A 748,275-nucleotide genomic window follows, 5' to 3' on the forward strand; every position below is an offset into this window, starting at 1 on the left:
CAAGCTCACTTGATGCTACTTTCATTCGATAATTGACCAAATCATCCTGCTTCGTCTCTGCACGCTGATCCTCAATCGCAATCAGCTTTCCTTTTTGGATAATGGCGAAACGATCACACATCAATTCCATTTCTGACATGAGATGACTTGAAACAATGACAGCAAGCCCTTCTTCCTTTGCCAGCCTTCTCAAGTAATCTCGTATCATACGAATTCCCTCTGGATCTAGTCCATTGGTCGGCTCATCTAAGATTAGCAGTTTCGGTTTATGTATCAATGCCTGAGCAATCCCCAAACGCTGCTTCATTCCTAATGAAAACGTACGGACACGCTTATGTTTCACATGCTGCAAACTAACTAGTTCTAGTAGTTCATCAATTCGACCTTCATCCACTTTTCCATTCATTCTGGCAAAATGAACAAGGTTTTGTCTTGCCGTTAAATGATTATACATTTCTGGATTTTCAATAATTGCACCGACATCTTGGATGGCATGCTGATATGAGGTTTGAATACTATGACCATTAATCAGAATGTCACCGGATGTAATGGGAGAAAGACCGACCATCATGCGAATGGTTGTCGTTTTTCCTGCGCCATTCGGCCCTAAGAAGCCAAAGACTTCGCCCGCTTGGACAGAGAAACTCAAGTCTTGAACAATCTTTTTCCCGCGAATATGCCTAGATACATTTTGCAGTTCTAAAACGTTCGTCACGTTACCTCTCCTTCTTTGTCTAAGTATCATCTATCATCTATTTCCTGATAAACACCATGATCCGTCAAAAATAGAAGAACACTTCCATATGGTACAGCAATGCCCAAAAGTTGTGAAGGGGATTAGGCAAAATTTAGAGAATCATCTGCCTTTTTTAAGGTAGAGTTAAGAAAAGCGTGAATTTTTATAAGGAAAGAGGCTTGATTTTTTAAAAAAAGAATGATTTTCAATAGGTACATATGTATGAAATGATGTTTAAGATTATACCTTTCACCTATAAATATCGAAATAAAAAAGAGGCTGATGATCGACAGCCTCTTTTCATATATTATACTTTCTTCACAAACTCCGATTTTAACTTCATTGCGCCAAAGCTAGGAATTTTACAATCAATGTTATGATCGCCTTCGACTAAACGAATCCCTTTGACCTTCGTCCCTATTTTTAAAACCGAAGAAGAACCTTTGACTTTTAAATCTTTAATCACAGTGACCGTGTCACCATCACTTAATAGATTTCCATTCGCATCTTTGACAACAAGCTGTTCCTCTGCCGCTTGTTCTTGTTCTAGCGACCATTCATGCGCACATTCTGGACAAATAAGCATGCTGCCATCCTCGTATGTATAGGTTGAACTGCACGATGGACAATTCGGTAGATTAGACATTTGTGTTTCCTCCAACTTTCTTTTTCATTTAGAACCATTTTACCACATTTCTATAGAAAGAAATGTGATAGAAAAGGAAACATTTTTCATCATTTACTTATCTCTTCCAAATGTCATGACGGCCGCAATATTCCGCGCTGTTCTCTCTACATGCACACTAGCATCATGCATGGCTTCAGCCAGAGTCGTGACGCCAGGGACAATACTAAAAAGTGCATCAATGCCATGATCATGTACGACTGCACTGTCTTTTGAGAGGGACCCAGCGATGCCAATGACAGGGAGTCCATATTGTTTCGCAGCTTTGGCTACACCGATTGGCGTTTTGCCGTAAATGGTCTGCTGATCAATCCGACCTTCCCCTGTAATGACTAGGTCAGCGTCCTTTAGTACGTCAGCAAAATGTACGGCTTTCAGTACAATATCGATTCCCTTTTGCAGATCAGCCTGTAAAAAGCCTAATAAACTCGCGCCCATTCCTCCTGCCGCTCCTGCACCTGCCGCCTCACCAAAGGAGACATGAAGATGCTGCTTAGCCACTTGTGCAAAATGAGATAAATTCTTGTCCAACAGTTGAACCATTTCTGTATCTGCTCCCTTTTGAGGACCGAACACAGCAGACGCTCCTCTTTCACCCGTTAAAGGATTATCCACATCACACGCCACTTCCAGACGGACTGATCGCAATCTTGGATCCAGTCGAGATAGATCAATAGAAGCTAATTGATTCAGTGATCCACCGCCCGGCGTGAGGTCTTGGCCTGCTTCATCGAGAAAAGAAGCACCTAAACCTTGCATCATGCCAACGCCACCATCATTTGTTGCGCTTCCGCCAAGCCCAATGATTAAATGCTTCGCTCCTTTATCCAGCGCTGCAAGCATTAATTCTCCTGTCCCTCTAGACGTCGTGAATAAGGGGTTCCGTTTTTCTGGCGGGACAAGATGTAATCCTGATGCTGCTGCCATCTCTATGACAGCTGTCTGACCATCTCCCAACATACCAAAAAAGGCATCCACAGGTTTGCCAAGCGGGCCCGTGACCACTTGCTGGACAATGGTTCCGCCTGTCGCATCCACTAACGATTGAACTGTGCCTTCTCCTCCATCTGCCATTGGGATTTTCATATATTCTGCATGTGGCAAAATAGAGCGAAATCCTCGTTCAATGGCACATGCTGTCTCATAAGCAGATAAACTTTCTTTAAATGAATCTGGTGCGATCACAATTTTCATCCAAAAACCCCTCGTTTCTCATTAAGTCCTCAGCCGAACAGCTGGAAAATACCAAAGATAATGGTCGATACAACGGTTAATGTCAAACCAATTAACGATTCAAAGGGCATTAATTTCAACCGTTCTTTTATATCCATTTGAACACTTCCCGCCGTTGCATGGAAAAAGCTTCCGTGCGGCATATGGTCTAGCACAGTTGCGCCAGCGTGAATCATAGCTGCGCCTGAAAGGGCAGATACACCAAGACCAATAAGAGTTCCGCTAAATACACCACTTGCAACTGCCGTCCCTGCAGTTGTCGAAGCTGTGGCTGCCGACATAAAAATTCCAGACATTGGTGCAAGCAAGTAAGGAGGTAATCCCGAAGCGTCAAGCGCTTGAATAAATACCTCTTTCATGGAAGAATTCGATACAATTCCAGCTAATGTGCCTGTACCTAGTAACATGATCGCTACACCTGACATTTTATGCAGCCCTGACATCGCATAATCATTGAGAAACTTCCCTTTTTTCATGAAAAGAGCGCCAACAATTCCTCCTATTGGTAAGGCAATCATTGGATCAATATTTATTTGAAACAACGGTCTTAAGGCTAACAAGAGAATGGTCACAAGCGGGCCTATAAGTGCTTGTAGAAAACCAGGTACTTGAACCTCGCCTTGGTCAGCTCCCTCTTCCAAAACAGGTGTCCCTTTATTCGCAAGCTTTTTGGCTAATACATACGTGACGGCTATCCCGAAAATAGCCGGTATGACACCTGCCGCCATCAGGGAAGTAAGCGGTACACCAAAGGCATCAGAGGCTGCAATGGCATTCGGATTCGGTGACATGATATTCCCCGCCTTCCCTCCTCCAATCATCGCAAGTAAAATCCCCGTTTTAGAAAGTTTTGCACGCTTGGCAATGGCAAGTGCGATTGGTGCTACTGTAATGACTGCTACATCTACAAAAACACCCACCGTTGTTAAAATCATTGTTGCAAGTGCGAGTGCTAAAAGTGCCCTCGCCTCTCCAAGTTTTTTCACGATGGCCTCCGCAATAGATAACGCTGCACCCGACTCAATTAAAACCCCTGCCAGTACACCTGCCGCCATGATTCGAAGAACAGCTGGAATCATGTCCTTTGCGCCTTCCATCATGACGTTCACGGTCTGCACAACATCTACACCGCCAACCAAACCGCCAATAAATGCGCCTGCCAACATGCCATAAGCAGGTGATACTTTTTTTAGAATAAGAACAATAGCGATCACAAGCGCAGTCAATGCGCCCAATGTACTTACTGTCACATCTCCACCCATTCTCCATCCCTCCTGATTGTCTTTTATTAATTGTAAGCGTTTACTCATTGGGATCGAGTTGTGAATCTAAATGAACTTCTTTTATTTATTACTTCATCCAGTTGTGCAAATGCACAATTAAGACAGTTGATGGTCCAATTGTGCTATGTACAGCTCCATCAACTGTTTCACATGACGAGGGTCTTTTCCGGTCAATGCCTGGATTTTATCTAAACGATATCGCAGTGTATTACGGTGAATAAATAGACGATCAACAATTCTTTGTAAATCCCCGCCCTCTTCAATGTAAACCTTTAACGTTTGAACGAGCTCCATTTCTTGTATCAGCGGATGATAAAAATCACTCCACCGTTTGCCCTCTTTGGCGGCTCTCGCTTTTATAAACAAGCTTTCAAGCTGATAAGATTCAAAGACATATATGCTTTCCTCTGGATGGAGCACCTTTCCTAACCGCAGGGCCTCTCTCGCATGCTGAAAGGACAACGGTAATTGACTCATGTCCTCAGCGACAGTTCCTACACCCACTAGCACTTGTCCATCAACTGCACCTGCCATTGTTTGTTGCAGCTGTTCGATCACATGCTTGAATTGATGGTCACATATCGGCTGTCTTAACAGGATCAATTCATGACGGAAGGTCATGCCTAGTAAATCATCCGCATTCTTATCGTATTGAATGGCATGCATCATTTTGTGTACAGTGTCCTCAGACGATGGAATCGGCTGAAAAACAATAGCCATTCGCCGCTTGTCTAAAACCATTCCAAGCCAGTCAGCACGGTGTTTCAGCTGATGATCACCCATGTCAGACTCGGAGATGAGCTGATTCACAATTTCACTCTCTATTCGCTGCCGCCACTGGAAGCGTTCAAGCAGAAAAGATTGCTCTAATACGAGCTCAGCTGCCATTTTCACCAGCTCGGCATGATGACGAATGTCCTCTGGCTCACCCGTAATCCCAATGACACCAACAACTTGTTCCCGAAAGCAAATAGGCAGATTGATTCCAGGTCTCACGCCTTTTAAGCGGCGGGACGTCTCCTGATCAATCTCCACACTATCTCCGCTTGACAGCACTAGACGTGCTCCATCATGTTCTTGTCCAATCCTTTTTCGTTCACCAGACCCAATAATGACACCATCTGCATTCATGACATTGATGTTTTGATGTAAAATATGCATCGTACGTTCAACCATCTCTTGAGCCAATTCACTGGTTAAAAATTGCATTCAGCATCTCTCCTGAAGGGGTTTTCATTCAATGTATCATAGTGTCATTGCACAATAAATGCAAAGCTTAAAAAAACAGCCGTTGACAAGGATACGCCAAAAAGTGTTTAATCAAATCAAGGGACCGACCGACAGTCTAGTCAAAAGAAAGGATGGCTTTATGAGAACCGTTAAACATCCTGAGGAACGCAAAAATGACATCTTAAATGCAGCAGAGAAGCTTTTTTCAACCAAAGGCTATCAGCAAACCACAATTATTGACATCCTCAAAGCCGTTGGCATTGCAAAAGGCACATTCTATTATTACTTTACTTCCAAAGAAGAAGTGATGGATGCAATCATTGACCGGATCATAAAAGCAGATATCATCGAGGCAAAGCGTATTGCCGCTGATCCAGATATCTCAGTGGTCGATAAATTATTTCGCATCATCATGGCACAATCTCCTAAACAGGGCAGCCATAAAGAAGGCATGATCGAACAATTTCATCAGCCTGCTAATGCAGAGATGCATCAAAAAAGCTTGATCAAAGCCATTACAGAGCTATCACCCGTTTTAGCAGAAGTCATTCAGCAAGGTGTAGAAGAAGGGATATTTCAAACGGATTACCCACAAGAAACTGTCGAATTTCTCCTCGCTTCTGCACAGGTTATCTTTGATGAGGGACTTTTCCAATGGACCACAGCGGAAAGTATACAACGAGCTCTAGCATTTATCGCAATCCTTGAAGCCTCATTACATGCAGAAAAAGGAAGTTTCTCCTTCCTTCTCCAACGTTTAACTGGAGAACCGGAAGACAATAATCAGTGATTGGTCACTTCAATACCAATCCTGCATACATTATAGACTGACGGTCGGTCTAAAAGGAGAGTGATTTTCATGTCGTTATCAGCCAAAAATGGCTCCACCCATTTTATCTATCTCGTTCTCGGGCAAATTATTTCCGTTTTCGGGTCTTCCTTGATTCGTTTTGTTCTATCTTTACACGTCTTGGATATGACACATCGCGTTGATTTATATGCCCTGCTTTTTGCTTTATCCAATATCCCGCTCCTCCTTTCGCCATTAGCAGGAGCAATTGCTGACCGGTTTAACAGAAGAAATTTGATGATTTTATTTGATGTTCTTACTGGCATTATGATTCTGGCTTTTTATTTCTGGTTATTTTCAGGTCATGATTCGCTTTATATGATTGGAGCCGTCATGATTCTCCTTGGTGTCATGAGTACATTTTATGCTCCTGCTGTGATGTCGAGTATTCCTCAGCTAGTGAAAGAAGAAAAATTAGAACAAGCAAATGGCATCGTGAATGGCGTGCAGGCCCTTTCAGGTGTTGTCGCTCCTATCATTGGCGGCGTTTTATACGGACTCATTGGGAGCCAGATCATCATAGGTGCTAGTAGCATTGTATTTTTTCTATCAGCATGTATGCTTTTACGGTTAAATATCTCTTTCTCACCTAGCCCACTCGCAGAACCGATGACCAAAGTACTCTTGAAAGATATGAAACAAGGATTTTCCTATATCGGAAGCCAGCCATTTTTAAAAAGAGCCATGCTGCTTGCAGCGCTGCTAAATTTCATCCTCACACCATTTTTTATCGTTGGAGGTCCCATTATTTTAAGAGTCACAATGAAAAGCAGTGACATCATGTATGGAATAGGAATGGGCATCATTGAGTTTGCCGTCATCGCAGGCGCGCTACTAGTTGGGCTTGTAGCGAAACATTGGCGCATTCCTACTTTGTATCGCTGGCTGCTCGTCATCGCAGTCATTTTGCTGCCTGTTGCTTTTTCAACATCCAAGATGGCTCTTCAATTTGGTACATTTCCAGCTTATTTTCTCTTTTTAGCAGGGTGTCTCCCAATTGCCATGCTGCTCACCATGATTTCGATCGTTGTCATCTCACATGTGCAAAAGAAAACACCCAATGCTCAATTAGGAAAAGTCATGGCCAATCTGACAATGGTCTCTCAATGTGCTGCACCGCTCGGTCAAATGATGTACGGGTTCTTGTTCAACACTTTTTCCGCCAGCATGTATGTGACCGTGTTAATCGTCAGTGCCTTGATGTTTGCACTTGCCTTCCTTACAAAAAATATGCTTCGACATGAAGGAGAATCAGCCTCATGAGATTGACGTTTATCAAGAAAGACCTAACCCGCCACCGTCTCATTTCAATCGGCTTAACCCTTTGCATCATGATGACATCATTTTTAGCAACAAGCGCTGCGCAAATGACAGTCCAGTTGAATGGTTCCATTTCTGATTTACTCCAATCAGCCAAAGCACCAGACTTTGTCCAAATGCACGATGGGAGCTTAGATGAAAAAGCGGTCGATATATTTTCAAGTAAACAGTCGATGGTAAAGGCACATCAAATTGTTCCAATGATTCCGATCGAACACGTCAGCATCAAGTTCGGGCAGGAGCCTGCTCAAGCGGGTGTGATGGATCATTTATTTGTAAAACAAAATCGCTATTTTGATTTTCTTTTAAACGAACGAAATGAAAAGCTCACTGTAAATAAAGGAGAAGTAGCAGTCCCTATTTATTTTCAACAAAAATACCATTTAAAGATTGGCGAAAGATTACTCATTACAAAAGGCTCTCATCAATTCTCTTTCCAAATCAAAACGTTCTTACGAGATGCCCAAATGAATCCAAGTCTTGTCAGTTCAAAGAGATTTCTTCTGCATGATGCGGACTGGGCGACACTGAATCAAGTGTTTCAAAAGAAGGAGTACTTAATTGAATTCTTATTGCATGATGCTAGTCAAGCAGATGCTTTTCAAACACTCTATCAATCATCTGAGCTTCCACAACAGGGGCCTGCTGTCACATTATCCCTGCTTCGCATGCTGAATGCTCTAACAGATGGTATGGTGATCGCCATTCTCCTTCTTGTCTGCTTTCTGCTCATTAGCATTTCTCTCCTCTCTCTTCGTCTCGCTATGACGGCCGCTATAGAAGAGGATGAACGTGAAATTGGAATCTTAAAAGTGCTAGGAATTCCTTTATCAAAAATCAAAAAATTATACGTTGGGAAGTATGCTGTGCTTGCCTGTATAGGGTGTATAGCAGGATATTTGATGACACTCATGTTTGGTGATTTGTTTACAACCAATATTCAGCAATATATGGGGAATCGCCTCTCTTTTAATCATCAGGTGATCCCGCTTTTGGTATCAATTTTGACGGCAATGATCGTCATCTCATTCAGCTATACTGTCCTAAGGAGATTTGGTCAAATATCAGCCGCTCAAGCCATTCAAGGCGGCATAAGCTCACCAAGCCGTAAAAAACAAATTCCTATGCACCTCCAGAAAAACAGATTCCTCCCAGTCAATTTTTGGTTTGGTTTGAAAGATCTGTTCTCGCGAATAAAGATGTATTCAACAATTACCTGTATTATTGCGCTTTGTACATTTTTAATGTTAATGCCGATTCAGTTATGGTACACATTACAATCACCCGATTTCGTCACATATCTTGGCTCAGGAAAAAGTGACCTTCGAATTGATATTCGGCAGGGAAACCATTTAGAGAAAAGTACAAATAAAATAGAGTCTATGATTAGCGTAGACCAAGACATTCAAACATCTGCCGTCTATGAAACAACTTCTCTACAAGCCAAAACAATGGAGAATACACTAGAAACGCTCTATTTAGAAACAGGTGATCTATCAGCATTCCCTCTCACCTATTTACAAGGAAGGGAACCGTTTAAGGAGGAAGAGATTGCTTTATCGGTGTTAAGTGCTGACTCACTTCAGAAAAAGATAGGCGAAAAAGTCACTCTCGCCACAAATGGACAGCAAGTTCAAAAAATGGTTACCGGCATTTATCAAGATGTCACCAACGGAGGGAAAACAGCTAAAGCATTATCTCAGCCTTTTCCTCAATCATCCCTTTGGAAAACCATTCAAATACAATTAAAACAAGGAATAGACATGGCAGGAAAAAAAGCAGCACTTGAAACAAATATGTCTCCTGCAAAAGTGACAGATACGAAAGAATATGTGCATCAAACAATAGGAAGCACCGCATCTCTAGTAAAAGTGATTGCATTATTTTCAACCATCGCAGCTTTTGGAACAGCCAGCCTCATGTTAATGATGTTTCTGCACATGTTAAGGGCGAAAGATTCAAATCGTACTCACTTGTTAAGGACGATTGGTTTTTCTCAAAAAGATTTAACCTATCAATACTTAACAAGTTTTATCGTCGTTCTCTCTATTGGTGCCTTCATTGGAGCAATCGCTGTTCATACTATTGGTCCGGCGTTGATAAGTGCAGGCGGCGCATCATTAGGAGCATCCAGCCTTCAGTGGTTAGCCCCGAAATGGGTTTGGATCGTGTATCCTCTCCTGCTGTTTATGGTGAATGTAACTGTCATCTCGTGGTTATTGAAGTCCTTTTTTTCTAGTAAAATCAGCCGTCATACACTTTCATAAGGAGATGTTTCACATGGAACAATTAATTGAAGCGAAACAATTGTCTTTACAAATTGATTCATTTAAAGGACAAAAACAGACCATTCTTAGAAATATTCACTTAACCATTAAACGTGGAGAATTTGTCACCATTATGGGACCTTCAGGGTGCGGAAAAACCTCTTTGCTTTATCAACTTAGCGGTATAGAGACATCCTCCAGAGGAGAAATCAAATATAAAGGTCAACTGCTATCAGAAATGACAGACAAACAGTTAACAGCTTTGCGCTTATCAGAGATGGGATTCGTCTTTCAACACAGCCACTTACTAAAAAACCTCAATCTATTTGATAACATCATTGCTGCAGCTTACTTAGCGAAGAAAATGCCGAGAAAAGAAGTCAATGAACGAGCAAAATATCTAATGGAGAAACTTGATATTGATCATTTAGCTGATAGATATTTATCAGAAGTATCAGGAGGACAGCTCCAAAGAGCCTCTATCTGTCGAGCTCTTATGAATGAACCAAACATTCTTTTTGCCGATGAGCCCACAGGTGCTCTTAATTCAAGCACCACAAAGGAAGTCATGGATATTTTTTCACAAATCAATTCTGAAGGAACAACTTTGCTTCTCGTCACCCATGATCCAAAAGTGGCCCTTTGCTCTGAAAGAATTTTATTTATGAATGACGGTGAAATTTCAGCTCATTTAAATTTAGGAAAATACGATCGCTTCACCGCTGAGAAACGAGAGGCCTTGTTAAACAAGTGGTTACAAAACTTAGGGTTTTAATTGGTGTAAAACAGGCAGCTTTCTGCCTGTTTTATTTTTTCTTACACTCAAAGGAGTAATCCATAGTCAAACTATTTGTTTCTAGTATGATTTTGCCGTCTTCTTGTTGACAAGATTCTGTCAGCAACTCAATTTCTTTGCTATAAAAGTATCTCTTTGAGATATAAAGAGTGACTAAAACAAGTAAAAGCGTAGTAATCACAATTGTCATTTGCCAGTTTAACATTTGAAATCTTTTTTTCATTTCAACATCCTTTCTGAAAGGTCAACACTTGTCTCGGATTTTCACCTTTCTCAGTAACTACCAGTTTCTTTCCCAAAATCATCTAGCAACATCATAACTGAATTTCCCTTCTAGATCGACCTTTCATTGTTCTTCTCTCATAGCTAAAATAGCTTTATTTCATATATTCAGATGGTATTTTCGACCATAAACTTAAAACTAATAGTATCTATCACGTTTTTAAACTTCCAAAAAAAGATTTTACTCATTTGAATAAACAATCAATGATCATTACAATAACGTACATCTCATGACATAAGGTCCTTTTTATTACCTCCTGTCAATCACCTCTCTGAAACGATTATATTTTACCAAAAATTGTGATATCGTTTTTTATTGAAACAGGCGAAAGGATGTTAAAGAGGTGAAATTTCCATGACGATCATTTCAGCTGAACAGGTGGGGAACCGTTTAAATGATTGGCGAATTGCCATTCGTAAGCATGATGTACACAATGCAAAGACAATCTACACAGAATTAAAGGAATTACTTCAAGAGATGGAAGAGAATCAGGAGGTCTTGACCTACTATTCATTGCTAGAAGGCAAGTTTAAGCTCATGTTATATGAACGAAGGGGTAAAAAACTGAATGAACCGACAGTGCTAGAATACCCTTCTAAAACAAACGACTTAATTGAATACTATTTTTACCTATATAAAGCCCTTTACGCTTCATATAACAGAGACTATGCATCAGCCATCGGACTGTTTAAAATTGCTGAGAAAAAACTGCAAAACATTCCTGATGAAATAGAAGTAGCAGAATTCCATACGAAGGTCGCAAACCTATATATGATGCTTCGCCAAAGCCTGATTTCACTTCATTATATTCAGAATGCCATCGATATTTTCAAAGGTCATGATGGCTATGAAAGAAGACTGGCAGCAGCTTTTGTGATCGCAGCCACCAACTTCATGGATATTGGCGATTTCAAAAGAGCTGAGAATTACTACACAAAAGCATTACACATCTCAAATCAATTAAACGATCATTTTCTAGCATCACAGCTTTATCACAATATCAGTATTCTATATGCCGAAGCTGGAGAATCAAAAAAATGTATTGATGCCCTAGAAAAGGCTCTTAGTGATGATGACTACCTTTCATCTTGTTATTTCGAACACTCCATGTTTATGTTACTAAAAGAGCTGCTCTCCATTGATGAAAAGTCGCAAGCTCTCTATTATTTTGAATTAGTCAAACAAAAACAAGAAATAGACAGAAACCCCATCTATACAGCAAAAATGAATTTTCTCTATCACCTATATTTCACTGAAGACATATCCAAAAAAGCTCAAACCTGTTTCGATGACATCAGTATTCTGAAAGAATTAAAGGATGTTGAAGGTGCCCGTGAATTAAGTGCACTAGCTGCCAAACACTTTGAAGAGCTGGGTTCAATTCACCAAGCATATCTCTTTTTGAAGGATGCCTATCAATTGGAACACACTACACTTAATTGGAGGAATTATGATGAAAAAAGTGAGTTTACTCATTTTCGCTTTAGCCATCGTTGTTTTCGGACAAACGGTGTCTTACAATTCGTTAAATGATACAAATCTTAACCCAACAGAACGACCTATCGGAACATAAACCGTACAATACAAATAACCACTTGCCTCATTACAAGGCAAGTGGTCCACATTTATTTTAGTTCTTGATAAGAAATGAGGCGGTGAATATGTACCGCCAGATACGTAAGTTCGTCATTTGGAATAACAATACTGTGCACCTGTTTAATATAATCTTTGATTTTGAAAGCCACATCCATCGCTTGAGGATACAAGTGTGCAATTTGTTCAAACAACTCATTTTCTTGATCTGATAATAATTTATTTGCGTAAAATCTTTCAACAAAGAATTTCACATGTGTAATAAATCGGCTGTAATGAATATTCTCTTGATCCATTTTCATATTCAACGTATAGCGGACGAGATTCACAATACTTCCGATCATCTTGGCATACTTCATGCCATCTTTGGAATCGGACTCTTCACCTAACGCATTAATTAAATGGAAGGCGATATTGGCCGCTTCTTCCTTTGGTAATTGTATGCCCAATGTATTGTTGACTAACTCAAGCGCATAATTACCTACTTCAAATTCTTCGGTATAGTAGTTTTTGATTTCCCAGTATACTCGATTTGTAATATTAATATTCTTCTTGTGCCGTTCTACTGCAAAATTCAAGTGGTCCATCAAGGTAAAATAGACACCAGAATTCAGACTTGAGTTTAAGCGTTTTTCAGCATATTGAACAATATGCTGAGTTAAATCGATAAACTCTTGTGGCATTGAATCTAATAGTTGGAGAAATTCCTTCGCTCTCATGTTATCGACAGACATAAACACTTGATCTGCCTTCTTTTCTTCAATCATTTGACCTGGTTTTTGTCCATAACCAATCCCACGGCCGAATAGAACCATCTCCTGTTGGTTCTGATCTTCAGCCAGAACCACACTCGAGTTTAAAACTTTTTTGATTTTAAACATCGTCATCACCTGTTTTCATGATTGTGGTTTTTCAATCAAGCGATTCACCATTTGTTTCAATGACCTTTTTGTACCAATAAAATGAGTCTTTACGAGAACGTTTTAATGTACCGTTTCCATCGTCATCTTGATCTACATGAATGAACCCGTATCGTTTTGACATCTGTGATGTACCTGCACTAATAATATCAATTGAGCCCCAGCTCGTATATCCGAAGAGGTCAACGCCTTCTTCCACCGCTTCTCTCATTTGGCGGAAATGCTCTTTGAAATAGTTAATACGATAATCATCGTGAATTGATCCATCACTTTCAACAACATCTTTTGCACCCATGCCGTTTTCTACAATGATCAGTGGTTTTTGATAACGATCATATAATTCTATTAAAGAAATTTTCAGACCAACCGGATCAATTTGCCATCCCCAATCAGTAGATGGAAGGTAAGGATTTTTGACCCCACGGATGGTATTTCCATCCGTTTTTTCTAATCCTTCATCAGCTGATTCAGTTAAAGACATATAGTAGCTGAACGAGATAAAATCTACTGTATTTTCTTTTAATATAGAAAGATCATCTGATTCCATTTGGATATGAATGTTTTTTCTCTCAAGCATGCGCTTAATAAGCGGCGGGTATTCACCAAATACCTGAACATCTGCATAGAAATAGTTTTCTAAGTTTTGTTTCAATGCCCGCTCCACATCATTCGGATGACAAGTGTGCGGATACGTTGTTAATTTTGTCAGCATACACCCTACTTGACTGCCTGGTATGATGCGATGACAATCTGCTGTTACGAGTGCAGAGGCAATGAATTGATGATGGAGTGCTTGATAAACCGTCTCTTCCTCTTTCCCTTCTGGGCAGCGATCAGGAATAATTCCTGCTGTAATAAAAGAGTGGCGGTGAATACTATCTATTTCATTAAAGGTAAGCCAATATTTCACATCATGTTTATAGCGTTCAAAACATACATTGGCAAACTTAACAAAGAGATCAACGACTTTTCTTTCAACCCAGCCATTATATTTCACGCTCAGTGCTAACGGCATTTCATAATGTGACAGCGTCACAATCGGTTCTATGTTGTGTTTTTTCATTTCTGCAAATAAACGATCGTAAAATTGGAGTCCTTTTTCATTTGGTTCGTTCTCTTCTCCAGTTGGGAAGATACGGCTCCATGCAATAGAAATGCGAAGAGTTTTAAAACCCATTTCAGCAAATAGAGCCAAATCCTCTTTATAGTGATGATAGAAATCAACACCTCTGCGTTTTGGATACTTTTTATCATCTGGGTCTTTCATCGCTCGATCTATATTTTCAGAAGTAACAGCTAGATGCCCTTCATAATCTTCTACACTCAAATTAGACCGGTACATCGCAATATCAGCAACAGATGGGCCCTTTCCATCTACATTCCAAGCGCCTTCTGCTTGGTTGGCGGCAATGGCGCCGCCCCATAAAAATCCTTTTGGAAAACCTTTTATTGTCGTCATATGTTTAGCCTCCTAATTGGGTGATAACCATCAATGTATCTTGGCGATTGACCTCTTGTAATGGCTGTACCTTAATATCATATTGATCTGTATTCGTGATGACAGCAAGCGTAACTGGATCGTATCCTGCTTCCATGATTTTTTCTACATCAAATTCAATGAGTAAATCCCCTGCTTGTACACGATCTCCTGCCTGCACTTTTGGATAAAAATACTGTCCTTCCAACTGTACAGTATCAATGCCAATGTGGAATAATACTTCCACCCCTTTGTCCGTTTTCATACCAAGTGCATGGTTTGTTTCGAACAGCAAGGTGACCTCACCATCTACTGGTGCATATAACGCTCCTTCTGAAGGAACAATGGCAATCCCGTCTCCCATGACCTTTGAAGAGAATATATCATCTTTTACTTCAGATAGTGAGATCATTTGACCAATCACAGGGCTTTTGAATGTTTCCCCTGCTCCAATTTGTTCAGCAAATGCTTCTTGATCATTTGTCTTTTCTTCTACTTTTTTATCCTTACCTAATACAAAAGCAGCGATAAAAGCAACAACGAAGGAAATGACAGCTCCAATGACAGCAAACATTAGATTTCGTGGAAGCTCATCTGATATAAACATCGACATACTGGCTAATCCAGGGCCAACAAGTACAAATGCTTGTATACCAACTAATCCAATGAATATCCCACCAACAAATGAACCAATCATGACACTTCCAAGTACGCGTTTATTTTGAAGTGTCACACCATACAAAGCAGGCTCTGTGATGCCAAAAAATGCTGAAATTCCTGCCGAAATGGCTGTTGATCTGAGTACCTTGTCTTTCGTGCGTAGTGCCACTGCGAAACATGCTCCACTTTCCGCAATATTATGCGCAAGTGATGCTGGTAAATAAAGTGCTTCTTTCCCGAGGTTCCCCATCGTTGTCACTGCATAAGGGACCATTGCTTTGTGCATGCCTGATGCAACCATAAACGGGAGTACCGCTGCTAAAATTGCGACAGCTACCCAACCTACTGTATTAAACATCGCAAGAATAACGGATGAAAACCCTTGTCCTGCTGTAAAACCAAGTGGTCCTAATAACAGTAACGTAACGGGTACAGTAATGACTAATGACATCATTGGGACAAAGAAAATCCGAATTGGTTTTGGTGAAAATCGTGTGAAGAATTTTTCCATTTGAGCGTAAAGCAATACAGAAAGGATTGCTGGAAACACTTGATACGCATAAGCTATATTTTTTACGTCGAATGACATTAATTGCGCACCTTCAGTAAGCATGGCTGTCATGTTCGGAAGAAGGAGTGCACCGACTGCTGATAATGCGACCAGTGGGTTTACCTTTAGTTTATTTGCCGTTGTGACAGCGACTAGTAATGGCAGGAAGTATAGTGGTGCGTCACCCACCATGTTCAATATTTGATAGGTTTGGCCTTTTGCATCCACCCAGCCTAATAAAGAGAAAAGGAGAAGAAATGATTTTAAAATCCCTCCGCCTGCGATAGCCGGAACAAGCGGCTGGAAGACACCCACAATGAAATCTAATAGAACTGTGCCTGCTTTTCTTTTTTCTTTTGGCTGATTGGATGGCACGCCTTGCCCAGACGAGCTGCCGCCCATTAAATTTGTTACCTTTTGATACACTTCAATCACGTCATTCCCAATGACTACTTGGCATTGTCCTGACATTCTAACTGCTATGACACCTGGTGTTTTTTCTAATGCCTGTACATCTGCTTTTTTCTGATCAATTAGTGTGAAGCGAAGTCTTGTTGAGCAGTGCTCAAGGTGCGCAATGTTTTCTTTACCACCTACATGCTGTAAAACGTCTTTGGCGACTTGTGTGTAATCCATTTTTTCTCCTCCTTTTCTCATACATGAGACCTATATTTTGGCAATAAAAAAAGGATCTAAAACGACAAATTAAAGAAATTCATCGTTTTTAGATCCTGCCTGCATGACCAGTCACATGTCTAATTTATTTATATTGGATTTGTTTTTAGTATATATTGATTATATGAAAGCGTCAACATTTATTTTTCTGAAATTTATTAAGGTCTATATACCCAAAATACTTTTCTTTATTTACTTAAAGCAACTCTTTTGTTCCTTCTATCATCAATCAACAAAATGTTTCTCCATAAAAAACCAGATAAGTTGATTCACTCATCTGGTTTAAGATGCCTATTTTCTCTTTTCTTCTGCTTTCTTTTTAAATGCTTTCGCTTGTTTTTCATATTCCTTTTTCGTGACAGCTTTTAACTCTACTGAATCGCCTGTCATGATATATGGTCTAGGGAGTTTTTTAAATTCCTGATACGTGAAAGCTTTTATCTCTATAGTACCGTTAGTCTTTTTAATTGGCAGTTTGATTGATTTTGCATCTCGATCAGTCGAACCTATAATGACACCTCGTTCAATTATAGGATCGTAGCTCATGTCTAAATAGTCTCCACCATCAGTTTCGCCCCCGACCTCTAATTTCATTTCTTTATATGGCTTACAACCATCTTCAGAAACAGTTGTTATTAGAAAAGAGCCGAGCCATCCATTCTCAATATGCATGCTTTCAACTTGTAAAAATAGTTGTTTGTCCTCTGCCGTATATAGAAAACCATATACCTTCGCCACTTTATCCCTGAAGTGTCTCATATTGTCATAAAATCTAGTTTCTGAAGTATCAACTAGATGTTGATGTCGAACTTGAAGTTTTTTGTGATACGAATCTAGCTTTTTTCGATTGATTGCTTTATATATTCTGCTTTTCTTATCACCTTGTTTTTTCACAGATAGGTCTTTACCGGACATTTGAACTTCGTATATGATTGTTTCTTTGCCTTGTTTGACTCGAAATTCATAACCGTTTTCCTTTGAACTCCCGGACACTACATATTGTTTTTTATATATTTTGGGATCCCACCATATTTCTTCTATATACTTTTCATTCAAATGCCCCGTTACTTTGCCTTTATTCTCAGATATCTCAAACCAGCTCATTTTATCCTTCGTTTTATACGCAAATGCATAGGCATGATTCAATGAATTCTTTTGTGCGATTGCTTGATATGCTGTCCAGCCGCCTCCACCTAAGACGAGTACTGCCAGGATAGACACGACCCACATTTTCAATTTACTCATAGGTACCTCCACTAATATATGATTTAAAATATCTTCATGATCCCTATTTATTCAACTAAATTCTGATCGCCCTGAAATGCCATTCACAACAATCATCTGTTCCAACACGATCTACTTTTGCCATTCTTTCGCCTTCTTTTTGAATGCTTCCGTTTGTTCTTGATATTCCTCTTTCGTGACCGCTTTAAATTCTATAATCCCGCCTGCCATTTTAAAAGGAAATTTAATGTATGTTGCGTCTCGGTCAGTTTCCCCTAAAATAAAACCCTTTTCAATTGCAGGATAAGTACTCAAATCAAACATTATCCCATCTGAAACTCCACCTGCTGTATGTTTCGTTTCTTTATAAGGTTCACCACCATCTCCTGGAACCTTTCTCATTAGAAAAGAACCTGCCCATTCAGACTGCATATACATTCGTTTTACTTTTAAAAATAGTTGGTATGAACCATCCTCTGCTGTATACAGATAACCATAAGCGCCTGTTACTTTCTTAATGAAGTTTCGTACATAATCATGAAATCTATTTTCCGTGTCATCCATCAGTTTCTCATATCGAGTATGAATGTCCTGTTGAACAGCACGTAGGTTTTTTTGATCAATTGCTTTGTATGTGATGCTGTGCTTTTCACCTTGTTTTTTCACAGAAAGATCTTTTTCGGCAAGGTGAACTTCATATGTGACCGTTTCTTTCCCTTGCTTCACATAAAATTCGTAACCGTTTTCAATTGATTTTCCGGTTAATTGATATTTGTTGATAAATAGATTGGGATCATAATGCCTTTGCGGATTTTCCTCTAAAATGGTTTCGTTCAGCTGGCCTGTTACTTTTCCGTTTCTCTCCGTTACCTTGAACCAGTTCACACGATCATGAGTCTTATATGCAAAGGCGTAGGGATGATTCAAACCACTCTTTTGTGCGATTGCTTGATAGGCTATCCAGCCGCCTCCACCAATCAGTAGTACCGCCAGAATAGTCATGATCCAGATTTTCGATTTACTCATATGTCCCCTCCAAACTATGATCGTTCACTCTATATGAAGGATTCATCTCATTGATTAACAAATCAGTGATCTCTTCACCTCCTTTCTAGCATTTATTTTTTTCTCATACCTCTTGTATCTGCAGTTATACATCGTTTATTATATATCTAAATGATATATCTTTTAGATAGGTGTGTTAATCAATGAAAAAATACAATGATACGACGTATGCGATTTTGGGGATTTTAACGACAGATTGTAAGTCTGGGTATGAAGTGAAGCAATTAATTGATAGGAGCTTGCATCACTTTTGGAAAATTAGTTATGGACAAATTTATCCAGCTTTAAAGTTAATAGTCGAGGAAGGGCTTGCGAAGGTTTCACCCACTTCTACAACTGGCCGCTCAGACAAGCGGGAATATCATCTAACTGAAAAAGGGCTGGACACGTTGAGTCAATGGCTGGCGCAGCCGCTCGATCAAGTACCATCAGAACGAAATGAGGTGTTATTAAAGTTATTTTTTGGTCAATATCTTTCGTTTGAGAAAAAATTGGTGCTTTTACAGGATTATGAGAGGCAGCTCCGTATCCGTTATGAGACATATGTTGCGATTGAACAAAACATTCAAGAGCTGTATCCAGATGAAGCTGATGCGAAGTATTGGCTGTATACGTTAGATTACGGAAAGAAAGTGGCGCAGGCTGGAATTGATTGGTGCGTGGAGACCTGTGAATCGATGAAGGAAGAAGGGTGAACAAATGAAAAAAAATATACGTGCTGGCAGGTATACAACAGACAATTCTGAGCCGATTGTTGTGTTCATTATCGGAATGAGAATCAATAAACGCTGGGCTGTTCATCAATGGCTGCCAGTATTTAAGGCGATGCCGGGGATGATCAAAGAACTTTATACACATCAAGATGAACTTGGTTTTCTCGGGACAGAAAATTACTTCGGTTTACGCACTACCACCATGATCCAATATTGGAAATCAACAGAGGACCTCCTTGCCTATGCCAAGATGGAGAAGCATTTGACTGCTTGGAAAGAATTTAACCAAAGAGCACGACATAATGACGCGGTCGGAATTTATCATGAAACGTATCAAATTCAAGCCGGCTCATATGAATCTATCTACGTGAACATGCCTTCATATGGATTGAGCCAAGCGAAAGCGCCCATCCTAATTGGAAAAGGGAAAGGAAAAGAAACCGCAAAAGAACGCCTTTCTACAACAAATTCCTAGAGCTGATTCTCTAGGAATTTCTTTTTGCAACCATCACAAAATGTTTTAATATGCGGGCAGTTAATCCCCAAATGGTGTAACGATTGTAATCATAAAACCACTCCTCAATCGAACGACTCCCCCAGCTGTATTTTTCACCATTCATGATTTTTTCATAAGGAAAGTCCTCTCCTGGTGTTGGCTGCACCGATACATGGTGTAAGTACGGTTCGTATTGGCTGAGCCATGATAGAGGCACAGTAAAGGTCTCCTCTACTTCTTCTTGATTAAAGGAATGTTTGACCTGCTGTTCATCAATAATCCCAACAAATGGATATACCACAAAGGATGGTGAGGCAATATAAGGGCTGAGCTGCCCTAAAACCTTGATGGATTCGGGCGGAATTCCTAGTTCTTCATATGTTTCCCGCAGTGCAGCTTCTTGTGCGGTTTCCCCGCCGTCGAGTTTGCCTCCTGGGAAGCTAATATCGCCAGGCTGTTTTCTCATCGTCAGTGATCGCACTTCAAATAAAACATGCCATTCCCCGTCTACTTGCACCAAAGGGACAAGGACTGCCGCTTTGAACGCTGTCTCTTCTCCGATAAATAGCGGCTGTGATTGATGTAAGTCACTTTTTAATTGATCAATGAACATGGGCATCACCTATTTTCTGTTTCTCTTTTCTTTAGCGTATCATTGATTCTCTTTTGAATAAAGGCGATCTTTCTGACAATTATTTTTATCATTTTGACAACTATACTTGTCAAAATGAATATAATACTTTACAATCAAGATAACATTTTGATCAGAGTTGAGGTGACAGAATGAAAAATCGGCTAAAAGAGTTGCGGGCACGTGATGGTTTAAACCAGACGGAGCTTGCGAAACGGGCAAAGGTTTCCCGCCAGACGATTAGCTTAATGGAACGAGATGAATTAATGCCGTCTCTCTTACTTGCTATGAGGCTTTCACGTATTTTTCAAGAACCCATTGAACATATTTTTCTATTCGAGGAGGATGAACTCACATGAAAACTGTATACAAAATGCTCTTAGGTGCTCTCCTTGGTTTTCTCGGTGCTTACTGTTTGCTGGCAGCCGAATTTGAGCTGACACTTCTGCAAGCTGCATTTGAAGCAACTCTTGTCATCACTGGCTTGACAGTTCTATTCATCATTTATTGTTTTTCAGGCATTTCGCGCATGAAGAAAAGAGTCTCTCTTTCAGTATCTGGTGATGAGGAGGATGAACTCGAGGCAAAACAGTATCGAACCTTTACTGATGTAACGTTAGCTAATACGGTGAGTACCATTTTATCGATTATTGCAATTGGAATTTCCATCGTAACCGAGCAGCCACTCTGGCTGATTCTCGCAAATGCTGCCTTATTTTTGATCACCGTCATTCTTTCTTATGGATCGATCTCTGTCCTAAAGCTCGTCTATCCTAATCGTCACCTACCTAGTCCAACCGATAAAGATTATGGCAAAAAACTGCTCGCCATTTCTGATGAAGGCGAAAAGCATGTGATGCTCGATGGGCTTTTTCACACTTTCCAAATGATGAATATTTTATTGACCGGTGCCATGTTTATTTTGATTGTCTATTCTCTTGGCGCCAATCACTCTCAGCTCTTCTCCATCATCGTCGTTGGACTTGTTCTGATCATTCTTAATGCATACTATATGTTGAAGATTCGAAATCGTTAAATAAGCAAAAGCACAGACCTTTAAAAAGGCTGTGCTTTTTTCGTTCATTATGCTGAACGGCGTTTCTTTCGTGCATAAATCAAAAATAGAAACCCAAACCATACGGGTGTCAATAACAGGGCTGGACGTGTTGCATCAGCGAAAAGCATGATGACAAGAATGGCAGCAAAGAGCACAAGAACCGCTATATTCACAAAAGGTGTAAATGGCGCTTTAAAGGTAGACGCCTTATGCAGTTCAGGACGTGTCTTCTTATATTTCAGATGGCATATTAAAATAATACTCCATACCCAAATGAAACAAATGGCACTGATCGTTGTCACAATACCAAAGGCTTGTTCAGGAATCAGCTTGCTTAAAAGAGCCCCTACTGACACCACAATTGTCGAAACAAACAGGGCATTACTTGGAACAGCATGCTTATTTAGTCGGCCAAAAGATGCCGGTCCTTGTTTTTGATGACTGAGATTATACAAAATTCGGCTCGTTGAGAACATACCGCTATTACAAGCAGACGCCGCAGATGTCAGGACGACAAAGTTGATGAGTCCCGCCGCTACTGGTATCCCAATGAGCCCAAAGGTTTTCACAAAAGGACTTTCTGATGCACTGAGTTCTGTCCATGGGTTGATGCATAGTAATACAAAAATCGCACCTACATAGAAAAAGAGAATTCTTAATGGAATTTTATTAATCGCAGACGGGATATTTTTTTGCGGATTCGCTGTTTCTGCTGCTGACACACCGACAAGTTCCACGCCCACATACGCAAAAATCACCATCTGGAATGACAATAAGAAGCCTGTCACACCATTTGGAAATAATCCTCCGTGTGACCACAGATTCGTTACCGTCACGGGCCCTGCATCTGTTTGAAAACCAATGATTAACAGGACAATTCCAACGCCAATCAACAGTAATATCGTAATCACTTTAATAAGTGCAAACCAAAATTCCATTTCTCCAAAAAGCTTCACCGTTAATAAATTAAATCCTAGCAAAATCAATAAACAAATAATAGCAGGAATCCACTGCGGAATATCAAACCAGTACTGCACATACACCCCGACCGCAATAACATCCGCCATCGCTGTCATAATCCAACAAAACCAATACGTCCATCCTGTCACAAAGGAAGCCCATGGTCCAAGATAATCCTCTGCTATATCCGTTAAAGACTGATAGCCCGTCTTAGATAAGAGCAATTCTCCAAGTGCCCTCATGACAAAAAAGATGGCCATTCCGACAATTAAGTACGCAAAAATGATCGATGGTCCTGCCAATTGAATAGCCTTTCCAGACCCTAAAAACAGCCCAGTTCCAATCGTTCCGCCAATGGCAATTAATTGAACATGACGGTTTGATAAATCTCGCTTTAACTCTTGTTGTGCCAATTTCAACACCCTCCTACGACACGATCCTATACTGAAATAATGAACTCTCAAAAAGTCCATAAAAAAAGAGATTGGATGCGCTCCAATCTCACGGTCATAAAAGAATAGCAAAATAGAGAAAAGCAATACACAGTATGATCCATGCATCACAAATACAATATTTCGTACTCTTCTGTCCTTTTGCCTGAGATTGTGAACCCTTCGGCGCCGCACATACATGCGGTCTCTCCAGAAGCTGCTCCTGCCATAGTGTGACCCACAGCAATCATAGCCTTCGATATTTACTTTAAATGTTGCTATTTCTGAATAATTTTATATTTTACGCCTCTAAAAGAAAGCTGTCAATGGTAATCTTTTAAGATGTTGTTTCCTCCTTATCTGAAGCCGATATGACATCACTTCATCAACACCCCTTGATTAAGGTATAATGAAACAAAGAATGTTCGGCTAGTTTGGTGGAGACATCCATCTTGATGATGAACCATAGTTAGGCAATCCAATGAAGTTGGTGAAGACAAATGAAAAAAATGAACAAACAGCGTGTGACATTACAAGAAGTCGCTCGGCATGCCGGTGTATCGACTTCAACGGCCTCACTCGTTGTTCGCAACAACCCTAGGATCTCTGAAGCCACCCGGAAAAAAGTGCTGCAATCTATGGAGGATTTGGGATACGTGTACGATCGCGTCGCTGCCAACATGCGGTCGAAAAGTTCAAATATTGTGGGTGTGATCGTCACGGATATTTCAAACACCTTTATTTCTGAATTTTTAATCGGTGTGCAAACCACACTTGAGTCACTTGGCTATACCGTTTTACTTGGGACAACCTTTGATAGTGTGGATAAGCAGGAGCGGCTCATTTCCACAATGGTAGAGCACCGAGTGGGTGGAATCATCTTAAATCTAGCATCGAAGAGCTCGACACGAACGGTGAAACAATTAAACAACATTCGCACACCAAAAGTATTGGCAAATCGTGAATTAGCAGATGTCCATTGTGATTATGTCGGCGTTGATTATGAACAAGGCACTTGGATGGCGGTCCGTCATCTTCTTCAAAAAGGGCATCGCCGCATCGCCTTCTTAGGTGGAATCAAATCCTCCTCAACTTGGATTGAACGGATGAAAGGGTTCAAAAGAGCCCATGATGATGAAGACATAACGATGGATGAATCTCTTATTATCGATATGGTGCCTACCCGTGAAGGCGGGAAAGAAGCCCTTGCCCAAGTGATTGACCTTCCCGAACCACCTACTGCTATTTTTTGCTTCAGTGATTTAGTGGCGTTTGGGGTGATTCAAGAATTGGCAGCGCGTGACATCAAGCCTGGTGAAGACATTGATGTAGTTGGGTTCGATAACATCCCTGAAGCGGAGATGTATCACCCGCCGCTCACCACAGTCTCATCTTTCCCACGATCAATTGGAGTCAAAGCAGCCAACCTTTTGTATCATAAAATGAACGAGCAGGATGAAGAACTGCAGCGATTGATATTAAAGCCTCAACTTCATATTCGAGAAACCTCGACATGATCATGAAAAGGAGAATTGCAAAGCGATTCTCCTTTCAGATTGTTGACAAAGGGCTAAAATGAACTTTATTTTAGCCCTTTGTCTTCTTTTCAGCGTGATAGAAAACCTTTGCAGTCTAGGAAGGACGAGCACCGGAGCAGAGCGAATTTGACATTCGTGAGCACCGGAGCGCAGGACTGACAAAGAATGCGAGGGTTTGTCTACACGCTGAAAGGAGAATTGCAAAGCGATTCTCCTTTTTTTATTGAGCAAGTCAACTATTTCTTTATTACATTTTTCTTTTTTTAAATCGCAAAGTCATAAACTTGACACATTTTATACACAGGAGTATATTTATCTCGTTGCTTCTTTTAGTATATCGTTATACCTTTTGTGAACATATCGTTATTTATGATATCAACTACAGTTAAAGATGGATCTTTTGATTCTGATCAAATCGAGGAAGTCCATCAACTTATGATAACTGTTATTATTTTTAATTATTTAGTAGAACGATGTACTCATTTGAAGAACAGATGAATATTCATTATTTTTTCATCAATCACACAAGGGGTGTTGTGATGGACTTAATATTATTTACGTTTAAGGAAATAACAAAGGGTAACAAGAATTTGGCCCGAACAGGGTTTCAAATATAGGAGTGGGAACATGAAAAATCCATACATTAAATCATCACTTGGCATGTATTTAAACTACTTCATGCTAGGCATGATCAATATTATTGTGGCATCAAACATGGAAAGCTTATCTGAACGCTACCATGTAGATATTCCAAAAATCAGCTTGCTTGTATCAGCAATCGGGATCGGTAAATTAATTGCTCTCTTTTTCTCTGGCCGGCTGGCAGACAGCTGGGGGCGAAAACCTGTCATTATTACAGGTAACTTTCTCTACTTATTATTCTTAATTGGGATTCCAACGACGACCAATTATACATTGGCTTTCATTTTTGCCATTTCCGCAGGGATTGCAAACTCATTGCTTGATTCAGGGACATATCCTGCTCTGACAGAGTCATTTCCTAAAAAAGCAAGTTCAGCTTCTGTATTAGTGAAGGCGTCTGTATCAATTGGTGCGACTGTTCTTCCATTTATCTTGGCATTCCTTATTGCACATGACATCTTCTGGGGCTGGGCATTCTTTGGTCTAGGACTTCTTTATTTACTTGTAGGCATTTACTTGATCTTTATGCCGTTCCCAGATCATAAACAAACGACTTCTCAAGACGATCTTCCCGTTCAAGAGCAAATGAAGGAAGAACCGAAAATGTTTGGTGAAGGTTTAGCTGTTGTACTTATGGGATTCACGTCTACTGCATTATTTGTCGTATGGCAAACTTGGCTTCCACAGCTCGGGTTGAAATTGATTGGGCTTGGCTCAGGACAAGCGACACAGCTTCTTTCTTATTTTAGTATTGGTGCACTCGTATCTGTTCTATTGCTTTCAATCGTATTAGATAAATTAATTTCACCAATTATGGTCGCTATTATTTACCCAATCGGGGCATTCCTTGCCATGCTTTCACTATTTCAAATTGAAACGTACGGCATTGTCATTGTTAGTACCTTTTTCTTAGGATTATTTACAGCCGGCATTTTCCAGTTGGCGATGAGTATTATGATGAAATTATTCCCTACAAACAAAGCAACGGCTTCATCATATGTCAACATTGCGGCAAGTTCAGCGTTTATCCTTGTTCCGCTGATTACAAGCGGACTCGTTAGCACGTACGATATTAAAATGACTTTATTCTTCGATATGATCATTGCGGTCATCAGCGTATTGTTAGCAGTCTTTGTTTTACGACGCATGAAAAAATTGTTTAGATAATTAAAGGAGATGTCAATCATGACAAACATACACGAACGTAATATTGATGGAAAAACAAAATTAGTCGGTCTTCTTGCAACACCAATCGGGCACAGCCTGTCTCCACGGATGCACAACCTTGGCTATACACTAACAGGAATCAACTATGCTTACCTTGCTTTTGAGGTAGGAAATGATGAACTAGAAGCAGCAGTAAACGGGATGAAAGCAATGGGTGCAGCTGGATTTAACGTATCCATGCCGAACAAAATGAAAGTACTTGATTACTTAGATGAACTAGATGATTCTGCAAGACATACTCGAGCAAGCAACACAGTTGTAAACAAAGATGGCAAGCTGGTTGGCTACAACACAGATGGTCTTGGTTACGTAAGAAACTTAATTGAACATGGCGTTGAATTAGCTGGACAAAAGGTTACACTCGTTGGATCTGGCGGCGCTGCAACTCCGATTGCCATTCAGCTTGCACAATCAGGTATTCGTGAAATTAGTATTTTTGCTCGTAATGATCAATACTTTGTTCAAGCAGAGGAAAATGTAAATTACATCAACAACGAAATGAAATCATTCGGTGTCAAAGCGAATATCTTCCCACTTGAAGACAAAGACGCTTTCCGTCGTGAAGTAGCTGAAAGTGCGATCTTAGCAAACGGGACAAGCCTTGGCATGAAACCATTAGATGAGCTTAGCATTATTGACGATACCCTTGATGTATTACGCAAAGACTTAATCGTGACAGATGTCGTCTACAACCCGCAAAAAACAAAACTTCTTGCTCAAGCACAAGAAGCTGGTGCCAAAACGATTAACGGTCTTGGCATGATGCTATGGCAAGGTGCCCTTGCGTACAAACTGTTTACTGGCGAGGATATGCCTGTTGAACAAGTGAAACAAATTCTATTTGAAAATGACCGTTTCTAAACGAAACACAGAAAAAAGACGACCTCCGCTTTGGAAGTCGTCTTTTTTATTCGTGTATCATCACACGGCGATATCGATAAAGGATATACACCGCGCCAAGGATCGCCACAACAGCCACACCCGCATCAAATATAAAGATTTGCAAAATCGTCGAGTGGGTTTCGATCAAACCAGTGACGACCGGAATCACAATGGCGGACACTCCGCCTGCTGTTGAGATAATTCCTGTCATCGTCCCTTTGTTTTTCCAGAAGAACTCAGCCATTACGGTTAACGTCAGCTGAAAGACACCCGCTGTTGAAAAGCCCAATACAAATGCATTGACGGTCCCGATGACTGGAGACTTCACGACCAATAGCACACAGATAGAGGCTAATGTAATAATCGGATAGAGTAGCAGCACGGTGACCGGACGAACAATACGGCGCAAAAGAAATGCGAGCAATAAGACAGACAGCAAACCGCCCATGCTATAGTAACTAAGCAGCTTCACAGCACTGCCAGAAGCCATCCCCAAAATTTCCTCACCGTACGTAGGCAGCCAAATTTGCGGCAAGGCGTACAGACCATTTGATGTAAAACTGATCACAATCAGTGCGACCCCTTCTCTCCAAAACGTAGGCTCTGATGAGAAGCGTGGAAGTCCATCATGCTCCGTCACCTGAACTTGCTCCACCTTGCGATGATTCGGAAATGGCAATGTCCACAGCATGATCACATTCACTAAATAAATAAAAGCAGGTAAATAAAACGCAAATCCATAAAACAGATCATGCTCTGCTAAAAAGAAAATAGCGAGCGGCAGAATGGTCGCCCCAATCGAAATAAACGCCTTCACCATCACATTTGCAGATCCCGAGTTTTGAGGAAAAGCTTCCATTAAAGCCGGATACGTCCCTGCATCCATCGCCGAATTCGCCACCCCTGCCAAAATCGCAAACGCAAACGCGATTTGATAATTCGGAGACAATGGGATTCCAATGAGGAACACCGCCATCAGCACCCCCGAAACCAAAATGACCGGCTTTCGTCCAAAACGATCTGACAGTACGCCCGATAGACCATACGTGAGCACCCTGCCAATACCGAGTGCAGATATCATATAACTTATCCCCGCACTATTTGTATCTAATTGTTTGATCAAAAATGGCATATTTGAAGCCAAAATAATATTGACCATACCTAATAAAAAATAATTGATATAAAGACTAGAAGCCGTTCTCAAATACGGATTCCTCATGCTGACACACCCCTCAACACATTGCAATGAAGTGACAAATAATGGTTACGCTTACAAGATTCATGCGTGAGGAGAAACAGCTTTGCAACCTTCACGTACTTGAAACATCTCATCATTTCATACAGCTTACATGCCCTTCATTTATCAAGCATCTCTTCAAATTTTCACTAGCTCTTATTTTATATGAATGTGAAAGGTAATGATAGTGAATTGCTTAAATTTGAGGGAAATGGTGATAGAGAAAAATCCTTGTCATTTTTTGAAATGAAGCTTGATCTAAACTCACATTCCCCAAATACTAAACTCATAAAAATATTCTGTACGCTCTATGCATAATCCAAAATGAAAATCCTCTGCTATTAAAATGAAATCTCCGTATCCACTTAAAAACTTGGTTTGCTCAAGAAGTTGATTTAAATGATGAAACACTTCATCCACATTCACTAAAAGCGCTTCAATTTCATGATCTCGGAAAAAAAGCAATCTCCCTTGTTTAGGAGTCTCTTTTATCCTCCCGACCATTTCATTTAACATTTGTGTAGACTTTTCAATATGCTCTAGATAGTTGTCTCCATGTATTTGACTTTTATGTTCTCTCGATTGCAGGAAAGTAAATACCTTCTGACAAAAAAATTGATTCTCTTCGACCTCCAAAAAAGGGGGTTCTGGAAGTGTCATATAGCTTAATTCGTTTATTAAGTGCTTTCTTCTGCTTTTTCTTTTTAAGGTTTCGATTTTTGTTTTTCCTTTATTATTCATAGGAGCACCTCCACAAGGCGTATAAACATTGCTCTCTAGACATCTCCCCCTTGAAAATTCCACCAGGCTACATGGTGGAATGAACTGATTTCTAGATAACTATGCTTTTTTTCAAAATTTCCGGATATAAATCTAGGAAATCAATATAAATGGGGACTTTGTATAATTAAATGTACGTAATAATGAATCTTATGTTGTTTAAAATCCCGAATAAATACATTCCTACTTACTCTTTTTACAATGTGCCATTTTTCATCAGTGTAAATTAAATAATCTTGATCAGTATAAAACCAATCAAGATCTTATTTCATCATTAAATTTCAGCAATAACGGACTAATTTGAATGTATTTTTGAAATGAAACCTCGAAGAACTGTCTTTGCTGGTAGGTTCGCAGTAGTAGTCAACTTTTGATTTATACGTTCTGTAATCTGAGGATGTTTCAGTACTATTTTTTTACCCTCTTCAATAGGATAACTTCTTAATGTATCAATACAAATCTCAAATAATTCCGCATCATTAGTATTCAGCAAATCCAATAAAATATGAAACTCATATTCATTGCACTCATTATCGAGACAGTACGCAATTTTTCGCTGCCACTCTATTAGTTTATTGAGTACCTGTTTTGATAGTTCTTCCCAATCGTTTAGGCTAAAATACGAGAGTATCTCACTTACTAGTATATATCCTTCATCGTACCAAGAATCTACCGTTGTATCAGCGGATAAAAGTTTATCCAGTTCTATATACATTTTTAATGCTCCAATGATGGTTCCACATATTTTTCTTTTTAAGCATTGTTTGGTTTTTATTCATTATAAGACCACCACCTTCAAGCATGTACTGCTCTTAGAAACGGCAAAACAGAGAAGCACTAGCTTTATTAACCTCGTAGAAATACATACAGTTTTATTTCCACCAGTTAGATGTAATTTCTTTTAAATGAAATTCTATAAAATCTATCACTTTGCTATAGTCATCAGAGCTAAACTCCTGAATAGGATTGTCCCAATCTGTATTTTTAACTATTAGAACAAGATAGTTGCCATCTGAAGATAAATCGGGATACCAACCTACGTCCAATGTTATTGATGATTTCTCATGATAAAGCTGTAACAAACTTTCAGTGAACATAAACCATCTTTCATCTTCTGTTTCTAACTTTCTAGGGTCAATTTCCCAAAAATGATTATAACGGACATTCCAACCTTCAGTTATCCTCAAGGGATGAATGTTTACTTCCGGAATATCAAGTTTCACATGCTTTCTCATCTTTATCCGACCTCTTTGTTAATTTTATAGTTATTTTATTCCTAATTTGTTTAAATACTTATTTAATCTATCACCAGCTATTGGATGACCGTGATACACATTACCACTCGTTAGTTCTCCTCTAATCCAACTAGTAGATTTTCCATTATCATAACCAACAACTTTACCAGTATCATAAATGAAGTAAAAATTATTATTGCCATTATCAATAATATGCCCTCTTTGAAGAGCTTCTTTTTCTATCACTTTATTATTTATTTCAGGTAGGTATTGAGCATTTCGTTTTCCGGTTTCACTAAAACGTTTCGCTTCTTCGGCAGTTCTAGCCTTTAAATGCTTATTATCATGATGAGAATATACTGCACTATTTATCTTTATTCTAAAATCTTTTCTACCATAATAACTTTTATGAGCAATTTCATCATGCCTTTTTGAAATATTAGGTATACCTGAACTCTTTACACCCATCTTCCCATGAAACCCTTTTGCCCCAAACGGCAAAAGCATCCCAAGCGCTGCATTCATACTCGCTTCCTGTTGTTCTTTCGAGATCTTATTTCCAAACATATCTCGGCCCGTAATCGCTTCGCTGAAGCCGTTTGTTGCGGTGAGTCCATATAAGCCTTTTTGTGATGTTTTCAACGCATCGAAAGATTTCTGTGATGTCTTGTAAATGTCGACTGCTCTGACTGCAGCGGACGTGGCTTGAGTCGTTTTATAAACGGCTTTTCCGCCTTTGAAAATACGGCCCGCCCATCCGACGATCGGGATGTAGCCTGCTGCTGCCATGCCGCCTGCGGCGACTCGCTGTCCTGCGGTGAGTTCTTCACCTGTGATCGGATCGACACCTGTTGCGGCACGTTTTGCATCGTTCACGCCTGTCAGCTCATTAACGATATTCCCACCGTAATCAAGGGCTTTTTCATACCAAGGACGGTTGGCGAGTGCTTCCTGTTCCTTTGCGATCTCGCGGGCTTCTTCTTGATCTTTTTTGATTTTTAGATATTCAGAAGTTTGCTTCTCAATAGTGCTCAATGCGTTCGTTTTGCTTGTCTCTATCATACGATGATCCACTCAGGAAAAAAAATCACCATTTTATCGGTTTTTTCTCGGTATGAAGGCCAATAAACACAAAAACCTTGAAAGGCATATAGCCAGTCAAGGTATGATAACAATAACATTAAACAACTACTTCACCTACTGATTTATCTGAGAGAATATCATAATTGTTTTATATTTCTTTCTAATACAATAAGGCTATTTTAAAGTAACTCCACTCCAACTTGTTTATAAAATTTAACTTTTAACCTCTCTTCTTCGTCCACGTTCATTACCATAGCTTTTTCATCTTTTTTTATACTTGTTACATTATTAAAATCACCTGTAAATACTATAGAATCATTAAATGTAATACTTAGACTACTCGTTTGCTTATATACATCTAAAGTTAAAATCACCTTGAAATTTTGGTCATCTTTGTAAGTATAAATTAATTCTCCATCATCTATATTGCCTGTTATACTCACCGGCTCACTTTGAAAAAGTTCTAATAGATCATATTCATCATACTTAATAAACATTCGTATTCATCCTTTTATTAATTATTTCGGTATAACTGTGATAACATCGCCTGCTTCATTTATAATAACTTTAACATCCAGTGTTTCATGAACAAACGTTCCACTTCTATTACCAGGTATCTTTTTCGTATTCATTATAGCGTCTTCAATAACTGAAGGTGGAATATTTCTTGGATCAACATATTTTTTGATGAAATCACTAAATTCTTTTGTTTGTGGTTTAAACCCTAATTCTTCAGCTTTTTTAATTGCTCTACTTGTTAAAGTAGCTTTTACTTCAGGACTATCAGGTGCCATTCTTTCCAAAGCATGCTGAGAATAACTTCTTCCATTTATTTCTCCTCCGCCTTTTGACATATTCCAACCAATTTCACCCGTACCCTTAATCCCCATCTTCCCATGAAACCCTTTCGCCCCAAATGGCAAAAGCATCCCCAAAGCCGCATTCATACTCGCTTCCTGTTGTTCTTTGGAGATCTTATTTCCAAACATGTCTCGACCCGTAATCGCTTCGCTGAAGCCGTTGGTCGCAGTAAGACCGTATAAGCCTTTTTGCGATGTTTTTAAAGCATCAAAGGACTTTTGTGACGTCTTATAGATGTCGACTGCTCTGACTGCGGCGGACGTGGCTTGAGTCGTTTTATAAACGGCTTTACCGCCTTTGAAAATACGTCCTGCCCATCCGACGATCGGGATGTAGCCTGCTGCTGCCATGCCGCCTGCGGCGACTCGCTGTCCTGCGGTGAGTTCTTCACCTGTGATCGGATCGACACCTGTTGCGGCACGTTTTGCATCGTTCACGCCTGTCAGCTCATTAACGATATTCCCACCGTAATCAAGGGCTTTTTCATACCACGGACGATTGGCGAGCGCTTCCTGTTCCTTTGCGATCTCGCGAGCTTCTTCTTGATCTTTTTTGATTTTTAGATATTCAGAAGTTTGCTTCTCAATATCGCTTTTTGCCTTGTAGATTTCGCTATTTTGATACGCTTTCTTGTCAAAATTCATAGGCGAAATGGATTTTCCGTCATTTGTCGCATTCATCATTTCTGCGTACAATGCCATTGTAGCCTGCTGCTCCGTCTCTGACAAAGCATATTCATCTTTTAGATTTTGATCAAGCTCTATTAAAGCTTTTACTGTCTTTTTTCGTTCATCTTCCGCATCTTCGATCTTTTCATCAAAGGTTTGGCTATCAAATACCTTCAGTGAAATGAGGTCATCAATATCTTGAAAAATCGTTTTGAGTGCCTTTTTTTGATCTTTTACAATGCTTTTAGCATTTTTTATACCCATATGGACAGCATTCTCTAAAAAGTGTTCTTCTACGAAGGTATCGCCGCCAAAGCTCGTATCATCAAGTGTCCCAGAAACACCTTCATGAAAGGCTTTTTGTTTATCAATGAAGCTAATAAACATGTCCACATTTCCGGCGAGTTCTTTATAGAAGCTTTTAATGTTATCGGCACCTTTTCCAGTGAAGTCGTCACCGAGGTTGGCAACACCTTGTAATGCCTTTTTTAAATCTATCATTTGTTCGCGGAGTTCCTGATAGTGTTTTGCCCTTGTATCCATGGCACTGGTTAGTGCTTTTGCATCAAGTATCTTGCCCAGAAGAAGCCACTCCCTCCATTATTGATCATAAAGTCTATTTTACCGTGACCTCCAAAACGGAAAAATAGGCTAAATGACATAAAAAATGGAATGGACTCTCTATTCAATTTACCCTCTCATTTGGATAAACGAGTTTATCCATTGTAGAGATATAGAAAAAGCCAGACAGTTCATTATACTCTGTCTAGCCACATGTTCACGTTACTTATAGTCATTGATTGGTCCTTTATCCATCAAAACATCAATTTCATTTGAATACTTCATTTTTAATTTAGGTCTGCGCTCGGAATTCGGTTTGCTGTAAAGCTCTAATGGACGGATGATCACACCATGATTCGTGTTTTGAAGAATACCTGGGACACAAGAATAAATTCGATCATTGTCATTTGCATGTTTCGCGTGAATAGTGACAGACGTTCCTTGATGATTATCGATACTCATAGACACTCTATATCTATAGAAAGAACCTGTTCCATTTGATTGAGCAGAGTAAACAACGGGTACCACCGCAAGGATATCATCATTTAACCTTAGTTTAATGACTTCCGTTTTCATTGATTCACGATCTCTACCGACATCTCCCATATGCTCAACAGCTCCGTTACCGTAACTTTTGAGAGCGGGAACACCTTTTGCGCCAAACATGGCCACATCTATTTGTTTTCCTGACTTCGTATAGACCAATGCGTAGATATCATAATCGGTTCCAGACTCCCAAGATACTGTAGCCGTAATCTCTGGTGTTTTTTCAATGATGATCGGTTTATGACCTTTGTCTAGACTAATTTTACCTTGAACCTTCTCTAAGCTAATAGGTGCAGAGACTTTCTCTTTAGCGGCTGTGTTCATTGGAGCAGGCTCATTAATTTGTTTTTCAGAAACCATTGGAGGAGGTGTAGAAACATCCTGTTCATCAGGTTCAACCTCCACCCCATAAAGCTTGCATAGCCCTTCCAATCCAGAATCGAAGCCACGCCAGATGGATCGTGCTTTCGTTTCACTATTTCTTATGTATAGCTCTACTACGACAATACCCTTTTCATTTGTAAAGCTTACTGGTGTTAAGTATAGCACCTCATCACCTGTTCGAATTTCTGCTTGCAGATTCTTCACATGAGAAAAGCCGATTCCTCGATCCTCTGTTAGTGTAATAGCCATCTTTGTGATTCCGACGGGCACTTTGCTCATATCAAAATTCAATTGATGTCTTTTCAACTGATCTGATATCTCTGCTGGTAAAAGTGTCGCGACACCCGTAGCACTCTCCGGCTGATTGTAAAAAATAATGCCATTATCTCCTTGAACTAGATCTGAATCTGTTAAGAGAAACGCCGTTAAAGAAATATCAATTGCAGATGACACTTCATAACTGATGAATAATTGCCCCTTTGGAGAGTTTAGTACGGTATTGGCACCCATTTGCAGAGTTTGATTCATTTCAACAACTCCTATTCTTTATCTACCATTTATCGCTTTTATAGATCAATTATACCGAATTATGTGATAGAACCTATTAAAACCTTTACCTCTTTTCAACCTCTACAATGATATGAGACAATGCCAACTAAAACCGCACTACTCTAGAAGGGAGAACCATTGTGTATAAATTAATTATTCCTGCTGTTATGGTGGTATTCAGTCTGTGGATTCTTCTTCAATTATCAATGAACATCAATATCTTTCAGAATCCAATGAACTATTTTACCGTCATTACCCTCTTTTTTCTTTGTATTCAGGAGTTATTGAAACATAGACAATAAAAAGATCACTCAGGTACATACACTTTTTTCAGAGGTAATAAGGATCTTGTCTCAGCTGGCATATGTTCATACCAATGTACAATAAGATTTACGAGTTCTTCTAAGTCCACTAGATGAACCTCATTATGCTTCGCAACAGCTTTTGCATGAGAAGTAAACCCACCAGTAGAAACAAATAAACTGTTAGCATTCATTGGATTAGCACCTAATAATTGCTGCACCTCTGGCGAACTGGCTGAATTTTTCCGATGCTTTACTTGTACTTTAATAATAGGCTTTTCAAATCCAAATGCATCTTTATAAGCTAATACATCCACACCGCCATCTGGCCCTTTTGGACTCACGCGAACATTGTATGACATTGCTTGCAGTAAGCCTCCGACTAAGTCTTGCATTTGCCACGGGTCCAATTTATCTACTTTATCTTCAATCATGACAGTAGCTTTGCTGACTAAATCTTCGATAATTTCATCTTCTTCGGTTTCATCTTCAGGTGCTGATATAGATGTAGGGTTTTTGAGTAAATGTTCAATCTCTTTCCCCCAATCATCTACACGAAAAACAGTTGATATAGAACCGAGGCTGTTCTTAGCTGATTGACTGAGAGAATCTCGTTTAACTGCTATTGGTTCCCAATTTACCTGAATATGATTTGGATACATTTTATCTCCAACTGCTTCATCAAAAAAATGCGGAGCAATCACCGTACCTACTCGATATTCACGGCTTTCTTTTATGTACGTAATGATTCGATCTCCCTTTTTGATTTCTCTACTAAACCTCCATACCTGACTGACCCAGCTTCTTCTCGTAAAAGGTTTGTTCTCAGCGAATATGACATCAGCTCGAGCATTCATCTCTTGCTTTGTTTGATATTGTTTTGGATTACCTAATTTAGGCCACCCTATCGATGCAATGCCTTTCTCTTCCCAAATTGTAATTAATTCGTTTTGGTCACCCGCACGAACCATCCACCATTTCGTCATTTACTACCTCTCCCATTCCATCTATCTTCTCTTATTTTCATCATCAAATATTCTATCTAAATTATAAGACTTATTTCTTGTTAACAAAAGGATATGCGCACCATTTTTGTCGAAAGAAACACAAAAACCCGAACAAGCGTATACCACACTCATCCGGGTCTGCATTTTCCTTTGTTACACTTCTTCACCATTCGTTGCAATGACGTTTTGGTACCAAGTAAATGAATCTTTTTTGAGTCTCTTCATTGAACCATTACCTTCGTTATCGCGGTCAACATAGATCATGCCGTAGCGTTTTTTCATTTCACCGGTTGTGAATGACACGATATCAATGATGCCCCAAGGTGTGTAGCCGATGAGATCCACACCGTCATATTCAATCGCTTTTTTCAGTGCTTGAATATGAGAAGCGAGATATTGAATTCGCTCTGGGTCATGAATAGAGCCGTCTTCTTCCACTTGATCAATGGCACCAAAGCCATTTTCCACAATGAATAGCGGGATTTGATAGCGATCGTAAAAACGATTCAATGTATATCTTAAGCCTGTCGGATCAATGGACCAGCCCCAGTCGCTTGATTTGATATACGGATTTTCTACACCATGTGGCAGTGCTCCATTGACAATGTCTCCGTTGTGATCAGATACTGCATCGCTTTTGACCGTTGTTGACATGTAGTAGCTAAAGCCAAGGTAATCTACTTTTCCTTTTCTTAAACTTTCTTCATCGCCTTCTTCAAATGGAATGTGATAGCCTTCGCGCTCAAATTCTTTTAACGCGTAGCTTGGATAGTAGCCACGTACTTGGACATCTGGGAAGAAATAGCGCTGTCTCATATATTCTTCTGCCAGCATGACATCTTCTGGGTTTGAGGAATATGGATAAATTGGCACGTGGGACACCATCGCTCCAATTTGAAAGGACGGATTGATCTCTTTTCCTTTTGCCACTGCCCATGCACTTGCAAGCAATTCATGATGGCCCGCTTGATACATGACTTCTTTGGCATTTTCGCCTTCTTTGACAGATACCCCTGAATTTGTCCAAAGGAACAACGGGTTGTTGACGTCCATTTTGTTATTGATTTCATTAAATGTCATCCAGTACGTAACCTTGTCCTTGTAACGATTGAAGCATACTTCCGCAAATTTCGCGAAATATTCAGCGACTGTTCTGCTTCGGAATCCGCCGTATTCTCTTGCCAAATGAAGGGGCATTTCAAAGTGAGACAGTGTAATGACAGGCTCGATTCCATGTTTAATCAGCTCATCAAACACATCATCATAAAACTGTAAGCCTGCTTCATTCGGCTCTTCTTCATCCCCTTTAGGGAAAATTCGGCTCCAGCCGATCGATGTTCGCAAGCATTTTAATCCCATTTCAGCAAACATGGCGATATCTTCTTTGTAACGATGGTAGAAATCAATGGCTTCATGGTTTGGATAAAAAGTTCCTTCTTCTATCGTTTCCGTGATCTGTCTTGGAACACCATGAGCACCTGCTGTCATGACATCTACAACACTCGGCCCTTTGCCAGCTGCATTCCATCCACCTTCGAATTGATGAGCGGCTAATGCCCCGCCCCATAAGAAATCTTTTGGTAAAGTCATTATCTATTCCTCCTATTTCACAATTGTCATCATGACGTCAGTTGGCTGACATGTCGAACGTTTCTCTACAATCACATCTTCGTATGCTTGGGTATTGGTAAGGATAACAGGTGTGATTGTTTGTAATCCTTTGCTTTCAATTGCTTCCTGATCAAATGTCATCAACAAGTCACCCTTTTTCACCTTGTCGCCTTCTTTGATATTGAGTGTAAATGCCGATCCATCTAGAGAGACCGTATCAATTCCTACATGAACAAGTAACTCCACACCAAATTCAGAACGCAGACCAATCGCATGTTTTGTTGGTGCAAGCATGACGACACTGCCATCAAACGGTGCAAACAGTTTGTTATCGGTCGGATGAATGGCAAAGCCTTTCCCCATCGCTCCAGAGCTAAATACGGCATCTGGCACTTCAGATAACGAAAGCACCTTTCCTGTAAGTGGAGCCGTAATCATTTCTTCATTGTTCATAGAAGCTTGTGTCGTTTCTCCGTCTTGATCTTTAACAGATGTTTCACCAGCTGGCTGGTCTACCGTATCTTCCCCATAACCGAACAATTGAATAAGCACAACTGGTAAAATCAGCGCAATGGCCACACCAATCAAAATACCAATAATAGACGTTGGATAATCTGCACTGATTCCGTTCACAATGGTCAGCGGGCCAGGCAGCCCTGCATATGCAAAGTAATAAGGCGTAAAGAAGCTGGCCACTACGGCACCGACCGCTCCAGAAATACACCCGAAAATAAACGGCTTTTTAAAACGTAAGGTGACACCGTAAATCGCAGGCTCCGTAATACCGAAGAGTCCTGTGATTCCAGCTGAAACCCCTACTTTCCGTGTTTCCCGATTTCTTGCTTTTAAAATAACTCCCAACACCGCACCGACTTGAGCGATAACAGCGATGGTTTGATATGCCTGAAAGGAGTCACGTCCATATTGTTCAAAGTTCGCAAGTACCATTGGCGTGATGCCCCAGTGAACACCGAAAATCACGAGTACTTGCCAGAAACCGCCGATAATAGCCCCTGCCAGAGCTGGTACATTTTCAGCTAAGAAATTGTATCCGTTTGCAATCCCATTTGCACCTGCTGTCGAAAGAGGACCGATTAATAGAATGGTTAACGGAACCATGACGACCATACATAGAAATGGAACAAATAGCGGTTTGACAACCTCATGAATTCGTTTGTTTAAGAATTTTTCTACATAAGAAAGAATCCATACTAAGAAAAGCGGTGGCAAGACAGATGATGTATAAACCGTTTCAGATAACGCAATCCCTAAAAAGGTCACACCTTCCCCTGATGCTACACGTCCAGCAATCTCTGTCCAAGAAGGACTGACAAGCGCTGCTGTACAAGCAACCGCGATATACATATTCGTTTTAAAATGCTTGGCTGCAGTGATCGCAATAAAAATGGGCAAGAACGTAAACGGTGCCCAAGAAATAAAGCTAAACACTTCATAAGTGCCTGTTTTCGAGAAGCTTGGAAATATCAAATTTATTAAGATAAGTGCACCTTGCAAAATACCAGCCGCGGCTAAAATATACACAAATGGCGCAAACACAGCGGACATGGTCGCAATGACCCGATTCAGTATCGTTCCTTTGTTTTCATTCGGCTGATCATCATCCGACGTTTGGAGCTGAACAAGGTTGGAAAAATGCTCATATACCTCACCTACATGCTGACCGATCACAACCTGAAACTGACCACCGTTTTCCACCACTGTAATGACGCCAGGCATGGCGTTGACTGCTTCTTTTGCCTTTGGATTAGAACGCTTCAGCACCAAACGCAGCCTCGTGGCGCATCTTGCGGCACTCACCACATTTTCTTCTCCGCCAACTGCTTCTAAGATGTCTTCTGCAAGCTTTTGATAATCCCTCACTTTTGACATATAAAACCCCCCTTTATCACTACTAGTATATGCATATTATAATTATACCGGTACAATTTATCAATACATATATAATTCGAGTTTGCATATCAAAGAGAAATCGGGATGTGCTATAATACAAAGACAATAAATCGTGAAAACAAAGAGGAATGGCTATGTTAAAGTATCAACAAATTGCGAGCGATATTGAAAAATATATTGTCACACATGAGCTGCAGCAAGGAGACAAACTTCCTGTGCTTGAGACGCTCATGAATCAATTTGCTGTGAGCAAAAGTACAATTATCAAATCATTAGATTTACTCGAAAGAAAAGGGATTGTCTATCAGGTGAGGGGCAGCGGCATCTTTGTGAGAAGGCATAGACGCAAAGGCTATATCAGCCTTTTATCCAACCAAGGGTTCAAAAAAGATTTAGAGGAATTTCAACTGACATCAGAAGTTCTCACGTTAGATACCATCAAACCGCCAGAAGAAGCTGCGCTTAATTTAAACATTGAACTAGATGAGGATGTTTTCTACCTTAAACGCATTCGTTACATCAATGGACAAACTTTATGTTTAGAAGAGTCCTATTACCGGAAAACCATTATTCCTTACCTCAACACAGAAATTGCAGCCGATTCTGTATTTAAATTCATTAGTGAAGGCCTTGGTCTTAAAGTGGGCTTTTCTGACATGTACCTGCAAGTTGGCAAACTAAACGAAACTGAAGCGAAGCACCTCGGACTTAAGCAAAATGATCCTGCTCTTCGCGTCGAAACCGTCTTTCATCTCACAAACGGACAGCCCTTCGACTTCTCGAAAATCACATATAACTACATGCAATCCCAATTTTTTATTCAGGCGAATAATTATTATGGGTGATGAAAGGAAAAAGCTCCTGATACATTCAGGAGGCTTTTTTACTGTTCTCTTTTAACCTTTAAATATTTCTTCCCTCTCTCTTGAGTAGTTAGCCCGTCAATGAGAGTATCACCATAAAAAGTGACTAAATAATCCCCTTTACCTATAAGAACAACTGGAAAAGCATGATGTTCTTGCAGACTCTTTTCAACATCATCTGGATGAAGCCCGACTTCCATTTCATGTCCAATGAATGAATACTCGAACGTAAGAGTAGGATAAAGTTCTACAAGACACTGTACGATCTCCTGTTGAATACGAACGACATCATGTGAAACAACCTCTGTCCAATTTAAACACAGAACGAACCCAACAAAACCAGCTTCTTTTTGTATGTTCATGGTTGTATGTTTTAGACATGTTCCCTCCAATTCAAATTCTGTATAAAAACCTTCCAAGTAATTGTTTTTGATTTTAATCTCTTTTACATCATGTTCGATCCATGCTTCGCCATTAGCATCTTGACTAAACTTTACTTTCGTTATTGAAATGCCTTTCTTTGTTAAATAGACAATCAGTTGGTGGAAAGTGGTTGTTAAATGAATGTCATCATAGAATACCAATCCAATATTGATATATCCTCCTAAAGCGATGCTGACCCCCTCGCTTTCTTTTTGTTTTGTTCAAGCATACTACAAAAATCAGATTCTCTTTGAACATGCCTTTTGAACTATCATTATTTTTTCAGCCTTACCGTCTAGTTATTTGATATTACATGAACAATTCCAATACATCACATCAAAAAGATTCATTTTACGAATACATCCTACACACTTATGATGAACATAACAACATGGTTAGGGGGATTCGTCAGATGAAAGATATTAGGGTGTATCATGTCGATGCGTTTACAACTGAGAAGTTTGGAGGTAATGCCGCTGGGGTGGTGTTGGATGGGGAATGGTTAACGGAGGATGAGATGCAGAATATCGCCAAGGAGCTGAACTTACCCGAGTCCGTTTTCTTGCTGCCGGCACATGATGAGGAAGCTGATTATCGAGTGAAATATTTCACTCCAACAGAAGAGGTCAATTTCTGCGGGCATGCGACGGTTGGGTTGACTTGGCTTTTAGCGACGGAGCTAGGGATGGCTAAAGAAAAATCAGGGGTTGTGTTAGAAACAAAGATCGGCCATGTTCCCGTTATATGGCACGAGGAAAATGGCAAAGTTGTGGATGTGGAGATGACACAGGTCACGCCAAAGACGCGAGATTTTATCATCGATGTAGAAGAGCTTAGTGACATGCTCGGTATAAGCAGTGACAGGATTGATCCATCCTATCCTATAAAATTAGCAAACACCGGAAACTGGCATCTCCTGGTTCCGCTGAAACATCAGGATGACATTGATCAAGCGGCACCAAACTTAGCAGCTTTAGGGAAAATGAATAAAGCGCAGGGTATCACAACGACTCATCTTTATACGTTTCAATCCACAAAAGACTGTGATCTTTATACAAGGGATTTTGCACCTGGCATTGGTATACCCGAAGATCCTGTAACGGGAGCAGCAAACGGAGCATTAGCCGGATATCTGTATTTGGAAGGGATCATTCCTCAGCAAGAAACCACTCATCTGCGCATTGCTCAAGGTGATGCCATCGGCAGACCAGGATTGCTTCGTATCACGGTCATTCCGAATGAAGCAAAGCCGGTGATTAAAGTAGCAGGTGCAGCAGTTATTACCATTCGTGGGGTGATCACGCTATAAATTGATCAGCTTGAATAGAGACTCTCGTTCAAGCTGAATCTATTTAAAATGATCTTTGACCACTTCAATCCATCTTTTAGTAGAGGGAGAGGCTGTGTTAAAAGATTTAAACGCCATATTGATTTCGCGATAAACACTGGTCTCAAGTGGAATTACGTTCGCATGAGGCACCTGAGGCGGCAAAATCAACTTCGGAATGATCGTGAGCCCAATGCCTTCCTGAACCATAGAGATGAGCGTATTGTTGTCCCCAATCTCAAATAAAACATGGGGTTTTACGCCTCTTTCTTTTAATATTTTCTTAATGAGTTGATCACAGCCCGCTTTTGGCATGATAAACGGTTCATCTTGAAACGAAGCGACTTCCATCACCTTCTTTGTATGGAAACGATGACTCTCTTGCATGAGCACCACCAATTCATCTTGAAACAGTGGAACAGTTTCCAAATCTCTAGATGGCTGTGTTAAAAACCCAAGATCAACTGTGCCAGACGCGATCCACTCTTCAATCTCTTCATAGCCGCCTTCGTATAACTCCAATTGGATATTGGGATAACTTTTCGTAAAACGATGAATCAGCTGCGGAAGCATTTTTGAAGAAAAACTAGAAAACGTGCCGATCTTAATACTCCCCACTTCCATCCCTTGAATCAACGCCGCCTCCTGCTCAAGCAATGACGCATGATGAATGATTTGGCGAATATGGGGCATCACCCGCTCACCTGCATCTGTCAGCGACAGCCCGTTTCGATTCCGATGAAGCAGCACAATCCCAAGTTCTGACTCAAGCTTCGCCATATTATGACTCACCCCAGACTGCGTCAGCCCAAGCTTCTCTCCAGCTTTTGTAAAGCTGCCGCATTCGACGACTGTTTGAAATACTTTGTATGGGAATGTCATTCGTTTGCTCACCTCACTTTAGATCTTGGCAAAACCTACTGTTAGACATGTCTGTGATTTTTCGATTTAATTGTTGTTCGACCAATTGAAAACATGCCTGCTGAATCCATAAACGTTTAAATGTATAGAGTTGTTCTTTTTCATCGCCATGCATCTCTTCATCTTTTTCTAACTGAAAATCTGTCAATTCGATTTTGTCATGAACATGCATGTGAATAAAAACATGCGCATTGTGAAAATCATGCATATGCTCTACTAAAGCTGAGATATTGGTGATAAAGTCATCAAATATATCTTCTTCTAGCGTTTTCTTGAGATCTAGATGGCTGTGCACATCCATTGATATGTAATTATCTCTTTCATCCAGTTCTTCTTGAGTGGCCAGAGGGTTATCATGAATCGTTGCTTTTCTATTTAAATCTGTAATCGAGAAATAGACGATGATGTCTTTATTATCGAGAAATTCATACTCCCATATCTCTGCATCTCTTAATCTTAAAATGCGGGTGAGATTGTCCAACTTTAAACCCTCCAATTAATTATTCATCGTCGTCGACGAAGACCTAGACGCCGCTTCATCCGCTTTCACACAATCAATCGCAACAACCAATGCAATCATCACAGGCTCCATCTCTTGTTTCAAAATATCCACCTTGTAGCTATCCCCCCAAGTAAACCATTCCTTCTTTACCTGACCAATCACTTCGCCGCTTTGCAGCACTTGGAAATTCATATCCCACCAGTTCCCTTGTACTTCGATTCCAGCAGCATCAATTGAATATTTGGCTTTGAAGAACGTAAATTCTTTTTTGATCGTCAATACCTCTTGCCCACCGACTTCTACTAAAAACTTTGGTAAAAAGCTAAACATTTTCTTCGTAATTACAGCGATGATGTCTCGTTCTGTATTCAAAATGGTGAACGTCTTTGGCACCTTCATAAAGCTGCCTTCGACCACATATACATCATTCTCCTGTTGATCTTTTACGGTAAACCTACCGCTCAGACTAAATACTTTCTGTTTCATATAAAGTTGTTTCATATGTACCTCCGATTCAGTTCAAAAATTTATCCGAATCTTACCTTACCCCTGATTATACCAAAAAATAGAATGTGCAAAAAACCACCTGATAGTAGGTGGTTTTCGATTACTGATCCATTTTCAGAGATTCTTTTTCATATGTTTGAAAAGCATCTTCCATTCCCATGATGACCTCTTTCATTTTGACATAACCACTTGTGTAAGGAATAGAATCTCTAATCTCTTCCCACATAAAATGATAGAACTTCAGGTCATCCGTTTCACACATCACAAAATCTGTGTAATCCTTACCTGGAAGAGCTTCAGCATCAAAAAAGCGCACCGTCACATGTTCCTCATATTTCTGCATCAATTCTTGCAGCGAAGCCGCATGGGTTCTGCGCTCCTCTCGTGGTAAAGCAAGCCAAGATGGATAGAACTCTAATAAAACAACCATCATATATTTCATCATCATGCCCCTCGATTCTTCTATGATGTGATGATTGTACGCCAGATCTAGAGAATGTGCATTAACATAGGTTAATGTTCAGCAGGATGCAGCAGCCTGCTCAGCGAAACCGGAGAAATACCGATATATGAGGCAATATGATATTGAGCGATACGTTGATGTAACCCGGGATATTTCAATAAAAACGCCTGATATCGCTCAATGGCTGGCAAATATAGCAGTTCCCTCTCACGCTCTTCCTTTCTCGTATACAGCCTTTCAACACTCACCCGAACAAACCGCTCCCACATATGACTTCTGTCCATCAACATTTGAAGCAGATCATACGGAATTTCAATCACGATAGAATCCTCCATCGCTTCAATCGAATAAGGAGAAGGCTGCCCGTTGATCATACTTGCATAAGAAGTAGCAAAATCATCTTCCAACGTAAAAGCCACGTTGTACTCCCTGCCATCCGGTAACAAATAGAAAAGACGGAAGAGTCCCGTTATGCAGAAATAAGCATGCTTCACTGGATCGCCAGCCTTGATCATGCATGTACCTGCTTTTAATTGTTTAATCGTTGTTCCATCTTTGAAGGCTTGCCAATGATTTTGTTCAATTGGATATTTCAATATTTTGGTTTTGAAGGTGTCGTATAGGTCAGTTATGTTGTCCATCTGTAAGTAACCTTTCTATTAATAGAAGAATTGATAAAAAATGGTGTCAGAAAACACTCAGGTTATAATGGAAATATAAGCGATGATGAGAGGAGAAACAATGAAAAAGATCACTTTTTTTGACTGGACCATCCATTTACAAGCAGACTTAACAGCGATTACAGATCATTATGAAAAGAAAATGGTCATTTTAGAGCCATCTATTGAACTAAATAGCATCATCTGGTTGGATGACAACAACGAGCTACAAATCAAACCTACTTGGGATTGTGTCATTTCAATTGATCCAACCAATAAATCACTGACAATCCGGCAAACAAAAGAAGTATTCGGAGATGTGTACGAATGAAAATAGGAGGAACTATGAAGAAAACCGCTTTTTATGATTGGACGATTCACTATCCTGAACATTTAACAGCAGTCAAAGATGATACAGAAAAGAAAATGGTCTTTCTAGAACAGACTGTTGAATTTAAAGGAATTATTCGTATTGATGAGAATGATGAACTGCAAATAAAGCCCACTTGGGATTGTGTCATTATTATGAATGCAAAACAGATGTCTGTCACAGTTCGTGATGCAGAAGACTTTGTAGGTTTACCATAAACGTTAAAAAGAAAAGTCTCATTTGACACACGCAAACGAGACTTTTCTCAAATACTATTCCTTTGGAAAAACCGTCGTAAAGGTCGTTCCTTCTTTTTCATTGCTTTCTACTTCAATAGAAGCATTGTGATACGACAGGACTTCTTGCACAATGGATAATCCAAGACCCATTCCCTCTTTATTTCGTGCCTGATCTACCCGGTAAAAACGTTCAAATATTTTTTCTAATGTGTGCGGTTCTATGCCAATCCCCGTATCTCTAATCGTCACGACCGCTTCCGATTCATTTTCATTACAATGAATACTGATTTCCCCAAACTCTTTGTTGTACTTAATGGCATTGCCAATTAAATTCTCCCATACATTGATCAGCAAGGTCCGATCCGCATATACCGAAACAGGCTGTAGATCCAACTTAATTTCTAAACCTTTTTCTTCTATTCGCCATAGCATCGAATGGACCACTTGATGAAGCTGCTCATCTACTCTGACGATTTGTTTATTCGTTGGATATGTCCCTTGATCAATAGAGGTTAAAATGAGAAGTTGTTTCGTTAAGTTAGATAATCGCTTTGCTTCTGTTTGAATAATGTGGTTGTATTTTTTCCCTTCGCTTGATGAAATCTCTCCATTTAGTAATTCAGAATACCCTCGTATATTTAATAGTGGTGACTGAAAATCGTGCGAGACGTTATTCACAAATTTCTTCCTTGCTTGATCGGTATTCTCTAATTTCTGCTGCATCATCCGAAAACGATCAGCGAGCTGACCAATTTCATCTTTTCGATTGATCATTAATGGATACTGAAAATTATGGTTTGCCATCTCTTGCGTCGCACTCGTCAATTCTGAAAGAGATTGGGTGACCTTTCGAGACATGAATAAAATGCCAATGATACTGCTCACAAAAACGGCGAAGATAAATCCAAAAATAATCAAATGGAACTCTGTAAAGAAACTGATATTATTCGGGCGTAAAAATAAGCCCCATTCTTCCCCGTCAATTTCTATTTTCGTACCCACTGTATTTTGTATATCATTTGCGAAATGACTCATGATTAAGTATGAATTTTTAAAGGATTTGATCCCGTTGTACGCTTTACCGCCTTCAAATAAGGCGTGCATTTGGTCATTCCATTTTTCCGTTTTAAATGGTTCGCCAAACATCTTCATCTCCCCGTCTTCTTTAACCAAAGCGATTTGGTAGCCTAGATCGCTCATGGTTTGCAAAAAATCAGAAGATGCCCGCAAGGTAATTTCATGTTCTTTGATTTGTTTAGATAACTGCTCGGCAATGACTAAATATCGATCATTCATTTGCTCTTTGACAACATGATTGTAAATCAAGTTAGAACAAATAAATCCAATGAAGATGCTAATCAAAACAATCAAACACGTATATAGCATAAAACGTTGTTGTAATTTCATTCTTTTACCTCAAGTTGATAGCCGAAACCACGTATTGTGACAATCTCAATCGTCGCTTCCGCTCTTTTTAAACGTTCTCGTATGCGGTTAATATGCGTGTTTAATGTGAATTCGGGTTGATCTAACGTATCCCCCCAAATGTCATCAATTAAATCCCAGCGGCTTACATTGCGGTTTGCCCGATGTAGCAGATAATACAGAATTTCTAATTCACGCATGGGCCAGATATATTGCTGATTGGCAATCGTTAATTCCCAACGGTTCGTATCAATTTGAACATTTCCCGCAGTCGTTATAGCTTCTATGGATTTACGATATCGTCGTAAAATCGCATTTACACGGAATAGCAGTTCTTTCGTTTCAAATGGTTTGACGATATAATCATCAATCCCCTGTTCAAATCCTTGCTGCTTATCTTCTATCTGCCCTTTCGCTGTCAGCATAATGACCGGCAGTTCATATTGTTTCGTCACAATGTTCGCCAGCTGAAAGCCATCCATCCCAGGCATCATCACATCAATAATCATGAGATCAAATGACTGTTGTTGCAAAAAAGCAAGCGCTGCCTCAGCATTGCTTGCTTTTGTCACTTGGTATCCTGCCTGCTCTAAATGGATGGACACTAATTGCAAAATGGCTTCATCATCATCCACAACCAATACATGCAATTATCCTTCCTCCTTTATTTTCTTAGCTTTGTCTTTTTCAAAGAATAATATGAGTGACGGCAGCAACATTCCTCGCACGAAGAATGTATCGATGATAATCCCAATAGCGACAATAAAACCAAAGATAAATAAATCGGTAATCGGCATGGTCATTAATGCGGCAAACGTTGCAGCAAGAATGATCCCCGCTGAAGAAATCACCCCGCCTGTGTTTCGTATCGCTACTTCTAATGCAGCTTTGACGTGTAACGTTTGACGTTCTTCTAAGAAACGGCTCACAAGGATGATGTTATAATCAATTCCCAATGCCACGAGAAAGATAAAGGCATACACAGGGGCACGAGTTGAAATCGCATCATATCCAAATAACACATCGACTAAGAAAATACCTAAGCCTAATGCAGACACAAATGAGATTAAAATCGTCGCCATCATATAAATCGACATTTTCATGGAACGAGTCAAAACGAGTAACAAGATCAGAATGAGTAATGTTTCCAGTAATACGATCTTTTTAATATCGGATTGATTCACTTGTTGCTCATCCACTAATTTAGCTGTTGTGCCAGCAAAAGATAACTGAACCTTTTGACCATCTGATAAACGATAGGTCGCTTGATCTGTACGGAAATCTCCTAAAAATTCAATGGCCTCTATACTGTATGGATTCACTTTTAATGATATCGTCATTTTGCCGTGCTCTCCATCTTTGGTTACCCCCGAAGGGCGAGCCGATCCTATCTCTTCATTTTCTGAGAATTGGGCGGAGATTTCTTGTAAATGTTCCTGAGTTAGCTTTTGACCAGTCACAAGTACTGTTGTCTGGGCTAGATCACCTTTATTAAATTTTTCCTCGACGATTTCAAATGCGACACGAGAAGGCAAATCCTTCGGGAAATTTTTTACCGAGTTAAATTCATAATGTAAATTGAAAATATTCGCACCTGTCACAAGTAAAAACAGTAAGACCGCACCACCAATTAATCCTGGTTTTCGAACCACGAATTTGGCAAGAGGTCCCCAAATGCCATGTTTTGCTTCTTTTGCTTCACCATATGTCGGCACTTTCGGCCAAAATGCTTTGCGGCCAAATAATGCAAACAAGGCTGGAATCAGTGTGACAGAAGCGGTCATAATGACCACCATCGCAGCGCCAAAGATTGGCGCAAAGTTTTGATAATCACGGAAATCCGCCACAAACAATATGATCATAGCCGCAAATACTGTACCGCCTGCAAATAATACCGGTTTGGCTGTTGAACGCATCGCCACTTTCATCGCTCCAAATTGATTTTCATGATGTTGTAACTCCTCACGATAACGCGAGAAAACAAACAATGAATAATCAATCACAGCAGCAAATAATAAAATACTCATAATCGAAGTGGTCGAGTTATTGATATCAAGTCCACCGACGCCAAGTAAAGCCACAACTTGATTCACCACTTGATAGACAATGACCGTTGCGAACAATGGAATGATCGCTAATAACGGAGAACGGTAAATGACAATCAATAAAACCAAAATGATTGCAACAGTAGCTAATAGCAGCTTCAAGTCGGCAGATTGAAACAGCTTCACCGTATCCCCCGCTATACCTGCTGGGCCCGTAATATAAAAATCAGCATCTAGCCCTTTCGCTATGTTTGTACCGACATCCGTTGTCTCATCATTAATCTTTGCATAATCAGCATTGCCTAATCCCGCTTTCAAATTCATTGGCACAATCATGGTCGTTTCATCGTCTGATAAAAAAGCGGATAACGCTTGAGGAGGCAATGCGGACACATCGACAATATCTTCAATCCCCTCAATCTTTGCCTCTTTGATTCCTTGAATGATCGTTTTTACATCTTGAATAGCCAGCTTTCCATTAGAGTTATGGAACACATATAATCCCGGAGTCCCTTTATCATTTGGGAAATACTGATCTAACTTCTTTTGTGTCACGATGGACTGAGCATCACTAGGTAAAGATTGAAAATTACTCACTGTATGATCGCCCAATTTAGGACCAGCACTCAACCCGATCATGAGAACAAGCCAAATGATAACAGTCAGCCAAGCCCCTTTTTTTGTCGACATTTTATCAATAAATGATCTGAATACTTTCATAATCGTTCTCCTCCTTTTCTCACCGGTACGAGTATATCGCTCGTATATAAACTTGATATAAACTCGGGAAAAGGACGAGCCATGAATATAAAAAAAGCAGAGGTTTATCCCTCTGCTAATCCTTCATAACCATTTACAAAATAAGCGATCGTCTCTAACTCATCTTCTTTTAGTTCTCTGTTCACATGTGTTTGATATTCACTCTTGATTCTCTCCTGATCTCCACCATAAAGACCAGTGTATTTCGCAATCGTTCGAAGCTTGTCTGTTTCCTGACGAAACTCCTCTTTTGTCCACGGCCTTTGGTGCGAAGGAATATACGTCTCCGCATCAAAAGCATCTAACTCATCTAAAAGACGCAAAATTTCTTTTACCGTAAAATGTACTTTTTCTGCATACATTTTCGGATAAATGCAATCACCAAGAAACAGGATTTTTTCCTCTTTCACATACACGATCACTGAATCAGCGGCATGATCGCCTCCAACATGCTGCACAACACAAGTGACCCCGCCAAGATCAATCTCCATCCGACGGTCAAACGTCACATCCGGTAAAACCACCTGAATCTCTCGATGATTCTTATATTCTTCTTTTATCGCCTTCGCGCAAAACTCAATCTCCGTTCCTTCCCTCACCCGCTCATCAATCGCCTCATCTGACCAAGAAAACGGAAGAAGCTTCTCCATTTCCTTTCTGGTTTTTGCAGAAGCAATTGAAACCGCATGAGGCAGCGCCGGCAAACCAAAAATATGATCCCAATGCCAATGCGTGAGGACAACCATATCCGGCGTGGCGTTCTCTTGTTTTAAGGTCTTTTGGATAAAATAGTTCGCATGATCTTCTGAGTTTCCGGCATCGATCATTAATGTTTTGTTATTGCCTACGACCATGCCTAGGATGGGGCGGTCGGTGAGTGATACTGGTGTGATGTACCAAAAACTCTGACCTATTTTTTTAATTGAGTGCATAGGTGCTTCCTACTTTCTGTCATCATATTTTAAATTGAATCACGTTTTTTCCCAACGTTCTGCTGTTTATGATTAAGTATATCGAATTTCATTACTCGAAGTAGCACGCGAAGCCAATATTGTTACAATGATCGCGATTGCAACGCCTAAAGCCCCTGCCCAAGTAACGGAAGATAGAGAAACTTTCTCTACAAAGATACCTCCAATAGCTGCACCTGCAGCCATCGCCAATTGCATCATTGACTGATTGAGACCTAATAGTATACCTGATGACTCTGGCTCCATTTTAGCTAGGTGATATTGTTGAGTCGGGCCAGAAGACCATGCAGCAAATGACCATAATATTAAAATGAGCAATACTCCAACATAAGAATGCGTAACTAGTGAGAGCAATATGAGCATGATGACATGTAATGTCATTCCACTAATCAGAGTAAAATTCACACCCCATCGATCGGTACTAAATCCACCAAACTTTGACCCAACTAGACTAGCAATCCCGAATATGAGAAGAACTCCACTCAGCAATTTGCTGCTTACACCTGATATATTTAAAAGGTAAGGGGATAGGTAGGTATAGGCGATTGAATAACCACCAAGCCAGAAAAAGGTGATGGCTAATCCCAACACTACTTTTGGTTTTTTAAAAAGAGCAAGTTGTTGAATTAAAGGTACAGGTTTATCCCCTTGGATTTTTGGAATCGTAAGAGAAATAATAGCCATAGCTAATAATCCGAGTAAGGCTATTCCTCCAAATACAGCTTTCCAACCAAAGAAATCACTAGTCATTCTGCCCAGTGGGACTCCAATGATCAATGATGCTGTGAATCCCATTACTACTGTAGCAATAGCGGTACCTTGCTTACCTTTTGGTGCGATTTTTTCAGCAATTGTTAATGCAGTAACTACGACCATCCCCGCTCCAAGAGCCATAATAATTCTTGACACAATAAATAATTGATACCCAGGGAGGACGAATGCAAGAATATTACCTAGAATAAAAACGCTAAGTGAAAATAACATTAACTTGCGTTTATTCATTCCCGATGTTAAAGCCATTAATACTGGGGTGAAGATGGCATACACAAGAGAAAAAATCGTAATTAACTGGCCAGCTGCAGCTATCGTAATCCCTAATGATTCAGAAATATTATCCAAAATACCAGAGATGATATACTCTGATGTACCAACTAAAAAACTTACAATAGCTAAAATGTAAATCTTTACAGTGTTTGACAATTTAGATCACTCCTTATATATAATAAATTTACATATCTAGAATTGTTAATATGTATGGACAAAAAAACATATTACGATAAGTCGATTTGTATTTAATAAATGAAACTGAATTCTGATGTATGAATTCAGTTCATTTATTAAATATTTTTTTCTAGAATCTTAGCAATTTTTTTTATGGCATTTTCATCTCTTTTATAATACGTGTATTTACCTATACGCTCTGTCGTAATTAATCCAGCTCGTAGTAAAATTGAAAGGTATTGAGATGCTGTTGATTGCGTCATTTTCAATTTATCTGTTATTTGACTAACACATACCCCTGTAGTATTCATATCAATCCCTTCATGGGGTGTAAAATGACGATCAGGTTCCTTTAACCATTGTAAAATTTGCAATCTGGATTCATTGGATAAGGCTTTAAAAACTTCTATCGGCTCCATACAAACCATTATATCGATAAATAACGATATGTCAACATGTGTTGTTTGAGATCCCTTAATAGTTTCTATTTTACTAGGTCATTCCCGCCGCTTTAGGCTTAATCGCGTTTTTTTGCGGGGCGTATATCTTCTATTCTGGTGCAATGGAGTTGTTTGATGGAAAAGGATTAGAGTACTTTTTTGCTGCTTGTACAGCTAAATTTAGCCTTCTCCCCTCACTAACTTATGATAAGGCTCACCGTGATGTATCTAAATGTGGTTTCTTGATATTAAACATAGCCAAATACATCTCCAACATTATTGAAAAGCCTTTTACTAAAAAGAAAAACACCATCAGGTTGATGGTGTAAACTTAAGTTTCAGTTTTTACATACCTAAATTAATAATTAGGTTATCTACCTGCAATGTCTGCAGCTTCTTCAATCCAATCAGAAAAATTTTCGTTACCCTTGTCCAAATCCCAATAGTAAGTATTAAATACAGTTGAAGCTTTCTTTTGTTTCCCATCAACAGTTATATAATAATTATCTAGAGGATTATCTCCTTTAGTATCCTTTTCTCCATCTTGATTTTTTAAACGGTGAATGTAAATTCCTAACAAACCATTACCCTTTTCAATACTCTTTTCAATTTCATAATTTACCCATTTTCTATTTGATGTCTCTTTTCCAATAAGTACTACAGTAACAGAAGTACCTTTTAACTGTTCGTCTATCCAGCCACTAATTGCTTTATCACCTTTTCTTTTTACTTCTTCCCATTCTGCTGCATCCAAATAGCCCTTAATTGCTTGGGTTATGTTAGAGTTTCTAACCTGCCCAGCTCTCCAAGCATCTCTTTCGTAATGAAAACTAAAAAACACCTTTCTCGCCATTATACCCGCCTCCTGATTCTTTCAATTATTGCATTTACCTCGTCAATAACATTTTTTGGATTGGTCTCTTTCTCCAATACATCTAACGAATCCTGTAAGTACCAATAGCTTTCTAGGTCGCTTTTTACTTCTTTATAAATCTCTTCTGTTACATAACCTGTTGAACTGATAGGTATAATGTATTTTCCAGTATCTCTTGCAATGTAGAATTCTTCTAACATTCCATTTGCATGAACTACTTCATCATCCCCTAACTTATTACCAAATAAGAAAATCATCACACCCGCATCGTCTATCATTTCTTTTCTATACTCCGTCCAAAGCTCTTTTAGAGACTTTTCTCCCGAAGCTGATTGAGGAAATGGACGTAATGTTAGATATTCATTAATTTTCTTTCCCTTATTCTCAAATATTTCTTCAAGTGCACCATTTATTACATAACTGCCTACTCCCAAGCCGAACCCCGATATAATATGGTGGTTATTAGCAACAAGAGACTTAGAAAGATTATGTAAGAAGCCTTTAGCTTCCTCGACAGAGTAATTCCCATAATTTTCAGCACTACCAGAAATAAATACTTTATTTACTTTAAACTTTTTTTCAATATTGATTAATATATTTGTAATATCTGTGTACTCTTCAATAAGAACTGAATTAATACCATATCTTTTAAGGTCTCTGATTTTCAAATCTTGCTTAACCCTGTCGTAATTAAATTCTTCCTCATTAATGGAACCATCGGGATTTTTGTATCGACTATCCGACCTATTAATTCTTCTAAAGAAGCAGTAATGATTTTTAGGACTGTTTCCTAGTAAGTCTACACGAATTTTACTTAAAATTTGTTCTAGATTTGGGTCTTCAAAGCTAAAACCTATAAATATAAAAGTTTTAGATATAAGTTCACCTTTAAGTTGTGTGGTAAATAAAGTTCTTTCACTGTCATATTTTTCATAATCATCTCTCGTTATAACAGCATCATCTGGAAATTCCTTATCTCCATGCATTTTATAAACAACAACATCCCGGTTAGGCTTATAATTTTTCATCTGACTTTGGCTAATTTTTTTATCTACTGTTTTTCCTTTATCACCCAAAGTATCTTCAATAATCGAATCATAGTTTGTAGTCCAATAAGTATCAATAGGTAGTCGAGATAAAATATCCATATTTATATTTCTTTCTGCCGTTCTTTGAAACTCTTCTACAATCGCCTCATTGATAGTTTGTCTACCATTTGCATTAAAATGATATTGAGCTACTGAAACTAAATCAAATTCTTTATTAATATCCAAGTCTAATTCAGAAGCAACATCACTAAGCAATCCTCGCCAATCAACAAAACCTGATCCTCTCGAAAGTCCTGCTCCGGCAAAAATAGCTAAATTATTATTACGAAGTTCTTTTAGTACTGCTTTTTCAAACATTGCTATAGATATACTCATAATAAACTATCTCCTAATTCACTATTAATAAGGAAGCTAAAGAATATAAAACTCAGCTTTACAGTAACAAATTTCAATAAAATAATTTTATCGCTTAAATTGAATTGTCCGATATTTTCTTTATAATCAAATTAACAATTTCACTTGTAGTTGTGTTTCTAAAATCAATATATCCCGTTGTAGGTAAAAGACCTGGAACCTCTGTATCATCAAGCCTTAAAGGTAAAATATACTCTTGATTTTCCTTTAAGGCTTTTGCCTGAGCTGCTTGTCGTTCGAAGTTTGGCCAGTGCTCTTTTGCATAACTTTTTGAAACTATCATTAAACAATATTTTGCCCTTTCTCCGTAAATCTCACTTAAATAAGCATACAAATCTTTTCCCCATAAATTAGATTTTTCGAAATTATCATAGAATACCCTCTTACCTAAATTAGTTAACAATTCTGCTATATCCTCAGCTATTTTCCTATCCTCCCCTGCAAATGATAAAGCAATATCATATTTCCTTTTATTGCAATTTGATAATTCCCATCTAATATCATCAAATTTCACCCACAAATTTTCTCTGCTTTCTAAAATTATATGTGATAATGTATTAAATGGTGTATGGAACTTAATATCCTTAATTGTTCCATTAGTTACTACGGGAAACTCCTCTTCATGAAGAGCTAGTACTGATAAAATAATTTCAGCCTCGCTTATTTCGGCACGATTATTGTTATTAGCATTTTTTATACATTTGTCTATTATTAGGTATCGGTAATTACTATTTTCCTTTACAGAGTAATTATCAACAAAATAAGGATCACGCACTTTAAAATTACTATCATTATCTAATGATCTCTTAATATCTTTAATTGCTAATATAGAGTTACCACCATACTTATCAATTATTTTTGCAAAATCGGCGTACATTGTGATTAATGGTAATAACAAATCTGAAGGAAAAAAAGCTATATTTCTTTTATAGCACATTTCTTCGGCATTCATTAAAATATTTAGGGCATTTTCATTTATAGAGAAACCCCTTTTTTTCACAAAATAAATTAAATCTGCTTCTAATTCTGCTTTAACTTTTTCCAAATAACATTCCCTCTTTTTAATTATTTAAGTACTACTAATTATAGTTAATAATATGGAAATTGAATTCCTACTCAAAACCCCACTCACTTATGATAAGGCTCCCCCCGAACAATCCGAAACGCCCGATAAATCTGCTCCACCAAAACCAACCTCATCAACTGATGCGGGAACGTCATCTTCGAAAACGACAGCTTCTCATTCGCACGCTGCATCACAGCATCACTTAGTCCGAGGGACCCCCCTATGACAAAACACACTTTACTTTTTCCGTATGTTGCCAGCTTATCTATTGTATCGGCTAATTCTTCGGAAGTTTTCATTTTTCCTTCGATGGCGAGGGCGATGACGTGGGCGTCTGGGTTGATTTTGCTTAGGATGCGTTCGCCTTCTTTGTCTTTGATGATTTTCATGTCTTGCTCGCTGAGATTCTCGGGTGCTTTTTCGTCTGCGAGCTCAATGATCTCGATTTTTGCGTATGCCTGTAACCGTTTTGTGTATTCGGCTATGCCTTGCTTTAAATATTTCTCTTTTAATTTTCCTACTGTGATAATTGATATATTCACAGGTCATCCCCACCTTAAGAACAAGTTATTCATATAAGTTATCAACAATTGTGGATAAAATTTGTGTATTTTGTGTCCGATCATTCGTTCCCCACTATATATATTGCAGGTTCATCGCACAATTCACAGGTTGTGGATAAGCTGTGTGTATGTTCGATTTTTCTGAATTCTGGCGGCGTTTCGTGATCATCTATGTACATGTCTAATACGGTTTCTATGTGTTCTGCACAAGCATAAAGTGATTTGTTCATAAGTTTCTAATTCCTCCAATATGTTGTCTCGTTATTCACAAGTGTTTCGCTCATTGTTCAATATAACCGATTTATTCACATGTTAATAGTCTTTTACCATTTTCCACACCTTTTATCCACAAACCAAATAAAAAAGCCTCCACTCCTGTGAAGGCTTCCTTCTATCAAAACGGATTGTAAAATCTCGTTCCTCTAACAAATGTAATCACTAGCGACACAATCAGTACCGCTCCAACAAACAATAACGCCGCATAATCTGCTTTTTGAAAGTCTTTCGCCGTAAACCATGTGCGCTTTTTATGCTTTCCAAACCCGCGCAGTTCCATCGCATTGCTGATCGTTTCAATACGCTCTAGGCTGGAGAAAATCAGCGGCATCACTATAGACAGCGCATTTTTAATCCGTTTCCCCAGTTTTTCATTCTTCGATAAATCAATGCCTCTTGCTTGCTGAGAAATGGCAATCGTTCGAAAATCACGTTGAATATCTGGAATATAGCGCAAAGCAATCGCTACAGCATACGAAATCCGGTAGCTGACCCCGATTCTGCTGAGCGATGAGGCGAATTCACTTGGATTTGTTGTGACAATAAACAATAGTGCCGCTGGCATCACGGTCACGTATTTCAGTGTAATGTTCAATTGATAGAAAAGCTGTTCAAGTGTGACGTTGTACCAGCCTGCAATATGAAATAGCTCGTGCTTTGCTCCGTAGATGGCGACACCTTGCTGGGGAGCAAAGATGTAAATGGCGATGTTATTGATCACAAGAAAAATCGCCAAGACAATCACTACGAAAGAGATATCACGAAATCGCACATTCGACAGTTGAAAGAACACGATACTGGCTACCAACATAAACACTAAAACGCCTGTATCATACGTGAGCATCGCTGCGGATGACCAGAGGATAAAGCAAATGAGTTTGGTTGCCCCTGTCAGCCGGTGAATTGGCGACGGGCGATCGATATAAGACAGCATGTCTACAGCCATGTCATTCGTTCCTTTCTGTCAACCTCAATGAAGCGATCCACGAGTTCATTTGGATTTGGCCAGTCTGCTTTTAGCGCCAGTTCATACAGCGACGTTTCCTTTAAGCTCGCCTTTTGGACTAGCAACTGATCTGTCAGTACTTTAGCTGGTGTATCGTCTGCGATTTTTTCTCCATCTGAAATGACAATGGTTCTTGTTGTGTATTCGAGCATGAGATGCATATCATGGGTGATCATCAAAATCGTGACGCCCTGCTGATTTAATTGCTCTAAAAATGTCATCATCTCTGTGTAATGTCTAAAATCCTGTCCGGCGGTTGGCTCGTCTAGGATGATGATTTCTGGCTCTAACACAAGAATGGATGCAATGGTAACGCGCTTTTTTTGTCCAAAACTGAGTGCTGAGATCGGCCAATTTCGAAATGGATACAGCCCGCATACTTTTAAAACCCGCTCTACACGATCCTTGATGTCGTCTTCCTTTACGCCTCTTAAAACGAGACCGAGGGCGACTTCATCAAAAATCATTTGTTTCGAAATCATTTGATTTGGGTTTTGCATGACGACACCGATTCGTTCGGAGCGCTGTTTGATGGTGTCTCCTGTGATGTCATCGCCATTTAAAAGGATTGTCCCTTTTGTTGGCTTTTCAAATGCACAAAGCACCTTGGATAGTGTCGTCTTGCCTGCGCCATTGGCACCGGCAATGCTGATCATTTCTCCTTTTTTGACGGTAAAAGAGATGTTGCTCAGTGTGTTGGGTCTTGTCGGATAATCAAAGCTCAGCTCACGCACTTCTAGTAAATCCGGCGCTTCATTCTGCTCGACTGATGGCTCAGATGCTTCCATCCATTGCTCGATTTTCTCTTTTGCCTCGTCGTTTAAGGTGAGATGCTGTAAATTAGCGATCTGATCTCCTGCTGCAATCGGAATACCTGCATATTTCATCGCTCTCACATATAAAGGCTCACGTAAATACGCCGCTTCTAATACATTTGAGGCGAGCAATTCATCTGGTGTCATATCCGCTGCAATCGTGCCGTCATTGACAACGATGATGCGGTCGACATGACGGAAGAGGACGTCTTCCAATCGATGTTCCACCATCACGACCGTTTTTTTTGTTTCTTTTTGCAGACGGTCAATAAGGTCGATCACTTCTTTGCCTGTTGCGGGATCAAGGCTTGCCAGTGGCTCATCAAACAGCAAAATGTCGACATCGTTGACAAGTACGCCTGCGATGGCGACACGTTGTTTTTGACCGCCTGACAGCTCATGCACGGATGATGCCAGTTTGCCGTCTACCTCTGTTAATTTTGCCGCTTTCTCGACACGTATTTTCATTTCTTCGCGTGTGACTTGATCATTTTCTAGTGTGAACGCAATATCTTCTCCAACGGTCAGCCCGATAAATTGTCCATCAGGATCTTGCAGCACCGTTCCGACGAGCTGTGAAAGAGAGAAAATGTTCTCTTTCTCTGCATTTTTCCCGCCGATGTGAAGACTTCCTTCCATAGAACCTTTATAAGACGCAGGAACTAGCCCATTAATACAATGGGCTAGTGTGCTTTTTCCCGATCCAGACGGGCCTGCGATGAGGACTTTTTCTCCTTCATAGATGGTCAGGTTGATATCTTTCAATGTTGGTTCTGCCTGACTGCGATACTTGAATCCGAAATGTTCGAATTGAATCATCGGTTTCTTCATTTATGTGTTCCACCTTGCTTCATGATGTTTCTTTCGATAGACTGCCGCTTTTGCTTCTTGTTTTCGCATAAGCCGCAATGATGATGGTGCCTAGTACACCGACTGTGATGATGTTTGAGATTCCTGCTACGATGCCTTGAACAAACACTTTATTTGCAGGTTCTGCATAGATCACAATGTCGAGTACCGGCGCAATGACAAACCAGCCTAATGCTTGTGCGCCGGCTTGGACGGCGTTGAAGAGCGTGATTTTTTTCCAGCCAAAGTCGCCCTCTTCTACTTTTAAACGGTTCGAAATGAGGCCGATCAATAAACCAACAACACCCGAAACGATAATCCAGCTCCACCAAGGTCCAAATGTGGTGGCATCTTTAATGAGATGACCAATAAATCCAATCAATGAGCCTGCAATAGGACCAAATAGCACGGCCATTAATGCAAGGAACGCGTACGATGTTTCAATTTGTGTATTCGGAATCCCAGTTGGAATGGAGACGAAGCGTCCTAAAATGACAAAGACGGCTGCGCCAATCCCGATGGCAACGACAGTTTTCGTTGAAAGTTGTTTACCTGCCATGATGTTTCCTCCTCTTATTCGTATATAATGCGCGGAGCTTTGCGAATCGAAAGGCGCCAGCCTGTGCCTGTACCGATGTTATAAGCCTTTGCAAATGACCCTTGATTGATCGCCACGCCTAAATGATCGAGTGAATTGACATATACGAGTGGTTCGCCTACCTTTAAATCGGCAAAAGATCGTCCATAGGTCATGATATTTTTATACACATTTTTTGGCCCGTTGGCAATGGTAACTTCTATTGCATCCCCATAATTGATTGAAAGCTGTTCAAATAACGTATGATGAATGTTTGTCCATAGGTTTCCGAACCGCACATCTAAAATATCAATCGTCCCTGTGATCACTTCTTCTTCCGCATAAGCTTGTACGACTGGAAGGTGAATAATGTCCTCTATATTCGCCTTTGGCCCGACCTCTTCAAAAGAAATCACACCTGAAGCAATTCTCGCGCCTGTATAGGCGTAAATGTCTCTACCATGGAAAGTATGTGATTTTCCTGACTTCGGCAGACGGTTGATGGTTTCATCTAAATACCGAGCCTCCACGATACCAATATCCTGTGCGACATGCGTAAGTGTCCCATTATCAGGTGTGATGATGTAGTGTGAGCTTGTTGTTTTGACGACGAGGCTCTTTCGCTCTGATCCAACGCCTGGATCAACAACGGAGACAAATACCGTTTCTTCCGGCCAATATGTGACCGTCTGAAGCAAGCGATAAGACGCTTCCCAAATGTCGTATTGGGGAATGTTGTGAGTTAAATCAAAAATGCGGATGCCGCTGCTCACTGTATTGGCTACGCCGTACATTGCGCTGACCGCTCCATCATCAATACCGAAATCTGATTGTAAAACCAATGCATGTTCACTCATGTTAATCTCCCTTTCATTTGAAAAAATGGTAGTGGTGTTTCACGTGAAACATTTGAACATTTGTATGAAAAAAAGTGGACAATAAAAAATACCCCATCCTTATCTATGAATCATAAGGACGAGGTATTTGTCTCGTGGTACCACCTTTATTTACTGTTTGCTCGCGCTAAACAGCCTCTACAAGTACAAAGCTCCAATTTGGCTCATATACTGTGGTTTTGATAACGAGTACCAACTCTCGTCGTCACCTACTAATATCATGGATATGTTCAGCACGAGGCTCAGAGACCATTTTTCGAATCATTATTTTTGCTTCTTTTCAGCTACCGAAGCTCTCTGTGGAAAAATTGATGATTGTACTTTCTCTCGTCATTGCCTGTTTAACTATCTTGAATTAAAGCTATCATACATGATGTTTTTTGATAAATCAAGATATTTTTCTGAACATTTTTAAAAATGAGTTAACTGTTCTGGAAGAGTCTTCTTTTTTATAAAATTTAAGCAAATGTTAAAGAGCGAGATATGGTGTCTTTCTTTTCTAGGGGTATAATAAAGATGAAGGGAGGTACAGTGTGTGTGGACCATCTGTATGAATGAATTTAAGCAGCTCTTCAAAAGCACAAAATCCATCTTAACTATTGTTATTATTTTCATTTTATCTACTTTTGTTTCAAGTCTTCCATTTATAGCTGCTTATCAAGGGAAGTGGGAACAGGCAAAGGACCCTTATTCCATTGGGAATGAACTAGTGATTTCGTTATTTGGTTTCTTCCTTATTTTTTTATTATCTCATGATATTTTGAGCCGCGAAATTCATTTGAAAACCATTCGTTTTCTCGTCAGCAAAACGACCCGTTTAAACATTGTCATCGGGAAATATCTTGGGCTGATGCTGTTTTGGCTCAGTTGCATTATGACCACATATATTTTAAATATGGTGATTTCACATCGTTTTCTGTTCTCTGATGCCTTAAAAATATTAACGTTTATCAGTGTCGGCATCTCCTGTGCTTTGTTTTTGTCCATGCTCTTTCCAACACCACAGAAATCGATGTTTGTTGGCATGTTGTTTTCCTTTCTATTTCCAATCATGAGCATGATGTCTGTTCTTTCTTCAGAACGGTTGATTCACTGGTTCCAATACGTGACGCCTTATTATTATGCGCGCTGGAGTGAACCGCTGACCTATGTGCTGATGAATGCTGCATTGACTGTTGTCTTACTCGTTGGAACGGCACTACTGTTTCAGAGGAGGGATGTCTAAGTGCTTCACACAAAAGGGCTGACAAAAAAATATCGGACAAAAGTCGCAATAGATCATATTGATCTTGATATCCATCAAGGGGATATCTTCGGCCTCATTGGACCGAAGGGTGCTGGTAAGACGACCTTTTTTAATATCATTACAGGGATCTCCCGCCCCACCTCTGGCACATTTATCATGATGAACATGACGTCGTTAAAAAAAGTACGTCATCATATCGGTGTTCTGCCTGAATATACGGATTTATATGAAGGGCTGACTGCTATTGAGCATATTGCCTATTTATCGAAAATTACGGGTACTCGCCAAAAAACGAGCTATTATGAAGAATTACTCGAATTTGTTGGCTTACATCGTTATCATCAAGAGAAAGTCGGTGCCTTTACACCTGGGATGAAGAAGCGGCTCGGAATGGCTCAAGCCATCGCTCATCAGCCTGACTTTATTTTACTTGATGAGCCTTTTGCGGATATTGATGCAGATTCTATCTTACATATCCAGCGGGTGATTGAATCGTTAAAATTTGAAGGAAAAACTGTCTTTTTAACAGCAGACGAGCCAAGGTTCACCCAGCCTATTTGTACCAAAACAGCTTTCATATCTGAAGGAAAAATCGTGTCCTCAAGTACTCATCCTCAAGAGAAAACCATCACGTCCTCAACCATTCGTGCCACCTTCAAGCATGCATGGATTGATGATGAGGTGAAGCCTGTTCTCACGCAGTACTTACAAAGTGTGGGATCAGACCTTGTGATCAGAGATGACGAGACCTCATTGTTGATTCGTTCAGAAGCTCAAGTCCCAGCCATCATCCGTGCGTTTGTGAAATGCAAAGTCGACCTATACCGAGTCACGACGCAAGATGCCATGATGTCCACATAAAAAAGTACCGTACGCTCGCCGCACGGTACTTCTCTTTTTTTATAAAGGCTTGCTCATGTAAATTCCAGTCTCAGCAAACCCCGTTTTCTCATAAAGTGAGCGGGCGATTTGATTATGGGCAAAAACATGTAGCGATAGTTTTTTCACACCTAATGACTTTGCCTGCTCTTCTAATGCCGACATGGCCTGTTTTGCCAAGCCTTTTCCCCGATACGCTTCAAACAAAATAAAATTATAAATAAAGCCTTCATGCTGAGGATGATCTCGGTCATAGCAAAGCCATACCCACCCAATGGATTCGTCTCCATGCATGAATGTCCACAGCTCATGATCCTCTGTCTGAAGACCTTCAGGTAGCAGCCGCTCAAATTGTTCCTCTGCGTTCTTTTGCGCTTCTTCCTGACCCCACGTCCCTGCGAGTATCTTTTCTTCTGCGTACCTCTTAATAGATGCCTCTATCAAGACGTCATAATCCGTTTGTGACATCGGCTGTAATGTGACCAAACGTATCTCCCCCTTTCCTTTATCATATGCCGGGCATGTAAAAAAAGCCAGTCCCCTATAGGAACTGGCTAGCCTCCGAACCGATCGGTTTGGGAGAGTTTGATCTCGACTGATTTTTTCTTTCCGCTTCGGTAAAATTGCACCTTTACCTTGTCGCCGACTTTCTTTTGATAAAGATATTTACGCAGATCGACGATATTTTGTACTTCCTTGCCGTCAAACGACGTCACGACATCCAGCTCTTTTAGCCCCGCTTTTCCTGCTGGAGATAAAGGCTCGACACTCATCACGACGACTCCGGTTGTGACCTTTGATGGTAGTTTTAACGTTTCCTGCCAATGATAGCTCGCAATATCTGCTAGTGATTTCATCCCAACACCAAGGTACGGACGCTTCACCTCTCCATAGCGCTCTAAATCCTCTATGACAGGGATCACCAGATTCGCAGGAATAGACAGCCCAATCCCTTCCACCTCTGACTCAGCAATCTTCATTGAATTGATGCCGATCACTTTGCCGTCCATATTAATCAAGGCTCCGCCGCTGTTCCCAGGATTAATGGCGGCATCCGTTTGCAAAACTTCCGCATTCCAATCCGTCTGTCCATCACCATTAGAATCAACAGGGATCGCACGCTCTGTTCCAGAAATCACACCTTGTGTGACGGAGCCAGCAAATTCAAGGCCTAATGGATTTCCGATGGCGATGACCGGCTCACCTGGTTTGACATGGTCTGAATTGCCGAAGGCGGCGGTTTTCTTGATCTTATCACTTTTGACCGTGAGTACCGCTAAATCCATCAGCTGATCACTGCCGACAAGATTTGCCCCGATCCTTGTCCCGTCCTGAAGGCTCACTTCAAGCTGGTTTGCGCCTTTGATGACATGATGGTTGGTCACGATATAAAAGATGTCTCCCTTTTTTTTATAAATCACACCTGACCCGCTGCCTGCTTCACCGCCTTCTTCCCAAAAACTCGACTTTTGAATGTTAATGACGCCGACAACTGTATCCGACATACTCGATACCACTTTTGTGACCGCATCATTCACGTTCACATTGACGGTCTTTAAAGGGCCATCTGATGCCTGCTGGTCTCCAGCTGACTGCCAGCCAAAGGGGCTGCCGCTCTGTCCAGACACATAGGGGAAAAAGAATCCCATTAAAAAAGCTCCTACCAATACACCGATCAGACCAGATAGGAAATATCCTTTTCTGCTTCGTCTCGGCTTCCACTCTACATCGCGATAATCCACTATGTTTCCTTCCTTTCAGTGAATAGATGATGTATATAGTGTTGGTAAGAAGCTCTTATCTTAATCATACGATTGTAAAAATCATACGGCGCAAAGTGGGGTTGCTTTTTTCGGGTCCGTATCATATAAATCAAAGCCATCCCCTACAACAAAGCCCTTCATTTCAAGCGTCTGCTGGACCGCCATACGGGCTAAGTCCTTCATGTTGTTGTCTTGACTCAAGTGGGCCAAATAAATGCGTGAGGTGGCGTCTCCAATCACGTCTGTCATAGCAAGAGCTGCATCTTCATTGGATACGTGTCCGACATCGCTCAAAATTCTGCGTTTGATACTCCATGGGTAGCGCCCCATTTGCAGCATGCCGACATCATGGTTGCTCTCAAATACGAACGTATTGGCTGATTTAATAATCCCTTTCATCCGGTCACTCACATAGCCTGTATCCGTCATAAGGGCAAGTTTACGCCCGCCATAATGGAATACGTAAAACATGGGCTCTGCCGCATCATGTGATACGCCAAATGATTCAACATCGAGACCGCCAAATGATTGAACCGTCTCCATATCAAAGTGGAATTTCTGCTCCGTATCCACTTTCCCAATATGTGACTCCATCGCCTTCCATGTTTTCGCATTTGCATAGACAGGAAGCTTGTACTTTCTTGCCATCACACCGAGTCCTTTAATATGATCTGAGTGCTCGTGTGTGACAAAAATTCCGTCCAAGTCTTCCGGCTTGCGATCTATTTGACCAAGCAGCTCTACCATCTGTTTGCCGCTTAAGCCCGCATCTACTAAAAAAGCATGCTCGTCTGTTTCTAAATAAAAAGCGTTCCCCGTACTTCCGCTCGCTAGTACACTGAACTGCAAGCTCATGTTCTCTCACTCCAATGAAGATTTGTCTTCTTTCTCTATATGATCAAGTGTTGAACCATCAATGGCATTGATCAAATATTCTTCCTCTGTCTTTTTCTTTGAACCAGTTGCCACGCCTTCAATCTCTACTCGCCATACAGGAACCATGACTTGAGTGCTTGCACCTGGGTATTGCGTGTAGTAGCCAAGCTCCACTTTTTTCACTGTCGTGTTTTGGCTCAGCATATTTTGTGTATATAAGTCCTTCACCGTTTCAAGCGCCGGGACAAGGGTTTCTTTTCTCACTTCATTAATCGATGTCACCATCGACTGCCGATACGAGACGACCTCGTTTTGATCGTTCACATCCAATGTGATCTTCCCGATAGTTTCGGTGTCATCAAGACCTTCTTGGAAGATGTATTTTCCTTTATACGTTTGGAAAAAGACAATTTCACCTGTTTCTTCATCGATGCTCCAGAGCTTATAATTCTTGCCATCCAGCAAACGCTGGCTCACAAGATTGGTCGCTGCTGTTTTCATATCTTTTTTCGGCAATGCAACTGGTTTATTGAAGGTCATTTCAAGCAGGGTGACAGGATCATCTTTCTCGGTTTTCGGGAATGTGCTTTTCGTCTTTTGATCAGCTAATCCGTCGACATCCTTTTTCGTATATTGCTTTTTCTCAGCTGTAATGCGATATCCAATCTTCGCTTCATCTGATAGATTGCCATATTTGATTCCGTCTGCCTTCATTTCTTCCAGCGTATCTGTTTTTTCGATAATCGCAAAATGATCGGTCGATCGCTTTTCAAAGTATTGAAAACCTAGAAAGATATCGAGAACGAGAAAGGCTAGGATAAAGATCGTTTTGGTCTTATTCCACTCCATGATTCTCGCTCCCCTCTGTCAGCAAATCATTCGATAAAATGACGGTTTTTCCGTTATATTTCATACACCATACCGGCTCTAGCCAGACAAACATCGCTTGATCCTGATCTGATGCCGTGGATGTCGCTTGATAGGCAGGGAAAATCTGTTCAATTTTCTCTAAATCATCATACTTCGTCTGCTTGATGATCAAGTTTTTCAGCTCTGTCCCATTCATCAGTTTGACCTGTTCACTCTGACTCGCTTTGTTGCCGAGAATGTAGTTTGGACGCTTATAACTCAAGATGTCATCATTCGCCCATTGTACTTCAAGTGATGTCATACCAAATGGATGTTTTGTGCTGTTGACGATCGGCAGTCCATCCATAAACATATTAAAGGACAGCTGCTGGTTGCTGTTAATGCCGAAGTATTGATAATTATCGGTAAAACTTCCGGTATCATTGAAATACTTCACGCTTCGCTTGATCAAATCTCCCGTTTGGAATACGGTACTAGAATTGATATTACGATGCTGATATTGGATGCGGTGGTCTTTTTGATTTGCTTCAAGACGACTCGTTCCATCTGTATACACCGTCCGGTTTAAATTAGATTCCTCCCCAACTAGACTTGGGTCTGTAAACAAAGCGTCCTTGAATTTGCTTGTCTTAATCGTTTCGATAAAGAACATTTTCGCTTCAAGCTGCTTTTGCTTCTGCGGCAGAAGGAAATCTCGTTTTGAATTCGTAGAGAAAGTATATAGATCATAGCGCGGCATCTCGTTTTGAGCGGCTGCAATACTATCCATCAGATTACGATAGTTGGCTGATTCAATCGTCAGCTCAAGCACCGTTTCCTTGCTGTATGAAACCAAATAGACTTTCTTATTGGCCTTATCCGGCTGAGCGAACGGCACAATCATCCGGTCAAATGAGTTGTATTCAATGGATTTATTCGGCCATTTAAACAGCGCTTGGAAAATATCAATCGGAATCGGATCATTGAACACAAGATCCAATGTTTTGCCTTGCCCCTCGCGTCCATAGAAGAAATTCTTAAATTTCTGCTCGGAATATTGGTCCGACACATCGGCAATCTCTTTGACATCCCACAGGCTCACATCATTCCAAAAGTTTTGGAAGAGTTCCTTTTGATCCACTTTGAAATGCTCTCCATTGGAATGGATGAACATCTCACGCGGTTTCACGACATCAATGAGACTCCGAGGCTCGTCGCTTGAAATCTTCTTCGTTTCCACGACCTGTGTACCGGCATCCGCCTGATCCTGCATGACGGGCTGGAACATCCAAATATTCCACGTAAACACAAGACTGATCGCAATTAGGAATGTCAATATAATGGTTTTAAAGGTCTCACGCTTCATCCCAATCATCCTCTTGTTCTTCATTGTACGGAAGGGTAAAGGTTACCGTTGTTCCTTTTCCTTCAATGCTGTCAGCCCAAATATCTCCGCCATGAGCCTGAACCATTTCTTTTGCAATCGCAAGACCTAGGCCGGTTCCTCCAAGTTTTCTTGTTCTTGCCTTATCCACTCGATAAAAACGTTCAAAGATTTTATCCATATCCTTCTTCGGAATACCGATTCCTTCATCTTTGACACTGAATAACACAAGACCTTGCTCCTCATCCAAATCGACAGTGAACGTAATGTGTCCACCCTCTGGCGAGTATTTCATAGCATTGGAAATGATATTATCGAGCACCTGTGTGATTTTGTCTTGATCAATTTCCACATATATTTCACGCTGCGGCAGGTTCCGGATGAAATCGACATGCTGCTCCTTCGTCATTTCAAAACGATCAATGACGAGCGAGATAAACCTGATAAAATTCGTCCACTCACGATTGAATTGATAATCCTTGCTGTCGAACTTAGACAGCTGGAGCAGGTCATTCACAAGTCTAATCATGCGCTCTGTTTCATTTTGCGTGACACTGAGGAACCTTGGCGCAAGCTCTTTATCACCAATCGCACCTTCAGCGAGAGCCTCAAGATAGCTTCGCATCGTCGTAAGCGGTGTGCGCAGCTCATGGGATACGTTCGCCACGAATTCACGACGTTCCGCATCAATTTTTTCCTGCTCGGTTACGTCATAAATGACCGCGATCAAGCCATCAATCTTCCCATGCTCTTTCTGAATCACTGAGAAATTGACACGCAAAACAGACAGTTGATCTTCACGTTCAATTTCTAGCAGCATGGAGTCTTGATTTTCGACTAAATCTTCAAATGTATGAGTTTCTTCTAAGCCAAGCAAGGATGTAATCGGCATCTCTAGAGCTGTTTCACGTGAAACATTCAAAAGCTCTAGTGCCGGGCTGTTTAATAGAATAATGGCCCCGTTTTGATTCGTGGCAATGACGCCATCGGTCATATAGGCGATAACAGAAGAAAGCTTTTTCCTCTCACCCTCTGTCATCAGCTGCGCTTCCTCCAGCTCTCTCGTCAGATGGTTGAATGTCGTTGCTAGTTGACCAATCTCATCATGTCCATACTTTCGGACCTTTCTGGAAAAGTTCCCTTTGGCGAGCTCGATCGCTTGCTTTCTCATATCCGAAATTGGGTGTGTAATGGTTCTGAATATGAATATACCAAGTAGAGCGGTCGTCCCAAGTGCGATGAGTGTACCCGTCGCCAAAATGGTGTTGATCGTTCGCATTTGGTTAAAAACACTTTCCATGGATGAGACCACATAAATGACACCAACAGTTTCTTGGTTCTCATTTTTCACGGCTGTTGCTGATATGCGGACTCGTTTATTCGATTCTGGGTCATAGAATTTTTTTTCGTAGTCTTTGCCAACCGCGAAAATACGGCTAATGATTTGATCTGTGATTTTCTTCCCGGCAATCTCTTGACTGCCGTTATTCACAGAGGCAATGACCTCTCTGCTTTCGTCAATATAGCTGACTTCAGAAATTTCATTAGACTCATCTTTGTTGTTAAAATCGTTTAATATCTTTTGAGCATCCTCTTTTAATTCTGCCTTGCTTTTCGATGAATCTTGTTCTAGGTAATACGATAACGAGTAGATTCGCTGATTCAAGGAATTATCATATGAATTAATTAAGGACTGCTCTAGCTGCTTCACAAAGTACACGCCAATGATCTGCATGGCGACAATGATCAGCAGCACATAAATCAAGGTCAATTTAAAGTGAATCGAGCGAAAAAAACCTACTTTACTCATAAGAATCTTAGTCCTGCTCTGGGTTTCTTAAATAGTAGCCGACGCCTCGTCTTGTTACGATCCAGCTCGGGTGGCTAGGGTTGTCTTCAATTTTTTCACGAAGACGGCGGACTGTCACGTCTACTGTACGGACATCTCCGAAGTAATCGTAGCCCCAAACCGTTTGCAGTAAGTGCTCACGTGTCATGACTTGTCCAATATGTTTCGCTAAGTAATGAAGCAATTCGAACTCACGATGCGTTAACTCAATCGTTTCGTCACGCTTAGACACGACATACGCATCTGGGTAGATCACAAGTGAACCAATCTCGATATCATTTGATTCAGATTCTTCCTCTGATTGCGGAGCAGCCGTCTGTCTTCTTAAATTTGCTTTTACACGTGCAAGCAGCTCGCGTGTACTGAATGGCTTTGTGACATAATCGTCTGCGCCAAGCTCAAGACCAATGACTTTATCGATTTCAGAGTCTTTTGCTGTCAGCATGATAATCGGCATGTCATATTTCTTTCTCACTTCACGGCATACTTCAACGCCATCTTTGTTCGGCAGCATAATGTCGAGCAAAATAATGTCTGGCTTAATTTCTTCTACCATTTCAAGGGCTTCATTTCCGTCATACGCACAATGAACCTCGTAGCCCTCTTTTCTTAAGTTAAATTCCAATATATCCGCAATCGGCTTTTCATCATCTACGACAAGAATCTTTTTTTCCATTGTGATTTCCTCCTGCATTTTTAGCATCTATGTCATTCCATTTTGCATGTCTCATTACGCCTTCTTCATTTACGAAAAAAAAGGCTCACTGTCTATTATAACGTTTTACGAGGCAAAGATAAAAATAATAACGGCTTTCTTAGCTAGTAAACGTTGGATAGAAGAACTTCACCCAAAAAATTTGATGACTTTTTCCTTTTTTATTGAAACTTTTCCAGTCACCAAACGTCTATATACATGTAACGTCTTCTTCTTATGGAGCCGGGCCCTACCTAGGTCCGGCTTCTCCCTTTTTATGCCTTCTTTTCATAATAAAAACGCACCTGCGATTGCAGATGCGTTTGGAAGTGGCTCGGGACGGAATCGAACCGCCGACACACGGATTTTCAGTCCGTTGCTCTACCAACTGAGCTACCGAGCCATCATCAAAAGATGAATATGTATAAATGGCGGTCCGGACGGGACTCGAACCCGCGACCTCCTGCGTGACAGGCAGGCATTCTAACCAACTGAACTACCGGACCTCAGTAACTTGCCCGAAAAAGCAATCGTGGTGCTCCTTCAAGCAAGTGAGGAAAAATTAGCTTAACGCTAAAGTAAATCAATGACCCGTACGGGATTCGAACCCGTGTTACCGCCGTGAAAGGGCGGTGTCTTAACCGCTTGACCAACGGGCCAAAACATGGTGAGCCATGAAGGACTCGAACCTTCGACCCTCTGATTAAAAGTCAGATGCTCTACCAACTGAGCTAATGGCTCTCGGTTTGTGAAAAGTAATTCTGAAGAAGTTGTACTGCGTCAAACCAATCGCTTTAAAAAAGCTGGAACATCGCATCCTAACAAGTTTCAGAGACCTTTGCAACAACGAGATTTATAATATCATAGAGTAATTACATATGGCAATACGTTTTTCGACATTTTTTTAAAAAAAGTGTCGGATTTGATATCTTCTGTTAAACCGCCTCATCCTGCAAGCGCCTTCATTCAATCAATGGCTACTGCCCAATCCAGCACACAGAAACGTTTGATTCCGACCAATATTGGTTATACAAGAAACAAACAACATGGTGATTGAAAAAGGAGGAAGCATAGGATGAGTTCATTTAAATTAGGAGATAAAATGCCCGATTTTTCACTGCCAACAGTGCAGGGCGATCACATTGAGTTTTACAAACATTTAGAGGAGCATCAAAGCTGGCACCTCATCGTTTTCTTTAGAGGATCATGGTGCCCAGTATGTGTCGAGGAATTAAAAGAGCTGGAAAAACAGCAATCCTATTTTCAAGACAAGGATATTCACTTAATGACGATCTCAACGGATAACCCTGAAGACTTGAAAGAATTTGCAGACAAAGAGGGACTTTCTTTCCCCATCATGTCTGACCAAAACCTCACATCATTGAAAGCCTATGAAGTCTTCTATCACGGGGAAGATGCCCCATACGAAGATCATGGGGTGCACGGAGAACCTGCCTATTTCTTATTAAATGAAAAAGGCCAAGTCCTCTATCAGCAAAGACAAACAAGTCCATTTGGCAGACCGCATGCCAACGAACTGCGCAAAATCATTCAATACATTCGTAAAAATTTAAAAGGCCAATATAAAAGCCTAAAATAAAAAAGAAGCTCTCATCGGAGAGCTTCTTTTTTATGAATGTTTTTTGTTGTATAGCCAATCTGCGGTGAAAAACACAAGAAGACCTGTCATTAAAATCACAAAAGTCACAGGTGTACTCTCACCTTGAAAAAAAGCGTAAGACGCATGTCCTCCTAATGCTAGAAGATAAAAAACAAACGCCGATCCTGCTGCTTTTTGTGCATTGGCTTGTTCTCTTTTCGTCGTTTTTTTGAAAAACATTGTATCTATTCCCCTTTAAGATGCTTTCTTCATTGTCACACGGCGAAGTGCCTGTGATCGGATATACTCCATTGGTCCAATTCGCCAGACGTGTAAGCAAAGGGCTGAAATGGCGATTTGCAGCAGAGAGATCAACAACCATGACAAGACGATAAGGGGGGCGTTGATTTGACCGCCAAGACCCAATCCCCAGCTGTAAAAAAGAAGCGAGCAGATGACATTTTGCAGGATATAGCAGCTAAGCGCCATTTTCCCTACATATTCAAACCAAGTCCACATGAACCATGACTCCGTGCGTGCTAGAAGCTTCGCCACGACAGCAATATAGAAAATAGAGAGGAATGGCGAAAACACATAGCGCACCACGAATTCCACTATGTCATTTGGTACAAAGACGAGCGCATTCAGCGGCAGTCCAATCCACAAACCCATTCGGAACAATGTTTTCCGCAGAGTTTGCCCACGCTCATTTGCATAAAATACACCGGCTCTCATCATCCGCACACCTAATAAAAACAAAAAGGTATTCATTGGGATAATAAAGATTGCTTCTTCTCGGTACATCAAAAAGTGCTGTAATCGGTCTTGAACTTGAGATATCCATGTCTCCGGCAGTTGTTCTTCGTACGCTGGTTCACTGCTCTCGTCATAGGATTCATTTTCCAATTCAGAGAAAGAAAATACAACGAGAAAAGCCGTCACCAACAAATGAATGACACCCGAGACAATCATGCCTTTTTTGATGCGCCGACTCCCTCCACGGACAATAAACGCCACAAGCAAACCCGTGACGGCGTAACTCATGAGCACATCATATTCCATCACTAGCGCAAAATGGACAAAGCCTTCAATAAATAAAAATAAAAGAATCCATAAATATGTACCCGGCCAAGTCGTATTTTTTCTTTTCGCCTGCTGGTATTTCAGCTCTAGCCCTACGCCAAACATGATTGTGAGCAGCGATAGCATTTTGCCATAAACGAACATAGAGACAAGACTTTCAAGAAAACTACCATTTTCATATTCATCCGCAATCTGATCTGTCGCAAAGGTATCCCCTGCGTATGCAAAAAACCAGACGTTTGTACCCAATGTACCTAATATCGCAAAACCTCGTAAAATATCTAATAATCGTATTCTTTCTTTCACTAGAACGCTCCTTCCTTTTTATACAGTTATCACATTTTGGTAATGACAGGAAGAGCGTTCCGTAGAAATTAAGGAATATTTAAACAAAAAAAGACACCAGTAAAATGTGTGATTTTACTGGTGTCTGATCAGTCTATAATGATGGACGGTACACGCTGCGGACAACGTTCGTTTGGGAACGGTCTGGTCCGACTGAGAAAATAGAAAGTGGAATACCTGTTAATTGTGAAATGCGCTCTAAGTAATGACGGGCATTTGCAGGCAGTTCACTTAAATTCTTCACACCTGTAATATCCTCTGTCCAACCTGGCATTTCTTCGTAGACAGGTTCACATTTCGCTAATTCATTTAGACTTGCTGGGAATTCTTCAGTGATTTCTCCGTTCAATTTATAAGCGACACAGATTTTCAATTTCTCAATCCCTGTCAGTACATCAATGGAGTTAAGAGATAAATCTGTAATTCCACTCACACGGCGTGCATGACGGACAACAACACTGTCAAACCAACCAACACGGCGCGGGCGGCCAGTTGTCGTACCGTATTCACGGCCAACTTCACGGATTTGATCGCCAATTTCATCATGGAGTTCTGTCGGGAATGGGCCATCACCTACACGAGTTGTGTAAGCTTTTGATACGCCGACCACATGTTGAATTTTCGTAGGACCTACACCAGAACCAATCGTCACGCCTCCAGCCACTGGGTTAGATGACGTCACGAACGGATATGTCCCTTGATCGATATCAAGCATAACGCCTTGTGCCCCTTCAAAAAGAACACGGCGGCCTTCATCTAGAGCATCGTTCAATACAACAGATGTGTCCACGACATATTTTTTCACTTGCTGACCATATTCATAATACTCATCTAAAATATCTTCAATTTTGAAGCCTTCTGTGTCGTACATTTTCTCTAAAAGACGATTTTTCTCTTCTAGATTACGTGCAAGCTTCTCTTCAAATACTTCACGATCTAATAAATCTGCGATACGGATTCCGACGCGGGCAGCTTTGTCCATATAAGCTGGTCCGATTCCTTTTTTCGTCGTACCGATCTTGTTAGCCCCTTTCCGCTCTTCTTCTACCTCGTCCAATTTTAAGTGATAAGGCAGAATGACATGGGCTCTATTGCTGATTCTGAGGTTATCTGTACTCACATTCCGTTCGTGAAGATACGCAAGCTCAGTGACCAACGCTTTAGGATCAACCACCATTCCATTACCGATGACACAAGTTTTCTCTTTGTAAAAAATACCGGACGGAATGAGGTGTAGCTTGTAAGTCACTCCATCAAATTTGATTGTGTGACCTGCATTGTTTCCCCCTTGATAACGGGCAATCACCTCTGCATTTTCTGAAAGGAAATCGGTAATTTTCCCTTTCCCTTCGTCACCCCACTGCGTACCTACTACGACTACTGAAGACATATCGTGCACCTCCGTTAACCTTTCAAAACGTTATCTCTTTCAAACACATTTATTTTATCAATGCACAATGAAAAAGTCAACGTGAAATCCGAACATTAATATCTCGAAATCAAATTTTGTTCGTTTTACATGTGAGGAAAAGCGCTTTAATTGCTCATTCTACGCTTAAACAAGAAGATTTCGATCAAAATTACTGTTTTTCTCATTTCCGTTTGTTCAGTGATTTTCAATCAATTGAATCATCGAACTTGCCATAAAGTCGGGTGAGTATGGTCTGCCTTTTCTCAGCCACCACTCAGCTGTTCCAACATAAGCAGAAATGACAAATTGCTTCTGCATCTCGAGAGGAACGTGTTGTGGATCAGGTGGTGAACCTGTGACTTCTTCTAGCCCCAAAGTAAAGCTTTCTTCAAAAAAAGCACTGGCCGTCTGATGAATATTAAGCTCTCTTCCCCTTTTCAAGAGAATCTGATACTCCTCTTCATGTTCCTGCAAATGCTGATAAAAGCGGTAAATATACACATATGCTGCATGATCGCTCTTCCACTCATTTTCATGTACAGGAGCAAAAATAGCGGTTTTCATGACATCAAACATCTCATCCATGACCTGCTGAGCTAAGTCAAACTTATCCTCATAATGCTGATAGAAGGTGGTGCGATGGATTCCTGCCTTGTTCGTCAAATCTTGTACAGAAATCTTCCCCCATTCCTTCTCCTTTAATAACTGAAATAACGCTTTTCTTAATTGTTGCTTTGATTCAGTTGCGCGCTTATCCCCTCTGTAGCAGTCCGCCACAAGCCGCTCTCCCCTTCCCATTTTCTTCAACAGATTTCGCCTTTCTGTTGGTTGAATCCTTTCTCCTGATGAATTACCTTTAAATCTAACACAGTGAAAAAAAGGAATCATCTGACAACCCATAAGGAGTGATGATCATGGAAACAACAACACCTAGTGCCGTTCAGAAAGCGTTATTAAGAGGGAAAAATAAGCAGGACCCGTATCACCCATTTGATTGGTACGCCAAAATGCGTCAAGAATCTCCTGTTCATTTTGATGAACACAGCCAAACATGGAGTGTCTTCACCTATGAAGAAGCAAAGCGCGTCACCATCGATAAAGATACCTTTTCTAGTCAACCTCCTCAAGACCACCGGAAACATTCACTGATGAAAACAATGGTCATGATGGACCCGCCAAAACATACACGAATCCGTTCCATTGTGAGCAAAGCCTTTACACCCCGGGTGATGAAATTGTGGGAACCACGCATTCAAGAGTTAATGGATGATCTCATTGCACAAATAGAAGGTAAGGAAGAGATTGATCTTGTTCAAGACATCTCCTATCCGCTTCCTGTCATAGTCATTGCAGAGCTTTTAGGTGTGCCAACAGAACATAAACAATCCTTTAAAGAATGGTCCGATATTCTCGTCAGCATGCCTAAAAGTGAACATGAAAAAGATGTCGTTGAATGGCAAAAAACACGGGATCAAAGCGAAGCGGACATGATGGCGTTTTTTGCTGACATCATTGAAGAGAAGCGGCAGAACCTTAGTGAGGATTTGATTTCGCTTTTAATCCAAGCGGAGGAAGATGGAGATAAGCTGTCCGCAGACGAATTAATTCCTTTCTGCAATCTTCTCCTGTTAGCAGGCAACGAAACGACCACCAACCTGATCTCCAATATGATCTTTAGTTTGTTAGAAAATCCGGGGTCGTATGAAGCGCTCGCTCAATCACCTGACCTCATTCCTCGTGCTGTGGAGGAGGCTGTCCGTTTCCGTGCCCCTGCGCCTACCATTGTCCGGTATGTCACAGAAGACACCGAACTTGGAGGAAAAGTCTTGAAAAAGGGAGACAGTGTGATTGTCTTTCTTGCTTCTGCGAACCGGGATGAGCGTCAATTTCCAAACGCACATGAGTACGATATACACCGGCACCCTAATCCCCATATTGGCTTTGGCCACGGCATTCATTTCTGCCTAGGCGCACCACTTGCTCGCCTGGAAGCATGCACTGCCATCAAAGCCATACAGTCACGATATGAATCACTAGAGCTTCTCTCTTACGTCCCAATGACAAGCAGCGGTATGTATGGACTAAAAGCACTGAAGCTCCGTGTCACACCTCGTTCCTAACAAAAAAGGCTCCCACGAGATGGGAGTCTTTCTTAATCAGGTGTAATTCCTTCTGTATTCATGAGCACCACTCGATATCCATCTGGATCTTCAATCGTCACGCCTCCTCGATCCCAGTACGGGTTCGTAGAGGTGACATGCCGTCCACCAAATGCGATCAGTCTCTTTTTCATCTGCTGAAATTCTTCTTCATCCGGAATATAGAATACAAGCAGCTGCTCTGGGTGGGGAACAGGCAAGCTTTCGTCTTCTTCATGTTTGGTGATTTCCAGATGAACATGCTGGTGAGGAAGCCCAAGCATGACACCATCATACCCTTCATGCTGATCAAATGAGCCTATTCGTTTCAGCCCTAAACCTTCTTCATAAAAAGAAACAACCTCTTTCATGTTGACGGTCGGACGTGCGATGCGTAATTGAGCGGCTTCGAATTGTTGAAACTTCATCAGTCATCACTCCTTTTCTCTCCCTTTAGTATACGCTCTCTTTTTCTACCACTCCTCCTTATTTCGACTGTTTTTCAGTCATTCTTTCGATGTAGATGGATCAAAAAAAGCCCAGCTTCTTGAGCTGGGCTTTAAGCACCGGGCGGAACACCCGCATCGTCAAATCTTCTCTCTAAGTTGACGAATTTGTTATATTCTTTCACGAAAGCCAGTGATACCGTTCCAACTGGACCGTTACGCTGTTTCGCAATAATAATTTCAATAATGTTCTTATTCTCTGATTCTTTGTCATAGTAATCATCACGATAAAGGAACGCCACAATATCGGCATCCTGCTCAATACTTCCTGATTCACGAATATCAGACATCATCGGACGTTTGTCCTGACGCTGCTCTACCCCACGAGAAAGCTGTGATAAGGCAATGACCGGCACTTCAAGTTCTCTTGCTAGTGACTTTAAAGCCCTAGAAATTTCAGATACCTCTTGCTGACGGTTATCGCTTGATCGTCCACTCCCTTGGATGAGCTGTAAGTAGTCAATCAGGATCATACCAAGCCCGTTTTCTTGCTTCAAACGGCGGCATTTCGAGCGAATCTCACTGACTCTAATACCAGGTGTATCATCAATGAAAATCCCACTGTTTGATAGCGAACCCATCGCCATTGTCAGCTTACCCCAGTCCTCTTCTGTGAGATTACCGGTTCTTAGGTTTTGTGCATTGATATTTCCCTCGGCACAAAGCATACGCATGACCAGCTGCTCAGCGCCCATCTCTAAACTAAAGATGGCGACACTTTCATCTGTCTTGGTCGCAACGTTTTGGGCAATATTTAACGCGAAGGCTGTTTTCCCTACGGACGGACGAGCCGCTACAATAATCAAGTCATTTCGCTGGAAGCCAGCTGTCATCCGGTCAAGCTCTGAGAAACCCGTTGGAATCCCAGTGATATCACCTTTTCGATTATGAAGCTGTTCAATATTATCATATGTCTGAACAAGAACGTCTTTAATGTTTTGGAAAGCTCCTGAGTTTTTACGCTGAGCCACTTCCATAATGGTTTTTTCAGCATCACTCAATAGATCTTCTACTTCATCCTCACGCGTATATCCATCCTGTGCAATGGTTGTCGCTGTACGGATCAGACGTCTTAAAATGGATTTTTCTTCTACAATTTTTGCATAATATTCAATGTTTGCGGCAGTTGGGACAGAGTTCGCAATATCGGTTAAATACGAAATCCCGCCTACCTCTTCTAGTAAGTCTGTATTGGCAAGTTCTGATGTCACCGTGACAAGGTCAACCGGTTCCCCTCTATCACCAAGTACAAGCATCGCATTGTAAATCTTTTGATGCGACATTCTATAGAAATCCTCTGGAATTAATACTTCAGAAGCGAGCGTTAGCGCAGATGGTTCTAAAAAAACAGCACCTAATACGGCCTGCTCGGCTTCTATATTTTGCGGCGGCAGCCGGTCATCGAGAAGTTCCGTCATGCCAAGCACCGTCCTTTCATAAAAAAATACGCTACTCATCATTTTAACATTTTCATCAATAAAAAAGTGAAAAACATCAACTATAGTCAAAATTACCATGTCGATGTTTTGTTGAACAGCGAAACAACACACTTCAAATAGAAAAGACTCTGTAACATAAATTGTTATAGAGTCCTTTGTATCGCTAATGGAATTTGTAGCTGTTGTTCACACATGTGATCGATACTCCAACATGGCATGAACACGCACATGATCAAACCTTGCAAATATCAGGTGCGTTTTTAATCTATCGTTTTCTTAACTCCATAATTCACCTGTTGCCCAATGTCTTGTAAGGAGCCATTTTGATAACTAATAGATAACACCAAATCGGGAATAGAATCAAATCCGTTTTTGGCTAAGTCAAAGAGCTGTGCACCATAATGTGATGCAGCAATGCGGGCATTTTCTGCTGTGTATGGGTTTTTCAGAAGTTCTTCTTTGTAGATATCAAAAATGTTCGCTCCGGTATCCGTTACAAATTGACCGTTTACAATGCTTAAATCTTTTAAATTGTAGCCTGTCACCGTTTTGATTTGATTGACAAGGTGGAACTTTGCAAGTGAATCCGGCGTGAATTGAGTCGAATCATCATTTCTACTTTTCATAATATGAAAAAATAGTTCTCTTGTATTGTTACTTGTATTCAGTATATCTTCTATTTGTTTGGCTAGGGTTTCGTCTGTTGATCCACTCACCACTAATTTGAAATGATTTGGATCAATGGTAAAAGTTAAATTGGCGTTTTTAGGAATGTTCAAACCATTGGTAGAAAACAAAGCTTGCAGTTGTTCGTTCACCTTTTGGCGATTTAATAGTTTCTTTTCTACACTTTCCTGGGTAGGATCGTACCGTTTTTCATTACGGAAAATAGCATCATTGAAGTCATATTGTCCACCTTTATTATTCCTTGCCCAACTCATTTCCATCGTATAAGCAGCTTCTCTCTCCACTTTAGTTAGATCACTTCTGAAATAAGAAGAGTATGGATTTCGATACTTATCATATATATGGCTCTGGGGATCTTTGAATCGTTTATTTTGTTCATTTATTTTTTCGTATTTTTCATCTAATATTTTCATTCGTCTATCAGATTCGGTCATCACTTCGTTTGTACTTTTAATAGCTGATTGGCTATTGAAGTCGGTAAAGTTCTGATTGTTTAGAACAGTTGCTGCGTTTGATGTATTGATCTTCACTTTGATACTCCATAATTCACCTTTTGTCCAATGTCATATAATGACCCGTTTTCATACCCAATAGATAATACCAAATCGGGAATAGAATCAAATCCATTTTTGGCTAAGTCAAAGAGCTGTGCACCATAATGTGATGCAGCAATGCGGGCATTTTCTGCTGTGTATGGATTTTTCAGAAGTTCTTCTTTGTAGATATCGAAAATATTCGCTCCGGTATCCGTTACAAATTGACCGTTTACAATGCTTAAATCTTTTAAATTGTAGCCTGTCACCGTTTTGATTTGATTGACAAGGTGGAACTTTGCAAGTGAATCCGGCGTGAATTGAGTCGAATCATCATTTCTACTTTTCATAATATGGAAAAATAGTTCTCTTGTATTGTTACTTGTATTCAGTATGTCTTCTATTTGTTTGACCAGCGACTCGTCAGTTGTTCCACTCACCACTAATTTAAAATGATTTGGGTCAATGGTAAAAGTTAAATTGGCGTTTTTAGGAATATTCAAACCATTGGTAGAAAACAAAGCTTGCAGTTGTTCGTTCACCTTCTGACGATTTAATAGTTTCTTTTCTACACTTTCTTGGGTAGGATCGTACCGATTTTCATTACGGAAGGCGGCATCATTAAAATTATAATACCCTCCTCTCCCATGGTTAGCCCAACCAATTTCCATAGAGTAAGCAGCATCTCTTTCTGGTTTGGTTAGGTCACTTCTGAAATAAGGAGAGTATGGATTTCGATACTTATCAAATATATGACCATGAGGATCTTTGAATCGTTTGTTTTGTTCATTTATTTTTTCGTATTTTTCATCTAATATTTTCATCCGTCTATCAGATTCGGTCATCACTTCATTTGTACTTTTAATAGCTGATTGACCTTTAGAATCTATTTGGTTCAGATTGTTCGAAGAACTGGCTGTATATGACGTATTAATATTCATTTTGATTCTCCTTTTTTAAGAAAATAGTGATTATTAAATATATCGGCAATTCAGTTAAAATTTGTTAGTTTAATGTCGATATAGTAATTATTACAAGGAGGGTTAATATATGACAAATACTATCTTTAAACGTTTATTATTACCAGCATTATTATTGGCGCTTGTTACTAGTTTTTTTGCACCTAAGTCAGCGGAAGCAGCAATTACCGGGAATAACAGTCCTAACACTGCAAGTTCAATGGGATATTGGAAAAATAGTCGTTCAGACACGACAATCTTACCTGAAGGTGAAAATGAAGCGTATTATCAGTTTACGATCAATAAAGGTGAAAGAGTTTATGTCAGAAGTTCGTATAATAAGCAATATACTGGGATGAAAATCGAGGTTTATAACTCAAAATATTCTGATGCGAAAACAGAAGTAATTAATCCTGACTCAGTAACACCCTTTATTTTTGCAAATACTGGTGACGTGACTTCAACTTCAGAAACTTATTTTGTGAAAGTAACCCGTGGTACATATACCGGAGACATGTATTTTTCTGTTTCCATTCAAGATCGTATCAAATCTGGAAATGGGACATTCAATTTTACGGGGACGGCTACAAACTTGGGGAATTCTTCTTTAAATTTTTTAGGGGTTGATTCTTCTGTCATTACAATGGATTTAACGAACAATTCTTCTATTCCTAAAAGTGCAATTGTCAAATCGATTACGACAACTAGCACTCAAACACCTAACCAAGGGAATGTCACACACAAACTAATGGCTAGTGATAGTAACATTTGGTATCAATCACTTTTCTCCTCTGCAACAAGTGGTTCTTATCGTATATCTCTGGATGATCAATTAAGAGTCGCTCAAAAATGGAGCTTTAAGTACAACGCAAAAGCTACCGCGAGATCTACTATGAGCAATGTCAAAGCCGATATCCGTTACGAATATGATGTCACAGATGGATTTTAAGTGAATGATGTTAACAGATATGTACACCAATTGATCAAAAAGTAAGGGCACATCCCTTACTTTTTTTATTGCCTCATTTTTGATGTTATATGTTATTTCGCCACTTTTAAAACAGCCCCTCCTCTTTCAACACGCTCTCTAGCAGAACCCCGACTGACCATTTCATTTTGTTATGAATGAAAATGTTAAAAAGAAGAGTAGTGTATTTTTGTATGAAAGGACGGTGCTTGGTATGGCGGAACTTCTCGATGACCGGCTGCCGACGCAAAATATAGAAGCAGAGCAGGCCGCATCAATGAATTGGGCGAAATTAACATTTACATAACTTTATGAACATTTGACTTTATAATTAATAACTATTATTATTTGGTTTGCTCACATGATAATTGAGAATCATTTTCATTTGAAGTTTTCAAGTAATACTCTCATCCAACCAATATTCACAAGTCTGCTTTTATCACCATATGAGGATCATTTTGAGGAAGGGAATTTTTATATATGTTGAAACACCCTGAAGGAATGGGTACTGAGAATTCACTTTTCGGAGAAAGCCGCCCCTTTTTTATACCTGGGACGGAGCAACTGGATATCACAGCACACCCATACAGACTTTTTATATTTAAACCGAATGCTACTCCTCCAGCGGCTGGTTTTCCAGTCATGTACGTACTTGATGGAAATTCGCTTTTTGGCACAATGGTCGAAGCCATTCGTTTACAGTCAAGAAGACCTGAAAAAACAGGAATCATACCTGCAATCATTGTTGGAATTGGCTATCAAACAGAAGAATCCTATCATCCGCTTAGGCATTATGATCTCACTCTTACCGCCCCTGATGCTTCCATTGGGAGGAAAAGAAAGGACTTCTCCAACCATACATATGGCGGCGCTTCTACTTTCTTTTCTTTTTTAGAAATGACGGTAAAGCCCTATATCGAACAACGCTTTCCGATCAACCAAAGTCGTCAAACACTGTTTGGGCATTCTCTTGGCGGTCTTTTTGTATTACACACACTATTTGAGCACCCTGATGCTTATCAGACATATATTGCAGGGAGCCCTTCTATCCACTGGAACAAAAAATTATTTCTAGAAAAAGAACACCAATTCACCAACTATATACGTCAGGTGCCTATGGATGTCAGGCTGCTTGTAGGTGTAGGTGAGTTAGAAAAACATCATCCATGTCAAATGAATGATCATGCCAATTCACTAGCAAATCGTATGTTGCCTTTATCGTCATACGGCTTGCATACTGCCTATCACGAGTTCCCTGAAGAAGGACATACGTCCGTTTTGCCGGTGCTGATGAATTATGCTTTTCGTTTTGCACTCTATCATGATGATCCTTTAACAACCACAGACATGAAAAAAAGCTAGTGAACACACGAAATATAGTGATCTATCTCAAAAGATTGCCCTTATCACAGGCGCAGGACGGACAACGAATGCAAGTATTTCTCTATACCCTACGCACCCTGATCTCCATCAGGGTGCTTTTTTGACAGAATAAACACACCATTTTCCAGCTCTTTCTGATACAATTCAATTGAGAATATTTATCAATTAATAAGAGATCAGGTGGTTTTATGGGAAACAATCATCAATTATGTACAAAGGTAAATGCTGAACAATGCATTTATCGATTAACATATACTGAAAAAATAAATAATGCAGATCTTCCACATACGGAGCAGCAGTTGTCAGATACTTTCTGCCTCCTCTTCAACATAAGCGGCAGCGGTTTACTTACATTGAATGATCAAAGATGGCGATTGAAAAATCTGACACTCTATACGATGATGCCTGGGGAAACATTTATGTTGAAAACAGAGCCACATCAAAAACACGAGCTCTATCTGTTTCGCTTTCAGATGTACACGCCACAAGGTCAAAGCATAGAAGAAGTATCAACTGAACAAGCCCGATCTTTACTGAATGTATGGCAATTTATCGATATTAGCTCGATTGAACACATTCATTCTTTACTGTCCGACATGACAGCAGAATGGCAAAAACCTGAATCCATTAGCTTTTTTAGAAGCCAAACCCTTTTTCAACAGCTCATCCTGCAGCTTTTCACACTGCATAAAGAAGACATTTGTGACACAACACACGCCCTTTTCAAAACAAAACAATATATCGATCAACATTCCGAAGAACCTCTCAGCCTTACAAGTCTATCTCATATGGCTGGTATCAGCGCCAATCATTACAGCGAGCTATTTAAAAAGCATTTTGATGTGAGTGTCACTGATTATATCACCAAGAAAAGACTGGCTAGAGCCAAACAGTTCATGGTGAAAGGTCATGCAAAGCTCAAAGACATTGCACAGGACATCGGCTATCAAGACCCCTATTACTTTAGCCGTATCTTTAAGAAAAAAACGGGTATCACTCCTTCTGCTTATATGAAAAGCCGTCAACGGAAAATGGCTGCCTATGGCCATTCCATACTCGGTCAGCTCACACCCATTCATATCATCCCATATGCTGCCCCTCTTCACCCTAAATGGACAGCACATGATTTTGAGCATTATGCAGAAGAAATTCCGATTCATCTGAGTGCACATCGTATCAACGAGCACGCTGAAGCCAATTTACAGCAATTGAAGGAAGCACAACCTGAGCTGATCATTGCAAATGATCATGTGACAGAGGAAGAAAAACAAGCGTTGAAAACCCTCTGTCCTGTTCACTTTGTTCCATTCACACAATTGGATTGGCGCGCTCAATTCAGACAAACAGCTCTGTTCTTAAACGAAACGAGGGAAGCAGAAGAATGGCTGCTTCATTACGAAGAACTCGTCATTCAAGCGAAAAAGGCATGCCTTATTGATCATCCACCAAGAACCGTCCTGCCTCTTCGTATCTTTCAAGATCAGCTCTACTTATCTGTCAATCGCACCTTGTCAGAAGTAATTTTTCATGACATTGGCCTTCTGCCAGCTTTTCAGAATGATGGCCAGCTCATCGAAAAAAAAATCAGCATTCACTCTATACAGCAGCTAGACCCAGATGCCATCTTCCTCTTGTTGCATAAAGAACCAAAAACCATTGCTTTTTATCAAAAATTAAAGCAACAGGAGGCTTGGCAAAATCTCAAGGCTGTGACGCAACAAGCCGTCTATCCACTCGCTTCTGACCCTTGGCGTGAATACACAGCAGCCAGTCATCAACGAGTCATTCAGGACCTTTTATCTTTTTTTCCGTAAAAAGTCCATCACTAGACAGATGATTGTCTATGGATAAAAGGACGAATGACTACTACAATCTTTAATTGAGAACAATTATCAGTTAAAGGAGAAAACAAATGAAAAAATGGTTCGCATTGCTTATCCTTTGTATCATGACGATCATCGCAGCAGCCTGTGGTGCTGCAGAAAATAAACCGGCTTCAAACACAACCAAAAGCAAGTCAGCTGAAGCAGCAGAAACAAATATCAAATACTTAGATCAAACGTACAAACTGAAAACACCAGTGAAACGAATCGTTATTGCTGGAAGCCTAGAATCGATGGAAGATGCAAAACTACTTGGTATCGACCCTATTGGTGCTTCTACTGTAGGCGGCACTTTCCCTGAATTATTTAAAGACATTACAGCAAAAACAGAAGGCATTGGGGAAAAAACTGAACCAAACCTAGAAAAAATCTTAAAACTAAAACCAGACGTGATACTCGGATCAACCAAGTTCCCGCCTGCAACAATTAAAAAACTAGATAAAGTCCAAACGACGATCCCAGTATCACATGTCTCTTCCGACTGGGAAAGCAACCTTTTATTACTCGGTGAACTGACTGGAAAAAGTGAAGAAGCGAAAAGCATCATCTCTGATTATCAGAAAGATCTCAAACAAGCGAAAGAAACCCTGAAAGACAAAAGCAACAACAAAACAGCTGTCATTTTACGCATTAGACAGGGCGACCTATACGTGTACCCTGAAGACGTATACTTCAACTCTACCTTATATGGGGACTTAGGGTTTACAGCACCAAGTGATATCAAAAAAGCCAAAGCACAAGCAATGATTTCATTGGAACGCCTAGGTGAACTCAATCCTGATTATATCTTTGTTCAGTTCTCCCAAGAGGAAAACTCATCGAATCCAAATGCATTGAAGGACTTAGAGGGAAATAAAATTTGGAACAGCCTAAAAGCTGTGAAAAATGGGCACATCAATGAAAATGTCGTTGATCCTATGCTTCAGGGAGGAACAGCACTAAGCAAAACTACCTTCCTTGATCAGGCTGTCAAATGGCTAGATCAAACCAACTAAAAAGATGCGCATCTTGACAAAGGGCTAAACATTTTAGCCCTTTGTTCTTCTTTTCAGCGGAGCTTGAAAACTTGAAGGAGAGAATACACATGAACGGAACGTTTCTATATGACGAATTGAACGGGCGGCAGCTTGATATTTACCTTCCACCGGACACCTCTATTGATGTTCCAGCTGTCTTTGTACAAGATGGCTCTTCTTTATTTAGAACCCACCTGCTAGAGATCGAAAGCATGATTGAAGCCAAAACCATCTCGCCAATCATCATCGTCGGTATACACCCCTTCAATCGACTTGACGAATATACACCATGGAAGGCATCAGCACTGCATTCTGGATTCCCTGACTTTAAAGGTGAGGCACAGACATATGTGTCATTTTTAGCAAATGACTTGCTTCCATATATCAAAAGAGAATACCCAGTTAAACAGACCGGTCATGAACATAGCCACGTAGGTGCTTCATTAGGTGGGCTATTTGTTATTTATACCCTATTGATGCACCCTACCCTTTTTCAACGTATCGCATCTATCTCTGGGTCATTTTGGTATCGAGATTTTCTACCATTTGCTAAACAACAAAGCATTCAGTCTGTGGACCACCTTGTTTATTTGTCTGTAGGCAGTGAAGAAGGGAAAGGCAAAACATCTGCCCAACAGCACATGCCTTTATTCAACAAACAACTCCATGATCTTTTATTACAGAAAGGGATGCAGGAACGAAAGCTTCACTTTCACATTGAACAAGGAGAGGGCCACCATCTGAAACAATTTCAAAAAAATTTCTTATCGGCCATCAAGTGGTTTTATAAAAGAAAACCCAAATTTTTTATCAGCAAGTCACAAAGTCGATATGGTATATTGGAACGTATAGATTGAAAGAGGAGGGATTTGCGCATGAGACCTTTACAAATCTCAGCCGATACCGCACAAAAGCTTGCTGCATCACTCAATGTACCGTTAGAGCAAATCATGCATATGCCGCAGCACATCTTATTAGCTAAATTAGCGGAGCTTGAACAGAAGAAAGATCGTTCTTAAAGAAATAAAGGAGTTTACATTCATGGAACAACAACTAGAAAAATCAACATTTCATCCTCGCAGTACAGGGCAAACCATTTTGCTGATTGCTGGGATTTTACTCATTGCCTTTAACCTGAGGCCAGCCATTACGTCTGTTGGTCCTGTGATCGGTGCCATTCGTTCTGATTTACAGCTTTCAAATGGACTGGCTGGTTTCCTCACGACATTACCACTGCTCTCATTCGCATTGCTATCTCCCATTGCACCTAAAATCGGAAAACGTCTTGGGAATGAACGAACACTTTGGCTTGGGCTTGCTGTCCTGCTCTTTGGGATTGTCATTCGTTCATTGGGCAGCATCACCTTTTTAATGATGGGAACAGCGCTAGTCGGCGTCGGGATTGCGATTTGTAATGTGCTTTTACCTGGACTTGTGAAACATAAATTCCCTGCACATGCTGGATTAATGACAAGCGTGTATACGACATCGATGTCCGTTTTTGCTGCACTTGCATCTGGTGTCAGTGTTCCGCTCAGTCATGCGATGCCTGGCGGCTGGAATACATCATTCCTTGTCTGGGCCGGACTTGCCCTTCTTGCGATGATGGTGTGGGCGCCGCAGCTTCTTCATCAGAACACAGCGGCTGTCAAAAGCATTTCACTCAAAGAGCAGCCAATATGGCGTTCACGTGTCGCATGGCAGGTGACCTTTTTTATGGGCTTGCAATCATTCCTTTTCTACAGCAGTATCGCATGGTTTCCTGATATTTTGACATCACATGGCATGAACCTAGCGACAGCGGGATGGATGCTCTCTATTATGCAGTTCACTGGTCTGCCATCCACCTTCTTAACGCCCGTTTTTGCAGAAAAATTAAAAACGCAAAGACCGCTTGTCGTCGGCCTTGTCCTTGTGTATTTACTCGGCATGATGGGTCTCCTTCTCGGAGGGTCGACGCCTATTCTTGTCATCTCTGTGCTATTCATCGGCGTCGGACAAGGGGCCAGTATCAGTCTTGCCCTCACATTTATCGGATTACGAACAACCAATATGGAACAAGCAGCTGCCCTTTCTGGAATGGCGCAGTCACTCGGTTATCTATTAGCCGCTGTTGGTCCATTCATGATCGGTATCCTTTTTGATGCGACACATACATGGACGCCAGCCATTATCATCTTTATCATCGTCCTATTTTTCATGTTTATATCCGGTATGCGTGCTGGACGAAGCGTCTATATTTCAGATCCATCATAAACAAAGGGCTAAAATAAAGTTCATTTTACCCCTTTGTCTTCTTTTTAGCGTGATAGAAAACCTTTGCATTCTAGGAAGGACGAGTATCGGCGCGGAGCGAATTTGACATTCGTGAGCACCGAAACGCAGGACTGACACCGAATGCGATGGTTTGTCTACACGCTAAGAACCCGTCTCACGAGGAGACGGGTTCTTTTCTGTTTATGCTTGTTCTGTGACGTGCACTTTTAATGTTGCTTGTACTTCTGGGTGAAGCTTCACCGGTACATTTGTGTATCCTAACGCACGGATGGCATCATTCAACTCGATTTTACGCTTATCGAGTTTGATTTGATGTTCTTTTTGCAATTTATCAGCGATCTGTTTGCTTGTAATCGAACCAAATAGACGACCGCCTTCACCTGATTTAGCAGTGAGTTCCACTGTCAGCGCCTCAAGTGTTTCTTTTAATTGTTTCGCTTGCTCAAGCTCTTGGATGGCATTCTTTTTCTCTTTGTTTTTCTGCCCTTCCAATGCACTTAGGTTCGTTGGAGTTGCTTCAACAGCTAACCCTTGTTTGATGAGAAAGTTGTGAGCGTATCCGTCAGCTACATTTTTGACTTCGCCTTTTTTCCCTTTGCCTTTTACGTCTTTTAGAAAGATGACTTTCATCTTTGAACCCCTCCTTCGAAATATTCGTCTATGGCAGCTTTTAACTTCTCTACCGCTTCTTCAATGGTTATACCATAAATCTGGGTCGCAGCGTTAGTTAAATGACCGCCGCCATCTAATGCTTCCATAATAATTTGAACGTTGATATCCCCTAACGATCTTGCACTAATACAGACCGTATCGTCATCTCGCCTTGCGACAGCAAATGATGCTTCAACCTCACTCATCGACAAGAGAGAATCAGCCGTTTGTGCGATCGTAATTTGATCATAATACTCAGACCTGTCAGACGGCAAGGAAGCAATCGCTACCTGATTTTGATACAGCTCTGTATGCTGAATGAGCTTTGCCCGTTTGATGTAATGATCGACTGTCTCTTTCAAAAACTTTTGCACAAGGACAGGATCTGCCCCTTTTGCACGAAGATAGGATGCTGCATCGAACGTTCTTGACCCCGTTCTGAGGGAGAAACTCTTCGTATCCACGATGATCCCAGCAAGAAGTGCTGTGGCCTCAATCATGTTAATCCGCAATTTCTTCGGCTGATACTCTAACAGCTCTGTCACAAGTTCTGCTGTAGATGAAGCATACGGCTCCATATAGACAAGTAAAGGATCACGGATAAATTCCTCACCACGTCTATGGTGGTCAATGACAACGACGTTTTCGATCTTATTTAGCAGTCGTTCTTCCATCACAAGGGACGGTTTATGTGTATCTACGACCACAAGCAATGTGTCATCCTTTGCAAGCTCCATCGCTTCCTCAGGCGTGATAAAACGGGACCAAAGTTCTTCATAATTTTTAATTTCACTAATTAAGCGTTGAACGCTGTCCCCAATCTGGTTGGCATCAATGACGATGTAACCTTCTTTTCCATTCGCCTGAGCAACCTTTAAAATCCCGATCGAGGCACCGATAGAGTCCATGTCGGGGAACTTATGCCCCATGATCATGACATTACCGCTTTCAGATACAATTTCTTTTAAAGCATGTGAAATGACCCGTGCGCGTACTCGTGTCCGTTTTTCCATTGGATTGGTTTTTCCGCCGTAGAATTTCACTTTCCCATTCGGCTGTTTAATCGCTACCTGATCCCCGCCTCGTCCGAGGGCAAGGTCAAGACTTGACTGCGCAAGTGCGCCAAGTTCTTTTAAAGAAGGAACAGACGCACCGATTCCAATACTAAGGGTAAGCGTGGCGCTATGTGCCCCTGTTTTCTCACGAACCTCGTCTAAAATGGAAAACTTCGACGCTTCAAGCTCTGCTAAGATGCTCTCGTTTAATACCGCCATAAATCGTTCAGATGAAATTCTTTTTAGGAAAATGCCGTATTCTTGTGCCCAATTGTTTAACAGCGATGTGACTTCACTATTTATCGCGCTACGTACCTGATCATCAAGACCCTGCGTCACATCATCATAATTGTCTAAAAAGATATAAGATAACACCGTTCGTTCATTTTCATACTGTCTTTCAATCTGCACTTGTTCCGTGACATCAAAGAAATATAAAAGGCGCTCTGACCGTTTAATAATGACTTTGAATTTCCGGTCATTCAGCGTCACATTTTCTGTCTCAACCTCTTGTTTAATAAGAGGCACAATGGATTCAAATGTATCATACAAGGATCTGCCGACAAGTGTGCTTTCATGGAAGCACGAAGCGAGAAATGGATTGGTCCATTCGATATAATACTGGTCATTAAACAGCATAATACCAATTGGCATCTCCATTAATGCTTCTTCTCCAACCTTTTTGACTCGATAGGATAATGTTGAAATATATGAATCAATCTCTTTTTGTACCTGCGTATCTGCCCACTTTAAAAAGTAGAGCACACCCGCAAGGACTAAAAGACCAACCGCTCCTATGATCCAATTAAAATAAAGGTTGAGGAGGACTGTGATCACCGCAAGAACAATTAACGCGAAGATCGGATACTTGATGACAGGTTTTCGATAGAAGCTTGGCACTGATATCAACTCCTCAACATTCAGAGTGAATTATTTGTTTTTACTTTTTCTCTTAAATCAAAGCCTATGTCAGCAATCCCTATAATACGCACAATCACACCGATTGGCGGAAAGAGAATCGTCAATACGACGGCAAAAATGGGTACCACTTTTGAGATGTTTTTTTCGTGGCAATAATAGAAGATAAAAGAAAAGCCCTGAATAAGCACCAGTATAAATAAAATTTGAAAAGCACTCGTTTGCACGAGCGATAAAAAGCTGCCTTTCTCCGGCTGAATCAGCATCAAAAGCAGTGTGAGTAAATAATACCATACCATGCTTTTTGGCAGTCGCATATCCTTAAATTTCTTAAGAGCTGGCATGTCTGGAACAAACCGTTTGATCAACGGCCGAACAAACCAATGATTGACGAAAGACATCAGCGTGACAAAAATCAAAAGCGCTACAGGTAAAGAATTTAATGCCGTATCCTGCATCTCTCTAAACTGCTTGAGTTGTTTTGCTATGTCCTGGTCAGAAGCGCCAGATTGTTTTAAGGTACTCTCTACCATCGGCATGATTTGGTCAATTGATTCCTTTGCGACACCCAGTATATCTACTTGAAACAGCTGGACACTGACAACAAAGTAAATGAGAAAACTGAATAAGTAGATCAGCGCACCCGTAATGATAGCCTGACCTGGCTGCCTCCTGCTGTAGAAAACACCCATACCTACTCCAACAGCAATCAGCATTGGCGCACTTAACAGCCCATTAATAGACCCAATTAAAAAGCTGATCACTATGCCAATAGCGCCAGCCGCAATTCCTTTTTTCAAGCCATGCCTGATTGTATAGAGAATGATCGGAATCGGAGCAGCCATGAAGAAAATAATGGATAAAAGTGGCACATACAAATAAAACAGCGTCATTACCGCAAAAATACTGATCATGATAGCGCCTTCTACTAACGCTTTTGTTTGTTTCACACCTTCACCTCAATCCAATCATTTTTCTATATCTTGCTCAATGTGTACTTCTATGTATACGTACGATGTACGCTCCGCCATATCTTGACCCAACCTTTATTTTACCATAGCCGTAAATCGCAAGTAAAATGCAGGCTATTCCAAGAGCGTTTCACGTGGAACAACTTAGATCGTCTTGTACATGCAACTTTTCAGACAGCATGTTACAATTTTTTAGATTATTCTTAGCTATAAACCCTGAATTCAAGGTCAAAAGCTGTTAGAATAGAAACATCATCAATAAAAGTAAGAAGGAGAATTCACATGGGAAAAACACTCGTATTCGGACACAAAAACCCTGACACAGACACGATTTGCTCTGCTATCGCTTACGCTGATCTGAAAAACAAAATTGGCGTTCAAGCAGAAGCTGTCAGACTTGGAGAAATCAATGGAGAAACACAATACGCATTAGATTTCTTTAAACAAGAAGCACCTCGTTTCATTGAAACGGCTGCAAACGAAACAAAACAAGTCATTCTTGTCGATCATAACGAATTCCAACAAAGTGTAAGCGATATTGATCAAGTACAAGTGACAGAGGTCATTGACCATCACCGTATTGCCAACTTTGAAACAAGTGAACCTCTTTACTATCGTGCTGAGCCAGTTGGCTGCACAGCAACGATCTTAAACAAAATGTACAAAGAGCACCAAGTCACAATTGAAAAAGAAATCGCTGGTTTGCTTTTGTCTGCGATCATTTCTGATTCCTTGCTATTCAAATCCCCAACATGCACACAGCAGGATGTTGATGCTGCGCATGAACTGGCAAAAATCGCAGGAGTAGACCCTGAAGTATATGGTTTAGATATGCTGAAAGCAGGAGCTGACCTAAGCCAAAAAACAGTTCAAGAATTAATCACACTGGATGCAAAAGAATTTGCACTAGGTAACAGCAAAGTCGAAATTGCACAAGTTAATACAGTTGATATCGCTGAAGTAACAGCAAGACAAGCTGACATCGAAGCAAAAATCAATGAAGTTATCGCAGCGAAAGGTCTTGATCTATTTGTTTTAGTGATCACAGACATTCTAGAAAATGACTCTCTTGCGCTTGCACTTGGTGCTGAAGCAGCAAAAGTAGAAAAAGCATTTAATGTCACACTTGAAAACAACACTGCTTTACTCAAAGGTGTCGTATCAAGAAAGAAACAAGTCGTGCCTGCACTAACAGACGCACTTTCTTCATAAACTCAAAAAGACTGCTGACATCTTCAGCAGTCTTTTTTCTTCTTTTAGTGAATGTACATATCGCTGACAAGAATATCCTTTAGCACGCTTGTTGGAATCGTGAATTCAACTACACCCATGTAACCAGGCGCCACATCATATTCGTTGAAGGAAATCACCAGTTTGCCTTTTGAATTGATATAGAAACTTTGATCTAGCTGAATCTTCTTAAACGGATCAACCGTATCTTGCTTCGTCATCCAGTAAATCTTATTTGAATCCTCTTTCATCTGTTTCTTCATTTGTTCTTTAATATTTTCACTAATCACATCAATATAACGGTCATCTTTAAACAGACTTGGTAATGTAATGAGTACATGGTTTTTCTTATCCACCGTATCATATGTCATTTCCTCTGCCGCAGAAGCCTGAGTCGTCACCTTGTATCGACCTAGTGAAAGAATTTGATCATTATTTGTTCTTACTTCATATCCGCTCTCTACACTCAAATGACCATTTTTATAACCCTTTGTTTCCTTTTCAAAATCTTGATACAGCTTTTTGTTTTCAGCTAAATATTTTTGATTCAGGTTGTCTTGTAATTTTCCGTCCCCAAGCCCTGAAACGTGTGGTGTTTTGAGATCAATATTTGTTCCCTGATCGCTCTTTTTAAATTCTGTGAACGTCACGACTTTCACAAGCTCTCCAATGATGGGTACTTCTGAAATCGCTCTTGCTGCCTGCGGACTGACATTTACAGTGGTGACAAATAAAGCAGCCGCAGCAACAAGTCCGATCGTCCATTTCTGAAAATGAGGTTTCTTGTTTTTTCGTTTTAATGTCCGTTCAACCATAGCATCGTATTCCGGGGGAATAGGGATTTCTAAATATTCCTCTTTTAACTGTTCCAAATGCTTATCCATTTATATTTCCTCCTGCGATAATTCTACTTTTAAAAGCCGCAACGCCTTATATAATCTTGTTTTAATGGTGTTTTCATTTTCTCCAAGAATATGAGCAATGTCCTCTAGCTTTAAATCCTCAAAGAATCTTAATATAATGATGACCCGATACATCTCCGGCAAATCTTCTATCGCCCGTCTGACATCTTGATCCTCATAGACATCCGATTCACCCTGTGATAAAAATTCCAGCGTGTCATCGTCTGTCACTTGCACACGCTTCTTCTTTCGTAAAAAGTCGAGGGCAGCGTTTACGACGATTTTATAAAACCAGCTATGCATCTTGGTCGCATCCTCTAATCGGTGAACAGATTTGAGTGCTTTATGAATCGCCTCTTGAACGACATCCATCGCATCTTCTGGGTTTTTGACATAGCTATAGGACAATCGATAAAAACTGTGTTTATGTTCGATTACGTAATCCGCAAATTGATCATCAATCTTTCGTTTCTTCATTTTACAAAGAGCTCCTTTATCTTAAATGCGCATCTGTTATTTCTTACATTGGATAGACGCGCACCTGTTAAAAATAGTTTGCGCTCCATTATTTTTTTAACATGTCATCCCATTTACGTTTCTATACAAAAAGAGCGAACCTGACGGGTTCACTCTTTTAAAGCCGTTATTTTTTGATAAACAAATGGTTTGAGTGGTGATAGCGGATGAATGATGGACACTCCTGTTTCCTGCTCCACCTGCTTTGCAGCGTGAACCATCGAGAGCTGCATCACACAAATATCTCCATGCTGCTGCTTCACAGATTGCCTTAACTGTTCCATAATTCGCTCATGGTAGGCTTGTATCTCACCGTTCAAGCAAAGATGAAAGACATCCTCTAGCACAACCACTTCTGCCTTCAACTGCTTTCCCCGCTCTTTTACATATGAAGACAGTCGCTTCATCGTTCCTTCTACTGTATCTGGATTTGAAAACACTAGCTGAAGCGGACCCTCTCGCTCACAAATCTGCTCAAATAACGGCTCGTCTATCGGAACAATTGGTTGTTTGAACAGGTGCTGCTCCCCTAGTGCCGCAATGTATTGTGTACACGTTAATAGAATAAGATCAGCTTCTCCTTCTTGCATGAGTCTATTGATCGCATAGTTTTGCTGCTGCTCAAGATCAAATGCGGGATCTTGTTTGGCTCGTTCCATAAAGGATGTATCGACGATGTGATGCAGATCAAATCCTGTGTCATAGAAAGCGTCGTCAATGTAAGAAATATTAGATGGATGTGCGTGAAGGCAGTGTAATCGAATCATTAAGTCCGCTCCTCATAAAAGTTTTCACTCATTATATCAATCCTTGTATGAAATAGGGAGCAACATGACCATATTGTTAGGGAGATATTGAAGGAGGGATTCTACCTTGAAAGAAGATCAACAGCCTACATCATCTTCAGAGTCAGAAGAAACCTTGACGAATCGCCAAGGTCACCCGGTAACAGATAATCAAAACATGAGAACCGTTGGGAATAGAGGGCCGACTACGCTTGAAAACTACGATTTCCTAGAGAAAATCAGTCATTTTGATCGTGAACGCATCCCTGAACGTGTCGTTCACGCACGAGGTGCCGGCGCACACGGATACTTTGAAGCCTACGGTACATTCGGTGACGAACCCATTTCCACTTATACAAGAGCCAAATTATTTCAGGAGAAAGGAAAAAAGACCCCTGTCTTCGTTCGATTCTCTTCTGTTATTCACGGCGGACATTCACCAGAAACTTTACGCGATCCGCGGGGATTTGCGATCAAATTTTATACAGAAGACGGCAACTGGGATCTCGTTGGGAACAACCTCAAAATTTTCTTTATTCGAGATGCTTTGAAATTCCCTGATTTGGTTCATGCCTTTAAGCCTGACCCTGTGACCAATCGTCAGGATGGTGAGCGCATTTTTGATTTCGTTTCACAATCACCTGAAGCAACACATATGGTGACATTTCTCTTCTCACCATGGGGTATTCCTGCCACATACCGGCACATGCAAGGCTCTGGCGTCCATGCCTATAAATGGGTGAATCATGAAGGAAAAGCAGTACTGGTCAAATATCACTTTGAACCAAAGCAAGGAATTCGCAACCTGACACAAGAACAAGCCCAAGCCATTCAAGGGGAAAACTTTAATCATGCCACACAGGATTTATATGAAGCCATTGAACAAGGGGATCATCCTGAATGGGAAGTATATGCTCAAATCATGGAAGATGACGCCCACCCCCATCTAGACTTTGATCCACTCGATCCGACAAAGCTCTGGTACAAGGATGACTATCCATGGAAACCAATCGGACGAATGGTGCTAAACAAAAATCCAGAAAATTATTTTGCAGAAGTGGAACAAGTTGCCTTTGGGACGGGGGTTCTTGTAGACGGATTAGATTTCTCAGATGATAAATTGCTGCAAGGACGTACCTTCTCTTACTCTGATACGCAGCGATATCGAGTCGGGCCAAATTATTTACAGCTTCCGATCAATGCACCGAAAAAGCATGTTGCCACCAATCAGCGAGATGGGCAAATGGAATATCATGTGGATCAAGGAAAAGGACAAAACCCCCATGTGAATTATGAACCGTCCATTCTCGGGGGATTAAAAGAAGCACAGCAAGATGGAAAGGATCATACGCCTTTTGTAGAGGGTGAAGTCAAACGAGAAGCCATTGACCGCCCGAACAATTTCGGACAAGCCGGAGAAACCTATCGTCGCTTCAATGATTGGGAACGTGAGGAACTGATTAAAAACTTAGTCAACACCTTAGCTACCTGCCAAAAAGACATCCAAGACCAAATGATCGAAAACTTCACAAAAGCTGATCCTGATTACGGAAAACGTGTGGCCGATGGCTTAAAAGCCTTCAAACAAGAGGAGCCAAGCGGACCCATTGGATCAACAGGCGCGGCACAGGCTGTCAACGATGCGATCAACAACAGCACACCTTCAGATCCTTATTAATGAAAAAAGAATGCAGCGGAGTGGCTGCATTCTTTTTGTATACATCTATTAAGCGTTTTGACCTTTTTTGATCCATTCTGCTACATTGACTGTACGTTTCGCCTGATGTTTTGCGGCTGCTTCTGCATCCTCTTGGATCTTTCCATTTTGGTCAACAGTCACACTCACACCATAAGGGTTACCCCCTGCGCCGTATAGGGAATCATCCGTGTAGCCAGGAGCGGCAATAATGGCTCCCCAGTGGAACATCGTTGTATACAGGCTCAGAACCGTCTGCTCCTGTCCGCCATTTGGGTTTTGTGCAGATGTCATCGCACTCACTGCTTTGTTTGCTAGTTTCCCTTGGAACCATAAACCGCCTGTTGTGTCTAAGAATTGTTTCATTTGAGCCGGTAAGTTACCGAAACGTGTCGGCATGCTGAAAATAATGGCATCTGCCCACTCTAAGTCACTTAACTGAACCTCAGGGACATCTTTTGTTTCATCTAAATGTGCTTTCCATGCTGGATTTGATGCAACAACTGCTTCTGGTGCCAATTCAGGAACCTTTAAAATTTTGACTTCAGCACCAGCTTCTTTCGCTCCAGCCTCCGCCCATTTCGCCATCTGATAGTTTGTACCTGTTGAACTATAATAAATAATCGCTAGTTTTACGTTTTCCACTTGTTCCATCTCCTTTTGTTTGGTTTGCCCAAAAAGCTTCTGTAAAAATCCCACCTGTATTCCCCACCTTATTTAAATTGACGACGATACCACAATGCCGCAGCATCGACTTCTTCTCTCGTTAGCTGATGTCCACGATTTTCCCAATGAAGCGTTACGGATGCTCCCGCCTCCTGAAGCAGTTGCTCCAGTTCCTGAGATTCCTCAGGACGGCACATTGGATCATTTTCACCAGCTGCTATAAAGACTTGTTTCCCCGCTAATGAAGGTAATGAAACCCCTCGTCTTGGGACCATTGGATGATGCAGGATCGCTCCTTTCAGCGCATCTCCGTAATGGAATAACAGACTTCCAGCAATATTCGCCCCGTTTGAATAGCCGATGGCTACCACATTGTGACGATCAAATCCATACTTATCTGCTGCTTCCCCGATAAATGTATATAATTCCTCTGTACGCTCAATTAAATCTTGCTCATCAAAAACACCCTCTGCCAAACGCCTGAAAAAACGCGGCATGCCGTTTTCTGATACATTTCCTCTCACACTAAGAACAGATGCTTCAGGGTCTACCACTTCTGCAAGCGGCAATAAGTCTTGCTCTGTCCCGCCAGTTCCATGCAGCATGAGAAGGACAGGTTTTTGTTCATTCTTTCCTTTTTGAAAAAGATGCTTCATCATGAATCTCCTTTCCCTTTGATTTCTCTTACCTCAATCGGCAGCACGATTTGTTCAATTTGACTACGCTGCGCCTCATATTGCGGCGGCAGTTTCAACGCTTCACCCATCGTTTCCACAGATTCATCGTGTGCAAACCCTGGAGGATCGGTCGCAATCTCAAATAATATGCCGCCAAGCTCTCTAAAATAAATGGCATTGAAATAATTTCGATCTTGCACAGGCGTCACTTGATATCCGCTTTGCGCAACATGTCTTTGCCAATCTAATTGATCCTGATCATCTGTTGCTCTCCACGCAATATGATGTACAACACCCACGCCCATACGTCCTCGTGCAACAGGTGTCTTGTTCACATCAATGACATTGCCGATTTCTCCAAACGAACGGAATCTCACATAATCTCCTTCCGTGCCGACTTTTTCAAGTCCCATCGTTTGCTCTAGCAACTGCATCGTTTGCTCAGGCTGTGAAGTTAATAAAACAGCTCCGCCAAACCCTTTAATCGCTACTTCTGGTGTCACTCCATTAAATGTCCAGTCATTCTGTTTTCCTTCTTCACGTTCTACAAGTTCTATCAATAAACCGTGCGGATCTTCAAATGAGAGAAAGGCCTCACCAAAGCGTTCAATCATTTCATAAGAAACGTCAAACTGCTCAAGGCGTTCCTTCCAAAAAGAGAAAGCACCGGTCGGTACGACATATGTTGTCACACCTACTTGACCTGCTCCAATTTGTCCCTTTTGTGCACCTGGCCAAGGAAAAAACGTAATTATGGTACCTGGAGAACCTCCTTCATTTCCAAAATATAAATGATATGTGCCTGGATCATCAAAATTGACGGTCTTTTTCACGAGACGCAGACCTAAAACACCTGCATAAAAATCAACGTTCTCCTGAGGATGACCAACAATTGCTGTGATATGGTGAATTCCTTCTGTTTTCTTCACTTCTAATGACCTCCTCTTCATGACGTAACATGTCCCTACTCATTATGTCTTGACTGACGCTTTTATATTATCTCGAATTCGAGATATATGACCAAAAAATATATTTATCTCGAATTAAGGATATTCTTTTTTGAAATAGATGTCAATGATTTTTGTTTTTTTCTTTTCAAAAGCAGGCCGCTTTGTTATAGCAGACCTGCTTTCCCTTGATTATTGAAGCAATTTTTTCTTTTTTAAATAGGCTTCGGCTACTTGAAATGCATCTTTCCCCTTCACATTGACTTCGTAATTCATTTCTCTCATCTCATCATCTGTGATTTGACCAGCGAGCTTGTTGAGAGAGGCCTCAATCTCAGGATACTCTTTTAATGTCTCCTGTCTTAGCAAGGGCGCTCCTTGATAGGGCGGGAAAACATGCTTGTCATCATCAAGCACCTTCAACTTGTATTGTCTCAATTCACTGTCTGTCGAATACGCATCGACCAACTGAATATTCCCTTTTTGAATGGCTCGATATCGAAGTTTCGGTTCCATCGTGACCACATCGTCGAAAGAAAACTGATAAGCTTTTTGAATGCCTAAATATCCATCCTGACGATCAGAAAACTCTAAAGTAAAGCCAGCACGTATACGATTCTTGATTTGACCCAGATCTGAAATCTTTGATAAATCATATTGATCCGCTAGTGATTGAGGCACGGCTAAAGCATATGTATTGTTATAAGCCATCGGCTGAAGAAGCTGAAGCTGAAAGGATGACGCCAAACCTTGGCGCGCTTGCTCATACACTTTTTCCTTATCCGTGCTTTTCGCTGTTTCTTTCAGAAATTCAGAAATCGCTGTCCCTGTAAATTCAGGATAGATGTCAATATCACCAGACCGCAGTGCTTGAAAAACAAAGGACGTCTTACCAAGACCAGGCTTAAGATTGACTTGGATATCTGTATCCTGCTCAATTAAAAGCTTATACATAGAGATCAAAATTTCAGGCTCTGACCCCAGCTTCCCTCCAATGGTGATCTCTTTCTTTTCTTGTTGAAACAGCAATGGGGCAGCGACAACTGCTCCTGCTATTACAGCAAAGACCGTCACAGAGATCACGGTTTTTTTAAAGGAGATTTTCTCAAGTGTCCGCAAAACCACATCAAATAATAGCGCAAGTAATGCAGCTGGAATAGCACCAATGATGATCAACGACATATCATTCCGATCAATTCCAAGCAGAATCAGACTCCCTAATCCGCCTGCCCCAATAAGAGCTGCAAGAGTGGCTGTCCCTACAATAAGAACCATCCCTGTTCGGATACCTGCCATGATCACAGGCATAGCAAGAGGGAGTTCTACTTTTAATAAGCGTTTGCGGTGATTCATCCCCATAGCGAGCGCCGCTTCTCGGAGCGACGGATCGACCTCACGAATGCCTGTATATGTGTTTCTTAAAATAGGAAGAAGAGCATAGACGACAAGAGCGATAATTGCGGGCACTTGACCAATCCCAACGAGAGGAATCAGCAGTCCAAGCAGCGCCAAAGACGGAATTGTCTGCAAGACAGCCGTCACCCCAATGATCCACTCTGCTATCTTAGGGACTCTCGTTAAATAAATCCCTAAAGGAATGGCAATCAAAATCGCTAGAAATAACGCAATGAAGGAAATTTGAATATGCTCAAGTAAGGCGTGTCCGAGCTGATCTTTTCGAGCCCATAGCACACTGGTCCATTCATTCATGTGTCTCGCCCCTCTCAGCAGAAGTACCGGCTAAATACTGAATCACCGCTTGACGAGTGATGAGTCCGATCCGTTCCCCATCCTTCTCAACAACAAGTTCTTCATGCTCTGCCAGCCGAGATAGAACCTCTTCCAGCGTCGCATGGATGGAGACCGCCTCATCGCCTAACAGATCATCTTGAGGCATGCGCTGAGAAATAGTTGTCAGCTCAAATGCTTGATGGTCTACATGACGGGCAGCTCCTGAAACAAACTCCCGCACAAATGGATTCACTGGATGCTGAATCAATTCCTCTGGGCGTCCAACCTGCACCACTTTTCCTTCATTCATCACACATATCCGATCTCCAAGCTTCATGGCTTCCTGCATATCATGTGTCACAAAAACGATGGTCTTTTGAATACGGCGCTGTAACTCAAGCAGATCATCTTGTAATTTCTCTCTCGTCAGTGGATCTAACGCACTAAAAGGTTCATCCATCAGGACAATCTCAGGATCAGCAGCAAGTGCCCGTGCTACGCCGACTCGCTGCTGCTGTCCTCCTGAAAGCTCTGCTGGCTTTCGATGTCGATAGGTAGTAGGCTCAAGCCCCACCATGAACATCAACTCATCAACACGCTGATTCGTCTCAGTCCGCTTCCATTGTTTCAGCTCTGGCACTATAGCAATATTCTCTTCTATGGTCATATGAGGGAACAGCGCTATTTGCTGAAGCACATAACCAATATCCCAGCGCAGCTCATAAATATCATAATCGCTGATGGTTCGACCCTTTATGTAAATCTCACCTTCTGTAGAAGAGATGAGACGATTGATCATTTTCAAAGTCGTCGTTTTCCCGCTTCCACTAGGTCCAATCAATACAAAAAATTCACCTTTCTGAATCTCCAAATCAACAGATTGAACGGCATAGCGGTCATCAGAAAACTGCATCGATACATTCTTAAATTCAATCATCTTCCCACGCCCTGACTGCAAGTATATTTTAAAATACCAATATGACAGATTAACCTAGTATTTGTATAGAACAAACTGTCACGTTGACTCTCTTTTTACATACTTCCCCTAGTTAGACTGCCAGAAACGGCTTTCTCATAAAAGTGAGACAAATAAAAAAAGCGAAGAGCTCAAGGCCCTTCGCTTTTAAGTCAACGACTTACTCACCAGTAACGTATGGAAGTAATGCCATTTGACGTGATTTTTTAATCGCTAATGTCAATTTACGTTGATACTTAGCGCTAGTTCCTGTTACACGACGAGGTAAAATTTTACCACGCTCAGAAACAAACTTTCTAAGAAGATCAACATCTTTGTAATCGATGTGCGTGATTCCGTTAGAAGTAAAGAAACATACTTTACGACGTTTCGCACGACCGCCTCTGCGTCCACCTGCCATTTGTTTTCACACCTTTCCTTTGGTCATTTTTTTCAGATCAATTAGAATGGCAAATCATCATCGGAGATGTCAATCGGTTTACCATCATTCGCAAATGGGTCATCATTGAAGCTATTTCCCTGATTACGATTTTGGTTATTTTGATTGCCATATGGATTTTGACTTGGTTCATTTCCAAATGGATTCTGATCATTTTGGCTACCGCCATAATACTGGCCTCCGCTATTGCCACCGCCGCTGTATCCACCTGAACCAGCACCGCCGCTTTTAGGCTCAAGAAATTGAACACTTTCAGCTTGAACTTCTGTCACGAAGACACGCTGTCCTTGCTGGTTTTCATAGTTTCTTGTCTGCAAGCGACCGTCTACACCGGCAAGACTTCCTTTTTTCAAGAAATTAGCCACGTTCTCGGCTTGTCTTCTCCAAGTAACACAGTTAATGAAATCGGCTTCACGCTCTCCAGATTGATTCGTAAACGTACGATTCACAGCTAGAGTAAACGTGGCTACAGCCGCACCATTAGGCGTGTAGCGAAGCTCAGGGTCTTTTGTTAGTCTTCCGACCAATACAACACGGTTTAGCATATTGAAAGACCACCTTTAAATATATATTTCAATGATTTATTCTTCTTCTTTAACAACAATGTGGCGAATGATATCGTCACTGATCTTAGCTAAGCGGTCAAATTCTTGAACTGCTGCAGCGTCAGATTGAACGTTTACGATTTGGTAGAAGCCTTCACGGAAATCGTTGATTTCGTATGCAAGACGACGTTTACCCCAATCCTTTGTTCCAGTGATCTCCGCACCGTTAGAAGTTAACACGTTATTAAAACGGTCGATAACTGCTTTTTTAGCCTCATCGTCAACTGTTGGGCGGATGATGTACATAACTTCGTACTTTCTCATCTGATTGCACCTCCTTTTGGTCTAAGCGGCCCTATACGGGCAAGGAGCAATAAATTATATTACTCACAATTGTATATTATAACAAATTACTTTGCCTATGACAAGAACCTATACGTTAAAACGGAAATGAATGACGTCTCCATCTTTCACTATATATTCTTTACCTTCTAAACGAACTTTTCCTGCTTCTTTTGCAGCAGACATACTTCCGCCAGCTAGTAAATCTTCATAAGCAACCGTTTCAGCACGAATAAATCCACGCTCGAAGTCCGTATGAATGATTCCAGCACATTCCGGCGCCTTCATTCCTTTTTTAAATGTCCAAGCACGTACTTCTTGCTCACCTGCTGTGAAATACGTAGCTAAACCTAGAAGTGAATAAGACGCTTTAATCAACTGATCTAGACCTGATTCTTTAATGCCAAGCTCTTCAAGGAACATTTGCTTCTCTTCTCCTTCAAGCTCTGCAATTTCAGACTCAATCTTCGCACAAACGACGATGACTTCAGCGTTTTCGCCAGATGCAAACTCACGAATTTGCTGTACATATTCGTTTCCGTCCTGATCTGCTACTTCGTCCTCACTCACATTTGCTACATACAGAATAGGTTTTGACGTGAGTAAATGAAGTTGCTTCACAAGCTTCTGCTGCTCATCTGTAAATTCAACCGATCTTGCAGATTTTCCAGCTTCAAATGCGTCCTTCAGCTTTTCCAAAATATCAAATTCAGCTACCGCTTCCTTATCTTTTTGTTTCGCAAGCTTACTCACACGAGTTAAACGCTTTTCAACCGTTTCTAGATCAGCCAAAATCAATTCTAAATTAATCGTTTCAATATCTGACACTGGGTCAACCTTACCTGACACATGTGTAATGTTATCATCAGCAAATGCTCTCACCACGTGACAGATTGCATCTACTTGACGAATGTGAGAAAGGAATTTATTCCCTAAACCTTCTCCTTTAGATGCACCTTTCACAATACCAGCAATATCAGTGAATTCGAAAGCAGTCGGAACTGTCTTTTTTGGCTGCACTAATTCTGTCAGTTTTTGCAAACGCTCGTCTGGAACTTCTACAATTCCGACGTTTGGATCAATGGTACAGAACGGATAGTTAGCAGACTCCGCTCCAGCCTGTGTAATTGCATTAAATAGCGTTGACTTCCCGACGTTAGGTAAGCCAACAATACCAGCTGTTAAAGCCATTCTTTCATCTCCTCTATATGAAACGTGCTCGTTATACTGCGTAATATGAACCTAGAGCAATTATAAGTAGGTTTACATGAAAAGACAAGCTAACCATCATGCATTTTCAATAGAAGAAACATTACCAAAAAGACTAAATCGGAGCTTTAAAATGAGAAATTGCAGCTGTTTCTCTGAACAAAAGACAAATTTCATCAAAAAAGCATGAGGCCTACTTAAGCAGTTGGCTCCTCATGCTTGACGAGAATTTTCTTCATTTTTCGTTCAAAATCTCTTCTTGGGATCATCACGCTGTGCCCGCACCCTTCGCATTTAATACGAATATCCATGCCCAAACGAATAACTTTCCACCGATTGGCACCACATGGATGGGGTTTTTTCATTTCAACGACGTCATGTAACCCAAATGCTTTGTCTGCCATCAGCATTCACCTCTCTTGCTCACTTCATTAAATCTATTGTACAAAAAAATGCCGATGGAGAGCAATGCACAAAATAAAGAGCCGCTGTCATGTATCAATCCCGTTCTTTTTTATAGAAAAAACCCTTCTTTTAGATCATTTTATTTGTGACCAATAGTTACTTAAACTCCGCTTTTTTTCAATATTGTCACAAACACTGTAGGTCAAAAGGTTTTTATTGGTAGAACGCTGTGGTTTTTCCATATTTTTTGATTTATGATATCTGCATAAATGTTATGTGAGGGAGCAGGTACGATGGTCAATCGAAAGGATAGATTAACCGACAAAGATTATAAAATCATATCCGATCACGCTGGAAACGCAGAGAATTACCAGCAGAACCATACGATAGAAGTAGGTCAGCATACGCTCACTGTCAACGATTTTCTAAAAATAGATCATCAATTATATGGTTTAACGATGCAGCAGGAACAGTCAGATGAGTTCATTGTCGCGTTTCACTGTCCTCTGCCAAAACAAATGACGGTGACATCGACACAAGATGTTCAAACGGCTACCCAATCATTGTTAAAAACGGATTATGCCTACCCCATTGAAAGAAAATCCTTAGCCGGGAAACAAGATCATGTCTTTTTTAAAGGGAAGGAATACATCGAGGACGTCTGTCAGAAGCACCCGAATGCAACCATCTATCTCACTGGACAAGCGCTTGCCGGTGCTGTTTGTGCTTACATTGCGACAGAACAGCCAGCTGTCAAAAAAGCCATCACATTCGATAGCCCAAATATATGGAGCAGCCTGGCACCTTCCATTCAGCAAAAAGCAGTAGAAGGAAAATATACCCATGTTCTCACGGAATATATTCAACCCAATCATTATGTAGGTTTACTCAATCGCCATGATCATGGAGTTGGACAAGTCAAGTACACCGTACCACCCCGGGAGCAGGGATCGGTCCAAGAATCCATAAAATATAAACCAAGAGAAATTGACACCTTTTTAAGATCAGCTTTTGCATCAATGAATATAGAGTGGAACGAATCATTTGATACAAATGCATTTTTAGCTCTCGTTTCAGGAGAATTCAAAGTAAATGGGTATTCATTCCATTCGAATGGAACCGCTCGTATTTTAGATGAACAGCTTGATCACAATACAAGTTTTACAGCGATGCTTTTACAAGAAATCCATTCAGGCCGTGCATATGCACAAAGCGGGCTTGAAATTATCATAAAATCCCATTTACTAAAAAATTCATCATATGATCTACAAAGTATTATTGAACATGAAGTACACACTGTATTTGAGAAAATAGATGGAATTGATGATAGTGTAAAAGATGCCGTCCATCATGTAAAACAAGAACTGAAAGGACTTGTCGGCTTCGGTCACTATGATTTATTAACCCATAGCGATGTAGAAGCACTGTTAGAGGAAGTAAGGATGGAGCAGCCGCAATCAACCTTTTATTCTCATGAAAAACAACTGAATGCCTTGTACACCTTGAGAGACTACGAACAAGAACTTTCCACCCTTTCAAGACATATGTACACAATGGGTGATGACTATGCCAAGGCAGATAGACGCCTTGCGATGCAAATGGGTATTCGTTAAGAAAGGAGTCGCCATATGATCAATCAAAATAAACCTCCTAGTGACGCCCAGCGTTTCTTGCAAAATGTGAGTGCCCGCCGCTCCATGTCTGTATTCGAAAGTCAATCTGCACCACAAACACAATCTCAATCACCTGAAGAAATTGCCGCTATTCAGGCCATGCGCAGAGAAGGACAACGAAAAGATTTAAAGCGATTGCTGAAAATGCGGCTTCACGACGAATTGGCAAATACCCGCATGCACTTGGAGTACCAATTATCCAAAACAGAAGACATGATGAACCAGACAACCATTGTCAAACAGCATGTATCCCAGCATTTAAAGGGACAAGCCATCTCAGAAATAGAGGAACGCATGCAGCGTCTCCAGCACATGCCTGTATATGACGATATCAAGGAAGCGATTGATTCCATTCGGATAAAATAAGCACTTCTCTTTGAAAGAGAGGTGTTTATTTTATTTTATCAGTATAATTTTTAGAACGGAAAAATATCTTTTTACTTAAAATCGGATACAGCATTAAACAGACAAGCAAATAAAGATTGAGCAAGCTGTAAATCGGATACAAGAAAGCAATTAAATCAGCAAATCCAAGAGAGGTTAAAGGTGCCATCAAAAGAAGCATGATGAATACAATGAACCAGCGGGGCATTCGTACAAAAGAGAGCATGCGGCTGGATAAACCAAATAATCCCGCAGCAGTTGTTGTATAAATCGCTAAACAAAGAACAATGGTCATAAACACAAACAATGATGTTGGTGCCCCCTCTAATACTGTAAACAAAGGAATCCCTTCTGCTGAAAGACTCCCAGAAATATCAACTAGTATTTCGTTATACACATAAGAAATGACACCAAAAATCAAACCGCTTAATATACTTGCAACCTTGGCCTCTCCAAGCCCCTTCATTTCTTTCCCCACTGAAGATAGCACCGCCACAACAGATAATATATTCAAAGAAGCAAAGACGATACTGGCAGGCCAATTGTATTGCTGGCCAAAATCAATTCTCCACATATGATCATGATTCATATAATAAAAAACAAACGCATAGATGAGCCCCGCCACCAAAATTGGTATAATGAAGGCATTCACAGATAAGAGCCCTTTCACATCCCAGAAAAAAATCATAAATGAGAATAAACAAAATGCACCGATTCCAACCCAAAATGGCACATGATACATCTCAAGTGTCACCCCGCCACCGGCAATCATGACTGTTGTTGTCGTGAATAGATAAAGAACAATTAAAATATCATACACCTTGGCCAGCCAAGGACCTACAAGACGCTCTAACACCGGCACAAAATGATCAGCACGCACCTCATAACTGATTTTTAACACCACATAGGTCGACAGCATAAACATGAGCGTAAACAGTAGAATGGCTAGTCCGCTATCAAGGCCAAAAAACTGCCAAATTTCTTGACCAGAGGCATATCCCGCTCCTATCAAGCTTCCTAAAATTAAAAGCGTCCACCTTGAACCAGCCTTCCACACAATCATCACCTCATAGGTATAGAATTAAGCTTGTTTCCGTATACTGTTACTAACTACTATGACAAGGAAGTGAGACCTATGAATAGCAAGAACGGTCTTTTTTTAAGAAATAGGGTGAAAGAATACGTGTCCCATACGGATACAAATGCCATTCAGCAGCTTAAAAGTATTTTATTCTCGCATCTTCAGAAAGCAGGAAAAAGACCCGTTGCCATCGTCTGCATAGGAACAGACCGCTCAACCGGTGACTCTCTAGGTCCACTTGTAGGAACAAAGCTTTCAAGTCTTGATTTAAAAAAGCTGCATGTATACGGCACTCTCTCTGACCCAGTGCATGCGGTCAATTTAAAGGAAAAGCTCGCTGAAATTGAACAAGCTCATAAACACCCATTTATCGTAGCCGTTGATGCCTGTTTAGGGAGAGTGAAAAGTGTAGGATCGTTTCAAATTGGAGAAGGACCGTTAAAGCCCGGTGCAGGTGTGCAAAAAGAGCTGCCAGAAGTAGGCAATATTCATATTAATGGAATCGTCAACGTGAGCGGTTTTATGGAATACTTCGTTCTCCAAAACACACGTCTTCATCTTGTAATGTCTATGGCCAATACACTGTCTGAAAGTCTATCCCACATTGATCAAATGGATTGGACGAGAGAAAAAAGCCGTTCTCTCTTCACCCCTATTCAAAATATCACGGGAAGAATATAAAAAAGACCACCTCATATCAAGATGGTCATTCCGATGATTCTCTCGTAGAAAGCAATTCAAGGATTCTTTCTAAATCTTCATTTGAGAGAAATTCAATCTCAATTTTCCCTTTTTTCTTCTGTTTCTTGATCGTCACTGAAGTACCAAAGTAATTTTGTAAGAAAGATTCTCTTTCTTTCAACACGCGATCCTTTGGTGCTTCTTTTTTCTTTGTTTCACGTGGAACATTTTCATTTAATTGCTGAACAAGTTTCTCAACCTGACGGACATTTAATCCTTCGTCCACGACCTTCTTTACCAATGGCGCCAGCTTCTTTTTGTTTTTCAAACTAAGCAGCGTGCGTCCATGTCCCATGGATAATGTTCCATCCGCAATCAGCTTCTGTACTTCATCCGGTAATGTTAATAAACGAAGGTGGTTCGCAATATGCGGTCTGCTTTTGCCTAATCGCTTAGCTAATTCCTCCTGAGTCACACTTAAGTGATCTAGTAAGGAGGCATAGGCTTCCGCTTCCTCTAATGGAGATAAATCCTCGCGCTGTAAGTTTTCTAAAAGAGCGATCTCCCTCATCAGTGTTTCTGAAAATTCCCTGACGATCGCAGGAATCGTTGTCAAACCAGCTTGTTGTGCTGCACGGAAACGGCGTTCTCCTGCAACAATGTCATATCCTTTAATCGATTTACGAACAATAATCGGCTGTAAAACACCATGCTGCTGAATTGATTCTTTGAGATCAGACAATGCATCATCATCAAACGTTTTCCTTGGCTGATAAGGGTTCGGGCGCAAATCCTTCAACTTAATTTCTTCGACAGTTTCTTCATTGGAATCCACATTGTTAAATAGTGCATTAATACCCTTTCCAAGACCTTTAGCCATTCGCATCCACTTCCTTTGCTAAGTCTAAATAGACATCTGCACCTCTTGAACGTGGATCATACAAGATAATAGGTTTCCCATGACTAGGCGCTTCACTTAGTCTCACATTTCTCGGAATCACGGTCTGATAGACTTTATCTCTAAAGTATTTTTTTACTTCTTCGATGACTTGGATTCCAAGATTTGTTCTTGCATCAAGCATTGTCAGTAAGACACCTTCAATGGCAAGGTCGGTATTTAGATGTTTCTGCACAAGACGAACCGTATTCAACAATTGACTCAATCCTTCAAGCGCATAATATTCACACTGAACCGGTATTAAAACAGAATCGGATGCAGTTAACGCATTAATCGTCAGTAACCCAAGTGATGGCGGGCAGTCAATAATCATATAATCATAATTTTGCTTCACAGATTCAAGTGCTCTTTTCAGCCTCACTTCACGTGAGATCGTAGGCACAAGCTCAATTTCCGCCCCTGCAAGCTGTATCGTCGCAGGAATGACATCAAGATTTTCGACCTCTGTCGTCTTAATCACATCAAGTACATCTGCATCGTCTACTAAAATATCGTACACGCACTTCTCTACATCGGCCTTCTCAATCCCAATACCACTCGTGGCATTTCCCTGCGGATCAATATCAACTAACAACACTCGTTTTCCTATGTATGCTAAACACGCACCCAAATTAACAGAAGTTGTCGTCTTCCCAACGCCGCCCTTCTGGTTGGTAATCGCTATGATTTTCCCCACGATGTCACCCACTTTCAACTTAACAAGTTTCTCATTCATTCATACTTCCTATTCTATCAAAAAAAGTATGAAACGTTTGCTTTTTTTGTTTCTCCATTATAAATTCGTGAATGAATCTGTGTTTCCGTACATGGATAGATGCATAAAAACGCGCTTCGAAGATATATTAATATATCTTTTTGAAGAAAATAACGAGACAAAAAAACCCCACTTTTCATGAAAAGTGAGGGAGATACAATCAAAAGTTTAACCCGCCAATTTTACGGCCTTCGCTCACAATGACTTTAGGTGTCACTGTTTTATAGTTCTTCTTTTTCAAAAACCCATAGGGTGCTTTAATGGTAAATGTGGCATGTCCAACAGCGTCCCCGGTTTTCGCGTAAGCCTGCCATACAATCTTTGAACAATAAGTAGGGTCCAAGGATTGAATAGACATAGTGATCGAATATCGAGCCTTCGGATGGTCTTTCACGTAATCATGCGCCCAATCCCCTGCTAAATCTGCCTTTTCCTGATGATTAATCCGAATCACCTTTGTATTGGCACTATAGCGAAACCAACTTTGAATGGAATCAATATTTGGATGCTGCCGGAACCCAGGAATGGATGCATAGCTTTTCTCATTAATGACGATGCCTGCATGACCAATTAAACCATTCAAAGCACCAGTGCTCGTCACCAATATATCCCCTTTTTGAGGCATAATATCGGTTCCAGGATACGGTTTACCAAAAAGATGGCGAATGGTATTCGGCCTTTCATCTGTTACCATTTCATCCTGTTTGTTTTGCCGTAAGCCATAGTTCTCCAAATCATCATCAGCTGTGATCACATCGATCGCATCGTCCTGAGACGCTTGCTCTTGATTTAATTGTTGAACCGTTACATCTGTCGAAACCACACCTTGTTTCTTCAGAGCACTGAGTTCTTCTTTTGTAATCGTTTCTTCCGCTGAATGAGTATCATGATTCGTTGACGTGCTCACAGCAAACACAGTCGTTTCATTTGAAAAAAGAGAAAAAGAGATTAGTAAATAACAGATAATAGCAAAAATAGTCTTTTTCATTTTCATTGGTTATATGTCACCTCCCTTCTACTATGAAAATCATATTTTACCAATTAATTAATAATAAGTAAATATCATGAATTTAAGGGATGGAAAGACAAAAAAAGCTGACGAGTAATGCTCATCAGCTTTTTTCTATTTAGGAATGCGAATGGTTAATTGGATATATTCCTCAAATTCTTCTTCCTCGGTATTTATTTTAAGTCCGCTATCTTCTACCATATGGAGAGACTGACGAATGGTATTCATCGCAATTCGCGTATCTCGGCTAAACGCCTTACGTTTCGGCTTCGGTTTGCGATCTGTTTTTTGTTCAAGCATCTTCACTACACGCTCTTCAGTCTGTTTCACATTTAGCTGCTTTTCAATGATTTCCTGCAACAGCGTGATTTGTAATTCTGGAAGCTTTAGAGGTACAAGTGAACGGGCATGCCTCTCAGAGATTTTTTTCTCCAAAATGGCTTGCTGTACCTCTTCAGGCAACTTTAAAAGTCTTAGTTTGTTTGCAACAGTCGATTGTCCCTTACCTAAACGCTGAGCAAGAGCTTCTTGCGTTAAATCATGAAGCTCTAAAAGACGTGCATAAGCATGAGCCTCTTCAATTGCAGACAGCTCTTCTCTTTGCAAATTTTCAATCAATGCCACAGATGCCGTTTCCGTATCAGTAAAATCTTTTATAATAGCGGGGATCTTCTCCCATTGAAGAGTTTGTACCGCTCTCCAACGTCTTTCGCCGGCGATCAGTTCATATTTTCCTTCTTCTTCTGTTGGTCTAACAACAATCGGTTGAATAATGCCATGGGTATGAATGGTTGTGGCCAGCTCTTGTATCTTTTCTTCTGAAAAAATGGTGCGTGGCTGAAAACGGTTAGGCATAATTGTGTCGACCGGGAGCTCCTGTATCTCTTCCTTTAATGTATCATGCTCAGCAATCTCTGCCTCTATTTCGGTATCACGCTCAGGTTGTTCTTTGTCACCAAGCCCGAAGAAGCGTGAGAGTGAATGCTTCATGAACCTACACCACCTTTAAAAACTACCTTTTTATAATTCTATTTTCTCATGTTTTTTCCTTCTGTAAAATCATAAATATTGAAGAAAAACCGACCTTTTACATGATCAACCTTCTATTGGTGATTTATTAGGTGTTCCTGGTTTTCTAGGATATTTTTTTGGTGTTTGTTTTTTCTTTTCAATGACAATGATGTTCCGTTCGCTTTCTTCTAAAGGAAGAACAAAGGAATGCTTTTCAACAACCTCTCCTCCGAGGACAGTGACAGCTTTTTTTCCTGCTTGCATCTCTTCATCTGCAGCAGATGCTTTTAATGCAACAAACAATCCTTCCTTTTTCACAAGAGGCAGGCATAGTTCGCTCAAGACAGATAAGCGCGCAACAGCTCTAGCGGTGACAAGGTCATAGCTTTCACGTTGATCTTTACGTTGTCCAAAGGTCTCCGCACGATCATGATAAAAAGTAGTATCTTGTAAGTTTAACCCTTTTGCTAACTCATTGAGAAACGTAATGCGTTTCTGGAGAGAATCAACAATGGTCACATGTAGATGAGGGAAACAAATTTTAAGAGGAATGCTTGGAAAACCAGCACCAGCTCCAATATCACAAATTGTTGTCACTTTGTGAAAATTAATAAAAAATGCTGCTGATATCGAGTCATAAAAATGCTTTAAATATACTTCTTCCTTTTCTGTAATGGACGTTAAATTCATCTTCTCGTTCCATTCTACAAGCATATGGAAGTAAGTTTCAAATTGTTCAAGCTGCACTGGAGAAAGAGTGATCCCTTTCTCCTCTAGTGCTGCTGTAAATTGTTCAATGTTCATGCCGACATCCTTTCTACTCTGCTATCTTCGCAATACGTCCCTGCTCCAAATACACTAAAAGGATAGAAATATCAGCAGGGTTAACGCCTGAAATACGAGAAGCCTGTGCAACAGAAAGCGGTCGGACTTCTTTTAGCTTTTGCTTCGCTTCAGTTGCAATCCCTTTGATGGCATCATAATCGATTCGATCCGGAATCTTTTTGTTTTCCATCTTTTTCAGCTTTTCAACTTGTTGGAGCGACTTTTCAATATAACCTTCATATTTAATTTGAATCTCTACCTGTTCACACACATCAGCAGGAAGCGGTGTGTCAGCAGGAGCTAGTTTCACAACAGATTCATAGTTCATCTCTGGACGCTTCATCAGATCACTAGCGCGAATACCGTCCTTCAATTCACTTCCACCAAGAGAACGGATATATTCCTGTGTCTCTGCTGTAGGTTTAATAATGACAGAATATAAACGTTTTTTCTCTGCTTCAATGGCCTCTTTTTTCTGTGTGAATGCTTGGAATCTCTCTTCAGAAATTAAACCAATGTTATATCCAAGTTCCGTTAATCTTAAATCAGCATTGTCATGACGCAGAAGTAAGCGGTACTCTGCACGAGAAGTTAAAAGACGGTAAGGTTCATTTGTACCCTTCGTGACAAGATCATCAATGAGAACACCGATATATGCATCAGATCGGCTTAAAATGACTTCTTCTTTACCCAATGCTTTTCTTCCTGCATTGATACCTGCCATAATTCCTTGACCTGCAGCTTCCTCATAACCAGAGGTACCATTGATTTGGCCAGCTGTATATAATCCAGAAATTTTCTTCGTCTCAAGTGTCGGCCACAATTGTGTAGGCACAATCGCATCATACTCAATGGCATAACCCGCTCGCATCATTTGTACATTTTCAAGCCCTGGAATGGTTGACAGCATTCGCTGCTGTACATCCTCTGGCAGACTTGTAGATAAACCTTGAACATACACTTCTTGCGTATTACGGCCTTCTGGCTCTAAGAAAATTTGATGTCTCGGTTTATCATTAAAACGAACCACCTTATCCTCAATGGACGGGCAGTATCTAGGACCTGTTCCTTTAATCATACCTGAATACATAGGAGAACGGTGAAGATTCTCATCAATAATTTGATGAGTTTCTAAACTCGTGTATGTTAACCAGCATGGTAATTGATCTGTAATATATTCCACAGTTTCATAAGAAAACGCACGTGGCACATCGTCACCTGGTTGAATTTCCGTCTTACTATAATCAATCGAGTGGCTGTTTACTCGAGGTGGTGTCCCAGTTTTAAAGCGAACCAAATCGAATCCTAATTCTGCTAGATGATCCGACAATTTAATGGAAGGCTGCTGATTATTAGGACCGCTTGAATAAGAAAGATCCCCTAAAATAATGCGGCCTTTTAAGAAAGTACCAGTCGTTAGAACAACAGACTTCGCGCGATAATTTGCACCTGTTTGAGTCACAACACCTTTACATTCATCATCTTCTACAATTAAATGGTCTACCATCCCTTGCAACATTGTTAGGTTTGGTTCATTTTCCATTGTTTTTTTCATTTCGTGCTGATATTGAAACTTATCTGCTTGCGCTCTTAACGCACGGACAGCAGGTCCTTTCCCAGTATTCAGCATACGCATTTGAATATGCGTCTTATCTATATTTCGTGCCATTTCTCCGCCTAGCGCATCAATTTCTCTGACGACAATCCCTTTAGCGGGACCTCCTACGGACGGATTACATGGCATAAAAGCAACCATATCGAGATTGATGGTCAATACAAGTGTTTTGGCGCCCTGTCTTGCAGAAGCAAGAGCAGCCTCAACACCAGCATGACCGGCACCGACGACGATTACATCATATTGGCCAGCTTCATAACCCATTTCTTTTGTTCCTCCCTTTACTTTCCTAAACAGAATTGAGAGAATAACTGATCGATTAAGCTTTCATGAACAGCATCCCCAATAATTTCACCTAGCTGCTCCCAGCAGCGTGTTAAATCTATTTGAACAATGTCGATCGGTACATCCATTTCAATTCCTTCTAGAGCATCCTCAATCGATTGTTTTGCTTCTTGAAGGAGCGCAATATGCCTAGTATTGCTTACATACGTTAAATCTCCACTTTCAATTGAGCCAGTGAAGAATAAAGATTGAATGGCCATTTCAAGCTCATCAATCCCTTTTTCTTGTAATAAAGATGTTGTCACGACTGGACGATCTTTCGCTAACTCTTTTACTTTTTCTACATCAAGTTTAGGCTCAAGATCAGTCTTATTGACAATCACAATAATATCCATACCCGAGACAGCTTCAAATAGCTTAATATCTTCCTCAGATAACTCTTCACTATAATTGAGCACAAGTAAAATCAGGTCAGCTTCTTTTAAGACCTGTCTTGATCGTTCGACCCCAATACGCTCAACAATGTCTTCAGTCTCACGTATACCCGCAGTATCTACTAAACGGAGCGGTACTCCTCTTACATTCACATATTCCTCGATGACATCTCTGGTTGTTCCAGGAATATCGGTCACAATCGCCTTTGTTTCCTGAACAAGACTATTTAATAAGGAAGACTTCCCAACATTTGGCCTTCCAATAATAACAGTAGATAAACCCTCACGTAGGATTTTCCCCTGCTGTGAAGTCGTTAGAAGCGATTCAATTTCCTTTTTCACAGATGTCGCCTTTTCAACTAAGACTCGATGTGTCATTTCTTCCACATCGTCATACTCTGGATAATCAATATTCACTTCTACATGGGCAAGTGTCTCCAATATCTCACCACGAAGACGTTTAATCAAACCGGAGAGACGTCCCTCCATTTGAGTCATTGCGACATTCATCGCACGGTCAGTCTTTGCACGAATCAAGTCCATTACGGCTTCTGCTTGTGACAAGTCGATTCTTCCATTTAGGAAAGCACGTTTTGTAAACTCACCTGGCTCCGCTAATCTCGCTCCTTCTTTTAAAGCAAGCTGCAAGACTTTATTGACCGTGACAATTCCGCCATGGCAGTTGATCTCAATAACGTCTTCTCTCGTAAATGTTTTTGGCGCTCTTAATACAGACACCATGACCTCTTCTATCACTTGCTCGGTACTTGAATCTACAATATGACCATAATGAATGGTATGAGAATCCACTGATACAAGTTTTTTCTCCTTAGGCCCCTTATACATGCGATCAGCAATCTGAACTGCATCAGGCCCGCTTAAACGTATAATGGCAATTGCCCCTTCACCCATTGGTGTAGAAATTGCTGCAATTGTATCCACCGCTCATTCACCTCTTTCTCTATTCAATAGACAGTCTTATATCAATTAAATGGACGTTGTCCATCTCTATATCAAAAACGCTTAATCCAAAATTTAAAGATACCATAAATGCATGCGAAGCGAAAGTAGCCCACATTTAATTATCCACAGTTTTGCACCCTGTCTATTTTAACACTTAACTTATCCACATGTGAATAACGACGTTCTAAACTTGTCTTCACATCTTACACCTAAATCCAATAAATTAAAACGCCCTTCTCCCTTTGCAACTAAGGGAAAATGACGTTTTCGATCTAAATAACACACTAACTTTTTAGAAATAAAGGAGGAATCTACTATTAAAAGGTAATTTTTCAATAAAAAAAGACTAAAATCCAGCTTTGCTGAATCTTAGCCTTTCTGCTATTTTTTATACATCACCACAACATGACGCTTGCTGCCTGTATCTTCGGATGCCGTGGCAAGTTCTTTAGAAAATGCTGCAATCGTATCATGAACGACTTTTCGTTCATTCGAAGGCATCGGTTCTAAATGAACCTTTCTCTTCGTTTTTAAAACACGGTTTGCCGTTTTGATTGCATATTGTTCAAGTGCTTCTTGTCGTTTCTTCCTATAATCTCCAATATCAATTGTAATATGATGATACTGATCAGAATAACGATTAAACACTAACTGCACCAAGGTTTCTAAAGAGTACAGTGTTTGTCCTCTTTTTCCAATCATTAATGAAGTTTTGTCTCCATTAATGTGAAAAGAAATCTTTTTCGTTTCTTTTTTCGAAACAATATTTGCTTTAGGATCAATTGATTTAACAATTTTATCTAAATACTGTGTTGCTAATTTGAGCGCATCTCGCTTTTCTACTAACTTGACAACAGCTTGTCTTTTACCAAATAATCCTAAAAACCCTTTGTTTCCTTCATCTACTATTGTGATATCTACTTCTTCTTGTAGTAGTTGAATTTGTTTCAGTCCGGAATCTACTGCTTCTTCGACTGTGCGACCGACAGCAGTTATTTCCTTCATTTTTTGTTCCCGCCAGCTTTTTCTTTTGTATCAACTTTTACTTGAGGTGTTTTAATGACCAAAGTTTGAATGATCATGAAAATGTTACCTACAACCCAGTACAGTGAAAGTGCCGCTGGGAAACTGATTGCAAATACAATGATCATAATTGGCATCACCCAAAGCATAATCGCCATTTGAGGGTTGTCCGAAGGATTTCCAGCCATCATTAGCTTCTGCTGGATAAAAGTAGCTACACCTGCAATAATCGGTAGCAGGAATAATGGATCTGGACTGCCTAAGTCAAACCATAAGAAAGTATGCTTCTTGATTTCAGCTGTTCTCATGATCGCATGATAAAAACCAATTAAGATTGGCATTTGAATTAAGATTGGGAAACACCCTGCTAATGGATTTACACCATTCTTTTGGAAAAGAGCCATTGTTTCCTGTTGAAGCTGCTGCTGTGTTTTCTGGTCTTTTGAGCTATATTTTTCACGAAGCTTCTTTAGTTCTGGCTGAAGTGCTTGCATTGCTTTTGTACTTCTTAACTGTTTAATCATTAATGGTAAAATGAGCAAACGAATCAAAAGAGTTACAATAATAATCGCTACACCATAGTTTTCACCAGTTAAGTTTGCCATATAAGTGATTAATTGAGATAGCGGGTATACAATGTAAGAATTCCAGAATCCCTTACTATCTGATGTGATTGGTTCATTGATTTGTGTACATCCTGCCAATAGAACCAACACGCCAATCAAGCTAAATATTAGTAATAATCGCCTTTTCAACAAGATTCCTCCCATTACTTCAAACTTTATTTAAGTTGGAATTGATTACGAAAGTGACTCACCTAATCAGTATGGTAACATTTTTTCATTACAAAGTGGTGGTTTCATTTTAATTCACTAGATGAAGGAAGCGCTTTTAAAAATTGATTCAACGAAAGTTTCTATTACGAAGACTTTTTCGGTTGTTGTTGATAAACAGCGGATTTTCTAAATAAATGCTGGAGAGACTTCTTTGTTTCTTCAAAGGTCAATTCGCTTGCTGGTTTTCGTGCGATAACAATGTAGTCTTTTTCTTGCTTTAGCTTATGACCTTCCTCTAAGAACACCTGACGGATTAGTCGTTTAATCCGGTTTCTTATCACTGCATTACCTATCTTCTTACTGACAGACAATCCTAAACGCAGTTCTTCTTGATTTGGTTGGTCCAGCTGATAAATGACGAATTGGCGATTAGCCATTGATTGACCTTTTTTGAACACTGTTTGAAACTCTTCATTTTTTTTTAGCCTGTTTCGCTTCTTCATGTTTTCTTCCACTCCGATAAAAACTGACAGTTCATTTACGATTTTATGTAAAAAAGACCACTGACATTATTCAGTGGCCTAAGCTGATAATTTTTTTCTACCTTTGCTGCGGCGTCGCTTTAAAACTAGACGTCCGTTTTTAGAACTCATACGGCTGCGGAAGCCATGAACTTTACTACGCTTACGGTTATTTGGTTGAAACGTTCTTTTCATTTATGACACCTCCCTGAGGAATAGCTGTTTAAGACAGTCTAACTCATTATATTTGTGTAACCCATCGATTGTCAATATCAATGATAAAACTCTTATTATCAACCTTATAAGCATAACACAAGTTATCAAGTGAAGAAACCTTCTTTTTTAGTTTCCAGCATTTTATTCTTTTTTTCCTTCAAAAAAACCTTCAAAACAAGGTTGTGGATATTTTTCCGGCATATTTTGACTATCCACATCCATTATCGACATTTTTTTCACACAAATAACCTATGTGGATAATTATTTTTCAACAGGATGTAAAGTGTGTGGATAAGTTTGTGACACCCATTGCACCATCTTGTTTATTTTGATATTATATTTGTGTTTTAACTCTTAATTACTTATCTGGCCTATTTATCTTATCCACAATTTGTGGATAACCTGTGGAAAGTTATTACACAGCTTGTTGAATTGTTTATCCACAACCTGTGTAATTTGTCGAAAAGACGTTTTTCTACTATATTAATTGTTTTCAACAAAGTATGTGCACGAATGGTGATGACCATTTGCTCTTTTTCGTGTTCTATAACAGTTTGATACTGGTCATTTTAAAAAGAAAAGGAGGGGGGAGAAGCCTTATGGAAAATATTTTGGATCTGTGGAATAAAGCACTTCAAAAAATAGAGACAAAATTGAGCAAACCTAGTTTTGAAACATGGATGAAGTCCACTAAAGCCCATTCTCTTCAAGGAGATACGCTGACTATTACTGCACCTAATGAATTTGCAAGAGACTGGCTCGAGTCAAGATACCTTCACTTAATTGCAGATACCATCTATGAACTGACAGGCGAAGAGCTCAGCATCAAATTTATTATTCCTCAAAATCAGGACGAAGAGGAAGCCATGCCAAAATCTCCAATCAAAAAAATGTCGAAAGAAGAACCCGTTGAAATTCCACAAAATATGCTGAATCCAAAATATACATTTGATACTTTTGTTATTGGTTCAGGCAACCGTTTTGCTCATGCCGCTTCACTTGCAGTCGCAGAAGCACCAGCAAAAGCATATAACCCGCTTTTTATTTATGGGGGCGTTGGTTTAGGAAAGACTCACTTAATGCATGCGATCGGTCATTACGTCATCGACCATAATCCATCAGCCAAAGTGGTCTATCTATCATCTGAAAAATTTACAAATGAATTTATCAACTCAATCCGAGACAACAAAGCAGTCGATTTCCGTAATCGCTATCGGAATGTAGATGTGCTTTTGATAGATGATATTCAATTTTTAGCAGGAAAAGAACAAACACAAGAAGAGTTTTTCCATACATTCAACACACTTCACGAAGAAAGTAAGCAAATCGTCATTTCTAGTGACCGTCCGCCAAAGGAAATTCCGACACTTGAAGACAGATTACGCTCTCGATTCGAATGGGGCTTAATTACAGACATTACCCCGCCAGATCTAGAAACGCGTATTGCGATCTTACGTAAAAAAGCAAAAGCAGAAGGTTTAGACATTCCGAATGAAGTCATGCTTTATATTGCCAATCAAATCGACAGCAACATTCGGGAACTGGAAGGTGCTTTGATTCGTGTTGTTGCTTACTCTTCTTTAATCAATAAAGACATCAATGCTGATCTAGCAGCTGAAGCCCTAAAGGACATCATTCCTTCATCGAAACCTAAGGTGATTACAATTAAAGATATTCAAAGAATTGTAGGGCAGCAATTTAATATTCGATTAGAAGATTTCAAAGCGAAGAAACGTACGAAATCAGTTGCTTATCCAAGACAAATTGCGATGTATCTCTCTAGAGAAATGACAGATTCCTCTCTACCTAAAATCGGAGAAGAATTTGGTGGACGAGATCATACGACCGTCATTCATGCTCATGAGAAAATTTCAAAATTAATCGTTGAAGATGAACAGCTTCAGCAGCATGTCAAAGAGATCAAAGAACAACTAAAATAATCAAGCTGATAAGATAAGTACGGGAAAATGTGAATAACTAGAGCATAGTCATACACAGTCTGTCCACATGTGGATAGGCTGTCTTTCCTTTCTTTCTACTGACTTATCCACATATTCACAAGCCCTACTAGTACTTCTACGATTTTTATTAAATAAATATATATACATGTCATTAAGAAAAATTAGGAGGACCACTATGAAATTCACGATTCAAAAAGATCGTCTTGTTGAAAGTGTCCAAGATGTATTAAAGGCCGTATCCTCTAGAACAACGATTCCTATTTTGACAGGGATTAAAATTGTTGCATCTGACGAAGGGGTTTCTCTCACAGGGAGCGATTCTGATATCTCAATCGAATCTTTTATTCCTCAAAGAGATGGAGATTTAGAAGTCATTACAATTGATCGACCAGGAAGTATTGTGCTGCAAGCCCGCTTCTTTAGCGAAATCGTTAAGAAACTGCCTATGTCTACTGTCGAAATTGAGGTAGAACAAAATCATCTGACCATCATCCGCTCTGGTTCAGCAGAATTTAATTTAAACGGCTTAGATGCTGAAGAATATCCGCATCTGCCACAAATTGAAGAGCATCATGCTTTTCAAATTCCAACAGATTTGCTTAAAAACCTTATCCGTCAAACGGTTTTCGCAGTGTCCACCTCAGAAACACGACCTATCTTGACAGGTGTAAACTGGAAGGTTGAAAAAGGTGAATTAATATGCACAGCAACGGATAGTCATCGTCTTGCTTTAAGAAAAGCGAAGTTGGATATTAACGAGGAAAGCTCGTACAATGTGGTCATTCCTGGAAAGAGTTTAACAGAGCTAAGTAAAATTCTTGATGATGGACAAGATCTTGTGAGCATCGTCATTACGGAGACACAGGTTCTCTTTAAAGCACAGAACGTGCTGTTCTTCTCAAGATTGCTGGATGGTAATTACCCAGATACAGCTCGCCTCATTCCGCAAGAAAGTAAAACGGATGTAGTGGTGAATACGAAAGAATTCCTTCAAGCGATTGATCGCGCGTCACTTTTAGCAAGAGAAGGGCGTAACAACGTTGTGAAGCTTTCTGCTGATCCTGCGCAAAGCCTTGAAATTTCTTCTAATTCGCCTGAAATCGGTAAAGTAGTTGAAACGGTGCAAGCAGATGACATTAAAGGGGAGGATCTCAAAATCTCTTTCAGTCCAAAATATATGCTTGATGCTTTAAAAGTATTAGAGGGAACAGAGATTCATGTCAGTTTCACTGGCGCAATGAGACCATTCCTATTACGAACGCCAAATGATGATTCCATTTTGCAATTGATTCTTCCAGTTAGAACGTATTAATTTGGTCTAAAATGGCTGCTGTGTGAGCGCACAGCAGCTTTTTTCCTCGTTTCCTCAGCTTTCTTTCATCCCAGTTCGCTTTCCCCCTTTCCTTCTTGTCTTGTTTTTTAGTACAATTAGATATTAGTGATATTGAAAGAGGTCGATACAATGCCTAATCTGATAACGATTGAAACAGAAATGATTACATTAGGGCAGTTTTTGAAATTAGCCGAAGTCATTCAATCTGGTGGAATGGCGAAGTGGTTTTTAAGTGAACATGAGGTGTTCATCAATCAAGAGCCAGATAATAGACGGGGACGCAAATTATACCCAGGTGATGTTGTCGAGATAGAAGGTCACGGCACATTTCAAGTTGTGAATTAGAAACGGGTGACAATACATGTACATTCAAAGTCTGGCGTTAACTTCATACCGAAACTATGAACACACCGAGCTTCAATTCGACAATAAGGTGAATGTGATGATTGGTGAGAACGCCCAAGGTAAAACGAACCTGATGGAAGCGATCTATGTATTGTCGATGGCAAAGTCTCATCGTACGTCAAATGATAAAGAACTTATCCGATGGGACGAAGACTATGCTAAAATAGAAGGTAGAGTCATCAAAAAAAATGGTCCACTCCCCATGCAGCTCGTGATCTCAAAAAAAGGAAAAAAGGGCAAGGTCAATCACATTGAACAACAGAAACTCAGTCATTATGTTGGTGCCTTGAACACCATCATGTTTGCACCAGAGGATCTCAGCCTTGTGAAAGGTAGCCCGCAAATCCGCAGAAGATTCCTCGACATGGAGATTGGACAAGTGTCTGCTGTCTACTTGCATGATTTATCGCTCTATCAAAAAATCCTCACTCAGCGAAATCATTACTTGAAACAATTGCAAACAAGAAAGCAAATGGATCAAGCGATGCTGGAGATTTTAACAGAGCAGTTGATTGATGCGGCAGCGAAGGTTGTCAAAAGACGACTGACTTTTACGAAACAGCTCGAAAAATGGGCGCAGCCGCTGCATTTTGGGATTTCAAGAGAGCTGGAAACGCTCACGCTCCAATACCAGACGGCCATAGAGGTATCAGAAGCGTCAGACTTGTCGAAAATAAAAAATAGCTATGAAGAATCGTTTCAGAAACTAAGAGACAGAGAAATAGACCGAGGGGTGACGCTATGGGGGCCTCACAGAGATGATCTTCTTTTCTTTGTGAATGGTCGGGATGTTCAGACATATGGCTCTCAAGGGCAGCAAAGAACAACAGCTCTTTCACTAAAGCTGGCAGAAATTGATCTGATTCATGAAGAAATCGGTGAATACCCAATTCTTCTACTCGATGATGTTTTATCTGAACTTGATGATTACAGACAGTCTCATTTGCTCCATACCATTCAGGGACGTGTACAGACCTTTGTCACCACTACGAGTGTTGAAGGCATCGACCACGCCACCCTGAAAGAAGCGGAAATTTTCAGAGTAGCCAGTGGAAAAGTAATTGACTGATAAATGAGGTGTGAGTCTTGTATATTCATTTAGGTGATGATTGTGTTGTTTCTACACGAGAGATTGTCGCAATTGTTGATTACAAAATGAGGTCATCTTCTGTTGTAGAGGAATTTCTTCAAAAACAAGAAGAACAAATCATTTCGTTGTCACAAGGGACACCCAAATCCATCGTCGTCACAACTGAATCCGTGTATTACTCTCCTCTTTCCTCAAGCACGCTCAAAAAACGTGCTTCATTTGTGATTGAAATTGAAGTCTAAAAGCTCAATTCATATAAATATATCGTTTAAGAAAAGTGTAGGTGAATGTACGTGGCAATGGAACAGCAACATAATAGTTATGATGAAAATCAGATACAGGTGCTCGAAGGACTAGAAGCGGTTAGAAAACGTCCAGGAATGTACATTGGGTCAACCAGTGCAAAAGGACTTCACCATCTTGTATGGGAAATTGTCGACAACAGTATTGATGAGGCTTTAGCTGGTTATTGTACAGACATTACAGTGCAAATTGAAAAAGATAATAGCATCACAGTGAAAGATAACGGCCGCGGAATTCCTGTTGGGATTCACGAAAAAATGGGACGTCCTGCTGTAGAAGTCATTATGACGGTTCTTCACGCTGGTGGTAAATTTGACGGCAGCGGTTATAAAGTATCTGGCGGTCTGCATGGTGTAGGGGCATCTGTTGTTAATGCGTTATCTACGACCTTAGACGTGACCGTATATCGTGATGGGAAAATTCATTATCAACAATTCAAACGCGGTGTTCCAGTTGGAGATTTAGAGGTCATTGGTGAAACAGATGTAACAGGGACAACCACTCATTTTGTGCCAGATCCAGAAATTTTCACTGAAACCATTGAATTTGATTACGACACACTCGCTAACCGTGTACGTGAGTTAGCTTTCTTAACAAAAGGCGTCAACATCATCATTGAAGACTTACGTGAAGGCAAAGAGCGAAGAAACGAATACTGCTATGAAGGCGGTATTAAGAGCTATGTAGAACATTTGAATCGCTCGAAGGAAGTCGTTCATGAAGAACCAGTTTACATCGAGGGTGAAAAAGACGGAATCACCGTTGAAGTTGCACTGCAATACAACGATTCCTATACAAGCAATATTTATTCTTTCGCCAACAACATCAACACATATGAAGGCGGATCACACGAAGCTGGCTTTAAAACCGGTCTGACGCGTGTCATCAATGATTATGCTCGTAAAAATGGCGTATTCAAAGATGGAGACTCGAATTTGAGCGGTGAAGATGTACGAGAAGGCTTAACAGCCATTATCTCTATCAAACATCCAGACCCTCAATTCGAAGGACAAACGAAGACAAAGCTCGGTAACTCAGAAGCAAGAACCATTACCGACTCCCTCTTCTCCGAAGCACTTGAGAAATTCCTCTTAGAGAACCCTGATGCTGCAAAGAAAATTGTGGAGAAAGGTGTGATGGCAGCTCGTGCAAGAATGGCTGCCAAAAAGGCACGTGAGCTGACAAGACGTAAAAGTGCACTGGAAGTCTCTAGCTTGCCTGGGAAACTGGCAGACTGTTCTTCCAAAGATCCTTCCATCTCTGAGCTTTATATCGTAGAGGGAGATTCTGCGGGCGGATCTGCTAAGCAAGGTCGTGATCGACATTTCCAAGCGATCTTACCGTTAAGAGGGAAGATCCTAAACGTTGAAAAAGCACGACTAGATAAAATTTTATCTAACAACGAGGTTCGTTCAATGATTACAGCGCTAGGGACTGGAATCGGAGAAGACTTCACTTTAGAGAAAGCACGTTATCACAAAATTGTGATTATGACTGATGCTGATGTTGATGGAGCGCATATTCGGACGCTACTCCTAACATTCTTCTATCGCTACATGCGTGAAATCATTGAAAACGGTTATGTGTATATTGCACAGCCGCCTTTATATAAAGTGCAGCAAGGAAAACGTGTTGAATACGTGTATAACGATAAACAGCTAGATGAACTGTTAAAAACACTGCCTCAAACACCGAAACCTGGACTTCAGCGTTATAAAGGTCTTGGAGAGATGAATGCTACTCAGCTTTGGGAAACAACAATGGATCCTGATGCGAGAACACTTCTTCAAGTGACACTTGAGGATGCAATCGATGCTGATGAGACTTTTGAAATGCTAATGGGCGATAAAGTAGAGCCGAGACGTAACTTTATCGAAGAAAATGCACAATACGTAAAAAATCTTGATATTTAGATAGGTATCCCCCTTGAGAGCAACCTTATTTCTTGTTTGGAATAAGGTTGTTTTTCAAGAAACAGGGGCGTGAAACGAATGTCCTGGTTTTCTGCGTTTCGTTGATTTTCTAGTAAATAAATGTGTATAAAGGCAAGATTATTGATATAATGGAGAATAGTCTTGTGAAGATAAATACATATTTTACTCCCACATAATTTATTTCATGTGATACGTAAAGGGAGGTTCTTATAGTGAGTGAACAACATACACCAAATGTACGCGAAGTGAATATTAGCCATGAAATGCGTACGTCCTTTTTAGATTATGCAATGAGTGTTATTGTTTCGCGTGCATTACCAGATGTGCGAGACGGATTGAAGCCCGTGCATCGAAGAATTTTGTATGCGATGAATGACCTAGGTATGACAAGTGATAAACCATTTAAGAAATCTGCTCGTATCGTTGGGGAAGTTATCGGTAAGTACCACCCTCACGGTGATAGCGCTGTATATGAAGCGATGGTTCGGATGGCGCAAGATTTCAACTATCGTAATATGCTAGTTGAAGGACACGGGAACTTTGGTTCAGTCGATGGAGACGGCGCAGCAGCCATGCGTTATACCGAGGCACGTCTTTCTAAAATTTCGATGGAGATCCTGCGTGATATCACAAAGGACACCATTGATTATCAAGATAACTACGATGGCAGTGAAAGAGAGCCAGTCGTTATGCCTGCTAGGTTCCCGAACTTATTAGTGAACGGGGCAACTGGAATCGCTGTAGGGATGGCAACGAATATCCCGCCTCACCAACTAGGTGAAGTGATTGATGGGGTATTGGCAATTAGTCAAAATCCTGAAATGACGACACAGGAACTAATGGACATCATTCCAGGTCCAGACTTCCCAACTGCGGGACAAATCATTGGCCGAAGTGGTATTCGTAAAGCGTATGAAACAGGACGAGGCTCTATTACATTACGTGCAAAGTCAAATATCGAAGAAACATCTAGTGGTAAGCAGCGCATTGTCATCAACGAGATTCCTTATCAGGTTAACAAAGCTCGTTTGATCGAAAAAATCGCTGATCTTGTCCGTGATAAAAAGATTGATGGCATTACAGATCTTCGTGATGAATCTGACCGTAATGGAATGAGAATTGTCATTGAACTACGAAGAGACGCAAACGTCCATGTTCTATTAAACAATCTTTATAAACAAACGACACTTCAAACGTCCTTCGGTATTAACTTGCTTGCACTTGTTGATGGACAGCCGAAAGTGTTATCTCTCAAACAATGTCTTGAATATTACCTTGAGCATCAGAAAGTGATCATTCGTCGAAGAACGGCGTATGAATTGCGTAAAGCGGAAGCAAGAGCTCATATTTTAGAAGGCTTAAGAATTGCGCTTGATCACTTAGATGAGGTCATTGCCTTAATTAGAGGCTCTCAAACTGCTGAAATTGCAAGAAATGGTTTGATGGAAAACTATAGCTTGTCTGAAAAACAAGCACAGGCCATTCTCGATATGCGACTCCAGCGTTTGACTGGTTTAGAAAGAGAGAAAATAGAAGATGAATACAAAGGGCTTGTTGAATTGATTGCTGAATTGAAAGCCATTCTAGCAGACAATGAGAAAGTTCTAGAAATCATTAGAGAAGAATTAACAGAAATCAAAGAACGCTTCAATGATACGCGCCGCACAGAAATTGTGACAGCGGGTATAGAAACAATCGAAGACGAAGATTTGATTCCTGTTGAAAATATTGTGATCACACTGACTCATAATGGTTATATTAAGCGCCTGCCTGCATCAACATACCGCAGTCAAAAAAGAGGCGGTAAAGGTGTACAAGGAATGGGAACCAACGAAGATGATTTCGTTGAACAGCTGATCTCAACATCTACGCACGATACGATTCTCTTCTTCTCTAATAAAGGGAAGGTTTATCGAGCGAAGGGCTATGAGATCCCTGAATTCGGACGAACAGCGAAAGGGATTCCGATTATTAACCTTCTTGAAGTAGAAAAGGGAGAGTGGATAAACGCCATTATTCCAGTCAGCGAATTTGATGAAGATTCGTATCTCTTCTTTACAACAAGACACGGTGTATCGAAACGAACGTCATTGTCTCAATTTGCAAACATCCGAAACAATGGTTTGATTGCACTCAGCCTGCGTGATGAAGATGAATTGATGGCTGTTCGTTTAACCAATGGTGAAAAACAAATCATCATCGGAACGAAAAAAGGAATGCTCATTCGTTTCGACGAGACAGATGTTCGTGAAATGGGACGTACAGCAGCTGGAGTTAAAGGGATCACACTTTCTGAGGATGACATCGTCGTTGGAATGGAAATCCTTGAGCCAGATGCAAACGTATTGATCGTAACTGAAAAAGGTTATGGTAAATTAACGCCTGAAAAAGAATATCGTGTCCAAAGCCGTGGTGGTAAAGGTCTGAAAACATGCAAGATCACTGACAACAACGGTCCGCTTGTTGCAGTGAAGGCGACTAACGCTGAAGCTGAAGAAGACTTGATGATTATTACAGGTAGTGGTGTCATCATCCGTATGGCTGTTTCAGATATCTCCACAACAGGCCGAGTCACTCAAGGTGTCCGCCTGATCCGTCTAGGTGATGATGAACATGTCGCTACAGTGGCATTAGTAGAACAATCACCAGAAGACGATGAAGAGAATAGTGAAGAAAACGTAGAAAATGTAGAGTCAGATCAAGAGCAATCTGAGTAAAGATAAAGCCGGTTTTTCACCGGCTTTATTTTTTTTTGAAAAAACATGATTTTTTTTGAAGTTTATAATGCTTTTTTCATAGATATGTGTTAATCTTTCAAAGGAGCAAAAAGAGGCTCTATTTTTTATCTCTTTCATAACAAAAACTTCTTAAAAAAATAAAATGTTTTTCAAGAAAAATGTTGACTGTTGATAGAGATATATGATATATTTAAGTGGTCGCTTTGAGAGAGTGACAAACAAGTTCTTTGAAAACTAAACAAGACAAAACGTACCTGTTAATTCGAGTTTTTATAAAAAAATCCTATGATACATCATAGGTAGTCAGTCAAACGCTGATGAAAAACAAAACTTCGGTTTTGTACTTTTTCGGAGAGTTTGATCCTGGCTCAGGACGAACGCTGGCGGCGTGCCTAATACATGCAAGTCGAGCGGACAGAAGGGAGCTTGCTCCCGGATGTTAGCGGCGGACGGGTGAGTAACACGTGGGTAACCTGCCTGTAAGACTGGGATAACTCCGGGAAACCGGAGCTAATACCGGATAGTTCCTTGAACCGCATGGTTCAAGGATGAAAGACGGTTTCGGCTGTCACTTACAGATGGACCCGCGGCGCATTAGCTAGTTGGTGAGGTAACGGCTCACCAAGGCGACGATGCGTAGCCGACCTGAGAGGGTGATCGGCCACACTGGGACTGAGACACGGCCCAGACTCCTACGGGAGGCAGCAGTAGGGAATCTTCCGCAATGGACGAAAGTCTGACGGAGCAACGCCGCGTGAGTGATGAAGGTTTTCGGATCGTAAAGCTCTGTTGTTAGGGAAGAACAAGTGCAAGAGTAACTGCTTGCACCTTGACGGTACCTAACCAGAAAGCCACGGCTAACTACGTGCCAGCAGCCGCGGTAATACGTAGGTGGCAAGCGTTGTCCGGAATTATTGGGCGTAAAGGGCTCGCAGGCGGTTTCTTAAGTCTGATGTGAAAGCCCCCGGCTCAACCGGGGAGGGTCATTGGAAACTGGGAAACTTGAGTGCAGAAGAGGAGAGTGGAATTCCACGTGTAGCGGTGAAATGCGTAGAGATGTGGAGGAACACCAGTGGCGAAGGCGACTCTCTGGTCTGTAACTGACGCTGAGGAGCGAAAGCGTGGGGAGCGAACAGGATTAGATACCCTGGTAGTCCACGCCGTAAACGATGAGTGCTAAGTGTTAGGGGGTTTCCGCCCCTTAGTGCTGCAGCTAACGCATTAAGCACTCCGCCTGGGGAGTACGGTCGCAAGACTGAAACTCAAAGGAATTGACGGGGGCCCGCACAAGCGGTGGAGCATGTGGTTTAATTCGAAGCAACGCGAAGAACCTTACCAGGTCTTGACATCCTCTGACAACCCTAGAGATAGGGCTTTCCCTTCGGGGACAGAGTGACAGGTGGTGCATGGTTGTCGTCAGCTCGTGTCGTGAGATGTTGGGTTAAGTCCCGCAACGAGCGCAACCCTTGATCTTAGTTGCCAGCATTTAGTTGGGCACTCTAAGGTGACTGCCGGTGACAAACCGGAGGAAGGTGGGGATGACGTCAAATCATCATGCCCCTTATGACCTGGGCTACACACGTGCTACAATGGACAGAACAAAGGGCTGCGAGACCGCAAGGTTTAGCCAATCCCACAAATCTGTTCTCAGTTCGGATCGCAGTCTGCAACTCGACTGCGTGAAGCTGGAATCGCTAGTAATCGCGGATCAGCATGCCGCGGTGAATACGTTCCCGGGCCTTGTACACACCGCCCGTCACACCACGAGAGTTTGCAACACCCGAAGTCGGTGAGGTAACCTTTATGGAGCCAGCCGCCGAAGGTGGGGCAGATGATTGGGGTGAAGTCGTAACAAGGTAGCCGTATCGGAAGGTGCGGCTGGATCACCTCCTTTCTAAGGATATTTGGAGCAGCGTACGTTTTTCGTCTTGTTTAGTTTTGAAGGAACTTGCAAAAGATCCTACAACATCATATCTTCGATATGAAAGATGGGCCTGTAGCTCAGCTGGTTAGAGCGCACGCCTGATAAGCGTGAGGTCGGTGGTTCGAGTCCACTCAGGCCCACCATCTTCTATTAAATCGGGGCCTTAGCTCAGCTGGGAGAGCGCCTGCCTTGCACGCAGGAGGTCAGCGGTTCGATCCCGCTAGGCTCCACCAACGTGTTCTTTGAAAACTAGATAACAATAAGTAATACATTCACATTGAATGCAATGCAAAGTTCATCACACATAGTGATTCTTTCTAAAGTAAGAAATGGTTAAGTTAGAAAGGGCGCACGGTGGATGCCTTGGCACTAGGAGCCGATGAAGGACGGGACGAACACCGATATGCTTCGGGGAGCTGTAAGCAAGCTTTGATCCGGAGATTTCCGAATGGGGAAACCCACTGCTCGTAATGGAGTAGTATCCATACTTGAATACATAGAGTATGAGAAGGCATACCCGGGGAACTGAAACATCTAAGTACCCGGAGGAAGAGAAAGCAAATGCGATTCCCTGAGTAGCGGCGAGCGAAACGGGAACAGCCCAAACCAAGAGGCTTGCCTCTTGGGGTTGTAGGACACTCTATACGGAGTTACAAAGGAACGATATAAGCGAAGAGGTCTGGAAAGGCCCGCCAAAGAAGGTAACAGCCCTGTAACTGAAATGTTGTTCTCTCCAGAGTGGATCCTGAGTACGGCGGAACACGTGAAATTCCGTCGGAATCCGGGAGGACCATCTCCCAAGGCTAAATACTCCCTAGTGACCGATAGTGAACCAGTACCGTGAGGGAAAGGTGAAAAGCACCCCGGAAGGGGAGTGAAATAGATCCTGAAACCGTGTGCCTACAAGTAGTCAGAGCCCGTTAACGGGTGATGGCGTGCCTTTTGTAGAATGAACCGGCGAGTTACGATCCCGTGCAAGGTTAAGCAGAAGATGCGGAGCCGCAGCGAAAGCGAGTCTGAATAGGGCGCATGAGTACGTGGTCGTAGACCCGAAACCAGGTGATCTACCCATGTCCAGGGTGAAGTTCAGGTAACACTGAATGGAGGCCCGAACCCACGCACGTTGAAAAGTGCGGGGATGAGGTGTGGGTAGGGGTGAAATGCCAATCGAACCTGGAGATAGCTGGTTCTCTCCGAAATAGCTTTAGGGCTAGCCTCAAGGTAAGAGTCTCGGAGGTAGAGCACTGATTGGACTAGGGGCCCCTACCGGGTTACCGAATTCAGTCAAACTCCGAATGCCGATGACTTATCCTTGGGAGTCAGACTGCGAGTGATAAGATCCGTAGTCGAAAGGGAAACAGCCCAGACCGCCAGCTAAGGTCCCAAAGTATACGTTAAGTGGAAAAGGATGTGGAGTTGCTTAGACAACCAGGATGTTGGCTTAGAAGCAGCCACCATTTAAAGAGTGCGTAATAGCTCACTGGTCGAGTGACTCTGCGCCGAAAATGTACCGGGGCTAAACGTATCACCGAAGCTGCGGACTGTTCTTACGAACAGTGGTAGGAGAGCGTTCTAAGTGCAGTGAAGTCAGACCGGAAGGACTGGTGGAGCGCTTAGAAGTGAGAATGCCGGTATGAGTAGCGAAAGACGGGTGAGAATCCCGTCCACCGAATGCCTAAGGTTTCCTGAGGAAGGCTCGTCCGCTCAGGGTTAGTCGGGACCTAAGCCGAGGCCGAAAGGCGTAGGCGATGGACAACAGGTTGATATTCCTGTACCACCTCCTCACCATTTGAGCAATGGGGGGACGCAGGAGGATAGGGTAAGCGCGGTATTGGATATCCGCGTCCAAGCAGTTAGGCTGGGAAATAGGCAAATCCGTTTCCCGTGAAGGCTGAGCTGTGATGGCGAGCGAAATTTAGTAGCGAAGTTCCTGATTCCACACTGCCAAGAAAAGCCTCTAGCGAGGTGAGAGGTGCCCGTACCGCAAACCGACACAGGTAGGCGAGGAGAGAATCCTAAGGTGATCGAGAGAACTCTCGTTAAGGAACTCGGCAAAATGACCCCGTAACTTCGGGAGAAGGGGTGCTTCTTAGGGTGTTAAAGCCCCGAGAAGCCGCAGTGAATAGGCCCAGGCGACTGTTTAGCAAAAACACAGGTCTCTGCGAAGCCGTAAGGCGAAGTATAGGGGCTGACGCCTGCCCGGTGCTGGAAGGTTAAGAGGAGCGCTTAGCGTAAGCGAAGGTGCGAATTGAAGCCCCAGTAAACGGCGGCCGTAACTATAACGGTCCTAAGGTAGCGAAATTCCTTGTCGGGTAAGTTCCGACCCGCACGAAAGGCGCAACGATCTGGGCACTGTCTCAACGAGAGACTCGGTGAAATTATAGTACCTGTGAAGATGCAGGTTACCCGCGACAGGACGGAAAGACCCCGTGGAGCTTTACTGCAGCCTGATATTGAATGTTGGTACAGCTTGTACAGGATAGGTAGGAGCCTTGGAAACCGGAGCGCTAGCTTCGGTGGAGGCATCGGTGGGATACTACCCTGGCTGTATTGACCTTCTAACCCGCTGCCCTTATCGGGCAGGGAGACAGTGTCAGGTGGGCAGTTTGACTGGGGCGGTCGCCTCCTAAAATGTAACGGAGGCGCCCAAAGGTTCCCTCAGAATGGTTGGAAATCATTCGCAGAGTGTAAAGGCACAAGGGAGCTTGACTGCGAGACCTACAAGTCGAGCAGGGACGAAAGTCGGGCTTAGTGATCCGGTGGTTCCGCATGGAAGGGCCATCGCTCAACGGATAAAAGCTACCCCGGGGATAACAGGCTTATCTCCCCCAAGAGTCCACATCGACGGGGAGGTTTGGCACCTCGATGTCGGCTCATCGCATCCTGGGGCTGTAGTCGGTCCCAAGGGTTGGGCTGTTCGCCCATTAAAGCGGTACGCGAGCTGGGTTCAGAACGTCGTGAGACAGTTCGGTCCCTATCCGTCGCGGGCGCAGGAAATTTGAGAGGAGCTGTCCTTAGTACGAGAGGACCGGGATGGACGCACCGCTGGTGTACCAGTTGTTCTGCCAAGGGCATCGCTGGGTAGCTATGTGCGGACGGGATAAGTGCTGAAAGCATCTAAGCATGAAGCCCCCCTCAAGATGAGATTTCCCATTCCGCAAGGAAGTAAGATCCCTGAAAGATGATCAGGTTGATAGGTCTGAGGTGGAAGCGTGGTGACACGTGGAGCTGACAGATACTAATAGATCGAGGACTTAACCTATATTCTAATGTGAAAAATGAACATTGTTATCTAGTTTTGAGAGAACATTCTCTCCATCAGGTTTGGTGGCGATAGCGAAGAGGTCACACCCGTTCCCATACCGAACACGGAAGTTAAGCTCTTCAGCGCCGATGGTAGTTGGGGGTTTCCCCCTGTGAGAGTAGGACGCCGCCAAGCTTGTCAAAGGATCAGTTCCAATCGGAACTGGTCTTTTTTGTGTTTTCTTCTAGCAGCATCATAATATAAGCCGGAAACTTGTCCTCTGCAATCTCCATATAACGTTCAATCATGACATAATCATCACTAATGTATTGAGATAAAAGCTCGTACCACCATTCTGTTTCGTAGCGGGCAATCATACTGAGGTTATACATTAACAAGTAATGGCTGATGATCTCAGGAATTCCTAAAAAGGCATCTCGCGTTGATGGAATGAACCATTGATTCATTTCTAAATCATAATGAAGATGAGTAGCAAGAGCAGGGTTTTCTTCTGAAAATACATCAAATGTTAGTTTTTTAGCTTCTCGTTGCTTAAGCTTCCAAGTTGTATGGAACTCAAAATATTCAATAAAACGTTCGGCAGACATGTTATAGAGCAAGGGAATATGATCTTGAATCAACATGCCATTTGTTTGCTCTACTTTCACTAAAGTAGAGGGTTGTTTTTGAAACTCCAGAATATGACCCATCTCAGGTATTTTTGAAAGGAGATTGATCATCGTAAATCGTTCATCTTCAAGACCATTTAAATGAAATAAGTGCTTTAATACATGCATACATAATCCGTTTCGCTGAATCTTGACTTCATCCTCACTAAAACGATAATGTTGCTTCTTTCTTTTTCTTGAGGTGACGCCATGAGCTAAGACAGAGGTTTGAGAAGGATAGTCTGGATCCACTGTCAGCAAACATGCCTTTAACAGCTGTGCCATTCCATAAAACAATAAAATCGGTTTTAATTCAAGCGGAGCTGATGCGGCTTGGTCATAAAATGTATGACCGTGCTTTAAAAAGTAAATAAATCGTTCACAGTTTTTATAGGCTTGCTGGTTTGCCTCCTGAATGTTCCGTTTTTCGTACTGTTGAAATAGAAACTTTTGGGAAGTTTCAAGTGAGTAAAAACGTTTTAAATCCTTCCATCCTGAACTTTTCATCTTCTTCCTCAACTCTCTTTATATTTTCTAAAAATTGCAACTGTTTGTTGCTTCCTTGACATGCTGTTTCCTAGTTGATAATCTACATATAATATTTTGCCGAAAAGAGGGGGATTTACTAATGTGGGAAAGTAAATTTTCAAAAGAAGGTTTGACGTTTGACGACGTGTTGCTTGTTCCAGCAAAGTCTGAGGTGCTTCCGCGTGATGTCAATTTATCAGTTGAGTTAACAAGCACTTTAAAGTTGAACATTCCAATTATTAGTGCAGGAATGGATACTGTGACGGAATCACAAATGGCGATTGCAATGGCACGTCAAGGTGGTCTTGGAATCATCCATAAGAATATGTCTATTGAGCAGCAAGCAGAACAAGTGGACAAAGTAAAACGTTCAGAGCGTGGCGTTATTACAAATCCATTTTTCTTAACACCGGATCATCAAGTATTCGATGCAGAACATTTAATGGGTAAGTATCGTATTTCTGGTGTACCGATTGTTAATAACGAACAAGATCAAAAGCTTGTTGGGATTATTACGAACCGTGACCTTCGTTTTATTTCGGATTATTCAATGAAGATTAGCGACGTGATGACAAAAGAGGAACTTGTGACAGCTTCTGTTGGAACAACATTAGAAGAAGCTGAAAAAATCCTTCAGCAATATAAAATTGAAAAATTACCTCTTTTAGATGACGAAGGAACATTAAAAGGTCTCATCACCATCAAAGATATTGAAAAAGTGATTGAATTCCCTAACTCCTCTAAAGATGCACATGGACGTTTAATTGTTGGTGCCGCTGTAGGTGTCACTGGCGATACAATGACTCGTGTGAAAAAATTAGTAGAAGCCAATGTTGATGTGATCGTCATTGATACAGCACACGGTCATTCTCAAGGTGTTCTAGACACTGTTTCGAAAATCCGTGAAACGTATCCTTCTCTTAACATCATTGCTGGTAACGTTGCAACAGCTGAAGCAACAAAAGCATTGTTTGAAGCTGGAGCAGATATTGTAAAAGTGGGTATTGGACCAGGATCGATTTGTACAACACGTGTTGTTGCAGGGGTCGGTGTACCACAAATCACAGCGATTTATGACTGTGCAACAGAAGCAAGAAAGCATGGTAAATCTATTATTGCAGATGGTGGAATTAAATATTCAGGTGATATCGTGAAAGCATTAGCTTCTGGTGGACATGCTGTTATGCTGGGAAGCCTTCTTGCTGGTACATCTGAAAGCCCAGGAGAAACAGAAATTTTCCAAGGCAGACGTTTCAAAGTATATCGTGGTATGGGTTCTGTTGCTGCAATGGAAAAAGGAAGTAAAGATCGTTACTTCCAAGAAGATAATAAAAAATTCGTTCCAGAAGGTATCGAAGGACGTACACCGTATAAAGGACCAGTTGTTGACACTGTTTACCAACTCGTTGGCGGTATTCGCTCTGGTATGGGCTACTGTGGAACACAGGACTTACGTACTCTTAGAGAAGAAGCACAATTCATTCGCATGACAGGTGCAGGTCTTCGTGAGAGCCATCCACATGATGTACAAATTACAAAAGAATCACCAAACTACACAATTTCTTGATAAATTGTGACAATCAAATTACATTTGACAGGGTCTATGACTCTGTCTATTTTTTTTGTCTTTATTGTGATAAAATTTATACTGTTGTGTCGAAATAAGCCCTTGTGGATTAAATATATATGAAAAACGTCGAAAAAAGATGAATACGGAGGTATGACGATTGAACAGCAAGATGTTGAAACAGCTTATGGTCTCTATCCTTGCATTGGCATTGATTGTTACTGCATTTACCCCAATGTCCAAAGCAAAAGCGGCTGAAGATCCATTCAATGTGAATGCGAAAGCAGCCATCCTTATTGAAGCTTCTACAGGTAAAATTCTTTATAGTAAAAACGCAGAACAAAGACTGCCTATTGCAAGTATGGCAAAGATGATGACAGAGTATCTATTACTAGAGGCGATTGCTGAAGGCAAAGTGAAATGGGATCAAACATATACGCCAGATGATTACGTGTACGAAATTTCTCAGGACCGTAGTTTATCCAATGTTCCATTGAGAAAAGATGGTTCGTATACTGTCAAAGAACTTTATCAAGCAACGGCTATTTATTCAGCAAATGCAGCAGCAATTGGTCTATCAGAGGTAATCGCTGGATCAGAATCAAAGTTTGTTGAAAAAATGAATGCAAAAGCAAAAGAACTTGGCTTAACCAATTACAAATTCGTGAATGCAACTGGATTAGAAAATAAAGACTTACATGGCAAACAGCCAAAAGGTACGGGACCTGATGAAGAAAGCGAAGTTTCCGCAAAGGATATGGCTTTGCTTGCACAGCATCTCATCAAAGATCATCCAGAAATTCTTGAAACAGCAAGCATCGCGAAAACAAAGTTCAGAGAAGGCACAGATGACGAAATGGACATGCCAAACTGGAACTTTATGCTTAAAGGACTTGTGAAAGAATATGAAGGCGTAGACGGTCTGAAAACGGGCTCTACTGATTCAGCTGGTTCTAGCTTCACAGGTACAGCAAAACGTGGTGACATGCGTGTGATCGCAGTTGTCCTGAATGCTAAAGGAAATCTTCATACAGCTCGTTTTGATGTGGCGAAAAAATTGTTCGATTATGCCTTTAAAAACTTCACGATGAAAGAAATGTACAAAAAAGGCCAACAAATCAAGGGACATCAAAACATCGAAGTCGATAAAGGGAAAGATAAAGAAGTACCCGTCGTGACGAAAGAAGCTTTCTCTGTACCGGTTAAAAATGGTGATGAGAAGAGCTATAAAGCGAAAGTAAATATTGATAAAAAGAACCTAGAAGCTCCTATTAAAAAAGGAACAAAGGTTGGCATGCTGACGACTTCTTATTCTGGTGATGAGAAGGACTACGGCTATTTGAGTAAAGACCAATCAGGTGTTGAGCTTGTGACGAAAACAGGTGATGAAAAAGCAAACTGGTTCATCCTTGCAATGCGTGGTGTAGGTGGATTCTTCGCTGGCATTTGGGGCGGAATCGTCGACACAGTAAAAGGTTGGTTCTAATAAAAAAACTGCTCTCTATATGTGAGAGCAGTTTTTTTATCGTTAAAAGAAAAGAGATTGTTTGTGGTTTTGAGGTGTAGACAAGGCCTGCTGAAAAATACCACATAACTTTTCCATCCCTTCTGTCAGTGCCTTTTCATTCACATAAGAAAAACTGAGACGTATATAATTCTGCTTCGGCTCCCCAGGATAGCAGACAGAGCCAGGCAGGAAGGTGATTTGCTGCTTCCGTGCCTCATGTAATAGGGCACGTGTATCGACCCAGGAAGGAAAGCTAAGCCACAAATTGAGCCCGCCCTGTGGTATTTGCCACGTGACGTCCTTTGGCGCATGCTTTGTCAACACTTCCATCATCAAATCGCGTCTCACCTTCAAGGCAGTTCTTAATTTTTTCGTATGATCGATCATTTTCTTGGAAGTGAGAAACGGTAAGATCGCCTTTTGGGTGAGAAGCGGGCTCCCTAAATCATTATTGGCTTTTGCAGCTAATAAACGGTTAAATATAGAGCCTGACGCTGTAATAATTCCAATTCTGCATCCTGGAGCCAGTGTCTTGCTTAATCCTCGTAAATAAATGACGTGTCCATCGTGATCTAGGCTTTTAATGGGGGCCGGCGGTTTCTTTTCAAAATAAAGCTCACGATAAGGATCATCTTCTACAATGAGACAATCAATGCTTTGTGCCAGTAAAAGCAGCTGCTTTCTTCGTTTCATCGACATACTAGCACCTGTAGGACTGTGAAAAGTAGGAATGGTATAGATGAGCTTTGGTTTATATTTATCACAAATGCTTTGAAGCTGTTTCATGTTCATTCCTTCATGATCGACAGGAACCGTAATAATTCGTGCCCCTCTCCCCATAAAGACATCAATTGCGCCTGGATAGGTGGGCGCCTCCATGACAACTACATCATCCGGCCCGATAAATGTACGTGCTACTAAATCAAGCCCTTGCTGAGAACCGCTAGTGACAAGGATATTTTCAGGAGTAGATGGGACATCTAATTTTTCTAGAAATGATTGAATGACCTGACGAAGCTGAAGGTCACCTTGTATTTCTCCGTATTTTGACATGATTTGAGGATGCCGGGCTAGGACATGCTGCATTTCTTTTTCTAAATACCGGTTAGGTAAAAGACCAGGATCAATCATAGAGGAAGAAAGATTAATGGCTTCTTCGACATAGTGATACTGAGCAAATTGAGACCTTGGTAAATAATCAGGGATCGATAACTGCCAATCGAAAGAAGTAGATGACTGAACCGGGATGTCAGTTTGCTCATGCTGCTCATTCACAAACGTACCTTTTCCTTGTACAGTCGTTAAAAATCCGTCGTCCTTAAGCCGTGTATAGGCTTTTGCTGCTGTGACAAGACTTACATTCAGCTGTTTCGCTAGATCACGTACAGTCGGCAGCTTATCGCCTTGCTGAAGCAGACCTGATTGAATGTGATCAACGATGGAAAAGTAAATCTGATTCGAAAGAGATGTATCTGAATGTCGATGGATATCAATATGCATGAAAATCCTCCAATGGGTGTGGAATTGTTATAGATGGTTTCGAATTGTTATAGATGCATTATAACATGTTAATAACACTTAAAAGAGGGAATGATGCCTTTTTAACTATGAAACCTTGATATATAAGGGTTTCTTCTTTTTTATGAGCTGATTGAATTGTTATACTATTCTCTTTATTGTTATACTCTAACGCTTGTATGATAAAGGTGTTGAATCAATCGAATAGACAAATGGGAGGAAACAATTGTGAGCAATAAGGGAACTGAACGAGTAAAACGTGGAATGGCAGAAATGCAAAAAGGTGGCGTCATTATGGATGTCGTCAATGCTGAGCAGGCAAAAATCGCAGAAGAAGCAGGCGCAGTGGCAGTAATGGCACTAGAACGAGTACCAGCTGATATCCGTGCAGCAGGCGGTGTTGCCCGTATGGCAGATCCAAGAATCGTAGAAGAAGTACAAAATGCAGTAACGATTCCAGTCATGGCAAAAGCACGTATCGGCCACATCGTGGAAGCTCGTGTTCTTGAAGCACTTGGTGTTGATTATATTGATGAGAGTGAAGTGCTGACGCCCGCAGATGAGGAATTCCATTTAAATAAAAATGAATACACGGTTCCTTTCGTATGTGGCTGCCGTGATCTAGGTGAGGCGACTCGTCGTATTGCAGAAGGTGCATCTATGTTGCGTACAAAAGGTGAGCCTGGTACAGGAAATATTGTAGAAGCTGTTCGTCATATGAGAAAGGTCAATGCTCAAATTCGTAAAGTGGCGGCAATGAGTGAAGATGAATTGATGACAGAAGCCAAGAATCTGGGCGCACCTTATGAATTATTGGTTCAAATTAAAAAAGAAGGCAAATTGCCAGTTGTAAACTTTGCAGCTGGAGGTGTTGCGACACCAGCAGATGCAGCATTAATGATGCAGCTTGGAGCAGATGGTGTGTTTGTCGGCTCTGGTATCTTCAAATCAGACAATCCAGCTAAGTTTGCAAAAGCGATTGTAGAAGCAACGACTCATTTCACAGATTACCGTCTAATTGCAGAGCTTTCTAAAGAGCTTGGAACAGCGATGAAAGGAATTGAAATTTCAAATCTATTGCCAGAAGAGCGTATGCAAGAGCGTGGCTGGTAATTAAGGGAGCGCAAACAAAAATGCTAACAATTGGTGTACTAGGGCTTCAAGGAGCGGTGAGAGAGCATATTCAATCGATTGAAGCGTGTGGCGCAGCGGGAAAGATCATCAAGCGGGTAGAGGAGTTAGAAATTGTTGACGGTCTCATTATCCCTGGTGGTGAAAGTACGACAATGAGAAGACTCATGGATACGTACCAATTCATTGAACCGATTAAAGCGTTCGCTGCTCAAGGTAAACCGATATTTGGGACTTGTGCCGGTTTGATTATGCTGGCAAAGCATATAGAAGATCGAGAAGATGCTCATCTTGGACTGTTAAATGTATCTGTTGCACGTAATTCGTTTGGCAGACAGGTAGACAGCTTTGAAGCAGATGTAGAAGTGAAAGGACTGGATGCGCCGTTTACAGGAGTGTTCATCCGTGCGCCTCATATCATCAGCGCAGATGAGAGCGTAGAGGTCATGGCTGAGTATGACGGCAGGATTGTGATGGCGAAAGAAAACAATATCTTAGGTTGTTCTTTTCATCCAGAGCTGACAGATGACCACCGGTTAACACAGCTGTTTGTTGAGATGGTGGAGTCCTATAAAACGAAGCTTGCTGTATAAAACGGTTGAAAAGAGATAAAACTTATAGTACATTAAAATCACAATCAAAGATCGAAAAAGCGTTGACGGGAAATAGTAAGAAGCCCCTCTTTCTCAGAGAGCCGATGGTTGGTGAGAATCGGTGAAAGATGCATTCTGAATCCATCCTTGAGCGAAATGCTGAAACACGAAGTAAGCATTTACGGTGATGCCGTTACAGAGGAAAGAGGAAAGCATGCTTTTGGCGTGTTTTCAATCAGGGTGGCAACGCGAGAGCTCTCGTCCCTTTCATGGGATGAGGGCTCTTTTTATTTTTCGATAAAAAAGGAGTGTTACACATGCTGGATATTAAACAACTGCGCACGGATTTTGATCAAATCAAAGAAAAATTAGCCCATCGAGGTGAAGATTTAGCGGATTTTGATAAGTTTGGTGAACTAGATCAAAAAAGAAGAGAATTAATCGGCAAAACAGAAGTATTAAAGAGCCGAAGAAATGAAGTATCACAGCAAGTGGCTGTTCTAAAAAGAGAAAAGAAAGACGCCGATCACATTATTCAAGAAATGCGTGAGGTAGGCGATGAGATTAAGAAGTTGGATGATGAATTAAGAACAGTAGAGGAAAGCCTGCAAACCATCCTGTTCTCAATTCCAAACATCCCTCATGATTCTGTACCAGTCGGTGAAACAGAAGATGACAACATTGAAGTGAGAAAATGGGGCGAACAGCCAGCCTTCTCATTTGAGCCAAAGCCGCATTGGGATGTAGCAGATGAGCTGAAGATTTTAGATTTTGAACGTGCAGGAAAAGTGACAGGAAGCCGTTTCGTTTTTTATAAAGGGCTAGGCGCACGGTTAGAGCGGGCACTTTATAACTTTATGCTGGATTTACACGTAGATGAATTTGGTTTTACTGAAGTACTACCACCTTATATGGTCAACAGAGCAAGCATGACAGGAACTGGACAGCTTCCAAAGTTTGAAGAGGATGCTTTTAAAATTCGAGAAGAAGATTATTTCCTCATTCCAACGGCTGAAGTGCCAATTACGAACATGCACCGTGACGAAATTCTTGAAGGAGAGCAGCTGCCAATCAATTATGCAGCATTTAGTGCTTGCTTTAGATCAGAAGCTGGTTCTGCCGGCAGAGATACGCGCGGACTCATCCGTCAGCACCAATTTAATAAAGTAGAGCTTGTGAAATTTGTCAGACCAGAAGATTCTTATGAAGAATTAGAGAAACTAACAAACCAAGCAGAAAAAGTTCTTCAATTATTGAACCTGCCATACCGTGTCATGAGCATGTGTACAGGAGATTTAGGCTTTACGGCTGCGAAGAAATACGATATCGAAGTATGGATTCCAAGCCAAAATACGTATCGTGAAATTTCTTCTTGCAGTAACTTTGAAGCGTTCCAAGCGAGACGAGCAAACATTCGTTTCCGCCTTGAGCCTAAAGCAAAGCCAGAACACGTCCACACATTAAATGGATCTGGTTTAGCAGTAGGAAGAACTGTTGCAGCCATTTTAGAAAACTATCAACAAGAGGATGGAACAGTGATCATTCCTGAGGTGTTACGTCCTTATATGGGAAATAAAGAAGTGATAAAATAAGATGCCGTCATGGCATCTTATTCTTTTTACCTAAACTTCTACAGTTTTTCTAAAATAAGCCGATAAAAGAACTAAAAGCATCTAGGAAAGAAGGAATAACCTTGAATAGGCTTGACTATTATGTTGAAATGGCTCAATTACTCAGAAAAGTTCTAGATGAAAGTGTCCTTTTCGGCATCACTGACACAGAGAAGGTACTTTGCTATTATCCATCGACCACAGTAGATTTTGGCATTAAAGTAGGGGACGCTTTAAACCCAGAGGACCAAAACGTGGCGACGACATTAAGAGGACAAGAATATGATGGGCATTTGCCAGAGTCTTTATATGGTTATGAAATTGCTGTAAAAGGTTATCCGATTTTTGATGAAGATAGAAATGTGATTGGTTCTTTTTTAGTGGCTTTTTCACATCATCGTGAGAAGAAATTAAGCGGCTATATGGAACATATCAATAAAGTAGCGAAAGAGTTACAAGGTGGAATTGAGCAAATTGCTGCTCATTCACAAGAACTGGCGGCTACAAGCTTAGAAATTAGTGAGCAGGCCGGAAGAGCAGAAGAGAAATCCGCAAACATTGAAGAAGTCGTCAAAACCATTGGCGGTATTGCGAGACAAACAAACCTGTTAGGACTCAATGCTGCAATTGAAGCGGCAAGAGCAGGTGAAAATGGAAAAGGCTTTGCTGTTGTTGCAGACGAGGTACGTAAGTTATCAGATGGATCAAAGGAAGCAGCTGAAACCATTAATGCATTTTTAAAAGAAATCCAAGACAGCATTGGCACTCTATCAGAAAATATCTCGCAAATCAGCAGTTCAACAAACGAACAAGCTAAACAAGTGACAGACTTTACAAAGATTATCGAATCATTAAATGATTTTAAAGAAGAGATGAATCTTTTTATTGAAGACATTAGACAGGATACGAAATAAATGAAGAGCAGCCGATAATCGGCTGCTTCAGCGTGTAGACAAACCCTCGCATTCTTTGTCAGTCCTGCGTGCTGGTGCTCACGAATGCTAAATTCGCTCCGCGCCAGTACTCGTCCTTCCTAGACTGCAAAGGTTTTCTATCACGCTGAAAAGAAGACAAAAGGCTAAACATCATACCAAAATCAAATGTTGAAATTTTTTTCGAAAAGATGTTGACTTAAAATAAGATGATATGATATATTAATTCTTGTCGATACGGAGGAATACCCAAGTCCGGCTGAAGGGATCGGTCTTGAAAACCGACAGGGGTGTCAAAGCCCGCGGGGGTTCGAATCCCTCTTCCTCCGCCATATTGATTTTACCTTAGTTGAATTGAAACGCATAAAAATTGGAAATTGTCAAACCGCTGCATTCGAGAAATGCAGCGGTTTTTTTTATTTTGTGTTAGAGCGATTTTTTTGAATAACAGAAGCAATTTCATGAAGAATTGGATCAAGTGAGCTTTCATCATGAAGTAAGTCGTAATCTTCAATATTAATTTTAATCACAGGGCACAGATCAAATTGTTCAATCCATTCCGTATATCGAGTGTACATTTCTTCCCAATATGCTCGATCGGTTTGAGTTTCCATCTCTCTCCCGCGCTCTTCAATACGATGTAATATATGATCTAAATCCCCATGTAAGTAAATGAGGACATCTGGGTGAGGGAAGTAAGGTGTCATCACCATCGCCTCAAATAGACTCGTATACGTTTCATAGTCTACCTCTGACATGGTACCTTTGTCTGCGTGCATTTTAGCAAAAATACCAGTGTCCTCATAAATTGACCGATCTTGTACATAACCTCCACCAGACTCGAAGATTCGTTTCTGTTCCTTAAAACGTTCAGCTAGAAAATAGACCTGTAAATGAAAGCTCCATCTTTGGAAATCCGAATAAAAAGGCTCTAAGTATGGATTATCATCTACTTTTTCGAGAGAAGTTTGAAACCCTAGCTTGTCCGCTATTGTTTTCGTCATGGTCGATTTTCCGACACCAACTGTCCCTGCAATTGTAATGACAGCATCCTTTGGTATTTCAATATTTTTCATAGTACTTGCTCCTTTATGTTCTGTACAATTTGCTGGTAATCTTGCTGTGAGGAAACGAAGTCTGTATGATCGCCTTCAATTGTAATGATAGGAAGCCCTGGGTCAGTTTGTTTTAAATGCTCGATGGCCAACTCATAATCTTCAATCAGGGTTTTTAAATAAGCTGGATCAATGTCTTCTTCAAAAGATCGGCCTCTCATCTTTATTCTATCAAGTAAGGTGGGAAGGCTGGCTTTTATATAGATCATGGCATTTGGTTTAGGAAGATCATCTGTCAGCAAGTGATAAATCTTTCTGTATTTATCCATGTGCTTTTTGGATAAGGTTCTTTCTGCAAATATCATATTTTTATAGACATGATAATCAGTGACAATCGGCTGCTGTTTTTTGACATAGTTCTCTTCAATAGATTCTAACTGTTTAAACCGATTACATAGAAAGAACATCTCAAGCTGAAAGCTCCATTGTTCCATATCTTCATAAAATTTATCTAAGAATGGATTTTCTTCTACAATTTCTTTTACTAAAGGAAATTGAAATTCCTTTGAAAGCATTGTAGCCAAGGTTGTTTTTCCGGCTCCAATTGGGCCTTCCACTGCAATAAAAGGGGCAGGATACATAGGCGTTCTCCTCTATCTATAAAGTTGTCAAACCAATGTATATTGTACCATACCCCTTCTGAGAGATAGAGCCAATGAATTACGATGTTGTTCTTTTTTCAATATTAAATTGATCTGATAACAACAACCAGTTTTGTGGGAAGGATAGACCTAATTTCCAGTAAGCAATTCCATTTAGGTTTAACTCTTTAATGAGATTAAATTTGGCTTGAATGGATCTTGCATCTTCAAACCAAACCTCGTGTTCTTTGTTGTTAGCATCTGTATAACGGAAATAAGGTGCTTGTGCTGTTTCGTCATATAAAATGGATACATTATTCTCTCTAGCAATGGCAATCGCTTGTTGAGGGCTGACGGCTTTGGCGATAGGGCCTCCTTGAACATAAGGAAGCGTCCAATCATAACCATATAAATTCTGCCCCATCACAATTTTATTGGCAGGTATGACAGTCAGTGCGTATTCAATGACTTGGCGGACAGGGCCGATCGGAGAGACGGCTTGTGCAGGCCCGCCGCTGTAGCCCCACTCATAAGTCATCAGTACAACATGATCAACAATCTTACCAATTGCTTCATAGTCATGCGCCTCATACCACTTTCCTTTCTGTTTACTGCTTGTTTTAGGAGCGAGTGCCACAGAAATAGTCCAACCCTGTTGATGAAAACGAGTTGTTGCCTCTCTTAAAAATTGAAGGTAAGCTTCTTTATCAACTGGGCGTAAATATTCAAAGTCAAAATGGATTTCTTTTAATTGATACTTTTGAGCAACGCGGACGATTTCATTTAATAATGTCGTTTTGACAGATTGATTTGTTAAAAGGATTCGCCCGAGTTCATCACTAAATTTATCATTCTCTAGATTTGTGACTACCATGGTTAAAACCGTTCTGCTTTGAGCGGCAATTTGAGGTAATTGATCTAACGGTGGCTCGCGAAGTGTGCCGTCTCTTTGTGCTTGAAAACTAAAGGCACCGAGATGTGTTAAGTATGGAGATGCTTCTCTGGCTGCTTGCTTTAAATTTTCGCTGACTTGGTTTCCGCGAGGTTCTATATAAGCATTAGAATTAATATTTCTTTTCGGTCTTTGTGGAATATAAAGCAAAAAACGAATAGGCAATATGGCTTCAGGCCGAATCCGATTCACACGTGCCAATTCTTCTACCGAAATTTGAAATCTTCTTCCAATTTGATAAAGTGTATCATTTTGTTTGACCTCATAAAATTGACCTCTAATAGGGATGACAATTGTTTGTCCAACGACTAGTTGATTTGGTGTTTCGATGTCGTTGGTCCGAATGATTTCATTTGCCGTTGTTTTAAAACGCATGGCAATTTCATTTAATGTATCTCCTCTTTTGACAACATAAATTTGAATGGTCAACGCCCCCTTTGTTATTGCTAACAATTTATGAGGGTGATGGATAAATCATGTTTGATTTTCATCCGTGATCTCTTTAGTTGTTGTGATTTTGGCAAGAAGAACGTTCTCCATCATGGTTAAAGCGTACTCGTTGTCCCTATCATCATTTGAAGCAATACAATCTTTAGGTACAGTAAGGTTGTACTCTCGCATGTAAGCGTCATTTGCAGTGAACAGGACACAGATGTTTCCGGCAATTCCAGTTAAAATAAGATCTTGCACACCTAATTCATTTAGGAGTGTCTCTAGTGCTGTTCCGTAAAAGGCAGAGTGCTTAGGTTTAATTAAGAAGTAATCATCTTTAGATGGTGCCATTTGTTCTAAAATAGGGGTACTTCTTTCGTTTTTGCATGTTTCCATAACAGCTTTGATATCAGCCTTCCAGAGTCCATAGTGGTCGTTGATATAGATAATTGGCCAATTTTTCTTGAAAGCGTGTCGTTTAAGGGCTAAAATTTTATTGGTCATTTGCTCTGTTTTTTCAGCAAGCACATGTCCCATTTCGAAATCAAAATTATTGATCATGTCAATAATAAGTAGTGCCTTTTGTTGTTTTGGCAAATCAAGACCCCCTTTAAAAGATTGTGATAATATGTTAACCTCAATATCCTTTAAAAAAACATGAAAAGAGAGCCGTACTATGACGAAAGATGAACAGTTTATGCAAGAAGCTATTTCTGAAGCTTTGAAAGCAAAACAAATAGGAGAAGTTCCAATCGGTGCCGTCATCGTTGTTGATGATCAAATTGTAAGCCATGCTCACAATTTAAGGGAAAGTGAACAGCGATCAATTGCTCATGCGGAATTACTTGCTATTGATGAAGCGTGTAAAATGACTGGTAGCTGGCGTTTAGAAGATGCTGTACTTTATGTTACACTCGAACCGTGCCCAATGTGTGCAGGCGCTATTGTACTTTCAAGAGTGAAAAAGGTCGTTTTTGGTGCCTATGATCCTAAAGGTGGATGTGCTGGTACTTTAATGAATTTATTGGACGATGAGCGGTTCAATCATCAGTCTGAAGTCATTGGCGGTGTGCTTGAAAATGAGTGTGGTGAGCTGTTAAGTCAGTTCTTTCGAGACCTCCGTCAGCGTAAGAAGCAGTCGAAAAGTAAATGAATGGATGTCGTTTGCAATTTTATCACTTAGAAGGTATACTTATGTCTGCGTCACCAACAATTTAATATTCATTTTGCCGTGCTAAGCGGGGAGGTAGCGGTGCCCTGTACTCGCAATCCGCTCTAGCGAGGCCGAATCCCTTCTCAAGGTTCGTTTACTTCAAGGTCTGCCTTAAATAAGTGGTGTTGACGTCTGGGTCCTGCGCAATGGGAATTCATGAACCATGTCAGGTCCGGAAGGAAGCAGCATTAAGTGAAACCTCTCATGTGCCGCAGGGTTGCCTGGGCCGAGCTAACTGTTTAAGTAACGCTTGGGGTAGCGAATCGACAGAAGGTGCACGGTAAATCAATATTAAATGTAACTCATCTAGTTTATCTAGGTGAGTTTTTTGTTGCTATTGAAAGAATATATCAGTTGTTTTGTTTATACAAATAGCAAAAAAGCCATTTTCGGGGTGAGGTATTTTTGAAGTAATTTATAAGCGGAACAAATGTTCTTGTTGATCTGGCAGACATTTTCAGAAAGCAGGAAAACACATTTTTTAATCAAGAAAAGTAAAAAGTCTTTAAAGGAAATGCTCTTTTTCGTTTGTTAGAAAATAAAGGTGTACTTTTGAATTGATCGTTGCATCATGTATAATGAACATGATGATAAATGGAGGAGGGCGTATTTGTGAGTTATCAAGCTTTATACCGAGTGTTCAGACCTCAAGTTTTTGAGGATGTTGTTGGACAAGAACACATCACAAAAACGTTGCAAAATGCCCTTTTGCAGAAAAAGTTTTCTCATGCTTACTTATTTTCAGGTCCTAGAGGAACAGGTAAAACAAGTGCTGCCAAGATTTTTGCGAAAGCAGTGAACTGTGAAAAGTCACCTGTTAGTGAGCCGTGTAATGAGTGTGATGCCTGTAGAGGGATTACGACCGGTTCGATTTCAGACGTGATTGAAATAGATGCTGCCTCAAATAACGGGGTAGATGAAATTCGGGATATACGTGATAAAGTGAAATTTGCTCCTTCAGCGGTTACATATAAGGTTTATATTATAGATGAGGTACATATGCTCTCTATCGGGGCATTTAATGCACTTCTTAAAACGCTAGAGGAACCACCTGCTCATTGTATCTTTATTTTGGCTACCACAGAGCCTCATAAGATTCCTCTTACCATCATATCAAGATGTCAGAGATTTGATTTTAAACGGATCACGACAAAAGATATTGTTGGACGAATGGAGAAAATTGTAGATGCAGAAAGCCTAAATATACAAGAGGGTTCACTCGAGATTATTGCTAGTGCGGCAGATGGAGGCATGCGTGACGCACTTAGTCTCCTTGACCAAGCGATCTCATTTAGTGGTGAACAGCTAACAATTGATGATGCACTGCTCATTACAGGTGCTGTATCTCAGCATTTCATTAGTCAGCTTGCTGAAGCCATTTTTGAGCAAAATATTGCGATAGCGCTGGATACGTTAAATGAATTGCTTCAACAGGGGAAAGATGCTGCGAAATTAATAGAGGATATGATCTTCTACTTTAGAGATATGCTTCTATTCAAAACAGCACCGGATCTTGAAGGTGTCCTTGAAAAAGTCAAAGTCGACGATAAGTTTGTGGCTCTTTCAGAACGTGTGGCACCTCAGTTTCTTTATGAAACGATTGAAGTGCTGAATAAAAGCCATCAGGAAATGAAATGGACAAACCATCCTAGAATTTTCTTTGAAGTAGCTGTGGTTAAGCTCTGTCAGTCAACGGCTGGTGCTGTATCATCTCCGGCTGATTCCGACCTAACAGCGTTAACGAATAAAATAGACAGGCTGGAACAGGAGCTATCTAGGCTAAAAGCTGAGGGTGTTCCAATGACTCAGTCTCAGAGTCCTCAAGCAAAAACGGAAGCACCTCGACCTCAAACGAGTAATAAAAATGGCTATCGTGCACCTGTCGGTCGAATTCATGAGATTTTAAAAGAAGCGAAGCGACCGGAACTAGAAAAAATAAAAGGCAAATGGGGAGAGCTTCTTGCCCAATTAAAACAGCAAAATAAGGTATCTCACGCTGCGCTATTAACAGATAGTGAACCAGTTGCGGCGGCAACTCATGCCTTTGTTTTAAAATTCAAATTTGAAATACATTGTAAGATGGTGGCCGAAGATAAAAGTGGTGTTCGAACCAATCTTGAGCAACTGCTAGAATCTATGCTAGGAAAAAGAGTGGAATTAGTTGGCGTTCCTGACGCTCAATGGGGTAAAATAAGAGAAGAATTTTTGAGAGATCATCAGCCTGAAGAACAAGCAGATGGTCAGGCAGCTTCTGCTGAAGAAGATCCATTAATTGCAGAAGCAAAGAAGTTAGTAGGAACCGATTTAATTGAAATTAAAGATTAACAATTTGAAAGAGAGTGGTGTTCATATGCGCGGTGGAATGGGAAATATGCAAAAAATGATGAAACAAATGCAAAAAATGCAGAAGGAAATGGCTAAGGCTCAAGAAGAGCTTGCAGAAAAAGTCCTTGAAGGTACGGCAGGTGGCGGCATGGTCACTGTAAAAGTAAATGGACAAAAAGAAGTCGTTGATGTGGCGATTAATGAAGAAGTTGTTGATCCTGAAGACATCGATATGCTTCAAGACCTTGTACTTGCAGCAACAAATGATGCATTGAAAAAAGTTGATGAACTAACGAATGAAACAATGGGTCAATTCACAAAAGGAATGAACATGCCAGGTTTATTCTAGGAGGAATAACTGAAGATGCAATATCCTGAACCAATATCAAAGCTGATTGATAGCTTTATGAAATTGCCAGGAATCGGACCTAAAACTGCGGTCCGTCTGGCTTTTTTTGTTCTTAGTATGCAAGAAGATGTCGTGCTGGATTTTGCGAAGGCACTTGTTAATGCAAAGCGTAATTTAACTTATTGTTCTGTTTGCGGACATATCACCGATCAGGATCCTTGTTACATTTGTGAAGATACAAGAAGAGATCAATCTGTGATCTGTGTCGTGCAGGATCCAAAAGATGTGATCGCAATGGAAAAAATGAAAGAATACAACGGCTTATATCATGTGCTTCATGGTGCTATTTCACCAATGGACGGAATTGGACCAGAGGATATTAAAATTCCTGATCTATTAAAAAGGTTGCAAGACGATCAAGTCACAGAGGTCATTCTTGCAACCAATCCAAACATTGAGGGAGAAGCAACGGCCATGTATATCTCTAGATTGTTGAAACCATCAGGAATTAAACTCTCTCGCATTGCTCACGGACTCCCAGTAGGTGGAGACTTAGAGTATGCGGATGAAGTCACACTTTCTAAGGCTCTAGAAGGCAGACGTGAGATGTAGGAAGGAGAAGTACGGTACATGGGTTTTCTTCGCAGAAAATCAATTCGAAAAGAATTCGATGAGATATTAATTCAACAGCTTTTTAAGCAAAAGGAAGAATGGAACAGACAAAAAAAGCTTGTCGCAAACAGCGTTGAGCCTTCACCGGACATTCTATTCGAATTAAAGCTTGCTCAAGCGAAGTACTTTTTCTATCTGAGAGAAGCGAAAAAGAGAAATTTACGTTTAAACAACTGGAGATAGCAGGTCTATTTTCCATAATGCTCTCATATGCTTGTACTATTCATATGAAGAGGAGATGAGAGGATTATGGAACCTGTTATTGTGATTGGTTCAATTTTGTTAGCTGTTTTATTGTTGTTTATGTCAGGTGTTCAAGCGAATCCATTCAAATGGTTAGGGCTTATTGGAGTTAAGTTTGTCGCAGGTGCTCTTTTTTTATTTTGTCTCAATTTATTCGGTGAGAGTTTAGGGCTTCATGTTTCCATTAACCCTGTAACGAGTGGAATTAGTGGTTTGTTGGGCATTCCAGGTGTAGCAGCTTTAGTCGTAATTGAAAAGTTTATTATTTAATGCAAAATATTGTTGACTTTGATTATATATGGTGGTAAATTAATATACGTCGCTGATGACGAAGAAACGAAAAAACATAATAACAAAAAAGTTGTTGACACTAACAACTTGGACGTGATAAGATGTTCTAGTCGCTTCTGAAGCGGTAAACAAGTTCTTTGAAAACTAAACAAGACAAAACGTACCTGTTAATTCGAGTTTTTATAAAAAAATCCTATGATACATCATAGGTAGTCAGTCAAACGCTGACGAAAAACAAAACTTCGGTTTTGTACTTTTTCGGAGAGTTTGATCCTGGCTCAGGACGAACGCTGGCGGCGTGCCTAATACATGCAAGTCGAGCGGACAGAAGGGAGCTTGCTCCCGGATGTTAGCGGCGGACGGGTGAGTAACACGTGGGTAACCTGCCTGTAAGACTGGGATAACTCCGGGAAACCGGAGCTAATACCGGATAGTTCCTTGAACCGCATGGTTCAAGGATGAAAGACGGTTTCGGCTGTCACTTACAGATGGACCCGCGGCGCATTAGCTAGTTGGTGAGGTAACGGCTCACCAAGGCGACGATGCGTAGCCGACCTGAGAGGGTGATCGGCCACACTGGGACTGAGACACGGCCCAGACTCCTACGGGAGGCAGCAGTAGGGAATCTTCCGCAATGGACGAAAGTCTGACGGAGCAACGCCGCGTGAGTGATGAAGGTTTTCGGATCGTAAAGCTCTGTTGTTAGGGAAGAACAAGTGCAAGAGTAACTGCTTGCACCTTGACGGTACCTAACCAGAAAGCCACGGCTAACTACGTGCCAGCAGCCGCGGTAATACGTAGGTGGCAAGCGTTGTCCGGAATTATTGGGCGTAAAGGGCTCGCAGGCGGTTTCTTAAGTCTGATGTGAAAGCCCCCGGCTCAACCGGGGAGGGTCATTGGAAACTGGGAAACTTGAGTGCAGAAGAGGAGAGTGGAATTCCACGTGTAGCGGTGAAATGCGTAGAGATGTGGAGGAACACCAGTGGCGAAGGCGACTCTCTGGTCTGTAACTGACGCTGAGGAGCGAAAGCGTGGGGAGCGAACAGGATTAGATACCCTGGTAGTCCACGCCGTAAACGATGAGTGCTAAGTGTTAGGGGGTTTCCGCCCCTTAGTGCTGCAGCTAACGCATTAAGCACTCCGCCTGGGGAGTACGGTCGCAAGACTGAAACTCAAAGGAATTGACGGGGGCCCGCACAAGCGGTGGAGCATGTGGTTTAATTCGAAGCAACGCGAAGAACCTTACCAGGTCTTGACATCCTCTGACAACCCTAGAGATAGGGCTTTCCCTTCGGGGACAGAGTGACAGGTGGTGCATGGTTGTCGTCAGCTCGTGTCGTGAGATGTTGGGTTAAGTCCCGCAACGAGCGCAACCCTTGATCTTAGTTGCCAGCATTCAGTTGGGCACTCTAAGGTGACTGCCGGTGACAAACCGGAGGAAGGTGGGGATGACGTCAAATCATCATGCCCCTTATGACCTGGGCTACACACGTGCTACAATGGACAGAACAAAGGGCTGCGAGACCGCAAGGTTTAGCCAATCCCACAAATCTGTTCTCAGTTCGGATCGCAGTCTGCAACTCGACTGCGTGAAGCTGGAATCGCTAGTAATCGCGGATCAGCATGCCGCGGTGAATACGTTCCCGGGCCTTGTACACACCGCCCGTCACACCACGAGAGTTTGCAACACCCGAAGTCGGTGAGGTAACCTTTATGGAGCCAGCCGCCGAAGGTGGGGCAGATGATTGGGGTGAAGTCGTAACAAGGTAGCCGTATCGGAAGGTGCGGCTGGATCACCTCCTTTCTAAGGATATATGGAGCAGCGTACGTTTTTCGTCTTGTTTAGTTTTGAAGGAACTTGCAAAAGATCCTACAACATCATATCTTCGATATGAAAGATGGGCCTGTAGCTCAGCTGGTTAGAGCGCACGCCTGATAAGCGTGAGGTCGGTGGTTCGAGTCCACTCAGGCCCACCATCTTCTATTAAATCGGGGCCTTAGCTCAGCTGGGAGAGCGCCTGCCTTGCACGCAGGAGGTCAGCGGTTCGATCCCGCTAGGCTCCACCAACGTGTTCTTTGAAAACTAGATAACAATAAGTAATACATTCACATTGAATGCAATGCAAAGTTCATCACACATAGTGATTCTTTCTAAAGTAAGAAATGGTTAAGTTAGAAAGGGCGCACGGTGGATGCCTTGGCACTAGGAGCCGATGAAGGACGGGACAAACACCGATATGCTTCGGGGAGCTGTAAGCAAGCTTTGATCCGGAGATTTCCGAATGGGGAAACCCACTGCTCGTAATGGAGTAGTATCCATACTTGAATACATAGAGTATGAGAAGGCATACCCGGGGAACTGAAACATCTAAGTACCCGGAGGAAGAGAAAGCAAATGCGATTCCCTGAGTAGCGGCGAGCGAAACGGGAACAGCCCAAACCAAGAGGCTTGCCTCTTGGGGTTGTAGGACACTCTATACGGAGTTACAAAGGAACGATATAAGCGAAGAGGTCTGGAAAGGCCCGCCAAAGAAGGTAACAGCCCTGTAACTGAAATGTTGTTCTCTCCAGAGTGGATCCTGAGTACGGCGGAACACGTGAAATTCCGTCGGAATCCGGGAGGACCATCTCCCAAGGCTAAATACTCCCTAGTGACCGATAGTGAACCAGTACCGTGAGGGAAAGGTGAAAAGCACCCCGGAAGGGGAGTGAAATAGATCCTGAAACCGTGTGCCTACAAGTAGTCAGAGCCCGTTAACGGGTGATGGCGTGCCTTTTGTAGAATGAACCGGCGAGTTACGATCCCGTGCAAGGTTAAGCAGAAGATGCGGAGCCGCAGCGAAAGCGAGTCTGAATAGGGCGCATGAGTACGTGGTCGTAGACCCGAAACCAGGTGATCTACCCATGTCCAGGGTGAAGTTCAGGTAACACTGAATGGAGGCCCGAACCCACGCACGTTGAAAAGTGCGGGGATGAGGTGTGGGTAGGGGTGAAATGCCAATCGAACCTGGAGATAGCTGGTTCTCTCCGAAATAGCTTTAGGGCTAGCCTCAAGGTAAGAGTCTCGGAGGTAGAGCACTGATTGGACTAGGGGCCCCTACCGGGTTACCGAATTCAGTCAAACTCCGAATGCCGATGACTTATCCTTGGGAGTCAGACTGCGAGTGATAAGATCCGTAGTCGAAAGGGAAACAGCCCAGACCGCCAGCTAAGGTCCCAAAGTATACGTTAAGTGGAAAAGGATGTGGAGTTGCTTAGACAACCAGGATGTTGGCTTAGAAGCAGCCACCATTTAAAGAGTGCGTAATAGCTCACTGGTCGAGTGACTCTGCGCCGAAAATGTACCGGGGCTAAACGTATCACCGAAGCTGCGGACTGTTCTTACGAACAGTGGTAGGAGAGCGTTCTAAGTGCAGTGAAGTCAGACCGGAAGGACTGGTGGAGCGCTTAGAAGTGAGAATGCCGGTATGAGTAGCGAAAGACGGGTGAGAATCCCGTCCACCGAATGCCTAAGGTTTCCTGAGGAAGGCTCGTCCGCTCAGGGTTAGTCGGGACCTAAGCCGAGGCCGAAAGGCGTAGGCGATGGACAACAGGTTGATATTCCTGTACCACCTCCTCACCATTTGAGCAATGGGGGGACGCAGGAGGATAGGGTAAGCGCGGTATTGGATATCCGCGTCCAAGCAGTTAGGCTGGGAAATAGGCAAATCCGTTTCCCGTGAAGGCTGAGCTGTGATGGCGAGCGAAATTTAGTAGCGAAGTTCCTGATTCCACACTGCCAAGAAAAGCCTCTAGCGAGGTGAGAGGTGCCCGTACCGCAAACCGACACAGGTAGGCGAGGAGAGAATCCTAAGGTGATCGAGAGAACTCTCGTTAAGGAACTCGGCAAAATGACCCCGTAACTTCGGGAGAAGGGGTGCTTCTTAGGGTGTTAAAGCCCCGAGAAGCCGCAGTGAATAGGCCCAGGCGACTGTTTAGCAAAAACACAGGTCTCTGCGAAGCCGTAAGGCGAAGTATAGGGGCTGACGCCTGCCCGGTGCTGGAAGGTTAAGAGGAGCGCTTAGCGTAAGCGAAGGTGCGAATTGAAGCCCCAGTAAACGGCGGCCGTAACTATAACGGTCCTAAGGTAGCGAAATTCCTTGTCGGGTAAGTTCCGACCCGCACGAAAGGCGCAACGATCTGGGCACTGTCTCAACGAGAGACTCGGTGAAATTATAGTACCTGTGAAGATGCAGGTTACCCGCGACAGGACGGAAAGACCCCGTGGAGCTTTACTGCAGCCTGATATTGAATGTTGGTACAGCTTGTACAGGATAGGTAGGAGCCTTGGAAACCGGAGCGCTAGCTTCGGTGGAGGCATCGGTGGGATACTACCCTGGCTGTATTGACCTTCTAACCCGCTGCCCTTATCGGGCAGGGAGACAGTGTCAGGTGGGCAGTTTGACTGGGGCGGTCGCCTCCTAAAATGTAACGGAGGCGCCCAAAGGTTCCCTCAGAATGGTTGGAAATCATTCGCAGAGTGTAAAGGCACAAGGGAGCTTGACTGCGAGACCTACAAGTCGAGCAGGGACGAAAGTCGGGCTTAGTGATCCGGTGGTTCCGCATGGAAGGGCCATCGCTCAACGGATAAAAGCTACCCCGGGGATAACAGGCTTATCTCCCCCAAGAGTCCACATCGACGGGGAGGTTTGGCACCTCGATGTCGGCTCATCGCATCCTGGGGCTGTAGTCGGTCCCAAGGGTTGGGCTGTTCGCCCATTAAAGCGGTACGCGAGCTGGGTTCAGAACGTCGTGAGACAGTTCGGTCCCTATCCGTCGCGGGCGCAGGAAATTTGAGAGGAGCTGTCCTTAGTACGAGAGGACCGGGATGGACGCACCGCTGGTGTACCAGTTGTTCTGCCAAGGGCATCGCTGGGTAGCTATGTGCGGACGGGATAAGTGCTGAAAGCATCTAAGCATGAAGCCCCCCTCAAGATGAGATTTCCCATTCCGCAAGGAAGTAAGATCCCTGAAAGATGATCAGGTTGATAGGTCTGAGGTGGAAGCGTGGTGACACGTGGAGCTGACAGATACTAATAGATCGAGGACTTAACCTATATTCTAATGTGAAAAATGAACGTTGTTATCTAGTTTTGAGAGAACATTCTCTCCATCAGGTTTGGTGGCGATAGCGAAGAGGTCACACCCGTTCCCATACCGAACACGGAAGTTAAGCTCTTCAGCGCCGATGGTAGTTGGGGGTTTCCCCCTGTGAGAGTAGGACGCCGCCAAGCTTTTCAAAGGATCAGTTCCAATCGGAACTGGTCTTTTTTGTGTTTTAAAAAAGGAACAAACACTCGATCTGGCATGGATACATATACTAAACTATCATCTAAAACATTCTTAATTTTGTATACAATTGAAAGCGCTAGGGCATACTGAAGCTATAAGTGGAGGTGTCACAATGAGCAAAAAAGAGCGAGAAGCGATTTGTTTGATTTGTGAAGAGAAAAAAACAAAGGGAATTTATTTATATCATCAGTTTTTATGCCGAGATTGTGAACGGAAGTTAATTTCTACATCAACCTCGGATCCTAGTTATGCTGATTATGTAAGAAAGCTTAAAAATCTTCATACGCCGCCTTTGTATTCATAGACCATTAGATGGTCTTTTTTTATGGGCAATCGGGGATTGGGCCTGTTTTTTGGAACTTAGTTTGGACATCAACCGTAATAAATAATAAGATAAACAGAGAGCCTGATTATTCATAGGAGTCGATGAACATGAAATCAATTTTTTACACATTTGTATGGGCCGTTCTCTCTACTCTTTTTTCGCTGGTGATTTTAACTGTCAGTATTGGTGTTTTCCATCATCATGTTGGATTGTCGATACTGTATGCGATGATTGGGTGGGGTGTGATGTTTGCAGGAAGCCGATGGGCTGCCTTCCAGTTGTTTTTGAAGAAACACGGACTGTCTCGCAGTGATTATGTATATATTAAACAGCATTTAAAAGAAGCCGGGCAAAAGCTGGTTCGTTTGAAGAAAGCTTTATTTGCTGTGAAGAACGTACAGACGATCAAGCATAATTATGAAATTCTTCGGCTTGCACGACGCATCTATACGATAACAAAAAAGGAACCGAACCGGTTTTATGATGCACAGCGGTTTTATTTTGAGAGTTTGGATTCTGTTGTTGAATTAACTGAGAAATATGCACTGCTGTATAATCAGCCGAATCGTAGCCATGAGCTTGAAATGACATTAAGCCAAACTCGAGTCACGCTGACTGAACTGCAAAAGCAATTAACGAATGATTTACAGCAAGTTTTAGGAAGAGATATAGAAGCACTTCATATTGAACTTGAAGTGGCTGATAAAATGATTAAAAAATAGATATGAAAGGAGTCAAACTCGATGCAACCAGAAGATCCAGTCATACCACCAGCCCCATCTACTACAGATCTTCCGTTTCGGGTGTTTGATACCTTATCTGATGAGGAAAAGCAGGAGGCGCTACAGCGAGCTGAGAAGATCCCTGACCATCCACAAAAACTGCTTTTCTATGGCACACGTGTGCAGGAACGATTGTTAGAACAATCAAAACAAATGATGCAATATGTGGAGAAAAAAGATATTGACCAAATCGGAGACGTTCTAGAAGCTTTTTTACAGCAACTGCATTTAGTGGAGCCAGAGGATTTATTGCCAAAGAAGCGAGGCTTTTTTTTAAGGTTGTTTCAGCGAGAAAAGCGTTCAACTCAGGAGATCATATCTCGTTTTAAACAAGCAGAAGCACAGATAGAAAGATTGTCAGCAAGGCTTCGTTACGCAAGAGGCGTGCTAATTTCGGACCATAAGTTATTGGAGCGTTTATTTGAAGAAAATCAATCATACTTTCAAGAGATGACGTTACAGGTTGCAGCAGTTGAAGCAAAATTGACGCTGTTAGAGCAACATGCCCTAACAGAATCACAGTCACATGATCGGACATTAGAGGAACAATTGATGAATCGGGAAGTCGATGAAGAAGAATATATGGAGAGATTAAAAGAACGGAAGTATGATTTGTTGTTGAGCCGTCAAATCGCACTGCAATGTAATGCCCAAATTCGAATGATTCAGCATACAAACCATACATTAGCCAATCATATTCAATCAACTGTTTCCGCATCAATTCCTTTATGGATCAACCAAATGTCGATTGCGTTCAATCATATTCAGCAGCGAGCCAATTCAGCGCTTGAGCAGCGTATCCAGCAAACATATGAACAGGTATCGAAGCAGCAAGGACAGCTGCTTGAAGATGCATCCTTAACGCCTATAGATACGTTGAAAAAGGTTCAGCGCCAATTGGCCGAAACATTGCAGGAAACGTTGCAGGTAAAAGAACATGGGAGCCAAGAACGAGCTCAATTAAAAAGTAGCATGCATGAGGCAGAGCAAAAGCTGGTGAATCATAAACCAATAAAGGAATGAGAATCCATCTTTCAGTTCACTTGTTTGAACGTTATAATAGATATAAGATATCGTTTAAGTGAAAAGGGTCGATTTGTTTGAAAACACCTTTATATACAGCATTATCACAACATGCGGAAAAGAAGCCCTATTCTTTTCACGTTCCGGGACATCACAATGGAGATGTCTTTTTTGATGAGGCACGGTCCTATTATGAATCCATTCTTCAGCTGGATGTGACAGAACTTGAAGGTCTAGATGATCTTCACCATCCGACTGGGGTGATTCAAGAGGCAGAGGATTTATTGGCAAAGCTATATGGAGCTAAACAAAGTTTTTTCCTTGTGAATGGCACAACCGTTGGCAATTTGGCAATGGTGATGTCTGCGTGTCAGGCTGGGGAGGGCATTTTCGTTCAGCGAAATTGTCATAAGTCTGTGTTCCATGCGATTGAGCTTGCGGGAGCGACGCCTATTATGCTAGAAACCGAGAGTGATCCGCACTTGCACGTCCCAACCCATGTGACGGAGGAAACAGTCAAACAAGCTATGGAGACACATCCTAACTGTCGGGCAATCGTTTTGACATATCCGAACTACTACGGACATGCAGCTGATTTATCAGGGCTCATTCAAATGTGTCATGAAGCTGGCATCATTGTATTAGTTGATGAGGCGCATGGTGCTCATTTTGTATTAGGCGGTGCCTTTCCTCCATCTGCCCTTTCCTATGGAGCAGACGTGGTGGTACAATCAGCACATAAAACCCTTCCGGCAATGACGATGGGGTCTTATCTCCATCTTCAAGGAGACCGAATGGATGTGAAGCGGATAAAGACGTTATTAACGATGCTTCAAAGCAGTTCACCTTCTTATCCAATTATGGCTTCGTTAGATTTGGCGAGAGCTTATGTGGAGGAGTTGAAGGGAAAAGGGTTAATGGATGAAATCATGAGAGACTTGGCAAAGCTGAAAGCACAGTTCAATATGATTTCCAATCTCGAAGTGGTTGAGTCTGACTCTTTACCTATGGATCCATTAAAATGTGTCATTCGTTCAACAAAAGGGCTGACAGGCTATGAACTCAAAAAGGTGCTTGAGTCGGTGGAGGTTCACCCAGAACTTGCGGATGAACATCAAGTGTTACTCGTTTTTGGTCTAAGACAGACAAAGGACATTCCTTTTACAGCTATAGAGCAGGCTCTTCAGCAAAGTGATTCATTGCTTGTAAAAAAAGAGCCTCAAACGGGATCGCTCTTCTTAGAGGACGATCAGCAAAAGCGAGATGTAGAAGCTGTTCCATTCGAAAAAGCAGCTGGCCGGATTAGTGCAGAATCGGTCATTCCCTATCCGCCTGGCATTCCTTTGATGATTAAAGGACAACCGATTGAATCAGATCAAATTGCGACGTTAAGCCGTTTGCTTGGGCATCAAGTTCATGTGCAAGCAAGTCAGGTGATTCACCAGAGAAAATTATATGTTTATATAGAAGAGGAGACACTATGAGCGGTATGTTTATTACGTTTGAAGGGCCTGAGGGTGCTGGAAAAACGACAGTGATTCGAAAAGTGTACGAAGAAATGGAACGTCAAGGCTATGCAGTGATGGCGACACGTGAGCCCGGAGGCATTGACATTGCAGAGCAAATTCGTGAAGTGATTTTAAATGAAAAAAATACAAAAATGGACGCAAAAACAGAGGCACTGCTTTATGCAGCAGCTAGAAGGCAGCATTTGGCTGAAAAAGTAGAACCGGCATTGAAGCGGGGGGAAACTGTTTTATGTGATCGTTTTGTCGACAGCTCCCTTGCTTATCAGGGCTATGCGAGAGGGCTTGGGATTGAAGAAGTCAAATCCATTAATGATTTTGCCATTGATGGCACGATGCCGCAAATGACCATTTACTTTTCTATTACACCAGAGGAAGGTCTAAAGCGAATTGATGCCAATCAAGGAAGAGAAAAAAATCGATTAGACATGGAAACACTGAATTTTCATCAAATGGTCAGAGAAGGATATGAGCTTCTGATTGCGCAATCACCAGAACGATTCCGTGTAGTAGATGCGTCTCAGCCTGTACAGGATGTCTTTAATGAAGTGTTTCAACTGATTCAGGACACATTAAAGAAAAATCAAATATGACCTCATTCCCAATCGTTGTTATAATATAGAGGAAGACATCGGCATGTCACCTGTGCCTAAAATGAAGGAGGCCAATCAAATGAAATTAATTGTTGCCGTTGTACAGGATCAAGATAGCAGCAAGTTATTGAAAATATTGACCGAACATCAATTCGGCGTGACAAAATTAGCTTCGACTGGTGGATTTCTAAAGTCTGGGAATACGACTTTTATCATTGGTTGCGATGATGTCCGAGTGGATAAAGCGTTACAGCTAATCAAGGAAAATTGCCGTAAACGTGATCAAATGATCGCGCCTGTATCACCAATGGGTGGAAATGCAGATTCATATGTACCATACCCTGTTGAGGTTGAAGTTGGTGGAGCTACCGTCTTTATTCTGCCAGTTGAACAATTTCATCAATTTTAAGGATGGGTTGCTGTGAAAATTAATCAAGATATGCGGCTGCTTTTAGAAAAGCGTGAACTTCAAGCGATGAAAGGAAGCCAAACTTCAGCATCGTTTAAATCATCGATGGAGACACAAAGTGGTAAAATGCGTTTAGAGCAGCTGACAGCCATGCTGAGCGATATCGAAGTCTTCGGCAAGAAACTGACAAAGTCACGAAACCTTAAAGATTTGGCTAGGTTTAAAGGACTTGTGAAACGCTTTGTAAAAGAAACAGTCGATAATGGATTAAATATAGAGACATCAAGGAGCTTTGACATTTATGGCAACACACGAACACTCGCTTTAGTCAAAGCATTAGATGAAAAGCTGATTGAGTTAACAGAGGATATGATGAATCAGGAGAAACCCTCGATTGATTTGCTTGAACGTATTGGAGAAATAAAAGGTTTATTGATTAACCTTTACACATAGAGAGTGATAACATGGCAATTAGCTGGGATGACATGAATGATCTACAGCCGCGCGTCATGCGGCTGATTTTTAATAGTATTGATAAAGACCGACTGGCTCATGCTTACTTATTTGAAGGAAAAAAAGGGACAGGAAAGCTAGATGCTGCGATGCTTTTAGCGAAGAGCTTTTTTTGTTTGGAAGCAGGAGTGAAACCATGCGAGTCCTGTCAAAACTGCAAAAGAATTCAGTCTGGCAACCATCCAGATTTACATCTAGTGCAGCCTGACGGTCAATCAATTAAGAAGGCGCAAGTGCAGGCTTTGCAGGAGGAATTTACAAAAGCAGGCGTAGAATCGCATCGGAAAATGTATATCATTCTCCATGCGGACAAAATGACGGTCAATGCTGCGAACAGTTTATTAAAGTTCCTAGAGGAGCCCAACCGGGAAACGATGGCAGTTTTAATCACTGAACAATCGCATAAAATGCTGGATACGATTATTTCAAGATGTCAGATGCTTAGCTTTCAGCCGCTGCAGCCGCAATCTTTGGAGCAACAGCTTTTACAAGAAGGCGTGTCTCAGGATCTCGCAAGGCTTTTGTCGAATTTAACCAATAATTTAGCAGAAGCACTCGAATTAAGTCGAAATGATCAGTTTGCAGAGTCTAGAGCGAAAGTGATAAAATTGTATGAAGTCTTACACCAGCGAAAAGAACATGCATTTTTTTATATACAAGATCAATGGATGCCTTTTTTCAAAGAGAAAGACCTTCAAGAAACTGGTCTTGATATGCTTTTATTTATATATCGTGATGTATTGTCGATTCAAATAGGAAATGAAGATAAAGTCATTTATCAAGACTTATTCCAGACAATGAAGCAGCACGCGCTGCATTCCACACAGCAGATGGTGACGAATCAGATCCTTGCTGTATTAGAAGCGAAAAAGAGACTTCAATCCAACGTGAATGCCCAAGGGCTAATGGAGCAATTGGTGTTGATGTTGCAGGAGGGATAAGCTTGTACAACGTAATTGGTGTTCGCTTTAAAAAAGCGGGCAAAATCTATTATTTCGATCCTAATGGATTTCATATAGAAAATGATAGTTGTGTCATTGTAGAAACGGTTAGAGGTGTTGAGTACGGGCAAGTGGTCATCGCCAATAAAAAAGTAGATGAACACGATGTGGTTCTCCCTTTACGTAAGGTGATTCGCGTCGCAGATGAACGTGACCGGCTCATCGTTGAGGAGAACAAAGAAGCAGCGATGGCAGCCTTTGACACATGTCTTCAGAAAGTAAGTGAACACGGCCTAGAAATGAAGCTGGTCGATGTCGAATTTACATTCGACCGCAACAAGGTCATCTTCTATTTTACAGCGGACGGCAGAGTAGATTTCCGTGAGCTGGTCAAGGATCTTGCATCTATCTTCAAGACGAGAATTGAACTTCGTCAAATCGGTGTAAGAGACGAGGCAAAAATGCTAGGCGGCATTGGTCCGTGTGGCCGTATGCTTTGCTGTTCAACTTTCTTAGGAGATTTTGAACCTGTGTCCATTAAAATGGCAAAAGATCAAAACCTCTCGTTAAACCCTACCAAAATTTCAGGGCTTTGCGGCCGTTTAATGTGCTGCTTGAAATATGAGAATGATGAGTACGAAACAGCAAAAGAACAATTACCGGACATCGGTGAAACGATTCAGACGTCTAATGGCTCTGCAAAGGTAGTAGGGCTTAATATTTTAGAACGAATTTTGCAAGTTGAATTAACCGGGCAAGAAAAAGTGATAGAATATACTTGGGAAGAATTATTACAAGAAGGCGTTGTATCTGCACAAACAACTGAGTAACGAGGTGTGCCACCTTGGATAAAAAGGAACTATTTGATACGGTGATTAATTTAGAAGAACAAATCGGTTCTCTTTATCGCCAGCTAGGTGATTTGAAAAATCATATCGGTGAAGTGATTGAAGAAAATCATCAGCTGCAGATGGAGAATCAGCACTTGCGTGAACGTCTGGATCAATCCGATCGAGATAAATCGTCTGAGGCAGAGCATGATTCTGCCCAGAAGCCAAGTCATTCTGATATAGGAGAAGGTCATGATAACCTCGCTCGTTTATATCAGGAGGGCTTCCATATTTGTAATGTACATTATGGGAGCATTCGGAAAGAGGGAGACTGTTTGTTCTGTCTGTCATTTTTAAATAAAAAATGAGAAAAGGCTTCCGCTGAATCGGGAGCCTTTTTCACAGGAAAAGAAAGGATACATCATGGTTTCGTTAAGAGAAGATGAACGTTTAGACTACTTGCTTGCAGAAGATATGAAAATTATTCAAAGTAAAACGGTGTTCGCCTTTTCATTAGATGCAGTGTTATTAGCAAAATTTGCGTATGTGCCGATTCAAAAAGGGGAGATTATTGATCTTTGTACGGGAAATGGCATTGTTCCATTGCTGCTTTCGACGAGATCTAAAGCCTCTATTACAGGGGTTGAAATTCAAGAACGCCTGTTTGATATGGCAAAGAGAAGTGTGGCGCATAATCAACTGGAGCAGCAGATTGAGTTGATCCATGGTGATTTAAATGATATGCCTAAACGGTACGGAAACCACAAAGTAGACGTGATTACTTGTAATCCGCCATATTTTAAGACTCCTTCTAAGGATGAAATCAATGAAAATGAGTATTTGGCGATCGCACGTCATGAGATTCATTGTACATTAGAAGATGTCATTCGTGTTTCTTCCACTTTGCTAAAGCAAGGAGGCAAACTGGCAATGGTGCACCGCCCTGGACGGCTGCTTGAGATTGTTGAAATGATGAAGAAATACCGAATTGAGCCAAAACGAATTCAATTTGTATATCCGAAACAAGGAAAAGAAGCGAATACCATTTTAGTGGAAGGCATGAAAGATGGAAAGCCGGATTTGAAAATTCTCCCGCCACTTTTTGTTTATGGAGAAGACCAAGAGTATACAAAAGAAATCAGGACGATACTGTATGGAGAAGCATAGTCATTATTTCTATGTATTGAAATGTGCAGATGGCAGTTTGTACGCTGGGTATACAAATGATTTACAAAAAAGGCTGACTGCCCATAATAGTGGGAAGGGTGCAAAGTATACGAGAGCTAGACGACCGGTGGAACTCTATTACCACGAATGCTTTTTAACCAAAAGAGAAGCCATGCAACAGGAATATCGTTTCAAAACATGGACACGTCGAAAAAAGGACATGTATATAGAAGAAAAGCGAATCAAAAAGGAGGCGGCACATGAAAAAGACACAGAAAAGCTTTGATGGTCAATCAGAAATGGGTATTCTTTATCTCGTACCAACCCCGATTGGAAACTTAGAAGATATGACATTTCGAGCGATACAAACGTTAAAAGATGTAGACTATATTGCCGCAGAAGATACGAGACAAACGAAAAAGCTTTGTCATGTCTATGAAATTGATACCCCATTAACGAGTTATCATGAACATAACAAAGATAGCAGTGGTCACAAGTTAATCGAATGGTTAAAAGAAGGAAAGAGCATTGCACTCGTGAGCGATGCTGGTTTACCGACGATCTCTGATCCAGGAGCCGAAGTGGTTCGCGACTTTACGAACATCGGAGGCTATGTCATTCCGTTACCTGGTGCAAATGCAGCACTTACGGCGCTCATTGCGTCAGGGATTGCACCACAGCCATTTTTCTTTTACGGTTTTCTTGATCGTCAAAAAAAGGAAAAGAAAAAACAGTTGGAAGCATTGAAGAAACGCCAAGAAACAATTATTTTCTATGAAGCGCCCCATCGGTTAAAGGAAACGCTGACTGTGATGAAAGAAGTGTGGGGGAACCGGAATATTGCCATTACGAGAGAACTGACAAAGAAATTTGAAGAGTTCATTCGTGGAGATTTAGAATATGCGCTGACTTGGGTGACAGAACAACAAATCCGTGGTGAGTTCTGTCTCGTCGTACAAGGAAATGATCAGGATGAAGAAGAACTGAATGAAGAAGCTTGGTGGAATTCTTTATCTGAAAAAGAGCATGTGATCCATTACATAGAGGAAGGGTTAACGTCAAAAGAGGCCATTAAACGTACTGCGGTCGAACGTGGTGTGCCAAAACGGACGATCTATGATGCGTATCATATTGAACAATAAAGAAAGGTTCTTGCAAACGGTGCAAGAACCTTTTTATATAAAACTTATTTTTGTGATTGAAGTTGGTTTTGGATTTCGTTAATGATTTGCTCTGCACCTTCACGGCTAAGAACTAATTTACCATTAGCAAGTTTAAGGTTATCGTCTGATACTTCACCTGTTACTTGGCAAGTCATGTTTGGTTTATATTTTTTTAGGATAATTTTTTCATCATCAACATAAATTTCCAAAGCGTCTTTTTCTGCGATTCCTAACGTACGGCGAAGCTCGATTGGAATCACCACGCGTCCTAATTCGTCAACTTTACGTACAATACCTGTAGATTTCATCTTCATTCTCCTCCCAAAAAGTTCTTATTCTTAATATAATATTATCTTCGTCATTATTCGACAAATTCCTTACATTCCTAGCATAACAAGGTTTCCATAAATCGTCAATCATTTTGTTTACTATTGTTTGTAAAATATGACTCTTAAAGTCAAAGGACCTTGAAACTACCGGTGTATAAGGATTTTTCAGAATTTATCTATAAAAATATGAAAAATGACGATAACAGATTAACAAGACTTTTGCCCTAATTTAGCCAATTGTAAATCTGGAAATAGATTTCATACGACAATATTCGACAAAATGTCGAGCGTTTTGTCGTTTTTTTCGAAAAACTCATCTTTTTCATTCATTTCATTCTGTTCTATGTATATATGCTTGATCTTAAAGGCTAAGATGGTATCATAGAGAAAGCACAAGTGCAAAACATAATGAAATGATCTGACACATTTTAATGAAGTATGATGACCGCTCTCGTCCATTGGGCGGGAGTTTTTGACATTTACACACAAGCAGGAGGTTCCGACATGCCGGAAAAGAAAAAAACGTTTTATCTGACTACACCAATTTACTATCCGAGCGGAAAATTACATATTGGACATGCTTATACGACAGTGGCAGGGGATGCCATGGCTCGATATAAACGTCTGCAAGGCTATGATGTGATGTATTTAACGGGTACTGATGAGCACGGACAAAAAATTCAGCAAAAAGCTGAAGAACAAAATATTACACCGATTGAGTATTTAGATCCGGTCGTTGCTGACATTAAATCATTATGGAAGAAACTCGACATTTCCAACGATGATTTCATTCGTACAACGGAAAAAAGACATACGAAAATCATTGAACAAGTCTTCCAAAAGCTGCTTGATCAAGGAGATATTTATTTAGATCAATATGAGGGCTGGTACAGTATTCCTGATGAAACATTCTATACGGAAACACAGCTTGTTGATGTTGAGCGAAATGAGAAAGGGGAAGTCATTGGAGGGAAAAGCCCAGACAGTGGACACCCTGTTGAATTGATTAAAGAGGAATCATATTTCTTCCGTATGAGTAAGTATGCTGATCGCTTACTAGACTATTACGAAAAGAACCCGTCGTTCATTCAGCCTGAATCAAGAAAGAATGAAATGATTAATAACTTCATTAAACCGGGATTAGAGGATTTAGCTGTATCAAGAACAACCTTTGATTGGGGCATTAAAGTACCTAATAATCCGAAGCACGTCATCTATGTATGGATTGATGCGTTATTCAACTACTTAACAGCGATTGGCTACGGAACCGATCAAGATGAAAAATATAAAAAATATTGGCCTGCCAACGTACATCTAGTTGGGAAAGAAATTGTACGATTCCATACAATTTACTGGCCAATTATGCTGATGGCACTTGATCTGCCGTTGCCAAAACAAATTTTTGCACATGGCTGGCTGCTCATGAAAGATGGCAAAATGTCTAAATCAAAAGGGAACGTAGTAGATCCTGTTACGTTAATTGATCGCTATGGTCTTGATGCTCTTCGTTATTACCTGCTACGCGAAGTACCATTTGGTGCAGACGGTGTGTTTACACCAGAAGGATTCGTGGAACGTGTAAACTATGACCTTGCTAATGATTTAGGAAACTTGCTTAATCGTACAGTGGCGATGGTGCAAAAATACTTCGACGGTACATTAAGCAGCTATAAGGGACCAGTCAATGAGTTTGATGAGGAACTAAAAGCTGTAGCTGAACAAACGGTGAAAGCCTATGAAGAAGCGATGGAAAACCTCGAATTCTCAGTGGCTCTTTCAAATGTTTGGACATTAATCAGCAGAACAAATAAATATATTGATCAAACAGCTCCATGGGTGTTAGCAAAGGATGAAACAAAACGAAAAGAACTGCATTCGGTGATGTACCATTTAGCAGAATCACTCCGAATCACAGCTGTGTTGTTAACGCCATTCTTAACAAAAACACCTGAGAAAATCTTCTTCCAGCTTGGAATTGAAGAAGAGAAACTCAAAAGCTGGGAAAGCATTCTTTCTTTCGGTGCGATTCAAAAAGCGACGGTACAAAAAGGTGAGCCATTGTTCCCTCGTTTAGAGGTTGAAGAAGAAGTGGCATACATTAAAGAGAAGATGCAGGGAAGTGCGCCTAAGGTAGAAGAAGAGACAGTTGAAATAGAAGAAACTGAATTACCTGAGCTGGGTGCCGAAATCGCCTTCGATGATTTTTCGAAAGTTGACCTTCGTGTAGCACAAGTATTGGAAGCAGCACCAGTGAAAAAAGCTGACCGTCTCTTAAAGCTTCAGCTTGATTTTGGATTTGAAAAGAGACAAATTGTCTCAGGGATTGCCAAGCATTATCAACCAGAAGAATTGGTAGGGAAGAAGCTCGTCTGCGTAGCGAATCTCACACCAGTTAAACTAAGAGGGGAAATTTCCCAGGGAATGATTTTAACTGGAGAAACTGGTGGTAAATTGCAGGTTCTTGAAGTAGATCAATCTCTAGCAAATGGAACGAAAATTTTATAATTTAACAAAGGTGTTCCACGTGTAACATTTCGTCGAACACCTTTTGTTTTTCAGAAGAATTGTCGAAAGGAGCAATCAACCATGTTATTTGATACACATGCCCACTTAAATGCTGAACAATATAATGAAGACTTAGAGCAGGTGATTGAAAGAGCCAAAAGTGAAAAAGTAGAGAAGATTGTAGTGGTCGGGTTTGATCGTCCAACCATTACGAGAGCGATGGAGCTAATTGAAGCATATGATTTTATGTATGCAGCCATCGGCTGGCATCCTGTTGATGCCATTGATATGACAGATGAAGATTTGGCTTGGATCAAAGAATTATCTCAGCATGAAAAGGTTGTTGCCATTGGAGAAATGGGTCTAGATTACTATTGGGACAAGTCGCCAAAAGATGTGCAAAAAGAAGTCTTTAGACGTCAAATTGCTCTTGCAAAAGAAGTGAATCTGCCAATCATCATTCATAACCGTGACGCTACGGAAGATGTAGTGACGATCTTAAAAGAAGAAGGAGCGGCAGAAGTCGGAGGAATTATGCACTGCTTTACTGGCAGCCTCGAAATTGCAAAAGCGTGTATGGAAATGAACTTTTATATCTCATTCGGTGGACCTGTGACATTTAAAAATGCGAAAAAACCGAAAGAAGTTGTAAAGGATATTCCAAGTGATCGTCTTCTGATTGAGACAGACTGCCCGTATTTAACTCCAGCGCCATTTAGAGGGAAACGAAATGAGCCGAGCTATGTGAAATATATCGCAGAACAAATTGCTGAATTGCGAGAAATAAGCTTTGAAGAGCTAGCTGCATTGACAACAGAAAATGCGAAAAAAGTTTTCCGTATAAACTGACAGTATATGATGTCAATCCTTGTTTAAGCTTGTCCAATTGTGAAACATAACGAAAAAGTTCTACACGTTTGCGCCTCTTCATAGGATAAGTTGTCGATAAGTCTTTCTTCCCTTCCTTCCAAAAATCTCCCATAATAGGTTTACAATCGAGCATTTTTGTACAGTGGGTGGAAGGGTTGACAGGTTTTGAGATACTCTATATAATCTCTCCGAGGAGAAGGAGGCGTTTTTCATCGTACAAAAAATGAAAAATCTGTTTTCTGTCAAGCTAGGAAAAGGCAAGGTTTTATTTCTAGTCGCTTGCTTGCTTTTAGCTGGAACTGGGACGGCTTACGGTGCGCATGAGCTCACCAAGCAGTCTATTACCATTTCAATCAATGGCAAAGAGAAGACAATTCGTACACATGAAGAGACAGTAGCACAGCTGCTTTCAGACCTTGGAATAAGGACCAGGGCGGAGGATCATATCTCTCCAAGTCTAAATACAAAGATTCAAGACAACATGAACATTGTGTATGATGCGGCTATACCGGTTCATCTCACCCTAGATGGGAAAGAGAAAACGATATGGACAACAGATCAGACGGTTGGAGCATTATTGAAGAATGAGAAGATAGATATTGGGAAGCACGATCAAGTAACTCCAGGAAAGAATGACAAGATTAAAAAGAATATGGATCTTGTGGTTCAGCAGGCATTCCAGGTCAGCTTAAACGATGGAGGGAAGGATAAGAAAGTGTGGACCACTTCGACTACGGTCGCTGACTTTTTAAAGCAACAAGAGCTGAAGCTCAAGAAGCACGATAAGATCAAACCTGCGTTACATAGTCACCTTTCTAAAAAAAGCGCAGATGTGAAGATCACTCGGGTGGAAAAAGTCACCGATGTAGTGGAAGAGAAAATTGCTTTTGATACCAAACATAAAAAGGATCGATCTCTTGAAAAAGGAAAAGAGAAGGTGCTTGAAAAAGGTGAAGAAGGTAAATTAAAGAAGCACTATGCCATTGTGAAAGAAAACGGCAAAGTGGTGTCTAAAGAATTAATTAAAGAGGTTACTGCAAAAGACAGCAAGGATCGTTTAGTGGCAGTTGGTACACAAGTGTCCAAGAAGGAACCTAAAGCGTCACCTGCGGTTTCAAGAAGTAATGAATCTTCAGGAAAAGAGTTCTATGTGACGTCTACAGCCTATACAGCGAGCTGTGCTGGATGTACAGGTAGAACGTCTACAGGCTTTAATTTAAAAGCAAATCCGGGTGCAAAGGTCATAGCAGTAGATCCGAGTGTCATTCCGCTGGGCTCTAAAGTGTATGTGGAAGGCTATGGGTATGCCGTTGCATCAGACACTGGATCTGCTATAAAAGGGAATAAAATTGATGTGTTCGTCCCAAGTAAGTCAGCAGCTTATCAATGGGGAAATAAACGAGTGAAAATTAGAGTGCTCAAATAAACACATCAAATCATTTATATGAACAGAGGGCTTTGCGCACCCTCTGTTTTTTTGGTTATAATAGAAGCACTGTTTTCTAATTAATTAGACGCAAAAACAGCATGGAAGGTTTCATTTTTTGACAAAAAAATGTAGATTGTTTTTGCAAGCGGAGGAATACATGAAAATCAAAGAAATCATTGTGGTGGAGGGTCGTGACGACACTGCTAGAGTAAAGATGGCCGTTGATGCAGATACGATTGAAACGAATGGATCTGCCATTGGCGATACAGTCATTCAACAAGTGCGTCTTGCTCAGGAGACGAGGGGGGTTATCATTTTAACTGATCCTGACTTCCCTGGGGAAAAGATCCGTAAAACCATCGCAGAGGCTGTCCCTGGCTGTAAGCACGCCTTTTTACCAAAACACCTTGCGAAAGCGAAGCGGGACAAAGGAATTGGTGTCGAGCATGCTTCCTTGGATAGTATTCGAGAATGCCTTGCACATGTCCATGAGGAAATGGAAGAATCAGAAAGCGAGATTACGTTAGACGATTTATTTGACGCAGGCCTTATCGGAGGCGAAGCATCAAAACGCCGCCGCGAACGACTAGGTGTGCTTTTAAATATAGGATATACAAATGCGAAGCAGCTGCAAAAGCGTCTTCACATGTTCCAAATAACGAAAGAGGATTTTATTGCGGCCTTAAAGACCGTCATGCAGGAGGAAGCCGATGAATAAAGATATTGCGACGCCCATCAGAACGAAGGAAATACTGAAGAAGTACGGTTTCTCTTTTAAAAAGAGCTTAGGGCAAAACTTTTTAATTGATACGAATATTTTAGATCGCATTGTTGATCATGCAGAGATTACGGATGAGACAGGTGTGATTGAAATTGGCCCTGGTATCGGTGCGTTGACTGAACAGCTCGCCAAACGGGCAAAGAAAGTCACGGCTTTTGAAATCGACCAGCGCCTATTGCCGATTTTAAACGATACGCTTTCTCCATATGATAATGTCACCATTATTCATCAAGACGTATTGAAGGCAGATGTAAGAAAGGTGATTGAAGAACAGTTTGCTGGCTGTAAAGAAGTAATGGTCGTAGCAAACCTTCCTTATTATGTGACGACACCAATTATTATGAAATTGCTTGAAGAAAACCTTCCATTGAAAGGAATCGTTGTCATGCTGCAAAAAGAAGTAGCAGATCGCATGGCTGCTGTTCCTTCATCAAAAGAATACAACTCTTTGTCGATTGCAGTGCAATTTTATACAGAAGCGAAGACGGTCATGGTTGTGCCGAAAACGGTTTTCGTCCCACAACCAAATGTGGATTCAGCGGTAATCAAACTAACTGTTCGTGAAACGCCTGCGGTCTCAGTAGACAATGATACGTTTTTCTTTCAACTGATTCGTGCGAGTTTTGGCCAACGCCGGAAGACATTGATGAATAATTTGATGAACAATCTGCCAGATGGCAAGAAACATAAAGTGATCATTGAAGAAGCCCTTGTAACAGCTGAGGTTGATGGGAAACGCCGTGGTGAATCATTATCAATCGATGAATTTGCCCGTTTGTCCAATGTTTTACACAAAGCCCTTTCATAAGGGCTTTTTTCTTTTGGTTTTCACCACTTCACCTGTTCAGGCATAGGCTAGAAAGAACAACATACCTGAAAGAAGAACAAGTGTAGCGTAAGACGATACCAACAGGATAAGAGCCTGATTGTGGAGTGAAAAGCATGCAATTTCAAATAGGAGATATGGTGACGAGGGCATCCTATCAGATGGATATTATGTTTCGTATCATTCGAATTGATGAGACAGACCAGCACGAAGCCACCGCCATTTTGCATGGGAATGAAGTGAGGCTGATTGCCGATGCGAAGATGTCAGATTTGGTCTTGATTCAAAAAGAGGAGCAACTGACAAGAGAGAAAGACGATGAACGGAAAATTAACGAATCGCTCGACTTACTCAGGCAAGATTATCAGCTGCTTCGTGAAAAACAAGAGTATTATACGTCTGGACAATATCAGCATCAGGAGCAGTATTTTCATATGCCCGGAAAGGTTCTGCATTTAGATGGAGATGCTTCATACTTAAAGAAATGCTTAGATGTATATGAAAGAATCGGTGTACCTGTGTATGGTGTGCATTGCCACGAGAAGAAAATGCCAAGCATGATTGATTCATTAATTGATCAATATCGGCCTGATATTTTGGTCATCACAGGACATGATGCGTATTCTAAACAAAAGGGCGGTGTACACGATATCGGTGCATATCGTCATTCTCGTCATTTCGTTGAAACGGTTCAAAAGGCAAGAAGGAAGGTTCCGCATTTAGATCAGCTCGTGATCTTTGCAGGTGCCTGCCAATCTCATTTTGAATCATTAATTCAAGCAGGTGCTAATTTTGCAAGCTCACCCTCACGTGTCAACATTCATGCACTTGACCCCGTCTATATTGTTGCCAAGATCAGCTTCACTCCATTTGTAGATCGAATCAACGTGTGGGATGTGCTCCGAAATACGCTGACGAGAGAAAAAGGTCTCGGAGGGATTGAAACAAGGGGTGTTTTAAGGGTAGGTATGCCATATAAAAGAGACCATGAATCGACATAACCCGACTGATTTCAGTCTGGTTTTTTTTATGCTCAAAAAGAAATTTCATATGAATACATAATTCACCGGAATTTGAGAAAAATAGGGAGGAGAAAAGGTAGAAGTTTGTCAAAATTATTTTGTTGACAATGGCTCGTGTTGGTTGATATAATTTAATTTTTATTTGACAAAAATGGGCCGTTGTTGTATAATTATCTCAGTGAGGTGGATGCAATGGCGAAGACTTTGTCCGACATCAAAAGATCGCTTGATGGTAACTTAGGTAAACGTTTGACGTTAAAGGCTAACGGAGGCCGCCGAAAAACAATTGAGCGTTCGGGCATTTTAGCTGAAACGTACCCTTCTGTTTTTGTGATTCAATTAGATCAAGATGAGAATTCGTTTGAAAGAGTTTCTTACAGTTATGCAGATATACTGACTGAGACGGTCGAATTAACATTCGATGATACCGCTAGCTCAGTCGCCTATTAATGGGCAGTGAACTTTTTGTTTACTGCTTTTTGTTTTGCCTTTTTTTCTGTATGGGAGGCTGTCCATTATTTGAAAGGGGTAAAAGGCGAGAAACGATGCAAAATAAGAAAGCCACAAAGGAGTGGCGATGATTCGAATTCTCGACCAAAGGGGCTGTTTCGTTTGGGTAGACGCCGAGGCATTATGTCAGATGAGTTCAAATACGAGCTGGCGAAGGATCTTGGATTTTATGATACCGTCAAAAATGGAGGCTGGGGAGAGATTCGTGCGCGTGACGCAGGAAATATGGTCAAACGTGCCATTGAATTAGCTCAACAGCACATGGCTCAAGAAGAGAATCAACGATAAAGAAATGATCAGGGATACCTCGCGTGTCTCTGGTCTTTTTTGCTTGAAAAAGTGAGTGTGCTGGGGGCAAAAGCCAATATTCATCAGATCCATCAAATGTGATACAATATTGATACTTATGTTTAGATGGAGAAGTAGGTGAAATGTTTGCGTATTTTAGAAAAAGCACCGGCAAAAATTAATCTCTCACTTGATGTTCATGGAAAAAGACCGGATGGATATCACGAAGTGGAGATGGTGATGACAACAATAGATCTTGCAGATCGACTAGAGCTGACGGAGCTGGACAAAGACGAAATCCGTATATCATCTCATAATCGTTTTGTGCCAGATGATCAACGGAATTTGGCTTATCAGGCAGCTAAATTATTAAAAACAAGATTCGGTATTCAAAAAGGCGTATCGATTGTCATCACAAAAGCAATTCCCGTCGCAGCAGGTTTAGCTGGAGGCAGCAGTGATGCCGCAGCAGCGCTTCGCGGCTTAAACCGTTTGTGGAAGTTAAATCTCACGTTAGATGAACTAGCTGAGCTTGGAGCGGAGATCGGCTCAGATGTCTCTTTTTGTGTACACGGAGGGACAGCGCTAGCGACAGGACGTGGAGAGAAACTAAAGCATATTGCGACACCGCCGCATTGCTGGGTGATTTTAGCGAAGCCGGTGATAGGGGTATCTACAGCTGAGGTCTACAGACAATATGACGCAAGCAAAGTAGAACACCCAAATGTACAGCGTATGATTGAAGCAATTGAAGCGAAAGATTATAAAGAGATGTGCGGCTCACTCGGTAACGTGTTGGAATCTGTGACATTAAAGATGTATCCGGAAGTCGATATGATTAAGAGACAGATGAAGCGTTTCGGAGCAGATGCTGTATTAATGAGCGGCAGCGGGCCAACTGTATTTGGCTTGATTCAATATGAATCGAAGGTACAAAGAATATATAACGGACTGAGAGGATTTTGCGATCAGGTTTACGCTGTCCGCATGATCGGCGAACAAAATACCCTTGATTAAATCCGTATATTAAGTTATATTATTCATAAATTATTCGGGTTCTGGGGGTAAGTTCATGAAGTTTCGTCGAAGCGGCAGATTGGTGGACTTAACAAATTATTTGTTAACCCACCCGCACGTACTAGTACCTTTAACTTTTTTTGCAGAGCGATATCAATCTGCAAAGTCCTCTATTAGTGAAGACTTAACGATTATCAAACAGACCTTCGAACAGCAGGGAATAGGGACTTTACTTACTGTACCTGGCGCTGCTGGCGGAGTGAAATATATTCCAAAGATTCATTTAAAAGAAGCAGACGAAGTCGTAAACGATATCGGAGAGGCATTATCAACTCCTGAACGTGTGCTTCCTGGCGGCTATTTATATTTAACTGATGTTTTAGGCAATCCATCGATTCTTGCGAAAATCGGTAAGCTTTTTGCGACCATTTTTTCGGATCGACCGATTGATGTTGTCATGACTGTTGCGACGAAAGGTATTCCGATTGCCTATTCTGTTGCAGGGTATTTAAATGTGCCTGTTGTGATCGTTAGAAAAGATAATAAGGTAACTGAAGGATCAACTGTGAGTATTAATTATGCATCAGGTTCTTCTAACCGAATTCAAACCATGTCACTTGCAAAGCGGAGCTTAGATAAAGGATCCAATGTGTTGATTATTGATGACTTTATGAAAGCAGGCGGAACCATTAATGGCATGATGAATCTTCTAGAGGAATTTAATGCAAATGTTGCAGGGATCGGTGTTTTATTAGAAGATGAAGGCGTAGATGAACGTCTTGTCGATGAATATGTATCACTTTTAAAGCTTTCAACCATTGATATGAAGCAGAAAATCATTGAGATTAATGAAGGTAATTTCCACGAGTTTTTTCATTCGAAAGCTTAAGCTTTGATCAAACATGTATTTGAATGGGAGAGATTGATATGACAAAAGTTGTTCAAACCAAAAACGCGCCAGCAGCCATTGGACCTTACTCTCAAGGGATTATCGTCAATAACATGTTTTACAGCTCAGGGCAGATTCCATTAACGCCAGCTGGAGATTTTGTGAATGGAGATATTAAAGAACAAACACATCAAGTGTTTCATAATCTTAAAGCCGTTCTTGAAGCAGCGGGTGCTTCCTTTGAAACAGTCGTGAAAGCAACGGTTTTCATTAAAGATATGGAACAATTCGCTGAAGTGAATGAAGTGTACGGTGAATACTTCCATACACATAAGCCAGCTCGTTCGTGTGTAGAAGTAGCCAGACTTCCAAAAGATGCACTTGTAGAAATTGAAGTTGTGGCATTAGTGAAATAAACAGGCCATCTCTTTGGAGGCCGTTTGGTTTCATTATATGTATGAAAAGGCATCGTCATGATGTCTTTTTTCACGTAACGGATGTAAGCGCCGTCATCAAAATGACAAAAAATGTATAAATATCCCGATATTTCAAAAAAAGTTTAAAAAAAGAGCAGGAGAATCACCACAATCGTTGAATACCTAATTAATGCTTTTATATTGGGAAAAGGTGGTGAACTACTGTGGAAGTTACTGACGTAAGATTACGCCGCGTGAATACCGATGGTCGCATGAGGGCGATTGCATCCATCACGCTGGACCACGAATTTGTTGTTCATGATATTCGTGTGATTGATGGAAACAATGGCTTGTTTGTTGCAATGCCTAGCAAACGTACGCCTGATGGAGAGTTTCGCGACATTGCACATCCAATTAATTCAAGCACTCGGGGTAAAATCCAAGATGCTGTTTTAAATGAGTATCATCGCTTAGGCGAAGAGGAAGAGACAATTGAATATGAAGAAGCTGGAGCTTCTTAAAGATATGTGAACCTAAAAAGACAGCTTTAAGAGAAAATGAATGTTTTCTTTTAAATGCTGTCTTTTTTGCGTTTTTTCTCTTGTTCCTTATGTCTCCCGTTCATTAGAAAATTAATGTACTTCCTCTTGTATCCTTGAAATCAGTCCTTATTTAGGATATATTTTTCTATGGATAATAGGGATATTGGAGGCCAATCAATGGATAAGCGGTTCGCAGTGATTTTAGCAGCGGGAAAAGGAACAAGAATGAAGTCAAAGTTATACAAAGTACTTCATCCAGTTTGCGGAAAGCCAATGGTCGAGCATGTGGCAGATCAAGCGTTAAAGCTATCTTTAGCCAAGCTTGTGACGATTGTCGGTCATGGAGCAGAGGACGTCAAGAAGCAGCTTGGGGACAGAAGTGAATATGCACTTCAAGAAGAACAGCTGGGAACAGCACATGCCGTCAAACAAGCTAAATCGTTCCTCGCGCAGGAAAAGGGAACAACCATTGTCATTTGTGGAGATACACCATTATTGACAGCGGAAACAATGGAAGCCATGTTAAGCGAGCATCAAAAACAACAAGCGAAAGTGACGATTTTGACAGCACACGCGGATGATCCAACAGGTTATGGACGTATTCTTCGTGATGAAACAGGTGCTGTAGTAAAAATCGTCGAGCATAAAGATGCAAGTGATGCTGAACGTCAAGTGAATGAAATTAATACTGGAACCTATTGCTTTTCAAATGAAGATCTCTTCCGTGTGATTGAGCAAGTGTCAAATGAAAATGCACAAGGTGAATACTATTTGCCGGATGTCATTGAAATTCTAAAGAATGAAGGACAGACGGTTGCAGCGTATCAAACACCGCATTTTGAAGAAACACTTGGAGTCAATGATCGTATCGCTCTATCACAAGCAGAGCAATTCATGAAGCGACGTATTAATCATCAGCATATGAAGAATGGTGTAACCTTGATTGATCCTGAGAACACGTATATCTCGCCAGATTCAGTCATTGGTGAAGATACAATGATTTATCCTGGGACGGTCATCAAAGGGAATGTAAAGATTGGTGCAGATGCCACAATCGGTCCGAACACTGAAATTGTTGATAGCGTAATTGGAGATCGGACAGTCATTAAGCAGTCTGTTGTCTGCGATAGTGAAGTTGGGGTAGATGTGACAATTGGACCGTTTGCTCATATTCGCCCGTTGTCGAAAATTGGCGATGAAGTGAAGATCGGAAATTTTGTCGAAATCAAGAAAACAGTTTTCGGTGACCGAAGCAAAGCGTCTCATCTTAGCTATATTGGGGATGCAGAGGTCGGAGCGGATGTAAACCTTGGTTGTGGATCCATTACAGTTAATTATGATGGGAAGAACAAATTCTTAACGAAGATTGAAGATGGCGCATTTATTGGCTGCAATTCAAATCTCGTTGCACCAGTCACTGTCGGAAAAGGGGCATATGTTGCAGCCGGTTCAACGGTTACAGAAGATGTACCGCAGGATGCATTGTCTATTGCTAGAGCAAGACAAGTCAATAAAGAAGATTATGTGAAAAATATTCATAAAAAATAATCCAAATACCCGGAGGTTTACCATGTCTAATCGTTATGCTGATGCGAATTTAAAGATATTCTCTTTGAATTCAAACCCTGAACTTGCCAAAGAAATTGCCGATCGAATCGGAGTTGATGTAGGAAAGAGCTCTGTTAAACGTTTTAGTGACGGTGAAGTCCAAATCAATATTGAAGAAAGTATCCGCGGCTGTGATTGTTATGTTATTCAATCTACTAGTGCGCCAGTCAATGAGCACATTATGGAGCTACTCATTATGGTAGATGCACTAAAACGCGCTTCTGCGAAAACGGTCAATATTGTCATCCCTTATTACGGATATGCACGTCAAGATCGTAAGGCGAAACCTCGTGAGCCAATCACGGCGAAGCTTTTTGCGAACTTACTTGAAACAGCAGGTGCTACACGTGTCATTGCACTTGATCTTCATGCGCCGCAAATCCAAGGTTTCTTTGATATTCCAATCGATAACTTAATGGCTGTGCCAATCTTAACAAACTATTTCGAACAGAAAAACTTGAATGATATCGTTGTTGTGTCTCCTGACCACGGTGGTGTTACGCGTGCGCGCAAAATGGCGGACCGCCTGAAAGCACCAATCGCCATTATCGACAAACGTCGTCCGAAGCCGAACGTGGCTGAAGTGATGAACATCATTGGGAACATTGAAGGCAAAACGGCGATTCTCATCGATGATATCATTGATACAGCTGGTACGATTACACTTGCTGCAAATGCACTTGTGGAAAATGGAGCGGCTGAAGTCTATGCTTGTTGTACTCACCCAGTATTGTCTGGACCAGCAGTAGAACGTATTACAAACTCTAAAATTAAAGAATTAGTTGTGACAAACAGTATTCACTTAACAGATGACAAGAAAGTTGGAAAATTCATTCCGCTTTCAGTTGGGCCTTTGCTTGCAGAAGCCATCATCCGTGTACATGAAGAAGAATCTGTGAGCTACCTTTTCAGCTAATTTTCTGATTGAAAAAGGCCCTAGGCATCAGCTTGGGGTCTTTTTGCTGTGATAAATGAAAGCCAAACATGTTTAAAATGATTCAGTTATGGGTATTTATGAAAGTAGTGACAAAAAAGAAATAGGATGGTGCTGAATATGGCAACTTTAAAAGCAAATAAAAGAACTGATTTCAAACGTTCCACACTGCAAAAAATCCGTCATTCAGGACACGTTCCTGGTGTCATATACGGAAAAAATACAGACAACATGGCTGTTTCATTAGACAGCATTGATTTATTAAAGACATTACGTGATGAAGGAAAAAACACAATCATCACATTAGACGTTGGCGGTGAAACAAAATATGTGATGGTGACAGAACTGCAAACAGATCCGTTGAAAAATGAGCTTGTCCACGCTGATTTCCAAGTGGTCGACTTACAGCGAGAAATTGACGCAGATGTACCTGTACAACTCATTGGCGAATCCAAAGGGGTAAAGGATGGCGGTGTGCTTCAGCAGCCACTATTTGAGCTATCCATTACAGCGAAACCAAAGGATATCCCGCAAAATATTGAAGCTGATATTACAAACTTAGAGGTAAATGACGTACTAACAGTTGGTGATCTGTCTGTTCAGTCTACGTATCAAATTAATAATGATCCAGAAGAAGTTGTTGCTTCGATCTTACCGCCTCAGCAATCAGAGGTTCCAGAGCCAGATAGTGAAGAGGAAACGCAAGAGCCTGAGGCCATTAAAGAAAAAGATGACAGCGAAGAATAACTGGTCAATTAGAGACGTAACCCTCCCGCGGTTACGTCTTTTGTGCTAGAATGAAAAGAATTCATACGTTTTGCATGAGGCAATCACATTGGCTCATTTTTTAGGCGTGTGCATGTGCGACAAAGGAGGTTATTGGTTTCATGATTGCGTTCGTTGGATTGGGTAATCCAGGAAAAGAATATGAAAAAACAAGACATAACGTCGGGTTTATGACAATAGATGAACTATCAAAAAAATGGGATATCCCATTAAATCAATCAAAATTCCATGGACAATATGGAACTGGGTTTGTTTCGGGGCAAAAGGTTCTACTTGTGAAGCCTCTTACATATATGAACTTATCGGGGGAATGTGTGCGTCCGCTGATGGATTACTATGATATACCCCTTGAACATTTGAAGGTCATCTATGATGATCTTGATTTGCCAACGGGACGGATTCGTTTGCGTACAAAAGGAAGTGCAGGCGGACATAACGGAATCAAATCGTTGATTCAGCATTTAGGTTCACCAGAGTTTGACAGATTCCGTATCGGCATTGGCCGTCCACAAAACGGCATGAAGGTCGTCGATTACGTACTAGGACGCTTCTCAGAGGAAGAACAGCCTGATATCTCATCTGCTATTCAAGCATCTGTTGAAGCTTGTGAAGCGGCTTTAACAAAGCCATTTTTAGAAGTGATGAATGATTTTAACAAGAAGGTATAAGAATGATAAGCAAAGCACATACTGATCATAAAATCTCAGCATGGGAGGATCACGTATGGCTTTGCACTATTACTGCCGGCACTGTGGTGTAAAGGTTGGCAGTCTAGATGAATCCGCTGTCCAAAGTGAAGCACTTGGATTTCATCACTTAACAAATGAGGAAAGAAACGATATGATTTCTTATAGGGAAAATGGTGATTTACATGTACAAACCATTTGTGAGGATTGCCAAGAGGCGCTCGAAAGAAATCCTGATTACCATCAGTATCATACCTTTATTCAATAAAAAGCTTTGGTGTAGATAATAGACCAAAGCGTTTTTCTGTTTTAAACAAGCAGGGAGGAGGAGCCAAATGAAAAATATACAATCATTTATCAAACAAAGTGATGATTTTCAGTCCATTTTTAATGGGCTAAAGGAAGGTTTAAAAGAACAACTGCTCGCCGGACTATCAGGCTCCGTCAGATCTTTATTTACAGCCGCCATATCAGACGAATTAAAGCGGCCGATGTTTATTGTGACACATAACTTATATCAAGCGCAGAAGGTCACAGATGATCTAGCAAGTGTGATGCCAGATCGTTCGGTCCTTCTTTATCCTGTCAATGAACTCATTGCATCTGAAATTGCTGTGGCAAGCCCTGAGCTTAGAGCGCAGCGTCTTGATGTATTGAATCGTCTCGCGAATGGAGAAAATCCGATTGTCGTGACCCCAGCAGCTGCAGTGCGTAGAATGCTTCCTCCTGTTGAGCTCTGGAAGGAGAGTCAGATCCATTTAAAGGTTGGTGAAGAAATTGATTTGGAGGCGTTTTCAAAACAACTCGTGCAAATCGGTTATGACCGGACGTCCATGGTCGCTGCGCCCGGAGACTTTAGTGTGCGCGGAGGAATCATTGACATTTATGCGTTAACGGAAGACCACCCGATCCGTATAGAGCTGTTTGATACAGAAGTGGATTCTATTCGGTCCTTCCACTCTGACACGCAGCGTTCATTGGAAACACTTCAAGAAATCAAGATTGGCCCGGCGAAAGAGCTGATTGTAAGAGGGCCTGAACGAGTGAGAGCGATTGAACAGCTTGACGAAGGTCTTGCCAGTAGCTTAAAGAAATTCAACTCGGATAAACAAAAAGAACTGCTCCATCAGAATATTTCTGCTGATCGTGAGAAGCTGCTAGAAGGTATTGTGACACAAGAAATGACGAAGTATCTGTCCTATTTCTATGAAAAGCCTGCTAGTTTGCTAGATTATACATCGCAGGATACGATTATCATTCTAGATGAAATCAGCAGAATTCAGGAGATGGAAGAACAGCTTGAACAGGAAGAAGCAGATTGGACAATTAGTCTGCTGGAAGAAGGGAATATTCTGCATGATCTAGCCCTTTCCTTCCCATTTCAAGAGCTGTTCAATCAGCAATCGAGATCGATTCTGTACTATTCCTTATTTTTGAGACATGTTCAGCAGACCAATCCGCAAAATATCGTCAATGTATCTAGTAAGCAAATGCAGAATTTCCACGGCCAGATGAATGTGCTTGCAAGTGAAATTGAACGCTACAAAAAGCAGAATTATACGGTTGTCTTTTTAGGTGCGGATGAAGAGCGGACAGAGAAGTTGTCATCTGTCTTGCATGATTATGACATTGAAGCAGCTCTTGCTAAACCTGATGCTGAGCTTGTCAGCGGGCAAGTATATATTTTACAAGGTGAGCTTCAAACCGGTTTTGAACTACCTTTATCCAAAATTGCTGTCATTACAGAGGGTGAACTTTTCAAGAAACGTGTGAAGAAGCAGGCACGTAAGCAAAAGCTGACAAACGCAGAGCGAATCAAAAGCTATTCAGAGCTGCAAGTGGGCGATTATGTGGTGCACATTAACCACGGGATCGGTAAGTATTTAGGAATTGAAACGCTTGAAATTGGCGGCATTCATAAAGATTATTTAAATATTCATTATCAAGGAAGCGACAAGCTTTATGTCCCTGTTGAACAAATTGATCAGGTGCAGAAGTATGTAGGGTCAGAAGGAAAAGAACCAAAGCTATACAAATTAGGCGGCAGCGACTGGAAACGCGTGAAGAAAAAAGTAGAATCATCTGTGCAGGACATTGCAGATGATCTGATTAAGCTGTACGCAGAACGTGAAGCAAGCAAAGGGTATGCCTTCTCGCCTGACCATGAGATGCAGCGCCAGTTTGAATCTGCATTCCCTTACCAAGAAACAGATGATCAAATTCGCTCGATTCATGAAATCAAGCAAGACATGGAGCGGGAGCGCCCGATGGATCGTCTGCTTTGTGGAGATGTGGGCTATGGAAAAACAGAGGTGGCGATTCGAGCGGCCTTCAAAGCTATTGCTGACGGGAAGCAGGTGGCACTGCTTGTACCAACAACGATCTTAGCGCAGCAGCATTTTGACACGATTATGGACAGATTCCAAGACTATCCTGTTAAAATCGCTCAGCTTAGCCGCTTCCGTACACGAAAAGAAACAACAGAAACCTTAAAAGGGCTGAAAAACGGAACCATTGATATGGTCATTGGGACGCATCGTCTTCTTTCAAAAGACATTGTGTACAAGGATTTAGGACTGTTAATTATCGATGAAGAGCAGCGCTTTGGTGTGACGCATAAAGAGAAAATTAAGCAAATGAAAGCCAATATTGATGTGCTGACGTTAACGGCAACGCCAATTCCTCGTACGCTTCATATGTCGATGCTTGGCGTACGTGACTTATCTGTTATTGAAACGCCACCTGAGAACCGTTTCCCAGTTCAAACCTATGTTGTCGAGTACAATGGTGCGTTAGTTAGAGAAGCCATTGAGCGAGAACTGGCAAGAGGCGGTCAAGTGTACTTCCTTTATAACCGAGTGGAGGATATTGAACGAAAAGCAGATGAAATCTCGATGCTTGTTCCAGACGCAAAAGTAAGCTACGCACACGGGAAAATGAGTGAGAACGAGCTGGAATCCGTGATGATTAATTTCCTAGAAGGTGAATCGGATGTACTCGTTAGTACAACCATTATCGAAACGGGCGTAGACATACCAAATGTGAACACGCTCATTGTTCATGATGCTGATAAAATGGGGCTTTCGCAGCTGTACCAGTTAAGAGGACGAGTTGGGCGCTCGAATCGTGTGGCCTATGCTTATTTCACTTATCGAAAAGATAAAGTGCTTTCTGAAGTAGCTGAGAAAAGACTTCAAGCCATTAAAGAATTCACTGAGCTTGGATCAGGCTTTAAAATTGCGATGCGTGATTTAACAATTCGAGGAGCAGGGAACTTACTTGGTGCACAGCAGCATGGATTTATTGATTCTGTTGGATTCGACCTTTACTCTCAAATGCTGAAAGAAGCCATTGAAGAAAGAAGAGGCGATACGACTGCTCAAGAAAAATTTGAGCCGGAAATTGATCTCCAAATTGATGCCTACATTCCAGATAGCTATATTTCTGATGGCAAACAAAAGATCGAGATGTATAAACAGTTTAGAGCGATTGGATCAATAGAAGAGCGGAAAGAGCTTCAAGATGAAATGATTGACCGATTCGGAGAATATCCGCAAGAAGTGGCTGATTTGTTCACGATTGCGACGATGAAGGTGTACGCTGTGCAGGAACGTGTCGAGTTGATCAAGATGGAGAAAGGCATTGTTAGACTCACTCTCGATGAAAAAGCAAGCAGCGACATCGATGGTCAAAAATTATTTGAGCTTGGCAGTCAATATGGACGTGATATCGGTCTTGGCATGGAAGGCAGCAAGCTGATTATTTCTGTCCAAACAAAAGGCAAGAAAACGGAGGAGTGGCTTGAAGTCATTCTTCGTATGCTTCGAGGTCTTCAAGATGTGAAAAAAGAAACCATTCCATCTTCATAAAATTTTGTTGGTCTCTCGTGTATATTACGTTTGATGTGACGGATACTAATCTCAGGGTCAAGTGGTGAATGTTGCATAAAGTGGACGCTTTTGTTCCATTCACCCAACACATCATCAAACGAAAGAGAGGCAGCAGTGAATGAAAGCAACTGGAATTGTACGCCGCATCGATGATCTAGGTAGAGTGGTTATACCGAAGGAGATTCGCAGAACATTGCGCATCCGGGAAGGAGATCCGCTTGAGATTTTCGTCGACCGCGATGGAGAAGTGATTTTGAAGAAGTATTCACCGATTAGTGAGCTAGGAGACTTTGCGAAGGAATATGCTGATGCTTTATTCGACAGTTTGGGTCATTCTATCCTCATCTGTGATCGTGATACGTATATTGCTGTATCCGGCAGTTCAAAAAAAGAGTACTTAAACAAATCCATTAGTGATTTACTTGAACGAACAATGGATCAGCGTAATTCTGTATTAGAGGACAGCAAGAAAGAAATTCAGCTTGTGGATGGTATTGATGATGATGTATCAGCTTATACCATTGCACCTATTGTTGCAAACGGAGATCCAATTGGCGCCGTCGTCTTATTTTCTAAAGAGCGTTCAATGGGAGAAGTGGAGCATAAAGCGGCAGAAACGGCAGCTGGCTTCTTAGCCCGTCAAATGGAACATTAGGTCTAATAAATCTATATCATTTTGATAAAACGAAAGAATGCCGATGAAATCATCTGATTTTGTCGGCGTTTTTTATATGGGATGAAACAAAACAATGAATGTATCGTCTACTCCTTAGAAAGAAACGGCTTGCCAGTCACGTATGATATAATGAGTACGTTTAAATGCAGGTATATTTTTTGATTGAACATAAAGGAGTCATCCATGAAAAATGCTGTAAATCAGCCGCATTGGCTTTTCCAAGGTGCGGTGATTTTAACCATCGCAGGCTTGTTATCAAAGGTACTGAGTGCCGTATATCGTGTCCCTTTTCAAAATATCGTAGGAGACACAGGTTTTTATATTTATCAGCAGGTCTATCCCTTTCTTGGCATTGCGATCATGCTCGGCACCACTGGTTTTCCTGTAATGGTGTCCAAGCTTCTGAGCGAGCATGGTGAGGAGAATCGCCGAATCATTACAAAGGTATCCTTGGTGTATATCACTTTGCTGAGCTTGGCCTTATTTCTTTGTTTATACATAGGAGCAGGCACAATTGCGAATCTCATGGCGGACAGTCAATTAATGTTGCTCATCCAGATGAGTTCGTTTGTGTTTTTATTTCTGCCGCTTACCGTGATGCTGAGGGGTGTTTTTCAGAGTGATGGGCTGATGCTCCCCACTGCGGTCTCTCAATTGGCTGAGCAACTCATCAGAGTAAGCGTCCTGCTTGTTTTATCTTTCTATTTTGTGAGACATAGCTATTCGCTTTATGAAACAGGAGCGGGTGCGGTGTTCTCTTCTATAGCTGGAAGTGCGGCTTCACTCATTTTGCTTCTTTTCCTTTGGCTGACCTATCGGAAGCGGTCGGCAGCGAGCAAGACATTAAAACAGGCTACACTGCGGAAAAAAGATGTGCTGAAGAGTTTGGTGCTGTATACATTGACGATTTGTGTGAGTGGATTGCTGATCCTATGGATGCAAATGATCGATGCTTTTCACCTGTATGCGCTGCTGCGCAGTGAGGGACTGAGTGAAGCAGATGCAAAGGCGGCAAAAGGCGTATATGACCGAGGTCAGCCGTTCCTGCAGCTCGGGACGGTGTTTGCAATTAGTATAGGGACGTCTCTTGTTCCATTTTTGTCGTCGGCCTTAAGAAAAGGGCAGCATGAAGCAATTCGTGAAAAAGTACGTACATCGTTTAAGGCAACATCGGTGCTGGGGATTGGTTCAGCTGTCGGTCTTATATGTATTTTATCGTCTGTGAACATCATGCTTTTTCGTAATGACTTAGGGACAGATGCGCTGCAAATATTTTGCATATCCATTGCCTTTACATCAATGGCGATTACGCAAACCGCTTTACTTCAGGGTCTGGGACATACCGTGTACCCGGCTGTTGTGGTCCTGATCAGTGTACTGGTGAAATGGGGTCTGACGCTGGCTCTTGTCCCGTTATTCGGCATTTATGGAGCCGCATGGTCGACTGTTTGTGGGTTTCTCGCCGCCGCTGCGCTCAATGCGGTGTATTTGAAGCATAAAGGGTGGATTTCAATAAGAGAGCTATTCCCAGTGAAAATTCTTTTATCAGCAGCATTCATGGCTGTCGTTTTAATTGGATATCAGGCATTGTTTTCTTGGGTCATTCCCTTTGAGAAACGTCCGTTTTCTGTTTTAGAGAGCCTGACTTCAGTTTTTATTGGTGGTTTCGCCTTTTTATATAGTATTCTTAAGCTAGACGTATTTACGGAAGAGGAATGGAGACTCATTCCATTAGGAGAAAAGATTTTATATTTTAAACAGATGAGAGGGAATCGAAATGGCAGGTAAGATTACAGTCGTTGGTCTTGGGGCAGGCGACATGGATCAGCTGACGCTCGGTGTATATAAGCAGCTGAAGCAGGCGAAAGAAGTATACATGAGAACGCAGGATCATCCACTCACCGCAGAATTGATGCAGGAGGTCCCGTCTCTGACCTTTTTTGATGAGATATATGAAAAGCATGATCAGTTTGATGCAGTGTATGAGGAAATCACAGACATTCTCTTCCAAGAGGCTGAGGGGAAAGATATTGTGTATGCAGTACCAGGTCACCCGTTTGTAGCGGAAAAGACAGTGCAGCTTCTTGTTTCACAACAGAAGGAGCGCGGGGTTGAGGTGTACGTCGCTGGTGGACAAAGCTTTTTGGATGCGACGTTTAATTCCTTACAGATTGACCCAATTGAAGGGCTGCAATTCGTTGACGCAGGGGATATGAGAGCGGATGATCTGAAGTTGACCCAGCATGTGCTGATCTGTCAGGTATATGATCAGATGACAGCCTCGAATGTGAAGCTGACCCTCATGGAAAAGCTACCTGACGATTATGAAGTCTTTATCGTAACGGCAGCTGGAAGCAGTCAGGAACAGATTACAGGTGTTCCTTTATTTGAACTTGATCGAGATGTGTCGATAAATAACTTAACGAGTGTTTATGTGCCTCCAATCCAAGATGAAAAGCTACTCTATCAACAATTTGACACTTTCCGTGAAGTCATTCGTACATTAAGAGGTCCTGGCGGCTGTCCTTGGGATCAAAAACAAACGAATGAGTCGCTCAAACCATATTTAATTGAAGAATGTTATGAGCTGCTGGAAGCCATAGATGAAGACGATCCAGATCATATGGTTGAAGAACTCGGAGATGTACTGCTTCAAGTTTTACTCCATGCTCAAATTGGTGAAGATGATGGTTATTTCTCAATGGATGACGTCATTCAGCATGTGACAGAAAAAATGATTCGACGACATCCGCATGTGTTCGGTGATACGGATGTGTCTGAAGCATCAGATGTCGTCGCCAACTGGGAAAAAATCAAGCAGCAGGAAAAACCGGAGCGTGCAGCATCTATTTTGCAATCCATTCCAACGACTCTTCCAGCTTTAACAAAAGCCTATAAGCTCCAAAAGAAAGCAGCAAAAGTGGGCTTCGACTGGACAGAAGTAGAGGATATTTGGAACAAATACGAAGAGGAAAAGCAGGAATTCCTTGTGGAAGTGGCAGATAAGACGGATGAAGGTGCAACAAAGCAGATGAAGGATGAATTTGGGGATCTTTTGTTTGTTCTCGTCAACATTGGAAGATTTTATCATCTAGAGCCTGAAACCGCCCTCTCTTCTGCAAACACAAAATTCATGCGGCGCTTTCAGCATATTGAACAAAAAGCAAAGGATATAGGGCGTTCACTAGAGGACTTGACCCTAGAAGAAATGGACGATCTGTGGAACGATGCCAAACGCATAGAAAGAGGTGAACACACATGAGACTAGATAAATTCTTAAAAGTGTCTCGTTTAATCAAAAGAAGAACATTGGCAAAAGAAGTAGCCGATCAAGGGAGAATTTCCATTAATGGCACGCAGGCGAAAGCCAGCTCTGACGTGAAAGAAGGGGACGAGCTTCAAATTCGTTTTGGCCAAAAGCTTGTGACTGTTCAAGTCAACGAGTTAAAAGACACAACGAAAAAAGAAGAAGCTGCTGGCATGTATACCGTGCTAAAAGAAGAAAAAACAGCAGAATAGGGCTTGTTCTAAATGTCCCGCCTGTCACATACAATGCAGTAACAATGCAAGTATGAGATATGGGGGATGTATAAATGAATCAATATTATAATCAACCTCAAGGCACGAAGTTGTCATCAGAAGCCGAGCATCATGTCACAATGCGCAACAGAAAGCATTTAGATATTACCGGGGTCAAACAGGTCGAGAGCTTTGATAATGAAGAATTTCTGCTTGAGACTGTCATGGGAGTCCTCGCCATTCGCGGAGAAAATCTGCAAATGAAAAACTTAGATGTAGAAAAGGGCGTTGTGTCCATTAAAGGGCGTGTCTTTGACTTAATCTATGTAGATGAGCAGCACGGGGAGAAAGCTAAAGGATTTTTTAGCAAGCTGTTTAAATGACACTGACGGTCCAGTTTTATACGATGCTTTCGATGGCGGCGATGGGCATCTGGCTGGGCGCATCGCTGGATACGTACAAGCTGTTTGTGAACCGGGAAAAAACAGCAAAATGGCTGCTGGTCATTCACGACCTCCTTTTTTGGGTGGTGCAGGGTCTCTTATTCTTTTATGTCCTGCTGCTGACCAATGAGGGAGAATTCAGGCTTTATATTTTTCTAGCTGTTGCTCTAGGTTTCTCGATGTACCAGGCATTGATGAAACAGCTGTATATGAACATCCTCAAGTTTGTGATGAGGTGTATTTATCAGACTGTTCTCTTCCTGAAAAGGCTGATCATGTCGATGGTTTTCCAGCCCATTCGCTGGATCGTCGGTTTGATCATAAGTGCTCTTCTGTTCTTGTTCCACTCGCTCTTACGCCTTGTTCGTTTTGCGTTTCGACTCGTGTGGAAGGTGCTGTATATTGTTTGTTATCCGCTTATTTGGTTACTCAATGTGACCATTATTCATCGAATTCCCGAAAAATGGCGAACATCAATGAGGTTGTTTTTCTCAAAAGGAGCAGGAATTTTACAAGGGATCAAGAAATTATCTCGTACCATGAAAACGAAATGGAAACAATTCTGGACAAAGTAAGAGAGGAGGCCTTCATCCTTGAACGAGAGAAAAAGAAATATCGCACAAATTCAAAATGATTATCAAAAACAAATGGAACAGCAAGCGCAGCGCCTAAAACGCAAACGCCGGGGACTCCTTAGAAGGCTTACCGTTTTTGGAGTCATTGTGCTCATGTTTGCTGTTTTGGTAACAAGTGCCCTCTGGTCGCAATCGTCTGCATTGAAAGAAAAAGAAGAGAAGAAGGTTGCGCTTGAAAAAGAATTGAAGCAATTACAAACAAAGCAGGAAGATATTTCTGATGAAATCAAAAAGCTGAAAAGCAAAGAATACGTACTCGAACTGGCACGACGGGACTATTATATGTCTAAAAAAGGCGAAAAAATCTTTGATGTGGGCAATAAGAGCGATTAGCCTTGTTGACACTTAAAATTCAGTTTATGTATAATTGAACAAATGAGATTTTTTTATAAGTCTAAGGAGGAGCACTTTTTTTATGTCGATTGAAGTTGGCAGCAAGTTACAAGGGAAAGTTACGGGCATTACAAATTTTGGAGCTTTTGTGGAGTTGCCAGGCGGTTCAACTGGTCTCGTTCATATCAGTGAGGTAGCCGATAACTATGTAAAAGATATTAATGAGCATTTAAAAGTCGGTGAACAAGTTGAAGTGAAAGTGATTAACGTTGAAAAAGACGGTAAAATCGGCTTGTCCATTAAAAAAGCAAAAGATCGTCCTCAACAACAACAATCAAGACCGAGCAGAAATGATTTCCGTCCGAAGGAATCGTTTGAGCAAAAAATGAACAAATTCTTAAAAGATAGCGAAGATCGCTTAACATCTTTAAAACGTAACACGGAATCAAAACGTGGGGGGCGCGGAGCAAGAAGAGGTTAACTTGTTGCTGCTTTCTATATATTTTTCACAACAAAGCATCTGCTGTTTAGCGGGTGCTTTTTTTAATACAAATTCAACGTTTTTTGTGCATTTGCCATTTAATTTAAAACTTTCTATTGACGGACAAGCGAATCCTTTGTATTATAGTTCTTGTGCTTCTTAGCGCATTTTACATTATGGCGGTGTAGCTCAGCTGGCTAGAGCGTACGGTTCATACCCGTGAGGTCGGGGGTTCGATCCCCTCCGCCGCTATCCTTTTAAAAAGAACAATAAGCAAGGCCCGTTGGTCAAGCGGTTAAGACACCGCCCTTTCACGGCGGTAACACGGGTTCGAATCCCGTACGGGTCATCTTCAAAACAGCTTTCTATAGGAAAGCTGTTTTTTTGTGCTTTCGTAAAATTCTGATGAAAGACATCGACTTTCAAGAAAGTATGCCTTTTTGGCAAATAAAGCGTCGAACGTTTTATGGAAACGACAACTTCTTTTGACAAAATTTCTTTTTCACCTTCGCTATAATGACAAGCAACGAATATCAGGTGGGGGATGAAAAGATGGAAAAACTAGAAAGAAGAACTGATTTAACGGGAGCCGGGTTTGAAAGAATCAGTGCAGGGTTAAAAAAGATGAAAAACCTGTTTCTTCATCATACGCATTCTCTTTTTTTCTATAAAGGGTTTATTTATGTTGTTCTGGGCTTTTTATTGGGACGAGCCTTTATCTTATCTGAAATTATGCCGTTTGCATTGCCTTTCTTTGGGTCCATGCTGCTCATTAAAAGGGATAAAGCGATGCTTGCTTGTCTTGCTTTACTCGCTGGAGCGATGACGATATCACCTCAAAATGCATTATTCGTATTTGCGTCATTGATCGTGTTCCTCCTCATGTCAAAGGTCGTTTCATTTATCATCAAAGACCCAGTGAAAACATTACCGGTTGTGATTGTGCTCTCAATGCTGATGACCAGGGGAGCTTTTGTATACCTCGAGCAGGGTGCGGTTCAAAGCTATGACTATGTGATGTCAGGGGTTGAAGCTGGACTTGCCTTCATTTTGACACTGATTTTTCTTCAAAGTTTGCCGATCTTTACAGTCAGGAAAATCAAACACTCCTTAAAGGTTGAAGAAATTATTTGCTTTATGATATTAATCGCTTCAGTTTTAACTGGTCTGGCTGGGATCACATTTCAAGGAATGCAGGCAGAGCATATTTTGTCACGATATGTAGTGCTGAGCTTTGCCTTTATTGGAGGAGCGAGTATTGGTTGTACAGTGGGTGTTGTAACTGGATTAATTCTTGGTCTCGCCAACATCGGCAACCTTTATCAGATGAGTCTGCTTGCCTTCTCGGGCTTATTAGGCGGATTACTAAAAGAGGGGAAAAAAGCAGGAGCCGCCATCGGCTTGATTGTGGGTTCTTTACTAATCTCCCTCTACGGTGAAGGGTCAGCAGGGCTAATGACCACGCTATATGAATCACTCATCGCAGTTGCACTGTTTTTACTCACGCCACAGTCAGTAACGTCCAAGGTGGCAAAATATATTCCTGGTACGGTAGAGCATGTACAGGAACAGCAGCAATATGCTAGAAAAGTACGAGACGTGACAGCAAAAAAGGTAGATCAATTCTCTAATGTATTTCATGCGCTGTCTGAGAGTTTTGCGACATTTTACGAATCCATTCCTGAGGAGAAGAAGCAGGAAGAGGATGTAGATCTTTTTTTAAGTACGATCACAGAACGTTCCTGTCAAACGTGCTATAAGAAAAATAAATGCTGGGTGCAGAACTTTGATACAACCTATGAACTCATGAAACAAGTTATGCATGAATCTGATGAAAAAACGTACGAGCATAACCGGAAGTTGAAAAAGAAATTCAGTCAGCACTGCTCAAAATCAAAGCATGTAGAAGAATTGATTGAAGAGGAGATAGCTTACTATAAAGCAAACCAGACCTTAAAGAAAAAGGTCCAAGACAGCAGGCGCCTTGTGGCTGAACAACTCATGGGTGTCTCACAAGTCATGGAGGATTTTTCCCGGGAAATAAAACGAGAAAGAGAGCAGCATTTTATTCAGGAAGAGCAGATGATAGAAGCACTTCAGAACTTTGGAATTGAAATTCAGCAAGTTGAAATTTATAGCTTAGAACAGGGAAATGTTGATATAGAGATGAGAATTCCCTATTGCCAAGGTCATGGGGAATGCGAAAAAATCATCGCTCCAATGCTCTCGGATATTTTAGAAGAACAAGTTTTAGTCAAAGCAGAGCAGTGTGCGGAGCATCCAACAGGTTATTGTCATGTTGTATTCGGTTCTGCAAAATCGTATCGAGTGTCTACAGGTGTAGCACATGCAGCGAAAGGCGGAGGATTAGTATCTGGAGACAGCTACAGCATGATGGAGCTGGGTGCAGGTAAATATGCCGCAGCTATTAGTGATGGGATGGGAAATGGAGCAAGAGCCCATTTTGAAAGCAATGAAACGATCAAGCTGTTAGAAAAAATTTTGGCGTCTGGTATTGATGAAAAAGTAGCGATTAAAACAATTAATAGCATTTTATCTTTACGGACAACAGATGAAATCTATTCCACATTAGACTTATCCATCATTGATTTACAGGATGCGAGCTGTAAGTTCCTCAAGATTGGCTCCACTCCAAGTTTTATTAAACGTGGTGATCAAGTGATGAAGGTACAGGCCAGCAACTTGCCTATTGGCATTATTGATGAATTTGAAGTAGAAGTGGTGAGTGAACAGATGAAGGCAGGAGATCTCCTTATCATGATGAGCGACGGTATCTTTGAAGGACCAAAGCATATCGAAAATCATGATTTGTGGGTCAAACGAAAAATGAAGAGCTTTAAAACAGAAGATCCGCAAGAGATTGCTGATTTATTAATGGAGGAGGTCATTCGCACAAGAGCAGGTCAAATTGATGACGATATGACGGTTGTCGTCATTAGGCTCGACCACAATACACCAAAATGGGCATCCATTCCGACAGGTACATTCTATCTTCAGAAACAAGAGATTTCTTGAAATATCGTATAATATGAATTTCTTCTGGCGATGATGGGGATATAAGCATTCAGTTACAATCCCAGGAGGAATGAAGATGCGAAAAGGTCACGTAAACCAAATCTTACTGATTACAGATGGCTGCTCAAATCATGGGGAAGACCCACTTGCGATTGCCGCATTGGCAAAGGAGCAAGGGATCACAGTCAATGTCATTGGCATTATGGAAGAGAACAGACACGATCATGAAGCGATGAAAGAAGTAGAGGGGATTGCTCTAGCAGGCGGAGGCATTCATCAGGTTGTCTACGTTCAGCAATTGTCTCAAACCGTACAAATGGTGACAAAAAAGGCGATGACGCAAACGTTACAAGGTGTTGTGAATAAAGAATTGCAGCAAATTCTTGGCAAAGATACTGAAATTGAAGAACTTCCCCCAGATAAGCGTGGAGAAGTGATGGAGGTTGTGGACGAGCTCGGTGAGACGGTTCATCTTCAAGTGCTTGTGCTTGTGGATACGAGTGCAAGTATGAAACCGAAGCTGCCAACGGTCAAAGAAGCACTCATCGATCTCTCTATTAGTCTAAATTCGAGAATTGGTGAAAATCAGTTTGGGATGTGTGTATTTCCCGGGAAAAACTCAGATGCAGAAATTGTGTTGAACTGGACGCCTCGGTTCGATTCGTTATCATCGATTTTCCCGAAGCTGACAACAGGAGGAATTACACCGACTGGACCAGCAATTCGAGAAGCACTCCAGCATTTCAAATCAGTTCGTTCACGAAAAGGGCTGCTTGAAGCGAAGGAAGAACATGATGAATTCGGCTTCTAACATCCCATTAGGTACAATGATAAAAGGAAAGTGGCATCAACAACATTACCGCATTGTAAAAGAGCTGGGAAAAGGGGCGAACGGTGTGGTTTATCTGGCCGAATCGTCAAAGGGGCAAGTGGCCCTTAAAGTGAGTGATGACAGTATGCTCATTGCATCTGAAGTCAATGTATTAAAATCCTTTTCAAAGGCTCCTGTGAAAACCATGGGGCCTTCTTTTTATGATATGGATGATGCTCTTTATCCTGGTATGTCAGAGAAACGGTCGTTTTATGTCATGGAGTATGTCAGAGGACCATTGCTGCTTGAATTTGTGAAACAAAAAGGCGATGAATGGATCGTCGTTCTCATGATTCAACTGTTGTCTAACCTTGCTCACTTACATAAGGAAGGCTGGATATTCGGTGACTTGAAGCCTGATAATCTCATCGTTTCAGGCCCCCCAGCTACGATTCGATGTATTGATGTTGGAGGAACAACGAAGGCAGGAAGGGCGATTAAGGAATACACCGAGTTTTTTGACCGCGGCTACTGGGGCTTCGGTACAAGAAAAGCAGAACCTTCTTATGATCTATTTGCTTTAAGTATGGTCATGGTGAACTGTGCCTATAAAAAAGAATTTAAAAAAGGGGCAGAACCAGAAAAGCAGCTTTATCGGGCGATTGAAGGACATCCTTTATTAAAGCGATATGAGAGGGTGTTAAAAGCGGCTCTCCAAGGCAAATATCAATCAGCGGCAGACATGAAAAGCGCGATGCTGAAAGAAGGACAATTGCTTGCTTCAAGAAAATCACGACAAAAGAAGCCATCACAGCAAACTAGGCAAAAGCCAGCTGTTTCCCAACATCAACAGGCCGTACCTTCACGATCAAGAGTTGCTGCTGCGAAAAGAACATCAGTACGCAAAAAATCAGGCGGGCTTTTTGAAACCATTCTCATCTTATGCAGTGTGCTCGCTCTTTACTGTGCTTATGTGGTTTTATTCCTATTATAGAGCTGTAAAAAAGCAGGCTTCTTCTTTGCTTGGAGCTAATGAAAGTGATAGGATATGTATATCTTTAAATTACCTGCTCTTTGTGAGGAGGAAGTTGTGAATAGAATTGAATCTTTTTTGAAAAAACATGATGTTTTCCTTGAAAATACGACAGTCATTGTCGGGGTTTCTGGCGGACCAGATTCTATGCTCTTGCTGCATGAACTAAACAAACGTCGAAAAGGTTCCTTTCAGCTGATTGCAGCCCATGTAGATCACATGTTCAGAGGAGAAGAATCCTTTGCTGATTTGGCATTTGTTGAAGCGTACTGTAAAGAGCATGAGATCCTTTTTGAATCGGCTCGTATACAGGTCACCCAATATGCAAAAGAAAACCGCTTAAACAAGCAGGCAGCTGCAAGAGAGTGCAGATATGCTTTCTTTCGTCAATTGATGGAACAGTACAACGCTCAATTTATAGCGCTTGCACATCATGGAGACGATCAAGTAGAAACAATGGTGATGAGGCTGACAAGAGGGACTGTTGGAATAGGACTCGCAGGTATGCAAGCAAAGCGCCCTTTTCAAGAAGGGTGGCTGATTCGTCCGCTGATTGGATATTCTAAGGATGATGTACTCACTTCTTGCGAAAAAGAACAAGTTCCTTATGTCATTGATCAAAGCAATCACACCGATGACTACTTGAGAAACCGGATCAGAAGACACGTTCTTCCCGTGTTAAAAGAAGAGGCACCTCATGTGCATGAAAGCTTTCAGTTTGTAAGTGACATGCTGACTGAGGATGAGCAGTACTTGCAGGCATTAACAAAGGATCAAATGCATCAAGTCATTACGAATCAAACGCCTAAGCAAATTGAGATCAAAACGAAGCCTTTGCTTGACCTGCCTTTGCCTTTACAAAGAAGAGGCATTCAACTAATATTAAACTATCTTTATGAAAACACTCAATCAGCGTTTTCAAACCAGCATATTCTAGGGACTTTGGACTGGTTATCTCATACTGATCAACCGTCTGGATCATTAGATTTGCCAAAAGGTTTACAAGCTGTCAAATCTTATGATCACTGTATGTTTACCTTTGAACGATCGCTTGTCATAGATCAGTCATATACTCATCATTTAAAAGGTGAGCTTGGCGAGGAACTTTTTCTCCCGAATGGACAGTCTATCTTGGTATCAAATCATGTTCCGAAGGATGCACGGAACGGAAACCATTTTTTCTTGCTTCAAAAAGATCATGTTCGTCTTCCTTTGATCATTCGCTCACGAAAAAACGGTGATCGAATCAAACTAAAAGGGATGAATGGATCAAAAAAGGTGAAAGATATATTTATTGATAAAAAAGTGCCTCTTGCAGAAAGAGACAGCTGGCCGATCGTCACTGACTCGGATCATCAAATCATCTGGATCCCAGGTCTGAAAAAATCCGTTTTTGAAGAAATTGATATGACAAACAGCGATCTCATTGTATTACAATATAGACAGCACGAAAATTTGTAGGGGGCAAGCAAAAGCATGAAACAAGATATTGAAAAGATTTTGATCTCAGAAGAAGAGATCCAGCTAAAAGTGAAGGAACTGGGTGCAACATTAACCAGCGATTATGATGGTAAATTTCCCCTGGCTATTGGTGTTTTGAAAGGGGCTCTTCCATTCATGGCAGACCTGATCAAACACATTGATACATATTTAGAGCTTGATTTTATGGATGTATCTAGCTACGGAAAGTCTACCGTATCTTCTGGAGAAGTGAAGATCATCAAAGATCTAGATACTTCTGTTGAAGGAAGAGATATTCTAATTATGGAAGATATCATCGACAGTGGGTTAACTTTGAGTTATCTGGTAGAGCTTTTCCGATACCGTAAAGCAAACTCCATTAAAATTGTGACATTGCTTGATAAACCAAGCGGCCGCAAAGCAGACATCAAAGCAGATTATGTTGGGTTTGAAGTACCAGATGCATTTGTTGTTGGCTATGGATTGGATTTTGCCGAACGTTACCGAAACCTCCCGTATATTGGAGTGTTAAAACCATCTGTTTACGAAGGCTAATGAGCACACGTTTACATGAGGTTATTGGTTGTGTTGGAATGATTTTCTATGATACTATTGAACATAGTTGTGCTTACTGTGGGAGGAGGTAAGGAATGAATCGGGTTTTTCGTAATACGATTTTTTATATACTTATTTTATTACTTGTGATAGGGGTTGTCAGTTGGTTAGGATCCCCTAATCAAAAGCCTGAGAACATGTCTTACAGCAAATTTTCGCAAAATTTAAGTGCGGGAAAAGTGGAGAGTATCTCCATCCAGCCTGTAAGAGGGGTTTATGAAATTCGTGGTCAATTAGATGGCGCGAAGAAAGATGAATACTTCATTACCCACGTTCCAGACGGTCAAGGAGTTGACCAAATTTACAGTGCACTGAAGAATACAGATGTAAAAGTAGAACCAGCACCTGAAACAAATGGATGGCTGCAAGTTCTGACAACCATCATTCCATTCATCATCATCTTTATCCTGTTCTTCTTCTTATTGAACCAAGCTCAAGGCGGTGGAAGCCGTGTCATGAACTTTGGTAAGAGTAAGGCGAAGCTTTACACAGAAGAGAAGAAACGTGTGAAATTTAAAGATGTTGCCGGTGCGGATGAAGAAAAACAAGAGCTCGTAGAAGTGGTTGAATTCTTAAAAGATCCACGTAAATTTGCGGAGCTTGGCGCAAGAATCCCTAAAGGGGTTTTACTGGTAGGACCTCCAGGTACAGGTAAAACATTGCTTGCGAGAGCATCTGCAGGAGAAGCAGGCGTTCCTTTCTTCAGCATCAGTGGTTCTGACTTCGTCGAGATGTTCGTCGGTGTCGGTGCATCACGTGTACGTGATTTGTTTGAAAATGCGAAAAAGAATGCACCTTGCTTAATCTTTATTGATGAGATTGATGCAGTGGGTCGTCAGCGTGGAGCAGGTCTTGGCGGTGGTCATGATGAGCGTGAACAAACGCTTAACCAGCTTCTTGTTGAAATGGATGGTTTTAGTGCCAACGAAGGTATTATTATCATTGCTGCAACGAACCGTGCAGATATCCTAGATCCTGCATTGCTACGTCCGGGACGTTTTGACCGTCAAATTACGGTTGACCGCCCAGATGTCATTGGCCGTGAAGAAGTACTGAAGGTTCATGCGAAAAACAAACCGCTTGATGATACAGTCAACTTGAAAGCCATTGCAAGCAGAACACCAGGGTTCTCTGGAGCAGATCTTGAGAACTTACTAAACGAAGCAGCACTTGTTGCTGCCCGTCAAAACAAAAAGAAAATTGATATGCGTGATATCGACGAAGCAACTGACCGTGTCATTGCTGGACCGGCTAAGAAAAGCCGTGTCATTTCGAAGAAAGAACGCAATATCGTGGCGTACCATGAAGCAGGTCATACCGTCATTGGACTTGTCCTTGACGAAGCTGACATGGTGCATAAAGTAACGATCGTTCCTCGTGGTCAGGCAGGCGGATATGCGGTCATGCTTCCAAGAGAAGACCGTTATTTCCAAACGAAGCCAGAGCTTCTTGATAAAATCGTCGGCTTGCTCGGCGGTCGTGTTGCAGAGGAAATTACGTTTGGTGAGGTAAGTACAGGCGCTCACAACGACTTCCAGCGTGCAACAGGCATTGCAAGAAGAATGGTCACAGAGTTCGGTATGTCTGATAAACTTGGTCCTCTACAATTCGGTCAAGCACAAGGAGGTCAAGTATTCCTTGGCCGTGATTTCAACAACGAGCCGAATTATAGTGAAGCGATCGCTTATGAAATTGACCAAGAAGTTCAGCGCTTCATCAAAGAAAGCTACGAACGTGCGAAACAAATTCTCACTGAGAATAAAGATAAGCTAGAAATCATCGCACAAGCTCTTCTAGAAGTGGAAACATTAGATGCTGAACAAATTAAATCTCTTTACGATACTGGAAAGCTTCCAGAGCGTGTATACGCAGATGACGAAGAGAAAAACGATGATGTGAAAGTGAACATCAAGAAAAAAGAAGAAGACGAGGAGATTTAATCTCCTTCTATAAAAAGCTGTCGGGCTCACCGGCAGCTTTTTTTATTTCGATTCATGAATGGATCGGTTTCGAATTGTTTACAAATGGAACTCAATTCGTGTATGGTATGATAGAAAGTCGAAAAATGCTCTTTTTGAGACACTATTCAAAGTGGTGATGAAGTTGTTACTCGTGATAGATGTAGGAAACACAAATACCGTTTTAGGTGTTTATCATAATGGCGATTTGAACTACCATTGGCGGATTGAAACAAGCCGTCATAAAACAGAAGATGAATTTGGTATGGCAATCCGATCCTTATTTGACTATGTAGGGCTGATGTTTGACCAGATAGAAGGGATTATCATTTCTTCTGTTGTCCCGCCAATGATGTTTGCTCTGGAAAGAATGTGCGAAAAGTATTTTCACATTACTCCTCAAATCGTTGGGCCTGGCATGAAGACTGGATTAAACATTATGTGTGACAATCCAAAGGAAGTCGGCGCTGATCGAATTGTGAACGCAGTGGCGGCCATTCACCTGTATGGGGCACCTCTCATTGTGGTAGACTTTGGAACAGCCACAACCTACTGCTATATCAATGAACAAAAACAATACATGGGTGGCGCAATTGCACCGGGTATTACCATCTCAACAGAGGCTTTATATACAAGAGCGGCTAAGCTGCCAAGGATTGAAATTGTTCGTCCAGATCATATCGTAGGGAAAAACACGATCAGTGCGATGCAATCAGGTATCCTGTATGGATATGTTGGTCAAGTCGAGGGAATAGTGAAACGGATGAAGCAGCAAGCCAAACAAACACCGAAAGTCATTGCAACAGGCGGTTTGTCTACATTGATTGGAAATGAATCAGACTGTATTGATATTGTCGATCCGTTCCTCACATTAAAAGGGCTCCAATTAATTTATGAACGCAATCGTGTCGGTGTATTATAGGAGGGTTTAATCAAAATGGATTATTTAGTTAAAGCGTTAGCATATGACGGGAAAGTCCGTGCGTATGCTGCGAACACAACAGATACAATCAACGAAGCGCAGAGGAGACACCATACGTGGCCAACTGCTTCAGCTGCAATCGGCAGAACCATGACAGCGACTGTCATGATGGGAGCCATGCTGAAAGGCGAGAATAAATTAACTGTCAAAATTGAAGGTGGTGGGCCGATCGGAGCCATCATTGCGGATGGAAACGCAAAAGGTCAGGTGCGCGGATATGTCTCAAACCCACAAGTTCACTTTGATTTAAATGAACATGGGAAGCTGGACGTTAGACGTGCTGTTGGAACATCTGGAACGTTAAGTGTTGTCAAAGATATCGGACTGAAAGACCACTTTACAGGGCAAACAGAAATTGTCTCAGGTGAAATTGGAGATGACTTTACTTATTACCTCGTCTCCTCTGAACAAGTGCCATCCTCTGTAGGTGTGGGTGTTCTTGTCAATCCAGATAACTCGATCCTTGCAGCAGGCGGTTTCATCATTCAATTGCTGCCTGGAACAGAAGATGCAGTCATCGAAAGACTCGAAAAGAGATTATCAACCATTGAACCAATCTCTAAACTGATTGAAAAAGGGATGACTCCTGAAGAAATTTTAGAAGAAGTGCTCGGTGAAAAACCTCAAATTTTAGAAACTGTACCTGTCGAATTTTCTTGTAACTGCTCAAAAGAACGGTTTGCCAACGGTATTATCAGCCTAGGGAAAGCCGAAATTGAGGATATGATTGAACAAGACGGACAAGCAGAAGCTCAATGCCATTTTTGTAACGAAACGTATGTATTTACAAAAGAAGAGCTAGAAGAGCTACGTGAAGAAATAACCCGCTAAGCTCTAAGCAGCGGGTTTTCTTTTTAGAATGGAAAGGAGACGAAAGATGAGACTGAAAGCAAGAGTGGTATGGACATTTATCCTCGTTCTGCTCATGATTAATGCCGTTGTCATTGCATATGTATTAACAAAGTCACAAATGTCGCAAGCTTCTTCAAATGGGAAGAGCGGTGAAGAAATTGCTTCTATTGGGAAAGAGAAAGTCACACGTCAAGAATGGTTAAAGAAAATGGAAGACCGCTACGGAAAGGCAACACTTGAACAAATGATCAATCAGAAGGTAGTCAATCAGCTTGCGAAAGAAAACAAGCTGGAGGTATCTTCAAAAGAGATCAATCGTGAGCTGCTGATGCTGAAAGCGGTATCTAATAATTTCTACGAAGACGGTCATACAAGTGAAAAGGAATGGAAAGAGCAGATTCGTTATCAAATTTTATTAGAACAGCTTCTAACGAGAGATGCGGTCGTTTCTGAAAAAGAAGCCAAATCCTTTTATGAAAAAAACAAAGACTTGTATCAATATGATGACTCATACCGAATTCGACACATTGTTGTGAAAACAAAAGACGAGGCACAAAGTGTATTAAAAGATTTAAAGGGCGGATCTAGCTTCGAAGCTGTAGCAGCTGAACGATCCACCGATCGATATACCTCTCCTTACGGCGGAGATCTTGGATTTGTCACAGAAGAACAAGAAAGCATCCCAGCCCTATACATACAAGAAGCCCAAAAGCTTCAGCCAGATGAATGGACGAAAGAGCCGATCGAGATCAAAAACGGTTATGCCATCATACAATTAAAAGAAAAATTAAATGGCCGCTCCTTCTCTTATGAAGAAGTCAAAGATCAGATCAAAAGGCAGATCGCCATGGAAGATCTGGGTGAAAAGGCGAATGTCAAAACCCTGTGGAAAGAAGCAAAAGTCACATGGTTTTACGATGGAGAGCAGGACTAAAAGCATTGACAAAATTTTTCGAAATTGATAATTTAATATTAATACAATAAAATTACTCGGAGATAGAGGTGTTAGTGATGGCTCGTATTGCAAATTCAGTTTTTGAACTAATAGGAAATACACCAGTCGTTAAATTAAACCGTTTAGTAGATGAAGACAGTGCGGATGTCTACTTGAAACTTGAATATATGAACCCAGGCAGCAGTGTAAAAGATCGTATTGCGTTAGCGATGATCGAAGATGCTGAAGCAAAAGGTACATTAAAAGCTGGTGACACACTCATTGAGCCAACAAGTGGAAACACAGGAATCGGTCTTGCGATGGTCGCGGCTGCAAAAGGAATCAATGCGATTTTAGTTATGCCGGATACAATGAGTCAGGAGCGCCGCAACCTTTTACGCGCTTACGGTGCAGAGCTTGTATTAACACCGGGTGCAGAAGGAATGAAAGGTGCCATCAAAAAAGCAGAAGAATTAGCAGAAGAGCACGGATACTTCATGCCTCAGCAGTTCAGCAATGAAGCCAATGCTGAGATTCACCGCCGCACAACAGGGAAAGAGATTCTTGAACAGTTTGACGGCGACCTTGATGCATTTATTGCAGGAGTTGGTACGGGCGGTACGATTACAGGTGCTGGTGAAGTCCTGAAAGAAGCCATTCCATCTATTCAGCTTTATGCGGTAGAACCAACAGATTCTCCTGTACTATCAGGCGGGAAACCAGGTCCGCATAAAATTCAAGGCATCGGAGCAGGGTTTGTTCCATCTATCTTGAACACAGAAGTATATGACGGCATTATCCAAGTGAAAAACGAAGATGCATTTGAACTTGCAAGAAAGGCAGCGAAAGAAGAAGGAATCCTTGGTGGTATATCTTCAGGAGCAGCCATTTATGCAGCGCTTCAAACAGCGAAGAAGCTTGGTAAAGGGAAAAAGGTTCTAGCGATTATTCCAAGTAATGGTGAACGTTACCTTAGTACGCCGCTTTATCAATTTGATTAAACAATACACCCCAGCATTTGCTGGGGTTTTTTCATGAATTCTGAAGATGGAAAGCAAATACTATTTTCTAATTAAAATGGATTGCATTACAATAAGATTAATGAAAATAAAAAAGGATGATTACATGACACAACGTAGGCCGATGGGCATCAAAATTCCTTTTACGAAAGATGCATTCTTGAAACGATACGAACAATTAACGGCTCATGAATCACATCACGTCCTTCTTGAAAGTGCACGTGGCGGAGAATACAGTATTGCCGGCATTCATCCGATCGCTAAAGCGAAAGGGAAGGACGGGATGACCACCATCCATTATCAGAATGAGGTGTTGTTCAAAGAGGGAGATCCTTTTAGGGCGTTTGCTGATTGGTTTCAAACCCTACAAACCGAAACGAACGACGAATACCCTGACTTCCAAGGTGGAGCGATTGGATTTTTGAGCTATGATTACGCAAGATATATCGAGCATTTTAAAATGCTGTCCATCGATGATTTGAAGACGCCTGATTTGTATTTCCTCGTATTCAATGATGTCGCTGTCTTTGATCATAATAAAGACGTCCTCTGGCTGATCACTCATACAGAAGGAGACGAACCTGTCAGTGAAGTTCATCAAAGACTCGAAGAATTAAAGCAAAGCTGGACAAGCACATCAGAAGAATCAGCACATTCACCTGTCAACGTGTCTTCTTCGGAATGTGTACCTGCTGCACCTTTTACTGAAGAAGCTTTCGGGGAAGCTGTAGAATCGATTAAACAATATATCGCCAGCGGTGACGTGTTCCAAGTGAACCTATCGATTAGACAAGATGAACAGCTTCATACCCACCCATATCATTTATACAAAACATTACGTCACGTGAATCCATCTCCATATATGTCATATCTGCACACGCCAGATTTCCAAATTGTCTGTGGATCTCCAGAACTGCTTATTAAGAAAAAAGGCATTCAGCTCGAAACAAGACCGATCGCTGGCACAAGATCAAGAGGCAAGGATGATGCAGAAGATCAAGCGCTGGCAAAAGAACTCATTGAAGATGAAAAAGAACGCGCAGAACATGTGATGCTTGTTGATCTTGAGCGGAATGATCTTGGACGAGTGTCTACTTATGGCTCAGTCAAGGTGAACGAATTTATGGCCATTGAGAAATATTCACACGTGATGCACATTGTATCAAATGTCCAAGGGGAGCTGCGTGATGATTGTGATGCAGTAGATGTCATGAGAGCTGTATTCCCAGGCGGAACGATTACAGGTGCGCCAAAAGTGAGAACAATGGAAATCATAGAAGAACTTGAGCCAACAAGACGTGGGCTTTATACTGGATCTATAGGCTGGTTTGGATTCAATCAAGATATGCATTTTAATATCGTCATTCGTACGGCTTATTGTACAGGGGGCAGAGCCTTCATGCAGTCAGGTGCAGGCATTGTCATCGATTCTGTACCAAAGCACGAATACAAAGAATCGATTAAAAAAGCCTATGCAGTGAAAAAAGCATTACAGTTGAGCAAAGAAGAGACTATTTTGAGTTAGAGGTGAGCAGAGTATGATATTAATGATTGATAATTACGATTCATTTACGTACAACCTGGTCCAGTATTTAGGTGAGCTTGGGGAAGAACTGATTGTAAAACGAAACGATCAAGTCACTATTCAAGAAATCGAAGAGCTCAAGCCAGACTTTCTGATGATTTCTCCAGGACCTTGCAGTCCGGATGAAGCAGGAATTAGTATGGAAGCGATCAAACATTTTGCTGGGAAGATTCCGATCTTTGGTGTCTGTTTAGGTCATCAATCCATTGCACAAGTATTTGGTGGAGATGTCATTCGTGCGGAGCGGTTAATGCATGGGAAAACATCAGAGATTGAACATGACGGCAAAGGTGTCTTCACGGGACTCCAAAATCCGCTCGTCGCAACGAGATATCATTCATTAATTGTTAAAGACGAGACGCTGCCGGAGTGCTTTGTCAGAACAGCGAGCACAAAGGAAGGCGAACTCATGGCCATTCGCCATAAAGAACTTCCGATTGAAAGTGTTCAATTCCATCCAGAATCGATTATGACGTCCTTCGGTAAAGAAATGCTCAGAAATTTCATTGAAACCTATCGTAAAAAGGGGAATGAAGTAAACGCATGATCATTTACCTGAACGGTCAGTATATAGAGGAGAAAGACGCGACTCTTTCTCCTTTTGATCATGGTTTTCTATATGGCATCGGTGTATTCGAAACATTTACCTCTCTAGCAGGACAAGTCTTCTTGTTAGACTGGCATCTTGAAAGGCTCAATCAATCATTGCGTGACCTTTGCATCGAATCCACAATAGAGAAACCATTTGTACTCGACATCATTCATACATTATTCAATCAAAACCAAATAACGGGCGGTCATGCGAGGATCCGCTTCAATGTTTCTGCGGGCAGAGGCAATGGATTTTCTGCAGACCCTTATGAGGAGCCTGTTGTTTTTGTGATGATCTCCCCATTCCGGCCTGAATCAATAGTAGATGAAAAACAGGGAATCATTCTTGATACAAGAAGAAACACACCGGAAGGTCCAAGACGGCTCAAGTCGCATCATTACATGAACAACCTGCTGGCGAAAAGAGAAGTAGGGAACGATCCGTCGATAGAAGGGATCTTTTTAACAAAAGAAGACGATGTGGCAGAAGGAATTACGTCAAATCTATTTTGGCGAAAAAAAGATGTGATCTATACACCTTCACTTGATACCGGCATTTTAAACGGGGTTACCCGTCGATATTGTATCGAAACGCTGCAAGCTTCGGGGATCCCACTAATAGAAGGAAGATATCCACTCTCACACTTGCTCTCAGCTGATGAGGCGTGGATGACCAATTCGGTTCAGGGAATTGTGCCTTTTAAAAATATCGGAGACACCGTCCTGCAAAACCACAACCGAACGATTTCGACCAAGCTGAGAACAGAATATAAAAAAGCACGTCTAGAACATAAAGAGTAGGTGGACACAATGACACAACAATTGATAAAACAGCCTAAAATCATACAAGCCAAGCACCATACCCTTAGTTATGAAGAGAAGACATTGGTCATGGGCATTTTAAATGTCACACCGGACTCTTTTTCAGATGGAGGAAAATTCAATCAAATTGATAAAGCGCTGGCTCATGCAACGCAGCTCATAGAAGATGGGGCGCATATTATTGATATTGGCGGTGAATCGACTCGGCCGGGAGCGGCACTTGTCTCAGAGCAAGAGGAGCTTTCAAGGGTCATTCCTGTCATTGAGAAGATCACAAAAGAATTGGACATACCTATTTCTATTGATACGTATAAAGCCCATGTAGCAGATGAGGCAGTGAAAGCAGGAGCCTCAATCATTAATGATGTATGGGGGGCGAAAGCTGATCCTCAAATGGCGCATGTGGCAGCGAAGCACAACGTGCCAATCATCTTAATGCACAATCGACCAGAGCGGAATTACACCCATCTGATTTCAGATATGATTGCAGATCTGAAAGAAAGTGTTCAAATTGTAAAACAAGCGGGTGTCCGTGATGACATGATTATATTAGACCCTGGTGTAGGATTTGCGAAAAATAAAACTGACAACCTCATGGTCATGAATGAACTTGAACATTTTTGCCACCTAGGGTATCCGCTGCTTCTAGCAACATCCCGCAAACGATTCATCGGTGCAGTTTTAGACCTGCCGCCTGAAGAACGTACTGAAGGAACGGGTGCAACGGTCTGTCTTGGGATTCAAAAGGGCAGCGCGATGGTCCGAGTGCATGATGTAAAAGAAATCGCAAGAATGGCAAAAATGATGGATGCCATGCTGAATAAAGGAGGCGCTTATCATCGATAAAGTATATGTAAACGGAATGGAATTTTACGGCTATCACGGTGTATTTGCAGAAGAGAATAAACTAGGCCAGCGCTTTCGTGTGGACCTAACAGCTTCACTTGATTTAAGTAAGGCAGGACAAACGGATGACCTAAATGAGACCATCAACTATGCTGAGCTCTACAACATCTGCAAAAATATTGTAGAAGGGGATCCAGTGAACCTCGTTGAAACGCTGACAGAAAGAATTGCAAACCAAGTGTTAAAGGACTTTCCGACAGTTCAAGAATGTACAGTAAAAGTAATCAAACCAGATCCGCCAATTCCAGGACACTATCAGTCCGTTGCTATTGAAATGACGAGATCACGCGCATGAACAATACAGCATATATCGCTTTAGGTTCAAACATAGGAAAAAAGGAAACCTACTTAAAAGAAGCTGTCAAAAAACTTCACGAACATCCAGGTGTTCAAGTTGAATCCATTTCATCTATATATGAGACAACACCTGTAGGCTACGAGAATCAGGATGACTTCTTGAACATGGCTGTGAAGATTTCCACCTCGCTTCGTCCTGAAGAACTTCTATCACTGACTCAGAACATTGAGCAGGAGTTGGGCAGAACAAGAGAAGTGAGGTGGGGTCCACGGACAGCTGACCTTGACATTTTACTTTATAATCGTGAAAATATTGAAACAGAACAACTTGTAGTGCCGCATCCTAGAATGTACGAACGTTTATTCGTTCTTGTTCCGATGAGTGAGATTTGCCCAGAAATCGGCGAAGCCCAGATAAACGCCGTAACAGACCAAGAAGGTGTAAGCATATGGAAAAAGACATGTGGGGTAGAAGAATTCGTGCATACCGAAAGCTAAAAGGGTATACTCAGGAAGGGTTCGCCAAAAGACTGGGCATCTCTGTCTCTGTCTTAGGGGAAATTGAGCGAGGCAATCGATTACCAACAAACCAAATGGTTGGTCAAATAGCAGATGCTTTAAATATAACGGTGGAAGAACTTTCACCAATACTTGAAGAGGAAAGGAGGGGACTAGATGTTTAAAATCGGAGATATTGAAATTAAAAACAAAGTAGTGCTCGCACCAATGGCTGGTGTGTGTAACTCTGCTTTCAGACTCACGGTGAAAGAGTTTGGAGCGGGCCTAGTCTGCGCTGAAATGGTCAGTGACAAAGCGATCTTGATTAATAATGCCAGAACGATGGGCATGCTGTACATTGATGAACGTGAAAAACCGTTGAGCCTTCAGATATTTGGGGGAGAAAAGGACACGCTCGTGGAAGCGGCCAAGTTTGTAGACCAGAATACAACGGCGGACATTATTGATATTAATATGGGATGTCCTGTACCAAAGATCACGAAATGTGACGCAGGAGCGAAATGGCTGCTGGATCCAAACAAGATTTACGAAATGGTATCCGCAGTCGTAGATGCTGTAGATAAACCTGTTACGGTGAAAATGAGAATGGGCTGGGACGAAGACCATATCTTCGCTATCGACAATGCCCGTGCTGTTGAACGAGCAGGTGGACAAGCGGTTGCGCTTCACGGACGGACACGTGTGCAGATGTACGAAGGAACAGCGAATTGGGATATTATAAAAGAGGTCAAACAATCTGTTTCCATTCCAGTCATCGGCAATGGAGATGTCAAAACCCCTCAGGATGCAAAACGTATGCTTGATGAAACGGGTGCAGATGCTGTCATGATCGGAAGAGCCGCACTAGGAAACCCGTGGATGATTTACCGGACGGTTCATTATTTAGAAACGGGTGAACTAAAAGAAGAGCCTAATGTGCGTGAGAAAATGTCTGTGTGCAAACTTCACTTAGACAGACTCATAGACCTGAAAGGCGAGCGTGTGGCTGTCAGAGAAATGAGAAAACATGCAGCATGGTACTTAAAAGGTGTCCGAGGCAATGCAGATGTAAGAAACCAAATCAATCAAAGTGAAACGAGAGCGGAGCTTGTAAAAGTTCTAGATGACTTTACGATCGAAGCAGAGGCAAAAGAGCTTCAAAGAATAAAAGTAGGATAAGACTATCTTTCTTTTTGTAGCTCACTGCTAGTGCACGTACTGGCAGTTTTTCTGCTTTTCTCTGCAAAATACATTATTGGAGTGATATAAATGAGTAATGAAGGGCTTAATAACGAAGAATTAAATGATCAATTCCAAGTAAGACGTGACAAAATGAATAAAATGAGAGAAGAGGGTATCGATCCATTCGGTGAACGATATGACCGTTCTCATCAATCTGCACAAATTATTGCTGAATATGACGAGTTTTCAAAAGAAGACTTAGAAGAAAAAGCAGCTCAAGTAACAATTGCTGGCCGTATGATGACAAAGCGTGGAAAAGGGAAAGCTGGCTTTGCACACATTCAAGACTTAGAAGGACAAATTCAAATCTATGTACGTAAAGATAGTGTAGGAGAAGAAGCTTACGAATTATTCAAAAGCTCGGACCTAGGCGATATTATCGGTGTGACGGGAACCGTATTTAAAACGAATGTAGGAGAACTTTCAATTAAAGCGACTAGCTTTGAGGTTCTGACAAAAGCACTTCGCCCGCTCCCTGATAAATATCACGGACTAAAAGATGTTGAACAACGCTATCGTCAGCGTTACCTTGACTTGATTGTCAATCCAGAAAGTAAGCAGACGTTCATCATGCGAAGCAAAATCATTCAATCAATGAGAAGATACTTAGATTCAAAAGGATACCTAGAAGTTGAAACACCAACAATGCATAGCATCCCTGGTGGTGCATCAGCTCGTCCTTTCATTACTCATCACAATGCACTTGATATGCCGCTTTATATGCGTATTGCGATCGAGCTGCATTTAAAACGTCTGATTGTCGGTGGTCTAGAGAAAGTATACGAGATTGGTCGCGTATTCCGTAATGAAGGAGTCTCAACTCGTCATAACCCGGAATTTACTATGATTGAGCTGTATGAAGCATATGCAGACTATAAAGACATCATGAACCTAACGGAAAACTTGATTGCTCATATTGCCCAAGAGGTACTAGGAACAACAACGATTCAATATGGAGAAGATGAAATTGATCTCAAACCTGAATGGAAGAGACTCCATATGGTTGAAGCAGTCAAAGAAGCGACAGGTGTAGACTTCTGGCAAGAGATGTCTGTAGAAGAAGCAAAACAGCATGCTGCTGATCACGGTGTTGAAATCACAAAAAACATGACAGTAGGTCATATTATCAATGAGTTCTTCGAGCAAAAAGTAGAAGAAACACTGGTTCAGCCTACTTTTATTTACGGGCACCCAGTCGAGATTTCTCCATTAGCTAAGAAAAATCCTGAAGACCCGCGCTTCACGGACCGCTTTGAGCTATTCATCGTGCGCCGCGAGCATGCAAATGCATTCACAGAGCTAAACGATCCGATCGATCAAAGAGAACGCTTTGAAGCTCAATTAAAAGAACGTGAAGAAGGAAACGACGAAGCACATCTAATGGATGACGATTTTGTTGAAGCATTAGAATATGGCATGCCGCCAACAGGTGGACTAGGAATCGGTATCGACCGATTAATCATGCTACTAACAAATTCTCCATCAATCAGAGATGTACTGCTTTTCCCGCAAATGAGAAACCGTTAATACATCAACAAAAGCGCCATTTGATCTGTGGTGCTTTTTATTTTTCATAAAATGAAACTTTTTTCAAAAAAACTATTGCAAGAAAAGAATCCAGATGGTATATTATTATTCGTTGCCGCAAAACAGCAACGAGGTTGAAAAAAGAAAATGAAAAAAGTTCTTGACTTCAACCGAAGCGAAATGTTAAGATATTAAAGTCGCTTACGAGCGATAACGAAAATGATCTTTGAAAACTAAACAAGACAAAACGTACCTGTTAATTCGAGTTTTTATAAAAAAATCCTATGATACATCATAGGTAGTCAGTCAAACTGGCGAAAAGCAAAACTTCGGTTTTGTACTTTTTCGGAGAGTTTGATCCTGGCTCAGGACGAACGCTGGCGGCGTGCCTAATACATGCAAGTCGAGCGGACAGAAGGGAGCTTGCTCCCGGATGTTAGCGGCGGACGGGTGAGTAACACGTGGGTAACCTGCCTGTAAGACTGGGATAACTCCGGGAAACCGGAGCTAATACCGGATAGTTCCTTGAACCGCATGGTTCAAGGATGAAAGACGGTTTCGGCTGTCACTTACAGATGGACCCGCGGCGCATTAGCTAGTTGGTGAGGTAACGGCTCACCAAGGCGACGATGCGTAGCCGACCTGAGAGGGTGATCGGCCACACTGGGACTGAGACACGGCCCAGACTCCTACGGGAGGCAGCAGTAGGGAATCTTCCGCAATGGACGAAAGTCTGACGGAGCAACGCCGCGTGAGTGATGAAGGTTTTCGGATCGTAAAGCTCTGTTGTTAGGGAAGAACAAGTGCAAGAGTAACTGCTTGCACCTTGACGGTACCTAACCAGAAAGCCACGGCTAACTACGTGCCAGCAGCCGCGGTAATACGTAGGTGGCAAGCGTTGTCCGGAATTATTGGGCGTAAAGGGCTCGCAGGCGGTTTCTTAAGTCTGATGTGAAAGCCCCCGGCTCAACCGGGGAGGGTCATTGGAAACTGGGAAACTTGAGTGCAGAAGAGGAGAGTGGAATTCCACGTGTAGCGGTGAAATGCGTAGAGATGTGGAGGAACACCAGTGGCGAAGGCGACTCTCTGGTCTGTAACTGACGCTGAGGAGCGAAAGCGTGGGGAGCGAACAGGATTAGATACCCTGGTAGTCCACGCCGTAAACGATGAGTGCTAAGTGTTAGGGGGTTTCCGCCCCTTAGTGCTGCAGCTAACGCATTAAGCACTCCGCCTGGGGAGTACGGTCGCAAGACTGAAACTCAAAGGAATTGACGGGGGCCCGCACAAGCGGTGGAGCATGTGGTTTAATTCGAAGCAACGCGAAGAACCTTACCAGGTCTTGACATCCTCTGACAACCCTAGAGATAGGGCTTTCCCTTCGGGGACAGAGTGACAGGTGGTGCATGGTTGTCGTCAGCTCGTGTCGTGAGATGTTGGGTTAAGTCCCGCAACGAGCGCAACCCTTGATCTTAGTTGCCAGCATTCAGTTGGGCACTCTAAGGTGACTGCCGGTGACAAACCGGAGGAAGGTGGGGATGACGTCAAATCATCATGCCCCTTATGACCTGGGCTACACACGTGCTACAATGGACAGAACAAAGGGCTGCGAGACCGCAAGGTTTAGCCAATCCCACAAATCTGTTCTCAGTTCGGATCGCAGTCTGCAACTCGACTGCGTGAAGCTGGAATCGCTAGTAATCGCGGATCAGCATGCCGCGGTGAATACGTTCCCGGGCCTTGTACACACCGCCCGTCACACCACGAGAGTTTGCAACACCCGAAGTCGGTGAGGTAACCTTTATGGAGCCAGCCGCCGAAGGTGGGGCAGATGATTGGGGTGAAGTCGTAACAAGGTAGCCGTATCGGAAGGTGCGGCTGGATCACCTCCTTTCTAAGGATATATGGAGCAGCGTGCGTTTTCGTCTTGTTTAGTTTTGAAGGATCATTCCTTCAAACATGTCTCTAGCGAGACAGGATTGTTCTTTGAAAACTAGATAACAATAAGTAATACATTCACATTGAATGCAATGCAAAGTTCATCACACATAGTGATTCTTTCTAAAGTAAGAAATGGTTAAGTTAGAAAGGGCGCACGGTGGATGCCTTGGCACTAGGAGCCGATGAAGGACGGGACGAACACCGATATGCTTCGGGGAGCTGTAAGCAAGCTTTGATCCGGAGATTTCCGAATGGGGAAACCCACTGCTCGTAATGGAGTAGTATCCATACTTGAATACATAGAGTATGAGAAGGCATACCCGGGGAACTGAAACATCTAAGTACCCGGAGGAAGAGAAAGCAAATGCGATTCCCTGAGTAGCGGCGAGCGAAACGGGAACAGCCCAAACCAAGAGGCTTGCCTCTTGGGGTTGTAGGACACTCTATACGGAGTTACAAAGGAACGATATAAGCGAAGAGGTCTGGAAAGGCCCGCCAAAGAAGGTAACAGCCCTGTAACTGAAATGTTGTTCTCTCCAGAGTGGATCCTGAGTACGGCGGAACACGTGAAATTCCGTCGGAATCCGGGAGGACCATCTCCCAAGGCTAAATACTCCCTAGTGACCGATAGTGAACCAGTACCGTGAGGGAAAGGTGAAAAGCACCCCGGAAGGGGAGTGAAATAGATCCTGAAACCGTGTGCCTACAAGTAGTCAGAGCCCGTTAACGGGTGATGGCGTGCCTTTTGTAGAATGAACCGGCGAGTTACGATCCCGTGCAAGGTTAAGCAGAAGATGCGGAGCCGCAGCGAAAGCGAGTCTGAATAGGGCGCATGAGTACGTGGTCGTAGACCCGAAACCAGGTGATCTACCCATGTCCAGGGTGAAGTTCAGGTAACACTGAATGGAGGCCCGAACCCACGCACGTTGAAAAGTGCGGGGATGAGGTGTGGGTAGGGGTGAAATGCCAATCGAACCTGGAGATAGCTGGTTCTCTCCGAAATAGCTTTAGGGCTAGCCTCAAGGTAAGAGTCTCGGAGGTAGAGCACTGATTGGACTAGGGGCCCCTACCGGGTTACCGAATTCAGTCAAACTCCGAATGCCGATGACTTATCCTTGGGAGTCAGACTGCGAGTGATAAGATCCGTAGTCGAAAGGGAAACAGCCCAGACCGCCAGCTAAGGTCCCAAAGTATACGTTAAGTGGAAAAGGATGTGGAGTTGCTTAGACAACCAGGATGTTGGCTTAGAAGCAGCCACCATTTAAAGAGTGCGTAATAGCTCACTGGTCGAGTGACTCTGCGCCGAAAATGTACCGGGGCTAAACGTATCACCGAAGCTGCGGACTGTTCTTACGAACAGTGGTAGGAGAGCGTTCTAAGTGCAGTGAAGTCAGACCGGAAGGACTGGTGGAGCGCTTAGAAGTGAGAATGCCGGTATGAGTAGCGAAAGACGGGTGAGAATCCCGTCCACCGAATGCCTAAGGTTTCCTGAGGAAGGCTCGTCCGCTCAGGGTTAGTCGGGACCTAAGCCGAGGCCGAAAGGCGTAGGCGATGGACAACAGGTTGATATTCCTGTACCACCTCCTCACCATTTGAGCAATGGGGGGACGCAGGAGGATAGGGTAAGCGCGGTATTGGATATCCGCGTCCAAGCAGTTAGGCTGGGAAATAGGCAAATCCGTTTCCCGTGAAGGCTGAGCTGTGATGGCGAGCGAAATTTAGTAGCGAAGTTCCTGATTCCACACTGCCAAGAAAAGCCTCTAGCGAGGTGAGAGGTGCCCGTACCGCAAACCGACACAGGTAGGCGAGGAGAGAATCCTAAGGTGATCGAGAGAACTCTCGTTAAGGAACTCGGCAAAATGACCCCGTAACTTCGGGAGAAGGGGTGCTTCTTAGGGTGTTAAAGCCCCGAGAAGCCGCAGTGAATAGGCCCAGGCGACTGTTTAGCAAAAACACAGGTCTCTGCGAAGCCGTAAGGCGAAGTATAGGGGCTGACGCCTGCCCGGTGCTGGAAGGTTAAGAGGAGCGCTTAGCGTAAGCGAAGGTGCGAATTGAAGCCCCAGTAAACGGCGGCCGTAACTATAACGGTCCTAAGGTAGCGAAATTCCTTGTCGGGTAAGTTCCGACCCGCACGAAAGGCGCAACGATCTGGGCACTGTCTCAACGAGAGACTCGGTGAAATTATAGTACCTGTGAAGATGCAGGTTACCCGCGACAGGACGGAAAGACCCCGTGGAGCTTTACTGCAGCCTGATATTGAATGTTGGTACAGCTTGTACAGGATAGGTAGGAGCCTTGGAAACCGGAGCGCTAGCTTCGGTGGAGGCATCGGTGGGATACTACCCTGGCTGTATTGACCTTCTAACCCGCTGCCCTTATCGGGCAGGGAGACAGTGTCAGGTGGGCAGTTTGACTGGGGCGGTCGCCTCCTAAAATGTAACGGAGGCGCCCAAAGGTTCCCTCAGAATGGTTGGAAATCATTCGCAGAGTGTAAAGGCACAAGGGAGCTTGACTGCGAGACCTACAAGTCGAGCAGGGACGAAAGTCGGGCTTAGTGATCCGGTGGTTCCGCATGGAAGGGCCATCGCTCAACGGATAAAAGCTACCCCGGGGATAACAGGCTTATCTCCCCCAAGAGTCCACATCGACGGGGAGGTTTGGCACCTCGATGTCGGCTCATCGCATCCTGGGGCTGTAGTCGGTCCCAAGGGTTGGGCTGTTCGCCCATTAAAGCGGTACGCGAGCTGGGTTCAGAACGTCGTGAGACAGTTCGGTCCCTATCCGTCGCGGGCGCAGGAAATTTGAGAGGAGCTGTCCTTAGTACGAGAGGACCGGGATGGACGCACCGCTGGTGTACCAGTTGTTCTGCCAAGGGCATCGCTGGGTAGCTATGTGCGGACGGGATAAGTGCTGAAAGCATCTAAGCATGAAGCCCCCCTCAAGATGAGATTTCCCATTCCGCAAGGAAGTAAGATCCCTGAAAGATGATCAGGTTGATAGGTCTGAGGTGGAAGCGTGGTGACACGTGGAGCTGACAGATACTAATAGATCGAGGACTTAACCTATATTCTAATGTGAAAAATGAACGTTGTTATCTAGTTTTGAGAGAACATTCTCTCCATCAGGTTTGGTGGCGATAGCGAAGAGGTCACACCCGTTCCCATACCGAACACGGAAGTTAAGCTCTTCAGCGCCGATGGTAGTTGGGGGTTTCCCCCTGTGAGAGTAGGACGCCGCCAAGCTTTTCAAAGGATCAGTTCCAATCGGAACTGGTCTTTTTTGTGTTTTAAAAAATGATAGATCTATTTATATTGAAAATAGTGGTCTTTCATTACATTCTCAATAACTCATTGATTTCATCCCCTTCACTGGAATTCTAGACATTCTATAAAATTCTTATCATCCAGTCTCGTCGCTCACTCATCTTGCTAAGAGTCAACATCAAAAGAGTAAACATGTATAAAAAGGATCTTCTCCTCTGGCAACCATATGTAGCGAACTGCGCTTGCTGCTAGATCATTGAAACCTACATAAGAGAGCAAAGGGCATCTTGGTTTGCTAATGAGAGAGGGGAGGAAGATTCGAGTTAAGCACCAAAATGTTTGATGAGGCAAGGGAACATTGAGACGAATTTTTGGGAAATGACCAGGATCAATTTAATATAAAGCAAATATACAAAATGGTTTCTCGGAAAAATAAAATAATAAAAAAATTCGTTTCTAAATGCACGTTATCTGAGGATATAAGGAATAAAACAAACATTTTTCAGCTTTAAAAGAGCTGTTTTTACATTGAAAAAGCGCTATTAATGCCCTTTTTAACAAAAAAACATAAAAAAATGAAAAAAAGACTTTTAAAATGAAGAGACAAGTGGTAAACTTCTTTAGGTGCCTTAACGAAAAGATGTGAAAAAACAGCTTTAAAATAAATTCAAAAATTATTTTAAAAAAGTCTTTACAAACAATATCTTATCGTTATATAATACTATTTGTCAGATCGAGAGACATTCGAAACGACACAATATGGAGGATTAGCTCAGCTGGGAGAGCATCTGCCTTACAAGCAGAGGGTCGGCGGTTCGAGCCCGTCATCCTCCACCATATTTATTCTTACATAATGTTAGGATAGATAAAGCCGGTGTAGCTCAACTGGTAGAGCAACTGACTTGTAATCAGTAGGTTGGGGGTTCAAGTCCTCTTGCCGGCACCACTTTCATATGGTAAGATAGACAAGTCGCTTTAAAAGCGAGCCATTAGCTCAGTTGGTAGAGCATCTGACTTTTAATCAGAGGGTCGAAGGTTCGAGTCCTTCATGGCTCACCATTTTCATGCGGGTGTGGCGGAATTGGCAGACGCGCTAGACTTAGGATCTAGTGTCTTTATGACGTGGGGGTTCAAGTCCCTTCACCCGCATTGCCAAACAACATAAAGAAATCCTGTAATGCGGAAGTAGTTCAGTGGTAGAACACCACCTTGCCAAGGTGGGGGTCGCGGGTTCGAATCCCGTCTTCCGCTTATACCATCCACGCCGGGGTGGTGGAATTGGCAGACACACAGGACTTAAAATCCTGCGGTAGGTGACTACCGTGCCGGTTCAAGTCCGGCCCTCGGCATTATAAAATAAGCGCCCGTAGCTCAATTGGATAGAGCGTTTGACTACGGATCAAAAGGTTAGGGGTTCGACTCCTCTCGGGCGCGCCATTAAGATCGGGAAGTAGCTCAGCTTGGTAGAGCACTTGGTTTGGGACCAAGGGGTCGCAGGTTCGAATCCTGTCTTCCCGACCATCTTTTATGGGGCCTTAGCTCAGCTGGGAGAGCGCCTGCCTTGCACGCAGGAGGTCAGCGGTTCGATCCCGCTAGGCTCCACCAATATGATCTTTGAAAACTAAACAAGACAAAACGTACCTGTTAATTCGAGTTTTTATAAAAAAATCCTATGATACATCATAGGTAGTCAGTCAAACGCTGACGAAAAACAAAACTTCGGTTTTGTACTTTTTCGGAGAGTTTGATCCTGGCTCAGGACGAACGCTGGCGGCGTGCCTAATACATGCAAGTCGAGCGGACAGAAGGGAGCTTGCTCCCGGATGTTAGCGGCGGACGGGTGAGTAACACGTGGGTAACCTGCCTGTAAGACTGGGATAACTCCGGGAAACCGGAGCTAATACCGGATAGTTCCTTGAACCGCATGGTTCAAGGATGAAAGACGGTTTCGGCTGTCACTTACAGATGGACCCGCGGCGCATTAGCTAGTTGGTGAGGTAACGGCTCACCAAGGCGACGATGCGTAGCCGACCTGAGAGGGTGATCGGCCACACTGGGACTGAGACACGGCCCAGACTCCTACGGGAGGCAGCAGTAGGGAATCTTCCGCAATGGACGAAAGTCTGACGGAGCAACGCCGCGTGAGTGATGAAGGTTTTCGGATCGTAAAGCTCTGTTGTTAGGGAAGAACAAGTGCAAGAGTAACTGCTTGCACCTTGACGGTACCTAACCAGAAAGCCACGGCTAACTACGTGCCAGCAGCCGCGGTAATACGTAGGTGGCAAGCGTTGTCCGGAATTATTGGGCGTAAAGGGCTCGCAGGCGGTTTCTTAAGTCTGATGTGAAAGCCCCCGGCTCAACCGGGGAGGGTCATTGGAAACTGGGAAACTTGAGTGCAGAAGAGGAGAGTGGAATTCCACGTGTAGCGGTGAAATGCGTAGAGATGTGGAGGAACACCAGTGGCGAAGGCGACTCTCTGGTCTGTAACTGACGCTGAGGAGCGAAAGCGTGGGGAGCGAACAGGATTAGATACCCTGGTAGTCCACGCCGTAAACGATGAGTGCTAAGTGTTAGGGGGTTTCCGCCCCTTAGTGCTGCAGCTAACGCATTAAGCACTCCGCCTGGGGAGTACGGTCGCAAGACTGAAACTCAAAGGAATTGACGGGGGCCCGCACAAGCGGTGGAGCATGTGGTTTAATTCGAAGCAACGCGAAGAACCTTACCAGGTCTTGACATCCTCTGACAACCCTAGAGATAGGGCTTTCCCTTCGGGGACAGAGTGACAGGTGGTGCATGGTTGTCGTCAGCTCGTGTCGTGAGATGTTGGGTTAAGTCCCGCAACGAGCGCAACCCTTGATCTTAGTTGCCAGCATTCAGTTGGGCACTCTAAGGTGACTGCCGGTGACAAACCGGAGGAAGGTGGGGATGACGTCAAATCATCATGCCCCTTATGACCTGGGCTACACACGTGCTACAATGGACAGAACAAAGGGCTGCAAGACCGCGAGGTTTAGCCAATCCCACAAATCTGTTCTCAGTTCGGATCGCAGTCTGCAACTCGACTGCGTGAAGCTGGAATCGCTAGTAATCGCGGATCAGCATGCCGCGGTGAATACGTTCCCGGGCCTTGTACACACCGCCCGTCACACCACGAGAGTTTGCAACACCCGAAGTCGGTGAGGTAACCTTTATGGAGCCAGCCGCCGAAGGTGGGGCAGATGATTGGGGTGAAGTCGTAACAAGGTAGCCGTATCGGAAGGTGCGGCTGGATCACCTCCTTTCTAAGGATATATGGAGCAGCGTGCGTTTTCGTCTTGTTTAGTTTTGAAGGATCATTCCTTCAAACATGTCTCTAGCGAGACAGGATTGTTCTTTGAAAACTAGATAACAATAAGTAATACATTCACATTGAATGCAATGCAAAGTTCATCACACATAGTGATTCTTTCTAAAGTAAGAAATGGTTAAGTTAGAAAGGGCGCACGGTGGATGCCTTGGCACTAGGAGCCGATGAAGGACGGGACGAACACCGATATGCTTCGGGGAGCTGTAAGCAAGCTTTGATCCGGAGATTTCCGAATGGGGAAACCCACTGCTCGTAATGGAGTAGTATCCATACTTGAATACATAGAGTATGAGAAGGCATACCCGGGGAACTGAAACATCTAAGTACCCGGAGGAAGAGAAAGCAAATGCGATTCCCTGAGTAGCGGCGAGCGAAACGGGAACAGCCCAAACCAAGAGGCTTGCCTCTTGGGGTTGTAGGACACTCTATACGGAGTTACAAAGGAACGATATAAGCGAAGAGGTCTGGAAAGGCCCGCCAAAGAAGGTAACAGCCCTGTAACTGAAATGTTGTTCTCTCCAGAGTGGATCCTGAGTACGGCGGAACACGTGAAATTCCGTCGGAATCCGGGAGGACCATCTCCCAAGGCTAAATACTCCCTAGTGACCGATAGTGAACCAGTACCGTGAGGGAAAGGTGAAAAGCACCCCGGAAGGGGAGTGAAATAGATCCTGAAACCGTGTGCCTACAAGTAGTCAGAGCCCGTTAACGGGTGATGGCGTGCCTTTTGTAGAATGAACCGGCGAGTTACGATCCCGTGCAAGGTTAAGCAGAAGATGCGGAGCCGCAGCGAAAGCGAGTCTGAATAGGGCGCATGAGTACGTGGTCGTAGACCCGAAACCAGGTGATCTACCCATGTCCAGGGTGAAGTTCAGGTAACACTGAATGGAGGCCCGAACCCACGCACGTTGAAAAGTGCGGGGATGAGGTGTGGGTAGGGGTGAAATGCCAATCGAACCTGGAGATAGCTGGTTCTCTCCGAAATAGCTTTAGGGCTAGCCTCAAGGTAAGAGTCTCGGAGGTAGAGCACTGATTGGACTAGGGGCCCCTACCGGGTTACCGAATTCAGTCAAACTCCGAATGCCGATGACTTATCCTTGGGAGTCAGACTGCGAGTGATAAGATCCGTAGTCGAAAGGGAAACAGCCCAGACCGCCAGCTAAGGTCCCAAAGTATACGTTAAGTGGAAAAGGATGTGGAGTTGCTTAGACAACCAGGATGTTGGCTTAGAAGCAGCCACCATTTAAAGAGTGCGTAATAGCTCACTGGTCGAGTGACTCTGCGCCGAAAATGTACCGGGGCTAAACGTATCACCGAAGCTGCGGACTGTTCTTACGAACAGTGGTAGGAGAGCGTTCTAAGTGCAGTGAAGTCAGACCGGAAGGACTGGTGGAGCGCTTAGAAGTGAGAATGCCGGTATGAGTAGCGAAAGACGGGTGAGAATCCCGTCCACCGAATGCCTAAGGTTTCCTGAGGAAGGCTCGTCCGCTCAGGGTTAGTCGGGACCTAAGCCGAGGCCGAAAGGCGTAGGCGATGGACAACAGGTTGATATTCCTGTACCACCTCCTCACCATTTGAGCAATGGGGGGACGCAGGAGGATAGGGTAAGCGCGGTATTGGATATCCGCGTCCAAGCAGTTAGGCTGGGAAATAGGCAAATCCGTTTCCCGTGAAGGCTGAGCTGTGATGGCGAGCGAAATTTAGTAGCGAAGTTCCTGATTCCACACTGCCAAGAAAAGCCTCTAGCGAGGTGAGAGGTGCCCGTACCGCAAACCGACACAGGTAGGCGAGGAGAGAATCCTAAGGTGATCGAGAGAACTCTCGTTAAGGAACTCGGCAAAATGACCCCGTAACTTCGGGAGAAGGGGTGCTTCTTAGGGTGTTAAAGCCCCGAGAAGCCGCAGTGAATAGGCCCAGGCGACTGTTTAGCAAAAACACAGGTCTCTGCGAAGCCGTAAGGCGAAGTATAGGGGCTGACGCCTGCCCGGTGCTGGAAGGTTAAGAGGAGCGCTTAGCGTAAGCGAAGGTGCGAATTGAAGCCCCAGTAAACGGCGGCCGTAACTATAACGGTCCTAAGGTAGCGAAATTCCTTGTCGGGTAAGTTCCGACCCGCACGAAAGGCGCAACGATCTGGGCACTGTCTCAACGAGAGACTCGGTGAAATTATAGTACCTGTGAAGATGCAGGTTACCCGCGACAGGACGGAAAGACCCCGTGGAGCTTTACTGCAGCCTGATATTGAATGTTGGTACAGCTTGTACAGGATAGGTAGGAGCCTTGGAAACCGGAGCGCTAGCTTCGGTGGAGGCATCGGTGGGATACTACCCTGGCTGTATTGACCTTCTAACCCGCTGCCCTTATCGGGCAGGGAGACAGTGTCAGGTGGGCAGTTTGACTGGGGCGGTCGCCTCCTAAAATGTAACGGAGGCGCCCAAAGGTTCCCTCAGAATGGTTGGAAATCATTCGCAGAGTGTAAAGGCACAAGGGAGCTTGACTGCGAGACCTACAAGTCGAGCAGGGACGAAAGTCGGGCTTAGTGATCCGGTGGTTCCGCATGGAAGGGCCATCGCTCAACGGATAAAAGCTACCCCGGGGATAACAGGCTTATCTCCCCCAAGAGTCCACATCGACGGGGAGGTTTGGCACCTCGATGTCGGCTCATCGCATCCTGGGGCTGTAGTCGGTCCCAAGGGTTGGGCTGTTCGCCCATTAAAGCGGTACGCGAGCTGGGTTCAGAACGTCGTGAGACAGTTCGGTCCCTATCCGTCGCGGGCGCAGGAAATTTGAGAGGAGCTGTCCTTAGTACGAGAGGACCGGGATGGACGCACCGCTGGTGTACCAGTTGTTCTGCCAAGGGCATCGCTGGGTAGCTATGTGCGGACGGGATAAGTGCTGAAAGCATCTAAGCATGAAGCCCCCCTCAAGATGAGATTTCCCATTCCGCAAGGAAGTAAGATCCCTGAAAGATGATCAGGTTGATAGGTCTGAGGTGGAAGCGTGGTGACACGTGGAGCTGACAGATACTAATAGATCGAGGACTTAACCTATATTCTAATGTGAAAAATGAACATTGTTATCTAGTTTTGAGAGAACATTCTCTCCATCAGGTTTGGTGGCGATAGCGAAGAGGTCACACCCGTTCCCATACCGAACACGGAAGTTAAGCTCTTCAGCGCCGATGGTAGTTGGGGGTTTCCCCCTGTGAGAGTAGGACGCCGCCAAGCTTTTCAAAGGATCAGTTCCAATCGGAACTGGTCTTTTTTGTGTTTTTGGGATGTTTGGCACCAGATAAATGTGGAAATAATATTGTTAGTTGAGCGATTATCTTGAAAAATCGATCGAAAAAATTTATAGTAAGATTAAAGTCAAATATAGTCAAAGTCAATGGAGGAGGAGGCGGAGTGGCACAAAATATTTCTGATATCATCGAGCAGTATTTGAAGGAAGTCTTGGATCAGAATGGTCGAGAAATATTAGAAATTAAACGCAATGAAATTGCAGATAAGTTTCAATGCGTACCTTCACAAATTAACTATGTTATCAATACACGCTTTACGAGCGAAAGAGGTTATATCGTCGAAAGTAAGCGTGGCGGCGGTGGCTATATCCGTATCATTAAAGTCAAAATAAATGATGAAGTCGATTTATTGAACAACATTATTTCCCAAATATATCATCGTTTATCACAGGCTGCATCTGATCATATCATCATGCGTCTTGTTGAGAACAACATTTTATCCGAAAGAGAAGCAAAGATGATGATTAGTGTCATGGACCGTTCTGTTTTACACATTGATTTACCTGAACGAGATGAACTGCGGGCTCGGATGATGAAAGCGATGTTAAATGCTTTGAAATTAAAGTAAAGCGGGTGAAAAGATTGATTTGTCAAGAATGCAATGAGAGACCAGCCACTTTTCACTTTACGAAAGTAATAAATGGAGAAAAACAAGAAATGCACATATGTGAACAATGTGCAAAAGAAAACAGTGATTCATATGCTATGAGTGGAAACCAAGGTTTCTCGATTCACAACTTATTATCAGGCTTATTGAATATTGATCCTAGCTTTACCACAAGTGCGAATAAAGGATCATCTATTTTTCAAGAGGCAAGAGAAGTGGATCAATGTCCTAAGTGTGGCTTAACTTTTCAGCAATTCAGGAAAACAGGCCGTTTTGGCTGTGCAGAATGTTATCGAACCTTTGATCAGTATTTAAATCCTGTTTTAAGGAAAGTCCATAGTGGAAATACAGTCCATAATGGAAAAGTCCCTAAACGGATTGCCGGCAGTCTGCATGTTCGCCGGAAACTTGAGTTAATGCAGCAAGAACTGAAGCAGCTGATTGAACAGGAAGAGTTTGAAAAAGCAGCGGAAGTTCGAGATCAAATTCGTGCGTTAGAGCATGAGCAATCTCAGCAGAGGGAGGGAGATTAACGACATGTCGCTCCAGCATTTTATTCAAGACGCATTAAGTCAATGGATGAAACAGAAAGGACCAGAAAGTGACATTGTTCTAAGCAGTCGTATTCGGCTGGCACGCAATCTAGAGCATGTTCGTTTCCCAACTCAGTTTTCTCAAGAGGAGGCTGAAGCTGTTCTTCAGCAATTCGAGCAAAAGTTTGCGAGCCAGGAAGTGAAGGACATTGGAAACTTTGTTCTGATTCGAATGAATGACACGCAGCCTTTGGCTAAAAGGGTACTTGTTGAAAAGCATTTGATTAGCCCCAATTTAGCAGAATCAAGATTTGGCGGCTGTTTGCTTTCAGAAAATGAAGAAATCAGTGTCATGCTGAATGAGGAAGACCATATTCGTATTCAATGCTTGTTCCCAGGATTTCAGCTGGCTAATGCACTAAAAGCAGCTAACCAAATAGATGACTGGATTGAAGAGCAAGTGGATTATGCGTTTTCTGAAAAGCGAGGATACTTAACGAGCTGTCCGACCAATGTAGGTACAGGTATTAGGGCTTCAGTCATGATGCACTTACCAGCATTAGCCCTGACAAGACAAATGAATCGCATTATTCCTGCAATTAATCAATTAGGTCTTGTGGTCAGAGGAATTTATGGTGAGGGTAGCGAAGCAATAGGAAACATCTTTCAAATTTCAAATCAAATGACACTGGGTCAATCAGAAGAAGATATTGTAGATGACTTGAATAGTGTGACGGCGCAGCTCATTGAACAAGAGCGATCTGCACGTAAGGCATTATATCAGACGTCTAAAATTGAACTTGAAGACAGAGTGTACCGTTCCTTGGGGATTTTGGCTAATTGCCGCATGATTGAATCTAAGGAAACGGCTAAGTGTTTGTCAGATGTGCGACTTGGAATTGATTTAGGTATCATTAAGGGGCTTTCAAGTAATATACTGAATGAACTCATGATTTTGACACAGCCTGGCTTCCTTCAGCAATATTCAGGAGGAGCCTTGGAACCAAATGAAAGAGATATAAAACGAGCAGCAATTATTAGAGAAAGGCTGCGCTTAGAAATGCATAGGAATGGACAGGAGGATGAAACGATATGATGTTTGGAAGATTCACTGAAAGAGCTCAAAAGGTATTAGCACTTGCACAAGAAGAAGCCATTCGCCTAGGCCATAAGAACATCGGAACAGAGCATATTTTACTTGGTCTTGTACGTGAAGGTGAGGGCATTGCCGCAAAAGCATTAGAAGCACTGGGCCTTGTTTCAGATAAAATCCAAAAAGAAGTCGAGAGCTTGATTGGAAGAGGGCAAGAGGTGTCTCAAGCTATTCCTCATTACACACCTAGAGCGAAGAAGGTTACGGAGCTTTCTATGGATGAAGCGAGAAAGCTGGGTCATTCCTATGTAGGGACAGAACATATTCTTTTAGGTCTTATTCGTGAGGGAGAGGGTGTAGCTGCCCGTGTCTTAAATAACCTCGGAGTAAGCTTAAATAAAGCACGCCAGCAAGTATTGCAGCTTCTAGGCAGCAATGAAACGGGTGCATCTGCGGCAGGATCTAATAGCAATGCCAATACACCAACTTTAGATAGCTTGGCAAGAGACTTAACGGCTATTGCGAAAGAGGACAGCTTGGACCCTGTGATTGGCCGTAGCAAAGAAATTCAGCGTGTCATTGAGGTCCTAAGTAGAAGAACAAAGAATAACCCTGTCTTGATTGGAGAGCCTGGTGTTGGTAAAACAGCGATCGCAGAAGGCCTCGCACAGCAAATTATTCACAACGAAGTGCCTGAAATTTTGCGTGATAAACGAGTCATGACACTTGATATGGGAACCGTTGTAGCGGGAACGAAATATCGTGGTGAATTCGAGGATCGTTTGAAAAAAGTCATGGACGAAATCCGTCAGGCTGGAAATATCATTCTCTTCATTGATGAGCTTCATACACTGATTGGTGCAGGAGGAGCAGAGGGTGCGATTGATGCCTCTAATATTCTAAAACCATCTTTAGCACGTGGTGAGCTTCAATGTATCGGGGCAACAACGTTAGATGAGTACCGTAAATATATTGAAAAAGATGCTGCGCTTGAACGCCGATTCCAGCCAATTCAAGTGGATCAGCCGTCTGTTGATGAAAGTATTCAAATTTTAAGAGGGCTTAGAGACCGTTATGAAGCACATCACCGTGTATCTATTACAGATGAAGCCATTGAGGCGGCGGTAAAGCTTTCTGATCGTTATATCTCCGATCGTTTCCTTCCAGATAAGGCGATCGACTTAATTGATGAGGCGGGTTCAAAAGTTCGCTTACGTTCTTTCACAACACCGCCTAATCTAAAGGAACTTGAGCAAAAGTTGGATGAAGTACGCAAGGAAAAGGATGCAGCTGTTCAAAGTCAAGAATTTGAAAAAGCCGCTTCTCTTCGTGATACGGAGCAACGTTTGCGTGAAAAGGTAGAAGTGACGAAGAAATCTTGGAAAGAAAAGCAGGGACAAGAGAATTCAGAGGTTTCTGTGGATGATATCGCAATGGTTGTTTCTAGCTGGACGGGAGTACCTGTTTCAAAAATTGCTCAAACAGAAACAGATAAGCTTCTAAACATGGAACAATTGCTCCACTCTCGCGTCATTGGACAGGATGAAGCAGTTGTTGCTGTTGCAAAAGCTGTAAGACGTGCCCGTGCTGGACTAAAAGATCCGAAACGTCCGATTGGCTCCTTTATTTTCTTAGGGCCAACAGGTGTTGGTAAGACTGAGCTTGCAAGAGCACTCGCCGAGTCTATCTTCGGTGATGAAGAAGCGATGATTCGTATTGATATGTCTGAGTACATGGAAAAACACTCGACTTCAAGACTTGTTGGATCACCTCCAGGCTATGTGGGTTATGATGAGGGCGGTCAGCTGACTGAAAAAGTGAGAAGAAAGCCGTATTCTGTCGTGCTTCTAGATGAGATTGAAAAGGCGCACCCTGATGTGTTTAACATCTTACTTCAAGTGTTAGAAGATGGTCGTCTCACTGATTCCAAAGGTCGTACTGTTGACTTTAGAAATACGATTTTGATTATGACTTCAAACGTTGGAGCTAGTGAGCTGAAGCGCAATAAATATGTTGGCTTTAACGTGCAGGATGAAAGTCAAAATTACAAAGATATGAAAGGCAAAGTAATGGGTGAGCTGAAACGTGCGTTTAGACCGGAGTTCATCAACCGTATTGATGAAATCATTGTCTTCCACTCACTCGAAAAGAAACATCTAAAAGAGATTGTGTCTCTCATGTCTGATCAATTGACAAAACGACTAAAAGAGCAGGACCTTTCAATTGAATTGACGGAAGCAGCAAAAGCCAAGATTGCCGACGAAGGCGTAGATCTTGAGTATGGTGCTCGTCCGTTAAGAAGAGCGATTCAAAAGCACGTCGAGGATCGACTTTCTGAGGAATTGCTGAAAGGCAATATTGAAAAGGGCCAACATATCGTATTAGATGTAGAAGATGGAGAAATTGTCGTAAAAGCAACGGCTGCTACGAACTAATATAGTAAGAAAAAAGTGTGAGGCATACCAGTAAGTTGGATGCCTCCCTTTACTTATTTTCTGACCAGTATAAGGAGTTGTATTCTTCAATCTATGGCTAAGTCAAAATCAAAATTTATATGCCAATCGTGCGGTTATGAGTCAGCCAAATGGATGGGGAAATGTCCCGGCTGCGGCACTTGGAACAGTATGACAGAAGAGGTCGTTCGTAAAGAGCCGGCAAATCGTCGAAGTGCGTTTAATCATTCTGTTCAAACCATTCAAAAACCTTCACCTATATCTGCAATTGAAACATCCGAAGAACCCCGAATTAAAACGAATTTAGAAGAATTTAACCGAGTATTAGGAAGTGGAATTGTCAAAGGTTCACTCGTTCTTATTGGCGGTGATCCTGGGATTGGGAAGTCCACACTATTATTACAAGTTTCAGCACAGCTATCAGATCAAAATCAGAATGTGTTATACATATCTGGTGAGGAATCAATCAAACAAACGAAGCTTAGGGCGGACCGTCTCGGTATTGAAAGCGCCTCTTTACATGTTTTGGCTGAAACCGATATGGAGTATATAACGTCTGCTATACAAGAGATGAAACCCGCTTTTGTTGTGGTCGATTCAATTCAAACCGTTTATCAAAGCGATATCACGTCAGCTCCTGGATCTGTTTCTCAGGTGAGGGAATGTACTGCCCAGCTGATGAAAATTGCCAAGACGAATGGTATTCCTATTTTTATTGTTGGTCATGTGACGAAGGAAGGATCGATTGCTGGGCCGCGCCTTTTAGAGCATATGGTGGATACAGTTCTTTATTTTGAAGGGGAGCGCCATCATACGTTTCGTATTTTACGGGCAGTGAAAAACCGTTTTGGTTCAACGAATGAATTAGGGATTTTTGAAATGAGAGAGGAAGGGCTCACAGAGGTATTAAACCCATCAGAAATCTTCTTAGAAGAGCGGTCAGCAGGTGTATCTGGATCGTGTGTTGTTGCCTCAATGGAAGGAACAAGACCTGTTCTAGTGGAGATACAAGCACTTATTTCACCGACGAGCTTTGGTAATCCACGGAGAATGGCTACTGGCCTTGATCATAACCGAGTGTCATTGCTTATGGCCGTTTTAGAAAAACGGGTAGGGCTGCTGCTGCAAAACCAAGATGCCTATTTAAAGGTCGCAGGTGGTGTGAAACTTGACGAACCAGCGATTGATTTGGCTATTGCCGTCAGTATTGCATCAAGCTTTAAAGATGCAGCGCCGCATCAAGCAGATTGCTTTATAGGAGAAGTGGGTCTGACGGGAGAAGTCAGAAGAGTATCAAGAATTGAACAGCGTGTGCAGGAAGCTGCTAAACTAGGATTTAAGAGAATGTTTATTCCTCAGGCGAATATAGATGGATGGAAAAAACCGAGAGGGATTGAATTAGTCGGTGTAGAAAATGTAGCAGAGGCACTTCGTATTTCACTAGGGGGATCATAGAAATGGAAAAAGAGAAAAAAGGAGCGAGAGAAGTCGATCTCTTAGATATTGTCCAGTTTGTGGCACCGGGGACACCCCTGCGGGCAGGGATTGAAAACGTCCTAAGAGCCAATACTGGAGGGCTCATTGTTGTTGGTTATAACGATAAAGTGAAAAGTGTGGTAGATGGAGGATTTCATATTAATTCTGCATTCTCCCCAGCACATTTATATGAATTGGCGAAGATGGATGGGGCGATTATTTTAAGTGACTCTGGTCAAAAAATCTTGTATGCGAATACACAGCTCATGCCGGATGCAACCATTCATTCATCAGAAACAGGCATGAGACACCGAACGGCTGAACGTGTAGCAAAGCAGACAGGCTGCTTAATCATTGCCATTTCTGAACGTCGGAACGTGATTACCTTATACCAAGGGAATCGACGATATACGTTGAAAGATATTGGTTTTATTTTGACGAAGGCCAACCAAGCGATACAAACACTGGAGAAATATAAAACCATTTTAGATCATGCCATTTCTGCGTTAAGCGCCTTAGAATTTGAAGAGCTTGTGACCTTTGGTGATGTATTATCCGTGCTACATCGTTATGAAATGGTACTTAGAATCAAAAATGAGATCAATATGTATATCAAAGAGCTTGGGACAGAAGGACACTTGATCCGTCTGCAAGTCAATGAGCTGATTACAGATATGGAGCAGGAAGCGGCTTTATTTATTAAAGATTACGTGAAAGAAAAGATCAAAGATCCATATGTGCTGCTGAAACAGCTCCAAGATATGTCGAGCTTTGAACTTTTAGATGACTCAATTTTGTACAAGTTACTCGGCTATCCAGCATCTACAAATATTGACGAATATGTGTACACAAGAGGATACAGATTACTTCATAAAATTCCTAGATTGCCTATGCCGATCGTTGAAAACGTGGTCGAAGCATTTGGTGTGCTAGATCGAATTATGGAAGCAGATGTACAAGATTTGGATGAAGTAGAAGGAATTGGAGAAGTAAGAGCGAAAAAGATAAAAAAAGGATTAAAAAGACTGCAAGAAAAACATTATATCGACCGTCAGCTATAAAAAGAGAAATTTTTCTTAAATACGGTTAAAAATGGATGAATATGGGTATATTAATGATGGTTTTGTTTTCTGTTCATGATGATAGGAAACTTAAGCATATATCAATGTCAGATGAAGGTGGATTGACAGATGAAAAATAAAGGAGGTGAAGGTATGTTAAAAAGAATCGTTCAGGCGTTTTTAATCATTTTCGGTGCAGTTGTAGGGATTTTTATCATTCCAGAGTTATTTCTGCTGTTAAATGTGAAGGACATACCTTTCATAACAAATGCTTACTCTTCAGCACTAATAGGAGCCGCTGTGTTCTTTATCATTGGTAAATGGTGCACAGGCTATGTGGTTAATTGGGTGAAATGGATCGAGGATTCTCTATTGAAGGCGCCTCTTCCTGATCTTATATCTGGAAGTTTCGGTTTAGTATTTGGACTTATTCTAGCATATCTTATTGTAAACGTGATCCCGCTAAACAATATCCCATATCATATTTTTGGTACCATTATTCCGATTTTCCTGGCTTTCTTTTTAGGATACCTTGGATTTCAGGTAGGGTTTAAGAAGAAGGATGAAATGATGGGGCTGTTCTCCCGATCTGCAAAGGTCACAAAGAAAAAAGGAGCAGCTGATGATGAACCTGAAATAGAAGATAAAAAGCTGAAAATTTTAGACACAAGTGTTATCATTGATGGAAGAATCGCAGATATTTGTCAAACTGGATTCCTAGAAGGTGTGATGGTCATTCCTCAATTTGTACTCGAGGAATTACAACACATTGCAGACTCTTCTGATGTATTAAAGAGAAATAGAGGCCGAAGAGGTCTTGATATTTTAAATCGTATTCAAAAAGAACTGGATATTAAAGTTGAAATTTACGAAGGCGACTTCGAAGATATTCAAGAGGTTGACAGCAAGCTTGTGAAACTCGCTAAGTTAACTTCAGGTGTTGTTGTGACAAATGATTTTAATTTAAATAAAGTATGCGAACTTCAAAAAGTAGCAGTGTTAAACATCAATGATCTAGCCAATGCAGTCAAACCGGTTGTACTGCCTGGGGAAGAAATGAAAGTACAGGTCATCAAAGACGGGAAAGAGCATAACCAAGGTGTTGCTTACTTAGATGACGGTACGATGATTGTGGTCGAAGAAGGACGCAATTATATTGGAAAAGACATTGATGTGCTCGTCACGAGTGTGCTGCAAACTGCTGCTGGAAGAATGATTTTTGCGAAGCCAAAACTTCTGGAGAAGGCGCTCTAAAGGGAGAACGAACATGTATTATGAAGTAGTTATTCCGGCTGCGGGGCAGGGGAAGCGAATGAAGGCCGGCCGCAATAAACTTTTTATTGAATTGAAAAGAATGCCGGTCATCATCCACACACTGAAGGTGTTTGACGCTCATTCACAATGCAGACGCATGATCTTAGCGATCAATGAAGAAGAGCGTCGTGACTTTGAAAGGCTACTGAAGGTACACGCTTTTCAAACGCCTGTTTCACTTGTCACTGGCGGTGAAGAACGGCAGCAAAGTGTATACGAAGGATTGAAGGCTGTGCAAGATGCGGACATCGTGCTTGTTCATGATGGCGCAAGGCCTTTTATTAAGCATACACAGATTGACTTGCTCGTTAAAGCAGCGATTGAAAAAGGCTCCGCAGTCGTAGCGGTACCAGTGAAAGACACAATCAAACGCGTTCAAGAAGGTAAAGTGGAACAAACCATTGAACGTCAGAGCTTGTGGGCAGTCCAGACCCCACAAGCTTTTCGTCATTCTATTTTAAAAGAAGCGCATGAACATGCGGAGCGGACAGGCTTTCTTGGAACAGATGACGCCAGTCTTGTGGAACAATTACACGGTGAGAGTGTGTATATTGTCCAAGGAGACTATACCAATATTAAACTGACAACACCGGATGATTTATTGGTTGCCAAGGCAATTATGGATGCGGAAAGAGGGTACTAGAACATGTTTAGAATAGGACAAGGTTTTGATGTGCATCAATTAACAGAGGGAAGACCTCTTATTATTGGCGGTGTGACGATCCCTTATGAAAAGGGTCTACTTGGGCATTCAGATGCGGATGTACTGCTTCATACTGTGGCGGATGCCTGCCTAGGTGCGATTGCAGAAGGAGATATCGGCAGACATTTCCCAGACACGGATCCGGAGTTTAAAGATGCAGACTCTTTTAAATTACTTCAGCACGTGTGGGCGCTTGTAAAAGAAAAAGGCTATACACTGGTGAATATCGATTGCACCATCATGGCGCAAAAACCAAAGATGGCACCATACATTCAGCCAATGTGTGAGAAAATCGCAGAAGCTCTTGAAGCAGATGTCACACAGGTGAATGTCAAAGCAACAACGACAGAGAAACTTGGATTTACAGGAAGAGGCGAAGGAATTGCCTCTCAGGCGACAGTGCTTCTTCAGAAAAAGTAAAATCCGTTTTGATGAGAATGGGTTTTGATGATAAAATACGTTTATAAAAAATTGGTGTCAGACAACATGATGCAGATGAAAGGAAGTTAAACTCATGGGAAATGAAGTGCGTGTTCGTTATGCACCGAGTCCAACTGGTCATTTACATATTGGGAATGCTAGAACGGCTCTTTTCAACTATTTGTTCGCACGCAGCCAAGGCGGCAAATTTATTATTCGAATCGAGGATACGGATCAAAAGCGTAATGTAGAAGGTGGAGAAGAAAGCCAGCTTCGTCATTTGCAGTGGCTCGGGATTGATTGGGACGAGAGCATTGATAAAGATGGCGGCTACGGTCCTTACAGACAATCAGAGCGTAATGATATTTACAAAAAATATTATGACGAGCTGCTAGAGAAAGACTTGGCGTATAAGTGCTATTGTACGGCTGAAGAACTAGAAGAAGAGCGTGAAGCACAAATTGCCCGCAGTGAAATGCCTCGATACTCTGGTAAATGCAGTCATTTATCAAAAGAAGAAGAGGACAAGCTGATTGCTGAAGGAAGAGAGCCAAGCATCCGCTTCCGAGTGCCTAAAGGAGAAATCATCAAATTTGACGATATGGTCAAAGGCGAGATTTCATTTGAAACAGACGGCATCGGTGACTTTGTTATTGTGAAGAAAGATGGTACGCCAACGTATAACTTCGCTGTAGCGGTGGATGATCATTTGATGAAAATGACTCACATTCTTCGTGGTGAGGATCACATTTCGAATACACCTAAACAAATTATGGTCTTCAATGCATTTGGCTGGGATGTTCCGCTGTTCGGACATATGACGCTGATTGTAAACGAGAACCGCAAGAAATTAAGCAAGCGTGATGAATCAATTATCCAGTTCATCGAACAGTATAAGAACTTGGGCTATTTACCAGAAGCTTTGTTTAACTTCATTGCACTACTTGGGTGGTCTCCAGTTGGCGAAGAGGAACTATTTACAAAAGAGCAGTTCATCGATATTTTCGATGTCAATCGACTTTCTAAGTCACCAGCTCTATTTGATATGCATAAACTAAAATGGGTCAATAACCAATACGTGAAAGCACTTGATCTTGATCAAGTTGTGGCACTTACACTTCCACATCTTCAAAAGGCAGGCAAGGTAAGCGAGCAGCTGACAGACGAAGAAAACACGTGGGTGCGCAAACTCATTTCTCTATACCACGAGCAATTGAGCTACGGAGCAGAAATTGTTGAGTTAACAGAGTTGTTCTTTAAGGAACAAATTGAGTATAATCAAGAGGCAAAGGAAGTTCTTGCAGAAGAGCAAGTACCAGAAGTGATGGCTTCGTTTGCAGGTCAGCTTGAACGTCTTGAGTCTTTCACACCTGATGAAATCAAGGCTGCCATTAAAGCTGTGCAAAAAGAAACAGGGCATAAAGGTAAGAAACTATTCATGCCAATTCGTGTGGCTGTCACTGGACAAACGCATGGCCCAGAGCTTCCGCAAAGTATTGAACTACTAGGTTTAGAGACGGTATTAAACCGCATTAAACAAATATAAGGAAAATCGTTGCGAGGGAGAAGTACAATGTTTTCGCCTATCACAGAAAGAGTCTTCACCGGCTGAAAGAGACTTATGGGCAGACGTTGGAAATGCACCCTCAAGACCCTTGAGGAACACGTATGTTAGTATGCAAGGGCGGTACCCTCCGTTATGGGATGAAGTTGAGAAGGCTGCGAAATGAGGGCTTTCTAAACAGAGTGGAACCGCGTTTTCAAAACGTCTCTGTCATATGGCAGAGGCGTTTTTTATTTGTCCAAAAAAGAGAGCAAGTCCTAAGAGAGATTGATGGGGAAGAACGGGGGGAGCATGTGTTTTTCAAAATGCTGAAAGAAGATATTGATACTGTGTTTGATCAAGATCCTGCTGCTAGAAGCTATCTTGAAGTAGTGCTAACCTATTCAGGGCTTCATGCGATTTGGGCTCATCGTGTTGCGCATGCATTTTACAAGCGTAAGCTGTATTTTCTTGCGCGGATCATTTCTCAGGTCAGCCGGTTTTTCACAGGGGTTGAGATTCACCCAGCAGCAACCATCGGCCGGCGGTTCTTTATTGATCACGGCATGGGCGTCGTGATTGGGGAAACATGTGAAATTGGCGATAACGTCACTGTTTTCCAAGGCGTGACATTAGGGGGAACAGGGAAAGAAAAGGGAAAGCGGCATCCAACTATTTTGGACGATGCGCTGATTGCGACTGGTGCTAAGGTGCTCGGTTCTATTACCGTAGGAAAAGGGTCCAAGATTGGTGCGGGGTCTGTTGTGTTAAAAGACGTACCAGACCATTCCACTGTTGTAGGTATACCTGGGCGAGTGGTCGTTCAAAATGGAAAGAAAATCAATCGTGATCTCAATCATCAAGATTTGCCAGATCCCGTTTCTGATCGTTTCAAAGAATTGGAGCGAGAAATGGAAAAGCTAAAACGTGAGCTGGCTTCATTGAGCAGAAAGGAAGAACAATCATGACAATCAATATTTATAATACATTGACACGTAAGAAAGAAGAGTTTGTCCCACTTGAACCAGGAAAGGTGAAAATGTATGTATGCGGACCAACCGTGTATAACTACATTCATATCGGGAATGCAAGACCGGCCATTGTATATGACACGGTACGTAAGTATTTAGAATATAGCGGCTATGATGTGAATTTCGTATCCAACTTTACTGATGTGGATGATAAACTCATCAAAGCAGCAAATGAATTAGGCGAAGATGTCCCAACGATTGCTGATCGATTTATCCAAGCATACTTTGAGGACGTCAGTGCATTAGGCTGCAAAAAAGCAGACCTTCACCCGCGAGTGACAGAAAATATGGATGATATCATTGCGTTTATCGCCACATTGATTGAAAAAGGCTACGCCTATGAAGCAGATGGTGACGTGTATTACAGCACACGTTCATTTGAAGGCTACGGAAAACTGTCTCACCAATCGATTGATGAATTAAAGACAGGTGCCCGTATTCGTGTAGGTGAAAAGAAAAGGGATGCACTCGATTTTGCATTATGGAAGGCCGCAAAGGATCAGGAGATTTCTTGGGATAGCCCGTGGGGCGAAGGACGTCCAGGCTGGCACATCGAGTGCTCTGCGATGGTCAAAAAATATTTAGGCGATACGATTGACATTCATGCTGGCGGACAGGATTTAACGTTCCCTCATCACGAGAATGAGATCGCTCAATCTGAGGCTTTGACAGGAAAACCTTTTGCGAAGTATTGGATGCATAACGGGTATATTAATATTGAGAATGAAAAAATGTCAAAATCACTTGGGAACTTTGTGCTCGTACATGACATTATTAAAGAACAAGATCCAGATGTGCTTCGTTTCTTTATGCTGTCGGTTCACTATCGTCATCCAATCAATTACTCCATTGACTTATTGGAAAGTACAAAGAGTGCATTTAACAGACTCAAAACATCTTATTCAAATCTACATCATCGCCTTGAGAGCAGTACCAATTTAACAGAGGATAACACGGAATGGCTGACAAAGATTGAAGAGCAGCGAGCGACATTTATTTCTGAAATGAATGATGACTTCAATACGGCAAATGCCATCTCTGTTTTATTTGAACTAGCGAAACAAGCGAATTACTATATGGAAAATGATCATACTTCCGAGGAAGTGATCAAGGCATTTATTGGCTTGTTCCAAGAAATCACATCCGTCCTCGGCTTCTCACTAGCAGAAAAGCACACGCTTGACGAAGAGGTAGAAGCATTAATTGAGAAGCGGAATGAAGCTAGAAGGAATCGTGACTTCGCATTGTCTGATCAAATTCGTGACCAGTTAAAGAGCATGAATATTGTATTGGAGGACACTCCTCAAGGTACGCGCTGGAAAAGAGGAGAATAGGTCATGTTGAATTTTGAAAAGCTGAAAGACGGAAAACAGTTGAACGGACTTGCGCTTGCTTATATGGGTGATGCCATTTTTGAAGTATACGTGAGGCATCACCTCCTCCAAACGGGGGCGACCAAACCAAATGAGCTTCATAAACGTGCAAGTAAGATCGTTTCAGCTAAATCTCAGGCCGCTATTTTATTTGAGCTTCAGCAGAAGGGCTTTTTCACAGAAGCGGAAGAAGCGGTGCTGAAAAGAGGAAGAAATGCAAAATCAGGCACAGTGCCTAAAAACACAGACGTTCAAACGTATCGTTATAGTACAGCGTTTGAAGCGCTCATGGGTTATTTATTTATTGAGAAGCAGGACGAACGCTTAGAAGAGTTGATTAGTCAGGCGATTGAAATCGGAACGTCAGGGAGGAAGACAAATGAGTCAGCAACATGATTATGTGATTGGGAAAAATGCAGTGATTGAAACACTGAAGTCAGATCGGGAGTTATACAAGCTCTGGATGGCAGAAAACACTGTAAAAGGACAAGCCCAACAGGTCATTGAACTCGCGAAAAAGCAAAATATCACCATTCAGTATGTTCCGAGGAAAAAGCTTGATCAGATGGTAACAGGTCAGCACCAGGGAATCGTTGCACAAGTAGCAGCATATGAATATGCAGAATTGGACGATCTGTATCAAATTGCTGAAAAGCGGAATGAACAACCATTTTTCATCATCTTAGATGAAATTGAAGATCCGCACAATTTAGGGTCGATCATGCGTACGGCCGATGCTGTTGGGGCACATGGAATCGTCATTCCAAAACGACGAGCGGTAGGCTTGACGACAACTGTTGCGAAAGCATCTACTGGAGCCATTGAACATATCCCGGTCGCAAAAGTAACCAATCTTTCCAGAGCTCTTGATGAAATGAAGGAAAGAGGAATCTGGGTGGCAGGGACAGATGCATCTGCGAAGCAGGACTACAGACAATTTGACGGCACGATGCCTCTCGCTCTTGTCATCGGCAGTGAAGGAAAAGGAATTGGCCGATTGATTAAGGAAAAATGTGATTTCTTGATTAAATTGCCAATGGCCGGGAAGGTCACTTCATTAAATGCATCAGTTGCCGCTAGTCTATTGATGTATGAAGTGTATCGAAAACGTTATCCGTTAGGAGAATAGAGATGGACATCCTCTTAGTCGATGGATACAACATGATAGGTGCATGGCCTCGTTTGCAGCACTTAAAAGAAAACAGCTTTGAAGAAGCCAGAGACGTGCTGATTCAACATTTAGCAGAATATCAAGCATATACAGGGTATCGAGTCATTGTCGTATTCGATGCCCATATGGTCAAAGGAATCGAAAAGAAGCGGACAAACCACCGAGTAGAGGTCATCTTTACAAGAGAAAATGAAACGGCTGATGAGCGGATTGAAAAACTGGCACAAGACTTGAATAACATTCGGACGCAAATTCATGTGGCGACCTCTGATTATACAGAACAATGGGCAATTTTTGGACAGGGTGCACTTCGTAAGTCAGCACGAGAGCTCTTAAGAGAGATAGAAGTGATTGAACGAAAGATTGAAACACGTGTCAAAAAGATTACTTCTGATAAACCAGCATCCAAAATTGAATTGTCAGAAGATGTATTGAAAACGTTTGAAAAATGGCGGCGGGGAAACTTGGAATAGCTTGACGATATTTCAACCATTATTGTATAATATTTCTATCTAGGTGCGGTCGGGGGGATCGAAGTGAATCTAAACAACAGCAAGGGTAAGTCCATCAGAGAGCAATTTTGCCAGTTGGAAGATGAACAAGTCATTGAAAGGGTTCATGTCGGAGATAGTGATGCGCTAGATTATTTAATAACGAAATACCGCAATTTTGTACGTGCGAAAGCAAGATCTTATTTCTTGATTGGAGCGGATCGAGAGGACATTGTCCAAGAGGGGATGATCGGACTTTATAAGTCTATCCGCGATTTCAGAGAGGACAAGCTTACTTCATTTAAGGCTTTTGCAGAATTATGTATTACCCGCCAAATTATCACCGCAATTAAAACAGCTACTCGCCAAAAACATATCCCGTTAAATTCCTATGTATCATTAGACAAGCCGATATACGATGAAGAATCGGACAGAACATTATTGGACGTCATTTCCGGTGCTAAAGCGCTTAACCCAGAAGATTTAATCATTAGCAAAGAAGAATTTGATGATATTGAAATGAAAATGGGTGAATTACTAAGCGAGCTGGAAAGAAAGGTACTTGTGCTTTATCTTGATGGTAGGTCCTATCAGGAGATTTCTGAAGATTTAAACCGTCATGTGAAATCAATTGATAACGCACTCCAAAGAGTAAAGAGAAAATTAGAGAAATATTTAGAGCTGCGCGAGATCAGTCTCTAATCAAACCTATATTGACAGCTTTTTCGACACTGTGATAAGGTACTAAGGAAATGATGTCGAGAAAATAGGTGTAAATATGAGGAAAAAGATTACTCTAGCCTGTAAAGACTGCGGAAGCCGCAATTATACGACAATGAAAAGTGTTGCTTCAGCAGCTGAAAGATTAGAAGTTAAGAAATATTGCAAGACTTGTAATTCACATAAAACACATTTAGAAACGAAGTAGGATTTGCGTTCTTTAATCTGTGGAGGTCTTTTACATGCGTATTATCAGTTTCTTAAAAAGTGTCGGGAAAGAAATGAAAAAGGTCAGCTGGCCAAAGAAAAACGAAATGGTCCGCTACACGATCACTGTTATTTTAACAGTCGTATTTTTTGCCATCTTTTTCTCTTTTCTTGATATAGGAATCTCACAATTAATCGAATTAATTCATTAATACTTGAATAATGGTCTGCTGAACGTGCTATAATAGATCATAATATGACTTGCCAAAAAACCCGTTTTACGGGTTTTTTCAATTGCTTGAAAATATTTACCGGTACTCGAGATTCGTCAAATAGACATTACGAAATGTGGGGAGGGAAGGACTAAATAGTCCTGAACGAAAATGGAAAAGAATTGGTATGTTGTGCATACGTACTCTGGCTATGAAAACAAAGTGAAAGCAAACTTGGAAAAGCGTGTTGAATCAATGGGCATGCAGGATAAAATTTTCCGCGTTGTTGTACCAGAAGAAGAAGAAACGGACATTAAAAACGGTAAGAAAAAAGTAGTGAAAAAGAAAGTATTCCCTGGATATGTGCTAGTAGAAATCGTCATGACTGACGATTCTTGGTATGTCGTTCGTAATACACCAGGTGTGACAGGATTCGTTGGATCAGCTGGATCAGGCTCTAAGCCGACAGCGTTATTACCTGGCGAAGCGGAAACCATTCTGAAGAGAATGGGACTTGAAGAGCGCAAGACAGAAATCGACTTTGAACTAAAAGAAACAGTCAAGGTCATCGATGGACCATTTGCTAACTTCACAGGCTCTATCGAAGAGATTGATTATGATAAAAGCAAAGTCAAAGTATTCGTTAATATGTTTGGTAGAGAAACTCCTGTGGAACTTGAGTTCACACAGATCGATAAATTGTAATTTAAAAGAGCTTGAAATGAGTGTATAGAAGTGGTAATATAGCAAAGGTACGTCTTGAGTTCGCTCAAGATCGCTAGCTAGTTATTTCGTCATTCATATAAAGAATGAAGTTGTTGAGTGGGAGGGGGATTCCCCTATTACCACATCACGGACTTTAAGGAGGTGTGTCTCGTGGCTAAAAAAGTAGTTAAAGTTGTTAAATTGCAAATTCCTGCTGGAAAAGCTAACCCAGCTCCACCAGTTGGACCTGCACTAGGTCAAGCCGGTGTTAATATCATGGGATTCTGTAAGGAGTTTAACGCTCGTACAGCTGACCAAGCTGGTCTTATCATTCCTGTTGAAATTTCGGTTTTTGAAGACCGTTCATTTACATTTATTACTAAAACTCCACCTGCTGCAGTTTTACTTAAAAAAGCAGCTGGTATTGAGTCTGGTTCTGGTGAACCTAACCGTAATAAAGTGGCAACTGTTAAGCGTGATAAAGTACGCGAAATCGCGGAAACAAAAATGCCTGACTTAAACGCTGCTAGCGTTGAATCAGCTATGCGCATGGTTGAAGGTACTGCACGCAGTATGGGTATTGTCATCGAAGATTAATTTTTTGTCTTGTTGGGTTGCGAGTTTGGTTTTGACAAGTTCGCAACCCTTATTCGTGGGAGGTTATTCCGCTAAAACCACATAAGGAGGATTTTTATAATGGCTAAAAAAGGTAAAAAGTATGTAGAAGCTGCTAAGCTGATCGATCGTACAAAAGCGTATGATGTTGCTGAAGCTGTTTCTCTTACAAAAAAAGCAAATACAGCGAAATTTGATGCGACTGTAGAAGTTGCTTTTCGTTTGGGCGTAGACCCTCGTAAAAACGATCAACAAATCCGCGGTGCAGTTGTACTTCCTAACGGAACTGGTAAAACTCAACGCGTTCTTGTGTTCGCTAAAGGCGAAAAAGCAAAAGAAGCAGAAGCTGCTGGAGCAGACTACGTTGGAGATTCTGATTACATCACTAAAATCCAACAAGGCTGGTTCGAATTCGATGTAATCGTTGCGACACCTGACATGATGGGTGAAGTTGGTAAGATCGGTCGTGTACTTGGACCAAAAGGTCTTATGCCAAACCCTAAAACAGGAACTGTAACTTTCGAAGTAGAAAAAGCAATCAATGAAATCAAAGCTGGTAAAGTAGAATACCGCGTTGATAAAGCTGGTAACATCCACGCGCCAATCGGAAAGGTTTCTTTCGAGGACGAAAAGCTTGTTGAGAACTTTGCAACAATCTATGACACAATCCTTAAAGCAAAACCTGCAGCGGCTAAAGGTGTATACGTGAAAAACGTTTCTGTTACATCTACTATGGGCCCTGGCGTGAAAGTGGATCCATCTTCTTTCTCTGCAAAATAATTCTTGACTTGTCACAACCGTTTTGATAATATCAAAATGTTGTAAAATAGAATAATCATTTATACCGTAGACAGCAGGGGCCTTATGGCTTAATTAACCCGCCGAGGTGTATATGTCACAGTCTTACGTTAACGTATGCTTGTATATACAGCCTCCATGTCTTAATGGAGGCTTTTTATATGGAGAACCGTTCGTTAGGAACGTGATGGCCTGATCGGTATAAGTGTTACACAAAGAATGTACAGGAGGTGTAACCATGAGCAATGCAATCGATACTAAAAAAGTTGTCGTTGATGAAATTACTTCTAAATTTAAAGACAGTTTGTCTACTGTAATTGTAGATTACCGCGGTCTTTCAGTTTCTGAAGTGACTGAACTTCGTAAACAGCTTCGTGATGCTGGCGTAGAATTCAAAGTTTACAAAAACACTTTGACTCGCCGTGCAGTTGAACAAGTTGAACTAACGGGTTTAAACGATTTCTTAACAGGTCCAAACGCTATCGCATTCAGTAACGAAGATGTTATCGCACCTGCGAAAATCATCAACGAATTTGCGAAAAGCCACGAAGCTTTAGAAATCAAAGCTGGTGTTATCGAAGGAAACGTAGCGACTGTAGAAGAAGTGAAGGCTCTTGCGGAACTTCCGTCTCGCGAAGGCTTACTATCTATGTTGCTTAGCGTTCTTCAAGCTCCAGTTCGTAACCTTGCTCTTGCTACTAAAGCAGTTGCAGATCAAAAAGAAGAACAAGGCGCTTAATGCGTACTTGACGTAAAAAACTTAAAAATGGAGGAATTACAAATGGCTTTAAATATCGAAGAAATCATTGCTTCAGTTAAAGAAGCAACTGTACTTGAGTTAAACGACTTAGTAAAAGCAATCGAAGAAGAATTTGGCGTAACTGCTGCTGCTCCTGTAGCTGTAGCTGCTGGTGGCGGTGCTGCTGCTGAAGAAAAAACTGATTTTGATCTAGTACTTGCTGGTGCTGGAGACCAAAAAATCAAAGTTATCAAAGTGGTTCGTGAAATCACTGGTCTTGGCTTGAAAGAAGCTAAAGAACTTGTTGACAACACTCCAAAACCACTTAAAGAAGGTATTGCTAAAGAAGAAGCTGAAGAACTTAAAGCTAAGCTTGAAGAAGTTGGCGCTTCTGTAGAAGTTAAGTAATCTTCGCCTAATCTTTTGGGAAAGCTCGCTTTTACTGGCGGGCTTTTTCTTTTCTAATCTCCTGAAACGATTGAATCCAGAGGAGGTCCATTCACCATGAGTGACCACTATTATACGGAAAAGCCATCAGTGAAAAGCAATAAACAGACATGGGACTTCACCTTGAGAAACCGTAGCTTTACTTTTACAAGTGACAGTGGAGTGTTTTCTAAGAAAGAAGTCGACTATGGTTCAAGGCTTTTAATTGAAGCTTTTGAAGAACCTGACTTGGATGGCGACGTCTTAGATGTCGGTTGCGGTTATGGACCGATCGGCTTATCGTTAGCAAACGAAATGACAGGCCGCACCATTCATATGATTGATGTGAACGAAAGAGCAGTCGAACTTTCAAAGGAAAACGCTAAGCATAATCGCATTGATAATGTCCGCATCTATCAAAGTGATTTGTTCTCGAATGTTCATTCATCAGCTGCTTTTGCCACTATACTGACCAATCCCCCAATACGGGCAGGGAAGAAAGTAGTACATGCGATCTTTGAAAAAAGTGCTGATCATTTATTGCCGGAAGGTGAGTTGTGGGTGGTCATTCAGAAAAAACAAGGTGGACCATCTGCGATTGAGAAATTAGAGCAACTTTTTGGAGAAGTGACGGTCGTTATGAAAAAAAAGGGCTACTATATTATCAAAGCTAAAAAAGTTTGACGCAGTTTCCTAGCTGTGTTAACATTATAAAATGCCAATGTGTATATTTTGCTTGATAGGCTTAAAAAACAACTATTTTGTATAAATTATGCATACTTGGGAAAACTAATAAAATCGGTATTTGTTTTTGGATGTGGTTTTCTTATTTTAGAAACCCTTTTTTCTTTTGTCTTGTAAAAGTATTTCTTTACTGACATTTGAAAGACAGAAATACTTTTTACACATATAATACGCATGATTTGAGGGGTGAATCAGTTGACAGGTCAACTAGTTCAGTATGGACGACACCGCCAGCGCAGAAGCTACGCACGCATAAGCGAAGTGTTAGAATTACCAAATCTCATTGAAATTCAAACCTCTTCTTATCAGTGGTTTCTTGATGAGGGTCTTAGAGAGATGTTTCAAGATATATCCCCAATTGAGGATTTTACTGGTAACCTTTCTCTTGAATTCATTGATTACAGCCTAGGGGATCCTAAGTATCCTGTAGCAGAATCAAAAGAACGTGATGTAACTTACTCTGCTCCACTAAGAGTAAAAGTTCGTTTAATTAACAAAGAAACTGGAGAAGTAAAAGACCAAGATGTGTTTATGGGTGATTTCCCAATCATGACAGACACAGGTACTTTTATCATTAATGGTGCGGAACGTGTAATCGTTTCTCAGTTAGTACGTTCTCCAAGTGTATATTTCAGTGGTAAAGTAGACAAAAACGGTAAAAAAGGTTTTACTGCGACTGTCATTCCAAACCGTGGCGCATGGTTAGAATACGAAACTGATGCGAAGGATGTAGTCTATGTACGCATCGATCGCACACGTAAGTTGCCGGTTACGGTTCTTTTGCGTGCTCTCGGCTTCAGCTCTGATCAAGAGATACTTGACCTCATTGGCGAGAATGAATACTTACGCAACACGTTGGAAAAAGACAATACAGAGAATGCTGATAAAGCACTTCTCGAAATCTACGAGCGTCTTCGTCCCGGAGAGCCGCCAACTGTTGAAAATGCGAAAAGCTTGCTAGACTCTCGCTTCTTTGATCCGAAGAGATATGACTTAGCAAATGTTGGACGCTACAAGATTAATAAGAAGCTTCATATTAAAAATAGACTATTCAATCAAAAATTGGCTGAAACGCTAGTTGATCCTGAAACAGGTGAAATCCTAGCAGAAAAAGGTCAAATTTTAGATAGAAGAGTGCTTGATAAAGTTCTTCCATACTTAGAAAACGGCATCGGATTTAGAAAGCTTTATCCAAACGGTGGCGTAGTAGAGGATGAAGTAGAACTTCAATCTATCAAGATTTATGCACCAACTGATCAAGAAGGCGAGCAAGTGATCAACGTGATTGGTAATGCATATGTAGAGGAAGCTGTGAAGAACATCACGCCTTCTGACATCATTGCTTCAATCAGTTACTTCTTTAACCTACTTCATGGAGTAGGCGACACAGATGATATCGATCACCTTGGTAACCGTCGTCTGCGTTCTGTAGGTGAACTTCTGCAAAATCAATTCCGTATTGGTTTAAGCAGAATGGAGCGTGTTGTTCGTGAAAGAATGTCGATTCAAGACACGAACACGATCACACCTCAGCAGCTGATCAACATCCGTCCTGTGATCGCTTCTATCAAAGAGTTCTTTGGTAGCTCTCAGCTTTCTCAGTTCATGGATCAAACAAACCCGCTTGCTGAATTGACACACAAACGTCGTCTATCAGCGCTTGGACCGGGTGGTTTGACACGTGAGCGTGCAGGAATGGAAGTTCGTGACGTTCACTATTCTCACTATGGTCGTATGTGTCCGATTGAAACACCAGAGGGTCCAAACATTGGTTTGATCAACTCTCTATCTTCATTTGCGAAAGTGAATCGCTTCGGATTTATCGAAACACCTTACCGTCGGGTTGATCCTGAAACAGGTAAAGTGACGCCGAGAATCGATTACTTAACGGCTGATGAAGAGGATAATTACGTAGTAGCACAAGCGAACGCTATATTAGGTGAAGATGGTTCGTTTATTGATGATAATATCATTGCTCGTTTCAGAGGGGAAAACACCGTTGTTCCTCGAAACCGCGTTGACTACATGGACGTTTCGCCGAAGCAGGTTGTTTCTGCAGCGACAGCATGTATCCCATTCTTAGAAAACGATGACTCTAACCGTGCTCTAATGGGAGCAAACATGCAACGTCAGGCTGTGCCTTTGATGCAGCCGGAATCACCGATTGTTGGTACAGGTATGGAGTATGTATCAGGTAAAGACTCTGGTGCTGCTGTGATCTGCCGTTACCCAGGTGTTGTAGAACGTGTTGAAGCGAAAAATATTTGGGTTCGCCGTTATGAAGACGTTGACGGACAACAAGTCAAAGGAAACCTAGACAAATACAGCTTGCTGAAATTTGTCCGCTCTAACCAAGGGACTTGCTACAACCAGCGCCCAATTGTAAGTGTTGGAGATGAAGTCGTCAAAGGAGAAATCCTTGCAGACGGTCCTTCTATGGAAAAAGGTGAATTGGCTCTAGGACGTAACGTCATGGTCGGCTTCATGACTTGGGACGGTTACAACTATGAGGATGCGATCATTATGAGTGAGCGCCTTGTAAAAGATGACGTCTACACTTCTATTCATATTGAAGAATATGAATCAGAAGCTCGTGATACAAAGCTTGGACCAGAAGAAATTACGCGTGATATTCCAAACGTTGGGGAAGATGCTTTACGCAACCTTGACGAGCGTGGAATCATCCGTATTGGTGCAGAAGTAAAAGACGGAGATCTTCTTGTTGGGAAAGTAACGCCTAAAGGTGTAACAGAACTAACAGCTGAAGAACGTCTATTACATGCAATCTTCGGTGAAAAGGCTCGTGAAGTACGTGATACGTCTCTACGTGTACCACACGGCGGCGGCGGAATCATCCACGATGTCAAAGTCTTTAACCGTGAAGATGGAGATGAATTACCACCAGGTGTTAACCAGTTAGTCCGTGTATACATCGTTCAGAAGCGTAAAATTTCTGAAGGTGACAAAATGGCCGGACGACATGGTAACAAAGGTGTTATCTCTAAGATCCTTCCAGAAGAAGATATGCCGTATCTTCCAGATGGAACACCGATTGATATCATGTTAAACCCTCTAGGGGTACCATCTCGTATGAATATCGGTCAGGTACTTGAGCTTCATATGGGTATGGCTGCACGTTACCTAGGCATCCACATTGCGTCACCAGTATTTGATGGTGCTCGTGAGGAAGATGTTTGGGAAACGCTTGAAGAAGCAGGTATGTCCCGTGATGCGAAAACAGTCCTTTATGACGGTCGAACTGGTGAACCATTCGACAACCGTGTATCTGTTGGAATCATGTATATGATCAAACTGGCTCACATGGTTGACGATAAACTTCACGCACGTTCAACTGGACCATACTCACTTGTTACGCAGCAGCCACTGGGCGGTAAAGCACAGTTTGGTGGACAGCGTTTCGGAGAGATGGAAGTATGGGCACTTGAAGCTTACGGTGCAGCATATACACTTCAAGAAATCTTAACTGTAAAATCGGATGACGTTGTGGGTCGTGTGAAAACATACGAAGCGATCGTCAAAGGGGATAACGTACCTGAACCAGGTGTCCCTGAATCATTCAAAGTATTAATTAAAGAACTTCAAAGTTTAGGTATGGATGTGAAAATCCTATCTGGCGATGAAGAAGAGATAGAAATGAGAGATTTAGAAGACGATGAGGAAACGAAGAAAGCAGACGGATTAGCGTTATCTAATGACGAAGATGCTGCAGACCTCGCACCTGTCGATCTTGAACGTGACGCAGTCACAAAAGAATAGCAGAAACGATTAGAGCAAGTGACTAGGGTATAACCCGAAGATTAAAAGGGAGGTAGGCCCCTTGCTAGATGTGAACAATTTTGAGTATATGAACATCGGTCTCGCATCACCTGATAAAATCCGTTCTTGGTCTTTTGGTGAAGTGAAAAAGCCTGAAACGATTAACTATCGTACACTGAAACCGGAAAAAGATGGTCTCTTTTGTGAACGTATCTTCGGACCGCAAAAAGACTGGGAATGTCATTGTGGAAAGTATAAACGCGTTCGTTATAAGGGTGTTGTATGTGACCGTTGTGGTGTAGAAGTAACACGGGCAAAAGTCCGTCGTGAGAGAATGGGGCATATCGAACTGGCTGCCCCAGTTTCCCACATTTGGTATTTCAAAGGTATCCCAAGCCGTATGGGTCTTGTTCTAGATATGTCACCACGTGCGTTAGAAGAAGTGATTTACTTCGCTTCTTACGTCGTGACTGATCCGGGCAACACACCGCTTGAGAAGAAACAACTTCTTTCTGAGAAAGAATTCCGTGCTTATTTAGATAAATACGGTAACACCTTCCAAGCAGCTATGGGTGCAGAAGCAATTAACAAACTTCTTCAAGATATCGATCTTGTGAAAGAAGTAGATACACTCAAAGAAGAGCTAAAAACAGCTCAAGGACAGCGTCGTACACGTGCGATCAAACGCCTTGAAGTGTTGGAAGCTTTCCGTAACTCAGGAAACAAACCGTCTTGGATGATCCTTGATGTACTTCCGGTTATTCCACCAGAATTACGTCCAATGGTTCAGCTTGATGGCGGACGTTTTGCTACTTCTGACTTGAACGACCTTTATCGTCGTGTCATCAACCGTAACAATCGTCTGAAACGTTTATTAGATCTTGGCGCGCCAAGCATCATCGTTCAGAACGAGAAGCGTATGCTTCAAGAAGCTGTCGATGCCTTGATTGATAATGGACGTAGAGGCCGACCAGTAACAGGACCAGGAAATAGACCATTGAAATCTCTTTCTCACATGCTGAAAGGGAAACAAGGGCGTTTCCGTCAAAACTTGCTTGGTAAACGTGTTGACTATTCTGGACGTTCCGTTATCGTCGTTGGACCACATTTGAAAATGTATCAGTGTGGACTTCCGAAAGAAATGGCTCTTGAACTATTCAAACCATTCGTGATGAAGGAGCTTGTTGAAAAAGGATTAGCTCACAACATTAAGAGCGCGAAACGTAAGATTGAGCGCGTGCAGCCGGAAGTTTGGGATGTTTTAGAATCAGTGATTCGTGAGCATCCAGTCTTACTAAACCGTGCACCAACTCTTCACAGGCTTGGTATTCAAGCGTTTGAACCTACACTTGTGGAAGGACGCGCAATTCGTCTGCATCCACTTGTATGTACTGCCTACAACGCTGACTTTGATGGTGACCAAATGGCGGTTCACGTACCATTATCTGCTGAAGCTCAAGCTGAAGCTCGTATCTTAATGCTTGCTGCTCAAAACATTTTGAACCCGAAAGATGGAAAACCTGTTGTTACGCCATCTCAGGATATGGTGCTAGGTAACTACTACCTTACACTTGAGCGTAAAGGTGCTATCGGAGAAGGTATGGTCTTCAAAGATACGAACGAAGCCCTTCTAGCTTATCAAAATGGGTATGTGCATCTTCATACACGTGTAGCTGTTGCAGCTAACTCGTTGAAGAATGTGACATTCACTGATGAACAGCGTTCTAAATTGTTGATTACAACAGTTGGAAAACTAATCTTTAACGAAATCTTACCGGAATCATTCCCATACATGAATGAACCGACAAAGAGCAATATTGAAGAAAAAACGCCTGACCGCTTCTTCCTTGAAAAAGGTGAAGATGTCAAAGCTGCGATCGAGAAACAAGAAATCAATGCGCCGTTCAAAAAAGGTATTTTAGGTAAAATCATTGCGGAAATCTTTAAGAGATTCCATATCACTGAGACATCTAAAATGCTTGACCGCATGAAAAATCTTGGTTTCAAATACTCTACTAAAGCGGGTATTACGGTTGGGGTGTCTGATATCGTTGTATTAGATGATAAACAGAAGATCCTTGAAGAAGCGCAAGCAAAAGTAGATAACGTCATGAAGCAATTCAGACGTGGTTTGATTACTGAAGAAGAGCGTTACGAGAGAGTCATTTCGATCTGGAGTTCTTCTAAAGATGTCATCCAAGGTAAACTGATGAAGTCCCTTGATGAAGTCAACCCTATCTACATGATGAGTGACTCTGGAGCGCGTGGTAACGCATCTAACTTCACTCAGCTGGCTGGTATGCGTGGTCTGATGGCCAACCCGGCTGGACGTATCATTGAACTTCCGATTAAATCTAGTTTCCGTGAAGGTTTAACCGTATTGGAATACTTTATTTCCACTCACGGAGCGCGTAAAGGTCTTGCCGATACAGCTCTTAAAACAGCTGACTCAGGTTACCTCACGCGTCGTCTCGTTGACGTTGCACAGGATGTTATCATCCGTGAAACAGATTGCGGTACAGACCGTGGAATCTTGGCGAAGTCCATTAAAGAAGGAAATGAAATTATTGAGAAACTTGAAGAACGTCTGATCGGACGTTTTGCAAGAAAACCAATTGTTCATCCTGAAACGGGCGAAGTCATTGTTGGCGAAAACGAACTAATTGATGAAGATAAAGCACTTGAAGTAGTTGAAGCAGGAATCGAGGAAGTATGGATCCGTTCTGCATTTACATGTAACACGCCTCATGGTGTATGTAAACGATGCTACGGCCGTAACCTTGCAACTGGTACTGACGTTGAAGTCGGTGAAGCAGTTGGAATCATCGCTGCACAATCGATCGGTGAGCCAGGAACACAGCTTACAATGCGTACGTTCCACACCGGTGGGGTAGCAGGAGACGATATCACTCAAGGTTTACCTCGTATCCAAGAGTTATTTGAAGCGCGTAATCCGAAAGGGCAGGCAACCATTTCTGAAATTGATGGTGTCGTTGCTGAAATTAACGATGTTCGTGACAAGCAACAGGAAATTGTGGTTCAAGGCGAAGTTGAAACTCGCTCTTACACAGCTCCTTACAATGCACGTCTGAAAGTTGTTGAAGGTGACAAAGTCACTCGTGGTCAAGTACTGACAGAAGGTTCAATCGATCCGAAAGAACTTCTTAAAGTGACTGATATGACAGCTGTTCAAGAATATCTGCTTCATGAAGTACAAAAAGTATACCGTATGCAAGGGGTAGAAATCGGAGATAAGCACGTAGAAGTAATGGTTCGCCAAATGCTTCGTAAAGTGCGTGTCGCTGATGCAGGGGATACAGATGTATTACCAGGCACACTTCTTGACGTACACCAATTCACAGAAGCGAACAAAAAAGTACTATTCGAAGGCAAACGTCCTGCAACAGGCCGTCCAGTTCTTCTTGGTATTACAAAAGCATCGCTTGAAACAGACTCGTTCTTGTCTGCAGCATCCTTCCAAGAAACGACTCGTGTCCTAACAGATGCGGCGATCAAAGGAAAACGTGATGAACTGCTTGGCTTGAAAGAGAATGTCATCATCGGTAAACTTGTTCCTGCTGGAACTGGAATGCCAAACTACCGTAAAGTTAAGCCGGTTTCACAAGTGCAGCCGTCTGACGATATGGTTCCTGTAGAGTAATCTTTCTCTTAAGATTTCTATAAAAATCATCAGAAAATGGTGAAGGATGTCAAGATAATCTGTCAAACGATATTGACATCCTTCTGCCATGATGATAATATAACCAAGGTGCTCAAAATAAAACCTGTTACTTTGGAGGATATTCGATGTCTTATGATAAAGTATCACAGGCTCAATCCATTATTATTGGTACGAAGCAAACAGTAAAAGCTCTGAAACGAGATTCAGTGAAGGAAATTGTCGTAGCGAAAGATGCTGATCCTGCTTTAACCGCTAGTGTAATGAAACTAGCGCAAGAGAAGGGTGTAGACATTTTAGTGGTAGATTCCATGAAAAAGCTCGGCAAGGCCTGCGGAATTGAAGTTGGGGCAGCAGCTGTTGCCATTATGTTATAGCGTACTTGTTTTGTTTTTGCATGCTTAAAATGCAAAAGCATTGTTTTTTGCCTTTTGATGAACCACCTGGGTATGTGGGTTATAAAAAAAGTAATGAAGGGAGGAATAACAACATGCCTACAATTAATCAGCTAATACGCAAAGGACGCGTGAGTAAAGTTGAAAACTCAAAGTCTCCTGCACTTAACAAAGGATACAACAGTTTCAAAAAAGAGCACACTAACGTAACATCTCCACAGAAGCGCGGGGTTTGTACTCGTGTCGGTACAATGACACCGAAAAAACCAAACTCAGCACTACGTAAATATGCTCGTGTACGTTTGTCTAACCTGATTGAGGTAACAGCTTACATTCCTGGTATCGGACATAACCTACAAGAGCACAGTGTAGTACTTATCCGTGGCGGACGTGTAAAAGACTTACCGGGTGTACGTTACCACATCGTTCGTGGTGCGCTTGATACTGCCGGAGTTGACGGTCGTATGCAAGGACGTTCTAAATACGGAACAAAACGCCCTAAACAAAGCAAATAATATAAACAAACATAAGGGTTTTTAGAAGTTGAGTTCAGATCAGTGGAGTCAGGCAGCTGACAATGAAATTGAGATGAAAGACAGATAGAAATCCTTTTAAAAGAGAAGGGAGGCTATTCAGATGCCACGTAAAGGTCCTGTAGCAAAAAGAGACGTTTTGCCAGATCCAATTTACAATTCTAAACTTGTATCTCGTTTGATCAACAAAATGATGATCGACGGTAAAAGAGGAAAGTCACAAACTATTCTCTACAAGTCATTTGATATTATCAAAGAACGTACTGGTAATGAAGCGATGGAGGTTTTCGAACAAGCCTTGAAAAACATCATGCCAGTTCTTGAAGTTAAAGCACGTCGTGTAGGTGGAGCTAACTACCAAGTTCCTGTAGAAGTTCGCCCAGATCGTCGTACGACTTTAGGTCTTCGCTGGTTAGTAAACTACGCTCGTCTTCGTGGAGAAAAAACGATGGAAGAGCGTCTTGCTAACGAAATCCTTGACGCAGCTAACAACACTGGTGCTGCTGTTAAGAAACGTGAAGATACACACAAAATGGCAGAAGCGAACAAAGCATTCGCTCACTACCGCTGGTAGGATTTATACCAAACTAAAAAAACTATTCCCTAATAAGGAAGGAGAAATTACCCAATGGCAAGAGAGTTCTCCTTAGACAAAACTCGTAATATTGGTATCATGGCTCACATCGATGCCGGTAAAACGACAACGACTGAGCGTATCTTGTACTACACTGGTCGTATCCATAAAATTGGTGAAACTCACGAAGGAGCTTCACAAATGGACTGGATGGAGCAGGAGCAAGAACGTGGTATTACAATCACTTCTGCTGCTACTACAGCACAATGGAAAGGTTACCGTGTAAACATCATTGATACACCAGGACACGTAGACTTCACTGTTGAAGTTGAACGTTCTTTGCGTGTACTTGATGGTGCGGTTGCTGTTCTTGATGCACAATCAGGTGTAGAGCCTCAAACTGAAACAGTTTGGCGCCAAGCAACAACTTACGGAGTACCTCGTATCGTATTCGTTAACAAAATGGATAAAACCGGTGCGGACTTCCTTTACTCTGTAAGCACATTAAGAGATCGTCTTCAAGCGAACGCTCATGCAATTCAATTGCCGATCGGCGCTGAAGATCAATTCGAAGGAATCATCGACCTTGTAGAAAACGTAGCATACTTCTACGAAGATGACCTTGGAACTCGCTCTGATGCACAAGAAATCCCTGCTGAGTATAAAGACAAAGCTGAAGAGCTTCGCAGCAGCTTGATTGAAGCTGTCGCTGAGCTTGATGAAGAGCTTATGGAAAAATACCTTGAGGGTGAAGAAATCACAATTCCTGAATTGAAAGCTGCAATCCGTAAAGGAACTTTGAATGTTGAATTCTACCCAGTTCTTGTTGGATCTGCTTTCAAAAACAAAGGTGTTCAGCTTGTACTTGACGCTGTGCTTGACTACCTTCCTGCACCAACTGATGTTGCTGCAATCAAAGGTACATTGCCAGATACAAATGAAGAGGTTGTACGTGAGTCTACTGATGACGCACCATTCGCAGCTCTTGCATTTAAAGTTATGACTGACCCTTATGTTGGGAAACTAACTTTCTTCCGCGTATACTCTGGAACACTTGATTCTGGTTCTTACGTGAAGAACTCTTCTAAGAACAAGCGTGAGCGTGTTGGACGTATCCTTCAAATGCACGCAAACAGCCGTGAAGAAATCTCTACTGTATATGCAGGGGATATCGCAGCAGCTGTTGGTCTTAAAGATACATCTACTGGTGATACTCTTTGTGACGAGAAAAATCTTGTTATCCTTGAGTCTATGGAATTCCCAGAGCCAGTTATCGATGTAGCAATCGAGCCTAAATCTAAGGCTGACCAAGATAAAATGGGTATCGCTTTAGCTAAACTAGCTGAAGAGGATCCAACATTCCGTACACAAACAAACACTGAAACTGGTCAAACGATCATCTCTGGTATGGGTGAGCTTCACCTTGATATCATTGTTGACCGTATGAAGCGTGAGTTCAAGGTTGAAGCTAACGTAGGAGCTCCTCAAGTTGCGTACCGTGAAACATTCCGTTCTAGTGCAAAAGTTGAAGGTAAATTCGTACGTCAGTCTGGTGGACGCGGTCAGTTCGGACACGTTTGGATCGAATTCGAACCAAACGAAGAAGGCGCAGGCTTCGAATTCACAAATGCAATCGTCGGTGGGGTTGTTCCACGTGAATACATTCCAGCAATTCAAGCAGGTCTTGAAGATTCACTAGAAAATGGTGTATTAGCTGGATTCCCATTAATCGACATCAAAGCAAAATTATTCGATGGATCTTACCACGATGTTGACTCTAACGAAATGGCGTTTAAAATTGCTGCATCTATGGCATTGAAAAATGCTGTCAGCAAATGTAACCCAGTTCTACTTGAGCCAATGATGAAAGTAGAAGTCGTTATCCCAGAAGAATACATGGGAGACATCATGGGTGATATCACATCTCGTCGTGGACGTGTAGAAGGTATGGAAGCTCGCGGTAACGCTCAAGTTGTTCGCGCTATGGTTCCACTTTCTGAAATGTTCGGATATGCAACTGCACTCCGTTCTAACACACAAGGACGCGGTACTTTCACTATGCACATGGATCACTACGAAGAAGTGCCTAAGAGCATCAGTGAAGAAATCATCAAAAAAAATAAAGGTGAATAATTGATTTTGCCTTTAAACTAAAGTATAACTACTATTGAAGATCAGAAAGTGAGAGGTAACTCTTCACTTTCTATCACTCATACCAAATACAATGAACCTTTAAGGAGGATTTTTAGAATGGCTAAAGAAAAATTCGACCGTTCCAAATCGCATGCTAACATTGGTACAATTGGACACGTTGACCATGGTAAAACAACTCTAACTGCTGCTATCTCAACAGTTCTTCATAAGAAATCTGGTAAAGGTACAGCTATGGCTTATGACCAAATCGATGGTGCTCCAGAAGAGCGCGAGCGTGGAATCACAATCTCAACTGCACACGTTGAGTATGAAACTGAAACTCGTCACTATGCACACGTAGACTGCCCAGGACACGCTGACTATGTTAAAAACATGATCACTGGTGCTGCTCAAATGGACGGCGCGATCTTAGTAGTATCTGCTGCTGATGGTCCAATGCCACAAACACGTGAGCACATCCTACTTTCTCGTAACGTAGGTGTTCCTTACATCGTAGTATTCCTTAACAAATGTGACATGGTTGACGATGAAGAGTTACTTGAACTTGTTGAAATGGAAGTTCGTGACCTTCTTTCTGACTATGACTTCCCTGGTGACGATGTACCAGTTATCAAAGGTTCTGCTCTTAAAGCTCTTGAAGGTGATGCTGATTACGAAGCAAAAATCTTCGAACTTATGGATGCGGTTGATGAGTACATCCCAACTCCAGAGCGTGACACTGAGAAGCCATTCATGATGCCAGTTGAGGACGTATTCTCAATCACTGGTCGTGGAACAGTTGCTACTGGTCGTGTTGAGCGTGGACAAGTTAAAGTCGGTGACGAAGTTGAAATCATCGGTCTTCAAGAAGAAAACGGTAAAACAACTGTTACAGGTGTTGAAATGTTCCGTAAACTTCTTGACTATGCTGAAGCTGGTGACAACATCGGTGCACTACTTCGTGGTGTATCTCGTGAAGATATCCAACGTGGTCAAGTACTTGCTAAACCAGGTACAATCACTCCACATAGCCGTTTCAAAGCTGAAGTTTATGTACTTTCTAAAGAAGAGGGTGGACGTCATACTCCATTCTTCACTAACTACCGTCCGCAGTTCTACTTCCGTACAACTGACGTAACTGGTATCGTACATCTTCCAGAAGGTACTGAAATGGTAATGCCTGGCGATAACACTGAGATGGAAGTTGAACTTATCTCTACTATCGCTATCGAAGAAGGAACTCGTTTCTCTATCCGTGAGGGTGGACGTACTGTAGGTTCTGGCGTCGTTTCTACTATCATTAAGTAATACCAGTTAAAAGAGACTCCTTGCAAAAGGGTCTCTTTTTTTGCTTTTCCAGTGCATAACGGCTACTATAAGCTATAGAATCTAAATGGAACCGAGAGGATCACTGGAATGGCGAAGACAATGTTGAAAAAGTGGCTGATTGGCGGGCTTGATCAATGGCTTATGATAAAAGAAGATCAAGCGAAAAAAACAAAACCTGTTTTATTATTTTTACACGGTGGCCCAGGGTCAGCCCAAATGAGTTATATCGATTCCTTTCATGAGGAACTTGATCAAGACTTCACTGTTGTTCATTGGGACCAACGCGGTGCAGGACTGTCTTATCAAAAAAACATTCCTGAGTCTTCTATGACCATTGGGCAATTCATAGAGGATACGATTGAGCTTACAGAAAAACTGCTTTCTTATAATGATCAAACGAAAATATACATTGCGGGTTATTCATGGGGATCATTAGTTGCGATACAAGCTGTACATAAACGACCAGATTTGTATCATGCCTATTATGGAATTAGTCAGGTGGTTGATGTATTAAAAGAGGATATTGTATCGTACGAACTTCTTCTAAAAAAATATCAAGGCAAGCATTTCATCAGTAGATGTCTAAGATTGCTGACACCACCCCCTTGGAAACGCACCTCTGCTCATGCTTTGTTCTCTCTATACAAAGAGTTCGCAAAAGTAGGGCTCACGCATAGGTGGAAGCCACTTTTTCAAATGCTGTATGCATTTCTTGTTAGTAAGCATTATCAGCTAAAAGATAAGTGGAAATTCCTTATGGGACAGAAGTATAGCCAGGATATGCTGTGGGACGAGCTAATGAACGAAAGCATTCAATACCGAGTTTCTTCTATATTAATACCCTGCTACTTTATCATCGGGGAACATGACATGATTACACCAGCTGCTGTATCAAAACCATATGTTGATCAACTTACAGCACCAATAAAAGAGTGGTTTACTTTTAAAGAATCTGCGCATTCTCCGCATATTGAAGAGCCAGAAGAATTTATTCGTATCGTCAGGAAGACAGCTACACATCATCTTCAGGGAAAGCTTGATTTATAGGCTGAACCCCTGTATAATATGAAAAGTGTGCAAATCATAAATTTATCCGATTTATTATTGCAACACACAGGCCAATTTGGTACAATAGTGCATGTTGGTCTTTGACTGCGATGAAGTGAGAGGTTGCTGACACACCCGGCCGCTTTGCCATGGCAAGGTGATCAGGTTTTTCTCACGGAGAACTGTCTAACGTAAGTAGGCGAAAAGGAGGGAAAATAATGGCAAAACAAAAAATTCGTATTCGTTTAAAAGCATATGATCATAGAATTCTTGATCAATCTGCTGAGAAGATTGTTGAAACGGCTAAGCGTTCTGGTGCTAGTGTATCTGGTCCAATCCCGCTTCCAACTGAAAAATCAGTTTACACAATCCTTCGTGCGGTGCATAAGTACAAAGATTCTCGTGAGCAATTCGAGATGCGTACTCACAAACGTCTAATCGACATTGTGAATCCAACTCCGCAAACAGTTGATGCACTTATGCGTTTAGATTTACCATCCGGTGTAGATATCGAAATCAAACTTTAATTCAAATAGAAAACACATATTATAGGAGGTGTGACGAATGACCAAAGGAATCTTAGGTAGAAAAATTGGTATGACGCAAGTATTCGCAGAAAACGGTGATCTTATCCCTGTAACTGTTGTTGAGGCTGCTGCTAACGTTGTTCTTCAGAAGAAGACTACTGACACGGATGGCTATGAAGCAATCCAAATCGGTTTTGACGACAAACGTGAGAAGCTTTCTAACAAACCAGAGAAAGGCCACGTTGCTAAAGCGGAAACTGCTCCTAAGCGCTTCGTAAAAGAATTACGCGGTGTGGAGTTAGATGCGTATGAAGTTGGTCAGGAAGTCAAAGTTGATATTTTCGCAAATGGAGATATCGTAGATGTAACAGGAACATCAAAAGGTAAAGGATTCCAAGGGGCTATCAAACGCCACGGACAATCACGCGGACCAATGACTCACGGTTCACGTTACCACCGTCGTCCTGGTTCAATGGGACCTGTTGATCCAAACCGAGTATTCAAAGGTAAACTTCTTCCAGGACGTATGGGCGGAGAGCAAATCACTGTCCAAAATCTTGAGATCGTTAAAGTTGATGCAGAACGCAATCTTCTTTTGATCAAAGGTAACGTACCAGGAGCTAAAAAATCTCTAGTAACTGTAAAGAGTGCAGTTAAAACTAAATAACTCTCTTAGGAAAGGAGGAAACAAGTCATGCCAAAAGTAGCATTATTTAACCAAAACGGTTCTACTAACGGTGAAATCGAATTAAACGCTTCTGTGTTTGGAATTGAGCCAAACGAAAGCGTAGTATTCGATGCTATTCTTATGCAAAGAGCTTCCTTACGTCAAGGAACTCACAAAGTAAAAACTCGTTCTGAAGTACGTGGCGGAGGTCGTAAACCTTGGAGACAGAAGGGTACAGGTCGTGCTCGTCAAGGTTCTATCCGTTCACCACAATGGCGCGGAGGCGGTATCGTATTCGGTCCAACACCACGCAGCTATTCTTATAAATTACCTAAAAAAGTTCGCCGCTTGGCTATCAAGTCAGTATTGTCTTCTAAAGTAATCGACAACAACATCATCGTTCTTGAAGATCTTACTCTTGATGCAGTGAAAACGAAAGAATTCGCAGGCATCCTTAAAGGGTTATCTGTTGAGAAGAAAGCGTTGATCGTCACTGCGGATGCAAACGAAACAGTTGCTTTATCTGCTCGTAACATCCCTGGAGTAACAGTTGTTGAAGCTAACGGTATCAACGTTCTTGACGTTGTCAACCACGACAAACTTCTGATCACTAAAGCAGCGGTTGAAAAAGTAGAGGAGGGACTTGCATAATGAAAGATCCTCGTGATGTTCTAAAGCGCCCTATCATTACTGAACGTTCTGCTGATCTAATGACAGAGAAGAAGTACACGTTCGAAGTTGATGTCAGAGCTAACAAGACAGAAGTGAAAGACGCTGTTGAAGAGATCTTTGGAGTGAAAGTTGAGAAAGTCAACGTTCAAAACTACAAAGGTAAATCAAAACGCGTTGGACGCTACACTGGTATGACTAGCCGTCGCAGAAAAGCGATCGTGAAATTAACTGCTGACAGCAAAGAAATCGAAATTTTTGAAGCGTAAATCTTAAAAAGAAGGAGGGAAATTCAAAATGGCGATTAAAAAGTATAAACCAACCAGTAATGGTCGTCGTGGCATGACTACTTCAGATTTTGCTGAAATCACGACTGACAAACCAGAAAAATCGTTGCTTGCACCGCTTCACAGAAAAGGCGGACGTAACAACCAAGGTAGATTGACTGTTCGTCATCAAGGTGGCGGTCACAAACGTCAATACCGTATCATCGACTTTAAGCGTGATAAAGACGGTATACCTGGACGCGTTGCTACAATCGAGTATGATCCAAACCGTTCAGCGAACATCGCTCTTGTAAACTATGCAGATGGTGAGAAACGTTACATTCTTGCTCCAAAAGGAATCCAAGTTGGTACTGAAGTTACTTCTGGACCAGAAGCTGACATCAAACCAGGTAATGCTCTTCCACTTATCAACATCCCAGTTGGTACAGTTGTGCATAACATTGAATTAAAACCAGGTAAAGGTGGACAATTAGTTCGTTCTGCTGGTACTTCTGCTCAAGTTCTAGGTAAAGAAGGTAAATACGTTCTTGTACGTTTGAACTCTGGTGAAGTACGCATGATCCTTTCTGCTTGCCGTGCGACTATCGGTCAAGTTGGAAACGAACAACACGAACTAATCAACATCGGTAAAGCTGGACGTTCTCGCTGGAAAGGCGTACGCCCAACAGTTCGTGGTTCTGTAATGAACCCTAACGATCACCCACACGGCGGTGGTGAAGGACGCGCTCCAATCGGACGTAAATCACCAATGTCTCCATGGGGTAAACCGACTCTTGGATTCAAGACTCGTAAGAAAACCAACAAGTCTGATAAATTCATTGTACGTCGTCGTAAAAACAAGTAACGGGGTTGTCTACGGTTCATTTAGGACCGTAGTTCAATCACGAAGGGAGGTTCCACAATGGCTCGCAGCTTAAAAAAAGGACCATTTGTTGATGATCATTTGATGGCTAAAGTCGAGAAATTGAATGAAACTGACAAAAAGCAAGTCGTAAAAACTTGGTCTCGTCGTTCTACAATTTTCCCACAATTCATCGGTCACACAATCGCTGTCTATGACGGACGCAAACATGTACCTGTTTTCATTTCTGAAGATATGGTAGGTCACAAATTGGGCGAATTCGCACCAAGCCGTACTTACAAAGGTCATGCTAGTGACGATAAAAAAACAAGACGCTAATGAGAGGAGGCTTTTAAATGCAAGCTAAAGCTGTCGCAAGAACAGTCCGTATTGCTCCTCGTAAAGCACGTCTAGTAATGGACCTGATCCGAGGTAAGCAAGTAGGAGAAGCAGTTTCTATCTTAAACCTTACACCTAAGGCTGCTTCACCAATTATTGAAAAAGTATTAAAATCTGCTATCGCAAATGCTGAGCACAACTACGAGTTGGACGCTAACAGCCTAGTGATTACTCAAGCATTCGTTGACGAAGGTCCAACACTTAAGAGATTCCGTCCACGTGCTATGGGTCGTGCGAGCGCAATTAACAAACGTACTAGTCACATTACAATCGTTGTATCAGAAAAGAAGGAGGGATAATCCGTGGGTCAAAAGGTAAATCCAGTAGGTCTTCGTATTGGCGTCATTCGTGATTGGGAATCTAAATGGTTCGCAGGAAAAGATTACGCTGACTTCTTACATGAAGACTTGAAAATCCGTGAATTCATCAGCAAGCGTTTGTCTGACGCGTCTGTTTCTAAAGTAGAAATCGAACGTGCTGCAAACCGCGTAAATATCACAATCCACACGGCTAAACCAGGTATGGTAATTGGTAAAGGCGGATCTGAAGTTGAAGCACTTCGTAAAGCTCTTAACAGCCTAACTGGCAAACGTGTACACATCAACATTCTTGAAATCAAGAGAGCAGATCTTGATGCTCAGCTAGTTGCTGAAAACATCGCTCGTCAACTTGAAAATCGTATTTCATTCCGTCGTGCACAAAAACAAACAATCCAACGCACAATGCGTGCTGGAGCACAAGGAATCAAAACAATGGTTTCTGGTCGTCTTGGCGGTGCAGATATTGCTCGTTCTGAATATTACAGTGAAGGTACTGTTCCATTGCACACACTTCGTGCTGACATCGACTATGCTACTGCTGAAGCTGATACTACTTATGGTAAGCTTGGCGTAAAAGTATGGATCTATCGTGGAGAAGTCCTTCCAACTAAGAAGAATACTGCGGAAGGAGGAAAATAATATGTTATTGCCAAAACGCGTGAAGTATCGCAGAGAACATCGTGGAAAAATGCGTGGTCGTGCAAAAGGCGGTACTGAAGTACATTTCGGTGAGTTTGGTATCCAAGCTCTTGAAGCTTCTTGGATCACTAACCGTCAAATCGAAGCTGCTCGTATTGCTATGACTCGTTACATGAAACGTGGCGGTAAAGTTTGGATCAAAATTTTCCCTTCTAAGCCATACACAGCTAAACCTCTAGAGGTCCGCATGGGTTCCGGTAAAGGTGCTCCAGAAGGCTGGGTAGCTGTAGTAAAACCGGGTAAAGTTTTATTTGAAATTTCTGGTGTGTCTGAAGAAGTTGCTCGTGAAGCTCTTCGTCTTGCATCTCACAAATTGCCAATTAAAACGAAGTTCGTAAAACGTGAAGAAATTGGTGGTGAATCAAATGAAAGCTAATGAAATTCGTGACCTTACCACTGCTGAAATTGAACAAAAAGTAAAGTCTCTTAAAGAAGAACTTTTCAATCTTCGTTTCCAATTAGCGACTGGGCAGCTTGAAAACACTGCTCGCATTCGTGAAGTGCGTAAATCAATCGCACGCATGAAAACTGTGATTCGTCAAAGAGAAATCGCTGCTAATAAATAATAATTAGAGGGGAGGCCCCGCAAACATGAGCGAACGTAACCAACGTAAAGTGTATCAAGGTCGTGTTGTTTCTGACAAAATGGATAAAACCATCACTGTTGTAGTTGAAACATACAAAAAGCATTCACTTTATGGCAAACGTGTAAGATACTCTAAAAAGTTCAAAGCACATGATGAAAACAACCAAGCAAAAATCGGAGACATCGTAAAGGTCATGGAAACTCGTCCATTATCTGCGACTAAACGCTTTCGTCTAGTTGAAGTTGTCGAAGAAGCTGTTATTATCTAATAAAGTTCGGATTTCTTTTTCCGAAGGGAGGTAACATTAATGATTCAACAGGAGACTCGTTTAAAAGTAGCTGACAACTCTGGCGCACGCGAAGTACTAACTATTAAAGTTCTTGGTGGCTCTGGACGTAAAACGGCTAACATCGGTGATGTCATTGTTTGTACGGTTAAACAAGCAACACCAGGAGGCGTTGTCAAAAAAGGTGAAGTTGTGAAAGCAGTTATCGTTCGTACTAAGAGCGGAGCTCGCAGAAACGATGGATCTTACATCAGTTTTGATGAAAATGCATGTGTCATCATCCGTGACGACAAGAGCCCACGTGGAACTCGTATCTTCGGACCAGTAGCACGTGAACTTCGTGAAAATAACTATATGAAAATTGTTTCTTTAGCACCAGAAGTACTTTAATGAATACAATCCGCGACTCAAGGAGGTGCGATTAAATGCATGTTAAAAAGGGCGATAAAGTAGTGGTTATCTCTGGTAAAGATAAAGGTAAACAAGGTGTCATCCTTGCTGCTTTCCCTAAAAAGGACCGTGTTTTAGTAGAAGGTATTAACCTTGTGAAAAAACACTCTAAACCAACCCAAGCTAACCCTCAAGGCGGAATTTCTGAACAAGAAGCGCCGATCCACGTATCAAACGTAATGCCGCTTGATCCTAAAACGGGTGAAGTGACACGTATTGGATATAAAGTTGAGGACGGAAAGAAAGTCCGTGTAGCGAAAAAATCTGGGCAAGTTCTAGATAAATAGTAAATAAGGAAGGGAGGTCTTTCTCATGAACCGCCTTAAAGAAAAGTATGTAAAAGAAATTACACCTGCATTAGTTTCTAAGTTTGAATACAAATCAGTAATGCAAGTGCCAAAAATCGAAAAAATCGTGATCAACATGGGTGTTGGTGACGCCGTTCAAAACGCTAAAGCAATCGATACTGCTGTTGAAGAATTAACGTTTATCGCTGGTCAAAAACCTGTCGTTACTCGTGCGAAGAAGTCTATTGCTGGATTCCGTCTACGTGAAGGAATGCCAATCGGTGCGAAAGTAACACTTCGCGGAGAGCGCATGTACGATTTCCTTGATAAACTTATTTCTGTATCTTTACCACGTGTACGTGACTTCCGCGGGATTTCTAAGAAATCTTTCGACGGTCGTGGAAACTACACGCTTGGTATTAAAGAACAGTTAATCTTCCCAGAAATTGATTACGATAAAGTAACAAAAGTCCGCGGTATGGATATCGTTATCGTTACGACTGCCAACACGGACGAAGAAGCACGTGAGTTATTAACTCAAGTAGGTATGCCGTTCCAGAAATAATCAATGAAAGGGAGGCGAAATCGTGGCTAAAAAGTCTATGATTGCGAAACAACAACGCAAACAAAAGTTTAAAGTTCAAGAGTATACGCGCTGCGAACGTTGTGGACGTCCACATTCAGTAATTCGCAAGTTTAAACTTTGCCGTATTTGTTTCCGCGAACTTGCATATAAAGGACAAATTCCTGGCGTTAAAAAAGCCAGCTGGTAATCCCCATAAATGGGAAGGAGGTTATTAAATAATGGTTATGACAGATCCGATTGCAGATTTGCTGACTCGTATTCGCAATGCGAACATGGTACGTCATGAGAAGCTAGAAGTACCGGCTTCAAAAATCAAAAGAGAAATTGCTGAAATCTTAAAGCGTGAAGGTTTTATCCGTGACGTTGAGTACGTCGAAGACAGCAAACAAGGAATTATCCGTTTGTTCCTTAAATACGGCCAAAACAACGAACGTGTTATCACTGGTCTTAAAAGAATCAGTAAACCTGGTTTACGCGTATATGCGAAATCAAATGAAGTACCACGTGTACTTAACGGACTTGGAATCGCAATTATTTCTACATCACAAGGTGTTTTATCGGACAAAGAAGCCCGTGCTAAACAAGCTGGTGGAGAAGTACTTGCTTACGTATGGTAAAAAAAGTTTAAGATGAATGGAGGTGCTTGGTATGTCTCGTATAGGTAAAAAGCTAATCGAGATCCCTTCAGGAGTAACTGTGACAAACAACGATAACACAGTGACAGTAAAGGGACCAAAAGGTGAACTAACTCGTGCATTTCACCCTGATATGGAAATTAAAATTGAGGACAACGTCTTAACTGTAAGCCGTCCGTCTGAAAATAAAGAACACCGTGCATTACATGGTACAACACGTAGCTTAATTGCAAACATGGTTGAAGGTGTATCTAAAGGTTTCGAAAGAGGTTTAGAACTAATCGGTGTCGGTTACCGTGCAGCTAAATCTGGAAACAAACTTGTTCTTAACGTTGGATACTCTCACCCAGTTGAAATCGTTCCTGAGGCTGGAGTTGAAGTAGAAGTTCCATCTCAAACGAAAGTAATCGTTAAAGGTATCGATAAAGAGCGTGTAGGAGCTCTAGCTTCTAACATCCGCGCTGTCCGTGCTCCAGAGCCTTACAAAGGTAAAGGAATTCGTTACGAAGGTGAATTCGTTCGCCGTAAAGAAGGAAAAACTGGTAAGTAAGATCGCTTAATGTGAAGAAAGGAGTGACTCGGATGATTACGAAAACTAGCAAAAACGCTACTCGTCTTAAAAGACACGCTCGTGTTCGTGCGAAACTTTCAGGTACTGCTGAAAGACCTCGCCTTAACGTTTTCCGTTCTAACAAGAACATCTACGCTCAAGTAATTGATGATGTTAACGGTGTAACACTTGTAAGTGCTTCTACTCTTGATAAAGAGTTAAAGATCGAGAATAGTTCTGACGCTGCAGCTGCTACTAAAGTTGGCGAACTTGTTGCAAAACGTGCTGTTGAAAAAGGCATCTCTAACGTGGTATTTGACCGCGGAGGATACTTATATCATGGACGTGTAAAAGCTCTAGCTGAAGCTGCTCGTGAGGCTGGACTTAAATTTTAATAAAAGAAGGAGGGACACATCCGAATGAGTCGTATTGACCCAAGCAAATTAGAGTTAGAAGAACGCTTAGTTACGGTTAACCGGGTAGCGAAAGTTGTTAAAGGTGGACGTCGTTTCCGTTTTGCAGCTTTAGTTGTTGTCGGTGACAAAAACGGTCATGTAGGATTCGGTACTGGTAAAGCACAAGAAGTACCAGAAGCGATCCGCAAAGCTGTTGAAGACGCGAAAAAGAATTTAATTGAAGTACCAATGGTTGGAACTACAATTCCACATGAAATCATCGGTCGATTCGGTGCAGGAAACGTTCTATTGAAGCCTGCTTCAGAAGGTACAGGAGTTATCGCTGGAGGCCCAGTGCGTGCGGTACTTGAGCTTGCTGGTCTAGCTGATATCCTTTCTAAATCTCTAGGTTCTAATACACCGATCAACATGATCCGCGCAACACTTCAAGGTTTAAGTGAACTTAAACGTGCTGAAGATGTAGCGAAGCTTCGTGGAAAATCTGTAGAAGACCTGTTAGGATAAGGAGGGAACAATAATGGCAAATAAATTAGAAATTACCCTCAAACGCAGTGTAATCGGTCGCCCAGAAGATCAGCGTGTCACTGTTCGTACTCTTGGTCTAAAGAAAACAAACCAAACAGTCGTACATGAAGACAATGCAGCGATCCGCGGCATGATTAACAAGGTGTCTCATTTAGTTTCTGTTAAAGAACAATAAAACATTTTTAATCGATAAGGAGGTGCCCAAATGAAACTTCATGAATTGAAGCCTTCAGAAGGTTCACGTAAAGTACGCAACCGTGTTGGTCGTGGTATTGGATCAGGTAACGGTAAAACTTCTGGTAAAGGTCATAAAGGTCAAAACGCTCGTTCTGGCGGCGGTGTACGCCCTGGATTCGAAGGTGGTCAAATGCCTTTATTCCAACGCCTTCCAAAACGTGGTTTTACAAACATCAACCGTAAAGATTACGCGGTAATCAACTTAGACAGATTAAACAGTTTTGACGAAGGAACGGAAGTCACTCCTGAACTTCTTCTAGAGACTGGTGCAATAAGCAAGTTAAAAGCAGGAGTAAAAATTCTTGGCAACGGTAAATTAGAAAAAAAATTAACTGTAAAAGCCAATAAATTCTCTGCTTCTGCTAAAGAAGCGATTGAAGCTGCTGGCGGTACAGCCGAGGTGATCTAACTTGTTTAAGACAATCTCCAATTTTATGCGCGTGAAAGATATACGGAATAAGATTATATTTACACTTTTAATGTTAGTCGTCTTTCGTATAGGTGCTTTCATCCCTGTGCCTAATGTGAACGCCGAAGTTCTCCAGGCACAGGATCAAATGAGTGTTTTCGGAATCCTCAACACGTTTGGGGGCGGGGCACTTTTCCAATTCTCCATTCTTGCAATGGGGATTATGCCGTATATCACTGCTTCGATCATCATCCAGCTCTTGCAGATGGATGTTGTACCGAAGTTTACTGAGTGGTCAAAGCAAGGAGAGGTTGGCCGCCGAAAATTAGCACAATTCACAAGGTATTTTACAATTGTTCTAGGATTTATCCAGGCGTTAGGAATGTCATATGGATTTAACAATATGGCAGGAGGCATGCTGATTGAAAACCCAGGTGTTTCAACGTATCTCTTAATTGCGGTCGTACTCACTGCGGGAACAGCATTTTTAATGTGGCTGGGAGAGCAGATTACTGCTCACGGTGTTGGTAACGGTATTTCGATTATTATCTTTGCCGGTATCATCGCAGGTATCCCTCAAACATTAAAGCAAGTGTACGCTCAGCAATTTGTAGGTGGAGATGGACAGCTGTTCATGCAAATCCTGAAAATTGCCCTTATTGTGATTGCTATTCTTGTCATTGTTATCGGTGTTATTTACATTCAAATGGCAGTGAGAAAGATTGCGATTCAATATTCAAAAGGAACTGGCCGTGCACAAATGTCTGCTAGTCAAGCAACGCACCTTCCATTGAAAGTGAATCCAGCAGGGGTGATTCCAGTCATCTTTGCCGTTTCGTTCATTATCACTCCGCAGACGATCGCATCGTTCTTCGGAACAAATAATGTGACAACCTGGATAACTAACAACTTTGACTATACTAAGCCAATCGGTATGACGATTTATGTAGCACTGATTGTTGCTTTCACATATTTTTATGCCTTTGTCCAAGTAAACCCTGAACAAATGGCTGAAAATCTGCAAAAGCAGGGTGGCTATATCCCGGGAGTTCGTCCAGGGAAAATGACTCAAGATAGAATTACGAGCATTTTGTACCGACTCACGTTTGTGGGCGCCATTTTCTTAGCCGTGATTTCAATACTTCCTATCTTTTTCATTCAATTCGCTGGATTACCTTCCGCTGCACAAATTGGCGGCACAAGTCTTCTCATTGTTGTAGGTGTTGCACTTGAAACAATGAAACAGCTTGAAAGCCAATTAGTGAAACGAAACTACCGTGGATTTATGAAATAAAACAGAGGGCTGGGCTCCTGCCCAACCTCTCTAAGTAAGGAAGGGGAAATCCGAAATGAACTTAGTCTTAATGGGGCTTCCGGGTGCTGGTAAAGGCACTCAGGCAGAACGAATTGTTGATGATTATGGGATCCCTCATATCTCAACAGGAGATATGTTCCGTGCTGCTATGAAAGAGGAGACACAACTTGGGCTCGAAGCAAAATCCTTTATCGATAAAGGAGAGCTTGTTCCTGATGAGGTCACAATCGGTATTGTTAGAGAAAGACTTGGCAAGAATGATTGTGAACAAGGTTTTCTTCTGGACGGATTTCCGCGAACAGTCGCTCAGGCTGAAGCTTTAGAAGACATTCTAAAGGACCTTGGCAGAACGATTGATTATGTCATTAATATTAAAGTCGATAAAGATGCTTTGATGGAGCGTCTGACTGGCCGAAGAATTTGCAAAGATTGCGGAGCAACATATCATTTAGTATTCAATCCACCTGCTAAAGAAAATGTTTGTGACAAGTGTGGAGGCGAGCTTTATCAACGTGCAGATGATAATGCAGAAACCGTTTCGACAAGACTTGAAGTGAACTTAAAGCAGACTGAACCTTTACTGAACTTCTATTCAGAAAAAGGATATCTTGCAAACATTGATGGTGCGAAGCACATTAACGATGTTTACGCTGATATCAAGGACCTGCTTGGGGGATTAAATAAATGATTATCTGTAAAACTCCTCGCGAGCTTGAGATTATGAGAGAAGCTGGACGCATTGTCGCACTGACTCATGAAGAGCTGAAGAAACACATAAAACCAGGTATTTCGACAAAAGAATTGGATCAAATTGCCGAACGTTTTATTACAAAGCAGGGTGCAATCCCATCTTTTAAAGGGTATAATGGTTTTCGCGGGAGCATTTGCGTTTCGGTGAATGAAGAACTCGTTCACGGTATTCCTGGTAAACGGGTTTTACGTGATGGAGACATCATTAGTATCGATATCGGCGCAAAGTTAAATGGCTATCATGGTGACTCTGCTTGGACTTATCCAGTTGGGGTAATCAGTGATGAGGACCGCAAACTACTGGAAGTCACAGAGGAATCTCTATATAAGGGCTTACAGGAAGCAAAGCCAGGTGAACGTCTGTCAAACATTTCCCATGCCATACAAACGTATGTTGAAGGTGAGAATTTCTCAGTTGTTAGAGAATATGTTGGACATGGGGTCGGACAGGATCTTCATGAGGACCCTCAAATTCCTCATTATGGTCCGCCGAACAAAGGCCCACGGCTCAAACCTGGAATGGTGTTGGCCATCGAACCGATGGTGAACGCAGGCAGCCGATATGTGAAAACACTGGCTGATAACTGGACGGTTGTAACGGTTGATGGGAAAAAGTGTGCTCACTTTGAGCATACGATTGCGATTACAGATACAGGTTTTGATATACTGACTAAGATTTAGGTCTTCACTGAAGCCTTTCAGGCCCAAATCGGGCAGGTTGTCTGTATAGTCCAAGGAAAGAACAAGATCAGTATACAGTTGTCATCGGCGTGTTCGATGGCTGCCATGTACTAATCGCAGACGGAGAAAAGCGTAAATTCATTCTCCTAAGAAAAAATATCAATCATTTAACCTTTTATGATTGCGTATCTCCGGAAGTTCAGAACAGTATATTCAAAACAGGTCGGGTGATAGATGGACAATTGAGAACATCTCATTTGGACATTTATCAGAGAGCAAGTTACTGATTTGAAGAAGGGAGAACACTTGAATGGCGAAAGACGATGTAATTGAAGTGGAAGGTACTGTAGCAGAAACTTTGCCAAATGCAATGTTCAAAGTTGAACTAGAGAATGGTCATACAGTTTTGGCTCATGTATCAGGAAAAATCCGTATGCACTTCATTCGCATTTTACCTGGAGACAAAGTTACGGTAGAATTATCTCCATATGACTTAACTCGTGGTAGAATTACGTACCGTTACAAATAAAGCAACTCCGGAAGAAGGAGGTTGGAAACACATGAAAGTGAGACCATCTGTTAAACCTATCTGTGAAAAATGTAAAGTGATTCGCAGAAAAGGAAAAGTAATGGTGATCTGTGAAAACCCAAAACATAAACAAAAACAAGGCTAATAACAAGGAGGTGCCCAAATCATGGCTCGTATTGCTGGTGTAGATATTCCACGTGATAAGCGTGTTGTCATTTCTTTAACATATGTTTTTGGAATTGGTCGTACGACGGCTCAACAAGTCCTTAAAGAAGCAGGTGTTTCTGAAGACACTCGCGTTCGCGATCTAACTGAAGACGAACTAGGTAAAATCCGTGATATCATTGACAAACTTAAAGTAGAAGGTGACCTTCGTCGTGAAGTTTCACTTAACATTAAGCGTCTAATTGAAATCGGAAGCTACCGCGGAATCCGTCATCGTAGAGGACTTCCTGTTCGTGGACAAAACACAAAAAACAACGCGCGCACTCGTAAAGGTCCGCGTCGTACTGTAGCTAACAAGAAAAAATAAGTAAAGGAGGTAGTTAAAGAATGGCTGCTGCTCGTAAACAAAATACGCGTAAACGTCGCGTGAAAAAGAATATTGAAGCTGGAATCGCTCATATCCGTTCCACTTTCAACAACACGATTGTAACGATTACTGATGTTCATGGAAACGCAATTTCTTGGTCAAGTGCTGGTGCATTAGGATTCAGAGGTTCTCGTAAATCTACTCCTTTCGCTGCACAAATGGCTGCTGAAACTGCTGCTAAAGGTTCTATCGAACATGGTCTTAAAACACTTGAAGTAACTGTTAAAGGTCCTGGTTCTGGTCGTGAAGCTGCAATTCGTGCGCTTCAAGCTGCAGGTCTTGAAGTTACTGCAATCAGAGACGTAACTCCAGTTCCTCATAACGGATGCCGTCCACCAAAACGTCGCCGCGTGTAATTTGTTTGTATAGATTTTGTGTCCCTGTCAATAATGGGTTATGATACAGTTATTTATGAGACGAATACACGACTCGTTGCCTGAGCACATACGGGACTAAACAATGAGGAATTTCGGATGGAATCTCATATGATTCTATTCGAGGTTTCGACGTTTTGAAGGAGGGTTTTATTAGATGATCGAAATTGAAAAACCAAAAATCGAAACGGTTGAAATCAGCGACGATGCCAAGTATGGCAAGTTTGTCGTAGAGCCACTTGAGCGTGGATATGGTACCACTTTAGGGAACTCCCTTCGTCGTATCCTTTTATCCTCACTTCCTGGTGCAGCTGTAACATCGATCCAGATAGATGGTGTCTTACACGAATTCTCAACGATCGAAGGCGTGGTTGAAGATGTTACAACGATTATCTTAAACATTAAAAAGCTTGCACTCAAAATCTACTCTGAAGAAGAGAAGACGCTTGAAATTGATGTACAAGATGAAGGAACTGTAACAGCTGCTGATATTACACACGACAGCGATATTGAAATCTTAAATCCAGATCTTCACATCGCAACTCTTGGCAAAAATGCGAGCTTCCGTGTTCGTTTGACTGCACAAAGAGGTCGCGGGTATAATCCTGCTGATGCAAACAAAAGAGACGATCAGCCTATCGGCGTGATTCCGATCGACTCAATCTATACACCTGTATCTCGTGTAACTTATCAAGTGGAGAACACCCGTGTTGGGCAAATCACAAACTATGATAAATTAACACTAGATGTATGGACTGATGGAAGCACAGGACCGAAAGAAGCGATCGCTCTAGGTTCTAAGATTTTAACTGAACACCTAAATATTTTCGTTGGGTTAACTGACGAAGCTCAGCATGCAGAAATCATGGTTGAAAAAGAAGAAGACCAAAAAGAAAAAGTGCTTGAAATGACAATTGAAGAGCTTGATCTTTCTGTTCGTTCTTACAACTGTTTGAAGCGTGCGGGTATTAACACTGTTCAAGAGCTTGCTAACAAGACAGAAGAGGATATGATGAAAGTTCGTAACCTTGGACGTAAATCTCTTGAAGAAGTGAAAGCGAAACTAGAAGAACTTGGACTGGGTCTTCGTAAGGACGATTGACTAGTTTCATTGTGAACTAGGATTTTCGTGTGTTTTTTATTCATACAGCATCTCTAATTAAGGAGGGGACATCACATGGCATACAGAAAGCTAGGACGCACTAGTGCACAACGTAAAGCAATGCTTCGTGACCTAACGACTGATTTGATCATCAACGAACGCATCGAAACAACTGAAACACGTGCGAAAGAACTTCGCTCTGTAGTTGAAAAAATGATCACTCTTGGCAAACGCGGAGATCTTCATGCTCGCCGTCAAGCTGCAGCTTACATTCGTAACGAAGTAGCTAACGCTGAAACAAACCAAGATGCACTTCAAAAATTATTCGCTGACGTTGCAACTCGCTACGAAGATCGCCAAGGTGGATACACTCGTATCATGAAGCTTGGACCTCGTCGCGGCGATGGCGCACCAATGGCTGTCATTGAATTAGTTTAATCACATATCGTGTATCTAAGAAAGGGCGGGACAGTTCATAACTGGATCTATGCCCTTTTTTAGATACTACGGCTTTTTAGCAATAGGCAAAGTAGAGGTTGAGCTGAGAGGAGGTCCGGTAGAGATGGAGAAGACATTAATTGACGTAAAAGACATTGTATTTCGTTATCACAAAGATGCGGACAAGCCCGCTTTAGACCAAGTGTCATTGCATGTGAATCAAAATGAATGGCTTGCCATTGTTGGCCACAACGGTTCAGGTAAATCCACACTTGCCCGTGTACTGAATGGGCTCATTTTACCGGATGCAGGAACGGTCAAGGTTGGTGAGATTGAGCTGAAAGAAGAAAGTGTTTGGGATATTCGCAAAAAGGTCGGCATGGTCTTTCAAAACCCAGACAACCAATTCGTTGGCTCAACGGTTCGTGATGATGTGGCTTTTGGTTTAGAAAATAACGGGGTTGAGCGGGAATTGATGATAGAACGTGTAGATTGGGCTGTCAAACAGGTCAATATGCAGGAGTTTCTTGATCAAGAGCCGCACCATCTATCAGGCGGGCAAAAGCAGAGAGTAGCGATCGCTGGTGTACTTGCCGCAAGCCCTGACATCATGATCTTGGATGAAGCAACATCAATGCTTGATCCGATTGGCCGTGAAGAAGTGTTAGAAACCGTCAGACTACTGAAGGAACAAGGAACGGTCACGGTCATTTCCATCACACATGATTTAGACGAGGCTGCGAAGGCAGACCGTGTCATTGTGATGAATGGCGGGAAGAAATTTGCCGAGGGAACACCAGAGGAAGTATTTGAACTAGATGAACAGCTGGTTCAGATTGGACTTGATCTGCCATTTTCCTACCGGTTGAGTAAGCAATTGAAGCAGCAAGGTGTGCCGCTTGCAAATGCCCATTTGACACAAGAAGGATTGGTGAAAGAGCTATGGACATTACGATCAAAGAATTAGAGCATCGTTATCAAATGAAAACGCCGTTTGAGCGTCTCGCTTTGTATGATGTCAATGCTTCCATCAAAGAAGGCAGCTATGTTGCTGTCATCGGTCATACGGGTTCTGGCAAGTCGACATTGCTGCAACATTTAAATGGACTGCTCAAACCAACAAAGGGGAGCATTGCGCTTGGAGATACAGTCTTACAAGCCAATAAAAAGCAGAAGGAACTGAAATCTCTTCGCAAAAAGGTAGGTATCGTGTTTCAGTTTCCTGAACATCAGCTCTTTGAGGAGACGATTCTGAAGGATATCTGTTTTGGTCCGATGAATTTCGGCGTTCCAAAAGAAAAGGCAGAAGCCAAGGCTAAAGAGATGCTGAAGCTTGTAGGCCTTCCTGAATCCTTGTTATCTCGATCACCCTTTGAATTAAGCGGTGGTCAAATGAGACGTGTGGCGATTGCAGGTGTTCTAGCGATGGAGCCAGAAGTGCTTGTGCTTGATGAGCCGACTGCGGGATTAGATCCACGCGGACGTAAAGAAATCATGGACATGTTCTATGAGCTTCATCAAAAAGCCAACCTGACGACGATCCTTGTGACACACAGTATGGAAGATGCCGCTCATTATGCGGATCAAATGATTGTGATGCACAAAGGAACAGTGAAGGCGACAGGTACGCCGAGGGAGCTATTTGCCAATCGTACAGACATGTCTTCTTTCGGACTGGACCTCCCGGAAACGATCAAATTCCAGCAGGCTGTCGAAGAAAAGCTTGGGATGACGTTTCCAAGACCGCTTCTGACCATGGATGAAATGGCAGAAGCCTTAACAGCTTTATATCAGGAGGACACGACATCATGATGGATAGTATGATTATCGGCAAATATGTGCCGGGTACATCTTTTGTCCATCGTCTTGATCCAAGGACAAAGCTGTTATCAATTTTCTTTTTTGTCTTTATTGTCTTTTTTGCGAATAACTACATCACTTACGGGCTTTTAGGTGTCTTCACTATTCTTGTGGTGATGGTGTCTCAGGTGCCGCTGTACTTTATTCTCAAAGGAATGAAACCCATCCTTTGGATTGTTCTGTTTACCTTTATTCTGCATATCTTCATGACAAAGGATGGCGCTTTGCTCTTTCACTTTGGTTTTCTGAATATTTATGAAGAAGGTCTAAAACAGGGGATTTTCATTTCACTCCGTTTTGTCTATCTCATCATGATGACAACACTTCTGACGTTGACCACAACACCTATTGAAGTGACAGACGGTATGGAGAAGCTGCTGCATCCTTTCCGTAAAATCAAGCTACCTGTTCATGAACTTGCTCTTATGATGTCTATCTCTCTTCGATTTATTCCGACTTTACTCGAAGAAACAGACAAAATCATGAAAGCACAAATGGCAAGAGGTGTTGATTTTACAAGCGGACCCGTGAAAGATCGTTTAAAAGCGATTGTTCCATTGCTTGTCCCGCTTTTCGTCAGTGCGTTTAAGCGTGCGGAGGAATTGGCGACCGCTATGGAAGCGAGAGGCTACCGCGGGGGAGAAGGGCGTACGAAATACCGTCAGCTTGTCTGGGGCATGAAAGACACGTTCACGTTGCTTTTATTCATCCTGTTAACAGCACTCCTTGTGCTGCTTAGAAATTAGGTGATGCCTAGATGAAAGTAAAATGTACCGTATCATACGATGGGACACATTTTAAAGGGTATCAAGTGCAACCAGGACAGCGAACCATTCAGACGGAGATTGAATCTGCCCTTGCTAGAATGCATAAACAAGATGAACTAATTCCGATTGTGGCTTCTGGCCGGACAGACAGTGGCGTTCACGCAAAGGGGCAGGTCATCCATTTTGACACCCCGCTTGCCATCCCGATGGAGAGATGGCCGTTTGCCCTCAACAGCTTGCTGCCAGATGACATTCGTGTTCTAAAGGCTGAAGAAGTGGATGAGTCGTTTCATGCCAGATTTGGTGTTGTGTCGAAGGAGTACCGTTATAGGGTCTCAACGGAAACGCACCAAAATGTGTTTACGAGACAGTATGCCTGTCACTATCCTTATCCGCTGGATGTCGACAAAATGAGAGAAGCTGCTGGGCACCTCATTGGCACACACGATTTCACAAGCTTTTGTGCGGCCAATACAGAGGTTCAAGACAAGGTGAGGGAGATTTACGCCCTTGAGTGGAAAAACGTCTCAGACGGGCTTGAAATGCGTGTGAGAGGGAATGGCTTTTTATACAACATGGTGCGAATTATAGCCGGCACGTTACTTGAAATTGGTTCTGGTAAATTTCACCCTGAGGAGATAAAAGCCATGCTTGCCGCCCGAAATCGCGAAGCGGCAGGCAAGACTGCGCCCAGTCACGGACTGTATTTATGGGAAGTTTTCTATGACAACTAAACCAGGTGTAACATGTTCTTGACACAGGAAGCAGAAAGTTATAAGATATCATATGGTATGTATTTCAACCCCACAAATAAGCCCCGGAAGACTTATCTGTGTTTTGAAATAGAACGTAGCATTTGATTCAGGAAAATTCATTGATTTATTTAGGAGGGAAACTCATGCGTACAACACCAATGGCGAACGCAAGCACAATTGAGCGCAAATGGCTAGTGGTTGATGCGGCAGGTAAGACTCTAGGTCGTCTTTCTACTGAAGTAGCATCACTTTTGCGCGGTAAGCACAAACCAACTTATACACCACACGTTGACACAGGTGATCACGTGATCATCATCAATGCTGAGAAAATTGAATTAACAGGTAAGAAATTGACGGACAAAATTTACTACCGTCATACGATGCACCCAGGTGGTTTGAAACAAAGAACTGCTCTTGAGATGCGTACAAACTACCCTGAAAAAATGTTGGAGCTTGCTATCAAAGGTATGCTTCCAAAGGGTCCACTAGGTCGTCAAATGTTCAAAAAATTAAATGTGTACCGTGGTTCTGAGCATCCACATCAAGCACAACAACCTGAAGTTTACGAACTTCGCGGTTAATTATAAGGGAGGTTAACAATTTGGCACAGGTTCAATATTACGGTACAGGTCGTCGTAAAAGTTCTGTAGCGCGCGTTCGCTTAGTTCCAGGTGAAGGCCGTATCGTCGTTAATAATCGTGAAATTACTGAATACATTCCATTCGCTGCTTTAATCGAAGACGTGAAACAGCCTTTGAACATCACAGAAACAGCTAACAGCTACGATGTTCTTGTAAATGTTCACGGTGGTGGATTCTCTGGTCAAGCTGGAGCAATTCGTCACGGTATCTCTCGTGCTCTTCTAGAAGTAGATCCTGAGTACCGTACACCACTTAAACGTGCTGGACTTCTTACTCGTGACTCTCGTATGAAAGAGCGTAAGAAATACGGTCTTAAAGGCGCACGTCGCGCACCTCAGTTCTCAAAACGTTAATCAATTTTATATTGTATGGACGTTTTACAAAGGTTTGTACAGACAAACCCTATATGAAAAGCATCAGCATCCTGCTGGTGCTTTTTTATTTGTGTTTTTTTCTGTTTGGAAACATATAAAATAGGATCATAGTCAGGTTTTTGTTTAAAAAATGATGTTAAAGGGGGATGGCATTTATGAATCTAACAACAGAAAGATGTCTCATTCGACCGTTTAATGAGGATGATTGGCAGGATGTCTATGCATATACATCTGATCTAGCGGTGATGAAGTATATGCCAGAAGGTATTTTTTCTAAAGAAGAGGCGCGGGATTTTGTCAAAAATAATCGTCTTGAGACGGCCAAGAATTTTGCTGTCCTATTAAAAGAAGATCCTACATGCATCGGGCATATCGTGTTTCATCCTTACTTTGGTGAGCACACATATGAAATTGGCTGGGTCTTCAATTCTGCATATCAAAACAAAGGCTTTGCTTCTGAAGCGGCGTATGCTGTCCTACATCATGGTTTTCACACAATGAATTTACATCGAATCATTGCCACTTGTCAGCCTGAAAATGTGCCGTCATGGAGAGTGATGGAGAAAATGGGGATGAGGAGAGAGGGCTATTTTAAAAAATGTATACCACAAGGAAATGAGTGGTGGGATGAGTTTTATTATGCCATCTTACGAGAGGAATGGAAAACTTGATAAGTTTTCATGATATGAAGTAATTCGTCATTCCAAATATCCCTTGGCTTTCTCTATTGATATAATCAGGTCAAATAAGCAGAAGAGGGGCGCGGGCATGAGGATCTTTGATGCACATTTTCATATCATTGATTTTGATTTTCCTATTCAAGAAAACCAAGGATATACACCGCCGAGTTATGTGGAGAATGATTATAGGAGAGAGACCGCTGATTTGGGGATTGTAGGTGGAGCAATAGTATCAGGGTCATTTCAGGGCTTTGATCAAGGCTATTTGTTGAAAGCACTAGATGAAATGGGACCGGCTTTTTGCGGTGTGACTCAATTATCTTTTACAGCAACTGATGATGAGATTGTTCAATTGAATCAACAAGGGGTAAAGGCTTTACGTTTTAATGTGAAGCGGGGCGGTTCGGAGGATATTTCGAAGCTCGATTATTTTGCGAGAAGGGTGTATGAGCTGGCTGGGTGGCATAGTGAGATTTACATAGACGCTAAGTATCTCCCTGACATCTCATCAACGCTTGAACAGCTGCCGGCCGTTTCCATTGATCATCTAGGCTTATCTGAAGAAGGTTTGCCGCATTTGCTCAAGCTGGTTGAAAAAGGGGTTCGAGTGAAAGCAACAGGTTTTGGACGCGTTGATTTAAACGTGGAACATGCGTTGACATCAATTTATCAAACGAATCCTGATGCACTGATGTTTGGTACAGACCTTCCATCTACAAGAGCGAAACGTCCATTTGAATACGGTGATGTTGAATTGGTTCAACATCTTTTTGATGAGGAAGCAGTGGATAAAATTTTATATGAAAACGCTGTTAATTGGTATTTTGGCGAATGAATAAAAGTTTCCGTTCCATTATAGGAGGTGTGTTCATTGAATCTGAATCAATTGACATTTAGAGAAGCCGTCCAAGGAGACCTCGACAACATCGTTTTGATGCTTTCAGATGACAAATTAGGCCAAAAGAGAGAACGCTACACTCGTCCATTATTAGAAAGCTACCTCAATGCCTTTCATTCGATCGAAGCGGATCCCAATAATGAATTAATCGTCGCTTGTGATCGGGAAGAGGTAGTCGGTGTTCTCCAATTAACAATGATTCCATTTCTAACGTATCAAGGTGGATGGAGAGCTTCAATAGAAGGAGTTCGTACAGCCATGACTCATAGAGGAAGAGGAATTGGCACATTGTTGATCAAACGGGCTATTCAACGCGCAAGTGACCGCGGTTGTCATATGATTCAGCTGACAACAGACAAACAGAGGCCAGAAGCACGCCGTTTTTACGAAAAGTTGGGATTTGAAGCTACGCATGATGGGATGAAACTGCATCTTCTTCGTAAATAAACACACCAAGAAGCAAAGGTATTCACAACCCTTTGCTTTTTTGTGCCTTTGTTTCAAATTTTTGTTATATTGGAGACTAGAATCTATAGTGGTTTGGAAAGGAGAAACATTTGAAGAAAACAAAAGAGGATCTTTTGACATTTGTCAGGAAAAACAAAAAGAACGTATCAGTAACAATTATTGAAAATGAAGATGTGGTATTAGAATGGAATGGTAATCAAAAAACACCACTTGCAAGTACGATGAAATTAATGGTTTTGTTTCATTTTGTTAAAGCTGTATCCAGCGATGACATCAAGCTAGATGAAAAAGTGACATTGTCTGATATAGAGCGGTTTTATATTGATAGAACCGATGGCGGTGCTCACACATACTGGCTGGAGGTCAACGATTTTTCTGAGCATGCAACTTTATTAGATGTTGCCAAAGGGATGATGCAATTCAGTTCGAATGCTTGTACTGATTATTTGATTGACCTGCTGGGCTTAGAGAAGATCAATAATCAGATGAAACAAGCAGGTCTTACAGAACATGATGAACTCATGCCGCTGACACCCAAGGTTTTGTGGCCAGCCTATGTATCTGATCATGAGCAGGATGCATTAAAGCAAATAAGCGATGTAACTGATGAACAATACAAATCTCTGATGATTGAGATTTTTCATATCATGAAAAATGACCCGGAGCATAAAAAGGCGTTAGAAGAAAAATTGATGAAAAAGAACTTGTTAAGCTTGCGTATTCAATCTTTACTGACGCAAAAGATGACAAGGTCTACAACGAATCAATATGCACATTTTATGAAACGTCTACAGGATGAGCTGTTAACAACAGAAGAAAAGCGTCTTTTTAGCCAAATTGTGCTGGGAGAAATATTGAAGACGGAAACAGATCAATATATTTGGTATAAAGGTGGATCGACGTTGTTTGTTGTCACTGCTGCTTTATATCGAAAAACGGATACATCAACTATATCGATTTCTCTATTCATCAATGACCTGAAAGCGGAGAATTCTCACTGGATGGGGGAAGTGTTCGATGAATTTATACTTACCGTAGTAGCAGATCAAAACTTTCGACAACGATTGATTCAAGCTTTTACTACATAATTATCAAAAAACAGAGGGTGACGCCCTCTGTTTTTATTATTTCTTGATGGGAAACGCATTGTATACATCTAGACGTTTATCTTTTGACTTCACAACTCCATCAACCAGTTCCTTTTGCCAAAGCGCTGTATCGTCTTTGTACACTTTAAAAGAGTGAGGCAGCTTTTTTTGTAGCTGTTTTCTTTTAAACGTGACGGATGGCTCGTCTTTAGCGTTCATCTTGAGTGTCACTTGCTCCACGTTATCGATAAGAATAAAAAGTGCCAATGCATTATATAAGTAGTTTTTTTCAATGGTATCCTTCTTATCAAACCAAAATGCATCAAATTGTTCTTCTGTATCATTGGTATTTTCTTTCACGCCGTATGTCACTTTTAGCGCTTTTTCATCTACGATTTCATACTCGCGAATCACGTTACCTGGAAGATCTGATAAAATAGCGCCGACTGCTCCATTGTCTCCAATATAAGAATTTTTGTGTTTGGAAAGCTGTTTTAATGATATGTCTTCTATTTCTTTTATGTCGCTCTTTTGCTCGGTTGCTTGACTGTTGCAACCAGACAAGACTACTGTTAGTAGCAATAGGATATACATCCATTTCTTCATGAATTTTGCCCCTTTTCTATTCTTTCTATATATATGTTCATTTTATCACAATTTTCCAATCCGTTAGCTCACTGATTTCCATTTACTGAACTGCATGTTTTGTTCAAACCAACGAACAATACAAAGAAAAAAAGGAGTTCAGTCCATGGCAGAAGTTCTTTCATTTTATCAATTGAAAACAAAACGAGATGTCACGCTTGAAAAGAAGCTGTTGCGTACATTGTCTCTTCAACAGGTAACGGTCGCTTCCGAGAAATTCACGAAGAAGCTGTTCCCATTTGCAGATGATCCAGCTGGGATTATGAGTGATGGCTGTATTGATTTCGCCATTGAGGCTTTTTTAGCAGGTGGGAGATACGGTGAGTCGAGTAAGTATGGTGAATCATTCGATGATATAAAAAAACGGTCAGTTCATGAAGAAGATGAGCTGGTTGAGGAGCTAGCAGGGTGTTTGCAATCGTGGGGGAATATGTTCCGAATGGAGCGTAAGATGTCGTGTCTGTATCCATTTGCGAAGGAATTTTTAAGCATATGGTGGCAGGAAGGCTTTCGGGAATCAGAAAAAAGGCATAAGCTTCGCCTGCACTAAGCATATTTCCAGCCCTTGTCCCATATCTATAAAATAATGGTGTATGGGAGGGACAGGGATGAAAAGAAAGCTGAAATGGACAGGGTTTTTAATCGGGTTTATTGTCCTCTTATTCTTATTCAGATTTCAGTTTCTAAATGATGATTCGTGGAAATCATGGAACTTGCCTTTGAGCGGCAAGATCATCTATTTAGATCCGGGTCACGGTGGTCCAGATGGCGGGGCCGTAGGAGGAGAGCTGCTCGAAAAAGAGATTGCACTGGATGTGTCCATGAAGATAAGAGACTATTTGCAGGAGCAGGGAGCGCTTGTTCTCATGACCCGGGAGGATGACTCTGATTTATCATCAAAGAATACAAAGGGTTATGCCCGAAAGAAAGCGGAGGATTTGAGAAACCGTGTGAAAGTCATCAATGAGTCTGAAGCGGATCTCTATTTAAGCATTCATTTAAATGCGATTCCCTCTAACAAATGGAGCGGAGCGCAGACGTTCTTTTACGGAAAGTATGAAGAGAATGAAAAAGCAGCAAAGTTCATTCAAGATGAATTGCGCAACAACCTTGAAAACACAGATCGCAAGGCGAAGCGAATCAATGGGATTTATTTAATGCAAAATGTCACGAAGCCAGGAGCGCTTGTCGAAATCGGATTTCTATCGAATCCAAAAGAGGCTGGTCAGCTGGCGACTCCTAAATATCAGGATCAAATTGCTGCTTCGATTTATAAAGGCATTCTCAGATATTTAACAGAGCAAAAAGAGCCGCCTGAATAAGGGGCTTTTTCCTGTTTATCGCAGGCAAAGAGGACAGACATTGTAAGGATATGTATGATATACTTGGATTGTAAACGAATTCAATAAAGGGTGAGGTTCTGCTATGATCGGACAAGATGATGTGAGAAAACTAGTTGGGAAGATGGACGAACCTTTCCTTCATATACCGCTTGGTGAGCTGGATGCCATCAAGGAAATCAGCCTAAAGCCTGAAAAAGAGCATGTGAGCTTAAAAGTGGCGATTGCCAAGACAGGCACTGCTGAGCAGATGAAGCTGCAGCAAGAAATCGTACAAGCTTTAAAAGCAGCGGGCGCGAACACTGTAGGACTTCGTTTTGAAGAACTGCCTCAAGAAACGCTTGAAAAGTTTATGCCGTCACAGGATGAGGATGAAAACCTGCTCAACTCTAAAAATCCGCCTGTGTTCTTAGCGATTGCGAGTGGAAAAGGCGGCGTTGGGAAATCAACTGTTTCCGTTAACCTGGCTGTGGCACTGGCTCGTCTAGGGAAAAAAGTGGGACTGATCGATGCTGATATTTACGGCTTTAGTGTACCGGATATGATGGGAATCACCGTCAGACCGACAGTTAAAGGGGAAAAAATTATTCCTGTGGAACGCTTTGGCGTCAAAGTGATTTCAATGGGCTTTTTTGTTGAAGAAAACGCACCGGTCATTTGGAGAGGACCGATGCTTGGTAAAATGCTAAATAACTTCTTCCACGAAGTAGAGTGGGGAGAATTAGATTACTTACTATTAGACCTTCCGCCTGGAACAGGTGATGTGGCACTTGATATTCATACGATGCTTCCGAGCTGTAAAGAAATCATTGTGACGACACCGCATCCAACAGCGGCTTTCGTTGCTGCTAGAGCAGGCGCAATGGCACTGCAAACAGATCACGAGGTGCTAGGGGTCGTTGAGAATATGAGTTACTATGAAAGCAAAAAAACAGGTGAGAAGGAATATGTCTTTGGAAAGGGCGGCGGGGACAAGCTGGCGGAGGAGCTGCGCGTATCAGTCCTTGGTCAAATCCCTTTAAGACAGCCTGATTGGAATGAGAACGATTTTGCACCTTCCGTCTATGATGCGAGTCATCCGACAGGGGAAGTGTATCAACACATTGCCAATAAAGTCATTGAACAATTAACAGTGAAAGCATAATGAAAGCCCGAGTGGACCTTGTGCCACTCGGGTGATGTTTAACTGCCGCTTTCTTGTGAACCGGAATCATTGCTGCTTTCAGAGACTGCTTTTTTTAGCTCATCTTCGAATTTCTTCTTATAGAGAGGGCTGCTCAATGTTTCTGTGATGACTTTCTCTAAGTGCTTTCTGAACTCTTTGCTTTTGACCAGTTCACCGTATTTCTTTTCCATTTCAGGATCCTTGAGAATATCCATCATCATTTGTTGATAGTCAGGGTCCTTCATCAATTGTTTTAACATTTTTTCATGCTGTTGCTGCATGGATTTTGCGAAAGTCTCGGCAAATTTAGAATCCTCAAAGACCTTCTTCCAGAACTCTTTGCCTTTATCAGAAGTCAGTGTTTTCTCTATTGTTTTTTTCACAGTTTGTTCATCCATTACCAAAGCTTCATTCATTGCCTCGTCATTTAATAACTGTTGAATGGCCTTTTTACCGTCATCTGTTTTCAAAATATCGACGACCATTTTTTTCGTTTCGTCATAGTCCATATTAGATGAGGATTGGGTTTTGGGAGCACAAGCTGTTAGAGATAAAAGAAGAAAACAGCTCATTATACGCAAGATGCCTTTTGACATACTGTGGCTCCTTTCGTTACATGTCTTACTTTTAATATGAATGTTTCACGTGAATTTATACATAACAAAAATAGGGGTTGGGTCAATTCAATGAAAAGTCGGGATTTAGTTCGTTTTTTCTTCTCTGTGCTGGCTGTTGGAGCGGTCATTACAAGCGTGGTAGGTTTTGCGCTGGAGTGGGGGAAATATCAGAAGCTGTTTGTATCGTTTGAGATTTTAGAGATTGCGTCTGTGTTATTCTGGTTTATTGGTGTGGGGATGATCTTTAGTGTAATCAGTCAGATGGGGTTTGTTGTCTTTTTGACAGTGCACCGGTTTGCGCTGGAGATTTTCAGGTCGCATTCTTTATGGAATACCATTCAGTTATTCCTTGTGATTTTCGTGCTGTTTGATTTAGCTTATTTGCGGTTTTTGTTTTTCGGGGAGAATGAATCATTTCTTCCATACTTGTGGCTGCCTGTTTTTATCGGTGTGTTTGCATTGATCGTGTCTTATTTTAAACAGCAGCAGTCCTCTAAGAAAACATTTATTTCTGCAATGTTTCTCATGGTCGTCATCACTTCGTTAGAATGGTTTCCGGCGCTTAGAGTCAATGAAGAGGACTGGCTGTATTTAATGCTATTCCCGCTATTAGGTTGTAATGCGTTTCAGTTATTAGCTATGCCGCGGTTTTCAAAAGCAAAAGCTACTTAACCTCAGTTGACTTTGTTTTTGTATTAGAGATAAGTTCGCCAACCGTGACGTTTCTTAAATTTTGATCTTTTAAGTGTTTTAAAATAGCTGGTAAGGCTTGAGCGGTTTGGGTGGCTGAATCTGAGGCGTGAAGGAGAATGATGTCTCCGTTTTTCATTCGATCATTTACATTATGAACAATCTGGTCGACGCCCGGGTTCAGCCAATCTTGAGAATTGATGCTGTAATGGACAACGGTATAGCCATACTGTGTTGCAATTTTCAATACCGTTTCATTAAATTGCCCAGTTGGCGGTCTTAATAATTGAATGTCTTCCAGTCCAAGCTTTTGAAATGTATTTTGTGCACGGACAAGATCACGCTTAATTTCGTTTTCTTCAAGCTGGCTATAATTTTTATATGCATAGCCAAGGCTGCCAATTTGATGGCCATCCTCTTTAATCCTTTTCACAATATCCGGGTGACGCTCAGCCCAAGAAGCAGACAGAAAGAAAGTGGCGTTCTTTATATCGTACTCTCGGAGGACATTTAAAATAGGAACAGCCTTCTCGTCTCCCCAGCCAATATTAAACGTAAGGGATGCATGTTTTGATGAGGTCTCTCCTTTATAAATCGCTCGGGGTCCTTGTTCTGTTTTAAATACCGACAGCGGCGGTGCCTTTTGTACATAAAAAAAGGTTGCAGCTGCAAGGGCTGCTACAAGAATAATGACTACTTGCTTCAGCCGTTTAATAGGCAACACATATAATCGACTCAATTCAAACACTCCTGCCTTGTCCAAGATTGTTACTTGATTGTATGCAGGACAAGGGTTTGGCATGCACGATAAAACTATTTTAAAAAAAGTTCTGAAAAGGCGTTGACCAACAGAATGTTTTCGTGATATATTATTAATCGTCGCTGACACACAGTGACAAACACAAACGCTTCGGGAAATAAACTTGAAAAAAGTTGTTGACATAAGATGAAGCGAGATGTTATATTATTAAAGCCGCTAAGAACGGTGAAGATGATCTTTGAAAACTAAACAAGACAAAACGTACCTGTTAATTCGAGTTTTTATAAAAAAATCCTATGATACATCATAGGTAGTCAGTCAAACTGGCGAAAAGCAAAACTTCGGTTTTGTACTTTTTCGGAGAGTTTGATCCTGGCTCAGGACGAACGCTGGCGGCGTGCCTAATACATGCAAGTCGAGCGGACAGAAGGGAGCTTGCTCCCGGATGTTAGCGGCGGACGGGTGAGTAACACGTGGGTAACCTGCCTGTAAGACTGGGATAACTCCGGGAAACCGGAGCTAATACCGGATAGTTCCTTGAACCGCATGGTTCAAGGATGAAAGACGGTTTCGGCTGTCACTTACAGATGGACCCGCGGCGCATTAGCTAGTTGGTGAGGTAACGGCTCACCAAGGCAACGATGCGTAGCCGACCTGAGAGGGTGATCGGCCACACTGGGACTGAGACACGGCCCAGACTCCTACGGGAGGCAGCAGTAGGGAATCTTCCGCAATGGACGAAAGTCTGACGGAGCAACGCCGCGTGAGTGATGAAGGTTTTCGGATCGTAAAGCTCTGTTGTTAGGGAAGAACAAGTGCAAGAGTAACTGCTTGCACCTTGACGGTACCTAACCAGAAAGCCACGGCTAACTACGTGCCAGCAGCCGCGGTAATACGTAGGTGGCAAGCGTTGTCCGGAATTATTGGGCGTAAAGGGCTCGCAGGCGGTTTCTTAAGTCTGATGTGAAAGCCCCCGGCTCAACCGGGGAGGGTCATTGGAAACTGGGAAACTTGAGTGCAGAAGAGGAGAGTGGAATTCCACGTGTAGCGGTGAAATGCGTAGAGATGTGGAGGAACACCAGTGGCGAAGGCGACTCTCTGGTCTGTAACTGACGCTGAGGAGCGAAAGCGTGGGGAGCGAACAGGATTAGATACCCTGGTAGTCCACGCCGTAAACGATGAGTGCTAAGTGTTAGGGGGTTTCCGCCCCTTAGTGCTGCAGCTAACGCATTAAGCACTCCGCCTGGGGAGTACGGTCGCAAGACTGAAACTCAAAGGAATTGACGGGGGCCCGCACAAGCGGTGGAGCATGTGGTTTAATTCGAAGCAACGCGAAGAACCTTACCAGGTCTTGACATCCTCTGACAACCCTAGAGATAGGGCTTTCCCTTCGGGGACAGAGTGACAGGTGGTGCATGGTTGTCGTCAGCTCGTGTCGTGAGATGTTGGGTTAAGTCCCGCAACGAGCGCAACCCTTGATCTTAGTTGCCAGCATTTAGTTGGGCACTCTAAGGTGACTGCCGGTGACAAACCGGAGGAAGGTGGGGATGACGTCAAATCATCATGCCCCTTATGACCTGGGCTACACACGTGCTACAATGGACAGAACAAAGGGCTGCGAGACCGCAAGGTTTAGCCAATCCCACAAATCTGTTCTCAGTTCGGATCGCAGTCTGCAACTCGACTGCGTGAAGCTGGAATCGCTAGTAATCGCGGATCAGCATGCCGCGGTGAATACGTTCCCGGGCCTTGTACACACCGCCCGTCACACCACGAGAGTTTGCAACACCCGAAGTCGGTGAGGTAACCTTTATGGAGCCAGCCGCCGAAGGTGGGGCAGATGATTGGGGTGAAGTCGTAACAAGGTAGCCGTATCGGAAGGTGCGGCTGGATCACCTCCTTTCTAAGGATATATGGAGCAGCGTACGTTTTTCGTCTTGTTTAGTTTTGAAGGATCATTCCTTCAAACATGTCTCTAGCGAGACAGGATTGTTCTTTGAAAACTAGATAACAATAAGTAATACATTCACATTGAATGCAATGCAAAGTTCATCACACATAGTGATTCTTTCTAAAGTAAGAAATGGTTAAGTTAGAAAGGGCGCACGGTGGATGCCTTGGCACTAGGAGCCGATGAAGGACGGGACGAACACCGATATGCTTCGGGGAGCTGTAAGCAAGCTTTGATCCGGAGATTTCCGAATGGGGAAACCCACTGCTCGTAATGGAGTAGTATCCATACTTGAATACATAGAGTATGAGAAGGCATACCCGGGGAACTGAAACATCTAAGTACCCGGAGGAAGAGAAAGCAAATGCGATTCCCTGAGTAGCGGCGAGCGAAACGGGAACAGCCCAAACCAAGAGGCTTGCCTCTTGGGGTTGTAGGACACTCTATACGGAGTTACAAAGGAACGATATAAGCGAAGAGGTCTGGAAAGGCCCGCCAAAGAAGGTAACAGCCCTGTAACTGAAATGTTGTTCTCTCCAGAGTGGATCCTGAGTACGGCGGAACACGTGAAATTCCGTCGGAATCCGGGAGGACCATCTCCCAAGGCTAAATACTCCCTAGTGACCGATAGTGAACCAGTACCGTGAGGGAAAGGTGAAAAGCACCCCGGAAGGGGAGTGAAATAGATCCTGAAACCGTGTGCCTACAAGTAGTCAGAGCCCGTTAACGGGTGATGGCGTGCCTTTTGTAGAATGAACCGGCGAGTTACGATCCCGTGCAAGGTTAAGCAGAAGATGCGGAGCCGCAGCGAAAGCGAGTCTGAATAGGGCGCATGAGTACGTGGTCGTAGACCCGAAACCAGGTGATCTACCCATGTCCAGGGTGAAGTTCAGGTAACACTGAATGGAGGCCCGAACCCACGCACGTTGAAAAGTGCGGGGATGAGGTGTGGGTAGGGGTGAAATGCCAATCGAACCTGGAGATAGCTGGTTCTCTCCGAAATAGCTTTAGGGCTAGCCTCAAGGTAAGAGTCTCGGAGGTAGAGCACTGATTGGACTAGGGGCCCCTACCGGGTTACCGAATTCAGTCAAACTCCGAATGCCGATGACTTATCCTTGGGAGTCAGACTGCGAGTGATAAGATCCGTAGTCGAAAGGGAAACAGCCCAGACCGCCAGCTAAGGTCCCAAAGTATACGTTAAGTGGAAAAGGATGTGGAGTTGCTTAGACAACCAGGATGTTGGCTTAGAAGCAGCCACCATTTAAAGAGTGCGTAATAGCTCACTGGTCGAGTGACTCTGCGCCGAAAATGTACCGGGGCTAAACGTATCACCGAAGCTGCGGACTGTTCTTACGAACAGTGGTAGGAGAGCGTTCTAAGTGCAGTGAAGTCAGACCGGAAGGACTGGTGGAGCGCTTAGAAGTGAGAATGCCGGTATGAGTAGCGAAAGACGGGTGAGAATCCCGTCCACCGAATGCCTAAGGTTTCCTGAGGAAGGCTCGTCCGCTCAGGGTTAGTCGGGACCTAAGCCGAGGCCGAAAGGCGTAGGCGATGGATAACAGGTTGATATTCCTGTACCACCTCCTCACCATTTGAGCAATGGGGGGACGCAGGAGGATAGGGTAAGCGCGGTATTGGATATCCGCGTCCAAGCAGTTAGGCTGGGAAATAGGCAAATCCGTTTCCCGTGAAGGCTGAGCTGTGATGGCGAGCGAAATTTAGTAGCGAAGTTCCTGATTCCACACTGCCAAGAAAAGCCTCTAGCGAGGTGAGAGGTGCCCGTACCGCAAACCGACACAGGTAGGCGAGGAGAGAATCCTAAGGTGATCGAGAGAACTCTCGTTAAGGAACTCGGCAAAATGACCCCGTAACTTCGGGAGAAGGGGTGCTTCTTAGGGTGTTAAAGCCCCGAGAAGCCGCAGTGAATAGGCCCAGGCGACTGTTTAGCAAAAACACAGGTCTCTGCGAAGCCGTAAGGCGAAGTATAGGGGCTGACGCCTGCCCGGTGCTGGAAGGTTAAGAGGAGCGCTTAGCGTAAGCGAAGGTGCGAATTGAAGCCCCAGTAAACGGCGGCCGTAACTATAACGGTCCTAAGGTAGCGAAATTCCTTGTCGGGTAAGTTCCGACCCGCACGAAAGGCGCAACGATCTGGGCACTGTCTCAACGAGAGACTCGGTGAAATTATAGTACCTGTGAAGATGCAGGTTACCCGCGACAGGACGGAAAGACCCCGTGGAGCTTTACTGCAGCCTGATATTGAATGTTGGTACAGCTTGTACAGGATAGGTAGGAGCCTTGGAAACCGGAGCGCTAGCTTCGGTGGAGGCATCGGTGGGATACTACCCTGGCTGTATTGACCTTCTAACCCGCTGCCCTTATCGGGCAGGGAGACAGTGTCAGGTGGGCAGTTTGACTGGGGCGGTCGCCTCCTAAAATGTAACGGAGGCGCCCAAAGGTTCCCTCAGAATGGTTGGAAATCATTCGCAGAGTGTAAAGGCACAAGGGAGCTTGACTGCGAGACCTACAAGTCGAGCAGGGACGAAAGTCGGGCTTAGTGATCCGGTGGTTCCGCATGGAAGGGCCATCGCTCAACGGATAAAAGCTACCCCGGGGATAACAGGCTTATCTCCCCCAAGAGTCCACATCGACGGGGAGGTTTGGCACCTCGATGTCGGCTCATCGCATCCTGGGGCTGTAGTCGGTCCCAAGGGTTGGGCTGTTCGCCCATTAAAGCGGTACGCGAGCTGGGTTCAGAACGTCGTGAGACAGTTCGGTCCCTATCCGTCGCGGGCGCAGGAAATTTGAGAGGAGCTGTCCTTAGTACGAGAGGACCGGGATGGACGCACCGCTGGTGTACCAGTTGTTCTGCCAAGGGCATCGCTGGGTAGCTATGTGCGGACGGGATAAGTGCTGAAAGCATCTAAGCATGAAGCCCCCCTCAAGATGAGATTTCCCATTCCGCAAGGAAGTAAGATCCCTGAAAGATGATCAGGTTGATAGGTCTGAGGTGGAAGCGTGGTGACACGTGGAGCTGACAGATACTAATAGATCGAGGACTTAACCTATATTCTAATGTGAAGCATGAACGTTGTTATCTAGTTTTGAGAGAACATTCTCTCCATCAGGTTTGGTGGCGATAGCGAAGAGGTCACACCCGTTCCCATACCGAACACGGAAGTTAAGCTCTTCAGCGCCGATGGTAGTTGGGGGTTTCCCCCTGTGAGAGTAGGACGCCGCCAAGCTTTTTGTTTATATCCTTCCAATGGAAGAAGTTACTTTATCCATTCCGCAGTAGCTCAGTGGTAGAGCTATCGGCTGTTAACCGATCGGTCGTAGGTTCGAGTCCTACCTGCGGAGCCATGCTTCCATAGCTCAGTAGGTAGAGCACTTCCATGGTAAGGAAGAGGTCAGCGGTTCGAGCCCGCTTGGAAGCTTTCCTCTATATGATAATGGTAAATGTTAAGGTTTCTCGTTGATGAGAAGGCTTTTTTTGTTTGTTTTAAAATATATATTTAACGTTTATTGATCTTGGTTCGGCTTATTAAACTAGAAAATGAATCGAGCGATTTTGATGGAAGCTTTGCCTTAGCTTTCTACATACTCCTTCTATTTGTTCTTGATTCTTCGGCGTATTTCTTTTATCCTTACTAAAGTGATGACTTCCTCTCTTACAAAAGACTCTGTACGTTCCTCTTTTTCCCCGAAATTGAATGGTTATTGTTTTTTCCTTTCTGTATCTCCGGGTTTTATTCGCCTTCTTTTTCCTTGTACGGTATGTATATAAAAAGGAGTAGATGGTTTGAAAGATTTATTTGTAAAGCAAGAATGGTTTGGATATGTACGTCAGGATGTGCTGGCGGGTATTTTAGTGGCTCTGGCTTTAATTCCTGAAGCGATTGCGTTTTCGATTATTGCGGGCGTTGATCCTAAGGTCGGTTTGTATGCTTCGTTTTGTATTGCGATTGTGATTTCGTTTGTTGGTGGACGGCCAGGTATGATCTCTGCCGCTACTGGTGCTATGGCGCTGGTTATGGTCAATTTGATTGCAGATCATGGATTGCAGTATTTGTTTGCGGCTACGATTTTAACAGGCCTGATTCAAATTGTGTTTGGAATGTGTCGTGTTTCTCGTCTGATGAAATTTATTCCGAGGTCTGTGATGGTTGGTTTTGTCAATGCGTTGGCAATTATGATCTTCATGGCACAGCTGCCGCATTTCGTTGGGGAATCCATGGCTATGTATATCATGACAGGTGGCGCTTTGTTCATCATTTATGTATTACCGATGGTCATCAAAGTTGTTCCCTCTCCACTCATTGCGATTATTGTGATGACGATGATTGCTGTATTTGGGCATGTTGATGTCAGAACGGTTGGAGACATGGGAGAGCTGCCTAGCTCTTTGCCAGTTTTTCTTATCCCAAATGTACCGTTTAACTGGGAAACACTTGCTATCATTTTTCCTTATTCCTTAGCACTTGCGATGGTTGGTTTACTTGAATCTTTATTAACAGCACAGATTGTAGATGATATGACGGAAACGTCTAGTCGTAAAAATAAGGAAGCGAGAGGCCAAGGAATTGCCAATGTGGTGGCAGGATTTTTTGGCGGTATGGCTGGCTGTGCGATGATTGGTCAATCTGTGATTAATACAAAGGCAGGGGGACGAGGCAGGCTTTCTACCTTTGTTGCTGGTGCATTTTTAATGGTATTGATTTTTGTTTTGGGTGATGTAGTCGTTCAAATTCCAATGGCTGCTCTTGTGGCTGTCATGATCATGGTTTCTATTGGTACCTTTGATTGGGGTTCATTCCAGCAGCTAAAAAAGAACCCAAAAACAGATTCTATTGTCATGATTGTCACGGTCGTGACGGTGGTGTTCACTCATGATTTATCCAAGGGTGTATTTGCAGGTGTTCTTCTTAGTGCGGTATTCTTTGTAGCAAAAATATCGAAGCTTCATATTACGTCTACAGAAAGCCAAGCAGGGACTTGGATTTATCGAATAAAAGGCCAAATTTTCTTTGCTTCTGTGACTGATTTCATCCAAGCGTTCGATCAGAAAAAAGATCTCCAAGCTGTTGTCATTGATTTGTCTGAAGCGCGTATATGGGACGAATCAGGTGTGGCCGCGATTGAACGTGTGAAGGAAAAATATCGTATAGCTGGTGTAGAGGTGGACGTAGTTGGAATGGATACGTCTAGTCAAAAGCTTATGAAACAAGTGATTGGATCTTAAAAGACTTTTCTTTTTGTTACAATAAAACAAGGAAGAAAGTGAAGGATGGAGGTGGCCGGCATGCTTGTCCGTTTGAATCAGGTGCTCGGCCGGATGATGCCGCTCATTACGCCTGTCAGCGTGCTACTTGGTGTATTATTGGCGGCGTATTTAAAAGATTTCACCTTTTTGGTGCCTTGGGTGTTTGCTGTGATGACATTTTCAGGGAGCTTGTCATCTACTTTTTCAGCTTTAAAACATACGGTGATGCATCCATTGCCTTTGATTTTATCGTTTATGATTTTGCATGTGCTGATGCCCCTTTATGCATGGTCGGCGGGGCATTTGATATTTGCGGGTGATTCTATGACGATCACCGGTTTGACGCTTGCGATGGTGATTCCGACAGGTGTGTCTAGTTTAATATGGGCGGCAATGTATAAAGGGAATGTGGGGTTAACGTTATCTATCATATTAATTGATACATTGCTTTCGCCATTGATTGTGCCAGTAAGCTTGTCAATCTTCGTTGGTACACAGGTCCATATGGACATGGTGGCGATCATGAAAGGACTATTCGGTATGGTGGTGTTGCCCTCTATTTTAGGGATGCTCGTTCGTCAGTATGCAAAGCCATCGGTGACAAAAGCAATGAGTCAGACCTTGGCTCCTTTTTCAAAATTAGGCTTGTTTGTTGTCGTATCGATTAACAGTTCTGTTGTCGCCCCGTATTTGCGTGAACTGGATGCTGCGTTTTTTAGCAAAGCAGCGACTGTCTTTTTCATTGCGATGAGTGGGTATGCGTTTGCGTGGTTGATTGGAAAGGCGATGAAATGTACTCAAGGAGAAATTGTGGCGATTGTGTATACGGGCGGTATGCGGAACATTAGCGCGGGTGCGGTGCTTGCTATTAGCTTTTTCCCGCCTGCTGTTGCTGTCCCCGTCGTGATTGGCATGCTGTTTCAGCAAGTACTTGCAGCCTTGTTTGGCTTTTTACTTAATCGTTTTGAGCTGAAAGAACCTGCTGTGATTAAGTCTTTATCATGAAAAAGCCTCCATCCTTTAAGGTGGAGGCTTTTTTTACGATTAATAGATGAGATATTTTTTCCGTTTCTTTTCGAATGTTTTCAGGTCATGGTGGTATTGTTTCATGATTTGTTTGATGGAAGTGCCTTTATTGATTTCTTCTTTGATCCAGCTATTCCCGATGAGTTTATCAAAGCTGCCTGTTTGTAGGAATTGAAAGTCATTAGGATACAAGTCGTGTATTGCTTTGATAATGGATAGACCTGTTTTGACTGCTTCGAATGATTTTCGGTCTGTGACATAAAGCTGTACCCCGTGAGACAAAGTCCCGGCATGTTTTGAAAAGGTAGGGGTAAATGAGACAGGTCTAAATTGAACGCCTTTTAGTTTTAACCCATTTAAATGATCTGCTAGCTCATTGCTATTGATATATGGAGCGCCAATGAGTTCGAACGGTTTTGTCGTTCCTCTGCCTTCAGAAACGTTTGTACCTTCGATTAATCCTGTTGCTGGGTAGACAAAGGTACTATCAACGGTCGGCATGTTAGGTGAAGGGAGGACGAACGGTAGCTTCGTGTCATCGAACGTCATGGATCGTTTCCAATGTTTCATTTTGATCACTTTTACATCAGCGTTGATATGAAATTCTTTGTTAAACATGTATGCAAGTTCTCCAGTTGTCATCCCATGTCTTAATGGGATGGGATAGAGACCTACAAAAGAGGCGTGTTCTGGCTCTAATACGGGTCCTTCTACTTTTACCCCACCTATTGGGTTTGGACGATCTAAGACAACAAATGGAATGTTGTTTTCCTTAGCTGCTTCCATTGCATAGGCCATCGTGTAAATATAGGTGTAATAACGAGTACCAACGTCTTGAATATCAAATAGCAGGACATCTACATTTTTGAGCATTTCAGGAGTTGGCTTTCTTGTTTTTCCATAAAGAGAGTAAACAGGCAGGCCCGTTTTTTCGTCGGTATACGATTCGACGCCTTCTCCTGCTTGTGCATCACCACGGACGCCATGTTCAGGCCCATACAAGGCAGTCAGTTTAATATCGGGGTGTTCAAATAGCAGATCGACACTGCTTTTCATGTTTGCATCAATGCCTGTAGGATTCGTAATAAGCCCTACTTTTTTCCCTTTAAGCAAAGAGAGGTTACTTGAGAGTAATGTTTCGATACCTGTTTTGACTGTTGCTTTTTTTCCTTTTGTATCTGTTCGTTCTGAATCTGCGGGGGAGGCGGCGGTCAATGTGCTGATCATGAGAATGCTAGCGAGTATCAAGCTTGCTGTCTTTTTCAAGAGAATCCCTCCTATTTGATCTGTTTGCCTTTTAAATTGAGTCCATAGCCAAATGGATAAAGGGTTTGATTAGGATGAGTGACTGATGGGATAGCGACGGGCAATTTCCCTTTAGGTGAGGCCGCTCCAAAAATCACTTCTAGTCCCGCAGGAATATTTGGTTGATTGAATTGTCCGTTTGAGTACCCTTTAAAACCGTAAACAGCCAGTAAGGCGTCGGCTTCCTCGAAATTTGCAGCATCATATGGGTTTCGGAGACTCATGATGACCAATTTTTTGTTTTGTGCTGCTGCTTCTTTCATGACAGCACGAGGAAAGGCCGTTGCCCATTTTTTCGGATCCTGTACACCGTCATCAATGACGCCATCATTCACAGCTGGGTCATTTTGGACAACGTAAGAGCCGGTAATGACATGGTCAGCATCTTGAATGAGTTTGGCTGTTTCTTTGGAGAAGCTCTTATCTGCAAATGTGTATGATTGGATACGCACAGGTTTGATCTTTTTTTGTTTGATCAGAGATTCAATTGTGACGGACATTGCTTTTGTTTGATCTTCGTATGGTGCCATGAGTACGATTTTGTCATTCTTTTTAGGCTTAAAAGGCAAGGTTTTGTCGTTGTTTTTAAGGAGAGTGATTCCTTCGCGTGCCATTTTTTGTTCTGCTTTTCGGTGCGACTTTTGACCAACGAGCTGTGTGGCTTTTTTGATTTTCTTCTCAAGGCTTACTGATTTATTGGCGGAAATGATGCCGCGTTTGATCTTTAATTGAAGGATTTTTTCGACAGATTGATTGATCTGAGATATCGGGATTTCTTTTGTGAGAACTGCTCTTTTTAAAGCATTGAACACATTCTCTAGGTTTTTTTCTGTCTTTAAGGACGTGACAGGTGCTGGCATGAGGGCAATGTCGACGCCTGCTTTAATAGCCATTACCACAGCTTCTTCCTGTCCAAAGTTATCTGCAATCGCTTTCATATTAAGGGCGTCTGTTACAACCACTCCTTGAAAGCCCATGTCTTCTTTTAATAAGTTTGTGATGACTTTTTTTGATAAGGTTGCTGGAACCATAATGTCCTCGCCATCTTTTTTACTTTTATACGTTGTGTCATCAATGGCTGGGAATTGAACATGAGCGGTCATGACCATATCTGCCCCTGCGTTGATTGCTTGTTGAAATGGATACAGCTCCACCTTTTTAAGACGATCTAGATCATGTTCGACAAGCGGAAGACCGTAGTGACTATCAACAGCTGTATCACCATGTCCCGGGAAATGCTTTAATGTGGAAATGGTCTTTTCCTTTTGAAGTCCTTTCATGGTTTGCAGACCAAGTCGCGTGACTAGTGCAGGATCAGAGCTAAAGGAACGGACACCAATGACGGGGTTATTCGGGTTATTATTTACATCAAGAACAGGAGAGAAATTTGTATTGATACCTAGAGCGTTTAATTCTTTGCCGATGATTTTACCAGTGTCATAAGCATTTTTCTTACTTCTAGAGGCACCAATCGACATATTTCCTGGGAAATGTGTTCCCTTTTGTAGTCTTGTGACGATTCCGCCTTCTTGATCAATGGAAATGAGTAAAGGAATGTTGGATGATGCTTGTTGAAATTCATGTGTGAGTTTGACGGTTTGTTCCGTATCAACGACATTTTCTGCAAATAAGATGACACCGCCTAAATGATATTTCTCTACAAGGTGAGAGACTTCTTTATTCATTTTTGTGAAGCCTGTAGGAGCGGATTCACCTTCTGCTTGCCAATTGCGAAAGTCTGGCATGAGCATTTGGCCAATTTTTTCATCCAAGGACATGTCCTGAACCATTTGTTTGGCAGTTGGGAGAGGGGCAGAGCTCACCTTTTCCGTTGGAATGGAAGAGGTGAGCAGGGCCAAAACGAGTGCAGCGGGGAACAGAGCTTTTAACATCGAATTCCTCCTTTTACTTAAAAGATTCGTAGATTGCGGTCATGATGCTTCCATAAGTACCAGTTGGGAAAAGGTCACCTTCAAATTGATTTGGGTTGACTTCAGGTGAAATGACGGGTGAATGTTTTTTATTTGTCAGCAAGACGACGCCTAGATTGTGTTTTGGATCAATCAATGTCATCGTTCCGGTCCAGCCTGTGTGTCCATACGCTTCTTTACTTGCGTACTTCCCAAACATCCATTCCATGTCAGTATTGCCGTTTTTCCGCCAGCCTAGCCCGTAAGTTGGGTTCGTGTCTGATGATTCCGTAAAGAGATCGATAGAAGCTTGGTCAAAGATGGTTGTTTTCCCATAGCCTCCTTTATTGAGCATCAGCTGAAGCAGTACGGCCATATCTGATGTATTAGAGAAAAGTCCGGCATGTCCGGAGACACCTGCCATTGAGTAATAGGCTTTCTCATCGTGGACTTCACCTAGCAAGGTATACCTGCGAATGTTTTCAAAATCAATGACACCATCTCTTGTATTGCCTAGACGCTCGGTTGCTGCAAAATGCTTTGGCTTGAATCCCTTTTTCAGCGGATTGAACATGGTATGTTTTAGACCAAGCGGTCGATAAATCGTCGACTCTACATATTGATCAAGTGGCATACCGGTTTTTTTCTCAATGATCATGCCTAACAGCATGTAATCAATATCACTATAAATATGCTGAGTGCCTGGCTTGTATTGCAGAGGCACCTTTGGTAGCCATTTCATGGTTGTTTGTCTATCTTGAGAGAAAAAAGAGCCCGCTTGCTCTTTGCTATAAAATAAAACACTGGAAGGCAGTCCGGCAGAATGGGTGAGAAGATCCTTGACTCGAAGCTGATCTTTGCCGGTTACCTTTGCATCTGGTTCATCTTGAAAGTCAGGCAGGATGGTTTGTATTTTTTCATTTACATCTAGTTTTTGTTCATATACTAGCTTTTGCAGGGCATAGTTGGTGGCATACATTTTTGTATTGGATGCCAAATCGAACAGTGTGTTCTTTTTCATTTTCTTATAGAATTTGAGTTCTGTTGTCCCTTTATATTTTTGTCTGTAGCCATAGGCTTTTTGATGGACGATCTGACCATCCTTGATAATGATGAGTGCTGCTCCTGGAAATCCTGCTTTGATATCGTTTTGAATCATGTGATCAACCTTCCTAAGCTGCCTAGAAGAAAAACCTACTTGTTCCGGTCGTTTTGCATTTTTTAAGACGGGATATTCTTCAGGTGCTGTTTTAGACAAAGACGATACAGGATGGGAGCTAGTTGCAAATGTTTGTACTGGTAACCCAAGGAGTATGAACAGACTTGTGATGATGAGAAAATATTTCTTCAAGAGCTAGACCTCCTATTGCTTATTTTCCTCGAATTCAACAGCCATATCATCATGAAATCCAAATAAGTATGTGAAGATAAATCCAGCGACATATGCAATAAAGAGTCCTATTAAGTAAAGTAGCATTTGATGTGTGTGAACGATAAAGGTTAATGGGAGACCTGATACCCCGATTGCTTTAGTGGCGATTTGGAAATAGGCTTGAAATGCTCCGCCGATTCCAGCACCTAGACAAGCAGTGAGGAAGGGTCTTCCGAGCGGGAGTGTGACACCGAAAATGAGCGGTTCTCCAATTCCAAGCATTCCTGAAGGAAGTCCGCCTGCAATGGCTCTTTTCAGCTTTTTCTTTTTTGTTTTCATATAAATGGCAAAGGCAGCACCGACCTGTCCTGCGCCTCCCATAGCGAGGATTGGCAGAAGCGGGTCATCTCCAATTGAATTAATCAGTTCCATATGAATAGGTGTTAGACCTTGGTGAAGTCCAGTGACAACAAGAGGAAGGAAGGTCGCACCAAGAACAAATCCGGCAAAAATACCGCCAATGTTTAATAGATAAGTAAGTCCAGAGGTGATGGCATCAGATATAAATCCGCCGACTGGCATGAAGATAACGTACGTGAAAATGCCTGTAATGAGTAGTGTGATGGTTGGTGTGACGATGATATCGAGTGATTGCGGGACGAAGCGTCTGATCCGGGTTTCAACAAGTGCCATAAAAATAGCTGCAAGAAGAACACCGATGAGTCCGCCTCTACCTGGTAGAATATTAGTGCCAAATAACATAATATCAGCAGCAGCTGGGTTAATGATGAGAATACCTGCTAATGCGCCCAATGCAGGAGAGCCACCAAATTCTTTTGCGGCGTTTGTTCCTACTAATATACCGAGATAAGCAAACAAACCTGAGCCTATAACGGTTAGGATAATCGCAGCTTGAGATTTTTCATCGAGCCAGCCTGCTTGCACGACCGCTTTTGTAATACCCGTAATAAGACCCGATGCAACGAGTGCTGGAATAATGGGAATGAAAATGCTGGCGATCCGCCGTAAGAACAGCTTGAATGGTGTGCGGTTCTTTTGTGAAATGGCTTGTTTGTTTTTCTGTGCTTCGTTGTTTAAGTCATATGAACCTGAGGCATTGAGCAGCTGTTCAAATGCACTTGATACTTGGTTGACAACACCTGTGCCTAAAATGATTTGCAGTGTTTCCGCTTCGACGACGCCAATGACGCCATCGAGTTCTTTGATCGCGGTGGTTTGCACTTTTTCACGATCAATGGGTGTAATTCGGAGACGTGTCATACAATGTGTGTGGGAAGAGATGTTTTCAGAACCACCACAGAGTGAAAGGATTTCTTTCGCCAACTGCTGATATTTTTTTTGATGACTCATGTTGAATCCCCCTTTGTTTTTCGTTTCATGGAGCGGATGGCATGCCTTGTTTTGTCAATATATTGTGCTGTCTGTTCATATTGACGGGAGGCTAAACTGAGGAACAAGACATCGATTAAATAGAGCTGTGCCATTCTAGAGGAAGTGGCAGCACTGCGAAAAGGTGCTTCATTGGAACCGGACGTTGATAGATGGACATCACACAATGCAGAAACGCTTGTATGCCCTGGATGCGTTAAAGCAATGGTTTTCACTTCATTTTCTTTTGCGAGCTGAAGGGCTTGGATGATGTCTAATGTTTCTCCTGAGAAGGATATACCGAACACAATGTCATTCTTTCCAGCATTTGCGATGACCGTAGATGCGATGTGCATGTCAGTGAAGGCTGTGGCTGCATAATTGATTCTGAGAAATTTCTGCTGGGCATCAGCTGCGACGATGCCAGATGCACCCACACCGATAAAATGGATTTGGTTTGCATTCAACAGCAGTTGAACAGCTTTTTCTAAAGCTTCTACATTTAAAATAGAGGCTGTATCTTTGATCGATTGAATGGTGTTTCCTGCTGTCTTTTGAATAATGGATTGAAGTGGTTCATCTTGTTCGATATCCCGGTAGCCTTGTTTATCAGTGTGCATTAAGTCTCCAGCGATCCGCATTTTCAAATCGTGATAGCCATCCAGCCCGAGAGACTTACAGAGGCGGATGACGGCAGAGCTGCTTGCACCGGCAGCCTGACTGATTTCATGCACTGTGCTTTTAATGACTTTGTCAGGATGGGCAAGGATATAGTCTGCAATGATTTTTTCAGATTGGGGAAGCTTTGATTTCATTGTGTGTAGTAGGGTGAGTCCGCCTGCTGACATGAGTTTCCTCCTTTAAGATTGATGACGTAAGATGGCTTTGTCGATGTGACCATCTGCTTTGTTGAGCAGGTCTTTGGCTGTCTTTTTATCTGTTTTGGTTTGGAGCATGACGATGGCTGTTTTAACTTCTAAATCGGCTGCTTCAAGGGCTTTTACGGCTTGTTCGTAGGGAGCATTGGTCACATGCTGAATGATGGTGATGGCGCGTTCTTTTAGTTTATGATTGCTTACTTTTACATCTACCATCAGGTTTTCATATACTTTGCCTTGTCTGATCATGACAGAGGTGGAAAGCATATTTAAAATCATTTTATGAGCGGATGCGGCTTTCATTCGTGTTGACCCAGTGATGGCTTCTGGTCCTACGACGACTTCAATGGCGCAGTCTGCTAGTTCGCTAATCTTTGCTTGTTCATTGCAGCTGAGGGCTACTGTTTTTGCTCCAATGGTTCTAGCATAGTTTAAAGCGCCAATGATATAGGGTGTTCTACCGCTCGCCGCGATGCCGACAACCGTATCTTTTGATGTCAGGTGGATGTGTTCTAAATCTTTTTGACCAGCTTCTTCACTGTCTTCCACATCTTCTGCTGCATGTGAAAAGGCAGAGTCGCCACCGGCCATGATGCCTACGATGACATCAGGTGAAATGCTATAGGTAGGTGGACATTCGACCGCATCCATTACCCCAATTCTGCCGCTAGTTCCAGCGCCTAGATAAATGAGTCTGCCTCCATTCGAGATGGATGCAAAGGCAAAGTCACTTGCTGTCTTTACGTCTGGAAGGACACGGTTGACGGCTTGAGCGACCTTCATATCTTCCTCATTTATCATTTGGAGCATTTCTAGCGGGCTTGCTTGTGAAATTCCCATGGTGTTAGGGTTTCTTGATTCTGTTGTCAAAGAACGCAGTTGAGATGGCTGCATGTGACATACCTCCTTATTTCTTCATTTTCAGTATATTAAGTATGACATGAAATTTCAATATTATATTTAAATACTGAAATTATATTTCAGTCAAAATGTTGTGCTGATGAGGGTTGAATAGTTAGAAAATAAAAAAAATAAAAATCCCCTTTACAAAAGGGGGACAACCTGTATATAATAACTTTTGTCAGCTTCACGGAAACAGTAAACTTGACAAACTGGCCCGTTGGTCAAGCGGTTAAGACACCGCCCTTTCACGGCGGTAACACGGGTTCGAATCCCGTACGGGTCACCATCATGTGGAGGATTAGCTCAGCTGGGAGAGCATCTGCCTTACAAGCAGAGGGTCGGCGGTTCGAGCCCGTCATCCTCCACCATATGCCGGTGTAGCTCAACTGGTAGAGCAACTGACTTGTAATCAGTAGGTTGGGGGTTCAAGTCCTCTTGCCGGCACTGTTTTTCTTTTATCAATTCCATATGTGGAGGGGTAGCGAAGTGGCTAAACGCGGCGGACTGTAAATCCGCTCCCTCCGGGTTCGGCGGTTCGAATCCGCCCCCCTCCACCATTTTTGGGCTATAGCCAAGCGGTAAGGCAACGGACTTTGACTCCGTCATGCGTTGGTTCGAATCCAGCTAGCCCAGTTAAGACACCTTTTTTAAAAAGGTGTCTTTTTTTTATTTTGACGATTGGAATGTATAACTATTCAAAATATTGTTGAGTTGAGTCAGAAGGCACCGAGAAAGTAAAATATAAGCATGAACGGAAAGGGGATGTACATATGGGAGATCAAAAGAAGGTCACGATTGTTGGGGTGCCGATGGATCTCGGTCAAATGAGAAGGGGCGTCGATATGGGGCCGAGTGCCATTCGCTGTGCTGGTGTAAAAGAAAAATTGGAATCGCTTTCATTTGATGTCGAGGATCTAGGGGATATTCCCGTTGAGCAAAGAGATGATGAGAAAGGTCTCTATACAAGTGGAAAACTGAAAAACTTAACGGAGAATGCTGGCGCGAATCAGCTTCTTGCTGAAAAGGTTAGCAGTATTGTGCAGTCAGGTTCGTTTCCGCTGATTTTAGGCGGGGATCATAGCATTGCAATTGGTACACTAGCCGGTGTAGCTAAGCATTATAAAAATTTGGGTGTCATTTGGTATGATGCGCACGGTGATTTAAATACAGAGGAAACCTCTCCTTCTGGGAATATTCATGGGATGCCACTTGCTGTCAGTCTCGGTCTTGGGCATGCTGATCTAACGAATATTGGCGGTTATGCGCCTAAAGTAAAGCCTGAGAATGTGATCTTGATTGGTGCTCGTTCTTTAGATGAAGGAGAGCGGGTATTGATTAGAGAAAAAGGCATTAAAGTGTATACGATGCATGAAATTGATCGATTAGGGATGACGAGAGTAATGGAGGAAGCCATTGCGTATTTAAAAGAAAGAACAGATGGTGTTCATTTGTCGCTTGATTTAGACGGCCTTGATCCAGCGGAGTGCCCTGGCGTGGGAACGCCGGTTGCTGGCGGCATCAGTTATAGAGAGAGTCATCTTGCAATGGAGCTTTTAGAGGAAGCAGGGATTTTGACTTCTGCTGAGTTTGTTGAGGTGAATCCGGTATTAGATGAGAAAAATAAAACAGCAGAAGCGGCAGTTGCATTAATTGGTTCTTTAATGGGTGAAAAGCTATTATAGAGCGGGACTTGTTCCCGTTCTTTTTTTAATTTTGGGGAAATTTAAGGATATGTTAAGGTTTTTACCGGCTGATAAGCGTAACATGCTGTCAAAAATTTGTTACACTATTTTTTAGAGGAGAATGAAACCTTTTGGAACGAGGTTCGTATACATAAAGACCGGTGAAGGCAGAGGTTGAATATACTATGGAAACAATGATTAAAAAGAGAATTAAGCAAGTGAAAAAAGGCGACCAGAACGCATTTGCAGACATCGTAGACCTGTATAAAGACAAAATTTATCAGCTGTGCTACCGTATGCTTGGGAATGCACATGAAGCAGAAGATATTGCGCAGGAGGCGTTTATTCGTGCCTATGTGAATATTGAGAGCTTTGATGTGAATCGTAAGTTTTCCACGTGGCTGTACCGCATTGCAACCAACCTGACCATCGACCGTATTCGTAAAAAAAAGCCGGATTATTATTTAGATGCAGAGGTGGCAGGGACAGAAGGACTGAATATGTATTCTCAAATTGCGGCTGACGGCATTTTGCCAGAGGACGAGGTGGTGTCGCTTGAATTATCGAGCACCATTCAGCAAAAAATTTTAAGATTACCCGATAAATATCGCTCGGTCATCGTATTAAAGTATATTGATGAACTCTCGTTAAAAGAAATTAGTGAGATTCTGAATATACCAGTTGGTACGGTGAAAACGAGAATACACAGGGGTAGAGAGGCTCTCCGGAAACAGTTGAGAGACCTTTGAGTGAGGTGATTTTGATGAGCTGTCAGGAAAAAATCGTCCTGCTTATGCATCAGTATTTAGACGGGGACATTGAGCCCGAAGATGAAAAAGAATTAAAGAGCCATCTGCAATCGTGTGAGGAATGCCGTACTCATTTTCAACAAATTGAGAAATCCATCGCGCTCGTGCAGAGTACATCTCATATAGAAGCACCATCTGATTTCACTGCAAAGGTGATGGCAGGTCTTCCAAAGGAGAAAAAGCGTGTGTCGATTCAAAGATGGATCAAAGCTCATCCGCTAATGGTCGCCGCTGCCCTCTTTGTCATATTGATGGGAGGCAGTCTGTTTACTAGCTGGAATACGGATCATAATTTCAGTGTGTCAAAGCAGCCGAATCTCGTGGTTGAAAATGATACAGTGACGGTACCTAAAGGGGAAACCGTCAAAGGTGACGTCACTGTGAAAAATGGCAAGCTGATTGTACAAGGCAAGGTTGATGGAAACGTAACAGTCGTCAATGGAGAACAGCTGACTGCTTCTGCCGGACAAGTCACTGGTCAAATCAATGAAATTAATGAAGTGTTTGATTGGGTTTGGTACAAAATGAAGTCTACAGCACAAGACGTGATGCGGGTCATTGGACCAGAGGAGCAAAAGTAAATCAAACAGTTTGAGAGCAGTCTCTAAGGGGACTGCTCTTTTTCTATTGATGGACAAACTTGAATGCCAGCCAGATATGGCAACTATTTTCCTTGCTGAAACAAAATGTGGTATAATAGCCACGCTATGTACTTACACATAGGCTCTTTTTTTTTATAAAAAATGAATCGAACGAAGAATAACTGAAAATTCTGGAGGACGAGGAAATGGCTTTAGGGGATATTCCTTTTTTGCAGTACCTCGGTAATGCTGTTGATATTCTCGTTGTTTGGTATGTGATATATAAATTAATGATGGTCATCCGCGGAACAAAAGCGGTTCAGCTTTTAAAGGGAATTGTCGTCATTGTTCTCGTCAGGATGGGGAGTGCGTATCTCGGTCTTAACACACTTCAATGGCTGATGGATCAAGCGATTACGTGGGGGTTCCTTGCGATCATTATTATTTTTCAGCCAGAGCTAAGGAGAGCGCTTGAGCAGCTTGGGCGCGGCCGTTTCTTCTCTAGAAGCGGAACACCTGTAGAGGAACAGCAGCAGAAAACGATCGAGGCAATTACAAAAGCAATTAACTATATGGCAAAACGAAGAATAGGCGCGCTGTTAACGATTGAGCGCGATACTGGGATGAATGATTACATAGAGACCGGAATTCCTTTAAATGCAAAGGTCAGTTCTGAGCTGCTGATTAATATCTTCATTCCGAATACACCGCTTCATGACGGCGCTGTGATTATGAAGCGTGATGAGATTGCAGCTGCAGCGTGTTATTTACCGCTGTCTGAAAGTCCTTTTATCTCTAAGGAGCTCGGTACACGTCACCGCGCGGCAGTTGGTATTAGTGAAGTAACGGACAGTTTAACCGTCATTGTCTCCGAGGAGACAGGCGGCATTAGTGTCGCAAGAAATGGTGATCTCCATCGAGAATTGACAGAAGAAGCGCTTGAAGAAATGCTGATTGCTGAGTTTAGTAAGAACAGCAAAGATGCTTCCTCGACCAAATGGTATTGGAGGGGCAAGAAAAATGGATAAGATTTTGAATAATCGCTGGGCCGTTAAGTTTCTTGCATTGGTCTTCGCTTTATTGCTGTATGGTGCAGTCAATTCAGCGCAAGCGCCCACGCCGAAAAAAATCGGTGAATCCTTTTTCCCAACATCGACAACAGACGAAGCAACCTTAACGGACATTCCTGTTAAAGCGTATTATGATGACGAAAAGTATGTAGTCACTGGTGTGCCGCAGACAGTCAATGTCACGATTAAAGGATCAACTAGTGCTGTGAAAACAGCAAGACAAACGAAAAATTTTGAAATTTACGCAGATATGCAAAACCTGACAACAGGTACACATAAAGTCGAATTGAAGGCAAGAGATGTATCGAAAGGAATCACGTTAACGATTAATCCGTCTGTGACGACTGTGACGATACAAGAAAAAACGACAGCTGAATTCCCTGTTGAAACGGAATTTTATAATCAAAATAAAATCAAAGACGGCTATTCACCAGAGCAGCCTATTGTGAATCCGAAAAATGTCACGGTTACTGGCTCAAAAGACGTGATCGACAAAATTTCTGTCATTAAAGCATTTGTGAACTTAGAGGATGTCGATCAGCAAATTGAGAAAGAAGCGAAGCTCACTGTGTATGATAGCAGTGGGAATGAGCTACCAGTCGAAGTGAGTCCGTCTGTGGTAGATATTACGGTCCCTATTACGAGTCCAAGCAAGAAAGTTCCGTTTAAGATTGAGCGGACGGGCAACTTGCCAGATGGGATCAGTATCTCAAGCATTGAGACAAGCCCAAGTGAGGTGACAGTCTACGGTTCTCAAAAGGTGCTGGATGCACTTGATTTTATTGACGGCGTTAAGCTCGACCTAAGCAAGATTAAAGATGATACAGAGATTGATGCCGACATTCCACTGCCAGATGGTGTGAAAAAGGTATCGCCTGAAACTGTTAAGATCAAAGTGAAGGTTGCAACAGCTGAAGAAAAAAAGATCGATAATGTCCCAATTTCTGTCGTGGGTCTGAGCAAGGATCTCAGCTCTGCATTTGTGAGTCCGTCTTCTGGGCGTCTCACACTAACAGCAAAAGGTTCAAAGAGTGCAATCGATAAACTAAAGGCTTCAGATATTGAAGCCTATATCAATGTCGGGGACTTAAACGAAGGAACACATGAGGTCAAAGTACAAGTGAATGGCCCTCAAAATGTGACGTGGACATTATCTAGATCGAAGGTCAAAGTGAAACTGACTTCTACTGATACAGAAGATCAGCCGGCTTCTACGAATGATCGGAAAGATCAATCATCCGATGATGATCAGGAAGAGAAGAGTCAAAAGGAATCAACACAAGATAAAGCAAAAAAAGAATCAAGTCAAAGACAGCGGGTCAAAGAAGATAACAAAGAGGACGCAGCGTCCTCTTGAATGGTAAAAAAGGAGCGATTGAAACATGGGCAAGTACTTTGGAACTGATGGTGTAAGGGGTGTGGCTAATAGCGAATTAACGCCAGAGCTCGCATTTAAAATTGGGAGATTTGGCGGCTATGTGCTCACGAAGGATAAAGAACGTCCAAAGGTACTCGTTGGACGAGACACGCGTGTATCTGGTCATATGTTAGAAGGAGCACTCGTAGCAGGCTTACTTTCAATTGGGGCTGAAGTCATGCGTTTAGGTGTGATCTCAACACCTGGTGTGTCTTATTTAACGAAGGCAATGGATGCAGAAGCAGGTGTCATGATTTCAGCTTCGCATAACCCAGTTCAAGACAACGGAATTAAATTTTTTGGCGGTGACGGCTTTAAGCTGTCTGATGAACAGGAGAATGAAATCGAGCAGCTGATGGATCAGCCGGTTGATGAATTGCCACGTCCAGTGGGAGCCGCTCTTGGAACCGTGAATGACTACTTTGAAGGCGGTCAGAAATACTTGCAATTCTTGAAACAGACAGCGGACGAGGATTTCACAGGTATTCACGTAGCGCTTGACTGTGCACATGGTGCAACATCTTCTCTTGCAACACATTTATTTGCAGATTTAGATGCAGATGTGTCAACAATGGGAACATCACCAAACGGATTGAATATCAACGATGGCGTAGGTTCTACTCATCCAGAGGCACTTTCTGCTTTTGTGAAAGAAAAAGGAGCGGATATTGGTCTTGCGTTTGATGGCGACGGCGACCGCTTAATTGCAGTCGATGAAAAAGGTGATATTGTAGACGGCGATCAAATTATGTACATATGTGCACGTTATCTAAAGGGTGAAGGCCGATTGAAGGATGACACGGTCGTGTCAACGGTCATGAGTAACCTTGGTTTCTATAAAGCGCTTGAGAAGCAAGGCATTAAGAGCATTCAAACCGCTGTTGGTGACCGCTATGTGGTCGAAGCGATGAAAAAGGATGGCTATAATGTCGGAGGCGAGCAGTCAGGCCACTTGATTTTCCTTGATTATAATACGACAGGTGACGGCATGCTTTCAGCGATCATGCTGGTGAATACACTAAAAGCAACAGGAAAAACATTGTCAGAGCTTGCAGCTGAAATGGAGAAATTCCCGCAACTTCTAGTGAATGTGAAGGTATCTGATAAGTATAAAGTGGAAGAAAATGAAAAAGTAAAAGCTGTGATCCAAGAGGTTGAAAAAGAGATGAACGGTGACGGACGCATCCTTGTTCGTCCATCAGGAACAGAACCGCTTGTACGTGTCATGGCAGAGGCGAAAACAAAAGAGCTGTGTGATGAATACGTGGCTCGCATTACGGCTGTTGTCAAAGAAGAAATGGGTATTGAGTAATTGATTAAAGCAAATCGCAAAGTAGCGGTTTGCTTTTTTTTTCGAATAAACGTCATAAGAGGCTGGTCTAGTACGAATGATATAAGCGAGGGCAATTTGCTGCTTGCTTTCATACATAAGAGAGCACATCGAAGGTAGAACGTGACAAGCCTCATCGCATATAGTGTAGGGAGGTCTCACTTTCTAACATGAAAGGGATCACCCGCTAAATTGTGATTGACGGAGGTCAGACCTTATAGTACAATCATCCTTGTGTTACTGGATTTTTATTCTAGCATGAAAGGCAGGGTAGATGTTCAGCCACTCTTATAATTATAGCGCCCGAACTAAGCGATCGAACGACAGATGCTTAGTTGACGAGGATGGAGGTTATCGAATTTTTCGGCGGATGCCTCCCGGCTGATCAAATATAGAGATCACAGCCGTAAGTGTTTCTTTAAAGCAAAGAGGTGACTCTTTGTACAAAGGGAATACACATGATCTCCCAAAATAAACATGTAGAGAGGGACGAAGAAATGTCCCTTCTATTTTAGTAGGCTTTCTTTGTCCCTTTCACATGATCGGGAGGAAGAATATTTATGTGTGGAATCGTAGGTTATATTGGTCAGAATGATGCGAAGGAAATCTTATTAAAAGGTTTAGAGAAGCTTGAGTACCGTGGGTATGACTCAGCAGGTATCGCTGTGGCAAACGAAGATGGCGTGCATGTGTTCAAAGAAAAAGGACGTATCGCTGAGCTTCGTGAAGTCGTTGATGCAAACGTGGCATCTTCAGCAGGAATTGGACATACACGCTGGGCAACACACGGTGTACCAAGCCATCTAAATGCGCATCCGCATCAAAGTGCTTCTGGCCGTTTTACGCTTGTTCATAACGGTGTCATCGAGAACTATGTACAATTGACACGCGAATATTTACAAGACGTCACACTAAAAAGCGACACAGATACAGAGGTTGTTGTTCAAGTCATCGAACAATTTGTGAACAGAGGTCTTGATACAGAGGAAGCTTTCCGTCAAACGCTTCTTCAACTAAAAGGCTCTTACGCAATTGCCCTTTTCGATAACGAAAACAAAGAAACAATCTATGTGGCGAAAAACAAAAGCCCATTATTGGTTGGTTTCGGCGAAGATTTCAACGTTGTGGCTTCTGACGCAATGGCGATGCTTCAAGTAACAAACGAATATGCGGAATTAATGGATAAAGAAATGGTCATTGTTACTAAAGACGAGGTTATTATTAAAAACCTTGACGGTGATATCATGACACGTCCTTCTTATATCGCTGAGCTAGATGCAAGCGACATTGAGAAAGGCACATATCCTCACTACATGTTAAAAGAAACGGATGAACAGCCGCTTGTTATGCGCAAAATCATCCAAGAATATCAAGACGAAAACGGCAAGTTGTCAGTCGCTGGCGATATCGCAAGCGCAGTAGCAGAAGCAGACCGCATTTATATTGTGGCTTGCGGAACGAGCTACCATGCTGGACTTGTCGGTAAACAATACATTGAAGACTGGGCGAAAGTACCTGTAGAAGTTCATGTAGCAAGTGAATTCTCTTACAACATGCCGCTTCTATCGAAAAAGCCGTTGTTCATCTTCCTTTCTCAATCTGGGGAAACTGCGGACAGCCGTGCTGTACTTGTTCAAGTCAAAGAGCTTGGTCATAAAGCATTAACGATCACAAACGTACCAGGATCTACGCTTTCTCGTGAAGCGGACTTCACATTGCTTCTTCATGCAGGACCAGAAATCGCAGTGGCTTCAACAAAAGCTTACACAGCACAAATCGCTGTTCTTGCGATCCTTGCATCCGTTGCAGCTGAATTAAATGGTCAATCTCTTGACTTTGATCTTGTGAAAGAGCTTGGGATTGTAGCAAACGCAATGGAAGCCCTTGTCGATCAAAAGGATGAAATGGAACAAATCGCTCGTGACTTCTTCACAGTGACACGTAATGCATTCTTTATCGGAAGAGGACTTGATTACTATGTGTGCCTTGAAGGTTCACTCAAACTAAAAGAGATCTCTTACATCCAAGCAGAAGGCTTTGCTGGCGGAGAACTCAAACACGGCACCATTGCTTTAATTGAAGAAGGCACACCGGTCATTGCCCTTGCCACGCAAGAGCACGTGAACCTCAGCATTCGCGGTAACGTCAAAGAAGTCGTTGCACGCGGCGCAAACCCATGTGTCATCTCACTAAAAGGCCTAGAAGACGAAGGCGACCGTTTCGTCCTTCCAGCTGTACACCCAGCACTTGCACCACTTGCATCTGTTGTCCCATTACAGCTAATCGCTTACTACGCAGCCCTTCACCGCGGGTGTGATGTGGATAAACCACGTAACCTTGCAAAGAGTGTGACGGTGGAGTAGGTATTAAATAAAATCGGATTTTTGATACCCCTTTAGATATAATTGTCTAAAGGGGTATTTTTGTGTCAATAGAACTAGCAGTTGAAAGATTTAAGCTGAACTTTGATTGATAGATACTATTTCCATGTTGCTATTATGATAAATATTCTTAGGGGGAAATATTATTTTTATTCGATACGTAAAAAAAGAAAAATGGGGAATTGTTTTTTTCTTCATTGGTTATATTGCATTGTTTATCATTTCTTATTGTTTAATTGGTGGTCCTGTCTCAAGTGGAGGACCAATAGGTGTATTCCTTGGATTTTGTATTGTTCAATTTCTTAAATATAGAGCTTTCAAGAAAGATGAAAGAAATAATAAAGGCATATATCATCGTTTATAAGTTGTATTTTTAACACATTATACTAAGTGCATAATGAGATAGCGTGATAGTATAAATATTTAACGAAGAAAGAGAGCAGACATATGACCAAACCTAAAATCTACACAATGAGCTTCGCAAAAGTCTATCTTCTCTATATCGCAAAAGCAGAGAGAAAAGGACGAATGAAGGCTGAGGTTGATACGATTATTTGTTGGTTGACGGGGTACAGTCCAGCAGAGTTACAGCAACAGTTGGACAAGCAGATAGACGTTGAAGCCTTTTTTGCTGAGGCTCCTGAGCTTCATCCTTCCCGAAGTTTAATCAAAGGAGTCATCTGTGGTGTACGGGTAGAGGACATTGAGGAAGAAACCATGAAAAATATTCGGTATCTAGATAAGCTAATTGATGAGTTAGCCAAGGGAAAGAAAATAGAAAAGATTTTGCGAGATTCGTCATGAACATCACAAGCAAGCCCAGTGAAGGAACCCTCACTGGGCTTTTTTATATTTATAGACCATTCGACCAATAAAAATAAAATCCATTTGAACGAATTCTCTCTTCATGTCGTCAAAAGAAGTAATACCAAAACAAATTGACGTTTGAAAAGGGAGTGGCGTGTATGGATATGAAGATGATTTTACCTCTTATTTTGCTACAAGCGATTTTAATGGTGATTGGTTTGTTTGATTTGTTGAAAAGAGATCCGTCGAGAATCAGGGGAGAGGTGAAGTGGGTTTGGGCTTTGGTGATTGTGTTTGTGGCGAGTGCCGGTCCTATTGCGTATTTCATTTTTGGTCGTAAACAATCTTAAAAAAGGGGAGGGATTCGCTTGAATATGTTGGAGTGTTACGGGCTGACGAAATCGTATGGACGGCATAAAGTGTTAAAAGATGTCTCGTTTTCTGTTGGGGAGGTTGGATGTGTTGGCTTTTTAGGAGCCAATGGAGCGGGAAAGACAACGACGATCCGGATTTTGACGGGGCTTGCTCGTCCTACGTCTGGCATTGTGAAGGTGGCAGGTTTTGATGTCACAAAGGACATGGATCAAATCAGTCAGGTGATTGGGTACTGTCCGCAGCATCCTGCATTTTATCAGGATATGACGGGGCAGGAATGGATGCATTGGGTTGGCGGGTTATTTCATTTAGAGAAAAACATCATTCGTTCCAAAACAGAGGAGCTGTTGAAGCTTTGCCGTGTGTATGAGGCGAAGGATCGTGCCATTGGCAGCTATAGTGGAGGCATGAAGCAGAGGCTTGCTATTGCACAGGCGCTGATCAATAGCCCGAAGGTTCTGATCTTGGATGAACCTGTGTCTGCACTTGATCCCATGGGGAGAAAAGACATCCTGACTTTGATTGAGCGTCTAAAGCATGAGATGCTGATCTTTATGTCGACCCATATTTTAGATGACATTGAACGTGTGGCTGATCATATTATCATGATCAACAGCGGCAAAATTGAAATGTCCTCTTCGATGAAACAGATCAAAGAAGACTATATCCAGCCCGTGATTGAATTTCAATTAGAACAACAGAATACGAAACTAATGGCTTTGTTAAAAGAACGGGATTGGGTGGAGGAATGCATGGAGACAGGAGGCACTTATCAGGTGCGAGTCAAAGATCAACATACGGCATTGAAGGAGCTGCCGGGTCTCATCACTGAAACTGGCGGTGTTCTTCTCCAATATCGATTATCTAAGCTGACGCTTGAAGATATTTTCATGAAGGTTGTGACGGCATGATGATGTTGAAAAAGGAATTTAGGGAGTTATTCACTAGTTATAAAATCTTATTTGTGCCGATCATTTTTACGATTTTAATGATTACACAGCCTATTACGCTCAAAATGCTGCCGGATCTTTTATCGAATTCGGCTAATTTACCTGAAGGGTCTACATTTTATATACCAGAGCCTAGTGCTGGAGAGGCTTTAGCCAGTGCATTGAGTAAATTTGATTCACTCGGCGTGTTTATCCTTATTATGATCGTGATGGGGACGATTGCTGGAGAGCGTGCCTCTGGGGTAACGGCGATGATTATGGTGAAACCGATCAGTCGAATGAGTTATTATGCCTCAAAAATATGTGCCTATGCCTGTTTAACGTTGTTTAGTTTGATAGTGGCGGTGCTTGCTTCCGTTTATTATGTGGACATCCAATTTGGGCATGTGGATTGGGGCGATGTGTTAAAAGGAACGCTTTTGTATTATCCGAACCTACTGCTCATTGTAGTATCGACCATTTGTGCATCGGCGTTCTTTAAGCGTTCAGTGACTGCGGGCGGCGTTTCCCTTTTGATCAACCTCATCCTGTTTACCGTTCCTTCGTTTTATGAGGATACATTAGGGAAGTTTGCACCTAAAGGCGTCACAAGTGCGGCTGAGGAGATGATTCATAGAGGGACTTATTCAGATCAGGCACTTACTAGCTTTCTAGGTGTATCGGTATTGATTGGTTTCTTTTTTCTCATCGGATGGTTTCTTTTTAGAAAACAAGAATTATAGCATGGTGTACCCTTTGGATATGAAAATCTAGAGGGTTTTTTATGTATTTAGTAAGTAAAAAATAAGACATAAATACATATTATCATGATTTAAATGTTGAAATAATATATACTTAGTATATAATTACTCCGTAAAGGGATGGGAGGAGTTTGTAGATGATTCAGATCAAGAATGTGAAGAAGGAATTCTTTCAAGGCCAGGAGCGGACTGAGGTGTTGAGGGGCGTTGATTTGACGGTAGAAGAAGGGGAGTTTGTAGCGGTGATGGGACCGAGTGGTTCTGGAAAAAGTACATTACTTCAGCTGTTAGGCGGGCTTGATCTGCCTACTGATGGAGAGATTTTGATAGATGAGCATCAGTTGAGTGAGATGAATGAGAAAGAGAGAACGATTTTTCGCCGAAAACAGATAGGGTTTGTGTTTCAAAATTATCAGTTGCTACCTACATTAACTGTCGAAGAAAATGTGGCGTTTCCGCTGCATGCAGATGGACGTTTAACAAAGGAGAATCAACAGACGGTTGTAGAGCTGTTAGAGGCTGTTGGCTTGAATGGACTTGGACGGAAACGGGCTAGTTTGCTGAGCGGCGGGCAGCAGCAGCGTGTAGCGATTGCAAGAGCTCTAGTCAATCAGCCGTCAGTGTTGTTAGCAGATGAGCCGACGGGGAACTTGGACCGGCATAGAGCGGAGGATATTTTGGCGTTAATGTGCAAGTTCAATCGAGAAAGCAAGCAGACGATTATCATGGTGACGCATGATATTTTCGCAGCAGGATTTGCGGATCGAATCATCCTTTTTAAAGACGGTGTTATTGATCAAGTGATCTCTAGAAAGGATGATGATTATGCTCAGTATGTGGCGAATTTCATGGCGTAACATGATTCAGCATAAAAAGCGGTTCGCCATTTCTGTCTTAGGCATCATGGTGGGAATTGCTTTTGTCACGTCGATGCTCATTGCCGATCGAACGACAAATGATGTGTTTCATTACTATGAGCAAATGTATGTCGCTGATGCAGATTATTGGGTGTTGAGTGATGATCATACGTATGATGAGGAACAGATCTCATCCATTTTAAAGCATCCTGATGTGACAGGATCATTATTAGCGCTGGATAAACAGACGTTTTTTGATGTAGAAGGTGATCACTCTCTTAACCAACGGGCGGTACGAATTACCGGAGTACAAGATCAAACGAGCTCTTTACTGAAGCTGCCTGTGATTGAAGGGCGTTTGGATAATCAGGGGTTGGTCATACCAGATGTTGTGGCGAAGCTGCTGAATAAAAAAGTGGGAGATACCATTCGTTTTTCTGATTTGGGCGAAGCGAAGGTATCTGCCATTGTGGAATATACACAGCTGCTTTCAAGTCCGAGTGACTGGGAGGGTGCAGAATCATCGAGTTTTCGTGTGATGGCGCCGCTTGATTTATTGAGAGACTGGACGGGACTCGATCATCAGCTTTCTTATATGAGATTTCAGACGAATGATGGCGGAGAGCAGCTCTTTCAATCTTTACAGAAAGAGTTCAAGGATGCCGATGTTTTTGTCCAGCCTGTGGTGGCGGATGACCGGCAAAGTAATGACATTGGCGGGTTGTACACGTTCTTTTACCTCATCGCAGGGCTGTCGATGTTTATGAGCGGTTTTATCGTGTTTAATATGATTTATACGAGTGTGATGGAACGGAAAAAGGAATTTGCGATTATGAAGAGCTTTGGTTATACGCAGGGCTCTGTTTCTAAGCTGATGTTGATTGAGGTTTTGATCTTGGCATGTATTGGAACAGCCATTGGGGTGCCGATTGGCGTTTGGCTTGGAGATGTGTTCATGCAAACACTGCTTGGTGTGTTCGCTTTTGATATGGTGTATTCGTTAGATTGGCAAGTGCCTGTTGTAATAGCTGTGATCGTTGGTATTGTGTTCCCTGTGCTGTTTTCGTTATTTCCGATCTACCATGCAGGAAAAACGTCTGTGCTGCTGACTTTAAAATCCACTACCCAAACTTCTGCACCGAAAAAACGATCGGTCATTAGGGCGGTGATAGGGATAGGCTTGCTTTCATTCATATGGGTGGATCATCAGGCTGCTTATCTTGGCATTTTAGCCAGCATGGTTCTGTTATTCCCATTTTTTCTGCTCTTTTTGAACCGGTTGTTGGCGCCTCTTTTGAAGTTTGTCTTTGGTTACCCGGGCCATCTATCCTCGCAGCATGTCACGCAGCAACTGAATAGAAATGCCAATACGGCGGCGATTCTAGCTGTTGGGATTGCTGTGATCTTGCTTTTAAGTGCGGTCATTGAATCGGCTCCAGATGGCTATGAAAAAGAGATCCGTCAAACGTACGGCGGTGATCTCAGGGTTACCTCTGAAGCGCCATGGACGAAAGCGGATCAAGAAAAGCTGTCATCCTATGAGTCTGTTGAGCGGGTGGAACCGATGATGGAAGCGGCTCCTTTGACATGGGAAACGGCCCATGGAGAGAAAAGACAATTTTCTATCATCGGTGTGGATGAGAAAGGACCTTCTTTTATAGAAGGTGACAATAAAGGCGATTTGTATCAACGATTATCAGAAACGCCTTCTATCGTGTTAGGAGAGCGTGCGTTTGATGAATGGGGTGGGCGTATTGGAGAGAGTGTGTATCTCAATGCACCTTCTGGCCGGCAGCAGTTACAAGTCATTGATGTGGTCAAGACTTCTCATCATTCGGGTTATGTGGCATTTGTCGATCAGACATTTTTACAAGAGGATTTAGGGTGGACGCAGCCCCTTGATATCCTGCTTACGTTAAAAGACAAAGGTGCCGGTGAGTCTTTACGAGATCAGCTATGGGAAGACTTTGGGCAGCGGCTTTCAAAGGTGAAAACAGTAGAGGATGAGATTGAATCAACGACATCGGCTTTAACTGGTATGAACGAGTTAATTTCTATGATGCTCATTTTCATTATTGGGCTCGCGAGCATTGGAACAGCCAATACACTGCTGATGAATACGCTTGAACGTACATCTGAGATTGGCACCATGCGGGCGCTTGGGCTGACAAAGCAGCAGGTGAGAAAAATGATCGTCGGAGAAGGTGTGCTCATTGGGTTATCAGGTGTGATTGGCGGCATTTTATTTGGTGTGATTCTTCTATATATCTCAAGCCAATCTGATTGGCTGGGTGGATTTGTTTCATTCCAATTGCCGCCTGTGCATCTACTGCTGGCAGTGATCGCAGGAATTGCACTCAGTTTAGCGGCTTCGTGGATTTCTAGTGCGACAGCGAGTAAAATAGAGATGATATCATCTCTCAAAGAAGGTTAAATCATATGTCAGTGAAATACGGAATTTTAACATCGCTCTGTCAGCAGCAACATCATGGATATGAATTAAAGCTAGAGCTGGAGTCATTGCTCGGAATAAAAGGAAAAATCAACCCTGGTCAAATCTACACGACGCTTGATCGGTTAATTCGTGATCAATTGGTGACAGCAGTGGGAATAGATGACCAAGATCGAAAGCTGTATGACGTGACGGAAGAAGGCAGACAAGAGCTGGAATCATGGCTGTTGGCACCTGTTCCATATCATGCTGCAAAGGATGATTTTCACTTTAAATGGGGCTGTGCACGGAAAATCAGATTTCATCAAGAAAAAGAAATGCTTCAGCAGCAGAAAGCCGTCATCATGAAAGATGTGATGGAACTCACGAAGCTGAAAACGGAATGTCTTGTGCAAGGTGATGAGAGTCGGTACTTATTGATTTCTGGCACGCTGCTTCATTTAGAGGCGGATTTGAATTGGATTCATCAAATTGAGCATCGGAGCGGGTCATCATTTTAGAGAGGTCTTTCTTTTGAAGAAAGGTCTTTTTTTTGCTTCGTTCGGAGCATATGCAGATAGGATGGGAAGAAAGTTTGGTATGATAGGTGGAAGTTGATTGTATTTTCAGAAAAGGGGTTTGATCAATGAAAACATCACGTAATCCTGAGACCATTCATGCGCCAGTTGCACCGTACATCCATCAAATAGAGACCACAGGGCCGCAGCGGTGGTTAACCTTATCAGGGCAAGTGGGGATGGAAGTCGATGGGACCATCCCAGAGAGCCCGATGGAACAGCTCGAGCTAGCGTTAGAGAATGTAAAACGCAATGTAGAAGCGGCAGATATGAAAGTGGAAGATATAACGAAGCTTGTGTTTTATTTGGTAGGTGAGTTTGATGCTAAGAGCAGAAAACGAATCATGGGTCAGTTTTTAGGAGATCACCTGCCTTGTATGACGATGATTTATGTGGTGGCTTTGGCTTCACCTGCTTTAAAGGTCGAGGTGGATGCTTGGGCTTGTCGGGATATGGATTGATGAAATGATTGTTTATAACAGTTGAATATGCTAAAAATGGTATAAAAGAGTGTTAATAAAGAGGTGGTTTTTTGTTTCAATCAAACCAAGAATTGAAAAAAACGGTGGTCTTTTATGCAGGTGTGGGAGCTGTTTTGCTTATTCTCATGCTGTTGACATGGCTACCGATTTCTGCAGACTGGGAGTTGCCGTTGATTTTGTTTGGATTGGGGATTTTGTTTTATGTGAAGCGTGTGCTTTGGAAGGATGAAAAGAGTCATTAATCATAAGTAGGTTACCTAGAATATAAATTCTAGGTTTTTTTATTAAATTTACCTTAAAACACGGTTTTTCACATGGGGATGAGATCCAATTTTTTAAAAGTGTGGTAGGATAAATATGCTTTATTTTTATATTTTCCGAAGGAGCTGTCGTGTTGAAGGGATCTAGGGTTGAGTTTATTGATAGTTTACGTGGTTTTAGTTTATTAGGTATTTTGATAGTGAATATGCTTAATTTTCAATATGATTATGATTTTGAGAAGATGTTTGATCCGAGCATATGGGGACAGGAGTTTGGGGTATATGTGACGGAAATCTTGTTCCAGGGGTCATTTTATCCGATTTTCTCCTTTTTGTTTGGGTATTCTTTTATCAAACTGATTGAATCTACAAAGGCCAAGGGGCTGAATACGAATGCCATCGTCGTCCGCCGCGGCTTTGGTCTTATTGTGCTTGGGATGCTGCATTTAATCTTTATTTGGAGTGGCGACATTCTTCTCTATTATGGAGCTTGTACGTTTTTCCTAATGATGTTTATACACAGCCGAATCAAAACAGTGTTTATATGGTCGGGTATTTTAGGTGCCATATCTTTAGTGATTTATCCATCTCTAATGAATTTTATTTACGGAAATTCTGAATTATTAACAAATGTATATGGAACTGGTACATATGGCGATATTGTGTTGAGCCGGATTACAATCGAAGATGATATGGTAATCGTCTCCATCATGATGGCAATTGTAACACTTACTCTGACACCAATTTTAAGTCTTCTCTATGCTCCTATCATGATCGGTCCATTTGCACTGCTTGGCATGGCGATCGGGAAAAAAGGTCATTTGACAGAAGAAGATCGAGGCATGGCTTATCGTAAAGGCTGGGTTTGGATGATTATCATCGGGCTCGCTTTAAAATGTGCGACGTTCAGTGATGCTCCTTGGAGCGAAATGGTGTTGACGTTAGGAGCCTATGTCCTGACGATCGGTTATATTCAAGCTTTTATTGTCTTCTACTATTCAAATGCTGCACAAGGGTTGAAACGTTTGCTTGCAGGACTGGGCCGATTGTCTTTATCAAACTATTTGGCTCAATCTATTATTTGTACAACGATTTTCTATTCTTACGGACTTGGGTTATTCGGACAAATGGGCTCAATGTTTGGACTGGTACTTGCTGTTGGACTTTACACAGCTCAGCTGTTCATCAGCTATCTCTATTTGAAAAAGTGGAGAAGAGGGCCTGTGGAATGGCTTATGGGAAAATGGGTATATTGGAGATAAACTGTTTGTTTATATAATAATAAAATCTTCAATATGTTTCAAAAAGTAAAAAAATAAGTTATATGCAAAATATTGTATTTCTAAATATTGTATGTTACTTTTGAATAAGGGAGGGATTCTTTTGAACTATAAGTTAATTTTTTTTGTTGTAATATTGTTTTCGTGTTTGTTTTTTGTTCAAGATTTAAAAGCAGAGGGATTAGAAGAAATACCACAAGTAAATGTTAAACCTGAAGCTAACGAAATTTCATTAAAGTGGGAAGATATTGGAGATAGTTATGATGTGTATTCAAATGATAGGTTAGTATGGAGTGGGAAGGAATCTAAATTTACAGATAAGGATTTAGAAGAAAATACTCCTGTGGAATATAATGTTAATATATACAAAAAAGGTAAAAAGATCGATGTAATTAGGGTAGATACAAAAACATTAGCTAATAAAAAGATGAAGTTGATGCATTCTAATGAAGAAGATAATGTAGTAAACCCCCTGAATAATGAAGACTACATTGATAGCGCGATTATCAATAACTCAATTAATCTAAAATTAAGAGGAAATGTTAAAGATAATTTTAGTGGTAAAATAGAGTTGTATAAAGATGATAAGCTTATATCGAGCGATGCTAGTAATGGTTTTCAAGATTCTGAAATTAAAAGTGGCGAAACATATTCGTATAAATTTGTGGTGTATCACAAATTGAGCGATTCTGAAATTGAAGAAATTAATTCAGAGTTGAGTAAAAGGGGTCAAATAATTAATTTCGCAGATTTTAAATCATATTATTATAGACCTTACGAATATATTAAAGTCATTAAAATTCCAGAAAAAAACAAAATGAGCACATCAGGGTATACACCACCTGTTGATTATTATCCCAATCAAGTGGGTGTTAATTACCGAACATTTATACCAACTAAATATGCACCAGCTGCTTCAATAATTAGTGGTATAACATCTAAAGATAAGTTTGGTGGCGATAATAGATCTTTTAGTTTTTCTAATGGTACACATCGAACAATGGTTGAAACTGCCGTGAGATTTACCAAAAATGGTTCAAATACAACATTCAAAAAGAATGTAAGTTATACAAGACTTTATGATAAAGATGGTAAATTTAAAAAGCAGAAGAAGCCAACAGATAAAAATATTGTTTTTAAACAGGGTAAAAAAGATAAAAGTATGAATTATTACGTTATTGATCATGATGCTACAGTAGGTTTTAATGACTTTGGATTTGTTACACCATCTATTAATTATAGGGCTGGTATTGTTGTTTACAAGAATGGAAGGATTACTGTTAGCGGATCTAGAGACCAAGCTCCAAGCCATGAAATGTATGCTTATATCCCATATACAGACATTAGTATTACTCTTTTTAAAGCATCAAATAAAGGTTTTGAGTATTTATTTCCTGTAGCGCCATCTGCTAGAATGAGTATAAATACCAAAATCTAAAAGGAAACAACCTCACTTGGTTTTAGTGAGGTTGTTTTTTAAATTAGGTAAAATTAAGCTCATAATGAAAGCAGATATAAATGCATTGAGTGAAAAAAAACGGTCATTGAGTTGAAGGTCTAGGAACAAACTGATAAAAATAGATGTTAAAATAGCAACACAAAAGATTTTAAGTTTTGGACTTAAGTTCAAATAACCAAAAATATAAGAAAATATAAAATAGCTAATAACAGCAAGTAATGGTATATATGATAGGAGCAAGATGATATATACGAAGATTTCATTACTATCTCCTATTCCTCCATTTATAAATCTGAATATAAATAGAGCACTTAAAAATATAGAATAAAAAATAATAAAACCATATACAAAACGTTTTGTAATTAACATATAATCCCCTTTTTCCCTTTTTGTACATAATAACTCAAATACTCTTTTTTTGAAACACTTTATTATGCTTTTTATAATAATTATAATTTTGATTGTTAACAATAGTATGATGCAAGAAAATCCGTTGTTAGTTTCTTCGGATTCGAAATGATATGTGTTGTTATTAGATGCTTCTTCTAATTTTGAATGCTAAATAGGGTGAGACTTCAAGGGAGAAGAGGGCCTGTGGAATGGCTTATGGGAAAATGGGTATATTGGAGATAAATTGATTTGTTGAGGAACCGCATGGCTGAAGAGCTGTGCGGTTTTTTAGTTGGATCGCATTCAAAAAAGTTCATAAAAGGAGTTGAATATTTTTTCAGTGTGTATATAATGTATATATAGTGTATATACAATATTTCGTTGCGAATACCAGTACAGAAAAAAGAGGTTTTTATATGCAAATTACGATTTCTAACCATTCTAAGGAGCCTATCTATGAGCAAATTACGACGCAAATCAAATCGTTGATCTTAACGGGTGAGCTTGCAGAAGGTGCGGGACTGCCGTCTATCCGAAAGCTGGCGAAGGATTTACAAATCAGCGTCATCACAACAAAACGTGCATATGAAGAGTTAGAGAAGGCAGGATTTATTTATTCGATTGTCGGTAAGGGATCATTTGTTGCCGAGCAAAACCTAGAGGTCATGAGAGAGAAAAAATTGAAGGTGATTGAGGAACAGCTTGGAGCGGTTGTTACAAACGGCAAGGAATTAGGCTTATCTTTTGATGAATTGCAGCAGTTATTAAAGTTCTTGTATGAGGAGTGAGATGAGTGGAGCACGTGATTGAATTCAAAGGAGTATCAAAACGGTTCAAAGACTTTTCTGTGCAGAATCTTGATTTACAGGTCAAAAAGGGATTTGTTACTGGATTTATTGGAGAAAATGGAGCCGGTAAGTCGACCACGATTAAAATGATCATGAATTTGTTAAAACCAGATTCTGGTGAGGTTAAAATTTTTGGATTAGATTATCGCACGCATGAAAAAGAGATTAAGGAACGAATTGGCTTTGTTTACGATGCTAACGTTTTTTTCCCAGGATTGAATTTAAAAGACATCAAACGAATTGTGGCACCTGCCTATAAACGCTGGGATGACCAGCTTTTTTATCAATATATTGAACAGTTTGGCCTACCGCTGAATAAAGCGATTAAAACATTTTCAAAAGGGATGCAGATGAAGGCGTCACTTGCGATTGCGCTGTCGCATCATGCCGAGCTGATTATTATGGATGAACCAACTGCTGGGCTAGATCCGGTATTTAGAAGAGAGCTGCTCGGCACGTTACAAGAATTGATGATTGATGGAAACCGAACGATTTTTTTCTCAACGCATATGACGACTGATTTAGATCGCATCGCGGATTATATTGCGTTTATACAAAATGGAAGATTGGTCTTTCAACAGTCGATTCATGAGGTGGCGGAGAATTATGCGCTGGTGAAGGGGAGCCTTGATTTGCTGGATCGAGACACAGAAAAGGCGTTTATCCATATTCAGCGTACGGCAGCCGGATTTGAAGCATTAACAGATCGGATTGATGAGGTGAAACTTATTTTTGGGGATGCGGTTGTGATTGAACCGGCGTCGCTTGAGGATATCATGTTTTATTTGAAAGGCGGGGTTGCGCATGTTTCATTTAATTAAGCGTGATGTGATTTTGCAAAAGAAGCAGTTACTTATTTTTATTCCGTTTATCTTATTTTTTATTTTCATGGATGTCCATCCAGTATTAACGTTTCTAGTCGCTAGTGTTTTCATTCCATTTAACACATATGCTTATGATGAGAAGGCAGAAACGAATATTCTATTAAATTCCTTGCCCTATACACGTAAAGAAATTATCGCATCACGTTATCTTGGCGCCATTTTTTATATGAGTATTGCGATCGTGCTGACAAGTGCTGCATTATTTGTGTTTGGGAAGCTGTTTTCGCTGTCAGATATTGCGATTGGCAGCGGGTTGTTTTTATTGTTCGCAGCATGTACGTTTCCATTGTTTTATATCTTAAAGCCTGGCTATATCACAACGGCAGTGATTATTGGCTTTATCGTATTATCTGCTATGGGACCGCCTGTTGTTCTCTATTTAGCAGAGCAATTCAGTGGGATCACTGATTTTATCATGAATTTATCGATCCCTATTGTATATACGGGGTCAACTGTACTGATTATGCTCATCTACTTGCTGTCTTGGGGACTTTCTACTGCGATTTACCAGAGGAAAGTGTTTTAAATCAGATGATCACATCATTTATAGAGAATCATTCATTTTGAGGTAGGCCTTTCAAAATGGATGATTCTTTTTTTGCATCCGGTGAAATTGACATACAGAAGAAAAGAGGTTATTGTTATTTAACATAATGTTAATTATTTTTAACATATTGTTAAATAAATCATCCTTTAAGAAAGGAATCTGAAATGGAAATTAAAAATAGAATGAAAGTATTACGGGCAGAAAAAGACTGGACACAAAAGGATTTGGCAGAGAAGTTAGGTGTGACTCGTCAAACTGTGGCAGCAATTGAAAATGGTAAATATTCTTTGTCTTTAAAATTAGCATTTCAAATTGCGAGGACATTTGAAGTTGATTTATATGACGTTTTTCAAGAGGTTGACAAGGAGGAACAACAGCGATGATGACAACGATCATACTTTATTCTCTGATTATCCTTTCTATCTTAAGTACGGTCTTTCAATTTAAGAAAAGCCGTGAATATAAACAGGATGAACGGGGCCAATTTATTTTAGCGAAAGCTGGAAGTTTTTCAATTGTAGGTGTGGCATTAGCCTATATATTGGTGGCTGTCATTCAAGCTTTTGTTCATGAATTATCATCTCCAACGGAATGGTTTTATATAGCGATTACGTTTATGTATGTATCAAGTGTTTGCGCAAATACCATTGGCATTATCTATTGTGAAAGAAAATACTAATCTTTTATCTGCGGATGCAATCTAGGGTACTTCATCATGAAGGGAAGAAAAAATAATGAAAAAATTACTGAGAATAATGCTGATTGCTCTATGTACCATTCTGACTGTCTTGGTTGTATTTGTAGCCAGTGTTTATGTTGTGAATCTAATTAGTAAGGAAAGAGAACAGGGGAAAATAGAAGCTTATGGGCAAAAGGTCTTGGTGGATGGGAAGCAAATGAATGTGCTCATTCAAGGCGATGGGAAAGAAACGATTGTCCTTCTCCCAGGCTATGGGACTGCTTCACCTGTGCTGGATTTTGAACCGTTAGTCAAGGAGTTATCGCCATATTATAGAGTCGTTGTGATTGAACCGTTTGGTTATGGTTTAAGTGACGACACAGATAAAGTAAGGACAAGTCAAAACATTGTGGATGAGATTCATGAATGTTTGCAGAAACTCAACATTAAAAAATATACGCTGATGGGTCATTCGATTGCTGGCATTTATGGATTAGAATATGTGAATCAATATGAAAAAGAAGTCCAAGCCTTTGTTGGAATTGATACGAGTGTTCCTAAACAGGAAACGGATGAATTGCCAGTCTCCAGCTTACAGCTGCTTCATCAATCCGGCTTTTACAGATTGATAGTGAAAATGAATCCAGATCAACTGGTGATGCCTAAAGTAGATGATCAAACGAAAGCTCAGATTAAAATGCTGACTTTCCGAAATTTTTTGGATGAAAGCCAAGCTAGTGAGGCAGAAAACTTTAGAAACAATTTTAAAAACGCTCAACGTCTACATTTTCCTAAGCGTCTCCCTGTTGTTTTCTACCTAGCGGATCAAACGGAGGAAGAAACACCAAGCTGGAAACCAATGCATGAAGAGCTGCTGAAACATGTAGACCATGGAAAAGTCGGTACTTTCAAGGGCGGCCATTATTTGCATCATACGAAATCAAAAGAAATCGCAGATGATGTGAGGGAGTTTCTATCAAACAACGAGCGCTCACGTTAGCGTTTTTCCTCCTCAGTTGGATAGATGAAACATCGCAATTTTGATCAAAACGAGTGAACTGATTTGTTTTATGATCAAGAAGAGGTGAGGGAGATGATGTATAGTCGGGTGACGCAAGAGGTGATTTCTTATTTGGAGTCGCATTTGATGGATGAGCTGTCGCTGAGACAGGTGCCTGAGAAAGTAGGATATTCACATTTTCATTTGCTGCGTGTGTTTAAACGAGAAACCGGGCTGTCGATGGGGGAATATGTGCGGAAACGAAGATTAGCTACGGCTGCACAGCTTCTTTTGTATACGAATCAGGGGATTTTAGACATCGCTTTTTCGTTACAATTCCAATCGCAGGAAGCCTTTACGCGTGCTTTTAAGCATCTGTATTCCTTACCTCCCGGAATGTACAGGTCCATGATGAGAGACATGCAAATGAAAAAGGAGGAAGATTCGATGACATTACATGAAGCAGTACCTGGCTGGGGTTTGAGTGGTTCACATCCGCATATGTATGAGATGGGTGTTGATACAGCAGAGTTCCATACGGGAAAGCAATCAGGTGTTTTATCATCTAAAGAAGGCGTACAAGAAGGACAGTTTGCGACGATGATGCAGGGGTTTCAAGCAAAAGAGTATGTAGGCAAGCGGTTGAAGCTCTCTGCTTTCTTGAAAACAGAGAATGTATCTTCAGCAGGAATTTGGATGCGGGTAGATGACGGAAAGGGTGATACGGTGCAGTTTGATAATATGCAGAATCGACCTGTGACAGATTCTACGGAATGGAATCAATATGCGATCGTATTAGATGTTCCTACGCGCAGTGAATCCATTCATTTTGGAGTGCTACTCAGCGGTCATGGAACAGTCTGGGCTGACGGTTTTCGATTTGAGGAAGTGGATGAGAAAACACTTACAACGAATATGGAGGAGGCCTCGGCTCTGCCAGATGTGCCGATGAATTTGCATTTTGAGCTTGAGGAGACCGTGTGAGCGGTCTTTTTTTGTTGTATACAAATCTGGATGAACCGTTTATAATGAAAAATATAAATAAACATACCGACGGTCGGTATGTAAAAGGAGGCGTTTGAACTGGCGCGAAATAAGTATCCAGAAAAGACGATGCAGCAAATTTTGGACGTGTCAACAAAGTTGTTTCAGGAAAAGGGATTTGAAAAGACAAGTTTGCAAGATATTATCCATGAATTGAATATGTCTAAAGGGGCTATTTATCATCATTTTAAATCGAAGGAAGAAATATTACGCGGCGTGATGGATCGGCAGTTTCGTTATGCAACCGAGAAGCTTGAGGAGTTAATTGAGCATACGGAAGCAGCTCATGCGAAAGAGAAGCTCCAGCGAATCCTAGAGCAGCTTGTGGCAGACCCGCAGTCTCATTCGATTGATGGGATCTTGGTTGACCAGATGAAAAATCCACAATTTGTGATTGAAGGCATGAAGACAGGTGTCAATCAGGATGCTTTGAGAATCAAACAGTTAATCATTGAAGGGATTGAGGATGGTTCGATGGAAACTGCGTTTCCTGGTGAAGTGGCAGAAGTATTTTTGCTTCTTGTGAATATATGGTTGAATCCCACATTGTTTGTACGCAATCATGAAGAAACTGTCCAGCGTTTGTGTTTTTTAAAGCAGATGATGAAGGGTCTTGGCGTGGATATTGTGAGTGATCTATTTATTCAAAAGGTGACAGCGCACTTTGCTGAAATTGGCGGGTATGATCTGCCCGAAAGATAAAGAATGCCAACTGATAGGAGGATGACGTATGATTCATTTTATGAAGGTTGAGCTAAGAAAAGGCCACATGAAGCAGTATATTCAAGCTAGTTTCATTACGAGTATTGTGCTGCTAGTATTCATCTATTTTATTGCGTTTGCTGCAAAAATTGAACGCGAACCGGGTTTTCAGCAATATACGAATATTTATTTGTTAACGAGTACAGTATGGATGATCTTTTTTTCTATCATCACAGCTATGCTGTATTGGCGTGTAGGCAAGACTGTTTATCAGGAACGCACATCCAATTCAGTGAGATTCCTTTCTCACATGATATGGATGGTGTGCCTTTCAACGTTTGCGATGATGTGCAGTATCATTCCTTCGTTTGTTGTGTTTAGTGTGACTGAATTGTTTTTCCCTATTGTTCACGATACGCTGACGGCAGGTTCTCTGTTTCAATTGATGAAAACATTCTTTATGTTGATTGTTTGCGTTCAAGCGATTGGCATGATGGCGATGAGAATAGGCTTGAGCAAGAAATCTGTTTTGATGACCGTCCTGACTGCAATTGTTTTATGTGCTGTTTTAGGAAATATATCGCTCGCCATTTATGGCAATGATCAATTGAACCTCGTTCTGTCAGGAGCGATGATCTCGGCAATTCTCATTGTGATCTTGGAATTGTGGAGCCGCATCGGCCGGCTGCAAACGAGGTAATTCTTGATGGGAAAAGGAGGGAGACATGTGAAGCATACGGTTCAAATTGAAGAAGCAATAACGGAACTTTCGTTAAACTGGCTGGTGGGAGATGTTCGCCTTTATCACCATGATCATCCTTATTTATTGATGAAGCAGACCACCAATCACGTTTTTCCCCATCGGTATTTACTGCATCATCAAGTGCAGGAAGGCAGGCTAGTCATTCAAGATAAAAGAAAACGAGCGATCAGCTTGGGGCTTCATCTTCATAAGACGGATTTGGAGATTTACCTCCCTCAGGCACAGTTACAGTCCTTGTCTATTCATTGTAAAGGAGCAAATCTACTTTTGGATGGACTGAAGGTGAAGGAGGTTGACTGCCAATTGATTTCTGGAAAGTCCATGTTTACGGGAGAAATCAAGCATCTGCGCTTGCAGACAGTGGGTGGATTTATCTCTAGTCAACAGCTCAACACGCAGACATTGAGCCTGCGTACTACTTCGTCAAAAGTGGAGATGGCAGGTGCTTTTTCGGATATTGATTTGAATTTAATAGGCAGAAGGGTACAAATTCATTCAAAGACCATGCTACATTCACTCAAAGCGATGTCAACTGGATCATTTGTCAAAGTGGCGATTCCGGAAAATGATGGATTTATTTGTTATGTGAAGAAAAGATCAGGTACTTTTCACAATGCCTTTCCTTGTGTTGATGATCAGGAAAGAATGGTTTATAAAAATGGAGGGAAAAGCTTTGAGGTCGATATAAGGGGTGGTTCTTTTCTATTAAGTGATGGTCATTGAAGTGATGTTGATCCTCTGATTCAATATATCAATATAAAATAATTTGAATATCTTCTTATGTCAGAATATTTTGCTAATATTGTTTTCCTCAAAAAAACAATTGTTTTTTAAGGGTAGATTTATTATGATAATATACATCGAAAGATTGAAGATTTTGAATCAGAATGAAAATTCTGATTTTTTATTTTTTATGTTGTTTGTTGATGAGGGGGAATAGAAGTGGCTCAAAAGGAATTAAAGAGAGGGTTAAGTGCTCGTCATATTCAAATGATTGCGCTTGGCGGCACAATTGGTGTTGGCTTATTTATGGGGTCAGCTAAAGCCATTCAATGGACAGGTCCATCGGTTCTTCTAGCGTACGCAGTGTGTGGTATTTTTATCTTTTTTATTATGCGTGCGATGGGAGAAATGTTGTATCTTGAACCGAGTACGGGATCGTTTGCTACATTTGGGCATCAATATATTCATCCGCTTGCGGGGTATATGACAGCTTGGAGTAACTGGTTCCAGTGGGTCATTGTTGGGATGTCTGAGATTATCGCCGTAGGTGCTTATATGAAATATTGGTTCCCTGATTTACCAGCGTGGATTCCGGGATTAATCGCCATGATCATTTTAGGTGCGGCCAACTTGATTTCGGTTAAGTCATTCGGTGAGTTTGAATTCTGGTTTGCGATGATCAAGATTGTGACGATTATTTTAATGATCATTGCAGGTTTAGGCATTATTTTCTTTGGGTTTGGCAATGGTGGAACAGCGATTGGTTTGTCTAACCTTTGGGCGCACGGCGGATTCTTTACAGGTGGATTTAGCGGTTTCTTGTTTGCATTGTCCCTAGTGATTGCTGCCTATCAAGGGGTAGAGCTCATTGGGATTACTGCAGGTGAGGCGCAAAATCCGCAAAAGACGCTGACAAATGCCATCAAAAGCATCATCTGGCGTATTTTGATTTTCTATATCGGTGCGATCTTTGTCATCGTAACGGTGTATCCGTGGGATCAGCTGAATACGCTCGGCAGTCCATTTGTGGCGACGTTTGCGAAAATTGGAATTACGGCAGCAGCAGGTATTATTAACTTTGTTGTCATTACAGCAGCGATGTCCGGCTGTAATAGTGGAATCTTCAGTGCAGGACGTATGCTTTATACATTAGGTGTGAATGGACAGGCACCTGCTTTCTTTACAAAAATTTCGAAGAATGGTGTACCGTATTTTGGGACATTTGCTGTGCTGATTGGTTTAGCGGTTGGGGTGGTCTTAAATTACGTTTCTCCGCCAAACATTTTCGTTTATGTGTATAGTGCGAGTGTCCTTCCTGGAATGGTGCCTTGGTTTGTCATTTTGATTAGTCATATTGGCTTCAGAAAAGCGAAGGGGGCAGCGCTTGATCAGCATCCGTTTAAGCTACCGCTTGCGCCATTTTCTAACTATTTGACAATCGGATTCTTGCTGATGGTACTTGTGTTTATGCTGATTAATCAGGATACACGAATTTCTCTCATTGTGGCAATTGGGTTCTTGATTTTAGTGGCGCTTAGCTTTTTTGTATTTGGAATTGGTAAACGAAAACCGATTGAAACAGCTTCTTCTGATCAAACGGTGGAATAATCAAAAGCCTTGCGGAGTGGACCCGCAAGGCTTTTGTCGTTTACAGAGAAGCTTTGACACGCTGAAAGACATCTGGAAAGTTGGTGAAAAGACCGGTGACGCCGTATTGCAGAAGACGTGTCATGTCTGCTTCGCTGTTTACTGTATATGGGTGAAGGAGGAGTCCGTGGCTTCTGACCTGCTGTACATTTTCAAGTGTCAAAGCTCTAAAATTCGGTCCGACCCCCACTGCATATGATTTGATGAAGTCGAGCTGATCATCTGTAATAGACGTCATTTGTGCTCTATCTAATAGCTGTACTTTTGGAAGCCGAGGGGCGAGTTTCTGCAATTTTAATAGACTTTCTTGACTGAAAGATTGGATGATGACCTGCCCTTTTCTCGTATGTTTTCCAAGAAGATGATGTTTCTTTAAGACGGCCAATAGCTTTTCTTCCATTTGCGGATAGATGTCTGGTTTTTTGGTTTCAATATAATAATTTTCTCGTTTACCGAAGTAGCGTAATACCTCATCTAATGTGAGGACTTGCTGTCCAATAAAGTGGGCATTTTGTTTGTCGGGGTTGGCTTCGTTAAACCATGCACCGGCATCGAGCTGTTTGATTTCGGCGAGTGTGAGGTCTTTGACCCAGCCGGTTCCGTTTGTCGTCCGGTCAACCGTTTCATCGTGCATGACGATGAGGTGTCCATCCTTTGTCATTTGAAGGTCGAGTTCGAGGTAATCTGCATTCATCTTTGTGGCGAGCTTGTAGGAAGCTAGGGTATGCTCTGGGGCATACCCTGATGCTCCGCGGTGTGCAACGGTTAAAATGCGATCTGGAGATAAAAGATGTTCATGTGCCGATATGGTGGTCGGCACCCAACCAAAAGACAGTAAAGCAAAAGAGAGTAACACGAAAGCAAGTAATCTACTTTTCTTCATATTTTATCCTCCTTTTACGGTAACTGCCTCCATCATAAGAAATAGATGTAAAGGGCATGTTGGGCGGAGATGAATCTTTTATGTGATTTTCATTAAGCTTGCTCTACGCGCTTTCCTGTATTCCATGTCATGGCGAGGAACACAATCGCAAGGATACAAGAACCAACTAGTAAAATGAAACCTCCTGTCCAGTCATAGTGATCGACGACGACACCCATCATGGCATTAGCAAAAGCAGAGCCACCAATATATCCAAAGAATCCTGTCAGCCCGGCAGCAGTGCCAGCGGCTTTTTTCGGAGCGAGATCAATGGCTTGCAGTCCAATGAGCATGACGGGTCCGTAAATTAAAAACCCGATGCTGATGAGGGCAATATTATCAACCATTGGATTGCCGGCAGGGTTTAACCAGTACACGAGAACCGCAATTAACACGCCAATCATAAAGAGGACGCCTGCTGGTGCGCGGCGGCTTCTAAAGAAGCGGTCACTAATCCACCCGCACAATAATGTACCAGGGATGCCTGCATATTCATAAAGGAAATAAGACCAGCGTGAATGCTCTGGTGAGAATCCTTTTGCTTCTGTTAAATAGGTAGGTGCCCAGTCTACGACCCCGTAACGGACAAAGTACACAAAGACGTTAGCAATGGCGATATACCAAAGGAATTTATTGTTGAGTACATATTTAAATAAAATCTCTTTTACGGTTAATTCTTTTTCTTGATCTTCATATTGTTGTGCCGGATAGTCATTTCGGTATTCTTCAATTGGCGGAAGACCAGCGGATTGCGGGGTGTCCCGTACGAGAAGAATGATGACGAAGGAGACGATAATGGCGATGATGGCAGGGAAGAAAAAGATACTTTTCCACGTCGCAAACAAAACAATTCCTAATGTAATAAGCGGTGCAAGAATTCCTCCACCGATATTGTGAGCGACGTTCCAAATCGACATTTTTGTTCCACGTTCACTCACCGAAAACCAATGTGCCATCGTTCGTCCGCATGGCGGCCACCCCATTCCTTGAAACCAGCCATTTAAGAACATGAATAAAAACATGATCCATACACTGGATGTCACCCATGGAAATGAGACAAATAGAATATTGATAAGAGCTGATAGAAAGAGTCCAGCGGCTAAAAAGTATCTTGGGTTACACCGGTCTGAGATCATCCCCATAATGAATTTACTAAAGCCATAAGCGATGGAAACGGCCGCCAGTACAAAGCCTAATTCACTTTTTGTGAACCCCTCTTCCTGTAAATAAGGGATGGCAAATGCGAAATTTTTGCGCAGCAAATAGTAGCCCGCATAACCGATAAAGATTCCCAAAAAGACTTGCAGCCGCAGCCGTTTATAGGTTTCGTCTGTTTTGGCATCATCGAGCCTGTCGATATGCGGAGCTGGTTTGAACCATTTGAACATAAACATCCTCCTCTTGTAGATATGACTGAAACAAAAGTACGAGGTCTGTCTTTGATCTTGTACTTTTTCAGAGACAAAAGAATTGATAACGCTTTCTTTTGTACTCCCATCATATCGGATGGAGTAGATGTTTATGATGAGGCTTTTGTCATTATTTTGGAAAAACAGTTCATGAAGTGATGAAAAAAATCCGCACAATGGCGGATTTTTAATAGTGGTTAAATTGATACATCAATTTTTGCAGATTTCTTTAGTTGATCAATTTCTTTTTGTACTTCTTTTTGCTTTTCTTGAGATTCTAACTGCTTCTTGATTTGTGATTTGACGTCTTTGAAATCAGGTGCTTTTTGTTTTTGTTTTTTCATTTGTTCAGCGTATTGGTCATAGTACGCTTTGACGTCTTTTTCAGACACAGAGGCTGATTTAATTTCTTTGTCGACATATTGGCTGTATTTGATGCTGTCGGCAATATCACTTTTCAGCTGATCCATTGTCAGTCCGCTCTTTTTGAGTGCTTCTTCAAATTGAGCATTGTCTTTAAATTGTTTCTTTTCTTCTTTTAGCTGCTTATCGACTTGCTTGTCAGAGGCTTTATAGCCCTTCTTCTCAGCATCTTGCAGGATGAGCTCTTGACCTACTAGCGCATCAATGGTTTGCTTCTTGACAGCTTTTGCGCCTTCTTTAGATGTCGGGTCTTGTCCTGACTGCTGAAGTTGACCTTGAATGGTCGATAGGGCGCTATTGTATTCACTGCCTGTGATTTTATCTTTGTTGACGGTCGCAACGACCTTTTGATCATCAATTTTTTGTGCGTCTAATTTCTTTTGCATCTCTTCCATTTGCTTTTGCTGCTCTTTTTGGTCAGCCTGTGTTGTTTCCTTGCTTTTGGCTGAATCGTTTTGCTTATCCTGTCTCGCATCGTTTGATGAGCAGGCTGCAAGCCCCACTGATAACAGACAAGCAATGAGTGTATATGATACTTTTTTCAATTATTTTCTCTCCCTTCGGTATGAGAACATCTAGTGCGCATTCTAACCGTTTTAGAGGAAAAATAAAACCGTACAGACGAATTGTTAGCGGATTGACATGTTTTTTATCTGTTTGTCCTCATTTTGTCTTCTCATAGTCATCATATGACAGCTCAAATTTGAAATAATTGTTCCATCGCTTCGTCGAGATTGGTGATCGGCTGGCGGCAACTGTAGTTCTCACAAATATAGACTGTCGTGCTGTCGTTGATCGTTTTGTAATCTTTTGCAAAAGGTGCGAGCCTTGCTAATTCTTGCCCTGTTTCGGCAGTTAAAATGAGATCAAATGGCATGAATCGTTTTTGCAATGCTTGTAGAAGCTGTTCTTTTTGCGGGTCGCCCTTTTTCCCAAGAATAATGATTTCTCGTTTTACGGCATATTGGCTTAATAGTCCTTGTAAAAAGGCGGTATGTCCGCTTGGATAGGAAGAGACATCGACGTAAAAGGCGCTGAACATCTTCTCTAGTGTTTCGATCCAGTCTTGACGTCCGATCATTCTGCTTAGTTTCAGAAGGTGTTGGAGTGCAGTACTGTTACCAGACGGCATGGCCCCGTCGTATACTTCTTTTTCACGAACGATAAGCGCTTCTGCATCTGAGCCTGAGAAGAAAAAGCCCCCGATTTGCTCATCCCAAAACAGTTCAAACATATTTTCAGCAACGGCTCTGGCTTTTGTCAGCCAATCTAGGTCAAAGGTCGCTTTGTATAAAGACATATACGCTGTGAGCATGTGCGCATAATCCTCGATAAAGCCTAGATGCTTTACGTCCCCTTCCCTGTAGCGGACCATGAGCCGTTCCTGCTGGACGAGGTGTGTTTCTAGAAAAGACATTGCCTGTTTTGCTATGCGGATAGCCTCTTTTTCATGAAAGACACTCCCTGCTTTGGCAAGTGCGGAGATCATCAGCGCATTCCACGATGTGAGTACCTTGTCATCGATCAGCGGTGCAGGTCGCTGCTGTCTTACAGTGAGTAAGATGTTTCGAGCGGATTGCAGTTTAGAATAAAGGGTTTGGTCGTCGATTGAATATGCTGCCTTGATGTCATCAAATGAGGTGGAAATGGTATGAGGGATGTTCTGTCCTTCAAAATTTCCTTCCTCTGTGATGTGACAGACCGCACAAAATAAAGTGCCGAGGTCATCGCCTAAATGGGTCATGATCTCCTCTTTTGTCCAAACGTAATATTGCCCTTCTTTTCCTTCTGAATCGGCATCGATTGCTGAATAAAAAGAGCCATCACGATTCATCATGTCTCGTTTGATAAATTGAATGAGGTCTTGGACAAGCTTTTCGTACTCAGGGTGTTGAGTGATTTGATAGGCTTCGGTGTAGGCATCTATTAGCAAGGCGTTATCATACAGCATCTTTTCAAAATGCGGCACAAGCCATTTTTCATCGGTTGAATACCGAGTAAATCCAGAACCAATATGATCATAAATACCGCCGTTTGCCATGCCGTTTAACGTTTTTGTGACAGCATATAACGCATTTTCTTGCCCTGTCCATTCAAAATAACGCATGAGAAACGTGAGCATATGCGGCGCAGGAAATTTAGGCGCAGAACCGAAGCCGCCATACAGCGTATCAAAGCTGCTCATGAGCTGATAATAGGCTTTGTGAATCGACTCCTGAGTGAGCGTATTTTCTGTCTGCCCTGCTGCCTTGATCCGTAAATTATTTGTTGCCTTTTCTGCCAATGATTCAATATGATCACGATCGTTGTGATACGCATCCAGCAATTGCGTCAGTGCTTCAATGAAGCCGGGACGGCCGTAAGCACTTCTTTTTGGAAAGTATGTCCCCGCATAAAAAGGCTTTTGATCAGGCGTGACAAACACGTTGAGCGGCCAGCCTCCTTGTCCCGTCATCATCTGACAAACGGACATATACATCGAGTCAATGTCTGGACGCTCCTCACGATCGACCTTGATTGAAATGAAATGCTCGTTTAGGATGTCAGCGACTTGTTGATCTTCAAAGCTTTCGTGTGCCATGACGTGGCACCAGTGACAAGTTCCTTTGGTTAACCATACCCAATCGATACGAAAACAGGTTTGTTTTCGCGTTTCGCTTTTTTGAATGCTTCGTCTGACCATGTGTACCATTTAACTGGATTGTAGGCGTGTTGAAGTAAGTAGGGAGACTTTTCAGCGATTAATCGGTTGGGTATTTTTTTGTTTGGCATGGGATCACCTACCTTTATTAACTATAGATAATATATTATATACATGTAGAATTAATAATATAAAAGGACGTATCTTTTAATTTAGATACGTCCTTTTATATTTTGCGAAAAAAATCAAAATCAGTTGTCTTTAAAATAGAATTTCCATAGTGCTGTTCTTCCAAATACATAATATAGTCAATTGGGTGGTCTTGTTTATCATACCAGCATTGACAATATTCTTTAGCTGTTGGTGATAATCTTAATGACCATTTTTTCTTTAATCGTAATGCCCGTAATACATTTTTTTCAGGGTTAGGATTAGAATCAATAAAGTCAGTATGCAAATTAATGTCTAGTAGTTTTTTGTTTGCTGCATCAATGAATTTAGTAGCATCTAAAGCACCATCACTTAAGTTTAGTGCAATAGCATCAAAATTAAAGAAGGCGCCTTTAGTAATGTTATTGAATTTAGTTTCATAATAATTATTTTCAAATGCCCAATTATTGTGAACACTCCAAATATCAAATTCAACATCATCAATTAGAACATTAAATCCTCCAAAACGATTCACTCTGTAATAATAGTTATCCAATAAGGTAGCAAGGTGATTTGCAGGGGCATCTATCATTAAATCAATGTCGCGAGGTACTTCATTTAAAGCAAAGTCTCTTAAAGCCCCACCTATCAAAAATACGTCGCCAATATGTTTTAAATGTTTAATAAGGTGATCAATCTTTTGATTTTCTTGAATGAGATTATCAAAGCCTATGCCTGCTTTATTTTTAATTTGGGAGGCATTGAGCATTGCCTTTCCTCCTTAGAGTTTAATTCCTGCTAACCGTCTATAATATTCTAAGGCGTAAGTATCTGTCATGCCACATATAAAGTCAGTAACAAGAAGTAATCTTTCATATGTTGAAGGTTCTGTAGAATGTTTTTTGTGAACTAACTCCATTATATCTCTGTAATTGCTTGATATCAATGAATATAGCTTTCCATCTTCTGTTTTAGCTTCATTACAATTACTGGAAAGCACAGCTGTTACAAATTTTTGAAGAAGACCTTGGATAACTGTTCCACCTGCTAATTCTCTCACTTGAATTTCATTATCCTTGAATATGATTTTAGATAAATCTTTAAAAGCCAGTCGGATATTTGCTGCTTCTGATGCTAATAAAATATCTTCATCGAATTTTCCTTCTAGGATCTTGTCGTGTAGTTGAACGAACTTTTTTGTAACAGATTTAATCATGAAACCTTGAGCCTGAATTCTAAATTTTTGAACTGTATTATCTAGCCTATCTGTTCGAACTTTGTTTTCTTCATATACTGAGTGAAAATAATTACAGAGGATTTTATCTTCGTCTGATCCATTTGATAGATGCTTGTCTAATATTTCTTTAATAGTTGTGTAATCTAAAACCCCTTTTTTGCAGCCGTCTTCAATATCTGCTGCGGAATAAGCAATGTCATCAGAAGCCTCTAATAAGAAGGTAAGAGGGTGTCTGAAATCTCCAATACCTGTAAACTTCTTCACTAAATCAAATCTATCTTTTTCACTTTGTAAATATCCAAATTTCTTAAAGCTAGTACCCATATTTTCATTATTTTTATTACCTTCAGTTGAAGAACGTGGATACTTAATAATTGTAGCTAGGGTTGCAGCTGATAGATTGTAACCATAACTATCATGTTTTAAATTATGAAGTTTAGTGAGTAATCTAAACGTTTGTGCATTTCCTTCAAAATTTTCAAAATCTGCAATCTGTTGAACTGTGAGGTTTTTCTTATGTTTATTATTATCATCATAAAACCATCTTTTAAAAAATGTTTGAATTGCTGATTCACCATAATGTCCATAGGGTGGGTTCCCTAAATCGTGTATTAGACCAGCAGTAGCAAGTAAGGAACTTATTTTGCCGCTATGTTTAACATTTAACTTCTCATCTTTTATTAATACCTTTTCAATACTAGAGCCTAGAGAACGCCCGATTGCAGAAACTTCATGGGAGTGTGTTAACCTTGTACGCACAAAATCACTACTATCAAGAGGGAACACTTGTGCTTTGTCTTGTAATCTTCTAATAGAAGAACTAAAAATTAACCTAGAATAGTCATCATCAAAATCATTTCTGCCGTCATTTATTTCTCTTGCAGATACCATTTTTTGTCTAAGTCTAACGCCAGATAATAATTTATCCCAATTCATTTTGAAGCCTTGTCCCATACTAATTACACCCCTATACCATTTGTATTTTTTGTAATTAAATCTATTTTTATATCGGTTATAAATAAAAATAATTTAATAAATAAGGTATGGTAGGACACCAGTGGCAAGTGGCATAGCCGATGCTGACAAGCACCGGTTTATTTTCACGTTTCGCTTTGTCGAAGGCTTCTTGCCCCCACGGGTACCAGTGAACTGGGTTGTGGGCGTGTTGAAGGAGGTACGGGGATTTTTCATTGATGAGTGGGTTGGGTGTTTGGCATGGGTCACCTGCTCTTTCAATTTTTTAAGTATTTTCTTTTCTCCATTTAATATATCAGATTGCTGAGGCTCGTCATATTTTGTCTGTGAGGTATTCCCATCATGAAAAAAACAAGGGCAATAAACCCTTGTTTTATCATTATTTCACCTTTTCACCACTTCAATCGTAATGTTTTAACAAGATGGCTGAATTATGTCCTCCAAAACCAAAAGAATTGGATAGCCCATATTTCAATGGAAGCTGTCTCGCTTCTAATACAACATCTAAATTGCAATCTGGATCTTGTTTCTCTACATTAATAGTTGGCGGAATCATTCCTCGTCTCAAACTTTCCACTAAAGCAATCGCTTCTACTCCGCCAGCAGCACCAAACATGTGCCCAGTCATTGACTTGTTCGCCGTTGTTGGAATTTCGCCTGAAAGATCACCAAATAATTTCTTAATGGCTAGAACTTCTGAACGATCACCTACTTGTGTACTTGTTGCATGAGCACTAATAACATCGATTTCACTTGTTGATATATCTGCACTTCTCAATGCTTTCTTCATGGCTAAGTAGGCACCCCTACCTTCTGGGTGTGAAGCGACCATATGATGTGCATCTGAACTAGCCCCGTATCCCACTACTTCACATAATATCGGCGCATCTCTAAGAATTGCGTTGTCTAATGATTCTAATACTAATATACCTGCGCCTTCACTCATCACAAAGCCATCTCTATCTGTATCGAATGGGCGGCTGGCTCGACTTGGGTCTTGGTTTCTAGTAGACAGTGCATGTGCGTTTCCAAAGCTAGCCAAAGATATCTGATTGACGGCAGCTTCTGCTCCACCGGCAAATATAATATCTGCTTCATCGTTTCGGATCGCATTGAAAGCTTCACCAATAGAGGTGTTCCCAATAGAGCAAGCTGTGACCGGTGACAATGATGGCCCTTGTGCGCCTAATTTGATGCTGATTTGGGCCGCAGCTGCATTTGAAATCATCATGGGGACAAGGCTAGGGCTTACTCTCGATGGACCTCGTTTATCTAATACATTCACCTGATCAACAAGCGATTGTATGCCCCCGATTCCTGAACCAACATATACGCCTAAACGTTCAAGATCTACTTGATCTAACTGTAATTGTGAATGTTCTAATGCTTGTTCGGCGGCTGCTAAGGCAAACTGACTAAAACGATCTAATCGCTTTGCTTCTTTTCTCCCTAATATTTCATCTGCATCGAAATCACGAACGATTCCAGCTATTTTTGTTTTATAATCAGTCGTATCAAAAGAATCAATGTGAGATATTCCCGATTGTCCTTTAACGAGTTGATTCCAAAAGCTATCTATATCATTTCCTAGCGGGGAAATAACTCCCATTCCAGTAATGACAACTCTTTTCATGATCATTCCCTCCTTGTTTTTATTAACTTTAGCCATTGTGTTATCCTATTACAAGTTGTTGTTTATCCTAGTATAATGAATAATATTTTAAAAGGAGACCTTAATGAAACCTGAAACAAGACTTCAAGCATTATCAGAATTTCTAAAAAACCAACGTTCAAAAATTACGCCTCAAATGGTTGGTTTACCTGTAGGAACCCGCAGAAGAACACCAGGACTCAGAAGAGAAGAAGTGGCTCAACTTGCCGGTGTGAGTCTTACTTGGTATACATGGTTAGAGCAAGGCAGAGATATAAAAGTATCTACTTCGGTATTAGATGCGATTTCTAGTGCATTACAATTAAATAACGATGAAAGGAGATATTTGTACGCTTTAGCGTTAGAGGAAGGTGTGAAACAATCCTATATCATTGAGAATGAGAAGGAAATCAGTCCGGCTTTAGTGAAAATTCTGCAGGAACTTCGTTATTGTCCAACGATTATATCTGATAGAAGAAGTCAGATTGTTGGGTGGAATCAAGCAGCAGCTAATGTATTTTTGGACTTTGAACAAATCATCCCGGCAGAAAGAAATATCATCCGCTTACTATTCGCAAGAAAGGAATTTAAAAGTTTAGCCGTGAATTGGGAGCATTTTGTAAGAGGATATATCGCCATATTTAGAACGTATTATGGTCAGTATGTGGCGGATGAATGGTATGAGCAATTTATAGAGGAAATGGAGCAGGCATATCCTGAGTTTCGTAAAATATGGAATGAAAATGAGATCAGCTATGCACCTGAAGTATTAATTGAATTTCGTCATGCTAAGGTAGGGAAAATGTTGTTTAATCTCACTTCATTACAAGTGTATGGGGATACTGATTTAAGATGCAGCGTCTATACTCCAGTTGAGGATACTGAAACTGAGCTTAAGTTAAAACGTTTGATTGAAGGGTAGCTATTGTTTGGAGAGAAGAGTAGATTTGAGGTATCCTTCCTTATAATTTAGATAAATTAAGTATTTATGGTAGAAATTATTTTGTGCTTTTTAAACTTAATCATGACATTTAGCTTCTTCGGGTATGGCTGATTGAGACATGCCGTCTATTCGCTTATCTAGCTCAAATAATATGAAAAAGTTTATGATGATTTGAAGAGAGGTAATTGAGGGGATTTTGGTTCCTTCAACTACCTCCGTGTTACATTTCTATTCGCTTTTCTATTCATAACTTCAATTGATCTTTGCTTAACCAAGGTTACGCTTCTACAATCTCTAATAACACAGCATTTTGATGTAACTTGTCAATTCTCCTCTACCTCTTCACTAGTACATATTGTAAGTTTTCTAATTCAAACATATCAATCAGTTCATCGATCCCTTTAAAATCGATATGTTTTCCAAACCGTTTTTTGCTTAGGTCAATTTCTACATCCAATTGATCGTCCTTTTCTTTCATTTCGAGTCCATCTAGACAAGAATAGATTTCGATGGTTTCTCCTTTTGACAGTTCTTTTTCAATGAATTTAAAAAGTGCACGAAGAGAATGAATGATACCTAATTCATAAACAAAAGGATGCGTGAATTTGTCTCTTACCTCTTCATAGACGGGATCTAGATAATCAATATGAATGCCTTCGAAATCCTCTTCTGTTTCAAATACTTCTATCAAAAGATCTTCCTTTTGATAGGTTTTGTGCTTTTTTTGTTTTTTATCAAACATGCTGATATTGAGTTCAGAGAATGGTTTATAGGTAGGGTTTTGACCAATGGTACCAAGCGGCAGTTCTTTGTTTGATCCAATATAATGCTGTAAAGTCATGGGTTGCCCTCTTTCCTTGAAATATTCCTTATAGCGTTGATTATTTCCTTTTTACCAATTTAGAGGTGAATATGCAATGGCTTGACATATCGGTATTTCTAGATATACAATGTCTGCCATGGAACCTATTGATGTGTTTAAGGCATTATCGAATGAAACAAGGTTGAATATTTTAAAGTGGCTCAAGGAACCTGAGAAGCATTTTCCTAAGCAAGGCGCTCATTTACCGAAGGAGGTTAGTTATAAGGGGGGCGTTTGTGTTGGGGATATTCAAGAAAAGGCGCAAATTTCTCAATCAACGGTCTCTAGCTACTTACATTTGATGCAAAAGGCTGGTCTGCTTGAATCGGTACGGCATGGACAATGGACATACTATAGACGAAATGAAGAATTTATCCAACAGATCGGACAATATATGAAAACAGAGATCTAAAGGATGTGTGATTTCTGTTTTTTTCTATTCTATATATCTGTTTATCTAGATATATAAATATTTGAATCAAAGGAGATTTGATGATGCGTTTAATTTTTTATGTGCTTGCACTATTAGCCGGTGCGGCACTTAGTTTTGAAGGAGCCATCTATGCGGAGCTTGGGAAGTCAATTGGACAGTTAGAAACGAGTTTTTATAACTTTTTTGTCGGTTCAATTATTATGGGTTTATTGTGGCTCTTTTTTGGCAAAGGTGACCTTTCCTATACGTTGAAGGCACCGAAATGGTCACTGCTTGGCGGAGCGATGGGGGTTGTGTATTTAACGTCTATTGTGGTGAGTGTTCCATTTGTTGGTGTGGGGGTAACGATGGTTGCTGTCATTATTGGTCAGCTGCTGATGAGTATGGTAATTGAGCATTTTGGCTGGCTTGGGAGTCAGAGAACGAGAGTAAACAAAGAGAAGGTATTTGCGGTCATTTCGATGATCATTGCCCTTATTTTTATTCATTAGGAGGAACGTCGATATGGCATTATTGTTAATTCTATTTACTTTCATCGGAGGCATTACGTTAAGTGCGCAATCTTCCATAAACGGTACGTTTAGCAGGAGAGCGGGTACGATTGAAACGACCTTTTTGACCTTTTTAACGGGTACGATGTTTTTGACCATTCTGATTTTATTCTTTGGGAGCGGACATCTGTTGAATCTCTTGCATGCACCAAAGTGGCAGTTGAGTGCGGCTTTTCTTGGAACGGCTTATTTAATCCTGACAGTGGTCGCTGTTCCGAAAATCGGTGTCATTGCTGCGAATATTGCGGGGATTGCTGGGCAGCTTGTCATTGGAATGGTCATCGATCATTTTGGCTGGTTCCATAGCCTAATGATTTCACTTGATCTCAAACGCATATTGGCATTATTTTTTATGCTGATCGCTCTTTATTTTATTTACAAAGGAAATAAGCGCTCTCGAGAGGAAGCGAGTGCTTAAAGAGAACGTGCTGCTGCGACATTTGCTCTCAGCAGCTCTTTTATACTAATTCATCATGTTTGACTAAATACCTATCAGGGTATACTATCTGATCATAAGGAAAAGAGAAAGGAGTGTTAAACGTGGAGTATAATCAGCAGATGAAGAATCGTCTTCGCCGGATTGAAGGGCAGATTAAAGGGGTTCTTGCCATGATGGAGCAGGGAAAGGATTGCCGTGAGGTGGTGACGCAGCTATCTGCATCACGCAATGCCATTGATCGGGCGATGGGTGTGATTGTGAGTACAAACCTTGAACAATGTGTCCGTGAAAGTCTTGAACAAGGCAAGGATACAGAGGGGCTTGTCAAAGAAGCGGTTGAACTCTTGGTGAAAAGCCGGTAAGAAATTCCTCAGCCTTTGAAGGTTGACGAATTTTTTTACTTGTTATAATATACCCTTACCGGTATGTGTATATATTTTTTGTTTTCGATATACCCCCATGGGTAATTCATATAAGGAGGATCATGATGGAGGAACAGAAAAAACGAACAACAATTGTTTTATTTAGTGGAGATTATGATAAAGCGATGGCCGCTTATATTATTGCAAATGGCGCAGCAGCTTATGATCACGAGGTGACTATTTTTCATACTTTTTGGGGGCTGAATGCCTTGCGTAAGGAAGAGATGGTGCCACTGAAGAAGGGATTTTTAGAAAAAATGTTTGGTAAAATGATGCCGCGTGGCGCTGATCGAATGGGGCTGTCAAAGATGAATTTTGCAGGAATGGGACCGAAGATGATTAAGCATGTGATCAACAAACACAATGCCATGACCCTGCCGCAGCTCATTGATATGGCGAAGGAACAAGACATCAACCTCGTGGCATGTACGATGACGATGGATCTTTTAGGGCTACAGGAGAACGAGTTACTAGCAGACATTCAATATGCAGGTGTGGCAGCGTATTTAGCAGAGGCAGAAATCGGGAATGTGAACTTATTTATCTAGGGAGGTGTTCATACATGATTCAAACGCTTTTGCTCATCATTGTGATCGCTTTGCTTGTGAGCCGTTTTCTTCCCGTACGGGGTGTGAAACAAATGGACGCAGCTCATCTGAAATCTAAATTGCATAGTCGGCATCAACAGCTGATAGACGTGCGATCACCTTTAGAGTTTCAAACAAATCATATAAAAGGATTTCAAAATATCCCCTTACCACAGTTAAGGAATCGAGCGCATGAGCTTGAGAAAGAAAAAGAAATTTATGTGATCTGCCAAAGCGGGATGAGAAGTATGCAGGCGGCTAAATTATTAAAAAAACAGGGATTTACCCACATTACGAATATCAAGGGTGGCATGAATGCTTGGCGATTATAGGTATAAATAGGCTTTAAAATATACCCCCACCCCTATAAAAAGGAGGAAAAACAATGCAGCAACCAACAGCAATTCTAGATGCAAAAGGATTGGCATGCCCAATGCCCATTGTCAAAACGAAAAAACAAATGAATGAGCTCTTGCCAGGAGATGTGCTTGAAGTGCAAGCAACCGATAAAGGGTCTACAGCGGATTTAGCAGCTTGGTCAAAAAGCGCCGGTCATGAATTTTTAGGAACGAAAGTAGAAGGACAGGTGCTTCATCATTTGATCCGTAAAGGCGGAACGAAACAGGAGGAGGAGCAGTCAATGATTTCGGAAATGTCGTTGAACATGTTTCAACAGAAGGTAAAAGAAGATCAGTCATTGTTTATTTTAGATGTACGAGAGCCGGATGAATATGAAGCGGGCCATATTCCAGGAGCTGTTCACATCCCTCTTGGCGAGGTGGAACAGCGTGCTGAAGAATTGAACCGAGAGACGCTCATTTACCTCATCTGTCATTCAGGCAGAAGAAGTGAATTAGCCGCACAAAAGTTAAAAGAAAAAGGATTTCATCAATTGATCAATGTAGTGCCAGGCATGAACAGCTGGACAGGAGAGATTGAAAAATAGGAGCTGAATGAACCAATGACTGTAAAAGCAATGACAGCAGAACAGTTAACAAAAAAGATCATCAACAAAGAGCCGATCTTTTTGTTGGATGTACGAAACGAATCAGATGTGCAGGACTGGAAAATTGAAGGGAAAGCCGTTGAATATTTAAATGTGCCTTACTTTGAGCTTCTTGATGGCGTAGAGGATATGGTGGAGAACATACCGGATGACCTAGATGTACTGGTCGTTTGTGCGAAAGAAGGCTCCTCTATTATGGTGGCAGAGATGCTGTCAGAGGCAGGCAGAACGGTCCATTATTTGCAAGGCGGCATGAAGGCATGGAGTGAGCATTTAGAGCCAGTGAAGATCGGTGATTTAACTGGCGGTGGAGAGTTGTACCAATTTGTGCGAATGGGCAAGGGGTGCTTGTCCTATATGATCATGTCGAATGGGGAAGCTGCGATTATTGATGCGGCTAGAATGACGGAGGTCTATACGCAATTTGCTATAAAACATCAAGTCACAGTGACGCATGTGTTTGATACGCACCTTCATGCGGACCATATATCTGGCGGGAAAAAGCTGTCTGAACAGACTGGAGCTATCTATTGGCTACCGCCAAAAGACGCCGAAGAGGTGACATTTGATTACAATCACCTTGAAGAAGGACAGCGTGTGACGATTGGAGCGACGGAGATTGATATTCATGCCCTTTATTCACCGGGCCATACGATTGGTTCGACCTCTTTTATCGTAGACGGCCGTTACCTCCTTTCAGGTGATATTTTGTTCATTGATTCGATCGGAAGACCTGATCTAGCCGGTATGGCGGAGGACTGGGTAGGTGATTTGAGAGAAACCCTTTATACACGATATAAGGCGCTTTCGGCAGAATTGATTGTGCTGCCTGCACATTTTATGATCGTGGATGAGCTTAATGAAGACGGGAGCGTTTGGAAGGAGCTAGGCGCTTTGTTTAAAGAAAATCACGGGCTGAACATTGAAGATGAAGACGTATTTAGACAAATGGTCACGCAGGATCTCCCTGCACAGCCAAACGCTTATCAAGACATTCGGTCTACGAATATGGGGAAGCTGCATCCAGACGAGGAAGCGCAGCGAGACATGGAAATTGGTCCAAACCGTTGTGCGATTCGATAATGTTCAATAAAATAAAGAAGCGAGGGATGATCAGATGACATCAGATCACATTTTAGACGTAACCGGGCTTGCATGCCCGATGCCAATTATTCGGACGAAGAAAAAAATGAATGACTTGGCTGAAGGCCAAGTATTAGAAATACATGCAACAGATAAAGGAGCCAAAGCTGATTTGGCCGCATGGGCTAAGTCAAGCGGACATGAATTGATCACACAGACAGATGAAGGGCATGTGCTGAAGTTCTGGGTGAGAAAAGGGTCCTAAAGGGGAGAGGGGTATCTATGAGGGAGCCCCTTTTCCTTTTGCAAAGGAGGAGACCAGCGTGGATTTTGCGTTTTTCATTACTTTATTTATCATCGGATTTATTGGTTCCTTCTTATCAGGAATGGTCGGAATAGGAGGATCAGTGATCAACTATCCCATGCTGCTTTATATCCCGCCTCTTGTCGGAGTGATGGCATTATCGGCACACGAGGTTTCAGGGATTGGTGCCATTCAAGTACTATTTTCGACACTCGGCGGTGTGCTAGCGTATCGGAAAAGCGGATTTTTACATCGACCATTAATTTTATATATGGGGAGCAGTATATTGGCAGGGAGTTTATTAGGCAGCTATTTATCACATTTCCTTCCAGAGAAAGGCATCAATGTAGTCTATGGCCTGCTTGCCATTGTCGCTGTCATTTTAATGCTTGTTCCGAAAAAAGGTCAGCAGGCAGAAGCGGATGGAGAGGTGACCTTTCATAAAGGATTGGCGGCTGGTATTGCCTTTGTGATCGGAAGTGTATCCGGTGTATTAGGTGCAGGCGGTGCCTTTATTTTAGTGCCGGTGATGCTATCGATTCTCAAAATCCCTGTGCGGATGACGATTGCCTCGTCTCTGGCGATTACGTTTCTCTCTGCGATCGGCGCATCGGCTGGGAAAGTGCTGACTGGTCAAGTCATGTTCATGCCTGCTCTTGTCTTAATGGCGGCCAGTCTGATTGCTGCGCCGATTGGGGCGAAAATTGGTCAGAAAATCAATGCCGTTTATTTGCAATGGGCGCTTGCCGTGATGATTACAGCCACAGCAATCAAAATCTGGGTGGATTTATTATAAGAAAAAGACCAACAACTGAGAGCAAGGGCTCTTTTCCATGTGTTGGTCTTTTTTATTTCATATCATCGTGCTCGATATACGTTTCAAGTGCAGGGTGGTACTCTTTTTGATAATGAAGATTGGGGCATGTTTTCACGACTTTGCCTTGCAAGGCATTGGACTTCGAGACATCTAATGCTGTTTTACATTTTGGACAGCGTTCGTTAAATATTGAGAGCCAGCGCTTCATAGATCACCACTCCAGTTAAAGTCTTAAAAACCGATTATATTAATATGAATTATAGGGGATTGTGTGAATGAGGTCAATGGATATTTGGCTCTTTTTAACAAAAAAGAAGCATCGTATAAGATGCTTCAGTGTGTAGACAAATCCTCGCATTATTTGTAAAAAATTTGAAATATGATTAGTAGGCTTTTGCCCAGAACACCATATCAGAAGCAGGTTTCCCGCAGCAGACACATGTGTCAGAAACGGATTCTTGTTCAAACGGGATACAGCGTGATGTCGCCCCTGTTCTCTCTTTGATGTCGTTTTCACAGTCTTCATCGCCGCACCACATGGCTTTGATCAACCTGTTTTCTTCGGCAAGAAGCTGCTCGATGTCTTCGATTGTGTGGGCGTTTGATGTTTTTTCATGTAATCGTTCTTTTGCTTTTTCGTACATCGTCTGCTGAATGTCTTCAAGCGTGGACGTGATGGCTTGTTCAAGTGCATCTAACGTGATGGCTTGCTTTTCACCTGTGTCTCGTCTTGCGAGCATGACTTGGCCTTTTTCCATATCCTTTGGTCCTACTTCTACACGTAATGGGATGCCCTGCATTTCGCATTCGTTGAATTTCCAGCCAGGCTGTTTATCACTTGCATCGATGTCAGCTCGTGCGATGCGGGCGAGTCGATCCTTTAATTCATAGGCATGATCGAGGACACCTTCTTTATGGGAAGCAATTGGCACAACACGTACTTGGGTTGGCGCAATGTTTGGCGGCAGGACTAGTCCTCTGTCATCGCCATGCACCATGATCATAGCGCCAATGATTCTTGTGGTGAAGCCCCATGATGTTTGCTGGACATGCTCTAATTTTCCTTCTCGATTTAAAAATTCAATGCCAAACGCCTTGGCAAATCCGTTGCCGAAGAAGTGAGAAGTGGCGGTTTGCAGGGCTTTTCCGTCATGCATCAAGCTTTCAACCGTATAGGTGAAGCGGGCGCCAGCGAATTTTTCTTTCTCTGTTTTTCTTCCTTTAATGACAGGGATCGCTAGAAGCTCTTCACAAATAGACGCATAGACATGGAGCATTTTTTCTGTTTCTTCAATCGCTTCTTGCTCAGTCTCGTGACAAGTGTGCCCTTCCTGCCAGAGGAATTCAAGGGTTCTAAGAAATGGACGTGTTGTCTTTTCCCAGCGGACGACATTGGCCCATTGGTTATATAGCTTTGGTAAATCACGATAGGAATGAATGATGTTTTTATAATGCTCGGCGAACAGCACCTCGGATGTTGGTCTGACGCAGAGTCTTTCCTGTAATTCCGAATCACCGCCATGTGTCACCCACGCCACTTCAGGAGCAAAGCCTTCGATATGATCTTTTTCCTGCTGGAGAAGACTTTCTGGGATAAAGAGCGGCATATAGACATTCTCGTGACCCGTTTCTTTGATTTGACGATCAAGTTCGTCGCGAATATTCTCCCAAATTTTAAAACCGTATGGCTGAATAATCATACTGCCTCTAACGCTTGAATAATCGACGAGACGCGCCTTTGTGACAACATCTGTATACCACTGGGCAAAGTCGTCTTCCATGCTTGTAATTTTCTCAACAAATTGTTTCTTTGACATCGTCTTTTTCCTCCTTTTCAAAAAACAAAAAAGCTGTGCTTTAAGTTAGGGACCATTCCTGGTGGTACCACCCTAATTTAAAGCACAGCTTTACACTCGATCATGATAACGGTATGAACCGCTGTATGAAACAGAACTAAATCGGCAGGTTCACTTGAAGATGTCAGTAGGAACTTCTCAGCACCGTTCCCTCTCTGGTAAAGATCAATTCAAGCTACTATTCCAGATCTACGTTGATCCTTGTTCGTTGATTTTTCATCAGTTTACCTGTAAATGGGGGAGAAAGCAAGTTGGTCTGCAAGTTCATTTCATGCCTTTCTAAGGTCGTTTATGTTGCTGAGCCATTGGCAGATATTTTCTATTTTTGCAGCTTGCACGTTATGGAAGGCTATGCTAATATATTTGAAGAAAAAAATAGACTTGTATAACCTCAATAATATGGTTTGAGGGTTTCTACCAGGATCCGATAAATCCTGATTACAAAAGCGCGCTTTCCTTTTTTGTAATCAGGGTTTTTTTGTTTGTCTGCACCCTGTATCAAAAGTGAAAGCTATGATATAGAGAAGGGATGTTAGACATGAACTGGAGAGTTTATTTATTAGCTGTTTCTACTTTTGCGGTTGGATTAGTTGAGCTTGTGGTCGGGGGCATTCTGCCAAGTTTAGCAGAGGATCTCAATGTGTCTCTTGCGACAGCTGGGCAGCTGATCACGGTATTTGCGATTGTGTATGCTATTTCAGCACCGGTGCTACTGACCGTCACAGCCAAAATCGAACGAAAGCGTCTTTATTTAATCGCATTATTGGTCTTTACATTAGGCAATGTATTCACATATTTTAGTTCCACCTTTGCCCTTGTCATGATCTCTAGGGTCTTGATTGCCATGAGTACAGCGCTTGTTGTGGTACTATCATTGACGATTACCGCCAAGCTGGTGGAACCAGCGCATCGAGCGAAAGCATTAGGTCTGATTTTTATTGGGATTAGCTCATCACTTGTTCTCGGTGTACCGATCGGTATTTTTATTACAGAGAGCTTTGGCTGGAGAGTGATATTTTTAGGAATCAGTATTCTGTCAGCCATATCTATGGTACTCATTTATTTTCTATTGGAGAAAATGCCTGTTGAAAAAGTCACGCCGCTTAAAGAACAAATTCGTTCTTTAGGGCATCCGAAAATTTTCAGTGCACATTTGATTAGTTTGTTCATGCTTGCTGGTCATTATATGCTGTATTCTTATTTCACGCCATTTTTGATGGAAGTTCTGCATATGACTCCGTTTTGGATTAGTATTTGTTATTTGGTCTTCGGACTTGCGTCGATTGGCGGGAATGGGTTTGGCGGCTGGCTGAGTGACAAACTAGGATCAGGAAAAGCCATTTTGCTTGTGACCATGGCGTTTGCCATTGTGATGTTTATCCTTCCTTATACAGCGGGAGTGTTTATGCTCTTTATGGTGATGGTTGTCCTATGGGGTGCTCTTAGCTGGGCACTGACACCTGCTTTGCAGAGCTATTTGATTCAAACAGACCCTGTGACATCTGATATTCAGCAAAGTTTAAATACATCCGCTTTGCAAATTGGGATTTCCATTGGATCAGCAGTGGGTGGCGTCATGTTTACAATGACCGGTTCATCTGTTGATTTGGCTAAATTCGGTGCTGTTTTTGTGCTGATTGCCTTTAGCTGTGCAGTGATTTCATTAAAGAGACCGCCGCTTTATATGGATCGTCAGCATCATGCTGAATAGAAGAGAATTAGATCGTTTAGCTGCCTCATCATAGGCAGCTTTTTATTTTTTGAAAACCACACCTTCACTTTTACCAGTAATGACTTCTTCTCCATGCTGATTGATATACCGGGAAAAAAGGTGGACACGATGGTATTTTTCAAGGGGTTCTACCTTGGTGACGGCCATCTGACAGGTAATGGTGTCACCTGTATAAACAGGGCGTATGAAGGTACATGTCATCTCTTGACCGATAAAATGAAACTGCCCGCCAAGCTTCGTGGCTAGACTTGCTGTGAGAAAGCCGTGTACCATAAGCCTGCCTTGATCATCTAGCTCGGTATGGTGTTTGCCAAGATCACCTGTCATCTCGCCAAATTTGATCACATCTTCATGCGTATAGGTTTTGCTTGTTTGAAATTGATCGCCTGGTCGAACCATCTGTTCTTCAGCTCCTTTTTTTAAATGTACCAAAGGAGTGAATGAATGTACATTCATTTTTGTGGTGAGATGTTAGAGGCAAAGAAGAGACAGGATGCCTTTCTTTGCCTTTGATACCTCAGAAAAAATGTCATCTTCTATTCAAAAATAACCATTTCTCCAATTGGATGAAATCCGGCACGCTGATAGATATGTTTGCCGTCATTTGAGGCTTGTAACATCACACACTTTTGTTTGTTATCTGTCTGGGTCAGAAGGTAATGAAACATGTCGCTGCCAAGTCCTCTTCCGCGGTGTTCTGCCTTTGTGATGACATCATAAATACCGTAGCTGTCTGCTGTTTCAATCAATAAGCCCGTTGTGACCGGTTTGTTGAGTTCATATCCAACGAACATGCGGGTACTCGGGTGTAATCGTTCAATCGAAAAGCACTGGAAATAGCTGTTTAAAGCGATTGCCTCAGGTGATCCTTCGAAAAGTTCGATAAATAAATGTTGATAATCGAGAAAGGTTTGATCGTCAGTCACTTCCTTGATCGTAAGCGATTGAGAGGTCCTTTGATCGATGTCGTTTGTATGTTCAAGCATCATGATGGTATTGCGTTCCACTTCTTGAAGCCCATATTTCTGCATGATATTCGACCAATCGGGGTGGAGCAGGCTTTGAGTGATCCATGTGCTGAATGATAGCTGCTGTTGCTGCATTTGTTCGATGACAGCTTCCACTTTTTGTTGATCTTGTATGTGCGCTGAAATCGGTAATAATAAATTGAACGTGTCAGTTGATATATGCGTGTTTGATAGAACGAAATCTTCCGTTGATAGGAACGATCCGTTGACAACAGAAGAAAACAAATTTATTTTTTCTTCTAACTGGCGAATGGCCATTTGCTGCTCTGTTTTCATTCTCTCACCTTCTTTTTTTGATTGAGGGGTACCTATCTATCATAAATGATAGCAAAGAAAAGGAAATTGTGTCGTCTCTTGCAATCTAGTAAAAAAGTTCTTTTATTTATCAGGTCTGATGACCCATTCTTTTCCTCATCCCCACATTTCTTTTGACTCCTTTATTGATTATTAGTACCATTTTATTAACCAGTTAAGAGTGGAGGTTCAGATGGAAACAAACGAGCAGATTGTCTTAAAAGCGATTCAAGATTTGATTATGCATAGGGAAAAGAAACGGAACGATCCAACAGATCCACTGATTACCACGACTGATACACTCAAGCAAGATTGGACACTTACACAGCTTCATATTTTATCTATGATTCAAGCAAACCCTAATGAATCCAATAATACATTTCTTTCACAACAACTAAAACTATCAAAACCAGCTATTACAAAGGCTGTGAAAAAGCTCATCGAAAAAGGCATGGTCGACTATTGCCACCGGCAAGGTGACAAGAAATCCGTCTATTATTCACTCACAGAGGAAGGCACACAGCTTGCGGCACTGCATGATGAGCTTCATGAACAGGCAGTCTCCTCCTACTTAGAATTCCTCCATGAATTTAATGAAGACGAACTACAGGTTATCGAGCGCTTCTTAAAGGCTTGGAAGGAAAAGATATAAATAACTGACCGAAAGCTTTCTATAAACTAGATGCTTTCGGTTTTTTATGGTAAAATTAACATATATTGACGTTATTCGTGAGGATGATTGAGGGAGGGAACCGTGTTGGTGGAAGAGATGATGGGAAATTTCAAAAAATATGTATTTATCATGCCGTTCGTTGGATTGTTTGTCAGCTTGCTATTATTTGTTTATTTTTTTGGGATCACAGGAGTTGAAGGGTCCATGTGGGCGGCTGTTTTGTATTGTGCTCTGCCCTTTTTGATCAACGCGATACTCTGTTTGCCTTTATGGATTTATTTTAAAGTCAGCAAAAAACGTTCAATACATAGAAATGAGGAACATACATGATCGTTGTCAGCGCTTGTCTTGCGGGATTAAAGGTCCGTTATAATGGCAGCCATCGATTAGATCAACGTATCGAGGAGCTTGTGCAGGAAGGAAAGGCGGTAACAGTTTGCCCTGAGCTGCTTGGCGGTTTCTCAACACCAAGACCTCCCGCAGAAATTATTGGTGGAGATGGTCATGATGTCTTACGGGGGCAGGCTGCTGTTGTTGATGTTCATGGAACAGATGTGACAGAGATGTATGTAAATGGTGCACAAGCCACGCTTAAGCAGGCTCAGACTCTTGGCGCAACATCCGTCGTGTTAAAAGAGTACAGTCCTTCTTGCGGAAGCCGGATGATCTATCGGGGAGAGTTTAACGGGAAGACAAAGGCTGGGGACGGTGTGACGTCTGCCTTGCTGAAACAGCATGGGATTCAAGTATTCTCTGAGGAGGATGATTGGACCTCACTGTTTGTATAGGGATAAGTAGAAATCTATTTAATATAAAAACAAATATATTCACATAAAAATTTTGTGTTGTTAGTATGGGACAAAATGAAATTAGGTCATAGTAGCCCTTGCATGGTCTATTTTCATGCATGATCTTTCGCACATTCGGGTATAGTGCATGGTAAGCAAAAATGAAGCGGAGGTTTGTTTGATGAGTGGATTAACAGATACAGTCACATTAGCAAACGGAGTGAAAATGCCGAAGCTTGGCTTTGGTGTATGGCAAGTAAAAGATGGGGATGAGGCTGTAAATGCAGTCAAAGACGCACTTGAAGCGGGCTATCGCAGTATAGATACAGCAGCGGCCTATCAAAATGAAGAAGGTGTTGGCAAAGCCATTCAGCAATCAGGCATCTCTCGCGATGATCTGTTCATTACGACAAAAGTGTGGAATAGTGATCAAGGATATGAGTCAACGCTTGAAGCCTTTGAAACGAGTATGAACAAACTAGGTCTGGATGTATTGGATCTTTATTTAATCCATTGGCCGGTTGAAGGCAAATATAAAGAAACGTGGAAGGCGCTAGAAAAGCTTTATAAGGATGGCCGCGTGAAAGCCATTGGCGTGTGTAACTTCCATCAGCACCATCTAGAAGATTTATTAGAAGAGGCAGAAGTGGTGCCAATGGTCAATCAAATTGAACTGCATCCGAAGCTGACGCAAGAGCCTTTACGTGACTACTGCAAGGCAAAAGGCATTCATGTAGAAGCATGGTCGCCATTAGGCAGCGGGAAACTTCTTAACCATCCGGTGCTTCAAGATATTGCAAAAAAACATGAGAAGTCAGTAGCGCAAGTCATTCTTCGCTGGGACTTGCAGCATGGCATTATCACCATTCCGAAATCGGTGACGAAGAGCCGAATCATCGAAAACACAAACGTATTTGATTTCGAGTTGTCCGCCCATGAAATGAGTGTCATTGATCAGCTCAATGAAGATGAGCGCACGGGTCCAGACCCAGATAACTTCGATTTTTAATAAAAAGAAAGCACGGGCGGGATGCCTGTGCTTTTTATTTGCCCCTATGTTCAGACCGTCTTTTGAGGCTGATAGGTCTCAATGATTTGAATGGCGTCGACAATTTGCTCTTTCGTATAGTCTCCAATCAAACAAAAGGTTTCATCTTTACGTGCAGCACGGTTTGCCACTGTATGTGCTGCTTCCTCTAGCTGAGCTGTGATGCCAAGCTCACGCATCGTTCTAGGTAATCCGAGTGATTGATAAAGCTCAAGTAATTCTTCTACTTCCGTCATACGGTTTTCTGCGGCAAGCTGAACGAGAATGCCATAGGCCACTTTTTGTCCATGTAACACATGATGTGTTTCATCAATAAATGTTAATCCATTATGAACGGCATGGGCTCCTGCCATTCTGCCATAACGTCCTCCATAGCCGCCGACTGTTCCGGCTAACGTAATGATCGTATCTGTTACATCTGCAAAGGCTTGAGAAAGCTGACCTGTTTTTAAGCTGCTAACGGCTTCTTCACTATGAGTCAGAAGAATGTCACGAACGTACACAGCCTGCTTTAATGCAGCATGTACCATGAGCGGCAAGGTGCCTTTTGTGTTACGAATAATGGCTTCCGCTTCATACCATTTTGCCAGTGTATCCCCAATTCCGCTTTGGAGGTAGGAAAGAGGAGATGAAAGCAAAAAAGTATGATCAATTAACGTGAGATAGCTGGACCGCTTATGATAGTCGACCCCCATAAAATTTCCCTTGTCATCATAAATGACGCTGAGCGGTGTAGAAGCCGCACATGTCCCAGGAATCGTCGGCACCATGATCACTTCAATTTGGAGAGCGTCGGCAACAGACTTCGCTGTATCTAAAATCGTGCCACCACCGATCCCGATGATCACGTCTGAACTCTTGAGTTCTTCCGCAATTCGTGTGATCGCATTTGGTGAACTGTAACCTTTATGCTGAACAACAGGCCACTCGGATGGAAGCTTTGTGTACTGTGAAAAGGCTTGATATGAGTCATATCCTGTCACTATAGCTGGTGACTGAAAGGGAGTAACAAGTGACTCGATTTCATGATAAATCCCCTTTTGAGAAATAAACTGGTTAGGACCGCTTCTGACGATCTCTTCTGGCTGGATCATGGACTTATGCTCCTTTACAAAATCATATAGTTCTTAAATCATCTCATTTTACAGAAAGTTCTGTCAAATAATCGGACAATATGAGACCATAGACCCTTCCGTTTTATGGAATTGAACTGCTGACATTGCCTTAAGGTATGTATTTCCTGTATGATATAAAATGGTATGTTTTGATTAAATTTAAGAGGTGTTTATATATATGGAAAAACAATATCGTGTATTACTTTACTATCAATATGTCCCCATTGAGGATCCAGAAACGTTTACAGCAGAGCATCTAGCATTCTGTAAGGAACTTGGTTTGTTAGGTCGTATTCTTGTTTCATCTGAAGGCATAAACGGAACCGTTTCTGGTACCATCGAGCAAACGGACAAGTACATGCAAGCATTGAAAGAAGATCCACGCTTTGCGTCCATGCCAATTAAAATTGACGAAGCGGATGGTCATGCGTTTAAGAAAATGCACGTCCGCCACCGTAATGAATTGGTGAATTTAAGTCTTGAAGATGATGTGAATCCGCTAGAATTAACGGGGAAACATCTCAGTCCAGTTGAATTTTATGAGCAAATGCAATCACCTGATACGGTCGTGATTGATGCACGTAATGATTATGAGTTTGATGTCGGTCACTTCAGAGGTGCTGTGCGCCCTGACATTGAGACATTCCGTGAATTACCTGAGTGGATTCGTGACAACAAAGAGATTCTTGAAGGGAAAAAAATTCTGACGTATTGCACAGGCGGCGTACGCTGTGAGAAATTCTCAGGATGGTTAAAGCGTGAAGGCTTTGAAGATGTATCCCAGCTTGACGGTGGAATTGTCACGTACGGAAAAGACCCAGAAGTTCAAGGAAAGCTATGGGACGGTCAATGTTATGTGTTTGATAACCGCCTAACGGTTCCAGTCAATCAAACAGAGCACGTCGTGGTAGGAAAAGATTTCTTCACTGGCGAACCTTGCGAGCGTTATGTGAACTGTGCGAACCCTGCATGTAACCGCAAAATGATTGCAACAGAAGAAAGTGAGCATAAATATATGCGCAGCTGCAGCCATGAATGCCGCACAAGCGAACGTAACCTTTATGTGAAACAGCACAATTTATCTGAGGAAGAAGTTCAAGAAAGACTAGCTGTCATTGAAAAAGAACAAGCAATCTCACAAGGATAAGAGGGTTTCCCTTTTATCCTTTTTTCTTTGGATGATATGTGTTCAGAGGGAAGAGGAAGTCATTTCCTCTTTCTTTTTTGTTTTGTTTTTTTCAAAATAAGGGTAAAGGTAGTTAATCAGTCTAATAGATTGAACAGTTGAAAAAGCGCTTTCTTTTGAAATAAGCATGTTCGACTATTTCAGAAAATGGAGAATTGAGAGATAATATAACAGGCAAAAAAATGAACAAAGATAAAAGTTCAGATCAGAAAGTATTTGCCAATGGAATGAAAGGTGAGCTGCTATAAAAGAAAGGCGCTTGCTCGACACATGCTCTGTATTTTAATCGAAAGGTGTTATGAACATGAATCATTTGCATCGTAGGATGGGAACTTTCGCTTTAATGATGGTAGGTCTTGGCTCAATCATTGGTTCAGGATGGCTCTTTGGTGCGTGGCGGGCTGCTCAAATCGCCGGCCCTGCTGCTATTTTGTCATGGTTGATCGGGATGGTTGTTATTTTATTTATCGCATTGTCTTATAGTGAACTCGGGTCGATGTTTCCAGAGGCAGGCGGAATGGTCAAATATACGCAATATTCACACGGCTCTTTTATTGGATTTATCGCCGCTTGGGCAAACTGGATTGCGATTGTCTCAGTGATTCCTGTTGAGGCAGTGGCTTCCGTTCAATACATGAGCTCATGGCCTTGGGAGTGGGCAAAGTGGACAAGCCATTTGGTCACAAAAGGGGTTTTGACGACTGAGGGGCTCATGGTGGCAAGTGTGCTGCTGGTGATTTATTTTCTGCTCAATTATTGGACAGTTGGGTTGTTTTCAAAGGCGAATACATTCATTACGATTTTTAAAATCGTCATTCCAGGATTAACAATTGGTGCGCTCTTATTCGTAGGTTTTCATAGTGAGAATTTTACTTCTGGAACAAGTATTGCGCCGAACGGCTGGGCGAGTGTGCTCACAGCTGTGGCAACATCGGGGATTGTGTTTGCTTTTAATGGCTTCCAAAGCCCGATTAATATGGCAGGAGAAGCGAAAAATCCAGGGCGTTCGATTCCAATCGCCATTGTTGGATCGATTTTGATTGCAACGGTCATTTATGTGCTGCTGCAAATCGCTTTTATTGGCGCTGTCGATCCATCAATGATTGTGAATGGCTGGGGGCATTTGAATTTCAACTCGCCATTTGCTGACCTTGCCATTGCGCTAGGGATTAACTGGCTTGTCCTTATTTTATATGCAGATGCGTTCGTTTCTCCTTCTGGCACAGGGATTACGTATACGGCGACGACGTCTCGTATGATTTATGGGATGGAAAAAAACAAGTACATGCCGAGTGTACTTGGCCGTCTGCACCCAATTTACGGTGTGCCTCGTCCAGCGATGTTTTTTAACTTAGGCGTATCGTTTATCTTTCTGTTTTTGTTTAGAGGCTGGGGGGTTCTCGCTGAAATTATTTCTGTGGCGACCCTGATTTCCTATTTGACAGGACCTGTGACAGTGATGACGCTGAGAAAGACGGGCACAGATTTATATCGTCCACTGCGAATTAAAGGACTCAGCATCATTGCCCCGCTTGGTTTTGTCTTTGCATCATTGACACTGTACTGGGCGAGATGGCCGCTGACGGGTCAGGTGCTGTTCATTATTCTCATCGGTCTGCCAATCTATTTTTACTATCAAGCAAAAGCGAAGTGGAAGGGCTTTGGCCGTCACTTTAAAGCAGGTGCTTGGATGGTTGTGTATTTGCTTGTGATGATGACGATTTCTTGTCTAGGTAGTGATAAATTTGGCGGGTATAACGTCATTCATTATGGCTGGGATATGGCGCTCATTGCAGTTGTGGCGTTGTTATTTTATATGTGGGCACTCAAAAGTGGATTTGAAACAGAGTTTTTAGAAGATGCGAAAAAAATCAATGATGAACTGCGTGCTTCTCAGAAAGAAGCCGCCTCATCTAAGGAATAACGGAAGGGCTGCCTAAATACTGAGGGCAGCCTTTTATTTGGATGAGTGATGCATGACATGCTGCTTTAGCCAAGTGGTAACGCCGTGTAGAACGGTGGCTGTCACAAGACAGATAAGCGCATATCTCCATAGCTGATCTAAGCCTTGTCCACTAAGCCAAAAAACAATACCTAGAATAAAGAGAGTCAGAATGAACATGAATAAAAAAGATGCTGACCAGAAAAAAGCCTTCATCGAAGGTCACCTCCTCGGGGTATTGTATGCAGGCCGAGGGAGGATCAGACCAGCAAGAAAGAAGGGGAAATATCGTGAAATCTATTTCAAAAGTCAGATAAAAACGCCAAGTGATTTGACAGTTGTGTTAAGATGAGAGCATATTTTGAGTGTAGATGGCTGGTTATAGACGGAGGTGTTTGGAGATGCAGATTCAAAAGGTTCTAAACAATAATGTCATTAGTGTGATAGATGAACAAGGAAAAGAAATCGTCGTCATGGGCAGAGGCATCGCTTTTCAAAGACGTCCCGGAGACCCGGTGGACGAGGCGTTAATTGATAAAGTGTTCCGCCTAGAGGATCATTCCGTACATGAGCGAATGAAAATGCTGCTTCAAGAGGTTCCGTATGATGTCGTCAAGGTGACCGAGGAAATGATCCAATACGCACATACAAAGCTGAACCGAAGATTAAACGAAAGTCTGCATGTATCGCTGGCAGACCATATTCATTACGCCATCGAACGATTAAAGAAAAACCACTTGATTGAGAATTCACTGATTTGGGAGATTAAACGTTTATACAAAGATGAGTTTCTCGTGGCGAAGGAATGCCTTGAGATGATTGAAGATCGTCTTCATATTGAACTGCCTGAAGATGAAGCGGGCTTTATTGCCATGCATATTATTAATGCAGAGCTCAATGAAGACATGAATACAACAGTCAATATCACGAAAGAAGTGAATGCCATACTGACCATTGTGAAATATCATCTGAACATGGAATTTGATGAAGACTCGCTCAACTTTTATCGTTTTCTCACACATTTACGCTTTTTCGTACAGCGTCTCATCAACGAAACGTTACTCGTCAGTGAAGATCAAGATTTATATCAGCTGATTAAAGTAAAATATCCGAAGGCGTACGATTGCGCAAAGAAAATCGCGGAATATGTGTATCAAACGTATCATCGCGACCTGACATCAGAGGAGATGCTCTATCTATCGATTCATTTGAATCGACTCATCAAACGAGAAAAATAAAGATAGAATTTTAAAAGAAAGCGTTGACATCATAAAAAGTGAGTGGTACTATTTGCTCATAAACATAAAAGAATACGGTTTCACAATGATCGTCTTAGAGGATTGTGACTGTTCGGCAGGCAAAACCTAAACGTTCACTGAAAAAGCGCAATAGCAAGTTGCGACTATTTTTGGTGCCCGTTTAGGTTTTTATTTTGCCTAAAAACGTATTTTTTTGAAAAAAAGGGGGTTTTTGTATGAGTCATCGTCAATTAGCAGAAGACATTATCAAACATATCGGGACAGAGAAAAATGTTCATTCATTGGTTCACTGTGCCACAAGACTTCGCTTCACATTAAATGACAGATCAAAAGCAGATAAAGCGGCCATTGAAAAATTAAATGGTGTGGTGACTGTCATGGAAAGCGGCGGCCAATTTCAGGTGGTCATTGGCAACACCGTACCAGAGGTATATCGAGAGATTGGGGAGTTTACGAATCTATTAGAGGATTCCACTTCTTCATCTGCTAGATCAAGTGAAGAAAGTACAAGTCTTTTTGGAAAATTCGTCGACATTGTTTCTGGAATTTTCACACCGCTTCTAGGTGTCATGGCGGGTGCCGGTATTTTAAAAGGACTTCTAGGCATCTGTATCAATGCAAAATGGTTATCTCCTGAAGATACGTCGTATCAAATTTTATTTGCCTCATCAGACAGCTTGTTCTACTTCTTGCCGCTGCTGCTCGCATTCACTTCTGCTAGGAAGTTTAAAGCGAATCCATTTGTCGCTGTGACGATTGCAGGTGCACTGATCTACCCGACTATTCAAGAGCTCACAAAAGGCGGCGGAGATGTGTCGTTTTTCGGCATTCCGGTTGTCTTAATGTCTTATACATCAACGGTTATCCCGATTATTTTGGCAGTGTTTGTGATGGGATATATCGAACGTTTCTTTAACAAAGTCATTCATGAAAGTGTGAAAAACTTTATTACACCACTGATTTTACTGGTCACGGTCGTTCCACTGACACTGATCGTATTTGGACCATTTGGTGTGTATGCAGGGAACGGAATTGCAGCCGTCCTGCTGAAAGTATTCTCCTTTAGCCCTACACTTGCCGGTGCTTTAATTGCGATGGCATGGCAGGTTCTTGTCATCTTCGGTATCCATTGGGGGCTTGTGCCAGTCATTTTAAATAATATTGCGGTTCATGGAAAAGATCATATTAAGCCGGCCACTGCGCCAGCTGTATTTTCACAAGCCGGTGCTTCAATCGGTGTTATGCTGAAAACAAAGAACAAAAAGCTGAAATCATTAGCTGGATCGACAGCGGTTTCTGCTGTATTTGGAATTACAGAACCTGCTGTATACGGCGTCACACTTCGTTTGAAAAAACCATTTATTGCAGCGGTTATCTCTGCCGGTGTCGGTGGTGCCATTATCGGTTATTCACAAAGTATTGCGATCGCGTCAGGTCTTCCGAGTTTACTGACACTTCCGATCTTCTACGGTCAAGGGTTTACAGGATTCTTAATCGGAATTTCCGTTTCATTTGTCCTTTCAATCGTCTTAACCTATTTGATTGGATTCAAAGATCCTGTGGATGAAGAAGATGCTCCTGCAGCTAGTTCTGCACCAGCATCTGAAAATGAACATGGTGTCAAAGCAGCTCATGTGAAAAGTCCTTTATCTGGCGAAGTCATCAAGCTAGAAGAGGTGCAGGATAAAGCCTTCTCATCTGGCGCATTAGGTAAGGGCGCAGCCATTATCCCGTCAGAAGGCAAGCTGTTTGCACCAGTAACTGGGGTCGTGACAACGGTATTCCCAACAGGACATGCATACGGTCTCACCTCTGAAAGCGGAGCAGAAGTACTTATTCATATTGGACTGGATACTGTACAACTTGGGGGCCGTCATTTTACGCCGAAGGTTGAGCAGGGCCAAACGATTACAGAAGGTGAACTGCTTGCGGAGTTTGATATTGAGGCCATTCAAGCAGCAGGTCTTTCTGTCACAACACCTGTGATTATTACCAATTCCGGTGAATTTAGCGATATCATTGAGACAGAAGAAAAACAAGTGACACCAGGACAATCATTTTTACACTTAGTTTAAGAAAAGGGAGGACATAATCATGAGATATTCAACACTAGCACCATTTCCAAAAGACTTTTTCTGGGGCGGATCGACTTCCGCCTATCAAGTAGAAGGTGCGTGGAACGAGGATGGCAAGGGACCTTCAGTCATTGATATGAGAGAAAGCTATCCTGAAGGAACAACTGATTTTAAGGTAGCCAGCGATCACTATCATCGATATAAAGAAGACGTGAAGATGTTTGCAGAAATGGGCTTGAAGGCTTATCGTTTCTCCATTGCATGGACACGTATCATTCCAAATGGAGATGGGGAGATCAATCAAAAGGGAATTGAATTCTACCATTCTCTCATTGATGAATTGCGACGCTATGACATTGAACCAATTGTGACGATGTATCACTTTGATTTACCTCATGCGCTTCAAGTGAAAGGCGGCTGGTCAAATCGTTCAACAGTCGATGCGTTTGAACGTTATGCGGAAGTTTTGTTCCAAGAGTATGGTGAGAAGGTAAAATATTGGCTGACGATTAATGAACAAAACATGATGATCTTACATGGATCAGCTCTAGGTACACTGGATCCAAATTTAGAAAATCCGAAAAAAGAACTATATCAGCAGAACCACCATATGCTTGTGGCACAGGCGAAAGCCATGACGCTTTGTCATCGTTTGCTGCCTGAGGCGAAAATCGGACCAGCGCCAAACATCGCCCTTATTTACCCGGCATCTCCAAAACCTGAGGATATCATTGCTGCGGCTAATTACAATGCGATCCGCAACTGGCTATATCTTGATATGGCGGTATTCGGTCGTTATAACAACCTTGCATGGGCATACATGAAGGAAAAAGACATTCTTCCTGTGATTGAAGAGGGAGATATGGATATTTTGAAAAGTGCAAAACCAGACTTCATTGCCTTTAACTACTACACATCTCAAACGGTTGAAGCGAGTAAAGGAGATGGCAATGATGAATTTGCCCGCGGCGGAGATCAGCATTTAAAATCTGGTGAAGATGGCGTCTACAAAGGCGGGAACAACCCGTTCTTAAGTAAAAATGCATTTGGCTGGGAGATTGACCCTACCGGTTTCCGATCAACGATGCGTGAGATTTACGATCGCTATCAGCTGCCTCTTATTATTACGGAAAACGGGCTAGGCGCTTTTGACAAGTTAGAAGAGGATGGATCGATTCAGGATGATTACCGAATTGATTATTTAGAAAAACATATTGAACAAATCAAATGGGCGATCACTGACGGTGTTGAGGTATTCGGGTACTGCCCATGGTCAGCCATCGACTTAATCAGTACACACCAAGGTTGCTCAAAACGCTACGGTTTTATCTACGTCAACCGTGATGAATTTGACCTAAAAGACCTCAAAAGAATTCGGAAAAAGAGCTCTTATTGGTATGAAACATTGATCGAGCAAAATGGAGAGAACATCGGGAAGTAACAATTTCACACTAAAAAACCCCTAATTTTTAGGGGTTTTTTTCTCTTCATGACTTGTAACTATATCAACTGGATGTATCAAGTTTTCATCATCATTATCCTCATCAGTGTAAGGCATAATAAGTGAATCCAACTCTTCTTTATCATCAACTAAAGCAACGTAAGTTGTATAATCCTCTAAATCTGATGGAAACAATTCAGCTTGACCAACATTACTTTTCAATGCTTGGTCAATAGCACTCTTTAATTCAATTAAACCCTCACGATTACCAATAATATAAGAATCCATATGCCAACTTTTTTGTGCATATATATGGCAAATCTTATCTCTATCTTTCATTATCTCATTACACCCTTCCTGAAGAATTTAATTGATTATGTGCCAACACGCCAACCACATAAAACGTCAAACGTCTCTTTGGCTTTTATGGCGTCTAACAGCTTTTTATCTCTTTCAAGAAGAATGCTTTGTATGTATGTATGCTTGCTGTTTTTTCAACTTGCTGGAGTTTACCGATCACATCTTACTCTCTACTATCATTATACCCCGAATTTAATCTCATTTATAGACTGTTTTCCGCCCGCATCAGGCCGTATACTGTTATACGCAAGTCAAAAACGATAAGGGATGTGGCTGTATGAATGACAAGAAAGATGTTTTAGATCCTGGGCCGTTTTTTCATGGGACGAAAGCAGAATTGAAGATTGGGGACCTGCTTGAACCGTTGCATTTATCCAATTATCAGGATAAACAATCGAACCACATCTATTTTACTGGAACATTAAACGCAGCCAAATGGGGAGCTGAATTAGCCCGGTCTGATTCCAAAGAGAGAATTTATGTTGTAGAACCGACAGGCGAGTTTGAAGATGATCCGAATTTGACGGATCAAAAGTTTCCAGGGAATCCGACCCGTTCTTATCGATCGACATCCCCTTTGAAAATTGTCGCAGAATTAGGCGCTTGGGAAAGACACTCCAATGAAGAAATTAATCATATGCTGACGTCGTTAAAAAAGTTAAGGGAAGAAGGAAAAAATGTCATATACGATTGATTCGTATGTAAGGAATAGATGAATAAAAGGCCGCCCGATTTCACTTGGGCGGCCTTATGTGCTATTGAAACAGGACATGCATCAGCTCATCAAATGTCCTTGCATGTGTCAAGGAGTGAAGGCGGTCAGGACTGTCTAATAAATCGACAGCTTGTTCAAAAAATTGATTCATGCAGGCAGCGTCATCTTTCTGAATGGCTAACAAGAAAATCAGAGATACTTGATCGCCCTGCCAATCAATTGGCTGTTTCAATCGTGCAATTGCCACGCAGGAGGTGCCTTCATTTGTGATGAGCGGGTGAGGCATCGCAATCCCCTTGCCAAGATAAGTTGATGACATTTGCTCCCGCTCCAGCACGGAGGAACGAAAAGAAGATGAAACAAGCTGATGCGCCTCCAGCCGGCTGCAAAGCGTATCTAATACCTCTTCTTTGCTTGAAAGGTTCACATCCAACAAGGTCAATCGTTCTTGGAAAAAAGCCATCAGCTCCTGCGAAGGGGAACCGTGTCCGTTTAACAGGTGAATGACCTCACTCACACGCTGGACATCATGGTGTTCAAAAAAAGCATTCACTTGAATGATTGGTTTCCCTTTTGGTGCGAGAGGTACGGTTGTAATAATCACATCACATGGCAAAGTGGTGCTAAAAGCGTAATCCTGATAAGAATAAAGCTCAACAATCTCAAGCTCATGTTGAAAGGCCGCCTTCAATTTAATTTCAAGCAGCCGTGCCGTTCCTAGTCCAGACCCGCATACAATAATGGCCCTCTTTTTTTGTGAGGTGTCAAGATGACTTCTTTCAAATGAAGCAGCAATATGTAAGGCAACATATGCCGCCTCATCTTCATTTGGCGTCCGCACCAGCTGTAAGGCATTGAGTCCGCTGACAGCCAAATCAAACGGATAAGGATAAGAAGTTTTGATCTCATGCAAAAGCGGATTTTGTAAAGACACGCCGTATTGAATTCGATTTAATAATGGCTTCATATGCAGCATCAAATCTTGACGCAGGATATCGTCATCTACAAAACGATGACCGCTTGTTTTTTCAATGTGCTGGAGAAATTGTGTCACCGCCTGACGCACTTCTTCTGTCGTTTGGTGCTCATCGATTTCTTTCCACGTTTGATTCGCTAAGAGATGCATCACCAAGTAATCTGTTTCATCCTCTGATAAGGTGACATGAAACGTGTCGCTTATTTGATGAGTGATCTTTTGAGCGATTCTTGTTAACACTGGCGGTCTTTGTGTATGAGTGATACTGGCGGGTATCCGCTGTTTGTTTTGCGTTTGTTGAATGGCAATCGCTAAGTGAATCACTAAATTCTTTAGGGCAATATCTTTAATGAGCAGTGATTCTTGATATAGATTTGTCAACACAATGGATCGAATGGTTTCAAGTGAAATGTCAGGGAAATGAAGCTGTTCCCGCTCAGTTATATGAGATAGGGCGGGTTCTTCTTCAAGCAGTAAGTCTGCGTAGCACGTCCTTTTTTGCAATTCGTCTCCGTCTACTTTTAAGCCAAATCCAGGCTTTGAGACAAGGGTCATACCGTAACGGGCTAACAGCTCCCGTCCTTTTTTTAAATCACTGCTGACCGTCATACGGCTGATGAACAATTCTTCTGCTAATTGATCAATTTTTAAGTAGTCTGATTGAAGCAATAATTTTCTCATCATAAATCGTATGCGCTCTTCTGGCATGACGGGTACGAGAGAGCAGGCAGGAAGCTTTTGCTGATGAAGCCAAAGCAGGAAAGCGTCTTGGTCACTTGTTAAGAGTGTATACCCTTTCCCGCGGATGGTCTTGATCATGGCTCCAGCTTGTGTTAACAGCTCGTTTGCTTCTTTGATTAAATTGCGGATGGAGCGGTCAGATAAGCGAAAAGAGGCAGTGAGCTCCTCCAGTTTCACGAACCCTTTCGTTTCAAATAGCCGCTGAATGAGCTGGTAGGTTCGAGTATCTGCCGTCATCATCATTGCGCCGCTCCTTGTTCCTTTAAGGCATCAGCTCCAAGGGCAATGGCTCCCATTAAACCAGATAATCCGTCAAAGGAAGGCTTTGTGACGATTTCATTTAATGGCTTTGGTAATTGTAAGTAACCATGAAGACGTTTGTCTGTTTCTTCAAGGATGAGCGGCAGCAAGGCCGGCTGTTTCATGACACCTCCACCAAATATAATGCGTTCTGGTGAAAGGGTGAGTAATAAATTTGCGGTCATTTGCCCGAGATAATAAGCTTGAAGTGACCAGGCTGGATGCTCCTCTGGCAGCATTTGTGCCAATGTATGATAGCGGCCTTCTATGGCAGGTCCAGATGCTAGTCCCTCTAAACAATCATGGTGGATCGAGCAGCAGCCCCCATAGGTGTCATGAGGGTGGCGCTGAACGGTGATATGTCCCATTTCTGGATGAAGCAGTCCGTGAATGAGGCGGTTTTCAATATAAGCACCGCCGCCGATTCCCGTCCCAACCGTGATGTAGATCAAGGAATTTGGTCTGTCTGTGTCAGTTGAAAAACGAGCTTCACCGAGCGCCGCACAGTTCACATCCGTATCAAGCTTCATAGGGAGACCGAGTGCTTGTTTTAAGGTTGAGAGTAATGGAAATTGGCGCCAAGCTGTTTTGGGTGTTTCGAGAATCGTTCCATAGCTGGGGCTGTGTTCTTTTACATCGACAGGTCCGAATGCGCCTATGCCAATCGCATCGACTGGATGCTCTGTAAAGTATTCGATCACTTGCCGGCATGTTTCTTCTGGGTTCCCTGTTGCAAAGGAAGTCATATGTTCAATCGTTCCGTCTGTTGTTCCGTAGCCGCAGACAAATTTTGTACCGCCTGCTTCGATGCCTCCAATTCGCATGATCAATGCCCTCCATTAAAGAGAGGCGGAATCCAAATGGATCCCGCCCCTACATGTTCATTTTTTCTTTACAATGTAGGTTTGTACCTGACAAGGTGTGAGCGGTTCAATGTGTAATGATCCATGTTGTGCTTTCAGTATATGTCCTTCAGGTGTTTCGCCTAAATTCGCTGTTTCTCCATGTTGTAGAGATGAACTATTGATTGAAGCGGCTGTTTGACGTGTTAAATATGGATTGAAGAGACGAATGACAATGCCTGTTCCATGCTCTTCCTTTTTCAAAGCGCTTAGAACGACCCCGTCTGTCTCAATGTCAAGCAGGCTATAAGTAGATTGTAAGTCTTCTTTTTCATCTCGGAAAGAGAAAATTAAACGACCGTTTAAAAAGTCTGCCCGCTCGTAGCACTGAACCGGGGTGGTGTAACGTTTAGCAAGCTGAGCCAAGTGTCCTTCACTCACCGCTTCTTGGCTATAGTGCATGCCAAAGGAGAATGATAGCGAACGTTGAAGCTGGGCGTCAGGTGTTTCCACGATTTTTTCTCCAGAAGCCCGGCCAGGACGGTAAAGAAGGTTTTCTTTCCCCATTTTTCCGAAACAGCGGAAGAGTGTGTAAGCAATGGTTGTGTAGCCTGCGCCTGTGATTTGGTATTCTCTGACGCAGTCCGTCAAAAGAGAGACACCATATGCTTCATCGCGAAGTGCAACAAAGGATTGCATGGGTTCAATGGTAATCGGTTTTTCTTCCCAATGTTCATTGTTCCACCATTCAAGCTCTTGCGTCAGCTCCGTTGGACGTTCGATGGTGCCAAACTGTTGATCGCTGAGTGATACGTTTGATGCAATACCTGTATCAAAGAGTACCCGTAGACGGTGGTCTAGTGCATGGTTGTCCACATTCACATGAAAACGGATGACCGCTTCATCTTTATTTAAAGCTACCTTCGCTGTGATCGGGAGGGAAGTCGTCCCCTTTTGCTCCGAGCGTTCCTCTAAATCATATGGGACAGTCAATTGAAGCTTGATGGTGAGCTCTTCCTGTAAACTGCTTTTAGATACGGTGATGTCGGCTGATGAGATATCTTTAGACGATACATAAAGATCCTCACGCGGTGGTGAATAGTTATAAGAATCCCCATCATCTCCGTTGTCTTCAAAGATCATTTGCTCAGAGAATGTTCGTCCAGTCTGTTTATCCGTAATTTCTAATGACCCATTGTCATTTGCTGCAATGCGGTAAAACGTATTTTCAATGACACGACCTTCTGTTTTTTCCAAAATGGATTCACTAGATTCATCGAACACCATGCTGACTTGTGTATAACCAACGGAAGGCAAGTCGACTGCTTCAATGAGTAAAATAGCTTTCCATACTTGCTTTGGCATGTACACCTCTTTGCTTGGGTTAAGTGAAATCTGTTGTGCCAAGACATAATCTGTCACATCGGTTTTGCTTTTGACTGTGTAGTGAAGAGTTCGTCCATCAGCGTCTTTTAGTGTAAATGGACGTTCTGTGATAAAGGTTTCGACTTCAATGACTTCAGAGCGCTTTGAAGGCAGTGTATTAAATAAAGTGAACGTGATTTCTTGCTCAGTTTGCAGCCGGATGGCGATGAGACGCATGTGTAAGTCCACAAGATTCTCGGCGATTTCCTTTGCCTGTTTATAGCGGAAGAAGACATCTTGATTCGTCGTATCACTATTACAGCCGCCAATGCTATCATGCGCTGCATTTTCAAACATGAGGTACCAAATATCACGCACCGTGTCATGCGGATAGTCATGTCCGAGTGAATAGCTGATTGTAAGGATCGGCTCCATCACATTGACAAGATAGTTTTCAATTTGATTGTTTAAGATTTTCAAATCTGCTCTTGTTGAAAAAATGGACTTATGAATTCGCATATGCTTGGCATGAATGAGCTCTCCTTCTAATGTCTCAAAAGAAGTTCGCTCTTTTTTCACTGCTGCAATGTAGTCTTCTAAACTGCTGATTTGATAGTGGTGCTCGTCTATTTCATTGGCTTTTTCTAATAAGTCAGGCAGGTTTTTACGAATAGGCGCCTGGTCAAAGCCATTTGGAAAATAGACATTCTTTGTCGTGGCTTTTGCTTGCAGCGCCCCGATTTTTTCAGAAAGAAAGGCTTGCAGGTCTTCATCCTTTTCAGGAATATTTCCTCCGTAGTAGTAGCCAAATGGCAGATTCACTGCAAAAACTTCACTGCCATCAGCCCCGCGCCAATTAAATTCTGTGTGATTCGTCATATGATCAGAAACGCCGCGCCAAAAGGCTGTGTCGACAATACCAAAGCCTTGATAAATTTGAGGCATTTGTGCAGATTGACCGAAGGAATCAGGGACATAACCGACCTTCATGACATGTCCAAACTGCTGACAGCGCTCAATCCCATATTGCAGGTTCCGTACAATCGATTCCCCAGAAATAACGAGCTGATCCGTTTGTGTATACCACGGACCGATGATAAGACGTTTTGCTGTGACGAGCTGTTTGATTCGATTTTCATCCTCTGGGCGCCATTTCAAGTAATCATCTAGCAAGGATGCTTGTGCATCGAGCATGAAGTAATGGAATCGTTCATCTGTTTCGAGGGTGTCCAATATGTCCATTACGCTTTTCATTAAGTAGATACGGGAGCGGGAGGTGGTAAAATACCATTCCCGGTCCCAGTGAGTATGTGGAATCACATGTACATTGACAGTCATTGTGTAACGACACCTTTCTTTGTTCAAATTATCCTTCTAGCACAAGGTCAAAATCATCTTCTTCTTTCTGCTTCTGATCATGTTCTGGCTTTTGGGGTTCTTTTTTCTCAGAGAAGTTCACAAGTAGGTTGGCGCCAATTCCAATAACAAGTGCGCCAGTTAGCGCGCCGATTAAATATGCCCACCAGTTTCCTACTGAGAAGAATCCGTAGAGTCCGCCAATTGGCGGCATGATGTCATGGACACCTAATAAGGCAGCAACCCCGCTTCCAGCAGCACAAGCGACGACATTCAGCGGAATCAATTTCAAAGGATTGACGAGTGTAAAGGGAATGGCTCCTTCTGTAATCCCGATAATCCCCATCACAAGACCGCCTCGTCCGGCTTCTCTAAAGGTAGGAGAGAAGTTGCGTTTTCGAATCAATGTCGCAAGCCCGTATCCAAGCGGCGGAATGACAATCGCGATATTGACGAGAATGGCAGGAAGATAGACACCTGATAGGAAGAGCGCGTTACCAGCCATCCAAGCTGATTTATTCACTGGGCCGCCAAGATCGAAGCCAATCATGGCACCTAGAATGAGAGCAAGTGCGAGTGTACTTGTTCCATCTGCGACCATGCCTTTGATCCATTCAATTAATGCGGTGTTCAAAGCCCCTAATGGACCGCCTAGCAGAACGGACATGAGAAGTCCGGTTAAGCCAACAGTAATGAGCGGTAAGATGAGAAGAGGGACGAGTCCGGCTGCGGAGCCTTGAATTTGAATTTTTCTTTTCACAAAGAGAGCGACATATCCGGCAAAGAAACCTGCAATGACGGCGCCGATAAAACCAGCATTTGTTGAGCTGGCAAGAGCTCCGCCGATAAAGCCGGCCGCAAGACCAGATTTATCCGCAATCGAATAGGCAATAAAGCCAGCGAGCAGTACGTTCATTAAGCCAATGCCTGTCCAGCCAACCTGTTCCATCAAATAGGCACCATGTAAAATGCCGCCTGCATCTTTATAGGCGTTTAAATCTGACACACCAAAACCTAACCCGACTAGTTTGGCTAAACCAACGATAAGTGAAGCTCCGATGATCACCGGAAGAATATAAGAAATACCGGTCATGAGGTGGCCTTCAATGACTTTTAATTTTGCTTTCATTCTGCTTTGCTCCTTTCTATATGGCATTGCTCCTGTTTATTGGGATTCAGATTTTTTCTTTTCAACCAGCGCAACGGCTTTTGTGATGATTTGCTCGGCATTTTTTAAGGCGCGTCCGATTTCGACACGTACAGTAGGAATACCTGAGAAGCGTTCAGCGTCGTTAATGTGCTGATTGGAGGCAATGATGCAAAGGTCTGCCTGCTTGGCTTCCTCTGCTGTAATGCCATTCACCTGTCCCATAATTCCTTGTTGTTCGATTTTAATCTCGTGTCCAAGCTGTTTACCCGCATTCTCTAATGCTTTTGCTGCCATTGGTGTATGAGCTAACCCTGCTGGGCATGAAGTGACACCGACAATTTTCATTGTGTAATCCCCTCTTTCAATTGTTGTTCAATGACTTCGTAATAATAGTCTGCTGTTTGACCAGGTTGAATCTTTTCGATGAAAGCAGGCTCCATTAAACTTGTGGCAATGCCAGACAGTAATTTGAGGTGTGTGACATTGGCCTCTTCTAGTGGAACGAGCAGTGTAAATAAATAGCTTGTTGGCAAATCGTCGAAGCTTCCCCATTCTATGGGTTGTTCAAGTTCTAAAAAGAGAAGTGAAGCCGTTTGAACAGCAGAGCTTTTTGTATGAGGAATCGCAAAACCTTGCTGAAGTCCTGTTGAGACTTCGTCTTCGCGTTTCAACAAATCTGTTAATAACCCTGACTGATCTTTTGTAATGTGAAGGTCTTCAGCTTTCTCGGAAATGTATTGTAAAATCTCATTCTTTGATCGACCGTTTACTTGTGTAAAAACATGATCTTTTTGGAACAAGCTGATCCCTTCTCTCTTGTTTGTTAAGCGCTTACAATTTGATTGTAATGTACTTTTCGACATGGTTAAATAGCATCATTTTCCGTTTGAAATGGCAAAAAGTTTATGAAGCGATCAGACTAGACATCTGAATATCTCAAATCCTAGCTTAAAACGAGTTTAATTATGTCAAAAACAGATTCTACTAAAAGGGATTCTGTGATATTCTTCCAAGGTATTGTAAAAGATAAGGGGGTCTTTTCATGTTTAAAAAGCAGGTCAAATCCTGTGTGGTTGTACTCATGGCTATCATTCTATGTATGGCTGCATTACCTGGGTACGAGGCATCAGCAGTTAGTAAGGGCACAAGTGTCAATGAAGCCATTGGGTTAAAAAATGGTGAAGTCATCTCAGGTACATTACAGAATGAAAAAGAAGAGTCATGGTACCAAATCACGCCATCTGCACAAGATGTGGCAAAACATACACATATGCAAATTGCTGTCAAAAGCAAACAAGTGTTATCTGTATCGGTCTACCCAAGTAAGGATAGAGCGATAAAGGATGACACTTATTCGAGATATCGTGTGGACACAGCAAGTGGAGAGACAGAAATCAACTTCCCGCATGCATGGTCAGGTCCTTACTATGTCAAAGTGCTGTATTTAGGTTCAGAGGAAGACAGCCGTGATGAGGAAGAGGATGCAGCATATACAATCGGGTATAAAGGCGCGAATCTTCCGCCATCTGAACCGATTTTCCCTGAAGAAGAAGAGCCAGGGATCATCATTATTGAGAAAAAGCATGGACGTCAAATTCTTCAATCCATTCGTACGATCGAAGACAAACGATTCAATGAAACAGCCGATGGTCAGAAGCTTACACGTCTGCTACAAAAAACAAAGCCGTTTCTTAAATCTAAACTCATCAACAATCAAAAAAAGCAGCAAACGGTGTACAATCATTTGCTTACATTAAAATCATTGCTGAATGACGTAGAGAAAAATGGTGCATTCAGCGGTCATATCGTCACAGAGAAAGAGCAACAGGCGATCCGTTCCCTTTTTGATATGCTCAAAGAGGCAAGTCCAGCCTATCTAAAAAAGGAATTAGAAACAGTGGGACAAAAAGTAGGAATCGATCAGCTTGAAGGAAAATCGATCGGTTATGTATTAGAGAAACAAAAGCTTGTTCCAGAAGAAAAGGTCAACACAAACAAAATCATCTTTAAATTAAAGGATGGACAAACGCTTCAATCCGCAAAAAAGAAGATGAAAGGCTACGGAATTCAAGAAAACCGTGTGACATCTCAGTCAGTAAATCCTTTATTCAAAGGAATGTATGTTTACGATGTACCGGCAGGGAAAGAATCAGCTGGCAAAACGCTTAAAGCAGGCAAAGCTGTGATCAAAAGCACGGCGAGAAAGCTTTCTAGTATGCCGAATGTTGAATTTGCAGAGCCTGTACAAACGTATCGTGCGCTCAGTAATGACGCGCAGTATGGTTACCAGTGGCCGCTGAAAAACAGTGCGCAGAACAGTGGGAAAAAAGGCGCTGATGTGAAGTTTGAACAAATGAATACATTGATTGGCACAAGCAAAATGAAGCAAACGTTAATTGCTGTTGTGGATACAGGTGTCGACAGCCGTTTGTCCGATTTAAGCGGAACGGTTCGCACAGACTTAGGTGCCAATCTGATCGGCCGAAATAAAGATGCAATTGATGACAATGGCCACGGCACCCATGTGGCAGGTATCATTGCAGCAAAAGCCGATAATCATTACTCCATGGCAGGGCTGAATCAACATACAGGAATCATCCCAGTCAAAGTGCTGGATGCGTATGGAAATGGAGATACAGAGCATATTGCTCTAGGCATTAAACATGCAGTGGACAAAGGTGCAAAGGTCATCAACATGAGCCTTGGTGGCTACTACAGCAAGGTCATTGAATATGCGATGAACTATGCTGCACAAAAAAATGTATTAGTGGTAGTGGCGAGCGGAAACGATGGCATTCCAGAAATGGGTTATCCTGCGACTTCCAAGTACGCCATGGCAGTTGGTGCAAGCAATCGCATGGATATTGCCGCTGAATTCTCAAGCTATGGGAAAGGATTAAGCATGTCTGCACCAGGGTCTGATATTCCAAGCTTAATGCCTGATGGGAATGTTTCATACCTAAGCGGGACATCAATGGCTACACCGTATGTTGCAGCAGCAGCAGGATTACTGTTTTCTAAAAATCCAACCCTGAAACCAAATCAAGTGAGAAATATTTTACAAAATACAGCGGATGATATTTCATTTAAAGCTGTTGATGGAACAGATGACGTTTTCTATGATGAAAATGACGAGCCTGTTGTCGATCCGAAAATTCCGGGTATCGATTGGATGACAGGACATGGCAGACTCAATGCTTTTGCCGCGTTAAGTGCTGTTGAATTAAACGCATCAGTTAACAAAGTAGAAGATCAGCATCAAAAGGTGACAGGAAAGGCGAAAGCCGGCGCTGCCATTTCTGTGTATAGAGGCAAAACCCTGCTTGGAAAAGGCACGGCAAGCAAAAAGGGAACCTTTAGTGTGAAGATCAAGCATCAAAACAAAAATAAAGTGCTTCACATCAAGATGTCAAAAGGAAAGGCTGCGACTTCGCTTAAAACGGTCGTGAAAAAGGGCAAAGCGCCAGCTAAGCCGAAGGTGAATCGAGTAACAGTGAAAAGTAAAACGGTCAAAGGAACTGCGGGTGCAGGCTTGACGATCAAGGTGAAGAACAAGTCAAAGAAAGTCATTCAAACGGTCAAGACCAATAGCAAAGGCGCATTTACGGCTAAAATCACGCCGCAAAAAGCCAAAACCGTCTTGTATGTGACGGCTTCAGATGTGAGAAAAAGAGAAAGTAAAGCAGTGAAAGTTGTTGTGAAAAAATAGTCTTGCAGCTTCCCTTTTGAATAAAAAGGGAAGTTTTTGTTTTTTACTGGAAAAATGACAATAACTGTCGATAGTAATATAGTAGGAAAAAAAAGGAGGATTTATCGTTGAAAAAAATCATGTTTGCTTTCTTTCTATCATTGCTTCTCGTTTTCCCAAGCTTTGCACATGCAGAGGAAACAGGAGCAGTACCAGCATCCGTACAAGTAACAGGCGTCACAGCAGCAGACGGTGGTATGGTCAATTACGGTTCTGGCAGTAAATATCGTGTAGGTTCATATTATCCAGCTACTTTTAAAGGAACATTAAAGGACACAAGTGGTCAACTCATGGCGAATCAGCCAATTCAGCTTTATTTTGAAGCAGCAATCAAATCATATGCTCAAACAGCGACAGGTACAACAGACGAGAATGGACAATTTTCACTAACGATTCAAGTTCCTGCAGGTGCAGGCTACCGTACATACAATAATGCAGGCTGGTCTACACATTACTACGATATCGTTCCAGTGACTTTTACTTCAAACGACATCACGCTATCTTCAAATGTGACAAGTGTGTACCATTTGGCATATACATCACGTTACTAATCTGCTAGAAGAGGCGACTTGGCGCAAGCCCTGTCGTTTTCATAGAAAAAAAGGATGTCAGCTAGTGACATCCTTTTCTTTTTGTTAGTAAACCTGCTGGGCGGCAACCGAAAGAGTCGATAAACAAACACTCATGAGCCGTTTCTCCCAGATTCGATCGAGCATTGAGCTTTACATCTTGAGCTTTGATGGATAAGAACTTTGAATACTTGAGCTTTCAGCTTTGAACGTTCAGCTTTGAGCTTTTATCATGGATCATCCTAAGATGATCATCAAATGAGGAGGGAATGACCTTTCCCTCGGAGGTGTTTAGTCCTATCGATTTTCGGCTCACTAACAAAATCGACTAGTCGATCTGTATTTTTGTCAAGGTATTGCTTTCTGACAAGGAGAAATCCACTTCCATTTGGAAATCTTCAATCTCTTTCGAAAGCTGTTCAATCTTCACTCGGAGACGAAGAGGGTCAATGATCGCCGCCTCATTTTCAGCTAGGAATGACTTGACGATCTCTTGGTTGGCAGCGGCTTGTGTTTTCCCGTCTTTCCCAAATAGTGTTTCTAAATGCTGATCCAGTCTCTTTTTCACATCTTCATTGATTTGTTCTGACCGGTCAACGAGCTCTGTGTAGACCTTTTTTAATTTTCGTAAATAACGAATATCGTAATCTATGGATGTCTTGCGTTCAATGGCTTCTGCTACGGTCATGCTAACACCCGCCACCTCAATCGTTGTCGTAGCATTCGACACAACGATGGCTGATTTAATGGCATTTCGGCGTTTGATTAATGCTTGAATCGATTGGTCATCTGCTTTTGCCTTTTTTTCTACTTCTTCTTGATTTTGAAATCCGTTCTGTATATGTTTCCCGATGATCAAACCACCGAGTACGGCTTCATCAATCGTTCGGTTGATTCTTTTATCTAACATTTTCAGTTCACTTAATGCTCTTGTAATGGTCATTTCCATATTAAAAACAGCTCCCTTGATTCATCCTGAAAATCATAGATTCCTATCATATACCAAAATGTCTTTGTTTTGCTAGTGATATCCTTTTTTGGAACAAACAAAAACCCTGGTGCTATACACCAGGGTTTTCTCGTTTTTTCTGAATCCATGTTGTCACGTAATAGGCAGCGTAGCAAAGTGCGATAAAAGGGATACCGCATATAAGAGCAATACGCTGATTTGGATCAAAAGCAATGCCGATCACAGATGCAAGGCATAGAAGGAAGGCAGCAATCGGAACCACCGGATAGAGCGGGGTTCGGAAAGATAAATCATGAAGCTGTCCGCCATCCTGTAAGAATTTTTTGCGAAACATGAACTGTGAAGCTGCAATTCCCATCCATACAACAACAACGGCGAGTCCAGAGATTGAAACAAGAACCAGATACACCGTTTCAGGTGCGATGACACTCGATAGCAAAGAGAGAATGCCCCCAATCATACTCAAAATGAGTGCATTCAAAGGAATTCCCTTTGACGTCAATTTTGCCAGCTTTTTAGGTAATGTTCGTTCTTCAGAAAGGGACCATAGCATGCGAGATGAGGCGTATAGCCCTGAGTTTGCAGCAGATAAAATCGCTGTCAGAATGACAAAATTCATGAAATCTGCCGCATAAGGGATACCGATGCGGTCAAATACCACAACGAAAGGACTTTTGATCACCCCGGCTTCTTCTACTGGAATTAAGCCGGCTAAGACCACGATCGTTCCGACGAAAAACAGGACAAGACGTAGCACAGTCGTGCGAATCGCCCGGGGAATGGTCTCATCTGGATTGACGCTTTCACCCGCAGCAATCCCAATCAGCTCAGTACCCGAAAAAGCAAAATTAACAGCCAGCATGGTCATTAAAATCGGTAAAAAGCCGTTTGGGAAGAGACCCCCATCTCCAGTGAAGTTAGAGAAGAACGGAGCGGCCTCACCGCCTTTTAGTGGAATCAATCCAAACATCGCGGCTCCGCCAAGGATAATAAAGAGAATAATAGCCATGACTTTAATGCTAGAAAACCAAAATTCCGATTCTGCAAAAAACTTGACTGTAAAAGCATTGAGTAAAAAGATGAGAAGCGCAAAAACACCGCTCCACATCCAAACCGATGTGTCCGGGAACCAGCGCTGCATTAAAAGACCTGCCGCTGTAAATTCTGAACCAAGTGCCACGGTCCATGTCAGCCAATAAAGCCAAGCCACTGTATAGCCAGTGCCGGGCCCAATGTATTTTGTTGCATATGTGTGAAAAGCGCCTGTAACCGGCATTGCGACAGACAGTTCACCTAAACAGAGCATCACGAGGTACACAATTAATGCCCCAACCAGATAAGCCAAAATCGTTCCCGCAGGTCCGGCCTGATTGATCGTATATCCTGAACTTAAAAAGAGTCCTGTGCCAATCACGCCACCTAAAGAAAGCATGAACAGGTGACGGCTTGTCATTTTTCGTTGATATTGTTGTGACTGATCTTTTGCTTGTTCCATGTCTTCCCGCCCTTTTGCTTAGAAGTATGTGTGTTGAGTCATGATGCTACGATGTTGCCTGTTTTAAGATATCGGTAATATCTTCTGGTGTCGTCCGGCAGCAGCCACCGATGATTTGTGCGCCGTCTTTATACCATTGCTGCGCACATTCACCAAATGTATGGTGAGACGTATCTCCGCTCCAAACCTTTTCTTCAGGATCATATAATTCCCCTGAGTTCGGATACACGACAATCGGTTTGCTCGTCCCTTTTTTCATCTCCTGAATAAGAGAAGACATATATTGCGGCGGTGTACAGTTTACGCCAACAGCAGCGATCTGCTCATATGGCTCGAGCGCTTGTACACAGTCTCTCAGCAGATCCCCTTCACTAATGTGCTTGCCATCCTTTGCGCTAAACGTGATCCACGCATACACACCGCTGAATTCATCCTCCAGCAGTTTAGCGATGGCGATTGCTTCAATGAGACAAGGGATGGTTTCACAAGCGAGAATACCTGCACCAGCCTCTACTAAAGCTTGAATTCTTGGTCTGTGAAAATCAATGAGTGCCTGTTCTGTGAGTCCGTAATTTCCCTTATATTCTGAACCATCAGACAAATAAGCGCCGAAAGGCCCCACAGATCCAGCGACAAATGGTTTTGTCCGCTCTTTACGTTGTGTCTCATCCTGCCAAAACTGCTCACATGCTTCTTTTGCTAAAATGACAGATCGTTTCATTAATTCGATGGCTTCTTCTTTTGTATAGCCTTTTTCAGCAAAGCCATCAATTGTCGTTTGGTAGCTGGCTGTTGTTGCACAGTCAGCACCTGCTTGGAAGTAGTCCAAGTGTACTTGCTGAATCAATTCTGGCTGTTCAATGAGGATTTTGGCTGACCATAAACTGTCGTTTAAATCACAGCCCTTTCGTTCAAGCTCCGTTGCAAGTGCACCATCTAAAATCAAAGGTGTGTGAGCCTGTAAACGGCTTTGAATAGGATTCATATAAATCAAACAGCCTCCTTTGTCGATCGGAAATAATGGATATGATATGAGGCAGTAGTTTAAATGACTAAAGTGTTTTTGTCAAGGAGAGGAATAAGCATCATATGACGGAAAAACCCTGAAAACATGCGGGTTTGAGTGCATAAACATGCAGTCGAAATAATAGAAAACCAAGTCATTGACAGCCTCTAAAAAGAGATATATATTATGGAAAGGTTCATTTCAGAAAGCTTCATCAAAAGGCGCCGTCTTTTGATTTTTATTTTGTCCAACGACTGTCTTCTTTCGTGCAGAAAGAGGGTTTTTTATATGCTTAAAAAAGGAGGAAAGAAGAAATTGAAAAAATGTGTAAAAGATATTGCAATGATTCTAGTTGGTTCTTTTTTATTTGCTGCAGCTGTGAACATGTTTGTCATTCCACTTGAGTTTGGTGAAGGCGGCGTAACGGGGCTGTCCATCATTTTCTACTATATGTTTGAGATTGCGCCGTGGCTGACAAACCTTGTGTTGAATGCGATTTTATTACTTGTGGGGTATAAATACTTGGACAAGAAGACCACGATCTACACAGTGGTAGCTGTCGCAAGTAACTCTCTATTTTTACATTTGACCACTACATGGGTGGTGAATGTCCATGAATTGATCATTGGTTCTATTTTCGCTGGGATCATCATTGGGATTGGCATTGGTCTTGTTTTAAGAGCGGGCGGTACAACAGCGGGATCTGCTATCCTCGGGCGAATTGCGAATAAGTATCTAGACTGGAACGTGAGCTACGCCATCTTGTTCTTTGATCTGATCGTTGTTTTTGCTTCTTACTTTATTATTGGTGCGGAAAAATTAATGTTTACCATTGTGATGTTGTATGTGGCGACTAAGGTGATGGACTTCGTCATAGAAGGGCTTAACACGAAAAAAGCAGTGACGATCATTTCTTCATGCAAAGATGATATTGCAGAAGAAATCAATCACACCTTGGATCGAGGCGTGACCATTTTAAACGGTCGCGGTCATTATTCAAAGGAATCGAAGGAAATTCTCTATGCGGTCATTCAAAAACAGGAGCTGATGCGTTTAAAGAAAATCATTAAGAAAATTGATCGAGACGCATTCGTTGTTGTCCATGACGTGCGTGATGTGTTTGGAGAAGGATTTGTGAATATATAAAAGTGAAAGGCCCTGTGGGGGTCTTTTTTTTATGCTTTTACAAAATAAATACCTCTTGTCACATCATACTATGTATTGTATAGTATGAATAGTTAGGAGTTGTAAACATGAATGCACAACTAAAAAAAGGATTACTGGAATTCTGTGTACTGGCGGTATTAAAGAAAGGCGATTCCTATGGTTATCAAATGATTAAAGATATGTCCCATTGTATTGAGATTTCAGAATCGACATTATATCCGATATTAAAGCGGTTAGAGCAAAACAATTATGTGGAGACCTATTCACAGGAACATAACAGTCGATTAAGAAAATACTACCGGATGACAAAGAACGGACGGGAGCATATCGCGCAATTTTTAGCGGAATGGGATCAAGTGATGGCGATTTACGACTTTATTTCTGGAGGACAGAGCAATGAATAAAAAAGAATTTTTAGCCAGCTTGGAGAAGCACCTGCATCGTCTAGGCGAAAAAGAAAGTGATCGGTTCATCGAGTATTACGATGAAATGATCGAGGATTATCAGGAAGATGGCTACAGTGAACAGGAGGCAGTTCATCAAGTCGGTCAGCCTGCCATCATCGCTGAAGGGATTATGAAGGAACAAGGAATCAAAACCGTTCAGGTGCCGACGTTTGGAGAAAAAGCCACAAGGCTCTCCATCCTCATTTTAGGCTTTCCGTTATGGGGCAGTATTCTAGCAACAGTCTTCCTGCTGTTTCTTTCTGTGTATATGGTGATTTGGTGCATTCCACTCGTGACAGGTACAATGACGCTAGTTGGTCTGCTCGGCGGTTTTTGGAGCATCATTGGTTCACCGTTTATTTTTCAAGACGGTTTGCATGTGGTGGTGACGCAGATCGGAGTTGGTATTCTTCTATTAGGTGTCGGATTATTAAGCGGCATAGCCACGGCGTATTTGACTAAGCTATTTGTGCAAGGGACTGTTCAAACCACTAAGGCATTCATGGGAATGTTTAAAAAGAAGGTCGTGAGAGTATGAACGTGAATGATTTAAAAAAGCAATGCATCAAATGGGGGATCATCTTCACCGTTGCCGGAGGAATTGTCATGGCAATTGGTTTTGGACTTTCAGGCTTTGACCTAGATGCATATCAAAACAATGACCAGAACAATATCTTCCGCACGATCAATTGGAGCAAGCCATAAATGAAAGACCCGCTTATGCGGGTCTCAGCGTGTAGACAAACCCTCGCATTCGGTGTCAGTCCTGCGCTTCGGTGCTCACGAATGTCAAATTCGCTCCGCGCCGATGCTCGTCCTTCCTAGGGCTGCAAAGGTTTTCTATCACGCTGAAAAGAAGACAAAGGGCTAAAATAAAGTTCATTTTAGCCCTTTGTCACAATCTGCGACCCGCTTATGCGGGTCTTTTTTTGCTCTGGCAACAAAGAAAAAATAACAGCAAAGTGCGCCAAGGTCACAGAGCATAATAATCAGCCCCATGGGAAAGGCAGTCTGGCTTCCAGCTAAGCCGACAAGGGGTGTCATGCATGCGCCAAGAAGCATTTGTGCCACACCGATGAGGGCAGCGGCACTTCCAGCATGCGCACCGTGATGTTGCATCGCAAGAGAAGGAGCAGACGTGCCGACAATCCCAACGCTTGAGACCACAAAAAAGAGCGGGATGAGGATGCCATAAAGCCCTGCATCAATAGAGATCATCACACACAAGGTGACGCCCCCTAAAGCAGCTGTCAGCAGCCCGATGCGAAGGACTTTCTCCTCACCAATTTTCGCAGCAACGCGGGCAAATACTTGTCCGGCTGTGATGATGCCAAGACTATTCACCGCAAAGGCAGCACTGAAGCCTTGCGGAGAAAGGTTGAAAATCTCCTGCAATACAAACGGTGATCCAGAGATATACGCAAACATGGCGGCGAAGACAAGTCCTTGTGAGAGAGCATATCCGACAAAGAGTCGATCGCTCGCTAGAATTTTCATCGCACCTAGGATTTGTTTGAAGCCCCCAGTCTGTCTGCGTTCCACAGGTAAGCTTTCTTTCAATGAAAACATCGATCTTAGGAGCATGAGCGTCCCGAGGATTCCTAGAAGAACAAACACTCCCTGCCACGTCGTGAACCGTAACATTTGTCCGCCCACGATCGGTGCCGCTGCTGGAGCCACTCCGTTGACTAACATGAGCAAAGCAAAGAATTTCGTCATTTCTGAGCCTTCATAATGATCTCGCACGATGGCTCGTGCAATGACAATGCCTGCTGAACCAGCAAGTCCTTGAATCAGCCTTAAAAGAATGAATGTCCAAATTGATGTGACCACTGTACATAAAAGAGAGGCCGCAATAAAAATGATCAATCCAATCATGAGCGGCTTTCTTCTGCCGACTGTATCACTGATTGGACCTGCAATGAGCTGTCCAAGCGCAAGTCCAATCAAACAAGCCATGAGACTTAACTGAGACAGCGCCGTGCTTGCTTCAAAGTCACGGGCGATATTAGGTAAAGCAGGTAAATACATATCCATTGCCAGCGGTGCAAGGGCTGTTAAAGAGCCAAGAAGCGCGGCAAGGAGGAATCGATTTTTTTTCGATTCTTGGGGATAAGATAAAGAATTCATATGATGCCACTCCTCGTATATGTCCTCAAATCAGCATAATGAATCAAGCTTTCCATTTCAATCAAAATTTTCAAAGAAGTTTTCGTGCAAAATCATTGATCTTTCGAAGGAGACTCTTTACATTGAATGAGTAGAGAAAAGAATCAGATCATCGGCATGCAGTGATTGCATGATACGTATATCCATTCATAGACAAACAGGAGGTGCTGGCATGGAGCAGCAAGAGTTGATCATTCGTCAAGCAGTGAGTGAAGATCATGAGGCGATCACACATGTGCTGATCAAATCATACGCACAGTATGAGCCTCAATTTACAGAGGAAGGCTGGCAAAATTATTCTGCAGCGCTGCGAGCGGCTGTAGATAACCCAAACATGGAGTTGATGCTTGTGGCCGAGCTTGAGGGCAAGGTCGTGGGGACCCTTCAAATGTTCCGATCATCAGAACAGGCATATGACAAGCCGGAGATGGGCATTACTTCAGCGATTGTCCGGTTTTTAGGGGTAGATCCTGATGTGAGAGGAAAAGGTATTGCAGAGTCATTGTTGCGTAAAAGTATAGAACTGACGCAATCGTGGGGCGAGAACGTCCTGTATCTTCATACGTCGGATAAAATGCAGGCCGCCATTCGTTTATATGAAAGAATGGGCTTTGAACGGGCACTTGATAAAGAATTTGTGAATCAAAATGGGACGCATGTGAAGAGCTATCAGTATGTGATCAAAAAAGAACAGCCGGCTGGCTCATAATATACACCGAATAAGAAGAGGAAGAGTATGTCCTGCATGGACGGGACTCTTCCTTTTTCTCATGACACCCATACGTTCAGTGCCATATATGAAAAGCACCAAGAGATTAACCCGAACATGACAAAGAATTTCAACACATGTTCATAAGGGGTTAGCTTTCGATCTCTTTTCGTTTTCACAAGCCGCCAGTAAAGGGCATAGCCACAAAAAACCAAGATGATTTGTCCGAGTTCTGCTACGGTTTCGATGATTGTGATTCCGTTCATTTGTTTTCACCTCACCATATGTCTTCCATAGGCAGCAGTAGTGAACCTTTATTTCTTCAAAAGAAAGCAGTGTATACTAGAATAAGAAGTAGATGCAGAAGGGGTTGTGACCGATTGTTTCCGCTATATGCAAATTCTTGGGATGACGTAATCGAGAGAAAAATCAAATACGATGATCAGGTTGTGGAACATACGTGTCAGCTGTTAGACGCACAGGAGCAGCAAGTCGTGTTGTTTCATAAAATTCAAGAACCATTTACAATGGTTGCTGGTGATGGCACTGTCACGATTCCAAAAGGGAGTTATACGACCGCCTATTATTGGACGGACCGGCCTTACAATGTCTATTTTTGGCGAGATGATCAAGGCAATGAACTTGGCTCTTATGTGAATATCGTCAGACATACATGGTTTGAAGAACAGGCGGTTGTTTTTGAAGATTTATTGATTGATCTACTCGTTCTTCCGAATGGTGATTTCTTTGTTTTGGATGAAGATGAACTGCCGGAGAGTTTAGCTTCCTTTGAACACGGCTCTGTTCAACGAGCACTACATGATGTCATCCATTCGTTAGCGCACATCCTCGATCAAGTGAGGCTGGATGCGAAAGGGAAATATCATCACACCTTGTTTCAGAAGATGTTGAAATAGAAAAAACGATTCCTTGCTGAAAGGAATCGTTTTTTTATCAAACCTTGATCCGGTTTAGTCGTTTTTGTAAATCAGTTTTTGTTTTAGATGCTTTTAGTTGTTTGACCGCACTTTGAGCGGTTGCTTTTGTTTTCTTTGTTCGTTTGGCTTCCGCTTTTTTTACTTTTTGTTTGGCATCTGTCACTTTCTTTTGATAGGCGACTTGTTTTTTGACTTTGTCGAGCCGGTTTTGTAGGCTTGTTTTTTCTTTGCCTTTGGATAGCTTTTTAATGGCCGTTTGGGCACTTTTAATCGAGCCTTGGGTTTTACTTTTTTCAGCTGATTTGACCTTCGCTCGTGCGTCACGAATATCAATGGCTGTTTGGACTTTTTTGACTCGGTCAGTGAGTGCGGTTTTTTGCTTGCTGGCAGTGAGTCTGCCAATTTTCGTTTTGGCTTGATCAACATCTGTCTGTTTTTTAGATGTTTCGGCTGTCTTGACTGCGCTTGTCGCAGCCTTTAAAAAGGTTGACTGCGGCACATATTGCACGCGGCCATAGCCGAATTGTGAATCTTTTCCTTTTGCGCCGAGATCGACTGTATAGCTGCGCAATAAAGTGCGGAGCTGAACATTTGTTTTCTTAGGATGTAGCTGTTTTAAGAGCGCCAGCATCCCTGTGACATGCGGTGCCGCTTGTGATGTACCCGTGGCATACCAATATTCATTTTTCAAATAGGTACTGATGACGTTCTCGCCGGGAGCGGAAAATTCAATTCCTTTCCCCGTATTAGAGATGGAGGCGAGTTTGTCTTTGTCTGTCGTTGCGGAAACAGCAATGACGCTATTGTATGCGGCAGGATAACTAATCCCATTCTTCTTTCCATCATTTCCACTTGCAGCAACGACCAGCAGTCCTTTTTTGTATGCTTCATCAACTGCTGAACGTAAAATCGGAATGTTATCTTCAAAAGCTAGACTTAGGTTGATGATGTCCATCTTATTGCTAATCGCCCAATCAATGCCTCGGAGCAGACTGTATAAGTCGCCCTCTCCTTTTTTATCTAATACTTTTACAGCATACAGCTTCACACCAGAAGCGACGCCGACCGTACCGTAATCATTATTGAGCGCCCCAATTGTACCGGCGACATGTGTTCCATGTCCTTCATCATCTTTGTAAGAAGACGTGTAATCGACGAATGATTTACCGCCGGCTACCTTTAAATCTTCATGTGGGAAAATACCAGTATCGAGAACGGCTACTTTCACATTTTTCCCTGTCACGCCTTCTTTGATTGCTTGCTTTACATTGAGCTTCTGCAAGTTATAAGATTTTTGTACCAAAGCATCCTGACCAGTAGCAGCAGCCGTTTTTTTCACGGTAGAAGCAGCGAGTTTGACCCTGACGTTTTTTGAAACATAAGCGATGTTCGGGTCTTTTTTAAGTGAGGTGACAGCTTGCTCATCTGCTGTCACTGCTACAGCTGGAAGGTGTATGTATTGAGCGTTCACTTTTTCACTTTCTTGAATAGCCGTCTGTTTTCCTTTTTGATTTTTATAGACGATGATGACATCTGTTTCTTTTGGTGGTGCAGCTGCCTGCGAATGGAAGGGCAAAGCAGTTGTCAAAGCAAGAAGAAACGCGATGACCACGACGATTTTCTTTTTCAAGGCAATGGCTCCTTGCATATGAGGTGACCTCCGTCTTTTTTTCTTTATTATATCGGAGAAATAAGATGGATGGTTAGAAGAATCATAGTCTAGAAAGAAAGTTTTTTTCACACGTATCCCGAAATTGAATTTCATAGAATTCTAGTAGACAATAGAGAGATCATAATATGAGAAAGAAGGACATGCCGATGAATATAAAAGAGTATATGACGTATGATGCGACGGGACTGGCATCACTTGTGCAGAAAAAGCAGGTCACGCCTGAAGAGCTTGTACAAGCTGCATTTACTAGATTGGAAGAAGTGAATCCAGTACTAAATGCGGTGATTCAGACAAGGCGAGATCAAGTGTTCAAAGACATGAAGTCACTAGATGCGGATCAGCCGTTTGCTGGTGTTCCGTTTGTGTTGAAAAATATATCGCAGGGGCTGGAGCATGAACCTTTGACGGCGGGTGCTTTGCTGTTAAAGGATGTAAAGGCGCAAACAGATTCCCACTTTGTCCGTCGATTGAAGCAGGCTGGGCTCCTCATGATCGGTCATACAAACACACCTGAATTCGGATTGCGAAATGTGACAGAACCCTCTTTATATGGTCCGACGAGAAACCCTTGGAATGCTGACTATTCTCCGGGCGGTTCAAGCGGCGGGACGGCAGCAGCTGTGGCAAGCGGCATCGTACCTGCGGGTGGAGCGAGTGATGGCGGAGGGTCTATTCGGATTCCGGCATCCTTTACTGGTTTATTTGGACTCAAGCCAACAAGGGGGAGAACACCGGTCGGCCCGGGTGCAGGAAGGCAGTGGCAAGGAGCTTCCATTGACTTTACGCTCACAAAAACAGTTCGAGACAGTGCAGCCCTGCTTGATTTGCTTCAAGTCATTCAGCCAGAGGCTGCGTTCCAAACGCCATTATATGACGGTAGCTATCAGGAGGATTTAGTGAAACGAACCTCTTCGATGCGAATTGCTTACAGTGTAGACTCTCCAGTAGGCACGAAGGTGAGTGAGGAAGCAAAGCAGGCAGTCTTGAACACTGTGAAATGGCTGAGTGAACAAGGGCATCAAATAGAGGAAGCGAAGCCGGACATTGATGGTGTCCATCTGATGCAGCAATATTATGTCATGAACAGCGGTGAAATGTCTGCCTTATTTACCTCTCTGGCTCGTTCATTCGGGCGTCCGGTGAAGCCTGAGGAGACAGATATTGTGGCATGGGTACTGGCGGAAGCAGGAAAAAATGTGACGGCTGCTGCTTATACAGAAAGTCTTGATGCATGGGATATGGCCGCTGCAAAAATGGCCGCATTTCATCAAACCTACGATCTATATGTGACCCCAGCTACTGCCTATTCGGCTCCAAAGGTTGGCGAGCTGATGCATAACGATCAAGAAATTGCTGCATTGTTACGTGTGTCATCCCTTTCAATGCAAGCACAGCAGGATCTGATTTATGAAATGTTCCTCAAGAGTTTGACCTACACACCATTTACACAGCTGGCTAACCTAACCGGCCAGCCATCTATGAGTGTGCCAGTTCATCTCACAGAAGCAGACATGCCTTTAGGCGTACAGATGACAGCACCGAAAGGAAAAGAGGACTGGCTGCTCAGACTGGCGTCAGAAATAGAATCATCCTCATTATGGAAAGGAACGCATCCATTACTGAATCAATAATACAATGGCATCGACGTTGGTCTATGCAGGAAAGGAGTGTCACACGTGAGTACGAAGGACAAAATCATTCAAACGGCCGCACTTCTTTTACGTAAACAGGGGTATCATGCGACAGGGTTGAATCAAATCATTCGAGAGAGCGGCACGCCGAAAGGATCTCTTTATTATTACTTTCCAAATGGAAAAGAAGAGCTAGCCATAGCAGCCGTTGAATATATGAGTCAAAGGGTCATCGATCAAATTGAAGCAAGCTTTGCCTATTCTGATGACCCATATGTCGCCGTCGATCATTTTATGACAAATATTATTCGGGGTTTTATGGAGCAAGAAAGTGAAAGAGGGATACCGATTGTCTTACTGGCGGCAGAGTCAAAACCTGAACATACAAAACTTCATGCTGCATGCAAACAAGAAATGATCCGCTGGCAAGAGCTTGTCAAAAAAAAGCTGATGAATAGCGGATATGATGAAATAAAAGCGGATGAGCGGGCATCTCTCCTTCATTCAATGGTCATCGGCGGATTATCAATGACTACTGCATTAAAGCAAACGACACCTTTAGAGCACGTAAAATGTTACCTTAGACACTTATTTATGCGAGAAGAGTAAAATCTCTCGCATATCGCCTATCTATTATATCAATTGGTCTATATAATAAAGATAGTCAATTAGTCATGAGGAGTGATGGGATGTCGGAGCAACCACAATCGATCAAGCAATCCGAAGATACCTCTTTTTATACCGTGTCCGGTTCGGGGGAGCTGTATGGTTTGGAAAATCAGCTTGTACATGTGCTGGCAGAAGCAAATCAAACAAATCAACTGTTTGAGCTTGTCTTAATCACAGGTGGGAAAGGTGCTTACTTTCCGCTGCATTGTCATGAGACGCTATTTGAAACCATCTTTGTGCTGGAAGGGAAGCTGGAAGTGATACTGGACGGTAAAAAGTATATGGTGACGGCCTGCGATTATATTCATATTCCGCCCAAAACAATTCATGGCTATAGAATGCATAGTCACAAAACAAGGTTTATTTCTTATACACTGGGCGGGCAAATGACAGATGTCTATCAGCAAATCGGAAAGAGGCTGTTGCAGAATGAATGGCCGATGACTGATCACCCATTTGATGCAGACAGCTTTCATCAGGCTGAAAAAGAAAGCGATATCATGTTGATGCATGGCATTAGAGAGCTATCCAATACAACCAAGCCAGCTGTTTTGTTTCATAGTCAGCTCCCGCGCGCAGTGCAGCCATATGTGCTGGAGGCTGGTGAAGGAAAGCAATACATGGTCGAAGGTCAGCTTCATGAGCTGATTGCGACAACGGAAACAACAGGAGACGGATTTAGTTATTTTGTGATTGAAGGGACAAAGGGAAAAGGGTTACGTTCGCATTATCATGAAATGCATACAGAAGCACTTTATTGTGTTGAAGGCAGAATCAATCTTCAGTTAAGCGGAGAAAATATTTGCTTGATGCCAGGGGATTTTGCCTATATTCCTCCGAATACCGTTCACTCGTATGAATTCGTATCACATTCAAATAAAATGTTGGTTTTGCTGCTGCCTGGCTATATTGAGCAAGTGTTTGAACAATTTGAAGAAGCACAAAGTCCAGGTATGTGCCCTTATTTTATACAGGAAGGGGACATGATGGAGGATGGGGAGACCTCTGCTCAGTATGATTTGGTGTTTGTCGAAGATAAATAGCTGTGTAACGCGTTACACAGATTTGAATAAACAGCCTGTCGAATCAATCGGCGGGTTATTTTATTTCCCTTATGGAACAGCATCCCTATTTACATGCATGAACCCTCGCATTCGGTGTCAGTCCTGCGTGCTGGTGCTCATTAATGTCACATTCACTCCGCGCCAGTACGCGTCCTTCCTAGACTGCAAAGGTTTTCTATCACGCTAAAAGCAAACAAAGGGCTAAAATAAAGTTCATTTTAGCCCTTTGTCAAAAATCTGAGGCTTAGGATAATTCCTAAGCCTTTAATGTACGCTCGTCCATCATTTTTTCGATTAATTCAAAAAATGTTTTTTTATCTTCTTCTGATAGGTGATTGAACAGTTGATTGACAAGCAGCTGACGATTGTCGATCATTTGTCTGGCGATTTGTTCACCTGATTCAGAGAGTGTAATCCATACCGTACGGCGGTCATTGTTATTTCTAGAGCGGATAATCAGCCCTTCATCTTCTAAGTGATTGAGAGCGGTTGTTGTTGCGGAGGGAGATAATGAAACTTCCTGCAGAATATTTTTCACAGTACATGATTGATGGCGGTAGATGATGCGTAAAATGAACCCTTTTACATTCGTGACGTTTTTCGGGATATTCTCTTCATCTATTCGTTTCGTCGCCTTTAAATACTTTGTCAGTGCATGGTCTAACAAACTTGCCTCTAGCTCGAAATGTTGCATTCTCCATACCTCTTTTCCTATTGCATTCGCATTTTCCGATCAATTACTAGGTCTATCTTATCATAATAAGCATCATCATTTAAACCAAAATGGAAGACGGCTATAAAATTACCTATATTATCAATTAATAAAAGGAACAATTCCAAAATGAAATGATTTTACTTTCACCTTTTTTTATTTTAGAATGTGAATGAGATAAAATCTGCCAATCCAATTCTCTGGAAATTGGCTATTGGACATCAAACGTTTGGAGATGAAGATATTGAATACTTTACAGGCATTACTAAACGACAGAATGGAACGCTCTTCACAAATTGAAGCGGTAACTGGCGGAGGTGTGTCTTATACATTTGAAGAATATGCAAAACGCATTGATCAGCTGGCGCATTACTTACATCGTAAAGGAATTCGAAAAGGTGACCGGGTGTGCTTTATTTGTCAAAACCATCATCACTTTTCTACGATTATGCTCGCAGCCATTAAAGCAGGTGCTGTCGCCGTACCGCTTAGCTGGCAGCTTACCTCTTTTGAGCTAGAAGGTATCTTGAAAAAAGCAGAGCCAAAAGCTTTATTTTTTGACCGTGAATTCCGTGACATCATTGCGGCAGTGAATGTGTCTTTAGAAGATTGTCTCATGGTGGAATCTGGTGTTAATGCGAAAACAACACAGCTGTTTGAAGACATATTGGCGTCTAATGATGGAAGTGATCTTGCTGAAGAGGTATCAGAAGAGGATTTGGCCATGATTTTATTCACTTCAGGTACAACAGGCAATCCAAAAGGTTGTATGGTCGGACATGGGCGAATCTATCAATTTTTAACAAGACATGGGAACCGAGGATTTGATCTGAGAGGAAAACGGTACTTGGCAAGTCATCCGCTGTATCATATGAGTTCAATTAATCACCTGATTGCAGCTGCAATTGAAGGGTATACGTTAGTCTTCTTACATGATGCAACGCCGAAACGCATTTTAGAAACAATTGAGAAAGAAAGAATTACGTTTATGATGGCTTTCCCATCAGCTTACACGTACATGCTAGAAGAAATGAAGCGCGGTTCTTACGATCTCTCATCTTTTGAAATTGCAATTTCTGGCGGTACGAAGGTACCGGTACGCTTAATTAAAGATTACAAAGAAGTAGGCATTCAGATGATGCATGGCTATGGAAGTACAGAAGCGTGGGTTGTGAGTGCGTGGCATCCAGCGATGGGCGAGGATAAAATGGGCTCTGCTGGTAAAGTGGATCCGGATGTAGAAGTCAAAATCGTGCATCCTGAGACAGAGGAGGCGGTGCCAGCTGGAGAAATTGGCGAGGTCGTCATGAGAAGCCCATTTTATTTCTTAGGCTACTATCATCAACCTGAAGCGACAGAGAAAGTGCTCAAAGATGGCTGGTTCCATATGGGGGATGCAGGCTATCTGGATGAAGACGGTTTTCTTTACATCACAGGGAGATACAAAGATGTGATTCTATACGGTGGGGATAATATTTATCCTGACCAAGTGGAAGAGGTCATTGATCAAATTCCAGGTGTAATTGAATCTGCTGTCATTGGGGTACCAGATGACTTATATGGTGAAGTACCAAGTGCGTATATCGTAAAAGACGAATCTGTCGATTTCTGCGAAGAAGATGTGTTGAATTACTGCAAGGAACGTTTAGCAGATTACAAAGTGCCATCCATTCATTTCACGCAGGATCTGCCAAAAAATAAACTTGGTAAAATCATGAAGAAAGATTTACGTGAATTGGTTGTGAATGCGTAGGACCTATTCTGCTATAATGAAATTTGAATGATTTTTTTGTTTTTCTAACGTTTTGGAGGGAAAGGGTTTGCGACATATACTTCGTAAGAAACACATTCACGATTTGTTAGAACAGAGCAGACAGCAAAAGGTAAAGAAAACACTGGGCGGGCTCGATCTCACGCTCCTTGGCATAGGGGCTGTGATTGGGACGGGGGTCATGGTGTTAACCGGAATTACAGCAGCTAAGGATGCAGGACCGGCTGTTATTTTCTCCTTTGCGATCGCAGCGATTGTGTGCAGTCTAGCAGCACTCTGTTATGCAGAAATGGCTTCCGCGCTGCCTGTGTTCGGCAGTGCGTACATTTATTCATATACCACAATGGGTGAACTCGTAGGTCATCTCATGGGATGGACGTTATTATCTGTTTATATGCTGACTGCTTCAGCTGTAGCGAGTGGCTGGTCGAGTTATTTTAACAGCCTGCTGGAGGGGTTTGGAATCTCAATTCCACATCAATTTTTAGCTGGTCCAGAACAAGGCGGATATATGAATTTGCCAGCAATTATCATTGCTTTACTCATTGCGTGGATCCTATCTAGAGGAACGAAAGAAAGTAAAAAATTCAATAATATCATGGTGTTTGTGAAACTTGGCATTATTGTTCTTTTCATTGTAGTAGGTGGTTTTTATGTAGAGCCAGCCAATTGGCAGCCGTTCATGCCGTTTGGTACGGAAGGGATTATTGCTGGAGCCGCTGCTGTGTTTTTTGCCTTTTTAGGATTCGATGCCATTTCGGCTTCTGCAGAAGAGGTGAAAAATCCACAGCGGAACCTGCCAATTGGCATTATTGGTTCATTGCTCATTTGTACGATCATTTATATTGTCGTTTGTTTGGTCATGACAGGCATGGTGCACTATACGAAGTTGAATGTGACAGAGGCAATGTCTTATGTCCTGCAAAGTGTCCATCAACATAGCGTGGCTGGTATTATTTCTGTCGGTGCTGTGATTGGATTGATGGCTGTGATTTTCGCCAATAATTATGCGGCAACTCGAATTGCTTTTGCGATGGGGCGGGACGGGCTCTTGCCTAAAGTGTTTTCAAAAACAAACAAAAGTGATACACCTGTTGCAAGTATATGGGTGATTGGCGGAATGACAGCTGTTATTTCAGGGTTTATTGATTTGAAGGACCTGTCCAACCTAGCCAATATCGGTGCATTATTAACGTTTGCGATGGTGAGTTTATCCGTACTCATTTTGAGAAAGACACATAAACAGCTGGAAAGGGGATTCCGGGTTCCGTTTGTACCGGTTTTGCCAATTATCTCGATGGGCTGTTGTGTGTTTCTGATGCTCAATTTACCAGGCCGGACATGGCTGTACTTCGGGGTTTGGCTGATGATCGGTGTCGTCATGTACGCAGCGTATTCTAACAAACACAGTGAATTAGCGAAATCTGCTTGAGAAAAAGGTGCAAATCCGTTGACGATTTGTGCCTTTTTTCATACGATTTGGGATAAGCTATATAAGAGATAATGAACGGAACAAGAGGAGGATGAGGGAAATGATCAGCGTTAGTCCTTATATTGTCGTAGAAGATGTCAAAGAATCTCTTCAATATTATCAAGGAATTTTTGGCGGAGATATTCGTATCTTAAATGAACATCAAGACCGTGTATTGCATGCTGAGCTACACCTTGGAGAATCACTGCTCCACTTTTCAGATACATTTGGCCGCACACCAAAACCGGAGAATCTTCGATTGATCATGCAGTTTGACAATGAGGAAGAGTTAAAGGCTGTATACGAGGCGCTTGAAGCTGACGGAGATGTCCTTGTGGAATTACAGGATACGTTTTTTGGCGCACTTCATGGACAAGTACAAGATCGGAAGAATGGTCTGATATGGGTGCTGAATTATATGAAATAAATAAAGACCTTCACCCTTGAGAAGGTTTCAGCATGTAGACAAACCCTCGCATTCGGTGTCAGTCCTGCGTGCTGGTGCTCACGAATGTGAAATTCGCTCCGCGCCAGTACTCGTTCTTCCTAGGGCTGCAAAGGTTTTCTATCACGCTGAAAAGAAGACAAAGGGCTAAAATAAAGTTCATTTTAGCCCTTTGTCAACAATCTGAGACCTTCACCCTTGTGAAGGTTTTTTTGTGAGTGTTTTTATTTTCTGAAAAATGGAAAATATGCTATGTTGGAAGAATGATAAGACATGGGGAAAGGGTGGAAAAGGAATGGATCAAGTTGAGTTTCAATATATTCAAACAAACGGCATAAAGCTCCATACAGCAATGGCTGGTCCTGAAGATGGCCCACTGCTGGTTCTGCTGCATGGATTTCCTGAGTTTTGGTATGGTTGGAAAAATCAAATCCGCCCCCTGGCTGAGGCAGGGTATCGTGTCGTTGTTCCTGATCAAAGGGGATACCATCTGAGTGACAAACCAGAAGGAGTCGAATCATACGTCTTAGACAAATTAAGAGATGATATCGTGGGATTAATTAAGGCACTGAGCCCAAATCAAAAGGCCATTGTCGGCGGACATGATTGGGGCGGAGCTGTTGCTTGGCATCTTGCTTCAACCCGTTCTCAATATGTAGAGAAATTAATCATCGTCAACATGCCGCATCCTCGTGTGATGATGAAGGTCCTTCCGTTTTATCCGCCGCAGTGGAAGAAGAGCTCTTATATCGCGTTCTTTCAGCTTCCAAATGTACCAGAGGCAGCCCTTCAAGAAAATCACTTTCAAAGACTGGATGAAGCAATTGGACTGTCTACAAGACCTCATCTGTTCACGAAGGAAGATGTCTCAAGCTATAAGCTGGCATGGACGCAGCCGGGAGCCATTACGTCCATGTTGAATTGGTATCGAGGTATTAAAAAAGGCGGCTTTGAAAAACCGATTTCCAAACGAATTCTCGTTCCTGTCCGCATGATCTGGGGAATGGAGGACAAGTTTCTAAGCAGAAAGCTCGCAAAAGAAACAATCAAAATTTGCCCAAATGGACAGCTGATTTTTGTCGATGATGCCACTCATTGGATCAATCATGAAAAACCAGATGTCGTGAATAAGCTCATACTCGAATTTTTAACATAAAGAAATAAGCTCTGATCATATGACCAGAGCTTATTTGTTTTATCCGATTTGATTCTTTTTCAAGGAAACAGGTTCGTCGTCCCAGCATTCAATCTCTTCATTGTTTGGAACGGCATTTTTATAGAAAACAGGATCTTTGCCTTCTTTTTTCTGTCTCATGTAATCCTTCAGTGCTGCAAAGGCGACTTTGGACAACATGGTAATGGCAATGAGGTTGACGATGACCATGAGACCCATGAATAAGTCGGCTAGACCCCAAACGAGAGGAACAGTCGCAACAGCTCCGAATAGAACCATGCCAATGACAGCAACACGATAGATGTTGAGCCAAATTTTATTCGCTCCCAAGAACTCAATGTTCGTTTCACCATAGTAATAGTTACCAATTAACGTACTAAAAGCGAATAAGAAAATCATGATCGCCAGGAATCCAGAAGCCCAAGGGCCAATGTGCTGGCTTAATGAAGCCTGAGTTAGCTCAATTCCTTCCAGATTGGTTGTTTTATACGCATCAGAGAACAGAACAAGAAAGGCTGTGCTTGTACAAATAATTAACGTATCTGTTAACACACCAAATGCTTGGATTAATCCTTGTTTGACGGGGTGGCTCGTAACAGCAGTTGCTGCTGCGTTAGGGGCACTACCCATACCGGCTTCGTTTGAGAAGAGACCGCGTTTAATCCCTTGTAACAATGCTCCACCTAATGTACCGCCGGCAAACTGTTCAAATCCGAAAGCGTGCTTCACAATCGTACTGATGACACCTGGTAGTTCAGTGATATTTGTGATAATCACAAAGAAAGCAATCCCGATGTAAGCAACGGCAAGAAAAACGACAATATATTCAGATGCTTTTGCAATCGCTTTGATCCCTTTGAAAATAATGAACGCAAAAATAACAGCCATAACGATTCCGACAGTTAAACGATCTAGGCCAAAAGAGTTTTTAAAAGCGACGGTGATTGTATTTGATTGCACGGCGTTAAAGACAATCCCAAAAGAGATCGTAATCAGGATGGCAAATAAAATCCCCATCCAGCGCTTATTTAACCCTTTTTCCATGTAATAAGCAGGTCCACCGCGGAATCCTGTTTTATCTTTTACTTTATACACCTGAGCTAGTGTACTTTCAACAAAGCTTGAAGCAGAACCGATAATCGCTACGATCCACATCCAGAAGATTGCGCCAGGTCCACCGATCGCAATAGCGATGGCAATCCCTGTGATATTCCCTGTTCCGACACGTGCTGCCATACTGATGGCAAATGCTTGGAACGGTGAGATTCCCTCTTTTTCTTTTCTTCCTTCTTTTAGAACACGCAGCATTTCTTTCAGCATTCTGACTTGCAGGAAGCGTGATCTATATGTGAAGTAGACCCCTACTCCAAGTAACAGAGCAATGATTAGATAAGTCCAAATAAAATCATTTGTAGTTGTTAAATAAGATAGCAAAGCTTTTTCGTTCATAACATCACCTCTTCGAATTCATCACTGTTCTTTTTAAAAAATACTGAGATCCCACTCTTTGGCGAGTTTCTTCAGCATCATGACACCGGTAATACTATTTCCACAATCGTCAATGGCAGGACCATAAATGCCGATACCGCAGCCTGTCTGAAATGGGAATTCTCTTCTTGCGCTTGGCGGAACGCAAGCCATGATTCCTCCAGACACACCACTTTTGGCTGGAACGCCTACGAAAGCAGCAAAATTACCAGACGCATTGTACATGCCGCATGTCAGCATCAATGCCTTTGTTAGTCTTGCGATATCTTTTGGGATGACTTGGACTTGTTTAAAGGGATGGAAGCCATCACTTGAAATAATCAGTCCAATCAAGGCGATGTCCTCTGTTGTGACCTCAATGGAACATTGCTTTAAATACACTTCTAACGTGTCCTCGACATCTGATTCTAAGTAATTGGTTTCTTTTAAATAATAAGCAAGTGCCCGGTTGCGGTGTGCAGTTGCCCATTCTGATTGATAAACCTCTTCATTAACAGAAGGACGCTTACCTATTAAGTTTTCGATTAAATCGAAAATATATGCTAGCTTTTCTGTAGAAGTCTTTCCAGGAAGGATGGAGGATACGGTAATAGCTCCAGCATTAATCATTGGATTAAAGGGCTTCCCTGGTTTATGCATCTCAAGGCGGTAGATGGAATTAAATGCATCACCAGTTGGCTCTACATCTACCCGATCCAAGACGTACGGAACGCCTCTTCCTAAACAGGCAGCTATAAAGCTGATGACTTTTGAGATACTTTGCAGGGTAAAGGGAACGTCCCAATCACCATAACGTACAGATGATCCATCTGGGCCTATCACGCTGATACCAAGTTGAGAGGAATTTACTTTTCCGAGTGCTGGAATGTAGCCAGCGTTCTGCCCGTTTTTGTAATACGGACGTATTTCTTCTGCCCATTGATCAACAGAAGACTGGCATGCGTGTTGTGTATTATTAGAAATTGCTGTTTTCATACGATTCCTCCAATCAAAAATCAAAAAGTACCCTATTGAATTGGCGGATGACAAAAAATGCGATCAAATAGGCACGAAAACATGTTACACATCTTCAAAGAACTTGTCATGCGCTGCTTGTACCACTCCTTTACACCTAAATATATGTTCAAATGAAGGCTTTGGCGGCGAAACAACAAAAAGGGTTTTTAGTGAAAAATCAGAAAACGCTTACATATAGTTTCACTAAAATTGTTCATTCAATTTATCTTGGAAACTACACAATCTGACGAAAATCTACAGAAAAACTTACAAATAAAAATCAGTCTGCATGCAATTGTCTAAACAATTCCCATTATTGTAGACAATATCCAAATCGTAGAATAGCTGAAAGGTCACCATGCCTCCTCGGAGAATAGTCATAAAAAATGATTTTGAAGAGAGAAGAAGCCGTGAAAATAATTTTTTTGCTCATTGTGAAGCAAAGAGTCTCCTTGTATACTGTGGCTATGTAGACAGGGGAAGGGATGTCAGTCATTTGAGTTTAAACCAGCTTGTCAAAAAAGACGCATTTATTTTGATTTTTATGATCGTCATTGTGCCGCTTGCGGGAGAGCTGAAGTTTTATCCTGTGAATGAAACATTTCGCATTAGTTTTGGGGCACCTGCGTTTTTCTTTTGCTTATTACTTTTAAGAAAATCAAGACCATTGCTGCCAGGGTTTTTAACAGGTGCAGCCATTGTTCTATTTCGGGTAGGTTTAGACCTTATTCAGCAAAAAGCTGATTTGGCTCTGTCATTTTATCAGCAGTTTCCGAGCTTCTTTTTTTACTTTACATATGCTTTGCTTTTCTTTGTTGTCCGTACAGGACGTTTCAAGCAACGTTCCATTTTTATTGGGCTGATCGGACTGATGATTGAACTGCTTGCTGATTTTGTTGAGCTGTTTGTACAATTTTTAGTGTTTGATACAACCATGACTTTCTCAAAGCTGAGTGATATGATCCTCATTGCATTTGCTCACAGCTTCGTGGTCATCAGCTTTTTTAATATGATGAGACTGTATGAGGCACAATCAAGAGAGAAACAAATCATGAAGCAAAATGAGCATATGATGATGGTCATTTCAAATCTATATGAGGAAACAGTTCATTTAAAGAAAACGTTAAATCATACAGAGCACATAACGCAAGAATCCTATCGGCTCTATCGTCTGCTGAATGAACATGAGGCAGGAAAGAAAGTGAGTCAGGAGCTGCTCAAGCTTGCAGGGGAAATACATGAAGTCAAAAAGGACAATCAGCGTATTTACGCTGGGCTTTCAAAGCTAATTTCCAAGGAGAATATGCAAGATTATATGAGGGCAGAGGATCTTGTTCAAATCGTGATTCGCATTCAAGAGAAATATGCGCTATCTCTCGGGAAGAACATTTCCTTTACATCTGATATAAAAGGCATTCACTTGCATGAGTATCATGTGTTCATTTTCTTATCGCTGATTAATAATTTAATGGCAAATGCAGTTGAAGCAATCAAGGATGATGGAGCCATCTCACTCGTATTAAAAGGGAGTCATGATAAAATAGAGATTCGGGTTGAGGATGATGGACCGGGTATTCCTGAGAAATTGAGAGAGATTGTATTTGATCCTGGATATACCTCAAAATTTGATGCATATGGAACACCGTCAACTGGGATTGGCTTATCCTATGTGAGAGAGCTGGTTCAAGAGCTGGACGGTCAAATCCAGATTGAGCAGAAAGAAACGAAGGGAACAGCTTTTCAGCTTGTCCTTCCGATAAAAAATTTAATACAGAGAGGGTGAGTGTATGCGATTTTTCATTGCAGATGATGATCGTGCAATACGCTCGATTTTAGGTCAGATCATTGAGGATGAGGATCTAGGAGAGGTCGTGGATGAAGCTGATGACGGCATTGGATTAGAAGCGCATTCATTGAACCTGAAAAAAGTAGACATCCTTCTGATTGATCTTTTAATGCCAGCTAGAGACGGCATTCAAACCATACGTCATATTCACCCTGAATTCAAAGGAAAGGTCATCATGATATCTCAAGTAGAAGCAAAAGAGATGATGGCAGAAGCCTATGAACTTGGAATTGAATATTATATTCATAAACCCGTCAATCGAATTGAGATTGTCAGTGTCATTCGAAAGGTCATGGAGCGGATCAAGCTCGAAAAATCAATTTACGATATTCAAACTTCTCTTCGACATGTGCTGCCTTTAGAGCCGGTGATTTCTCATGAGACAGGTACTGGATCGAAGCGAAGAACGATGAAAGAGGCAGGGGAATTCCTCCTATCTGAATTAGGAATTGTCGGAGAGAGTGGCTCTAAGGATTTACTAGAGATCTTGATCTACTTACATGAAACGCAGACAGCCAATTCTCATGAGGTGAATTTTCCGCCATTAAAGCAGCTATTTATCAAAACGGCGGAACGAAAGCTTGGTCGTGGTGCGTCGGATGTGGAAGTGATGCGGGAAGTGAAAGCAGCAGAGCAGCGAATTAGACGAGCCATCCATCATTCCTTAAATCATTTCGCATCACTAGGGCTCACAGATTTTTCAAACCCTAAATTTGAGCACTATGCGTCGAAGTTTTTTGATTTCACTGATGTCAGCCAAAGAATGAAAGAAATGCAGAAGACTTCTTCATCTGCAGGGTCAACAGGCAGAGTCAATACGAAAAAGTTCGTGCAAATCTTTTATTTTGAAGCAAAGCAGCTATTCGAAGGGATGAGCTGAGGGAAATCTATTGGAATGATTGGAGAAAATAAACAGAGACAGAGTGCTTTTGACTATGAGCCGCCTTGCTCTTTTAGACGTCTTTGTTATTTATCTGATCATTCTGATTTTTCTTTTTTCTTGAAAATAAAACCCTCCTGTGCAATCGTTTGTTAAAATAGTGAGGTTAGACTAGAATGTCGGAGGTTTTATTTTGGGAAAAATTAAACGAAATGCGCTCTGCCCATGCGGAAGCGGAAAAAAATATAAACATTGCTGTGGTCAAAAGTCAGGCGGAGAACAAACGTCTGAGCTTGTGTTTAAGGAAGCTGTACAAGTTCAAAAGGATTTAATGAATTATGCGTTCTCTAAGCATCAGAGAGCGATCAATCAATTCATTAATGAGTTTTCTTTCCTAGCAGATATGGATAAAGAAACGCAACAAATCTCAGTCTTTCATTTGAGTGTATGGGGCATTTTCTTCCGCCCATTAACAGATAAGAAAGAGACCATCTTCCAAGAATTCCTGAAAAAAAAAGCAGAAGATATTACCCGTCCTAAAACAAGACAGGTGGTGGAATCTTGGACAGACATGGAGCCATCTTTGCTTTTATTAAATGAAAAAACGGACGAGTCTCTATACTTTGAGAATATGGTGACAGCTGAGAAGGTTGAAGTTGATGTGAAGCCGGATCAAACTGTGCTGCCAGAGAAAGGTAGTCTTGTTCTAGGTTTCCCTGTTCAGTTTGAAGAAAAGGCAGAGTTTTTCATTCAATATACGATGTTTGCGAAAGAGTTTACTGATACGCTTCTTCTTCAGGTTCGCCAGCTCGTTGAAGCACATGAGGCAAACGGAGGAGCACGCAGCACATTTATGAGAGAAGCCTTCCCTGAAGTGCTGAAGTGTATGTTTGCGAAGCAAGAAGTTGAAGAAACAGAAGCGCCTGCTCAAACAGAAGGAAGTACAGTAGGACTATCAGCAGATCGGATGGACTGGGCTAGTGATGTTCAGCTGGAAACAGCCAAGCTGATTGAAGACGGGATGAAAGAGCACGGTGACCAAAGCCTGACAGATGGCGCTTTAACGGTTTGGAAAGCTTACTGTGATCAGAAAGCACCTGTGATCCGTAAAGCGGCGTCATTTGCTGCGGGAATCGAATATTATATTCATTCACTTGCAAGCGATGCCCCGCTTTCTCAAGCACAAGTTGCTAAAAAGTATGGTATTAGTGCGTCCACTGTATCGAGCCGATTTAAAGACATTGAAAAAGCGGTCAAAGAAGAGCAAGAGACGACTGTATCATAGCATGAAAAAAGACGCGGCACCTTTCAAGGAGCCAGCGTCTTTTTTTCATCATCTTGTTTTAATAAAACCACTCATGTATTGCTCTGTATTATAATCATTGAGGTCAATTTTCCACTGACCATCTCCGTTACGTTTCATTTTCACTTCATACTCAGCAGGGCTTGAGACTGGAGGAAGCTTTTCAAACTCAGATGCGTACATATTCAAGCTTTTCTTATACAATTCTTCTTTCGAACGGATTTTGCCGTTGTAAAACTCATCTCTTTGTTTGTCTAGTTTGTCTTTTAAGTTAGAAGCATCAATACCGGTTACTTGAGCGACAACCTTCGCTTCGTCATCTGAGATGGTTTTCACACTTGTTTCCACTTTCGCTTTATCCTTCATTGTATTTTGCATGCGTTTGTACATGGATAAAATATCGCGGTCACTGACTTCATTTCCGTATATGCCTGCACTTCTCTTGAAGTCTTTCACGAACATTTCGTGATATTTATTAACGACATCTGATTGATTGTCACCTGTTAATTCTGAGAATTGATCATTCTTTTTGTCAAAAACAATGAGATCTGTATAAGCAGATAGCGCTTTTGCTGGGTTATCTAGCTTTTTCGCTGTATCTAGTATCTTTTCGCCATCTAGTTCAATTTCGATCGAATCGCTGTTTTTCTTGATGCTATCTTGGTACACGAACTGATATTTTTTGCCTTTATCTACTAGGAAATAAAGCGCTCCTGATAGTGATTTCCCTTTGTTCAATGACCCAAGATCAAGGCGGTCTTTACTGCCGTAGAATTTTAAATCAGAGACTTTGGCATCGTCCTGATAAAGGGTGAAATCAGAGTTATATAGTGAAAGGGCTTTGTCACCTTTGTTGGTGATCGTCAGGTTGACTTTTAACACCAATTCATTGTCTCGCAAGGTAGTTGTTGAGTCTTCTGGTAACGTATATTCGTAGCTATTCACTTTTACCTCTGCTGTTTTTGTTGATTTTTGGTCATCCTTTGTTGATTTTGCTGAGCTCTGGCAGGCTGCAGAGATGATCATCACGAATGAAATCATGAGGAGTGCACTTATTTTTTTAAGATTCACAGTTGATGCTCCTTTGCTTTTCTTTCGTCATTTTCTTCCCGTTATCTGACTGAGAAAAAAGAAACAGATAGAATGGTATATTCGGGTGTTAAAGGGGAAAATATCCTAATGACGATTTGCACTATTCATTCTATCGAATTTCATTCGTGATGAGGAATAGGTTTTAGTCCCTATCTTTGATAGATTTTTACACAAATACCTATAAAAAACGGAATTTAATAAGTAGAATATACTAGTTAATAAGAATTAATTTATCTATTTATCATGGGTTTTAAATGTTTTGTGTGTAAAAATCTTGAAATGGAGGTAGTTTTCATTTCAAAAGATGTGTTAGAATTCACATCGCAAAACTTTTTTCTTTCAAAGCGTCCACCTCCAGATTGATTTTCAGAGAGCAGAATACTTGAATGTTGAAAATGATTCATGGGAAAATAAGGATGATTAAGCAGATAAGGGAGATGAGCTTTTGAAAAAAGTAACGCTTGGACGAACTGATTTACAGGTGAATCCGATAGGGCTTGGAACAAATGCAGTAGGCGGGCATAATTTATTCCCGAATCTGAGTGAAGATGCAGGGCGGGAGCTGGTAGAAACAGCTCTTGATCATGGTGTCAATTTCTTAGATTCTGCTTTTATTTATGGGCTGGGCCGTTCAGAAGAATTGATTGGTGAGATCATTGCCAAAAGAGGCGGCCGAAAAGAACTGGTTCTTGCGACAAAAGGGGCTCATAAAGAGGTAAACGGGCAAATTGAACTGGATAATAGCCGAGATTTCTTAAGACAGCAGGTCGAAGACAGCCTGAAGAGGCTCCAAACCGATTATATTGATTTGTACTATATGCATTTCCCAGATGGCCGCACGCCGCTGGATGAAGTGGCAGGTACTTTAAAGGAATTGAAGGATGAGGGGAAAATCCGGGCAATTGGGGCATCAAACCTTGATTTTGAACAGCTTCAAACCTTTAATCGAGATGGATACCTAGACGTGCTTCAATCAGAGTATTCTCTGCTGAAACGTCAGGCTGAGCAAGACCTTCTCCCATACTGTGTGGAGCATGGGATTTCCTTTATCCCTTATTTTCCATTGGCGTCAGGCCTGTTGACTGGGAAGTTTACAAAGGATGCGACATTTGATGATATTCGAGCAAAGGACCCGCTTTTCCAAGGCGATGCTTTCCTTCAAAACCTCGAAAAAGTAGACAAGCTGAAGGCCATTGCGCAATCAAAACATGCCGAAACAGCTCATGTAGCGCTGGCGTGGCTATTGGCGCAGGATGGCATTGATGCCATAATTCCGGGTGCAAAACGAGCCGAGCAAGTCTTACAAAACTTGAAAACAAACGATGTTCAATTAACAAAAGAAGAAATCAACGAAATCGATCAGATCTTTTCATAATATAAAAAATAAGGTGCCAAGTAGCACCTTATTTTTTATGCCATTGTGAGAGGAATCTTGATTACGAGCCTCAGGTTTGGAGAACGATACGTAAAATCAAGCGTGCCGTCTGCCTTTTCAACAAGCTGATGAATGATATAAGTACCCATACCTTGATGATCACCGCCTTTTGTCGAGCGGCCAAACGTCTTGAACAGATGATCTAATACGTGTTTTTCCATTCCCTTCGTACTGTTTTCACAATGAATCAAAAAGAGCCCGCTCCGGATGGAAGTCGTGATCGAGATGTTTCCCTCGTTCCCAGCTTGCTTCGCTTCAATGGCGGCATCTAATGCGTTATCAAGCAGGTTGCCAGTAAAACTCACCTGATCCGCTTTAGAAAAAGGAAGAGAAGAAAAGGGTGCTTGAAGATCTAGTGAAAGGGCAATCTCCTCTTTTTCAGCCCGTTGGAAAAAGGAATGAAGGGAGGAAGCCAAATAAGCATTTTCCCCTTTGATCCAAGGGAAATGTTTCACGTATTGCTGAATCAAATCTTTGATCTCATGCTCGTCATTCGATGCGGAAAAGGCATTTAAATGTCTAGCTGTTTCATGGTGTTTACTTCGCAGCTCAAGCAGCAAGTCATTGGTTCTCGACTCAGCATGAATCAGCTCTTGAAGCCGTCCATTTAATCGTTGCTCTGTTTGCATCACCTTGAAGGAAAGGAGATCGACTGTCAAAATGATGAGGACAGTTAGAAGATGGCTTAGTCCATTTCCGTGCGTGAGAAAAAGTGAAATGCCTGAACAGGTAATGAGCACAAAAGCGCCTAATATCACGTAACCACTCATACCTAGCCAAAACCTTTTGTAAATGAAAAAGGTGTAAAGGCACAAGATGCAAAAGGTCAGAAGCCACACCATGCTTGATGACAAAGGCAGAACAGCTTTAGCAGCAGCTTGAACTGCAAGACCGAGCCAGATGAGCGTATATATGCGAAATCCAAGATAGAAAGCGTTCACGTTCGTTCTCCTTAAAAGTAGTATTTCTTAAAGTATTCTAATTGCTGCTTCGTCATCATGGCTTTTTTATCAGTCCCTTCAAAAGACACGATAAATGAATTTTTGGCATACGCCGAAAAGTTCTTAATGTAATGAATATTGATGATAAACGAGCGGTGGGAGCGGATAAAGTCTTTCTCAGCTAAATCACCTTTTAACTCGTTGAGAGTTTGGTATGTTTGAATATCTCCTGTTGTTGTGACAATGGTCGTCGACCTGCCAGTACGTTCAACAAAGATGACATCCTTTTTTTGCAGTACATGGATATCTGATTGCTGTTTGATGAGAAGCCGTCCGTGAATGCTTTTCTCCTGCTTGGTGGACATGTAGCGCTCTAAGGATTTGGCGATTCGATCAGCTTGATAAGGCTTCATAATATAATCATGGACATTCAAATCAAAGGCATGGACAGCATACCCACTGTTTCCCGTCACAAATACAACATCTACATTCAGTGCATGAGAGTGAATAAGGTCTGCTAATTCATAGCCTGACATGCCAGGCATCTCAATGTCTGCAAACAATAGATCAATGTCGCCCTGTTTGACCTTCTCATATGCATCCTCCGCTGACTGCGTCACAAAAACGATGTCAACGGCATCCATTCTGCCGACAATGGCATGCAGCTTTTCTAAATCCACTCGGTAATCATCGACAAGACCTACTTTTATCATAAAAATCACCTATGACTCTTCTTATTATTTGTCTATTTTACCATTTGTTTTTTAAAATGGATCATTTCAAGACAGAAAAAGGACGTTTCGCGACATTTTTATGTCAGACAGGCGGTATTTTTTCTATCATAGACGTAGATAGTCGAAAGGGGCGAACCAAATGATTACTCTACGCGATTGTAGTTGCTGGTTTACAGATAAGAAAAAAGTCGTAAAGGCGATGAAACATATGACGTTCTCCGTGAAGGAAGGAGAAGTCGTCGGCATCTTAGGAGAAAATGGTGCGGGGAAAACCACATTATTACGCGCCGTTGCGACATTATTGGAGCCTACTCATGGAACAGTCAATGTTGCAGGCTTTGATACAGTCAAAGAAGCAACTGAAGTGAAGAAGCGAATTGGGGTCTTATTTGGCGGCGAGACGGGACTTTATGACCGTTTGACGGCTCGTGAAAACCTTGAATACTTTGGGAAATTATATGGCTTAGATCAGCATGAAATCAAAGCGAGAATTGAGGATTTGGCAAAGCGATTCGGGATGAGGCAGTACATGGATCGCAAGGTAAAAGGATTTTCAAGAGGGATGAAGCAAAAGGTGGCGATTGCCAGAACATTGATTCATGACCCTGACATTATTTTGTTTGACGAACCGACAACAGGTTTAGATATCACATCGAGTAATATTTTTAGAGAGTTTATTCATCAGTTGAAACAGCAAAATAAAACGATTCTATTTTCAAGCCACATCATGGAAGAAGTCAGCCTGCTTTGTGATAGTGTCATGATGATTCATCAAGGGGAGCTCGTGTACAAAGGAACGCTTCCAGAATTATATGCACAGGAACAAAGTGAAGACTTGAATTACATCTTTATGTCGAAGCTCGCAAGGGGGAATGCATAATGTGGAAAACCGTCTTTTTAAAAGAAATGACAGATTCGCTCAGAGACAGAAAAACGCTGCTCTTAACAGTGTTGATCCCTCTTTTGACGATGCTCGGACTCGTGTTTTTCTACGAAAGCATGATCGCTGATCCAGGCGATAAAACGTATACAGTCGCAATCAATGAAAAGCTTCCGTCCGATATGAATGACATGATCAAAGAAGTGAAAAACCTGAAACTTGAAACTTTTGATGACCCGCAACAAGCCGTTAAAGACGGTGAGGCAAATGCTTATCTAGAAATGCCAAAAGATGCAGGCGATATGCTTCAGCATCAAACATCGTTTGCCATTAAAGTCCATGGGTATCCAACAGATGATGATTCCGTGATTGCGGTTCAAATGCTGCAATCATTGCTTGAACAATATCAAAACCAAGTCGTAGAAAAGCGTTTGGCACAGGATCAGATCAAATCGTCAGTGATCCATCCGTTTGAGGTACAATCGGTTGATGTGCAAGAAGGAGAGGACGGGGATGGAGAAAACGGGGTGACCACCATGCTGCTGTCGATTCTCCTTCCAATGATTTTAGTGACGTCCGTGATCTCAGGTGCTTTGCCAGCTGCGCTTGATATCGTAGCAGGTGAAAAGGATAGAAAGTCAATTGAAGCTTTATTCCTGACACCGGCCAGCAGACTTCAGCTTTTAATTGGAAAATGGCTAGCTGTTTCTATGTTTGGTATATTAAGTGGCATTGTGGCGATTGGCATGCTGCTGCTCTCTACATTGCTCTTTACAGAAAAACTGAAACAAGCGCTGAACTTCGGAGATCAAGTGTGGAGCATCATCGGCGTTATGTTAGCGGCATTAATTATTTTCTCATTCATGGTATCCATGATCGAACTGCTGCTCAGTGTCGTTTCAAGCTCAGTGAAAGAAGCACAATCGTACATGTCCATGATCATTACACTAGGTGTGATTCCGATGTTTTTCACCATGAGAGCAGGCGCTACGCAGCTAGATACGTATTACTTTGCGATCCCATTCCTTAATATTCATGCACTATGTAAGCAATTGATGTTTGGCATCGTTGACCCAATGTCAATTGCCCTGACGCTCGGCTCCTCGGCGCTGACAGTGATGATCTTGTTTGTCATCGTGAGAAGTTTGTTTATGAAAGAGAAATGGATGCTTGCAAAATAAAGAAACGCCCTCTATGATAGAGGGCGTTTTCAAGTGAATGCCGATCACCGTATGTTTTAGTCTAAGAAACCGAATTGTTCCAAGTTCTCTAAATAAAATTGAAAATACTCGTCATGAATATCAACTGGATATTCTTCTAACTCATTTTCAATAATTGCACCTACAATTAAAGCATTCATATACCTATCAAGCTTTTCGCAGCTAGCTCTTACGGTAAATTCTGAAACATATACTCCATCTTTACTTTCTAAAATGATATCAATTCTTCTACCTTCTTGTTCATCAAGCAATAAGTGATTATAATCCCATTCTTTTACTCTTTTAGGATTTAACGGATGAAGACGATTGTGAAGCACTTGTTCACGATGATCCTTTTTTTCCTCATTCGAAAACAATTGAATCAATATACTCGGATCATCAATGACAAAACATTTATATATCTTATTATATTCAAAGTGATCATCATTTACTAAATCTAAAATCTTTGTTTTTGAAAATTCTCTAGCTTTAAATTTAGACGTTATCATCTCAACGACTTGTTCTTTAGTAAAAGTCAATTGATCTTGTTTATATAAATACTGTTTATATAGCTTTTCGTAATGATACATGATTCACCTCTATTTACTATTTAACAGGACCTCCTTGGAAAGCATGAGCTTTTGGAGTCCTTTTATAGGGATGCCAGTGATAATAATACCCTTTTGGGGGCTTGTTTTTGTATTTATCTACTTCTTTAAATGGTTTACCTTTTGTATTAGCTCCAGCTGCAACACTTCTTGTCTGTCGCTAACCAGATGATAAATTATAACAAAAAACCCCCGGGAACCGGGGGTTTTCTTTAGTTCTTGATGAACTTTTCAACCAATGAGCTTGTTTTGTAGTCGTTCAAATCAAGTTTCCATTGGTCGATATCGTTTTTCTTCATGTTCACTTCTACTGTTTCTTCAGAAGATGATGGTCCTAATTTTTTAAATTCATCTGGATAGATAGAAAGTAGATATTTCTGTGCATCATCATAAGATGCTGTACGGTTTTTGCTGTAGAATTCAGTTGCTTTTTCTTTTAAACGATCGACAAGCGGGCTTGCATCAATTGGTGTAAGTGTCACAGTCACGACAGCTTTATCACCGCTGATTGATTTTGTTTTCGTTGATACTTTTGATTTTTCAGCTAATGTTTCTTTCACAGCTTTTAGAAGCTTATCAAGGTTTTCGTCTTTTGCTGAGCTAGATGAAATACCAGAAGAAGAAATATAGCCTTGTTTGAATGATTTATCAAATTCGTTGACGACAGTTGATTTGTTATCACCTGTTAGTTTTTCGAAATCGTCATTTTTCTTACCAAAAATCATGACATCAATATAAGAAGAAAGGGCTTTTGCAGACGCTTGAAGTGTATCTGCCTTTTTCATCAAGTCTTTTCCTTTAATATCGAATTCTAGTGTTTTGTCATCTTTTTTCGATCCAGAACCAGGCTCTGTGTAAACCAATTGATAGTCTTTTTCTTTATCAACCACAAAGAAAAGACCACCTTTTGATACTTTACCTGCGTTTAGAGAGCTTGAAGATAATACTTCGTTGTAGTCATCAGGAGAGATGGTAGACACCTGAGCGTCATCTTGGTAAAGCGTAAAGTTGCTTTTATCCACATTCAATGGTTCTTTGCTGATGTTTTTTACAGATACATTCACTTTTAGGACATATTGATCATCCTGAACAGATGTATCGTATTGAGGTGGTAAAGTGTACTCAGCACTTTCTACTTTTACTTCAGCTGCATCAAGGGATTTTTTTGTATCGCTTTCTTTCGCAGCAGTTTTGTCTTTTCCACCACTACAAGCAGCAGCGACAACAGTTACACACAAAATCAGAAGAAACAGGGATAATTTCTTTTTAAACATGAGATGTTTTCCTCCTCGGGTTTTATGGTGAATTTCATTGGAAAGCTTTAGTTCATATCGTTCTTTTTGCACAAAAAGAAAAATACTGTATGTTTTTTACTGTAGAATGAAGCGAAAGTACTGTCAATACCTCAGTGCGTTCGAAAGGTTCATCCACTTCAAGTAGTAAAAATGACACTATGTTGAGAGGAGAAATGTGTATTTTATTGTTTGAAATCTCCTGTAAAAACTCAACATTTTATATTTTAAGGTTTTGAGTCGGATTATTGAATAGGTTCAAATGACTGTTTTTGAAGAAGATGTAGCAAATAGAAGGATTTTTATGACTTGTAAATGAGTCGTTAGTAATGAATATTTTTTCCTGTGATGTGTATGATCACTAGGTTTGTGTGTTGTTGACATAGAGACACTTGTCCAGCGAAATGTTGAGGTATTTAGACAGGCTCTCGACACGGAATGTGTCTTTTCCCTTCAAAATGGCAGTCATCTACACAGAAACCCTACATAAAATAAAAGAGAAATGAATGGGAGGTGGATGTATGGCAGTGGTAAGAGCGACAAGCTCTGATATTGATTTAATGGCCAGACTGCTGAGAGCCGAAGCGGAAGGTGAAGGGAAACAAGGGATGCTGCTTGTAGGAAATGTAGGCATCAATCGTTTGCGTGCCAACTGTTCTGACTTTAAAGGGCTGCGTACGATTCCACAAATGATTTATCAGGAGCATGCGTTTGAGGCAGTCACGCATGGTTATTTTTATCAGCGAGCACGAGAAAGTGAAAAGACACTTGCACGGAGGAACATTAATGGTGAACGTTTTTGGCCTGCGAAATTCAGTCTTTGGTATTTCAAACCGCCTGGAAATTGTCCATCCACTTGGTACAATCAGCCGTTTGTGGCAAGGTATAAGTCACATTGCTTTTACCAGCCCACAGCTGAAACATGTGAGAATGTTTATAACACCTTTTAGTTTGATGAACAGCACAATCCTTTGTATTCAAGAGGATTGTGTTTTTCTTTTTTTCAAAATGGGTAACCATTGTGTATCAACAAGATGAAGCACGTGATTGGAGGAAATGAGAATGTATCAAGACTTAAAAGGGAAAACAGCCATTGTGACAGGTTCTTCTAAAGGGATTGGACAAGCCATCGCATTGAGGTTTGGACAAGAACAAATGAACGTGGTTGTGAATTATAAAGGTGATGAAGAGGGTGCTGAAGAAACAGTACAAGCCATCCAGCAGCATGGAGGTAGGGCGGTGAAAGTACACGCAGATGTCTCCAAAGAGGAAGGAATTCAGGCGTTAATGGATGCCGCGCTGGAGAATTTTAACGCACTAGATGTGTTCGTCAATAATTCAGGATTTAATGGTGAAGAAGCAATGCCGCATGAAATGACGTTGGAACAATGGCAAAAGGTCATTGATGTGAATATCACAGGCTCATTTTTAGGAGCAAAGGCAGCGATTGCGTATATGATGGAGCATGATGTGAAAGGGTCAATCTTGAATATATCCAGTGTCCATCAAGAGATCCCGCGTCCGTTCAATGTTCATTACTCTACTTCTAAAGGAGGAATGAATATGATGACGAAGACGCTGGCTCTTGATTATGCCGAAGCGGGTATTCGGGTCAATGCGATTGCACCAGGTACAATGGCAACGGAATCAAATGACGACCTTCAATATGAACAGAAAAAACAAAAGCAACTTGAGAAAATTCCAATGAGAACGTTTGGCGATCCGAAAGAGATTGGGTCCGCCGCTGCATTTCTCGTATCGAAAGAAGCGGCCTATATTACAGGTACTACATTATTTGTTGATGGAGGAATGACGCTTTATCCTTCTCAATTAAATGATGAATAATAGCAAAACATCCGCCCCATTAGCCGGCGGATGTTTTTTCTTTGTAGCGGTGTGCTGACTTTGCTGGTTTGCCGAGCAGCATAGGATACTTGCTCAAGAAAGAGATACATGGCACCATGAGCAGCAATGTACCGATCGTATAAAAGAGCGTCCAAGAAAGCTGCGCTGTATCAGAGATATTGATGCCTAGTCCGTAATAAACAAATGCCTTCATGATATCGATACCGGCAAATTGCAGGACGAGAATCACAATGGAATGACGTCCGAGATACGTCAATATCGTGGACGTTTTCAATTTGAAGCTTAAATAAATGACAGCAGCTGAACCGAGCAGTGCACAAGCATAAAAAATGAATAGATCTCCATAGTCATTGACCCGCATATCAATTCGTGAATTAAAGCTTTGCATATATGCAGTCAGTACAAGCAGACCTGTACATAACAGAAGGGTAGGATCTGTTTTTAATTCCACAAACCATTGTTTTGCTAAAAATCCGATTGAATAAAACACAACAGCCGTTAACGCAACGTTGGCATTCCAAGGGAGACTCTGGTTTAACAATAGCGTGGAAGCATATCCGGCTCCACCGCAAAGGACGGTCAGTAACATCAATACAGCTGGTTTTCCTTTTGTCAGACGATGCATCAAGAAAAACAACATTTCCACTAAAAAGAGCGTCGTTAAAAACCAGATGGCTGGGTTATGCGTCAGTCTTGCTTCATCGGCATTTGATATGAAAATTCCCGTAAATGGAACGAAGGGATCAATATCTGTTTGCCCCTTAAAGGCGAAAAATCGGGTCACCGTGAACCAGAAAACGTACGTAATAATGGAGAAATAGAGATAAGGTAAGAGCAAGCTTTTCGCTTTTTTCTGTATAGATGATATAGCAGGTTGTGAGGATGATCGAAACATCATACCTGATAGTAAAAAGAAGAGTGGCATATGAAATGAGTATATAAATTGCTTGAATGAATCAGGAATGGGTACATGTGCCATAACGACGAGCAGAATGCCGATTCCTTTAGCCGCATCCACCCAGTCGAGTCGCTTATTCATGGCCAGTCATCTCCTTCCTTCTCAGCATTGTAAACCGTTACTTCATATGTACCTCTACTATATAAAAGGTACACCTACAATGCGTTTACAGTTCGCTAACGATTAGAAGACACATTTGCGATCAGATGACAGAAGGAGGCTTTTTGACATCTCGATGTTACATTTCCCATCAGCGTGTAGACAAACCCTCGCATTCTTTGTCAGTCCTGCGTGCTGGTGCTCACGAATGTGAAATTCGCTCCGCTCCAGTACTCGTCCTTCCTAGACTGCAAAGGTTTTCTATCACGCTGAAAAGAAGACAAAGGGCTAAAATAAAGTTCATTTTAGCCCTTTGTCAACAATTTGAGAAGCCAATGAAAGATTGGCTTCAAAATAGTTCTGCGATTCGTTCAAAGGAACGCTGTTTTTCCATTGGATCAAATGAATTGTTTAATATCATGATCTCGCCTGTTTGATAGCGGTCCATTAAGATTTGCAGCTGTTCTTTCACTGTTTGCTTTGAGCCAACAATCATTCGCTGGCGGTTTTGTAACACTTTTTTCTTTTCTTGCTCAGTGTAATGATAGTTCTCTGCTTCTTCTATAGAAGGAACGCGACTGTCCAGCCCTTTTTCAACCCGAAGTAGCCATAAGTCTGTACTGGTGGCAATGCGGCTTGCTTCCTCGTCTGTGTCTGCGCAGATCACAAAGACAGCAAACATAGACTGAGGCTGACGTGAGAAAACGGATGGAGAAAAGTGTGACCGATACGCTTCAAAAGCTTGCCGGCCTCGTGCAGGATGAATAAAATGTCCGAAAATATAGTTGATTCCAAGTGATGCCGCCTGGATGGCACTGTTTTCCCCGAGTCCAAGCAGCCAGACTGGCGGATAAGAATCAATGAGCGGAGCCGCTTTCACTCCTGCATGCCGATGACCAGAAGGCAGGCTGTCAGATAAGTAAAAAAGAAGGTCCTCCAGCTGGCGGTCAAATTGAGACAGTTCTTTCTTCACGCCGTCTGTCAAAGCGAGTCTCGTCCGTTCAATTCCGCCTGGGGATTTACCAACCCCGATCTCAATCCGCCCAGGGTAAAGGGCTTCAAGCTGGCGGGTGACTTCTGCTACTTTAAAAGGGCTGTACTGCGGGAGTAAAATCCCTCCAGAGCCTGTGCGCAATGTCGATGTGTGTGAAGCAATATGTGCCATTAATATTTCAGGCGCTGTACTCGCGAGTCCTCTCGTGCTGTGGTGTTCAGCAAACCAATATCGCTCATACCCCAGTGTTTCCGCAAGCTTGGCCAGCTCTGTCGTATGAACCAATGTTTCTTGTGCGGACTGGCCTTTAGGGATGGCGACTTGATCTAATATATGAAGTGATGGCATCATCAACACCCTTTCATCAATACGTTGAATTCTATTCATAAGTATAAAGAAAGTCATGAACGGAAGGAAATGAAAGGGTTTATCACAGCTATGTACATGAATTTTCTATATCAACATATGAAGTGGATGCGCGCTCTGTTTTTAAGCGAGAGGCTGTGTAACGGGAACATTCGACAATGTTTCACATGAAACACTTCTTTTACGACATGAATCATTTTTGTCATGGATCTTTCTTAAAAAAAATATCATCATATTGAAACCTCTTTTATACATAGATCGTATATACTAGTAAATAGAAAAAAGAGTAAGAGGCTCCAATGTCATTTCATGAATTTTGTCGAATTTTCATGTATGATGATTTTAATAGGGTCCATCGCTTAATAAATAGATTTTTATTATGCTGGAGGAGTGATTGATTTGGCGATTACATTAGAAAAAGGTCAACGTATTGATTTAACAAAAGGAAAAGCAGGACTAACCAATATTCTAGTTGGACTTGGCTGGGACCCTGTGTCACAAGGCGGCGGTTTTCTTGGAAAGCTGTTTGGCGGCGGCGGAGGCGCTGATATTGATTGTGACGCTTCAGTGCTGATGCTGAAAAATGATAAGTTTGTTGAAAATAAAGATCTGATTTACTTTGGTAACTTGAAAAGCAAATGCGGCAGTGTTGAACATACAGGTGACAACCTGACAGGTGAAGGAGACGGAGATGATGAACAAGTCCTCGTCAACTTAAGCAAGGTACCAGGCAATGTGAATAAATTGGTGTTCGTTGTGAACATTTATGATGCACTTAGAAGAAACCAACACTTTGGTATGATTCAAAATGCTTACATCCGAATTGTTGACCGTTCAAACAATCAAGAATTAGTGAAATATAATTTGAAAGATGAATATGCAGGTAAAACATCATTAATCGTTGGAGAGCTTTATCGCCACGAGAATGAGTGGAAGTTTGTAGCTGTAGGAAATGGTACAAACGATGCGAAGCTTGCCGATATTACGAGAAACTACATTTAATTAGAAGGGAGAGGTTCCTAGTGGGAATTTCTTTAGCGAAAGGTCAAAAAATTGATTTAACAAAAACGAATCCAGGTTTAACAAAAGTAGTCGTAGGTCTTGGCTGGGATGTAAACAAGTATGATGGCGGACATGACTTTGATCTAGACGCAAGCGTATTCCTTTTAGATGCAGCAGGGAAAGCAAACTCTCCATCTGACTTTGTCTTCTACAATCAAACAACTGGCGGTGGCGGAAGTATCGTACATACAGGCGATAACCGTACAGGTGAAGGAGACGGAGATGACGAGCAGGTCAATGTTGATCTTTCAACTGTACCAGCAAGTATTGAGAAAATCTCCTTCGTCATTACAATCCATGATGCAGAAGCACGCAGCCAAAACTTTGGACAGGTGTCTAACGCTTACGTCCGTATTTTAAATGCGGCATCAAATGAAGAGCTCATTCGCTATGATTTGGCGGAAGACTTTTCAATTGAAACAGCGATTATTGTAGGTGAATTATACCGTCATGGCGGAGAGTGGAAATTCTCAGCTGTTGGATCAGGCTATCAAGGCGGACTTGCCCGCATTGCAACAGACTTCGGCTTAGATATCGGGTAACGCCCGTTTTCATATTTTCAGAAGATAGGAGAGATACGAATATGGCGATTCAGCTTTCAAAAGGACAACGTGTCGATTTAACGAAAACCAATCCAGGGCTGACAAAAGTGATGATCGGACTTGGCTGGGATACGAATAAATATTCAGGCGGAGCCGAATTTGATTTGGACGCTTCGGCTTTCTTAGTAGATGCAAACAATCGTTGTCAACAAGATACAGACTTTGTGTTCTATAATAATCTGCAGCATCCAAGCGGTAGTGTTACTCATACCGGTGATAACCGTACGGGTGAAGGAGATGGAGATGACGAGCAAATTCTCGTTGATTTCTCGAAAATTCCTGCTAACATTGATCGTATCGGAATTACAGTGACGATTCATGATGCAGAGGCACGTAGCCAGAATTTTGGACAAGTCTCTAATGCATTTGTTCGTGTTGTAAATGAAGAGGGCGGGGAAGAATTGATTCGTTTTGATTTAGGGGAGGACTTCTCAATTGAAACAGCTGTCGTCGTATGCGAACTATACAGACACGGCAGCGATTGGAAGTTTAACGCAATCGGAAGCGGATTCTCTGGCGGACTTGCAGCTCTTTGTCAAAATTATGGGTTAGAAGTGTAAAGAGAAGAAACAACTTCATTCAAGAGGCGCTGCCAATGACTCATATGAGGGTATTTTCCAAAGTGAGAAAGAAACAGCGATCAAGAATAACAGCAGGCGAAAGCCTGCTGATGCTTCTACACTTATAGGAGGAAAACCAGTTGGACATTTTGAAACATATGTTGGACACGTATGCCTCGTTTTTTGATTGGCATATGTGGGCAGAGGTATTAACAAACCCTGTCTCTTGGGGGCTTATTGGGACCCTTGTCGTGCTTGAAGGTTTGTTGTCAGCAGATAACGCACTTGTATTAGCTGTTATGGTGAAACATTTACCTGAAAAGCAGCGTAAAAAGGCATTAACCTACGGATTAATTGGCGCTTATTTCTTCCGTTTTCTATTCATTGGCGTAGGGATGTTGCTTATTAAGTTTTGGTGGATTAAGGTTCTAGGCGCTGCATACTTAGCTTGGCTGGTCATTAAGCACTTCTGGTTAGGTGACGGAGATGACGAAGCGAAGGAATTGAAAAAAGAAGGCTGGATGATTCGTGTATTTGGCGTTTTCTGGGCAACTGTTATTTCTGTAGAAATTATGGACCTTGCCTTCTCAGTAGATAGTATTCTTGCTGCATTCGCTGTATCTGAGGAAGTATGGATTCTTCTTTTAGGTGGAATGCTTGGAATTCTCATGATGCGTACAGTGGCACAATTATTCCTTGTACTCATCGACCGTATACCTGAGCTTGAGAATACGGCATTTATTCTCATTGGAATTATTGCCATCAAAATGGGCTTAAGTGCTGCTCATATTGAAATCCCGCATCTCGCATTCTTTGCGATTATTATCCTAGCGTTTATCGGAACGTTTATTGTTCATAAAATCAATAAGAAGAAGCATCAAGGTGTAACAAACGAAGCTGCGGCTTCAAAAGAAGAATAGGACGATCAAAAAGGAATGGAGTTGACTAGCGGCTCCATCCTTTTTTGAATCATCAAGTCATTACAACAGGAGGTGGCACTGCATGCGATATTTTCGTTTTTTATCAGAGACGAGACAGCACGATATTTTTTTTAAGCGGCCGGCGGCAGTTCATTCATTGACGCCAAGGCATGTACTTGCGCATGCATTAGGTGCTACTTTGTATATGCCTGCGACTAGACAGGATGTAGCAGACATGCTGCTTTCGCAGAAATATGAAGCGCTTTGCTCTGTTGTGTTTTGCTTGGAGGATGCCATTGGTGATCAGGAAGTGGACATGGCTGAACAGAATATAGTGGCACAATTGACCTGCCTTTCTGAGACAATTCATCACTCTCCAGAAATAGCTGAGCATTTGCCGCTTTTATTTATTCGAGTTCGTTCGCCCAAACAACTGCTCAAAATGGCAGATTTGCTCGGTCCCTCTCTTCATTTACTGACTGGTTTTGTGTTTCCAAAGTGCTCCGTTCACAATGCAAAGGAATATGTGGACAGTTTGAAACAGGCTTCAGCACAAACTCAGAAAACACTATACGGAATGCCCATTTTAGAAACACCAGATTTATTAGAAAAAGAAACGAGATATCAGGTGTTGTCTGAATTAAAGCAGATCATGCTGAATGATGAGGAATATATTTTGAATATTCGCATTGGAGCAACGGATCTGTGTGGATTATACGGCATTCGCCGTGATCGCGAGACCACCATTTATGAGATCAGAGTCATTTCTGAGTTAATCACAGATATCATCAATTATTTTGGTCGTTCATTTGTGATATCAGGTGCTGTATGGGAGCATTTTGGACCGGCACGAAAAGAACAAAATCCATTCATCCGTGCAATTTCTAAGAGCGGTGAATCTTCCTCATCTGAACTCGATCATATGCAAGGTCTGCTCAAAGAGACAAAGCTGGATGTGGTAAACGGTATTCATGGCAAGACAGTCATCCATCCAACACATCTCAAGCCAGTTCAAAGCATGTACGTTGTCACAAAGGAAGAGTACATGGATGCATTAAGTATTTTAGAGCATGCAGATGGTACAGTCGGCGTGATGAAGAGTGCCTTCTCCAATAAAATGAACGAAACGAAGCCGCACTATCGCTGGGCGGAAAACATTTTAATGAAGTCAGACATTTACGGGGTGTTTCATGAAAATAGAAGCTATATCGACATACTCACAGAAGCAGAAGCCACATACGCTGAACATCTTGGAACATATGGAGGTGGAGCTTAACCTCAAAGAGGGTACGCTTCAGCTTGAAAAAGAACATCTTTTTGACATGGCGGCACGGGTGAACAAAAAGAGAGCCTTTTTATTTGTTAGCAAGGTGCTCGGGAAACATATGCCTGTTCACCCGTTGAAACCACTCCTCGTCTCAGGTCTTTTGGCAATGGCTTATGCAAAAGAACAAACAGGCAAGACGCCCCCGCATCAAGACGATGTAGTAGAAGCACTAAAAACGAATGATCATGTTAAGTTAACTGAAGCCTATGCTGCGCTCAAAAAAGAGAAGCTTTCGGCGGTAAACGAGCCGATTGTGATTGGCTTTGCTGAAACGGCAACTGCGCTTGGTCATGGTGTGTATGACGTCATAGAAGGAGCATCTTACATTCATACGACACGTGAACAGCTGTTGGATCTTGATCCTTCACTCGTATTTGAAGAGGAACATTCTCATGCGACAGATCAGCTTTGCTACGCAGACGACGCCTTACTTCGGACGGATCGCCCGATTGTGCTAGTAGATGATGAGGTCACGACAGGCCGGACAAATATGAATATCATTCGGGATCTGCACGCAAAGCACCCTAGATCCTCTTATACGATTCTATCCATTTTAGATTGGAGAACAGAGGAGCACGAGGAAGCGATGCTTCAGCTTCAAGAGGAGCTAGGGGTAAATATCACATCATTATCTTTATTAAAAGGGCAGATGATGTTTCGGGGGACAACGCTGGATGAGCCTGCTTATTCGTATGAAATTGCTGCGCAAGAGAAAAGACCTGAACTCTCTTTTCATTCTCTTCAATCCTTCTTTAAGCAAGTGCCATATTCACTTTCCCATGCAGTCAATCCGGCGGGGCATTCGCCGTATATCCATGAAACAGGTCGTTTCGGTTTAAGCGCAGTGGACACGGACGCCATTGATCAAGCAACTGCTGAGGCTGGGCTGAAGCTTCAGCGAGAACGAAAAGGAAAACAGACACTCTGCTTAGGAACAGGAGAATTGATGTATGTGCCGATGAGACTTGCAGCTCATATGGGCGAAGGTGTCCTTTTTCATTCGACGACAAGAAGTCCGATTCATCCGGTTGAAAAGGAAGGGTACGCCGTTCAAAACGGATTCGCATTTTTGAGTCCAGAGGATGCCCGCATTCAGCACTACGTGTACAATATCCCTAAAGATCAGTACGATGATGTCTTTTTGTTTTTTGAGAAAAAGGTGTCTCAAGAAGCTTTGATGCCGCTGATCCACTTATTTGCTGAGCGGCATGTGAAGCATGTGCATATTGTGACTTTATCAGATGAGGTGAAGGTGAATGGCTAACGTGTATACAAAGATGGGAAGCTATCCAGAGCAGGACGTAACCTTCTTACTCAAGGATTTATCGTCGATTGAGATGGAGAAAAGTACAGAAGAGCGGGAGCGCTCTATTCAAAGCGGTGCCCATTACTCAGAAATGCTGCCAATTGAATATAAGCCGACGGCATCTTATATGGACTTATTCTATCAATCTCTTGAAGAAAGTAAGCAAAAGGTAGCGGAAGCCGTAGCGATTGTCGCAGAACAAATTGTGAAAAAACGAGGCTTTCAAACCGTTCTGTGCAGCTTGGCACGGGCTGGGACACCAATCGGGGTGCTCATTAAACGGTATATCAGAAAGACGTATGGTCTCGATTTGCCGCATTATAGCATCTCTATTATTCGTGACCGTGGAATAGATGAAAATGCGCTGCATTATATCCTCAAAGAACATCCAGGTTTTGAGATTGCCTTTATTGACGGTTGGACTGGAAAGGGTGCTATTTCCAAAGAGCTTCAACAAGCGGTGCTTGATTTTGAACAGAAATATGGAATTCGTCTTTCGAGTGAGCTAGCTGTGCTTGCTGATCCTGGTTATTGTACGAGTGTTTACGGAACGAGAGAGGATTTCCTCATTCCAAGTGCCTGCTTGAATTCAACGGTATCTGGCCTAGTTAGTCGAACGGTGCTAAACAACCGCTGGATCCATGCCGATGATTTCCATGGGGCCAAGTATTATGAAGAGCTCATTGATGAGGATGTCTCTAATCTGTACGTTAATACAATTGAAGAAGCATTTTCTGAACTTAATGCAAATGTACAAGAGAAAGCAGAGACCCTGCTCGCACAAGGAACGCCTCCTGACTGGCGGGGGATGACCTCCATTGAAGCAATTGGTCAGGAGTTCCAAATTGACAATACGCATTTGATTAAGCCGGGCGTCGGTGAGACGACCCGTGTGCTGCTAAGAAGAGTTCCTTGGAAAATACTCATTCAGCCAGGATCTCGGGAAAAGCTCAAGCACATTTTACTACTCGCAGAGGACAGAGGCGTGCCCGTGATTGAATATGCCAACATGTCCTACACATGCTGTGGGCTCATCCGCCCGTTGGAGCAATCGTCATGAAGAACATGGCATTTGCCAGTGACTTAGACCGGACACTGATATACTCACATCGAATGCTGGAGCAGTATGCATACAAGGGAGCATACGAATTAATTGAGGTGCTAGACGACCGGCCGCTTTCTTATATGTCTATTGAAACGAAAGTCTCCTTGCAGGCAATTCATCAAGCAGGCTGGTTTATCCCAGTGACGACAAGAACGACAGCACAATTTGAACGAATCACTCTCTTTCAGCAAGAGATCAAACCAGAGTATGCCGTCACGACAAACGGTGGCTGTATCCTTCATCATGGTAAGCCGCTTGAGGAGTGGCAGGCGATTGTAGATGAGAGACTGCAAGAGTGTATGCCGGTGAGAGATATGCTGCGGGCAATCTCTGAACTTCCGGTTGCCGCTTGGGTGAAACGTACTCGAACAGCTGAGGGAAGATTTCTTTATTTGATTATGAAAGACGAGTTTCTTTCTCATATTCCGCTTGCTGAATTAAGGCTGTGGGGTGAGGAGAGAGGCTGGCAGGTTTCTCTTCAAGGCCGGAAGCTATATTTTATTCCAAAGCCGCTCAATAAGTGGGCTGCTGTTGCTTTTCTAAAAGAAAGGCTACACCTTGAATATGTATATGGTGCGGGCGACTCCTTGTTAGATGCTGATCTCATACGTCAAGCAGATAAAGGCTTCGCTCCGAGTCATGGGGAAGTCTTAGATGTTGATCTATCGCTTGAACCGACGACAGCCTCTGGCATGGCGGCGGCAGACGAAATCGCCGCTTCTGTCGCAAAGAAGATGAACACAGCAAAAAAGCCTTCGATTCGATAGCAGAAGTAGAAGGCTGAATGATATGATAGTAGTAGCTTTCTAGAAAATATAGGAGAAAGGAAGGAGCGGCGTGAGTTATAAAGAAATCAACGTAACCCAGACACGGGCGAAACAGGAAGCCTGGAAAAACCTGCTGAAAAAGCCGCTCCCTGAACGAGACGGCTACGTCAAGGACGAGCACACCTTATCCTTGCCGCGTCTCGCCGCCCGTGTCCTTGGAACTCCGCATGATGCAACCGATTATTTTATTTATTTACATGAATTATACGAAACTGACGGCATGCATATTTTAAGTGAAACCCTCAACCGGCATATTGAGCCGGAGCACTTTCAAGCGCTCCAGCGGATTCATATGATCAATCAGGAAGAAAAGGGATTGTCCGTGAATCGATTTGTGGCTTTCTTAGACGGTGAACAGCTCATTGTCCGTCATCCAAACCCAGTGATGAACCGGCATATTCGCCTTTCGTTAATCCAGGTGTTTGAACATTTCAAGCAGCTGCATGAAGGGGGATTCCAGCATCCTGATTTCCGCCGTGTGCTGCTAGATGTGGTGAAGTTTTCAAATAATCATCTAGGACCATGGCTGAAGGAAGGCAATATGGAAGAAAAAATGCCAGCTGTCATTTGGTATGGAGAGGCGAATAAAAGTCAGCTTTATTTTCTTTACTATGTCATGCTGATTGGCTGTGATGTGGTGCTGTTTCATCCAGAAGGCAAGGATCAATTTCGTGAATTAGATCCAGAAGAAAAGCTGACTTTTATTGATCAGTATCCAGGGACGTCAAAGCTTGAACCGTTCCCTACTGAAAAGCCTGAGAGGAAATCAACGGTGGCGTACCGTTCGACAAGAGAGCTTGAAGAGGTACTTCACACAGAAGATTCCATGCTGTATAAGCCATGGCAATTCAGAGATCATACTCCTCATTCCATTACGCTAAAGACAACGTATGATGAGCTGTTTTTAATTGCAAAGGAACGGTCGTTTATCCGCCCGAATTTCAAAGCAGACCGTGACACCATACAGATTCCGAATCTTTTTGCGAAGATGATGGGGGTGACGAGAGACAAGCGAGAATATTGGGACCGTATCCACACGCTAATGGAGGGGAAAGAAACGAAAACGATCCGTCATTTCCCTTTCACACAAGAAGTGTCTTCGAATTATCAATTTCATTATCAGCATGCACTTTCTAAAGCAGGAGAGGTTGACCCTGATTTGTTAATGAAAAGCAATGTGTGGCAGTTCTCGCATTTGTATGAGGGCACGCAGCGTGCGATCGCAGAGGCCATTTCTCGCATATGTCAGCATCCGAAGCTGTTAAAAGAAGGCCATGAGACCGAATTAGATGTGCGTATTTATTTATTCAAGCAGCTTTTGCATATGAACCAAGATGTAATTGAACTCATTCAAACCTTTGATTATGCCCAAACTGTGCCGAAAGTGATTTTATACCATACGGAATATAATGGTGAGCTGACTCGTTCTGATGCGGCTGCCCTGATTTTCCTAAATGAAATGGGTGTGGATCTCTTCGTGTATCATCCCGCCGGCTATCAGTGTATAGAGCGGTATATAGACGATCAATTATTTGATACACATTGGCTTGATGAAATGGTCATGAACCAAGAGTTTAAAGAGCCGTCCATTGTGAGAAAGTTATTTCAATCCATTAAAAACCGATAAGGAGATCAAAGCTTATGACAAATACAAACGGAAATGACATCATTTCAATTGATAAAGAGGAAATCACGATTGAAAAGGCAGACGATATTCGCGTTCAGCTGCGCAATGAACCAGAAGTCCAAAACATTGCGAGACAGATTGATGCCAAAAATCAGCTTGAACTGCTTGAATACGGGAAACAGCCGGCTGTCGAAATCTCTAAGTTTTCTGACCGTATTCTCTCTATGATGCGTTCAACAAGTGTCACAGACTCAGGAACGATGCTTACACAGCTTGGAAAAATTATGGATCGTTTTGATAAAAATGATTTTGACGAGCCAAAGGGCGGTTTGTTATCAAAAATCTTTAAACGCGGTGGCAGCATGATCGAGAAGATTTTCAGCAAATATCAAACGCTCGGTGCAGAAATTGAAAAAATCAATGTGGAAATTAGTAAATACAAAGATGAAATGACCAAATCGACGGTTACGCTTGAAGAAATGTATGAGCATAACATTCAATACTATATGGAGCTTGAAAAGTATGTCGTCGCAGGGCAAATGAAGATCGAAGAATTAAAACAATTGGTTCCTTCTTATGAAGAAAAAGCGGCGGGGGGAAACCAGCTGGCACAAATGGAGTTGGATACGCTTCGTAATGGGATTCAAGCGCTTGAAGAGCGTGTATATGATCTTGATATGGCACGGATGGTGGCACTTCAAACGGCACCGCAAATCCGTTTGCTACAGCGTGGTAATACGAAATTAATCGGGAAAATTAACTCTGCCTTCATCATTACGATTCCAATTTTCAAAAATGGAATTATTCAAGCGGTGACAGTGAAGAGACAAAAGCTTGTGGCTGATTCCATGAGTGAACTGGACAGAAGAACGAATGAAATGCTGAAACGAAATGCTGAAAATATCTCAAGTCAAAGTGTTGAGATTGCTAAATTATCAGGTCGTCCAAGCATCGACATTGAAACGATCGAATCATCCTTTAATACGATTGTACAAGGGATGAAAGAGACGAAGCAGATTGAAGAAGAAAACAAACGATTACGTGAGGACGGAACAAAACGTATGCTTGAGCTTCAAGATAATATTAAGAAAGCTGCCCTAGAGTCCTAAAAAAACAGGCTGTCTGTAACGAAAGTTGCAGGCAGTTTTTTCATGAATTTGATTAAAATTTGAGAAAAAAGGTTTTTATGTGACCTTTTTCGGGTAAATCCTGTTCAGGGGCATGGTTCACCCATGAAAGAAAAAGTCCGCTATCACAAGGATTCGACTTATTTTTTAGCACAATAAGGAATTTCCAGTAAAATATTGTCTGGTGAGAGAAAATACCCCGTAAAATATGTAGTTTATGAAGCATTCTATAGGATTTACGAGTAATACGGCGTATAAACTGTAATCACCAGACCTCTATATGGAATTCATACATATTGTACGGAAATAAGCGAATTCTAAAGATTGTTCGCATCATAACGCTTATGTTACGGTTATAAAGATGCTAATTTGGAGGGAAAAAATGAATTCTGAAGAGAGAAAGATCAAAATCAAGATAAATAATGTATCTAAAATTTTCGGTAAAAATGCTAAAAAAGCATCTCAAATGCTTGAAAAAGGGAAGACAAAAAGAGAAATCCTAAAAGAGACCGGCGCAACAGTTGGTGTCAATCGAGCAAATTTTGATGTTTATGACGGCGAGATATTTGTCATCATGGGGCTATCAGGGAGCGGAAAGTCCACACTTGTGCGGCTGCTAAATAGGTTAATCGAACCAACCTCCGGCGAAATTTATATTGATGGGGATATGATAACAAATATGTCAAAGGATCAATTGCGTGAAGTTAGACGGAAAAAGATCAGCATGGTCTTCCAAAACTTCGCATTGTTCCCGCATCGTACCATTCTGGAGAATACAGAATACGGGCTTGAATTGCAAGGTGTAGAAAAAGAACAGCGCCGCTCTAAAGCGCTTGAATCTTTAAAGCTTGTTGGACTTGAAGGTTTTGAAGAGCAGTACCCAAATCAATTAAGTGGCGGTATGCAGCAGCGTGTTGGATTGGCACGTGCACTAGCTAATGACCCTGATATTTTGTTAATGGATGAAGCATTCAGCGCACTAGATCCATTAATTCGTAAAGACATGCAGGATGAATTGCTTGAGCTTCATACGTCTGTAGGAAAAACAATTATTTTCATCACGCATGATTTAGATGAAGCGCTTCGTATTGGCGACCGCATTGTCCTCATGAAAGACGGGAATATCGTTCAAATCGGAACACCAGAAGAAATTCTGATGAACCCATCGAACGAGTATGTTGAACGTTTCGTTGAAGATGTAGACCTTTCTAAAGTATTAACCGCTGGTCACATTATGAAACGTGCAGAAACAGTTCAGCTTGATAAAGGGGCACGTGTTGCGCTCACGCTCATGAAGAACCTTGGTATTTCGTCTATCTATGCAGTAGATAAGAAAAAGCATTTATTAGGTGTTATTTCTGCACAAGCAGCGAAAAAAGCGGCAGAAACGGGTGCGTCGCTAGAAACTGTTCTTGATAAAGAATTTACGACAGTATTGGAATCAACGTATTTAACAGAGATCTTTGACGCGGTGTCTGATGCGAACATTCCAATTGCCGTTGTAGATGAGAAAAACAGAATGAAGGGTATTGTGGTCAGAGGTGCATTGATTGGTGCATTATCAGGTAATGATGAATATATCAACATGTCTTCTAACGAGCTAGAGGAAATTAAAGCACAAGAGCCTTCTGCACAGGAGGTAGAATAAGATGTTTAGTATGAGTGATTTACCTAGAATTCCGTTCGCGGATTATATCGATCAATTTGTTGACTGGTTAACATTAACCTTTGGTGGTTTCTTTGATGGCATTACAAATGGATTAGCTGGAACAGTAAATGGTATTGTAGCTGCACTTGGCGTCATTCCATCCATTATTTTAACGCTTATCTTTGCCGGCATTGCTTGGTGGATCAGTACAAGAGGAGTTGCTCTTTTCACACTTATTGGATTCTTACTGATCGACTATTTAGGCTACTGGCAGCCAATGCTGCAAACACTTGCGCTCGTTCTGACAGCTGTGGTCATTTCTATCGTGATCGGGGTTCCGATCGGTATTTGGGCATCACAGAAGGAAACGGTGCGTAAAATTGTCACACCTATTTTAGACTTAATGCAGACAATGCCTGCATTCGTATACCTTTTACCAGCGATCTTCTTCTTTAATATTGGAGTTGTTCCTGGGGTTGTGGCATCGGTTATTTTCTCTATGCCGCCAACGATTCGTATGACCATTCTTGGGATTAAACAAGTACCATCTGATTTAATTGAAGCAACAGAAGCTTTTGGTTCAACGACATTCCAGCGTTTGTTCAAAGTTCAGCTTCCACTTGCTACAAAAACCATCTTAGCTGGGATTAACCAAAGTATCATGCTTGCTCTATCCATGGTCGTCATTGCGGCAATGGTTGGTGCACCAGGACTTGGTTCGGAAGTATATAGTGCAGTAACGCAGCTGAAAACAGGGATTGGTTTTGAAGCTGGTATTGCCATTGTTATCGTAGCGATCACACTAGATCGTATTACACAAAACATTAAAACGAAAAAAACCAGGGGGAATGCTTAATGTGGAAAAAGTCTCTCTACATTGGGATGACCGCCCTGCTTGTCTTTTTACTAGCCGCTTGTGGTGCACAATCAGATTCAAATGCAAGTGCAGCACAGCAGGTCAATAAAACGATTATCGGGATTGATCCGGGTTCAGGTATTATGGCCTTAACCGATCAAGCGAAAAAGGATTACGGTTTAGAGGATTGGACGGTTGTATCTGCCTCAAGTGCAGCGATGACAGCGACATTGAAGAAATCGTATGACCGTAAAAAACCGATTATCATCACTGGCTGGAATCCTCACTGGATGTTTTCCCGCTACGATTTGAAATATTTAGATGATCCGAAAAAATCATATGGTGACGAAGAAGAAATTCACACCATTTCTCGTAAAGGATTTGCGAAGGATCAGCCGGAAGCAGCCAAAATGCTCAGTCAGTTTAAATGGTCTCAAGATGACATGGGTGAAGTGATGCTTGATATTCAGGATGGCGTCAAACCAAAGGATGCTGCTGTTAAATATGTGAAAAAGCATAAAGATCAAGTAGCGAAATGGACAAAAGGCGTGAAAAAGTCAAACGGTGACAAAATCAATCTTGCCTACGTTGCGTGGGATAGTGAGATTGCAAGTACCAATGTGGCCGCAGAGGTATTGCGTGAACTTGGCTTTAAAGTGACCTTGACTCAGGTTGAAGCGGGCCCAATGTGGACAGCAATTGCAACCGGAAGTGCTGATGCATCATTATCTGCATGGCTTCCAAATACGCATAAAACGTATGCAGCGAAGTTTAAAGGAAAATATGATGACCTCGGTACAAGTATGAAGGGTCTTCGCATGGGTCTCGTTGTTCCGACTTATATGAAAAACGTCAACTCGATCGAAGATTTGAAAAAATAGCCAATTGTATAACAGTTCCCTTATAATAGAAGGGAGCATATGGAAAAAGCAGTCTGCTCAAAAAGCGACTGCTTTTTCTTATATATAAGGATGGTGGATGAGTTGTCGATGGTGGAAAAACCAATGATGATTTTCCTGCACGGTGGAGGCGTAAGCAGCTGGATGTGGCAGGAGCATATGGAAATATTCAAGGAAACGTATGAATGCTATACCCCTGATTTTATTGGTCACGGGACAAGAGCAAATGAAACGTCGTTTTCCATGCGAGAAAGTGCTTTTGAAATCATTTCATGGATAAAGGAGCATGCACATGGTCGTACAGTCATTCTAATTGGCTTCTCTCTAGGTGCACAGGTAGCCGTTGATGTGTTATCGAGAGAGCCAGACATCGCAGACATCGCCATCATCAATAGCGCCCTTGTGTTGCCATTACCATGGCTCTATTTGATGGTAAGGCCCATTTTACCTCTTACATATCCGTTATTAAAGAAAGATTGGTTCATCCAGCTGCAAGCAGAAAAGATGGGACTTCCAAACGATGTACTGGATCATTATGCAGCGGATTCCAAACAATTGCAGAAGAAGACGTTGCTTACGATGTTTCAAGAAAATCTTCATTACAAGCTCCCTGAGACGTTTCAACAAGCGAAGGCACGGATTCTTGTGACAGTGGGAGAAAAGGAAAAGGGCATTATGACTAGGTCAGCAGAAAAAATCACGAATGCACACCCGAATGCAGCCGGGTTCATCGTTCCTGACATTGGACATACGTTTACTTTTGAAAAGAAAGAACTTTTTGTCGACATGATCAAAAGCTTTATAGAAGAGCGTGCGTTACCAGCGGAATTAAAGGAAATAAGGAAGCTAGGCCATTTAGAAAGTGAAGATGAGCATAAAAGGGGCAGGCATGTATAAGACACTGTATGATATAGGTATAAAACGCTTACAGATGAATGGGTGTATGGATGGAAGCTCGTAAGTGAGCCATGAAGGAGGAAGCATGAGTAAAAACTATATCATATTTGGTGCGAGTCAAGGATTAGGGGATGCCTTTGTAAAAGGTCTTCCTTCAAGTGGAGATACAGTATGGATTGTGTCACGAAGTGAACCAAGCAGTTTGAACATAGACGATGGGGTGCGTAGAATTTGGCTGAAGATCGATTTATCAAGCCAAACCCATATCCCTTTTATGCTCGAAGCATTGAAGAATCAGACAATTGATGTACTTATTTATAACGTAGGTTTATGGGAGAAACGCGGCTTTGAAGATGATTATTCTTTCGATCTTGATCAACCGGAGGATATCGCTCATTTAATCAATGTGAACGTTACCTCAACGATTACCTACATCCAAGCTCTGCTTCCGCACGTAAGGACATCTGAGAATGGAAAGATCATCGTCATTGGTTCTACTGCGGGACTTGACCATACGAATTTGTCTCAGGTTTCTTTTGTTGCTTCTAAATTTGGGCTTCGTGGTATTGTGAACGCACTAAGAGAGCACGTAAGGAAAGATAAAATATCCGTTACCTGTATCAATCCAGGGGAGCTGGCAGCAGAAGTTCCGTACGAAGATGGCGCTGAAAAAGCCATTGCTCTGTATGATGAAACGAGAATACCTGTACAAGATATTGTCGAGCTGGCGAGATGTGTTATTCATCTATCCAGGGTGTCCTGTGTGAAAGAAATCAATGTCCCGGCGATGACAGATGTGAATGCGTAAAATAAAGGAGACCACCCGCTTCAGGAAAGACGGGTGGTTTTTTTATTTTACGATGAATGCTGCTGAAGTGTTTCGTATACAGCTTCCGTCAAAATCTCAATGCCGGTAAAAATCGCAGAGCGATCGAATGTCATATAAGGGTGATGAAGCCCAGGTTTTAAATCACAGCCTAAACCGAGCATCGTCGATTTAATATGAGGAACCTTTGCTGCATAAAAATGAAAGTCCTCTCCGCCTGTCGTCACGATCGGTGGATCGAGCTGTTCTTTGCCTAGCACTTGCTCTATGGCATGTGACATGATCTCCACAGCTTCTTCATTTAATGTCGCAGCTGGAAGACGATGATCAGTTGAAAGTGTGATAGAGGCGCCAAAAGCATCTGCTACAGAATGGCATGCTCTTTCAATTTCCTTTTCTAATTCATCCATCACTTCATTTGTCTGTGCCCGAACGTCGAGTGTAAAAGAGGCCTTGCCAGGTATGATATTGGAGCTGCCGCCTCCTGCATTTAAATTGGTCATTTTCACAGAATGGGCGACTCGTGGATCGACATGGATATGTGCCAGTCTCTGCACAAGCGTAGATGCAACTTCAATGACGTTGACCCCAAGATGCGGGCGTGCACCGTGAGCTTCCTCCCCTAGAATGGTCCCGACGTAATGATTACTTGATCCGTGCAAAATGGCAGGAGCGCATCGTCCGTTTAAGGTTTCTTGAATTGGGCGCACATGCACCCCGTATAAATAATCGACATCTGCTAACACACCTTTTTCGATCATCTTTAAAGCGCCGCCGCCTCTTTCTTCGGCAGGCTGAAAAATGAATCGGATCGTGCCACTTGGGAGTTCTTTTTCTTTCAATGCCATGAATGTCCCAAGTGCCATCGTCATGTGTGCATCGTGTCCGCATGAATGGTTGGCTTGGAAAACGCCATCTACTTCCTGCCAGAGGGCGTCAATATCGGCTCTCACAGCAACCACTGGTGCGCCTTCCCCAATTTCACCGATTACCCCTGTACAGTCTTCAAATGTTCTCGTTTTACAGCCTGCTTTCTTTAATAGATCTTCAATATAAGCCGTCGTATTTGTCTCTTCCCAACTGATTTCTGGATGGGCGTGCAGATGTTCAAAGATGTCTGTCACGGTTTGTTTCATCTCGTTTGTCAAAGTTGTCATGAGAAGCCTCCTTGCTGACAGATAATCTGCCAAAACATTCTTTTAGTGAAATAATATTGATCTTAAATATCATCAGTGTTTATAATATAACACATCATTTGATTATTCAGAAAATTAAGTGAAATTCCGATCGGGACAAAGGGGTTTTGACAGATGAAAACAGCGACAGTATCAGCACCTGAGAAACAAAAAAGAAAACTTCAGATGCCGGATGCGTATGTACTCTTATTTATGATTGCTTTAATTTGTACGATCGCAACGTATTTTGTACCAGCCGGTGAATTTGATCGGAAAACGTCAGGAGAGATCACAACAGCTGTTCCTGGCAGTTATCACCGTATTGATCAATCACCAGTTAGTCCGGTTGGTTTTTTTACAGCGATTCAAGAAGGGATGGTTGGTTCATCCTCTATTATTTTTCTGATTCTTTTTACTGGCGGAACCATTGCAATTTTGGAAAAGACAGGTGCCATTAACGGGATGATTCACAATGTCATCAGCCGGTTCCAAACGAAACAGCTATTGTTTATTTGTATTGTTGGCGGATTGTTTTCTGTACTTGGGACGACCGGAATTGTGGTGAACTCGGTCATTGGCTTTATTCCTATTGGAATCATTGTGGCACGTTCTTTAAAGTGGGATGCAGTGGCGGGAGCGGCGGTTATTTACATCGGCTGTTATGCAGGTTTTAACGCAACCATTTTGTCTCCATCTCCATTAGGCTTATCACAAACGATTGCAGAACTGCCGATTTTTTCTGGTATTGGTCTGCGTGTCATCATTTATCTTTGTTTTCTTCTATCTAGTATTGTGTACATCTATTTATATACAAAACGCTTGAAAAATAAAGAAAAGGGAAGCCTGCTTGGTGACGAGTGGTTTCCAGCTAAAGGGCTAGGAGGAGCTGATGCGGAATCTGTGGACAAGCCTGAATTCACCGGCAGACATAAGCTGATTTTAGCGGTGTGTGGTTTGTCGCTTGGGGGTTTTTTGTATGGTGCGCTTCAGCTTGGCTGGACCGATAAGGAAATGGCTGGTGTGTTTATTTTCATGGCCATTGCTGCTGGACTGCTTGGGGGATTAGCTGCCAATGATATTGCAAAAACGTTTATTGTCGGCTGTCAAAGCCTTGTATACGGCGCACTCATTGTTGGCATGGCACGCTGCATTTCAGTCATTTTGGAAAACGGCAAGCTGCTTGATACTGTGGTGAATGGGCTTGCGAGTATGCTGACAGGGTTTAGTCCAATCGCTGGTGCGATCGGCATGTATATCGCCAGTGCGCTCCTTCACTTTTTGATTTCATCAGGATCAGGAGAAGCGGTTGTCTTTATACCGATTCTTGCGCCGCTTGCTGATTTAATGGGTATCACGAGACAAGTAGCGGTAGAAGCAGTGATGCTCGGTGAAGGGGTGGTCAACTGCGTGAATCCGACTTCAGGTGTGTTGATGGCTGTCTTGGCTGCAAGTGGGATTCCATACGTGAAATGGCTGCGTTTTATGGTGCCGCTTGCGCTCATTTGGTTCGTCATCGGCCTTGTCTTTATTTGTATCGGTGTCATGATCAATTGGGGACCTTATTAAACAAGAGAGAAGCCACCAAAGAGTGTTTGGTGGCTTTTTTCTTATGAGAACATGTATGGGGACAGCGGTTTAAAACCACAATATGAGTGTTCACAAAATGGCAACATTATTTTTTTGAGCAATCCCCTTGCAAAAGTTTGTGAAGTGTTGCACAATAAGAATGTGAAATACTTCACATAAGAAAAACAACCTAGTTTTACTCAGGAGGATGAGATAAATGACAAACGAAAAAGTAAACAAAGTAGCACTTATTGGAGCAGGTTTTGTCGGCAGCAGTTATGCCTTTACATTAATAAATCAAGCAATCACAGATGAATTGGTAGTCATCGATTTGAATCAAGATAAAGCAATGGGTGACGTCATGGATTTAAACCACGGGAAAGCATTCGCCCCGCATCCTGTGAATACTTGGTATGGAGATTATGAGGATTGTCAGGATGCTGATATTGTATGTATCTGCGCTGGTGCAAACCAAAAGCCAGGTGAAACGAGACTTGATCTTGTTGAGAAAAATTTAAATATATTTAAAGGCATTGTACACAATGTGATGAAAAGCGGATTCGATGGTATTTTCTTAGTTGCTACGAACCCAGTTGATATTTTGACTTATGCGACTTGGAAATTCAGCGGACTACCAAAAGAACGAGTGATTGGCAGTGGAACAACGCTTGATACGGCAAGATTCAGATACATGCTTAGTGAGTACTTTGAAGCAGCGGCGCACAATGTGCATGCGTACATCATTGGAGAGCATGGGGATACAGAGCTTGCTGTTTGGAGCCATGCGAATATCGGAAGTGTACCGATCACAGAATTAATGAAGAGAAATGACCAATACAAACAAGAAGATTTAGACGACATCATGGAAAATGTCCGTCATGCCGCTTACCAAATCATTGAGAAAAAAGGAGCGACTTATTACGGCGTAGCGATGAGTTTAGCCCGTATTACTAGAGCCATTTTACACAATGAAAACAGCATTTTGACTGTCAGCACTTATTTAGATGGGGAATACGGAGCAGAAGATGTCTACATTGGTGTACCTGCCCTCGTGAACCGAAATGGTGCAACAGAAGTGATGGAGCTCGCACTGAACGACACAGAAAAAGAAAAATTCGCACATAGTGTGAATGTGTTAAAAGAAATTTTAGCTCCTCATTTTTAATCAATCAAAGGCAACCTATCTGAGCAGAAAAGGATGAATCACTATGTGGCAGCAAATATATGATCCGTTTGGTAATGAGTTCGTCAGTGCATTGGTGGCCATGCTTCCAATCTTGTTTTTCCTACTAGCATTAACTGTATTTAAGTTAAAAGGGGTATTAGCCGCTTGTTTTACCTTGATCGTCAGTTTTGTAACAGCTGTTTTCTTCTTTCATATGCCAATTGAAAAAGCATTATCTGCTGTGGTGCTCGGTGTATCTAATGGGCTGTGGCCGATTGGATATATCGTCATCATGGCCGTATGGCTCTATAAAATTGCTGTGAAGTCTGGAAAGTTTGATGTCATTCGTTCTAGTATTGCAGGAATTTCTCAAGATCAACGGTTACAGCTCTTATTAATTGGTTTTAGTTTTAACGCATTTTTAGAGGGAGCCGCTGGATTCGGTGTACCGATTGCGATTAGTGCCGCTCTTTTAACAGAGCTTGGGTTTAAACCACTAAAAGCCGCCATGCTCTGCTTAATTGCAAATGCTGCGTCTGGCGCTTTTGGTGCAGTAGGTATCCCGGTTATTACTGGAGCACAAATGGGGAATATGACGCCGCTTGAGCTGTCTCAAACCCTTGTGTACACCATTCCGTTTATTTCTTTCTGTATCCCATTTCTGCTGATTCTCATTGTAGACGGCTTTAAAGGGATCAAAGAAACGCTTCCAGCCTTGCTTGTTGTGAGTGGAAGCTATGCGATTCTGCAGGCTGTTACAATGGTCACCATGGGTCCTGAGCTTGCCAATATTATTTCAGCTTTAGCGAGTATGGGAATTTTGGCTTTATTTCTTCGAAAATGGCAGCCGAAATATATTTATCGTGAAGAAGGGGCACCAGCCATTGAGAAGAAACAAACGTATAGTGGTGTTGAGGTGCTGAAAGCATGGTCTCCGTTTTATATTTTAACTGCCGTCATTACTGTATGGAGCCTACCAGCTTTTAAAGCATTATTTGCTGAAGGAGGACCGCTTAACTGGACAACCATTTTAGTGAAAATGCCGTTTCTGCATCAGCAAATTGTGAAATTACCACCTATTGCTCAAACAGAAACACCGATTGATGCGATCTTTAAAATTGATGTTATTAGTGCAACAGGTACCGCCATTCTAATTGCAGTGATGCTGACAGGATTGTTCAGCAGACATATTACATTAAAAGAAGGGGCTGCCTGCTTAAATGCAGCGGTCAAAGAGCTTTGGGTTCCTGTTCTTACGATTTGTTTTGTCATGGGCTTTGCCAACTTGGCGAACTTTGCAGGTCTAAGTTCTGCTATCGGACTAGCGCTTGCTAAAACAGGCGATTTATTCCCGCTTGTCAGCCCAGTGCTTGGCTGGATCGGCGTGTTTATTACGGGATCTGTTGTGAGTAACAATGCCTTATTCGGCAACCTTCAAGCGGTCACCGCTTCTCAAATCGGCTCTCAGGCAGGTTTGTTAATCGGGGCAAATACGACCGGTGGTGTGATGGCGAAATTAATTTCTCCACAATCTATCGCTATTGCAACAGCAGCTGTTGGAGAAACAGGTAAAGAATCTGAGCTCTTCCAAAAAACAGTGAAGTACAGCTTCATTTTGCTCGGCATCGTATGTATATGGACATTCATTCTTGCTCAATTTGTATAGGTTGATCGATTGATTGAAAAATGGAAGACTGAGAGATTTCTCAGTCTTCAGATTGTTAACAAAGGGCTAAAATGTACTTTGTTTTAGCCCTTTGTCTTCTTTTCAGCGTGAAAGAAAACCTTTGCAATCTAGGAAGGACGAGCACTGGAGCGGAGCGAATTCGGTATTCGTGAGCACCAGACTGACAAAGAATGCGAGGGTTTGTCTACACGCTGAGACTGAGAGATTTCTCAGTCTTTTTTTTTATGTGGATTCTCGTGTGACAAGCCGAGTAGGCAGTTGAATATGTTCACGTTGTAATGGTTTTTGATCTTGCAGCAGCTGAATCATTTGTTTGACAGACTGCTGGCCAAGCTCGACGATGGGGATGTCGATGGTCGTGATCGTTGGTGCTGTCACCTCGCAAATGTCTTGATTGTCATAACCGATCACCGCTACATCCTTAGGAATGTCATATCCATATGAAATGGCTTGTTTAATGAGGCCTGCTGCAACTTGATCATTGCCGGTGAAAATCGCATCCGGCGCATCCGGCATCCGGTGGATTAAGTCCATCAAACGAAAGCCGTCTTCAATGGTAAAAGCCTCGCCAAACAGCCAATCTTCTTTAAGCGGCAAACCGTGATCAGAAAGCGCATCAAGATAGCCTTGCTTTCTTTGTTTTTGTGCTTCACTGCTTTCTGTATCAAAGCAAAATCCAATGGATGTACGCCCTGATTGAATCAAGTAGTCAACCGCTTTATAGGCAGCTTCCCGCTCATCATATCCGATAATCGGAATGTCTGCTGTTTGATGATACTCATTTGCCATGACGATCGGGCCGTTTGATAAAAATGGCTCGATTGTTTCCCACTTATTTTCTAACGCCCCCAATATGACACCATCTACTTCTTTTCTTTTTAATAATTGAAGCCCTTCAAGTTCTACTGATTCTTGATAAAACGTCTGGAGCACGATGGCTTTATACCCTTGATCCAGTGCTTCCTTTGAAATGCCTTTAATCAATTGTGCAAAAAAAGGATGGTCCACAGCTGGAACAGACACAGCAATGGTTTTTGTCTGATGTGACCGAAGGGTGCGGGCTGCTGAGCTTGGTGTATACTCCATTTCCTTCATCACCTGTAAAATGTGCTGGCGCTTTTCTTCGGATACATATGGATGGTTGTTCAGCACCCGAGAAACAGTGGTCGTTGAAACCCCGCAGCGTTTGGCAATTTCATAAATTGTACACATATTAACAAATCCTTTACACAAAGTTATTGTTCTGAAATCGATAACATCATTTACAATGTGAAACAAGTTAAATATTAACAAATGGAATTGATTAATTGGAGGGAATGGAATGCAAATATTGACGAAGATATCAGGTAAAAGCAAGGATTATCTACCGTTGCTGGATATGATCAATCAAGGTGTTCAAGTAAAGGCTGATTCAGTTGAAAAGAATCTAGCGAATGATAAGCTTGCTGCGTTCCTTGAGCAAGATATTGCGCGTACAGGTTTGGAAAAAATTCTCTTCCATTATAAACAAAATAAGGAAAAAAAGATACCGTTCCTGCCGGTCGATAAACTGATTTCAGAGGATGAGATCGATGATATTATGCAGGTGCTGAAAGAAGTATTAAGTTCAGGCCGTTTTACATCAGGCCCTTATATTCCAAAGTTTGAAAAGACGCTCGCAGCATACTTAGGGAAAAAATATGTCATTGCCACATCAAGTGGAACAGATGCCTTGATGATCAGTTTAATATCAGCAGGCGTCCATCCTGGAGATGAGGTCATCCTACCTGCTAACAGCTTTGCTGCAACAGAAAATGCAGTGCTTGCGATTGGTGCGGTTCCAGTCTATGCCGATATTGATCCAGACACCTACTGCCTAGCGGCGAATGAAATAGAAAAGCATATCACAGATAAGACAGTATGTATTCTCCCGGTTCATTTGTATGGAAAGCAAGCGGATATGAAGGCCATTTCGACGATTGCGAAACGGCATGGTCTATTGATCATTGAGGATGGCTGTCAGGCGATTGGCAGCAGCGGGCTTGGGGCATTTGGGGATGGACTTGTTCTCAGCTTTAATCCTTACAAAAACCTTGGAGTTTGCGGGAAGGCAGGAGCCATTGCGACAAATGATGAAGCCCTAGCAGAAAAATGCATGGAAATCAGCTATCACGGTTTTGAACCAGGAAAGAAAAACGTGAAGCGCAGTGACTATGGCTTTAATTCCAAGATTGATAACTTACAGGCCGCAATCGGGCTAGAACGAATGAAATATTTAGGTTTACAAAACTTTAAACGCTTTTACTTGGCAAAGAGATACATAGATCAGCTGCAAACGCTGGAAGATGAAGGCTATATAAAGCTTCCGAAGCTGACAGACGATCATGTATGGCATCTATTCCCGATCAGAGTGGTGAAGGGAAGCCGAGATGAGCTGGCAGAGAAATTACTGGAAATGGGCATAGAAACAGATGTCTATTACCCGATTTTATCGCATCAGCATCAAACGAATCTTGTTTCTCAAAAGTATAAACAAACGGCACTTCCACATACGGAAAAAACCGTACAGCAATTACTCCATTTGCCGCTTTACCCAGGTATGCCGCTGCAAGATCAGGAGAAAGTCATCGAGGGGGTCCATCATGTTATCAAATCTTCCATTCAATAAAAAGCTTGTGCATCAACCGCAACATCCGCAGTGGATCGTCTTCTGTGATTTCGATGAGACCTATTATTCTCACGGAATGACCGAGGAGCAGAGAGAGGATGTAAAACGGCTGGAAGCTTTTGTGGCAGAAAAGAGCGAAGCCGGACAGCTCATGCTGGGCTGGGTGACGGGAAGCAGCCTCGATTCTGTTACGAGCAAAATGGAGAAAGGTGGTTTCTATCAATTCCCGCATTTTATTGCGTCGAATTTAGGAACTGAAATCGTGTATACATCAGATGGGAAATTTGGACAGCCGGATGCAGAATGGATGAAACGGCTTGATGCACAGGGCTTTTCAGACGAAAAAATCGAAGATATTCTGCAAAGCGTACGTGAAAAGGGGATCACTCTTAGGCCGCAAACGCAGCTGGGCAGCTCTGGGTATAAAAAGAATTTCTATTATCAGGAGCAGGATGAACGGACAGACCTTCATCATCTATCATTCATCCAAACACTTGCGAAGGAGCGGGGAGTGGCGGTGAACATCAACAAATGCAACCCGCTTGCGGGAGACCCGGCGGATTGCTATGACGTTGATTTTTTACCAGTGGGAACAGGGAAGGATGAAATCGTTCGGTTTATGCTGAATCAATATAACCTGTCAAAAGATAAGGGCTTTGCTTTTGGTGATAGTGGGAATGACCTGCGGATGCTTCAATCCGTCACGCACGGCTTTCTTGTCCAAAATGCAACAGCCGAAGCCAAACGGCACCATCATCAAATTTGTCATCATGGGTATGCAAAAGGAATCTATGAAACATTGAAAACAGTGATGTATAAACATGAGGAGGCACATTCATGAAGAAAATTGGAATTGTTGGAGCAGGGAATATTGCAAAAGCACATGCTAGAGCATTATCAACGATCAAAGGTGCAGAATTATCTGGGGTCTATGACTTGCACGAATCCGTTGCACAAGGATTTATTAAACAGTACGGCGGACGGGTGTATTCCAGTATCGAAACACTAGCGGATGCATCAGATGGATTGATCATTGCTTCCCCTAACTTCTGTCACAAGGACCATGCCCTTCAGGCGCTTAGAACAGGACAGCCGATTTTATGCGAAAAACCGATGGCTGTATCGTTAAAAGAAGCGAAGGAAATGGTGGAGACAGCCAAACAGTTCCAGGTTCAAGCCAGTATGGGCTTTAACTATCGCTATTTATCTTTTGTGAATATTTTGAAGAACTTGATTGCCAATGGTGAATTAGGACGCGTTTTGACAGTACGGACACATTTTAAGAAAAATAGTGCCCTTAGAAGAAAGACATTTTCGTGGAGAGACAGCGGCGAAAGTCTGCGTACAAGTGGTGCATTAGGAGATTTAGGGATTCATTTGATTGATATGCTGTGGTACTTATTTGGCAGTGAAATGAAAAAAGAATCCCTTAATACGAAGATGCTGACACATGTAAAGGAAAAGGAAGAGAAAAAGGTACAGGTTGATGACCATACCGAAATTTTTGGGCAAATGGAGAATCAAGTGTTCTTTCATTTGGTGACGTCCAAAAGTACGCAGCCCGAGGAATGTGGATTTAGTGTAGAAGTAGTGGGACATGACAAGGTTTTTAAATACCATACAAACATGAAAAACGAATATGAGATCAGTGATGGCTTGTGTGTAGAGCGTCATCAAATGCCGCAAACATTGCTGACAGATCCACCAAATGAATTTTATGGATGGTCTGATACATTCCGTGATCAGCTGATGCATTGGGTAAATACAAACTCATATCCATCTCATATGAAGGTAGCTGATTTTGAAGATGGTTATCGCGCGCAGGCTGCGCTGAATACATGCTTCGAGAGGGAAGAGGCTGTCGTCTCTGCCCGTGCATATTAATGGAGAGGTGGAGCGGAGGATATCATGACTCCGCTCCTTTTTAGAGGAAGTGAAAAGATGAAAAAGGTGTTTTATTTTGGCTGTATCTTTTATTTTTTTATTGGGACCATCCATGTGTTTTTTGGCAGTTTAACGCCTTATTTGCTGTCTAGTTATGATAAGGGTCCTGGGGAATTATCTTCTTTAATCTTCTTTCAGTTTATTGGTTTTTTGACAGGCGTTCTTTTGTCGCCCATTCTTGTGAGGAAAAAAGGCTATGGCACTGTTCTGACGATGGGATTGCTGCTGATGATCGGAGCGCTTCTTCTTGGCCTTTTGGTACCAGGTTGGACGATTCTTGTGGTGGCAGGTTTTTTCCTTGGGAGCGGTGCAGGCAGTCTTGAGACGACGGCCGGGGCGTATGTCATTTCAATGGCAAACAGTGCAAAGCGAATCAGCATCATGGAGGTCTTTTTTGGATTAGGTGCATTATTATTTCCTCTATTGATTCTGTTGACTGTGACAGAGGAAACGTGGCATTATGTGTTTTTATTTCAAGTCGGTGCACTGACTTTTTTCCTTATGCTGTGGCTTACTTTTATGAATAAACTCCCTCAAGGACAGATGGCAGCTCCTTCTCAAGACATGAAGAAACCATCTTTGCTGTTTGATCGAGGGAATCGAATGATTGTCGTGCTTATGATCTGTTTTGCGTTTTTCTACGCAGGAATTGAAACGAACTTTGCGAATTTTTTACCGTCGATCATGCTGGAAAAAGGGGGAGATAACTGGGGTCTTTTTGCGGTCTCTACTTTTTGGACAGCGATCGTCATTGGCAGAACTGTCATTGCGAGAAAAGCCGATCAGCTGCATCCGCTGCGTTTTTTAAAACTAAGTGCAGCACTTATGATTGTGCTGCTCGCCGTATTTGCTCTAGCCACCCACATCGCTGCGCAGCTGATTCTTATCTTTTTCATCGGTCTGTGCGCAGCTGGCATGTTCCCCATTGCCTTGACGGCATCTGCATTAATGATTGAAAATGCCATCGACGAGGCAACGAGTTATTTTATTGCCGCCGCTAGTTTAGGTGGAGCCTGTTTGTCCTTTTTGATTGGGTTTAGCCTTGAGTGGGCAGGTGCGGCAAGCGCCGTCTTTGTTTTCGCCTTTTTAGCTGTTCTCCTTTTTGCGGCTGCCATTCAAATGAATCGATCTCGGAAAAAAGAAACCATACCCACACAGCCGCCGGCGATGAAAGCCGATCGATAAGCAGCTGATCTGGTGGCTCCTCCTTTTGTATAGCTTATCTTCAGAAAAGGTGACGAAGGACTTGTACTAAAACAACGAAAGCGTGAATAACATGTACAAGTCAGCATCAAAAGGAGGACGTCTATGTGGCGGTGTTTTTTGGTTATATCTTTTTAGGGTTGTCACTTTCAGCGCCTGTTGGGCCAGTCAATGCAGCCCAAATCGACAGAGGGATTAAAAGTGGATTTTGGCACGCTTGGATTTTTGGTGTGGGGGCTATGGCTGCGGATATTGTCTATATGATCCTCATCTATTTTGGTGTCGCCCAGCTTTTGACTGCACCTCTTGTGAAAACCTTTTTGTGGCTGTTCGGCTTTTTCGTTCTGACCTATACCGGTATTGAAAGCCTTCGTAAAATCAATTTGCATGAAAGCCCAAAGAAGGACGGAGGAAACACGTCGATCGGGCATTCGTTCATGACGGGATTTTTCATTTCCCTTTCCAATCCGCTTAGTATATTATTTTGGCTTGGGATCTATGGCAGTATTTTAGCCAATACGATTGAAAAGTACGGGGCATCTCAAATGCTGATGTACAGCATTGCTATTTTCATCGGCATGCTCTTATGGGATTTCTGTATGGCGCTGCTCGCCAGTACGTTTAGACGATATTTAAATGAACGGATTTTGCACGGCTTATCCGTTCTAGCAGGTCTCTCTTTACTCGGCTTCGGTGCTTACTTTGGATATCAAGGGATCATGGCGCTCATTGGATAGAATGGTTGATAAGAAAAAGGGCTAAAATCTAAATCATTTTAGCCCTTTTTCATATTTGACAATATAGTTTTTGCCATGCGTATGTTCCTGCCAGCATTCAACTATGTGTGTATGCTGATGTTGTCTGTGATCACAGCGACATTCGTTTATACCATGTTGTTTGCCCCACCTGAATCCAGATTCAGTTATGTGGAGGTCACCAGTCTTTTTATTTTGATCGCTTATGTCCTATTTGCTGCACCTATCCAAATGGTTTTACACCGTCATCCTGAGAAGTTTCGACGCCGTGATTTATTGGTTTATTTTATCGGGGCGTGGGTGGTTTGTACGGCGCTTGCTTTATGGATTGATTATGGTGTTGTCGTCTTTATTAGCTACAAGATTTATCTATTTAGCTTTTGTGCGGCCTTCATTTATTGGTTGCTTGATTCCGTTTTTTTAAAGAAGAAACAATCATAATGGCTTTTCCCGTTTTTTCTCTTGAACATGAACGTGTATGACCTTCGAGAATCCGCTTGATACAAAAGCAAGAGCCGTCATCAGAAGGACCCAGTATAGATTGCTAAGGTCAAATCCAGTATAAACGAAGATGAAAATCATCGAGATCACGGACGTTAATATGAGGACAGGCCATATCCGTTTAAATAGCAGATAACCAACAAATCCCCAAAGGAAAGCCATCACTGGTAGTGTAAATAAGATCAGATACATCGGATGGAGAAAAAGAAGACGCATGTCATTCACCCATTTCTTTTATGATGGCCGACTCTATTAGATAGAGGCGGCTAAATGATGATATGCAGAAGCATACTCATACATGATTAGATAAATGGAAGTGAATTCCTGCTTCATCCGTCAAATCAACCACCTTGTGAATGTCCAGTGAAAGTCGTTGAAGGACAGTCACCACAGCTTTTTCCTCCTCATAGGCTATGGAGAAGACGCTAAAACGAGGTGGAAGAAAATGGCCCAGCTGTATGCAAAAAGTTGCCTTGATCAAAATCTACGATCACTAGAGGAATGGAAGCAGGATGCCTTCACACAGTTTGGAGAGATGGTAGGGGATGAGGCAGATACATTTCCGTGTGTACCAGGCAGACAAGGATTTTTTCTCGATCATTTGCGTTATGGATTTGTCGGTGATCCGCGGGGAGAAGAGGCCGTGAATGAATTAGCAGAGCTTTTAAGGGAATACCAAAGCTGCTCTAGGGAAACCGGTCAATATGCTTCGTTCATTTGCTTTTTTGAAACACCACAGGATATGAAGGAGTATTCGCTCGAAGAGTATGAGGAGCAGTTTTGGTCGGTTGTTCAGCAATTACATCAAAAAGATGAAATGAAATGGCCAGAGGAAATTCCATCAGATCCTGAAAATCATGAATGGGAATTTTGTTTTCATGGGGAGCCTTATTTTATTTTATGCGCGACACCAGCGCATAAGCTAAGAAAAAGCCGTCATTTTCCTTATGTGATGTGGGCCTTTCAACCAAGGTGGGTGTTTGAAAAAATGAACGGTTCCACCACATTTGGTCAAAAAATGAGTAAACTCGTTCGGAAGAGGCTGAAGGCGTATGATCAAGTAGATGTACACCCAGCATTAAAATGGTATGGGGATCAGAAAAATTTAGAATGGAAACAATACTTTCTTTCAGATGATGAGGCGGAGAAACCAGCCTCCGCCAAATGTCCATTTACTGCTTTAAAAAACATGATGAAATTATGATGCGGCCTGATCCTGTTTCCACTTTTTTCTCATAAAGAGTACCATGATGCCAATTACAGCAATGATTCCAAGGCTTATAAAAAAGCCGGGTCGTCCGCTTGCCTCTGTCAGAGTGCCTGAAACAGCTGCACCAATTAAGATCAGGGCAAGAACCATTTCGCACGTTTGGCGAGTGGATGGCTTTGACAGCTTTTTGCTCGAAAGCAGAATAAACACCCATGTGTACAAAAGGGTTAAGCCGGCTGCTGTTGTGAGATGCTCGTAAATGTGTTTGGACAAAAAGAGTGCCAGCAAAATGGAGACAATCAACCCTGCAGCAGTTAAAAGAATTGAAGACCATCTGACATGAGATGGTTCTTTTTGTTTAAAACAAGCAGGTGCATCCTGATGCTCCGACATCGTGCCGAGCAGTGTTGTGACCGCATAGAGGGAGGCAACCAATGTGGAAAACCCGGCAATAATGAAAATGCCATTAAAGATATGAAGAAAAATGGATAAATGAAATGGCTCCAGTGATGTAATAAATGGACTGCTATTCTCGTTAAAGGCTGTCACTGGCACCAGCAAAAGCGCAAGTCCGATGGAGACGATATAAATGACAGCAAGAATGATCAGCATCACACGTCCAGATTTTGCGGCGTCCTTCGGGTCTTTTAAATGAACCGCCATCAGCCCCATGACTTCAATCCCCCCGAAAGCATAAAACGCATAAATCAGTCCATTCCATAGACCGAGTGGGCCGAGCGGCATCCATTCATGGTCTTTATTTGGCAGGTGGAGGGTGGGCCTATGCTCTGTGAGAATGCCGCATAAAACAAGAACGGCAAGGACGACAAACAATAGGATCGCCCCGGTCTTCAGCACGGCAAGGACATTTTCCGTCTTTTGAAAAGAAGAAAGCCCAATGATAATCACAAGCAGGGCAAGAGCGGAATAAATCGCTGAAAATACCCAAAGTGGAATGGATGGAAACCAGTGACGAGTAAAAAGAGAAATCGCCGTCAGCTGACTCCCTGTGATGAGCATTTCTGAAAACCAATACACCCAGCCATTACTAAATCCCGCCCAGCGCCCATAGGCTTTTCGGGCATAGGAACAAAATGATCCTTTATCTGGGTTTTCGGCTGTCATCGCAGCCAGGTGTTTAAAGACGAGATATGTGCCGACTGCCGCAAGCAAAAATGAAATGCAGACGGAGTAACCGGACTTTGTAATGGCGATGCTGGAACCAAGGAAGAAACCAGTGCCGATTGTACAGCCGACTCCGATAAGAGAAAGCTGCCACCAAGATAAAGATTGTTCTTCTTTCAATGCATGTGCAACACCTTTCTGATTCAATAGCATTAGCTTGTGACCCCCTCTTTTTTTTATACATGATCAAGAGGACGTTTTGGGCATACTGTCAACATGGAAAGGAGTGCATGTGATGAACGGAGAATACGTGATTTTACCAAAGGATGGGCTTGGTTTTCGGTTAGGAAAAGGACAATGTATGCGAGTGGTTGATGTCGAAGGGCAGCAAGTAGCAGATGTGATGGCCTATCATGAAAAGGATTTTTATGAAAAATTTGATCAAGGCGCTACAATGGACAGCCTGTTCTCTTCCAAGGTGAAAAAGGGAGATCAGCTTTATTCTAATTTATATAAACCAATGTTTACGGTCATTGAAGATACAGTCGAATGTCATGATTTATATATGCCTGCGTGCCGGCAAGAAATGTATCAACTCTTATATGGGCGTACGCACCTAGAGGTCATGCATACATGCTACGATAATCTCAGGACGGCCTTTGAGCCATTCGGGATTCCAAAAGAGGATATGTATTATCCTTTTAATGTCTTTATGAATACAGTCATTGATGACAAAGGAAAGTTGTCTGTCGAGCTGCCAAAATCGCTCTCCGGTGATTACATCCGCCTGCGTGCAGAAATGGACCTCATTGTCGCGGTGTCTGCATGTCCTGCCGACATTGGAAAATGCAATGGCTCAAGCTGTACATCCATCCGAGTGGAGATCGATTGAAAAGGAAAGACCAGTCAAAGCGGCTTGGTCTATTTCGTTTGTGAATGTTTGATCATTTATGAAAAAGGGGAACGTCTAAAAAATATCCTTTATCAAAACATGATATAATAAAGTGGCTAAAATCGTAGGTAAATCAATTGAAATGGAAGTAAAACCTGTTCTCTTCATGTAGAGGATGCTTAGGAGGAAAAGTGTATGAGTTTGCAGAAAAAAATCAGCCAAGAGTTGCATGTGCAGCCCTCAATTGACCCAAAGCAGGAGATCGAAAAACGGGTTGGATTTCTAAAGGCTTACTTGAAAAAGACCGGTGCAAAAGGATTCGTTCTCGGTATTAGTGGCGGACAGGATTCAACGCTTGCCGGCCGTCTCGCTCAGCTCGCTGTAAGTGAGCTTCGTCAAGAAGGAAAAGAGGATGCTGTCTTTATTGCAGTCCGTCTTCCGCATGGCACGCAGCAAGATGAAGACGATGCGCAGCTGGCTCTATCATTTATTCAGCCGGACAAGTCTTGGAAATATGACATCGCGCCTGCCGTGACGGCATTCAGTGAACAATATCAAAAGGAAACAGGCGGTGCGCTGTCTGATTTTAATAAAGGGAACGTCAAAGCACGCATGAGAATGATCGCACAGTATGCCGTCGGTGGACAGGAAGGCTTACTTGTCATTGGAACGGATCATGCAGCCGAAGCTGTGACGGGCTTTTTCACGAAGTATGGGGATGGCGGTGCAGATGTCCTTCCGCTCACAGGTTTAACGAAACGCCAAGGACGGTTGCTGCTTGAGACCCTTCAGGCGCCGGAGCGATTATACTTAAAGAAACCGACAGCCGATCTGCTGGATGACAAGCCTCAGCAAACGGATGAAACAGAACTTGGTATTACGTACAATGAAATTGATGATTACTTAGAAGGAAAACCAGTTTCAGATCAAGCAGCAGAAGCGATTGAAAAACGCTATGTTCAATCAGAACATAAACGTCAAGTACCAGCTTCTATGTTTGATGACTGGTGGAAATAAAATAAGTGACTTCTCCAGAAGATGGAGGGGTCTTTTTATGTCAAATTTCAGCTGAATTTGACAGAATGAATCGAAAATGGTTCATTAATTAGTAGAACGATCTACACAAGTCTGTTTGACTAAATAAAGGATATTTTGAAGAATAAGTGGTGAAATAATTAGTTCGATTCACTTAATTTCTCATCAAAAGACAGTATTTTCAGAAAAAATGATTGACGATAAAAACGAATGCGCTTACAATGAAAACACATTCCAAAAAGTGAAATTGAATTCCACTAGACGGAATTAAAGGAGTCGTTCATCTCCAAATAAGAGGCTAAAGGAATGATTCACACAATGAAAAATCGAAGTGCACTGGAAATATACAAAGAAGGAGGCGCTTGGTGGGAGACTGAGATTAGTCATATTCAAAAAAATTCAATTGAACTTCGGGGCTATCCAATTGAAGAGCTTATTGGTCAATTATCGTATCCACAAATGCTTTATTTACTGCTTGTTGGTGAATTACTAGATGATTCGAAGGCAGCTCTTTTTGAAAGTGTTCTGGTCGCAGGTGCGGATCATGGGCCAAGAGCACCGTCTATTGCAGCGGCAAGAATGGCGGTTACGTGCGGCATTTCGTTTAATTCTTCTGTTGCAACAGGGGTGAATCTATTAGGTGATATTCATGGCGGAGCCGGAGAAAAGGCGATGCGTATGTTATACGAAGCCAAAGCAGCCTACGATGAACACGAGGATATCAAGTCTGCTGCAAAGCAAGTATGTCAGACGTGGTTAGCCCGCAAGGAAAAAATTCCGGGAATCGGACATCAGCTGCATGATGATGATCCGAGAGTGAGGCGTCTGTATGAGCTGAGTCAAACATATGTGCAGCAAGGTGATATCAGCGGAACGTACTTACGGTTAGCTGAGGCGATTAGGCATGAACTTGAACAATTAAAAGGGAAAAAAATCACGATGAACATAGATGGTGTATCTGCTGCGATCCAATGTGAATTAAGCATTCCAGCTGAAGCGGCAAAAGGCATCTTTTCCTTATCGAGAGGAATGGGCATCGTGGCGCATGCATATGAAGAGCTGACAAAAGGTGCCCTAGTGAAAGGTCCTTGTCCGAATGAAGAAAGACTTGTTCGTTATGCGGGAGTCGGGACGCGTCACTTGAAGGAGGGTGAGAGAATTTGAGTGAATTGAAAGCGTTGTCATATATAAACGGCGAATGGCTGGATGCAAACCATGTCAAAGAAGACATTATCAATCCATACTCTGGGGAAATGATCGGTACATCCTATCTTGCCTCCTCAGAAGATATAGAACAGGCGCTTTCTATTGCGCAGCAAGCTAAAAAACAAATAGCGGCAATATCAGCATTAGAACGCTCAACGCTTCTAACAAAGGCAGCCGTCTTATTGGAAGAACAAAAAGAGCATTTTGCAAAACTCATTTCTTTAGAATTAGGCAAACCGCTTAAAAATACAAGAGATGAAGTCTCACGATCAATCGAAACGCTGGCGCAGTCAGCCGAAGAAGCCAATCGACTAATCGGTGAGACTATTCCTGGCAATGTATCTTCCCGTGGACAGAGAGCAATGGCGATGACATTTAAAGTGCCGGTTGGGGTTGTGCTGGCGATTACGCCTTTTAATGCGCCTCTCAACTTAATTTGTCACAAAATCGGTCCAGCTTTTGCGGCAGGGAATGCCATTATTTTAAAACCAGCACCGCAAACATCAGCTGTTGCCACAGCGTTTGTTAAGCTCCTGCTTGAAGCAGGGTTTCCTGAAAAGAGCCTGCAGCTTGTGATTGGAGGAGTAGACGCCGGCAGACAGTTAGTCACTGATGAAAGAACCAATCTTGTTTCTTTTACTGGCGGTGCGGTGGGCGGAGAACATATTTCAAACTCGGCTGGATTAAAAAAGGTACTGCTGGAACTCGGAGGAAACGGAGCGACGATTGTTCATCATGATGCAGATATCGAGCAAGCCGCATCTCTTTGCGCCAAAACGGGCTTTAGCAACTCTGGTCAAAGTTGTATTTCTGTTCAAAGAATTTATGTTCACAAGCAAATTTTGTCGATGTTTACTGAGACACTTAAACAAAAAGTAGAACAGCTCGTCGTTGGAGATCCGCTGTCTAGTGAAAGTGATATCGGCTGTATGGTTGATGTACAGGCAGCAAAACGTGTGGAGGCATGGATACAAGAGGCAGAGAAAATGGGTGCCGAGCTTCTATCTGGAGGACAACGAAATGGCGCAAGCATCACACCGGCTATTTTGCTAAACCCGCCAAAACAAGCCAAGGTCGTCTGTGAAGAAGTGTTCGGTCCAGTTGTCAGCATTCTCCCATATGAGGAGCTGGATGAGGCAATCAAAGAAGCAAACGATAGTCGATATGGTTTGCAGGCAGGTGTCTTTACGAATCAGCTAGATGTTGCGTTACACGCAGCAAAAGAGCTTGAAACTGGCGGCGTAGTCATCAATGGGACATCGAATTTCAGACTAGATCACTGGCCATATGGCGGGATTAAACGAAGCGGTATTGGAAGGGAAGGCCCGCGTTTCGCCATCGAGGAGATGACCGAAACCAAAATGGTTGTGCTGCCAAATGGGCTATAAAGGGGGCAGATGGATGTGAATGTCTTTCAGCAAAAGATGAAAAGTGCGCAGACAGGCGGTCAGCCAATGATTTGTATGCCGCTCATTGGACAAACAAAGGAAGAATTGTTTCTTGAAGTTGAGGTGTTAGCTGAGAAGAAGCCTGATGTGATAGAGTGGCGAGCGGATTTTTTCAATCACCTCAATAACAAGGAACAAGTCATCGACACCCTAAAAGGGATGATCGAAAAGGCAGATAACATCCCATTTTTATTCACCATTCGTTCTGAAAAAGAGGGCGGCGAACGCATCTCACTCTCAGAGGATGAAAAAGTTTCCCTGCTTGTCGAGCTTTGTACCACTCAGCTTGTGGCTGCCGTTGATTTTGAATTAATGCATGATGTCTCGCATATCCAGCAAGTCAGTCAGGCGGCTAAGAGAAACGGGGTCATCTTGATTGTGTCGTACCACGATTTCCAGCGTACTCCGGAGGCGGATCGGCTCGTGGAACTATTCACCAATGCAGAATCGGTCGGTGCCGACATCGCAAAGATCGCCGTCATGCCGCATTCCTATGAGGATGCATTGACACTACTTTCTGCGACAGGCAAGGCGAAAAAGCATCTGTCCATCCCCGTTATTTCGATGGCGATGGGGGAATATGGCGCCTTCACAAGAATGGTAGGTGGACTCTTTGGGTCTGTCATGACCTTTGCTGTAGGGAAAGAAAGCTCGGCACCTGGACAAGTTGCGATACAGGATTTGAATGCCGTTCTATCGATTGTGTTTTCAAAGAATCAGTGAGTAGCAGATTCATAGCTGCACCGTGAGAGGAGAGAAACATGAAGAAGAATATATCTACACAGGTCATTCAGTATTTAGAAAATCGAGGAGTTGAGCATATCTTCGGTCTGTGCGGTCATACGAATATTGCTTTTTTATCAGCCCTAGAAAAAAGCCGTATTCAATTTGTGAATGTTAGACATGAACAGATAGCGGCGCATGCAGCAGACGGTTATGCACGAGCGAAAAAACAGACGGCTGTTGTGCTCAGTCATTTAGGTCCTGGACTCACCAATGCGGCAACAGGCGTAGCGAATGCCGCACTCGATTCCATTCCAATGGTTGTCATTGCAGGAGATGTTCCAAGTCATTACTACGGAAAGCACCCACACCAAGAAATCAATCTTCATTCCGATGCTTCTCAATACGAAATTTATCGCCCGTTTGTGAAAAGAGCATGGCGAGTCGACATTCCAGAATTATTTCCAGAAATATTATCAAAAGCGTTTCAGTTAGCTGAAAGTGGCCGCCCTGGGCCAGTCCTGATTTCAGTTCCGATGGATGTGTTCTCAAAAGACTTAGATGTGTCGTTATTTGAACAAATCGCTCATCATACACACACCGTTGAAAAACCATCTATTGATGATCAAACAGCGAATCGGATAATAGATCGATTGCTGCAGGCAGACAAACCGCTCTTATATGTAGGGGGAGGCATTTTACTAGCCGATGCAGCAGAAGAGTTAAAGGCATTTTCTGACCATTTGAGTATCCCTGTTGCCCATTCTTTGATGGGGAAAGGGGCGATGCCGGATGATCATCCAATGACCCTTGGCATGACAGGGTTTTGGGGGACGAAATTTATCAATGATCAGTGTAAAGCAGCGGACTATATATTGGCTTTAGGCACCCGTTTTGCTGAAGCAGATGCGAGTTCGTGGGAATCGGAGTATACGTTCAATTTCCAATCAACCAAGCTCATTCATATTGACATTGATCCGAATGAAATTGGCCGGAACTATCCTGTTGAAATTGGAGCGGTAGCAGATCTCAAGCAGGCGTTGACTGTACTTAATCGTGTGGCGAAAGAAAGGCTGCCAGAAGGTCTGGATCGCCCTGAATTGAAAAAGGACATTGCGGCATATCGTGAGGAATTTCAGAAGAGCAATTTGACGAATATTCAAGACGAGTCTTTCCCAATGAAACCACAACGTATTTTGCAGGAAGTGCGCGAAGTATTGCCGCCAGATGCCTTCATTACAACCGATGTTGGCTGGAATAAAAATGGGGTCGGACAGCAATTTCCTGTATACACGCCAGGCACTATTTTAACCCCAGGTGGTTTTGCGACGATGGGATTTGGCGCTCCTGCTGCACTTGGAGCAAAGATTGCCCAGCCTGACCGTGTCGTTGTATCACTTGTTGGGGACGGCGGCTTCGGTCAAAATCCATCTGTTCTCGCAACAGCCATGGAAGAAAACATTCCTGTTGTGTGGATTGTGATGAACAACAGTGCGTTTGGGACGATCGCCGGCTTGCAAATGGCACACTATGAAACGACTTACGGCACTGTGTTTAGAAAAGATGGAGAAAGCTATTCGCCTGATTTTGCAGCCATTGCAAGAGGTTATGGGATGAAGGGGATCAAAATTACGGCGGCTTCTGAATTCAAAGAAGCTTTGGCTGAAGCAATCGCTTCTCAGGAGCCATGTGTCATTGATGTAGCGATGAAAAATGATCCAGTGCCTACTGATGGACATTGGAACATTAATGATATTTATTCACCAAATACAAAACGTTCACATGTCAGTGTGAACTAAACATGACTAGGGAGGAATCAACAATGAAAATTAAAGTATTAAATCCATTTCAAGACGGTCATCCATTATGGTTAGGTTTAGATCATCCAGAAGAGAAAATGATTCGGAAAGTGTTTCAAACGATCACACCAGATACCGTTGGATCAGAGCATATGATGGCAGGTCTCACTATTTTTGAGCCGGGCGAAGCAAGCTCGGTACACAATCACCCGGGTTCAGAAGAATTTGATTATGTGATTAAAGGGTCTGGCGAAGTCATTTGCGATGGAGAAAGACAATCATTTAAGCAAAATGACTTTATGTTTATTCCTGATGGTGTCCCGCATCAGCATGTGAACACAGGGGACGAACCTTTATGGCTGATTTGGCTCTATACACCGCAAGGGCAGCTTCCGAAGGACTAAAAAACCTTGCACGAGAGAAAGAAGAAAAGGGGCTAAAATAGAAAGCATTTTAGCCCTTTATCAATTGAACGAAAGGGAGTCAAGCAATGAATAAGAATACACCGCTTGAAGGAATCAAAATATTAGATGTTTCTACAATGATTGCTGCACCATACGGCGCGGTGCTTCTAGGGGATTTCGGTGCAGAGGTCATTAAAGTCGAGATTCCTGGAAAAGGGGATACACTGCGGCATGTTGGCCCTTTTGCAGATGGTGAACCTTTGAGATGGTCAGGGCTTTCAAGGAATAAGAAATCTCTTACACTCGATCTACACAAAGAAGAAGCAAAAGACATTTTTAAAAAGCTTGCAGCGCAGGTTGATGTGATCATTGAAAATTTTCGTCCGGGAACACTTGAAAAATGGGACGTTGGGTACGATGTATTAAAAGAAATCAACCCTCGTTTAATTATGATTCGAGTTTCGGGTTATGGACAAACCGGTCCATTTAAGGACAAAGCGGGGTTTGGGACACCTGCGACGGCGTTTAGCGGCTTTACATATATTCAAGGGTTTCCAGATCGGCATCCAGTCAGCCCTTCCTTTTCCCTTACGGATTATATCGCCGGAATCTATGTGGCGTTTGCCACTGTGACAGCGATGTATTACCGTGACACACATCCAAAAGGAACAGGGCAAATGGTGGATTTGGCTCTCTATGAATCTGTGTTCCGCATGTTAGAATTTTTGGTTGCTGAATATGACAAGCTAGGGAAGGTGCGTGAGCGTTCACCAGGGTTAAGCGGTCATTCAAGCCCTGCCGGCACCTATGAGACAAAGGATGGGCATTATTTGGTTCTTGTGACGAGTACAGATTCGACCTTTAATCGATTGGCAGAGGCGATGAATCGCTTAGATTTACTAGAGAACGAGAAATTCTCTGTGAATGCAGCCAGGCTGAAGCATAACGATGAAATGGATGCGATCGTCTCGCAGTGGATTGCGTCCAAAACAAGAGATGACGTCTTAGACATTCTAGATACACATGGTGTGCCTGTGAGTCCGATTCTAAGCATTCGGGATATCTTTGAGCATCCGCAATTTAAAGCACGAGAAAATATTGTCGAGGTGCATCACCCGCGACTTGGAAAAGTGAAGGTGCCTGGGATCATTCCGAAGTTTGAAAAAACCCCCGGCCGTATCCGCCATATTGCGCCTGATTTAGGTGAACATAATTATGAAATTTTAACGAAAATGCTTGGCTTCACAGAAGAAGAGTGTAAACAGTTAGAAGAAAAAGGGGTCATTTAAGACACTCAACCGATCCGCACGCTGCGGAAACAAAGGAGGATGGTTATGAAAGTGCATTCAGAACTGAAGGGGAACGACTTGCGGCCTGCTTATGCGAAACCAACAAAAGCTCGTTTCGGCATCTTGATTCTGTTGTTTTTTATTACCGCTATTAACTATATTGATCGAGCCAGTGTATCCATTGTTGCACCTGCGATTCAGTCTTCATTGCAATTAAACCCTGCCTTATTAGGCCTCATCTTTTCAGCATTTAGCTGGACCTATACAGCCATGCAGATCCCTGGCGGCTTTATTCTTGATAAGTTTGGATCAAAGGTAACGTATGGAATATCACTTGTGACTTGGTCTATTTTCACCGGTTTACAGGCGTTTGCGAACAGCTTTGCCTTCTTATTTGGCTGCCGTTTGTTTATCGGAATTACAGAATCTCCCGCATTTCCTGCGAATAACCGCATTGTGACCACATGGTTTCCAAGGCGGGAACGGGCATTTGCAACAGGGGTTTATACCGCTGGAGAGTATGTGGGGCTTGCATTTGCGACACCTCTTCTTTTTTGGATCATGACAACTTTCGATTGGAGAACCGTCTTTATCACTGCAGGTGCGCTCGGTATTATATTTGCTTTCTTTTGGTACAAGTATTATCACGAACCGAAAGAGCATCCGAAGATCAATGAAGATGAATTAGAATTGATCCGTCAAGGCGAAGGGCTGACAGTGGCATCACAGGAGAAACTGAAATGGGCAGACTTTGCCGCACTTTTGAAATATCGTAAATTGATTGGACTCTATATTGGTCAATTTTCTGTTGCGTCTACCCTCTTTTTCTTTTTAACATGGTTTCCGACCTATTTAGCAGAGGCGAAAAATATGGCCTTTCTCAAAGTGGGTTTTGCGGCATCCCTGCCATACATCGCTGCATTCTTTGGGGTGCTGTTTGGAGGATATGTGTCTGACTGGCTGCTTAAAAAGGGTGTATCGGTCAATGTAGCGAGAAAGCTGCCGGTTGTGGTCGGCTTGCTTCTAACAAGTACTATTGTTTTAGCGAATTTTACAACGAATATCCCGCTTGTGCTGACCATTTTATCCATCGCATCCTTTGCACAAGGACTGTCTAATATCTCCTGGACCATGCTGTCTGAGGTGGCACCAAGAGAAATGGTCGGGCTGGCTGGCGGCGTATTCAACTTTTTTGCTAACTTATCCGGCATCATCACCCCGCTGATCATCGGATTCATTGTATCGGCGACAGGCTCTTACAACGGCGGTATTTTATTCGTCAGCCTAGTGGCATTAGGGGGAGCGTTGTCGTATATCTTTATTGTAGGTAAGATTGAACGGATTCAATTAAAATAATAGAGAGTAAGAAAAAGAGAACTCATTGGGTTCTCTTTCAGCGTGTAGACAAACCCTCGCATTCGGTGTCAGTTCTGTGTGCCGGTGCTCACGAATGTCAAATTCGCTCCGCGCCAGTACTCGTCCTTTCTAGGGCTGCAAAGGTTTTCTATCACGCTGAAAAAAAGACAAAGGGCTAAAATCAAGTTCATTTTAGCCCTTTGTCAACAATCTTGAAAGAGAACTCATTGGGTTCTCTTTTTCTATGAATAAAAGATGACGGTGATGATCGTTGCACATGCGATACCCATGCTGATATAAAAACCAGCAAACCAGATATTCCATCGAGTGATTCGGTAAGGGTTAACCTTCATCAAATCGGCTAATAGGGAGACAGATACATTATATGGGCTAAACATGACCGTTGAGGTTCCAGCGATAATGAGCATGATGGCGATGGGAAGGGCAGGCAATTCATGAATGACAGGTGCCATCAAGCTCACTAAGAGGGCAAGCGAAACGAGCGGGTGAAAACCGCAAAGAGCGGTGATGAGAAAATACAGCCCGATGACCCCATAAACCCAAAAGGCATGATCTGATATACTGACGATAAATGCTTGAATCGGCTGCAAGCTGTTTGTGACAAGCAGCATATCGACAAAGAAGCCCGCGCTTAAAAATAGACACATATAATTGGAGAGCTGGCGGGTCCGTTCTTTCCAATGGGGAATAGAGACGGCTACATATTGTTTTCGTTTTTTGATGATAGACGAGAATAATAGAGCGAAAGGAATAATCGTCAGCACAACAGCGAACAGATAACCTTTCCCAATCCAGGCGTCAACAAGCGAAACGACTGTCATAAAACTGAGCAGCATGAAAGCAAGCTGAAGGGTTTTTCTCTTGATGCGATGAGGGTTGGAGTGAGCTTCCGCCGGCTGGCTGATATGCGGCAATCGTTTGCTTTGACGAGAAAACAGCAACCAATCCGTCAACAGCACAAGCACCATTAAACAAAACGTAACGGGTGCAATCTGATAATATTTCAATTTGGTTGCATCAATGGTGACACTCACCAGTACTTCGACAGGACTCCAGCTAAGACATAGCGCATATGACCTTAAAAGATTGCGCGTATAAAGGTGCTGTTTGACTTGTTCCTGAAGGGCGTTCAGCGACGGTTTCAAGGATGTATATAATAAGGGAATCGTTGCGATATTTAAAAACATGCCAAGAACATGAGTGACAAATGAACTCTTGCGATAAAGCTGATTTGTACTCGTTGTATGTAAGGTAAGCAGTTTATTTAATTGAGTATCGAAATGCCCAACATGTATGAGAGAATGAATAAATGGCAACATGAAAAATAAAGAAAGCAAGCCTAGCATGGAATGAAAATGAAGAAAAAGCGTATGCAAAGGCTGTTCTGACCAGAAAAATAACACCAATCCAATCAAGAGAAACATAGCACCCGTTTTCAAATAAAGCCCATTGGCCTTCTTAAAGGAAATGGTGAGCGAAGCAGCCGCCAGCAGACCAACCAAATAGGAGAGAATGGGAGCAGGGAATAGTTGATGAACGATGTATAAGCTAATAAGAAGTGTGAAAAGTAGCAGGTAGATCATGATATCTCCTCCATCAAAACATCTATCGGTTTTATTCCGTACAGTGGAATTTGTTTTCTTTTAATGGAACATTTAAAATGGATTATAGCAAAATTGGTCAATCATGTCGATAAGAAATCAAAGGGGAAAAGGAGAAAGTGAACATGGCTGATAAGAAGTCAAAAGAAGAATCAGGATTGCGTACCGTTCAGCGCGCTTTGGATATTCTTTCTTGCTTTAGCGAAGAACGTCAAGAGCTGACGCTAACGGACATTTCAAAAGAGATGAACTTAGCAATGTCTACCACAACGAGACTGCTCAAGGCACTTGAAATGAATCATTTTGTGGAAAAGAACCAAGAGACAATGAAGTACCGGCTCGGTCAAAGACTTTATCTTCTCGGTTATATTGCTGGGAAGTCCATCAAATTGAGGGAACTGGCAAAACCGCTCATGTACACACTTCGTGATGAAACAAAGGAAACCGTCAACCTGTATGTGCTGGATCACAAAAGCAGGGTATGTATTGAACAAGCCGAAGGGCTGCAATCGATTCGGCATCTTGTGAAAATCGGTGAGAAGCTGCCGTTATACGCTGGTGCTGGTGGAAAGGTGCTGCTTGCTTTCCAAAGCGAAGAGTTTCAACAGCAAGTTTTCGCGTCTGAGGCTGATCACATGACGATGGAGGAATGGCGAAAAGAATGTCGTCATATTCTTGAAACGCACACCGCTTGCAGTATTGATGAACGGGAAGTCGGATCGGCGGCAGTGGCGGCACCGATCTTTAACATTCATGGGGAGGTGCAGGCATGTTTATCCATATCTGGACCGACCCAACGATTTACTGAAGATGTCATCCCTCAGCTGCAGCAAAAAGTGAAAGAACATGCCGAGAAGCTCTCCGAACAGCTCGGTTACGTCGTCAAACACAATTTTTAAGAATGCCTATCTTTTCTCAGTCCATTTATCATATAATAGAAACATTATGTAGCATTCCTTGTCGTAAGGAGGACGTGTCACGAACATGAAAAACAATAGAGAGATTCCTGTGAGACAGCGAAATATTGTCCTCATTGGCTTTATGGGCGTTGGGAAAACAACCATTGGGCAGCTGGTTGCCAAAAAGTTATATAGAGATTTTATTGATGTTGATCAGGAGATTGAGAAAAAGTACAACATGACGATTCCAGAAATGTTTCAGCAAAAAGGAGAAGCGTTCTTCAGGCAGGCTGAAAAGGACTATATCGTCGATTTATGTGAACATACTCAGCTAAAGATCGTGTCTCTTGGAGGCGGTGCGTTTAAACAGGAAGAAATCAAACGATCTTGCTTAAAGCATTGTACGGTTCTTTTCCTTGACCTATCTTGGGAGAATTGGAAGCAGCGGCTGGATATTTTAATTGAAAACCGTCCTGTTCTTCATAACCGCACGCTTGACGAGATGAAAGAGCTGTTTGAAGAGCGCCGGGAAATTTATTCCCTCCATAACTCAAGAGTGGAAACAGATCATCTAGAAGCTGAAGAAGTCGCCAATTATATTGTCGACACACTCAAGCTTGGCTGGGATCTATATTCGAAATAAAAAAGTCTATCCTAAGGGGTAGACTTTTTCTATTAGATCTAGAGTAGTCAAAGAAATGACAGTATAAGTTGGATGATGGATGAAAAAAAGAAGAAAAGATGTTTTTTTCTTCGTCACTATATCAAAATGTATGCATCCTTTATGTGGTGTGTCTAGCCGTTTGAAAAAAGTGGTGATTAGACTACAACTAGGTCAAGATGATGAGGTTATTTGATTGATGTGGGAAACGACATATATCTCTCATTTTCTTTTTTTGAAAAAATAAAATAGTATCTAAATTCCAATAATAGTTTTTTGAATTATTATAATTTTTAAAAATCTGGTTGACACCTTCGGTTATATCATTCTATGATTATTAACGTAAACGCTTACCGTAAACGTTTACTATAACGGATGGGGAGGAATTTGTTGATGAAAAATAAAGAAAAATGGAGCGGTGTATTCCCGGCAGTCTTAATTCCTTTTAAAGATGACTATTCAATTGATGAACCTGCTTTTCGTAAGCTTGTTCGCTGGGTGGCGGAGCACGAAGGGATTAATGGGATCGTTGTCAATGGACATACTGGCGAGATTATGACTTTGTTGCCACATGAACGAGCTGAAGCTGTGCGTATTGCAGCCGACGAATTAAAGGGAGAAATTCCTGTCATTTCTGGGGTTTCAGCTGAAGGGACAATTGAAGCGATCCAGCATGCAAAAGCAGTGGAGGAAGCTGGAGGAGAAGGTATTCTTCTTATGCCACCACATTCATGGCTGAGATTCGGTATGCAGCCTGAGTCACCTGTCCAATTCTTTAAAGATGTTGCAGAAGCAATTGACATTTCAATCATCGTTCATCAATATCCAACATGGACAAAAACCTCTTATACAACCAGTCAATTATTAGAAATGTCGGAGATTCCAAACGTTGTCTCATTTAAAATCGGTCAAAGAGACATGGCGCAATATGAAGTCGATGTGCGCGCACTGAAAAAGCATGCACCAGATGTATCGTTGCTCACATGTCACGATGAATATTTATTGCCAACATTAGTTCAAGGGATTGATGGGGCGCTTGTAGGTTTCGGCTGCTTTGTACCAGATTTGATTGCTGAGCTTGTGAAATGTGTGGAAGAACAAGACCTTGTAGCGGCTAATAAAGTTTACGATAGAATCTTTGAATTAAAGCATGCTGTGTATAAAATGGATGAACCTTCCTCTACCTCTCATCTGCGAATGAAGGAAGCGATGTTCCAGCGAGGTTTGATCAGCAGTTCGCTTGCGAGGAAACCAGTATTACCTTTAACTCAAAAGGAAAAAGAAGAGATTCGTCAGGGTCTTCAAAGTGTTGGTTTACTTAAGGAAAACGTTAGTAAATAACAGACCATTGATTTCATGATGAAGGTGAGTCAGGTTATAATAGAGTATAAAACAACAGACTCCCGGAGGTATGAAATGTGTCAGTAAGTATTAAAGATGTCGCATTGAAAGCTGGAGTATCTATCGCCTCTGTTTCCCGAGTATTAAGTGGCAAACCAGGAGTAGGTGCTCAAACGGCTGAAAGAATCAAACAAGTGATTGATGAATTAGGCTATCGTCCTAATTTAGGGGCTAGAGGGCTCGTTAAAAGAAAGACTGGCAATATTGCTGTCGTGGTTCCTCGTGGTTCATATATTTTGAATAATCCATTTTTTTCGACGATTTTAGATGGGATAGCGAAGGAATTAGATGAGACTGAATTCAATATGTTGATGTCATTTACATCTGTACAGCAGCAGCGATTACTTGAAACGCAGGCTGTAGATGGTGCCATTTTATTTTCTCCAAGAAATGAAGAATTGAGCATGGATTGGTTAAAAAGTTTAGCTATTCCCATTATCGTTGTCGGAAGTTACTTAGAGGATTCTCCATTTCCATGTGTCAGGCCAGATGATGAGGAAGGTGTGTGTCAATCTGTCACGGCCTTATTTGATAAAGGTCATCGAACCATTGGACTGGTCAATGGTCCAATGAGTTCGATGCATAGTGTGAGGTATTACAAGGGGTATGAGCGTACACTGAAAAGTTTAGGATTAACAATGAACAAAGAGCTTGTGTTTGAGTTAGATGAATTTGATGGGGGAAAAGTAGTAGAAGTGGTTTCTCAATTTCTCCAAGGAAACCAGCACATGACTGGAGTTGTTTGCTCTTCAGATTTTTTGGCGATAGGGGTCATGAAAGCGGCAGATATCGCAAATGTGTCAATACCTCATGATTTGTCTGTCGTTGGTGCTGATGATGTGCCCATTGCAAGTTTTCTAACCCCTTCTTTATCTTCTGTTCATGTTGATTTAGTTGGAATGGGAAGAAAAGCGGTTTCTTTACTAACGCAGTTAGTAGAAGGAGAACAGTTAGAGAAAATGGAACATATCTTCCCGATGTACTATGTAGATCGTGGCACCACGGGAACGCCAAAAAAGAAATGATAGATGCTGAAAACTCAAATGATCGCCTTAGAATGTCTCTTCATTTAAAATGTAAGCGATTTCTTTTGTGCTCATCAGCATGTACTTTTGCATCATTTCCTCTATTAAGGAGGAGATATCATGACGTTAGAACTCAGCGGAAATTCAAATTCTCATGATGAGCAAGTTGTTGATAGAGCTTCACAACTATTGACTAGGATGGAAAGTGTACCTTTTTCGAGATGGCATTTAAAACCTCGTATCATTATGGGATCTGCTACCTTTTTTGATGCTTTTGATGCACTATCTTTAGCGTTTGTTCTCCCAGTTCTCATCGGCATGTGGAACTTATCACCTGCTCAAATTGGACTTCTTATTGGGTCTGGTTATATCGGACAAGCGATTGGTGCTATTTTCTTTGGATGGTTAGCAGAAAGACGTGGCCGTGTATTTAGTGCAAAGTGGACTGTATTTCTCATGTCTATTATGAGTATCGCATGTGTATTTTCAGGTAACTTTATGGCCCTTTTTATTTTTCGTTTTATACAGGGGATTGGAGTAGGAGGAGAAGTGCCAGTAGCGGCCTCATATATCAATGAGTTGTCCCGGGCCCAAGGCAGAGGGAGATTTTTTATGCTTTATGAGATGATTTTTCCATTAGGATTAATGATCTCAGCTCAAATTGGTGCATTTGTTGTCCCTAGCTTTGGATGGAAATGGATGTTCTTGATTGGTGGAATTGGCGGTTTAATCGTCTTTGTCTTCTTTTTCATGTTGCGTGAATCTCCAAGATGGCTTATTTCAAAAGGCAGGTTAGATGAAGCCGAAAGAATCATTGAAGAGATTGAAGCTAGTACGGACAAACGAATGCCTGTTGCAAAGCAAGTGTCCAGCAGCACTGAAAAAGGCGACTGGAAAGAGCTCTTTTCTACTTTTTATCGTCAAAGAACATTGATCGTATGGGGACTATGGTTTTCTGCCTACTTTGTATCGAATGGATTAAATAACTGGTTACCGAGTCTTTATAATACGGTTTACAATTTGCCAGTTGGAGATTCATTAAGGGCAGCCTCTCTCACAAATATTTTACAGACCATAGGGGTATTCGCTTGTGCATTTTTAATCGATAAAGTAGGACGGAAGCGCTGGGCAACCATTGCATTTATCGTAACAGGTGCTTTATTAACGGCTTTATGGATCAGCGGAGCAAATTCTCCAGAAAGCGTTATTTATTTAGGGTCCGCTGCCTACGGAATGATGGGGACAATTACAGTTCTTCTCTATTTATATACACCTGAAATCTATCCAACCCGTATGAGGGTAATTGGTACGGCATTTGCTACAGCGTGGCTTAGGCTGGCCTCAGCGATCGCTCCTATTATGATAGGTTTTATTTTAGAGGTGAGCGGTGTTTCAACTATTTTTATTCTTTTTGCAAGTGTGACTGTAGTGGGAGCAATTCTTGCTTTTAAAATGATCGAAACGAGAGAGAAAGTATTAGAGGATATTGCACCGTAAGTGATGCATGCAGTGAAGAACTTATTCTAAAGAGGGTAGGTTCTTTTTTTATTCAGAGGATTTACGTACACTTTTGAAAAAGCCTAACCTACCTCAGTTCAATTATCTTATAATAGAAACATCATGCAGCACTCCTTGTCACGAACATGAAAAGTAATATCTATCAGATAGTGGAAATGTAGAATCAAAATATAAAAGTCTACCGGCTAGGGTAGACTTTTTCGATCAGTTTAATGTTTGATCCCTTGAAGCAGTGCGGCTTTTAGGCAAAAGGATATTGGCTGACGATGTTCGTCGAATTGCAGTTGAAACAGCTGTTTCGTTTCATCGTCTGCAGCATGAAGGTGGGCAACGATTTCCTTTTGAACATTTTCTGGTGTATGTCCTCGTATGATCCAGTCCTGATAATCAATATGCAGATCCCAGTAACGGATATCTTCTTTCGTCAGATGGTTGTCAGCGAAAAGCTCTTTCCATTCTGATAACGAGCTTTCTCGCACATGGGAGGGATCTCTCAGTCTATTTAAATGATTAATAAAGTCATCCTGTGCTTGGTTTTCAGGTGCATAATGATCGACAAGTAGAAATTTGCCGCCTTTCTTTAAGACTCGGCTGATTTCAGACATGGCTGCCGGGAGATGTGGGAAGTGATGAGCAGCAAATCGGCATGTGACCAGATCAAATGATGCATCAGAAAAGGGCAATGCGTCTGCGGATGCCTGCTCAAACGTAATGTGGTTCAGCTGTCGCTCTTCCGCAAGTGCTGTAGCAACCTCGATCATTTTGGGTGTGACATCAATCCCGATTCCTTTAGAGATGACGTCTGAAAAGGAAAAAACGGTATGACCTGCCGCGCAGCCGATATCAAGTAGATGCTCATCGCCCTTTGCCTTCGCCGCCGTTTTCATCCATTCAAGTTCTTTTCCCGCTGCAAAGATGGGTGAATCTCGGTAGTTCTCCGCATTTTGTGAGAATTGTTTCTCGGCTTTTGAATATGGATTCATTCCTTTACCCCCTTTTTGTTGTTTCTTTATCGTAGGGTTCTTCCCGTGATTTGTCTAAGACATAAAAGATATGATATGAATAGTTAAAACCTATGAGGTGAGAGAAGTGGATATACGAATGATGGAATATGTCATGGAAGTGTACCGGCAGCAAAGCTTTACAAAAGCAGCGGAAAAACTTCACATTGCACAGCCCTCGTTAAGTCAGCAAATTAAAAAACTTGAGGAGGAATTAGATACTCCTCTGTTTATTCGGAAGTATGGACAAGTCACTCCTACACCTCAAGGAAACCGATTGATCAAAAGAGCAGAAACCATTTTGAAGGAACGAGATGATTTGTTGCGTGAGATGGGGGAAGCTGCTTATGAGGTAGGGAAAGAACTGATGATCGGTGCGCCAGCTGTCACAGGGGGATATGTCCTGCCAAGTTTATTAAAAACCTATTGTCAAACGTATCCGCACGTTCACGTTCATTTGATAGAAGAATCGCCTCGTGAGCTAGAAAGACGTTTACTCGCTGGGAAACTGGATCTGGCGATTCTTTCTCTGCCTGTCGAGCATGAATCATTGAAAACAAAACAAATGCTGACAGAGCCGCTTCTCCTCGCCATTCCGCAAACGGCTCAACCGTGGTTGACGGATGAACTCAATGAAATCATCAATCAAGCGGATCAAGAAGGGTCTGTCCCGTTTCATCTTTTGAAAGATGCCCCATTTATTATGCTGAAAGAGGGATATGGCTTTCGGCAAGTGGTCACGGAACTGTGCCGTCATCATGGCTTTCGGCCGAGGGTTGCATTTGAAACAAGTCATATTCAAACAGCTCAGGCATTGGTTGAAAATGAGCTAGGTGTGACGGTGGTGCCGAAAATGGTGGCACAAGAGGAAAGGAAAGCAGTCACTTATTTACACATTGATTCATGCCCAACCCGCACACTTGTGTTTGCATATGTGGAAGAAAGATATTTAACGAAAGCCGCGCAAGCCTTCATGGACCTTCAACAGAATCAAGGAAAAGCTTAAACAAACGTTTAATTAAACGCAAAAAGCAGGGGAGCCCCCTGCTTTCTAATATAAATCCAGCCGCTGATCTGTCATGACGGGGATTTGTTGTCTCACTTCATCTACGAGCTGAAGATCAATGTTTGCATAATAAATGTCTTCTTCATCATTTGTCTCAAGTAGAATGCGTCCGAGCGGGTCAATCACCATGGAGTGACCAGGGAATTCAGTGTCTCTGCTTGTGCCCGTCCGGTTCACCGCAATCACAAATGACTGATTCTCAATGGCTCTTGCGATGAGCAGACTGCGCCAATGGTCCACTCTTGCTGACGGCCATTGAGCGGTATTAACAAGCACCTTCGCCCCTTTGTTCACGAGCGTCCTAGAAAGCTGAGGGAAGCGGAGATCATAGCAGATCATCGCACCAATCTTGACATCTTCACCATAGTCAAATAAACCAAGCTGATCACCAGCGGTTAAATAGTTATGCTCATCCATTAAGCGGAATAAATGAATTTTATCATAATCTAACAAAAGCTCACCTTGGCGGTTAAAGACATACATTGTATTGGTGATGTTTTCATCTTCTGTCCTCTTATTTAAAACACTGCCTGCGATGAGATACACTTGGTGCTTGCGGGCAAAGGAAGAGAAGAGTTGTTTTGTTCGCTCGCCATCTGCATCGGCAAGCTCATCCGCTTGCTCTAACGCATAGCCGGTATTCCACATTTCAGGTAGAATAATCAAATCAGGCTGTTGGCGGATGGCTTCTTCTAAACATGCTTCTGCTTTCTGAAAGTTTACATCAGGTTCTCCTATTTGTACGTCCATTTGAATCAGGGCGATGTTCATGTCGGTCTTCCTCCTTTATTCGTTTCATGCAATGAATGGTTCGTTGATATTGCCTGAATCATCTAGTCTTCAAGCCAGTTTCTTTATCATAAAGCTTTCCGCTATCTTTGCCAATAGAAATGTCAGAAGGTTTTGTTAAATGACTTTCTCAATCAAGAAATGAGTGGTATGATACTCATAACTAATAAAACAAAGGGGAATAGTATGATATGCAATTGTTCGATTTATCACTAGAAGAGCTAAAGAAATATAAACCAAAGAAAACAGCACGTCCTGATTTCTCAGACTTTTGGAAGAAATCGCTCGAAGAACTGCACCAAGTGGAGGCAGAGCCAACACTTGAATCTTATGAGTATCCAGTGAAAGGCGTCAAGGTGTACCGCCTGACGTATCAAAGCTTTGGACATTCTAAAATTGAAGGCTTTTATGCTGTGCCTGATCAAACTGGTCCGCATCCAGCGCTCGTTCGTTTTCATGGCTATAATGCCAGCTATGACGGCGGCATTCACGACATCGTCAACTGGGCGCTGCATGGCTATGCGACGTTTGGAATGCTTGTCCGTGGTCAAGGTGGCAGTGAAGACACATCAGTGACGCCAGGCGGGCATGCATTAGGGTGGATGACAAAAGGCATTTTATCGAAGGATACGTACTATTATCGAGGCGTTTATCTAGATGCTGTTCGTGCACTCGAAGTCATTCAGTCTTTCCCCGAAGTAGATGAACACCGTATCGGCGTGATCGGTGGAAGTCAGGGGGGTGCGTTAGCGATTGCGGCAGCAGCCCTTTCAGACATTCCAAAAGTCGTTGTGGCAGACTATCCTTACTTATCAAATTTTGAGCGTGCGGTTGATGTTGCCTTGGAGCAGCCTTATTTAGAAATCAATTCATACTTTCGCAGAAACAGTGATCCTGAAGCTGAAGAAAAGGGATTTGAGACATTAAGTTACTTTGATTTAATCAATTTAGCCGGCTGGGTGAAACAGCCAACATTGATGGCGATCGGTCTGATTGATCAAGTGACACCGCCATCCACCGTGTTTGCGGCATACAATCATTTAGAAACAGATAAAGAGCTGAAAGTGTACCGATATTTTGGGCACGAGTTTATTCCTGCTTTTCAAACAGAGAAGCTGTCCTTTTTACAAAAGCATTTGCTTCTATCAACATAAGAGCATGACAAAGAGCTAAAATGACATTCATTTTAGCTCTTTGTCTTTTTCAGCTATTGGAGCGATCAGCTTAATAACTGGTGTTCTGTCTTGTTTTTTCATCAGGTACTAATGCTGTAACGATCAGGGCAAGGGCTGTGATGATGTGAAGGATGAATCCGAGAATCGGAATCCATGCAAGGCAGGATGTGACAATTCCAATGATACTTCCGATCATTGGTCCCTGGTCTCGCTTCGATAAGACGAGTGTGATAATATGCAGAATAAGCATGACCATGAGCGGTGAATAGCCATTGCTGATAACGAATAGACCTCCGATCACAGGGATAGCAAGGCAAGCTTCAAAAATCCCAGTGATCCATTTCATAATGCGAGATATAGACATCAGATCCAACTCCTTTTTCATATATGTCTTATTCGTATTTTCCCAAAAGGTGAAGAAGTCATGCAGAATTCTATAGAAAGAGTTGATGGACACTTGAGAGAAAGAATTAAGGAAGAGCTGAAAATCATCGAAGAAACGTATGACATCAAGATTTGTCTCGCCGTTGAATCGGGCAGCAGGGCATGGGGATTTCCTTCAACTGACAGTGATTATGATGTTCGCTTTTTATACGTTCCCCGGAAGGAATGGTACTGGGCGATGGAAGAACATCGAGATGTCATTGAACGGCCGATTGATGACATGCTTGATATCAGCGGCTGGGAGCTTAGAAAGGCGCTGCGTTTATTCAATAAATCGAATCCATCCATTATGGAATGGCTGTCTTCTGACATCATCTATGCTGAATCCTTCTCTCTAGCCAAGCAGCTAAGAGAATTAAAGGATCGAGCGTTTTACCCTGCGGCTTTGATGTATCATTACCTCAATATGGCGAAGCGGAATGAGAGCCGGCATTTACGAGGAGAGCAGGTGCGAATCAAGAAGTATTTCTATGTGCTTCGTCCGCTGCTTGCCTGTCAGTGGATTGAACGTTACCGAACAGTTCCACCAATGGACTTTCATGAATTACTCAAGGAGCTAGTGGAGGAAGGCCCGCTGTTAACAGAAATTCACGAACTGCTCAAACGTAAAATGGACGGAGAAGAAATGGATGTAGAGAACCGTCTCGCTCATGTCCATCCATTTATTGATCAAGAACTGGTGCGTTTTGATGAATTGGTGAAAAGCTACAATCAGCCGAAAGACAATCTGATGCAAGAATTAAATGAGCTTTTGCAGTCTACCCTTGATGAGGTGTGGGCGTAAGCGTGAAAGAGCCAGCCGGTTAGCGGCAGGCTCTTTTTTATCTCCTATTGTGATAAAACCACAAAAAAAGTCAGAATTTTTGTCATCTTCAAATATTGTAGCAGACAGCTCATGAGCCTTACAATAAAGACATAGCTTACAAAGAGTGGGAGGTGCCCTTTATGGAGTCGGTCACAAGAAATTTCTTCTTGTTTTTGTCAAAGAGCAGTCTCTTGAACCATATTGCTCGTAATTGGGGAAGTGCTGTTGCATCAAAGAAAATCATCGGTGGGAAGGATTTTGAGAGCGCTATCCCTGTCATCAAACGATTAAACGATCAAGGTATGGCCGTAACGGTTGATCACCTCGGTGAGTTTGTCACAAAGGCAGAGATTGCAAATGAGCGGACGAATGAGTGTATTCAAACCATTCAGCGAATTGCAGAGGCGGGACTCAATTCCCACGTGTCACTTAAAATGACATCGCTTGGCTTAGATATTGACGATGACCTTGTGTATCGCAATATGAAAAGCATTTTAGATACGGCAGAGAAACACCGTATTATGGTGACAATTGATATGGAGGATGAACAGCGCTGTCAAAAAACGCTGGACATTTTTAAAGAAATGAAATCTCAATATGAGTATGTCAGTACGGTTTTGCAGGCGTATTTGTACAGAACAGAACAAGATCTTGATGACCTAAATGAGTTGCAGCCATTTTTAAGACTTGTAAAGGGTGCCTATAAGGAATCCGCCGAAGTGGCGTATCCAAACAAAAAAGACGTCGATCAGAATTACAAGAAGCTGATCGAAAAGCAGTTACTCTCAGGGAATTATACAGCCATTGCGACACATGACGATCAAATGATCGAATTTACGAAACATATTGTGAAAAAACACAATATACAGACAGATCAGTTCGAATTTCAAATGCTGTATGGCATGAGATCAGAAACGCAGCAAGCACTCGTGAAGGAAGGCTATCAAATGAGGGTCTACACCCCGTATGGACGAGAGTGGTATGGCTACTACATGAGACGTCTTGCAGAACGACCGGCAAACATTGCATTTGCTTTAAAAGGGATGACGAGAAAATAATTTGAAACGGGAGCGTGACAAAGATGACAACACCTTACAAGCATGAACCATTCACGGATTTTAGCCAGGAAGAAAATCGCCAAGCGTTTGAACAAGCATTAGCCAAAGTAACAGAATCACTTGGGCAAACCTATCCGCTTGTGATTAATGGAGAAAGAATCGAAACAACAGACAAGATTGTCTCGATCAATCCAGCGAAGAAGGAAGAAGTCGTGGGTACCGTATCAAAAGCTGGGAAAGAAGAGGCAGAGCAAGCGATTCAAGCTGCGGCAAAAGCGTTTGAAACATGGCGCTACACGTCTCCAGAAGAAAGAGCCGGCGTCTTATTCCGCGCTGCGGCAAGCATTCGCCGTAAAAAGCATGAGTATTCAGCCCTTCTCGTAAAAGAAGCAGGGAAGCCTTGGAATGAAGCGGATGCAGATACAGCAGAAGCCATTGACTTCCTAGAGTATTATGCCCGTCAAATGCTAGAGCTTGCGAAAGGCAAACCGGTGAACAGCCGCGAAGGGGAACGCAATCAATATGTGTACACACCAACTGGCGTGACGCTTGTCATTCCACCATGGAACTTCTTGTTTGCGATCATGGCAGGAACAACCGTTGCACCAATCGTCACAGGGAATACAGTTGTTTTAAAACCAGCAAGTGCGACGCCTGTCATTGCTGCCCGCTTTGTAGAAGAACTGGAGCAAGCAGGTCTTCCGAAAGGTGTTGTCAACTTCGTGCCAGGTAGCGGAGCAGAAGTAGGAGATTACTTAGTAGATCATCCGAAAACAAGCCTTATTACATTCACTGGATCAAGAGAAGTGGGCACACGTATTTTTGAACGTGCGGCAAAAGTACAGCCAGGACAACAGCATTTAAAGCGTGTCATTGCTGAAATGGGCGGTAAAGATACAGTCGTTGTAGATGAGGATGCAGATGTTGAATTAGCGGCTAACGCCATTTTCACATCAGCCTTCGGATTCTCAGGTCAAAAATGTTCAGCTGGATCTCGTGCTGTCGTCCACGAGAAGCTGTATGACCAAGTCGTTGAGCGAGTGAAAGAAATCACAGAAACGAAAACAACAGCGAATCCGTTATCAGCTGATGTGTACATGGGACCTGTCATTGATCAAGCTTCCTTTGACAAGATCACGGAATATATCGAAATTGGCAAGCAAGAAGGCCGTCTAGTCACTGGCGGAACAAGTGATGATTCAGAAGGGTACTTCATTCATCCAACCGTGTTTGCAGATCTAGAGCCAACATCTCGTTTAATGCAAGAAGAAATCTTTGGACCTGTCCTAGCTTTCTCAAAAGTCTCAAGCTTTGATGAGGCGCTTGAAGTAGCCAACAACACAGAATACGGGTTAACCGGTGCGGTCATTACAAATAATCGTGATCACATCAACCGTGCGAAGCAGGAGTTCCATGTCGGGAACCTTTACTTTAACCGTAACTGTACGGGAGCGATTGTGGGTTACCACCCATTTGGCGGCTTTAAAATGTCAGGAACTGATTCAAAAGCAGGCGGTCCAGATTATCTTGCTCTGCACATGCAGGCCAAAACGATCAGCGAAATGTTTTAATATGGAAAAGCATGAACTCGTGAAGGCGAGTTCATGCTTTTTTTACCTGTCTACGACTTGTTTCTATACAAATCTGACTGGAAAGAAGTATGATAAATGTATCACTTATTCAGGGAGCAATCGGGATGGAAGAGATATTAGAAAAGCTTCATACATTTTTTGATGTCGATAAATTAATTGCATTTATTAGTGGTTATTTAAAAAAACCAGTCATTTTAGAAAGTACTGAATGTCAGCTGCTTGCTTATAATTCTTACAGCATCCAGCAGTTCGACCCAGTCAATCAGCAAACCATTTTCTCAAAGGAATGTCCGGGAGCTGTGGTGGATTGGTTAAAAAAAACAGGGGTCATTGAGCAGCTATATACAGATTCAAATCCTTTTTATGTGAATGGTCATGAGGAGCTCGGGTTTAATCGTCGGGTGGCTGTGAGCGCCAAGCACAAACAAGAGGTTGTCGGCTTTATTTGGGTGCAGGACATTGAAGATTCTCTCTCTCAAGAGGAGCTACAATTTTTACACGAGGCATCGTTTCAGGTTGGAAAAGTTATTTATAAAAATAAGAAACAGTTGGAGAAAAAGGAAGGCAAGATTGAAGAGTTCTTCAAAAAGGTCATGGATGATCATTTTTATACAGAAGAAGAGCTGAAATGGGAAGCTGAGAATTTAAGCATTCCACTGCCAGCTGTCTTTACTGTGATGGTTGTTCATGCCGCCGATAACAAAAGTGAGACGGCAGAAGATGTGAAGGATGTGATTAGAACCTATTTACAGCTAGAAGACAAGGTCAATCATGTCTACTCTGTGCAAGCAGACATCGTCGTGATATTAGGCAGTTTGTCAGATCGCCACTCACCAAAAGCGACCGCTGCGGATGTCGTCGCCCATCTTCAATCGAAAACGCATACACACCCATCTCCTTTATATATTGGGATGGGAAGAGAATATCGAGATGTCATGAAAATGAGCACAAGTCGATTTGAAGCGATAGAAGTCGTGAAAGCAGTGAAGATTGTCGGCGGACAGGAATTAATTCCATACGATTACGAGCATTTGGGGGTCTTCCGGTTCTTAGACCCGATTTACAGTCACCAAAAAAAGAAAAACGACTTCAATCCAGATTTGTTGCGCCTAAAGGAAAAAGACCGTGACAGCCAAACATCATTTTTAAAAACCTTAGAGGTCTACTTATTGAATAATTGCAAGCTAAAGCCAGCTGCAGAGCAGTTGTTTATTCATCAAAATACACTAAACTATCGAATGAAACAAATTTTTGAAATGACGTCTATTGATTTAAGTCATTTTAGCCAGCGTTGTGAGTTATTTATTGAATTGATGCTGATGAAAAAAGATCAATAGGTATGGACTCCGCAGGTGCAAAGGCTGACCTGCGGATTTTTATGCGAGATGATAAAATGGCATACAATTGCCTTATTTCGTTGTATGATAGATAAAGATTTTATAAGGAAAGTGAAAGGAGGGCCACCTTTGGGATCAGTCACCTTGGCCATTTTGATTTTCATCATGACCCTCGTCCTTGTCATTTGGCAGCCAGGACGTTTAACCATTGGATGGTCAGCGTGCGGGGGAGCGATTCTTGCGCTTGCTTTTGGGGTCGTTCATTTGGGCGATGTATGGGAAGTTACCCAAATTGTCTGGAACGCCACCTTTGCATTTATTGGAATTATCATCATTTCATTGATTTTAGATGAGATTGGTTTTTTTGAATGGGCGGCACTTCATATGGCAAAAGCCGCAAGAGGGAACGGGGTCCGCATGTTTATTTATTTAACATTGCTCGGCGCTGTGGTAGCAGCTTTTTTTGCCAATGATGGAGCGGCACTTATCTTAACCCCGATCGTTTTATCTGTGGTCAGAGCGCTGAAGCTGGATGAGCGTATGATCCTGCCATTTGTCATGGCAAGCGGCTTTATTGCAGATACGACGTCTTTGCCATTTGTCATTAGTAACTTGGTCAATATCGTATCAGCCGATTATTTTCATATTGGCTTTCTTGAATATACAGCAAACATGTTCGTTCCAAACCTTGTATCGCTTGGCGCTAGTATGCTTGTGCTGTATGTGTTTTATCGGAAACTCATCCCGAAAACGTACGATGTTTCGCAGGCGAAGGAACCAGCTTCGGCCATTCGTGATCTGCGCATGTTCCGGTTATCTTGGTATGTGTTAGGATGCTTGCTTGTTGGATATTTTGCTGGGGAATTGGCAGGCATTCCGGTGTCAATCATTGTAGGAGGCATTGCCATTGCTTTCTTATGGCTGGCGAAACGGAGTCCACAAGTGGCGACAAAACGAGTCGTCAAAGAAGCACCGTGGTCGATTGTGTTTTTCTCTATCGGCATGTATGTCGTGGTGTATGGGCTGAAAAATGTCGGCCTGACAGAAATTTTAGCGGCATGGATTGAACAGGGGGCGTCACACGGTTTACTTGCGGGAACGATGTTTATGGGGGTTCTGGCAGCAGTACTATCTTCTGTCATGAACAATCTCCCAACCGTTTTAATTGATGCGATTGCCATCGGTCACACAGATACAGCAGGTGTGATGAGAGATGGGCTGATTTATGCCAACGTCATCGGTTCAAACCTTGGTCCGAAAATGACCCCAATCGGTTCATTGGCGACACTGCTGTGGCTTCATGTCTTGAAGAAAAAAGGTGTGCATATTTCTTGGGGAGCATACATGAAAGCTGGAATCATTCTAACCATACCGACTCTGATCATCACGTTATTGGGGTTGTATGTGTGGTTATGGCTGATACATTAAAAAGCAGATCCAATGGATTTGCTCAGCGTGAAGACAAACCCTCGCATTCGGCGTCAGTCCTGCGCGCTGGTGCTCACGAATGTCAAATTCGCTCTGCTCCAGTGCTCGTCCTTCCTAGACTGCAAAGGTTTTCTTTTACGCTGAAAAGGAAACAAAGGGCTAAAATCAAGTTCATTTTAGCCCTTTGTTAACAATCTGAGCAGATCCAATGGATCTGTTTTTTGTTGTTATAGATATTTTGCATAGCGTTTTTCCAAAAAGTCTTGGAGCAATGAGACCACACTGCATATGCCCCAGTAAATCAAGGCAACCAATATATACATGGTCATATAATCGAATTCTCTTCCGCCCACAATTTTTGCTTGTTGGAAGAGTTCGGGTACAGTAATCATTGCCGCTAGTGAGGAAGCTTTGATTAAATCAAGCATGACGTTGGTCAGGGGCGGCAGTGCAATGCGCACGGATTGAGGCAAAATGACTCCGCGCATCGTTTGCCAATAACTGAGACCAAGTGATTTGGCGGCTTCCACTTGACCACTTGGAACAGAGGAGAGAGCCGCCCGGTTAATTTCGGCAATGTATGCAGCACTATTGAAGCTGAATCCAATAATAGCAGCAGTGACAGCTGTAAATTCAATGCCGATGTAAGGGAATCCGAAATAAAGGATAAACAAAATGACCAGAATGGGAACCCCACGCATGAATGAAATATACAGCCGTGCAGGCAACCGAAGGAACCACGTATTTGCCATTCTAGCAAGGGCAATAAAAAAGCCTAGAATCGTACCAAAAAACATGCTCACAAAAGAAATGAGCAGCGTCAGCCAGATGCCTTTCATCACAAATGGAAATGACGCTTTTGCCAGTGCAGGATTAAAGATATATTCTAAATGAATATCTCCCACGTCTGCGGCTCCTTATTTAGAAATGTCGACATCTTCGACATCAACATCAATTTTCTTTGAGACGTCAGCATGATTAAAGAATTTCTCCGAAATCTTTTTCATGGTTCCGTCTTTTTTCATCTCTTTTAATACACGATTTAATTCTTTTTGAAGCTCTGTATTGTCTTTTTTCATCACAAACCCTTGTTCATTCGGCATGTATTTTAAGTCTGGATGGATCGTAATATTTAGCTTAGGGAATGCAGCAAGCGCTAGTGTTTGCAAGTAGTAGTCATTTAAAATGACATCTGTACGGCCGTTTGCAACATCCTTTAAATATTGCTCGTTTGTGGCATTATCATAGATGACTTCTTTTGCACCATACTTACGGGCAACATCCATATAAATAGTCGTTGCAGCACCGGCTGCTTTCTTTCCTTTTAAATCCTTTAGCGTTTTAATACCTGACAGATCATCTTTTCTGACGATAGCGGTTCCATATGAGTATTTATAAGGTGTTGAAAAGGCGAACTTATCTTTCCTGTCATCTGTGATGTCGATATCGTTTGCAGCGGCATCCACCTGACCTGAATTAATGGCACTGAGCATACCATCATAACCCATTTCTTTAAATTCTACTTTTACGTCAAGGCGCTTAAATGCTTCTTTGACGACTTCCACTTCATAGCCAGTCAATTGATCCTTGCCGTTAGATGTATCATGGTAAGACGTAGGATACAAGGTGCCTGAAGTAGCGACCACGATTTTCCCTTTCTTTTGAATCTGATCCCACTTTGATTCTCCAGACTGAGATGAGCCTGATTGATTGCAAGCAGACATGACAAGCATGAGAGCAGACACAACAAGCAGCACCCATATAGGTTTTCTATGATAAAAACGACTCATTTAAGAATCCTCCTCTATTTTTTATACAAAACAAAACATAGCACGCTTTTTCAGTTAGGACAACGTTTTCAGATGAAAAGCGAAAAAGTAAGAATATTATGTGCAATTTGATGGTGTGAATAATGTATAAAAAAGGAAAGAATGCGCAAATTAAAATCGAATAAAGGAGGGAACGACAGAGATGAAAAAAACAAGTGGTTTGATCATACTAACGATGGTGATATTATTTGGTTTTCAAGTGAATACGGCTCATGGAGAAACACCCCAAATGGAAAAGCGCCCCGTCACGCATCAAGTAAAATTAACGACAGAGCAACAAAAACAAATTGAAGTACTTGAACAGCAAATTTTGTCTAAACGAAAAGAAGTGATCGAAAAATACGTTCAGTATGGTGTGTTAACGAAGGAACAAGGCACGCACATCACAAAACGAATGGATGAACATTACAATCACTTAAAAAATAACGGGTTTGTTCCATTACTAAAAAAACCACAGCACCATCGACCATAAGTTTAAGAAAACCGGCAGCAAGGGGCCGGTTTTTATTGTTTATGTGTTAAAAAGTCAGCGTCTCACCATCTTGAGGGACAAAAATGGCCTGATCTGCATGATTCTCTTGAATGTAAGATGTTAATGCTGCTCTTGTTAATAAACAATGATTCACGGCTTCAAGGTGACAGGCGATGATTTGAGCTTGTGGTTGAGAATGGTGAATGTCTACAATCTCTTCCTTTGTCATCGTAATGGGGTCTCCCTCTAAAAATTGGGCAGCCCCACTATTGACCACAATAATATCTGGCTGGCATGTATTCACAACCTCTTTCGGCTCATCACACCAAATGGTATCTCCTGCAATATAAAGAGTAGGCTCATCAGGATGAGAGAAAACAAAACCGCTCACTTGTCCCATCCGTTTAGCGGTTTCTCCTGTCCCGTGCTGCCCGCCAGTTCGTTTGATATGAACACCGCAAACATCCATTTCATCTTCAATGCATGTGACATGCTGAAATCCAGCTTCTTTTACTTCCATGCGATCTTTCTCTGATTGAGTATAGATCGGCAAAGTTTGAGCTAATCTCTTTTTTGCCTCGTCGTCAAAGTGATCTACATGTAAATGAGTGAGCAGGACAGCATCCGGCTGTAATATCTTGTCCAAATCAATGTTTGCAGGCAGCTCAACAATTGGATTGTTTACATGTTGATTGGCAGTATGCGGGAACGGTGGATAGGTTCCTTTTGCTGCTAAAAAGGGATCGATTAAAAATGTTGACGGACCATATTGAAGGTATAAAGTAGCATTACGAATGAGTGTTATTTTCATTAGAAGGCCTCCTTTTTTTCTCATTAAGTTTACAGTATATTAAAAGAGCCTCATGTGACAGAGGATCATGAAAGTCTTTCAGCGGAACGACTTGATTTTTGAAAGAGGTGAGCTAATGCTAGACAAAACAGATATGGATATATTAAAAGAACTCTCAAAGAATAGCCGATTGACGATGAAAGCACTTGGTGAAAAAGTCCATTTAACCGGTCAAGCTGCTAAAAATAGAGTTTTAAAGCTTGAGGAAGAGGGGATTATTGAAGCCTATACCATTTCAATTAACTGGCGGACACAGCAGAACATCCAAACATTTTTGCAGCTCTTTACCCGAAGTTATGATCATGAACCGCTTTTATCGTTTCTCCATCAAAAGGAAGAAATCAAAAACCTGTTTAAAATAAGTGGAGAGGGCTGTTATATGGCTGAAGGACATTTCTCCAGTCATGATGAGCTTGATCAATTTTTAACGGAGCTAACAAAGCATGCAAATTATAAATTGTCTATCGCTGTGAAACGTCTCACTCATCAAGAATAGATGAGGCGCAGGAGGAAATAACCGATGAAAAGATTAATTGAACATCAGGCTGAACCAATCACAAAGGAAAGAATCAAAGCGGATTTGGTTCAACTTGGTGTACGGAAGGGCATGATCTTATGTGTCCACTCATCCTTGTCATCTATTGGCTGGGTGAATGGAGGAGCTATAGCCGTTATACAAGCTATGATGGATATTTTAACAGATGAAGGAACACTGATTATGCCGGCACAAACATTAGAGCTGTCTGATCCTGCTGATTGGATCAATCCGCCTGTTCCTTATTCTTGGTGGAAACCGATCAAAGACACGATGCCTGCATTTGATCCAGCTTACACAGCTCCAACAGCAATGGGAAAGGTAGCGGAGACCTTTTGGAAATACCCAGGCGTAGAAAGAAGCAATCATCCTCATTTCTCATTCACCGCCTGGGGGAAAAGGAAACATGAAGTGTTGAACCACCATGCGCTTCCTTATGGTTTAGGAGAAAATTCACCTCTTGGACGTATGTACGATCTTGATGCAAAAGTGCTGCTAATTGGCACGTCATTCGAAAGTGTGACAGCTTTTCACTTAGCTGAATATCGAATCCCACAGCAAGACCTCATGACACGAGGGGCCCCCATTTTAGAGAATGGTTGGAGGGTGTGGAAAGAGTATCAAGATATCATCACAAGAGAAGAACTATTTGAACAGATTGGTCGTGACTTTTTACAATCAGAATGTAGTTATAACCACAGTCAAATCGGGCTAGCCAATTCGTATTTATTGCCGATGAGAGAATCAGTCGATTTTGCAGAAAAATGGCTTGAGCAGTACGACCAGGCGTGATCTAAGCAGTCTGAAAATCAAAATAATAGAGATCTTGATCAGGGTGCTCAGATATATAGCAGGTGAGCTGATAGTCTCCTTTTGGAATGGAGAAAGACAGTACCTGTGCCATGACGCTTGTTAGATAAACATGATCACTTGAATGAGTAAATGGCACTGTGATGACTCTATCAACGGATGATGGAGGCTCATGGCTGTTTAATGTCACGATAATAGAAGCCTTTCCGTTATTGATGCCTTCAAAAGAAATACCTCGATCCCCAGTTGCGAATCCTTGAAGAATATCGTCATCTGTCCAATCAATCACAGGTGGCGTCGTGCTTCCAGTGTATACGGTGATTTGGTGATAGGAGATAGATAGGGGATACATTTGATTTAAATCATTCATATAGATTAACTCCTTTATTCATAAAATTTGTCCAGCTGGCGATCATGTTGAAAAGTGAATGTTTGAAAGTATGATAATTGAAGAGAATGTTAGGCAGCAAGACGATTGTCGCCGTCTTGCGCTACTGTTTGAGGGATCTAGATGTGAAATTGCGAAACCATTTCTTTTAGGTCTCCTGCTAAATGGGCAAGAGCCTCTGATGAAGCTGTTACTTCTTCCATTGCTGCAAATTGTTCTTCTGTTAAACCTGCTACTTGTTGTGAATGTTCACTCGTCAGTTTAACGCCTTCTGTGATAGAGGCAAAGGTCTGCTTCGCATCATTTGTATAAGCTGCGATTTTTTGGGATGCATCTGATAAATGTTGAATGCCATCTGCCATTTCCTTCATTGACTGCTGAATGTCAATAAATGAATCCTCTGTATGAGAAATAAGAACAGCCCCTTGAGCCGCTTCCTCTCGTACTCGTTTAATGGCACTCGTCGAATGATTCATCTCTTTTTGTATTTCGGAAATGAGATGTGAAATCATGTTGGATGATGTTTGCGATTCTTCTGCGAGTTTCCTCACTTCGTCTGCCACAACGGCAAAACCTTTTCCATGTTCACCTGCGCGTGCTGCCTCAATGGCCGCATTAAGAGCAAGTAGATTAGTTTGGTTAGCGATATCTGTAATCACTTTGGAAATTTGATCAATCTCGGCTGAACGTGTTTCTAGCGCTTGAATTGCTGTACCGTTCTCTTCAATTGATTTTGCAATAGATGTCATTTGTGAATTGACTTCACCGATATTTTGTACACCTTTTTGGGCCATTTCTTGTGCGGATTGGCTTCTTGTTGCCATTTGTCCCGCATTTTCAGTGATGTTTACTAGCTCGTTAGATACTTGTCTCATCGTGTGCTCACTAGCTGTCATTTGGGCTGATTGCTGTTCAGACGATTGAGCGACTTCTTGAATGGTATGGGTAATTTTTTCTGATGCTGCACTCGTTTCTTCTGCGCTAGCTGACAGCTCCTCAGAAGAGGTGGCTACTAATTCAGATGTTTTGATCACATTTAAAATGGTTTGATTTAATTTCTCACGCATCTTATTAAAGTGACCTGCCAGCTCAGAAAGTTCATCGCCTGTGTGATCTGTCACGTTGATGGTTAAATTTCCTTCGCCTGCACTCTTAATAGCAGATGCCATATGTTTGAGACGTGTCTGAATCCGCTTTGTGAAAATAGAAATAATGATAACAGAAACAATTAAACTTAACAGTAGAACCGTGACAAATTGAATAAAGAAAGACTGAAGCATTTGTGAAATCATGCTTTGATTTGCACCGGTATAGAAAATACCAATCGTTTCCCCTGTATCATTTTTGATGGGCATATAAGCCGTTTGGTAGTCTTTCCCGGCAACATTGGCTGTTCCGTAATAATTCTCGTCTTTATCCAAAACAGCGGCCTTTACTTCAGGTGAGACTTCGGTTCCTACAGCTCGTTTCCCGTTTAACATGACATTTGTGGCAACACGGGTATTTCCTTGGAAAATCGTGATTGTATCACCAGTATATTCGGCTAATTGATCAACCAATGTGTCATGGTTATTGATTTGAGTATTTCCTTTGTAAAGCTTGCCATCTTTTATCTGCCACGAGCCAGCAACCTTTTCAGTTAGGTAAGCGTATCCTAGCTTTAGATCGCCTTTTGCTTTTTCGGTGGCCATTTGCTTAATGTTCTCTGTCATTTCGCGGTTCACTACATAACCAACCACTGCTGAAAATACGATGAGGACACTTAAAAAGATCAGCATTATTTTGGCGCCAAGCCTCAGTTTTCCTTTTTTCTTCATGCTTTTTACTCCTTTAGGTATAAGGTAGGGTATCCCTCCTTAAAGATTATCGGCATGAAAAAAATGTTTGATATACGTGAATGCACTTACACAGAAATTTTTGTTATGAAAAAAGGAAAGATAGTGCTACTCGATAATAAATTGGATTCTTGTGCCATCAGGATCATCTGATAATTGATGACTTACCCAAGAGCCTGCCCCCCTATTATCCGAAGGACGTACATATTTGACAGAAGCCCCTGCTCCACCTTCTTTACACATCGCCATTGGCCATTCATCACGATCATAACCACGCTTTGTTGGAATGCCATGAAGTGATTTGTCTCTTTGCTCATCACTATTTTTTCGATCAATGGTGCAAATGGAAGAATGACCTTCGTCAATAGCTTCTTCTATGTGCTTCGCGGTTTCTGGATATCGATCTGATGGAAAGTGAATGGTTTTGTCATAAGAAGAGTTTGTCGTCTCTTGTTTATGTTGCCCTAGTTGGACATAGCCTGTCGCTATACCAATGACAATCAATAAAAGCAAGAGAATGGTTTTAAGAAGTTTCATAGATGCTAGCTCTCTTTCTCTTTAGCGTATTTTGTAAACAGAAGTATAGCAGAATTACTTACCAATTTCTCCTCGTTTTGAAAAAACGTCTTTTAAAGTTCGAAAAACGTTTTTTACCTGTTTATGCTCTTTTCCTCGTTGTACAAACTCATAAAAATTTAATTTTGCTGCTCAAAAAACATATATGCTGATGCAAAATGGCTTTATGATTGGTTTTTAGGCTAATTTCAAGATTTTAACACACAGAAATTTCAAAAAAATAAAATTGACTAGACCGATATGCTTTAATAATATGGAGTCAAATATCAAAAAATGTCGTAATTTATCAAAATATGATTCCAATTACATTGCAGGAGGGAAGTACAAATGGCGGATGTCTCTTATCGGCTCGGAATAGACATAGGTGGAACATTTACTGATTTATCGCTGATGAATGAAGCGACAGGGGAGCTGACTGAACTCAAGACACCTACAGTGACAGATGACCCAGCTCAAGGAATTATCAATGGGCTGAAACTTCTAAAAGAAAGAGGTGTCGATTTATCCAAAATACAATATCTCGTACACGGGATGACAATCGGTCTTAATACATTATTGCAGAGAAAGGGAGCAGATTTAGCCCTTTTTGTAACGGAAGGTTTTCAAGACATTTTGTCATTACAGCGTTTACGTCTACCCATTCCTTATGACTTCAATTCTCAATTGCCAGAACCATTGATACCACGAAAACATGTATATCCAATCTCTGAAAGGCTCATACACGATGGTTCGATCAAAAAACCTCTCCAACTGCAGCAATTAGATGATGCTGTCCAGCAGGTCATGTCTAAAAAACTAGCAGGCATTGTCATTTCTTTTTTACATAGTTATCAGAATCCAGTTCATGAATTACAAGCTAAAGCCTATATTCATCACCATTACCCACAATTAGAAGTCCTGACGTCTTCTGAATTATGGCCACAAATGAGGGAATATGAGCGGACAGTGATGTCTGTTGTCAATTTGTACATTCAACCAAAGGTCAAACAATATTTACAAACATTGAAAAGCCGCTTGAAAGAAGAAGGTGTACCAATTTCTCCATACATTACCCAATCAAATGGTGGTTTAATGGATGCAGAAAGTGCAGCTACTTCACCCGTTAAAACACTTTTTTCTGGCCCGGCAGCTGGTGTAATTGGTGCAGCAAGAATTGCAACTTCTGCAAATGAACCCAATTTAATTACGTTTGATGTTGGTGGCACAAGTGCAGATATCTCGATCATTCAAAATGGGCAGCCTACAATGGCTCAATCGAATCAGCTTTCAGGATTTCCGATCATTCTTCCATCTGTTGCAATGTATTCGATAGGGGCTGGCGGAGGTTCTGTTGCATGGCTTGATCAAGGCGGGCTTCTTAAAGCAGGACCGGAATCAGTTGGCTCGCAGCCTGGACCTGCTTCGTATGGAAGGGGAAAAAAAGCTGCTTTAACCGATGCATTTCTCATATGCGGTTACCTCAATCAAGAACGGTTTGCCGGAGGACATTTACAATTGCAGCGGTCTGCAGCGGAAATAGCCTTTCAGCCAATTGCTGATCAGCTTCATAAAACGGTCGAACAGGCGGCTGACCAGTTGATTCAAGTGGCTGTTGCCAATATGTACACAGAACTAAGCAATGTCATGGAGCAGCAAGGGTTTGATCCTAGAGATTTTAGTTTGTTGGCATTTGGCGGGGCAGGACCTGTTGTCGCGAATTTCCTTGCGAGAGAAATTCATGCGAAAAATGTGGTCGTCCCTCCAAGTCCAGGAACATTATGTGCGCTAGGTGCACTTACAGCCGATTTTATCCATGATGCTGTGTTGTCTAAGAAAATCTGCTTACAAGACTATACGATGGACGAATTAAAACAAGATTATGAAATGCTTTCACGCAAAGCAACGGATTGGTTCAGCCAGCAAAACATTCAACATATCAAACAAACGTCCATTTTGTTATTAGCAGATGCCCGCTATCAAGGGCAGGCATTTGAGATTGAATTGCCATTATCGGTGGATTGGCTAAAGCAGGAACAAGACGTCTATCACCTGATTGAAGCTTTCCACAACCTGCATGAGCGTCAATATGGCCATAGAGATGATCAGGCGAACATTGAATTTACTCATTTGCGAGTTCGGGTTATAGGTGAAACACCTCCACTGCCTTTCTCTCCTGTTGATGAAAGCAGCGGACAGCCTTTAATACCACAATCATACAGACGAATCTTTATAGAAGAAAAAGAGTACGAAGCATCTGTTTACAATCGGAGTAATTTGTCATTAGGTGCTGTTGTGAAAGGACCTGCCATCATTGAGCAAGATGATACGACAACATTGATTTTGCCAAAATGGGCAGGCAGCATAGACCATTCAGGAAACTTGGTGATTTCAAGGGAGGCGGCTTTACATGGGAACTGATCCAGCAAAGCTTGAGATGATGAGGAGTTATTTTAATGCGATTGCATCAGGCATGGGACATGTCATTGAGCGGACATCCTTTACAACATTCGTAAAAGAATCGGCGGATTTTGCCACAGCATTAGCCGCGCCTTCTGGAGATTTCTTTGTTTACCCAAAAACAGTCGGTGTCACGATCTTTTTAGGGCTGAGTCTCAAAAAAGCGATTGAAGAAAGCGGACCGATGCAGCCGGGTGACATTATCATCACAAATGATCCTTATACGACAGACGGTTTAGCGACTCATTTGCCAGATGTTCATATCATCAAACCTATTTTTATAGAAGATGAAATTGTCAGTTATGCCTGGTCTTTTGTTCATGTAAGTGATGTGGGAGGTCTTGTCCCTTCAAGCATTTCTCCAACTGCAACAGATGTTCATCAGGAAGGATTAAGAATTCCGCCAGTGAAAATCTATGAAGGTGGAAAAGAGAATCAGGTTGTTCGTACCTTTTTAAGAGCTAATAGCCGAGCGAGTCATTTAAATGATGGCGATATTAATGCGATGATTGCCGCTGTTAATACAGCAGAAATCAGACTAAAAGAAATGATCGAGAAATTTGGAAAAAACGAAGTGAAGCAAGGAATGATTGATCTGCTGAAGCAAGCAGAGGATCGCGCAGGAAAAGTCATTGAAGCCATCCCTGATGGAACGAGTGAATTCGCTGATTACTTGGATGATGATATGATTTCGGACGTGCCGATCCGATTAAAGATAAAGCTGACGGTCAAAGGGAAACAGCTGACACTGGACTTCTCTGAGTGTGACCCGCAAGTTAAGACAGCTTTTAATCTTGTCACCAATGGTCAAAAGCACTCCTTCTTATATCAAGGATTGATCAATTACATTATTAGTAAAGATCCTTTTATTCCGATTAATGGTGGGATTACGTATCCGATAGACGTGATTTCACCTAAAGGAACGCTTGTCCATCCAGAATATCCGGCTTCTGTCGGTATTCGGCATTCCATTACAATGAGACTGTATAATGTCGTGCTAGGTGCTATTGGTAAGCTGTTGCCTGAAGCAGTGCCGGCGGCAGGTGCAGGTCAATCCGCTATCGTCGTTCTCTCTGTTCCTGATGATCAAACAGGAGGCAGAAAAATGTCTGTGGTCGAACCGTTAGGCGGAGGCGGCGGTGCTCAAAAAGGGACTGATGGAGTCGATGGAATTGATCATTCGTCAGGCTTTTTAAAAAATACACCTATCGAGAGCTTGGAACAGCATATTGATATTCATGTACACCGATATGAACTGCTGCCGAACACAGGTGGAGCAGGGGAACATAGAGGGGGACATGCGATTGGCTTGGAATTTGAAATAATCAAGCCAGAATCGATGGTGACGGCACGAGGAATGGAACGAATGAAGTTTCAACCTTGGGGGTTAATGGGCGGACGTGCAGGAGCAATTGGTGAGGTGAAATTGACCAAACCAAATGGGGAGACAAAAAACCAGCCGAAAATTGATGTCATGCGTCTTGAAAAAGGCGATATTGTTCAATTGGTTTCACCAAGTGGGGGAGGATGGGGGAATCCATTTTCTAGAACGAAAGAAAAAGTCCTTCATGAAGTGGAAGCAGGGCTATTAAGTGAAGAAAGAGCACTTCAGCAATATGGCGTCAAAGTCTATCGAGATCATAACGAATGGAAAATTGATGACGAACAGACGAGCAGGCTTCGTGAAAAGATGAATAATGCTGATGCTGTCGCTTGGGATTTTGGAAAACAAAGAGCAGCTTATGAGAAAGTGTGGACGGACGAAGCCAGCAGTGAGCTTGCTGTGCAGCTTCGTTCATACCCAGCAAATGAGCGTACGCACTATAAACATGCGGTTCATTCTCATTTTAGTCATAGACAGGAACCGTTAACAAAGATGGATATTATTCAAGCACTTCATCAGTTGAATCAACAAAAAGGGGGAAACGAATTATGAAAAGAAGATTAATGACCATATTTGCAGGTGTCCTATCCATCATGTTACTGCTGTCTGCATGCGGAGGAAATGGGCAGGATCAAAGTAAACAGCAGCAGACTGTGATCGTTGGTGTCTACGGAGGGGATTGGGAAAAGAATATTAAGCCAATCCTCGAAAAGTTTGAAAAGGATACAGGCATTAAAGTACAAACGGTCTCTGGGGCAGATTCTGAATGGTTTACAAAATTAAAAGCATCTAATGGTAAAAATCCACCGTATGATTTGCTTATTTTACAGCCTGATACGATTCAAAGAGGTATTGCGGCAAACGTTCTTGCGCCTATTGATGAAGATCAAGCACCGAATGTGAAAAAGCTATATCGTTCTGTTCAAAAGAAACTCACTGTTGATGGAAAACAATATGCAGCAGGCTTTAGTATGGGACAGCTTGGAATTGCTTATAGAAAAGATCTTGTCAAACAGGAGCCAAACAGCTGGACAGATTTATGGAGCGATCAGCTGAAAGGGAAAGTGGCGATTTCTTCCCCAACTTATTCAGCGGGCTTACAATTTTTCTCTGCACTTGTCCATGCTCAAGGAGGGACAGAATCAAATCCTAAGGATATTGATAAAGCATTTAAAAGCCTCGCACAATTAAAAGGGCGTGTAGCTGCTTTTCCTGATAACCCAGGGTCTATTCAAACGCTGTTAGAACGTGGTGACGTGACGGCAGTTCCATATTGGGATGGCCGAGCATTTGCACTTGAAGAAGAAGGGATGGATATTGGATTCTCATATCCGAAAGAAGGCGCTGTGGCAGCAGTTGCGAGCTGGGCGCTAACAAAGGGAAGTCAGCATGAGGAAGCGGCTTATAAGCTATTAAACTACCTTAGCGGGAAAGAAGCTCAAGAAGCCTTCTCAGAAAAATCTTACTATGGCATGTCGAATTCTGATGTGAAATACGGAGACAAAATTAAGGGAAAAGTGAAGGTTGGCGAAAATTATTATAGCAAGCTGACTTGGGTAGATTACGAAACAGCGACTTCAGAGCTCGGTCAATGGACAAATCGATGGAATGAAGTACTAGGCGGAGGAAAATAGGTGATCGCATGAGTGGAATCAATTTAGAACATATCAGCCAGCATTTTGGCGAGCAGATTGCTCTTGATGATGTCAGTCTTACGGTAAAAGAGGGAGAGTTTTTCTCCCTTCTTGGCCCTAGTGGCTGCGGAAAATCAACTTTACTCAATATCATTGGTGGTTTTTTAGAACCGACAAAAGGAGTCGTCTATATTGGTGATCAGGATGTGACGACTTTACCTCCTTATCAAAGAAAAACGGGGATGGTCTTTCAAAGCTATGCACTTTTCCCACATCTCACCGTATTTGATAATGTTGCATATGGGTTGAAGGTTCAAAAGAAAAAGAAGGCGGAAATCAAGCAAAAGGTGATGGAGAGTTTGTCTCTTGTTCAATTAGAGTCATTTGCCAAACGTATGCCGCACCAATTAAGTGGAGGTCAGCAGCAACGGGTCGCCATTGCACGGGCACTTGCCATCCAGCCTGCCGTTCTTCTTCTGGATGAACCACTCAGTAACTTAGATGCAAAACTAAGAAAAAATATGCAGACGGAGCTGCGAAATATTCAACGGAATGTCGGGATTACGACTATTCTTGTGACGCATGATCAGGAGGAAGCCTTAAGTCTTTCCGACCGAATTGGGATATTAGGTGAGGGGAAAATTCAGCAGATTGGGACACCTTTAGAAGTATATCGTCAGCCAAATAATCGTTTTGTTGCTGAATTTATCGGACAGGTCAATCTATTTGAAGCGGAATATGATGAAGTTACTTCCACATACACTGTTCCACATTTCATTCAATCAAACGGGAAGCAAATTCAGCTAAAAGTTGCCGCATTTAAAGAGAAGAGCGAGAAGCATTTACTCATGCTGCGTCCTGAGAGAATCAAGTTATCTTCTGTCGGGGAGGAAGTTCAGCCAAATCATGTCACAGGCGTGTTGGCAGATGTCAGTTATATTGGGCACTCTTTACGTTTGGTCGTTGGGCTTAATCAAGGTGAAATCATTGTCCATGCATCAGACGCAGCATTTCCCGAGCTGCCTCAAGTTGGAGAAACTGTGCATATTCATTGGCAGCCTGAAGATATTGTGTTCTTAGATTCGAAGGTGCATGCGTGATGCGAATCAAAAAAAAGAATCAGCGCTTTCATTGGTTTATGCTGCTGCCAGCTTGTTTGTTTCTAGTTGTATTCCTTCTTGCTCCGCTTGTGATGATGTTTGTCCTCAGTTTTCGTGATGTGGATTCGATGATGAATACGTTACAATCCTATAGTTTGTCTCAATATTTACATGTATTTACGACAGATGCATATGTGAAAGCAATTGGAAGTACTGTGTGGGTGGCCTTACAGACAACGGTGATTTGTTTATTGATGGCATATCCAGCAGCTTATGTGCTAGTGAAAGCACCTCACCCAAGATTGCGGGCTTTTTTCTATATCTTACTTGTATCGCCGCTTTTGACGAGTGTCGTCATTCGGACATTTGCATGGATCGTTCTTCTTTCGCAAAATGGCTTGATCAATGGCATGCTGATCGATTTACATCTGATTGAGAAACCGTTATCGATGCTGTGGAATATGAATGCGGTCATTATTGCTTATGTTCAAGTGATGCTGCCTTTTGCAGTGCTGCCTATTGCAACGAGCTTAACTGATATGGACCGTCACTTAAGACCGGCTTCTATGAGTCTTGGTGCTGGTCGTATTCGGACATTTTTTCATGTGACCTTGCCGCTTACGATTCCAGGCATGATCACCGGAGCAATTATTGTCTTCTCACTTGCAGCAGGAAGCTATATTACTCCTTTGCTAGTCGGCGGACGGATGCAACCGCTCTTGCCACTGTCCATTTATCAGCAGGTCATGCAGGTGTATAATTTGCCTCTTGCCGCTGCGATGTCCTTTACTTTATTGATTTGTGTGCTAGCGGTCGTCAGTCTATTAAGCTATTTATTGAAGCGTTGGGAGGCGAGGATGCATGCGTAAAAAATCAATAGGTGACCGTTTGCTTTCGGTTCTGATATGGACCGCAGGCTCACTCGTTTATCTCTTTTTAACCGTACCTGTTCTTGTCATTGTTCTTTCTGCTTTTAGTCCGAATGCTTTTCCTGAATTCCCGCCGACTTCGTTTTCTGTTCGCTGGTTTCATGAGGTCGTGTCGAATCCAGAATGGATGGAATCTTTGCGTATCAGCGTGATTCTGTTATTGATTGTGACGCCGCTTACTGTTCTTTTAGGAACGATGGCTTCTTATGCTTTAGCAAGGCTTTCCTTTAAGGGAAAGGAAGCTGTTCAAGCCTTTATTTTGTCACCTCTTATGATTCCTCAGGTGGTGTTAGGGATTGCGATGCTGTATTTGTTTACGGCTATGGGGTTTACAGGGTCTTTGTGGGCATTAGTCATTGGGCATGTCATCATTGGTTTTCCTTATGTGGTACGAACCGTGGGTGTCAGTGTTTCAAATCTTGATCCACGTCTTGAGCTAGCTTCCATGAATCTTGGTGCAGGGCCCATACGTACTTTCTTTCGTGTGACACTGCCCTTGATCAAGCCTGGCATTATCGCAGGTGGAGTGTTTTCTGCTGTGACATCATTTGGTGAAATCTCGATTAGTTTGTTCGTTTCTTCACCTCAAACCATTACGATTCCCGTGAGGACGTTTAATTACATTGAGCAAACTTTTGATCCGAGTGTCAATGCGATATCTGTCATATTTATTATCATTTCTATCATTGCGTTGCTCATTATTGAGAAAACGATTGGTCTGTCTAAGGTGATGTAAATATAATGAAGAAACAAGGAGCTGTCATTTGAAATGACAGCTCTTTTTGTATTGTTTTTTATGGTAAAAATATTCAAAGTTTTATGGAATATAGTTCTTAAGGTTTAAGAAAATGCGAGGCGTGATAGGAGACCTCTCTCCTACATTTTCGGTCATATTTGAAAAATTTAAGGAAAAACATGAAATTTTTGCGGTAATTGGTCATTTATTTTCGGTGGAACGCAACTATTATTAGTTATTTTCGGTAAATATCGTAAATTATGATGTGATCCCTTCGGCATAACGCATGAATCTTTACACCCATTTTTCGGTGAAAAAAACAATAATTTCATATAAAGTGGACGTAAATAGAAAATATCTAAAAGAAAAGAAGAAAAAGGCAAATCTATGGAAACATAGAGACGCAAAGCCATGTCCTAAGGTAAAAGTTTCCTTTTTTGCTATGGTCGGCAGGTTACCGAATCAAAATGGGAGTCCCTCCGTTTTATTCGGGGTGGGCTCCTTTTCTGTTATTCCGTCTATTTTAATGAAATAGACTTGGTTCTTTTGATATAGAGGGTGCAGGGTATCACATTTGGTGGAGAAAACATAGAAGAGCGGAGGATAAGAATGAGTACAGTTTATTACCCCTTAACACATGCGCAAAAGCGAGTATTCTACACGGAAAGATTTTATCCAGGCACAAGTATTTCTAATTTGGGTGGGTTTGCCAAGTTAAGATCGGTATCAGGTCTAAATCCTTCTTTGATCGTTGATGTGCTTCAAGCGTACATTCGTGAAACTGATTCTCTTCGTTTAAGGCTGGTGTATCAACATGAGCAGGAGGAGCCCGTTCAATATATCAAGCCATATGAAAAACAGCCGATTCGTTTGGTGAAAGGCTGGAGTGAAAAGGAAGTCAGGGCGTGGGCGAACGAGGAGATTCGTGAGCCGATGGAACTGATTGATCGTTCCTTAATTGAATTTACGGTCTTTCAAATCAGTGATCAAGAGTGCTGGCTGTTCTGTAAAGCACATCATATTGTGGCTGATGGTATTTCAATTATCTTGATGGGAAACCGAATCATTGATCTATACCATGACATGCTGCAGGGGACAGACATCTCTCCAATTGAAGACATTTCCTTCGTTGATCACATCATGAGTGAGCAAACGTATGAATCTTCTAAACGTTTTCAGAAAGACCAAGCTTTTTGGAACGAGCAATTTGCCAATATTCCAGATTTCGCTTCTTTAACACCGCATAAAGGTTACGAGATGAGCTTACATGCGGAGAGATTTTCAGGGGATATTCCTGATTCTTTAAAGGAGAAGCTTCGAGTCTTTTGTGAAGAAGAGAAAGTCAGTATGCTATCTATGTTTATGTCCGCTGTCTATATTTACTTGCACCGATTTAGCGGCATGGAGGATGTGGTCCTTGGCACTTTTATGGGCAATCGGACAAATGCAAAGGAAAAAAAGATGATTGGGATGTTTGTGTCGACCATTCCGATGCGCGCATCTGTGCAAGGATCCCTCACATTTCTTGATTTCGTGAAGCAAGTCATGGCGGATCAGATGAAGATCTTGCGTCATCAAAAATATCCTTACAATGTGCTCATGAATGATTTAAGGGAAAGAGATGGATTTACAGGACGCCTGTTTGATATTTCTTTAGAGTATCAGGTCATGCAGTGGCAGAAAAAAGAGAATCTTTCGTTCATTACGGAGCCGATTTTTAGTGGAAGCGGAATGAATGATATATCGATTCATGTGAAAGACCGCTGGGATACAGATACATTGACCATTGATTTGGATTACCGTACAGACCTATTTAGTGAAGACGATATGAGTAAGCTGTTTGATCGATTGATCATTTTGCTGGAGGCGGCGGTCTCTCAGCCAGATCAGCTGATTGGGGCTCTCTCTTTACTGCCAGCAGATGAACAAAAGCAACTGCTTCAATTATCTAAGGGAGAAGCATTTGATTTACCAGGAGCGAAACCAGTTCACCACTTATTTGATGAGGCAGCTAAAACGTATTCAGAACGGGCAGCTGTGGTTGCGGAAAATGGAACGTTCACTTATGGAGAGCTGTATCAAAAAGCGGACAAACTGGCACGATTTTTACAGATGAAAGGTGTCTCGCGTGATGTACCAGTTGCCGTTTTAATGGAACGGACGGCAGATGCGATGGTTGCCATTTTTGGGATATTAAAAGCTGGCGGTGCATATGTACCGATCGATCCGGCATTACCTGAGGAACGCATTCAATTTATTGTAGAAGATTCTGGTGCTTCTCTCGTTTTAACAGAAGAATCGTTTGTTCAGCGATATTCATCCATTGCGGAAAAAATGATTGTCCAGCAGCATATGGAATTAGAAGATCGTCCGCTGCCTGAGCTGATCGATCAGACGACATCACAGGATTTGGCTTATCTCATTTATACATCGGGTACGACTGGAAAGCCGAAGGGAGTGATGATCGAGCATCTTCAGCTGCATCATTTGGTTCATGCCCTGCATCACGAAGTGTATGAGGGGGCAAATCAGCTTCAAGTGGCACTTCTTGCACCATTCCATTTCGATGCATCTGTTAAACAAATCTTTGCTGCTCTTTTATTTGGACATACGCTTCATATTGTGCCAAGAGAAACGACACGAAACGGTGTACAGCTAGCGGCTTATTACAAAGAACATCAAATTAAGGCAACAGATGGAACGCCAGCACATGTGCAGCTTTTACTTGCAGCTGATTTGGATGGGCTTGCACTGACTCATATGCTGATTGGGGGAGAAGCACTCCCTGCGAAAGCAGCGCAGGCGCTGATTGAAGCTGTGCGTGTCAGCCAGCCGGATTTTGCCTTGTGGAATGTGTATGGTCCGACAGAAACGTGTGTGGATGCGGCGGTTCACCGTCTAGATCTCAGTGAGCTGCAGAAGTCACCAGAACAGCGCTATGTGTCAATTGGAAAGCCACTGGGCCATCACCGGATTTATATTTTAAATGAACATGAACAACTACAGGTGCAGGGAGCTGTGGGAGAACTATGCATTGCGGGAATAGGAGTTGGACGGGGCTATGTGAATCAGCCTGAATTGACGGAGAAGGCATTCAGACCAGATCCATTTTTTCCTGAAGACCGGATGTATCGCACAGGTGATGTAGTGAGATGGCTTCCAGACGGCACAATTGATTACCTTGGAAGAATAGATGACCAAGTAAAAATAAGAGGTTACCGCATCGAAACAGGTGAAATTGAGGCGGTCATGGAGCAGGTAGACGGAGTCGATCAGGCTGTTGTCCTTGTCGTGGATGAACCGGACGGTGGAAAGGCTTTAAGTGCTTACTATCAAGCACGACAAGAATTTCTTTCCGTGGACACCCTGCAAGCCGCTATCAAACATCAGCTGCCAGCTTATATGATGCCGCTTTATTTCAAGCAGCTTGAGGCATTTCCACTGACAGTGAGTGGGAAAGTCGACCGGCGTGCGCTTGCTGCATTAAAGGGAGACAAGGCTGTCAGTGCTGTTTATGTAGCGCCTAGAAACGATGTAGAAACGAAGCTTGTTCGTTTGTGGGAAGACGTTCTTCATCAAGAGAACATAGGTGTGTACGACTCATTCTTTGACCTAGGCGGGCATTCACTCAAAGCGATGAAAGTTCTTACACTCGTTCAGCGGGCTTTTCAAGTGGAGGTCCCTTTATCTGTTTTATTTGAACAGCAAACGATTTCAGCACTTGCTGTTTATATTGAACAAGCGGAAAAGTCTTCACAAGTGGTCATACCGAAAGCACCGACTGCCGCCGATTATCCACTGTCACCAGCGCAGCAGCGTGTTTATATGGTGACTCAGCTGGAGCAGAGCATCGCCTATCATATGCCTGCCGTTGTGAAATTAAGAGGAACGCTGCAACGAGAGAAGTTGGAGGGAGCTTTTGAAAAACTGATCGCACGTCATGATATGCTGCGAACTTCTTTTCATACAGTCAAAGGAGTCCCTCGTCAGCGGGTAGCTTCATCCGTCCCATTTCAAATAGAACAGGTGACAGGCAGCACGATGGAAGAGAACATGCGTCAATTTGTCAGACCTTTTCATCTTGAGCAGGCTCCGCTTTTGCGTGTTGGGCTACAGTCTTTACATGATCAGGAGCATCTTCTCTATTTCGATATGCATCATCTGATTTCAGATGGTCTTTCAATTGATTTGATGCTGCGTGAGCTGTCTGACGCATATGAGGGATTAGTGAAAGCGCCATTGAAGCTTCAATATCAAGATTATGCTGTTTGGCAAGAACAACAGGCAGAGCAAGGCGGTCAAATAGATGAAGCATTCTGGCTGAAAGAATTTTCAGGAGATATCCCTGCTTTGCAGCTGCTAACTGATTATCAGCGTCCGGCTGTCCAGTCTTTCACTGGAGACCGCGTTCTCAGAAACATAGATGAGACGTTAACAGGCCGTTTGCAGGAGCTTGCAGCGAATCATCATACGACGCTGTATACCGTGTTGCTTTCTGCTTACTATACATTGCTTGCGAAATACACAGGTCAAAAGGAGTTTGTTGTGGGGACACCGACAGCAGGCCGGGTGCATGCAGATTTGAATGACATGATCGGCATGTTTGTCCAAACACTTGCTTTACGTTCAGAGGTAGATCCGAACGGTTCAATGACGCAGTTGATTGAGCAAGTAAAGGAAAAGACGATGAGGGCGTTTGAGCATCAGCAATATCCATTCGAGCTGCTGCTTGAAAAGCTAAATGTGCAAAGAGATTTTAGCCGCCATCCATTATTTGATACGGTCTTTACTCTAACGCCAGATCATTCAACAGCCCAGCATATTGGAGGGATGAAAGTCGAAGTCGAGGAAACCAATTTCCATATTGCAAAGTTTGATCTCACACTTCAAGCGACGGAGTCAAGTCATGGTCTTTCCTTTGTTCTCGATTACAGTACGGCGTTATTTAAACGAAGTACAGCCGAGCAGATGCTCAAGCATTATGTTTATCTTCTGGAGCAGATGGTTGAAGTGCCGGAGCAAGCGATTCAATCATACCGCTTACTGTCTGAACAAGAGGCAGCGGCTCAATTGAAGATGTGGAACCCGTTACCTACGCCTTATCCTGTGGAAGAAACCATTGTGACGCAATTTGAATCGCAAGTAGAGCAGCACGGTCATCAGCCTGCTTTGCAATATAAGGATGAGGTTCTTTCTTATCAAGAGCTGAATCGCAGAGTGAACCAGCTGGCTCATTATTTACACGAACATGGTTTTGAAAAAGGGATGAAAGCGGCTTTATTCTTTGAACGTTCTAATGAGATGGTGCTGTCCGTTTTAGCTGTGCTAAAGGCTGGCGGTGTCTATGTGCCAATTGATCCTGACTTCCCTGATGAACGTATCAAGCACTTTTTGACAGATAGTGGTGCACAGTTTGTCCTGACCCATCATGTGCTGCGTCATCGTTCTGTGCTTACTGCATTTGAAGGGAAAATCATAGAAATAGAAGATCAAGCCGTTGATCAGCAGTCAGAGAGCAATCCAGTTGTATGTGTTTCGCCTTTGGACTTGGTGAATTTGACCTACACATCTGGTACGACAGGCAAACCTAAAGGGAACATGGTGACGCACCGGAACATTTTGAGAACAGTGAAGCAGTCGAATTATCTCACCATTCATCATGAAGACACGGTGATGAGCCTTTCAAACTATGTATTTGATGCATTTATGTTTGATGTGTTTGGTGCTTTATTAAACGGAGCGAAACTCATTGTTTTGCCAAAGGATCACATTTTAAATATGAATGAGCTTTCTGGCGCGATTGAGAAGGAAAAAGTCAGTATTTTAATGATCACGACCGCTCTATTTCACTTATTGATTGATATGAAAAAAGGCAGCCTGAAAAACGTCAGAAAAGTGCTGTTTGGCGGGGAACGTGCTTCTGTGCCGCATGTTGTGGCAGCCCTTGAAACGGTTGGAGAAGACAAACTTATTCATATGTATGGACCTTCTGAAAGCACAATTTTCACAACGTATTATCCGGTGAATCACATTGAAGAACAAGCACTGTCGATTCCGATCGGAAAGCCGGTGAGTCAAACGGCTGTTTATATTGTCGATGAGTTTGGACATGTGCAGCCGCCGGGAGTAGCTGGAGAGCTTTGTGTCGCAGGTGACGGACTGGTCAAGGGGTATTATCAACAGCCAGAACTAACGAGCGAAAAGTTTGTTGAAAATCCTTTCCGACCTGGTGAAGTCATGTACAAAACGGGCGATCTCGCACGATGGCTGTCAAATGGAGATATTGAATTTATTGGTCGAATCGATCATCAAGTCAAGATTCGAGGTCAGCGTATCGAGCTTGGCGAAATTGAACACCAGCTATTGCAGCATCCGCAAGTGAAGGAAGCCGTTGTCATTGCGATATCAAATGATACATTGTGTGCATATTTCACAGCAGAAGGTGCTGTTCCGCTGTCGGATTTACGTGAGCAAGCAGGACGAGAACTCCCTGTTTATATGATGCCAGCTTTCTTCATGCAATTAGACGAATTGCCACTAACGGGGAATGGCAAGGTAGACAGACGGGCATTACCGGTACCTGATGTAAGTGAGCAGGCTTCAAATGAATACGTCCCTCCTCAATCAGATACAGAGCGTATATTGGCACACATTTGGGAGGAAGTTCTTGAAGTGCCGAAAATCGGCAGACGTGATCATTTCTTTGAATGCGGAGGTCATTCACTGCGTGGCATGAAAATGCTGAACAGGCTCTATGAAGAGATGCATGTGGAATGTACGTTGAAAACATTATTTGAATCACCCACTTTAGAGGCGTTTGCCCATGCGGTGGATCAAACAGATCGAACTGAAATCAGACGAGTGGAAAAAGCGGAAGAAGCGGCTGTTTATCCTGTGACATCTGCTCAGAAAAGATTATTTGTTCTGCAAAAAATGACAGATGCCGAGCAGAGCTATCATATGCCAGCTGCTTTAAAGCTTGAAGGTGTATTTGATGAAAAACGATTTAAAAAAGCCATTGACCAGCTTGTTCATCGCCATGAAGCATTCCGTACGAGTTTTGACTTCGTTCAGGGTGAACCTGTTCAACGAATTGAAACGAATGTTTCTGTGAACATTGAAAACATCGAAGGGGAAGGCCGAGACATTCAGCAATTAATGAATGATTTTATTCGTCCATTTGATGTAGAAAAAGCGCCGCTGCTTAGAGTGGGGCTTGTGTCTGAATCGGAGAGTGTTCATTATCTGTTGATTGATATGCACCACATCATTTCAGATGGTGCGTCTGTCGGTATTTTAATTGATGAGCTATCGATCTTGTATCGAGGAGACGAACTTGATGAATTGCCTATTCAATATAAGGACTATGCGGTCTGGTCAAACAGTGAAGAATCCCTTGCGAAAAAAGAGGCTGAAGCGGTGTTTTGGTTGGAACAATTACAAGGAGAACTGCCTGTTTTGGCACTGCCTGAGGATCTTCCGAGACCAAAGGTTCAGACGTTTGAAGGGGGCCGCGTCGAATTCTCTATAGACGGTGCGCTTAAATCGCAATTGGATGAGCTGGTTAGATCACTCAACAGTACAACGTATACAGTGCTACTTGCTTGCTACAGTACGCTTTTAAGCAAGCTTTCGAGACAAGAAGACATCATGATCGGTTCTCCAGTGGTGGGCAGAACCCATCCTGATATTCAATCAGTCATCGGCATGTTTGTGAATACGCTGGCACTCAGAACAAAACCAGAAGGACACCAGACATTTTCTCAATTTGCGTCAACAGTTCATGAGCTTGTGTTAGCGGCAAATGAACATCAACTTTACCCATTTGAAGAATTGGTGGACCAAGTACAAACGGTTCGCGACACAAGCCGCCATCCAATCTTTGATGTGGTGTTCTCGATGGAAAATGCAGATATCCGTGACTTGTCGATGGATGGACTTCACATTGTTCCACAATCATTCAATGAGAATATAGCCAAATTTGACTTAACCTTAACTGGAAACGAATCTGACGATCAAATTGAGCTTGTGTTTGATTATAATTCTTCTATCTTTGAACGGTCGTCGATTGAGAAGTGGAAGGAGTATTTCCTTTACTTGATCGAACAAATGGTGTCAGCACCAGATCAATTATTAGATCAGATGCAATTATTATCACCAGCGCAGCAGCAAAAACTGCTTGATGAATGGTCAGGACCTATCCTAAATGTCCCGACAGATCAAACGGTTCATGCATTGATTGAGACGAAGTCGCAGGAAGTATCTCATCAAAAAGCCGCTACCTTCTGCGGCACAAGCTGGACGTATGAAGAGCTGAACAACCGGGCGAATACAGTCGCCGCAAGACTTATTTCAAACGGCACAAAACCGGGAGACCGCATCGGCATTCTCACGCGTCCATCGCTCGAGATGACAGCCGCTGTTCTCGGTGTGCTCAAGGCAGGTGCGGCATTCGTGCCGATTGATGCCGATTATCCAGCGCAGCGCATTGCCTACATGCTGGAAGACTGCGGGGCAGAGGTCCTTCTGATTCAGAAAGAGCTCACTGCACCACCTTCTTTCACAGGTCATACCCTCTTCATAGAAGAGGCGGTAGAAGGAGAAGCGCACGAGATTCAGGTTCCTATCAAGCCAACGGATCTCGCTTATATGATTTACACATCTGGAACGACTGGACAGCCGAAGGGTGTCATGGTCGAGCACCAGTCCCTTGTCAATCTCGCCTACTGGCACAATGATGCCTTCCAGGTGACGAAACAAGACCGAACCGCCAAATATGCCGGCTTTGGCTTTGATGCCTCCATTTGGGAGATGTTCCCGACGTGGATCGCCGGCGCAGAGCTCCATATCATCGACGAAGCGATTCGCCTCGATATGATCAAGCTCAATACGTATTTCAATGACGAAGGCATTACCATTGCGTTCCTGCCAACACAGCTATGTGAGCAGTTTATGTCGATGGACAATCATTCTCTCCGTTACTTACTGACAGGCGGGGACAAGCTGAAACAGGTGAAGCCCGTTCCATACAAACTCGTCAATAACTACGGCCCAACAGAAAATACGGTCGTGGCGACAAGCGGGATCATTGATCCAGATCAAGGCACGCTTCCTATCGGAACAGCGATTGCCAATACTCGTTTTTACATTATGGGTTCGTTATATGACCTCTCGCCGCAAGGCGTACCGGGTGAGCTCGTGATTGCGGGGAAAGGACTGGCAAGAGGCTACTGGAATCTCCCAGAGGAAACGGACAAACGGTTTGTCCCAGATCCATTTTATCCAGGAGAGCGCATGTACCGTACAGGTGACTTGGTGAAATGGACAGAGGATGGCGAACTGATCTACCTCGGCAGAAAAGACCATCAAGTGAGCATCCGCGGATTCCGTATTGAGCTATCAGAAATTGAAGCGCAGCTCCTTGCGCTAAATGAAGTGAAAGAAGCCGTCGTGACAACGGTCAAAGACGCAAGTGATCAAGACGCTCTTGTCGCTTACGTCATTACAGATGCAGAAACGGCTGCGCTGAAAGAAAGCTTAAAGCGCATCTTGCCTGAATATATGGTGCCATCATGGATCATCAAGCTAGACCAACTGCCAATGACGGCAAATGGCAAAGTGGATCTCAAAGCACTGCCAGCACCTGATGTGGAAGCGAATCAAACAGCATACGAAGCCCCAAGAGATGAAGTGGAAGCACTGCTTTGCGGCATTTGGGAAGATGTACTTGGCGTCAGCCAAGTTGGTATTCACGACCACTTCTTCTTCCTTGGCGGAGATTCGATTAAAGGCATCCAGATGGCAAGCAGACTCACGCAAGAAGGCTGGAAGCTCGATATGAAACTGCTTTTCCAATACCCAACGATTGCGGAGCTTCGCCCATATATCGAAGAAGCGGACCTTCTCACAGCTGATCAGTCAGCTGTGGAAGGAGAGGTCATTTTAACACCGATTCAGCGCTGGTTCTTTGAACGGAACTTCAGCAGCCAGCATCATTGGAATCAGTCCGTTATGCTCCATGCGGCAAATGGTTTGGATGAAGCGCTTGTCAAGCAAGTGCTCGAGCAGATGATGACCCATCATGATGCTTTGCGATTGGTTTATCCGATAGAAGAAGGACGCATCATCCAGCGTCATCGTGGAGTAGACGAAAACGATGTAGCGGTGGACGTGATAGAAGTACAAGGAGAACGATCACAGCAAATCGAGCACGTAGAAAAGCTGGCAAATGAAGTGCAGGCGAGTATTTCTTTAACAGAGGGACCATTAGTCAAACCTGCGATTTTCCGTACGGATCATGGAGATCACTTATTGCTCGTTGTACATCATCTTGTCATTGATGGTGTGTCATGGCGTATTTTCCTTGAAGACTTCATGGCTCTTTATGAGCAGGCGAAGCGTGGGGAAGAGCTGACCCTTCCTGAAAAAACACATTCATTCCAAGCATATGCCCAGAAGTTGACGGAATATGCAGTGTCAGATGAGCTGCTGGCAGAAAGGGACTATTGGAAAAAGGTACTTGGGCATTTAACTGCACCTCTGCAAAAGGATCATGTTACAGAGGATCAAAGAATGCTGCATACAAAAACCATTCGCTTTACGCTGTCTGAGGAAGAAACACGCAGTCTACTGACAGAAGTACATGAGGCGTACCATACGGAAATCAATGACATTTTGCTAACCGCTTTAGGATTGACCCTGAAAGAGTGGACAGGAGAAGACAGACACTTTATTCACCTTGAAGGACATGGAAGGGAAGACATCCTTCCGGCGGTCAATGTGTCGCGGACCATCGGCTGGTTTACGAGCATGTATCCTGTGCTACTTGATTTGTCGCATGCGGAGGATCTTTCGTATCAAATCAAGCTTTTGAAAGAAGAGCTCAGACACATTCCGAACAAGGGAATCGGCTATGGCGTTTTAAAATACTTAACGCCTGACAAAATGAAGGACGGTCTCGCATTTGATGTCACGCCAGATATCAGCTTTAACTATCTTGGTCAGTTTGATGAACAGATTGGCGGGGGTGAACTAAGTCGATCCACTTGGCAGGCAGGTCAATCATTAAGTCCAGAATCAGAGAAACCTCATGCATTAGATATTGTTGGTTTCGTAGAACAGGGCTTGTTCCATATGACGATTTCATATCACCAGCTTGAATTCGAAGAGCAAACGATGGAGCAGTTCAAGGACCTTTTAGAAAAGAACGTGAAGGCACTCATCTCACATTGTGTATCACAAGATGAAGCGCAAATTACACCTAGTGATGTAGGAGACGATGACCTGACCATGGATGAACTTGAAAAGCTAATGGATATATTTTAAGCAAACGAAGAGGTGGACTATGAGCAAACAGAAGATTCAAAAGGTATATCCTTTAACACCAATGCAAGAAGGCATGTTATATCATGCCATGCTAGACCCTAATTCGTCCTCTTATTTCACACAGCTGGAGCTTGGAATAAGAGGGGAGTTTGATCTCGATCTTTTTGAAAAAAGTCTCAATGAGCTCATCGGCACATATGACATTCTCCGTACAGCCTTTGTCTATCAGCAATTACAGAAGCCTCGTCAGGTTGTACTGGCAGAGCGCAATCTAGATGTGTATAGAAAGAATCTATCTCACCTGAATCATCAGGAACAGCAAAAGGTACTAGATCAATATAAAAAGCAAGTGAGAAAGCAAGGCTTCCATTTAACGAATGATTTGTTATTGAAGGTCGCTGTTTTTCAACTGAATGAAACAAACTGGCATCTCATTTGGAGCAACCATCACATCATCATGGATGGTTGGTCCATGGGAGTTTTGATGAAAAAATTGTTTCATTACTACGAATCTTATCGGAACGGCAAAACGCCGGATCGCTCACAAGGAAAACCTTATGCAGATTATATCCAGTGGCTTGGCAAGCAAAATCAACAAGCAGCGGAAGGCTATTGGAAGGATCGCTTAGACGGTGCGGTTCAGCATCAAGGGCTTTTGCAGCAAAAAGAAGCGAACGGACAATATGACCATCAGGAATGGACGTTCACATGGGATGCTGAAATGGTCAGAAGCATTCAAGAGATCGCAAGAAATTGCCAAGTGACAGCACCAAATCTATTCCAGGCTGTTTGGTCGGTTCTTTTAGGCACTTACCATGCGGCACATGATGTCACTTTCGGAACAGTCGTATCTGGAAGGCCGCCAAGTGTGGCTGGGATAGAACAGATGGCAGGGCTTTTTATCAATACAATACCGGTCAGGGTAGAAATGAATCAGGAAGACACCTTCAAACAGCTGTTTCAAAAAGTTCAGCAGCATGCGCTGGAAGCGGAAAACTATGATTTTATGCCGCTTTATGACATTCAGCAACAGACAGCTGCAGGAGGGCAACTCTTCGATCACTTGGTCGGGTTTGAGAACTATCCTTTAGATCAAGAGCTATCTGGTGACACCATGTCGGAACGTCTAGGGTTTTCCATTGATGTAAAAGACGGATTTGAACAAACGAATTTCGATCTAAATGTCCTCGTATATCCAGGTGAAACATGGACATTGAAAATCAAATACAATGCGGTGGCTTTTGAAGAAGAGGTCATTGAAAAAATATCGAAACACCTGACCAACCTCATGAAGCAGATCATCGAAAATCCGGAAGTTCGCCTTCATGACGTGACGTGTATCACCGAAGAAGAAAAACAGCAGATTGAAGCATGGAACAAGACAGAACGAGATTATCCAAAGCATCTGTCTATTCCTGAGCTTCTGAAAGAACGCATTCAAACGCAGCCAGACCAGCTGGCGTTAGTCGAAGGAGAGCGGGCATTCACCTATGAAGAACTCGGCCAAGAAATCCATCGTGTTGCGGGACATTTGATTGATAGCGGAGTGAAACAAGAAGATGCCGTCGCAGTGTATATGAATCGATCTGCTGAAGCAGTGATCGCCATTTTAGCGGTTCTTCAAGCAGGGGCTGCTTATGTACCAATTGATCCAGCCCAGCCAGAGGAGAGAATCCGCTTTATGCTTGAAGACAGCGGTGCATCCGTGTTGCTCTATGCGGACAGCCAGCCGCCAGTTCATGAAAGCATCCAAGCCGTTCATGTGTCAGACATATCGAATCAGTCAATCGTACCATTCGAAGTCGAGACCTCTCCTTCGCAATTGGCATATATCATGTACACGTCGGGGTCAACCGGCCAGCCAAAAGGTGTTCAAATTGAGCATCAGCATATTGTCAGATTGGCATGTTCTCAGGAGACATTGGGCTTGAACAAGTCGGATCGTATGGCACATACAGGAGCAGTCAGCTTTGATGCCATTACTTTTGAAATTTTCACCACACTGCTGAACGGTGCAACACTTTATCCTGTTGACCGTGACACGTTATTGGACATCAACCGGTTTGAACGCTTTATCCAAACGAATCAAATATCGGCGCTCTTTTTAACGACAGGTTTGTTTAATCAACTCGCTCAGCAGCGACCGCATATGTTTAAGGGACTGTCCAAATTGATCACAGGCGGTGATGTGATCAATGTGAAAAGTGCAGAGCTTGTGAAGAAAAATCATCCATCACTTGTTTTACTGAATGCGTACGGCCCCACAGAAAACACCACCATCTCGACCATTTATGAGGTGAGAGGGGATGAAACGGGCACGATTCCAATTGGTCAGCCGATCAATCATTCGTCCGCTTACATTTTAGATGACAATCAAAGACTTCAGCCAATTGGCGCGCCAGGAGAGCTGTATGTTGGCGGAGACGGTGTCTCAAGAGGATATCTCCATCGTCCAGAATTAACAAAGCAAGTATTTATCGCTGATCCTTTCAAGGGAGAAGGGCGTTTGTATCGAACAGGAGATTTGGCTAGGTACGGTTCAAATGGTCAAATCGAATTCCTCGGACGGACAGATGATCAAGTGAAAATCCGTGGTTTCCGTATTGAGCTCGGTGAAATTGAAACGATTCTTCAACAAGAGACGGGGATCGATGATGCGGTTGTGCTCATCCATGCGTCTCCTTCAGATGAAAAAGAAATGACCGCTTACTATACGGGAACGATCACGGAAGAAGAAGTGCGGGCTCTATTTAATCAAGCACTGCCAGCATATATGGTACCTCATCACGTCATGAAGCTAGATGCTTTTCCGCTTACCGCAAACGGAAAGGTCGATCGAAAAGCTTTACCAACGCCTGACGAAGCTGATCGTGAAGAAATCAGGATCATTCCACCTGAAACCGAGACGGAAAAGGCGCTTGCTCAAATTTGGGAGGAACTGCTTGGGAAAGCGGTGGGAATAGATGAGCATTTCTTCATGACTGGCGGACATTCACTCAAAGCAATGATGATGTCAGCCAAAATCCAAGAAGTGTTCCAAAAGGAAGTTCCGATTCAAGTGATATTCGAAAAGCCAACGGTTCGATCGCTTGCGTCATACATTGACCAGGACGGTCAAGAAGAACAAGGACATCCGATCTTACCCGCAGCGAAGGCGGAGGACTATCCAGTGTCACCAGCTCAGCGGCGCTTATACATTTTACAAACACTTGAACCTAAGAGTACAAACTATCATATTCCGATCGTCTTAACGCTTGAAGGTACGCTCGATCATCAGCGGCTCACCTCAGCATTTGATGAATTGATTCAAACGCATGAAATTTTAAGAACGAGTTTTCATATGAAAGGCGAGCACATCGTCCAAAGGGTACATGAACGAGTGGCATTTGACCTCCCTGTCCATGATGTAAAGGAAGAAGAGGCTGAGGCATTTCTTGCTGAACGTCAGGCGCCGTTTGATTTGACAGCCGCTCCCCTCCTGCGGGCACAGCTGCTCAAAGTGAGTGACGACCGTCATCTTTTAGTTCTGGAAGCACATCACCTGATTACAGATGGCAGTTCCATGAAGACGTTCATTCAGGATTTGGCGAAAGCCTATGATGGAGAGGCACTTGCAGAAAGAGCCATTCATTATAAAGATTACGCTGTCTGGCAGTTAAGTGAAGAAGAAACAGAGAAACAGCGTGCGCATGAAGCGTATTGGCTGAAGCAATACGAAGGAGATGTACCGGTTTTAGATTTGCCGACAGACTACCCACGTCCAGTGGAACGTGATTTTTCTGGAGAACGGGTGATGTTTGGCTGTGATCAAGCGACAACTCAGCGTATTCATGAGCTACTCAAGAAAACAGATACGACGCTGTACATGTTCTTGTTATCTGCATTTCAAGTGCTGCTCGCATCCTACAGCGGACAGGAAGATATCATTGTCGGATCTCCTGTTGCGGGGCGAACACATCCAGATATTCAGGACATGCCAGGGATGTTCATCAATACCATTGCGATGCGCGGAAAACCGGAACAAACAAAGTCATTTTTACAGCTACTTGAAGAAATAAAAGAAACGAGTGTAGATGCTTTTGCACATCAAAGCTATCCGCTCGAAGAGTTAATCGCGCGTCTGCCGCTTGATCGTGATACAACCCGAAGCCCGCTCTTTAGTGTTTCGTTTAATATGCAGAACATGGATGTTCCTGCACTAAAGCTCGGCGATCTGAACATTTCGCCTTATGCAATGCAGCACCGATCCGTCAAATTTGATCTGTCTCTAGAAGCATTTGAACGTGAGGGAGAAATAAAACTAAGCCTAGACTATGCAACGGCATTATTTAAAGAGGAAACCATCCGCCGGTTCGGAACACATCTTCTTGCGATTATTCGTGAGGCGGTCCAGCATCCGAATGAACGAATTGGCTTGTTCAACCTCTTGGATCAGCATGAGCAAATGGAGCGGCTGGAGAAAAGGGATGGAGAACAAACAGGTCAACATGAGCCGTACCATGTGCAATTTTCACGTCAAGCCATGGAAACGCCTGATGCCATTGCGGTGATGGATGGTGAAAGGAAGCTCACCTACTGCGAACTGGATCGCATGTCCAATGCTCTTTGCAGTGAGCTGAAGATGCAAGGCGTAGAGAAAGAAAGCACAGTCGCGCTTATTCTTGATCGCTCTGTCTATGTCATTGTCTCGATGCTAGGTGTAATGAAAGCAGGCGGTGCATTTGTCCCAATTGATCCAGCTTTTCCTGCGGAACGTATTCGTTACACATTAAAAGATTCAGGGGCAAAAGTCATCGTGGCAAATGAGTCTCTTGGCGATTCGTATCAGCATCTCAAGTCGATTCAGGTCGTACATGTGGAGAAAGCCGTCCAACGAAACGATTCTCTAGACCTGCCGGACGTATCGGTTGATCAACTGGCTTATGTGATTTACACATCTGGAACAACAGGGAAGCCAAAGGGTGTACAGCTCACGCATCGTAATCTATCACACTACGTCAATTGGTTGACACATGAAGTGACTTTACAAGAATGCGATCGAACAGCACTCCTGTCTTCTTATGCATACGACCTTGGTTACACAAGCATTTTCCCGGTTCTAAGAGCAGGCGGGACACTCTATATTCCTCGTGAAGACGTGTATACAGACCCTGTACGTCTCATGCGTTTTATTGATGAACAAGAGCTGACTTATATCAAAATGACACCATCCTTATTTCATATGATGGCAGATTCAAAGGGTTATACATTTGACGCTTTACGGCTTGTGGTATTGGGAGGAGAATCGATTGTCTCTGAAGATGTTGAGACATTTATGAAGCAGCATCCATGCGTCGCAGTGATGAACCATTACGGTCCGACAGAAACAACGATTGGTACAGTGAGCAAGCTAATGACACCGCATGAGCTGGACGCTTTAAAGGAGCGTTCTATCATCGGAAAGCCTATTGCTCATACAAGAGCGCTCGTATGCAATCGCGAGCAGCGCCTTGTCCCTTATGGCGCACCGGGTGAGCTCTACATTTCAGGTGATGGTGTTTCAAAAGGTTATTTGAATCAGCCTGAATTAACAGCAGAGCGTTTTCTTGAAAATCCTTATTTCCCTCAAGAGCGGATGTATCGGACTGGAGATTTGGTCAGACAGCATGCAAATGGGGAGATTGAATTCCTTGGAAGAGTAGACGATCAAGTGAAAATTCGCGGTTATCGAATTGAGAAACAAGAAATTGAGCATGCCGCACGTGCCCTTTCAACCATTCAAAAAGTGTATGTCAAAGTGATCAACACATCTCGTTTACCGGAGCTGGCGTTATATTATACAGCACCTGATCACATTGGAACGCTGACATTTAGAGAAAAGCTTTCAGAGACACTGCCGGATTACATGATTCCTACTTATTTTGTCAAAGTGGATCATATGCCGCTGACGCAAAACGGAAAAGTAGATGCAAAATCTCTGCCGCTTCCTCATGAGGCACATATGAACCGCACGGCACACGCAGCACCAGAAACGGCGCTTGAGCAGACGCTTTGTGATATTTGGTCAGATGTTCTTGGAATGGAGGAAGTTGGCATTGATGACCATTTCTTTGAATTAGGCGGGCATTCTCTGAAAGGCATGGTGCTCATTTCGAACATGCAAGCCAAACTGAATCAGCATGTACCACTCAAGGTTCTTTTTGAAAAGCCAACGATACGGGCGATAGCTGCCTATTTGGAAGAAGCTGATTCTTCGCTCGTCACATCCATTCAGCCAGCGGAAAAGCAAGATTTCTATCCAGTCTCTTCCGCACAAAAGCGAATGTACGTATTACAGCAGTTGCATCCAGAATCCGTCACCTACCATATGCCAGCCGTTTTCATGATGGAAGGAAACCTTGATCTGAAGCAGCTAGAAGGAGCGATTCAAGCTTTAATTGATAGACATGAGTCATTGCGGACAGCCTTTGTTGAAATTGACGGCAGTCCCGTCCAAAAAATCTATCGCCGTGTGCCGTTTACGTTACAGATGGTTGAAGTAGAAAGCGATCAGGTACAATCCGTCGTAGACAACTTCATGACACCATTCTCATTACATCAAGCACCTCTAATGAGGGCAAAAGTGGCAAAGTTGTCTGATGATAAATATGTGTTCATGATGGATATGCACCATATCATCGCAGATGGGGTGACACGCAGTCTGCTCATTCAAGAATTAGCGGAGTTGTATGAGCATAAGACGTTACCGCCAGTTCAGTTGCACTACAAGGATTATGCGGTATGGCAGCAAGAAGAAGAGCAGCAAGCAGCACTTGAAAAACAGCGGCAGTATTGGCTGGAGCAATATGCACAGCCGCCAGAAGACTTAGCACTTCCGCTTGATTTTCCTCGGCCTAGTGTGCAGTCATTTGCAGGAGACCGGGTGGATAGATGGCTGTCTGCTGAAAAGGCGCAGCATATCAAAGCGCTCATGGCTGAAAAAAATGTGAGTTTGAACATGGTGATGCAAACGGCCTTTGCCATTCTCCTTCATAAATTGACTGGGCAGCATGACATCGTCATAGGGGCTGTAACGGCTGGACGTACACATGCGTCAATCGAACGGATTCCGGGCATGTTTGTGAATACACTGGCCCTTCGACATGACGTTCAGTTAGAAGAAACTGCAGAGCATCTGCTAGAAAAAATAAGAGATCACAATCTATCAGCTTATGAACATCAAGGATTCCCATTCGAGGATTTGGTCGCGCAGTTAGACCTTCCGAAAGACACGAGCCGCAACCCGTTGTTTAGTGTCATGATGACAACGGATGAGCGTGATCTGACGTTACCGGAATTGAATGGACTTACGCTTTCGCACAAACAGCAAGAAGCCGTTCAGGCAAAATTTGATTTAACGCTCGGTGTCTTTGAGGAACAAGATCAAGTGGGCTTGCGCTTTGAATATGCAGCGGCACTATTTAAAAAGAGTACCATTCAGCGATGGAGTCAATATGTTGAGCGAATCATAGACGAAATGCTTGCGAAATTGAATCAGTCGATCTCGACCATCTCCATCTTAACAAAAGAAGAAGAGCGACATCTGCTTGATGAATGGTCCGGACCTGTCCTAGATGTCCCGACAGATCAAACGGTTCATACATTGATTGAGGCGAAGTCACAAGAAGTACCTCATCAAAAAGCCGCAACTTTCTGCGGCACAAGCTGGACGTATGAAGAACTGAACAACCGGGCGAATACAGTCGCCGCAAGACTCATTTCCACCGGCACAAAACCGGGAGACCGCATCGGCATTCTCACGCGTCCATCGCTCGAGATGACAGCCGCTGTTCTCGGTGTGCTCAAGGCAGGTGCGGCATTCGTGCCAATTGATGCCGATTATCCAGCGCAGCGCATTGCCTACATGTTGGAAGATTGCGGGGCAGAGGTCCTTCTGATTCAGAAAGAGCTCACTGCACCACCTTCTTTCACAGGTCATACCCTCTCAATAGAAGAGGCAGTAGAAGGAAAAGCGCACGAGATTCAGGTTCCTATCAAACCAACGGATCTCGCCTATATGATTTACACATCTGGAACGACTGGACAGCCGAAGGGTGTCATGGTCGAGCACCAGTCCCTTGTCAATCTCGCCTACTGGCACAATGATGCCTTCCAGGTGACGAAACAAGACCGAACCGCCAAATATGCCGGCTTTGGCTTTGATGCCTCCATTTGGGAGATGTTCCCGACGTGGATCGCCGGCGCAGAGCTCCATATCATCGACGAAGCGATTCGCCTCGATATGATCAAGCTCAATTCGTATTTTAATCACGAAGGCATCACCATTGCGTTCCTGCCAACACAGCTATGTGAGCAGTTTATGTCGATGGACAATCATTCTCTCCGTTACTTACTGACAGGCGGGGACAAGCTGAAACAGGTGAAGCCCGTTCCATACAAACTCGTCAATAACTACGGCCCAACAGAAAATACGGTCGTGGCGACAAGTGGGATCATTGATCCAGATCAAGGCACGCTTCCTATCGGAACAGCGATTGCCAATACTCGTTTTTACATTATGGGTTCGTTATATGACCTCTCGCCGCAAGGCGTACCGGGTGAGCTCGTGATTGCGGGGAAAGGACTGGCAAGAGGTTACTGGAATCTCCCAGAGGAAACGGACAAACAGTTTGTCCCAGATCCGTTTTATCCAGGAGAGCGCATGTACCGTACAGGTGATTTGGTGAAATGGACAGAGGATGGCGAGCTGATCTACCTCGGGAGAAAAGACCATCAAGTGAACATCCGCGGATTCCGGATTGAGCTGTCAGAAATTGAAGCGCAGCTCCTTGCGCTGGATTCAGTCCAAGAAGCCGTCGTGACAACGGTCAAAGACGCAAGTGATCAAGACGCTCTTGTCGCTTACGCCATCACAGATGAAGAAACGGGCACTTTGAAAGAAAGATTAAAGCGCACCTTGCCTGAATATATGGTGCCATCATGGATCATTAAGCTAGACCAACTGCCGATGACGGCAAATGGCAAAGTGGATCTCAAAGCATTGCCAGCACCTGATATGGAAGCGAATCAAACAGCATACGAAGCGCCAAGAGATGAAGTGGAAGCACTGCTTTGCGGCATTTGGGAAGATGTGCTTGGCGTCAGCCAAGTCGGTATTCACGACCATTTCTTCTTCCTTGGCGGAGATTCGATTAAAGGCATTCAAATGGCAAGCAGACTTACGCAAGAAGGCTGGAAGCTCGATATGAAACTGCTTTTCCAATACCCAACGATTGCGGAGCTTCGCCCATATATCGAAGAAGCGGATCTTCTCACAGCCGATCAGTCAGCTGTCGAAGGAGAGGTCATTTTAACACCGATTCAGCGCTGGTTCTTTGAACGTAACTTTGATCACCAGCACCACTGGAATCTCTCAATGATGCTTCATGCACCAAAAGGGTTTGACTTGGCTGTCACAGAACAAGTTCTGCAAAGGCTGCTCTCACATCATGATGCACTGCGCATGGTGTTCAGACAGGAGCATGATGACATGCTGCAATACAATCAGCGGGAGCTGACAGAACCATTTTCAATTATTTCTTGTGATGTTTCAAAAGCGCAAGATGTGAAACAGGCGATTTCCACATACGCCAATGAGTATCAGCGTCAACTGAATCTTGAAAAAGGTCCGTTGATGAAAGTGATTTGTTTCCATACAGAAAACGGTGATCACTTACTCATGATCACACATCATCTAGTGATTGACGGCGTTTCATGCCGGATTTTACTAGAAGACTTTATGTCTCTTTATTATCAGGCAGAAAAAGGAGAAGCGATGGTTCTGCCGCCAAAAACGCACTCTTTCAAAGAATGGGCAGAAGCGGTTGAACGATACGCGCAGTCACAGCTGCTAAAAAACCAAAAGGAGTATTGGGCAGCGATTGAAAATAGACCGTTTACGACTTTACCTGTTGACCATGAAGTAAAAGAAAGAAAAGTCGCGAATACGAAAGCGGTCAAAATGCAGCTGACAGAAGCAGAAACCGAGCATCTGTTAACGAATATCCATCTTCCGTACACAACAGAAATGAATGATATTCTTCTATGTGCGCTCGGACTGGCCGTTCAGGAATGGACAGGTCAATCTCATGTACATGTACAGCTTGAAGGTCATGGAAGAGAGGACATTTTATCAGGATTAGATATATCCCGCACAGTTGGCTGGTTTACGAGCATGTATCCAGTCGTTCTCGAAGCGAAACCGAATCAGACCATTGCAGACGCTATCAAAGGAACGAAAGAGATGCTGCGGCGTGTACCGAATAAAGGGATTGGTTACGGTATTTTAAGATACATGACACCATCCGAACCGTCAGTCAAACACGTGCAGCCTGAAATCAGCTTGAACTATCTCGGGCAGATTGATCAGGAAGTGACGACAGAACTCTTTGGGCCCTCAACCTATGATATGGGCCGTCAAGCAAGCCCTGAATCCGAAGCTGTTTATAAGCTGAACCTCAGCGGTCTTGTTCAGCACAATCAATTCATTTTGTCGTGCTCATATTGTGCAAGTGAATATGAAGAACAAACGATACAGCAGTTCATCGCATTGTTGAAGGAGAAAATCAGATCCATCATCACCCATTGCTTAGCGCATCAAGAGCGAGAATTTACGCCAAGTGACTTCTCGGCTGCAGACCTTGAAATGGATGAAATGGACGATATCTTTGACATGCTCGAGGAGAAATTGACCTAACACCACTAGATCAGTCATGAAAAAGGGAAAGGAGGAATGAAATAGATGAGTCAATTTAAAAGGGATCAAGTTCAAGATATGTACTATCTGTCACCGATGCAAGAAGGAATGCTGTTTCATACCCTCCATCATCAAGAAAAAGGCTTTTATGTAGAACAAATGGATATGAACGTGAAGGGCACACTTCGGCATGATTTGCTTGAGAAAAGCATGACTATCATCGTGGAACGGTACGATATTTTTCGTACCGTGTTCCTCCACGAAAAAGTGAAGCGTCCTGTCCAAGTTGTGTTAAAGAATCGACCTTTCCAGCTTGATGTTGTGGACATACAGGACCTTTCTGAAAGTGAACAGTTTGAACGTATTGATCGTTTTAAACAAAAGGATCAGCTGAGAGGATTTGATCTCTCAAAGGATCTGCTCATGCGGGCCTCTGTTTTTCAAACGGGTCCTTCAAGCTATCGCTGGATATGGAGCTATCACCATATCCTTCTAGATGGCTGGTGTTTTGGTCTAGTTGTGCAGGAATTGTTTGCGATTTATCATGCACTTTTGCATGACATCCCTTACAGGCTGGAGCCAGTCAAGCCATATAAAGAATATATTCATTGGCTGGAAAAACAAGATAAACAAGCCTCACTTGAATATTGGACGCAATCTTTGGCTGGCTTTGAGGGGCAATCGACTTTTAAAGAACAGCGAAAGCAAACAAATGAGCATGAATTAGGCGAAATCGAATGGGCCATGAGTAAAGAAGAAACAGCTGCTTTATCAGAGTTAGCCTTGCAGCAGAATGCCACGTTAAGCAGTGCGCTTCAATCGGCTTGGTCCATTTTACTAAGCAGGTATCAGCGGTCAAACGATGTGTTGTTTGGAACGGTTGTGTCAGGACGTCCGGCAGATTTAGCTGGTGTGGACCGGATGGTGGGGTTGTTCATCAATGTCATTCCAAGACGAATCCAGCTGACAGACCAAATGACGTTCCGTTCTCTATTATCAGAGACGCAGCAGCAGTCTTTATCGGCTGAACCGCACCAATATATCCCGATTTATGATATTCAGGCTAAGGCAGGTCAGCAGCAGCTCATTGATCATATTGTGGTGTTTGAGAATGTCCCTGCTGCAAAGAAAGACGAGCAGGAGTCACTGCTTGGCTTTACAGTAGAAGACATGAATGTCTATGAGAAATCGAACTATGATCTCAATTTACTGGCGTCGCCCGGGGAACAATTGCAGCTGAAGCTGGCCTTTAATCAGCGTGCATTTGATCCTGCATTTGTCCGTAAATTAAAGGATCAGCTGACCCTTTTGATCAAAGGGACCATCAAACATCCAGATCAGTCAGTTCATACACTGACACTTGTGACAAAGCAGGAAAAACAGCGAATGTTAGAGGAATGGAATGCACCTGAGCTGGAGCATGATCAGCTTTATTTGACAAAGTGGTTTGAGCATAATGTCCGAAAACAGCCGAATGCAGTGGCATTATCAGCAGGTGATCACACGATGACATATGCGGAGCTGAACGAACAAGCCAATCGACTGGCAAGGCATTTGCAAAAAAATGGGGTGGGTCATCAAACGGTGACCGCCATTTTAGCAGAGCGGACACCTGAACTCATTGTCAGCTTACTCGCTGTCTTAAAAGCAGGTGCCACCTATGTGCCGATTGATCCAGATTATCCAGAAAGCCGTATCCAATATATGCTGAAAGATAGCGGAGCGACGCATCTTCTGACTCATTCATCCTTTATCAGTCAGACGAGGTCACTCGCATTTGATGGCACGTATCTTTTTGCAGATGATCAAGAAATTTTACTGATGAGCTCAGAGAATCTGCCACTTGAAGCTGGTTTAGATGATACGGCATACATCATGTATACATCTGGAACAACCGGACAGCCAAAAGGCATCATGACGACCCATTCCAATATTGCCCGGGTGGTCAAAAATACGAATTACTTAACCATTTTAGAAACAGATACATTGTTGTCGTTATCAAATAGCGTATTTGATGGCTTTACATTTGATGTATATGGTGCGCTTTTAAACGGAGCAAAGCTTGTCCTGCCGCAAAAAGAAACCATTTTAGATATGGGGAAGCTCACTGAGCTGATAAAAGGAGAGCATATTTCTGTCATGTTTGTTCCAACGGCTTTATTCCATCTTCTCGTTGATGAAGGAACAGACTGGATGCGCGGTGTGCGTAAGGTGCTGTTTGGGGGAGAGAGGGCATCAGTTCAGCATGTGAGAAAAGCCTTTGATGTGATGGGAAAAGGCAGATTGTTGAATGTATACGGACCAACCGAATCAACGGTTTTTGCCACGTATTATCCAATAGATGAAGCAATCCCTTTAGAGGCACATTCTATTCCAATTGGGAAGCCGCTCAACCAGACGGGCGCTTATATATTGAGTGAGCACAGGCAGCTTCAGCCGATTGGAATGGTTGGAGAGCTTTGTCTGAGCGGCAAAGGACTGGCAAAAGGGTATTTGAATCGTCCTGATCTGACAAAACAAGTCTTTATCGCCCATCCATTCGCTGCGGGTGAGCGCCTGTATCGCACGGGGGATTTAGCTTACTTTCGAGAAGACGGTCTGATTGAGTATGCAGGCAGAGTTGATGATCAGGTAAAAATTCGAGGACACCGAATTGAACTGACAGAAATTGAAGCCAACCTTCTCATGCACCCAGGTGTAAAACAAGCTGTACTCCTAGCGGATCATGATGAAACCAATCATACAAGGCTGCTTGCCTATATCACGTGTGATGATGCATGGAAAGGCAAACTCGATGACATCAAATCAAGGCTGAAAGAGCGTCTTCCAGCTTATATGCTGCCTCATGAGCTGATTGAACTGGAGAACCTCCCACTTACGCCAAACGGGAAGGTTGATAAACGCCAGCTACCAAAACCAGAGGCACCGCAAGGAAACCGTCGTGTGAAACTGCCCGCAAATGAAGTGGAACAAAAGCTGCTGGTGATGTGGCGGGAAGTACTTGAACGAGAGGATATTAGCACAGATGACCATTTTTTTGAGCTTGGCGGACATTCTTTAAAAGCGATGTCTCTTTTGTCCAAAGTATCAAAAGAGTTTGAGGTTCAGGTGCCGATCCATTTGTTGTTTGAGACCCCGACGATTGAAGCGCTTAGTCATTATATTCAGCATCAGGACGGGGAAACCGCTGGCTATCTTGTATTCAATGAATCTCAAACATCAACAGTCTTTGCTCTTCCGCCATTACCAGGCTACGGCTTTATCTATCAGGAAGCAGCAAAAACGCTTGATGATGTTCGGCTAGTCGCTTTTGATTTTATTGAAACGAATAACCGAATGGCGCAGTACGTTCAGCATATTCAGCACCTTCAGCCAAAAGGGCCGCTGACGTTGATGGGGTACTCAGGCGGATGTTACCTCGCCTTTGAGCTTGTTCAAGCGCTTGAACAAGTAGGACGGACAGTCGAGAAGGTCATCATGATCGATTCCTATAAGAAAATTGGAGAAAGTGATTTAGAAGGACGATCCATTGATGATGATATTGAAGCGATTGTTCATCAAACGAAACAAAGCGAACTTGCTCAAGGGGAGATCGTTCAAGAAGCGCTTGCCCAAAAGACGCGCGCCTACTATGAAACGTTTGTTAAGGGGGTGAATCAAGGCAAAATACAGGCAGATATTACGTTCATCCAATCTGAAGAACAAATAGCGATCCCGGACTGGATGGAAGAGTGGACACAGGCAACGGCCGGATCTTTTACTCAATACCAAGGCTATGGCCGGCATGCTGATATGTTCAAGCATAAAGAATGTGCAGCTCAAAATGCACAGCTGATCAAACATATTGTCAATCAAACAAATAGAGAACGAGTCTTGTAAACTTTAGATTAGGCAGGATGCAGCCTTGCAGTCCTGCCTAACAAAAAAGGAAAGGAACTCATATGAAACCATCAACCATTAACCAAACGAGTATACATGAATCAATGGATGCGATTTTACAAGATGTAAAAACAACCATTTTACAAACCAACGAAATCGAACGCTTCGCTGTTTTTTCACGTGAAAAAACCATTCGACCGCGGCCGTATCACCTCTCTCATTTATTTCTCGACAAGCACATTGAGCAGGAGGCCGCAGCGGAAACGATACAGACGAAAACGGCTGTACCTGCTTTGGCCGACATGCCGCCCGCTCTTTCCTATGGAGGGGATCTCGACGTCACACAAGGCGCACAGACCTTACAGGACGTCTTAACAGAGGCTGCAAAAACGACAAATGGGCTTACGTATATCGTGAATAGCAAGAACGAACTCACACAATCTTATGCGCAGTTACAAGGAGACGCCGAGAGGGTTCTGACTGGGTTAAGGGCACTGGGGCTTAAGGCAGGCGATCCTGTTTTCTTTCAATTCTCATCGAATCATGCCATGGTCACTGCCTTTTGGGCATGTGTATTAGGCGGATTTGTTCCAACGCTTGTGTCGGCTGCTCCAACCTATCGGGAGATGAATGCTGCAGTGAAGAAGCTTCATCATGCTTGGAAGCTGCTCGAGCATCCGCTCATCCTAACAGATGACTCACTGATCGAGGAGGTGCAAGGGTTAGCCTTCCTGTGGCATACAGACCAATTACGTGTCGCAGCAGTTGAGCCGATGCTGACATTAGAAAGAGATACAGCCGCTCACCCTGCCGCGCCGGATGATTCCGTCTTCTTTATCTTAACGTCTGGAAGTACAGGGATGCCAAAGTGTGTAGAGCATTCCCATAGAAGTGTGCTGGCGAACGTCAAAGGAACAGTGGCAGCGAATCAATTTACACAAGAGGATGTCTCGTTAGACTGGATGCCTTTAGATCATATTGGTGGCATCGTGATGTTCCACCTTGTCAATGTGTACACAGGCTGCGAGCAGATTCGGGCAAGAACAGATGACTTTATCGCTCAGCCGCTGCGGTGGCTTGACTGGATGGACCGCTACCGTGCAACGAAGACATGGGCACCTAACTTTGCATTTGCGATGATCAATGATTATGAGAAAGAGATTTCATCAGGGTCTTGGGATCTGTCGGCGATGACCTGCATGATCAATGGGGCAGAGGCGGTCGTTCCAAAAACCATCCACCGATTTCTACACCTGCTTGCTCCGCACGGCTTAAAGGGAGATGTGATCAGACCGGCTTTCGGCATGTCTGAAATCTCATCAGCGGTTGTGTTTTCCTTTGCGATTGAGCGTGGAGATGAAAACAGCGGGGTTCTGACCTTTGAGGAAACGTCGCTGACAGAGCAGCTAAGACCAGCAGAAGCACGTGAGACGGGAACCGTCAGCTTTACTGAGTTGGGCAAACCGATTCCAGGTATCACGATACGCATCGTCAATCATCAGCATGAGCTTCTTCCAGAAGATCATATTGGCCGTGTGCAAATAAAAGGTCCAACCACCATGAAGGGTTATTACCGGAATGACGAAGCGAATCAAGAAGTATTTCAAGCGGATGGCTGGTTTCACACGGGTGATTTAGGTTTCCTGCACGAAGGAAGGCTGACACTAACCGGTAGAGAAAAAGACATGATTATCATCAACGGGAAAAACTATCACAACTATGAAATTGAAGCCATAGCAGAAGAAGTACCGGGAGTAGAAACGAGCTTTGTGGCTGCTTGTTCTGTCCGAATGGAGGCTTCTGCATCCGATGAACTGATTCTCTTTTTTACACCGAAGCTGTATGAGCCAGCTTATATTATGAGGGCAAGTCAACACATTAAATCCCATATTGCAACAAAAATGGGCTTGTCTGCATCTCGCATCATTCCTGTCCAGAAGCATGCATTTCCCAAAACAAGCTCTGGAAAAATAGAAAGGGCACAGCTCAAGACAAGATGGCAAGAAGGCGAATTTGATGAAATGATCATGGAAATGGACATGAGACTTGAAAATGAACATACCTTGCCTGATTGGAGTTATCAAAAGAAGTGGATACCTGCTCCACTTGATGTAGCTGACAAGCAGATCATAGGGGACGTTGTGATCTTTGCAGATCCATTAGGACTGGCAGATCAATTGAAATCTTTTGCAAACAGTGAACAAACATACATTACGGTTGAACCGGGTCAAGCGTTCAAACAACTCACACACACTCACTTCATCATCCACCCGAATCGGCCGTCTGACTACGAACAACTCTTTGAGACGCTCCGTTCGTATGGCGTTTCGGTGAAACACATCATTCACCTTTGGAACTATACAAACCAAGAAGACAAGCTTTATGTGGACAAGGCAAAACAAGCGCAGAAAACGGGCAGCATGAGTGCATTATTTTTAACAAAAGCCATTTCCGTCTATGAGGAGCAGGTGGCCATCACTTTTGTCTCAGCCCATGCGATGAATGTGCCGGAGGATCAAATCCACGATGTAGAAAAAGCAACGACAGTAGGACTGATGACAGCAATTCAGCATGAATGGCCGTTTATCAAGGTGCAATGTCTTGATTTTTCTCTAGCAGAATCGGTATCTAGTCATTCCCATACAATGGCGATGATGGCAGAACTCACACATGACCAAGACCGTCATGTTGCTGCTTATCGTCAAGGTGTTCGTTATATTCCCTTTTTAGCACCTCTTCATTTGGAAAAGGAACAGAAAAGGAAAGAGCCACCATTTGAATCATCTGGGCTTTATGTCATAACAGGCGGGCTAGGCGGAATTGGACGTTTAGTCAGTGAACACCTACTGACATCTTATCAAGCACATCTCGTGTTGCTTGGAAGGAAAGAGAGAGAGGCACTTTCTAGTGACCAGCAAGAGACATTGTCTTTGCTAGAAAAGCAGGCAAAATTGCATGGCGGCAAGGTTCTTTATGAGAAAGCAGACATCACGGCTGAAAAAGAGGTGGAAGCGATCATCTCTAGACATGAGGTCGCTGGAAATCGAAGGCTGGATGGGATCATTCATTTCGCAGGTATCATTCAAGAAGAACTGCTTGCTGATATGACTTCTGTGTCTCTGAATGACATGTACGAAGCGAAGGTATATGGAACGATTGCGCTTCATGAAGCTGCCTCCAAACGCAGGAATGTTTTATTTCTTTCCAGCTCGTCAGCCCGAACGCTAAAGGGCGGTATGACTGTCGGCGCCTATTGCGCTGCCAATGAGTTCGTTGAACAATTTGCTCATTATCAGAAGCTGACATCTACAGTGAAGCCATATTGCTTTAGTTTCAGCATGTGGGACGAGATTGGCATGAGTGAAGGCTCCATGATAAAAGGCATTTTAAAAGAAAGAGGTTATCTCCCAATTTCAAAGCAGGCAGGCTTCCAAACGATGCTCGCATGTCTGATGACAGATGCTCCGCTCATTTATACGGGATTGGATCGATCGAAGAAAGAGATTCACGAGATGGTCCATGCGGATGCGGAGATGCAAACAGAGCAGACCTTTTACGTCTTTTTCAAAACTGATCAAACAAAGGCGGTGGAAGAGCGGCTCTATCAATCGATTCATACATGTTTACAGTCCCGTCTATCTGGTGAATATGCCGTGCATTTGTTTCCTGAGGAATATTGGAAAGAAACAGAAGATGGAACGCCAGACGAGGCATATTTTCATGAATTAATAGAGGAAAGCGGAATGGATTCAGACAACAGAGCACCTCACACAGAAACGGAGAAACTGCTCGCACACATTTGGTCAGAGTTGCTCGATGTCTCGGATGTCAGCTGCGGCGATCATTTCTTTCTACTAGGAGGTCATTCGCTGAAGGCGACGCAAATGCTGTCTGCGGTTAGACAAAAAACAGGGTTTGACGTACCGCTTGCTGTGTTGTTTGAACATACGAGACTCGGAGAATTAGCAGACTGGATCGATTCAAATGCCAAAGCAGATGAAGTGATTCCGATGAGAAAAATGGAGAAGGGGCAGGAAATTCCGATGTCTTATGCCCAGCAAAGACAGTGGTTCCTCTATCAATTAGAGCCGGATCTGCCATTTTACAATAATACGATTTCTTTTCGGATGAACGGGCCTTTAGATATCAAGGTGCTTCAGGAAAGTCTGCATCATATGGTGGAAAGACATGAATCGCTCAGAACGTCCTTTACGATGAGCGGGGATGAACCGATACAGGTCATTCATGAACAGATGGCCCTTCCAGAGCTTGAGGTGATGGACCTTTCAGGCATAGCGTCACAGGAAGAGAAAGAACAAAAAGCGGCTGAATGGGCGAAAGAAGAGGCATCCACACCTTTTCAATTAGAACACGAAGCGCTCTTTCGAGTAAAGCTGATTCGACTTTCACCCGCAGAGCATATCTTGCTTATGTCCATTCACCACATCGTGTCAGATGGCTGGTCGATCGGCATTGTTGCAAGAGAATTATCCGAGTGGTATACAGCGGCGATCGAAGGGCGGGAGCCTCACTTGCCGGCACTGCCAATTCAATATGCGGATTACGCACTGTGGCAGAAGGAGTATTTGACAGGAGAACCACTAGGTAAGCAGCTTGCCTATTGGAAGGAGCAATTTGCGGCACCTGTTGAAGATTTGGTATTGCCGTATGATCATCCGCGGCCGGCCGTTCAATCCTACAAAGGGAAGACGAAAACATATCAGCTGTCGAAGTCACTGTCTAAAAAGATTGAGGCGCTATCCAAGAAAACAGACAGCACACTGTATATGACCTTGCTGTCGGCTTTCTCTACTCTATTACATCGATTGTCTTCACAGGACGAGTTTGTCATTGGCTCGGTCATTGCTGGGAGAAATCGAACGGAAATGGAGCATTTAATCGGATTTTTCGTGAATACATTGGCGCTTCGGATCGACCATAGCGGGAATCCAGCCTTTACGGAATTATTAGAGCGAGTGAAGGAGACAACCGTCGGTGCTTATGCACATCAGGATGTGCCGTTTGAGATGGTGGTCGATGAATTGAATATTGTGCGTGATGCCAGTAAGCAGCCGCTGTTTCAGGTCATGTTTGTTCTGCAAAACCTACCGCTTGAAGCTTCTCCAATGGGAGAGGCGACGTCGGTTTTAGCCATTGAAGATAATGATACAGCGAAATTTGATCTCTCCCTGTTTGTGTTTGAAGGAGCTGAAGGTCTTCAGTTAAAACTTGAGTATCATGCGGATTTGTTTTCTGATGACACGATGGAGCGATTCCTCGCATACTACGAGCACCTGCTTGAAGGAATTTGTGAAAATCCAGCGCAGCCGATCAGACAAGTGAATTTCCTGCCAGAGAAAGAAAAGCATCAATTGCTCTATGAATGGAGCGGAAAGACTGATCAACCAAAAGGTCCGCTACTCATGACGGAACGATTTGAAGCGCAAGTGAAAAAGACACCTCATGCAGTGGCGCTTGAGTTTCAAGGAGATGAGTGGACGTACCAGGAGTTACACGAGAAAGTCAATCGTCTAGCAGGCTATTTGCAGCAGCGAGGCGTGACGCCGCATGAACCAGTTGGACTGCTCATCGACAGATCGCCTGAAATGATTCTTGGGGTGCTGGCCATTGTGGAAGCAGGCGGGGCTTATGTGCCAATTGATCCTGAATATCCAGATGCCCGCATTGATTATATGCTGAGAGATACAGGGATTCAGCTTTTACTGACAAAAAATGAATGGCTGAAAAAAGTATCCATCAATCAAACGGAACTCATTTGTCTTGATCAAGGGTATGAAGAATTTTTACCAGAAGCAGAAGTCATGCCCGCTGTACTAAGACCTGATGGACTTGCTTATATCAATTACACATCGGGGTCAACTGGACAGCCAAAAGGAGTACTGATCCCGCATCAAGCGGTCGTCCGGCTTGTGTGTGAAACAGACTATGTCACCCTTGATGAACAAACGCGCATTTTACAAATCGCCAGCTTCTCTTTTGATGCTTTTACGTATGAAATATGGGGAGCCCTTTTAAACGGGGGAAGGCTCATACTGACGGATCGAAATACCATTTTATCAATGGATACATTAGCGGAAGCACTAAAAACTTATCAGATTACAACAGGGTTCCTGACTGTGCCGCTGTTCAACCGTTTAACAGAAGAACATCCAGAAGCTTTATCTGGACTTCATGCATTATTGGTCGGCGGAGATGCCTTATCAGCTGCTCATATCCGAAAAGCACTACCGTATTTGCCTGAAGGGCTTTTAAATGGTTATGGACCAACAGAGAATACAACATTCTCCTGTGTGCATCACATTCGAGCACTGGAAGAAGATCAGGCGACGGTCCCGATTGGACAGCCTATTGCTTATTCACAAGCTTATGTATTAGATGACCAAATGCAGCCAGTTCCGCAAGGCGTCATCGGCGAAATTTATGTTGGCGGCACAGGGCTAGCACTTGGTTACCTTGGAGATGAAGAAAAAACAGCATCATCATTTATCCCGCATCCTTTCCAAGAAGGAGCGCGTTTATATAAAACAGGCGATATGGGCCGCTGGCTGTCAAATGGCATCATTGACTGTCTTGGAAGAATCGATCATCAAGTGAAAATTCGTGGACACCGCGTGGAATGTGGAGAAATTGAAGCGGCTATGCTGACATTTGATGACATCACAGAATGTGCCGTTATCCCGCATCAGCATGAGAGTGGTCATAAGCGATTGATCGGTTATTTTGTCCAAAAAGGCGGCATGACCACGCAAGACATTCGCCAAAACTTAAAAGACATCCTGCCAGATTATATGGTGCCAAGCCTATTAATAGAGCTGGATGAATTACCGCTCACGCCAAATGGAAAGGTAGACCAAAAGCGTCTTCCCCCGCCAGAGTGGAGACAAGAAGAAGTAGAAACAGCCATTGATAAAGCAGCTACTGAGGAAGAACGTGTGTTAGAAAAAGTGTGGTCTCAGCTGCTTGGCGCTCCTTCTATTGGCGTCCATGATAACTACTTTGAGCTTGGCGGAGATTCCATTATTGTCATACAAATGGTGGCACGCTTAGCACAGGAAGGCTACGTCATCCAGCCGAGAGATGTATTTGAAAAACAGACCATCTCACAACTCGCACAAGCGATGAGAAAGGCAGAGTTCTCTACGGTCTATGATCAATCACCTGTGACAGGAGAGGTTCGTCTTCTCCCGATTCAATCATGGTTCTTTGAGCAATCGATGACCAATCAAGATTATTGGAATCTATCGGCGCATATTGAAATGAAGCGATCTGTTCCACATGAACAGTTAACACAGGTTCTTTCAAAACTGGTCGATCATCACGATATGCTGAGAGCTATATATACAAAAGAGGCAGATGGCACATGGATTCAAACCATTCGTGAGCCTGGTGTCACACCTTGTGTCACATTCTTTGATGTGACAGATGTGTCTCAAGAGGAAGCACGGGAACAAATCCGCTTGGAGACAAGTGCCTGTCAAGGAACATTGTCATTAGAGCGCGGAGAAGTGATCAAAGCGATTCTTTTCCATACAGGTGAAGACACGTCTGAGCTCTTTATTGCTGCACACCATCTCGTCATGGATGGCATATCATGGCGCATGATACAAGAAGATGTACTAAATGGATTGAAACAGCTTGCTACGGGGCAGGACATCATATTTGCGAAAAAAACCGCCTCCTATAAGCAGTGGGCAGATGCCTTATATGAATATGCACAAACAGATCAATTACAAGCGCAGGCCTCTTTTTGGCAAAAAATCAAGGATCAAGAGGAAGAAGGTTCTCCTTTCCAACTGCCTGCGCTTTCTAATATAGAAGAACATGCAGAGATCCTGTCGGTTCAGCTCACAAAGGAACAAACAGATAGGTTACTTAGACAGGCCTCACAAGCATACCGAACAGAGATTAACGATTTACTGTTATCAGGACTCACGCAAGCCATTGGAAAGCCAATGCTCATCACGTTAGAAGGGCATGGACGCGAGGATTTATTTGAACAGATGGATTTGTCACGGACAGTCGGCTGGTTTACAAGCTCTTATCCTATTTTTATTCCTTTTATTCAAACCGATGTTGCAAGACAAATCAAAGACGTCAAAGAAACCTTACGTGCTGTGCCGCAAAAGGGAATCGGCTACGGTTTGCTTCAATATATGACAGAATCTCGTTTACTCAAAACGGTAACGCCGCAGATGAGCTTTAATTACCTTGGTCAGTTAGATCAGGCAGATGGCGAAGCCAAGCTTTATATAGCAGACGAACGAAATGGACATGTTCACGATCCGAAAGCAGAAAGACAGCATTTGATCGATGTGTATGGATATGTGACAGATGGTCAGTTGCAGATGAATTTTATGATCAATCGAGAACTGCTGCAAGATCAAGAGGTGCGGTTGTTACCTGAACGTTTTAAAGAAAAAATGGAGATCATCTTGACGCATTGTGTTGAAACGAGCGGCGGCTTTACACCATCTGATTTTCCGATGGTTCAGCTCACGCAAAAGCAAATAGATGAACTTCCAGACAATGTAGTCGATGTGTATCCGCTGTCTCCAATGCAGCAAGGAATGCTGTTTCATGCACTGCTAGATCAAGACTCACAAGCTTATTTTGGTCAGGTGCATATGACACTCGAAGGCTTAACAAACGGCGATGCCTATGAACAAGCTTGGAATCTTCTTGTAGAACGTCATTCCATTTTGAGAACAAAATTCGCTTGGGAAGGGCTGAAGGAGCCTGTTCAGTTCATTCAATCAGAAGGAAGCATCCATCTCACTCAGCACGATGTGCGCCACCTGAGTGACGAGGAGCAAGAAGAGACAATCGAACACTTTTTAGTATCTGATCGTTCAAAGGATTTCAATTTAGACCATATAGATGACCCGCTGATTCGGATTGCTTTATTCCGTTGTGATGAGGAAAGATGCACGTTTGTCTTTAGTTTTCATCACATTTTAATCGATGGCTGGAGTTTGTTCAGTTTTATTCAGGAATCCTTTGCGCTGTATCGCTCTCTTGTGGACGAACGAGAGATCAGTCTTTCTACAGTCCGTCCATATAAAGATTTTATCGAATGGCTGCAAAAGCAGGATCAAGAGAAGGCGCAAGAGTTCTGGCAGCGTTATATGTCAGGCGTAGAGGAAGCGACACCGCTTCCAGGAGACGGCGAAGAACATGCTTTAGACCAAGAAGCAAGCATGGCGCAGTCCAGCATCAAATTGACGCCAGAGATGCAGCAGAAGCTGGAGAAGATGACAGGCAAGCAGAAGGTCACGTTGAGCACACTGATTCAATCAGCGTGGGGACTGCTCTTGCACCTTCATTCAGGCGCAGAGGATGTCATATTTGGGGTGACCGTATCTGGCCGGCCAGCCGACTTACCAGAAGTGGAAAGCATGACAGGGCTCTTTATTAACACATTGCCGCTTCGTCTTTCGATCCATTCGGACTGGACGATTGCGCGATTGCTCGCCTATGCACAGGAAACCGTTTTTCAGATGAGAGAATACGAGTATACCGTACTGCCTGATATTCAGCAGATGACGGAAATTCCAAATGGAGAGGCATTGTTTCACAGCATTGTCGTGTTTGAAAACTATCCGATTGAATCCATTGAGCCGTATGGCGTACGCATTTTAGACATCGCCAGTCATGAAGAAACAAATTATGACTTAACCCTTGTCGCAGTGCCGGGAGATACGCTGGAGCTTCGGATCACATACAACTTACATCAATATACAGAAAAGCAAATACAAACGCTGATGCAACAGCTGATTCACACACTTGAAGCCATGACAGAACAAGTGGATACGCCGCTATCTTCCTTCACCATTGTGACAAATGAGGAAAAAGAGCGGATGATCAGTGATTGGGCGAAAAACGCACATGTCAGCGTGCTATACCCAGACCAAGAAGAAGTCTATGCAGGCGTACATGATTCTACCTATGAAACGGAAATATATATCCTGAATGAAGAACATCAGCTCATGCCGGTTGGATTTCCTGGAGATATTTTTATCGGCGCAAAAGAGATCAAAGCACTTTTTGGAGAGCTAGCCGATTGGATGGAGGCGCATAAAATTCCGCATCCATTCAAACATCAAACAGGCGAATACCTTTATCCGACAGGGGATGTCGGCGTTTGGACGGAAGAAAGCAAGATTCAGATTTTGGATTGGATGTAGGAGGAGAAAAAGAATGCTAGTTAGTAGACGAAAAGGAAATGCAGCAAATCATATTGTCAGGATCAATGGAAAACGAATCGATCTCAAAGCATTAGAGAAAGTCTTCATGCTTCACTTTCCACTAAAGGAATGTGCGCTCATCCCGAAGAAAAATCAAGAAGGAGGCCTATCGCTTGTGCTTTTTGCACAGGCGAAGGACCCTTCGCTGACAAGAGAGGATTTGATGAAAGGCCCGCTTCATCCTGATGAAGTGCCAGCCACACTCGTCCTAGTCCCTTCCTTGCCGCGAAAAGAAAGTGGAGCGGTCGATACCGAGGCGCTGCTTGCCATTGATGTACTAGATGAAGAGGAACGAAGAAAGATAGAAGAGCGCACGAAAGCCATAGATGGAGTAGAGGAAGCAGCCGTTTTGATAGAGAGTCAGACAGAAAAACAAACACCCTATCATTTAGATGACCTCTTCCCAGATAGACAGCGTACAAATGGAAACGAATCGTTTTCAAAAGATGAAGTCAGCCAAACCATACAATCCTCCGTACAAGAAAAACCACCAGCTCTTGTTTATGGAGGTGATGTGATTAGAAAGCCTGGTACACCAGTCACATTGACAGAGGTACTGATCCGAGCCGCCTTTATGTCACCAAATCGCGGAGTCACGTATCTCAAAGAAGGCGGTCATGAGGTGATCCAGACTTACCCGGAATTGCTCACAGGAGCGGAACGTGTCCTATCTGGATTAAGGGCAGCCGGACTTTCAAACGGCGATCAAGTGCTGCTTCAATTGAAAGATCATCAAGATTTTATCACAGTATTCTGGGGCTGTATTCTCGGTGGAATGATTCCAACCCCAGTCTCTGTACCGCCTGTGTATGATGAAATGAATCAAGGCGTGAACAAGCTCAAGGGCGTGTTTCAGCTGCAAAATGAGCCATTCATTATTACAAACGAAGCGAGTGCTGAGGACATTGCAGGGCTGCGTGAAACATTTGAATCAAAAGCGATTCCGATTTTAACAATCGAAACATTACTTGCCTGTGATCCAGATGAACAGCATTATGAGCCAGAGCCGGATGAGCCTGTGCTTCAGTTGCTGTCCTCAGGAAGTACGGGTGTGCCAAAGTGTATCCGGCACAACCATCAAAGCATTTTATCTAGAATCATTTCCTTTGAGCAGGCAAATGGTTTCACGCATGAGGATGTATCAATGAACTGGATGCCGCTTGATCATGTAGGGGGCATTGTCATGTTTCATGTACATGATGTGTACCTCGGCTGCCAGCAAATTAGTCCATCCATTGATCAATTTATCGAACGGCCGATGGTGTGGCTGGATTGGGTAGAAAGATACGGTGTCACAAGGACGTGGGCGCCAAACTTTGCCTTTGCGATGATGAATGAATATAAAGACGACATTCGCAAAGGGAGCTGGGATCTCTCCACCTTGACCTATATCATGAACGCCGCCGAAGCAGTTGTTCCTAAAGTGACGCAGCGTTTCATGCACATCATGGGTGAGTACGGATTAAGCCGCCATGCGATGGTGCCGGCTTATGGCATGTCAGAAACATCATCAGCCATTGTCCAGTCAAAAGAATTCATGCGTCATGATGATCAGGGTGGACAACTGACCATTGATCAGACCTCATTAACAAGTGAGATTCAATATGTGACGCACGATCATCCGCACAAGATGACCTTTACAGAAGTTGGTGCACCAATCCCTTCTGTATGGATTCGGATTGTAGATGAGCATCACCATGTGCTGCCAGAAGATCAAGTCGGCCGCTTGCAGGTGAAGAGTCCAACGATTATGATGGGCTACTATCAAAATGAGGAAGCCAATGAAGAAGTATTTGCGGAAAACGGCTGGTTTCATACAGGAGATTTAGGATTTATTCATGAAGGGCGCCTAGTCCTCACAGGGCGGGAAAAGGACATCATCGTCATCAACGGCGCGAACTATTTGAATTACGAAATTGAAGCCGTTGTGGAAGAAGTTGAGGGGGTTGAAGTCACCTTTGCCGCAGCGTACGGCATTTACAATCCCGAATCAAGTAATGACACACTCGCCGTCTTTTTTGTCACGGAGAAGGATTCGATAGAGGATCAAATCACAATGATTCAGCAGATTAGAGAGAGCATCATTCGCAAAATGGGAATCGAACCTGATCACATCATTCCGGTGGAAAAAGACCAATTTCCGAAAACAGAAAGCGGAAAAATCCAACGTGCCCAACTAGGTGCGGCACTGAAAGATGGGGTGTTTCATGACATTGAACGTGCACTTGATCTTGCTTCGGAAAATGAACAAACCCTCCCAGATTGGTTCTTTAAACGTATTTGGGTAAAAGAGAATATCGGTCCATCTCAGCCGGTATCTACTGATCATGTACTCGTATTTGAGGATGAAAAAGGGCTTTATCAATCGCTTTATGCTCAATTTGAACAAATGAACCTGCCTTATGTTTCTGTGAAAAAGGGTCATGAATTTTTACGCCTGTCAAAAGGGATGTATCAGATGAACCCTCGAATCAAGGGGGATTACGTCAGGCTTGTGGCGGCGCTTGAAGCCGATGAATTAAAGATTGACCGTATGCTCCACTTGTGGAATGTGTCAGACAAGGAGATGATTGCGAGCCCTGCGCAGTTCAAAGAACTGAATGCAAGCACCAGCCAATCCATTTTGTATTTGTATCAAGCATTGAGACAAGAAAATAAAGAGCCGATGCGTCTCGTTGTTGTCACAAAAGGTGGTCAATTTGTAAAACCGCAAGATGAGCTTCATGTGGAGAAAACGTCTCTTGCCGGATTATTAAAAACCATCCCGCAAGAATGGGAAGGGGCAGAAGTGTCTCACCTTGATATTGAAGCGGAGAATGTGGAACAGGATGCCAAGCATATTGGGGACGAACTAGGTGCGATTCATTTGAAAGCAGAAGTGTCTTACCGGCATGGCCAGCGTCTCGTACCAAAGCTGGAAAAAGTGAATATGATGACGGCACCTCAGACAGAAGGGTTTTTAGAATATGAAGGCTTGTACTTGCTGACTGGCGGGCTTGGCGGTATTGGATTTGAACTGTCTAAGCAAATGCTCCAATTTGGCTTGAAGCTCGTGTTAATTGGACGGACATCCCTTGATGAAGACAGAGAAAAAGAGGCGTCATTCTCACAACTTAAAGATCTAGGAGACATCCTTTATGTACAAGCCGATGTGACGAATTTATGTGACGTCGAGCAGGCGATTTATGAAGCAGAAAAGCATTTCGGACAGTCGATCCGAGGAGCGCTTCATTTAGCCGGTGCTGGCAATGTATCTGAGCACTTTCAGCATGTGGATACCTACACACTGGCTCATACAACAGAAGAAGATTTCGTCAAAGAACTTTCAGGGAAGGCAGACGGTGCTTGGGTGCTGCAGGAAGCTTTCAAGCATGACCCGTCAGTGCCACTCGTCTTTTTTGGATCAGTGAATGGCTTTTTTGGCGGCACCACATTTGGCGCATATTCTGCGGCGAACAGCTTTTTAGATGGACTCGCACATGCCCTCACCTATCATGAGGGAAGAAGAGCGATTTCGTTGAATTTCAGCATGTGGGATAATCTTGGTTTGTCTAAGGGACATACTGGGGCCGCGCTAACCGTTCGCAAGGGCTTTCAATTGATTGGAAAAAAACAAGGACTCCATTCATTATGTCTAGGTGTTCGGCTGAATGAAGCGCATCTATTTATTGGCCTAGATGGGGCGAATCAAGAAATCGCTGAACATCTTCAACCAGCACCAATACCACATTTTGAAAAGAAACTGTACTATACGGTGCAATCAGGCAAAGAAGTGGATGCTGACAAGATCACAGGCATCATAGAGGGGAAATGGGACATCAGGCAAGTGGAAGATATACCGAAAAAACAAGATGGCTCTATTGATCACGAAGCCCTCAAACAGTTCCATCACAAACACGCACAGCCGTTTGAAAAGCAATTGCCAGAAACGAAGACAGAGCAGGTGCTTGCGGCCATATGGGAGGATATTTTAGAAGTCGATCGTGTGTACAAAGAGGATCAATTCTTTGACCTTGGTGGACATTCATTAAAGGCCACTCAAACGATTTCACGTATTAATCATGAGTTTTCACTAAAGGCGCCGCTAAAAATATTGTTTGAAAGCAAGAATCTAGCACACTTGGCACAAATGGTCGATGACATCAATGAAGCACCAGCCATTCAGGAAGCCAGCATTCCAAAGATGGAAAAACGAACAAGCTATGAGCTGTCACACGCTCAAAAGCGGATTTGGTTCTTATCTACATTAGAAAAGAGCCATCATTACAATATATTAGGTGCTTGGAAGCTGATGGGCCAATTACACATCCAAACGTTAACAAAGGCGATCGGTCTCTTAACAAAACGTCATGAAGCACTGCGCGCAACATTTCAAACCATTGGCGGCAAGCCGGTTCAAGTCATTCGTGAAGACCTTCCGCCATCAGTAACCGTTGCGAATTTCTCATTATTTAATGAAAAAACAAGAGCGAGAAGATTGGAACAGCTGATTCAGCAAGAGGCGAACCGCATCTATGACTTAGAACGGGGACCGCTTGCACAGTGGACAATTGTTGATATGGGGAAAGAGGAATATTACTTGCTTTGTGCGCAGCATCATATCATTTCCGATGCATGGTCGCTCAGCCTGCTTATTCAAGAATTAGAAGTCGTGTATGGTGCGCTATTATCAGAGGAAACGCCTGAGCTACCTGCACTTGAGGTTGAATGGACCGATTATGTTCATTGGGAGAATGAGCAATTAAAGAACCACCAGAAGGCTCAGAGCTATTGGCTTGAAACGTTACAAGGAGAGTTGCCGGTATTAGAGCTCCCGTTTGACCGTCCTCGTCCGCCGGTTCAAACATTTAATGGGGCTACAGAGCAATTCGTGATAGATGAACCGCTTGTTCGTCGTTTACATGCCTTGTCGAGGCAGCAGGGGACAACACTATTTATGACGATGTTGTCAGCCTATTATGTCCTGCTTCACAAGTTGTCTGGACAAACAGATGTCATTGTTGGATCGCCAATCGCTGGTCGTGATGTCGAACAATCAGAGAAGCTCGTCGGCATGTTTGTCAATACATTGGCGCTGAGACAGGACGTTTCAAAAGCCAATACCTTTGCCGATTTACTGGCAAAGGTGAAAGAAATGACGTTAAAAGCCTTTGAGCATCAGCATTATCCATTCGACAAGCTTGTGGATGACCTTTCAATGGATAGAGACCTAAGTCGTTCACCGATCTTCCAAGTCGCCATGGGGTATGTCACTGATTCGCTGGATATCAACCTAAAAGGACTGACATCGGAACAAGTGATGGTCCATCATACCGTCTCTAAATTTGATCTCACCTTGCATGTATTTGAGCAGGAGGACAAGCTGTCTATCCATGTGGAATATAATACGGATTTATTTGAGCAAGAAACGATCCACCGTATGATGAATTATTATCTCAATTTGTTAGATGGCATGACGGCTCAGCCTGAACGGACATTCGCTGACTTTTGCGTCATGGACAAAACAGAACAGAATGCCATGATCATAGGAAAAAATCAAACCGACACGCCTTATCCAAAGCGTACGCTGCAAGAACTATTTGAAGAACAAGTGCAGCGTGACCCGCACCGGATTGCTGTATCTTATATGGAAGAGCATATGACGTATCAAGATTTAGACGAGAAGGCGACAAAACTGGCTGCCTATTTACAATCAAAGGGCGTTGGACCAGGTTCACTTGTCCCGATGCTGTTTGATCGTTCGTTTGACATGATGGTCTCAGTTCTAGGGATCGTCAAGTCGGGTGCTGCTTATGTACCGATGTCACCTGAGTATCCAGATGCCCGCATTGGTCTGATCGTTCGCGATACACAAAGCGATATCATCTTAACCCAGTCGCATCTGATCAATCGTTTAGACGATCTGAGCGGCACAAAGATTGAAATGGACAAGCCGTTACCAGAAACAGGCGCAGTGTATCAAAGGGAAAAATCGATTGTAGGAGAAGACCAGATTGCCTATGTGAACTACACTTCAGGCTCAACAGGCACACCAAAAGGCGTGATGCTTCCTCATGCAGGAGTGGTCCGCTTAGTGAAAGAAACAAACTATATTGAGCTTGGTTCAGAAGATAAAATGCTTCAGCTGTCTAACTATGCATTTGATGCCTTTACCTTTGAATTATGGGGGATGCTGCTCAATGGCGGTCAGCTGGTTCTGATCCCGAAATATGCTGCGCTGAATATGGACGAATTAACTCGTTTAATCAAAACGCATCAAGTCACAGCCAACTGTTTGCCAACTGCATTATTCAACCGGCTGATTGAACATGATCCAAAAAGTGTAGCTGGATACCGTACATTACTTGTTGGCGGAGAAGCCATGTCTAGTGAGCATGCACGAAAGGCATTGCCGCATATGAAGGGTGTGCTGATCAATGCTTACGGTCCAACAGAAAACACAACATTAGCGACCACTTATCAAGTCACACATGTACCGGAGGATGCTAGATCAGTGCCAATCGGTGTGCCAGTCGCCAACTCAACGGTTGTCATACTAGATGATCATCTCAATCCAGTACCAACAGGCGTCAAAGGAGAAATCTATATCGGCGGAACAGGGTTGGCAAAAGGATATCTGCATGACCCAGAGCGCACGGAGGAGCGGTTTATTGACAATCCATTCCCGGCATTAAAAGGGGACAAACTGTATCGTTCCGGTGACCTAGGGAAATGGCGGTCTGATGGCAGTATTGAATACCTTGGCCGAAAAGACAACTTGGTCAAAATTAGAGGCTACCGAATTGAATGTGGAGAAATTGAGACAGCCCTGCTCAAACATCCACAAGTAAAAGAATGTACCGTCATTGCTAAAACGTACGGCAGCTCAAAACGGCTGGCAGCCTACCTTGTCACAGATGGGGGAGAGCCTGTTCCTGGATGGAAAGCATTTTTACAGGAAAGCCTGCCAGGCTATATGATTCCAAGTTACTTTATCTTACTTGACGCAATTCCTGTCACAACAAATGGGAAGGTCGATCAAAAAGCATTGCCGGAGCCGACAGACGCAGTCTCTTCCTCACATGAAGACGATCAACCGGCAACAGAAACACAGCAGCTGATTGTGACAGCTTTCAGTGAAGTGCTTGGTGTCAAACGAGTAGGAATTCATGATTCATTCTTTGATTTAGGCGGAGATTCCATTATGAGTATTCAAGCCGTTGCCAAATTAAAAGAAAAAGGTGTCCGTGTTGATCCGAAATGGATTTTCATGCACCCAGAGCCAGCGCAGTTAGCGGCATATTTGGACACAGTGCCAGAAACAGGCGAGCCTGTCGAAAGAGCGCCGAAAGACTATGTGATCGAGTTGAAAAAAGGGGATCCGGCTGAACCGAGAATTTTCTTTGCACCGCCTGCTGGTGGAACGGTGATGGGGTATATCGATGTGGCCAAGCTCATGACACATGAAGGAGCTGTTTACGCCTTGCAGTCTCCAGGCTTATATGAGGATGAAGAACCGCAATTCCTTCATTATACAGAGCTTGTCACCATTTTTATTGAAGCCATTGAGACATTCTATCGACCAGGCATTGATTATTTGGCAGGGCATTCTATGGGCGGACATCTTGCTTACGGAATGAATCAGAGACTCTGTCATGCAGGAAAAGCGCCAAAAGGATTGATCATTTTAGATACGGTTCCGGTATTAAGAGATGAGGCAGATCAAGCGCTTCATGCCGATATGAACGAAGAAGAAGTGAAAATGCTCGCCCTCGTCCTAGGTATGGGGAACCTCGTCGGCATCAAACCAGAAGCATTACAAGGGCTCAGCTTCCAAGAAGTGAAGCAGAAAATCCTCAAAGAAGCAGAAAAGGATGAAGTCGTTCATCAATTTATGAATGATCACTATTTAGATAAATACTTGCAAATGCAGACTCATAATACCATCATGTCACAAGCCATTGAATTAGAAAAAGACCCATTCTCTGTGCCGTTTTATATTATACAAAGCAGTGATCACGCCACAGATTTCCAGAAGAAATTTGCCGATTGGGAAGCTTACACGAGAGAAACGTGCTCGTATTATCAAATAAAGGGCGACCATGTGACCATGATGAAAAGACCGCAGGCAGATCAACTTGCGCAGATTCTTGAAACGATCGTAAAGGGGTAAGGACGTATGAACCAATTATTTAAAACCTTTGAAAAAAAATCAGATCTCATTCAGCTTATTTGTTTTCCTTTTGCAGGCGGATATTCCGCCTCTTACCGTCCGCTCTTTGAACAGCTGAAGGACACGGCCGAAGTGACAGCAGCAGAACCTCCGGGTCATGGAACGAACCTCATGCCGCTTGAAACAAGCATTGACCGGCTGGCTGAATTGTATAAAGAAGGACTGACAGGCAAATTAAACCGTCCATTTATTTTGTTCGGACATTCCATGGGCGGACTTGTGGTGTACAGGCTGACTCAGTTGCTAGAAAAGGAAGGCATCGATCCGGCAGCAGTTGTCATTTCTGCCATTCAGCCGCCGCAAACAAAAAGACAAAGATTGACCCATTTATCGAATGAAGCATTTGTTCAGCATATTGCTGAAATGGGCGGGATTCCAAAAGAATTGTTAGAGAACAAGCCAATGATGGATTACTTTACACCATCCTTACGTGCCGACTATCAAGCATTAGAATCCTTCCAGCATACGGACAAAACAATCATTGAATCACCCGTTTATTTATTGAACGGAAAGCAAGATAAAAAATGCATGGAAGACGCAGCCGGCTGGCTAACATGGGCAAACGCCATCGAACGCACTGATTTCGAAGGAGGTCACATGTATATCAACACACACCTCGAGCAGTTCGCAGAACATATGAGGCATGTCATTGAACAGACAACAAAAAGGCAATTCATCAGCCAATAAAAGAAAACAACGGCCCCGTCAAACGAGGGCCGTTGTTTTCTATAGCTGAATACCATTTTAAACGTAGAGAAACTGCTATTTAGGATAACATTTCAAAGAATCTTTTTTCAAGCTGACCTTCATCAAATGTTTCTTCGGAAGGTTTTTTTTCTGAATGAACGATTTGTCCTTCATTTATAAAAAGGATCTCGTCACATAAGTTAGCGGCAAATTGAAGGATGTGCGTAGAAAGAATGATCGTTTTATTTTGAGCCTTAAATTCTCTTAGATGTCTTTTCATAAGAGTCATATTTGCTGGGTCTAGACCGGTAAATGGTTCATCTAATAAGATTATAGCTGGATTGTGTAAGGTGGTTAATATAAAAGAAATCCTCTGCCTCATCCCTCGGGATAGAGAAGAAGAGCGAATATGGGCTTGTTTTTCAAGCCCATATTTCTCTAATAAATGTTGAATCTGTTTTGTATTTAACGGTTGCTCAACTAACATGGATTGATATTTAATCAATTCGAAGCATGTTAAGTTTTCAAAAAGTGTTGGATCATCTTCCATGTAACCGACAGTTGAAAAACCATTTTCTATATCTTTTTGTATGATTAATTCACCTTTATCTGGTGAGATCAATCCCGCGATTATTTCAAGAATGGTTGTTTTTCCAGCGCCATTTTTGCCTAATAATCCAACAATTGAGCCTTGATGAAAATGTAATTCATGAATTGATATTTTGAAGTTTGACTCTGTATATTCCTTGATTAGATCATGAATTGAAAGCATACAATCCCTCACTCGAATAATGTTTTAACTGATTTGCAGTTTTTGTTAATCGTTTTATCCCAAAATAAAAACATGATGACGATGATGATCACTGTACAAACAATCATGATCGTATTTGCCGCAATAAAAGAGGCTAGGTTATATGAGGACATAACGGATAAGCCTAAAATGAAACTGAAGCAAAGGTTTAATGTTAATTTGCTCAGTGTGCTAGGAACTTGATACACATACTCCCATTTAAAATAAGGAAATAGAACAGTAGAACCAACTGTGCATACGCCTATTAAAACGCTACTAACTAACAAAGTAAATATCACATAAAAGGGGTGATCTACATTTATTGTAAAAGTAGAAAAGATAGTATATACAGTACAAAAAAACATATGTAATAAAACGGATAATATCAACTTAGAGTTTATTTTGTTCTTTATAAAGTGAGGTAACCTATGTTTTAAAGGAATAATGGGACCATCAACATCAAAAGAGACATAAGATTGAAGGGCGTTAGAAATAAAAATCATAGGGAACATCACACTAAAAATAAACAAAAAATCATTTTCTATATTCATTGTTTCGATTTGGTTTGTATGAACACCATACAGAATGAGAGTAAATAGACCACCAGATATTGAGAATATAAATAGTAAAACCGACCATTGTATTGGAGGGTTTCTCAAAAGAAGGGTGATTTCAAAAAATAAAATATGATCGAAAGATCTTGATGTTGTGTTTTGATGATGTCTATCCTTCTCATCTGAATGGAAGATAGGCGTATATCTAAGGTTCTTTTTCCAATTGATTAACAAAATAAGACTAGTAAGAAAGATCAAAGCAACAAGCGTAAGCACCAATTGGTTAGAAAAAGGAATAGAAAATAATTCGAATTTAAAAACAAAAAACATCCAAGAAGCAATGATCCCAGTGGTGATGTATTGAATCATGGGTGTGATTGAAAAGAATCTAGGTCTAGTAAGAAGTAATAATAAGTTCAATCTAAGTAAATATCCGAATAATAACGAGCTAATGCCTAAGGCTCCAAGAATAAAAGAATGATACAAAGCATGTGTGTTTAAAATCATGCAGAAAGAACCTAAAAAAAAGCATATAAAACCAATCATGACACCGAAAAATTTACTCATATCTTTCCCAAAAATATATTGATCCATATTCAATTTCAAGATGGCCATTTGTTTTTTATCTGAAGAAAATAAGATTCGCATAAGACTTTTATCAAGGTGAATCGTTGTTAAAAAAATGAAAAATGAGATGTAGATGATTGATACGTTTTTGACAAAAAACGCAAGCAGTCCACCTAGGAAGAGTGGTGCTAGTATGTAGTTCATCGCAAATAACACATATAAATAAGGTCTGTTACGTTGATAGTCTCTTAACTCGTTGAGGATCAATATCTTTGTAAATACTATAAATATATGCACTCATAACACGTCCATTTTAGTTTGTATAATAAGGAAAGGTTCTCTCTCCTTATTATACAAAAAAATACAATACAATAAATGGTTTTGTTGTTAGTTTTGTCTAGTTCTTCTGTGTTGAATTCCCCTTCCTCACCACATTCCCGCCAATCACTCCGCCAATAACGAGCACAGCTCCGATGAGGTGAACCATATCAATCGTTTCATGTAAAATAAGCACGCCAGCGGCAATGGTAATGAAAGCAGAAAGATTGTTAAAGATACTCACCTTTGCTGCTTCAAGGTGGGAAAGAGCATAGTTTGATAAATACGCTGTGAGCAGTGATGAGAGAATGCCTAAAAAGAGCATAGACCATACAAAGGATGGCTGCGTAAACGGACTGAAAAACTGCGGTAGTGTAGCATGTACCGAGTGCCGAATGAGAGCAGCAGCATTAAAGAAGACAAATCCAAAGAATGTCATCACGAAAGTCAGTTCAATGACATGGAATCGCCGTGTCATCACCCTGGCAAATACGCTATAGGCACTGGATGATAAGGCTGAAAGTAAGATCAGCACATAACCAATGAGATGAGAATGTTTCACATCAATTCCCTTCACCACAAAGAGGAGCATCACCCCGGACACAGAAAGAATGGTAAACAGCACCTGAATCGAGGTAGGGCGTTCCTTTAAACACCATGCTGCAAGCACCATTGTCAAAATAGGGATGGTCGCCTGAATAATGCCGGCCTCTGATGAAGAGGTGAACATCAGCCCCCACACTTGAAATGCAAAAAACAACACAGGATAAAGCAAGGAAAATGGCACAATGTAAATAAGATCACGCCATTGAATGGAAAAACGGTACTTTTTTCGTAAAAATGGAAATAACAAAAGAGCGGCTGCGAAAGAAACGGTAAATCGGTGTGCCAATACATCAATCGGATTCGCTGATGCTAAAGCCACTTTGACAAACAAGAATGAAAAACCAATTATACAGGCGTATGCGATCGAGGCAGCATACGCTTTTTGTTTTGACATATCCATCAGAATTCTCCTTACAAGAGCATGCATGCTTCAGTTGAATTGACCGGTTCTGTCTTTTTATCGTAAACGGATCAAGTAAAGTGTACAATAAGAGTTATTGATATCTGTACCGGTACAAGGAGGGTAGTACTGTGAGGAAATATGATCAGCTTGTGTTGAATATAAAAAACAAAATCGAGAGCGGTGAATACAATGCTGGAATGAAAATTCCATCCATTCGTCACTTAGCGGCTCAATATGCTGTGAGCAAAAGCACTGTCATAAAAGCACTAGACACATTAGAGCGTGAACACTTGCTGTACTCTGTAGAAAGAAGTGGCTATTTTGTCGTGAAAACCAATCAGTCAGCCGTTCAGAAGGGCAGCACATGGATTGATTTTGCTTCCTCTGCGCCTGATCCCATTGTGTTTCCATATGTCGATTTTCAGCACTGCATCAATCAAGCGATTGATCTGTATCAAAATGATTTATTTATCTATGGCACCACCAATGGATTACCATCTTTACTGCCAATCATTTCAAAGCGTTTAACGGATTATCAAGTGTTTGCCTCTCCAGAACAGATCGTCATGACTTCTGGTATTCAGCTGGCTTTATCGATTTTAAGCACCATCCCGTTTCCAAATGGAAAACAGACCATATTGGTCGAACAGCCAGGCTATCACCTATTCCTCCAATACTTAGAGAAAAACCAGCTGCCTGTCCGGGGGATTCAGCGTACGGAAAAAGGACTCGATCTTCAGGAATTGGAGCGTATCTTCCGAGAGGAGGATATTCGCTTTTTCTATACGATGCCAAGGTTTCAAAACCCGCTTGGAACGAGTCTGTCGAAACAAGAAAAAATAGCGATTGCAGCCCTTGCCGAAGCATATGATGTCTACATCGTTGAAGACGATTATTTGGCTGATTTAGAATTCGATACAAAAAGAGACCCGATCTATTCATATGATCAGGCGGGGAGGGTCATTTATTTAAAAAGCTTCTCAAAAATCATTTTTCCGGGGCTTAGAACAGGTGCTGTCGTCTTACCAAACGAGCTGATTGGCCCCTTCAGTGAACATAAACGGCTGATTGATATCGACAGCTCGATGCTCTCGCAGGCTGCTTTAGAAATTTATTTGAAAAGCGGGATGTTTAAGCGTCATAGAGAAAGGATGCAGGCGACCTATAGAGCTCGATCCAAACAACTTGTGGCCTGTTTGAAAAATGATCAAGGCGCTTATGAGCTGGGGGAAGAGGAGCCAGCTACCCACACCCACGTTCGTGTCGACCGGTCCATTCCGATGAATCAGCTCATTCAGCAGCTAAAAAAGGCTTCTGTGATGGTTCAGCCGATTGACCGCCATTTCATTTCTACTTATCAAAAGGAGCCTATACTTCAACTGAACATTTGGCATGTAAAAGAAGAGGAAATCGCACGAGGCGTCGATTTGCTCAAGTCATCACTTCAACAAATCACACGTTATTAAGGCGAGACAGCATGTTCTCACAAGTGAGTATCTCGACGTGCTCAGCCGCAGCGGGTTTTCTTGTACAAACCGCCATTTGGTAGGCAGGATCAAGTGAATATGTTTGGACAACGCAAGGGGCTTCGTGATCAGGTAATCTCAAAGTAGCCTGTCCATCCTCTGACAAGCGAGCGGTAAAGGATGAAAGACCATAGGATATTCCCTTCCCTGTCAGCTTGATAAAAGCCTCCTTCATGGACCATAAATGAAAGAAATAGGCTTCCTGCCGTTCTGCTGGCTGTGAGAGTAAATCTTGATATTCGTCAGCTGAAAAAAATCGTTTGGCAATGGCTAAATCAATCGGTTTAATCTCTTCAATATCAATGCCAACAGGCGCATCATCTACTGCGCCCACGACCCAATCACCAGAGTGAGAAAGATTAAAATGAAAAGAAGGAATTTGCCGGACAACAGGCTTTCCATTCCCTTCTGTTTCAAAAATGATCTGTTCCATAGGCAGTGCGTACATCTCATGAATGATGTGACGAATCAGTACCTCACCTAAAAGCGTTCTTCTTGCATCGATCAAAAAACGAAAGCGCTCAGCGGCGGCGCGTTTTTCAAGTGACACAAAAGGCTTCAGCTGTTCTATTTGTTTTCGTGCATTTTTATCATCTAAAGGTTGTAATTGAATAGCGAAAATCTTCATAACGGACCTCAATTTTTTACATTTATTGTACCATTGGATGAACCTCTGCAAAAGAGAAACAGACATCCTGTTCAATGAAAGCACAAAATGACAGGAAGGTGCGGGCGGTTCTCGATATAGTGGAAAAGGAAGGAGAGGGAAAAATGATTCACTTGATCATGGATAGTATCAATTATATGGAAGAGAGGCTGGATCAGCCTTTGCAGATCGAAGAAGTGGCAGAGGCCGCCTGTATGTCTAAATTTCATTATCAGCGGCTATTCCATATGCTGACGGGAATTGCAGTAGCAGAATATATTCGCAAAAGACGATTAACCCTTGCGGCAGAAGAATTCATGACCAAGCAAGTGAAAGTCATTGATGCGGCGGTGAAGTATGGCTATGAAACCCCAGAGTCGTTTGCGAAAGCCTTCAAGCGGCATCACGGATATACACCGGCAGCAGTGAAAACAGGCGAGTTTACAGTGAAAGCCTACCCCCGTCTCTCCTTCGAACTTCAAATAAAAGGAGTCGAACCGATGCATTATCGAATTGTGGAAAAGGATTCATTTTCAATCATGGGCAGAAGACTAAAGACAACAACAAAGAATAGCCAAAACAAACAGGATATTCCCGCCTTTTGGAAGCGTGTCAATCAAGAAGGATGGACGGATTCACTGGCTCATGCAGCTGGAGAACTCGGATATATCGGTGTATGTGCGCATTTTGATGAAACGCTTGAAACATTTGACTATATCATTGGGATTGAGCAAGGTGAGGAAGAACCAGATTCGACCATGACAGTCGAGCAGATTCCGGCCAGTACGTGGGCTGTATTTCAGGCAAAGGGGCCTGTCGAAACCGCTGTGCATTCAACATGGACACGTATTTTCACAGAATGGTTTCCTGCCTCAGGATATGAGCATGCTGGGGGAATGGAGATGGAAACGTACCCTTTAGATGGAGAGATACATTCTCCAGATCATGTGACATTGATTTGGATTCCAATCCGTAAACAATCATAAAAAAGGCAGCGTATCTCGCTGCTTTTTATCCTTGTTTGAGGACGTGAACACCGTTTGGATCGGTCGTATTCATCCCATGAGAATCTATCATCTTCACTTCAAGTAAAGAGAGACGTTCTCCCTTTTTCCAATGAATAGGTTGTGTCAAACCGTCCAGCAACTGATCGACCGCAGGTGTATGAGTCAAATCAGGTACTGCGATCGTCATCTCGGCAATTGCTTCTTCACCAGTTTCAATCACATCTGTCCGCCGCTGCAATTCAAGCCTTAAGCGCATCGGTGTAGAAAGAAACGTTCTTCGCTCCCCGGTCTGGATTGCCCAGTTTCTCTTTTGAGCTTGTACCAGCAACTGATCATATTCATCGTCAGTCACAAGAAAGCCGATGTGATCAAAAAGGACTTTTTTACTATAACCAAATGTGATATTGATCTGTCCCTTTCTCATCTCAATGATTCGGAAAGAGGGCTTCTTCTCTCTAAAATCATCCCATGTCTGCGGAGGAGGAAAAGAACCTTCCTTTGCGAAACGTCCCTTTACTTCAAAGCCTAATGAGGTGTACGCCTTCTCCATCTCCTCAACAAATGGTGTCCAGTAATGATAATGGAAAAGCTGCATCAGAGGATCATCTCCTGTTTTGAGAATATTGCGTCTATTTAGTTTAGCACAAAACAAGCCATTCTTTTAGTAGAATGGCTTGTTCTTATCGGGTAAGGGTCTGAACAGGTTTCTCAGCTGTTTTTGTAATGAGCAGTTGCAAGAGCCGTGTCGATTGTGGCAATGAAAAGCGAAGGACGAGTCCAGTAAAGATGGCCGTCAGAATCGTTCCAATGCCAATCGGGCCGCCGAGCATCCATGCAAATAGGAGCACGGTTAACTCAATACCATTTCGAACCCACTGTACGTTCAGCCCCGTTTTTGCTGAGATGAGCAACATTAATGAATCCCTTGGCCCAGCGCCAAGATTAGCTGAGACATAAATGCCAACGCCATACCCAGACACAATCACGCCCGTAATAAATACATATAAAGCAGGTAAATACCCATGTGGTGCAGGTAATACTGCATTAAAGAAATCAATAAACACGCCGATCAGCACCATATTGAGCAGGGCACCGATCTTTGGAAAAGATTTCGTGAAAACAGATGTCAGTGTCACAATGAGTGCACCAATAATGATCGACCATTGTCCAATGGTTAAACCAAAATGCTGAAACAGTCCATAATGAAAAGCGTCCCACGGACCAATGCCAAGGATCTTTCCTTTCACTGTCAGCGATAGTCCAAAAGCAAGTACAATCAATCCCACAAAATAAAAAAACCAACGTAAAAGATGTTCCCGCTTCAAAAGCTTTCCCTTCTTTCTTAAACACTCGATTTCAATCGTAACATACTCGCACGCCCCTTTAAATGGCTTTGCTTAATGTAATCGCTTACTTTGAAAAGAGGTAAAAAAAGGCTGTTCTCATCATGTGAGAACAGCCTTTTTGATCACACTGGATTCAAAATCCGGTTTAAGAATTGTTTTGTTCGTTCTTCCTTTGGTCGTTTGAAGATTTCTTCAGGAGGACCTTGTTCGACGATGACGCCACCATCAATAAAAATCACTTCGTCCGCCACTTCTTGGGCAAACTTGATTTCATGTGTGACAACCGCCATCGTCCAGCCTTCTTTCGCTAAATCTTTCATGACCTTTAAGACTTCCCCGACAAGCTCAGGATCAAGCGCAGAGGTTGGTTCATCAAAAAGCATAAGCTCTGGCTGAATGGCAAGTGCACGGGCAATGCCGACACGTTGCTTTTGACCGCCTGACAGCTGGAAGGGATACAAATCTTTTTTATCCTCAAGTCCTACCTTTTGCAGAAGCTGAATCGCTTCTTTTCGCACCGCTTCTTTCGGACGGCGCTGGACTTGGACTGGACCTTCCATCACATTCTCAAGAACAGTGCGATGTGGGAACAGATGATAATCTTGAAACACCATGCCTGACTTCCGGCGAAGCTTGAGCAAATCAGCTTGTTTATTTTTTTTAGAAAAATCAATCGAGAAATCATCGAAGGTAAAGGAGCCGGCATTTGGAATTTCAAGTGCATTTAAACAGCGAAGCATCGTTGTTTTCCCTGAACCTGATGGACCAAGAATCGCCACAACCTGCCCTTTGTTGATCGTAAAATCAATCGACTTTAAAATCTCATTTTCACCAAAGGATTTGTTTAAGCCTTTGACTGTTAGCATGTCGTTCCCTCCTTACCTTGCGACATATCGATCAAGTCGTTTTTCAATTTGGTGTTGAACGAGCGATAGAATGAAGCAGAATACCCAATAGATCAGGGCTGCTTCCATATAAATAAATAAAATTTGATCCAAGTTCGCCGCAGCAATTTCCTGTGATTTACGGAACATCTCTGCCACAAGGATTTGGGAGGCAAGCGATGTATCTTTCACCAAACTAATGAATGAATTAGACAGCGGCGGAATCGATACACGCACTGCCTGCGGTAAAATCACGCGGACGAGCGTTTTGCGATGGGTCATCCCAATCGAATACCCCGCTTCCCATTGTCCTTTTGGAACAGATAGGACGGATGCACGGATAATCTCTGACGCATACGCACCTACGTTTAATGAAAAAGCAATAATGGCACTTGGATATGGATCCAGTGTGATATTAAATGTCGGAAAGAAATAGAAAATAATAAACAATTGCACAAAAAGCGGCGTTCCGCGAACGGCCGACACATAGATGGAGAAAATCCATCTGAGGGCTTTGATTTTAGACATTCTAGCAAGAGCTGTCACAAGCGCGATAAAAAGACCAATAATGAAGGCAATGATGGCAAGGGGGATTGTATAATAAATCCCCTGCATCACCATTGGCCAAAAAGATTGCTGAAGAAGATCCCAAGGAATGACGACTCCTAGGGTATTACTTTGTAACATCTTCACCAAACCATTTCTTAGAAATCTTAGCAAGTGTACCGTCTTTTTTCATTTCTTTTAATGCGCCATTCACTTTGTCAACGACTTCGCCGCTGCCTTTTCTGAAGGCAAAATACGTTTCTTGTGGATCTCCTGTTTCAAATGCAACTTTTAGGTTTTTGTTACCGCTTGTTTTCAAGTAATTCAAGACAGCTAATTTATCATTGAACGTCAAATCAGCACGTCCTTGCTGGATCAATTGAATGGATTGTGCAAGACCTTCAACCCCTTCAATTTTAGCGCCAGCATCTGTAGCTAATTTGTTATAGTTACTTGTTAATGATTGTGCTGCTTTTTTGCCTTTCACATCAGAAAGTTTCTTGATGTCATTGTTATCTGACTTTGTCACAACAATGGCTTGAGATGTTGTGTATTTATCAGAGAAATCATATTGATTTTCACGTCCAGTTTTACCAACTTGGTTCGCTACCACATCAAAACGTTTAGAATTCAGACCAGCAAACATGCTGTCCCATTGTGTTTCTTTGAATTCTGGTTTTAAGTCAAGACGTTTTGCGACTTCTGTGATGACCTCGACATCATAGCCAGTTAATTTATCTGTTTTTTTGTCATGGAAGGTGAAAGGAGCATATGTACCTTCTGTACCGATGGTTAATACGCCTTTATCCTGAATGGATTTCCAAAGGTCACCTGATTCCTTAGACCCAGATTGTTTATTTGCGCTGTCATTTGCAGCTGATCCACATGCTGTGATCAATGCAACACAAGCGCCTAAAATAATGGCAAAGAACATTTTTTTCATTTTATTCCCCACTTTTCTTGTTGGTATTTACAACATATGATCTTACAGAGAAGCAACCTAAAAGTAAAGCATTTGAAACTAGCTTGAGCGAATCTCACCAACTTTATGCCTTGAACTGGTTGAACGGATAAACGATAGAACTATACCCAAAACAAAAGGTGGATAAAACCAAATACATTCTCAAACGATGATGAAGAGAGTTCGATTGATGAGAATGTGAGATAGACTACTTAATGGTAAAATATGCTATGATTTTCACATCGAAAGAAGTTTATGTGGGTGTTGATTAGTCGACTTAAATGACTTTCTAAAGTACAAGATCCTCCAGTGAACAAACGGAATAAAAGGGAAGTGTGATCATTTGCATACATCGAAACAAAAACCTGTCATGATTTTAGTACACGAAATATACGGAATAAATGATCATATGAAGAGTATGATCGATCATTTTGACAAAGCTGGTTTTGAGGTTTATTGTCCTCATTTATTAGGACAGGCTAAACACTTCCCTTATGCCAGTGAGAATGAGGCATATGACTACTTTATGAATAAAGTTGGTTTTGATGAATCGGTAAAGATCGTATTGAATGTGACAAAAGAGTTAAAAACGAAAAATGCAGAGAGAGACATATGTCTGATAGGTTTTAGTGTGGGGGCAACAATTGCTTGGCAATGCAGCCAATATGATCAGTTGTTTACCGGAGTCATTGGATTTTATGGTTCAAGGATAAGAGATTTTCTCGATATGAAGCCTGCCTGCAATACGTTGTTATTTTTCTCGGAAGTTGAAGCATCTTTTAACCCACGGGAGGTTGCGAATGTTTTGGAGAAAAAGGAAAAGCTTTGCGTGAAAATAGTAAAGGGGCAGCATGGGTTCGCCAATCCAGATTCTACGACTTTTCACGCTGAATCTAAAAATCGCTGCTTTCAAGATATAGATGGTTTTATCAAAGAGTGTCTACAAAAGGAAAATGACTCATGACTGTTTGAAATGAGACTCGAATAGAGGGAAATGAAACCAGTGTGTCATGTAAGTTTGCATGCTGGTTTTTTCGTGCAATTCTTTTGGATATATGGCATCCTATCAAATGATCAGAATCACCGTATAGTTGTGCGAACATTACTAAAATAAAGACTTTGAAACAGTGACGATAGAAGGAAGCATATTTATTATAAAAGATGTATAATTAGTAGGTTGTTTTGAAAATGGAATAATCACATGGAGACATGTTTTGATAACAGAACATCTTAGAAGAAGGAGGGCATCATTGTGGATGTTGGACAAAATCAGCCCGAACAATTGAAAAGGGCGATGACCTCCCGCCATTTATTTATGATTTCTCTTGGCGGTGTCATTGGGACAGGCTTTTTCCTTGGAACAGGCTATACGATTGGACAAGCAGGGCCAGTTGGAGCTGTTCTTTCCTATATAGTGGGCGGATTGATTATGTATTTAACCATGCTGTGTCTTGGAGAGCTGTCAGTCGCGCTTCCTGTGTCGGGGTCGTTTCATACGTATGCGACGAAATTTGTGAGTCCTGCAGCGGGATTTGCTGTTGGCTGGATTTATTGGCTTGGCTGGGCAGCTACTGTGGCGCTGGAATTTTTATCAGCAGGGCAGCTGATGAGACGCTGGCTTCCACAAGTGGATGTGTGGATTTGGTGTCTCATATTTGGGCTGTGTTTGTTCTTATTAAATGCCAGATCAGCGAAAGCGTTCGGGGAGTCGGAGTTTTTCTTTTCAACCATTAAGATTGTCGCCATCTTACTATTTATTGGCGTAGGCGGAGCGGCGATGTTTGGTTTTATTCAAACGACGAGCGGGGAACCGGCTCCTTACTTTAGTCATTTTGTGAGTGATGGGCTGTTTCCGAATGGCTTGCTCGCAGTAGTCGTCACGATGATCACGGTGAATTTTTCGTTTCAAGGAACGGAGCTGATCGGGATTGCGGCAGGAGAAAGTGAAAATCCAGAGAAAACCGTGCCTCGCTCGATTCATCAGACGGTTTGGCGCACACTTGTCTTTTTTGTTTTATCTATTTTTGTCTTAGCGGGTATGGTGCCTTGGAAAGAAGCGAGTGTGCTGCAAAGCCCATTTGTCACTGTGTTTGAGAGAACGGGCATTCCTTATGCGGCAGATATCATGAACTTTGTCATTATCATTGCTTTATTATCTGTGGCGAACTCTGGCCTATATGCCTCTACGAGAATGCTGTACTCTTTGTCGAAGGAAGGAATGGCAGGCAAGGCGTTTAGACGAGTCAATCAGCGGGGCATCCCGATGAATGCCTTACTGCTCACTTTCCTGTTTACAGGTATTTCGTTATTATCAGGATTCTTTGCAGAGAAAACCGTTTTTGCTTGGATCGTGTCTATTGCAGGCATGAGCGCCCAAACCGGCTGGATTACGATTACATTATCACAACTGCTTTTCCGCAGAAGATATTTGAAAGCAGGCGGAAAGCTGGAAAACCTAAAATTTAAAACCCCTCTTTATCCGGTACTGCCGATCATTGCGATCACGCTGAACTCGATTGTGCTAATCAGTCTTGCCTTTGATGCCGAGCAGCGGATTGGGCTGTATGTCGGCGTACCGCTCATGATCATTGGATATGTTGTCTATCACCGCTATGTGAAAAAACATCAGGTGAAAAGTGAACCGCTCCAGTTGCAAATCCACGGAGATGATGAGATTCGGTTTTAATTCAAAAAAAGAAGCCTTCCCATTTGGGAGGCTTCTTTTTCAATTTAATGCACGCCTTTCATCGCTTTCTTAATCACCGGTGTAAGCAGAAGCATAACGCCACATAAAACGATAGCGAGCATGCCGATGATCCCGAAATAGACGGTTTCTGGCACTTTATCAAACAGCTTGACCACTTGTGCATTGATCGCCTGTGCCATTGCATTGGAAAGGAACCAAAGGCTCATCGTTTGCGCTGAGAAGGCAGCAGGTGCCAGTTTTGTTGTGGCTGAAAGCCCAACTGGTGATAAGCAGAGCTCTCCGATGACGACAAGGAAGAAGCTGAGAACGAGCCATAATGGGCTTACAAGTGTATTTGGTCCAGACATGTAGGCAGGAATGATCATGATGATAAAGGATAATCCTGCGAACAGAAGACCAAGTGAAAATTTAATCGGGGTAGACGGCTGTTTCTTACCGAGTCTGACCCATAACCAAGCAAATACTGGTGACAGGAGCACAATAAAGATTGGGTTCAATGATTGGAACCAAGAAGAGGCTAATGTCATGCCAAGGAAATTCAAGTTTGTTCGCTGATCTGCATATGTGGCTAAGATATTTGAGCCTTGTTCTTGAATGGCCCAGAACATCACCGCAGCTAGGAACAATGGAATATAAGCGAGTACCCTCGACTGCTCCACTGCACTCGTTTTTTGACTAAAATACATCACAATAAAATAAACAATTGGAATCAGCACACCAAGGACACTGACAAACCAAGTGAATAGATTAATCGTGAGCGCTCCTGTTTGAATGCCGATGACAGCAAAAACAGCAAGTACAATCACGATCAATGTACCGAAAATTTTGAAGTTCTTGCGTTCAGTAGCTGATAGTGGATTTGTGACATAAGTGCCGGCAAGTCCAAGATTCGGCTTTTTCGTGATGACAAACGTAATCAGTCCAACAAGCATACCAACGGCAGCGAGTGAGAAACCAAGGTGGAAATTCACTTTTTGACCGAGTGTTCCGACAATTAATGGGGCGATAAAACCACCCATATTGATCCCCATATAGAAAATACTGAATCCCGAATCCCTGCGAGGGTCTGTTTTTGTATACAGGTCGCCGACTATGTTTGATACGTTCGGCTTTAGGAGACCTGTCCCAATAATAATCAGCCCCATACTAATAAAGAGCGCTGTTGCACCGCTAGGTAGTGCCAAAATGACATGACCAAGCATAATGAAAACCCCGCCATAAAAGACCGTACTGGACGAACCAAATACCCGGTCGGCAAGCCATCCGCCAATAATGCCTGACATGTAGACAAGCGCACCATAGACAGACATGATCGAATTAGCGGTTGTCTGGTCGAAGCCAAGACCGCCTTTTGTCACCTCTGTGTACATATAATAAATAAGCAGTGCACGCATGCCATAATAAGAAAAACGCTCCCAAAATTCAGTGAAAAACAGTGTGTAAAGTCCTTTAGGATGTCCAAAAAACCCTTTTTGAGGAATACTTTTAACAACTTTATCGTGGTCAATTGTAGACATGGCATAGATCCTTTCTTAAAAAAAGAGATATGAGAAAAATGATATTCTTGTATAGTTCTTGTGTCAATATAAAACTATTCTAAAACAGGAAAATGTTAGTTCAATAGGCGTAAAGACTCAAAAAAATGAAAAATTCGCTCAAGTGAAAATCATCGGAAAGCTATTCCAGAAGAATTTATATAAAATTTGAAATATCGTACAAGCAAACCTTTTACACATGCATAGGATGACAAGAGGACATGTGTAAAAAGGAGGGGTTTTCATTGGGGGATGTAAATAAATCTGATCTGAAAAAACCCGTTGTCAATGTAATAAACTTTGGCGTGATTGCTGACGGGAAAACGGACTGTACAGCGAAACTGAACGAATGCCTGGAATGGACAAAAGCACAGGGCTACTCCCACGTCTGGCTGCCGAGCGGAACGTATCTAATAGATGCGGTGTACAGGGGGGATCAATTTTTTCCTTTTCGTAATGCCGGCATACGAGTGCCAAGTCATATTTGTATTGAGATGGCATCAGATGCCGTTATCAAAGTGAAACCAAATGATTCGTGGGGATATGCAGCCTTTTATATTGGAGAGGTAGAGCATGTGACCATTCGGGGCGGGCGGATTGAAGGCGACCGTGATGAGCATGTGTACAAGGCACTCCCGCCAGAAAGAAAAACACATGAATGGGGCTTCGGGGTGTGTATTGAAGGTGCTTCCCATGTGAATATCGATCGTGTTCAAATCAACAATTGTACGGGAGACGGCATCATTGTCAGTCCGCACGGTTTATTGACCCATATCGAATCGTACTCGCCTGCTTCGTCTATTCATATTTCTGGCTGCACCATCACTGACTCAAGGCGAAACAATATGTCTATTACAGGCTGTGATGGTGTCATTGTGGAAGACTGTTTGCTTGAAAGGGCAGGGGTAAATGGGGTCGAGCCAAAAATGGGCATTGATATTGAAGGATACGGAGAAAATGCGACCAACTTGGAGGAACCGCTGAATATTCAAATTCGAAACAACATAGTCAGAGGCGGCGCAGCCAGCTCTATCTATAATTTCAATGGCTATGGTGTGATCATTGAAGGCAATCAAACGGACAGCAGTATCTCCTATGGCTTCGCCACTGAAATGATCATTGCGAATAATTTGATTCGTGCAGTGGGTGGGGGCGTGACAAAAGCAGGGATTACGAGCTTAGGCGTGCCGCTTGATCAATCGGAAAACAATGTGATCATTATTGGCAATATGATTGAAGGGTTTGAAAAGGGGATTGATGTGAGGGGAGACAGCGTGCACATCACAGGTAATAAAATCAGTCTTTTTGAAGATGCGGCTGTGTCTGTCTATATGGCCAATCGTATTTTAATAGAAGGAAACCATATTGAGTCAGGGACAAACACACGGCTTAGAAGTACATCGCTGCGTATTTATCAATCAGACAGCATTGTCTTTTCAAACAATACCGTCTACTCTGTCATCGATGCGGCGATGGTCAGAGGAACGAATATTTTGATTCAGCATAATCAATTCAAGGAATTCAGCCGAGGGATATGGGTGCAGGAGGGAGAAGCGGGGATCAACGGCAATCACTTTATTCAAGAAGGACATTCACAGCTCGCATCTTCGTATACAATCAGCGTGACAGGAGATGCAAAGGCTTTCATATGGCAGAATCGTTTTAAGCACTATCAAAACTATGCCGTCTATAGCAATACGACCGCTCCTTTAGAGATTAAAGACAATTCCTTTGAAGAAACGTCCTTATATGTGGTGATGTATATTAAAAATGGCTCACCCCAAATTGGAGATAACCGCTTTTATTTAAATCGTTCGATCGGACAGCCGACAGCCGTTTTTCTTGATGAGGTTGTCTCAGCACGTGTGCTACGGAATAACATCATTAATCTCTCTCCTCAAAAAGCGATTGCCGTCCGCACCGTATCTTCCACTCATTCGGTGATTGCCCATAACGTACTGGAGCGCAGTCAATTGATGACACACTCCACGGACCGGCTCATCGGAAATATTGAAATTGATCCGCCGTAAACGCCTGTAAATCCCTTTTTTTGGAGGTTCAGAAGGCGGTTGACAATCATGTAAAAAGGGCATATAGTAATAATTATTTTTCATTTTTCACAACATTTGCCCTTTTTTTATGGATAAAACCGATTAATTCAATCAGAAAAATGTATCTTGTAAAATAATCACTTGATACAAGGAAGATATAGAAAGGATGAAGAACAAGTGTCACAGCCGAAACGGAAGCTCAAGCTAGGCGTATTCATCGCAGGAACTGGACATCATGTCGCCTCTTGGAGACATCCGAAAGCAGTACCAGACGCAGCCATGAATCTTGATTACTTTAAACAATTAGCGAAAAAGGCCGAGGAAGGGAAGCTGGATTTGCTCTTTTTAGCCGACAGCTTATCAATTAATCATACATCTCATCCAAATGTATTAACGAGATTTGAACCGCTCACCCTGCTTTCTTCGATTGCAGAGTCTACCTCAACAATTGGTTTAGCAGCAACAGCATCAACTACATACAGTGAGCCATTCCATATTGCGAGACAGTTTGCCTCACTCGATCATTTATCAGGCGGACGAGCAGCATGGAATGTGGTCACATCTTCTATTGAAGAAACAGCGAAAAATTTTAGCGGAGAAGAGCATTTAGCGCACCACAAACGATACGAGCGAGCTGAAGAATTCGTCGATGTCGTCAAAGGTCTGTGGGATTCTTGGGAAGAGGACGCACTTATCAGAAACCAAGAAACAGGAGAATTCTTTGAGTCTAGTAAGCTTCATGAGCTGCAGCACAAAGGTGAATTTTTCTCCGTACGGGGTCCGCTTAACGTATCACGCACCCCTCAAGGACAGCCGGTGATCATTCAAGCAGGGTCTTCTGAAGATGGTCAAAAGCTTGCGGCTAAAACGGCTGAGCTCATTTTCACGGCACAAAACGATCTCGACAAAGCGAAGGAATTTTACCAAAGCTTGAAGGGGAAAGTAGAGGCTGCTGGACGAGCGAGAGAAGATGTCAGCATCATGCCGGGCATCTTCCCAATTATTGCCGAGACAGTAGAAGAGGCAAAAGCGAAGTATGAAGAATTACAAGAGCTGATTGTTCCAGAGATCGGCCTTAGCATTTTACAAAACTACTTAGGGGGTATTGATCTTTCGCAGTATCCACTAGACGGACCGCTTCCAGAGATTGATCCAAGCGCGTCAAATGCCGTGAAAAGCCGCTTTGACCTTGTGATGAATATGGCGAGAAAGGACAACCTGACCATTCGCCAGCTCTACCAATCTGTTGCAGGGTCCCGTGGGCACCATATCTTCATTGGAACACCAGAGCAACTAGCAGATGTGATGGAGACATGGCTCGTTGAGGAAGCAGCCGACGGTTTTAACGTGATGCCGCCATTATTGCCAGAAGGACTTGATGCCTTCGTAGATCGCGTCGTTCCGATCCTTCAGGAAAGAGGCCTGTTCAAAACAGAATACACAGGACAAACTTTACGAGAAAATCTCGGATTAAAACAGCCAAAAAATCGCTACACGACATAAAGGTGAGGTGACTAACGTTGGGATATACGTTTCGTCTGGCAACTGAGGATGATATAGAAGCGCTGCTTGAACTGACAACAAGAGCCTATGAGCCGATTCGTGAGCTCGGCATCCAGTTCCAAGCAGCACATGCAGATATCGCCCTCGTTCAGAAAAATGTACAAAAGAACCTTTGCTATGTAATGGAAGAAAATGGAGAGCTTCTCTCCACCTTATCACTCCGTATGCCTTGGGGAGAACAGCCAGGACCATTCGGCGTTCCGCATATATGGTGGTTTGCTTCAGAACCAGCGGCAAAAAAAGGCACAGGCTCAGCCTTGCTTGAGTGGGTTGAAACGGAAGTGCTAAGGGACACACTAAAGGTACCATATGTCTCTCTCGGTACAGCTGATAAGCATCCGTGGCTCATGGACATGTATGAGCGTAAAGGCTATGTCAGAGCAGGTGAAAAGGATTTAGGCAAAGGTCATATCACCATTTATTTTAAAAAACAATTACGATCAGATATTACACAACCATAAGAGGAAAGAAGGGTGTACAAACATGAAAAACAAAAAGTGGCTAGTTGTTTTATTTGCGGCAATGCTTGCGGTGTTAGCGGCATGCGGCGGGGGCAATCAGAGTGAAGGCAAAGATGAGAAAGTGCTTAAAGTGGGCGCTACAGGCCAAAGCTATCCATTTGCTTATAAAGAAAACGGCAAACTAGTAGGATTTGATGTCGAGGTCACAGAAGCCATTGCGAAAAAGCTAGGCTACAAACTAGACTGGCAGCTGAGTGAATTCAGCGGACTCATGGGCCAGTTGACATCTGGTAAGCTGGATACTGTATCAAACCAAGTTGCGATTACAGATGAGCGTAAACAAACGTTCAATTTTACAGATACGTATGCATACGCAGGAACACAAATCATTGTGAAGAAGGACAACAAGGACATTAAAGGACTTGACGACTTAAAAGGAAAAACGGTGGCGGCTGTTCTTGGCTCAAACCATGCCAAAAACCTAGAGAGCAAAGACCCAGACAAGAAAATCAACATCAAAACATATGAAACACAAGACGGTGTCTTAAATGAAGTCGCAAATGGCCGTGTAGATGCTTACGTCAACGGACGCAGTGTCTTGTTAGCTCAAATTGAAAAAACAGGACTTCCACTCAAAATCGTCGGCAACCCAATCGTATATGAAGAAGTCGGCTACCCATTTGCCAAAGATGAAAAGCACGACAAGCTAAGAGAAGAATTTAATAAAGCGATCAAAGAATTAAGAGAAGACGGAACACTGAAGAAATTGTCTGAGAAATATTTCAAAGACGATGTCACAGTTCCAATTAAAAAATAACAACAGCGGCGGTGAAAAGCAGACATGAATCACATTGATTGGCAGTATATGGTGACGGTTTTTCCAACCTTGATTCAATACTTGCCGATAACGATCTTCATGGCGATTGTCTCAATGGTATTTGCCATTATCATTGGTGTGGTATTCGCGCTTATAACGAAAAACCGGATACCTGTCTTATACCAATTTGCCAAGCTGTATATTTCTTTTTTCAGAGCGGTTCCAACTTTGGTTCAGCTCTTTCTCATTTATTTTGGTCTTCCGCAGCTATTCCCTGCGATGACCTCAATGGATGCCTTAACAGCGGTCATTATCGGTTTAAGTATTAAAAACTCAGCGTACTTAGCAGAAATTTTTAGAGCGGCTCTTAATTCAGTGGATGAAGGGCAGCTTGAGGCGTGTTTATCTGTCGGCATGACAAGATGGCAGTCTTACGTCAGAATTATTTTCCCGCAGGCCGTCAGAAATGCCATTCCAGCGACGGGGAATACCTTTATTGGTCTTTTAAAAGAAACATCGCTTGCCTTTACCATTGGGGTGGCAGAAATGTTTGCGCAAGGGAAAATGATTGCATCGGCCAACTATAAGTACTTTGAAACGTATTTAGCGGTTGGCATTGTGTATTGGGTGCTCACCATCATTTATAGTTTCCTGCAAGACCTATTTGAACGAAAAATCAGCAAACCTTACCGGAATTAAGGAGGTGTGGACATGATCAAGCTCACCAATTTGAAAAAATCATTCGGCGACCTTGTCGTCTTAGACGGAATTAATCTTGACGTGCAAAAAGGGCAGGTTGTGGCCATTATCGGACCTTCTGGCTCCGGTAAATCAACATTGCTGCGCTGTCTAAATCTATTAGAAACGCCAGATGAAGGTACGATTGAAATTGGCGATGCGAAGCTGAATGCGTCTAAATATACACGTAAAGAAGCCCATCACCTGCGTCAGCAAACGGCCATGGTGTTTCAAAACTATAATTTATTCAAAAACAAAACAGCCCTGCAAAACATTACAGAGTCACTGCTTGTGACGAAAAAAATGACCAAACAGCAGGCAAATGAAATCGGTATGAAGCTATTGAAACAAGTAGGGCTCGAACAAAAAGCGGACAGCTACCCGGTCACACTATCCGGCGGTCAGCAGCAGCGGATTGGCATTGCCCGTGCGTTAGCGGTCGATCCACATGCGATTCTGCTGGATGAACCAACGTCAGCACTAGATCCAGAGCTTGTTTCAGGTGTGCTTCAAGTGATTAAATCCATTGCCATTCAAGAAACGACGATGATCATCGTGACACATGAAATGGCGTTTGCAAGAGAAGTAGCAGATCATGTGATTTTTATGGCAGATGGTCATATCATTGAGCAGGGAACGCCAACCGAACTATTTGACGAAACGAAGAATGAACGAACAAAACGATTTATTCAAAAAGAAGCAGCGGCTGAAGAAGCATAAGCTGCTTTTTACTCTTTAGAGGGGTGAGTATCAGTGAAATCATTAGGAAATCAAGCTTTAAACAAACGTTTAATTAACATACGCCGAGCGCTTCATGAGCATCCAGAGCTGGCATTTGAAGAATATGAAACGACAAAAAAACTACGAGGCTGGTTAGAAGAGGAAGGGATCACTGTACTCGATTTTCCAGATCTTCAAACAGGGGTCGTTTGTGAAATCAAAGGAGAACAAGAGGGACCAACGATTGCTCTGAGAGCCGATATTGACGCACTTCCGATTGAAGAAGCATCTGGCGAACCATTTTCTTCAAAGATACAAGGGAAAATGCACGCATGCGGCCATGATTTCCATACCGCTTCGATTTTTGGTGCGGCCGTCCTATTAAACGAACGGAAACATGAGCTCAAGGGAACAGTGCGCATTTTGTTCCAGCCGGCTGAGGAAGTGGCGCAAGGAGCGAAACACGTCATAGAGGCAGGCGTCTTAAATGGAGTGGATGCGATATTTGGTATGCACAATAAACCTAACCTGCCAGTTGGCACTATCGGGATAAGAGACAAAGCATTAATGGCGAGCGTCGATCGGTTTGAAATTGACATTCAAGGAACGGGTGGTCATGCTGGAATTCCAAATCACACAATTGATCCGATTGCCATCAGCGGTCAGATCACAAGCGCCCTACAGCAAATTGTCAGCCGCCGCATTAGTTCTTTGCATCATGCGGTTGTCAGCATCACACGTATTCAAGGCGGCACATCATGGAATGTGATACCTGATCGCGTCGAGATGGAAGGGACCGTTCGGACGTTTGAACCTGAAGTGAGAGCGATGATTCCAGGTCTCATGAAACAAATCGTGAGCGGTATCGCAGAAGGGTTTGGCGCAAAGGCAGATGTGAAATGGCATCCGTATTTGCCTTCTGTGATGAATGATGAGCGTTTGACAAAGGTTGTGGAAGAAACGGCGGGAGCGCTTGATCTCGCAGTAGTAGAGGCAGAGCAGTCACCAGGCGGAGAAGACTTTGCCCTTTACCAAGAGCGCATTCCAGGCTTTTTCGTCTGGATGGGGACGAGCGGTACCGAGGAATGGCATCACCCTGCCTTTACGTTAAATGAAGAGGCACTCCCTGTTGCCGCTGCTTTCTTCTCCGAGCTTGCGGTTCGGGCGTTGGAGTCAAGAACATGGAACTAACGAAACAGCTCGCAGAGGCAGTGCTATCTGCTGATCCGCTGCAAGATCAACAGGCCGTTCAAATGGCTCGAAACGGTTTGTTAGACGCTGCGGCAGCAGCGCTTGCTGCAAAAGAGGATGAAGGGATTCAGAAGCTCATGGCGCTGGTGGAACAAGAAGGCGGCGCGGCTCAAATTCCCGTCATTGGACAAGGGAAGAAGGTCAGCCGCCAAGCAGCAGCCATGCTAAATGGCTACCTGATTCACGCCCTTGATTATGATGATGTGCATTCTGATGTGAGAGGACACCCAAGTGCGGTGATCATTCCTGCCTTGCTTTCCCAGCTGACAGACGGTGAGGCATATGGTGATCGATTTTTGAGTGCCTACATCACAGGTGTTGAAGTGATGGCAAGGCTTGGGGTATCCATCGGCAAATCGCATTATGAGCGGGGATGGCACAATACGGGAACTCTCGGAGCCATTGCAGCGGTCTGTGCGATTGGTTATTTGAAACAAGTTTCACAGAAAGAGCTGGCGAAAGCGATCGGCTTTGCAGGTGCGCAATCAGCTGGAATGCGAAAGCAGTTTGGGGCTGATATGAAACCATTACAAGCTGGCCTCGCTGCTAAAACAGCCGTATGGTCCATGGATTTAGCTTGTTCAGGTTTTGGCGGGAGTGAATCGCTTCTGGATGGAGAGCTGGGCTTCTTTTCTCTCTATGGGGATCAGAAATTAGCGGAAAGGCGTTTGCTAGAAGACTATGGCACTGCGTGGCGTATCGTGTCGCCAGGTCTATGGTTTAAAGTGTATCCGTTCTGTTCAGCGGCACATCATGCAGCCGATGCGATCGAGTCATTAGTACAAGAATACAATTCCTTACAGGAGAAGATCGAACAGGTCGACGTCATGTTTCCGCCTGGCGGTGATGCCGCACTCACGGAGCGGGCACCTTTGACGGGAGAAGAGGGACGATTTAGTGTCGAGTATGTCATCGCACTAGCGGTGTTTGGACAACCTTTATCACTGGATGCTTTTACGAAAAAAGCCATTTCACCAGAGCTGCGGACATGGATGAAGCGGGTAAATAGAGTATATGATCAAACGATAAAACCCCATCCAGACGCAGTGCCAAAAGGGCGATTTACGATTGTAAAGCTCAACTTATCTGACGGGTCCACCATCAGCAAACGGGTCGATATCCCTCGGGGAGCACCAGGCTGTGCGTTATCGACAGAAGACATCATACAAAAGTTAAGCAGCGTCACTAGCACATCACAGGCAAAGCAGCTTTTACAGGCGGTTGAAGAGGGGAATGACGCTGCTTACTTGCAACTGCTGGCATGACAAGGAAAAGGGCTCATCAATCAGATGAGCTCAGCGTGTAGACAAACCCTCGCATTCGCCCGCAGTCCTGCGTGCTGGTGCTCACGAATGTCAAATTCGCTCCGCGCCAGTACTCGTCCTTCCTAGACTGCAAAGGTTTTCTATCACGCTGAAAAGAAGACAAAGGGCTAAAATCAAGTTCATTTTAGCCCTTTGTCAACAATTTGGGCTCATCAATAAGATGGGCTTTTTTTCATAACAAAAATCAATGAGGTTCACCTCGACACCCAACTCCATCAAAAAGTATGAATAAAAGATGACCAAAGCATGATAAGTTCATGAAATCGTATCAATCCAATTGAGATTTGAGAAGGAACATGTAAAATAAAGCTACATAAAGAAAAACAAAGGCAACAGCGGAGGCTGATGATGAAAATATTAATGATTGAAGATAACCAGAGTGTTTGTACAATGACGGATATGTTTTTTCAACGAGAAGGATTTCAAGCGGAATTCGTCCATGATGGATTAGAAGGATTGAATCGATTTAAGCAAGAGGAGGATTGGGATCTGCTCATCTTAGATGTCATGCTTCCTTCAATGGATGGTCTGACCATTTGTCAAAAAGTACGGCAGATCAGTGATGTTCCGATTATTATGCTGACAGCAAAGGAAACGGAATCTGATCAGGTGCTGGGCTTCGATCTTGGGGCAGATGATTATGTGACAAAACCCTTTAGTCCGCTCACCTTAATGGCAAGAATCAAAGCAGTGAAACGACGTTTTGCTCAAACAACATCTACTCAAGAAGGAGCGAAAGAGGGTGAACGGCTAGAGACCGAACATTTTCAGTTAGATAAAAAAACGAGAGAAGTGTTTCTAGAGGGGAAACGGATCGAAAATTTAACGCCAAAGGAATACGATCTGCTGTGCTTTTTTATACAGCATCCTCGGCAAGTATTTTCACGAGAACAATTGCTTGAGCAAATTTGGGGATACCAATTTTATGGTGATGAACGAACAGTTGATGTTCATATTAAACGGTTGCGCCAAAAAATCGGAGACGGACCTAAGCCCTTTCTGTATACGGTATGGGGCGTAGGGTATAAGTTCGATGAAGATTAAATATTTTTACCAGTTGCTGATTAGTCACCTTGGGTTATTGCTCATCGCCATCATTATTATCAGCACCCTCATGTCTCATTTTGTAAAAGATATGGCCTATCAAAACAGAGTGGATGAAATGAAATCTTATGGGAATGAAATTTTGCAGAATTTTCAGCAGCTGCCGAAAGCCGAGATGAACTTCCGCCTTCGTCCATTTGAAGACATTCTCTCGACAAGACAAATTCGCTTTTTCGTCTTTGATGAAAAAGGGACTGTGCTGTCTCAGCAGCAAGAGATGCCGCCGCATGAAGCGTTACTCACAAAGGATTTGTGGGCAAAGCTCTCAAAAGGAGAAGAAATCATAGTCAAGCGGAGTGATTCACGCCGGCTTGATCAAGAAGCATCACTTGTGGCACTTCCTGTCATGGAAGACGGAAAGCTGAAGGGCGGGGTGGTGCTCATAGCTCCTATTCAAGGAGCAGAAGAGCTGATTGCTCAAATGAACCGGTATTTATATATCATCGTGTTTGTGGCATTGACGATTACCTTTATTCTCAGTCTGTTTCTGTCGAAGTTCCATGTGAATCGTATCAAAAAACTGAGAGAGGCAACTGAGAAAATTGCGCATGGTGACTACAACATTCATCTTGAAAACAAACACCTTGATGAAATTGGCACACTAGGTGAGGATTTTAATATGATGGCGAATCGTCTTCAACGGTCAAGAGAGGAAATTGACCGGCTCGAAAAGCGTAGGCGACAATTCATTGCGGATGTGTCTCACGAATTGAAAACACCGCTGACGACCATTCGAGGATTGGTCGAATGGCTGAATACTGCGGATGTGCCGGCAGAAGAGAAAGAGAAATGCTATGCGCTCATCACTGATGAGACAAAACGAATGCTGCGTCTCGTCAATGAAAATATGGATTATGAGAAAATCAGGTCGAATCAAATCACCCTTCAAAAATTTCACTATCCACTCATTGATACGTTTGAAGTGATTAAGGAGCAGCTGAGCCGAATGGCTGAAGAGAAAAACAATCAGCTCATGGTAGAGGTTCACCCTGAACAAAAGGTATACGCAGATTATGACCGGCTCATTCAAATTCTCGTCAACATCACAAAGAACGCCATTCAATTTACAGAAGGCGGCCGTATTTTTTTGAGAGGGAAAGAAGAGAATGGGGAAACGATCATTGAAGTAGAAGACACGGGAATCGGCATTGCACCTGAAGAAGTCAAACACATTTGGGAACGTTTTTATAAAGCGGATATTTCGAGAACGAATACACCATATGGAGAATACGGACTTGGATTGTCGATTGTCAAGCAGCTTGTGGACTTGCATGACGGACAGATTGATTTAAAAAGCGAAAAACATAAGGGAACAACATTTATCATTCGATTGCCGCTACCACAAGAAAAGGGCTAAACTCGGTTTAGCCCTTTTTGGTGTATCATCACTTATTCTGTTTTGGAAAACGTTAGGCCGATATGAGCAAGTGCCTGCGGTAAATCCTTACGAATGGTGATGTCTTTAAATGAAATATTCGATTGAATCGCATTTAGCGCAAGGTCTTGCTTTATTCCTGTTAAAACAGCTGAAATGCCTAAAAGTCTTAACGTTTGCGCATAGCTGACCAAGTATTGAATGCTTTGTTCATTGAGTCGTTTTGTCCCTGAAACATCAATGACCAAATGAGAGAGCGACAGCCTGTAGCTTTCCTGTAAAATGGTTTCTAAAATATGCTGCGCACGTGTCTCTTCGATATCACCAAGAAGAGGGAGCACGGCGACACCGTCAACAACAGGTACGATCGGTACAGATAATTGCTGAATCTGCCGGTTAGCCTGGTCGAGTTCTAAGACGTAACTCAACAAAGATGCCATCGTTTCAAACATATGAACATGCTCTTCTGTAAATTGCTGCGGCCTTAGATCAAGTCCACAAATGGTTCCATAGTTCGTACCATCAGTAAAATCGATGGGAACCCCAATAAATGATCCGCCTTGCAGCTGTTTCGTGACGTCTAAGTTTTTTGAACGCTCGTCCAAGCGGATATCAGGGATCAACAGCGTATCGCGATGATCGACCGCCAGCTTGCAAAATGTCTTCTCGTAAGGATTTTCTTCCCCTTCTTCAAGAAGCTGCTCGTCGTGATTTAGCACCTTCACAATCTGATTGGTGTTTTGATCATTTTTAGCAATAAACAGTGTATTCACATGAATGAATTGACTCATCATGTTTAAAATACTTGTAGAAGCATCATGAAAATTGCGAAACTGTTTTAATAGTTGTTGACGAGGCATGGATTAGGACTCCTTGTAGCTCCGATCAATGTCCGGAACAATAGTTGATTTGTCTCTATCATACAAAATCAAACGAGAAATAGATATACTTTAATGCGCAAATCGTGCGAGATCAAAAAGACTGCCGATCCGGAGATCTGACAGTCTGCTGATTAAATGGAGACAGGCACCGTGGACATAGAGAAAAATTCCTCATATAAGGCTTGAACGGCTTCTTTTTCTTGAGCCGCTTTGACGCCAAACATCATGCTCACCTCTGAAGAGCCTTGGTTGATCATTTCAATATTCACTTTGGCTTTTGACAGCGCTTTTGCCGCTCTTGCTGTTGTACCAACATTATGACGCATCGCTTCTCCTACGACCATAATAAGCGAGAGGTTCCGCTCTAGAACGACTTCATCTGCATCAAGTACAAGCTTTAATCGGTCTAAAAGCTCTTGTTCAATCTGCTGCTCCTCCAGCTGATCCTGTCTTAAAATAATGGTAATATCATCAATGCCAGAAGGCACGTGTTCATACGTAAGTCCATATTCCTCTAACGTTTGCAACACCTTACGTCCAAAGCCCACTTCTCGGTTCATCAAATACTTGGAGATATAAATACTGCAAAATCCATTGTCTGATGCGATTCCCACAACAGGGCCATTCGTATGATCCCGTTGATTTACAATTTTCGTGCCTTTGGCCGTTGGATTATTGGTGTTCTTAATCTGAACAGGAATGCCTGCCCGAAAGGCTGGAATAAGTGCCTCATCATGAAATACAGAAAAACCCGCATAGGACAATTCACGCATTTCACGATATGTCAGCTCTGTGATTTCCTTTGGTTCATGAACGATCGTTGGATTGACGGCGTAGACTGCATCCACATCCGTAAAGTTTTCATACACATCTGCCTTCAGTCCATTTGCCAAAATGGAACCGGTAATGTCTGATCCACTGCGGGAAAAAGTGACGATATCACCCGCTAGACTAAAACCGAAAAAGCCAGGGAACACAATGATGCCAGAGCGTTCTCTTAATTTGTACAAATGATCATACGATTCTGGAAGGACTTGCGCTTGACCAGGCTCGTCGCTGACAAATAGACCGGCTTCTTTTGGATTCACATAGTGGGCTTCGACGCCTTGATGCTGAAAGTAGGCTGCAATCAGCTTTGCGTTATTATCTTCACCGCTTGCTTTAATCGCATCAAGATAACGCTCAGGATGAGAAGAATCAGCCTGTAATAACGTGTTTACATCTTGCCGGATGGTGTCAATAATGTCATGACCTAACCCCAGCTCATCCGCAATCGAGGCATATCGCTCGATGACAGCTTCTTGTAAATCGTGTGCTTCACCTAAACGTAAATATTGTTCACCGCAGCTAATTAATAGATCGGTGACCTTCGTATCCGTTGAATGCCGTTTTCCTGGTGCGGAAACAACGACTGCTTTTCGAGCTGGATCTGCTGTGACAATGTCAAATACCTTTTGCAGTTGCTTGCCAGAAGCAAGAGAACTGCCACCAAATTTAACGACCTTCAATGCATACATCTCCTATAGTAAAAATTTTCTCACAAATTGAATAGTTTCTATTATCAACTCTTTTCTTCAAATTATCAAGGTTTTTCTTCTCTATATGAACAAATGTGTTTTCTGAGAGGACGATGTGTGTAAATATATGAAAAAAGAGCCGGCGATATGCCGAGCTCTTTGTCTTTATGAAGAAGAGGACGAAGAAGATAACTCCTGCTTCATCACTTTGTTTTTACGTTTTTCTTTTAAGAAGAATGAAAGGACGAGTCCAATGACCGCAATAGCACCAGACACGATAAATGACGTATTCATGCCATGAACGGCTGACTTCATTGGATCGGATAATGCTGCATTGGCAGCAGAGCTGCTCATAATGGAGACAAGCACAGCCGTCCCGATAGAGCCGCCCATTTGTCTCATCGTATTATTCATTGCTGTCCCGTGCGGAATCAAATGCGGTGGTAACGAGTTAATACCGGCTGTTGTCAGCGGCATCATGATCATTCCAACCCCGATTAAGCGAAGTGTGTAGGCCACTGTAATGAGGGTAATCGATGAATCAAGGCTGAGCATCATAAATGGCAGGGAAGTGACAGCTAATATCGTAAATCCGCCTAGAGCCAGCCCTTTACCGCCTACTTTGTCAAAAATTCGTCCGATAATCGGCGATAGGAATCCCATAAAGAGAGCCCCTGGCAATAAGATCAGCCCTGTATCAAGGGCTGATAACCCTCTGACATTCTGCGTATAGAGCGGCAGAATTGTCTCTGTTCCAATCAGTAAGGCAAAGACGAGCATACCGAGGAAGGTCGTTAAGCTAAAGATCGCAAACTTAAAGACGCCAAACTCAAGCATCGGTCTTTTCAAATTCGACTGACGCAGGATAAAGAAGAACAAGCTCACAGCGCCGACAATGAGTGAAATCAGAACGGTCGCACTCGTCCAACCATACGTTCCGACACTTGAAAATCCGTACAGCAGTCCGCCAAATCCGAAGGAAGACAGGATCACCGATAAGACATCGATACGAGTGTCTCTTTGCTGTGTGACATTTTTCATTAAGAAGAAAGCAAGAATGAGATCAATAATACCGATTGGAAGAACAATATAGAATAAGAACTTCCAGCTAAAGGAATCGACAATCCAGCCGCCAAGTGTTGGTCCAAGCGCCGGTGCGAATGAAATCACTAGTCCGACCATACCCATGGCTTGCCCGCGTTTTTCTTTTGGGAAAATGGTTAAGAAGATCGTTTGCATGAGCGGCATCAAAATCCCTGCGCCAGCTGCCTGCACGATACGTGCTGCAAGTAACACTGGGAAATTCGTGGCGAACGAAGCAAGAATGGTACCTGCTGTAAAAATGCTAAGAGCCGTTAAGACTAAGGAACGGCTTGAAAATTTCTCAATTAAAAAGGCCGTAATTGGGATGAGAATCCCGTTTGTCAGCATAAAGGCTGTGGTCAGCCATTGACCTTTACTGACATCAATATTGAACTCTTCCATGATATGCGGGATCGCTGGAATGAGAAGCGTTTGGTTTAAGATCGCAACGAACGCCCCAACGAGGAAAATCCCAACAATCACAGACCGGTTATACGATGTTGTTGATTGGTTCATATTATCCCTTCTTTATCTATAAAATAATGCTTTTCAGCTGTGACACGTTTTGAGATAAAACGCTGTGTTTGCCTAAATAATCAAGCAATGAGCTAATTAAAAAGGTTCTCGGTTGGTCCTTTGACAGTTCTTGACTCAGCAGTTCAAACGCAGAGAGGAGATCGTCCTTTTCTTCTCCGTTTGATAGTGTGTGAAGCTCTTGTTTCATCTTTGTTAAGTACGAGATGACAAGCTTTTCTTCATCATATTCTTCCTGTGTGGAAAGCAAATAAGAGTCCATCAGCTGATCTGTTAGCACAGGCTCAATGGAGCAAGGCTTTATTGATACACGGTCCATCACACCGATGATCATTTCGGCGGCATTTTCTAATTGGATGTTCTTGTGCTCAATCGCCAACATCAAGATGAATTCTCTCATTAATCCGTTGAGGACAATCACAAGATCCCACACATAAGGCGCAACAGATTCACCATATGTGCTTAAAATGATGTCTCTGTGCCGCTGCATGATAATGGAGCGTGTCTCACGTAAATGCTTAATGACGATGGGCGAATGCTGTGAAAAAGCTTCAAAGGACAGCATATTCAAAAATTTATGATTCTCTTTAAACTCTTCAAGCTCAAGCTTAATCTTTTTTGTGAATTTTTCCTTTTTGGACAGCGTCGTTTCGGAATGAATGATCTGAGAAATCTCTCTCATTTTGCGCTGATTGTATTTAATCAGTTCCAATAGAAGAGCTTCCTTTGAATCAAACAGTTTATAAATTGACGCTTTTGATATTTTACAGGCATCAGCAATTGACTGCATGGAGACACTCATATAGCCTTTTTGAGAAAATAATTTCTTCGATACTCGCAAAATCTCTTCTTGCTTTTCGTTCATCTTCATAAGTCCTTTCCGAATCGGCAAAACCATATGGTCACAATGGAAACCGAGTGGTCACTTTTGCTATGATAACAAAACCAATGACACATGACAAGAAAATGAACTTAAAAAAATACCTGCCCCAATGACAGGTATTTATCCTTCCGCATGTGCAGCATATATGTGGATCTGTCCGTTAAGTTCGGCGATTAAAAGGTCTTCTCGCTCCTTGACAGAGTAAATAGGTGTTCCTTTTTTCAACCGAGAAGCTGTTCCATGTTCAAAATGTGTGGTAGCTGTTTTCTGAATGACACCTACTTGCTGATGTTTTGTTACATTTAATGATTTTGTCCAATCTATGTTTGTTTCATAGATCGTTTCTTCCCATTGAAATAAATCTGCCTGTGGATCGAGAGCTAATAACTCTTCTGCACTAGGTGGTTTTGACTCAAATTGCTGAACAGATTGGCAGGCGCATAAGCTCGTTGCCAATAAGAGCATGAATAAGCAAGTCCATATTGTACGTGTCAAATAAGGTTCTTCCCTTCAAAATAGTGTCTATGAGTCATAGTCGTTTCCAAAGGTTGTCGCGTTACAATGTCATAGGCGAGTAACGAGATTGTATGTTAGAACAAAATACGATACATTTATCGTATGAATAATCCAAATCATCCAACCCAAGAAAACATGAGACTCATTTCTGTGCTGCAAGCATTGGCTGACCCTGTTCGGCTGGAGATTGTCCGCTGCTTAGCAGAAGCGGGTGAGAGAACATGCGGTACGTATCATATGAACATTGCCAAGTCCACGCTTTCGCATCACTTTAAAGTACTAAGAGAGGCAGGCATCGTGAAAGTGAGAATTGACGGGAAGCACCGTTACTACTCTCTCAGAAAGGATGACATTGATTCCGCTTTTCCAGGCCTCTTGTCATCCGTATTAGCTGTAGACAAGGAGCGGTGGTAAGAGAATCTTGCATCAACAAATGACAAATCCCCAAGGCATTGTAACCTTGGGGATTTGTGATGCGTCTCGTGTAAAACGGAATTAGGCCATTGAATGATCCATAGACAGATGGACAATGTCATAAATGTGAATCTGCTGCTCTATATTCTCTGGTAATGAGTCCAGAAAAGAATATTTGACGCATTTCCATTTATCGGGGTTATATACGATGACTTCACCCTTATTGTTGTTAAAATGAGAAAAGAGATGGGCGATATCTAGATTTTCCAGGCAATCAGTAGGATGAATCGTCACATACTCTTCAAGAACGAATGTGCTACGATGAAAATCATCTGTTAAATGAACGGAATACGTGATGCCAATATTGATTTGTTTCCAGCCAAAAGAACGTAAAATATGATCAAATGACCCCTTAAACACAAAATCCGTCATGCCCTCCGATTGTTTCCAAATATACAATGGGCAATAGCCATTGTGTAAACTTCTATGTTTGTCTTTTTCAGTGATCAAATAAGCTTTAAATAATAAATCCTGATATCCATCTGTTTTCCATCCATTGTTCAGTACTCTTTTTCTAATGATATTCATATCATAATCCGCAGGCAGATCCACATGATATTGCATGGCATGCATAGAAACACTCCCTTTCAATAGCCATCATAATCGACTTCAAACCAGTTGAATAATACATATTTGTGTTATTGTTATCACAAAAAGTGATAGGTGATCATGATGAATATAAATGATTTGATTATTTTTATAGAGGTGTATCAAAAAGAATCGATTAATCAAGCGGCTAAAGCTTTAGGGTATGCGCAATCCAATATTTCTCAAAGAATCAAAGCGCTTGAAACGTTATATGATGCAACATTTTTTATCCGGTATCATCATGGAATCAGTTCAACAGGACAGGGGGATTTATTTTATCAATACGCTCAAAAAATCGTAAAAGAAACGAAGGACATTCAACAAAAATTGACTTCAAAGAAAAAGACCGTTTTATGCTCTGAACTTCTATTTAACGTTTTATACGAGCAACGAGTTTTAGAGGATATTCAAGCCACTGATTTTATCATTGCTTCATCAAGTACGATCAACAAAAAGTTAACAGAGGATGTGTATGATCAAATTATTTCTTTTAATCAAATGGAAAAACCGGAATATCAATTAAAAGAGGTAAAGAGCTTGGCATTGAACGTGTATGGAAAATCTAAAGAGATATACGATGATGATATTTCATTGGTCGTGAATCGTGATCAGCTTTGCCCATTAAGACATGAGGCCAGACGTATGCTGGGTGATCGAACCCTATTTGAGTTAGATTCGTTTGAAGGAATGATCAAAATCGTTGAACAGGGAGATGGTATTGCGTTACTGCCAACCAACTTAAAAAGCCTTCAAACACTCGTGAAATTGCTAGAAAAAAATATTCACATCAACTATTACGTTTATGAAAGAATGTGATCGTAACACTCCTCTATGGGTTTAGTCCCGTCAAAGGAGCGCCACGATTCATCTACATGAGCTGTTTCATTTCCCATAAATCGAGTCATACAGGCGTTTCACCGCTGGCTTAATATCCTCTGGCCGCATATGAGAGAAACCTAGGACGAGTGGGACAAAGCCTTCTTTGTGACCAGGCACATGCTCATCAAGGGTAAAACGGTCCATCCCGTACATTTTCAACTTTCGGTCTTTGGCACGTTGTAAAATCTCATGCTGCGTACGATCTGAGCGGAATTCTGCGATAAAATGCAGCCCTGCATTTTCCCCGATAATCCGTACATTGTCACGAAAGACAGTGTCGAGTTCTCCAATGAGCTGTTTTCGTTTTTCCTCATATAGCCCATTCATTCTTTTAATATGCCGCTGATAGGCTCCATCTTTTATAAAATAAAGAAGGGTGTATTGTGTAAAAAGGTTAGCCGTTTGAATAAAAAAGTGCTGTTCTTCCTTATAGCGTCTTAATAAATGTTGCGGTAGCACCATGTAGCTGATCCTCAAGCCGGGCAGCAATGATTTCGAAAAGGTCCCCATATAAATGACTTTGTCATAGCGGTCAAGGCTCTGCAGCGCCGGTATGCTGTCTGTGCCGTACTTAAATTCACTGTCATAATCGTCCTCAATGATATAGCGATCTGGCTGATCAGCTGCCCAGTTTAATAGCTGTATCCGCCTAGAAATCGGCATGATCACCCCTGTTGGGAACTGATGAGAAGGCGTAATGATCAAGACATTTGGCTCTTTCTTCTGAATATCGCTCATCCGCACCCCTTTTTGATCAATGCCAATCGTTTCAATCCGGTGATGATTGTTTTTCAGCATTTGATACAGTCTGCGGTAGCCGGGGTTTTCTAATCCATATATTTGATCAGCTGGAAGGATGCTAGATAACGAATGAATGAGCGACTGTGTACCTGCACTTAAAATGAGCTGTTCAGGGTAGCATTTGACCCCTCGTGCAAGTCCAATCAGCCGGGCAATCGTTTCCCGCAGCTCATAGACGCCTTGTGGGTGCGGCAGCTCACCAAAGGCGTCTTGGTGGAGATGAATCGCTTTTTGCTCACTTTTCAGCCAGCTTTTAAAAGGAAAATTGGCTGTATCAACAGAAATATGTGAAAAGGAATACCAGTCATCTCGCTCAATCGGATTTTCCTTTAAATCTGCTGGAAGGGAAGAGGGTTTCAGTTGACCTGATTCATGAAATGTTTCCAGTGATTCCACAAAAAAGCCTTTCCGTTCAACTGAATATAAATATCCCTCGGCAAGCAGCTGCTGATAGGCGCCATTCACTGAATTGACGCTGACGTTTAAAGTATCTGCTAACTCTCGTTTAGATGGTAATTGATCGTGTGGTTGCAGGTTACGGTTTAAAATTTCCTCTTTAATTTTTGTATAAATTTGATGATAAATAAATCCGTTTTCCCCTGTTTGATCTAGTTGAATTGTCAGCATCTCGTCATTCCATCCTCTCTGGTACCATGAAAAAAATGATATTGGTACTTTCTATCATACCAAAAAATATTCAGAATAATAAAAAAGACATAAAGGGGATTGGATGACAATGAGTCAAACGACAACAAACCGTTTTTCAACAGAGGAATGGCAGGGGAAAAGAGATCAATACGTCGCAAGAGGCGTAAGTAATGGCAACCGTCATCTTGCAGCGAAAGGGAAGGGAGCCGAGCTTTTCGATATCGACGGCAATCGTTTTATCGATTTTGCAGGGGCCATCGGTACATTAAATGTAGGACACTCCCATCCAAAGGTTGTGGAAGCAGTCAAAGCGCAGGCAGACAGCCTGATTCACCCAGGATTTAATGTCATGATGTACGAATCCTATATCGAATTGGCAGAAAAGTTATGCCATCTCACACCAGGCGACCACGACAAAAAAGCCATTTTCTTAAATTCAGGTGCAGAAGCAGTTGAAAACGCAGTGAAAATTGCCCGTAAATATACGAAAAGACAAGCGGTTGTCTCATTTACAAGAGGCTTCCACGGAAGAACGAATATGACGATGAGCATGACAAGCAAGGTCAAGCCTTATAAATTTGGATTCGGACCATTTGCGTCAGAAGTGTATCAAGCGCCGTATCCTTATTACTATCAAAAACCTGAAGGATTAAGCGATGCAGCCTACGACGAATACATCATTGATCAGTTCAATCAATTCTTTGTCGCAACCGTTGCACCAGAAACGGTCGCTTGTGTGGTGATGGAGCCAGTCCAAGGGGAGGGCGGATTCATTGTACCATCGAAGCGTTTTGTCCAGCACGTCGCTTCATTCTGTCAGCAGCATGGAATCGTATTCGTGGCAGATGAGATCCAAACAGGATTCGCAAGAACAGGGAAATACTTTGCGATTGAACACTACGATGTGGTACCAGACTTAATCACTGTGTCAAAATCACTTGCAGCTGGCCTGCCGCTGAGCGGTGTTGTTGGCAGAAAAGAATTACTTGATGCAGCGGACCCAGGGGAGCTAGGAGGAACGTATGCTGGCAGTCCATTAGGCTGTGTGGCAGCTTTGGCTGTACTTGATATTATTGAAACAGAACAACTGAATGAACGATCTGAACACATTGGACAAGTCATTGAGGACAAAGCGAATGAGTGGAGAAGTAAGTACTCATTCATCGGGGAAGTCCGGCGATTAGGGGCAATGGCGGCCATTGAAATTGTGGAAGATCAAAAAACGCGTACACCAGATAAGAAGACAGCCGCAGCGATTGCAGCCTATGCAAACAAGCACGGACTACTCTTATTAACGGCAGGGATCAATGGGAATATTATTCGCTTTTTAACACCACTTGTCATCACAGATGAGCTGCTGCAAGAAGGACTAGGGATTATCGAAGACGCCTTCACAGCACGCTAAACAACAAAGGGGGATGGTTGTATGCAAAAACAACAAATGGCTAAAACCATGTCGCAGTCAGACGTACTGTTTTTATCCATTGGTGCAATGCTTGGCTGGGGCTGGGTTGTACTTTCGGGAGATTGGATTTTAACAGCTGGATTTTTAGGAAGTGTGATTGCCTTTGTCATAGGGGGCGTTCTCGTCATCTTTATTGGACTAACGTATGCAGAGCTTTCCTCTGCGATTCCAGAAACAGGCGGAGGACTCGTCTTTGTCCAGCGGGCATTTGGGATCAAATCAGCGTTTGTCTCCGCATGGGGCGTATTGTTCGGTTATGTGTCGGTGATTACGTTTGAAGCGGTCGCACTTCCGACAGTCATTGACTATGTCATTCCAACACAGCATGTTGGTTTCCTATGGAATATAGGAGGATGGGATGTTTACTTTACATGGGTATTGATTGGATCTGGCGGTGCACTGTTTTTAACAGCTCTGAACTACATTGGCGCAAAGCCTGCTGCCATTTTTCAATCGGTGTTCACAGTGGCCATTATCCTGACAGGTTTTCTTCTATTAGGCGGAGCTACATTTAATGGAGATTTTGCAAACCTTGAGCCGATGTTTCAGGGCGGGGTTGGCGGTCTGATGGCTGTGTTAGTGATGATTCCCTTTTTATTCGTTGGGTTTGATGTCATCCCGCAGGTAGCGGCGGAGATTAACGCACCGAAGAAGATCATCGGGAGAATTTTGATTATCTCCATTGTGAGTGCGGTTGTATTTTATCTACTCATTGTCTTTGGAGTAGCGGCAGGATTGTCAAAAGGTCAGCTTGAGGCTTCATCACTGGCAACAGCAGATGCTATGGTACAGCTTCTTGGTCATCAGGCGTTTGGAACTGTGCTTGTCATTGGTGGTGTAGCAGGCATTGTGACGAGCTGGAATGCTTTTATCATTGGTGCAAGCCGTATCCTCTACGCAATGGCGGAAAGAGGCATGATTTCCAAATGGTTTGCGTATATTCATCCGAAGTATAAAACACCGACAAATGCCATTTTGTTCTTAGGTGCATTGGCCTTTTTTGCACCATTACTTGGCCGTCCTGCCCTCGTGTGGATTGTTAATGCAGGCGGTGTGGGTATCATCGTTGGGTATTTGATTGTGTCCATTGCCTTTATGAAACTTCGCAAGACAGAACCTGAGCTTGAGCGTCCATACCGCATTAAATATTGGCGGACGACCGGCATTTTAGCCATTGGACTTAGTTTCCTTTTTCTTTCATTTTATTTTCCTGGGATGCCGGCCTCCTTATCATGGCCAGCTGAATGGGTTTTGCTTTTAGGTTGGGCACTCATTGGGTATATACTATATGTAATGAATCCAAGAACGAAGGAGAAGGTAGAGCATGACAAACGAACTCAAAGTGTATAATCCTGCAACCGGAGAAGAAATTGCCTCAGTTGCTCAGCATACAAAAGAACAGATTGAAGCTGCGATCACTCGCTCACACAAAGCATTCAAAACATGGGCAAAAACGTCAGCCCATGAACGTGCAAATATCATTCGCAAATGGTTTGATCTCATGATCGAGCATAAAGAAAGACTTGCAAAAATCATCACAGAAGAAAACGGGAAGCCGTATCAAGAAGCATTAGGGGAAATCGTCTATGCCGCTGGATATATTGAGTGGTACGCAGAGGAAGCAAAGCGGATTTACGGCAGAACGATCCCGTCTCATACGACAAACAAACGCCTATTTGTCACAAAACAGCCAGTGGGTCCTGTTGCGGCGATTACACCGTGGAATTTCCCTGCGGCGATGATTACAAGGAAGGCGGCACCAGCGCTTGCAGCGGGCTGTACGTTTATCGTGAAACCTGCTGAAGACACGCCGCTTACGGCCATTGAGCTTGTGAAATTAGGCCATGAAGCCGGAATTCCAGAGGATGCCTTGCAATGGGTGATTGGAGATGGAAAAGAAGTGGGGGAAATCTTCACAGATAGTCCATTGATCCGCAAGATCACATTTACTGGCTCTACACCAGTTGGAAAACATCTCATCAAAAACAGTGCGAGTACAGTGAAACACGTTTCTATGGAACTTGGCGGTCATGCCCCGCTGATCGTAGATAAGGACGCCAACCTTGAATTGGCTGTGAAACAAGCAGTGGCATCTAAATTCCGTAATGCAGGCCAGACGTGTGTTTGTGCCAATCGCTTAATCGTCCATGAAGAAATTCATGAAGCATTTGCGCAAAGCTTCAGCAAAGAAGTGGAAAAGCTGAAAGTAGGAAATGGGTTTGAGGAAGGCACGTCCATCGGACCGATTATCAATAAGCGAGGCTTCGATAAAATTGTCGACCAAATTCAAGATGCCGTGGATAAAGGGGCGAAAGTTCTTGTCGGCGGCGATACACATTTTGACGATGAGAAGTCGTATTATTTTGTTCAGCCGACGGTGCTAACTCATGTCGACCCTTCAATGAACATTATGCATGAAGAGACGTTTGGTCCAGTTGCACCCATTACGACATTTAGCACATTAGATGAAGCCATTGAATTAGCAAATGATACACCTTTTGGACTTGCGGCTTATTTCTTTACAGAGAATTACCGCAATGGTCTCTATATATCTGAGAATCTAGATTACGGGATTATTGGCTGGAATGACGGGGGACCATCCGCTGTGCAGGCACCTTTCGGCGGTATGAAAGAGAGCGGTATTGGTCGTGAAGGCGGCATCGAAGGCATCGAGCCTTATTTAGAAACAAAATATGTGTCAATTGGTTTAGACGAATAACATGTGAAAAAGACTGTCCGAGAAACCTCGGCAGTCTCAGCGTGTAGGCAAACCCTCGCATTCTTTGTCAGTCCTGCGTGCTGGTGCTCACGAATGTCAAATTCGCTCCGCGCCAGTCCTGCGTGCTGGTGCTCACGAATGTCAAATTCGCTCCGCGCCAGTACTCGTCCTTCCTAGGGCTGCAAAGGTTTTCTATCACGCTGAAAAGGAAGACAAAGGGCTAAAATCAAGTTCATTTTAGCCCTTTGTCAACAATCTGTGACTGTCCGAGAAGACTCGGCAGTCTTTTTTATGTTAAACAGCCGGTGGGAAAAGTTGATCCACCGTTTCTTTTGTTTCTTTGAGAATCTCGTGGATGTCGTCTGCAGATGCTTGTTCCATGCTGCTGAACAAGAGCCGTTCGACTGGCTGAACGCCGATCAGATCAAAGGCGGCTGTATCTGTCGTCATGTGATGGCTGGGGGTGATGATCATATTTGAATCAAGAAAGGTCCTCGGTGCATCATGCGTATTAATAATGACCCCTTTTTTGTCTCGAAGCAGATTTTTCACCACTCCGTTTTCATTGATCTCATACGCAAACCCCTCTGAAAAAACGCGCTCCACATAACCCTTTAGCATCGCCGGCAAGCCTGTCCACCATATTGGAAAGATAAACGTGAGGACATCAGCTTGTTGAATCAGCTTCTGCTCTCTTTGAACCGGTACCGGCACATGTCCGTTTCTCATGGCAACCTTTTCTGCTGTTGTCAGCTCTGGCGGAAAGCCAATGCTATACACATCACGAACCGTCACATCATGACCATTGTTCAAAAGAGTGCTTACAACAAGATCTAATAGGGTTTGATTTAAGCTTTGCTGGGGATGAGCAAATATGATTAGATGGTTCATCTCATAGCCTCCTAGGTGGTCATGTGTCTCATTATGGCATGCACGAGTATCCTATTCAATCCTATATTGGAAATGATAGGTTGGGAAAATAAAAAGCGACCGCTTGAAAAAACGATCGCTCATGTAAGGTTTATTTCTTTCTAAATGCAAGTCCAAGTGCAATTAATGCCACAACTAAGGCTGCAATGGACAGACCAAGAAGAAGTGGTGAAGAAGAAGCAGAGGCTGTTTCAGATGCCTTTTCTTCTTTTGGTTTTTCTTGACCATGTGAATCCGTTACGGTATTAGACGCAACAATGTTTGTGATCGAATGAGGCTTATCAGCGTCCTTGTCGCCAGTCCATTCAACTACTGTTCCATCCTTATAATATTGATACGCATCCCATGCCGCTTCGCCGGCTTTTTCAGGGTTTTTTGCGACAAACACGAATTGCTGGAACTGGCCAGCAAGGACACCATCGCCAGTTGCTTCCCAAGTGACTCTTGTGACTTTTCCGTTTTTCTCTTCAGTTGTTGTTTTCCAGCCAGGCACTGGCTCGTATTGCTGGAATTCTACGCCTTTAGGCATCATGATGACAACCTTTGTTGTCGGACTGTCGCTTTCAGAAGGTACTTTTAACGTATAGGTTTCCCAAGCATTCGTTGCAGATGTATCAGGTTTGACTGTCACGTGTGCACTCACAGGAATCGCCAGTAAAAATGAAGCGAGAAGCATTGGTAATAAAGCTTTAACGTATTTTTTCATATGATATGAACTCCTTTTAGTTTCTTCTAATGAATGTCGTATCGATGTTGTCAAAAGAACCAGTTAATGCATGAATCTCAATTTTCCAAGTGCCTTTTTCATTTAGTAAGAGGTTTTCAGCCGAGAAGTGTCCATTCTTTAATCGTTTCAGCTGAAATTCGTTAGGCGTTTCATCACCGAACAAGGAGACTTTGTGGATCTTAGCTGTCACTGATTGAATGTCTGTGATCGTTTGTCCATCCTTCTTCGTAAATGCCACCTCGAACGTGTTTTTACCAGGAGCATTCGGGGTAATGCTCAAAGACACAAGGTCACGATGCTCCACCTGATTGGCTCCAAAGAATGGCTCTGGTGCAGGCGGCGGAGGGCTTGGGATATTGGTGAATACGGCTGTTAATAGTAAAATAGCGATCCCAATAATCCACTCTGCTCGTAAAGATACGTTTCGTTTCTGCTTCTTTTCCCATCTCAGCATCAAATAATGGACGAGCCCAAGTAGACCCATGATGATAAATAAACCAAGTTTGATTAAGAAGGTGCGTCCATAGGCTGATTGGAAAAGGGCATCAAATGATTGCAGAATAAAAATCGCATTCACAAACCCAGAAAACACAATCAGTCCAACTGAGAGCAGTGCCCACGGATGAAAAGCTGTCAGGGTGCTGCGTATGAGCGGCTGATCTTCATTCGGCAGTTTCTTCATCAAAAGAAGGACAATGGCTGTTAAGCCGCCGACCCAAATAGATGCAGAAATGAGATGAATGAAGTCAAGTGACGTTGTCAGTATTTTATTATCTGTTGCGGCTGGATGACCGATTTGTGCTTTTAGCCATAGGAGCACAGTGAAAATGAGCAGTGGAAACAGCCATACCCGGAAGGAAGTGAAGTTTCCTTTTTTCATCGCCACAATCGTCCAGATCGACAGTAGAACAAATGACGCCATTAGCATCATCCACAGACTCCCGCCCGAAGTCGACGCAATGGTTTCTTGTAAAAGTGATGGTTGAAATGCCCCTAAAAAGGACACGTCTGCCGCTGACTTAGTTTGAATCGGCAGCTGGAACAAGAGTGCTCCGCCCATCATGATCAATGAAACAGTTAAGAGTCGCTTCATTCGCCGAGCTAAAACGTCGGTTATGGCCGCTTTAAACCATAGAAGCCCAAATAAAATGGTTCCAAGAAATAAGCTAAATGACGTATACAGAAAGGCTTTGTCAATGGTTGAAGCCATATCGATGGATTCACTTGATTGTCCTTGATCTAATTGATCAAATCCTCCATCCGCTTTTCCGATACTAAACGGAATCATGCCAGACACAGAGTGCCCATCGGCTGATACCGCATTCCACTGAATGGTGTAAATGCCTTTTGGTAAATTCTTTTTTAAAGCTGCTTCCATGATCTTTTGCTCTTTGATGACCGTATCTCCTTGATCTACACGATCCCCTTTTGCATTGAACACCTTAATGGCATGAAATCCACTTTCGATCCCTTCACTAAAGGTGATCGAGACTGCAGGAGGCTGCTGATCCAGCTCTTCATTTGCTACTGGATTTGAGCTCACCACATATGCATGAGCAAATGCTTCTTTTGGCATGAAAAATGAGAACATGAAGATGAGCAGCAGAAGCCACTTCCGATATTTCAACAATGTGAATAACCGCCTTTCTACCTATGAAAATGTCTCATGTATCAGAAAGAAAGCGGCAGTAAACTGTGAGTCACAGAAAAACCGCTCTTTCTATTGTACCGCCCACTCTAAAAGGTAAACGAAACAAATAGCAAGATGGTTCACTTTTTCTGTGTCATGTCTTGTCTGCGCAGACGTTTCTTGAATGTTTGATCAATATAAGCCTATTCGATTTAAGTAGAGGAAACAAGAAGTGACCATTTGAAAGTTGTGAAATTCCAATGAATTTTGCGCCAAAACAACAGTAGATTCAACTTTTACCCCGCTATCATCTATGGTATGCCGAGAAGTGTCACATCATTTTTCAATTTTGTCACACACTAAGTGACAAAGTGACATTTAGTTTCAATTGAAGGGAAAGTGAAAGCGTTTTACGATAGGTATAAGGGCTTCACTGACTCTTGTTCTTATATCTTTTGACCTATAAAGCCCGAAATAAAGGGAGAGAAGAAAGGGGTTTTCACAGATGCAGGAAAAAAGCGGATTCCGCGTGAAAGTACAGCGCTTTGGAAGCTATTTAAGCGGCATGATTATGCCGAATATTGGTGCATTTATTGCATGGGGACTCATTACAGCTTTGTTCATTCCAAGTGGTTATCTTCCGAATGAGCAATTAGCTACACTCGTTGGACCGATGATTAACTACTTACTGCCGCTCTTAATTGGTTACACAGGCGGTAAACTCGTCTATGACCATCGAGGCGGAGTGCTCGGTGCTACAGCTACGATTGGGGTCATTGTTGGCTCAGACATTCCAATGTTTTTAGGTGCCATGATCATGGGGCCGCTGGGCGGTTATCTTATTAAGAAAATCGACCAGCTGTTTAAAGACCGAATCAAATCTGGCTTTGAAATGCTTGTGAATAACTTTACGGCAGGTATCCTCGGTGCCATTCTTGTTGCCATTGCATTCTATGCTATCGGCCCAGTGGTACTAGGTCTGAATAAAGCCCTTGCGGCAGGTGTAGATATCATTGTCAATGCTCATTTACTACCGCTGGCAAGTATCTTCATTGAACCTGCAAAAGTATTATTCTTAAACAACGCGATTAACCAAGGTATTTTAGGTCCGTTAGGGGTCGAGCAAGCAGCGAAGACAGGGCAATCTGTTCTGTTCTTGCTTGAAACAAACCCAGGGCCAGGCTTAGGTGTTCTTCTTGCGTATATGTTCTTTGGAAGAGGAAATGCGAAACAGTCTGCACCAGGTGCCATTGTCATTCAGTTCTTAGGAGGAATCCATGAAATTTACTTCCCGTACATCTTAATGAAACCAAAACTCATTTTGGCTGTCATTGCAGGGGGAGCAAGTGGTGTCCTGACGTTCACATTATTAAATGCAGGATTAAAAGCTGTGCCGTCACCAGGAAGTATTATTGCGCTTATGCTGATGTCTCCAAAAGGCGGTCACCTTGCCGTTTTAGCAGGTGTTGTCGTAGCAGCTATCGTATCGTTCCTTGTCGCATCGGTCATTTTGAAAGCATCTAAAGAAGTTGACGAAGATTTAACAGCAGCAACAGAAAAGATGCAGGACATGAAAGGCAAGAAAAGTGCAGCAGCCGCTGCTCTTACGGCACAAAAAGAAGACGCTCAAGCAAACGAGCAAGCAGCATCTCCAAGTGATGTCAATCCAGATGACGTGAACAAAATCATCTTTGCCTGCGATGCAGGGATGGGTTCAAGTGCAATGGGTGCGTCCATTCTGAAAAACAAAGTGAAAAAGGCAGAGCTTGATATCGATGTGACAAACACTTCTATCAGCAACATCCCAGACGATGCGGATGTGGTCTTTACTCATAAAGATTTAACAGACAGAGCAAAGGCAAAGCTGCCAGGCGCTGTGCATATCTCAGTGGATAATTTCTTAAACAGCCCGAAATATGATGAGCTGATTGAGAAATTGAAAAAATAACATGACGAAACGGGTTGAGTCCAATTTTTCCTAATTGAACTCCCCGTTTTGGTTGTTTTCCTGATTTTTATTCTAAAAAAGGTGTGTGATCATGTATGAAACAAGTACTTTCTAAAGACAATATTTTTCTAAACGAACAAGCAGGTTCTAAAGAAGAAGCCATCAAAAAAGCAGGCGAAGTCCTCGTAGCAAACGGCTATGTCACAAGTGATTATGTCGACAAAATGTTTGAAAGAGAAGAGATTTCTTCTACATTTATGGGGAACGGCATTGCAATCCCTCATGGAACAGAGGATGCGAAAGCGGCTGTCCTTCATTCAGGGATTTCGATTATCCAAATTCCAGATGGTGTTGAATATGGTGAAGGAAATGTGGCGAAAGTCGTCTTTGGGATTGCTGGGAAAAACAACGAGCATCTTGATATTCTGTCTCAAATTGCGATTGTCTGTTCAGAAGAAGAAAATGTAGAACGGATCATTCATGCAAAGGATCAGGATGAACTGATCGCCATCTTTAATGAGGTGAACTAATATGAAGGCACTTCATTTTGGAGCAGGGAATATCGGCAGAGGGTTTATCGGATCTTTGTTAAAGACATCAGGCTTTGAGCTTGTCTTTACCGATGTGAATGAAGCGGTCATCCATGAGCTGAATGAAAGAGGAGAATACACGGTTGAACTCGCAGCACCAGGGCAGAAGCAAGAAATCGTCGGGCCCGTATCAGCGATCAATTCTTCGCAAAATCCAGCAGCATTAACAGAGGCGATTGCCACAGCCAATTTGATTACAACAGCTGTTGGACCAGCCGTATTGAAGATCATTGCCTCATCGATTGCTGAAGGATTAAAACAAAAAAAGCCGGACCATATCATCAACATCGTGGCATGTGAAAATATGATTGGGGGAAGTGCTCATTTAAAAGAAGCGGTGTTCTCTCATTTAACAGCAGATGAGCAAGCAGTGATATCACAAACCGTTGGCTTTCCAAACGCTGCGGTTGACCGCATTGTTCCGATTCAGCACCATGAGGACATTCTCAAAGTGTCGGTTGAACCATTTTTCGAGTGGGTCATTGATGAGACGGGCTTTATTGGAGATGTTCCTCAAATTGACGGAGCGACCTTTGTCCAAGATTTGACGCCGTATATTGAACGGAAGCTTTTCACCGTCAATACAGGACATGCACTAGCGGCTTATGTCGGGTATCAGCAAGGCGTAAAAACCATTAAAGAAGCTGTTGATACACCAGACATTCGTCAAGTGGTCGAAGGTGCCCTTCATGAAACGGGCAGTTATTTAATTGACGCATATGGCTTCCGAAAAGAAGAACATGATGCGTATATTCAAAAAATCATCAAGCGATTTGAAAATGCGTTTATTTCCGATGAAGTGACTCGTGTCGCACGCTCTCCTCTTAGAAAGCTGGGAGCAGATGACCGTTTAATCGGTCCAGCGAAAAAGATCAAGCAGCCAGTGTACTTAATCAAAGGTATCGCTGCCGCTTTGGCTTACGACTTTGCAGAAGACGAAGAAGCGGTTCGCTTGCAGGCATTAAGGAAAGAAAAAGGCATTGAAGGTGTGCTTCAAGAGGTATGTGGACTCAAACCTGAAGACGATCTCTATCAAGACATCCTCAAAGAAACCGAGCGATAATCAAAAAATCCCTTTCTAACGTGAAAGGGATTTTCAGCGTATAGACAAACCCTCGCATTCGGTGTCAGTCCTGTGTGTCGGTGCTCACGAATCTCTCATTCGCTCCGCTCCGATACTCGTCCTTCCTAGACTGCAAAGGTTTTCTATCACGCTGAAAAGAAGACAAAGGGCTAAAATCAATTTTAGCCCTTTGTCAACAATCTGAGATCCCTTTCTCTAACGTGAAAGGGATTTTTTCTATGACTTTTTTAATACTTTCCCCTGCATGACGATATATGTAGTAAGGGGGAATTAGAACATGAAAAAGAAAGCGTTTGCTTCAAGAAGTGTCTTTTTTCAATTGATGTCAGCCATTATCGTTATTACAATTTTAACAGGCGGACTTGTAGGAACAACGGGGTATTTTTTAGCGAAAAATGTCTTAATTGATGCAGGGAAAGCAGATTTAAAACACATCGTAAATGGAGCGATGGCCACTCTTGAACAATTGAACGACCGTGTGGAGAAAAAAGAACTGACGCTTGAACAGGCGCAGGAACAAGCCCGTATTTATTTGAACGGGCCTAAAAATGACGACGGCAAAGGGTATCAATTTCAAAAATCAGATTTTATCTATAAAAATAAAGGCTACCTTGTCGCATATGGAGCCGATTATTCATCACAGGTTCATCCGGTTAACGACATCGGCGTCATCCCAGATAACACGACAAATCGTCAAAAAATGGTCGCTGGCGCCACAGCAAAAGGCGAGGATGCACACTATATCACCTATATGGATAAAGACGATGCCACGGGGGAAGAAAAGCAAAAACTCGCTTATATGAACCAGTTTACACCGTGGAATTGGAGTATAGGAATCGCTGTATTTCAGGATGAATTTTATAAAGAACTAGAGCAGATGAAGCTCTATATTATTCTCATTACAGCAGGTGTCGCTCTTTTAAGTATGGGTGTCTTTTATTTGGCAGCCCGAGGAAAAGTGAGATTGCTTAAGCAAGTCACGGCTGCTTCAAAAGAAATTGCGGCAGGCAATCTTGAACGCACCAGCTTAAAAGAAACCTCGGATGAAATTGGGCAGTTGGCAAAAGGTTTTAATCATATGTCAGGAGAGCTTAGAGCACTTGTGAGCGGTTTGCAGGAAACGAGCAGCCAGCTCGTCGAATCTGCGACAGATCTATCCGCCATCTCTGAAGAAACATCCGCTAGCAGTGAAGAAATTGGCAGAGCGATTGGAGACATCTCAACAGGGACTCTTCATCAGGCATCAGACCTTGAGGTAGCCAATCAACAAATGACTCAGTTCAATCAATCCATTGAAAACGTCAAAGAAAAAAGCGACCAGATCAAACGAATTTCAGACCAGTCGAACCAATCTTCCCAGCAGGGTCAGCAAATTGTCCAGCAATTAAAACAATCAAATGAGCAATCCATTCAGGCATCTCAAGGCATTCGATCAGGGATTGAGCAGTTAAGTACAAAAGTACAAGATATTTCTCAAATCACAGATACCATTGAAAGCATTTCAAACGAAACGAACTTACTGGCACTGAATGCGAGCATTGAAGCAGCTCGTGCAGGAGAGCATGGCAAAGGATTCTCGGTTGTGGCGAGTGAAGTGCGGAATTTAGCTGAACAGACAAAGCAATCAGCTGTTCAAATACAGCAGATGATTCAAGGCATTAAAGAAGAAACGACGGCTACAGCTGGCATGATGTCCAAAACAATGGATCGTTTTGCCGAGCTTGATGAAGCGGTTCATGCAACAGAACAAGAATTCAATTCCATCTCTACATCGATTTCACAAACCATCGTTGAAACGAATGCGATGGCAAAAGAGCTGAATACATTACTGGAACAAAACGACCTCATCACAAAAGCGATGCATGGTGCAGCGCATATTTCTCAAGAAAATGCCGCAGCGATTGAAGAAATCACTGCATCTACAGACGAACAAGTCACCGCCATCTCCAATGTGGCGAAGGCAGCAGAAAGGCTCAATGAGCTAAGCATGCGATTGAATCAAGATATTGCACGTTATCGTTTATAAGGTATGGTCAAACGGACGTCGAAAAGTCGATGTCCGTTTTTTTATTTAGACGACTTTCGTCCTTTTTGCCCGTCGCTTTTGATTTGTTTGGTACGTTCGATAGGCTTTCCAAGCATTGGCACATAAAAGCCCTGTGAGTAAGTAGGATAAGCTGTTAAATAAATAGAAGTCCACACATGAAACGACAGCACAGAGGATACCAAAGATGATTTGATCACGATTCTTTGCTGGTGAAGTAGGTGGATCAGTCAACATAAAGAATGCAAGGAACAAGACGGCATTTAAGTAGGGCGTCATAAAAGCAGATGAAGCATCCGTTAAGCCAATGAATCCCAATATGAGGTGAATGAGTCCGTATGCGGCTAGAAAGGCGAAAACTTGCGGGAACTTTTGTACGCGGCTTGTCACCAAATAACCGCCGACCACCACAAGGAATAGGGTCCACCAAGGTAGAAGAGACATACCGCCCCACCAGCTTTGATTGGAAGAAAATAAAATGACTGAGAGCCATAAACCAAACGCAGCTGGATTCAAAATCGGCTTCTTTTGATAAGTGATGACATGCTTAGATAAAATGGCTACTGCGGCTGTGAAAGTAGATACAGCAAAAGAAGTGGCTGGACTGAGAACAATGCCAATAATCAGCCCTGTGAGCAGAGCTCCATCAGGGAATGTGTGTTTATTGTTTTTCCAAACCACTCTTGAGATAAAAGAGTCAAGAATTAGTGCTGTCCCGATGCTGGTGGCAACTGTAGTGAGACCACTAAGAAATCCAGTGTGCAGACTGCCGGCGGCTAGAAGAACCAAAAGAATGGCAATGACATACCGTTTCGGCGTCCGAATGTAGGTTTTTAGTGAAGGCGATGATTTCAAAAATGTTTGGTCTGTGGTTGGTGCTGGCTGTAATTCCATGATGGAACCTCCTTCATCTCCGGTGTTAGGGTCATATCAGCATCTTGATCCACCATCACGGCAGGTATTTCATGTTCGGCTAAAAAAGAATAACCTCCTTCTCTACCTAATAAAAAAGCAGCTGTAGAGAGACTATCTGCGAGCATACCGAGTGGTGCAATGACGGTACAGCTTAACAAACTTTGTTCAGACTGTTTCGTTTGAGGGAGAATCAAATGGTGCGTATGAGGATCATTACGGCTGATCCGTTCATAGCTTCCAGATGTACAAATCGCACAATTTGTGGTTTGCATGACCATGATATTGGTCTTTTTTTGAAGGGGATGCCGAATCCCAATTGACCACTCTTCTTGTTGTTCGTTAAACCCAGATACCAACACATCCCCGCCAGCATTCATCATAAAGCCCTCCCATGCTTCAAGCTCTTTTGCGGCAAGATCGCACGCAAATCCCTTTGCAATAGAACCGAAATCCAAAATCAACGGTTTGTTCAAATAAATCGTCCGATTCATCTCGTTTAACTGGACGTCACGGTAATGAACAGCTGTATGTGGTACGTCATCTGATGAAAAAGTTTGTCCTGTCGTGTACAACCGATTGAATCCTTTTTGTTCCATGACTTTCCCGATGGTTGGATCATACTTTCCATTTGTTAATTCAGCTAACTCTAACGCATAGGCTGTTAAATCGAAAAGCATTTCACTGACAACTACCTCTTGCTTTGAACGATTGGCTAACTTCATGACTTCAGAATCAGAGCGGAAACGGCTAAAACGATGCTCGATATCGTAAAAAATGGAAAAGGCACGGTTGATGTCTTCTAAAACAGCTCGTCGATCTTCTTCATAGGCAACCACTTGAATATTGATAACAGTTCCCATAGCCAGCATGGATTTTTGATAAGTCATCAGTTTTTGTTGTCCTAACCATTTCATCATAGTGTCTCCTCTCTATGCCTTTGCCTGCTCTAAAGCCTGAGCAACGGCTGTTTCAAAATCCTGAGTACTTAATGTTGCACCGCTCACCGTATCTACATCAGCACTTTGTCTGATAACCACTTCATTAGGTAATGATGAAATGGAGCTTTGCCCGTATCTAGTGTTATCACTCGTAATCTCGACAGAAGTGATATTTCCTTGTTTGATGGTAACAGATACACTGATAGAGCCAATCTCATTTGATCCAGTACCAGAAAAAGTACCATCCTTGAGTTCAGTTTCTGAAGTGGTATCTTCTGTTTGCGTGGCGGTAGTATCTGATGTGAGAGATGTATCGTTTGAAGAAGCGTCTGCTTGTGTATTTGATTGTGCTGTTTGAAAGGCTTGCGCGTGATGGGTAGTTGCATAACCAGTGATGTATAAGCTGCTAATGGCTGCGGTGCAAAGACTAATCATTTTCTTATTTATTTTTGCCATGATGTATCCTACCTCCTATTACGATCTACTATATAGAAGAAATTTGAACAAACCATGAACAAGAAAAGAACGATTTTAGATAATGGGTATGAAGAATCAAAATATTGCACGTTATCATTTATCATTTATTTTTGACTGTGGTTCATTTATCAGGTAGGATGAAATAAATCTAAACCTTGCTCACGCAATCAAAAAGGAGTGTTTCGTCCATGAAAAAGAAAATATTGATGTTCTTACCTTGTGGCTACGGATACTCCACTGCTGTTTTCTTTTAGGATAGACAAAAATTGGTGAAGTCTGTCTACAGGAGGAAAAACACGCAGAAAAATCATAGTGAGTGAGGGATTTACATGGAAAAAATCACGAGAAAAAACCCAGAAAGTATGCCGAAACCCGTTGGCAACTATAGTCATATTACTAGGGTGCCAAAGGGTGCGGGGTTATTTGTGACATCAGGTCAAGTAGGGACAGGAGCGGATGGACAGATCCCATCAAGCTTAAACGACCAAGTCACCAATACGTTTGAAAATATAAAGAGAATCCTTGCATCAGAAGGATTGAATGAAGAACACGTCATCAAAGTCAATATTTGGGCAACAGAAGAAATTGATTGGGATCATCTATATCCACAGTGGGATGCAATCTTCAAAACGGCATATCCATCAATGACCGTTGCCTATGTGACTGCATTAGGGTGGCCAGAGCTGAAAATCGAAATAGAGCTATGGTGTGCGGATATTTAATCAAAAAAAGAACAGTGCAAACTGTTCTTTCAGCGAGTAGCCAAACCCTCGCATTCTTTGTCAGTCCTGCGTGCTGGTGCTCACGAATGTCAAATTCGCTCCGCTCCAGTACTCGTCCTTCCTAGGGCTGCAAAGGTTTTCTATCACGCTGAAAAGAAGACAAAGGGCTAAAATAAAGAATCATTTTAGCCCTTTGTCAACAATCTGAAAGAACAGTGCAAACTGTTCTTTCAGCTTGTAGACAAAGTCTACAAGCTTTTTTGTATAATAAGGGTAATAACACAATTCTGTGGGGGATGAACATGTTATCGAAACGTGAAGAAGAAAGAAGAAAACAATTAGAAGTAGTGGCCTTAGATGAATTAGTGCCTGAAGATCATCTTGTACGAAAAATTGATCAAGCGATCGACTTTGATTTCGTTTATGATCTTGTCAAAGATCATTATAGTTCTGACAACGGTAGACCAAGTGTTGATCCCGTTGTTCTCATTAAGATGGTCTTAATTCAATATCTATTTGGCATTCGCTCTATGCGGCAAACTATTAAAGAAATTGAAACCAACGTGGCTTATCGTTGGTTTATTGGATATGGATTTTCCGAGAAAATCCCGCACTTTTCTACCTTCGGTAAAAACTACGTGAGACGCTTCCATGATACAGATTTATTCGAACAAATTTTTTACCGAATCTTAAGAGAAGCGATGAAAAAAGGACTCGTTGACCCTTCTATTGCCTTCATTGACTCCACTCATGTAAAAGCGAATGCCAATAAGAAAAAACTTGAAAAGAAAATTGTTCGAGTAGAGACGAGAAGTTATCAAAATCAGCTTCATGAGGAGATCAATATTGACCGTGAAGAACATGGAAAAAAGCCTTTACCCCTACAGAATAAAGAAGAGACAAAAGAAATCAAGGTAAGTACGACTGATCCAGAGAGTGGCTACTATGTGAAGGATGAGCGAGAAAAATCATTTGCCTATTCATTTCATACGGCTTGTGATTCTAAAGGATTTATTTTAGGATCACTGGTCACAGGTGGAAATGTTCATGATAGTCGTATGTTGGATTCACTCGTATTAAAGGTGACAGAAAAAGTCGGAAAACCAAATGTAGTCGTAGTAGATGCAGGATATAAAACACCTTACATCGCTAAGTTTTTAATGGATCAAGAGATAAGACCTATCATGCCTTACACTCGCCCAAGAACAAAAGCTGGTTACTTGAAAAAGAATGAATATGTGTATGATGCATATTTTGATTGTTACATTTGCCCCAACGGGCAAATTCTCTCTTATCGTACAACGACTAGAGAAGGCTATAAGCAATATGCATCTGATTCAGAGGTATGTAAATCCTGCTCGTTTTTAAATAACTGTACACAAAGTCAAAATCACACTAAACAAATTCATCGGCATATTTGGCAGGACTATCTAGATGAAGCAGACCATCTGAGGCTGACACAAATGAATAAAGACATCTATGCAAAACGGAAAGAAACAATAGAACGCGTTTTTGCGGATGCAAAAGAAAAGCATGGTATGCGTTGGACGAAACTTCGAGGACTCAAAAAAGTTTCAATGCAGGCGATGCTTACTTTCGCTGCCATGAATCTTAAAAAGCTAGCAAACTGGACATGGAAAGAGCCATGTCCAGCGTAAAATACATAAAGTTTTTATAAAAAATGTGAAAACCCCACTTTTACTTGAAGTAAAGGTGGGGTTTGTCTACGGTCTGAAAGAACAGTGCAAACTGTTCTTTTTTTGATGAGTATTTATGAAACAGCTTTGAATCGCTTTGTAATGAATGCACCGAGAAATGCACAGACTGTGTAGACGATGACCCAAATGAGAAAGGTTTTATTTCCACCAATAGAGGTGAACATCAGAATCACACTCGCTACCAGCACAATCAAGGTGGGAAACCAAATGTTCTTTAAAAACAATGTGCCGAAAATACCAATCAGCACAGAGATCATAGGTAAACCAAATACAACGAATAAGACAAAAACAGCCATGTTAATTACTCCTTTGAATCAAATCAACTATTTACATAAAAACATATAACAGTGCTGCACCCATATGCGGAAGGGCAAAGATGATGAAAAGAAAAGCCGTATCAAGACGAAACATCCGGTGTTCTTTTGTTTCAGAGTGATAGGCCGCTCGTGCCTCTTCCCCGTTGGTCCATGCACCCATAAGAAATCCAGATGCAACGAACGCAATAATAGAGATTCCACCACTGACGAATCCAATCCATTCATGGTGCTGTAATATGAGCGCCGCACTGCAAATCAACAGCATGGAGCAAACACCAACAAAAAAAGCATGTTTCTTTCTCATTACGCTTCACTCCTTCGGACAGCTATTAGGAGACCGCATCACATATTTCAATGAAATGTCCATCAGGATCAGACACATAACTGACCGTTTGTCCCCACGGCTTCTTAGCAGGTTCCTTGATGACAGGTACCCCTTTTTCCTTCAAGGACGCAATGGTTTCATTCACATCATCCACAACAAAGCCAATCTCAAACGTTTGTGATGAGCTGACTGCCTCTGGAACAGGTAGACCAAGTGCCTCTTTCACATCTTGGCGTGAATTAATTGATAGGGTGACTTCTCCTGTATCAAACTCAACATAGGATTCAACCCTCAATTTAATCGGGAAACCGAGGATATGATGGTAGAACTGAATACTTGCCTCAACATCGTTTACATATAGAATGGTATATTTCATTTTCATATGGAAAGCTCCTCTCTTCATATACGTGTCAAAACCGGAAAGGTTTCCCACTCATTTTAACATATAGGTCATAAGAATTATTAAATTCCAAAAAAACCAATATTTTCACCTCGATCGTCTTGAAAAACAAAATGTGGTGACATATGATAAAAATGTAAAATGAGAAAAAATAGGGGGAACTTACATGTTAAAAAAAATCATGGTCGCTGTCTTGTCTTTCGGTCTTTTACTTAGCTTTACACAAGTTGACACTCACACAGCGGATGCAAAAACAGTCAAGTACAAAAACTGCAAAGCACTCAACAAAGTATATAAAGGCGGCGTAGCAAAAAGCAAAAATACGAAAAACAAAGGTGGAAAAACGAAGTACAAGCCTTATGTATCAAAAGCACTTTACTTAAAAAATAAACACCTTGACCGTGATAAAGACGGCATCGCATGTGAACGTTAAGAAGAAGAAAAAGACCTGTCACAAGGTCTTTTTTCTTTGGGATCAAACTCGTCCCTTTGTGCCATCTTCATCTTTATATTAAAATAAAGATAGATTCAAAAAATGATACAAAGTGGGGTACTCAATTTGTCAACACAAGCTGATAAGAAAGACATCCAATTGATTGCCATTGATATGGATGGCACGCTGTTAAATAGTGAGCACGTCATTCCTGAGGAAAATAAACAAGCCATTAAAGAAGCAGAAGCCAAAGGGGTCCATGTGGTGATTAGTACAGGACGTACGCTGATGACATGCCGAGAGCTGGTCGAGCCGCTGAAACTCTCTTCCTATCTTGTCACAGCGAACGGAAGTGAAATTTGGGATTCAAACTTCCAGTTGATTGAACGGGAACTGCTGCATCCCGATCACGTTCAGATGATGTGGGATCTAAAAAACAGATACGAGACCGATTACTGGGCATCTACTGTGGATAAGGTGTGGAGAGGGGAATTCCCTGAACGCATTCATGACCACGAATGGTTGAAATTTGGTTTTGATATTCATGACGATGCTGTTCGTGAGGAAGTCCTCCATACATTGAAAACAAATGGACAGCTAGAAATCACGAATTCCAGTCCAACCAATATCGAAGTCAATGCAGCAGGCATTAACAAAGCGGCAGCTCTTGCAAAAGTCGCAGAACGCATTGGCTGTACAATGGACAACGTCATGTCACTTGGCGACAGTCTGAATGATATGGCGATGATTCAAGAAGCCGGATTAGGCATTGCAATGGGCAATGCACAAGAAGTTGTGAAAGAAGCGGCTGATTGGATTACGGCTCCTAATACAGAACACGGGGTAGCAAAAGCCATCCAGCATTGGGTGCTGTCTAAATAAACGAGTAGAAAAACAGATTGTTGACAAAGGGCTAAAATGAACTTGATTTTAGTCCTTTGTCTTCTTTTGCGTGATAGAAAACCTTTGAAGTCTAGGAAGAACAGCTACTTTTGAGGAGCGAATTTGACATTTGTGAGTACCAGCGCGCAGGATTGACAAAGAAAGCGAGGGTTTGTCTACACGCTGAAAGTGAGAGGACATGACCTCTCACTTTTTTGTTTTCTCCTAGTTCTAATGTTGTTATATGAGCTTGAAATACACTGGTATAAAGGGGTTTTTAGGGTATTTATTTTAAACCTCTCCAAAAACCTCCCCTAGTTTATAAATTGAGTGCATCTTCAAAGGCGTCTGCATGAAAATTAAACCATCCTGAAAAGATGGTTTAACCTCTAACTTTTAAATTTTTCAATAGTAGCTGACACAAAGCTCTTTACAGATGATATCTTCATTTGTTTCTCTTTTTGATGAATTTTTTCATCGAGTATTAATTCGATTGCAAGTTGTACTTTTGGAAATAGATCAAGACATTCTTGTTCTGTTAACTCATGTATACCTTTGCTTAAAATTGCATATAGCTTTCTATTTTCAACAAGTATGCTTGGTAAATAATCTTTAAGTAGCTTAATTTTTTGATCTATTTTTGATCCTTCAAAAACGCTATTGTCCCAGTCAGTATTTTGTTCTAATGCGATTTGTCTGGTTTCTTCAATTAAGTTTTCAAAGATTCTACGAAGATATACAAAAGAACCTGCACCAATTTCTTGAGAATTCAGTCGAATTGCCTTAGAAAAATCTCTATAGTCGTTCTTTAAAATGGATTGATACTTTTTAATCTTGTGTAATTGAAGATCAGCAATAGATGGATAGGCCCAGGTAAACACATTAACAGAAACTTTATACCTTGCCTTCTCAATGGTCTTTACGTTAGTAACAACCCTTGTCGCATGGTTCAAAAACAACTATGTGACAAGTCGAGGGAAAGCCCAAAAAGAAGCGCTGCAACAAAAAGGATTAACAAAATAAAGGGCTGCCCAAGGCAGTTCTTTTTTAATACCTAAAACAATTTTAAGGGAGTAGATGAACAATGGTAAAAATCATTCAAGACTATATTTCAAAGAGTAACCGCAACAGACCAGGCAACTATATGAAGCCTTTATATATTACGGTTCACAATACAGCCAATACAGCCAATACAGCCAAAGGAGCAGACGCAGCGAGTCACGCAGCATTCGTTAAACGATCTAGTACAGCGGTAAGCTGGCACTACACTGTAGACGAAAATGTGATCTATCAGCATTTACCGTTAAACGAAAACGGATGGCACGCAGGGGATGGCAGAGGCACGGGAAATATGAAGTCGATCGGCATTGAAATTTGTGAAAATAGTGATGGTAATTTTGAGAAAGCAGTCGAGAACGCTCAATGGTTAATTCGCCAGTTAATGCAGGATCAAGGGATTCCGTTGGCAAACGTTGTGCCGCATAAGCATTGGAGCGGGAAAGAATGTCCCCGCAAGCTGCTTAATCGTTGGGACAGCTTCAAAGGCGGTATCGCCGTTGCTCACACAAATAAAAAGCCGACTGTTAAACCAACAACAGCAGCACCATCCAAAACAGCAGCTTCAAAGCCCGCTAAAAAGTCATATAGCTTGCCAACAGGTATTTTAAAAGTTACAAAGCCTCTTACAAAGGGATCAGCAGTAAAAGCCGTACAAGAAGCCCTGGCGGCGGTTTACTATTACCCGGACAAAGGGGCGAAAAATAACGGCGTCGATGGATATTACGGACCAAAAACAGCGGATGCAGTCAAACGATTCCAATTGATGCATGGTCTTGCTGCTGATGGGATCTATGGACCGAAGACTAAAGCAGCGCTAGAAAAAGCATTGAAATGAGTAAAACCCCTGTCCTTTTTAGGATGGGGGTTTTTTTGTATGTTGATTAGTAACATCTAATAAGTAAACTTTCTGAAGTATAGTTAAATATCTAAAGTATTTGCACCTATATAAAACATACATATTCCCATATCCCTTTTGATTAATTCGATCTAAGTAATATATTGTATTCAATACCATAATATTCTATAATTAACACTTGAAAAGATCGTTAAAGTGTTGATTATCAAATTACGAGTCTAGTCGTAATTTTTTAATAATACAATTCAAAGGGGAAACAAAATGAAGAGATTTATAACAAGTTTGAAAATCTTTGTTGCTGTCCTATTATTGTTTGCGATCACACCCATTGTAGCAACCGCAGAAGAAACTAACGATCAGTATTTAACGTTTGAAAAAGCAACGGATATTGTAACAAATGAAGACATAGAAAACTACAAGGCTCTAAGTGAAGAAGATATTATTGATCAAAAGACAGCAATTAGTGAGGGTTATGATGAAGGTGATGTTTTATCAAAAGAAGATACCTTATTTTTATTAACTCAAGCAGTTGTTGAACGTCAGGAACAAAACGAAGAAATTTCCACTAAAGGGATTAAATCATCAAAAAGTTTCACTGTTTCTAAAAAGAAATATGGAACAAAAGTGACTGTAAAAGGTACAATGTATCAAAATATTGCATTCCTTGCAGGTACATCATCGTATCGCGGGAATATAATAGCGACTCGAAACAGTGGAAAACTAAAACAAGTCTCCCTTAAAACGTATCATGATTCATTCGGTATTATAGGGTGGGGTGGAGGCTTTCCATCTATCGGTAAAGTATATGGTGGAAAAGTGAGTCATAAAAAGGTTGCTAATGCCAAAAAATATGCAATGGATAAAACACACCGTTACAATTCTATTATTCCAGCATATACAACTATGTGGACAAAAGCATCTGTGGTGACGAAGTCAAACAATGCGTATGATGTAGCTTCTAAAACATGGTCTAAATGGCATTAAATCTTTATGAAAGGAGATAGTAAATATGCCTTGGAATACGATTATTGGGGTTAGTCTATTTGTGGTTATACCTGTAGTCATAATCGCAGCAGTAATTTATTTTATTAAAAGAAAGAACACGAAAACATCTAATAGCTGATGACTTAAAAAAGAGCCGTTTATTTTAATTAGGCTCTTTTTTTATATTAGTTAGTCAAAATTGCTCTGAATAAGACTTTACCCTATCAAACACCCTAACTTTTGCGGTTTCTTTTCGGTGTGGAATTATTCGGAAAATGATAATATATGTCATTATAGGGAATAGCAAGGGAGGGGTAGGGTCTTATGGAGATAGTTCTATCTTCTCATGTCGGTATGAAAATCAATGAATGGTATTATCATATTCAAAGATTTAACGTACCGGACGCCGAAGCATATAAAGAAGAAATAAAATCTTTGCTCGATGATATGGAAGAAAATCAAGATTTATTATTGTATTTCTCACTCATGGAGTTCCGACATAAATTAATGTTGGATTATTTGAACCCATTGGAAAATGGGAAAGAGCGCGCCAACTTTAGAGAGTTAGCAATGAAAATAAAAAAGGATCAAGAGAAATTAACAGGCTTGCTAGATTATTATTTTAACTTTTTCTACGGCATGTACGAATTTGAAAACTATGAATACCTCAACGCTATTACCTTCTACAAACGAGCAGAAAAAAAGCTATCTCTTGTAAGTGATGATATTGAACGTGCCGAGTTTAATTTCAAGATAGCGGAAATCTATTACCACATGAAACAAAACCACATGTCTATGCACCATATAGCCCAAGCAATAGATTGTTACAAAGAAAAAAACACTTATACTGTTAGGCAGATACAGTGTTCTTTTGTTATTGGATTAAATTATATTGATATGGGTTGCCCTGAAAAAGCAATGCCTCATTTTGAATACGCACTAAAAAAAGCTTCTGACAACTCAACAAAAAGATTAAAAGGATCGGCGCTTTATAATATAGGATTAAGTTATTTCCACAATGATGAACTACTAATGGCTATCAAATACTTTAACGAATCAATCCATTCATTTAAAGAACAAGGATACGAACATTTAAATAAAATTCTTGATCCGATGGTTATGTTGACAAAGTCATATTTTAAAACAGATCAAAATGATTTAGGGTTATACGCCTTAAACGAGGGAATAGAATTGGCTGGAAAATTGAAAGATGACATATTTCTAAATACATTCACTCTATTGAGATCATTGTATTTAGAAAACAATGTTAGTCGTTTAAAAGAAGCAATGGCTTATTTGGAGTCAAAATTTCTTTATGCGAATCTTGAAGATTTATCGAAAGATGCGGCGAAGCATTATAATAAGGCAGGAGATAAAGAGCGTGCAAACGAATTTTATGAGAAGATTCTTTATTTCCAACTCCAAATTAAGAGAGGGGATTGTCTTTATGAAATTTAAATCAGTAGCAGCCGTATTAATTATTGTCAGTGTGTTAGGTGCTTTTAGTTATGTTTCATCTAACGATATCCATAATGAAGCCCAACGGGGACATACAACAAGTATCGGTTATTTTGCTTAATTAAAAAAGCCCTTTTCGGGGCTTCTTTTTTATTTGAATCTCCATTCCTGCTTCTCCTTATCCCACGCCAGTTCATTTCTAGACATAAGGTTTCTAACGGTTTTTCTAATGGACTGTTCGTCTTTTCCTGATCATATTATATATGATCCTGTATAGCTTCCTCTCAAGATCATTCATAAAATCACCACCCTGGACGGACTATCTTATTTGAATATCTTTTTCATTAGCTTGCCGGTTGTTTTACCCGCAGCACGTCGCATGATACGTTTTCCGATAGTACCCTTTTGAACGGCATTGACGTCACCCAGGTATTTTGATGTCTTATAAAAGAATGATCTTATATTGTTTATGTTCATTTTACGCTCCTTTTACGTCTGTCCATTATTAAAAAACTCCCCCAATACTCCCCCAAATGAATGCTTTTATCTGCATTTATTCACGAACGTTTGTTCTTTTTTAATGTTCAAAAAGGTTGATAGAATAACCTTTTTGAGAATGAGACCGAAAGTATGCAAGAGACACATTCTACTAGTTCTATTGTTATATTTTCTGACAATTTCATGTGCAGTCTATCCAAAGTTGGTATAATCAATATAAATTCGAATATTCGGACTTTCTATTCCGTAATTCGGAACGACAAGGAGGGGTCCTATGTATCAAGTGGATATTAACTGTGATTTGGGAGAAAGTTTTGGTCAATACACGATCGGTTCAGATGAACAAATTCTTGAATATGTCACCTCAGCCAATATTGCATGCGGTTTTCATGCGGGAGATCCAACTGTGATGAGAAAGACGGTTAAAATGGCACTGGATAAAGGGGTTCAAATTGGTGCACATCCAGGTCTGCAAGATTTAGTCGGTTTTGGCAGACGTCCAATCGCGATCTCAGCAGAGGAAGCCTATGATCTTGTGATCTATCAAATTGGTGCACTATCAGCCTTTCTGAAAGCAGAAGGCGGTACGATGCAGCACGTCAAACCACACGGCGCCCTTTACAACATGGCGGCTAAAAATACTGAATTATCTGAATCAATTGCGAAGGCTGTGTACGATATTGATCCTAACCTTGTGTTATTTGCGCTGTCAGGAAGTGAACTTGCGTCAGCAGGGGAAAGAATCGGTCTTCAAGTGGCACATGAAGTTTTTTCTGATCGCACGTATCAACCAGACGGGACACTGACATCCCGCCGTGAACCTCATGCACTTATTGAAGAGGATGAAAGGGCAGTTCAGCAGGTCATCCGTATGGTAAGAGAGGGGAAAGTGCGGACAGTGCAAGGGGAAGATGTTCAGCTCAAAGCAGATACGGTGTGCATCCACGGGGATGGCAGTCACGCGCTTCAATTTGCAAAAACCATTACAGCGAAGCTAAAGGAAGCCACTATTCAACTCAAGGCATTTCGATAAATCGTCATCAAAGGGGGAAACAGCATGAAAAGAGAGAAAGCCAAACAGATGAAAGCTCCAAAAGGGAACCGTTCTATGCTGATGGGCGCAGCCTTTTTAATGGCAACGTCCGCCATTGGACCGGGATTTTTAACACAAACAACAGTGTTCACACAGCAGCTCGCAGCTAGCTTTGGGTTTGTCATTTTGATTTCCATTTTGCTAGACATTTTTGCGCAAACAAATGTATGGCGTATCATTGCCGTCTCGGAAAAAAGAGGACAGGACATTGCCAATATGGTTCTGCCGGGTCTTGGATATGTGTTAGCCTGTTTGATTGTCATTGGGGGGCTTGCCTTTAATATTGGAAATATCGCCGGTGCGGGTCTCGGTTTTCAGGTCATATTCGGCGTCGATCCCCGCATAGGGGCTGGGGTCAGTGCAGTCATTGCCATTCTCATTTTTGTCATCAAAGAGGCAGGAAAAGCGATGGACCGATTCACACAAATCGCTGGTTTTGTCATGATTGGTCTGATGCTGTATGTGGCTATTTCCACAGCACCGCCAGTTGGAGAAGCTGTCATGAGAACTTTCGTGCCAGAGAAAATTGACATGTTATCGATTGTGACACTTGTCGGCGGGACAGTTGGTGGCTATATCGTTTTTGCTGGTGGTCATCGTCTGCTGGATGCTGGCATTAAGGGGAAGGAAGCATTGCCCCAAGTGACGAAAAGTTCCATTTTCGGTATTTTGATCACATCCGTAATGCGTGTGGCTTTATTTTTAGCCGTTCTAGGAGTTGTCTCAAAAGGATTACAGATTGATCCGTCGAACCCGCCTGCGTCTGTTTTTCAATTAGCATCTGGAAATGTTGGATATAAAATGTTCGGGATTATTATGTGGGCTGCTGCCATTACCTCAGTCATTGGAGCAGCATACACCTCCGTTTCCTTCTTTAAAACCTTCTCACCAAAAATCGAGAAAAATCAACGAGGCATTATCGTTGGATTCATTGCGCTCTCAACCATTTGTTTTATCACGATTGGAAGACCTGTGAACATATTGATTTTGGTTGGGGCCATCAATGCATTGATCTTGCCGCTTGCACTCGGAACATTGCTGATTGCTGCCTATAAAAAAGAAATTGTCGGTGATTATCGCCATCCATTCTTTTTGACAGCAACAGGTGCGTTTGTTGTTGTCATCATGGCAATCATGGGCGGATATACCATCATGAATGAAATTCCAAAACTATGGAGCTGATCACATGAAAGCATATCAAACCTATAAGCCGTCACAAATAAGGGAATTGATTCGTAAGCAGAAGATCACAGGCCCAACGGCTGGCTTTGCTGAGGGATTTGCGCAAGCCAACTTATTGATCGTCAAAAAAGAGCTGGCCTTCGATTTTCTTTTATTTTGTCAGCGGAATCCGGCTTCGTGCCCATTGCTTGATGTGCTCGACCCAGGTGTTCCAGTGCCAAGGCGTTCAGCACCTGATGCGGATATTCGAACGGATTTCCCTAAATACCGTGTTTACAAAAAAGGGGTTCTTCAAGAAGAGGTAACAGATATTTCTTCCTATTGGGAGGATGATATGGTGGGCTTTCTCATCGGATGCAGTTTTACATTTGAGCATGCACTCATGCTGAATGACATTCCTGTCCGCCATATTGAAGACGGTCATAATGTCCCAATGTATCAAACGAACATTCCATGTGAAAGGGCAGGTGTATTCCATGGTCCGATGGTTGTCAGTATGAGGCCGATCCCAGCGCATCAAGTCACAAGAAGTGTTCAGGTGACGTCTAGATTCCCATCGGTACATGGCGGTCCTATCCATATAGGTGATCCAGCTGTGATTGGCATTGAACATGTAGATCAACCAGACTTTGGAGAACCATCTGTGATCAAAGAAGGGGAAGTCCCGGTGTTTTGGGCATGTGGTGTGACGCCGCAAGCCATTGTCATGCACACTAAGCCAGACATTGCGATCACCCATGCACCCGGTCATATGTTTATCACAGATGTAAGAGATCAAAAGCTCGGTGTCCTGTAGAAAGAGAGGTGTCATAAGAGTGGCATTTTCAACGATAAAAGATACGATCACGTTCCACCCGCTAGGAGACGCAGCCATTGTCATTCAAGCCGGGACTGACATAAGTGAAGACATTCATGAGCGTGTGAAGCAGCTGTTTTCATGTATTGAACAGCATCCATTTGACGGATATGTGGAAGCTGTTCAAGCTTTTACAAACGTGACCGTCTTTTATGAGCCCTATAAGGTGTATCAATCTGCTCAGCTTAAGCAACGTGCAATCTCTCCGTATGAATGGGTCAAAGACTATATTGAAAACCTCCTTGAAGACAACTGGCAGGAGGCGAATCAGGCAAAGCGCCGGATCGTCGACATTCCTGTATGTTATGGAGGAGAGCTCGGTCCTGACTTAGAAGAAGTCGCCCGTATCAATGGTTTGACGCCTGAAGAAGTTGTACGTATTCACACATCCGGGACGTATCTTGTCTATATGATAGGGTTTGCTCCTGGGTTCCCGTTTTTAGGCGGACTTTCTGAAAAAATTGCAGCTCCGCGTAGAGAAACACCAAGAATGTCGATTCCAAAAGGGTCTGTGGGTATTGCGGGGAAGCAGACAGGGGTTTATCCGATATCTACACCCGGAGGCTGGCAGCTCATTGGACAAACCCCTTTGTCCTTATTTCGGCCGAATGCTGAGAGACCTAGTCTACTAAAGGCAGGGGACGAGGTTCGATTTGTTCAACTGTCTGAAAAGGAATTTTTCAGCATGAAGGAGGAAGATCGTTGAGTATGCATGTCATCAAGCCAGGAATGTTCACCACCATTCAAGATAAAGGGAGAATAGGCTATCAGAAGTACGGTGTTTTAACGAGCGGCGGCATGGACCCGCTCTCGCTCCGAATCGCCAACATCCTCACCGGGAATCAAGAAAACGAAGCGGTGCTGGAAATCACATTAATGGGACCCGGCCCAGTGTTGACATGTCAGAAGGATCAGCTGATCGCCGTGACCGGTGCTGATGTGGAGATTGAGATTGACGGAGAACAAGCGCCTCTATGGAAACCACTCTTCATTCGAGCAGGAAGCACGATCACCTTTGGCCCTTGTAAGAGGGGATGCCGCTCCTACCTCGCTGTAGCCGGTGGATTTGATGTTGAGCCGGTGATGAAAAGTAAAAGTACGTACGTCAGAGCGAAGATAGGCGGGATAGAAGGGCGTCCGCTAGAAAAAGGAGACGTCCTGCCGATTGGAGAACCGTCACCACTGGCGGTGAGCCTCGTTCACATGTTAAAAAGCAAAGGGGAACGTGCGCCAGACTGGACAGTCAATCATGCTCATTTTTTGCCTCTCGGGAAATCACCAGTCATTCGGGTGCTGGCAGGGAGACATCTGTCTCATTTTCAGGAAGAATCGCAGCAAGCTTTTTTCGAACGGTCTTATCAGGTCACTCCCCAATCTGATCGTATGGGATGCAGATTGAAAGGAGAACCGATACGTTTAAAGCAAAAGCTTGAATTGATTTCAGAAGCGGTTGCTTTTGGCTCTATTCAAATTCCTCCTGACGGCCAGCCGATTATTCTGCTCGCAGATCGCCAGACGACAGGTGGATATCCCCGTATTGGTGAGGTGGCAACAGTCGATTTGCCGCTCATTGCGCAGGCGATGCCTGGAGCGAATCTCACGTTTCAACAAATTGACCGCCAAGAAGCAGAGCAAGCCTTATTCACACAAGAAGCAGAAATGAAGGACCTGACGGCAAGATTAAAACTCGAAGCATTTTCGTTTTAGAAAAGGTGAGAAACATGCAGAACACAAATAAAACCGTTGTGAAATCAATGGAGATATTACGGCTTTTTATCACACACGAACAATTAACGTTAAATGACATGATTGAGCTCTCGAGCATGCCCAAAACATCTGTACACCGAATGGCCAACTCGTTAGCCGATATGGGATTATTAGAAAAGCATCCTTCAGGTGTTTACCGATTAGGATTGATGTTCCTTGAATACGGTCAGCTTGTCGCAGACCGCCTCGATATCCGTAGAATTGCAAGGCCCTTTATGGAAAACTTGCGTGATGAGGTAGGTGAGGCTGTTCAGCTCATTATTCGTGAAGGAGATGAAGCCATTTATGTGGAGAAAATGGAAGGAACGCAGCCTGTCCGGCTCTATACCGCTGTCGGAAGAAGATCCCCATTATATGCGGGAGCTTGTGCGAGAAGTATTCTTTCCTTTTTGCCAGAGGAAGAGAGACTTGCCTATATTGATTCGGTAGAGCTCGGGAAAATCGGGATCGGAACCATTACCGATAAAGATGTCCTGCGAAACATGATCGAAGAATCAAACAGGCGCGGATATACGTTAAGCTATTCAGAGCTTGAAAACTATACTGCGGCTATTGGAGCGCCCATTTTCAATCATCACGGAGAAGTGGCAGCAGGCATTAGTATTGCGGGGTTTGAGGCAGGCTATCAAAAGGAACGGCTTCCTTATTTAATTGAGCAGGTCAAAAAAGCGGCCAGCGGCATTTCAAAAGAATTAGGTTTTGCATCTGAACAAATAAAAAGCCAATGACCGTTAAGATCATTGGCTTTTTGCGTGTTAATAATTAGAAAGTTTTACCTAAAGCTTTTGCACGTTCGATCGCATCTGCTTTAATTTGTTCTGCTTTTGCAGGCTCAGCATTGTGACCTTCAACAATAAGACCTTCGAAAGAAGGAATACCGAAGAAGTTTGCAATTGTTCCAAGGTAACGGTGACCTGCTTCTAGTTCAGCAGCAGGACCTTCAGTGTAGTATCCGCCACGTGCTTGGATGTGTAGCGCTTTTTTGTCTGTTAGTAATCCAACAGGACCTTGCTCAGTGTATTTGAATGTTTTACCAGCTACAGCAACAGAGTCGATGTATGCTTTAAGAACTGGTGGGAATGAGAAGTTCCAAAGTGGTGAAACAAATACGTATTTGTCAGCAGAAACGAATTGATCGCTTAATTCGTTTAGGCGAGCAACTTTCGCTTGCTCTTCAGCTGAAAGTGTATCGAAGCCAGCACCAGATTGAAGCTTGCCCCATCCAGCGAATACATCTGCATCAATGTGAGGAATGTTTTCTTTGTACAAATCGATATGTACAACCTCGTCACTTGGATTTGCTTCCTTATAAGATTCGATAAATGCTTTAGCAGTAGCCATACTGTAAGAAACTGTTTCATCATGCGGATGTGCAGTGATGTATAAAACTTTTGCCATGTTCATTCAATCCTTCCTGTTTCAATGATTTTTTTAGCGTATCCCAAAGATACACTGAATATGTGGCATCTTTAATCATATTGGAATGCTATGAAAAAGATGTAACAAGCACAGTTACATAAAAACTGATATTTTCATTGTAATCACTATATAGTTTGAAGTCAAGGTATAAAGTCTTGAAATCAAGATAAAAAGTTTGTAAATTTTTCTGAAACGCTTCAAAGCTGCGATTTAAGCAAAAAAACCCTACTCCCATTGAACAAAAAATGGATCGATATCGCAAGTAAAGTGTTTGTAAATGCGCTCATCCTGCGTCTTTGAAAAAAAGGTGGATGCCTTTAAGCCATCTGCTACAAGCATTTGTTCTTCTTTTTCGTATATATAAGAGAAGGCAGGAGAGAGTGAGGGATAAGAGTGGGACGATCCTATGTTGCGATTGGAGATTCCTTAACGGTTGGGGTGGGGGCACGTTTATTTGGCGGCGGTTTTACGGAGCGATATGCGGCGAAGCTTGAAAAGAAGCTGCATATACCGGTGAAACTGTCCGTATTTGCGAAATCAGGGTTAACAACGGAAGAGATCTTGCAGCTTTTTCGGCGGTCTGATGTAAGACGGGCGATTGCTCATGCTGACATCATCACCATCACAGGCTGCGGGAATGATCTTGTTCAAGCTGTTCTGCAGTATGAAAAAGGTGAAGATGAAAAGACACTGCTGCAAGCGTCTATGCATTGTCAGGCGAATTTTAGCAAAATGGTTCAAGAAATCGCTCTGATAAAAAGAGGTCAGCATCATCCATACTGCGTATATTTATTGAATTTATATAATCCTTTTCCTGAGATTCCGATCGCAGAGAGATGGCTGAAGCAATACAACCATCACCTTCGCCAGCTTGCTGCGAATCCACATGTAGAAGTGGTGGATATTTACGGTGTATTTGAAGGTCATCAAAGCGCATACTTATCGATTGATCAATTTCATCCGAACCACAAAGGATATGAAGCAATGGCAGAAGCGCTGTTTCAACAATCCGCTAAGCAACTGTGATCCCGCGGGATTGCAGTTTTTTTCATTCTTTTAAATGAAGGGCTGTTTCGATATGATAAAAGAAACAAAGACAAAAGAGGTGTATGCATGCAGGAGATGAGCGCGTATTTTCATGAATTGAAAGGAACAGCTTATGAGATAGGAAAGCAGCAGGCTGTCTGGCTGAAGGAGCACCCTTTGCTTAAAAAACAATACATTCAATCAGAACCGTTATTAAAAGAGGCTGTGAAGGAAACGAAGCAGCTGATTCGACCGTTTCTTCCTCAGTTAGAGGAAGAACTCACGGGATTTTGTGATGAAATGCAAATGGATGAAAGCAATTTGACCTTTTTCTATTCTTCGCATCTTCAGCCAGGTTGTTCCCATTGTGTGATGCAGGGAAATGAGGCTGCCAATCAACAAACGGTGATGCTGCGCAACTATGATTTTTCTCCGCTGTTTGATGATATGCGTCTTGTATCTACACATGTGAAGGGCTCAGCAGTCCATACAGGCTCATCATTAATCTTATTTGGTCGATCGGATGGGATGAATGAACATGGTCTATCGGTGACATTTTCTGCATGCGGTCCGCCTATTGGCAACGAACCAGGCTTAAAGCCGCCGGCTGTTGCTGGCTTGCAAGTATATCATGTTATTCGTGCTGTGCTAGAGTCCTGTAAAACGGTGGAGGATGCCGTCCGTTTGGTACAGGAAATGCCCGTCGCGTCTAATGTTCATCTAATGCTTGCTGACCGGCAGGGAGAGGCGGCTGTGATTGAAATAATTGATGGGCAAAAAAAGGTGAGAAGGCCGGAGCGTGGATTTATTGCGGCTACGAACCATCCGCTCGCTGATCACACGGCAAAAGGGTTGACGAAACATCATTCTGTTGTCAGGTACGACATGTTAATTCAAGCTTTAGAAGAACAGCCGTCAAGCGAGTCTCTTACGGAACTATTTCAGGCAGAATACCCTGCTGGTCTGACTGTGCACAATTATGAAGAGCTGTTTGGGACGATGCGAACCGTCATGTTTCGGCCGGAGGAAGGGACGATGGAGTATTGCTTTGGCTCTCCCGTCTATCATCCTACCTATTCATTAAAGGTCGGGGGCGCACTGCCATTTCATGAACAAACGATTCAATTTCATCAAAAGGATTATGGACCTTCCTTTTGGAGAAACGTGTGAGTCTTTCATTTTGTCACAACCTGTGTGCCAAATTTAGATCAACTTCAGGTTGCATCGATCAGTGAAAGCGTTTTATATTAAAGTGTGACAATAGACCTATTTAAGCAGAAGGAGGCATTTCATGTACATAACGGCACGAGAACAGAAAGTGATCAAATATATGATTCAGCAAAATCGTTATGTCACCATTCGTGAGATCGCCGATTCTGTTCAGGTAAGTACAAGAACCATTCATAGAGAACTTAAATCCATTAAACCTATTTTAAAGAATTACAACCTATCACTTGATAAACAGCCGGGGAAGGGCTTGAAGGCGGTCGGTGAACAGGAAGACAAACAGCGGCTTCTGTCTCATATTTCAAATGAAGATCAAATTGAATATAGTTCTGATGAACGGAAGCTCTTAATCCTGTGTGCCCTACTTGAAGCAAAAGAACCGGTGAAATTATATACACTTGCAGCCGACTTGCAGGTCACAAATGCGACCATCAGTTACGACTTAGATGAACTGACGGACTGGATCGCTCCTTACGGTTTACTGCTTATCCGCAAGCGTGGGTACGGTATTGAATTAAAAGGACCGGAGGAAGCCAAACGAAAAATTGTCGGGAACCTGATCGTTGACCGTCTCGACATTCAATTATTTCTCGAAACGATTGAGATGAATATTAAACATCGAACGAAAGCGACTGAAAAGGTATTTGGGGTAGTCAGTCGAGGACAGTTGCTCAAGGTAGAAAGGCTTCTCTTTCATTTGAAAAACAGACTCTCTCTCTCGTTGTCAGATAGTGCCTATATTGCACTTGTCGTTCACTTAACCTATGCCATTGAACGCATTCAAATCGGTGAAACCATTCGGATGGAAGAGGATGAATTGCTTGAATTAAAGCGGACGAAGGAATTTGAATCTTCACTCAGAATCGCACGAGCATTAGAACGCATGTTTAATGTAGAGATTCCTGAAGCTGAAGTTGGATACATGACCATCCATTTGCGCAGTGCAAATCGAAGCTTTACGGCAGAATACCGCATTGATGAGATTGAGTTAGATATCGCGCTGAGAACGAAGAAACTCATTGACTTTATTTCTCATAAAACAGGCTATCATTTAAATGAAAACGATTCATTGTATGAGGGACTCGTGTCTCATCTTGAACCAGCTATGAACCGATTAAAAGAAAAGATGCGGATTTACAATCCGCTCACACAACAAATAAAAAAAGACTACTTCTTGCTGTTCATGGCGATTGAAGAAGGTGTGGAGCGCTTCTTTCCTGAGATCGAATTTCCAGAGGATGAAATTGCCTTTATCGTGCTTCATTTTGGTTCGGTGCTTGAAATTAAAAAAGAAGAAACCAAGATTCATGCATTGGTCGTTTGCTCAAGCGGTATCGGTTCGTCAAAAATGCTCGCATCACGATTAAAAAAAGAATTGCCTGAGATCGCCAAATTCGATCTATCTTCCTTAATGGAGCTAAAGGAAATCGACGCTGCAAGCTATGACATGATTGTATCAACCGTTCCGATCCCCTATGAGCATATTGATTACATTATGGTCAGCCCGCTCTTAAACGAGGATGACGCGGTGCGGGTCAAGTCTCATATTAAACGAAAAATTCCTTATCTGATTGAGAAAAAAAGAGCGCAGGAATCTGCAAAAGAATCGGTGGAGGAAACGGTTGATATGATAGGAATGGCAGAGCAAATCACGAATTATATGTCAGTGATTCGCAGCATCTTGTCCCATTTTACAATCGAAAAAAAGAAGACGTCGGACCAGCATGAGTCAACAATGAGAGAGCTGATGCGTCAGGTTGAAAGTCAAGGCTATTTAGAACGTGCAGACGAAGTGACAGCCGGTTTACTTGAGCGTGAGCAGCAAGGTGGTTTAGGCATTCCGGGAACTGAGTTTGCTCTTTTCCACTTAAAGCATGATCTCATTAAGAAACCGGTCTTTCATATCTATGATCTTGGTGAGGCATACGAGATCAAAAGCATGGATGGCGGGCAGCAGCTCATGTCCAGAATGCTCCTCATGCTGGCGCCGCTAGAGCTTGGCAAAGAAGGGTCTGAAATGTTTAGCCTGATCAGTTCATCCATCATTGAAAGCGAAGAAAGCATGGCGCTTTATGGACAAGGAACAAAGGAAGAGATTGAACAGAAATTACATCAACTTTTTTATCAATTTGTCAAAGAGGCAAAATGGTAAGAAAAAAGCCGAGAGCTTATTCGCTTCTCGGCTTTTTTGCTGTGACACAGACAGCGAGGGTGGGACGAATCTCCTCATATTCAACAGAAAACTGATCAAATCCAGCAAATTCTAAGTCATTGAGGATGCTTTCGCCCATTTCTTTTGTCCGATTGGCGTCTGCTCCTTTTTCTCTTGGCTGCATCACAATGACGAGTTTTCCGCCAGGTTTCAAGGTGTGATAAAGGTTGAGTGCGCCAGCCTTTGGGTCATCCCAAATCGTATAATTGTTAACAGAGAGTACTTTGTCATACTGATCCGCCGGCAGGCGCGTTCTTTCAATTTTCCCGACATACAGCCGGACCTGCTTCTCTTTGGATCGTTTCTTTATACGCGAATGCGCCTGTTCCTTCATAGTTGAAGAAGCATCTAGTCCATCAATGTGAAGATCGTCATAATGCTTGAGCATATGTTTGATGCTATAGCCGGGGCCATAGCCTATTTCCAATATGTTTTCACCATCTGATAAATCTAAATGCTGGATCGCCCATTGATTCAGTGCCTTATTTTCATTTGCCATAATAAAACCTGCGATGCTTCCGAGCCAGCCTTTTGGTCTGCTAAAGGTTTTAGAAATGGTTGACAGCATGTGAGAACGCTCCTTTTTTATGTTTATGTAACCGATTTTTCCCATCCTGAAACCTGTCAGTTTTCAAAACGCATTGATGAAGCATAGGGATGTTTGAGTGAAAAAATGAAGTGGTAATGAAAGGATACATCAACAAATCAAGGAGGAGCTTACACATGGATTTACGTGAATACTTAACAAATGGCATTCCGCGCCAAACGCAGGATCAGCAGCCAGGCAGTGAAAGAGAAATGAATCCTGCGCCGATCTATGAGGATGAATCGTATAAAGGGTCTGGTAAGCTAAAAGGAAAAGTAGCGCTGATTACAGGGGGAGATAGCGGAATTGGACGTGCCGTTTCTGTCGCGTATGCCAAAGAAGGAGCTCATGTCGCGATCGTATACTTAAATGAACATGAGGATGCAGAGGATACGCAAAAACGTGTAGAACAGGAAGGCGTCAAATGTTTAACGATTGCAGGGGATGTCGGGGACGAAGCCTTTTGTGAGAAAGCGGTAGAAAAGACAGTTGAAGCCTTTGGGAAGCTGGACATCTTAGTCAATAATGCGGCCGAACAGCATCCGAAAGAACGTATTCAAGATATTTCTAGTGAACAGCTTCACCAAACCTTTAGAACCAATTTCTATTCTTATTTTTATTTTACGAAGAAGGCACTCGATTACTTAAAACCGGGAAGTTCCATTATTAATACAACATCTATTAACCCGTATCGAGGCAACAAAGTGCTCATTGATTATACGGCGACTAAAGGGGCCATCAACGGCTTTACTCGTTCTATGGCACAGTCGCTTGTGAAAGATGGAATTCGGGTAAACGGTGTAGCACCCGGTCCAATTTGGACGCCGCTCATTCCATCTACATTTGATGAAGACAGTGTCGAAAGCTTCGGGGCCGAGACGCCAATGGGAAGACCAGGACAGCCTGTGGAGCATGTAGGCTGCTATGTACTGCTTGCTTCGGACGAATCGTCTTATATGACGGGACAGACACTTCACGTCAACGGCGGTTCCTTTATGAATACATGATCAATAAACACGCCGCCCAGCTTTGATTGGGCGGTGTATTTAGTATTTCTTCCGATTCTTCTGTACAGATGAGACAGACCATATGATAATGCCCACAACAACCGCTGCAATAACAAGTGAACTCAAATGGAACATCGTTTCATGATGCATGTTCAACTTCCCCTTTCAATGTGTCCGTTTTTTATAGCATCAGCTAGAAGATGTCTTTTTATGAAAAACACATTTCTTTGTTTAATGAATGGGTTGTCGTGGAAACCTAAGAGTACGGATGACATTTTGAAGGAGTGAAGATACATGTCACAAGAAGAGTTAAAACAAAAGGTAATGAATTTATTAGACGAACAAAAAGTCGGAACATTGGCGACTGTTGAACAAGATAAGCCGCATACCCGCTATATGACTTTTTTTCATGAAGGGCTGACATTATATACACCAACAAGCAAAGAAACACATAAAGCGGATGAGATTGAAAAAAATCCGAATGTTCATATTCTCATTGGTTATTCAGGTGAAGGATTTGGGGACACATATGCAGAAATCGCAGGTGAAGCCACATTAACTGATGATCCAGAATTGATCGACCGCCTTTGGTCTGATGAGATGGAGAAATGGTTTAAAGGAAAAGATGATCCAAACCTAGTGATCCTTAAGATTGACCCAACCTCCATTCGTTATATGAACGAAGGAAACCGGACACCAGCAGAATTATCACTTTAACACTTGCGTAAGTTGGGGGAACGTGTTATAGTTTTATATTAAGTGTTGAAATAGCAAATAAATAAAGAAAGTAAACTTTCTTTTTTCTATGACATAATGAGAAGCAATAGAGCTTCTACTTGATAAGAACGAGACGCTGTCAAAGCGAACAAACTTATTCTTTTCCTTCTGCAACCGCCCCCTATAAAAGCGGAAGAATGGAAAAAAGACGTTTTGATTTACAATTCACACTGGCACGGCTTCGGAGCCGTAAGGACGAATGAGAGGTAGGGCTTTCGTTGTCTTGTTATCCAGAACTTCCATGGCGTTTACTTTCAAACGTAGGTTCACTCGGAACACATATGACACACTGATATGATCGAATCTTAATTCATACACTCCGTGACGGAGATTAAACATTGATTATTTATTTGCATGAAAAGAGTAAGAAACGGGCTGCCATCTATTTGGCAGCCTTTTTACGTTTTAAACAATAAAATAGGAAAAAGGAAGATAAAAGCGGACACCGTCCGCATGATATCTCCTTCAAAAAGATCCGCCGCTAACAATAGAACAACGAACACTCATCGACAGAAAGAGGAAATGCTTCATTATCAATCCCTTCGCCCTTTCTTCTGATACCTCCAAATCCGGCCAATAAAAAAGAACATCACCGTAAACAAAATAGAGAAGATCAACATGTCCAGCAGTGTCACGCCTCTATCTGGATGCACAACCCCATACCAAACCCATTGAAGAACAAAAGAGATAGCAAAATAAAAGATGGATTCTTTCATGAAATTCTCCTTTTTACTTGTTTTTTTGACTGTTTAGCCACACCATCCAGATGAAAAAGGAACAAATGGCGCATGCGAGCAAAGTGACAGGCGGCAAGGTGTACCAGCCAGTCAGCCCCTTTACAAAGCACATATAAAAAAAGAAAATGGTAATAGATACGAGCACCCCTTGCTTGAACCAACGGGGAACACGCAGCCAAGCCGCTAGAATGATCGATGATAGCTTATCCATTGAGATAACATCCTTTTTTTGAATCTGATTGGATTTTATCGTAAACAATCAAATATGTAAAATATGGATTTAGAAAGTTGGAATGGTATTCTGCTAGCATGAAACATTCTCGCTGCACTGACGTATAAGAAAAAGGAACTCCATGAAAGGAAGCGATCAAGTGAAAAGAATACCAGTGATTTTCCTCAGGTATATTGTCTTCTTTATTCCAGCAATCATTCTTAGTGTCTTGGTGTGGAACCATTACCAAGATGATTTGTCAGCAGGGAAAGCGACGCAATATGACGTCAAACAAATATTTACATTCGATGAAGGAAAACGAGTAGTGAGTGCTGTATCAAAAAACCAGCAGCTCCATTTTGCAATGTATGATCCTCAATCAGGAAAAAGAATCAGTGAATGGATAACGGAAAGCGATACGTTTAATGAAATGCTGCCATCTATTCAAGGGAACCATCTCTTACTTGCTTTAAAAAATAAAGACGATCAGCTGTTGATCGAAAAACTGTCTCCAAGCGGAGCAAAGAAAGAACTCGTCAAGCAAAACTTACAGATTCCCTCATTTTTAAAAACGAATACATATCAATGGAATGGACGTCTCGTGTTTACAGGAGAAATGGAAGGCGCTGCTGCGGTCCTCGGTGAGCTAAAGAATGGTCAGTTTCATGTCCACAATCTCAGCGAGCTGAAGCTGCCAGCAAGACCTGTTTCCATCGATGTCGTCATGAATTCTTTTAGAGGGCAGACCCCATTCCCTATGTTTGAATTGACTTTGAAAAATGACCAGAAGGCGTATGTCAGCGGAATCTCAAACGAGAAGCATCAGCTTGAGGTCTATGTCTCCAAAAGTGCAGAACCGTTTAGCCTCATTGAAGATAAAGTCGTGCAGCAACTGAAAAAAACGATCGGATCATCACAAAACGTTGCTGTCGCTGTCGAATCCAACTATCCAAAAAGACCAAGGAAAGTGGATGCAGAGGGAAGGCTTGGGGAAGTCGTCCCAACACCAAAACCGATGTACCAAACCTTTATCTACCAGCTGAATGAAGAAGAAGTTCTTCTTTTAGGCTCTACAGCAAAGGACGAAGCAAAAGGCAAGCTAACTGGTTATATTTATAATCATCGCACGAATAAGGCGACGTCTGCCAGCAAGCTGTCTCAGTCGTTGTCATATGAATCTTTACAAAAAGAAGATCTCTCTTTTCATAAAAATGTGAAGAGCAATTGGCTCTATTATTCACTTGGCAACCAATTAACGGGGGCATTTGAGACGAAAAGCAAACAGCTAAAGGAATTTTCTTTGCAAAAGGTCATCTCAATCGAAAATGCCAGTCCAGCCCACCAAACGTCTGTTGACACCTTTATGCAATATGTTATGAAGGGCGGACCACTCATTCTCAACTGGGCGATATGGCTCTTTATCCCACTGCTGTTATTTGTGCTAGCGATCTTCCTGCCACCGATTTTGAGACTGGTGAGAAAGAACAAGATAAAAGACAGTGTCACATTAGAAGCCAATATTGTATCTGTCAAAGAAACGGGTACCTACATCAACGAACAGCCGCTGGTCAACATGCAACTTCAATTTCAATATGATGGGAAAAATATCGAAAAGGCGGTTAAAACGGTTGTATCCTATACTCAGATACCGCAACCGGGTCAGCGTATCGCCATTCTCTACAATCCGAAAAAGAAAAAAGCGATGCTCTTAAAAGAAGGTGACTTCTCGCAGCCAAGCGAGCCAAAGTTCATCAAAGGCGCTATTTTAAGAAACATAGAATCATATGGAATCGTAGGACGAGGCACCGTCTTATCACTTACATTTGAAGCAGATCAGAAAAGGTATACCATTCCGATGGTTCAAGCAGCTGGTTTTGAATTTAAACTAGGAGAAAAAGCCGATCTCGTTGACATCAGCGGTCAGTTGAAAATGGCAGCCTATGGCCATGAAGTGCGGAATCGATCGGGGAAAGACGTGACATTGACAGGAACGATCCAACGGGTGAAGCAATATCCAGTCACAATTCATGATCAGAAGCCTATTATGCTGGATGTGACGGTTTCTAGCGGAGATCAATCCATTACAAAAACGGTCAGTCAATTCATACCTGACCATATGGAGGTCGCGCCAGGAACTCAAATCACGATGCAGACAAAACAAGAAGAGCTAGATAAAGAAATCAGTCTTATGCAAGAGAAACAAGGAAGTGCAAAAGTGACCCATGTCACATTTTCCGGTGTCATCGGCAACCAGCCGTTAGCGATCATTCAGATTGAGAGAGAAGGCGTGATGTATGAAGTGAAACAGCCAATCGATCCGATCACTAGCGTCTTGCCAGGTGATGAATTATGGGTGGCATATCACGAAATGACACGTCAAGCAGCCATTGTGAAATATGCATCGATTTAAAAAATACGTCAGCGTGTAGAAAAAGGGCTAAAACGAATGTCGTTTTAGCCCTTTTTGATTAAGCTTTTGTATCATACTGGCGAAGCACCTTGTCATAGGCGAAGTTGCCGAAAGGAATGAATGCCGCAAAGAATCCGGCGATGGACCATTTCAAATGCCAGCGAACTTTAAAGGTCACATATGCCAAAATGAGCATATAGATCACAAACAATGCGCCATGAAGAGAGCCCACAATGGTGACCGCCATCGGAATATCCGCAAAATATTTTAGAGGCATGGCAATTAAAAGAAGGGTTAAAAGAGACATACCCTCAATAAAACCCGCCTGTCTCAGACGGCTAATACTTGTATGCATATACAAATCCTCCTGTATAAAAGCTAGTTTCTCATCTTCTAATATAAACGAAAGATCGCCTGAACATGCGATAATCTACGAAAAATTCAAAATATGTTCAACGAATGCTTAAAAAATGGGAAATGACACGCATTACTTTTCGGTTGTTTCAGAGAGTACTTGCTTTAAATGCGCCACATCATGTATGAGGTGGTCTGTCATCGCCTGAACGGCTTCAGCAGCCCGGCGTTCTTTTATTTGAGTGAAAATGGCCGTATGCTCTTTTTGAATCGTCTCGGCCCGAGGCCCGCCGCTAAAATGAAAGATGCGGCAATAATGAATGAGCGCATTCACGTGATTTAATTGTTTAGATAAACGGTGATTGTGACTGGCTTGTATAATTGTTTGATGAAACGCTTCGTGTAACTGAACGATATCCTGAGATGGCAGCTGCTGTTTGATCGCTTCGTCTGCCTTCGTGAGCACCTGTTCAATGTCATCTATTTCTCTATCTGTGGCTTCTTTGCAGGCAAGCTTAACGGCAAGCGTTTCTAAAGCCATTCGGACTTGATAGAGTTCCTCGACATCCCGCTCTGTTAACGTATAGACAGAGTAGCCTGATTTGGGATCAGCGATTAAAAGTTCGTCCTTTTCTAAAAGCCGCATGGCTTCTCTCACTGGTGAGCGGCTTACGCCAAATTGTTTGGCAAGCTGCGTTTCATTGATGCGCTCTCCTGGCTGAAACTGGCCATCAAAAATCATTTGCTTCAGCTGTTCATAAAATTGCATGTGATACGGTGCTGGTCTTTCCATCTCGAATGAATTCATCCCATCATTCCCTCTTTTGTACATCATCTTTTGTCTCATGTTATCCAAGTTCTTCCCTCTAGGCAAGCCTGCATCGAAAAGTCAATATCGTACAATCCAAGAGAAAAAGGGTGTGCTACACTAATGATCAGCTCAGTGAAAAGAGGGGATCGACATGAGAATACTAGAGGAACGAACAGTCCATTTTGATAAGGACTTGCAAATAGAGGCGTATCGCTTTCATGCCATCATCAAAAAGTTCCCAAAACATTTTCATCCATACTATGTGATTGGATTTATTGAAGGCGGTCAAAGACGTATGTTCTGCCAAAATCAAGAATACATCATTGAAAAAGGAGATATCCTTCTTTTCAATCCGTACGATAACCACGCATGTGAACAATTTGATCACATGCCGCTAGATTATCGCAGCTTAAATATTGAACCAGAGGTGCTGGAGAAGGTCTTTCAGCACAAGCCGCATTTTAAAGCCCCTGTGGTTTCACAAAGTGAACTAGCAAAGCAATTATATGATCTTCATCAAATGATCACAGAAGAAGCTCCTGCTTTGAATAAACAGGAAGCCTTTTACTTTTTGATGAAGCAGTTGATCGAAACCTATTCTGATACACCAGAGGAAAAAGTATCAGCAGCCAATGCCAATGAACAAAAAGTCCAAGACGTACAGCAATATATTGAAACACATCTCACGGAAAATATATCGTTAGATGACTTAGGTGAGCTTGTGTCCATGAACAAATATTCATTGCTGCGTGCTTTTACAAAGTTCAGAGGAATTACGCCGTATCGTTATTTACAGACAATCAGGGTGAACTATGCGAAGGAACTTCTCGCCCAAGGAATGAAGCCAATAGATGTAGCTGCTGCCGCTGGATTTTCTGATCAAAGTCATTTGACTCATTTCTTTTCGGAATTTATTGGGCTTACGCCAGGGCAGTATCAGCAAATTTTTGCAAAGCAGGTAACAGCAAAATGAAAAATAAACAGCTTCTTGGTCATCTAGCAGCCATGCTCACCATTTTTTTATGGGGATCTACCTTTATATCAACCAAAATATTATTAACGGCTTTTTCTCCAACAGAGATTTTATTTTTTCGTTTTTTCCTTGGGTACCTTGCCCTGATGATCATTTATCCAGTCACCATGAAGGTGCAACATAGAAAGCATGAAGGGATGTTTGCGCTCGCAGGGTTATGCGGTGTGGTCTTATACTATTTTTTAGAAAATGTTGCACTTACCTATACGTTCGCTTCGAATGCAGGTGTTATCAGCTCCGTTGTCCCATTTTTCTCTTTTCTATTGTCTTATTTTTTATTAAAAGATGAGCCGCTACATAGCCGGTTTTTTATCGGTTTTTTCATTGCGATGACGGGAATTGTGCTGATTAGCTTGAACGGGATGACGACATTCCAATTGAATCCACTCGGCGATGCTTTAGCATTTATGGCTACCATTGTCTGGGCATTTTATTCCATTTTATCGAAAATGATCAATCAATATGGCTACCATATTATTCAGGTGACAAGACGTGTTTTCTTTTACGGGCTTTTATGGATGATTCCACTGATCTGGCATTTTAAGATTCGTTTAGACTGGGAGCGGTTGACGAATCCATCGTTTGCCTTCCACTTGCTGTTTTTAGGCGTCTTTGCATCTGCTATTTGTTTTCTGACATGGAGCTTTTCCGTGAAGACGATCGGTGTGGTGAAATCGAGTATCTACATTTATGGCGTTCCAATCATCACGATGGTCATTTCAATGATCGTTCTCCATGAGAGATTGACCTTCATGTCACTGCTCGGAACAGCTCTGACTTTGGGAGGATTGCTTCTTTCAGATAAAAAAGGAGCAGGTAGAAAAAAACAGTCAGTCCCATTACAGTTGCAGAACAAAAAGGCGCTTTGATCAAAAAGCGTCTTTTTGTTTATTGAAAGAACATGAACTCTTTAGTAAACTCAACTTAATCGGTCGACGGTCGACCATTCATAAGGGGGAGAATACAATGAAACACTTTTCGATTGCGACGATACCTGGTGATGGGGTAGGAAAAGAAGTTGTACCAGAAGCAGTACGTGTTTTGAAAGCGATATCAGAGGTGCATGGCGGTCTGACTTTTTCTTTTCAGGATTTTCCGTGGAGCTGCGAATACTATTTAGAGCATGGCGAAATGATGCCAAAGGATGGATTGGAACAACTGAAAGCCTTTGACAGTATTTTCTTAGGGGCTGTCGGTGATGCCAACTTAGTGCCTGATCATATCTCGCTTTGGGGACTGCTCATTAAAATTAGACGGGAATTTGAACAGGTGATTAACGTAAGACCGGCAAAACAGCTAAAGGGCATCCGTTCTCCGCTTGCTCAGCCAAAAGATTTTGATCTACTAGTTGTAAGAGAAAATGGAGAAGGCGAATATAGTGAAATTGGGGGTCGGATTTATCAAGGGGAGGATCAGCTTGCGATTCAAAATGCCGTCTTCTCTAGAAAAGGGACAGAACGTGCGATGCGTTTTGCTTTTCAATTAGCAGAAAAGAGACGAAAGCATGTAACAAGTGCAACAAAGTCAAACGGCATCGTGCATACCATGCCATTTTGGGATGAAGTGTTTCAAGACGTCAAAAAGGACTACCCTAAGGTGGCGGCAGATTCTCAGCACATTGATGCGCTCTCAGCCTTCTTTGTCACAAGACCAGAGAAATTCGATGTCATCGTAGCCAGCAATTTATTTGGTGACATTTTGACGGATCTTGGTGCCGCCATAATGGGTAGTATTGGCGTCGCACCAGCAGCCAATATCAATGTAAATGGTAAATATCCATCCATGTTTGAGCCAGTACATGGATCAGCACCAGATATCGCTGGAAAAGGGATCGCAAACCCTATCGGACAAATCTGGACCGCTAAACTCATGCTTGATCATTTCGGAGAGGAAGAATTAGGCACACACCTTCTCGATACGATTGAATCTGTCACAGCAGACGGCTTTTTAACGGCAGATATCGGCGGAGCTTATCAAACACAAGAGGTCACAAACGAAATCATTAAACGATTGAAGAAATAATCCGTCATTAGAACCGCATCTCCACGTCTGCTATAATAAAAGGATGGATAGAAGAAAGAGATGTGAAATCTAGTGTCAAAAACAGTTGTATTAGCAGAGAAACCTTCGGTAGGACGTGACCTTGCACGTGTGCTGAAGTGTCATAAAAAAGGAAATGGTTTCTTAGAAGGAGATCAATACATTGTCACGTGGGCGCTTGGCCACTTGGTGACACTGGCTGATCCAGAAGGCTACGGGAAAGAATTTCAATCCTGGCGTCTAGAGGATTTACCAATTATTCCAGAACCACTCAAGCTTGTCGTGATGAAAAAGACAGGGAAACAGTTTCAAGCGGTCAAAGCGCAGCTGGCGAGAAAAGATGTAAAAGACATTGTCATCGCAACAGATGCTGGACGTGAAGGGGAGCTTGTGGCAAGGTGGATTCTTGAAAAAGCCCATGTGAAAAAGCCTCTAAAACGTTTATGGATTTCGTCTGTTACAGACAAAGCCATTCAAGAAGGGTTCAAACGATTAAAAGACGGCAGAGAGTATGATAACCTGTATCGCTCGGCGGTTGCGCGTGCAGAGGCAGACTGGATTGTAGGAATCAACGCAACAAGAGCGCTGACAACGAAGTTCAATGCGCAGTTATCCTGTGGACGTGTGCAAACGCCAACGATTGCTATGATCGCCAAGCGAGAGGAAGACATTCAGCAATTCCAGCCGAAGTCGTTCTTTGGGCTGACGGCACAAGTAGACGGACTGACGCTGACTTGGCAGGATGCAAAGACAAAACAAAACCGTACATTCCAAGAGGATGTAGTGAAGGAGCGCTTGGCAGCCTGTAAAGGAAAACCTGCAGTGATTGATGCACTGAAAAAAACAGCGAAAAAATCCTTTGCTCCAGGATTATATGACCTGACAGAATTGCAGCGTGATGCCCATAAACGCTACGGTTTTTCAGCAAAAGAAACACTGTCTACACTTCAGCGTCTGTATGAACAGCATAAGCTTGTGACGTACCCGCGTACAGATTCACGTTTTATTTCGGCAGATATCGTTCCCACATTAAAAGATCGACTCAAAGGAATGAACGTTAGACCTTACGCGCAGCATGTGAATCGCATTCTACAATCAGGCATTAAAGCACATAAAGGCTTCGTCAACGATGCCAAAGTGTCAGATCACCATGCGATCATTCCAACCGAGGAAGAGCTGTATCCGGGTGCATTAAGTGATAAAGAGCGTAAATTATATGACCTCATTGCCAAACGATTCCTCGCTGTACTGATGACCCCTTTTGAATATGAGGAAACAACAGTGATCGCCAAGATCGGCAGTGAGACATTCACAGCGAAAGGAAAAATTGTGCAATCAGCCGGTTGGAAAGCCGTGTACGATGATTCCTATGAAGACGAGGAATCAGCCGAAGCAGATCAGCACTTGCCGGCATTAACAGAGGGGCAGTCACTTGACGTACGCCAATTAAAAGAGACAAAAGGCGAAACGAAACCTCCTGCTCGTTTTAACGAAGCGACCCTTTTATCTGCCATGGAGAACCCGTCTGCATTTATGCAGAACAAGGAAAAGGACTTAGTGAAAACCCTTGGCGAAACGGGTGGATTGGGGACAGTGGCAACTCGAGCTGATATCATTGAGAAACTGTTTAACAGCTTCTTAATTGAGAAAAAAGGCAAAGACATCTTCATCACATCGAAAGGGAAGCAGCTGCTTTCTTTAGTACCTGAAGATTTAAAGTCACCTGCGTTAACAGCGGAATGGGAACAAAAGCTTTCTAAAATTGCGAAAGGCCAATTGAAAGCTTCTCAATTCATGAGTGAAATGAAGTCATATGCAAAACAAGCCGTATCTGAAATCAAACAAACGAACCAAACCTTTAAGCATGACAACATGACAGGCACACATTGTCCTGACTGCGGAAAACTCATGTTAAAAGTGAACGGGAAAAACGGCACCATGCTTGTTTGTCAGGATAGAGAATGCGGACATCGAAAAAATGTGGCAAAGAAAACAAATGCACGCTGCCCGAACTGTCATAAAAAGCTTGAGCTGCGCGGGGAAGGCGATGGCAAAATATTTGCCTGTGTTTGTGGTCATAGAGAGAAACTGTCTGTTTTCGAAAAACGCAAATCACAATCCAATCAAAAACGAGCCAGTAAGCACGATGTGTCTAAATATATGAAGAAACAAAAGAAAGTGGAAGAACCAATCAATAACGCACTTGCAGAACAATTGAAGAAACTAAAATTAGATCAATAGTTGTGTAAAAACCCATGTGAATTCGCATGGGTTTTTTGTTTGTTCGAGTATTTTGACATGTTGTTTTTCTGTAAATGGGAATATGTAAGCGAAAAGACTCGTAATTTGGTATAAAATATTTATTTTCATTTAAACAGAAACGCTCTATAATAAATCGTTAGATGCTTAGAGAGAACAAGGATTGAAAGGGGACACGAATGGATACACCCATACATCGTACAGCTATCGCTATACTCATTGTCATTCTACTAGGCGGATGTACCTGGAAACAGCAGCAACATTCAGCTCAACCAGAACCTGCAAAGCCAGTATTGTCAGGAGAGTACTTTATGACTCACCACTTAATGACAGATCAAGGCATGATTCGAACCTCGCTTGCGGAACAGCCTACTTACTTATCAGAATCGCTCGGACTTTGGATGGAGTATCTTGTTAGAAAAAAAGATCAAACATCTTTTGATCAACAGGTAGACGTCTTGCGCACTCAATTCTTACTGGAACATGATCTTCTTAGCTGGCAAATCGAATCTCATCAAAAAAGCAAAGTCAATGCTTTAGTTGATGACTTACGTGTAGTAACAGCACTTCAAAAAGCAGATCAATTGTGGCAGAAGTCAGTGTATCAAACCACAGCCAAAAAAATCGCAAAAGCGTTAAAAGACAAAAACATGTTCAAGGGTATGTTGACCGACTATTATGATGCATCGACAAAGCAAACTTCACATACAATCACACTTTCATATCTTGACCCAAAAGCAATCAAAGAACTAGTATCCCTCCACCTATTCACAGAACAAATGATGAACAACCAATTGGCCATTCTACAAAATGCACCGAGACAAAAAGGTTTTTTTCCAAAATCCTATGACATAGCGAAGAAAGTCTACTCATTTGATCAGGAAATCAACTTGATCGATCAGCTTTATACGGCTCTTCATGCCGAACGTGCACAGGTTGATACATCAGTCATCATGAAATGGCTGAAAACCAACTTCCAAAAGGAAGGAAAGCTGTACGGACGATATAAACTGAGCACATTACAGCCAGCAGTGACGTATGAATCGCCTTCAGTCTATGCATTGGTGATCTTATATGCACTCAAACAAGGAGAAGATGATTTTGCAAAAGACGTCTATCACCGAATGAAAGAGCTGCAAATCCAAGATCCTCTCAAGCCTTATTACGGAGGCTATATGAACGAAAAAGATACACACTCATTTGATAATTTATTGCCTCTAATTGCAGAAAGGGAGCTTCTAAATGAAAAGGTTATTCAGTAACACCTATCGCACGTATTATACGCTGCTCCTCACGTTTGCGGGACTCATTTTATTTATGGGCTACTTGAATGGACGTGATGCGGAGAGTGTCATGATCATCACACTCACATTTGTCGTGATAGGATGCGGTATTTTATTTGGTATTTTGCCAGCATTGGTTTTTACTTTGTTGATTTTGTTCTTTATAGGAAGCGGGATGTTCTTTACAGAGCTCGGTCACACAAATTCACTCTTTTCTCATCAAACGTTGCAAGATGTCGTGATATGGGGCGTGGCGCTTCTCTTTTTTGCTATTTCTGCTGGAAACGTGCATGAGCGAATAAAAACGATGCGTCACACCATTGACCAACAAAAGAGGGCCATCAAACAATTTGTAGCGATTGACTCAACCACAGGCTTTGACAATGCAGAGCGGATGAGGCTCGAGTTATCTGAGGAAATGAAACGAGCAGAACGATACAAACAGCCATTCGTCTTTATCCTTCTTCATATGCACTACTCAGCGGAATTCAAAACATTATATGGAGAAAAAGAAATGCAGCATCTTTTCCAGCAACTCAGTATGAAGATTCGCGAAAGTGTGAGAGAAACCGATAAGAAATTTCGATTATCCGAAGAACGAATCGGGCTGCTGCTCACTCACACACCTGCAGAAAACGTCTCGATCGTTCTTGAAAAGCTAAAGGATAAACTGCAAACGCATGTCCTGCTAAATGGTCGTGAAGTGACCTTAACTTTTCATGTCTGTCATTTAACAAGCAGCTCGGACTATCGGACACCAGAGCAATTTTTAGAAGAACTAGAAAACGAGATGATGATGAATGAACTTTAATGTTTTGACGAAATGTTGTTTGTTATTCGTTCTTTTCTCTATGCTTTCGATCAAAGACAGTACATCAGCTGGTGCACTTGAGAAAGAGTCCAGGACCCTCATCGTCTATTCCACACAATCAGGTGAGACAACGCCAACTGTTCATATGCTTGATGTACTTGTGGGGCATTTTTCCACACGAACGACCATTTTATCTGATGAACAAATAACTGAAAAGAACCTCAATAACTTTCAGCAAGTTATCTATATAGGAGAAGAAAAGAGAACGTTGAAAGCACAAACCGTACGTCTCATAAACGAATCAAAACGTTTAATCGCAATAGGATACAATGCGGAACAGCTTCGCCCATTCTCCAAGCTTACTTTTCACAAACAAGATCACATCAGTCAAATCAAAGATACTGATGATCAAGAATACCGTCAGCTAGAGAGAGGAATCACAGCTCAGACGGTTCAAGGGACAGATCTGCAACGTAAATTCTTAATAAAGAAAAATCAAGCTGAGCAGCCATTTGTGATTCAAACAAAAGAAGGTGTGGCATATATCGGAATGCTAAATATGCTTCAGCACGACAAGCTACTTGCAGAGGTGCTTGAAAGTCTTCTCCTGCCGGTTTCTAGTCAGACGAAGACAAAGTACTTACAGCTTGGGAAGATTAACCCCGTCACGGATGAGAAGAAGTTACTTGAACTTGGGCGATACGTAACAGCCCGCCATATCCCTTTTCTGCTGGCGGTGACCCCTATATGGATTGATCCAGCAACAGGGGATGAAGTGACGCTCAGTGACCGGCCTAAACTTGTCCACGTGTTAAAACAATTGCAAAGCAATGGAGCTAGTGTCGTTCTTCATGGGTTTAGCCGTACGTATCGAACGGAGGAGTCGGGTAAAGGCTTTGAATTTTGGGATGTAAAGTACGATCAGCCCGTTACGTCAAATGAACCAGAGAAAGCTGTTCAGCAGCTGAACAAAAGCTTTTTTCCGAATGAAAAAGATTTTAATGCGTATATCAAATCCAATCAACATCAAGAAGCCATCTATACAGAAGAAAAGCTGACGAAAGGCATTGAACTGCTCACGCAGCAGGGGTTATATCCACTTGCATTTGAAGTGCCGAATGACGCCATATCCCTGCAAGGCTATGAAGTGATTTCCCGCCATGTGTCCAGTCTATTTGGACAGGTGCAGCTCTCAGACCGTACATGGAAAACAAGTAGTGCATCACCATTTTTGTCGACACCCGCCATGCTTCATGGCATGACTTTATATCCTGAACAGTCTATAGATACAGCGTCTGGCCAAGAAGGTGCAAACATACTGGCTGAGCAGACAATTCAATCCATGCAGCATATCCAATCCGCCGCCATTGGGCTGTCCTATGATGTGGAAGCGGGGATAGATGGGCTGCAAGAGTTAATTACACAAATGGATGCGATCCCTTCTAGTGAATGGCTAGATTTAAAGAAAACAAAACAGACTGTTGAAACCCCGCATGTCCAGATCAAAACAACAGGAAATGGACATATTCAAATAGAGCAATCCAATATAGCTGAACCAAAAACAAACAAACGAAGCGGGATGGAAAATATGCTTCGAATGCTCACAATGGTGGTGCTGCTCTTTATTGTGGCATTTGCTTTTTACACATTGTATTTAAGGCTGACGATGAAAAAACGGATCTTTAAGGAGAGAAAATCAGGTGGCTGATATCTTATTTTACCTATCATTAATACTGATTTGGATCATGCTCCTATATCATATGTTTCTGATGCAGGGAGGCTTTCAGCACTATTTAACTTACGAAAAAGTGCTGCCTAAATGGACGAAACAAGGGAAAGATCTGCCGACCGTCAGCATTCTCATTCCAGCACATAATGAAGAAGTGGTCATTCGGCAGACGCTAAAAGCCATGGTCCAGTTATCCTATCCCAAACACCTTCTTGAAATCATTGTGATTAATGACAATTCCACTGATCATACAGGGGAGATTGTGCAATCATTTAGTGAGCAATACGATCATGTTCATATGATTGAAACAAAGCCGCCATTTGCAGGGAAGGGGAAATCTACTGCACTGAATGAAGGCTTAAAGGCTTCGACAGGAGACGTTATTTGTGTATACGATGCAGATAATATGCCTGAAAAGAAAGCCGTCTACCATTTGGTTCTTGGATTATTGAATGATCCTAAAGCAGGTGCTGTTGTCGGGAAATTCAGGGTCATTAATGCAGCCAAAAACCTCCTGACAAAATTCATTAACATAGAAACGATCTGCTTCCAGTGGATGGCGCAAGGCGGGAGATGGAAATGGTTTGGCATTGCGACGATACCAGGCACCAACTTTGCGATCCGCCGGCACATTTTAGAAGAGCTTGGCGGCTGGGATGTCCATGCACTAGCTGAAGACACTGAATTAACAATTCGTGTGTATAATCTGGGCTATGTGATTCGGTTCTTTCCTGCTGCGATTACATGGGAACAAGAGCCTGAAACATGGAAAGTCTGGTGGCGGCAACGAACACGCTGGGCTAGAGGCAACCAATATGTTGTGCTCAAATTTTTAAGGCAGTTTATGAAATTAAAACGAAAACGAATGATTTTCGATTTATTTTATTTTTTCTTTACGTATTTCTTATTTTTCTTTGGTGTACTGCTCTCCAATGGCATTTTTATCTTAAACTTATTCGTTGATCTTCACTTATCTGTGGGAGCTGTGGCACTCATCCTATGGGGGTTAGCCTTCTTCCTCTTTTTAACAGAAGTGATGATTACGTTAAGCATAGAGAAAACAGAGCTGACCAAACAAAACATTCTCATTGTCGTTCTCATGTACTTTACCTATTCCCAAGTATGGATTGCGCTTGTTGTGTACTCCTTATGTGTAGAGGCGAAAAGCCGATTATTGAAACAAGAAGTGAAATGGTACAAAACCGAGCGTTACAATCAACAACAAAAGAAAAGCGGGTGACATATTGAAATCGTTAAAATGGTTGATTTATATATTAGGATTATCCTTAGCGATCCAGCCTTTTTTCTTGGCAGGTCAAGCAATGGCGCAATCCAACCGAGTTCAAGTCAAAGATGATTGGGTTCAACCTTCAAAAGAAAGCAAAACAAAAACGCAGCATCTATCAGAAGACGTAGTGACCTTATATGGACAAGAAGACCGCACTGAATTTACCTATCAAGTGGATCAGGAAAAAACAGAGTCAAGCACATTGACGTTAAATATAGAGGCTTCACCATTATTGATTTCACCTTCTTCATTCACTGTTATGATTGATGGAGAGATCGAAAAGACCATCCCTGTATCAGGGAAAAACCAGAAGAAGTCGATTCAAATCAAGTTGAACAAAGCACAATTGAAAAAAGGTACTCACCGCATTCAGGTCACATTTTATGGTGTCTTAAAAGAAGGCGTGTGTATCAACCAAGAGACACCTGCTAATTGGCTAAAAGTGTATCCTGAAAGTGAACTTGTATTCAAAGGAATTCAAAAGAAAGACCTCGCATTAGACAACTTTCCATCACCTTTTATTCAAACGGGTGATCAGAAAGAACAGACAGACATTGTCATTCCTAATTCACCGGATGGAGCTGAATTAGAAGCAGCCATCAAAGTATACCGTACGTTGAAAAACAAAGATCGCCAAAAAGAGATCAAACTTATCCAAGAAAAGGACATCAAGCAAGTGACGCACCCAACGATTGCTGTGGGAGCTAAAGGAAGCTGGGATGGACGGATGAAAACGATTGAACAAGCTGCAGGAATTAAAACGAAAAGCAGTCATCTTACGTTAGCGATGAGAACTTTGACAGCAAAGAAAACAGAACAGCCCATTTTATTTGTGACAGCGGAAAAACCTGTGACAATTGCTGAAAAAATCAACGTTCTGACTCAGTCAGCATTAACGGGTCAACTGACTGGAACGGACTTACTGATTCAAAAGACTGCAGCTCAAACGTCTAAACCATCTCACAAGATTCGTTTGAAAGATTTTGGCGGAGATGATGTCACGGTTGGGACCAACAAGACGGCATCCGACCACTACTATTATCCGAAAGCGCTACTAGCTAACCAAAAATCAGGTGCAAAGCTCAATCTTTCATTCAAAAAATCTGATACAGCAGCAAGCAAAACAGAACGGTTAACTGTTATGATCAATGACGAACCGCACGACGTACCATTAACAAAACTAGGCAACAAAGATGCGAATGGATTCTATCATGTCTCGATTCCAGTAGATGCAAAGATACTTCAAAAAAATGAATATATTGATTTGCAATTTGTCACAAGTGGTTTTAAAAACATGGAATCCTGCAGACATACGGATGAAGAAGGCTGGATATTCATTGACAAAAATAGCTCTCTTCAAATACCAGAAGGAACAATGAGTGAAAAGCCAGATTTAGCCGCATGGCCGCTCCCGTTCACTTCGAAAAATACATTGATCATCATACCAGATCAAATCAAACGTGAAACAATCAATCAAATGACCATGTTGACGGAATCTTTTAGTCAGCCAGAAGTAGCTCAATATCATTTAATGAAAGCTTCTCAAGTCACAAATGAACAATTGAAAAATCACCCTCTCATTTTCATCGGAGGCATTCAAACATTCTCTCTTCTGAAAGAAAACGCAGCCGATCTCGTTGTTCCGGTGAAAAAGGATCAGTATGATGTATCTTCTTTCGGCATGATCAACGAAACAACGGCTCGAATTGTATGGACGCAGCCATCTGTTTGGAATAAAGAACAGACAATGACAGTCTTCTCAGGAATGACTGCAGCTGAAGCTAACGTGTCAAATGAAGTAATGCAATTTCTTCAAACAAATACAGAAAAAGCAACAGTTGCAATAGAGAGTAAAAACAAAGGTGTGTTTTCTAATCATCAATCCGTCAGCAGCACATCGAACAGTCTGAAAACAAGTGAAAAACAAAGCAGCAGCGAGGCTTGGATTTACTTTGCGTGTATCGCTGCACTCATCCTTTTTGTGCTTGTGATGATTGTCTATTTCGTACGAAAAAACCGTAAAAAGACTGAGTTCTAAACGATCAAAAGACCTTGAAAAAATCTCTTTACTTTGGTGTCAAACGGGAGTATGATCTCTTTTATAAAAGACCAATCGCTGAATCATTTCGATGAGCGGGGGAACCAATTGTGGTGGTATAAAACACCACGTGGGGTGAATCCTTTTAAGGTAGGGCAAAATCTCATGCGCCCGAATCCGTCAGCTAACCTCGTAAGCGTTAAAGAGAGCAAAGACCAACCTGTGATCTAAACAATAGGCACAGGGGCATTCTATTGCCTCTGTGTCTTTTTGGCGATCCAAAATTTTGTAACTCAAATCGTTTGACACTAAAGGAGCGGGCAACACATGTACAGTTTGATGAAGCGTATTTTAATTGGTAAACCATTAAAATCACAGGCAGCAGGAGAACAAAAACTATCAAAAATCAAAGCTTTGGCATTATTGTCATCAGACGCATTGTCGTCAGTCGCATACGGTACAGAACAAATCTTGATTGTTCTATCAGTTGTCAGTGCGGCAGCGTTTTGGTACTCACTCCCGATTGCAGGTTGTGTATTAATCCTTTTAATGGCGTTAATTCTATCTTACCGCCAGATTATTTATGCTTATCCAGAAGGCGGCGGGGCGTATGTCGTCTCCAGCAGAAACTTAGGTGAAAAACCAGGGCTGGTTGCTGGTGGATCATTACTCGTCGATTACATTTTAACCGTAGCAGTGAGCATTTCTGCTGGGACCGATGCGATCACATCGGCTTTTCCAGCTCTATATCCATATCATGTCATGATCTCAATCGTATTAGTTCTAGTGATTATGGTGTTAAACCTTCGTGGACTGACAGAGTCGGCATCTATTTTGGCTTATCCTGTGTACCTATTTGTCTTTTCATTGCTCATTTTAATTGGAGTGGGCGGGTTTAAACTATTAACAGGGCAAGTGCCGCCAGCACCTGAACATACAGCATTTGGCACACATGTATCAGGCATCACGTTATTTCTTTTATTAAAGGCATTTTCGTCTGGCTGTTCTGCTTTAACTGGTGTTGAAGCGATTTCTAATACAATTCCATCCTTTAAAAAACCAGCTGCACAAAATGCAGCGAGAACTTTATTGATGATGGGGGGATTACTGGCCGTTCTATTTGTAGGAGTGACATTGCTTGCGTTTGGTTTTGGCATCTCGCCAAAGCCAGAAGAAACGGTTGTGTCACAGATTGCATCAGACACATTTGGACGGACATTTTTCTACTATGTCATTCAGGCTGTCACAGCTTTAATTTTAATATTAGCGGCAAACACAGGTTTTTCAGCTTTTCCATTATTGGCTGTCAACTTAGCAAAAGATAAATATATGCCGCGCATGTTTACAGTGAGAGGAGATCGGCTTGGTTATTCCAATGGTATTATCTTTTTAGGTGTAGCTTCTATGCTGCTCATTTGGCTATTTGATGGGAAAACGGAACACCTCATTCCACTTTATGCTGTCGGTGTGTTTATTCCATTTACCTTGTCTCAGACAGGTATGTGTGTAAAGTGGATTCGTGAAAAACCACAGGGATGGAAAATGAAAATGCCTATCAATATCGTGGGAGCACTTATTTCATTTACGGTTTTCATGATTCTCATTTTGACCAAGTTCCATCTTGTATGGCCAGTATTTGTTTTCATGCCAATTGTTCTATTTATTTTTCATTCTATTAAGAAACATTATCTGTCTGTTGGAGAACAATTACGTTTATTGAATGAAACCGAGCCTGTCGAAATCAAAGGAAATGTGGTCATCGTCCCAATAGCAGGTGTCACACGTGTCGTCGAACAATCTGTGCAATATGCAAAATCCTTATCAGACCAGGTCATAGCGGTTCATGTATCGTTTGATAAAGAGAAAGACAAGAAAATTGAAGCTGATTGGGAAAAGCTGAATAGTGATGTGCGTCTTGTGATTTTACATTCGTCTTATCGAAGTCTCATTCATCCGCTTGATAAATTTCTTGAAACGATTGAAGCGAAAGCAAATGCACATCAATATAGATTGATGGTGCTCGTCCCTCAATTTATTCCGAAAAAAAGATGGCACACCATTTTGCACAATCAATCTGCTTTCTTATTAAGATTCCGTTTATTATGGAAACGGGATATTGTTGTCGCCACTCTTCCATATCACTTTAAAAAGTAGCAAGAGCAAGTTGAAACGTTTGATCAAAAGGGTGCGGTGGTATGGAGTAAGAAAAAAGGAGTTTTCTCACATGCCGCAAAGAACCGCAGGAAAAGAAGTAACAGCGCTACTGGAAGAGTGGGGCGTGAAACATATTTATGGAATGCCCGGCGACAGTATTAACGAATTAATCGAAGAACTAAGGCATGAATCAAGCAAAATTCAATTTATACAAACAAGACATGAAGAAGTGGCAGCACTTTCAGCAGCAGCTGATGCGAAACTAACAGGCAAACTTGGTGTTTGTTTATCAATTGCTGGGCCAGGTGCTGTCCACTTATTAAATGGACTATACGATGCAAAAGCGGATGGTGCACCTGTATTAGCGATAGCAGGGCAGGTTGCCTCAACTGAAGTAGGCAGAGATGCATTTCAAGAAATCAAATTAGAGCGGATGTTTGACGATGTTGCTGTCTTTAATCAGCAAGTACAAACAGCAGAAGCTCTGCCTGACTTATTGAATCAAGCCATCAAAGCTGCTTATACCCATAAAGGGGTGGCGGTTCTCACTGTCTCAGATGATTTATTTTCTCAGAAAATTAAGCGGAGTCCCGTTTATACATCTCCTCTTTACGTAGAGGGAGACGTGCGGCCCAAGAAAGATCAACTGCTAAAGGCTGCTCAACTCATTAACAATGCGAAGAAGCCAGTCATCTTAGCAGGAAAAGGATTAAGAAATGCTAAAGAAGAGCTTCTTTCGTTTGCAGAAAAGGCAGCTGCACCAATCGTCATTACACTTCCTGCAAAAGGTGTTGTTCCAGACAGGCATCCATACTTTTTAGGGAACCTAGGTCAGATCGGGACGAAGCCTGCATATGAAGCGATGGAAGAGTGCGATTTATTAATCATGCTTGGAACCTCCTTCCCATATAGGGATTACTTACCGGAAGACACACCTGCCATTCAATTGGATATCAAACCGGATCAGATAGGTAAAAGATATCCAGTAGAAGTGGGGATTGTAAGTGACAGTAAAAATGGTCTTCATGAACTAACCTCTTATATTGAATATAAAGAGCAGCGCGGTTTCCTTGAAGCTTGTACAGAGCATATGATGAAGTGGCGAGAAGAAATGGATAAGGAAAAATCTATTGCCACATCACCGCTTAAACCGCAGCAAGTCATCGCTAGATTAGAAGAAGCGGTAGATGATGATGCCATTCTTTCAGTTGATGTCGGTAATGTGACGGTATGGATGGCACGTCATTTCGAAATGAAACAGCAGGATTTCATTATTTCCAGCTGGCTTGCCACAATGGGCTGTGGTTTACCTGGCGCAATATCAGCTAAATTAAACGAACCAAACCGCCAAGCCATTGCTGTCTGTGGTGACGGAGGCTTCACAATGGTGATGCAAGATTTTGTGACGGCGGTAAAATATAAACTGCCAATTGTCGTTGTGATCTTAAACAACAACAACCTTGGTATGATTGAATATGAACAACAGGTAAAAGGCAACATCAACTATGGTATAGAGCTGGAAGATATTGATTTTGCAAAATTTGCAGAGGCATGCGGCGGTAAAGGAATCTCGGTGTCATCACATGAAGAACTAGCACCAGCCTTTGATCAAGCACTTCAAGCTGATAAACCTGTGATCATTGATGTTGCGGTGACCAATGAACCACCGTTACCTGGTAAAATCACATACACACAAGCAGCAGGCTTTAGTAAATATTTATTGAAAAAATTCTTTGAAAAAGGTGAGCTGGATATCCCTCCACTCAAGAAAAGCCTCAAACGCTTTTTCTAAACAGCAGGTAGTCGGTCCTCCAATTAGGGGGACTGACTTTTTTGTTGAACAAGGAAAAACATTTCAATTGTCACTTGTTTTCTTTTGTATAAAAATATACAGACTGGATTTTCGTAACTTAAAGCCTATTTTTCCAATTCGGTGAGAAAGGTAAAATAGACTTTATGATCAATAATGGAGGGAGTGGCTTCTTCTGGGCAAGATACTTGATGCAAAAGCACTAACCAGTGCCATGGATACAAGGGCAAAACACTATCAGGAACTCCGCGAACAAATGATAGATTTAAAAAAGGCATTACAAGGTGTTGCCAACCTCGGTGACGACTTCACTGGAAAAGGTGCCGATAACATTAAAAGCTTCTACAAAGAACTCGCTGGAAATGTGGACATGTTTATTAGCTTCATTGATAAACAAAAAGCCTTTCATGAAGGTGTTTCTGGGACACTTGATGATACAAATTTTGGCGGCGACACCTTTGTAGAAGAACACTTTTTAGACAACGCTGTACATATGGGCATCAAAAACGCCAAAAGCATTGTAAAGGATCAAAAAAAGGCACTCAAAACGATTTTTCAAGATATTGATGACCTCATTTCTCTGGAGGTATTTGATAGTAAAACCTTTGACGAAAAGATTGCAGATGCGGAAGATGAACGCAAGAAAACGGTTAAAGATTTAATAGAACTTGATCAAAATCTAAAAGATGAATATGCTTTGTCAGAGACTGAGGAGAAGGCTACAATGGCATTGTACGCAGAAATGATCAATGCCACAAATGACGGAAAATCCATTTCGCCTATGAATTTTGACAAGAAAGCGTATCAAAATAGCGAAATCTACAAGGCAAAAAGCGATATTGAGAAGCAAACGTCTGAATATCTAAAAATCAAAAATGATCAAGAAGAAGCTCGCAAGATCGCAAAGGAACAAGAAGCACTCGCCAACCGTCCGTGGTATGAAAAAGCTCTTGATTACGGAGGAAATATCGTCAATGAACTGACAGGCGTGAACGATGCAAAACGTGCCGCAACAGGTGTCGATCCGATCACAGGTGAAGAACTCACCGCAGGACAGCGAGTCGCCGCAGGCGGCATGGCAGCAGCAGGCTACATCCCGATCGTTGGTTGGGCAGGTCGCATTTTCAAAGGCGGAAAGGCTGTCTATAAAACGACTCAAGCCACGTCCGCCGCAGTCAGAGCAGTCGACATCTATAAGACGTCACAAAAGTCCTTTGATGCTTTAAAAACATCGCAAAAAGGCTTATACGGTCTTACTGCGACCAACGGCTTCAGCGAAGCGATTACGGGTCGTGACATGTTTGGAAATAAAGTCTCGAAAGAACAGCAGGAAGCGAGTATGAATGCGGCTCTGGGGATGCTTTTGCCGTTTGGGGCGAAAGGGTTTCATGGGAAGATGGGGATTAAAAAAACAAGTGGTTTAAGTAAAATACCTGAAAATAGCATTAAACATTCTAATAAAGGAGATTTCACAACAAACCCTAAAACAGGGAATATTTCAAAAATGAAGGGTGGAGGACACGGACAACACAATATAAAATTCTTACAAGAAAATAATATAGAATATAATATAAATAAAGTATATGAGAACGGTGTTAGGATAGGGAATGTGCCTGGTCATAAGGTGAAAGCAAAACGAACAGGTTCTAACCAATCTTGGTTCCCAGAAAACTGGACAGAATCTGATATTGCGGCAGCGGGTGCCAAAATTGTTGAGTCACCTGATTTTTCTAAAGTGGAAAATGGAGTGGCTATCTTTGGTGAATATAAAGGAGTAAGAGTTGGAGTTATTAAAACCAATGGAGAAGTAGGAACTATTTTTCCGGATGCTACAAAACAACCTTAATGTGGAGGATCAACATGGACATTGAAAATAAATTAAATAGAGTATTAGATAAAAGAAAAAAATTAGATTTAAATGATGATTACGGTATACAGAAGAGTTGGGATGAAATAATAGAAATTCTCGGAGAAAACGAAGAGAGAACGTTGGAATATTTAGAACGTTGCAGTAAAGAAGATTTATATTGGATAAGTGAAGTGTTTGAAGACATATCAGAAGTTTTACAAAGTAAGGAATTAATTAAATGTTTGCGTAGGTTGGATAAAAAATATCCTGAATTAGAGATGAAACAAGATATTGATCTAGCAGAAAGCTATATTGAAGATTAAATTTTATGATCTATTTAACTAATAATAATATGTTAATCTAATCCAATCACCACATAAAAGGAGAATCAGCCATGTTATGGATTTTCACACAAAACCAGCAAAGTCTGGTCCACGTCAATGAAGTCACAGTACAGGGTAAAAAAATTGAAGGGATCATGGGAAATGATTCTTGGACAAAAACTCTCGGCAAGTATGACTCAAGCGATCGAGCAGCAGAGATTCTGCAAGACATTGTAAAGTCGGTTGAAGAAAATCAAGGTGCATCTATTACGTACCGAATGCCTCATCAATAAAAAAGAAACCACCTTTCCATCGCGAAAAGGTGGTTTTGTTTATGAAGGTGTTTTGGTAAAGGCTAAAAATAACGGAATGCCTGTGCCGACAAGTGTTGTGGCAAAAAGGAACATACCGCAAATGAATAGAAAATGACTGGCTGAAAAGACGAGTGCCAGAATGAGAAATACGATGCTGAGTCCTGCCATGCTATAGGATGGGACAAAGCGGCGTTTGTATGTGGCTTTCTTTGTTAGGAATGAGAAGAAAATGCCAAATAATAAAGGGACAATCCATAAGTAAAATAAAATAATAAGAGACATACATCATACCTCGATTTTTTCCTTCTATTTTATCAGATGCCAATCACAACGGATACTACAAAGCTTCACTTTGTAAAATAGTTCATGCAATCGACACAATTAAGTGGGCTGATTGATCGAATTCGTTTTTTGTTTCACATACTCAGGCTGTAAAAGTGCGTACACACAGTGATCGGCAAAGTGGTCGCCCAGCCATTCACATTGTCTTAAAATGCCTTCAAGTGAAAAAGATAAACGCTCTGCGATGCGTCTACTTTTTTGATTATCGACAGCGGCCCTGATTTCAATGCGGTGTAGACCGCACTCTTCAAATAAATAGTGAATGACTGCTTTGCATGCTTTTGTCATGATGCCTTTTCCTTGATAGCCTTCCCCGAGCCAATAGCCAATGGAAACCGTCCGATTAATCCAATGAATTTGGTGGGTGCCAATGATACCAACGAGTTCTCCATGTGACCAGATTCCAGCCTGAAAACCATTGTTTTGCAAAGCTTGCTGCATGGCACCTTGAATAAACGCCATGCTATCTTCTTCTGTCTGCGTCGAATCGACCCATAGCATCCATTCACGTAAGTGCTCTCTTGAGCGTTGGATGAGCAGATACAGACTTCTCGCGTCTCTTGGTTCAAGCAGCCGCATGGATAGATCTTGATCCTGATAAAAAAACATGTGATCACATCCTCTCAAGGGAAATTCTACCACAACCCGATATAAAAGACAGCATGATCACTGTCTTTTACATAAACGTATCCACAATTAAAAACAGATTAAGTGCGACAACAAGAGCTGCTATCACCCAAGATATTCCTGTCACCCAGCGAGCATTCGTCAAATCGCCCATAATTCGTTTTTTACTTGTAAACAAAATGAGCGGAATTAAAGCAAACGCAATGCCAAATGATAAGACCACTTGACTCATCACAAGCGCAGATGTCGGATTGACCCCAGATGCAATGATCGCAATAGGAGGAATGATGGTAATCAGCCGGCGGACATAAAGCGGAATGCGGTATTGAATAAAACCCTGCATAATAATATCGCCTGACAGTGTACCGACAGAAGAGCTGGAAAGTCCGGCTACAAGCAAACCTACACCAAATAAGATCGCTGACACAGGACCTGCGAGAGTTCCAAAATGCTGAAATGCTACATCTAAATCCTCAACAAAAAGACCATTTTTAAAAAATAAAGCAGCTGCTACAATCAACATGCTGGCATTGATGGCGCCAGCAACGATCATCGCAATGAGGATGTCTAAAAACTCAAAACGAAAAATCAGCTTTTTCTCTTTTTCCGTTCTGCCGACGACTCTTCTTTGCGTTAAGGCTGAATGGAGATAGATCGCATGCGGCATCACCGTAGCGCCTAAAATACCAGCGGCAAGCAGTACGCTGTCTGTCCCTTCAAACCTTGGAATGAACAGTCCACCGGCGACACTTGCAAGATCAGGTTTGGCGACAAAGGTTTGTACAGCGAAAGCAATCACGACAACAAACAGCATGCCGGTAATTCCTGCTTCTAACGCTCGATAACCTCGTCTTTGGAGTTCTAAAATGGCAAAAGAACCGATCGCTGCAATAATCGATGCTTCAAGCAGCGGGATACGAAAGAGTAAGTATAAACCAAGGGCAGCCCCGATAAATTCGGCTAAATCTGTGGCGATAATGACGAGTTCGCCCTGAATCCATAAACCAATCGAGACTGGTTTTGGAAACTCTTCTCGAGCAATTTCAGGTAAATTTTTCCCTGTTGCGATTCCAAGCTTTGCAGACAAAGACTGGATGAGTAAGGCCATGAGATTGGATATGAGAATGACCCATAACAGAAGGTAGCCATATTTCGAACCAGCCGCAATGTTGGTCGCAAAGTTTCCTGGATCAATATAGGCAATGGCTGCGATAAAAGCAGGCCCGAGAAAAGGAAGGAGCCTTCTAAATCCTTTCACCTTTCCTTCAAGTGCACGCTCCGCTGCCACTGACATGTGGGCTTGTGCCTCGATGTATTTGTTTGTCATATGTCATCACCTAGATTCTACAAAGTTTTGCTTTGGCACAAAAAGTTTCCTCGATGCAATTTTTAATCATCATATGCCCATCTTCATGAAAAGTCAACTATCTGAACTAATAGGTTTGTTTATCATATGTAAGTGAAAAAAATAGATACCTTGTCAATCAACACATAAAAAACACCGCCTCTTATCTTAGGCGGTGCATCCTCTGCTTCCTCTTCTTTTGTATCGTTTTTTAAGAGACCCTTGATCCAACGCTGCGGAAGATCAAGCTTAAAATAATGACAAAAATGGCTGCTCCTAAGATCGCTGGAATGATCGCAAATCCTGCCAGACTAGGACCCCACGTTCCAAGTAATCCATGACCAATCCAAGCACCTGCAAGCCCGGCAATCATTGAACCGATCCAGCCTCCTGGCACACTGCCTCCAGCAAGTGCACTCCCAATGAGACCAATGACAATCGCCACAACTAATGAAATCAGAAATCCTAACATGTTGATCACTCCTCTTTTGTTTGTTTACTAAGCAATAACCGTTTTAAAAGAGATTAAAACCTTTCGGAACCACTTCAATGTTCGATACGTATGATGGACAAGGATTGTGTATAATAACAGACATATACTTGAACGGCATCTAAGGAGGCAAATGGCATGGAGGAAAGAGAGTGGCTAAAAGCACAATTAAAAGAGATTGAAAAGTGGGAGAAAGACCAGCAAAAGGTATGGTTTTGGGAGAAACTCAGCCGGCTTCCATTTCAAATGCTGGACAAGCTGACCCCTGCCTTTATTCAAAAAAAAATCGGTGTGTTATTAGATGAGATGGGGCACTATATTCAATCAGGCGGTGTCTATTTGACGTCAGAGAAAGGCATTATTCATCAATTTCAAAAGAAATGTGCCGATGAATCGATTCAGCGTATTGAAGATATTGAGGCGGCTCCGATCGAGGTCATGGATGCCATTAGTGATCAGATGGGGAAAAACCGAACAAACCTCGCCACTGTGCAAGGTGCGACAACAGGTGTCGGAGGTATGTTTACATTAGCGGCAGATATTCCGGCTGTCCTCGGTCTCTCTTTAAAAACATTACAGGATATCGCCGTCACCTATGGCTATGATCCGAAAAATAAAGAAGAACGAGTCTTTATCATTAAATGTTTACAGTTGAATTCTGCTGACGTTGTTGGGAAAAAATCAATATTAAAAGAGCTGAAGAGCTATCATGCATCAGAAGGGAAGCACGAAAACATGATCTCTCAAATTCAAGGATGGCGTGAGGTCGTATATAACTACCGTGATTCGTTTGGTTGGAAGAAGCTGTTTCAACTTGTTCCAATTGCGGGGATTTTGTTTGGTGCAGCGTCCAACCGCTCACAGTTAAAAGGAATTGCCGAAACAGGCATCATGCAATATCGAAAGCGCAGAATATTATCAAGATTAGAGGAGCTCGCTCAGCAAGAACAGCGTGACTCCGGTGCATAAAAAAATCCCTCTCTAAAGGGATTTTTTTATTTGGTTTCAGTATCTTCTTCAAACGCTTGAATCGGAGAATATTCATAGCGTGCCCGGAGCTCGCGGATTTGTTTGATCAAGGTGGAACCGATGATCCTTTCTGCTTCATCATATAAAGGATCGAGCGCCTTCATCCATTTTTGCCGCTCTGCTGGTGTTAATTCGTGTATGGCAATTGGAGATTCGCGTTTAATATCCTCCAGCTGATCCTTGTTCATTTGTTCGGCATGTTTTTCGTTCCATGCCGTTGTTTCTTCCATCGCTTCGAGTAAAATTCGCTTCGTCTCAGGTGTTTGACGATCAAAAAAAGATTGATCCGTTAAGACGACATACCCTAAATACCCGTGATTACTGATCGTCATATAGTCTTGTATATGATAGAATTTTTTTGAATAAATATTTGAAATTGTATTTTCTTCACCGTCTACTTTTTTTGTTTCTAGCAGCTGAAACGTTGAATTAAACGATTCCTGATAGGGTTTTGCGCCAAGAAGCTTGAATTGCTTTTCAATCATGTCACTTTGCATAATACGGAGAGATTGTTTTTTTAAATCACTAGGCTGCTTGATAGGGCCTTTATTCGAAGTGATTTGCTTAAAGCCATTTGTCCAGTAGGCCATTCCCTTTAGTCCGTCTTTTTGCAGTGTGCCGAACAGTCTCTGTCCAATCGCACCATGTAACCCTTCTTGGACAGCATCGTAGTTAGAAAAGGCAAAGGGCAGATCAAGTGCCAGCCATTCAGGGGACAGCATGCCGAGCTTTGACGTAGACGGAGCAATAAATTGAACTTGATTCTCTTTTAGTGCATTAATTTCTTCGATATCAGAATAAAGACTCCCGTTTGAAAAGATTTGAATGCTGATCCTGCCATCGGATTTTTCGTGAACAAGCTCAGCAAATTTCTTTGCAGCCAGCCCTTTTGGGGTATTATCTGCGACAACATGGCTGAATTTGAACACAAGCTGATCCTTCAGCCCTGTCTGTTCATCGTCGAAGGTCGTCGCTGATTTAGGCATCATATGATAAAAGCCAAAGTATAAAGCGGTTACAAAACCGATGATGAGCAATAGCGTATAGGCGAGTAAATTCTTCATGCGTCAGATCCCCCTTATGTCAAGGATACTTGACAGAGGAAGAATTCGTAAAGATACAGGTGAAAAAATGATGAGAAATCGACTGAAATTACAACAATTATCTATTAGATGGAAGCTCACCATCCTCACATATTTCGTTGTCATTTTTGCCCTTTTAATCGGAGGAATTGTTCTGGTCGGGGGAATTCAGCAAACAGAGGAACGAGAACTTCGAAAAAGGCTCATGAACACGGCAAGAACAGTGGCTGAGATGAATGAGGTAAAGCAGGCATTGGATGGTCAGACAAAGGAGCGTGCGCGTTTGCAGCATGCCATTGAAGAGATTCGGATTATCCAAGATGCTGACTACATTGTTGTCATGGATATGGATCACGTGAGATTGACACATCCAGTGAAAACAAGGATTGGCCAGCGCTCTGAGGGGACAGATGAAGAACCTGCCTTTGCAGAGCATATCTATTTCTCAGAAGCACAGGGAGAGCTTGGCACAGCCATTAGAGCTTTTTATCCAGTAAAGGATGAAAAATTTAACCAAACAGGGGTTGTACTAGTCGGAAGAACATTGCCGAGTATGGCAGATATATTAGGAGAAATGAAGCAGGATATCCTCATGATCCTTCTGCTCACGCTCAGCTTCGGGCTTGTCGGTTCATTTTTGCTCGCCCGTCATATTAAACAACAAATGTTTAAGCTGGAGCCGCATGAGATTGTCAGAATGCTAGAGGAACGCACCGCTACCTTTCATTCCATTAATGAAGGGGTCATTGCCATTGATAACCAGCACATGATCACCATTTTTAATGAAAAAGCAAAGCAAATTTTCAGCGTGACAGGTGATGTAGTGGGCCGAAATATTTGGGATGTGCTGTCAGATACAAGGCTTCCAGAAATCATTGACCGCGCAGAACCCGTCTACAATGAAGAAATTCATATGAGCGGAAAGCGGATCATGAGCAGCCGAATTCCGATTGTGATGAAAAAGAAAATCATCGGAGCGGTTGCGATTTTTCAGGACCGGACAGAGGCGGCCAAATTGGCGGAGGAATTAACCGGGGTGAAGAACTTCGTTGATGGCCTGCGGGTGCAAAATCATGAACATATGAATAAGCTTCATACAATTGCGGGATTAATTCAGCTGGGGAAAGCCGATCAAGCGCTCGATTTAGCGTTTCAAACGACCGAAGAGCAGGAGCATGTGACGGACTTTCTCCACCGTGTGATACAGCATGATGCAGTTGCAGGTTTATTGATGAGCAAGATAAGAAGGGGCAAGGAGCTAGGCATAAAGGTTGAAGTAGATGAAAATAGCAATCTGCGCGATTTCCCAGAGCTGCTGGATCAGCATGATATGACGAAGCTGCTTGGCAACCTGATCGAGAACGCCTTTGCCGCGTATGATACTGTAGAAAGAGACACAAAACTCATTTCTATTAGTATTGATCAAACAGAGGATGTCCTCGCGATCTTAATTGAAGATTATGGATCTGGAATAGAAGAGGACATGATTCCTCATATTTTCGACAAAGGCTTTACTCACGGTAAAGAAGGCGGAACAGGCTACGGGCTGTATATTGTAAAAACGATTATCGACAAAGGAATGGGAAATGTAGAAGTCACATCAAGCATCGGCATTGGTACCACCTTCTCAATCGAATTCCCAATGACAATAGAGGAGAGAGACAGATGACTCAGATTAAGGTGCTATTAATTGAAGATGATCCGATGGTGCAAGAAGTCAATAAAGAGTTCATTAAGAGTGTCCCTGGCTTTCAAGTTGCGGCTGTAGCAGGAAATGGCGAGCAGGGCATCCAGCTGATCAAAGACATTCGCCCAGATCTTGTGGTGCTCGATGTGTATATGCCTAAAAAAGATGGCATCAAAACACTGCAAGACATCAGAAAGCAAAAGATACAGGTGGATGTGATTGTGATTTCGGCAGCAAAGGACAAAGAGACGATCGGCACCATGCTTCAAAATGGTGCCCGAGATTATATCATTAAGCCATTTAAGTTTGAACGGATGAAAGAATCTCTTGAAAGCTATAAAGCGTTTAAATCAAAAATTCGTACCGCAGCAGAATTTTCTCAAGAGATGCTCGATGATATCATACGAAAGCCTGCAGTTAAGCAGGAAGAGACATGGCTTCCTAAGGGGCTGAATGTGCATACGATGAATGAAATTAAAGCCTATATGCGTCTGCAAGAAGGAGCGCAGTCTGCAGAGGAAGTAGCCAATGCACTTGGGATTGCACGTGTCACGGCACGCCGTTATTTAGACTTCCTTGTAAAAGAAGGCGAGCTGAAATTAGATATGCAATATGGCGGGGTCGGACGCCCTGTGAATAAATATATCGTACATTCTGACTAAGAGACCAAAAAGACCAAAATGTACGATATGTCCATAAGCTTCACAGCCTTTGATGAAATCGCTATCATTTATCTACAGATAACAGTTAAGCGTTTACATCAAAGGGTGAGGGAGTTGATTTTTTATGAAGAGGCTATTGAAGAACCTGACATTTCAGGTCGTTGCAGCTGTCATTATCGGGATCATTGTTGGGATGGTTTGGCCAAACGTCGGGAAAGAAATGAAGCCGCTTGGTGACACATTTATTAATGCAGTGAAAATGGTCATTGCACCCATTATTTTCTTAACCATTGTTCTTGGAATTGCCAAGATGGGGGATATGAAAAAGGTTGGAAAAGTTGGGGGAAAAGCTTTTATCTATTTTGAAGTTGTGACGACGCTTGCGCTTGTCATCGGACTGTTTGTGGTCAATATCATGAAGCCAGGAGCGGGTCTTGACTATAGTAAGCTTGAAAAAGGGGATGTCTCGCAATATACCCAAAATGGGGGACAGGGTATCGACTGGATGGAGTTTGTCACACACATTGTGCCATCTAACATGGTAGATGCCTTTGCAAAGGGAGATATTTTACAGGTCTTATTCTTCTCTATTTTATTCGGTGTTGCGCTCGCTGCACTTGGCGAGAAGGGGAAAGGCATCATCGAATGGCTTGATAAGCTGTCGCTTGTCTTCTTTAAAATCATTGGTTACATCATGCGTGCCGCGCCATTAGGGGCATTTGGAGCAATGGCTTATACAATCGGACACTTCGGTTTAGCTTCAATTAAACCACTGGCTAGTCTAATGCTTTCCGTTTATATGACGATGTTCCTGTTTATTTTCGTCGTGCTGAACATCATTTGTAAAATGTATGGCTTCAGCCTGTTCGGTTATCTCCGTTTTATCAAGGATGAAATTTTAATTGTTCTTGGCACAAGTTCTTCAGAATCTGTCCTGCCAAGAATGATGGATAAAATGGAACGCTACGGGTGCTCTAAGTCAGTCGTTGGACTTGTCATTCCGACAGGCTATTCCTTTAACTTAGATGGAACCTCAATCTACTTGTCCATGGCCGTGGTCTTCTTAGCGCAAGTGTTTGGGGTGGACCTATCCATCGGACAGCAAATCACGATTATCCTTGTTCTGATGCTCACATCAAAGGGAGCAGCTGGAGTCACAGGAAGCGGATTTATCGTGCTGGCTTCTACACTTGCTGCACTTCAGGTTATCCCGCTAGAAGGTCTTGCACTGCTATTAGGGGTCGACCGTTTCATGAGTGAAGGAAGAGCGATTACGAACCTGATTGGAAATGGAATTGCTACAATTGTTGTAGCGAAAAGTGAAGGGGAATTTGACGAAGCGAAGAGTAAAACAGCGCTACAGGAAATGCGAAATATCAAGCAGGCTGTTTAGTATAAAAACAACCAAAAACCGAAACCTTATGTTCTACATGGGGTTCGGTTTTTTCTTGTGTAAAAAAAGAAAAAACATAAAAGCTTGATTAATTTAGGACGAATCGTAAGACCTCATTGACCTTTTGTTATATAATTTACAGAAAGATCCGATATAATGAATATGAGATCCAACGAAAAATAGACTTTAGTCCTGGCAGGTGTGTAACGTATGACGGCATTTTTTAAATTGTTCGAAAAACCTGGTGTCAAGAGGTTTTCAGTATTTGTAGTATTAGCCACAGCATTATATCTATTAAGAGGAATGATGAATTTAATTCTCCTGACCTTCATTTTCACCTTTTTAATGAACCGGTTAGAAGAGGTCATAAGAGGCTTTTTAAATCGCTTCCTGAAAATAGGACAGAAATCAGTCATCACCATTTTGTACATCCTTCTAGCTGGTGGATTGACGTTTGGCGGCTTTGTGTTTGTGCCCATCATCGCGAAACAGGTGGAACAGTTATTTCATTTAGGGAAAAAGATTGCAGATCATCCACAAGATTTACCCTTCTTTGACGTCGTCACCAATGTGTTCGGAGATTTCAAAATATCTTCTTTCTTCGAGAAAGGGTTTAATTTCCTCTATACATACTTAACAGATTTCAGCACGTTCAGTATCCAGGTCATTATGTCCTTAATATTAAGCATGTTCTTCCTGTTCGAAAAGGAACGCCTCATTCAATTCATGAATAAGTTCAAAACGAGTAAAATCTCCGTGTTCTATCATGAAATTGCCTTCTTTGGACGTAAGTTTTCCAGAACATTTGGTAAGGTACTTGAAGCACAGTTCATCATTGCAACAGTTAACTGTGTCTTAACGACAATTGCGCTTGGCATTATGGGCTTCCCGCAATTATTTGGATTAGCGGTCATGGTCTTCTTGTTAGGTTTAATTCCGGTAGCGGGTGTGGTCATCTCTCTCGTTCCACTCAGCATCATTGCGTATACACTTGGAGGCGGAATGTACGTCCTATATATTGTGCTGGTGATCGTGATCATCCATGCCATTGAAGCCTACTTCTTAAATCCGAAGCTCATGTCAGCTAAAACAGAGCTCCCTATTTTCTTCACGTTTATTGTCCTGATCTTTTCTGAACACTATATTGGCATTTGGGGCCTGATTATCGGCATCCCAATCTTTGTGTTTATCTTAGATATCTTGGAGGTCACGAATAAGGAAGAAAGTAATTAAAAAGTTCATATGAACCTGTTTACAATTTTCTAAAAATAAGGTATAAATAGTATGAAAATATCATATTACCACACGCTTAATCCTTCTAAAGGAATGGGGGACCCAAGTTTTTGGGGTGAATTTTTCTTATTTAAGAAAAAAGGACATCTCTTCGTCCTAACCCGTCAGCTAACCTCATCAGCGTGAAGAGAGTAGACAGTGGTACACGTATGGACACGCAGGCCCACGAGAAGACTCTCTCGTGGGCCTTTTTGACGAGGAAGGGGAGATTTTATTGAAGCTTGCGACGAAAATTATTATTGCTTTAATTGTAGGTGCAATCACAGGACTACTGCTCAACATTTTTGCTCCAAATGTATTCAAAGTGTTAGACCCTTATCTATTTACACCTCTAGGTCAAATCTTCTTAAACCTGATTAAAATGTTAGTTGTGCCGATTGTCTTCTTTTCGATCACACTTGGTGTAGCAGGCCTTGGCGATCCGAAAAAACTTGGCAGAATCGGCGTGAAAACCATTACTTACTTTCTACTCACTACGACTTTTGCCATCATTATTGGCATTTCATTGGCCTTACTTATTAAGCCAGGCGCATTCGGTAATTTTGATACGAAAGCGGCAGAATATTCCGCTGAGGAAGCCCCATCAATGGCAGACACACTACTCAACATTATTCCAACCAATCCAGTCCAATCTCTAGTTGAAGGAAACATGCTTCAAATTATCGTCTTTTGTGTATTTTTAGGTCTCGGCATTGCCTTGCTCGGTAAAAAAACAGAAGGTTTGCTGAAGCTGTTTGAACAAGGAAATGAATTAATGATGTATCTTGTCGGTGTTGTGATGAAATTCGCACCGTACGGGACATTCGGTTTGATCGCAACGGCGATTGGCAGTCAGGGGCTCGATGCCATGAAAGCGATGGGACTTTACTTCTCAGTCGTCTTAATTGCGCTGATCTTGCATTTCTTCCTGACCTATGGGTCAACCGTTGCCCTATTAGCTAAACGAAATCCAATGGCATTCTTTAAAGGATTTTCTCCAGCAATGGTTGTGGCATTTAGTACATCAAGCAGTAACGCAGTGCTGCCAGTATCAATGGAAACAGCTCAAAAGCGTTTAAAGGTGCCAGAACCTATTTCAAGCTTTGTGCAGCCGCTAGGTGCGACCATTAATATGGATGGTACAGCGATCATGCAAGGGGTTGCGACTATTTTTATCGCACAAGTGTATGGAGTTGAATTAACCCTTGTTCAAATGCTGACAGTTGTCTTAACGGCAGTACTAGCAAGTATTGGCACAGCAGGTGTCCCAGGGGTAGGGCTCATCATGCTAGCCATGGTTTTAAATTCCGTGAATCTTCCTGTTGAGGGCATTGCGCTGATCCTTGGCATAGACCGCTTATTAGACATGGCAAGAACCGTGGTCAATATTACAGGTGACGCAGCATGTGCGGTGATTGTTTCTGAAACCGAAAAGAAACATGAGAAGGAAGCACCAACACCTAATTTATCACTTTAACAACAAGAAGGGCTGACTGGATCAGCCCTTTTTTTCGTGGAACGGCTTGTCTAGCGTGATATACTTTTTACAGGATGAGCGGCCGTAACTGCCGCCATAGGTTTTACATTAGAAGGAGGAACCACTTTGCAGTCTGCTGTTTTACACATAGAGAACGTCGATAAACAAATTGGCCGGCATCAAATTTTGCAACATATTTCGATGGACATTAGGCAAGGGGAAATTGTCGGTTTACTTGGACCAAATGGGTCTGGAAAAACGACCTTGATTCGATTGATCGTTGGCTTGATGAAAAAAAACAACGGCCGGATCATCATAAATGGATATTCTCAAGATGATGATCATCAAAAGGCGATGTCATCTGTTGGGGCGATCATAGAAAATCCGGAATTTTATTCATATTTAACAGGTTTTGAAAACCTTGAGCTGTATGCGTCTATGCATGATGGAGTTTCAGAAGAGCGCATTCTTGAAGTGGTAAAAAGAGTTCGTCTGGAGCACGCCATTCACCAGAAGGTCAAAACGTATTCACTAGGGATGAAACAAAGGCTCGGGATTGCACAAGCCATTTTGCATAAGCCCAATCTGCTCATTTTAGATGAACCAACAAATGGGCTTGATCCCGCAGGAATGAAGGAGTTTCGAGAGCACTTGCAAATGCTTGTACAAGAAGAGGGTGTCTCTGTGTTATTTGCTACACATCTTTTGCATGAAGTAGAAGAGCTTTGTGACCGCATGATCATCATCCAAAAAGGACAAATCAAAGCCAATACAAACCTTCGAGACATGGAAGGAAAAGAGCAGGTGTTGATGAATATTCAGCCAGTAGAAAAGGCAGTTTCATGGCTAGATACGCAAGGATATACATATGAACAAAGGGATCAGCATGTGCTGGTTCAACTGAATAAAGACCGTGTGCCGGAGCTGAATAAACAGCTTGTCTTAGCAGAATTTGATGTACTTGAAATGACGCCTCAAAAACAATCAATTGAAGAGGCCTTTATGAAATGGACGGAAGGTGGGACGGCAGATGCTTCAACTCATCAAGAATGAACATAAAAAAATCACGAGACAAAAGATCACATTCATTGCACTTGGACTGATTGTTGTCTTTCAATTGACGATGGCTCTAGCATTGAAACGAGTCATTTCCGGGCTTGGCGGGCAAGATACAGTCGCGAACTATTTTGCTTATTCCACGAATGTTGTGTTTATTTTACAAGTGTTCGCTGTCGTGATTGGCGCCACATTGATCTCAACAGAGTTTCAAAAAAGAACCATCAAGTTCTTGTTGATCCGGCCAAAGACAAGGCTTCATATTTTCTTGGCAAAATACATCACTCTTGTGCTGATGGTCCTTTACCTGTTTGTTTTTTATTATGTGTTCGCTTTTCTTTTTGGCCTTATTTTCTTTGGTACTGATTTTGATGAAAGCACTGGGCGATTATTTCTGCACACATTTGCTGTGATTGGATCACAGTGGGTGGAAGTGGTCATGATGGCAAGCTTTGCTTTTCTGTGCTCAAGTTTGTTTAGAAACAGTCTGATTGCACTTGTGACTTCATTTTTCGTCTTATACGCGGCGAAATCATTAGTGTCGATCATGTCTCTGTTAGAAAATCAGTGGGGGAAGATTCTACTTTTCGCTAATACGGACTTTACACAATACAGTTTTCAAGGTCCGCCGCTCTTTCAGGGCATGAGCCCTCTGTTTTCACTATTCATTGTAGGGGCGCATTTCGTTTTCTTTGTTGGTGCTGCTTGGCTCCTTTTTTGGAAGCGTGATGTAAATGTGTAAAAATTGTGTCAAATAACAAGAAAAATTCGTGACATCTTTGTGAAAACGAGTCTGTATTTCACGATAACCGGCTGATTTTGTCTTATAATAAGACAGAGTCATGGAGGTGGCACTATCGTGAAAAATTTTATTACGGCTTTACCTATTTTGTTGCTGTTGTCGTTTTCGTTTGTGTCTTTTGCCTTCCAGTTTGATCATCTTGTTTATTTCAGACTAGCGCTAGGGATCTTTTCATTAGCGGGTCTTTTCTTTCTGTATACACTTAAAAGAAACATGAAATGGTTCATGGTCTATTTGTATGCGAGCTGGATCGTTCTTGCTGCCGTTACGACATTTGAAGAACCCGTGTTTTCACAATTCTTCTTCGGTGGTTTAACGATGACAATGGGTTATCTAACATATATGCTCATCTATTTAGGAATGAAACAAGACCGTGTAGCGAAATCACATTAAAACAAAAGCCGATAAAATCGAAGAATAGATTTTATCGGCTTTTTCTTTTCTTCAGGCAAATAAAAAAGCAGCCATCTATTTGACTGCTCTTCTTGTGTTTATGATTCACGTCCAGCAGCGGCAAGCTGCTTCTGGTGCTTTTTGTCGATGGTTGCGTATATACTTTCCATCATCTTAGGGTCTCGCATGATCGCTTCCTTGTTTTCTTCAATCAATTGCTGATACGTTTTGATTTTCTTCTTAGACATGTAACTCAACGCTCCTTTGGTAGAATGGATTCTATAAGATTTCACACAGATGAAATTGATAATCATTTTCAATTAGCAACTCCATTATACAAAGCAGAATGTCATAAGTAAAGATTCAATTCAGAAAATTCACGTAACCGACATATTCCCATCCATATCGACGATGAATTCTTTCCCAGGAAATAATCCGCTGTCAAACCTTGTCATGAAATCAGATCAAACATTCCCTGCCGATGTTGAAACGTTTTAGCCGCACATCTCGTCTTATGAAGAGATTTGATTTAAAAGGATATAAAAAAAGACACCAGCATGAGTTGGCTGATGTCTCCATTCAAATGAGTTATGAAACGTGTTCTTGAAGAAACTCTGTTACTTCTTCAGGTGATTTAGCGTTGGCACTGTGTAAATGACCTGTTTTTTCGCCATTTTTGAAAATTAACAGGCTAGGAATTCCCATGACCTGATACGTTTCCGCTAACTCAGGAAAGTCGTCTTTGTTTATTTCAAACCATTCATTCTGAGCATAAGCCTCTAAGATGTCTGGAATGAACATGTCCATTCTAGTGCAATCAGGGCACCATGTCGCAAAGAATTTAACGATGACCTCTTTGTCTGATTGAATGATTTCGTTGAATTGTTCAGTGCTTGTAATTTTTTTCAATTTGTCACAACTCCTTTTCAATGTCATTTTAATATAAAATAAAGGCGAATGACATACAAATGCTCGGGGGGGCGCTTACAATCTTTACAAATCATTTCAATTCCGTAACAACAAAAATTAATTAGAGCATTTTTGCTTGAAAGTGATAAGATAGTAAAGATGAATTTTAGTGGGGGGAGTATCCATTGAAAATAAGTTTAGGATTGGTTTACGGCGGAAAGTCAGCCGAACATAATGTATCACTGCAAACAGCCCTTGCAGTTACAAAAGCACTTAACACTGAGAAGTTCGATATACATCCAATTTATATTACAGAAGAGGGCGAATGGCTAAGAGGAGAAAAACTCACTGAACCAGTATCAAACGTCAAAATGCTTCAATTTGAACAAAATGCAAAGACGTTTTTACCAACTTCTTTAAATGAAAGCATGTTTCCACAGCCTGCAGCAGCTGATGAAAAGATTGATGTTGTCTTTCCATTGCTACATGGGCCAAATGGTGAAGATGGGACCATGCAAGGGTTACTTGAACTATTGAATATCCCGTATGTTGGTAACGGCGTTCTCGCGTCTGCTGCGGGTATGGATAAAGTCATGATGAAAGATGTGTTTGCTCAAGCTGGACTTGCGCAGGCAAAGCACCTTTCCTTCAATAAAAAGGATTATGAGAAAGCCATATCAGACAGTCTAGAACAGGTAGAAGCAGTTCTCGGGTATCCTTGTTTTGTGAAACCTGCCAACATGGGATCAAGTGTCGGAATTAGTAAATGCCGCAGCAAAGAAGAGCTGCAAACAGCATTTGATTTGGCTTTCCAATATGATCGTCGTGTTGTTGTGGAAGAAGGCGTTGTAGGACGAGAAATTGAAATTGGTGTATTAGGAAATGACGAGCCGAAATGCTCAGTTGTTGGTGAAATTGCACCTAAAACAGATTTTTATGACTACAAAGCAAAATATGAAGATGGCGATACAGATTTGATCATTCCTGCGAGTGTGTCAGAGGAAGAGTACAAGACGATTCATGATATGGCGATTAAGGCATTTAAAGCCATTGATGGATCTGGCCTCGTACGTGCAGATTTCTTCCTAACAGAAGAAGGCGAAGTGCTGATCAATGAAGTGAATACAATGCCAGGGTTCACACCTTTTAGTATGTTCCCGCTGCTTTGGAAACATACTGGTGTAGAGTATCCTGAGCTGATTGAGAAGCTGGTGTCACTTGCAATTGAGCGCCATCAAGAAAAACAAACCATTAAAACCACTTTTTAATGTAAGAAGCAAGCAGACACTATCCTACAGGTAGTGTCTCTTTTCCTTCAAACGTGAAATGAGAAAGAGAGGCGAAAAAACATGATCAAACGTACAGTGAAACAAGTCGCCCAAATGGCTGGTGGCACATTATCGAATGAAGCTTTTGGCGAAGAACAGATACACGGAGTGACAACAGATACACGAAAAGTATCAAAAGGCGCACTATTTATCCCGCTTATCGGGGAACATTTTAACGGCCACACTTTTGCTTCAAAAGCAGTGGAGCTTGGAGCGGCAGCGGTTCTTTGGAATGAAACAGAAGCGAACCCACCATCCGGTGTACCTGTCATTCTTGTAGAGGATACTCTGACAGCACTCCAACAGCTTGCGAAATCATACTTAAAAGAGGAAAACCCTCGAGTTGTCGGTATTACTGGAAGTAATGGCAAAACAACGACGAAAGACATGATCCATTCTGTCCTACAAACGACATACAGAGTCCATAAAACAGATGGCAACTTTAATAATCATATTGGACTTCCACTGACCATCCTTGCAATGCCAGAAAAAACAGAGATTGCTGTATTAGAGATGGGCATGAGTGCAAAAGGAGAAATCGAATTTTTATCTAATCTCGCTGAACCTGATGCAGCTGTCATCACCAATATTGGAGAATCTCATATGCAGGATCTAGGATCAAGAGAAGCCATTGCAGATGCAAAATGTGAGATCACAAAAGGGTTAAAAGAGGATGGGACTTTTTATTATTTAGGAGACGAGCCTTTACTCCGCCAAAGAGCAAATGCCCTTGCACGTAGCGTAAAAACATTTGGGGAATCAGAGGACTGTGATATCAAGGTGATTCACATCCACCAACTCGCTGAAGGCACTGAATTTCAAGTGGAGGGATATGCTCAAGGGTTTCTCATTCCTGTATTAGGGAAACACAATGTAAAGAATGCTCTTGCAGCTATTGCAATCGGCCAGCATTTCGGTCTGAATGAAAGGCAAATTGCCCAAGGGCTAATGCAAACGAAATTGACAGGCATGCGTTTAGAACTGTTTAAAACAGATAAGGGCATCACGGTTATCAACGATGCGTATAATGCGAGTCCTACGTCGATGAAGGCAGCGATTGATCTTGTAGGAGATATGGATGGCTTTGCTAACCGCATACTCGTTCTCGGAGATATGCTGGAGATGGGCAGTGAAGAAGAAACCTATCATTTTGAAGTAGGGGAGTACATCAAGCCTGAGTTTATTGATCATGTTTTAACGTTTGGCCGTCTTGGCGCATTCATTGCTGAAGGAGCAAAGAAAGCATTTGGAGACGACCGTGTATCTTCTTATATGGACAAAGAAGAACTGAAGAAAAAACTAGCGGATGTGGCAGGACCTGACGATGTCGTTCTTGTCAAAGCTTCCCGTGGCATGAGATTGGAAGACGTGATTACTGCACTATAAATCAGATCGGCAAAGAAGGTGACAGGGTGATTGGCTGTCTATGTATACACGGTTTTACTGGTGCCCCGTATGAAGTAGAGCCGCTTGCGGAATATTTAAAGCAGACGACAGATTGGACGGTACAATCTGTCACGCTTCCGGGGCATGGGGAGGAACTTCAGCTCAAAGGCATTCTCTATCAGGAGTGGATTGCCACCGCTGAATTAGAACTCTTATCCCTTTACCGAACATGTGACACCATTTATTTGGTCGGCTTTTCTATGGGCGGGATGATTGCCTCATATTTAGCAGCGAAGTATCCAGTGGCCCGTCTTGTTCTGTTAAGTGCTGCTGCTAAATATGTTAACCCAAAACAAATGATTCAAGACACAAGGCAGATGGTGAAGGAATCCTTGTCTGGTTTGATTGATACGAACCCATTGTATGATCGATATCGTCATAAGCTGAAGAGTACACCGCTATCAGCTGCTGTAGAATTTATGAAATTGGTGAAGCAAACGAAAGGTTCTCTTGAAAAGCTTCATCTACCTGTCTTGATCGTTCAAGGTGAAAGCGATGGGATCGTCCCCGCTTCTAGTGCAGAATTCATTTATCATAAAATCCCGTCCCGTCAGAAAGAAATGTTCTATTTACCGGATTGTAAACATCACGTTTGTCATGAGCCTTGTGCACAGCAATTGTTTGAGAAAGTCGAACAATTTCTAAAAAAACAATTTAATCTATAGAAAAGCTGAAATGTGGCTAAACTAATATAAATTGAATCCCACTTGTTAAAATTTGCATCATTTTTGTCGAATGAGTGACAGGCCTATGTTACAATAGGTAAGAAAAGGTGGTCGATTCGGTTGTTTCAATATGACGGAAAAACCTTTGTCCCGCAGTCTAATTCGAGCAATGGGGAAGTATCGGAAGGAACCATATTTCAATATCGTCAGGACGGGAATATTTTAACGGGCACATATCAAGGCGGCAGTATTCAATCTGGCGTACTTGTAGGAACTGTGAATAAAGACGGAGCACTTCATTTTAGATATCATCATGTAAGTAAGGATGGCAGCATGAGAAGCGGTTCATGTCATTCCACCCCTAAGCAGCTGGATAACGGGAAAATCCAACTGTTTGAAAAGTGGAAATGGATGGACGGAGATCAAAGTGAAGGTGAATCAGTCATTGTCGAGCAGTAGATATATCCATTTCTGTCTTGTTGAAAAACAAATAGTGTAATGGTAAGATATAATGTAGGGTAATTCGGGCTTTGTATATAATGGACCTGTCCTTTCATACAAAGGGCAGTTTTTAATGATCATTCACGAGATTACTGAAACAGCAATTAGAAGGAGTTTGAATAAATTGACTATAACGTTTCAAGATTTTCAATTAAGCGAAAGTCTCATGAAAGCTATTAACCGCATGGGATTTGAAGAAGCAACACCGATTCAAGCAGAAACGATTCCTCTCGGTCTTCAGAATAAAGATGTCATCGGACAAGCACAAACAGGAACAGGAAAAACTGCAGCATTTGGTATTCCTCTTGTAGAAAAAATCGATCCAGCGTCTCCTAACATCCAAGCGATCATCATTGCGCCAACAAGAGAATTAGCGATTCAAGTATCTGAAGAGCTATACAAAATCGGCCAAGACAAGCGTGCACGTGTACTTCCAATTTACGGTGGACAAGATATCGGCCGTCAAATCCGTTCGCTCAAGAAAAATCCTCATATCATTGTAGGAACTCCAGGACGTTTACTTGATCACATTAATCGTCGCACAATGCGTCTTCAAAATGTTGAAACAGTCGTGCTTGATGAAGCAGACGAAATGCTCAACATGGGTTTCATCGAAGACATTGAAGCGATCCTTTCAAATGTACCAAGTGAACACCAAACACTTTTATTCTCTGCGACAATGCCTGCACCAATTAAGCGTATTGCAGAGCGTTTCATGACAAACCCAGAACATGTAAAAGTAAAAGCGAAAGAAATGACTGTATCTAACATCCAGCAGTTCTACTTGGATATTCACGAGCGTAAGAAGTTCGATACATTGACTCGTCTTCTTGACATTCAATCACCAGAGCTTTCAATTGTTTTCGGCCGTACAAAGCGCCGCGTTGACGAATTGACTGAAGCATTAAACCTTAGAGGTTATACAGCTGAAGGAATTCATGGTGACTTGACTCAGGCGAAACGTATGGTTGCGCTTCGTAAATTTAAAGAAGGTTCAATCGATGTGCTTGTCGCAACAGACGTTGCAGCACGTGGACTTGATATCTCAGGTGTTACACATGTGTATAACTTCGACGTACCACAAGATCCAGAAAGCTATGTACACCGTATTGGACGTACAGGCCGTGCTGGACGTACAGGTATGGCGATGACATTCATCACACCACGTGAAAAAGATATGCTTCGTGCGATTGAGCAAACGACTAAGCGTAAAATGGATCGTATGAAAGAACCAACTCTAGACGAGGCAATTGAAGGACAACAACAAGTCACAGTTGACCGTCTACGCACAATCATTAGTGAAAACAACTTGAACTTCTACATGACAGCAGCTGCTGAATTGTTAGAAGATCATGATTCTGTTACAGTGGTTGCGGCTGCCATCAAAATGATGACAAAAGAGCCGGATGCAACGCCTGTTCGTTTGACAGATGAAGCACCAATGATTTCAAAACGCAATCGTAACAACCGCAGCTCTTCTAAACGCAGAGACGGCGGCGGTGGTGGCGGCTATCGCGGAAAAAGCCGTTCATCTTACGGTGATAAAAAGCGTTCTTCAAATGACCGCAATCGTTCTTCTAACGATCGTCGTCAAAAGAAATCTTATAACAACTAATTCAAAAGCGAATCCTTTGCAGGGTTCGCTTTTTTTAACAGTCCTAATGAAACTTTTTAGGCTTTCTTTCGTAATATATTGATAGAAAAGTAAGAGAATGGGGGAAGAATGTGAGAAAACAGCCGCAACGTCAAATCAGCTTAAATGGATTAAAAGTATGGCGTCTTCAAAATGGAATTATCTCATTGATTTTCTTATTCATCATCATTGGGGTATTTGTAGCTAGTTATTATTTTCAATGGCCATATTGGATTGGAGCCATCCTCATCGGTTTGTGGATTTTACAGGTCATCTTCGGAATCTGGCTCATACCGAAAATCCGCCATCACATCTGGCGCTATGAAGTATTTGAGAACGAAATTGAAATACAGCACGGATTGATTCGTGTCACACGTGTCATTGTGCCAATGGTACGTGTTCAGCATGTGGATACATCTCAAGGGCCGCTTTTAAGGCGCTACCGGTTGGCATCTGTTCAAATTTCTACGGCTGCGACAGTGCATGATATTCCGGCACTGGAATTAGAAGAGGCAGATGAGCTTCGCGATTACATATCTCGATTAGCAAGGGTGACGGAAGATGATGTCTGAACCAAAACGTGTACATCCAATCTCGATGTTCATTGATTTTATATCAGATGCCGTATCCATGATCAAAAACTTCATTATCCCTTTTTTCGTGCTTATTTTTGTGAACTCGAATTCAAGTATTCGTTTTTATGCGTTCATTATTCTTGGGGTGCTTCTTTTATGGAAAGCTGTTTCAACCGTTTTAGCATGGAGACGATTCACCTACCGAATGGAAGACGATGAATTTCGAGTAGAATCAGGTGTCATCACCAAAAAGAAAAAGTATATCTCGTTAGAACGAATTCAAACGGTGAATACAAGTGAAGGCATCTTCCAGCGTATTTTCGGTTTGGTTCGGGTGCAAATCGAAACGGCAGGCGGGACGGATGGACCTGAAGTGAGCCTGACGGCCATTACAAAAGCAGAAGCTGAACAATTAAAGCAATCGATTTTCAACCGGAAGAAAAGCTTGCAACAAGAAGAAATGAATGACGAAAATTTAGATCTCCCTGATCCTCTGACAGCGCAACAGCCTGTAGAAAAAGAAATCAGTGTTTCCTACCGAATGGGTATACCTGAGTTGCTTTTGGCTGCGACCACTTCAAGCGGAATCGGCGTCATTATTTCTGGGTGTCTCGCCATTTACACACAAATAGATGAAATTCTGCCTTTGGACGGATTCCTCAAACGGTTTTCTTTTTTAAGTCATGCGAGTGTTGAGATTTATGCGATTCTCATATTTATTGCCGTATTGATTGCTTGGATTCTTAGTGTTGGGGTAACAGCCCTTCAATATGCGAATTTTACCGCAAAACGAAAAGGGAAAGACATCATCATCACAAGAGGACTCATCGAAAGGCATCAAATGACCATTCCGCTTGCGAGAATTCAAGCAGTGAAAATCAAAGAAAATATTCTGCGTGAACCATTTGGTTTTGCGACGGTCATGCTTGTCAGCGCAGGAGGTTCCATTACAGAAAAAGAGACCTCTTCTGTCTTATTTCCACTCATACGGAAGAAAAAAATCAATGAATTGTTAACGCAATTTACAGATCAATATCAGCTGGCACCAGAAAGTGATTTGAAAAAAGTGCCGAAGCGTTCACTGAAACGTTATCTGATATCTTACGGATTTGTTCCATTACTTGTAGGTATAATCCTTTCTGTACGTTTTCCACCATGGGGGTATTTGGCGCTGATTCCATTACCATTTGCCTTGTTCTTTGGGTATTTAGCCTATAAACAATCAGGATATGTGATCAAAGATCAACTAATTCAATTAACGACAAGAGGTATCGGCAAGACCACCGGAATTGTTTTAAGAAAACGAATGCAAAACTATACGATGACCCAATCCTATTTTCAAAAGAAAGGGCGGGTGGCAAGTATTCACACCTTTGTGAAGTCCTCTGCCTTGCTTGATTCCTTTGGTGTGCATCACCTTGAAGAGGAAGATGCTGAACGTGTATGCGATTGGTATTCCTATGAAACGAATCAATCAACTTAAACAAAAAATGTCGATCAGCTCCCGTTAAACGGAGTGATCGACATTTTTTATGAGCTTAATAGCGTCGTTTTTTTGAATGGAAGAATAGAGTGATCGGTGCTAGGATCATGCCGCCTATCAATCCAAATAAGTGGGCCATGATGTTGATGTTCGAGTTGACGAACGTCATAATAACAGAGACGCCGAGAATCGTTAAGATCACCTGAGAATTACCACGGTCCATCATATGCGGTTTAAATAGGACAAGATAAAGATAGACGCCAAATAAACCAAATATCGCACCAGAAGCCCCGACATGTACGTACTCTAAAGGCTCCACCCAATAGGTTCCGAGATTGCCAATGAATCCAGCACCCAGATAAATCACAAGAAATCGAACCTTTCCAAGCAAATACTCAAGTGCTGGAGCGAATAGGAAGAGCGACATGGAATTGAACAGAATATGTGTCAGACTTCCGTGAAGAAAAATAGGCGTTAAAAGCCGCCACCATTCTCCTGCTGCAACACCATAATTAAAACCAACGAGATGGTCCTGCCCAAGCTGGATCATTGGAATAGGGATCGCAAATAAAAGCCATAGGCCGATTTGCAAAGCAAGGATCGCTGTTACGATTGGATACGATCTAATAAATTGTTGAAAGCTCTCCGTTCGAATAAACATAACAAACCCCTTTTGACTAGATAATGGTAAGTTTATAGTAACACGTTTATGAAGCGAACATCCAAATTAGTACGAGTATCATAGGAGGTACCTCATGATTAAAGGAATCGGTATGGATATTGTAGAGATCGGCCGGCTGTCACGAGTTCTTAGCAGGCAGCCCCGTTTACCAGAACGAATTTTGACTTTACGTGAACAGGAAGTCTTTCACACACTAAGTGAAAAGAGACAGCTGGAGTTTCTGGCAGGGCGTTTTGCGGCGAAAGAAGCATTCGCAAAAGCATACGGTACGGGAATTGGTCAGTATATAAGCTTTCACGACATCGAGATACAAAAAGATGCGAACGGAAAACCCCTCATCAAAAGTGAGAAAACAAAAGAAGACTACGTTCATGTATCCATTACACACACAAAAGAATATGCTGCAGCACAAGTTTTAATTGAAAGGTTGTCAAGCTAGTCTGCATATTGTTTGTCCCCCCTTCATATATTGGGTAGTGCGATAAGGAAGGGCGAGTTGCTAACAGGCTTTGATGGTTCGCGGTACGCAGTTAACTCTTGAGGCGTACTGTTAAAGTCAAACAAGCGGTTTCTTCCTTTTAACACAATTAACGAAGGGGTTGAAAAGGGTGAGAAAAAGCTTTGTTTTGCTTGTAACGGGGATCCTTTTTGTATTGATTCTCTCCGCATGCGGTCAAAAATCTCAACAAGATATCGTTGGAGATTTAAACAAAAAGGCAGAGGAAATGACATCATACAAAGCCAAAGCAAAAATGACCATTGAGACAGGAAATGATCCGCAGGAATACCATGTGGAAATTTGGTACAAGAAGCCGGAGCTTTACCGTGTCTATTTAGAAAATCCGAAGAAGGATCAGAGTCAAGTCATTTTAAGAAATGGCAATGGTGTATTTGTGCTGACACCTTCATTAAACAAAAGCTTCCGCTTCCATAGTGATTGGCCGAACAACAGCAGTCAGGTGTATTTATTTGAATCACTTGTGAAAGACATTAAAAATGACAGTGCAGCTCAGTTCAAAGCAAAAGAGTCGAAGTACGTTTTTGAAACAAAAACCAACTATCAGCACAACCAAATGCTGCCGACCCAAGAGATTACCTTTCATAAAAAAACAATGGCGCCTGCTAGTGTGAAAGTACTGGATAGCGATAAAAAGCCAATGGTGAAAGTAGAATTCTCTCACTTTGAATTCAACAAATCCTTTGACAAAGACGCCTTTGATGAGAAGAAAAATATGACACTTTCTCAAATGGATGTTGCCACAAGCGCAGATCCATCTGACAGCTTTGCTGTGAAAACGCCTGTGGATATGCCAGAGGGCGTGAAGAAAATGGAAGAGAAAGAAATGACAACAGATGCTGGAAAGCGGTATGTGATGACGTATGGCGGAAAGAAATCCTTCACGCTCATTCAGGAAAAAGCGCGGGTAGCAGAAGCGTCTACGCCTGTGACGATGAATGGCGAGCCAGTCGATCTTGGCATGACAGTGGGTGTTCTGACAGACAAATCTCTTTCTTGGACATCTGATGGAGTTGACTACTTAATTTCTTCAAGTGATTTATCGAAAGAAGAACTCTTAATGGTCGCCAAAAGTGTAGAAGGACAGTCAGCGAAATAGGCGAGATTCTTAACATAACAACAAATCAGCCCTGTGCAGGGGCTGATTTTCTTTGAGTTGTTTCACATTATTCTGGATTTTTAGTATCATAATGAAGTATTGAATCATTCAATAGGGAAGTGTGATGAATGGACACAAATGCCTTTTATAGAGACACATGGGCAGAAATTGATTTAACAGCAATCAAGCATAATGTTTCACATATGAAAGACCATATTGGTCAAAGCGTCCAACTAATGGCTGTTGTGAAAGCCAATGCATATGGACATGGAGATATAGAAGTGGCAAGAGCTGCCCTCGAAGCAGGAGCAGACCTGTTAGCCGTCGCTTTTTTAGATGAAGCCATTTCTTTAAGAAATAAAGGCATCAAAGCCCCGATTCTTGTGCTCGGCGCAGTACCGTCAGAGTATGTCAAAGTCGCCGTTAGATACAACGTTATCATGACCGCTTACTCGATCGATTGGCTGAGAGAAGTCGTCAAAGTGATGAAAGGGCAGATGGGACAACCCATTCGTTTCCACTTGAAAATCGACAGCGGCATGAATCGGTTAGGTGTGAAAACAATCGAGCAGGTGAGCGAAGTAAAAGAGCTTGTCCACGATCATTCTTTTTTACAGCTGGAAGGCGTATTTACTCACTTTGCCACAGCGGATGAAAAAGATGAAAACTACTTCGGTATGCAGGTTGATACGTTTAAAACATTGCTTCAACCGCTTCATACGGACAAACTGCTCATTCATTGCGCCAACAGTGCAGCAGGTCTAAGGTTTAAAGACACTTTATTCAATATGGTTCGTTTTGGCATCAGTATGTACGGGCTGTCGCCGTCGGAAGAAATCAAAGATGAATTGCCGTTTAAACTGGAAGAAGCATTATCTCTTCATACAAAACTTGCACATGTAAAGCCCATTCAAAAGGATGAGAGCGTGAGCTATGGTGCAACTTATACAGCGAATCAAGATACATGGATTGGTACGATTCCAATCGGGTATGCAGACGGCTGGATTAGGAAGCTTGCCGGAACAGAAGTGCTAGTTGGCGGAAAACGCCGAAAGATTGCTGGACGGGTGTGTATGGATCAATTCATGGTTGATTTGAAAAAGGATATTCCGGCAGGGGAGCCAGTCGTGCTCATCGGCACACAAGGCGAAGACAGGATATCTGTCGATGAAATAGCCAAACGGCTTGAAACCATTAACTACGAAGTCACATGTTCTGTTGGTTACCGCGTCCCAAGAGTCTATATAGAGGACGGCAAAAGGGTTCATGTACGTAATCCGCTGCTTCAAGGCGGGCCAAGCTTTTTATAAACAGCATCCACGGGAACGATGTTCAAACTGACATCGTTCTCTTTTATTCTACAAAGGCATCATAAACATTCTCCCTTTTTTAGAGATTTTGGAAATACCGTATGATTTTCGGAAAAAAGCGTATAATGGGAAAGAGGAACTCCATTATCATCTTGATTTACGGGTGGCGAGCCGCTTCATGTTCTAATAAGAAATCATGAAAAAACAGCTTTGCTTGTGCATTGAATAATGGTATGATTAGTCTTGGAATGGATCGAAACGGTATCCGTAAGTTTTGTGGAGGTGTATGTTTTTTGTCTGAATCCAGCGCAACAAACGAAATGAAGATTCGACTGCCCGAGGCTTTAATGTCTGAGATCGAACGAGTAGCAGAGCAGGATAAGGTAACAAGAAATGAATTGATCTACCGAGCGACAAAAACGTATATTCGTGAACGTAATATTCGACAAAATCGTGAATCGATGAGACGCGGCTACATGGAGATGGCGAAAATTAATCTGAATATCTCTTCAGAGGCACAATACGCAGAATTTGAGGCTGAGAATACAGTTGAGCGATTAGTCAGCGGGGGTTAAACATTTGATTGTTAAACGCGGTGATGTTTACTTTGCTGATTTATCTCCTGTTGTTGGCTCCGAGCAGGGCGGGGTTCGCCCGGTATTGGTGATTCAAAATGACATTGGAAATCGCTTCAGCCCGACTGCTATCGTTGCAGCCATAACAGCCCAAATACAAAAAGCGAAATTACCGACTCACGTCGAAATTAATGCAAAGCGCTACGGCTTTGAACGAGATTCTGTCATTCTTTTGGAACAGATTCGTACGATCGATAAACAAAGATTGACAGATAAAATCACACATCTTGATGATGAGATGATGGAGAAGGTTGATGAAGCCTTACAAGTTAGTTTGGCTCTTATTGATTTTTAATATGGTGATACTTGGTTGCTCTATTGGGAGCAACTTTTTTTGTGTTCAATTTTTTTTAACGTTATAATGAAGAAAGACTAAAGAAGAGCTTTAAATGTAAGTAGGGGGTAAAACATGTCGAATCATATCGTGTTAGCTTTTGCAAGAAAGCACCAAAAGGAATTAGAAAAAGAGTGGACGGACATTTTAAAACGACTCGGAGAAAAAGAAACGGACATGATGCTGAACGACAAAATGTATGAAACCATCTGTTCGGAATATGTTCAACTCATCATTACATCTCTTTCAGAGGGGGATCATGAGGATTTTGAAGAAAAAGTGCAAAATTTTGCTTTAAAAATTGTTCAAATGGGTATATCACTTAAGTTACTGGCAAACGGTCTAACAGAAATCCGTACACATTTATATGAAAAAATGAACGATGACAAAGATACAACACAAGAAAGTCATGACCTCATCTGGCAAATCGATCGATTCATCACACCCATCCATAATGAGATCTTAAACCAGTATTCCATCTCATGGGAAAAAACCGTCAGCCTTCAAAAAATTGCGCTGCAGGAACTATCTGCCCCGCTAATCCCAGTATTTGAGCACATCACCGTCATGCCACTTGTTGGAACAATTGATACAGATCGTGCGAAAAAAATTATGGAGAACCTGCTCAATGGTGTCGTCAAACATCGCTCACAGGTCGTCTTAATTGATATCACGGGTGTACCTGTCGTGGACACAATGGTGGCCCACCATATCATTCAAGCGTCAGAGGCTGTGAGATTAGTAGGAGCGAAGTGTTTACTTGTCGGTATTCGCCCAGAAATAGCCCAAACAATCGTTAACCTTGGAATTGATTTATCTCAGGTTACAACAAAGAATACCCTTCAAAAAGGAATTCAAACTGCTTTGGAAATGACAAATCGAAAAATTGTTTCATTGGAGGGATAACCAATTGAGAAATCACCCGAAGATTCCAATCTTAAAATTATATAATTGTCTTCTGATTTCAATACAGTGGGAGCTTGATGATCAAACAGCTCTTCACTTTCAAGAAGACTTACTGAATAAAATTCATGAAACAGGAGCAAACGGTGTGGTCATTGACTTAACATCCGTCGATATGATTGATTCATTTATCGCAAAGGTATTAGGCGATGTGATCACCATGTCCAAGCTCATGGGGGCAAAAGTTGTATTAACAGGAATACAGCCGGCAGTCGCTGTGACGCTTATTGAACTTGGCATTTCACTGGAAGAAATTCAGACAGCACTAGATCTTGAACAAGGGCTTGAGACACTGAAGCGGGAATTGGGGGAATAGATATGAAAGACCAATCCTGTGTAAAAATATTGACGGAATGGGACATAGTCGCAGCAAGACAATTGGGGCGCAATGTTGCAAAAGAACTTGGTTTTGGAACAGTTGACCAAGCAAGAATTACGACGGCCATTTCAGAATTAGCTCGTAACATCTATTTATACGCTGGTAAAGGTCAGATTTGTATAGAAGAAGTGATGGAGCGCGGAAAGCGTGGACTCAAAGTCATCGCAGCCGATGAGGGTCCTGGCATTATGGATATACGTAAAGTAATGGAAGACGGATTTTCTACATCAGGCGGACTCGGAGCAGGCTTGCCGGGCGTCAGAAGACTGATGGATGAATTTAAATTAGATTCCGCACCAGAACAAGGAACGGAGATACAAGCTGTCAAGTGGCTTCGCTAGGAGGGAAACCATGGATTTTAAGGAGGTAATGGAGCAGCGGTACCATCAGCTGCTCAGTCGTTATATCAGTGATTTAACTGAAACATCGCTTTATCAAGCTCAAAAATTTAGCCGTAAAACCATTGAGCATCAAATACCTCCTGAAGAAATAGTGAGTGTTCACCGAAAAGTGATTCAGGAGCTTTACCCTGATTTGCCGGAAGATGTCTTTCATTCACTAGACTTCTTAATTGAAGTCATGATTGGATACGGACTTGCCTACCAGGAGCATTTAACACTAAGAGGCATCCAGCAAGAAATTAAGTCGGAAATTGAAATTGCTGCAAATGTTCAGCAAACCCTTCTGGAAACGAAAATTCCAGAAGGAGACACATTTGATATCGGAGCCATCAGTGTGCCGGCAAAACAGATGAGTGGGGATTATTACCATTTCGTAACAGATCACGATACAATCAATATCGCGATTGCAGACGTCATTGGGAAAGGCATTCCAGCTGCGCTCTGTATGTCGATGATTAAGTATGCGATGGATTCCTTGCCGGAGTCAGGCAGCGGCCCAACAAAAGTGCTCAAAACCCTTAATCGTGTGGTCGAGCAAAACGTAGACCCAAGCATGTTTATCACCATGTTTTATGGTAGCTATAATAAAGAAACACATGAATTTAAGTACGCATCGGCTGGACATGAGCCGGGCTTTTTCTATTGCAAAAAAGAGAATCAATTTTACGATTTAGATGCAAAAGGTCTTGTCCTTGGAATCGCACCAGAGTTTGATTACAGGGAGTATGAGCAGCATTTGGACGTAGGAGATATGGTGATCTTATTTTCAGATGGGGTCACCGAATCCAAGTCAGAGGACGGCTTCTTAGAGCGCGAAGATATCAAAGCGCTCATAGCAGAGCATCTTTCCTATTCAGCACAGGAAATGGTCGACGCTATCTATGCAAGCTTACTCAAATTACAAGATTTTCAGCTTCACGATGACTTTACTTTACTTGTCCTTAAAAGAAAGGTTTAGAAAGTGAATATGCGGGTATATAAAACTTTAGGAAACAAGAATTTCGAGGTGAATGCATAATGAATATGTCTGTAAAAGAGCATCAAATAGATCATAAGACGAAAATTAGTGTCAGCGGAGAAATCGATGTATACTCTGCTCCTCAGCTAAGAGAAACACTCATGCCTAAAGCAGAGGCGGGAGAGCATTTAGAGATCTGTTTGAAGGATGTTACGTATATGGATAGTACAGGATTAGGTGTATTTGTTGGGTTGTTTAAAGCAGCTCAAAAAGCAGGTGGAACACTAAAGCTTGAGAACTTGTCGGATCGGCTTATCAGATTGTTTGAAATCACTGGACTAAAGGACATCATTGACATTTCTGCAAAGTCAGAGGGTGGGGTACAATGAACGAATCAGTAGATCTAATCGAGATGAAAATACCGGCGAAACCAGAATACGTAGGCATCATTCGTCTGACTCTTTCAGGCGTTGCAAGCCGGATGGGCTATGCCTACGAAGAGATTGAGGACTTGAAAATTGCCGTCAGTGAGGCGTGTACCAATGCAGTTCAGCATGCCTATAAAGGTGCAGATGGCGAAGGTGGAGAGGTAGCGGTTCGCTTTCTTGTCTATGAAGATCGTCTAGAAATCATTGTCGCTGATAAAGGCGGTAGCTTTGACTTTAAGCAAAAGCAGGAAGACCTAGGGCCGTACACATCTGCTCATACGGTGGATCAATTGGCAGAAGGAGGTCTTGGTTTATACTTAATGCAAACATTGATGGATGAAGTCGAGGTGCAAGCAAACTCCGGAGTTACCGTGGCAATGACAAAGTTTTTAAACAGGGAGCGAGTTGACCATGACACAACCATCCAAAACTATGAAACTAACTAAAGATGAAGTGGATCGCCTCATTCAAAGCTATCAATCCAACCAAGACGAGCAGGCGCAGCTGACACTAGTTGAGTGTTATACAAACCTTGTGGATATGCTCGCGAAGAAATACTCCAAAGGAAAAAGCTTTCATGAGGATTTAAGACAAGTTGGAATGATTGGTCTACTCGGCGCAATTAAGCGTTATGATCCACTTGTCGGTAAATCATTTGAGGCATTTGCCATTCCAACCATTATCGGGGAAATCAAACGCTTTTTACGTGATAAAACATGGAGTGTCCATGTACCAAGACGAATTAAAGAGCTTGGACCAAGAATCAAGATGGCAGTTGATCACCTGACAACGGAAACGCAAAAGTCACCTAAAGTACAAGAAATTGCAGAATATCTAGATGTAACAGAAGAAGAAGTTCTTGAAACAATGGAGATGGGCAAAAGCTATCAAGCGCTGTCTGTTGACCAAGGCGTAGAGGCTGATTCTGAAGGAAGCACTGTGACGATTTTAGACGTCGTCGGCTCACAAGAAGAAGGGTACGAACGTGTAAACCAAAAAATGATGCTTGAAAGTGTGCTTCACGTTCTGACAGATAGAGAAAAAGAAATTATCAATCTCACGTATTTGCAAAATAAAAGCCAGAAAGAAACAGGCGATTTACTCGGCATATCTCAAATGCATGTATCAAGGCTGCAGCGGAAGGCAGTTAAAAAGCTACGAGATGCATTGTCAGAAGATGCGTCTATGGAGCTAGGGTAATGAAGCAGATCGAACAGCATGAGCATGTAAACGCCATTATCTATCAATCGAACAAAGAAGGAAAATCATGCTGCGGGGACAGTTTTTTTATTAAAGCAGATGATGAAGAACTAATTTGTGCTGTAGCAGACGGATTAGGCAGCGGCCAGTTCGCCAATGAATCATCTTCTTTAGTCAGCGAAATTGTCGAAGAATATGGACATGAGGATGTAACAACCCTCATCGATAGATGCAATCAGGCCATGAAAAATAAACGCGGGGCCACTGTAGCCATATTAAAGGTGAATTTTTCCCAGCAGCAGTTTACCTATTGTTCGGTTGGCAATATCCGATTTATATTGAATGCACCTTCTGGCGACTATATTTATCCACTTCCGACATCAGGATATCTATCAGGTAAACCTAGAAAATACAAAACATACACCTATTCCTACGAAAAAGGATCGACATTCATTATGTATTCCGACGGACTGAATGTGCCAAACATGCGAATGTGTTTAAAGCATAGCCATTCAGTTGCAGACATCGCCAAACAACTTGAAACATACACACAAGACAAGAAGGACGATCTCACCTATGTACTTGGTCAGCTTACATGAAATAGCTGACCTTTTTTCTGTTTTGCCGGTTTTTTTGATACACTAAAAGAGAAGACACAGTGAGAGGATGCAAAGTATGAAGACATCTGACTTTTTATTGAAACAAATTGCGACAGAATTAAAGCTTTCAACAAAACAAATTGGAAGTGTGATCCAGCTATTAGAGGATGGCAACACCGTCCCGTTTATTGCACGATACCGGAAAGAGCAGACAGGCTCACTAGATGAGGTGCAAATTCAAACCATTTCTGAACGCTATACATATATCCAAAATGTGATGAATCGAAAAGAAGAAGTGATTCGCTTAATCGCTGAACAAGACAAATTAACTGATGAATTAAAACAGAAGATCGAGCAGGCGCATAAGTTGCAAGAGGTCGAAGATTTATACCGTCCATTTAAACAAAAGCGTAAAACAAAGGCAAATGTAGCCAAAGCAAAAGGACTTGAGCCGCTGGCGGAGTATTTACTGAAGCTGCCAAACGATGAGATCGAAAAGAAAGCATCGGCTTTTATCAATGAAGAAAAAGAAATCACAACTGCAGAAGAAGCACTGGAGGGCGCCCAGCACATCATTGCTGAACAGCTTGCGGATGATCCTGATATGCGGAAATGGATTCGCAGTGAGACGTACCAAAAGGGAAGTCTTGTCACATCAGGAAAAGACGTTGAAAACGACGAGAAAAACGTCTATGAAATGTATTACGACTATCAAGAGCCGATTAAAAAAATTGTGCCTCATCGTGTACTCGCGGTCAACCGAGGCGAGAAAGAAGGGATTTTGAAAGCAGCCATCGAACCACCTGCTGAAAATATTCGTTTCTACATCGATAAACAAGTCTTAAAAGGCAAGCAAACGACGGCGAGACCTTACATTGAAGCGGCCATTGATGATGCATATAAACGCCTGATTCAGCCATCAATCGAACGAGAAATACGAAAAGAGCTGACAGAAAAAGCAGAGGAACAAGCCATCCATATTTTCGCTGAAAACTTAAGAAAGCTCCTGCTTCAACCGCCGATGAAAGGGAAACGTGTACTTGGGGTGGACCCTGCGTTTCGTACAGGCTGTAAATTAGCCGTCGTGGATGATACAGGAAAAGTCCATCATATTGGCGTCATTTATCCGCATCCGCCTGTACAGAAAAAAGCGGAAGCCAAACAAAAAGTGAAAGAAATCATTCAATCATCGAACATTGAAGTCATTGCGATCGGAAACGGAACAGCCTCAAGAGAGACCGAACAATTTATCGCAGACTTGATCCAAGAGCTGGACCAGCCAGTTTCATATTTGATCGTGAATGAAGCAGGGGCAAGTGTATACTCTGCATCTGCGCTGGCAAGAGAAGAGTTTCCAGACTTGCAAGTGGAAGAAAGAAGTGCCATTTCCATCGCCAGAAGGTTGCAGGACCCATTAGCAGAGCTTGTCAAAATAGATCCAAAATCTGTCGGTGTGGGACAATACCAGCACGATGTGAGTCAAAAGCAATTAAACAGCTCGTTAACCTTTGTGGTAGAGACGGTTGTTAACCAGGTCGGTGTGAACGTTAATACAGCTTCACAGGCACTGCTGCAATATGTGTCAGGTCTTTCAAAAGCCGTCGCAGGGAACATCGTCAAGCGCCGCGAAGAGATTGGGAGATTCACAAGCAGAAAAGAGCTGAAGGATATCCCGAGGCTTGGTGCAAAGACTTATGAGCAGTGTATCGGCTTCCTGCGCATCACAGATGGACAAGATCCACTTGATCGCACGGGTATTCACCCTGAAAGCTATAAAGAAACAAAACAGTTCTTACGCATGATCAACATGACGCCAGACGATCTTGGAACAGAACAGTTAAAAGAGAAAATTGCAGGGGTGAAGCTGGACGAAGCAGCAGAACAGCTTGAAATTGGTTCAATCACCCTTCAAGATATCATTGATCAGCTCACAAGACCTGAGCGTGATCCGCGCGATGAAGTACCAAAGCCGCTTTTAAAAACAGATGTATTGAAATTAGAAGACTTGAAGCAAGGGATGGAGCTACAAGGAACGGTGAGAAACGTCGTAGACTTCGGCGCATTCGTTGATATTGGCGTCAAGCAGGATGGACTTGTCCACATTTCCAAGCTAAGCAATCGATTTGTGAAACATCCGCTCGACGTGGTATCAGTTGGTGACATTGTGACCGTATGGGTAGACTCCGTTGACCAGGCAAAAGGCCGGGTAGCTCTATCGATGCTAAAACCAGAGTAAACAAAAAACGAGGCGCACCTTAGGATGGGGTGTGCCTTGATGTGACTGAATGCTTTTTTCTATAGAAGTACCAGCATTGATTGAGCAATTTGATTTGATAATGATTTTTCTCATAAAATGCTTTCTGCATCTGATTTTTCAGCCAGTTGGGCATCGCCCATTCCTCCTTTGATCAAAACAGTGGGTGTACCTTCAATGTATGCAAAGGGGAAATTGTCCCGTTCGAGGTTTTTATAGAAAGGAACGATCTTGATTGAACGAAAGAGAGTTACAGCAGTTAACAGAAGACATTTCAGAGCATTTCTTTGGTAAGGCATTTCGCCATCAGGCTGTTTTCAACCCCCGTTTAAAAACGACAGGCGGGAGATATTTACTTACAACACACCATATTGAGCTAAATCGCCGATATCTTGAGGAGCATGGCAGAGACGAATTGATCGGTATCATTAAGCATGAACTATGTCATTATCACCTGCACCTTGAAGGAAAGGGCTATCAGCATCGGGACAGGGATTTTTGTGAACTCTTGCAGCAAGTAGGAGCCCCGCGCTTTTGTACCCCGCTGAAGACCGTTCAAAAGAAAAAAAGAGCGGTGACGCTTCATTATTATGTGTGCACAGGATGCGGAAGACGTTATACGAGGAAGCGCCGGTTTGACACCACGCGATATGTCTGCGGGATTTGTCACGGGAAGTTAAAAAAGGAAGGGGAAAAGGCTTGACTGTTATATTAGTATATGTTAAATTATAAAAGCCGTCGCAAATGGAGCAGGAATGAAACGTTTAAAAATTCTTGACACATTTTTCTGGCATAGATATAATGAAACATGTCTTATTATTCCGCAGTAGCTCAGTGGTAGAGCTATCGGCTGTTAACCGATCGGTCGTAGGTTCGAGTCCTACCTGCGGAGCCATAATGGAGAAGTACTCAAGTGGCTGAAGAGGCGCCCCTGCTAAGGGTGTAGGTCGCGCAAGCGGCGCGAGGGTTCAAATCCCTCCTTCTCCGCCATTATGATATGGCCCGTTGGTCAAGCGGTTAAGACACCGCCCTTTCACGGCGGTAACACGGGTTCGAATCCCGTACGGGTCATGTTTTGTTATTTTGATTCGTTGGGCTATAGCCAAGCGGTAAGGCAACGGACTTTGACTCCGTCATGCGTTGGTTCGAATCCAGCTAGCCCAGCCATTTTTTTATATGTTTTTCTGCATAGCAGATGAGCCATTAGCTCAGTTGGTAGAGCATCTGACTTTTAATCAGAGGGTCGAAGGTTCGAGTCCTTCATGGCTCACCATTGTCACGCGGGTGTGGCGGAATTGGCAGACGCGCTAGACTTAGGATCTAGTGTCTTTATGACGTGGGGGTTCAAGTCCCTTCACCCGCATTGTTTTTTCAAACAGTGCACTTATGAATATATGAGCACATCAAACACGCGGTCGTGGCGGAATGGCAGACGCGCTAGGTTGAGGGCCTAGTGGGTGAATAACCCGTGGAGGTTCAAGTCCTCTCGGCCGCATCTAAGAAACCAAAGGTTGTAGACCTTTGGTTTTTTTGTATTATCTAAATGTAGCTGGCAGGATAGCTCAAGCTTCACCAAAAGCAAAAAATAGAGTATCAAATGAATGAGGGCGTATTAGGTGCATTTTTACATTAATGCTAAGTTCTCCATCTCACAATCAATAATGGATGCTTTACATGATGATGAGAAAGGAAACTTTGGTGTCGTTTTTACATTTGACGAACCGGGTGAAAGGGAAGATGCTTGAAATAGATGAATCTTGAACCAAGTGAAGAAGATCAAAAGATGCTTGGATCAATGTTTCAAAGCCAATGCCTGATTAAAGATATTTACGGGCGTACCTCTAAAATCTTAATTGAATGCCTGTTTGAAGAGTGGATGGGGACTTTCGAGACCAATAAAAGTGAAGTGGCCTATGTTGAAGAGATGTATTTTTAAAATTTCGTTCATAATTGAGCGGCTTTTTTATTTGTATAAAATCAACTTTTGGGAGGATTGGTACAATACATAATTTCTAGGTTGAAGGTCTAGTGAGTGGATGAATAACCTAGAGATGTTAAATTCTTCTCAACCATATTTAAAGAAACCAAAGGTTTATGAATCCTTGGTTTCTTCTTATCGATGGCTTCTTTGCATTTTTGTATCAGAAGCTTAATATAAAGAGCATTGTTTAATTTTACTTTTCATAATATGTGTCATACAATCCTTGATAGTGGTTTTTTAAATTTTGTATTAGATTTTGGTCATAAGAGATAAAGTCGATCACATCTTCGCTAATATAGACAAGATAGTTCTCATTATAAATAACAATATAAGATGAACGCATTCCTTTCACAACACTTTTAATATATTGATACACTTCCTCAAAACGAATGTTTTTAATAGTTGTAAATATGACATTAGCATCTATTTCATCGTGATAAGTAATGGTTTCAGACCAATTTTTGATCTTTATATACTTGCCTATATTTGTTTTTTCTCGATACCTGCGATCATTTTTAATATAACCCGAAATAAAGGTAACATTAATTTCTTGTGGATGATCCAGTGTCTCGGATAATATATCTTTTAGTAAACTAAGTTTCCCATTGTCAAAAAGTTCAACTCCAAATCGAACTCTTAATTGGGGTGAAACTTGAAAAAAAGGAATTTCCATATTTTTTGTAAAATTTATGTGGAATTTTTTGGTTTTATCCATGATATTTAATCTCCTATTCTTCTTAATTCAGCATCATAAGTCCCTGATCTAGTCTTTTTACTTGCTAAATTCTTTACTGTTGAAGCGCCTTAAATGTGCTTTTTCAATAGCAGCTTTTAAACGCGAATCATCTTTAGCAAAACCAAAGCTTAAATTAATTATATCTACACCCTGTTTAATACTCCATTCTATGCCTTCTATAGTATCAGAAGGATCGCCTTTTCCGTGTTCATCCAAAACTTGAACATCATATAAATTGATATTCTCGGTAATTCCTATTTTTGTATTTTTAATTTGAGTATTAGTAAGTATGCTTGCAATCATTGTTCCATGTGGAAAAAATGGCTTAGTTTCTGAAGTGCGATCAATTGCATTGTATGTATTTTTAATATGTTTTTTTATTTGGGGTATGTTTTGTTCAATTCCACTATCCAGTACTGTAATTTTTACTGGTTGGGTTTTTGTTATTTCTATTTTCTTATTAGGTAAAATAATACAAATTGCCCAATTATTATCACGATGTTCTTTTGATAATTTAAATTTCGTGGTCTCATGTTTTTCACAACCTACAATGTATAAAAGACATAAACAGATCAATATATATTTTTTTATCACCAACTATCACTCCAAATTAAAAATACATGATTTTCTATTGTATATATAAATAATGTGATTTTTAATAAAATATGGGTAAAAAAACACTATATAACAAATAATATAATGTTTAAATTCAACTTTGTTAAATATTTATTATTGATATTTATGTTATCGTTCTTTAATATACTTAAATATTTTTAAAACTAATAGGAAGTCTGATTTTTATATAATTGAAATAAACGTTTTGTGTAATGAATTTCGAGTTAACATATTAAAAAATTGCAATAATTTCCGCTTCGTGTTACAATAAGAATAATTATTTTTGTTCGGCGTAAAGGATAGCATGAAGAAAGACTTTTCGTCTTGAGGATACTTTGGGCAAGGATAGTATAATACATTGTGTGGTAACGCACTAGGAGGCAACAAACATGGAACAAGGTACAGTAAAATGGTTTAACGCAGAAAAAGGTTTTGGATTTATCGAACGTGAAGAAGGCGACGATGTATTCGTACATTTCTCAGCTATCCAAGGTGACGGATTCAAATCTTTAGACGAAGGTCAAAAAGTATCATTTGACGTAGAGCAAGGTTCTCGTGGAGCTCAAGCTGCTAACGTTCAAAAAATTGCTTAATCTTCATTCTATCAAAACGGGTTCTCTGTAGAGAGCCTGTTTTTTTGTGCTTTCATTTATTTCTGCAATAAAAAACCCTACTCAACGTACAAGTAGGGAGATGTTACAAGGTAATCGTAAAAAAATTCATGCTTCAAAGGTTTATCAACAGTATAGCATATTGGATTTACAATATGCGGAATTTGCCTAAATAAATTCTTTTTTTCTTTAATAAAATTGAAGGATGGATCGTTCTAGAGAACATGTATTCAAAAATGGTGAGGGATACCGTAAAGAGCGGCATAGTTCTTAACAGAAACTTTTAATTTGTTTTTCTGTAATCCCTTCGATAACTTCTAATTCACTTAACAAAAATTCATGAGCCTCATCTAGCATTTTCTTTTCACTTGCATTTAGTGCTTTCTCTTTCTTCATCCGCATCAGATCACGCACAACTTCAGCACCATCTTGGATGTCACCCGTTTTTATTTTGTTTGTATTAATTGTATGGCGTTCTTTCCATGTCAGTAATTGAGCTGATTCGCCATGCTGGAAAATGTGCATCACATTGTTTAATGCCAGTATATCTGTAACAGGTCTAATACGTGAACTTGACATTTTTCGTGTTGGAATCATCACTTTCATATGACTGATTGACATTTTAATCACATAATACTGTTGTTTTTCATCAGAGAATTCTTTTTCTTCTATGGCTTCAATTATACCTGCTCCGTGCATTGGATAAACAATGTTATCACCAATTTGAAACATATCATCCGCCTCCATATCATGTATCTACTTTAAGGGTACCACACTTAGAGGTAAAATAATCAAATTTTTAATAATAACATGTTTATTTATTTTTTGTCAATAAATTTTGTTCTGAAAAAGAGAGATTTTTTCATGTGAATTTCGGATGGTTTTTGATCATATCCTCAAGAATCCTTGCTACAAGAAAAACAGAATATCCATCATTAAAAAAAGACCAGACATTGAGCTGGTCTTTCCAAATAGAATCCGATCATAATGTCGAAATATCAATCACAAACCGATAACGCACATCACTTTTGAGCACACGTTCATATGCTTCATCGACTTGATTTGCGTTGATCACTTCAATTTGTGGTGCGATCTTGTGGGCAGCTGCGAAATCGAGCATTTCTTGTGTTTCTTGGATGCCGCCAACGAGTGAGCCGGCGATGCTGCGACGTCCCGTAATTAATGAAAACACATGGAAGTTGTCTGGCTTTGGTGGTGCACCGACGTTCACTAATGTTCCGTCAACACGAAGTAAGGACAAATAGGCATCCACGTTGATATTGGCAGAGACGGTATTGAGAATGAGATCATATTGACCGGCTAGTGTCTTAAACGTATCAGGGTCACTTGTAGCAAAATAGTCTTTTGCACCAAATGACAGCGCCTCTTCTTTTTTATTCATAGAGCGGCTTAATACAGTCACTTCTGCGCCAAGTGCGCGTGCAAATTGAATGGCAACATGACCTAGACCGCCCATTCCGACAATCGCCACTTTTTTGCCAGGCCCAGCCTTCCAGTGTTTTAACGGAGAATACGTTGTGATACCGGCACAGAGAAGAGGGCTGGCGACATCAAGGGAGAGCTGGTCAGGAATATTGACAACAAATCGTTCTGTCACAACAATTTTCTGACTGTAGCCGCCGTAAGTTGGTTCTCCATCATAATCCAGGTTATTATAAGTTTGAACGACTCCTTTCTTGCAATATTGTTCATCTCCATTTTGGCAATATTCACATGTACCGCAAGAATCGACAAAACAACCGACGCCTACACGATCACCAATGTTGAATTTCGTGACAGCATCCCCAACAGCTGAAACAACTCCAGTAATCTCATGACCCGGAACCATTGGGAAAATACCGCCGCCCCATTCATCAAAGGCACTGTGGATATCTGAATGACAGATCCCGCTAAACTGAATATCAATTAAAATATCATGTGGACGAAGTGCTCTTCGTTCAATGGTTGTCCGTTCAAAGTTTGCTTTTGCATGGGAAACACTTAAAACATTTGATTGGTGCGTCTGACACATTCTGGATCATCCTTTCAAAAGTAAGATTCGGTCCTTCCTCTATACTGTACGTCTTAAAGTGAACTTTAAGTCAACATAGAACCCTGTGATCGCCTCAATTCAGGCTTTAGCATCAACCTTGAATCAAGATTTGAGCCAAAAGTATCTTGTCTTCTCGATAAAAATGGAGATGATGGGAAAAGGGAGATCGTCAAGTAAGAGAAAGAAGAGAAGGGTGAAAACAATGAAAATAGCACAAGCCGCCAAGCAGCTCGATTTATCTACTGCTACGCTCAGGTATTATGAGAATATAGGTTTAATTAGACCGATCAGGCGTGATGAAAATGGTGTTCGTGATTATACAGAAGAAGATATTCAGTGGATAGAATTTATTAAATGTATGAGAAATGCGGGTCTGTCAATTGATGCTCTTAGAGAATATACGGCTTTATTTATCGAGGGAGAGGATCGTACATTGTCCTCAAGGAAGCGTATTTTGGTCAATGAGAGAGAAAGACTTGTAGACAAACAAAAGGAAATCGAAGAAACGATTAAACGGTTAGATTACAAGATTGAAAGTTATGAAGATATTATCCACAGTTATGAACAAAAACTAGTTCATCAATTAAAAACGAACTCTATTTAAATGAAGAAAAACCTGTGACTTGTCACAGGTTTTGTGATGTGGTTATCTTTTTGTGTAACGCACCCAATTGTAATGAGCGTAAAGTGGAGTAACACCGTTGTAGGAGCCGAGCCATTCATCGACACCTGCACCATTCCATAAGTTCATCATAATCTTTCCAGGTGTTTGAGGGATTTGAGTAGTAGCCGTATGTTTTAATTGACCGTCCACATACCATTTAATCGAGTTAGGCTGCCAGTCGAACGCATATGTGTGATAAGAGTTTGCTGCATCAAAACCAAGGTTGACGATTTTTTCATGATTTCCGACACCATTGGTATAATAGTTAAACTGAACCTTTGTCGTATCTTTTCCTAGAAATTCGATGTCAATTTCATCCCAAGGCGTACCATCAGTCGGTCCCGTATAAGTAAAGAACGAAGACACGATCCCAACATTTTTGGCTGGTTTCATGCTGACTTCATAAAGTCCATAGCCATATGTTTGAACGGAGCGGTTTTCTCCACAGTCAAACTTATTATACGAAGGACTAGTGAGCGATAATCGCATTTCCCCTAACGACGTCATGGAGACATTGTTTGCGCGCCACGTACAGTTAAACATATTTCCGTTCGAGTACCCATCGGCTTTTTGCCATAACCCGGTATTATAGTTGTTGAACGGCTCATAAAACGACCCGCCCGTTTGTGCCGAGGCACTTGCAGCAAATGTGGACAAACTTAAGAATAATCCAGTGACAAGCAGCATCAACATTCGTTTTACACGGTAAGACATGTAGGCATTCCCCTCTCTTTTTTGAAAGCGTTTTCTTTTTGATCATACATGATTCTCTCAAAATGGAAAATCGGTCTAAATAATGATAAACAGTGTGTTTTTTTAATAGAATGAAAAGAAAATTGATAGGTAAAAAATAATGATTGACAAAGCGGACAGTTGTCCGTAAGATAATACCGGTACAATTGTCCTAATGAAAATGAAAGAAATTTGATTTACACATAGAGATATAAGCAAGGTGGATGAAGGTGAAGCATCATGGAAAAGGATATTGGAAAGGAAATTGAAGAGGTCGCTTTCTCTTTGTTTCAAGAGTTTGGTGTAGAGAATGTCAGTATGCATAAAATTGCTAAAACAGCTGGTGTTGGTCAAGGAACCCTTTACCGCCGCTATGCAAATAAAAGTGATTTGTGTCTCTCTATTCTTGGTGAGAGATTTGAACAGCTGATCCCTGCTTTGCATCTTTACTTAAATAAAATCAGTGATCAGCCGGTTCAAGATCGTTTGCAATATGTTCTCGAGGAGATCCATCTCATCGTTGGTCATCACTTAGACTGGATCCGGATGCTGACGATCTCTGGAAATTTAGAGCAGACAAGTAAAGTATATGATTGTCATTACAGTCAATCACTCAAACAAATCATTCGTGATTTGCTCGAGGAAGCGAAAGTAAAAGGAGAAGCGAACATACAAGACATTGAGTTGACGACATTATGTATGTCCTCTCCAATGACGCCTGAACTCATGTTTTATATTCATGAATCCGGCTACTCAATTGAAAAAATTGCACAATTCGCTGCGGAAAGACAGGTTTTGTCTGTCTTTTCCTAGACATTGAAGTGGCTCATTTCTGTCCAGCCTAACTACTTATGGTTTATCAAAATTGAAAAAGAAAAGGAGCCAACTTAATATGAACAAACAGCAAACAGCAGCTTCCGACATTCGAACGCTGCCCATTATTATTTCATTTATCACAGCTGGATTTATTGGACTGTTTAGTGAAACGGCACTCAACATGGCGCTGAGAAGTTTAACATTAGACTTTGGTATTGAAGCAACGACTGCTCAGTGGCTTACAACCGGCTATTTATTAACACTAGGGATTCTTGTTCCAATTTCAGGCCTCATTCTTCAATGGTTTACAACAAGACAGCTTTTCATTACCTCACTGGTCTTTTCGATCATCGGTACATTTATTGCGGCCGTTGCACCTGTCTTCAGTATTTTAATGGTGGCACGTGTGGTGCAGGCAGTAGGAACAGCCTTGCTTCTTCCATTGATGTTTAATACGATTTTGGTTATCATTCCGCCTCATAAAAGAGGTAGATCAATGGGGATTATCGGTCTTGTCATTATGTTTGCCCCAGCAGTTGGTCCAACGGTCTCTGGTCTCATTCTTAAATCGTTAACATGGCATTGGATTTTTTGGATTTCGCTTCCGTTATTAGTTGCTGCACTCGTATTTGGGTATATTTTTATGCAAAATATTACGGAACCCACAAGACCGAAAATCGACATTTTATCGATTGTGCTATCAACCATCGGTTTCGGTGGAATTGTGTATGGCTTTAGCAGTGCCGGTGAAGGCGGCGGCTGGAGCAGTATGCATGTGATTGTGGCGATTGTTGTAGGTGTCATTGGCATTCTTGTGTTCTCCCTAAGACAGTTAAACATGAAAGAACCGATGTTGAATTTAAGCCCATTTAAATATCCAATGTTTGTGATCGGGTTACTTCTGATCTTAGTGTGTATGATGGTGATGCTGTCTGCTATGATGATTTTGCCATTATATCTGCAAACGTCCTTGGCACTGTCTACATTTACAGCAGGTTTAATGCTATTACCAGGTGGAATTATCAATGGACTGCTATCGCCAATCATGGGTGGGCTTTTTGATAAATTTGGGCCGAAATGGCTTGTCATCCCAGGTCTTGTCATCGTTGCAGCGACCATGTTTGGCTTCACGAACTTAAGTATGAATACGTCAATCGGTTATATCGTGACGCTTCATATTACGTTAATGGTTGGGATTGCGATGATCATGATGCCTGCCCAAACAAACGGTTTGAATCAGCTGCCGCCAGAGCTATATCCGCACGGTACAGCGATTATGAATACATTGCAGCAAGTGTCAGGAGCGATTGGGACTGCGGTTGGTATCTCGATCCTTTCATCAGGAACTCGCAGTTTTATGCAAAATGTGGCTGATCCCGCAAATCCAGTCAATCGGCTGCTCGCCTTTACAAATGGCGTCCAGCATGCCTTTATCTTTGCTGTCATCATGACAGTGATTGGCTTGGTAATTGCTTTCTTTATTAAACGAGTGAAAGTCGAACAACAAGTATCATAATATATGAAAAGCACTGAGGACTTAGCGCCGCAGTGCTTTTTTTATTTATTCATAGGGGGAATGTTTGTTTCAAAGGAGCTGAAAATGGGGAGATAGATAAAAAGCAACGACTCTCTGACGACATTGAAGGAAAAGGCGAAATTCGTAACGAATGGATAGAGATAAAAGAATAAGATAGGAGCTGAGATCATGAACTTAGACGAACAAATCAAAATGGCTGAGTCATTACGTCAACCAGCTGAAGATTCATTAGCTGGTCAATCAGAACTAAAGCCAGTCCACCCTCCTGAAGTGAACAAAATGGAATATGATATCCCAACGGGTGCTGGTGAAACAAAGGTGTGGGTATTTAAACCTGTGAAAACATTGAAACAACCCCTACCTGTTTTCGTGAATTTGCATGGGGGCGGTTTTATCCTTGGAAGTGCTGAAATGGATAATCATTGGTGTCCGGTCATAGCAGATCGTGCGGAGTGTATCGTCGTCAATGTGGAGTATCAGCTGGCACCGGAGCACCCTTTCCCGGCCGCTCTTCATGAATGCTACGATGTGATGAAATGGTTATATGAACATCCTGAAGAACTACAAATAGACCCAAATCGATTAGCCATTGGTGGACATAGTGCAGGTGGGAATTTGGCAACAGCGGTTTGTTTGCTTGATATCCAAAAAGGGAACAAACTTCCGATTGTCTATCAAGTGCTTGACTATCCGCCACTTGATTTAGCTACTGATCCAGCACAAAAGCCAGCGTTTGAAGAAGCAATTCCAGTTGAAATGGCGAGACTGTTTAATGCCTTTTACCTGCAAGGTCAAGATCCGCACAATCCGCTTGTTTCTCCGGTCTTTGCAGAGAGAGAAGTGTTAGCACAAATGCCCCCAGCTCTTGTTATCACAGCTGAGAAGGATTCACTAGCTGAAGAAGCTGAGCATTATGCGGACAAGTTAAAAGAAGCAGGGGTAGATGTCACATACAAACAATTTAAAGGAGTCCCTCATGCGTTCACTCATGCCGGAGACTTAGAGATAGCTGAAGAGGCTTGGCATCTGATGAGCGATCAGCTTAAGAAGGCGTTTGAATAAGAAATATTCGGATATCAGTAAAAAGCACAGACTTTTTTTCTGTGCTTTTTTTGTGTTCTTGCTGACGTCTTGAAAAGAAGTGTAGATACAACAATCGCAGTAGTCGATATAATAGTAAGATAGAAGACATCTAAAAAGGAGCTAATAGAATGAAAAAAGAGACACTACAGGCATTTTGTCTTTCTTTACAAGGAGCAACCCACGACTATCAACCTGAGTGGCAGGCAGATCGTTATCATATAGGTGGAAAGATGTTTGCCATGATGGGGGGAGACGTCGATCGCAAGCCAGTCATCACTTTAAAATGTGATCCGCAACGTGCTGAAGAATTAAGAGAAATGCATGAAGGAATTATTCCCGGCTATTACATGAATAAGACGCATTGGAATTCTATTTATCTTGATGCAGATATTCCATCTTCATTTGTCGAAGAGCTAATTGAACATTCCTATCAACTGGTTTTTCACAAATTAACAAAAAAAGCTCAGCAGGCTATCCTCCAACATGATTCAAAAGAAACTAAAAGCTGAACGTTCAGTTGTTCATGTCTCTTTGAATCTCTTCAAAATTGACTAGAGTCACATGCTCTCGCTATACTTTAAACAGCTGGAAGATACGAATAGGGGGATATACAATGGGCTATACAGTCATTACAGGAGCAAGTTCAGGTATTGGATATGAAACGGCTTTGGCCTTTGCAGCAAGAGGAAAAAATCTGATCTTAGCTGCACGCCGGCTTGATAAACTCCAAGAACTGAAAGAAAAGATTCTAGAAACATATCCCGATATTCAAGTGAAAATCCAGTCTGTTGATTTAACAGACAGAGAGCAAGTGTATTCTTTCTATGAGTCATTAGCTGGTGATGAGCTGGATACGTTCATTAATAATGCTGGGTTTGGCCATTTTGGTTCAATAGGAGAGCAGGATGTGAAAAAAATCGGGGACATGCTTCATCTCAATATTGAAGCGTTAACAATTTTATCCACTCTGTTTGTCCGTGATTATGAGCAAAAAGAGGGGACGCAGCTAATCAATATCTCTTCAAGAGCGGGTTATACCGTCGTCGGAAATGCTGTCACTTATTCAGCAACGAAATTTTATGTGAGCGCCTTTACAGAAGGTCTGGCCCTAGAATTGAAAGAAAAAGGAGCCAAATTACAGGCAAAAGTATTAGCGCCTGCTGCGACAGAATCAGAATTTGCAAAGCGTTCATTAGATGTCGATCAATTCGAATATGAAGGCACTATCAAGAAATATCACACATCAAAAGAAATGGCAGCGTGCTTGCTTGAACTTTACGACAGTTCAAAAACAGTTGGTATCGTTGATGGGAAGACATTTGATTTTGAATTGAAGGACCCCATTTTTTCACACGCTGGCACAAGCATGAAATAAAAAGTTCCAATCACTGAGGATAGATTCTCTTAGTGATCAGCAGGTCACCGAGCCGAAAGATGTCTTGGATAATGTGGAGCGCTGTCAACACATACTAGAATAGATAAAAACACCTACACATTAGGTGTTTTTTTTATGCATTCTTTGATGAATGAAAGAATCGCAGGTCCAGTAGATGAGACTGCTGACAATTATGATCGGAAGGGATGTTGAGCTCTCAATTCCATCCATAACAAAAAGCATGACAATCATTGCTATCAGTAAGTAAGCCGCTAAATAAAGAGGATGAAAAGCCTTGGGCTGTAAAGAAAACAACAACTGTAAAGGTACCGCAAAGATGAAATAATAAACAAAAAAGATGGGAGTGTAAAGCAGCATAAACGCAGGCTCGCCCTGAATCGATGGATATAAACATACGAACAAGCTGAGTAAAATGGAACTGAAGAATAGTGTGAGTAGGATTTTGTAAAATGGTTGAACGGAACGCACTGTATGTACTCCTTTTTTGTAAGATTTCCTATATTTTATCATAAATGGGTTGAGAACAATTTCTGAAGTCAATTTAGGTATTATGATATAAATAAATTTTGATAATAGTGTCCTTTTTCCTTTATTTGGTTCTGTGACTTTCACCTCATGCTGATGAATGAATGAATGGTATAAAGTAAACCCTATAGACAGATAATTATTCATCACATTTAAGAAAAGAGATGATCTTATGAACGTAACAAAATGGTTTGGTGCTGCCCTTCTTTCTGTTTCACTATTGGTGACCGCAGCTTGTGCGAACGATAGCACTCAAGAGAATAATCAAAGTAATCAAGAAAGCACTACCAGTGAAACAAAAGAAAAAAACACGGCTGTTGAGACAGGGAATAAATCTTTATCCAATATTAAGGTGCTGGCAACAGGCGGAACGATTGCCGGTAGTTCAGACAGTAATACAGATACGACTGGCTATAAATCTGGTGCACTTGGAATCGATAAAGTCATTGCTTCTGTACCACAGCTGAAGGATATTGCAAATGTCACGGGTGAGCAAGTAGCCAACGTCGGCAGTGAAAATGTGGATAACGCTCTGCTTTTAAAATTAGCGAAACGAGTCAATCAGCTTTTAAATGATGATCAAGTGGATGGCATTGTGGTGACACATGGTACAGATACATTAGAAGAAACGGCCTATTTTTTACATTTGGTTGTAAAAAGTGATAAGCCTGTGGTGGTCGTGGGTTCCATGAGGCCAGCATCTGCCATTAGTGCGGATGGCCCGCTTAACCTGTATCATGCAGTGAAAATTGCTTCGACAAAAGAAGCCAAAGGCAAAGGTGTAATGGTGACATTAAATGACCGAATTGCCTCTGCTCGTTTTATTACGAAGACAAATACCACCACAACCGATTCGTTCAAGTCTCTTGAGCAAGGGTACATTGGAGAAGTGGCGGGTGAAGTTGTCTCTTTCTATAACGAACCGACAAGAAAACATACAGCTGACAGTGAATTCGATATTTCCAAGCTAAAAGAGCTGCCGCAAGTGGATATCTTATACGGCTATCAAAATGATCAAAAGTATGTGTATGATGCTGCGGTTAAAGAAGGAGCGAAGGGCATTGTCGTTGCCGCCGCAGGAAATGGAACGATGTCAACAGAAGCGATCAATGGGGCAACAGATGCTGTGAAAAAAGACGTGGTGATTGTGAGGTCAAGCCGTGCAGGAAATGGCATTGTCACACATGAAAAAATGGATGATGAACATCATTTTGTCTCATCGGATTCATTAAATCCACAAAAAGCACGCATTCTACTCATGCTGGCTCTGACGAAAACAAAAGATCCAGATAAAATTCAATCCTATTACGAGCAGTATTAAAAAGAAAAAGACCCGACGTATCATTGGGTCTTTTTTTATATGTGTACCTGATCTTCAGCCCGTTTTTTTAAAGAGAGTAAAATGTCTCTCCAAACATCATCTATATCAGTCAGAAAATGTCCTGCTTGCTCGATATAGTGCGTTTTGGCGTTTGGAATGTTGGGAGCAATGCTTTCTATCTCTGCAAAAGGGGCCATCTGATCCTCTTTTCCATGCCAGACATCCACAGGGATTTGTATATCTTTCATATCGAATGCCCATGACCGTGAGAGTAAATCTGGTTCATGAATACATTCATCAACCGATTGACGAGTAGCTTCGTATAAATGCCGCATCATCAGCTCCAGTTGCTCATCGGTTTGAAGAAATTGCCGATCCGATGGATGTAAATGTTTGTTCCCTTTTTTCGTTAGTTTCTTGAATTTCTCTGGTTTCTTTTCAATGAGTTTTTTTTGAGCGCGATAACTTGCCTTTAAGAGCCAAGGCATTCTTTTACTGAGGAAAAAGGCAATCTTGTTCTCCTTTAGCATACTTTTAGGCGGTTTACCATCCTGAAATGGGGTGGTACTTGAGACGAGAGCAGCTGAAAGAATGCGGTCTGGCAATTGATAGGCACAACCAGCAGCGAATGCACCGCCTCCAGAGACACCAATCACTGAAAAATGGGAGATGTCAAGATGATCGGCCACTTCCTGTACGTCTTTTGCCCAGTCTAAAATGGTGCGGTTCGGTTGCGGATCAGATAAACCAAAACCAGGTCTGTCTAAAGAAATAAGACGAATGCCAAGCTCTTTTGAGATTGGATCATCATCTAAAAACATCACTCTCGATCCAGGTGTCCCATGAAAAAAGAATACTGGGAATCCTTCAAGATCACCGTATTGAGACAAACCAATATGACGTCCATCTTGCAAATGAATCCTGTCCATTTGATCATCCCTTTCATCGTTTATCTAACTTACATATTCATGCATGAAACGCAGGGTTAAGGCGTTTCTTTCGCAATTTGATAGATTTTTTCGTAAAGCGATAATAATGTTTTTAGATCTTCTTTTGAAAGCTGGGCATAGTATTTTTGAATAAGATGCAGCTGAATTTTTTCAATATCTTTATGATAGTCATGGCCCTTTTGAGCAAAATCAACAATGATTTCTCTACGGTTATGTGGATTAATCTCTCTTTTCACATATCCAAGCTGTTCAAGCTTTGATATGAGCTGGCTAGCGGCACTAGATGAAATGGAGAAATAATCAGCCAGTTCATTGATTGTTCTCGTCTTCGACCGCAGCAATTCAAGTGTCAGTTCTTGTTTGCTTGTTAAATCTGCATACTCATTTTTTAAGAATCGTTGATACTCTTCTACATAGATAGAGCCTAGTGCGTTTGAGTACTCAATAATTTTTTTGCTGTAATGAATGATATCCTCATCCAATGACATCACCTCTTTTCTCCTATATTATATGCGATCTTAATATTTAAGTGAAGTTAAATGTTAAGAAAAATTAAATAAAATAGGGATAGACTTGATGAGAAAATGACCTCTATCTCCACTTTCTCATCAACAATGGACAAAGAATACTTCCTGTTATCCCTAAGCATTCATATAACATAGTTGGTTTGATTTTGAACAGGTAGTAGGCTAAGGTGGCAATGAATAGGTCATAAAAGAAAAATAAGTATACGTCCTTTTTGGTGATGGCATAAATGATCATTTTGTTTGTTTTCATTTAGATTCACTCCTTAGGAAGTCGATGCCTTTTTCATTGTATTATGGGCGATCTCCATTTATAATAAAAAAATAAACCAACTGGTCGGTTTTGATTTATCTATGCAATGAAAAGTAAGGTAGAAGGGATTGTTCATAGATGACAAGTGCACAGAGCGGGGCTGGAAAAAGTGAAAAGACGAAGCAGAAAATTGTCACCGCTTCACGTGATTTATTTGCGAAAAAAGGATATTCGGAAACATCCGTGCGAGATATTCTAGAGGCGGCTGAGATTAGTAAAGGCAACCTCTATCATCATTTTAAAGGAAAAGAGTTTTTGTTCCTTCATATTATGGAAGAGGATCATCGATTCATGATGGAGACATGGCATAAAGAGAAACAAACGCTGCACCGGGCCATTGATAAGCTCGCAGGGTTTGCAGAGCTGCTTAGTCAAATGGGGATTAACTATCCTTTAATGAGAGCAAGTGAAGAATTTTGTGCCAGTGCATTTACATCAGATGAAGTTATGGAGCGGCTGAACAAAATTGATGTGGACTTTGATGATGTGATGCGAGACATCCTGCTTGAAGGAAACGAAGATGGCAGCTGGTCGATTCAGCATGTTGAATCAAAAGTCAAAATATTACTTTCTGTATTCTATGGATTAGACGTGTTATATAAAAATGACACGATGCAGCAGAGAAAGGATTTACAAAAAGAGGCGATCTCATTGTTTATTCACGGAATCAACCATCATGAGTAACAAGTGAGTCAGTAAAGGGGAAACAAACATCATGCAAAAACCGATTCGTGAGCAAAAAGCGGTACTTGTTATTTTATTAAGTAATATATTTATTGCGTTTTTAGGCATCGGCCTGATCATACCTGTCATGCCGCTCTTTATGAATGTCATGCATTTAACGGGCAGTACGATGGGATATCTTGTGGCAGCGTTTGCTGTTGCACAGCTTATCGCATCACCTATTGCGGGAAGATGGGTAGACCGATATGGAAGAAAGATCATGATTGTGTCTGGGCTGTTTCTATTCGCGTTATCAGAACTCGTTTTTGGCCTTGGGACACATGTGTATGTTCTGTATTTTGCAAGGCTTCTAGGCGGTATTAGTGCGGCATTTATCATGCCGGCTGTCACTGCCTATGTCGCTGATATCACAACCGTTCAAGAAAGATCAAAGGCAATGGGGTATGTATCCGCTGCTATTAGTACCGGATTTATCATCGGCCCGGGAATTGGCGGATTTATTGCAGAATATGGCGTTCGCCTGCCGTTTTTCTTTGCAGCAGGGATTGCATTTATTGCTGTGATTTCGTCTATGTTTATGCTGAAGGAACCATTAACAAAAGAAGAGCGAGAGAAACAAATGGATCAAGTGAAAGAATCGACCTTCTTTAAAGACTTGAAAAAATCGATTCATCCAAGCTATCTCATCGCCTTCATCATTGTCTTTGTGCTGGCGTTTGGACTATCTGCATATGAAACGGTCTTTAGCTTGTTTACAAATCACAAGTTTGGATTTGGTCCGAAGGATATTGCGATTATCATTACCGTCAGTTCAATTGTAGCCGTCATCATCCAAGTCCTCGTGTTTGGTAAAATGGTGAATGCGCTTGGGGAGAAACGAGTTATTCAACTATGCTTGATTGTTGGAGCAGTTCTCGCTTTTGTTTCCACAGTCGTGTCAGGCTTTATGGTTGTGCTGATCGTGACGTGTGTGATTTTCCTTGCGTTCGATTTATTGCGCCCTGCACTCACGACCTTCTTATCAAAAATCGCTGGCAATCAGCAAGGATTTGTCGCAGGGATGAACTCTACCTACACAAGCCTCGGTACGATTTTTGGCCCGGCACTTGGCGGCATTTTATTCGATCAAAATATTCATTTCCCATTCCTGTTTGCAGGTGTTGTCTTATTTCTTGGATTGGGCTTAACCCTTATTTGGAAGGGGAAGGCGACAGAAGAGGCATCAGCAGAATAATAGAAAAGAGACCTTTCAAATAAGGTCTCTTTTTTTAAGGCTGCGGCTTCAGGTGATTCAGTGCCTGCGCCAGTTTTTGATTTTGTTGCTTTTTGTAAAATAGAAAGGCGATGATATGGCCTACTAATGTGAGAAAGGCTATACCGATAAAATAAGGCATGATCCATTCGAGCAGTGTAGTCGAATATAAAGCGACGGTTCCTACTTGAAACCCTAAATTGACGACAGTGGAGATGAGAATGTTGATGGGTGCTGGAAAGGTAAAGTAGTTCCATAGTAAAGGATACATGACCCCAAAGACGATGCCTGCCAAAGTACCGATGGCAATGATGTGCCACACGTAATGAAAAGGGATAGAGGATGACCATTGAGTGATGGACAGGATGAGTGTCAGCCATACGATAGAGACAAAAGCTGTTTGCATAAATTGATGTTTTAGTTCCTTGATCATTTGAATCGCTCCTTTATATATTTGGCGTAATGACGACTGACGGTGTAACTGTTTTTCGAGATGGTTTCGACCTCTAAGCGAGCGTACGTACCAGCGACAAAGCTGTCGACTTGCGCTAAATTGAGAATGACTGCATTGTTGATACGATAGAAATGTTCACGCTCTAACGACTTCAGATCCTTCAGCCGTTTGCTCAGAAAATACGTCATTCCTCCGGTTGTGATCACCTTTGACAGATGTCCAAGCGCAGAGATCGCTTCAATTTGTTCTAATGGTAAAAGAGACTGCCGATCATTTTTTGGATCTTTGACCGTTAGAGATGTACTAGTCTCCAGCATTGATGCCATCTTTTGTAAACGTTCTTGATTATGTGGATGGCTGATGACGTCTACTTCCGTCAAATCCTTTTCTTGATTCCAGAAAAAACGAAATTTCATTCATAAACCTCCTCTCACAATGAGCATAGCAATAGATGAAAGCGAATGCGATTGAATGTTGCTTTGATGCAGAAGAATTCTTTTTGTTGCAAAGATTCACCGCGTGTCTGCGGCTTTCCTTTATAATGAAAAGATACTCGTTCGTGAATGGAGGAATGATGTTGTATCTTGTAGATCAACAAAGGACAGGAGCGGTAAAAGAGGAAATTCGGCGGATTGATCCTGCCTATCCAGTGTTCGTAGATGCGATACTCGATGGGGTGATAAAAGGAGATTTATATGTGGATCACCGAGATCACCCGTGTGTCTATTTTGCAGGGACGACAACCGGCATTTATTATGTCGCAGGCAGGACAGAAGCAGCACTTTCATTATGTTCAACGTTCATTGTGGATGTTTATAAAAAGCAGAAAAGAGAGAACAGACGGTTCACTTTGTTTTCAGCAAATCCTGCATCAGATGAGATGATGAAAAATTGCTTCGGTTCCCAACTGAATGAAATGCAAAGACATGCGTATTCTTATGACTTGACCTCTCCTGATCTGATTGTGCCTGATCAAGATGAAATGATTAAACGTACGAATGAACAAGTCATTGCCGCTAGCAAAGTATTCCTATCCAGCTATTATGAAGCATATTGGGGAGGAGTAGATCACTTTTTATCTAATGGCGTCGGAGTTGCCATCTTAAACGGTGAAGACGTGGTCAGTGAATGTATCTCTATTTTTTCAAGTGAAAAACGAGTGGAAATCGATATTTGGACAGATGAAGCCTGCCGTGGAAAAGGGTTGGCTTTGTTAGCAGCTCAGCAAATGATCAGCATCTGTGTTGAAAAAGGGAAGACACCGCATTGGGATTGCGATGTCCATCATGCAACCTCGGCCAAATTGGCAGAGAAGCTAGGTTTTCAGTGGACAAAGACGTATCGCTTATTTTATGCCTCACGCTGAAAAGGTTTTGAGATACCAAGCATCCATGGCAGAATGCTCTGAGCCTTCAATCGGTGCAGGAAGAAGAGAGAAGTCATACTGTTGATAAAGACCAGTAGCAGCTGTTAATTCACTGCGGGTTTCTAAATAACAAGCATCGTAGTATGTAGCAGCATATTGCAGGGCCGTATCCATCAGTTTCTTGCCCGCACCTTTGCCTTGTGCTTTTGGGCTTAAATAAAGCTTTTGTAGCTCACAAATGCCATCTGTGAAAGGGGCAATGCCAACGCCACCAACAACTTCACCATGTTCTTCGGCAATCCAATAGGCTGCATGAGTCAATGATTGATAGTATTCGAAAAGCTGATCAAGGTGTGGGTCTGTGTAGGCTGTACCTTCAATCGCAAGATTCGCTGATTCTAATGACTGGCGGATAATGGCCGCGATAAAAGGATTGTCCTGCTTTTGAATTGGTCTAATATTCATTGTAAAAACCTCCGTTGTCATAGGATAAAAAAGAAAAGGAGTTGATGCGATATGTTCTGGCTACAAACCGCTATTTTTACTGTCATTGTGCTCTGTCTCTCGTGGTGGGCAGGAAAAAGACGCAGGCATCGCCATGCCGGGCTGATTGTTCCGGTATGTATCACTTTGTTTGGATTGCTGTTATTGATCGGCAGTTTCTTCATTGGCAGATGGGAAGGGATGGCGCTCAGCATATCAAGCGTCTCTATCGTTCTCTCTTCTATCATTTGTTTGATCATCGTTACAGGGGTTCATTTGTTTAAAAAAGATGACCCTTCGTAGGCTGGGACATCTTTATGATTTGATTCTATCGTATTCCTCACGAAGGATGCCCATCATGATGACATCCGAATAAGCACCGTTGAAATAGAGCGCTTGACGTCTTTTTCCTTCATATTGAAATCCGGCTTTCTCATAGCTTCGAAAGGCTCGTGGGTTATGGGAAAAAACTTCAAGCTCAAGCCGATTGAGTTCTAACGTCTCAAAGGCAAATGTTTGAACCATCCGAACAGCCTCAGTGCCATATCCTTTGTGAAAATGCTCTGGACCATGTAGCGCAATGCGGAAACTTGCCGTATGGTTTATCTGATCAATATCCACAATCGCCGCATCCCCGATCATTTCTTTCGTGTCTAGCAGACAAATAGCAAAGTCTCGTCTACTGTCATCCTGCAGAAAACGGGTATAGGCTGAACGAATTTCTTCTAGTGTGAACGTTTTGCGTGTGCCAGTCATATAAAGTGTTTCTGCATGCTGGCATCCTCTATGAATACCAGGATAATCTTTTTCTTCAATCGGTCTCAAAAATAATCGCGTCATGATGGATCAGCCTCCTCTATATATCGGGAGATTTCAATTAAGTTCATATCAGGATCACGGATATAAATGGATTCAATCGGACCTAATGCACCAGAACGTCTGACCGGACCTTCTTCAATTGGAACAACCTGCTTTCGAAGATGAAGCAATAAACTGTCTATATCTAAATCGGTGATAAAACACAAGTCAGCAGATCCAGGCTGGGGATGAGCAGCTTTTGGTTCAAATTCATGACCCGCTTCATGAAGGTTGATCTTTTGTAAGCCAAAACGAAGGGCTTTACGGCCTTCTCCAAAAGTTTCTTCCTTCATTCCTAATACGTTTGTATAAAAGCGAATGGTTTCCTCCATATGTTGTACAGTCAACACGATATGATCAAGTCGTCGTATCATCAGTCTCTCCTCCAAGTATGATCATTGTTTGAACTGCTTCTATTATATCATCCCTTGAAGAAGATACCTTATTTGATCACGGTTTTATAACTCCAGCTTTCTAGGGACATGTTTTCTCCGTGCAGTACTCTCTCATCAAACTCCGTCCACCCATTTTTTCGATAGAAATGACGATTGGCCTCGTTGTGTGTAATCAGTGTGAACAGTCCGCCGCCTTGCCGGGCGATAAAGGGGAAAAGACATTGCTTTAGCATACGGCTTCCAAGTTTTTTTCCTTGTTGGTCTTTTGCAACGACAAGAGCTTCTAAATACCAGTAAGGTTTCTTTAAGGAAGAACACGCTTTTTTTGCCTCCTTTAACATACGGAACACATGCTGAATCGCCGATATGCCACCAGTAAAGAGTAGCTTTAACCCACCAGATAACACATAATCCATGAGTCCTGGTTCAGGAAGACGGGGATGTTTTAACAGGGCGGCAGACACAATTTTCTCGTTCTCAACCCCGACCAAACAGATTTGATGCTGAAAATATACCTTTGTATTGATCAAATGCAACTGACGGGCGAAAGCAGAACGATTGGTCACCTTTTCGCATAATAAATCAAAAAATGAATAGTTCTGAAATGAATCATCTAACAACGCTGCCACTTGAGGCAGTTCATCCTCTCTAGCAAGTCTGAATTGAAACATATGATGGTCCTCCTTTTTTTGAACAGATATAGATTATTGAACATGTGTCCATTATAATAAGAGGAAAATAAACCGAACATCGGCAATGAATGATCTCTTGTTCATAAATAGACAGGTATAGCCAGATTGTTCAAAAATGGAGGGTGTTTGATGAAGGACAGACGAACAATCAAAACCAAAAAGGCGATACGGGAAAGCTTTCTTGAGCTTTTAAAGGAAAAAGATGTTCAACAAATTACAGTATCAGAGCTATCTAGAAGAGCGGATTTAGGAAGAGGGACCTTTTATTTGCACTACCAAGATGTATTTGATTTGCATGAACAGCTTGAGAAGGAACTATTTAATCAGCTTGGCGGACTATACGATGAATCGTTTCCAAGCCAGGACCCGCTTGATATGCTGTCCTTTTTAAACAAAACAACTGAGTATTTAAAAGAAAAACAATTCATGATGACGTTATTTGTCAAACCGAATAGCCCAACGACGAATCAATTTAAAGCGTTTTTTAAAGAAAAAATCATGAAAGAGTGGCAACTTGATCAGCGTCAGATTACGGAACGTGAACAGATTGAGGCTTCATTTGTTGTGTCTGGTGTTGTTGGTGTACTGGAGGAATGGATTCATGAAGGGATGACAGTCGAAGCGGGGCAGCTTGCGCACATCTTGTACAAGCTTCTTATGAAGGTAGAACAGGAATCGTAAGAAACGAATTGATCATATATCATTTTTCTATTCATTCTGTTAAAATGGGAATATACGTTCTTATTTGAGGCGGGGAGTGGTGAGATTGAAAAGGAAATTACTATTTTATGGGGCAATGAGCATTGATGGATATTTAGCAAGGGATGATCACCGTTTAGATTGGCTCATAGGCACAGAGGGCGAAGAGGATACGAGATATGAGGAATTTTATGCAACAGTCGATACGCTGATCATGGGACGGAACACATACGAACAGGTTCTCAAACTTTCACCTGATGAGTTTCCTTATGAAGACAAGACGTGTTATATCGTTTCTCGCACTTTACAAGACAGTCATACAGGAACCCACATCGTTCGTGAAGATGTTCTCTCGTTTATCAAAAATTTAAAAAATGAAAAAGGCCAGCATATCTGGATAGTAGGAGGCGGGGAACTGCTTCAAGCATTATTAAAAGAAAAATTAGTCGATGAGCTGTATCTCCAAATCGCACCTGTCATGATTGGAAAAGGAATCCCTCTTTTCCCTCCAACTGAACAGGAATCTAGATTTTCATTACAACAAGTGAATCAATACAAACAAATTGCTGAAATGCATTTTGTGTTAAAAGAAGACCACTAAGTCACAGGGGTCTTTTTTTAATCAAACAAACACGTTGACAAGAAAATATCCTAGTGTTAGGATAAATTTATCCTAGTTTTAGGATTTATTGAAAAAGGAGTAGTTGCCATGGTGCAGCAAGATCAAGAATTAGACTTAAGGCTTTTCCGAGTGTGGATGAAAGCCTATCATGCCCTTTTTGCAAATATCCAAAAAGACATTGAACGTTATGATATCGGATTTGAAAACTTTCAAATTCTTGAATTACTGTATAGTAAGGGACCACATCCCGTTCAAAAAATTAGTGAGATTTTATCCATTCCAAGTGGGAGCATCACCTATGTGGTCAACAAATTAGAAAAACAAGAATTAGTCAAAAGACAATGTGCACCTTCTGATAAACGTGTATTCCATGTATTACTGACAGATAAAGGGAAGCAGCTATTTGACGATATTTTTCCAAAACATACAGATGTCATATCACAAAATCTGTCCTTTATCGAAACAGAGGAAAAAGAGCAGCTCATTGAATGGTTGAAAAAAATTGGTTTAGGTGCAAAACAACTTCACGAAAAGGGGAAACAAGATGACACGCAGTTTTGATACATTGGTACGTGAAAGACGATCAGCATCAAATTTTTTGCCAAATATCTCGATTTCGAGAGAAGAGCTTAATAGTATCTTTGAAGAAGTGAAGCTGGCACCTTCAGCCTTTAATTTACAGCATACGCAATATGTCGTCGTCCAATCAGAAGCGCTTAAAGAGCAAGTAAGAGATGCTGCATTTGGACAATATAAGGTGCATTCCGCTTCAGCAGCGATCATTGTACTCGGCGATCCGAAAGCTTATGAGCAAGCAGGAAACATTTATGAAGGCCTAAAAATGCTCGGCATCTTAAATGCGCAACAATATGAGGAAATGGTCAGAGAGACGATGAGTTTTTATGTGCAGAGAGGATCAGACTTTCAGAAAGTAGAGGCGATTCGCAATGCTTCATTATCTGCCATGCTATTTATGCTTGCCGCCAAAAACAAGGGATGGGATACTTGCCCAATGATCGGCTTTGACCCCGAAGCAATGAAAAAGGTGTTAAACATCGAATCAGATTTGGTTCCTGTATTAATGATCACGCTCGGAAAAGAAAAAGTAGAGAGCAGACAAGCGAGAGGCTATCGCAAGCCGGTCTCTGAATTTGTGACATATTTATAAGATAGGGGGTTCCATTCATGGAACTAGGAATTAGTACATTTGTAGAAACAACACCTGATTTTCAAACAGGAAAAACAGTCAGCCACGCACAGCGCATTCGTGAAGTAGTAGAAGAAATTATTTTAGCAGATCAAGTGGGTCTCGACGTTTTTGGTGTAGGAGAGCATCATCGTGAAGATTTCGCCGCATCAAATCCAGCAGTCGTATTAGCAGCTGCGGCAACTCAAACAAAGAATATTCGTCTGACAAGTGCCGTAACTGTTCTTTCATCGGCAGATCCTGTTCGTGTGTTTCAAGATTTTGCGACATTAGATGGCCTTTCTAACGGTCGTGCAGAGATCATGGCTGGCCGTGGATCATTTATTGAATCGTTCCCGCTTTTTGGCTATGACTTAGATGATTATGAAGAATTATTTGAAGAAAAACTAGATTTACTGTTGAAATTACAGCAGTCAGAGCGTGTGACGTGGAGCGGTAAGCATCGTCCTTCCATTCAGGATGTCGGCGTATACCCAAGACCTGTTCAAGATCCGCTTCCGATCTGGATTGGCAGTGGAGGAAACAGAGAATCTGTCGTACGTGCTGGATTATTAGGATTACCACTTGTCCTTGCCATTATTGGCGGCAGCCCTAGACAGTTCGCACCGCTCGTGCAGCTCTACAAGCAAGCTGCGATTCACGCTGGACATGACCCTGAGAAATTAACGGTGGCATCCCATTCACATGGATTTGTTGCGGAGGAAACAGAATTGGCAGCAGATCAATTCTTCCCTTCTACACAGCATGTCATGAATACATTAGCAAGAGAACGAGGCTGGGGACCTTATACCCGTTCTACATTCGATGCAGCAAGAACATTAGAAGGTGCATTGTATGTAGGAGATCCAGATGCCGTGGCAGAGAAAGTGATACATCTGCGAAAAAATGTAGGCATTACGCGCTTCATGCTGCACGTACCGGTCGGTTCGATGCCGCATGATCAAGTGCTGAAAGCTATTGAGTTATTTGGAAAAGAAGTGGCTCCTAAAGTAAGAGAAGAGGTTGCCCGCTGGGAAGCCGAACAAGCATAACAAAAAAGTCGATCAAGTGAATAGGCTTGATCGACTTTTTCTTATGCTTAAGGATCAATAACACATGGTTTCACTGTAGGGCATGAAGCAGCAGAAGCAAATGGTGTGGCCGTCAAGGTGAAGAGGAAAACAAGTTGAAAACAGATAAGCCATTTTTTCATGAAATCACCTCCGTTATCAATTGTTTCACTAGAACGAGGTGAGGATAAAAGCATAGAAGTATGTAACACCCTCTATCCAGCATAAGACAATCATATCATAATTTTCAAAAAAATGAAAAAATAACTTACGAAAGTTCTAAATTATGGTATGGTTAATATGTTCAACAAAAAAAGGGAGGGATTTTTGTATGAAAAAGGTCATAACTTCTGTTTTGGTTGGAGCAATTGTTTTAACGGGTGCGGGTGTCACCGCTGTCCCGGTAGAAGCGAAGGGGAAAGTAAACAGTGAAGTTACGGTACAAGCAAGTCGAACCGTCTCGGAAACGAGAACATATACGACGTCAAACATCCCATCAAGTATTACATATGCAAAGGATGGATGGGTCGGTATTCTCTATCAATCGTCAATTGAAGAGTTAGGTTTAGGAAAATATAGAGTTACCTTTACTGGAACGGTTGTACGCGATCCAGGATTTAATTAAATAAAATGTAAAGCTGACAGGTGGACAAGCCTGTCAGCTTTTTTTAATGGGGATAATAAAGAATCATTTGCAGCCTGACCATTTGTTCTCCAATTTGTTTATATGTATGAGTTCGGTCTGCTTTAAAACGAATGGAGTCGCCGGCTTTTAAGCGATACTGTTCATCTCCAATGGATATATCAAGCGATCCCTCAAAAACGGTAATCAATTCCTCTGTCCCGCCAATGTGTTCATTTGCATGTAGCGACCCGCCAGGATCAATTTCTACTCGGTACACTTCAAATTTCCCTCGATCATCAAAAGGAAAAGTCGTATATACGCGATATCTCCCGTCATCTTCCGTTAAAATCTGTGCATCCTCATGGCGTACTACTTTGATTTCAGGCTGTGGTGCATGGATGAGCTCACTAAAAGATACCTTTAATCCGTTCGCGATTTTCCACAAAGTCGTGATGGTAGGGGTTGATTCTCCTCTTTCAATTTGTCCAATCATGGTTTTGCTGACACCAGTTAATTCTGCCATCTTTTCGAGGCTTAATTTCTTTTGGTCTCTAAGAAGCCTCACATTTTTAGAAATAATCGATTGTACATCTTCCATGAAAAAAACTCCTTTCTCTATTTACTTTATAAAGACCAAACGTTACAATAAAGCGTAACATACGCAATAAAGTAATTAAAGTCTTAATAACGTACAAGGGAGGCGGCAATTTTGATTCTTTCTATGTTGATCTATGCTTTTGTGAGTAGCTTTACCCCAGGGCCAAACAATATCATGGCCATGGTGTTTACGAATAAATATGGGGTTAAGCAAACATTTCGTTTTTGTTTAGGTGTGGGTATCGGATTTCTCGTTATTTTGTGTTTGAGTTGCTTTTTTAATATCATTCTCTATCAAGTGATGCCGAAAATAGGGTGGGTCATGGCGTTCATTGGAGCTGCATACATGATTTATTTAGCGGTCAAAATCATGAAAAGTAAAGGCGGAGATGACGAAACACTAGACCGCTATAATCATTTTATCCCGGGGATGCTGCTGCAATTTATTAATCCGAAAGCCATCTTGTATGGGTTAACCGTCATTTCCACTTTTGTTCTGCCGTATGGACAGTCCAATATGCAATACATGTTGTTGACGTTGATTCTCGCCATCATTGGTTTTTTAGGCACATTTAGCTGGAGTTTATTTGGCTCTGTATTCAAGCGTTTTTTGACTCTTTATCAGCGGCCGTTCCAGTTCGTCATGGGGCTGCTGCTTATGTATAGTGCGATTTCGATGATCTGGAGTTATGTCATGTAAGCGGTCAGGAGACTGGCCGCTGCCTGCCCATCACAACCGTATCATAATACATGCCGTCCGCCAGCCGTTTATCTTTTTTTAACAAGCCTTCAATCTCAAAGCCATAGTGTTCATATAAACGAATGGCTTTTTGATTGGTTTCCATTACTTGAAGTGACATCTTTTGAATGCCTTGCTGATCTGCCCAGTCGATCGATGCAGCTAAAAGTTCTTTCCCGATGTGATAGCCCCAAGCGGCCTTCTGTACGGCGACGCCAAACGTTACTTTGTGAGCAGAGCGCTTAAGAGAATGCCCTTCGCATCTTGAAAAACCGACAATGTCTCCTTCAATATCTGCAACTAAAAAGAGATGACGGCATTCCTTGGAATCCTCTTGAATCAACGCCTCGAACCCTTTCTCATCAATAAAAGCTTCACCCGGTTCACGATCTAAATATTCGGTTTCACCATCGATTTTCAGTCTGAGAGCTGATAACTGTTTGGCATCTGCTAATGCAGCAGAGCGAATACGATAAGTCACACCACGTACAGTGAACATACTTTCAGAAATGATCATTGAACAAACCACCAACCTTTCATTCCATTATGTCTATCATACCTGAAACGCGCACACAGAACACTCAGATGTTTTGTCATGTGCAAAAAGGCTAAATAAACAGTATCAAACGTGGAGGTGGAACAAAATGAGTGAACAAAATGGACATATGGATAAAGCGAAAGGAAAAACAAATCAAGTCAAAGGTCAAGTGAAAGAAAAACTTGGCGAAGCGACAGATCATGAAAACCTGAAAGCAGAAGGAAAGAAAGATCAAGTAAAAGGAAAGCTTCAAGATAAAAAAGGTGACGTGAAAAATAAGCTGAATCAGTAGTTTGCGTATACTTGCACTCGCCCCATGTATCCATCATCACATTCCTTTCATCAATAAAATGAATAGGTGTGTGAAAAGAATTGATTATAAATTCTCGCTTCCATCATGTAGAATTTAAATAGAAGACATGAACAAGGGAGATGGATGACTTGGAGCAAGTATGGGGGAAAGTTGACGAGTATATCAAAGACAAATTGATGGCCAAAGATGACGTATTGGAGCAAACTCTTATCAAGAATAAGCAAGCCGGGTTACCAGAAATAGATGTGTCGCCGGCCCAAGGAAAACTGCTTTATTTGTTAGCAAAAACCAAGGGTGCAAAGCGCATTTTAGAAATCGGTACACTTGGCGGTTATAGTACCATTTGGCTTGCCCGTGCACTTGAAGAAGATGGAGAACTTTTGACATTAGAGGCTGTCAGTCATCATGCAGAAACAGCACAGCAGAACATAGACAGAGCAGGCCTAGCAGAACGTGTCACCATTTTACAAGGAAAAGCGTTAGATACTTTATCTCAGTTAAAAGAGCAGGATACGCTTCCGTTCGATTTGATTTTCATTGATGCAGACAAACCAAACAACCCGCAATATTTGAAGTGGGCGTTACATTTCTCAAAAAAGGGAACAGTCATTATTGCAGACAATGTGGTCAGAAATGGGGCAGTTCTCCATGCCTCTGATCAAGATGAGCGAGTGAAGGGAACGCGTGAATTTTTCGATTTACTCAAACAAGAGTCGAGAATTGAAGCAACCGCTATTCAAACTGTTGGCGAAAAAGGCTATGACGGCTTTATATACGGTATCGTAAAATGAAAAAAGCTTAACCGCATCCGGTTAAGCTTTTTCTATTAGAAAAGCCATCTAGCTGTGCCCATCAGCATGACGCCTACTAGAACGGTGAGGGACAAGCTTTTTGTCCAAACAGCGATTAACACAGTTGGAACCAAGACAGCAAGGTACATCCAGTGAATGGTGACGCCTGCTGTAGTATGTATGAATAGATGCTCTGCAATCAAAGCGGTAAATATACAAATGGGGATAAATGATAACCATTTGAGCACCACTTCTGGCATCTGTATACTCCTTACAAATAAAAATGGAACGACTCTTGGGATGATGGTCACAATCATACAGCCAAGAATGAGCCATAACATAAAACTGCTAATCATTTATCTGTCACCACCCCAATAGTGGCAACAAGCACAGTTGCCAACAAAACAGCCACGTGTGAAGGAACAAAATGAAGCAGCACAAACATCGCAACAAACATATATAAAACAAGTGATAAGCGATGGGTGAGCTTATTTTTTGGCACCGTCTGTAAAGAAAGAATGAGCAGCGCAGCAAACATCGCGGATAGGGCAAAATCAAGACCAAGCGCCTCTGGATTTGAAATCCAGTGTCCGAATATTCCGCCAAGTGTACACGCAGCAATCCAGCATAAATAAGCTGTAATGTTCAGTCCATGCATCCATCTGTTATTCAATTTTCCTTGCTGTGCTAATTTATTCATCGCTACGCCAAAGGATTCATCAGTAAGCAGAAGACCAAATCCGATGTTCTGCTTTACAGAGTAGCGTGTAAAATGGGGGGCAAGCGTAAGGCTGAGTAACAAATGCCGTAAATTGACAATGAACGTGGTGAAAATAATAGCGGAAAGAGGGCTTCCTGTCACAAGTAATGCACAGATGATAAACTGTGAAGCGCCAGCATAAATAAAGATAGATAACAGCGCGATTTCCCATATACTTAACTGCGAACTAATGCCAACAATTCCAAAGGCAAACCCAATGCTCATATAACCAAGCAAGGTTGGCACACAATCTTTTATTCCCTCAAGAAACGGTTCGTTTCCGGCAGTGGGAATGTGTTTCCTAGCTTCAACATCCAAATACCTCTACTCCTTTTCTGTGTAAACATCAATTGTTTTACTTACTATAAGAAAACGAATTCATCATGTCAATCCTATTGAACTTCTATTATATGAAGAAACATGGCGATAAAAAGGATTGAAGTGAACCAGATTTTGTTATAAAGTAATCAGAAAATAAACACAATTGGGGTGACTGATATGCAATGGAAGCCTTTATTTGAACATGATGTACCAAATCACCTCCGTCCATAACGGAGAGTGATCTCCGTTTGTGGATATCGCAGTGAATATATCCAGTAACGGAGGGGAAAAAATGAATGGAAAATATATAGGAGCCCTCTACTTAGCGTTAGCTGCTAGTATTTGGGGCGGTATGTATGTAGTGGTCAAAGTAACAGTTGCGGTTGTCCCGCCACTTGAGCTCGTCTGGATGAGATATGCAGTAGCTGGAGTCGTTCTTGTGTTCACGATTTGGCGTTTGGGCTACTCTTTTCGGTTAGACAAAAAGGATATCCCGCTGATTGTGTCGATTGGATTGATTGGCAACTTTCTATCGATCGTGACCCAAGAAATTGGCACAATGTATACGTCTGCACAAATGGGTGCCGTCATCACATCGGCCACACCTGCTTTTATGGTGCTTTTCGCTTTCTTTCTATTAAAAGAATCATTCACAGTGAGAAAGTGTGTCTCCATTCTGCTTGCTACAGTAGGTGTACTGACGATGATTGGGCCTGTCGCTGTTCAAACGGATGAGTTTGTTGGCGGTCTTTCGCTGATGATCGCTGCATTAACATGGGCGCTGATGTCTGTTCTTTTGAAACGAGTACCAGGAAAGTATCCTCAAGTAGTGACGACAACATATGCGATCATTGTGGCCTTTATCGTATTAACACCACCTGTCTTGTTTCGTTTGCCTCATCTTGATGTGCAGCAAATGGCAAGACCGGAAATATGGGGCGGCATTCTGTATCTAGGTATCATCTCAACGGCCCTTGCTTTCTTTTTGTGGAATAGAGGGCTTCAACTGATGGACGCTTCAAGCGGTGGTCTGTTTTTCTTCTTTCAACCAATCGTTGGTACGGTCCTTGGATGGCTGCTTCTAGGTGAAGAGATGGGCTTACGTTCGTTTGTTGGGATTTTGTGTATTTTCGCAGGTGTATATACTGTCCTGCGTCAGAGAGAGTAAGATGAGATTCCCCTTGAAGAAGGGGAATTTTCTTTACAATGAATAGATGAGAGATTCATAGAAGGTGGAGGTGAGCAGGATGATCCAGTATCCATTTTTGCAAAAAGGACAAACGATTGGGGTGACAGCACCGTCCTCAGGTGTGCAACCCTCTTTGCATGAGATGTTTCAACTGTCTTGCGATCGGATGAAAAAAAGAGGCTATGAAGTCATATGTGGAGAGACAGTATGGCAGCAGGAAAAAGCGAAATCAGCCCCTGCAATCAAGCGAGCAAATGAGTTACAGCGGATGATGACTTGTCATGAGATTGACCACATCATCCCGCCATGGGGCGGACAGCTGCTTATTGAAGTGTTAGAGCATCTTGATTTCTCAGTGATGCAAAAAAAGTGGATTCTTGGTTACTCAGATACAAGTCTCCTTCTATTAGCTTTGACATTAAACACAGGCATTGCGACAGCGCATGGACCGAACCTTGTGGATCTTCAGGGGGAAGAGCTTGATCAGGTGACGGCTATGTGGGAACAAATACTTTCCACTCCAGAGAAAAAGGACGTTACTCAATTTTCTTCTGATATGTATCAAAAGGAATGGCAGTATGACCATCCAAGTATACATGTCTTTCATTTAACCGAACCAACCGCATGGCGTACTGTTGATCACTTAGAGACGACGATGAAGGGAAGACTGATGGGTGGCTGTATTGATGTGATCCGGCACTTAGCTGGCACGCCTTTTGGAGATGTCAAAGCTTTTCAAGAAACATACCTGAAAGGTGAACCCATTCTATGGTATTTTGAAAACTGTGAATTAAATGCTGCGAGCATGAAGAGGTCTCTTGTTCAATTAAAACTAGCAGGCTGGTTTGATCATTGCTCTGGCATCATGTTTGGCAGGAGTGCAGTGGACACTCCTGTGGAAGGATATGAATATACGGATCTATATGAAGAATTGTATAAGGAATTACACATACCGATTGTTTACGATATTGATTGTGGACACGTACCGCCTCAAATGACCCTCATTAACGGAGCATATGCGGAGGTGCAGTTGCAGCAAGAAGGTAAAGCCGTGCTGAAGCAGACATTTTTGCCATGAAAAAAGAAAAGGGGGACCCCTTTCCTTCATAAAAAACATTACATTCCTTTTGTTTCTTCGCCTGCTTTTGGAACTTCCCATGCAGACTCTCGGAATACTTTTTCCCATTTAGAAACGACAATACAGGCAACCGCATGTCCAGGAACATTCACGCCTGTTCGAGCCATATCCATAATCCGATCAACACCGGCGATAATAGCGACACCTTCTGCTGGCAGACCTACTGCATGAGCTGTTGCCAAAAGAACGACAAGTGAGCCAGACGGGACAGCTGCAATGCCTTTACTTGTTAAAACAAGGACAAGCATCATGAGGAGCTGCTGTGATAAACTCATATCGACACCAAACGCTTGTGCAAGAAACACACAGGAAACCGATAAATATAAACTTGAACCATCGCAATTAAGAGAAAGACCTGACGGGATGACGAAGGAAACAATTCTTTTCGGACAGCCGTATTTCTCCATCCGTGACATGAGCTGTGGAAGAACAGTTTCTGTACTTGTAGTAGAAAAGGCAACCAAAAACAAATCCCAAATCATTTTCAACACTTCGAAGTAGTTAAAACGGAAGATCAGTGCGACAAGAGGGAACAAAACAAATAGAATAATAAACAATCCTAAGAAGACAGTGCCAACAAGTTTCATCATAGGAATGAGTAAAACAATGCCGTATTGTCCGACAGAAGCTGCCATTAATGCTAAAACTCCAATAGGAGCTGTCACCATGACCATTTGTGTGAGCTTAAACATAATTTGTGCTACTGATTCAAAGAAGGTAAGGACAGGAGCGGAAGCTTTCCCAATGCCGCTTGCGGCTACACCGAATAAAATAGCAAAGAAAATCACTGCTAGTAAATCATTCTGAGCCATGACATCGATGATATTGGTTGGAATGATATCTAAAACCATCTGTTTAAAATCGACGACCTTTTGAGTATAACCATCGAGTTCCCCAATATCTTTCTTAGCTAATTGAGAGAAATCGAGTCCGACGCCTGGCTTTAACACGTTGGCCAATAAAAGCCCGATTCCAAGAACGATGGTCGTAATGACCTCAAACCAAATGATTGTCTTTAATCCGAGACTGCCCATTTTCTTCATTCCACCGCTGCCAGCTGCGCCGATGACAATCGTAGAGAAAACAATAGGGACTACAATCATTTTAATCAATCGGATAAAGCCATCCCCAATGGGCCGCAGTGCCATTCCGAAATCAGGGAAGAAGTGGCCGATAAGAGCTCCTATCACCAAAGCGATCATGATTTGAAAAGCGACAAACTTTTTCATCATCTCCTACCTCCTTTAAATGCATGGAAAATATTAAGAATTTTCCAATAAATAAAAATTCTAGGTGACCATGTTTTGTCCTCCTTTGGATTTAGAAAGATTTTATTTAAGAATCATTAGAATTATGAAGAAAGAAATGAAAATAGGGCGATTGAAACTCTATTTATCTAACAAAAGAGCACTTCTTAAAAAACATTAAACTTTTTTAGAAAAATGTATTGACCCTTTTGTATGATCCATGGTATATTTTTATTCGTCGCTGATGACGCATCTGAAACACTGATGCTCAGACAGATACGACAAACTAACTTCAAAAAGATGTTGACTTAATAAAAACGATATGTTAAGATAATTAAGTCGCCTGATTAAGCGCCCGTAGCTCAATTGGATAGAGCGTTTGACTACGGATCAAAAGGTTAGGGGTTCGACTCCTCTCGGGCGCGCCAATAACATTTAACCACGCGGGTGTAGTTTAGTGGTAAAACCTCAGCCTTCCAAGCTGATGTCGTGAGTTCGATTCTCATCACCCGCTCCATTTAAAAAAATGATCTTTGAAAACTAAACAAGACAAAACGTACCTGTTAATTCGAGTTTTTATAAAAAAATCCTATGATACTTCATAGGTAGTCAGTCAAACGCTGACGAAAAACAAAACTTCGGTTTTGTACTTTTTCGGAGAGTTTGATCCTGGCTCAGGACGAACGCTGGCGGCGTGCCTAATACATGCAAGTCGAGCGGACAGAAGGGAGCTTGCTCCCGGATGTTAGCGGCGGACGGGTGAGTAACACGTGGGTAACCTGCCTGTAAGACTGGGATAACTCCGGGAAACCGGAGCTAATACCGGATAGTTCCTTGAACCGCATGGTTCAAGGATGAAAGACGGTTTCGGCTGTCACTTACAGATGGACCCGCGGCGCATTAGCTAGTTGGTGAGGTAACGGCTCACCAAGGCGACGATGCGTAGCCGACCTGAGAGGGTGATCGGCCACACTGGGACTGAGACACGGCCCAGACTCCTACGGGAGGCAGCAGTAGGGAATCTTCCGCAATGGACGAAAGTCTGACGGAGCAACGCCGCGTGAGTGATGAAGGTTTTCGGATCGTAAAGCTCTGTTGTTAGGGAAGAACAAGTGCAAGAGTAACTGCTTGCACCTTGACGGTACCTAACCAGAAAGCCACGGCTAACTACGTGCCAGCAGCCGCGGTAATACGTAGGTGGCAAGCGTTGTCCGGAATTATTGGGCGTAAAGGGCTCGCAGGCGGTTTCTTAAGTCTGATGTGAAAGCCCCCGGCTCAACCGGGGAGGGTCATTGGAAACTGGGAAACTTGAGTGCAGAAGAGGAGAGTGGAATTCCACGTGTAGCGGTGAAATGCGTAGAGATGTGGAGGAACACCAGTGGCGAAGGCGACTCTCTGGTCTGTAACTGACGCTGAGGAGCGAAAGCGTGGGGAGCGAACAGGATTAGATACCCTGGTAGTCCACGCCGTAAACGATGAGTGCTAAGTGTTAGGGGGTTTCCGCCCCTTAGTGCTGCAGCTAACGCATTAAGCACTCCGCCTGGGGAGTACGGTCGCAAGACTGAAACTCAAAGGAATTGACGGGGGCCCGCACAAGCGGTGGAGCATGTGGTTTAATTCGAAGCAACGCGAAGAACCTTACCAGGTCTTGACATCCTCTGACACCCCTAGAGATAGGGCTTTCCCTTCGGGGACAGAGTGACAGGTGGTGCATGGTTGTCGTCAGCTCGTGTCGTGAGATGTTGGGTTAAGTCCCGCAACGAGCGCAACCCTTGATCTTAGTTGCCAGCATTCAGTTGGGCACTCTAAGGTGACTGCCGGTGACAAACCGGAGGAAGGTGGGGATGACGTCAAATCATCATGCCCCTTATGACCTGGGCTACACACGTGCTACAATGGACAGAACAAAGGGCTGCGAGACCGCAAGGTTTAGCCAATCCCACAAATCTGTTCTCAGTTCGGATCGCAGTCTGCAACTCGACTGCGTGAAGCTGGAATCGCTAGTAATCGCGGATCAGCATGCCGCGGTGAATACGTTCCCGGGCCTTGTACACACCGCCCGTCACACCACGAGAGTTTGCAACACCCGAAGTCGGTGAGGTAACCTTTATGGAGCCAGCCGCCGAAGGTGGGGCAGATGATTGGGGTGAAGTCGTAACAAGGTAGCCGTATCGGAAGGTGCGGCTGGATCACCTCCTTTCTAAGGATATATGGAGCAGCGTACGTTTTCGTCTTGTTTAGTTTTGAAGGATCATTCCTTCAAAATATGTCTCTAGCGAGACAGGATTGTTCTTTGAAAACTAGATAACAATAAGTAATACATTCACATTGAATGCAATGCAAAGTTCATCACACATAGTGATTCTTTCTAAAGTAAGAAATGGTTAAGTTAGAAAGGGCGCACGGTGGATGCCTTGGCACTAGGAGCCGATGAAGGACGGGACGAACACCGATATGCTTCGGGGAGCTGTAAGCAAGCTTTGATCCGGAGATTTCCGAATGGGGAAACCCACTGCTCGTAATGGAGTAGTATCCATACTTGAATACATAGAGTATGAGAAGGCATACCCGGGGAACTGAAACATCTAAGTACCCGGAGGAAGAGAAAGCAAATGCGATTCCCTGAGTAGCGGCGAGCGAAACGGGAACAGCCCAAACCAAGAGGCTTGCCTCTTGGGGTTGTAGGACACTCTATACGGAGTTACAAAGGAACGATATAAGCGAAGAGGTCTGGAAAGGCCCGCCAAAGAAGGTAACAGCCCTGTAACTGAAATGTTGTTCTCTCCAGAGTGGATCCTGAGTACGGCGGAACACGTGAAATTCCGTCGGAATCCGGGAGGACCATCTCCCAAGGCTAAATACTCCCTAGTGACCGATAGTGAACCAGTACCGTGAGGGAAAGGTGAAAAGCACCCCGGAAGGGGAGTGAAATAGATCCTGAAACCGTGTGCCTACAAGTAGTCAGAGCCCGTTAACGGGTGATGGCGTGCCTTTTGTAGAATGAACCGGCGAGTTACGATCCCGTGCAAGGTTAAGCAGAAGATGCGGAGCCGCAGCGAAAGCGAGTCTGAATAGGGCGCATGAGTACGTGGTCGTAGACCCGAAACCAGGTGATCTACCCATGTCCAGGGTGAAGTTCAGGTAACACTGAATGGAGGCCCGAACCCACGCACGTTGAAAAGTGCGGGGATGAGGTGTGGGTAGGGGTGAAATGCCAATCGAACCTGGAGATAGCTGGTTCTCTCCGAAATAGCTTTAGGGCTAGCCTCAAGGTAAGAGTCTCGGAGGTAGAGCACTGATTGGACTAGGGGCCCCTACCGGGTTACCGAATTCAGTCAAACTCCGAATGCCGATGACTTATCCTTGGGAGTCAGACTGCGAGTGATAAGATCCGTAGTCGAAAGGGAAACAGCCCAGACCGCCAGCTAAGGTCCCAAAGTATACGTTAAGTGGAAAAGGATGTGGAGTTGCTTAGACAACCAGGATGTTGGCTTAGAAGCAGCCACCATTTAAAGAGTGCGTAATAGCTCACTGGTCGAGTGACTCTGCGCCGAAAATGTACCGGGGCTAAACGTATCACCGAAGCTGCGGACTGTTCTTACGAACAGTGGTAGGAGAGCGTTCTAAGTGCAGTGAAGTCAGACCGGAAGGACTGGTGGAGCGCTTAGAAGTGAGAATGCCGGTATGAGTAGCGAAAGACGGGTGAGAATCCCGTCCACCGAATGCCTAAGGTTTCCTGAGGAAGGCTCGTCCGCTCAGGGTTAGTCGGGACCTAAGCCGAGGCCGAAAGGCGTAGGCGATGGACAACAGGTTGATATTCCTGTACCACCTCCTCACCATTTGAGCAATGGGGGGACGCAGGAGGATAGGGTAAGCGCGGTATTGGATATCCGCGTCCAAGCAGTTAGGCTGGGAAATAGGCAAATCCGTTTCCCGTGAAGGCTGAGCTGTGATGGCGAGCGAAATTTAGTAGCGAAGTTCCTGATTCCACACTGCCAAGAAAAGCCTCTAGCGAGGTGAGAGGTGCCCGTACCGCAAACCGACACAGGTAGGCGAGGAGAGAATCCTAAGGTGATCGAGAGAACTCTCGTTAAGGAACTCGGCAAAATGACCCCGTAACTTCGGGAGAAGGGGTGCTTCTTAGGGTGTTAAAGCCCCGAGAAGCCGCAGTGAATAGGCCCAGGCGACTGTTTAGCAAAAACACAGGTCTCTGCGAAGCCGTAAGGCGAAGTATAGGGGCTGACGCCTGCCCGGTGCTGGAAGGTTAAGAGGAGCGCTTAGCGTAAGCGAAGGTGCGAATTGAAGCCCCAGTAAACGGCGGCCGTAACTATAACGGTCCTAAGGTAGCGAAATTCCTTGTCGGGTAAGTTCCGACCCGCACGAAAGGCGCAACGATCTGGGCACTGTCTCAACGAGAGACTCGGTGAAATTATAGTACCTGTGAAGATGCAGGTTACCCGCGACAGGACGGAAAGACCCCGTGGAGCTTTACTGCAGCCTGATATTGAATGTTGGTACAGCTTGTACAGGATAGGTAGGAGCCTTGGAAACCGGAGCGCTAGCTTCGGTGGAGGCATCGGTGGGATACTACCCTGGCTGTATTGACCTTCTAACCCGCTGCCCTTATCGGGCAGGGAGACAGTGTCAGGTGGGCAGTTTGACTGGGGCGGTCGCCTCCTAAAATGTAACGGAGGCGCCCAAAGGTTCCCTCAGAATGGTTGGAAATCATTCGCAGAGTGTAAAGGCACAAGGGAGCTTGACTGCGAGACCTACAAGTCGAGCAGGGACGAAAGTCGGGCTTAGTGATCCGGTGGTTCCGCATGGAAGGGCCATCGCTCAACGGATAAAAGCTACCCCGGGGATAACAGGCTTATCTCCCCCAAGAGTCCACATCGACGGGGAGGTTTGGCACCTCGATGTCGGCTCATCGCATCCTGGGGCTGTAGTCGGTCCCAAGGGTTGGGCTGTTCGCCCATTAAAGCGGTACGCGAGCTGGGTTCAGAACGTCGTGAGACAGTTCGGTCCCTATCCGTCGCGGGCGCAGGAAATTTGAGAGGAGCTGTCCTTAGTACGAGAGGACCGGGATGGACGCACCGCTGGTGTACCAGTTGTTCTGCCAAGGGCATCGCTGGGTAGCTATGTGCGGACGGGATAAGTGCTGAAAGCATCTAAGCATGAAGCCCCCCTCAAGATGAGATTTCCCATTCCGCAAGGAAGTAAGATCCCTGAAAGATGATCAGGTTGATAGGTCTGAGGTGGAAGCGTGGTGACACGTGGAGCTGACAGATACTAATAGATCGAGGACTTAACCTATATTCTAATGTGAAAAATGAACATTGTTATCTAGTTTTGAGAGAACATTCTCTCCATCAGGTTTGGTGGCGATAGCGAAGAGGTCACACCCGTTCCCATACCGAACACGGAAGTTAAGCTCTTCAGCGCCGATGGTAGTTGGGGGTTTCCCCCTGTGAGAGTAGGACGCCGCCAAGCTTGTTATTTTATATCGTCGCGGGGTGGAGCAGTTCGGTAGCTCGTCGGGCTCATAACCCGAAGGTCGCAGGTTCAAATCCTGCCCCCGCAACCAAATTATTTTACCTATTAAATAGGGAGTACTCATTGAGTACAGCCAAAATGGTCCGGTAGTTCAGTTGGTTAGAATGCCTGCCTGTCACGCAGGAGGTCGCGGGTTCGAGTCCCGTCCGGACCGCCATTTTTATAACTTGTAAACGAAAACGTATAGTTTCGTTTTTTTTTATGTCTTTTTCTTTCAATAAGTATCCTAGATGCAATGAAACTCCTTGTGTTTGGCTACACTAAATGTGATAAGAAAAGATCATGACTTCAACAAACAACGCCTGGTTTTTTTATACCAGGCTTTCTTTATATCATTTTTAGTTGGAACCGAGGCTCATATTCGCTACACTAATACTAACTGTGTCTGACATCATGTTTGCTCAATCAGTTGATTGTATGAAGGGGCTGTCTTTTATGGATGAATTTGATCTTATTCGCCGAATTACACCAAAAGAAACGCATCAGCGTTCTTTGGTCATGGGCATCGGTGATGATGCTAGTGTTTATCAACCTCATTCACATTGTGAAGAGGTCGTTTGTGTTGATACAATGGTAGAGCATGTCCATTTTCGATTTGATTTTTCCACACCCTTTGAGGTTGGATTTAAAGCGCTGGCAGTGAATATCAGTGATATCGCAGCCATGGGAGGAATCCCTAAGTATTATCTTGTATCAATCGCGATCCCGCCTCATGGGGATGAAGCAATTGTCGCATCATTTTACGAGGGAATGAAAGCATTGGCTGACACATATCATATGGATTTAATCGGTGGAGATACAGTAGCCACCCGCAGTGACTTTGTCATCACAGTAACGGTCATTGGTGAGATTCCAAAGGGAACAGCCTGTTACCGTCATAGTGCTCAGACAGGAGACGTTGTCTTTGTCACAGGTGAACTAGGTTCATCAGCTGCTGGGCTATCCCTTTTAATGAATGAAGTAAATGCTGCACATTCGATTGACACTGCTTTTTTTCTAGAGCGACACAAAATGCCGCAGCCGCATATTGCTGCTGGCCTTATTTGTTCAAGCTTCCCCCGGGTGACCTTGAATGATGTGAGTGACGGATTAGCGAGTGAGTTAAACGAAATAGCGGAAGCCAGTCGTGTGACGATTGAAATTGAAGCTGCTCAGCTTCCAAAACATCCACATCTACCGTTGTTACATAAAGAGTGGCTTGAATGGGTCTTGTTCGGTGGAGAGGATTTTGTCTTAACTGGTACGATCCCTGAAACGGATTGGAAGCGATTTGAGACGCAATGTAAAAAAGAACACATTCAGGTCACGCGTATTGGACAAGTCAAAGATGACCGAGCGTCCAGCGTTATTTTAAAAGACCATGATCAACAAACAATTTTAATGAAAAAAGGATATAATCATTTTAAGAAATGAGGTGACTCCACCATGAAGTTAACGTGGACAACAAAAGGTGCGGATGAGACGAAACGAATTGCTGCTGCCTTGGCTACACTTGTGATGCCTGGCGATGTCTTAACATTAGAAGGAGACTTAGGCGCAGGTAAAACGACTTTTTCAAAAGGTTTTGCAGAAGGCTTAGGTATTACCCGTATCGTCAACAGCCCTACTTTTACAATTATTAAAGAATATACGGATGGCAGACTGCCACTTTATCATATGGATGTGTATCGTATGGAAGATGCGGAAGAAGATATTGGACTGGGCGAATATTTTGAGGGGGAAGGTGTGTGTTTGGTTGAATGGGCACATCTCATTGAACCTCAATTGCCTTCATCGTATTTAAAAATTGAAATGCTGAGAACAGAACGTGAAGAAGAACGTCATCTCACGTTTTATGCAAAAGGGGAGCGTTATGAGGCCCTTTGTAAGGAGATGAAAGACATTGACCATACTGGCAATTGATACGTCAAACCATACACTCGGAATAGCTCTTGTCCGTGATGACACTGTGGTTGGGGAAAGTATTACGTACTTAAAGAAGAATCATTCAGTACGTGCAATGCCGACAGTTGAAGCACTGATGAAAGAATGCGGCGTAGCACCGAGCGAATTAAGCAAAATTGTTGTAGCCAAAGGACCCGGTTCTTACACTGGCGTTAGAATCGGTGTGACCATTGCAAAAACACTTGCTTGGACGCTGTCTATCCCGATAGCTGCTGTTTCAAGTTTAGAAACGCTGGCGGCAAATGCTCGATATTTTGATGGAATGATTTCTCCTATATTTGATGCAAGAAGAGGACAAGTTTATACAGGGTTATATACATTTGAAGGTGGAAAGATAAAAGAAGTGAAACCTGATCAAAATATCCTGCTCACTGATTGGCTTCAAGAGCTGAAAAAGGAAGGGAACCCTGTTTTATTTCTTGGACATGATGTGCATCTTCATCAAGAGAATATACTCTCCACACTTGGAGAAACCGCCGTTTTAGCAGACGAGGCATTTCACAACCCAAGACCTTCAGTGCTCGCATTTTTGGGGGCAGACCGCCCTGCTGAAGATGTCCATCAGCTTGTTCCTAATTATATTCGTTTGGCAGAAGCGGAAGTGAAATGGCTTGAAGGACAAAAATAATCTCAACACAGTAGAGATGCGAAGAATGACAGTAGAGGACATCCCAGAGGTATATACGATTGAAGTGCATTCGTTTACAGCGCCTTGGAAGAAAGAGTCGTTTGTCTATGAAATTCTCCATAACCAATACAGCCATTATTTCCTCATTGAAGAAGATGGTCAGCCTGTTGGATATTGCGGCGTTTGGATTGTCATGGATGATGCACAAATTACGAATATTGCGATTCTCCCTGAGCACCGGGGAAAAGGATACGGGGAAGCGCTGCTTCGATATGTCATGGAATTTTGCAAAGAAAAAAAGACAGATCATCTTTCACTAGAAGTGCGGGTATCAAATACGCCAGCACAATCCCTTTATGAAAAGCTAGGTTTTAAACCAGCTTCTATTCGAAAGAATTATTATACGGATAACGGGGAAGATGCATTAGTCATGTGGGTGAAGATAAATGAGTGAAAAAAAAGATCGATTCATATTAGGTATAGAAACAAGCTGTGACGAAACAGCTGCGTCCATTGTGAAAAATGGGAAAGAGATCGTAGCGAATGTTGTCGCCTCACAAATAGAAAGCCATAAACGATTTGGCGGCGTGGTACCAGAAATCGCTTCAAGGCATCATGTGGAACAAATGACGATCGTATTAGAAGAAGTCATGACGCAGGCCAATATGACCTTTCAGGATTTAGACGCCATTGCTGTGACAGAAGGACCGGGCTTAGTTGGTGCACTTTTGATAGGTGTTAATGCAGCCAAAGCACTGAGTTTCGCACATCAAATTCCGCTTGTAGGTGTTCATCATATTGCTGGACACATTTATGCGAACCAGCTCGTTGGTGAACTGGTGTTTCCTTGTTTAGCTCTAGTCGTCTCTGGTGGGCATACTGAGCTTGTTTTGATGAAAGAGCATGGGTCTTTTGAGGTTATTGGTGAAACGTTGGATGATGCGGCTGGAGAAGCGTATGACAAAGTAGCTCGGACAATGGGTCTGCCATATCCAGGGGGACCTCACATTGATCGATTGGCACATGAAGGGGAGCCAACGATTAGGCTTCCTCGAGCATGGCTTGAAGAAGGATCCTATCATTTTAGCTTTAGCGGTTTAAAATCAGCGGTCATCAACACATTACACAATGCGTCTCAAAAGGGTGAAACCATTGCGCCAGAGGATTTGGCTGCAAGTTTCCAAGAAAGCGTGATTGAGGTGCTGGTTGGAAAGACATTAAAAGCGGCTGAATCGTATGGTGTGAAACAAGTCGTTCTAGCTGGCGGGGTTGCTGCCAATAAAGGTCTTAGAGAAGCCCTTACTTCAGCATTTGCGAAGCTACCTGAAGTGAATGTCATGATTCCGCCATTGTCTCTTTGTACAGACAATGCAGCCATGATTGCTGCTGCGGGAACCATTGCATTTGAAAAGGGAATAAGAGGCGACATGGCAATGAACGGTCAACCTGGACTGCCGCTTGTCTCCTATAAATAAGAACTCCTGTGGATATACAGGAGTTTCAGCGTGTAGACAAACCCTCGCATTCGGTGTCAGTCCTGCGTGCTGGTGCTCACGACTATCAAATTCGCTCCGCGCCAGTACTCGTCCTTCCTAGACTGCAAAGGTTTTCTATCACGCTGAAAAGAAGACAAAGGACTAAAATAAAGTTCATTTTAATCCTTTGTCAACAATTTGGAACTCCTGTGGATATACAGGAGTTTTTTCTCTTGAAATGAAAGCGATTTATTCACATGTAAACGTTATATATCCACAATTGTTAGAAAATTCGTTTTAAAATGAAGAGAATGTGTATAAATGTGATCTTTTATGTGGATATGTGATTAAAATACTGTGGATAAAGTGGATAACTTTAAAATATTTAAGAATAATCAAGATGTTATTGTGGGTATCATTGTGGATAAAGATTCTCACCTTAAAAAAAAGAGCACCCGTTAGGGCACTCTTTATGCATCTGATAGATCTTCCCATTCCGCAAAAAGTGATTCCATCTCTTGATTGAGCGCATCATTTTCTGTTTGAATGGCTTGTACTTTCTCGTGATCTTGGAAAATAGCAGGATCACATAGAAGCTCTTCGTTTTCACCGAGCTTGTCTTCGATGACAGCGATACGCTCTTCAATTTCTTCAATTCGGCGCTGCTTTTGTCTTTCTTTCTTTTTGAGTTCTTTCTCTTCTGCATAGGAAAGTTTTGCTGTTTCTACTGGTTTTTCTGCTTGTTTTTTATGCGTCTCCTGAGTTTGGAGTGCTTCAAGCTCTAATTGTTCGTTTTTCTTTTCAAGATAGTAGTCGTAGTCACCGAGGTATTCTTTTGTTTCATCTGGCGAAAGCTCAAGTACTTTTGTTGCCAAGCGATTGATAAAGTAACGGTCATGCGAAACAAACAAGATGGTGCCTGGATAATCAATCAGTGCATTCTCTAAAATTTCCTTACTGTCTAAATCAAGATGGTTCGTCGGCTCATCAAGAATCAGGAAATTGGCTTTTTGGAGCATCAGCTTTGCCAGCGCAAGTCGTGCTTTTTCTCCACCGCTTAATGCATGTACAGGCTTTAAGACGTCATCACCTGAAAAAAGGAAGTTTCCTAAACAAGTCCGAATGTCTTTTTCAGTCATATGGGGATAATCATCCCAAAGTTCATTTAACACTTTCTTGGAGGATGTCAGCTTGGCTTGTTCCTGATCATAGTAGCCAATCGTCACATGAGAACCAAAGCTGATCTCGCCTTTTACTGGTTTTAACGTATCCGTTAAGGTTTTTAAAAGAGTTGATTTCCCGATACCGTTAGGACCGATGAGTGCCACGCTATCTTCACGTTTAATATGAAAAGAGAGTGAGGAGAGGAGCGGCGTTTTTTTATCGTAACTAATATCGAGATCATGCACCTTCAGCACGTCATTTCCGCTTTGCCTCATAATATCGAAATGGAAGTTTGCGGATTTTTCATCTCCTAACGGTTTATCTAAACGATCCATCCGTTCCAGCTGTTTCCGCCTGCTTTGAGCACGCTTTGTGGTGGAGGCTCTTGCTAAGTTGCGATCCACGAAATCTTGAAGCTTCGAAATTTCTTCTTGCTGTTTTTCATACAGCTTCATATCACGCTCTAGCTGCTCAGCTTTTTGGTCAAGATACTTACTATAGTTCCCTGCGAACTTTTTCATCGCTGTTCTTGACACTTCATATACATGGTTCACGACTTTGTCTAAGAAGTATCGGTCATGGGAAACGATGAGGATGGCTCCTGTATAATTTTGCAAATACTGCTCAAGCCATGATAAGGTATCAATATCAAGATGGTTGGTTGGCTCATCCAAAATCAAGAGTTCTGGTTTCATCAATAATAGCTTTCCAAGCGCTAGACGGGTTTTCTGACCGCCGCTTAAGGATTGGACGGTTGTATGATCTTCAAAATGACTAAAGCCGAGTCCGTGTAAAATGGAGCGGACATCCGCTTCATATTGGTAGCCGCCTTGATCTTTAAATGCTTGCTGCAGCCTGTCATAGGTTTTCATTAGAGAATCTAATTCTGTTCCTGTGGAAGAAGCCATTTTCTCTTCTATGGTTCTCATCTCTTGTTCCATTTCTTTTAAATGATCGAAAACGGATAGTAGTTCGTCTTTTAGCGTACGTGTAGACGTCACATCTGTATGCTGTGCGAGATATCCAATGGATAGGTCTTTCGGTTTGATGATCTCACCTTGTTCGTAAGACATTTGACCGGCAATGATTTTTAAAAGCGTGGATTTTCCTGCACCGTTACGACCAACAATGGCAATACGATCCCTCGCTTTGACTTCCAATTTTATATTCGTTAAAACGGTATCAGCGCCAAACGATTTGGACAGCTGATTCACTTGTAGAATCATCATGTAACTTCACCTCTGCTATAATATGTTAAGTGTAGCTTATCAGCAGTAAACCGGCAAATCTTACATACGGCTGCGATGGTCAAATGAAAGACAGATAGGAAAAAATAGTGTATGATTTGAGTGAGGGAGCGTTGAAAGATGAGTCAATTTAGCCACTTTAACGAACAAGGAAGAGCAAAGATGGTCGACATTAGTGACAAATCGTCTACAGTGAGAACTGCAGTTGCTGTTTCAAGCGTTCGTATGATAAAAGAAGTATTTCATCAAATACAAAAGCATGACATTGGAAAAGGGGATGTGCTGTCTGTCGCACAGGTAGCTGGCATCATGGCAGCAAAGCAAACGTCCAGCATCATTCCAATGTGTCATCCGCTTGCATTAAAAGGTGTCGATATCTCCTTTGATTGGGAGGAAGACGGAAATGCGTACATTCTGAACATACAAGTACAGGTGAAAACAAAAGGAAGTACGGGTGTGGAGATGGAAGCGCTCACTTCTGCCTCAGTATGTGCACTGACCGTTTATGACATGTGCAAAGCAATAGACAAAGGGATGATCATCGGCCCGACCTATCTAGTAGAAAAAACAGGCGGGAAAAACGGTGATTTTCACAGAGCATCTGATATTTAAGTTGGAGGATCTTATATGAATATAGACCAGTCAAAAATTCCACAAGCGACAGCCAAACGTTTGCCGCTTTACTACCGTTTTTTAAAAAATCTGCATGCATCAGGAAAACAAAGGGTGTCATCGGCAGAGCTTAGTGATGCAGTCAAAGTGGATTCTGCCACCATTCGCCGAGATTTTTCTTACTTTGGTGCACTTGGGAAGAAAGGGTATGGCTATAATGTCGATTACCTCTTGACCTTCTTTAGAAAGACCCTTGACCAAGATGAAATGACGAATGTCATGCTCATCGGTGTCGGGAATTTAGGGACTGCTTTTTTACACTATAATTTCATTAAAAATAATAATACAAAAATTTCAATGGCTTTTGACGTCAATGAGAGTAAAATAGGAAGTGAGATAGGCGGCGTGCCTGTCTATGATTTGGATAAGCTTGAAGAGCATGTGCAAGAGGTAGGAGATATTCCTGTTGCGATTTTGACAGTGCCTGCCGTAGCAGCTCAATCCATTACAGATCGTTTGATTGCCCTTGGCATCAAAGGAATCCTTAACTTTACGCCGGCTCGATTGAATGTGCCGGAACACATTCGAATTCATCATATAGATTTGGCGGTTGAACTTCAGTCTCTTGTGTATTTCTTAAAGCATTACTCTATTACACAGGAGGATTGACGAAAAGGGGTAAAGGGGGTGGAGCAAATGGGTCCGATTGGTCCTGGAAGTTTGGTTCTGATTGCGATTGTTGCGCTCATTATTTTTGGGCCGAAAAAGCTTCCTCAATTAGGAAGAGCAGCAGGAGATACATTACGTGAATTTAAAAATGCCACAAAAGGTTTAGCTGATGATCAGGAAGAAAATAAGAAAAAAGAAGATCAGTAGAATAGGATGAGCTTCATGAATGTCAAAGATATGCCGCTTATGGAGCACATTGTGGAACTGCGAAAACGTTTAGTGATCATTGCGATGTTTTTTGTCACCTTTATGGTGGCAGGTTTTTTTCTCGCTAAGCCGGTCATTGTGTATTTACAAAATACCGATGAAGCGGCCACACTGACATTGAACGCATTTAAGCTCACAGATCCACTGTACGTGTTTATGCAGTTCGCTTTTGTCATCGCTCTTGTTTTGACGTGTCCCGTGATTTTATATCAGCTTTGGGCGTTTGTGAGTCCTGGCTTATATGAAAAAGAAAGAAAGGTGACACTTGCTTATATTCCGATTGCACTGCTTTTATTTTTGAGCGGTGTGGCTTTCTCTTATTTTATTTTGTTTCCATTTGTCGTCGATTTTATGATACGGATGTCAAATGATTTACATGTGGAGCAAGTGATTGGGATTCATGAGTATTTTACATTTCTGATGCAGTTAACACTTCCATTTGGCTTTTTGTTTCAGATGCCTGTCGTGTTGATGTTTCTCACAAGACTTGGCATCATCACACCGATGTTTTTATCAAAAATCCGGAAGTATGCCTATTTTGTCCTCCTTGTCATTGCCGCACTGATTACACCGCCAGAGATCGTTTCTCACCTCATGGTTACCTTGCCAATGCTCGTTTTGTATGAAGTGAGTATTGTCATTTCAAGAGTGACCTATCGCAAAATGCAGCAAACAGAGACAGAGGAGAAAGAAAATGATGTTGTCTCATAAAAAAGCATCGTGATCCTAATAGGGGTCACGATGCTTTTTCTATTGCGAAAGAAATTGATTGATTGCTTGAAAGAGATGCTCATAATAGGCAGGTTCATGCGGGACAAAATCATGTATACGGACCTCTCTCTTTTCCTCACGTCGCTTGCCGTCTGCATCCACTTCAAAGCCCTCGATGTTCATTTTTTCGCATTCTCTATTTAAAAGCTGCTGTGCATCCATCAACCTTGCTCTATAAAGTCCAGCAACTTCTTCTTTCTGTAGATGGACATCCATGTGCTCTTTTTGATCCATATAAAGATACACATGGCAAAACTCACGATCGGTAAACGAAGGCAGATGGATTTCATCTTTAATGACACCAGCAAAGGTAAGGTTCTCAAACGAGATGGAGAGACCAAGCTCTTCTTCGACTTCTCTGATGCCATCAGGAGGCTGTTCATCTGCGAGAAGGTGGCCTGCTGCTGTGATATCAAATAGAGAAGGGAAATCCTTTTTGGAGGGACTCCTCGGCTGAAAATAGAGAAACACTGTGTCATCTTCCTTTTTTAAAAGCCAGAAATGAAAGGTTTCATGCCAAAGGCCCTCAGCATGGATATCAGATCGAGCGGCTGTACCAATCGTTTCATGCTGATTGTTCATGATGTTCAGTTTTTCGTGTTCCATGAAAACATGACCTCCATAAAAAAACCATTTTCCAAACGGCGGAAAATGGTTTTTGGTTTATTTTTGCTGTTGTTTTTTCATTTTGACAGAAAAAGCAAACATTTTTAACGCGATATTAATATTATAGGCCGCAAACACCATCAGCAAAATGCTGTAAAATGACCACATGTCACCTGGATTTTGAATGGCCATATAGGTGAACGCCACACCTACGGCAAAATAAATAATGCCCCATACGACAGGGTTTCTCATGAGAAAAAGCCTCCAATAATCATTTGCATTGTTTGGGATTGTTCTTCAATCATTTTTCTTACTGGCTCAATCTGCACAAGGATAACGAGCGAATTCATCAGCATATGAGCACCGATTGGCACAATGATTCGTTTTGTTTTCGCATATAAAAAGGCAAATGTAAAGCCCATTGCGGTATAGAGCAAGATATGTGGGAAATCATTGTGTACAGCAGCAAAAACCACTGAACTGACAAGTGCGCCAATGAAAAAATTCGTTTTTTCATAAACGACACCAAAAATGATTTTTCGAAAAATGATTTCTTCTAATATCGGTCCAATCAGAGCGATGACGATTACAAGCCATGGAACTGCATCCATAATGGCTAAAATGTTTTGAGTATTTTCGGATTCTCGGCTAATGCCAAATGCATATTGTTCAATCGCCCCCGCAATGGATTGTGCAAAGAGGGAAAGAAAGAAACCGCCAATGATCCAAGCGATTGCCGCGCCGACTGAAGCCGGTGCTTCATTTCGAAGTGAAGCTTTTGGCACAGTCCGAAGAATGAGCAGAATAATGATTAATCCGATACAGAAGCTAATGATTGTCCATGTTCCTGACAATTTAGAGAGCTCTGCTTGTGTCATCGGTGTCTGAATGTAACCTAACCACTTCATGATGAACACATACGGAAACGCAGAAACCTGCACCAATATATACGTTAAGATGATGTACCAATATTGTTTTTTCAAGTAACGAAAACCCCTTTACTAAAAGAACTAGATTTATTGTAACACAAGTCTTCTTTTTCGTTGAAAAGGAAAGAATTTGAGTTGAAAAAAGATCATGAAAGCGTAAAAATTTTTAAAGGTTTTTACTTGAAATTGCAGAAGACATTCTTTATTATAATAAATGTGTTAGCACTCGTTGATGATGAGTGCTAAAAAAGACTACATATAAAAATTGAGGAGGTTGTTTCTTATGTTAAAGCCATTAGGCGATCGCGTAATCATTGAACTCGTTGAATCTGAGGAAAAAACCGCTAGCGGTATTGTCTTACCGGATTCTGCAAAAGAAAAACCGCAAGAAGGTAAAGTTGTTGCAGCAGGTTCAGGTCGTGTACTTGAAAGTGGTGAGCGCGTTGCGTTAGAAGTAAACACAGGCGACCGCATTATCTTCTCAAAATATGCAGGCACTGAAGTGAAATATGAAGGAAAAGAATATTTAATCCTTCGTGAAAGCGACATTTTAGCTGTTATTGGTTAATCACATAAACAAAGATTGAGATATATTTCTAAAAAGACTGAGGAGGTTTCGTTATTATGGCAAAAGATATTAAGTTCAGTGAAGAAGCACGTCGTGCGATGTTACGTGGTGTAGATGCACTTGCAGATGCTGTAAAAGTAACTTTAGGACCTAAAGGACGTAACGTGGTTCTTGAGAAAAAATTCGGTTCTCCACTTATCACAAATGATGGTGTAACGATTGCAAAAGAAATCGAATTAGAAGATGCATTTGAAAACATGGGTGCAAAACTTGTGGCAGAAGTTGCAAGCAAAACAAACGATGTAGCTGGTGACGGTACTACTACTGCAACGGTTCTAGCTCAAGCGATGATCCGTGAAGGTCTTAAAAACGTAACAGCTGGTGCAAACCCTGTTGGCGTGCGTAAAGGGATCGAAGAAGCAGTGAAAGTAGCACTTGAAGGCTTGCATGAGATTTCTAAACCAATCGAAGGTAAAGAATCAATTGCTCAAGTTGCGTCTATTTCTGCAGCAGATGAAGAAGTCGGCAGCCTCATTGCGGAAGCGATGGAGCGTGTAGGAAACGACGGCGTAATCACAATTGAAGAATCTAAAGGTTTCACAACTGAGCTTGAAGTGGTTGAAGGAATGCAGTTTGACCGTGGATACGCTTCACCATACATGGTAACTGATTCTGATAAGATGGAAGCGGTTCTTGAAAATCCTTACATCTTAATCACTGATAAAAAGATCACAAACATTCAAGAAATCCTTCCTGTACTTGAGCAAGTCGTACAACAAGGAAAACCATTATTGATCATTGCTGAAGATGTAGAAGGCGAAGCACTTGCAACACTTGTTGTGAACAAACTTCGTGGAACATTCAACGCAGTGGCAGTAAAAGCACCTGGATTCGGTGATCGTCGTAAAGCAATGCTTGAAGACATCTCTGTTCTAACTGGCGGAGAACTCATCACTGAAGACCTAGGACTTGACCTGAAATCAACTGAAATTGGTCAGCTTGGCCGTGCGTCTAAAGTGGTTGTTACAAAAGAAAACACAACGATCGTAGAAGGATCAGGAGATTCTGCTCAAATCGCAGCACGTGTGAACCAAATCCGTGCGCAAGTAGAAGAAACAACTTCTGAATTCGATAAAGAAAAATTACAAGAACGTCTTGCAAAACTAGCTGGCGGCGTTGCTGTCATCAAAGTTGGTGCTGCAACTGAAACAGAACTAAAAGAACGTAAACTACGCATCGAGGATGCACTGAACTCAACTCGTGCAGCAGTTGAAGAAGGTATCGTATCTGGTGGTGGTACAGCACTTGTGAATGTATACAACAAAGTCGCTTCCATCGAAGCTGATGGTGACGTTCAAACAGGTGTCAACATCGTGCTACGTTCTCTTGAAGAGCCAATTCGTCAAATCGCTCACAACGCAGGTCTTGAAGGATCAGTCATCGTTGAGCGCTTGAAAAACGAAGAAATTGGCGTAGGCTTCAACGCAGCAACAAACGAATGGGTAAACATGATCGAAAAAGGAATCGTTGACCCAACAAAAGTCACTCGCTCTGCACTTCAAAACGCAGCTTCTGTAGCAGCTATGCTTCTTACAACTGAAGCAGTCGTAGCTGACAAACCAGAAGAAGGCGGCTCAGGCGGCGGAATGCCGGATATGGGCGGTATGGGCGGAATGGGCGGAATGATGTAATATAGGTTTTAAAACCTTGTTATATCAACAGTCTAAAATGATAATATGCTTTCTTGTCCTTGATTTTGTCCTCGCTTAAGCAACCTAAGATAGAAAAGCTAACTATAGGAGTAGGTCTTTCATCAGTTTGTTAAACTGTTGGGAGGCCTTTTCCTCCTTTATCGGAAAAACAAGATGATCATTTCAAGCCCGTCTGTATAAGCTAATTTAAGAAAATGGGCAGTCTTTTTTGTAAGTGGAGCTAAACCCAAATATATATGATAACTTCATGTTTTCCCTCGCTGTCTGAAATCTTCCATCTTCATGGCTTTCTAAAATGGCATTAATATATATGGATTATCTATAATCGAAATAAATCTATATGTGTTTTTGAAATAAAGATAAATATTTTTCCAAATATAAATTTACTCTGCGTTTGCTATTGTAATTATATGTTCTTTATTTCTGCGAAAAAATTTTTATTATTAAGTTGAAATTTTGTTGCTAAATCGTTCCCCTCGATATATGCTGCTTATATCGAATTATTTTTAGGAGAGAGTATATTGAGTAGTGAAGTGAAAAAATTTAAGTTGATTGACCTTTTTGCTGGAGCGGGTGGATTAAGTAATGGATTCTTGCAAACTGGAAATTTTGAGGTTGTTGGTGCTGTAGAAATAAATAAAGATGCAAGAGAAACCTATATTCTAAATCATGGTGGGAATAAAGATATTATCATTACACCTAAAAATTCTAATACTAGTGATATAAGTCGTATTAATTTTAAGCCTTATGCAACGCCGAATACTGCTTATACAAAAGACATGGTTGTTATTGGAGGGCCTCCTTGTCAAGGTTTCTCTAATGCAAATAGACAAAAGAACTACTTGATTTCAGGGAATAACCAACTTGTTAAGGAATTCGCTAGAGTAATTGATGAAGTAAGGCCGGTTGCTTTTTTAATGGAAAATGTAAAATCAATGAATTCTAAGACACATAAATTCTTTGTCACACATTATTTTGAAGATTCTATTTATGCTTATAGCTCACTAAAACATTTAGAGACTATCAATAAAAATGCAAAACCGTTTTGGCATAGAGATGAATTAGTGCTACTGGAAACTAAAGATAATCATAGTAGAAACCTTATTAGACAGGTGCTAAGTTTAAATGTTCAGAATGTCACTCTATTGAAAGATGTACACCTTTCAAGGATAAGAAGTATAATTAGAAAGTTGAAAGAAGAAAAGTCTATTGGTGAAAACAGATTAGAAAATACAGAAATTGTTAAAATAATTACTGATTTAAAGTCGCTTATATCAAGTAATGCCATTCAAAAAAATGATCTCCTCAAACTTGTTATAGATACGATTGAAAATTTAGAGCTGATTTTAAGGAAAGATAAGTATGAAAATAAACTTGTGTTAGATGTCTTATGTTCTTTTTTTGAAATCAACCAGTTAATTCAATATAGAAAAGAGTTAATGGATGAGCACATCTTAACGTTAGGTGAAATCACTATAAAAGGTACTGAAAAGTGCAAAGTTGTCGTAGAAGTTCTTTCGTACAATATAGTAGAGTATCTAGATAAGTTTTTTAGGTATTTAGGTTATGATGTGACATCAGGTGTCCTTAATTCAAGCGATTTCTTTGTACCACAAAAGAGACATCGTTTTATATTTATGGGTTTGAGGAAAGAAAAGAGTGTAAATGGAGAAATATCCTTACCGAAGCCAGGAAACAATATCTCATTTACCGTTGAGGATGCAATAAAAGATTTATATTTTATCCAACCAAATAAAAATGTGTCCGACGATGAACAAGTTTACGATGTAAAAAATGGTAGCACAAATATGCAAAAGTATTATAGAAGTGGACTAATGAAAAAAGTGATATATAACCACGTTAATACGGATAGCAAACCGTTGAGTAAAAAAAGATTCGAAGAAATAAGTGAAAAAGGAGGGGGGAATTTCCATAGTCTTTCGGAAGAGTTAAAGAATATAACCTACACTGATGCATCTAGGACACAGAATACTATTTACTTAAAACTAAATTATAAGCAAGCATCCCCAACAGTGGTAAATGTTAGAAAATCAATGTGGCAACATCCTATTAAAGCAGAAGCAATAAGTATAAGGGAAGCGGCTAGATTACAGTCTTTTAGAGATAACTACAGATTCGTAGGTTCTAAGGATAAGCAATATCAACAAATAGGCAATGCGGTCCCTCCTTTACTAGCTAGAGCTGTGGCTGAGTCGATGTTAATACAAATGGGAATTATACCGAAAAACTTAGTGAAAGATGAATTTAGAAATAAGTAAATTACAAAAATCCTAGAGGTAAGGAATCCTCTAGGATTTTTTTTATAGAAAATTAATTTCTAGAAGCACTCACATTTTCTAAATTTTTCATATGAATTTGAGTGATTAAGCTGTTTTTAATTGTTTAACCTGCTAGAATAAATTATATGGAATTCAAGTGGAAATAGGTGAACTTTATGGGCGAAATAATTACACAACCATTGGCTGCTCCAGTAATCCAAGCTTTACGAAGTATTGGGTACAACTCTCAGACAGCGATAGCTGATTTAATAGATAATAGTGTTGATGCTAAAGCGACTAAAATTAGTCTTTATTTTTCATATAACGAAGGTAATGGCTCTATTAAAATAATTGATAACGGTATCGGTATGGATGAAAAAGAACTACAAACAGCTATGACTGTTGGATCTAAGGACCCGAGAGATAAACGAGAGAGTAAAGAATTAGGTAGATTTGGTATGGGGTTAAAAACTGCATCTTTTTCTTTGGGGAAAAGATTAACCGTTGTTAGTAAAAAGGCCTCTAAGTTCTCTGTCAGATGTTGGGACTTGGACTATGTAAGTAAAGAAAATGAATGGTTACTTTATAAATCAATACCAGAAGATATTGCACTAGATTTCGATGAAATACATGGGGATAACGGTACTATTGTGTTTATTGATAAACTTGATAGATTTTCCGGTTATGGGACTAATAATATTATTAAGTCAGGTAGCTTCTTTAGTAAGGTGAATCGTATTCAGAAGTACTTAGAGATGGTTTTTCACGTCTTATTAGAAGAAAATATTATTTTGGAAATTAATGATAATATGCTTTCATCGTGGGATCCATTCTTGAAAAAAAACCCCAGATGTTATGAGGGAGAGGTTCAATATATTCAATTAAATAGAAAAAAAGTGGTGGTTACCCCTTATGTACTTCCACATCCTGCAACTTTTAATAAAAAAGAGCATAGAGAAGCTGGGGGGATAAAAGGCTGGAGAGATCAACAAGGTTTTTATATTTATAGGGAGAATAGATTGGTATCATATGGCGATTGGTTCGGATTGTTTCCCAGAGATGCAATCTCAGAATTAGTAAGAATAAAAGTAGACTTTACTAATGAAGCCGATGAAGAATGGAAGTTAGACGTTAAGAAATCTACTGTCACTATTCCAGAAGATATCAAGGAAGCATTGGAAGCGATCGCAAAATACTATAGACACATTTCCCATGAAATAATGCTCTATAGAACTAGAGCATCACGATCAGGGGAAAAAGTTAAAGGCTCATTAAACACATGGGAATTACAGTTAGATGACAATATTAGCAATTATATGCTCAACAGAAACCATCCCGTATTGACAAATATTTTGAAAAATTTAGATGATGGAGTAAAAAGGAAAGTAAATCTATACCTTAAATTAATTGAGTTAGGATCACCCAACAATCTATTAAAGACGGAATCGATGGTTAAACAAGATAGGCAAACAATCGATGAGAATCAAAAGAAAACAATTATAGAATATGCGGGAATAATTGTAAATTCTGGTGTAGAAATAAGTCTGGATCAAATCTCAGAGTCCATTTCATTAATGAATGGCTTTGAGAGTATAGAGATTCAGACTATACAAGATATCGTAAAGAAAGAAGTTGTTGCTAGTGTCAAATTTTGATAGAGATAGCTATATGGATATGATTGATAACTTATTCACACTGTACAAAAACCATGGTATGCAAGACCCGATAAATAAAGCAATAAGAGAAACGGAAGAACATTTTACTAACAATATTGGACAGATAGAGGAAGAGGTAAGGGAAAGTTTGGCATTGGAAGCTTACGCAAGATACGCTTCTATTAATGTAGAAAAGCCCGGTGTTTTAAAAGGGAATGGATCATTTAATTGGGAGGGTTACTCTAGGGGATACTCATATTTCTGGCCAAGATATGAAAAGTATCTTTTAAGTGAGAAGAAATGGGATGATGATACGGTCAGTTCTATAGATATTTCTACCAATGAAATACTAAATTGTATAGGTAACCCAAAGGCGAATGAAAACTTTGATAATAGGGGATTGGTGTTGGGGTATGTCCAATCAGGTAAGACTGCTAACTTTACAGGACTAATCAATAAAGCATTTGATGTTGGTTATAAACTAATAATCGTATTAGCTGGAATGCACAACGATTTAAGAACTCAAACTCAACTTCGTCTAGAAAAAGAGGTTGTAGGGACTATAGATCCTATTACAAATGAAAAACAAGGAGTAGCTAAGATAAAAATTGGTGGTACACAAATAGAAACATGGACAACACCACAAGAGGATATCTCAACAGCCAATGCCATTGGAATTAAGAACTTAGATAAGCCTATATTGGCAGTTGTAAAGAAACATAAAGATGTTCTTCCGAACCTTATCGAATTGATTAGGACAAGTATTAATATGTCAGAAATTAATCCACCAACCTTAATTATTGATGATGAGGCAGACCAGGCTAGTGTTGATACAGGTACTAAAACCAAACCAAGTACTATAAATAAGCTTGTTAGAGAACTATTAAGCTTATTCAATAAAAAAGCATATGTAGGTTATACTGCTACATCGTTTGCGAATTTATTAATTGACGCTGATGCGAATCACAATGATGTTGGGATTGACTTATACCCAAAAGACTTTGCAATATCGTTACCCAAACCCAACGACTATTGTGGCCCAGATGAGTTTTTTAACACATCTGGATATATGGAAGATAATAAACCGATGTACATTAGATATCTTAGTGAAATGGATGTTAGTTTACTAGATGATATAAAAAGTAAAGAGGATAGAGACTTATTCAAAGAAGTTCCACCAACTATGGAGGAGGCTATTCTTTCATTCTTATTAAATATTGCTATTAGAAATCTAAGAGGACAAAAGAACGAACATAATTCTATGCTTATACACACTAGTAGGTTCACGGATGTTCAGAACTCAATGTGTAGTGTCATTGACAAGTTTTATAATAAATTGTCTAATGAAGTACTTTACGATTCAGATAGTCAGTTCATAGATAAATTAAGAGTTTTATATGAAGAAGATATTGTTCCAATTCAATCATTTACTGATTTGTCTCATGAAAAATATCAAATTTATTCTTGGATAGAAGTTTATAAAGAAGTTAGAAAGATTATTGGTAAGGTAGAAGTGATGGAAATAAACGGTGAAAGTGAAGACGCACTAGAATATGAAAAGCACAAAGAAAATGGATTAAACGTCATTGTAATTGGCGGTAACAAATTATCTAGGGGATTAACCTTAGATGGTTTATCTATTTCTTATTACTACCGAAACAGTGCTATGTATGACTCATTAATGCAGATGGGAAGGTGGTTTGGTTATCGAAAAGGTTATATGGATCTGTGTCGTATTTATACTAGTAAGGAACTAGCAGAGCATTTCGAACATCTTGCTATAGTAATGAGTGAACTAAGAGAAGAATTCAAAAAATATGATGAGTTAAATGTTACACCAGAAGAGTATGCTGCGAAAATGAAAGATCACAAGAGTATGAGTGTTACTAGCCCAAATAAAATGAAGGCTGCAGAAAAAACTCCAGATTACTCGAACAGTCTACAGCAAACTCGTATTTTTGAAAAGGATAAGGCATTTTATGAAAAGAATATGAATGCAACTCTTAAATTACTCAACAGCATAGGTAATCAATTTAAGATAAAAGATGGATCTACTCGTTACCATATAGCTAAACAAATATCGAGTACTACTATTATTGAATTTTTACTTAATTATCAAACTAGTTCAACTGCTTCAAAGGTAAATAGTAAGAAAATAGCTAACTATATAGCCGATTTAAACAATAAAGGTATGTTGAATATGTTTAATGTAGCTGTGATAGATGTTACTTGTAGCACTTTAAATAGCCATTCAGTAAAAAGGAAGGGAATAAAAAAGAGGAAAGTCAACTTAGGCCCCATATCAATTCAAAGTGCAGTGTTAAGAAGTATAGACAAAGACAAAGGAAAAGCAAATAAGCTGGTAGACTTAGGCGCGATTGTTGCTTCTAATCAAGAGTTTGTTGATATTGAAGGTAGTTCGGATAACAAAGCTAAAAATAAAGAACTACGGAACAAAGAGAACCCTCTACTGATGATATATCCGTTGCATCCAGATGTAGAACCATTTATAAAGTTAAATATAAACTTCAGTGAGAATTTAGTACCAATAGGGATCGCATTATCATTTCCAGATGTAGAACTAGATTCTTCAAAATCAGGTGATAAAACAAAAACTAACTATGGGTACGTTCATAATCGAACAGTTGGAAGGGAAAATTAATATGTTAAATATATCCAATTTATTTAATGCACTAGAGGAACGTGCGTTAGGAGAAGAAAATAAAGATTTGTACCAGCTAGAGCCAATTTATTTTCAAAAACCATACTTGTTGATAGGGTTAGATTTATTAAATAATCAAAAGCGATTATATATAGATATTACCAATGAAAGTTGGAATACAGACCAATTAAAAGCATTCCCTCAGTGGAGAGGAATCCACATTAATCAAGAGTATTTTGCCAAGATTGGACCATTAAAAGAAAAGAATTTCTTAGTAATATCACAAGAAGTAAACAAGAGTGACGATATATTCGAAAATGTTTTGCAGAACATCGTAGATCACATTCTAGTAGAAGAAGACTTACCTTTGTATACATCGCTATATGAAGTACTAGATAGATGGCATAACTTCTTTAAAAAAAATTGGGAAGCCAAACTCTCTGAAGAAGAGGAAGCAGGTTTATTTGGAGAGTTATATTATATTAACAAATGGCTAGAATATTTTCCGTCAGCTCCTCCATTAATTATTAATGATTGGAAAGGACCTTTAAGGTTCAGAATAGACTTTGTAAGAAAGAAAAGTGGTATTGAGATTAAAACCCTATCTCCAAAGTTAAGGGATGAAGTCAAGATTTCCAGTGAAAAACAGTTAGAGCTTAATCCTGTTATCAACGAGTTATTCTTATATGTACTTAAAATTGAGAAGAACGACGCGGTTGGTAGCACTTTGGAAAATATAGCAAAAAATATTGATGAGAAGCTTATAAAAAAAGCCCCCTCACTTGCGGTTAAATTTAGAGAAACACTTTTATTAAAAAATATTAGGGTGGAAGAGTATAATAGTAATTGTTTTTTTATACATGAAGAATTAGCTTACGAGGTAAGAGGAAATTTTCCAAGAATAGAATCGAAACAGCTTCCTAAAGGTATAAGTAGGATTTCCTATTCCTTAGATTTATCTCATTGTGAAGAATTCATAGTGGCTGTGGAAGATGTATTTAAGTTAGATAAAAGGAAGTAGAGAAATGATTGAAAATAAACGAAAACTCGAATTTTTAAAAGAATTTTTAGACACTGTTGAGCAGAAGGCAAATGTTGTGGGATCAAGACAAACACCGTTTTTGCAAGAGGTCCTTCCATATATCAATGTGAATGACGAACCTGCACTTATATATTATGCTAAACGAGACTTAAAGCTACAAATAAACGGATATCTTTACTTTGAAGATACGGATGTCCTTAACCTCTACGTTGTTGATTATGAACCATTATTTACAAATGATTCTATACCGGTAGTTAATATGACCACAATTAAAGAGGTGGCAAACAGAGCGAAAAGGTTCTTTACCAACGTAGACTCTATCTTTAAAACAGCAGATAAATCAATGGAAATTCTTGATCTAATTAAGTTAATTAGAAGTAATCGTAATGAGATAGAGGAAGTAAATATATTTGTAGTCTCCAGTAAGTTTTATTTTACAAATAAACCAATAGATTTATCTATTCCTGGAATTGAGACAGTAAATGTACATGTTTGGGACATGGACAGAGTTTATAAACTCTCTGAAGCAGAGCAAGGTATAAGAGATTTTGAAATTCAATTTGAAGATGAATATAACTCAATCATTCAATTTATGCACATCACTAACCGTACAGGAAATGGCCTAATAGATTGCTACATTGGTGCTATCCCTGCACTTTTACTAGCAAAACTATATGATGACTGGGGACCAAAATTGGTAGAGCGAAATGTGCGTTCATTTCTACAAGCCCGCGGAGGAACAAACAAAGGTATACGAGATACGTTAAAAGACTCAGAGCAACGAGAACTGTTTTTTGCATATAACAACGGTATTTCTAGTGTTGCCAAGTCTGGTGAAATTGTTCAAATAGGAAATTCAAGTCTTTATGAGATTAAATCGTTAACTAGCTGGCAAATTGTTAACGGAGGTCAAACAACAGCTTCTATTCATCAGGCGTATAAGAATGGAATTGATCTTGAAGGAGTAAATGTACAAACTAAATTAACTATTTTAAATACAGGTGAGGTAAATAATGTCCCAAATGTAGACCGCCATGATATAGAAGATCAACTTATTACAAAAATATCTGAATATGCAAACACTCAAAATAAGATAAATAAATCTGATCTATTGGCTAATACAAGGTTTATGTCAGATATTGAAAAACTATCACGCAATACATGGATCCCTTCATTTGATAATAGTAAAGAAGAATCCAAGTGGTACTTCGAACGTGCTAGAGGTCAATACATGGTTGATATTAGCCGGCGTTCAAAAGGAAAAGAACAAACAGCATTTAAGAAGATGTACCCTAAAGAAAACGTTATAACAAAGGTTGAATTAGCGAAATACTTTATGTCTTGGGAGGGATATCCTCATGTCTCAAGTAAAGGTGGAGAGGAAGCTTTCAAGAAGTTTATGGACTTAAACAGTCAGTATTGGAAGCAAAGCCTGAATACAAATGATAATGGCGAAGTTACAAAGCCAATACAAGATATCAGTGACAATTTTTATAAGGAACTGATTGCTAGAAGGTTAATCAATGCCTATGTTGCAAAGATAGTTGATGGGATGAAATTAAAAGGCTACAGAGCAAACGTTATTTACTACACTGCAGCTATGCTTGGTCATTTATACAGGGATAGCATTATGCTAATAGATGTCTGGAACAAGCAAGAGTTATCTGAAGAATGGGAAGGTGTAATTAGGATTATAGCATCAAATGCTTTAAATTATCTAAGGGAGTCAGCAGGAGATCAGAATGTTACACAGTGGGCAAAAAAACAGGATTGTTGGGATGGATTTATTAAGGAGTCGGCTGCTGTGTTAGGGGAACTTGTGTAAGATTGACTGTAAAAATAACACACCTAATAAATAGGAATAAAATGAATCTATCCTGTTTCATGTTTTTAAAAGATTATTGAAAATATTTCTATTTCTTACTAATGAAATATTGTTGCTATATTTTTTTATGTATTATAATCTAAATATTCTTTTAGAGTTTTGTGGTTCTTTTTTACTTTATTTTCATTTATTGATACGAGGCGATGGCTTATTTTTATATCTTGTCACTTTTTCTTTACCTTTGGATAGCAGATGATAAACCAAATTTATGGGCATGTTTGGCAAGCCTTTCGCTTCTTTTTGCCATGAGAGGCGACTGATGTCGCATGATTCATGTGTAAAAGGAAAGATTCCACACCCAAGTACTAGAATCTTAACGATAATTATTCCTTTGATCCATTGTTGTTTACCTCATCCCTTTCAATCTATTAACATCCATATATTAATATTTGTTGAAATAGGGCGCAATGTTTTTTTGCTCCAATTGAAATTTAAAAATAAAATGGGGTTCTTTTTTTTGTTTAAAATTACATAAAAAAATCCACTATTTCCATAAAAAATCAGATAAATTCCTTATAATAAAAGTATCTGAGAACGGGGAGTGAGTCTAGATGGACCAAAACGTGCTGCAAATGGATCAAGACAGATCAGAGAATGAATTCGCGGTTCTTAATATATCTTCTAAAGAGATTGGTGCTCTATCAAAGGGAGCAGCGGAGCAGATTTTACAAACGGGAGATACGGACCGTATTCATCAGCTGATGTACGTTCCGATTGAAAAGAAAGAAGATTTGAATTGGCTGATCCAATGTGTTGGGGAGGCGCTAAAGAATGAAGTTGGTGATGACGTTGCACTAGAAGTAGCTGATTTGCTCTATTTCTTTGTCATTCCGTATTATGGGAAGTATATGTTGAAAGATCGTCATTTGTATGAGGATATCGATCATTTGCTGGTACGATTAGCATCTAGAGCTCACTCGGATATTGACACGCTGATTGATATCATAAGAGAAGATTTAAATGAAAATATACAATAAAAGAAGCTTGTAGAGCGACCGGGACTGACCCCAAAAGATGAGACAAATAAAAAACACCTTCAAGTTTGAAAACGGATCGTTGTGATCCGAAATAAAACATGGAGGTGTTTTTTCTATGGGGACAAGAGTGAGTTATCCGGTTGAAGTCAAACAGAAGGCTGTGCAAATGAGATTAGCAGGCGTACCTATGAAAGAGATCATGCAGGAATTGAATATCAAGAATAAGACGCAGGTTCAGACATGGGTGAGATGGCATAAAGCTGGGGATACACACAGGTTCGAACAACCTGTTGGAAAACAATATTCCTATGGAAAGGGACCCGAGTACTCTTCCGAATTAGAGAGACTGCGGGCAGAAAATCGCTATTTGAGTCAACAGAATGAAGTTTTAAAAAAGTACAACGAATTGGAAAGGAAGTTGATAAGGAAACGTCAATCAAACTGGTAGATGAATTGTGCAAAACGATGACGGTACAGGACATCTGTTTTCATTTAGGCATTTCACGCACTTCGTATTATAGATGGAAAAAGAATCTGACTCAGAATCATTCTAAAAGACAACTAGAGAAACAGGTCGGCACGTTGTGCCGAAAGCACAAATATCGATATGGTTATCGGAAAATCACAGCCATACTAAAAATGGGAATGCGTATTAACCATAAAACTGTTCAACGTATCATGCAGAAAAACCAGTGGCAATGCCGGGTTAAAATGAAAAAGCGTAAGAAGAATGGGCAGCCCTATGCCGTGGCTGGTAATATACTGGATCGGAATTTTCAGTCTGATCGACCTCTTGAAAAACTAGTAACGGACATCACGTATTTGCCTTATGGACAGAAACAATTGTACCTTTCCAGCATATTGGATTCATATAATGGAGAAGTGATTGCTTTTACGATTGGTGATAAGCAGGACACAGACTTTATCTTAAACACACTTAATCAGCTCCCAGCACTGCCTGAGAATTGCGTGTTACATAGCGATCAAGGTTCTGTGTATACATCTTACGAGTATCAGAAAGCTGTTCATATAAAAGGCATTACCATGAGCATGTCCCGTAAAGGGACGCCCGCTGATAATGCCTCCATCGAATCGTTTCATTCCTCACTAAAGTCTGAAACGTTCTATCTTAACAGGATTGATCGCACTACGACCACCATCGTAGAACGCACTGTCAAAGAATACATTTATTATGATAACAACATTCGTATTCAAACGAAACTAAACAACCAATCACCGATAAACTATCGGCAATTGGCTGTATAAAGGTGTTTTGATCCCTGTCTCAAAAACGGGGGTCAGTCCCACCCTATACAAGCTTTTTTATATCAACTTTATTCAGCTGGAACTGTTTTGACAGGCTCTTTTCTAAACACACCCATGCATCCTGCGATGATGATTAATACAGCTGGAAGGATAAAGAACACAAAAATAGAAATAATACCGCCTACAGCAGAAACTAATAATAAAATCCCGCCAAGCTTTGCTTTTTTCTTCACGATAACAGATGCCACAATCGCAAGAATAGAGAAAAGCATCGCTGACCAGCCTAATCCTGTGAATTGACTCGTACCTGATTCATTAAATGCGGCATCTAGTCCTCCAAAAGCAAGTGCAAACATTGCACCGAAAAATCCCAAAATACCTCCAATTAAGCCTAAAACAAATTCTGTCGTTCTTTTCATGATACTTTCCTCCGATATGTAAATAAGAATTATTGGTACTTAAGAACCAACACAATCTTACTCATCGGCATTCTTTTCACAATGTTAATAGTTTTGTTAAAAAAAACAAGAAAATCCATAAAGGATTTTCTTGTCCAATTACTGGGCTCTCTCCCAGGTAATCTTTGTTTCATTTGTTGTTTTTCCCCCTTTTGCCAGTATTTTTCCATTTTCCTGTTTCACGGTAATGTTTAGGTCATAAAAGGAGTAGAGGGCGCCGAGGCTGTCATTTTCCGGTTTATGCAGGTTGTTTTCCTTTTCAGTGGATGCACCAATAGCTAGTGTTTTGGCAAAGTTCAAACCAATGACTTCAGCGTAATCACTATTGGTCTCAGATGAAGCCGTCACGTTTAAGGAAATGACTTTTTTCTTTTGATCAACGGTGATCGCTGTGTCTTTTACGAGCTTAGACTGCTCCATGACCTCTTTCGTTTCATTTTGAATGCGTTCATTAATCGTTGGAAGTGCCGTAGATTCTGTTTTTTCTTCTTTTGTCGTATTTGAGCAAGCTGCTAGGATAGAGAAGGTTGCAACAAGACTCATGAAAACAAGTAGACTTTTTCTCACGTTCTTTCTCCTTTGTTCTTCAAAGTATGTATGCTTATGTTACCACGAATTGATGTTTTGATTAAAAGAGAAGTGTTGATAAGCTGTGAACAATCAAAAGCACCCAAAGTTGGGTGCTCCAGCGTGTAGACAAACCCTCGCATTCGGTGTCAGGCCTGCGCGCCGGTGCTCGCCCTTCCTAGACTGCAAAGGTTTTCTTGCACGCTGAAAAGAAGACAAAGAGCTAAAATAAAATCATTTTAGCTCTTTGTCAGCAATTTTGAAGCACCCAAAGTTGGGTGCTCGTGTTTTATTGTGCTGAAAGGGTTGTACTAAGTGGAACAGAAGAAATGACCGTGAATTTTGGAGCCGGAGCACCAGATTCTAGATTTTTGCGTAAAAGAGATGATTTGACGGTGCCGTCCCATTTTTTATAGACACTTCCAGCTGTATTTGCACGAAGCTGTACATTAGAGAAACTTGCTTGCGAGTAGCTGTTTGTTCCATTATCCTGTACGCCGTGTACCATTTTGACAACATCAAGGTTTTTCAGACGGCTAGGGTTGTAAACAGGCTGCTTATAGCGCAGTTTCCCGTTGACGTATAGTGACACTGTGCCATCACCATTGTTGATGAGCTTTAAGTTGACACGTGCACCATCTTTAATACTTGAATCGTATTCACTGTTCCAATATTGACTGCCGCCTTGGGAGCCGGTGCCCAGGAATACCTTATAGCCAGAAGCTGTTTTTGAAATCCCGCTTTCAACAACGGCAGAACCGAGACCAAGATACCAGTCGGCATAGCCATTTTTAATGGTTGCTGTTTTTGGCAGCACAATATCAGCCGTGATACCTGACCATTTGGCTTCATCCGTTTGTGTCACGATGGCGCCGTGACGAGGACCAGCCGCAGAGGCAGGAATACTTGAAAGCATCAAAACGAAGATCAAACTTACACTCAAAACGATGAACCACTTTTTCATGAAAATTCCTCCTTATATTTGATTCATTTCTATTATATAAAACGAAAGGGAGGGATCTACTGACAATGTTCTGGCTGTTTTTGGTGAAATTTATGAACAAAATCGGTCATTAAGTGGTCAACTTGTATTCGAATTGTAATGTGACTGTAAAATAACTGGGTGCATCTTCATGTATAATAGGGTCAGAAACCAAATACGGAGGATTTTTTAATGAATAAAAAGCTTATCGCGACAATCGTAACAGTAGCTAGTTTATTTTTAGCGTTTAGTTTCTCACATGGAGCAAGTGCAAAAAAAGTAAGCGGCAATATTACATGGTATAATGGTGTCGGTAAAAAAGGCGCAGATGGAAAAAAACTCGGTCATTGGGATGCAGCAACGAAAATGGGATTTGACGTACCGAAAAAAGGTACAAAACTAAGAGTGACAACAAAAGCGAAACCACATAAAGTGATTACAGTATATAAATATGATGTAGGTAGAATGCCAAACGCAGTATTAGACGTAAGTCCGAAAGCATTCAAAGCACTTGGGTATAAAACGAGTAAAGGTGTCGTCAAAGGGCATTACACTTATTAATACATAGGCATGCAAAGAAGCGGGAAAAGTTCATTTTCTGGCTTCTTTTCTTGTGGAGAGGGTCTGAAAATCAATGAAAAAATCAACATGGTGGATCATCACAGTGATTGGAGTCGCAGTTGCGGCCGTCATCTTCTTCATGATGAAGCCGGGGCAAGAGGCAAAACATGCAGGAAAAGTGAAAACAAATCAAGATGCAAAAGACGAATTGCTTGTTTCATTTACGGATCAAAAGTTAAACAATACTTATTACTTGCATGACAAGGCGCTTCATACAGAGAAACTGACAGCATATCCTTCAATTGCTTATGATCAGGCGAAGCAGCTTTTATATTACACGTATACAGATGAAGACACACAAAAAGTAAGTATACGGGAATTGAATGTGAAAACGGATAAAGAAAAAACGCTCTTTACGAGTGACGATTCAATCGACAGTATGAGACTTTCTGGTGACGGAAAACAGTTATATCTAAGGTATAACAAGGATTCAGGTGAGCAATTTTATGTAGCGTCTTTTGATTTGAAAACACAGAAAGTGAAAGTGTTATATCCAAAAAAAAGTGATGATGATACGGTGAGTTCTTTTGCTTATGATCCAGCATCAAATCTGTTGGCCATTCAGCATTATTCGTTAAAAGAGGATTATAAAAAGACGGATGAGGCAAATGAAAAAGGAATGGATCCTGAACCAACGACCATGAAGATTACCCTACAAACAGGTGAGAAGGGAAAGCGAATTGCACGTATTTCTCAAACCATCAATGATATTTCTTTTTCACCAGATCATAAAAAACTCATTTATACAGAAGTGAAGGTTCGAAATGAAAAAGAAGTATCATCTATTAAGGTGATGGATGTAGATACAGGAAAAACGAAGACACTCGTTAAAAACAGCCAAGATGTGCGTATTTTAAGTGCTGCCCAGCCACAATTTTCTGCGGATGGTACATCTGTTTATTTCTTAGGTGTTGCAAAGAACGCAAAGGAATTAAAGGATGACACAGGACGAAAGGCGAAGGTCAGAACCATTTTTGAATATGATATTAAGAAGAAAACAGTAGAAACCGCTTGGGAGAAAGAAGGCGGGATTGTTAACAATTTCACTGTCAATCGGTAAAAGGTGCGCGTTCAGTTATTTCATATAACTGGACGTTTTTTTATTTTGTCATGGAATGTGTCGGTGAAAAATGCGGATTTGTGAAATGAACATCACTTTTTAAGCAAGGAAATGAGCGATATTTTGATATTTTGCTACTGTGACAGAATCAGCGTAAGAGAGTAAAGTAAGTGGAAATAAAAAAACGAGAGGACAGAAGACTTCTCGTTTTCTCTTATTTATTGTTTTCATCTAGTAAGTTTTGAAAAATAAACAAGGCATTAATGGAATGAGGGAATCCTGCAACCTTTGTACAGTGTTTAATGATCTCCATAATCTCTATAACAGAGAGCCCGATATGTAATGCTTGTACAAAATGAGCTTTTAACTCTTCATCACAATCACCTTTTGCAATGAGAGCCGATAATGTGCTGATGGCCTTCTGTTTTTCATCTAATATGAAGTGATTGAATTCTTTTTGTTCACCGAGTTCAATTGTTAGTTGTTCAATGTTTGATCGAATGCTCTCGTTTTCATGAATTGAAAGCTTCTCCCTGTTACCTGCCACTGTTTCTTGCTTTACCTGGCAAGTCTCTTTTTCTTCATTCAAATTGAACTCCTCCGTTTTTTATGACGATTTTCTATTTGTTCGTGCATGGTTTCTTAAGTGCCTTTTGATAGAGGTAATGGGTATATAGTAGTATTATCGGTTTACTTCGTCAACTTTTTAAGTGTGGAATGTTCAAATAAATGCCATTCATGCGATACATTGTTCGTTTTTTCTCATGGAGATTGAAAAGAAAATAGAGGGCTAATATATAGAAGCTGTTAGCCCTTTTTCATATTACGCAATTAACAGAGAGGAGGTTTCATATTTACTAAATGATATCCATCGGCCGCATCATGTCATAATCCTCGTGTTCTAAAATGTGACAATGCCACACATATCGTCCGCTATATGGGACAAACCGAGCGATGATGCGAATGACTTCACCGGCATGCGCCTGAATGGTATCCTTGTAGCCTTGTTCATGCAAAGGAGGCGCTTCATTTGGTCCTGTATACACGATTTCACCTGTTGATTGATAGATGTCTGTATCGAATGGTCTTCTATCAATCACTCTGAATTGAACAAGATGTAAATGAATAGGGTGTGTGCCCCTTGTTGGGTTAACGATGTTCCATACCTCTACACTGCCAAGTCGGGGATTTTCCGTAACAGGATCATTCCAAAACTGGTTATCTAGTAATAAAATCGGGCGCCCATATTTATCTTGTGTGCCAGTAAGGGTCAGCGTTCGCTCGTTATCAGCTCGGCTCGGCCGGAGCGGTGGCAGTGGTTTGAAGATCGGACGTAATGTTTTAGCTGCTCTTCCTTTGAGCGGACGAGTGACTTTAAATTGCATAATGTTCGCATCTGTTTCTGGATTGACATCCTGACCGCAGCCTGCCGTATTTTTTAAAACAATCGTTTGGTTTTCGTAAGCAGAGAAGTCGATGATGACATCAAAACGTTCAGCGGGTGCAATGCTAAAAGATTGATGCTGAACAGGTCTTGGCAAAAAGCCGCCATCAGATCCAATTTGTAAGATTGTGGCGTCATTGTCTAGATGAAGCTCGTAAGTTCTTGTGTTGGATGCGTTTAAGATACGAAAACGATATTTTCGCGGCTCTACTTCTAAATACGGCCATACTTTTCCATTGACTAAAATCGTTTCCCCGCAAAAAAATGGCACAATGGAGGGATCTGGAAGGTCACTATCTTCTGGTGTGTTATTTGGTCTACTCGGATAAAACAGTGCGCCATCCTCCTGGAATGTCCGATCCATGATCATTAAAGGGATATCATATTCATCTTTCGGTAATTCGAGTGATTTTTCAAACGCATCTGAGATCAAATAAAATCCAGCTAATCCGGCGTATACATTTAATCGTGTCAATGCCATGGCATGATCGTGATACCACAATGTGCATGCTTGCTGGTGATTAGGGTATTCGTAAACCTCTCGTTCAAAGAAGGGACCGGTTGCTTCAAAGTCTCGCGAAAACCAAGCCTCTGGATAACCGTCACTGCTTGCAGGTGTCACGCCCCCATGCAGGTGAACGACTGTTTTGACTTCGGGTTCATCATGATGTCCAGCGTGAATGGTATGATCGACAGGCAGGAAGTGTTTCAGCGGCAATTTGTTCATCCATTTCACTTTGACCTTTTCATTTCGATTGGCTTTAATGGTTGGACCCGGCAAACTGCCATTATAGGTCCATAACTTGGTTGGGGGCAGATCTCTATGAACTTTTAGGAACACCTCCTCCATAGCGATTTCATAATACGTTTGTCTTGGGTTTTTTTTGACGGGCTCTGCGACTTCTGGAATTGGCAGCTCGTCAACAAACTTTTCTAGGTTCATGTTGACTAATCCTCACTTAAAATCAATTTGATACATTATAAGTGCGGACATCCAAATAGGTGAATAAAATAAAAAAACCGCTTTTCAGCGGGAGAATTAAGGGTGTTTATTTTCAAGCGCTGCACTTGCAGGCACTTTTTTGTTTGGTTTAAAGATGAAGTAGGCGACTAGTACACTGATGGTAATGATGCTTGTCAGTATGAGCTGAGGTCTCATTGATTCGATAAACAGCATAGAGGCCAAGATGGCGCAGATGACCAAAATGGTAAAGTACGTAAGGTATGGGAACAGCCACATTTTGATTTTGAGTTGTTCTGGATTTTCTTTTTCAATTTTACGACGCATTCTTAATTGTGAAACGGCAATGACCAAGTAGACAAGAAGTGCAATGGCACCAGAGGCATTGACTAGAAATAGAAAGATGGTTTCAGGGTAAAAGTAGTTCATCATGACGGCAATATAGGAAAAGAAGGTACCAGCGACTGTAGCTGCTACAGGGACACCGCGTTTGCTGATTTTCATAAAACGTTTTGGTGCTTCGCCTCTTTCTGCTAATGAATAAAGCATTCTGGACGTTGTGTATAGGCCGGAGTTTAAACAAGAAAGAACGGCTGTTAAAACAATGACGTTCATGACTTGAGCGGCTGATGGGACACCGATGTATTCTAATACTGCAACGAACGGACTTGTTAAAATATTCGCTGAATTCCATGGGAGTAACGTGACAACGACAGCGATCGACCCGACGTAGAAAACAATAATACGCCATACAACTGAACGAGTAGCTGTTGTCACAGATTTGACAGGGTCTGCTGATTCACCTGCGGCAATTGCCACAATCTCGGTTCCCATGAAGGAAAAGATGACAACGACAATCCCGAGGAGCACAGAGCCGAATCCGTTTGGAAGGAAACCGCCATTACCCGTTAAATTAGCAAGACCTGCAGTATGATGACCGCCAAAACCAAAGATAAATGCAAAACCAATGAGTAGGAATAGAATAATGCTGACGACTTTAATCAATGAAAACCAATATTCAAATTCGCCAAAAGATTTAACAGAAAAGATATTTGTCAAAGTTAAGAGGATTGTGAGGATAAGACTTGTGAGCCAAACAGGTGCATCTCCATACCAATATTGAATAATGGCAGCACCGGCAATGGCTTCGATGGCAATGACGATGACCCAGAAGAACCAGTAAAGCCAGCCGATTGTAAATCCAGCCCACGGGCCGATGGCGTCGCTCGCATATTGTGAGAAAGAGCCGCTTGTCGGATAGGCACATGCCATTTCTCCAAGCATTCTCATAATAAAGATGACCAGAAGTCCGGCAAATGAATAGGAAAGAATCGATCCAGGCCCTGCAGAATGAATGACAGCACCACTACCAACAAATAGCCCTGCCCCAATGACCCCGGCAATGGAGATCATTGAAATATGTCTTGTCTTAAGGTTTTTTTGAAGACCGTTTGTCATGTTGGACATTTCTTTACCTCCAAACATTTCTCTTTTATTCGAGAGTTTGTTTTTAGAATATTTTAAATTTTATCATACTGAATTGTCATTCAGCATTGGACAGGTTATCAAACTGACATTTCAAACCTCTTAACATGATGTTAAAAAGTATAAAGGATTTGAGAGATTATGTTCCCTTATTTTCCTCTGCCCATTCTTAAAAATAGCATAAGAAGGAAGAAAGAAAAGTTGTGTTTTAAAATAAAACTATTCTGACAATTGTATAGTAGAGTGATTTTGTTCTTTTTCATTTTTCGGGGTGGTTTTGAAAAACGTTGATGGGAGTAGGTCTTGAGGTCAATTGACCTTATAAAAATAAGTTTGCTTAGGTCAACACATTTCTATGTATCCTATTTTGCTGATTCAAGCGAATCATGTTGCTGTAGACCCACACGGGCTTGGCTTTGTAAGATAAATATAGAAAAGTAATGTGTGAGGAGGCGCTGTTCGGTATGGAGCGCTACAACGAATTAAGACAAGGTGAAACAGGTGCTTGGGTCAGCATTATAGCCTATGTGATCTTATCTGCTGTCAAACTGATCATTGGGTATGTGTTTCATTCAGAAGCCCTTTCCGCAGATGGCTTGAATAATACGACAGATATCATTGCTTCGCTTGCCGTATTAATTGGGCTGCGTATTTCTCAGAAGCCACCTGATGAGGATCATCCATACGGTCATTTTAGAGCTGAAAATATTGCGTCACTTGTAGCTTCCTTTATTATGATGCTTGTCGGGCTTCAGGTTTTGCTGAGTGCAGGCCAATCGCTTTTCTCATCAGAGCATCAAACGCCTGATATGATTGCAGCTTGGACGGCAGCAGGAAGTGCTGTTGTGATGTATGGCGTGTATATGTATAACCGTAAACTGTCTAAACGAATTAATAGCCAGGCGCTATATGCGGCAGCGGCTGATAATAAATCAGATGCTTATGTGAGTATCGGGACGTTTGTCGGAATTATCGCCTCTCAATTTCAGCTGGCGTGGGTTGATACGCTTGCTGCATTTGTGATTGGCTTAATTATCTGTAAAACGGCGTGGGAGATTTTCCGAGATGCGTCTCATTCGTTAACGGACGGTTTTCATATAAAAGATATGTCTAAATATAAAGAGACGATTGAAGCGACACCAGGAGTGGGCGATTTGAAAGACATTAAAGCTCGTTATCTTGGAAGCACCGTCCATGTGGATGTGGTCGTTGAAGTAGAACCGCATTTAAACATCGCAGAAAGCCATGATATTGCAGATGAAATTGAACGCAGAATGAAGCAGGAACATGATATTCTACACTCTCATGTTCATATGGAACCAGCAAGTGAGCCTAAAGAGGAGCAGAAGTCTTTTCCATCGTGAGAAGGCTTCTTTTTTCTACGTGTTGATGTTTCATGCAAATGCGTGTTGTATGGTAAAGTTAGACTATATGAAAATTGACGGAAACGTGATAGGAGGATCAGGATGGCATTTGATGAACCGATGCATTCAGATTTACAAAAAATCGTAGATAACATCAATAAAGTGATGGTGGGGAAAAAAGATATTGCGATATTAAGCCTTGTTGCGATTTTGGCGAAGGGGCATGTGCTATTAGAGGATGTGCCTGGCGTTGGGAAGACCATGATGGTTCGTGCTCTGGCAAAATCCATTGGGTGTGAGTTTAAGCGAATCCAATTTACGCCTGACCTTTTGCCTTCAGATGTAACAGGTGTGTCGATTTATAATAAAAAGACAAACGAGTTTGAATTTAGACAAGGACCGATTATGGGGCAGATTATTTTGGCTGATGAAATCAACCGAACTTCTCCTAAAACACAATCAGCCCTTCTTGAAGCGATGGAAGAAGGTAGTGTCACAGTGGACGGAGAAACGATGCCGCTGGCAGATCCTTTCTTTGTGATGGCAACGCAAAATCCAGTGGAGTATGAGGGGACCTATCCACTTCCAGAAGCGCAAATGGACCGTTTCTTATTTAAGCTGCAGATGGGGTATCCAACCATGTTGGAGGAGCTTGAGGTGCTGAATTTGCAGGAGAAACAATCGCCAATTGACACGCTTCAGGCAGTCATGACAAAAGATCATATCCATGCTTTGCAGCAAGCGGTTCAGACCGTACATGTGGATGCGTCGATTAAAGAATATATTGTCGAAATCGCCCAAGCGACGCGAAATCATTCGTCTGTCTATTTAGGCGTGAGCCCAAGGGGTTCAATTTCATTGATGAAAGCGGCTCAGGCGTATGCGCTGTTGAACAGGCGGGATTATGTGATTCCTGATGATGTACAGTATTTGGCGCCTTACACATTGCCGCATCGCATGATTTTGACATCAGAAGCAACATATGAAGGGAAGAAGGCGGAGACACTGCTACGACAGATGATTGAGCATATTGGCGTACCAGTTCAAAAGTCGATGACTCAATGAAGTCACGTGACCGTTTCGCTTTTTCACTATGGTTACGGGTGTTTATGCTCTTTCTCCTCACGGCAGCAGCCTTTTGCTATGCCATGTTTCAGGGCGGCTTTGTGAGCTGGTTCCTTTTTTATGCATTTTCACCATATGCTTTGTATGCTTTGCTGTTTGCCCTTGTTCCACTTCGTGCAACAGCCAAAAGGACATTACAGCATACCCGGTTAAAGGCAGGGGAAGTGCTGTCTGTGGACCTTGAAATCAAGCGGACGAATCTATTTCCGTACGTGTACGTCATACTTGAGGATGAACCGCCGGATACCTTCCATTTACAGGAACAGATTGAAATGAAGCGAATGATCTTTCCATGGTTTCGGAAAACGTGGCGATTTTCGTATCAATTCAATGACATCATGCGGGGAGAGCATCAATTGACGGCGATTAGAATCAAAACGGGTGATATGTTTGGGTTTGTTGAAAAAGAAGTGATTCTTCCACTAGAGAAAAAATTGCTTGTGTATCCGAAAATGTTGGATATTCCGGTTGAATCTGCTGCATCGGTGAATGAAAATGGAGGCAAAGCGGTGCACTCTTGGTTAAATGAACCGACAAATGTGACGACAGGTGTGCGTGAATACCAGCAAGGAGACCGTTTCGCTTGGGTGGACTGGAAGACAACAGCTAGAAGAGGTCAGCTTATGACGAAGGAGTTTGAACAGAATCAGACAAAGGATTTGGTGGTGTTTGCTGATTTTACAGATGAAGCCGCTTTTGAAACGATTGTGTCTATGGCCGCATCGGTTCTGCAAACGGCTGTGAAAAAAGGGGTGCCGGTAGGCCTTGTCCCGCTTGGGGATCAGCACTTATTTCGAGTGGATCAAGGAGAGTGGCACTTACAGGACATGCTCTACTATTTAACAAAGGTGCAGTATCAGCCTTCTCGTTCACCTGATTATCAATCATTAACAGCGAGTGAGCACCAGCAGACAGGAAAGTATGTGGTGACAGGTCATCTGCAAGAAGAGCTTGCTGCCATTTTACTTGGGAATCGAAACAGAAAGAACATCACCGTTCTTTTAGTGAAGAGAGCCGTTGATCGATTGACGGCAAAAGAAAAACAGCTTGTGGACCGGCTTAAAGCTTCTGGGATACACACGACCCTTTTATTTGAGGACCGGCTGCATGAAAGAACTGTGAGGTGACAAACATTTATATGCATCAGCGGCAAAGCCGTTTTGAGTTGTTCATCTATTATGCTGTCGCATTTCTGCTGCTTTGGGAGTGGCTTCGTCCGCTTCAAGATTTTACAGAGACGAGTCATACGTCTTATTTCATCATTTTTATAGGGCTTACGTGTTTGTTTACGTTCTTTCGATTGAAGTGGTATGTGACGTTTCCTATTTGTGCTGGATTGATCTTGCTCGCATTATATTTGATTTTTTATCAATCAGAGCCAAGTTATCTGCCTGCGCTGTTTGCTGATATTCAAGATAATATTTCTTTGATGAGCATGGGCATGTGGAGTGACATGTATCCGTCTTTCCGCACATTGTTGTTTTATATTTTGCTTTGGCTACTTGTTTATTTACTTCATTATTGGGTTGTGTATCAGCAGCGTATCTTCTTCTTTTTACTGATGACGATTGTATATGTCACGATTCTTGATACATTTACGCCTTATGATGCGACTTTTGCGATCGTTCGAATTATGGTATTTGGCTTTTGTTTGCTTGGCCTGCTCTATTTCGACCGGCTTCGTTCGGCTGAAGGTGTGCGGGTGTCACAGAAAGCGCGTCTCAATTGGTTCTTACCCATGCTGGCGCTTGTTCTTGTATCAGCATCACTCGGTGCTTCTTTGCCAAAATCTGATCCAAAATGGCCTGACCCTGTCCCGTTTTTTAAAGCGGTCACGAATCAAGATGGTTCCACCGGGCAGAATAAGGTGGGATATAGTGCGGATGATTCGTCGCTTGGGGGACCGTTTAGTGAGGACCGTACACCGGTATTTAAATGGAGCGGAAAAGAGCCGTCTTATTTTCGTGTAGAAACAAAAAGTATTTACACGGGGAAAGGCTGGGAGGATGCTTCAAATGATACGAAACCTACTCGGTTAAAAGGGAATGAAGTGCCGAACCGGTGGTTTACCAATCGCGTGAAAACAGAGGAGCATGAAACGAGAGTCGATATGGAATCAAATTATCGATTTAATCATGCTGTTTATCCGATTGGTACGGTTATGCTGACGCCAATGGAAAACATTCCACTGCAAATGATGGGCAAAACGGAGAAAATTGTCCCGTCTACTCAAAACCCGCCCAAAAATTTAGGGAACTATCGAGTCAGCTTCTTATCACCTACATTTATCCTAGAGGACTTACAGCGAATCAAAGTGCCAACCAAGAAGCAAGTGAATCAGCAGGTCGGACGTGAATACTTGCAGCTCCCATCCTCGCTGCCAGAGCGTGTGAAAACATTGGCGAACAGCTTAACGGAAACGAAGGATAATATGTATGATAAAGCAAAAGCGATCGAGGATTATTTAGGATCTGCGAAGTTTTCATATGAAACCCAAAATGTCGCTGTGCCTGGGCGTAACGAAGACTATGTGGATCAGTTCTTATTTGACACAATGATTGGCTATTGTGATAACTTTTCAACCTCGATGATTGTCATGCTTCGCTCGATTGGAATTCCGGCGAGATGGGTGAAAGGGTACACGTCAGGTCAATTATATGAAACACAGATGGATGGAAACAATGTGTATGAAGTGACCAATAACAATGCCCATTCATGGGTAGAGGTGTATTTTCCAAACCGTGGTTGGGTGACTTTTGAACCGACAAAAGGGTTCACGAACCCAGAGACATTTACGAATGAAACCACGGCTAACAACGACCAAGCAGATGATCAAGAGGATGAAGATGAAAAAGATCAGCCCGCATCTGATCAACAAGAAAACGAGCAGACACAGCAGCCGCAGCAACAAGAACCAGAACAGGCGGCAAAACAAGAGGAACAAGCTGCTAAAGCAAAGCCAAGTATGGTTCATGTTGGTTCAATCTTGGGTTACGCAGCAGGTGTGCTTGTCCTTCTTGGCTTCATAGGCTGGATGCTTTACCGGTTCAGAGCAAGGTGGCTGCCAATCTTTATTGTGAGAAAGGTAAAACGTCTGCCAGATGAGGAAGCTTTTTTCTACGCGTATGCTGCTCTATTAAAACAGCTAAGGCGCAGAGGGATCGAGAAAAAGCCAGGCATGACGCTAAGAGAATTTGCTTCTTTGATCGATGACAAGGAAGGGAATCATCACATGTCTGAACTAACGCAGTTCTATGAGCGGGCGCTCTACAGGCGAGAAGATGCGTCGGCGCTTTGGCGGCAGTCGGTGAAGTTATGGGAAAATTTAATAAACAGGAGATAGTCTTGACCACGTACCTTCCTGTTGTTAGAATAGGTGAATATTAAAACCTTCTAAAATACATGAAATTGAAGCGTTCGGATGTGAGTCTGGGCGCTTCAAAAGCGTGATTTACACTGAGAGAGGTTTTCTCCTCTCATTTTTTCTGTGCGTTTATAAAAACTATATTGGACATAGAGGTGACACCATGACAAATTTAGTAAATGAAATGATTTTGGTTCTCGATTTCGGTAGTCAGTACAATCAGCTGATCACTCGCCGTATTCGTGAATTTGGTGTGTACAGTGAGCTTCATCCGCACACTTTAACTGCTGAAGAAATTAAAGAAATGGCCCCTAAAGGAATCATCCTTTCTGGTGGACCAAACAGTGTTTATGATGAAGGATCTTTCCGCTGTGATGAAAAGATTTTTGATCTAGGCATTCCGGTTCTAGGCATTTGCTACGGCATGCAGCTGATGACTCACTATTTAGGTGGGAAAGTAGAAGCGGCTAGCCAGCGTGAATATGGAAAAGCAGACATCCATATTAACGGAACACCAGCTTTATTCAAAGACCTTCCAACTGATCAAGTCGTTTGGATGAGCCATGGTGACCTCGTTGTTGAAGTACCAGATGGCTTTACAGTCGATGCAACAAGTGCACATTGTCCAAACTCAGCGATGAGCTTAGCTGAGAAGAATTTCTATGGCGTTCAGTTCCACCCAGAGGTACGTCACTCTGAGTACGGAAATGATCTATTGAAGAACTTTGTCTTCGGCGTATGTGACTGCGATGGCAAATGGTCAATGGAGAACTTCATTGAAATCGAAATGCAGAAAATCCGTCAAACAGTAGGCGACAAGCAAGTATTGTGCGCACTAAGCGGCGGTGTGGATTCATCTGTTGTAGCGGTATTGATTCACAAAGCCATCGGCGATCAGCTGACATGTATTTTCGTTGACCACGGCCTTCTTCGCAAAGGCGAAGCAGAAGGGGTTATGAAAACATTTAGCGAAGGTTTCAACATGAACGTGATTAAAGTAGATGCGAAAGATCGCTTCTTAAACAAGCTAAAAGGTGTGTCTGATCCTGAGCAAAAACGTAAAATCATCGGTAACGAATTCATCTATGTATTCGATGACGAGGCGGACAAGCTAAAAGGAATCGACTACTTAGCACAAGGAACGCTTTACACTGACATCATTGAGAGTGGAACAGCAACGGCACAAACAATCAAATCTCACCACAACGTTGGCGGTCTTCCAGAAGACATGCAGTTTGAATTGATTGAGCCACTCAATACACTATTCAAGGATGAAGTTCGTGCTCTAGGATCAGAGCTAGGTATTCCAGACGACATCGTATGGAGACAGCCATTCCCAGGTCCAGGACTAGGAATCCGTGTACTAGGTGAAATTTCTGAAGAAAAACTAGAAATCGTCCGTGAATCGGATGCGATTCTACGCGAAGAAATTGCCAACTTCGGCCTTGAGCGCGACATCTGGCAATACTTCACGGTTCTCCCAGACATCCGCAGCGTAGGTGTCATGGGTGACGCAAGAACATACGACTACACAATCGGTATCCGTGCTGTTACGTCTATTGACGGTATGACGAGTGACTGGGCAAGAATCCCTTGGGATGTGCTTGAAAAGATCTCAACTCGTATCGTGAATGAAGTGAAGCATATTAACCGTGTGGTGTATGATATTACGAGTAAGCCGCCTGCTACGATTGAGTGGGAATAAGACATATAAATAAGTTGGTTTGTAAAAGCCTATTTATTGACTTTTTATATACTGATAAAGGTTGAAAACAACCTTAAAATAAATAGTTCCCCACCAAAAAACCCCCCAAGAAATTCTTGGGAGGTTTTTTTATTGTTAAGGAAATAATATTCGTGAATTGTAAATCACACTATGAACTAAACTTAAATTCATTTTTAACTACAAAACGACCTTTAGTCGCTATACCTTTTTCTTCATAAGCTTTAAACAGTTCCTCTATTTCTTGTTCATGGTAAGTATAGTTACTTTTATTAGAGAGATTGGCAATTAAATTCATATCTGCAAATACCTTGGAAAGACGAGTCTGTGCTATTTCTCTAAACTTATCGTTTTTTTCATTATTAATTTTATCTGTTCTAAAAGTAAAAGTTTTTGTTAACACTTTTTTCTCTGCAGAAGCTTCAAAAAATGACCTTATCTCAATTCCTTTTTCTTCATAAGCTTCAAACATTTCATTTACTTCTTCAATGGTGTAATCATAATATCGCTTATTGGCTAAATTCTCTATTAATGACATTGTTGAAAATACTCTTGAAAGACGATTTTCTGCTATTCTTCTAAATTTATCATGTCTACTTTCCACTTCTAGCCCCCCCTATCCTATATATTCTAACATTCACTAAGGTTGTTATACAAATAATTATTGTGTACACGTGTGTATAAGATATATTTAATTTTTTTGAATTGATTTAATAACATTAAAATGTTATAGTATCAACTAACACTATATATGTTTTGTACACATGTGTTTTGTTATTTAATTAATGAAAATGGGGTGAGAGGGTGAATTCGGAGTTTGAAGATGTATTGGAGAAGCTTCTAAAGGGAGAGTATTCAGCAAGAACGATTCGCAAGATCCATGGTCAAGAAAGGAAGATTAGAGGAATAAAAAACATTCCTCATTATGACCTTGAAGAGACTGCAAGAAAAAAGTTAGAGGAGATATTCAACGCAGGTAAAGTCTACGGTAAGTATGCAAGAGAGACCTTATGTGCTTTACAGTACTGTTCAAATCATCATCATTATTTAACAGATTCCTTATTGATAGACGATATTGTTGATCATAAGAGAATTGTTTTTAACAACTATCTCATCGAGTATAGGTAATCAAAAAAGGGGGTAGCTAACTAGTTACTCTCTATTAACTAGGGAAATAAGGAGATTTTAATGAAAAATAAAATTAAAGTGATAAATAAATTCATCTTTGAAGTAGCTATAATTCTTCTACCTTTTGCGATTGTTTATTTGGTTTTGGGGAATTGGCTGTCAGGTGTTACGGATTTTGGTAGAACTTATGTGTTTTCATCTGATGTAGCTAATCTTCGTGAAGTTTATGGGACAGGAGTAAAGTATGGCTGGATAGAGTTTGATACCTTTGGTCAAGGTTTTGAAAATTACAGTTTTGATGTTTCCCATGTATTTTGGGGCGGATTAATATCTGCAATTCTTCTAGTTTTAATTGGCAAGCTAATTCATGTGGGCTTTGTAAAATTATTAGTGAATCGAGTAAATATAAAAAATAGAACTTGAAAGGGCGTTAGTGATCCGTGAAGCTAGAGGCACTAAAGAATATCCTTAGTAGAAGGCAGAGTGAATGGCATCATGTTGTTTTTCCGCGCAGGAAAATGAATTTATTAAAATATCTCCTTGGAGTATTCATATTTGTGCTGACAGCTTTTTGTGGAATGGTGTCTAATGCTATTCCTCCACTAATAATTAATATTCCTGTTGTGTATCGCTCAATCAGTTTTAATGGTTTCGTTAATCTAATCATCATCATTTTTTGGGCGGTATCCATTTATAAAAGTATAAGGTTCTATTTTAAATTTGTTAAGAATCCTAAATCATGGATTGCAAACAATTTAGCTTATATGATTGATACTTTGAAATTATATGACGAAGACCACTTTGAATCTATTAAAAACGATAAAGTTGTTAGGGAAAAGCGTATTGTCAGAGTAATTCGCATTCAATATAGGGAAACAAGTAAGCATGTAGTCGTAAGGATTTTACGTGACGGTGATAGGTTTACCAAAGAAGCCACTAAACTTGGAGAGAATTTAGAAGCTGCTTTAGGCTTGGAGCTAGACTCTACCAATAAGACAGTGGATTATGCTGAATATGTATTTTTAAAGCATAAAGATGAACGTATAGATTTAAATTCTACTGTAACTAACGTAAATGATTCAGATGTAATCAAAATAACTGGCAACATATCTTATGAGCTTCATAAGGTTCCCCATTCTCTCATTGTAGGAGGTACTGGATCGGGCAAGTCATTCTTTATATTAGGTAAGATTGTTAATTATTTGAAGTTAACTCCGCAAGCTGATTTACGAATTATAGACCCTAAAAAAGCCGATTTGAGTCTGTTTAGATTTGTTACTGGATTTGAAAATAAAGTTGCAACAGATGCTAACCAAATATGTCGAATTCTTAGGGAAACTGTCGAATTGATGGATCGAAGATATACGGATTATTTTAATGATATATCAGCTTTCGGAAAAACGTATCGAGACTTCAATTTGCCTGTCGTTATTGTGATATTTGATGAATTTTCAGCTTTTATGCATACAGTGGATAAGAAAATTGCTAAAGAAGCATTAGATTATGTATTTACTCTAGTAATGAAAGGTAGACAAGCAGGAGTAATGATCGAGATCCTTATGCAACGTCCATCGGCAGATGATCTACCTACAAATATAAGGGCACAAATGGGGTTTAAAGCTGGGTTAGGTGCTATGGATTCCATTGGCTATAATATGATATTTGATACGAAAAACGTTGAATATAAGACTGTCACAGAAAAAGGTGGAGGTTACATACAACTAGATGGCAAACACACTTCTCCAGTTTATTTTGAAACGCCGTATATAGACAAAGATTTTGATTTTATAGCAGAAATAGAAAAACTAATGATTCATAGAGCAAATTAAGTGTTTAATGCTATTCTTGTCAAACAGCTACAGCCAACATTGACCGTCAATTTTTGTGAAGGTTTGAGGCGGTGGCAGAGCCAACCGAACGGAGTGGTCGAAAACGTTCAGAAAAAGTGATGGCCAGTTGAGCGATTTTTGCTCAACATGAATCGAAAAAAGGGTCGCACCAGTTGGGTAACACTGGTGAATCTCCCTCAACGAAAATGCTCGAAACCCTTGGTGCTCGTAGGTTAGAGGGCTATGTGAAATCCCGAGAGTTGGGGATTTAAAAAATGATAAAGAGGTGTCTAAAAATGGGAAAACTAATATTAAAATCGTCTAAATTACATTCGTTAAATGACTCGGAAAATGTGGATTTAGCTGATTTCCACTTTGATATTAAACAATTTAAGATTCCTACAGCCATGCTGATTCAGAAAGATGGCTTTACTACTCGAATTGAGAAAGAAAAAAATCTAAATGGAGAGTTAGTTGAAACTGGAAAGTATTCTGTCACATTTAAAGTATATGATCGTCCATTTATCGAACTCGTCTTACAAAATGGCGGTACTGAAATTGGCTCCCCTATTACTGTAATAGTTGAAAAACAGGATAGCCTACCTATTTTAGATGATTATGAAGATGGTGAGTTCATTCCAATTTCCTTTTTGGGACTAAAAGTAAAGCCTAAAAAGGTTCAAAAGAAAGCATTTGTTGGGCAAGGTAAACCAATGATTGATACATGGCAGTATTCAGAGCTTAAAGTTGAAGCTGATAGTTATATCATTGGTGAAGCACATGAGCCTAAATCGAAGTAATCAGTGTCTTATTGATTACTTTCGTTGTTCAATTCCGAATAGTGAATTTTCAATCGTTGCTAATGAAATTTTAGGAATCCCTATCTCTGAATTTTCTTCAGAGATTAAGGGGTCGCCTTATCCAACATACGATAGGTGCATTAGCTTTGCGAATATAAAACTCCACTCTTCAGGAAATCATGGAAGCATTCTTGTAGATATGTCAGGACAAGCTTGTCGACAGTATGAGG

Annotated in this window: 686 protein-coding genes, 38 tRNA genes, 18 rRNA genes, 1 other RNA gene, 8 pseudogenes, 5 riboswitches and 4 other annotated features (1 of these 760 running past the window's edge); of the genes and pseudogenes, 518 read left to right on the forward strand and 233 right to left on the reverse strand. The window is 42.0% G+C overall.

The features are described from left to right. From LCD34_RS09745 to LCD34_RS09765, 5 genes are all read right to left on the reverse strand, one after another. Positions 1 to 715 carry the 5' portion of an ABC transporter ATP-binding protein gene (locus LCD34_RS09745; RefSeq protein WP_008347360.1) on the reverse strand. 215 nt of this gene lie to the left of the window's left edge, so only the first 715 of its 930 coding nucleotides appear in the window; its start codon is at positions 713 to 715; its stop codon lies off the left edge, out of view. A gap of 328 nt (positions 716 to 1,043) precedes the next feature. Next, positions 1,044 to 1,382, reverse strand: coding sequence for a zinc ribbon domain-containing protein YjdM (locus LCD34_RS09750; protein ID WP_017359922.1), 339 nt, complete (start codon positions 1,380 to 1,382; stop codon positions 1,044 to 1,046). 93 nt (positions 1,383 to 1,475) lie between these two features. Next, positions 1,476 to 2,615: a glycerate kinase gene (locus tag LCD34_RS09755; protein ID WP_224558853.1), complete on the reverse strand. Its 1,140-nt coding sequence runs from the start codon at positions 2,613 to 2,615 to the stop codon at positions 1,476 to 1,478. A 29-nt stretch (positions 2,616 to 2,644) separates the two neighbouring features. Further along, entirely contained in the window at positions 2,645 to 3,916 is a 1,272-nt protein-coding gene (locus tag LCD34_RS09760) for a GntP family permease (protein ID WP_224558854.1), read from the reverse strand. Positions 3,917 to 4,033: 117 nt separating this feature from the next. Next, positions 4,034 to 5,146 (reverse strand): CdaR family transcriptional regulator, encoded by a 1,113-nt coding sequence (locus tag LCD34_RS09765; protein WP_007497295.1) that lies wholly within the window; start codon positions 5,144 to 5,146, stop codon positions 4,034 to 4,036. Positions 5,147 to 5,306: 160 nt separating this feature from the next. Between LCD34_RS09765 and LCD34_RS09770 the strand changes: the two genes are divergently transcribed. The 4 genes from LCD34_RS09770 to LCD34_RS09785 all read left to right on the forward strand — a co-directional run bounded on the left by LCD34_RS09770 (position 5,307) and on the right by LCD34_RS09785 (position 10,379). After that, positions 5,307 to 5,957, forward strand: a complete 651-nt coding sequence (locus LCD34_RS09770; RefSeq protein WP_008347371.1) for a TetR/AcrR family transcriptional regulator — start codon at positions 5,307 to 5,309, stop codon at positions 5,955 to 5,957. Positions 5,958 to 6,026: 69 nt separating this feature from the next. Then, the gene (locus tag LCD34_RS09775) at positions 6,027 to 7,280 is read left to right on the forward strand and encodes an MFS transporter (protein ID WP_206115874.1); all 1,254 of its coding nucleotides are present in this window, start codon (positions 6,027 to 6,029) and stop codon (positions 7,278 to 7,280) included. Next, a complete protein-coding gene (locus tag LCD34_RS09780) occupies positions 7,277 to 9,604 on the forward strand; it encodes an FtsX-like permease family protein (RefSeq protein WP_052320575.1) in 2,328 nt (775 codons plus the stop codon). The genes LCD34_RS09775 and LCD34_RS09780 overlap by 4 nt, the downstream gene beginning before the upstream one ends. A gap of 13 nt (positions 9,605 to 9,617) precedes the next feature. Further along, the gene (locus tag LCD34_RS09785) at positions 9,618 to 10,379 is read left to right on the forward strand and encodes an ABC transporter ATP-binding protein (RefSeq protein WP_046527532.1); all 762 of its coding nucleotides are present in this window, start codon (positions 9,618 to 9,620) and stop codon (positions 10,377 to 10,379) included. Positions 10,380 to 10,410: 31 nt separating this feature from the next. Here LCD34_RS09785 and LCD34_RS09790 read toward each other — a convergent pair whose 3' ends face one another. After that, complete coding sequence (locus tag LCD34_RS09790; RefSeq protein ID WP_019743644.1) at positions 10,411 to 10,623, reverse strand: hypothetical protein; 213 nt, start codon at positions 10,621 to 10,623, stop codon at positions 10,411 to 10,413. Positions 10,624 to 11,037: 414 nt separating this feature from the next. Between LCD34_RS09790 and LCD34_RS09795 the strand changes: the two genes are divergently transcribed. Then, entirely contained in the window at positions 11,038 to 12,216 is a 1,179-nt protein-coding gene (locus LCD34_RS09795; protein WP_008347380.1) for a tetratricopeptide repeat protein, read from the forward strand. 92 nt (positions 12,217 to 12,308) lie between these two features. Here the strand turns inward: LCD34_RS09795 and LCD34_RS09800 are convergent, their stop codons facing one another. The 5 genes from LCD34_RS09800 to LCD34_RS09820 all read right to left on the reverse strand — a co-directional run bounded on the left by LCD34_RS09800 (position 12,309) and on the right by LCD34_RS09820 (position 18,808). Next, on the reverse strand, positions 12,309 to 13,157 hold the full coding sequence (locus tag LCD34_RS09800; protein WP_008347382.1) for a PRD domain-containing protein: 849 nt from the start codon (positions 13,155 to 13,157) through the stop codon (positions 12,309 to 12,311). A gap of 31 nt (positions 13,158 to 13,188) precedes the next feature. Then, entirely contained in the window at positions 13,189 to 14,655 is a 1,467-nt protein-coding gene (locus tag LCD34_RS09805) for a glycoside hydrolase family 1 protein (protein WP_008347383.1), read from the reverse strand. 4 nt (positions 14,656 to 14,659) lie between these two features. After that, positions 14,660 to 16,519: a beta-glucoside-specific PTS transporter subunit IIABC gene (locus LCD34_RS09810; protein WP_060832785.1), complete on the reverse strand. Its 1,860-nt coding sequence runs from the start codon at positions 16,517 to 16,519 to the stop codon at positions 14,660 to 14,662. Between the two features lie 330 nt (positions 16,520 to 16,849). Continuing rightward, positions 16,850 to 17,803 carry a hypothetical protein gene (locus LCD34_RS09815; protein WP_035390045.1) on the reverse strand — a complete coding sequence of 318 codons (954 nt, stop codon included), beginning with the start codon at positions 17,801 to 17,803 and terminating at the stop codon, positions 16,850 to 16,852. A gap of 111 nt (positions 17,804 to 17,914) precedes the next feature. Continuing rightward, positions 17,915 to 18,808 carry a hypothetical protein gene (locus LCD34_RS09820; RefSeq protein ID WP_144625451.1) on the reverse strand — a complete coding sequence of 298 codons (894 nt, stop codon included), beginning with the start codon at positions 18,806 to 18,808 and terminating at the stop codon, positions 17,915 to 17,917. A gap of 182 nt (positions 18,809 to 18,990) precedes the next feature. Here LCD34_RS09820 and LCD34_RS09825 point away from each other — a divergent pair, with 182 nt between their 5' ends. Beyond that, complete coding sequence (locus tag LCD34_RS09825; protein ID WP_224558855.1) at positions 18,991 to 19,542, forward strand: PadR family transcriptional regulator; 552 nt, start codon at positions 18,991 to 18,993, stop codon at positions 19,540 to 19,542. Positions 19,543 to 19,546: 4 nt separating this feature from the next. Then, positions 19,547 to 20,035, forward strand: a complete 489-nt coding sequence (locus LCD34_RS09830; protein WP_065461416.1) for a DUF4188 domain-containing protein — start codon at positions 19,547 to 19,549, stop codon at positions 20,033 to 20,035. Between the two features lie 10 nt (positions 20,036 to 20,045). Here the strand turns inward: LCD34_RS09830 and LCD34_RS09835 are convergent, their stop codons facing one another. Next, on the reverse strand, positions 20,046 to 20,669 hold the full coding sequence (locus tag LCD34_RS09835) for an NUDIX hydrolase (protein ID WP_058213417.1): 624 nt from the start codon (positions 20,667 to 20,669) through the stop codon (positions 20,046 to 20,048). Positions 20,670 to 20,839: 170 nt separating this feature from the next. Between LCD34_RS09835 and LCD34_RS09840 the strand changes: the two genes are divergently transcribed. Together LCD34_RS09840 and LCD34_RS09845 are read left to right on the forward strand one after the other, a co-directional pair. Beyond that, the gene (locus LCD34_RS09840) at positions 20,840 to 21,046 is read left to right on the forward strand and encodes a helix-turn-helix transcriptional regulator (RefSeq protein ID WP_008347396.1); all 207 of its coding nucleotides are present in this window, start codon (positions 20,840 to 20,842) and stop codon (positions 21,044 to 21,046) included. Then, positions 21,043 to 21,723, forward strand: a complete 681-nt coding sequence (locus LCD34_RS09845) for a DUF3169 family protein (protein WP_224558856.1) — start codon at positions 21,043 to 21,045, stop codon at positions 21,721 to 21,723. The genes LCD34_RS09840 and LCD34_RS09845 overlap by 4 nt, the downstream gene beginning before the upstream one ends. 47 nt (positions 21,724 to 21,770) lie before the next feature. On the opposite strand, the gene LCD34_RS09850 is transcribed toward LCD34_RS09845, so the two are convergent. Then, positions 21,771 to 23,117 (reverse strand): amino acid permease, encoded by a 1,347-nt coding sequence (locus LCD34_RS09850; RefSeq protein ID WP_017359936.1) that lies wholly within the window; start codon positions 23,115 to 23,117, stop codon positions 21,771 to 21,773. A 162-nt stretch (positions 23,118 to 23,279) separates the two neighbouring features. Continuing rightward, positions 23,280 to 23,359: riboswitch (glycine riboswitch) on the reverse strand. A 276-nt stretch (positions 23,360 to 23,635) separates the two neighbouring features. On the opposite strand from LCD34_RS09850, the gene LCD34_RS09855 reads away from it, so the two are divergent. From LCD34_RS09855 to LCD34_RS09865, 3 genes are all read left to right on the forward strand, one after another. Then, complete coding sequence (locus tag LCD34_RS09855) at positions 23,636 to 24,652, forward strand: LacI family DNA-binding transcriptional regulator (RefSeq protein ID WP_224558857.1); 1,017 nt, start codon at positions 23,636 to 23,638, stop codon at positions 24,650 to 24,652. A gap of 648 nt (positions 24,653 to 25,300) precedes the next feature. Next, a complete protein-coding gene (locus LCD34_RS09860; protein ID WP_224558858.1) occupies positions 25,301 to 26,482 on the forward strand; it encodes an MFS transporter in 1,182 nt (393 codons plus the stop codon). Positions 26,483 to 26,500: 18 nt separating this feature from the next. After that, positions 26,501 to 27,403: a shikimate 5-dehydrogenase gene (locus LCD34_RS09865; protein ID WP_017368407.1), complete on the forward strand. Its 903-nt coding sequence runs from the start codon at positions 26,501 to 26,503 to the stop codon at positions 27,401 to 27,403. A gap of 46 nt (positions 27,404 to 27,449) precedes the next feature. Here the strand turns inward: LCD34_RS09865 and LCD34_RS09870 are convergent, their stop codons facing one another. From LCD34_RS09870 to LCD34_RS09905, 8 genes and pseudogenes are all read right to left on the reverse strand, one after another. Then, positions 27,450 to 28,643: an MFS transporter gene (locus tag LCD34_RS09870; RefSeq protein ID WP_060832790.1), complete on the reverse strand. Its 1,194-nt coding sequence runs from the start codon at positions 28,641 to 28,643 to the stop codon at positions 27,450 to 27,452. A 282-nt stretch (positions 28,644 to 28,925) separates the two neighbouring features. Then, the gene (locus tag LCD34_RS09875; protein ID WP_116306558.1) at positions 28,926 to 29,402 is read right to left on the reverse strand and encodes a hypothetical protein; all 477 of its coding nucleotides are present in this window, start codon (positions 29,400 to 29,402) and stop codon (positions 28,926 to 28,928) included. Positions 29,403 to 29,736: 334 nt separating this feature from the next. Further along, the gene (locus tag LCD34_RS09880) at positions 29,737 to 30,156 is read right to left on the reverse strand and encodes a hypothetical protein (protein ID WP_116306560.1); all 420 of its coding nucleotides are present in this window, start codon (positions 30,154 to 30,156) and stop codon (positions 29,737 to 29,739) included. A 157-nt stretch (positions 30,157 to 30,313) separates the two neighbouring features. Then, complete coding sequence (locus LCD34_RS09885) at positions 30,314 to 30,676, reverse strand: hypothetical protein (RefSeq protein WP_116306562.1); 363 nt, start codon at positions 30,674 to 30,676, stop codon at positions 30,314 to 30,316. A 30-nt stretch (positions 30,677 to 30,706) separates the two neighbouring features. Continuing rightward, positions 30,707 to 31,714: pseudogene (locus LCD34_RS19715) on the reverse strand (pre-toxin TG domain-containing protein); the annotation flags it as partial. 224 nt (positions 31,715 to 31,938) lie between these two features. Next, positions 31,939 to 32,256 carry a hypothetical protein gene (locus LCD34_RS09895; protein WP_017359949.1) on the reverse strand — a complete coding sequence of 106 codons (318 nt, stop codon included), beginning with the start codon at positions 32,254 to 32,256 and terminating at the stop codon, positions 31,939 to 31,941. A gap of 21 nt (positions 32,257 to 32,277) precedes the next feature. After that, positions 32,278 to 33,831: a ribonuclease YeeF family protein gene (locus tag LCD34_RS09900; protein ID WP_411910428.1), complete on the reverse strand. Its 1,554-nt coding sequence runs from the start codon at positions 33,829 to 33,831 to the stop codon at positions 32,278 to 32,280. A gap of 240 nt (positions 33,832 to 34,071) precedes the next feature. Then, on the reverse strand, positions 34,072 to 35,307 hold the full coding sequence (locus LCD34_RS09905) for a TerD family protein (RefSeq protein ID WP_224558859.1): 1,236 nt from the start codon (positions 35,305 to 35,307) through the stop codon (positions 34,072 to 34,074). 161 nt (positions 35,308 to 35,468) lie between these two features. Between LCD34_RS09905 and LCD34_RS09910 the strand changes: the two genes are divergently transcribed. Beyond that, a complete protein-coding gene (locus LCD34_RS09910) occupies positions 35,469 to 35,630 on the forward strand; it encodes a hypothetical protein (protein ID WP_100218327.1) in 162 nt (53 codons plus the stop codon). 5 nt (positions 35,631 to 35,635) lie between these two features. Here LCD34_RS09910 and LCD34_RS09915 read toward each other — a convergent pair whose 3' ends face one another. From LCD34_RS09915 to LCD34_RS09925, 3 genes are all read right to left on the reverse strand, one after another. Next, entirely contained in the window at positions 35,636 to 36,616 is a 981-nt protein-coding gene (locus tag LCD34_RS09915; RefSeq protein ID WP_046527586.1) for a restriction endonuclease, read from the reverse strand. A gap of 174 nt (positions 36,617 to 36,790) precedes the next feature. Beyond that, entirely contained in the window at positions 36,791 to 38,230 is a 1,440-nt protein-coding gene (bglA, locus tag LCD34_RS09920; RefSeq protein WP_113746797.1) for a 6-phospho-beta-glucosidase BglA, read from the reverse strand. Between the two features lie 9 nt (positions 38,231 to 38,239). Further along, complete coding sequence (locus LCD34_RS09925; protein WP_224558860.1) at positions 38,240 to 40,138, reverse strand: beta-glucoside-specific PTS transporter subunit IIABC; 1,899 nt, start codon at positions 40,136 to 40,138, stop codon at positions 38,240 to 38,242. 155 nt (positions 40,139 to 40,293) lie between these two features. Here LCD34_RS09925 and LCD34_RS09930 point away from each other — a divergent pair, with 155 nt between their 5' ends. Further along, the gene (locus LCD34_RS09930; RefSeq protein ID WP_008347432.1) at positions 40,294 to 41,004 is read left to right on the forward strand and encodes a GntR family transcriptional regulator; all 711 of its coding nucleotides are present in this window, start codon (positions 40,294 to 40,296) and stop codon (positions 41,002 to 41,004) included. Positions 41,005 to 41,042: 38 nt separating this feature from the next. Here LCD34_RS09930 and LCD34_RS09935 read toward each other — a convergent pair whose 3' ends face one another. After that, on the reverse strand, positions 41,043 to 41,606 hold the full coding sequence (locus LCD34_RS09935; protein ID WP_224558861.1) for an Imm64 family immunity protein: 564 nt from the start codon (positions 41,604 to 41,606) through the stop codon (positions 41,043 to 41,045). Positions 41,607 to 41,857: 251 nt separating this feature from the next. Here LCD34_RS09935 and LCD34_RS09940 point away from each other — a divergent pair, with 251 nt between their 5' ends. Next, the gene (locus LCD34_RS09940) at positions 41,858 to 42,754 is read left to right on the forward strand and encodes a PhzF family phenazine biosynthesis protein (RefSeq protein WP_017368421.1); all 897 of its coding nucleotides are present in this window, start codon (positions 41,858 to 41,860) and stop codon (positions 42,752 to 42,754) included. 39 nt (positions 42,755 to 42,793) lie between these two features. On the opposite strand, the gene LCD34_RS09945 is transcribed toward LCD34_RS09940, so the two are convergent. The 5 genes from LCD34_RS09945 to LCD34_RS09965 form a co-directional block, all read right to left on the reverse strand. Continuing rightward, positions 42,794 to 43,654, reverse strand: coding sequence for a LysR family transcriptional regulator (locus LCD34_RS09945; protein WP_017368422.1), 861 nt, complete (start codon positions 43,652 to 43,654; stop codon positions 42,794 to 42,796). A gap of 13 nt (positions 43,655 to 43,667) precedes the next feature. Next, positions 43,668 to 44,174 carry a hypothetical protein gene (locus LCD34_RS09950; protein ID WP_017368423.1) on the reverse strand — a complete coding sequence of 169 codons (507 nt, stop codon included), beginning with the start codon at positions 44,172 to 44,174 and terminating at the stop codon, positions 43,668 to 43,670. Positions 44,175 to 44,189: 15 nt separating this feature from the next. Continuing rightward, positions 44,190 to 44,696: an LURP-one-related/scramblase family protein gene (locus LCD34_RS09955; protein ID WP_224558862.1), complete on the reverse strand. Its 507-nt coding sequence runs from the start codon at positions 44,694 to 44,696 to the stop codon at positions 44,190 to 44,192. Positions 44,697 to 44,802: 106 nt separating this feature from the next. Next, positions 44,803 to 45,144, reverse strand: a complete 342-nt coding sequence (locus tag LCD34_RS09960; protein WP_039165381.1) for a darcynin family protein — start codon at positions 45,142 to 45,144, stop codon at positions 44,803 to 44,805. A gap of 71 nt (positions 45,145 to 45,215) precedes the next feature. Continuing rightward, positions 45,216 to 45,806 (reverse strand): Crp/Fnr family transcriptional regulator, encoded by a 591-nt coding sequence (locus tag LCD34_RS09965; RefSeq protein WP_224558863.1) that lies wholly within the window; start codon positions 45,804 to 45,806, stop codon positions 45,216 to 45,218. 100 nt (positions 45,807 to 45,906) lie between these two features. Between LCD34_RS09965 and LCD34_RS09970 the strand changes: the two genes are divergently transcribed. Together LCD34_RS09970 and LCD34_RS09975 are read left to right on the forward strand one after the other, a co-directional pair. Next, the gene (locus LCD34_RS09970) at positions 45,907 to 46,155 is read left to right on the forward strand and encodes a hypothetical protein (protein WP_096882111.1); all 249 of its coding nucleotides are present in this window, start codon (positions 45,907 to 45,909) and stop codon (positions 46,153 to 46,155) included. Between the two features lie 14 nt (positions 46,156 to 46,169). Continuing rightward, positions 46,170 to 46,412, forward strand: coding sequence for a hypothetical protein (locus LCD34_RS09975; protein ID WP_116306579.1), 243 nt, complete (start codon positions 46,170 to 46,172; stop codon positions 46,410 to 46,412). A gap of 54 nt (positions 46,413 to 46,466) precedes the next feature. Here the strand turns inward: LCD34_RS09975 and LCD34_RS09980 are convergent, their stop codons facing one another. The 15 genes from LCD34_RS09980 to LCD34_RS10050 all read right to left on the reverse strand — a co-directional run bounded on the left by LCD34_RS09980 (position 46,467) and on the right by LCD34_RS10050 (position 61,640). Further along, entirely contained in the window at positions 46,467 to 47,840 is a 1,374-nt protein-coding gene (locus LCD34_RS09980) for a sensor histidine kinase (protein WP_224558864.1), read from the reverse strand. Further along, a complete protein-coding gene (locus LCD34_RS09985) occupies positions 47,837 to 48,508 on the reverse strand; it encodes a response regulator transcription factor (protein WP_224558865.1) in 672 nt (223 codons plus the stop codon). The genes LCD34_RS09980 and LCD34_RS09985 overlap by 4 nt, the downstream gene beginning before the upstream one ends. Next, positions 48,509 to 50,626: an MMPL family transporter gene (locus tag LCD34_RS09990; RefSeq protein WP_411910434.1), complete on the reverse strand. Its 2,118-nt coding sequence runs from the start codon at positions 50,624 to 50,626 to the stop codon at positions 48,509 to 48,511. Between the two features lie 101 nt (positions 50,627 to 50,727). Further along, positions 50,728 to 51,594, reverse strand: coding sequence for an MBL fold metallo-hydrolase (locus LCD34_RS09995; protein ID WP_224558867.1), 867 nt, complete (start codon positions 51,592 to 51,594; stop codon positions 50,728 to 50,730). Between the two features lie 72 nt (positions 51,595 to 51,666). Then, entirely contained in the window at positions 51,667 to 52,833 is a 1,167-nt protein-coding gene (locus LCD34_RS10000) for an MFS transporter (protein ID WP_224558868.1), read from the reverse strand. 137 nt (positions 52,834 to 52,970) lie between these two features. Beyond that, positions 52,971 to 53,273, reverse strand: a complete 303-nt coding sequence (locus LCD34_RS10005) for an ArsR/SmtB family transcription factor (protein WP_045034889.1) — start codon at positions 53,271 to 53,273, stop codon at positions 52,971 to 52,973. Between the two features lie 391 nt (positions 53,274 to 53,664). Further along, positions 53,665 to 54,147 carry a TIR domain-containing protein gene (locus LCD34_RS10010; protein WP_144489725.1) on the reverse strand — a complete coding sequence of 161 codons (483 nt, stop codon included), beginning with the start codon at positions 54,145 to 54,147 and terminating at the stop codon, positions 53,665 to 53,667. Beyond that, complete coding sequence (locus tag LCD34_RS10015) at positions 54,147 to 55,592, reverse strand: SIR2 family protein (RefSeq protein ID WP_224558869.1); 1,446 nt, start codon at positions 55,590 to 55,592, stop codon at positions 54,147 to 54,149. The genes LCD34_RS10010 and LCD34_RS10015 overlap by 1 nt, the downstream gene beginning before the upstream one ends. A gap of 94 nt (positions 55,593 to 55,686) precedes the next feature. Next, positions 55,687 to 56,676, reverse strand: coding sequence for a toll/interleukin-1 receptor domain-containing protein (locus LCD34_RS10020; RefSeq protein WP_224558870.1), 990 nt, complete (start codon positions 56,674 to 56,676; stop codon positions 55,687 to 55,689). Positions 56,677 to 56,759: 83 nt separating this feature from the next. Beyond that, on the reverse strand, positions 56,760 to 57,239 hold the full coding sequence (gene rlmH / locus LCD34_RS10025; RefSeq protein WP_017368434.1) for a 23S rRNA (pseudouridine(1915)-N(3))-methyltransferase RlmH: 480 nt from the start codon (positions 57,237 to 57,239) through the stop codon (positions 56,760 to 56,762). 80 nt (positions 57,240 to 57,319) lie between these two features. Beyond that, positions 57,320 to 57,490, reverse strand: coding sequence for a CxxH/CxxC protein (locus LCD34_RS10030; protein ID WP_008360116.1), 171 nt, complete (start codon positions 57,488 to 57,490; stop codon positions 57,320 to 57,322). 164 nt (positions 57,491 to 57,654) lie between these two features. Then, positions 57,655 to 58,482: an energy-coupling factor transporter transmembrane component T family protein gene (locus LCD34_RS10035; protein WP_224558871.1), complete on the reverse strand. Its 828-nt coding sequence runs from the start codon at positions 58,480 to 58,482 to the stop codon at positions 57,655 to 57,657. Further along, positions 58,473 to 60,188: an ABC transporter ATP-binding protein gene (locus LCD34_RS10040; protein WP_224558873.1), complete on the reverse strand. Its 1,716-nt coding sequence runs from the start codon at positions 60,186 to 60,188 to the stop codon at positions 58,473 to 58,475. The genes LCD34_RS10035 and LCD34_RS10040 overlap by 10 nt, the downstream gene beginning before the upstream one ends. 19 nt (positions 60,189 to 60,207) lie before the next feature. Then, positions 60,208 to 60,765 carry an ECF-type riboflavin transporter substrate-binding protein gene (locus LCD34_RS10045; protein ID WP_076821484.1) on the reverse strand — a complete coding sequence of 186 codons (558 nt, stop codon included), beginning with the start codon at positions 60,763 to 60,765 and terminating at the stop codon, positions 60,208 to 60,210. Between the two features lie 14 nt (positions 60,766 to 60,779). Further along, positions 60,780 to 61,640: an S-adenosyl-l-methionine hydroxide adenosyltransferase family protein gene (locus tag LCD34_RS10050; RefSeq protein ID WP_007497378.1), complete on the reverse strand. Its 861-nt coding sequence runs from the start codon at positions 61,638 to 61,640 to the stop codon at positions 60,780 to 60,782. 111 nt (positions 61,641 to 61,751) lie between these two features. Then, positions 61,752 to 62,022: a binding site (T-box leader), on the reverse strand. Between the two features lie 192 nt (positions 62,023 to 62,214). Between LCD34_RS10050 and LCD34_RS10055 the strand changes: the two genes are divergently transcribed. Both LCD34_RS10055 and LCD34_RS10060 read left to right on the forward strand, forming a co-directional pair. Then, positions 62,215 to 62,904, forward strand: a complete 690-nt coding sequence (locus LCD34_RS10055) for an ABC transporter permease (protein ID WP_008347476.1) — start codon at positions 62,215 to 62,217, stop codon at positions 62,902 to 62,904. Further along, positions 62,905 to 63,786: an ABC transporter ATP-binding protein gene (locus LCD34_RS10060; RefSeq protein WP_224558883.1), complete on the forward strand. Its 882-nt coding sequence runs from the start codon at positions 62,905 to 62,907 to the stop codon at positions 63,784 to 63,786. Between the two features lie 39 nt (positions 63,787 to 63,825). Here LCD34_RS10060 and LCD34_RS10065 read toward each other — a convergent pair whose 3' ends face one another. The 11 genes from LCD34_RS10065 to LCD34_RS10115 all read right to left on the reverse strand — a co-directional run bounded on the left by LCD34_RS10065 (position 63,826) and on the right by LCD34_RS10115 (position 71,960). Further along, on the reverse strand, positions 63,826 to 64,290 hold the full coding sequence (locus LCD34_RS10065) for a GNAT family N-acetyltransferase (RefSeq protein WP_008347480.1): 465 nt from the start codon (positions 64,288 to 64,290) through the stop codon (positions 63,826 to 63,828). 68 nt (positions 64,291 to 64,358) lie between these two features. Beyond that, a complete protein-coding gene (locus LCD34_RS10070; protein WP_017359974.1) occupies positions 64,359 to 65,546 on the reverse strand; it encodes a S1C family serine protease in 1,188 nt (395 codons plus the stop codon). A gap of 81 nt (positions 65,547 to 65,627) precedes the next feature. Beyond that, the gene (locus LCD34_RS10075) at positions 65,628 to 66,422 is read right to left on the reverse strand and encodes an MBL fold metallo-hydrolase (RefSeq protein ID WP_007497388.1); all 795 of its coding nucleotides are present in this window, start codon (positions 66,420 to 66,422) and stop codon (positions 65,628 to 65,630) included. A 6-nt stretch (positions 66,423 to 66,428) separates the two neighbouring features. Continuing rightward, on the reverse strand, positions 66,429 to 67,292 hold the full coding sequence (locus LCD34_RS10080; protein ID WP_024718467.1) for a two-component system regulatory protein YycI: 864 nt from the start codon (positions 67,290 to 67,292) through the stop codon (positions 66,429 to 66,431). After that, positions 67,279 to 68,658 carry a two-component system activity regulator YycH gene (yycH, locus tag LCD34_RS10085; RefSeq protein ID WP_224558894.1) on the reverse strand — a complete coding sequence of 460 codons (1,380 nt, stop codon included), beginning with the start codon at positions 68,656 to 68,658 and terminating at the stop codon, positions 67,279 to 67,281. The genes LCD34_RS10080 and yycH overlap by 14 nt, the downstream gene beginning before the upstream one ends. Continuing rightward, positions 68,648 to 70,486, reverse strand: a complete 1,839-nt coding sequence (gene walK / locus LCD34_RS10090; protein WP_007497390.1) for a cell wall metabolism sensor histidine kinase WalK — start codon at positions 70,484 to 70,486, stop codon at positions 68,648 to 68,650. The genes yycH and walK overlap by 11 nt, the downstream gene beginning before the upstream one ends. 7 nt (positions 70,487 to 70,493) lie before the next feature. Continuing rightward, the gene (gene yycF / locus LCD34_RS10095) at positions 70,494 to 71,201 is read right to left on the reverse strand and encodes a response regulator YycF (protein ID WP_017359978.1); all 708 of its coding nucleotides are present in this window, start codon (positions 71,199 to 71,201) and stop codon (positions 70,494 to 70,496) included. A gap of 348 nt (positions 71,202 to 71,549) precedes the next feature. Then, positions 71,550 to 71,622: transfer RNA gene (locus LCD34_RS10100), tRNA-Phe, on the reverse strand. Positions 71,623 to 71,648: 26 nt separating this feature from the next. After that, a tRNA-Asp gene (locus LCD34_RS10105) sits at positions 71,649 to 71,725 on the reverse strand. Positions 71,726 to 71,806: 81 nt separating this feature from the next. Next, positions 71,807 to 71,878, reverse strand: a tRNA-Glu gene (locus LCD34_RS10110). A gap of 6 nt (positions 71,879 to 71,884) precedes the next feature. After that, positions 71,885 to 71,960: transfer RNA gene (locus LCD34_RS10115), tRNA-Lys, on the reverse strand. Positions 71,961 to 72,294: 334 nt separating this feature from the next. Here LCD34_RS10115 and LCD34_RS10120 point away from each other — a divergent pair. Next, positions 72,295 to 72,819 (forward strand): peroxiredoxin family protein, encoded by a 525-nt coding sequence (locus LCD34_RS10120; RefSeq protein WP_017368445.1) that lies wholly within the window; start codon positions 72,295 to 72,297, stop codon positions 72,817 to 72,819. Positions 72,820 to 72,849: 30 nt separating this feature from the next. Here the strand turns inward: LCD34_RS10120 and LCD34_RS10125 are convergent, their stop codons facing one another. From LCD34_RS10125 to LCD34_RS10140, 4 genes are all read right to left on the reverse strand, one after another. After that, a complete protein-coding gene (locus LCD34_RS10125; RefSeq protein WP_024718463.1) occupies positions 72,850 to 73,059 on the reverse strand; it encodes a hypothetical protein in 210 nt (69 codons plus the stop codon). A 15-nt stretch (positions 73,060 to 73,074) separates the two neighbouring features. Next, a complete protein-coding gene (locus LCD34_RS10130) occupies positions 73,075 to 74,208 on the reverse strand; it encodes a DUF418 domain-containing protein (protein WP_213407109.1) in 1,134 nt (377 codons plus the stop codon). A 133-nt stretch (positions 74,209 to 74,341) separates the two neighbouring features. Continuing rightward, positions 74,342 to 75,637: an adenylosuccinate synthase gene (locus tag LCD34_RS10135; protein ID WP_007497400.1), complete on the reverse strand. Its 1,296-nt coding sequence runs from the start codon at positions 75,635 to 75,637 to the stop codon at positions 74,342 to 74,344. Between the two features lie 216 nt (positions 75,638 to 75,853). Continuing rightward, positions 75,854 to 76,456, reverse strand: a complete 603-nt coding sequence (locus tag LCD34_RS10140) for a TetR/AcrR family transcriptional regulator (protein ID WP_283933450.1) — start codon at positions 76,454 to 76,456, stop codon at positions 75,854 to 75,856. 116 nt (positions 76,457 to 76,572) lie between these two features. Between LCD34_RS10140 and LCD34_RS10145 the strand changes: the two genes are divergently transcribed. Further along, the gene (locus LCD34_RS10145; protein WP_224558898.1) at positions 76,573 to 77,778 is read left to right on the forward strand and encodes a cytochrome P450; all 1,206 of its coding nucleotides are present in this window, start codon (positions 76,573 to 76,575) and stop codon (positions 77,776 to 77,778) included. A gap of 32 nt (positions 77,779 to 77,810) precedes the next feature. On the opposite strand, the gene LCD34_RS10150 is transcribed toward LCD34_RS10145, so the two are convergent. The 4 genes from LCD34_RS10150 to LCD34_RS10165 all read right to left on the reverse strand — a co-directional run bounded on the left by LCD34_RS10150 (position 77,811) and on the right by LCD34_RS10165 (position 81,902). Continuing rightward, complete coding sequence (locus tag LCD34_RS10150) at positions 77,811 to 78,224, reverse strand: VOC family protein (RefSeq protein ID WP_017359894.1); 414 nt, start codon at positions 78,222 to 78,224, stop codon at positions 77,811 to 77,813. Between the two features lie 131 nt (positions 78,225 to 78,355). Further along, positions 78,356 to 79,720, reverse strand: coding sequence for a replicative DNA helicase (dnaB, locus tag LCD34_RS10155; RefSeq protein WP_003214779.1), 1,365 nt, complete (start codon positions 79,718 to 79,720; stop codon positions 78,356 to 78,358). Between the two features lie 281 nt (positions 79,721 to 80,001). Next, complete coding sequence (locus LCD34_RS10160) at positions 80,002 to 80,958, reverse strand: DUF4885 family protein (protein WP_224558900.1); 957 nt, start codon at positions 80,956 to 80,958, stop codon at positions 80,002 to 80,004. After that, positions 80,955 to 81,902: a DUF4885 family protein gene (locus tag LCD34_RS10165; RefSeq protein WP_056703845.1), complete on the reverse strand. Its 948-nt coding sequence runs from the start codon at positions 81,900 to 81,902 to the stop codon at positions 80,955 to 80,957. The genes LCD34_RS10160 and LCD34_RS10165 overlap by 4 nt, the downstream gene beginning before the upstream one ends. 109 nt (positions 81,903 to 82,011) lie before the next feature. Between LCD34_RS10165 and LCD34_RS10170 the strand changes: the two genes are divergently transcribed. The 7 genes from LCD34_RS10170 (at position 82,012) to LCD34_RS10200 (ending at position 89,425) form a co-directional block, all read left to right on the forward strand. After that, positions 82,012 to 82,869 carry a hypothetical protein gene (locus LCD34_RS10170; RefSeq protein WP_008347513.1) on the forward strand — a complete coding sequence of 286 codons (858 nt, stop codon included), beginning with the start codon at positions 82,012 to 82,014 and terminating at the stop codon, positions 82,867 to 82,869. Positions 82,870 to 83,367: 498 nt separating this feature from the next. Next, complete coding sequence (locus LCD34_RS10175) at positions 83,368 to 84,249, forward strand: alpha/beta hydrolase (RefSeq protein WP_035390120.1); 882 nt, start codon at positions 83,368 to 83,370, stop codon at positions 84,247 to 84,249. 209 nt (positions 84,250 to 84,458) lie between these two features. Then, positions 84,459 to 86,084 carry an AraC family transcriptional regulator gene (locus LCD34_RS10180; protein ID WP_224558903.1) on the forward strand — a complete coding sequence of 542 codons (1,626 nt, stop codon included), beginning with the start codon at positions 84,459 to 84,461 and terminating at the stop codon, positions 86,082 to 86,084. Between the two features lie 98 nt (positions 86,085 to 86,182). After that, complete coding sequence (locus tag LCD34_RS10185) at positions 86,183 to 87,148, forward strand: iron-hydroxamate ABC transporter substrate-binding protein (RefSeq protein WP_035704087.1); 966 nt, start codon at positions 86,183 to 86,185, stop codon at positions 87,146 to 87,148. Positions 87,149 to 87,237: 89 nt separating this feature from the next. Next, complete coding sequence (locus LCD34_RS10190; protein ID WP_224558906.1) at positions 87,238 to 88,026, forward strand: alpha/beta hydrolase; 789 nt, start codon at positions 87,238 to 87,240, stop codon at positions 88,024 to 88,026. An 18-nt stretch (positions 88,027 to 88,044) separates the two neighbouring features. Beyond that, entirely contained in the window at positions 88,045 to 88,188 is a 144-nt protein-coding gene (locus tag LCD34_RS10195; protein WP_008347524.1) for a YycC family protein, read from the forward strand. Positions 88,189 to 88,210: 22 nt separating this feature from the next. After that, positions 88,211 to 89,425 carry a CynX/NimT family MFS transporter gene (locus LCD34_RS10200; protein ID WP_116306600.1) on the forward strand — a complete coding sequence of 405 codons (1,215 nt, stop codon included), beginning with the start codon at positions 88,211 to 88,213 and terminating at the stop codon, positions 89,423 to 89,425. Between the two features lie 201 nt (positions 89,426 to 89,626). On the opposite strand, the gene rplI is transcribed toward LCD34_RS10200, so the two are convergent. From rplI to LCD34_RS10215, 3 genes are read right to left on the reverse strand one after another with little or no spacing between them, the layout of a single operon-like run. After that, a complete protein-coding gene (rplI, locus tag LCD34_RS10205) occupies positions 89,627 to 90,076 on the reverse strand; it encodes a 50S ribosomal protein L9 (RefSeq protein ID WP_007497423.1) in 450 nt (149 codons plus the stop codon). Further along, positions 90,073 to 92,052: a DHH family phosphoesterase gene (locus tag LCD34_RS10210; protein ID WP_017359884.1), complete on the reverse strand. Its 1,980-nt coding sequence runs from the start codon at positions 92,050 to 92,052 to the stop codon at positions 90,073 to 90,075. Before LCD34_RS10210 ends, rplI begins: the two co-directional genes overlap by 4 nt. A 20-nt stretch (positions 92,053 to 92,072) precedes the next feature. Beyond that, positions 92,073 to 93,020, reverse strand: a complete 948-nt coding sequence (locus LCD34_RS10215; protein ID WP_025208334.1) for a YybS family protein — start codon at positions 93,018 to 93,020, stop codon at positions 92,073 to 92,075. A 303-nt stretch (positions 93,021 to 93,323) separates the two neighbouring features. Between LCD34_RS10215 and LCD34_RS10220 the strand changes: the two genes are divergently transcribed. Beyond that, positions 93,324 to 94,253 (forward strand): manganese-dependent inorganic pyrophosphatase, encoded by a 930-nt coding sequence (locus LCD34_RS10220; RefSeq protein WP_008347534.1) that lies wholly within the window; start codon positions 93,324 to 93,326, stop codon positions 94,251 to 94,253. A gap of 44 nt (positions 94,254 to 94,297) precedes the next feature. Here LCD34_RS10220 and LCD34_RS10225 read toward each other — a convergent pair whose 3' ends face one another. The 3 genes from LCD34_RS10225 to LCD34_RS10235 form a co-directional block, all read right to left on the reverse strand. Continuing rightward, on the reverse strand, positions 94,298 to 95,155 hold the full coding sequence (locus LCD34_RS10225; RefSeq protein WP_224558908.1) for a DUF3298 and DUF4163 domain-containing protein: 858 nt from the start codon (positions 95,153 to 95,155) through the stop codon (positions 94,298 to 94,300). Continuing rightward, on the reverse strand, positions 95,156 to 95,650 hold the full coding sequence (locus LCD34_RS10230) for an RNA polymerase sigma factor (RefSeq protein ID WP_224558909.1): 495 nt from the start codon (positions 95,648 to 95,650) through the stop codon (positions 95,156 to 95,158). It lies immediately after the preceding gene. Between the two features lie 149 nt (positions 95,651 to 95,799). Continuing rightward, a complete protein-coding gene (locus tag LCD34_RS10235) occupies positions 95,800 to 96,456 on the reverse strand; it encodes a hypothetical protein (RefSeq protein ID WP_224558911.1) in 657 nt (218 codons plus the stop codon). A 196-nt stretch (positions 96,457 to 96,652) separates the two neighbouring features. On the opposite strand from LCD34_RS10235, the gene katX reads away from it, so the two are divergent. After that, complete coding sequence (katX, locus tag LCD34_RS10240; protein WP_238548149.1) at positions 96,653 to 98,152, forward strand: catalase KatX; 1,500 nt, start codon at positions 96,653 to 96,655, stop codon at positions 98,150 to 98,152. A 48-nt stretch (positions 98,153 to 98,200) separates the two neighbouring features. Here the strand turns inward: katX and wrbA are convergent, their stop codons facing one another. The 10 genes from wrbA to LCD34_RS10290 all read right to left on the reverse strand — a co-directional run bounded on the left by wrbA (position 98,201) and on the right by LCD34_RS10290 (position 106,106). After that, complete coding sequence (gene wrbA / locus LCD34_RS10245; RefSeq protein ID WP_045034926.1) at positions 98,201 to 98,824, reverse strand: NAD(P)H:quinone oxidoreductase; 624 nt, start codon at positions 98,822 to 98,824, stop codon at positions 98,201 to 98,203. Positions 98,825 to 98,883: 59 nt separating this feature from the next. Next, positions 98,884 to 99,495, reverse strand: a complete 612-nt coding sequence (locus LCD34_RS10250; RefSeq protein ID WP_024718443.1) for an alpha/beta hydrolase — start codon at positions 99,493 to 99,495, stop codon at positions 98,884 to 98,886. Then, the gene (locus LCD34_RS10255) at positions 99,492 to 100,463 is read right to left on the reverse strand and encodes a ring-cleaving dioxygenase (protein ID WP_007497450.1); all 972 of its coding nucleotides are present in this window, start codon (positions 100,461 to 100,463) and stop codon (positions 99,492 to 99,494) included. The genes LCD34_RS10250 and LCD34_RS10255 overlap by 4 nt, the downstream gene beginning before the upstream one ends. 189 nt (positions 100,464 to 100,652) lie before the next feature. After that, positions 100,653 to 102,170, reverse strand: a complete 1,518-nt coding sequence (locus LCD34_RS10260; protein ID WP_008347552.1) for an ABC transporter permease/substrate-binding protein — start codon at positions 102,168 to 102,170, stop codon at positions 100,653 to 100,655. Further along, positions 102,163 to 103,128: an ABC transporter ATP-binding protein gene (locus LCD34_RS10265; protein ID WP_224558915.1), complete on the reverse strand. Its 966-nt coding sequence runs from the start codon at positions 103,126 to 103,128 to the stop codon at positions 102,163 to 102,165. The genes LCD34_RS10260 and LCD34_RS10265 overlap by 8 nt, the downstream gene beginning before the upstream one ends. A gap of 199 nt (positions 103,129 to 103,327) precedes the next feature. Then, on the reverse strand, positions 103,328 to 103,567 hold the full coding sequence (rpsR, locus tag LCD34_RS10270; protein ID WP_008347556.1) for a 30S ribosomal protein S18: 240 nt from the start codon (positions 103,565 to 103,567) through the stop codon (positions 103,328 to 103,330). A gap of 41 nt (positions 103,568 to 103,608) precedes the next feature. Continuing rightward, positions 103,609 to 104,151 carry a single-stranded DNA-binding protein SsbA gene (gene ssbA, locus LCD34_RS10275; protein WP_007497456.1) on the reverse strand — a complete coding sequence of 181 codons (543 nt, stop codon included), beginning with the start codon at positions 104,149 to 104,151 and terminating at the stop codon, positions 103,609 to 103,611. Positions 104,152 to 104,187: 36 nt separating this feature from the next. Beyond that, positions 104,188 to 104,475: a 30S ribosomal protein S6 gene (gene rpsF / locus LCD34_RS10280; RefSeq protein WP_008347557.1), complete on the reverse strand. Its 288-nt coding sequence runs from the start codon at positions 104,473 to 104,475 to the stop codon at positions 104,188 to 104,190. Positions 104,476 to 104,583: 108 nt separating this feature from the next. Then, on the reverse strand, positions 104,584 to 105,684 hold the full coding sequence (gene ychF, locus LCD34_RS10285) for a redox-regulated ATPase YchF (RefSeq protein WP_007497458.1): 1,101 nt from the start codon (positions 105,682 to 105,684) through the stop codon (positions 104,584 to 104,586). 215 nt (positions 105,685 to 105,899) lie between these two features. Continuing rightward, complete coding sequence (locus LCD34_RS10290; protein WP_008347561.1) at positions 105,900 to 106,106, reverse strand: DUF951 domain-containing protein; 207 nt, start codon at positions 106,104 to 106,106, stop codon at positions 105,900 to 105,902. A gap of 294 nt (positions 106,107 to 106,400) precedes the next feature. Between LCD34_RS10290 and LCD34_RS10295 the strand changes: the two genes are divergently transcribed. Both LCD34_RS10295 and LCD34_RS10300 read left to right on the forward strand, forming a co-directional pair. Next, positions 106,401 to 107,720, forward strand: coding sequence for a phage hydrolase (locus tag LCD34_RS10295; RefSeq protein ID WP_035704112.1), 1,320 nt, complete (start codon positions 106,401 to 106,403; stop codon positions 107,718 to 107,720). A 15-nt stretch (positions 107,721 to 107,735) separates the two neighbouring features. Beyond that, positions 107,736 to 108,146 carry a hypothetical protein gene (locus tag LCD34_RS10300; protein ID WP_007497462.1) on the forward strand — a complete coding sequence of 137 codons (411 nt, stop codon included), beginning with the start codon at positions 107,736 to 107,738 and terminating at the stop codon, positions 108,144 to 108,146. A 25-nt stretch (positions 108,147 to 108,171) separates the two neighbouring features. Here LCD34_RS10300 and LCD34_RS10305 read toward each other — a convergent pair whose 3' ends face one another. After that, on the reverse strand, positions 108,172 to 109,227 hold the full coding sequence (locus LCD34_RS10305; RefSeq protein WP_079919768.1) for a hypothetical protein: 1,056 nt from the start codon (positions 109,225 to 109,227) through the stop codon (positions 108,172 to 108,174). A 72-nt stretch (positions 109,228 to 109,299) separates the two neighbouring features. On the opposite strand from LCD34_RS10305, the gene yyaC reads away from it, so the two are divergent. Next, positions 109,300 to 109,926, forward strand: a complete 627-nt coding sequence (yyaC, locus tag LCD34_RS10310; RefSeq protein WP_025208343.1) for a spore protease YyaC — start codon at positions 109,300 to 109,302, stop codon at positions 109,924 to 109,926. 25 nt (positions 109,927 to 109,951) lie between these two features. Here the strand turns inward: yyaC and LCD34_RS10315 are convergent, their stop codons facing one another. The 11 genes from LCD34_RS10315 to rpmH all read right to left on the reverse strand — a co-directional run bounded on the left by LCD34_RS10315 (position 109,952) and on the right by rpmH (position 120,295). Next, on the reverse strand, positions 109,952 to 110,806 hold the full coding sequence (locus LCD34_RS10315; protein WP_035704116.1) for a ParB/RepB/Spo0J family partition protein: 855 nt from the start codon (positions 110,804 to 110,806) through the stop codon (positions 109,952 to 109,954). Then, complete coding sequence (gene soj, locus LCD34_RS10320) at positions 110,799 to 111,560, reverse strand: sporulation initiation inhibitor protein Soj (RefSeq protein ID WP_008360890.1); 762 nt, start codon at positions 111,558 to 111,560, stop codon at positions 110,799 to 110,801. The genes LCD34_RS10315 and soj overlap by 8 nt, the downstream gene beginning before the upstream one ends. A gap of 238 nt (positions 111,561 to 111,798) precedes the next feature. After that, entirely contained in the window at positions 111,799 to 112,632 is an 834-nt protein-coding gene (locus tag LCD34_RS10325) for a YiiX/YebB-like N1pC/P60 family cysteine hydrolase (protein ID WP_017359870.1), read from the reverse strand. 129 nt (positions 112,633 to 112,761) lie between these two features. Then, complete coding sequence (noc, locus tag LCD34_RS10330; RefSeq protein WP_008347579.1) at positions 112,762 to 113,637, reverse strand: nucleoid occlusion protein; 876 nt, start codon at positions 113,635 to 113,637, stop codon at positions 112,762 to 112,764. A gap of 105 nt (positions 113,638 to 113,742) precedes the next feature. Beyond that, positions 113,743 to 114,462: a 16S rRNA (guanine(527)-N(7))-methyltransferase RsmG gene (gene rsmG, locus LCD34_RS10335; RefSeq protein ID WP_008347581.1), complete on the reverse strand. Its 720-nt coding sequence runs from the start codon at positions 114,460 to 114,462 to the stop codon at positions 113,743 to 113,745. A 13-nt stretch (positions 114,463 to 114,475) separates the two neighbouring features. Continuing rightward, on the reverse strand, positions 114,476 to 116,362 hold the full coding sequence (gene mnmG / locus LCD34_RS10340) for a tRNA uridine-5-carboxymethylaminomethyl(34) synthesis enzyme MnmG (protein ID WP_039169033.1): 1,887 nt from the start codon (positions 116,360 to 116,362) through the stop codon (positions 114,476 to 114,478). A 17-nt stretch (positions 116,363 to 116,379) separates the two neighbouring features. Further along, the gene (gene mnmE / locus LCD34_RS10345) at positions 116,380 to 117,759 is read right to left on the reverse strand and encodes a tRNA uridine-5-carboxymethylaminomethyl(34) synthesis GTPase MnmE (RefSeq protein ID WP_017359868.1); all 1,380 of its coding nucleotides are present in this window, start codon (positions 117,757 to 117,759) and stop codon (positions 116,380 to 116,382) included. 402 nt (positions 117,760 to 118,161) lie between these two features. After that, positions 118,162 to 118,785 carry an RNA-binding cell elongation regulator Jag/EloR gene (gene jag, locus LCD34_RS10350; RefSeq protein ID WP_057078773.1) on the reverse strand — a complete coding sequence of 208 codons (624 nt, stop codon included), beginning with the start codon at positions 118,783 to 118,785 and terminating at the stop codon, positions 118,162 to 118,164. Continuing rightward, positions 118,782 to 119,564, reverse strand: a complete 783-nt coding sequence (gene spoIIIJ / locus LCD34_RS10355) for a YidC family membrane integrase SpoIIIJ (RefSeq protein WP_089374159.1) — start codon at positions 119,562 to 119,564, stop codon at positions 118,782 to 118,784. Before spoIIIJ ends, jag begins: the two co-directional genes overlap by 4 nt. Positions 119,565 to 119,722: 158 nt before the next feature. Then, positions 119,723 to 120,082: a ribonuclease P protein component gene (rnpA, locus tag LCD34_RS10360; RefSeq protein WP_008347592.1), complete on the reverse strand. Its 360-nt coding sequence runs from the start codon at positions 120,080 to 120,082 to the stop codon at positions 119,723 to 119,725. 78 nt (positions 120,083 to 120,160) lie between these two features. Then, positions 120,161 to 120,295, reverse strand: a complete 135-nt coding sequence (gene rpmH, locus LCD34_RS10365) for a 50S ribosomal protein L34 (protein WP_008360908.1) — start codon at positions 120,293 to 120,295, stop codon at positions 120,161 to 120,163. Positions 120,296 to 120,915: 620 nt separating this feature from the next. Here rpmH and dnaA point away from each other — a divergent pair. The 12 genes from dnaA (at position 120,916) to rrf (LCD34_RS10425) (ending at position 135,443) form a co-directional block, all read left to right on the forward strand. Beyond that, positions 120,916 to 122,256: a chromosomal replication initiator protein DnaA gene (gene dnaA, locus LCD34_RS10370; protein WP_008347594.1), complete on the forward strand. Its 1,341-nt coding sequence runs from the start codon at positions 120,916 to 120,918 to the stop codon at positions 122,254 to 122,256. Positions 122,257 to 122,452: 196 nt separating this feature from the next. Next, entirely contained in the window at positions 122,453 to 123,589 is a 1,137-nt protein-coding gene (gene dnaN, locus LCD34_RS10375) for a DNA polymerase III subunit beta (protein ID WP_008347596.1), read from the forward strand. A 150-nt stretch (positions 123,590 to 123,739) separates the two neighbouring features. Next, positions 123,740 to 123,955 (forward strand): S4 domain-containing protein YaaA, encoded by a 216-nt coding sequence (gene yaaA, locus LCD34_RS10380; protein WP_008347598.1) that lies wholly within the window; start codon positions 123,740 to 123,742, stop codon positions 123,953 to 123,955. A gap of 16 nt (positions 123,956 to 123,971) precedes the next feature. Next, positions 123,972 to 125,084, forward strand: coding sequence for a DNA replication/repair protein RecF (recF, locus tag LCD34_RS10385; protein WP_224558917.1), 1,113 nt, complete (start codon positions 123,972 to 123,974; stop codon positions 125,082 to 125,084). Positions 125,085 to 125,101: 17 nt separating this feature from the next. Continuing rightward, complete coding sequence (remB, locus tag LCD34_RS10390; RefSeq protein WP_008360920.1) at positions 125,102 to 125,347, forward strand: extracellular matrix regulator RemB; 246 nt, start codon at positions 125,102 to 125,104, stop codon at positions 125,345 to 125,347. Between the two features lie 57 nt (positions 125,348 to 125,404). Then, positions 125,405 to 127,321: a DNA topoisomerase (ATP-hydrolyzing) subunit B gene (gene gyrB / locus LCD34_RS10395; protein WP_026050185.1), complete on the forward strand. Its 1,917-nt coding sequence runs from the start codon at positions 125,405 to 125,407 to the stop codon at positions 127,319 to 127,321. A 233-nt stretch (positions 127,322 to 127,554) separates the two neighbouring features. Then, positions 127,555 to 130,059: a DNA gyrase subunit A gene (gene gyrA / locus LCD34_RS10400; RefSeq protein ID WP_008347605.1), complete on the forward strand. Its 2,505-nt coding sequence runs from the start codon at positions 127,555 to 127,557 to the stop codon at positions 130,057 to 130,059. A gap of 366 nt (positions 130,060 to 130,425) precedes the next feature. Next, positions 130,426 to 131,974, forward strand: a 16S ribosomal RNA gene (locus LCD34_RS10405). A gap of 96 nt (positions 131,975 to 132,070) precedes the next feature. Continuing rightward, positions 132,071 to 132,147 (forward strand) — tRNA-Ile (locus tag LCD34_RS10410). Positions 132,148 to 132,161: 14 nt separating this feature from the next. Then, positions 132,162 to 132,237, forward strand: a tRNA-Ala gene (locus LCD34_RS10415). 98 nt (positions 132,238 to 132,335) lie between these two features. Further along, positions 132,336 to 135,266 (forward strand): 23S ribosomal RNA (locus LCD34_RS10420). Between the two features lie 61 nt (positions 135,267 to 135,327). After that, positions 135,328 to 135,443, forward strand: a 5S ribosomal RNA gene (rrf, locus tag LCD34_RS10425). The 16S, 23S and 5S rRNA genes sit together here with 2 tRNA genes alongside, the layout of an rRNA operon. An 11-nt stretch (positions 135,444 to 135,454) precedes the next feature. Here rrf (LCD34_RS10425) and LCD34_RS10430 read toward each other — a convergent pair. Then, positions 135,455 to 136,423, reverse strand: a complete 969-nt coding sequence (locus tag LCD34_RS10430; protein ID WP_224558919.1) for a YaaC family protein — start codon at positions 136,421 to 136,423, stop codon at positions 135,455 to 135,457. 121 nt (positions 136,424 to 136,544) lie between these two features. Here LCD34_RS10430 and guaB point away from each other — a divergent pair, with 121 nt between their 5' ends. Then, a complete protein-coding gene (guaB, locus tag LCD34_RS10435; RefSeq protein WP_008342039.1) occupies positions 136,545 to 138,011 on the forward strand; it encodes an IMP dehydrogenase in 1,467 nt (488 codons plus the stop codon). A gap of 160 nt (positions 138,012 to 138,171) precedes the next feature. Then, complete coding sequence (locus LCD34_RS10440) at positions 138,172 to 139,497, forward strand: D-alanyl-D-alanine carboxypeptidase family protein (RefSeq protein ID WP_224558921.1); 1,326 nt, start codon at positions 138,172 to 138,174, stop codon at positions 139,495 to 139,497. Positions 139,498 to 139,539: 42 nt separating this feature from the next. On the opposite strand, the gene LCD34_RS10445 is transcribed toward LCD34_RS10440, so the two are convergent. Beyond that, positions 139,540 to 141,018, reverse strand: coding sequence for a PLP-dependent aminotransferase family protein (locus LCD34_RS10445; protein ID WP_007496070.1), 1,479 nt, complete (start codon positions 141,016 to 141,018; stop codon positions 139,540 to 139,542). Between the two features lie 246 nt (positions 141,019 to 141,264). Here LCD34_RS10445 and pdxS point away from each other — a divergent pair, with 246 nt between their 5' ends. From pdxS to LCD34_RS10470, 5 genes and pseudogenes are all read left to right on the forward strand, one after another. Further along, a complete protein-coding gene (pdxS, locus tag LCD34_RS10450) occupies positions 141,265 to 142,149 on the forward strand; it encodes a pyridoxal 5'-phosphate synthase lyase subunit PdxS (protein WP_025206589.1) in 885 nt (294 codons plus the stop codon). A gap of 20 nt (positions 142,150 to 142,169) precedes the next feature. After that, positions 142,170 to 142,760 carry a pyridoxal 5'-phosphate synthase glutaminase subunit PdxT gene (gene pdxT / locus LCD34_RS10455; RefSeq protein WP_008342030.1) on the forward strand — a complete coding sequence of 197 codons (591 nt, stop codon included), beginning with the start codon at positions 142,170 to 142,172 and terminating at the stop codon, positions 142,758 to 142,760. A gap of 53 nt (positions 142,761 to 142,813) precedes the next feature. Continuing rightward, positions 142,814 to 143,029 (forward strand) — a binding site (T-box leader). Positions 143,030 to 143,077: 48 nt separating this feature from the next. After that, positions 143,078 to 144,352, forward strand: coding sequence for a serine--tRNA ligase (gene serS / locus LCD34_RS10460; RefSeq protein ID WP_224558929.1), 1,275 nt, complete (start codon positions 143,078 to 143,080; stop codon positions 144,350 to 144,352). A 596-nt stretch (positions 144,353 to 144,948) separates the two neighbouring features. After that, a pseudogene (locus LCD34_RS19720) lies at positions 144,949 to 145,284 on the forward strand (methyl-accepting chemotaxis protein); the annotation flags it as partial. 257 nt (positions 145,285 to 145,541) lie between these two features. Next, a tRNA-Ser gene (locus LCD34_RS10470) sits at positions 145,542 to 145,634 on the forward strand. A gap of 84 nt (positions 145,635 to 145,718) precedes the next feature. Here LCD34_RS10470 and LCD34_RS10475 read toward each other — a convergent pair. The 4 genes from LCD34_RS10475 to LCD34_RS10490 form a co-directional block, all read right to left on the reverse strand. Further along, the gene (locus LCD34_RS10475) at positions 145,719 to 146,378 is read right to left on the reverse strand and encodes a deoxynucleoside kinase (protein ID WP_024719578.1); all 660 of its coding nucleotides are present in this window, start codon (positions 146,376 to 146,378) and stop codon (positions 145,719 to 145,721) included. After that, entirely contained in the window at positions 146,375 to 146,998 is a 624-nt protein-coding gene (locus LCD34_RS10480) for a deoxynucleoside kinase (protein WP_017366700.1), read from the reverse strand. Before LCD34_RS10480 ends, LCD34_RS10475 begins: the two co-directional genes overlap by 4 nt. A gap of 79 nt (positions 146,999 to 147,077) precedes the next feature. Further along, positions 147,078 to 148,325, reverse strand: a complete 1,248-nt coding sequence (locus LCD34_RS10485) for a glycoside hydrolase family 18 protein (RefSeq protein ID WP_234823389.1) — start codon at positions 148,323 to 148,325, stop codon at positions 147,078 to 147,080. A gap of 99 nt (positions 148,326 to 148,424) precedes the next feature. Further along, a complete protein-coding gene (locus LCD34_RS10490) occupies positions 148,425 to 148,979 on the reverse strand; it encodes an isochorismatase family cysteine hydrolase (RefSeq protein WP_113747071.1) in 555 nt (184 codons plus the stop codon). Positions 148,980 to 149,058: 79 nt separating this feature from the next. Here LCD34_RS10490 and tadA point away from each other — a divergent pair, with 79 nt between their 5' ends. From tadA to rsmI, 25 genes are all read left to right on the forward strand, one after another. Beyond that, positions 149,059 to 149,535, forward strand: coding sequence for a tRNA adenosine(34) deaminase TadA (gene tadA / locus LCD34_RS10495; protein WP_224558931.1), 477 nt, complete (start codon positions 149,059 to 149,061; stop codon positions 149,533 to 149,535). A gap of 76 nt (positions 149,536 to 149,611) precedes the next feature. Beyond that, positions 149,612 to 149,876, forward strand: an RNA gene (ffs, locus tag LCD34_RS10500) — signal recognition particle sRNA large type. Between the two features lie 331 nt (positions 149,877 to 150,207). After that, a complete protein-coding gene (gene dnaX, locus LCD34_RS10505) occupies positions 150,208 to 151,920 on the forward strand; it encodes a DNA polymerase III subunit gamma/tau (RefSeq protein WP_017359011.1) in 1,713 nt (570 codons plus the stop codon). A gap of 25 nt (positions 151,921 to 151,945) precedes the next feature. Then, positions 151,946 to 152,269, forward strand: coding sequence for a YbaB/EbfC family nucleoid-associated protein (locus LCD34_RS10510; RefSeq protein WP_224559436.1), 324 nt, complete (start codon positions 151,946 to 151,948; stop codon positions 152,267 to 152,269). Between the two features lie 15 nt (positions 152,270 to 152,284). Next, positions 152,285 to 152,881, forward strand: coding sequence for a recombination protein RecR (gene recR / locus LCD34_RS10515; RefSeq protein WP_003218094.1), 597 nt, complete (start codon positions 152,285 to 152,287; stop codon positions 152,879 to 152,881). 18 nt (positions 152,882 to 152,899) lie between these two features. After that, positions 152,900 to 153,124, forward strand: coding sequence for a YaaL family protein (locus LCD34_RS10520; RefSeq protein WP_008342008.1), 225 nt, complete (start codon positions 152,900 to 152,902; stop codon positions 153,122 to 153,124). Between the two features lie 66 nt (positions 153,125 to 153,190). Further along, positions 153,191 to 153,454, forward strand: a complete 264-nt coding sequence (locus LCD34_RS10525; protein ID WP_008342006.1) for a pro-sigmaK processing inhibitor BofA family protein — start codon at positions 153,191 to 153,193, stop codon at positions 153,452 to 153,454. Between the two features lie 276 nt (positions 153,455 to 153,730). Next, positions 153,731 to 155,279: ribosomal RNA gene (locus LCD34_RS10530) — 16S ribosomal RNA — on the forward strand. A gap of 96 nt (positions 155,280 to 155,375) precedes the next feature. Continuing rightward, positions 155,376 to 155,452: transfer RNA gene (locus LCD34_RS10535), tRNA-Ile, on the forward strand. Positions 155,453 to 155,466: 14 nt separating this feature from the next. Further along, a tRNA-Ala gene (locus LCD34_RS10540) sits at positions 155,467 to 155,542 on the forward strand. A 98-nt stretch (positions 155,543 to 155,640) separates the two neighbouring features. Continuing rightward, a 23S ribosomal RNA gene (locus LCD34_RS10545) occupies positions 155,641 to 158,571 on the forward strand. Positions 158,572 to 158,632: 61 nt separating this feature from the next. Then, positions 158,633 to 158,748: ribosomal RNA gene (rrf, locus tag LCD34_RS10550) — 5S ribosomal RNA — on the forward strand. Positions 158,749 to 158,918: 170 nt separating this feature from the next. Further along, entirely contained in the window at positions 158,919 to 159,110 is a 192-nt protein-coding gene (locus LCD34_RS10555; protein ID WP_017359334.1) for a sigma factor G inhibitor Gin, read from the forward strand. A 128-nt stretch (positions 159,111 to 159,238) separates the two neighbouring features. Continuing rightward, positions 159,239 to 159,853, forward strand: coding sequence for a 5-bromo-4-chloroindolyl phosphate hydrolysis family protein (locus LCD34_RS10560; RefSeq protein ID WP_017359333.1), 615 nt, complete (start codon positions 159,239 to 159,241; stop codon positions 159,851 to 159,853). A 21-nt stretch (positions 159,854 to 159,874) separates the two neighbouring features. Continuing rightward, positions 159,875 to 160,936, forward strand: coding sequence for a toxic anion resistance protein (locus LCD34_RS10565; RefSeq protein ID WP_224558933.1), 1,062 nt, complete (start codon positions 159,875 to 159,877; stop codon positions 160,934 to 160,936). Positions 160,937 to 161,013: 77 nt separating this feature from the next. Continuing rightward, positions 161,014 to 162,420: an aminotransferase class I/II-fold pyridoxal phosphate-dependent enzyme gene (locus tag LCD34_RS10570; RefSeq protein WP_224558935.1), complete on the forward strand. Its 1,407-nt coding sequence runs from the start codon at positions 161,014 to 161,016 to the stop codon at positions 162,418 to 162,420. Beyond that, complete coding sequence (gene tmk, locus LCD34_RS10575; RefSeq protein WP_007496237.1) at positions 162,417 to 163,055, forward strand: dTMP kinase; 639 nt, start codon at positions 162,417 to 162,419, stop codon at positions 163,053 to 163,055. The genes LCD34_RS10570 and tmk overlap by 4 nt, the downstream gene beginning before the upstream one ends. Before the next feature lie 79 nt (positions 163,056 to 163,134). Further along, entirely contained in the window at positions 163,135 to 163,464 is a 330-nt protein-coding gene (locus LCD34_RS10580; RefSeq protein ID WP_012008640.1) for a cyclic-di-AMP receptor, read from the forward strand. A gap of 12 nt (positions 163,465 to 163,476) precedes the next feature. Next, the gene (locus tag LCD34_RS10585) at positions 163,477 to 163,917 is read left to right on the forward strand and encodes a YaaR family protein (protein ID WP_224558937.1); all 441 of its coding nucleotides are present in this window, start codon (positions 163,477 to 163,479) and stop codon (positions 163,915 to 163,917) included. An 11-nt stretch (positions 163,918 to 163,928) separates the two neighbouring features. Next, the gene (gene holB, locus LCD34_RS10590; protein WP_024719351.1) at positions 163,929 to 164,918 is read left to right on the forward strand and encodes a DNA polymerase III subunit delta'; all 990 of its coding nucleotides are present in this window, start codon (positions 163,929 to 163,931) and stop codon (positions 164,916 to 164,918) included. Positions 164,919 to 164,920: 2 nt separating this feature from the next. Beyond that, entirely contained in the window at positions 164,921 to 165,748 is an 828-nt protein-coding gene (locus LCD34_RS10595) for a stage 0 sporulation family protein (RefSeq protein WP_007496230.1), read from the forward strand. A gap of 14 nt (positions 165,749 to 165,762) precedes the next feature. Next, a complete protein-coding gene (gene yabA / locus LCD34_RS10600; protein WP_007496228.1) occupies positions 165,763 to 166,116 on the forward strand; it encodes a DNA replication initiation control protein YabA in 354 nt (117 codons plus the stop codon). Positions 166,117 to 166,171: 55 nt separating this feature from the next. Continuing rightward, the gene (locus LCD34_RS10605) at positions 166,172 to 166,915 is read left to right on the forward strand and encodes a tRNA1(Val) (adenine(37)-N6)-methyltransferase (RefSeq protein ID WP_017359328.1); all 744 of its coding nucleotides are present in this window, start codon (positions 166,172 to 166,174) and stop codon (positions 166,913 to 166,915) included. Continuing rightward, positions 166,902 to 167,201, forward strand: coding sequence for a GIY-YIG nuclease family protein (locus LCD34_RS10610; RefSeq protein ID WP_019744059.1), 300 nt, complete (start codon positions 166,902 to 166,904; stop codon positions 167,199 to 167,201). Before LCD34_RS10605 ends, LCD34_RS10610 begins: the two co-directional genes overlap by 14 nt. Then, complete coding sequence (gene rsmI / locus LCD34_RS10615; protein WP_046527642.1) at positions 167,176 to 168,057, forward strand: 16S rRNA (cytidine(1402)-2'-O)-methyltransferase; 882 nt, start codon at positions 167,176 to 167,178, stop codon at positions 168,055 to 168,057. Before LCD34_RS10610 ends, rsmI begins: the two co-directional genes overlap by 26 nt. A gap of 44 nt (positions 168,058 to 168,101) precedes the next feature. On the opposite strand, the gene LCD34_RS10620 is transcribed toward rsmI, so the two are convergent. Then, a complete protein-coding gene (locus LCD34_RS10620) occupies positions 168,102 to 168,392 on the reverse strand; it encodes an AbrB/MazE/SpoVT family DNA-binding domain-containing protein (protein WP_087975202.1) in 291 nt (96 codons plus the stop codon). Between the two features lie 519 nt (positions 168,393 to 168,911). Between LCD34_RS10620 and metG the strand changes: the two genes are divergently transcribed. The 134 genes and pseudogenes from metG to LCD34_RS11295 all read left to right on the forward strand — a co-directional run bounded on the left by metG (position 168,912) and on the right by LCD34_RS11295 (position 282,098). Then, a complete protein-coding gene (gene metG, locus LCD34_RS10625; protein WP_008341884.1) occupies positions 168,912 to 170,912 on the forward strand; it encodes a methionine--tRNA ligase in 2,001 nt (666 codons plus the stop codon). Between the two features lie 81 nt (positions 170,913 to 170,993). After that, positions 170,994 to 171,761 (forward strand): TatD family hydrolase, encoded by a 768-nt coding sequence (locus LCD34_RS10630; RefSeq protein ID WP_017359325.1) that lies wholly within the window; start codon positions 170,994 to 170,996, stop codon positions 171,759 to 171,761. 244 nt (positions 171,762 to 172,005) lie between these two features. Beyond that, positions 172,006 to 173,208, forward strand: a complete 1,203-nt coding sequence (locus tag LCD34_RS10635; RefSeq protein WP_017359324.1) for a G5 and 3D domain-containing protein — start codon at positions 172,006 to 172,008, stop codon at positions 173,206 to 173,208. Positions 173,209 to 173,368: 160 nt separating this feature from the next. Continuing rightward, on the forward strand, positions 173,369 to 173,929 hold the full coding sequence (rnmV, locus tag LCD34_RS10640; protein WP_008341876.1) for a ribonuclease M5: 561 nt from the start codon (positions 173,369 to 173,371) through the stop codon (positions 173,927 to 173,929). Further along, positions 173,922 to 174,800: a 16S rRNA (adenine(1518)-N(6)/adenine(1519)-N(6))-dimethyltransferase RsmA gene (gene rsmA / locus LCD34_RS10645; RefSeq protein ID WP_224558949.1), complete on the forward strand. Its 879-nt coding sequence runs from the start codon at positions 173,922 to 173,924 to the stop codon at positions 174,798 to 174,800. Before rnmV ends, rsmA begins: the two co-directional genes overlap by 8 nt. A gap of 134 nt (positions 174,801 to 174,934) precedes the next feature. Then, positions 174,935 to 175,819, forward strand: coding sequence for a sporulation peptidase YabG (gene yabG, locus LCD34_RS10650; protein ID WP_007496216.1), 885 nt, complete (start codon positions 174,935 to 174,937; stop codon positions 175,817 to 175,819). A 213-nt stretch (positions 175,820 to 176,032) separates the two neighbouring features. Further along, positions 176,033 to 176,290 carry a biofilm formation stimulator Veg gene (gene veg, locus LCD34_RS10655; RefSeq protein ID WP_003217979.1) on the forward strand — a complete coding sequence of 86 codons (258 nt, stop codon included), beginning with the start codon at positions 176,033 to 176,035 and terminating at the stop codon, positions 176,288 to 176,290. Between the two features lie 162 nt (positions 176,291 to 176,452). Continuing rightward, entirely contained in the window at positions 176,453 to 176,638 is a 186-nt protein-coding gene (locus LCD34_RS10660) for a small, acid-soluble spore protein, alpha/beta type (RefSeq protein WP_017366434.1), read from the forward strand. A 147-nt stretch (positions 176,639 to 176,785) separates the two neighbouring features. Further along, complete coding sequence (ispE, locus tag LCD34_RS10665; protein WP_144684915.1) at positions 176,786 to 177,655, forward strand: 4-(cytidine 5'-diphospho)-2-C-methyl-D-erythritol kinase; 870 nt, start codon at positions 176,786 to 176,788, stop codon at positions 177,653 to 177,655. 55 nt (positions 177,656 to 177,710) lie between these two features. Continuing rightward, complete coding sequence (gene purR, locus LCD34_RS10670) at positions 177,711 to 178,544, forward strand: pur operon repressor (RefSeq protein WP_007496210.1); 834 nt, start codon at positions 177,711 to 177,713, stop codon at positions 178,542 to 178,544. 38 nt (positions 178,545 to 178,582) lie between these two features. Continuing rightward, positions 178,583 to 178,960: a 2-iminobutanoate/2-iminopropanoate deaminase gene (ridA, locus tag LCD34_RS10675; RefSeq protein ID WP_008341860.1), complete on the forward strand. Its 378-nt coding sequence runs from the start codon at positions 178,583 to 178,585 to the stop codon at positions 178,958 to 178,960. Between the two features lie 224 nt (positions 178,961 to 179,184). Then, a complete protein-coding gene (spoVG, locus tag LCD34_RS10680; RefSeq protein ID WP_008357439.1) occupies positions 179,185 to 179,481 on the forward strand; it encodes a septation regulator SpoVG in 297 nt (98 codons plus the stop codon). A gap of 198 nt (positions 179,482 to 179,679) precedes the next feature. Continuing rightward, positions 179,680 to 181,050, forward strand: coding sequence for a bifunctional UDP-N-acetylglucosamine diphosphorylase/glucosamine-1-phosphate N-acetyltransferase GlmU (glmU, locus tag LCD34_RS10685; protein WP_224558951.1), 1,371 nt, complete (start codon positions 179,680 to 179,682; stop codon positions 181,048 to 181,050). 22 nt (positions 181,051 to 181,072) lie between these two features. Then, positions 181,073 to 182,026, forward strand: a complete 954-nt coding sequence (locus LCD34_RS10690; protein ID WP_003217907.1) for a ribose-phosphate diphosphokinase — start codon at positions 181,073 to 181,075, stop codon at positions 182,024 to 182,026. Between the two features lie 138 nt (positions 182,027 to 182,164). After that, on the forward strand, positions 182,165 to 182,791 hold the full coding sequence (locus LCD34_RS10695) for a 50S ribosomal protein L25/general stress protein Ctc (RefSeq protein WP_224558953.1): 627 nt from the start codon (positions 182,165 to 182,167) through the stop codon (positions 182,789 to 182,791). A gap of 140 nt (positions 182,792 to 182,931) precedes the next feature. Then, on the forward strand, positions 182,932 to 183,498 hold the full coding sequence (gene pth / locus LCD34_RS10700) for an aminoacyl-tRNA hydrolase (RefSeq protein ID WP_007496201.1): 567 nt from the start codon (positions 182,932 to 182,934) through the stop codon (positions 183,496 to 183,498). A 55-nt stretch (positions 183,499 to 183,553) separates the two neighbouring features. Next, a complete protein-coding gene (locus LCD34_RS10705; RefSeq protein ID WP_003217967.1) occupies positions 183,554 to 183,784 on the forward strand; it encodes an anti-sigma-F factor Fin family protein in 231 nt (76 codons plus the stop codon). Between the two features lie 67 nt (positions 183,785 to 183,851). Further along, positions 183,852 to 187,385 (forward strand): transcription-repair coupling factor, encoded by a 3,534-nt coding sequence (gene mfd, locus LCD34_RS10710; RefSeq protein ID WP_008341846.1) that lies wholly within the window; start codon positions 183,852 to 183,854, stop codon positions 187,383 to 187,385. A 139-nt stretch (positions 187,386 to 187,524) separates the two neighbouring features. Then, the gene (gene spoVT, locus LCD34_RS10715) at positions 187,525 to 188,061 is read left to right on the forward strand and encodes a stage V sporulation protein T (protein ID WP_007496196.1); all 537 of its coding nucleotides are present in this window, start codon (positions 187,525 to 187,527) and stop codon (positions 188,059 to 188,061) included. Positions 188,062 to 188,265: 204 nt separating this feature from the next. Beyond that, a complete protein-coding gene (locus LCD34_RS10720) occupies positions 188,266 to 189,870 on the forward strand; it encodes a polysaccharide biosynthesis protein (protein WP_224558955.1) in 1,605 nt (534 codons plus the stop codon). After that, on the forward strand, positions 189,860 to 191,344 hold the full coding sequence (gene mazG / locus LCD34_RS10725) for a nucleoside triphosphate pyrophosphohydrolase (RefSeq protein ID WP_224558967.1): 1,485 nt from the start codon (positions 189,860 to 189,862) through the stop codon (positions 191,342 to 191,344). Before LCD34_RS10720 ends, mazG begins: the two co-directional genes overlap by 11 nt. Continuing rightward, the gene (locus LCD34_RS10730) at positions 191,341 to 191,601 is read left to right on the forward strand and encodes an RNA-binding S4 domain-containing protein (protein ID WP_008341839.1); all 261 of its coding nucleotides are present in this window, start codon (positions 191,341 to 191,343) and stop codon (positions 191,599 to 191,601) included. Before mazG ends, LCD34_RS10730 begins: the two co-directional genes overlap by 4 nt. Before the next feature lie 74 nt (positions 191,602 to 191,675). Beyond that, positions 191,676 to 191,984 carry a sporulation protein YabP gene (gene yabP / locus LCD34_RS10735; protein ID WP_007496190.1) on the forward strand — a complete coding sequence of 103 codons (309 nt, stop codon included), beginning with the start codon at positions 191,676 to 191,678 and terminating at the stop codon, positions 191,982 to 191,984. After that, on the forward strand, positions 191,981 to 192,619 hold the full coding sequence (gene yabQ / locus LCD34_RS10740; protein ID WP_007496188.1) for a spore cortex biosynthesis protein YabQ: 639 nt from the start codon (positions 191,981 to 191,983) through the stop codon (positions 192,617 to 192,619). Before yabP ends, yabQ begins: the two co-directional genes overlap by 4 nt. A gap of 18 nt (positions 192,620 to 192,637) precedes the next feature. Continuing rightward, positions 192,638 to 193,012 (forward strand): FtsB family cell division protein, encoded by a 375-nt coding sequence (locus LCD34_RS10745; RefSeq protein ID WP_007496186.1) that lies wholly within the window; start codon positions 192,638 to 192,640, stop codon positions 193,010 to 193,012. Positions 193,013 to 193,094: 82 nt separating this feature from the next. Then, positions 193,095 to 193,493: a S1 domain-containing RNA-binding protein gene (locus LCD34_RS10750; RefSeq protein WP_003217901.1), complete on the forward strand. Its 399-nt coding sequence runs from the start codon at positions 193,095 to 193,097 to the stop codon at positions 193,491 to 193,493. Positions 193,494 to 193,671: 178 nt separating this feature from the next. Next, positions 193,672 to 193,745 (forward strand) — tRNA-Met (locus LCD34_RS10755). A 25-nt stretch (positions 193,746 to 193,770) separates the two neighbouring features. Next, positions 193,771 to 193,842 (forward strand) — tRNA-Glu (locus tag LCD34_RS10760). Positions 193,843 to 194,045: 203 nt separating this feature from the next. Continuing rightward, a complete protein-coding gene (gene spoIIE / locus LCD34_RS10765) occupies positions 194,046 to 196,529 on the forward strand; it encodes a stage II sporulation protein E (RefSeq protein ID WP_224558970.1) in 2,484 nt (827 codons plus the stop codon). A gap of 76 nt (positions 196,530 to 196,605) precedes the next feature. Continuing rightward, the gene (locus tag LCD34_RS10770; RefSeq protein WP_008341829.1) at positions 196,606 to 197,340 is read left to right on the forward strand and encodes a vWA domain-containing protein; all 735 of its coding nucleotides are present in this window, start codon (positions 196,606 to 196,608) and stop codon (positions 197,338 to 197,340) included. After that, positions 197,324 to 198,334, forward strand: coding sequence for a protein kinase domain-containing protein (locus LCD34_RS10775; RefSeq protein ID WP_224558972.1), 1,011 nt, complete (start codon positions 197,324 to 197,326; stop codon positions 198,332 to 198,334). Before LCD34_RS10770 ends, LCD34_RS10775 begins: the two co-directional genes overlap by 17 nt. 96 nt (positions 198,335 to 198,430) lie before the next feature. Next, positions 198,431 to 199,853 (forward strand): annotated as a pseudogene (gene tilS / locus LCD34_RS10780) (tRNA lysidine(34) synthetase TilS). Continuing rightward, entirely contained in the window at positions 199,850 to 200,389 is a 540-nt protein-coding gene (gene hpt, locus LCD34_RS10785; RefSeq protein ID WP_007496175.1) for a hypoxanthine phosphoribosyltransferase, read from the forward strand. Before tilS ends, hpt begins: the two are co-directional and overlap by 4 nt. A 95-nt stretch (positions 200,390 to 200,484) precedes the next feature. Next, the gene (gene ftsH, locus LCD34_RS10790; protein WP_007496173.1) at positions 200,485 to 202,389 is read left to right on the forward strand and encodes an ATP-dependent zinc metalloprotease FtsH; all 1,905 of its coding nucleotides are present in this window, start codon (positions 200,485 to 200,487) and stop codon (positions 202,387 to 202,389) included. A gap of 163 nt (positions 202,390 to 202,552) precedes the next feature. Continuing rightward, positions 202,553 to 203,329 (forward strand): type III pantothenate kinase, encoded by a 777-nt coding sequence (locus tag LCD34_RS10795; protein WP_008341820.1) that lies wholly within the window; start codon positions 202,553 to 202,555, stop codon positions 203,327 to 203,329. A gap of 15 nt (positions 203,330 to 203,344) precedes the next feature. Then, positions 203,345 to 204,220 carry an Hsp33 family molecular chaperone HslO gene (gene hslO, locus LCD34_RS10800; protein WP_007496169.1) on the forward strand — a complete coding sequence of 292 codons (876 nt, stop codon included), beginning with the start codon at positions 203,345 to 203,347 and terminating at the stop codon, positions 204,218 to 204,220. 52 nt (positions 204,221 to 204,272) lie between these two features. Continuing rightward, a complete protein-coding gene (locus tag LCD34_RS10805; RefSeq protein WP_025206605.1) occupies positions 204,273 to 205,175 on the forward strand; it encodes a peptidyl-prolyl cis-trans isomerase in 903 nt (300 codons plus the stop codon). 77 nt (positions 205,176 to 205,252) lie between these two features. Then, on the forward strand, positions 205,253 to 206,176 hold the full coding sequence (gene cysK, locus LCD34_RS10810; RefSeq protein ID WP_008341814.1) for a cysteine synthase A: 924 nt from the start codon (positions 205,253 to 205,255) through the stop codon (positions 206,174 to 206,176). A gap of 124 nt (positions 206,177 to 206,300) precedes the next feature. Continuing rightward, positions 206,301 to 207,719, forward strand: coding sequence for an anthranilate synthase component I family protein (locus LCD34_RS10815; protein WP_224558974.1), 1,419 nt, complete (start codon positions 206,301 to 206,303; stop codon positions 207,717 to 207,719). Positions 207,720 to 207,732: 13 nt separating this feature from the next. After that, complete coding sequence (gene pabA / locus LCD34_RS10820; protein ID WP_008341810.1) at positions 207,733 to 208,326, forward strand: aminodeoxychorismate/anthranilate synthase component II; 594 nt, start codon at positions 207,733 to 207,735, stop codon at positions 208,324 to 208,326. Next, positions 208,323 to 209,171: an aminodeoxychorismate lyase gene (gene pabC / locus LCD34_RS10825; RefSeq protein ID WP_224558993.1), complete on the forward strand. Its 849-nt coding sequence runs from the start codon at positions 208,323 to 208,325 to the stop codon at positions 209,169 to 209,171. Before pabA ends, pabC begins: the two co-directional genes overlap by 4 nt. 9 nt (positions 209,172 to 209,180) lie before the next feature. After that, on the forward strand, positions 209,181 to 210,038 hold the full coding sequence (folP, locus tag LCD34_RS10830) for a dihydropteroate synthase (protein ID WP_024719371.1): 858 nt from the start codon (positions 209,181 to 209,183) through the stop codon (positions 210,036 to 210,038). Then, positions 210,031 to 210,393, forward strand: a complete 363-nt coding sequence (folB, locus tag LCD34_RS10835) for a dihydroneopterin aldolase (protein ID WP_024719372.1) — start codon at positions 210,031 to 210,033, stop codon at positions 210,391 to 210,393. Before folP ends, folB begins: the two co-directional genes overlap by 8 nt. Further along, positions 210,390 to 210,893, forward strand: coding sequence for a 2-amino-4-hydroxy-6-hydroxymethyldihydropteridine diphosphokinase (folK, locus tag LCD34_RS10840; RefSeq protein WP_007496156.1), 504 nt, complete (start codon positions 210,390 to 210,392; stop codon positions 210,891 to 210,893). Before folB ends, folK begins: the two co-directional genes overlap by 4 nt. After that, on the forward strand, positions 210,845 to 211,078 hold the full coding sequence (locus tag LCD34_RS10845) for a helix-turn-helix domain-containing protein (protein WP_017366448.1): 234 nt from the start codon (positions 210,845 to 210,847) through the stop codon (positions 211,076 to 211,078). Before folK ends, LCD34_RS10845 begins: the two co-directional genes overlap by 49 nt. Continuing rightward, positions 211,071 to 212,072: a tRNA dihydrouridine synthase DusB gene (dusB, locus tag LCD34_RS10850; RefSeq protein ID WP_224558995.1), complete on the forward strand. Its 1,002-nt coding sequence runs from the start codon at positions 211,071 to 211,073 to the stop codon at positions 212,070 to 212,072. Before LCD34_RS10845 ends, dusB begins: the two co-directional genes overlap by 8 nt. A 90-nt stretch (positions 212,073 to 212,162) precedes the next feature. Then, the gene (lysS, locus tag LCD34_RS10855) at positions 212,163 to 213,662 is read left to right on the forward strand and encodes a lysine--tRNA ligase (protein WP_025206611.1); all 1,500 of its coding nucleotides are present in this window, start codon (positions 212,163 to 212,165) and stop codon (positions 213,660 to 213,662) included. A 342-nt stretch (positions 213,663 to 214,004) separates the two neighbouring features. Further along, positions 214,005 to 215,553: ribosomal RNA gene (locus LCD34_RS10860) — 16S ribosomal RNA — on the forward strand. 181 nt (positions 215,554 to 215,734) lie between these two features. Then, positions 215,735 to 218,665, forward strand: a 23S ribosomal RNA gene (locus tag LCD34_RS10865). Between the two features lie 61 nt (positions 218,666 to 218,726). Then, a 5S ribosomal RNA gene (gene rrf / locus LCD34_RS10870) occupies positions 218,727 to 218,842 on the forward strand. 782 nt (positions 218,843 to 219,624) lie between these two features. Beyond that, positions 219,625 to 219,700, forward strand: a tRNA-Val gene (locus LCD34_RS10875). Positions 219,701 to 219,733: 33 nt separating this feature from the next. Then, positions 219,734 to 219,809, forward strand: a tRNA-Thr gene (locus tag LCD34_RS10880). Between the two features lie 37 nt (positions 219,810 to 219,846). Beyond that, positions 219,847 to 219,922, forward strand: a tRNA-Lys gene (locus tag LCD34_RS10885). Between the two features lie 7 nt (positions 219,923 to 219,929). After that, positions 219,930 to 220,012 (forward strand) — tRNA-Leu (locus LCD34_RS10890). A gap of 30 nt (positions 220,013 to 220,042) precedes the next feature. Continuing rightward, a tRNA-Gly gene (locus LCD34_RS10895) sits at positions 220,043 to 220,114 on the forward strand. Positions 220,115 to 220,126: 12 nt separating this feature from the next. Further along, a tRNA-Leu gene (locus tag LCD34_RS10900) sits at positions 220,127 to 220,212 on the forward strand. An 11-nt stretch (positions 220,213 to 220,223) separates the two neighbouring features. Beyond that, positions 220,224 to 220,300: transfer RNA gene (locus tag LCD34_RS10905), tRNA-Arg, on the forward strand. Between the two features lie 7 nt (positions 220,301 to 220,307). Continuing rightward, positions 220,308 to 220,384 (forward strand) — tRNA-Pro (locus LCD34_RS10910). An 8-nt stretch (positions 220,385 to 220,392) separates the two neighbouring features. After that, positions 220,393 to 220,468 (forward strand) — tRNA-Ala (locus LCD34_RS10915). A gap of 127 nt (positions 220,469 to 220,595) precedes the next feature. Beyond that, positions 220,596 to 222,144 (forward strand): 16S ribosomal RNA (locus LCD34_RS10920). 181 nt (positions 222,145 to 222,325) lie between these two features. Further along, positions 222,326 to 225,256, forward strand: a 23S ribosomal RNA gene (locus LCD34_RS10925). A 61-nt stretch (positions 225,257 to 225,317) separates the two neighbouring features. Continuing rightward, positions 225,318 to 225,433 (forward strand): 5S ribosomal RNA (gene rrf / locus LCD34_RS10930). Positions 225,434 to 225,610: 177 nt separating this feature from the next. Next, complete coding sequence (locus LCD34_RS10935) at positions 225,611 to 226,075, forward strand: CtsR family transcriptional regulator (protein WP_035391577.1); 465 nt, start codon at positions 225,611 to 225,613, stop codon at positions 226,073 to 226,075. Positions 226,076 to 226,089: 14 nt separating this feature from the next. Further along, positions 226,090 to 226,647, forward strand: a complete 558-nt coding sequence (locus LCD34_RS10940; RefSeq protein WP_007496258.1) for a UvrB/UvrC motif-containing protein — start codon at positions 226,090 to 226,092, stop codon at positions 226,645 to 226,647. 4 nt (positions 226,648 to 226,651) lie between these two features. Next, positions 226,652 to 227,743, forward strand: coding sequence for a protein arginine kinase (locus LCD34_RS10945; protein ID WP_008345444.1), 1,092 nt, complete (start codon positions 226,652 to 226,654; stop codon positions 227,741 to 227,743). Then, positions 227,740 to 230,175, forward strand: a complete 2,436-nt coding sequence (clpC, locus tag LCD34_RS10950) for an ATP-dependent protease ATP-binding subunit ClpC (RefSeq protein ID WP_007496263.1) — start codon at positions 227,740 to 227,742, stop codon at positions 230,173 to 230,175. Before LCD34_RS10945 ends, clpC begins: the two co-directional genes overlap by 4 nt. A 93-nt stretch (positions 230,176 to 230,268) precedes the next feature. Further along, a complete protein-coding gene (gene radA, locus LCD34_RS10955) occupies positions 230,269 to 231,648 on the forward strand; it encodes a DNA repair protein RadA (protein ID WP_017359160.1) in 1,380 nt (459 codons plus the stop codon). Between the two features lie 2 nt (positions 231,649 to 231,650). Beyond that, the gene (gene disA, locus LCD34_RS10960) at positions 231,651 to 232,730 is read left to right on the forward strand and encodes a DNA integrity scanning diadenylate cyclase DisA (RefSeq protein ID WP_007496267.1); all 1,080 of its coding nucleotides are present in this window, start codon (positions 231,651 to 231,653) and stop codon (positions 232,728 to 232,730) included. Positions 232,731 to 232,883: 153 nt separating this feature from the next. Continuing rightward, positions 232,884 to 233,984 (forward strand): PIN/TRAM domain-containing protein, encoded by a 1,101-nt coding sequence (locus LCD34_RS10965; protein WP_113747794.1) that lies wholly within the window; start codon positions 232,884 to 232,886, stop codon positions 233,982 to 233,984. A gap of 13 nt (positions 233,985 to 233,997) precedes the next feature. After that, positions 233,998 to 234,687: a 2-C-methyl-D-erythritol 4-phosphate cytidylyltransferase gene (gene ispD / locus LCD34_RS10970; protein ID WP_008345432.1), complete on the forward strand. Its 690-nt coding sequence runs from the start codon at positions 233,998 to 234,000 to the stop codon at positions 234,685 to 234,687. Between the two features lie 3 nt (positions 234,688 to 234,690). After that, positions 234,691 to 235,167, forward strand: a complete 477-nt coding sequence (gene ispF / locus LCD34_RS10975) for a 2-C-methyl-D-erythritol 2,4-cyclodiphosphate synthase (protein WP_007496273.1) — start codon at positions 234,691 to 234,693, stop codon at positions 235,165 to 235,167. Positions 235,168 to 235,261: 94 nt separating this feature from the next. Continuing rightward, a complete protein-coding gene (gene gltX / locus LCD34_RS10980) occupies positions 235,262 to 236,713 on the forward strand; it encodes a glutamate--tRNA ligase (RefSeq protein ID WP_224558997.1) in 1,452 nt (483 codons plus the stop codon). Beyond that, positions 236,714 to 236,943 (forward strand) — a binding site (T-box leader). Positions 236,944 to 237,024: 81 nt separating this feature from the next. Continuing rightward, positions 237,025 to 237,678: a serine O-acetyltransferase gene (cysE, locus tag LCD34_RS10985; RefSeq protein WP_017366453.1), complete on the forward strand. Its 654-nt coding sequence runs from the start codon at positions 237,025 to 237,027 to the stop codon at positions 237,676 to 237,678. Further along, on the forward strand, positions 237,675 to 239,075 hold the full coding sequence (gene cysS / locus LCD34_RS10990; protein WP_007496278.1) for a cysteine--tRNA ligase: 1,401 nt from the start codon (positions 237,675 to 237,677) through the stop codon (positions 239,073 to 239,075). The genes cysE and cysS overlap by 4 nt, the downstream gene beginning before the upstream one ends. 3 nt (positions 239,076 to 239,078) lie before the next feature. After that, a complete protein-coding gene (locus LCD34_RS10995; protein ID WP_008345428.1) occupies positions 239,079 to 239,510 on the forward strand; it encodes a Mini-ribonuclease 3 in 432 nt (143 codons plus the stop codon). Continuing rightward, positions 239,494 to 240,243 (forward strand): 23S rRNA (guanosine(2251)-2'-O)-methyltransferase RlmB, encoded by a 750-nt coding sequence (rlmB, locus tag LCD34_RS11000; RefSeq protein ID WP_017359163.1) that lies wholly within the window; start codon positions 239,494 to 239,496, stop codon positions 240,241 to 240,243. Before LCD34_RS10995 ends, rlmB begins: the two co-directional genes overlap by 17 nt. Before the next feature lie 2 nt (positions 240,244 to 240,245). After that, positions 240,246 to 240,758, forward strand: coding sequence for a ribosome-dependent mRNA decay endonuclease Rae1/YacP (gene rae1 / locus LCD34_RS11005; RefSeq protein WP_007496285.1), 513 nt, complete (start codon positions 240,246 to 240,248; stop codon positions 240,756 to 240,758). Positions 240,759 to 240,821: 63 nt separating this feature from the next. After that, complete coding sequence (gene sigH / locus LCD34_RS11010) at positions 240,822 to 241,478, forward strand: RNA polymerase sporulation sigma factor SigH (RefSeq protein WP_008345424.1); 657 nt, start codon at positions 240,822 to 240,824, stop codon at positions 241,476 to 241,478. Between the two features lie 76 nt (positions 241,479 to 241,554). After that, entirely contained in the window at positions 241,555 to 241,704 is a 150-nt protein-coding gene (rpmG, locus tag LCD34_RS11015) for a 50S ribosomal protein L33 (RefSeq protein WP_008356502.1), read from the forward strand. A gap of 34 nt (positions 241,705 to 241,738) precedes the next feature. Then, positions 241,739 to 241,915, forward strand: a complete 177-nt coding sequence (gene secE, locus LCD34_RS11020) for a preprotein translocase subunit SecE (RefSeq protein WP_008345422.1) — start codon at positions 241,739 to 241,741, stop codon at positions 241,913 to 241,915. A 171-nt stretch (positions 241,916 to 242,086) separates the two neighbouring features. After that, positions 242,087 to 242,620, forward strand: a complete 534-nt coding sequence (gene nusG / locus LCD34_RS11025) for a transcription termination/antitermination protein NusG (RefSeq protein WP_003217197.1) — start codon at positions 242,087 to 242,089, stop codon at positions 242,618 to 242,620. 171 nt (positions 242,621 to 242,791) lie between these two features. Further along, a complete protein-coding gene (rplK, locus tag LCD34_RS11030) occupies positions 242,792 to 243,217 on the forward strand; it encodes a 50S ribosomal protein L11 (RefSeq protein WP_003216956.1) in 426 nt (141 codons plus the stop codon). A 99-nt stretch (positions 243,218 to 243,316) separates the two neighbouring features. Continuing rightward, positions 243,317 to 244,015 (forward strand): 50S ribosomal protein L1, encoded by a 699-nt coding sequence (gene rplA, locus LCD34_RS11035; protein ID WP_017359164.1) that lies wholly within the window; start codon positions 243,317 to 243,319, stop codon positions 244,013 to 244,015. 46 nt (positions 244,016 to 244,061) lie between these two features. Next, positions 244,062 to 244,202, forward strand: a sequence feature (ribosomal protein L10 leader region). Positions 244,203 to 244,271: 69 nt separating this feature from the next. Further along, positions 244,272 to 244,772 (forward strand): 50S ribosomal protein L10, encoded by a 501-nt coding sequence (gene rplJ / locus LCD34_RS11040; protein ID WP_007496293.1) that lies wholly within the window; start codon positions 244,272 to 244,274, stop codon positions 244,770 to 244,772. 42 nt (positions 244,773 to 244,814) lie between these two features. Further along, entirely contained in the window at positions 244,815 to 245,180 is a 366-nt protein-coding gene (rplL, locus tag LCD34_RS11045) for a 50S ribosomal protein L7/L12 (protein WP_008345418.1), read from the forward strand. 96 nt (positions 245,181 to 245,276) lie between these two features. Continuing rightward, on the forward strand, positions 245,277 to 245,882 hold the full coding sequence (locus LCD34_RS11050; RefSeq protein ID WP_171464892.1) for a class I SAM-dependent methyltransferase: 606 nt from the start codon (positions 245,277 to 245,279) through the stop codon (positions 245,880 to 245,882). A gap of 255 nt (positions 245,883 to 246,137) precedes the next feature. Beyond that, positions 246,138 to 249,719, forward strand: a complete 3,582-nt coding sequence (gene rpoB / locus LCD34_RS11055) for a DNA-directed RNA polymerase subunit beta (RefSeq protein WP_007496297.1) — start codon at positions 246,138 to 246,140, stop codon at positions 249,717 to 249,719. Between the two features lie 61 nt (positions 249,720 to 249,780). Next, positions 249,781 to 253,380 carry a DNA-directed RNA polymerase subunit beta' gene (gene rpoC, locus LCD34_RS11060; protein WP_007496298.1) on the forward strand — a complete coding sequence of 1,200 codons (3,600 nt, stop codon included), beginning with the start codon at positions 249,781 to 249,783 and terminating at the stop codon, positions 253,378 to 253,380. Between the two features lie 146 nt (positions 253,381 to 253,526). Continuing rightward, positions 253,527 to 253,775 carry a 50S ribosomal protein L7ae-like protein gene (locus tag LCD34_RS11065; RefSeq protein ID WP_008345416.1) on the forward strand — a complete coding sequence of 83 codons (249 nt, stop codon included), beginning with the start codon at positions 253,527 to 253,529 and terminating at the stop codon, positions 253,773 to 253,775. A 113-nt stretch (positions 253,776 to 253,888) separates the two neighbouring features. Next, positions 253,889 to 254,308: a 30S ribosomal protein S12 gene (gene rpsL, locus LCD34_RS11070; protein ID WP_003216962.1), complete on the forward strand. Its 420-nt coding sequence runs from the start codon at positions 253,889 to 253,891 to the stop codon at positions 254,306 to 254,308. A 121-nt stretch (positions 254,309 to 254,429) separates the two neighbouring features. Beyond that, positions 254,430 to 254,900 carry a 30S ribosomal protein S7 gene (gene rpsG, locus LCD34_RS11075; RefSeq protein ID WP_003216884.1) on the forward strand — a complete coding sequence of 157 codons (471 nt, stop codon included), beginning with the start codon at positions 254,430 to 254,432 and terminating at the stop codon, positions 254,898 to 254,900. A gap of 54 nt (positions 254,901 to 254,954) precedes the next feature. After that, the gene (gene fusA / locus LCD34_RS11080; RefSeq protein ID WP_007496301.1) at positions 254,955 to 257,033 is read left to right on the forward strand and encodes an elongation factor G; all 2,079 of its coding nucleotides are present in this window, start codon (positions 254,955 to 254,957) and stop codon (positions 257,031 to 257,033) included. Positions 257,034 to 257,150: 117 nt separating this feature from the next. After that, positions 257,151 to 258,341: an elongation factor Tu gene (gene tuf, locus LCD34_RS11085; RefSeq protein WP_007496302.1), complete on the forward strand. Its 1,191-nt coding sequence runs from the start codon at positions 257,151 to 257,153 to the stop codon at positions 258,339 to 258,341. Between the two features lie 108 nt (positions 258,342 to 258,449). Then, the gene (locus LCD34_RS11090; protein WP_224558999.1) at positions 258,450 to 259,409 is read left to right on the forward strand and encodes an alpha/beta fold hydrolase; all 960 of its coding nucleotides are present in this window, start codon (positions 258,450 to 258,452) and stop codon (positions 259,407 to 259,409) included. Between the two features lie 218 nt (positions 259,410 to 259,627). Next, positions 259,628 to 259,936, forward strand: a complete 309-nt coding sequence (gene rpsJ / locus LCD34_RS11095) for a 30S ribosomal protein S10 (RefSeq protein ID WP_003156464.1) — start codon at positions 259,628 to 259,630, stop codon at positions 259,934 to 259,936. 37 nt (positions 259,937 to 259,973) lie between these two features. Further along, the gene (gene rplC / locus LCD34_RS11100; protein WP_007496311.1) at positions 259,974 to 260,603 is read left to right on the forward strand and encodes a 50S ribosomal protein L3; all 630 of its coding nucleotides are present in this window, start codon (positions 259,974 to 259,976) and stop codon (positions 260,601 to 260,603) included. A 27-nt stretch (positions 260,604 to 260,630) separates the two neighbouring features. Then, complete coding sequence (gene rplD / locus LCD34_RS11105) at positions 260,631 to 261,254, forward strand: 50S ribosomal protein L4 (protein WP_007496312.1); 624 nt, start codon at positions 260,631 to 260,633, stop codon at positions 261,252 to 261,254. Further along, positions 261,254 to 261,541, forward strand: a complete 288-nt coding sequence (gene rplW, locus LCD34_RS11110) for a 50S ribosomal protein L23 (protein WP_003217016.1) — start codon at positions 261,254 to 261,256, stop codon at positions 261,539 to 261,541. The genes rplD and rplW overlap by 1 nt, the downstream gene beginning before the upstream one ends. A gap of 28 nt (positions 261,542 to 261,569) precedes the next feature. Further along, positions 261,570 to 262,403, forward strand: a complete 834-nt coding sequence (gene rplB, locus LCD34_RS11115; RefSeq protein ID WP_007496314.1) for a 50S ribosomal protein L2 — start codon at positions 261,570 to 261,572, stop codon at positions 262,401 to 262,403. 57 nt (positions 262,404 to 262,460) lie between these two features. Then, the gene (gene rpsS, locus LCD34_RS11120; RefSeq protein WP_003216920.1) at positions 262,461 to 262,739 is read left to right on the forward strand and encodes a 30S ribosomal protein S19; all 279 of its coding nucleotides are present in this window, start codon (positions 262,461 to 262,463) and stop codon (positions 262,737 to 262,739) included. Positions 262,740 to 262,756: 17 nt separating this feature from the next. Beyond that, on the forward strand, positions 262,757 to 263,098 hold the full coding sequence (gene rplV, locus LCD34_RS11125) for a 50S ribosomal protein L22 (RefSeq protein WP_007496316.1): 342 nt from the start codon (positions 262,757 to 262,759) through the stop codon (positions 263,096 to 263,098). Positions 263,099 to 263,101: 3 nt separating this feature from the next. Continuing rightward, positions 263,102 to 263,758: a 30S ribosomal protein S3 gene (gene rpsC / locus LCD34_RS11130; RefSeq protein WP_003217241.1), complete on the forward strand. Its 657-nt coding sequence runs from the start codon at positions 263,102 to 263,104 to the stop codon at positions 263,756 to 263,758. A gap of 1 nt (position 263,759) precedes the next feature. Continuing rightward, positions 263,760 to 264,194, forward strand: coding sequence for a 50S ribosomal protein L16 (gene rplP, locus LCD34_RS11135; protein WP_003225801.1), 435 nt, complete (start codon positions 263,760 to 263,762; stop codon positions 264,192 to 264,194). Then, positions 264,184 to 264,384 carry a 50S ribosomal protein L29 gene (gene rpmC, locus LCD34_RS11140; protein ID WP_003217155.1) on the forward strand — a complete coding sequence of 67 codons (201 nt, stop codon included), beginning with the start codon at positions 264,184 to 264,186 and terminating at the stop codon, positions 264,382 to 264,384. The genes rplP and rpmC overlap by 11 nt, the downstream gene beginning before the upstream one ends. A gap of 25 nt (positions 264,385 to 264,409) precedes the next feature. Then, positions 264,410 to 264,673, forward strand: coding sequence for a 30S ribosomal protein S17 (gene rpsQ, locus LCD34_RS11145; RefSeq protein ID WP_003216906.1), 264 nt, complete (start codon positions 264,410 to 264,412; stop codon positions 264,671 to 264,673). Between the two features lie 39 nt (positions 264,674 to 264,712). Further along, on the forward strand, positions 264,713 to 265,081 hold the full coding sequence (gene rplN / locus LCD34_RS11150) for a 50S ribosomal protein L14 (protein ID WP_003216882.1): 369 nt from the start codon (positions 264,713 to 264,715) through the stop codon (positions 265,079 to 265,081). 35 nt (positions 265,082 to 265,116) lie between these two features. Then, positions 265,117 to 265,428, forward strand: coding sequence for a 50S ribosomal protein L24 (rplX, locus tag LCD34_RS11155; RefSeq protein WP_007496325.1), 312 nt, complete (start codon positions 265,117 to 265,119; stop codon positions 265,426 to 265,428). Between the two features lie 25 nt (positions 265,429 to 265,453). Continuing rightward, positions 265,454 to 265,993, forward strand: coding sequence for a 50S ribosomal protein L5 (gene rplE / locus LCD34_RS11160; RefSeq protein WP_003217159.1), 540 nt, complete (start codon positions 265,454 to 265,456; stop codon positions 265,991 to 265,993). A 22-nt stretch (positions 265,994 to 266,015) separates the two neighbouring features. After that, positions 266,016 to 266,201 carry a 30S ribosomal protein S14 gene (gene rpsN / locus LCD34_RS11165; protein ID WP_008356542.1) on the forward strand — a complete coding sequence of 62 codons (186 nt, stop codon included), beginning with the start codon at positions 266,016 to 266,018 and terminating at the stop codon, positions 266,199 to 266,201. Positions 266,202 to 266,232: 31 nt separating this feature from the next. Continuing rightward, a complete protein-coding gene (gene rpsH / locus LCD34_RS11170) occupies positions 266,233 to 266,631 on the forward strand; it encodes a 30S ribosomal protein S8 (protein WP_007496327.1) in 399 nt (132 codons plus the stop codon). Positions 266,632 to 266,662: 31 nt separating this feature from the next. After that, positions 266,663 to 267,199 (forward strand): 50S ribosomal protein L6, encoded by a 537-nt coding sequence (gene rplF / locus LCD34_RS11175; RefSeq protein WP_008345395.1) that lies wholly within the window; start codon positions 266,663 to 266,665, stop codon positions 267,197 to 267,199. A gap of 32 nt (positions 267,200 to 267,231) precedes the next feature. Then, positions 267,232 to 267,594: a 50S ribosomal protein L18 gene (gene rplR, locus LCD34_RS11180; RefSeq protein ID WP_003216951.1), complete on the forward strand. Its 363-nt coding sequence runs from the start codon at positions 267,232 to 267,234 to the stop codon at positions 267,592 to 267,594. A 24-nt stretch (positions 267,595 to 267,618) separates the two neighbouring features. After that, on the forward strand, positions 267,619 to 268,119 hold the full coding sequence (gene rpsE, locus LCD34_RS11185) for a 30S ribosomal protein S5 (RefSeq protein ID WP_007496332.1): 501 nt from the start codon (positions 267,619 to 267,621) through the stop codon (positions 268,117 to 268,119). 13 nt (positions 268,120 to 268,132) lie between these two features. Next, the gene (gene rpmD, locus LCD34_RS11190) at positions 268,133 to 268,315 is read left to right on the forward strand and encodes a 50S ribosomal protein L30 (RefSeq protein ID WP_003217067.1); all 183 of its coding nucleotides are present in this window, start codon (positions 268,133 to 268,135) and stop codon (positions 268,313 to 268,315) included. Between the two features lie 30 nt (positions 268,316 to 268,345). Then, the gene (gene rplO / locus LCD34_RS11195; protein WP_003216888.1) at positions 268,346 to 268,786 is read left to right on the forward strand and encodes a 50S ribosomal protein L15; all 441 of its coding nucleotides are present in this window, start codon (positions 268,346 to 268,348) and stop codon (positions 268,784 to 268,786) included. 1 nt (position 268,787) lies between these two features. Next, positions 268,788 to 270,080 (forward strand): preprotein translocase subunit SecY, encoded by a 1,293-nt coding sequence (gene secY, locus LCD34_RS11200; RefSeq protein WP_007496334.1) that lies wholly within the window; start codon positions 268,788 to 268,790, stop codon positions 270,078 to 270,080. A 55-nt stretch (positions 270,081 to 270,135) separates the two neighbouring features. Next, positions 270,136 to 270,789 carry an adenylate kinase gene (locus LCD34_RS11205; protein ID WP_007496336.1) on the forward strand — a complete coding sequence of 218 codons (654 nt, stop codon included), beginning with the start codon at positions 270,136 to 270,138 and terminating at the stop codon, positions 270,787 to 270,789. After that, positions 270,786 to 271,532: a type I methionyl aminopeptidase gene (map, locus tag LCD34_RS11210; RefSeq protein WP_007496338.1), complete on the forward strand. Its 747-nt coding sequence runs from the start codon at positions 270,786 to 270,788 to the stop codon at positions 271,530 to 271,532. The genes LCD34_RS11205 and map overlap by 4 nt, the downstream gene beginning before the upstream one ends. Positions 271,533 to 271,842: 310 nt before the next feature. Continuing rightward, positions 271,843 to 272,061, forward strand: coding sequence for a translation initiation factor IF-1 (gene infA / locus LCD34_RS11220; RefSeq protein ID WP_003217190.1), 219 nt, complete (start codon positions 271,843 to 271,845; stop codon positions 272,059 to 272,061). 31 nt (positions 272,062 to 272,092) lie between these two features. Continuing rightward, positions 272,093 to 272,206 (forward strand): 50S ribosomal protein L36, encoded by a 114-nt coding sequence (gene rpmJ / locus LCD34_RS11225; RefSeq protein WP_003156543.1) that lies wholly within the window; start codon positions 272,093 to 272,095, stop codon positions 272,204 to 272,206. Between the two features lie 21 nt (positions 272,207 to 272,227). After that, complete coding sequence (rpsM, locus tag LCD34_RS11230) at positions 272,228 to 272,593, forward strand: 30S ribosomal protein S13 (RefSeq protein WP_003217023.1); 366 nt, start codon at positions 272,228 to 272,230, stop codon at positions 272,591 to 272,593. Positions 272,594 to 272,613: 20 nt separating this feature from the next. Next, on the forward strand, positions 272,614 to 273,009 hold the full coding sequence (gene rpsK, locus LCD34_RS11235; RefSeq protein WP_003217231.1) for a 30S ribosomal protein S11: 396 nt from the start codon (positions 272,614 to 272,616) through the stop codon (positions 273,007 to 273,009). Positions 273,010 to 273,184: 175 nt separating this feature from the next. Further along, the gene (locus LCD34_RS11240; protein WP_003217009.1) at positions 273,185 to 274,129 is read left to right on the forward strand and encodes a DNA-directed RNA polymerase subunit alpha; all 945 of its coding nucleotides are present in this window, start codon (positions 273,185 to 273,187) and stop codon (positions 274,127 to 274,129) included. 75 nt (positions 274,130 to 274,204) lie between these two features. Beyond that, positions 274,205 to 274,567 carry a 50S ribosomal protein L17 gene (gene rplQ, locus LCD34_RS11245; protein WP_003216944.1) on the forward strand — a complete coding sequence of 121 codons (363 nt, stop codon included), beginning with the start codon at positions 274,205 to 274,207 and terminating at the stop codon, positions 274,565 to 274,567. A 124-nt stretch (positions 274,568 to 274,691) separates the two neighbouring features. Continuing rightward, positions 274,692 to 275,534 carry an energy-coupling factor ABC transporter ATP-binding protein gene (locus LCD34_RS11250; RefSeq protein WP_008345218.1) on the forward strand — a complete coding sequence of 281 codons (843 nt, stop codon included), beginning with the start codon at positions 274,692 to 274,694 and terminating at the stop codon, positions 275,532 to 275,534. Further along, complete coding sequence (locus LCD34_RS11255) at positions 275,510 to 276,379, forward strand: energy-coupling factor ABC transporter ATP-binding protein (RefSeq protein ID WP_007496346.1); 870 nt, start codon at positions 275,510 to 275,512, stop codon at positions 276,377 to 276,379. Before LCD34_RS11250 ends, LCD34_RS11255 begins: the two co-directional genes overlap by 25 nt. After that, the gene (locus tag LCD34_RS11260) at positions 276,376 to 277,173 is read left to right on the forward strand and encodes an energy-coupling factor transporter transmembrane component T family protein (RefSeq protein WP_008345215.1); all 798 of its coding nucleotides are present in this window, start codon (positions 276,376 to 276,378) and stop codon (positions 277,171 to 277,173) included. Before LCD34_RS11255 ends, LCD34_RS11260 begins: the two co-directional genes overlap by 4 nt. An 11-nt stretch (positions 277,174 to 277,184) precedes the next feature. Beyond that, on the forward strand, positions 277,185 to 277,928 hold the full coding sequence (truA, locus tag LCD34_RS11265) for a tRNA pseudouridine(38-40) synthase TruA (protein ID WP_035389137.1): 744 nt from the start codon (positions 277,185 to 277,187) through the stop codon (positions 277,926 to 277,928). A gap of 164 nt (positions 277,929 to 278,092) precedes the next feature. Beyond that, positions 278,093 to 278,530 carry a 50S ribosomal protein L13 gene (rplM, locus tag LCD34_RS11270; RefSeq protein ID WP_003217042.1) on the forward strand — a complete coding sequence of 146 codons (438 nt, stop codon included), beginning with the start codon at positions 278,093 to 278,095 and terminating at the stop codon, positions 278,528 to 278,530. Between the two features lie 20 nt (positions 278,531 to 278,550). After that, positions 278,551 to 278,943, forward strand: coding sequence for a 30S ribosomal protein S9 (rpsI, locus tag LCD34_RS11275; protein WP_007496354.1), 393 nt, complete (start codon positions 278,551 to 278,553; stop codon positions 278,941 to 278,943). A gap of 176 nt (positions 278,944 to 279,119) precedes the next feature. Next, the gene (locus tag LCD34_RS11280) at positions 279,120 to 279,635 is read left to right on the forward strand and encodes a GNAT family N-acetyltransferase (protein WP_224559002.1); all 516 of its coding nucleotides are present in this window, start codon (positions 279,120 to 279,122) and stop codon (positions 279,633 to 279,635) included. A 97-nt stretch (positions 279,636 to 279,732) separates the two neighbouring features. Further along, complete coding sequence (locus LCD34_RS11285; RefSeq protein WP_224559004.1) at positions 279,733 to 280,479, forward strand: amidohydrolase family protein; 747 nt, start codon at positions 279,733 to 279,735, stop codon at positions 280,477 to 280,479. Positions 280,480 to 280,515: 36 nt separating this feature from the next. Continuing rightward, the gene (locus LCD34_RS11290) at positions 280,516 to 280,989 is read left to right on the forward strand and encodes a GNAT family N-acetyltransferase (protein ID WP_083495532.1); all 474 of its coding nucleotides are present in this window, start codon (positions 280,516 to 280,518) and stop codon (positions 280,987 to 280,989) included. 110 nt (positions 280,990 to 281,099) lie between these two features. Then, on the forward strand, positions 281,100 to 282,098 hold the full coding sequence (locus LCD34_RS11295) for a serine hydrolase (RefSeq protein ID WP_224559005.1): 999 nt from the start codon (positions 281,100 to 281,102) through the stop codon (positions 282,096 to 282,098). A gap of 36 nt (positions 282,099 to 282,134) precedes the next feature. On the opposite strand, the gene LCD34_RS11300 is transcribed toward LCD34_RS11295, so the two are convergent. Continuing rightward, a complete protein-coding gene (locus LCD34_RS11300) occupies positions 282,135 to 282,704 on the reverse strand; it encodes a DUF4825 domain-containing protein (RefSeq protein ID WP_224559007.1) in 570 nt (189 codons plus the stop codon). Positions 282,705 to 282,849: 145 nt separating this feature from the next. Between LCD34_RS11300 and LCD34_RS11305 the strand changes: the two genes are divergently transcribed. From LCD34_RS11305 to LCD34_RS11315, 3 genes are all read left to right on the forward strand, one after another. Then, complete coding sequence (locus tag LCD34_RS11305; RefSeq protein WP_041091518.1) at positions 282,850 to 283,293, forward strand: YbaK family protein; 444 nt, start codon at positions 282,850 to 282,852, stop codon at positions 283,291 to 283,293. Between the two features lie 58 nt (positions 283,294 to 283,351). After that, the gene (cwlD, locus tag LCD34_RS11310) at positions 283,352 to 284,065 is read left to right on the forward strand and encodes an N-acetylmuramoyl-L-alanine amidase CwlD (protein ID WP_017359175.1); all 714 of its coding nucleotides are present in this window, start codon (positions 283,352 to 283,354) and stop codon (positions 284,063 to 284,065) included. Between the two features lie 103 nt (positions 284,066 to 284,168). Further along, the gene (locus LCD34_RS11315; protein WP_224559009.1) at positions 284,169 to 285,227 is read left to right on the forward strand and encodes an Mrp/NBP35 family ATP-binding protein; all 1,059 of its coding nucleotides are present in this window, start codon (positions 284,169 to 284,171) and stop codon (positions 285,225 to 285,227) included. A 38-nt stretch (positions 285,228 to 285,265) separates the two neighbouring features. Here LCD34_RS11315 and gerD read toward each other — a convergent pair whose 3' ends face one another. After that, the gene (gene gerD, locus LCD34_RS11320; RefSeq protein ID WP_224559011.1) at positions 285,266 to 285,844 is read right to left on the reverse strand and encodes a spore germination lipoprotein GerD; all 579 of its coding nucleotides are present in this window, start codon (positions 285,842 to 285,844) and stop codon (positions 285,266 to 285,268) included. 90 nt (positions 285,845 to 285,934) lie between these two features. Between gerD and LCD34_RS11325 the strand changes: the two genes are divergently transcribed. Then, positions 285,935 to 286,537 carry a KinB-signaling pathway activation protein gene (locus LCD34_RS11325; RefSeq protein WP_008345196.1) on the forward strand — a complete coding sequence of 201 codons (603 nt, stop codon included), beginning with the start codon at positions 285,935 to 285,937 and terminating at the stop codon, positions 286,535 to 286,537. Here LCD34_RS11325 and pdaB read toward each other — a convergent pair. Next, a complete protein-coding gene (gene pdaB, locus LCD34_RS11330) occupies positions 286,530 to 287,294 on the reverse strand; it encodes a polysaccharide deacetylase family sporulation protein PdaB (protein WP_224559013.1) in 765 nt (254 codons plus the stop codon). The two genes, LCD34_RS11325 and pdaB, sit on opposite strands and share 8 nt — an antisense overlap. 375 nt (positions 287,295 to 287,669) lie before the next feature. Between pdaB and LCD34_RS11335 the strand changes: the two genes are divergently transcribed. The 7 genes from LCD34_RS11335 to LCD34_RS11365 all read left to right on the forward strand — a co-directional run bounded on the left by LCD34_RS11335 (position 287,670) and on the right by LCD34_RS11365 (position 295,531). Beyond that, a 16S ribosomal RNA gene (locus tag LCD34_RS11335) occupies positions 287,670 to 289,218 on the forward strand. A gap of 182 nt (positions 289,219 to 289,400) precedes the next feature. Further along, a 23S ribosomal RNA gene (locus LCD34_RS11340) occupies positions 289,401 to 292,331 on the forward strand. Positions 292,332 to 292,392: 61 nt separating this feature from the next. Next, a 5S ribosomal RNA gene (gene rrf, locus LCD34_RS11345) occupies positions 292,393 to 292,508 on the forward strand. Positions 292,509 to 292,551: 43 nt separating this feature from the next. Further along, positions 292,552 to 292,626 (forward strand) — tRNA-Asn (locus tag LCD34_RS11350). 1 nt (position 292,627) lies between these two features. Beyond that, positions 292,628 to 292,700, forward strand: a tRNA-Thr gene (locus LCD34_RS11355). A gap of 365 nt (positions 292,701 to 293,065) precedes the next feature. After that, positions 293,066 to 294,505 (forward strand): SulP family inorganic anion transporter, encoded by a 1,440-nt coding sequence (locus tag LCD34_RS11360; protein WP_224559014.1) that lies wholly within the window; start codon positions 293,066 to 293,068, stop codon positions 294,503 to 294,505. A gap of 60 nt (positions 294,506 to 294,565) precedes the next feature. Next, a complete protein-coding gene (locus LCD34_RS11365) occupies positions 294,566 to 295,531 on the forward strand; it encodes a bile acid:sodium symporter family protein (RefSeq protein WP_224559016.1) in 966 nt (321 codons plus the stop codon). 39 nt (positions 295,532 to 295,570) lie between these two features. On the opposite strand, the gene LCD34_RS11370 is transcribed toward LCD34_RS11365, so the two are convergent. Genes LCD34_RS11370 through murQ form a run of 6 tightly spaced genes read right to left on the reverse strand, consistent with a single transcriptional unit; the run spans position 295,571 to position 303,300 of the window. Then, complete coding sequence (locus LCD34_RS11370; protein ID WP_411910435.1) at positions 295,571 to 296,779, reverse strand: exo-beta-N-acetylmuramidase NamZ domain-containing protein; 1,209 nt, start codon at positions 296,777 to 296,779, stop codon at positions 295,571 to 295,573. Positions 296,780 to 296,829: 50 nt separating this feature from the next. Further along, complete coding sequence (locus LCD34_RS11375) at positions 296,830 to 298,749, reverse strand: glycoside hydrolase family 3 protein (protein WP_224559018.1); 1,920 nt, start codon at positions 298,747 to 298,749, stop codon at positions 296,830 to 296,832. A gap of 13 nt (positions 298,750 to 298,762) precedes the next feature. Continuing rightward, positions 298,763 to 300,118, reverse strand: a complete 1,356-nt coding sequence (gene pbp4b / locus LCD34_RS11380; protein WP_224559021.1) for a penicillin binding protein PBP4B — start codon at positions 300,116 to 300,118, stop codon at positions 298,763 to 298,765. Between the two features lie 12 nt (positions 300,119 to 300,130). Continuing rightward, entirely contained in the window at positions 300,131 to 301,510 is a 1,380-nt protein-coding gene (locus LCD34_RS11385; RefSeq protein ID WP_008344031.1) for a PTS transporter subunit EIIC, read from the reverse strand. Beyond that, on the reverse strand, positions 301,507 to 302,376 hold the full coding sequence (locus LCD34_RS11390) for a MurR/RpiR family transcriptional regulator (protein ID WP_007498558.1): 870 nt from the start codon (positions 302,374 to 302,376) through the stop codon (positions 301,507 to 301,509). The genes LCD34_RS11385 and LCD34_RS11390 overlap by 4 nt, the downstream gene beginning before the upstream one ends. Before the next feature lie 12 nt (positions 302,377 to 302,388). Beyond that, positions 302,389 to 303,300 (reverse strand): N-acetylmuramic acid 6-phosphate etherase, encoded by a 912-nt coding sequence (gene murQ / locus LCD34_RS11395; protein ID WP_224559023.1) that lies wholly within the window; start codon positions 303,298 to 303,300, stop codon positions 302,389 to 302,391. A gap of 220 nt (positions 303,301 to 303,520) precedes the next feature. Here murQ and LCD34_RS11400 point away from each other — a divergent pair. The 34 genes from LCD34_RS11400 (at position 303,521) to LCD34_RS11565 (ending at position 331,986) form a co-directional block, all read left to right on the forward strand. Further along, positions 303,521 to 303,595 (forward strand) — tRNA-Glu (locus LCD34_RS11400). A gap of 6 nt (positions 303,596 to 303,601) precedes the next feature. Beyond that, positions 303,602 to 303,677, forward strand: a tRNA-Val gene (locus LCD34_RS11405). A 3-nt stretch (positions 303,678 to 303,680) separates the two neighbouring features. Next, a tRNA-Thr gene (locus LCD34_RS11410) sits at positions 303,681 to 303,753 on the forward strand. A 28-nt stretch (positions 303,754 to 303,781) separates the two neighbouring features. Beyond that, positions 303,782 to 303,866 (forward strand) — tRNA-Tyr (locus LCD34_RS11415). A gap of 4 nt (positions 303,867 to 303,870) precedes the next feature. Continuing rightward, positions 303,871 to 303,942 (forward strand) — tRNA-Gln (locus LCD34_RS11420). Positions 303,943 to 304,079: 137 nt separating this feature from the next. Then, a complete protein-coding gene (rocF, locus tag LCD34_RS11425) occupies positions 304,080 to 304,991 on the forward strand; it encodes an arginase (protein WP_224559025.1) in 912 nt (303 codons plus the stop codon). Between the two features lie 185 nt (positions 304,992 to 305,176). Then, a complete protein-coding gene (sigW, locus tag LCD34_RS11430; protein WP_007498553.1) occupies positions 305,177 to 305,740 on the forward strand; it encodes an RNA polymerase sigma factor SigW in 564 nt (187 codons plus the stop codon). Positions 305,741 to 305,754: 14 nt separating this feature from the next. Further along, complete coding sequence (rsiW, locus tag LCD34_RS11435) at positions 305,755 to 306,381, forward strand: anti-sigma-W factor RsiW (RefSeq protein WP_224559027.1); 627 nt, start codon at positions 305,755 to 305,757, stop codon at positions 306,379 to 306,381. 206 nt (positions 306,382 to 306,587) lie between these two features. Then, positions 306,588 to 307,409 (forward strand): diadenylate cyclase CdaA, encoded by an 822-nt coding sequence (cdaA, locus tag LCD34_RS11440; RefSeq protein WP_008344027.1) that lies wholly within the window; start codon positions 306,588 to 306,590, stop codon positions 307,407 to 307,409. Continuing rightward, positions 307,402 to 308,808 (forward strand): YbbR-like domain-containing protein, encoded by a 1,407-nt coding sequence (locus LCD34_RS11445; protein ID WP_025206631.1) that lies wholly within the window; start codon positions 307,402 to 307,404, stop codon positions 308,806 to 308,808. Before cdaA ends, LCD34_RS11445 begins: the two co-directional genes overlap by 8 nt. Before the next feature lie 25 nt (positions 308,809 to 308,833). Continuing rightward, entirely contained in the window at positions 308,834 to 310,180 is a 1,347-nt protein-coding gene (gene glmM, locus LCD34_RS11450) for a phosphoglucosamine mutase (RefSeq protein ID WP_039170226.1), read from the forward strand. A gap of 578 nt (positions 310,181 to 310,758) precedes the next feature. Continuing rightward, positions 310,759 to 312,561, forward strand: a complete 1,803-nt coding sequence (gene glmS / locus LCD34_RS11455; RefSeq protein WP_007498541.1) for a glutamine--fructose-6-phosphate transaminase (isomerizing) — start codon at positions 310,759 to 310,761, stop codon at positions 312,559 to 312,561. Positions 312,562 to 313,026: 465 nt separating this feature from the next. Beyond that, complete coding sequence (locus tag LCD34_RS11460; protein WP_224559030.1) at positions 313,027 to 313,383, forward strand: DUF2200 domain-containing protein; 357 nt, start codon at positions 313,027 to 313,029, stop codon at positions 313,381 to 313,383. A 161-nt stretch (positions 313,384 to 313,544) separates the two neighbouring features. Next, entirely contained in the window at positions 313,545 to 313,736 is a 192-nt protein-coding gene (locus LCD34_RS11465) for a PLD nuclease N-terminal domain-containing protein (protein WP_003217265.1), read from the forward strand. Positions 313,737 to 313,754: 18 nt separating this feature from the next. Beyond that, on the forward strand, positions 313,755 to 314,672 hold the full coding sequence (locus LCD34_RS11470; RefSeq protein ID WP_318010721.1) for an ABC transporter ATP-binding protein: 918 nt from the start codon (positions 313,755 to 313,757) through the stop codon (positions 314,670 to 314,672). Further along, on the forward strand, positions 314,669 to 315,433 hold the full coding sequence (locus tag LCD34_RS11475; RefSeq protein WP_025206636.1) for an ABC transporter permease: 765 nt from the start codon (positions 314,669 to 314,671) through the stop codon (positions 315,431 to 315,433). Before LCD34_RS11470 ends, LCD34_RS11475 begins: the two co-directional genes overlap by 4 nt. A 155-nt stretch (positions 315,434 to 315,588) precedes the next feature. After that, on the forward strand, positions 315,589 to 316,308 hold the full coding sequence (locus tag LCD34_RS11480) for an ABC transporter ATP-binding protein (protein WP_048001369.1): 720 nt from the start codon (positions 315,589 to 315,591) through the stop codon (positions 316,306 to 316,308). Then, positions 316,277 to 318,742 (forward strand): FtsX-like permease family protein, encoded by a 2,466-nt coding sequence (locus LCD34_RS11485; RefSeq protein WP_224559032.1) that lies wholly within the window; start codon positions 316,277 to 316,279, stop codon positions 318,740 to 318,742. Before LCD34_RS11480 ends, LCD34_RS11485 begins: the two co-directional genes overlap by 32 nt. A 5-nt stretch (positions 318,743 to 318,747) precedes the next feature. Next, the gene (locus LCD34_RS11490) at positions 318,748 to 319,260 is read left to right on the forward strand and encodes a PadR family transcriptional regulator (protein ID WP_007498534.1); all 513 of its coding nucleotides are present in this window, start codon (positions 318,748 to 318,750) and stop codon (positions 319,258 to 319,260) included. 125 nt (positions 319,261 to 319,385) lie between these two features. Beyond that, positions 319,386 to 319,778 (forward strand): RidA family protein, encoded by a 393-nt coding sequence (locus tag LCD34_RS11495; protein WP_224559034.1) that lies wholly within the window; start codon positions 319,386 to 319,388, stop codon positions 319,776 to 319,778. 71 nt (positions 319,779 to 319,849) lie between these two features. Then, complete coding sequence (locus LCD34_RS11500; RefSeq protein ID WP_135226936.1) at positions 319,850 to 320,041, forward strand: hypothetical protein; 192 nt, start codon at positions 319,850 to 319,852, stop codon at positions 320,039 to 320,041. A 152-nt stretch (positions 320,042 to 320,193) separates the two neighbouring features. Further along, the gene (locus LCD34_RS11505) at positions 320,194 to 321,321 is read left to right on the forward strand and encodes a DUF418 domain-containing protein (protein WP_146271277.1); all 1,128 of its coding nucleotides are present in this window, start codon (positions 320,194 to 320,196) and stop codon (positions 321,319 to 321,321) included. 121 nt (positions 321,322 to 321,442) lie between these two features. Beyond that, entirely contained in the window at positions 321,443 to 322,777 is a 1,335-nt protein-coding gene (locus LCD34_RS11510) for a DUF3238 domain-containing protein (RefSeq protein ID WP_224559056.1), read from the forward strand. Positions 322,778 to 323,604: 827 nt separating this feature from the next. Further along, complete coding sequence (locus LCD34_RS11515) at positions 323,605 to 323,976, forward strand: GntR family transcriptional regulator (protein ID WP_008343911.1); 372 nt, start codon at positions 323,605 to 323,607, stop codon at positions 323,974 to 323,976. A 5-nt stretch (positions 323,977 to 323,981) separates the two neighbouring features. Then, the gene (locus LCD34_RS11520) at positions 323,982 to 324,857 is read left to right on the forward strand and encodes an ABC transporter ATP-binding protein (protein WP_025206645.1); all 876 of its coding nucleotides are present in this window, start codon (positions 323,982 to 323,984) and stop codon (positions 324,855 to 324,857) included. Beyond that, positions 324,841 to 325,446: an ABC-2 transporter permease gene (locus LCD34_RS11525; protein WP_008343909.1), complete on the forward strand. Its 606-nt coding sequence runs from the start codon at positions 324,841 to 324,843 to the stop codon at positions 325,444 to 325,446. The genes LCD34_RS11520 and LCD34_RS11525 overlap by 17 nt, the downstream gene beginning before the upstream one ends. Positions 325,447 to 325,631: 185 nt before the next feature. After that, positions 325,632 to 325,850: a helix-turn-helix transcriptional regulator gene (locus LCD34_RS11530; protein ID WP_017358703.1), complete on the forward strand. Its 219-nt coding sequence runs from the start codon at positions 325,632 to 325,634 to the stop codon at positions 325,848 to 325,850. Continuing rightward, positions 325,847 to 326,146: a hypothetical protein gene (locus LCD34_RS11535; protein WP_017366494.1), complete on the forward strand. Its 300-nt coding sequence runs from the start codon at positions 325,847 to 325,849 to the stop codon at positions 326,144 to 326,146. Before LCD34_RS11530 ends, LCD34_RS11535 begins: the two co-directional genes overlap by 4 nt. A gap of 55 nt (positions 326,147 to 326,201) precedes the next feature. Continuing rightward, positions 326,202 to 327,146: an alpha/beta fold hydrolase gene (locus tag LCD34_RS11540; protein ID WP_224559057.1), complete on the forward strand. Its 945-nt coding sequence runs from the start codon at positions 326,202 to 326,204 to the stop codon at positions 327,144 to 327,146. Positions 327,147 to 327,239: 93 nt separating this feature from the next. Further along, positions 327,240 to 328,130 (forward strand): helix-turn-helix domain-containing protein, encoded by an 891-nt coding sequence (locus LCD34_RS11545; RefSeq protein ID WP_224559059.1) that lies wholly within the window; start codon positions 327,240 to 327,242, stop codon positions 328,128 to 328,130. 129 nt (positions 328,131 to 328,259) lie between these two features. After that, positions 328,260 to 328,892: a TetR/AcrR family transcriptional regulator gene (locus LCD34_RS11550; protein ID WP_224559061.1), complete on the forward strand. Its 633-nt coding sequence runs from the start codon at positions 328,260 to 328,262 to the stop codon at positions 328,890 to 328,892. A gap of 28 nt (positions 328,893 to 328,920) precedes the next feature. Next, positions 328,921 to 329,592, forward strand: coding sequence for a bacitracin ABC transporter permease (locus LCD34_RS11555; RefSeq protein ID WP_224559072.1), 672 nt, complete (start codon positions 328,921 to 328,923; stop codon positions 329,590 to 329,592). Positions 329,593 to 329,619: 27 nt separating this feature from the next. After that, a complete protein-coding gene (locus LCD34_RS11560; protein ID WP_224559074.1) occupies positions 329,620 to 330,378 on the forward strand; it encodes a DUF4097 family beta strand repeat-containing protein in 759 nt (252 codons plus the stop codon). Positions 330,379 to 330,597: 219 nt separating this feature from the next. Next, positions 330,598 to 331,986 (forward strand): amino acid permease, encoded by a 1,389-nt coding sequence (locus LCD34_RS11565; RefSeq protein ID WP_039169359.1) that lies wholly within the window; start codon positions 330,598 to 330,600, stop codon positions 331,984 to 331,986. A 40-nt stretch (positions 331,987 to 332,026) separates the two neighbouring features. Here the strand turns inward: LCD34_RS11565 and LCD34_RS11570 are convergent, their stop codons facing one another. The 9 genes and pseudogenes from LCD34_RS11570 to fabF form a co-directional block, all read right to left on the reverse strand. Next, positions 332,027 to 332,908, reverse strand: coding sequence for a glycerophosphodiester phosphodiesterase (locus LCD34_RS11570; RefSeq protein ID WP_017358710.1), 882 nt, complete (start codon positions 332,906 to 332,908; stop codon positions 332,027 to 332,029). 92 nt (positions 332,909 to 333,000) lie between these two features. Then, positions 333,001 to 334,335: a glycerol-3-phosphate transporter gene (glpT, locus tag LCD34_RS11575; protein WP_008343899.1), complete on the reverse strand. Its 1,335-nt coding sequence runs from the start codon at positions 334,333 to 334,335 to the stop codon at positions 333,001 to 333,003. A gap of 218 nt (positions 334,336 to 334,553) precedes the next feature. After that, positions 334,554 to 335,324, reverse strand: coding sequence for a SurA N-terminal domain-containing protein (locus LCD34_RS11580; RefSeq protein WP_224559076.1), 771 nt, complete (start codon positions 335,322 to 335,324; stop codon positions 334,554 to 334,556). Positions 335,325 to 335,476: 152 nt separating this feature from the next. Further along, entirely contained in the window at positions 335,477 to 337,360 is a 1,884-nt protein-coding gene (locus LCD34_RS19575) for a thioredoxin domain-containing protein (RefSeq protein WP_263490706.1), read from the reverse strand. 9 nt (positions 337,361 to 337,369) lie between these two features. Then, a pseudogene (locus tag LCD34_RS19580) lies at positions 337,370 to 337,551 on the reverse strand (DUF255 domain-containing protein); the annotation flags it as partial. 95 nt (positions 337,552 to 337,646) lie between these two features. Continuing rightward, complete coding sequence (locus LCD34_RS11595) at positions 337,647 to 338,339, reverse strand: hypothetical protein (protein ID WP_008359346.1); 693 nt, start codon at positions 338,337 to 338,339, stop codon at positions 337,647 to 337,649. 12 nt (positions 338,340 to 338,351) lie between these two features. After that, positions 338,352 to 339,761: a dGTP triphosphohydrolase gene (dgt, locus tag LCD34_RS11600; protein ID WP_224559085.1), complete on the reverse strand. Its 1,410-nt coding sequence runs from the start codon at positions 339,759 to 339,761 to the stop codon at positions 338,352 to 338,354. 97 nt (positions 339,762 to 339,858) lie between these two features. Continuing rightward, a pseudogene (locus tag LCD34_RS11605) lies at positions 339,859 to 340,044 on the reverse strand (DUF255 domain-containing protein); the annotation flags it as partial. Between the two features lie 138 nt (positions 340,045 to 340,182). Continuing rightward, complete coding sequence (fabF, locus tag LCD34_RS11610) at positions 340,183 to 341,415, reverse strand: beta-ketoacyl-ACP synthase II (RefSeq protein ID WP_224559087.1); 1,233 nt, start codon at positions 341,413 to 341,415, stop codon at positions 340,183 to 340,185. A gap of 103 nt (positions 341,416 to 341,518) precedes the next feature. Between fabF and LCD34_RS11615 the strand changes: the two genes are divergently transcribed. Next, the gene (locus LCD34_RS11615) at positions 341,519 to 342,355 is read left to right on the forward strand and encodes a helix-turn-helix transcriptional regulator (protein ID WP_008343891.1); all 837 of its coding nucleotides are present in this window, start codon (positions 341,519 to 341,521) and stop codon (positions 342,353 to 342,355) included. A 355-nt stretch (positions 342,356 to 342,710) separates the two neighbouring features. Here the strand turns inward: LCD34_RS11615 and LCD34_RS11620 are convergent, their stop codons facing one another. After that, positions 342,711 to 343,217 (reverse strand): hypothetical protein, encoded by a 507-nt coding sequence (locus LCD34_RS11620; protein ID WP_017366508.1) that lies wholly within the window; start codon positions 343,215 to 343,217, stop codon positions 342,711 to 342,713. A 118-nt stretch (positions 343,218 to 343,335) separates the two neighbouring features. Between LCD34_RS11620 and LCD34_RS11625 the strand changes: the two genes are divergently transcribed. The 10 genes from LCD34_RS11625 (at position 343,336) to LCD34_RS11670 (ending at position 348,859) form a co-directional block, all read left to right on the forward strand. Continuing rightward, entirely contained in the window at positions 343,336 to 343,650 is a 315-nt protein-coding gene (locus LCD34_RS11625; protein WP_008343888.1) for an ArsR/SmtB family transcription factor, read from the forward strand. Between the two features lie 83 nt (positions 343,651 to 343,733). Next, on the forward strand, positions 343,734 to 344,162 hold the full coding sequence (locus tag LCD34_RS11630) for a DMT family transporter (protein WP_224559089.1): 429 nt from the start codon (positions 343,734 to 343,736) through the stop codon (positions 344,160 to 344,162). A 13-nt stretch (positions 344,163 to 344,175) separates the two neighbouring features. Continuing rightward, positions 344,176 to 344,640: a DMT family transporter gene (locus LCD34_RS11635; protein ID WP_035390624.1), complete on the forward strand. Its 465-nt coding sequence runs from the start codon at positions 344,176 to 344,178 to the stop codon at positions 344,638 to 344,640. 122 nt (positions 344,641 to 344,762) lie between these two features. Continuing rightward, positions 344,763 to 345,023, forward strand: a complete 261-nt coding sequence (locus tag LCD34_RS11640; RefSeq protein WP_003217059.1) for a metal-sensitive transcriptional regulator — start codon at positions 344,763 to 344,765, stop codon at positions 345,021 to 345,023. A 125-nt stretch (positions 345,024 to 345,148) separates the two neighbouring features. Beyond that, positions 345,149 to 345,631, forward strand: a complete 483-nt coding sequence (locus LCD34_RS11645) for a DsrE/DsrF/DrsH-like family protein (protein ID WP_148780777.1) — start codon at positions 345,149 to 345,151, stop codon at positions 345,629 to 345,631. A 14-nt stretch (positions 345,632 to 345,645) separates the two neighbouring features. Next, positions 345,646 to 346,002: a rhodanese-like domain-containing protein gene (locus tag LCD34_RS11650; RefSeq protein WP_191219116.1), complete on the forward strand. Its 357-nt coding sequence runs from the start codon at positions 345,646 to 345,648 to the stop codon at positions 346,000 to 346,002. Between the two features lie 53 nt (positions 346,003 to 346,055). Continuing rightward, entirely contained in the window at positions 346,056 to 346,616 is a 561-nt protein-coding gene (locus LCD34_RS11655) for a sulfurtransferase TusA family protein (protein ID WP_060832024.1), read from the forward strand. Positions 346,617 to 346,631: 15 nt separating this feature from the next. Further along, the gene (locus LCD34_RS11660; protein ID WP_212357341.1) at positions 346,632 to 347,759 is read left to right on the forward strand and encodes an MBL fold metallo-hydrolase; all 1,128 of its coding nucleotides are present in this window, start codon (positions 346,632 to 346,634) and stop codon (positions 347,757 to 347,759) included. Positions 347,760 to 347,793: 34 nt separating this feature from the next. Next, on the forward strand, positions 347,794 to 348,024 hold the full coding sequence (locus LCD34_RS11665) for a sulfurtransferase TusA family protein (protein WP_008343881.1): 231 nt from the start codon (positions 347,794 to 347,796) through the stop codon (positions 348,022 to 348,024). A gap of 58 nt (positions 348,025 to 348,082) precedes the next feature. Further along, positions 348,083 to 348,859, forward strand: coding sequence for a sulfite exporter TauE/SafE family protein (locus LCD34_RS11670; RefSeq protein ID WP_058214104.1), 777 nt, complete (start codon positions 348,083 to 348,085; stop codon positions 348,857 to 348,859). A gap of 52 nt (positions 348,860 to 348,911) precedes the next feature. Here LCD34_RS11670 and LCD34_RS11675 read toward each other — a convergent pair whose 3' ends face one another. After that, on the reverse strand, positions 348,912 to 349,088 hold the full coding sequence (locus LCD34_RS11675) for a hypothetical protein (protein WP_017358723.1): 177 nt from the start codon (positions 349,086 to 349,088) through the stop codon (positions 348,912 to 348,914). Positions 349,089 to 349,263: 175 nt separating this feature from the next. Continuing rightward, the gene (gene proS, locus LCD34_RS11680) at positions 349,264 to 350,697 is read right to left on the reverse strand and encodes a proline--tRNA ligase (protein WP_099496269.1); all 1,434 of its coding nucleotides are present in this window, start codon (positions 350,695 to 350,697) and stop codon (positions 349,264 to 349,266) included. Between the two features lie 400 nt (positions 350,698 to 351,097). Beyond that, positions 351,098 to 351,197, forward strand: a riboswitch (purine riboswitch). 77 nt (positions 351,198 to 351,274) lie between these two features. Here proS and LCD34_RS11685 point away from each other — a divergent pair. Next, complete coding sequence (locus tag LCD34_RS11685; protein ID WP_224559091.1) at positions 351,275 to 352,447, forward strand: MFS transporter; 1,173 nt, start codon at positions 351,275 to 351,277, stop codon at positions 352,445 to 352,447. Positions 352,448 to 352,489: 42 nt separating this feature from the next. Here LCD34_RS11685 and LCD34_RS11690 read toward each other — a convergent pair whose 3' ends face one another. Both LCD34_RS11690 and LCD34_RS11695 read right to left on the reverse strand, forming a co-directional pair. Continuing rightward, positions 352,490 to 352,867: a hotdog domain-containing protein gene (locus LCD34_RS11690; protein ID WP_017358728.1), complete on the reverse strand. Its 378-nt coding sequence runs from the start codon at positions 352,865 to 352,867 to the stop codon at positions 352,490 to 352,492. Between the two features lie 137 nt (positions 352,868 to 353,004). Continuing rightward, on the reverse strand, positions 353,005 to 353,772 hold the full coding sequence (locus LCD34_RS11695) for a GNAT family N-acetyltransferase (RefSeq protein ID WP_224559102.1): 768 nt from the start codon (positions 353,770 to 353,772) through the stop codon (positions 353,005 to 353,007). A 211-nt stretch (positions 353,773 to 353,983) separates the two neighbouring features. Between LCD34_RS11695 and LCD34_RS11700 the strand changes: the two genes are divergently transcribed. From LCD34_RS11700 to LCD34_RS11710, 3 genes are all read left to right on the forward strand, one after another. Next, positions 353,984 to 354,442, forward strand: a complete 459-nt coding sequence (locus LCD34_RS11700) for a MarR family transcriptional regulator (RefSeq protein ID WP_024719151.1) — start codon at positions 353,984 to 353,986, stop codon at positions 354,440 to 354,442. 347 nt (positions 354,443 to 354,789) lie between these two features. Continuing rightward, a complete protein-coding gene (locus LCD34_RS11705) occupies positions 354,790 to 355,251 on the forward strand; it encodes a DUF523 domain-containing protein (RefSeq protein WP_144684460.1) in 462 nt (153 codons plus the stop codon). 181 nt (positions 355,252 to 355,432) lie between these two features. Next, complete coding sequence (locus tag LCD34_RS11710; RefSeq protein ID WP_008343867.1) at positions 355,433 to 356,260, forward strand: aldo/keto reductase; 828 nt, start codon at positions 355,433 to 355,435, stop codon at positions 356,258 to 356,260. Between the two features lie 50 nt (positions 356,261 to 356,310). Here LCD34_RS11710 and LCD34_RS11715 read toward each other — a convergent pair whose 3' ends face one another. Beyond that, positions 356,311 to 357,393 carry an iron-containing alcohol dehydrogenase family protein gene (locus LCD34_RS11715; RefSeq protein WP_224559105.1) on the reverse strand — a complete coding sequence of 361 codons (1,083 nt, stop codon included), beginning with the start codon at positions 357,391 to 357,393 and terminating at the stop codon, positions 356,311 to 356,313. Positions 357,394 to 357,592: 199 nt separating this feature from the next. On the opposite strand from LCD34_RS11715, the gene LCD34_RS11720 reads away from it, so the two are divergent. Beyond that, positions 357,593 to 358,561, forward strand: a complete 969-nt coding sequence (locus LCD34_RS11720) for a rhodanese-related sulfurtransferase (protein ID WP_007498459.1) — start codon at positions 357,593 to 357,595, stop codon at positions 358,559 to 358,561. 343 nt (positions 358,562 to 358,904) lie between these two features. After that, the gene (locus tag LCD34_RS11725; RefSeq protein WP_008343861.1) at positions 358,905 to 360,524 is read left to right on the forward strand and encodes an APC family permease; all 1,620 of its coding nucleotides are present in this window, start codon (positions 358,905 to 358,907) and stop codon (positions 360,522 to 360,524) included. A gap of 33 nt (positions 360,525 to 360,557) precedes the next feature. Here LCD34_RS11725 and LCD34_RS11730 read toward each other — a convergent pair whose 3' ends face one another. Continuing rightward, positions 360,558 to 360,758, reverse strand: a complete 201-nt coding sequence (locus LCD34_RS11730) for a hypothetical protein (protein WP_024719046.1) — start codon at positions 360,756 to 360,758, stop codon at positions 360,558 to 360,560. 185 nt (positions 360,759 to 360,943) lie between these two features. On the opposite strand from LCD34_RS11730, the gene licT reads away from it, so the two are divergent. The 3 genes from licT to LCD34_RS11745 all read left to right on the forward strand — a co-directional run bounded on the left by licT (position 360,944) and on the right by LCD34_RS11745 (position 365,317). After that, the gene (licT, locus tag LCD34_RS11735; RefSeq protein WP_017358738.1) at positions 360,944 to 361,780 is read left to right on the forward strand and encodes a BglG family transcription antiterminator LicT; all 837 of its coding nucleotides are present in this window, start codon (positions 360,944 to 360,946) and stop codon (positions 361,778 to 361,780) included. A 236-nt stretch (positions 361,781 to 362,016) separates the two neighbouring features. After that, the gene (locus tag LCD34_RS11740; protein ID WP_224559107.1) at positions 362,017 to 363,876 is read left to right on the forward strand and encodes a beta-glucoside-specific PTS transporter subunit IIABC; all 1,860 of its coding nucleotides are present in this window, start codon (positions 362,017 to 362,019) and stop codon (positions 363,874 to 363,876) included. Positions 363,877 to 363,895: 19 nt separating this feature from the next. After that, positions 363,896 to 365,317 carry a glycoside hydrolase family 1 protein gene (locus LCD34_RS11745; protein WP_224559109.1) on the forward strand — a complete coding sequence of 474 codons (1,422 nt, stop codon included), beginning with the start codon at positions 363,896 to 363,898 and terminating at the stop codon, positions 365,315 to 365,317. A gap of 21 nt (positions 365,318 to 365,338) precedes the next feature. Here LCD34_RS11745 and LCD34_RS11750 read toward each other — a convergent pair whose 3' ends face one another. Continuing rightward, positions 365,339 to 365,656 (reverse strand): hypothetical protein, encoded by a 318-nt coding sequence (locus LCD34_RS11750; RefSeq protein WP_035390595.1) that lies wholly within the window; start codon positions 365,654 to 365,656, stop codon positions 365,339 to 365,341. A gap of 298 nt (positions 365,657 to 365,954) precedes the next feature. Between LCD34_RS11750 and arr the strand changes: the two genes are divergently transcribed. Beyond that, the gene (arr, locus tag LCD34_RS11755) at positions 365,955 to 366,371 is read left to right on the forward strand and encodes an NAD(+)--rifampin ADP-ribosyltransferase (RefSeq protein WP_017358742.1); all 417 of its coding nucleotides are present in this window, start codon (positions 365,955 to 365,957) and stop codon (positions 366,369 to 366,371) included. A 61-nt stretch (positions 366,372 to 366,432) separates the two neighbouring features. Here arr and LCD34_RS11760 read toward each other — a convergent pair whose 3' ends face one another. The 6 genes from LCD34_RS11760 to LCD34_RS11785 are packed head-to-tail and all read right to left on the reverse strand — an operon-like array spanning position 366,433 to position 373,922. After that, positions 366,433 to 368,352: a BglG family transcription antiterminator gene (locus LCD34_RS11760; RefSeq protein ID WP_224559111.1), complete on the reverse strand. Its 1,920-nt coding sequence runs from the start codon at positions 368,350 to 368,352 to the stop codon at positions 366,433 to 366,435. Then, positions 368,349 to 369,233, reverse strand: a complete 885-nt coding sequence (locus tag LCD34_RS11765; protein WP_048003124.1) for an ROK family protein — start codon at positions 369,231 to 369,233, stop codon at positions 368,349 to 368,351. Before LCD34_RS11765 ends, LCD34_RS11760 begins: the two co-directional genes overlap by 4 nt. 57 nt (positions 369,234 to 369,290) lie before the next feature. Continuing rightward, a complete protein-coding gene (gene mngB, locus LCD34_RS11770; RefSeq protein WP_224559113.1) occupies positions 369,291 to 371,954 on the reverse strand; it encodes a mannosylglycerate hydrolase in 2,664 nt (887 codons plus the stop codon). A gap of 28 nt (positions 371,955 to 371,982) precedes the next feature. Further along, positions 371,983 to 373,101: a PTS fructose transporter subunit IIC gene (locus LCD34_RS11775; RefSeq protein ID WP_017358746.1), complete on the reverse strand. Its 1,119-nt coding sequence runs from the start codon at positions 373,099 to 373,101 to the stop codon at positions 371,983 to 371,985. Between the two features lie 36 nt (positions 373,102 to 373,137). Continuing rightward, positions 373,138 to 373,467, reverse strand: a complete 330-nt coding sequence (locus LCD34_RS11780) for a PTS fructose transporter subunit IIB (protein WP_007498438.1) — start codon at positions 373,465 to 373,467, stop codon at positions 373,138 to 373,140. Then, on the reverse strand, positions 373,464 to 373,922 hold the full coding sequence (locus LCD34_RS11785; RefSeq protein ID WP_046526614.1) for a PTS sugar transporter subunit IIA: 459 nt from the start codon (positions 373,920 to 373,922) through the stop codon (positions 373,464 to 373,466). Before LCD34_RS11785 ends, LCD34_RS11780 begins: the two co-directional genes overlap by 4 nt. A gap of 242 nt (positions 373,923 to 374,164) precedes the next feature. Between LCD34_RS11785 and LCD34_RS11790 the strand changes: the two genes are divergently transcribed. Beyond that, on the forward strand, positions 374,165 to 376,831 hold the full coding sequence (locus LCD34_RS11790; protein WP_224559118.1) for a S8 family peptidase: 2,667 nt from the start codon (positions 374,165 to 374,167) through the stop codon (positions 376,829 to 376,831). Between the two features lie 107 nt (positions 376,832 to 376,938). After that, positions 376,939 to 377,421, forward strand: coding sequence for a hypothetical protein (locus LCD34_RS11795; RefSeq protein WP_007498435.1), 483 nt, complete (start codon positions 376,939 to 376,941; stop codon positions 377,419 to 377,421). A 346-nt stretch (positions 377,422 to 377,767) separates the two neighbouring features. On the opposite strand, the gene LCD34_RS11800 is transcribed toward LCD34_RS11795, so the two are convergent. From LCD34_RS11800 to mmuM, 3 genes are all read right to left on the reverse strand, one after another. Further along, positions 377,768 to 378,388: a hypothetical protein gene (locus tag LCD34_RS11800; protein WP_041091191.1), complete on the reverse strand. Its 621-nt coding sequence runs from the start codon at positions 378,386 to 378,388 to the stop codon at positions 377,768 to 377,770. A 112-nt stretch (positions 378,389 to 378,500) separates the two neighbouring features. Further along, positions 378,501 to 379,904, reverse strand: coding sequence for an S-methylmethionine permease (mmuP, locus tag LCD34_RS11805; RefSeq protein ID WP_008342173.1), 1,404 nt, complete (start codon positions 379,902 to 379,904; stop codon positions 378,501 to 378,503). Between the two features lie 46 nt (positions 379,905 to 379,950). Beyond that, a complete protein-coding gene (gene mmuM / locus LCD34_RS11810; RefSeq protein ID WP_224559121.1) occupies positions 379,951 to 380,889 on the reverse strand; it encodes a homocysteine S-methyltransferase in 939 nt (312 codons plus the stop codon). A 336-nt stretch (positions 380,890 to 381,225) separates the two neighbouring features. Between mmuM and LCD34_RS11815 the strand changes: the two genes are divergently transcribed. The 4 genes from LCD34_RS11815 to LCD34_RS11830 all read left to right on the forward strand — a co-directional run bounded on the left by LCD34_RS11815 (position 381,226) and on the right by LCD34_RS11830 (position 383,228). Further along, positions 381,226 to 382,056, forward strand: coding sequence for a YitT family protein (locus LCD34_RS11815; protein WP_025206673.1), 831 nt, complete (start codon positions 381,226 to 381,228; stop codon positions 382,054 to 382,056). 107 nt (positions 382,057 to 382,163) lie between these two features. Continuing rightward, on the forward strand, positions 382,164 to 382,481 hold the full coding sequence (locus LCD34_RS11820) for a PadR family transcriptional regulator (RefSeq protein ID WP_025206674.1): 318 nt from the start codon (positions 382,164 to 382,166) through the stop codon (positions 382,479 to 382,481). After that, on the forward strand, positions 382,474 to 383,061 hold the full coding sequence (locus tag LCD34_RS11825; protein ID WP_017366536.1) for a DUF1700 domain-containing protein: 588 nt from the start codon (positions 382,474 to 382,476) through the stop codon (positions 383,059 to 383,061). Before LCD34_RS11820 ends, LCD34_RS11825 begins: the two co-directional genes overlap by 8 nt. Next, positions 383,058 to 383,228 (forward strand): hypothetical protein, encoded by a 171-nt coding sequence (locus LCD34_RS11830; RefSeq protein WP_165378688.1) that lies wholly within the window; start codon positions 383,058 to 383,060, stop codon positions 383,226 to 383,228. The genes LCD34_RS11825 and LCD34_RS11830 overlap by 4 nt, the downstream gene beginning before the upstream one ends. Before the next feature lie 174 nt (positions 383,229 to 383,402). Here the strand turns inward: LCD34_RS11830 and LCD34_RS11835 are convergent, their stop codons facing one another. Beyond that, positions 383,403 to 384,653: a multidrug effflux MFS transporter gene (locus tag LCD34_RS11835; RefSeq protein WP_224559123.1), complete on the reverse strand. Its 1,251-nt coding sequence runs from the start codon at positions 384,651 to 384,653 to the stop codon at positions 383,403 to 383,405. A gap of 211 nt (positions 384,654 to 384,864) precedes the next feature. Here LCD34_RS11835 and LCD34_RS11840 point away from each other — a divergent pair, with 211 nt between their 5' ends. Then, complete coding sequence (locus tag LCD34_RS11840) at positions 384,865 to 385,401, forward strand: GNAT family N-acetyltransferase (protein WP_008342165.1); 537 nt, start codon at positions 384,865 to 384,867, stop codon at positions 385,399 to 385,401. Positions 385,402 to 385,460: 59 nt separating this feature from the next. Here the strand turns inward: LCD34_RS11840 and LCD34_RS11845 are convergent, their stop codons facing one another. Beyond that, the gene (locus LCD34_RS11845; RefSeq protein ID WP_008342164.1) at positions 385,461 to 385,667 is read right to left on the reverse strand and encodes a hypothetical protein; all 207 of its coding nucleotides are present in this window, start codon (positions 385,665 to 385,667) and stop codon (positions 385,461 to 385,463) included. Between the two features lie 114 nt (positions 385,668 to 385,781). Here LCD34_RS11845 and LCD34_RS11850 point away from each other — a divergent pair, with 114 nt between their 5' ends. Beyond that, complete coding sequence (locus LCD34_RS11850) at positions 385,782 to 386,318, forward strand: DUF402 domain-containing protein (protein WP_008342163.1); 537 nt, start codon at positions 385,782 to 385,784, stop codon at positions 386,316 to 386,318. Positions 386,319 to 386,355: 37 nt separating this feature from the next. Here LCD34_RS11850 and LCD34_RS11855 read toward each other — a convergent pair whose 3' ends face one another. After that, a complete protein-coding gene (locus LCD34_RS11855; RefSeq protein ID WP_224559125.1) occupies positions 386,356 to 387,969 on the reverse strand; it encodes a S8 family peptidase in 1,614 nt (537 codons plus the stop codon). 188 nt (positions 387,970 to 388,157) lie between these two features. On the opposite strand from LCD34_RS11855, the gene LCD34_RS11860 reads away from it, so the two are divergent. From LCD34_RS11860 to LCD34_RS11870, 3 genes are all read left to right on the forward strand, one after another. Continuing rightward, positions 388,158 to 389,642, forward strand: a complete 1,485-nt coding sequence (locus tag LCD34_RS11860) for an amidase (RefSeq protein WP_148780762.1) — start codon at positions 388,158 to 388,160, stop codon at positions 389,640 to 389,642. 45 nt (positions 389,643 to 389,687) lie between these two features. Continuing rightward, on the forward strand, positions 389,688 to 390,251 hold the full coding sequence (locus tag LCD34_RS11865) for a TetR/AcrR family transcriptional regulator (RefSeq protein ID WP_148780761.1): 564 nt from the start codon (positions 389,688 to 389,690) through the stop codon (positions 390,249 to 390,251). 80 nt (positions 390,252 to 390,331) lie between these two features. Further along, the gene (locus LCD34_RS11870; RefSeq protein WP_148780760.1) at positions 390,332 to 391,354 is read left to right on the forward strand and encodes a quercetin 2,3-dioxygenase; all 1,023 of its coding nucleotides are present in this window, start codon (positions 390,332 to 390,334) and stop codon (positions 391,352 to 391,354) included. Between the two features lie 277 nt (positions 391,355 to 391,631). Here LCD34_RS11870 and LCD34_RS11875 read toward each other — a convergent pair whose 3' ends face one another. Beyond that, positions 391,632 to 392,069 carry a MarR family winged helix-turn-helix transcriptional regulator gene (locus LCD34_RS11875; protein ID WP_007498406.1) on the reverse strand — a complete coding sequence of 146 codons (438 nt, stop codon included), beginning with the start codon at positions 392,067 to 392,069 and terminating at the stop codon, positions 391,632 to 391,634. A 262-nt stretch (positions 392,070 to 392,331) separates the two neighbouring features. Between LCD34_RS11875 and LCD34_RS11880 the strand changes: the two genes are divergently transcribed. From LCD34_RS11880 to LCD34_RS11895, 4 genes are all read left to right on the forward strand, one after another. Then, entirely contained in the window at positions 392,332 to 393,840 is a 1,509-nt protein-coding gene (locus tag LCD34_RS11880) for a class I adenylate-forming enzyme family protein (RefSeq protein ID WP_224559127.1), read from the forward strand. Between the two features lie 67 nt (positions 393,841 to 393,907). After that, positions 393,908 to 395,290, forward strand: a complete 1,383-nt coding sequence (locus LCD34_RS11885; protein WP_017358611.1) for an amino acid permease — start codon at positions 393,908 to 393,910, stop codon at positions 395,288 to 395,290. 100 nt (positions 395,291 to 395,390) lie between these two features. Then, a complete protein-coding gene (locus LCD34_RS11890) occupies positions 395,391 to 395,756 on the forward strand; it encodes a VOC family protein (RefSeq protein WP_008342155.1) in 366 nt (121 codons plus the stop codon). A 313-nt stretch (positions 395,757 to 396,069) separates the two neighbouring features. Next, entirely contained in the window at positions 396,070 to 396,930 is an 861-nt protein-coding gene (locus LCD34_RS11895; protein WP_148780759.1) for an alpha/beta fold hydrolase, read from the forward strand. A 39-nt stretch (positions 396,931 to 396,969) separates the two neighbouring features. Here LCD34_RS11895 and LCD34_RS11900 read toward each other — a convergent pair whose 3' ends face one another. Both LCD34_RS11900 and LCD34_RS11905 read right to left on the reverse strand, forming a co-directional pair. Further along, entirely contained in the window at positions 396,970 to 398,397 is a 1,428-nt protein-coding gene (locus tag LCD34_RS11900; protein ID WP_017358609.1) for an alanine/glycine:cation symporter family protein, read from the reverse strand. A 33-nt stretch (positions 398,398 to 398,430) separates the two neighbouring features. After that, complete coding sequence (locus tag LCD34_RS11905; protein WP_051632373.1) at positions 398,431 to 399,411, reverse strand: glutaminase; 981 nt, start codon at positions 399,409 to 399,411, stop codon at positions 398,431 to 398,433. Between the two features lie 517 nt (positions 399,412 to 399,928). Between LCD34_RS11905 and LCD34_RS11910 the strand changes: the two genes are divergently transcribed. The 3 genes from LCD34_RS11910 to LCD34_RS11920 all read left to right on the forward strand — a co-directional run bounded on the left by LCD34_RS11910 (position 399,929) and on the right by LCD34_RS11920 (position 403,443). Further along, positions 399,929 to 401,215, forward strand: a complete 1,287-nt coding sequence (locus tag LCD34_RS11910) for a sensor histidine kinase (protein WP_148780758.1) — start codon at positions 399,929 to 399,931, stop codon at positions 401,213 to 401,215. 4 nt (positions 401,216 to 401,219) lie between these two features. Beyond that, on the forward strand, positions 401,220 to 402,158 hold the full coding sequence (locus tag LCD34_RS11915; protein ID WP_148780757.1) for a response regulator: 939 nt from the start codon (positions 401,220 to 401,222) through the stop codon (positions 402,156 to 402,158). 193 nt (positions 402,159 to 402,351) lie between these two features. Continuing rightward, entirely contained in the window at positions 402,352 to 403,443 is a 1,092-nt protein-coding gene (locus tag LCD34_RS11920; protein ID WP_148780756.1) for an SEC-C metal-binding domain-containing protein, read from the forward strand. 48 nt (positions 403,444 to 403,491) lie between these two features. Here LCD34_RS11920 and LCD34_RS11925 read toward each other — a convergent pair whose 3' ends face one another. Then, entirely contained in the window at positions 403,492 to 404,532 is a 1,041-nt protein-coding gene (locus tag LCD34_RS11925; RefSeq protein WP_039963227.1) for a DUF4352 domain-containing protein, read from the reverse strand. Between the two features lie 466 nt (positions 404,533 to 404,998). On the opposite strand from LCD34_RS11925, the gene LCD34_RS11930 reads away from it, so the two are divergent. Further along, a complete protein-coding gene (locus tag LCD34_RS11930) occupies positions 404,999 to 405,928 on the forward strand; it encodes an aldo/keto reductase (protein WP_008342143.1) in 930 nt (309 codons plus the stop codon). 35 nt (positions 405,929 to 405,963) lie between these two features. On the opposite strand, the gene LCD34_RS11935 is transcribed toward LCD34_RS11930, so the two are convergent. Together LCD34_RS11935 and LCD34_RS11940 are read right to left on the reverse strand one after the other, a co-directional pair. Further along, the gene (locus LCD34_RS11935) at positions 405,964 to 406,929 is read right to left on the reverse strand and encodes a sensor histidine kinase (protein ID WP_224559129.1); all 966 of its coding nucleotides are present in this window, start codon (positions 406,927 to 406,929) and stop codon (positions 405,964 to 405,966) included. An 11-nt stretch (positions 406,930 to 406,940) separates the two neighbouring features. Next, positions 406,941 to 407,642, reverse strand: a complete 702-nt coding sequence (locus tag LCD34_RS11940; RefSeq protein ID WP_007498366.1) for a LytR/AlgR family response regulator transcription factor — start codon at positions 407,640 to 407,642, stop codon at positions 406,941 to 406,943. 160 nt (positions 407,643 to 407,802) lie between these two features. Here LCD34_RS11940 and LCD34_RS11945 point away from each other — a divergent pair, with 160 nt between their 5' ends. Together LCD34_RS11945 and LCD34_RS11950 are read left to right on the forward strand one after the other, a co-directional pair. After that, positions 407,803 to 408,543: an ATP-binding cassette domain-containing protein gene (locus LCD34_RS11945; protein ID WP_224559141.1), complete on the forward strand. Its 741-nt coding sequence runs from the start codon at positions 407,803 to 407,805 to the stop codon at positions 408,541 to 408,543. Beyond that, the gene (locus LCD34_RS11950; protein WP_046526598.1) at positions 408,543 to 409,724 is read left to right on the forward strand and encodes an ABC transporter permease; all 1,182 of its coding nucleotides are present in this window, start codon (positions 408,543 to 408,545) and stop codon (positions 409,722 to 409,724) included. Before LCD34_RS11945 ends, LCD34_RS11950 begins: the two co-directional genes overlap by 1 nt. A 56-nt stretch (positions 409,725 to 409,780) precedes the next feature. On the opposite strand, the gene LCD34_RS11955 is transcribed toward LCD34_RS11950, so the two are convergent. Together LCD34_RS11955 and LCD34_RS11960 are read right to left on the reverse strand one after the other, a co-directional pair. Further along, a complete protein-coding gene (locus LCD34_RS11955) occupies positions 409,781 to 410,332 on the reverse strand; it encodes a hypothetical protein (protein ID WP_224559143.1) in 552 nt (183 codons plus the stop codon). Between the two features lie 230 nt (positions 410,333 to 410,562). Then, the gene (locus LCD34_RS11960; protein ID WP_007498351.1) at positions 410,563 to 411,624 is read right to left on the reverse strand and encodes a DUF4352 domain-containing protein; all 1,062 of its coding nucleotides are present in this window, start codon (positions 411,622 to 411,624) and stop codon (positions 410,563 to 410,565) included. Between the two features lie 539 nt (positions 411,625 to 412,163). On the opposite strand from LCD34_RS11960, the gene LCD34_RS11965 reads away from it, so the two are divergent. Further along, entirely contained in the window at positions 412,164 to 412,592 is a 429-nt protein-coding gene (locus LCD34_RS11965) for a cell wall hydrolase (protein WP_008342138.1), read from the forward strand. A 112-nt stretch (positions 412,593 to 412,704) separates the two neighbouring features. Further along, complete coding sequence (locus tag LCD34_RS11970) at positions 412,705 to 413,487, forward strand: glucose 1-dehydrogenase (protein ID WP_224559144.1); 783 nt, start codon at positions 412,705 to 412,707, stop codon at positions 413,485 to 413,487. A gap of 19 nt (positions 413,488 to 413,506) precedes the next feature. On the opposite strand, the gene LCD34_RS11975 is transcribed toward LCD34_RS11970, so the two are convergent. Continuing rightward, on the reverse strand, positions 413,507 to 414,547 hold the full coding sequence (locus LCD34_RS11975) for an acyltransferase family protein (protein WP_224559145.1): 1,041 nt from the start codon (positions 414,545 to 414,547) through the stop codon (positions 413,507 to 413,509). A gap of 367 nt (positions 414,548 to 414,914) precedes the next feature. Continuing rightward, complete coding sequence (locus LCD34_RS11980; protein ID WP_019743835.1) at positions 414,915 to 415,907, reverse strand: LLM class flavin-dependent oxidoreductase; 993 nt, start codon at positions 415,905 to 415,907, stop codon at positions 414,915 to 414,917. A 417-nt stretch (positions 415,908 to 416,324) separates the two neighbouring features. Between LCD34_RS11980 and LCD34_RS11985 the strand changes: the two genes are divergently transcribed. The 15 genes from LCD34_RS11985 (at position 416,325) to LCD34_RS12055 (ending at position 431,496) form a co-directional block, all read left to right on the forward strand. Further along, the gene (locus tag LCD34_RS11985) at positions 416,325 to 416,927 is read left to right on the forward strand and encodes a TerD family protein (protein ID WP_008342134.1); all 603 of its coding nucleotides are present in this window, start codon (positions 416,325 to 416,327) and stop codon (positions 416,925 to 416,927) included. 20 nt (positions 416,928 to 416,947) lie between these two features. Continuing rightward, positions 416,948 to 417,529: a TerD family protein gene (locus tag LCD34_RS11990; protein ID WP_008342133.1), complete on the forward strand. Its 582-nt coding sequence runs from the start codon at positions 416,948 to 416,950 to the stop codon at positions 417,527 to 417,529. Between the two features lie 41 nt (positions 417,530 to 417,570). After that, a complete protein-coding gene (locus LCD34_RS11995) occupies positions 417,571 to 418,149 on the forward strand; it encodes a TerD family protein (protein WP_007498343.1) in 579 nt (192 codons plus the stop codon). A 140-nt stretch (positions 418,150 to 418,289) separates the two neighbouring features. Beyond that, entirely contained in the window at positions 418,290 to 419,069 is a 780-nt protein-coding gene (locus LCD34_RS12000; protein WP_007498342.1) for a TerC family protein, read from the forward strand. An 82-nt stretch (positions 419,070 to 419,151) separates the two neighbouring features. Then, positions 419,152 to 420,345, forward strand: coding sequence for an HpcH/HpaI aldolase/citrate lyase family protein (locus tag LCD34_RS12005; protein WP_224559147.1), 1,194 nt, complete (start codon positions 419,152 to 419,154; stop codon positions 420,343 to 420,345). Beyond that, positions 420,329 to 421,660 (forward strand): phosphoribosyltransferase family protein, encoded by a 1,332-nt coding sequence (locus tag LCD34_RS12010; protein WP_224559460.1) that lies wholly within the window; start codon positions 420,329 to 420,331, stop codon positions 421,658 to 421,660. The genes LCD34_RS12005 and LCD34_RS12010 overlap by 17 nt, the downstream gene beginning before the upstream one ends. Then, positions 421,653 to 422,762 (forward strand): cysteine protease StiP family protein, encoded by a 1,110-nt coding sequence (locus LCD34_RS12015; RefSeq protein ID WP_224559149.1) that lies wholly within the window; start codon positions 421,653 to 421,655, stop codon positions 422,760 to 422,762. Before LCD34_RS12010 ends, LCD34_RS12015 begins: the two co-directional genes overlap by 8 nt. Further along, on the forward strand, positions 422,759 to 423,574 hold the full coding sequence (locus LCD34_RS12020; protein WP_224559151.1) for an HAD family hydrolase: 816 nt from the start codon (positions 422,759 to 422,761) through the stop codon (positions 423,572 to 423,574). The genes LCD34_RS12015 and LCD34_RS12020 overlap by 4 nt, the downstream gene beginning before the upstream one ends. Positions 423,575 to 423,644: 70 nt before the next feature. Continuing rightward, positions 423,645 to 425,261 carry a YceG family protein gene (locus LCD34_RS12025; RefSeq protein WP_096880960.1) on the forward strand — a complete coding sequence of 539 codons (1,617 nt, stop codon included), beginning with the start codon at positions 423,645 to 423,647 and terminating at the stop codon, positions 425,259 to 425,261. A gap of 14 nt (positions 425,262 to 425,275) precedes the next feature. Continuing rightward, positions 425,276 to 426,370: a toxic anion resistance protein gene (locus LCD34_RS12030; RefSeq protein WP_025206695.1), complete on the forward strand. Its 1,095-nt coding sequence runs from the start codon at positions 425,276 to 425,278 to the stop codon at positions 426,368 to 426,370. Between the two features lie 400 nt (positions 426,371 to 426,770). Continuing rightward, positions 426,771 to 428,036, forward strand: coding sequence for a glycine/proline betaine ABC transporter ATP-binding protein OpuAA (opuAA, locus tag LCD34_RS12035; RefSeq protein WP_008342124.1), 1,266 nt, complete (start codon positions 426,771 to 426,773; stop codon positions 428,034 to 428,036). Positions 428,037 to 428,046: 10 nt separating this feature from the next. Further along, complete coding sequence (gene opuAB, locus LCD34_RS12040; RefSeq protein WP_024718999.1) at positions 428,047 to 428,892, forward strand: glycine/proline betaine ABC transporter permease subunit OpuAB; 846 nt, start codon at positions 428,047 to 428,049, stop codon at positions 428,890 to 428,892. Then, positions 428,892 to 429,773, forward strand: a complete 882-nt coding sequence (locus tag LCD34_RS12045; protein ID WP_008342122.1) for a glycine betaine ABC transporter substrate-binding protein — start codon at positions 428,892 to 428,894, stop codon at positions 429,771 to 429,773. Before opuAB ends, LCD34_RS12045 begins: the two co-directional genes overlap by 1 nt. A 108-nt stretch (positions 429,774 to 429,881) precedes the next feature. Beyond that, on the forward strand, positions 429,882 to 430,688 hold the full coding sequence (locus LCD34_RS12050) for an alpha/beta fold hydrolase (protein ID WP_224559153.1): 807 nt from the start codon (positions 429,882 to 429,884) through the stop codon (positions 430,686 to 430,688). Positions 430,689 to 430,773: 85 nt separating this feature from the next. Beyond that, entirely contained in the window at positions 430,774 to 431,496 is a 723-nt protein-coding gene (locus tag LCD34_RS12055; protein ID WP_039166374.1) for an SDR family NAD(P)-dependent oxidoreductase, read from the forward strand. 47 nt (positions 431,497 to 431,543) lie between these two features. Here LCD34_RS12055 and LCD34_RS12060 read toward each other — a convergent pair whose 3' ends face one another. Further along, on the reverse strand, positions 431,544 to 432,671 hold the full coding sequence (locus LCD34_RS12060) for a M20 peptidase aminoacylase family protein (RefSeq protein WP_008342120.1): 1,128 nt from the start codon (positions 432,669 to 432,671) through the stop codon (positions 431,544 to 431,546). 153 nt (positions 432,672 to 432,824) lie between these two features. Between LCD34_RS12060 and LCD34_RS12065 the strand changes: the two genes are divergently transcribed. From LCD34_RS12065 to LCD34_RS12075, 3 genes are all read left to right on the forward strand, one after another. Then, entirely contained in the window at positions 432,825 to 434,255 is a 1,431-nt protein-coding gene (locus LCD34_RS12065) for a YfcC family protein (RefSeq protein WP_007498311.1), read from the forward strand. A 217-nt stretch (positions 434,256 to 434,472) separates the two neighbouring features. Continuing rightward, complete coding sequence (locus LCD34_RS12070; RefSeq protein ID WP_224559163.1) at positions 434,473 to 435,420, forward strand: L-lactate dehydrogenase; 948 nt, start codon at positions 434,473 to 434,475, stop codon at positions 435,418 to 435,420. A gap of 43 nt (positions 435,421 to 435,463) precedes the next feature. Continuing rightward, positions 435,464 to 437,086: an L-lactate permease gene (locus tag LCD34_RS12075; protein ID WP_224559165.1), complete on the forward strand. Its 1,623-nt coding sequence runs from the start codon at positions 435,464 to 435,466 to the stop codon at positions 437,084 to 437,086. Between the two features lie 243 nt (positions 437,087 to 437,329). On the opposite strand, the gene LCD34_RS12080 is transcribed toward LCD34_RS12075, so the two are convergent. Continuing rightward, on the reverse strand, positions 437,330 to 438,319 hold the full coding sequence (locus tag LCD34_RS12080) for a LacI family DNA-binding transcriptional regulator (RefSeq protein WP_050826907.1): 990 nt from the start codon (positions 438,317 to 438,319) through the stop codon (positions 437,330 to 437,332). A gap of 109 nt (positions 438,320 to 438,428) precedes the next feature. Here LCD34_RS12080 and LCD34_RS12085 point away from each other — a divergent pair, with 109 nt between their 5' ends. The 7 genes from LCD34_RS12085 (at position 438,429) to LCD34_RS12120 (ending at position 445,361) form a co-directional block, all read left to right on the forward strand. Next, complete coding sequence (locus tag LCD34_RS12085) at positions 438,429 to 439,754, forward strand: DegT/DnrJ/EryC1/StrS family aminotransferase (RefSeq protein WP_224559167.1); 1,326 nt, start codon at positions 438,429 to 438,431, stop codon at positions 439,752 to 439,754. Continuing rightward, a complete protein-coding gene (locus LCD34_RS12090; protein ID WP_017366565.1) occupies positions 439,729 to 440,595 on the forward strand; it encodes an HAD-IIB family hydrolase in 867 nt (288 codons plus the stop codon). Before LCD34_RS12085 ends, LCD34_RS12090 begins: the two co-directional genes overlap by 26 nt. Continuing rightward, a complete protein-coding gene (locus tag LCD34_RS12095; RefSeq protein WP_224559169.1) occupies positions 440,592 to 441,638 on the forward strand; it encodes a Gfo/Idh/MocA family protein in 1,047 nt (348 codons plus the stop codon). Before LCD34_RS12090 ends, LCD34_RS12095 begins: the two co-directional genes overlap by 4 nt. A gap of 57 nt (positions 441,639 to 441,695) precedes the next feature. Further along, the gene (locus tag LCD34_RS12100) at positions 441,696 to 442,883 is read left to right on the forward strand and encodes an MFS transporter (RefSeq protein ID WP_108611512.1); all 1,188 of its coding nucleotides are present in this window, start codon (positions 441,696 to 441,698) and stop codon (positions 442,881 to 442,883) included. Between the two features lie 125 nt (positions 442,884 to 443,008). Further along, positions 443,009 to 443,638: a LysE family translocator gene (locus LCD34_RS12105; RefSeq protein WP_008342111.1), complete on the forward strand. Its 630-nt coding sequence runs from the start codon at positions 443,009 to 443,011 to the stop codon at positions 443,636 to 443,638. A gap of 75 nt (positions 443,639 to 443,713) precedes the next feature. Continuing rightward, positions 443,714 to 444,097, forward strand: a complete 384-nt coding sequence (locus tag LCD34_RS12110; protein WP_318010722.1) for a UPF0715 family protein — start codon at positions 443,714 to 443,716, stop codon at positions 444,095 to 444,097. Between the two features lie 505 nt (positions 444,098 to 444,602). Further along, positions 444,603 to 445,361, forward strand: coding sequence for a YqcI/YcgG family protein (locus LCD34_RS12120; protein WP_024718983.1), 759 nt, complete (start codon positions 444,603 to 444,605; stop codon positions 445,359 to 445,361). On the opposite strand, the gene LCD34_RS12125 is transcribed toward LCD34_RS12120, so the two are convergent. Continuing rightward, positions 445,356 to 446,705: an amino acid permease gene (locus tag LCD34_RS12125; protein ID WP_007498290.1), complete on the reverse strand. Its 1,350-nt coding sequence runs from the start codon at positions 446,703 to 446,705 to the stop codon at positions 445,356 to 445,358. The genes LCD34_RS12120 and LCD34_RS12125 overlap by 6 nt on opposite strands. 82 nt (positions 446,706 to 446,787) lie before the next feature. On the opposite strand from LCD34_RS12125, the gene LCD34_RS12130 reads away from it, so the two are divergent. The 9 genes from LCD34_RS12130 to LCD34_RS12170 all read left to right on the forward strand — a co-directional run bounded on the left by LCD34_RS12130 (position 446,788) and on the right by LCD34_RS12170 (position 456,644). Beyond that, complete coding sequence (locus LCD34_RS12130) at positions 446,788 to 447,384, forward strand: DUF1989 domain-containing protein (RefSeq protein ID WP_008342104.1); 597 nt, start codon at positions 446,788 to 446,790, stop codon at positions 447,382 to 447,384. Positions 447,385 to 447,579: 195 nt separating this feature from the next. Further along, the gene (nadE, locus tag LCD34_RS12135) at positions 447,580 to 448,401 is read left to right on the forward strand and encodes an ammonia-dependent NAD(+) synthetase (protein WP_007498287.1); all 822 of its coding nucleotides are present in this window, start codon (positions 447,580 to 447,582) and stop codon (positions 448,399 to 448,401) included. Between the two features lie 324 nt (positions 448,402 to 448,725). Continuing rightward, complete coding sequence (locus LCD34_RS12140) at positions 448,726 to 449,583, forward strand: citryl-CoA lyase (RefSeq protein ID WP_017358571.1); 858 nt, start codon at positions 448,726 to 448,728, stop codon at positions 449,581 to 449,583. Beyond that, positions 449,580 to 451,013 carry an aldehyde dehydrogenase family protein gene (locus LCD34_RS12145; protein WP_224559175.1) on the forward strand — a complete coding sequence of 478 codons (1,434 nt, stop codon included), beginning with the start codon at positions 449,580 to 449,582 and terminating at the stop codon, positions 451,011 to 451,013. The genes LCD34_RS12140 and LCD34_RS12145 overlap by 4 nt, the downstream gene beginning before the upstream one ends. A gap of 9 nt (positions 451,014 to 451,022) precedes the next feature. Next, positions 451,023 to 451,796, forward strand: coding sequence for a type I 3-dehydroquinate dehydratase (gene aroD, locus LCD34_RS12150; RefSeq protein WP_224559184.1), 774 nt, complete (start codon positions 451,023 to 451,025; stop codon positions 451,794 to 451,796). 38 nt (positions 451,797 to 451,834) lie between these two features. After that, on the forward strand, positions 451,835 to 453,595 hold the full coding sequence (locus LCD34_RS12155; protein ID WP_060780740.1) for a thiamine pyrophosphate-binding protein: 1,761 nt from the start codon (positions 451,835 to 451,837) through the stop codon (positions 453,593 to 453,595). 23 nt (positions 453,596 to 453,618) lie between these two features. Continuing rightward, positions 453,619 to 453,999 carry a cupin domain-containing protein gene (locus LCD34_RS12160; protein ID WP_017366575.1) on the forward strand — a complete coding sequence of 127 codons (381 nt, stop codon included), beginning with the start codon at positions 453,619 to 453,621 and terminating at the stop codon, positions 453,997 to 453,999. A gap of 86 nt (positions 454,000 to 454,085) precedes the next feature. Beyond that, the gene (locus LCD34_RS12165) at positions 454,086 to 455,288 is read left to right on the forward strand and encodes a CaiB/BaiF CoA transferase family protein (RefSeq protein ID WP_146271393.1); all 1,203 of its coding nucleotides are present in this window, start codon (positions 454,086 to 454,088) and stop codon (positions 455,286 to 455,288) included. Between the two features lie 45 nt (positions 455,289 to 455,333). After that, positions 455,334 to 456,644 carry an MFS transporter gene (locus LCD34_RS12170; RefSeq protein WP_025206713.1) on the forward strand — a complete coding sequence of 437 codons (1,311 nt, stop codon included), beginning with the start codon at positions 455,334 to 455,336 and terminating at the stop codon, positions 456,642 to 456,644. A gap of 242 nt (positions 456,645 to 456,886) precedes the next feature. On the opposite strand, the gene LCD34_RS12175 is transcribed toward LCD34_RS12170, so the two are convergent. Then, positions 456,887 to 458,248, reverse strand: a complete 1,362-nt coding sequence (locus LCD34_RS12175) for a hypothetical protein (protein WP_046527181.1) — start codon at positions 458,246 to 458,248, stop codon at positions 456,887 to 456,889. Between the two features lie 143 nt (positions 458,249 to 458,391). Here LCD34_RS12175 and LCD34_RS12180 point away from each other — a divergent pair, with 143 nt between their 5' ends. From LCD34_RS12180 to LCD34_RS12200, 5 genes are all read left to right on the forward strand, one after another. Then, the gene (locus LCD34_RS12180; protein WP_008342083.1) at positions 458,392 to 459,165 is read left to right on the forward strand and encodes an IclR family transcriptional regulator; all 774 of its coding nucleotides are present in this window, start codon (positions 458,392 to 458,394) and stop codon (positions 459,163 to 459,165) included. Positions 459,166 to 459,250: 85 nt separating this feature from the next. Then, the gene (locus LCD34_RS12185) at positions 459,251 to 459,808 is read left to right on the forward strand and encodes a shikimate kinase (protein ID WP_007498270.1); all 558 of its coding nucleotides are present in this window, start codon (positions 459,251 to 459,253) and stop codon (positions 459,806 to 459,808) included. 411 nt (positions 459,809 to 460,219) lie between these two features. Beyond that, positions 460,220 to 461,167, forward strand: coding sequence for a dihydrodipicolinate synthase family protein (locus tag LCD34_RS12190; RefSeq protein ID WP_039166333.1), 948 nt, complete (start codon positions 460,220 to 460,222; stop codon positions 461,165 to 461,167). 77 nt (positions 461,168 to 461,244) lie between these two features. Continuing rightward, positions 461,245 to 462,252 carry a LacI family DNA-binding transcriptional regulator gene (locus LCD34_RS12195; protein WP_017358562.1) on the forward strand — a complete coding sequence of 336 codons (1,008 nt, stop codon included), beginning with the start codon at positions 461,245 to 461,247 and terminating at the stop codon, positions 462,250 to 462,252. 120 nt (positions 462,253 to 462,372) lie between these two features. Beyond that, positions 462,373 to 463,749: an MFS transporter gene (locus LCD34_RS12200; RefSeq protein WP_224559186.1), complete on the forward strand. Its 1,377-nt coding sequence runs from the start codon at positions 462,373 to 462,375 to the stop codon at positions 463,747 to 463,749. A gap of 230 nt (positions 463,750 to 463,979) precedes the next feature. On the opposite strand, the gene LCD34_RS12205 is transcribed toward LCD34_RS12200, so the two are convergent. Next, positions 463,980 to 464,753 (reverse strand): class I SAM-dependent methyltransferase, encoded by a 774-nt coding sequence (locus tag LCD34_RS12205; protein ID WP_224559188.1) that lies wholly within the window; start codon positions 464,751 to 464,753, stop codon positions 463,980 to 463,982. Positions 464,754 to 464,871: 118 nt separating this feature from the next. On the opposite strand from LCD34_RS12205, the gene LCD34_RS12210 reads away from it, so the two are divergent. Further along, positions 464,872 to 465,777: a LysR family transcriptional regulator gene (locus tag LCD34_RS12210; protein WP_046527179.1), complete on the forward strand. Its 906-nt coding sequence runs from the start codon at positions 464,872 to 464,874 to the stop codon at positions 465,775 to 465,777. Positions 465,778 to 465,822: 45 nt separating this feature from the next. Here LCD34_RS12210 and LCD34_RS12215 read toward each other — a convergent pair whose 3' ends face one another. Further along, positions 465,823 to 466,608 carry a carbon-nitrogen family hydrolase gene (locus LCD34_RS12215; protein ID WP_046527178.1) on the reverse strand — a complete coding sequence of 262 codons (786 nt, stop codon included), beginning with the start codon at positions 466,606 to 466,608 and terminating at the stop codon, positions 465,823 to 465,825. A gap of 209 nt (positions 466,609 to 466,817) precedes the next feature. On the opposite strand from LCD34_RS12215, the gene LCD34_RS12220 reads away from it, so the two are divergent. Continuing rightward, complete coding sequence (locus LCD34_RS12220; RefSeq protein ID WP_046527177.1) at positions 466,818 to 467,780, forward strand: acetylxylan esterase; 963 nt, start codon at positions 466,818 to 466,820, stop codon at positions 467,778 to 467,780. Between the two features lie 70 nt (positions 467,781 to 467,850). Here LCD34_RS12220 and LCD34_RS12225 read toward each other — a convergent pair whose 3' ends face one another. Beyond that, entirely contained in the window at positions 467,851 to 468,165 is a 315-nt protein-coding gene (locus LCD34_RS12225) for a hypothetical protein (RefSeq protein ID WP_008342068.1), read from the reverse strand. 60 nt (positions 468,166 to 468,225) lie between these two features. On the opposite strand from LCD34_RS12225, the gene LCD34_RS12230 reads away from it, so the two are divergent. The 5 genes from LCD34_RS12230 (at position 468,226) to LCD34_RS12250 (ending at position 474,465) form a co-directional block, all read left to right on the forward strand. Next, on the forward strand, positions 468,226 to 469,029 hold the full coding sequence (locus LCD34_RS12230) for a nucleotidyltransferase domain-containing protein (protein WP_046527176.1): 804 nt from the start codon (positions 468,226 to 468,228) through the stop codon (positions 469,027 to 469,029). Positions 469,030 to 469,190: 161 nt separating this feature from the next. Beyond that, positions 469,191 to 470,108: a proline dehydrogenase family protein gene (locus LCD34_RS12235; protein ID WP_007498256.1), complete on the forward strand. Its 918-nt coding sequence runs from the start codon at positions 469,191 to 469,193 to the stop codon at positions 470,106 to 470,108. 23 nt (positions 470,109 to 470,131) lie between these two features. Beyond that, a complete protein-coding gene (pruA, locus tag LCD34_RS12240) occupies positions 470,132 to 471,679 on the forward strand; it encodes an L-glutamate gamma-semialdehyde dehydrogenase (RefSeq protein WP_007498254.1) in 1,548 nt (515 codons plus the stop codon). Positions 471,680 to 471,804: 125 nt separating this feature from the next. Then, entirely contained in the window at positions 471,805 to 473,037 is a 1,233-nt protein-coding gene (locus LCD34_RS12245; RefSeq protein ID WP_046527174.1) for a PucR family transcriptional regulator, read from the forward strand. Between the two features lie 129 nt (positions 473,038 to 473,166). Then, positions 473,167 to 474,465 (forward strand): arsenic transporter, encoded by a 1,299-nt coding sequence (locus LCD34_RS12250; RefSeq protein ID WP_039963203.1) that lies wholly within the window; start codon positions 473,167 to 473,169, stop codon positions 474,463 to 474,465. Positions 474,466 to 474,692: 227 nt separating this feature from the next. On the opposite strand, the gene LCD34_RS12255 is transcribed toward LCD34_RS12250, so the two are convergent. Then, on the reverse strand, positions 474,693 to 475,370 hold the full coding sequence (locus LCD34_RS12255; protein ID WP_008347854.1) for an amino acid ABC transporter permease: 678 nt from the start codon (positions 475,368 to 475,370) through the stop codon (positions 474,693 to 474,695). Positions 475,371 to 475,382: 12 nt separating this feature from the next. Continuing rightward, positions 475,383 to 476,198 (reverse strand): transporter substrate-binding domain-containing protein, encoded by an 816-nt coding sequence (locus LCD34_RS12260; RefSeq protein ID WP_370529221.1) that lies wholly within the window; start codon positions 476,196 to 476,198, stop codon positions 475,383 to 475,385. Between the two features lie 238 nt (positions 476,199 to 476,436). Here LCD34_RS12260 and LCD34_RS12265 point away from each other — a divergent pair, with 238 nt between their 5' ends. Then, a complete protein-coding gene (locus tag LCD34_RS12265; protein WP_007498247.1) occupies positions 476,437 to 476,766 on the forward strand; it encodes a YckD family protein in 330 nt (109 codons plus the stop codon). Between the two features lie 46 nt (positions 476,767 to 476,812). On the opposite strand, the gene LCD34_RS12270 is transcribed toward LCD34_RS12265, so the two are convergent. Then, complete coding sequence (locus LCD34_RS12270) at positions 476,813 to 477,577, reverse strand: MBL fold metallo-hydrolase (RefSeq protein ID WP_046342598.1); 765 nt, start codon at positions 477,575 to 477,577, stop codon at positions 476,813 to 476,815. Between the two features lie 115 nt (positions 477,578 to 477,692). On the opposite strand from LCD34_RS12270, the gene LCD34_RS12275 reads away from it, so the two are divergent. Together LCD34_RS12275 and LCD34_RS12280 are read left to right on the forward strand one after the other, a co-directional pair. Beyond that, positions 477,693 to 478,112, forward strand: coding sequence for an Lrp/AsnC family transcriptional regulator (locus LCD34_RS12275; RefSeq protein ID WP_008347846.1), 420 nt, complete (start codon positions 477,693 to 477,695; stop codon positions 478,110 to 478,112). 24 nt (positions 478,113 to 478,136) lie between these two features. Continuing rightward, complete coding sequence (locus tag LCD34_RS12280) at positions 478,137 to 478,943, forward strand: aminoglycoside N(3)-acetyltransferase (RefSeq protein WP_171464962.1); 807 nt, start codon at positions 478,137 to 478,139, stop codon at positions 478,941 to 478,943. Between the two features lies 1 nt (position 478,944). Here LCD34_RS12280 and comJ read toward each other — a convergent pair whose 3' ends face one another. The 3 genes from comJ to LCD34_RS12295 all read right to left on the reverse strand — a co-directional run bounded on the left by comJ (position 478,945) and on the right by LCD34_RS12295 (position 481,721). Beyond that, positions 478,945 to 479,331 (reverse strand): competence protein ComJ, encoded by a 387-nt coding sequence (comJ, locus tag LCD34_RS12285; protein WP_050826928.1) that lies wholly within the window; start codon positions 479,329 to 479,331, stop codon positions 478,945 to 478,947. 137 nt (positions 479,332 to 479,468) lie between these two features. Next, positions 479,469 to 481,166: a methyl-accepting chemotaxis protein gene (locus LCD34_RS12290; protein ID WP_048002413.1), complete on the reverse strand. Its 1,698-nt coding sequence runs from the start codon at positions 481,164 to 481,166 to the stop codon at positions 479,469 to 479,471. Between the two features lie 126 nt (positions 481,167 to 481,292). After that, positions 481,293 to 481,721 carry a NucA/NucB deoxyribonuclease domain-containing protein gene (locus LCD34_RS12295; RefSeq protein WP_007498233.1) on the reverse strand — a complete coding sequence of 143 codons (429 nt, stop codon included), beginning with the start codon at positions 481,719 to 481,721 and terminating at the stop codon, positions 481,293 to 481,295. 366 nt (positions 481,722 to 482,087) lie between these two features. Between LCD34_RS12295 and LCD34_RS12300 the strand changes: the two genes are divergently transcribed. The 12 genes from LCD34_RS12300 (at position 482,088) to LCD34_RS12355 (ending at position 535,061) form a co-directional block, all read left to right on the forward strand. After that, positions 482,088 to 484,157, forward strand: a complete 2,070-nt coding sequence (locus tag LCD34_RS12300) for a hydantoinase/oxoprolinase family protein (protein WP_050826929.1) — start codon at positions 482,088 to 482,090, stop codon at positions 484,155 to 484,157. Beyond that, complete coding sequence (locus LCD34_RS12305) at positions 484,147 to 486,132, forward strand: hydantoinase B/oxoprolinase family protein (RefSeq protein ID WP_224559190.1); 1,986 nt, start codon at positions 484,147 to 484,149, stop codon at positions 486,130 to 486,132. The genes LCD34_RS12300 and LCD34_RS12305 overlap by 11 nt, the downstream gene beginning before the upstream one ends. Then, on the forward strand, positions 486,129 to 487,214 hold the full coding sequence (locus LCD34_RS12310; protein WP_224559191.1) for a PotD/PotF family extracellular solute-binding protein: 1,086 nt from the start codon (positions 486,129 to 486,131) through the stop codon (positions 487,212 to 487,214). The genes LCD34_RS12305 and LCD34_RS12310 overlap by 4 nt, the downstream gene beginning before the upstream one ends. A gap of 8 nt (positions 487,215 to 487,222) precedes the next feature. Continuing rightward, entirely contained in the window at positions 487,223 to 488,314 is a 1,092-nt protein-coding gene (locus LCD34_RS12315) for an ABC transporter ATP-binding protein (RefSeq protein WP_224559193.1), read from the forward strand. Then, on the forward strand, positions 488,314 to 489,183 hold the full coding sequence (locus LCD34_RS12320; protein WP_008347830.1) for an ABC transporter permease: 870 nt from the start codon (positions 488,314 to 488,316) through the stop codon (positions 489,181 to 489,183). The genes LCD34_RS12315 and LCD34_RS12320 overlap by 1 nt, the downstream gene beginning before the upstream one ends. After that, complete coding sequence (locus LCD34_RS12325) at positions 489,176 to 489,979, forward strand: ABC transporter permease (RefSeq protein WP_007498221.1); 804 nt, start codon at positions 489,176 to 489,178, stop codon at positions 489,977 to 489,979. The genes LCD34_RS12320 and LCD34_RS12325 overlap by 8 nt, the downstream gene beginning before the upstream one ends. 368 nt (positions 489,980 to 490,347) lie before the next feature. Continuing rightward, positions 490,348 to 490,441, forward strand: a riboswitch (cyclic di-GMP riboswitch). A 147-nt stretch (positions 490,442 to 490,588) separates the two neighbouring features. Beyond that, entirely contained in the window at positions 490,589 to 501,304 is a 10,716-nt protein-coding gene (locus LCD34_RS12330; protein ID WP_224559195.1) for a non-ribosomal peptide synthetase, read from the forward strand. Positions 501,305 to 501,323: 19 nt separating this feature from the next. Then, positions 501,324 to 512,018 carry a non-ribosomal peptide synthetase gene (locus LCD34_RS12335; RefSeq protein ID WP_224559197.1) on the forward strand — a complete coding sequence of 3,565 codons (10,695 nt, stop codon included), beginning with the start codon at positions 501,324 to 501,326 and terminating at the stop codon, positions 512,016 to 512,018. Between the two features lie 45 nt (positions 512,019 to 512,063). After that, positions 512,064 to 515,897: a non-ribosomal peptide synthetase gene (locus tag LCD34_RS12340; RefSeq protein WP_224559199.1), complete on the forward strand. Its 3,834-nt coding sequence runs from the start codon at positions 512,064 to 512,066 to the stop codon at positions 515,895 to 515,897. Positions 515,898 to 515,959: 62 nt separating this feature from the next. Next, a complete protein-coding gene (locus LCD34_RS12345) occupies positions 515,960 to 526,102 on the forward strand; it encodes a non-ribosomal peptide synthetase (protein WP_224559200.1) in 10,143 nt (3,380 codons plus the stop codon). 13 nt (positions 526,103 to 526,115) lie between these two features. After that, positions 526,116 to 534,314, forward strand: a complete 8,199-nt coding sequence (locus tag LCD34_RS12350) for a non-ribosomal peptide synthetase (RefSeq protein WP_224559201.1) — start codon at positions 526,116 to 526,118, stop codon at positions 534,312 to 534,314. Between the two features lie 6 nt (positions 534,315 to 534,320). Continuing rightward, positions 534,321 to 535,061, forward strand: a complete 741-nt coding sequence (locus LCD34_RS12355; RefSeq protein WP_017358540.1) for a thioesterase II family protein — start codon at positions 534,321 to 534,323, stop codon at positions 535,059 to 535,061. Positions 535,062 to 535,140: 79 nt separating this feature from the next. Here LCD34_RS12355 and LCD34_RS12360 read toward each other — a convergent pair whose 3' ends face one another. From LCD34_RS12360 to LCD34_RS12370, 3 genes are all read right to left on the reverse strand, one after another. Next, positions 535,141 to 535,833, reverse strand: a complete 693-nt coding sequence (locus tag LCD34_RS12360) for an ABC transporter ATP-binding protein (RefSeq protein WP_017358539.1) — start codon at positions 535,831 to 535,833, stop codon at positions 535,141 to 535,143. An 8-nt stretch (positions 535,834 to 535,841) separates the two neighbouring features. Next, on the reverse strand, positions 535,842 to 537,176 hold the full coding sequence (locus LCD34_RS12365; RefSeq protein WP_224559202.1) for a hypothetical protein: 1,335 nt from the start codon (positions 537,174 to 537,176) through the stop codon (positions 535,842 to 535,844). A 193-nt stretch (positions 537,177 to 537,369) separates the two neighbouring features. Then, a complete protein-coding gene (locus LCD34_RS12370; RefSeq protein WP_017358537.1) occupies positions 537,370 to 538,296 on the reverse strand; it encodes a DMT family transporter in 927 nt (308 codons plus the stop codon). Between the two features lie 131 nt (positions 538,297 to 538,427). Here LCD34_RS12370 and LCD34_RS12375 point away from each other — a divergent pair, with 131 nt between their 5' ends. Next, entirely contained in the window at positions 538,428 to 539,765 is a 1,338-nt protein-coding gene (locus LCD34_RS12375) for a PLP-dependent aminotransferase family protein (RefSeq protein WP_065459827.1), read from the forward strand. Here the strand turns inward: LCD34_RS12375 and LCD34_RS12380 are convergent. Next, a complete protein-coding gene (locus LCD34_RS12380; RefSeq protein WP_024720180.1) occupies positions 539,752 to 540,453 on the reverse strand; it encodes a 4'-phosphopantetheinyl transferase family protein in 702 nt (233 codons plus the stop codon). The two genes, LCD34_RS12375 and LCD34_RS12380, sit on opposite strands and share 14 nt — an antisense overlap. Before the next feature lie 143 nt (positions 540,454 to 540,596). Here LCD34_RS12380 and LCD34_RS12385 point away from each other — a divergent pair, with 143 nt between their 5' ends. Next, complete coding sequence (locus LCD34_RS12385; RefSeq protein ID WP_060780759.1) at positions 540,597 to 541,457, forward strand: effector binding domain-containing protein; 861 nt, start codon at positions 540,597 to 540,599, stop codon at positions 541,455 to 541,457. Positions 541,458 to 541,482: 25 nt separating this feature from the next. On the opposite strand, the gene LCD34_RS12390 is transcribed toward LCD34_RS12385, so the two are convergent. The 5 genes from LCD34_RS12390 to tcyA all read right to left on the reverse strand — a co-directional run bounded on the left by LCD34_RS12390 (position 541,483) and on the right by tcyA (position 545,197). Further along, positions 541,483 to 542,073: a hypothetical protein gene (locus LCD34_RS12390; RefSeq protein ID WP_065459832.1), complete on the reverse strand. Its 591-nt coding sequence runs from the start codon at positions 542,071 to 542,073 to the stop codon at positions 541,483 to 541,485. 85 nt (positions 542,074 to 542,158) lie between these two features. Next, entirely contained in the window at positions 542,159 to 542,803 is a 645-nt protein-coding gene (locus LCD34_RS12395) for a YczE/YyaS/YitT family protein (RefSeq protein ID WP_007498187.1), read from the reverse strand. Positions 542,804 to 542,946: 143 nt separating this feature from the next. Next, entirely contained in the window at positions 542,947 to 543,690 is a 744-nt protein-coding gene (locus tag LCD34_RS12400) for an amino acid ABC transporter ATP-binding protein (RefSeq protein ID WP_007498183.1), read from the reverse strand. A 12-nt stretch (positions 543,691 to 543,702) separates the two neighbouring features. Continuing rightward, positions 543,703 to 544,395 (reverse strand): amino acid ABC transporter permease, encoded by a 693-nt coding sequence (locus LCD34_RS12405; RefSeq protein WP_017366604.1) that lies wholly within the window; start codon positions 544,393 to 544,395, stop codon positions 543,703 to 543,705. After that, complete coding sequence (gene tcyA / locus LCD34_RS12410; RefSeq protein WP_007498178.1) at positions 544,382 to 545,197, reverse strand: cystine ABC transporter substrate-binding lipoprotein TcyA; 816 nt, start codon at positions 545,195 to 545,197, stop codon at positions 544,382 to 544,384. The genes LCD34_RS12405 and tcyA overlap by 14 nt, the downstream gene beginning before the upstream one ends. A gap of 361 nt (positions 545,198 to 545,558) precedes the next feature. Here tcyA and LCD34_RS12415 point away from each other — a divergent pair, with 361 nt between their 5' ends. Together LCD34_RS12415 and LCD34_RS12420 are read left to right on the forward strand one after the other, a co-directional pair. Next, on the forward strand, positions 545,559 to 546,179 hold the full coding sequence (locus LCD34_RS12415) for a dienelactone hydrolase family protein (RefSeq protein WP_224559203.1): 621 nt from the start codon (positions 545,559 to 545,561) through the stop codon (positions 546,177 to 546,179). A gap of 288 nt (positions 546,180 to 546,467) precedes the next feature. Next, entirely contained in the window at positions 546,468 to 547,901 is a 1,434-nt protein-coding gene (locus tag LCD34_RS12420) for an amino acid permease (RefSeq protein WP_008347282.1), read from the forward strand. Positions 547,902 to 547,945: 44 nt separating this feature from the next. On the opposite strand, the gene LCD34_RS12425 is transcribed toward LCD34_RS12420, so the two are convergent. Beyond that, entirely contained in the window at positions 547,946 to 549,439 is a 1,494-nt protein-coding gene (locus LCD34_RS12425) for a peptide MFS transporter (RefSeq protein ID WP_224559204.1), read from the reverse strand. 263 nt (positions 549,440 to 549,702) lie between these two features. On the opposite strand from LCD34_RS12425, the gene LCD34_RS12430 reads away from it, so the two are divergent. From LCD34_RS12430 to LCD34_RS12475, 10 genes are all read left to right on the forward strand, one after another. Continuing rightward, positions 549,703 to 551,487: a right-handed parallel beta-helix repeat-containing protein gene (locus tag LCD34_RS12430; protein WP_224559205.1), complete on the forward strand. Its 1,785-nt coding sequence runs from the start codon at positions 549,703 to 549,705 to the stop codon at positions 551,485 to 551,487. Positions 551,488 to 551,685: 198 nt separating this feature from the next. After that, complete coding sequence (locus tag LCD34_RS12435; protein WP_035703872.1) at positions 551,686 to 553,011, forward strand: LLM class flavin-dependent oxidoreductase; 1,326 nt, start codon at positions 551,686 to 551,688, stop codon at positions 553,009 to 553,011. A gap of 17 nt (positions 553,012 to 553,028) precedes the next feature. Then, positions 553,029 to 553,532, forward strand: a complete 504-nt coding sequence (locus tag LCD34_RS12440) for a GNAT family N-acetyltransferase (RefSeq protein ID WP_007498165.1) — start codon at positions 553,029 to 553,031, stop codon at positions 553,530 to 553,532. A gap of 22 nt (positions 553,533 to 553,554) precedes the next feature. Then, positions 553,555 to 554,349, forward strand: coding sequence for an amino acid ABC transporter substrate-binding protein (locus tag LCD34_RS12445; RefSeq protein WP_008347268.1), 795 nt, complete (start codon positions 553,555 to 553,557; stop codon positions 554,347 to 554,349). Positions 554,350 to 554,373: 24 nt separating this feature from the next. After that, positions 554,374 to 555,048, forward strand: a complete 675-nt coding sequence (locus tag LCD34_RS12450; RefSeq protein ID WP_007498163.1) for an amino acid ABC transporter permease — start codon at positions 554,374 to 554,376, stop codon at positions 555,046 to 555,048. Between the two features lie 12 nt (positions 555,049 to 555,060). Continuing rightward, positions 555,061 to 555,807: an amino acid ABC transporter ATP-binding protein gene (locus LCD34_RS12455; RefSeq protein WP_007498162.1), complete on the forward strand. Its 747-nt coding sequence runs from the start codon at positions 555,061 to 555,063 to the stop codon at positions 555,805 to 555,807. A 33-nt stretch (positions 555,808 to 555,840) separates the two neighbouring features. Continuing rightward, complete coding sequence (locus LCD34_RS12460) at positions 555,841 to 556,998, forward strand: amidohydrolase (protein WP_224559206.1); 1,158 nt, start codon at positions 555,841 to 555,843, stop codon at positions 556,996 to 556,998. Beyond that, a complete protein-coding gene (locus tag LCD34_RS12465) occupies positions 556,989 to 558,323 on the forward strand; it encodes an MmgE/PrpD family protein (RefSeq protein WP_073414887.1) in 1,335 nt (444 codons plus the stop codon). The genes LCD34_RS12460 and LCD34_RS12465 overlap by 10 nt, the downstream gene beginning before the upstream one ends. A gap of 408 nt (positions 558,324 to 558,731) precedes the next feature. Next, the gene (locus tag LCD34_RS12470) at positions 558,732 to 559,427 is read left to right on the forward strand and encodes a response regulator transcription factor (protein ID WP_017358523.1); all 696 of its coding nucleotides are present in this window, start codon (positions 558,732 to 558,734) and stop codon (positions 559,425 to 559,427) included. After that, the gene (locus LCD34_RS12475) at positions 559,417 to 560,844 is read left to right on the forward strand and encodes a sensor histidine kinase (protein WP_060832083.1); all 1,428 of its coding nucleotides are present in this window, start codon (positions 559,417 to 559,419) and stop codon (positions 560,842 to 560,844) included. The genes LCD34_RS12470 and LCD34_RS12475 overlap by 11 nt, the downstream gene beginning before the upstream one ends. A gap of 32 nt (positions 560,845 to 560,876) precedes the next feature. On the opposite strand, the gene LCD34_RS12480 is transcribed toward LCD34_RS12475, so the two are convergent. The 5 genes from LCD34_RS12480 to LCD34_RS12500 form a co-directional block, all read right to left on the reverse strand. Continuing rightward, positions 560,877 to 561,722, reverse strand: a complete 846-nt coding sequence (locus LCD34_RS12480; protein ID WP_007498153.1) for a GAF domain-containing protein — start codon at positions 561,720 to 561,722, stop codon at positions 560,877 to 560,879. Positions 561,723 to 561,874: 152 nt separating this feature from the next. Further along, complete coding sequence (locus LCD34_RS12485; protein WP_224559207.1) at positions 561,875 to 563,251, reverse strand: aspartate kinase; 1,377 nt, start codon at positions 563,249 to 563,251, stop codon at positions 561,875 to 561,877. Positions 563,252 to 563,425: 174 nt separating this feature from the next. After that, positions 563,426 to 564,859 (reverse strand): MDR family MFS transporter, encoded by a 1,434-nt coding sequence (locus LCD34_RS12490; protein ID WP_007498149.1) that lies wholly within the window; start codon positions 564,857 to 564,859, stop codon positions 563,426 to 563,428. Positions 564,860 to 564,875: 16 nt separating this feature from the next. Then, positions 564,876 to 565,742, reverse strand: a complete 867-nt coding sequence (locus LCD34_RS12495) for a TetR/AcrR family transcriptional regulator (protein ID WP_224559208.1) — start codon at positions 565,740 to 565,742, stop codon at positions 564,876 to 564,878. Positions 565,743 to 565,880: 138 nt separating this feature from the next. Next, positions 565,881 to 566,255, reverse strand: a complete 375-nt coding sequence (locus tag LCD34_RS12500; protein WP_110487642.1) for a hypothetical protein — start codon at positions 566,253 to 566,255, stop codon at positions 565,881 to 565,883. Between the two features lie 123 nt (positions 566,256 to 566,378). On the opposite strand from LCD34_RS12500, the gene LCD34_RS12505 reads away from it, so the two are divergent. Next, positions 566,379 to 566,690: an ArsR/SmtB family transcription factor gene (locus LCD34_RS12505; protein ID WP_035390457.1), complete on the forward strand. Its 312-nt coding sequence runs from the start codon at positions 566,379 to 566,381 to the stop codon at positions 566,688 to 566,690. 81 nt (positions 566,691 to 566,771) lie between these two features. On the opposite strand, the gene LCD34_RS12510 is transcribed toward LCD34_RS12505, so the two are convergent. Next, positions 566,772 to 567,323 (reverse strand): DUF4865 family protein, encoded by a 552-nt coding sequence (locus LCD34_RS12510; protein ID WP_212339312.1) that lies wholly within the window; start codon positions 567,321 to 567,323, stop codon positions 566,772 to 566,774. A 99-nt stretch (positions 567,324 to 567,422) separates the two neighbouring features. Between LCD34_RS12510 and LCD34_RS12515 the strand changes: the two genes are divergently transcribed. Then, positions 567,423 to 568,154 carry a LysR family transcriptional regulator gene (locus LCD34_RS12515; protein WP_035390455.1) on the forward strand — a complete coding sequence of 244 codons (732 nt, stop codon included), beginning with the start codon at positions 567,423 to 567,425 and terminating at the stop codon, positions 568,152 to 568,154. 66 nt (positions 568,155 to 568,220) lie between these two features. Here LCD34_RS12515 and LCD34_RS12520 read toward each other — a convergent pair whose 3' ends face one another. After that, a complete protein-coding gene (locus LCD34_RS12520) occupies positions 568,221 to 569,645 on the reverse strand; it encodes a PLP-dependent aminotransferase family protein (protein WP_007498139.1) in 1,425 nt (474 codons plus the stop codon). Positions 569,646 to 569,754: 109 nt separating this feature from the next. Between LCD34_RS12520 and gabT the strand changes: the two genes are divergently transcribed. Genes gabT through LCD34_RS12535 form a run of 3 tightly spaced genes read left to right on the forward strand, consistent with a single transcriptional unit; the run spans position 569,755 to position 573,850 of the window. Next, on the forward strand, positions 569,755 to 571,071 hold the full coding sequence (gene gabT, locus LCD34_RS12525; RefSeq protein ID WP_024720201.1) for a 4-aminobutyrate--2-oxoglutarate transaminase: 1,317 nt from the start codon (positions 569,755 to 569,757) through the stop codon (positions 571,069 to 571,071). A gap of 21 nt (positions 571,072 to 571,092) precedes the next feature. Then, on the forward strand, positions 571,093 to 572,481 hold the full coding sequence (locus LCD34_RS12530) for an APC family permease (RefSeq protein WP_224559209.1): 1,389 nt from the start codon (positions 571,093 to 571,095) through the stop codon (positions 572,479 to 572,481). Further along, positions 572,456 to 573,850: an NAD-dependent succinate-semialdehyde dehydrogenase gene (locus LCD34_RS12535; RefSeq protein ID WP_098680836.1), complete on the forward strand. Its 1,395-nt coding sequence runs from the start codon at positions 572,456 to 572,458 to the stop codon at positions 573,848 to 573,850. The genes LCD34_RS12530 and LCD34_RS12535 overlap by 26 nt, the downstream gene beginning before the upstream one ends. 294 nt (positions 573,851 to 574,144) lie before the next feature. On the opposite strand, the gene LCD34_RS12540 is transcribed toward LCD34_RS12535, so the two are convergent. The 3 genes from LCD34_RS12540 to LCD34_RS12550 all read right to left on the reverse strand — a co-directional run bounded on the left by LCD34_RS12540 (position 574,145) and on the right by LCD34_RS12550 (position 577,137). Beyond that, positions 574,145 to 574,741, reverse strand: a complete 597-nt coding sequence (locus tag LCD34_RS12540) for an NAD(P)H-dependent oxidoreductase (protein ID WP_007498130.1) — start codon at positions 574,739 to 574,741, stop codon at positions 574,145 to 574,147. 130 nt (positions 574,742 to 574,871) lie between these two features. Next, positions 574,872 to 575,486 carry a YcnI family protein gene (locus tag LCD34_RS12545; RefSeq protein ID WP_025206753.1) on the reverse strand — a complete coding sequence of 205 codons (615 nt, stop codon included), beginning with the start codon at positions 575,484 to 575,486 and terminating at the stop codon, positions 574,872 to 574,874. A gap of 16 nt (positions 575,487 to 575,502) precedes the next feature. Next, positions 575,503 to 577,137, reverse strand: a complete 1,635-nt coding sequence (locus LCD34_RS12550) for a copper resistance protein CopC (RefSeq protein WP_025206754.1) — start codon at positions 577,135 to 577,137, stop codon at positions 575,503 to 575,505. 505 nt (positions 577,138 to 577,642) lie between these two features. Here LCD34_RS12550 and LCD34_RS12555 point away from each other — a divergent pair. The 4 genes from LCD34_RS12555 to LCD34_RS12570 all read left to right on the forward strand — a co-directional run bounded on the left by LCD34_RS12555 (position 577,643) and on the right by LCD34_RS12570 (position 582,785). Further along, positions 577,643 to 579,085 (forward strand): PTS mannitol transporter subunit IICB, encoded by a 1,443-nt coding sequence (locus LCD34_RS12555; RefSeq protein ID WP_007498124.1) that lies wholly within the window; start codon positions 577,643 to 577,645, stop codon positions 579,083 to 579,085. Positions 579,086 to 579,180: 95 nt separating this feature from the next. Continuing rightward, positions 579,181 to 579,615, forward strand: a complete 435-nt coding sequence (locus tag LCD34_RS12560; protein WP_019743148.1) for a PTS sugar transporter subunit IIA — start codon at positions 579,181 to 579,183, stop codon at positions 579,613 to 579,615. A gap of 1 nt (position 579,616) precedes the next feature. After that, on the forward strand, positions 579,617 to 580,738 hold the full coding sequence (locus tag LCD34_RS12565; protein WP_224559210.1) for a mannitol-1-phosphate 5-dehydrogenase: 1,122 nt from the start codon (positions 579,617 to 579,619) through the stop codon (positions 580,736 to 580,738). A 298-nt stretch (positions 580,739 to 581,036) separates the two neighbouring features. Further along, positions 581,037 to 582,785 carry a methyl-accepting chemotaxis protein gene (locus tag LCD34_RS12570; protein WP_116307430.1) on the forward strand — a complete coding sequence of 583 codons (1,749 nt, stop codon included), beginning with the start codon at positions 581,037 to 581,039 and terminating at the stop codon, positions 582,783 to 582,785. A 45-nt stretch (positions 582,786 to 582,830) separates the two neighbouring features. Here LCD34_RS12570 and LCD34_RS12575 read toward each other — a convergent pair whose 3' ends face one another. Genes LCD34_RS12575 through LCD34_RS12585 form a run of 3 tightly spaced genes read right to left on the reverse strand, consistent with a single transcriptional unit; the run spans position 582,831 to position 585,112 of the window. After that, on the reverse strand, positions 582,831 to 583,697 hold the full coding sequence (locus LCD34_RS12575) for an RnfABCDGE type electron transport complex subunit D (RefSeq protein WP_116307432.1): 867 nt from the start codon (positions 583,695 to 583,697) through the stop codon (positions 582,831 to 582,833). After that, positions 583,655 to 584,632 (reverse strand): FAD:protein FMN transferase, encoded by a 978-nt coding sequence (locus tag LCD34_RS12580; protein WP_051626194.1) that lies wholly within the window; start codon positions 584,630 to 584,632, stop codon positions 583,655 to 583,657. The genes LCD34_RS12575 and LCD34_RS12580 overlap by 43 nt, the downstream gene beginning before the upstream one ends. Positions 584,633 to 584,647: 15 nt before the next feature. Then, positions 584,648 to 585,112: an FMN-binding protein gene (locus LCD34_RS12585; protein WP_035703841.1), complete on the reverse strand. Its 465-nt coding sequence runs from the start codon at positions 585,110 to 585,112 to the stop codon at positions 584,648 to 584,650. Between the two features lie 350 nt (positions 585,113 to 585,462). Here LCD34_RS12585 and LCD34_RS12590 point away from each other — a divergent pair, with 350 nt between their 5' ends. After that, positions 585,463 to 585,855 carry a RidA family protein gene (locus LCD34_RS12590; RefSeq protein ID WP_007498112.1) on the forward strand — a complete coding sequence of 131 codons (393 nt, stop codon included), beginning with the start codon at positions 585,463 to 585,465 and terminating at the stop codon, positions 585,853 to 585,855. A gap of 302 nt (positions 585,856 to 586,157) precedes the next feature. Further along, on the forward strand, positions 586,158 to 587,513 hold the full coding sequence (locus tag LCD34_RS12595) for an IS1182 family transposase (protein WP_224559220.1): 1,356 nt from the start codon (positions 586,158 to 586,160) through the stop codon (positions 587,511 to 587,513). 113 nt (positions 587,514 to 587,626) lie between these two features. Here LCD34_RS12595 and LCD34_RS12600 read toward each other — a convergent pair whose 3' ends face one another. Genes LCD34_RS12600 through LCD34_RS12610 form a run of 3 tightly spaced genes read right to left on the reverse strand, consistent with a single transcriptional unit; the run spans position 587,627 to position 588,597 of the window. Beyond that, entirely contained in the window at positions 587,627 to 587,869 is a 243-nt protein-coding gene (locus LCD34_RS12600) for a DUF2651 family protein (RefSeq protein WP_046342672.1), read from the reverse strand. 31 nt (positions 587,870 to 587,900) lie between these two features. Continuing rightward, positions 587,901 to 588,194, reverse strand: a complete 294-nt coding sequence (locus LCD34_RS12605) for a DUF5316 family protein (RefSeq protein WP_046342674.1) — start codon at positions 588,192 to 588,194, stop codon at positions 587,901 to 587,903. Between the two features lie 25 nt (positions 588,195 to 588,219). Continuing rightward, entirely contained in the window at positions 588,220 to 588,597 is a 378-nt protein-coding gene (locus LCD34_RS12610) for a VOC family protein (protein WP_008347199.1), read from the reverse strand. Positions 588,598 to 588,781: 184 nt separating this feature from the next. Between LCD34_RS12610 and LCD34_RS12615 the strand changes: the two genes are divergently transcribed. Continuing rightward, the gene (locus LCD34_RS12615; RefSeq protein ID WP_017366629.1) at positions 588,782 to 589,048 is read left to right on the forward strand and encodes an excalibur calcium-binding domain-containing protein; all 267 of its coding nucleotides are present in this window, start codon (positions 588,782 to 588,784) and stop codon (positions 589,046 to 589,048) included. Between the two features lie 102 nt (positions 589,049 to 589,150). After that, positions 589,151 to 589,930: a Cof-type HAD-IIB family hydrolase gene (locus tag LCD34_RS12620; protein WP_409222519.1), complete on the forward strand. Its 780-nt coding sequence runs from the start codon at positions 589,151 to 589,153 to the stop codon at positions 589,928 to 589,930. Between the two features lie 389 nt (positions 589,931 to 590,319). Here the strand turns inward: LCD34_RS12620 and LCD34_RS12625 are convergent, their stop codons facing one another. Beyond that, positions 590,320 to 590,811 (reverse strand): hypothetical protein, encoded by a 492-nt coding sequence (locus LCD34_RS12625; RefSeq protein WP_171464987.1) that lies wholly within the window; start codon positions 590,809 to 590,811, stop codon positions 590,320 to 590,322. On the opposite strand from LCD34_RS12625, the pseudogene LCD34_RS12630 reads away from it, so the two are divergent. From LCD34_RS12630 to LCD34_RS12675, 11 genes and pseudogenes are all read left to right on the forward strand, one after another. Next, a pseudogene (locus LCD34_RS12630) lies at positions 590,801 to 590,953 on the forward strand (phage holin); the annotation flags it as partial. The gene LCD34_RS12625 and the pseudogene LCD34_RS12630 sit on opposite strands and share 11 nt — an antisense overlap. Positions 590,954 to 591,014: 61 nt before the next feature. Beyond that, complete coding sequence (locus tag LCD34_RS12635; RefSeq protein ID WP_224559222.1) at positions 591,015 to 591,824, forward strand: N-acetylmuramoyl-L-alanine amidase; 810 nt, start codon at positions 591,015 to 591,017, stop codon at positions 591,822 to 591,824. Between the two features lie 282 nt (positions 591,825 to 592,106). Continuing rightward, positions 592,107 to 592,829, forward strand: a complete 723-nt coding sequence (locus tag LCD34_RS12640; protein WP_035703828.1) for a hypothetical protein — start codon at positions 592,107 to 592,109, stop codon at positions 592,827 to 592,829. Positions 592,830 to 593,153: 324 nt separating this feature from the next. Beyond that, positions 593,154 to 594,287 (forward strand): RapH N-terminal domain-containing protein, encoded by a 1,134-nt coding sequence (locus LCD34_RS12645; protein ID WP_041508275.1) that lies wholly within the window; start codon positions 593,154 to 593,156, stop codon positions 594,285 to 594,287. Beyond that, on the forward strand, positions 594,277 to 594,408 hold the full coding sequence (locus LCD34_RS19585; protein WP_255816864.1) for a hypothetical protein: 132 nt from the start codon (positions 594,277 to 594,279) through the stop codon (positions 594,406 to 594,408). Before LCD34_RS12645 ends, LCD34_RS19585 begins: the two co-directional genes overlap by 11 nt. A 651-nt stretch (positions 594,409 to 595,059) precedes the next feature. Further along, positions 595,060 to 595,818 (forward strand): LamB/YcsF family protein, encoded by a 759-nt coding sequence (locus LCD34_RS12650; protein ID WP_008347192.1) that lies wholly within the window; start codon positions 595,060 to 595,062, stop codon positions 595,816 to 595,818. A gap of 24 nt (positions 595,819 to 595,842) precedes the next feature. After that, positions 595,843 to 597,060, forward strand: coding sequence for an NRAMP family divalent metal transporter (locus LCD34_RS12655; RefSeq protein ID WP_007498097.1), 1,218 nt, complete (start codon positions 595,843 to 595,845; stop codon positions 597,058 to 597,060). A 4-nt stretch (positions 597,061 to 597,064) separates the two neighbouring features. Further along, positions 597,065 to 597,856 (forward strand): putative hydro-lyase, encoded by a 792-nt coding sequence (locus LCD34_RS12660; RefSeq protein ID WP_035703824.1) that lies wholly within the window; start codon positions 597,065 to 597,067, stop codon positions 597,854 to 597,856. Positions 597,857 to 597,875: 19 nt separating this feature from the next. Then, entirely contained in the window at positions 597,876 to 598,622 is a 747-nt protein-coding gene (pxpB, locus tag LCD34_RS12665; protein WP_035703822.1) for a 5-oxoprolinase subunit PxpB, read from the forward strand. Continuing rightward, positions 598,619 to 599,623, forward strand: coding sequence for a biotin-dependent carboxyltransferase family protein (locus tag LCD34_RS12670; protein ID WP_171464991.1), 1,005 nt, complete (start codon positions 598,619 to 598,621; stop codon positions 599,621 to 599,623). The genes pxpB and LCD34_RS12670 overlap by 4 nt, the downstream gene beginning before the upstream one ends. 14 nt (positions 599,624 to 599,637) lie before the next feature. Continuing rightward, positions 599,638 to 600,411, forward strand: a complete 774-nt coding sequence (locus tag LCD34_RS12675) for an IclR family transcriptional regulator (protein WP_007498093.1) — start codon at positions 599,638 to 599,640, stop codon at positions 600,409 to 600,411. Positions 600,412 to 600,445: 34 nt separating this feature from the next. Here LCD34_RS12675 and LCD34_RS12680 read toward each other — a convergent pair whose 3' ends face one another. Next, complete coding sequence (locus tag LCD34_RS12680) at positions 600,446 to 601,081, reverse strand: FMN-dependent NADH-azoreductase (protein WP_024720223.1); 636 nt, start codon at positions 601,079 to 601,081, stop codon at positions 600,446 to 600,448. Between the two features lie 414 nt (positions 601,082 to 601,495). Here LCD34_RS12680 and LCD34_RS12685 point away from each other — a divergent pair, with 414 nt between their 5' ends. The 3 genes from LCD34_RS12685 (at position 601,496) to LCD34_RS12695 (ending at position 605,507) form a co-directional block, all read left to right on the forward strand. Continuing rightward, entirely contained in the window at positions 601,496 to 602,128 is a 633-nt protein-coding gene (locus LCD34_RS12685) for a GDSL-type esterase/lipase family protein (RefSeq protein WP_017366635.1), read from the forward strand. Between the two features lie 87 nt (positions 602,129 to 602,215). After that, entirely contained in the window at positions 602,216 to 603,298 is a 1,083-nt protein-coding gene (locus tag LCD34_RS12690) for a C45 family autoproteolytic acyltransferase/hydolase (RefSeq protein WP_224559224.1), read from the forward strand. 121 nt (positions 603,299 to 603,419) lie between these two features. Then, complete coding sequence (locus tag LCD34_RS12695) at positions 603,420 to 605,507, forward strand: BglG family transcription antiterminator (protein WP_224559226.1); 2,088 nt, start codon at positions 603,420 to 603,422, stop codon at positions 605,505 to 605,507. Positions 605,508 to 605,523: 16 nt separating this feature from the next. On the opposite strand, the gene LCD34_RS12700 is transcribed toward LCD34_RS12695, so the two are convergent. Beyond that, the gene (locus LCD34_RS12700; protein WP_079919168.1) at positions 605,524 to 606,135 is read right to left on the reverse strand and encodes a class I SAM-dependent methyltransferase; all 612 of its coding nucleotides are present in this window, start codon (positions 606,133 to 606,135) and stop codon (positions 605,524 to 605,526) included. A 155-nt stretch (positions 606,136 to 606,290) separates the two neighbouring features. On the opposite strand from LCD34_RS12700, the gene LCD34_RS12705 reads away from it, so the two are divergent. Both LCD34_RS12705 and LCD34_RS12710 read left to right on the forward strand, forming a co-directional pair. Beyond that, a complete protein-coding gene (locus LCD34_RS12705) occupies positions 606,291 to 607,160 on the forward strand; it encodes an SDR family oxidoreductase (RefSeq protein ID WP_035390424.1) in 870 nt (289 codons plus the stop codon). Positions 607,161 to 607,454: 294 nt separating this feature from the next. Next, positions 607,455 to 607,877, forward strand: coding sequence for a pyridoxamine 5'-phosphate oxidase family protein (locus LCD34_RS12710; RefSeq protein ID WP_110487651.1), 423 nt, complete (start codon positions 607,455 to 607,457; stop codon positions 607,875 to 607,877). Between the two features lie 593 nt (positions 607,878 to 608,470). Here the strand turns inward: LCD34_RS12710 and LCD34_RS12715 are convergent. Together LCD34_RS12715 and LCD34_RS12720 are read right to left on the reverse strand one after the other, a co-directional pair. Continuing rightward, positions 608,471 to 608,653, reverse strand: coding sequence for a hypothetical protein (locus tag LCD34_RS12715; RefSeq protein WP_224559228.1), 183 nt, complete (start codon positions 608,651 to 608,653; stop codon positions 608,471 to 608,473). Positions 608,654 to 608,666: 13 nt separating this feature from the next. Continuing rightward, positions 608,667 to 608,885, reverse strand: a complete 219-nt coding sequence (locus LCD34_RS12720) for a hypothetical protein (RefSeq protein WP_048002380.1) — start codon at positions 608,883 to 608,885, stop codon at positions 608,667 to 608,669. A gap of 160 nt (positions 608,886 to 609,045) precedes the next feature. On the opposite strand from LCD34_RS12720, the gene LCD34_RS12725 reads away from it, so the two are divergent. Beyond that, positions 609,046 to 611,295, forward strand: coding sequence for a hypothetical protein (locus LCD34_RS12725; RefSeq protein WP_224559229.1), 2,250 nt, complete (start codon positions 609,046 to 609,048; stop codon positions 611,293 to 611,295). A gap of 58 nt (positions 611,296 to 611,353) precedes the next feature. On the opposite strand, the gene LCD34_RS12730 is transcribed toward LCD34_RS12725, so the two are convergent. Together LCD34_RS12730 and LCD34_RS12735 are read right to left on the reverse strand one after the other, a co-directional pair. Continuing rightward, a complete protein-coding gene (locus LCD34_RS12730; protein ID WP_008347156.1) occupies positions 611,354 to 611,650 on the reverse strand; it encodes a DUF3817 domain-containing protein in 297 nt (98 codons plus the stop codon). Between the two features lie 132 nt (positions 611,651 to 611,782). After that, a complete protein-coding gene (locus LCD34_RS12735; protein WP_025206775.1) occupies positions 611,783 to 612,457 on the reverse strand; it encodes a GntR family transcriptional regulator in 675 nt (224 codons plus the stop codon). A gap of 154 nt (positions 612,458 to 612,611) precedes the next feature. On the opposite strand from LCD34_RS12735, the gene LCD34_RS12740 reads away from it, so the two are divergent. The 14 genes from LCD34_RS12740 (at position 612,612) to LCD34_RS12805 (ending at position 631,370) form a co-directional block, all read left to right on the forward strand. After that, the gene (locus LCD34_RS12740) at positions 612,612 to 613,433 is read left to right on the forward strand and encodes an AraC family ligand binding domain-containing protein (RefSeq protein ID WP_017358421.1); all 822 of its coding nucleotides are present in this window, start codon (positions 612,612 to 612,614) and stop codon (positions 613,431 to 613,433) included. After that, positions 613,430 to 614,362 (forward strand): DMT family transporter, encoded by a 933-nt coding sequence (locus tag LCD34_RS12745; RefSeq protein WP_008347149.1) that lies wholly within the window; start codon positions 613,430 to 613,432, stop codon positions 614,360 to 614,362. Before LCD34_RS12740 ends, LCD34_RS12745 begins: the two co-directional genes overlap by 4 nt. 97 nt (positions 614,363 to 614,459) lie before the next feature. Next, a complete protein-coding gene (locus LCD34_RS12750; protein ID WP_017366640.1) occupies positions 614,460 to 615,515 on the forward strand; it encodes a tartrate dehydrogenase in 1,056 nt (351 codons plus the stop codon). Positions 615,516 to 615,587: 72 nt separating this feature from the next. Then, on the forward strand, positions 615,588 to 617,774 hold the full coding sequence (gene topB, locus LCD34_RS12755) for a DNA topoisomerase III (protein ID WP_182489480.1): 2,187 nt from the start codon (positions 615,588 to 615,590) through the stop codon (positions 617,772 to 617,774). Positions 617,775 to 617,971: 197 nt separating this feature from the next. Beyond that, positions 617,972 to 619,054 (forward strand): glycosyl hydrolase family 8, encoded by a 1,083-nt coding sequence (locus LCD34_RS12760; protein WP_057078458.1) that lies wholly within the window; start codon positions 617,972 to 617,974, stop codon positions 619,052 to 619,054. Next, complete coding sequence (locus LCD34_RS12765) at positions 619,035 to 619,886, forward strand: GGDEF domain-containing protein (RefSeq protein WP_046527399.1); 852 nt, start codon at positions 619,035 to 619,037, stop codon at positions 619,884 to 619,886. The genes LCD34_RS12760 and LCD34_RS12765 overlap by 20 nt, the downstream gene beginning before the upstream one ends. After that, the gene (locus LCD34_RS12770) at positions 619,876 to 621,594 is read left to right on the forward strand and encodes a DUF2334 domain-containing protein (RefSeq protein WP_224559231.1); all 1,719 of its coding nucleotides are present in this window, start codon (positions 619,876 to 619,878) and stop codon (positions 621,592 to 621,594) included. Before LCD34_RS12765 ends, LCD34_RS12770 begins: the two co-directional genes overlap by 11 nt. Before the next feature lie 37 nt (positions 621,595 to 621,631). Then, positions 621,632 to 622,855, forward strand: coding sequence for a glycosyltransferase family 2 protein (locus tag LCD34_RS12775; protein ID WP_263490783.1), 1,224 nt, complete (start codon positions 621,632 to 621,634; stop codon positions 622,853 to 622,855). 4 nt (positions 622,856 to 622,859) lie between these two features. Then, positions 622,860 to 624,941, forward strand: a complete 2,082-nt coding sequence (locus LCD34_RS12780) for a cellulose biosynthesis cyclic di-GMP-binding regulatory protein BcsB (RefSeq protein ID WP_224559241.1) — start codon at positions 622,860 to 622,862, stop codon at positions 624,939 to 624,941. 66 nt (positions 624,942 to 625,007) lie between these two features. Next, positions 625,008 to 625,155, forward strand: a riboswitch (cyclic di-AMP (ydaO/yuaA leader). A 113-nt stretch (positions 625,156 to 625,268) separates the two neighbouring features. Continuing rightward, complete coding sequence (locus tag LCD34_RS12785; protein WP_224559243.1) at positions 625,269 to 627,095, forward strand: APC family permease; 1,827 nt, start codon at positions 625,269 to 625,271, stop codon at positions 627,093 to 627,095. Positions 627,096 to 627,165: 70 nt separating this feature from the next. After that, on the forward strand, positions 627,166 to 628,887 hold the full coding sequence (locus LCD34_RS12790) for a pyruvate oxidase (protein WP_224559245.1): 1,722 nt from the start codon (positions 627,166 to 627,168) through the stop codon (positions 628,885 to 628,887). A gap of 232 nt (positions 628,888 to 629,119) precedes the next feature. Further along, entirely contained in the window at positions 629,120 to 630,751 is a 1,632-nt protein-coding gene (locus LCD34_RS12795; protein ID WP_411910429.1) for a T7SS effector LXG polymorphic toxin, read from the forward strand. Positions 630,752 to 630,765: 14 nt separating this feature from the next. Then, positions 630,766 to 631,077, forward strand: coding sequence for a hypothetical protein (locus LCD34_RS12800; RefSeq protein ID WP_224559247.1), 312 nt, complete (start codon positions 630,766 to 630,768; stop codon positions 631,075 to 631,077). Between the two features lie 71 nt (positions 631,078 to 631,148). Next, entirely contained in the window at positions 631,149 to 631,370 is a 222-nt protein-coding gene (locus LCD34_RS12805) for a hypothetical protein (RefSeq protein WP_057078442.1), read from the forward strand. A 39-nt stretch (positions 631,371 to 631,409) separates the two neighbouring features. Here the strand turns inward: LCD34_RS12805 and LCD34_RS12810 are convergent, their stop codons facing one another. The 4 genes from LCD34_RS12810 to LCD34_RS12825 all read right to left on the reverse strand — a co-directional run bounded on the left by LCD34_RS12810 (position 631,410) and on the right by LCD34_RS12825 (position 634,177). Then, positions 631,410 to 631,673 (reverse strand): hypothetical protein, encoded by a 264-nt coding sequence (locus LCD34_RS12810; RefSeq protein ID WP_008346966.1) that lies wholly within the window; start codon positions 631,671 to 631,673, stop codon positions 631,410 to 631,412. A 99-nt stretch (positions 631,674 to 631,772) separates the two neighbouring features. Next, entirely contained in the window at positions 631,773 to 632,342 is a 570-nt protein-coding gene (locus LCD34_RS12815; protein WP_017358408.1) for a GNAT family N-acetyltransferase, read from the reverse strand. A 67-nt stretch (positions 632,343 to 632,409) separates the two neighbouring features. Further along, entirely contained in the window at positions 632,410 to 633,687 is a 1,278-nt protein-coding gene (locus tag LCD34_RS12820) for an Nramp family divalent metal transporter (RefSeq protein WP_072368454.1), read from the reverse strand. 229 nt (positions 633,688 to 633,916) lie between these two features. Continuing rightward, on the reverse strand, positions 633,917 to 634,177 hold the full coding sequence (locus LCD34_RS12825; RefSeq protein WP_003214275.1) for a GlsB/YeaQ/YmgE family stress response membrane protein: 261 nt from the start codon (positions 634,175 to 634,177) through the stop codon (positions 633,917 to 633,919). 156 nt (positions 634,178 to 634,333) lie between these two features. On the opposite strand from LCD34_RS12825, the gene LCD34_RS12830 reads away from it, so the two are divergent. After that, on the forward strand, positions 634,334 to 635,164 hold the full coding sequence (locus LCD34_RS12830; RefSeq protein ID WP_007496524.1) for an EcsC family protein: 831 nt from the start codon (positions 634,334 to 634,336) through the stop codon (positions 635,162 to 635,164). Between the two features lie 26 nt (positions 635,165 to 635,190). Here LCD34_RS12830 and LCD34_RS12835 read toward each other — a convergent pair whose 3' ends face one another. After that, the gene (locus LCD34_RS12835; protein WP_224559249.1) at positions 635,191 to 636,288 is read right to left on the reverse strand and encodes a TRAP transporter substrate-binding protein; all 1,098 of its coding nucleotides are present in this window, start codon (positions 636,286 to 636,288) and stop codon (positions 635,191 to 635,193) included. Between the two features lie 67 nt (positions 636,289 to 636,355). Between LCD34_RS12835 and LCD34_RS12840 the strand changes: the two genes are divergently transcribed. The 8 genes from LCD34_RS12840 to LCD34_RS12875 all read left to right on the forward strand — a co-directional run bounded on the left by LCD34_RS12840 (position 636,356) and on the right by LCD34_RS12875 (position 645,048). Beyond that, complete coding sequence (locus LCD34_RS12840; RefSeq protein ID WP_411910430.1) at positions 636,356 to 637,975, forward strand: ATP-binding protein; 1,620 nt, start codon at positions 636,356 to 636,358, stop codon at positions 637,973 to 637,975. Continuing rightward, positions 637,972 to 638,655, forward strand: coding sequence for a response regulator (locus LCD34_RS12845; RefSeq protein WP_035704203.1), 684 nt, complete (start codon positions 637,972 to 637,974; stop codon positions 638,653 to 638,655). The genes LCD34_RS12840 and LCD34_RS12845 overlap by 4 nt, the downstream gene beginning before the upstream one ends. Before the next feature lie 124 nt (positions 638,656 to 638,779). Further along, on the forward strand, positions 638,780 to 640,048 hold the full coding sequence (gene dctP / locus LCD34_RS12850; protein ID WP_008346948.1) for a C4-dicarboxylate transporter DctP: 1,269 nt from the start codon (positions 638,780 to 638,782) through the stop codon (positions 640,046 to 640,048). Positions 640,049 to 640,258: 210 nt separating this feature from the next. Continuing rightward, entirely contained in the window at positions 640,259 to 641,281 is a 1,023-nt protein-coding gene (locus tag LCD34_RS12855; protein ID WP_035704206.1) for an AI-2E family transporter, read from the forward strand. A gap of 63 nt (positions 641,282 to 641,344) precedes the next feature. Further along, a riboswitch (cyclic di-AMP (ydaO/yuaA leader) is annotated at positions 641,345 to 641,478 on the forward strand. A gap of 77 nt (positions 641,479 to 641,555) precedes the next feature. Beyond that, positions 641,556 to 642,797 (forward strand): dicarboxylate/amino acid:cation symporter, encoded by a 1,242-nt coding sequence (locus LCD34_RS12860; RefSeq protein ID WP_025206789.1) that lies wholly within the window; start codon positions 641,556 to 641,558, stop codon positions 642,795 to 642,797. 126 nt (positions 642,798 to 642,923) lie between these two features. Beyond that, positions 642,924 to 643,850: an ABC transporter ATP-binding protein gene (locus LCD34_RS12865; RefSeq protein WP_035390386.1), complete on the forward strand. Its 927-nt coding sequence runs from the start codon at positions 642,924 to 642,926 to the stop codon at positions 643,848 to 643,850. Beyond that, entirely contained in the window at positions 643,828 to 644,595 is a 768-nt protein-coding gene (locus tag LCD34_RS12870) for an ABC transporter permease (protein ID WP_046342723.1), read from the forward strand. The genes LCD34_RS12865 and LCD34_RS12870 overlap by 23 nt, the downstream gene beginning before the upstream one ends. A 117-nt stretch (positions 644,596 to 644,712) precedes the next feature. Beyond that, complete coding sequence (locus tag LCD34_RS12875; protein ID WP_017366657.1) at positions 644,713 to 645,048, forward strand: hypothetical protein; 336 nt, start codon at positions 644,713 to 644,715, stop codon at positions 645,046 to 645,048. Between the two features lie 98 nt (positions 645,049 to 645,146). Here LCD34_RS12875 and fbpB read toward each other — a convergent pair whose 3' ends face one another. Then, positions 645,147 to 645,296, reverse strand: coding sequence for a Fur-regulated basic protein FbpB (gene fbpB / locus LCD34_RS12880; protein WP_017366658.1), 150 nt, complete (start codon positions 645,294 to 645,296; stop codon positions 645,147 to 645,149). Between the two features lie 340 nt (positions 645,297 to 645,636). Further along, complete coding sequence (locus tag LCD34_RS12885) at positions 645,637 to 645,957, reverse strand: thioredoxin family protein (RefSeq protein WP_008346934.1); 321 nt, start codon at positions 645,955 to 645,957, stop codon at positions 645,637 to 645,639. Positions 645,958 to 646,142: 185 nt separating this feature from the next. On the opposite strand from LCD34_RS12885, the gene LCD34_RS12890 reads away from it, so the two are divergent. The 7 genes from LCD34_RS12890 (at position 646,143) to LCD34_RS12920 (ending at position 653,588) form a co-directional block, all read left to right on the forward strand. Next, a complete protein-coding gene (locus LCD34_RS12890; RefSeq protein WP_007496503.1) occupies positions 646,143 to 647,225 on the forward strand; it encodes a D-alanine--D-alanine ligase in 1,083 nt (360 codons plus the stop codon). Between the two features lie 81 nt (positions 647,226 to 647,306). Further along, positions 647,307 to 648,671: a UDP-N-acetylmuramoyl-tripeptide--D-alanyl-D-alanine ligase gene (locus LCD34_RS12895; protein WP_025206792.1), complete on the forward strand. Its 1,365-nt coding sequence runs from the start codon at positions 647,307 to 647,309 to the stop codon at positions 648,669 to 648,671. A 26-nt stretch (positions 648,672 to 648,697) separates the two neighbouring features. Continuing rightward, the gene (locus LCD34_RS12900; protein ID WP_017366660.1) at positions 648,698 to 649,396 is read left to right on the forward strand and encodes an alpha/beta hydrolase; all 699 of its coding nucleotides are present in this window, start codon (positions 648,698 to 648,700) and stop codon (positions 649,394 to 649,396) included. A gap of 120 nt (positions 649,397 to 649,516) precedes the next feature. Further along, entirely contained in the window at positions 649,517 to 649,855 is a 339-nt protein-coding gene (locus tag LCD34_RS12905) for a hypothetical protein (protein ID WP_017366661.1), read from the forward strand. Positions 649,856 to 650,021: 166 nt separating this feature from the next. Then, positions 650,022 to 651,512: a degradosome RNA helicase CshA gene (cshA, locus tag LCD34_RS12910; protein WP_017358400.1), complete on the forward strand. Its 1,491-nt coding sequence runs from the start codon at positions 650,022 to 650,024 to the stop codon at positions 651,510 to 651,512. Positions 651,513 to 651,622: 110 nt separating this feature from the next. Then, positions 651,623 to 652,102, forward strand: a complete 480-nt coding sequence (locus LCD34_RS12915; protein WP_008346922.1) for a PH domain-containing protein — start codon at positions 651,623 to 651,625, stop codon at positions 652,100 to 652,102. Further along, positions 652,092 to 653,588: a PH domain-containing protein gene (locus LCD34_RS12920; RefSeq protein ID WP_136944955.1), complete on the forward strand. Its 1,497-nt coding sequence runs from the start codon at positions 652,092 to 652,094 to the stop codon at positions 653,586 to 653,588. The genes LCD34_RS12915 and LCD34_RS12920 overlap by 11 nt, the downstream gene beginning before the upstream one ends. Before the next feature lie 55 nt (positions 653,589 to 653,643). Here the strand turns inward: LCD34_RS12920 and LCD34_RS12925 are convergent, their stop codons facing one another. Next, positions 653,644 to 654,249 carry a rhomboid family intramembrane serine protease gene (locus LCD34_RS12925; protein ID WP_007496491.1) on the reverse strand — a complete coding sequence of 202 codons (606 nt, stop codon included), beginning with the start codon at positions 654,247 to 654,249 and terminating at the stop codon, positions 653,644 to 653,646. Between the two features lie 94 nt (positions 654,250 to 654,343). Here LCD34_RS12925 and acpS point away from each other — a divergent pair, with 94 nt between their 5' ends. The 14 genes from acpS to LCD34_RS12995 all read left to right on the forward strand — a co-directional run bounded on the left by acpS (position 654,344) and on the right by LCD34_RS12995 (position 665,329). Beyond that, positions 654,344 to 654,709 (forward strand): holo-ACP synthase, encoded by a 366-nt coding sequence (gene acpS, locus LCD34_RS12930; RefSeq protein ID WP_017358398.1) that lies wholly within the window; start codon positions 654,344 to 654,346, stop codon positions 654,707 to 654,709. A 160-nt stretch (positions 654,710 to 654,869) separates the two neighbouring features. Beyond that, the gene (locus tag LCD34_RS12935) at positions 654,870 to 655,886 is read left to right on the forward strand and encodes an outer membrane lipoprotein-sorting protein (RefSeq protein ID WP_007496489.1); all 1,017 of its coding nucleotides are present in this window, start codon (positions 654,870 to 654,872) and stop codon (positions 655,884 to 655,886) included. A gap of 128 nt (positions 655,887 to 656,014) precedes the next feature. After that, the gene (alr, locus tag LCD34_RS12940) at positions 656,015 to 657,196 is read left to right on the forward strand and encodes an alanine racemase (protein WP_224559262.1); all 1,182 of its coding nucleotides are present in this window, start codon (positions 656,015 to 656,017) and stop codon (positions 657,194 to 657,196) included. A 293-nt stretch (positions 657,197 to 657,489) separates the two neighbouring features. Further along, positions 657,490 to 657,771, forward strand: a complete 282-nt coding sequence (locus tag LCD34_RS12945; protein ID WP_003214273.1) for a hypothetical protein — start codon at positions 657,490 to 657,492, stop codon at positions 657,769 to 657,771. A gap of 4 nt (positions 657,772 to 657,775) precedes the next feature. Continuing rightward, positions 657,776 to 658,126 carry a type II toxin-antitoxin system endoribonuclease NdoA gene (gene ndoA, locus LCD34_RS12950; RefSeq protein ID WP_003214169.1) on the forward strand — a complete coding sequence of 117 codons (351 nt, stop codon included), beginning with the start codon at positions 657,776 to 657,778 and terminating at the stop codon, positions 658,124 to 658,126. A gap of 114 nt (positions 658,127 to 658,240) precedes the next feature. Next, positions 658,241 to 659,071 carry an RsbT co-antagonist protein RsbRA gene (locus tag LCD34_RS12955; protein ID WP_007496484.1) on the forward strand — a complete coding sequence of 277 codons (831 nt, stop codon included), beginning with the start codon at positions 658,241 to 658,243 and terminating at the stop codon, positions 659,069 to 659,071. 4 nt (positions 659,072 to 659,075) lie between these two features. Further along, positions 659,076 to 659,444 carry an RsbT antagonist protein RsbS gene (gene rsbS / locus LCD34_RS12960; protein WP_003214235.1) on the forward strand — a complete coding sequence of 123 codons (369 nt, stop codon included), beginning with the start codon at positions 659,076 to 659,078 and terminating at the stop codon, positions 659,442 to 659,444. Positions 659,445 to 659,446: 2 nt separating this feature from the next. Beyond that, entirely contained in the window at positions 659,447 to 659,848 is a 402-nt protein-coding gene (locus LCD34_RS12965) for an anti-sigma regulatory factor (protein WP_003214085.1), read from the forward strand. Between the two features lie 10 nt (positions 659,849 to 659,858). Continuing rightward, positions 659,859 to 660,866 carry a PP2C family protein-serine/threonine phosphatase gene (locus LCD34_RS12970; protein WP_129548106.1) on the forward strand — a complete coding sequence of 336 codons (1,008 nt, stop codon included), beginning with the start codon at positions 659,859 to 659,861 and terminating at the stop codon, positions 660,864 to 660,866. Positions 660,867 to 660,925: 59 nt separating this feature from the next. Continuing rightward, positions 660,926 to 661,255 (forward strand): anti-sigma factor antagonist, encoded by a 330-nt coding sequence (locus LCD34_RS12975; protein ID WP_007496474.1) that lies wholly within the window; start codon positions 660,926 to 660,928, stop codon positions 661,253 to 661,255. Next, positions 661,252 to 661,740: an anti-sigma B factor RsbW gene (gene rsbW / locus LCD34_RS12980; RefSeq protein ID WP_129548107.1), complete on the forward strand. Its 489-nt coding sequence runs from the start codon at positions 661,252 to 661,254 to the stop codon at positions 661,738 to 661,740. The genes LCD34_RS12975 and rsbW overlap by 4 nt, the downstream gene beginning before the upstream one ends. Beyond that, on the forward strand, positions 661,706 to 662,494 hold the full coding sequence (gene sigB, locus LCD34_RS12985; RefSeq protein WP_012009000.1) for an RNA polymerase sigma factor SigB: 789 nt from the start codon (positions 661,706 to 661,708) through the stop codon (positions 662,492 to 662,494). Before rsbW ends, sigB begins: the two co-directional genes overlap by 35 nt. Continuing rightward, complete coding sequence (locus tag LCD34_RS12990; protein ID WP_008346897.1) at positions 662,494 to 663,093, forward strand: PP2C family serine/threonine-protein phosphatase; 600 nt, start codon at positions 662,494 to 662,496, stop codon at positions 663,091 to 663,093. Before sigB ends, LCD34_RS12990 begins: the two co-directional genes overlap by 1 nt. A gap of 76 nt (positions 663,094 to 663,169) precedes the next feature. Continuing rightward, positions 663,170 to 665,329: a Tex family protein gene (locus LCD34_RS12995; RefSeq protein WP_224559265.1), complete on the forward strand. Its 2,160-nt coding sequence runs from the start codon at positions 663,170 to 663,172 to the stop codon at positions 665,327 to 665,329. Positions 665,330 to 665,348: 19 nt separating this feature from the next. Here LCD34_RS12995 and cmpA read toward each other — a convergent pair whose 3' ends face one another. Continuing rightward, positions 665,349 to 665,483 (reverse strand): cortex morphogenetic protein CmpA, encoded by a 135-nt coding sequence (cmpA, locus tag LCD34_RS13000; protein ID WP_008346893.1) that lies wholly within the window; start codon positions 665,481 to 665,483, stop codon positions 665,349 to 665,351. 99 nt (positions 665,484 to 665,582) lie between these two features. Here cmpA and LCD34_RS13005 point away from each other — a divergent pair, with 99 nt between their 5' ends. The 9 genes from LCD34_RS13005 (at position 665,583) to LCD34_RS19655 (ending at position 667,283) form a co-directional block, all read left to right on the forward strand. Continuing rightward, entirely contained in the window at positions 665,583 to 666,050 is a 468-nt protein-coding gene (locus LCD34_RS13005; RefSeq protein WP_224559267.1) for a SprT family protein, read from the forward strand. Between the two features lie 117 nt (positions 666,051 to 666,167). Continuing rightward, positions 666,168 to 666,242, forward strand: a tRNA-Asn gene (locus tag LCD34_RS13010). A 4-nt stretch (positions 666,243 to 666,246) separates the two neighbouring features. Continuing rightward, positions 666,247 to 666,337: transfer RNA gene (locus LCD34_RS13015), tRNA-Ser, on the forward strand. Positions 666,338 to 666,346: 9 nt separating this feature from the next. Continuing rightward, a tRNA-Glu gene (locus tag LCD34_RS13020) sits at positions 666,347 to 666,418 on the forward strand. Positions 666,419 to 666,439: 21 nt separating this feature from the next. Beyond that, positions 666,440 to 666,514, forward strand: a tRNA-Gln gene (locus tag LCD34_RS13025). A 30-nt stretch (positions 666,515 to 666,544) separates the two neighbouring features. Then, positions 666,545 to 666,620, forward strand: a tRNA-Lys gene (locus LCD34_RS13030). Positions 666,621 to 666,627: 7 nt separating this feature from the next. Then, positions 666,628 to 666,710: transfer RNA gene (locus LCD34_RS13035), tRNA-Leu, on the forward strand. A 48-nt stretch (positions 666,711 to 666,758) separates the two neighbouring features. Then, positions 666,759 to 666,842 (forward strand) — tRNA-Leu (locus tag LCD34_RS13040). Positions 666,843 to 667,097: 255 nt separating this feature from the next. Continuing rightward, positions 667,098 to 667,283, forward strand: a complete 186-nt coding sequence (locus LCD34_RS19655; protein ID WP_057078423.1) for an ATP-binding protein — start codon at positions 667,098 to 667,100, stop codon at positions 667,281 to 667,283. A 238-nt stretch (positions 667,284 to 667,521) separates the two neighbouring features. Here LCD34_RS19655 and LCD34_RS13050 read toward each other — a convergent pair whose 3' ends face one another. The 3 genes and pseudogenes from LCD34_RS13050 to LCD34_RS13060 all read right to left on the reverse strand — a co-directional run bounded on the left by LCD34_RS13050 (position 667,522) and on the right by LCD34_RS13060 (position 668,658). Further along, entirely contained in the window at positions 667,522 to 668,043 is a 522-nt protein-coding gene (locus tag LCD34_RS13050; RefSeq protein WP_057078421.1) for a hypothetical protein, read from the reverse strand. 5 nt (positions 668,044 to 668,048) lie between these two features. Next, positions 668,049 to 668,132: pseudogene (locus LCD34_RS13055) on the reverse strand (toxin C-terminal domain-containing protein); the annotation flags it as partial. Next, entirely contained in the window at positions 668,101 to 668,658 is a 558-nt protein-coding gene (locus LCD34_RS13060) for a S8 family serine peptidase (protein WP_224559269.1), read from the reverse strand. The pseudogene LCD34_RS13055 and the gene LCD34_RS13060, both read right to left, overlap by 32 nt. A gap of 410 nt (positions 668,659 to 669,068) precedes the next feature. Here LCD34_RS13060 and cspC point away from each other — a divergent pair, with 410 nt between their 5' ends. Continuing rightward, positions 669,069 to 669,272, forward strand: coding sequence for a cold shock protein CspC (gene cspC / locus LCD34_RS13065; protein WP_008346765.1), 204 nt, complete (start codon positions 669,069 to 669,071; stop codon positions 669,270 to 669,272). Between the two features lie 288 nt (positions 669,273 to 669,560). On the opposite strand, the gene LCD34_RS13070 is transcribed toward cspC, so the two are convergent. Further along, entirely contained in the window at positions 669,561 to 670,022 is a 462-nt protein-coding gene (locus LCD34_RS13070; RefSeq protein WP_113747458.1) for a CarD family transcriptional regulator, read from the reverse strand. A gap of 250 nt (positions 670,023 to 670,272) precedes the next feature. Further along, a complete protein-coding gene (locus tag LCD34_RS13075; protein WP_148780851.1) occupies positions 670,273 to 671,322 on the reverse strand; it encodes an NAD(P)-dependent alcohol dehydrogenase in 1,050 nt (349 codons plus the stop codon). 223 nt (positions 671,323 to 671,545) lie between these two features. Between LCD34_RS13075 and LCD34_RS13080 the strand changes: the two genes are divergently transcribed. Then, the gene (locus LCD34_RS13080; RefSeq protein ID WP_046342750.1) at positions 671,546 to 671,947 is read left to right on the forward strand and encodes a MerR family transcriptional regulator; all 402 of its coding nucleotides are present in this window, start codon (positions 671,546 to 671,548) and stop codon (positions 671,945 to 671,947) included. 42 nt (positions 671,948 to 671,989) lie between these two features. Here LCD34_RS13080 and bglS read toward each other — a convergent pair whose 3' ends face one another. Beyond that, complete coding sequence (gene bglS, locus LCD34_RS13085) at positions 671,990 to 672,721, reverse strand: beta-glucanase (protein ID WP_039169887.1); 732 nt, start codon at positions 672,719 to 672,721, stop codon at positions 671,990 to 671,992. Between the two features lie 258 nt (positions 672,722 to 672,979). Between bglS and LCD34_RS13090 the strand changes: the two genes are divergently transcribed. The 6 genes from LCD34_RS13090 to LCD34_RS13120 all read left to right on the forward strand — a co-directional run bounded on the left by LCD34_RS13090 (position 672,980) and on the right by LCD34_RS13120 (position 679,417). Then, on the forward strand, positions 672,980 to 673,552 hold the full coding sequence (locus LCD34_RS13090; RefSeq protein ID WP_057078413.1) for a TetR/AcrR family transcriptional regulator: 573 nt from the start codon (positions 672,980 to 672,982) through the stop codon (positions 673,550 to 673,552). A gap of 79 nt (positions 673,553 to 673,631) precedes the next feature. Further along, positions 673,632 to 675,071 carry a DHA2 family efflux MFS transporter permease subunit gene (locus LCD34_RS13095; protein WP_025206803.1) on the forward strand — a complete coding sequence of 480 codons (1,440 nt, stop codon included), beginning with the start codon at positions 673,632 to 673,634 and terminating at the stop codon, positions 675,069 to 675,071. A 189-nt stretch (positions 675,072 to 675,260) separates the two neighbouring features. Then, on the forward strand, positions 675,261 to 676,154 hold the full coding sequence (locus tag LCD34_RS13100) for an alpha/beta hydrolase (RefSeq protein ID WP_025206804.1): 894 nt from the start codon (positions 675,261 to 675,263) through the stop codon (positions 676,152 to 676,154). Positions 676,155 to 676,303: 149 nt separating this feature from the next. After that, complete coding sequence (locus tag LCD34_RS13105) at positions 676,304 to 676,684, forward strand: MmcQ/YjbR family DNA-binding protein (RefSeq protein ID WP_025206805.1); 381 nt, start codon at positions 676,304 to 676,306, stop codon at positions 676,682 to 676,684. A gap of 104 nt (positions 676,685 to 676,788) precedes the next feature. Beyond that, positions 676,789 to 677,550: an SDR family NAD(P)-dependent oxidoreductase gene (locus LCD34_RS13110; RefSeq protein WP_017366677.1), complete on the forward strand. Its 762-nt coding sequence runs from the start codon at positions 676,789 to 676,791 to the stop codon at positions 677,548 to 677,550. Between the two features lie 718 nt (positions 677,551 to 678,268). Next, positions 678,269 to 679,417 (forward strand): type II asparaginase, encoded by a 1,149-nt coding sequence (locus LCD34_RS13120; protein WP_025206807.1) that lies wholly within the window; start codon positions 678,269 to 678,271, stop codon positions 679,415 to 679,417. A gap of 35 nt (positions 679,418 to 679,452) precedes the next feature. On the opposite strand, the gene LCD34_RS13125 is transcribed toward LCD34_RS13120, so the two are convergent. From LCD34_RS13125 to LCD34_RS13135, 3 genes are all read right to left on the reverse strand, one after another. After that, entirely contained in the window at positions 679,453 to 680,346 is an 894-nt protein-coding gene (locus tag LCD34_RS13125) for an alpha/beta fold hydrolase (protein ID WP_025206808.1), read from the reverse strand. Between the two features lie 56 nt (positions 680,347 to 680,402). Then, entirely contained in the window at positions 680,403 to 680,855 is a 453-nt protein-coding gene (locus tag LCD34_RS13130; protein WP_007496431.1) for a MarR family winged helix-turn-helix transcriptional regulator, read from the reverse strand. A gap of 103 nt (positions 680,856 to 680,958) precedes the next feature. Beyond that, positions 680,959 to 681,144: a hypothetical protein gene (locus LCD34_RS13135; RefSeq protein WP_081114932.1), complete on the reverse strand. Its 186-nt coding sequence runs from the start codon at positions 681,142 to 681,144 to the stop codon at positions 680,959 to 680,961. A gap of 138 nt (positions 681,145 to 681,282) precedes the next feature. Here LCD34_RS13135 and LCD34_RS13140 point away from each other — a divergent pair, with 138 nt between their 5' ends. Further along, on the forward strand, positions 681,283 to 681,888 hold the full coding sequence (locus tag LCD34_RS13140) for a TetR/AcrR family transcriptional regulator (RefSeq protein WP_113747452.1): 606 nt from the start codon (positions 681,283 to 681,285) through the stop codon (positions 681,886 to 681,888). 31 nt (positions 681,889 to 681,919) lie between these two features. Then, a complete protein-coding gene (locus LCD34_RS13145; RefSeq protein WP_046342763.1) occupies positions 681,920 to 683,122 on the forward strand; it encodes an MFS transporter in 1,203 nt (400 codons plus the stop codon). Between the two features lie 34 nt (positions 683,123 to 683,156). Here LCD34_RS13145 and LCD34_RS13150 read toward each other — a convergent pair whose 3' ends face one another. Together LCD34_RS13150 and LCD34_RS13155 are read right to left on the reverse strand one after the other, a co-directional pair. Next, positions 683,157 to 683,573: a hypothetical protein gene (locus LCD34_RS13150; RefSeq protein ID WP_073415855.1), complete on the reverse strand. Its 417-nt coding sequence runs from the start codon at positions 683,571 to 683,573 to the stop codon at positions 683,157 to 683,159. Further along, positions 683,570 to 684,010 (reverse strand): LytTR family DNA-binding domain-containing protein, encoded by a 441-nt coding sequence (locus LCD34_RS13155; RefSeq protein ID WP_224559271.1) that lies wholly within the window; start codon positions 684,008 to 684,010, stop codon positions 683,570 to 683,572. The genes LCD34_RS13150 and LCD34_RS13155 overlap by 4 nt, the downstream gene beginning before the upstream one ends. A gap of 161 nt (positions 684,011 to 684,171) precedes the next feature. On the opposite strand from LCD34_RS13155, the gene LCD34_RS13160 reads away from it, so the two are divergent. Next, positions 684,172 to 684,960: a GNAT family N-acetyltransferase gene (locus LCD34_RS13160; protein WP_318010723.1), complete on the forward strand. Its 789-nt coding sequence runs from the start codon at positions 684,172 to 684,174 to the stop codon at positions 684,958 to 684,960. Here LCD34_RS13160 and LCD34_RS13165 read toward each other — a convergent pair. Next, positions 684,952 to 685,425: a GNAT family N-acetyltransferase gene (locus LCD34_RS13165; protein ID WP_060832110.1), complete on the reverse strand. Its 474-nt coding sequence runs from the start codon at positions 685,423 to 685,425 to the stop codon at positions 684,952 to 684,954. The two genes, LCD34_RS13160 and LCD34_RS13165, sit on opposite strands and share 9 nt — an antisense overlap. A 51-nt stretch (positions 685,426 to 685,476) precedes the next feature. Here LCD34_RS13165 and LCD34_RS13170 point away from each other — a divergent pair, with 51 nt between their 5' ends. Continuing rightward, positions 685,477 to 685,746 carry a YesK-like family protein gene (locus tag LCD34_RS13170; protein ID WP_035390333.1) on the forward strand — a complete coding sequence of 90 codons (270 nt, stop codon included), beginning with the start codon at positions 685,477 to 685,479 and terminating at the stop codon, positions 685,744 to 685,746. A 12-nt stretch (positions 685,747 to 685,758) separates the two neighbouring features. Here the strand turns inward: LCD34_RS13170 and LCD34_RS13175 are convergent, their stop codons facing one another. The 3 genes from LCD34_RS13175 to LCD34_RS13185 all read right to left on the reverse strand — a co-directional run bounded on the left by LCD34_RS13175 (position 685,759) and on the right by LCD34_RS13185 (position 687,367). Further along, positions 685,759 to 686,283 carry a GNAT family N-acetyltransferase gene (locus LCD34_RS13175; protein WP_224559275.1) on the reverse strand — a complete coding sequence of 175 codons (525 nt, stop codon included), beginning with the start codon at positions 686,281 to 686,283 and terminating at the stop codon, positions 685,759 to 685,761. Beyond that, the gene (locus LCD34_RS13180) at positions 686,280 to 686,675 is read right to left on the reverse strand and encodes a VOC family protein (RefSeq protein WP_008346708.1); all 396 of its coding nucleotides are present in this window, start codon (positions 686,673 to 686,675) and stop codon (positions 686,280 to 686,282) included. Before LCD34_RS13180 ends, LCD34_RS13175 begins: the two co-directional genes overlap by 4 nt. Before the next feature lie 68 nt (positions 686,676 to 686,743). Next, entirely contained in the window at positions 686,744 to 687,367 is a 624-nt protein-coding gene (locus LCD34_RS13185) for a GNAT family N-acetyltransferase (RefSeq protein ID WP_048001231.1), read from the reverse strand. Positions 687,368 to 687,517: 150 nt separating this feature from the next. On the opposite strand from LCD34_RS13185, the gene LCD34_RS13190 reads away from it, so the two are divergent. From LCD34_RS13190 to LCD34_RS13215, 6 genes are all read left to right on the forward strand, one after another. Continuing rightward, positions 687,518 to 688,069: a TetR/AcrR family transcriptional regulator gene (locus LCD34_RS13190; RefSeq protein ID WP_035704289.1), complete on the forward strand. Its 552-nt coding sequence runs from the start codon at positions 687,518 to 687,520 to the stop codon at positions 688,067 to 688,069. Between the two features lie 115 nt (positions 688,070 to 688,184). Further along, entirely contained in the window at positions 688,185 to 688,688 is a 504-nt protein-coding gene (locus tag LCD34_RS13195; protein WP_046344935.1) for a dihydrofolate reductase family protein, read from the forward strand. A 108-nt stretch (positions 688,689 to 688,796) separates the two neighbouring features. After that, positions 688,797 to 689,270, forward strand: a complete 474-nt coding sequence (locus LCD34_RS13200) for a MarR family winged helix-turn-helix transcriptional regulator (protein WP_048002344.1) — start codon at positions 688,797 to 688,799, stop codon at positions 689,268 to 689,270. Further along, the gene (locus LCD34_RS13205; RefSeq protein WP_224559276.1) at positions 689,254 to 689,877 is read left to right on the forward strand and encodes a nitroreductase family protein; all 624 of its coding nucleotides are present in this window, start codon (positions 689,254 to 689,256) and stop codon (positions 689,875 to 689,877) included. The genes LCD34_RS13200 and LCD34_RS13205 overlap by 17 nt, the downstream gene beginning before the upstream one ends. Positions 689,878 to 689,894: 17 nt before the next feature. After that, positions 689,895 to 690,947 carry an LLM class flavin-dependent oxidoreductase gene (locus LCD34_RS13210; protein ID WP_024719164.1) on the forward strand — a complete coding sequence of 351 codons (1,053 nt, stop codon included), beginning with the start codon at positions 689,895 to 689,897 and terminating at the stop codon, positions 690,945 to 690,947. Positions 690,948 to 691,296: 349 nt separating this feature from the next. After that, positions 691,297 to 691,590 carry a hypothetical protein gene (locus LCD34_RS13215; protein WP_008346693.1) on the forward strand — a complete coding sequence of 98 codons (294 nt, stop codon included), beginning with the start codon at positions 691,297 to 691,299 and terminating at the stop codon, positions 691,588 to 691,590. Positions 691,591 to 691,633: 43 nt separating this feature from the next. Here the strand turns inward: LCD34_RS13215 and LCD34_RS13220 are convergent, their stop codons facing one another. After that, entirely contained in the window at positions 691,634 to 692,188 is a 555-nt protein-coding gene (locus tag LCD34_RS13220) for a helix-turn-helix domain-containing protein (RefSeq protein WP_041507617.1), read from the reverse strand. Positions 692,189 to 692,299: 111 nt separating this feature from the next. On the opposite strand from LCD34_RS13220, the gene LCD34_RS13225 reads away from it, so the two are divergent. Further along, positions 692,300 to 692,887 (forward strand): LysE family transporter, encoded by a 588-nt coding sequence (locus tag LCD34_RS13225; RefSeq protein ID WP_138825141.1) that lies wholly within the window; start codon positions 692,300 to 692,302, stop codon positions 692,885 to 692,887. 4 nt (positions 692,888 to 692,891) lie between these two features. On the opposite strand, the gene LCD34_RS13230 is transcribed toward LCD34_RS13225, so the two are convergent. Further along, the gene (locus tag LCD34_RS13230) at positions 692,892 to 693,443 is read right to left on the reverse strand and encodes a GNAT family N-acetyltransferase (RefSeq protein ID WP_017358427.1); all 552 of its coding nucleotides are present in this window, start codon (positions 693,441 to 693,443) and stop codon (positions 692,892 to 692,894) included. A 127-nt stretch (positions 693,444 to 693,570) separates the two neighbouring features. Between LCD34_RS13230 and LCD34_RS13235 the strand changes: the two genes are divergently transcribed. Both LCD34_RS13235 and LCD34_RS13240 read left to right on the forward strand, forming a co-directional pair. Further along, entirely contained in the window at positions 693,571 to 693,756 is a 186-nt protein-coding gene (locus LCD34_RS13235; RefSeq protein ID WP_008346686.1) for a CsbD family protein, read from the forward strand. Between the two features lie 149 nt (positions 693,757 to 693,905). Further along, the gene (locus LCD34_RS13240) at positions 693,906 to 694,568 is read left to right on the forward strand and encodes an O-methyltransferase (protein WP_025206822.1); all 663 of its coding nucleotides are present in this window, start codon (positions 693,906 to 693,908) and stop codon (positions 694,566 to 694,568) included. 35 nt (positions 694,569 to 694,603) lie between these two features. Here LCD34_RS13240 and LCD34_RS13245 read toward each other — a convergent pair whose 3' ends face one another. Both LCD34_RS13245 and LCD34_RS13250 read right to left on the reverse strand, forming a co-directional pair. After that, entirely contained in the window at positions 694,604 to 694,924 is a 321-nt protein-coding gene (locus tag LCD34_RS13245) for an AzlD domain-containing protein (RefSeq protein WP_146271967.1), read from the reverse strand. Beyond that, positions 694,921 to 695,646 carry an AzlC family ABC transporter permease gene (locus LCD34_RS13250; RefSeq protein ID WP_007496390.1) on the reverse strand — a complete coding sequence of 242 codons (726 nt, stop codon included), beginning with the start codon at positions 695,644 to 695,646 and terminating at the stop codon, positions 694,921 to 694,923. Before LCD34_RS13250 ends, LCD34_RS13245 begins: the two co-directional genes overlap by 4 nt. A gap of 295 nt (positions 695,647 to 695,941) precedes the next feature. On the opposite strand from LCD34_RS13250, the gene LCD34_RS13255 reads away from it, so the two are divergent. Continuing rightward, positions 695,942 to 696,817, forward strand: a complete 876-nt coding sequence (locus tag LCD34_RS13255; protein WP_017366695.1) for a DMT family transporter — start codon at positions 695,942 to 695,944, stop codon at positions 696,815 to 696,817. Positions 696,818 to 696,896: 79 nt separating this feature from the next. Continuing rightward, positions 696,897 to 697,916 (forward strand): S66 peptidase family protein, encoded by a 1,020-nt coding sequence (locus tag LCD34_RS13260; protein WP_224559278.1) that lies wholly within the window; start codon positions 696,897 to 696,899, stop codon positions 697,914 to 697,916. 38 nt (positions 697,917 to 697,954) lie between these two features. On the opposite strand, the gene gltP is transcribed toward LCD34_RS13260, so the two are convergent. After that, the gene (gene gltP, locus LCD34_RS13265) at positions 697,955 to 699,205 is read right to left on the reverse strand and encodes a glutamate-aspartate/proton symporter GltP (RefSeq protein ID WP_024719154.1); all 1,251 of its coding nucleotides are present in this window, start codon (positions 699,203 to 699,205) and stop codon (positions 697,955 to 697,957) included. A gap of 369 nt (positions 699,206 to 699,574) precedes the next feature. Here gltP and LCD34_RS13270 point away from each other — a divergent pair. From LCD34_RS13270 to tsaD, 12 genes are all read left to right on the forward strand, one after another. Continuing rightward, positions 699,575 to 699,651 (forward strand) — tRNA-Arg (locus LCD34_RS13270). A 15-nt stretch (positions 699,652 to 699,666) separates the two neighbouring features. Next, positions 699,667 to 699,740: transfer RNA gene (locus tag LCD34_RS13275), tRNA-Gly, on the forward strand. Between the two features lie 134 nt (positions 699,741 to 699,874). Further along, positions 699,875 to 701,423, forward strand: a 16S ribosomal RNA gene (locus tag LCD34_RS13280). 182 nt (positions 701,424 to 701,605) lie between these two features. Next, positions 701,606 to 704,536 (forward strand): 23S ribosomal RNA (locus tag LCD34_RS13285). Positions 704,537 to 704,597: 61 nt separating this feature from the next. Then, positions 704,598 to 704,713, forward strand: a 5S ribosomal RNA gene (gene rrf / locus LCD34_RS13290). Between the two features lie 17 nt (positions 704,714 to 704,730). Continuing rightward, positions 704,731 to 704,807 (forward strand) — tRNA-Met (locus LCD34_RS13295). Between the two features lie 49 nt (positions 704,808 to 704,856). Beyond that, positions 704,857 to 704,933 (forward strand) — tRNA-Asp (locus LCD34_RS13300). 278 nt (positions 704,934 to 705,211) lie between these two features. Continuing rightward, a complete protein-coding gene (gene thiL / locus LCD34_RS13305) occupies positions 705,212 to 706,189 on the forward strand; it encodes a thiamine-phosphate kinase (protein WP_057078390.1) in 978 nt (325 codons plus the stop codon). A gap of 12 nt (positions 706,190 to 706,201) precedes the next feature. After that, positions 706,202 to 706,678, forward strand: coding sequence for a tRNA (adenosine(37)-N6)-threonylcarbamoyltransferase complex ATPase subunit type 1 TsaE (gene tsaE / locus LCD34_RS13310; RefSeq protein WP_007496038.1), 477 nt, complete (start codon positions 706,202 to 706,204; stop codon positions 706,676 to 706,678). Beyond that, complete coding sequence (gene tsaB / locus LCD34_RS13315) at positions 706,659 to 707,348, forward strand: tRNA (adenosine(37)-N6)-threonylcarbamoyltransferase complex dimerization subunit type 1 TsaB (protein ID WP_057078389.1); 690 nt, start codon at positions 706,659 to 706,661, stop codon at positions 707,346 to 707,348. Before tsaE ends, tsaB begins: the two co-directional genes overlap by 20 nt. A gap of 25 nt (positions 707,349 to 707,373) precedes the next feature. Next, positions 707,374 to 707,802 (forward strand): ribosomal protein S18-alanine N-acetyltransferase, encoded by a 429-nt coding sequence (rimI, locus tag LCD34_RS13320; protein ID WP_008344382.1) that lies wholly within the window; start codon positions 707,374 to 707,376, stop codon positions 707,800 to 707,802. Next, a complete protein-coding gene (tsaD, locus tag LCD34_RS13325; RefSeq protein WP_224559280.1) occupies positions 707,795 to 708,823 on the forward strand; it encodes a tRNA (adenosine(37)-N6)-threonylcarbamoyltransferase complex transferase subunit TsaD in 1,029 nt (342 codons plus the stop codon). The genes rimI and tsaD overlap by 8 nt, the downstream gene beginning before the upstream one ends. Positions 708,824 to 709,293: 470 nt before the next feature. Here the strand turns inward: tsaD and LCD34_RS13330 are convergent, their stop codons facing one another. Further along, a complete protein-coding gene (locus LCD34_RS13330; protein WP_224559289.1) occupies positions 709,294 to 711,216 on the reverse strand; it encodes an ABC-F family ATP-binding cassette domain-containing protein in 1,923 nt (640 codons plus the stop codon). Positions 711,217 to 711,354: 138 nt separating this feature from the next. On the opposite strand from LCD34_RS13330, the gene moaC reads away from it, so the two are divergent. From moaC to tatC, 4 genes are read left to right on the forward strand one after another with little or no spacing between them, the layout of a single operon-like run. Further along, a complete protein-coding gene (gene moaC, locus LCD34_RS13335) occupies positions 711,355 to 711,846 on the forward strand; it encodes a cyclic pyranopterin monophosphate synthase MoaC (protein WP_026050052.1) in 492 nt (163 codons plus the stop codon). Between the two features lie 15 nt (positions 711,847 to 711,861). Next, a complete protein-coding gene (locus LCD34_RS13340) occupies positions 711,862 to 712,515 on the forward strand; it encodes a redox-sensing transcriptional repressor Rex (RefSeq protein ID WP_073414387.1) in 654 nt (217 codons plus the stop codon). A gap of 27 nt (positions 712,516 to 712,542) precedes the next feature. Continuing rightward, positions 712,543 to 712,722, forward strand: coding sequence for a twin-arginine translocase TatA/TatE family subunit (locus LCD34_RS13345; protein ID WP_012009077.1), 180 nt, complete (start codon positions 712,543 to 712,545; stop codon positions 712,720 to 712,722). Between the two features lie 6 nt (positions 712,723 to 712,728). Continuing rightward, entirely contained in the window at positions 712,729 to 713,493 is a 765-nt protein-coding gene (gene tatC / locus LCD34_RS13350) for a twin-arginine translocase subunit TatC (protein ID WP_135226948.1), read from the forward strand. A gap of 39 nt (positions 713,494 to 713,532) precedes the next feature. Here tatC and LCD34_RS13355 read toward each other — a convergent pair whose 3' ends face one another. The 3 genes from LCD34_RS13355 to LCD34_RS13365 are packed head-to-tail and all read right to left on the reverse strand — an operon-like array spanning position 713,533 to position 715,142. After that, on the reverse strand, positions 713,533 to 714,159 hold the full coding sequence (locus LCD34_RS13355) for an NUDIX hydrolase (protein WP_224559291.1): 627 nt from the start codon (positions 714,157 to 714,159) through the stop codon (positions 713,533 to 713,535). A 57-nt stretch (positions 714,160 to 714,216) separates the two neighbouring features. Next, positions 714,217 to 714,411, reverse strand: coding sequence for a YdiK family protein (locus LCD34_RS13360; RefSeq protein WP_017366710.1), 195 nt, complete (start codon positions 714,409 to 714,411; stop codon positions 714,217 to 714,219). After that, positions 714,408 to 715,142 carry a CPBP family intramembrane glutamic endopeptidase gene (locus LCD34_RS13365; protein WP_008344365.1) on the reverse strand — a complete coding sequence of 245 codons (735 nt, stop codon included), beginning with the start codon at positions 715,140 to 715,142 and terminating at the stop codon, positions 714,408 to 714,410. The genes LCD34_RS13360 and LCD34_RS13365 overlap by 4 nt, the downstream gene beginning before the upstream one ends. Positions 715,143 to 715,371: 229 nt before the next feature. Between LCD34_RS13365 and groES the strand changes: the two genes are divergently transcribed. The 9 genes from groES to LCD34_RS13410 all read left to right on the forward strand — a co-directional run bounded on the left by groES (position 715,372) and on the right by LCD34_RS13410 (position 729,134). Next, complete coding sequence (groES, locus tag LCD34_RS13370; RefSeq protein ID WP_224559293.1) at positions 715,372 to 715,656, forward strand: co-chaperone GroES; 285 nt, start codon at positions 715,372 to 715,374, stop codon at positions 715,654 to 715,656. A gap of 56 nt (positions 715,657 to 715,712) precedes the next feature. Next, positions 715,713 to 717,347 (forward strand): chaperonin GroEL, encoded by a 1,635-nt coding sequence (groL, locus tag LCD34_RS13375; RefSeq protein WP_007496015.1) that lies wholly within the window; start codon positions 715,713 to 715,715, stop codon positions 717,345 to 717,347. Positions 717,348 to 717,889: 542 nt separating this feature from the next. Continuing rightward, entirely contained in the window at positions 717,890 to 719,647 is a 1,758-nt protein-coding gene (locus tag LCD34_RS13380) for a DNA cytosine methyltransferase (RefSeq protein WP_224559295.1), read from the forward strand. Positions 719,648 to 719,823: 176 nt separating this feature from the next. After that, complete coding sequence (locus LCD34_RS13385) at positions 719,824 to 721,302, forward strand: ATP-binding protein (RefSeq protein WP_224559297.1); 1,479 nt, start codon at positions 719,824 to 719,826, stop codon at positions 721,300 to 721,302. Next, positions 721,289 to 723,964 carry a Z1 domain-containing protein gene (locus tag LCD34_RS13390; RefSeq protein ID WP_224559299.1) on the forward strand — a complete coding sequence of 892 codons (2,676 nt, stop codon included), beginning with the start codon at positions 721,289 to 721,291 and terminating at the stop codon, positions 723,962 to 723,964. Before LCD34_RS13385 ends, LCD34_RS13390 begins: the two co-directional genes overlap by 14 nt. A gap of 1 nt (position 723,965) precedes the next feature. Further along, the gene (locus LCD34_RS13395) at positions 723,966 to 724,985 is read left to right on the forward strand and encodes a PD-(D/E)XK motif protein (protein ID WP_224559301.1); all 1,020 of its coding nucleotides are present in this window, start codon (positions 723,966 to 723,968) and stop codon (positions 724,983 to 724,985) included. A 4-nt stretch (positions 724,986 to 724,989) separates the two neighbouring features. Continuing rightward, positions 724,990 to 726,831: an AIPR family protein gene (locus tag LCD34_RS13400; RefSeq protein WP_224559303.1), complete on the forward strand. Its 1,842-nt coding sequence runs from the start codon at positions 724,990 to 724,992 to the stop codon at positions 726,829 to 726,831. Positions 726,832 to 727,442: 611 nt separating this feature from the next. Continuing rightward, a complete protein-coding gene (locus LCD34_RS13405; protein ID WP_039170032.1) occupies positions 727,443 to 727,868 on the forward strand; it encodes a hypothetical protein in 426 nt (141 codons plus the stop codon). A gap of 115 nt (positions 727,869 to 727,983) precedes the next feature. Next, a protein-coding gene (locus LCD34_RS13410; protein WP_224559305.1) for an IS3 family transposase occupies positions 727,984 to 729,134 on the forward strand; the annotation gives its coding sequence in 2 pieces (ribosomal slippage) (positions 727,984 to 728,257 and positions 728,257 to 729,134; 1,152 coding nt in all). A gap of 68 nt (positions 729,135 to 729,202) precedes the next feature. Here LCD34_RS13410 and LCD34_RS13415 read toward each other — a convergent pair. The 3 genes from LCD34_RS13415 to LCD34_RS13425 form a co-directional block, all read right to left on the reverse strand. Continuing rightward, positions 729,203 to 729,553 (reverse strand): DUF4064 domain-containing protein, encoded by a 351-nt coding sequence (locus tag LCD34_RS13415; protein ID WP_017366717.1) that lies wholly within the window; start codon positions 729,551 to 729,553, stop codon positions 729,203 to 729,205. Between the two features lie 138 nt (positions 729,554 to 729,691). Further along, positions 729,692 to 730,159, reverse strand: coding sequence for a hypothetical protein (locus LCD34_RS13420; protein ID WP_224559307.1), 468 nt, complete (start codon positions 730,157 to 730,159; stop codon positions 729,692 to 729,694). A 289-nt stretch (positions 730,160 to 730,448) separates the two neighbouring features. After that, positions 730,449 to 731,123, reverse strand: coding sequence for a hypothetical protein (locus LCD34_RS13425; RefSeq protein WP_224559308.1), 675 nt, complete (start codon positions 731,121 to 731,123; stop codon positions 730,449 to 730,451). Positions 731,124 to 731,333: 210 nt separating this feature from the next. Here LCD34_RS13425 and LCD34_RS13430 point away from each other — a divergent pair, with 210 nt between their 5' ends. Next, positions 731,334 to 731,702, forward strand: a complete 369-nt coding sequence (locus LCD34_RS13430) for an RlpA-like double-psi beta-barrel domain-containing protein (protein ID WP_003213878.1) — start codon at positions 731,334 to 731,336, stop codon at positions 731,700 to 731,702. Between the two features lie 73 nt (positions 731,703 to 731,775). Further along, positions 731,776 to 732,822, forward strand: a complete 1,047-nt coding sequence (locus LCD34_RS13435) for a TolB family protein (RefSeq protein ID WP_224559309.1) — start codon at positions 731,776 to 731,778, stop codon at positions 732,820 to 732,822. A gap of 214 nt (positions 732,823 to 733,036) precedes the next feature. Here the strand turns inward: LCD34_RS13435 and LCD34_RS13440 are convergent, their stop codons facing one another. From LCD34_RS13440 to gabP, 3 genes are all read right to left on the reverse strand, one after another. Next, on the reverse strand, positions 733,037 to 733,411 hold the full coding sequence (locus LCD34_RS13440) for a carboxymuconolactone decarboxylase family protein (RefSeq protein WP_007496965.1): 375 nt from the start codon (positions 733,409 to 733,411) through the stop codon (positions 733,037 to 733,039). A 268-nt stretch (positions 733,412 to 733,679) separates the two neighbouring features. Further along, positions 733,680 to 735,209 carry a multicopper oxidase family protein gene (locus tag LCD34_RS13445; protein WP_048002245.1) on the reverse strand — a complete coding sequence of 510 codons (1,530 nt, stop codon included), beginning with the start codon at positions 735,207 to 735,209 and terminating at the stop codon, positions 733,680 to 733,682. A gap of 96 nt (positions 735,210 to 735,305) precedes the next feature. Continuing rightward, a complete protein-coding gene (gabP, locus tag LCD34_RS13450) occupies positions 735,306 to 736,694 on the reverse strand; it encodes a GABA permease (protein WP_008344350.1) in 1,389 nt (462 codons plus the stop codon). Between the two features lie 482 nt (positions 736,695 to 737,176). Here gabP and LCD34_RS13455 point away from each other — a divergent pair, with 482 nt between their 5' ends. From LCD34_RS13455 to guaA, 5 genes are all read left to right on the forward strand, one after another. Next, positions 737,177 to 738,076 (forward strand): cation diffusion facilitator family transporter, encoded by a 900-nt coding sequence (locus tag LCD34_RS13455; protein ID WP_008344349.1) that lies wholly within the window; start codon positions 737,177 to 737,179, stop codon positions 738,074 to 738,076. 102 nt (positions 738,077 to 738,178) lie between these two features. Next, the gene (locus tag LCD34_RS13460; protein WP_035391483.1) at positions 738,179 to 739,141 is read left to right on the forward strand and encodes an AAA family ATPase; all 963 of its coding nucleotides are present in this window, start codon (positions 738,179 to 738,181) and stop codon (positions 739,139 to 739,141) included. Then, the gene (locus LCD34_RS13465; protein ID WP_224559310.1) at positions 739,138 to 740,328 is read left to right on the forward strand and encodes a DUF58 domain-containing protein; all 1,191 of its coding nucleotides are present in this window, start codon (positions 739,138 to 739,140) and stop codon (positions 740,326 to 740,328) included. Before LCD34_RS13460 ends, LCD34_RS13465 begins: the two co-directional genes overlap by 4 nt. A gap of 11 nt (positions 740,329 to 740,339) precedes the next feature. After that, positions 740,340 to 742,544, forward strand: a complete 2,205-nt coding sequence (locus LCD34_RS13470; RefSeq protein ID WP_224559311.1) for a DUF3488 and DUF4129 domain-containing transglutaminase family protein — start codon at positions 740,340 to 740,342, stop codon at positions 742,542 to 742,544. A 184-nt stretch (positions 742,545 to 742,728) separates the two neighbouring features. Continuing rightward, positions 742,729 to 744,270, forward strand: a complete 1,542-nt coding sequence (guaA, locus tag LCD34_RS13475) for a glutamine-hydrolyzing GMP synthase (protein WP_046526940.1) — start codon at positions 742,729 to 742,731, stop codon at positions 744,268 to 744,270. A 169-nt stretch (positions 744,271 to 744,439) separates the two neighbouring features. On the opposite strand, the gene LCD34_RS13480 is transcribed toward guaA, so the two are convergent. Beyond that, a complete protein-coding gene (locus LCD34_RS13480) occupies positions 744,440 to 744,892 on the reverse strand; it encodes a hypothetical protein (RefSeq protein WP_116307536.1) in 453 nt (150 codons plus the stop codon). Positions 744,893 to 745,092: 200 nt separating this feature from the next. On the opposite strand from LCD34_RS13480, the gene LCD34_RS13485 reads away from it, so the two are divergent. The 5 genes and pseudogenes from LCD34_RS13485 to LCD34_RS13505 form a co-directional block, all read left to right on the forward strand. Next, positions 745,093 to 745,416: a hypothetical protein gene (locus LCD34_RS13485; RefSeq protein ID WP_116307538.1), complete on the forward strand. Its 324-nt coding sequence runs from the start codon at positions 745,093 to 745,095 to the stop codon at positions 745,414 to 745,416. A gap of 60 nt (positions 745,417 to 745,476) precedes the next feature. Then, positions 745,477 to 745,839 carry a hypothetical protein gene (locus tag LCD34_RS13490; RefSeq protein ID WP_116307540.1) on the forward strand — a complete coding sequence of 121 codons (363 nt, stop codon included), beginning with the start codon at positions 745,477 to 745,479 and terminating at the stop codon, positions 745,837 to 745,839. A gap of 17 nt (positions 745,840 to 745,856) precedes the next feature. Further along, the gene (locus tag LCD34_RS13495; protein ID WP_223255671.1) at positions 745,857 to 747,245 is read left to right on the forward strand and encodes an FtsK/SpoIIIE domain-containing protein; all 1,389 of its coding nucleotides are present in this window, start codon (positions 745,857 to 745,859) and stop codon (positions 747,243 to 747,245) included. Positions 747,246 to 747,541: 296 nt separating this feature from the next. Continuing rightward, complete coding sequence (locus LCD34_RS13500) at positions 747,542 to 748,045, forward strand: peptidase (RefSeq protein ID WP_116307542.1); 504 nt, start codon at positions 747,542 to 747,544, stop codon at positions 748,043 to 748,045. After that, positions 748,026 to 748,275: pseudogene (locus tag LCD34_RS13505) on the forward strand (replication initiation factor domain-containing protein); the annotation flags it as partial. The gene LCD34_RS13500 and the pseudogene LCD34_RS13505, both read left to right, overlap by 20 nt.

Origin of the sequence: Bacillus sp. RAR_M1_44 (assembly GCF_020165935.1) — a bacterium.
In the GTDB taxonomy this organism is placed as follows: domain Bacteria; phylum Bacillota; class Bacilli; order Bacillales; family Bacillaceae; genus Bacillus; species Bacillus altitudinis.

Excerpts from the sequence above, each read along its gene's own strand:
- LCD34_RS12800 (WP_224559247.1), top strand. The coding sequence starts at position 630,766 with ATGGACATTGAAAATAAATTAAATAGAGTATTAGATAAAAGAAAAAAA.
- LCD34_RS12600 (WP_046342672.1), bottom strand. The coding sequence starts at position 587,869 with ATGGCTGTTTTTGTCTTATTCGTTGTATTTGGTTTACCTATGATCTCT.
- LCD34_RS11760 (WP_224559111.1), bottom strand. The coding sequence starts at position 368,352 with ATGATGATGACGGCAGATACTCGAACCTACCAGCTCATTCAGCGGCTA.
- LCD34_RS12210 (WP_046527179.1), top strand. The coding sequence starts at position 464,872 with ATGATGGAATATGTCATGGAAGTGTACCGGCAGCAAAGCTTTACAAAA.
- rpsR (WP_008347556.1), bottom strand. The coding sequence starts at position 103,567 with ATGGCAGGTGGACGCAGAGGCGGTCGTGCGAAACGTCGTAAAGTATGT.
- mngB (WP_224559113.1), bottom strand. The coding sequence starts at position 371,954 with ATGACTGTCAATGTACATGTGATTCCACATACTCACTGGGACCGGGAA.
- LCD34_RS09900 (WP_411910428.1), bottom strand. The coding sequence starts at position 33,831 with ATGGATACAAGGGCAAAACACTATCAGGAACTCCGCGAACAAATGATA.
- rplO (WP_003216888.1), top strand. The coding sequence starts at position 268,346 with ATGAAACTTCATGAATTGAAGCCTTCAGAAGGTTCACGTAAAGTACGC.
- cspC (WP_008346765.1), top strand. The coding sequence starts at position 669,069 with ATGGAACAAGGTACAGTAAAATGGTTTAACGCAGAAAAAGGTTTTGGA.
- rplV (WP_007496316.1), top strand. The coding sequence starts at position 262,757 with ATGCAAGCTAAAGCTGTCGCAAGAACAGTCCGTATTGCTCCTCGTAAA.
- dnaA (WP_008347594.1), top strand. The coding sequence starts at position 120,916 with ATGGAAAATATTTTGGATCTGTGGAATAAAGCACTTCAAAAAATAGAG.
- LCD34_RS13435 (WP_224559309.1), top strand. The coding sequence starts at position 731,776 with ATGAAAAAATCAACATGGTGGATCATCACAGTGATTGGAGTCGCAGTT.
- LCD34_RS12080 (WP_050826907.1), bottom strand. The coding sequence starts at position 438,319 with ATGTGTACAATTTATGAAATTGCCAAACGCTGCGGGGTTTCAACGACC.
- wrbA (WP_045034926.1), bottom strand. The coding sequence starts at position 98,824 with ATGGAACAAGTGGAAAACGTAAAACTAGCGATTATTTATTATAGTTCA.
- LCD34_RS13255 (WP_017366695.1), top strand. The coding sequence starts at position 695,942 with ATGAATGGAAAATATATAGGAGCCCTCTACTTAGCGTTAGCTGCTAGT.
- LCD34_RS12075 (WP_224559165.1), top strand. The coding sequence starts at position 435,464 with ATGTGGCAGCAAATATATGATCCGTTTGGTAATGAGTTCGTCAGTGCA.
- LCD34_RS11800 (WP_041091191.1), bottom strand. The coding sequence starts at position 378,388 with ATGGAAATGACCATTACAAGAGCATTAAGTGAACTGAAAATGTTAGAT.
- LCD34_RS11460 (WP_224559030.1), top strand. The coding sequence starts at position 313,027 with ATGACCAAACCTAAAATCTACACAATGAGCTTCGCAAAAGTCTATCTT.
- LCD34_RS11975 (WP_224559145.1), bottom strand. The coding sequence starts at position 414,547 with ATGAATAAGCGACTCGACTGGGTGGATGCGGCTAAAGGAATCGGCATT.
- mnmG (WP_039169033.1), bottom strand. The coding sequence starts at position 116,362 with ATGGGTTATGAAGCTGGCCAATATGATGTAATCGTCGTCGGTGCCGGT.
- tadA (WP_224558931.1), top strand. The coding sequence starts at position 149,059 with ATGACGAAAGATGAACAGTTTATGCAAGAAGCTATTTCTGAAGCTTTG.
- sigB (WP_012009000.1), top strand. The coding sequence starts at position 661,706 with ATGACACAACCATCCAAAACTATGAAACTAACTAAAGATGAAGTGGAT.
- LCD34_RS11570 (WP_017358710.1), bottom strand. The coding sequence starts at position 332,908 with ATGAAGAAAAGTAGATTACTTGCTTTCGTGTTACTCTCTTTTGCTTTA.
- LCD34_RS11955 (WP_224559143.1), bottom strand. The coding sequence starts at position 410,332 with ATGTATCATTACGAAAAGCTATATAAACAGTATTTATATAAACAAGAT.
- LCD34_RS11675 (WP_017358723.1), bottom strand. The coding sequence starts at position 349,088 with ATGAAGCGCTGGCTCTCAATATTTAACGAACGCTGTCCAAAATGTAAA.
- secE (WP_008345422.1), top strand. The coding sequence starts at position 241,739 with ATGCGTATTATCAGTTTCTTAAAAAGTGTCGGGAAAGAAATGAAAAAG.
- LCD34_RS19655 (WP_057078423.1), top strand. The coding sequence starts at position 667,098 with ATGAATCTTGAACCAAGTGAAGAAGATCAAAAGATGCTTGGATCAATG.
- LCD34_RS11730 (WP_024719046.1), bottom strand. The coding sequence starts at position 360,758 with ATGAAGGCTTTTTTCTGGTCAGCATCTTTTTTATTCATGTTCATTCTG.
- LCD34_RS10255 (WP_007497450.1), bottom strand. The coding sequence starts at position 100,463 with ATGAAGAGGAGGTCATTAGAAGTGAAGAAAACAGAAGGAATTCACCAT.
- rplL (WP_008345418.1), top strand. The coding sequence starts at position 244,815 with ATGGCTTTAAATATCGAAGAAATCATTGCTTCAGTTAAAGAAGCAACT.
- LCD34_RS11495 (WP_224559034.1), top strand. The coding sequence starts at position 319,386 with ATGAAAACATCACGTAATCCTGAGACCATTCATGCGCCAGTTGCACCG.
- LCD34_RS12050 (WP_224559153.1), top strand. The coding sequence starts at position 429,882 with ATGGTGGAAAAACCAATGATGATTTTCCTGCACGGTGGAGGCGTAAGC.
- LCD34_RS12580 (WP_051626194.1), bottom strand. The coding sequence starts at position 584,632 with ATGAAATGGTTAGGACAACAAAAACTGATGACTTATCAAAAATCCATG.
- LCD34_RS13465 (WP_224559310.1), top strand. The coding sequence starts at position 739,138 with ATGAAGTCACGTGACCGTTTCGCTTTTTCACTATGGTTACGGGTGTTT.
- LCD34_RS12465 (WP_073414887.1), top strand. The coding sequence starts at position 556,989 with ATGGAACTAACGAAACAGCTCGCAGAGGCAGTGCTATCTGCTGATCCG.
- LCD34_RS11300 (WP_224559007.1), bottom strand. The coding sequence starts at position 282,704 with ATGAAGAAATGGATGTATATCCTATTGCTACTAACAGTAGTCTTGTCT.
- LCD34_RS12810 (WP_008346966.1), bottom strand. The coding sequence starts at position 631,673 with ATGTCTCTTATTATTTTATTTTACTTATGGATTGTCCCTTTATTATTT.
- LCD34_RS10750 (WP_003217901.1), top strand. The coding sequence starts at position 193,095 with ATGTCGATTGAAGTTGGCAGCAAGTTACAAGGGAAAGTTACGGGCATT.
- LCD34_RS13405 (WP_039170032.1), top strand. The coding sequence starts at position 727,443 with ATGGACCAAAACGTGCTGCAAATGGATCAAGACAGATCAGAGAATGAA.
- LCD34_RS10565 (WP_224558933.1), top strand. The coding sequence starts at position 159,875 with ATGCAACCAGAAGATCCAGTCATACCACCAGCCCCATCTACTACAGAT.
- LCD34_RS11820 (WP_025206674.1), top strand. The coding sequence starts at position 382,164 with ATGAATGCACAACTAAAAAAAGGATTACTGGAATTCTGTGTACTGGCG.
- rpmC (WP_003217155.1), top strand. The coding sequence starts at position 264,184 with ATGAAAGCTAATGAAATTCGTGACCTTACCACTGCTGAAATTGAACAA.
- rpsK (WP_003217231.1), top strand. The coding sequence starts at position 272,614 with ATGGCTGCTGCTCGTAAACAAAATACGCGTAAACGTCGCGTGAAAAAG.
- LCD34_RS12450 (WP_007498163.1), top strand. The coding sequence starts at position 554,374 with ATGAATCACATTGATTGGCAGTATATGGTGACGGTTTTTCCAACCTTG.
- LCD34_RS11790 (WP_224559118.1), top strand. The coding sequence starts at position 374,165 with ATGTTTAAAAAGCAGGTCAAATCCTGTGTGGTTGTACTCATGGCTATC.
- yaaA (WP_008347598.1), top strand. The coding sequence starts at position 123,740 with ATGCCTAATCTGATAACGATTGAAACAGAAATGATTACATTAGGGCAG.
- LCD34_RS13185 (WP_048001231.1), bottom strand. The coding sequence starts at position 687,367 with ATGTTTCAATTCAGACTTGCTAGAGAGGATGAACTGCCTCAAGTGGCA.
- LCD34_RS11325 (WP_008345196.1), top strand. The coding sequence starts at position 285,935 with ATGAAAAGTCGGGATTTAGTTCGTTTTTTCTTCTCTGTGCTGGCTGTT.
- LCD34_RS11720 (WP_007498459.1), top strand. The coding sequence starts at position 357,593 with ATGGAAAAACAATATCGTGTATTACTTTACTATCAATATGTCCCCATT.
- LCD34_RS10705 (WP_003217967.1), top strand. The coding sequence starts at position 183,554 with ATGGCTTTGCACTATTACTGCCGGCACTGTGGTGTAAAGGTTGGCAGT.
- dusB (WP_224558995.1), top strand. The coding sequence starts at position 211,071 with ATGTTTAAAATCGGAGATATTGAAATTAAAAACAAAGTAGTGCTCGCA.
- LCD34_RS10035 (WP_224558871.1), bottom strand. The coding sequence starts at position 58,482 with ATGGCTGTAGACATGCTGTCTTATATCGATCGCCCGTCGCCAATTCAC.
- LCD34_RS11665 (WP_008343881.1), top strand. The coding sequence starts at position 347,794 with ATGACATCAGATCACATTTTAGACGTAACCGGGCTTGCATGCCCGATG.
- LCD34_RS12565 (WP_224559210.1), top strand. The coding sequence starts at position 579,617 with ATGAAGGCACTTCATTTTGGAGCAGGGAATATCGGCAGAGGGTTTATC.
- LCD34_RS11700 (WP_024719151.1), top strand. The coding sequence starts at position 353,984 with ATGGAAACAAACGAGCAGATTGTCTTAAAAGCGATTCAAGATTTGATT.
- LCD34_RS11625 (WP_008343888.1), top strand. The coding sequence starts at position 343,336 with ATGGAACCTATTGATGTGTTTAAGGCATTATCGAATGAAACAAGGTTG.
- LCD34_RS11645 (WP_148780777.1), top strand. The coding sequence starts at position 345,149 with ATGGAGGAACAGAAAAAACGAACAACAATTGTTTTATTTAGTGGAGAT.
- LCD34_RS10170 (WP_008347513.1), top strand. The coding sequence starts at position 82,012 with ATGACAAATACTATCTTTAAACGTTTATTATTACCAGCATTATTATTG.
- LCD34_RS12855 (WP_035704206.1), top strand. The coding sequence starts at position 640,259 with ATGACGGCATTTTTTAAATTGTTCGAAAAACCTGGTGTCAAGAGGTTT.
- LCD34_RS13500 (WP_116307542.1), top strand. The coding sequence starts at position 747,542 with ATGGGAAAACTAATATTAAAATCGTCTAAATTACATTCGTTAAATGAC.
- rsbW (WP_129548107.1), top strand. The coding sequence starts at position 661,252 with ATGAACGAATCAGTAGATCTAATCGAGATGAAAATACCGGCGAAACCA.
- LCD34_RS10620 (WP_087975202.1), bottom strand. The coding sequence starts at position 168,392 with ATGAAGATGAAATCTACAGGTATTGTACGTAAAGTTGACGAATTAGGA.
- LCD34_RS11705 (WP_144684460.1), top strand. The coding sequence starts at position 354,790 with ATGATCGTTGTCAGCGCTTGTCTTGCGGGATTAAAGGTCCGTTATAAT.
- LCD34_RS10125 (WP_024718463.1), bottom strand. The coding sequence starts at position 73,059 with ATGTTTTTCAAAAAAACGACGAAAAGAGAACAAGCCAATGCACAAAAA.
- mmuP (WP_008342173.1), bottom strand. The coding sequence starts at position 379,904 with ATGGAACAAGCAAAAGATCAGTCACAACAATATCAACGAAAAATGACA.
- LCD34_RS09965 (WP_224558863.1), bottom strand. The coding sequence starts at position 45,806 with ATGGACAACATAACTGACCTATACGACACCTTCAAAACCAAAATATTG.
- LCD34_RS12140 (WP_017358571.1), top strand. The coding sequence starts at position 448,726 with ATGATTCACACAATGAAAAATCGAAGTGCACTGGAAATATACAAAGAA.
- LCD34_RS12030 (WP_025206695.1), top strand. The coding sequence starts at position 425,276 with ATGACAAATACAAACGGAAATGACATCATTTCAATTGATAAAGAGGAA.
- LCD34_RS09815 (WP_035390045.1), bottom strand. The coding sequence starts at position 17,803 with ATGAGTAAATTGAAAATGTGGGTCGTGTCTATCCTGGCAGTACTCGTC.
- mazG (WP_224558967.1), top strand. The coding sequence starts at position 189,860 with ATGGCAGGTAAGATTACAGTCGTTGGTCTTGGGGCAGGCGACATGGAT.
- LCD34_RS12405 (WP_017366604.1), bottom strand. The coding sequence starts at position 544,395 with ATGTTACAAAGTAATACCCTAGGAGTCGTCATTCCTTGGGATCTTCTT.
- LCD34_RS12185 (WP_007498270.1), top strand. The coding sequence starts at position 459,251 with ATGAAAAACAATAGAGAGATTCCTGTGAGACAGCGAAATATTGTCCTC.
- LCD34_RS11550 (WP_224559061.1), top strand. The coding sequence starts at position 328,260 with ATGCAGCAAATTTTGGACGTGTCAACAAAGTTGTTTCAGGAAAAGGGA.
- LCD34_RS11530 (WP_017358703.1), top strand. The coding sequence starts at position 325,632 with ATGGAAATTAAAAATAGAATGAAAGTATTACGGGCAGAAAAAGACTGG.
- fusA (WP_007496301.1), top strand. The coding sequence starts at position 254,955 with ATGGCAAGAGAGTTCTCCTTAGACAAAACTCGTAATATTGGTATCATG.
- LCD34_RS10510 (WP_224559436.1), top strand. The coding sequence starts at position 151,946 with ATGCGCGGTGGAATGGGAAATATGCAAAAAATGATGAAACAAATGCAA.
- LCD34_RS13180 (WP_008346708.1), bottom strand. The coding sequence starts at position 686,675 with ATGATACGACGACTTGATCATATCGTGTTGACTGTACAACATATGGAG.
- tcyA (WP_007498178.1), bottom strand. The coding sequence starts at position 545,197 with ATGAAAAAAATGTTCTTTGCCATTATTTTAGGCGCTTGTGTTGCATTG.
- LCD34_RS12645 (WP_041508275.1), top strand. The coding sequence starts at position 593,154 with ATGGAGATAGTTCTATCTTCTCATGTCGGTATGAAAATCAATGAATGG.
- LCD34_RS10260 (WP_008347552.1), bottom strand. The coding sequence starts at position 102,170 with ATGAATGAATGGACCAGTGTGCTATGGGCTCGAAAAGATCAGCTCGGA.
- LCD34_RS12230 (WP_046527176.1), top strand. The coding sequence starts at position 468,226 with ATGCAGAATTCTATAGAAAGAGTTGATGGACACTTGAGAGAAAGAATT.
- LCD34_RS12705 (WP_035390424.1), top strand. The coding sequence starts at position 606,291 with ATGGATTTACGTGAATACTTAACAAATGGCATTCCGCGCCAAACGCAG.
- LCD34_RS09780 (WP_052320575.1), top strand. The coding sequence starts at position 7,277 with ATGAGATTGACGTTTATCAAGAAAGACCTAACCCGCCACCGTCTCATT.
- gabP (WP_008344350.1), bottom strand. The coding sequence starts at position 736,694 with ATGTCCAACATGACAAACGGTCTTCAAAAAAACCTTAAGACAAGACAT.
- LCD34_RS12770 (WP_224559231.1), top strand. The coding sequence starts at position 619,876 with ATGAACTTTAATGTTTTGACGAAATGTTGTTTGTTATTCGTTCTTTTC.
- LCD34_RS13070 (WP_113747458.1), bottom strand. The coding sequence starts at position 670,022 with ATGTTTCAAATTGGTGATAACATTGTTTATCCAATGCACGGAGCAGGT.
- LCD34_RS11915 (WP_148780757.1), top strand. The coding sequence starts at position 401,220 with ATGCGATTTTTCATTGCAGATGATGATCGTGCAATACGCTCGATTTTA.
- LCD34_RS12175 (WP_046527181.1), bottom strand. The coding sequence starts at position 458,248 with ATGATCTACCTGCTACTTTTCACACTTCTTATTAGCTTATACATCGTT.
- gabT (WP_024720201.1), top strand. The coding sequence starts at position 569,755 with ATGAGTCAAACGACAACAAACCGTTTTTCAACAGAGGAATGGCAGGGG.
- comJ (WP_050826928.1), bottom strand. The coding sequence starts at position 479,331 with ATGAATGATTTAAATCAAATGTATCCCCTATCTATCTCCTATCACCAA.
- LCD34_RS12015 (WP_224559149.1), top strand. The coding sequence starts at position 421,653 with ATGGCTAACGTGTATACAAAGATGGGAAGCTATCCAGAGCAGGACGTA.
- LCD34_RS12270 (WP_046342598.1), bottom strand. The coding sequence starts at position 477,577 with ATGAAAATAACACTCATTCGTAATGCTACTTTATACCTTCAATATGGT.
- LCD34_RS10445 (WP_007496070.1), bottom strand. The coding sequence starts at position 141,018 with ATGCATATTGATATCCATCGACATTCAGATACATCTCTTTCGAATCAG.
- LCD34_RS10560 (WP_017359333.1), top strand. The coding sequence starts at position 159,239 with ATGAAATCAATTTTTTACACATTTGTATGGGCCGTTCTCTCTACTCTT.
- LCD34_RS10630 (WP_017359325.1), top strand. The coding sequence starts at position 170,994 with ATGTTATTTGATACACATGCCCACTTAAATGCTGAACAATATAATGAA.
- LCD34_RS12795 (WP_411910429.1), top strand. The coding sequence starts at position 629,120 with ATGGATACAAGGGCAAAACACTATCAGGAACTCCGCGAACAAATGATA.
- LCD34_RS12775 (WP_263490783.1), top strand. The coding sequence starts at position 621,632 with ATGCTCCTATATCATATGTTTCTGATGCAGGGAGGCTTTCAGCACTAT.
- rplX (WP_007496325.1), top strand. The coding sequence starts at position 265,117 with ATGCATGTTAAAAAGGGCGATAAAGTAGTGGTTATCTCTGGTAAAGAT.
- LCD34_RS10300 (WP_007497462.1), top strand. The coding sequence starts at position 107,736 with ATGATCAATCAAAATAAACCTCCTAGTGACGCCCAGCGTTTCTTGCAA.
- LCD34_RS11900 (WP_017358609.1), bottom strand. The coding sequence starts at position 398,397 with ATGAACGAAAAAGCTTTGCTATCTTATTTAACAACTACAAATGATTTT.
- LCD34_RS12925 (WP_007496491.1), bottom strand. The coding sequence starts at position 654,249 with ATGTTTATTCGAACGGAGAGCTTTCAACAATTTATTAGATCGTATCCA.
- rpsF (WP_008347557.1), bottom strand. The coding sequence starts at position 104,475 with ATGAGAAAGTACGAAGTTATGTACATCATCCGCCCAACAGTTGACGAT.
- LCD34_RS12220 (WP_046527177.1), top strand. The coding sequence starts at position 466,818 with ATGCAATTGTTCGATTTATCACTAGAAGAGCTAAAGAAATATAAACCA.
- LCD34_RS11970 (WP_224559144.1), top strand. The coding sequence starts at position 412,705 with ATGTATCAAGACTTAAAAGGGAAAACAGCCATTGTGACAGGTTCTTCT.
- LCD34_RS13385 (WP_224559297.1), top strand. The coding sequence starts at position 719,824 with ATGGGCGAAATAATTACACAACCATTGGCTGCTCCAGTAATCCAAGCT.
- LCD34_RS12815 (WP_017358408.1), bottom strand. The coding sequence starts at position 632,342 with ATGTTTTTTTATCAGGATCAAGATCTATCCATGCGGCTGCTTGAACCA.
- rplP (WP_003225801.1), top strand. The coding sequence starts at position 263,760 with ATGTTATTGCCAAAACGCGTGAAGTATCGCAGAGAACATCGTGGAAAA.
- LCD34_RS12130 (WP_008342104.1), top strand. The coding sequence starts at position 446,788 with ATGAACGGAGAATACGTGATTTTACCAAAGGATGGGCTTGGTTTTCGG.
- LCD34_RS09945 (WP_017368422.1), bottom strand. The coding sequence starts at position 43,654 with ATGACATTCCCATACAAAGTATTTCAAACAGTCGTCGAATGCGGCAGC.
- pabC (WP_224558993.1), top strand. The coding sequence starts at position 208,323 with ATGATCATTTACCTGAACGGTCAGTATATAGAGGAGAAAGACGCGACT.
- LCD34_RS12010 (WP_224559460.1), top strand. The coding sequence starts at position 420,329 with ATGGAGGTGGAGCTTAACCTCAAAGAGGGTACGCTTCAGCTTGAAAAA.
- LCD34_RS13130 (WP_007496431.1), bottom strand. The coding sequence starts at position 680,855 with ATGTCATTGGATGAGGATATCATTCATTACAGCAAAAAAATTATTGAG.
- LCD34_RS11540 (WP_224559057.1), top strand. The coding sequence starts at position 326,202 with ATGAAAAAATTACTGAGAATAATGCTGATTGCTCTATGTACCATTCTG.
- infA (WP_003217190.1), top strand. The coding sequence starts at position 271,843 with ATGGCGAAAGACGATGTAATTGAAGTGGAAGGTACTGTAGCAGAAACT.
- LCD34_RS09855 (WP_224558857.1), top strand. The coding sequence starts at position 23,636 with ATGAAAAAAATGAACAAACAGCGTGTGACATTACAAGAAGTCGCTCGG.
- LCD34_RS11250 (WP_008345218.1), top strand. The coding sequence starts at position 274,692 with ATGGAGAAGACATTAATTGACGTAAAAGACATTGTATTTCGTTATCAC.
- cdaA (WP_008344027.1), top strand. The coding sequence starts at position 306,588 with ATGGCTTTAGGGGATATTCCTTTTTTGCAGTACCTCGGTAATGCTGTT.
- LCD34_RS13230 (WP_017358427.1), bottom strand. The coding sequence starts at position 693,443 with ATGATCATTTCTGAAAGTATGTTCACTGTACGTGGTGTGACTTATCGT.
- LCD34_RS11845 (WP_008342164.1), bottom strand. The coding sequence starts at position 385,667 with ATGAACGGAATCACAATCATCGAAACCGTAGCAGAACTCGGACAAATC.
- LCD34_RS09755 (WP_224558853.1), bottom strand. The coding sequence starts at position 2,615 with ATGAAAATTGTGATCGCACCAGATTCATTTAAAGAAAGTTTATCTGCT.
- LCD34_RS13170 (WP_035390333.1), top strand. The coding sequence starts at position 685,477 with ATGTTCTGGCTACAAACCGCTATTTTTACTGTCATTGTGCTCTGTCTC.
- acpS (WP_017358398.1), top strand. The coding sequence starts at position 654,344 with ATGATTAAAGGAATCGGTATGGATATTGTAGAGATCGGCCGGCTGTCA.
- yabP (WP_007496190.1), top strand. The coding sequence starts at position 191,676 with ATGAATCAATATTATAATCAACCTCAAGGCACGAAGTTGTCATCAGAA.
- licT (WP_017358738.1), top strand. The coding sequence starts at position 360,944 with ATGCAGATTCAAAAGGTTCTAAACAATAATGTCATTAGTGTGATAGAT.
- LCD34_RS11890 (WP_008342155.1), top strand. The coding sequence starts at position 395,391 with ATGATCAGCGTTAGTCCTTATATTGTCGTAGAAGATGTCAAAGAATCT.
- disA (WP_007496267.1), top strand. The coding sequence starts at position 231,651 with ATGGAAAAAGAGAAAAAAGGAGCGAGAGAAGTCGATCTCTTAGATATT.
- LCD34_RS11490 (WP_007498534.1), top strand. The coding sequence starts at position 318,748 with ATGTCAGTGAAATACGGAATTTTAACATCGCTCTGTCAGCAGCAACAT.
- LCD34_RS11830 (WP_165378688.1), top strand. The coding sequence starts at position 383,058 with ATGAACGTGAATGATTTAAAAAAGCAATGCATCAAATGGGGGATCATC.
- murQ (WP_224559023.1), bottom strand. The coding sequence starts at position 303,300 with ATGCAGCCATCTCAACTGCGTTCTTTGACAACAGAATCAAGAAACCCT.
- LCD34_RS09930 (WP_008347432.1), top strand. The coding sequence starts at position 40,294 with ATGTTAAAGTATCAACAAATTGCGAGCGATATTGAAAAATATATTGTC.
- LCD34_RS13050 (WP_057078421.1), bottom strand. The coding sequence starts at position 668,043 with ATGGATAAAACCAAAAAATTCCACATAAATTTTACAAAAAATATGGAA.
- LCD34_RS13095 (WP_025206803.1), top strand. The coding sequence starts at position 673,632 with ATGAACAAACAGCAAACAGCAGCTTCCGACATTCGAACGCTGCCCATT.
- LCD34_RS10010 (WP_144489725.1), bottom strand. The coding sequence starts at position 54,147 with ATGGCGAGAAAGGTGTTTTTTAGTTTTCATTACGAAAGAGATGCTTGG.
- sigW (WP_007498553.1), top strand. The coding sequence starts at position 305,177 with ATGGAAACAATGATTAAAAAGAGAATTAAGCAAGTGAAAAAAGGCGAC.
- LCD34_RS11390 (WP_007498558.1), bottom strand. The coding sequence starts at position 302,376 with ATGTCAGCAGGCGGACTCACCCTACTACACACAATGAAATCAAAGCTT.
- folK (WP_007496156.1), top strand. The coding sequence starts at position 210,390 with ATGAACAATACAGCATATATCGCTTTAGGTTCAAACATAGGAAAAAAG.
- LCD34_RS12345 (WP_224559200.1), top strand. The coding sequence starts at position 515,960 with ATGAAACCATCAACCATTAACCAAACGAGTATACATGAATCAATGGAT.
- LCD34_RS11545 (WP_224559059.1), top strand. The coding sequence starts at position 327,240 with ATGATGTATAGTCGGGTGACGCAAGAGGTGATTTCTTATTTGGAGTCG.
- LCD34_RS09760 (WP_224558854.1), bottom strand. The coding sequence starts at position 3,916 with ATGGGTGGAGATGTGACAGTAAGTACATTGGGCGCATTGACTGCGCTT.
- LCD34_RS10605 (WP_017359328.1), top strand. The coding sequence starts at position 166,172 with ATGGTTTCGTTAAGAGAAGATGAACGTTTAGACTACTTGCTTGCAGAA.
- rpsE (WP_007496332.1), top strand. The coding sequence starts at position 267,619 with ATGAGTCGTATTGACCCAAGCAAATTAGAGTTAGAAGAACGCTTAGTT.
- LCD34_RS09970 (WP_096882111.1), top strand. The coding sequence starts at position 45,907 with ATGAAAAAGATCACTTTTTTTGACTGGACCATCCATTTACAAGCAGAC.
- LCD34_RS09790 (WP_019743644.1), bottom strand. The coding sequence starts at position 10,623 with ATGAAAAAAAGATTTCAAATGTTAAACTGGCAAATGACAATTGTGATT.
- LCD34_RS12495 (WP_224559208.1), bottom strand. The coding sequence starts at position 565,742 with ATGAACGAAAAGCAAGAAGAGATTTTGCGAGTATCGAAGAAATTATTT.
- LCD34_RS12370 (WP_017358537.1), bottom strand. The coding sequence starts at position 538,296 with ATGGATATGTCAAAACAAAAAGCGTATGCTGCCTCGATCGCATACGCC.
- LCD34_RS10770 (WP_008341829.1), top strand. The coding sequence starts at position 196,606 with ATGCGAAAAGGTCACGTAAACCAAATCTTACTGATTACAGATGGCTGC.
- LCD34_RS11535 (WP_017366494.1), top strand. The coding sequence starts at position 325,847 with ATGATGACAACGATCATACTTTATTCTCTGATTATCCTTTCTATCTTA.
- rimI (WP_008344382.1), top strand. The coding sequence starts at position 707,374 with ATGACAGTAGAGGACATCCCAGAGGTATATACGATTGAAGTGCATTCG.
- LCD34_RS10075 (WP_007497388.1), bottom strand. The coding sequence starts at position 66,422 with ATGAGCTTGCAGTTCAGTGTACTAGCGAGCGGAAGTACGGGGAACGCT.
- lysS (WP_025206611.1), top strand. The coding sequence starts at position 212,163 with ATGAGTAATGAAGGGCTTAATAACGAAGAATTAAATGATCAATTCCAA.
- glmU (WP_224558951.1), top strand. The coding sequence starts at position 179,680 with ATGGATAAGCGGTTCGCAGTGATTTTAGCAGCGGGAAAAGGAACAAGA.
- LCD34_RS10200 (WP_116306600.1), top strand. The coding sequence starts at position 88,211 with ATGGAACAACAACTAGAAAAATCAACATTTCATCCTCGCAGTACAGGG.
- LCD34_RS13075 (WP_148780851.1), bottom strand. The coding sequence starts at position 671,322 with ATGTGTCAGACGCACCAATCAAATGTTTTAAGTGTTTCCCATGCAAAA.
- LCD34_RS11615 (WP_008343891.1), top strand. The coding sequence starts at position 341,519 with ATGAAACCTGAAACAAGACTTCAAGCATTATCAGAATTTCTAAAAAAC.
- rsmI (WP_046527642.1), top strand. The coding sequence starts at position 167,176 with ATGAAAAAGACACAGAAAAGCTTTGATGGTCAATCAGAAATGGGTATT.
- rae1 (WP_007496285.1), top strand. The coding sequence starts at position 240,246 with ATGGACATCCTCTTAGTCGATGGATACAACATGATAGGTGCATGGCCT.
- LCD34_RS11840 (WP_008342165.1), top strand. The coding sequence starts at position 384,865 with ATGGAGCAGCAAGAGTTGATCATTCGTCAAGCAGTGAGTGAAGATCAT.
- LCD34_RS11280 (WP_224559002.1), top strand. The coding sequence starts at position 279,120 with ATGAATCTAACAACAGAAAGATGTCTCATTCGACCGTTTAATGAGGAT.
- LCD34_RS09880 (WP_116306560.1), bottom strand. The coding sequence starts at position 30,156 with ATGTATATAGAACTGGATAAACTTTTATCCGCTGATACAACGGTAGAT.
- yycF (WP_017359978.1), bottom strand. The coding sequence starts at position 71,201 with ATGGAAAAAAAGATTCTTGTCGTAGATGATGAAAAGCCGATTGCGGAT.
- LCD34_RS09765 (WP_007497295.1), bottom strand. The coding sequence starts at position 5,146 with ATGCAATTTTTAACCAGTGAATTGGCTCAAGAGATGGTTGAACGTACG.
- LCD34_RS13455 (WP_008344349.1), top strand. The coding sequence starts at position 737,177 with ATGGAGCGCTACAACGAATTAAGACAAGGTGAAACAGGTGCTTGGGTC.
- map (WP_007496338.1), top strand. The coding sequence starts at position 270,786 with ATGATTATCTGTAAAACTCCTCGCGAGCTTGAGATTATGAGAGAAGCT.
- LCD34_RS12020 (WP_224559151.1), top strand. The coding sequence starts at position 422,759 with ATGAAGAACATGGCATTTGCCAGTGACTTAGACCGGACACTGATATAC.
- LCD34_RS11740 (WP_224559107.1), top strand. The coding sequence starts at position 362,017 with ATGAGTCATCGTCAATTAGCAGAAGACATTATCAAACATATCGGGACA.
- LCD34_RS12740 (WP_017358421.1), top strand. The coding sequence starts at position 612,612 with ATGAGAATACTAGAGGAACGAACAGTCCATTTTGATAAGGACTTGCAA.
- LCD34_RS11555 (WP_224559072.1), top strand. The coding sequence starts at position 328,921 with ATGATTCATTTTATGAAGGTTGAGCTAAGAAAAGGCCACATGAAGCAG.
- LCD34_RS12975 (WP_007496474.1), top strand. The coding sequence starts at position 660,926 with ATGAATATGTCTGTAAAAGAGCATCAAATAGATCATAAGACGAAAATT.
- LCD34_RS11745 (WP_224559109.1), top strand. The coding sequence starts at position 363,896 with ATGAGATATTCAACACTAGCACCATTTCCAAAAGACTTTTTCTGGGGC.
- rplW (WP_003217016.1), top strand. The coding sequence starts at position 261,254 with ATGAAAGATCCTCGTGATGTTCTAAAGCGCCCTATCATTACTGAACGT.
- LCD34_RS11525 (WP_008343909.1), top strand. The coding sequence starts at position 324,841 with ATGTTTCATTTAATTAAGCGTGATGTGATTTTGCAAAAGAAGCAGTTA.
- LCD34_RS12200 (WP_224559186.1), top strand. The coding sequence starts at position 462,373 with ATGACGTTAGAACTCAGCGGAAATTCAAATTCTCATGATGAGCAAGTT.
- gerD (WP_224559011.1), bottom strand. The coding sequence starts at position 285,844 with ATGTCAAAAGGCATCTTGCGTATAATGAGCTGTTTTCTTCTTTTATCT.
- LCD34_RS12970 (WP_129548106.1), top strand. The coding sequence starts at position 659,859 with ATGGATTTTAAGGAGGTAATGGAGCAGCGGTACCATCAGCTGCTCAGT.
- serS (WP_224558929.1), top strand. The coding sequence starts at position 143,078 with ATGCTGGATATTAAACAACTGCGCACGGATTTTGATCAAATCAAAGAA.
- LCD34_RS12425 (WP_224559204.1), bottom strand. The coding sequence starts at position 549,439 with ATGTCTACAATTGACCACGATAAAGTTGTTAAAAGTATTCCTCAAAAA.
- LCD34_RS11480 (WP_048001369.1), top strand. The coding sequence starts at position 315,589 with ATGATTCAGATCAAGAATGTGAAGAAGGAATTCTTTCAAGGCCAGGAG.
- LCD34_RS12605 (WP_046342674.1), bottom strand. The coding sequence starts at position 588,194 with ATGAGAAAGAAACATGCTTTTTTTGTTGGTGTTTGCTCCATGCTGTTG.
- pdxT (WP_008342030.1), top strand. The coding sequence starts at position 142,170 with ATGCTAACAATTGGTGTACTAGGGCTTCAAGGAGCGGTGAGAGAGCAT.
- guaB (WP_008342039.1), top strand. The coding sequence starts at position 136,545 with ATGTGGGAAAGTAAATTTTCAAAAGAAGGTTTGACGTTTGACGACGTG.
- tsaE (WP_007496038.1), top strand. The coding sequence starts at position 706,202 with ATGAAGTTAACGTGGACAACAAAAGGTGCGGATGAGACGAAACGAATT.
- cysS (WP_007496278.1), top strand. The coding sequence starts at position 237,675 with ATGACAATCAATATTTATAATACATTGACACGTAAGAAAGAAGAGTTT.
- LCD34_RS10250 (WP_024718443.1), bottom strand. The coding sequence starts at position 99,495 with ATGATGAAGCATCTTTTTCAAAAAGGAAAGAATGAACAAAAACCTGTC.
- LCD34_RS12100 (WP_108611512.1), top strand. The coding sequence starts at position 441,696 with ATGAAAAAGGTGTTTTATTTTGGCTGTATCTTTTATTTTTTTATTGGG.
- LCD34_RS12965 (WP_003214085.1), top strand. The coding sequence starts at position 659,447 with ATGAAAGACCAATCCTGTGTAAAAATATTGACGGAATGGGACATAGTC.
- LCD34_RS12595 (WP_224559220.1), top strand. The coding sequence starts at position 586,158 with ATGTTATCGAAACGTGAAGAAGAAAGAAGAAAACAATTAGAAGTAGTG.
- LCD34_RS12340 (WP_224559199.1), top strand. The coding sequence starts at position 512,064 with ATGAGTCAATTTAAAAGGGATCAAGTTCAAGATATGTACTATCTGTCA.
- LCD34_RS12995 (WP_224559265.1), top strand. The coding sequence starts at position 663,170 with ATGAAGACATCTGACTTTTTATTGAAACAAATTGCGACAGAATTAAAG.
- LCD34_RS11240 (WP_003217009.1), top strand. The coding sequence starts at position 273,185 with ATGATCGAAATTGAAAAACCAAAAATCGAAACGGTTGAAATCAGCGAC.
- dctP (WP_008346948.1), top strand. The coding sequence starts at position 638,780 with ATGAAGAGGCTATTGAAGAACCTGACATTTCAGGTCGTTGCAGCTGTC.
- LCD34_RS13190 (WP_035704289.1), top strand. The coding sequence starts at position 687,518 with ATGAAGGACAGACGAACAATCAAAACCAAAAAGGCGATACGGGAAAGC.
- LCD34_RS12005 (WP_224559147.1), top strand. The coding sequence starts at position 419,152 with ATGCGATATTTTCGTTTTTTATCAGAGACGAGACAGCACGATATTTTT.
- tuf (WP_007496302.1), top strand. The coding sequence starts at position 257,151 with ATGGCTAAAGAAAAATTCGACCGTTCCAAATCGCATGCTAACATTGGT.
- LCD34_RS12445 (WP_008347268.1), top strand. The coding sequence starts at position 553,555 with ATGAAAAACAAAAAGTGGCTAGTTGTTTTATTTGCGGCAATGCTTGCG.
- LCD34_RS11690 (WP_017358728.1), bottom strand. The coding sequence starts at position 352,867 with ATGGTTCGACCAGGCGATCAATTTCAAACAAGCAAAACCTATACGCAT.
- ridA (WP_008341860.1), top strand. The coding sequence starts at position 178,583 with ATGACAAAAGTTGTTCAAACCAAAAACGCGCCAGCAGCCATTGGACCT.
- guaA (WP_046526940.1), top strand. The coding sequence starts at position 742,729 with ATGACAAATTTAGTAAATGAAATGATTTTGGTTCTCGATTTCGGTAGT.
- LCD34_RS12570 (WP_116307430.1), top strand. The coding sequence starts at position 581,037 with ATGAAAAAGAAAGCGTTTGCTTCAAGAAGTGTCTTTTTTCAATTGATG.
- LCD34_RS13120 (WP_025206807.1), top strand. The coding sequence starts at position 678,269 with ATGAACGTAACAAAATGGTTTGGTGCTGCCCTTCTTTCTGTTTCACTA.
- LCD34_RS12790 (WP_224559245.1), top strand. The coding sequence starts at position 627,166 with ATGCCGCAAAGAACCGCAGGAAAAGAAGTAACAGCGCTACTGGAAGAG.
- LCD34_RS12120 (WP_024718983.1), top strand. The coding sequence starts at position 444,603 with ATGGCCCAGCTGTATGCAAAAAGTTGCCTTGATCAAAATCTACGATCA.
- LCD34_RS12045 (WP_008342122.1), top strand. The coding sequence starts at position 428,892 with ATGTGGAAAAAGTCTCTCTACATTGGGATGACCGCCCTGCTTGTCTTT.
- LCD34_RS10015 (WP_224558869.1), bottom strand. The coding sequence starts at position 55,592 with ATGAGTATATCTATAGCAATGTTTGAAAAAGCAGTACTAAAAGAACTT.
- cysK (WP_008341814.1), top strand. The coding sequence starts at position 205,253 with ATGGCTCGTATTGCAAATTCAGTTTTTGAACTAATAGGAAATACACCA.
- LCD34_RS11090 (WP_224558999.1), top strand. The coding sequence starts at position 258,450 with ATGGCGAAGACAATGTTGAAAAAGTGGCTGATTGGCGGGCTTGATCAA.
- mfd (WP_008341846.1), top strand. The coding sequence starts at position 183,852 with ATGAAAAATATACAATCATTTATCAAACAAAGTGATGATTTTCAGTCC.
- LCD34_RS10730 (WP_008341839.1), top strand. The coding sequence starts at position 191,341 with ATGAGACTAGATAAATTCTTAAAAGTGTCTCGTTTAATCAAAAGAAGA.
- LCD34_RS13125 (WP_025206808.1), bottom strand. The coding sequence starts at position 680,346 with ATGGACAGGATTCATTTGCAAGATGGACGTCATATTGGTTTGTCTCAA.
- LCD34_RS13330 (WP_224559289.1), bottom strand. The coding sequence starts at position 711,216 with ATGATGATTCTACAAGTGAATCAGCTGTCCAAATCGTTTGGCGCTGAT.
- LCD34_RS13200 (WP_048002344.1), top strand. The coding sequence starts at position 688,797 with ATGGTGCAGCAAGATCAAGAATTAGACTTAAGGCTTTTCCGAGTGTGG.
- radA (WP_017359160.1), top strand. The coding sequence starts at position 230,269 with ATGGCTAAGTCAAAATCAAAATTTATATGCCAATCGTGCGGTTATGAG.
- LCD34_RS12760 (WP_057078458.1), top strand. The coding sequence starts at position 617,972 with ATGGATACACCCATACATCGTACAGCTATCGCTATACTCATTGTCATT.
- LCD34_RS12330 (WP_224559195.1), top strand. The coding sequence starts at position 490,589 with ATGAGTACAGTTTATTACCCCTTAACACATGCGCAAAAGCGAGTATTC.
- LCD34_RS13245 (WP_146271967.1), bottom strand. The coding sequence starts at position 694,924 with ATGATTAGCAGTTTTATGTTATGGCTCATTCTTGGCTGTATGATTGTG.
- LCD34_RS11980 (WP_019743835.1), bottom strand. The coding sequence starts at position 415,907 with ATGCCATCACTTCATATATTAGATCAAGTCGCCATCCCTAAAGGCCAG.
- LCD34_RS12475 (WP_060832083.1), top strand. The coding sequence starts at position 559,417 with ATGAAGATTAAATATTTTTACCAGTTGCTGATTAGTCACCTTGGGTTA.
- cmpA (WP_008346893.1), bottom strand. The coding sequence starts at position 665,483 with ATGCCCAACTGGCTGAAAAATCAGATGCAGAAAGCATTTTATGAGAAA.
- LCD34_RS09845 (WP_224558856.1), top strand. The coding sequence starts at position 21,043 with ATGAAAACTGTATACAAAATGCTCTTAGGTGCTCTCCTTGGTTTTCTC.
- LCD34_RS12125 (WP_007498290.1), bottom strand. The coding sequence starts at position 446,705 with ATGCTATTGAATCAGAAAGGTGTTGCACATGCATTGAAAGAAGAACAA.
- LCD34_RS13140 (WP_113747452.1), top strand. The coding sequence starts at position 681,283 with ATGACAAGTGCACAGAGCGGGGCTGGAAAAAGTGAAAAGACGAAGCAG.
- LCD34_RS12400 (WP_007498183.1), bottom strand. The coding sequence starts at position 543,690 with ATGCTAACAGTCAAAGGCTTAAACAAATCCTTTGGTGAAAATGAGATT.
- rplB (WP_007496314.1), top strand. The coding sequence starts at position 261,570 with ATGGCGATTAAAAAGTATAAACCAACCAGTAATGGTCGTCGTGGCATG.
- LCD34_RS11365 (WP_224559016.1), top strand. The coding sequence starts at position 294,566 with ATGCTTGTCCGTTTGAATCAGGTGCTCGGCCGGATGATGCCGCTCATT.
- LCD34_RS11515 (WP_008343911.1), top strand. The coding sequence starts at position 323,605 with ATGCAAATTACGATTTCTAACCATTCTAAGGAGCCTATCTATGAGCAA.
- LCD34_RS09975 (WP_116306579.1), top strand. The coding sequence starts at position 46,170 with ATGAAGAAAACCGCTTTTTATGATTGGACGATTCACTATCCTGAACAT.
- LCD34_RS12720 (WP_048002380.1), bottom strand. The coding sequence starts at position 608,885 with ATGGATAAGCTATCATCGATCATTCTAGCGGCTTGGCTGCGTGTTCCC.
- LCD34_RS12845 (WP_035704203.1), top strand. The coding sequence starts at position 637,972 with ATGACTCAGATTAAGGTGCTATTAATTGAAGATGATCCGATGGTGCAA.
- LCD34_RS09775 (WP_206115874.1), top strand. The coding sequence starts at position 6,027 with ATGTCGTTATCAGCCAAAAATGGCTCCACCCATTTTATCTATCTCGTT.
- LCD34_RS12735 (WP_025206775.1), bottom strand. The coding sequence starts at position 612,457 with ATGAATTCATTCGAGATGGAAAGACCAGCACCGTATCACATGCAATTT.
- veg (WP_003217979.1), top strand. The coding sequence starts at position 176,033 with ATGGCGAAGACTTTGTCCGACATCAAAAGATCGCTTGATGGTAACTTA.
- LCD34_RS11965 (WP_008342138.1), top strand. The coding sequence starts at position 412,164 with ATGGCAGTGGTAAGAGCGACAAGCTCTGATATTGATTTAATGGCCAGA.
- fbpB (WP_017366658.1), bottom strand. The coding sequence starts at position 645,296 with ATGTCTAAGAAGAAAATCAAAACGTATCAGCAATTGATTGAAGAAAAC.
- LCD34_RS13460 (WP_035391483.1), top strand. The coding sequence starts at position 738,179 with ATGGCATTTGATGAACCGATGCATTCAGATTTACAAAAAATCGTAGAT.
- LCD34_RS12510 (WP_212339312.1), bottom strand. The coding sequence starts at position 567,323 with ATGCATGCCATGCAATATCATGTGGATCTGCCTGCGGATTATGATATG.
- cwlD (WP_017359175.1), top strand. The coding sequence starts at position 283,352 with ATGAAAAGAAAGCTGAAATGGACAGGGTTTTTAATCGGGTTTATTGTC.
- moaC (WP_026050052.1), top strand. The coding sequence starts at position 711,355 with ATGAGTCAATTTAGCCACTTTAACGAACAAGGAAGAGCAAAGATGGTC.
- LCD34_RS11375 (WP_224559018.1), bottom strand. The coding sequence starts at position 298,749 with ATGTTAAAAGCTCTGTTCCCCGCTGCACTCGTTTTGGCCCTGCTCACC.
- LCD34_RS09860 (WP_224558858.1), top strand. The coding sequence starts at position 25,301 with ATGAAAAATCCATACATTAAATCATCACTTGGCATGTATTTAAACTAC.
- LCD34_RS12225 (WP_008342068.1), bottom strand. The coding sequence starts at position 468,165 with ATGTCTATATCTCGCATTATGAAATGGATCACTGGGATTTTTGAAGCT.
- LCD34_RS09835 (WP_058213417.1), bottom strand. The coding sequence starts at position 20,669 with ATGTTCATTGATCAATTAAAAAGTGACTTACATCAATCACAGCCGCTA.
- metG (WP_008341884.1), top strand. The coding sequence starts at position 168,912 with ATGCCGGAAAAGAAAAAAACGTTTTATCTGACTACACCAATTTACTAT.
- bglS (WP_039169887.1), bottom strand. The coding sequence starts at position 672,721 with ATGTCTTACCGTGTAAAACGAATGTTGATGCTGCTTGTCACTGGATTA.
- LCD34_RS12070 (WP_224559163.1), top strand. The coding sequence starts at position 434,473 with ATGACAAACGAAAAAGTAAACAAAGTAGCACTTATTGGAGCAGGTTTT.
- LCD34_RS11650 (WP_191219116.1), top strand. The coding sequence starts at position 345,646 with ATGATTCAAACGCTTTTGCTCATCATTGTGATCGCTTTGCTTGTGAGC.
- LCD34_RS10150 (WP_017359894.1), bottom strand. The coding sequence starts at position 78,224 with ATGAAGTTTCAACAATTCGAAGCCGCTCAATTACGCATCGCACGTCCG.
- ssbA (WP_007497456.1), bottom strand. The coding sequence starts at position 104,151 with ATGCTAAACCGTGTTGTATTGGTCGGAAGACTAACAAAAGACCCTGAG.
- LCD34_RS09820 (WP_144625451.1), bottom strand. The coding sequence starts at position 18,808 with ATGAGTAAATCGAAAATCTGGATCATGACTATTCTGGCGGTACTACTG.
- LCD34_RS11620 (WP_017366508.1), bottom strand. The coding sequence starts at position 343,217 with ATGACTTTACAGCATTATATTGGATCAAACAAAGAACTGCCGCTTGGT.
- LCD34_RS12515 (WP_035390455.1), top strand. The coding sequence starts at position 567,423 with ATGAATATAAATGATTTGATTATTTTTATAGAGGTGTATCAAAAAGAA.
- LCD34_RS11870 (WP_148780760.1), top strand. The coding sequence starts at position 390,332 with ATGTCGGAGCAACCACAATCGATCAAGCAATCCGAAGATACCTCTTTT.
- LCD34_RS10635 (WP_017359324.1), top strand. The coding sequence starts at position 172,006 with ATGAAAAATCTGTTTTCTGTCAAGCTAGGAAAAGGCAAGGTTTTATTT.
- LCD34_RS11710 (WP_008343867.1), top strand. The coding sequence starts at position 355,433 with ATGAGTGGATTAACAGATACAGTCACATTAGCAAACGGAGTGAAAATG.
- LCD34_RS10720 (WP_224558955.1), top strand. The coding sequence starts at position 188,266 with ATGAAAAATGCTGTAAATCAGCCGCATTGGCTTTTCCAAGGTGCGGTG.
- LCD34_RS12380 (WP_024720180.1), bottom strand. The coding sequence starts at position 540,453 with ATGAAGATTTTCGCTATTCAATTACAACCTTTAGATGATAAAAATGCA.
- LCD34_RS13100 (WP_025206804.1), top strand. The coding sequence starts at position 675,261 with ATGAACTTAGACGAACAAATCAAAATGGCTGAGTCATTACGTCAACCA.
- LCD34_RS10030 (WP_008360116.1), bottom strand. The coding sequence starts at position 57,490 with ATGAACAAATCACTTTATGCTTGTGCAGAACACATAGAAACCGTATTA.
- LCD34_RS12805 (WP_057078442.1), top strand. The coding sequence starts at position 631,149 with ATGTTATGGATTTTCACACAAAACCAGCAAAGTCTGGTCCACGTCAAT.
- LCD34_RS12820 (WP_072368454.1), bottom strand. The coding sequence starts at position 633,687 with ATGACAAACAAATACATCGAGGCACAAGCCCACATGTCAGTGGCAGCG.
- LCD34_RS09905 (WP_224558859.1), bottom strand. The coding sequence starts at position 35,307 with ATGAATCAAACTCTGCAAATGGGTGCCAATACCGTACTAAACTCTCCA.
- LCD34_RS10520 (WP_008342008.1), top strand. The coding sequence starts at position 152,900 with ATGGGTTTTCTTCGCAGAAAATCAATTCGAAAAGAATTCGATGAGATA.
- LCD34_RS11905 (WP_051632373.1), bottom strand. The coding sequence starts at position 399,411 with ATGAAAACAGCAATTTCTAATAATACACAACACGCATGCCAGTCTTCT.
- LCD34_RS09810 (WP_060832785.1), bottom strand. The coding sequence starts at position 16,519 with ATGGATTACACACAAGTCGCCAAAGACGTTTTACAGCATGTAGGTGGT.
- LCD34_RS13155 (WP_224559271.1), bottom strand. The coding sequence starts at position 684,010 with ATGAAATTTCGTTTTTTCTGGAATCAAGAAAAGGATTTGACGGAAGTA.
- LCD34_RS09955 (WP_224558862.1), bottom strand. The coding sequence starts at position 44,696 with ATGAAACAACTTTATATGAAACAGAAAGTATTTAGTCTGAGCGGTAGG.
- LCD34_RS11835 (WP_224559123.1), bottom strand. The coding sequence starts at position 384,653 with ATGAATTCTTTATCTTATCCCCAAGAATCGAAAAAAAATCGATTCCTC.
- LCD34_RS12235 (WP_007498256.1), top strand. The coding sequence starts at position 469,191 with ATGGAGTCGGTCACAAGAAATTTCTTCTTGTTTTTGTCAAAGAGCAGT.
- LCD34_RS12745 (WP_008347149.1), top strand. The coding sequence starts at position 613,430 with ATGAAAAATAAACAGCTTCTTGGTCATCTAGCAGCCATGCTCACCATT.
- spoVT (WP_007496196.1), top strand. The coding sequence starts at position 187,525 with ATGAAAGCAACTGGAATTGTACGCCGCATCGATGATCTAGGTAGAGTG.
- LCD34_RS09875 (WP_116306558.1), bottom strand. The coding sequence starts at position 29,402 with ATGAATAATAAAGGAAAAACAAAAATCGAAACCTTAAAAAGAAAAAGC.
- LCD34_RS13400 (WP_224559303.1), top strand. The coding sequence starts at position 724,990 with ATGATTGAAAATAAACGAAAACTCGAATTTTTAAAAGAATTTTTAGAC.
- LCD34_RS12710 (WP_110487651.1), top strand. The coding sequence starts at position 607,455 with ATGTCACAAGAAGAGTTAAAACAAAAGGTAATGAATTTATTAGACGAA.
- LCD34_RS09940 (WP_017368421.1), top strand. The coding sequence starts at position 41,858 with ATGAAAGATATTAGGGTGTATCATGTCGATGCGTTTACAACTGAGAAG.
- recR (WP_003218094.1), top strand. The coding sequence starts at position 152,285 with ATGCAATATCCTGAACCAATATCAAAGCTGATTGATAGCTTTATGAAA.
- aroD (WP_224559184.1), top strand. The coding sequence starts at position 451,023 with ATGGATGTGAATGTCTTTCAGCAAAAGATGAAAAGTGCGCAGACAGGC.
- dnaB (WP_003214779.1), bottom strand. The coding sequence starts at position 79,720 with ATGACGGAACTTCTCGATGACCGGCTGCCGCCGCAAAATATAGAAGCC.
- fabF (WP_224559087.1), bottom strand. The coding sequence starts at position 341,415 with ATGAAAAGAGTTGTCATTACTGGAATGGGAGTTATTTCCCCGCTAGGA.
- LCD34_RS12315 (WP_224559193.1), top strand. The coding sequence starts at position 487,223 with ATGAGTGGAATCAATTTAGAACATATCAGCCAGCATTTTGGCGAGCAG.
- LCD34_RS12280 (WP_171464962.1), top strand. The coding sequence starts at position 478,137 with ATGAAAAGATTAATTGAACATCAGGCTGAACCAATCACAAAGGAAAGA.
- noc (WP_008347579.1), bottom strand. The coding sequence starts at position 113,637 with ATGAAGCATTCACTCTCACGCTTCTTCGGGCTTGGTGACAAAGAACAA.
- LCD34_RS12155 (WP_060780740.1), top strand. The coding sequence starts at position 451,835 with ATGAAGAAGAATATATCTACACAGGTCATTCAGTATTTAGAAAATCGA.
- LCD34_RS12765 (WP_046527399.1), top strand. The coding sequence starts at position 619,035 with ATGAAAAGGTTATTCAGTAACACCTATCGCACGTATTATACGCTGCTC.
- LCD34_RS10325 (WP_017359870.1), bottom strand. The coding sequence starts at position 112,632 with ATGAAAATGAAAAAGACTATTTTTGCTATTATCTGTTATTTACTAATC.
- LCD34_RS12660 (WP_035703824.1), top strand. The coding sequence starts at position 597,065 with ATGAAAGCATATCAAACCTATAAGCCGTCACAAATAAGGGAATTGATT.
- LCD34_RS12650 (WP_008347192.1), top strand. The coding sequence starts at position 595,060 with ATGTATCAAGTGGATATTAACTGTGATTTGGGAGAAAGTTTTGGTCAA.
- LCD34_RS12955 (WP_007496484.1), top strand. The coding sequence starts at position 658,241 with ATGTCGAATCATATCGTGTTAGCTTTTGCAAGAAAGCACCAAAAGGAA.
- LCD34_RS12520 (WP_007498139.1), bottom strand. The coding sequence starts at position 569,645 with ATGCTGACAATTCAACTAGATCAAACAGGGGAAAACGGATTTATTTAT.
- rplI (WP_007497423.1), bottom strand. The coding sequence starts at position 90,076 with ATGAAAGTCATCTTTCTAAAAGACGTAAAAGGCAAAGGGAAAAAAGGC.
- LCD34_RS12470 (WP_017358523.1), top strand. The coding sequence starts at position 558,732 with ATGAAAATATTAATGATTGAAGATAACCAGAGTGTTTGTACAATGACG.
- LCD34_RS12245 (WP_046527174.1), top strand. The coding sequence starts at position 471,805 with ATGGAAGAGATATTAGAAAAGCTTCATACATTTTTTGATGTCGATAAA.
- rplD (WP_007496312.1), top strand. The coding sequence starts at position 260,631 with ATGCCAAAAGTAGCATTATTTAACCAAAACGGTTCTACTAACGGTGAA.
- rpmG (WP_008356502.1), top strand. The coding sequence starts at position 241,555 with ATGAGGAAAAAGATTACTCTAGCCTGTAAAGACTGCGGAAGCCGCAAT.
- LCD34_RS12675 (WP_007498093.1), top strand. The coding sequence starts at position 599,638 with ATGCAGAACACAAATAAAACCGTTGTGAAATCAATGGAGATATTACGG.
- LCD34_RS12825 (WP_003214275.1), bottom strand. The coding sequence starts at position 634,177 with ATGTTAGGATTTCTGATTTCATTAGTTGTGGCGATTGTCATTGGTCTC.
- LCD34_RS09770 (WP_008347371.1), top strand. The coding sequence starts at position 5,307 with ATGAGAACCGTTAAACATCCTGAGGAACGCAAAAATGACATCTTAAAT.
- LCD34_RS10005 (WP_045034889.1), bottom strand. The coding sequence starts at position 53,273 with ATGGAGCCGATAGAAGTTTTTAAAGCCTTATCCAATGAATCCAGATTG.
- LCD34_RS13105 (WP_025206805.1), top strand. The coding sequence starts at position 676,304 with ATGAAAAAAGAGACACTACAGGCATTTTGTCTTTCTTTACAAGGAGCA.
- alr (WP_224559262.1), top strand. The coding sequence starts at position 656,015 with ATGGACACAAATGCCTTTTATAGAGACACATGGGCAGAAATTGATTTA.
- purR (WP_007496210.1), top strand. The coding sequence starts at position 177,711 with ATGAAGTTTCGTCGAAGCGGCAGATTGGTGGACTTAACAAATTATTTG.
- LCD34_RS10945 (WP_008345444.1), top strand. The coding sequence starts at position 226,652 with ATGTCGCTCCAGCATTTTATTCAAGACGCATTAAGTCAATGGATGAAA.
- LCD34_RS10045 (WP_076821484.1), bottom strand. The coding sequence starts at position 60,765 with ATGGCAGGTAAACAACTTTCAACGAAAACTGTCGTTGCCATCGGGATT.
- LCD34_RS11825 (WP_017366536.1), top strand. The coding sequence starts at position 382,474 with ATGAATAAAAAAGAATTTTTAGCCAGCTTGGAGAAGCACCTGCATCGT.
- LCD34_RS12215 (WP_046527178.1), bottom strand. The coding sequence starts at position 466,608 with ATGAACATCGCCCTGATTCAAATGGACGTACAAATAGGAGAACCTGAT.
- groL (WP_007496015.1), top strand. The coding sequence starts at position 715,713 with ATGGCAAAAGATATTAAGTTCAGTGAAGAAGCACGTCGTGCGATGTTA.
- LCD34_RS09925 (WP_224558860.1), bottom strand. The coding sequence starts at position 40,138 with ATGTCAAAAGTGAGGGATTATCAAAAGCTTGCAGAAGACATCTTAGAA.
- LCD34_RS12895 (WP_025206792.1), top strand. The coding sequence starts at position 647,307 with ATGATCAAACGTACAGTGAAACAAGTCGCCCAAATGGCTGGTGGCACA.
- LCD34_RS11950 (WP_046526598.1), top strand. The coding sequence starts at position 408,543 with ATGTGGAAAACCGTCTTTTTAAAAGAAATGACAGATTCGCTCAGAGAC.
- LCD34_RS13090 (WP_057078413.1), top strand. The coding sequence starts at position 672,980 with ATGGAAAAGGATATTGGAAAGGAAATTGAAGAGGTCGCTTTCTCTTTG.
- hpt (WP_007496175.1), top strand. The coding sequence starts at position 199,850 with ATGAAACAAGATATTGAAAAGATTTTGATCTCAGAAGAAGAGATCCAG.
- gltP (WP_024719154.1), bottom strand. The coding sequence starts at position 699,205 with ATGAAAAAGTTTGTCGCTTTTCAAATCATGATCGCTTTGGTGATAGGA.
- tatC (WP_135226948.1), top strand. The coding sequence starts at position 712,729 with ATGAGCTTCATGAATGTCAAAGATATGCCGCTTATGGAGCACATTGTG.
- LCD34_RS11860 (WP_148780762.1), top strand. The coding sequence starts at position 388,158 with ATGAATATAAAAGAGTATATGACGTATGATGCGACGGGACTGGCATCA.
- LCD34_RS12585 (WP_035703841.1), bottom strand. The coding sequence starts at position 585,112 with ATGGCAAAAATAAATAAGAAAATGATTAGTCTTTGCACCGCAGCCATT.
- LCD34_RS10610 (WP_019744059.1), top strand. The coding sequence starts at position 166,902 with ATGGAGAAGCATAGTCATTATTTCTATGTATTGAAATGTGCAGATGGC.
- ispD (WP_008345432.1), top strand. The coding sequence starts at position 233,998 with ATGTATTATGAAGTAGTTATTCCGGCTGCGGGGCAGGGGAAGCGAATG.
- LCD34_RS10190 (WP_224558906.1), top strand. The coding sequence starts at position 87,238 with ATGAACGGAACGTTTCTATATGACGAATTGAACGGGCGGCAGCTTGAT.
- pth (WP_007496201.1), top strand. The coding sequence starts at position 182,932 with ATGATTGCGTTCGTTGGATTGGGTAATCCAGGAAAAGAATATGAAAAA.
- LCD34_RS10225 (WP_224558908.1), bottom strand. The coding sequence starts at position 95,155 with ATGGATAAGCATTTGGAACAGTTAAAAGAGGAATATTTAGAAATCCCT.
- LCD34_RS10220 (WP_008347534.1), top strand. The coding sequence starts at position 93,324 with ATGGGAAAAACACTCGTATTCGGACACAAAAACCCTGACACAGACACG.
- LCD34_RS11765 (WP_048003124.1), bottom strand. The coding sequence starts at position 369,233 with ATGCGAATTGGAGGCATCGAAGCAGGCGGTACAAAATTTGTCTGCGGC.
- yyaC (WP_025208343.1), top strand. The coding sequence starts at position 109,300 with ATGAATAGCAAGAACGGTCTTTTTTTAAGAAATAGGGTGAAAGAATAC.
- LCD34_RS11465 (WP_003217265.1), top strand. The coding sequence starts at position 313,545 with ATGGATATGAAGATGATTTTACCTCTTATTTTGCTACAAGCGATTTTA.
- LCD34_RS11370 (WP_411910435.1), bottom strand. The coding sequence starts at position 296,779 with ATGATCAGCACATTGACCGCCGCCTCCCCCGCAGATTCAGAACGAACA.
- rpsS (WP_003216920.1), top strand. The coding sequence starts at position 262,461 with ATGGCTCGCAGCTTAAAAAAAGGACCATTTGTTGATGATCATTTGATG.
- LCD34_RS10180 (WP_224558903.1), top strand. The coding sequence starts at position 84,459 with ATGGGAAACAATCATCAATTATGTACAAAGGTAAATGCTGAACAATGC.
- LCD34_RS13080 (WP_046342750.1), top strand. The coding sequence starts at position 671,546 with ATGAAAATAGCACAAGCCGCCAAGCAGCTCGATTTATCTACTGCTACG.
- glpT (WP_008343899.1), bottom strand. The coding sequence starts at position 334,335 with ATGTTCAAATGGTTCAAACCAGCTCCGCATATCGACAGGCTCGATGAT.
- LCD34_RS11995 (WP_007498343.1), top strand. The coding sequence starts at position 417,571 with ATGGCGATTCAGCTTTCAAAAGGACAACGTGTCGATTTAACGAAAACC.
- LCD34_RS11895 (WP_148780759.1), top strand. The coding sequence starts at position 396,070 with ATGGATCAAGTTGAGTTTCAATATATTCAAACAAACGGCATAAAGCTC.
- LCD34_RS19575 (WP_263490706.1), bottom strand. The coding sequence starts at position 337,360 with ATGGCACACGAAAGCTTTGAAGATCAACAAGTCGCTGACATCCTAAAC.
- hslO (WP_007496169.1), top strand. The coding sequence starts at position 203,345 with ATGGATTATTTAGTTAAAGCGTTAGCATATGACGGGAAAGTCCGTGCG.
- LCD34_RS12840 (WP_411910430.1), top strand. The coding sequence starts at position 636,356 with ATGATGAGAAATCGACTGAAATTACAACAATTATCTATTAGATGGAAG.
- LCD34_RS12830 (WP_007496524.1), top strand. The coding sequence starts at position 634,334 with ATGGAGGAAAGAGAGTGGCTAAAAGCACAATTAAAAGAGATTGAAAAG.
- LCD34_RS12555 (WP_007498124.1), top strand. The coding sequence starts at position 577,643 with ATGCAGGAAAAAAGCGGATTCCGCGTGAAAGTACAGCGCTTTGGAAGC.
- LCD34_RS12190 (WP_039166333.1), top strand. The coding sequence starts at position 460,220 with ATGAAAAATAAAGAAAAATGGAGCGGTGTATTCCCGGCAGTCTTAATT.
- LCD34_RS10315 (WP_035704116.1), bottom strand. The coding sequence starts at position 110,806 with ATGGCTAAAGGTCTTGGAAAGGGTATTAATGCACTATTTAACAATGTG.
- LCD34_RS09980 (WP_224558864.1), bottom strand. The coding sequence starts at position 47,840 with ATGAAATTACAACAACGTTTTATGCTATATACGTGTTTGATTGTTTTG.
- LCD34_RS13430 (WP_003213878.1), top strand. The coding sequence starts at position 731,334 with ATGAATAAAAAGCTTATCGCGACAATCGTAACAGTAGCTAGTTTATTT.
- LCD34_RS09805 (WP_008347383.1), bottom strand. The coding sequence starts at position 14,655 with ATGACGACAATAAAAGGTTTTCCAAAAGGATTTTTATGGGGCGGCGCC.
- LCD34_RS12490 (WP_007498149.1), bottom strand. The coding sequence starts at position 564,859 with ATGAACCAATCAACAACATCGTATAACCGGTCTGTGATTGTTGGGATT.
- rsiW (WP_224559027.1), top strand. The coding sequence starts at position 305,755 with ATGAGCTGTCAGGAAAAAATCGTCCTGCTTATGCATCAGTATTTAGAC.
- LCD34_RS12620 (WP_409222519.1), top strand. The coding sequence starts at position 589,151 with ATGATACAAAGTGGGGTACTCAATTTGTCAACACAAGCTGATAAGAAA.
- LCD34_RS13215 (WP_008346693.1), top strand. The coding sequence starts at position 691,297 with ATGAAAAAGGTCATAACTTCTGTTTTGGTTGGAGCAATTGTTTTAACG.
- rplN (WP_003216882.1), top strand. The coding sequence starts at position 264,713 with ATGATTCAACAGGAGACTCGTTTAAAAGTAGCTGACAACTCTGGCGCA.
- LCD34_RS09840 (WP_008347396.1), top strand. The coding sequence starts at position 20,840 with ATGAAAAATCGGCTAAAAGAGTTGCGGGCACGTGATGGTTTAAACCAG.
- LCD34_RS13165 (WP_060832110.1), bottom strand. The coding sequence starts at position 685,425 with ATGAATATTAGACCAATTCAAAAGCAGGACAATCCTTTTATCGCGGCC.
- LCD34_RS12535 (WP_098680836.1), top strand. The coding sequence starts at position 572,456 with ATGACAAACGAACTCAAAGTGTATAATCCTGCAACCGGAGAAGAAATT.
- LCD34_RS11960 (WP_007498351.1), bottom strand. The coding sequence starts at position 411,624 with ATGTTTAAAAAGAAATTATCCCTGTTTCTTCTGATTTTGTGTGTAACT.
- LCD34_RS12165 (WP_146271393.1), top strand. The coding sequence starts at position 454,086 with ATGAATAAGAATACACCGCTTGAAGGAATCAAAATATTAGATGTTTCT.
- LCD34_RS10525 (WP_008342006.1), top strand. The coding sequence starts at position 153,191 with ATGGAACCTGTTATTGTGATTGGTTCAATTTTGTTAGCTGTTTTATTG.
- LCD34_RS11485 (WP_224559032.1), top strand. The coding sequence starts at position 316,277 with ATGCTCAGTATGTGGCGAATTTCATGGCGTAACATGATTCAGCATAAA.
- rpsQ (WP_003216906.1), top strand. The coding sequence starts at position 264,410 with ATGAGCGAACGTAACCAACGTAAAGTGTATCAAGGTCGTGTTGTTTCT.
- LCD34_RS11750 (WP_035390595.1), bottom strand. The coding sequence starts at position 365,656 with ATGAAAGATAGAGATAAGATTTGCCATATATATGCACAAAAAAGTTGG.
- rplF (WP_008345395.1), top strand. The coding sequence starts at position 266,663 with ATGTCTCGTATAGGTAAAAAGCTAATCGAGATCCCTTCAGGAGTAACT.
- LCD34_RS12700 (WP_079919168.1), bottom strand. The coding sequence starts at position 606,135 with ATGCTGTCAACCATTTCTAAAACCTTTAGCAGACCAAAAGGCTGGCTC.
- LCD34_RS12680 (WP_024720223.1), bottom strand. The coding sequence starts at position 601,081 with ATGGCAAAAGTTTTATACATCACTGCACATCCGCATGATGAAACAGTT.
- LCD34_RS12355 (WP_017358540.1), top strand. The coding sequence starts at position 534,321 with ATGAACCAATTATTTAAAACCTTTGAAAAAAAATCAGATCTCATTCAG.
- LCD34_RS11475 (WP_025206636.1), top strand. The coding sequence starts at position 314,669 with ATGATGATGTTGAAAAAGGAATTTAGGGAGTTATTCACTAGTTATAAA.
- LCD34_RS12640 (WP_035703828.1), top strand. The coding sequence starts at position 592,107 with ATGAAGAGATTTATAACAAGTTTGAAAATCTTTGTTGCTGTCCTATTA.
- LCD34_RS13355 (WP_224559291.1), bottom strand. The coding sequence starts at position 714,159 with ATGGAACACGAAAAACTGAACATCATGAACAATCAGCATGAAACGATT.
- yabQ (WP_007496188.1), top strand. The coding sequence starts at position 191,981 with ATGACACTGACGGTCCAGTTTTATACGATGCTTTCGATGGCGGCGATG.
- dnaN (WP_008347596.1), top strand. The coding sequence starts at position 122,453 with ATGAAATTCACGATTCAAAAAGATCGTCTTGTTGAAAGTGTCCAAGAT.
- gltX (WP_224558997.1), top strand. The coding sequence starts at position 235,262 with ATGGGAAATGAAGTGCGTGTTCGTTATGCACCGAGTCCAACTGGTCAT.
- LCD34_RS13210 (WP_024719164.1), top strand. The coding sequence starts at position 689,895 with ATGGAACTAGGAATTAGTACATTTGTAGAAACAACACCTGATTTTCAA.
- LCD34_RS12390 (WP_065459832.1), bottom strand. The coding sequence starts at position 542,073 with ATGCAGCTTTTCCATTATCATTACTGGACACCATTTGTTGAGGAGATG.
- LCD34_RS13395 (WP_224559301.1), top strand. The coding sequence starts at position 723,966 with ATGTTAAATATATCCAATTTATTTAATGCACTAGAGGAACGTGCGTTA.
- LCD34_RS12870 (WP_046342723.1), top strand. The coding sequence starts at position 643,828 with ATGCTTCAACTCATCAAGAATGAACATAAAAAAATCACGAGACAAAAG.
- LCD34_RS12365 (WP_224559202.1), bottom strand. The coding sequence starts at position 537,176 with ATGAACTACATACTAGCACCACTCTTCCTAGGTGGACTGCTTGCGTTT.
- LCD34_RS11715 (WP_224559105.1), bottom strand. The coding sequence starts at position 357,393 with ATGATCCAGCCAGAAGAGATCGTCAGAAGCGGTCCTAACCAGTTTATT.
- LCD34_RS13235 (WP_008346686.1), top strand. The coding sequence starts at position 693,571 with ATGAGTGAACAAAATGGACATATGGATAAAGCGAAAGGAAAAACAAAT.
- LCD34_RS09785 (WP_046527532.1), top strand. The coding sequence starts at position 9,618 with ATGGAACAATTAATTGAAGCGAAACAATTGTCTTTACAAATTGATTCA.
- LCD34_RS13195 (WP_046344935.1), top strand. The coding sequence starts at position 688,185 with ATGAGCATTGATGGATATTTAGCAAGGGATGATCACCGTTTAGATTGG.
- LCD34_RS11660 (WP_212357341.1), top strand. The coding sequence starts at position 346,632 with ATGACTGTAAAAGCAATGACAGCAGAACAGTTAACAAAAAAGATCATC.
- LCD34_RS10480 (WP_017366700.1), bottom strand. The coding sequence starts at position 146,998 with ATGTATCCTGCCCCTTTTATTGCAGTGGAAGGCCCAATTGGAGCCGGA.
- LCD34_RS13110 (WP_017366677.1), top strand. The coding sequence starts at position 676,789 with ATGGGCTATACAGTCATTACAGGAGCAAGTTCAGGTATTGGATATGAA.
- arr (WP_017358742.1), top strand. The coding sequence starts at position 365,955 with ATGAATGACAAGAAAGATGTTTTAGATCCTGGGCCGTTTTTTCATGGG.
- LCD34_RS09895 (WP_017359949.1), bottom strand. The coding sequence starts at position 32,256 with ATGTTTATTAAGTATGATGAATATGATCTATTAGAACTTTTTCAAAGT.
- LCD34_RS09750 (WP_017359922.1), bottom strand. The coding sequence starts at position 1,382 with ATGTCTAATCTACCGAATTGTCCATCGTGCAGTTCAACCTATACATAC.
- LCD34_RS11655 (WP_060832024.1), top strand. The coding sequence starts at position 346,056 with ATGCAGCAACCAACAGCAATTCTAGATGCAAAAGGATTGGCATGCCCA.
- LCD34_RS11445 (WP_025206631.1), top strand. The coding sequence starts at position 307,402 with ATGGATAAGATTTTGAATAATCGCTGGGCCGTTAAGTTTCTTGCATTG.
- rnmV (WP_008341876.1), top strand. The coding sequence starts at position 173,369 with ATGAAAATCAAAGAAATCATTGTGGTGGAGGGTCGTGACGACACTGCT.
- rpsJ (WP_003156464.1), top strand. The coding sequence starts at position 259,628 with ATGGCAAAACAAAAAATTCGTATTCGTTTAAAAGCATATGATCATAGA.
- LCD34_RS12205 (WP_224559188.1), bottom strand. The coding sequence starts at position 464,753 with ATGAATCCATATTCAAAAGCCGAGAAACAATTCTCACAAAATGCGGAG.
- LCD34_RS10815 (WP_224558974.1), top strand. The coding sequence starts at position 206,301 with ATGACACAACGTAGGCCGATGGGCATCAAAATTCCTTTTACGAAAGAT.
- LCD34_RS10485 (WP_234823389.1), bottom strand. The coding sequence starts at position 148,325 with ATGCGTTTTAAAACAACGGCAAATGAAATCATTCGGACCAACGACATC.
- LCD34_RS11385 (WP_008344031.1), bottom strand. The coding sequence starts at position 301,510 with ATGAGTCATCAAAAAAAATATCAGCAGTTGGCGAAAGAAATCCTTTCA.
- katX (WP_238548149.1), top strand. The coding sequence starts at position 96,653 with ATGAGAACCGTTGGGAATAGAGGGCCGACTACGCTTGAAAACTACGAT.
- LCD34_RS11940 (WP_007498366.1), bottom strand. The coding sequence starts at position 407,642 with ATGATAAAAGTAGGTCTTGTCGATGATTACCGAGTGGATTTAGAAAAG.
- LCD34_RS11050 (WP_171464892.1), top strand. The coding sequence starts at position 245,277 with ATGAGTGACCACTATTATACGGAAAAGCCATCAGTGAAAAGCAATAAA.
- rplE (WP_003217159.1), top strand. The coding sequence starts at position 265,454 with ATGAACCGCCTTAAAGAAAAGTATGTAAAAGAAATTACACCTGCATTA.
- LCD34_RS12065 (WP_007498311.1), top strand. The coding sequence starts at position 432,825 with ATGAAAACAGCGACAGTATCAGCACCTGAGAAACAAAAAAGAAAACTT.
- LCD34_RS12055 (WP_039166374.1), top strand. The coding sequence starts at position 430,774 with ATGAGTAAAAACTATATCATATTTGGTGCGAGTCAAGGATTAGGGGAT.
- LCD34_RS10235 (WP_224558911.1), bottom strand. The coding sequence starts at position 96,456 with ATGATTCGATTACACTGCCTTCACGCACATCCATCTAATATTTCTTAC.
- ftsH (WP_007496173.1), top strand. The coding sequence starts at position 200,485 with ATGAATCGGGTTTTTCGTAATACGATTTTTTATATACTTATTTTATTA.
- spoIIE (WP_224558970.1), top strand. The coding sequence starts at position 194,046 with ATGGAAAAACTAGAAAGAAGAACTGATTTAACGGGAGCCGGGTTTGAA.
- LCD34_RS09960 (WP_039165381.1), bottom strand. The coding sequence starts at position 45,144 with ATGAAATATATGATGGTTGTTTTATTAGAGTTCTATCCATCTTGGCTT.
- ychF (WP_007497458.1), bottom strand. The coding sequence starts at position 105,684 with ATGGCTTTAACAGCTGGTATTGTTGGCTTACCTAACGTCGGGAAGTCA.
- LCD34_RS11285 (WP_224559004.1), top strand. The coding sequence starts at position 279,733 with ATGAGGATCTTTGATGCACATTTTCATATCATTGATTTTGATTTTCCT.
- rsmG (WP_008347581.1), bottom strand. The coding sequence starts at position 114,462 with ATGAACATTGAACAATTTACAGCAGCACTAGAGGAGAAAGGGATCACT.
- LCD34_RS12560 (WP_019743148.1), top strand. The coding sequence starts at position 579,181 with ATGAAACAAGTACTTTCTAAAGACAATATTTTTCTAAACGAACAAGCA.
- rocF (WP_224559025.1), top strand. The coding sequence starts at position 304,080 with ATGGGAGATCAAAAGAAGGTCACGATTGTTGGGGTGCCGATGGATCTC.
- groES (WP_224559293.1), top strand. The coding sequence starts at position 715,372 with ATGTTAAAGCCATTAGGCGATCGCGTAATCATTGAACTCGTTGAATCT.
- LCD34_RS12085 (WP_224559167.1), top strand. The coding sequence starts at position 438,429 with ATGCAAATATTGACGAAGATATCAGGTAAAAGCAAGGATTATCTACCG.
- rsmA (WP_224558949.1), top strand. The coding sequence starts at position 173,922 with ATGAATAAAGATATTGCGACGCCCATCAGAACGAAGGAAATACTGAAG.
- walK (WP_007497390.1), bottom strand. The coding sequence starts at position 70,486 with ATGAGTAAAGTAGGTTTTTTTCGCTCGATTCACTTTAAATTGACCTTG.
- LCD34_RS13205 (WP_224559276.1), top strand. The coding sequence starts at position 689,254 with ATGACACGCAGTTTTGATACATTGGTACGTGAAAGACGATCAGCATCA.
- LCD34_RS12715 (WP_224559228.1), bottom strand. The coding sequence starts at position 608,653 with ATGAAAGAATCCATCTTTTATTTTGCTATCTCTTTTGTTCTTCAATGG.
- LCD34_RS11065 (WP_008345416.1), top strand. The coding sequence starts at position 253,527 with ATGTCTTATGATAAAGTATCACAGGCTCAATCCATTATTATTGGTACG.
- LCD34_RS12655 (WP_007498097.1), top strand. The coding sequence starts at position 595,843 with ATGAAAAGAGAGAAAGCCAAACAGATGAAAGCTCCAAAAGGGAACCGT.
- LCD34_RS11595 (WP_008359346.1), bottom strand. The coding sequence starts at position 338,339 with ATGCTCAATGCCTCCCAAATTAAAAATAAAGCAGGCATAGGCTTTGAT.
- LCD34_RS12290 (WP_048002413.1), bottom strand. The coding sequence starts at position 481,166 with ATGAAGAAAAAAGGAAAACTGAGGCTTGGCGCCAAAATAATGCTGATC.
- LCD34_RS10185 (WP_035704087.1), top strand. The coding sequence starts at position 86,183 with ATGAAAAAATGGTTCGCATTGCTTATCCTTTGTATCATGACGATCATC.
- rplM (WP_003217042.1), top strand. The coding sequence starts at position 278,093 with ATGCGTACAACACCAATGGCGAACGCAAGCACAATTGAGCGCAAATGG.
- LCD34_RS10195 (WP_008347524.1), top strand. The coding sequence starts at position 88,045 with ATGAGACCTTTACAAATCTCAGCCGATACCGCACAAAAGCTTGCTGCA.
- LCD34_RS13145 (WP_046342763.1), top strand. The coding sequence starts at position 681,920 with ATGCAAAAACCGATTCGTGAGCAAAAAGCGGTACTTGTTATTTTATTA.
- LCD34_RS12260 (WP_370529221.1), bottom strand. The coding sequence starts at position 476,198 with ATGCTTGTCATGTCTGCTTGCAATCAATCAGGCTCATCTCAGTCTGGA.
- opuAA (WP_008342124.1), top strand. The coding sequence starts at position 426,771 with ATGAATTCTGAAGAGAGAAAGATCAAAATCAAGATAAATAATGTATCT.
- LCD34_RS09825 (WP_224558855.1), top strand. The coding sequence starts at position 18,991 with ATGAAAAAATACAATGATACGACGTATGCGATTTTGGGGATTTTAACG.
- yycH (WP_224558894.1), bottom strand. The coding sequence starts at position 68,658 with ATGAAGCGTGAGACCTTTAAAACCATTATATTGACATTCCTAATTGCG.
- LCD34_RS12455 (WP_007498162.1), top strand. The coding sequence starts at position 555,061 with ATGATCAAGCTCACCAATTTGAAAAAATCATTCGGCGACCTTGTCGTC.
- LCD34_RS12310 (WP_224559191.1), top strand. The coding sequence starts at position 486,129 with ATGAAAAGAAGATTAATGACCATATTTGCAGGTGTCCTATCCATCATG.
- LCD34_RS11780 (WP_007498438.1), bottom strand. The coding sequence starts at position 373,467 with ATGAAAATTGTCGGTGTCACTTCATGCCCAGCAGGGTTAGCTCATACA.
- folP (WP_024719371.1), top strand. The coding sequence starts at position 209,181 with ATGACACAACAATTGATAAAACAGCCTAAAATCATACAAGCCAAGCAC.
- LCD34_RS10775 (WP_224558972.1), top strand. The coding sequence starts at position 197,324 with ATGAATTCGGCTTCTAACATCCCATTAGGTACAATGATAAAAGGAAAG.
- LCD34_RS12095 (WP_224559169.1), top strand. The coding sequence starts at position 440,592 with ATGAAGAAAATTGGAATTGTTGGAGCAGGGAATATTGCAAAAGCACAT.
- LCD34_RS12090 (WP_017366565.1), top strand. The coding sequence starts at position 439,729 with ATGTTATCAAATCTTCCATTCAATAAAAAGCTTGTGCATCAACCGCAA.
- LCD34_RS12360 (WP_017358539.1), bottom strand. The coding sequence starts at position 535,833 with ATGCTTTCAATTCATGATCTAATCAAGGAATATACAGAGTCAAACTTC.
- LCD34_RS10690 (WP_003217907.1), top strand. The coding sequence starts at position 181,073 with ATGTCTAATCGTTATGCTGATGCGAATTTAAAGATATTCTCTTTGAAT.
- LCD34_RS10265 (WP_224558915.1), bottom strand. The coding sequence starts at position 103,128 with ATGATTGAATTTAAGAATGTATCGATGCAGTTTTCTGATGACCGCTAT.
- LCD34_RS11260 (WP_008345215.1), top strand. The coding sequence starts at position 276,376 with ATGATGGATAGTATGATTATCGGCAAATATGTGCCGGGTACATCTTTT.
- rlmB (WP_017359163.1), top strand. The coding sequence starts at position 239,494 with ATGAGTCAGCAACATGATTATGTGATTGGGAAAAATGCAGTGATTGAA.
- LCD34_RS12610 (WP_008347199.1), bottom strand. The coding sequence starts at position 588,597 with ATGAAAATGAAATATACCATTCTATATGTAAACGATGTTGAGGCAAGT.
- LCD34_RS11205 (WP_007496336.1), top strand. The coding sequence starts at position 270,136 with ATGAACTTAGTCTTAATGGGGCTTCCGGGTGCTGGTAAAGGCACTCAG.
- rpsM (WP_003217023.1), top strand. The coding sequence starts at position 272,228 with ATGGCTCGTATTGCTGGTGTAGATATTCCACGTGATAAGCGTGTTGTC.
- LCD34_RS10050 (WP_007497378.1), bottom strand. The coding sequence starts at position 61,640 with ATGAGTGAACATGCATTGGTTTTACAATCAGATTTCGGTATTGATGAT.
- opuAB (WP_024718999.1), top strand. The coding sequence starts at position 428,047 with ATGAGTGATTTACCTAGAATTCCGTTCGCGGATTATATCGATCAATTT.
- LCD34_RS13150 (WP_073415855.1), bottom strand. The coding sequence starts at position 683,573 with ATGATCAAGGAACTAAAACATCAATTTATGCAAACAGCTTTTGTCTCT.
- LCD34_RS12575 (WP_116307432.1), bottom strand. The coding sequence starts at position 583,697 with ATGGAATTACAGCCAGCACCAACCACAGACCAAACATTTTTGAAATCA.
- LCD34_RS10430 (WP_224558919.1), bottom strand. The coding sequence starts at position 136,423 with ATGAAAAGTTCAGGATGGAAGGATTTAAAACGTTTTTACTCACTTGAA.
- LCD34_RS12170 (WP_025206713.1), top strand. The coding sequence starts at position 455,334 with ATGAAAGTGCATTCAGAACTGAAGGGGAACGACTTGCGGCCTGCTTAT.
- LCD34_RS12785 (WP_224559243.1), top strand. The coding sequence starts at position 625,269 with ATGTACAGTTTGATGAAGCGTATTTTAATTGGTAAACCATTAAAATCA.
- rplA (WP_017359164.1), top strand. The coding sequence starts at position 243,317 with ATGGCTAAAAAAGGTAAAAAGTATGTAGAAGCTGCTAAGCTGATCGAT.
- glmM (WP_039170226.1), top strand. The coding sequence starts at position 308,834 with ATGGGCAAGTACTTTGGAACTGATGGTGTAAGGGGTGTGGCTAATAGC.
- LCD34_RS12300 (WP_050826929.1), top strand. The coding sequence starts at position 482,088 with ATGGCGGATGTCTCTTATCGGCTCGGAATAGACATAGGTGGAACATTT.
- LCD34_RS12690 (WP_224559224.1), top strand. The coding sequence starts at position 602,216 with ATGCAGGAGATGAGCGCGTATTTTCATGAATTGAAAGGAACAGCTTAT.
- LCD34_RS10120 (WP_017368445.1), top strand. The coding sequence starts at position 72,295 with ATGAGTTCATTTAAATTAGGAGATAAAATGCCCGATTTTTCACTGCCA.
- tsaD (WP_224559280.1), top strand. The coding sequence starts at position 707,795 with ATGAGTGAAAAAAAAGATCGATTCATATTAGGTATAGAAACAAGCTGT.
- LCD34_RS13340 (WP_073414387.1), top strand. The coding sequence starts at position 711,862 with ATGAATATAGACCAGTCAAAAATTCCACAAGCGACAGCCAAACGTTTG.
- rnpA (WP_008347592.1), bottom strand. The coding sequence starts at position 120,082 with ATGAAGAAGCGAAACAGGCTAAAAAAAAATGAAGAGTTTCAAACAGTG.
- LCD34_RS10145 (WP_224558898.1), top strand. The coding sequence starts at position 76,573 with ATGGAAACAACAACACCTAGTGCCGTTCAGAAAGCGTTATTAAGAGGG.
- mmuM (WP_224559121.1), bottom strand. The coding sequence starts at position 380,889 with ATGAATCCTATTCAAAGCCGTTTACAGGCTCACACACCTTTGATTTTA.
- rplJ (WP_007496293.1), top strand. The coding sequence starts at position 244,272 with ATGAGCAATGCAATCGATACTAAAAAAGTTGTCGTTGATGAAATTACT.
- LCD34_RS12545 (WP_025206753.1), bottom strand. The coding sequence starts at position 575,486 with ATGAAAAAATACGTTAAAGCTTTATTACCAATGCTTCTCGCTTCATTT.
- LCD34_RS12275 (WP_008347846.1), top strand. The coding sequence starts at position 477,693 with ATGCTAGACAAAACAGATATGGATATATTAAAAGAACTCTCAAAGAAT.
- nadE (WP_007498287.1), top strand. The coding sequence starts at position 447,580 with ATGAGTTTGCAGAAAAAAATCAGCCAAGAGTTGCATGTGCAGCCCTCA.
- rplR (WP_003216951.1), top strand. The coding sequence starts at position 267,232 with ATGATTACGAAAACTAGCAAAAACGCTACTCGTCTTAAAAGACACGCT.
- LCD34_RS12160 (WP_017366575.1), top strand. The coding sequence starts at position 453,619 with ATGAAAATTAAAGTATTAAATCCATTTCAAGACGGTCATCCATTATGG.
- rpsG (WP_003216884.1), top strand. The coding sequence starts at position 254,430 with ATGCCACGTAAAGGTCCTGTAGCAAAAAGAGACGTTTTGCCAGATCCA.
- tmk (WP_007496237.1), top strand. The coding sequence starts at position 162,417 with ATGAGCGGTATGTTTATTACGTTTGAAGGGCCTGAGGGTGCTGGAAAA.
- LCD34_RS12265 (WP_007498247.1), top strand. The coding sequence starts at position 476,437 with ATGAAAAAAACAAGTGGTTTGATCATACTAACGATGGTGATATTATTT.
- LCD34_RS12110 (WP_318010722.1), top strand. The coding sequence starts at position 443,714 with ATGCGTATGTTCCTGCCAGCATTCAACTATGTGTGTATGCTGATGTTG.
- LCD34_RS09885 (WP_116306562.1), bottom strand. The coding sequence starts at position 30,676 with ATGAGAAAGCATGTGAAACTTGATATTCCGGAAGTAAACATTCATCCC.
- LCD34_RS10695 (WP_224558953.1), top strand. The coding sequence starts at position 182,165 with ATGGCAACTTTAAAAGCAAATAAAAGAACTGATTTCAAACGTTCCACA.
- LCD34_RS10140 (WP_283933450.1), bottom strand. The coding sequence starts at position 76,456 with ATGGGAAGGGGAGAGCGGCTTGTGGCGGACTGCTACAGAGGGGATAAG.
- LCD34_RS12295 (WP_007498233.1), bottom strand. The coding sequence starts at position 481,721 with ATGAAACTTCTTAAAACCATTCTCTTGCTTTTATTGATTGTCATTGGT.
- LCD34_RS11725 (WP_008343861.1), top strand. The coding sequence starts at position 358,905 with ATGAATCATTTGCATCGTAGGATGGGAACTTTCGCTTTAATGATGGTA.
- LCD34_RS13135 (WP_081114932.1), bottom strand. The coding sequence starts at position 681,144 with ATGAAAACAAACAAAATGATCATTTATGCCATCACCAAAAAGGACGTA.
- LCD34_RS10175 (WP_035390120.1), top strand. The coding sequence starts at position 83,368 with ATGTTGAAACACCCTGAAGGAATGGGTACTGAGAATTCACTTTTCGGA.
- gyrB (WP_026050185.1), top strand. The coding sequence starts at position 125,405 with ATGGAACAGCAACATAATAGTTATGATGAAAATCAGATACAGGTGCTC.
- LCD34_RS13445 (WP_048002245.1), bottom strand. The coding sequence starts at position 735,209 with ATGAACCTAGAAAAGTTTGTTGACGAGCTGCCAATTCCAGAAGTCGCA.
- LCD34_RS12615 (WP_017366629.1), top strand. The coding sequence starts at position 588,782 with ATGTTAAAAAAAATCATGGTCGCTGTCTTGTCTTTCGGTCTTTTACTT.
- LCD34_RS09870 (WP_060832790.1), bottom strand. The coding sequence starts at position 28,643 with ATGAGGAATCCGTATTTGAGAACGGCTTCTAGTCTTTATATCAATTAT.
- LCD34_RS12180 (WP_008342083.1), top strand. The coding sequence starts at position 458,392 with ATGGCTGATAAGAAGTCAAAAGAAGAATCAGGATTGCGTACCGTTCAG.
- LCD34_RS12590 (WP_007498112.1), top strand. The coding sequence starts at position 585,463 with ATGGAAAAAATCACGAGAAAAAACCCAGAAAGTATGCCGAAACCCGTT.
- LCD34_RS10475 (WP_024719578.1), bottom strand. The coding sequence starts at position 146,378 with ATGAAAAATATTGAAATACCAAAGGATGCTGTCATTACAATTGCAGGG.
- LCD34_RS10965 (WP_113747794.1), top strand. The coding sequence starts at position 232,884 with ATGTTAAAAAGAATCGTTCAGGCGTTTTTAATCATTTTCGGTGCAGTT.
- LCD34_RS13175 (WP_224559275.1), bottom strand. The coding sequence starts at position 686,283 with ATGACGCGATTATTTTTGAGACCGATTGAAGAAAAAGATTATCCTGGT.
- LCD34_RS09865 (WP_017368407.1), top strand. The coding sequence starts at position 26,501 with ATGACAAACATACACGAACGTAATATTGATGGAAAAACAAAATTAGTC.
- LCD34_RS12695 (WP_224559226.1), top strand. The coding sequence starts at position 603,420 with ATGTACATAACGGCACGAGAACAGAAAGTGATCAAATATATGATTCAG.
- LCD34_RS11695 (WP_224559102.1), bottom strand. The coding sequence starts at position 353,772 with ATGAAAACAGAGCAGCAAATGGCCATTCGCCAGTTAGAAGAAAAAATA.
- LCD34_RS12835 (WP_224559249.1), bottom strand. The coding sequence starts at position 636,288 with ATGAAGAATTTACTCGCCTATACGCTATTGCTCATCATCGGTTTTGTA.
- LCD34_RS09800 (WP_008347382.1), bottom strand. The coding sequence starts at position 13,157 with ATGTTTAAAATCAAAAAAGTTTTAAACTCGAGTGTGGTTCTGGCTGAA.
- pabA (WP_008341810.1), top strand. The coding sequence starts at position 207,733 with ATGATATTAATGATTGATAATTACGATTCATTTACGTACAACCTGGTC.
- rpmH (WP_008360908.1), bottom strand. The coding sequence starts at position 120,295 with ATGAAAAGAACGTTTCAACCAAATAACCGTAAGCGTAGTAAAGTTCAT.
- LCD34_RS12480 (WP_007498153.1), bottom strand. The coding sequence starts at position 561,722 with ATGCCTCGTCAACAACTATTAAAACAGTTTCGCAATTTTCATGATGCT.
- LCD34_RS13220 (WP_041507617.1), bottom strand. The coding sequence starts at position 692,188 with ATGGAAGATGTACAATCGATTATTTCTAAAAATGTGAGGCTTCTTAGA.
- LCD34_RS11945 (WP_224559141.1), top strand. The coding sequence starts at position 407,803 with ATGATTACTCTACGCGATTGTAGTTGCTGGTTTACAGATAAGAAAAAA.
- LCD34_RS12325 (WP_007498221.1), top strand. The coding sequence starts at position 489,176 with ATGCGTAAAAAATCAATAGGTGACCGTTTGCTTTCGGTTCTGATATGG.
- LCD34_RS10580 (WP_012008640.1), top strand. The coding sequence starts at position 163,135 with ATGAAATTAATTGTTGCCGTTGTACAGGATCAAGATAGCAGCAAGTTA.
- recF (WP_224558917.1), top strand. The coding sequence starts at position 123,972 with ATGTACATTCAAAGTCTGGCGTTAACTTCATACCGAAACTATGAACAC.
- LCD34_RS19585 (WP_255816864.1), top strand. The coding sequence starts at position 594,277 with ATGAAATTTAAATCAGTAGCAGCCGTATTAATTATTGTCAGTGTGTTA.
- LCD34_RS11685 (WP_224559091.1), top strand. The coding sequence starts at position 351,275 with ATGAACTGGAGAGTTTATTTATTAGCTGTTTCTACTTTTGCGGTTGGA.
- LCD34_RS11255 (WP_007496346.1), top strand. The coding sequence starts at position 275,510 with ATGGACATTACGATCAAAGAATTAGAGCATCGTTATCAAATGAAAACG.
- LCD34_RS09830 (WP_065461416.1), top strand. The coding sequence starts at position 19,547 with ATGAAAAAAAATATACGTGCTGGCAGGTATACAACAGACAATTCTGAG.
- rpsH (WP_007496327.1), top strand. The coding sequence starts at position 266,233 with ATGGTTATGACAGATCCGATTGCAGATTTGCTGACTCGTATTCGCAAT.
- LCD34_RS10305 (WP_079919768.1), bottom strand. The coding sequence starts at position 109,227 with ATGATTGTGTGGAAGGCTGGTTCAAGGTGGACGCTTTTAATTTTAGGA.
- LCD34_RS10995 (WP_008345428.1), top strand. The coding sequence starts at position 239,079 with ATGTTGAATTTTGAAAAGCTGAAAGACGGAAAACAGTTGAACGGACTT.
- LCD34_RS10295 (WP_035704112.1), top strand. The coding sequence starts at position 106,401 with ATGGTCAATCGAAAGGATAGATTAACCGACAAAGATTATAAAATCATA.
- LCD34_RS12505 (WP_035390457.1), top strand. The coding sequence starts at position 566,379 with ATGAATAATCCAAATCATCCAACCCAAGAAAACATGAGACTCATTTCT.
- holB (WP_024719351.1), top strand. The coding sequence starts at position 163,929 with ATGGCAATTAGCTGGGATGACATGAATGATCTACAGCCGCGCGTCATG.
- LCD34_RS13345 (WP_012009077.1), top strand. The coding sequence starts at position 712,543 with ATGGGTCCGATTGGTCCTGGAAGTTTGGTTCTGATTGCGATTGTTGCG.
- LCD34_RS10555 (WP_017359334.1), top strand. The coding sequence starts at position 158,919 with ATGAGCAAAAAAGAGCGAGAAGCGATTTGTTTGATTTGTGAAGAGAAA.
- LCD34_RS11315 (WP_224559009.1), top strand. The coding sequence starts at position 284,169 with ATGATCGGACAAGATGATGTGAGAAAACTAGTTGGGAAGATGGACGAA.
- ispF (WP_007496273.1), top strand. The coding sequence starts at position 234,691 with ATGTTTAGAATAGGACAAGGTTTTGATGTGCATCAATTAACAGAGGGA.
- LCD34_RS12990 (WP_008346897.1), top strand. The coding sequence starts at position 662,494 with ATGAAGCAGATCGAACAGCATGAGCATGTAAACGCCATTATCTATCAA.
- pruA (WP_007498254.1), top strand. The coding sequence starts at position 470,132 with ATGACAACACCTTACAAGCATGAACCATTCACGGATTTTAGCCAGGAA.
- glmS (WP_007498541.1), top strand. The coding sequence starts at position 310,759 with ATGTGTGGAATCGTAGGTTATATTGGTCAGAATGATGCGAAGGAAATC.
- LCD34_RS11305 (WP_041091518.1), top strand. The coding sequence starts at position 282,850 with ATGGCAGAAGTTCTTTCATTTTATCAATTGAAAACAAAACGAGATGTC.
- LCD34_RS13470 (WP_224559311.1), top strand. The coding sequence starts at position 740,340 with ATGCATCAGCGGCAAAGCCGTTTTGAGTTGTTCATCTATTATGCTGTC.
- rplQ (WP_003216944.1), top strand. The coding sequence starts at position 274,205 with ATGGCATACAGAAAGCTAGGACGCACTAGTGCACAACGTAAAGCAATG.
- nusG (WP_003217197.1), top strand. The coding sequence starts at position 242,087 with ATGGAAAAGAATTGGTATGTTGTGCATACGTACTCTGGCTATGAAAAC.
- LCD34_RS09795 (WP_008347380.1), top strand. The coding sequence starts at position 11,038 with ATGACGATCATTTCAGCTGAACAGGTGGGGAACCGTTTAAATGATTGG.
- yabG (WP_007496216.1), top strand. The coding sequence starts at position 174,935 with ATGCAATTTCAAATAGGAGATATGGTGACGAGGGCATCCTATCAGATG.
- LCD34_RS12540 (WP_007498130.1), bottom strand. The coding sequence starts at position 574,741 with ATGAACCATCTAATCATATTTGCTCATCCCCAGCAAAGCTTAAATCAA.
- LCD34_RS12335 (WP_224559197.1), top strand. The coding sequence starts at position 501,324 with ATGAGCAAACAGAAGATTCAAAAGGTATATCCTTTAACACCAATGCAA.
- LCD34_RS10230 (WP_224558909.1), bottom strand. The coding sequence starts at position 95,650 with ATGAAGAAACGAAAGATTGATGATCAATTTGCGGATTACGTAATCGAA.
- LCD34_RS12060 (WP_008342120.1), bottom strand. The coding sequence starts at position 432,671 with ATGACAACTTTGACAAACGAGATGAAACAAACCGTGACAGACATCTTT.
- rpmD (WP_003217067.1), top strand. The coding sequence starts at position 268,133 with ATGGCAAATAAATTAGAAATTACCCTCAAACGCAGTGTAATCGGTCGC.
- LCD34_RS11630 (WP_224559089.1), top strand. The coding sequence starts at position 343,734 with ATGCGTTTAATTTTTTATGTGCTTGCACTATTAGCCGGTGCGGCACTT.
- LCD34_RS10080 (WP_024718467.1), bottom strand. The coding sequence starts at position 67,292 with ATGGAGTGGAATAAGACCAAAACGATCTTTATCCTAGCCTTTCTCGTT.
- LCD34_RS12750 (WP_017366640.1), top strand. The coding sequence starts at position 614,460 with ATGAAACACTTTTCGATTGCGACGATACCTGGTGATGGGGTAGGAAAA.
- LCD34_RS12350 (WP_224559201.1), top strand. The coding sequence starts at position 526,116 with ATGCTAGTTAGTAGACGAAAAGGAAATGCAGCAAATCATATTGTCAGG.
- LCD34_RS12385 (WP_060780759.1), top strand. The coding sequence starts at position 540,597 with ATGATTCACTTGATCATGGATAGTATCAATTATATGGAAGAGAGGCTG.
- LCD34_RS11775 (WP_017358746.1), bottom strand. The coding sequence starts at position 373,101 with ATGAAAGCAAAATTAAAAGTCATTGAAGGCCACCTCATGACCGGTATT.
- LCD34_RS10040 (WP_224558873.1), bottom strand. The coding sequence starts at position 60,188 with ATGAAGAAACCGATGATTCAATTCGAACATTTCGGATTCAAGTATCGC.
- rpmJ (WP_003156543.1), top strand. The coding sequence starts at position 272,093 with ATGAAAGTGAGACCATCTGTTAAACCTATCTGTGAAAAATGTAAAGTG.
- LCD34_RS12320 (WP_008347830.1), top strand. The coding sequence starts at position 488,314 with ATGCGAATCAAAAAAAAGAATCAGCGCTTTCATTGGTTTATGCTGCTG.
- LCD34_RS10135 (WP_007497400.1), bottom strand. The coding sequence starts at position 75,637 with ATGTCTTCAGTAGTCGTAGTAGGTACGCAGTGGGGTGACGAAGGGAAA.
- LCD34_RS13415 (WP_017366717.1), bottom strand. The coding sequence starts at position 729,553 with ATGAAAAGAACGACAGAATTTGTTTTAGGCTTAATTGGAGGTATTTTG.
- proS (WP_099496269.1), bottom strand. The coding sequence starts at position 350,697 with ATGTCAAAGAAACAATTTGTTGAGAAAATTACAAGCATGGAAGACGAC.
- LCD34_RS09915 (WP_046527586.1), bottom strand. The coding sequence starts at position 36,616 with ATGACGAAATGGTGGATGGTTCGTGCGGGTGACCAAAACGAATTAATT.
- LCD34_RS13360 (WP_017366710.1), bottom strand. The coding sequence starts at position 714,411 with ATGAGAAACCCTGTCGTATGGGGCATTATTTATTTTGCCGTAGGTGTG.
- clpC (WP_007496263.1), top strand. The coding sequence starts at position 227,740 with ATGATGTTTGGAAGATTCACTGAAAGAGCTCAAAAGGTATTAGCACTT.
- LCD34_RS12305 (WP_224559190.1), top strand. The coding sequence starts at position 484,147 with ATGGGAACTGATCCAGCAAAGCTTGAGATGATGAGGAGTTATTTTAAT.
- LCD34_RS11875 (WP_007498406.1), bottom strand. The coding sequence starts at position 392,069 with ATGCAACATTTCGAGCTAGAGGCAAGTTTGTTAGACCATGCACTGACA.
- jag (WP_057078773.1), bottom strand. The coding sequence starts at position 118,785 with ATGAAGGAAATAACTGCTGTCGGTCGCACAGTCGAAGAAGCAGTAGAT.
- dgt (WP_224559085.1), bottom strand. The coding sequence starts at position 339,761 with ATGGGACAAGGCTTCAAAATGAATTGGGATAAATTATTATCTGGCGTT.
- LCD34_RS10845 (WP_017366448.1), top strand. The coding sequence starts at position 210,845 with ATGGAAAAAGACATGTGGGGTAGAAGAATTCGTGCATACCGAAAGCTA.
- LCD34_RS09995 (WP_224558867.1), bottom strand. The coding sequence starts at position 51,594 with ATGCACTCAATTAAAAAAATAGGTCAGAGTTTTTGGTACATCACACCA.
- LCD34_RS12730 (WP_008347156.1), bottom strand. The coding sequence starts at position 611,650 with ATGCATACAAGTATTAGCCGTCTGAGACAGGCGGGTTTTATTGAGGGT.
- LCD34_RS12530 (WP_224559209.1), top strand. The coding sequence starts at position 571,093 with ATGCAAAAACAACAAATGGCTAAAACCATGTCGCAGTCAGACGTACTG.
- truA (WP_035389137.1), top strand. The coding sequence starts at position 277,185 with ATGAAAGTAAAATGTACCGTATCATACGATGGGACACATTTTAAAGGG.
- LCD34_RS13425 (WP_224559308.1), bottom strand. The coding sequence starts at position 731,123 with ATGAAAAAGTGGTTCATCGTTTTGAGTGTAAGTTTGATCTTCGTTTTG.
- LCD34_RS10290 (WP_008347561.1), bottom strand. The coding sequence starts at position 106,106 with ATGGCAGACAAAGCATTTGGGTTACATGACGTCGTTGAAATGAAAAAA.
- LCD34_RS11635 (WP_035390624.1), top strand. The coding sequence starts at position 344,176 with ATGGCATTATTGTTAATTCTATTTACTTTCATCGGAGGCATTACGTTA.
- LCD34_RS13260 (WP_224559278.1), top strand. The coding sequence starts at position 696,897 with ATGATCCAGTATCCATTTTTGCAAAAAGGACAAACGATTGGGGTGACA.
- LCD34_RS12920 (WP_136944955.1), top strand. The coding sequence starts at position 652,092 with ATGATGTCTGAACCAAAACGTGTACATCCAATCTCGATGTTCATTGAT.
- LCD34_RS10165 (WP_056703845.1), bottom strand. The coding sequence starts at position 81,902 with ATGAATATTAATACGTCATATACAGCCAGTTCTTCGAACAATCTGAAC.
- LCD34_RS12635 (WP_224559222.1), top strand. The coding sequence starts at position 591,015 with ATGGTAAAAATCATTCAAGACTATATTTCAAAGAGTAACCGCAACAGA.
- rpsL (WP_003216962.1), top strand. The coding sequence starts at position 253,889 with ATGCCTACAATTAATCAGCTAATACGCAAAGGACGCGTGAGTAAAGTT.
- rplC (WP_007496311.1), top strand. The coding sequence starts at position 259,974 with ATGACCAAAGGAATCTTAGGTAGAAAAATTGGTATGACGCAAGTATTC.
- LCD34_RS13490 (WP_116307540.1), top strand. The coding sequence starts at position 745,477 with ATGAAAAATAAAATTAAAGTGATAAATAAATTCATCTTTGAAGTAGCT.
- thiL (WP_057078390.1), top strand. The coding sequence starts at position 705,212 with ATGGATGAATTTGATCTTATTCGCCGAATTACACCAAAAGAAACGCAT.